Raw genomic sequence first — 779,310 nt, 5'->3', positions numbered from 1 at the left:
GGTGGTTCTGTATGGAAGGGCCATCGCTCAACGGATAAAAGGTACTCCGGGGATAACAGGCTGATACCGCCCAAGAGTTCATATCGACGGCGGTGTTTGGCACCTCGATGTCGGCTCATCACATCCTGGGGCTGAAGCCGGTCCCAAGGGTATGGCTGTTCGCCATTTAAAGTGGTACGCGAGCTGGGTTTAGAACGTCGTGAGACAGTTCGGTCCCTATCTGCCGTGGACGTTTGAGATTTGAGAGGGGCTGCTCCTAGTACGAGAGGACCGGAGTGGACGAACCTCTGGTGTTCCGGTTGTCACGCCAGTGGCATTGCCGGGTAGCTATGTTCGGAATAGATAACCGCTGAAAGCATCTAAGCGGGAAACTAGCCTCAAGATGAGATCTCACTGGAACCTTGAGTTCCCTGAAGGGCCGTCGAAGACTACGACGTTGATAGGTTGGGTGTGTAAGCGCTGTGAGGCGTTGAGCTAACCAATACTAATTGCCCGTGAGGCTTGACCATATAACACCCAAGCAATTTGTTTCTCGAAAGAGCATCAGATTGCGGTGTGTGAAGACGCAATGAACCGAAAGTTCGACGCTCACAAAACACCGAAAGCTGTCACATACCCAATTTGCTGAAGCGAGACCAACTGGTCACGACTCAGTACCCGAATTTCTTGACGACCATAGAGCATTGGAACCACCTGATCCCATCCCGAACTCAGTAGTGAAACGATGCATCGCCGATGGTAGTGTGGGGTTTCCCCATGTGAGAGTAGGTCATCGTCAAGATTAAATTCTGAAACCCCTGTTTGCTAACGCAAACAGGGGTTTTGTTTTGGGCGGTCGAAAAGCGTCCACCCTGTTTTGCGCACGCCTGTCAGGCTGTGTCCGCCCCATGCACCACAGTGCTAAAGTCCACCCCTCGATTTTGCTTTTCCCAAGGAAGCCGTTATGCCGGACGCAACGTCCCTCAGCCCTGGATTCATGGTGGTTCACGGTAACCGCCTGGACGAACTGCGCAGCCTGGTGGTCAGCTGGATGCGCCGTTATCCACTGGCACCTTTGGAAAACGAAATCGCGTTGGTACAAAGCAACGGCATCGCCCAATGGCTCAAGCTGGCCTTGGCTGAAGATCCGCAAGAAGATGATATGGGCGGCTGCGGCATTGCCGCAGCAATCGACGTGCAACTGCCTGGCAGCTTTATGTGGCAGCTCTACCGCATGGTCCTGGGCCGTGATGAAATTCCACCCAAGTCCCTGCTCGATAAAGCCCCGCTGACCTGGCGTCTTATGCGCCTGTTACCCGAACTGATTGGCCAGCCGCATTTTGAGCCCCTACAGCGCTTCCTGACTCAAGACACCGACCTGCGCAAACGCTACCAACTTGCCGAGCGCTTGGCCGATTTGTTCGACCAATACCAGGTCTACCGCGCTGATTGGCTGGAAGACTGGGCCGCAGGTCGGCACCAACTGCGCAATGGTCGAGGCGAATCCAAGCCCCTCAACCCTGCCAACTGCTGGCAAGCCGAGTTATGGCGTGCGCTGCTGCTGGATGTAGGAGAGGAGGGCATGGCTGAAAGCCGAGCCGGCGTTCACCAGCGCTTCATCGAGCGCATCAACAGCCTTGAGCAAGCGCCGCCCGGCTTGCCTTCCCGGGTGATTGTATTCGGCATTTCATCACTGCCGGCCCAAGCACTGGAAGCCCTCGCTGGCCTGGCCCGTTTCAGCCAGGTCCTGCTCTGTGTACATAACCCTTGCCGCCATCATTGGTCCGACATCGTCGCCGACAAGGATTTACTGCGTAATGAATACAAGCGCCAGGCGCGCAAAGCCGGTATGCCGGTCACTATCGATCCTCAAACCTTGCACCAGCACGCCCATCCGCTACTGGCAGCCTGGGGCAAGCAGGGCCGTGATTACATCAGTTTGTTGGACAGCTACGATGACCCCAACAGCTACCGCGCCGCCTTTCGCGATGGGCGAATCGATCTGTTCAGTGACAGCGAACCCACCACGCTGCTCAACCAGCTCCAGGACGATATCCTCGAACTGCGCCCGCTGAATGAAACCCGCGAACTGTGGCCCGCTGTTGATCTGGAGCATGATACGTCCATCCGGTTCCACATCGCCCACAGCGCCCAGCGCGAAGTGGAAATCCTCCACGACCAATTGCTCCAACGCTTCAGCGCCGATCCAACGTTGCGCCCTCGGGACATCATCGTCATGGTTCCCGACATCGACAGCTACGCGCCGCACATCCGCGCGGTCTTCGGCCAGCTTGAGCGAAATGACCCACGCTTCATCCCCTTTACCCTGACAGACCAAGGCCAACGCGGCCGCGACCCGCTACTGATCGCCGTCGAACATCTGCTCAAGCTTCCCGACAGTCGTTTCCCCGTCAGTGAAATCCTCGACCTGCTCGACGTTCCCGCCCTGCGTGAGCGTTTTGCTATCAAAGAGCGCGACCTGCCCACCCTGCATCGCTGGATCGAAGGTGCCGGTATCCGCTGGGGGCTGAACGCCGAACAACGTGTCGGTTTGGGTCTACCCACAGATCTGGAACAAAACAGCTGGCGATTCGGCCTGCGCCGTATGTTGCTGGGCTATGCAGTCGGCACTGGCATGGCCTGTGAAGGTATTGAGCCCTACGACGAAATCGGCGGCCTCGATGCGGCATTGATCGGCCCGCTGGTCGCCCTGCTCGACGCCTTGAATGATGCCCATCAGGCGTTATCACAACCGGCTGCTCCCAGGGTGTGGGGCGAGCGATTGCAACGCTTGATGCAGCTGTTCTTCCTGCCCAGCAGCGAGCACGATGACTACCTCTTGGGCCAGCTTGAGCAACTGAGAGAGACCTGGCTGGAAACCTGCGAATCCGTTGGCTTGCAGGACGAGTTACCGCTTACGGTCGTCCGTGAGGCATGGCTGGCCGGATTGGATCAGGGCCGCTTGTCCCAGCGCTTTCTCGCCGGAGCTGTCAATTTTTGTACCCTGATGCCCATGCGTGCGATCCCGTTCAAGCTGGTCTGCCTGCTCGGCATGAACGACGGCGACTACCCACGAGCACAACCGCCGCTGGACTTCGACCTGATGGGCAGCGACTACCGTCCCGGTGACCGTTCGCGCCGCGAAGACGACCGCTACTTACTGCTCGAAGCGCTGCTCTCGGCCCGCGACCAGCTCTATATCAGTTGGGTTGGCCGCAGCATCCGCGATAACAGCGATCGCCCTGCCTCGGTATTGATCGGCCAGTTGCGCGACCACCTCGCCAGCGGCTGGCAGCACGCCGGCAGCGATAAGCCGCTGATCGACGCAATGACCCAGGAACACCCGCTCCAACCCTTCAGCGCCCGCTACTTCCATGAGGGCGATCCACTGTTCAGCTACGCCCGCGAATGGCAATTGCTGCATGAAGCGCGGGATGTCATGCCCCCAGCGAATGTATTGCTGCAGCATCAACAGGAAGAACCCCTGAGCCTCGGTCAGTTGCAGGACTTCTTGCGCAACCCGGTCAAACATTTCTTCAGCCAGCGTCTGAAAGTATTCTTCGAAGCCGCAGAAGTGCCTCTGGCTGACGAAGAACCCTTCGTCCTCGACGCACTGCAGCGCTATAGCCTCAGCGACAGTCTGCTAAATGCTGCACTGACCCACCCCGATCACCTCGACCAGGCCCTCAACGCCCAAGCCCTGCGTTTGCAGGGCAGTGGCCTGTTGCCGATGGTCGGTTTCGGTGAGTGCCTGCGTAAGGAGTTGATCGAGCCGTTGCCGGATCTGGTGCAGCGCTATCAACAGCTTCTGGCGCTGTGGCCGACCCCACATACCGGCGCTGAACCTATCACTTTTGAGTATCGAGGCATTCAGTTGGAAGGTTGGATCAGCGGCTTGCATCGCCGCAGCGATGGCGGCCTGTTAAGCGTTACCACCATCCCCAACAGCATTGGCTCGATCAAGACACGCAAGTGGCATCGCTTGATCCGCCCTTGGGTCAACCATGTGGTGGCCTGCGCCTGTGGCCTGCCATTGAGTACCGGCCTGGTAGCAAGTGACGACACCTTGCTGCTCGAGCCGTTGGATAAACCTACTGCCCAGGAAATCCTCGGCAACCTGCTGCTGGCTTGGCACACCGGTATGAGCACACCGCTGCCCGTTGCAGTAAAAACCGCTTTCGCCTGGCTCGGCCAAACTGACCCCGCCAAGGCCCAAGCCGCGGCCAGCAAAGCTTACGAAGGCGATGGCATCACCACTGACGGCGAACGCCGCGAAACGCCTGCTCTCACGCGGCAATTTCCCGACTACGCGGCGTTGGTCGCCAGTGAGGAATTCGAAGGCTGGTGCGAAACCCTGTATCGTCCGCTCATCAACGCACCATGGCGATCGCTTTCCAGCGCGGAGGCCAGCGCATGATCGGCAAACCCTTGGCCCTGGCATTCCCGCTTAAAGGCAGCCAGTTGATTGAAGCCAGTGCCGGCACTGGCAAGACCTTCACCATCTCTGCGTTATACCTGCGCCTGGTGCTCGGCCATGGTGGTGATGAGTCCGGCTTCGGCCGCGAACTGCTGCCGCCGCAAATTCTCGTCGTCACGTTCACCGATGCGGCCACCAAGGAGCTGCGTGAACGCATCCGCATCCGCCTGGCCGAAGCTGCGCGCTTCTTTCGCGACGAAATCGAACAGCCCGATGCGTTGATCGCCGACCTGCGCGAGCAATACGCCCCGCAGCAATGGCCGGCCTGCGCCAACCGCCTGGACATCGCCGCGCAATGGATGGATGAAGCGGCGGTCTCGACTATCCACAGCTGGTGCCAGCGTATGTTGCGTGAACATGCGTTCGACAGTGGCAGCCTGTTCACCCAGACCCTGGAAACTGACCATAGCGACCTGCTGGGCGAAGTGCTGCGCGATTACTGGCGATTGTTCTGCTACCCGATGCACGACGATGCGCTCAACTGGGTGCGCAACAATTGGGGCGGCCCCGCGGCGCTGATGCCAAGGGTGCGTGCGCTGTTCGGCAGCGAGCGGCCCACCGACGAAAGTCGCGAGCCGGCCGAACTGATCAACGCTTGTTTGCAAGAGCGTCGCGCCGCGCTGACGACCCTCAAGGCACCCTGGCAACAATGGGCCGCCGAGCTGCGCGATATCTGCCTGCAAGCCGTCGCCGCCAAAACGGTCGATGGGCGCAAGATGCAAGCGCGCTACTTCGAACCCTGGTTCGAAAAGATCAGCGCCTGGGCCGCCGATGAAACCCTGGAGCAATTGGACATCGGTACCGGCTTCACGCGCCTGACGCCCGAGGGCATGGCCGAAGCCTGGAAGGGCGAACCGCCGCAGCACCCGGGGATCGAGGCGATGGCCGGCCTCAAAGCCAGCCTTGACGCCTTGCCAACGCCAGACGCAGCGGTATTGCAACATGCTGCCGGCTGGGTGGGTAAACGCTTCGAAGAAGAGAAGCGTCGCCGCGCTGAAATGGGCTTCGACGACATGCTGATCCGCCTCAACGCGGCCCTTCAGGCAGACGGTGGCGAGCGCCTGGCCAGTGTGATCCGTGAGCAATTCCCGGTGGCACTGATTGATGAATTTCAAGACACCGACCCGGTGCAATACAGCATCTTCGACAGCATCTACCGCATCGACGAAAACCACCTGGACAGTGGCCTGTTCTTGATCGGCGACCCCAAGCAGGCGATCTACGCCTTTCGCGGTGCCGACATCTACACCTACCTGCGCGCCCGGCAGTCCACCACCGGCCGCCATCACACCCTGGGCACCAACTTCCGTTCCAGCCATGCGATGGTCGAGGCGGTGAACCACGTGTTCCAGCGTGCGGAAACCGGCCGTGGTGCGTTTCTGTTCCGCGAGCCCAACGGCGATAACCCGGTGCCGTTTCACCCGGTACTGTCCCAGGGCCGCAGCGAGCACCTGCAGGTTGATGGCCAACCGTTGCCGGCCATGAACCTGTGGCACCTGCCTACCGACCAGCCGATTTCCACTGCGGTTTACCGTCAGCACCTGGCTGCGGCCTGCGCCACACAGATCGTCGCGTTGCTCAATGGTGGGCAGCAAGGTACAGCAGGGTTTGTAAAAGAGGGCAGTCTCAAGGGTGTATTGCCGTCGGACATCGCCATCCTCGTACGCGACGGCAAGGAAGCCCAGGCCGTGCGCGCCGAGTTGGCCAGCCGTGGCGTGCGCAGTGTGTACCTGTCGGATAAGGACTCGGTTTTCGCCGCCCAGGAAGCTCACGACCTGCTGGCCTGGCTCAAGGCCTGCGCCGAGCCGGATGTCGAGCGCCCGCTGCGCGCCGCCCTGGCCTGCGTCACCTTGAACCTGTCCCTGGCGGAGCTGGAGCGTCTGAACCAGGACGAATTGGCGGGGGAATCGCGCGTGATGCAGTTCCGTGGCTACCGCGCAATCTGGCGCACTCAAGGTGTGCTGCCGATGCTGCGTCGCCTGCTCCATGACTTCAAGCTGCCGCAAACCCTTATCGCCCGCAGTGATGGCGAGCGCGTGCTGACCAACCTGTTGCACCTCAGTGAGTTGCTGCAACAAGCCGCGTCGGAACTCGATGGTGAACAGGCGTTGATTCGCCATCTGGCCGAACACCTGGCACTGTCGGGCCAGGCCGGTGAAGAACAGATCCTGCGTCTGGAAAGCGATGAGCAACTGGTCAAGGTGGTGACCATCCACAAATCCAAGGGCCTGGAATACGACCTGGTGTTCTTGCCCTTCATCTGCTCGGCCAAACCGGTGGATGGCAGTCGCTTGCCGCTGCATTACCACGATGAACACGGCAAGTCCCAGGTGAGCCTGCGGCCAACGGCCGAGCTGATCGCCCAAGCCGATGACGAGCGTCTGGCCGAAGACCTGCGCTTGTTCTACGTGGCCTTGACCCGCGCCAAACACGCGTGCTGGTTGGGTATTGCCGACCTCAAGCGCGGCAATAACAGCAGCTCGGTCTTGCACCTGTCGGCATTGGGGTATTTGCTGGGGGGCGGGACGTCGTTGGGCGAGTCCACCGGCCTGGCGCGCTGGTTGCTGGATTTACAGGAAGGTTGCCCAGCCATCCGTTATGGCCTTGTGCCGGATATCCAGGACGTCCTGTTTCACCCGCCGCGCAATGAAGCGATGTTGCTTGCGCCGTTGCTGCCCAAACGCAAGGCTGCGGAAAACTGGTGGATTGCCTCCTACAGTGCCTTGCGCATTGGCGACAGCATGAGCGCCGCCAGCCTCGAAGCGCCGGAAAGCCCGCAGGCCCAGAAGCTGTTCGATGACGAACGCCTCGACCCCGATGCACCACGGGAAGTGGTGGCGTCCGGCGGTGATATTCACCGTTTCCCACGCGGGCCTAATCCAGGCACCTTCCTCCATGGCTTGTTGGAGTGGGCCGGTGAAGAGGGCTTCAACGTGACACCCGAGGCCATCGAAAAAGCCGTGGGCGCACGCTGTAACCGCCGCAATTGGGAAGGCTGGATCGTCACCCTCAGCGGCTGGCTGGGGCATCTGTTGCAAACGCCGTTGCCGCTGTACAACGACCACGTGACCCTCAGCGGCCTTGAGCAGTACCAGATTGAAATGGAGTTCTGGTTCGCCAGTCACACAGTCGATGTGCTCGCCCTCGACAAGCTGGTGTGTAGGCACACCCACGGCGGCGTTTCCCGTGTGGCCGCGGAGCCGGTGCTGCTCAACGGCATGTTCAAGGGCTTTATCGACCTGACGTTCGAACACGAGGGTCGCTACTACGTGGCGGACTACAAGTCCAACTGGCTCGGCCCCGACGATTCGGCCTACACCCAGCAAGCCATGGAGCAGTCGATCCTTGAGCATCGGTACGACCTGCAATATGTACTTTACCTGCTGGCCCTGCATCGCCAGCTCAAGGCACGCCTCCCCGATTATGACTACGACCAGCATGTCGGCGGCGCCTTGTACCTGTTCCTGCGTGGCACCCAGTCGGTGAGCCAGGGGGCGTATTTCACCCGGCCGCCCCGTGAGCTGATCGAAAGCCTGGACCTGTTGTTCCAGGGCAAGCCAATTGCGCCCAAGGTCGAGCCCGTCTGGGAACAAGGAGTGTTGCTATGAGCCTGTCGCCGTTACCGCTGGAGGAGCTGGCACCGCTGAGTCGCGCCGCTGACCTGGTGCAGTTGCTTGAGCGTTGGGTCGAGCGTGGCTGGTTGCGGGCCCTGGACAAAGCCTTCGTCGGCTTCCTGCACGAGCTTGATGCCCAGGCCGATCCCTTGGTGCTGCTGGCGGCCGCGTTGACCAGCCATCAACTGGGCCATGGCCACGTCTGCCTGGACCTGTTCGAAACCCTCAAGGCGCCGGACTTCGCCCTGTCTTTGCCGCCCGAAGGCGACCTGCACACCGGCGCCATGCTGCTGCCATCGCAGTTGCTGCACGGCCTGGACGGTGCCCATTGGTGTCATGCCCTGGCGGGCAGCCCACTGGTCGCGCTGGCGTTCGATGGCAGCGACGTGGCCCAGAGCCGTCCGTTGGTGTTATCCGGCAAGCGCCTGTACCTGCGCCGCTACTGGACCTACGAGCGACGGATCGACCGCGCCCTGCGCCTGCGCCTTGCGAGCGTGGAGCCCGCAGCGGCCGATTTGCCACAACGCCTCAACCGCCTGTTCGACCAACCGGCGCCGGATGGGGTGATTGATTGGCAAAAACTTGCCTGTGCGCTGGCAACCCGCGGCGCATTCAGTATCGTCACCGGCGGCCCGGGCACCGGCAAGACCACCACCGTAGTGCGCCTGCTTGCGTTGCTGCAGGCGCCCGCCGTGGAGTCCGGCAGCCCGTTGCGCATTCGCCTGGCCGCGCCCACCGGTAAAGCCGCTGCGCGCCTGACCGAATCCATCAGCCAGCAAGTGCTGTCGCTGACAGTGCCCGACAGCGTGCGGGAAAAAATCCCGACGCAGGTCACCACGGTTCACCGCCTGCTGGGCAGTCGTCCCGGTACTCGCCACTTCCGGCATCACCTCGGTAATCCATTGCCGTTGGACGTGCTGGTGGTGGATGAAGCCTCGATGATCGACCTGGAAATGATGGCCAACCTGCTCGACGCCTTGCCATCCCATGCGCGTCTGGTATTGCTGGGCGACAAGGACCAGTTGGCGTCGGTGGAAGCGGGTGCGGTACTCGGTGATTTGTGCCGCGATGCCGAAGACGGCTGGTACAGCCCGCACACTCGGCAATGGCTGCAAGCCGTCAGCGGCGAAGACCTCAGTGCCAGCGGCCTGCAAGAAGACCTCGACGGCAGCCATCCCCTGGCCCAGCAGGTGGTGATGCTGCGCTATTCACGTCGTTTCGGCGAAGGCAGCGGCATTGGCCAGCTGGCGCGCTGGGTCAACCAGCAAAATGCCGAACAGGCACGTCAGCTGTTGGCCGCAGGTCGTCATGACGACCTGTTTTGCGTCAGCCTCAAGGGCGAGCATGACTATGCCCTTGAGCGCTTGGTGCTGGACGGCCAGGGCGACGGCGCCCAAGGCTATCGCTACTACCTGAATCTGTTGCAATCGGCACGTCCACCCTTGGATACACCACGTGATGACCCGGCCTGGACGCATTGGGCGCAACAGTTGCTGCAAGCCTTCGATGCGTTCCAACTGCTCTGCGCCGTGCGCAAAGGCCCTTGGGGCGTTGAAGGGTTGAATCAGCGCATCACCGCGGCCCTGCGCAAAGTACGCCTGATCGAAGGCGACGAGCAGTGGTACGAAGGCCGTCCGGTACTGATGACCCGTAACGACTACGGCCTGGGCCTGATGAACGGCGACATCGGTATCGCGCTGAAATTGCCCGAAACCGAGGGCGGCTCCCACGTGCTGCGGGTGGCCTTCCCACGTAACGATGGTCAGGGCGGCGTACGTTTTGTGCTGCCCAGCCGCTTGAATGATGTTGAAACCGTGTATGCGATGACCGTGCACAAATCCCAGGGCTCGGAGTTCACCCATACGGCGCTGATCCTTCCGGACGCTTTGAACCCGGTGCTGACCAAAGAGTTGATCTATACCGGTATTACCCGCGCCAAGCGCTGGTTCAGCTTGATCGAGCCACGCGGTGGGGTGTTTGAGGAGGCGGTACGGCGCAAGGTCAAGCGTTTGAGCGGGCTGATGCTGGAGTTGGACGCCATGCCTGAAAAACTGACTGATAGGTCATGAAATATTTCTGATTCAGATGTCTGATTTTTCTGAAAAAATAGTAGGCCCCATGCCTGGCGTGCGGCGTGGGGTTTCCCGCCGCTGTGCTATCGTTGCGGCATCACCCTGGAAAATACCTGAGAGAAGTGCTGCATGAACGTGGCTGTCTCGCCCACAGAGCGCAGTTTGAGCTGGAGACGGATGTTGCTGGTGGCGGTTCTGTGCCTGCTCGCACCGCGCGTCTGGGCGCAGACGCCGAGCCTTGCCGAGCAGCGCGCCCAGGCGGTCACCCAGGTCGTTCTGGGCATTCTCAGCTATGCGCGATGGCCGGTGGAGCCTGCGCAATTGCGGCTGTGCATTGTCGGCCCGACTCAGTACACCGATGACCTGGTCAAAGGCACCACCCAGGCCACCGGTCGTCCGGTTCTGGTACGGCGCCTGCTGGTCGATCATCCGGATATCGTCAATGCCTGCGATGCCGTCTACATCGGCAAAATCACCCCCGACGAACGCAACCGCCTGTTTACCTCATTGATTGGCCACCCTGTACTCAGCATCAGCGAAGGGGGCGACCAGTGCACGGTGGGCAGCCTGTTCTGCCTGCGCGTCAGCGATGAGCAGGTGTCGTTCGAGGTCAACCTGGATTCCGTCGCCCGCAGCGGCGTGCGTATCCATCCCAGTGTGTTGCAGTTGTCTCGCCGTCGAGCGCCTGGCTCATGAGCCGCGATAAAGTGCGGCCGACCCTGCGCTCGGTGATTGCCCGCGGGCATATGATTCTGGCGCTGGTGGCGGTCACCCTGGCCAGTGTGTCCCTGACCCTGCTCGGCGTACTTGCCCTGCGGGTTTACGCCGAGCACAACCTGCACCTGATCGCCCGCTCCATCAACTACACCGTGGAAGCGGCCGTGGTGTTCAACGACAGCGCGGCGGCCACCGAAGCCCTGAGCCTGATCGCCTCCACCGAAGAAGTGGCCCAGGCAGAAGTATTCGATATCAACGGCAAGCTGCTGGCGCGCTGGGTTCGCCCGGAAACCGGCGTGTTGTCACGGGTCGAGTTGCAAGTAGCGCACGCGCTGCTCGAACAGCCCATCAGCCAGCCGATTCTGCGCCAAGGGCAAACCGTCGGCAGCATCCATCTGGTCGGCCACGGTGGCAGCCTGTTGCGCTTCTTGCTCAGCGGTCTGATCGGGATTCTGATCTGCACCGCCCTCAGCGCCTGGGTGGCATTGCACTTGTCGCGGCGTCTGTTAAATGGCATCACTGTGCCACTGCAACGCCTGGCCGCCGTCGCTCACGCCGCGCGCAGCGAGCGAGATTTTGACCGCCGCGTACCCTCGGCGCAGATCGCCGAACTCGACAGCCTGGGCAGCGACTTCAATGCCCTGCTCGGCGAGATGGAGGCTTGGCAGAGCCACCTGCAAAGCGAAAACGAAACCCTGGCCCACCAGGCCAGCCACGACAGCCTCACTGGCCTGCCCAACCGCGCGTTCTTCGAAGGCCGGCTGATCCGCGCCTTGCGTAGCGCCGCCAAGGTCAACGAGCGGGTGGCGGTGCTGTTTCTCGACAGCGACCGCTTCAAAGACATCAACGACAGCTTCGGTCACGCTGCTGGCGATGCCGTGCTGGTGGCTGTTGCCGATCGCGTGCGTGCGCAACTGCGCGAGGATGACCTGGTGGCACGCCTGGGCGGCGATGAATTTGCGGTATTGCTGGCGCCGCTGCACAAGGCCGAAGACGCCCACCGCATCGCCGATAAAATCATTGCCAGCATGGACGTGCCGATTCCGCTGCCAGGCGGTACCCAGGTGTTGACCTCCCTCAGTATCGGCATTGCCATTTATCCCGATCATGGCGCCACTCCCGGCACCTTGCTCAACGCCGCCGATGCGGCGATGTACCAGGCCAAACGCCTGTCTTCAGGCGGCCAGCAAACGGCGGAGTCGGAGCATCCCGTCGTCAACGTTCAACACAGGAGTTGATTCCCTTGTTCGCTAACACACGCGTTTTATTTATTTCCTTACTCGTTGCCTTTCTGGCCCTCAGCGGCTGCCAGACGCCCCCGCCCAAGGGGCTCACCCCGGCGCAAGTCGCCGTACTCAAGCAGCAAGGCTTCGAGCTGACCGACGAGGGCTGGGCCTTCGGCCTGTCCGGCAAGGTCCTGTTTGGCAGCGACGTCGAAACCCTCAATAAACCCAGCACCGACATCGTCGAACGCATCGGCCAGGCCCTGGTAGGCGCGGGCATCGAGCGCGTACGTGTCGACGGCCACACCGACGCCTCTGGCAAAGAACCCTACAACGTGGCGCTGTCCCTGCGCCGTGCAAAAAGCGTGGGCAAGGTGCTGACCCGCGTGGGTATGAAAGAAGAAAACATCCAACTGCGCGGTTTGGGCAGCAGCGAGCCGGTGGCGCCGAATACGACCCCGGCAGGCCGCACCGAGAATCGCCGGGTGTCGATTGTTGTGATCGCAGACTAAGCGGGTTCACCTTCCCCCAGCTGAAATGCATTCAATATGTGGGAGCTGGCTTGCCTGCGATGGCGGTTGATCGGTAGATATAGCTTTTGCTGATACACCGCTATCGCAGGCAAGCCAGCTCCCACATTCAGTCTGCAAACCGCATTTCCCGCGTCTGCCCCATCAACAACCCCTGATTCTGCTCCGTCACCTCCCGGATGTAATCCCACAACAACGTAATTCGCTTCAACTTCCTCAAATCCTCCCGGCAATACATCCAGAACTGCCGCGTAATCGCAATCTGCTCTCCCAGCACCGGCAACAAGCGCGGATCCTGCGCCGCCAGAAAGCACGGCAATATCGCCATCGACCGGCCCTGCTGCGCCGCCACGTACTGCGCGATCACGCTGGTACTGCGCAGGCTGGCGCTGGCGCCGGGCACGACGTTGGCCAGGTACAGCAGCTCCGAGCTGAAGGCCAGGTCATCCACGTAGCTGATAAACGGATGCTCGGCCAAATCCGCAGGTTTGCGGATTGGCGGGTGTTGGTCGAGGTAGTCCTGGGTGGCGTACAACTGCAATTTGTAGTCGCACAGTTTGCAGCACACATACGGCCCGTGTTCCGGGCGCTCCAGGGCGATGACGATGTCGGCTTCGCGCTTGGACAGGCTGATGAAGTGGGGCAGGGGCAGGATGTCTACCGAGATCGCGGGATAAGTGTCGACGAAATGGCTCAACTGCGGGGTGACGAAGAAGCTGCCGAACCCTTCGGTGCAGCCCATGCGCACATGGCCGGACAGCGCCACGCCGGAGCCGGATACCTGTTCGCAGGCCATGTGCAGCGTGCTTTCGATGGATTCGGCATAACCCAGCAACCGCTGGCCCTCGGTGGTGAGCACGAAGCCGCTGGTCCGGGATTTCTCGAACAGCAACGTACCGAGCGACACTTCCAGTGAACTGATGCGCCGCGACACGGTGGTGTAGTCCACCGCCAGGCGCTTGGCGGCCACGCTGGCCTTGCGGGTGCGCGCCACTTCGAGGAAAAACTTCAGGTCATCCCAGTTCAGGGCGCCCAGGGAGGTGATGTTTTTTTGCATATTGGACCGGCTTTTATGTGCGTTCTTATTAGAAGTTTGCACATCTATACTCCAAAAACAGTCCGAACGCCTCATTCTTCAAGGCGATTCAACGCCTTGGTTCTCTGCATAACTACAAGATTCTGGAGACCACATGAACGCATCTGCCGATATTTCCGTGCAACAGGTCAAGTTGCTGATCAACGGCGAGTGGGTCGAATCCAAGACCACCGAGTGGCAAGACATCGTCAACCCGGCCACCCAACAAGTGCTGGCCAAGGTCCCGTTTGCCACTGCCGATGAAGTCAACGCTGCCATCGACGCCGCCCATCGCGCCTTTCAGACCTGGAAGCTGACGCCGATCGGTGCGCGGATGCGCATCATGCTCAAGCTGCAAGCCCTGATCCGTGAACATTCCAAGCGTATCGCCGTGGTCCTCAGCGCCGAGCAGGGCAAGACCATTGCCGATGCCGAGGGCGATATTTTCCGTGGCCTGGAAGTGGTCGAACACGCCTGTTCCATCGGCACCCTGCAAATGGGCGAATTCGCCGAAAACGTGGCCGGTGGCGTGGACACCTACACCCTGCGCCAACCTATCGGCGTGTGCGCTGGCATCACTCCGTTCAACTTCCCGGCGATGATTCCGCTGTGGATGTTCCCGATGGCGATTGCCTGCGGTAACACCTTCGTCCTCAAGCCTTCCGAGCAAGACCCGTTGTCGACCATGCTGCTGGTAGAACTGGCGCTGGAAGCCGGCGTACCGGCCGGTGTGCTCAACGTGGTGCACGGCGGTAAGGATGTGGTGGATGCACTCTGTACTCATAAAGATATCAAGGCCGTGTCCTTCGTCGGTTCCACCGCCGTCGGCACCCATGTCTACGACCTGGCCGGCAAACACGGCAAGCGCGTTCAGTCGATGATGGGCGCCAAGAACCACGCTGTGGTGCTGCCGGATGCCAACCGTGAACACACCCTCAATGCCTTGGTCGGCGCCGGTTTCGGCGCGGCGGGCCAGCGTTGCATGGCCACCTCGGTGGTGGTGCTGGTGGGCGCATCCAGGCAGTGGCTGCCGGATCTCAAGGCCCTGGCACAAAAGCTCAAGGTCAATGCTGGCAGCGAAGCCGGCACGGATGTCGGCCCGGTGATCTCCAGGCGCGCCAAGGCACGCATCCTTGAACTGATCGAAAGCGGCGTGAAAGAAGGCGCCAAGCTGGAGCTGGATGGCCGCGATATCAAGGTGCCGGGCTTCGAACAAGGTAACTTTGTCGGCCCGACTCTGTTCTCGGGCGTGACCACCGACATGCGCATCTACACCGAGGAAATCTTCGGCCCGGTGCTGGTAGTGCTGGAAGTCGACACCCTCGACCAAGCCATCGCCCTGGTTAACGCCAACCCGTTCGGCAATGGCACGGGCCTGTTCACCCAAAGTGGTGCGGCGGCGCGTAAATTCCAGAGCGAAATCGATGTGGGCCAGGTCGGCATCAACATCCCGATTCCGGTGCCAGTGCCGTTCTTCAGCTTCACCGGCTCGCGCGGTTCCAAGCTCGGCGACCTCGGCCCGTACGGCAAGCAAGTGGTGCAGTTCTACACCCAGACCAAAACCGTCACCAGCCGCTGGTTCGATGACGACACGGTCAACGATGGCGTCAATACCACCATCAACCTGCGCTAAACCAGGGAGACGACCATGAAGATTGCATTTATCGGCCTGGGCAACATGGGCGCGCCCATGGCCCGCAACCTGATCAAGGCTGGGCACGCGCTTAACCTGTTCGACCTGAACCAGGCGGTACTCAAGGAACTCGCCGAACTGGGCGGCACCATCAGCAGCTCACCGCGTGATGCGGCCCAGGGCGCCGAACTGGTGATTACCATGCTGCCGGCCGCTGCTCACGTGCGCAGCGTATGGCTCAATGACGACGGTGTGCTCGCGGGCATCGGCAAAGGCGTCCCAGCGGTGGATTGCAGCACCATCGATCCGCAAACCATCCGTGATGTAGCGGCAGCGGCAGCGAAACAAGGCGTGGCCGTGGCCGATGCACCGGTCTCCGGTGGCACCGGCGGTGCCCAGGCCGGGACGCTGACCTTTATGGTCGGCGCCAACCCGGAATTATTCGCTACCCTGCAACCGGTGCTGGCGCAGATGGGCCGCAACATCGTGCACTGCGGCGATGTCGGCACCGGGCAAATCGCCAAGATCTGTAACAACCTGCTGCTGGGTATCAGCATGGTCGGCGTCAGTGAGGCCATGGCCCTGGGCGATGCGCTCGGCATTGATACGCAAGTGCTGGCCGGCATCATCAACAGCTCCACCGGGCGCTGCTGGAGTTCCGATACCTATAATCCCTGGCCGGGCGTGATCGAAACCGCGCCATCATCGCGTGGCTATACCGGTGGCTTTGGTGCCGACCTGATGCTCAAGGATTTGGGCCTGGCCACAGAAGCCGCACGCCAGGCGCATCAGCCGGTGATCCTCGGTGCAGTGGCCCAGCAGTTGTACCAGTCGATGAGCCAGCGCGGGGAGGGGGGTAAAGACTTCTCTGCCATCATCAATAGCTATCGCAAACCTCAATAAAGGCAAGTTCCGAGAGCCCCCTTTTGGTGGGTTCTCGGAGGTTGGCTTGTCTATGCGTTCGCAGCATTTCAGGCGCCTTGTGCACCTGCCCCCTCGATATATCCCCTAATACCTGTCCCCATCGTGATTAACAACTTTTGCTGCCTCGCATTACGCGAGCTTCGCAGCTATATGCGTTTTTATTACTAATCAACTAACTGGTTCGCATGAGCCTGTTTGAGGGGTGTACCGCCTTGAAATAAATTATTACAACTTGGAAAAGTTTGATGGTTTTTCTCGGTTTTTGATCATTGATTCATCATGTAGAGCGCATATGTGGAGTGATTAATTATCATGGTGTGATGATGAAAAAATAATTGATGGGCGTCATATATGTGATGGGCATGATCGTTAATTAGGCGTGCTTAATACCTGTTTAGTTTTCCCTTTGATGTCGGCTATTGCCTCGCTAGTATCTGGCTGGCGGGCGTTTTCAGTTGGGTATGCCTCCACAGTTTTCACTGCAGTGTTTTACTCTTTCCAGGTTGTGCAGGTGCCTTAGAAATGGCTAGCGAAAGGAAGCGGACAGCGAGTGTTGCCGAGCGATCAGCTGCTTTGGCCCACACCGGTCAGGGACTCGACAAGGCCAGTCTCATGGCCCTCCATCTCTCCCGATTGCTTGATTTATGGGCTTGCGGGCGTACCCACTCATTGCCGGTGGCGGCGCCTTCCAGGCTTACCTGCCTGTCACATCAATTGCCGTCTGTGAGTCGCGAGTCCGAGCCCATCAACGCGCGACTGCGTGAAGAAACGGGCGTTGGGTGATCGCCACTTAGTCCGAACAGTTCACCAATACCGCAAAAACAAATTTAGCGCTCGACGGTAATCACTGTCGTGGGCATTCGCTCGCGCTGAGCTTTGTGTGTCCATAAATTGAAACGGGTGAGAGATGAAAAATATAACAATTGTCGACAAGGCGACGGGGACGGCGACGGAACATGCCTTGGGAACTACCAGCCTCAAAGGCACCAGCATTGTAAAGTTGCCCTTCGGGCCGGAAAGCGTTCAGTCGTTTCAACAGTCCGGGCAGAATCTGGTAGTCACGCTGAAGTCAGGTGAGACCGTCACGGTTCAGAACTTTTTTGTGGTGGGCGCCGACGGTGCGAAAAACCAACTGGTGCTGGAAGGTGCAGACGGCACTTTGTTGCTCGGCAACTATTCCACGCCTTATTCGGGCTTCACCTTCACTGAGATTTCGACCCTCGACGACCTGGGTGTGGCCGCCATCGCCGCAGACAGTTCTGTTCCGAACTGGGTGCTGTGGGGGCTGGGGCTCCTCGCCGTGGGCGGCGCCGCCGCAGCAATGAGTGGCGGCGGCGGAGGCGGTGGTAACGATTCGCCACCCGCCGCTCCAGGAGCCGCAAGCGGTCTGGCCGTCAACAGTGCGGGCACGCTCCTCACCGGTAAAGGCCAGGGCGGTACGACGGTAACGGTCAAAGATGCCGCGGGTAATGTGCTCGGCACCAGCACTGTTGGCACAGACGGTAATTTCCAGGTCAGCCTGGGCACACCGCAAACCAATGGTGAAACGCTGCAAGTCACCCTCAAGGATGCCTTGGGCCAAGTCTCGCCGCCTGCAACTGTTGTCGCCGGTGACACCACGGCACCTGCCGCCGCTTCAGAGTTGGAGGTCAGCCCTGACGGTTTGACCGTCAGCGGCAAGGGCGAACCCAATTCCACTGTCACCATCAGCGACGCCGAAGGGAATGTGATTGGTACCGGCAAAGTGGGGGCCGACGGCAGCTTCCAGATCGACCTGAACACGCCGCAGACCAATGGTGAAACACTGCAGGTCACCCTTACAGATCCAGCGGGCCAAGTCTCGCCGCCTGCAACCGTTGTCGCCGGCGACACCACGGCACCTGCCGCCGCTTCAGCGTTGGAGGTCAGCGCTGACGGCTCGACCGTTAGCGGTAAAGGCGAACCCAATGCCACGGTGACCATAAAGGATGCCGATGGCAATGTAATCGGCACCGGCACGGTGGGGGATGACGGCAGCTTCCAGGTCACCTTGAACACGCCGCAGACTAACGGCGAAACGCTGAGCGTCATTCTCAAAGACGCTGCCGGCAATGAATCCCCTGCCAGCCCTGTGGTGGCGGGTGATACCACCGCACCTTCCGCACCGACCGACCTGGCGTTGAGCACCGACGGCGCAACGCTCAGCGGTAAAGGCGAACCCAATGCCACGGTGACCATAAAGGATACCGATGGCAATGTAATTGGCACCGGGACAGTGGGGGATGACGGGACCTTCCAGGTTACCTTGAACACGCCTCAGGTTAACGGTGAAACGCTTGCCGTCACCTTGACGGACCTTGCAGGGAATGAGTCTGTCCCGACTAACGTGGTCGCCGTTGATATTGATGACACCGACGCGGACGCGGACGCCGATGCCGATGCCGATGCTGACGCCGATGCCGATGCCGATGCTGATGCCGATGCCGATGCCGATGCTGATGCTGATGCTGATGCCGATGCCGATGCCGATGCTGATGCTGATGCTGATGCCGATGCCGATGCCGATGCCGACGCTGATGCTGATGCCGATGCGGACGCCGATGCCGACGCCGACGCCGATGCCGATGCCGATGCTGACGCCGATGCCGATGCTGATGCCGATGCCGATGCCGACGCTGACGCTGACGCTGACGCTGACGCTGACGCTGACGCCGACGCCGACGCTGATGCCGACGCCGATGCTGACGCTGACGCTGATGCTGACGCTGATGCCGACGCCGACGCCGACGCCGACGCCGATGCCGATGCGGATGCGGATGCGGATGCGGATGCTGACGCCGATGCCGATGCCGATGCCGATGCTGATGCCGACGCTGATGCGGATGCGGATGCGGACGCCGATGCCGATGCCGACGCTGATGCGGACGCCGACGCGGACGCCGACGCCGACGCCGACGCTGATGCCGACGCTGATGCCGATGCCGATGCGGATGCGGATGCGGATGCGGATGCCGACGCCGATGCGGACGCCGACGCCGATGCTGATGCGGATGCTGACGCCGATGCTGACGCCGACGCCGACGCCGACGCCGACGCCGACGCTGATGCCGATGCCGACGCTGATGCGGACGCCGATGCTGATGCGGATGCTGACGCCGATGCTGACGCTGACGCTGACGCTGACGCTGACGCTGACGCTGACGCTGACGCTGACGCTGACGCTGACGCTGACGCTGACGCTGACGCTGACGCTGACGCTGACGCTGATGCGGACGCCGATGCCGATGCCGATGCGGATGCGGATGCCGATGCCGATGCCGATGCGGATGCGGATGCCGATGCGGATGCCGACGCGGACGCCGACGCTGATGCCGATGCCGATGCCGATGCCGACGCGGACGCCGACGCCGATGCTGATGCTGATGCTGATGCGGATGCGGATGCGGATGCGGATGCGGATGCTGATGCCGATGCCGATGCCGATGCCGATGCTGACGCTGACGCTGATGCCGATGCCGATGCCGATGCCGATGCCGATGCCGATGCCGACGCCGACCTAGAAGCCTTCGACGACCTCGCCACAAGCGAAGTGACCATCAAACCCGTTACATCCAACACCAACCTGGCTGATATGCGTGTCTTCACCCTGCTGGGTGTTGGCGGGATCATCCTGGGCGATCACACCAAGGCGCAGGAGTTCACGGTTGCCGAAGGTTCCAGCGGCACGCTGAATCTGCAGTTTGCCCAGGCGGATCTGGTTTCGCTGCTGGGAGGCGGTTTCACCGCGGTCCTGGAGGTGAGCGACGGCGCGGGTGGCTGGTTGCCGGTTCAGCAGGGCAGTAACGGTTCGGGCTTGCTGGATCTGTTGGGCCTGTTCGGTCAAAGCACCACTGCCGAGATCGAAGGGCTGCAGGCCGGGCAATACCGCTTCACCCTCCAGCTGGACCCAAACCTGGTCAGCATCGGTGCGGGGGCGACGGCGGTATTGAGCGTCACCAACAACAGCCTGACTGATTTCACTGGCGAAGCCGGTCCCGAAGTCTCCGGCAACGTCATCACCGACCCGGGTGTGGGAGGCACTCCGGATGTGCCGGGCAACGGCGGGCCCGTCAAGGTGCAGGTCGAGGTCGGCGGTGAATTCGTCGATGCGGACGCCACTACCGGCACGGTGCTGCAAGGCCAATATGGTCAACTGACTATTTTTGCCAATGGTGACTACAAGTACACCCCGAACGGCGATGTCGCCAACATCGGCAAAGTGGATGCGTTCGAATACCACTTGGTCAATGGTGCGGGTGGTTCTGCCGCCGCCACCTTGTATGTGCGCATCGACAGCCCAAGTGTCGACGTGACCTGGAACGCAACAGACCCATCGGCTCCAGGCACGGTCAGCCCGGTAGCGAACGATGACCTGGGCTCGGCGCAGATAGCGATCGTCAACCTGGTGACAGAGAGCGACGCGCCGGCCTTGACCTACAACCTGCCGGCGATCGGCACGGGCTCGGGTACGGGCCAAGTCATAGTCGTCGCGGCCGACTCTACGGCTGTGTTGAAGGTCGATGTCAGCGCTTCCGGCTTGACCCTATTGCCGTCCACCACCGTCAATCTGCAAAAACTGATTGCAGGCCAATGGGAAACGCAACAGACCACCACCCAGTCGTCGCATACGTTCACCGGGCTGGACGCTGGTTCGTATCGGGTCACCGCATCCACAGGCTCGGTGCTGTCATTGTCGACCATCACGGTGGCTCAGACCTTGACCACCACCTTCACCACGCAATTTGTGGCCGGTGAAATGACCAACGCCACCGGCGACTTGTTGGCTGGCAGCCTGGCCGGGCCGGATGTGCTCGGCTCGCCATTGACGGTGTTGAGCGTGCTGGTAGCCGGGGCTTATGTGGTGCCTGGGCAGACGGGGGCGCAAGTCGTCGGTGACCACGGCACGTTGACCGTCTTTGTCGATGGCAAATACGTCTACACGCCGAATGCCGGCCTGACGCTGGATGAGATTGGCCAGGTGGATAAATTCACCTACAAACTCACCACGCCGACGGGTCAGGAAGAGACCGCAGACGTGTACATCCGCATCGACTCGCCAGACCGTGACCTGGTCTGGGACGACGCCAACCCGGGTGCGCCTGCCACAGAGGGTGTCGGCTTTGCCGCAGCCCTGGGGGCGGTGGATCAGACCACGGATGACGCCGCCAGCGTTGATGCTCAGCACCACGATGCGGTGGTGGTTGATGACACCGACTTCACCCACGTCGATGCGGGTGCGGGTGCAAACGGGTTGCTGTGGGAAGGGGGGGATGCTGCCATCAACCTCACCGACCTGATCGGCAAAGTCAGCGATGTACAGAGTATCGACCTGAACGATATCAGCGCCGTTGACCTGACGTTGAGCCTGGAAGACCTGGTGTCCATCACCGGGCCTGAGTCGGATCGCTTGATGATTCAGGGCGACGATCAGGACAGTGTGCACCTGACTGGCGACTGGACTGGCGGTGTGACGCAAGTAGAGAACGGTCTGGAGTACGTGATCTACACCAGTGCGGAAGATCAGGCCCATCAGCTTTGGGTACAAAGCGGCATCAACGTGGTGTAACGCCACTTCCCGATAACCGGGCCGCAATGCCCGGTTTTCCTTACCAACAAGCTTGCAGCGATGGGCCGTGACTGATGCCAGTCACGGTTCGTTGTTGTCCCCCTCCGGTTTGACAACAGTCAGGTGACTTGCAGTGAGGCATAAGAGTTTGGCCAACCAACTGTCTGCCACGGTTCTGGCAGTCGCAATGATCGCGCCAGGGATTGAGCCGGTCATGGCCACGTCGCTTTTCGACGATGAAGAACCCGTCAACATCATCAGCCCCAGCAACCTGGGCACGAATTTACCGGGAGGGCCAGCGGGCGTCAGCGCACCGGTGGCACCCCAGCGCAACATACCGAGCAACCTCGACCTCATGCGCGCCATTCAGTTGGCCGTAGAGTGGCACCCGGCGATTGCCGAGGCGATCGGCCAGCTGTACCAACAAAACGAGAACGTGAACATCGCCCGGTCCGGGTATTACCCGCAAGTCAGCGGTGGCTTCAATTCGGGCTATGACAGCGGCTTGAGTGGCAATGGCCAAAGCCGAGCGTTTTCGTTGTCGGCGTCGCAGATGCTTTATGACTTCGGCAAGGTTTCCAGCTCAGTGGACAGCGCACTGGCGCGGGTCAGCGGCAGCCAGGCGGCGATCCTGTTGTCGATTGACCAAGTGGCCCGCGACACCTCGTTTGCAATGATCGAACTGCAACGCTCGCAACGTTTGGTGACTGTGGCCCGCGAGCAGATCGAGGGAATTTCGGCGATTGCCGAACTGGCCAAAAAACGCAGCGACATGGGCGCCAGCACCCGTTCCGATTTGATCCAGGCCCGTTCGCGGGTCGAGGCGTCAATGGCCACCCAAATGCAGTTCACCGCGCAATTCAACCGCTGGCGCAGCGCCTTGAGCAGTTTGCTGGGGGCCCAGTCGCCGGTGAACGTGGCCAGCGGCTTTCCTGCCAGCCTGGAACAGTCCTGCGTGGGCGTGGTGCCCGATGCCGCCGTCACCCCCACGTTGCTGATCGCCCAGGCCCAGCGGGTCGATGCCTTGGCACTGATTGCACAGGCGCGTGCCGAAGCCTTGCCCACGGTGTCGCTGGACCCGTCCATCACGCACTACCTGGATAACAACGATGAAAGCAACCTGCCCGGCGGCCGCGATCGCACCCGCTATGGCGTGTTTCTCAACGTGAAGATGCCGCTGTACCAGGGCGGCGCAATCACCGCGCGCAAAACCGCCGCGCAGCAGGCGCTGCGCTCGGCCGAGGCGGCCAACGACGCCGCGCGGCTTGCCGTTCGCCAGGGTTTGCTCGAAGCCCGCGACCAGATATCAAGCTTGTCGCAACGTCTGTCGACCCTGGATTTTCGTGAGCGCAGCATCTCCGAAACCCGTGACCTTTATCGCCAGCAATACCTTGAACTGGGCACGCGGCCGTTGCTCGACTTGCTCAATGCCGAGCAGGAAATCCACCAGGCGCGCATGGATCGGGAAAACACGGCGGCAGACCTGCGTCGCCTGAATATCGATTGCCTCTACAACACGGGCGGGCTTCGCACGGCGTTCCATTTGGACAACAGCACCCTGCAGGGTGTGGAGATTCGGCCATGAATGAAGCCGTGAAACTGGATGACGACTTGAGTGCAGCGCCCCCACACCACACACCGCCGCCGACCTTTGATTACGAGGTATGGCTGGAGGCAATTCTTGGGGTGGCCCGCCATTACCGCCTGGAGTGTTCAGCGCAAAGCGTGCGCCTGGCAGCCCAATGGACCGACAGCGCGTCAGTGGAAGACGTGGTGCGGCGTATGGCGCGTCAGGCCGGGTTGAATTGCGTGATCGGCGACTTTAGCGCCGCAACCCTGATGCAGCGCCAGTTGCCGCTGGTGGTGCAGTTTGCGGATGGGCAGGTCGGTGTGCTGGAGCTCATCGGTGAGGATGACAGCATCGGCATCGCCTACAGCGGTGATGGCGGTTTGCAAAGCCGTCTGGGCCGCCGCGAATTGCTTGAGCAGGCACGCAAGACGGTGACTCTGCGGCCAATGCGCGCGGTGCGCGACACTCGCGTCGATGATTACATCAAGCCGTACCAAAAGAACTGGTTCAGTGCCATCGTGCTGCGCGACCTGCGGCCGTATGGCTACGTGATGCTGGCGTCCCTGGTCACCAGCGTACTTGGCCTCGCCGGCGTGCTCTTTTCGATGCAGGTGTACGACCGCGTTATTCCCGCCGAATCCATGCCCACCCTGTATGTGCTGTTCGGCGGCGTGATGTTGGCGCTGGTCTTTGATTTCATCATGCGCATCACCCGCGTGCGCATCACTGACATGCTCGGCAAACGCGCCGACCTGCGCGTCTCGGACCTGGTGTTCGGGCACGCCATCCGCCTGCGCAACAGCGCCCGACCCAAGTCCACCGGTTCGTTCATTTCCCAACTCAAGGAATTGGAACAATTGCGTGAACTGATCACCTCAAGCACGGCGACCGCACTGGCAGACCTGCCGTTTTTCCTGCTGTTTCTGGTGATCTATTGGTTGATCGCCGGTCCGTTGGTCGCTGTGCCCCTGGTGGCCGTGTTGTTTCTGGTGGTGCCGGGCCTGCTGGCGCAGAAAAAACTCGCGGCGTTGGCCACTGAGTCGATGCGCGAAGGCGCGTTGCGCAGCGCGATGCTGGTTGAAACCGTACAAGGCCTCGACGACATCAAGGCCCTGCAAGCCGAGCAGCGTTTTTCGCAGCAATGGAACCATTACAACGCCACGTGTGGCGATGCCAGCCTGCGCCTGCGCCTGCTCACCAATAAGTTGGTGGCATGGAGCAACAACGTCCAGGGCTCGGTGTTTGCCGTGGTCGTCGTATTCGGGGCGCCCATGGTCATGGCCAGCGATATGACCACCGGCAGCCTGGTGGCCGCCTCGATCCTGGCCTCGCGCATGATGGCGCCGATGTCGCAGATCACTCAGGTACTCACGCGCTGGCAGCAGGCCAAGGTGGCATTGCAGAGTTTGAACCGCATCATGGAATTGCCGGTGGACCACGCTGAAGGCAGCAAGCGCGTGCATTTACCGGTGGTGCGCGGTCACTACGTGCTCAAACAGGCGGCCTTCCAGTATTGCGATGAAGCGCCGGTGCCGGCGTTGTTGGTGGCGGATCTGCAGATCCAGCCGGGCGAGCGCATCGCCATTCTCGGCCGTAACGGCGCGGGCAAATCGACCTTGCTGCAGGCCCTGGCCGGGATGCTCGACCTCAAGAGCGGCAACATCAGCCTCGACGGGGTTGCCCTGGGCCATCTCGACCCGGCGGACGTGCGCCGGGATGTGGGGTTGATGACGCAAAACTCGCGTCTGTTCCACGGCACCCTGCGTGACAACCTGATCATGGGGGCGCCGCATGCATCGGATGAGGAAATCCTCCAGGCCCTGGCGGTAACCGGCGCCGCCGACTTCATCGGCAAATTCGCCGACGGCATGGACCACCTGATCCTCGAAGGCGGGCTCGGCCTCTCTGGCGGCCAGCGCCAATCGTTGCTGTTGTCACGCTTGATCATTCGCCAACCGCATATTGTCTTGCTCGACGAGCCCACCGCGTCCCTGGATGAAGCCACCGAGCGCCAATTGATTCAGAACCTGGATCGCTGGGCGGCCCATCGCACGCTGATCATCGCCACCCACCGCATGAGTGTATTGAGCCTGGTCAACCGCATCATTGTGGTCGACAACGGCCAGGTCATCGTCGATGACAGCAAGGACAACGCCATTGCACGGCTATCCAGACCCAAGGGGAAAAACCAGTGAAAACCCATGCGCTGAAAACAATCCCCCTGCTTGCCAGTGAAGACGAACACATCGGCCGCCCCCACGCGGGCGTGGATGACAGTACGGTGCTGCGCGCTACACGGGTGGTGGCGTGGGTGGCCGTCATGCTTGTCGCGTTTGGCGCCTGGGCCTACGTGTTTGAAGTGGACGAGGTGTCCACCGGCAGCGGCAAGGTCATTCCCACCTCCCGCGAGCAGATCATTCAGTCCCTGGAAGGCGGGATCGTCACGGAGCTGAATGTGGGGGAGGGCGATATCGTCAAACAGGGGCAGGTCCTGGCCAGGCTTGATCCGACCAAGACCGAATCCAACTTCGATGAAAGCGCTTCCAAGTACCGTGCGTCCCTGGCCAGCGTGGCGCGGTTGCAGGCGGAAGTGAACGGCAAGCCGTTGGCATTCCCAGCGGAGCTGTCACGTTACCCGGCGCTGATCAGCGCTGAGACCGATCTGTTCAACACCCGACGCAAAGGCCTTGAGGAATCCCTGGCCGGTGTGCGCTCTTCCCTGGGGCTTGTGCGCAGTGAGCTGGAGATTACCGAGAACCTGGCCAAGGTCGGGGCTGCCAGCAATGTCGAGGTGCTGCGCCTCAAGCGCCAGAAGGCCGAGCTGGAATTGAAACTCAGCCAGGCGCGCTCCGATTACCTGGTGCGCGCCGGTGAGGACCTGGCCAAGGTCAACGCGGATGTGCAGACGCTGTCGTCGGTGATGCGCGGGCGTTCGGATTCGGTAACCCGCCTGACCTTGCGCTCGCCGGTGCGCGGTATCGTCAAGGATATCGAGGTCACGACCATCGGCGGCGTCATCCCTCCCAATGGGCGGCTGATGCAGATTGTGCCGCTGGATGAACAGTTGCTGATCGAGGCGCGAGTCTCGCCCAGGGACATTGCCTTCATCCATCCCGACCAGATGGCCAAGGTCAAGATCACGGCCTATGACTATGCCATTTACGGCGGCATGGACGGCAAGGTAGTGACCATTTCGCCGGACACCATTCAGGACGAAGTCAAACCGGAAGTTTTTTACTATCGGGTGTTTATCCGCACCGATGCCGACACCTTGAAAAACAAGGCCGGCAAGACGTTCTCGATCGTGCCCGGCATGATCGCCTCGGTAGACATCAAGACCGGTCAGAAAACCGTGCTCGACTACCTGATCAAACCGATGAATCGGGCACGCGAAGCGTTGCGAGAACGCTAGGGAGGCAGGATGGGTAGAACGTTCGGCATCGGTGTGCTGTTCGGCCTGACGATGGTCTGTACGTCCTGGGCGCAGGCGTTCGATGAGGCGACGACCCCGCTGCGCTGGAATGCGCCCGCCGACCGCGCCACCTGCACTGAGCCGGGTTCGGCGCTGTGGGTCGAGATTGCCCGAGGCGATGCGTGCATTCGTTACTTCGCTGGCGGCGCCCTGGAGCGTGCGCCCGTGGTGATTGTGATGTTCCACGGTGATCGCACGAGCGAGATGCATCGTGCGCCGCAGGCGATTGCCGGCAACACCCTGGCCGCCAAAGTCAGCCAGGCCACGATGCTGACCAAGCGCGCGGGTGTGCCCCTGGTGATCGTAGCGCGCCCCGGCACCTACGGTTCCAGCGGCAACCACGGGCAACGGCGTCAGGCGCAGGAGTTCATTGTGCTCAATGGGGCGCTGGATCAGTTGCGCGAGCGCTATGGCATTGGGCAGTTCGTGTTGCTCGGGCACAGTGGTGGCGCTACGGCTGCCGCCGCACTGTTGACGCTGGGCCGTACCGACGTGAAATGCGCGGTGATGACTTCCGGTGCTTTCTCGCTGGTGCAGCGGGCGCAGATGATCCGCCAGAGCAAGGGCCTGCCTTCAAGGCCTGGGCGTGACACCAATGGGTTGCTGCACCCTTATGACCCGGCCCGGCACATCGATGGTATCGCCGTCGCACCCGCACGGCAGTTGTATGTGATTGGCAGCCCGGACGATCAGGTCGCACCGTTCGCCCTGCAGGAAGCTTTCTTCCAGGCACTGACGCGGGCCGGGCATCAGGCGCATTTGATCAAGGCCCAAGGCGTGCCGACGGCCTTTCACCAGTTGCGCCATGACATCGGGCTGAAGACGGCGGCGCAGTGCGCGGGCTAGGCCGGCACCACCTGTTCGCGTGAGCTCAACCAATCACACAGCTGCGACAGCCCCGTCCCGCCCGAGCTCTTGACCATGACCCAATCGCCAGGCTGAAACCACGGTTGCGGGTCGTTCGCCAGTGCCTGGTTCAGCGCCTTGGCATTCTCGAACCATTGCACTGGCAGCTCGTCACGCAACGACAGGTACAGCGCGTGCATCAACGGGCCGCACAGCACCACATGCCGTGGCGCCACCGCCCGCAAAGGCTCGGCCATCTCCAGGTGATAACGTTGGGCGTCGGCCCCGAGTTCGAGCATATCCCCCAGCACCAGCACACGGTGCTGCGGTGGGGCAGGCAGATCGGTCATTGAGCGCAGGGCGGCACTCATCGACCCAGGGTTGGCGTTGTAGGCATCGTTGATCAGTTGGAAGTGGCCGCCTGTGCAGGCGATTGACAAGGTATTGCCGCGGCCTTCGACGGGCATGAAAGTGTCCAGGGTTTCCAGCGCCTGCTCGACCGCAAGCCCGCGTGCAGACAGGGCCGCGAGTACTCCCAGCGCGTTGATTACCATATGCCTGCCGCGCGCCTTCAGACTGAAATTCAAGGGTTGCCCGGCAAGGAGTGCGTTGACGTTTACTTGATGGACTTCACTGTTCCAATCCAGCAAGCGCAGGTCGGCTTCGGGGTGCTCGCCGAAGCTGACCACGTGCAAGTGGGCCACCTCGGCGGCTTCGGCGAACAGCTCGTAGTAAGGCATGTCGCGACAGAGTACCGCGTGACCACCCGGGGCCATGGAGGCGAATATCGCGCTTTTTTTGCGCGCCAGGTTTTCCAGGGTTCCGTGATACTCCAAGTGCGCCGGTGCGATGCCGGTGACGACGGCGATCTGCGGGCGAACCAGCGCCGAGTTGATCGGCATACGCCCAACGGCCATTTCCAGCACCCAGAATTCTGCCGGCTCGGTCATGCTCGCCAGGTTCCAGGCAATGCCGTGGGGCAGGTTGGCGTTGGCTTCGGTCTGGCCCACGTTGCCCCAGGGTTTCAACGCCTGGGCAAGCATCGCCACCACAGTGGTCTTGCCGAAACTGCCGGTCACGCCAAACACTGTTCCACTGAAGTGCTGCCGGGCGTGGCGGCCCATCTGCAACATGGCCTCGCTGGTGTCGGCAACCTGCAATACCGGCAGCCCACTGCCCAGGTAGGGGGTGGGGTCTACACACAGGAAGGCTGACGGTCGACGTTCGGGTTTGGCCTGGGCCCAGCGTTGCGCCGATTGCGCTTCATTGGGGCCGACCCGGCTGGGATGGCGACTGAGGATCCGCTGCGGCTTGAAGAACTGCATGGAGGGCGTCAGCCCCGTTGCGCGCCAGCCGGGCGGCGGTGGGGTTGCCCACGTGCCCTGGGTGACTTGCGCCAGGGTATCTGCGTTCCAGGCTTGATCCACGCCGGTTTCGGCCTGGACCCAACTGACCTGAGGGGCACCATCAAGCAGATAACGGTGGTAAGCGATCAGCCCGGAAAGATAGTGTTCTACATCGTCGATCCGTACCCGGAACGCGTGATGACGAATAAAGAAGGCCCCGGCGATGCGCGCCGGGTTGGCAAAATACATCGCCAGTTCCGGCCAGAAATAGCCATTGAGCAGATAGCGGGCGCGATGATGCAGCGCGCGGTAGAACGCGTGCAGATCAATCTCTTCAAGCAGGTGGCGCAGTGATGGTTGCCGGGCGATGCGTGTCAGCATCTGCTGCGCTGCCATCATCAACTCCAGCAACGTCGGAAAGGTGGTGATGCGTTGCTGGACGAACCCCAGATAGCCGGCGACGTTGTTCAGGCCAAAGCGAAAATATTTTTCGTCAGGTCGGTAGCGGGTCAGTTCGTTCACGCAGTAGCTGAGCCAATGGTCATGCTCGCGCCAGTGCTCTTTCTCGATGAAATAATCGAAGGCTTTTTCCACCACGGCCAGCCAGCGCTCGTTGTGGGTCAGCCCATAGAGGCGGATCAACCCGAAAGCGGCCTCGCCATCGTAGTAGATAACCCTGAAGGGCTCTTTGACACTCAGGTCATGGGCATGCAAAACGTGCACAAACGCCCCGCTGACAGGATCCTGCATCCAGGCCATGCCGTTGGCGAGGGCTTCAAGAAGCGGTAGGTAACGGCGAGTGCCGGTGACTTCGCTGTACTTGACCAGTGCCAGCAGGCACACCGCATTGCCGCCCAGCTTGATCTCGTTATCGGTGTCGATGAGAAACGCCGCCACGCTGCCATTGGGCAGCAACGAGGGTCTGATCAGTACCTCGGCGAGGTGATTCAGCGAGCGCTCGATCGCTGCCTTGAGCTGTTCATCGCCGGTCAGTGCCCAGGCCTCGATCATCGAGTATGTGGTGCTTGCGTGGCGCAGCGTGTTGTAGTTTTTGATGGTTCGGTCAAAGCAGGGGAAGTAGCCGTAGATAAATTGCCCGCTGTCTTGCACCTGTGTGCTCAGGTAGCTGGATGCGCTGCTTATACACGCCCGAACATCATCAGGTGCGAGCACTCCCAGGGCACGCCAGCCGGTTTGCGGCCCGCTGCTGTTAAGGGGGTGGGCGATGCCATCTTCGGCGCAGAACACACCGATGGTGTTGAAGGTGAACACGCGGGTTTCGGGGGCAAGCGCTGCCACGATGGCTGCGGCCTGTGAGCCGCTGAACCGCCGCTTGGCATAGGTGACGAAGTTATTGGTGTTGAAGGTCGCGTGGGCAATGTCGCTGCCGCCGTACAGGATGGCATTGGCATTCAATTCCTGTTCGGTGATTGCCAGCTGCATATCGGCATCGAATGCAAGGCCGTGCCTGAAGTAGTTGCGCTTGTGGCGCTTGAGGCGCTCACTGAACTGTTCCCAGGTTATTGGCGCCACGTTGAACGCACGTTCGACGCGGATCCATGAACGATCGGTTTTATCAGACCCTTGGCGTGGAGCGTGGGAGCAGAGACGTTCGAGTTCAAGCTCACCCAATCGCCAGGCAGTTTCGAAGTTGTCAGCGGTAATATGAAAAACCACCGCACGGTAGGTACTATCACTTATTGAAAAAAATAAAGTGCAGGTGTGCGGGGCGTCTGCTGAGACAGTCAGCTCGTTAGCGTGTTTGCTCAAAAGAGTGTGGCAAGCGAGCAGTTGCTGTTTCACAGGCAAAACTCTCCATGCATCATAACTTGGCGACGGCTATTATTAATTGACGCTGGGTACGTCAAGAAATGCAAACTTTCTCGCGGCAGAAGTTATTGTCCGTACGTAGGCTGATGTTCGAATTTATATATCAGGAATACATCGAAGAGTCTTCCTTTGCAGGCTCTCTGACAGGTGAAGCCACGAGGTTTTCGTGCTGTTGGAGGTGATCGCGAATCAGTTTGCGAATGACCTGAGAGATAGTAAGGTCAACGTCGTTGGACAAGGATTCCAGCCGTTGTTTGGTCGGCGCGTCGATGAGGATGGTCAGGCGCGTAGTTTTATCAGGCATTTTTCTAGTCCTTTTACATACAAAAGCGCGGTCTCAACTGCCGCGGGCAGCAAGTGATACGAGAAGTATTGAAGCCTTGAACCGTGCAGTCAGTACAGCGGGATTCTAATTCAACTCTCCTGGTGTTTTCTACAGAGGGTGATTGAAAGTTGAGATAATGTGAGCTCCTGCACCTTTTACCAATATCCCTATTATCATGCGATTGTAATCCAATGAGCCTGAATACTAACAAGGCTCCAATGAAATTATACGAAGTAGTGGGGGCTGTCAAAATTAATACTGTCTATAACTAAAGTAGTGTATAGGCGCGCTGATAAATGTGGTCAGGCGATTCTTGCGCATTATGCCGGGTTTTTTTTCAGCGTTTCGCCGAAAAATACAGATCGAAAAAAAGCTGTTGTTTGCTTTTGATTTTTGTGGTTGGGACGTAGGGGCGAGGTCGAGGGGGTTAAAGCAAAAAGGGCCAGGATGACCCTTTTTCAGGTGGCGGGATCAAGCAAAAACGAAGTACTTGCGCACGGTCTCCACTACTTCCCAGGTACCTTTCATGCCTGGCTCCACCACGAAGATATCCCCAGCGCGCAGATGGATCGGCGCCATGCCTTCAGGCGTGATCACGCAGTAGCCTTCCTGGAAATGGCAGTATTCCCACTTCACGTACTCCACGTACCACTTACCCGGCGTGCAGATCCAGGTGCCCATGATCTTGCTGCCGTCTTCGCTGGTATAGGCGTTGAGGTTGACGGTGTGCGGGTCGCCTTCAAGCTTTTCCCATTTGCAGGCATCCAGGACCGGCAGTGGGTGGGTGTCGCGCAGTACGGTGATGGGCTTGGACATGATGACTCCGAGGCAGGGAAGGGAAAGCTCAACCCTAAGGCCTTGGGCGCCGCGCCAGTGGTCTGAACTCGACATCGGGATGTCCAGAAGCGCAGGCCATGTGATGAGCTGGAAATCACCCCCATCCCTGTGGGAGCCGGGCTTGCCCGCGATAGCGGAGTGTCAGGCAATGAAGAGGCTGGCTGCGCCATCGTCATCGCGGGCAAGCCCGGCTCCCACAAGGGGCATGTCTAAACGAAAGATTTGCGCAGTAACTGACCATTTCCTCGCAGTAAGTGCGAAATATTTCCCATCTCACGCCAGAATTCGCAAGAAAATTCAGAGCTGGCCCTCGTATCATTCACCCCAGTACCCAGTGAGAGCCTTGCAATGAACCCAATAAAAACGTGGTGGGATATCAGCCCGCCCTTGAGCACGGCGACCCCGACCTGGCCGGGCGATACGCCGTTCCAGGAAGAGCGCGTGTGGCAGTTCGGCCCGGAGTGTCCGGTAAATGTGGGGCGCGTAACCCTGTCGCCGCACACCGGTGCCCATGTGGATGCACCGCTGCATTACAGCGCCGATGGCGCGCCGATTGGCGAGGTTTCGCTGGATGTATATATGGGGCCGTGCCGGGTATTGCATTGCCTGGGCAGCGGCGCGTTGGTGCAGCCGCATCAGTTGCAAGGGCGTGTGGATAACCTGCCGGAGCGCGTGTTGTTGCGTACTTATCCACAAGCGCCACTGACTGAATGGGATTCGAATTTCACTGCCATCGCCCCGCAAACCATTGAGCTGCTCGCCGGCCTGGGTGTGCGCCTGATCGGTATCGATACGCCGTCCCTGGACCCGCAACAATCCAAGACCATGGATTCCCACAACGCCGTGGCGCGCCATGGCATGGCGATCCTCGAAGGCATCGTGCTCGATGAAGTGCCGGAGGGCGACTATGAACTGATCGCGCTGCCGCTACGTTTTGCCCATCTCGATGCCAGCCCGGTCCGCGCCATTCTCCGCCCGCTCAAGGAGCCCACGCGATGAGCCAATGTCCTTTCTCAGCTGATTACCAACCGCCGGAAGAATGGCATAACGCCGAACTGAATTTTTCCGAGTCCATGAGCTATGGCGATTACCTGGACCTGGGCAAAGTCCTCAGCGCCCAGCACCCGCTTTCTCCAGACCACAACGAAATGCTCTTCATCATCCAGCACCAGACCTCGGAGCTGTGGATGAAGCTGATGCTTCACGAACTCAAGGCTGCCCGCGAACATGTGCGCCTGGGTGAGCTGCCACCAGCGTTCAAGATGCTGGCGCGGGTGTCGCGGATCTTCGATCAACTGGTGCACGCCTGGGCCGTGCTGGCGACCATGACGCCGTCGGAGTACAAGGCGATTCGCCCGTTCCTGGGGCAGTCGTCGGGGTTTCAGTCGTTCCAGTACCGCGAGATCGAATTTATCCTGGGCAACAAAAGCCCGGCGCTGCTGCGGCCCCATGCTCATCGCCCGGATTTGCTGCAGCAATTGCAGGTGGCGATTGCCACGCCGTCGCTGTATGACGAAGCGGTCAACCTGATGGTCAAGGCCGGACTGGCGATTGACCCTCAGCGCGCCGAGCGCGACCCGACGGCGGCCACAGTGCATGACGACTCCGTGGAGGCGGCGTGGCGCGAGGTGTATCGCGACCCGAATCGGTATTGGGACTTGTATCAATTGGCCGAGAAGTTTATCGACCTGGAAGATTCGTTCCGCCAATGGCGCTTCCGACATGTCACCACAGTGGAGCGCATCATCGGCTTTCAGCCGGGTACCGGCGGCACCGAAGGCGTGGGGTATTTGCGCAAGATGCTCGACACGGTGCTGTTCCCTGAACTCTGGCGAGTACGTTCCACGCTCTAAACAAAAAAGCCCCGCATCTGCGGGGCTTTTCATTTGGAATGCAGCTAAAAATGTGGGAGCAAGCCCCCTCCCACAGAGTTTACTGGGTGACTGCAACTTTCCCGTTTCTGATCCGAAACCGATAGGCGATGTAGATAATTCCCACCCACACCGGCATCGCATACACCGACTCGCGAATCCCCGGAATCGCCAGCATCACGCCAATGATCATCACCATGAACGCCAGGCACAGGTAGTTGCTGAACGGGAACCAGAAGGTCTTGAACGACGGCGTCACGCCTTGCTCGCCCATGGCCTTGCGGAACTTGATGTGGGTCAGGCTGATCAGCGCCCAGTTGATCATCAACGAAGCAACCACCAGCGCGAACAGCAACTCCAACGCACTGTGCGGCGCGACGTAGTTGACCACCACGCACAGCATCGTCACCAACGCCGAAATCGCCAGGGCCCGCAGCGGAACGCCTTGTTTGTTCAGCTTCATCAGCGCCTTGGGCGCGTCACCCTGCTCGGCCAGGCCGAACAACATGCGGCTGTTGCAGTACACGCCGCTGTTGTACACCGACAACGCCGCGGTCAGCACCACGAAGTTGAGGATGTGGGCGGCGGTGTCGTTGCCGATCAGCGAGAAGATCTGCACAAACGGGCTGCCGCTGTAGGCATCGCCCGACGCGCCGAGGGTTTGCAGCAATTGATCCCACGGGTACAGCGACAACAGCACGGTCAGCGCGCCGACGTAGAAAATCAGGATGCGGTACACCACCTGATTGATCGCTTTGGGGATCACCTTGCGCGGTTCGCTGGCTTCGGCGGCGGTGATGCCGACCAGTTCCAGGCCGCCGAACGAGAACATGATGAAGGCCATGGACATCAGCAGCCCCATGCCGCCGTTGGGGAAGAAACCGCCGTGGCTCCACAGGTTGCTGACCGACGCTTGCGGGCCGCCAGTGCCGCTGAACAGCAGGTAGCAGCCGAGCACGATCATGCCGACAATCGCCACCACCTTGATGATCGCAAACCAGAACTCGGCTTCACCGAAGAACTTCACGTTCAGGGTGTTGATCAGGTTCACCGCAACAAAGAACACCAGCGCGCTGACCCAGGTTGGAATCTCCGGCCACCAGAACTGGATGTACTTGCCTACCGCCGTCAACTCGGCCATGCCCACCAGCACGTAGAGCACCCAGTAGTTCCAACCCGCCAGAAAACCCGCGTAGCCGCCCCAGTATTTGTGCGCGAAGTGGCTGAAGGAGCCGGCCACCGGCTCTTCGACGATCATCTCGCCGAGCTGGCGCATGATCAGGAACGCGATAAAGCCGGCCACTGCATAGCCCAGGATCATCGACGGCCCCGCCGACTTGAGTACCCCGGCCGAGCCGAGGAACAAGCCTGTACCAATCGCGCCTCCCAAGGCGATCAGCTGAATGTGCCGGTTCTTCAGGCCACGCTTGAGGCCCACCGGGTTAACCATGTCATCCGCCATTAACATTCCCTTCTACTTGTTTTTCTCAAGGGTGATTGCACGCCGCATCGGCCCCTCAGAACTGCTGAGGGTCAGATATTACTCTGCGTAAACTTTTCGTAATACAGCTGAACGCCATCAAGTGCCTGATCCACCAGCCATTGTTGAATGGATTCGACCATTGGAGGGGGGCCGCACACGTACATATCCGCCGATCTGTCCCGCAATTCGGCCAGGTCAAAATGTTCGGTGAGGTAGCCGCGCTTGCCGGGCCATTCGGATGAAGCATCGCTGAGTACTTCGGTGTAGCGAAATCCCGGGATTTTCCTCGCGTAGTCCTGGATACGCGCCGCTTCGCATAAATCCTCGGCACTGCGCACGCCGTAGTAGAGGTGCACCGGTTGCGAGCAACCGTTGGCCGCCAGTTCATCGAGCATACCCAGCAACGCCGACAACCCGGTACCGCCCGCCACCAGCACCAGCGGCCGGGTGACATGCCGGAGGTAGAACGCCCCCAATGGCGCCTCCAGCAGCATCGCGTCGCCCGCCTGGCAGCGTTCGCGCAGGTAGTTGCTCATCACCCCATCCGGCAGCAGGCGCACCAGGAACTGCAGTTGGTTACCCGGCCGATTGGCGAAGGAGTAGGAGCGCCAACTGTCGGTGCCGGGCACCGCGACACGAGCGTACTGGCCGGGCAGGAAATCCAGTGGCTGGTCCAGTTGCACCTGCAAGATCGCCGTACTGGTGGAGACCTGCTGCACGTCGCTCACCGTACCGCGTACCTGCACTGGCCCGGATGCATTGCACAGGCTTGAATCGAAGTCGAAGTAGAAGGTGGCGTCGGACTGCACCCGAGTCTGGCAACTGAGCATCTTGCGTTGCTGCAGGTCGAGGCTCGAGAGCGCTTCTTCGTCGACATAGTCCTGGGTGTACTCGCCGGATTCGCAACGCCCCTGGCAGGTTCCGCACACGCCTTCGCGGCAATCGAGCGGGATCTTGATACCGTTGCGCAGGGCTGCATCCAACAGGATTTCATTGGCGCCCACCGGGAAGAACAGGGTTTTGCCATCGGCAAAGCTGAAGGCCACTTTGTGATTCATTGGAAAAACTCCCGGTGCCTATAGGTGATAGAAATCCAGCACCGAGTTGATGGTGTCGTTGAGCAGCAAGGCGTGCTTGCGCATGATCAGCCAGCTGTCGCCCGCAGGCTTCAGGTGGTACGTGGCATGCCCGTAGAACTGCTCGGATGTGGCCAGGCGATAGAACAACGTGTGCCAGTTCAAGCGCACCTCCAAGGTGCCGTCAGCCTGCTCCGAAATGCGCAGGTTATTGATCAGGTGCAGAGTGCGCGGCATTGGCGTGGCCGAGGCAGCCTTGCCTGTGCGCAGGCGGAACACGCGGTCTTCCAGGCCTGAACGGTTGGCGTAGTAGATCAACGACATCTCACGTTTTGGGTCTTTGGTGTAGACGTGTTCCGAGTCCCATTGCGGCAAATGGAATTCGCTCTGGGGGTCGAACAACTGCACGTAGGCGTCCCAGTCCTGGGCGTCGCACAGTTCGGATTTACGGTAAAAAAACTGCTCGACCCGGTACTGCAATTGCGCATTCATCACTTCACCTCCCGCAGGCTCAGGGCCTGCTGGTCCAAACCCTTGAGCAGAAACTGTTGCCAATTGCGGTGCTGGTTGACGTACAAGCCTTCGTGGGTGAATTCAGTGCCGGTCATGGCCGGTTGAATGCCGATGGCTTCACTGTTGGGCGTGGGTCCGGTCTCCCAGCGGTGGCTGCCCCGTGATATATCGCTCCAGCGTTCCAGGCGGCCCTGGAAACCGCGCTGGGCTTCGCGAAACTCCACCAGGTCGTCCGGCGTGCCCATGCCCGAGACGTTGAAGAAATCTTCGAACTGGCGAATGCGGTTTTCGCGATCCGCGTCGGATTCACCCTTGACCCCCAGGCATTGGCTGATGATCTCGGTCTTGTTCCAGGCCACTGGGCGGATGATGCGCAGCTGCGAACTGATCTGGTCGAGAAAGAACAGGCTGGGGTAGATGTTCAGGTTGCGCAGGCGGTGCATCATCCATTCGGCCTTTTGCTGGCCATGTTCGGCCACCAGGCGCGGCATGATGGTGGCGTAGCCGGAACGTACGCTGGGGTTGGGCATGTCGCTGAACAACACACTGTGGCCGTTATTGAAGGCGAACCAGCCGTCATCGGTATTCGCGTCGCCGGCGCCGAGCTTGCTGTAGTCCAGCGTTGTACTCGCGCCTGCGCCGTTCTCGGTATTGACCTGCTGGCGGTGCTGCACCGTGGCCACGTAGTTGTAGTGCACGGTGCTGACGTGATAACCGTCCAGCCCGTTTTCGTTTTGCAGCTTCCAGTTGCCGTCGTAGGTGTAGGCCGACTTGCCCGGCAGCACTTCCAGCTCTCCCGTGGCCGATTGTGCGACCATCATGTCGAAGAACACTTTGGCGTCGCCAAGGAAATCTTCCAGGCTGTTGGTGCCGTTTACGTCAAGGCTGATAAACACAAAGCCTTTGTAGCTTTCGATGCGCGCCTTTTTCAGGCCGCGGGTGGCTTTGTCGAAACCTTCCGGGTATTCCCCCGGCGCCTTGACCTTGACCAGCCGGCCATCGCTTTTGTAGCACCAGGCGTGGAACGGGCAGGTGAAGGTGGACTGGTTGCCCTTGCCCACGCGAGTGAGGGTGGTGCCGCGATGCTGGCAGGCATTGATCAGCGCGTTGAGCCGGCCTTCGCCGTCGCGGGTGATGATCATCGGCTGGCGCCCGGCACGCATCGTCACGAAGTCGTGGTTATTGGCCAGTTCGCTTTCGTGACAGGCATAGATCCAGTTTTTCTCGAAGATCAGTTCCATCTCCAGGTCGAACAACTCGGGTTCGGTGAACATGTCGCGGGCGATGCGGAACACTTCATCTGCCGGGCGAAAGTCCAGGCAGCTTTCGATAAAGGTTTTCCACTGCTCGACGGTTCTTGCACCACTCATGGGAGGCACCTTTTGATAATGGCTAAAACGGGTGAGCCATTAAGGCGCTGCAAGAGGGCGGTGGGCTATCCGCTTAATGGGGGAAGATGGGCCGCAAAGTTGGGCAGCAAATACCCAACACGGTGCGGCGCGGTGACGCAATGGGCTACTGTCATTGCAGGTGACGGTCGCAGAAAATCTGAATTTATCCACATAGTCGACGGTTGCTATCCACGTGGTTGCAACGGTGCCGACGTGGCTTGGAACTTGCTGTCGATGTTCAACGACGCGCCGCCAGAGCGCGCAAACGCCTAACCGCCGTGGGTGCAGCCCGATGAGTAGCCAGACACGCGATATTCACATTCAACGCTTTGACCTCGAAGGCGCCCGCAGCTGGATGTCCGGTATCTGCGGGCCCCATCGCCTGGCGACGGCCACCCCCGAGCGCCTGCGGTTTCACCACAGCGCCAACGTGTTCAAGTCCCGCGCCACCACCCTGGGCGTGATTGAGTACGGCACCGACGTGACCATCGACATCGAAGACGCCGAGCATTTCAGCAGCTACAGCCTGAGCCTGCCGTTGGTGGGCGAACAGGAACTGAGCAAGAACGGTGAACGCCTCAGGTCCAACCGCGACCAGGGCGTGATCATTTCACCCAACGAGCACCAGGTGCTGGCGATTTCCGGTGACTGTCGCAAGTTGCAGGTGGTGATCACCCGTGCGGCGATGAGCGAGTCGCTGGAAGGTTTGCTGCAACGGCCCATTGATGCGCCGCTGCGCTTTGAATCGGTGATGGATGCCGTGGACGGCGCCCCGGCTTCGTGGTGGCGCATGGCGCGATACTTCATCGCCGAACTGGAATGCAGCAGCGAGTTGTACGAGCAGGCCGCATTTACCCGGGACCTGGAAAGCTCGCTGATCAAAGGGCTGATCCTGGCCCAGCCGAATAACTATTCTGAAGAATTGCGCGAGGTGTTGGGGGTAAAACTGCCGCACTACCTGATTCGTGCGCGCCAGTACATCCACGACAACGCCCGTGAAGCGCTGCACCTGGAAGACCTGGAGGCGGCGGCTGGGGTGTCGCGGTTCAAGCTGTTCGATGCGTTTCGCAAGTACTTCGCCTTGTCGCCCATGGCGTATCTGAAGAAGCATCGGTTGGGGGCGGTGCGTCAGGAGATTCTTGAACAGGGCTCGATCCGAACCATCTCTGAAATTGCGTTGGGTTGGGGGTTTACGCACTTGGGGCGGTTTTCGGCGGAGTACCGCAAGCTGTTTGATGAGTCGCCCAGCCAGACATTGCAACGCAAGCGCCTGCGCATTACTTGAACCTGATGAAGATCAAAATGTGGGAGGGAGCAAGCCCCCTCCCACATTGGATTTTCAGTGCATATGGAATCTCAGATCAACTCCTCCACCAGTTGCAGGCAATGAGTCAGCCCCGGCGACTGGTCATTCACCCGTCGGCTCAGAATGATCGGCGAGGTCGCAGTCGCCTCCACCACCGGCGTATAGCCAATATCCGCCCGATGCAGCACCTGCACCGACGCCGGTACCAGCGTCACACCCATACCGGCGCCTACCAGGCCGATGGCGGTCTGCAACTCGTTGGTCCACTGCGCCACCTTCAGGCTCAAACCGTGGGCGTCGAACAGCGCGATCACATGGTCGGCATAACTGGGGCGCGGGTTGCCTGGGTAGAGCACAAAGGGCTCGGTGGCCAACTGGGCGAGGGTGGCAGGGGTACCCAGCAAGGGGTGGCCGCTGGGCAGCACGGCCACCAGGCGATCCTCCACCAATACGCGCTGGACGATGGCCGGGTCGTCGATGCGAATGCGCCCGAAACCCACATCGATGCGCCCGGCCTTGAGCGCTTCGACCTGTTGCAGCGTAGTCATCTCCGACAAGCCCAACTCCAGCTCCAGGGCCTCGTGATTGCGCAGCCTGCGAATCAGTTCCGGCAGCACGCCGTACAAGGTCGAGGGTGCAAAGCCGATGCCCAGCCACGTCTTCTCGCCAAGGCCGATACGCCGCGTGTTGTCGCAAACCGTGCCCAACTGTTCGAGCAGCACATTGGCGTGTTCATAGAAAAACCGCCCGGCTTCGGTCAGGCGCAACGGTCGGCTACGCTCCAGCAGCAGCACCCCGAGTTCATCCTCCAGCTGCTGGATTTGCCGGCTCAAGGGCGGCTGGGCGATGTGCAGGCGTTCGGCAGCCCGGGTGAAATTGAGGGTCTCGCCCAGCACCTGGAAATAGCGCAAGTGACGCAGTTCCATATCGACTCCTTTCATACCTTGAGGGTATCGAACAAGACCAATTCTATATTGGAAGCCCGAAAAAATGCGGAACAGAATCGACGCAAATCTATAAAGAACCCAACGGGTATTGCCATGCCGATTTGCACCATCGAGTCGATCGACACCCTCATCGTCGATCTCCCCACCATTCGCCCGCACAAGCTGGCGATGCACACTATGCAAAACCAGACCCTGGTGATTATCCGTCTGCGGTGCACCGACGGCATTGAAGGCATCGGCGAAGCTACCACCATCGGTGGCCTCAGCTATGGCAATGAAAGCCCCGACAGCATCAAGGTCAACATCGACCGCCATTTCGCGCCGCTGTTGATCGGCCAGGATGCGAACAATATCAACGCCGCCATGTTGCGCCTGGAGCGCAGTATTCGCGGCAACACCTTTGCCAAATCCGGCATCGAAAGCGCCTTGCTCGACGCCCTCGGCAAACGCCTGGGCCTGCCGGTCAGCGAACTGCTCGGCGGGCGCGTGCGTGACGCGTTGCCGGTGGCCTGGACCCTGGCCAGCGGCAATACCGAACAGGACATCAGCGAGGCCGAGAAAATGCTCGACCTGCGCCGTCACCGCATCTTCAAATTGAAGATCGGCGCCGGTGAAGTCAGCCGCGACCTGGCCCATGTGATCGCGATCAAAAAAGCCCTGGGCGAGCGCGCCAGTGTGCGTGTCGACGTCAACCAGGCCTGGGATGAGGCCGTGGCGCTGCGGGCGTGCAAGGTGCTCGGCGACAACGGTATCGACCTTATCGAGCAACCCATCTCACGCAACAACCGTGGCGGTATGGCCCGGCTCAACCTGTCGAGCCCGGTGCCGATCATGGCCGATGAGTCCATCGAGTGTGTCGAAGATGCGTTCAACCTGGCGCGTGAAGGCGCGGCCTCGGTGTTTGCCCTCAAGATTGCCAAGAACGGTGGGCCCCGCGCCGTGCTGCGTACGGCGGCGATCGGCGAGGCGGCAGGCATCGGCCTGTACGGCGGCACCATGCTCGAAGGTGGTATCGGCACCCTGGCGTCGGCCCATGCCTTCCTCACGCTGAACACACTGGCGTGGGGCACCGAGCTGTTCGGCCCGTTGTTGCTCACCGAAGACATCCTTGCCGAGCCACCGGTGTACCGCGATTTCCAGCTGCATGTTTCCACCGCTCCGGGCCTGGGCCTGGCGCTCGATGAAGAGCGTCTGGCGTTCTTTTGCCGTGACAAACACTAAGAGGCGCCTGCCATGTTGTTCCACGTAAAAATGACTGTGAACCTGCCCCTCGACATGCCCTCCGAGCTTGCCGACAGCCTCAAGGCCGAAGAGAAAGCCTTGGCGCAACACCTGCAACAAGAGGGCAAGTGGCGCCACCTGTGGCGCATCGCCGGGCACTACGCCAACTACAGCGTGTTCGATGTCGACAGCGTGCAGGACCTGCATGACCTGCTGATGCAACTGCCATTGTTTCCTTACATGGCTATCGAAGTGAATGCGCTGTGCCGGCACCCGTCGTCCATCCATGCGGACGACCGCTAAGCCGGTTTCAACCTGATAATTACAAGATAAGGAGTGCACCATGTCCATCCGCCTGTCCCAGACTGCCCACGCCCAACGCTTTCTCGAAGAAGCCAGCGGCAACCTCAATGACGCCGGCAACCCGCGCGCCAAGGCGCTGATCTACCGGATCCTGCGCGACACTGTGAACATCATCGAAGACCTGGAAGTGACCCCCGAGGAGTTCTGGAAGGCGGTCAACTACCTCAATGATCTGGGTAAAAACCAGGAAGCCGGCCTGCTCGCCGCTGGCCTGGGCCTGGAGCATTACCTGGACCTGTTGATGGACGCCGCCGATGAGCAGGCGGGCAAGTCCGGCGGTACACCGCGCACCATCGAAGGCCCGCTGTACGTGGCCGGCGCGCCGCTGTCCAAATACGAGGCACGGCTGGATGATGGCAAGGATGACGCGGTGCCGTTGTTCATGCGCGGGCAAGTGCGCGATACCGAGGGCAGGCCATTGGCGGGGGCGGTTGTCGATGTGTGGCAGGCCAATACGGGCGGTACTTATTCGTGGTTCGACCCGAATCAGTCTGAATTCAACCTGCGCCGACGTATCGAGACGGATGCCCAGGGCCACTACCGTTTTCGCAGCATCGTACCCTCGGGCTACGGCTGCCCGCCGACCGGGCCGACGCAGCAGTTGCTCGACCAATTGGGGCGCCACGGGCAACGGCCGGCGCATATCCACTTTTTCATCTCGGCGCCCGGGCATCGGCACCTGACCACCCAGATCAACCTCTCGGATGACCCGTACCTGCATGATGACTTTGCCTATGCCACCCGCGATGAACTGATTGCCGAGATCCGCTTCAGCGACGATCCGCAACTGGCGCGCGAATTTGGCGTGGAAGGGCGGTTTGCGCAGATTGATTTTGACTTTGAGTTGCAGGTGGCTGATGCGCCGGTAGAGCAGAAACGCATGCAGCGCGTACGTGCCCTCGAAGACTGATCTGTGGGAGCTGGCTTGCCTGCGATAGCGATGGTGAATGTTCCACCGCTATCGCAGGCAAGCCAGCTCCCACATTGGTTTTGGGTGTTTGTGTTATTTGCGCACGACCAGGTCCAACACCTCATCCCGGTCCTTGATCTTCTGCAGCACTATCTCCGAACGGATATCCATCACCCCCGCCGTGCGGTTCAGGTGGTTCACGATAAAGTCCGAAAAGTGCTTGAGGTTGCGTGCCTGCACCCGCAGCACATAGTTGCTGGCACCGGTGATCACATAGGCGCTCGCCACCTCCGGCCAGCCTTGCACCTTCTTGATAAAGGTCTCATGCCAGTCCTCGATATCCTGGCGCAGCGACAGGTGCACGATGGCTTCGAGTTCGATCCCCAACTGTTCGGCATTCAATACCGCGCGATAGCCGCTGATGATTCCTTCGCTCTCCAACAAGCGCAAACGGCGCAGGCAGGCAGAGGGTGACAGCGCGACTTTTTCCGCCAGTTCCTGGTTGCTGATACGGCCATCCTGTTGCAGAAAATGCAGGAGGCGCAGGTCGGTGGCGTCGAGAATCATGCTTGGAAGATATCCGCGTGTTTTGAGTTTAAATTCGAATTTCCTACAGCTTAAATAGCCGTTTACCCACCACTTTGCACGAAAATTCTCTAAAAGTTCGTTCATTATTTGGTCCATCCTCACTTATAAAAACCAGGACGACCCATGACCACTCGAAGCCATTGCCAAGCCCTCGACACCCAGGACCCTTTGGCTCCCCTGCGTGCCCAATTCGCCCTGCCCGAGGGCGTGATCTACCTCGACGGCAACTCCCTCGGCGCGCGCCCGGTGGCAGCGCTGGAGCGGGCGCAGCAGGTGATCGCCCAAGAGTGGGGCAATGGCTTGATTCGCAGCTGGAACAGCGCGGGCTGGGCAGATTTGTCCCAGCGCCTGGGTAATCGCCTCGCACCGTTGATCGGTGCGCGTGAGGACGAAGTGGTGGTCACCGATACCACCTCGATCAACCTGTTCAAGGTGCTGAGCGCGGCGTTGAGTGTGCAGCGTCAACGCTCTCCGGCGCGCAAGGTGATCGTCAGCGAAGCGAATAACTTTCCCACCGATTTGTATATCGCCGAGGGCCTGGCCGAACTGCTGCAACAAGGCTATTCCCTGCGCCTGGTCAACAGCCCGGCCGAACTGCCCAAGGCCATCGACGCAGACGTGGCGGTGGTGATGCTCACCCACGTCAACTACAAGACTGGCTACATGTACGACATGGCGGCGCTGACTGCGCTGAGCCACGAGTGTGGCGCGCTGAGCCTCTGGGACCTGGCGCACTCAGCGGGCGCGGTGCCTGTGGACCTGCACCAGGCCGGCGCTGATTATGCCATTGGCTGCACCTACAAATACCTCAATGGCGGCCCGGGCTCTCAGGCATTTGTGTGGGTCAATCCGGCGTTGGTGGATGTGGTGCGTCAGCCGTTGTCGGGCTGGTTCGGGCATACCCGCCAATTCGCCATGGAGTCGAGCTACGCCCCCAGCGCCGGCATCGCGCGCTACCTGTGCGGTACCCAACCGATCACTTCGTTGGCCATGGTGGAATGCGGCCTGGACATTTTCGCCCAGACCGACATGGCCAGCCTGCGCAGCAAATCCCTGGCATTGACCGACCTGTTTATCGCGTTGGTCGAAAGCCGCTGCGCCGCCCATGGCCTGGAACTGATCACGCCGCGTGAGCACGCCCGGCGCGGCAGCCATGTGAGCTTCGAACACCCCGAAGGTTACGCGGTGATCCAGGCCCTGATCGCCCGAGGCGTGATCGGCGATTACCGTGAGCCGCGGATCATGCGCTTTGGTTTCACGCCGCTGTACACAAGCTTTACCGAGGTGTGGGACGCCGTGGAAATCCTTGGTGAAATTCTCGACAACCGCACCTGGGACCAGCCGCAATTCAAAGTCCGAAACAGCGTTACTTAAGAGCAACACAGGTCAAATGTGGGAGCTGGCTTGCCTGCGATAGTGTCGGTGCATTCACTACCGTTATCGCAGGCAAGCCAGCTCCCACAGGTTCAGCGTCAGCCACCATCACAATAATAAAGGGGCACTCCAGTGACCACGCCAGACAACGGCTTTGCAGAAATCACCCACCGCGAACTGGGCCTCAGGCGCCAGCTCACTTCCGGCCAGATGAGCATGATCGCTATCGGTGGCGCCATCGGCACCGGGCTGTTCATGGGCAGCGCCTACGCCATTGGCTATGCCGGGCCCAGCGTGCTGGTGAGCTATGCCATCGGCGCCTTGATCACCTTGCTGCTGATGGGCTGCCTGGCGGAGATGACGGTGGCCCATTCCACCTCTGGCTCCTTTGGCGCCTATGCCGAGTTCTACATCAGCCCGCTGGCCGGGTTCCTGGTGCGGTATGCCTATTGGGCGGCGATTGTGCTGGCGGTGGGGGCCGAGGTTACGGCGGTGGCGATGTACATGAAGTACTGGTTCGTCAATGTGCCGGAATGGGTATGGATCGTATCGTTTTCCAGTGTATTGATTGTGCTCAATGCGATCAGCGTGAAGACCTTCGGCAACTTCGAATACTGGTTCTCGACCATCAAGATCAGCGCCATTGTCGGCTTCATCATCCTGGCGGTGTATGTGGTGTTCGGTTCTGGCAACCCGCAGTACGGCGTGCAGAACTACACGGCCCACGAGGGCTTTTTTCCCCATGGCTTGAGTGGCATGTGGATCGCGGTGATCGTGTCGATCTTCAGTTACCTCAGCGTCGAGATGATCGCCGTGGCCGCCGGTGAAGCCGCCGACCCGGAACAGGCGGTGAAGAAAGCGTTCCGCGCTACCATCGTACGGCTGGTGGTGTTCTACCTGCTGACCCTGGCGCTGATGCTCGCCATCGTGCCGTGGAACCAGGCCGGTCAGGCTCAGAGCCCGTTCGTCACGGTGATGCAGACCATCGGCATTCCGGGCGCCACCGGGGTGATGAATTTCGTGATTCTGATCGCAGCGCTGTCGGCGATGAACAGTCAGCTCTACATCACCACGCGCATGATGTTCAGCCTGTCCCGTGCCGGTTTCGCCCCCAAGGCCATGGGTGCCTTGAGCAAGAACGGCATCCCGCTGAATGCCTTGTTGCTGTCCAGCTCGGGCATTGCCCTGGCGACCCTGCTGAATGTGGTGTACCCGGAAAGCTCATTCACCCTGATGATGGCGATCTCGATGTTTGGCGCGATCTTCACCTGGTTCATGATCTTCCTCACGCACCTGTTCTTTCGTCGCTATCGCAAGCGCCATGGCGGGGCGAAGTTGTCGTTCCAGTTGCGCCTGTTTCCCTACAGTACGCTGCTGGGGTTGGTGCTGATGGGGGCGGTAATGATCACCACCTATTTCACCGAAGCGTTCAAGATGACCTTGGTCTTCGGCGTGCCGTTCCTGTTGATTCTGTCGGCGGTGTATTACGGGTTCTTCCGCAAGGGCAGGGCCAAGGCGTCGAACAAAGCCCTGGCGTAACCCGGCAGTTGCTCGAACGAGCGTGCGCATAACAGCAACGAGCGGCAGGCCCACTCCTCTTGCAGGGGGTGGGCCTTGAAACGGCGTTCTGACGGCCAGCGCTCCAGGGCTGCCTGAGGCACGATACCCAGGCCCGCGCCGCCGGCGACCATGCGAATCAACCCATCAAAACCGTCGGCGCGAATGCGTGTCTGCAAGCGAAAGCCTGTGTGCAGTGCCTGTTCTTCCAGATAAACCGCCAGCGCGCTGTTGGCCGCCAGGCCCACGTAGTCGTATTGCAAGCTGTCGATAAAACTCGGGCGGGTCAACGGGTGGTCCAGGGGCATGATCAGCACCAGCGGATCATCGCGAAACGCCAGGGTCTGCAAGCCGTGGGTGTCCACGGCATCGGAAATAATCCCCAGGTCGGCGGTGCCCTGGCGCAAGGCTTGGGTGATGCGCAGGCTGGGCAATTCTTGCAAGTCGATATCGAGGTTGGGGTGCTCGCGCAAAAAGTGTGCGAGCAATTCAGGCAGGTACTCGCTAAGGGCGGTGGTATTGCACAGCAAGCGTACCTGGCCTTTGACGCCATTGGCGTATTCGGCCAGGTCCTGTTGCAGGTGTTCGGCCTGTTGCAACAGCAGGCGAGCGTGCCGAGCCAGGGCTTTGCCTGCCGGCGTTGGGGTGACGCCACGGCGGCCACGCTCAAGAAACGCGATGCCCAGTGAAGACTCCATTGCCCGGATGCGTGCGCTGGCGGCCGCCAGGGATAAATGACTACGGGCTGCACCGGCAGTGATATTGCCGCTGTCGAGGATGTGCAGATAGAGGCGCAGGTCGATCAGGTCAAAGTGCATGGCTGCAGGTTTCCGGTGATTGGGCGGGCGTCATCGCAGGCAAGCCAGCTCCCACATTTTGAACTGTGAATACATTCAAGTGTGGGAGCTGGCTTGCCTGCGATGACGGCATCAGCCTCACAAAAAACAAGAGGCTGCCTCAGTATATGGCGAATTTTCAGCCTCTCTCCAGCCCTGCACAATCGGTGCATGAATACCTTCCTAGCGTTCTACCAAAACCTCGGTCCAACCCTGACGGCGTTGGTCATCACCACTTTCCTGCTGGCCGGTACGGTCAAAGGCATCATCGGCCTTGGCCTGCCCACTGTAGCCATGGGCATGCTCGGCCTGGCTATGTTACCGGCGCAGGCTGCGGCGTTGCTGATCATTCCTTCGACGGTGACCAACCTTTGGCAACTGACTTTTGGGGGGCACTTGAGTGCCTTGCTCAAACGCCTGTGGCCGATGCTGCTGCTGATTTTCTGCGGCACCGGGCTAGGCTCCGTGTGGCTGGGCATGGACGGTGGGCCGTGGGTGGTCCGCGCGTTGGGTGCGGCGTTGCTGGTATATGCGTTGAGCGGCTTGTTCCTGCCGACCTTCAAGGTCGCGCCCCGGACCGAGCGCTGGCTGGGGCCCTTGTGTGGGCTGATCACCGGCATCATCACCTCGGCCACCGGTGTTTTCGTGATCCCTGCGGTGCCGTATCTGCAAGCGCTGGGCTTGAGCCGTGATCAGTTGGTGCAGGCGCTGGGGCTGTCGTTCACGGTGTCGACACTGGCGCTGGCCGCCGGGCTGGCCTGGCGCGGAGCGTTGGGCAGTGGTGAAATCGGTGCGTCAATGTTGGCGCTGGTGCCTGCATTGCTGGGGATGTGGCTGGGCCAAGTGGTTCGCCGACGCCTCAGTGCGCTGTGGTTCAAACGCGGGTTTTTCACCGGCATGGCGTTGTTGGGAGGCCATTTGTTGCTGGCTGGTTAATAATGACTGTGCCTGTGCCCGCCGATAAATGAAGGACCGCCCGTGAAAGCCCGTTCCGATGAGCTACAGATCTTCGTCAGCGTGATTGAATGCGGCTCGATTTCTGCCGCCGCCGAAAAGGTCGGGCAAACGCCGTCTGCGGTCAGCCGCACGCTGTCGCGCCTGGAAGCCAAGCTCGACACCACGCTGATCAACCGCACCACGCGACGCATGGACCTGACTGAAGAGGGCAAGTACTTCTTCGAGCAGGCCAAGGTGATCCTGGCGCAGATGGACGAGCTGGAAGAGCGCCTGTCGTCGCGCCAGAAAAAACCGGCCGGCCGCCTGCGTATCAATGCCGCAGTACCGTTCATGCTGCACGGGATCGTGCCGTACATCGCCGAGTTTCGCCGCTTGTACCCGGATATCCAGTTGGAACTCAACAGCGACGACTTGATCATCGACCTGCTCGAACAAAGCACCGACATCGCCATTCGTATCGGCACCCTGGCCGACTCGACCCTTCATGCGCGCTCCTTGGGCAGCACGCCGCTGCATATCCTGGCCAGCCCCGACTACCTCAAGCAGTACGGCACGCCGACGACCGTTGCCGAGTTGGCCGATCACACCTTGCTGGGCTTCACTCACACCGAGACCCTCAACCACTGGCCGCTGCGTCATGGCGAAGGTGACCGCTGGCTGATCCAGCCCAGTGTCAGCGCGTCCAGTGGCGAAACTGTGCGCCAGTTGGCGCTGCAGGGGCAGGGTATTTGTTGCCTGTCGAATTTCATGACGGTCGACGATATCGATGCCGGCCGCCTGGTGCCCATGCTGGAGGCGTCCAACAGCGGTTATCGCCAGCCGATCCACGCGGTGTTCTATCGCAACTCGCAATTGGCGCTGCGCATTCAGTGCTTCCTGGAGTTCATTCAGGCCAAGCTGGCGCGGTATGCGCGCTGATTCGTGACTTGCACGCAAGAGTGAATTGGGCCGTACGGGCTTATTCGACAGCAGTGGGGGCTGGATACTGGGCGCATCACTTACCCAGTCAGGAGCAACCTCCATGAATGTATTCGTTACCGGTGCAGCAGGGTTTATCGGCGGTTCCATCGCCACCGGCCTGGTCAACGCTGGCCATGACGTCACCGGCCTGGTGCGCAGCGCCGAACAAGCCGCCGAAATGGCCGCCCTGGGCATTACGCCGGTGATCGGCACCCTCGACGACGCAGCCGTATTGACCGAGCAGGCACAGAAGGCTGATGCGGTGATCAACGCTGCCAGCAGCGACCATCGCGCCGCCGTGGAAACCTTGCTGGCCGCCTTGAAAGGCTCGAACAAGCCGTTCCTGCATACCAGCGGGTCGAGCATTGTCGGGGATGCGTCGGGCGGCAAGGCCAGTGAAGTCATCTACTTCGAAGACAACCTGCCTGAGCCGACCGCCGACAAAGCCGCGCGGGTGGCGATCGACAACCTGATCCTCGCGGCGGCCAGTGACGGTGTGAATTCGGCGGTGATCTGCAACACCCTGATCTACGGCCACAGCCTGGGCGTAAAGCGTGACAGCGTGCAATTGCCACGCTTGCTCAAGCAGGCACGCAAGAGCGGTGTAGTGCGCCATGTGGGCAGCGGGCAGAACATCTGGTCCAACGTGCACATTGAGGATGTGGTCGCCCTGTATCTGCTGGCACTGACCAAAAACGTCCCGGGTACTTTCTACTTTGTGGAAAGCAGCGAAGCGGCGTTTATCGACATGACCACGGCGATTGCCCAGGCGCTGAACCTGGGCGAACCGCAGGATTGGCCGTTGGCCGAGGCTGAAGCCGAGTGGGGCTATGAAATGGCCAACTACGGGTTGGGCTCCAACAGCCGCGTACGCGGCAAGCACGCCCGCGAACTGTTGGGCTGGGTGCCCAAGCGTACGTCGGTGGTGGAGTGGATTCGTGACGAGATGGTCTGATTCGCTTGAGGCCTGGGTGTAGCTGTCGGGAGCAAGCCCCCTCCCACATTTGACCGATTTCCAACTTTGGAATGCATTCAAGTGTGGGAGGGGGCTTGCTCCCGATTGGGGCCACTCAGTCCTGGAGGCTAGCCCCACTCGCCGCAATTCCGTACCATTCCCCGCCTTATCCCTCGCAATTCCCCGGTACTCCATGAACCTCACCCGTCTGCGCGCCGACGCCCTGGCCGGCCTCACCACGTCTTTTGCGCTGCTGCCCGAATGCATCGCCTTTGCCCTGGTGGCCCACCTCAACCCGCTGATGGGGCTCTACGGCGCTTTTATCATCTGCACCCTCACTGCCTTGTTCGGCGGCCGCCCGGGCATGGTCTCGGGCGCAGCCGGCTCGATGGCGGTGGTGATTGTTGCGCTGGTGGTGCAACACGGGGTGGAGTATCTGCTTGCGACAGTGCTATTGGGCGGGTTGATCATGATCGCCTTCGGCCTGCTGCGCCTGGGCAAGCTGGTGCGCATGGTGCCGCACTCGGTGATGCTCGGTTTCGTCAATGGCCTGGCGATCATCATTGCGCTGGCGCAACTGGAACATTTCAAGAGCGGCGAACGCTGGCTAAGCGGCACGCCTTTATATGTGATGGCGGGCCTGGTTGTGGTGACCATGGCGATTGTCTACCTGCTGCCACGCCTGACCCGCGCTGTGCCGCCCGCGTTGGTGGCGATCCTTGGCGTTGGTCTGGCGGTGTACCTGCTTGGTCTGCCGACCCGTACGCTGGGCGATATGGCGCACATCGCCGGTGGCTTGCCGACCTTCGCCCTGCCGCAAATCCCCTGGACCTTCGACACGCTCGGCATCATCGCGCCCTACGCGTTCCTGATGGCGATGGTCGGCCTGCTGGAAACCCTGCTGACCCTCAACCTCACCGACGAAATCACCGAAACCCGAGGCTATCCCGACCGCGAAAGCGTCGCGCTAGGCGCAGCGAATATGGTCTCGGGCCTGTTCGGCGGCATGGGCGGTTGCGCGATGATCGGGCAAACCGTGATCAACCTCAGCTCCGGTGGGCGCGGGCGTTTCTCCGGGGTGTTTGCCGGGGTGATGATCCTGTTGTTCATTCTGTTTCTGTCACCGCTGATCGAGCGGATTCCGTTGGCGGCGTTGGTAGGCGTGATGTTCGTGGTGTCGCAGCAGACCTTCGCCTGGGCCTCGTTGCGGGTGATCAACAAGGTGCCGCTCAATGATGTGCTGGTGATCATGGCGGTGACGATCATCACCGTGTTTACCGACCTGGCCACCGCGGTGCTGTGCGGTATCGTCATCGCCGCGTTGAATTTTGCCTGGCAGCAGGCGCGAGAGCTGTACGCCGATGAACATCTGGAGGCCGACGGCAGCAAGCTTTACCGGGTGCATGGCACCTTGTTCTTCGCCTCGACCACGCCGTTCTTGAACCAATTCGATCCGGCCAATGACCCGGCCCGGGTGACGCTGGATTGCCGCCACCTGAGTGTTGTCGACTATTCGGCGATCGCTGCGCTGATGACCTTGCGCGAGCGCTATACCAAGGCCGGTAAGCATCTGCGGGTGCTGCATTTATCCGAGCGCTGCAAGAAGCTACTCAAGCGCGCCAGGGTTCACCATGACTGAGTGAGCCCCTGTGGCGAGGGAGCAAGCTCCCTCGCCACAATAGACCGGCTCCAGCAGTCAGGGGCCTACCAGGTCTTCAAGCTCCTGGGCGCGGGTCTGGGTCATGTCCAGCACGCAGCCGGAGCCGTTGACCTGATCAATGGTGCCGCCGGTGGCGCTGCCGGCGAAGGCGCAGTTGGCATCGCGGTATTTGATCCACAGGCGCTGCACGTCTTGCAGTTGCTGCTTGTGCGCGCCGTCCTGGGCGGCGAGGGCGGTCTTGTAGGCGCGGTTCAAGCGCTCGTCCTGCACCTTGGCTTGTTTGGCGTTGCAATTGACCATGTCTGCCGTGGTATTGGCGCTGTCCATGCATTTTTTCAACGCGGCATTGTCGGCGGCATACGCTGTGCCGCCCAAGCAGAGAAGCAGGGCGCTGGCGGCGAGTGTGGTGCGAATCATGGGCGGTTTCCTGAGCATGAGTGGATGCGCATTCTATGACTCAAGGGCGGCGCTTGAGTTTCCGGCATTCCTGATCTTCATGTAAGAACATCCCCCGTATTTTCATGGGCTGGCGCTGGACATATCTCCATGCGACAGCGCTTGTCCGTGGGCGAAAATTACTTTCATGAAAATTGAAAATACTCCTCGGTAATGATTTATGAGTTTCACAACCAATTCGACGTGACCCTTTCCGAGGAGTACCGCATGGCCGCATTACCGGGCTTCGGGCTATTGGCATATGCTGCCATTGCCATCATTGCATTGATCGTGCTGATTGCACGTTACCGACTCAACCCCTTTATCGTCATTACGCTGGTGTCCATCGGCCTCGCGCTGATGGCCGGAATGCCGGCGGACACGATCATGGGGTCGTATGAGGCGGGCGTCGGTAAAACCCTGGGGCATATCGCCCTGGTGGTGGCGCTGGGCACCATGCTCGGCAAGATGATGGCCGAGTCGGGTGGCGCCGAGCAGGTGGCGCGTACGCTGATCAACCGCTTCGGCGAACGCAACGCCCACTGGGCGATGGTGTGCATTGCGTTCCTGGTGGGGCTGCCGCTGTTTTTCGAGGTCGGCTTTGTGCTGCTGGTGCCGATTGCCTTTACCGTGGCGCGGCGCGTGGGCGTATCGATCCTGATGGTCGGCCTGCCGATGGTCGCCGGCTTGTCGGTGGTGCACGCGCTGGTGCCACCGCATCCGGCGGCGATGATGGCGGTGCTGGCCTACAACGCCTCGGTCGGGCAGACGGTGCTGTATGCGATTTTGATCGGTATCCCCACGGCGATCATCGCCGGCCCCGTCTACGCCAAGTTCATCGTGCCGCATATTCACCTGCCGGCCGAGAACCCGCTGGAACGCCAGTTTATCGAGCGCGAACCGCGTACTCGCCTGCCCAGTTTTGCACTGACCATGGGCACCATCCTGTTGCCGGTGGTACTGATGATGATCGGCGGCTGGGCCAATGTGATTTCCACCCCGGGCAGTGGTTTCAATCAGTTCCTGCTGTTTATCGGTAACTCGGTGATTGCCCTGCTGGTCGCGACCTTGGTGAGTTTCTGGACCCTGGGCCTGGCCCAGGGCTTCAACCGGGAGTCGATTCTCAAGTTCACCAACGAATGCCTGGCGCCGACCGCCAGTATCACCTTGCTGGTGGGCGCGGGCGGTGGTTTGAATCGCATTCTGGTGGACGCCGGTGTGACCAATGAAATCCTCGGCCTGGCCCACGCGTTCCACTTGTCGCCGCTGGTGATGGGCTGGCTGTTCGCTGCGTTGATGCGCATCGCCACGGGCTCGGCCACCGTTGCCATGACCACTGCATCCGGGGTGGTCGCGCCCGTCGCTTTGGGCCTGGGTTATCCACACCCCGAATTGCTGGTGCTGGCGACCGGCGCGGGCTCGGTGATTTTTTCTCACGTTAACGACGGCGGCTTCTGGCTGATCAAGGAATACTTCAATATGACGGTGATCCAGACCTTCAAGACCTGGACCGTACTGGAGACCCTGATTTCGCTGGTCGCCTTCGGTCTGACCTACGGCCTGTCACTGGTTTTATGAGCCTGACCCTCTAACCGGAGCCTCCATGGACATCCTCTACCAGATCCGCGCCCGCCAGGACTCGTTCAGCGCCGGCGAAGGGCGTATCGCCAAGTTGATGCTTGAGGATGTGGGCTTTGCCGCCTCGGCCAGCCTGGAGGCGTTGTCTCAGCGGGCCGAGGTCAGCACCGCGACCTTGTCGCGTTTTGCCCGCAGCGTCGGCTGCCGTGACTTACGCGATTTGCGCCTGCAACTGGCCCAGGCCAGTGGCGTGGGCAGTCGCTTCCTGGACCCGGCGGGGCTGCCGGAACAGTCGGCCTTTCATCGGCAAATCCTGGGCGATATCGAAGCGACGTTGCGCCAGCATTTGTCCGGTTTCAACCAGCACAGCTTTGCCGATGCGGTCACTTTGCTGGGCAAGGCGCGGATGATTCACGCGTTCGGCATGGGCGGCCCCTCCAGCCTGTGCAGCGATGAACTGCAAGTGCGCCTGGTGCGTCTGGGCTACCCGATTGCCGCCTGCCATGACCCGGTGATGATGCGTGTCACGGCCGCGACCCTGGGCCCGCAACATGCCTTGATTGTCTGTTCCCTCACCGGCCGTACGCCCGAATTACTGGATGTGGTGAAGCTGGCGCGCAACTACGACGCGCGGATTATTGCCCTCACCCTCGCGGACTCACCCCTGGCCGAACTGGCGGATGTGTTGCTGCCGCTGCAACCGGCGGAGACCAGTTTTATCTACAAACCCACCGCCGCCCGCTACGGCATGTTACTGGCCATCGACCTGCTTGCCACCGAGCTGGCGCTGGCCTTGCCGGACGACAATCAGGAACGCCTGCGCCGGATCAAGCTGGCCCTGGATGATTACCGCGGCGGCCCTGACAGCCTGCCGCTTGGAGACTGATATGAAATACGACACGCTGATTCGCCAGGCGCTGGTCATTGATGGCAGCAACACCGAAGGGTTTGTCGCCGATGTGGGCGTGCGCGGTGGGCGTATCCAGGCGATGGGTGACCTGTCCACCGACGAGGCCGCGCATGTCATCGATGCGCATGGCCGGGTATTGGCGCCGGGCTTTATCGATGTGCACACCCACGATGACACGGTGGTGATCCGCCAGCCGCAGATGCTGCCCAAGCTCAGCCAGGGCGTGACCACGGTGATTGTCGGCAACTGTGGCATTAGCGCTTCGCCGGTGAGTTTGCGCAGTGACCCGCCAGACCCAATGAACTTGTTGGGCAGCCGTGAGCAGTTCTGTTATCCGCGGTTCAGCGATTATCGCAACGCAGTGCAAGGCGCCCATCCGGCAGTCAACGTCGCGGCATTGATCGGCCACACGGCGCTGCGCAGCAACCATATGGATGATCTGCATCGCACCGCCACACCGTATGAAATCGCGGCCATGCGCGTGCAGTTGCAAGAGAGCCTGGAGGCCGGTGCCCTGGGGTTATCCACAGGCCTGGCCTACGCCAGCGCATTCAACGCCGAGACCGATGAAGTGTTGCAACTCGTTGAGGAACTGACGGCCTATGGTGCGGTGTACACCACGCATTTGCGCAGCGAGTTCGAGCCGGTGCTGGAGGCAATGGATGAGGCGTTTCTGATCGGCCGACATGCCAGGGTGCCGGTGATTATTTCCCACCTTAAATGCGCTGGTGCTGGTAACTGGGGGCGTAGTCCGCAGTTGTTGGCGGCCCTGGAGGCTGAGGCGAAAAACCACCCGGTGGGTTGCGATTGCTACCCCTACGCCGCCAGCTCCTCGACTCTGGATCTCAAGCAGGTGACCGACGCGTTTCGCATCACCATCACCTGGTCGACGCCGCACCCCGAAATGGGTGGGCGGGATCTGCAGGCTATCGCTGCCGAGTGGGGCGTTTCGCTAATGGACGCTGCCCGTCGCCTGCAACCGGCGGGAGCGGTGTACTACGGGATGGACGAAGACGATGTGCGGCGCATCCTCGCCCATCCGTTGTCGATGGTGGGCTCCGATGGTTTGCCCGAAGATCCGTTTCCCCACCCGCGCTTGTGGGGGGCGTTCCCGCGGGTGCTGGGGCACTTCAGCCGCGATGTCGGCTTGTTCCCGTTGCACACGGCGGTGCACAAGATGACTGGTCTGTCGGCAGCGCGCTTTGGCTTATCCGAGCGTGGCGAAATCCGCGAAGGGTACTGGGCCGACCTGGTGTTGTTCGACCCGTTGCGGGTGCGTGATGTGGCAGATTTCAACACACCGCAACGTGCAGCGGAAGGGATCGACGGTGTGTGGGTTAACGGCGTACTGAGCTACAGCAATGGGCAGGCCAATGGCCAGCGGCCAGGGCGATTCCTGGCGCGCAGTGGGGATTTGCGTGGCGGCTTTTCGTCTTTATAGTGGGCGTTCTCATACACGGAGCGGTCGCCATGCACTTAGGAAAAGTCACCCCCATCCTGCGGATTTTCGACGACACCAAAGCGTTGGAATTCTACGTCGACTTCCTGGGGTTCAAGGTCGATTGGCAGCATCGGTTCGAGGCGAATTTCCCGTTGTACCTGCAAGTGTCGCTGGGTGAGTGCGTGTTGCATTTGTCCGAGCACCATGGCGATGCTTCGCCGGGCGCGGCGGTGCGGATCCAGGCGCAAAGGGTGGATGCGTACCAGCAGCAATTGCTCGGCAAGGATTACCGCTATGCCAAGCCTGGGGTCGAGGAAACGCCTTGGGGATCGCGGGAAATGAGCATCCGGGATCCGTTCGGGAATCGCTTGGTGTTTGTCGAGGACAGCGAGGGCTAAGTGGCAAATGGCAGGCAATAAAAAACCGCCTTGATAGGGCGGTTTTTTTTGCAAACCCAGTTAGTGGCTGGGGTTGCGGCTTCACAGGAGCACTGGCGTGGTCACAATACTACTGCTGCTTTAGGGCGTTATGCAACACCAGACGAACAAGAGTTTTTCACGGCAGCATTGATCTTTTGTGTTGTTTAACTTTGCAAAAAACAGCAACAGATTTTAAGGCTAGCTGGCCGTTGTTCGTTACACCTTGGAGCAGAGTGCTGAGCTAGTATCGCCCTCGTTCTGTGTTCGTCGTGAAGTAGGTTGGCTGGGTTCGCGCGCAAATTTTGGACCGCCCGCCACGGGCTAGTAATCCGTGCCGGATTCACGCGGGAGGACCATAAACCCAGCCGCCTCACAGGAGCACTGGTGTGCATCCAAAGGCCCACATGTTCCGGTAAGTGCGCTGGAGGTAAGGCCCAACTCACGGAGGGCCGAGTATGTCTAAGTTTGCACGACGTACATGGAACCTCGTAGTGAACTGCCTGCGTGCGTATCACGTATGGAAGTTCCTGCGGGACAGCTTCGATGACCGTTAAGGTCTGAGAGGTGGAGCCGCCTCGGTCTAGATCGAGGCGGCTTTTTGGTGTCTACACCCGGAAATGACTGACCATCTGCTGCAACTGGCTACCCAATCGAGCCAGTTCCACACTCGACTTGGCCGTCTCATCACTGGCAGTCGCGGTCTGCTCCGACACGTCCCGCACATTCACGATACTGCGGCTGATCTCTTCCGCTACGGCGCTCTGCTGCTCGGCGGCCGCGGCAATCTGCTGGTTCATCGACTGGATATTCGACACCGTACGGGTGATGTTTTCCAGTGACACGCCGGCCTTGCGTGTCAGTTCGACACTGCTGTCGGTGAGGCTGCGGCTGTTGTTCATCACGCTGGCGACTTGTTGGGTGCCGTTCTGCAAGCCGGCCACCAGGCCTTCGATTTCTTCGGTGGATTTCTGCGTGCGCTGGGCCAGGCCACGCACTTCGTCGGCGACCACGGCAAAGCCACGGCCGGCTTCCCCGGCACGCGCCGCTTCAATGGCAGCGTTGAGGGCCAGCAGGTTGGTCTGTTCGGCCACGGCCTTGATCACGTCCATCACGCTGCCGATCTTGTTGCTCTCTTGTTGCAGGTGCGTCATGGCGTCGGTGGAGCGGGCGACTTCGGCCGCCAGGCGTTCGATCTGGGCGATAGCTTCGGCCACCACCTTGTCGCCTTCGCGGGCCTGGCCGTCGGCGTCGGAGGCGGCTTGGGACGCCTGCTCGGCATTGCGCGCAACTTCCTGCACGGTAGCGGTCATTTCATGCATGGCGGTGGCCACCTGATCGGTCTCGATCTTCTGGCTGTTCACACCGGCGCTGGTTTGCTCGGTCACGGCCGATAGCTCCTCAGCGGCGCTGGCGATCTGGGTCACGCCATCGCGGATGCCGCTGATCAATTCGCGCAGGGTCGTGCCCATGCGCTGGATGCCTTGTTGCAATACGCCCAGCTCATCACGACGGGTCACCTGGATGTTCTGGCTCAAGTCGCCTGAAGCGATGCGCTCCACCACCGCCAGGGTGTCCTGGATCGGGCGGGTGATCTGACGGGTGATGACCCAGGCGGCAATCACGCCGACCAGCAGTGCCAGCAAGGTGCTGATCAATTGCAGGCTGCGGGCCTGGGTGCTTTCAGCGTCGCGACGTTCCAGTTGGATGTCGTATAGCTTGTCGCTGATCGTCACGATATCGGCGCCCTGGGTGGTCATTTCGGCGCGGGCGGTGACGATGTTGGCGTTGGCTGCCTTGTAGCTCTGCACGGCGCTGCGATAGGCACCGAGGGCGGCTTCCAGTGCGGACAATGCGTTTTGCTGGCCGGTACCGAACGCCGCGCTAAGGCCCTTCAAACCGCCGACGGCTTTTTCCAGTTGCGCAGCAGCGCGGGCTTCGGTTTCTGCGTTGGGGCTATTGGTATAGCCGCGCACTTCGTAGCGAGCTTGCTGGAACTCATTCTTGGCTTGGGTCACGGCCAGAAATTGCGTGAAGCGCTCCGGGCTATCGGGCGCCTGCTGCACACTGGTTTCCAGTGCATTGATTTGTGCGTTGGCGACATCGGCTTTGGCGCTCATGACGTCGCGCGCAGCGTTGCCATTGCGGTAGGCCTCGCGCATTTTGTTCAGGGACTGGCGGTAAGCAGTGATGACGGCTTTCTGGTCATTGAGCAGTTTGAGGTTTTCCGGGCTCTTGAAGCTGTCCAGCAATTTCTGTTGTTGAGCTGCGAAGGCATCCAGGCTGGTCTGCACATTCTGCGCCACGGCTTCGTCGCCATTGGCCAGCATGTATTGCAGGCGTACGATCCGCAGCTTGGTCAGCGAGGCGTTGAGCTGGGTGATGTCGCTCATCCAGTTGCTGCGGTCGATCAGGCCGCCCAGGCTGGTCCAGCCGGTGAGCGCCAGGATCGAGGTGAGGACCAGCACCAGGCCAAAGCCCAGGCCGAGTTTGAGGTTGACGCTGATGTTACCGAACCAGCTGTTCATCGAAAGCTCCTTGAAGAGTGATGTCTGTCTGCTGGACGGTGTGTTGTTGTTTGAGCCAGCCAAGATGTGTAGGGCTGTATCGGCGGCATGGGATAATTCTGAAATACTTTTATTGATGGGCGACGAAGGGTCGCTGGTGCGCTAAGGCGATGCCGGGGTGGGGCTGATCATGGGCCGCTCTTGTGTGCTAGTCTGCGGGCCCTTTTAGTTCTGGGCAGCACGGGAAACCATGTTGTCCTACAGCGGAGCCTCTTCATGTCCGAAGTTAATCTGTCCACCGACGAAACCCGCGTCAGCTACGGTATCGGCCGTCAGTTGGGCGACCAACTGCGCGACAACCCGCCACCGGGCGTGAGCCTGGACGCAATCCTGGCCGGCCTGGCCGACGCATTTGCAGGCCAGCCTAGCCGTGTTGACCAGGAGCAAATGGCTGCCAGCTTCAAAGTGATCCGCGAGATCATGCAAGCCGAAGCCGCTGCCAAGGCTGAAGCTGCTGCGGGTGCCGGCCTGGCATTCCTGGCTGAAAACGCCAAGCGTGATGGCATCACCACCCTGGCTTCCGGCCTGCAATTTGAAGTGCTGACTGCTGGCACCGGCGCCAAGCCGACCCGTGAAGATCAAGTGCGTACCCACTACCACGGCACCTTGATCGACGGCACTGTGTTCGACAGCTCCTACGAGCGCGGCCAGCCTGCAGAATTCCCGGTTGGCGGCGTGATCGCTGGCTGGACCGAGGCCCTGCAACTGATGAATGCCGGCAGCAAATGGCGTCTGTACGTGCCGAGCGAACTGGCTTACGGCGCTCAAGGCGTTGGCAGCATCCCGCCGCACAGCGTTCTGGTATTCGACGTCGAGCTGCTCGACGTTCTGTAAGACCTGCTGGTTACCTGTTGGGACGAACGCGTTCGCCCCAACAGGCATTTGCCAGTTTCTTCATGGATGGAACTTGCCATTCAAGTCGGTCGCCGGGCGCAATGCTCGGGCATAGCAGAACAGAAACAAATTCCTCACCACTTCCTTCAGTACTCCAGGCTCACTGGAACTCAGGCCATTGACGTCCAGGTCACCCTGGTCCTGTAGTTCGTTCAGCGCTTCTTCCTCAAGCACCGCACAGACTTCGCCGGTTTCCCGATGCAGGATTCGCAGGTAAGGGTGGGGGCGATCCAGCCAGGCATCTATCAAATAAGTCATGGTCGTTCTCCTTGATGAGTTTCAATGAGAATAATTCTTATTCGTAGAATAGCAAGTATCTATTGGCGGTTTCCGGGTTTTTTTGTGTGGATATTGTTTTCGATCAATCAGGAGGGCGAAACGCCATCCCGCGGCGGGCGCGGGATGGATGCAGCAGCTTCAGACCTTGCGCACGAACTCGGACTTGAGTTTCATCGGGCCGATACCGTCGATCTTGCAGTCGATATCGTGGTCTCCGTCGCACAGGCGGATGTTCTTGACCTTGGTGCCGACCTTGACCACCAGTGAGGTGCCCTTGACCTTGAGGTCCTTGATCACGGTGATGGTGTCGCCGTCCTGCAGGACGTTGCCCACAGAGTCTTTCTTCACGGTCTCATCGCCGGCCACTTCGGCCTCGCCATTGGCGGACCACTCATGGGCGCATTCCGGGCAGACCAGTTGGGTGCCGTCTTCGTAGGTGTATTCGGAATTGCATTTCGGGCAGGGTGGCAACGTGCTCACTAAAGCTCCTTGAGGTTCAGGGATGACTAAAAGTCGCACATTATATAGGGTTTTGCGGCGAGAGCGGGGAGGTCAGTGGTGAATGCGATCTAAATGGGGGAGCTGGCTTGCCTGCGATAGCGATTGTGAATTCACTACCGTCATCGCAGGCAAGCCAGCTCCCACATTAATCAACGCGGAATCAGTGAGTACGGGCCACCGCGAACTCACTCAGTTCCACCAATGCATCCCGGTATTCACTGGCCGGCAAGGCTTCCAGGCACTGGATCGCCCGCGCCACGTAGTCACGCGCCAGTTGCGCGGTGTACTCCAGGGAACCGGAGGCTTCGACGGCGGCACGGATGGCCTCCAGGTCTTCGATCCCGCCTTTCTGGATGGCCTTGCGCACCAGGGCGGCCTGTTCCGGCGTGCCTTCGCGCATGGTGTAGATCAGCGGCAAGGTTGGCTTGCCCTCGGCCAGGTCATCACCGACGTTCTTGCCCAGGGTTTCGGCATCGCCCTTGTAGTCGAGCAGGTCATCCACCAGTTGGAACGCCACGCCCAGGTGATCGCCAAAGGTACGCAGGGCTTCGGCCTGTTCCGCGGTGGCGCCACACAGCGCGGCGGCGCTGTGGGTGGAGGCTTCGAAGAGCATCGCGGTTTTGCCGCGAATCACTTCCATATACGTTTCTTCGGTGGTGCTGGCGTCGCGGACCTTGGACAGCTGCAACACTTCGCCTTCGGCGATGATGCGCGTGGCCTGTGAAAGAATTTTCATCACCGGCATCGAGCCCAGTTCGACCATCATTTCAAACGAGCGCGAGTACAGGAAGTCGCCCACCAACACGCTGGGTGCGTTGCCCCACATTGCATTGGCGGTCTCGCGGCCACGCCGCATACCGGACATGTCGACCACGTCGTCATGTAGCAGGGTGGCGGTGTGCAGGAACTCGATGGTCGCGGCCAGCAAGCGCAGGTCATCGCCTTCGCGGCCCAGCGCCTTGCCACACAGCAGCACTAATAAAGGACGCAGGCGTTTACCGCCCGCCGACGTAATATAGTCGCCAATTTTGGAGACCAGCGGCACTTTAGACGTCAGCTGCTGCTTGATGATGCCGTCGACGGCGCTAAAATCGTCCGCGACCGCGCGGTAGAAAGCTTGGGGTTGCATCAGCGACAGTCGCTCCAGAAGGGTTGCGCGGCATGCTAGGACCCTGACCCCGCAGTGTCAAGGCACGCCCAGTCACCATGAAAGCTACTGCGCTCGGTAATCCTGCGTCAAAAACAGGCTCGGAATGCTCATTTACAACCAGTAAACTCCGCTTCCTCGCCTGTTTTTTCCTTGTCTTCCCTTCGCTCGTTACGCTTTCAAGGCGACTGGCGGCCCCTTGCAACACCCATTTACCTTGCGTACAATCGCGCACCCTGAACTTCCTGGGCAGCACCTGCCTTACGCAATTGCATTCGGGACGTCCATCCCATGCAGCCATGCCAGCCAATACCTCTTCTTATAAAGCGCTGGGTGAGCAGGATTATCGGAGAAATACCATGTCGTACGCAGTAATTGTTACTGGTGGCAAGCAATACAAAGTCGCCCCAGGTGAATACCTGAAGATCGAAAAACTGGAAATCGCTACTGGCGAATCCGTTACTTTTGATCGCGTTCTGTTGGTCGCCAATGGCGATGACGTGAACATCGGCGCTCCAGTTGTTGCTGGCGCTACCGTTGTGGCTGAAGTGATCTCCCAAGGTCGTCACGATAAAGTCCGCATCATCAAGTTCCGTCGTCGTAAGCACCACATGAAGCGTATGGGCCACCGCCAGTGGTACACCGAGATCAAAATCACCGGTATTCAGGCTTAATTTCAGCCTAATTCCTCACTAGGAGAATTGACTCATGGCACACAAAAAAGCTGGTGGTAGTACCCGTAACGGTCGCGACTCAGAAGCCAAACGCCTTGGCGTGAAGATGTATGGCGGCCAGAAAATCATTCCGGGCAACATCATCGTGCGTCAGCGCGGCACCCAATTCCACGCCGGTTACGGTGTTGGCATGGGTAAAGATCACACCCTCTTCGCTAAAATCGAAGGCGTGATCAAGTTCGAAGTAAAGGGCGCGTTCAACCGCCGTTACGTGAGCGTTGTCGCAGCTTAATTGCGAGATCGCTGGAAAAGCCCTGTCTTGCGACGGGGCTTTTTCGTTTGTGGAGTGAGTCTCTTGCAAAGCTGTTTGTGATGAGCTCAGGCGCAAGTTTTCGGTCGCTGATTGAGGTCGCTGCGCTCATTTTTGCAAGAGTCTTATGTCTTGGTTTCTTAAGCTCGTCCATGCGGCGAGAGGCGTTTTGTTATGAAGTTCGTTGATGAAGTTTCCATCCGAGTAAAAGCAGGCGACGGCGGTAACGGTTGCATGAGTTTCCGTCGCGAAAAATTCATCGAAAACGGTGGTCCGAACGGCGGTGACGGCGGTGACGGCGGCTCCATCTACATGATGGCCGACGAAAACCTCAACACCCTGGTCGACTACCGTTACACCCGGCACTTCGATGCCGAGCGTGGCTCCAACGGCGGCAGCACCGACTGCACCGGCAAAAAAGGTGAGGACCTGGTACTGCGCGTACCGGTCGGCACCACGATCATCGATTCCGCGACACAGGAAGTGATTGGCGACCTGACCAAGGCCGGCCAGAAACTGATGGTTGTGCAGGGCGGCTGGCACGGCCTGGGTAACACCCGATTCAAGTCCAGTACCAACCGTGCGCCGCGCCAGACCACGCCGGGCAAGCCGGGCGAACAGCGTGACCTGAAGCTGGAAATGAAAGTACTCGCCGACGTGGGCCTGTTGGGCCTGCCGAACGCCGGCAAAAGTACCTTCATCCGCTCGGTATCGGCCGCCAAGCCGAAGGTCGCCGACTACCCGTTCACCACCCTGGTGCCAAACCTGGGTGTGGTCAGCGTCGACCGCTGGAAGAGCTTCGTGGTTGCCGACATTCCTGGCCTGATCGAAGGCGCTTCCGACGGTGCTGGTCTGGGCATTCGCTTCCTCAAGCACTTGTCCCGCACCCGTTTGCTGCTGCACCTCGTCGACATGGCGCCGCTGGATGACACCAGCGCTGCGGATGCCGCCGAAGTGATCGTCAGCGAGCTGACCAAGTTCAGCCCGGCCCTGGCCGAGCGTGATCGCTGGCTGGTACTGAACAAGTGCGACCAGATCCTTGAGGAAGAGCACGAAGAGCGCGTCAAGGAAATCGTCGATCGCCTGGAATGGGAAGGCCCGGTCTATGTGATCTCGGCCATTGCCAAAGAAGGCACCGAACGCCTGACCCGCGACATCATGCGTTACCTGGAAGACCGTGCTGACCGCCTGGCGGCCGACCCGGTATTCAAGGCCGAGCTTGCCGAGCTTGACCAGCAGATCGAAGACGAAGCCCGTGCCCAGTTGCAGGCCCTGGACGACCAGCGTGCCCTGCGCCGCAGCGGCGTGAAGTCGGTCCATGACATCGGCGACGATGATTGGGACGAAGAAGACGTGGATGATGAAGACGGTCCGGAAATCATTTACGTGCGCGATTGATTCGTTGCGATAAACTTGAACGCCGCTCCCTGGAGCGGCGTTTTGGTATCCGGGTATAACGTTATGGGCGGCGCTGGGTCGCGCAGCCCTCACTCTAAGGTTGAAGATGATGCGGAGCAAAGTGACAGGTGCGCAGCGCTGGGTCGTGAAGATCGGCAGTGCGTTGCTGACGGCCGATGGCAAGGGGCTGGATCGTGCAGCCATGAGCGTCTGGGTCGAGCAGATGGTGGCCTTGCATGAGGCCGGTGTCGAGTTGGTGCTGGTGTCGTCCGGGGCTGTCGCCGCCGGGATGAGCCGCCTCGGCTGGACCGCGCGACCCAGCGCGATGCACGAACTGCAAGCCGCCGCGGCCATCGGCCAGATGGGCCTGGTGCAAGCCTGGGAGTCCAGCTTTGCCGAGCACGGCCGCCACACGGCGCAGATCCTGCTGACCCACGACGACCTGTCCGACCGCAAGCGCTACCTCAACGCCCGCAGCACCTTGCGCGCCTTGGTGGAGCTCAAGGTCATCCCGGTCATCAATGAAAACGACACCGTGGTAACAGACGAAATCCGTTTCGGCGACAACGACACCCTGGCTGCGCTGGTGGCCAACCTGGTGGAAGCCGACCTGTTGGTGATCCTCACCGACCGCGACGGCATGTTCGACGCCGACCCGCGCAACAACCCCGATGCCCAGTTGATCTATGAAGCCCGCGCCGATGACCCGGCACTGGATGCGGTCGCTGGCAGTGTCGGCGGTGCCCTGGGCCGTGGCGGTATGCAGACCAAACTGCGCGCCGCTCGCCTGGCTGCGCGTTCCGGTGCCCATACCATCATCGTTGGTGGGCGCCTGGAGCGCGTGCTGGATCGCCTCAAGGCCGGTGAGCGCATCGGTACGCTGCTATCACCGGAACGCGGCATGCTGGCAGCGCGCAAGCAGTGGTTGGCCGGGCATCTGCAAACCCGTGGCACCCTGGTGCTGGACGAGGGCGCGGTGTCGGCGTTGTCCCAAGGCAACAAGAGCTTGCTGCCGGTGGGCGTCAAGCTGGTGCAGGGCAGCTTCCGCCGTGGTGAGATGGTGGTGTGCGTCGCGCCGGACGGTCGTGAGATTGCCCGTGGCCTGGCCAACTACAGCGCCCTTGAAGCACAGAAGATTATTGGACAATCGTCTGACGCTATTGTCGGACTCTTGGGCTATATGGCGGAGCCGGAACTGGTGCACCGCGATAACCTCATCCTGGTTTAAACGAAAGGAATACCCGATGCGTGTAATTAAGGGATTACTCGGCCTGTTATTGCTCATGCCACTGCTGGCCTCGGCCGAAGAAATCGCCCAGGTCTCGACGGTGTTCAAGTTTGTCGGCCCTAACGACCGGATTGTGGTCGAAGCGTTTGACGACCCCAAGGTCGACGGCGTGACCTGCTACCTGTCGCGTGCCAAGACCGGCGGCGTCAAAGGCGGCCTGGGCCTGGCCGAAGACCGCGCTGAGGCCTCGATTGCCTGCCGCCAGGTTGGCCCGATCCATTTCAAGGGCGAACTCAAGGACGGGGATGAAGTCTTCAAGGAACGCACCTCCCTGGTGTTCAAGACCATGCAGGTGGTGCGTTTCCTCGACAAGAAGCGCAATACCCTGGTGTATCTGGTCTACAGCGACCGCTTGATCGAAGGCAGCCCGCAGAACGCGGTGACGGCGATTCCGATTCTGCCTTGGCCGACCGCTCAGTAACCTGCAGGCGAGTTTTGTCACCGGCGTCTATGATTGCAGACTCGCCGGTTGTAAGCTCCGAGAGCTGCAATGCAAAGAATATGGGATATCTGGAGTTCGTCATGAGTGCTTTCCACGATCTGAAACTCAAAGCCCTGGACGGACAAGAGCTACCGCTGGCGCCCTTCAAGGGCCAGGTTGTGCTGGTGGTCAATGTGGCGTCCAAATGTGGTTTGACCCCGCAATACGCGGCGTTGGAAAACCTCTATCAGCAATACAAAGACCAGGGGTTTTCGGTGCTTGGGTTGCCGTGCAATCAGTTTGCGGGCCAGGAGCCGGGCTCCGAGGAAGAGATCCGCGAGTTCTGCAGCCTGAACTACGGCGTGACCTTTCCTCTGGGCAGCAAGCTCGAAGTGAACGGTCCTGAGCGCCATCAGTTGTATCGCCTGCTGGCGGGCGAGGGCGCCGAGTTTCCTGGGGATATCACCTGGAACTTCGAGAAATTCCTGTTGGGTAAAGATGGCCGGGTGCTCGCGCGTTTCTCGCCGCGCACGTCTCCGGATGACCCGACTATCATCCTGGCCATCGAAAAAGCCCTGAGCTGAACACCTTTCGGTGTAGCTTCAAGTCCCAAGCCTTAAGCTGCAAGTAGACGCGCCACCGCTTCTCTTGCAGCTTTAAGCTTGCAGCTACCCACTGCTTTCATACCCCTTAATCACCCAGATCAATAGTGCTACTAAGCGCTGCACACTCAGCATATTATCCGCGTCATAAATCCCGTCCTGGTGGAGTGCGCCATGCCTGTCCAAGCCTTGTTCAAACCCTTCCAGCTCGGTGGGCTGCAACTGTCGACCCGCGTGGTCATGGCGCCCATGACCCGTTCGTTCTCTCCGGGTGGTGTACCCAACTCCAAGGTCATCGAGTACTACCGTCGTCGTGCGGCTGCCGGTGTGGGCCTGATCATCACTGAAGGCACCGTGGTCGATCACCGGGCGTCCAACGGCTACCCCAACGTCCCGCATTTCTACGGTGAGGCCGCGCTGGCCGGCTGGAAGAAAGTGGTCGACGCGGTACACGCCGAAGGCGGCAAGATTGTCCCGCAGTTGTGGCATGTGGGTAGCGTGCGCCGTATCGGCACCGAGCCTGATGCCAGCGTGCCTGCTTATGGCCCGATGGAAAAGCTCAAGGACGGCAACGTGGTTGTGCACGGTATGACGCAACAGGACATCAGGGACGTGATCAACGCCTTCGCCCAAGCTGCCAAGGACGCCCAGGCGATCGGCATGGACGGTGTAGAAATCCATGGCGCCCACGGTTACCTGGTGGATCAATTCTTCTGGGAGGGCAGCAACCAGCGCACCGACGAATACGGTGGCAGCCTGGCCAACCGTTCGCGCTTTGCCATTGAGTTGATCGAGGCCACTCGTGCTGCTGTAGGGCCGAACTTTCCGATCATCCTGCGTTTCTCGCAGTGGAAGCAGCAGGATTACACCGCACGCCTGGTGCAAACCCCTGAGGCGCTGGGTGAGTTCCTCAAGCCATTGGCTGAGGCCGGCGTAGATATTTTCCACTGCTCCACTCGCCGTTTCTGGGAGCCGGAGTTTGAAGGCTCCGACCTCAACCTGGCTGGCTGGACGCGTCAGCTCACGGGTAAGCCAACCATCACCGTGGGCAGTGTTGGCCTGGATGGCGAGTTCCTGCAATTTATGGTCAACACCGACAAGGTCGCGCAACCTGCCAGCCTCGAAAAGCTGCTGGAGCGCCTCAATAACGATGAGTTCGACCTGGTGGCCGTAGGGCGTGCGCTGCTGGTAGACCCGGATTGGGCCGTGAAGGTGCGTGAAGGGCGCGAAAGTGACATCTTGCCCTTCAGTCGCGACGCGTTGACCACTCTGGTGTAAAAGGCTGGACTCCCTGTGAGCGTCACAGGGAGTTTCTTCTCTTTAGCGATTAATACTCTGGTCGCTTATTCAACTCTTTACCGTGATCAGTCTTGAGCGCGTCTTTATGGCCAGGCTGGCCGTAGATTGGCGGTTCAGCACGGGCTTGATCCAGCCATTGTTGCTGCTGGGTCCATTGCGCGGTTGGCATGTTGACGCCATTGCGTACACCCATTCCATAAATTGACATGTTCCGTATCTCCTGTGGTTGGCTGATCAATAGGGGCGTACTGGCTGCGTCAGGGTTTGGTCGTATGGATGTGTGGGTTGCTGTGGACGATGCGAACCGTAGTCGGGGCGTGTGGGTTGATGTGGACGATGCGAGCCGTAATCGGGTTGTGAGGGTTGCGGACGATGCCAGCCGTAATCGGGTTGTGAGGGTTGCTGCGGACGATGCCAGCCGTAATCGGGTTGTGAGGGTTGCTGCGGACGATGCCAGTCATAATCGGGTTGTGAGGGTTGCTGCGGACGATGCCAGCCATAATCGGGTTGTGTGGGTTGCTGCGGACGATGCCAGCCATAATCGGGTTGTGTGGGTTGCTGCGGACGATGCGAGCCATAGTCGGGACGTGTAGGTTGCTGCGGGCGATGCCAGCCGTAGTCGGGGCGTGGGGGTTGCTGTGGGCGATGCCAGCCATTGTCGGGCCCCGTAGGCCTCTGGCCGAAGGTATCGGTAGTCGGGTACCGTGGAACCATGGATTCGTTTATCAGTGTCGACATAGTTATCTCTCAAGTTTCCATCATGAATGCCTGCCTCTCGGGTGCGATCTGTAAAAGACACCCCTGATAAGACAGGTGTCATGTGGGTGGTGATAAATCCTGTGGCGTTCCAGAAATATCCTGTTGGGGGGCGCTTATTCAGGCGCTCTGGCGCGAAAAAGCCTACCGCCTGGGCCATTACTCGGGGGCTCGTCTGTCAGGCAGGTGAAGTGGCTTACAGTCATTGCTGAGTCTTCAGCCTGCGTGCGGCTGTGTTGGGACGATAAAATGTTCCCCACACACACCTCGCAACTGCTGTTCGAACTGTTCGACAATCGCTGGCCAACCCTGGCGGCTTGCGTGTTGACGGGCATTGAGGCGCATACGGCGTAGACTCTCTGCGTCCTCCAGCAGCCAGTTGGCGGCATCGCAAAACGCATTTTCATCCTCCGGCATCGCCAGCACCCCGTTGTATCCATGACGTATATGCTGGGTGGCGGCAGCCTGGTCATAGGCCACGACACCCAACCCCGACGCCATGGCTTCCAGTACCACGTTGCCAAAGGTTTCGGTCAGGCTGGGGAACAGGAACACATCGCCTGACGCGTAATGACGAGCCAGTTCTTCACCGCGCAAGGCACCGCAGAAAATTGCTTCGGGAAGGTCCTTTTCCAGCATTGCTCGTTGTGGTCCATCACCGACGATGATCAGTTTCATCTGGCGCAATGGGTATCTGTTCTGCAAGGTCTCGAAACAGCGCTTGAGCAGGCCAAGGTTCTTTTCCTGGGCCAGCCGCCCTACATGCAGCACTGCGATTTGCCCATTATTCAATGCCCAGCTTTCCCGCAGAGCGCTGTCGCGTTTGGCGGGGTGGAACAATTGGCTGTCGACGCCCCTGGCCAACATCCCCAGGCGCTCAAAATGCCGACGCTCCAGTTCCAGGCGCTGACTGGCACTCGGTACCAGGGTCAGGCTCGATCGGTTGTGAAACCAGCGCAGGTAATGGGTGACCATGCGACTGAGCAGGCTCAAACCGTACTGGTTCGAATACTGCTGGAAATTGGTATGAAAGCCGCTGACAACACTGATTCCCAGACGCCGCGCCGCACGCAGAGCGGATAAACCCAACGGCCCTTCGGTGGCGATATACAACACGTCCGGGCGCTGGCGGCTCCAGCGTCTGAGCAGTTTGCGCATCGACGATTGGCCCCATTGCAGCCCTGGGTAACCGGGTAATGGCCAGCCGCGGCACAGCAGCAGTTGATCGTCACTCGGTCGGCTCTGATCGGCGCCCTGACGTGGGCGCACCAGTTCGACCTGGTGGCCACGCGAGCGCAAACCCTCGCACAGGCGGCCAAGGGTATTGGCCACGCCGTTGATTTCCGGCGGGAAGGTTTCGGTAATAAGGGTGATGTGAAGCGAGGCTGTCGTCATGACCCACAGTGTCACCGTGGGCCATGTCGCCATTGTGTCTGTGTGATGATGAATTTATGACGGGGTCACGGCTTGCTGCGCCATCGCCTCGGCACCTTGCTCACGCACCCAGAACAACGTCGCCCCGGCGACTGCCGCCGGCATCATCAGCAGGTTGACAACCGGCACCAGCAGCACCAGATAGACAATGCCGCCGAAGCTCATGCTCTGCCAGCGCTTCTGGCGCAGCCAGGCGAGCATCTCGTTCCAGCCCAGTTTGTGGTTGTCGGCCGGGTAGTCGATGTACTGGATGGCCATCATCCATACGCCAAAGAGCAACCACAGCGGCGCCGCGATCAGGTTGACCACGGGAATGAACGACAGGATAAACAGGCCGATGGCCCGCGGCAGGAAGTAACCCAGCTTGCGCATCTCCCGGGCCAGGGTGCGGGGCACCATGGCGATCAGCTCACTCCAACTGAACGGTGGAAAGTCATCGGTGCCACGTACCACCACCTCGACTTTCTCTGCGAGAAACCCATTGAACGGCGCGGCGATAATATTGGCGAGCATGGTGAAGGTGAAAAACACCATCAGCACCACCAGCACGACAAACAGCGGCCACAACAAGTAATTCAAAAAGCCTAGCCAGCTGGGCAAGGTCGGTATCAAGCTATCGACCCACAGGCTGAACTGATGGCCGGCGAAATAGATCAGTCCGACGAACAACACCAGGTTGATCGCCAGCGGCAGCAGTACAAACAGGCGCAAGCCGGGGCTCAACACCAGTTTGAGACCTTCACGCAGGTATTGCGGGCCGGAAAGAGCAGGGGCAGGCATGGAGAACTCCGAGCAAGGTGACGAACGCGCCGACCTTACCGGCTTTGCACGCGATGTGAAAGCATGGGCCGGCAGGCGACATCCGGGGTTACAAAGGCATCGATTAACCTGACCAGGCGCATAGAGAGTAGCTATGAGCTGGATTGTTAATGCGTATTTCCTTAATCTTGCCCCCCTCGATACGCTGCACCCATTATTTTCAGGACCTGGCGAGTTAAAGCCTTCCCCAAGTGCTTCGCCGTCCTTTTTTATTCCAGCCGCTCTGTGGTCCGGGCGGTCGATAGGAGTGAGTCATGACTGATACCCGTCATTCCCGAGTGATTATTCTCGGTTCCGGCCCTGCCGGTTACAGCGCTGCCGTCTACGCTGCCCGGGCCAATCTCAAGCCGCTGCTGATCACTGGCATGCAGGCGGGCGGCCAGTTGACCACCACCACTGAGGTCGACAACTGGCCGGGCGATGTCCACGGCCTGACCGGCCCGGTGCTGATGGAGCGTATGAAAGAGCACGCCGAGCGCTTCGAAACAGAGATCGTCTTCGACCATATCAACCAGGTCGACTTCTCGAAAAAGCCTTACAGCCTGACCGGTGACAGCGGCGTGTACACCTGCGACGCGCTGATCATCGCCACTGGCGCCAGCGCACGTTACCTGGGCCTGCCGTCCGAAGAAGCGTTCATGGGCAAGGGCGTTTCCGCCTGCGCCACCTGCGACGGTTTCTTCTATCGCAACAAGCCGGTTGCCGTTGTGGGCGGTGGCAACACAGCTGTCGAAGAGGCGCTGTACCTGGCCAACATCGCCAGCACCGTGACCCTGGTTCATCGCCGTGAGACTTTCCGCGCCGAGAAAATCCTGATCGACAAGCTGCATGCACGTGTTGCCGAAGGCAAGATTATCCTCAAGCTCAATGCCACCCTGGATGAAGTCCTGGGCGACAACATGGGCGTGACCGGTGCTCGCCTGAAAAACAACGACGGCAGCTTCGACAAACTGAAAGTCGATGGCGTGTTCATTGCCATCGGCCACACTCCGAACACTTCGTTGTTCGAGGGCGTGCTGGAAGCCAAAGACGGTTACCTAGTGGTGCAGGGCGGCCGTGAAGGCAATGCGACTGCGACCAACATCGAAGGTATCTTCGCTGCCGGTGATGTGGCTGACCACGTCTACCGCCAGGCCATTACCTCGGCTGGCGCCGGTTGCATGGCGGCCCTGGATGCCGAGCGCTACCTCGATGGTTTGAAGGACGCTTCGTTCTGAACCCATTGAACTGAAAAAACCGGCTGCGAGGCCGGTTTTTTTATGTGTGCGATTACTGTAGGAGCGAGCTTGCTCGCGAAAGACGTCAACGATAATGCAGCGTGTCGCGGCGCCCTCTGGTTCTTCGCGAGCAAGCTCGCTCCTACATGGGGCAACGGCGTGTCAGGGGCTGCGTGGTGAACTTCACGCCAGCCAGACCTTGTGCAATCAACGCCCGAATATTGCCATGGTCACTGCCTTCAGGCGTCGCCACCACCGATCGGTAATGCTCACCAAACGCCAGCAACGCTTCCTGATCGCTCAAGCCTTCCAGCAAGGCCAGGCCCAGGGTCTTGCACGAACCTTCGTTTTGTCCGGCTGCGTTTTCCACATCGCCATTGGTGAACGCTTGTGGCTGGTAGTCGTAACCGTCGGCGATAAAGGCCAGGGTGTCGGCAAAGACGTGTTCGCCACTGTTTAGGCTGGCGCGCAGGTTGTTCAGATCAGTCATGGGGCTTTCCTTTGGCGAACGCGGCCTGTTGGTCGGCGTTGGCTTCTTGCTGGTATTGGGCTTTCCACTCGGCGTACGGCATGCCGTACACCACTTCACGGGCGTCATCGAGGCTGACCTCGATCTTGCGCTCATCGGCCTCGGCCTTGTACCACTTGGACAGGCAGTTGCGGCAGAAGCCGGCGAGGTTCATCAGGTCGATATTCTGCACATCCTTGCGGCTGTCCAGGTGGGCCACCAATCGGCGAAAGGCGGCGGCTTCAAGTTCGAGGCGTTGTTGGTCGTTCATGGCGGTCTCTTCGAGACAGCTTCAAGCGGGTAAGCTTCAAGCTGCAAGTTGTAATACGTATGGCTTCTAGCTTAAAGCTTGCAGCTAGCGGCTTGCAGCTAGCGTTATTGAAACCGACTCGGCAAAGCGCAGCGCGTGGGGCTTGTCGACTTCCACCTCGGCGTACAACACCGATTCGTTGCTCATCACCAGGTCCAGCAATTCCTGGGTCAGGCGCTCCAGCAACGCGAAGCGGTTGCCTTCCACATGGGCGATGATCGCCTTGGTGATGGTGCGGTAGTTCAAGGCGTGGTCGATATCGTTGTCGCGCACGGCTTCCTGGGCGGCATACAGGATGGTCAGGTTGATCAGCACATCCTGCTTGTTGAGGATTTCGTCCTCATTGATGCCGATAAAAGTGCGCAGGCGCAGGTCTTTGACCCGGATGCGCGCCATGCCTGGTTGAAGTTGTGGCATTGCTACTTGCTCCGTCCAATCAATTGCAGGAACTCCATGCGCGTGGTGTTCGATTCGCGGAAGGCACCGAGCATCACTGAGGTGTTCATGGTTGAGTTCTGTTTCTCCACGCCGCGCATCATCATGCACATGTGCTTGGCTTCGATCACCACCGCCACGCCGGCGGCCTGAGTCACGTCCTGGATGGCGTCGGCGATTTGCCGCGTAAGGTTTTCCTGGATCTGCAGGCGCCGGGCAAACATGTCGACGATGCGCGCCAGTTTAGACAGGCCCAGCACTTTGCCGGTCGGAATATAGGCTACGTGCGCCTTGCCGATAAAGGGCAGCAGGTGATGCTCGCACAACGAGTACAACTCGATGTCCTTGAGGATCACCATCTCGTCATTGTCGGAGGCGAACAGCGCGCCGTTGACGATTTCTTCCAGGTTCTGCGCGTAACCATGACACAGGTACTGCATGGCCTTGGCGGCGCGCTTGGGTGTGTCGAGCAGGCCCTCGCGCTCTGGGTCTTCGCCCAGGCCCTTGAGGATTTCGCGGTAGTGGTGGGGCAGGGAAAGGGTCATACAACATCCTCGCAAACGGCTTACTTGATATGCCGCCCGCCGTTGACGGTCAGGGTGGTACCGGTGACATAGGGGTTGTCCAGCAGGTAACGCACGCTCTGGTAGATCACCTCAGGCCCGGGCTCGATGCCCAGGGCCGACTTGGCCAGGACCTTGGCGCGATAGGCCGCGTCGTCGCCTTCGTTGAACATCACCATGGCCGGCGCGATACCGTTGACCTTGATCAGCGGCGCGAACTGCGCGGCAAACGATAGCGTGAGGCTGTCGAGGCCGGCCTTGGTGGCGCAATAGGCGATGTGCTGACGGCTGCCCTTGCGCACCACGTCATCGCTGATATGCACGATATCGGCAGGTGTAGAGCGTTGCAGCAAGGGTGAACAATGCAGGTTGATCAGGTACGGCGCAAGCATGTGTACGCTGAACATGTCGATAAACGCGTGGCTTGCGTCGCCCGGTGTTTCCGCGACCCAGGCCGAAGCATTGTGGATGATCGCACGCAGGCTTTGGGTATGGGTTTGCAACTGCGCGATGAAGGCAAGAATCCCGGCTTCGCCGGAAAAGTCGGCAAATACGCCGACGGCCCCTCGTTCACGTAGCGCCTGCACACCTGGGCGTTCGCTGCGGTAACTGAAAATCACCGAGTAGCCATCATCCAACAGGCGCTCAGCACAATGCAGGCCGACCCGCTGGCCGGCACCGGTGATCAGGATCGGTGCGTGGGTTGCAATCATGGGAGGCTCAAGTCGCTGGCAGACGCAAACTATACCAGCGACCCGGCCCCTGTGCTCATACGGCGGCTTCGGTGACTTTGCGCGGTGGCGAGGGGTGCAGCCAGTTCGCCAACAGATGCGTCGAGAGCGGAATAAAGAAGTAAACCATCAGCGGCGTCAGGGCGGCGGTGCTGACCAGTACACGGCTGAACAGGTCCAACTCGCCAAGCAGCGGGCCGAGACCGAAGTTGAACAACAATGACACCGGGAAGAACGCCAGCCAAATCGCGACCGCCTGTTTCCAGCGCGGCGGGCGTGCCCCTACGGCACCAAACCAGCCATCGATACCGCTGACACGACGCTCGCAAGGGTTGGCAAACAGCTCGCTGCCGCGACTCAGCCAGGCGCTGCGCGAGGCTGAAAATTCCCAGGCGTGCAGGGTTTTCTCATCGGCGAAGCGGAAGATGATCTGGAACTCATCATCATGGGGTGGCGGGGCGAGTACGCCGGAACCCAGGTAGCCCGGGAAGTCAGTGGCCAATTGCTCGCCTTCGCGCAGCCAAGCCATCAATTCTTCGTAGCGACCTTTGGCGACGCGGCGCGCAACCATCAACGTGACGGGTGAGGTAGACATGGTGTATCTCCAGGTATCGAGTGCGCTGGGCCGGGTAAGCGGCGCACGAACGAGGCTGCGGGGTGCTGCAGCGACGTAAAAAACAGGCAAGGATTATTCCTGTTTTGCCGAAATACGCCAGAAACTTCGGATGGATCGCCGTAGATCTTGAATCATGGGCTTCAATGGGCGTTAAATAGGATCCAAATCCATATGGATATTGCTGACAGCTGATGTCCCAAATCATAGCTCCGTCTCTTGAAGCAGCACCCGATAGTCAGGCTGACGCCGAGGTGCTGTTTCCAATTCGTGAAGTGGCAAGACTTACAGGTGTTAACCCGGTGACATTACGTGCCTGGGAGCGTCGCTATGGCTTGATTCAGCCCGTTCGCACCGAAAGTGGGCATCGGCTGTACTCAAGCACCGATATCGACACGGTTCATCGCATTCTTGACTGGATCGAACGCGGCGTGGCGGTGAGCAAAGTGGGCAAGATCCTGGCGCGCGATCAGCGGCCCGGCGAGCTGGCCACGGCGTCGCGCAGCGATACTGAACTGGAATGGCAGCAGTGGCAGGCGCAACTGCGGGTGGCCATCAGCGCTTTTGATGATCGTGAACTGGGGCAGTTGTACGGCCAGATCTTCAGCGCTTATTCAACCACCGTGGTATTTCAGGACATCATGATGCCCCTCTGGCAGCAATTGCTGCGTCACCAGGGGCGTTTTGGCCAAGCCAGCGAATGGCTGTTTTTCGACAACTTCCTGCGTTCGCGCACCGCTCAACGGCTGCAATTGGCCTGTGCCTCACCGGCGCCGAGGGTGTTGCTGGCCGCCATTGCCGGCGAGTGTCGTGAGCTGGAACTACTGGTCGCGGGTTTATTGATATCCAGCGACAAGCTCGCGGTAAAAGTTCTGGGTGTTGGCCAACCGCTCGATGAGTTGACGCTGGTCTGCGAGAGAACTCGGCCACAAGCCCTGGTGCTGTTTTCCAACCATTCTCCCGGTGCAGAACTGCCTTCGCGGCTCAGTCGCCTGGCATTGACGCTCAATTGCCCGTTGCTGTTGGCTGGCGATGCCTCGGACCTCGCCGAGCACAGCCTGGCAGGTTCATCGATAGGTTGCCTGGGCAATGACGGACGTTTGATGCAGCGCCGCTTGCAGCAGTTTCTCAGCGGTCGCCTGGATACCTGAACTCAGGCGTGCACGTGGGGATGAACCAGGCGGTGCTGGTGCAGAATGAACTGGCGCAGGCGCTCGATCTCATCTGCATCACTCTGGTTCAGGCGGTAAGCGAACAGGCCTCGGGCGGTTTCCCGCTCCAGCGTGCCGCGAAGCGCGATACGTTCGTAGCCGGAAGGGCTGAACCACAGGGAAAAGGTCTTGGGCGGTTTGGCCCGGCCGCGCACTTCTACCAGTACACCTTTGAATGATACTTCGTGCACCCACAATGCACTGGGGTAGCCCTTGACGTTTTCCAGCGCCACGGGCGCTTCAAGGGCCAGGCGCCACGGGCGGATCATCGGCCCGTCTTCGAAAATGCTCGGCACGCCCAGGCGCAGATGCACCGCATGAAACTCATCTTCCACCAGGCGCAGGGGGAAGGTAAGTTGCTGGTTGTCGAACTGCGCCTGGATAGTGACCTGGTCGTGAGCGGCCAGCCGCGTGAGCAAATCACGAATCTGCGCGCCACCATTAACCGTCAGGCTCGACCACGCATCCCGCAGATTGAGCTGCGGGTTGTGCTGCATGTCCTGGATAAAGTCCAGTTCGTCCTGCGTCAAAAGCGTGTCGCGGTGCATTGATCTGGCTCAAGGCTGAGGCATTAAAAAGCCATTATCGCTCTAAAGACTGCGTTTTTTACAGTTTGTTAATTCCACTCGTCGCCTTGAGCGCCGCGAGCTCGTTTTTAAGCTCGGCCAACTGCGCTTCCAACTGGGCGACGCGCTGCTGCGCCTTGACTTGAGTGGTGACGTCTTTTTGCACACCGACGAAATACGTTTGCCTGTCCGCCTCGTTGTACACCGTCGAAAGTGACAGCTCATTCCAGAAGTGCGTGCCGTCCTTGCGGTAGTTACGCAGGATCTCGCGACATGCGCCGCCGTTATCGAGGGCGTCACGAATGGCCATCAGTGCCGGCTGGTCACGGTCACCGGACTGGAGGAAGCGGCAGTCCTGATACAGGATCTCGTCCAGGGTGTAGCCGGTCAGGCGTTCGAACGCAGGGTTGACGTAGATCAGCGGTTTGTCCTTGCCCTCACGCTCGGCAACGACGATCCCGTCGTTGGAGGCATTGACGACCATTTGCAGCAGCTTGGCGTTAATCATTGAGCGGTCCATGGCTTGTGTTTGACGGTGCAAGTTTATGGCAAGTCTTGATTCTTGCACGCTGCGCGCTGAATTATCGGCACAGACTGCTAATATCCCAGGCTTTGACTCAACTACAGGATCAGATTGATGAAAGTCGCCATCCTTTCCGGCTCGGTCTACGGTACGGCTGAAGAAGTCGCTCGCCACGCGGAAACAATCCTCAAGGACGCTGGTTTTGAAGCCTGGCACAACCCTCGCGCCAGCCTGGGCGAGGTGCAGGCGTTTGCTCCCGATGCGTTCCTCGCGGTGACCTCGACCACCGGCATGGGCGAGTTGCCCGACAATCTGCAACCGCTGTACTCAAGCATTCGCGACCAGCTCCCCGCTGCCTGGCGCGGGCTGCCGGGTGCGGTCATCGGCCTGGGGGACGCCAGCTATGGCGATACGTTCTGCGGTGGCGGCGAGCAAATGCGCGAACTGTTCGGCGAGCTGGGCGTCCGTGAAGTGCTGCCGATGCTGCGCCTGGACGCCAGCGAAAGCGTGACCCCGGAAACCGACGCCGAGCCTTGGCTGGCTGAACTGGTCGTCGCGCTGCGCGGTTGAGCGAAGGGGGCGCGGTTGTACTATTCTCTTGGCTGACTCGCTCAGTCATCAAGCTGGCTGCGAAGGCAACTCCTTGTGCCACGGCGTCTGACTAGACTGGCTCTCACTTAGACACAATAACAAGTGCGCCAAGGAGGACGTTGCCGTGAGCCTAGCCCCTGCATCATCGCCAGAAAACATCAAAGCCCAGGTCAGTGCTGCCGAATGGCAAACCCGCGTTGACCTGGCGGCCTGTTATCGCCTGGTGGCGATGCATGGTTGGGATGACCTGATCTTCACGCATATTTCGGCCAAGGTGCCGGGCACGGAAGATTTCCTGATCAACCCTTATGGGCTGATGTTCCACGAAATCACGGCCTCAAGCCTGGTCAAGGTTGACCAGGCCGGCAACAAGCAAATGGACAGCCCCTACGAGATCAACCCCGCGGGCTATACCATCCACAGCGCCATCCACGAAGTGCGCCATGACGTGACCTGCGTGTTGCATACCCACACCGCTGCCGGTGTGGCGGTTTGCGCACAGAAGCAAGGCGTATTGCCCATCAGTCAGCAGTCGCTGTTTGTGCTGTCCAGCCTCGGCTATCACGCCTACGAAGGCGTAGCGCTGAACCACGAGGAAAAAGCCCGTTTGCAGGCGGACCTGGGGCAAAACAATTTCCTCATGCTGCATAACCACGGCTTGTTGACCTGTGCTGGCACCATCGCCGATACCTTCCTGATGATGTTCACCTTCCAGCGCGCCTGCGAGATCCAGGTGCTGGCGCAAAACGGCGCAGCGCAGCTGATTGCCATCGAACCGCAAATCCTGGCTGGCGCCAAGGCGATGGTGGCGGCTGTCACAAAAAGCGCCCAAGGTATGGGAGGTGCGCTGGCCTGGCCGGCGCTGCTGCGCAAATTGGACCACCAGAACCCCGGGTATAAAAGCTGATGCCACTCGCCGAGATACCGCTCAGAGCCTGGCGCAAACGCGGCCAGGACTTCGTCTTTCGTGGTCATACCCTGCGGTATTGGGTGGCCGGGCAGGGCACACCGCTGCTGCTGCTTCATGGTTTTCCCACCGCCAGTTGGGATTGGCATTACCTGTGGCAGCCCCTGGCCCAGCGCAATCTGGTGATTGCCTGCGACATGCTCGGTTTTGGTGACTCGGCCAAGCCCCTGAGCCACGACTATTGCCTGTTGGAGCAAGCCGACGTGCAACAGGCGTTGCTTGAACACCTGGGAGTGGAGCAGCCGGTGCATGTATTGGCCCATGACTACGGCGACAGCGTCGCCCAGGAGTTACTTGCCCGGCATTATGAAGGCCGCTTCCAGATGGCCAGTTGCGTATTTCTCAACGGCGGGCTGTTCCCGGAAACCCACCGTCCCACCCTGGTGCAAAAATTATTGCTCAGCCCATTGGGCTGGATGATCGGCCGGGCTTATGGGCGCAATGCCCTGGCCAGCAGTTTCAGCCAGATATTCGGCCCGCGAACGCGGCCCAGTGAAAGCGCTCTGGATGATTTCTGGAGTCTGATCAGTTGCAATGACGGGCCGCGTATCCTGCACAAACTGATCGCCTACATTCCCCAGCGTCGACGCTTGCGTGATCGCTGGGTGGCCGCCATGCAGCACGGCAGCGTGCCGATGCGGGTGATCGACGGCGAGGTGGACCCGATTTCCGGCGGCCATATGGTCGAGCGCTTTGAGCAACTGGTGCCCCACGCCGATACGGTGTTGCTGGCCGATATCGGCCATTACCCGCAGATCGAAGCACCGGTGCAGGTGCTCAGGCATTACCAGGCATTTCGTGATCGCATCGGCCAGCCGTCACCGCAAGCGGTCTATTCCTGAGCCTGGCTTCTATAACGAGCATCATCCTGATGCCTTATTGAGCACCATTCAGCCTCGGTCGTTTTTATTGTGACCAAAGGCCCTGTGCGTGACACTCTGCCTATTCCCATTGTCGCCAGCGGAGTTCGGTATGAGTGAATCAGTGCAGTTCCAGGATAAGGTCGTGATCGTCACCGGTGCCGGCGGTGGCCTGGGCCGTGCCCATGCGCTGCTGTTCGCCAGGCACGGGGCCAAAGTGCTGGTCAATGACTTGGGTGGCTCCACCCAGGGCGAGGGCGCCAACGCCTCGGCGGCCGATCGGGTGGTTGCCGAGATTCGCGCGGCAGGCGGCATTGCCGAGGCCAACCATGACTCGGTCACCGACGGTGACAAGATCGTACAGAACGCTCTGGATGTCTTCGGCCGGATCGACGTGGTGGTTAACAATGCCGGGATCCTGCGCGACAAGACTTTCCACAAGATGGACGACGGCGACTGGGACCTGGTTTACCGGGTGCACGTCGAAGGCGCCTACAAGGTTACGCGTGCCGCCTGGCCCCATCTGCGCGAGCAAGGTTATGGTCGGGTGATCTTCACCGCCTCCACGTCAGGCATCTACGGCAACTTCGGCCAGTCAAACTACGGCATGGCCAAGCTGGGCCTGTATGGGTTGACCCGCACCCTGGCGCTGGAAGGGCGCAAGAACAATATCCTGGTCAACGCCATCGCCCCTACCGGCGGTACGCGCATGACCGAAGGGCTGATCCCGCCCCAGGTATTCGAGCGGCTCAAGCCGGAACTGGTCAGCCCGTTGGTGGTGTATTTGGGCAGTGAAGCCTGCCAGGAAACTTCAGGGTTGTTCGAAGTGGGTGGCGGCTGGATCGGCAAGACCCGTTGGGAGCGCAGCCTGGGGGTGGGGTTTGATCCCGAAGCGGGCTTCTCGCCGGACGACGTGGCGGCGCACTGGCAGCAGATCTGTGATTTCGAAGGGGCTGCACATCCCAAGGACAACATTGAGGCATTGAAGGAGATGATGGCCAACTTGCAGAAGTTCAGCCTCTGATCATTGCCGGAACATCACTGAATCTCGCGGGGCGTCGATGACGCCCCGTTTTATTTCAGGCATAAAAAAGGCCGCTGCATAAGCAGCGGCCGAAGTAAGACGTTGGATCAAGGAGCGACAAATCAACGTCAGTGAACACCGGTAACAGACTGAATACGGGATCAATCCGTTGTAAATCTGCTGTTCTCCCCCAGCAGGGAGCGGGCCATTTGCCCTGAAAGCGAGGTAAGAATAGTCGCTTGTAACAAAATGAGTAATAGCAGTTCAGGACAAGGACTGTTACCAATTACGCAACAGTTGCGCGGCGTTCATCGACTCTTCCAATAACCCCCTACCCACCCCGTTCATGCGCCATCTTCAGGGCACAGGCGCTGGCCAAGGCGACGACGCTGGGCCTGATGGCCTAGGCGCGCAATGCCTGGCGGTATTCGCCCGGGGTGGCCCCCAAGGCCTGGCGAAAGCGCTGGTTGAAATGGCTGGCGCTGGAAAAACCGCACCTCAAGGCCACCTCACCCAGGGGCAGCGTGCTGCTGCGCAGCAGGGTCTGCGCCCGCGCCAGACGGCGTGCCAGCAGGTATTGATGGGGCGGCACGCCGAAACTCTGACGGAACATCCGGGCGAAATGGTATTCCGACAGCGCGCACATCGATGCCAACTGGCCGAGGCTGATGGGCTCTTCGACATGGTGGTCGATGTACTCCACCAGTCGCCGCCGTTGGTGCGCCGCCAGCCCGCCTTTGAGGCGCAGGCCCTCGCGTACGCCGACCTGATTGAGCAAAGTGTGGCTGAGCAACTCATGGGCCAGGCTGCTGGTCAGCAAGCGCTCTGCGGGTTCGAGCCAGTTGAGGCTAATCAGCTGGTGAAAGCGCCGGGCCTGGCGGGCGTCTTCAAGGAAGGTCGTCTCACGCAACTGCAATTCCCGCGGCTCGCGGTCCAGCAGGGTGACGCAGCCGAGGGCAAATTGCTCCGGGCTGAAATACACGTGGGCCAGGCGAATCTCGCCGTTGATCACCCACGCCGACTGGTGCTCGGCCGGCAGAATGCACAATTTGTCGGGGCCGCCCTTGGTACCCGGTCGGTCGCGACGAAAGGTGCCAGTGCCGCCGCCGATATAGCAGGACAAGGTGTGATGGCTGGGCGCCTGATAGTCCTGGGCATCGTGGTGGTTGCTCCAAACGGCCGCAGACAAACCGTCACCGAGCTCGGCGCAGGCTTCCAGGCGTGCGTGGGGCGAGCGGTTGAGGGATTGAAAGACGTGCAGCGATTCCAGCTCTGGCATGGTGTGTTCTCCGACGCCTTGCATCCTACTCCCGGCGGCGAGCGCTGTGAGCCCGTCACCCGACAAAAGCGCAAGAATGTGCAAGAACCTCAGGGCGATTAACCGCAACACTGTGGCTCAATCGTCGGAGCCTGCTATGAACCTCTTCTTGTACTTACTCACGGTCCTGATTTGGGGTACCACCTGGATCGCGCTCAAATGGCAACTGGGCGTGGTGGCGATTCCCGTGTCGATTGTCTATCGCTTCGGCCTGGCGGCGCTGGTGCTGTTCGCGCTGTTGCTGCTCAGCCGCAAATTGCAGGTGATGAACCGCCGCGGGCACCTGATTTGCCTGGCCCAAGGGCTGTGCCTGTTCTGCGTCAACTTCATGTGCTTTCTCACCGCCAGCCAGTGGATCCCCAGTGGCCTGGTCGCCGTGGTGTTTTCCACGGCGACCTTGTGGAATGCCCTGAATGCCCGGGTGTTTTTCGGCCAGCGGGTTGCACGTAACGTATTGACGGGCGGCGCGCTGGGGCTGCTGGGCCTGGGCTTTCTGTTCTGGCCGGAACTGGCCGGGCATACCGCCAGCCCGCAGACCTTGCTCGGGCTGGGCCTGGCGCTGCTGGGAACGCTGTGTTTTTCGGCGGGCAATATGCTGTCGAGCCTGCAACAGAAGGCCGGGCTCAAGCCGTTGACCACCAATGCCTGGGGCATGGCCTATGGGGCAGCCATGTTGGCGACCTATTGCGCAGTGCGTGGCATTCCCTTCGAGATGGACTGGAGCGCGCGGTATATCGGTGCGCTGTGGTACCTGGTGATCCCGGGCTCGGTGATTGGGTTTACCGCCTACCTCACCCTGGTCGGCCGCATGGGGCCGGAAAAAGCGGCATATTGCACCGTGCTGTTTCCGGTGGTGGCGTTGAATGTGTCCGCATTCGCCGAGGGCTACCAGTGGACGGCGCCGGCGTTGGCGGGGCTGGTGCTGGTGATGTTGGGGAATGTATTGGTGTTTCGTAAACCCAAGCCGGTAACCCCGGTTTTCCAAGCGAAACACATTTAACCGAGTTGCCTGGTCTATTTCAGGCCCAGGCGCTTGGCCATGCGCCCAAGGTTGGCGCGGTCCAGGCCCAGTTCGCGGGCGGCGCCGGCCCAGTTGTGCTGATGACGTTCCAGGCAGGCGCTGATGATCTGGCGCTGATAGTGCTCGGTGGCCTGGCGCAGGTCGCCAGTGGCGATGGGCGCGGCTTGCACTGGTACTTCAATCACCGCTGCACTGATGTCAGGCAAGTCCAGGTCCTGGGCGCTCAGGCTGAGAATCTTCGGACGTTCGCGACAGTTGCCCAAGGCTTTGAGCGCGCTACGTCCGATCAGGTGTTCCAGTTCGCGCACATTGCCCGGCCAGTTGTAGGCCAGCAGCGCCGCCTGGGCGTCACTGGTCAAGCGCAAGCTGCCCAGGCCCATGCGCGACCGGTTCTGTTCGAGGAAAAAGCCTGCCAATAGCAGCACATCCCGTCCGCGCTCACGCAGCGCCGGCACTTGCAGCGGGTACACGCTCAGGCGATGGTAGAAATCGGCACGGTAGCGGCCATTGCGCACCTCTTCGGCAAGGTCGCGGTTGGTGGCGGCAATCAGACGCACGTCCACCTGATGTTCCTTGTCCGAACCCAGGCGCTGCAACTGGCCGCTTTGCAGTACGCGCAGCAGCTTGGCTTGCACGCTCAATGACAGTTCACCCACTTCGTCCAGGAACAACGTGCCGCCGTTGGCCAGTTCGAATTTGCCCCGTCGCTCATTCAGCGCGCCGGTGAAAGCACCGCGCACATGGCCGAACAGCTCGCTCTCTACCAGGGTTTCCGGTAGCGCGGCGCAATTGAGGCTGATCATCGGCTTGTCGGCACGCGATGACGCGGCATGGATCGCCTGGGCCACCAGTTCCTTGCCGACCCCGGTTTCGCCGGTGATCAGCACGGTCAGGTCGCTGCCGCCCACCAGCTTGATTTCCTCGACCAGCCGTTTGTGCGCTTTGCTCTGGCCGATCATTTCCTTGTGCTGCTGGCCGCTGGCCTGGCGATAGATTTCGGCGCGCTGGTGCTCGTCTTCGGCCCGTAGCGCCAGGCGCTCAATGCGTTCAGCCACATTGACCGTGGCCGCGGCCAGGCTGGCGAAGGCTTGCAGCGCGTCCAGTTCGACCCGTTCAAAGCGTTCGTTGTCGAGGGCGTCAAGGGTCAGCAGGCCCCAGGGCTGGTCGTCGATAAACAGCGGGCAGCCCATGCAGTCGTGGACTTCAAGGTGGCCGTGCAAACCGGCGACCAAGCCGTCATAGGGGTCGGGCAATTGGCTGTCGCTGTCGAAGCGGGTAGGGCCGGGGCTGCTGAGCAATATTTCAAAGCGCGGGTGTTCGCTGATCTTGAAACGGCGGCCCAGGGTATCGGCGCTCAAACCATCCACCGCCAGCGGCACCAGCCATTCGCCATCCAGGCGCAGCAGCGCGGCGGCATCACACGGCAGCAGGGCGCGCATGGCTTGCAGCAGGCGGCGGTAGCGCTCGCCTTCGGGCAATTCGCGGGACAGGTCGGCGACCAGCGGCAGCAGGGCGGTGAGCAGCGATTTTGCAGTCATAATGACTCCTTGTAGTCGTTATGACTATAAAGTGTAAGAAGTCATATTGACTACAAAATATTTAAACCATTGAAAAATAACGATTTATTAATTGGCACGAATACTGACTACCTGAAGGTAATGAGTAAAAAGACCCAGGAGTCTGCCATGCTGAGTGCCCAAGACCGTGCCATCGTCAAATCCACTGTGCCCCTGCTGGAAAGCGGCGGCGAAGCGTTGATCACCCATTTCTATCGCATGATGCTCTCCGAGTATCCCGAAGTCCGCCCGCTGTTCAACCAGGCCCACCAGGCCAGCGGCGACCAGCCCCGGGCCCTGGCCAATGGCGTGCTGATGTATGCGCGGCATATCGACCAGTTGGACCAACTGGGCGACCTGGTGGCCAAGATCATCAACAAGCACGTGGCCTTGCAGATCCTGCCGGAGCATTACCCGATTGTGGGTGCCTGCTTGCTGCGGGCTATTTCCGAAGTGCTGGGCAGCGAGATTGCCACCCCTGAGGTGATGAGTGCCTGGGGCGCGGCCTACGGCCAGTTGGCGGACATTCTGATCGGTGCCGAAGCGGCCATCTACGACGAAAAAGCCCAGGCGCCCGGCGGCTGGCGGGGGGCGCGGCCATTCCTGTTGGTCAAGCGTGTGGAGGAGAGTGACGAGATCATCTCCTTCTATTTCGCCCCGGTGGATAACGGCCCGATCCTGGCTGCCGCGCCCGGCCAGTACATCGGCCTGAAGTTGGTCCTCGATGGAGAAGAGGTGCGTCGCAACTATTCCCTGTCGGCTCTCACCGATACCGGCATGTACCGCATCAGCGTCAAGCGCGAAGCCGGCGGGCGAGTGTCCAACTACCTGCATGACCAGATGCACGTTGGCGCAACGGTTGACCTGTTTCCACCGTCGGGCGAGTTCACCCTGGCTGCCAGCGATAAGCCGCTGGTGCTGATCAGCGGCGGGGTGGGCATTACGCCAACCCTGCCGATGCTCGAAGCAGCCCTGGCGAGCGAACGGCCGGTGCACTTTATTCACTGTGCGCGTAATGGCGGGGTGCATGCGTTCCGTGACTGGGTGGATACCCTGGCGGCCAAGCACCCGCAGCTCAAGCGCTTCTACTGCTACGCCGAGGATGACGGTATCAGCCCGGCGGCGGACAAGGTCGGGATGCTCAATCAGGAGCAACTGGCGGCCTGGTTGCCCGAGGACCGTGATATCGATGCGTACTTCCTGGGGCCCAAGGGCTTCATGGCGGCGATCAAGCGTCATCTCAATGCCCTGGGTGTGCCGGATAAGCAGGCGCGCTATGAGTTCTTCGGCCCGGCGGCGGCGCTTGAATAGATTTTAGCCCATTGACCGTATCGGCATCATCGCGGGCAAGCCCGGCTCCCACATTGGAATGCGTTCTCTGTGGGAGTCGGGCTTGCCCGCGGTGGCGTCCGCATAATCACTACGTTTACCACGATTAATCCGCTGTTAACCCCTCTCTGTTTTAACCACTGCCTGTGTGTAAACTTGTTGCCATCAGGCACAACCATAATCAGAGAAAGGGAAAGACGGGGATGATTGACGACATGCGTTTGGGCAGGGAGCGGCGCTTTCTGGTGTTGCTGGGCATTATCTGCCTGGCGCTGATTGGCGGCGCGCTGTACATGCAAGTGGTGCTGGGCGAAGCGCCGTGCCCGCTGTGTATCCTGCAACGCTATGCCTTGCTGCTGATTGCGGTCTTCGCGTTTATCGGTGCCGCCATGCGCACCAAAGGCGCGGTGACCTTCTTCGAAGGGTTGGTGGTGCTCAGCGCCTTGGGTGGCGTGGCCGCCGCCGGCCACCATGTGTACACCCAGTTCTTTCCACAGGTCAGCTGCGGCATCGATGTGTTGCAACCGATCGTCGACGATCTGCCCCTGGCCAAAGTGTTTCCCCTGGGGTTCCAGGTCGATGGTTTCTGCAGCACCCCTTACCCGCCGATCCTCGGCCTGTCCCTGGCCCAATGGGCGCTGGTGGCGTTCGTGCTGACGGCGATCCTGGTGCCACTGTGCATCTACCGCAACCGTCATCCCAAAGCCTGAGCCCTTGCTCCAACAAGACGCTCCGCCCTTCCTGTGAAGGCCGGAGCGTTTTTGTTTGTAGGGATTTGTGAAAGCGCTGTGACGAGGGGCAACTTAAGGTGCGCGCAACGTGCGACATGTTGTCACACGGACGCTGTCGCAGGACGTTTCTGACCCGCCGAATCGACCCTTAAATTTGCACCCTGCGCACAAATTGTGCTGTCAGTTCGTGGGCCTGGCCGTGCCGTGACGGGCGCGAGGCCGGAAGGCTTGATGGATCTGCGAATCCCTTGGTTTATGGGCACTTGCATCCATTGGTCATGCCCTTACAGCCTGTAAGGGAAGTGGCAGTCTGCCCAATAACACGGCAATTTTTGTGGTTTTTGTTGAGAATCGAACGCGATAAGATCGCGAATCTTTGCAACTTTGGTGAAGGATTGTTGCTGGAATCGATAAAAATTATTTCTTTATAAGACATGGTTTATACATCGCTAGCTAACTACAATCGCCCGCACTGAATGTCCGGTGCTGTTCAATATTTGAGCATTGGAGCGGTCGAGGAGCAGATGGAAGGCTCTGTGCGACCCCAGGTTCCGGCAGCCTTTCAACTATCCGCACCAAATGGAATTGGTCTGTAACAAGGCCTTTAGCCACGAAATCGAATAAGAACTCACTGCAGGTCCGTGAAACGTACAGTTATGACGTGTCGGGCAGGCTCTTATTCAATCGAAGAGAAATGCCAACCCTTGGCAGGGTGAAGTGTTGGCGATCAAAACCCAACTGCATTGCGCAAGCTGCTTTAGAGGTCGTGAGATGAGTAAAAACAGGTACCCCCGATTACTAGGCTTTTTGCCGCTGCTTGGCATGTTTTTAATGCTGGGAGGCTGCAAGTGGACCTTGCTCGACCCAAAAGGACAGGTCGGTCTGGATGAACGAAACCTGATCATCACCGCTACCCTGCTGATGCTGCTGGTTGTGGTGCCTGTGATCGTGATGACCTTCGCCTTCGCCTGGAAATACCGCGCGTCCAACACCAGCGCCACCTACGCGCCGAAGTGGTCGCACTCCACCAAGATCGAAATCGCGGTGTGGCTGGTCCCGATCCTCATCATTATCGCCCTGGGTTACATCACCTATAAGTCGACCCACGCTCTGGACCCGTACCGTCCGCTGGAATCCGACGTGAAGCCTGTGAACATCCAAGTGGTCGCGCTGGATTGGAAGTGGCTGTTCATCTACCCGGACCTGGGTATCGCCACCGTCAACGAGATCCGCTTCCCGGAGCACACCCCGCTTAACTTCCGGATCACCTCCGACGCCGTGATGAACTCGTTCTTCATCCCTGCACTGGGTGGCCAGATCTACGCGATGGCAGGCATGCAGACCCGCCTGCACCTGATCGCCAACCAGAAAGCCGAAATGGAAGGCATCTCCGCCAACTACAGCGGCGCTGGTTTCACCGGCATGAAATTCAAAGCGATCTCGACAAGCCAGGAAGATTTCGACGCCTGGGTAGCTGCAGTCAAGGCCGCACCTAAACAGCTTGATCAAGCTGAATACGACGCCCTGACCAAACCAAGCCAGAACAACCCTGTCGCCTTGTACTCCGCGTATGAGCCGGACCTGTTTCAGAAAATCGTCGACAAGTACGAAGGTATGAAGCCAGGCAAGCCGGTCAAGCACGAGAAGAAAGAAGTGGCCGCGGTTGAAGGTTCTGATACAGGCGCGCATTCAACTGCTGGGGCAGAGGAGTAAACGATGTTTGGTAAATTAAGTTGGGACGCGGTCCCATTCCACGAGCCGATCGTGATGGTGACCATCGCCATGATCGCGCTGGGTGGTCTGGCACTGGTTGCGGGTATTACGTACTTCAAGAAGTGGTCCTACCTGTGGACCGAGTGGCTGACCTCGGTCGACCACAAGAAAATCGGCGTCATGTACGTCATCGTTGCCATGGTCATGCTGCTGCGTGGTTTTGCCGACGCCATCATGATGCGTACCCAGTTGGCCATGGCCACCGAGGGTTCGCCTGGCTACCTGCCACCTGAACACTATGACCAGATCTTCACCGCCCACGGTGTGATCATGATCATCTTCATGGCGATGCCATTCTTCACCGGCTTGATGAACCTTGCCTTGCCGCTGCAGATTGGTGCGCGTGACGTTGCCTACCCGTTCCTGAACTCCCTGAGCTTCTGGCTGCTGGTTTCCGGCGTGGTGCTGATCAACGTTTCCCTGGGCGTCGGCGAATTCGCCAAGACCGGTTGGGTTGCGTATCCGCCATTGTCGGGCTTGCAATACAGTCCGGGCGTGGGTGTGGACTACTACATCTGGGCCCTACAGTTATCAGGACTCGGGACGACATTGACGGGGGTCAACTTCCTGGCCACCGTCCTGAAAATGCGCGCCCCTGGCATGAAACTGATGGACATGCCGATCTTCACCTGGACCTGCACCTGGGCAAACGTGCTGATCGTGGCTTCGTTCCCGATCCTGGCCGCTACCATGGCGCTGCTGTCGCTTGACCGTTACCTGGATTTCCACATTTTCACCAATGAACTTGGTGGCAATCCAATGATGTACGTGAACCTGTTCTGGGCATGGGGTCACCCTGAGGTGTACATCCTGATCCTGCCAGCGTTCGGTATCTTCTCCGAAGTGATCTCGACCTTTACCGGCAAGCGCCTGTTCGGTCACCACTCGATGGTCTACGCATCGGGCGCGATCTCCGTACTGGGCTTCATGGTGTGGCTGCACCACTTCTTCACCATGGGCTCGGGGGCCAGCGTCAACGCCTTCTTCGGCCTGGCGACGATGCTGATTTCCATCCCGACGGGGGTGAAGCTATTCAACTGGCTGTTCACCATCTACCACGGGCGTCTGCGCATGACCAGCCAGGTCCTGTGGACCCTGGGCTTCATGGTGACCTTCGCCATTGGCGGCATGACCGGCGTACTGCTGGCCATCCCGGGTGCTGACTTCGTACTGCACAACAGCCTGTTCGTGATCGCGCACTTCCACAACGTGATCATCGGTGGTGCGGTATTCGGCTACATCGCTGGTTTCAGCTTCTACTTCCCGAAAGCGTTCGGCTTCAAGCTGCACGAAGGCTGGGGCAAGGCTGCATTCTGGTTCTGGATCTCGGGCTTCTTCGTCGCGTTCATGCCGCTCTATGCACTGGGCTTCATGGGCATGACCCGTCGTCTGAACGCCACCACCAACCCTGAGTGGGTACCGTACCTGTACGTTGCCATGTTCGGTGCGGTGATGATCGCTGTGGGCATCGCCTGCCAGCTGATCCAGCTGTACGTCAGTGTGCGTGATCGCAAGAAGAACATGTGCGAGTCCGGCGATCCATGGAACGGCCACACCCTGGAATGGTCGACCTCGTCGCCACCACCGTTCTACAACTTCGCTGTGATCCCGACTGCGAACACCATTGATGCGTTCACCGAAGCCAAGGAAGACGGTACTGCGTACCAGAAGCCCAAGCACTACGAGCCGATCCACATGCCAAACAACACCGCCACTGGCGTGGTGATGGGTGCGCTGTTGACCGTGTTCGGTTTCGCGATGATCTGGCACATCTGGTGGCTGGCAATCGCGAGCCTGGTGGGCACTATCGGTTACTTCATCATTCACGCTGCCCGTGATGATCAAGGCTACATGGTGCCGGTCGAAACGATCGAACGCATCGAAGCCGAGCAGCACGCTCGCCTGGTAGCCGAGAAGAAGATTCCGGCCAACCGTGTAGAAACCTCGTTGGAACAGGCTTAAACCATGTCGAACTTAGTGACCAATGCTGGACACGCCCATGTCGATGACCATGGGCACGATGACCATCACCACGACTCGGGGCCAATAACCGTCTACGGTTTCTGGCTCTACCTGATGACCGACTGCATCTTGTTTGCGTCGATCTTCGCGGTGTACGCGGTACTGGTAAACAACGTAGCGGGTGGCCCGTCGGGCCACGACATCTTCGAACTGCCTTACGTGCTCGGCGAAACCGCCTTGCTGTTGTTCAGTTCGATCACCTACGGCTTCGCCATGTTGGCCTTCTACAAAGGCAACAAGAAGGGCGTGCTGACCTGGCTGGGCCTGACCTTCCTGTTCGGCCTGGGCTTTATCGGCATGGAGATCAACGAGTTCCACCTGCTGATCTCCGAAGGCTACGGTCCTAGCCGTTCCGGTTTCCTGTCGGCGTTCTTCACGCTGGTCGGCACCCACGGTCTGCACGTAACCGCAGGTTTGCTGTGGATGGCGGTGATGATCTATCAGGTCAACAAACACGGCCTGACCAACACCAACAAGACCCGCCTGAGCTGCCTGAGCCTGTTCTGGCACTTCCTGGACGTGGTCTGGATCTGCGTATTCACCGTCGTTTACTTGATGGGGACTCTGTAATGGCTAATGCACACTCCCATGACAGCCACGATTCGAGCCACGGCAGCGTAAAGTCTTACGCCATCGGCTTCATCCTGTCGGTCATCCTGACCCTGATCCCGTTCGGCCTGGTGATGTACCCAACCTTGCCGAAGTCGATCACCTTGATGATCGTCCTGGCGTTCGCGGTGATTCAGGTCCTGGTGCATCTGGTGTACTTCCTGCACCTGGATCGCTCCAAAGAGCAGCGCGAGAACGTGATCGCGTTTGTGTTCGCAGGCCTGGTGATCGTTCTGCTGGTTGGTCTGTCGCTGTGGATCATGTTCAGCATCCACACCTACATGATGGCGAAGTGAGGTAAGACCCGATGTCGCTTAAGCACTTTATCCAAATCACCAAACCGGGGATCATTTTCGGTAACGTGCTTTCTGTGGCGGGCGGTTTCTTCCTGGCCTCCAAGGGACATGTCGATCTGGCCATCTTCCTGGCGGCGATGATCGGTACGTCCCTGGTGGTTGCTTCCGGATGCGTGTTCAACAACTGCATCGACCGTGACATCGACATCAAGATGGAGCGCACCAAGAATCGAGTGCTGGTCCAGGGGCTTATTTCCCTGAAGCTGGCGCTGATCTTCGCGACCATCCTGGGTGTTGCGGGTGTAGTGTTGTTGTACAAGGTGGCCAACCCGTTGGCGGCGCTGTTTGCCGTGATCGGTTTTGTCATCTATGTCGGCCTCTACAGCCTGTACCTCAAGCGCAAGTCGGTTCACGGCACGCTGGTGGGCAGCCTGTCGGGGGCGATGCCGCCGGTGATTGGTTATGTGGCTGTAACCAATAGCTTCGACATGGCCGCGCTGGTGCTGCTGGTGATGTTCAGCCTGTGGCAGATGCCGCATTCCTACGCCATCGCGATTTTCCGCTTCAATGACTACCTGGCTGCGTCGATTCCGGTATTGCCGGTCAAGCGCGGTATCCAGGTGGCCAAGAAACACATCCTGCTCTACATCCTGGCCTTCCTCGTGGCGACCTTGATGTTGACCTTCAGTGGCTACGCCGGCATGAGCTACCTCGCCGTAGCCGCCGCCATGGGCATGTACTGGTTGTACATGGCCTGGACCGGTTACAAGGCGGTGGACGACACCGTCTGGGCGCGCAAGCTCTTTGTGTTCTCGATCTTCACCATCACCGCGCTCAGCGTGATGATGTCCCTGGATTTCCAGGTACCCAAAGAGCTGTTGCTGACCTACGCGCACTGAGTGGTCTTGCAGTAAGAAAGCCCCGCCTTCGAAAGACGCGCGGGGTTTTTTATTGAGCGCTGCGCTAAACCGGATACGCTGCGTTATCGTTGACGTTTTTCGTGAGCGCGCTCGCTCCTACACCCCAATTCTACAAATGCAGGAAGCAATGCAATGAGTAAAAAAGCCGTGATGGTCTTCAGTGGCGGGCAGGACTCGACCACCTGCCTGATCCAGGCATTGAAGCAGTATGACGAAGTGCACTGCATCACCTTCGATTATGGTCAGCGCCATGTGGCGGAAATCGAAGTGGCCCGCAAGTTGGCCAAGCAATTGGGCGCCACCGTGCACAAAGTGATGGATGTGTCGCTGCTCAATGAGCTGGCGATCAGCAGCCTCACCCGTGACAACATTCCGGTACCGACCGTTAACAGCTCAGGCGAAAGCCTGCCGAGCACTTTCGTGCCGGGCCGCAATATTCTGTTCTTGACCCTGGCTGCGATCTACGCCTACCAGGTCAAGGCCGAGGCCGTGATTACCGGTGTGTGCGAAACCGACTTCTCGGGCTACCCCGATTGCCGTGACGAGTTCGTCAAGGCATTGAACCAGGCCCTCAAGCTGGGCATGGAATACGACGTGCGCCTCGACACCCCGTTGATGTGGCTGAACAAGGCCGAAACCTGGGCCCTGGCCGATTACCACAACCAACTGGAACTGGTGCGCGAGCAGACGCTGACCTGCTACAACGGCGTCATTGGCACCGGCTGCGGCAACTGCGATGCGTGCAACCTGCGTGCCCGGGGCTTGAATGACTACCTGCAAAACAAAGCGGATGTCATGCAGAGCCTCAAGCACAAGTTGCAACTGAAGTAACCCTCGTAGGAGCGAGCTTGCTCGCTCCTACGAGATTATTGATAGCGCTTGAACAGCGAACGTGCCCCGTAGGCAGGCAGAATATTGAAGAACGCAAAACCGACTTTGATCGCGATCTGCACATAGATCATGCTCAGGATATCGCTGGTCTGCATGGCGCCGTAGAAGGCAATAAAGCAGAACAGAAAACTGTCGATGATCACTGCAAAGAAGGTGCTGAAGAAAATCCGCAGGTACAGGTACCTGGAGTTGGTCAGCTCTTTGATCTTGCACAGCAGATAGGAATTTATATTCTCCGAGACCAGGAACGACACCGAAGAGGCAACCAGCACCGACGACACCTGCAGGATCACGTCGTTATACGGCCCATCGAGTTTCCAGCCCGGCAGCCCCGGCAGGAACGTTGAGCCATACAACAGGATGATGATCATCGCATTGCTGGCAAACGCAAACATAATGGCTCGCCGGGCCAGGCGCAGGCCGAAGTTCTCGTTCAGCAGATCCACAATCAGGAAGGTCAGCGGGTACAAAAAAGTGCCCGGCGTCACAATGATGCCCATGGATTCCAGGTAGATCGGTTTGGTCGCGGCGATGCTGGTGAAGATGTAAAACGTGAACAGCAACAGGTTCAGGATGATGTAGATCATCCAAGAGTTTTCATTGCGGTCGTTAATGTCGTAGGCGGTGAGTGCTCCTGCTTGTGAATAGAACTTCTTGTAGAGGTTCTTGATTTCCAGCTTGTTGAAGTTGTCCATCATTTCGCTGTTGAGCACCTCACTGAGCTTGATTTTCACGACCTTGCCCGTGGCGATCACCATGATCACCGCCAGGCGCTTGTCATTTTCAAAGCCCAGCAACTTGTATTTGCTGTTTTCCACGGCGCCTTCAAAGGTTGTCATTGAAGCGCTCCTCGAGAATATCGCCGATGACGCACAAGCGGTCTGAGTTGCCGCAGGGTTCAAGGGTGATGAACAGCTTCTTGGTGGCGCGGTCGTACACCAGCTTTTCTTTATCGTCGCTCGATGCGCCTTTCTGCACGATCAGCAAGTCCCCCGGCTCATTGATGCCGGGAATCGCATGCTCCAGGCGAACGCCGATCAAGTTGCAGGAGTTGCCGAAGTAGTAAGTCAGTGGGTAAAGCGTGGCCAGCTCGCCGATGCGCTTGCCCAGGTTCTGCATCAGCAGGCTTTCCTTGAGCACAGGCACTGCCGCCGGGTTCTTGTTGCCCAGGGGGGAAACATTGCTTTCGATGACTTCCTTGGCTTCAAAGTTGACGGTCTCGATTTCTTCGTACGAAACGCCGAAGAAATCAGAGATCTTGCGAATGGTCGACTGTTGCACTTTGACGACCTTGCCTTCCAGGATGTTGTAGATGGTCGTCCTGGTCACGCCGGCGGCATTGCTTAACGAAAGCTGGGTTTCGCCACGACTTTTGATCAAGTACTTGATATTGCTCTTCAAGTGCTCGGTTTTTTCTCGTCTGTGTATCAAGTGCTCACCACTTCCATTTAGTCATCAGTCCATACCCGGCAGAACGTCTAGTTCCAGGCCAGCGGCAGCGCAAGTGTTGCATGGGCTCGCGTTGACAATAAAGTACTGAGTGCAGGGATACGTCCCGCCGCTAAATCAGGCAACTGCTTTCTCGTCATACCGTTATATCCGACCTGTGCGAATCCCTCGCACTTCGACAAGGAGTAGTCACCATGGTCAGCTTCAGCCGCAGGTCCCTTCTCGCTCTTGGGGCGGCGTTACCTGTACTTGGCCAGCTGGATTGGGCGGTTGCCAGCCCGGTGCCGGCTCAACCCGACAAGGTACGGCTCAACTACAACGAAAGCCCCTACGGCCCTTCAGACGCCGCCCGTGAGGCGATGCAGCGAGCGATTGCAGCGTCTGGGCGCTATCCCTACCCGGACATGTACGCCTTGGCCGCGCAGTTTGCCCACCAGCAGGGGGTTGCCGAAGAAAACGTCGCGGTGTTTGCCGGCTCGATGGCGGCCCTGCGTTTTGCGGTGCTGGCGTTTACCAGCCAAACTCGCGGCCTGGTCATGGCGACACCGTCCTATGAACTTGTGCGTCAGGCGGCCGAGTCGATCAAGGCGCCGGTGCATGAAGTGAACCTCGACGCCGGTCATGCCCATGATGTACCGGCCATGCTCGCGGCAGACCCACAGGCCGGCATGTTGTACCTGTGCAACCCCAACAACCCCACCGGCACCCTGACCCCTACCGAGGCCATCCGCCAAGCCCTGGCGAACAAACCCAAAGGCAGCGTGCTAGTGGTGGACGAGGCGTATATCGACTTCTGCGATGCAACCAGCTGTGTGAGTTGGGTCAACGACCACGACGATCTGTTGGTGCTGCGTACGTTCTCGAAAATCTACGGCATGGCCGGAGCGCGTCTGGGGCTGGCAATCGGTCATCCGGCGCTGCTGGAGCGGCTGGCGGTGTTCGGCGGTGACAACGTCCCGGCCGCTGCCAGCCTATTGGGCGCACGTGCCAGCCTGGAGGACGCCGCGTTGGTGGGCCAACGCAAAGCGCTCAATGCCAGGTTGCGTGATGAGACAGTCGCCTGGCTCAAAGGCCGGGGCTTTAGCTGCACGGCTTCCCAGAGCAATTGCTTCATGATCGATGTAAAGCAACCCGCTGAGCAGGTGGTTGAGCGGCTGGCCGCACAGAATGTGCTGGTGGGGCGCGTATGGCAGAACTGGCCGCAATGGGTGCGGGTGACAGTGGGCAACCAGCAGGAGATGGAACGCTTTCGCGAGGTGTTTGCCGCGCAGATCGCGCACGTAGGCTGAAACACTACAAACAAGTGGGGGCTAGCGCCTCCACTTGTTTAGTCCAGCGGTGTTGCCTGTAACGCGTTACTGCTGGGCAATGCTGTAGCCGGCAAACGCTGTCTGCTGCTGCAGCGCAGTAATCACACTTTTGCGGCTCAACGGCTGCTCATTACCGGCGTTATCCACGAAGCTTTCCACTTCCAGTTCGGCCTCGTCGCCTTCACCGACGAAGTTGAACCCCAGGAACTCGAATGCTTCGCGGTCCACGCTGAGCCTGGAGCGCGGTGTGCGCAGCGGCAGGGTGACGCTGATGCCATCCTTGCTGATCACAAACACCTCGGCTTCTTTCTTGGCACGTGCTGTCTTGCCCTTGCCGGCACTTGGGTTGCTGATGGCCTGATGCGACTGGTTCAGCACCTTGAGGGCCAGGCCATAGACCAGTTCCTGAAACTGGGGATCGTCCTTGAAGCTGGACAGGATGCGGCTGATCGAGAACTTGCTGCTCAGGTCTTCGAGGGCGGCGTTATCGGCGGCTTCGGCGTCCTTCAATTGTTTGAGCTGGCCCATCAGGTCGTAGGCTTTGTCATCGTCGAAGGCGTCATGGGCCTGGCGGATGGCGATGCGCAACTCGCGGATCTGGTCGCTTTCCTTGGAGGTATGAAACGCGTCCAGCACCATCTCGCTGATGATCTTGGCCGCTGGCACATGCTGTGAAAGATTGATGGCGTTTTCGTATTCGGCTTTGGCATGCAAGGCGGTTACGGATTCTTCGGCGGATTCTGCGGTGTAGGAATCAGGCATTAAAATTTCACTGCGTAGTAAACGGGGAGACAAAAACGTCGGGCATTTTCGGCGGGGTGGGGGATCAGGTCAAGACAGGTTCGGGCAGGTGACGCTATTGATCCAGTTGCGCGAAGCACGCCTGGAGAATATCCAGGCCTTCCTCCAGCACCCAAGGCTCGATGGTCAACGGTGCCAGCAAGCGCACAATGTGCCGCGACTTGCCGCTGGGCATCAGCAGCAAGCCGGCGTCTCGCGCCAGGCCCAGCAACTGAGTGAGTTGCCTGGAGGCCGGAGTGCCATCGACATTCACCAGTTCAATACCACGCATGGCGCCGACGCCGGTGAGGCGGCCCAGGTAGGGCGACAGTTGTTGTGAGCGCCAGCTTTCATGGCGTCTGACAATGGCCGCCTCCTGCTGTGCCCCCCAAGCTTGCAGGTGTTCATCGGTCATCGCCTCAAGGGTAGCCAGCGCCGCCGCGCAGGCGATGGGGTTGCCGGAGTAGGTGCCGCCGAGGCCGCCCTTGGGCAGGTTGTCCATCAGCGCCTTGCGCCCCACCACAGCACCCAACGGCACGCCGCCAGCGATGCTTTTGCCGAGCAGCAACAGATCCGGTTCGATGCCCAGGCGCGAAAAGGCAAAGCGCTGCCCCGTGCGACCAAAGCCGGACTGGACCTCATCGACAATCAGCAGGATGTTGTGCTCGTCGCAAAAGCGCCGCAGGGCTTGGGCGAACTCGATATCAAGGGCGAGGAAACCGGCTTCGCCCTGCACCGGCTCGATGATGAAACAGGCCACATCGTTTACGTCGATTTCCACGCTGAACAGACGGTCCATCGCCTTCAGCGCTTCGGCGCATGTCACGCCGTTATCGGCACTGGGGTACGGCAGGTGATACACCGGGCCAGGCAGTACGCCGACCTTCTGCTTGTAGGGCGCCACCTTGCCATTGAGGTTGAGGGTCGCCAGGGTTCGGCCGTGGAAGGCTCCATCAAAGGCGATCACCGCCGTTCGCCCGGTGGCGCCGCGGACGATCTTCAACGCATTTTCCGCCGCTTCCGCGCCACTGTTGGTGAGCATGCCGCTGACCGGGTAGTGCACCGGGATAAACGCCGTCAGGCGTTGCATCAACTCGATGTAGGGCGTATGCGGTGCGGCGTTGAATGCGTAGTGGGTAAGCCTGGTTGCTTGCTCGCGAATCGCCGCCACTACGCCCGGATGGCAATGGCCCAGGTTGAGTACGCCGATACCGCCGACAAAATCGATGTAGCGTTTGCCCGCGGTGTCCCACACCTCAGCGTTTTTACCGTGGCTGAGGCTGATGGGATGGACGATGGAAATCGATTGGCTGATGCTGGCGTGGCTCATGAATCGCTTACTCGACAAGGCTGGGCGTGGTTTATCTAAGCCGCGCACCGGGCCTTGTCGCAAACGAAATAAAGTCGCCGGGTCATTCCAAATCGGAAGGAGCGCTTATCTGCATTAATCCGACACCCCATCTTTGCCCGCCGCCTTGGACCGATATAGCGCTCGATCAGCCCTCGCCACCAGCGCGGCAGGGGACTCACCCATGCGCCGCTCTACAATCCCCAGGCTCAGGGTGACGTTGAGCTCGTTGACGATAGGTGACTGTTTGATTGCACGGCGAATCCTTTCGGCCAATTCCTTCGCCGTGTCCAGGTTGCTTGCAGGCAGCACCACCATGAACTCATCGCCGCCCCAGCGAGCCAGCAGGTCAGTTGTGCGTACGCAGCTTTCCAGACGCTCCGCCACCCCTATCAGCGTCTGATCACCGACGCCGTGACCGTATCGGTCATTGACCGGCTTGAAGTCATCGATGTCCATCGCCACCAGCGCCAGGGGCACACGAAAGCGCTCGGCGCGGTCGCATTCTTCCAGCAGGCATTTTTCCAGGCGATAACGGTTGGCGATGCGCGTCAGCGCGTCGCGCTCGGCCAGGGAACGATTTTCGTCCAGCTGTATCTGCAATTGTTGATTGACCCGCGACAGCTCAAGGGTACGTTCTGCCACCAGTGCTTCAAGGGATTGGTTGCGTTTTTGCAGGCGTTCAATGGAGCATTTACGCGTATGAATGTCGCGGTGCGCGCCCACCATGCGCGCCACTGAGCCGTCGGGGTTGCGTGCAATAATGTAGCCACGATCCTCGATCCACAGATAAGTGCCGTCTTCTTTCCGGCAGCGGTATTCGGCGCGGTAAAGGGGCGAGCGTTGACTGATGTAGTCATCAAACAACGCCATCACGCGCGGGTAATCCTCGCTATGGATCACGCTTTCCCAGGTGAACACGTTGTTTTCCAGCGAGTCTCGGGAATAACCGAGCATTTCGTACCAGCCGGGGTTGCGGTAGACGTAGCCAGTCTTGGCGTTCCAGTCCCAGATCCCGTCACTGACCAGTTCCATGATGGCGTGCAGCAGGTCGGCGTGGAGTTCGGAAAAGTCATTGCGTAGTGGCTCGTTGCCGGGTGTATCGTCCATCAGCGCGCTCCCTGCAAGGGCTGGCTTCTAGGGCCAGTTATTATTGTTGACGCCGATACTCCGTGGCTGGCGCTACTCTACCTCGCGGCTTGCACGGTTTGAATAGGGCGGATGTGCTGCTTTCGGATAGTGGCGTTTGGCTATGATTCGGGCACCAGCATCTTTGTGCGAGGCTTTCCATCCGCGTTGTGTTGGTAAATCTCATCCGGCTGGCCCTGTTCATTGAAAAACACCTGGCCAATTCCCGCGCTATTCCACAGCCGCTCACCCGCCTCGGCATGCTCCGGAATATACGGGACTACCTGCATGGTGCGGCGGCGGGTAAACCAGTTGAGCGGCGAGCGTGGGGAATACAGCCAGCGGTTGAGACGGTCGAACCATTCCAGCAAGCGCGGTGGGAACTCATTCTTGATGCCGCTGCTGGTGATTTGCCAGATCCTCGGGCCGCCGTTGCGATGACGGATCAGCACCTGGTAGACGAACGAGTAATGCACATCGCCGGAGAGGATCACGTAGTTACCGGGCGTGCGCGAGTGGCGGAAGATGTTCAGGATCACTTGGGCGGCGCCGCGATGAGCCATCCAGTTTTCGGCGTCCACCAGCAGTGGGAAGCCGCACCAACTGAAGACCTTTTGCACCGTTTCGATCAGCTTGACGCCAAAGATCGGCGCAGGCGAGACGATAATGGCCGACGGATGGTCGAGCAGCTCCTGTTGCAGTTCGCTCAAGGCTTCCCAGTCCAGCAGGCCGGAAGGTTGCTTGAGGGTAAATTCGCTGCGCCAGCGCCGAGTACGGGTATCGAGTACCACCAGGGCAGGGGTGGTGGGCAAAACGTAATGCCATTGCTGGAATTTCAGCAGCGCCTCCAGCAGATCATCCTGGGCGGCAGCCTCCAGATGATTGCCCTGCGCCTGGCCAGTCAGTGCCTGGGTCTGGCTCAGCAGCTCGTCGAACACTTGGGGCTGGTTGCCCCAGCCCTGGCATAACAGGTACGCCAGCAAGGCATTGCCGATGATGCGTTTGGAGAAGGGATGGCCGTAGGCGGTTTGCTCCCACTGAGCGCTGAGGTTCCAATCGTCAGTGATGTCATGATCATCGAAGATCATCAGCGTCGACAGGTGGGCGAACACTCGGGCTACCCCCGGCAGGCCGGTGCGGAATTGATCGATCTGGACCTGTTCGCGGGCATAACGCAGTTGTTCTTGCGCGCTCAGTTGCGGCGGTTGTGGTGTGATCAGCGTCCACGGGGTGGGCGACCAGACCAGCAGGTACATCGCGATGACTTCGGCGAAGGTCACCAGGTGATTGTCAGCGGTGCTGCTGGTGAAGATCGGCTTCTTCACGCCGCCGAAAAAGCGTTCGCGCAGGGTCTCGTTACTGTCCAGCGCCGGAAGCAGGTCGGCTCGGTGGTAATAGCTGGCGCGATGCCCATAGAGGCTGACGCTGTCGTCCACCACGGCGCCCTCCAGTAACTCGTCGAACAGGCCCAGGCGCGCGATCAGCGCATGGATGGCCCGCAGCATGGGCCCGGCGACATCGTCGGCGTAGACCTGGTCGCCGCTCATCATCAGCAAGGCGGGGCGTTCGAGCGGGGTGCGGGCCTCCGCCAACAGGCGATCGACACATAACAAGCCTTCGTCAGCACGGTGATGGGGTTTACGGCAGGAGCCATGCACCAAGTGGTTGATGCGGCTATGCAGCACGAAGCTCGGCGTTGTGGCGTCGGCATACAGCAAGTGCGGCGCCCATTGTGCAATACCAATTCCGTCGACGATCAGGTCGTAACCGATGACCTCGTCCTGAGGCAGAGCGTCGCTCAGCTCTACGTCGATCAAGTGGATAACGGCATGGCGCCCGACGGGCACGATTTGGCAGTGCGTTGCATCGAGCGGGATATTCAGCGCCTCGCCCTGGGGTAATTGCAGCCTCAAGCACAGTGGCAGGGCACGACTGCCCACCAACCAGATAACCAGGCGCTGCGGTTCAAGGCGCCTTAGCAGGGGACCTGCGATGACAGCAGGCAGGATGTCGGGTTGATGCATGAAAAATGCAGCTCATACCAAATGGGACTGGAGAGGATAACGCAGAGGATGTGAGTGTTTTGTTAACGCAAGTGCAGCGCGGTGCGCTGCACTTGTTGCCGGTGACCCGTAACGGTTTAAAGCAGTTTGCCTCCTCCGAGAGAGGTCATACCCGAATCTTTGGGTTTTGGTTGCGTGTCCTGCCCCTGTGGGGGGCCGTCAAGCGGCGAAGAAGTTGGCGCGGGATTGGCTGGAGGCTGGTTATCTTTTAAGCCTTGCTGGACGTTATAGCTGAAGCTGTGAAACGAATTGCCGATGAACATGGTAAAACCCCTTACTCAATTGGAGGACTGTTGTCGCATCAATACTCCCTTTGAGTGCGCACTGATTGAGTGGAGTTGGCCGGGTTTTTCGTTCCCGGCCATAGGTAACCATATGTTTGGCTAGTAGGAATTTGGTGTGTCTCAAGCAGGCTTAGGCACCGTAAACCTGAATTCACTGCCGCGCCCCAATTCACTGTCGGCTTCGATCCGACCACCATGGGCCTGGACAATCCCCTGGGTGATATACAGCCCCAGCCCGCTGCCGGTGGGATTGTTCTCGGACTGGGTCCAATAGCGGTCGAACACATGGGGCAAATGATCCGGCGCAATGCCTTCACCGGAATCGCGTACCGAAAACACGATCTCTTCGCCGTTGCTCATGGCGCTGATACCGATGTTGCCCTGGCGGGGGGTGAATTTGATGGCGTTGCCGATCAGGTTCGACAGCACTTGGAACAAGCGCTCCGGGTCGGCGCTGATCTGCAGGCCAGGCTCGGCGTTGAACGACAGGTCGATACCTTTTTCCGAGGCCAGTGGCGACAGCAGCGAGTATGCCTCTTCAAATATCTGGCTGACGTCCAGCGCAACCGGCTTGACCACATAGCGTCCGGCTTCGATTTTCGAGGTGTCGAGCAAGTCCTCCAGCAGCACATTCATGCGCCCGGCGGCCTGTTGCATGGTGTCGATGGCCGAGGAAATCCGCCGTGAGGTGTGTGGGCCGTCGGAGCTGAAGGCTTTCTGCATCATGCCGCAGAGCATGGAAATGACTGTCATCGGGTTGCGCAGGTCGTGGGAAACCACTGCGACCAACTCGTCTCGGGCACGCACCGCTTGTTGTTCGCGCAGCACCTGGCGGGCCAGATCATTTTCCAGGGCCGAGCGGCGCAGGTCATTGGCGGCAAACAGGTCGCCGTGGCTCCACTTGGTGGAAATGCCGGCCATTTCCACTTTCCAGATTTCAAACGACGTGCGTGGGCGAAGGCGTAGGCCAGTGTCAGAGCTTTCCAGATTTAACGGCTTGCTCGGGTCACCGCTCCAATTGATGTTCTCTTTGACTTCCGGGCGAAACCACAACACACCGTTATCCACAGGCTTGGGCAGGCTCATGGCGAGTACACCACTGGCCACCGCCTGATACTCGGCGGCCGGTGGGTACACCGAAGCCAGGTTGTGGTTGGAAAATACCGGCTGGCCCAGCGTTTGCAGCCACTTGTGCAGCGCCCGGATTTGCGCTGGTTCCGGGCAGTTGCCGTAACGGTGCAACTGCTTGTCTTCGATGATCGCCACACCGCCCGACAAGGTCAGGTCCATCAGTTTTTTACCGTGGTGGGCCAGGCTGTCGAACACGTTGTCGTCGCTGGCTTTCATCGCCCGATCGAGCAACGCCAGGGTTTCGACTTTCTCCTCTCGCTGGCGGCTTAACTCCAAGGCTTCCATGGCACTGATCTGCAACGACAGCACCTGACCGATGGTTTGGCAGGTCATACGCAGATCGTTCGGCACCAGCAGCGGCTCGCGGTTGCCGCAGCTGATCAGGCCCCAGAGTTTGTCGCCCTTCATCAGCGAAATACTCATGGACGACAACACGCCCATGTTCTGCATGTATTGGCAGTGAATCGGCGACACGCTGCGCAGGGTAGCGAAGCTCAGGTCCAGCGGTTGGCCGGTGTCCGGGCGCAATTTTGGCAATAGCGGTACGGGTTCGTAGGACGCATTCGGGATGATCCGAAGCCAGTTGGTGCGATACAGCTCACGGGCTTGTTCGGGGATGTCGGACGCGGGGAAGAACAGGCCGTTGAATAACTCCATGGCCGGCGCCGAGGCTTCAGCGATTACCTGGCCATGGCCTTCGTCTTCGAAGCGATAGATCAGCACTCGGTCATAACCGGTCATGGCCTGGATTTCATCCACGCTGATGGCGTACAGCGCTTGCAGAGTCTTGGCTGATTGCAGGCGTTGCAACATTTTGCTCAGGTTGCTGGTGAGACCATTGCTTACCTGGGGTTTGAAATCCGTGAGCAGGGGTTCGAACTCCAACACCAGCACGTTCTGATGACGATGCAACAAACCTTCGAACTGAGCACCGTTGAGCGTGACATGCAGGGGTGGGGCGTCGATAAAGGTATTGTGCTCGGCCATCGACTGCACCACTTGGGCGTGTTCACTGCCGATCAACGTATGCAACGGTTGATTCAACAGGGCCTCGGGCGCGTGGCCGAACAAGGTGCCGACGTTGGCACTGACCTGGATGATGTTCAGCTCAGGCTCCGACAGCGTCAGCAACACGCCATGAGGCTGGATTGCCCCGGGGAAGCGGATGGGCTCGTCGGCACAGTTGGCAAGCAGCTCTTCAAAATCTTCGGGTTTCATAGCAGTACCTCCTGGCGTTCGAGCCATTGCTCAAAGCCGCTGAAAGTGGACCGGGCAGCCATCACTGCGCGCGCTCGAGCGCTCGCATCCAGTGGCTGATGAGCCAGGTAGTCGAGAAAGTCTTTCCAGCGCCGGCCGGTCTCGGCACCGTAGACATCGAGAAACGCACCGCCGTTGTCGGCTTCGATCGCCAGGCGTGACGCCATTTCCCGGCGTAATACCTGGCCACCGAGCGTTGCGCCTTCCAGTACATACAGGGCGCCGAGGCAAGCGGCAGGCGTGTCCAGCGCGGGGAGTTGGGTGCAGCGGGGAAGGGCAGCGAGGGTGTGACTATCCAGGCCCAGGGCGCGCAGATCGTTGACCAGCGTCGGCGTTTTCACACGTGATGCAATGTCAATTCCATCTGGAATCAGGCCGCCGTTGTACAGCGCCGCCTCCATGGGTTGATAAAAACCGTAGTACGCCTGCAGCAATCGCCGATACCACTGGGCATCCAGGCGTTCGGAAAAAAACGGCAAGCGCTTTTCCAACGCGACATGCAACAGGCTGGTGCCCGTGCGCAACGATTCCAGCAAGGATGGCGCACCAACGTCATGGGCCTGTGAGTGCATTCAATGAGCTCGAACTGTGGGCCTGTCGGCCAGGAATGACGCATGAAAATGGGCGACAATTCTACACAACTCGTTGTCGTCAGCTGAGCGCAAGAAGCGAAAAGGCTGACCAGTAGATCAGAAAAGTCGCTCCCTGTATTCCAAATGACCCCACGGCACGCCACGAGTTCGGTCCGGATGATATCGCGACGCTATCAATGCATGGGCGGTCCCTGCTGGGTCAATGCCGTTTGCACGCACTCAAGCAAGTGATCGGTGCTCCATGGTTTAGGCAGAAACCGCACCGAGCTGCCCAATTGAGTGGCGATCTTCGTATTGCCGGAAGTCAGCACCACCTGCACCTCAGGCCAGCGATGAGCCACTACGCGGCTCAAGTCGTAGCCATTGAGCAGGCCGGGCATTTGAATATCACTGACAATCAAGTCCACAGGGTCGTCGCCCCGCTCCAGATAAATCATCCCTTCATCCGCCGAAGGGAATGAAGTCACCACCGCACCGAAATCCTCCAGCACATCCACCATTAACGCCCGAATGATCTCGTCGTCTTCCAATACTAAAATCGATGGCTGAACCATGATCCTTACTCCACCATCAGGGGTTCAGTAAGGTGGAGTGGGGGTTGGGTATATAGGTTCGATTGGATGTTTTTTAAACGATGGGTGGTCATTCGGCTGGTTCCAGTATGTGGTCTTGGCCCACGCCGTCAGCACGATAATCCTTTAAGGTAAGCGCCACTGCGACGTCCAAGGAATGCCATGTTTAAGCGTAATCCCCTCGTGCCAGAACTCATCGTTACCCACCTCGGTGTCAGCCTGGCATTCTGGGTTGACCAGTTGGGTTTCGGCATCGCCTATCAGCGCGCTGAAGAAGGCTTTGCCTACCTCGACCTGCACGGTGCGCAAATCATGCTGGAACAATACGCGCCGCACGCCGGGCAGTGGTTGACCGCGCCCTTGCAGCAGCCTTTCGGGCGTGGCATCAACTTGCAAATCGACGTGCCTGCCGTAGCGCCTATCTTGCGGCGCCTGTCGGAGATCGGCCGCCCGTTGTTCCGTAACGTCGAGGATGCCTGGTACCGCGCGGGCGACGTAGAGGCCGGGCAGCGCCAGTTCATCGTGCAAGACCCGGACGGTTATCTGGTGCGCCTGGTGGAACGGCTGGGGGAGCGGCCGTTCAAGCAGGCATAATTGACGGCAATAACCCCTAGGGAGCCCCTGATGAAGTACGTGTTATTGACCTTCGCCCTCACCGTTGTCGCCGCACCCGCGTTTGCAGCTGGCGACGCCGAAGCGGGCGGCAAACTCTTCACCAAGACCTGCGGCGGCTGCCACAGCATCGGTGAAGGTGCGCGCGGCGGTTTTGGGCCGCAGCTGAACGGCATTCTCGGCCGACCTGCCGGTACGACCCCGGACTATCAGTATTCGGATGCGATGAAGAATTCGGGAGTGGTCTGGACGCGGGACAAACTGGCGGCCTACATCGAAGACCCGAAATCGGTGGTAAGTGGGACGCGGATGATTTTCTGGGGAATCAGTGATTCGCAGAAGATCGAAAATATCCTGGCGTACTTAGATACATTCCAGCCCAAGTGAGCCAACGCGATCAAAGTGTGGGAGGGGGCTTGCTCCCGATGGCGGCCTCATTTTTGAAAAGCGTGTACGGAACGGGCACATGGTGGACGGGTGTGCCTAAGATCAAGAGCGGCTCGCGTTGCATCGTGGTGACGGTCGGCTACCACTAAGTTGTGTCGGTACCTATGTCGCGATAGCGGTGAGTCAGTCAATGAAGTTGGGGCTGACACTCCGCTATCGGGAGCAAGCGTCCTCCCACTTTGAACTGGGTTGGGAGTAACGGACCGATGTCTGGCATACGTCTGCCGAGAACTACAGCTAAGCCGGGCTTCTTGCGTAGAAGCAGGCATCAATAGACCCTAATTACTAGTGTGAGCTGCGAAAACCATACCGTTAAAGGTGTGAGCGCAGCAGTCACACAATGGCTTCATCTGCTACGACTCAGTCTGAACTCTGTGAATGTTTGTTATTCGTTTGAAACTTCGTAATCAAATGCGATGAAGTAATCACTTTCTGAAAGAGAAATCTCATGAGAAAAGTATGGCTGTATCATGGATAACCACTCCGTGCGCAGTTCAAACATGCCGTTATTTACGTCTCGGGCAGTCGATAGCCCAAGACTGGATATCACGGTGTAGTCATCCCCCAAGTCCGCCGAGTTTACTGTTCCGCATAGCCTTTCTGTGGCTCTGTTAAACCATTCCAACCTTACTTTTAGTCCCATGTTGCCCTCACAGATATTTTTTGATGTTTCGTTTCTTGTTTGGCCCTTTTAGCTGCGCGCCGGTTATGTGGTTGTACGCACCTACGTGGCTTCCATCACTTGCTAGATAGACTTCTAGCTCCCCATGTTGGGAATCCCATTCATAGACTTTCCGGCCTTTTTCCTCAATCCAGCGCTCTCTCAGTCCGGCACCTCCCTGTCTGGGAGTCATGGGCTTTGCTTTTATCAGGTTTGCAAAGCCAGTTATGTGTTCAGTGTTAGGCGCTTTGTGGTACTTGTGATCCCCAGCCTTGACACTTACTACCACATACAGTGGTCGAACCCCGGACTCCACTGGGAACACCAGAATGAAATCCCGATACTGCGGCGGGTAAATCGGATTCACCAGAATCTGCGCGGCTGTCTCCGTTGGCGGATAGATCCAAATCACCGGCGCTTGCGGCGCAGCCTCCAGTGCTGGAATACCTAGTGTGTCACCCGGATCAACGGCGGGCGTCCAAATCAGCTCCGCCCCCTCGTCCAACACCGCCACAAACTGACCGCCTCGGTTTTGAAACTGCACCACATCAATCATCTGCCAATCAGTATTGTTGCCGGTGTAAAAGCCGTAGCCTTCGAGCGTGCCGTCATCGCGTTGCTCGATATGCAACCGCATCTGCGAACGCGCCCGTTGTAACGAACGCAGTTGCTCCGCGCTGTAGAGTGCGCTATCACCCAGTTGCGACGGCCAGGCCAGCGCTACCAACCCTGTCAACAGACCACCTGCGACGCCCCCGGCGATTGTGGCAGTCGACTCAAAAAGCGCCGAACGCAATGACAGCTGCCCCAAACCAGCGGGCAGTGCACTGCCGCCGATCTTGCGCAAGGCAACCGCGCCTCGGGTGTCCACTTCGCGTCCCCCCAACAGGCTTAAATGACCGTACTCCTTGATCAGCTCCAACGGAACGTACCCAGAGGGTTTGAAGTAATGGGTGAAGCCGTCAGGCAGTTGGCAGGGCTTGATGAAGACGCAGCCGGGAGGTTTGGCTGGCGCGGGTGTCGGGGCAGGCGATGGCTCGGAAAAATCAATAGGCGGCGAATACGGCACACGCGATGGCTGCGGAGTCAGGATTCGTCGTTTGGTTAACTCTTCTTCGGTCGGTGGATAAAAGCGTTCTGACATGAATAGCTCATTTCCCTGTGCGAAGTGTGAGCCTAAGAGCAGGTATCAGAAGCGGCTATCGTCTTTATTCGCTAGCCTGTGTAGGAAAGGTGGATTGATTTTCGACAAACAAGACAAACCTCCCACCCTCGTACTCCCTACGTCTGCATTGCGTCTGCTGGTCGATATTTTGTGAGAATTGACCCTCGGTAATGCCGTCAAGGTTGTTCCGGTTCATGCTGAATTGACCTCTCAGGAAGCTGCTGACCTGCTTAACGTCTCGTGCCCAAGGCTCAGGCCAGCAGGTGCTTTGATATCAGCCGCGAAATCTCCACAATCGAGGTTTTCCCAGTGAACTCGAACTTCACCTTCCCCAGCGACGAAAAGTAAATCTCCAGCTCCGAATCCAGATCAAACGTCCCTGACGTTTCCACTGAATACGCCACGATGTTTTTGTACGGCAGCGAAGTGAAATCCTTCTTGCTGCCGGTAATCCCCTGCACGTTCACTGCGATGATGCGCTTGGTGGTGAAGACCACGCCGTCGCGCATGGCCTTGTACGCGTCGACCACTTCTTCGCCGTCCAGCAGCAGGGCCGATACGCGTTCGGCGTATTCGTTGTTTTGTTTGAGCTTGAAGAAGCCTTTGTTGTTGAAGTCGATCATGTGCTTGTCCTGGTTGAAGGGTGCCGCTGGTGTATGGCGTTTTGCTCGCGGATCTGTATCTAACGGCCGAGCCTGCAAGGCTCTAGCATGGCGCGTAACACTACAGTGCTGGCGAAGGATTTTACGCCGGCAGCATAAAAATCCAGGAGTTAAACAATGCCCGATATGTCCAGCTTGCTTGCCTATGGCCTGATTTCACTCGGCATGGTGCTCACGCCCGGGCCGAATATGATTTACCTGATTTCCCGCTCGATCTGCCAGGGGCGCACCGCAGGGCTGATCTCACTTGGCGGGGTGGCGCTGGGCTTTTTGATCTATATGGTGTGCGCGGCGCTGGGTATCACCGCGCTGGTGATGGCGGTGCCGCTTGCCTACGACGTGCTGCGGTTCGGCGGGGCGCTGTATCTGGTGTACCTGGCGTGGCAGGCGGTCAAGCCGGGCGGGCGTTCACCGTTTCAGGTGCGGGACTTGCCCAAGGACAGCCCGCGCAAGTTGTTCACCATGGGCGTGGTGACCAACCTGCTCAATCCCAAGGTGGCGGTGATGTATCTGTCGCTGCTGCCCCAGTTCATCGAACCGAACGGCCATGGCAGCGTGCTGTTGCAATCGTTGGTGTTGGGCTCTCTGCAGATTTTCATCAGCGTCAGCGTCAATGCGGTGATTGCTTGTATGGCCGGCTCCATCGCGGTGTTCTTCGTGACTCGGCCGGGGTGGCAGGTGGTGCAGCGCTGGGTGATGGGGTCAGTGTTGATGGGGTTGGCAGTACGGATGGCGGTGGAAGGGCGCAAATAAGGCTGCTTTCAGCGTGCCATGACGTTGACAATCACATGCAGGATGAATGCAGGTCCATAGCAGGGGCGCCCGTGTTCATCTTCGATACGCCATATCGAAGTGACCGTGCAGGTCTCTTTCGGCGCTCCAAACTCTACGGTGATATGCACCGGTTGGCCGGGCAGGGTTTCGGCAATCGGTACCTCGTTGTTAAGGCTGCGCAGGTGGCTGTCCATCACCACTTCCAGGGGCTCGCCTGTAGCCGTGCGACGGGCGATGACGTATTCACCGTCTACTCGAACCAATCGTCGACCGCGCCAGGGGCGGGTACCGACGTTCTGGATCTCCCAGGTTTTCTGAAACGTTTCGCCAGGCAGCACGACGGTTTGGTCGGGCGTGGTGACGTCGGCGTTAAACACCACAATGTCGCCAAGATCATGCAGGCCGATGGCTCGGTTGGTGGTTGCCATTGAATGGGTATCGACCGGTGCGCCTGCCAAATCGGCGAAGTAGCGGAACAGCAATAGCGGGGACACCTGCAGCGCCTTGGCCAGTTTGATCAGGGTGCGTACCGAGGGATCCTGTGAAATGCCACCCGCTAATCCGTAAAGATAGGTACGCGAAATACCGGCTTCCTTGGCCAGGGTTGTCATGGATTTGCCCAGTTCCCGGCTGCGTCTTACGACCAGTGCTCGGAGTGTGTCGCGGGTTTTGATGCTCATATCCGTACGTTGATCCCCGTCCTTGAAAAATCATCATCTTGTTCGCCAAAAAGGACAACTTGCTCGCCGTTGCGTGTAGTGAGCCCTGCACACTCGCAACCTGCTAGCGCCGTTGTGAAGGACATGGATCAGTCCCTTTCTGTTTGGCTATATCCAGTGTCGCGGTTTCTCGCATGCTTGCGAACCTAGTGTGTGTTGCATTCCTTTACAACTATCTTTGGGTATAGCTATGTCTCGATTAAAAGCATGCTGCGAATCCATAGCCCGATCAGGCTTTGGCATTCTGCAAATTCCTGATGCGATGTTGCAGGACTACAGAAAGATCATCGATGGGTATTCGGCCATTCCCCAGGCCATCAAGGATGAATTTTCCTTTGCCCAGGACACGGATGGGTTTTTCCCTTTTGGCGCCGAGTACTCCCTTGCCGAGGATCACCCTGACCTGTGCGAGCGGTTTTGTTACTGGCCCGCGCACGCTTCAAAAAGAACCGCTTTCGAATTTACCCGAAGTACTTTCGTTGACGCAGTCGGCAGTTTTGAACGACAGATGAGCGAGTTGGCCCAGGGGGTGATGGATGGCATTTGCGAGGAATTTGGCGTGGCACCCTTGGCCCCCTTTCGCGCGGCATCGTATATCCAGTTGTGTGTCTACGGTCCACAGGCCAAAGACCATTCTCGTAGATTTGCTCAAGATCCTCATGAAGACGGGCATATGCTTTCGTTTATCAAGCCTACCCGCGAAGGGCTGGTCTTGATGAAGGGACGATCGTTGGAACCTGTACGCCTTCTGGAGAACGAGGTCGCGGTGCTGGCGGGCTCCTTGCTGACAGAGCTCTCCGATCATGCCGTGCCTGCCGCCTACCATGCTGTACTTGCACCCAGCAAACCGGTCGCCAGAAGCTCATTGATTTACTTTGCAAACCCCAATCCGGATCAGTTGCTGACGACCTTTTACCGCCAGAAACCCCTTGACCTGGGCAGCACGGTGAATGCTCGTCATACCGGTTTCGGTAATCAGCCGATTCAACTGCGCTAAATAGTCCTGGAGGGCTCGAACAGTCCATGTTTCCTCACTTCAATGCCCTTTACATCGAAGGTTTGCTCTTGGGTATCGGACTGTTCGCCGCCCCAGGCCCGAAAGACACCCTGGTGATCCGCCAAGGTGTCGGTCGCGGGCCGATCTGGGGCGTTGTCGCCATTTGCGTATTGGCCGATATTTTCCTGATCGCTTTCGGGGTCACGGGTTTAGGGTCGTTACTGGGAAGTCGGCCTGAGGTGATGGCGCTATTGCTGTTGTCCGGCGCGGCCTATCTGCTGTGGTTTGGTGGCCAGCGTCTGTTGGCTTGCATCCGGGATCAGTCCATGCCGGATGCTCAAGGCGGCAACTCGCAAAGAGGGCTGTTGCGCTCGGCGGTCATACTCGGCTTTGCCAACCCTTATGCATGGCTGGATACCGTGGTGCTGATTGGTTCTATCGGTGCCACGAAACCTGCGGGTCAACAGGCACTGTTCGCGACAGGCGCCATGACGGCATCACTCGTGTGGTTTGTGGTGTTGGCGCTGTGCTGTCAGCGGCTGACAGTATTGTTTCGCAAGCCAGCGGTCTGGCGTTGGCTGGATGCAGGGGTGGCGGTATTGATGGTGTACCTGGCCGTTATGCTGATCACCGATTCATTGCACATCTTTCAGATAGCCCTTTAGAACGGTCAGCGGGCAGATCAACTCATCAAGGCGAGAGATGTTTTGCACAGGGGTGGACAGCTTTAGCAATTCACGCCCGAGCACGCTGTCCGCTCCACCCAATGCAATCAACGCCTGGGTGATGCACTCATCGAGCTTAAACTGGATCTCAGCCAAGTTTCCCTGGCGCACCAACAACCCAAACACTTCACGCTCATAGCCATCCATTGCAGGATCATCGCGCAGCAGCGGGCTGCCGTCCTCGGTTTCATGCGCCAGCTTCAGGGCGAACAGCGCAACCGCTTCAAGCATCAATTCCATGGTCCCGCTACCTCCACTGCCACGCCCGGCACTTTTTCACAGGCGAAAAAAAAGACCTTGAATTTCAAGGTCTTTCTTTAAGATGGTGCCCCGAGGGAGACTCGAACTCCCACTCCTTTCGAAAACGGATTTTGAATCCGCCGCGTCTACCAATTCCGCCATCAGGGCTCAATGGCGGCGAAGTATAGAGATGAGATTACCGTTGGTCAATCACGTTTCATGGTCTATTTTCACTATTTCCGCTAGACTTCCCGGCCCTGCTAGACGAACCCCATCATGCGCGTTGCTGACTTTACTTTTGAGCTCCCTGATTCGCTGATCGCTCGCCACCCTTTGGCCGAGCGTCGCGCCAGTCGACTGTTGACCCTGGACGGGGTCAGCGGTGCCCTCGCACACCGTCAATTCACTGATTTGCTTGAGCATTTGCGCCCGGGCGATTTGATGGTTTTCAACAACACCCGGGTAATTCCGGCGCGGCTGTTTGGCCAGAAAGCTTCCGGCGGCAAGCTGGAAATCCTGGTGGAGCGGGTGCTGGACAGCCATCGTGTGCTGGCCCATGTGCGCTCCAGCAAGTCGCCCAAACCGGGTTCGAGGATCCTCATTGATGGCGGTGGCGAAGCCGAGATGGTGGCGCGCCACGATGCCTTGTTCGAGCTCAAGTTTGCCGAAGAAGTGCTGCCATTGCTGGATCGCGTCGGCCATATGCCGTTGCCTCCTTATATAGACCGCCCCGACGAAGACGCGGACCGCGAGCGCTATCAAACGGTGTACTCACAGCGCCTCGGCGCTGTAGCGGCGCCGACTGCCGGGCTGCATTTCGACCAGCCGCTGCTGGATGCGATTGCCGCCAAGGGCGTCGAGACGGCCTATGTGACGCTGCACGTGGGGGCCGGTACGTTTCAGCCGGTGCGTGTGGAGAACATCGAAGACCACCACATGCACAGCGAATGGCTGGAGGTCAGCCAGGACGTCGTGGACGCGGTCAATGCGTGCAAGGCGCGCGGCGGGCGAGTAGTGGCCGTGGGCACCACCAGCGTACGATCACTTGAAAGTGCGGCGCGTGATGGCGTGCTCAAGCCGTTCAGTGGTGACACTGATATCTTTATTTTCCCGGGCCGGCCATTCCATGTGGTCGATTGCCTGGTCACCAATTTCCATTTGCCCGAATCCACGCTGTTGATGCTGGTGTCGGCATTTGCCGGTTACCCGCAAACCATGGCTGCTTACCAGGCCGCCATTGCCAACGAGTACCGTTTTTTCAGCTACGGTGATGCGATGTTTATCACCCGTAACCCGGCGCCACGCGGCCCAGAGGAACAACTATGAGTCGTATGTCGTTTGAATTGTTGGCCACCGACGGCAAAGCCCGTCGCGGTCGCCTGACCTTCCCGCGCGGCACCGTGGAGACCCCGGCGTTCATGCCGGTCGGCACCTACGGCACCGTCAAGGGCATGTTGCCGCGCGACATCGTCGCTACCGGTGCCGAGATTATCCTCGGCAACACCTTCCACCTGTGGCTGCGCCCGGGCACGGAAGTGATCAAAAAGCACGGCGATCTGCATGACTTCATGAAATGGCAAGGCCCGATCCTCACCGACTCCGGTGGTTTCCAGGTATTCAGCCTGGGCGCCATGCGCAAGATCAAGGAAGAGGGCGTAACCTTCGCCTCGCCGGTGGACGGTGCCAAGGTGTTCATGGGGCCGGAAGAGTCAATGCAGGTCCAGCGCGACCTGGGTTCCGACATCGTGATGATTTTCGACGAGTGCACGCCTTACCCGGCTGACGAAGACGTGGCGCGCATCTCCATGGAGCTGTCCCTGCGTTGGGCCCAGCGCTCGAAGAATGCCCATGGCGACAACACCGCGGCGCTGTTCGGGATTGTCCAGGGCGGGATGCACGAAAGCCTGCGTAAACGCTCGCTGGAAGGCCTCGACAAGATCGGCTTCGACGGCCTGGCCATCGGCGGTTTGTCGGTGGGCGAGCCCAAGCACGAAATGATCAAGGTGCTCGACTACCTGCCGGGCCTGATGCCCGCTGACAAACCTCGTTACCTTATGGGCGTTGGCAAACCGGAAGATCTCGTAGAGGGTGTGCGCCGCGGTGTGGACATGTTCGATTGCGTGATGCCAACCCGTAATGCCCGCAATGGGCATCTGTTCATCGATACAGGCGTGCTCAAGATCCGTAACGCGTTCCATCGCCATGATGATTCGCCGCTGGATCCCACCTGTGACTGCTACACCTGCCAGAACTTCTCCCGTGCCTATCTGCATCATCTGGACAAGTGCGGGGAAATGCTGGGTAGCATGTTGAATACCATCCACAATTTGCGTCACTACCAAGTCCTGATGGCTGGTTTGCGCGAGGCTATTCAACAGGGTACATTGGCCGCCTTCGTCGATGCCTTCTATGCCAAGCGCGGGCTCCCTGTGCCGCCCTTGGACTGAGTTTTCCGACCCTAAGATTCACTATTTGCAACTGGAGTGCTAAATGAGCTTTTTTATCTCTAACGCCATGGCTGACGCCGCTGCGCCTGCTGCTGCCGGCCCTATGGGTGGTGGTTTCGAGTGGATTTTCCTGGTCGGCTTCCTGGTCATCTTCTACCTGATGATCTGGCGTCCACAGGCCAAGCGCGCCAAAGAGCAGAAAAACCTGCTGGGCAGCCTGCAAAAAGGCGACGAAGTCGTGACCACTGGCGGCATCGCCGGCAAGATTACCAAGGTTTCCGATGCTTTCGTGGTACTGGAAGTCTCCGACACCGTGGAAATGAAGTTCCAGAAGGGCGCCATCGCCGCCACGCTGCCTAAGGGCACGCTCAAAGCGATCTAAGTAACAACCTTTACCAATCGACGGGGCGCGCAAGGCGCCCCGCGTTATAAGCGGGCGGCGTGATGCTGAACAAATACCCTCTGTGGAAATACGTACTGATCCTGGCGGTGCTGGCGATCGGTTTTATTTATTCCGCTCCCAATCTCTATCCTGATGACCCGGCGATCCAGATCTCTGGCGCCAGCACTTCGCTGCAGGTCAATCAGGCTGATCTGGAACGCGCGAGCAAAGCGCTGACTGACGCGGGCATCCAGGTTAAAGCGGCAACCTTGGCAGCTGGTTCCAAAGGCGGCTTGTTGCGCCTGACCAAGCAAGAAGACCAATTGCCGGCCAAGGACGTTGTACGCAAGGTCATGGGTGACGATTACGTCGTTGCATTGAACCTGGCACAGACCACGCCACAATGGCTGCGCAGCATTGGCGCGCACCCGATGAAGCTGGGTCTGGACTTGTCCGGTGGTGTGCACTTCCTGCTGGAAGTCGACATGGGCAAGGCTCTCGACGCGCGTCTGAAAGTCTACGAAGGCGACGTGAAGAGCCTGCTGCGCAAAGAGAAACTGCGTTATCGCAGCTTGCCGCAGCTCAACGGTGCCATCCAGCTGGGTTTTGCTGACGAAGCGTCCCGCGAGCAGGCCCGTGCGCTGATCCGCAAGAATTTCAATGACTTCGACATCGTGCCGGCCGACTTGAATGGTCAGGCTGTGTTGCGCCTGGCGATGAGCCCGGCCAAGATCGCCGAGATCCGCGAGTACTCCATCAAGCAGAACTTGACCACGGTACGTAACCGCGTCAACGAGCTGGGTGTGGCCGAGCCGATCGTGCAGCGTCAAGGCGCCAACCGCATCGTGGTTGAGCTTCCGGGCGTGCAGGACACCGCTGAAGCCAAGCGTATCCTGGGTAAGACCGCCAACCTGGAATTCCGCCTTGCAGCTGAGCCGGGTGCCACTCGTGCGACCTCCGAAGAGTTCGAGTTCCGCGAGGGCAATCGTCCTCCTGCGTTGATCGAGCGTGGCTTGATCATCACCGGTGACCAGGTGACCGATGCCAAGGCCGGTTTCGGCGAGCACGGCACCCCTGAAGTGAACATCCGCCTGGATGGTCACGGTGGCGAACTGATGAGCCGCGCCACGCGCAGCAACGTCGGTCGCAGCATGGCGGTGATCTTCATCGAGCAGCGCCCTGTTACCACCTATACCAAGCAGATGGTCAACGGCGTCGAGAAAGACGTGCCGGTGCAGACCTTCAAGGAAGAGAAAAAGATCATCAGCCTGGCGACCATCCAGTCGCCGCTGGGTGCGCAGTTCCGCATCACTGGCCTGAACGGCCAGGGTGAGTCCTCCGAGCTGGCGCTGCTGCTGCGTGCCGGTGGCCTGGCTGCACCGATGTACTTCGCTGAAGAACGTACCATCGGCCCGAGCCTGGGTGCCGACAACATCACCAAGGGTGTGGATGCGGCGCTGTGGGGCATGTTGTTCGTGTCGCTGTTCATCATTGCCATCTACCGCTTCTTCGGCGTTATCGCCACCGTCGCACTGGCGGGCAACATGGTGATGCTGCTGGCGCTGATGTCGCTGCTGGGCGCGACGCTGACCTTGCCGGGTATCGCCGGTATCGTGCTGACCATGGGTATGGCGGTTGACGCCAACGTACTGATCTTCTCGCGTATCCGTGAAGAGATCGCCGCCGGCATGACCGTACAGCGTGCTATCAACGAAGGCTTCGGCCGGGCATTTACCGCGATTCTCGACTCCAACTTGACCACTTTGCTGGTCGGCGGGATTCTCTTTGCCATGGGCACCGGCCCGGTCAAAGGTTTTGCGGTGACCATGTCCCTGGGTATCTTTACCTCGATGTTCACGGCCATCATGGTGACCCGCGCAATGGTCAACCTGATCTTTGGCGGGCGTGACTTCAAGAAGTTGTGGATTTAAGGGGCTGCCATGTTACGTACAATCAACTTCATGGGCGTTCGCAACGTTGCGTTCGGCGTCACCGTGCTCCTTACCGTTCTGGCGTTGTTCAGCTGGTTCCATAAGGGCCTGAACTACGGTCTGGACTTCACCGGTGGTACGCTCATCGAGCTGACCTACGAGAAGCCGGCCGATGTCACCCTGGTGCGCGACGAGCTGGTCAAGGCCGGCTATCACGAAGCCGTCGTGCAGAGCTTTGGTGCCACCACCGACCTGCTGGTGCGTATGCCTGGCGAAGACCCGCAACTGGGTCACCAGGTAGCCGAGGCCTTGCAGAAGGTCGGCGGTGACAACCCGGCTTCGGTCAAGCGCGTCGAGTTCGTCGGCCCGCAGGTGGGTGAAGAACTGCGCGACCAGGGCGGCCTCGGCATGCTGATGGCGCTGGTCGGCATCATGATCTACCTGGCCTTCCGCTTTCAGTGGAAGTTCGGTGTCGGCGCCATTGTGTCGCTGATCCACGACGTGATCGTGACCGTGGGTATCCTGGCCTACTTCCAGATCACCTTCGACCTGACCGTATTGGCGGCCGTACTGGCGATCATTGGTTACTCGCTCAACGACACCATCGTGGTATTCGACCGGGTTCGTGAGAACTTCCGGGTGCTGCGCAAGGCGACGTTGATCGAGAATATCAACATCTCCACCACCCAGACGCTGCTGCGGACCATGGCGACGTCGATCTCCACCTTGCTGGCGATCGCCGCGCTGATGATCTTCGGGGGCGACAACCTGTGGGGCTTCTCGCTGGCGCTGTTCATCGGTGTTCTGGCGGGTACCTACTCGTCGATCTACATTGCCAACGTGGTGCTGATCTGGCTGAACCTCAACAGCGAAGACTTGATCCCTCCTGCTGCTACTGGCAAGGAGGTCGACGACCGCCCTTGATGGGCGTTAGTTGATCGGCTGTTACAAGAAGGGCGCGAGTATTGAACTCGCGCCTTTTTTTTTGCTCCAAGGCTGGGTATAGCGCGGATCTTTCGATCCGTTTGTGATGGTCAGGAGGTTCAACGTGAACAAGTCGTTGCTGGTTGGTGCGGTATTGGGTGCTGTCGGTGTGACTGCCGGGGGTGCTGTTGCCACCTACAGCCTGGTAAAAAGCGGCCCTGAGTATGCGCAAGTACTGGCGGTACAGCCGGTTAAAACCCAGATCAAAACCCCTCGTGAGGTCTGCAAGGACGTCACTGTGACCCGGCAACGTCCGGTGCAGGATCAACATCAAATCGCCGGTACCGTGGTCGGCGCCCTTGCGGGTGGCCTGTTGGGTAACCAGATCGGTGGCGGTAATGGTAAGAAGCTGGCCACCGTGGCCGGTGCGGTCGGTGGCGGTTACGCCGGTAACAAGGTTCAGGAAGGCATGCAGAACCGTGATACCTACACCACCACGCAAACCCGCTGTAACACTGTTAACGACATCAGCGACAAGGTTGTCGGTTATGACGTGCGTTACAACCTGGATGGCAAGGAAGGGACTGTGCGTATGGAGCGTGATCCAGGCGGCCAGATTCCAGTCGACAAAGAAGGTCGTCTGATCCTGGGTCAGAACCAGCAGTAATTTCGGGCCTGGCACTGATTCAAAGGCCAGGTGCAGTTCAAAATGTGGGAGGGGGCTTGCCCCCGATTGCAGTGGGTCAGCACCTGATTAGCTGGCTGACCCACCGCCATCGGGGGCAAGCCCCCTCCCACATTTGATAAGTATTGCTGCTGTTTCACGGGGCTGGCACAAATCCCACGCATAAAAAAAGCACCCCTAGGGGTGCTTTTTTGTGCCCGCTCGCTTAACGCTTCAGCGAAGCCGGCAGGTGCGGCTGGATCGCCGTCAGTACTGCCTTGAAGCATTTGGTGTTGCCGGCAACCACGTGGCCTTTCTCCAGGAAGTCGTGACCACCGGTGAAATCGCTCACCAGGCCGCCTGCTTCCTGGATCAGCAGGGCGCCTGCTGCCATGTCCCACTCGGACAGGCCTGATTCCCAGAATGCATCGAAACGACCGGCGGCGACATAGGCCAGGTCCAGGCTGGCTGCACCGGCGCGGCGGATACCGGCGGTCTGGCCAACCAGGGCGCGGAACATGCCCAGGTAGTTTTCCAGGTTGTCCATCTGGTCGTCACGGAACGGGAAGCCGGTGCCCAGCAGGGCGCCTTCCAGGCTCGTGCGACCGCTGACGCGCAAGCGACGACCATTGAGCTGGGCGCCACGGCCACGGCTGGCGGTGAACTCTTCCTGGCGCACCGGATCCAGCACAACAGCGTGTTCCAGGCGGCCACGGTATTTGCAGGCGATGCTCACGGCAAAATGCGGGATGCCGCGCAGGAAGTTGGTGGTGCCATCCAGTGGGTCGATGATCCACAGGTAGTCTTCGCCTTCGCCGCTACCTTTGTGCAGGCCGGTTTCTTCGCCGAGGATGCCGTGGGTAGGGTAGGCCTTGCGCAGGGCGTCGATGATCTTCTGTTCGGCGGCGCGATCCACTTCGGATACATAATCCTTGGCGTCTTTTTCGTCGACCTTGATGGTATCCAGGCGCTCGATGGAGCGGAAGATCAATTCACTGGCGCTGCGGGCGGCGCGCAGCGCGATATTCAGCATGGGCTGCATGGATGTGTCACCTAAGGTTGTTAAAGAAAGCCGGGCATTCTAGCAGAAACTTTCCTCAGGTGAAGGACGACGTTAGCTTTCATGGCATAACCTTAGGCTGTTCTGTAAGATTTGCTCCCCTTTCCCGTGTCCGAGAGCGCCTCCCTTGCTGCAAAACATTCGTGTCGTCTTGGTCAATACCAGTCATCCCGGCAATATCGGCGGGGTGGCGCGAGCCATGAAAAACATGGGGCTGACGCGCCTGGTGCTGGTCGAACCGCGGGTGTTCCCGCACCACGAGGCCGATGCCCGTGCGTCTGGCGCCAATGACATTCTTGAAAAAGCCCAGGTCGTCGCCACTCTGGAAGATGCCCTTGTTGGTTGCAATCTGGTGCTTGGTACCAGCGCCCGTGACCGGCGTATCCCCTGGCCGCTGCTGGATCCGCGAGAATGCGGCACCAAAGTGGTAGAAGAGGCTGCCGGTGGCGCTGAGATCGCCCTGGTGTTCGGCCGTGAAGACTCCGGCCTGACCAATGAAGAGCTGCAGCGATGTCATTATCACGTGCATATCCCCTCAGACCCTGAGTTCAGCTCGCTGAACCTCGGGGCGGCGGTGCAGGTGTTGACATACGAAGTGCGCATGGCCTGGCTGGCAGCTCAAGGCCAGCCGAGCAAGATGGAGAAGGACGAGGTTGCGTCGACCAAAAGTGGCGAGTTGGCCACCATGGACGAGCTCGAACGCTTCTATGAGCACCTGGAGCAAACCCTGGTGGCCATCGAATTCCTCGATCCTGAAAAGCCACGGCACTTGATGGCGCGCCTGCGTCGTTTGTACGGTCGCAGCTCGGTGAGCCGGGCGGAGATGAATATATTGCGTGGCATCCTCACGGAAACCCAGAAAGCGGCCCGTGGTGAGCTTCTTAAGCGGAAGGATTAAAAATGTTCGAGCGTTTGCGAGAAGATATCCAGAGTGTTTTCCATCGTGACCCGGCGGCGCGCAACGCCTTTGAAGTGCTGACCTGCTATCCGGGCCTGCACGCGATCTGGATTCACCGTCTGTCCGGCGCCTTGTGGGGCATGGGCTGGAAATGGCTGGCCCGGCTGGTGTCGAACTTCGGTCGCTGGTTGACCGGCATCGAGATTCATCCGGGCGCCAAGGTGGGACGTCGCTTCTTTATCGACCATGGCATGGGTATTGTCATAGGCGAGACCGCCGAGATCGGTGATGACGTGACGCTTTACCAGGGTGTGACCCTGGGCGGTACTACATGGAATAAAGGCAAGCGTCACCCGACCCTGGAAAATGGTGTAGTGGTGGGGGCGGGCGCCAAGGTGCTGGGGCCCTTTACCGTGGGCGCCGGTGCCAAGGTAGGTTCCAACGCCGTGGTGACCAAGGCTGTACCTGCTGGCGCCACCGTGGTGGGTATTCCGGGTCGCATCATCGTCAAGCCGGAGGTCGGCGACGAGCAGGAGGCCAAGCGCAAGGCCATGGCCGAGAAGATCGGTTTCGACGCCTACGGCGTCAGCGAAGACATGCCCGATCCGGTGGCTCGCGCCATTGGCCAGCTGCTTGATCATCTGCAAGCAGTGGACGGCAAGCTGGACGGTATGTGTGGTGCGCTGAAGGATCTGGGCAGCCCATACTGTGCGAAGGATCTGCCTGAGTTGCGCGAAGAGGACTTCGCCCAGATCAAGGATGAAGCCGCTACCAAGGCAAGCTGAGGTCCCCTGTGGGAGGGGGCTTGCCCCCGATAGCGGTAGGTCAGTTGATGCCTGATTGGCTGACATTCAGTCATCGGGAGCAAGCCCCCTCCCACATTTTGATCTCCATTGGTCTCGAGATCTCTGCCTGGCCCTGTTCCTGCTGTTCGATCCCACCCCATCCTGCTATGATTCGCGCGCCCTTTTTACGGGTATTCCTGACTAAAGTACTAGGTCTTATAGTTGACTTAAATACTCGGGAATCGCATACTTGCTCCCATTCTGAAACACCTTGGTACTTGTCCATGAGACTGACTACAAAAGGCCGATACGCGGTGACCGCCATGCTTGACCTGGCCCTGCACGCGCAAACTGGGCCGGTGTCCCTGGCCGATATCTCCGAGCGCCAAGGCATTTCCCTGTCCTACCTTGAGCAGCTGTTCGCCAAATTGCGCCGCAGCAATCTGGTTTCCAGCGTTCGTGGTCCAGGTGGTGGCTATCAATTGTCCCGCGACATGCAGGGCATCCAGGTGGCCCAGGTGATCGACGCGGTCAACGAATCCGTCGATGCCACCAAATGCCAGGGTTTGGGTGATTGCCACGCCGGCGACACCTGCCTGACACACCACTTGTGGTGTGACTTGAGCCTGCAGATCCATGAGTTTTTGAGTGGTATCAGCTTGGCTGATCTTGTGACTCGCCGTGAGGTGCAAGAAGTAGCCCAGCGTCAGGACCAGCGCCGTTGCAACACCAAGGCGCCGCGTCTGGACAAGATCGAAGCGTCCGCCGTCGAGTGACAGCCGAAGAGCTAACGGCGTGCCAGCCAGCCTGATTTAGGAGAAAGTCCATGAAATTGCCGATTTACCTTGATTACTCAGCGACCACCCCGGTTGATCCGCGTGTTGCGCAAAAAATGAGCGAATGCCTGCTGGTTGACGGAAACTTCGGCAACCCGGCCTCCCGCTCCCACGTATTCGGCTGGAAGGCCGAGGAAGCGGTTGAGAACGCGCGTCGCCAGGTCGCTGATCTGGTCAACGCCGACCCGCGTGAAATCGTCTGGACGTCCGGTGCTACCGAGTCCGACAACCTGGCTATCAAGGGTGCGGCGCATTTCTACGCGACCAAGGGCAAGCACCTGATCACCACCAAGATTGAGCACAAGGCTGTCCTCGACACCATGCGCCAACTGGAGCGTGAAGGTTTCGAGGTGACTTACCTTGAGCCCACCACCGACGGTATCGTCACCCCTGCGATGATCGAAGCCGCGATGCGTGAAGACACCATCCTGGTTTCCGTGATCCACGTGAACAACGAAATCGGCACCATCAACGACATCGCCGCCATCGGCGAGCTGACGCGCTCCAAGGGTGTGTTGCTACACGTCGACGCCGCTCAGTCCACCGGCAAGGTCGATATCGACCTGTCCAAGCTGAAAGTCGACCTGATGTCGTTCTCGGCTCACAAGACTTACGGCCCTAAAGGCATCGGCGCTCTCTACGTCAGCCGCAAGCCGCGCGTGCGCATCGAAGCGACCATGCACGGTGGCGGCCACGAGCGCGGCATGCGTTCGGGCACCCTGGCGACCCACCAGATCGTCGGCATGGGCGAAGCCTTCCGCGTGGCCAAGGAAGACATGGCTGCCGAAAATGTGCGTATCAAGGCCCTCAGCGATCGCTTCTACAAGCAGGTCGAGAACCTTGAAGAGCTGTACATCAACGGCAGCATGACTGCCCGTGTACCGCACAACCTGAATTTGAGCTTCAACTATGTCGAAGGCGAGTCGCTGATCATGGCGCTCAAGGACCTGGCGGTCTCGTCCGGTTCGGCCTGTACCTCGGCATCCCTTGAGCCTTCGTATGTATTGCGCGCCCTGGGCCGCAACGACGAACTGGCACACAGCTCGATCCGCTTTACGTTCGGCCGCTTCACCACTGAAGAGCAAGTCGACTACGCGGCGCAGAAGGTCTGCGAAGCCGTCAACAAGCTGCGCGTTCTGTCGCCGCTGTGGGACATGTACAAAGACGGTGTCGATATTTCCAAGATCGAGTGGGCGGCACACTAAATATAGAAGCCGCCACCCAAGCTCTGTAGGAACGTGGCGGTAAACGCAGGCGTTTCTACAGGGTTCCAGAGCGGCCCTGATGAGTGAGGATTCAGTACCATGGCTTACAGCGAAAAGGTCATCGACCACTACGAAAACCCGCGCAACGTCGGCAAGATGAACGCGGAAGATCCTGATGTCGGCACCGGCATGGTCGGCGCTCCGGCGTGCGGCGATGTGATGCGCCTGCAGATCAAGGTCAACGATGCTGGCGTTATCGAAGACGCCAAATTCAAGACTTATGGCTGCGGTTCGGCCATCGCCTCCAGCTCCCTGGCGACCGAATGGATGAAAGGCAAGACTCTGGATGAGGCTGTCACCATCAGCAACACCCAGCTGGCCGAAGAACTGGCACTGCCGCCAGTCAAAATCCACTGCTCCGTACTCGCTGAAGACGCCATCAAGGCGGCGGTTCGCGACTACAAGCAGAAGAAAGGCTTGATCTAAGCATTTGGCGACGAGTAAGGAGTCAACGATGGCTATCAGCATGACAGAAGCGGCAGCGCAGCACATTCGCCGCTCCCTGAATGGGCGCGGTAAAGGTGAGGGGATTCGTCTGGGTGTTCGCACCACGGGCTGTTCCGGCCTTGCCTACGTGCTGGAGTTTGTCGACGAGGTGGTTGAAGAGGATCAGGTGTTCGAAAGTCACGGCGAGAAAGTGATCATCGACCCCAAGAGCCTGACCTACCTGGACGGCACCGAACTCGATTTCGTCAAGGAAGGGTTGAACGAAGGCTTCAAGTTCAACAACCCCAACGTGCGCGGTGAATGTGGCTGCGGCGAAAGCTTCAACATTTGAGGCTACTCGTGGGTACTCCTTGTCATTTCGCTTTATTCGAGCTGCAGCCGAGCTTTCGGCTGGACCTTGAGCAGCTTGCCACGCGCTATCGAGAACTGGCGCGTGGGGTGCATCCGGACCGCTTTGCCGACGCTTCCGAGCGTGAGCAACGCCTGGCCCTGGAGCAATCGGCCAGCCTCAACGAAGCCTATCAGACGCTCAAAAGCCCTCCCAAACGCGCGCGCTATTTGCTGGCGATGAAGGGCGGTGAGTTGCCGATGGAAGTCACTGTGCATGACCCGGACTTCCTGATGCAGCAGATGCAATGGCGTGAAGAGCTCGAAGATCTGCAGGACGAAGCCGATGTGGCGGGTGTCGCGGTCTTCAAGCGTCGTCTGAAAACCGCCCAGGACGAGCTCAACGAAAGCTTTGCGGCCTGTTGGGATGATGCGGCGCAACGTGAACAGGCCGAGCGCCTGATGCGGCGCATGCAGTTCCTCGACAAGCTCACCTACGAAGTGCGCCAGCTAGAAGAGCGCCTCGACGATTAACCCAGTGCTGCCCGTGATGCACGCCTGATAGACAGATAAGACCTGATTACCATGGCCCTACTGCAAATCGCCGAACCCGGCCAAAGCCCTCAACCGCACCAGCGTCGCCTGGCGGTCGGGATTGACCTGGGCACCACCAATTCCCTGGTTGCTGCCTTGCGCAGCGGCCTGTCCGAGCCGCTGCCCGATGCCGATGGGCAGGTGATCCTGCCGTCTGCCGTGCGTTACCACCCTGATCGTACCGAAGTGGGGGAGTCGGCCAAGTTGGCCGCGTCCTCGGACCCCCTGAACACTGTGCTGTCGGTCAAGCGCTTGATGGGTCGTGGGCTGTCCGACGTCAAGCAGTTGGGCGACCAGTTGCCGTACCGCTTTGTCGGCGGTGAATCCCATATGCCGTTTATCGACACCGTCCAGGGCCCGAAAAGCCCGGTCGAAGTGTCGGCCGATATCCTCAAGGTGCTGCGCCAGCGTGCGGAAAAAACCTTGGGCGGCGAGCTGGTCGGTGCGGTGATCACCGTTCCGGCGTATTTCGATGACGCCCAGCGTCAAGCCACCAAGGACGCGGCGAAACTGGCCGGCCTGAATGTACTGCGTCTGCTCAACGAGCCGACCGCTGCGGCTGTGGCCTACGGCCTCGATCAGCACGCTGAAGGCCTGGTCGCCATTTATGATCTGGGCGGCGGCACCTTCGATATTTCGATCCTGCGCCTGACCGGCGGTGTTTTCGAAGTGCTGGCCACCGGCGGCGACAGCGCCCTGGGCGGCGATGACTTCGACCACGCCATCGCCGGCTGGATCATCGCCAGCGCCGGTTTGTCTGCCGACCTGGACCCGGGCGCGCAGCGTAACTTGCTGCAAACTGCCTGTGCGGCCAAGGAAGCGCTGACTGATGCTGCATCTGTTGAAGTCAAGTATGGTGATTGGTCGGCACAGCTGACCCGCGAAGCCTTTGACGCGCTGATCGAGCCGATGGTCGCCCGCAGCCTCAAGGCTTGCCGTCGTGCTGTGCGTGACTCCGGTATTGAACTGGAAGATGTCGGCGCTGTGGTCATGGTCGGTGGCTCCACTCGCGTGCCCCGTGTGCGTGAGGCGGTTGCCGAAGCCTTTGGTCGCCAGCCGTTGACTGAAATCGATCCGGATCAAGTGGTGGCCATTGGCGCCGCAATCCAGGCCGATACCCTGGCTGGTAACAAGCGCGATGGTGGCGAACTGCTGTTGCTCGACGTGATTCCGCTGTCTCTGGGCCTGGAAACCATGGGCGGCCTGATGGAGAAGGTGATTCCACGCAACACCACCATCCCCGTCGCGCGCGCCCAGGATTTCACCACCTACAAAGACGGCCAGACGGCCATGATGATTCATGTGCTGCAAGGCGAGCGCGAGCTGATCAGCGACTGCCGCTCCCTGGCGCGTTTTGAATTGCGCGGCATCCCGGCCATGGTGGCGGGGGCGGCGAAGATTCGCGTGACCTTCCAGGTTGATGCTGACGGCCTGCTCAGCGTGGCTGCACGTGAGTTGGCTTCGGGCGTTGAGGCCAGCATCCAGGTCAAACCGTCCTACGGCCTGACCGACGGCGAAATCGCCAAGATGCTCAAGGACTCGTTCCAGTATGCCGGTGACGACAAGGTTGCCCGCGTACTGCGTGAGCAGCAAGTGGATGCCCAGCGCCTGCTCGAAGCGGTGCAGGGCGCCCTTGAAACCGACGGCGAGCGCCTGCTGGATGCCGAAGAGCGCATGGTCATCGACCTGCAGATGCAGGAATTGGCCGAACTGATGAAAGGCAACGATGGTTACGCCATCGAGCAACAGACCAAGCGCCTGTCGCAAGTGACTGATGCCTTTGCTGCCCGTCGTATGGATCAGACGGTGAAAGCCGCACTGGCGGGCCGCAACCTGAATGAAATCGAGGAATAACTGATGCCGCAGGTCACTTTTCTACCGCACGCCGAACACTGCCCGGATGGCATGGTCGTGGAGGCAGAGACCGGCAAGTCCCTGCTTGACGTCGCGCACGACAACCATATCGAGATTGAAAGTGCCTGTGGTGGCGTCAATGCCTGCACCACTTGCCACTGCATCATTCGTAAAGGTTTCGACAGCCTCAATGAGGCTGACGACCTGGAAGAAGACTATCTTGATAGGGCGTGGGGGCTGGAGCCGACGTCGCGTCTGAGTTGCCAGGCGAAAGTGGGGACTGAAGACCTCACCGTTGAAATCCCGAAATATTCGCTCAACCATGCCGCCGAAGCGCCGCATTGATTCAAGGAAGTGTCATGAGTCTTAAATGGGTTGATGTACAAGAGATCGCTATCCTGTTGGCCGATGGCAACCCGGATCTGGATCCTTACTCCCTGAACTTTGTAGCTTTGCGTGACATGGTCATGGCATTGCCCGGGTTCGAAGATGAGCGTGATCGTGGTGGTGAAAAGGTCCTGGAAGCGATCCAGACTGCCTGGAAAGAAGAACAGGACTGACGCCTCCCTCACGCAGTTAGGCAATACCCAATAACCCGCGTATAATTCGCGGGTTTAATTTTTCGTAAATTACCGTTTCTGGAGTTACACCATGGCTGTTCAACGTACTTTCTCCATCATCAAGCCTGACGCTGTTGCAAAAAACGTCATCGGCGAGATCACCACTCGTTTCGAAAAAGCCGGCCTGAAGGTTGTAGCTTCGAAACTCAAGCAACTGTCCAAGGCTGAAGCTGAAGGCTTCTACGCTGAGCACAGCGCTCGTGGTTTCTTCGGCGACCTGGTTGCCTTCATGATCTCCGGTCCTGTTGTTGTTCAGGTTCTGGAAGGCGAAAACGCTATCGCTCTGAACCGTGAGCTGATGGGCGCTACCAACCCTAAAGAAGCGGCTGCCGGCACCATTCGTGCTGACTTCGCTGAGTCCATCGACGCCAACGCTGTTCACGGTTCGGACTCCGAAGCCGCTGCTGCTCGCGAAATCTCGTACTTTTTCGCTGCTACTGAAGTAACCGCTCGCTAAGCATCGGCTTAAAGAGTGAGGGTGAATCCATGACTACATCGACTGTTAAAACCAACCTGCTGGGTCTGACTCAGCCGGAAATGGAGAAATTCTTCGACTCAATCGGGGAGAAGCGTTTCCGTGCCGGTCAGGTAATGAAGTGGATTCACCACTTTGGCGTCGACGATTTCGACGCCATGACGAACGTCAGCAAGGCCCTGCGCGACAAGCTCAAGGCCATTGCCGAGGTGCGTGGTCCCGAAGTTGTCAGCGAGGACATCTCCAGCGACGGCACCCGTAAATGGGTGGTGCGTGTGGCGTCCGGCAGCTGCGTCGAGACCGTGTACATTCCCCAGGGCAAACGCGGCACCTTGTGCGTTTCGTCCCAGGCAGGCTGTGCCCTGGATTGCAGTTTCTGCTCCACCGGCAAGCAAGGCTTCAATAGCAACCTCACCGCCGCCGAAGTCATCGGCCAGGTGTGGATTGCCAACAAATCCTTTGGCAGCGTCCCGGCGACCGTCGACCGTGCCATCACCAACGTGGTGATGATGGGCATGGGTGAGCCGCTGCTGAACTTCGACAACGTGATTGCGGCCATGCACCTGATGATGGACGACCTGGGCTACGGCATCTCCAAGCGCCGTGTGACCCTGTCGACCTCCGGCGTGGTGCCGATGATCGATGAGCTGGCCAAGCACATCGACGTCTCCCTCGCGTTGTCGTTGCACGCACCGAATGACGCATTGCGTAACCAATTGGTGCCGATCAACAAGAAGTATCCGCTTAAGATGCTGCTCGAATCTTGCCAGCGTTACATGGCGACCTTGGGTGAGAAGCGTGTGCTGACCATTGAGTACACCATGCTCAAGGACATCAACGACAAGGTCGAGCACGCGGTCGAGATGATCGAGTTGCTCAAGAACACCCCGTGCAAGATCAACCTGATCCCGTTCAACCCGTTTCCGCATTCCGGTTACGAGCGGCCGAGCAACAACGCCATCCGCCGTTTCCAGGATCAACTGCACCAGGCCGGCTACAACGTCACCGTACGCACCACCCGTGGTGAAGACATCGACGCCGCCTGTGGCCAATTGGTAGGGCAGGTGATGGACCGCACCCGCCGCAGCGAACGTTATATCGCCGTGCGCGAACTTAACGCCGCCGAAGATTTGCCGCAAATTGCTGTGAATCGAATCTGAGAGAGGATCTCTATGCCCTTGCGCCTTGCGCTGCTTTTACTGCTTGCCGGCCTCGTTGCCGGTTGTGTTTCATCGGGCCATGACAGCCCTTTGCACACCACTAAAGGCCGTGATGAGGCGCGGGTTGCCTATGTGCAATTGGGCTTGGGGTATTTGCGTCAAGGTATGAGCGAGCAAGCCAAGGTGCCGCTGAAAAAGGCCCTTGAACTGGACAGCGCGGATGCCGATGCCAACGCCGCACTGGCTCTGGTGTTTCAGGCCCAGGCCGAGCCTGAGCTGGCCGACCGCTATTTCAGCAAGGCCCTGGCTTCACGTCCTGCCGATCCCAGGTTGCTGAACAACTATGGCAGTTTCCTGTTCGAGCAGAAACGGTATGACCAAGCCGCTGCTTATTTCCAGCAAGCCAGCGCCGATACTCTTTATCCTGAGCGTTCGCGGGTGTTCGAGAACCTCGGGGTGACTTCGATGCGCCTCGGTCAGCGCGACAGCGCGCGCCAGCAGCTGGAAAAAGCCCTGCATCTGAACAGTCGCCAGCCACGGGCATTGCTCGAAATGGCTGAGTTGTCTTACGAAGACAGGCATTATGTGCCGGCACGAGACTATTACGAGCGTTTTAGCCTGCTCAGCGGGCAAAATGCACGTAGTCTATTGCTCGGTGTGCGCCTGGCGACGGTTCATGAAGAACACGACACGGCCGCACGTTTTGGCCAGCAACTCGAACGACTCTATCCCGGTACGCCGGAATATCAGCAATACCTGTCGGAGCAATGATGAAAGCCGCGCACCCGGAAGATGTAGCAGCTAATCGCGTAAACCCAGGCGAAACCTTGCGTCAGGCCCGCGAAAGCAATGGTTGGTCGCTGGCGGAAGTGGCCCTCAAGCTCAATTTGACCAGCACGTCCCTGGCCAATCTGGAAGCCGGCGCGTTCGACAAGCTGCCTGGGCACACCTTTGCCCGTGGCTATATTCGCGCCTACGCCAAATTGCTGGGTATTGACCAGGCGGTGCTGGTGCAGGAATTCGACCAGTTCACCGGTACCGATGCCCAGGGCAGCAATGTCCATGGCCTTGGGCGCATCGAAGAGCCAACGCGGGTTTCCCACACGATTTTGCGGATTGTCAGCCTGTTGCTGCTGGTTGCCGTGGTCGGCGGCGGTTTCGTCTGGTGGCAAGACCAGGCCTCCCAGCGCAGCAAAGACCTGACCAGCAACGCCATGGAGCACGTCGAAGTCGAAAGCGCCGATGGCACCACCCAGATTCATCCGCTGGACGAGCCGGAAGACCAGGCGGTTGCCGAAGGGCAGGCCGCACCGCAAGTGCCGGCTACGGCTGAGCAGCCGGCGTCGCAAGTGGGCACCACGCCTGCTGACACTGCGGTGGTACAGGCCCCGGTGACCCCGGCAGCACCCGTGGTTCAAGCTCCTGCGGCACCCGCACCCGCACCCGCACCCGCGACGCCTGCGCCAGCCGCACCGGCAACGCCAGCAATGTCGCCTCCGACCACCCCAGCGTTGATCGCCGGTGACGGGCGCGTTCAGATCACCTTCATCGCTGACTGCTGGACGCAGGTCACCGATGGCAACGGCAAAGTGCTGTTCAGCGGTTTGAAGCGTAAGGGAGATACGCTTGACCAGGGCGGCAAGCCTCCTTTGACGCTGCGTCTGGGCTTTGCCCGTGGCGCGCAAGTGGCCTACAACGGCCAGCCTGTAGACGTGGCGCCGTTCACCAGTGGCGAGACCGCTCGCCTCAAGTTGGGACAATAGTCATGCACGGCGAATCTCCAATCAAACGTCGCGTATCGCGCAAGATCTGGGTTGGCTCTGTGCCGGTGGGGGGCGATGCCCCTATCGCCGTGCAGAGCATGACCAACAGCGACACCAATGATGTGGCCGCCACCGTAGCCCAGATCAATCGCCTGGAAGCGGCGGGTGTGGACATCGTGCGGGTTTCCGTGCCGGACATGGATGCAGCCGAGGCTTTCGGCCGCATCAAGCAGTTGGTCAAGGTGCCGCTGGTTGCCGACATTCACTTCGACTACAAGATTGCACTGCGCGTGGCCGAGCTGGGTGTGGACTGCCTGCGTATCAACCCGGGCAACATCGGTCGCGAAGACCGTGTGCGTGCCGTGGTGGACGCCGCCCGTGATCGTGGGATTCCGATCCGCATTGGCGTGAACGCCGGCTCCCTGGAAAAAGACCTGCAAAAAAAATACGGCGAGCCTACCCCGGCGGCGCTGGTCGAGTCGGCACTGCGCCACGTTGAGCACCTGGAACGCCTGAATTTCCAGGACTTCAAGGTCAGCGTAAAGGCCTCCGATGTGTTCATGGCGGTAGAAGCCTACCGCCTGCTGGCCAAGGAAATCGTGCAACCGTTGCACCTGGGTATCACGGAAGCGGGCGGTTTGCGCTCAGGCACAGTGAAATCTGCCGTGGGTCTCGGTATGCTGCTCGCCGAAGGGATTGGCGATACTATCCGCATCTCCCTGGCGGCAGACCCCGTAGAGGAAGTGAAGGTCGGCTACGACATTCTCAAATCCCTGCGTTTGCGTTCCCGTGGTATCAACTTCATTGCCTGCCCGAGCTGCTCGCGGCAGAACTTCGACGTGGTGAAAACCATGAACGATTTGGAGTTGCGCCTAGAAGACCTGCTGGTGCCGCTGGATGTCGCAGTCATCGGTTGTGTGGTCAACGGGCCGGGTGAAGCCAAAGAGGCTCATGTGGGCCTGACCGGTGGTACGCCGAATTTGATTTACATCGACGGCAAGCCGTCGCAGAAGCTAACGAATGACAATCTGGTGGATGAGCTGGAAAAGCTGATCCGCGAGAAAGCGGCCGAGAAGGTCGCCGCTGACGCAGCGCTGATCGCTCGCGGCTGATTGAACGAATTTAAGGATTTGATGTGAGCAAGTCTCTGCAAGCCATTCGTGGCATGAACGACATCCTGCCGGAGCAGACGCCACTGTGGCGCTACTTCGAAAGCACTGTCGCGCGCCTGCTGGATAACTACGGTTACAAGCAGATCCGCATGCCGATCGTCGAGTTCACCGAGCTGTTCAAGCGCTCCATCGGTGAAGTGACCGACATCGTCGAAAAAGAGATGTACACCTTCGAAGACCGCAACGGCGACTCCCTGACCCTGCGTCCGGAAGGCACTGCCGCGTGCGTGCGCGCCGTACTGGAACATGGCATCACCGGTGGTGGCCAAACCCAGAAGCTCTGGTACATCGGCCCGATGTTCCGCCACGAGCGCCCGCAGAAGGGCCGCTATCGCCAGTTCCACCAGATCGGTTGCGAAGTCTTCAACCTTGACGGCCCGGACATCGACGCCGAGCTGATCGTGCTGACCTGGCGTCTGTGGGGCCAACTGGGCATCCGCGATGCGGTCAAGCTCGAACTCAACAGCCTGGGTACCAGCGAGTCCCGGGGCCGCTATCGCGAAGCCCTGGTCGAATACCTGTCGGCTCACCTGGATAAATTGGACGAAGACAGCCAGCGCCGTCTGAAGACCAACCCGTTGCGCGTTCTGGATACCAAGAACGCCGACACCCAGGCCGTATTGGTCAACGCACCGAAAATGGCCGATTACCTGGACGACGAATCCCGCGTGCACTTCGAGGGCCTCAAGGCTCGCCTGGATGCCGCGGGGATTCCCTACGTGATCAACCCCAAGCTGGTGCGTGGCCTCGACTACTACAGCAAGACTGTATTCGAGTGGGTCACCGACAAGCTCGGCGCCCAAGGCACCGTGTGTGCCGGTGGTCGCTACGACGGCCTGGTCGAGCAAATGGGCGGCAAGCCGACCCCGGGCGTAGGCTTTGCCATGGGCATCGAGCGGCTGATCCTGCTGCTGGAAACCCTGGAGCAGGTTCCCGAAGAAATTTCCCGTCAGGTGGACGTGTACCTGTGCGCTTTTGGCGAGGCTGCCGAACTGGCCGCCCTGGCCTTGAGCGAGAAGGTGCGCGACCAACTGCCGAACCTGCGCCTGCAGATCAATGCCGGCGCCGGCAGCTTCAAGAGCCAGTTCAAGAAGGCTGACAAGAGCGGTGCGCTGTACGCACTCATCCTTGGCGATGACGAGTTGGCCCAGCAAGTGATAGGTTTCAAACCCCTGCGTGGCCAGGGTGAACAACAGAACGTTGCCTTTGATGCGCTCGCTGCGCACTTGGCCACCTGCGTCGTGCAGGGTTGAAGCTGTCGAACAGCCGAATTTAGCGATTAAGGAGTATTGGGGTGTCGAGTACTGATGATGAGCAACTGGCCGAGTTCAAGGACTGGTGGCAGCGTAACGGCAAGCCCCTGGTCACTGGCGGCCTGCTGGCTTTAGTGGTGGTGTTCGGCTGGCAAGCCTGGACCAAGTATCAGGCCAACCAATCCCAGGGCGCCTCGATCGTTTACCAGCAATTGCTGGAAACTACCCTGACGCCGGACGGCAAGCCTGACCCTGCACAGGTGGCAGACCTGGCCGGCAAGCTGAAAAACGAATTCGGCGGTAGCACCTACGCCCAGTACGGCAGCCTGTTCGTCGCGAAAGTCGCGGTCGATACCGGCAAGCTGGATGACGCAGCCACCGAGCTGAAGGCCATTGCCGACAAGCCGACCAACCCGACCCTGGGTGAAATCGCACGTCAGCGCCTGGCACAGGTATTGGCGGCACAGAACAAGGCTGACGAAGCACTCAAACTGCTCGACGGCGATGCTGACAAGGCATTCGTGGCCACTCGCGAAGAGCTCAAGGGCGACCTGTTGGTCCAATTGGGTCGTACCGACGAAGCCCATGCTGCGTACCAAAAAGCCAAGGCGGCGCTGTCTGATGAAGCGGCGGTCGGTGGCTTACAAATCAAGCTCGACGACTTGGCCAAAGGGGATGCGTGACGTGATCCGTTGGAAACATGCAGCATTGCTGGCTCTGGCCGTTTTGGCCGCGGGTTGCAGCAGCAACAGCAAAAAAGAACTGCCGCCTGCCGAGCTGACCAGCTTCAAGGAAGAAGTGGTCCTGCAAAAACAATGGAGCCAATCCATTGGTGACGGGCAGGGCGACCTCTACAACCTGTTGCAGCCGGCGATCGACGGCGACAACATCGTGGCCACTGATTCCACTGGCGTCGTGGTTGCCATGGATCGCATGAACGGCGACGTCAAGTGGAAGAAAGACCTCGAGCTACCGGTTTCCGGTGGTGTGGGTGTCGGCTACGGCATGGTGCTGATCGGTACGCTCAAAGGTGATGTGGTCGCACTCGACTCCAGCACCGGCGAAGAGAAATGGCGCGCTCGCGTGACCAGTGAAGTGCTCTCGGCGCCAGCGACCAACGGCGATATCGTCGTGGTGCAGACCCAGGATGACCGCGTGATCGGTCTGGATGCCTCCACTGGCGACCAACGCTGGTTGTACGACAGCACCCCGGCGGTGTTGACCCTGCGTGGTACCAGTGGTCCGATTGTGACCAACAATCTCGCTGTGGCTGGCCTGTCGACCGGTAAAGTAGTCGCCCTGGATACCCAGAACGGCGTGCCAGCGTGGGAAACCCGTGTGGCTATCCCGCAAGGCCGTTCCGAACTGGACCGCGTCGTGGACATCGACGGTGGCCTGCTGCTGTCGGGTGAAACCCTCTACGTGGCCACCTATCAGGGCCGTGTTGCCGCGCTGGACCTGCAAAGCGGCCGCATCAACTGGCAGCGTGATGCTTCCAGCTATGCGGGTGTCGCCCAAGGGTTTGGCAGCGTCTACGTGAGCCTGGCCTCCGGCACCGTTGAAAGTGTCGATGAGCGTTCCACCACTGCACTGTGGAGCAACGACTCGCTGGCTCGCCGCCAACTGTCGGCGCCGGAAGTCTTCTCCAGCTACGTAGCAGTCGGTGACTTTGAAGGTTACCTGCACCTGCTGAGCCAGGTGGATGGTCGCTTTGTCGGTCGCCAACGTATCGACAGCGACGGCCTGCGTGCGCGTCCGCTGGTGGTAGGTAACATGCTTTATGTGTATGGCAACGGCGGCAAGCTGGAAGCCCTGACCATCAAGTAAGAACCATGCTTGGGGTAACACCCAGGCGGCCCTGCTTTTGCAGGGCATGCGGCATCTGACGATGCTGCCCCGAGCACCAGCCGCTGCCCTGCAGCGGCTTTTGTATTTTCTGAAATAACGAAGTGGAGAGCCGCATGGTTCCCGTAATCGCCCTGGTGGGCCGACCTAACGTCGGCAAGTCCACCTTGTTCAACCGCCTGACCAGGACTCGCGACGCCATTGTCGGCGACTTGTCCGGTCTGACCCGTGATCGCCAATACGGTGAGGCAAAGTGGCAAGGGCGCTCCTACATTATTGTCGACACCGGTGGTATCTCCGGTGACGAGCATGGCATGGACGAAAAAATGGCCGAGCAGTCGCTGCTGGCCATTGAAGAAGCCGATGTCGTGTTGTTCCTGGTGGACGCCCGCGCGGGTTATACCGCCGCTGACCAGATGATTGGCGAGCACCTGCGCAAGCGCAACAAGCGTTCCTATCTGGTCGCCAACAAGATCGACAACATCGATCCTGAGGCGGCCCGTGCCGAATTCAGCCCGATGGGCCTCGGTGATGCGATCCCGGTCGCGGGTGCCCACGGCCGTGGCATCACCCAGATGCTGGAAATCGCCCTGCGCGACTTCCCCAAGGATGATGTCGAGGAAGAAGAGGGCGAGGAAGAGATCGTCGCTGAAGGCGAGGAAGCCAAGCGCATTCCTGGCCCGAGCGAAAAAGACGGTATCAAGATCGCTATCATCGGCCGCCCGAACGTCGGCAAGTCGACCCTGGTCAACCGTATGCTCGGTGAAGACCGCGTTATCGTCTACGACCAGCCCGGCACCACTCGCGACAGTATCTACATCCCGTTCGAGCGTAACGACGAGAAGTACACGCTGATCGACACCGCCGGTGTGCGCAAGCGCGGCAAGATCCACGAAGAAGTTGAAAAGTTCTCCGTGGTCAAAACCCTGCAAGCGATCAAAGACGCCAACGTGGTGATCTTCGTGATGGACGCCCGCGAAGGCGTGGTGGACCACGACCTCAATTTGCTGGGCTTTGCCCTGGAAGCCGGTCGGGCCCTGGTGATCGCGATCAACAAGTGGGACGGCATGACGCCGAGCGAGCGCGATTTCGTCAAGATCGAACTGCAGCGTCGGTTGTTCTTCGTCGAGTTCGCCGATATCCACTTTATCTCGGCACTGCACGGTACTGGCGTGGGTAACCTCTACGCCTCGGTACAGAACTCGTTCAAGTCCGCGGTCACCCGCTGGCCGACCAACCGTCTGACCCAGATCCTCGAAGATGCCGTGGGCGAGCACGCACCGCCGATGGTCAACAACCGTCGGATCAAACTGCGTTACGCCCACTTGGGTGGTGCCAACCCGCCGATTATCGTGATCCACGGTAACCAGATCGAGAAGGTGCCCAAGTCCTACGTGCGTTACCTGGAAAACACTTACCGCCGAGTCTTGAAGCTGGTCGGTACGCCGATCCGTATCGAGTTCAAGGGTGGCGAGAACCCATACGAAGGCAACAAGAACACACTGACCGACCGTCAGGTGAACAAGAAGCGTCGTTTGATGACTCACCACAAGAAGGCCGACAAGAAGCGCCGTGATAAAAAATAACGGCAGCTTCGAGTCGTAAGCTACAAGCTGCAAGAAAGGGCTCCTTCGGAGCCCTTTTTTGTGCCTGACGGTTTGCCCCTTGACCTGCTTGCAGCTTGCAGCTTAAAACTTGCAGCTCACCCGAAGGGGGCTCCCATGATCACCAGCAAGCTGCCGAATGTCGGCACGACCATTTTCACCACCATGTCGCAACTCGCCGCTGAAACCGGCGCGCTCAACCTGTCCCAGGGTTTCCCGGATTTCAATGGCCCGCAAGGTTTACTCGATGCAGTGGGCAAGCATATCGCTCTGGGTCACAACCAGTACGCGCCCATGACCGGCTTGCCCGTGTTGCGTCAGCAGGTGGCCGCCAAGATTGCTCGCAGTTATGGCGCCACAGTCAATGCCGACAGCGAGGTGACCATCACCCCTGGCGCCACTGAGGCGATCTTCTGCGCGATCCAGGCGGTGATTCGCAGTGGCGATGAAGTCATCGTGTTCGACCCCAGCTACGACAGCTATGAGCCCTCGGTGGAGCTGGCCGGTGGTCGTTGCGTGCATGTGCAACTGAGCCTGGACGGTTTTGCCCTCGACTTCGAGCAGATCAAGGCGGCGCTGTCGCCGCGCACCCGTATGATCATCATCAACTCGCCCCATAACCCGACTGGTGCGCTGATCAGCCGCGCCGAGCTGGACCAGTTGGCCGAACTGATCCGCGACCGTGATATCTACCTGGTCAGCGATGAGGTCTACGAACACCTGGTGTTCGACGGTGTGCCCCACGCCAGCATATTGGCCCATCAGGAGCTGTATCAGCGCGCCTTCGTGGTCAGCTCCTTCGGCAAGACCTATCACGTGACCGGGTGGAAAACCGGTTACGTGGTCGCGCCGCCGGCCCTGACTGCCGAACTGCGCAAGGTGCATCAATATGTCAACTTTTGCGGCGTGACCCCTTTGCAGTACGCTTTGGCTGACTTCATGGCCGAACACCCGGAGCATGTCGAAGAACTGCCGGCCTTTTACCAGGCCAAGCGCGACATGTTTTGCGACCTGCTGGCGCCGTCCCGCTTCAGTTTTACCCGGGTGAGCGGCACTTACTTCCAATTGGTGGATTACTCACAGATTCGCCCTGACCTGGATGACATTGCTATGTCCTTGTGGATGACCCGCGAACACGGCGTGGCGACCATACCGGTCTCGGTGTTCTACCAGCACCCACCCCAAGGCCAGCGCCTGGTGCGTCTGTGCTTTGCCAAACGCGAGGAGACGCTGCAACAAGCAGCCGAAAAGCTATGCGTGATCTGAGTGCACTGCCCAATCTGAACATCGCCCTGATCCAGACCAGCCTGGTGTGGCATGACCGTCAGGCTAACCTTGAGCATTTTGAGCTGCTGCTGGAGCAGGCCAATGGCGCCGACCTGATCATACTGCCGGAGATGTTCACCACCGGATTCTCCATGGAGTCAGCCACCCTCGCCGAGCCGGAAAAGGGCCCGACCCATCACTGGCTCCAGGCGCAGGCAACCAGATACAACGCGGTGATCACTGGCAGCGTGATTATCCAGGCCGCCGACGGTAGCCACCGCAACCGCCTGTTGTGGGCAAGGCCGGATGGCGAGGTGCTGCATTACGACAAGCGTCACCTGTTCCGCATGGCCGGTGAGCACGATCACTACACCCCCGGCGAACGCCAGGTGCAGTTTGAGTTGAAGGGCTGGCGCATTCGCCCACTGATTTGCTACGACCTGCGCTTCCCGGTATGGAGTCGCGATGCCCAGGACACCGACTTGCTGCTGTACACCGCCAATTGGCCCGGTGCACGTCGTCAGCATTGGAACCGCTTGTTGCCGGCGCGGGCGATTGAAAACCTGTGCTATGTGGCAGCCGTGAATCGGGTAGGCACGGATGGCAAAGGATTTGCGTATACCGGGGATAGCCAGGTACTGGATTTCCAGGGTGAAACCTTGCTGAGTGCAGGGGAGGCGGACGGGGTGTTCCAGGTGATTCTGGATGCGGCGGAGTTGGCTGCTTATCGCACCAGGTTTCCAGCGAACCTGGATGCCGATAGCTTTCAGTTTGTCTGATAAACCGCTATCGGGAGCAAGCCCCCTCCCACTTTGATTTGCGAATACATTCAAATGTGGGAGGGGGCTTGCTCCCGATGGGGCCATCAGCGCCACCATAACCCCAAAGTAAAAAAGGCCCCTGGATTCACACCCAGGGGCCTTTCACATTTCAGCAGCCGATTACGCCGCTTTGGCTTCCAACTGGCTCAACGAGCGGTTCAGCGCACTGAACAGCGCCTTGAAGCTGGCGGTGGTGATGTTTTCATCAATGCCCACACCATGCACCGGACGTTCGCCGTTCACGCGCAGTTCAATGTAGGCGGCCGCCTTGGCATTGGTGCCCGCACCGATGGCATGTTCGTTGTAGTCCATGATCTCCACGCCAATCGGCAGGCCGGCCACCAAGGCTTCCAGCGCACCGTTGCCTTTGCCTTTCCAGTGCAGGTTGGTTTCGCCCTGGCCCTTGCCGGAAACTTCCACCTCGACAAAGCTGTTGCCGTTCTCTTCCTGCAGGCGATGGCTGACCAGCGCGTACGGGGTGTTGGCTTGCAGGTATTCACGCTGCAGCAAGGCGTAGATCTGCGGCGCAGTCATCTCAAGGCCCACACGGTCGGTTTCGGCCTGAACCACCTGGCTGAATTCGATCTGCATGCGACGCGGCAAGCTGATGTCGTATTCCTGTTCCAGCAGGTAGGCGATGCCACCTTTGCCCGACTGGCTGTTCACACGAATCACCGCTTCGTAGCTGCGGCCAATGTCCGCTGGGTCGATCGGCAAGTACGGCACTTCCCACAGCGCATCGTCTTTCTGCTGGGAGAAGCCTTTGCGGATAGCGTCCTGGTGTGAGCCGGAAAACGCGGTGTGCACCAGGTCGCCCACATAAGGATGACGCGGGTGCACCTGGATCTGGTTGCACTCTTCAACGACTTTGCGCACACCGTCGATATCGGAGAAGTCCAGTTGCGGGTCCAGACCCTGGGTGTACATGTTCAGGGCCACGGTCACCAGGTCGACGTTGCCGGTACGCTCGCCGTTGCCGAACAGGCAGCCCTCGACGCGGTCGGCACCGGCCATCAGGCCCAGTTCGGTGGCGGCGACGCCGGTGCCGCGATCGTTATGGGTGTGCAGGCTGATGATCACACTGTCACGACGGTTGATATGGCGACCGAACCACTCGATCTGGTCGGCATAGATATTCGGTGTGGCGCATTCAACGGTGGCCGGCAGGTTGAGGATCATCTTGTGCTCGGGCGTCGGGTTCCACACCTCGATCACTGCGTCGCAGACTTCCTTGGCGAACTCCAACTCAGTGGCGCTGAACGTCTCCGGGGAGTATTCGAAGGTCCACTGGGTTTCAGGCTGTTGGGCGGCGTATTTGACGAACAGCTTGGCCGCGTTGACGGCGATAGCCTTGATGCCATCCTTGTCCTGGTTGAACACGATGCGGCGGAACGACGGCGACGTGGCGTTGTACAAGTGCACGATGGCTTTTTTGGCTCCGCGCAGGGATTCGAAGGTGCGTGCGATCAAGTCTTCACGGCCCTGGGTCAGCACCTGGATGGTGGTGTCCTCGGGGATGTGGTTGTCTTCGATCAGGGTGCGCACGAAGTCGAAGTCGGTTTGCGAGGCGGCCGGGAACGAGGCTTCGATTTCCTTCACGCCGACGGCGACCAGGGTCTTCCAGAAACGCAGTTTTTTCGCGGCGTCCATAGGCTCGATCAGCGACTGGTTGCCATCACGCAGGTCGGAGCTGCACCAGATCGGCGCGGTGGTGATGGTCTTCGACGGCCAGGTGCGGTCCGGGATGTCGATGGTCGGGAACGCGCGGTACTTCGAAGATGGGTCTTTGAGCATGCTCATCGGGAAATCCTTTGTTGTAGGGGCCGAGAAAAGGCGGCCTGCCGTAGAACTGTTATTGGGGATAAAACTTGAGGACGAGGCAGATCGATTCAGCCTGGCAGTCGTGCGCTGACGAGGCACAGGCTGCGGTGCTGGCGGAGCTGAATGAGGGTGTGAGAGGTTTTCATGCAGTCAACCCTAACCGCGAGATGGGAGGATGGCAAGCAGTGGGATAAAATTGAGAGAAGTTCTATTTTATTGCTTTTTTTTGAGTTTTTATTGCGGTGTTATTCTTTTTTTGTTGTTTTAGTGCTTCTTAGTGTGCTTCCTGCGCAATGGGTAGCCATGCGGCGGTAAGGCCGCATGGTGTTCCTCTCATGGGACGGTCAGACGGTCAGGTTGTCGATGTTGTAGTCAATGTGAATGTCTCCGCGTGGTTCAGGGATGTTGGTGCCGTGCATGAGCTTCAATGGTGGGGGGGGAGTATGAGGAGGCTGACTGGCGAGGCTTGAGCTGCCTTTTAGGCTAGGTGATACGGATACGCCGAGCCCTCCTGTCAACTCTGCAAGACCTGGAACACCGTCATAATTATTCATATGCGCATTTCCTACTACCGCCACATATTTTTCTCCAGCTGGGAGTTCTTCCATGATACGGGCTGCGAAGTAGTTGAACTCGCGTAGGCGCTCAACTGCCCATGTTGGATTAGCTTGCCAGGCTGCAAGGTTATCCATATGCCACGTTAATTGTGGGTGCTCGAGCCCTATGACCTTTATTCCGTGCTTCTGTGCTTCGGCGATGACGTCTTCCATAGTTGGACCGCCACTGAATTCGGGGCGATAGATACGTGGCCCCAGATAATCCGTATGAGACGCCAGTAGGGTCGCGTCTTCTACGCCTGGATAACTGCGCAGAAAAATCGCGTTCTCAAGGTAAACGGTGGTTACACCGCTATTTGCAAAGTTTTGCATCTGGTCGATCAGCAGTTGAAACGTCACAGGTTCGTCATGCAGTTCGCCAAGTACTAAGCCACGTATACCGGGTTGAGACAGGGCGTTTTGTAGGGCCGCCTCAGGTGTTCTATTGGTTGTTATCACCGTCTCGATTGTGCGTGTAGGCGTCGCATTTGTTAGGCGATTGTTGTAAAAGTTTCGCGTATTACGTCTGAACCATCGCCGTATTTGGGTAATGGTCGTTGCGTTCGCGGTAGAAATGTCTTCGGTAGCTGTACCGGAGAGCACTCGGTCCACATACTCAGTTCTGTTCCTTCTGCCACCACTTCCGCCCCTGCCGCCTGGTAATTCACTCAACCGCCATTCCCCGTTTCCAGCCGATTGCAGGGACGCCACGATTCTACTGCCGCGTGGCGCCGTCAGCGGGGCATTGGGGTTGACGATACTGACCTGCCCGTTGCGCGCATGAAACACCGAATCGATCTGATAAACCCTGTTCGTACCGGTACTGTCGGTGTAACGCACATACCAATGGTCGCCCACGTTATAAGTGCCGTCTGCCCTCAGGCGTTGCCCGCTGATGACTTCGTTCGGCACGGTGTAGGCGCTCAGGTCGCGGTTGGGCAGAGCGGTGGTGGTCGAGGGGCGGGTGGCAATGGTGGTGACGCCGCTGCTGGTGGAGGCCACCGCAGGGGGAGGGCTGGTGGGAGCCGGCAGCGCTCTGGGACCCGAACGTGTGGCGATCGGGCCGGCTTGGACGGTGGATCTGAATACCGGCCGCATCGGTGCGGCGCGAAGATTGGTGATGCCTGTGGCAGCCAGGCTGAAATCACTGTAGATCGTCCGTGCCAAGCCAGGCTTTTTGATCAAGTGCGGCAAGATTCTGCTATTGACGCGCAGCGCAGTCACACCGGCTTTGCCCAGACGAACACCTGTGGACACACCTTTGCCGACCACAGGTATCAGGTCCGCGAAGATCAAGGCCACCTCAATGCCGAACTCGATTTTGTTGAGGGTGGATTGCTTTGCCACTTCAGCACTGCTTACGGACTGGTGATCCGCGCGGTCGATCATCATTTGTACGTGTTGTTTGTACAGGTGATCCTGAACATTGCCTTCGATTGGTTTGAAGCTGGTTGCACCCCCCATTAACTTGAACGATGAAATAATCAATTCGGAAGAGATCAGGTTCAAGGGGTTGTAGGCACTGCTTTTAATGGCGTCCTTGAATTGCGCGATATCATCTTTACTGACTGGCGATTTTCTTTTTGTGATATAGGACGCCCACTCGCCTTTGGTCAGAAGGGCATCCAGGGCTTTATGGTCTGCCACTTCGCGAAATGTGATGCCGTCGGGAGCCTTGGGCGTATACAGCACCAACGATGAGTCTGTCTGATTGCCGATCACCATCACGCCCTGCACAACCAGCCCACGGTGGACAAGGCTGTTGGCCACAATGTTGTTTCCATCGACCTGGGGGCGTGTGGCGGGGTCGGGGTGGTCCAATACCATATCAACCCACTGCGCCGCGCGCTTGGTGGTGGTGTTTTCGTGGTTTTGTTCCTTGTAGGCGTCGGGATTGAGTTCTGATAAAAACGCCTCTTTGAACATGGCGCCTTCCAGGCTGGCTTTCCAGGCCGTACGCAATTGCGCGGCGCTGCCAACCTCGGTATCAGTCGCCATCTCTTGTTTAAGCAGCTTGGTGTATTCGCCGCCGACATCGGCGGCATTGACCAGCTTTTTAAGGCTCTCGGTGTCCAGAATCACCTGTTTGCCAGCCAAGTCCCGGACGGGCTCGCCTTGTGTATCCAGCAGCGCCAAGGTCATTTTCACATCGGTAAAAGTGCCTCTCTCGATGGCTGGAAAACCACTGGGATTGCTCAACGCCAAGTCGGTTAGAGAGACGGGGTCATTTTTGGAATAGAGGGGCTGGCCAGTACCCCGTCCGCCGTGGACGCCAGTGCGGGTGTGTACCTGCACCTTTAATTGATCAGCATCGACTATCGCCCCCGGGTATTGCTTGTTGAGGGCCGCATTCAGTCTGTCGCGGGAGAAGGCTCCCAGGGACGGGATTTTTTCGAGCAGCGGCGCCAGCGTATTCAGGCTTTTCTCTTGCACCTGTTCCAAATGTGAAAACACGGCTTCCTGAACGGGGGGCAGATTCTTCAGCCACTCGGGTTGGTTTTTGTCGGCCAGTTTGGCGTCCCTGGCCAGCATGGCATTGCTGCCATCGAGCAGATAAGACCAGTCCGCAGCATTGTCTATGGCTTGGACCGATGCGCTGTCGAGTAATGAGTTGGCGCCGTTACCTGAGGTTAGTGCTTTGCTCATGCCTGCGTTGATTTCTGCCTGCTGGCGCCTGAGCATCCAAGGTACGGCTTCTGCCAACACATCACCGGAAGATGGCGAGACACTGTGCATCAGGTCATCGCCGGAAAAACCGTCAGGTCTGTTTTGCAGGAACGGTGGCAGGGTTTGCAACAATAGTTCGGCGTGGGTGCCGCCTTGATCCAACCGGTCGGCCAGTGCCTGGCGTGCCTGGGCCGGTGTGGCAAACTCTTCGAATCCTTCGCCGGGTGTGTACAGCACGACCGGACCATTGGTGTCGTTGAGCTCAAGCGTGCGCCCATTCGGCCAGGTAGGTGACGTGGCATGTGAACCGTCGCTTTTGGTGATGAGGAACGCGCCCGCCAGCATCGCGCCGCGTTCGGTTTTGTCATCGACCGTGATGGGGTACACGCCCAGGCGAGCACCATTGGCGAATTTTTTTTCCCGGGCTTCCAGGGTGGGGTATCGCAGCGCGTCGTCGATCAGCGCTTTGCTGTCTGTGCTCAGGGTTTGATCGCTGACGCGTAGGGCGGCCAGGCTCGACAATTGGCGTTTGTGCAGGGTCAGCAGTTGATTGAGCGGCGACTCGTGCTTGCTCGGGTCTTCATGAACCGGGCTGGGGGTGTTCCAGTACTGCTCAATCGCCTGCGGGTACTGCATGGCGATGCTGCGCGCGATGGTTTGCAATGTGCTTGCGGTGGTGGCGGGAAATTCCAGATCGTCCGGGCTTTTGCGATGATTGAATTGGATGTGTATGTCGCGTTCAGGCGGCATCTGTTTAGTGGGGTCAGCCAGGATGGCTTGAATCATCCTGGCCAGGGCGGTCATCAGAGGTTCGGACGACTCCAGTGAGACCTCATTGCCGTTAATGCGATAACGACTGACGCTCATCGTTTCCGCGTCCAGAGGTCTGACGTCCGGGAACGCTTGTTCGAGTTGCGCCTGTATGAACGCTTTGAAGCTCGGCTGTTGGTTGTGCAGGCGTTGCATATCTTCCGTCAAGAGGCCGTGTTCAACGGTGTAGGCTAACTGCTTGCTGGGTTTGAAGTGTTTCTCCAACCTGGGGTAACGCAGTTGGGCGCTGGTTATGCCGGGAGATGTGGGGACGGGAGGCGTTTCGGGAGCGTAGGTTGGTGCGGGAGTAAGCTCTTGTGTCGTACTGGAAGGCGTGGGAGGAGACGGGGAGTCGGTGACTGCAGAAGTGCTCAGGGTTTGTCGTTGGAGTTGTGCTGCCAAAGCTTGGGTAAGAGAGAACATAGAATGAATCTCACAGGTTTCGAATTGCCACTGGTCAGGTCATGCTCATTACGCTCCGTGTAAGTTATGGGATAAGTGAATATTGGATGTCGGATGGTTCCTGGCGGAATTGTAAGAGGTGCGCAACAACCTGCTTCGAAGTCCCCTCGCTTGAGGGACAGGTGGTAACGCCAGGCAAGTGTGTTCGGCGTAGCGCGCTGCTACAGCCAGCGCGCCGTCATCAGGTGGATCAAGGCTTTTTAAGGTAAGGGTCAACGTTCTGGTGGACTTGGTAGTCTCCCACCGTTGCATTGGCAGCGAACCGCTCTTCAGGCGCCGGACGCGGGCCGGTATGCTTGACGGCGATACTGCTGGCGCCGGGCGTTGCGTCGTATACACCCACGCTGACGGCCCCGGTTTGTTCAGCGATGCCGGGCACGCCCTGGGTGGTGTTCATATGTCTTCTACCCACCACCGCAATCCACTTTTCCCCTGGCGGGGTTTGCTGAATAACTTTGCTGGCGAAGTAGTTGAACTCTCGCAATCGATCAGTGGTATGCCGAAGGTTAGCAACGTCATCGTCATAGGGGCGAGTTGAGTGCATCGTCAGATGTTCATGTTCGATACCTACGATTTTGATGCCGTGTTGCTGCGCGGCGACCAGCACATCCTCGCGCGTAGGGACTTCGGGTTTATAGATACGATTGCCGGGCTGCGGGGGTATGCGTGAAATTTCATCGGCTGTGTAACCGGTGAAGCCATTCCATTCAGCGCCTTCCAGATAAAGGGTTGTGACGCCTTCATCTGCATAGGCCTGCATGTTCTTTATCAGCATGACGTTGGTAGCAATCTGATTGTGTTGCTCTCCAAATACAATGCCGTTTGAAGTGCTTAGCAGCTCACGTGCCAGTTCGCCCGGTGATGTGTTTGGCGTTATAGCAGGCATGTTCGGACGAGGTGTAGGCGCTAAGGCCTGATTGATATAGCTTTCATTCGCCCCTTCTCTGAACCAGCGCGTCACAAAGCGTCTGTTAATGCCTGAAGCGGTTAAATCAGGTTGTCCTGAGAGCAAATAGTCGGTGTAATTCACCGGCCATTCATGCATCTGCCTGCGTTCTCTACCGCGCCTGCCGCCAGGCAGTTGATTGATGCGCCATTCCCCGTTGCCTGCCGATTGCAGGGAGGCCACTTTCCTACTGCTTCTAGACGCCGTCGCCGGAGCATTAGGATTAATGATATTGACCTGTCCACTGCGAGCGTGGAATGCCGAGTCGATCTGATAAACCCTATTCGTACCGGTACTGTCGGTAAAACGCACGTACCAGTTATCTCCCACGTTGTAAGTGCCGTCGGGCCTCAAGGGGCGGCCGCTGATGACCTCATTGGGCACGTTGTATGCGCTCAAGTCGCGGTTTGGAATGGCAGCGTTGGTCGAGGGGCGCGTTGCGACGGTGGTTGCGCCACTGCTGGTGGAGGCACTCGCTGATGATGGGGCACGCAATGCCTCCGACGACGTGCTGGGCTCTTGACGTGGCACAGGCGCGCGCGCCGTTGTCGACGATTTGAAGACGGGGCGTAGTGGCGAGGCACGCACACCCTTGATACCTGCTGTAGTCAGTACGAAATCAACATAGATCGTCTGCGCCAGGCCGGGTTTGCTTATGAGCTTGGGCAAAAGTTTGCTGTTGGCGCGCAAAGCGACCAAGGCGGCCTTAGTCAGATGAGCACCGGTTCTTGCGGCCTTGCCGATACCTGGCAAAAAATCCAGAAATAGCATGCCCACTTCGACGCCAAATGTGGCTTTATTGATGAACGATTGCCTGGCCACTTCCGCACTGCTGACTGATTGATGGTCTGCCTTGTCTACTATCATCTGAACATTTTGCTGATACAGATGATCCTGAACATTACCCTTTATGGGTTTGAGTTCCGAGCCGCCGAACATGACCTTTATCTCTTTGACGGCCATATCCAAGACTTTGTCGGGCGACAGGACGGTGAACGGATTGTTGGGGATATCCCTGATAGTCTCGTCGCGTTTGGCCAAATCGTCTTTATTGATCGGTGATTTTCTGTCCGCGATGTAGGCTTTCCACTCGTTTTTTTTCAACAAGGCGTCCATTGCTTTTTGGTCCGCTACCTCGCGAAACGCGATGCCGTCGGGCGCTTTGGGTGTGTACAGCACCAATGATGAATCGACCTTGTTGCCAATCACCAAGATTCCATGAATTGGTTGTCCATAGTCGAGCAGGGCATTGGCGATAATCTTCTGGCCATCGACTTTGGGGCGGTCGGCGGGGTTGGGGTGGTCCAGGATTGCCGTAACCCATTGCGCTGCGCGTTTGCTGCTCTTGTCTTCGGTGGCCTGCTCTGTATAGGCCGTGGGGTTGAGTTGCGCAAGAAACGCATCTTTCTCCATGGCGTCACTCAGGTTGGATTTCCATGCCTCGCGTAGATCCGAAGGGGCATCAGGTGCCAGTTCTTTTTTAAGCAGCTTGTCGTATTGGCCTCCCACATCCGCAGTGTTGATCAGGGCTTGAAGCTGTTCATCATTGAGTATGATCGGCTTGCCATTGCTATCGGGAATCGGACTGCCCTTTGTGTCAACCAGCGGCAGGGTCAGTGTGAGGGTGGTTTTTTTCTGGACACTTCTTGGAAGAAAACCGGTGGGGTTTTTCAGTGCCAGATCAGTCAGTGAAAGATGTTTTTGTTCTGACGAGCTGGTGATGCGGTTACCCAATATTGACATGGCCAGGTCGGCAATCACTAAGCCGGACGAATTGTCCTGGGTTGTGGTTTCGTCTATCTGCACCTTTAATTGATCGGCATCAATCTGCGCAGTCGGATACAGCTTCTTGATCGCCTCGTTCATCCTGTCGCGGGAGAAGTCTGACAGGGAGGGGATTTTTTGAAGCCTTGGTAGTAACGCGTCAGTGCTTTTTTTCTCCGACTGTTCCAGGTTCAGAAAGATGGTTTCTTGAGCCGGGGTCAGGTTTTTCAGCCACTCTGGTTGTTGTTTTTCAATCAGCTTGGCGTGGTAGGCCAAGAGTGCATTGCCGCTATCAAGCTGGTACGACCAGTCGGCGGCGTCATCAATGGCTTGGGTTGACGCCGGATCGGTCAGTGGGTTACCTGGCGTAGCGGCCGTCAGTGTCTCGGAGAGCCGCTTATTGATTTCTTCTTGCTGGCGCTTGAGCATCCACGGAATGCCCTCTGCCAGAACATCTGCGGTCAAAGGCTCAACGCGCAGTGTCAGGTCATCTCCCGAAGGCTGCTCTGCTCGGTTTTGCAGCGCCAGCGGCAGCGTTTGCAGCAACAGTTCGGCGTCCACCCCACCTTGATCAAGGCGCTTGGCCAATGCCGCGCGGGCTTGGGCGGGTGTGGCGAATTCCTCGAACCCTTCGCCGGGGGTATACAGAACCACCGCACCATGGCTGTCGTCGAGCCACAAGGAGCGACCGTCAGGCCATGTGGGCTCAGTCGCGAAGGAACCGTCGGTCTGGGTTATGAGGAAGGTACCCGCCAACAGTGCCCCACGTTCACTGCCGTCATCCACGGTGAGTGGGTACACCCCAGGGCGGGCGCCGTCAGCAAAGGCATTTTCCCGTTCAGCCAAGGTGGGGTATTGCAGCGCTGTGTCGATCAGTTGCTTGCTTGCCGGGCTCAAGGTGCCATCGTTCGCGCGCGCTGCGGCCAGGGTTGCCAGTTGCTGTTTGTGCAAGGCCAATAGCTCATTCTGTGGCGTGGTTCGTACCTGCGGGTTTTGCGAGCTTTGGCGGGGTGTGGTCCAGAATTTCTGCTGCGCTTTCGCGTATTGGATGATGCGCTGGGCAATCGTGTGCAATGAGTGTGCTGAGTTGACCTGGGTGGGCGGCACCCCGGCGCTGCCTTGCGTGAAAAAGCCCGCGTGTACGTTGTTGCCTTCACCTGCTTTTTTCCCAGGATTACGCAACTGTTCCTGGATTTCTTTATTTAGTGCATCGAGAAGGGGGTCTGCGGACAGCGTTTTTATACTGCCGTCGTTTTGCTTGCGCCAATGCTTGACGGTGAGGTCTGCGGTATTGAGGTGGGGTTGGTCGGGAAACAGTGTGGTCAGTTGTTGCTGCAGGAAGGTCTTGAAGTTCGGTTGCTCTTTGTAGAGCTGCTGTATCGAACGGGTAGCTTCGTTGTGTTGCTCTATGAGGCTGATATTGCGTGAAGGGGGGACTGTGGCAGTTGGCGTACTTGGTGAGTCGGGTAAAGGCAGATCGTCTGGTGCGTACGTCGAAGGCGTTGCGTGGGGGCCGGTCTGGCTTTTTTTTTGCGGGGGGGGCGTTTCGGCGGGTGGGGCAAAGGATTGATGTTGATCCAAAGCGCGTTGGACTGTAGAGCTGGCTGGCGCAAACATAGAAACAACCTCATCACATAATCGAAATGTTGTCGTTACGGTCCTTGTAAGTCGCCAGTTAAGTGAAGGGGAGCGGTGTGTTGGTTCCGGCTGCAAATGTAGCGATATGTCCGGGGCCAGGGCATTGGGCAGCGCTCAGGGCTGAAAAGCGCCGATAAAGATCGCCGGATCGACACGCGCATCGTTCAGGCTGATATTCCAATGCATATGCGGCCCGGTCGCCCGTCCGGTCGAGCCGACCTTGCCCACTACTGCGCCGCGCACCAGTTGCTGGCCCACCTTCACGTCGATCTTCGACATATGGCAGAACATGCTGATAAAGCCCTGGCCATGGTCGACGAACACCGTGTTGCCATTGAAGAAGTAATTGCCAACCAGAATCACCTTGCCGTTCGCGGGCGTCTTGATCGGCGTACCGGCTGGCACGGCGAAGTCGAGGCCCGAATGCGGGTTGCGCTCTTCACCGTTGAAGAAGCGCCGCACCCCGAACTTGCTCGACAACGGGCCGTTCACCGGTTTGTCCAGTACCAGGTTGCTCGGCAGGGTGGGGCTGAAACTGCGGTAAGCCTTGAGCTGTACCGCCAACTCGCCTTCGATGCGCTTGAGCTGGGCCGGGTCAGGGTTGACCTGGCTTTTATTCTTCAGCGTGATGCGCTGTTCCGGGTACTTCTTGTAACCGACGATAAACGGCAAGTTGCGCCCGCCGCTGCTGATGCGCTCGTTTCCAGGCCTGACCGTCAACGGGATACCGACGATGGCTAGCCAGTTGTCCTGTTCTTTGACCACCAGCACCGGTTTGCCTTGGTAAGTGGCTTTGGGCGCCGTGGCGGCCGGTCCCAGTTCGACCACGGCCACACCACCGGGCACCGGTTTGTTCAAGGTGCGGGTGATATAGCTGTCCGCATAGGTATTCATGGACAGGCACAGCAGCAACAAACTCAGTAGACGTGGCATCAATCAATCCAGTAGCGAAAGGGTGACGGGGGTCAGGTGATTGTCTTCCACCCGCACTTGCAGTTGACCTTCACCCAGGCGCGCGGTCAGACGCTGGCCGGTGTGGGTTTGTGCGGCATTGCGAATCGCCTGGCCGCGTTCATCCAGCAGGATGCTGTAGCCACGGCCCAGGGTCGCCAGCGGGCTGACTACCTGCAACGTCTGCACCTGGCTTTGCAGTTGCAGGCGTCGGGCCTTGAGACCTTCGCGCATGGCTCGGGGCAGGCGTTCGGCGAGGCTGTCCAGGCGCTGGCGCAGCAGCGCCAATTGGCGGCCCGGATGCTGGCCGGCGAGGCGGGTTTCCAGGCGAATCAAGCGCTCGCGACGAGTATTGAGGCTGCGCTCGAAGGCGCGGCGCATACGCATGTCCAGGTCATCCAGACGTTGTGCCTGCTGGCGCAAGCGCTCGCCCGGGTGACGCAGGCGCCGGGCCATGCCTTCCAGGCGCAGGCGGCTGTGGCTCAGGCGGTTGCGCATCAGCATCACCAGGCGCCGATGCAGGTTGTCTACCTGGCGCACTAGATGGCTGGCGTCCGGTGCCAGCAGCTCGGCGGCGGCGGAGGGCGTCGGAGCGCGCACGTCCGCCACGAAGTCGCTGATCGACACATCGGTTTCATGCCCGACGGCACTGACGATGGGCGTGACGCAGGCGTCCACTGCGCGGGCCACGGCTTCTTCGTTGAAGCACCAGAGGTCTTCCAGTGAGCCGCCGCCACGGGCCAGGATCAGCGCGTCGAAGCCGCGGGCATCGGCGAGTTTAAGCGCCCGCACGATCTGCGGGATCGCCTCGCGGCCCTGCACAGCGGTCGGGATCAGTGTCAGTTCAATGTTCGGCGCCCGGCGGCGGAACACACTGATGATGTCGCGAATCACCGCGCCGGTCGGCGAACTGATGATGCCGATACGCCGCGGGTGCGCGGGCAGCGGCACCTTGCGCTCGGCGCTGAACAGGCCTTCGGCGCTGAGCTTTTCCTTCAAGGCATCGAAGGCCAGGCGCAGCGCGCCATCGCCGGCAGGTTCCACGGTGTCGAGGATCAGTTGATAGTCGCCACGCCCCTCGAACAACGAGACCTTGCCACGCACTTTGACCGCCAGGCCGTCCTTCAACGCCTGGCGTACGCGTGCAGCGTTGTTGCGAAACAGCGCGCAACGCACCTGGGCCCCGCTGTCCTTGAGGGTGAAATACACATGGCCGGAAGCCGGGCGGGCGAGGTTGGAGATCTCGCCTTCCACCCAGATATTGGTGAACACGTCTTCCAGCAACACCCGCGCGCGGCCGTTGAGCTGGCTGACTGTCAGGACTTCGCGGTCCAGGCCCAGTCGGGCAAAAGGATCTTTAATCATGGCGGCAGTTTATAGGCATTCGTGCAGGGTTTGACAGAACTGCTCCACCAGCGGGTTCGGCACTTGCGCGCAGGCCAGCGCCACGGTGCTGTGGCAGTCCGGGTCGGCCAGGGGTAAAAAGTGCAGGTTGGCGGGGGCGATGTCCTGCATGGATTCTGGTAACAAGGCAATGCCGAAACCGGCCTGGATCAATTGCAACTGCGTGGTCTTGCGCGACATCACCCGCGCGGCCCTGGGGAAAAATCCTGCACGCATGCACAATTCGGCCGACAGATAACTCAGCCCGCCGCGTTGGGGATGGGGGATCGAGATAAACGCCTGGTCCCTTAGCTGCGCCAACTCCACCGGCGCGTCGCTGCGTGCCAACGGATGATTCGGCGGCACCGCCAGCACCAACGGCTCCGTGTACAACGGCAGCACACGCACGCCGTCGCGCTGGCGTAGTACGGGCAAGCGCAGCAGGCCAACGTCCAGGCGACCCTCGGCGATGTCCTCCAACTGGGCTTCGGAGGAGAGCTTGGCGATATCCACCGATACTCCAGGGCAGCGCTCTAGCCAGGTGCTGATGCCGTGCAATAACGCGCCGCTCATCGGCACTGTGCTCGAGTGACTCAGGCGCAGCGTGCCAAGCTGGCCATTGCCTACTAGGGTCGCCACTTCGCTGGCCTTGAGCAACTCACTCAGCAAATTGCGCGCCCGTGGGTAGAACGCTTCACCGGCCGCTGTGAGCCGCGGTTGGCGTGCGGTGCGTTCGAACAATGGGGTTTGCAGTTGATTTTCCAGTTCCTTGATCTGCCGGCTCAAGGCCGACTGCGCCACAAACAGGCGTTCGGCCGCGGCACTGAAGCTGCCGCTCTCGGCGATTTCGACGAAGTAACGCAGTTGTCGCGTGGAGATCACGAGTCATGCCTTTTTGAGATGAGTGGCTAGCTTTGAAGATATTAGTCGCAACAGTCGACAATGGCTAAAGTGAAGGCCATGTCCAACAAGGAATAACCCATGAGCCTGGTTGAGTTGATGAGTCAGTGGTCGTTCGGGGCTGTGGATTGGCTGGTGATCGGCCTGGGTGTGGTGCTGGCCTATGTGGTGTTTGGCATTGCCGGGTTCGGGACGGCCTTGGTCGCCGGGCCGATCCTGATTGTGTTTATGCCGCTGTCGAAGATCATCCCGTTGCTGGTGCTTCTCGACTTTGTCGCGGCGTTTGGCGGCCTGCTGCAAACGCGGCGCGATGTGAACAAACCAGAACTGTTGCGGTTGCTGCCCTGCATGGCCGTCGGCTGCAGCCTGGGCGTGGTGTTTTTGCTCAACCTGCATTCGGACCTGTTGCTGCTGTTGATGGGCCTGTTTATCAGCGCCTACGCGATTTACAGCCTGGCGGTGAAGGCACGGCCGACTGAGCTGGCAGCGGGCTGGTCGATTCCAATGGGCACTGTTGGGGGGCTGTTTGGTGCGCTATTCGGCAGTGGCGGCTTTTTATATGCGATTTACCTGAACAGCCGTTTGCCCAAGGACGCGGCGCGGGCTACGCAAAGCGCGCTGATCAGTTGCAGCACGGTCGTGCGTTTGAGTCTGTTCCTGATTGCCGGCGTGTATGCAGATTTGCCGTTATTGATGTTGGCGGTTTGCCTGTTGCCGGCGATGGCCCTGGGGCTGTGGTGTGGACGCAGGCTGACGATGCGGCTGTCCCGTGAGGCGTTCGTGCGGTTGGTGACCTGGTTGGTATTGGCCAGTGGTATTGCGTTGATCGGGCGGTATGTGAGTACTTGACCTGATTTTTTCAGGGATTAAGCTGCCGTCCTCCCGGGCGTCATCGCGGGCAAGCCCGGCTCCCACATTGGAATGCGATCAACTGTGGGAGCCGGGCTTGCCCGCGATGGAGCCAATAGCCACACCGCAGGACTCCCATGAACTCCCAAAGCATCCTTGTACCGAAAATCTCCACCTTGCCCGTCCACGAACCCCGCGCCCGGGCGATCGTGCGTTGGCTGGTGCGCAAGAACATCATCAAGGAAGAACTCACTACCTGCGGGCGCACCGGCAACCGCATGGGCTACGCCCTGGCCGATGGTGCCCGCGCCGTGGTGCTGCACCCTGAAGCGCTGCCGTTCAACGAGCCGGTCAATGGCCTGGAAATCATCTACAAGCGTTGCATCTACACGCCGGCCAAGGGGTTCCTTGAAGAAGCCGGCTGCCCGGAATGCCTGAAGGAAGTTGGCGAGGCGCTGTTCGAAAGCCTGGAAGACTGGATGCCTGGTCACACCGACAACTTCACCTGCCCGCTGTGTGGGCATGAAGATGACATCAACGGCTTTCTGTTCCTGCAGGAATGCGGGTTTTCCAACCTGGGGTTCATCTTCAACAACTGGGCGGAGGCGGGGTTCAAGCAGAGCTTTATCGACGAATTTGCCGATTGGTTGGACCAGAAAATGAGCTGGGTCAAAGTCGAGCTTTAATCCTTCTATCAGTATTACCAAGTTTGTCAGAGTTTTACATTGAGCCGGGCAGGGTGCATGTATATAATGGCGCGCTTCCATTTTCCCGCTCGGGAGCCCCCGCGATGCTGCGTATCAGCCAAGAAGCTCTGACATTCGACGACATTCTCCTAGTGCCCGGTTATTCCGAGGTGCTTCCTAACGAAGTCAGTCTCAAGACCCGCCTAACCCGTGGCATCGAGCTGAATATTCCCCTGGTTTCCGCTGCCATGGACACCGTCACCGAAGCCCGTCTGGCCATTGCCATGGCTCAGGAAGGCGGCATCGGCATCATCCACAAGAACATGACCATCGAGCAGCAAGCTGCCGAAGTGCGCAAGGTCAAGCGTTACGAAGCCGGTGTGGTGAAAGATCCAATCACCATCGAAGCCGACACCACCGTGCGTGACCTGTTCGAACTCACTCGCATGCACAACATCTCCGGCGTCCCGGTGCTGCATGATGGCGACCTGGTCGGCATCGTCACTTCCCGTGACGTGCGTTTCGAGAACCGCCTTGAAGTCACCGTCCGTGAAGTGATGACGCCTAAAGAGCGCCTCGTTACTGTCAAGGAAGGCGCCGACAAGAACGATGTGCGCGAACTGCTGCACAAGCACCGCATCGAGCGCGTGCTGATCGTCGATGACAAATTCGCCCTCAAGGGCATGATGACCGTCAACGACATCGAAAAAGCCAAGGCTTACCCGCTGGCCAGCAAGGATGACCAGGGTCGTCTGCGTGTTGGCGCGGCAGTCGGCACCGGTAAAGACACGGGCGACCGCGTTTCGGCGCTGGTTGCTGCCGGTGTTGACGTGGTGGTGGTCGACACCGCCCACGGCCACTCCAAAGGCGTGATCGACCGCGTGCGCTGGGTCAAGCAGAACTTCCCTGACGTGCAAGTGATCGGCGGCAACATCGCCACCGGCGCTGCCGCCAAGGCTCTGGCCGAAGCTGGCGCTGACGCCGTCAAGGTCGGTATCGGCCCTGGCTCGATCTGCACCACGCGTATCGTCGCCGGTGTGGGCGTGCCGCAGATCAGCGCTATCGCCAACGTCGCTGCTGCCCTTGAAGGCACTGGCGTACCGTTGATCGCCGACGGCGGCATCCGTTTCTCCGGTGACCTGTCCAAGGCCATCGTCGCCGGTGCTTCCTGCGTGATGATGGGCTCGATGTTCGCCGGTACCGAAGAAGCGCCTGGCGAGATTGAACTGTTCCAGGGCCGTTCGTACAAGGCTTACCGTGGCATGGGTTCGCTGGGCGCCATGTCCCAGGCGCAAGGTTCTTCCGATCGTTACTTCCAGGACTCCTCGGCAGGCGCCGAGAAGCTCGTACCGGAAGGTATCGAAGGCCGTGTGCCGTACAAAGGCACCCTGAGCGCGATCATCCATCAACTGATGGGCGGCCTGCGTTCCTCGATGGGCTACACCGGCAGCGCCGACATCGAAGAAATGCGCACCAAGCCTGAGTTTGTGCGGATCACCGGCGCAGGCATGGCTGAATCCCATGTCCACGACGTGCAGATCACCAAGGAAGCGCCAAACTACCGTGTAGGTTGAGCCTTCCAGCAAAATGTTAAGTAACCGGGGCTGTTCTTTCAGCCCCGAGTTGTTTCTGATTCATTAGACGAGACTGACTTCATGGCCCTCGACATTCACGCCCATCGCATCCTGATCCTCGATTTCGGTTCCCAGTACACCCAGCTGATCGCCCGCCGCGTGCGTGAAATCGGCGTGTACTGCGAACTGCACCCGTTCGACATGGACGACGCAGCGATCCGCGAATTCGCCCCTAAAGGCGTCATCCTCGCCGGTGGCCCCGAGTCCGTGCACGAAGCCAACAGCCCGCGTTGCCCGCAAGCGGTATTCGACCTGGGCGTACCGGTGTTCGGTATCTGCTACGGCATGCAAACCATGGCCGAGCAACTGGGCGGCAAGGTGGAAGGCTCCGAGCTGCGTGAATTCGGTTATGCCCGTGTGGACGTGGTCGGCAAGAGCCGCCTGCTGGACGGCATCGAAGACCACATCGACGCGGACGGCCTGTTCGGCCTCGACGTCTGGATGAGCCACGGTGACAAGGTCACCAAGATGCCGGAAGACTTCCACATCCTGGCCAGCACCCCAAGCTGCCCGATCGCCGGCATGTTCAGCGACGAGCGTCGTTACTACGGCGTGCAGTTCCACCCGGAAGTGACCCACACCAAGCAAGGCGGGCGCATCCTGTCGCGCTTCATCCTCGACATATGCGAGTGTGAAGCCCTGTGGACCCCGTCGAAAATCGCTGAAGACGCCATCGCCCAGGTGCGCGCCCAGGTCGGTACCGACAACGTGTTGCTCGGCCTGTCCGGCGGCGTGGACTCCTCGGTAGTTGCTGCCTTGCTGCACAAGGCCATCGGCGACCAGCTGACCTGCGTATTTGTCGACAACGGCCTGCTGCGCCTGCACGAAGGCGAGCAAGTGATGGCCATGTTCGCCGAGAACATGGGCGTCAAGGTGATCCGCGCCAACGCCGAGGAGCAGTTCCTCAACAACCTGGCCGGCGAGTCCGACCCGGAGAAGAAGCGCAAGATCATCGGTCGTACCTTCATCGACGTCTTCGATGCCCAGTCCAACAAACTGGACAACATCAAGTACCTCGCCCAGGGCACCATCTACCCAGACGTGATCGAGTCGGCCGGCGCCAAGAGCGGCAAGGCTCACGTGATCAAGTCCCACCACAACGTGGGTGGCCTGCCTGAGGAAATGAACCTCAAGCTGGTAGAACCGCTGCGCGAACTGTTCAAGGACGAAGTCCGTCGTCTGGGCCTGGAACTGGGCCTGCCGTACGACATGGTCTACCGCCACCCATTCCCAGGCCCGGGCCTGGGCGTGCGTATCCTCGGTGAAGTGAAAAAGGAATACGCCGACCTGCTGCGTCGCGCCGACCACATCTTCATTGAAGAACTGCGCAAGGCCGACTGGTACCACAAGGTCAGCCAGGCGTTCGTGGTGTTCCAGCCGGTGAAATCGGTGGGTGTTGTTGGCGATGGCCGTCGTTACGCATGGGTTGTTGCGCTGCGTGCCGTAGAGACGATCGACTTCATGACCGCGCGTTGGGCACACCTGCCGTACGAACTGCTGGAAACTGTCAGCGGGCGGATCATCAATGAAATCGAAGGCATTTCGCGCGTGACGTATGACGTGTCGAGCAAGCCGCCGGCGACGATTGAGTGGGAATGATCCTGCAATAGCAGGTGAGTGCTGAATGACAAAACCCCGGCCACGTGCCGGGGTTTTGCTTTCTGTGTCGCCCGTTGAGCCCGGTGCATGGGGAGCTGCTATTGAGTGGCGCGGGCGCTTTTCAAACCGTCAGACCCAAGCCTGTGTAGATTTCACCGCCGCGCAATATCCGAAAAGTAAAACTTATCCAACGTATGCCGCGACTCGGTGTACTCGAACTGCCTTCCATCCTGCAAAAACGTCTGGTTACTCACCACGATCACATGGCTCTGCCCATCGAGATCCAGGTGCGCCTGGTCGTCCTTGCTGCGCGGCAGGGCTTCGATGGTGCGCTGTGCATAGCTGATCTGCAGCTCCAGCGTTTGCTCGATAAACGCGTAGATCGACTGCTCGGCAATCGAGCGGTCCAGGCCGGGGATCAGGTCGGCAACGAAGTGGTTGATGTCCAGGATCACGCGCTTGCCACCGATGCGTCGTACGCGTTTGACGCGGGTGATCAGCGTGCCGGGCTCGGCTTCGATGTGTTGCAGCAACGAACCTTCCAGCGGGATCTGGGTGAACTCGACGACGTCAGTGCGTACGTCATCGCCCAGGTCGGCGTGGGTCTCGTGGAAGCTGACGATGCCGCCCAACTGGAACTCGATCGGGTTGGGCGACAACACAAAGGTGCCCTTGCCATGGATTTTTTGCGCAAAGCCACGCTCCTGCAACTGCTCGATGGCGCGTCGCACGGTGCCACGGCTGGCCTGGTAGGCGTCCATCAGTTCGGTTTCGGAGGGCAGGCGCGTACCGCGTTGCAGGCGTTCGGTGGTGATGCTGGCAAGCAGATCCGTATAGATCTGGTTGTATTTGCTCATGAGATGGCTCTGTGCCTGGCTTGCATTCAAGGCAGGAACCTTAGTGGCAGAGGTGGGTTTTGTCCATTGGATAGCCGTGCAGGCGAGGGAAAAATCTGACAGCAAGCTCCCACATATAAACAAAAGTGTAACTCGTACAGACGAGTTGTTGATTTAACTCGTACAGACGAGTACTTTTCCTTCCTCGGCGTGCTGCCAATGACTGCCACCCATAAAAACAATCACAGTGGAAAACGAGCATGAGCCACGACTATTCGTCTACTGCCCGCGAGATTCTCGAGCACCTCGGGGGCCGCGATAACCTTGAGCAAGCTGCCCATTGCGTGACCCGCCTGCGCCTGGCGCTCAAGGACCCAAGCCTGGTCAACGGCAATGCGTTGAACCAGGTCGATCTGGTCAAGGGCTCGTTCTTTACCGGCGGCCTGTTCCAGGTGGTGATCGGCCCCGGCGAAGTGGAGAAGGTCTATGCCGCCCTGCGCGAGCTGACCGGCCTGGCCGCCTCAACCATTGCCGACGTGAAGAAAGCCGGCGGCGACAAGACCAACCCCATGCAGCGTCTGGTGCGGGTGTTTTCCGATGTGTTCATGCCGATCCTGCCCGCGCTGATCATCGCCGGCCTGTTGATGGGCGTGAACAACCTGATGGGCGCCAAGGGCATGTTCATCGAAGGCAAGACGCTACTGGAGGCCTACCCGAACCTGGATGGCCTGTGGAGCCTGATCAACCTGATGGCCAACACCTCGTTTGTGTTCCTTCCGGCGTTGGTGGGCTGGTCGGCAGCCAAGCGTTTTGGCGGCAGTGAAATCCTCGGCATTGTGCTGGGCCTGATGCTGGTGCACCCCGACCTGCTCAACGCCTGGAACTACGGCAAGGCGGTCGCCGGCCTCGACGGCCAGAGCCTGCCGTACTTCGATATCTTCGGCTGGTTCCAGATCGAGAAGGTGGGTTACCAGGGGCAGATCCTGCCGATCCTGATGGCCGCCTTCGTCATGAGCGTGATCGAGAAGTGGCTAAGGGCGCGGGTACCGAATGCCATTCAATTGCTGGTCGTGCCGATCACCACCATCGTTGTTACCGGCGTGCTGGCCCTGGCGATCATCGGCCCGGTCACCCGCCACCTCGGCATCCTGATTACCGAAGGCCTGGTCACCCTGTTTGAGATTGCACCCATGATTGGCGGGGCGATTTTCGGCCTGCTGTATGCGCCATTGGTGATCACCGGTATGCACCACATGTTCCTGGCCGTCGACCTGCAGCTTATTTCGACCCAGGGCGGCACCTTTATCTGGCCAATGATCGTCATGTCCAACCTGGCCCAAGGCAGCGCCGCATTGGGCGTGTTCTACATGACCCGCAATGCGCGGGACAAAAGCATGGCGTCCACCTCGGCAATTTCGGCCTATTTCGGTATCACCGAGCCGACGATGTTCGGGGTGAACCTGCGCTTCAAGTTCCCGTTCTACGCCGCTCTGCTGGGCTCGGCGCTGGGCAGTATTTTCCTGTCGCTGAACAAGGTGACGGCTTCGGCCATCGGCGTCGGTGGCTTGCCCGGGTTTATCTCGATCGTGCCGAGTGCGATTCCGATGTTTGTGATCGGCATGATCGTGGCGATGGTCGTGCCGTTTGCGCTGACTTGCCTGTTGAGCATGAAGATCATTCGGCCTGGTTACCGGGTCGCCTGATCAATCGCCATCGGGGGCCAGCCAGCTCCCACAGGTTGAACGCATTTCAACTGTGGGAGCTGGCTTGCCTGCGATGAGGCCAGACGGGCCAGCACCCAACTCTACTGAAGGAACCCACCATGCAAACCTGGCAACACTCGGTGATCTACCAGATCTACCCCAAAAGCTTCCACAGCCACGCGGGTAACGCTACCGGTGACCTGCTGGGCATCGTCGACAAGCTCGACTACTTGCACTGGCTGGGCGTGGATTGCCTGTGGGTCACCCCGTTTTTGCGCTCGCCCCAGCGCGACAACGGCTACGACATCAGCGACTACTATGCCATCGACCCCAGCTACGGGACCATGGCCGACTGTGACCTGCTGATCAGCGAAGCGGCCAAGCGCGGCATCAGGCTGATGCTCGATATCGTGGTCAACCACACCTCCATCGAGCACGAGTGGTTCCAGCAGGCACGCAGCAGCCTCGACAACCCTTACCGCGACTTCTACATCTGGCGCGACCAGCCGAACAACTGGGAGTCCAAGTTCGGCGGCTCGGCCTGGGAATACGAAGCGCAGACTGGCCAGTACTACCTGCACCTGTTCGACCACACCCAGGCCGACCTCAATTGGGACAACCCCAAGGTGCGCGCCGAAGTGTTCAAGATGATGCGCTTCTGGCGTGACAAAGGCGTGGGTGGGTTCCGCCTGGACGTGATCAACCTGATCTCCAAGCCCGCCGATTTCCCCGAAGACACCAGCGACGGCCGCCGCTTCTACACCGACGGCCCGCATGTGCACGAGTACCTGCAGCAAATGCACCGCGAAGTCTTCGACGGCCATGACCTGATCAACGTGGGCGAGATGTCGTCCACCCGCCTGGAACACTGCATTCGCTACTCGAATCCGGCCTCGAAAGAGCTGTCGATGACCTTCAACTTCCATCACCTGAAAGTCGATTACCCCAACCTGCAAAAGTGGGTAAAGGCCGATTTCGATTTCCTGCAACTCAAGCAGATTCTCTCTGATTGGCAGAAAGGCATGCAGGCCGGTGGCGGTTGGAACGCGCTGTTCTGGTGTAACCACGACCAGCCGCGGGTGGTTTCGCGATTTGGTGATGACGGCGAACATCGTGTGGTCTCGGCCAAGATGCTTGCCACCGCGCTGCACTTCCTCCAGGGCACACCCTACGTGTACCAGGGCGAAGAACTGGGGATGACCAACCCGGGCTTTGACAGGATCGAACAATACCGCGATGTAGAAACCCTGAATATCTTCCGACTCAAGCGCGATGCGGGAGAGTCCGAAGCATCGAGCATGGCGGCGATCATGCAGAAGTCCCGCGACAACGGGCGTACGCCGATGCAGTGGAACAACCAGGCCAATGCCGGTTTCAGTCGTGGCGAGCCCTGGATTGGCATCCCGGACAACGCAGCGCGCATCAATGTCGAAGGTCAGCTGGATGACCCGGACTCGGTGCTGCATCACTACCGAGCATTGATCGCCCTGCGGCGCCGCGAACCTCTGATCCAGCAAGGCGTTTATCGCCCGCTGCTGCAAGACCATTCCAAGGTTTGGGCCTACCTGCGTGAAGGCCAGGGCGAGCGCCTGCTGGTGCTCAACAACTTCTACGGCACGCCGTGCGAAATCCAACTGCCCGATCAGGTGATCAACGCGGCGTGCGAACAACGTCTGCTGATCAGTAACTACCCCGACTGCCCGGTGCGTACGAGCACGGTGGTGTTGCGCCCTTACGAATCGTTTGTGCTGCACCTCAAGGGCTGAGCCGCCCTACGGGCAATCGCATCACGCAAGACAGTAAGAAAAAACAATAAAAATAAAAGGAGCGCTTCATGAAAACAAAAATAAAGCTGGGTCTTATCGCCTCTTGCCTCGCTGCGCCGTTTGGCGCCCAGGCTCTGGAATTCGCCGGTTACTTGCGCAGCGGCGCAGGCACATCGACGGGCAGTGGCAAGCAGCAATGCTTCCAACTGCCAGGGGCGCAAACCAAGTACCGCTTGGGCAACGAATGCGAGCAGTACGCTGAACTGGAGTTGCGCCAGGACCTGCTGACCCTCGATGACGGGTCGGTGTTCAGCGTCGATGCCATGGCTTCCCTCTACAACCAGTACGACCGCGCCCTGAAATTCCAGGGCGAAAACAATGGTTCGGCGCGTATGCCGCAGATGTACGCGCAATGGTCCAACCTGCCCAGCCTCAACGGCGGTTCGCTATGGGCCGGGCGGCGTTACTACAAGCGTAACGACATCCATATCTCCGACTTCTACTACTGGAACCAGAGCGCCACCGGAGGGGGAATCGAGGACGTGCTGATCGGCGGCTTGAAATACAGCTACGCGCTGTCACGCAAGGACAACCTGTACCAGAAGGAATACGCCACCCGTCACGATTTCAACGTTGCAGGTTTCAATACCAACCCTGGCGGCGAGCTGGAGCTTGGCTTGAGCTACATCGCCAAGGCTGGCGGGCGTGACGCCAACAGCGGATGGGCGCTGACCGCGCAGCATGTACAAGCTGCATTCCTGGGGGGCAAGAACAAGTTTGCCCTCCAGTACGGTGAAGGCCCAGGCACCGGCCTGGGCTATACCGGCAATACCGCGTTGGACAGGAGCAGCAAAAGCTACCGGGTAGTGGAGTTCTTCGACTGGCAGGTGACCCCGCGTTTCGGCGGGCAAGTTGAAGCGGTGTACCAGAAAGACGTGCGCCCAGGGCGCCAGGACCAGAATTGGATCTCCCTCGGCGTGCGCCCGGCGTATGCCATCAGCGAGCAATTCAAACTGGTCGCTGAGCTGGGTCACGATCAGGTTGACGCCACGGGGGGCACGCGCAAGTTGAGCAAATTCACGTTCGCTCCGACCTGGTCGCCCAAAGGTCCTGAATTCTGGGCTCGGCCGGAAGTGCGGTTGTATTACACCTATGCGTCCTGGAACCAGGCGGCCAAGCGTGCGGCCAATGAGCTGGCGGCGGGTTCGGCGTTATCCGATACCGGTGCCTATGGCACTGCGCGGCATGGCTCGAACATGGGTGTACAAGTCGAGTACTGGTGGAAGTAATTCGGTAGCTCCCAATGATCTTAAAAAAACACAACAACAGGTGAAGTCATGACCCCATCTAAACCCCTGATACTGCTGGCGCCCCTGTCCGGGGTCCTGCTGGCGCTGGATCAGGTACCCGACCCGGTATTTTCCGGTCGCGTGATCGGCGACGGCCTGTGCATCGACCCGACCTCGCAGACGCTCTGCGCGCCGTTGGCCGGGGTGATCAGCAACATTCAGGACAGCGGTCATGCGGTCAGTGTCACCGACGACAACGGCGTGCAGGTGTTGCTGCATATCGGTCTGGACACCGTGAACCTGGCTGGCCAGGGCTTCACCCGTCTGGTCGAGGAAGGCCAGCGGGTGGAGGCTGGGCAGCCGCTGATAGAGTTCGATGCCGACCATGTGGCGCTCCATGCACGCAGTCTGCTGACCTTGATGCTGGTGGTGAGCGGCGAGCCGTTTGAGCTGTTGGTGGCGGACCGGGCGTTGGTCGAGGCCGGCCAGCCACTGTTGCGAGTATTGCCCGGGCAGGTGTTGGCCGAGCTGGATGAGGAGGAGGGTAACGCGCTGTTTTCCAAGCCACTGACCGTGCCCAACGCTCATGGCTTGCACGCCCGGCCTGCGGCGGTGCTTGCCCAGGCTGCGAAAGGGTTCAACTCGAGCATTTACCTGCACAAGCAAACCCAGAGTGCGAATGCCAAGTCCCTGGTGGCGATCATGGCGCTGCAGACCTGCCAGGGCGACAGCGTGCAGGTGAGCGCGGCAGGCGAAGATGCCGAGGCGGCGATCCAGATACTGGTGGCGTTGTTGCTCGACGGCTGTGGCGAGACCTTGCCGGTAGCGGTCGAGAAAACCAACACGCCTGCCGCGCCGGCGTCTTCGGCCACCGTGTTGCGAGGTGTCTGTGCATCGCCGGGCTCGGCGTTCGGCCAGCTCGTCCAAGTGGCTGAGCCGGTGCTCGATATTCCCGAAGCTGGCGCCGGAGAAACCTTTGAGCGGGCCGCATTGGCGCGCGGCCTACGGGCGGCAAGCGAGGCGCTGCAAGACATGCAAGCCAAGGCGGCCGGCAGTGCCCAAGCCGAAATTTTCCGCGCCCATCAGGAATTGCTCGAAGATCCAACCCTGCTTGAACAAGCCTATAGCCTGCTGGCCGAGGGCAAGAGTGCCGCCTTTGCCTGGAACCGCGCCACAGTGGCGACCGCCCAACTCTTCGAGGGCTTGGGTAAGGCACTGCTCGCTGAACGTGCAGCGGACTTGGCCGACGTTGGTCAGCGCGTGCTCAAGTTGATCCTGGGCGTGCCCGAGCGATCCATGGAGCTGCCGGAGTGCGCCATCCTGGTCGCCGAGCAACTGACACCCTCACAAACCGCCGGCCTGGATACCGGTAAAGTCCTGGGCTTCGTCACGGTCGCCGGTGGCGCTACCAGTCATGTGGCAATCCTTGCGCGCGCGCTGGGCCTGCCGTCCATTTGTGGGGTGCCGAGCCAGGTATTGGACCTGGCCAACGGCAAACGGGTACTGCTCAATGCCGACAAAGGCGAGCTGCATCTGGAGCCGGACCTGGCTGAAATCGAACAATTGCAGGCGGTTCGCCAACAGCAAAAGCTGCGACTGCAACGTGAGGTGGCACAGGCCTCACGGGCGGCGGTCACCCGCGATGGGCATCACGTTGAAGTCACCGCCAATGTCGCCTCGTTGCAGGAAGTGGAGCAGTCCCTGACCCTGGGCGGGGAAGGCGTGGGCCTGCTGCGTTCGGAGTTCCTCTACCTGGACCGCAACCGCGCCCCGAGCGCCGAAGAGCAGGCTGGCACTTACAGCGCCATCGCCCGTGCCTTGGGCACCGAGCGCAACCTGGTGGTGCGCACCCTGGATGTGGGCGGCGACAAACCCTTGGCCTATGTGCCGATGGAAAGCGAGACCAACCCGTTCCTTGGCCTGCGCGGTATTCGGCTGTGCCTGGAGCGCCCCGAACTGCTGCGTGAACAGCTGCGCTCGATCCTTGCCAGTGCGGGCTTGGCGCGACTGCATATCATGTTGCCGATGGTCAGCCTGCTGTCGGAACTGCACCTGGCGCGCAAGATGCTCGAAGAAGAGGCGTTGGCGCTTGGGCTGACCGAGTTACCGAAGCTGGGCATCATGATCGAGGTCCCCAGCGCTGCGTTGATGGCGGATGTGTTTGCGCCCCATGTGGATTTCTTCTCCATCGGCACCAACGACCTGACCCAATACACCCTCGCCATGGACCGCGACCACCCGCGACTGGCCAGCCAGGCCGACAGTTTCCACCCGGCGGTACTGCGCCTGATCGACATCACGGTCAAAGCGGCCCATGCCCACGGCAAGTGGGTGGGGGTATGTGGTGCGCTGGCCTCCGAAACAGTAGCCGTGCCGGTATTGATCGGGCTCGGCGTGGATGAGCTGTCGGTCAGCGTGCCGCTGATCCCGACCATCAAGGCCACCGTGCGTGAGCTGGACCTGCACGACTGCCAGATCATCGCCCGCCAGGTGCTGGGCCTGGAAGAAGCCCATCAAGTGCGTGAGGCCCTGCGCCTGTACCACGCGGCCACCGTTGAAACCTCATCTGTCGTGGAGCACTGAGCATGTTCGAGAAATTGCAGCGGGCGTTCTGGAAAGCCCTGACCCCGGACCTGGTGGCCGAGACAGTTGCCGCGCCGACACCGAGCCTGTTGTCGGCCGAGGTGCTGAGTGCATTGGGTGGGGAGGGGAACGTCACGTCACAGCAGCGCGTGGCGCTGACGCGTGTGAGGGTGCAATTGAAGGAGGTGGGTGGGTTGGATGAGTCGGCGTTGAAGGCTGCCGGTGTACCCGCAGTAATGGTACTGCCGGGCGGCGTGGTCCATCTGCTCACCGGCCTATAAGGCTACGATGATCAAATGTGGGAGCCGGGCTTGCCCGCGATAGCAGTGTGTCAGGCGCCGAATACCTTGACTGTCAGGCCGCCATCGCGGGCAAGCCCGGCTCCCACAGGGATTTGCGGTGTGCGGGCTGTCGTGATCAGAGTTGAGGGCTGTCTTGCGGCGGCTTGGTCTTGTCCACACCCGGTACATGCAGGTTGCCTTCCACCACCTGGTTGCCTTCCAGCTGCGGCTGGGTCACCCAGGTAAGAATGTCGTAGTAACGCCGGATGTTCGCCACAAAATGCACCGGCTCGCCGCCACGCGCATAACCATAGCGGGTCTTGCTGTACCACTGCTTCTGCGACAAGCGCGGCAGCATCTTCTTCACGTCCAGCCACTTGTTCGGGTTCAGGCCTTCTTTCTTGGCCAGGATACGTGCATCGTCCAGATGACCGGTGCCGACGTTATAGGCGGCGAGGGCAAACCAGGTGCGGTCGGGCTCGGCGATCTTGTCGTCCAGCTCATCCTTGATCCTGGCCAGGTACTTGGCGCCACCCATGATGCTCTGCTTGGGGTCCAGGCGGTTGGACACGCCCATGGCTTGGGCGGTGTTCTGGGTCAGCATCATCAGGCCGCGCACGCCGGTCTTGGAGGTGACCGTCGGTTGCCACAGCGATTCCTGGTAGCCGATGGCTGCCAGCAGCCGCCAATCGACTTTTTCTGCCTTGGCATAGGCACGAAAGTGCTTCTCGTACTTGGGCAGGCGTTGTTGCAGATGCTGGGCAAAGGTATAGGCGCCCACATAGCCGAGTACGTCGACATGTCCGTAATAGCGGTCTTTCAGACGCTGCAACGTGCCGTTCTTCTCGACCTTGTCCAGGTAGCTGTTGATTTCGTTGAGCAGGCTGTTGTCGTCGCCTGCCGCCACGGCCCAGCTTTGGTTGCTGGCATTGCCGAGGTCGAACGCCACGCGCACATTGGGAAAGTACACCTGGTTCATGGCGACTTCGTTGGAGTCCACCAGGGTCAGGTCGATCTGCCCTTCGTCAACCATGCGCAGCAGGTCGACTACTTCAACGGCGTCGGATTCTTCGTATTCGATTGCAGGGTTCTGCTTCTTCAGCGCCGCAAGCTGTTCGGCGTGAGTGCTGCCCTTGAGCACCATGATCTTCTTGCCCGCCAGATCGGCTGCATTGGTGGGGCGCGATTGGCCGTTGCGATAGATGATCTGCGGGGTCACTTCCAGGTACGGGTGGGAAAAACGCACCTGCTGCTGGCGCTGCTCGCTGCTGACCAGGCCGGCGGCGGCCAGAACCGGGCCGTTGGGTTTGCCCAACTGACCGAACAGGTCATCGAGGTTGTCGGCGGTCTCGATTTCCAGCTTCACGCCCAGCTCGTCGGCAAAACGCTTGACCAGTTCATATTCGAACCCGGTCTCACCGTTACGGTCCTGGAAATACGTGGCCGGACTGTTCCGGGTGACCACCCGCAATACGCCATCCTCCTTGATTCGCTCAAGCGTGCTGGGCTTATCAACACAGGCACTGAGCGTCAGGAAGAGCAGGGTGGCGATGAGCCATTTGACCCATCGCGGGCGCAAAACAGTTGGGGAGAACATCTGCGCAGTATACGCAAACGGCCCGTGGCGCCATATCTCGACAGCGCTGCACTTGTCTGCTAGCGCGGTTAAAACTGTGCTGCAGCCCGCAGAAACGCGGCCTGGAGCGCCATTGTGACGGTTAAAATAACTGCCCCCGACACTGCGGATTTCCTGCCGATGCCGTGCAAACCCTGCCAACTGACGTTCGGCAGCGGCCACCGGTGCCGTTTCGGGTGCTGTTGGCGAAGGTTTACGCTAGAATGCACGGCCTCAAAGCACACCCCTTCCCGAGGCTGTCCCGAAGATGTTGATCCTGCGCGGCGCTCCTGCCCTTTCTGCCTTTCGCCACAGCAAACTCCTTGAGCAACTGAGCCAGAAGGTTCCAGCTGTTACAGGCCTGTACGCTGAATTTGCTCACTTCGCCGACGTTACCGGCGTCTTGACCGCCGACGAACAGCAAGTGCTGGCACGCCTTCTGAAGTACGGCCCAAGCGTTCCCGTTCAAGAGCCGACTGGCCGCTTGTTCCTGGTTCTGCCGCGGTTCGGCACCATCTCGCCCTGGTCGAGCAAGGCCAGTGACATCGCCCGCAACTGCGGCCTGGATAAAATCCAGCGCCTGGAGCGTGGGATCGCCTTTTACGTCGCTGGCCAGTTCAGCGATGCCGAAGCCGAGCTGATCGCCAGCAGCCTGCATGACCGCATGACCCAGATCATCGTCAGCCAGCTGGAGCAGGCTGCCGGCCTGTTCAGCCACGCCGAGCCCAAGCCGCTGACCGCGATTGACGTGCTCGGCGGCGGCCGCGCCGCCCTCGAGAAGGCCAACACCGAGCTGGGCCTGGCCCTGGCCGAAGACGAGATCGACTACCTGGTCAACGCCTTCACCGGCTTGAAGCGCAACCCCCACGACATCGAACTGATGATGTTCGCCCAGGCCAACTCCGAGCACTGCCGTCACAAGATCTTCAACGCCAGTTGGGATATCGACGGTCAGAGCCAGGAAAAAAGTCTGTTCGGCATGATCAAGAACACCTACGTGATGCACAGCGAAGGCGTTTTGTCGGCTTATAAGGACAATGCCTCGGTGATCGTCGGCTCCGTCGCCGGTCGCTTCTTCCCGGACCCGGAAACCCGCCAGTACGGCGCGGTGCAGGAGCCGGTGCACATCCTGATGAAGGTTGAAACCCACAACCACCCGACCGCGATTGCCCCATTCCCGGGCGCAGCCACCGGGTCTGGCGGCGAAATCCGTGACGAAGGCGCCACCGGCCGTGGCGCCAAGCCCAAGGCGGGCCTCACCGGTTTTACGGTGTCCAACCTGCAGATTCCGGGCTTCGAACAGCCGTGGGAAGTGCCGTACGGCAAGCCTGAGCGCATCGTCACCGCGCTGGACATCATGATCGAAGGCCCCCTGGGCGGCGCCGCGTTCAACAACGAATTCGGGCGTCCGGCGCTGACCGGTTACTTCCGTACCTTCGAACAGTCCATCACCACCCCGCGTGGCGATGAAGTGCGCGGTTACCACAAGCCGATCATGTTGGCCGGCGGCATGGGCAACATCCGTGAAGAACACGTCAAGAAAGGCGAGATCCTGGTCGGCTCCAAGCTGATCGTGCTCGGCGGCCCGGCGATGCTGATCGGCCTGGGCGGCGGCGCAGCTTCCTCCATGGCCACCGGCACCAGCTCGGCCGACCTGGATTTTGCTTCCGTACAGCGCGAAAACCCGGAAATGGAACGCCGCTGCCAGGAAGTCATCGACCGTTGCTGGCAGTTGGGTGACAAGAACCCGATCAGCTTCATCCACGACGTCGGTGCTGGCGGTTTGTCCAACGCCTTCCCGGAACTGGTCAACGATGGCGACCGTGGTGGCCGTTTCGAACTGCGCAACATTCCAAACGACGAGCCGGGCATGGCCCCGCACGAAATCTGGAGCAACGAATCCCAGGAACGCTACGTGCTGGCGGTCGGCCCTGAAGACTTCGCACGTTTCCAGGCCATCTGCGAACGCGAGCGTTGCCCGTTTGCCGTGGTCGGCGAAGCCACTGCCGAGCCGCAGCTGACAGTTACCGATAGCCACTTCGGCAACAGCCCGGTAGACATGCCGCTGGAAGTGCTGCTGGGCAAAGCCCCACGCATGCACCGTTCGGCGGTACGTGAAAACGAACTGGGCGATGATTTCGACCCAAGCACGCTGGAACTGGCCGACAGCATCGAGCGCGTGCTGCACCACCCGGCCGTGGCGAGCAAAAGCTTTTTGATCACCATTGGCGACCGCACCATCACTGGCCTGGTGGCCCGTGACCAAATGGTCGGCCCATGGCAGGTGCCGGTGGCCGACGTTGCCGTCACCGCCACCAGCTTCGACGTGTACACCGGTGAAGCCATGGCCATGGGCGAGCGCACGCCGCTGGCCCTGCTGGACGCTCCGGCGTCGGGCCGCATGGCGATTGGTGAAACCCTGACCAACATCGCGGCCTCGCGTATCGGCAAGCTGTCCGACATCAAACTGTCGGCCAACTGGATGTCCGCTGCCGGCCACCCCGGTGAAGATGCGCGCCTGTACGACACCGTCAAAGCCGTCGGCATGGAGCTGTGCCCGGAACTGGGGATCACCATTCCGGTGGGCAAGGACTCCATGTCCATGGCCACCCGTTGGAACGAAGATGGCACCGACAAGAGCGTGACCTCGCCGCTGTCGCTGATCGTCACCGGTTTCGCGCCGGTCACCGACATCCGCCAGACCCTGACGCCGCAACTGCGCATGGACAAGGGCACCACTGACCTGATCCTGATCGACCTGGGCCGTGGCCAGAACCGCATGGGCGCTTCGATCCTGGCGCAGACCCATGGCAAGTTGGGCAAACAGGCGCCGGACGTCGATGACGCCGAAGACCTGAAAGCCTTCTTCGCCGTGATCCAGGGCCTCAACGCCGACGGTCACCTGCTGGCTTACCACGACCGCTCCGACGGTGGTTTGCTGACCAGCGTTGTCGAGATGGCCTTCGCTGGCCACTGCGGCCTGAACATCGTGCTCGACAGCGTTGCCGAGGATGCTGCGGAAATCAACGGCATCCTGTTCAACGAAGAGTTGGGTGCAGTGATTCAGGTGCGTCAGGACGCTACCCCGGATGTACTCGCCCAGTTCAGCGCTGCCGGCCTTGCCGAGTGCGTGGCGGTGATTGGCCAGCCGATCAACAACGGCGAAGTCAATATCTCGTTCAACGGCGACACGGTCTTTACTGGTCAGCGCCGCCTGCTGCAACGCCAGTGGGCCGAGACCAGCTACCAGATCCAGCGCCTGCGCGACAACGCCGACTGCGCCGAGCAGGAGTTCGACGTGATCCTGGAAGAAGACAACCCGGGCCTGAGCACCATGCTCAGCTTCGACGTCAACCAGGACATCGCCGCGCCTTACATCAAGAAGGGCATTCGCCCACAGGTTGCCGTACTGCGTGAGCAGGGCGTCAACGGTCAGGTGGAAATGGCCGCGGCGTTCGATCGCGCCGGTTTCAATGCGATTGACGTGCACATGAGCGATATCCTCGCCGGTCGCGTTGATCTCAACGAGTTCAAAGGCCTGGTGGCCTGCGGTGGTTTCTCCTACGGCGACGTGCTGGGTGCCGGTGAAGGCTGGGCCAAGTCGGCGCTGTTCAACAGCCGCGCTCGCGACGCGTTCCAGGGCTTCTTCGAACGCAACGACAGCTTCACCCTGGGTGTGTGCAACGGTTGCCAGATGATGTCCAACCTCAGCGAACTGATCCCGGGCAGCGAGTTCTGGCCGCACTTTGTGCGCAACCGTTCCGAGCAGTTCGAAGCCCGTGTCGCCATGGTGCAGGTGCAGGAGTCCAACTCGATCTTCCTGCAAGGCATGGCCGGTTCGCGTATGCCGATTGCCATCGCCCACGGTGAAGGCCATGCCGAGTTCGCCAGCGAAGAAGCGCTGCTTGAAGCCGACCTGTCCGGCACCGTGGCTCTGCGTTTCGTCGACAACCACGGCAAGGTCACCGAAAGCTATCCGGCCAACCCGAACGGCTCGCCACGCGGGATTACCGGCCTTACCAGCCGCGACGGCCGCGTGACCATCATGATGCCGCACCCGGAGCGCGTATTCCGCGCCGTGCAAAACTCGTGGCGCCCGGAAGAGTGGAACGAAGACGGCGCCTGGATGCGCATGTTCCGCAACGCTCGCGTGTGGGTGAACTAAGGCCGTGTACAAGCTCGCCTTCTTTGTGCCCGACAGCCATGTGGAGACGGTGAAAACCGCCGTCTTCGCAGCTGGCGGCGGGCGCATCGGCGACTACGACAGCTGCGCCTGGCAAGTGCTGGGCCAGGGCCAATTCCGCGCGTTGGACGGCAGTCAGCCGTTTATCGGGCAGGTCGGTCAGGTTGAAGTGGTTGAGGAATGGAAGGTGGAGCTGGTGGTGGCGGATGAGTTGATTGTGGCGGTTGTGGCTGCACTCAAGCTTAGCCATCCGTATGAGACACCGGCGTATGAGGTGTGGCAGTTGGCGGATTTTTGATCTGTTGGCTGCGTCAATGAGAAACCCGCTGGGCCAGTTTGGTCAGCGGGTTTTTTGTTGGCTGTAAGTGCCAATCGCAGGCAAGCCAGCTCCCACATTTGACCCCGTTGTCAGACCGTACATCAATCCCATGTGGGAGCTGGCTTGCCTGCGATGGCGTCGGTGCAAGCGCCTCAGAACTTTCCGACAAGCCTTTCAGGTTGTCCGTCGGAACCTGTCTCCCTAGCCTCAATCGGTCACTGATAACTCAGTGATCGGGGCTTGAATTCAAGACCCGTCCAGCAATGATCTTGCGTACGGTTTGAAATTCAATATGCAAATTCCAGATTTCGTTGTTCCTCGCCTCAATACCAGCTCTGCGCTAGGGCAAGCTCTGATTTCAATGTTCAGAGCCATTGAAATGGAATTGACGCTCGAAGGCGCCAGTCCGGGCGCGGTCCAGGTCATTGTATTCGGTGGTTGTGCTGTTCATTTATATACCCACCACCGTGTGTCCACGGACGTGGATGCGGAGATTTATTGCGCAAATACTCAAGACACGCTGCGCCTACGAACATTGCTTGCAGAGTTTCCAGAACAGTTTTTCGATGAGCAGTCTGGCCGTGTCATGGAGTTGAACTATGACCTCCAATACAACACTAGCTTTGGTCCGCTCCACGAAGACTACTGGGAGCGAAGTCTTCCTCTGGAAGAGTTTCCTCTTGAGTCTGCGCTGCATCTTCATGTAGCTGCGCCTATCGACATTGCAATCTCCAAATTGGGCAGAGCCACTGATCAGGATGTAGATGACATCATGGCGTTGCTCAGGGCTGGCTTCATAGTGACCGCTGAGCTCCGTCAGCTGGCATTGCAGGCGATTGATATGTATGTTGGCAACAAAGAGCCACCCAGATCCATACTGACCAATATCTTGCACGATTATCTGGAGACTGCAGATGGCGAAGCCCTTTAACGGTCCGGTCCTCTCGTCCGCCTTGGACACACTGGTCAAAAGCCCCTTGAATCAGGCTGATGATGCTGCGTTGGTCAGTGCAGCGAAAGCTGTGTGGTATTCGGATACGAATCTTGTGGACGAGGTGAGGGCGTTCATTCAGGAGCACTCCAGTGAGGTAGAGCTTCGTCGCGCAGGCTATTTGCTTGAGCGCTTCACACGCTTTTCGTGTGCGACCGATAGTCGGGTAAAGGAAGCGTTGAAGGCGCTTGAACTGTTCTCAGCCTCAAGGCAATACGTGAAATCCCAAGGCGCTGTTGCGTTGCGCAGTCGTCGTGACGAACTGGCAATGTCCTGGGGATTATGTGAGGGTCTGGGTTTGAAGGTTCAGACCTTGATGCCTTTTCAGACCCGCCACTATGAAGCCGAACAGCGTGCGGCGTCTGCCTAGGTATAGATAGCTATCAAAGAACCCGGCTTAGTCCGGGTTTTTGCTGTCTGCGATGTCTTCAGTTCTCGGAGATTTCCGGCAAGCCTTTCAGGTTGTCCGTCGGAACTCGCACAACTAACCTTCTCGCGTCGCTGCCAATTCAGTGACCGGGACTGCAAGCCTGAAAAATCACTAGGAGCCTATTCCATATGGAGTTTAATGATGATCAGCGACAACTTGCTAACTGGTTCAATCTCATCTCAAGCCGAGTCCCGCCAAGCTGGTGATTCACCGTCCGACCAGATCTTCACCGTACTACCCAGTCTGAACAGCGAAACTCTGCTCGCCAACGCCTCCCAAGACCTGGCATCCGTGCAGGCACTGGCGGGTCATCTGGCTTTTGATGTCGACGGTCCCCAGCGTGATGCAGTGCTGGGTATTCATCGGATGGTGGAAGGGATTCAGTTGATGGTGGATCGGGTGCTGGATTTAGTTGAGGTGCCTGAGCAGAAGTGATCAGGCGCCTGTGAGGGCCAATCGGGAGCAAGCCCCCTCCCACATTTTGAATTGTGAATACCTTCAAATGTGGGAGGGGCGGTGCGACGATTTGACTTGCTCCCGATGAGGCCAGAACAGTCACTACCTCTCTAAACCCTGGCGCCGACCTCACGGGCACTGACCAACCGCTCCAACGCCTCACCCAGCCCAGAGGCCTTGTCACCAATCAACAAGTGCCAAACACCGCTCTCAAGCTGACTCACACCTTGGCAACCGAGTGCAGTGAGCTGAGCTTCAGACAACCCCGAATCATCCCCCAACTCCACCCGCAACCGGGTCATCGCCACCGCTCCTAGTTGGCGTACATTCCCTCGGCCACCCAGAGCATTCAGCCATTTTTCGGCCTCTTGCACATTCACCGTCACGGGCTTATCCCCAGGTGCAACTGCTACAGGTGCTGTGGCAACAAACCCCGGCATCGCCAAGCGAATTTCATCGGCAATGCTATCGGCCATCGGCCCAACCACCACCTGCAAACTACCGCCGTTACCCGGGCGCACTACAGCCATGGCGCCCAGTGCTTTCAGTTCAGCATCCACCGCCTTGTTGCGATCCACCATGTCCAAGCGCAGCCGCGTGGTGCAGGCACCCACACTCAGCAGATTCTCAGCACCACCCAGCGCCTGGATATATGCCGTGGCACGCTGGTTATCACTCATCGCTTCAGCCTGCACCACCTGGATATCTTCACGCCCCGGTGTCTTGAGGTTGAAGCGGCGGATGCAGTAGCTGAACACCGTGTAGTAGATCACCGAGTAGGCCAGGCCCACCGGTACCACCAGCCAGCCATTGGTGGACTTGCCCCAACCCAGCACCATGTCGATAAACCCACCGGAGAAGGTAAAGCCGAGGTGGATATTCAACATATTGGTAACAGCCATCGACAGGCCCGTCAGCACGGCGTGGATCAGGTACAGGAACGGTGCCAGGAACATGAAGGCAAATTCAATCGGCTCGGTCACCCCGGTCAAGAATGACGTCAGCGCCATGGACAGGAAGATCCCGCCCATCACTTTGCGCCGCTCAGGCAACGCATTGCGGTACATCGCCAGGCACGCAGCCGGCAGGCCGAACAGCATCACCGGGAACATGCCGGTCATGAACTGGCCGCCTTTCGGGTCGCCGGCAAAGTAGCGGGTCAGGTCGCCGGTCACCACCGCGCCGGTTGCCGGGTCGGTAAACGTGCCGAACACGAACCACGCCATGTTGTTGAGGATGTGGTGCAATCCGGTGACGATCAGCAGGCGGTTGAACACGCCAAACACGAACGCACCCAGACTGCCGCTTTCCATCAGCAACACGCCAAAGCTGTTGATGCCGTGCTGGATCGGCGGCCAGATCAGGCCGAAGATCACGCCCAGGCCCACCGCCGAAAAACCGGTGACAATCGGCACAAAGCGTCGCCCACCAAAGAACGCCAGGTACTCCGGCAGCTTGATGTCCTTGAAGCGGTTATACAGCCCGCCCGCCATCAGGCCGCTGGCGATACCGGCGAGCATGCCCATGTTAATGGACGTGTCCATTACCTTGAGCGTGGAGATCATCACCAGGTAGCCAATCGCCCCGGCCAGGCCGGCCGTGCCGTTGTTGTCGCGGGCAAAGCCCACGGCGATGCCGATGGCGAAGATCAGCGCCAGGTTGGCGAAGATCGCTTGCCCGGCATCGTGCATCACCGCGATGTTGAGCAAGTCGGTGTCGCCCAGGCGCAGCAAAAGGCCGGCGATTGGCAGGATCGCAATCGGCAGCATCAGGGCGCGGCCCAGGCGTTGCAGGCCTTCGATAAAGTGTTGGTACATGGCGTGTCTCCCTATTCTTGTTGTTTTCAGCTCAGCGGCCAGTGGTGTTGACAGGCTTGGCGAACGGCCTTGGCGCTGCTCAGGTCGAGCAGCTCAAGGCTCAGTTGCCGGCATTGCGCCGCGTCCAGGTGGCGGACGCGGTCCTTGATTTCGCCGATCTGCGGCGGGCTTACCGACAGTTCGCTGACCCCCAGGCCGACCAGTACCGGCGTGGCCAGTGGGTCAGATGCCAAGGCACCGCACACACCGACCCAACGCCCGTGTTTCGCCGCACCGGTGCAGGTTTGGGCGATCAGCCGCAGCAAGGCAGGGTGCAGCGCATCAACGCGGGCGGCCAGGCCTGCGTGGTCGCGGTCCATGGCCAGGGTGTATTGGGACAGGTCATTGGTGCCGATGGACAAGAAGTCAGCATGTTTGGCCAACTGCTCGGCCATCAGCGCGGCGGCGGGCACCTCGATCATCACGCCCAGTTCGGGGCGCTGCGTCAGCTCCAGCTCCACGCACAGTTCATCCAGGCGCTGGCGAATCTGCAGCAATTCATCCACCTCGCTGACCATCGGCAGCAGGATGCGGCAGCGCGCCAGTGGCGAGATTTGCAACAGGGCGCGCAGTTGCTGGTCGAGCAGTTCCGGGCGCACCTGGGCCATGCGAATACCGCGCAGGCCCAGCACCGGGTTGGCCTCGACAGGCAGCGGCAGGTAGTCGAGCTGCTTGTCGCCGCCCACATCGATGGTGCGGATGATCACCGACTTGTCGCCCATGGCATCCAGCACGGCCTGATAAGCCTGGCGTTGTTCCTGCTCATCCGGCGCGGTACGGCGGTCGACGAAGAGAATTTCGGTGCGCAGCAGGCCGACGCCGTCGGCGCCGTTGTCAAACGCCACTTGGGCTTCGGCGCTGGAGGCGACATTCGCCGCGACTTCAACCGTCACGCCATCGGTGGTGCTCGCCGGTTGTTGGGCTTGGGCCTGTTGCTGCTGGCGTCGTAATTTCTGTGTTTCGCGAATCTGGTGAACTTCGGCGTGACGTGCATCGCTGGGCGCCAGTTCCAGACGGCCGTTGGCGGCATCGAGCACCACCCGCTGGCCTTGGGGTACGTCGAGCACTTCATTGCCCAGGGCGACGAGACACGGCAGGCCTTTGCCCCGGGCCAAAATCGCCACATGGGAGGTCGCACCGCCTTCGGCCATGCAGATGCCCGCGGCCTGTTGCGCGCTCAGTTGCAGCAAGTCCGAAGGTGTCAGCTCATGGGCACTGACAATCGCCCCCGCCGGCAATTCGAAATGCCAGGCTTCACCCAGCAACGCACGCAGCACCCGTTGTTGAAGGTCTCGCAGGTCATTGGCGCGCTCGGCAAACAGCGGCTTGCCCAACGCCAGCAGTACGGCGCATTGGGCCTGGATCGCATCACGCCAGGCATGGGTGGCGGCGCTGCCTTGTTCGATGGCGGCGGTGGCTGCGTCGAGTAATGTCGGGTCTTCCAGCAGGGCAAGGTGGGCGGCGAAGATCTCTTCTTCTTCGACGTTCTTGCGTTGGCGCGCCTGGCCGAGCGTATTGCGGATTTCGCCGCGCACTTGCTCAAGGGCGGCATCCAGGCGTTGCAGTTGTTCGTCGACGCTATGATTGCCGCTGTCTTGCGGCAGCTCGATGCCCGTCAGGCGGAACAATGGCCCACATACCAGACCGGGTGCCGCGCATACGCCTTGCAGCACATTGGCTTCGGTATTCGCCCGGCGTGGCGCGGCAACGACCGGCGCGTGATGCTCCTCGTGGATCGCCACGGACAGCGCGGCGACCAGTGCCTGTAACGCCGCCTCGCCATCCTTGCCACGACAGGTCACCCGTACCTCGTCACCTTCGCCAATACCCAACCCCATCAGGCCGATCAGGCTGTCGCAAGCCGCGGTCTTATCACCGAAGTGCAGCTGCGATTGGCTGCTGAAGCCCTGGGCAGTCTTGCGGATCAGCGCGGCAGGGCGCGCATGCAAGCCGCCACGATGGGTGATGCGTACCGTGGCGCTCACTTCTGCGACCGAGTTATCCACAGCGGTTTGAACCGGCGCGGATGTGCGCAGGGCAATCCGCATCAGTGATTCACCGAGCTTCACGGTCTTGCTCGCGATGGGTTGCAGCTCGAAGCGGTCACTGTTGGTCAGGATGATCAGGCTCACCAGGCTTTTGCACTGGCGCGCAATGCGGTCCAGATCAAACTGCACCAACGGCTGGCCCTCGCTCACCCGTGCGCCATCCTTCACCAGCAAGGCAAAGCCTTCGCCATTGAGCTCCACGGTGTCGATGCCCACGTGCATCAGCACTTCGGCACCGTTGTCGGCGCGGATGGTCAATGCATGACCGGTGCGGGCGACATGGATGATCACGCCGTCACAGGGCGCGTGCAGGCAATCGTTCAACGGGTCGATGGCAATCCCGTCGCCCATGGCGCCGCTGGCGAACACTTCGTCGGGGACGTTGTTCAGGGCCAGCACCGGCCCACTCAAGGGGGCGCTTAAGGTCAATGGATTATTGTTGTTGGGCATGGGCACGGTACTCATCAGGAAAACGCCGCTTTAGTGCGTGCGGGTGACTTTGCTCAGGTGGCGCGGCTGGTCCGGGTTCATGCCCCGTGCCTCAGCCAGGCCGGCGGCCATCACGTAGAAGCTCTGGATTGTCAGGATCGGGTCCAGGCTCGGATGTTCGGCGCGACTAAGGGTCAGGTCGCGTTCGGCGATATCGTCCGGTGCGGCCAGCAGCACGCGGGCGCCGCGTTGGCGCATATCGGCGGCCAGGCTCAACAGGCCGGGCTGCTCGGCGCCGCGTGGGGCGAACACCAGTAGCGGGTAGTTTTCGTCGATCAAGGCCATCGGCCCGTGGCGCACCTCTGCGCTGCTGAAGGCTTCGGCCTGGATCGCCGAAGTTTCCTTGAGCTTGAGCGCAGCTTCCTGGGCGATGGCAAACCCGGCGCCGCGGCCGATTACCATCAATTGCTGGCAGTCGCGCAGGGCCTCGATGGCTTGGGTCCAATCCTGCCGGGCGGCTTCACGCAAACCGTCGGGCAGCGCCTGGCAGGCCTGGAGCAACTCGGTTTCCTGGTTCCAGTGGCCGATCAATTGCGCGCTGGCGCTGAGGGTGGCGATAAAACTCTTGGTCGCGGCCACGCTTTGTTCCGGCCCGGCGCACAGTGGCACGTGGAATTCACAGGCGGCTTCCAGCGGCGAGTCTTCGGCGTTCACCAGCGAGATGCTCAGGGCGCCGCGCTTGCGCAGCAGTCGCAGGCTGTTGACCAGGTCCGGGCTCTGCCCCGACTGGGAGAACCCAAACGCCACCTGGCCGCTGACTTTCATCGGTGCCTGCAACAGGGTCACCACCGACATTGGCAGCGACGCCACCGGGATACCCACATGCTGCATGGCCAGGTAGGCGAAGTAGCTGGCGGCGTGATCGGAGCTGCCACGGGCGATGGTCATCGCCACTTGCGGCGGCTGGCGACGCAGGCGACCGGCCACTTCTTCCAGCAGCGGGTTCAGGCGTTGCAGTTGTGCCGCGACGGCGTCGCAGGAGGCCAGGGCCTCTTCAAGCATTTTTGAAGTCAATGGTTTCTCCTTCGACCATTACGTCGGTGAGTGTCAGGGAGCGGTCCAGGCGCACGCAGTCGGCATAGCTGCCCGGTTGCAGGCGGCCGCGTTCTTCCAGGCCCAGGTAGTCCGCAGGAAATTGCGACAGGCGTTGTGAGGCTTCGCTGATGGGCAGGCCGATTTTCACCAGGTTGCGCAGCGCCTGGTCCATGGTCAGGGTGCTGCCGGCCAGGGTGCCGTCCGGCAGGCGTACGCCGCCCAGGCATTTGGTCACGGTGTGGCTGCCCAGCTTGTATTCGCCGTCGGGCATACCGGCGGCGGCGGTGGAATCGGTCACGCAGTACAGGCATGGGATCGAGCGCAGGGCCACGCGCATGGCACCGGGATGCACATGGAGCAGATCCGGGATCAACTCGGCGTATTGGGCGTGGGCCAGCGCGGCGCCGACGATGCCCGGCTCGCGGTGATGCAGCGGGCTCATGGCGTTGTACAAATGGGTAAAGCTGGTGGCGCCGGCGGCGAGGGCGGCCACGCCTTCTTCATAACTGCCCAGGGTGTGGCCGATCTGCATGCGCACACCGCGTTGGCTGAGGGCGCGGATCAGGCCGTCGTGGCCGGCGATTTCCGGGGCGATGGTGATCACTCGGATAGGCGCCAGGCGCAGGTAGTCTTCGACTTCGGCCATCAATGCGGTGTGGGCGAAGTTGGGTTGGGCGCCGAGTTTGCCCGGGTTGATGTAGGGGCCTTCCAGGTGCACGCCCAGTACCCGGGCGCTGCCTGTCGGGCGTTGCTCGCAGAACCTGCCGAGTTCACCGAGGACGCTGGTGATTTCTTCCACCGGCGCCGTCATGGTGGTGGCCAATAGCGAGGTGGTCCCAAAACGCACGTGGGTGCGGGTAATGGTCTCGAAGGCCTGCGCCCCTTCCATGATGTCGGCACCGCCACCGCCGTGTACATGCAGGTCGATAAAGCCTGGCAGCAGGTAGGGCAGGTCGTTGTCAGCCGGGTCGCAAGGCGTGCCTTCGATGGCAACCACCTTGCCGTGTTCGTGCACCAGGCGGCCGCGCATCCAGCCGCTGGGCGTGAGGATATTGTCTTCTGACATGGGCAGTTCTCTAAATTCGCAATTCGGCGGAATAATCATGGCGACGCAGCTCTGCGACAAAGTCGTAGTAGTCGTTGCGGCAGTAGGTGTCGGTGATTTCAATCGGCGTGTTGTCGGCGGTGTAGCCCACGCGGGTCATCAGCAGCATGGCGGTGCCGGGGGCGATGCCGACCAGCTTGGCGAACTCATCCGAGGCGTTGATCGCCTGGATATGTTGCAGGGCGCGCACGATGGGCTTGCCGATGCCTTCCAGGTATTCGTACAGCGAATTGCCGATGGCTTGCGGGTGTGGCAACACCGAGGCGGGCATGGCGGTCATTTCAATCGCCATCACCGTGTCATCGGCTTTGCGCAGACGCTTGAGGCGCGCCACTTTGTCAGTAGGCGACAGGCACAGGCGGATCAGCTCTTCGTGGGTCGGCGGGGTTATGTCGCGCTCCAGCCACTGGGAGGTGGGCACAAAGCCCTTGAGCCGCAGCATTTCGCTGAACCCCGACAAGCGCGACAAGGGTTGTTCCAGGCGCGGCGTGATAAAGGTGCCGGAGCCCTGGCTGCGGCGGATCAGGCCTTGGGCAAGCAACACTTCCAGCGCTTTACGGGCAGTGACCCGCGAGATGCTCAACTGCTCGCTGAGCGCACGCTCCGAGGGCAGGGCCTGCTCGGATTTCCACTGGCCGGCATGGATCGCCGCTTCAAGGCTGCGAGCCAGTTGCAGGTACAGCGGCGTGGATTGCTTGTCGTCGGGGCGCAGGGCCAGGATGGGATTCATCTGTCAGGTTTCCGATGCGTTATTGGAGTGTTGTCGCCCGGTAATGGCCGGAAATTAATACCACTTAAATACCATGTCAATGCTACCAAAACGGTGCAGGCCCCGGTTTCAGGGATCTTTAATGGGGCTTGGTATCAAGTGGTATTAGAGAGGTCTTTGTGTCGCGCACAAGTGCACTGTCCCGCGCGGTGAACTGGTATTCACCGGCAGGCGCTGCTGGAGGCAGGAATTATTTTCGAATTAATTTACGAACGGTACGAGATTACGGCCGAATCTCGATCAGGGTGCCGTCTTTGACCAGGCTCCAGACTTCGCGCATGTCCACGTTGCGCATGCCGATGCAGCCGTCGGTCCAGTCCAGGGTGTGAAACCACTGTTCCGGGTAGTCTTCGGTGTCGGGCGTGCCGTGGATCATGATCATGCTGCCCGGTTTTACCCCTTCGCGGCGGGCGCGGGCAGCGTCGCTGATGTTCGGGTAGGAGATGTGCATGGCCAGGTTGAAGCGGTCGCTGGTTTTGCGCCAGTCGATCCAGTAGAAACCCTCGGGGGTACGGCGGTCGCCTTCGATCAGCTTGTGGCCCTTGGGGTTCTTGCCCAGGGAAATGCGGTAGGTCTTGAACGGTTTGCCGTCGTTGATCAATTGCAGCTGATGAGCGGACTTGAGCACCAGGACTTTTTCGACCGGCTTGCCGCCCAGGGTGACTTGGGTTGCGGCTGGCGACAGCGTGGCGAACGACAGGCAGATCAGAGCAAGCAACCAGCGCATTGAAACGGTATCCCTTTGGCGACATTGGCCGGCTTGTTATTGGGCGGGCTTGGACAGCGGTGGCACAGACTCGCTACGTACCGGGTACACCTGTTGGCGACGGTCAGCGAAAAAGCATTCTAAGGTACGCCCGACCGTGCGGAAAGCCAGCTCGGACCAAGGGATATCAGCTTCATCGAACAGCTTCACTTCCAGGCTTTCCGGGCCTGCGGCAAAGTCCAGGTCGATCAGCTCGGCGCGGTAGAAAATATGCACCTGGCTGATATGCGGCACATCGATCAGGGTATAGATATTCAGGTTACGCACCCGGGCGCAGGCTTCTTCCAGGGTTTCACGCATGGCCGCCTGTTCGACGGTTTCACCGTTTTCCATAAAGCCTGCGGGCAGGGTCCAGTAACCCAGGCGTGGCTCGATGGCGCGGCGGCACAGCAACACTTTGTCGCCCCACACCGGTACGGTACCAGCGACGATATTGGGGTTCTGGTAATGAATGGTCGAGCAGTGATCGCATACATAACGCAGGCGCGCGTCGCCTTCGGGAATGCGTTGGGTCACCGGTTTGCCGCACTGGCTGCAGAAATTCATGCTGGGGTTCCTGAACAATGGGCACATCTTGGCTTGGTGCCGGGCGTTCCTGCAAGTTGTCGTTTAGCGACAGCCCTGCGGTTTTGGGGTTGGGCGCGTTCACGCTTTGGTGCATGATGCAAGGTAGCCAACAGACCGAGATGACTCATGCTGGACGAGCTACTTCGCCGGGTAAGCAATCACACCCCTCACCTGCTTGAGACTGACGGGCGTTTCCCCGAGGCCGCGGTGCTGGTACCGATTACCCGCAGTGATGAACCCGAGCTGATCCTGACCCTGCGCGCCAGCGGCCTGTCGACCCATGGTGGCGAAGTGGCCTTTCCTGGCGGGCGGCGTGACCCTGAAGACCCGGACCTGATCTTTACCGCCTTGCGCGAAGCCGAGGAAGAAATCGGCCTGCCGCCGGGGCTGGTTGAGGTCATTGGCCCGTTGAGCCCGCTGATTTCCCTGCATGGCATCCGCGTAACGCCCTATGTGGGCGTGATCCCTGACTACGTCGAATACCTGGCCAACGACGCCGAAATCGCCGCCGTCTTCAGTGTGCCCCTGGAGTTTTTCCGGCAGGACCCACGCGAACATACCCACCGCATCGATTACCAGGGCCGCAGTTGGTATGTGCCCAGCTACCGCTTCGGCGAATACAAGATCTGGGGCCTGACGGCGATCATGATCGTCGAGCTGATCAATCTGCTCTATGACGACGCCAAGATCAGCCTGCACCAGCCGCCCAAGAGTTTTATCAATATCTAAGCCATCGCATGAATGGCAAGCCGTGAGGGAAAACCATGAAATACCGCCTGGGCGACGCCCGTGTCGAGACCCATCCCAACAGTTGGGTCGCACCCAATGCCACGCTGGTGGGCAAGGTCAAGCTGGAGGAGGGCGCCAACGTCTGGTTCAACGCGGTGTTGCGCGGCGATAACGAACTGATCCTGATCGGCAAGAACAGCAACGTGCAGGACGGCAGCGTGATGCACACCGACATGGGCTATCCGCTTACCCTCGGCACCGGCGTGACCATCGGCCATAACGCCATGCTGCACGGCTGCAGCGTCGACGACTACAGCTTGATCGGCATCAACGCCGTGATCCTCAACGGCGCCAAGATCGGCAAACATTGCATCATCGGCGCCAATTCGCTGATCGGCGAAGGTAAGGAAATTCCCGACGGTTCGCTGGTGATGGGCTCGCCGGGCAAGGTGGTACGTGAGCTGACCGAGGCGCAGAAACGCATGCTCGAAGCCAGTGCCGCGCACTATGTGCATAACTCGCAGCGCTATGCCCGAGACTTGGTTGAGCAGGAAGAATGAGTGCGGTTGAACGGCCTGTAGCCTCGCCATGCGTGAGTATCTGCGCGTTGGATGAGGACGATATCTGTACCGGTTGCCAGCGTAGCGTGGACGAGATTACGCGTTGGAGCCGCATGGATAATGCCGAGCGCCGGGTGGTGTTGGGGTTGTGTCATGAGCGGGCGGTGGCGGGTGGGTTGGTGTTTATGGCTTCTGGTAAATCCGGTGCCTGAACCACCGCTATCGCAGGCAAGCCAGCTCCCACCCTTGATGTGTGAATGCGTTCAAATGTGGGAGCTGGCTTGCCTGCGATGAGGCCCTGCCAGACGACATCCTTGTAATTGTGTACCCTGTGCGGCATTACCCACAGGTCCATCCCCATGTTTTTCCTGATCGCCTACATCAGCAGCGTCGTGCTGATCAACTTCGCCTTCTCCACCGCCCCGCACCTGGATGTCATCTGGTCCGCCTGGGGTGGCCTGGTATTTATCCTGCGCGACATGGTGCAAACCCGCTTCGGTCACGGCGCGATCATCGCCATGCTGGCGGCGCTGGTGCTTTCGTATATCACTTCCGACCCGTCCATCGCCCTGGCCAGTGCTACGGCGTTCGCGGTGTCCGAGTGCATCGACTGGCTGGTGTTCAGCATCACCAAACGCCCGCTGCATGATCGCCTGTGGATAAGTTCGGCACTGAGTATTCCCCTCGATACCTTTATTTTCTTCGGCTTGATCGGCGCGCTCACACCGGCGGTGGCGGGCACGGCGTTGGTGTCTAAATTTGCCGGTGTCACCGTGGTCTGGCTGATCATGGCCTGGCGCATCCGCCGCCGCACCATCGCCAACTGAGGCCAATTTTTACAGTTCATGTAAAATGCCGGCCTTTCTCCCCCATGATCCGCTCCCCTGAGGACCTGAGATGACCCGAATCGGAACTCCATTGTCGCCAACCGCGACCCGCGTTTTGCTGTGTGGCTGCGGTGAGCTGGGCAAGGAAGTGGTGATCGAACTGCAACGCCTGGGTGTTGAAGTGATCGCCGTGGATCGCTACGCCAACGCGCCGGCCATGCAGGTGGCGCACCGTAGCCACGTGATCAACATGCTCGACGGTGCGGCGCTGCGTGCAGTCATCGAGGCGGAGAAGCCGCACTTCATCGTGCCGGAAATCGAAGCCATCGCCACCGCCACTCTGGTGGAATTGGAGGCTGAAGGCTTCACGGTTATCCCGACCGCCCGCGCCACGTCGTTGACCATGAACCGTGAGGGCATCCGTCGTCTGGCCGCCGAAGAACTGGACCTGCCGACCTCGCCGTACCACTTTGCCGACACCTTCGAAGACTACAGCAAGGCCGTCCAGGACCTGGGCTTCCCCTGCGTGGTCAAGCCGGTGATGAGTTCGTCGGGCAAGGGCCAGAGCCTGTTGCGCAGCACTGATGACGTGCAGAAAGCCTGGGATTACGCCCAGGAAGGCGGGCGTGCCGGTAAGGGTCGAGTCATTATCGAAGGCTTTATCGATTTCGACTACGAAATTACCCTGCTGACCGTGCGCCACATTGGCGGCACCACCTTCTGCGCGCCGGTTGGCCATCGTCAGGAGAAGGGCGACTATCAGGAGTCCTGGCAGCCACAGGCCATGAGCCCGATCGCCCTGGCCGAATCCGAGCGCGTTGCCAAGGCGGTAACCGAAGCCCTGGGCGGCCGTGGTCTGTTTGGTGTGGAGTTGTTCATCAAGGGCGATCAGGTGTGGTTCAGCGAAGTGTCGCCGCGCCCACATGACACCGGTTTGGTCACACTGATTTCTCAGGACCTGTCGCAGTTCGCGCTGCACGCTCGCGCCATCCTGGGCTTGCCAATTCCGTTGATCCGTCAGTTCGGGCCTTCGGCATCGGCGGTGATCCTGGTGGAAGGGCAGTCGACCCAGACGGCGTTTGCCAACCTCGGCGTTGCATTGAGCGAGCCGGACACGGCGTTGCGCCTGTTTGGCAAGCCGGAAGTGAATGGCCAGCGCCGTATGGGTGTGGCACTGGCGCGGGATGAGTCGATTGAGGCTGCACGGGCTAAAGCTACCCGCGCTTCGAAGGCTGTTGTTGTAGAGCTCTAAAACCGCGTCGCGTCTATCGCAGGCAAGCCAGCTCCCACATTTGATTGGGTTCACATAGTTTGATGTGTGAATGCTTTCTAATGTGGGAGCTGGCTTGCCTGCGATAGCGGTCTATCAGGCGACCTTGTTCAAATCATTATCCCGCGTCTCTTTAAGGCACAGCACCGCAATCAAACTCAACAACGCTGCCGCCGACACATACCCACCGACATAGCTGAGCCCACCCATCGCCACCAGCTTGGTCGCGAAGAACGGTGCTGCAGACGCCCCGACAATCCCACCCAGGTTATACGCCGCCGAAGCACCGGTATAACGCACACGCGTCGGGAACAACTCCGGCAGCAGGGCGCCCATCGGTGCGAAGGTCACACCCATCAGAAACAGCTCCAACGCCAGGAACAGCGCCACGGCCCAGGTCGAGCCGTGGGTCAGCAGTGGCTCCATGGTAAAGCCCGAGAGAATCGCCAGGATCGCCCCAACGATCAGCACCGGCTTACGTCCATAACGATCACTGGCCAGCGCTGCCAGCGGCGTCGCCAAGCCCATGAACAGCACGGCAAAGCACAGTAAGCCGAGGAACGTCTCGCGGCTGTAGCCCAGTGTGGAAACGCCGTAGCTCAGGGAAAACGCCGTGGTGATGTAGAACAGCGCGTAGCACACCACCATCGACGCAGCGCCCAGTAGCACCGGCAGCCAATGCTGGCTGAACAGTTCCACCAGTGGCACCTTCACCGGTGCTTCTTTGGCTACGGAGTTGGCGAACACTGGGGTTTCATGCAGCTTCAGGCGTGCATACAGGCCCACCATCACCAGTGCGGCGCTGAGAATGAACGGAATACGCCAGCCCCAGCTACGGAACTGCTCGTCATTCAGGCTCATGGCCAGGATCAGGAATAAACCGTTGGCCGCCAGAAAGCCAATCGACGGGCCCAGTTGCGGGAACATGCCGAACCAGGCGCGCTTGCCCTTGGGCGCGTTCTCGGTCGCCAGCAATGCCGCGCCGCCCCATTCCCCGCCAAGGCCCAGGCCCTGGCCGAAGCGTAATACGCACAACAGAATCGGTGCCCAGGCGCCGATGCTGTCGTAGCCTGGCAGCAAGCCGATCAAGGTGGTGCACACACCCATCAACAGCAGCGAGGCCACCAGAGTGGATTTGCGCCCGATGCGGTCGCCGAAATGGCCGAACAGCGCCGAGCCCAGCGGGCGTGCGATAAAGGCGATGCCAAAGGTCAGGAACGACGCCAGCATCTGCGCCGTACCGGAGCTCTGGGGAAAGAACACCGGGCCGATCACCAGCGCAGCAGCCGTGGCGTAGATATAGAAGTCGTAGAACTCGATGGCGGTGCCGACGATGCTCGCCGTGGCGACGCGGGCGGTCGAATTGGTCGGGGCGGCGGTCGCAGCCTCTTGGTAGGTGGTGCTCATGGCAGTATCCCTGACGGTCATTGCGCGTTTGGACGCGGATTATTATTGGTCGAACACCCATGGATCAGGGTTGTGCGCGGGGCGGCTCGGGATGGGAGCAAACACCGGTCGGACATGATAAAGCGGTGCCTGGACACGCTGAGTGCGGGTAGCACGCGGTCGGGCGGGGCTTGGGTAAGCCGCAGGGATTATAGGAAGGGGGCTAAGGATCCAACAAGGGGCTGGTGAGGATCTATGGCCTGGAACTGGATCAATGTGGGAGCTGGTTGAGCCTGCTGAGGTCAGGCGGCCACCGGCACATGGCTGGTATGCCAGATCAACACCTTGCTCACCCGGTTGTCCTCGGTTTCGAGGATTTCCAGGCGATAGCGGCCGATCTTCAGGCACACCGCGCAATCGGGGATGGTTTCCAGCGCTTCGGTCACCAGGCCGTTGAGGGTCTTGGGGCCGTCGCTGGGCAGGTGCCAGCCCAGGCTTTTGTTCAGTTCGCGGATCGAAGCGGCGCCGTCAATGATGTAGCGGCCATCGGGCTGGGCCTCGATGTGGGGGTTATCCACAGCCTGATCGCTTTCGAATTCGCCGACGATTTCTTCCAGGATATCTTCCAGGGTAACGATGCCCAGCACTTCGCCGTATTCGTCCACTACCATGCCCAGGCGCCGCTGTTGCTTGTGGAAGTTAAGCAGCTGCAGCTGTAGAGGCGTGCTTTCCGGGACGAAGTAGGGTTCGTGACAGGCAGCGAGCAGCGCCTCTTTTGTCAGGCTTGCGTCGGGGAGCAGATGCTGGACCTGGCGCGTGTTGAGCACCGCTTCGACCTGGTTGATATCACTGTGGAACACCGGCAGGCGCGTGCGTTGGGAACTGCGCAGCTGCTCGATGATCTCGTCGATCGAGTCATCCAGGTTGATGCCATCCACTTCACTGCGGGGCACCAGGATGTCGTTGACGGTGATGTTATCCAGCGCGTGGATGCCGGGCATACCGGGCGCACGGTCTTCGTCGGCCTCGGGCGGGGCTTGGTCGTCATGGTCCGGCAGCGGCTCATCACTGTTTTTCACCACGCCGGATTTGCGCGCGAACGGGCGCAGCAGCAACAGGCTGATGCCGTTGAGCAGCCAGGCCAGCGGGTAGAGGATTTTCAGCGGCACGCCCAGCAGGGCGTTACCGAAACCCAACACCGCTTGCGGATGGCGGGTGGCCAGGATGCGAGGCAGGTAGTCGGCGAGAATCAGCAGCAGTGCACAAGAGATCAGCCAACCCAGCCATGGGCCGTTCTGCGCCCAGGCATAGATTGCCAGCAGCGTGCAAAGGATCACCACGGCGGCGCGGCACAGGCTGTTGCACAGGATCAGGCTATGGCGCGGAAAGCTCAGGCGTGCGGCAGCCTTGTCGCCCTGACGGGTACCGGGGCGCAGGGCCAACAGATGCTGTTGTGCTGCTTCGATGGCGGTAAACAGCGCCGCCCATAAAATCAGCAAGGCAATGACGGCGAGCATCGGCTCCAAAGGCAAGTTATCCATGATCGCTGCCCGTCAGATATGCAGGATGTATTCGCGAACCAGCTTGCTGCCGAAATAGGCCAGCATCAGCAGGCAGAACCCGGCCAGGGTCCAGCGGATTGCCTTGTGCCCACGCCAGCCGAGGCGGTTGCGGCCCCACAGCAGCACGCTGAACACCACCCAGGCCAGGCACGCCAGCAGGGTCTTGTGCACCAGGTGCTGGGCGAACAGGTTCTCGACGAACAGCCAGCCGGAAATCAGCGACAGCGACAGCAGGGTCCAGCCGGCCCACAGGAACCCGAACAGCAGGCTTTCCATGGTTTGCAGCGGCGGGAAGTTCTTGATCAGCCCTGAGGGGTGCTTGTGCTTGAGCTGGTGATCCTGCAGCAACAGGAGCAGGGCCTGGAACACCGCGATGGTGAACATGCCGTAGGCGAGGATCGACAACAGGATATGGGCAAGGATGCCGGGCTCCTCATCGATCACCTGTACGGTGCCGGTAGGGGTGAATTGCGCCAGCAATACCGTCAGCATTCCCAGGGGGAATAGCAGCACCAGCAGGTTCTCGACCGGAATGCGGTAGCAGGCCAGCAGCGTCAGTGCGATGACGGCCGCGGCGATCAGGCTGGCGGCGCTGAAAAAGTCCAGGCCCAGGCCCACCGGCGTCATCAGGTGAGTGAACAGGCTGGCGGCATGGGCCAGCAGGGCCAGCACGCCAAGGCCGACGAGCAGACGTTTGTCCGCTTTGGCGCCTTGGGCCAGACGAGTGCCCTGATAGAGAGTCGCAGCGGCATACAGAATGGCGGCGGCGAGGCTGGGTAGCAAACTGGGTGACAAGGGGAGCATAAATCCTGGTAGGCAAGCCCGAAAGGCGTTGAGTTTGGCACACACCTGCGCTGCAAGAAAGACTCCCGGGCCAGACAGCGGGTGTGCATGGACGCAGTCTTCGCTATAATCCGCGACCTGCCCACGCCGCAGGCTCGGCGAGCGCTGTTTTTAATAGCGATTGACCACAGCCTGGGCCGCCATTACCTCGGTCTACCTGCATTTCGATGAGTAGGGCCTGAAAGGATCGCGCATGTTTGAAAACTTGACTGACCGTCTCTCGCAGACGCTGCGCCACGTTACCGGCAAGGCCAAGCTGACCGAGGACAATATTAAAGACACCCTGCGTGAAGTGCGCATGGCGTTGCTGGAAGCCGACGTGGCCTTGCCGGTGGTGAAGGATTTCGTCAACTCGGTCAAAGAGCGCGCGGTCGGCACCGAAGTGTCCCGCAGCCTGACCCCGGGCCAGGCCTTCGTGAAGGTCGTCCAGGCCGAACTCGAAAGCCTGATGGGCGCGGCCAACGAAGACTTGAACCTCAGCGCCGTGCCGCCAGCCGTCGTATTGATGGCCGGCCTGCAAGGCGCGGGTAAGACCACCACCGCCGGCAAGCTGGCGCGCTTCCTTAAAGAGCGCAAGAAGAAATCCGTGATGGTGGTGTCGGCCGACGTGTACCGTCCGGCGGCCATCAAGCAGCTGGAAATGCTCGCGGGCGAAGTGGGTGTGACCTTCTTCCCGTCCGACCTGAGCCAGAAGCCGGTCGACATTGCCAACGCGGCTATTAAAGAAGCCAAGCTCAAGTTCATCGACGTGGTCATCGTCGATACCGCCGGTCGCCTGCACATCGACGAAGAGATGATGGGCGAGATCAAGGCGCTGCATGCCGCGATCAACCCGGTCGAAACCTTGTTCGTGGTCGATGCCATGACCGGTCAGGATGCGGCCAACACCGCCAAGGCCTTTGGTGACGCACTGCCGCTGACCGGCGTGATCCTCACCAAGGTCGACGGTGACGCCCGGGGCGGTGCCGCGCTGTCGGTACGTGCCATTACTGGCAAGCCGATCAAGTTCATCGGTATGGGCGAGAAGAGCGACGCGCTCGAACCGTTCCACCCCGAGCGTATCGCCTCGCGTATCCTCGGCATGGGTGACGTGCTCAGCCTGATCGAACAGGCCGAAGCCACGCTCGACAAGGACAAGGCCGACAAGCTGGCCAAGAAGCTGAAGAAGGGCAAGGGCTTCGACCTCGAAGACTTCCGTGACCAGTTGCAACAGATGAAGAACATGGGCGGCCTCGGCGGCCTGATGGACAAGCTGCCCAACATCGGTGGTGTGAACCTGGCGCAAATGGGCAATGCCCAGGGCGCGGCAGAGAAGCAGTTCAAGCAGATGGAAGCCATCATCAACTCCATGACCCCGGCCGAGCGCCGCGACCCTGAGCTGATCAGCGGTTCGCGCAAACGCCGGATCGCCATGGGTTCCGGTACCCAGGTGCAGGACATCGGTCGCTTGGTCAAGCAGCACAAGCAGATGCAGAAGATGATGAAGAAATTCTCCGCCAAAGGTGGGATGGCCAAGATGATGCGCGGCATGGGCGGTATGTTGCCCGGCGGCGGCATGCCGAAAATGTAAAGTATTCGAGTGGGAGCCCAGCTCCTGCTCCGACCCACAGGGATGTGGGATCTCCAGCAAACCCGCCGTTGGCGGGGGCTGACTCGCCGTTTTAACCGACGGCTCTATAGCAGATCTGAATGGCACGCTGATAGGCGCCAGAAAAAGACATTTGCAAAAGTCCGGATATTCCTTAGAATATGCGGCCTTTCGGGCACCTATGCCCGCTGTGCATTTAGATTTGCAGCACCGACTACAGGAACGATGTTCACATGCTAACAATCCGTCTTGCCCTTGGCGGCTCCAAAAAGCGCCCGTTTTACCACTTGACCGTAACCGACAGCCGCAACCCGCGTGACGGTTCGCACAAGGAACAGGTTGGTTTCTTCAACCCTGTTGCTCGTGGTCAAGAAGTTCGTCTGTCCGTGAACCAAGAGCGCGTAGCCTACTGGCTGAGCGTTGGCGCACAGCCATCCGAGCGCGTTGCAAAACTGTTGAAGGACTCGGCTAAGGCCGCAGCCTGAGCAATATGAACGCGACGCCAGCTGTTGCTGATGATTTGATCGTTATCGGCAAGATTTACTCTGTTCATGGCGTTCGCGGCGAAGTGAAGGTGTATTCCTTTACTGATCCGACTGAAAACCTGTTGCAGTACAAAACCTGGACGCTCAAGCGCGAAGGGAGTGTGAAACAGGTCGAGCTGGTCAGTGGACGCGGGAGCGACAAGTTCCTGGTCGCAAAGCTCAAGGGTCTTGATGATCGTGAAGAAGCTCGTCTTCTGGCCGGTTATGAGATCTGCGTGCCGCGCAACCTGTTCCCTGAATTGACCGACGGCGAGTACTACTGGTACCAGCTGGAAGGTCTGAAGGTTATTGATCAACTCGGGCAATTGCTGGGGAAAATCGATCATCTTCTGGAAACCGGCGCCAATGATGTAATGGTGGTCAAGCCTTGCGCTGGCAGCCTGGATGATCGCGAACGCCTGTTGCCCTATACCGAGCAATGCGTGTTGGCCGTCGACCTGGCAGCGGGCGAGATGAAGGTGGAATGGGACGCGGACTTCTAAGCGTGGCTAATTTGCGCATTGAAGTGATCAGTTTGTTTCCCGAGATGTTTTCCGCCATCAGCGAGTACGGCATCACCAGTCGGGCGGTGAAACAGGGGCTGTTACAGCTCACCTGTTGGAACCCGCGAGACTACACGACGGATCGACATCACACTGTGGACGATCGCCCATTTGGCGGTGGCCCGGGCATGGTGATGAAGATCAAGCCCCTGGAAGATGCATTGGTTCAGGCCAAGGCAGCCGCCGGGGAGAAGGCGAAGGTAATTTACCTGTCCCCTCAAGGCCGTCAGCTGAAACAGGCGGCGGTACGCGAACTGGCGAATGAGGAAAGTTTGATCCTGATTGCCGGTCGCTATGAAGGCATTGACGAGCGTTTTATTGAAGCTCATGTCGATGAAGAGTGGTCGATTGGGGACTATGTATTGTCTGGTGGCGAGCTGCCGGCAATGGTCCTGATAGATGCGGTTACACGACTGCTGCCTGGAGCTTTAGGGCATGTGGACTCTGCGGAGGAGGATTCCTTCACGGATGGTTTGCTGGATTGCCCGCACTACACCCGACCGGAGGTGTATGCGGATCAGCGTGTTCCCGACGTATTGCTAAGTGGCAATCACGCACACATCCGGCGTTGGCGTTTACAGCAGTCCCTTGGTCGGACCTATGAACGACGCGCCGATCTTCTGGAAAGCCGCTCGCTTTCTGGAGAAGAGAAGAAGCTGCTCGAGGAATACATCCTCGCGCGGGACGATAGTTAACAACGTATCGATGGTAGGTCCATTGACTTACCTTAGGAGCACAGCATGACTAACAAAATCATCCTTGCACTCGAAGCAGAGCAGATGACCAAAGAGATCCCTACCTTTGCCCCGGGCGACACCATTGTCGTTCAGGTGAAAGTGAAGGAAGGCGACCGTTCGCGTCTGCAAGCGTTCGAAGGCGTGGTAATCGCCAAGCGTAACCGTGGTGTGAACAGTGCTTTCACTGTTCGTAAAATCTCCAACGGTGTTGGCGTAGAGCGTACTTTCCAGACCTACAGCCCGCAAATCGACAGCATGGCCGTCAAGCGTCGCGGTGACGTACGTAAAGCCAAGCTGTACTACCTGCGTGACCTGTCCGGTAAAGCAGCTCGCATCAAGGAAAAACTGGCTTAAGTCCAGCTTCCCGATGCAGAAAAAAGCAGCCTACGGGCTGCTTTTTTGTGTCTGAAATTTGTCCATTTGCCGGTGTTGACCATGACCACCCGTCTCGAAGAAATCCAGCGCCGCACCGACCTGTCCGTCACCCGCGTGACCAAGGCCGTGTTCCCGCCTACCACCAACCACCACAACACCCTGTTCGGCGGCACCGCCCTGGCATGGATGGACGAAGTGTCGTTCATCGCCGCCACGCGTTTCTGTCGCTTGCCTTTGGTGACGGTCTCCACCGACCGTATCGACTTCAATCACGCAATCCCGGCCGGCTCCATCGTTGAGCTGATCGGCCGGGTGATCAAAGTCGGCAACACCAGCCTCAAGGTTGAAGTGGAAGTGTTTGTCGAGAGCATGAGCGCTGATGGCCGTGAAAAGGCGATCCAGGGCGTGTTCAGCTTTGTCGCGATTGACGCGGACAAACGCCCTGTACCGGTATTGCCTGGGTTTGCCGACTGATTACGTGGCGCTGCCGTTCTCCGGTTGAATCACCGCCAGCAGGGTCCAGCCGGCCACGGGCTTCAAGCTGCTCTCGGGCGTAACCACATGCACCCAGCCGCTGGTGTCCCGGGCAAACAGTAAGGTGGCGCGCTCCCCGTGCAACGCCTGGTACTGCTCCCAGCCAAAGCCGTCGGTGAGGTTGGTGCTATACAGTTCGGCGCCCTGGCCCAACAGGCTGGCCAGTTTGGTATAGCTCAGGGGTTGGCTGCCCAGCAGGTGGCCGCGGTGTTCGTGGCTGGCCTTGTGTTTGTCGGTGCGACGGCTTTCCTGGCTGCTGGCCAGGGCGAACAGACGATGGCCGAAATCATGGCGAAAACGCATGGTCGCCAAGGCGTTCAGCTCGCCGGACGGGGAGAGCGCAAGCAAATGCCCCAGGCCGACCAGATCCAGATGGGACTCGGCATGTTGGGAGGCGGGGTTGCCGAAGTAGGTCGGCAGGCCCTCCATGCGACTGGCGCGGATATTTTCCCAGCTGGAATCCGTCAGCAACACGCGGCTACCCAATTGCTGCAATGCCTTGCCGAGCGCCCGCGCCGGGCCGTTCGCGCCGACGATCAGGAAACCGCTGGGCGCAGGCTCGGCGACTTTCAGCAGGCGCGCCAAGGGGCGCGCCGTGGCACTTTGCAGCACCACGGTGCCGATGATCACCGCGAAGGTCAGCGGCACCAGCAATAACGCGCCTTCATGCCCTGCCTCGTCCAGGCGAATCGCAAAGATCGCCGATACCGCCGCCGCCACAATGCCCCGTGGCGCGATCCAGGCCAGCAGCGCGCGCTCGCGCCAGTTGAGTCCGGAGCCAAAGGTTGAGAGCGCTACGTTCAGTGGGCGTGCAATAAACTGGATGATCACCAGCAGAATCAGCACGAATGGCCCCAGGGCGATCAAGGCATTCAGGTCCAGGCGCGCCGCCAGCAGGATGAACAGCCCGGAAATCAGCAGCACACTGAGGTTTTCCTTGAAGTGCAGGATATGCCTGACATCCACGCCCTTCATATTGGCCATCCACATCCCCATCAGCGTGACCGCCAGCAGGCCGGACTCATGCATCACCTGGTTGGCAGCAATGAAGATGCCCAGCACACCGGCCAGCGTCGCGAGGTTATGCAGGTATTCCGGCAACCACTGCCGGCGCATGATCTGCCCCAGTACCCAGCCGCCGGCGATCCCGAACAAACTGCCGCAGAGGATGACGCCGCCAAAGGTCAGCAGGCTGTGGCTCAAGCCGTCGCCGGAAGCCCGGGCAATGATGAAGCTGTAGACCACCACCGCCAGCAACGCGCCAATCGGGTCGATGACGATGCCTTCCCAGCGCAGGATATTGGCGATGGAGGCTTTGGGGCGTACCACGCGCAGCATCGGCACGATCACGGTCGGGCCCGTTACCAGGGTCAGCGTGCCGAACAGCAGCGCGAGCATCCAGTCAAAACCCAGCAGCCAGTGAGTGGCCAGGGTGATCACTGCCCAGGTCGACAGGGCGCCAACCGTGACCAGGCGATGCACCACGCTGCCGATTTCCTTCCACTCCGAAAGGTGCAGGGTCAGGCTGCCTTCGAACAGGATCAGCGCTACGGCCAGGGACACCAACGGCATCAGCAGGGGGCCGAACATCTCCTGAGGGTCGAGCCAGCCCAGTACCGGCCCCGCCAAAATACCCGTCAATAACAGAAACAGGATCGCCGGCAGCTTGAGCCGCCAGGCCAGCCATTGGCAGCCCAGCGCCGCCACTCCAATACCGCCAAAGGCCAGCAAAATCTGTTGTTCATTCATTGAAGCTTCCTGTTCCTTGAAGTAGCGGGCTATGAAAGACTAGCGGCCCTTGCCACAGTTCACTAAATAATTCGCACAGCTCCCATGCTGCGCCGCTTTGAGTACCCATGCCCGCCATCGACCACCCTTTGATCGACCGTTTCCTCGACGCCCTCTGGCTGGAAAAAGGCCTCTCGGACAACACGCGCCAGGCCTACCGCAGTGATCTGGCCCTGTTCAACGGCTGGTTGCAGGAGAAAAACCTTGAGCTGATCAACGCCGGGCGCGAGCTGATCCTCGATCACCTGGCCTGGCGCCTGGAGCAGAACTACAAGCCGCGCTCCACCGCACGGTTTCTCTCCGGCGTGCGTGGCTTTTATCGCTACCTGCTGCGGGAAAAGCTCATCACGGCCGATCCCACTCTGCAAGTCGATATGCCGCAATTAGGCAGGCCTCTTCCCAAGTCTTTGTCGGAAGCTGACGTGGAGGCTTTGCTGGCTGCGCCGGATCTCAGCGAAGCCATCGGCCAACGTGATCGCGCCATGCTGGAAGTGCTCTACGCCTGCGGCCTGCGCGTGACCGAACTGATCAGCCTGACCCTGGAGCAGGTCAACCTGCGCCAGGGCGTATTGCGCGTGATGGGCAAGGGCAGCAAGGAGCGGCTGGTGCCCATGGGCGAGGAGGCGATTGTGTGGGTCGAGCGCTACATGCGCGATGCGCGCCACGAATTGCTCGGTGGGCGCCCCAGTGATGTGCTGTTCCCCAGCCTGCGCGGCGAGCAGATGACCCGCCAGACCTTCTGGCACCGCATCAAGCACCAGGCCAAAGTGGCTGGAATCGGCAAGGCCCCGTCGCCCCACACCCTGCGCCATGCGTTCGCCACCCATTTGCTCAACCATGGCGCCGATTTGCGCGTGGTACAGATGCTGCTCGGGCACAGCGACTTATCCACAACCCAGATCTACACCCATGTGGCACGCGCCCGTTTGCAGGATATGCACGCCAAGCATCACCCGCGCGGATAAAACCGTCAGAAATGGCCCATTTTACCTGTCGCGGTCTGCCCTCCCGCCCAACTGTGGTAGGCTTTGCCGGTTCGCAAAGGGGACGGCACCCGTTGTGTTCCAGATCAGTATTCTGCTCCCGTCCCTGCCTCTGCCTTCAGGAGTTCCCATGCGCTTGACCCAGATTATTGCCGCCGCAGCCATTGCGTTGGTTTCCACCTTTGCTGTCGCCGATGATGCGGCCGAGCAGACCATTCGCAAGAGCCTGGCCAACCTGGCGCTCGACACCCCGATCGAAAGCATCAGCGCCAGCCCGATGGCCGGCCTGTATGAAGTCAAGCTCAAAGGCAGCCGCGTGCTGTACGCCAGTGCCGATGGCCAGTACATCGTGCAGGGCTACCTGTTCCAGCTCAAGGACGGCAAGCCGGTCAACCTGACCGAGAAGGCCGAGCGCCTGGGCGTGTCCAAGCTGATCAACGGCATCCCGGTGGCTGAAACCGTGGTGTACCCGGCCATCGGCGAGACCAAGACCCACATCACCGTGTTCACCGACACCACCTGCCCGTACTGCCACAAGCTGCACGCCGAGATACCGGCACTGAACAAGCTGGGTGTGGAAGTGCGCTACGTCGCGTTCCCGCGCCAGGGCCTGGGTTCGCCGGGTGACGAGCAGTTGCAGGCCGTATGGTGCTCGGCCGACAAGAAGGCCGCCATGGACAAGATGGTCGACGGCAAGGAAATCAAATCGGCCAAATGCGCCAACCCGGTTTCCAAGCAGTTCGCCCTGGGCCAGTCCATTGGTGTGAACGGTACACCGGCCATCGTTTTGGCCGACGGCCAGGTGATTCCGGGCTACCAGCCGGCGCCGCAAGTTGCCAAACTGGCACTGGGTGCCAAGTAAGCATTAATCGTCGAGCTTTGACGATCATGACCCGCCGAACTGTCGACGGGTCATTAATTGAGAGCCGCAGTTGTGCGGCTGTTTTCACGGCCGACCTAGCGTCGGCCGTTTCATGGGGAGTTCTTCAGTGAAACCGGTCAAAGTAGGCATCTGTGGGTTAGGGACCGTCGGTGGCGGTACCTTCAACGTACTTCAGCGTAACGCTGAAGAAATTTCCCGCCGCGCAGGTCGCGGGATTGAAGTGGCGCAAATTGCCACGCGTTCGCCAAAGCCTCAGTTCGAAACGACCGGTATTGCGATTACCAACGATGTATTCGCCGTGGCCACCAACCCTGAGATCGATATCGTCATCGAGCTGGTAGGCGGCTACACCGTGGCCCGTGAGCTGGTGCTCAAGGCCATCGAGCACGGCAAGCACGTGGTCACCGCCAACAAGGCGCTGATCGCCGTGCACGGCAACGAGATCTTCGCCAAGGCCCGCGAGAAGGGCGTGATCGTGGCGTTCGAAGCCGCGGTGGCCGGCGGTATCCCGGTGATCAAGGCGATCCGTGAGGGCCTGTCTGCCAACCGCATCAACTGGGTGGCCGGCATCATCAACGGCACCGGTAACTTCATCCTCACCGAAATGCGCGAGAAGGGCCGTACCTTCGAAGACGTGCTGGCCGAAGCCCAGGCCCTGGGCTACGCCGAAGCCGACCCGACCTTTGACGTGGAAGGCATCGACGCAGCACACAAGCTGACCATCCTGGCGTCCATCGCCTTTGGTATCCCGCTGCAATTCGACAAAGCCTACACCGAAGGCATCACCAAGCTGACCACCGCCGACGTGAATTACGCCGAAGCCCTGGGCTACCGCATCAAGCATCTGGGCGTGGCGCGCAGCACCCCCGCCGGTATCGAGTTGCGTGTGCACCCGACGCTGATTCCGGCCGACCGCCTGATCGCCAACGTCAACGGCGTGATGAACGCGGTGATGGTCAACGGTGACGCCGCCGGTTCCACCCTGTTCTACGGCGCCGGTGCCGGCATGGAGCCGACCGCTTCGTCGGTGATCGCCGACCTGGTGGACGTGGTTCGCGCCATGACCAGCGACCCGGAAAACCGCGTACCGCACCTGGCCTTCCAGCCGGACTCGCTGTCGGCCCATCCGATCCTGCCGATCGAAGCCTGCGAAAGCGCCTACTACCTGCGCATTCAGGCCCAGGATCACCCCGGCGTGCTGGCCCAGGTCGCCAGCATTCTGTCGGAGCGCGGTATCAACATCGAATCGATCATGCAGAAGGAAGTCGAGGAGCAAAACGGCCAGGTGCCGATGATCCTGCTGACCCATCGCGTGCTCGAGCAGCATATCAACGATGCCATCCACGCCCTCGAAGCCCTGCAAGGTGTGGTCGGCCCGGTGGTGCGCATTCGCGTCGAGCACTTGAACTAACCGATTTGTTCCAGGGGCCCCGCACCTTCGGCGGCCTCTGTTCGAGAATGTTTTAGAGGAGCCAGTCATGCGTTACATCAGCACCCGCGGCCAGGCACCGGCCCTGAATTTCGAAGACGTTCTGCTGGCAGGCCTTGCCACCGACGGCGGCCTGTACGTGCCGGAAAACCTGCCACGCTTCACCCAGGAAGAAATCGCTTCCTGGGCCGGCCTGCCTTACCACGAGCTGGCGTTCCGGGTAATGCGCCCGTTCGTCACCGGCAGCATTCCGGATGCGGACTTCAAGAAGATCCTGGAAGAGACGTACGGCGTGTTTGCCCACAGCGCCATCGCGCCTTTGCGCCAGCTGAACGGCAACGAGTGGGTGCTGGAGCTGTTCCACGGCCCGACCCTGGCGTTCAAGGACTTCGCCCTGCAACTGCTGGGGCGCCTGCTGGACTACGTGCTGGAAAAACGCGGCGAGCGCGTGGTGATCATCGGCGCCACCTCCGGTGATACCGGTTCGGCTGCCATCGAAGGGTGCAAGCACTGCGAAAACGTCGACATCTTCATCCTGCACCCGCACAAGCGCGTGTCGGAGGTGCAACGTCGCCAGATGACCACCATCTTCGGTGAGAACATCCACAACATCGCCATCGAAGGCAACTTCGATGACTGCCAGGAAATGGTCAAGAACAGCTTCGCTGACCAGAGCTTCCTCAAGGGCACACGCCTGGTGGCGGTGAACTCGATCAACTGGGCGCGGATCATGGCCCAGATCGTCTACTACTTCCACGCCTCCCTGCAACTGGGCGGCCCGGCGCGTTCGGTGTCGTTCTCGGTGCCGACCGGAAACTTCGGCGACATCTTCGCCGGTTACCTGGCACGCAACATGGGCCTGCCGATCAATCAGTTGATCGTTGCTACCAACCGCAATGACATCCTGCACCGCTTCATGAGCGGCAACCAGTACGTCAAGGAAACCCTGCACGCCACACTGTCGCCATCCATGGACATCATGGTCTCGTCTAACTTCGAACGCTTGCTGTTCGACATGCACGGTCGCAATGGCGCGGCGCTGGCCGAGCTGATGAGCAGCTTCAAGCAGGGTGGCGGTTTCAGCGTCGAACAAGAACGCTGGACCGAAACCCGCAAGTTGTTCGACTCCCTGGCCGTGGATGATGCGCAGACGTGCGAAACCATTGCCGAGGTCTATGCCCAGACCGGCGAAGTGCTCGACCCCCACACAGCTATCGGCGTGAAAGCTGCGCGCGAATGCCGCCGCAGCCTGGATATTCCGATGGTGATCCTGGGTACCGCGCACCCGGTCAAATTCCCCGAAGCGGTGGAGAAGGCCGGTGTTGGCAAGGCGCTGGAATTGCCGGAGCACCTGGCCGACCTGTTCGCGCGTGAAGAGCGCTGCACCGTGTTGGCTAACGACCTGAAGGCGGTGCAGGCGTTTGTCAGCCAGCATGGCAATCGTGGCAAGCCGCTCTGATGCCCGCAGTTGATCAGATTACATCCGGCAGTTAGCTTTTTTGCAGTCGGCCAAGCCCGTCCTCGTGACGGGCTTTTTTATTTTGGCGAGCCATACTTGTTCCTTCGCCCAATCAAGGAAGCCAAATCGGTGCAGGTTTTGATTCAATGGACAGTGCGGCTGATGTGCATGCTGTGGCTCACCCAACTACCGGTAAGCCTGGCGGCCGTCAGCCTGCCCTTCAAGCTGGTGCCGGCGTTTATCCCGCTTGAGCCTTTGCCCCTGGCGCCCGCAGAGCAGCAGTGGCTGGCGACGCATCGGACGTTGAAGGTGGGCATTTCCATTGATGACTATCAGCCGATCGATATCACCCGCGACCGCAACCGCTACCAGGGTATCAGTGCCGATTACCTGAGCCTGGTCGGCGCGCGCTTGCAGGTGCCGATGCAGGTGCTGGGCTTTGCCGAGCGGGCCCAGGCGGTCGAGGCGCTGCGCAGTGGAGCCATCGATATCCTGACCAGCGCCAACGGCTATGAGCGCGATGTGCCCGGCTTGCAGTTCACCCAGGACTACATGCCCGATCGGTCAGTGGTGGTGCTGCGTCGCGATGAGCTTCAAGAGGACGACCTGGCGGGCAAGAAAGTCGTATTGCTCGATGGCTACGCCAATGTGCACAACGTGCAGGCGGCCTACCCCGATAGCCACATCATGCTCGCGCCCAACCTCTACAGCGGCCTGGAAGCGCTCAAGCAAGGTGATGCCGATGCGTTTATCGGCAATGAAGTGATTGTGCGGGCCTACAAATCGCTGCGGCCTTACCTGGGGTTGCAGATCAAGGAACAAAGCCGGCTGGCGCCCATCGGCTTTGCTTTCGCCACCCGTCAGGCCGACCCATTGCTGGGGGCGATGATGAACCGCGCCTTGGCGAGCATTGACGAGTCGGTGCAGCGGGAGATCCTGGGCCGCTGGACCACAGGGCTCGGTGTCGGCTTCAGGGGTGAGCGCGTTGAATTGTCGGCCTCGGAGCGCACCTGGCTGTTGCAGCATCCCCATGTCGTGGTGGTGGCGCAGCAGATGTCACCTTACATATTCAAGGACAAGGACGGTCACTGGGTGGGTTTGAATGTCGACCTGCTGCACCGCATATCGCGCATGACCGGTTTGCAGTTTGTCTTCGAAGAGGTGCACTCCACCGCGCAAACCCTGGAATGGCTGGAAACCGGCAGGGCGCAGATGAACACCACCCTGGCGTCGAATCAGGAGCGCAGGGCGCTGCTTGACTTCAGTCACGGCTTTGGCGGCTCCGGCTGGGTGTTCGTCGAACGCGCCGATGCCACGCCGCTGACTGGGTTGAAGCAGTTGGAAGGCAAGGTCCTGGCGCTGCCGGCGCGCCATGTGCTGGAGAGTTACATCCGCCAGATGCACCCGCAGATCAAGCTGCGCCTGGTGGACAATTACGCCCAGGCCCGCGAACTGGTGCAACGGGGCGAGGCCGCTGCCACGTTGCAGACCGAGGTGGAGGTCCAGAGTTACTCCCAGGAAGGCTTGCGTATTGGCCGCAGTGTCGACGGCAAGTGGTCATCCAATTGCTTGTCGGTACGCAAGGACCAGCCTGAGCTGCTGAGTATCCTGAACAAGGCCCTGGAAGCCTTGCCGGTGGCCGAGTTGAGCGCACTGCGCCTGCGCTGGATCGGCGCTGTGGCGATCCCCCTACCGGCCTGGCAACGGGTGCCGCCCTGGGCGTATTGGATGGTGGCCACGGCGCTGCTGTTTGTGCTGGTATCGCTGGTGTGGAACAGCCGGCTCAAGCGTCAGATTCGCCAGCGGCTGGAGGCCGAGCAGCGGCTCAATGACCAATTGGCGTTCAAACGTGCGTTACTCGACGGCATGCCCAACCCGCTGTTTGTGCGCGACCTGGCCGGGCGGCTGGTGACCTGCAACAAAAGCTATGAACAGCAACTGGCGACCCGGCTTGAGCTGATTCAGGGGCTGACGCTGATGGAGAGTGGGGTAATGCCCGAGGCCACGGCGGCGCGCCTGCACGCCGGCCATATGGAACAACTGGCCACGCAACAGTCGTTGTTTGTCGATCGCGAGCTGGAGTTCAACGGCGGCAGCTTTCATGTTTACCAGTGGACGGTTCCGTTCTTCGATGCTCAGGGCCGCTTGCAGGGGCTGCTGGGCGGCTGGATCGATATCAACGAACGCAAAGACCTGGAGCACCAACTGATGGATGCCCGCCAGGCTGCCGACGAAGCGAACTACGCCAAAAGTGCATTTCTTTCTGCGCTAAGTCATGAAATTCGCACACCCATGACCGCCATCATCGGTTTGCTCGAGCTGGAGCAGGAACGCTGCCTGGCAAGCGGCCAGCCCGTCTCTGAAGCATTACAGGTGGCCCATCGTTCAGCGCGTGAGCTGATCGCGCTGATGGGCGACAGCCTGGACCTGGCCAAGATCGAGGCCGGTCACCTGCAACTGGTTCCGCAAACCACCGAGTTGAAGGGTTTTTTCGAAGGCATCCAGCGTCTGTTCGAAGCCACGGCGCAAAAAAAGGGCCTGCATTTGACCCTGGCGTTTGATCCTGCGGCCAAGGGCTATTACTGGTTCGATCCGCTGCGTTTACGCCAAGTGATGCACAACCTGCTGGGTAATGCGCTGAAGTTTACCGAGCAGGGTGGGGTGCGGCTCAGCGTCACCTGCCAGCGGGATGAGTCTGATACCGAATACCTGCACCTGTGCGTCGAAGACAGCGGCCCGGGGATCAGCGCCGAACAGCAGCCAAGGTTGTTCAAGCCGTTTACCCAAGTGAGCGCATTGACCGCGGCGGAACATGGCGGCACCGGGCTGGGCCTGAGTATCTGCAAGCAATTGGTGGAGTTGATGGGCGGTCGCATTCACTTGGCAAGCGTGGTGGGTGAGGGCACCGAGGTGTGCATCGACCTGCGCCTTGATCGGGTCAGCACCGACGATGTGCCGGCCACGCCAGCGCCAGCGTTGCCCCCAGCGGGGCGTAGCCTGTCGGTGCTGGTGGTGGATGATTTGGCGGCCAACCGCTTGGTGCTGGCGCAGCAGTTGCAGTTCCTGGGGCATCAGGTGATTGCTCTGGATTCGGCCGAGGCCGCGTTGCAGCGTTGGCGTGAGCAGCGTTTCGACGTGCTGGTGACCGATTGCCAGATGCCGGGTATGTCCGGCTATGCCTTGAGCGAGGCGGTCCGGCGTATCGAAACCGAAGAACAACGGCCCCGTTGTGCGTTGATCGGTTGCACGGCGAACGCGATGAAAGATGAACAAAGACGCTGCGAGGACGCGGGTATGGATGAGCTGCTGGTCAAGCCGGTGACTCTGGAGGATTGGACGCGCGTGCTGGTGCGGGTGGCGCCGCAGCGTTCGTTTGATATCCAGGCCCTGCGTACCATGACCCAGGCTGACGGGCCTGTGCTGCATAGCATGTTGCAAGAACTGGCAAAAAGCCTGGATCACGAGCATGAGGTATTGGCCAGCGCATTGGCCGAGCGTGATGTTGCGCGCTTGAATGCGGCGCTGCATCGGCTCAAGGGTATTTGTTCGCTGGTGGATGCGCTGCCGTTGGCCAAGGCTTGTGTGGTGCTTGAGCAATGCGCGCGGGAGCAGCGTGGGGCTGAGCTTGAGGAGCCGTGGTTGAGGTTGTCTGAGGTGTTGAAGGTGTTTCGTCGCGATTTGCAGCCTTATCTGGACTGACGGCTGATACGCCTCGTTCCAAATGTGGGAAGAGGCCAGCTCCATTGTAGGAGCGAGCTTGCTCGCGAAAACCTCACAGGCTCCGCGTTTATTCAGGAAGCACCCATTATCGTTAACGTTTTTCGCGAGCAAGCTCGCTCCTACAGGGTGACTTATTTCGGACACGTCCTATGGGACGCTTCGCGTCTTATGGCTACTGTGAAGGACTTTTCCCAGTACCGACTTCATGACCCATGCGCTCTCTCAATGTCCTGATCCTCGAAGACAACCCGTTTCAGCTGATGGCACTGCACCAGATGCTCAATGCCAATGGCGTGTTCAATGTACTGACTGCTGAAGATGTCGAAACGGCTCGCCAGTCCCTGGACAGCAAAGGCCCGGTGGATGTCGCCATCTGCGATCTGTACCTGGAGCAGGGCGATGGGCTGGAGTTGATCCGCGAACTGGCCGAGCGCCGTTTGGCTCAAGTGTTGGTACTGCTCAGCAACGCCGAGCCCGATGTGCTCGAAGGCGTGGCGAACATGGCCCGGCAATTGGGCCTCAACGTCCTGGCGTGCTTGCCCAAGCCGGCCTCGGCAACGCTGATCGGGCAGGTGTTGGCCGATTGTCAGCGGCACTTGCGCCCAGGGCCAGCGGTGCTGTCCTGGGAGCGTGTGCGCCAGTTGCTGGGGTTGAGCGCGCGGGAACAACTGCCACCGTCGGCGGACGTCAGCCAAGCCACCATCGCGGCCTGCGGCAGGGTCTGGTACCAACCCATCGTCAGCCAGGCCGGGGTGTTGCAAGGGGTGGAGGCGCTGGCGCGTTGGCAGTTGCCGCACGCTCAATTGCTGCTGCCCGAAGAGTTCCTGCCGGTGTTGGAGTTTGCCGGCATGGAAGAGGCCTTTACCTGGCATGTGCTGGAACAGGCACTTGGCCTGGCCAACCAGGTCATGGGCGAGACCGGCCAGGTGCTGCCGGTGGCGGTGAACATTCCCGGACGTATGCTTGAGCGCACACACTTCCCACAGATATTGCAGGGGCTGCTGCAACTTCACGGCATACCCGCCCATAGCCTCACCCTGGAGCTGGTGGAAACCTCAACGCTGAAAACCGACAGTGCCCACCTCACTGGCTTGTTGCGCCTGCGGATGCTGGGTTGCCAGTTATCCATCGGGGATTTCGGCATGGGCGGCACCAGCTTGCAGCATTTGCTGGAGTTGCCTTTCACTGAACTGAAAATCCCCCCGGCGTTTGCCTGCGGAATGGCCGATGACGATCGCAAGGCGGCTGTGGTGGCGGGGGCCATGAGCATGGCCGCGCGTCTGGATATCGCGGTGGTGGTTACCGGGGTTGAAAGTGCTGCCGACTACCACGCTGTGGGTGAGTTGGGGGCGGCGTGGTTGCAAGGCTGCTTCATTGCCCGGCCGATGGAGGCCGAGGCGCTTAAGCAATGGATTGCGTTCCAGGTTAGGCCAGCCCGTGTTCCTGCACATAAATAAACAGGGCGGCATCATTGGCCAGCCCCAGTTTGCGCATGGCGCTGACTTTTTGCGCACTGACGGTCTGCTTGCTGCGATGCAGATTCGCGGCGATCTGGCCCACCGTCATGCCAGTGGCCAACAGGCGAATCACCTCCAGCTCCCGGGGTGACAACTGTTCTTGGGAGTGCAGGCGATCGGCACCGACTTCTCCGGCCAGGCTCAGCGCCTGGCGAATGGTCTGGGCCACGTAGGTGCGTTGCTGGCGGACCTGACGAATCGCCTGCGGCAGTTCATCGGCCAGGCTGGCCTTGCTCAAAAGGCCCATCACGCCCGATGTCAGAATCGAATGAAACAAACCGGCATTGTTGAGCATGGTGACCACCACAATCGGCAGGTCCGGGTAGTGTCGGCGCAGTTGGTCAATCAGGCGCAACCCGTCGGCATGGGGCTCGGCAGGCATCATAAAGTCGGTCACCAGCACATCGCAGGCACAGTCTTGCAGCAACGCATTGAGGGCCTGCGGCGAGTTGGCCTCCCCGACGATGCTGATGTGCGGGTCACGCTCAAGCACTGCGCGCAGGCCAATCAGGAAAATCGGATGATCGTCGGCAATGACGACGCGCAAAGGTGTTTCAGACGCAGCTCTCAAGGCAGGCTCCCAGGTAATCCAGGGATTCTAGCGTGTGAGCCTGTGTTTTTTCTCTGTCATCTTTTCCGTGCATGCTCGTTTTCCTCAAGCAGTGGATTACACAAAAGGTAGAACTTTCTGCTTTGAGCACGGGTCACTTGAATGTCAGCCTCTTCGTGACATTTTTGTTTTTCGAACCTTTTTCGAATGATTGAGTGGTGATCGAGATGGAAAGTATCCACCTATTGCTCAGTGAAGCACTGAGCCCTTATCAGGTTACGCTGACCACTTCTGGTGTGCGGGAAGACTGCCTGGTAACCGTAAAGAATCCCGGCGGCGCGATTGTGGTCGAGCGCGACGTCGATCGCGCGCAATTGTCCGACAAGCGTGCGCTGGTGGATGTCGCGGATTGCCTGCTTCGCGACGTGAAAATCGCCGAAGGGCGCCTGGAACCCTCGGTCATTGCTGCATTGCGCAATGCTGCCCAAACCCGTGGCGGCGCACTCGCATGAAACATTATTTTTCTTCGGAACCTTCCTACGCGGCGGTCAGTCAGAGTCCGTAACAGCAAGAGCAATCATTGTGCTCCGGTGTTTGTCGCTTGCTGTGCGTGCCTTTTTAAGGCCACGTTTAACCCCGAGTTGTCTCCCCACTGCTCGGGGTTTCTTTTTGCCCGCGATTCTCAGATCGCGCCATTTTCACGCAGACGTGCAATAGCTGCCGCGTCGTAGCCCAGGGCATTGAGCAGCACATTGTTGTGTTCACCCAGCTGCGGGCCCACCCATTCACAACTGCCCGGTGTATCCGAAAGCTTGGGCACGATGCCCGGCATCTTGAAGTCCTTGCCGTCCGGGAGCTGAGCCTTGAGGAACATCTCCCGGGCCAGAAATTGCGGGTCGCCCAGCATGTCTTCGGCGCTGTAGATACGGCTGGCGGGTACTTCAGCCTTGTTCAGTTGCTCAATCACCTCCTCCAGCGGCAGCGAGTTGACCCAGCGGTCGATCACGCCATACAGCTCGTCGCGGCGGCTGTCACGCCCATCGTTGCTGGCCAATTGCGGGTCGTTCGCCAAGTCGTCACGGCCGATGGTCGCCATAAAGCGCTTGAAGATTGCATCGCCATTGGCGCCGATCTGCACATGCTTGCCGTCGGCGCTGGTGTGGATAGAAGACGGTGTAATGCCGGGCATGATGTTGCCGGTACGCTCGCGAATAAATCCGAACACATCGAACTCGGGGATCATGCTTTCCATCATGGCGAAGATGGCTTCGTACAGCGCCACATCCACCACTTGGCCCAACCCGCCGTTGACCTCGCGATGACGCAGCGCCATCAGCGCGCCGATCACCGCCCACAGCGCGGCAATCGAGTCGCCGATGGAGATCCCGGTGCGCACCGGCGGGCGGTCTTCGAAGCCGGTGATATAGCGCAAGCCGCCCATGGATTCACCCACGGCACCAAACCCTGGCTGATCCTTCATCGGCCCGGTCTGGCCGAAGCCCGAGAGGCGCACCATCACCAGCTTGGGGTTCAGAGCGTGCAGGGTTTCCCAGCTCAGGCCGAGTTTTTCCAGCACGCCGGGGCGGAAGTTCTCGATCAGGATGTCGGCGTCGGCCAATAGTTTTTTGAGGATTGCCAGGCCGTCGGGGTGCTTGAGGTTGAGGGTCAGCGACTGCTTGTTACGGGCCTGTACGAACCACCACAGCGAGGTGCCTTCATACAGCTTGCGCCATTTGCGCAGCGGGTCGCCGCCGTCCGGGGATTCGACCTTGATCACCTCGGCACCGAATTCAGCGCAAATGCGTGAGGCAAACGGGCCGGCGATCAGGGTGCCCAGTTCGATGACTTTCAGGCCGTCAAGTGGTTTGGCGTTGAGCGACATGGGGATCCTTACAAGCGCGGGACGATGGTGTCCTGCTTTTTAACATAGGCGAGCCGCCCGGATGCAGCGCAGTATTCGTTGAATGACCTCGCCATCGGTTAGACTGGCCGCCTTTCCTTGTCTTTAGAAGCCCGTTCATGGCCCAGCCGTCCACGACCTACAAGTTCGAACTCAACCTCACCGACCTCGACCGCTCGGTGTACGAGAGCGTCAAACAGACCATTGCCCGCCACCCTTCGGAAACCGAAGAGCGCATGACCGTGCGCCTGCTGGCCTACGCCCTCTGGTACAACGAGCAGCTGGCGTTCGGGCGTGGCCTGTCGGATGTAGACGAACCAGCCCTGTGGGAAAAAAGCCTGGATGATCGGGTCCTGCACTGGATCGAAGTCGGCCAGCCGGATGCCGATCGCCTGACCTGGTGCTCGCGCCGTACCGAACGCACCAGCCTGCTGGCCTATGGCAGCCTGCGTGTGTGGGAAGGCAAGGTAGTGCCGGTGGCCAACAACCTGAAAAACGTGCACATCGCTGCCGTGCCCCAGGAAGTGTTGGAGACCCTGGCCAAGGACATGCCGCGGGTGATCAAGTGGGATGTGATGATCAGCGAAGGTACGATCTTCGTGACCGACGACCGTGGCCAGCATGAAGTGCAACTGCAATGGCTGGTTGGCGAGCGCGGTTGAAAAGGTGGGAGCTGGCTTGCCTGCGATGCATACCACTCGGTACATCAGACACACCGAGTGGATGCCATCGCAGGCAAGCCAGCTCCCACACTTGATCTTTGTTGCGTTCAATATCTGTGTTTAACCGATGTATTAGAAGAGAAGCGCCCGTCACCCCATGCGTATCGATCCCCGCCCATTGCCCGCCGTCCTGCCTTTTCTCGGTGAATTGCCGCCGCTGTTGACCCGTCTCTATGCCGCGCGCGGGGTGCAATCGGAAGCCGAGCTGGACAAGAGCCTGGCGCGGTTGATTCCCTACCAGCAGCTCAAAGGGATCGACGCGGCGGTGGACTTGCTGGTGACCGCCCTGGAGCAGCGCCAACGCATTCTGATCGTTGGTGACTTCGACGCCGACGGCGCCACGGCGAGCACCGTAGGTACCCTGGGCCTGCGCTTGCTTGGGGCGGCCCATGTCGATTACCTGGTGCCCAACCGTTTCGAGTACGGCTACGGCCTGACGCCGGAAATCGTCGCGGTGGCGTTGCAGCGCGAGCCCCAGTTGCTGATTACCGTGGACAACGGCATCTCCAGCGTCGAAGGTGTGGCGGCGGCGAAAGCGGCGGGGCTGAAGGTGCTGGTCACCGACCACCACTTGCCCGGCGATGAACTGCCGGCCGCCGACGCCATCGTCAATCCGAACCAGCCGGGCTGCACGTTTCCCAGCAAGGCCCTGGCCGGTGTCGGCGTGATCTTCTACGTGTTGATGGCTCTGCGCGCGCGGTTACGCAGCCTGGGTTGGTATGACAACAAACCCCAGCCGAACATCGGTGAACTGCTTGATCTGGTGGCGTTGGGCAGCGTCGCCGACGTGGTGCCGCTGGACGCCAACAATCGCATCCTCGTTCATCAAGGCCTGGAGCGCATTCGTGCCGGTCGGGCGCGGCCTGGCATCAAGGCGATCCTGGAAGTGGCCAAGCGCGACCACGCTCGGATCACCTCCACCGACCTGGGGTTTATCCTCGGCCCGCGTCTGAACGCGGCCGGGCGCCTGGATGACATGAGCCTGGGCATCGAATGCCTGCTCACCACCGACGCTGGTGCCGCACGGGAAATGGCCGCGCAACTGGACGGCATGAACCAGGACCGTAAATCCATCGAACAAGGCATGCAGCGCGAGGCCCTGGCCCAGCTCAAGGACTTGCCGGTGGAGTCGATGCCGTACGGTTTGTGCCTGTTCGACCCGGAGTGGCACCAGGGGGTGATCGGCATCCTCGCGTCGCGCATGAAAGAACGTTACTTCCGCCCGACCATTGCCTTTGCTGACGCGGGCGACGGCCTGCTCAAGGGGTCTGGGCGTTCGGTGCAAGGCTTTCATATCCGCGATGCGCTGGCGGTTGTCGCCAGCCAGCATCCCAACCTGATCAGCAAGTACGGCGGTCACGCCATGGCCGCCGGGCTGACCCTGCCCGAGGCGAACTTCCCGCTGTTTGCGCAAGCCTTTGATGCCGAAGTGCGTCGGCAGCTGCGTGAAGAAGACCTCACCGGCCGCTTGCTCTCCGACGGCACTTTGGCTGTGGAAGAGTTTCACCTGGAACTGGCCCGCGCCCTGCGTCACGCCGGCCCTTGGGGGCAGCACTTTCCGGAGCCGTTGTTTCACGGTGTGTTCCAGTTGGTGGAGCAGCGGGTAGTGGGGGAGCGGCACCTGAAGGTGGTGCTCAAGAGCGAATGCGGGTCAGTGAAGCTTGATGGCATCGCCTTCGGCGTGGACCGCGAGGTGTGGCCGAACCCGACTGTGCGTTGGGTGGAGTTGGCTTACAAGCTGGATGTGAATGAGTTTCGGGGCAATGAGACTGTGCAGTTGATGATTGCCCACATCGAACCGCGCTAGATATTACTGACAATACAAAACAAATGTGGGAGGGGGCTTGCTCCCTCCCACATTTGGTTTTGTGTACAGCTCTGGAGCTACTCGGCTTTGGCCTGGTGTTTGACGATAATATCCACCAAGCGCTTGGCCAGCGCCGGGTAGTTCTCATCGAAGTGGTGCCCGCCCGGCAGCTTCATGGCTTCCCCCACCGCAGTCTTGTCGGTGCAGCCACTCTCGTCGACTTCCTCTGCACCATAGATGCACACGACCTTCTCAGGTGGCAGCTTGGCCATTTCCGGGCCGGTGGCGGCTTCTTTGCCGGCGTTGCCCAGCCAACCTTCCACTTCGATTTCAAAGCTGCCAGTGCGCGCAAATGCCAACAGGATGATCGCATCGACGCGCTGCTGTTCGTTTTCCGGCATACGGTTGTAAATGGCCGGCAGTACATCGGCGCCGAACGAATAACCGGTCAGCACGAAGCGCTTGGTGCCCCACTTCTGCCGATAGTGTTGCATCAACTCGGTGAGGTCCTTGGCGCTTTGCTCCGGGCTCTTGTGCTGCCAGTAGTAGCGCAGGGTGTCGATGCCAACCACCGGGTAGCCGATCTTCGCCATCTCGCCGGCCACATCGCGGTCCAGGTCACGCCAGCCTCCGTCACCGGAGAGGAACAGGGTCACGGTGTCTTTGGCCTGCCCGGCAGGAACTTCCACCACGGGAATCGCCAGGCCACCGTTGTCCGAACCGACCAGTTGCTTGCGCAGCTCGTTGTTCAGCACTTGCGGGTAATGAATGTCGTAGTCGCTGATGCTGGTGGTTGCACGCGGCGTGTCACGTACGAAGCTGGCGCTTTCATCGTCAGGATTGTCGTTCCACGCCACCAGCCAGTTGCCGTGGGCAGAGGTCTTGGGCAGCGGGTCGTTGCAGCCTTCCTGTTTCAGGGCAAAGCCGACGGAGATCGCGTTAGCCTTGTCATCATTCTGAGTGGCCAGCCAGCGCCAGGCGAGCGCAGCGCCAGGGCCGATGCCACTGACCAGGGTCGCCGGGCCCTTGAGCTGGGCCAGGGCGCCTTGCAGCGCTTGTTCCTGCAGCTTGCAGTCATCCTTGGGCAGGATCACCTGAACGATTTGCGCCGCGCCGCCCTGGCTCAGGGCAACCAGTTGGCTATCGGTCAGCGCTTCATCGGCCATCACGGCCACGGCCACACGGGCTTTGGCGGTGCTGGCGGGGGTGACGCGGGTCATTACCGAGCCATCGGCCTGGGGCAATTGCTCCAGGGTCGGTTGCGGGGCAGGGCGGTTCCAGTACCAAAAGCCACCCGCCACGACCAGCGCGAGCAGCACTACAAAGGCCAACACATACCGCCAGGAGCGTCGAATCATCAGCGTTTCACCAATCCAGTCAAGCCGCCCGCAATCAGGGCGGCGGTATCGGCCAGTGCCACCAGCGGATCAAGTCCTGCGGGCACGGCCATGTAACGGGGTTCCCAGTCGGGCTGGAACTTGTCTTTGAAGCGGCGCAAACCTTGGAAGTTATACAGTTGCTCGCCACGGCGGAACACCATCGAGCCCAGGCGCTGGGTCAGCGGTGCGCCACGGCGCGGTTGCAAGCCCGACAGCGGCACCATACCGAGGCTGAAGCGGGCGTAGCCGTGGTTCTTATAATGTTGAATGAGGCCCACCATCATGAATTCCATCGTGAGCTTGGGCGCGTCGGGGTGGGCGCGCATCAGGTCAAGGCTGGCCAGGTCATGATTGTAGGTCTCCAGCAGGTTGGCGAAGGCTACCGGGCGCCCTTCAAAGCGAATGATCGCGATACGAAAGTGCTTGAGGTAGTCGTCGCTGAAGCGGCCCAGGGAGAAGCCTTTTTCCCGCACATTCTTACCTGTAAGCCAGGCATCGGAGATGACTTTTAATTCATCCATCGGCGCCTGGCCCGGTTCGAAGATTTCCAGGGACAAGCCGTCCCGGGTGCCACGGTTCCAGGTGTAGCGCAAATCCTTCATCTCTTTGCCCTTGGCTTCCAGGTCAAAGCGTTTCAGGTCGACGCGGGCTTCTTCGCCCAGCTTGATCGCGGTGAGGCCGATGTCCATGTAGTACGGCAGGTTCTCGGCGCGTACCTGGTAGAACACCGGTCTTGCGTGGTGGATATCGCACAGGTCACGGAACTGCCAGATCATCTCGGCGCGCGGTTGGGTCGGGCCGATCGGGTCGTACAGAGCCACCAGGCTACGCCCGCGACGGGCGTACATCAGGAAGGCTTCATCGTTGGGGTGAAACAGCAGCGCCTTGTCGCCGGTCAGCGCCAGGCCGCCGTCGGGTTGGGACGAGGCCATCAGGATCTTGCTGGCGCGCTCCAGTTCTTCCGGGGTGGGCAAGTGGATGACCGGGCGCGCCGTGCGCAGCAGCCAGGTCAGCGATACGATCACCAGCAGCACCGCAGCGCCCAGCAACGAGCGCAAACCGCGAGGGGCGTTGGCGTCGAGGGTGAACTGCCACCACAGTTGATGGCTGTAAGGCACATCCTGATAGGCGAACAACAGCAGCCAGATCGAGGCGCCGAGTACACAGACACTGGCCACCAGGTAAAGCGGCGAAAACGGCAGCTCGGTCAAGCGGCTGGCGCGGTAGAACGAGCGGCGAAAGATCGCCAGCAGCACCGCGGTCATGGTCATCAGGCTGGCTTCTTCCCAGTCGAAGCCCTTGAGCAACGAGAGCAGGGCGCCGACCAGCAGCAGCACCATGGTCAGCATCCAGGCCGCCGACAAACGTCGACGCAGGCCCTGGGCGAGCAACAGGCACAACACGCCGATCAGGCTGGCACCGAAGTGCGAGGCGTCAATCAGGCGGTGGGGAATCAGGAAGCCGATGTTTTCCAGGCGTGAGTCGATCTCTGGCGTGGCGCCGGAAAACAGCAGGACCACGCCGGACAAAAAAACCAGGACGGCCAATACCGGCGCTGCCAGCCCCGACGCCACCCGCAGGCTTTGCTGGGTCTGGAACAGGCGCTGGGCCTCGTTGACCAGCAGGAACACACAGGCGATCAGCAGCGGCAATACCACGTAGATCATCCGGTACAGCAGCAAGGCGGCAGCCAGGGGTGCGGCACCGAGTTTGTCGGCGAAGGCCGCCAGCAGGATCGCTTCGAATACACCCACGCCTCCCGGCACATGGCTGAGCACACCGGCGGCCAGGGCCAGCAGGTACACCAGCAGGAACGGGCCGAAGGGCGGTGCTTCCGGCAACAGCATATAAAGGACGGCAGCGGCAGCGGCCACGTCGAGGGCGGTGATGATCAGCTGCAGGAAGGTCAGGCGGCGGCCCGGCAGGCGCAGGGTGCGACGCCCGGCCTTGACCAGCAGGTTATCGGGGTAGGGCTGTTCCGGCAGGCGACGGCGATAGATGCCGATGCACAGCATGGCCGACAACACCAACACGGCGCCTGAAATACCCCCGAGCAGGCTTTGCGGTAAATGCAGGTAAGTCGAGGCCGCCGGCAAATTGCTAAGTGTCGCCAATGCGGCCAGTGGCGGCAGGGCGCAGCCCAGGGCCAGGCTGGCGAACACGGTCATGTGCGCCACTTCCGATGCGCCGATGCCGTGGCGTGCATATAAACGGTAGCGCACCGAACCGCCCGAGAGCATCGACAAGCCAATGGCGTTGCCGATGGCAAAGGCGGTGAAGCCGCCCAGGGCCAGGGTCTTGGCGGGTAACTTCACGCCGGCATAGCGTGCGCCGGAAAATTCATAACCGAGCAGGATAATGAAACCTGCGACTGCCGCTGCAAATGCACCGAGCAAGGCTGGCTTGGGCACTTCCAGAATCGAATCGTGGAGTGCGTAGAGATCCAGTTCCAGCAGCAGGTGTCGGCAGGCGATCAGGGCGATTGCAAACAACAGCAGCGTTACGGCCAGGCCAATGGGCTGGCGATACTTGCTCAACAAATCCAGCCATCGCAAGCGGGTAGGCGTGATCGGTTGTTCTGCTGTGACGGTGTCTTGTGGTTCAGACGAGTTGGCGCGCATCAATCACCTCGTGGATTGTGCGCGACAGGATGGGGGTATCCGGCCAAGTTACCAATCCCTATGGACAAAATAATTACAAATATTAACGCGGATCACCGGGGGCGGCGACTGCGGCCATTGGTCGTAGAGGGTAGCGCTTGAGCATTGAGCCTAGCGTGCAATGAGATGGACTCTACAAACCGACTACGGTTTCATGAAAGATGCCATGCCATTGTTTCAGAAGAACTTTTTCGTCGGATACAAAAAAGGCCACTCTTTCGAGTAGCCTTTTTTGATGTTTGGTTGCGGGAGCCGGATTTGAACCGACGACCTTCGGGTTATGAGCCCGACGAGCTACCAGACTGCTCCATCCCGCGTCTGTGGGCGGCATTCTACAGCCAAGCGGCGAGGTGTCAACCGTTAATGAGTCGATGGTGCAAATAAGCGCTAATTATTCTGAAATCAAGGCCTTGGCCGCATTTTGCAGAAGCAGGGGGTGAAAAACAGGCACGCACAAAAAAGGCCACTCTTTCGAGTAGCCTTTTTTGATGTTTGGTTGCGGGAGCCGGATTTGAACCGACGACCTTCGGGTTATGAGCCCGACGAGCTACCAGACTGCTCCATCCCGCGTCTGTGTGTCGGCATTCTACAGCGGAACGCGAGTGTGTCAACCTGTAAATCAAACAAAAGCGCTTGTGGTTCAATCGGTTAGCTCTCCAAGGCTGGGTCGTGAAGCGCTTCGGGCCAGTCAGGCTGAGGCTTTCAGCTCTATCGGAAGCCTGAATTCGATTGAGAAAATAAATTCATCGGGGAAACTTCCTACCACTTGGAAGGAAGAATCAAACTACTGGTGCTATATACAGGGGTGAATGCGATACTGGCCACCTGTTGGTTCACACCCCGTTTATATGACGCAGCGCAAAATCATCCACGTCGACTGTGATTGCTTCTACGCCGCCATCGAGATGCGTGACGACCCGAGCCTGGCGCAAAAGCCCTTGGCTGTGGGCGGCTCGGCGGACCGGCGGGGGGTTATCGCTACCTGCAACTACGAAGCGCGTGCGTACGGGGTTCGTTCTGCCATGTCGTCGCGCCACGCCTTGAAGCTGTGCCCCGACCTGACCATCGTCAAACCGCGCATGGATGCCTATAAAGAAGCATCAAAGGAAATCCAGACGATCTTTCGCGACTACACCGACTTGATCGAGCCGTTGTCGCTGGATGAAGCCTACCTCGACGTCTCCGACAGCCCGCATTTTGGCGGCAGCGCCACGCGCATTGCCCAGGACATCCGTCGGCGGGTCTCCAACCAGTTGCATATCACCGTGTCTGCCGGCGTGGCGCCGAACAAGTTCCTGGCCAAGATTGCCAGCGACTGGAAAAAGCCCAACGGCCTGTTTGTGATTACCCCGGACCAGGTCGAAGACTTTGTCTCGCAGTTGCGGGTCAGCAAGCTGCACGGCGTTGGCAAGGTCACCGCCGATAAGCTCGCGCGCCTGGGCATCGAAGACTGCTTGCAGCTGCGCGAGTGGAACAAACTGGCGCTGGTGCGCGAATTCGGCAGTTTTGGCGAACGACTCTGGAGCCTGGCCCGTGGGATTGATGACCGCGTGGTGCAAAACGACAGTCGTCGACAGTCCATCAGTGTGGAAAATACCTACGATGTGGACTTGCCGGATCTTTCAAGCTGCCTGGCTAAACTTCCCGAATTGATGGAAACCCTGGCGGGGCGTATGGCGCGCATCGACAGCAGCTACCGGGCGGGCAAGCCGTTCGTCAAAGTGAAGTTTCATGACTTTACCCAGACGACGCTGGAGCAGGCGGGGGCAGGGCGGGATCTGGAGAGTTATCAGCAGTTGCTGACCCAGGCGTTTAACCGTGGGGGCAAGCCGGTGCGATTGCTGGGGATTGGGGTGCGGTTGCTGGACCTGAGCGGCGGTAACGAACAGCTCGAATTTTCCTGGTAGAAACCCGAAAAAAATGTGGGAGCTGGCTTGCCTGCGATAGCGGAGTGTCAGTCAAGAATGCTTTAACTGATACACCGCTATCGCAGGCAAGCCAGCTCCCACAGTTTGATCTTCACAGGTATTGCGCGATCAGCGTGCGCCAGGATCTGCGACCAACCGCCCCGCATCCTTGGTCAGTGCCTGCACAAACTCCTGCTGCAATTCCGGATCATTGCGGGTCAGCTCGATCAGGCTTTGTTCCAGTTCGCTGGCTTCTTCTTCCAGGCCCAGTTCCGACAGGCGCTTGACGCGGTGCACCCACTGGTTCACTTCGTCATCTTCCAGGTCGTCGTAGATCAGGCCATGGGCTTCCAGCAACTTGCCGCGCAGGGAGTTGCTGACCGCCAGGGTCGAGTCTGTGTGCACATCGTCCTGACCATCTGCCACGCTGATCTTCAAGGTCGTGACGCGGTTCAGGTCCTGCTCGGCAAACGGGCTGTCCAACAGGTTCAGGCGCAGGATGCCGTTGCGGTCGGTGGTCAGCTCATGGGTCTGCTTGCCGGCAGTGACTTGTACCGGGCGCTCGCTCCACGGCAGGCTCGAATACTCCAGGCGCTTGTCGCGCTGGACTTCATCGATAGCTGCCAGGTTCTGTTGCGCACGGCCATGGGATTGCACGTTCATGAACGGGTTGATGCCGTCCACGCCATAGCTTAGCCAGTCTCGCGTCACACTCGTGGGCAGGTTGCCGAGGGCGAAGATATTCGCCACGTTGGCACCCACGCCCGCCACCAACGCCACGGCACCCAGCGGCATCTCATAGAGTTTGCGCCAGGGTTGGTAAGGCGTGTAGCGATCGTAACGACGGGTGACTTCGAATTCGGTGACCTCGAAGGTCTTCTGCTCATGAATGCGAACCCGGCGTTGCGGCAGCTCCAGCACTTTGGGTTCGCCTACATCGATCTGCAGGCTGTGATCGAGCAATTTACGCTCGACCCGCTCCTCGTGCTCACTGCGTTGCGACATCTGATTGGCGCAGCCGCTGACCAGCAGGGCGCCGCACAAGGCGGCGCCCCCCAGGGCTTTGGTGTTTCGCTTGAACATGACTTCTCTTGATCTGGTTTTCAGCGACGAATACGCGCCTGAAGGAAAGACAGCACGTCAGCCACCGGCAACGGTTGGGCTTGCGCTTCGGTCCGGCTCTTGTATTCCAGATTGCCATCGGCCAGGCCACGGTCACTGACCACGATCCGGTGCGGGATGCCAATCAGTTCCATGTCGGCGAACTTGATGCCCGGGCTGGTTTTCTTGTCCCGGTCATCGAGCAGCACTTCAAAACCGGCAGCGGTCAGTTCAGCGTACAGCTTGTCGGTGGCTTCGCGTACTTGCTCGGTTTCATAGCGCAACGGCACCAGGGCCACCTGGAACGGCGCCAAAGCGTCACTCCAGATGATGCCTTTCTCGTCGTTGTTCTGCTCGATGGCAGCGGCGACCACGCGGGAAACACCAATGCCGTAGCAGCCCATGTCCAGGGTGATCGGCTTGCCGTTCTCGCCCAGCACTTCGCACTTCATCGCCTTGCTGTACTTGTTGCCCAGCTGGAAGATGTGCCCGACTTCGATGCCGCGCTTGATTTCCAGGGTGCCCTTGCCATCCGGGCTTGGGTCACCGGCTACGACGTTGCGCAGGTCGGCCACGGTCGGAACCGGCAGGTCACGCTCCCAGTTCACGCCGAAGTAGTGCTTGTCGTCGATGTTCGCGCCGATACCGAAGTCGCTCATCAGCTCGACGGAACGGTCGATGATGATCGGCAGCGGCAGGTTCAGCGGGCCGAGGGAACCGGCACCGGCACCAATGGCGTCGCGCAGTTCGGCATCGGTGGCCATGACCAGCGGGCTGGCTACGCCAGGCTGGTTGGCGGCCTTGATTTCATTGAGCTCGTGGTCGCCACGGATCACCAGGGCGATCAGCTTGCCTTCTTCTTCAGCGCGCACGATCAGGGTCTTGATGGTCTTTTCAATCGGCAGATTGAATTTCTCCACCAGGGCCGCGATGGTTTTGGTGTCCGGCGTGTCGACCAGGCGCAGCTCCTCGGTGGGAGCAGGGCGCGAGGTTTCACGTGGTATGGCTTCGGCTTTTTCGATGTTCGCCGCGTAGTCGGAACCGTTGCTGAACACGATATCGTCTTCACCGGATTCGGCCAGCACGTGGAATTCGTGGGAGCCGGCACCGCCGATGGAGCCGTTATCCGCTTCAACCGGGCGGAACTTCAGGCCCAGGCGCGTGAATACGTTGCAGTAGGCCTGGTGCATGCGGTCGTAGGTCGCTTGCAGGGAAGCCTGGTCGGCGTGGAACGAATAGGCGTCCTTCATGATGAATTCGCGACCACGCATCAAGCCGAAGCGCGGGCGGATTTCATCGCGGAATTTGGTCTGGATCTGATACAGGTTCAGCGGCAACTGTTTATAGCTGCTCAACTCGTTGCGCATCAGGTCGGTGATGACTTCTTCATGGGTCGGGCCGGCGCAGAAATCGCGGCCATGACGGTCCTTGAAGCGCAGCAACTCAGGGCCGTACTCTTCCCAGCGCCCGGATTCCTGCCACAACTCAGCCGGTTGGGTGCTCGGCATCAACACTTCCAGAGAGCCGGCAGCGTTCATTTCTTCGCGAACGATGGCTTCGACCTTGCGCATCACCTTCAAGCCCATGGGCAACCAGGTGTACAGGCCCGAGGCCAGTTTGCGGATCATGCCGGCGCGCAGCATCAGCTGATGGCTGATCACAACCGCGTCGGAAGGCGTTTCTTTCTGTGTGGCGAGCAAATATTGACTGGTACGCATGGTAGGCCGTTGTCGGTTGCTTGGACTTGAAATGACTTGGGATTGTACGGGCGGTTGCTGCTGGAGTACAGGCGTGAGGTGGCGAGGCGTATCTGTGGTAACCGTCGCTTGTGTGGGAGCTGGCTTGCCTGCGATAGCGGCGTTGGGTTCACCATCGCTATCGCAGGCAAGCCAGCTCCCACATTGACCGAGTCGTATCAGTCTTCCTGCGGCGGATTCAACCGGGCGCGCCGGTTCTCCTGGAACCAGTGCAATGCAATCAGGAGCAGCGTCGGCACCCCCAGCAGGCAAGTGATCATGAAGAAGTTGTGATAACCGAACTTCTCCACCATCACCCCCGAATACCCGCCGATCAGGCGTGGCAACAACAGCATGATCGAGCTGAGCAACGCATATTGGGTAGCGGAGAACTTGAGATTGGTCAGGCTCGACAGGTACGCCACGAACGCCGAGGTGGCCATGCCCGAACTGAAGTTGTCCAGGGAAATGGTGACGATCAGCATCTGCAGGTCGGGGCCCATGTCGGCGAGCATCACGAACAAAAGGTTGGTGCCGGCCGAGGCCACGCCACCGATGAACAGGATTGGCAGGATCCCGAACCGCACAATCAACAGGCCGCCCATGCCGGCGCCGAGCAGGGTCATGATCAAGCCGAAGATCTTGCTCACTCCGGCGATCTGGTCCTTGGTGAAACCCTGGTCGATATAGAACACGTTGGCCATCACGCCCATCACCGTGTCGGACATGCGATACGTGGCAATCAGCCCGAGCAGCAGCAGCGCCTGCCAGCGATAGCGCAGGATAAAGTCGTTGACCGGCGTCAGCACCGGCGCCAGGCCCCGACGGCCCATGGCCGAAAGGCACAGGGTGGTGAGGATGATATAAAGGATGGCGCGCAGGAACGCGCGGTCTTCCATCAGCAGTTCCCACAGGCTCACGCCCTGGAACAGCACGCTGGCGAAGTCGGTGTTGTACAGCTGGGTGAACATCGCCGGCACTGACACCAACAGTACGATCAGTACAAACACCGACACCAACTGGTGCATGAAACTGTAGCGGCCGGCCTGCAACTGGGTGCGCAGTGGCACATCAGGTTCACGCATGAGGAAGGTGGTGAGCAACGCCGGCACCATCAACACGCCGAACAGCACATAGGTGCCGGTCCAGGCCGAGTGTTTATAGTTGAAGCCGGTGGAGCCAAAGCCTTCGGCAAAGAACAGCGCACCAGCCGTGGCCAGCAGGGCGGCAATGCGATAGCCGGACATGTAGCTTGCCGCCAGGGCGGCCTGACGGCTGTCGTCGGCGATTTCCAGGCGGTAGGCATCCACGGCGATATCTTGGGTGGCCGACGCGAAGGCGACGATCACCGCGATGGCGATCAACCAGGACAGGTGTTTTTGCGGGTCACAAAAACCCATGCCGATCAATCCGAGGATCACCAGCGATTGGGCCAGCACCAGCCAGGAGCGACGACGCCCCAGTTTACCGAGCAACGGCAAGCGCCATTGATCGAGCAGCGGCGACCAGACCCATTTAAAGGCGTAGGCCAGACCGATCAGGCTTGCATAGCCGATGGTCTCGCGGGCCACTCCGGCCTCGCGCAGCCACACGGAAAGCGTCGAGAACACCAACATGTAAGGCATGCCGGCAGCGAAGCCGAGCAACAACAGCACTAATGTCGAGGGGCTGGCATAGGCGGCGAGCGCGGCGCGCCAGGTTTTACGGGGCATGGGCTGGAGTCTGCCTCAGGTTTGCGGAAACAAAGCGCGCACTCTAACCGCTGTGCTCTACCGGACGCCAGCCATGGCGCTGAATATCAACACGATTGTTCAAGATAGTGACGCCTTCGCTACGCAAACGCGCACGTTGTTCGTCGCCTGAGGCGCTGCCCGCCGGCAGACTTATCCGACCACCGGCGCCCAGCACCCGATGCCAGGGTAATCGGGTGTCTTCGGGCAACTGGCTCAGGGTGCGCCCGACCCATCGGGCGGCACGACCCAGACCCGCCAAGTGAGCCAGCTCGCCGTAGCTCACCACACAGCCTTCGGGCACTTGCGACAAGGTCAGGTACAGCGCGGTACGCCGCATTTCGGCGGGGCTTTGCGGCGTATCGGCGGGTGGCTTCACTATGGGGATATCCGTTGAGATCGTCGCGGTTTTGTCAGAAACGTCTGTAAACATGACGATGAGCATTGAACTCAATATAAATCCTTGAGTCAGTTCTAGCCATGTAACACTATAACGCCCCTATTTTTTGCCACCCCTGAGCCCCGTATCTGCTTATGTTGTCCAGAACCCTGTTGTGCCTTGCTGTTTTCAGTGCTTCCACGCCCTTGCTTGCCGATACCGTCTGGTTGAAAAACGGCGACCGGCTGACCGGCAAGATCAAAGTCTTCGACGGTGGCAAACTGCTGATCCAAACCACCTACGCGGGCTCGATCCCGGTGGACTGGAAGCAGGTCAAGACCCTGGAAAGCGATCAGGAGTTGCTGGTCAAGCAGGACGCCTACAGCGGCGAAAAGGCCAAGTCGTTGCAGGCGTCGGATGACGGCAAGGTGGTGCTGGCCAATGGCGAGGCACCCAAGACGGTCGACCTGGCAAGCATCCAACAGATCATGAAGCCCAAGCCGGTGATCGAAGACCTGGTGTGGAAGGGCAACGTCGACCTGGCGCTGGACTACAAGCGTGCCGACAAAGACACCAACGACTACGACATCGACTTCAAGACCTCGGCCCGTCACGGCCAATGGCGTCATACGGGCAAAGGCGAATACAACCGCGAGTTCCAGGACGACATTACCACCACCGATAACTGGGCGCTGGAGTACAACCTGGACCGCTTCATCACCGAGCACTGGTTCTGGCAGGGCCGCCTGACCTACAAGCGCGACAAGGTCGAAGACCTGGCCCGTCAGCGCGTTGTCGGTACCGGCCCTGGCTATCAGTTCTGGGACGATGAACTGGGCGCGTTCTCCCTCGGTTCGCTGGTCAACCGCACCGACTACGAATACGCCGACGGCGGCAAGGACAACTTCTATTCCCTGGCCATGAAGTGGAACTACAACCGCTACCTGGTGGGCAAGACTGTCGAGTTCTTTACCAACGGCGAATTGGGCAAACCGCTTGCCGGGCCGTCCGAGTATTCCCTGGATGCGGAAATGGGGCTGCGCTACAAGGTCACCGAGTGGGCCTCGCTCAACTTGAAGGCCGAGCGCAACGAGGTCAGCGGCAGTTCCGAGAGCAGCCTGAGCAAGACTCGCTACACCGCAGGCTTTGGTGTGGCCTGGTAAAAGCTGCGTCGGCCACTCTGGCAACCTGCGCGGATATTGATTACCTTGTGTTGAGATCCATTCCCATATGCCATGGGCGGCGGAACACCCGAGGAGTCATACGTTGAGCGCGCACGTTGCCAAGAACGCCCGAGAGCTGTTGCTCAAGGAATACCGTGGGGCTTTGGCCACACAGTCAAAAGCCATGCCCGGTTTTCCCTTCGGCTCGGTCGTGCCCTACTGCCTCGATGAGCAGGGCCGCCCGCTGATCCTGATCAGCCGCATCGCCCAGCACACCCATAACCTGCAAAAAGATCCCAAGTGCTCGTTGCTGGTGGGTGAGCGCGAGGCCGATGATGTGCAGTCCGTGGGACGCCTGACCTACCTGGCCGAGGCCGAGAAACTGGAAGACGGCGCAGCCATTGAAGCCGCCGCCGAGCGTTACTATCGCTACTTCCCCGATTCGGCCAACTACCACAAGGCCCACGATTTCGATTTCTGGGTGCTCAAGCCGGTGCGCCACCGTTATATCGGTGGGTTTGGCGCGATCCACTGGGTCGACCAGCTGACCCTGGCCAATCCGTTTGCAGGCAAGGCCGAGCGCAGCATGATCGAGCACATGAACAGCGATCACACCAAGGCCATCGCCCATTACGTCGACCTCAGCGGTTTGCCGACTGGCGAGCCTGCGCAGTTGGCCGGCATCGACAGCGAAGGCATGCACCTGCGTATTGGCCAAAGCTTGCATTGGTTGCCTTTCGAGACGCCTTGCAACACACCGACACAAGTACGCGAGGCCCTGGTTTCATTGGCTCACGCCGCGGTATGGCCGAAAAAAACCACTGCCGACGCTTGAATTCACACAATGGCGACGTCATCTAAGGTGAACTGGCAAGGCATTCTTGCGTTGAGGAACCATTTGATGCGCCCTTTTTTATTGCTCTTTCTGCTGTTCCCGGTGTTGGAGCTGTTCGTATTCGTCAAAGTCAGCGGTGCGATCGGGTTTTTCCCGGCGCTGCTGCTGATCATCGCAGGCTCCATGCTCGGCGTCATGGTGCTGCGCGTGGCCGGCCTGGCCACGGCGTTGCGTGCCCGTGAAAGCCTGAACCGCGGCGAACTGCCGGCCCAGACCATGCTTGAGGGCCTGATGATGGCCCTGGCCGGTGGCCTGCTGATCCTGCCGGGCTTTATCAGCGACGTGCTCGGCCTGGTGCTGCTGTTGCCGTTTACCCGCAAACTGCTGGCCGGCAAGATGCGCCAGCGCGCCGAAGAAGCGGCGATTCGCCAACGCGCGTTTGCCGACGACCTGCAACCCCGTGGCGGCCCGGCCCCGCGTCAACCGCTGGGGCGTGAAGGCGACGTGATCGAAGGCGAGTTCGAACACCGCGACAACAAATAACCGCTTCACTGGCACGGCACCTTCGGGTGCCGTGTTGCATTGGCCCGGCGAGCAATCTGAGAAAAAATTTCCTCCCGGCCCCCTTGTAATAAGCGCATGCGCCCTTATGTAACGGTCACCGCAAGGTTTCTGGTGGTGACATCAGACAGACTTCCGCGTCTCGCCAAGCGAGCCGCAACCGGCACCGCCGGAATTTAACCCGCCGGAATTGATACCGGCCGATGAAAAACACAATTAGGAGAGATCGACAATGAAGCTTCGTCCTCTGCACGACCGCGTCGTAATCCGTCGCAGCGAAGAAGAAAAGAAAACCGCTGGCGGGATCGTTCTGCCAGGTTCGGCTGCTGAAAAAGCCAACCACGGTGTGATCGTCGCTGCTGGCCCAGGCAAGACCCTGGAGAATGGTGATGTACGCGCACTGGCCGTGAAAGTGGGTGACAAGGTTGTTTTCGGCCCTTACTCCGGCAGCAACACTGTGAAAGTCGACGGCGAAGACCTGCTGGTCATGGCTGAGAACGAAATTCTCGCCGTACTGGAAGACTGATTTCCTCGCTCATTTTCCCGTTACTACAAAGTATTTAAGGAATATCGATCATGGCTGCTAAAGAAGTTAAATTCGGCGACTCCGCCCGCAAGAAAATGCTCACCGGTGTCAACGTCCTGGCTGACGCAGTAAAAGCGACCCTGGGCCCGAAAGGCCGTAACGTGATCATCGAGAAGAGCTTCGGCGCTCCGACCATCACCAAGGACGGCGTTTCCGTCGCCAAAGAAATCGAACTGGAAGACCGTTTCGAGAACATGGGCGCGCAGCTGGTCAAAGACGTTGCCTCCCGTGCCAACGACGACGCAGGCGACGGCACCACCACCGCTACCGTCCTGGCTCAGGCGATCGTCAACGAGGGCTACAAGGCCGTCGCTGCCGGCATGAACCCTATGGACCTCAAGCGTGGCATCGACAAGGCGACCATCGCCATCGTTGCCGAGCTGAAAAACCTGTCCAAGCCATGCGCCGACACCAAGGCCATCGCTCAGGTCGGCACCATCTCCGCCAACTCCGACAGCTCCATCGGTGACATCATTGCCGAAGCCATGGAAAAAGTCGGCAAAGAAGGCGTGATCACCGTTGAAGAAGGCTCGGGCCTGGAAAACGAACTGTCGGTTGTAGAAGGCATGCAGTTCGACCGTGGCTACCTGTCTCCTTACTTCGTCAACAAACCAGAGACCATGGTTGCCGAGCTGGACAACCCGCTGATCCTGCTGGTTGACAAGAAGATCTCCAACATTCGCGAAATGCTGCCAGTACTGGAAGCCGTTGCCAAAGCCGGCCGCCCATTGCTGATCGTTTCCGAAGACGTTGAAGGCGAAGCCCTGGCGACCCTGGTTGTGAACAACATGCGTGGCATCGTCAAGGTTGCAGCCGTCAAGGCTCCAGGCTTCGGCGACCGTCGCAAGGCCATGCTGCAGGACATCGCCGTATTGACTGGCGGTACCGTTATCTCCGAAGAGATCGGCCTGAGCCTGGAAAGCGCTACCCTGGAAAACCTGGGTAGCGCCAAGCGCGTGACCATCTCCAAGGAAAACACCATCATCGTTGACGGTGCTGGCGTTGAAGGCGATATCGAGTCCCGTATCGCGCAGATCCGTGCCCAGGTTGCCGAAACCTCCTCGGACTACGACCGTGAAAAACTGCAAGAGCGTCTGGCCAAGCTGTCCGGCGGCGTTGCAGTGATCAAGGTTGGCGCTGGCTCCGAAGTTGAAATGAAAGAGAAGAAGGCCCGCGTTGAAGACGCCCTGCACGCAACCCGTGCAGCCGTTGAAGAAGGCGTGGTACCTGGCGGTGGCGTTGCGCTGATCCGTGCTCTGGAAGCCCTGACCAACCTGACCGGCGACAATGCCGACCAGAACGTTGGTATCGCTGTGCTGCGTCGTGCCGTTGAAGCACCGCTGCGCCAGATCGCTGCCAACTCCGGCGACGAGCCAAGCGTTGTGGTCAACGAAGTCAAGAACGGCAAAGGTAACTACGGTTACAACGCTGCGACTGGCGTCTATGGCGACATGATCGAAATGGGCATCCTGGACCCTACCAAGGTGACCCGTTCCGCGCTGCAAGCGGCAGCCTCCATCGGTGGCCTGATCCTGACTACCGAAGCTGCCATCGCTGACAAGCCGAAGGCTGAAGGCGCAGCTGGCGGCGGTATGCCAGATATGGGCGGCATGGGTGGCATGGGCGGCATGATGTAAGCCAGCCTCACCCGGCGCTGTAAAAAGCCCCGCCTGCAGTGATGCAGGCGGGGCTTTTTTGTGAGCGGTTGTATCTCTCAACTTCGGTATGACACTGGACCTGTGGCGAGGGGGCTTGCTCCCGATGGCGGCCTGCCAGCCGACACAGTTATACCGAGTACATATCCATTCCTGCGGTAATGGCCACTTAGGGTTCCGCCCTGACGGCGGCTCACTTTGCAAAAGCCGGGATGCCGGCCCAGGCCAAAGTAAGCAAAACGCTCTTGCCCCACCACTCGGCACCTCGCCTAGGCTCGGTGTGCCCGTAATCCGCCATGGATTTGGGGGGCCGCCGCCACGCGCCATCCATGGCGCGGGGCGGCTAAACCGGCATCCCTGCCGGTTTACCCCCCAAATCCCTGTCGAATTCCGGCCAGCGTGGTTTAACGGGGCGCCTGAGATCAAAAGCAGATCAAGATCAAGAGCGGCTCGCTTCGCATCGTGGTTACCGTTGGCTTTCGCAGGCAAGCCCGCTCCTACACGGAATCTTCGTTGCGTTGAGCATTGCATTCGCTTAACTGATCGGCATTACGGCTTGCCGTGAAGGCCGGTACAGCAACAGGCAATACAAACCCAGGCAAATCAGCCAGCAAAAAATCGCTGTCCATATATTGTGGGAAAAAAAGTGTGCCCCTTGCAGCATACGGCTGACTGAGAAGACGCTGCCCAGGCTGACGGCGAATATCAAAGCGTAGCGCGCCGGCTTTGGTCGCCGATCCCTCAGCGCGAAGAACCAGGCGAACAAGGCAAACCCGGTGGCTGCATGTCCGCCGGGCCAACAGCGACCAGGTTTATCGGTAGGCGGGCGCGGGCTGAGCAGTTCGCTGTAGGTTTCCTGGCCGCCGAACTCTTTGAGACTCCAGGGGCATTGCACGGCGGTGATGGTTTTCAAAGGTGCCACGAAGGCCGTCGCCAATCCCAGGGAGAGTACCAGGCAGACCAGTTCGCGACGGTAAGGCTTGAGTCGATGCAGGATGAAGGAGCCGACAAGCCCGAAAATCGCCAGTACCGAAAACAGGATCACCAGTTGCTTGGCCCGATCATGCAGGATGTCTTCGAGGAAGAAGCTATAGCGGCCGATGAAGCCGCCAGCCTCCGCGCTGTAGAAGCGCCTGGCCAGGTCCATGTCCAATGAGGTCAGTTCCAGCAACAGCAAGACCACTGCGGCGCCGGCAGGCAGGCCCAGGCACAGCCAGAAATTGAGCGGTTTGGAAACCGGTAAAGAAGAGGGGGATTTCATCACGAACCTTGGTGAAAAAGCCCCTTGCTCACCTGCACGGGGCTTTTTGATTAGCGTTTGCTTAAGACTGGAGCTTCTTCCTTGGGCGCTTTCCAGCTCAGCAGTTGCTGTTTGTAGTCGTAGCTGGCGGCCTGATAGTAGGTAATTGCCCGCTGGATCAATGGGTCATCGCTACCGACGCGCAACTCCTGGCTTTCTCCAAGGGCCTGGTCGTGGCGACGCAAGCCTTGGCGCGGGCTGAGGATTGCCAGGTCCTTGCCGTCAAACAAGCCCAGATGCTGGTAGTTGCCCACCACGACTCGCGGTGGCAGCGGGTTGTCTTGCAACAGATTACGGCCGAAGAACGTCGACTCGTAGCTGAGGTTGATCAGGCCCAGCAAGGTCGGCGCAAGGTCGATCTGGCTGGCCAGTTGCGCGGACTCCCGTGCGTCGATCAGTTTGGGCGCATAGATAAACAACGGGATCTGGTAGTTGGTGATCGGCAGGTCTTCCTTGCCTGCGCTGCCGGCCGTATGGTCGGCGACGAACACAAAAATGGTGTTGTCGAACCAAGGTTTCTGGCGTGCAGCTTCAAGGAACTGGTTGATGGCGTAGTCGGTGTATTTCACTGCACCATCGCGACCCTTGCCGGATTTGATATCGATGCGCCCATCCGGGTAGGTATAGGGGCGATGGTTGGAAGTCGTCATCAGTTGCAGCAAGAACGGCTGTTGCCTGGCGTAGTCGGCGTCGGCCAGTTTAAGCGTCTGTTTGAACAGGTCTTCGTCGGCCATGCCCCAGGCATTTTTGAACGAGATTTCTGACTCGGGCACGCTGCTTTGGTCCACGACCCGATACCCGTTGCCGCTGAAAAACGCGTTCATATTGTCGAAGTAACCGCGACCGCCGTAGACAAACACGCTGTCGTAACCGATGGCCGTGAGTTGTTGGCCGAGGCTCGCGAACCCGCTTTCACGGCCGATGCGCTTGACGATCGAGCGGCCCGGCGTGGGTGGGATCGCCAGGGTAATGGCTTCCAGGCCTCGGTCGGTTCGTGTGCCGGTGGCATAGAAGTTATTGAAGTACAGGCTTTGTTTGCGCAATGCATCCAGGTTGGGCGTGAGGTTGCGTTGATCGCCGTTGCTGCCCATGTACTTGGCGCTGAAGCTTTCGATGGTGACCAGCACGATGTTGGGCTTGCGCAGTGTGCCCGGGTTGGTGATGGCGCGGCGAATATCCAGCGGGTCCGGGTCGATAAAGCGCGCGTTGGGCTCGCTGAGTTCGGCGCGCAGTTGCCGGGCGACCACATCGGTGGGCAGGCTCTGATAGAACTGGGTGTAGTCCAATTCGTTATTGCGGAACGCAGCGAAGAATTGATAAGGACCGTTGCTGGCCAGTTCGTTCTTGTAAGCGTTACCGCCCTGGGCACGTGGGCTGTCCTGGCTGATCAGTTGCAGGCTGAGGCCGGCGACCACCAACAGGCCCAGGGCATTGACCAAACGGCCACGCAGTGCCGGCAAAGGTGCCGCCATGGCGGCATTGAAGGGTTTACGCAGGGCCAGGCTCATGAGGATCGCCAGCATTGCCAGCAGGCTCAGCAGCTTGCCGATCGGGTAAGACTCCAGCAGGTTGTTCAGCACCTCATCGGAATACACCAGGTAATCGACGGCGATAAAGTTGAAGCGCACCCCAAACTCATCCCAGAACAGCCATTCGGCCACCGAGGTGAACAGCATGGCAAACAGGCTGATCGTCAGCAGCGCCTGCAAGAACCAGCGGTGGCCGCGGCGGCGCCACAGTGCGGGTGGGCATAGCAGCAAATACAGGCCCAGCGGCAAGGCCGCATAGGCGAGGAAGCCCAGGTCGTAGAGCAGCCCCACGCCAAACACCGGCAGCAAGTTGCCGCCCACTTCATTCAGGTGAGTCACGAGCAGCACGCTGCGAGTGAGCAGGAAAACCAATAACCAGGCACCGGTTATCAACAGCAAATAGCGCATTGGCGCTGTTTTGAAAAAACCCATGTCCAAGTTCCTTATATCAATGGGGGGCGATCTTCGCCCTGAAACTGTAGTCAGCTTGTGAAGCTATAGTGAAAAACTCGTTTGACCATACAAACAGTTGGAAACCCCTATCGACGCGCCTTTCAGCTCTATCCCTGAGCCTCGCTTGGCCTTAAGCTGCGTGAGCCAACAAGGCCGTTACCGCGTACGGAGACACTGCCCATGCGAATTCTATTGGTTGAAGACAACCGCGATATTCTGGCCAACCTGGCCGATTACCTGGGGCTCAAAGGCTACACAGTGGACTGTGCGCAGGACGGCTTGTCGGGCCTGCACCTGGCGGCCACCGAGCATTACGACCTGATCGTGCTCGATATCATGCTGCCTGGCATCGATGGCTACACCCTGTGCAAACGCCTGCGCGAAGACGCACGGCGCGATACGCCGGTGATCATGCTCACCGCACGCGATCAACTGGATGACCGCCTGCAAGGCTTCAAGTCCGGGGCTGATGATTACCTGCTCAAGCCATTTGCCTTGTCGGAACTGGCCGCGCGAATCGAGGCGGTGTTGCGGCGTGCCCAGGGTGGTGGCCGCCGCGCCCTGCAGGTGGGCGACCTGAACTATGACCTCGATACCTTGGAAGTCACCCGCGAAGGGCGCCTGCTCAAGCTCAACCCAGTGGGCCTGAAACTGCTGGCAGTGCTGATGCAGAAGAGCCCGCACGTGCTACGCCGGGAAATTCTCGAAGAAGCCCTGTGGGGCGATGACTGCCCGGACAGCGACAGCCTGCGCAGCCACGTTCACCAATTGCGCCAGGTGATCGATAAGCCCTTTGCCAAGCCGTTGCTGCAAACGGTGCACGGGGTGGGTTATCGCTTGGCCGAGGGCCGTGATGGAGTTTAGACAAAGCCTTGCCCAACGGATCATCATCGCCTTTGCCTTGATGAGTGCGTTGGTGGCGGGGGCCTTCGCCATGGGGATCGTTGCGACGGTGCACCTGGTGGAAGAGAAGCTGATCTCGGCGGGCCTGGGCGGTGACCTGCAACGGCTGCTGTTGATGGACAGCATGGAAGACTGGCGACATCGGCCGGAGCCGGACCAGCTGTTTTACTTCAGCGGCGGGCAAGGCGATTTCGAGTTGCCCAAGGATCTTCGGCATCTGGACCCGGGCTTCCACGAAGTATTTCGCGAGTCTCTGTCGTACCACGCCATGGTCGAGGTGATCGACGGTCGGCGGTATGTGCTGCTGCAGGATCAAAGCGATTTTGAGGAGCGCGAGCGCGTGCTGTTTGCCGTGGTGCTGGTGGGGTTCGTGCTCAGCCTGGCGCTGGCGGTGTTCCTCGGCTGGGTGCTGGCCCGCAAGGTGATGGCGCCGGTAGTACGCCTGGCTCGCCAGGTACGGCATCGTGACCAGTTATTAGGGCTGGCGCCGCCCTTGGCTCCGGATTACGCAGCTGATGAAGTGGGCGAGCTGGCGGTGGCGTTCGATGCCACGCTGGGGCGCCTGCGGCAGGCGTTGTCCCGTGAGCAGTTGTTTACCAGTGATGTAAGCCATGAGCTGCGCACGCCCTTGATGGTGTTGGCCAGCTCCTGTGAGCTGCTGCTGGAAAACCCCGCCATCGATCAACGCGGCCGTAACCAGGTCCAGCGAATCGCGCGGGCCTGTGAGGAAATGCGTGAACTGGTGCAGACCTTCCTGATGCTGGCCCGCGCCAAACACGATGATGCCGTCATGTCGGCTCAGGTCAACCTGACGCAGGTCGCCGAAGATTTGCTGGGGATCTGGCGCGGGCCCATCGAGCAAAAAGGCCTTGAGTTGATCTACTGCCCTGGCAATCCTCTGGATACTCGCTACAACACCACGTTCCTGCACGCAGTGATGGGTAACCTGTTGCGCAATGCACTGCATTACACCGAGCAAGGGTTTATCCGCCTCACGCTGGAGCCGAGTGGTTTTGTGGTGGAGGACTCTGGCGTGGGCATTCCTGAAGACAAGCGCGAAGCGATGTTCGAGCCTTTTGTGCGCGGCAGCGAGAACCGTGGCGAGGGGCTAGGGCTTGGTCTGTCGCTGGTGCAACGGATCTGCGAGAGCCAGGGCTGGAGCGTGAGCCTGACGACGATGGAGCCCAATGGCTGCCGTTTTCATGTCGAGCTGAGCCAGGTCAAAAGCTGACCGTTCAGTCTGTCGTTTTGCGGATGCAGACTGCCTGCTTTTCAGCGAAGATGGCCCGATGCTACTGAATGTTTCTGTAAAGTCTTGAAATGTATGCAGTTGGACAGGACAAGATTTTCACAATGAGTTGACCTGTTGATTACGTTTAGCTGCTTAAGGTTGCAGGCATCAGTTACCGGAGACGTACGATGCCTTCCCCAATCAAGTTGGAATTTTCCGAAAAGTACGACGATCAACACGCGCAACAATATTTGCTCAAACATCAGGACAATCTGGCTCGCCGGTTGTCCCACAAACGCGACGAGCAGCTGGCGCGTGGTGCACTGGCCATGGCCGGTGAGCCGGGCCTGGTGCTGGACCTGCCTTGTGGCGCTGGACGTTTCTGGCCGTTGCTGGCCGAAAAACCCAACCGTGTGATTATCGGGGCTGACAATTCGGCGTCGATGTTGAAGATCGCCACCACCGCTCAACCGGCGGAGGTGGTGAAACGGGTACGCCCTTTGCAGACATCTGCCTTTGATATCGATTTGCCAGATAACTCCGTCGACAGTATTTTCTGCATGCGCTTGATGCACCACATCGGTGAAGCGGAGCACAGGCTGACAATACTGCGTGAGTTTCAGCGAGTTACCCGCGACAGCGTGATTATTTCGCTGTGGGTGGACGGCAATTTCAAGGCCTGGAAGCGCAAGCGCAGCGAAGTACGTCGTCGCAAAAGAGGTGAGCAGGAAGGTTACCAAAACCGGTTTGTGTTACCGGCTGCTACTGTCGAGGCAGAATTCGAGCAGGCCGGTTTCCGTGTTCAGGAATCCCTGGACTTCATACCGCTCTACGCCATGTGGCGAGTGTATGTATTGCGCAAGAGGTAACAGATGGCAGTTGAGTGCGTAGCAGGCAGTCATGTAGCTCCCGAGGAGCGGTTTGATTATTTCTGGCGCCAGAAGGGTGAGTGGGTCGAAGAACCCAATCGCCGGCGTGGCGGTGAAAGTGGTGTGCAGCGAGTGGTCAGCCCTAATGGGCGTTTGCTGTATTGCAAGCGTCAGACCGGGCACATCTACCGCAGTTGGTTGCATCCATTCGGGCGTCCGACCGTGCTGCGTGAGCGTGATGCCTTGAAGGGCCTGCGTTTGCTGGATGTGCGCGTGCCGGAGTTGGTGTTTTGCGAGGCGCGACGCGACCCGGAGCATCAATGGAAAGCCCTGTTGGTGACCGCGTCACTGGACGGTTTCGACGAGATCGAAAACTGGTACGCCGCCGGTGGCCGTGAGCAGTACGGCGAGGCGGTCCACGAGCGTTTGCTCCAGGAGCTGGCCGGCACCCTGGCCCGTATGCACAAGGGTCGCTGGCAGCACGGTTGCTTGTATATCAAGCACATTTTCGTGCGGGTAACCGGTGAGCCTGATGCGGCGATTGTGGAAGTAGCCCTGCTGGATTTTGAAAAATGTCGCCAGCGTTTGACCGCTTATCGGGCCGCGTCCCATGACATGCTGCAATTGCGCCGCCATTCGTCGTGGAACGATACCGACTGGAAAAAACTCAGCTACTTTTACGAGACGGCGTTTGGCAGCGCTATCAAGGGTTTAACCAGATGAAGCTAGAAATAGCACGAGGTTTGTTTTTGGTCGGGGCGTTGGGCATTTCAGCCCTTGCCCTGGCAGCGTGGGAACAACCTCGCACACAAGTGCTCAGTGCGGTAGACGGTGGCGGGCAATGCCTGCTGCCGCGGATTGCCAAGGCAAGTGTGGCGGCCAGGCCTGATCATGATTTGCTGCTATTCATGTTCGGGATGTCTCAAGCAATGAGGCCGCAAAGTTGAAACGAGTAAAACTCCTGGAAAGGGCCTTGCGATGCGAGGCCCTTTTTTTACGCCTGACGCTTTAACGGTAGGAGCAAGCTCGCTCCTGCAGAGGGGCAATTTTCAGATCAGGTGCAGGTGGTTATCCCAAAACCCCGCCGGTAATTCCAATGGCTTGGCCATCAGTCGTTCCTGACGACAATCATAGAAGCGGCAACGTCCCTGTCCCGACGTAACCACAAACCCGTCCGCCACTGCACCCACACCGGCGCAGTCGGGCAACGGCCCATCCAGGCGCAGCTCGGCGCTGTCCATATCCCAGATGAAGAAACGATTGCCACGCGGCGCCGTGAGCGCTACCAGGCGCAGTTCGCTGTGCACCGCCACGCTGGCGGTGTAGTGCCCCATCGCTTGCAGTTGCTCATCGGCTACCGGGAACGCTATAAAAGGCTGGCCCGGGCGCTTGATTGCGAGCAACTCGGAACGCTCCTGGGACGGCCCCATGAACTGCTGCCCGGTGAGGATGGTGCCATCGCTGGCGATCCCCATATGGCGCACGCTGTTCATTTGCTGCCCCAACGTTTCCTTGCTGATCAAGGTGCCATCGCGCTGCATCAGCACCAGGCTCGGTTCCATGGCGTTGAGGTTCATCTCCACGCGGCTTTCGGCTTCGGTGCGAATGCCGCCGTTGGCCACCACCAGGGTTTCGCCGTCGGGCATCCAGGAGACCTGGTGCGGGCCGACGCCGTGGGTGGAAATCTCGCCGCTGTGTACCAACCGCTCGCCTTCGAACTTATACACACCCAACAACCCACGACCGGGATCTGAGGTGTCGTTCTCGGTGGCGTACAGCCAGTCGCCGCTCTTGTGGATCACCGCATGGCCGTAAAAGTGCCGGTTGGCCTTTGAGGTGATGGTTTGCAGCAGCGTGCCATCGCGCAGGTCGATCAGGTAGCTCTCGGTGCCCGGGCGACGGGCGACGAACAGCGCAATTGGCCGTGTGGGGTGGTTGATGATGTCGTGACAGCGCTGGCCGACCTGGGTGGCAAAGACGGGCTTGCCGTCCAGGCGATAGCCGACAGCGTAGTGCTTGCCGTCGGCATCATCGCGTGCCGAGAGCAGCAGCGGCCCCTTGTCTTTGCCTTTGAACAGCGTCCAGCCGCCCAACGTGAGGGCGCTGAGCAGCACGCTACCCAGCGCCAAAGCCTGTCGCCTGAGCATCATCAGTCACCGTCGTTGGCGTTGAAGCCCAGTTGGACGCCCAATGCTTTGGCCAGCTCGCCCTCGTGAAGGCGATGGACCACATTGAGGCTGTCGTAGATATCGTTGAGTTGCTGGCGCCCGGCGTCATCGTTCAACAGTTCATTGAGGGAGCGCTGGTTGCTGGCGAACAGTTTCAGCGACGCAGCATAGGCGGCGTCGATCTTCTCGGCCAACGGCTTCTGATCGCTCGGCAGCAGGCCGCGCAGGCCTTTGTTGTCGACACCGACCCATACGGTCTGGGCGGCGGCGAGGCTGGCCTCCAGGCTTTGCAGGGAGGACTGGCTGCGCCATGCATCGGCCTGGAAGGGTTGCGGGATGCCCTTGGTCTGGCGGCCCATCGGCGTGCCGAGTTTTTTCTTCAGGGTGTCCAGTGCGGTTACTTGCACGCGCAGCAGATCGGCAATGGCTTCGTGGGAATCAGCGTAGCGCTGGTTCGGAAACTTGGTCATCTGCGCGAGCATACCGTCGGTGCTGTTCCAGCTGGCGAGGATCTCTTCAGCCAGGGCTTTCTGACGCTCGCCGATGGCCATCAGCAGCGGGCAGTAGCGGGCTTTCTGGGTTTCGTCGGCAACGTCGGGCTTGGCGTCGTAGAGGATGTATTCGTAGGCCGACAGGCCCTGCACCACCACGCTCGATTTGGCCAGGGCGGCCGCATCGATCTGCGGCTGGGCGCTGACCAGTTGCTCGACCTGGCGACCTACCAGGTTCTTCTTGTCCGGCCAGAACTGTACCTGCCAGGCGCGGTTGCCTTCGGCCAGTGGGCCGATCAGCAACGGTTGCAACTCGGCCCAGGCTTTTTGTGCGTGCAGGAAGTCGGCGCGGGCGGTGTCCAGGCTTTCCTTGCCCTGGCAGTAGGCCAGGGCGCTGACGGCCAGCTGGCGGTCGGCTTCAACCCAGCGGCTGTAGGTCGGCAGGATCACCTGCTTGGCGATCGCCGCCGAGGTCACTGCTTGCGGGTCCTGGGGCGAGCACGCGCCCAGGGCAAGGGCGGCGAGGCTGGTGAACAACAACTTGGGACGAAACATGTCGAGCTCCCTTCTGTGAGTGGGGCAAAGCTTATAAAGAATTCAGGAACGCCAGCAACGCGGCCCGCTGTTCGGCGTTAAATGACAACACATGTTGCTGCGCCGCTTGTGCTTGCCCGCCGTGCCACAGCACGGCCTCAAGCAGGTTGCGGGCGCGGCCGTCATGCAAGAACTGGGTGTGACCACTGACGGTTTGCGTCAGGCCAATGCTCCACAGCGGCGGGGTGCGCCACTCGCGGCCGGAGGCTTTGAATTCGGTACGGTTGTCGGCGAGGCCTTCGCCCATATCGTGCAACAACAGGTCGCTGTAGGGGTGTATCACCTGGTTGGCCAGCTCGGGTTCGGCGGCGTTGGCGGCCGTGGTGAATGTCGGCTTGTGACAGCCCTGGCAGCCGGCCTCGTAGAACAGGTTCTTGCCGGCCAGCACCTGCGGCGTGTTGACGCCTCGGCGTGCAGGCACTGCGAGGTTGCGGGTGTAAAACAGCACCAGGCGCAGGATGTTGTCGCTGACTTCCGGCTCGCCGTCAGGGCCATTGCCGTTTGGCGCCTGCTTGCACGCCACTTGGGCGTCGGTGCAGTCATCAAAGGGTCTCAGGGAGGTCGTGAGGCCCATATCACCCGAAAACGCGTGAACATTTTGTTGGTTGAGGTTGGGTTGCCCGGCTTTCCAGCCAAAACGCCCGAGTACGGTTTTATGCTGGGCGTCATCCCAGACCCAATTAGCGCGGCCGACGATGGCGTCTCTGTCGGCGGTCTTGGGGTCGGTGTTGCGCAGGATATCGGCGTCGCTGATCGCTTCGAGCAGGCCCAGGCCGATCATCGGCGGCGCGATGCGTGCCGAGAAGCGTGTGTCGGGGTGCATCGGGCCGTAGCCGAGCTGGGTGATTTGCAGGTCGGGTTTGCGCAGTTCGACGACGGTGCCGTCCTTGAAGCTGACCTGGACAGGGCTGTAGTCGACCCGCACCTTGCCTTCCGGCGTTACGCCAGGCACGGCCATGTCTTGCAACTGCCCGCCGTAGACCGGCTCGGGCACCACGCCGAGCTGTTCGATCAGCTTGGCGTAGGGGGGCTGCTCTGTAATGGAGAGGGGAATGGAGAGGCGCACCAGCATCGACACGGCATTGGGTGCATCGGGCAGCGGCGGGTGGCCACGGCCGTCCTTGATATGGCAGTTCTGGCAGGCGTTGGTATTGAACAGTGGGCCCAGGCCATCCCGTGCCGTGGTGGTGGCCGGCGCGATCACCCAGGGGTTGCGAAAGAAGCTGTTACCGACGCTGAAATCCAGGCGACGGCTGGGTGCCAGGTTGGCCGAGGGCAGGGAAAAGGCGTTCTGGTCGCGCTTGTTTACCGTCGTCGCGCCACCGGATCGCGATTCACCCGGCTCGGCCTTGGTGAAGCGAGGGGCGTCGTCGCAAGCCGTCAGGCATAGAGCCAGCAACGCTGCAGACAGGTAGGAAAGCGAACGGAACATCGAGATTCCTGGACGAGGGGGCAAAATCTGGTCGCAAAGTCTAACAGGGCCGGGCGGTTTGAATAAGAGCAATTATCGTTTGGTGGCATCGCGATTCTTTCCCGCTAGAATGACCGCACATTTTTTTCTGGAGGTGGCCAATGCAGGCTCTCGACGCTTTGCTCAACCGTGTTTCCGTGCCGCGTTTACTCGACCCGGCACCGACCCAGGAGCAGCGCGACCTGTTGTTCGCTGCCGCCATGCGGGCGCCCGATCACGGTCAATTGCGCCCTTGGCGTTTCCTCACCGTAGAAGGCGCAGCCCGTGAGCAAATGGGCACGCTGTTGGCCGAAGCCGCCCGGCTGCAGGACGCCGACGCACCGCAAGCGGTCATCGACAAGGCGCAGAACGGCCCGCTGCGTGCGCCGTTGGTAGTTGTGGTGATTGCGCGTTTGCAGGAGCACTTCAAAGTGCCCAAGTCCGAGCAATTGCTGGCGGCGGCCTGTGCGGCCCACGGCATCCTGCTGGCGGCGTATGCCCAGGGGATTGGTGCAGTGTGGCGCACCGGTGAACTGTCTTACTCGGCCCACGTCGCCAAAGGGTTGGGGCTGACGGCGGATGAGGAGGTGATTGGCTTCCTTTATTTGGGTACACCGCAGAACCCGCCGCGTACCGCACCGAAGGAAGACCTGACGCCGTTTGTCCAGGCCTGGACCGGCTTTCAAGACAAAAAGTGATCTAAATGTGGGAGGGGCGGTGCGACGTTTCCACATTTTGACCCCAGTGTCTTTGAGATCGATTACACCCTGAACTGATCCATCAACTTCATCTGCTGGCTGGCCAGGGCATTGAGCTGGCTGCTGATCGCCGCCGACTCGGTGGCCTGGCCGGTGAGGGTTTCGGTCACGGTGCGAATCGCCGAGACGTTGCGGTTGACCTCTTCGGCCACCGCGCTCTGCTCTTCGGCAGCGCTGGCGATTTGCAGGTTCATGTCGCTGATCACCGTGACCGCGTCGCTGATCTTGCCCAGCGCCTGCACCGCCTGATGGATCTGCCCGGCATTGCTCTGGGCCTGGTGCTGGCTGGAGTGCATGGTCGCCACTACCCCACGGGTACCGCTCTGGATGCGTTCGATCACCACGCGGATTTCCTCGACCGAATCCTGGGTGCGTTTGGCCAGGTTGCGTACTTCGTCGGCCACTACCGCAAATCCACGCCCGCTTTCGCCGGCGCGTGCTGCTTCGATCGCGGCGTTCAATGCCAGCAGGTTGGTCTGTTCGGCAATGCTGCGGATCACTTCCAGGACTGAACCGATTTGCTCGCTGTTGACAGCCAGGGCTTCGACTTCGGTCACAGCTTTGCTGACTTCCTCGGCAAGGGTGGTGATGTCGCGGGTGCTCTGCTCGATGATCGACATGCCTTCGCGGGCCGACTGATCGGCGCCGCGTGCCGCGCTGGCGGCATTGGAGGCGCTGTTGGCGACGTCGTGGGCGGTGGCGCTCATTTCATTCGACGCCGTGGCGACCTGGTCGATTTCACGGAACTGCACCTGCATACCTTCGCTGGTCTGGCGTGCAATGGCCGAGGATTGATCCGCCGTACCCCGGGCTTCGGTGATGCTTTGTTTGATCTGGGCGATGGTCGGTTGCAGCTTGTCGAGGAAGCGGTTGAACCAGTTCACCAGCTCGCCCAGTTCGTCTTTCTTGGTGTAGGCCAGGCGTTGGGTGAGGTCGCCGTCGCCGCTGGCAATGTCCTTGAGCATGGCCGCCACGCTGTTGATCGGACGGGTCACGCCGGTGGCGGTCAGCCAGATCAGCAACAGGCCCAGCAAGCCGGCGGCGGCTGCCACCAGCAAGGCTTTGACGGTGCCGGTAGCCTGGGCTTCGTCGAGCACGGCTTGCAGCTTTTCGTTATCAGCCAGCATCACGCTTTTAGGCAGTTTGATCACCACACCCCAGGATTTGGCATCGGCAATCGGCTTGACCGGGTACACGGCGCGAATCGTGTCGTCCTGTTCGCGGATCATGGGCCGATCATTGCCCAGCAGTTGCACGATCTCCTTGCCTTCGGCGCCGAGGGTGTCGACCAGGTTCTTGCCGACCCTGGCCGGTTCGCCGCTGTAGGCTGCAATCAGGCCGGTGCTGGACAGGATTTCCAGGTGAGCAGCACCGTTGAACACGTCCTTTTGTGCCGCATCGGTGGTGGCTTGCAGGGCAGTGAGGGCGATGTCGACACCCACGACGCCGATGACTTTGCCATCGACGATCAGGGGCAGGGAAATGGTGGTCATCAGCACAGGTTTGCCGGCCACCGTGTCTTCATACGGGTCCAGCAGGCAGGTGCTGCGGGTGTCCCGTGGGCAGGTATACCAAATGTTGTAAGGCGTGCCGCTGAGGTTGAGGGTGGTCTTGGTCAGGTCATCCTCGACCATGATGGTGTTCAGGCTTTCGCCGCCGGCACGGCTCCAGTAGCTGGAAAAACGGCCTTTTTCGTTGGAGACGCGGGCCTTGTCGTCAACGAATTCACTGTCCTTGCCATCCAGGCCGTTGGGCTCGAACGACAGCCAGATGCCCAGCACCTTGGTGTTGCGCTCGAACGCGGTTTTCACGCTCTGGTTGATTTCTTCGCGCAGGGCGCCGGCTTCAATGGAGCGCTTGGTCCCCAGCTGACGCAGGTCCTTGATCTGGTCGGCGAGGGCGGTAACCGCCAGCAGGTTTTCACCGAAGGTCTTTTGCAAGTGCCCGGCCTGTTCAGCGGCCTTGGCTTGCAGCAGCTGTTCCACGCTGGCGGTGAGCATTCGTGAGCTTGAATCACTGACCAACCGATCGTTCTGGTTGGTGTTGTAGATATTGATGCCGACCACCAGTGCGATCACTCCCAGCAGGCAGAGGCCGGACAGCAGCACGATTTTCAAGCGGATAGAAAGGGTGTCGAACATAGGTTCACTCACGAATGGACTTGTGGGTATGCACGCAGCAGAGCCAAGTCCATTCGGCGCCGTTCCTGAAACATCGGCGTCACAAATCAATTCATGAGTAATAGGCGATGAGCGGTAGGAAAATGCCTACGCCGGGCGTTATACGGGCCGTGCGAGCTGCTCGGGGCGGGACCAGATCCACAGATTGCCCAGGCTCATTCCGGCGATGGCCAGGTACACCGGCCAGCCATGATCAAGCATCACCAGCATCAAGACTGCACACAGGACCATGCTTACGGTGGCGCTGACCTTGGCCCGGCGCGCAATGATCTTGCCGTTGCGCCAGTTGAACAGGATCGGCCCGAACAGGCGGTGGTTTTCCAGCCAGGCGCTTAAGCGCGGTGAGCTTTTGGTGGCGGCCCAGGCGGCCAGCAGGATGAATTCGGTGGTCGGCAAACCCGGTATGACAATCGCGACCAAGCCAATCCCCAGGCTGACGTAGGCCAGCAGGCCATAGAGAAGTTGGGCGATCTTTGAGGTGGATTGGGTTTTGCCGGTCATGCTGCAGTTTTCTGGTGGGAGGGTTTACACATTATCTGCCATGAAATGCACTCAAATGTGGGAGCTGGCTTGCCTGCTCCCACATTGAGCCGATGTCTACCGGAACATTTACGCCATTTCTGGGGCGCTAGCGTACGCCTGTTCCAGCAACACGGTGAAGCGCACAAACGCATCGATCGCGCCTTTTTCTACCGCAGCTTCTTCTTCGGCGCTGAACTCCAGGCTGTCGAGGGTGCGGGTGAAGCTTTTCCAGCCTTTGGCGCGGCCACCGGCCGGTTCGCCCAGGTGGCGGGCCCCGAAGGTTTCGCTCAGGCCCAGGCCCACGGCGCGCTTGATCAGAAACGCGGCGCCCAGCTTGGAGCCTTCGGACACGAACAACCAACCCAGGGCTTCGGCCTGGCTTGGGTTTTTCACCGCGCCGGCGACCGGAGCCGGAACGTCGGTGTCCAGGTCAGCCAGGTCGAGCTTGGCGGCTTCGGCGCGGCAGCGGGCGGCCAGGTCGGGAATGATCGTGTTCAGCGCGGCATCGTTGTACAGCGCCACCAGTTCCGACTGGAACAGGTACTGGGCCACCACGAAGCGGGCGAAGTTGGCTTGGGTTTCGAACGGCGCATGAGCCTTCACCAACGCATCCAGCTTGGTGTGCGGTTCATTGGTGATCTGGTTCAGGCGCTGGGAGCGCAGGCTTGGGCGTTCTGCGGTAGGAGAAGCGGTCATGTAAAAAATCCTTGAAAGAGGGAGCGCCTGGGTGCCCTTAAAGAGAGCTGTTATCAACTAGACGAACAAGAAGACGTGGCACAGTAAAAAATCCTCACCCCGCCGCTGATGGATTCCGGCGAGGTGAGGCGGGTGGATCAGATGTCCCAGATCAGGTTGATCGCAAAGTTGCGTCCGGGCTGGGTCAGGCGGTCGAGGTTGGCCGGGCCGGTTACGCCAGCTTCGCCGACGCTGTCGTAACTGCGCACGTCATCCCAGTTCCAGTACTTCTTGTCGGTGAGGTTGTAGAGGCCACCATTGATGGTCACGTCGTTGGTGACCTTGTAGTAGGCGGTCAGGTCGAGGATGCCGAAGCCCGGGGTCTTGAACGGGCCGTCAGTGCTGCCGTCGGGAGCGTGGAAGGTGGTGCTGTCGACGCGGTTCTGTTTCTTCACCAGAGTCCAGCTCAGCAGGCCGCCGTAGTTGTCCTGGTCGTAGCCCAGGCCAAACACGCCCTTGAGCGGGTTGACGCTGTTCAATGGTTCGCCATTGTCGTCGTTGCGACCGTGGGCGTAGGCAATCGAACCCTGGGTGTACAGGCCCTTCGGCGCGCCGAACGCATCCAGGTTCAGGCGGCCCTTGGCTTCCACGCCCTTGATGGTGGCGCGCTTGATATTGACGGCCCGGAACTGCTCCACGGTGCCGCCGACCACGGCGTTGTCTTCGTCGATAAAGTCGCGGTACTTGTTGTAGTACACCGCGATGTCGAAGGAGCCTTCGTCAAACTTGCCGCGTATCCCGGTCTCGATGCCTTTGCTGGTCTCCGGCTTGAGGTCGGGGTTGGGTTCGACGGTGTAGCCAATGTTGAGGTTTTCGAAGCGGCCATACAGGGCCTTCGCCGAGGGGGTGCGGAAGCCTTCGGCGTATTGGCCGAACCAGGTGTAGTTATCGGTCAGGGCGTAGGTCAGGCCGAACTTTGGCGTGACGCGGTGCCAGGTTTTGTCCTTGCCATCGACGGCATATTCGCCAGTTGGGTTGACGGTGTTGAGGAACTCCTGGGTCAGCTTGGGCTTGAGCCGGGTGTAGTCATACCGCACGGCGGGCAGGAAGGTCCATTTATCCCAGCTGATCTGGTCCTGGGCAAACAAGGAGTAAGTGTTGATGGTCGGGTCGGGGAAGTCGCTGGCCTTCTTCACGCTGTCGCTTGCTTGCGGGCTGGGCGCGCCGATGGCGGTGCAGCCGCCACCAATGGCGAGGCACGAGGCCGAGCCTTCGCGCGAGCCGGTGACTTTCTGCTGCTTGAGGGTGGTGCCGTAGGTCACCTGGTGGTCGGTTTCGCCGACGCTGAACGCCTTGTCCAGTTGAGCGTCGAAGACCCACTGTTTTTCTTCGTAAAGGGTGTCGCGGGTACGCAGTACGCGGCGACCAGCCTGGTAGATCTCGGCGGTGGTCTGGTCGGTCTTGGCGATCTGGTAGTTGAGGCTGGTCTTGATGCGATCAGCGATCGGCGACTCCAGGGCGAAGGTGTTTTCCAGGCCGAAGCGCTCGCGGGTGATGGTGTCGTTGCCCGAGCGGGCACGGTAGAGGTTCATGCCTCGACCGCCGATGAACGGGCCGCCTACGGCATTCTTCAGGTTGACGTCGCGGTCATCCTTGAACTTCTCGTAGGTCAGGCCCAGGCGGTTGTCATCGCCATAGTTCCAGCCCAGCTTGGCCAGCACGTTGGTGGTGCGCGCGTCTTCCGGGTTGGCGCCGGTGCGGGCCAGGCCGGTGGCGTTGTTGCCGTCGTAGGATTCGGTTTCATGACCATTGCGCTGGCTCAGGTGCAGCAAGCCATCGAAGTCCTGTACCCGCCCGGCGAAGGTGCCGGAGGTCAGCCAGCTCTCGTCGGCGGAGCTGTAGCCGGTCTTCAGGCGGGCACCGACGTCCTTGCCGGGCTTGATGATGTCGTCCGGGTCGAGGGTGAAATAGCTCACCGCGCCGCCGATGGCGTTGCTGCCGTACAGGGCCGAGGCCGGGCCGCGCAGGATCTCCACGAGCTTGACGATTTCCGGGTCGACGTAGTTGCGACGGGTCTTGGCGTAGGGGCCGTTGAAGAAGTTGTTGGGCACTTCGACGCCGTCCACCTGGGTGAGGATGCGGTCGCCGTCGATACCACGGATGTTATAGCCCGCGTTGCCTGAGCGGGTGCCGGCGCCGCCGACGGAGACACCGGGCTCGTAGCGCACCAGTTCGCGGATGTTGTTGGTGTTCTGGCGGTCCAGTTCCTCGCGGTCGTGCACGCTGACGGTGCTGGGTACGCTGTTCACATCCTGTTCGTTACGGGTGGCGCTGATGGTCACCTGTTGCAGGGCGAGGGCGCCGCCCGCGGCGCGTTTCTCCAGCACGATGTTGTTATTGCCCAGTTTGCGGTAGCTCAGGTTGGTCCCCACCAACAACCGCTCCAGGGCTTTTTCCGGCGACAGCGGGCCGCGCACGCCAGGGGACGACACTCCCTGGCCCAGCTCTGCCGGCAGGCCGACTTGCCAGCCGGTCACCGCGGTAAAGGCGTTGAGCGCCGACACCAGCGGTTGCTGCTCGATGCTGAAGTTGTAATTACCGTGGCTGCGAGGGGCGGGTTCGGCGGCGGTGGCGCTCATGACGGGTGCGCCAGCCAGCAGGATCGCAGCGGTCAGCAAGGACAGAACGGGCGAAGAACACCGGCGGTTGAAACGAGAGGACATCGAGAGCGCTCCGGGATACGAATCTTATAGTTGCGAACTGAACCAAATAGGAATCAGTTGCATTGGCTATAACGAGACGTATCGCCGGTTAACATCGAGTAAAAATAATTCTCATTTAGTTCAGAATCACCAGCGCCGGGTATTCCGACAGCTTGGCCGAGGTGATGTGGGCCAGGGAGCGCACCACGTCCAGGGGCTGGTCGAGGCGATAGTTGCCGGTGACGGCGACGCTGGCCAGTTGCTCATTGTTGTTGACGATCCAGCCAGGGTAATAGCGGCGCAGTTCAGCCAGGACTTCGCTCAGCGGGCAATTTTCGAACACCAGACGACCCTGCACCCAGGCCAGATCCTTGCCGACATCGAGCGTGGCCGGTTGGCCGAAACCCTTGGGGCCGACGCGGATGCTTTGCCCGGCACTCAGGCGTACGCGGGCATCGTCGAAGCTGTTGCTCAGGTCGACATCGCCACGCTGCACTTGTACCTGAGCCTCACCATCGAGGTAGCGCACGGCGAAGGCGGTGTCGCGCACACTGGCGCGCACGGGGCCAGCGTCGATTTCCAGGGGCAGGCCACGGCTGGGGGCTATGTCGAAGAACGCTTCGCCCTGGTACAGGCGCGCAATGCGCTGGTGGTCAGTGATGCGGCTGGAAAATGCCGAGTTGGTGTTGAGCAGCACCTTGGACCCATCGTCCAGTTGCAGGCGTTGGCGCTCGCCGACCACGGTGAGGTGATCGGCCTGCAAGCGCATCGGCAAGTTGCTGAAGCTGAACAGACCGATCAACAGCACGGCCGCAGTGGCCAAGGGCTTCCAGTGCGGTTTGATTCGGCGCCAGCCGCTTGGCTGGCGTGGCACCGCAAGGGCCACGGCGGCGCTGTGTACCGGTGCACCCGCCCAGGTCGCCTGGGCCTTGCTGAACGCGTGGACATGCGCCGGGTCCTCGGCCAGCCAGGCGTCGAACTCGGCCTGCTGCCCGGGTTGCGGGCACTGCAAGGCGATCAGCCAGTCGAGGGCTTGGTCCATGGCCGTGTCTTGCAGCACCTCATGAGCCAACGCATGGGGGCGCAGTTTATTCGGGTCCGTCACGGTGTTCCTCGGGTCTTCGCCACGTTCTATTCATTTTTTCGTACAGCGTGGATCGATAGCTCTGTCGGATGGAGCTTAAGGCTGATCCAGCCGTTCGGCCACACCTACACAGATGGCCATGATCAATTTCAGTTCCTTTTGTACGGTGCTCAAGGACACGTTCAACTGATCGGCAATCTCCTGGTAGCTGCAACCGTGCAGGCGGCTGAGGATGAAAATCCGCTGCTGACGAGCGCTCAGCTGGCCGAGGCTGACGCTCAGATGCTCCAGCAGTTGCTCGGCCTGAATGGCTTCTTCAGGTGTGCTGGCAGGGGCGGCAACGCTTTGCAGCACGTCCAGCGGCACGTCTTCCTGCAACGTGCGGGCCTGGATCCGGCGCGAGCGCAGGTGATCCAGCGCCAGGTTGCGCGCGGTCTGGTAGACAAAGGGTTCAAGGTGGTCGATCGGCCGCTCGCTCAGGGCCCGAGTGACGCGCAGGTAGGTTTCCTGCAACAGGTCCTCGGCAGTGCTGTGGTTATTCACCATCCGCTGCAAGGTGCGTAGCAGAATCACCCGTTGGGTGAGAAAGACTTGGTTGAAGCGAGATTGGCTCACAGTGATACCAGACCGATTTGCAGCGAATGATAATGCTTATCATCAACTGAAATGGCAAGTGGCTATTTCCCTGAACCTACTCTGGACAAAATGTAACTGTGGGAGGGGGCTTGCTCCCTCCCACAGTTGGGGTTACTCGGCGTTGCACAGCGCCAGGCAGTTATCCAGCATACGGTTGGAGAAGCCCCACTCGTTGTCGTACCAGGCCAGCACCTTGAGCAACTTGCCGCTGACCTTGGTGTGATTGGCATCGAAGATCGACGACAGCGGGTTATGGTTGAAGTCACTGGAAACCAGCGGCAGGGTGTTGTAACCGAGGATCTTCGAGTGCTGGCTGGCCTGTTTCAGCAGGGCGTTGACTTCATCGGCCGTGGCTTCTTTCTTCAACTGCACAGTCAGGTCCACCAGAGACACGTTGATCACCGGTACCCGCACCGCCATGCCGGTCAGCTTGCCCGCCAGTTCCGGCAGTACCAGGCCAACGGCTTCAGCCGCGCCGGTTTTGCTCGGGATCATGTTCTGGGTGGCCGAGCGCGCGCGGTACGGGTCGGTGTGGTAGACGTCGGTCAGGTTCTGGTCGTTGGTGTAGGCGTGAATGGTGGTCATCAGGCCGCTTTCGATACCCAGCTCACGGTGCAGCACCTGCGCGACCGGCGCCAGGCAGTTGGTGGTGCACGACGCGTTGGAGATGATCTGGTGGGATTGACGCAAAATGTCATGGTTTACCCCGTAGACCACGGTCGCATCCGCGCCCTTGGCCGGAGCCGAGATGATCACCTTGCGTGCGCCGGCGGTAATATGGGCGGCAGCCTTGTCGCGGTCGGTGAACAGACCGGTGCATTCGAACACCACGTCGATCTTGTGTGCAGCCCACGGCAGGTCGGCGGGGTTGCGGATGGCACTGACGGCAATCCGGTCACCATTGACGGTCAGGCTTTCCTGATCGTGGGCGACCTCTGCATCGAAAGTGCCGTGTACGGTGTCGTACTTGAGCAGGTGGGCGTTGATCGAGCTGTCGCCCAAATCATTGATGGCGACGATCTGCAAATCCTGGCGATAGCCTTGGGTATACAGTGCGCGCAGGACATTACGGCCGATACGACCAAAACCATTGATTGCGATACGTAGAGTCATTGGAAAAGTGCCTGTCGTCGATTTGTTGTAAGAATTACAAGATTATTCGCATAAAAATAGAAAACAAGCCTTTTTAGTGGCAATATTTTGTTCAATCTACAACGAGTGACCTGAATCAACTGGTCCGATGATCCAAACGACCCTCTGCCATCCCGTGGGCCGTGGGCGTTTGATCAGCATAGACACTCAGGTCGCCACATCCGTTAGCCTGGAGTTCTATACATGCATCCCCGCGTTCTTGAGGTCACCGAACGGCTTATCGCCCGCAGCCGCGCCACCCGCGAGGCTTACCTTGCGCTCATCCGCGGCGCAGCCAGCGACGGTCCGATGCGTGGCAAGCTGCAATGCGCCAACTTCGCCCACGGTGTAGCCGGTTGCGGCACCGAAGACAAAAACAGCCTGCGCATGATGAATGCCGCCAACGTGGCAATTGTTTCTTCTTATAACGACATGCTCTCGGCGCATCAGCCCTACGAACATTTCCCTGAACAAATAAAGAAAGCCCTGCGTGAAGTGGGCTCGGTCGGCCAGTTCGCCGGCGGCACCCCCGCCATGTGCGACGGTGTGACCCAGGGCGAGCCGGGCATGGAACTGAGCCTGCTCAGCCGTGAAGTCATCGCCATGTCCACGGCGGTAGCGCTGTCCCACAACATGTTCGACGCCGCGCTGATGCTGGGGATCTGCGACAAGATCGTCCCCGGCCTGATGATGGGCGCGCTGCGCTACGGCCATCTGCCGATGATCTTCGTGCCGGGCGGCCCGATGCCGTCGGGTATCTCCAACAAGCAGAAAGCCGATGTGCGCCAGCGCTACGCCGAGGGCAAGGCCAGCCGCGAAGAGCTGCTGGAATCGGAGATGAAGTCCTACCACAGCCCCGGCACCTGCACCTTCTACGGCACCGCCAACACCAACCAGTTGTTGATGGAAGTGATGGGCCTGCATTTGCCGGGCGCGTCATTCGTCAATCCGTACACGCCGCTGCGTGACGCGTTGACCCGCGAAGCGGCGCACCAGGTCACGCGCTTGACCAAGGCCAATGGCAACTTCACGCCGATCGGCGAGATCGTCGACGAGAAATCCATCGTCAACTCCATCGTTGCGCTAAACGCTACCGGCGGTTCCACCAACCATACGCTGCACATGCCGGCCATTGCCATGTCGGCGGGCATCATCCTGACCTGGCAAGACATGGCCGACCTCTCCGAGGTGGTGCCGACCCTGTCCCACGTGTACCCAAACGGCAAGGCCGACATCAACCACTTCCAGGCGGCGGGTGGCATGTCGTTCCTGATCCGCGAACTGCTCGAAGCCGGCCTGCTCCACGAAGACGTCAACACCGTGGCCGGCAAGGGCCTGAGCCGCTATATCCAGGAACCGTTCCTGGTGGACGGCGAGCTGGTCTGGCGCGATGGCCCGATCGAGAGCCTCGACGAAACCATCCTGCGCCCCGTGGCCCGTGCGTTCTCGCCGGAAGGCGGCTTGCGCGTGATGGAAGGCAACCTTGGCCGTGGCGTGATGAAAGTTTCGGCTGTCGCGCCCGAGCATCAGGTGGTTGAAGCGCCGGCGGTGGTGTTCCAGGACCAGCAAGACCTGGCCGACGCCTTCAAGGCGGGCCAGCTGGAAAAAGACTTCGTTGCGGTGATGCGCTTTCAGGGGCCACGTTCCAACGGTATGCCGGAATTGCACAAGATGACCCCGTTTCTCGGCGTGTTGCAGGACCGTGGTTTCAAAGTGGCGTTGGTAACAGATGGGCGAATGTCCGGCGCCTCGGGTAAGATCCCTGCCGCGATCCACGTCAACCCCGAAGCCCAGAGCGGCGGGCCGCTGGCGCGGGTGCAGGATGGCGATATCATCCGCGTCGATGGCGTCACCGGCACCCTGGAGCTTAAAGTGGACGCCGAAGTATTTGCAGCGCGCACGCCTGCCACGGGCCTGTTGGGCAATAACGTGGGGGCAGGTCGCGAGCTGTTTGCATTCATGCGCTTGGCCGCAAGCTCCGCAGAGCAGGGCGCCAGCGCCTTTACCTCTGCCTTGGAGACGCTTAAGTGAAGCTTGCGCTGGTCGGTGATATCGGGGGTACCAACGCCCGTTTTGCGTTATGGCGAGATCAGGAGCTGCATTCGATCCGCGTGCATGCCACAGCGGATCACCAAAGCCCTGAAGAAGCGATCAAGGTCTATCTCGCAGAGGAAGGCCTGGAAATCGGGGACATCGGTGCGGTGTGCCTGTCGGTGGCCGGGCCGGTGAGTGGCGATGAGTTCAAGTTCACCAACAATCACTGGCGCCTGAGCAAGACGGCGTTTTGCCAAGCCCTGCAAGTGGATGAACTGCTGCTGGTCAATGATTTCTCGGCCATGGCCCTGGGCATGACGCGTCTTAAGCCCGACGAGTTCCGCGTGGTCTGCGAAGGCACGCAGGAGCCGTTGCGCCCAGCGGTGGTGATCGGCCCGGGCACTGGCCTGGGCGTTGGCACCTTGCTGGACCTTGGCGCCGGGCGTTTCGCGGCATTGCCGGGGGAGGGCGGGCACGTCGACCTGCCCCTGAGCAGCCCGCGGGAAACCCAGCTGTGGCAGCATATTTACACGGAGATCGGCCATGTCAGCGCCGAGACCGTATTGAGCGGCGGCGGGTTGCCGCGTCTGTATCGCGCTATTTGTGCGGTGGACGGGCACGAGCCGGTGCTGGACACGCCCGAAGCCATCACCGCAGCGGGCCTGGCCGGTGACGCGGTAGCCATGGAAGTGCTGGACCAGTTCAGCATCTGGCTGGGCCGGGTCGCGGGCAATAACGTCTTGACCACCGGTGGGCGCGGTGGCGTGTACATCGTGGGTGGGGTGATACCCAGGTTTGCCGACTTCTTTATCGCCAGCGGTTTCGCCAAAAGTTTTGCGGATAAAGGCTGCATGAGCGACTACTTCAAAGGTATTCCGGTGTGGTTGGTGACAGCGCCGTATTCGGGGCTGACCGGGGCTGGCGTGGCGCTTGAGCAGGCTTTTGCATAGGCTGTGATGGCCTCATCGCGAGCAAGCCCGCTCCCACATTTGACCCCGTTCCAACTTTGGAATGCAGGCAAATGTGGGAGGGGGCTTGCCCCCGATGAGGCCCTACAGAACACCCCATAACAACAAGGAGGCCCCCGTGAGCGTAATCAGTAAATCCATTCTCCTCGTCGACGACGACCAGGAGATCCGCGAGTTGCTGCAAACCTACCTCAGTCGCGCCGGCTTCCAGGTCCGTGGCGTGGCCGATGGTGCGGGGTTCCGCCAGGCGATGAACGAGGCGCCGTGCGACCTGGTCATCCTCGATGTGATGTTGCCGGATGAAGACGGGTTCAGTCTGTGCCGCTGGATCCGCCAGCACCCGCGCCAGGCACAGGTACCGATCATCATGCTCACCGCCAGTTCCGACGAAGCCGACCGCGTGATCGGCCTGGAACTGGGCGCTGACGACTATATCGGCAAGCCGTTCAGCCCTCGCGAGTTGCAGGCGCGGATCAAGGCGCTGCTGCGCCGTTGCCAATTCGGCCAGGAGCGCAGCACTGGCGGTGATGTACTGGTCTTCGATGAATGGCGCCTGGACATGATCAGCCACCGCTTGTTTCACGTTGATGGCGAAGAGGTCATCCTTTCCGGCGCGGACTTTGCCTTGCTCAAGTTGTTTCTTGATCACCCGCAACAGATCCTCGACCGCGATACTATCGGCAACGCTACCCGCGGCCGTGACCTGATGCCGCTTGACCGTATCGTCGATATGGCGGTCAGCCGCCTGCGCCAACGCCTGCGCGATACCGAAAAACCCCCGAGGCTGATCCGCACCGTGCGCGGCAGCGGTTATCAACTGGCAGCCAGCGTGGTTGCCGGCAATGCCCACTGAACCTTTGACCGAGCGCCGCCGCCGCTTTCCGGTGCCACGTTCGTTGCTGGGGCGCATGTTACTGCTGACCTTGCTCGCCGTGCTGTTCGCCCAGGCGCTGTCCAGCGTGATCTGGGTGTCGCAATTGCGCGCCACCCAGCTTGAGGGCCTGGTGACCAGTGCCCGTAGCCTGGCGCACTCGATGACCGCCAGCGTGAGTTACTTCCGTTCGCTGCCGGTGGCCTATCGGCCTTTGGTCCTTGATCAGTTGCGCAGCATGGGCGGTACCCGCTTTGTAGTGACCCTCAATGATCGCCCGCTGGACATGGCGATCCTGCCGCAGACGCCACGCAAGCAAGCGGTGCTGGAGGCGGTCGATGAGGTGCTACGCCAAACCCTGGGCGCCGATGTGCATATCTCGGTGGAGTTCGTCAGCGCCGAAGACCTGCGCATCTTCAATGCCGGCCTCAAGCTCGACGAACTGCCACGCTCCTGGGCCCATTACGCATTGACCCTGGAACCGGTAAACCCGCCAGTGCTGGTCACCCAGATTCAACTGGCTCCCGGCGAATGGCTGTACATCGCCTCGCTGTTGCCAGAGCCGTACACCAGCCTTGAAGAACAGGGTCTGCCGTCCCAGCAGGTGTGGTTTATCGTGCTGACCAGCGGTTTTTTGCTGCTGTTTATCGGTTTGCTGGTGCATTGGCAAAGCCGGCCGCTCAAGCGCCTGGCGCGGGCGGCGCGGGATATGTCGCTGGGAGCTGATGTAGAACCGGTAGCCGAAGGCGGCGGCAGTGAAGTGGTGGAGGTGGGCCGCGCATTCAACGCAATGCGCGAACGCATCAGCCGTTACCTGACCGAACGCAGCCAGTTGTTCAGCGCAATTTCCCACGACTTGCGCACCCCGATTACCCGCCTGCGGTTGCGTGTGGAATTGCTCGAAGACGAGAACCTGCAAACCAAATTCGGCCGCGACCTGGATGAGCTGGAACTGCTGGTCAAAGGCGCGCTGCAATGCGTGAAAGACACCGACATCCACGAAAACATCCAGCCGGTGGACCTCAACCACGTACTCGAATGCCTGGTGGAACCGTACCTGGCACCCAACGGCAATGGGCGGGTAACCCTTGATGGCGCGGCCCTGGCGGCCTACCCGGGCAAGCCGCTGGCGCTCAAGCGTTGCATCGGCAACCTGATCGACAACGCCTTGAAGTACGGGCAGAACGCACATCTGCATATCGAAGATGATGGTGTGCAGTTCGTCCTGCATGTGGATGACGAAGGCCCCGGTGTGCCGGAGCAGCGTCTGGAGCAGGTATTTGAACCGCACTTTCGCCTGGCCGGCCAGCAGCAGGGGTATGGCCTGGGGCTGGGGATCGCGCGCAACATTGCCCATAGCCATGGCGGTGAAGTGAGTTTGCAGAACCTGCGCGAAGGCGGACTGCGCGTCACCCTGCAACTACCAAGAACCTTGGACTAACAAACACCTGAGCTCAAATGTGGGAGCTGGCTTGCCTGCGATAGCGGTGGTTCAGTTGACTCATTAGTGACTGACACACCGCCATCGCAGGCAAGCCAGCTCCCACATTTTGCTCTGCGTACATCAGATGCTTTGGCGCAACCGGGCCAGGTCGCGCAGCGGCGGCGCCCCAAACAACCGGCTGTATTCCCGGCTGAATTGCGACGGGCTTTCATACCCCACCCGATACCCCGCAGCCGAGGCTTCCAGTCCTTCGGCAATCATCAAGCGCCGGGCTTCCTGCAAGCGCAGCTGCTTCTGGTACTGCAGCGGGCTCATGGCCGTAATCGCCTTGAAGCGATGGTGCAAGGTCGAGACGCTCAGGTTCACTTCCTTGGCCAGGTCGTCGATGCGCAGTGGCTGTTCATAGTTGCCGTTCAGCCATTTGATCGCCTGGCTGACGCGATGGCTCTGGCTGTTGGCCACGGCAATTTCATACAGGCGATAACCCTGTGGGCCCCGCAGCAAGCGATAGAGAATTTCACGGTTGATCAACGGCGCGAGCATGGCGATGTCTTTGGGCGTATCCAGCAGGCGGGCCAGGCGCAGCACGGCGTCGAGCAACGGGGTGTCGATGCGGTCCACATACATGCCGCGAGAGGTGGGCCGCGACGGCACACCCATAGGCCCGGCTTCGGCAATCAGCGCGGTGAGCTGGGCCGGATCGATATTGATGCGGACCGACAGGTTGGGGTCTTGCGGGGTGGCATCGATGATTCTGCCGGCTACCGGCATGGCGACCGAGAACACCAGATAATTGAGCGGGTCGTAGGCAAAGATTTCGTCGGCCAGGCGCACTTCCTTGCTGCCGCTGGCGAGGATGCACAGGGCAGGTTCCACCAGCACCGGCATGAAATCCCGTGGCGTGTTGTGGCGGTTCAGATACAGCGAGGTGATCGCCGTGCCGTAGGAGCCATCTTCCCAGGTGTGGCGGTGCACGATACTGGCCAGCTCGGCGCGTTGTTTCTCCATCTCGGCATCGACGGGGGTAGGCTTTGGTTCGGGCGACGACATGGGGCGTCCTCTACACGCTGCTTTGATGGGCTCAGCTTAGCGGCAGCTTTTGAAAAAGTGTTACGTCGATTCTGCAGGATCCTTGCCTGATCCTGCGATAGGTAGTGAATCAGGCAAGCAGGGCGCCTGTCATCTCCCTGAAACACTGGACCGGCCCATGGAATAAATCCCGGGGGCCAAACGTCTTCTCTATGTTTCTCGCAGGATTGTGCAATAAGCCTGCAGGAATCGACTAACCGCAGCCACAGCCGGGCGGCTATCTTTGATCCTGTGGCAACACACCCTCACCGTGCTTGCCGAGCATCACTTCTCAACGGGAGAGTCGAACATGTCCACCCCCATTCCCGCGAGCCACATGGCCTTTATCCGCGCCCGTAGCGGGTGCAGCACCGAACTCGGTGCACGCTTGAGCAGTTTGATCGAACCGGGTCGCCAAGCCCCAGGTTGCCTGCAATTCTCGTTGCAGCATTCCCAGGTCGATACTGATGTATGGCTGGTATCAGGTTTTTGGAGCAGCGAAGAGGCCATGAGTGCCTACTTCAGCTCACCGGCCCTGATGATCTTTACCGAGCTGTTGAACGACATGGTGGTCCGCAGCATGGACTTCCGGACCTTCACCGATGCATCTGCCGTCAACGCCTACGGCGAGTACCTGCAACTGGCCGGTTGAACCGGTTTACAATGGCCGACTTTTCCATTGGCCAGGACCTGCAATATGGCACGTAAAGAGTTTGCCCACCACGAAGCCGTTTCCGCCTTGGTGCGTGAAGAAGAGGGTGGCTATAGCGCTGCCATCGCCGTCAAGGCACTGGATGGCATGGGCGCCCCCAAGTTCCACAAGATCCTCGACGGGCAGAAGTTCAAGACGGCTGCTGACGCTGACGATGCGGCAATGCAGCAACTTGATCTGTTGAATGATGTGAATGCTGACGGCGAACTGAGCTGGGCCCCCGCCGTACTGTAGGAGCGAGCTTGCTCGCGAAAAACTCAAGAGCACCGCGTTCAGCCTGGTGCCCGCGTTATCGTTAACGATCTTCGCGAGCAAGCTCGCTCCTACAGGGGTTATTGAGGTCTGTGCATTTTGAACAGCGCTTGCGGCCCCAACTGGAAGTAATCCGCCGGGCCGCCGCCGCGCAAAATCGGCTCGGCGGCAGCAGTGTCGTAGATCCCATCCTTTAGCAACCACTTGGCGATATGCACCGCAACCACTTCGCCCAGCACCAGCCAACTCGGCACCAGCTCCTTGTCGGCGCGTTGCAGTTGGATGATCTGCGTCACTTTGCATTCAAACGACACCGGGCTCTCGCCGACGCGGGGTACCGCGACGACTTTCGAAGCCACCGGCGTCAGGCCGGACAACTCGAACTCATTCACATCCGCCGAGACCGCTGCGCAACTCTGGTTCATCTGCTCGGCCAACGGGCGAGTGGCCAGGTTCCACACAAACTCGCCGGTCTGCTCAATGTTATTCAAGCTGTCTTTGCGCCCGACACTGGAAAACCCAATGATCGGTGGGATGTAGTTGAATGCATTGAAGAAACTGTAAGGCGCCAGGTTCAGGCGGCCTTCGCTGTCGTGCGAGGAGATCCAGCCAATCGGGCGCGGGCCGACGATGGCATTGAACGGGTCATGGGGCAGGCCGTGGCCATTGGCGGGTTCGTAGAAGTGAATATCGTCGGACATGACCTGTTCTGCTCTCGATTCTGGGGCCCACATCATATCCAATGTGGGAGGGGGGTTGTCCCCTCCCATATTTTTTAGTCCGTGGTAATCCGCGAGTGCTTGCGGGTGTCTTTCATGGTCACGTAGACCATCAGCGACACTGCGATACACGCGGTCACGTACCAGTAGTAGCCAGTTTCCATACCGATGCTCTTGAACCACAGCGCGATGTATTCAGCAGTGCCGCCGAAGATCGACACCGTCAGCGCATACGGCAGGCCCACGCCCAGGGCGCGGATTTCGGTGGGGAACAGTTCGGCTTTCACCACGGCGTTGATCGAGGTATAGCCGCTGACGATGATCAGCGCTGCCATGATCAGGAAGAACGCGCCCCACCAGCTCTGGATGGTGTGCAGGGTGGTGAGGATCGGCACAGTGAACAGGGTACCCAGGACACCGAAGGCAATCAGGATCGGGCGACGGCCGACTTTATCCGAAAGCCCGCCGATGATCGGCTGCAGGCACATGAACAGAAACAGCGTGGCTGCCGAAATGGTGGTGGAGTCGGAGATGCTCATGCCGACCGTGTTCACCAGGTATTTCTGCATATAGGTGGTGTAGGTGTAGAACGCCAGGGTGCCGCCCATGGTCAGGCCGACCACGGTCATCAGTTCCTTGGGGTGGCGCATCAAGGTGCGCATTGCGCTTTCCTTGGCCTTTTCCTTCTTGGTGAACGACTCGGTTTCTTCCATGCCGCGACGCAGATAGAGCGCGACCACTGCACACAAGGCGCCGATGGCGAACGGGATACGCCAGCCCCAGGCGTACAACTGTTCGGTAGTCAGCAGTTGTTGCAGCACGATCAGCACCGCCAGCGCGATGAGTTGGCCGGAGATCAGGGTCACGTATTGGAAGCTGGAGTAGAAACCACGACGTTCCTTGGTCGCCATCTCGCTGAGGTAAGTGGCGGAAGTGCCGTATTCGCCACCGACCGACAGGCCCTGCAGCAAACGGGCAAACACCAGCAGGATCGGCGCGCCGATACCGATGAGTTCATAGCCCGGGCTCAGGGCAATCAGCAGCGAGCCGAAGCACATCAGGTAGACCGAGGCCATCAGGGCTTTTTTACGCCCGACCTTGTCGGCATACAGGCCCATCAGCCAACCACCGATAGGGCGCATCAGGAAGCCCACGGCGAAGATCGCGGCGGTGTTGAGCAGTTGGGCGGTGGTGTCGCCTTTGGGGAAGAATGTCTTGGCGAAGTACAGCGAGAAGGCGGCGTAGACGTACCAGTCGTACCACTCGACCATGTTGCCGACCGATCCACTGAAGATCGACTTGATGCGGCTGGAGGTGGTGCGTTCTTTTGCCGGCGCAGACGCCGATCCCAGAGGCAGGGAGTTGGAGTTATCCATTGAAGGATCCTTCATCTAGTTGTTTTTATGGAGCGTGCTTGAGCACTGCCTGGCTTGGGCTATAGCAGAAGCTGTGCCAAGTGGATGAAGGCCCGGAATAGAAGGGTTGCGAGGTTTTTTTGAGCGGAAAGTTGCCGATGATTTTTGCGGGATGAGCGGAAATCCGCTTATGGTTTGCTCGCGAAGACGTCCTTGCAATCGCTACATAAGCAGGATCAGAGGAACATTTCCCGCACCAACCCATGCCGCTGCATCTTTTCATTGAGGGTCCGACGCGGCAGTTGCAGCTCGGCCAACACCGCTTTGATATCGCCTTTATGCCGGGTCAGCGCGGCTTTCAGGCAATGCGCCTCGAAAGCCTCCTGCTGCGCCGCCAGCGATTGCCCAGGTTCAATACCTTCAGGTTCAGGCTCGCCAAGCCCCAGCACCTGGCGCTCGGCGACGTTGGCCAGTTCACGTACGTTGCCCGGCCAGTCATGGCTGAGCAGGCGACTCAGCTGCGGCCCACTCAACGGCTGAAGATGGCGGCCCAAACGCTCGGCAGCGCTTTGGGCGAAATGCTCATACAACAACGGAATGTCTTCGCGACGCTCGCGCAGGGGCGGCAGGCGCAGTTGTGCGACGTTCAGGCGATAAGCCAGGTCCTCGCGAAAACGCCCGGCGCGTGCTTCTTCGAGCAGGTCCGGCTTGGTAGCGGCGATGATGCGCAGGTCGACATTGATGCTCTGGTTGGAACCCAATCGCTCCAACTTCTGCTCTTGCAACACGCGCAGCAGTTTTACCTGTTGCGCCAGGGGCATGCTTTCAATTTCGTCGAGGAACACGGTGCCGCCACGGGCGTACTCCAGCTTGCCGATACGCTTGCCCTGGGCGCCGGTGAAGGCGCCGCTTTCGTGGCCGAACAGCTCGGCTTCAAACAATTGTTCGGGGATAGCCGCGCAATTGAGCGCCACAAACGGCTTCTTCGCTCGTGGGCCGAAGTCATGCAGGCAGCGGGCAACCAGCTCTTTACCGCTGCCGGTCTCGCCACGGATCAACACATTGACCGGCAGTGTCGCCAGGTCCAGCACCTGGCGACGCAGGGTTTGCAGGCCCTTGGACACCCCCAACAGGCTGGATTCCAGTTGTGCACGGTGATCGGCCTGTTGGTGCAGGCGGCGGTTTTCCAGGATCAGGCCGCGCTTGTCCAGCGCCCGGCGCAGGCTGTTGAGCAGGGCATCCGGGCTGAAGGGTTTTTCCAGGAAGTCGTAGGCGCCGTCGCGCATGGCTTCGACAGCCATTGGCACGTCGCCGTGGCCGGTGAGCAAAATCACCGGCAAGTCGGAATCGCGCCGCTGTACCTCGGCCAGCAATTCAAGGCCACTGAGCCCGGGCATACGCACATCGCTCAAGATCACCCCAGGGAAGTCCTTCGGCAGGTGCGCCAGGCATTCCTCGGCACGGCTGTACAACTGAACGTCAAACCCCGACAGGCTCAGCCACTGTTCGACTGCCGTGCGAATGCTGGCTTCGTCATCCACCACAATCACTGCGTTCAACATAGGTCAGGTGTCTCCAGCGCGACGGGCAGGGTCAGGGTAAAGACTGCGCCGTCCCCATGATTGCCGACGATCAGGCGCCCGCCCAATTCATGCACGATAGCGTAGGACACCGCCAGGCCCAAGCCGAGCCCGTCACCCACCGGTTTGGTGGTGAAGAACGGGTCGAATACGTTGTTCAAATGTTCTTCGGCAATCCCGCCACCGCTGTCGCTGACGCTCAACTGCCACAGCTGCTGATCGGCGTGCAGACGGATTTCCAGGCGTTTGCGCGGCTTGTCGGCCATGGCGTCCAGGGCGTTGCGCAATAGGTTGATCAGCACCTGTTCCAAGCGAATCGCATCGCCGCGTACCCAGGCCGGGCGGGCCAGGTCCAGCACCACGCCGATGGCCTCATCGCGCAGGCGCGCGTCGAGCAGGTGCAGGGACTGGTCGACTACGGTGGCTAGATCCAGGCGTTCGCGCAGGCCGCTGGGGCTTTTGCGCGCGAAGGTCTTGAGGTGGCCGGTCAGCGCGGCCATGCGCGTCAGCATGTCATCCAACGGCGTGAGCGCCTTGTAGGCGTCGTCCACACGGCCATGGTCGAGCAACAGCCGCAGGGTGGCCAGCTGCATCCGTTGGGTGGTCAGCGGTTGATTGATCTCATGGGCAAGGGCGGCGGACATCTGCCCCAGCGCCGCCAGTTTGGCTGATTGAACCAGGCCATCCTGGGCGGTGCGCAGGGCCTGGGTGCGTTCTTCTACCAAGTGTTCGAGTTCTTCGCGGCTGCGTTGGCGAAGGCGAGCCAGGCGCCAGCGTTGACTCAGGAACAGCACAAGAAACACCAGCGCCAGCCAGGACCCGGCGGCGGCGAGGCCGGCGTTGCGTTGGTCTTCAAACGGGAACTGCGGTTTGCGCAGCAGGTGCAGGGTCCAGCCTTCGGCTTTCAGCGGCAGGGATTCCCAGATGTAGTTGGCGCTGCCGTCCGGGCCGTTGACGCGCATCAGGTGGCTGTTGTCGTCGAAGCGCTGCAGGGTCTGGGTATCCAAGGGTTGCAGCTGCTTCTTGTCGTATTGGCGAGTGGCCTTGAGTTCAGCCAGGTCACTCTCTGACAGCGGTCGCAGGTTGCGATAACGCCAGCCCGGCTGGTTGGCGATAAACACAATGCCGCGTGCATCGCTGACCAGCAGCAAGTCATTGCCCTGGGCCCATTCGCGTTCCAGTTCGGGAAACTCCAGCTTGACCACCATGGCGCCGAGGAACTGCTCGTGTTCATCGACCACCGCGCTGGACAGGAAATACCCCGGAATGCCGGTCGTCACCCCCACCGCGTAAAAGCGCCCGGTGCCTTGGCTCAAGGTCTGGCTGAAATACGGACGGAACGCGTAATTGTGGCCGACATAACTGCTGGGCAAATTCCAGTTGCTGGCGGCCACGGCCAGGCCGGTGCGGTCCATCAGCTCCAGGGTGGAGGACTGGGCCGCGCCGTTGATGCGTTCGAGCTTGCGATTGAGTACATCCTGGGTGGCACTGTCGAGTGGGCCCTTCAGCGCGCTGATCATTTCCGAGTCCAGCGCCAGCACGGCGGGGAGGGCGCGGTAGCGTTCGATCAAGGTATGCAGCGAGTTGGCATACAGCGCCAGCTGTTGATTGGCGCGAGCGGCTTCATCCACCAGGGCCTGACGCTCGGCGTGGCGGGTGGCCAGGGCGGCGGCCAGCACTGCGCCGGCGATGATCAGCAACGAGTAAAACGTCAGACGCAGAGGGCGAGGGATCACGATCATACGATGATGAACAGGCACAGTGAGGGGCGAGCACCATAGCATGAGCTGTCTGGATCTTGTGGCGAACGAGCTTGTGTGGGAGCTCCCACATTTCACAGCGTTCGCCATGGCAATCGCTTCAGGTGTAAAAAAGGCGACTGGGCCATGGGCCGCAGTCGCCTTTATGCTTGTGGAGAAAGCGCTTACTGCACTTCCACCGCCAGGCTCTCACTGATCTTTTTCTGCCAGATGGCAGGACCGGTGATGTGTACCGATTCGCCTTTGCTATCGACTGCAACGGTGACCGGCATGTCTTTCACGTCGAACTCGTAGATGGCTTCCATGCCCAGCTCGGCGAACGCCACCACGCGGGACTTCTTGATCGCTTGGGCCACCAGGTAGGCGGCGCCGCCCACGGCCATCAGGTACACGGCCTTGTGGTCCTTGATCGCTTCGATAGCGGTAGGGCCGCGCTCGGACTTGCCGATCATGCCCAACAGGCCGGTCTGCTCGAGGATCTGACGGGTGAACTTGTCCATCCGCGTCGCGGTGGTCGGGCCCGCTGGGCCAACCACTTCTTCGCGCACCGGATCAACCGGGCCGACGTAGTAGATAAAGCGGCCCTTGAGGTCCACCGGCAGGGTTTCGCCCTTGTTCAGCATCTCGACCATGCGCTTGTGCGCCGCGTCGCGACCGGTGAGCATCTTGCCGTTGAGCAATACGGTTTCGCCCGGCTTCCAGCTCTGCACTTCTTCCGGGGTCAGGGTATCGAGGTTGACGCGGCGAGCCGATGGGCCGGCTTCCCAGACGATTTCCGGGTAGGCGTCCAGCGATGGCGCTTCCAGCGACGCCGGGCCCGAACCGTCGAGCACGAAGTGCGCGTGACGGGTGGCGGCGCAGTTGGGGATCATGCACACCGGCAGGGAAGCGGCGTGAGTCGGGTAGTCCATGATCTTCACGTCGAGCACGGTGGTCAGGCCACCCAGGCCCTGGGCGCCGATGCCCAGTTGGTTGACCTTCTCGAACAGCTCCAGGCGCATCTCTTCGATACGGTTCTGCGGGCCGCGCTTTTTCAGCTCGTGGATGTCGATGGATTCCATCAACACTTCCTTGGCCATCACCGCGGCTTTCTCGGCAGTGCCGCCGATGCCGATACCGAGCATACCTGGTGGGCACCAGCCGGCACCCATGGTCGGAACGGTCTTGAGCACCCAGTCGACGATCGAGTCGGACGGGTTGAGCATGGCCATTTTCGACTTGTTCTCGGAACCGCCGCCCTTGGCCGCCACGTCCACTTCCACGGTGTTACCCGGGACGATGGAGTAGTGGATCACCGCAGGGGTGTTGTCCTTGGTGTTCTTGCGCGCGCCTGCCGGGTCGGCGAGGATCGAGGCACGCAGAACATTTTCCGGCAGGTTGTAGGCGCGACGCACGCCTTCGTTGATCATGTCGTCCAGGCCCATGGTGGCGCCGTCCCAGCGCACATCCATGCCTACGCGCACGAACACGGTGACGATACCGGTGTCCTGGCAGATCGGGCGATGGCCGGTGGCGCACATGCGCGAGTTGATCAGGATCTGGGCGATGGAGTCACGGGCCGCCGGCGATTCTTCGCGCAGGTAGGCTTCGTGCATGGCCTGGATGAAATCAACGGGGTGGTAGTAGGAAATGAATTGCAGGGCGTCGGCAACGCTCTGAATCAGGTCGTCTTGCTTGATCACGGTCATGAGTCGCGCTCCTCTATAAGGGAACATTCAATAAAGGTGGGCTCAGTGCTGCATCGGTCGGCTGAGCCCACCTTTCCAAGGCACGCCAAAGTGGTGCAGGCGCGACGCTAAAAAGGCGCGGCAGTATAACCCGGCACGGTGGCCGATACACCCGACTATGGTCAAACTGTCGCAGGCATGATTCCCTGTGCGCGCTCCTTATGCTTGAGACCCTGATATGCCTGAACTGTACGTCGGCGAACGCCACTGGTCGGTCACCACCGGCAGCAACCTGCTGGATGCCTTGAATCAGGCAGGTGTGACCGTGCCCTACAGTTGCCGGGCCGGCAGTTGCCATGCGTGCCTAGTGCGTTGCCATGGCGAAGTCGACGACCAGCAGCCTGACGCGCTGAGCTCGGCGCAACGCCAGGACGGGTGGCGCCTGGCGTGTCAGTGCCGGATCAGCGCTGATCTGAGGGTCGAGGCGTTTGATCCGTTGCGTGATGGCCTGCCTGCGCGGGTGGAGGGTGCCGATTGGTTGAGTCCGACGGTGCTGCGCCTGCGCCTTCAACCTGAGCGTGGCCTGCGGTACAGCGCCGGGCAGCATCTGGTGTTGTGGGCAGGGCAGGTGGCGCGCCCCTATTCCCTGGCGAGCGTGCCCCAGCAGGACCCGTACCTGGAGTTTCATATCGATTGCCGTCAACCCGGGGAATTCAGTGATGCTGCTCGCCACTTCAAGGTCGGTGAGCCGTTACGCCTGGGCGAATTGCGCGGCGGGGCGTTGCACTACGACCCTGACTGGCAAGCCCGGCCCTTGTGGCTGCTGGCCTCCGGCACTGGGCTGGGTCCGTTGTGGGGGGTATTGCGCGAAGCGCTGCGCCAGGAACACCAGGGTGCCATCCGCGTCATTCACCTGGCCCATGATGCCCAGGCTCACTACCTGGCCGAACCCCTGGCGGCGCTGGCCGCGCAGCATCAGAACATTGTGGTGGAGTTATGGACTGCAGATGAGTTGGCCCAGGCATTGGGGCAACTGCGGCTTGCTTCGCGACAAACCCTGGCCTTGGTCTGCGGGCATCCTGCCAGCGTCGAAGCCTTTTCCAAGCGCTTGTTTCTGGCGGGGCTGCCGCGTAATCAACTGCTGGCCGATGTGTTCCTGCCCCGTGGTTGAGTGCTGACTGTCGAGTACAGGCTTTGCGGGTGTACGCGATTAACTGTGGGAGGGGGCTTGCTCCCGATGAGGCCCGACGGTTTAACACCTGAGCCGGCATTTGAAATGCAAAAAGCCCCGCCATTCTCATGGCGGGGCTTTTGTTTTTTCAGCCTGTCACTCAGACCTGTGGGTCGCCCACATGCAGGATCTTCATGCCATTGGTGCCACCGGTGGTGTGGTAGCTGTCGCCCTTGGTCAGGATGACCCAGTCGCCTTTCTCCACGACGCCGCGCTTGACCAATTCGTCGATAGCCTTCTGGCTGACTTCGTTCGGTGCCAGCGACGCCGGGTCGAACGGGATGGTGTATACGCCACGGAACATGGCCGCGCGGGCCTGGGCTTCGCGGTGCGGGGTGAACGCGTAGATCGGCACCGAGGAGCGAATGCGCGACATGATCAACGGCGTGTAGCCACTTTCGGTCAAGGCGATGATCGCTTTAACGCCCGGGAAGTGGTTGGCGGTGTACATGGCTGCCAGGGCGATGCTCTGGTCGCAGCTTTCGAAGACCTTGCCGATGCGGTGGCTGGAGGTCTTGCTGGTCGGGTGCTTTTCGGCGCCGACGCAGATGCGTGCCATGGCCTGGACGGCTTCCAGCGGGTACGGGCCGGCGGCACTTTCAGCCGAGAGCATCACGGCGTCGGTGTAGTCGAGCACGGCGTTGGCCACGTCGGACACTTCGGCGCGGGTCGGCATCGGGTTCTGGATCATCGACTCCATCATCTGGGTCGCGACGATCACCGCCTTGTTGTGGCGGCGTGCGTGCAGGATGATCTTCTTCTGGATACCGATCAGCTCGGCGTCACCGATTTCCACACCCAGGTCGCCACGGGCAACCATCACGGCGTCGGAAGCCTTGATCAGACCGTCGAGGGTTTCGTCGTCGGCCACGGCTTCGGCACGTTCGATCTTCGCTACCAGCCAGGCGGTACCGCCGGCTTCGTCGCGCAGTTTACGGGCGTATTCCATGTCGGCGGCGTCGCGAGGGAAGGACACCGCGAGGTAGTCGACTTCCATTTCGGCGGCGAGCTTGATGTCGGCCTTGTCTTTTTCAGTCAGGGCCGGTGCTGTCAGGCCGCCACCGCGGCGGTTGATGCCTTTATGGTCGGACAGCGGGCCGCCGATGATCACGGTGCAGTGCAGCTCGGTCGGGGTCGCAGTGTCGACGCGCATGACTACGCGACCGTCGTCCAGCAGCAGTTCGTCACCGACGCCGCAATCCTTGACCAGGTCGGGGTAGTCGATACCGACAACGTCCTGGGTGCCTTCGGTCAGCGGGTGGCTGGTGGAGAAGGTGAACTTGTCACCGATCTTCAGCTCGATCCGCTTGTTGGCGAATTTGGCGATACGGATTTTCGGGCCTTGCAGGTCACCCAGCAATGCGACGAAGCGGCCATGCTTGGCGGCCAGGTCACGCACCAGCTTGGCGCGAGCCTTGTGCTCGTCCGGGGTGCCGTGGGAGAAGTTCAGACGGGCGACGTCCAAACCAGCCAGAATCAGCTGTTCGAGGACTTCCGGCGAGTTGCTGGCCGGGCCAAGGGTGGCGACGATTTTGGTACGACGGACGGACATGCACAGACTCCTGAGTTCAAGCGCTGGGGAAGGCTACTATGCTCTTTCGTTGTAGTCATTGTTCGTTTGCACTACTTATCGACGATTGCCTTTGTTTTTGCTGCAGTTGGATGGGTAAACAGCCTTGAAGATTTTCGCCCGGGGGTCGATACACTGCACAAGACAGGAGAACCCCCATGCGAATTTTGCTTGTTGCTGCCCTGGCCGTCAGTGTTGTCGGCTGTACCCGCTGGTCGATGGACCACCATTTGAACAACGCCTACCGTGCCTATGGGGTGGGCGACTGCGCACGTGTCACCCTGGAGTTGTCCCAGGTCGATCGCGAAAGCCGTACCCGTCGCTATGTGCAACCGGAGGTTTCGATGTTGCGCGGGCAGTGCCTGGAGCGGCAGAAACTGTTTGTCGATGCCGCACAAACCTATCAGTTCATCATCAGTCAATACCCGTCGAGCGAGTACGCCTACCGCGCTCGCGCCCGGCTCGATACCTTGCAGCAGCTGGGGCATTACCAAGGCGGGAGCGCTGTAAAACCACGGCCCGCGTCTTTGTAATGATATTTGTCATTTCATAGCTGGCCCGTCGCCAGTCTTGGGCTATTCTTTGGAGGTCTGTTTGTATAGGTTTCCATTTGAACGGATGCAAGGCCCGGGTTCGGCAGCCGTCTGGTGAAGAGCGGTACCTGTTGTCAAACCGGGATCCAGGGAGAGCGAGCGGTTGCTCGTTCCGAATCACTGGCACAGTCAGACTCTTGGCTATTGGATGGCGACTTTCATCATGTTTACTGCGCGACGGATCGAACGGCATCAATTGCCTTATTTTTTGCAGGTGTTCAACCGTATCACCGACAAACCAATCGGTTTTTTGGGCAATGTGTCTGAAAACGGGCTGATGTTGATCAGCCAATTACCCATGATGATCAATGTGGATTTTGAGCTGTGCCTGAAAGTACCAACGGCACAAGGCGAATTTCAGACGATTGATCTCACAGCGACCTGTTTATGGAGTCATGAGGATGTCAATCCTCAGCACTATGACTCCGGGTTCCGGGTGCAGAATGCACCCGAAGAGTACGGGCAATTGATTGATGCCCTGTTGCAGTACTTCAGCTTTGACCCTCAACAGGCCTCCGTCTGAACACAGCAGTTAGAAAACCCCGGCTTTTTTCCATCCCAGGTAGCGCGTCACCAGCGTGGCGCCCATTTCTGAAGGCAACGTGTCCAATACTGAAAGCCCATGAGCGCTCAAGCGATCATGGAGCTGGTTTCGACTGTTGAGGTAATCGACGGTGCCACTGTAGGCCAGTGCTTCGGGCAATGTTTGCACAGGGGCCTGGCGCAGTTGATCGAGGATTTCCTCTCGCAGGCTGGCTACCAGTACGCGGTGTCGCCTACCGATTCGTTTGACGGCGCTCATCAGCGCTTCATCATCCTCATCCCGCAGGTTTGTGACGATGATCACCAGTGCCCGGCGTTTTTGGCGTGCCAGCAATTGATGGGCGGCAGCCTCATAGTCGGCGGTGTTTCGGGTGGCCTCCAGATCGTAGACAGCATTGAGCAAAGTGTTCAACTGGCCACTGCCCTTGACCGGCTTCAGGTAACGCGGTTGGTCGCTGGCAAAGGTGCACAACCCCACGGCGTCGCCCTGTCGCAGCGCGACGTAGCTCAAGAGCAGGCAGGCGTTGAGGGCGTGGTCGAAATGAGATAACTCGGCATCCTGGCTGCGCATGCGCTGGCCGCAATCGAGCATGAATACAATTTGCTGGTCGCGCTCGTCCTGGTATTCCCGGGCGATCGGTGTGCGTTGGCGGGCGGTGGCCTTCCAGTCGATCTGGCGCAGGCTGTCACCTTCACGAAACTCGCGCAGTTGATGAAACTCCAGGCCTAAACCCCGGCGTTGATGTTGGCGCACGCCCAACTGGCTAAGCCAGTTATCCACACCCAGCAACTGCGCGCCGTACAAGCGGGCGAAATCCGGGTAGACCCGGGTGGCGTCGTGGGTTTCGATGCATCGCCGTGCCGACCACAGCCCCAATGGGCTGGGCAGCCAAAGTTCGCAGCGGCTGAAGCTGAAATGCCCGCGTCGCAAGGGACGAACGCGATAGCCCAACTCGCCGCGCTCGCCAGGGCGCAATTCAATGGATTGAGGCAGGTTATCCACACTCAGGCCATCGGGCACGTGATCGAATACCTGCACGGTCAGTGGCTGAGGATAGTCGTGCTCCAGGCACAGGCGCACTTCTTCCCAGCGCCCCAGCGCCAGGCTGCCGGGCAGTTTCCTGTGGACGCGCGTTGTGGGGCGACGGTGCAAGCGTGCGGCATCCAGCAGGGCCAGCAGCAGCAAAGCCAGCAGCAGGCCCCAGGCCACTGAATGCAAGGTTTCAGGTACCTTGAGCTGCAACGCGACGGAAGCGCCCAACAGGGTGTTCAGGCCAAGCAGCACACCCAGCCAGATCAGGAGCAGACGGGTCGGTTTCATGGGCGTGTCATTGCCTTGGCGCCGCTACTTGATCCAGCAACTGCTTGAGCACCTGATCCACCTCCAGGCCGTCGATGTCCAGTTCCGGCGCAATGCGTACCCTATGCCGCAGCACTGCCAGGGCACAGCCCTTGATGTCATCGGGTGTCACGAATTCTGCACCACGCAACAGCGCTCGGGCACGGCCGCCGCGTACCAGGGCGATAGAGGCCCTGGGCCCGGCACCGATGGTCAATCCTGGCCAACTGCGTGTGGCGCGCGCCAGGCGCACAGCGTAATCGAGCACCTGTTCATCCAGGGGCATGTTACTGGCGATCTGCTGCATCAGCACCACATCCTCGGCTTGCAGCACGGTGCGCAACGGCTGCACATCCAGCATGTCTGCCCTGGATGAGCGCGTCACTTCGCGGACCATGTCCAGTTCTTGTTGGGCGTCGGGGTAGTCCATGCGGACCTTGAGCATGAACCGGTCCAACTCGGCTTCGGGCAACGGGTAGGTGCCTTCCTGCTCGATGGGGTTCTGGGTCGCCAGCACCATGAAGGGCTCGCCGATGGGCAATGCCTCGCCCTCAAGGGTGACTTGGCGTTCCTGCATGGCTTCGAGCAACGCTGCCTGGGTCTTGGCCGGGGCGCGATTGATTTCGTCGGCCAGCAACAGGTGGGTAAACAATGGCCCCTTGCGCAGTTTGAACTGTTCGGTCTGCAGGTCGTACACGGCGTGGCCGGTGACATCGCTGGGCATCAGGTCCGGGGTGAACTGGATACGGGCGAAATCACCGCCAAAGCATCGGGCCAGGGCACGTACCAGCAAGGTCTTGCCGAGCCCGGGTACGCCTTCGAGCAGTACATGGCCGCCAGCGATCAAGGCGGTGAGCACATCGTCAATCACCTGATCCTGGCCAATCACTGCCTTGCGCAATTCCACACGCAGGGCCTGGGCTTGCTGGCTGGCACGTTGCAGGTTCTCGGCGGTCAGGGCGGTGGCCATTGGAGAGTCGCTCATAAGGCATTCCTGAGGGTTTGCAGGCACGCAACCTGTCGGCTGAAGTCGGCGCTGGAGAGCCGTTTCTGCGTCAGTGGTTCGAGCGCCTGGCTGATGATATGAGGGGGTTGTCGCGTCAGGTGTTCCAGCACCTGCCACTGCTCTGCTGTATCGAGATGCTCAAAGCCTGGATGGCGTCGCCGGGCGGCGCGCAGGATGTCGTGCTGCAAGGCTTGCAGCAAGGTGCCCTGGCCGCTGCGGCGCAGCAGGAAATCGGCGCTGGCCTTCAAATGTTCCTGGAGCTGCCGACGTGCCTTGGGCGCCGGTGCCTGGATCGGGCCCTGGCGCATGGCGGCCTGCCATAGCGCCAGGGCAACCAGTGCCGCAAGGGCGACGAGGGCTTGTGGGAAATATCGAATCAACAGGGTAAACAGATCGTCCGTTTCACTGTTGAACAGCAAGGTGACGTCAGTCTCCTGGGTCAGGTACCACAGCAACCAGGCGTTATCGTGTTGACCGATGCTCGGGGTTTTCCACAGGTCGCTATCGGTAATCACAGTGACGCGGCCGTGCCCCAGGTTGAGTTGCATCAGGTGGCTTGAATGGGCGCTGTTGGCGGAAAACTGCGCCAGGTGTTTGGGGTCGATGAGGTTGAAGTCGGTGTCAAAACTGAAATACGCCGGGGCGGTTTCGTTGTCGACATAAAGCCTGGTCAAGTCTGCCGCAGGCTTTTTACGGGCAGGCGCCGGTTCGTCGAAGGTTTCGCTCAAAGCCTGGTGGATATCAAGGCGATCAAGCAGCAGGTCGCCGCTCTTGCTGGTCTCCTCGTCCCACAATGCCTCGGCGACCAGCAGCAAGTGCCCGCCGGCGTTTGTCCAACCCAGCAGTTGCTCGACCTGGCGCGGGGTCATGTTGCTGCGTTCCCCCAGCAGCAACAGGCTATGACCTTTGGCGGGTAGGTCCGCGAGCCGTTCAAGGCCGTTGGCGCGTTCCACCACCAGGCCTTGCTGGTGCAGGAAATGCTCGGCAGCCAGATAAGGATTGGCGAGTGCATCCGGCGATGGGCCGCGGTCCACCACTTCGTCATAGGGGATTGCCTTGTGCCAGGCGTACAAGCCACCCACGCCCAGCAGGCATACCAGCAGCAGTGCCACCCACAATAATGGCCGGTTCATTGGCTGGCTCCGTCATTGAACAGAGCGCGCCAATCGCTGCACAGCTTTTGTTGGGTCGAGGAGGGCGGCAGGCGATGACCATAGGCGAGGTTTTGCCAGTGACGCGTCAGTTCGTCACTGAAAGCCAGCAACTGCGGTTGTTGCAAGTGTCGAACGCGCTCCAGCACCTGGCCTTCGGTGTCGGCGCTTTTGAGCTGCAGGTCGAATTCATGCAGTAGCCGGCTGAGCAGGCCGCGATACAGCAGGCCAAGGGCTTGCCTTGGCTGAGTGGGCCATAGTTGTTCGGCGGCACTGGCGATATCTTGCGGCAATGTATCGAGCCCCAGCTCCAGCCCGAACAACTGAGCGGGGGTAGGGGTGGCGGTTGCAGGGCGGGCGCGCCGGCTGCGGCTGACAAAGGTGCGTAGCCACTCACGGTAACGCCACACCACCAGGGCCAGCCCACCAATCACCAGGCTCCACAATAGTATTTCCAGGGTTTTGGCGAGGGGTTTGAAGGTGTCGCTGTTGAGATTGTCGAGTAAGGCCTGGAGCCAACCGGGTAATTTACCGTCGCCACGGGCTGTGCTTTTAACCGGTGTTTTTTCTTCACCAAACCGATAACGGGTGACGGTTTCCGGGTTCTTGAAGGGCGGCTTGTCCAGCAGTGCCTTGATGGACTGACTGGCAGCCTGGGTATTGAGTGGCTTATGGCCCGTTGATTCATCGGCCATGGCGGGTGGGCTGAACGGTATGAGCGTCAGCCCGACGACCAGCAACAACAGCGACGCGGCACTGCTCAGGCGCTGACGCAAACGGCGGAATACCAACTCCAGGTCCCAGGCTTCCAGAGCCGTACGACGATTGAGGTACAGGCTGAAACCACAGGCAACGTAGATGGGTTCCCAGAACACCAGGATCAGCGCGTAAAAGGCATTGCCCAGGTGCTCCAGCCACAGCACGTTCGGGCTGGTTGCCAGTGCCAGGCGTTGCCAGTCCCAATCCATTTCCAGCTGCTGCGGGATGAATAAATAGAACAGCGCCATGGCGCCGAACCACAGGCCGATTTCCAGGTGTACGCCGATAACAGTCAGCCAGCGGGCGGCACCAGCGTTACGTTGCAGCAATATCCCCAGGCGCTGTTGCCGCGCCTGACCCTCGAGGCCTTCAAGTTGACTTACCGGCAACGTAAAGCTGCGGCTCATGCTCAGGCGTCGCCAGGTCAGGCTGGCGAACAGTTGCCCCTTGAGCAGTTGCGGCCACTGGCGAATGGCCTGTTTGAGACGGGGGGGGCGCCAAACAGGGCTTTGGAAAGAATGTACAGCGGCAAGCGGTCAAAGGCCGGCTTGAGCCACCAGAACAGAAACATGGCCAGCGACGGGTAATTCCACAGCAGTACGGTCAGCGAGATAAACACCGGCAGGCTCACCATCGCCCAACTGCCCATCAGCAGCAAACGATGTTCCCTGGCCATCAGTACGCCCAGGTCCATGGCTTCCCAGGAAGTACGCGGGCGAATCACCACGCTGGCGTCAGTCAGGCGCATGGCGATTCCGTCCGGCGAAGATCAGGTAAACGGCCACCAGCAGCCAGAGCGCGGTGCCTACCAGGTATTTGAGCCAGGGCTCGATGTGGGTGGTGGAGGACCAATAGGCTTCGATGAACGCCGCGATCAGCAGAAACACCATGACGCCGCAAAGTATCCGCACACTTTTGTGGGCTGCCAGGCGCAAGGCCTCGCTGCGTGCCAGCCGCCCGGGAGCGATCAGTGACCAACCCAATTGCAAACCCGCGGCACCGGCCAGCGCAATGGCGCTCAATTCGAATGCGCCATGACCGATGACGAATGACCAGAAGGTTTGACCATAGCCAATGTCGGTCAGGTGCCCTGAGACCGCGCCGATGACCAAACCGTTGAAAATCAGGAAGAACACGCTGCCCAGGCCAAACAACAGGCCGGCGGCAAACGTCTGGAAGGCGATGCCGATGTTGTGCATCACGTAATAGCCAAACATCATCCAGTCCTCGCTGGCTGCACGCTCGGCGGCGCGCCCCAGACGACTGGCGGCGGGGTCGTACATGCCCTGCATCTCGGCCACCTGTTGGGCGCTGACGATGCTGTAGATAAGGTCGGGGAACAGGTAGACCAGCAGTGCAATGCCCACCAGGCTGCCGAAGAACAGCAGACCGGAGATCAGTACGAAGCGCCACTGTTCACGTACCAGGCATGGGAAATCGGCGAGCAGGAACGCCAGCATCTTGGCCGCCAGTTGGCTGCGATGGCGATACAACTGTTGATGGCCGCGCAGCGCCAGTTGCTGCAGCCGGTCTACCAGGTAGCTGCTGTAGCCACGCTGTTGGGCCAGGGCCAGGTGTTGGCACAGGCGTCGATACTGGTGAGGGAAGTCAGCCACTCCGCCAGCCTTGGCTTTGCCTTGCTCCAACTGCTCAAGTTGTTGCGCGAAGGTTTGCCATTGCTGCTGGTGGCGGCTTTCAAAAAGACTCTGCTTCATGTCGGCCCCAATAAGCCACGGGCCACACCGTTGAGTTGCTCCACGGCGCGTGCCGGAGGCACTTGCAGGGGCGTGGCGAGGATCGCCGCCAGTTCATGCACGCGTTCGGCAGACAGCTCGGCCTGGCGCTCGGCAAAACCGAGGATGGCCCGCTGTTCGCTCAACTCCAGTGCAAAGGGCAGCCGCAGCGCGGCGGCTTGAGGGATACGCGGGCGCACCAGCGGTAGTTCGCGGTAGACCACCAGTGTACCGGCGGCCAGATCGCCCAGACGCTTGAAGTGCGGGTGTTGCAGGCAGCTGATCGCACCGAGGAAGTAACCAAAAGGCAGCATGTCGACAAAGCGCAGCAGGTTGCGGATCAGCGACGCCGACCAGCCAATCGGGGTGCCGTCATCCTGCACCACTCGCAGGCCCATGACCTGCTTGCCCGGCGAGCAGCCCTGGTTGAGCACTTCAAACAGCACCATGTACCACCAGCTCACCAGGAACAGCAGAAGCGACCCCAGCCCGAGGCCAATATTGCCCAGCAGCGCCAGGGGCACCAGCAGGATGCCCATGATGATGCCACGCACACCCAGGTCGAATGCAAAGGCCAATGCCCGGGATGGCAGGCCGGCAGGGCGCAAGGGCAGGTCGATCCCCTCCGGGGTCTCGATTTGGTAATGGGTATCCAAAGGAGCTGGCGGCATTGCGATCCCTGGCAGTGCAAAGCGGTTAGGAGACACGGATGCTAGCAGTGTCGACGCTGGAAGCAACCATTCAAGGTTTTACTGGATATTTATACAGTAAAGGTATCGCTGGCCCCAGACACCTTGCAGCGCCTAGACTTTGTCGGTCTTCAGCACAGGAATAGCCCGTGACCTCGATTTTCTGGTACGACTATGAAACCACCGGCATCAACCCGCGCAACGATCGCCCGCTCCAGGTTGCCGGTATTCGCACCGATCTCGAACTCAACGAGGTCGGCGAGCCGATCAATCTTTATTGTCAGCCCGGCGACGATATTCTGCCCCATCCGGCTGCGTGCGCGATCACCGGGATCACGCCAGGCGTCCTGGCACAGAAGGGCCTTGCCGAAGCCGACTTCATGACCCGGGTGCACGCCGAGCTGGCCGCGCCAGGCACCTGCGGCGCCGGTTACAACACGCTGCGGTTTGACGATGAAATGACGCGCTACAGTCTGTACCGCAATTTTTTCGACCCTTACGCGCGCGAGTGGCAGGGCGGTAACAGCCGTTGGGATTTGATCGACGTGATGCGCACTGCCTATGCGCTGCGGCCGGAGGGCATTATCTGGCCTGAGCAGGACGGGCGCGTGACGCTCAAGCTGGAGCGGCTGACCCACGCCAATGGTATCGACCATGGTCAGGCACACGATGCGTTATCTGATGTGCGTGCAACCATCGCCCTGGCGCGATTGGTTCGGCAAAAGCAGCCCAGGTTGTACGAGTGGTTATTTCAACTGCGCAGCAAGCAGCGAGTTATGGATGAGGTGCGGTTGTTGCAACCGATGGTGCATATCTCCGGGCGTTTTTCCGCCGAGCGCCATTACCTGGGCGTGGTCTTGCCCCTGGCCTGGCACCCGCGCAACCGCAATGCGTTGATTGTCTGCGACCTTGGGCTCGACCCACAGGGGTTGCTGGAGCTGGATGCACAGACCTTGCGCGAGCGCCTCTATACGCGCCGTGATGAGTTGGCGGACGGTGAACTGCCGGTGCCCCTCAAGTTGTTGCATATCAACCGCTGCCCGGTGGTAGCACCGTTGAAGGTGTTGCGTGCGCAAGATCGCGAGCGTCTGCAATTGGATATGAGCACCTATCAGGCGCGGGCGCTGCGGCTAACTGACGCACAGGAAGTTTGGCGCGACAAGTTGGCGGCCATTTATGCCGAGGAGGACTTTGCCTCGAATGCAGACCCGGAGCAGCAGCTCTACGATGGCTTTATTGGCGATCGGGATCGCCGGTTATGTGAACAAGTTCGCATGGCAGAGCCCGCTCAATTAGCACATCAATCGTGGCCGTTCGATGATCATCGTTTGCCGGAATTATTATTTCGCTATCGTGCACGTAACTTCCCTGAAACCTTGAATACAGAGGAGCAACAACGCTGGAGACTTTTCTGTCAGCAACGTTTGTCAGATCCGCAGTGGGGAGCACCGAATACCCTGATGGCATTTAAGCAGGCGCGCGAGGAGTTGGCGCTTAGTGCCACCTCATTTCAGTGCCAGGTGCTGGATCAATGGCAGGAGTATGCCGATTCTTTAGCGGCCCGCCTGAGCCTGTAGGCTGGTAATTGCTGAGTATTCAGACAATAAAAAACGCCAGCAAGCTGGCGTTTTTAATGTGTAGCGTATCGGGTGAACGTCCGACCAGGCTTAGCCCAGCAGAGTCGCCCAACCTTCAACTACGTCACCGCCCCACTTGGCTTTCCACTCTTTCAGAGTTTTGTGGTTGCCACCTTTGGTTTCAATCACTTCGCCGTTGTGCGGGTTTTTGTATTGCTTGACTTTGCGAGCACGCTTGGTGCCAGTAGTTTTTACAGCGCCGCGCGGCGCTTTAACTTTCGATTCTGGATCCAGCAGCGCGATGATGTCACGCAGGGATTTGGAGTATTCACCCATCAGGGTGCGCAGTTTGCCTTCGAATTCCAGCTCGGTTTGCAGCTTGTCGTCTTGGGACAGGTTCTTCAAACGGGCTTGCAGCTCTTTGATTGCTTCTTCGGTGGCGCGGTATTCGTTGATCAGGGACATGTGGACTACCTTATGTAGAACGCTGATTGACAGGGTGAGTGGCCTAATAATAGTCAGGCAATTTCACCAAGTAAACATTTAAGAAGATATTTATGTGAAGCAGATTGAATGTTTGTGGCAAAGCGATGCAAAAGTGTTAATTGGCAGCCGTTACGTCGAAAGATAAATACCTTAATTTTTCGCTAACTGTCTGGGCGTACCGTTGTACGGTCATATAGCGATGGTAAAGCCTTACGCTATTAAGGGCTGTTGCCACCAGGCGGCTGCAGAATAAGGCGCAAGGAATACTGCAGTTTTTCTGCGCAATCGCTAGAATAGCGGCCTTTGCGAAGTTCTGGAGTTTCCCCCTAATGCGCACTTTTCGGCTGGTGATTGCTTGCCCGGACCGGGTTGGCATCGTTGCCAAGGTCAGTAACTTTCTGGCTTCCCACAATGGTTGGATCACCGAGGCGAGCCATCACTCGGACGATCTCAGCGGTTGGTTTTTCATGCGTCACGAAATTCGTGCCGATACGCTGCCCTTTGGCCTGGAAGCTTTCCGCGAGGCGTTTGCGCCCATCGCTGAAGAGTTTTCGATGACCTGGCACATCACCGACACGGAACAGAAAAAACGCGTGGTGCTGATGGCCAGCCGCGAATCCCACTGCCTGGCAGATCTGCTGCACCGTTGGCACAGCGACGAGCTGGACTGCGAGATCGCCTGCGTGATCTCCAACCATGACGACCTGCGCAGCATGGTCGAGTGGCATGGCATCCCGTACTACCACGTACCGGTCAACCCGCAGGACAAGGAGCCGGCATTCGCCGAGGTGTCGCGCCTGGTCAAGCAGCACGAAGCGGATGTGGTGGTGCTGGCGCGCTATATGCAGATCCTGCCACCTGAACTGTGCCGCGAATACGCCGGCAAGGTGATCAATATCCATCACAGTTTCTTGCCATCGTTTGTTGGGGCCAAGCCGTATCACCAGGCTTCCCTGCGCGGCGTGAAATTGATTGGCGCGACGTGCCACTACGTCACCGAAGAGCTGGACGCCGGCCCGATCATCGAACAGGACGTGGTGCGTGTCAGCCACAGTGACAGCATCGAAGACATGGTGCGGTTTGGCCGGGACGTCGAGAAGATGGTGCTGGCGCGTGGCCTGCGTTACCACTTGGAAGATCGGGTATTGGTACACGGCAACAAGACCGTGGTGTTCTGATCGTTCGGGTTTGGTTGAATAAGCAGGGGCCTGGGAGTAAAACTCCTCAGGCCCTTTTTTATTCCTGCTATCAAGGAGGCATCTATGACCGATCCACTCGATAAAGCCACCTCCAGGGCGCCCGCTACGGTGGGCGAGGGTTGTCTGAGTCGCTACGACCCGCAGGCGCTGGGCGCCGAGGATGGTACTGAGTTTCCCGATGCGGCCCGTTTGTGGGAACAGCTGCAGGCGCAGGACGAGCCGCCTGTCGGCCCTGTAAAAGACGCTTGAGCAGCGGCTTGCCGACCATCAGCACAAAGACCGGGGCGCCGGCCAGCAGATAGAAGTAATAGGTGACCGCCCGCCAGATCAGGATTGCCGCTGCCGCAGTGGACTTGCCGACCATGGGGGCCAATAAGGCCGCCGACGTCAGCTCCGCCGCTCCCGCTCCGCCCGGCAGCAGACTGAACTGCCCCGCCGTCAGGGACAGCATTTGGATCAGGAAGCTCAAGGCCCACTGTACATCACCCCCCAAACCGCGCAGCGCCAGGTACAACACGCTGTAGCGCAGCAACCAATGCAGGCTGGTCAGCGCGAACACTCCGAGTAACAAGGGCCAGGGTAATTTCAGCGTGGCAGTGAACGCCGCGAGAAAACGCAGCAACCTGCGAGCCCAGCGCCGACGCGTGGGGGCCCTTACCCTAATGGCCTTGAGTATCGCGCCGGCCAGGCGAATCAGCCGACGATGAAAACGCACCACCGCCAAGCCACTGATGATCCCGCCGATCATCGATATGGCACTGAGCCCCAGCAACCATTCCAGGCGCGGGTTGAGGCTATGGAACAGCGCATACAAAACGATTCCCGCCAAGGCGCACAGAAAAAACAGCAAATCGCTCAACTGGTCCATGGCGAATACCGCGCTCGCGCGGGCAGGGCTTATGCCATTGCGCGCCAGCAACGCCATCAGGGTCAGCGGTCCGCCGCTGCCGCCGGGCGTGGCGCACATGGCGAACTCGGTCGATATCACTGCCCCCAGGCTTTTGAGCCGTCCCAGTTGGCTGCCTTGCTCGCCCAGCAACAGGCGCAGACGCAGGCTGTTGATCAGCCAGCAGCCGATAATCATGGCAAACATCCCCACTAGTTGGGGTAAGGGAAACTGCCGCAGGCGCGCAACCGTTTCGCCGCCGCCCAGCCATACGGGTATCAACAGCGCGACCAAGAGAGCCAATAGCAGCCAGATCAGTCGGCTCATGACTGCGTCTTCAGCCAGGCGGCCTTGGTGTGGGGGCGACGACCCGCGTTGAGCAGGCGTTGCAGGGTTTGCAGCCAATAACCACGGGAAAACTCGTGGCGCATGTCTACCGGGTGCAATCCCAATCGGATCAACGGGGCCTCGCGCCAGCGCTGCTCGCGCCGGTCGCTGAGCACTTTGGACAGCCTGCGGCGCCAGGCGCTGCGGGCGCTCCAGACCAGACCCGGGGCATCGATAGGGGTGAAGTCAGGCAGGCGATAAAGATGCTGCGGGTCGCTGGTGTAGCAAAGCGGTAACTGGCGCAACGCCTGGCGGGTGCCTTCGCTCATCAACCAGGCCGGGGCGACAAAGCCGTGCAACGGCCAGTCATTGCGCTGGAATATTTCGATGCCGGCAGTAAGACGCCGCAACGCCTCGGCCTCGGACAACTGGTAAAACTCGCCTTCATGGGTGTAGATGCGCCGCATGAACCACTCTTTCGGCGAACGCGGCGCAGGTTGGTCGTCGCAGTGGTAATAGCCGTGCAAGGCGAGTTCGTCGCCCTTGGCGATGCGGCTGTCGAGCAGTTGGCGAAAATCGCGGTGGGCTGCCAGGGCATCATGGTGATGGAAGTCTGGCACCACCAGCCAGGTGATGGGCACGTTGCCCAAGGCATCGACGGCCTCGACAAAGGGCCGGTAGTCGGCCCAGGTGCTCGGTGCCACGTCGTGCAGCACCAGCATCAGCGCAGGTTCAGCCATGGGCGAGCATCGGCTTGTGACTGCCCAGCACCGCGTGGTAATGCCCCAGCAGGCTGTCGACCACCGTGTCCCACGCGTAATGCTGCTCGACATGGCGCCGAGCCTGGGCGCCCAAACGCCGGCTGTCGGTGCTGAACAGTTCGCGCACCGAATCGGCCATCGCCTTGGGGTCGTTGGGGGCACACAGCAGGCCACAGCGCTCATCGACAATCTCGGTAAAGGCCCCGGCCGCGACGGCGACGACCGGGATGCCACTGGCCATGGCTTCCAGAATCACCAGGCCGAAGGTTTCCTGGTCGCCACCATGCAACAAGGCGTCGGCGCTGGCCATCAGGCGGGCAACATGGTGGGCGGGGCGGAAACCATCTATCACAGTGACATTGTCCGGCACGCTGGCTGGCATACCGGAGCCCACCAGCAACAAGTGGTAGCCCTCGCCCAGGCGCTTCATGCAGTTGAGCAGTACCGGCAGGTTCTTCTCCTTGGAACCGCGTCCGGCGAAGATCAGCAGCCGTGTATCCTGGCCAATCCCCAGTTCGGCGCGCAGGCCGGGGTCGCGCATATCCGGGGTGAAGGTGTGCAGGTCAACCCCCAGAGGTTGGACGAAGACGTTTTTTACCCCGAGTCCACTGAGTTTGTCGGCCATTACCTGGCTGGGGGCGAGCACCCGGTCAAAATTCCCATAGAGTTTGCTTACATAGGCTTCAACGTTGGGAGTAAACCAGGGACCCATGCGGTTGCTCACCAGCAGCGGCAGGTCGGAGTGGTAGAAGCCGATGACCGGCACATCCAACTGACGCCGGGCATCCAGCGCGGCCCAGGCAGTCAGGTATGGATCGCCGACCTCGATCAGATCGGGCTGTAAATCGTGCAGGACATTTCGCCAGGGCGCCAGGCGAAGGGGGAAGCGGTAACCCTTGCCAAAGGGCAGGGCAGGGGCCGGTACTTTGAAGACCCCGTCCTGTTCGCTCAAGTGCGCGCCGGGGATCAACAGGCTATGGCGAATCCCGGGCTTGAGCGCCAGCCGTCGATGCTTGGCATCGAGGTAAGTGCGTACGCCACCGCTTGCCGGGGCGTAGAACATGGTTATGTCAGCGATATGCACGATGAACATCCCTCCGATCCATTGCTCTCCCTAGATGGACCTGAGGTAAGGATAGATGTTCGGTTTAGATTCGCAGGATGAAGCTGGCGGGAGCGGACAAATGCACTGTGTAGGAGCGAGCTTGCTCGCCCCTACAGGTGGATTAGGGGGGAGCTCAGATCCGGAAGCTACCCACCAATTGCTTCAGGCGCGAGGCCTGTTGTTCCAGGTCCGAGCAGGCGCGCAGCGTCGATTGCAGGTTTTCCACCCCTTCCTGATTGAGGGTGTTGATCTCGGTGATGTCCATGTTGATCGACTCCACTACCGAGGTCTGTTCTTCAGTGGCGGTGGCGACCGACTGGTTCATACCGTCGATCTCGCCAATGCGCTGGGTCACGCTGTTCAAGCGCTCACCGGCCAGGTTGGCGATTTCCACGCTGTCCAGGCTGTGACGCTGGCTTTCACTCATGGTACTGACCGAATCGCGCGCGCCCACTTGTAGCTCCTCGATCATCGTTTGCACCTGTTGCGCCGATTCCTGAGTGCGATGGGCCAGGTTGCGCACTTCATCGGCCACTACCGCAAAGCCACGCCCGGCTTCCCCGGCGCGCGCCGCTTCGATAGCGGCGTTGAGCGCCAGCAGGTTGGTTTGCTGGGAGATGCTGGTGATCACTTCGAGGATCTGGCCGATATTCACTGTCTTGTTGTTAAGTGCTTCGATATTGCTGCTGGAGGCGCTGATCATGCTCGATAACTGCGTCATTGCCTTGATATTGCGCTCAACCACTTGCTGGCCGTCTTCAGCCAAATGTCGGGCGTCGCTGGCCTGATTGGAGGCTTGCGCAGCGTTGCGCGCGATCTCTTGGGCGGCGGCACCCAGTTGGTTGATGGCGGCGGCGACGCTGTTGGTGCGGTTGGCCTGTTCGTCGGAGTTGACCATCGACGAGTTGGAGGCGCTGACCACGCGCAGCGCCACTTCATTGACCTGCTCGGTGGCTGACGACACTTCGCGAATCGAGGTGTGGATGCGCTCGACGAAGCGGTTGAAGGCCGTACCCAGGGTGCCGAACTCATCGTTGTTCTGGATGATCAGGCGCCGGGTCAGGTCGCCCTCGCCGTCGGCGATGTCCTGCATGGCCCGGGTCATCAGGTGCAGCGGTTGCAGCAGCACGCGGATCAACATGCCCAGCAAGGCGATGATGATCACCACCGCGATAATCGTGGCGATCACGGCTGATGTGCGGAACTCACTGAGCATGGCGAACGACTTGGCTTTATCCACCGAAACACCCAGGTACCAGTTCACCGATGGCAGACCCTTGATCGGGGTAAACGTCACGATGTTGGTTTTGCCGTTGGCTTGTACTTCGCTGAAGTCTCTGCTGATCTTCGGCGTGTCCTTTGGATACACGTCAGCCAGGGTCTTCATCACCAGGTTTTTGTCCGGATGCACCAGCACCTTGCCGTCGGCACTGACCAGGAAGGCATAGCCCATGCCGCCAAAATCCAGCGCGCCAATGTTATCCACCAGGGTTTGCAGGCTCAGGTCGCCGCCTACCACACCGACACTTTGGCCGCCCTTGGCGCTGGGGGTGGCCACGGAGATGATCAGTTGCCCGGTGGCCGCGTCTATATAAGGTTCGGTCAGGGTTGAGCCATTGCTGGCCTGGGCGCCTTTGTACCAGGGGCGAACACGCGGGTCGAAACCGTCGGGCATCTTGGTGTCTGGGCGAATGGTGAAGGTGCCCTGGCTGTCACCCACGTAGGTCGCCATGAACGAAGACGTCAGCGCTTTCTGTTCCAGCAGGCCGGCAACCACGGACGGTTCAGGGTTGATGGCAATGTTTTGCGCAGCGTTTTCCACCAGGGCGATACGCCCGGTGAGCCAGGTCTGGATATTGCTGGCGGTAACGTCGCCCATTTCGTGCAGGTAGTTATTGAGGTCGTCACGAATCGCATTGCGCTGCAGGTAGTCGTTGTAAAGGGTAAACAACGCGAAGGCGGCGATGACGATAAGGGAGGCTGCAAGCAGGATCTTGTGGCTGAAGCGCAGATTTTTATTCATGGCTTGTAGGGTCCGCTAAGGTCTTAATATCCGAGGCGCGTCCTATAGGGGAGGCGCAAAATGGCAGCGTTAAAAAAGGTGTGGTATTTCTGGTGATAGCTCCGTTGGTCCATATCGGAATTATCTGACCATTTTTTAGTCTTTGTCGGGCTTACATCCGTCTATATCGACCTCGCGGCACTAAAGATTAACCATAGGTGACGAAATGCCTGACTCCACACAACTGCTTATCGGTGCCGGCCTTGACGGCCAGCCCATCGCCCAGTCCATGCGCCTGGCCAACCGTCACGGGTTGATCGCCGGCGCCACCGGCACCGGCAAGACCGTCACCTTGCAGCGCCTGGCCGAAGCCTTCAGTGATGCGGGCGTGGCGGTGTTCGCCGCCGACATCAAGGGCGACCTCTGTGGCCTGGGCGCCGCCGCCAACCCTCAGGGCAAAGTGGCCGAGCGCATTGCCGGTATGCCGTTCCTGGATTACACGGCCCAGGCGTATCCGGTCACCCTGTGGGATATCCACGGGCAGTCCGGTCATCCGCTGCGCACCACCATCAGCGAAATGGGCCCGTTGTTGCTCGGCAGCTTGTTGGAGCTGACTGACAGCCAGCAATCGGCGCTCTATGCGACCTTCAAGGTGGCCGACCGCGAAGGTTTGTTGCTGCTGGACCTCAAGGATCTCAAGGCACTGCTCAATCACCTGCGCTATCACCCGGAGCTGCTGGGTGACGACGCGGCGTTGATGACCACGGGTTCCAGCCAGGCGCTGTTGCGGCGCCTGGCGGTGCTGGAGCAGCAGGGCGCCGAAGCCTTGTTTGGCGAGCCGGCCCTGCAACTTGAAGATATTCTGCAACCGGCCAGCGATGGCCGCGGTCGCATTCATCTGCTCGATGCCAGCCGGCTCGTGCATGAAGCGCCGAAGGTCTACGCGACCTTCCTGTTGTGGCTGCTGGCAGAGTTGTTCGAGCAATTGCCGGAGCGTGGCGATGCCGACAAACCGCTGCTGGCGCTGTTTTTCGACGAGGCGCATTTGCTGTTCGCGGATACGCCAAAAGCCTTGCAGGAACGTCTGGAGCAAGTCGTACGCTTGATCCGCTCCAAAGGCGTCGGCGTGTACTTTGTCACCCAATCGCCGGGCGACTTGCCGGATACGGTGCTGGCGCAACTGGGTTTGCGCATTCAGCATGGTTTGCGTGCGTTCACCGCCAAAGAGCAGAAATCCCTGCGGGCGGTGGCCGACGGTTTCCGGCCCAACCCGACCTTCGATACCTTATCGGTGCTCACAGAGTTGGGGACGGGTGAGGCGTTGGTGGGAACCTTGCAGGAAAAGGGCACCCCGGAAGTCGTCCAGCGCGTACTGGTTGCTCCGCCGCAATCGCGGATCGGACCGCTCAGCGCAGCAGAGCGTGCGGCATTGGTCGCCAGTTCGCCGCTGTTGGGCCGCTATGACAAGCCGGTTGACCGGGAGTCGGCCTATGAAGTGCTGATGGCTCGCAAGGAACTTGGGCCCACCGAGGAAACCGCACCGACCGCCGAAGAACCGAGCTTTACCGACAAGGCCGGTGCATTCCTGGGGACTACTGCCGGCAAGGCGCTGAAGTCAGCCATGCAGCAGGCGGCCAATCAAATGGGGCGCCAGTTGGTGCGTGGCCTGTTGGGCTCGTTGCTGGGCGGCAGCAAACGCAAGTAGTGTTCAGGCTTTGGGCCGGGCATGGGCGGCCAGCCGTTCCAGGGCTGCGCGCAAGCCTGGGTCGCTGATCCCTTCGGCGGTTGCCTGGAGGGTTTCGGCCGCATTTTCCGACAGGTCCATCGTATGCCCCACTGCGCCTTGCGGCACGGTGGGCGGCTGTACCTTGAACTGAATGCGCGTCAAACCGGCGAACTCATCAAAGACCATCAACTGGCGCTGCAAGCGTTTTTGCTGATAGCGCAAGCGTGTGGCCCAATGGCCATCAGTGACAATTAATAGCAGATTGCCTTCTCGCCAGGACGCCACATGACAATGCTCACGTGCGGCCGGTTGCAACTGGCTTTCAAGCAGGCGCTGCAAACGGCCCAAGCGTTGCGCATGGCCAAAGATGGCTTTCAACGGCTTGGCTTCGCGAAGCAACACGCCGGGAGCGCGGGCTGTAAGAGGGCGAAATGCCATGTTTAGACACCTTAGGTAACAGAGCGGTTATCTTACCAGAAAGCGCCGGTACGCCCCGCAGCCATGCATTGGCTGGGCTTTACCCATGAAATCAATAAGTAACTTCTGCGCTCTATGGGTTGAAGTTCGCGCAAAAGCCCTTATTTTAAACAAGCCCTCTCATAGCGCCGCGCCTGCATCGGGAAACAACGTTACTTTCCTCACCCACGATTCCGGGTAGAATGCGCGTTCGCAATGCGGCCGTGAGGGCTGCTCGGGCCACTCACGGTGCGCCCTCCATCCCTATGTGTGGAAGAACCTGCCGATATGTTTGCGCCTTTGTTAAAGAAACTTTTTGGAAGCAAGAATGAGCGCGAAGTCAAACGCATGCTCAAGACGGTGCAGCTGGTCAATGCCTTCGAGGAGCAGATGGTTGCTCTGTCGGACGAGCAATTGCGCGCCAAGACCCAAGAGTTCAAGGCCCGCATAGCCAAAGGTGAAACCCTCGACAAGCTGCTGCCCGAAGCCTTCGCGGTCGCCCGCGAAGCCGGTAAGCGCGTTATGGGCATGCGCCACTTCGACGTCCAGTTGATCGGCGGCATGACCTTGCATGAAGGCATGATTGCCGAAATGCGTACCGGTGAAGGCAAGACCCTGGTGGCAACCCTGGGCGTTTACCTCAACGCACTGTCCGGCAAGGGCGTGCACGTTGTGACGGTGAACGACTACCTGGCCCGCCGGGACGCCAACTGGATGCGCCCGCTGTATGAATTCCTCGGCCTGACCGTCGGCGTGGTAACGCCGTTCCAACCGCCGGAAGAGAAGCGCGCTGCCTACGCCGCCGATATCACCTACGGCACCAACAACGAATTCGGTTTCGACTACCTGCGCGACAACATGGCGTTCAGCATGGAAGAAAAATTCCAGCGTGAACTCAACTTTGCCGTGATCGACGAAGTCGACTCCATCCTCATCGACGAAGCCCGTACGCCGCTGATCATCTCCGGCCAGGCCGAAGACAGCTCGCGCCTGTACACCGAGATCAACAAGTTGATCCCGCGCCTGGAGCAGCACATCGAGGAAGTCGAAGGCGTGGTGACCAAAGAAGGTCACTTCACCATCGACGAGAAGACCCGCCAGGTCGAACTCAACGAAGCCGGTCACCAGTTCGTCGAAGAGATGCTGACCCAGATCGGCGAACTGGCCGAGGGTGAAAGCCTGTACTCGGCGCACAACCTGGGCCTGTTGACCCACGTTTACGCCGGCCTGCGCGCCCACAAGCTGTTCCATCGCAACGTCGAATACATCGTGCAGGACGGCCAGGTCGTGCTGGTTGACGAACACACCGGTCGTACCATGCCCGGTCGCCGTCTGTCCGAAGGCCTGCACCAGGCCATCGAAGCGAAGGAGCACCTCAACATCCAGGCCGAAAGCCAGACGTTGGCGTCCACCACCTTCCAGAACTACTTCCGTCTGTACAACAAACTGTCCGGCATGACCGGTACGGCCGACACTGAAGCGTTCGAGTTCCACCAGATCTACAACCTGGCCGTGATGGTCATCCCGCCGAACAAACCGTTGGCGCGTAAAGACTACAACGACCTGGTGTTCCTGACTGCCGAAGAGAAATACGCGGCGATCATCAATGACATCAAGGATGGCATGGCCAAGGGCCGCCCGATCCTGGTGGGTACCGCCACCATCGAGACCTCCGAGCACGTGTCCAACCTGCTCAACAAGGAAGGCATCGAGCACAAGGTACTCAACGCCAAGTTCCACGAAAAAGAAGCCGAGATCATCGCCCAGGCCGGTCGCCCAGGCGCACTGACCATCGCCACCAACATGGCCGGTCGTGGTACCGACATCCTGTTGGGCGGTAACTGGGAAGTGGAAGTGGCCTCGCTCGACAACCCGACCCCTGAGCAGATCGCCCAGATCAAGGCTGACTGGCAGAAGCGCCACCAGGCCGTGCTGGAATCCGGTGGCTTGCAGGTGATCGCCTCCGAGCGTCACGAGTCGCGCCGTATCGACAACCAGCTGCGTGGCCGTGCCGGCCGTCAGGGTGACGCCGGTTCCAGCCGTTTCTACCTGTCGCTGGAAGACAGCCTGATGCGCATCTTCGCCTCTGATCGGGTGAAGAACTTCATGAAGGCCCTGGGCATGCAGTCCGGTGAAGCGATCGAGCACCGCATGGTGACCAACGCCATCGAGAAAGCCCAGCGCAAGGTCGAAGGCCGCAACTTCGACATTCGCAAGCAACTGCTCGAGTTCGATGACGTCAACAACGAACAGCGTAAAGTGATTTATCACATGCGTAACACGTTGCTGGCCGCCGACAATATTGGCGAGACCATCGCTGACTTCCGTCAGGACGTGCTCAACGCTACCGTCAGCGCCCATATCCCGCCACAGTCCCTGCCTGAGCAGTGGGATGTTGCCGGCCTGGAAGCCGCGTTGAAGAGCGACTTCGGTGTCGACTTGCCGGTTCAGCAATGGCTGGACGAAGACGACCACCTGTACGAAGAAACCCTGCGCGAAAAACTGATGGCCGAACTGCTGGCCGCGTACAACGAGAAAGAAGAGCAGGCGAGTGCCGAAGCACTGCGCACCTTCGAGAAGCAAATCGTGCTGCGCGTGCTGGACGACCTGTGGAAAGACCACCTGTCGACCATGGACCACCTGCGTCACGGCATCCACCTGCGCGGTTACGCCCAGAAGAACCCGAAGCAGGAGTACAAGCGCGAGTCGTTCACGCTGTTCTCCGAGCTGCTGGATTCGATCAAGCGCGATTCGATTCGCGTGCTGTCCCACGTTCAGGTGCGTCGCGAAGACCCGATCGAGGAAGAGGCACGCCTGCGTCAGGAAGCCGAGGCACTGGCTGCGCGCATGCAGTTCCAGCATGACGAGGCTCCGGGCCTGGAAGCGCCTGAAGCGTTGGGTGAAGAGGTCGACGTGGCCCTGGCTCAAAGCCCGGTTCGCAATGATCAGAAACTGGGCCGCAACGAGCTGTGCTTCTGCGGTTCGGGCAAGAAATACAAACACTGCCACGGCCAGATCGAATAAGATTTTCGCCTGACGCTGCAACACCCCCGCGCCGCGACCGGCACCAGCCGTCGCGGCGTTTTGCCATTAATTCCCACCGTCGATAGCGACGGCACAGACATCATCTATATTCAAGGAGCGCATACATGGCTGTTGGTCTTGGTCCTTTGCCCACATTGCACCCGGTCGCCGGTTTTGAACTCGGTATCGCTTCGGCCGGCATCAAGCGCCCGGGGCGCAAGGATGTGGTAGTGATGCGCTGTGCCGAAGGCTCGACCGTGGCAGGTGTATTCACCCTCAACGCCTTTTGCGCCGCGCCAGTGATCCTGGCCAAGCAGCGGGTGGCCGGGTCGATTCGCTACCTGCTGACCAATACCGGCAACGCCAACGCCGGCACCGGCGAGCCTGGCCTGGTGGCGGCTGCGCGCACCTGCGCCAAGCTGGCGCAACTGGCCGGCGTGGACGCCAGCCAAGTGCTGCCGTACTCCACCGGCGTGATCGGTGAGCCGCTGCCAGTGGAAAAAATCGAAGGCGCCCTTCAGGCTGCGCTGGATGACCTGTCTGTGGATAACTGGGCGGCTGCGGCCACCGGCATCATGACCACCGACACCTTGCCAAAAGGCGCGAGCCGCCAGTTCGTGCATGACGGCGTGACCGTCACCGTGACCGGTATCAGCAAGGGCGCAGGCATGATCCGTCCAAACATGGCCACCATGCTCGGTTATATCGCCACCGACGCCAAAGTCTCCCGCGATGTGCTGCAGCGCCTGATGCTCGATGGCGCCAACAAGTCGTTCAACCGCATCACCATCGACGGCGACACCTCCACCAACGACTGCTGCATGCTGATCGCCACTGGCCAGGCCAACTTGCCGGAAATCACGTCCACCGAAGGCCCGCTGTTCGCGGCGTTGAAACAGGCCGTGTTTGAAGTGTGCATGGAGGTGGCCCAGGCCATCGTGCGCGACGGCGAGGGCGCGACCAAGTTCGTCACGGTTGAAGTCAATGGCGGCGGCAACCATCAGGAATGCCTGGATGTGGGTTACACCGTGGCTCACTCACCGCTGATCAAGACCGCACTGTTTGCATCGGACCCTAACTGGGGGCGTATCCTGGCCGCCGTTGGCCGTGCCGGCGTGCCGGACCTGGACGTGAGCAAGATCGACGTGTTCCTGGGCGACGTATGCATCGCCAGCCGCGGTGCTCGTGCCGAAACCTACACCGAAGCCCAAGGCTCGGCGGTGATGCAGCAGGAAGAAATCACCATCCGCATCGAACTGGGCCGCGGCGAGTGCAGCGAAACCATCTGGACTACCGACCTGTCCCACGAATACGTGAAGATCAACGCGGAATACCGTACCTGATACCAAGAGGAAACTGGTGGTGAAACGAGTGCATGTAGCAGCAGCGGTGATCCGCGGTGTCGACGGCAGGATCCTGTTGGCGCGCCGTGCCGATACCCAGCATCAAGGCGGCCTCTGGGAATTTCCCGGAGGCAAGGTGGAGGCCGATGAGTCGGTCGCCACGGCCTTGTCCCGTGAATTGCAGGAAGAGCTGGGCATCCAGGTCACCACGGCGCGGCCGCTGATCAAGGTGCAGCACGACTACCCGGACAAGCAGGTATTGCTGGATGTCTGGGAAGTCTCGGCTTTTACCGGCGAGCCTCATGGGGCCGAAGGGCAGCCGTTGGAATGGGTGTCGCCGCGGGACTTGCTCAACTACGAGTTCCCGGCGGCGAATGCGCCGATTGTTGCTGCTGCGCGCCTGCCCGCCGAGTACCTGATCACCCCCGGTGAGCTGGAAACCCCGATGTTGTTGCGCGGTATCCAGAAGGCCATCGCCGGTGGCATCAAGCTGGTTCAACTGCGTGCGCCCAACGGTTATGACCCCAAATACCGCGATCTGGCGGTGGACGCGGTGGGCCTGTGTGCCGGCAAGGCACAACTGATGCTCAAGGGGCCGTTCGAATGGCTGGGGGATTTCCCTGCCGCCGGCTGGCACATGACCTCGGCGCAACTGCGTAAGTATGCGAGCAAAGGCCGACCGCTGCCGAAGGATCGCTGGTTGGCGGCTTCTTGCCACAACGCCGAAGAGCTGGCACTGGCAGAGATGATGGACGTGGACTTTGTCACGCTGTCGCCGGTACAGCCGACCCAGACGCATCCGGATGCGCAGCCTTTAGGTTGGGAGCAGGCGGCTGAGTTGATCGCCGGCTTCAGTAAGCCGGTGTTTCTGCTGGGCGGGGTTGGGCCTGCGCAGCGGGAGCAGGCCTGGGAAGCCGGGGCGCAAGGCGTGGCTGGGATTCGGGCGTTCTGGCCGCAGGTTTGATGTTGCGCTGACGGGCCCTATCGGGAGCAAGCCCCCTCCCACACTTGAATGTATTCACAATTCAAAATGTGGGAGGGGGCTTGCTCCCGATGAGGTCTTGCCAGTCACCCGATAAATCTCAGTGTGGCTTGGCAGCCGCCTGCCACAACACTTCAGCAACACCTTGGCGCCGGGCAATCACCCTGGCCGCCACAAACAACAGATCCGACAACCGATTGATATACGCCAATCCCACCCCCTCCAGCGGCTCCAGCGCATTCAGGTGCTGACACCGCCGCTCCGCACTGCGCGCCAGGCTACGACACACATGGGCTTGGGCGATCAACGCCGAGCCGCCAGGCAGGATGAAGTTCTCCAGCGGCCCAACCTCCTCATTCCAGCGATCAATCGCCGCTTCCAGCCGATCCACTTCCGCCGCATTCAATGCCTTGTACACCGGCATCGCCAGCTCGCCGCCCAGGTCGAACAGGCGATGTTGGCAAGGTGTGAGCACCTCAATCACATCCATTAGCGCCGGGTGCTTGCCGCTTTGCTCTTCAAGGTTGGCCAGCAGCAAGCCCAACTGGCTGTTCAGCGTATCCACCTCGCCAATCGCCTCCACGCGTGGGTGGTCCTTGGGTACGCGGCGGCCGTCGCCGAGGCCGGTCTCGCCCTTGTCGCCGGTACGGGTGTAGATCTTCGACAGGCGAAAGCCCATGGTCAGTGCTCCAGTTGGGTAAGTTCAGTGGGGGGCAATTGGCTGCCGGCAAGCGGCAGGCGCAAGGTAAAGCACGTGCCCTGGCCCAGGGTGGAATGCACTTCCATCTGGCCCTTGTGGTTGTTGGTAATGATGAAATACGACACCGACAGCCCAAGCCCGGTGCCCTGGCCGATTTCCTTGGTGGTGAAGAACGGCTCGAACGTGCGTTTGCGCACGTTTTCGCTCATGCCGATGCCGTTGTCTTCCACCTGGATTTCTGCCCACGGCGGGTTGAGGCGGGTGCGCAGGATAATGCGCCCCGGTTCGCTGTCGTCTTCACGCAGGTGAATGGCCTGGGCGGCGTTCTTCAGCAAATTGAGCAGCACTTGTTCCAGCTCGTTGGCGGTGCCGGGCACGGGGCCCAGTTGCGGGTCGAACTGGCGGATGATCGCTTGGCCCTTGAAGTCGAAGCCGATGGTGAGGTCGAAATCGTTGCCGGCGATTTCCACGGCCTGGTCGATCAAGGCCGGCAAATCGCAGGGCGCCATCTGGCGATTGCTGCGCCGGCTGAAGCTGAGCATGTGGGTGACGATTTTCGCGGCGCGGGCGCCAGCTTGCTGAATGCCGTCGAGCAACTGCGGGACTTCGCGGCCTTGCAGGTAGCGATTGACCGTATCCAGTTCAATCCCCACTTGCTCGGCGAGCTCCAGGTTCTTGGGCAGGTCGGGAGACAGGCGGCGGCGAATGTTCTGCACGTTATGCAGGATGGCGCCCAGAGGGTTGTTGATCTCATGGGCCATACCGGCCGCGAGGCCGCCGACCGAGAGCATCTTCTCAGATTGCACCATCATTTCTTCCAGGGACAGGCGCTGGGTGATGTCGTCGATCCGGATCACCACGCCGCGCCCGGCACCGCCCATCAATGGATAGAACGTCAGGGCGTAATGCTTGGGCTCGTCGTCCTTGATCCAGGTGACCCGTTCTATCCGCTCCACCGAGTGTTGCTCCACCGTTGCCTTGATTTGTGGCAGGTACGGCTTGAGCGGCTGGAAGGCCAGAAAGATCGGCTGGTTCAGGGCTTCGTCCAGGCGCGTGCCGGAGAGAGCAGTGGCCTCCTGGTTCCACTGAGTGACGTAGAGCTGTTCATCCAGTGCGATCAGCGCCGAGGGCATCGAGTCGATGATGCTGTTGAGGTAGTTCTGGAAACCGGTGAGTTTTTTCTCGATCTTGCTGCGCACCTGGACTTCCAGTTCCAGCTTGCGGTTGGTATGCCGGGTTTCTTCGGCCAAACCCTGGGCCTGGTCGTAGGCGGCCTGGGAATCGTCACGCGCACGCTTGAGCTGCTGCTCGCGGGCTTCGATACGCGACAGCATGGTGTTGAAGGCTTCGGCCAGGCTGCCGATTTCATCATGGTTGCCAGGCCCGGCACGCAGGGCGTAGTTCTCTTCGCGGGTGACCTGGCGCGAAAGCTCTTCCAGTTCATGGATGGGGCGGGTAATCAGGCGTTTGATCTGCCGGGCGATGACCAGCCACAGCAACACACTGAAAATCAGGATGCCCAGGCTCGCGGTCAGTGTGCCGGTATAAAAGGCCACCGGCAGCTCACTACTGGCCACCAGCAGCAAATGCCCGGAAGGCTGGGCGCCACGGGGCAGGGTGATGACCTGATTGCTACGAAATTCGGTAACACGCCACGCTTCGATATGCCGGTAGTGGTCCGGCAGGTGCAGGCGGTCGCCGTGTTGCATCTGCGCCAGGCGGTTGCCTTCGCCGTCATACAGGGCGGCGGCGCGCAACGGTGAATAGCTGGTCAGTTCGTTGAGCAGTGCCTCGGCCCTGGTCGGGGATTCAAGCGCCTGTTCGGCAAGCGACGGGTTGGACACCAGCCGACCGATGGCCTGCAAGGCCTGGGGGGCCATGCTTTCCTGGGAGATCCAGTAAGCGGCGCTGATAAACGTCAGGTTGGCCACCAGCAATACGGTGGTCAACAGTACTAGCAGGGCCGCCAGCAGTTTCTGCCCTACCGGTAGATTTTCAAGACGCTGGCGCAATGGCATCAGGGTTTTCCCAGGTGATAGACAGGTAGGCAGGGTAGCGCGTGCCTCAGTCGCTGGCCAATCCGCGTGCGAGCAAATGCGCCACCAGCCGCGCGTGCACCTGTTGCAGATGCGGCACTGCCAACTGATGGCGTGCCGCGGCCTGGCAAGCGTAGCCCAGCAGGTAACTGATCTCGGTACGTCGGGCGTTGGCGACGTCCTGGTACATGGAGGAATAGTTGGCGGCGGTGGCCTGGATCACTCGCTCGACTTCGCTGTGCAAGTCCTGTGCACCCGCAGGCTGGCCGCAGCGCTCCAGCAGTTCGGCCAGTTCGGCGCAGAGCGTGGCGACCTCGCAGTGGTGGGCGCTCAAACCGCCGTTGCGGCAGTGGTACAGCACGGTCAGTGGGTTGATGGCGCAATTGAGCGCGAGCTTGCGCCACAGGCGCGTCAGGATATCGGTGGCCCATTCATGGGGAATGCCCGCCGCTTGCAGATCATCCAGCCACAGCGGTGGGGTGGGATGGCTCGCGTCACCCAGCCAAGTGTAGCCATGGCCGGCGAATACCACGCGCCAATCGCCATCGCGAAATGCACCTTCAGTACTGGAGGCAAAGATGCAGCGCGCCGACGGCCATTGCGCAGCCACCGCGTCCTGGCTGCCGAGGCCGTTTTGCAGCAGGATCAATTCGGCGTCCGGCGCCAGCCGATGCTGCAACTGGGCGATGGCGCTTTGAGCGTCGTAGGCTTTGCATGCTACTAGCAGACGCCGAATCGGCTCCGGGCTGTCAGGCGTTTCGCCGATGACCGGATAAGTCTGTTCCACACCGCGTTCCACCAGGGTCAGCCCTTGGCTGGCGCGATAGCTGGCCAGGCGCGCCTGGTTACGAAGAATCAGCCTGACAGGCACGCCGGCGCGCGCCAATCGCGTGGCCCAGAGGGTGCCCAGGCTGCCGGCGCCAAGAATATGCCAGGGGGTCGACATCAGTGTGTGCTCCATAAGGTCGCCAGCGGTGAACGGCGCGAAAGAACCGCTATAATGCCCCGGCATTTTAGCTCGGGCGCGCTCCATCTCTACTGAGCCTGCCCCTTATATTGGAGAAATCACATGCCTTCGTTCGACGTGGTATCTGAACTGGACAAACACGAAGTCACCAACGCCGTCGAGAACGCCGTCAAGGAACTGGACCGTCGCTATGACCTGAAAGGCAAGGGCAGCTTCGAATTCAAGGAAAAGGAACTGACCGTCAACCTGACCGCTGAAGCCGATTTCCAGCTGGAAGCGATGATCGAGATCCTCAAGCTGGCCCTGGTCAAGCGCAAGATCGACGTGCAGTGCCTTGAAGTCAAGGACGCCTATGCTTCCGGCAAGCTGATGAAGCAGGAAGCCGTGCTCAAGGAAGGCATCGACAAGGAACTGGCGAAGAAGATCGTCGCCCACATCAAGGACGCCAAGCTCAAGGTCCAGGCCGCCATTCAGGGCGAGCAGGTTCGCGTCACCGGCAAGAAGCGCGATGATCTGCAAGAGGCCATCGCGGCCCTGCGTGCCAAGACTTTCGATATGCCGCTGCAGTTCAATAACTTCCGCGACTGATGGCACTCTGGGGAACCTGTGGGTATTTTTGACGTCCCACGCCCCAGAATCAGTGCCTGCAATTGAGCCCTTCGGGGCTCAATTGCGTTTTCAGGCAGTCAATAGAGCCCTATCGCCGCACCACAGGAGAAAGTAGATGGATTTGAACGCTGAAATGGATCACCTGATCAAGACCTCTCAGTCTTGGATCCCCATGATCATGGAATATGGCAGCCGGGTATTGCTGGCAGTGATCACCCTGGCCATTGGCTGGTGGCTGATCAATGTCTTTACCCATCGCGTAGGCCGTTTGCTGGCCGTGCGCAACGCCGACCTGGCGCTGCAGCACTTCGTCACCAGCCTGGCGAACATTGCGCTGAAAGTCATGCTGATCGTCAGCGTGGCCTCGATGATCGGCGTGGCAACCACCTCGTTCGTCGCCGCCATCGGTGCGGCAACCCTGGCGATCGGCCTGGCATTGCAGGGCAGCCTGGCGAACTTCGCTGGTGGTGTGCTGATTCTGCTGTTCCGTCCGTTCCGCATCGGTGACTGGATCGAAGCCCAGGGCACCTCGGGTACCGTCGATAGCATCCAGATCTTCCACACGGTGATCCGTACCGGTGACAACAAGACAGTGATCGTGCCGAACGGCATCCTGTCCAATGGCATCATCACCAACACCAACCGCCAGCCAACCCGCAAAGTAGTGTTTGATGTAGGCGTGGACTATGAGGCCGACCTGCAAAAAGCCCGTGAAGTGTTGCTGGAGCTGGCCAAAGACCCACGCGTGCTGGCTGATCCTGCGCCTGTAGCGGTGGTATCGACCCTGGGCGACAGCTCCATCACCGTTTCGCTGCGCTGCTGGACCAATACCCCGGATTATTGGGACGTGGTGTTTATGTTTAATGAACTGGCACGTGACCGTTTGAAAGCGGCAGGGATTGATATTCCGTTCCCACAACGGGTTATTCGCGTGATGCAGGAAAGTGCGCCGAAATAACTTGGCGTACTGCTATCGAAGTTGGCCGAAAGGTCAGCTTTGATAAACTAGTTACTTAGCTTGCTAGTTGTTTTGCTGGTTGAAATAAAACTGCAATAAAAAAGCCGCTCCCTGTTTAAACAGAGGAGCGGCTTTTTGTTTAAGGCCGAAGCCTCAAGCCATCGTTGTAATTAAACCGGCAATTACAAGATGTTCAGCGGGTAGTTCGCGATCAGACGCAGCTCGTCGATCGACGGCGAACCGTAGTAAACGCCATCCCCGGAACGATAAGTCGCTTGACGCAGGCGCAGGCTCAGGTTTTTTGCCGGGCCGCTCTGGATCACGTACTTGGCTTCGATGTCGCGTTCCCATTCTTTGCCGTTGCTGGTAGTGCCGGTGTTGGCGCCGCTACCGGTAACGTAACGCGTCATGAAGCTCAGGCCAGGAATGCCGAAGGTTGCCATGTTGATGTCATAGCGCGCCTGGTAGGACTTCTCGCCTTCGGCGTTGAAGTCGGAACGGGCGATGGAGTTGGCCAGGAACACCGTGCCGCCGCCGTCTACGCCGTAGCCGTAGTCGCCGTCACCGGTAACCTTCTGGGCTGCCAGGGTGAAGGTGTGTGCGCCGATGGTGTAGGCACCCTGCAAGCTGAACGCGCGGTTGTCGAGCTTGGTCACGCCATCCTTCTCTGCACGTTGCAGGCCGGCGCCATCGCTCTTGGTGTCGTAGATGTTGAAGTCCAGCGCGAACGACTGGTCATCGCTCAGGGCGTGGGTCCAGTTCAGGTTGCTGTAGTACTTGCGGAAGTAATCTTCGGTTTTCGCGTAGTACAGGCTACCGGTGACTTCTGGAGTGAAGGCATAGACGCCGCCGACAAAGTCGGTTTTGGTCAGGCCCAGGCTGTCGTGGTAGGTCTGCGCCTGCGCGACGCTTGAGGTGAAGTGGCCGCCCTCAAGCTTCAGGCCCTTGATCTCGTTGCTGGTGATCGAGATACCTTGTGGCAGCTCCGGCAACAGACGGCTGTCATCAGAGGCGAACACCGGTGCGGTGGTGTATTGGTCACCCACTTTCAACACGGTATTGGAGATGCGGAACTTAACTGCGCCGCCGCCTTTGGAGTAGTCGTCCTGGGAGCGACCGTCGGAACCGGTAGGGAACAGACCCGTGCCGGCGCGACCCTTGCCGCTGTCGAGCTTGAGGCCCATCAGGCCGATCACGTCCACACCGACACCGATGGTGCCCTGGGTGAAGCCGGATTCGTACAGGGCATTGAAGCCCAGGCCGGTTTCTTCGGCGCGGCTTTTACGCTTGCCGTTGACGGTGCTGTAACCGCCCCCTGGCTCATTACGGAAGTCGCGGCTGAAGTACAGAGCGCGAGTATTGATGCTGAAAGTACTGTCTTCAACAAAGCCCTTGGAATCGTCCTGGGCGGACGCCATTGCGAACTGCGAGGTGCCTGCTGAAACAGCCAGGGCGATCATGCTCCACTTCATCACGCGCATCGTGATTTGCTCCTTTGGTTTTAGGAAGAGTACTGCCGTCCCACCTGTATTTTTATCTGGGCGGCTCTTTCTTTTTGTGCCGGCGCAAAGTTATCTCACGCAGGCTCTATTGACGATACTTACTCAATTATCCTTTCAGCTTCTTTACGAGGCTGTCGTAAATCGCTAGATCCATGTCGCAAATTCACAGCCCAAAATGTATCCAGGCTGACAACTTCAATGCTGTTTTCAGACTTCTTTCAAAGTTTGAACACTTCCTTGATACACACTGAAACGCCACTACTTTTATCGCGAAACACCTGCTTCCAAACGGGTGCCGTTGCCGACGATACGGGGGTGAATGCAACAAGCGTGCTCAAACCTGCGACCGAATGTCATTTTTTCGTGAAAAACGTGATGGGAATGTAAAAACCGCATAAGCACGGGCCTCTTACGCCGTTTGGTTTGGGCTTGACGTCCAGGGTGTTACCACTGTCGGGTGCCGCGCAAAACCTTCACTTGGGTAAAACGTTACCGGTTCACCCCCATCAGTGGGTAATTGGCGGATCCCTTTGACGCACGAATGGGTCATTTTGGTGCGTGCCGTAAAGGCCCGGTCTAGCGTAGATCAACTGTTTTTCTGCCTCCAAAAGGTGCATTTTTTACCCGCCTGCCTCAACAGTGCCAGGATTGGCCGTGAAGCCTTGGGCGTTCAAAGGTATGCTGGGCGCCTGTCCCGACCTGCCGAACGGAGTGTCCACGTGTTCGCCTTAGATCAACGCCTGCAACAAGACACCTTGGCCATTGGGGACTTCCCGCTCTGTCGCCTGCTAATGTCCAATGACGCCAATTACCCCTGGTTCATTCTGGTGCCACGCATCGACGGTATCAGCGAAGTGTTTCAACTGGATGTCGCAGATCAACAAACCTTGTGGCAAGAAACAACGGCCCTGGCGCAACTGCTTAACGAGGGGCTGGCCGCTGACAAGATGAACATCGGTGCGCTGGGTAACGTCGTCAGCCAATTACACGTGCATGTGATTGTGCGCAAACGCGATGACGCCGCCTGGCCGGCACCGGTGTGGGGCAAGCACCCGGCCCGGCCCTATACCCAAGAGCAAGTGGCGGCGATTCGCGCTCGATTGCGTGCGCTGTTGCCTGCCGACTTCATCTTTACCCAGGACTGAATCATGGACCTGCAAGAGCGCGTTACCGACCTGGAAAGCCGCCTGGCCTTCCAGGACGACACCATCGAGACCCTCAACGACATCCTGGTCACACAGCAGCGGGCGGTTGAACGCCTGCAATTGCAAATGACGGCCTTGCTCAAGCGCCAGGAAGAAATGGGCGGTCAGTTCGAGTCATCTGAAGAAGAAGCACCGCCGCCGCACTATTGAAATGCACAGGCCATAAAAAACCGCGATCCAGCCAACGCCGGATCGCGGTTTTTTTGCTGCGAAGGCTTGGGATCAGCGACGCGGCAGGGCAGCGATGACGTCTTCGGCTTGCAGGCCCTTGTCACGGTTCATCACCGAGAACTCCACGCGCTGGCCTTCGACCAGCACGCGATGGCCTTCGCCACGGATAGCCCGGAAGTGGACGAAGATATCGTCGCCCGAATCGCGGGAAATGAAGCCGAAGCCTTTGGAGGTGTTGAACCACTTGACGGTACCGGTATCCCGGTTGGTCATGTCGTAGTTTTGCGACGCGGCCGCCGGAGACGAACGGTAGAAGCTGATGGCCAGGTGAAGAACAATGGCAACCACAGCAATCACCAGGCTGAGCAGGATAGCCGGATGGCCACCCACTTCAGGCATAGGCGCCAAAAGGGTGAGGGTTTGAACAACAACAGTCAGCACCAGCAGCGCACTGACCAGGTTTTGCAGTTGATGACGCGTGCCTTTGTTCCAGTAAGGGATTACCGGTGCGAGCGTCAGGTTAAGAAGGCCGAACAAGGCCAGGTACAGAGCGTCATGTTGTTGCAGGTAGGGCAGGCTTTCAGGCTGCAGGCTCGGGATAAAGGACAGCAGCAAAGCTGCAACGCCCGTTAGCAGGTGGACGATTTTCAACATTTTGATTAACTCACGTTAAGACGGATCACAAGGAAGAGCTGACTGGCACGGTTCGCTTCTGAACAATGGGAGGCGTTGAGCACGTGCGCGGGTATCAGCCTATGTGAAGTGCCGCAGGAATAAACGGCAGCCACACGGCGTCTATTTAACAGCAAAGGCTGTGCCTACTCAAATCAAGCATTTCGGGGTGTTGCGACGGCAACGGCATTTGTGCGGCAAACGCTTGTCCTAGACAGGTGCAGGATTTTTTGGCGGGCGTTGCGAGACCGTTCCTACGGCTAAAAAGGCTTGCCAATTCGCGAGTTGCAAGCGATGCGGGGCGATTTGCCGCAGGTCGCCTGGGTGTGACGGGCTGCATGCGGCTCGCTCTCTTGCTAGAGTGGTCCTGCACCTGATCAATGAATACTCGTCAATTGAAGGGGAAAAACATGGCAATCGATATTGGTATCAGTGAAGAAGACCGTAAGTCCATCGTCGACGGACTTTCACGACTGCTGTCCGATACCTATGTTCTGTATCTGAAGACCCACAACTTTCATTGGAACGTCACAGGCCCCATGTTTCGTACGCTGCACTTGATGTTCGAGGAGCAGTACAACGAATTGGCGCTGGCGGTGGACTCCATTGCCGAGCGCATCCGTGCCCTGGGCTTCCCGGCACCGGGCGCCTATTCGATCTACGCCCGCCTGTCTTCGATCAAGGAAGAGGAGGGTGTGCCGAGCGCCGAAGAGATGATCAAGCAACTGGTGGCCGGTCAGGAAGCGGTTACGCGTACCGCGCGAGGCATCTTCCCGCTGCTGGACAAGGTCAGCGATGAGCCGACGGCCGACCTGTTGACCCAGCGTATGCAGGTACACGAGAAAACCGCGTGGATGCTGCGTTCGCTGCTCGAAAACCAGTAACTGTCGAACCCGGGCGGCGCTGTTTCAGCGCTGCCTGCTTGTTTCCCTGCGCTTCCTGGCGTTGTCCTACGACTAACGACTCCCCGTCTTCTGGCTGCTGCACGCTGGGTGCTGTTTTATAGGCCCATCGTTCAATGGGAGAAGCCCATTGGCTGCTGTTTGGCAATGGAGTGTCGGGTGTATGTCACGTGGAATGGGTAAAGGAGTGATGGAAACCTGTGGTTTTCACAAGATAAAGGTCGACCCTTTTGCAAAAGGGTTCGATATGGGACTGGCCAAGCCGTTGTCGCGGTCGGTCAGGCTCAATGGGTTTTCGACCTGCCTGCGGCTTGAGCAGATCTACTGGAACATCCTGACGGAGATCGCCAGGATCAATGCCTGTTCGGTCAGTGCCTTGTTGTCCTATGTCGATCGGGAAGTGCATCTGCGTTACGGAGGCGTGAAGAACTTCAGTGGGCTGGTGAGGGTGGTGTGCGTGGTTCACGTGCTCAAGGGCCGGGTTGCTCCCGCCGCTGAGGGCACCTTCGCGTCGTAGCTCGGCGGCCCTGGGCCCGGCCTTCATCCTTGTGGGCCGGCCCCGGGGCAGAAAGCCGGCTGCGCTGTGTCGATTTACCAGATATAATCCCGCGCTTTGCTGCGCATGCCGGGGCTTTATGCACAGGGCAGGGCGTGGCGCTGTAACGATCTGATCGCCGAGACATCTCCATGCCCATGTACGACTATCAATGCGCTTCCTGTGGTCACCAGTTGGAAGCCATTCAGAAGATCAGCGCAGCGCCGCTGGTCGATTGCCCTGCCTGCCAGGCACCTGAGTTGAAGAAGATGTTGTCCATGCCGGGCTTCCGCCTGAGCGGCAGCGGCTGGTACGAGACTGATTTCAAGACCGGTGCCAAGAAGAACCTGGCCGGCGGCGACAAAGCAGACTGAGTTGAACTCTACGCGCAGGCTCCTGCATTATCCGTCCCCTGCTTTAATGTACGGTGACGAGGCGGGCCTGCCACCGAATTTCGAATTACGAGAAGTGAAACCACGACCATGATGCGCAGCCACTATTGCGGCCAACTGAACGAGACCCTGGAAGGTCAGGAAATCACCCTTTGCGGATGGGTTCACCGTCGCCGCGACCACGGCGGGGTGATCTTCCTCGATATCCGTGATCGCGATGGTCTGGCCCAGGTAGTGTTCGACCCGGACCGCGCCGAGAGCTTCGCCGCCGCCGACCGGGTGCGCAGCGAATACGTCGTCAAGATCACCGGCAAGGTACGCCTGCGTCCGGCCGGTGCCGTGAACAAGAACATGGCGTCCGGCGGCATTGAAGTGCTGGGCTATGAGCTGGAAGTGCTGAACGAGTCGGAAACCCCGCCGTTCCCACTCAACGAATACTCCGACGTGGGCGAAGAAACCCGCCTGCGCTACCGCTTCCTGGACCTGCGTCGTCCGGAAATGGCCGAGAAGCTGCGCCTGCGTTCGCGCATGACCACCAGCATCCGTCGCTTCCTGGACGAGAACGGCTTCCTCGACGTCGAAACGCCGATCCTCACCCGGGCCACCCCGGAAGGCGCGCGCGACTACCTGGTGCCTAGCCGTACCCACGCCGGCAGCTTCTTCGCCTTGCCGCAATCGCCGCAGCTGTTCAAGCAACTGCTGATGGTGGCCGGCTTCGACCGTTACTACCAGATCGCCAAGTGCTTCCGTGACGAAGACCTGCGCGCTGACCGCCAGCCGGAATTCACCCAGATCGACATCGAGACCAGCTTCCTCGATGAAAAAGAGATCATGGGCCTGACCGAGCAGATGATCCGCAACCTGTTCAAGGAAGTGCTGGACCTGGAGTTCGGCGAATTCCCGCACATGACCTTCGAAGAAGCCATGCGCCGCTACGGTTCCGACAAGCCAGACCTGCGTAACCCGCTGGAGCTGGTGGACGTGGCCGACCAGCTCAAGGATGTCGACTTCAAGGTGTTCAGCGGCCCGGCCAACGACCCTAAATGCCGCATTGCTGCCCTGCGCGTACCTGGCGGCGCGAGCATGCCGCGCAAGCAGATCGACGACTACACCAAGTTCGTCGGTATCTACGGTGCCAAGGGCCTGGCCTACATCAAGGTCAACGAGCGTGCCAACGGCGTTGACGGCCTGCAATCGCCGATCGTGAAAAACATCCCTGAAGCCAACCTGAACACGATCCTCGATCGCGTCGGCGCCGTTGACGGCGACATCGTGTTCTTCGGCGCCGACAAGGCCAAGATCGTCAGCGAAGCCCTGGGCGCGCTGCGTATCAAGCTCGGTCACGACCTGAACCTGCTGACCTGCGAATGGGCACCGATGTGGGTCGTCGACTTCCCGATGTTCGAAGAGAACGACGACGGCAGCTTCAGCGCGTTGCACCACCCGTTCACCGCGCCGAAGTGCTCCCCGCAGGAGTTGGAAGCCAACCCGGCAGGCGCACTGTCCCGTGCCTACGACATGGTGCTCAACGGTACTGAGCTGGGTGGCGGTTCGATCCGTATCCACCGCAAAGAGATGCAACAAGCGGTGTTCCGCCTGCTGGGCATCAACGAAGCGGAACAGGAAGAGAAGTTCGGCTTCCTGCTCGACGCCCTGAAATACGGCGCGCCACCGCACGGTGGTTTGGCGTTCGGCCTGGACCGTCTGGTGATGCTGATGACCGGCGCCCAGTCGATCCGTGAAGTGATTGCCTTCCCGAAAACCCAGAGCGCTGCGGACGTCATGACCCAGGCCCCGGGTGTGGTGGATGCCAAGGCCTTGCGCGAACTGCACATCCGTCTGCGCGAGACGCCGAAGGCTGAGTAAGGCTGCAGCGTGAAAGCGCGATAAGGTTGTACGCAGTCAAAAAGGCGCATCTTCGGATGCGCCTTTGCGTTTAAAAGAGGGAAATCCCGCCGGGGGCGGGATTGATAAGGTTTCTAGAGAATTTCGGAGTTGTGTTATGGCTGGCCATTCCAAGTGGGCGAACATCAAGCACCGCAAAGAGCGTCAGGATGCCAAGAAGGGCAAGATCTTCACCAAGTGGATTCGCGAACTGACCGTCGCAGCCCGTCAGGGCGGCGGTGACCCGGGCTCCAACCCGCGTCTGCGCCTGGCGCTGGACAAGGCGCTGGGTGCCAACATGAGCCGCGACATCATTGACCGCGCCGTGGCTCGTGGTGCCGGTGCGGCCGACACCGACGATATGGTCGAACTGACCTATGAAGGCTACGGCCCGGGCGGCGTGGCGGTGATGGTCGAGTGCATGACCGATAACCGCAACCGCACCGCCGCAGCCGTGCGCCACGCGTTCAGCAAATGCGGTGGCAACCTCGGCACGGATGGTTCGGTGGCCTACCTGTTCGAACGCAAAGGGCAGATCACCTTCGCGCCTGGCACCGATGAAGACGCGCTGATGGAAGCCGCGATGGAGGCGGACGCCGACGACGTGGTCACCAACGAAGACGGCTCTATCGATGTGTTTACCTCGTTCGCCAGCTTCTACGCCGTGCGTAATGCCCTGCAAGCCGCTGGTTTCAGCGGCACCGACGCGGAAATCGTGATGCTGCCGACCACCAGTGCCGAGCTGGACCTGGAGGGGGCGCAGAAGGTGTTGAAGATGCTGGATATGCTTGAAGATCTGGATGATGTGCAGAATGTGTATTCGAATGCCGACATCCCTGAGTCTGTGGCCGAACAGCTTGCCTAAGCACGATGAGACCCGATGTGGGAGCTGGCTTGCCTGCGATAGCATCACCTCGATTTGACAGAAGTACCGAGGTGCCCGCATCGCAGGCAAGCCAGCTCCCACTGGGGTTCTATGCTGTTACACAAATGTGTGCCTGGCACATACCGTTGTAAATCCAACCCGCAGGCGTTATGACTTTAATCCTAGGTATCGACCCCGGTTCGCGCATCACCGGTTTTGGCGTGGTGCAGCAGACCCCGCGCGGCTGCATCTATGTTGCCTCGGGCTGCATCCGCACCGGCGCAGGGGAATTGGCCGAGCGGCTGCAGATCGTCTATCGCGGCGTACGTGAAGTCATCCAGACCTACGGCCCGGTCACCATGGGCATCGAAAAAGTCTTCATGGCCAAGAACGCCGATTCGGCGCTCAAGCTCGGCCAGGCCCGTGGCGCTGCCATCGTGGCGGGTGCCGAGGAGGGCATGGAGATCGCTGAATACACCGCGACCCAGGTCAAACAGGCCGTGGTCGGCACCGGTGCAGCCAACAAGGAACAGGTGCAGATGATGGTCATGCACATGCTCAAGCTCACTTCAAAACCGCAGATCGACGCCTCTGACGCCCTGGCCATCGCCATTTGCCATGCACATACCCGTTCCAGCCTGCTGCCTCACGGCTTGGGAACGGCACGTAGTCGTGGCGGGCGGCTGCGTCTCTGATAGCATCAGCGCATTGGTTATTTGCGGTCAGGCCCTGATCTGACCCCCAAGCTTTAAGGATCTGAACCGTGATTGGACGCTTGCGCGGCACCCTGGCCGAAAAACAGCCGCCGCACCTGATTCTGGATGTGAATGGGTTGGGTTATGAGCTGGAAGTGCCCATGACCACGTTGTACCGCTTGCCGTCGGTCGGCGAGCCGATAACCTTGCACACGCATTTGGTGGTGCGTGAAGACGCGCAACTGCTCTATGGTTTCATCGGCAAGCGCGACCGCGATTTCTTCCGCGAGCTGATTCGTCTCAATGGCGTGGGGCCCAAATTGGCCCTGGCCTTGATGTCGAGCCTGGAAGTGGATGAATTGGTGCGTGCGGTATCCGCCCAGGATACCTCGGCCCTGACCAAGGTGCCGGGAGTGGGCAAGAAAACCGCCGAGCGCCTGTTGGTGGAGCTCAAGGACCGCTTCAAGGCCTGGGAAGTGGTGCCGAGCATGTTCGCCCTGGTACCGAACCAGCCGGATATGCCGGCAGGCCAGATCGCCAGCGCCGAAAGCGATGCCGTCAGTGCGTTGATCTCCCTGGGCTACAAGCCTCAGGAAGCCAGCAAGGCGGTATCGGCCATCAAGGACAAGAACCTGAGCAGCGAAGACATGATCCGCCGAGCCCTGAAGGGAATGATTTAAGTGATTGAAGCTGATCGTCTGATCGCGGCCACCGGCCCGCGTGACCGTGAAGAAGTCCAGGACCGGGCCATCCGCCCCCTGAGCCTGGCCGAATACATCGGCCAGCCTACCGTGCGCGAGCAGATGGAGCTGTTTATCCAGGCCGCGCGCGGGCGCAGTGAGTCCCTGGACCACACCCTGATCTTCGGCCCGCCGGGGTTGGGCAAGACCACCCTGGCCAATATCATCGCCCAGGAAATGGGCGTGTCGATCAAGTCCACCTCCGGCCCGGTGCTGGAGCGTCCCGGTGACCTGGCGGCGCTGCTGACCAATCTTGAACCCCATGACGTACTGTTTATCGACGAGATCCATCGGTTATCACCGATTGTCGAAGAAGTGCTGTACCCGGCGATGGAGGACTTCCAGCTCGACATCATGATCGGCGAAGGCCCGGCAGCCCGTTCGATCAAGCTCGACCTGCCACCTTTCACCCTGGTGGGCGCGACCACGCGTGCGGGTATGCTGACAAACCCGCTGCGAGACCGTTTCGGCATTGTTCAACGTCTGGAGTTCTATAGCACCGCTGATCTGGCGACCATCGTCAGCCGTTCGGCGAGCATCCTTGGCTTGCCCCTGGACCCGGAAGGCGCCTTTGAAATCGCCCGGCGCGCCCGCGGCACGCCACGTATCGCCAACCGCTTGCTGCGCCGCGTGCGCGATTTTGCCGAAGTGCGTGCCAAAGGGCACATCACCAAGGCGGTCGCGGACCTGGCCTTGAACCTGCTGGACGTGGACGAGCACGGCTTCGATCACCAGGACCGACGTCTACTCTTGACCATGATCGAGAAGTTCGACGGTGGCCCGGTCGGCGTGGACAGCCTGGCGGCGGCTATCAGTGAAGAGCGCCATACCATTGAGGATGTGCTGGAGCCGTACCTGATCCAGCAAGGCTATATCATGCGTACACCGAGGGGCCGGGTGGTGACGCGCCATGCCTATTTGCACTTTGGGCTAAACATTCCGTCACGATTGGGCGAGATGCCTGCGGTAGACGAATTCCTTGATGCAGTGGACGATTAAAAAGCTGACGCCGGACGATTTATCCGAGCTTTGTGCTGTCCCAGTGTCTGGCGTCGTCATTTGAGTCACTGCAAAAGCGTTCAGGAATGAAAAAACAGTTGTCCAGCCGGATTGGCAACCTGAGGAGTAAGCACTAGAGTATGCGCGCGCAAAACGGGGATCAGTCGTTCGCACATCGCTGTCGCGTTTATTACGAGGACACCGATGCCGGCGGCATCGTGTATTACGTCAACTACCTGAAATTCATGGAGCGGGCTCGAACCGAGCGGCTACGGGAGCTGGGCTTTGCCCAATCCACGCTGGCAGGGGAGGACCTGTTATTCGTCGTGCATTCCAGCGAGGCGCGTTATCACGCACCGGCGCGACTGGACGACGAGCTGCTGGTCAGCGCTGAAGTAATCGAATTGAACCGTGCCAGCCTGCGCTTCAAACAGCAGGTCAGGCGGGCCACGGATGCAACGCTGCTCTGTGAGGGGCAGTTCCTGGTGGCGTGTGTGCGCACCAACAGCTTGAAACCTCGGGCCATTCCCGAAACTCTACGCGCGGCCTTTGCCGCCGTGAGCGGCGCGGGTCAACAATCAAAGCAGGAGATTTAGCGTGGAACCTACCGTCGTCGACCATTCCTCCATGTGGAGCCTGGTCAGCAATGCCAGTGTTGTGGTTCAACTGGTCATGCTGACCCTGGTAGCCGCATCGGTTACCTCTTGGGTTATGATTTTTCAGCGCAGCAACATGCTGCGCGCCGGTCGACGTGCCCTGGAGAGCTTTGAAGAGCGCTTCTGGTCGGGTATCGACCTGTCCAAGCTGTACCGCCAGGCCGGCAGCAACCCGGATCCGGATTCGGGCGTCGAGCAGATCTTCCGTGCCGGTTTCAAGGAATTCTCGCGCCTGCGCCAGCAGCCGGGTGTCGACCCTGAAGCGGTGATGGAAGGCGTGGCCCGCGCCATGCGCGTGGCCATCTCCCGCGAAGAAGAGAAACTTGAGCAGGGCCTGCCGTTCCTTGCCACCGTCGGTTCCGTCAGCCCGTACATCGGCCTGTTCGGTACCGTATGGGGGATCATGAACTCCTTCCGCGGCCTGGCCCAGGCCCAGCAAGCCACACTGGCCACCGTGGCCCCGGGTATTGCCGAAGCCCTGATCGCCACCGCGATCGGCCTGTTCGCCGCTATCCCCGCAGTAATCGCCTACAACCGTTTTGCCGCAACCAGCGAAACCTTGATCGGCCGTTACTACACCTTCGCCGATGAATTCCAGGCGATCCTGCACCGTAAAGTGCACACCAGCGAAGAATAAGCAGGTAATTCCCAATGGCTTTAATCGCTCGAGCTCGCAAAAAGCGCAAGCCGGTCGCCGAGATGAACGTAGTGCCCTACATCGACGTGATGCTGGTGCTGCTGGTGATCTTCATGGTGACCGCGCCGATGCTCAACCAGGGCGTGAAGGTTGATCTGCCCAAGGTTTCCAGTGAAGCCTTGCCGCAGGACAACAACACGCAGGTCCTGACCATTTCGATCAAGGCTGACAAGACCTATTACTGGAACCTTGGCAGCGAAGTCGACACCCAGAAGCAGCAGGACAAGGCCCTGACCTTGCCGGCGATGACCGATGCGGTGACCAAGATCATTCGCTCCGGCAACGAAGGCGGCAAGCACACCCAGGTATTTATCCGCGGCGACAAATCGGTCGACTACGGCTCCGTCATGGGTGCCATGGGCGGGCTGCAGAAAGCCGGCGTCGGTAACGTTGGCTTGATTACCGAGGCGCCCTGATGCAGCAACAGCGAGAGCCGTCCGCCTCGGAAAGCTACTTCTGGCCTGGCGTGTGGGCGATAGCCCTGCACGTCCTGGTGTTCGGCATGCTGTTTGTCAGCTTTGCCATGACCCCGGACCTGCCGCCAGCCAAGCCGATCGTGCAGGCGACCCTGTATCAGCTGAAATCGAAAAGCCAGGCCACCACCCAGACCAATCAGAAGATTGCGGGTGAAGCCCAGAAGTCGGCTGCGCGCCAGACTGAAGTCGAGCAGATGGAACAGAAGAAGGTCGAGCAGGAAGCGGTGAAGGCTGCTGCGGAACAAAAGAAAGAAGAGGCGGCTCAAAAGGCCGAGGAATCGAAAAAGGCCGACGAAGCCAAGAAAGCCGACGAGGCGAAAAAGGCTGATGAAGCCAAGAAAGCCGAGAAAGCTGCCGAAGCCAAAAAGGCTGAAGAGAAACAATTGGCTGATATAGCCAAGAAGAAATCTGAAGAAGAAGCCAAGAAGGCTGCCGAGGAAGAGGCCAAGAAAAAGGCCGCTGAAGAAGCCAAGAAAAAGATAGTCGAAGACGCGAAGAAGAAAGCCGCCGAAGACGCCAAGAAAAAAGCTGAAGCAGACGAGGCGAAGAAGAAAGTCGCCGACGAAGCGAAGAAGAAAGCTGCCGCCGACGCCTCCAAGAAAAAGGCTCAGGAAGCAGCACGCAAATCCGCCGAAGAGAAAAAGGCCCAGGCCCTGGCAGATTTGCTTTCCGACACGCCGCAGCGTCAGCAAGCCCTGGCCGATGAACGTGGTGATGAAGTCGCGGGCAGTTTCGACGACCTGATTCGGGCGCGGGCAGCGGAAGGCTGGACACGTCCACCTTCGGCACGCAAAGGCATGACAGTAGTGCTGCAGATCGGCATGTTGCCGGACGGTACGGTGACTTCGGTCAGCGTGGCCAAGTCCAGTGGTGACGGTACGTTCGACAGTTCAGCGGTTGCCGCGGTCAAGAATATTGGCCGGTTGACCGAGATGCAGGGAATGAAACCAAGTGACTTCGCTCCCTATCGTTCATTCAAGATGACATTCACACCTGAGGATCTAGCCTTGTGAGAAACCTTCTTCGAGGAATGCTTGTCGTTATTTGCTGTATGGCAGGGATAGCGGCGGCGGATGAAAAGAACATCCTGGTAACCAGCGGCAGTGATCGGGCCACACCGATTGCGGTAGTACCGTTCGGTTGGCAGGGCGGCAGCGTGCTGCCGGACGACATGGCCCAGATCGTCAGCGACGACCTGCGTAACTCCGGTTACTACGCGCCGATTCCCAAAGGCAACATGATCAGCCAGCCCAACCAGGCCAGCGAAGTCGTGTTCCGTGACTGGAAAGCCGTGGGCGCGCAGTACGTGATGGTCGGCAACATCACGCCGGCCGGTGGTCGCCTGCAGATCCAGTACACCTTGTTCAACGTGGCCACCGAGCAGCAGGTATTGACCGGCAGCGTATCGGGTACCGCCGAGCAACTGCGCGACATGGCCCACTACATCTCGGACCAGTCGTTTGAAAAGCTCACCGGTATCAAAGGGGCGTTCTCGACGCGCCTGCTGTATGTCACGGCTGAGCGTTTCTCTGTAGACAACACCCGCTACACCCTGCAGCGTTCGGACTACGACGGTGCACGTGCAGTGACCTTGCTGCAGTCCCGTGAGCCAATCCTGTCGCCGCGCTTCGCGCCGGACGGCAAGCGTATTGCCTACGTATCGTTCGAACAGCGTCGCCCGCGCATCTTTGTGCAGCACATTGATACGGGTCGTCGCGAGCAGATCACCAACTTTGAAGGCCTCAACGGTGCGCCAGCCTGGTCGCCGGATGGTTCGCGCCTGGCTTTCGTGCTGTCCAAGGACGGCAACCCGGATATCTACGTGATGAACATGGCCTCGCGCCAACTGAGTCGCGTGACCAGCGGCCCGGGCATCAACACCGAACCGTTCTGGGGTAAGGATGGTTCGACCATCTACTTCACCTCCGACCGTGGCGGCAAGCCTCAGGTCTACAAGGCAAACGTGAACGGTGGCGGTGCTGAGCGTGTGACCTTTATCGGTAACTACAACGCCAACCCCAAGCTTTCGGCCGATGAAAAGACGTTGGTGATGATTCACCGTCAGGATGGTTTCACTAATTTCCGGGTTGCGGCCCAGGATTTGCAGCGCGGAACCGTTAAAATCCTTACAGATACCAACCTTGATGAGTCAGCCACTGTTGCGCCCAACGGCACCATGGTAATCTACGCCACCCGCCAGCAGGGCCGGGGAGTCTTGATGCTCGTGTCCATCAATGGACGCGTAAGGCTCCCACTTCCTACCGCACAAGGCGAAGTCAGAGAACCATCCTGGTCCCCTTACCTGAACTGACGCGGCGCTACAAAAAGAAGTACTTAACACACTGGGGTTCATTAGGAGTTTCACGATGGAAATGCTGAAGTTTGGTAAGTTTGCTGCTCTGGCTCTGGCTCTGTCCGTAGCCGTTGGTTGCTCCTCTAAAGGCGGCGACAATGCCGGTGAAGGCGCAGCTGTTGATCCAAACGCTGGTTACGGCGCTAACACTGGTGCGGTCGACGGCTCCCTGAGCGAAGAAGCTGCTCTGCGCGCTATCACCACTTTCTACTTCGAATACGACAGTTCGGACCTGAAGCCAGAAGCCATGCGCGCTCTGGACGTTCACGCCAAGGACCTGAAAGCTAACGGCGCTCGCGTTGTTCTGGAAGGTAACACTGACGCCCGTGGTACTCGTGAGTACAACATGGCACTGGGCGAGCGTCGTGCGAAAGCCGTTCAGCGCTACCTGGTACTGCAAGGTGTTGCTCCAGGCCAACTGGAACTGGTTTCCTACGGTAAAGAGCGTCCAGTTGCAACTGGCAACGACGAACAGTCGTGGGCTCAGAACCGTCGCGTCGAACTGCGTAAGTAATTCGTCATGCGAACGTGCCGTCGTGCTCTGACTGTATTGGCTCTCAGCCTCGCCCCGCTTGCGGTGTGGGCTGCGGTTCCTGTAACGGATAGCAACTCAGGCTATAACAATAGCGGGAGCAGTTATCCGCCAGCAGGTTATGGCACGAACGGCGCCTATGCGGGGGGAGCGGCTACGTCCGCTCCCTCGGCACAGGGCGAGCTGTTCAACCAGCTGCAACGCATGCAGGATCAATTGTCGCAGCAACAAGGCGCCATTGAAGTGCTGCAGAACCAGGTGAACCAGCTCAAGCAAGAAGGCCTGGAGCGATACCAGGATCTTGATCGTCGTATTGGAGCCGGCGTTGCACCTGCCGCTACTCCTGATAATTCTGCTGCCGGTGGCGCGCCAAGCGCTGCTGCCGGTGGTGCTGCAGCTGGGGCCGCCGCGGCTGCCCCTGCCGCCAGCAGTGAACCGGGTGATCCGGCGAAGGAAAAGCTGTATTACGATGCAGCCTTCGACCTGATCAAAGCCAAGGATTTCGATAAGGCCAGCCAGGCCTTTACCGCATTCCTGCGCAAGTACCCCAACAGCCAGTACGCGGGCAATGCTCAGTACTGGTTGGGTGAGGTCAACCTGGCAAAGGGTGATTTGCAGGGGGCAGGCCAGGCTTTTGCCAAGGTCAGCCAGCTGTACCCCAAGCACGCCAAGGTGCCGGACTCGTTGTACAAGCTTGCTGACGTAGAGCGCCGCCTAGGTCACACCGACAAGGTCAAAGGCATTCTGCAGCAGGTGGTTGCCCAGTATCCGGGTACCTCCGCCGCGCAGTTGGCCCAGCGCGATCTGCAACGCTTGTAAGCAATACCGCCCGTTTAGAAGAAACCCGCGCCTGGCGCGGGTTTTTTCGTTAGAATCCACGCCCTTTTATGAAACACGCTTCCTGGGGTTGGCGCGTTGGCGCAATCCCTTGAAGTGCCTGACGGAGGCGGACAGCCTGTTTAGCTGTTACGCCCGTGGCGACTATGCAAGACACATTACGTATTACCGAAGTCTTTTACTCGTTGCAGGGTGAAACGCGCACTGCTGGCCTGCCCACCGTATTCGTACGACTCACCGGCTGCCCATTGCGTTGCCAATACTGCGACAGCGCCTACGCCTTCAGCGGCGGCACCGTGCGCACCCTCGACGACATCCTGGAGCAGGTTGCCGGCTACCGGCCGCGCTACGTCTGCGTGACGGGCGGTGAGCCGTTGGCGCAACCCAATGCCATTCCCTTGCTCAAGCAGCTGTGTGACGCCGGTTACGAGGTCTCACTGGAAACCAGTGGCGCCTTGGACATTTCCGCTGTCGATCCGCGTGTAAGCCGGGTGGTCGACCTCAAGACCCCCGACTCCAAGGAAGCCCACCGCAACCGCTACGAGAACATCGACTTGTTGACGGCCAACGATCAGGTCAAGTTCGTCATCTGTTCCCGCGACGATTATGACTGGGCGACTTCCAAGCTGATCCAGTATGGCCTGGAGCGTCGCGCGGGCGAGGTGCTGTTCTCGCCCAGCCATCACGACCTGAACGCCCGTGAGCTGGCTGACTGGGTAGTGGCGGACAACCTGCCGGTACGCCTGCAATTGCAGCTGCATAAGTACCTGTGGAACGACGAGCCGGGGCGCTGATCCGGCGGCTGCGAGAGGCGTTCTGCTCACCGAATTACCGTTCAAATGCGTTTTTTCTGATTTATTTCAAATAAGGTGTTGAATAATCCTTAGAAATCAGTATTATACGCGCCACCACACAGCGGGTCGTTAGCTCAGTTGGTAGAGCAGTTGGCTTTTAACCAATTGGTCGTAGGTTCGAATCCCACACGACCCACCATTTTTGGCGGTTTAGAAAATCCGGAAGGCCCACGCAAGTGAGGATTTCCGGGTTTTTTTTTTGCCTGTCATTTGGCCGATCTCGTCGACGCTGGGTCATCTCTTGCTCAGATTCCGTCGCCGTCCAAAACATTCCTTAAATTCAAATACTCATACGCGGACCGGTGCGGACCGAATAGTCCGGTCGTTCGGATGCGCCTTCGATGTGTATCAGATCTGATACCACTGGTCGGAAACCAGCCCGGAACTTCAAACGAAATTCCTTCCTATCTGATTATTTTTCTTCTATGTCAGATGCTTACGTGTTTTTAAGACTTTTCCTAAAGTACCGTCGGTTTATTGGCGTGAGGGGCGGACGATGTTAGTTTGCCACCCTTCGTAAATTCGATGGATCGAACATGTCTTCCCAGCTGCCACGGACTCGGTATTCACTGAGTATTGCCCTGCTTGCCTGTCTCGTTTCCCACAGCGTAATGGCGGCAACCCTCCCCGGTGATCAGGACCTGATCCGCGAGCGGCAAAACCGCCTGCTGGAAGACCAACAGCGCCGCCTTGAGCAGCTCAAGGAACTGCCTGGCAAAGAGGCCCGGCCCGAAGCGCCCGTAGCCCCGGTGGACAGCCGTTGCTTCCCGATCCAAACCATTGAACTCCAGGGTGCCGACCACCTGCCTGCCGCTGAACGCGAGCGTCTACTCAAACCGTACGCCGGTCAGTGCCTGGGCGTTGCACAACTCAATGCCCTGCTCAAAGACATCACCAACTACTACATCGACAAAGGCCTGGTGACCAGCCGCGCCTACTTGCCGCAGCAGGATATGTCCAAAGGGCATCTGCAAGTCCTGGTAGTGGAAGGCAAGCTTGAAGGCCTGAAGGGCGCCGGCACCGGCAAGCTGTCGGACCGCGAACTGGCCATGGCCTTTCCCGGCAAAAGCGGCGAGATATTGAACCTGCGAGAAATCGAGCAGGCTGTCGATCAACTCAACCGCTTGCCGTCCAATCAAGCCCAAATGGAGCTGACCCCGGGCGAGGCCGTGGGCGGTAGCGCGGTATTGGTCAAAAACAACCCGCAAAAGCCATGGCGTGCCAGCCTTTCACGTAACAACGATGGACAGAAAAGCACTGGCGAGCAGCAGTGGGGTACCGGCTTTGAATGGGACAGCCCGCTGGGCCTGGCCGATCAGCTGATTCTGCGCGGCGGCCACGACGCCGTCAGCGATCACCAGAAAACCTCAAAAAACGCCATGCTGTATTACAACGTGCCCTGGGGCTGGTGGAACTTCAGCTACAGCTACAACCAGAGCGACTACCGTTCGGTCGTCCAGGGCGATGGTTTCGACTTCAAGCAAACCGGGGACAGTGAAAACCATCAGTTGCGCGCTGAGCGGGTGATCCACCGTGATGCCGTGAGCAAAACCTCGCTCAACGTCGGCCTGTCCCACCTGCGTACCAACAATTACATCGAAGACAGCCGCTTGGCCGTCAGCAGCAATCGGCTCAGCGAGTTGCAGTGGGGCATCAACCACGGTCGGCGAGTTGGCAGTGCTTTTGTCAACATTGACCTCGGTATGCAGGACGGCATTGGTTTGCTTGATGCCCAGGCCCAACATGAGCGCGATCAGAACGGCAATCGACTGGCCAACTCCCGCTACCGCAAATACACCGCCACCGTCAGCTACCTGCAACCGTTCACGCTATGGGGCGAGTCGTTCAGTTTTACCAGCTTGGCCACCGGCCAACGCAGTGAAGACGTGCTGTTCAGTCCTCAGCGCATGAGCCTCGGCGGTTCGGCGTCGGTACGCGGCTACAAGGATCAGCAGCTGACCGGCGACAGTGGCGGCTACTGGCGCAATGACCTGCGCTGGAGCCGCCCGGTGACGCTCGGCTGGCTGCGCCCGGTGTTCGGCGAATACGGCGCCAGCGTGGGCTACGACCAGGGCGTGATCCGCAATGGCCGCTACAACGGCGAAGTGCACGGCCGCGTCTCAAGCAACTCCCTTGAGCTGTTCGCCCGCGGCAAACACGTCAGTACCAGCGTGACCTTTGCCCACTCGCTGGAACGACCGGCCGCGCTGCTTGAGCGTGAAGCACCGATCTACTTCCGCATGGATTTCTTCCTGTAATTCAACGCCCAGTTGCAACGAGAATTTGAAATGGATGTTCGCCAATTTGCCTTCCTGGTTCGCCAGCCATCTGCTGCCCTGAAAAGCCGTGACGCGTTCCTCGGCCTGCCCAAACGTGGCCTGGCGCTGATCCTGGCCAATGCGCTGTTTTGGCAGCCGCTGCTGGCCCAGGCCGAAGGCATCGTGGTCAGCACGCCCGGCACCACCGTGGGCGCGGCGGGCAATGGCGTGCCGGTGGTGAATATCGCCACCCCAAATGGCGCGGGCCTGTCCCACAACCAGTTCAAGGACTACAACGTCGGCGCCAATGGCGTGATTCTCAACAACGCCACCGACCGTACCCAATCGACGCAACTGGGCGGCATCATCCTCGGCAACCCGAACCTGCAGGGCCGCGCTGCCAATATCATCCTCAACGAAGTCAACGGTGGCAGCCCGAGCCAATTGCGCGGCTACACCGAAGTGGCGGGCCAGTCGGCAAAGGTCATCGTCGCCAACCCCTACGGCATCACCTGCAGTGGCTGCGGCTTCATCAACACCCCCAACGTTACCCTGACCACTGGCAAACCCATCCTCGATAACGGCCGCCTGGATCGCTATCAGGTCGATGGCGGTGCCGTAACTATCGACGGCCAGGGCTTGAACGCCAGCAACGTCGACCGCTTCGAAATCATCACCCGCTCGGCCAAGATCAATGCGCAGATCAATGCGCGCAACTTGAGCGTGGTTGCCGGGCGCAATGATGTTAATGCGCAGACCTTGAGTGCAACCGCACGGGCCGATGACGGCAGCGCCAAGCCGGAGCTGGCGATTGACTCGACGGCGTTGGGTGGGATGTATGCCGGGGCGATCAAGCTGGTGGGGACTGAAGCCGGTGTGGGCGTGAAGCTCGACGGTGCGTTGATGGCCAGTGGGGGGGATATTCAGCTCGATGCCAATGGACGCTTGAGCATGGCCAATGCCAAAGCCAGCGAAGCGGTGGTGGTCAAGGCCGGTCAATTAGACGCTGCTGGGGCTGTGTATGCCGGCACGCGAATCGATCTGCAAACCACAGCGGGCCTGAACAACCAGAAAAGCCTGGCGGCCCGCGACAGTATCACCATTACCAGCGGTGGCACGGTGGTCAACAGCGGCATCATCGAAGCCGGTGTCAACGCCGATGAAAGCCGTAATGCCAGTGGCGATGTCAGCCTGCACGCGGCGAACCTGAGCAATAGCGGCAGCGTGGTTGCCAGCCGAACCCTCACCGCGACAGCCAACCAAACCTTGAACAATCAAGGTGGCACATTGAGCGGTATAGGCGCCGTGGTTAACGCCGGCCAACTCGACAACCGTGGCGGTCGTGTATTGGGGAAGGACTCGCTCAAGGTCACGGCCACCGGCCTGGATAACCGCACCAACGGTCTGCTGCACAGTGAAAACAGCACCGACGTTACGGTAACCGCTGCACTGGATAACCAGAGCGGTCGCGTGATCGGCCTCAAGAACCTGGCGCTCAACGCCGGCCAACTGACTAACGATAACGGCCTGGTCGCCAGCCAGGCGCAGGCCCGTGTAACCGCCGGGCAATTGAGCAACCAGGCGGGTGAAGTCTCTGCCGATCAGACTACCGTGATCGCCACGACCCTGGACAACCGTTCGGGCAAATTGCTGGGCAGCAACCTCAACGTGACCGCCAGCGGTGCCATCGATAACCGTCTGGGGATTTTCTCCGCCACCAGCCTGACGGTACAGTCTGCCAGCCTGGATAACCGCGACAAAGGTTCCGTTGCCAGCCAGGGCGTGATGAACCTGACGGTCGCCGGGCTGCTGGACAATCGTAATGAAGGCAACCTCGTCAGCCAGGGGGCTCAACAAATAGCCGCAGGGCAGTTGAACAACAGCCGGGGCGGCCTGGTGTCCAGCAAAACTACCCTGGCGCTGCACGGCGACAGCCTGATCAACCAGGGTGGCCTGGTCATTGCCGACGGCGCGCTGACCCTCACCGGCGGCGATCTGGATAACAGCCTGGCCGGCGTGATCAGCACCAAGGCCGCAGCGCACGTGCAACTGAATCAGTTGAACAACAGCAACGGCGGCAAGTTGGGCAGCGATGGTGCGCTGACCCTCAACGCCAACCAGCTCGAAAACGGCGCCGGTCGCATCAGCGCCAAGGGCGACTTGCAGGCAACGGTCGGTGTGCTCAATCAACAAGCGGGCGAACTCGTCAGCGACGGTGCGCTGAACCTGACCGGCACGTCCCTGGATAACCGCAACGGCGGCCTTATCGCTGCCACCCACGGCGTGGACCTGCGCAGCCAGACCATCCTTAACCAGCAAGGCGAGATATCCAGCCAGGCAAAGGTGCTGGTGATCGCTGATCAACTGAACAACACCACCGGCAAGGTCATCGGCGACAGCGGCCTGACGCTCACGGTCCAACGCCTGCTCAACCAGAGCAAAGGCTTGCTGGCGGGGCGTGAGAGCCTTGTGTTGAACGGCGCGCAACTGGACAACAGCCAGGGTGGCCGTGTCACCAGCCAAAAAGACCTGGACATCACCCTGACCGGCGACCTGCTTAACCAAGGGCAGGGCACGCTACTCAGCGAGGGCGCGTTAACCGTCCAGGCCGGTACGCTGGACAACAGCCTGGGCGGCATTTTGTCCGCAGCCAATGCGTTGTCGATCACCACTCAGGGCCAGTTGAACAACCAGGCAGGCAAACTACTCGCCGATGGCACAGCCACGCTGGTCAGCGCTGCGCTCAACAACAGCCAGGGCGGTGTGATCAGCGCCAAGCAGCAGGTTGATGTACGCAGTGCCGGCCTGAATAACAGCCAGCGCGGCAGTATCAGCAGTGACGCTGGTATTACCCTCAACGCAGGGCAACTGGACAACAGCCAGCAAGGGTCGATCTTCGCCAAGTCAACGGTCAAGGCAACCCTGAGTGGGCTGGATCAGCATGACCGTGGTGAGCTGGTCAGCAACACCAACATCGAACTGGACTTGAACCATGGGCAACTGATCAACCGCGACCACGGCCTGATCGCGACACCGGGCCAACTGCTGCTGAACAACCTGGGCAACGTCGACAACAGTCAGGGCGGTGAAATCTCCAGCAGCCAGTCATTCCTGTTGATGGCCGATGCGCTGAATAACCGCGGCGGCAAAGTCATCAGTGGCGACAGCCTGCAGGTACGTATCGCCAAGGCGCTGGATAACAGCGTGGAAGGTGTACTGTCCGCCAAGAGCGTTCTGCAAGTGGCAGCCGACAGCCTGGACAACCAGGCCCGTGGCGCGCTCGCCAGCCGTGGTGCGCTGGACCTGAAGGTCACCGGCGCGCTGGATAACCATAACCAGGGGCAGATATCCGCCGCTACGGTTTTGACTACCACCTCAGGCTCCTTGAACAACAGCGACAAGGGCAGCCTCTCGGCCGGCACGCTACAGACGCTCAACACCGGCGCGCTGGACAATCACCAGGGCGGTCGCATCGTCAGCGACGGTAGCCAGACCGTCACTGCCGCCAATGTGGATAACCGCGCGGGTGTGATCGGCAGTCAACAGGCGCTGAACCTGATCACTGCCAACCTCGATAACACTGCCGGGTTGATCAACAGCCAGGCGGACCTGACCCTGACCGGGCAAACAGTCGACTCAAGCCTGGATGGCGAAATCTCAGCCAAGGGCGACTTGAAGCTCATCGTCCAACAGCTGATCCAGCGTCAGGGCCGCTTGATCGGCGAACGCGCCGTAACCCTCGACCTGCAAGGCGGCAATCTCGATAACAGCGCAGGCTTGATCAGTGCCAAAGGCCCGTTGACCTTCGCGCGCCTGGCCAACCTGACCAACCGCGAACAAGGCGAAATCTCCAGTCAGACGGCGTTCACCGTAGCTGCCAAACGCATCGATAACGGTGATCGTGGGGTCATCCTCAGCGCTGATCAATTGCGTCTTGAAGCGGATACAGTGTTCAACGCCAACAAGGGCTTGATCTCCGGATGGAACGGTCTGACGGTGGTCGGCAATAGCCTCGACAACAGCGCCGAGGGCACGTTGTCGAGCAAGAGTGGCACGTTGCACACCGACCTCACCGGTGTATTGGATAACCACGCGGCGGGTGCCCTGGTCAGCCTGGGCAAACAAACGCTCATCGCGGGCAGCCTGAACAATGATCAGGGGATCATCTCCGGCCAGGCCGATGTTGGCCTCACCGTTGCCGGTCGCCTGGACAACGGCAACAACGGCTTGATTTCCGCCGGTCAACAGCTGGACTTCAACAACGCCCAGAGTGAAATCCTCAACCGTGGCGGCCAGATCAGCGCGGCCAATATCTCCATGATCGGTCAAAGCCTGGACAACAGCGGCGGGCAACTGATCAGCCAGGGCACCCTGGAAGGCACCCTCAGTGGTGCGTTGATCAACGCCAACAACGCCCGCCTGGCCAGTGGCGCAGCACTGTTGCTGAACGCTGCCAGCCTGGACAACCGAGGCGGCCAACTGGTCAGCCAGGATCGACTCGACCTGACCCTTGCCAACGGCGACCTGGATAACAGCGGCAAAGGCACGCTCGCCAGCCAGAAAGACCTGCTGATCAAGCTGTTGGCCGGTGACATCCACAACCAGCAAGACGGCTTGATTTACAGCCAAAAGGGCAAGCTGGATCTTGCCGCTCAAGCGCTCAACAACCAAAAGGGCACGCTGCAAAGCCAGACCGAAAACCGCTTGCGCCTCAGTGGCGCCCTGAACAACCAGGGCGGTCGGGTCGACAGCCTCAGTGGCAACCTGGACCTGGAAGCGGCCAGCGTAACCAATACCGCAGGCGGCATCCTCAACAGCAGCACGGGTTGGATCAAACTGGTCACCGGCCTGTTCAATAACGGCAGCGGCATCACCCAGGCGCAATCGGTGGATATCACAGCCAGGGACGGGTTGCTCAACCAGCTTGGTCATCTGTCGGCGCTGGGCGGTGAAAACCGCATCGTCACCAGCACCTTGAATAACCAGGGCGGCGGTGTGTATGCCGACACCTTGCTCAAAGTCACGGCCGCGAACTTCGATAACCAGGGCACTGAGGTCGGTAATGGTGGCAAGGTCGGCGCCCGCGCAATTGATTTCGGCCTGACGGGCACGCTGAGCAACAGCTATGGCCTGATTGAAAGCGACGACACCCTGCGCCTCGCCGCGCAAACCATCAACAACGTCAGCGGCAACCTGCGCGCCATGGGCCGGGTTGGCACCACCGATATTCGTACCACGGGCCTGTTCGATAACCGCTTCGGCGCGCTGGAAAGCGCCAACGAAACCCTCAACCTGCAAGCGGCCAGCCTGGATAACAACGGTGGGCGCATCGTGCATACCGGCACTGGCACGTTTGACCTGACGTCCGACCAAGTCACCCGTGCCGGTGGCAGCTTCGTCACCAACGGCCAACTGGATATCAAGGCAGCAAGCTGGACCAACAGCAGTGTGATCCAGGCCGGGCGCCTGAACTTAGACATTGGCCAATTCACCCAGACCGCCAGCGGCCAATTGCTCGGCGCACAAAGCCTCACCGGCACCGGCGACACCTGGACCAACGACGGCCTGCTGGCCAGTAACGGCAACCTCAAGCTAACCCTGACCGGCGGCTACAGCGGTAACGGCCGGGTCAGCAGCCTGGGCGACATGACCCTCGCCGCCGCCAACATGGACCTGGGTGAAAATGCTCGTATTGGTGGTGGTGCAATCACCCAGGTCACGAGCACCAACGTCCTGACCAATCGTGGTCGCGTGACCTCGGTAGGCGACCTGACGGTCAACGCTGGCGCCCTGAACAACTACGGCACCCTGGGCGGCTCCGAGAATGTCCGCCTTAACGCCACGCATCTGCTCAATGAAAAAGGCCTGTTGTTCAGCGGCAAGGACATGACCTTGCGCGTCAACGACTTCAGCAACCGTTTTGGTGATGTCTACAGCCTGGGTGGCCTCGACATCGCACGCGATGATGCCAATGGGCGCAGTGCACTGATTGAAAACGTCTCCGGTACCTTGGAAAGCGACGGCAACATGCGCTTGCTGGCGGATACCCTGAGCAACCGCCGCGACCAGTTCACCACGGAGAAAAGCCTGGTTTCCGGGAGCATCGGTGTTTACGGCAACGATTACTGCAAAGGTAAAGGCTGCGAACTGAGTTTCAGCGGCGTCGAAACCTATGAGGACGTCATCAAAGGCAGCTCCGCCTCCGCGTTCATCAATGCCGGTGGTGATCTCACGGTAGGCAGCCAGACGTTCGATAACCTCTATAGCTCGGTATCGGCCGCTAAAAACATCCTGATCAACACCGACGTGCTGAACAACACCGGCGCTGCCGGCGGTGAGCAGCGTAATTTCGGTTACGCCTACTACACGCGTAACCGTTCGGCTTACTCATTGCTGATGAGCGAAGTCGAACAGTTCAACCGTAGCAACGATCCCAGCTCAAGTGACTATAAGCCGGGTCAGTACACGTTCGACCAGTTCATTGAGAAGACGAGGTTCTCGGATACCTACTTCACATCACCTATCGACTACACCGTGCCCACCTCTGGCAGCGTGATCGCCCAAGCGGTGATCCAGGCAGCCGGATCGGTCACCGTTAACGCAACCAAAGAAATCAACAACAGCGTCATCCGCCCGAACGCTACCAACATCGACACCCCGGCGGCCAACCGCAACACCAACTCGGATGTATTTGCCTCCACCGTCAAGCCGGCGATCACCGCGCAACTGCCGCCAGACTTGGCCCAACGCCAAGTCAACCCGGTGACCTTACCCGGCTTCAGTTTGCCGACCAGCCAGAACGGCTTGTTCCGCCTCAGCGGCCAGGCAGCGAAAGGCGGCGCAGCGAGTAAAGCGGACACCGCCACGGGTGACTTCAGCGTCAACGGGCGAGTCATCACCGCCGCCGACCGCGAAAAAACCCTCGACTACACCGCCGTGCAAGAACGCGGTTTCAACCTCGACGGCCAGCCCGTCAGCGGTGCAGTCAACGGCCAGGGCCCGCTGGCTCTGGACAATCGCTCCCCCTCGATCACCCGCGTGCAAGGCCTGCCGGACATTACTCCGGTAGATAACAGCCACAAATACCTGATCGAAACCAACCCGGCGCTCACCGACCTCAAGCAGTTCATGAGCTCCGACTACCTGCTGGGCAAACTCGGCTACAACCCCGACGCCAGCTGGAAGCGCCTGGGCGACGGTCTGTACGAGCAGCGCCTGATCCGCGAAGCCGTGGTGGCCCGCACTGGCCAACGCTACATCAACGGCCTCGCCAGCGATGACCAACTGTTCCGCTACCTGATGGACAACGCCATCTCGTACAAGGATTCGCTCAACCTGCAGCTCGGCGTATCGCTGACCGCTGAACAAGTCGCGGCGCTGACCCACGACATCGTGTGGATGGAAGAAGCCGAGGTCAACGGCCAGAAAGTCCTGACCCCGGTGCTCTACCTGGCCCAGGCCAACAACCGCCTGGCCCCCAACGGCGCGCTGATCCAGGGCCAGGACGTGAGCCTGATCACCGGCGGCGACCTGCACAACAGCGGCACCCTGCGTGCCACCAACAACCTGAACATGGTCGCCGGCAACATCGACAACAGCGGCCTGATGCAAGCCGGCAACCGCCTGGAAATGCTCGCCACCGACTCGATCCGCAACAGCCGTGGCGGCATCATCAATGGCCGCGACATCAGCGCCACCGCGGTGACCGGCGACATCATCAACGAACGCACCGTCACCACCTTCAAACAGGAAGGCCAGGGCTACCAACTGCGCAACGACGTGGCCAGCGAAGCCTCCCGCTTTGAAGCCACCGACACGCTCAAGCTGAACGCGGGCCGGGACGTGCTCAACCTCGGCAGCAACCTCAAGGCCGGTGGCAACGCCAGCGTGACCGCAGGGCGTGACGTGGTGATCGCCAGCCAGACCGAACAGGACGACTACGCCTACCAACGCCGCCGCATCAGCGGCACCGAGCAAACCACAATGCAACATGCGTCGACGGTGGAGGTTGGCGGCCACATGGCCATTGAGGCCCGGCGCGATATTGCGGTTATTGCCAGCACCGTTAGTGCTGCCAAGAACCTGAGCGTTGAAGCGGGTGAAAACGTGTCGCTTATTTCTGCGGCCAATGAGCAACACGAGTATTCGAAAGGCAAAAAAGGCAATACTAAAACCACGACCCAACTGGACAACGTGACCCAGCAAACCGCTCAGCTAAACGCTGGCGGTAACTTGGTGGCTATTGCAGGTACCGACCTGACCCTGGTTGCCAGCAAAATCAGCGCCGGCAACGAAGCCTATATTCAGGCGGGTGAGGAGCTGAAGCTGTTGGCCGCGCAAGACAGTCATTACTCGTTGTATGACATGAATAAAAAGGGCAGTTGGGGTAGCAAGAAAACTCAGCGTGATGAGGTGACCCAGGTCACCCATGTGGGCAGCGAGATCAAAGCCGGTTCGAGCATGATGCTCGAAAGTGGCAGTAATCAGCTGTTTCAAGCGGCAAAGCTCCAGAGTGGGGGGGACATTGCGATTGTCAGCGGTGGCTCGGTGACATTTGAGGCGGTTAAAGACTCGCGGCAGGAAAGTCACGAAAAGAGTAAGAGCGATATGGCGTGGAACAGTGCCAAAGGTGAAGGCAGTACTGACGAGACATTACGTCAGACCTTGATGGTGGGGCAGGGGCAACTCGCTATTCGCGCCGCCGGTAAGATCAATATAGACCTCAAGCAGATTGACCAAAAAACTGTCAGCCAGACGATTGATGCAATGGTTCAAGCCGAGCCTCAGCTTGCCTGGATCAAAGTAGCTGAAGCCAATGGGCAAGTTGATTGGCGAATGGTCAAGGAGATCCACGACAGCTGGGACTATAAGCAATCGGGATTAGGTGCCGCACCCGCGCTGATTATTTCGATTGTCGCCAGCATCTACCTGGGGCCCCTCGCGGGGGCTATGGCTAGCAACTTTGCGGTTGGGACAATCAATGGCGGCGGTGATATTGGTGCGGGACTGAAAGCGGCCACCAGTAAAGATGCGATCAAGGGTTACGCGACGCAAGTGGTCACTAGCGGAGTCCTGGCCGGAATAGACACCGCTGTCGGTGGTTGGAATACCGACGGGGCGTTGATTCTTAACGCGGACGGGGTCAATAACCCTGGTTATAGCAAGAGCATGCTGGACTGGAACACGGTCAGTGACAATGTGCTGCGCAGCACTACCCACGCTTTGGTAGCCGGCAGCATCAATACGGCGATTAACGGCGGTAGCTTGAAGGACAATCTTGGCGCAGCCGCAGTTTCCGAAGGGCTGGACCTGACGGCAGCCTTTGGCAACAAGCAGGTGGGCGATTTGGCTGAGTACCTGAAAATAACCCCAGGGTCGGCACAAAAAGTCTTGATGCATGCTGTATTGGGAGGAGCGTTATCAAGCGCTAAAGGTGGAGACTTCAAGACCGGGGCTTTAGCCGGCGCCGCCTCAGAAGGATTGACAGCTTTGGCAACGGAAAAACTGGGTAACTACCTGGACTCCCGGTTTGCCACGGATACCCAGTTCCGGGTAGGCACCGCTCAACTCGTCGGCGTTTTGGCGGGTGCTCTAGTCAACGGTGATCCTGCAACCGCTAGCTGGGTAGCCGGAAACGCAAAAAAATATAATGATGAGTTTCATATTGGTGGGCCCGCCATTGCGGGGGCTGTGAGTGCAGGTGAAAAAGTGCTTAAAGAGGGTGGAACGCCAGACCAGGCTACCGCTGCAATGAGTTCGCACCTGCGGGGCGATGGTTTTGATGGGCCAATGCCTGCCAATGGACTTGTACAAGCATGGTCAATCGGTGTTGGTCTGCCCCTGGCGGCAGTTGAAGCACCTGCTGTAGGGATAGGAGGGCTGGTAGCGGGTGCCTTGATTTCCGGCGGTGCAAATTTCGGCTATCAGCTATCGACGGGTAAGGACGTTAACTACACCGATGTATCCATCGCCGCGACGGTTGGAGGATTAACGCAAGGGAAGGGGTTCTGGCTGACTCAAGGATACGGATTGAGCGGCGCTTATTTGGGCAGTGTAATCAAGGGCGAGGATGCGAAGTATTCGTTGCTGGGCTCTGTGCTAGGTACTGCAATAGGTTATAAATCCGGAAATGTGATCACAGGGCAGTTGAAACCATTAATAGGAAATACTGCGAGCGAAACCTCAGGAGCTGCGACAGGTTCTGTATTGTCTGAAATTGTCAGCGGTGGTGTATCTAATATGGGAAGTAATAAATGAAGCCAAAAACGGTAGGTTGGTACCTATTGGGTACGCTAGTTGTGTATTTTTTTCTGGTTTTTTTTATGGTGGGTATTGTCGGTAATTTACTTGTGGCGACGATTGCATATTTCAAGCTGGGTCATTGGGCGCTTGAGGCTGGCGTTATCAATGCCTCTCTGAAAGTCGCTGCTTACTGCGGGGTTCCAGTAGGTGCGGGTATTTGGGTGTTGTCATGGCTGAAAAGTCGTAAAGACAAAAAAAGGCACTAGTATTTGTGCTATCGGTGGGGAAATGGGATGAAAGGAAAAGGGGACGGATTTATGTGCGCCAGACAAAGCGTGGTCGCCTGGAATTGACGGCGCAAGCTGTCATGAAATGGCGTAAGAAACCGAGCGGGTACTAACCCCGTCCGGCAAGGACCAGCCATCTACCGGAAGCGAGTCTTGTGTGGCGCTCGGGTAACCGGCACTGCGAAGCTTAGACAGCGAGTGTATAGGCCGTGTAATACAGCCTCGAAATGTCCGCAGCGTGGAAGCCGACGCCTTATAAATAGTGGAAGGCAACATTGAAATACCGCAATGGCTAGGTATTGAAATCCCACCGGGGTCAGAGAGCAGGGCATGTACGCATGAGGGTTTTTAAGGAGCCTGGCCCGTTGTTTTCCTTGGCGTATTATTGCTCTTTAATAATTGAGTTTTTTTGCTTGGCAAGCTTGAGCTTAGTCAAGCGGGCGGTTGAAAACCGCCCTTTTTTATTTATGAATTCTGCGAACTCATTTTTCGACTAATTACATCCAACAAATCACACCCATCCCTCAGAGGGATGGCCAGCAGCAATGCAAAATCGTGAAGCACAACCGCATCACTACTAATCTGCTCCCGAAACGCCAAGTTTTCCAAAAATTGAGTCACCGCACGAATACGGTAGGCGGCTGCATCATAGAGAACATCAAGGGGAGCTTGGGTGTCGATCACCAGCGCGGGGATGGTTGAATCGTGGCCTGTCAGGGGGATGTATCGGGTCATTTTCAAACTCTCTACTTAAGTGATTGATGCCACCACTCAAACGTCGCCAAACGAATGGGTGACAGCTGTACGCAGGTTGGCGAACCGGCAGTAGAGAAAACCGGCAGACCCGAAGGTCTCCCGCGCACAGCCGTCATAAGACGACTTTGCAGGCGCGCAAGTGGCTGCAAAAAAGCCATCAGCTTGCGCATTCTCTACCGTCAGGTCGCCAAACCTGAATCGCCATGTGGGCGACCGGCGGACTATAAGCCTGCGGCATGAAAGGGTGCAAGTCGCCAAGCTGTCCTTGTAACAACTCTAAGTGGTCGTAGCGAAAAAAACCTCGACTACACCGCCGTGCAAGAACGCGGTTTCAACCTCGACAGTCAGCCCGTCAGCGGCGCAGTCAACGGCCAGGGCCCGCTGGCTCTGGACAATCGCTCCCCCTCGATCACCCGCGTGCAAGGCCTGCCAGACATTGCCCCGGTGGATAACAGCCACAAATACCTGATCGAAACCAACCCGGCGCTCACCGACCTCAAGCAGTTCATGAGCTCCGACTACCTGCTCGGGAAACTGGGTTACAACCCCGATGCCAGCTGGAAGCGCCTGGGCGACGGTCTGTACGAGCAGCGCCTGATCCGCGAAGCCGTGGTGGCCCGCACTGGCCAACGCTACATCAACGGCCTCGCCAGCGATGACCAACTGTTCCGCTACCTGATGGACAACGCCATCTCGTACAAGGATTCGCTCAACCTGCAGCTCGGCGTATCGCTGACCGCTGAACAAGTCGCGGCGCTGACCCACGACATCGTGTGGATGGAAGAAGCCGAGGTCAACGGCCAGAAAGTCCTGACCCCCGTGCTCTACCTGGCCCAGCCAACACCGCCTGGCCCCCAACGGCGCGCTGATCCAGGGCCAGGACGTGAGCTGATCACGGCGGCGACTGCACAACAGCGGCACCCTGCGTGCCACCAACAACCTGAACATGGTCGCCGGCAACATCGACAACAGCGGCCTGATGCAAGCCGGAAACCGCCTGGAAATGCTCGCCACCGACTCGATCCGCAACAGCCGTGGCGGCATCATCAATGGCCGCGACATCAGCGCCACCGCGGTGACCGGCGACATCATCAACGAACGCACCGTCACCACCTTCAAACAGGAAGGCCAGGGCTACCAACTGCGCAACGACGTGGCCAGCGAAGCCTCCCGCTTTGAAGCCACCGACACGCTCAAGCTGAACGCGGGCCGCGACGTGCTCAACCTCGGCAGCAACCTGAAAGCCGGTGGCAACGCCAGCGTGACCGCCGGGCGTGATGTGCTGATCGCCAGCCAGACCGAACAGGACGACTACGCCTACCAACGCCGCCGCATCAGCGGCACCGAGCAAACCATCCTGCAACACGCCTCCGCCGTGGACGTCGGCGGCAACCTCGCCATCGACGCCCGTCGCGACATCGCGGTAGTCGCCAGCACTGTCAGCGCGGCCAAAGACCTCAGCGTCAAAGCCGGCGAAAACCTGACCCTGGCCGCCGCCGCCAATGAAGAACACGACTACTCCAAAGGCAAAAAAGGCGGCACCAAAACCACCACCCAACTGGACAACGTCACCCAGCAAAGCGCCGAACTCAAAGCCGGCGGCGACCTGATCGCTGTCGCCGGCACCGACCTGACTTTGGTTGCCAGCAAGATCAGCGCGGGTAACGAAGCCTATGTGCACGCTGATAACGAATTGCAAATGCTGGCGGCGCAAGACAGTCATTACTCGCTGTATGACATGAGCAAGAAGGGCAGTTGGGGCAGCAAGAAGACTCAGCGTGATGAAGTGACCGATGTGAAGAATGTCGGGAGTGAGGTCAAGACTGGGGGTGATTTGACGCTGGAGAGTGGTGGGGATCAGAAGTATCAGGCGGCGAAGCTTGAGAGTGGCGGGGATATTGCGATTGTCAGTGGAGGGGCGGTTACGTTTGAGGCGGTGAAGGATCTGCACGACGAGAGCCACACCAAGAGTAAGGGCGACCTCGCCTGGACCAGTTCCAAGGGCAAGGGGAATACCGACGAGACGCTACGCCAGACGCAGATGATTGCAGAAGGCAGCGTGGTGATTAAAGCCGTCGATGGCTTGAAAATTGACATCAAGCAGATCGATCAGAATACGGTTAGCCAGACGATTGATGTGATGGTCAAAGCCGACCCGCAACTGGCCTGGCTAAAAGAGGCCGAGCAGCGTGGGGACGTGGATTGGCGCCAGGTTAAAGAACTGCACGACAGTTTCAAATACAGCAATTCAGGCTTGGGCGCCGGCGCGCAAATCATCATTGCGATCATCGTTACGTACTTCACGATGGGGGCCGCCAGCGGTGCAATTGCCGCAGCGGGTTCGGGGACATCGATGGCGAGTGCCACGGCTGTTGGGACTGCGGCCACGTCTGCCGGATGGGCCAATGCTGCGGGCAGTACCGTGCTTGCTGGCATGGCGAGTAACGGTGCGATCAGCGCCATCAATAACCGTGGAAACCTGAGCACCGTCTTAAAGGATGTCACTTCCAGCGACGCGATGAAAGGCTACGTGGTGTCCGGCGTCACTGCGGGCTTGACTGCAGGTGTCTATGACAAATGGACCGGCACTCAGACGGGCACTTCCACTGCACTCCCCAACTCAGGTGCAGTAGCCACCGTAAGTCCGTTGAGCACCTGGCAAGGCGTGGGGCAGTTCACCGCCAACCAAGTACTGCAAAACGGAACATCCCTATTGGTGGATCGGGCGCTCGGGGGCGAAGCCCGTCTTGGCGACGCGTTGCAGAATAGTTTGGCTAACGCATTTGCGGCTTATGGATTCAACCTGGTCGGGGATGTTTCCAAGAACCGGTTTGCAGAAGGTGGCATTACCAAGATTGGGCTACATGCCTTGATGGGCGGGTTAGCGGCTGAGGCTTCTGGAGGAGACTTCCGCACAGGGGCTCTGGCTGCGGGTGTGAATGAGGCATTGCTGGATAGCCTCGCCAAGAATTACGCCGACATGCCCGATGACCAGAAGAAAGGTTTGCTGGTCATGAACTCGCAGTTGCTTGGTGTGCTTGCGGCATCGGTACAGAGCAATGCTGATGCGGATAGCCTGCAAACTGGGGCGTGGGTTGCGCAGAACATGACGCAATACAATTTTCTGGAACATCTCTCACCGGGCTTAAGTGAATACGGATCAGCGGCGACTACTCTGGCAAAGGACATGCTGGAAAAAGGTGCCACTAACGACCAAATTGCTCAAGCACAGCTGAAGCTGGCCCAAGGACAAGGTTTTGAAGGGGTTCAACCGGCTAACGAGTTCGTCAAGGCTTGGGGCTATTTTATGGCCGGTGAACTCACCGGTGCGGGGCTCGCGGCTGTATTAGGTCGGCTTGTGATGGGAGGTGCAAAAGGATTGCCTTCCGCCCTGCAAAATTTCGGCGGCCGCACTTTCGATGATCTATCTGCCGCAGCTTCAAATCCTATCAATAAGGAAGGTCTGACAGAGGCTGCTAGGGCGCTCACAAAGCATGCTTCTGGCCAGCGAGCTACTGGAACGTTCCCAAAACTCACAGGTGGAATTGAAAAGCAAAATGCAACTGCACTCGGTATTATTGATGACGTTCTCAAGAATCCAAATTCAACATTCTCAAATTTGAGTCGCGGTGGGCTAGAGGTCCGGGCTCCCGATGGAAGAGGTCTGCGCTACAATAAGGATGGCTCATTTTCTGGGTTTTTGGACCCTAAGGCGAAACCATGAAACTTGAAAGTAATTCGGATTTTGAAGTTCTGGGCTTTAGTGATAGTCGCTATAAAAGGCTAACTGCGGAGATTCAATATAAAGGTGAACCTATTGCTCAAGTTAATCAGGATAAAGGGGGGGACGCTTTAGAGGTGGAGATCTTTGCTGACTTAAGTAGCGCGACTTTGAGAGTTCCATTCTCTGGTTTTTTTGAGGCGATGATTTTAGCGAAAGACTTCATTGTCGAGTCGGGGTGAAGCTAGAAGAAAAAATGGGGCAAATTTGAGCGTCACTTACTTGACAAGAAAGAGCGAAAAAAGGGGGCAGATTTGAATGGCACTTACTTAACAGCTAACCGGCTGATCTGATTACAAAAAAATAGAAAAAGGCCGCCCTTGGTCTACGGTGATAGTTGCGAACACACACCACTGGAACAAGGACAGCCCGCGTGAATCGTAGACGTCAAATCGTCAGGCATCAACAGCAGCGCATTCAGCAGCACGCCAGAAACAGCAATGCCGATGCGTTCTTTAAGCTGCTAGCCGATCCGGCGCTGCTACATCGTGCCGAGTCAGTGATGCCCAAGCATCGTCAACGCTTGTTCCCGCCGACTGAAACACTGTCGATGTTTCTGGCTCAAGCCATGAATGCCGACCGTTCTTGTCAGAAGGCCGTGAATGATTTTTCGATCAGACGTTGCTGCGATGGGCTAAGCCCCAGCAGCGTGTACACCGGCGCTTATTGCAAAGCACGGGCGCGGTTACCGGTAGAGATGGTTTCAACATTGTTGCGCTCCACGGGATCAACGATGAGTAATAACGCGTCACCATCCTGGCGCTGGATGGGGCGTCCGGTGCGCCTCGTAGATGGCACCACAGTGGCCCTGCCAGACACTGCGGCCAACCAAGCTGCCTATCCGCAGTCGCGTGGTCAGAAAGCAGGACTGGGTTTCCCCATCTGCCGTTTGGTAGGAATCATTTGCTTGGCCAGCGGTGCTGTTTTAGATGCCTCGCTGGGGCGCTTTCGAGGCAAAGGTGGCGATGAACAGACGCTACTCAGGACGATGCTCGACACTCTGAATTGAGGCGACATTGTGTTGGGCGATGCCTACTACGCAACGTACTTTCTGCTGTGCGAACTGCAACGTCGTGGGATCGATGGCGTGTTCGAGCAGTATGGCGCCAGGCGGCGCAGTACCGACTTTCGGCTCGGGCAATCGCTGGGGCCGGAAGATCATTTGGTTGAGCTGACAAAACCTGGGAATCGACCTTCCTGGATGAGCCAAACTTATTACGACGATGCGCCTGAAACACTGACAGTGCGTGAGCTGAAAACCGGCGGAAAAATCCTGGTGACCACTTTGAACTGCCCGCAGCAAGTCCCCAAAGCGGGGCTCAAATCACTATACAAAGACCGTTGGCATGTTGAGCTGGATCTGCGCAATATCAAAACAACGCTGGGGCTTGAAACGTTGAGCTGCAAGACGCCTGGCATGGCTGTAAAAGAGTTGTGGGTGTATCTGCTGGCGCATAATTTGATTCGGATGATCATGGCCAAATCAGCGCTATTAGCTGATTGCTTGCCACGCGAGCTTAGCTTTAAACATAGCCTTCAATTATTCCTTGCGATGCAGCAGTACAGCTCCGACGAACAGGACGATAGGGTGCAGGATTTACTCAAACTGATCGCCAGAAAACGTGTCGGAAACCGGCCGGGACGGATTGAACCTCGCGCCATAAAACGAAGGCCCAAGCCTTACCCGATGCTGATGCAGACGCGCTCGGCGGCAAGGGCCGAGGTCAGGAGAAATGGACACCCGAAGAAGGTTAAGTAAGTGCCATTCAAATCTGTCCCCTTTTTTCCCGCATCAGGGCACTATGAGCCCTCTGGTCGGGCTGCTCAAGCCGCAGCAGAAAATGCTTTCTCTCAAAAAGGGCTTGAAGTGGGGGGGGATATATAGAAAAAGTATGGGTGCCAGATCCTAGCAATTCAAGAAAAGGTGCCTGGGTGCCGAAATGAATGACGTCATTAAAGAGTTTGATGAACTTTGCGATATAGCTATAGCCGCTTTTGGTGAAGAGCTAGACATTTCCTACGAGATGTCTTTGTTAAATATTTTGGAGTTTGTAAAAAAACATCCTGGCTATAAAGAAGATTTTATAGATAGATTTAAATTGATCTTAATGTCTGGAAACTCGCCATTTGAAGTTGTGGCATTTTGTATGCGTGAGCTTCAGTGGCCCGAAATTAAAGAATTTGTAATTTCAAAGATGAATCCTTCCGAGGACCCTCGTAGCGAGGCCCTGCGAAGCACGTTAACGGCATATGACGAACTTTGGCCTGATGCGGATCTTTACCGTTACTATGGAGTGAATTAATTGGTGCAAAAGGAATAGCGCAAGCTTCACGGGAAGTGGAAGTCAGTTCTGGTGGTAAAGGTGCATTGTCTAGACCTGAAATAGGATTACACCTATTTCACCCTGGCGCCCGGTGCACCGCGTCGGGCGTTTTGTATTTCAAAGACAGGTGCGGACGCTCGCGGTTGTAGATCTACACTGACTCACTCACCATCTTCTTCGCCTGCATCAAATCCTGTTGTCGCTGGAGCAAAAGCTCTGTCTTCAATATCCCTTCTACCGCGAAGAATACCTTCACCCTGGAGACTGTATTCAAGGACAAGGACGGTAAAGAACTGGGCCGTGTGCGCAAGAGTGAGTCGCTGCGTACCTGGATGCAATTGTTGTTGATCGTTGCCGTACCTTTCCGCCAGGACACCCACGAGGTGGTGCAAGCTCTGACCCGCAGCACGTTGGATGAGGCGGTGCAGCGGCGCTTGTTGTAGTCGTTCGTTTTATATCTGTAATCGCCATGGGTTTGTGGCGTTGCTTTCTGTCGTACATGGAGTTTTCAAATGAAGCGAAATCCGTTCAAGCAAAAACTGTTGGCCGTAGTGGTCGGTGCAATCAGCAGCCAGGCATTGGCCGTTGAAGTGGATCTGGGTCAAGGCAAAACCTCATGGAAGGGCGAGACGTTTAACGAGTCTCTGACCTTCACCGGGAGGCTGACTGAAGCAACCAATCAAACGCCCACCCCTGAGTCTGGCACTACTGCGTTGATGGGCGTCAGTGTTTCCAATACCAGTATTCAAGGTTCGCTGATCAATCGTGCTGATATTGTGATGACCTCTGACGGACGTTCCATTCGGGCGTTTGCCGTGGACCCATTCGGTTTTGCAAACGACGGTTCAACCCCCAGTACAATTACGGGTGATCTGATTCAGGCCGGTAACATCACCATGAACAATGGGGGTTATGAAGGTTTTGAAATCGGTGATGCCGTGATCGGCGGCAGCGTCATCAACTCGGGCACGATCAAATCAACCCCCATTGTACCGGGCACCTCTGCTGTCAATGGCACGTTTGGCGGCGAGGGCATGTTCCTGCATAACACCCAAGTGGCAGGCGACGTCGCTAACACGGGCGTGATCGAGATGGTGGGGGATGATGTGGTGGGTCTGGCGGTGGATGGCCCGCAAGCGTACCCGATCAATATCGGCGGAAAAATCATCAACTCCGGTACCATCACTGCAACGGGCCAGCGCGCCTGGGGCATAGAAGTTGAAACCACCACGAGCCCGCTGCGCATTGAAAACAGTGGCTTGCTGTCTGTGAACGGCGCAGATGCTTCCGGTATTGTTTTTTATGCAGGCACCGTCGACTCGATCCTCAACACCGGCACCCTCGAAGCCAAAGGTACAAACGCCAAAACGATCGATCTCCTGGGCGCCACCTTCACCCAAAACAGCCCCACCGGCTCCCGCGGCATCATCAACCGCGGCACGATCACTGCCGATGGCACGGCGATTTCCGTCGACGCAGCCGAGCAAACCTCCACCTTCGAAATCAACCAGCAATCCGGTGAAATCCGCAGCAATTCCGGCATTGCTATCGACGCAGCCAACCGCGCCACCCTGAACTGGACCGGCGGCAAAATCGTCGGTGATGTGCTCAACGTCAACGCGATCAACATCGCCGGCCAGGCTGACTTTTCCGGCAGCCGCATCATCGCGCCGGTGTCGATCAACTCGGGTTCTCTGAACCTGTCGGCCCCTGGCACGGCGCTCACCGGTGACCTCAACGTCGCCAGCGGTGCAGGCATTGATATGCGTCTGGCCAACAGCGTGGTACCAACCACGCCATACCTGACGGTCAACGGTGCGGCGAATTTCGCCCAGGCATCAAAAGTGACCTTGAGCGCCACCCCTGGCGATTTCACTGCCGTGCCGAGCGGCACCGAGTACACCTTGCTGCAAGCCAGCAGTGTGCAGAACAACGGTCTGTCGGTTGCCAGCACTTCGTCGTTGCTGGACGTGCTCAGTTACTCGGCCGATGCACAAACGGTCAAGGCCGTGGTGGGCTTGAAGAGCAATCAGCAGGTGCAAGAGGAGCTGACTAGCGCGGGCGCCACTGACCCTGTCGTGACTGTGGTCAACGAAGCAAAAAATGACGTGCTCGGGCAGTTGGCAACGGATGATCCGGTGTTCCAGGCCCTGGCCAACGCGGGCACGGCGCAGCAGTTGGCGCAGGTGGGCGAGCAACTCAAGCCGGACGTCAACCGTGGTGCGCTGGACGTGGCCTTGTCGGGCCAGACGGTGATCAATGGCGCGATCCTCAATCGCCTCTCGGGCCAGCGTGATAATCGCGAAGCCGTGGGTGTGTGGTTGCAAGGCTTGAGCAGCAACATGGATCAGGATGGCCGTAGCGGCGACAACGGTTATTCGGCCAACAGCAGCGGTATGGCGGTGGGTGTGGATGGTCGGTTGAACGACAGCACCACGGTGGGTGTGGCTTACAGCTACCTCAATTCCAACATCCATTCGGACCTGGGTACCAAGACCGACGTGCAGGGCCATGCGCTGTCGTTGTACGGCAACTGGTCGCTGCAGAACTGGTTTGTCGACGGCAGCCTGAGCTACGGCCATAACGACAATGACAGCAAGCGTCGTGTGGCGGGTACTACCGCCAAGGGCAGCTACGACAGCAATGTGTTGTCGGCCAGCGTATTGGGCGGCTACAGCTTCAAGCTGTCGGATGCTGCCGTGATAGAGCCGCGAGTGGCGGCACGTTATTCCAACGTGCGCATGGACAGCTTCACCGAGAAGGGCTCTTCGGCGGCACTGAGCACCGGCTCGCAACGCTATGAAGTGGGCGAGTTGGGCGCGGGTGTGCGCTTGGCCGGCAACTTCCCGTTGGCCACTGGCAGCCTGCAACCGGAAGCCACATTGATGGCCTACCACGACCTGATGGGCGACCGCGTGGCGCAAACCTCCAGTTTTGTGCTGGGCGGTTCGGCGTTTACCGTCACGGGCGCTTCGGTCGCACGTGACAGTTACGAGGCCAGCCTGGGCCTGAATTATCAGGTGTCGGCGCTGACGGTGGGCGCCAACTATACCCGCCAGGCGCGTAGCGGGTTTGATGCTGATGGGGTGATGGTCAAGGCGCGTTACGCGTTTTAGGGTTCAACCCGAACAGGGGCTCTTTGCGAGCCCCTGTTATCCCCAAAAGCAATAATCTTTTTTTCTTGAAATTTGCTCGCCGATATTTTGGTTTTTTAATTTTTACTCGACGTTTTTTCACAGTCCCCACCCTAATACGCAATTTCCCGCACCCTTTCTTTGTTTAGTATTGGACCCAGTGGCTACTGAGTCCCAATGGGTCACTCTGTTCAAAAAAAGGAGAAGCGACATGATGCCCAAGGATCCTTCCAACAGTGGCCGGCCTGACCTGCTCGCGGCTTGCTGAAATGAACGTGCATACCCCATTGGCGGCCCTCGCCGGTAACTATCTTCACGGCGACATTGTGGCTGCTCACCGACATGACGAGGGTCAGTTGGTCTATGCCATCAACGGTGTGATGCTGGTGTCGGTGCAGCAGACAACCTGGGTGCTGCCTTCCGGGCACGCGCTGTGGGTGCCCCCGGCGATGGAGCATCAGATCCGCATGACCGGCGAGGTGCGTATGCGCACTTTGTTGATCTCGCCGGGGGCGCATCGCGGCTTGACGCATGAGTGTCAGGTCATAAGGGTTTCGCCGTTGTTGCGCGAGCTGATTGTTGCCGCGGGCGATGAGCCTGACAATGAGCCGGCGTTGCTGCGCCATCTACAGATTGTCGATCTGATTTTCTCCGAGCTCGACCGGGCGCAGCGGGTGCTGGCGCATGTGCCGATTCCGGATGAGCCGCGGCTCAAGGCGCTATGTGCCGACTTTATCGACAACCCTTCCCAGGAATCGAAACTGGAGAATTGGGCGGCGCAACTCAATATGAGTTCACGCACCCTGGCTCGGTTGTTCCAGAAAGAACTGGGCATGAGTTATGGCGAATGGCGCAAGCGCACGCGCTTGTTGCTCAGCATGCAGCGGCTGGCCAGTGGCGTGTCGATCCTGGAAGTGGCGTTGGAGCATGGCTATCAGAGCCCGAGTGCGTTTACTGCAATGTTCAAACGCACCATGGGTTACACCCCGAGTAACTGTCGATTGGTGTGATTTGATTTGGCGATAGGCTTCCCTGTCAGCCTCGGTCCAAATGTGGGAGGGGGGCTTGCCCCGATGGCGGTGCGTCAGTTACAGATTTGCTGACTGATACTCCCTCATCGGGGCATAGGTATCTACACAACTTCGGTACGACGCTAAACCTGTGGCGAGGGATTTTTGAGGTTCACTCCGCCAGACAAACCACAGGCATTTGTCAAAAAAAAATGCACCAATGCATTAATGAGTTTGCGTATATGCATATGCGCGTCTAGGGTTACCTCGAGCCAGATCGCAACGCCCCCATCAAATATGGGCCACCTTGAACGTCGAAAGCTCAGCAACACCGCTACGCGCTTACCAGCAGGACGCTGGTTTTCATTCATGGAGGATTGAAAAATGTTATCCACTGAAACAACCCGACTCACCGGCGACACACCGCCCAATTGCCTGGTCGGCCATCTGCTCGATCCGCAACTGGTCGAAGTCAAAGCGGCTGCACAGCCCCAAGCAATGGCTGCCGCCAGTCTCAATTTCAGCATGCAGAGACAAACCCAGAGCAATTGGTGCTGGGCGGCGCTCTCTGCCTCGGTCGGCAACTACTATGGCACCGGGTCCTGGACCCAGTGCGGTGTAGCCAGCAGCGAGCTTGACCGCAACTGCTGCAACCAACCTGGACCGTGCAACGTCTACGGCTATCTGGATTCCGCCTTACGAACCACGCGCAGCTACAACGGCATGAATCAAGGCTCGTTGCAGATGTCGGCCATCCAGAACCAGATTAACAGGGGCCGCCCCATCGGTTTGCGTTGTGCCTGGTACGGTGGCGGTGCGCACTTTTTGGTGATCTATGGGACCAACGGCAACTACTTGTTGATCGCAGATTCGATCTACGGTTACTCGACCCGTGCGTTGAACGCGTTCCCCGGTTCGTACAACGGCGGCGGCAATTGGACCAACACTTACTTCACCGTAAAAAACTGAGGAGGGCTGCATCATGCAACTGATTTATCCAAAGGCGCCCTCAAACGGCGTACAGACACTGCGTCCGGCGTTGCAAGCCGCGCTGCAAACCCAGGGCCTGGGGCGCAATCACTCATTCGCGGCCGCCGCACCGGGCAACATCAGGCTGAGCGAAGCCTATCGTGGCTACTCGCTCACCCTCGAGGATTTGACTCACGGTAAAGGTCTGAAAGACGCTGAGGTCGGCGATTGGCATTACTTGGTGTTTGCCGATGGCGTGACGATTGCGGATGCGCAATTGGCCGACGTAGGCGGGCATGTCGAGTTCGCCTCGCTCAACCACGGGCCCCTGGCCGCGGCGACGGTGGATGCGCTGAAAATGGCGGAACAGTCCCCGCAATTGCAAGGTAAAACCGTTGAGCTGCGAGTGCTGTTCATCTCGGCATTGCACGTTGTGGCAATCTGGCTGCACGCAGACAGCGAAGATGTGCTGATCCCGATTGAGCCGACCCCCAAGGAACTGGCGGTCACTCAGTTGTACAGTGAGGCGGCGCTGCTCATGCTGCTCAAACCGGCGGCTGATCAGGCCCGCAAGCGCTTCGAGGCGGACACCAGTGGACTGTTGGGCAGTTGATCAACTCTTAGGTAATCACCGGACACTGTCCGGGTTTGCCTTGTAAATAAAGGCGCCGCCTGTAAAAAGGCGGCGTTGAATGGAGTTTTTCCATGATTCGTGCACCTTGGGGAAGTAAGCAGTATTGGGATGATCGTGAGGCAAAAGATCTGCAATGGATTGAGCGTGCCGGCAAGATTCTGTCGGAGCCTTCGGCTAATCCCGTATATAGAGCGCAATTTACGTTTGACTTTGCCAAAGATAATTTGCGCGCGGCTATACGGGGCTACTCGAGTGGTGGAAATATTACGACGATTGCAACATTCTTCCCCGGCGTTCTGGATGCATGGGAAATTTCCAACCGAGAGTCCGACAAAATATGCGCTGAAAATGATCTTAAGACTTGCCGAGACTGGACCTTCGAACTGACCGATTTAAACCATTACATCTATTGTTTCTGGCTGGTGGGGCTAGCGCTTGCTCTGGAAATTCCCGATGAGCAGTGGCTTCGATTGGTTGCGTTAATAGGTGATGGGGGGCAGGACATTCTGCTGGATCGGATCATTGCGTACCGCCAACCAGAGCGGGAAATTGGGGAGAAGCTGCTACACGCCAAGCCATATGCGAGACTGCTCAAGGCAATTGATGCGCAACAGGCGCAGCAAGCAACTCTACTGCTGGCGTTCGTGGAGCATTGGTATCCAGAGCTGAACAGGCGCGGTAAACAGCAACCGTGGTGGTACATTTATGGTGATCCGGTAATGCACCCACTTGAGATGGGAAGCTACTTCGGCCGCTGGTGTTTTGAGGCGGTCGCCGCCGTGAAAGTATTTGGGCTTGAGGACAGCGATTGCATTGGGCATGAGCACTATCCGGGTGATTTGCTACATCCCAATGAGAAAGTGATACCAACACCTGATTCAAGTGCCGAGTCTGGGTGGTGGGGGCGGTTGCTGGGGCTGAAAAGCCGTAAAGACAGCAAAGGGCACTAGTATTGGTGTGGCAGTGGGAGAAGGGGATATGGTCTCCAATCCGAAATAGGCTTACACCTGTTTCGGGACTAAATATCCTTTTATCCGTCATCTTGCTATATGGCGTGAAGCTAGTGCTGTTTATTCTTTTTTATTAAAAGTCTCGGTATGTATAATAAGGAGAAGTATGAAATCAAGGTAATAAAGTAAATAATAAATAGCACGCCCGAAGAGAATATTGCATATGTGAATATGTGTGTGCCAAACAATCGCCATTTCAAGTTGTGAGTCGCCAGATCATGCGGGTAAAAATAGCTCACGGATATGATCATATAGATAAAGCTCGATAAAACTATCAGGCCGAACAGATATTTGCTGATGGTCATGTTTGCATATTGATCGGCATCGATGATCATCCCCTTGCGGACCTTCAAGAAAAAGATCACCGCAAATATCGGTCCGAACAAGCCAATGTAGTTTGTTATGACTGTGGAGCTGAAAGGGAAGTTAGACGACCAAAACCCTACCACGCCGAGCAGGTAGGTGTTTATGAAGCTTTCAATATTTGTATAGGGCGCGGATGTGGCCTTTGCAGGAAATAAAAAAGCTATGAAAAATATAGGTGCCATGGTCATTGCAATGAATAAATAGGGCAGAGGTATGCACTGTTTGATTGACTTGTTCATTGCTCGGAAATCCTGTTGTACGATTTTTAATCCTAACACGCTGGGCCCGGACAAGACTCGGCTCGCCCGGACCCTTTGTTTTAGTTAAGAATCAGGTTGTTGATCTCATCGACTTTGGCTGCATCAAAATAGGCAGCGGTGGCTGCCATCATCAAGGCCACCACGACGACTCCAGCGGCAGCCGACGCAAAAACAGGAAAGAAGAACGCCATGCTGGTGGCGAGCAAAATTCCAGCACCTGTGCCGACTGCCATCGCTTCAAGTTCAAGCATCAGAGGCTTCCAGTCGCCGGTTTGAAAACCGGAAACGGTTTTCTCGCGGATGGCTTCTGCTTGTACGACTTTACCGACCACACCGAATGCTTTGCCCAAACGGGTGATGTTATCCGCAAAGCTCGCCTTATCCAGTGCATTCAGCGCATCAACCACTGCTTGGGTGTCCAACGCATTCAGTTTCATAGCGGGGTTAGCGCTGATTTTCTCAAAGGTCGCCATTGCTTCCGCATAACTTCTGACTTTCTTGCCAGCGATCTCAGCCTGCATGTCTTGGGCGACTTTGCTCAAGTTGGCACCATATTTTTGAAGCATTTGTTCGTTGGCGGTCGATACGAAGCTGACAGCGTCTGTATAGGCAGCCTTTTCATCGGGTGTGAGCTCTTTGGTAACGGTAACTGCGGTTTCGCCTTTGATCACGACCTCAAAGGGCATAGCGCCATGAGCGTCAAATACGCTTTGAAGCGTATTTGCAGCCGCTTCGCCGATGGCCGCTTTGAAACCGGCAGGCATCGAATCGTAGGTGTGGTTGGCGGCGGATACAGAGCCGTTAAATTGATAACTACCGTCTTGACCCTTATTGAGGGTGCCTTGCAAGGTCAGGGAAAGATTGTCTATCCACGTTGCAAGCTGCCAGGACGTGGCGTCTGGCGTAAAAGGAATATTGCCAATGGAAATCGGCGACGTTCCAATTGGCGCTGAGGCTAGAACATCATTGAACACAGCGCTTGAGATGCTCGGTGAGTTCAGCCCGAATAGGTTGATTGAGGTTTCGGTTGGAGTACCTTTGCCGTAAAGAAAGTGCCCAACGGCCGCGACCGGAGTCAGGTCACCGCCCGAGAGGCCTGGAGAGGAGGTTACGCCACCTGATTGGAAATATTGCTGGGCGTAATTCAGACCATGGCCAGAAGTCAGGCCCGGATTAAAGTAAAGATAGCTATCTGCAAACGGCACCGATTGCAAATCATGGACGATCCCTGGCGCTGGCCCCCCTGTCATTCCCCAGGTGACCTGTTCGTTGGCGATTTTGATTAGCATCTCGCGCCACAACCCCTGGCGATAATAAGCAAAGCGCTCCAGCATCTGCCCTTGGAACACAACTGCCGGGTTCGGCGCGGGAAACGGCAGGCCTCCAGGATTTGCCGGGTAACCGGGCTCGGTGGCAGTGACGACGATGGGTGGAAGAACGATAGTCATGAGTCGATATCCTTATCGATATATATTTCGGTCAATTGTTGGGAATTACCCCTCTGGCTCGGCCTCGCCGCGCTGCTCGTCGGTAGCGATGAATCGGCATAAGATGAGGCCTACTGATACTGTGTATTCATACAGTGAAGTTTTCAAGGAAAAATATGCATTTGTGCATTTTTTCTGATGTGCGGGTTATTTGCGCACTCAAGACGCGCCGAACGCTCCTGGCGGTCTGCCCTAAAAAGGAGAAACGATATGATGCCCACAACCTCTTCCTGCAATTGCCGACATAGCTCGCTTCCCCCAAGACGAGCAAACCCCGCGATGGCCTGCTACAGCGCCATGCCAGGAGTTGTGTAGAGACCTATGCCCCGATGGCGTTGGGGCAGTTACAGATTTGCTAACTGACACTCCCTTATCGGGGCATAGGTCTCTACACAACTTTGGCATGGCCCTGAACCTGTGGCGAGGGAGCTTGCTCCCGTGGCGGCCTGACAGCCACCGACTATCTAAATGATGCGACGCGATCCAAATGTGGGAGCTGGCTTGCCTGCGAAGGCGGCCTGACAGCCGACCAGGATGTTGGATCAGACCGAGTACATATCCGTTGCTGCGGTAACGGCCGCTTATGGTTTCGCTCTTACAGCGACTCACTTTTGGAGACGCCCAAAAGTAAGCAAAAGGCCTTCGCCCCACCACTCGGCACCTCGCTCAGGCTCGGTGTGCCCGTAATCCGACAGGGATTTGGGGGGCCGCCGCCACGCGCCATCCATGGCGCGGGGCGGCTAAACCGGCATCCCTGCCGGTTTACCCCCCAAATCCCTGTCGAATTCCGGCCAGCGTGGTTTGACGGGGCGCCTGAGATCAAAAGCAGATCAAGATCAAGAGCGGCTCGCTTCGCATCGTGGTTACTGATGGTTGCTACGTCAGAGTTGTGTAGATACCCATGCTTATCGGGGGCAAGCCCCCTCCCACATTTGGATCGAGTACTGCCAAGCCACCTCGCACCTTGTCCCAATCAAAACGATGGTTGTCCAGAACTCGGGAGATGCGCACCCCGCTGCGCTTTTACCCTGCGTCTCTACTTGGCCTTCTGGATTTACTCGATGGGTTCGCCTTCTTTTTCCCCACGGCATGGCCGTCTCTCGCTGCTCGGCGTGGCGGTGGCGTTGTTGGCGGGTTGTTCATCCTGGGTCGCGCATACGCCGGCACAGCCACATCCCGAACGAATCAATGCCCTGAGCCATCTGCCGCAAGGTGTTTCGGCCCAGGCATTACCCGAGCGCTGGTGGCAGTTGTACAACGATCCACAGCTCGATGGGCTGGTGCAGCAGGCATTGCTGCACAACCGTGACCTGGTAGCGGCCCAGGCCCATGTGCAGGCGATGCTGGCCGGGATCATGCAGGCTGATGCCGAGCGCTGGCCGTCCACCCAAGCGTCATTGGGTGCCGCTTACGGCAAGACCGCCGATGACCAGACCCTGGCCAAGGCCACCGATAGCCATGCACCGTCGGAATGGGCGTTCAACCCAGGCATGGAATTGGCGTATCAAGTGGATGTGTGGGGCCAGGTCCAGCGCACGATCGAACGAGCCCAGGTGCAAGCCGCGGCGGCGCAGGACGCCGAAGACCTGTTGCGCATCACGGTCGTGGCGCAAACCACCCGCGCCTATGTGAATGCTTGTGCCCTCGGTGTTCGTGCCAAGGTCCAGCGTCATTCGTTGGACGTGGTCGGGCGCAGCCTGGCGTTGATTGATCGCCAGCGCCAGGCCGGTGTGGTGACGGACCTTGAATACACGCGTATGCAAGCCTTGCAGGGCGAAACCCAAGCCTTGCTGCCGATGCTGGAGGCGCGTCGACAGGCTGCGCTGTACGAACTGGCAATGCTGACCGGCGTGGCTGATTTGGAGCAAGGCGCTGGCGCTGCGAGCTGTGAGGTGGTTCCACACCTCAATGCCGAACTGCCGGTGGGCGATGGCTGGCAATTATTGGCGCGCCGCCCCGACATCCGTCAGGCCGAGAGAGCGTTGCAGGCGGCCACGCTGCAAGTGGATATCGTCCAGGCCGACCTGTACCCCAAGGTCACCTTCGGCGCTTCAGTGTCTTCCTCAGCCAACAAATTCCATGAGCTGGGCGATAGCAGCGCGGTGATGTTCGGCATTGGCCCGCTGATCACCTGGCAGTTCCCCAATTGGCGCGCCAACCGCGCGCGGGTCAAGCAGGCCCGGGCGCTTGAGCAGGTAGAGGTGGCGCAATTCGAGGCCAGCGTGCTCAAGGCCCTCAAGGAGGTGCGCCAGGCCCTGGCGTTATACGACGGCGAACGCCAGCGCCACGCGGCCTTGAGCCAGGCACTGGACAGCAGCCGCCACGCCTACAGGTTGGCCCAATTCAACTACGCCGCCGGGTCTATCGACTTTCTGGACGTGCTGGACAGCGAGCGTGAACTGATCCGCTTGCAGGCCACTCGCGCCGACGCCGACGGCCAGTTGCTGCAACGCCAGATCAGCCTGTTTCGGGCGCTTGGCGGTGGTTGGCAGCCTTCAGCGCCCACCCACGCTCACACCACTTTTTCCGGTACCCAGCCATGAATATCGCCGTTGATGAAAAAACTGCTGTCCAGGATGAACAGGCGCATACGCGCAAGCAACGTCGCAAAAGGCATCTGCTCTTGCTGGGCGGCGCCGCGCTGTTGATCGCTGCGGTGGTGTTCGGCGTGTACTGGATGACGGTCGGCCGCTACCTGGAACAGACCGATGATGCCTATGTGCGGGCCGACTGGATTCCCATCAGCCCGAAGGTCTCAGGCTATGTGGCCGAGGTGGTGGTGGAGGACGATCAGCCCGTCAAGGCCGGGGACGTGCTGGTGCGCATCGAGGACCGTGACTACCAGGCGCGCTTGGCACAGGCCCGCGCACAACTGGCCGAAACCCAAGCCTCGGTGGCGGCGCAAGAGGCCAACCTGCACGTCACCGACAGCCTGATCGCCCAGCAGAAGGCCGGCGTTGCCCAGGCTGAGGCTCACGCCCGCAGTGTGGCCGCAGAATTGCGCCGCGCAAGCCTCGACCAGCGCCGCTACGAAGGGTTGGTGCGCGACCACGCCGCCAGCGCCCAGCGTCTGGAAACAGCCGCCGCCAGTTACACCCAGGCCAATGCCGCGGTGGAAATTGCCAAGGCCATGCAACGCCAACAGGAAACCCGCTTGACCGTGGCCGTCACCCGACGCCAATTGGCCCAAGCCTCGCTCCAGCAACAGATAGCACGGCGCAGCCAGGCCGAGGCGCAGTTGAACCTGGCGGCTCATGCCTTGGAGGACACCTTGATCCGCTCGCCCATCGACGGCGTGGTAGGGCAGCGCAAAGTGCGCACCCGCCAGTACGTCGCGCCAGGCTTGCCGCTGCTGGCAGTGGTGCCCTTGCAGCAGGCCTACGTGGTGGCCAACTACAAGGAAACCCAATTGCGTGACATGCGCGCCGGCCAACCCGTGGACATCAGCATCGACAGCTATTCAGGACGCAAGCTCAAAGGCCATGTGGTGAGTTTCTCGCCAGCTTCCGGGGCGGTGTTCGCACTGTTGCCGTCGGACAACGCCACCGGCAACTTCACCAAGATCGTGCAGCGCTTTCCAGTGAAGATCGTCATTGATGAGCATGACGAGGGCGGGCCAGTTTTGCCGGGCATGTCGGTGATCACCACGGTGGACACCCGCCCAGATGAGCAGGGCGCTGCACATGACTGAAGCCGCTGAAAAGAACGTCTCCTTTCGCGCCTGGGTGGCGGTAATCGGCGGGCTGTTCGGTTGTTTCATGGCCGGCATGAACGTGCACGTGACCAGCGCCGCGCTGCCGGAGATCGAGGGTTCCCTGGGGGCGACGTTCGAGGAAGGCTCGTGGATCTCCACCGCCTACCTGGTCGCGGAGATCGTGATGATCCCGCTCACCGCGTGGCTGGTGCAGGTGTTCTCCCTGCGCCGGGTGATGCTCGTCGGCTCGTTTGTGTTCCTGGTGGCGTCGATTGCCTGTTCCTGGGCGCCCAACCTTGCGGTGATGATCATCATTCGGGTGATCCAGGGCGCGGCCGGCGCCGTGCTGATCCCGTTGTCATTCCAGTTGATCATCACCGAGCTGCCGCCCGGCAAGATCGCAATGGGCATGGCCCTGTTCGCCCTGTCCAACAGCGTCGCCCAAGCCGCCGGGCCGTCCATTGGCGGCTGGCTGACCGATGCCTATTCCTGGCGCTGGATCTTCTACTTGCAACTGGCTCCCGGCATTCTTTTGCTGCTGGCGGTGGCGTGGTCCATCGATGCCAAACCCATGCAGTTGAGCCTGCTCAAGCGCGGCGACTGGAGCGGCATCATCGCCATGATCGTCGGCCTGGGGGGCTTGCAGATTGTGCTGGAAGAGGGCGGGCGCAAGGATTGGTTCGGCTCCGATTTCATCGTGTGGATGTCGCTGGTCGCAGGCGTTGCCCTGGTGTATTTCGTACTGTCGCAGCTGTATGGCACCCGCGCTTTTATCAACCTGCGCCTGCTCAAAAGCTACAACTTCGGAGTGGCCAGCGCGGCGATGTTCATCTTCGGCGGGGCCACGTTCGGCCTGGTATTCCTGGTGCCCAATTACCTCTCCCAGTTGCAGGGTTACAACGCTCGGGAGATTGGTATCAGCCTGATCGCCTACGGCATGGTGCAACTGGTACTGGCGCCGTTTATGCCGCGCCTGATGAAGTGGCTCAATCCGAAACTGATGGTCGCCAGTGGCTTTTTCATCATGGCGCTGGGGTGTTATCTGGGGGCGCATCTGGATGTGGATAGCGCCGCTAACGTGATCATTCCTTCCACGGTGGTGCGCGGTATCGGACAGCCGCTGATCATGGTGGCGCTGTCGGTACTGGCGGTGTCCGGGCTGGCCAAAGACGAAGCCGGCTCTGCCTCGGCGTTGTTCTCCATGCTGCGTAACCTTGGCGGTGCCGTGGGTACGGCGGGCCTGACGCAGATCGTCGCCCTGCGCGAACGCTTTCACTCCGAGCGGGTAGGGGAGTCGATCACACTGTTTTCCCCGTCCTTGCAGGAACGCCTGCGCGCCAGCATGGCTGACAGCGAGGGCTTTATCTTCAACCAACTGTTGCCCGCTCAACAGCAGGTTATCGAGGGCTTGATCCACATCGTGCGTCGCGAGGCGTACCTGATGGCCTATAGCGATGCGTTCTATGTGTCCTGTATCGCGTTGATCTTGTGTGGTGTCGCGGCCTTGGCATTACGGCAGTCAGCCAAGAACGCTTAACCACGCCAAGGAGGTGTTGAACTTGTACAGCCCACTGCGTTTGGTTGGAGCCCACTATCCGCCCCCCGGAAAAGAGGAGCTCTCTCATGCAACAACCCGATACCCTGGTCCGTAACCCGCTCGGCAATCCTGTAGTCGCCCGCGTCACCGTGAATGGCGATGCGCGCAGCGTGTGGAGTATCGTCGGAGATTTTGCGGGGTTCGCGAAATTCATTCCGGCGTTGTCCCATATCGAAATGACGGGCGAGGGCGTGCGTTCGGTCCGCAAGAAACTGTTCAAGGACGGCAACGTGGTGATTGAGCAACTCAACACCCGTGACGACCAAGCCATGACGATGACCTGGTCACTGATTTACACCTCACTGAATATCGGCAACCTGTGGGCGCTGATGGAAGTGGCGCCGCAAGGCCCGAACCAGAGCCTGGTGACCTGGACCATCATTGGCCAGCCCTGCACTGGCGGCAAGGAGGATATGCCGGCGTTCGAAGCGTTCCTGCAAGGCTTTGCCGATGATGCGATGAAGAACCTGCAGGCGCTGTTCAACTGACATAGAACGAGCAGGCAGTGGCTGATTCCGTGGCGAGGGAGCTTGCTCCCGTTGGGGCGCGAAGCGGCCCTGAGAATAGGACTGCTGCGCAGTCCAGCGGGAGCAAGCTCCCTCGCCACAGAAGCATTCTGCTGTTTTAAGCGTTAGTTGACGGCCTGATCAATCCCCGCCTGCAAGGCCTGGCTCTCTCGATGGCCACCGGCGCGCAGAAGGCCCAGGTTCAAGGCTTGATCCTTGCGCGTGGCGTCGTCCTGTTTCTGGGTCAGTTCGTCCTTGGCCCCGAGTGCGAGGTTGACCGGTGATTTGGAGACATTCAGCCCGACATCGGCGCGGTAGTCGCTGCCTGCCAGTGTGGTTGCGGTGACCCTGGAACCGCCCAGCTCGACCTTGCCATGCTCGGCACTGATCCGCGCACCCGTGAGGCGCGTATCACCACCGACCTGCAGACTGACGCCCTGGCTGCCGCGAATGCCTGACGCCTGAGCGACGCTGTCCTTGATCACATGGCTGACGTCCAGGTTCAGGGTCGGGGTGTAGTTGGTGTTGCCACTCTTGTCACCGAACAACACGCTTTCAGCCGTATCGGCCACCTTGCTGCCGGTGGTGTTCTTGCCGCTGACAACGTAGCTGTCGCTGGTTTTTGGCCAGACCTTGTCCTTGAAGCCCGACAGGCGCGTGCCCAGCGCATCCGTCTTGTCTGCCAGGTAAGCCTTGGCCTTGTCCACGCGGGTGCCGAAGGCGCCGCGGGGCTCGGGGTTCACGTCGTAACTGGCGCTGCGGGTGAGTTTTTCTTCCAGGCGTTCCTTGACGTTGACCACGCTGTCGAGCACTTTGTCCTTGGCCGCAGCCAGGTGCCCGGTGCCCTTGTCGACCACGTTCTCCAATTTGTCGCGATGCTTGTCGAACGCGCCTTCGGCCTTGGCTTTTACGGTGTCCTTGAGTGGGCCGCTGGCTTTGGCGAGTTTATCGACCACGCCAGGCTGGTTTTTCTCGACATCCAGTTTGGCATCGACATGAACCTGGGTGCTGGTGACCTGGTCCTTGCGGCTTTCGACAACGAGGTCGCCACCCACCTTGCCGCTCACCTGCTCGGCGTCGATGCGTGCGCCCGCCAGACGGGTATCGCCGGCACTGTTGATGACCACGGTATCGGCCTTGATCAGGCTGTCGTGCTGGGTGGTGCCTTGCACGTGATCCACATCGACCTTGGCCCGCGCATTGATGCCGCGTTGGGTCTTGGGTGTCTCGTGTTCACCGGCGTCGGCCAAGGTGGTCTTGCCCACGCTGGCGCCCGCGCCCAGGGTCACGCCCCAGCTGTCATGAGCCTGGGTCGACTGTGCCGACTCCTGCAGGACGCCGCCGTTTTGTGCGTCGAGGTTGACGCTGGCCGCGCTGACCTGAGTACCCTGCAAGTGAATGGCATCGGCTGCATCGGCACCGCTGGCGAGGCTGACCTTGCCGGTGCTGTGCTGTTGCCCGACGACTACGGCCTGGTCATCTTCGGCCACCTTGCCGATGTTGAAATTGGCGCTGAGGTTGCCGGTCTTGCTGCTGCTTTCGGCGCTGCTGGTTTTGCCGGCGCCAAGGGTCAGGCCGCCGCCCAGGTTGCTGCCGTTGCTGACGTGGCGGTGGGTGGCGGCTTGCAGGTCCAGCTTGCCGCCGGCATTGAGGCTGATATCGCCGGTCTTGGCGGTGTCGGTACCGATCTGCGTGCCTTGCAGGGTCATGTCGCCGCCGCTACCGAGTTGGATCGGCCCGCTGCCCTGGAGCGTCGCGACGCGGGCCTGGCTGTCCTGGGTGTCGAGGCGCTGGTTATCCAATTGCACACCGGCACCGAGGTTGATGTTGGTGCCATTGGCGCCGGGCGCTGTGCCCACGGTCAATGACGCGTTACCGCGCAACGTGCTGCTGGTGTTGCTCTGGGTGTCGTTGGCCTGGTTGAGCGCCAACTCACCGCCGGTCTTGAGGTTGACGCTTGCCTGGCCGCCGTTGAACTGGCTGCCTTCATAACTCGCATCGCCCTTGGTCTGGAGGCTCACGCCCTGGGTGCCCGCGTAGCTGCCGACCAACGCCGTGCTGCTGGCTTGGCTTACATCACGGCTGCCGCCGCTGCCGCTGCCACGTACATTCACGTCCTCGCCGGTGGTGGTGTAGACCCGCACGCCGACCTTGGCGTCCACGCCTTGCTCGCTGCTGCTGTGGGTATTGGCTGCCGCCTTGGCGATATGCTCGCCGGCATTGATGGTCAGCCCGCCCTCGGTGGCGCGGTATTGCGTGCCCTCATCCTGCAACTTGCCGACGCTATCGACCTGCACCGTGGCGCCACTGAATTGGCTGACCACGGCGGTGCTGTCCTGTTGTGTGCGGGTGCTGTGGGTATGCCCGACTTCCACATCCAGCCCGACATTGGGTTGTTCGAATGCGTCCAGCAAACCCGGCTGATGGAACTTGGCCTGGGCCACGCCTTCAACAGCTTTTTCGATCGGGCGGGTAATGCCTTTGTATTCCACATTGGCGCCGACATCGGCGGTCCAGCCGTTTTGCTTGTGGGTACTGGTCTCGGTGGAATGGGCGGCCAGGTTGTCGATCTGGCCCGCGTTGACGCGCAGCTCGGTGCCGGCCTTGGCCTGTGCACCCTCGCTGGTGAAGGTGTTGCCAGCATTGATGGTCAGCTTGCCGGTCGCGGCCACGGTGCTGGTTTGCGCGGTGGTTTTTTCAGCGGTGTCGTGGCTGCTCTGGTGGCTGAACTGAGCACCATTGCCTGCCCGATCAATGCCGCCGGTGTAGTAGAAACTGCCGCCGGTGGTGGTCTTGTCTACGGCTTCGGTGCGCTGGTCGTGGGCGGCCAACAGCTCGACGTTTTTGCCGCTCAGGCTCGCATCGCCATCGGTGGCCTGGAGGTTGGAGCCGCTGATGCTGACGTCACCACCGGCGTTAATCGCCACACTGGCGCCGTTGATGCTTGAAGCCTGCTGCCCGGTGGTGTCGGTCTGGCGGGTTTGCTGCTGGTCTTCATAGCTCAGGCCCGCACGGTACTGGCGGCTGACACCTTCAGTTTCCTTGGCGTAGCCATCGAAGCCGCGGGTATGGGTGCTGGTGGTGTCGTGGGCGGTGTTCTGCTCCGCAACGACCTTGATATCGCCCTTGGCATTCGCTTGCAGTTCACCCGCGGCGGACACCTGGGAGCCACTCACCGTGATGTCCTTGGCGCTTTGCAGCTTGAGGTTGCTGTCCGAGCGCAGGTTACTGGCAACCACGGTGCTGTCCTTGAGGTTCTTGCGGCTTTCATCCTTGGAGATGCCGAAGAACTTGCTGTCGTTGCTGTAGCGGTTGTCGTGGGAGGTGTCTTGTACGCCGTCGATCACCAGCGAGCCTTTGTCGCTGATGACACTGGCCTGCTTGCCGCCTCGGGCCTGGCTGCCGCTGATGCGCACGTCGTCGGCCTGGACGATCAGCTTGCCGTCGGCATTCACCTTGCTGGCGGTGTTCAAGGTCTTGCCCTGGTTGCCGTCGCCGTTCTTGCCGAAGAAGCTGCCGCCGGTGAGGTCGCCTGCGTAGGTGTTGTCGCTGCTGCTTTGGGTGCGGCTGGCGCTGGTGATGTCCACTTGGCGGCCTGCCAATTGGATGTCCCCTGGGGTTTTCAGCTCGGCGCCCTGCAATTGCAGTTTCTGTTTACTGGTCAGCTCCAGCGTGTGGCCGGCCTTGAGGCTGCTGGTGATGCTGCGCTGTTCGCTGCTGGATTTGTCCCAGTTGGCTTTCCACAGGTGCTTGCGGTGGTTGCCCTGGTCGCGGGTCTCATGGGTTTCGGTAGCGGCGGTCACCTGCAGGTCGGCGCCGCTGTTGACGCGCAAGGCGTGGCCCGCTTCGACGTGGCTGGCTTTGATGTCGGCCTTGGCGCCGGAAGACAATGCCGCGTCCTGTTGGGCGACGAGCGTGTTGCCGTGCTGGCGGGAATCCTTGTCGGTGGTGGTGCGGTCGTAGGTTTCGTAGGTGAACAGGAAGTTGCTGTTGTCCCACTGTTCACGTTTTTCCTGAAGCTTGCGGCTTTCCAGGCTGCTGAGGGTCAGGTTGCGCCCGGCATCCAGCTTGACGTTGCGCCCGCCTACGTCAGTGGCGGCCAGGTTCAAGTCCTTGGCGCTGCGCAAGTCGACGTCGCCCTGGCGGCTCTGCACCCCGGCGCGGGTGGCGTCGAGACTGTTGGCGTGGACTTGGCCGCTGATATCGAGGTCGCCGGCCGAGTTGATCTTTACACCGTCAGTGCCTTGCACCTGCACACCACCCACACGTACCCCGGCCCCTTCGGCGGTGCTGATGATATTGATGCGCCCGGCCTGCATCGCGCCGAACAGGCGTGCGTCGATGCGTTGCTCCTGGGCCTTGCCGGCCGGGTCGACCTGGCGTACTTCGCCGCTGGCGAAATCCACCTGGTTGCGACCGACTGTGAGGTTCAATTGATCACGGGCACTGAGGCGACCCTCGCTGTCGATGCGTGGCGCGATCAGCTTGATGGAGCCCTCGCGGTTGTGCAGGCCCTGGCCCTGGATCGTCAGTTGGCCGTTGGCATCGCGGGTGCTCAAGGCTTGCAGCTTGCCGTCGTTGAGTTCCGGGCGGCCCACCACCAGGTTGGCATTCGGGGTGTTGATGAAGCTGCCGCCATTGACCGAAATGCCGTTGGGGTTGGCCAGCACATAATCGGCGGCCTGGCCGAAAATCTCCTGGGCGCCGTTGAGGGCCGAGGCATTGCGGCTGATCACTTCGTTGAGGATCACGCTCGCCGCCTGGCCCTGAAACTGCGGGTTGGCCGCCAGTTGCCCGGCCAGTTGGGATTGGCCGGCCTGCAAGGCGTTGTTCAACACCAGGCCCTGGCGGTCGACGTTGTAGTCCAGAAACTGGTTATGGGACAGGCCGCCGGCATTCGGCGCGACAATGTTGACGATGGGTACACCGCCCTGGTCTTGCAGTTGCGGCGTGCCGCCTGGGCCTGTGACGACGGTCACGCCGCCAGCCAGTACCAACTGTGGCAGCAGAAACAGGCTGGCAATGGCCCAGCGCAGTTTGCCCTGGGGTGAAAGGTGAAAGCTGTGTGAAGTAGTCGGCATAAATAATTTCGCTCTGTGTTGGCTGATCCGCGACGTGCGTTGTTCGTTGCAACGCTGCTGTGGTGGTCAGGTACGGCGGTTGTCTCAGGCTAAAAACAGCGGTGGTTCATATTTGCAGGCTCAGGCGTGTCAGCCAGACCTCCGGCTCCTGGCGAAAACCTGTGGGAGTGTTGAGGTTGCGTTGGTAATCGATGTCCAGTTGCACGTTCTTCCAGCTCAGGTTGAGCCCAGCACTGGCACCGCTCAGGCGTTGGCTCTGGGCGCCGTGTTCGCGCTTGACCCAGCCGTTGTCCACGCCCAGGCGCGGGGTGATCTTTACCGGTAAGTCGCTGTTAAGCGGCAGGCGCAGGGTGTTGCGCCACACCGCGCCAAGCGCGCCGGAGGTGCTGTTTTCGCGGTAGCCGCGCACCGCCGAGTCGTCGGTGATCAGCAGTTGTTCGATGGCGGGCAGGGCGTCCGGGCTGTATTGCACCGACAGCTGGCTTTGCCACTGCCACGGCTGCGCTGACCATTGGCCGTTGCGCCATTGGGTGAGGTTGGCGCGGTACTTGTGGAACTGCGCCTTGGGGTGTTTTTTTTGCACCTGGTCGGCATCCCGATCGGCGCCGAACCACGTCAGGCCCTGGGCGTAATTGACGTCCAGGTTCCACACCGCACTGTTGAGCCAGAACAGGTTGAGGCCCGCTTCGGCCACCGTCAGCGTCGGGCTCTGAATGTCCAGATGAACCTTTTGCAGGTAACTGTCGACGTCCTTGTAGGCCAGTTGCAGGTTGGCGCTCAGTTGGTGGCTCTGGTCGCGCCACAGCACGCGGTCGCTGCGCAGGCTGAGCTGATCGGTGCGGCCACTGTTGTAAAGCGTCGTGCGGCTGAGCTTGAACGGTGAGCGGTATTCGGCATGGCTGGCGAACAGGCTGTAGGTCCAGTAACCGTAAGGGATGGAATAGAACAGGCTGTGGCTGCGGCTGTAGCGTGGCCCATGGTTGAGCGTGTCACTGAAGCTCAGGTTGAGCGAGTCGTTGATTTGCAACGGGCTGTCCAGGCTCACGCTGATGGCGTTGCGATCACGCCCGGTGCCGGCGCTGCCGAGGTTATCGACCCCAAGCCCGAGCGCCCAGCGCGAGGCACTGCTGCGCGAGCGCAGGATGATGCGTGAGGCGCCGGGTGTGCTGCCGGGGGCGATGTCGGCGGTCAGGTCCACCGAGCGCAGGCGGTTGAGCTGGTCCAGGCCCTGCTCCAGGTCGCGCAGGTTCAGCGGTTTGCCGAGCATCCCGGGGAATGCCCCGCCCAGCGCCACCGGCAGGCTCTGATCGGCCAACTCGATGGCCTCCAGGTAGCCTTCTTCGACATGAATATCCAACGGCTGCCCGGCGGCCGGCGCACTGATCAGGTACGGGCGGCTGGCGATGTAACCGGCCTCGACGTACAGCTGGGTGATCTGCGCCAGCAGGCGGTTGATCTGCGTGACACCCATGCACGGGGCCAGGTAGGGTTCGATGTGTTTGTCCAGCTCGCTACGGGTGAACAGCGTAACTCCGGCCAGACGCGTACCGCTCAGGGGCCAGCAACCTTCATCCTTGGCAGTCTCTTTTGGCATGGCCGGCGTGGCCGGTTGCGTGCCGAAACTGCCGCGCTGCATTTGGCGCTGGCGTTGCTCCAATTGTAATTGCTGCAAATCGCGCTGCTGTTGCTGCTGCAAGCGCAGGGCTTCCTGGCCGGGCTGTGGGCCATCGGCGGCAGCCACTGGCAGTGCCCACAGGCAGAGCAGGGCGATGCCCAGTTTTCGGGTACAACACAGGTGTGCGGTTGAGAGCTGATGTGGCACTCGACTTCCTTAAACGTAGAAATACACGCGATGCATCCGCCCGAGCCAAACAGTGAACTCAGCGGGACTTGCCACACTTGAGTGAGTGGTAGACGGTTTGTTACATCGCTGTAGGATTTATCACACAATACGTAAGAAAGGTCGCGTAATTAAGTGCTTTTATGCACATTTTTGGTGCGGCTTGAGGTGTACAGGCCCGTCATTCCTGCGTTTAAAGGCGTTTAAGTGGCAGAGGGATGGTTTGGATTGTTGTCAAGACTTCGCCTAATCGGCTGGACCCGATCAAGGGACGGCAGCTCGCCTCGTTGCCAGATTAGGCTTTTGAATCCATTGGATATTCTGTAGCCTTGCGCAGCTTCAGCTTTACCCGTGCTTGATGAACAAAAACACTTCGTCCGGCGGCGCCCGAAGGGCTCCCGAGCCGGTGGTACACTCGACTTTCGCGCTACTGCGCCTGCAGGTCTTGCGAACATGACGCACATTTCCGAACGCCTACTGGTTCAAGCCCACCTCGACGCCAAACAGCCCAAGGTTCTCAGCGTTGCTGAAGAGGCAAGCTTGCGTACTGCCATCGCCGCCGAGCTCAAGGCTCAGGACGCGGTGCTGGTCGCCCACTTTTACTGCGACCCGGTGATTCAGGCCCTGGCCGAAGAAACTGGCGGCTGTGTTTCCGACTCCCTGGAAATGGCCCGCTTCGGCGCAGCCCACCCAGCCAAGACCGTGCTGGTGGCCGGTGTGCGATTCATGGGGGAGACCGCCAAGATCCTCACCCCGGAAAAACGCATTCTGATGCCTACCCTGGAAGCGACGTGCTCCCTGGACCTGGGGTGCCCGGTGGATGAGTTTTCTGCATTTTGTGATCAGCATCCCGAGCGCACCGTGGTGGTGTACGCCAACACCTCGGCCGCGGTCAAAGCCCGCGCCGATTGGGTGGTGACCTCCAGTTGCGCGCTGGAAATCGTCGAGAGCCTGATGGACAACGGCGAGACCATTATCTGGGGCCCGGACAAACACCTGGGCACCTACATCCAGCGCCAGACCGGCGCCGACATGCTGCTGTGGGACGGTGCCTGCATCGTGCACGAAGAGTTCAAGTCCAAGCAGCTGGAAGACATGAAGGCGCTGTACCCGGATGCGGCGATCCTGGTGCATCCGGAGTCACCGACTTCGGTGATCGAATTGGCGGACGCGGTGGGTTCCACCAGCCAACTGATCGCTGCGGCGCAGCGCTTGCCGAACAAGACCTTTATCGTGGCGACTGATCGCGGCATCTTCTACAAGATGCAGCAGCTGTGTCCGGACAAGATCTTCATCGAAGCACCCACCGCCGGCAACGGCGCCGCGTGCCGCAGCTGCGCGCACTGCCCGTGGATGGCGATGAATACGCTGGAGCGTACATTGCAGTGTTTGCGTGAGGGCAGTAACGAGATTTTCGTCGAGCCGTCGGTGATTCCGCAGGCGGTGCGGCCGCTCAAGCGGATGTTGGACTTTACCCAGGCTGCACGGTTGAAACTGGCCGGCAACGCCTGAACACAAATCAAAATGTGGGAGCTGGCTTGCCTGCGATAGCGGTCTTGCAGCCAAGCACCTGTGACTGTTACTCCGCTATCGCAGGCAAGCCAGCTCCCACAGTTGATCGGCGATGTGCTTGAGTTACTTCTTTTGCTTCGGGATCCGCACCAGTTGCGTATCCGAATAGATGTCATGCCAGCTGCGTTTGTGTTTATCGAACAACGACCAGATAAACCCCAGCCCCACGCACAACCACGACGCAATCGACACCACAAAACGCAGCAACGCCTGCCACAGGCTGATCCGCGAGCCGTCGGCGTTTTGCACGCGTACGCCCCACACCTGCATGCCCAGGGTTTGCCCCGAATGGGTCCAGAACTTGGCGAAGAAACCAAACAGTACAAACAACAGGATCGTCGACAACAACGGGTCACCGTCCAGCGCGCCGGACTCGGTGAGTGTGCGCATCTTCGCTTCGCCGATGAAGGCGATCCACACCAGCTTGTAGATGAACGCCGTGACGATCAGCAGGGCGGTGCATAACAGGAAGTCATAGAACATCGCTGCCAGGCGACGGCCCAGGCCAACGGCGGGGAATTCGCCCTGGGGGCTCAACAGGGGTTTGGACATGGCAGGGCTCTCTGGAGAAAGCACGCAGTTTACGCAATGGCGCCCATAAAAAAGCCCCTGATGTCATATCAGGGGCTTTTTGTCGCAGTAGGGATCAGCCTTCTGCTTGTACTTCGTCAGCCTGCAGGCCTTTTTGGCCTTGTACTGAAATGAAGGTGACCTTCTGGCCTTCCTTCAGGCTCTTGAAGCCATTGCCCTGAATAGCGCGGAAATGCACGAACAGATCCGGGCCGCTCTCAGGAGTGATAAAACCAAAGCCTTTTTCGTCGTTGAACCACTTGACGGTACCGCTCTGACGCTCAGCCATTTTCTTCTTTCCTTTGACGCTAAAAATTAATGACAGCCCCTTTCACACGAAAGAGTACTGGGCTGGGTTGCAGGAAAGTTAAGAGACGTCGAACGGGTTGTAGCAACTACTTCAGCTACTGCCCAGGTCCAGGTTCCAAGCGACCCATGCAAACACAGTGAGCAAACTCTACGCCAACTAATATGAAAAAAACAAGCCCCGCGCAAGGCCCCGGTTTTGCTGGGGTGCATGACACTTTGTTGAATGCTGAACGGCTGGCTTATTCGATAGAGTAGTTCACTTGTTATAGGGCTATTCCTATAAAAATGACTATCGTAAATGCACTGTTTTATGGCGGTTGCGTTACAGTTTAGTGCACGTTAACGCAACCGCGTTACTTATAGAAACAATCCCTCAGCCGCGATAGTAACGTTGCGGCACAAATGGCATTTTACTTACACGTAATGGCACCTTTTTCCCACGCACCAACGCAGACACTTCGGTATCCAGTGCAGTGAAGGCCGTGTCCAGGTAACCCATGGCCAGCGGGCCCCCCAGGCTCGGGCCAAAACCGCCGCTGCACACGGTGCCGATCACGGTGCCGTGTTCGTCGACAATCTCTGCACCTTCACGCACCGGGGTGCGCTCCTGAGGCAGCAAGCCCACGCGCTTGCGGCTGACGCCGGCTTGTTGCTGGGTGAAGATCCGGTCGGCGCCGGGGAAAGCGCCGGCACGCGGGCCATCCGCACGCCGGGCCTTGGAGATCGCCCACAACAGGCTGGCTTCGATCGGGGTGGTGTCGGTGTTCATGTCGTGGCCGTACAGGCACAGGCCGGCTTCCAGGCGCAGCGAATCGCGGGCGCCCAGGCCGATAGCCTGTACTTCGGCTTCGGCCAGCAGGCTGCGTGCGAGGCTTTCGGCATTTTCAGCCGGCACGGAGATTTCGAAGCCGTCTTCACCGGTATAGCCGGAGCGGCTGACATAGCAGTCCACGCCCAGCAAACGCAGGGTGGCGAATTGCATAAAGGTCATCCGGGTGACTTCAGGTGCCAACCGCGCCAGCACCTTCACCGCAGCCGGGCCTTGCAGGGCCAGCAGGGCGCGTTCTTCGAACAGCGGTTCGATGGTGCATTGGTCGCCGATGTGTTGACGCAGGTGTGCCAGGTCCTGGTCCTTGCAGGCGGCATTGACCACCAGGAACAGTTCGTCGTTGCCCAGGTTGGCCACCATCAAGTCGTCGAGGATGCCGCCTTGCTCGTTGGTGAACATGGCGTAGCGCTGCATGCCCACCGGCAGGTCGATGATGTCGACCGGCACCAGGGTTTCCAGGGCCTTGGCGGCATTGGCACCGGTCAGGCGGATCTGGCCCATGTGCGACACGTCGAACAACCCGGCCTGATCACGGGTGTGCTGGTGTTCTTTCATAACACCCAGCGGGTACTGCACCGGCATGTCGTAGCCGGCGAAGGGCACCATGCGTGCGCCCAGTTCGAGGTGCAGGGCGTGCAGAGGGGTTTTCAACAGGGTTTCGGTGGACATATTCAGCTCCTGAAAAACGTGCCGACGCGCTTGTGGGCGTCAGCACTCGATAATGTTGACCGCCAAACCGCCACGGGCGGTTTCCTTGTATTTGCTTTTCATATCGGCGCCGGTCTGGCGCATGGTGCGGATGACCTTGTCGAGGGATACAAAATGCTGCCCGTCGCCGCGCAGGGCCATGCGCACGGCATTGATCGCCTTCACCGAGCCCATGGCATTGCGCTCGATGCACGGCACCTGCACCAACCCGCCAATCGGGTCGCAGGTCAGGCCGAGGTTGTGTTCCATGCCGATCTCGGCGGCGTTTTCCACTTGGGACACGCTGCCGCCCAGCACTTCGCACAGGGCGCCCGCGGCCATGGAACAGGCCACGCCCACTTCACCCTGGCAGCCGACTTCGGCGCCCGAGATCGAGGCGTTTTCCTTGTACAGGATGCCGATGGCGGCGGCGGTGAGCAGGAAGCGCACCACGCCGTCTTCGTTAGCGCCCGGGATAAACCGCATGTAGTAATGCAGCACCGCCGGTACGATCCCCGCTGCACCGTTGGTGGGCGCGGTGACCACGCGCCCGCCATTGGCGTTTTCTTCGTTGACCGCCAGGGCGTAGAGGTTGACCCAGTCCAGCACCGACAGCGGGTCGCGCAGGGCGGACTCGGGGTTCTTGCACAATTGCCTGTGCAGCGCCGCCGCCCGGCGCTTGACCTTCAAGCCTCCGGGCAAGATGCCTTCGTTGCGACAGCCGGCGTCGACGCAGTCCTGCATGACCTGCCAGATTTTCAACAGGCCGCTGCGGGTTTCCGCTTCCGGGCGCCAGGCGCTTTCGTTGGTCAGCATCACCTGGCTGATGGACAGCCCATAGGTGGTGCAATGGCCGAGCAGGTCCTTGGCGTGCTTGAACGGGAAGGTCAAGGGCGTTGCATCTTCGACGATCCGGTCGGCGCCGGCAGCGTCTTCATCCACCACAAACCCACCACCGACCGAGTAGTACTCGCGGCTGCGAATCTGGATGCCGGCGGCGTCAAAGGCGCGGAAGATCATGCCGTTGGGATGGTAGGCGAGGGGTTTGCGAATCATCGCCAGGTGTTCTTTCTCGTTGAACGCAATGCTGTGTTCTCCGAGCAGGTTGAGGCGCCCGTCGCTGCGCATCTGCGCCAGGCGTGCAGCCACGGTTTCGGTATTGACGGTGTCCGGGTGTTCGCCTTCCAGGCCCAGCAGTACGGCCTTGTCGCTGCCGTGGCCTTTGCCGGTGGCGCCGAGCGAGCCATAGAGTTCCACTTTGATGCCGGTGGTGGCGCTCAGCAGGTTGTCACGCTTGAGGCCCTCGACGAATCGAGCCGCCGCACGCATCGGGCCGACGGTGTGGGAGCTGGAGGGGCCGATGCCAATCTTGAACAGGTCGAACACGCTTAAAGACATGAGTTGTTCTCCGGTTTCTTATTATTTTCTGAATACCGACTCGGTCAGTGTGGGAGCCGGGCTTGCCCGCGATCGCGGTGGCTCAGGCAACATCGCTGTCAACTGATACACCGCTATCGCAGGCAAGCCAGCTCCCATAATGACCGCGTTTCTCCAGTCAGATCAGGCGTAGCTCTCGATCGATGGGCATGCGCAAACGAGGTTACGATCGCCAAACACATTGTCGACCCGGCCAACCGGCGGCCAGTACTTGCCTTCGATCAGCGAAGCAACCGGGTACACCGCTTGCTCACGGCTGTAGGGGTGGCTCCATTCGCCCACCAGTTCAGCAGCGGTGTGCGGCGCGTTCTTGAGCGGGTTGTCGTCCTTGTCCAACGTGCCGTTTTCCACTGCACGGATCTCTTCGCGGATGGCGATCATGGCGTCGCAGAAGCGGTCCAGTTCTTCCTTGGATTCACTTTCGGTCGGCTCGATCATCAAGGTGCCGGCCACCGGGAACGACATGGTCGGCGCATGGAAACCAAAATCGATCAGGCGCTTGGCCACGTCGTCCACGCTGATGCCGCTGCTGTCTTTCAACGGGCGCAGGTCGAGGATGCATTCGTGGGCCACCAGGCCGTTGCTGCCGGTATAGAGCACGGGGTAATGCTCTTCGAGGCGACGGGAGATGTAGTTGGCATTCAGGATCGCCAACTGCGACGCGCGCTTGAGGCCGGCGCCGCCCATCATGCTGATGTACATCCAGGTGATCGGCAAAATGCTCGCGCTGCCGAACGGTGCGGCGCATACCGCGCCTTCCTTGCGTTCCATGGCCGCGTGGCCGGGCAGGAACGGCGTGAGGTGCGACTTGACGCCAATCGGGCCAACACCCGGGCCGCCACCGCCATGGGGGATGCAGAAGGTCTTGTGCAGGTTCAGGTGGGACACGTCGCCGCCGAACTTGCCCGGTGCGCAGAGGCCGACCATCGCGTTCATGTTGGCGCCGTCGATGTACACCTGGCCGCCGTTGTCGTGGATGATCGCGCAGATTTCGCGGATGCCTTCCTCGAACACACCGTGAGTGGACGGGTAGGTGATCATCAGCGCGGCGAGGTGCTCACGGTGTTCGATGGCCTTGGCGCGCAGGTCTTCGATGTCCACGTTGCCGCGCGCATCGCAAGCGGTTACCACTACGCGCATACCGGCCATGTTGGCGGTGGCGGGATTGGTGCCGTGGGCCGACGACGGGATCAGGCAGATGTCGCGACGTTCTTCGCCACGGCTCTGGTGATAGGCGCGGATGGCCAGGAGGCCTGCGTATTCACCCTGGGAACCCGCGTTGGGCTGCAAGGAGATCGCATCGTAGCCGGTCGCCGCGCAGAGCATGGCTTCCAGTTCGGTGGTCAGTTGCAGGTAGCCGGCGCTTTGCGCGGCGGGGGCGAAAGGGTGCAGGGCACCGAACTCGGCCCAGGTCACCGGGATCATTTCGCTGGCGGCGTTGAGCTTCATGGTGCACGAACCCAGCGGGATCATGGTGCGGTCCAGTGCCAGGTCCTTGTCGGCCAGCTTGCGCAGGTAGCGCATCAGCTCGGTTTCGGAGTGATAGCGGTTGAACACCGGGTGGCTGAGGATCGGCGACTGGCGCAGCAGGGCGGCCGGCAGGGTGCTGTCGGTTGCAGCGAAGGCCGGCAGGGTTTTGCCGTCGGCGAAGATGGCCCACAAGGCCTGGATATCAGCCTGGGTGGTGGTTTCGTCGACCGACAGGCCAACACGCTCGGCGTCCACGACGCGCAGGTTGATGCGCTGGGCGCGGGCCTTGTCATGCAGGGCGGCGGTGTGGGTGCCGGTGTTGATTGTCAGGGTGTCGAAGAAGTGTTGCTGCTCGACTTTCAAGCCCAGGGCCGTCAAGCCCTTGGCCAGGATCGCGGTCAACTGGTGAATGCGCTGGGCGATCTGGGTCAGGCCCTTGGGGCCGTGGTACACGGCGTACATGCTGGCGATATTGGCCAGCAGCACTTGGGCGGTGCAGATATTGCTGGTGGCTTTCTCGCGGCGGATATGTTGCTCGCGAGTCTGCATGGCCAGGCGCAGGGCCGGCCTGCCGAAGCGGTCTACCGACACGCCGACCAGACGGCCTGGCATATCGCGCTTGAACGCATCCTTGGTGGAGAAGTACGCCGCGTGCGGGCCACCGAAGCCCAGCGGCACGCCGAAGCGTTGTGCGCTGCCAATAGCGACGTCGGCGCCGAATTCACCCGGCGGGGTCAGCAGGGTCAGGGCCAGCAGGTCGGCGGCCACGGCTACCAGTGCGTTGGCGGCGTGGAAGCGCTCGGTCAGTTCGCGGTAATCGAATACATCGCCGTTGCTGGCCGGGTATTGCAGCAGGGCGCCGAAGAACGGGCTGACGTCGGTCAGTTCGCGCTCATCGCCCACCACCACGTCGATGCCCAGTGGCTCGGCACGGGTGCGCAGTACGTCGAGGGTTTGCGGGTGGCTGTGCACCGAAGCGAAGAATGCGTTGCTGCCTTTGTTCTTGCTCAGGCGCTTGCAGAAGGTCATGGCTTCGGCGGCGGCGGTGGCTTCATCGAGCAGGGAAGCGTTGGCAATCGGCAGGCCGGTGAGGTCGCTGATCAGGGTCTGGAAATTGAGCAGCGCTTCCAGGCGGCCCTGGGAAATCTCGGGTTGATAGGGCGTGTAAGCGGTGTACCAGGCCGGGTTTTCCAGCAGGTTGCGCAGGATCGGCGACGGCGTGTGGCAGTTGTAATAGCCCTGGCCGATGTAGGTCTTGAACAGTTGGTTCTTTCCGGCAATGGCCTTGATCTTGGCCAGGGCCTCTGCTTCGCTCAAGCCGTCTTCCAGGCCGAGCACGCTGGTACCCTTGATGCTTTCCGGGATCACGCTGGCGCTGAGGGCTTCGAGGGAATCAAAGCCCAGGCTGGCGAGCATTTGCTGCTCATCTTCCTGGCGCGGGCCGATGTGGCGGGCGATGAATTCGTTGGCGGTGGTCAGATTAACGGTCATGGCGCGCTCCTCAGGCTTCTGCGTTGGCTTTGATCAGACGGTCGTACGCATCCTGATCCAACAGCTTAGCCACTGCATCGGCGTCGGCGGGTTTAAAGCGGAAGAACCAGCCTTCGCCCATCGGGTCTTCGTTGACCAGTTCCGGGCTGCCATCGAGTTTGTCGTTCACTTCCAGCACTTCACCGTCCAGCGGCATGTAGACGCCGCTGGCGGCTTTGACCGATTCCACGGTGGAGGCTTCGGCGCCCTTGTCGTAAGCCTGCAACTCCGGCAGTTGCACGAAAACCACATCACCCAGCGCGTTCTGCGCGAAAGCGGTGATGCCCACGGTGACGCTGCCATCGGCTTCGGCGCGCAGCCATTCGTGATCTTCAGTGAAACGCAACTCGCTCATGGAAACTCCTCAGGGCCAGAATCGTCTGGTGGACGGGATTGGAATAATGGGGAGTTGCTTAGCAATATTGCGGCCAAGGTTATTAAGTCTTTATAAATCAGATACTTGATGAAAATAGCTATAACGTTGGCGTGTTTGGGTGTAGCGATTTCGCTACAGTCGAGTGCGTTAAAAAAAGCCTATGTGGATCAAAGCCTTGCATGGCGCGTAAAAAACAGGGTTGTAGCGATATCGTTACGCTGTAGCGCTTTCAGTACACTGAATGTCGTTCCTGGACCAAATTTTGGAATGCTCTCCAAATGTGGGAGGGGGCTTGCTCCCACATTTGTTTGTATTCCAACTTGAATCAGGGTTTGTTGGGGATGCCGTATTTGCGCAAGCGATGGGCAATTGCGGTATGTGAGGTCTGTAGGCGGCTGGCGAGCTGGCGCGTCGAGGGGTAGCTGGCGTAGAGCTTTTCCAGCAGATCGCGCTCAAAGTCTTCCACCGCCTGTTCCAGGCTGTCGACTTCGCCATCGCTCTGGCGCGCCACCGACGTACCGGCGATGTCCAGGTCGCCGATATCTACCAGGCTTCCTTCGCAGATGGCCGCAGCGCGGAAGATCACGTTTTGCAGTTGCCGCACGTTGCCCGGCCAGCGGTTGCCCAGCAGCGCCGGGTAAGTGCCGGGCGCCAGGCGGCAGACCGGGCGCTGGATCTGCGCGCAGGCTTGCTGCATGAAATAGCGGGCCAGCAGCAGGATGTCCTGGCCGCGTTCGCGCAGCGGCGGCACTTCAACGTTAAGCACATTGAGGCGGTAGAACAGGTCTTCGCGAAAGGTGCCCTCACTGACCATTTTTTCCAGGTCGCGGTGGGTAGCGCTGAGGATGCGCACATTGACCTTCACCTCACGGTCACCGCCCACCCGACGAAAGCTGCCGTCATTGAGAAAACGCAGCAACTTGGCTTGCAGGTACGGTGACATCTCGCCGATCTCATCGAGAAACACCGTGCCCTGGTTCGCCAGTTCCATCAGCCCTGGCTTGCCACCGCGCTGGGCGCCGGTAAAGGCGCCAGGGGCGTAACCGAACAACTCGCTTTCGGCGAGGTTTTCCGGCAGCGCCGCGCAGTTCAACGCCAAAAACGGCGCACTGTGGCGCGTGCTGATCGCGTGGCAGGCGCGGGCCACCAGCTCCTTGCCGGTGCCGGTTTCGCCCTGGATCAGCAGCGGTGCATCCAGCGCCGCCACCCGTTGTGCCCGGGCCTTGAGGGTGCGGATCGCCGGGGATTCGCCCAGCAGCGCATCAAAACCTTCAGCATGGTCGTGGTGCAGCGCCGATAGCTGTTCGCCGATGCGGTTGGGCTGGTAGAGGGTGAGCAGGGCACCGGCGTCGGTGATCGGCGTGGCGTCCAGCAGCAGGGTCTGGCCATTGACGCTGATCTCGCGCAACGGCAAGCGAAAGCCATGCTCCAGCAAGGTCTCCAGCAGCGCAGGGTCGTTGAACAACTCGGCGATGCTTTCGCCGGCAGGTTCGCGCCCGTACAGCGCGATCAATGCCGGGTTGGCCAGCAAAATCTTGCCCGCGCTGTCCAGGGCCAGCACCGGGTCGGTCATGGCTGCCAGCAGGGCGTCCAGTTGCAGGTGGCGGCGTTGGCCCGGGAGGATGTCGACCACCTTCACCGCTTGCACGCCGTGCACGCTGAACAACGCATCGCGCAGCTCTTCGAGCACCTCGGCGCTGAGGGTGGGGGCGTCGATATAGACGTTGGGCGGCACCATCTCCACCGCATCCAGGTTGAGATTGCGCCCACCGAGCAAGGCCAGGACTTCCTGGGTGATGCCGACGCGGTCGATGAAGCTGACGTGGATACGCATGGGGCGGTTGGCAATTCTGGAGAGCAGAGGTGGCAAGTATGCCTGAGAGGTGATGGAGATCAAAAATGTGGGAGGGGGGTTGCCTGCGACGGCGAACGATCAGTCAATACTTGCGGCGACTGATCCACCGCTATCGCAGGCAAGCCAGCTCCCACACTTGATCTGTTTTGGCTGTGGGGGCGGGGTTACTCCAGGTGTTCGGGTTTGACCGGGTCTCCTGGCTTCACATCCAACTGATGCCGCACGTCCTCGAACATCAAGTCGTACTGCTTGTGCATCGAACCGTTCAACACCGCGACCTTCGGCATGCCGTATTTCTGCGCGATGTTCATTGCATGCCGCGCAAAGTCGAATGCCTGGTCCTTGGGCAGGAAGAACTCCTCCTTGAGGTCCTTGCCCTGCACCGAACCGTGCAGTTTGAATAACATGCCTTTGCCTTCCTTGGGGTCCTGGCTGACTTCATAGTCGATGCACAGGTTGTAGCTGTAGTCGTCCTTGTTGAGCGCGTGACGTTCGACGTGCAAGTGACCGGGTTCAAAGATAGCCATAGGCGTTTCTCCTCTACTTCACAGATAGGTGATGCCAGGTGTGGCCGTGCTGATGCGGGTGCCGGCGCTGCCCTGGACGATGGCTTCGATGTCCGAGAGTGAACCGATCACCGCGGTTTTGCCAGTCTGGCGGGCGAACTCGCAGGCTGCCTGTACCTTGGGGCCCATGGAGCCCGCGGCGAAGCCGAGTTTTTCCATGTCGTCCGGGTGGGCCTGGCCGATGGCCTTCTGGGTTGGCTTGCCGAAGTCGATAAAAGCGGCATTGACGTCGGTGGCGATTACCAGCAGGTCGGCGTCCAGTTGCGCGGCCAGCAGCGACGAGCACAGGTCTTTGTCGATCACCGCTTCAATGCCGCGCAGCTTGCCGTCTTCGCCATACATCGTCGGGATGCCGCCGCCGCCGGCGCAGATCACGATGGCTTTTTTCTCCAGCAGCCATTTGATCGGGCGGATTTCAAAGATGCGTTTGGGGCGCGGGCTGGCAACCACACGGCGGTATTTGTCGCCATCGGGTGCGATGGCCCAGCCTTTTTCGGCGGCGAGTTGTTCCGCCTCGGCTTTGGCATACACCGGGCCAATAGGCTTGGTGGGGTTCTGGAAGGCCGGGTCCTTGGCGTCCACTTCCACCTGGGTGAGCAGAGTGGCGAACGGCACTTCAAAGTCCAGCAGGTTGCCAAGTTCCTGTTCGATGATGTAGCCGATCATGCCTTCGGTTTCAGCGCCCAGTACGTCCAGCGGGTAGGGTGAGACGCTGGTGTAGGCCGCCGCCTGCAACGACAGCAGGCCGACTTGCGGGCCATTGCCGTGGGCGATCACCAGCTCGTTGCCGGCGTGGATCTTGGCGATCTGTTCGGTAGCGATGCGGATATTGGCGCGTTGGTTGTCTGCGGTCATGGGTTCACCACGGCGCAGGAGGGCATTGCCGCCCAGGGCTACGACGATGCGCATAGAGAATGTCCTTTCAGGGAACGCATGAACACCTTGGTCAATGTGGGAGCTGGCTTGCCTGCGATGGGGGCCTGGCAGGCGACCTGCTGTTGCCAGGCCCACCGCTATCGCAGGCAAGCCAGCTCCCACACTGACGGTGTTCACACCGTGGAAATTAAATGTCTGCCAACGCCGACACCAGGATCGCCTTGATGGTATGCATGCGGTTTTCCGCCTGCTCAAACGCGATATTGGCCGGCGACTCGAAGACTTCCTCGGTCACTTCCACGCCGTTGGCCAGGTGCGGATAGCGCGCAGCGATGTCCTTGCCGACCTTGGTTTCGCTGTTATGGAACGCCGGCAAGCAGTGCATGAATTTCACCCGGGGGTTGCCCGAGGCTTTCATCATCTTGGCGTTGACCTGGTACGGCAGCAGTTGCTCGATACGCTCGTCCCACGCTTCCACCGGCTCGCCCATGGACACCCAGATATCGGTGTGGATGAAGTCCACGCCCTTCACTGCTTCTTTCGGGTCTTCAGTGATGGTGATGCGTGCGCCGCTTTCCTCGGCAAACGCCTGGCATTGCTTGATGAAATCCTCGTGCGGCCACAGCGCTTTCGGCGCGCCGATGCGCACGTCCATGCCGAGCTTGGCGCCGATCATCAGCAGCGAGTTGCCCATGTTGTAGCGGGCGTCCCCGAGGTAGGCGTAGCTGATGTCATGCAGCGGCTTGTCGCTGTGTTCGCGCATGGTCAGGGTGTCGGCGATCATTTGGGTCGGGTGGAATTCGGCAGTGAGGCCGTTGAACACCGGCACACCGGCGAACTTGGCCAGCTCTTCGACGATTTCCTGTTCGAAGCCACGGTACTCGATGGCATCGAACATCCGGCCCAGGACACGGGCGGTGTCTTTCATGCTTTCTTTGTGGCCGATCTGCGACGACACCGGGTCGATGTAGGTGACGTGGGCGCCCTGGTCATGGGCCGCGACTTCGAAGGCGCAACGGGTGCGGGTCGAGGTTTTTTCGAAGATCAACGCGATGTTCTTGCCTTGCAGGTGCGGACGCTCGGTGCCGGTGTACTTAGCGCGCTTGAGGTCGCGGGACAGGTCCAGCAGGTAGTTCAGTTCGCGAGTAGTGTGGTGCATCAGCGACAGCAGGCTGCGGTTGCGCATATTGAAAGCCATGATGGAATCTCCTTAATAGTCGATAGGGTCGCGGATGATCGGGCAGGTCATGCAGTGGCCGCCGCCACGGCCACGGCCGAGCTCACCGGCGCTGATGGTGATGACTTCTACACCGGCCTTGCGCAGCAGGGTGTTGGTGTAGGTGTTGCGGTCGTAGCCAATCACCACGCCCGGTTCCACGGCCACCACGTTGTTGCCGTCATCCCATTGCTCGCGTTCGGCGGCGAAGCTGTTGCCGCCGGTCTCGACCACGCGCAGTGCCTTGAGGTTGAGCGCTGCGGCGACGGTTTCGAGGAAGTTGGTTTTCTCCCGTTGAATGTCGATACCGTGAGGCTTGCTTTCGTCAGGGCGCAGGGTGAACGGCACGATCTGGTTGACCACTTCCGGGAAGACGGTGACCAGGTCGCGGTCGCAGAAGCTGAACACGGTGTCCAGGTGCATCGCGGCGCGGGATTTGGGCAGGCCGGCCACGATGACGCGCTCCACCGCTTTGTTCTTGAACAGGTTGCGCGCCAGTTGGCCGATGGCCTGGTGGGACGAGCGCTCGCCCATGCCGATCAACACCACGCCGTTGCCAATCGGCATCACGTCGCCGCCTTCCAGTGTGGCAGCGCCGTGCTCCTGGTCGGGGTCGCCGTACCAGATCTGGAAATCTGCGTTGGTGAACTCCGGGTGGAACTTGTAGATGGCGGAGGTCAGCAGGGTTTCCTGGCGTCGCGCCGGCCAGTACATCGGGTTGAGCGTTACGCCGCCGTAGATCCAGCAGGTGGTGTCGCGGGTGAACTGGGTGTTGGGCAGCGGCGGCAGGATGAAGCTGGCGTGGCCGAGGAAGTCGCGGAACATCTCGATGGTCTTGCCACCGAAACTGCTCGGCAGGTCATCGGCCGATACGCCACCGATCAAATACTCGCTGATCTTGCGCGGCTCCAGGCTACGCAGCCACGAGCCGACTTCGTCGACCAGGCCCAGGCCCACGGTGTTGGCGGTGATCTTGCGTTGCAGGATCCAGTCCAGCGCTTCGGGGATGGCGACGATATCGGTGAGCAGGTTGTGCATTTCCAGCACATCAATATCCCGCTCGCGCATCTTGGTCACGAAGTCGAAGTGGTCGCGTTTGGCCTGGGCCACCCACAGCACGTCATCGAACAGCAGCTCGTCGCAGTTGTTGGGGGTCAGCCGCTGGTGGGCCAAACCTGGGGAGCACACCATGACTTTGCGCAGTTTGCCGGCTTCGGAATGTACGCCGTACTTAACTTTTTCCGTGGTCATTACAGATCCTCCAGTGAACATACAATTACAGAGTCAGGAAGCCGTCGTAGAGCCCATAGGCCGCCACCAGGGCGCCAATGACCACTGCGGCGAAAATCAGCTTCTCGACGTTGGTGAAAATCGGTTTGCCCAGTTCACGCTTGGCCTTGGCGAACAGGATCGCGCCAGGGGCGTAGAGCAGGGCGGAGAGCAGCAGGTATTTGGTGCCGCCGGCATAGAGCAGCCAGATCGCGTAGATCAGGGCGATGGCGCCGATGAACAGGTCTTTCTTGCGCTCCTTGAGCGCGTTTTCGTAGGTCTCGCCGCGCACCGCCAGCAGCAGGGCGTAGGCCGCCGACCACAGGTAAGGCACCAGGATCATCGAGGTGGCGAGGTAGATCAGCGACAGGTAGGTGCTCGCGGAAAACAGGGTGATCACCAAAAATATCTGCACCATCGCGTTGGTCAGCCACAGGGCGTTGACCGGCACATGGTTGGCGTTTTCCTTGCGCAGGAACTCCGGCATGGTGTGGTCCTTGGCGGCGGCAAACATGATCTCCGCACACAGAAGCACCCACGACAGCAACGCGCCCAGCAACGAGATGATCAGGCCGACGCTGATCAGCACCGCACCCCAGTGGCCCACCACATGCTCAAGCACGGCAGCCATCGACGGGTTCTGCAACTTGGCCAGTTCCGGTTGGGTCATGATCCCCAAAGACAGCACGTTCACCAGCATCAGGAACAGCAGCACAGTGATAAAACCAATCACGGTGGCCTTGCCCACGTCGCTGCGTTTCTCGGCACGGGAGGAAAAGATGCTCGCGCCTTCGATGCCGATGAACACCCACACGGTGACCAGCATCATGTTGCGCACCTGGTTCATCACACTGCCCAGGTCGGGGTTTTTCACACCCCAGATGTCAGCGGTGAAGATGTCCAGCTTGAACGCGAACAGGGCGATGAGCACGAACAGCAGTAGCGGCACGACCTTGGCGACCGTGGTCACCAGGTTGATGAACGCTGCTTCCTTGATGCCGCGCAGCACCAGAAAGTGCACCGCCCACAGCAGTACCGAGGCACCTATCACCGCCGCTGGCGTGTTGCCTTCGCCAAAGATCGGGAAGAAGTAACCCAGGGTGCTGAACAAGAGTACGAAGTACCCGACGTTGCCCAGCCAGGCACTGATCCAGTAGCCCCAGGCTGATGAAAACCCCATGTAATCGCCGAAACCGGCCTTGGCGTAGGCGTACACCCCGCCGTCGAGATCGGGCTTGCGGTTGGCGAGGGTCTGGAACACGAATGCGAGGGTCAACATGCCGATGGCGGTGATAACCCAACCAATCAACACGGCGCCTACGTCGGCACTGGCGGCCATGTTTTGCGGGAGTGAAAAGATCCCGCCGCCAATCATTGAGCCCACGACAAGTGCAACCAGCGCACCAAGCCTAAGTTTTCCGGGAGAATCAGACATTGCGTGACTCCAATGCAGGAGAAGAGAGATCACAGAATAATTCCGTGCGCTAATAAAACAGCTGACTCAGATCACTTCATTGGCACATTCCATTGTGAATTAACGACTTAGGGTGGCAGTTGCGGGGCGACACGGCCTGTGCAAAGGCGCTCGCTAGAGCGGTCTCCTACAATGTGGTTAATCATTTGGTCAGGGGCATGGATGTTGACGCTAGTTCGTATTTGCGGATGTGCAAACTTTTTGTACGTTGTCTGACGAGCGCTTCATAATTGCCGTATTTAAATTCTAAATAAGCCTAAACTTCCCGCGTTTACATACCCATATGTTATGAAGCGCTAGCGTCATTAAATTGAATTAGTTGAGTGCGCGGTGGTCGGCTCAAACATTTATTGCGAGGAACCTGCATGTCTCAACCAGCCCAGAAACTTCGGCTCAGTGCCCTGATCGCCCTGGTAGTAGGTTCGATGATCGGCGGCGGGATCTTCTCGCTCCCGCAAAACATGGCAGCCCGCGCCGAAGTGGGAGCAGTGCTGATCGGTTGGGCCATTACCGCGGTTGGCATGTTGACCCTGGCGTTTGTGTTCCAGACCCTGGCCAACCGCAAACCGGAACTGGATTCCGGGGTGTACGCCTACGCCAAGGCCGGCTTCGGCGATTACATGGGGTTCTCCTCGGCCTGGGGCTACTGGATCAGTGCGTGGATGGGCAACGTCGGCTATTTCGTGTTGCTGTTCAGCACCCTGGGTTACTTTTTCCCGGCGTTCGGTCAGGGCAATACACCACTGGCCATCGGTTGTGCATCGCTGTTGCTGTGGGCGGTGCATTTTCTGGTGATGCGCGGGATCAAGGAAGCGGCGTTCATCAACCAGATCACCACCGTGGCGAAGATCGTGCCGCTGCTGATGTTTATCGTGATTGCCGCCGTAGCGTTCAAGGCCGACATCTTCACCCGTGATATCTGGGGCCTGGGCAATCCGCAGATGGGCAGCGTGGTCGAGCAGGTGCGCCACATGATGCTGGTCACGGTGTTTGTGTTTATCGGTATCGAAGGCGCCAGTGTGTACTCGGCGCGGGCCGAGAAACGCTCGGATGTGGGGCGCGCGACGGTGATTGGTTTCCTGGGGGTGCTGGCGCTGCTGGTGCTGGTGAATGTGCTGTCGTTGGGCATCATGGGCCAGCCGGAACTGGCGCAGTTGCAGAACCCGTCCCTGGCGGGCGTGCTGGAACACATTGTCGGGCCCTGGGGAGCGATATTGATCAGCCTCGGCCTGGCGGTTTCGCTGCTCGGGGCATTGCTTTCGTGGGCGTTGCTCTGCGCGGAAATCCTCTATGCCACTGCCCATGACAAGACCATGCCGGCGTTCCTGAAAAAGGAAAATGCCAATCAGGTGCCGGTTAACGCGTTGTGGCTGACCAATGTGATGATCCAGGCATTTCTGGTGATCACGCTGTTTTCGGCCAGTACCTACACCACCCTGATCTACCTGGCGTCGTCGATGATTCTGGTGCCGTACCTGTGGTCGGCGGCCTATGCGGTGCTGTTGAGCGCGCGTGGCGAAACCTATCAAGGCGCTCAGCGCCGACGCATGAAAGATCTGCTGGTAGGCTTGATTGCTCTCGGTTACGCGGTGTGGCTGCTGTATGCGGGCGGTTTGAAATATCTGCTGCTGTCGGCGCTGCTGTATGCACCGGGTGTGATCCTGTTTGCCCTGGCCAAGCGGGAGCAGGGCCGCCCGTTGTTTACCTCGCTTGAAAAAGGCATTTTCGGTTGTGTGATCGCGGGCGCCGGGTTAGCCGCGTATGGGCTGTATAGCGGGGTATTGTCGCTGTGAGGTTGGCGTATCAACCGCCTTATGACTGGGCGGCGATGGTGGCGTTCTTATCGGCCCGGGCAATCACCGGGTTGGAAACCGTGGTGGCCGGAGTGTATCGACGCAGCATCAGTGTGGCCGGGCGACATGGCTGGATCAGCGTCGAGCCGGGGGCGGGGGATTGGCTGGAGGTGACGGTCGACTTTCCCGAGCCGACCGCGCTGCCCGAGATCGAGCGGCGCCTGCGCAGGATGTTTGATCTGGACGCCGTGCCCGCCGTGATCAACCTGCAATTGGCCAGGGACCCGTTGATGGCGCAACTGGTTGCGGCTCGACCAGGGCTGCGGTTGCCGGGTACATGGGACGGCCTGGAGTTGGCCATTCGCGCAGTGCTGGGCCAGCAGATCACGGTGGTGGCGGCGATCCGGTTGGCGGGCAAGCTGGTGGCTCAGTATGGCCAGCCGCTGCACACCCCCCACGCCGGTATTACTCACCTGTTCCCGGCACCCGAGGTGCTGGCAGCGGCGGACCTGGCGGCCCTGGGCATGCCCAAGGCGCGAGGCCGCACCTTGTCCGGTGTGGCCCAGGCGTTGTTGGATGACCCTCGGATTTTCGAGCCCAAGGCCAGTCTCAAGGACGGTGTTGCACGGTTGGTGGCGTTGCCGGGGATTGGCGACTGGACCGCGCAGTACATCGCCATGCGCCAGTTGCGCGAGGCGGATGCGTTTGCGTCGGGGGACATTGGCTTGATCAATGCGCTGACGGCGCTGGAAGGCGAGCCGGTGTCGGCACGGCAGTTGCTGGCGCGGGCCGAGGCGTGGCGGCCGTTGAGGGCGTATGCGGCGCAGCATTTGTGGACGTCTTTGGGGCGGGGGGATTGATGGGGGCTGTACTGGCCTCATCGGGGGCAAGCCCCTCCCACATTTGATGTGTGAATACATTCAAAAGTGGGAGGGGGGTTGCCCCCGATGGCGGTCTTCAGTTCACCACTGAGGCCGGTGCGCGCCCAATTCCCCTGCCGGCAAATCCCACTGCAACGGCGTGCCACTGATGCTCAGCGGCGCCAGTAACCGATGGGCCTGGCCCCAGGCGGTCTGCTCTACCACCAAGCCTTGATCATTGATGTCTTCGCCGCGCAACGCTGCCTGCTGCGGCACCTGTCCTGGGTCCACCAGCAACTTGGCCGTGCGCGCCAGTGACAACCGCGCCGAACCGCCCCGGCCTGACGCAAACCGCTCGCTCAAGGCCTGGATCGCACTGGCGGCCATCAGGTAACCGGTAGCGTGATCCAGCGCCTGCACCGGCAGCGGCACGGGCTTATCCGCTTGCTTGCAGGCCATGCCCGCCTCGGCGATTCCGCTGCTCATCTGCACCAGGCTGTCAAAACCGCGACGGTTACGCCACGGGCCACTCCAGCCATAGGCATTGAGGCTGACGTCAATCAGGCCGGGGGCGATATGTTGGCGCTCGCCGAGGGTGTAACCCAGCTGTTCCAGTGCATCGGCGCGGTAACCATGGAACAGTACGTCAGCGTCCTTGAGCAAGGCTTCGAATACCTGCCGGCCTTCAGGGCTTTTCAGGTCGAGGCGGGCACAGCGCTTGCCCAGGGTCATTTCCGGTACCACGCCCGGTTCGTTCCAGGTTGGCGAATCGATGCGCAGTACATCTGCACCCAATCCGGCGAGGAAACGACTGGCCACGGGGCCGGCCAATACGCGGGTCAAGTCCAACACCTTGATACCCGCCAGCGGGCGCGCAGGTGAGCCAAGCCAGGGTTTGTCGATACCAGTGTCGAAGACCTGACGCTGTATCAACTCTTCGGCATTCACCGCCAAGCCTTGCGGATGCTGCTGCCAGGCTTGCCACGTACGCATCTGCGCCGCACAACCGCCGGCGTCGACAATGGCCTGTTCCAGTTCTGCGGCGTTCCATGTAGCGACTTTGGTCGCCATCTCGGCGCGGTCGGCCACAGGCCCAAGCACCCGCTCGGCCGCTGCACGGTGATGGGGCGCGTTGGTGTGCAAACGAATCCAGCCATCGGCGCTGGCGTAGTCACCGGCCACCGGGTCCCACAGCGGCGGCACTTGCCAACCCACGGGGCGAATCGACGACGAAAACCACAGCGAGGCGAGACGCCGATCCACGCTGACGCTGGGCAGCCGCCCGGTCTGTTGCTGGATCAACTGGGCAACAGCCTGGCCAGCGGCGCCGATGCTGGCGACGGCCAGGTCGGTCACGGCGAAGGACGAGGGCAGCGCGCCTGCCGAGGTCTCGGGCAGCGCAATGTGCGGTAAATCGAGTGCAGCTTGGATGGGAGTCAGCAGGTCAGTCATCTAAGGCCCTCCGTAAGAGAAGGGCCACTATAGAAGAACATCACACCGCTGTGGCAGCCCCTGGGACCAAGGGCAGTTCGATGCTGGCGACAAAACCGCCGTCGGGATGATTGGCCAGGATCAGGGTGCCGCCATGGCGCTCGGCAGCACGGCGGGCAATGGCCAGGCCCAGGCCATGACCTTGCGCAGTCTGGCCCGGCGCACGGTAAAACGGCTCGCCCAGTTGGCCCAGGTGCTCGGCATCAACGCCGGGGCCGTGGTCGCGTACGCTGATCAGAATGCGCCCGTTTTGATGCTGGGCCTGCAATTGAATCGGTTGGCCGGCCGGGTTGAAGCGTTGGGCATTGCGCAGAAGGTTATCCACGGCGCGCTCGATCATGGTCGGCCAGCCCTTGAGCCGCAGGTCGACGTCGGTGCTGAGGTGCACCACTTGCTCCGGTGCGCCGAGTTGGGCGTCCTTTTGCAGGGTCTTGAGCAATGGGTTGAGGTCAATGTCTTCGGCGCTGGCGTTATCGGCGTCGACCCGCGCCAGTACCAGGATTTCGCTGATCAAGGCTTCCAGGCGGTCGCATTCGCGGGTCAGGCGCGGCCAGAGTTTTTCCCGCTCTTCGGGGCTGGCGCGCTCGGCCAGGGCCAGGGCGATACGCAAGCGTGCCAGGGGCGAGCGCAGTTCGTGGGACACATCGCGCAGCAACTGGCGCTGGCTACCGATCAGGCTTTGCAGGCGCGCGCCCATGCGGTTGAAATCGTTGGCCAATACACCGAACTCGTCGCGCCTGTTGGCCAGTTGCGCCAGGCTGTTTTGTTGATAGGTGGTTTGCCCCAGGTCATGCACCGCGCCGCGTAGACGGCTGAGCGGGCGGGTGATGGACAAGGTCACCAGCAGGCTGAACAGGGTCAGCACCACCAGGGTGATTGCCAGGGCACTGAGCGGCCACAGCAGGCTGCTGCGGTGCCACGCTTCCAACTCCGGGTGGGGAATACGGTAGATCAGCAGGTAGGTGTCGCCGGTTTTTTCGCTGGTGTACTCGGCGGTCAGGCGCCGCCAGGGCAGGTGGCCGTCCTGGCTGTCATTCTGCCGGGCTTCAAAGGCGGCGGCGCGACGCGGGAAGGTACCGCGCACTACCGGCTCGCCGCTCTCGTTAAGCACTTGCACATCGATGTGGTACTGGCGTTTGCGCTGTTGCAGCAAGTCCTGGGCGGCTTCCTCACCCTGGGCTTCGTAGAGTTGCGTCCACTCTTGCGCCAGGTTGTTGAGGCCTGGGTGGCGGCTGAGAATCCAGGCGTCCTGGTTGAGCATATGCCCAAGCAGAATCGACAACCCGCCAACCAGGGCGATGGCCAGCCAGAAACTCGCCAGGATACGCCAGAACAATGAACGCACAGGAAACCCTCAAACAGGAAAAGCCCAGTGGTGTGAACCACTGGGCCGTAGGCATTACGTTCGCATTATTGCGCTTTTTGCGCTTGCTGGGCTTTCCATTCCTGGAATTGCTTCCACTCGGCACGGCGCTCGGCTTGCTTTTTGACGATCTCGTCGTATTGCTTCTGCTGGTCAGGCTTGAGCACGGCGCGGATATTGGCCTGGGTTTTCTGCTTGCCGGCGGCGATCTCGTCCTGCATGGCTTTCTGGTCAGCGGCCGGGAGTTTGTCCAGGTACTTTTGGGTCAGGTCTTTGCGAGCGTGCCATTGGTCACCCATCAGCTTGCGGATCTGCTCACGCTGTTCCTTGCTCAAGTCCAACTGGCTGAACGGGCCGCCTTTACCACGCGGGCCGTGTTCACCGTGGCCTGGGCCGCCCATCATGTGGCCTTCGTGACCGCCCATCGGGCCCGGGCCTTCAGGCATGGCCATGGCGACGGTAGGCAGTGCAGCGGCGAGCATCAAAGCGATAAGGGTCTTGCGCATGGTGATTCTCCTGTCTCTATTCCGGTGAGTCCGGATGTGAGTAGGTTACGCAGAGCAAGGTCAGCGGCGGTCAGGGGAGAGTAAAGCTTCGGTAAAGACGGGTTTGACAGGAGCTGACAAAACCCTTGAAGGTGATGAAATCAATGGTGGGAGCTGGCTTGCCTGCGATAGCGGTGTGTCAGTCCACCGTTATGCTAACTGGCCCACCGCTATCGCAGGCAAGCCAGCTCCCACAGGGTTAAGCGTGATGTTTAGAGGCTGTAGTAGTAGCCGCGACTGCGCAGCGCCACGATCCGCGGCCGGCCATCCGGGTGCGGGCCGATCTTTTTGCGCAGGTTGCTGACGTGCATGTCCAGGCTGCGATCGTAAAGGGTCAACTTGCGACCCAGGGCGATCTGCGCCAGTTCCTGTTTATCGAGGGGCTCGCCGGGCTGGCGCAGCAAGGCTTCGAGCAGGCGGCTTTCGGAGACGGTCAGGGTGAACTCCTGCTCATCGATACTCACCACGCCGCGCACCGGGCTGAAGCACAGGTCGCCCAGCTCAAGCTGGGTCGAGACCGCGGTCGGGTGGCTGCGGCGCAATACGGCACGCAGGCGGGCGGTCAGTTCGCGCGGATCGCAAGGCTTGGCCAGGTAGTCGTCGGCGCCCAGTTCCAGGCCGAGGATGCGGTCCAGGGGTTCGCCCCGCGCCGAGAGCATCAGCACCGGCAGTTCCAGGTGGTCGTTGCGCAGTTGCTTGAGCAGTTCCAGGCCGCTGCCGTCGGGCAGCATCACGTCGAGCACCACCGCCGCCGGGGCGGCTTCGGCCAAGGCTTTACGGGCGCTCAGGCCATCGTGGCAGGCGCGCACCTGGAAGCCTTCCTGGCTCAACCAACTGGTCAGCAGCTCACAGAGCTCCTGGTCATCATCTATCAGTAACAGCTCGCTCATGACTCACTCGATTTAGCCATTGTCGACGGCGACGACCCCACCGGTGACGCCGTGAGCCATTAGGAGTGCGCCGAAACGATTAGGTTCGACGCAGCCGGGTTCAAGGCAGGACTTGCTTGAACGGCTTGATCACCACATCAGCGTAGACGCCCGCTGCGACATAGGGGTCGGCCTTGGCCCAGGCCTGGGCGTCGGCCAGGGAGGCGAACTCGGCGACAATCAGGCTGCCGGTGAAACCGGCGTCGCCCGGGTCATTGCTGTCGACCGCCGGGTGCGGGCCGGCCAGTACGATACGGCCTTCGGCTTGCAGCTGTTTAAGGCGCTCGACGTGGGCCGGGCGTACGCTCAGGCGTTTTTCCAGCGAGTTGGCAATATCGGTGGCAATGATGGCGTAGAGCATGTCAGTCCTCGGTTTTCGGCGTGGTAGGCGCGGTGTCATGCAGGTGACGCGACAGGTAGATCCCCTGGCCGATCAGGAACAGTACGGTCATGCCCAGGCTGCCGAACACCTTGAAGTCGACCCAGTAGTCCTGGAAGGTAAAGGCTACGAACAGGTTGGCGGCACCGCAGAACAGGAAAAACACGATCCAGGCCACGTTCAGGCGTACCCACACCGGTTCCGGCAAGGTCAGCGCGTGGCCCATGATCCGCTTGATCAGCAAGCGGTCACCGATGAAGTGGCTGCCGATAAAGACCAGGGCGAACAGCCAGTTGACCACCGGGGCTTTCCATTTAAGGAAGGTTTCGCTGTGGAAGGCCAGGGTCAGTCCGCCAAAGACCAGGCAGGCGATAAGGGTCAGCCATTGGCTTTTTTCCAGCTTGCGCTGGGAGATGAAGATGGCGCCGTAGACCACGATGGAGCTGATGATCAGTACGGCAGTGGCACTGTAGATACCCCCGAACGACAGCTCGTGACCGGCGATTTCGATGACCCTGGGGTCGAGTTTGGTAACGATGAAAAACAGCAACAGCGGGATGAAGTCGATGAATTGTTTCACAGTAAGAGCCAGAAGCTGGATGTGGCGGCATAATAACAAACATCCTTGGTTGCGATAGCGCCAGCTGACTTGAGGTTACATACCCACGTGAATGTTGATTTGCACTGCCACAGCACGGCCTCCGACGGCGCCCTGGCGCCCGCGGTACTGGTTGCGCGTGCGTTTGAAAAAGGCGTGCAAGTGCTGGCGTTGACCGACCACGACACCCTCGAAGGTCTCGATGAGGCCCGCGTAGCCGCGCATTCTTTGGGGATGCAGTTGGTCAACGGGGTGGAATTGTCCTGCACCTGGGGCGGCGCCACCATTCATGTACTTGGCTACGGTTTCGATCAGAATGCCCCGCCGTTGGTGGCGGCCATTGCCCAATTGCACGATGGCCGCTGGCTGCGGTCCGAAGAAATAAGCCGCAAGCTCAGCCTTAAAGGTATGCCCGGCGCCCTCGACGGCGCCCGTGCCATCCAGCAGGAACTGGGCGACAGCGGCAACGCACCGGCCCGTCCGCACTTTGCCGACTGGATGGTGCGCGAAGGCTATGTCAAGGATCGCGCCGAAGCCTTTCGCAAATGGCTGGGGGCCGGCAAGTTGGGCGATGTGAAGCTGCATTGGCCGACTCTGGAAGACACCGTCCAGACCTTGCGGGCTTCCGGGGCCTGGGTCAGCCTGGCGCATCCCTGGCATTACGATTTCACCCGCAGCAAGCGCCGCAAGCTGATCAGCGACTATATTGGTGCGGGTGGCCACGCGATTGAGGTGGTCAACGGGCATCAACCGGCGGAACAGGTCGGCAGCCTGGCGATCCTTGCTCGCGAATTTGGTCTGCTGGTCAGTGCCGGCAGTGATTTTCATGGCCCAGGCGGCTGGTCCGAGATTGGCGAGTATCGCCAGGTCCCGGAAGATCTGCCGCTGTTGTGGGGGCGATTCAAGCATGACCCCATTATTGCCACCGTCTGAACAGGTAGAGCACGTGAGTCAATTCTTCCAGATTCATCCGGAAAACCCTCAGGCGCGCCTGATTAAACAGGCCGTGGAGATTATCCGTGCCGGCGGCGTGGTGATCTATCCAACTGATTCGTCCTACGCCATCGGTTGCCAGATCGGCGACAAGGGCGCGGTCGAGCGTGTAAGGCGCCTGCGCCAGCTGGACGACAAGCACAACTTCGCACTGATTTGCAGCGACTTGTCTCAACTGGGCCTGTTCGCCAAGGTCGACACCGGTACGTTCCGCCTGCTCAAGGCCCATACGCCGGGGCCTTATACCTTCATTCTCAATGCCACCCGCGAAGTGCCGCGCCTTTTACTGCACCCCAAGAAGCGCACCATCGGCCTGCGCGTGCCGGAACACCCGATAGCCCTGGCGCTGTTGGCCGAGCTGGGTGAGCCGCTGATGAGCGTGTCGTTGATCCTGCCCGGTGAAACCGAACCGTTGTACGACCCTTACGAAATGCGGCGCCTGCTGGAAAAGCATGTCGACCTGATCATCGATGGCGGCTACGGCGGCAACAAAGCCTCGACGGTGATCAACCTGGCTGACGGCGAGCCTGAAGTGGTGCGTGTGGGCTGTGGCGATCCGGCGCCATTTATGGTCGAGGCCTGAATGTCGGCCGTGGAAACCGCTGATCCCCAGGCCGGCGCCCAGCAGGAACTGCCGTTCGCCATGGTCTATGGCCAGGCGGTCATGGAAATGCCCCTGGACCTGTACATTCCACCGGATGCCCTGGAGGTCTTCCTGGAAGCCTTCGAAGGCCCGCTGGACTTGCTGCTGTACCTGATCCGCAAGCAGAACATCAACATCCTCGACATTCCGGTGGCGGAAATCACCCGCCAGTACATGGGCTACGTCGAGCTGATGCAGTCGGTGCGCCTGGAACTGGCCGCCGAATACCTGGTGATGGCGGCCATGCTCGCCGAGATCAAGTCGCGCATGTTGTTGCCGCGCTCGGAGACGGTGGAGGCCGAAGAGGATGACCCGCGCGCCGAACTGATCCGCCGCTTGCAGGAGTACGAACGCTTCAAGGCCGCCGCCGAAGGCATTGACGGCCTGAGCCGCGTGGGCCGTGATGTGGTGGTGCCCAAGCTCGACGCACCCGAGGCCCGTGCGCGCAAATTGCTGCCGGACGTGAGCCTGGAAGAATTGCTGATGTCCATGGCCGAGGTGCTGCGCCGTGGCGATATGTTTGAAAGCCACCAGGTCAGCCGCGAAGCGCTGTCTACCCGCGAGCGCATGAGTGATGTGCTGGAGCGCCTGAAGGGCGGTGGGTTTGTGCCGTTTGTCGAACTGTTCACCGCCGAAGAAGGCCGACTAGGTGTGGTGGTGACCTTTATGGCGATCCTCGAACTGGTCAAGGAATCCTTGGTCGAGCTGGTGCAGAATGAGCCTTTTGCGGCTATCCACGTGCGGGCGCGAGCCGAATAACGAGCTGAATCGATGAATCTGACTGAACCCCGCGAACTGGCACCCTTGCTGGAGGCCTTTCTCCTGGCCTCGGGTAAGCCGCAATCCCTGGAGCGCCTGTTCGAACTCTTTGAAGAAGCCGAACGCCCGGAGCCGCCGGTATTCAAGAAGGCGCTGGAGATCCTGCGCAAGTCCTGCGACGGCCGTGCCTTTGAGTTGCGCGAAGTGGCGTCGGGTTATCGCCTGCAGATCCGTGAGAAGTTTTCGCCGTGGGTGGGGCGCTTGTGGGAAGAGCGGCCGCAGCGTTATTCGCGGGCAATGCTGGAAACCATGGCGCTGATCGCCTATCGCCAGCCGATTACCCGTGGCGAAATCGAGGATGTGCGTGGTGTGGCGGTCAACAGCCATATCGTCAAGACTCTGCTGGAGCGCGAGTGGATCCGCATCGTGGGTTACCGCGACGTGCCCGGCAAACCGGCGATGTTCGCCACCACCAAGGTGTTCCTCGATCATTTCAACCTGAAGAACCTCGACGATCTGCCGCCCCTGGCTGAACTGCGCGAAATGGAGGCCGAGCCGGTGCTCGACTTCGACGATGCGCCGGTACCGCAAAGCCTGCAGGAACTGGCCGATGCCAGCGCCGAGCCGGAGGAGCCCAAGGACGAAACCAGCTTCCATACGCTGTTGTTGGAGCTCGATGATATGGAGCAAGGGATCAAGACTGATTTTGACGACCTCTTGCGTGATGCTGCCGACGAGCCGCAGACCGAGGTGAACGTTGAACCCGAGCCCGAAGTCGAAGCAGACATCCTCGGCGTCGCCGATGCCCGGGAAAAACTGCTGGCCGCCGTCGCCGCCCTGGAACAGCCGCCGCTGAGCGACGAAGAAGACGAAGCCCGGGCGCTGGCCGAAGCCATCGAAAACGAACGCCGCCAACTCGAAGACTGACGCAATAAAAACTGTGGGAGGGGGCTTGCTCCCGATAGCGCAGTGTCAGGCAGCAGATGCATCAACTGATCCACTGCTATCGGGAGCAAGCCCCCTCCCACATTGGATCTCCATTGTCTCCATTGGTCTGGATTGTCTGGGAGAAAACATGAGTTCCACCAAAGACCCCTGCATCAGCATCTGCAAGTTCAGCGACGACATCTGCGTCGGCTGTGGCCGCAGCAAGCGCGAAATCCGTGCCTGGAAGAAGCTCGACAAAGTCGACAAGCGCACGGTGCTGGCTGAAGCCGAGCTGCGATTGCTGGCGCTGGGTGCCACCGGTCGGCGGAAAAGCAAATGACTTGGGCGTTATCGACTAGTCTGTGATGCGCAACACGCGTCATGCGCGTATGATTCGCGACCCCTTGCCGACCTATTCGGCCAAGGCCCCGCTTTCAAGACCCCTCAGGCCACGCCTGAATCGACCCACCGGGAGGTGCTTACGATGAATGACCAAGACCAGAAAGACCAGGAAATCGGCCCAGCAGGCGAAAAGCTGCAAAAAGTGCTGGCGCGTATCGGTGTGGGCTCGCGCCGCGACGTCGAAGCCTGGATCACCCAGAAGCGCATCAAGGTCAACGGCGTCGAGGCTACCCTCGGCCAGCGCGTCGACCTGCACGATGCAATCACCATTGATGGCAAGGTCATCAAGCGTGAAGAGGCCGCCGAATCGGTGCGCCGCGTGATCATGTACAACAAGCCCGATGGCGAAATCTGCACCCGTGACGACCCGGAAGGCCGTCCGACCGTGTTCGACAAGATGCCCAAGCCCAAGGAAGGCCGCTGGATCAACATCGGTCGTCTGGACATCAACACCACCGGCTTGCTGATGTTCACCACTGACGGCGAACTGGCCAACCGCCTGATGCACCCGTCCTACGAGATGGACCGTGAATACGCCGTGCGTGTACGCGGTGAAGTCGATGACGAGATGATCGAACGCCTCAAGGCCGGCGTGGTGCTGGAAGACGGCCCGGCCAAGTTCACCGACATCAAGCAGGCGCCAGGCGGCGAAGGTTTCAACCACTGGTACCACTGCGTGGTGATGGAAGGGCGTAACCGTGAAGTGCGTCGCCTGTGGGAATCCCAGGGGCTGGTGGTCAGCCGCCTCAAGCGCGTGCGTTTCGGCCCGGTGTTCCTGAACTCCGACCTGCCGATGGGCCGCTGGCGCGAAATGAGCCAGTACGAAGTCGACATCCTCAGCGCCGAAGTCGGCCTGACGCCGGTCGCCATGCCGCAGATGAATGCCAAGAGCAAAGACAAGCTTGAGCGTATGCAGCGTAAATCGTCGCGCCCTGTTGCGCGTACCGAGCGCGTGGCTCGCACCCTTCGCCCGGCGCTGAATGCACCGGCAACCGGCGGTCGTATCTCTCGCGAGCCGCAGATCGAAGGTGAGCGTCGCCCAACCGCACCGTCCCGCCAGGAAGGTGATCGTGCGCCACGCACGCCGCGCCCTGCTCGTGGCGAAGCGCCAAGCGGCGGTCGCAGCAACCGTGGTGAAGCCGATCGCCCGGCCGACAATGCCAGTACCAAGCGTCCAGCCAAGCCGGCGGCGAACAAGCGCCCTGGCCCGAAACTGGTAGCTGATGAGCCGTCGGGCAAGCGCCGTGGCGCACCGGCAGGTTCGGGGCAGCGTCCTGGTTTTGGTCGCAAGAAGCCGCAGTGATGCGTTAAGCGCTGCATAAAAACGCCAACCCTAGGGTTGGCGTTTTTTTTGATCTGAATTTGAAATGCAATCAACTGTGGGAGCTGGCTTGCCTGCGATAGCGGTGTGCCAGTCACCTTTGTGCTAACTGACCCACCGCTAACGCGGGCAAGCCTGGCTCCCACAGGGATATCTACACGTCTGATGATCTTTTAAAAGGCAAAGGAGCCATCAAACACCGGCTTGTCATCCAGCGCCAACACCCCACTGGCAAAGATCAAATCCAAGTGATGACTGCCTTTCTGCCCGCCGCCCAGGCCCAGGTGCAGCCCGCAATGGCGCTCCTCGAACCCGGCATTGCGCGCATAAAGATCCTTGACCCCTTCGTTGGTGCCAATCCCTAGCTCCTCCACCCGACGGTTGGACGGGTTGGCATTCAGGTACTTGTTGAAATCATCCGCCAGCCCCGGCACGTCGCTGGCCACGCTGCAAATGGTCGAGTTCTCGATCCACAATTCCAGCGGTGATTGCAGCACGCCGTATTTGCGCGCAAACGGAATAGTGCTGAGGAAGGTACCCACAAACCGCACCTGGCCGTTGATGGCTTCACTGTGGGTGGCGATTTCGCCGGGGGCCAGGTCGTGGTTGCCGACGCCGTTGATATTGGTCCACTTCTTGATGCTGCTCATCGGCGCTTCAAGACGTGAACCGTGCTTGTCGGTAAAGCTCAGTACATTGGCCTGGGACATGCGTCGGATCAGCGTGGCGTTAAGGTCGGCAATACGCTGTGGCTCGACGCTGAAGGTGTCGTAGAAGTAATCACCATAATCCTTGAATAGCAGGGATTTCTTCCAGTGCTCGGCCATCACGCCGTGCAGGGCGCGGATAAAGTCCGGGCCTTCGGCGCGTGGGTTGGGCAGGGTGGAGGAGTCGTAGAGAAACAGGTACAGGTCACAGGCTTCGATGGCTTGCACCAAGGCTTCGCTGGGAGCCAGGTCCAGGCGTTGCAACTGGAAGTTGAAGCGGGCGGCGCTGCCGTGGGTGATTGCCTGGGCGATGGCGTCGTAGCGTTCGGTATGGCCCAGCAGCACGTTGGGGCGACTCAGGCCCTGGAGGGCCGGATGGTGAGCAAGATAGTAGAGAAAGTGTTCGACGGCGCGGGCCTTGTCCATGACGGGTGTCCTTCTGTGCCTTGGGTAAGGGGGCAGGTGCCGTGCACAGCACCTGCCGGATGCCTGCCGGGTATTAGAAAGGCCACATCGCGGTGCCGAAAGGCACAACGGCATCGGCTTGCATCATTTCAACGGCGGCCTCATGGGTCGGCGCTTCAAACCAATCGTCGAGTTGCAGTTCGGTTTCCAGGTCTTTTTCCAGTGCTTGCATGGTGTATCTCCTAGAGGACGTTGATTGAGAACGGCTTGCCCGCGGGCTTCGCGGGCAAGTGGAAAGAACCTAGAAGAGAGTGTTTCAAAATGCAAAAAATTTATTGACACGGTTTCATTTGGATTTTTTCTTCTGTTTTTGGCGAGCTATTTTTTATTCAGAAAAAACAGCTAATTGGCTGAACCGTTTATTCAGAAAATTCACACTGACAATTTTCCGTTGGCTGTCCGTAAAACCTGGCTGTAACGCAGCATTTCCGCATCGTAACGATAAGTTTACGCATTTGCCCCGAGAGTCTTGGGCGACCTGTAGCTGTAAGGATTAGCTGACAGTTTGTCGCGTGCACTCTGTTGGGGCGTGCCGAAGCTGTCGAGCGGTGTACAATGCGCCGCGTTTTACTGTGACTCCCCTTGCGTACCCACGCAAAAGGCCAAGACCTCAGGGTTCGATCCCCCTGATCATTCCGCCTGGCCACGAGCCGGACGGGTTCGATTTCGTCACAGATAAAAACAAACAGGTGACGCATGACCGTTAGAAAGACGCTGTACTCCTGGTGCCTGCGCCGGGGTTTGAGCGGCGCTGCTTGAGTCGGTAATTCAAGGCAGCAACCTGCATTCATATCCTCAAACCTTGCGTGAGACCCTTTCATGAGTGGAACCCATTCCTCTTCAGGCGAGCTGAAACGCGGCCTGAAAAATCGGCATATCCAGTTGATCGCCCTCGGTGGCGCCATCGGCACCGGCCTGTTCCTGGGCTCGGCCGGGGTGCTCAAATCCGCCGGCCCGTCGATGATCCTGGGCTATGCCATCTGCGGCTTTATCGCCTTCATGATCATGCGCCAGCTCGGCGAGATGATCGTCGAGGAGCCGGTAGCCGGTTCGTTCAGCCATTTTGCCCACAAATACTGGGGCGGTTTCGCCGGCTTTCTGTCGGGCTGGAACTGCTGGATTCTTTACATTCTGGTGGGTATGTCGGAGCTGACCGCTGTCGGCAAATACGTGCACTACTGGTGGCCGGAGATCCCGACCTGGGTGTCTGCGGCGGCCTTTTTCGTGCTGATCAACGTGATCAACCTGGCCAACGTCAAGGTCTTCGGTGAAGCCGAGTTCTGGTTTGCCATCATCAAGGTGGTGGCAATCGTTGGCATGATTGCCCTGGGCAGCTATCTGCTGGTCAGTGGCAGCGGCGGCCCGCAAGCCTCGGTGAGCAACCTGTGGGACCACGGCGGGTTTTTCCCCCATGGTGTTGGCGGGTTGGTGATGGCCATGGCGATCATCATGTTCTCGTTCGGCGGCCTGGAAATGCTCGGTTTTACCGCTGCCGAAGCCGATCAACCACGCACCGTGATCCCCAAGGCGATCAATCAGGTGATCTACCGTATCCTGATTTTCTACATCGGCGCTCTGGTGGTGCTGTTGTCGCTGACGCCGTGGGACAGCCTGCTGGCGACCCTCAACGCCTCCGGCGATGCCTACAGTGGCAGCCCGTTCGTGCAGGTGTTCTCGATGCTGGGCAGCAATACCGCCGCGCATATCCTCAACTTCGTGGTGCTGACGGCGGCGCTGTCGGTGTACAACAGCGGCACCTACTGCAATAGCCGTATGTTGCTGGGCATGGCCGAGCAGGGCGACGCGCCCAAGGCCCTGGCGAAGATCGACAAGCGTGGCGTGCCGGTGCGCTCGATCCTGGCCTCGGCAGCGATCACCCTGGTGGCGGTGCTGATGAACTACCTGATGCCCCATAACGCGCTGGAACTGCTGATGTCGCTGGTGGTGGCCACGCTGGTGATCAACTGGGCGATGATCAGCTTCTCGCACTTCAAGTTCCGCCAGCACATGAACCGCACCGGCCAGGTGCCGCTGTTCAAGGCGCTGTGGTATCCGTATGGCAACATTATCTGCGTGGCGTTCGTGGTGTTTATCCTGGGCACCATGTTGATGATTCCGGGCATTGACCGCTCGGTGTACGCGATCCCGGTGTGGGTGGCGTTCATGGGCGTGTGTTACTGGGTCAAGAACAAGCGGGCGCAGCAGTCCATGGATATGGCGGTCCCTGCGGTGAAGTAAGCGTCAATGTTGTTAAGCAGACCCGGCCTTGTGCCGGGTTTGTTGTTTGAGGGGATGGCCAAGGTGCATTCGCGTATCCTAGGGCTTCTTCCGGAGGACCGTGTTACTCATGCTGGTGATTTCCAACAACGTACAGTTGCCCGATGCCGAGATCGAGCTGACCGCGATCCGCGCCCAGGGCGCCGGTGGTCAGAACGTCAACAAGGTGTCGAGCGCAGTGCACCTGCGTTTTGACATTCCAGCCTCGTCCTTGCCGGAGTTCTACAAGGAGCGCCTGCTGGCGCTGCGCGACAGCCGTATTACCAGCGAAGGTGTGCTGGTGCTCAAGGCCCAGCAATACCGTACCCAGGAGCAGAATCGTGCCGATGCGTTGGAGCGCCTGGTGGAGTTGATCCAGAGCGCCACCAAGGTCGAGAAAAAGCGCCGTCCGACCAAGCCCACCCTGGGGTCCAAGAAGCGCCGCCTGGAGTCCAAGACCAAGCGCGGCAGCATCAAGGCCGGGCGAGGCAAGGTCGACTTCTAGGCGTCGCGCGTTTCCCGGGCCTTGGGTGCCTGGCGGTACAGGTACAGACTCAGCAGCAAACCGGCGGCGGCGGCGAGGGCGGCGAACAGGAAGATCGATGCAAAGCCGAAACCTGCTGCCACGGCGCCCGCCAGTGGCCCGGTGATGCCCAGGGACAAGTCGATAAACAGTGAATAGGCGCCTACCGCCGAGCCACGGCTGGAGGCGGGCACCAGGTTGACCGCCTCCACGCCCAGCGCCGGAAATACCAGGGAAAAGCCGAAGCCGCTCAACGCCGCGCCAGCCAGCGCCAGTTGGGCATCCGGCGCCAGCCACAGCAACAGCAGGCCGAGGACTTCTACCGACAGGCAAGCAATCGCGACACGAAAGCCGCCAATACGGTTGATCAAATTGCCAAACAGCAAGCGTGCGCCGATAAAACTGGCGCCGAACAGGCTCAAGGCCCACACCGCGTTATCCCAGTGCTGGGTGGTGTAATACAGGGTGATAAAGGTGGCGATGGTGCCAAAGCCGATGGAGCCCAGCGCCAGCGCGCAACCGTGTGGCAACACGCGGCCCAGCACATTCATGAACGGCAGACGTACGCCGGGCACAATCGGCGCGGCTTGTTTTTTCCAGGCCAACAACACGCCCAGCACGGCGAGCAGAATGATGCTCACGCCCATGCTCCACAGCCCGAAACGACTGACCAACAGCACCCCCAGTGGTGCGCCGACCGCCAGCGCGCCGTAGCTGGCAATACCGTTCCAGGAGATGACTTTGGCGGTGTTCGCCGCGCCCACGCGGCCGATGCCCCAGCCGATTGCGCCGGACCCCACCAGGCTTTCGGCGCTGCCCAGCACCAGTCGACCGATCAACAGGCTGCCCAGGCTCACTGCCGGCAGGCTGGAGAACCACGCCGCCAGCAACATGAACACGCCACTTGAACCGCAGCCCACCAGGCCAATCAGCACGGCGCGCTTGCTGCCCAGGTTGTCGATAATCTTGCCGGCATAGGGGCGGCTCAACAGGGTCGCCAGGTATTGCACGCTGATGACCAGCCCGGCGATCACGGCGCCATAGCCCAATTGGCTATGCACGTAGCCCGGCAATACAGCCAGGGGGATGCCGATATTCAGGTAGCCGATAAAGGTAAACAGCACGATGGAAACGACTTGCAGCGTGACGGCCATGGGTCGCTGGGTATCTGGCATGGGAGACGTCCACTGTCGCAGCAGGTAAAGATAGGCTGCTAATGATACCGGCGCGCAGGCCGGGCAGGGCGGCAAAAATGTAAAACCTCGGAGCAAAGATGCATCAGGCGTGGGCGGGAGCCAGCAATTGAGTCGTCACCAGGGCTGCCAGGGCGTTTTCCTGGGTGCCGAAGCGCTTGAGCAGTGCCGCTTGCTTGTCGGCACTGAGGCGGTTCCAGACTTCGACCATCTGCAAGGCAGCGTCGAGCACGGCGGCGTCCGGCGTATCGGGAAGGGTTGTGGTCATGATGAGCGTCTCGAATGATTCAGGCAGTGTGGAAAGCGCTCAAAGGTGCGCTTTCCACACGGTCTGGTACGGCGTCAGTCTTGGCGTTTGCTGTCGACTGGTTTTGCTTCTTTGGTCGCAGGCTGCTTGTTGCTGGCCTGCTGCGGTGTTGGCTGCTCGGTTGGGTGCAGGCTTGGGAAGGGGAGATTAGGTATCTCGTGCATCGTCGTCGCTCCTCGCAAGGTCTGTTTTCAATCGCAGGTGATTGCGCGCTCTCAAAAAGCCTTGGCAGGATACAGCACCGTAAATGACAAAAAGACTTTTATCTCGGCGGATGCATAATTTTTCATGCTTGCGACGCAAGTGACATGAGGTCACACCCTAGAACGGTACCTTGCCCAGGATCATGTCGCGGTACATCACGAAATCCCCCAGCAAGCTATAGAACGGGTGCTGAAAGGTCGCCGGGCGGTTCTTTTCGAAAAAGAAGTGGCCTATCCAGGCAAAGGTGTAGCCTGCGATTGGCAGGGCCAGCAACAGGAGCAGTGACCCCCGGCCGATGGCGTATGCGAGGATGCCGATCACCAGGGTGGTGCCGATGAAGTGCAAGCGCCGGCAGGTGCTATTGCCATGTTCGCTCAGGTAGTACGGGTAAAACTCGGCAAAGCTGTTGAATTTCCTGGTGTTTTCCACGGTGCCCGGCCCTCTGGTTGTTGTGCCGCCCAACAGGTGTTCGGCGGGGAGCTTATTTGAGTCTAGAGTGATCACTGGTATCAGCCAGTGACAATAGATGCCACTTTAGTATCCTTGGCTTCCTGGCTGCCGTTTGAGCCTGCTTTCAATAAGAAGACGCCATGAGCGAACGAACAACTTCTGCAAGCTGGGCGATGGGGATAGTCAAGGCGTTGGAAATGGACGGCCTGGATTGCCGTGCGTTGTTCAAGCAACTGGGCCTGGACTATGCCGCCCTCAGTGACCCGGACGCGCGTTTTCCCCAGGATTCCATGACCCGCCTGTGGCAGCGGGCGGTGGAGGTGTCAGGCAACCCGGCGATTGGCTTGAACATGGGCAAGGTGGTGCGGCCGGCCTCGTTCCATGTGGCCGGTTATGCGCTGATGTCCAGCAACACCCTGGCTGAAGGCTTTATGCGATTGGTGCGCTACCAGCGCATCATCGCCGAAAGCGCCGACTTGAGCTTCCGACTCTTACCCGAAGGCTATGCGTTGATTCTGACAGTGCATGGCGATCATCTGCCGCCGACCCGGCAAAGCGCCGAAGCCTCGCTGGCCAGCGCGTTGGCGCTGTGCGGCTGGCTTACCGGGCGCACCCTGCAACCGCGCAAAGTGCTGCTGCAGGGCGATCAACCAGCGGACCTGGCGCCGTACAAACAGGCCTTCCATGCGCCGCTGCAATTCAATGCGCCCTATGACGCGCTGATCTTCGAGCAAGCCGACATGGATGCGCCGCTGCCCACGGCCAACGAGGCCATGGCGCTATTGCACGATCGTTTTGCCGGTGAGTACCTGGCGCGTTTCTCCGAAAGTCGCGTCACCCACAACGCGCGACAGGTGTTGTGCCGCCTGCTGCCCCAGGGGGAGCCCAAGCGCGAAGCGGTGGCCCAGACACTGCACCTGTCCCAACGTACCTTGCAAAGACGTTTGCAGGAGGAGGGCACCAGTTTCCAGGCCTTGCTCGATGACACCCGCCGCGAGCTGGCCGAGCAATACCTGGCGCAGCCGAACATGACCTTGCTGGAAATTGCCTACCTGCTGGGGTTCGCCGACCCGAGCAACTTCTTCCGCGCGTTTCGCCGCTGGTTCAATGCCACGCCCGGCGAGTACCGGGCACGGCTGCAGGAAATGTCGTCGGTCAGTGGCGCCAAAATGCCGGAATACACAGCACGAACACGGTAATGATCTCCAGTCTCCCCAGCAGCATGCCCAGCGACAGAATCCATTTGGCCGCATCCGGCAGGGTGGCGAAGTTACCGGCCGGGCCGATGGTTTCACCCAGGCCCGGGCCGACGCCGGACACGGTGCTGGCGGCACCGGTGAGCGCGGTCATCCAGTCCACGCCCAGCAGTGACAAGGCCAGGGCGATAACGCAGATGGTGATCGCGAAGAAAAACGAAAAGGTCAGAATCGACCGCACGATTTCTTCATCCAGGCGATGGCCGTTGTACTTCTGTTTGATCACCGCTCTGGGGTGGATCAGTTGGTTCAAGTTGGCCTTGAGCAGGATATAGGCGACCTGGAAACGGAAGATCTTGATGCCGCCTGCGGTGGAGCCCGAGCAGCCGCCGATAAAGCCCAGGTAGAAGAACAGCATCAGTGAGAAGTTGCCCCACAGGCTGTAGTCCCCCAGCGCAAAGCCGGTAGTCGTCACCACTGACGTTACGTTCAGCGCCACATGGCGCAAGGCATCGAGCCAATGCAGGTTGGTGGTCCACCAATACCAGGTGCCGAGTACCAGCCAGGTCACGATTAACAGGCCGAGCAAGCCTTGCACCTGCTGGTCCTTGATCAGCGCCCGTCGGTTGCCGCGCAACGTCGCCACATACAGGGCAAACGGCAAGCTGCCGAGGATCATCACCACCACCGCGACCCAGTGCACCGCAGGTTGTTTCCAGTGCGCGAGGGACTCATCCGAGGTCGAAAACCCACCCGTGGAAATTGCCGACATCGCGTGGTTGATCGCATCGAATACGCCCATCCCGGCCCACCAGAAGGCCAGGCTGCCGAAGATAGTGATGCCCACATACGCCGCCACGATCAGCCGCGCCACCATGTGCGAGCGGGGCATGACCTTTTCCGAGCGGTCCGAGGATTCGGTCTGGAACAGGCGCATACCACCAATACGCAGCAGTGGCAGGATCGCTACCGCCATGCCGATAAAGCCGATACCCCCGAGCCAGTGCAGCAACGAGCGCCACATCAGGATGCCCGGTGACATGCTGTCCAGGCCGCTCAGCACGGTGGAGCCGGTGGCGGTGATGCCGGACATGCTTTCAAAGAACGAGTCGGTGTAGCTGATGTGCTGGGTCAGCAAAAAGGGCAGGGCGGCGAAGATGCACACCACCACCCAACTGCTGACCGTCAGCAGGTACATGTCCCGGGGGCGCAAGTGCACATGCTCCGGGCGACCGGGGATGACCAGCGCCAACCCGGCGATAAAGGTGATCAGGCTGGCCCACAGGAATGAGGGCAGGTCGCTGGTGCGTTCGAAGATCACCAGGGTGGCCATCGGGATGACCATGGCGACGGCAAGGGTGATCAGGAAGATGCCGATGATGAAACCGATGATGCGTAGGGTCGGCAACGCCATGAAGTTCGCTCGGGTGATTGGGCAGAGGCGCCATTCTACCGACGGTACAGGGCATGTAAACCAGAGTGCTTGAGGTTATACGCAGCAAAATGTGGGAGGGGCGGTGCGACCGCCCCTCCCACGCGGGATCAGAACTCGTGATCAGCGCTGTCCGGGTTCAGGTCACTGATGCCCAGCTTGCCGGCAGCGGCCTCGATCGAACCGGTCTGCTTGACCAGGGCGGCAATCGCGTCGCGTACGATCTGGTTGCCCTTGTCGTTGCCTGCGGCGATCAACTGGTCGTAGTGCTCGCCGGGGTTGGCGCGGTCGACCATGACCTGGATCTTCGCTTCGGTTGCTGCCAGGTCCGCCTTGAGAGCGGCATCGGCAGCCGGATCGGCCTTGGCCACCAGGGACGACAGGCTGGCGCCGGTCAGCTTGGTGCCGTCAACGCGGGTGTATTCACCCAGATAAACGTTGCGGATGCCCTTGGCGTCGTAGAACTGCGAATTGTGGGTGTTATCGCTGAAGCAGTCATGTTCGTCTTCCGGCGAATTGGCTTCCAGGGACACCTTCATGCGCTCGCCGGCCAGCTCGCCCAACGACAGGCTGCCCATGCCGAACAGCATTTTACGCAGGCCGTCGGTAGCCGGATCCGACTCCAGGGTGGCGCGGTAGTTGTCTTCGACGTTGGGTTTCCAGTTGCCGACCATTTCTTCCAGGTCGCTGACCAGCAGTTGAGTCACTGCGCGCAGGTAAGTGCGGCGGCGCTCATTGTGACCGCCGGTGGCACCGTCACCCGTCAGGTAGTCCGAGGCCGGACGGTTGCCCGCGCCTGGGCCGGTGCCGTTGAGGTCCTGGCCCCAGAGCAGGAATTCGATGGCGTGGTAGCCGGTGGCAACGTTCGCCTCGGAACCGCCCAGCTCATTGAGGCTGGCGAGTTTTTCCGGGGTGATTTCCTTGACGTCGATCTTGTCTTCGCCGACCTGGATCTCGCTGTTGGCAATGATGTTGGCGTTGGCGCCCGGGTTACCCAGGGCGTGCTCGTAGGACTTGTCGACGTAGTCGATCAAGCCTTCGTCCAGGGGCCAGGCGTTCACTTGGCCTTCCCAGTCGTCGATGATGGTGTTGCCGAAGCGGAACACTTCACTTTGCAGGTACGGGACGCGCGCGGCGATCCAGGCGGTACGGGCCGCTTTCAGGGTTTCGTCGTTCGGGTTGGCGAGGAAGGTGTCGACCGCAGTCTGCAGGGTTTTCGCGGTGGATTCGGCATCGCTGTATACCGCAAACACCATGTCTGCGTAGTGCGCGACAACCGCCTTGGCGGCTGCTTCGTCGACCTGGCCGGCAGCCGGTGCGGTTGTGCTGGCGGCGGCGGGTGCTTGAGGCGCGGCGGCCTTGTCTTTACCTTCGCCACAACCGGCGAGAGAAATGGCAATGGCCAGCAGACTGGCGGTGGCCAGGGGCATACGAATCATGGCGAACATCCTGCTTCGAGTGTGAATAGGGCGCGCGGGGAGCGCAAAAGCTGCGACATAATGCGAAAGATTTGCATTTTGTGTAAAGGCTTATACGCGGGAAATATTTGGTATTGGTTGGTTAATTCACAGACTCACTGCGTTATTACGCTCGGACTGCTTCAAATAAGCCGCCAGCTCCCGCGCCTGCAGCGGTTTGCTGTAGTGATAACCCTGACCCTCATGGCAGCCTTCGGAGATGATGTACGCCTCTTGTTCGGCGGTCTCCACGCCTTCGGCAATCACCTGCATACCCAGGCTTTTGCCCAGTTGGATGATGGCGCGCACGATCGTTGCGTCATCGTCATCATCCTGCAGGTCCTGGACGAAGCTTTTGTCGATCTTGATCTTGTCCAGCGGCAAGCTTTTCAGGTAGCTCAGGGATGAATAACCGGTGCCGAAGTCATCAATGGCGATCAGCGCCCCGGAGCGACGCAGGCTCAGCAGGTGCTGGGCGGCGGTGCTGATATCTTCCATCAGGCCGGTCTCGGTCACTTCCAGTTCCAGGCTGCGGGGCGGCAAGCGATAGATCTGCATCAGGTTGTTGACCACCCGCGGCAACTCGGTGTGGTGCAGTTGCACGGTGGACAGGTTGACGGCGATGCGCAGCGTGGTGAAGCCCTGATCGTGCCATTCGCGCAGTTGCCGGCACGCCTGGTCCAGCACCCATTCGCCGATCGGGATGATGGTGCCGTTCTGTTCCGCCAGCGGAATAAACAGATCCGGCGGTACCAGGCCGTGTTCCGGGTGTTGCCAGCGCAACAGGGCCTCTACGCCGACTACGCGATGGTCGCGGTAGCTGATTTGCGGCTGGTACACCAGGTGGAACTGGTCGCGGCTCAGCGCATCGCGCAGGTCCTTTTCCAATTCGCGGCGCCGGCGCATTTCGCTGTCGACGCTGGCGATATAGAACTGATAGCGGTTGCGCGAGCGGCTCTTGGCCAGGGTCATGGTCTGCTCGGCTTTTTGCAGCAACTTCTCGGTGCTGTCGCCATCTTCCGGGAACAGCGTGATGCCGATGGTGGCACGCAGCCTGATCAGGTCATGCTCAAACGCGAACTCCGCCTCCAGGTCATCCAAAATGCTTTGCGCCAGTTCGGCGGCTTCGTAGGGCTGGTCGATATCGGCCTGCACCAGGGCGAACTGGTCGCCGCCCAAGCGGGCAAGCGTGCCGAGGCGTCCGCTGTGGGCGCGCAGGCGATCGGCCAGGGCCAGTAGCAGTTTGTCGCCGGCCTGGTAGGTGAATTGTTCGTTGACGCTCTTGAAATCATCCAGCCCAACGCACAACACCGCCACCCGGCGCTGCCTGCGGCCGGCGTCAGTGAGGATCTTGTCCAGCTGTTCCTGCAGCTTCTGGCGGTTGGGCAGGCCGGTCAGGAAGTCATATTGAGCCATGCGCAACAGGCTGGATTCGGCCTCGTGGCGCAGGTGGGTATTGCGCTCGATGGATTCGAGCAACTGGTTGGCGGTGTTTATCCACTGCCCCAGTTCGTTGCGTTCGTGGCCCTTGAGCTGAGGGATCTTGTGTGCGCTGGGGCGGTCCGGGTTGATCGAGGTCAGGTGCTGGATAATCCGTGACAGCGGTTTGGTCAGCATCCAGTGATACACCAGGTACAGCACCAGCCCCATGGCCAGGGCGCGCAATACGCCCGAGATAAAGATGATGACCGAGCTGACCAGAAAACCTCTGCCATAGGTGGCGGTATCCAGGGTGATACTGAGGTCGCCGTAATATTCGCTGTAGGGGCCTTTGCCGACCAATGCGGTGGTAAAGGAGCGTTCCTGGCCGAGAATCAGGTCGGTCAGCCAGCGGCTGGGGGATTGCTGCAACGCACGGCTTTTTTCCGCCAGCATGGTCTCGTTGGGATGACCGATGGAGGCCATGCGCACGGCGTCGTCCTGGAACAATCCTTCGATCACCTGCATACCCATCTCGCGGTCCAGGCTGTAGACGGCCTGGGTCGAAGGGTCGCGAAACATGTCGAGGATGCGTTGCGCATCGCCAGCCACAGCCTGGCGTGTCTTGTAGGCATCAAAAACGATCTGCGCCACGCTCAACGCCACGCCGACGATCAAGGCCGACAGCAGCACAACCCGTAGCAACTTCACCGACAAGCTGTTTTTGAGTTCCAGCTTCAAAGGGGCATTCCTTGTCTCATGCGGGTGGCCGTCAATATGCCATGAGTATTGGCAATCTGAGGATGGCAGTCAAAGGGACATTGGGGCCGCAGCTTAATTGAGGTTTTGGCCGGATAAACGCAGGAAAGGTCAGGGGGCTCAAAGCCCTGCAGCGGAGAAGGCGGAGGAGGTCCGCCTTCGAGTGGGTGACGATTTAAGAAAAATCGATTTTACCCTGGGGCTTTGGCGCTTCCCCACCGATCTTGGAGCTTTCACCGGCCATGTCCAGGACTTTGCTTGCCATGTCCAGGACTTTGTTTCCGGCATTCATTGCACCGTTTGCCAGATCCAGCCCTTTATCAACAACACCCGCGACCATTGGGATCGCACCTGCAACCCCTGCTGCCATCGAAATAGGATCCATCGTTATTCTCCACATTTAATTAGAACCAGGAGGTTTATTCCTCCTGGCGTTTGTGTGGTGAATTGTTACTGTTGAGTTCCGCTATTTCTGGGCGGTCTGCCTGGCGCGCACAAAAAAGCCCGGCAATCGCCGGGCTCTCTTTACTGAGCGCGCTGCTTAGGCAGTGAAGGTCTTGCCTTCGAACTGCTCAGCCACGAACTTCCAGTTGACCAGGTTCCAGAACGCTTCCACATACTTTGGACGCACGTTGCGGTAGTCGATGTAGTAGGCGTGTTCCCATACGTCGCAGGTCAGCAGCGGGGTGTCGCCGCTGGTCAGCGGGTTGCCGGCACCGATGGTGCTGGCCAGGGCCAGGGAACCGTCAGCCTTTTTCACCAGCCAGCCCCAACCGGAACCGAAGGTGCCGACGGACGTTTTGGTGAACTCTTCCTTGAACTTGTCGAACGAACCGAACGCAGCGTTGATGGCTTCAGCCAGTGCGCCGGTTGGTTGGCCGCCGGCGTTTGGCGCCAGGCAGTTCCAGTAGAAGGTGTGGTTCCAGACCTGAGCGGCGTTGTTGAAGATGCCGCCCGAGGAAGACTTGACGATTTCTTCCAGGGTCTTGCCTTCGAACTCGGTGCCAGGCACCAGGTTGTTCAGGTTCACGACATAGGTGTTGTGGTGCTTGTCGTGGTGGTATTCCAAGGTTTCCTTGGAGATGTGCGGCTGCAGGGCATCGTGTGCGTAGGGCAGCGGCGGCAATTCGAAAGCCATGATGATTCTCCTAATCAGGTCAGTTGCGGTGAGCGCAAGGCCGATCACGGGCGGCCAAACATGCGCCGGGGAGTTTGTACTCTTTGCGGCGCAGGGGTCCGATCATAGCACCGGGGGTGCGGCATAACCACGCAACAACTGTGTGGGATAGAGGTTCCAGCGCGTTTTCAACTATTGGTCAGGCGCTGATCAATTGATAGGCCACCGAGAACATCATCACCGCCACCAGCAAGTCCAGCAGGCGCCAGGTGGCCGGGCGTGCCAGCCAGGGTGCCAGCCACGCCGCGCCGAGTGCCAGGGTGGTGAACCAAAGGAACGAAGCGCTGGCTGCACCGGCCACGTAGGCCCCCGGTTCGGTTTGTTGCGCGCCCAGGGAACCGATCAGCAGCACGGTGTCCAGGTACACATGGGGGTTGAGCAGGGTCACCGCCAGCGCGCTCAACAGGACCGCGCGCAATGAGCGGGTCTTGAGACTGGCATCCTGATCCAGGCTTTGTTTCGAACAGGCCCGGCGCAGCGCACATGCGCCATACCACAGCAGAAACGCCGCGCCGCCCCAGCGTGCCACCGCAAGCAGTATCGGGCTTTGTGCCAGCACGGTGGCCAGGCCGAACACCCCGGCGGCCACCAGCAGCGCATCGCAGATCACGCACAAGGCCGCGACGGGCAAGTGATGCTCGCGGCGCAGGCTTTGCGCGAGGACGAACGCGTTCTGGGTGCCGATTGCCATGATCAGCCCGAGGGCCACCAGCAAGCCATTCATATAGCTCTGCCACATACTGAGGAATCCTTGTTGATGCTTAAACGATGCTGGCTATGGTGCGGGTCGGGCCTGTATAAGAAAAACCAATATTGCTGATCGCTCATTAGGAAAACTGATGTTCGACTATAAATTGCTTTCTGCCCTCGCGGCGGTGGTGGAACAAGCCGGCTTCGAGCGCGGCGCCCAGGTGCTGGGGCTGTCGCAGTCGGCGATCTCCCAGCGCATCAAGCTGCTGGAGGCGCGTATCGGGCAACCGGTGCTGGTACGGGCCTCGCCCCCAACCCCGACCGACATCGGCCGACGCCTGCTCAACCATGTGCAACAGGTACGTTTGCTGGAGCGTGACCTGCAAAGCCAGGTGCCGGCGCTGGACGAGGAAGGTATGCCCGAGCGCTTGCGCATCGCCCTGAATGCCGACAGCCTGGCCACCTGGTGGGCCGAGGCCATCAGCGACTTCTGCGCCGAACAGCACTTGCTGCTGGACCTGGTGGTCGAAGACCAGACCGTGGGCCTCAAACGTATGCGCGCCGGTGAGGTCGCGGCCTGTATTTGTGCCAGCGAGCGTCCGGTGGCTGGTGCTCGCAGTCTGTTACTGGGCGCCATGCGTTATCGGGCGTTGGCCAGCCCGGCGTTTATTGCCCGGCATTTCCCGGGAGGCGTGCGCGCCGATCAATTGGCGCGCACGCCGGCGCTGGTGTTCGGCCCGGATGATTTCCTGCAACACCGTTACCTGGCTTCCCTCGGGGTGAACGGAGGTTTCGAACACCATCTATGCCCGTCGTCCGAAGGTTTTATTCGCCTGACGGAAGCCGGTCTCGGGTGGGGCCTGGTGCCCGAGTTACAGGTGCGCGACCAGATGGAAACCGGCGTATTGGTGGAGTTATTGCCAGATAAGCCCATCGATGTGCCGCTGTACTGGCATCATTGGCGCAGTGGCGGGCAACTGTTGGGCTTGTTGACCGACCATCTGGCCCAGGTTTGTGGCCACTGGTTGGTGCCGTTGAAGTGATGGCGAGCGTCAAGGCCACAGCGATGAAAAACGAAAGAACACGGAGTACTACATGAAAATTCTGGTCACCGGCGCAAGCGGCTTCATCGGCGGGCGCTTTGCGCGTTTTGCCCTTGAACAGGGCCTGGATGTGCGGGTCAACGGGCGACGCGCCGAGGGTGTCGAACACCTGGTCCGGCGCGGTGCCGAGTTTATCCAGGGTGACTTGAATGATGCCGACCTGGTGCGTGACCTGTGCCGCGACGTTGAAGCCGTGGTGCATTGCGCCGGCGCCGTCGGGTTGTGGGGCAAGTATCAGGACTTTCACCAAGGCAATGTGCTGGTCACTGAAAATGTGGTCGAAGCCTGCCTCAAGCAGCGCGTGGGACGCCTGGTGCACCTGTCGTCGCCGTCGATCTACTTCGACGGCCGCGACCATTCAGGCATCACCGAAGAGCAGGTACCCAAGCGTTTCAAGCATCCTTATGCCGCCACCAAATACCTGGCCGAGCAGAAGGTCTTCGGTGCCCAGGAGTTCGGTCTTGAAGTGCTGGCCCTGCGCCCGCGTTTTGTCACCGGTGCCGGCGACATGAGCATCTTCCCGCGGCTGTTGAAGATGCAGCGCAAGAACCGCCTGGCCATCGTCGGCGACGGCCTGAACAAGGTCGACTTCACCAGCGTGCACAACCTCAATGAAGCGCTGCTCAGCAGCCTGCTCGCACCCGGCTCGGCGCTGGGCAAGGCGTACAACATCAGTAACGGCGCACCGGTGCCTATATGGGATGTGGTCAATTATGTGATGCGGCAAATGGAGCTGCCCCAAGTGACCCGTTATCGGTCTTACGGTTTGTCCTACGGCGTGGCGGCCTTGAATGAGGCGTTCTGTGCGATGTGGCCGGGGCGGCCGGAGCCTTCGTTATCGCGGTTGGGCATGCAGGTGATGAACAAAGATTTCACCCTGGACATCAGCCGTGCCAGGCATTATCTGGACTACGAGCCCAAGGTCAGCCTGTGGGCCGCACTCGATGAGTTCTGCAGTTGGTGGAAAGCCCAGGATTCGGGCCTCAAGTAAGCTCATAACCAGCAACACATCGGGAACCGAATTCGCCGGACCGTGTCGACCTATGCGTCTGGAGCACGGTTTATACTTGCGCCGCTCGGCCTCTGAGCAGCCACCTCATTGATTCAAGGTAGATTCATGCGTAACGATGCAAAAGACGACTTCGACAATGTGCCCAGCCTGCGGGCAGACCTCGGGGACGACGATGATTTCGTGCCGACTGCCGCCACCTCGGTGCGCTCGCGAACCACACCAGTGGTCAACGTTAAAAGAGCCAGCACCGGCCCATTGTGGGCGTTGGTGGGCGCACTGCTGATTGCTTTCGCTGGCCTGGCCTGGTGGAGCTTCCAGCAGATTTCCCTGATGGGCCAGCAACTGGTCGCCACCCAGGAAAGCTTCGCCCGCATCAGCGAGGAAGCGGCGGGGCGCCTGCAGGATATTTCCGGCAAGGTCGTGGCCAGCGAAGCCAGCGTGAACAACGGTAGCGAGGCGCTGAAATTGCAGATCAAGCAGTTGCAAGCCCAGTTGCAGGAGCAGGGCAAGCAACAGTTGGGCGTCGCCGGCCAAGCCACCGAGCTGGACAGTCGCCTGGCCCAGATGAGCGCCAGCACCACCGAACTGACGGCGGCCAATACCAAGCTGCAAGGCCAGGTGCAGGCCCTTACTGACGCTGTCGCCAGCCTCACGGCAGCACAGGCCGAGAGCAAGGGCCTGGCCACCGATGTGGCGGCCTTGAAGAAACAAGGCAACCCAAGCGCGGCCATCGCCCGTCTCGAGCAGGACTTGCTGGTGCTCAAGAGCGCCCAGGAAAACCAACCGGCCAATATCGACGCGCCGACCAACAAGGAGTTCGACGTGTTCCGCATCCAGACGACGCGCAATATCACCACCTTGCAGAGCCAGGTGCAGAATCTGAACCAGCGCCTCAATGCGCCTGCTGCGGCCACACCGCTGGGTCAATGAACGCAAATCGTCCTCTGTAGGAGCGAGCTTGCTCGCGAAAAACGTTAACGATCACGCAGGTTTCCTGGAATAAGCGCGGCGCTCGTGAGCTTTTCGCGAGCAAGCTCGCTCCTACATTAGGGTGTTGATTGTCACCATTTGGTGACATTTACCATCCCCTTCGTTACTTGCCCTTGCCGCGCCCTTGTTTAGACTCCGGTCATCCCAAAAAAACAATAAGGGCCACCCATGACCACCCATCCACTGCCTGCCAGCAGTTGGCTGAATGCACCTGCCCATCACGCTTGGCTCGCCGCAGAAGGCCAGTGCCTGTTGGCGTTCGCCAAGGCTTCGCGGTTGCCGGAAGGGTTCGGCAACCTGGACGATAAAGGCCAGTTGCCCGCCAATGCCCGCGCCGAAACCATGAACACCGCCCGTATGACCCACAGTTTCGCCATGGCCCATGCCATGGGGCTGCCCGGTTATGCCGAGTTGGTGGCGCATGGGATGACGGCTCTGAGCGGTCCGCTGCGCGACAGTGAGCACGGTGGCTGGTTCGCCGCGCCCCAAGCCCTGGATGGCAACACCGGCAAAGCGGCATACCTGCATGCATTCGTGGCCCTGGCCGCCAGCTCTGCGGTGGTGGCTGGCGCGCCGGGTGCGCAAACCCTGTTGAACGACGCCATTCATATCATCGACCAGTTCTTCTGGAGCGAGGAGGAGGGCGTCATGCTTGAATCTTTCGCCCGGGACTGGAGTGGTGTCGAAGGCTATCGCGGCGCCAACAGCAACATGCACGCCACCGAAGCCTTCCTGGCCCTGGCCGATGTCACCGCTGACAGCCGTTGGCTGGACCGTGCGCTGCGCATCGTCGAGCGGGTGATCCACACTCACGCCGCCAGCAACCAGTTCATGGTGATCGAGCACTTTGACGCGCAGTGGAAACCTCTGCTGGGCTACAACGAAGATAACCCCGCTGATGGGTTTCGCCCCTACGGCATCACCCCTGGGCACGGCTTCGAATGGGCGCGGCTGCTGCTGCACCTGGAAGCTGCACGTCTGCAGGCCGGGCTGGATACGCCGGATTGGTTGGTTGACGACGCCAAAGGGCTGTTTGCCAGCGCCTGTGAATATGCCTGGGCCGTGGATGGTGCACCGGGCATTGTCTACACTTTGGATTGGAACCGGCGCCCGGTTGTACGCGAGCGTTTGCACTGGACCCACGCAGAAGCCAGCGCCGCTGCTCAGGCACTGCTCAAACGTACGGGTGAACTGCATTACGAGATCTGGTATCGACGCATCTGGGAGTTTTGCGAAACCCACTTCATCGACCGGCTCCATGGCAGTTGGCACCACGAACTCAGCCCGCACAACCAACCCAGCAGCAAAATCTGGGGCGGCAAACCTGATCTGTACCATGCCTGGCAAGCTGTCGTGCTGCCTGCGTTACCCTTGGCACCCAGCCTGGCCAGTGCATTGGGCAGCGGACGATATGTCACCAAGTGGTGACATTTGTGCGTCCCTTTGTTACCTGCACCTGGAAAATCCCTGTTTAAACTCCGTGCAGCGCAAGCTCTAGACTTGCATGCATAACAACAAGAAAAGGTACTCAGATGAACGCGATTAATCGCCTCGCCGTTGCTATTTCCATTGCCTCGTTGTTTCCCCTCAGTGCATTTGCCGCCGACTCCAAAGGTACGGTGGAAGTGGTGCATTGGTGGACGTCCGGCGGTGAAAAAGCGGCTGTGGATGTCCTGAAGGCCCAAGTTGAGAAAGACGGCTTTACCTGGAAAGACGGTGCTGTTGCAGGTGGCGGCGGCGCCACCGCCATGACCGTGCTGAAAAGCCGTGCGGTTGCCGGCAACCCACCGGGCGTAGCCCAGATCAAAGGCCCCGACATCCAGGAATGGGCGTCCACTGGCCTGCTCGACACCGACGTGCTCAAAGACGTCGTCAAAGAAGAAAAGTGGGATTCCCTGCTCGACAAGAAAGTCTCCGACACCGTGAAGTACGACGGTGACTACGTGGCCGTACCGGTGAATATCCACCGCGTGAACTGGCTGTGGATCAACCCGGAAGTCTTCAAGAAAGCCGGTATCACCAAGAACCCGACCACCCTCGAAGAATTCTACGCAGCCGGCGACAAGCTCAAGGCTGCAGGCTTCATTGCGCTTGCCCACGGCGGCCAGCCTTGGCAGGACAGCACCGTGTTCGAAGCGGTAGTGCTCTCGGTCATGGGCGCAGATGGCTACAAGAAAGCCCTGGTCGACCTGGATAACGACGCCCTGACCGGTCCGCAAATGGTCAAGTCCCTCACTGAACTGAAAAAAGTCGCGACCTACATGGACGTGGACGGCAAAGGCCAGGACTGGAACCTCGAAGCCGGCAAGGTCATCAACGGCAAGGCCGGTATGCAGATCATGGGTGACTGGGCCAAGTCCGAGTGGACTGCCGCCAAGAAAGTCGCCGGCAAGGACTACGAGTGCGTAGCGTTCCCTGGCACCGACAAAGCCTTCACCTACAACATCGACTCCCTGGCGGTGTTCAAGCAGAAAGACAAAGGCACTGCCGCAGGTCAGCAGGACATTGCCAAAGTCGTGCTGGGTGAAAACTTCCAGAAAGTGTTCAGCATCAACAAGGGCTCGATCCCTGTGCGTAACGACATGCTGACCAAGATGGATTCCTACGGCTTCGACTCCTGCGCCCAGACCGCCGCCAAGGACTTCCTGACCGACGCCAAGACCGGCGGCCTGCAGCCAAGCATGGCGCACAACATGGCCACTACCCTGGCGGTGCAAGGTGCGTTCTTTGACGTAGTGACCAACTACATCAACGACCCGAAAGCCGACCCGGCCGACACCGCCAAGAAGCTGGGTGCTGCGATCAAGTCGGCCAAATAACACTTGGTAGCGGATTTTTGTGGGAGCCGGGCTTGCCCGCGATGCAGGCAACTCGGTGTACCGGTTACACCGAGGTGATGCCATCGCAGCGGTGCGACGATTCGACAAGCCAGCTCCCACACAAACCGCGTTCGACAAGAGACTCACCTTGTAGTCCTTTTTCCCTGTAGTGGATTTTCCCATGAGTTCTGTTGCTGTGTTCAGCAAGGCCTCGCCGTTCGATGTGCTGCAACGCTGGCTACCCAAACTGGTGCTGGCGCCGAGCATGTTCATCGTGCTGGTGGGCTTTTACGGCTACATCCTGTGGACGTTCGTGCTGTCGTTCACCACTTCCACGTTCCTGCCCAGCTACAAGTGGGCGGGCCTGGCTCAGTATGAGCGGTTGTTCGACAACGACCGTTGGTGGGTGGCGAGCAAGAACCTGGCGCTGTTCGGCGGCATGTTCATTGGCATCACCCTGGTGATCGGCGTGACGCTGGCGATTTTCCTCGACCAGAAAATCCGCCGCGAAGGCTTTATCCGCACCATTTACCTGTACCCGATGGCGCTCTCGATGATTGTCACCGGTACCGCCTGGAAATGGCTGCTCAATCCGGGCATGGGCCTGGACAAACTTCTGCGGGATTGGGGCTGGGAAGGCTTCCGTCTCGACTGGCTGATCGACCCCGACCGCGTGGTCTACTGCCTGGTGATCGCCGCTGTGTGGCAAGCCTCGGGCTTTATCATGGCGATGTTCCTGGCTGGCCTGCGTGGGGTTGATCAATCGATCATTCGCGCCGCCCAGATCGACGGCGCCAGCCTGCCACGCATTTATTGGAGCGTGGTGCTACCAAGCCTGCGTCCGGTGTTCTTCAGTGCGGTGATGATCCTGGCGCACATTGCGATCAAGAGCTTCGACCTGGTGGCGGCGATGACCGCGGGTGGCCCGGGCTATTCGTCCGATCTGCCGGCGATGTTCATGTACTCGTTCACCTTCAGCCGTGGCCAGATGGGCATGGGCTCGGCCAGTGCAATCCTGATGCTCGGTGCGATCCTCGCGATCATCGTGCCGTACCTCTACTCCGAGCTGAGGACCAAACGTAATGACTAGTCTCGCCTCCAAACCTGCCATCAGCCTGAGTCGTATCGCGATCTATGCGGTGCTGATCCTCGCCGTGCTGCTGTACCTGGTGCCGCTGGTGGTGATGCTGCTCACCAGCTTCAAGACTCCCGAAGACATCAGCAGCGGCAACCTGCTGAGCTGGCCGACCGTGGTCAGTGGCATCGGCTGGGTCAAGGCCTGGGCCACTGTGGATGGCTACTTCTGGAACTCGATCAAGATCACCGTTCCAGCCGTGCTGATTTCCACCGCCATCGGGGCCTTGAATGGGTATGTGCTGTCGTTCTGGCGCTTCCGAGGTTCGCAACTGTTCTTTGGATTGTTGCTGTTCGGCTGCTTCCTGCCGTTCCAGACCGTGCTGCTGCCCGCGTCGTTCACCCTCGGCAAAATGGGTCTGGCGAGCACAACCACCGGCCTGGTGTTTATCCACGTGGTCTACGGCCTGGCGTTCACCACGCTGTTCTTCCGTAACTACTACGTAAGCATCCCGGATGCGCTGATCAAGGCGGCACGCCTGGACGGTGCGGGTTTCTTCACCATCTTCCGGCAGATCATTCTGCCGATGTCGACGCCGATCATCATGGTCTGCCTGATCTGGCAGTTCACGCAGATCTGGAACGACTTCCTGTTCGGCGTGGTGTTCTCCAGTGGCGACTCCCAGCCCATCACGGTGGCGCTGAACAACCTGGTCAACACCAGCACCGGGGCCAAGGAATATAACGTGGATATGGCGGCGGCGATGATCGCCGGGCTGCCGACCCTGCTGGTCTATGTGATCGCAGGCAAGTATTTCGTGCGCGGCCTCACGGCCGGCGCGGTCAAGGGGTAATCATGGCTACGCTTGAACTTCGCAATGTAAACAAAACCTACGGCGCCGGCCTGCCCGACACCTTGAAGAACATCGAAGTGTCGATCAAGGAAGGCGAATTCCTGATCCTGGTCGGCCCTTCGGGGTGCGGCAAGTCCACGCTGATGAACTGCATCGCCGGCCTTGAGACCATCACCGGCGGCGCGATCATGATCGGTGATCAAGACGTGAGCGGCATGAGCCCCAAGGACCGCGACATCGCCATGGTGTTCCAGTCCTATGCGCTGTACCCGACCATGAGCGTGCGCGAGAACATCGAGTTCGGTCTGAAGATCCGCAAGATGCCGCAAGCCGACATCGACGCCGAAGTTGCACGCGTGGCCAAGCTGCTGCAGATCGAACACCTGCTCAACCGCAAGCCAGGCCAACTGTCCGGTGGCCAGCAGCAGCGTGTGGCCATGGGCCGAGCGCTGGCGCGGCGGCCGAAGATCTACCTGTTCGACGAACCGCTGTCCAACCTCGACGCCAAATTGCGCGTCGAGATGCGCACCGAAATGAAGCTGATGCACCAGCGTCTGAAAACCACCACCGTCTATGTCACCCACGACCAGATCGAAGCGATGACCCTGGGCGACAAGGTGGCGGTGATGAAGGACGGCATCATCCAACAATTCGGCACGCCGAAAGAAATCTATAACGACCCGGCGAACCTGTTTGTGGCAAGCTTTATCGGTTCACCACCGATGAACTTCGTGCCTTTGCGCCTGCAACGCAAGGACGGTCGTCTGGTCGCGCTGCTGGACAGCGGCCAGGCCCGTTGCGAGCTACCGCTGAGCATGAACGACGCCGGGCTTGAAGACCGTGATGTGATCCTCGGCCTGCGCCCGGAGCAGATCGTGCTGGCTGCGGGCGAGGGCAACGGCTCGTCGAGTATTCGTGCCGAAGTCCAGGTCACCGAGCCGACCGGCCCGGACACGCTGGTGTTTGTGCAGCTCAACGACACCAAGGTCTGCTGCCGCTTGGCGCCGGACGTCGCGCCGCAGGTGGGCGAGACCCTGACGCTGCAATTCGACCCGGCCAAGGTGTTGCTGTTTGACGCCAAGACCGGTGAGCGATTGGGGACTGCTGGCTCACTGGGGGCATCTGTGGGAGCCGGGCTTGCCCGCGATGGCGTCACCGCGTTGTAACTGCAGGACCGAGGCGCCTGCATCGCAGGCAAGCCCGGCTCCCACAGGAAAAAGAAGATAACCAGTTGTTTTAATTAAAAAATGTAACCCGCGTTAGATAAAAACAGTTTAATAACAATAAAGACGAGGATGTAGGGATGAAAAAGCAACACAACAACACCCGGCTGATCTGCCAGCTGTCAGCGGTAGCAGCCCTGGTTTTGTCCGCCAATGCGATGGCGGATGAAGCCTTCAGTGCCGATTCCAAGTGGATGACCGGCGATTGGGGCGGCGAGCGTACCAAGCTGATCGAGCAAGGTATCGACATCAAGGCCGACTACGTTGGGGAGATGGGCTACAACGCTCACGGTGGCTACAACGACGACAAGACCGGTCGCTACTCTGACCAGTTTGGTCTTGGCGTGGCACTGGACCTGCAAAAACTGTGGGGCTGGGATAACACCCAGGCCAAGATCCAGTTGACCAATCGTAATGGCGAGAACATCTCCAACGACCGTATTGGCGACCCGCGTGCCGGCACCTTGAGTTCATCGCAGGAAGTGTATGGCCGTGGCCACATGGTGCGTCTGACCCAACTGTGGATCCAGCACCAGTTCCTCGACGGCAAACTGGACGTCAAAGCCGGTTACTTCGGTGAAGGCGAAGACTTCAACACCTTCCCCTGCGAGTTCCAGAACCTGGCGTTCTGCGGTTCGCAAGTGGGTAACTGGGCCACCAACATCTGGTACAACTGGCCCGTCAGCCAGGCCGCTCTGCGTGTGAAATACCACATCACGCCTGAACTGTATGCGCAAATTGGCGCGTACAACCAGAACCCATCGCAAACCGAAATGGGCAACGGCTTCAAGCTCAGCGGTAGCGGCACCAAGGGCACCGTGTTGCCAGTTGAATTGGTGTGGTCGCCGAAGGTCAATGGCCTGCCGGGCGAGTACCGCGTGGGTTACTACAAGAGCACGGCTGACGCTGATGATGTGCGCGAAGACGTCAACGGCGGCGACGCTGGCGCCACTGGCGATGCCCTGCGCGTTCGCAACAGCAAAAGCGGCTACTGGGGCGTGGTGCAACAGCAACTCACCACCCACAACGGTGATGCCTCCCGTGGTCTGAACGTTGCGGCTAACGTCACCTTCCACGACAAGGACACCAACTTCATCGACAACTATCAGTCGCTGATGTTTGTGTACAAGGGCCCGTTCGATGCGCGTCCAAAGGATGACATCGGCATCGGTTTTGCCCGTATCCATGTCAACGATGACGTGAAGAAAACCGCAGAGCTGCGTAACGCGGCGGGTGGTTTCACTGACTACAGCCAGGCCGGTTACATGCCGCTGCAAGGTACCGAATACAACTACGAAATCAACTACGGCTTCCATGTCACCAATTGGCTGACCGTACGCCCTAACCTGCAATATATCACCCACCCAGGTGGTGTGGATCAAGTCGACAACGCCTTGGTCGCCGGCCTGAAAATTCAGTCTACCTTCTAACGCTGTTGCGATAAGCTCCTCTCTCTGTGCGCATTTGCGGGTAGCCATGGCTATCCGCTTTTTTTTGGCTTGCACTGTGATATTCGGAACCTGTGCACATGCATGAGCAACCGCTGCAACGCTTTTTCAAATCCCTGCGCGAGCGACCGGTGTTCGCCTGGGAGCGCTTTCAGATGCGCGATGTGTTGGTGATCGACCACCCCCTGTGCCAGGCGGTGTTCAGTCGCCAGGGTGCGCAATTGCTGCACTTTCAACCGACGGGCCAGAAGCCGTGGCTGTGGTGTGCCGCCAAATGGCCGCAAGTCGGGGCTATCCGTGGTGGCGTACCGGTGTGCTGGCCGTGGTATGGCCGTCACCCCAGCGAAAACGCATGGCCGTCCCATGGCTGGGCGCGCTTGATCGACTGGAAACTGCTCGATAGCAGCACCGATGACGATGGCGTGCGCCTGCACTGGCAATTGCAATTGTGCGACTGGCAGGTGGACTTGCACGCACACCTGGGTGAAACCCTGGAACTGCGCCTGAGCACCGAGCATCAGGACGAGTTGCCGTGCCAGTTGAGCCATGCTTTGCACGCTTACTGGCGTATTGGTCACGTTGACGAGGTAGCGCTGTCTGGGCTCGACGGCGCGCAAGGTTATGATCAGCTCAACCGTCAGGTCTGCCAGCAGGAAGGTGAACTGCGGGTCGATGGCGGTTGCCAGCGGGTGTTCCAGCATGAGGGCGAACTACAGCTCAAGGACCACGCCTGGCAGCGTGAACTGTGCATCGACACCGGCGACAGCGCCGACACGGTGGTGTGGCATCCGGGGAGCCGGCCATTACTGGGCGTGAGCTTTAACGAGGCGTCGGGGTTTGTGTGTGTGGAGTCGGCGATGGCCGGGGCGAGCCTGGCGCCGGGGGAGAGGGCGCATTTGAGTCTGCAGGCTCGGGCTGGAGCTTAGCGGTGTGGCTGATGGCGCTATCGCAGGCAAGCCAGCTCCCACATTTGAAGGTATTCACACATCAAACTGTGGGAGGGGGCTTGCTCCCGATGGGGCCAGTGCAGCCACCACAGGTCCAGTCTTAGTTGAACTCATCCCCTACCGGATACCGGCTGTCATTCAAGCTCTCTTTGATCTTGCGCAAATGCGGCTGGAAATCTACCCCACGGCGCAACGTCATGCCGGTCGCCAACACATCCAGCACCGTCAATTGAATGATCCGCGAGGTCATCGGCATATAGATGTCGGTGTCTTCCGGCAGCGGGATGTTCAGGCTTACCGTACTGGCCTTGGCCAAAGGCGAGTTCTCGGCGGTTACGCCCAGCACCGACGCACCGTTTTCCCGGGCGATACGCGCCACTTCCACCAGCTCGCGGGTACGCCCGGTGTAGGAAATGATCACAAACAACTCACCGGTATGCGCCACCGAAGCGATCATGCGCTGCATCAGCACATCCGCATGAGCGGTCACTGCCAGGTTGAAGCGGAAAAATTTGTGCAGCGCATCCATGGCCACCGGCGCCGAGGCGCCCAGGCCGAAGAAGTGAATCTGGCGCGCCTGGATCAACAAATCCACGGCTTTGCTGATCAGCGCCGGGTCCAGGGCCTGGCAAGCGCTGTCCAGGGACGCGATGGCGCTGCCAAAGATCTTCTGGGTGTAGGCCTCGGGGTTATCATCGGCCTCCACGGCACGGCTGACATACGCGGCGCCACTGGCCAGGCTTTGCGCCAGCTGCAATTTAAGTTCAGGGTAACCGCTGACGCCGAACGAACGGCAGAAGCGGTTGACCGTCGGTTCGCTGACCGAGGCGGCCTGGGCGAGGGCGGCGATCGAGAAGCGTGTAGCCTGCTGCGGGTTGAGCAGGATGACTTCAGCGACTTTGCGCTCGGCCTTGTTTAATTCTTCGAGGCGGTTCCGGATCTGTTCCAGAAGATTTCGCACGCGGTCCATTCAGTCTTTCCTTCGGGCGACGATGCAAATAAAGGGCGGCAACCAATCGACGACTGGCTTTTCGCGGTGGCCTATCCTACTGAGGGTAGCTGAACACCACCACTCGCAATGCGTATTTCCGGAAAATGTTGTGGTTATTACTACATTTTTCCTTGAGTGATGCCTTGAAAAAAGGTATTTGTAGCTTAACTTGATAAAAGAACAAACATCATGCCTTCGATAACCGTAGAACCCTGCACCTTTGCCCTGTTTGGCGCCTTGGGTGATCTGGCGCTGCGCAAGTTATTTCCTGCCCTCTATCAACTCGATGGCGCCGGGCTGCTGCACGACGATACGCGCATCCTGGCCCTGGCCCGTGAAGCCGGCAGCGAGCAGCAACACCTGGCCCATATCGAAAAAGAATTGCGTAAATACGTCGGCAAGGAACTCGACGAAGCCGTGGCCGTGCGCTTCCTTGCGCGCCTGGCCTACGTGCATGTCGACTTCATGAAGGCTGACGACTACGTCGCCCTTGCCGAGAAGGTCGGCAGCGAGCAACGCCTGATCGCCTACTTCGCCACCCCTGCGGCGGTGTACGGGGCTATCTGCGAGAACCTGTCCAAGGTGGGCCTGGCGGAAAACACCCGCGTGGTCCTGGAAAAGCCCATCGGTTCGGACCTGGAATCCTCGCGCAAGGTCAACGACGCCGTGGCGCAGTTTTTCCCGGAAAACCGCACCTACCGTATCGACCACTACCTGGGCAAAGAAACCGTCCAGAACCTGATCGCCCTGCGTTTCGCCAACAGTTTGTTCGAAACCCAGTGGAACCAGAACTACATTTCCCACGTGGAAATCACCGTGGCCGAGCAGGTCGGCATCGAAGGCCGTTGGGGTTACTTCGACAAGGCCGGCCAGCTGCGCGACATGATCCAGAACCACCTGCTGCAGTTGCTGTGCCTGATCGCCATGGACCCGCCGGCCGACCTGTCCGCCGACAGTATCCGCGACGAGAAGGTCAAGGTGCTCAAGGCCCTGGCGCCGATCAGCCCCGAGGGCCTGACCACCCAGGTGGTACGCGGCCAATACATTGCCGGCTACAGTGCGGGCAAAGCCGTGCCGGGTTATCTGGAAGAAGACAATTCCAACACCCAGAGCGACACCGAAACCTTCGTCGCCCTGCGTGCCGATATTCGCAACTGGCGTTGGGCCGGGGTGCCGTTCTACCTGCGTACCGGCAAACGTATGCCGCAAAAGCTGTCGCAGATTGTCATCCATTTCAAGGAACCGTCCCACTACATCTTCGCCCCCGAGCAGCGCCTGCAGATCAGCAACAAGCTGATCATTCGCCTGCAACCGGACGAAGGTATTTCCTTGCGCGTGATGACCAAGGAGCAGGGCCTGGACAAGGGCATGCAACTGCGCAGCGGGCCACTGCAACTGAATTTTTCCGACACCTATCGCAGCGCACGCATCCCGGATGCCTACGAGCGGTTGTTGCTGGAAGTGATGCGCGGCAATCAGAACCTGTTTGTTCGCAAAGATGAAATCGAAGCCGCGTGGAAGTGGTGTGACCAGTTGATCGCCGGCTGGAAAAAGTCCGGTGATGCGCCCAAGCCGTATGCGGCGGGGTCCTGGGGGCCGATGAGCTCGATTGCACTGATTACGCGGGATGGGAGGTCGTGGTATGGCGATATCTGAATTGAAACTGCCTCAGGGCGTTACTGCCCATGAGTACCGTACGCCCACGCTGCTGGCCGATGGCCTGGCCCATGACGTGGCCGAACAACTGCGCGCTGCCATCAGCGCCCGTGGCGAGGCGACGCTGGTGGTGTCCGGTGGACGCAGCCCCGTGGCGTTTTTCCAGAACCTGGCCAAGCAGGGCCTGGACTGGTCCAAGGTCACCATCTCCCTTGCGGATGAACGCTGGGTGCCGGTAGAGCATGCCGACAGCAATGCCGGCTTGTTGAAGAAGCACCTGCTGCAAGGCCCGGCGGCCAAGGCCCAGTTCCTCAGCCTTTACAGCGCCACGGCCAATCTTGAAGACGCTGCCGAGCAGGCCGATCGCCTGCTGGCCGAACTGCCCGGCATTGATGTGCTGGTGCTGGGCATGGGCGATGACGGCCACACCGCCTCGCTGTTCCCCAACAGCCCCAACCTGGCAGAAGCACTGAAGGCCGACGGTACTCGCCGTTGCTGGCCGATGCTGGCGCCAACCGTGCCGCACCAGCGCCTGACCATGAGTCGTGCGCTGCTGGCGACGGCCAACTACACCGTGCTGTCGATTTCCGGCAGTTCGAAATTGACCACCTTGAGCGCAGCGCTGGCCAGCGACGATGTTGCTGCCATGCCGATTCGCGCGTTTTTGCAACCTACTCTCGAGATTTACTGGTGCCCATGAGCCAAGGATCAGCCGCTATGAAAAGCCCTCAACCGACCGTGTCCATGGCGGATAAAGTTGCCTTGATCGACAGCCTCTGCGCCAAGGCGCGGATCCTGCCGGTGATTACCATCGCCCGCGAGCAGGACATCCTGCCGCTGGCCGATGCCCTGGCAGCTGGCGGTTTGACCGCGTTGGAAGTGACCCTGCGTTCCGAGTTCGGCCTCAAGGCCATTCAGGTCTTGCGTGAGCAACGTCCTGAGCTGTGCACCGGTGCCGGTACCGTGCTTGATCGTCACATGCTCGAAGCGGCCGAAGTGGCAGGTTCGCAATTTATCGTTACCCCTGGCATTACCCGCGACCTGCTGGAAGCCTCGGTACACAGTCCGATCCCGCTGCTGCCAGGCATCAGCAACGCCTCCGGCATCATGGAAGGCTACGGCCTGGGTTATCGCCGCTTCAAGTTGTTCCCGGCCGAAGTCAGCGGCGGCGTCGCGGCCATCAAGGCGCTGGGCGGCCCGTTTGGCGAAGTGAAATTCTGCCCGACCGGCGGCGTTGGCCCGGCCAATATCAAAAGCTACATGGCGTTGAAAAACGTGATGTGCGTGGGCGGTAGCTGGATGCTTGATCCTGAGTGGGTCAGGAACGGCGACTGGGCACGCATCCAGGAAGTTACCGCACAGGCGCTGGCGCTGCTGGACTGAGCGGATTTACAGAATCGTTGTTGCTGTGCTTAACGGCATTTTTGCGGTGCACTTGGTCGGTGTGCCGCTTTTTTTTGCCTCTGGAAAATCCCCCGGCTCACCAAAAAACAGTTTAATCCTTGCTCAGCTCGGTAATGGCGTTGACCAGTACGCCGATATCCGCCGCCGTTGTCACCAACCCCGGCGTCACCCGAATACAGGTGCCAAACGCCGCTCCTGTTCGCGTGGTGGTGAACAGGTCGTATTCCTTGAGCAGCCTGTCCACCATTAACTGCTGATCGCGCCCGATGAACTTGAATGCAGTGATGCCGCAATACAAGCGCGGATCATCCGACGTCAGCACTTCAATCCCCGCCAATGGCCTCACCTGGCTTACCCACAGATCTCGCAGGTAATTGACCCGTGCGCCCTTGGCCGCCGCGCCACCCAGGTCTCGATGCTCTTCAAATACCAGCGGCAAAGTCATCAGCGCTGGGAAGTTGGGTGTGCTGTAGGACGTACGAGCGCGCACGTCAGTGGCGGGGTAGTGAAACTCGCCCATGTCCGGGTCGATATCGGCCAGGCGTTCCGGGGCGATGTACATAAAGCCCAGCGTCAGCGGTGCGCCAATCCATTTGTGCAGGTTGAAGCCCGCAAATTGGATGCCCAGTTCGGCGAGGTTGAACTCGATCTGGCCGAGGGCGTGAGCGCCGTCGAGGATCACGTCGATCCCCTGCTCCCGCGCAGCCTGGGCGATGGCCGCAACGGGCATCACCAGGCCGGTGCGGTGAGTGACATGCGTCAGGGCCATCAGTTTAAGGCGCGGATACTGCGCGAACGCCTCGTTATACGTCTGCACCAGGCTGTCGAAACTGGCCGGGTGGGTGTGTGACACCTCGATCACCTCCACGCCGCGAACATCGGCAAGCCAGCGCATGGCGCCCTTGACCGTGTCGTACTCCAAATCGCTGATCAGCACCTGGTCGCCGGGTTGCAGGCGGTTGTAGTTGCGGATCAGCGACTGTAAGGCTTCGGTAGCGTTGCGCGTGAAGGCGATCGACTCGGGGTCGACGTCAATCAATGCCGCCAGCGTGCGGCGAATCTCGACGTTTTCACCTTGCTCGAAACGTTGGCGCACATGTACCGAGTTGCTGCGGTTGATAAAGCTGATGTGCTCAAGGTATTGCGCTTGCACTGCACGGCTCATACGCCCGAAGTAGCCGTTTTCCAGGTTGATCGGCCCGGGTTGCAGCTCATAGCGCTGGGCGATGGTGTGCCAGTGGCGTTCGTTGTCGGCATTCCTTGGCATGGCGAGTCTCTCAATGGCGGGGGGCGGGTTTGCCGTGTTTGGCACGCAGTGGTTCGAGCAGTTCGGCCAGGCCGTTGTGGTCGATTTCCTGCATCAAGGCCAGCAGACCGCCCAATTCGCCATGGGGGAAACCTTCACGGGCAAACCAGTTCAGGTAGGGGCCGGGCAGGTCGGCGATGATCCGGCCCTTGTATTTGCCGAAGGGCATTTCGCGGGTGATCAGCAGTTCGAGTTTTTCAGGATTCATGAGCTTCGCGGGATTGAGGCGAGGTCTTCGAAAATACAGGCATTCTGCATGAAGGCCAAATGACAGATCATGCAAATAACGCACATACAGATGGTTCAATATTTCTTAAGTTATTGAAATTAATAGATAAATTTGTTTTTTAAAACCTGGCACGGGCGCTGCAATAACCAAGACACCCTTCTAACCCGTACAAGGAATTGAAAAATGACTGACATCAATAAAGAATCGATCTCCGTACTGAACGACCTGATCGAAACCAGCATCGACGGCCAAAAGGGTTTCAAGGAATGCGCTGAAGATATCAAGCATCCGGAACTCAAGGCTCTGTTTGCCAAGCGCTCTGCTGATTGCGCCACTGCCGCCGCTGAATTGAAAACCGCCGTGCGTGCCCTGGGTGGCGATCCGGAAGATTCCGGCAGCGTAGCAGGTGCTCTGCACCGTGGCTGGGTCGACGTGAAGTCGATGGTCACTGGCAAGGATGAAGAAGCGGTATTGAACGAAGCCGAGCGCGGTGAAGACCACGCACTGAAGGCTTACCGTGAAGCGATCGAGAAGATCAACAAGCACAACCTGCTGGGTATTCGTGACCTGGTGGAGCGTCAGTACCACGGCGTACAGCGCAACCACGACCAGGTAAAAGCCCTGCGTAACCAGGCTCGTGCTCAGTCCTGAGACCTGCACAGTAACAATTGTGGGAGGGGGCTTGCTCCCGATAGCGGTAAGTCAGTCGACCTATTGAGTGACTGACTCACCGCGATCGGGGGCAAGCCCCCTCCCACATTTGTATTGTGTAAATGCTGAGATTGCAGTCAGCCTCAGCCGATGCTGATCGGCGGCAACTCGGTCAACGTCACCACCTGCTGCTTGCGCGGCGCCAGAATCTCTGCCTCGCCATCTACCACCAACTCATCACGCTGGTTGAATACGCGTGTAGCGATGCGTACGCGAAACTTCGGCAGTTTTTCAAGGATTTCCAGGCGCACGGTAAGGGTGTCGCCAATCTTGACCGGTTTCTGAAAGGTCATCTGCTGGCCGATATAAATCGTGCCCGGCCCAGGCAGCTCGCAGGCTACGGCCGCACTGATCAGCGCACCGCTGAACATGCCGTGGGCGATGCGCTCCTTGAACATGGTTGCCTTGGCGTATTCGGCATCCAGGTGCACCGGGTTGTGGTCGCCGGACATGGCGGCAAACAACTGGATATCACGCTCTTCGACGGTCTTGCTGAAGCTGGCGGTCTGGCCCACTTCGAGCGCCTCGTACGGGGTGTTGGTTACCTGGGTCATCTAAAGGTGCATCCTGTGGCTTATCGGTAATTAATCGGCTGATTTTAAAGCAAAAACTATTCGCAGCGGGTTGGCCTGCGCAACGTCAGCGCCTGTTCCAGCCAGCTCAGAAGGTCGGCGGTGACTTCATCACGGTTGGTTTCGTTGAATACTTCATGCCGCGCCTGCGGGTAGAGGTTCAATTGTATGTTCTGGCAGCCGGCCTCACGCAGGGCATGGGCCAAGTCCTTGAGACGCTTGCCTTCACTTACCGGATCACATTCGCCGCCCATCACCAGGATCGGCAGGCCCGGGTCGATCTGCGCGAGATTGGACGCTTTGCTGATTTGCTGCAAGCCGCCCAGCAGGTCGATCCACAACTGGTTGGTGCAGCGAAAACCGCAGAGCGGGTCGTTGATGTACTTGTCGACTTCGTCCGGGTCGCGGCTCAGCCAGTCGCAGGCGGTGCGGTTGGGTTTGAACGCTTTGTTGAACGAGCCGAATGACAGGAACTCGATCAACGCACTGCGGCCGCGCAACCCCTGGCGCATTCGTTCGATACGTGCGATCAGGCGTGCCGCGCTATACAGCGCTACCGGCTGGAAATTCGAACCGCTGAGAATCGCGCCATGCAGGCTGGCGCTGTGGTGCAGCAAATAGCCCTGGGCGATGTAGCTGCCCATGCTGTGGCCGAGCAAAATAATCGGCAGGTCCGGTTTTTGCTGGCCGATATGCTGGTTGAGGCTGGCCAGGTCGCCGACCACTTTGTTCCAGCCATCCTTTTCAGCGTACAGCCCCAGGGTGCCCTCATCGGCAGTACGCCCATGGCCGCGCTGGTCCAGCGCATACACCCCGTAGCCGGCGCTGCACAAGGCGTCGGCCAGGCGAGCATAACGACCACTGTGCTCGGCCATGCCGTGGGAGAGCATCACCACCGCCTTGGGCGGGGTGTCTGGCAGCCATTGGTTGACGTACAGGCGGCTGTGGTCATTCGCGGTCAGCCAGAAGGTGCTGTGGGTCATGGCGGCTTCCTTTGCTCAGGGTCGTTGGAGTGTATAGCTCATTCGCAGAGTTGCGGGGTATCTGCCTACACGTTAGACGCAAGATTCATACAATCAATGACACGATTTAGCGTATTTGCCTGTTTGCTCATAGCTGCTAACGTCCCCAAAGCTCCGCTTTTTATAAACGCTTAAAGCGGCCGGACACACTCAGGTAAGAGGACAAGAATAATGCAACCTGATTTCTGGAATGACAAACGCGCGGCGGGCGTTCCCAATGACATCGACCTCACGACCTACAAGTCGGTGATCGAAGTTTTCGAGCGTTCCTGCAAGACCTTTGCCGACCGTCCGGCGTTCAGCAACATGGGCATTACCCTGACCTACGCCGAGCTTGAACGCCAAAGTGCGGCGTTCGCCGGTTACCTGCAACAGCACACCGACCTCAAGCCTGGCGAGCGCATCGCGGTGCAAATGCCTAATGTGCTGCATTATCCGGTTGCGGTATTCGGCGCATTGCGCGCCGGGCTGATCGTGGTCAATACCAACCCGCTGTACACCCCTCGTGAGATGCGCCACCAGTTCAAGGACGCAGGTGTGCGGGCGCTGGTGTACCTCAACCTGTTCGGTTCGCGAGTGCAGGAGGTCTGCACCGACACCGAGATCGACTACTTGATCGAAGCCAGGATGGGTGACTTCATGCCCGCCGCCAAAGGCTGGCTGGTCAACACCGTGGTCGACAAGGTGAAGAAGATGGTCCCGGCCTACCACCTGCCACGGGCCGTGTCGTTCAAGCGTGCGTTGCGCATGGGCGCGGGCCTTGGGGTGACGCGCCATCCGGTAACCCTGGAGGACATCGCCGTGCTGCAATACACCGGCGGGACCACCGGCCTGGCCAAGGGCGCGATGCTCACCCATGGCAACCTGGTGGCGAACATGCAGCAGGTGCGGGCGTGCATGTCGCAACTGGGTGAAGACGGCCACCCGCTGATCAAGGAAGGGCAGGAGGTCATGATCGCACCGCTGCCGCTGTACCATATCTATGCATTTACGGCGAATTGCATGTGCATGATGGTGTCCGGCAACCACAACGTGCTGATCACCAACCCACGGGACATTGGCGGCTTTATCAAGGAGCTAAAGCAGTGGCGGTTCTCCTGCCTGCTTGGGCTCAACACCCTGTTTGTGGCGTTGATGGACCACCCGGATTTCAAGAGCCTGGATTTCTCCCATCTCAAGATCACCAACTCCGGCGGCACCGCTCTGGTCAAGGCCACGGCGGAACGGTGGAAGGCGCTGACCGGTTGCTCCATCGGCGAAGGCTACGGCCTCACCGAAACCTCACCGGTGGCCAGCACCAACCCTTACGGCGGTCTATCGCGCCTGGGGACCGTAGGTATTCCGGTGCCGGGTACGGCGATGAAGGTGATTGATGATGCAGGGCAGGAACTGCCGTTGGGCGAACGTGGCGAGCTGTGCATCCAGGGCCCGCAGGTGATGAAGGGGTACTGGCAGCAACCCCAGGCCACCGCCGAAACCCTGGACGCTGAAGGCTGGCTCAAGACCGGTGACATTGCCGTGATCGACACCGACGGCTATGTCAGCATTGTTGATCGCAAGAAAGACCTGATTATCGTCTCCGGCTTCAATGTCTATCCCAACGAAATCGAGGATGTGGTGATGGCCCACCCGGCCGTAGCCAGCTGCGCGGTGATCGGCGTGCCGGACGAGCGCACGGGGGAGGCGGTGAAGCTGTTCGTGGTAGCGCGAGCCCAAGGGGTGAGCCTTGAGGAGCTGAAGGCGTACTGCAAGGCCAACTTCACGGGGTACAAGGTGCCCAAGCACATTGTGCTGAGGGAGTCTTTGCCGATGACGCCGGTGGGGAAAATTCTGCGGCGCGAGCTTCGCGACATCGCCTGAATTGAAATAGGGTACAAAACTGTGGGAGCTGGCTTGCCTGCGATAGCAGTGTTTCAGTCACCTGTTGAATTGACTGATCCACCGCTATCGCAGCATGGGTATCTACACAACTCTGACGTAGCAACCATCAGTAACCACGATGCGAAGCGAGCCGCTCTTGATCTTGCTCTTGATCTGCTTTTGATCTGAGGCGCTCCGTTAAACCACGCTGGCCGGAATTCGACAGGGATTTGGGGCACACCGAGCCTGAGCGAGGTGCCGAGTGGTGGGGCGAAGGCCTTTTGCTTACTTTTGGGCCTCTCCAAAAGTGAGTCGCTGTAAGAGCGAAACCATAAGCGGCCGTTACCGCAGCAACGGATATGTACTCGGTCTGATCCAACATCCTGGTCGGCTGTCAGGCCGCCTTCGCAGGCAAGCCAGCTCCCACATTTGGATCGCGTCGCATCATTTAGATAGTCGGTGGCTGTCAGGCCGCCACGGGAGCAAGCTCCCTCGCCACAGGTTCAGGGCCATGCCAAAGTTGTGTAGATACCCATGGCTATCGCAGGCAAGCCACACACAGTGTATTTTTCGCCCTTGAGAGCCTGTTCCAGAGCCATTTCTGGCGTTATAGAATTTTTGCTCTAAAAGTGACCATTGGATATTCTTGAGTCATGTTTATGACTGTAGGGCCCTCTTTTGGCTCTAGGCGGCCCTCGGCAAAGCTGCTACTCTCGGCGCGCTTTGTGACGTCTCGGCCTGCTTGAAAGCGCCAGATTCACCTAAAAACATACACCAATAATAATCGCATCAAATGCGATGATGAATTCGCGTCGCTGAGGAGTGGGCTTCCATGAATGAAGACTTTTGGAAGGATAAGTACCCCGCCGGGATTGCTGCACAGATCAATCCAGACGAGTATCCGAATATTCAGGCGGTACTGAAGCAGTCCTGCCAGCGCTTCGCCAACAAACCGGCTTTCAGCAACCTGGGCAAGACCATCACCTACGGTGAACTCTACGAATTGTCCGGGGCATTTGCCGCGTATCTGCAACAGCATACCGACTTGAAGCCTGGCGATCGAATCGCCGTGCAACTGCCCAACGTCCTGCAATACCCGGTCGCCGTGTTCGGCGCCATTCGTGCCGGCCTGATAGTGGTCAACACCAACCCGCTGTACACCGCGCGGGAAATGGAACATCAATTCAATGATTCCGGGGCCAAGGCCCTGGTTTGCCTGGCCAACATGGCGCACCTGGCTGAAAAAGTCGTGCCCAAGACCGCCGTCAAGCATGTGATCGTCACTGAAGTCGCCGACCTGCTGTCGCCGTTCAAGCGCCTGCTGATCAACAGCGTGATCAAGTACGTGAAGAAGATGGTCCCGGCCTATCACTTGCCCCAGGCCATCACGTTCAATGACGTGCTTGCCAAGGGCCATGGCCAGCCGGTGAATGATGTCAGCCCGGCCAGCAGCGATGTGGCAGTGTTGCAATATACCGGCGGTACCACCGGTGTGGCCAAGGGCGCGATGCTGACCCACCGCAACCTCGTCGCCAACATGCTGCAATGCAAGGCGCTGATGGGGTCCAACCTCAACGAAGGCTGCGAGATCCTGATCACACCGCTGCCGCTGTACCACATCTATGCCTTCACCTTTCACTGCATGGCGATGATGCTGATCGGCAACCACAACATCCTGATCAGCAACCCGCGTGACCTGCCGGCGATGGTCAAGGAACTGTCGAAGTGGAAGTTCAGCGGGTTCGTCGGCCTGAACACCCTGTTCGTGGCGCTGTGCAACAACGAAGCCTTCCGCAAACTCGATTTCTCCGCGCTCAAAGTCACCCTGTCGGGCGGCATGGCCCTGCAATTGGCGGCCGCCGAGCGGTGGAAGGCCGTGACCGGCTGTGGTATCTGCGAAGGCTACGGCATGACCGAAACCAGCCCGGTGGCCACGGTGAACCCGATCCAGCATATCCAGATCGGCACCATTGGCATTCCGGTACCGTCCACAGTGTGTAAAGTCATCGCCGACGACGGTACCGAGCTGGCGCTGGGCGAAACCGGCGAGCTGTGCGTCAAGGGCCCACAAGTCATGAAGGGCTACTGGCAGCGCGAAGACGCCACCGCCGAGATGCTCGACAGCGAAGGTTGGCTGAAAACCGGTGACATCGCGATCATCCAGCCAGACGGCTATATGCGCATTGTCGACCGCAAGAAGGACATGATTCTGGTCTCGGGCTTCAACGTCTACCCCAACGAACTGGAAGACGTACTGGCAGGCCTGCCGGGCGTGTTGCAGTGCGCAGCCATCGGCGTGCCGGACGAGAAGTCCGGAGAGCACATCAAGATCTTCATCGTGGTCAAGCCAGGCGCCACCCTCACCAAGGACCAGGTGATGGAGCACATGCGCGCCAACGTCACCGGCTACAAGGTGCCCAAGGCTGTTGAGTTCCGTGATGCGTTACCTACAACTAACGTCGGCAAGATCCTGCGGCGTGAATTGCGTGATGAAGAACTGAAAAAGCTGGGTGTGAAGAAATAGCCCGGTAAAGCGTGTTTGCCACAATTGAAAAGTACCCCTCGCTGAGGGGTATTTTTTTGCCTCTGGCGCGGCGTAATGCCCGGCTTGTCACTCCACGGGCTTGTGTGATATCGACTAATAACGACGCACGCTCGCTGAATACGCGACGCTTGCAAGTTGACGGCTGATCGAGGAGTGATGATGGACTTAGGGATTAGAGGTAAATGGGCTGTCGTCTGTGCTGCCAGTAAAGGGTTGGGTTATAGCTGTGCCCAGGCGCTTGCGGACGAGGGTGTAAACATCGTGATTAACGCACGGGGCGCGCCTGACTTAGAGGCTGCCGCACAGCGCTTGAAACTCGGAAATCCTGAGGGAGAAGTCATCACGGTAGTAGGTGATATTACTGACCCTTCGATTCGCCAGGCATTGGTCGATGCTGCCCCGCAAGTTGATATATTGATCAATAATGCCGGGGGGCCCAAGCCTGGGAACTTTCGTGAGTGGACCGATCAAGAGTGGCGTGCAGCAATTGATACCAATATGTTGGCACCTATCGAACTCATCAAGTCAGTGATCGATTCCATGGCAGGTCGAGGCTTCGGCCGGATAATCAATATAACTTCCGGCGCGGTTAAATCGCCCCTGGATGCATTGGGGCTTTCAACCTCAGTCCGATGCGGGCTTACCGGTTTTGTGGCGGGCTTGGCGCGTCAGAAAGACTTCGCATCGAGAAACACCACGATCAATAATATTCTGCCCGGTGCGTTCAAAACCGAGCGATTGGAAAATACCTTTCAAGTGGCGGCAGAGCGTTCAGGAAAAACAGTGAACGCTATGGCTGAAAGTCGACTGGCAACCATTCCGGCGGGGCGCTTTGGTGACCCGGCTGAGTTCGCTGCATTGTGTGCTTTTTTATGCAGTCATCAGGCTGCCTATGTGACCGGTCAGAACATCCTTATCGATGGCGGCGCCTACCCGGGTATCTTCTAATGGTTAGCCAAAGATGTCGTTGTGCCATATGAAATAGTAGAATTTTTAAAATTTAAACCGCCAGCGATGGCGGTTTTTTTATGGGTTTCGCTTTTTTTTGTGTGCCGTAACGGATTGAAGTAAAACGAAAAAATTCAATGAGTCATAGATTGGATCCAATCTTATTCCATTTTGTTATTTGAAACGCGTTAAACCCTAGGATAGGTTTTTAGTGGTTGTAACAAGATATTTCTGTCGCGTCGGTGAGCGTAATGCCCGCTCGCCGATCACATTGGATCTACTGTCTTAGGGAGCAATGCATGTCGACCCAAAAACGCTTGAAAGTCTTTCCTACCTCATCGATCGGCACTATCGCCACCATCCCCTCCTCAAAACCTGAAACACAACGGGCAATTATTGCCGCCAGCCTCGCCTCGGGAACTTCTTATATTTACAACGACCTTCGTTGCCTTGAAACCGAAACAATGAAAAAGGCATGTCGTAGTATTGGTGCAATTATCGAGGAGCAACCAGGCAGGTTAGTGGTAACTGGCACAGGCGGCTTGATCAAGCCTGAAAAGAAGGTGATCGACGCTCTAGGCTCCGGGTTGGTATTTCGAGTGTTTGCTGCGTTGACGTGCTTTACAACGACGCCGGCGGTTATTACCGGCGATGAAGTTCTGCGGGGGCGTGTCATGGAGCCTTTGTTTGTCGCCCTGGAAGGGCTGGGGGCTCATATTTCATGCATCAACCACAGTGGCAAGGCCCCGATTGTGAACTGGGGTGGTTATAAAGGGGGAGAGTGTACGATTGAGGGCAATATCAGCTCGCAATTCATCACCGCGATTCTGTTCTGCGCCCCCCTCGCCAAACAACCTACGGTGGTGAATATCCGCGGTGAAATTCTGTCGCTTTCGTATATCAAGCAGACTTTGGAAACCCTCAGCACTGCGGGGATCAGCTATGACGTGAACGCTGACTATTCACAGATTACGGTGTATCCCGGCCACTATCGCAGCGCGAACTATACGATCGTCGGTGACTACACCTCATCGTCCTATCTGATCGCGGCCGGCATCATCTTTCCGGGCGAGTTGACGCTCAAGAACATGAACAGCAAGAGTTTGCAGGGCGAGCGTGCGATTCTCAAAGTGGCCGAGGCGCTGGGCGTCAATGTTGAGTTCAATGACGCTGCCAATGAAGTACGCATTGTTAATAAGTTGGCTGAGTTAAAAGGCAAGTATCATTTCGATGCGAGTGATTACCCCAATATTGTGCCGACACTGGCGGCGATCGGTGCTTATGTGCAGGGTGAGTTCAAAGTGACCGGCGGCTCCATTACGCGCTTGCACAAGTCGCCACGCATTGAGGCGATGGTGACCGAGCTGGTGAAAATGGGTGTGGACATACAGCCGTTGTTTAAAAACGGCGTCTACGATGGCTTCGTTATTCGTGGTGAACCGAGTTACGCCGGTGATGCAGTGTTGTCAGCCTGGGGTGACCATCGAATTTTCATGTCATTGTTTGTGGCTTCCTTGCGGTGCCAACAGCTTAATGAGTTGGATGGTTATCAGGACGTTCATTGTTCCTTTCCGGATTTCTTCCAGGAATTTGAACGTCTGGGCGTGTCGTTTGAAGAAAGCTCGACAGCCGCCAAGCATGTTGAAGTCTGACTTACTATCTTTGAATTAAAGGGAGGGTGGCCTGGGTCACCCTCTATATAACGGATTATAGATCATGAACTTTCGAGAAAAGCTTGAACGGGATGGGTACGTCGTTATTCCAGGAGTACTCTGCAACGAGCAGGTGGAAAAGTTGCGTAAAACGTATGTCAATAGTTTGGCAGAGACCGAGCAGAGCACGCTGTTGCCAACGGCGTTTCTGCAATTTAGTGATATGGTCAATGCACTGCTCCATCCTGGTGCTATTCAGGCGATAAAGGATATTTTTCAGTCGGATTTTTCGCTGTTACCGAATTTTACGGTGCGCGAGAGCGTTTATATACCATGGCACAATGATGCGTACTTTCTTCCCGACGAAGTGATTTCGCCTAGCGCATTTCCCGAATTCTTACAGTGTGCTTATTATCTTCAAGATAATGATCCTGTGTCGGGCGGCGGCATCACCTTACTGCCGGGGTCGCACAAGCTCAGTAAAGATGAAGTCAAGATCAGGCTCGCCGAACCGGTAAAATTCGAGCGCACGATCATGAGTAAGGCCGGCGATCTGGTTATTTGGGATAATCGAGTAACTCATCGCAGCAGTGCGCCGGATCAGACGCCTGTGGAAACAAAGCTGGCCATTCAATGGACTGTTTCTGCTTCGACCAAACATAACGCATCCTACATTACCTACCTGCGTGCCCGGGCTGAGCGCAGCCTGCATGTTTCGGACTATTTGCCCAACAGCCCCAAGCCATATTTTGCCGATATGCCCAATGTGCGCTACCCCTCTTCTTTTTCACAAGATGCCGTGTTGAAGATGAAGGGCGAGAACATCACATTTATCGAGATCTGAACAGGGGGTTTGCAATGGAATTGCAAAGTACTGGCGAAACCGGTGCACATTACATTCTTCGCCAACTTCAGTCTTTGGGGGTTACGCACTTCTTCATGGTGCCTGGCAAGTTGATCAATGCGTTTATGCGTTGTTATCCCAGTGATGGCTCTACAACGCTTGCCATTGAACCGGTGGTTACAGCGTGTGAAACAGGCGCGTCCTATATGGCCGAAGGCTATGCGCGTGCCAGTGAAACATTCGGGGTGTGCCTGGTGATAGGCGGGCCGGGTGTTACCAACGCGCTGACCGGGATCGCTTCCGCTTACACGGACCACCAGTCGGTCTTGCTCTTGTCGGGCCAGATTGCGTCATCGCTGGAAATGCAAAACGTGCTGCAGGACGGGAGCCAAACCGGCGTGAATCTGTGTGATGTATTCAAACCCATCACCCGCAGTGCCCTCGAGGTCAAGGCAGGGCAACCCTTGTCGGCGTTTTTGCGCGAATCGGTGCGGTTGTTGAAAGGCATGGAAAAAGGCCCGACCTACTTGGCCGTCAGCAAGGAAGCACTGTACGAGAAATCCACGAGCCGCGCCGATATCGCTGCCAACGTACTGGAGTCGTGGAGCAACCAAGCGCTTGCCGTTGAAAAGATCAAAAGCGCGGCGATCAAGGCCGTGTTCAAGCGCTCGACCAATCTCGTCATTCTCGCGGGGCTACGTTGCAAAAACTCCAAGGTTGGCGCTGCGCTCCTGGCATTTTCCGAGCGCTTTTCGATTCCGGTCGCGACCACCTTGAGCGCCAAAGGACTGTTCCCGGAGGACCATCCCAACGCCTTGGGCGTTTACGGTTATTCGGGAAACAAGCGCGCTATCGAGGCGTTCAAGGGCGGTGTGGACGGTGTGATTCTCCTTGGGCTCGATACCACTCAATGGAGCACCATGCTCTGGTCCCATGAGCTAAGGCCTCAATTTGGCGCGATCCAGGTGGATGAGAACCCAGATTATCTGGGACGGTATCTTGGTATTGATCACGGCGTGGTGGCGACGGGGGAGGGTTTCCTGAGGCTGGTCAGCGAGGTTCACGCACAAGAGCTGGAGGCCAGCCAGGAGAGTCGCTCCAGGTGGTCGAATGATCTTCAACGGGTGCCGCTGCATTACCCCGTCGATGCCAAAGCTACGGGCAATCTTGCCGACCATCCCGCCGCCTATATCCCGGTGCTGCAAGCGTTTTTCCCCAGTGATGGCGTGGTGTGTGTCGATTCGGGCTCCCATCGATCCTTCTTCGGCCACTACTGGACTGCGCGGGGGGCGGCGGCCTATTTATCGGCAACAACATTAGGCCCGATGGGCTGGAGTATCCCGGCAGGCATCGGTGCAAGTTTCGCCCGCCCCGAGGGCAAAACCATGGTGATTACCGGTGATGGCTGCATGCTGATGCAGGGCCTTGAGCTATCGACCGCCGCGAAACATGGGTTGAATATCGTCTTCGTCGTTTTCAATAACCGGTCCTATTCGGCAAGTTACTTCAATAACAAAGACAACTTAGCCGCGCTGACGCAAATTCCCGATTACAACTGGTGCCTGTTTGCCCAGAGCCTGGGCGTGAGTGCGACGTGCGTGGACTCGCCACAGGCCTTGCAAGATTGTATTGAAAGCATCATGAGCACCGCCGCCCCTCATCTGATTGAAATCAAATGCGACGGGCGACATACCACGCCCAACAGCGAATACGGCACACGCTTGAAAGACCATCCATTACTGTAAGGAGCCTGTCGTGAATTCTAGAATGGTGATCACCAACTCCTGCCTGATCCTGGTATTGGGGTTGTTTTCCATTGACTTGTACAACCCCGCCTTGCCGGAGATTGCACGGGTATTTTCGGTAACTGACGCGCAGTCCCAAAACCTGGTGGTCTTCTATCTGGCAGGCTTTGCACTGTCCCAGTTGGTGTATGGGCCGATCTCCGATAGAAAAGGGCGGGTACCGGTGATTATGGTCTCCCTTGCCCTCGGCGCCTTGGGCAATTACCTGACGTCGACGGCGGACAGTATTCAGGCGCTCTATCTGTTTCGTTTGTTAACAGGCATCGGTGCTGGCGGTTGCCCCGTGATAAGCCGGGCGATATTGAGCGATACGTTCAAAGATAAAACCGAGTTGTCCAAATCGCTGACGGTGTTCTCCATGGCGTCCCAGGTCTCGCCTGCGCTTGCGCCGGTACTGGGTGGTTTTATAACTGCTGCACTTCCTTGGCAATATAATTTCTACGCACTGACCCTGATCACGCTGCTCGGCGCCGTATTTATCAAGGCCACACTGGTTGAAACAGCTCCGCTGCAGGGCGTGCCTTCCAAACGGCTTGAGGGTTTCAAAGTGCTGCTGCGCGACTTCAACTTCATGGTTTACAGCCTGGTCTCTGCGGTACTGTTTGCGATCACCATCGGCTACTTCACCGCGAGCCCATTCATCTATCAATTGCAGTTCCATCTGCAGAGCCAGGAAAACGGCCTGCTGTTCGTTGGCTACTCTGCGGGTATCGTCTTGGGTTCTTACCTGACCAAGCGGTTTTTGAATCGTTACTCGCCTGAGCGCATCCTGATGACGTCCTTGGTGGCGCTGACGGTGTTGGCGGCGCTCGCTCCGCTGGTTCTCCAGGCATTCAAGTTGGTCACGGCCCCGGCGCTGGTGGCGTATGGCTTTTTGGTCGCTCTCGGCTGTGGCCTGTCCTCACCCTTGTTGTTGGGGATCAGTCTGCATGGCCAGGCAAAACATGCCGGTACCGGGAGTGCGCTGCAAGGCGCGATCAAGATGGCGGGTGCGGCACTGGCGCTGTTCTTTTTCTCTGAGGGGCACACCAGCACCGCCATGGGGCTGATGATGGGGATACTGGTCATGTCGCTGTTTTGCCTGTTCGCCATCGCCCTGGCTCAGCGTATTGCCGGCCGGTCAGTGGCAACCGCCTGAAAGTGCGCGAGAGTGTGACTGCTGGTATAGCAGTCACGCTCTCGCCGGTTAGGGGCGATGGTTACAGAGTGAACTGGGCAAAGCTCACGCCGGCACCCGCCGGGCGCACATCCTTGAGGAACGAGTCCTTGTCGGCACTCAGTTCCAGGGTAATCTCCGGCTTGCGCTTGCCCGCATTGCGTACCACCAACCCTTCCAGCTTTTCGCGCAGAAACACAGTCGGCACTTTCAGGTGCAACAACTGGTCCGTCTCGGCGTTATGCATCAGCAGATGGATCCACTCGTACTGGCCCACGGCAATCCGCGCAACGGGCAGGTCGAACCACCAGATATTGCGCTTGTGGTCCAGGTCGGTGAAATGGCAGTTGTTGACGCCGAGTACGGCACCGCCCAGTTCCTGGTTTCTGCGGGCGATAGCCTGTGCTTTATTGAGTTTCATAACCTTCCTACGGGATCTGTTATTCAGCGTTGCAGCCTGAATGTGCCGGGCATTCTCGTGGGTTGGCCGCAAAACATAAAGCCAAACCTGCGGCAGGCGATAAAATGCCTCGCGAAAATAATTGAAACTCTGCCGAAGCGTCCTGGGTCAACCTCTACGTAATGACCAAAACCCTCGATTGTTCCAGGAGAAATACCATGAGCAGCACATCGGATAAGGCAAAAGGTTTGGCGAACGAAGCGGTCGGCAACATCAAGCAGGGTATCGGCAAAGTCACGGACAACGACAAACTGCGTGCAGAAGGCGTGATCCAAGAGAAAAAAGGTGAAGCGCAGCAAGCAGTCGGGAAAACCAAGGACGCGGTGAAAAAAGCCACCGAATAAGGCGTTCTGCTGGTTTTGCCCAGCAGTATGGCGGCCATCCACGGATGGCCGTTTTTGTGTGAACTGTTGCAACTAAATTTTGGAAATTGTTTCAAAGTCGCCAAATGGGCTACTTTGATGTAGAAAACGGCCCCTGAGTCGCCCACGAACTCAACCTCTTTGCGGCGAAAGGAGACGCTATGATTTTTCCGGTACTCGATGGTCTCAAGCTGCATAAGGTGCTGATACGCACCGTCACGGAATTCGTCGATGACGAGATGCCTACCTACGCCTCGGCACTGGCCTATCAGATGCTGTTCTCGTTGTTTCCCTTCCTGCTGTTCCTGATTGCCCTGATCGGTTTCCTGCATCTGCCGGACTTCTTCACCTGGCTGCGCTTGCAGTCGGAGCTGGTGTTGCCGCCCCAGGCGCTGGAGCAGGTCAACCCGGTCATCGACCAGTTGCAACAGTCCAAGGGTGGCTTGCTCTCGGTAGGTATCGTCATCGCGCTGTGGACCGCCTCTGCGGGCGTACGTTTGATGATGAGCGCGATGAACGCCGCGTACGACGTGGTCGAAGGCCGGCCGATCTGGAAGCGTTTTCCGCTGTCGATTTTCTACACCGTCGGCATTGCCGGCATGTTGCTGGCCGCCGCTGCGCTGATGGTGCTTGGCCCGCAGGTCATGGAATGGCTGGCCGGGCAGATCGGCATGCAGGAGTTCGTCGTCACCCTGTGGACCATCCTGCGCTGGCCATTGATCGTGATCCTGCTGATGTTCGCCGTGGCACTCATGTATTACGTGATGCCGGACGTCGAGCAGAAATTCCGCTTCATTACCCCAGGCTCGGTGTTGGCCGTGGTGGTGTGGATTGTGGCTTCCCTGGGCTTTGGTTATTACGTCAAAACCTTCGCCGACTACAACGCCATGTATGGCAGCATCGGCGCGATCATTGTCCTGCTCCTGTACTTCTATATTTCCGCCGCCGTGTTACTGCTGGGTGCGGAGATGAATGCCGTGATCGAACACATGTCAGCCGAAGGCAAGGACCCAGGTGAAAAGGAGTTTGACGAACCCGGTCATACCGATGAAAAACAGCACGTCTCGGGCCTAGGCCGGGACCACTCCAAGCCCACCCCTGAAGAAGTGCCACGATGATCCGTGAAATCCTGAAAATGGGCGACGAGCGCCTGCTGCGTATCGCTCCGCCGGTGCCGCCGGAAATGTTCGACAGCCCCGAGTTGTGGCAACTGATCGACGACATGTTCCAGACCATGGAACATGTGGGCGGTGTTGGCCTGGCTGCACCGCAGATTGGTGTCGACCTGCAACTGGTGATCTTTGGTTTCGAAGCCAGCGAGCGCTATCCGGAGGCGCCGCCGGTACCGCAGACCATCCTGATCAACCCGCTTATCACGCCCCTGAGCCCGGTGCTGGAAGAGGGCTTCGAAGGCTGCCTGTCGGTGCCCGGTTTGCGCGGCGCCGTGAACCGTTACCAGCAGATCCGCTACGAAGGTTTCGATCCCAAGGGCGAGCCGATTGTGCGTTTTGCCGACGGCTTTCATGCGCGGGTGGTGCAGCATGAGTGCGACCATTTGATCGGTCGGCTGTACCCGTCGCGGATCACCGATTTCAGCAAGTTCGGGTTTATCGAAGTGATGTTCCCGGAATTGGATCCGACAGCTGACGAATAAACACCAGGCTACCTGAGGTCCCAATGTGGGAGGGGGCTTGCTCCCGATAGCGGTGGACCGGTCGACATTTCAGCGACGGATACTCCGCCATCGGGAGCAAGCCCCCTCCCACATTTTTGCCCGGCATCATTCAGGTGACTGAGAACCCCATCGCAATCATCGGCTTGTTCCGTTTGTAGCGCACCAACCGCTCGCTGAGGGACTGCGGCAGCAGCGTGTCCTGACTGAACCCCATACGCTGATACAACCCCTCCAGATCCGGATGGCACAGCAGCCACACCGTACCCTCCACTCCGGCTACCGCCTGCTCAATCAAGCGTGCCGCCAACCCCTGGCCGCGATAGGCCGGGTCGACAAACACCCCCGTCAGCCACTGCCCACCCACCACCGGGCTCAAGCACAAGCCGGCCACGATCTCGCCGTCGCGAGCTACCCACAAACGGCCGCCCTTGAGGGCCCTCATCGAAGAGTTGTGGCTGCGGTAAAACTTGTTCAGCAGTGGCCAGAGGGGCTCTGCCAGCGTTTCGATGTGCAGGTCGGGCATGGTTGTTGGGCCAGCATTGTCAGGGCCGGGGATTATAAGCGCCTTCTGTCGATCAATAGGTGGTATACCCAGTGCTACATCCCCTGTTAGTGGAGCACGCATCATGGCCAAAGGTATGGATTCAAAGAAAGCCGCGAAGAAAAAGCCGGCAAAAACCGCGGATGAAAAACGCGCCGACAAGAAGACCAAGAAATCCGAAGCCGGCCTGTTCGGTCACTGAGTTACAAGCTTAGAACCAAACAATCTGCAAGATTTTCCCGCCTCATTGCACAGAGCAGGAAACACCTGCTCTGAGCTGCCGATGGCCAACTACCTTGATCTGACCCACCGCCGGGAAATCGAAGCCCTGGCGACGACCTTTGCCGCAAGAACCGAATGGCCGACCTGGTTGCTGTTGATCGGTGTATATGCCGGTTGGTTCGCCGTGATCCTTGGCAGCCAGTGGCTAGGCCTGTTGCTGAGCACACTGTTGCTGATCCCGATCGTCACGCTGTGGCTGTCGGTGCAACACGAACTGCTCCACGGCCACCCGACCCGTTCGTTGTTGCTCAATAAACTCCTCGGCTATGCCCCTTTCGCGGTGTGGTTTCCCTACACGCTGTACCGCGACAGCCACCTGTTGCACCACAACGACGACGACCTGACCCTACCGGGCATCGACCCTGAAAGCCGCTACCTCAATCAGCAGCAATGGGACAACAGCTCGCTGTTCGAACGTGGCGTGCATTGGTTGACCAAGACCGTGCTTGGCCGCTTCCTGCTGGCTGCGCCGTTGGCCATTGGCCGGTTGGCCCGTCACGAGTTTCAACGCCTGCCCCAGGCATGGCCGATGTGGCTGGCCCACGGCGCCATCACTGTGCTGATGCTGAGTTTCATAGCCTGCTACAGCGCGCTTGCGGTGTGGCATTACTTGCTGCTGGTGAGTGTGCCGGCCTTGTCCCTGGCGTCGATCCGTTCCTACTATGAACACCGCCCACACCTGCAACCGGAGCAGCGCACCGTACTCAACGAAGCGTCCTGGCCATGGTCCTGGTTATTTCTCAACAACAACTTGCACCTGGTGCACCACGACTTGCCGAAACTGCCCTGGTACTTGCTGCCCACGGTCTACCGCGCCCGGCGCGAGCAATGGCTGATGCGTAGCGGCGGCTTCCTGGTGCAAGGCTACGGCCAGTTGATCAGCCGTCACGGCTTCAAGGCTATCGATAGTCCCCGGCATCCTTTTGCGTGAGAGATGTTCATGAGTGACCACTACGCCGAACTGCTGATGTATGTCGCGCCCGAACCTATCCAGCAGGCCAACCAGCAGTGGCTGACGCGCATCCTCGAACGCCTGGGCGTGCAGCGGCTCAATGCCGATCACCTTGACCTGCCCGGCCTATGGCTCGCGCCCGAGTTGCTCGTGACCCAAACCTGTGGCTATCCACTGATGACCCAACTGCGCGGCCAGGTCAGCGTGATCGGCCGCCCGCGCTATGAACTGCCCCACAGCAGCCACGGGCAACATTGCAGCCTGCTGCTGACTCGCGACGACAACCCACGCCAGACCCTGGCACAGTTCTACAACAGCCGCGGCGTGATCAACGGCCACGACTCCAACAGTGGCATGAACCTGCTGCGTGAGCGTCTGGCGCCGCTGCACCGCGATGGGCGTTTCTTCGCCTCTGTTGCCATCAGCGGCGCTCACCGCGAGAGCCTGCGCTGGCTGCGCGAAGACCGTGCCGACCTCGCTGCCATCGACAGTGTGACCTACGACTACCTTGCCCGTTTTGCCCCACAGGAAGTGGCGGGGCTGCGCATCATCACCCGCAGCGCGCCGAGCCCGACCTTGCCCTACATCGGCCCGCTGGGCATGAGTGACAAGCAGGTGGCCGAGATTCGCCAGGCAATGAATCAGGCGTTGCTGGCGTTACCGGAGATTGCCCAGACACTGGGCGTGCAGACCGTGCTGCCGGCCAGTGAAGACGACTACTACGTGCTGCTGGACTACCAGCAACAGGCAGCAAATGCTGGCTACGTGAAAATTCAATAAAGTTATATAAGGAAGACTTTTAAGTATTATTAAAGAATAAGAGGCTTTGCTAGGATCGCTCCACCGGAACACCGGACATAACGCGCAACCTACTCAAGAAGGAGCCACTATGTCCGGCGCCGACACTGCTCACAGCGACTACGTGGGCACATTGTTCCGCAGTCATTACGCGTGGCTGTGCAGCCGCTTGCACGGCCATCTCAAATCGCGTGCACACGCCGAAGACATCGCCGCCGACGCCTTCGCCCAGCTCCTGGGTGCTTCCGGCTTAGCGCCGATCCTTCAGCCCCGCGCCTTGCTGACCACCATTGCCCAGCGCCTGATCTACCAGCTTTGGCGTCGCCGTGACCTGGAGCGCGCCTATCTCGACTGCCTGGATTACGACGAAACCGCCAGCACGCTCTCTGCGGAAGACCTGGCGCAACAGCTCGAAACCTTGCAGACCATCGACCAGTTGCTCGATCGCCTGCCGGCCAAGGTCAAGTCGACCTTTTTACTCTCGCGCCTCCATGGTCTGACTTACCCCGAGATCGCCGCCGAATTGGGGATATCCCAGCGTTCGGTCAGCGACTACATGGCCCGCGCCGTCAACCGATTCTGAATACCGCATCGATCACGTGTTGTGACCGACTGACCAAGAGGCAATCGATGAAAAAACTGAAAAACCTGCTGGGTAGTTCGCTGCTGGCACTTACCGCCCTGGCCCAGCCGGCAATGGCCACCGAAGCCGGCAAACCCATCCACTTCGGCGATATCACTTGGGAAAGCGGCAGCCTGATCACCGAGCTGCTGCGCCTGATCGTCGAGAAGGGCTACGATCTGCCCACCGACACTTTGCCCGGCAGTACCGTGAGCCTGGAGGCGGCTCTGGCCAAGGACGATATCCAGGTGATCGGCGAAGAGTGGGCCGGGCGTAGTCCGGCGTGGGTCAAGGCTGAAGGTGAAGGCAAAGTGTTCGGTCTGGGTGACACGGTCAAAGGCGCCACCGAAGGCTGGTGGGTGCCCGAATACGTGATCAAGGGCGACGCCGAGCGCGGTATCAAGCCGCTGGCGCCGGACCTCAAGTCGGTGGCCGACCTGGCGCGCTATAAGGACGTGTTTCGCGACCCCGAAGACCCAAGCCGTGGACGTTTCCTCAACAGCCCCACCGGCTGGACTTCGGAGATCGTCAACAGCCAGAAACTCAAGGCGTATGGCCTGACCGACAGTTTCGTCAACTTCCGCACCGGGTCCGGCGCGGCATTGGATGCCGAGGTGGCGTCGTCGATCCGGCGCGGCAAACCGGTGTTGTTTTATTACTGGTCGCCTACACCGCTGCTGGGCCGTTTCAAGCTGGTCAAGCTGGAGGAGCCCGCGTTCAACGCCGAGGCCTGGAAAACCCTGGCTGACGCCAACCATCCACACCCCATTGGCACTCGCTCGTTGCCCGCGCACCTGGCCATTGGCGTGTCGGCGCCGTTCAAGGCGCAGTATCCGCAACTGGTGGCGTTCTTTGAAAAAGTCGACTTGCCGATTGATCTGCTCAACACCACCTTGGCGCGGATGAGCGAGAAACGTCAGCCGCCGCGCCAGGTTGCGCTGGCGTTCCTCAAGGAACAGCCGCAAGTCTGGCAGCCGTGGGTGCCGGCGGATGTAGCTGCCAAGGTAAAGGCTGGTCTGTAAGCGAGATTTGCGCTGCCAGCGCCCTGCTGGCAATGCTGGCTGATTAGTGGCCTTGCATAGCGCCAACCCCTGTCTATGCTCACCCAGGACCGTTAATGATGCTTGGCCTATAAAGCGTTTTGAATGGTTATTTCCCCGTGAAGGTTTACCAACACAAGAATGGAATGCGCCGTTCAGGCGCCGGGACTCAAGGGTGATCTGACCATGTTCAACCGCCAGCACAAATCCGACCTTCAAGAAATCCAGCGTTTTTCCTGTGCCCTCACCGAAGCCAATGCCAAGCTCGCAGCCATCAGCCGTTCCATGGCGATGATCGAGTTTGATCGCACAGGCGTGATCCTCGAAGCCAACGAAAATTTCTGCAAGAGCATGGGTTACAGCATCGATGAGATCCGCGGTAAACATCACCGCATTTTTTGCGATGAGGCCTACACCCACACCGACGAATACAGCAAATTATGGCGCGACCTGGCGCGGGGCGAAGCGCTCAGCGGCACCTTCATGCGTTTGAACAAGCACGGTGAAGAGGTATGGCTTGAAGCTAGCTACATGCCGGTGCTGGATAGCGACCATCAGGTGCGAAGTGTGATAAAGGTGGCGTCGGATATTTCCGCGCGAGTACACCATGAACACGAGAACCAAAGCCTGATCGACGCCATCAGCCGCTCCATGGCAGTGATCGAGTTCACCCCACAGGGTCAGATCCTCAACGCCAACGACAATTTCCTGCGCACCGTGCAGTATTCACGTGAGGAAATCATCGGTCAGCACCACAGCATGTTCTGTCATCGCAATGAAGTGGAGTCGCCGGCCTACAAGGCATTCTGGGCCTCGCTCAATCGTGGCGAATACCACTCCCATCGCTTCGAGCGTAAAAACAAATACGGCAAGACCTTGTTTCTGGAGGCGTCCTACAACCCGATCTTCGATACCAATGGGCGCCTGTACAAAGTGGTGAAATTTGCCAGCGACATCACCGACCAGGTCACCACCCTGCGCACCGCCGCCGATTCGGCCCACGCCACCTCCGTACAAAACGACGCCTGCGCCCGCAAGGGCTCGCAGGTGGTGCAGCAAACGGTACAGATCATCGAGGCCATCTCCAGCGACTTGAACCAGGCTGCCCACAGCATCGATGCGGTCAACAAACAGTCCGACATCATCGGTGCCATCGTGCAGACTATCCGCAGCATTGCCGAACAAACCAATATGCTGGCGCTCAACGCCGCGATTGAGGCGGCGCGAGCCGGTGAGCATGGACGTGGGTTCGCAGTGGTGGCCGATGAAGTGCGCAGCCTAGCGGCACGCACCAGCCAGGCGACGGTAGAGATAGTGGATGTGGTGCGCAAGAACCACGACCTGTCACTGAGTGCGGTGACGAGCATGCAGTCGAGCTTGAGCCGTACGGGGCTAGGGGTGGAGCTGGCCAATGAAGCGGGGCAGGTGATCCTGGAGATACAGGAAGGCTCGCGGCATGTGGTGGATGCAATCAGTCAGTTCAACTCGACGCTGCAACTGCAATAGTCGAAAACTCTGCTGATCCCATGTCAAAGGAGATCCAAATGTGGGAGGGGGCTTGCCCCCGATGACGGAGTGTCAGTCACTGTATTGGGTGGCTGACCCAATGCCATCAGGGGCAAGCCCCTTCCCACATTGGTCTACTGTGCAGCTTAGATAGCAGCCAGGGTTTCCTTCATTGCCTGTGCCTGCGGGTCAGTCGTTTTCGCCGCTACCTGCTGCTCTTGCTGCTGCTTGAACCGCTCGGACACTTCCTTGGCAAAGGCCTGCTGTTGCTCGGCCGGCATGGCGTTCAGCTCTTCCAGGGTCAGGCCCCTTTCTTTGAGCAACTGATCACGGATGCGTTCGGCTGGCGTTTTAGTCATGTAGTCGGTGAACTCACTGCGTGCTGAACCGGCTTGCATGTACACGCGGGTCTTGGCGAAGGCTTCGTCGATACGGTCACCGGCCTTGTCCAGTTCCTTCTGCGCCGCCGGTAGCGTGACGCTTTGCTGCGCAACTTGCAGGGCACCGCTGTACAGCGCGCTGGCGGCGGCGTTGGCGGGGCCCATGTCGGGGCGCTTGAGTTGCTGGACGGTCGATACGGCTTGGGCGTTGTTGTTAACCAGCATGATGGGTCACCTGTGAAAGTGTTTCGGTGCGATAGCGTAAGCAAGTAGTGTGCCTAGTGCGATTCCCTCCGAGTTTAAAGGGCGCGGCTAAGTTCGTGAGGGTAGTGGGTGCTCTTCGTGCGGTCATCTTTTGCCGTTAACGGGCAAGGGAATGCGACAGCGACTGAATCGATTCTCTGTAGTTGTTGACAGTATCCATTGGGTCAGTTTCATCGTTGAATCTTGAATGTCGATTTTTTATTCCGGAGACTCATTATGAGCAAACAAGATGATCCGATTGTTCAACCTTATCTAAAAGCCGACATCTCGTATGAGGATGATCCTTTCAATACCGATAACGTAAGGTACGGGGGGAGTGACGGTGACTACCGCTTGGAAGGCAGGATCAACTCAGAGAGAAAGATTCTGCAGATTTTCTGTCCCTCCAAATTCAATATAACGAAGACCTATCAATTGGTTCTTCATTCCCCGAAGGAAGGTGAGGCCCAACTGGTTTATATCCGCCCCTCTTCTGAAGGTTATTACAACTTTCGCTCAAATCGCGGAGAGTTGAAGTTCGTAGCGGAGCCAAGCGGTTTGCATGGCTTCTTCGAGGCCTTTATCGATGCGATTCCAGGGGAGTTTCCTGAGACAACAATCACTGGATCCTTTCGAGTGCATTCGATCTAGACATGCGAGCGTTCGCCAGGCGCGGCGAGTGTGTAGACATGGGGCAAGCACTCAGTAGGTGATGGGGATCTGGAATGCTTGAAAGGCATCATCTTGCGGAAGGTAGCCCAACACTCGCGTGGTTTCGCTCAGGTCCAGACGCTTGAAGCGGTTATTGGAAATACCATGGGCGATCAAGTGCTTCACGCCCTCAACCTCGACCGAACGTTGCAGCAATTGCACTGCATCCCGTGGGCTGAGCCAGGCGCTGAGGTCGCGGGCGTTGTTCAGGTCGTGGGTTTCGGGGAATTCAAAAGCGCCGATGCGCAGGGCGATGGTCGACAGCGGCGTCTTGGCTGCGTAGTAGCCACACAGTGCCTCGCCGTAGCATTTGCTCACGCCGTACAGGTTGGCGGGCATCACCGGCATACCGGGGGTGATCTGGCGATCCACCGGGTAGCCTTCGATGGTTTGTGCGCTGCTGGCAAATACCAGGCGCTGCACGCCCGCGGCCACGGCGGCTTCGAACAGGTAGGTGGTGGCGAGGATGTTATTGGGCAGCAGCTCGTCGAACGAGGCGCTGGCATGGGGGATGCCCGACAGATGCACGATAACGTCGATGCCTTCGAGCAGGGTCGCCAGGCTGGATTTATCGCTGAGGTCGGCGTGTACGAAGCGGTGTTCACCCAAGTCGAAGTCCGGCGCGATGCGGTCAGTGAGCGTGAAGCGGTAGCGGTCTTGCGAGGCCTGGAAAAATGTCTTGCCGATTCTGCCGCAGGCGCCGGTGAGTAGTACGTTGAGTCCGTTCACGTGGTGATCCCTGTGCTTAGTTGTGGCCGTCGAGGGCAAAGGTCTTGAAACCGGCGTGCTGGCTAAGCCGCTGATAGTAGGCGGCAATGGCTGGGTAGGGTGGACGCTGCATGGGCGTTGCCTGCCAGCGGTGTACCGAGAGGCCGATGAGGATATCGGCGAGGGTGAATTCATCGCCGGCTACATACGCGCCGGTCCTGGCCAGTTGTTGTTCGAGAATGCCCATCTTGTCGTTCCAGAGCTGCACGGCGGCGGCAATCTGTGTCGCGTCCAGGCCGTCCGGATTGTTGCGCACCAGCGCGGTAAAGGCATCGCCCCAGGCGCGGTTGAGTTCAACGGCTTGCCAGTCGATCCATTGCTCGACGCGGGCTCGTGGTGCGGGTTCGACGGGCAGCAGGTCGCTGCGTTGATAGAGGCCGACCAGGTAGCGGCAGATGGTGTTGGATTCCCATAGCACGCCATGGTCGTCGATCAAGACGGGGATTTGGGCGTTGGGGTTCAGGGCGAGGAACTCGTTGGACTGCGTGGGCTTGAAGCCGATGCCCCAGTCCTCGCGCACATAGTCGATGCCCAGTTCCTGGCAGGTCCACAACACTTTGCGCACGTTGATGGAGGAAGTGCGGCCCAAGATTTTCAGTGAATGTCCCATGGTGCTTCCCTGGCGATGGAAAGCGGTCAATCTAGCAGGGGTAAAGTGGGCACGGTTAAAAAATGTGGGAGGGGGCTTGCTCCCTCCCACATCTGGACCGAGTAAGGTCTCAGCAGCGCGGGGTGTGCTGGTCCATGGCTTTGCCTACCAGCAATACGCTCAGCTCGCTCAGTTGATGAATGGCAAGGGCCACATCACGGTGTTTGCCGGTGAGGTCATTGGACAGGTCAAGCAACAAGGTGCTGACGGAGCAGACGGTTTCGTAGCTGTTGATCAGCAGGGTTTCGGTCGGGGTATCGGGGACGATGGTAAAAAGGGTCGTTGGCGGACTGGTTGTAACCTTGCTCATAAAAGGTGTTCCTTAATGGGGCTACACCTCGTCGCTACTAAACGAAGGGGTGGCAGCTGTACGCAGGTTAGTAGACCGGTGAACACCCAAAGCCGGCGCACCCGGAGGTGCCCTACGCACAGCCGCCATCAAACATAGAAGAGGCTCGTGCACTTAGGATGCTCAAATTCAGGCTACTAAACCCGATCACCGAGAAATTCAGCGACCGGCAAACCTTAAAGACCGCCACCCAGGCGCACAAGCCAGCGGATTCTGACGTAAGCGTAGGTAATGGAGCAAGGCACTTGCCGCAATGTCAGTCGCTTCCTACAGTCGTCCTACGTACTCTCCCGCACCTGCAACTCAAACCCCATATCCACCACCGGTTTGGCAATCTTGTTGCCCGCCATGATCGTCAGCAAATGCTCCGCAGCTCGTCGACCGATGGCTTCCCGGGGAGTGCTGATGCTGCTCAAACGCGGCACCATGAATGCCGACGCGGGCAAGTCGTTGAAGCCCAGCACCGCGACACGCTCCGGCACCTTGATGCCGTGGCGCAGGGCTTCGAGCAGGGCGCCCTGGGCCAGGTCGTCGTTGCCGAAGAAGATCGCATCCACATCCGGATGCGCTGCCAGCAATTGCAGGAACAGTTCGCCGCCCAGGCCCACGGAGGAGGGGCGGGGTGTCAAAAGCTCCAGCGCCGGGTCGTACATGCCCGCCTGCTGCAAGGCGCGGCGGAAACCTTCACCGCGCAACAACGTGCGCTGATCCAACTGCGCGCCGATGTAGGCCAGGCGCTTGCGCCCACGGGACAGCAAATGCGCCGCCGCCGTTTCGCCTGCGGCCAACTGTGAGAAGCCCACGCAGTTCACCCCGGCATTGGGGTCCAGATCCATCATGTACACGCACGGCACATTGCTGGCCTCGACCATTCGTCGCGCGCTTTCGGTGCGGTCGAACCCGGTCAGCAGCAAACCCCGTGGCTGGTAGGCCATGTAGTTGCGCAGCAGGTTTTCTTCTTCATCGCGCGAATAATGGGAGTTGCCGATCAGCACTTCAAAGCCCTTGGGCCGCAGTACCTGATGGATGGCTTCCAGTGTTTCGATAAACAACAGGTTGGACAGCGACGGCACCAGCACCACCACCGATTGGCTCTGGGCCGACGCCAGGGCACGGGCGGCGGGGTTGACCACGTAGCTGAGCTCGGCGGCGGCCTGCTGGACTTTTTCCACCAGGTCGGTGGCCACGGTGCTGATACCGCGCAGGGCGCGGGAGGCGGTGATTGGGCTGACCCCGGCCAGGCGTGCAACTTCATTAAGGGTAGGGCGGCCCGTCGTGCGGGTATTTTTATCGTTCTTGGAGGTCATCAGGCGGCTTGCCAAACAAAAATCGAGGCACTAAGGTAGCGCTGTCTCCAAAGGGCTGCAAATTATTGAACCCAGGGTTGCCTGATCCGGTTCGAATGATTGGAGCAGATGCACGCGTCACTCCATAAAAATGACAAGTCGGCGCGGGAAAAGCCTGTTTTTGCACTAGCCTTATGCTGTGCAAAGGTAGCGCTATCTGCGTCCTGAGGTGTTTCATGAGTCAACCTGTTACCGCCCTGGTCATCATGGGTGTTTCCGGCTGTGGCAAGTCCAGCGTCAGCGAAGCCCTGTGCCGCCTGAACGGCGCCACTGCCATTGAAGGCGACAGCTTTCACCCCGCCGCCAACATCGAAAAGATGAGCGCCGGCCACCCCCTTAACGACGACGACCGCGCCGGCTGGCTCGACATCCTGTGCGATGAACTGCGCCGGTCGCTCACAGCGGGCGAGCATCCTGTGCTCACCTGTTCAGCCCTGAAAAAGAAATACCGCGACCACTTGCGCGAAGCCGCGCCGGGCCTGGGCTTTGTGTTCCTGGAGCTGACCCGCGAAGTGGCCGCCGACCGCGTGTCCCACCGCCCCGGCCATTTCATGCCGGCAAGCCTGATCGACAGCCAGTTCGCCACCCTCGAATCGCCCAAGGGCGAACCGCTGACCCTGGCCCTCAATGCCAGTGAAGACAGCGTTGAGGAGCTGGCCGAGCAGACCAACGCCTGGTGGCGCAAGCACGGCTTTGAACCTACTCATTAATTTTTTGCCGGAAAAGATAGCGCTATCCCCGGCAGAAAATTCAACACCCGCTTTAATAACAACAACAAACAGGAGAGACCCCCCATGTTTGGCATGTCCCACGAGTCTTACCTGCTGCTAGATGCAGTAGTCACTATCATCGGGTTGATCGTTCTGATCACCAAGTTCAAGGTGCACCCGTTCATTGCACTGATCATCGCGGCCGGTTTCCTCGGCCTGACCTCGGGCATGCCCGTGGACAAGATCATCAAGGCGTTCCAGGACGGTTTCGGCGGCGTGCTCGGCTTTGTCGGCATTATCCTCGCGCTGGGCACGATGCTCGGCAAGATGATGGCCGAATCCGGCGGTGCCGATCAGATCGCCCAGACCCTGATCCGCGCCTTCGGCAAAGAGAAGGTCCAGTGGGCCATGATGTTCGCCGCGTTCCTGGTGGGCATTCCGCTGTTCTTCGAGATCGGCTTTGTGTTGCTGATCCCGCTGGTGTTTATCGTGGCACGGCGTACCGGCGTGTCGCTGATCAAGATCGGCATCCCGCTGCTGGCCGGCCTGTCGGCGGTACACGGCCTGGTGCCACCGCACCCGGGCCCGCTGCTGGCGATCGGCGTATTTGGCGCAGATATCGGCAAAACCATTCTTTACGGCCTGATTGTCGCATTGCCGACCGCCATCATCGCCGGCCCGATCTTCGGTACGTTTATCGCCAAGTACATTCCGGGCAACCCGTCCCAGGAACTGGTGGATCAACTGGCCCGCGAGACGGATAACAAGTCGCTGCCAAGCTTTGGCATCACCCTGGTCACCGTGCTCTTGCCGGTGTTCCTGATGCTGCTCAAAACCTTCGCCGACATCGCCTTTGCCGAAGGCAACGTGGTGCGCAACTGGATGGACATGATCGGTCACCCGATCACCGCCTTGCTGCTGGCATTGCTGCTGTCGCTGTACACCTTTGGCCATCGCCAGGGCATCCATTCCAAGCAGATCCTCAAGCTGCTCGACGCCAGCCTGGCGCCGACCGCCGCGATCATCCTGATCATCGGTGCCGGTGGTGGCTTCAAGCAGATGCTGGTGACCAGCGGCGTGGGTGACGTGATCGGCCATATGGCAGTGAACGCACAGATCAACCCGATCCTGCTGGCGTGGCTGGTGGCGGCGGTGATTCGTATCGCCACCGGTTCAGCGACGGTCGCGACCATTACCGGTGCAGGCATTGTGGTGCCGGTGGTCGGCATGATCCCGGGCGTCAACCGCGAGTTGCTGGTGCTGGCGACGGGCGCGGGTTCGTTGATCCTGTCGCACGTCAACGATGCCGGGTTCTGGCTGGTCAAGCAGTACTTCAACATGACCGTGGCCGAGACGTTCAAGACCTGGACGGCGATGGAGACCATCCTGTCGATCGTGGCGCTGATCTTCATCATGTTGCTGTCGTTGGTGGTGTAACAGGCACCGCAAAACACATGTGGGAGCTGGCTTGCCTGCGATGGCGATGGTGAATCCAACACCGCTATCGCAGGCAAGCCAGCTCCCACATTGATTGGCTTTCTTCAGGTGGATCAGGTCAGGCTTTGCTGACCAACCCATCCGCCCTGAACATCCCGCGAATCCCGCGCACCGCCTGGCGAATCCGGTCCTGGTTCTCGATCAGCGCAAAGCGCACATGATCATCGCCATACTCACCAAAACCGATCCCCGGCGACACACACACCTTCGCCTCCAGCAGCAACTTCTTGGCAAATTCCAGCGAGCCCATGGCGGCATACTGTTCGGGGATTTTCGCCCAGACGTACATCGACGCCTTGGGGTTCTCCACCATCCAGCCCAGTTCATGCAGGCCCTTGACCAGCACATTGCGGCGCTGGCGGTATTGTTCGGCGATGTCCTTGACGCACTGCTGATCGCCTTCCAGCGCAGCAATCGCCGCGACTTGCAGCGGTGTGAAGGTGCCGTAGTCGTGGTAGCTCTTGATCCGCGCCAGGGCGTTGACCAGTTCGGGGTTGCCCACCATGAACCCGATGCGCCAGCCGGCCATGTTGTAGCTCTTGGACAGGGTGAAAAACTCCACCGCGATGTCCTTGGCGCCGGGTACCTGCATGATCGAGGGGGCTTTCCAGCCGTCGTAGACGATATCGGCGTAAGCCAGGTCGTGCACCACCAGCACGTCGTATTGCTTGGCCAGGGCGATCACCCGCTCGAAGAAATCCAGCTCCACGCACTGCGCGGTGGGGTTGGACGGGAAGCCCAGGATCATCATCTTTGGCTTGGGAATCGAGCCGCGAATTGCCCGTTCCAGCTCGGCGAAAAAGTCCACGCCCGGCACCAGCGGCACTGAACGTACCTGGGCACCGGCAATCACCGCACCGTAGATGTGAATCGGGTAGCTGGGGTTGGGCACCAGCACGGTGTCACCCTGGTCCAGGGTGGCCAGCATCAGGTGCGCCAGACCCTCTTTGGAACCGATGGTGACGATGGCTTCCGACTCGGGGTCGATATCCACCTCGTAACGATCCTTGTACCAGCGCGAAATCGCCCGGCGCAGGCGTGGAATGCCTTTGGAGGTGGAGTAGCCGTGGGTGTCTTCACGCTGGGCGACGGTGACCATTTTTTCCACGATGTGCGGTGGTGTGGCGCCGTCGGGGTTACCCATGCTCAAGTCGATGATGTCTTCGCCGCGCCGACGCGCAGCCATCTTCAGCTCGGCAGTGATATTGAAAACGTAAGGGGGGAGTCGATCTATGCGCGCAAAGCGGCGCGGCGAACCTTGGTCGGCCATTGTTGCCTCGAGAGTACGTAAGCGCCCGGAACCGTCCGAGCGACGTCGGCCACTGCGGTGGCCTGCGAGGCAGACAATACGGGCGATGATGGCAAGTTGTCCAGATGCGTAGGAAAAATTTCTACATGGAGTGTGGCGCGGATATGCCCCTATACTCGTTGCGGGTTTGTTCCCTCATAAGAAGGAGACTGTTCGTATGGATCAGCAGACAAAACAACCGTTGGAGCCACGCATGGAAGCCGGCAAAGCGCTGGTGATCGCCGGTGTGAAAGGGCGGTATTCGAAGGCCACCGTGGGTGATATCCCACGGTTGTGGGAGTTGTTCGACACCTGTATCAAGGACATCAAGAAGCGCGTGGGTGGGGTGACCTATGGGGTATGCCACAACCCCCATCAAGGCGAATTCGATTACATGGCGGGGGTTGAAGTCCCGGCCAAGGGCGATGTGCCCAGCAATTTCGAGTTCATCGAAATCCCGCCGCTCAACTATGCCGTGTTCGCGCATTACGGGCCGGTGCAGGCACTTGAGCAAACCTACGAACGCATCATGTTCGAATGGCTGCCGCATTCGGGCTACAAGGTGATGGGGGCGGATTTCGAGCGCTATAGCGCGGATTTCGATGGGAAGAAGGGCACGGGGACGGTGGAAGTCTGGCTACCGGTTGGAGAGCGGGGCTGACTGCGCATTCGATGTCACGTAAACACGACAGGCACGCGTGAAAGTCCTGTTTACGTGACATTACCGTTATGAACTGAATATCCAGCGCAACCGGCGCTCATACCCGACCCGTCCCTTGTAGGCCTCGCCGCTGTCCACCCATCCCGCCCCGAGATACAGCCCCATCGCCGCCAGGTTGTGCGTGTCCACAGACAACTCCAACCCTTTGATCTGCGGCCACGTCTCAAGCGCCATGGCCGGCAGCGCCTGCAAACACGCTTTGCCGAACCCACGCCCTTGCTGATGTCGATCCACCTGCAATGCGTGCAGTGTGGCGCTGTGTTCATCGGCCCAATGGGGCAGGCACGGTGGGCGCTTGAGCAGGAGGAAGGCGACGGGAATGTCGTCGGCCAAAAACGCAAAGCCCTTGACCCCAGGGCTAGGGTTGGCCAGCAAGGTATTAAGGGCGCAGTACATATCCCCGCAAAACGGCAATTGTTCAGGATGAACTTCGATGGCGCTCACTTGCTGTTGTTGCACAGGGTTGAGCGCCTCGTAGGCAACAAGGCGGGTTTGCATCGGGCTATCCGAACGGTTGCAAATAAGGGCGCAGTTTATCGGGTTTGAGGTATGGGAAATTATTTTTCCGAGGTGTGTCGATTGGTGCGACGGCCATTCGACTAAGGGTGACCTACGTGATTTTCCACCCCAAGGAGTCATCGCCATGAGCACTGCCATCAACCACCTGATCGAGCAATGGAAACACGCCGTCGTCAGTCGCGATATCGACAAGATTGTCAGCTTTTACGCCGACGATATCGTCTCGTTCGATGCCGTAACCGCTTTACAATTCAAAGGCAGGGCTGCCTACCGCGCACACTGGGAAGAATGCATGAAGCATTGCCCCGGCCCCGGTATCTTCGAGTTTCATGAACTGCATATCGTCCAAGCGCCAGACAGCGCGTTCGCTCACTGGCTGGCCCACTGCGGCGGTGCCGGGCCCGATGGTGAGGTGAAAGCCTGCTGGATGCGCGTGACCGCCGGGTACCAGCGCATCAATGGCCAATGGAAGGTGGTGCATGAACACTGGTCGGCGCCCTTTGATATGCAAAGCGGCACAGCGTTGTTCGATCTACAACCCTGAGCGCCGCGAACTATAGTCAGTCATCCGAACATGGAGAACGCCATGAAATATCTGTGCCTGATCTACAGCGACGAACAGGTGCTGCACACCTCGCCCGACAGCCCCCACGACTCGGAGTGTCTCGCCTATGCGCAGGCCATCCAGGCCAGCGGGCGGATGCTGGCCGCCGAGCCGCTGGAGCCGGTGGCCACCGCCACCACCGTGCGTATGCGCAATGGCAAGTTGTCGATCACTGACGGGCCGTTTGCCGAAACCAAAGAGCAGCTCGCCGGGTTCTACCTGATCGACGCCAGGGACCTTAACGAAGCGATCCAGGTGGCAGGTGACATTCCGGCGGCCCGAGTCGGCAGTGTGGAAGTACGCCCGGTGCGCGAACTGAACGTGCCGCAATGACGCTCAGTGGTCAGGTCGAAGCCATCTACCGCAGCGAGTCACGGCGTGTGCTTGCCACGCTGATTCGCGTGCTGGGTGATTTCGACCTGGCCGAGGAGGCGTTGCACGAGGCGTTTTTTGTCGCCGTGCAGCGCTGGCCCGAGGACGGCATACCGGATAACCCACGAGCCTGGCTGGTATCGACCGGCCGCTTCAAAGCCATCGACCGCCTGCGCCGCCAGGCGCGGTTTACCCCGTTACTGCAAGAGCAGGCCGACACGCTGCAAGCAGCTGACTGGAGCGATGACGACGTGGAAGATGACCGCCTGCGCCTGATCTTCACCTGCTGCCATCCGGCGCTGGCCCCTGATGCCCAGGCCGCGCTGACCCTGCGTGAGATCTGCGACCTCAGCACCGAGCAAATCGCCCACGCGTTCCTGGCCACACCTGCCACCATCGCCCAGCGCATCGTGCGCGCCAAGGGCAAGATCCGCGATGCGAAAATTCCTTACCAAGTGCCGTCCCGAGCCGAATTGCCCGAGCGATTGGACAGCGTGTTGCGCGTGATTTACCTGGTGTTCAACGAGGGCTACACGGCCTCCACTGGGGCGGACCTGACCTGTGAAGACTTGACCCTGGAGGCCATTCGCCTGTGCCGTTTGCTGATGCAATTGCTGCCGGAGCCGGAGGTGATGGGCTTGTTGGCGTTGATGCTGTTGCATGAGTCGCGAAGGCCCGCACGCACCTCGGCCAACGGCGAACTGGTGCTGCTGGATGCTCAGGACCGTGGGCTGTGGGATACATCGTTGATAGCTGAAGGCTGCAACCTGGTGGAGCAGGCGCTGAGCACCCGGCGCTTCGGGCCCTATTGCTTGCAGGCGGCGATTGCGGCGGTGCACGCCGAGGCGCCTAACGCAGGGGAAACCGATTGGCGACAGATTATCGGGCTCTACGATGTACTGCTCAGAGCGGTACCCTCGCCGGTGATCGAATTGAACCGGGCAGTTGCGGTGGCGATGGAGCAGGGGGCACTGGCGGGTTTGGCGCTGGTGGAGGGCATTTTGCAACGCGGTGACTTGCACGATTACCACTTGGCGCATTCGGCCCGCGGGGAGTTTTGCCGGCAGTTGGGACGGGTTGAAGAGGCCCGTGCAGCTTACGAAAAAGCTCTGTCGCTGACCCAACAAACCCCGGAAAAGCGCTTCATCATGCGCCGCCTCGCCGAACTCAATTCCCCCAGACAATGACTATCCAAATATGGGAGGGGCTCAGTCGAGCATCTTGCCCAGCAACCAACTCCCAGCAGGCCCCGGTGGGTGTTGGCGCGACCATAGAGCATCCACCGCCACCGAGCGCGGCCAGCTGCGAACCTTGAGTTCAACCAGCTGATTGCCGCCAAAACGTTCCACCAGCCAGCGTGGAATCGGTGCCCAGCCAAAACCCAGTTGCGCCATCTCCATCAACATCAGGTAACTCGGTGCCGACCACACACGCTGAGTGCTGCGGCTTTCATTGGGGTTGATGATGCTCGCCAGCCGCAGCTCCCGGTGTTGCTGCAAGACGTGCGGGAGCACCCTGTCCAGGCCAGCCAACGGGTGTTCAGGCGAAACGAACAGCGCGATTTCCGTACGTTCTTCCACGCAGGAGAAGGTCAGATCCGGCGGGTAAATCTCTTGTTTCTCGATAAACGCAATCTGTGCCCGGCCGCTTTGTACCAGCGCGATCAGGTCTTCGCATTCGGCGATCAGGCATTCCAGCTCAAGGTCCGGATAGCGTTGCTCGAAGGCTGTGAGGGCGATTTCGAATCGATCCGATTGGTAAGTATCGGACATGGCGATACTCAACTTCGGCTCCAACCCTTGGGATAGCTGACTGGCGGCCAACTCCAGGCGACTGCTGGCCTCCAGCACCTGTTCGGCCCGTTGCAGCAGTACCTGTCCCGCCGCAGTCAAGGTGGGTTTGCGGCTGCTGCGATCAAACAGCACAACGTCCAGGTCAATCTCAAGGCTGGCCACCGCCGCGCTGACAGTCGACTGGCTTTTGCCCAGCTTGCGCGCAGCGGCGGAAAACGAGCCTTGGGTGGCGGCCTGGACAAACGCCTGGAGCACTTCGTGGGAGGCCATACTATCGCCTTGGTCGATGGTTATTGGTTATGAAGTATCGAGACAAAACCTGATCATGGCAACCATCGTCATTCACGGAGCCGGGTCATGAACCCTACCAAGTCGATTACTGAACGTGTTTTCCAAGCCCTGGGTTTTGAAGGGTTGGCCTTGTTGATCTGTACGCCGCTGCTGGTTTGGATCACCGGCAGGCCGGCACTGGAGATGGGCGCAGTGACCTTGGGCATCAGCCTGTTGGCCCTGAGCTGGAACGTGGTTTTCAACAGCCTGTTCGACCGCCTCAAAACACACCTGCAACTGGCCAACAGTGGCTGGACCCGGGTGCTGCACGCGCTGCTGTTCGAGGGCGGCCTGATCCTGCTGGCAGTGCCGTTGATTGCGACCTTGATGAAGATCAGCCTGTTGGAGGCGTTCATCCTCGACATTGGTGTGCTGCTGTTCTTCCTGCCGTACACCTATGTGTACCACTGGGGTTATGACGTGTTGCGCGAGAAAATCGTCGGTAAAACCCCAGTAGCCCTGTAGGTGGGCGCCTACAGGAACATCCCGCCCGACGCCTCGATCCGCTGGCCGGTGATCCAATGGCTGCCATCGGCCAGCAATGTCGAAATCGCACCGCCAATGTCGTCCGGCAAACCGGCGCGGCCCAGGGCCGTGTTATTGGCGACCATGGCATTCACATCGCTGTTGTCGCGCACCGCGCCGCCGCCGAAGTCGGTGGCAATCGCGCCCGGTGCCAGGGTGTTCACGGTAATACCGCGTGGGCCCAGCTCTTTGGCCTGGTAGCGCGACAGCACTTCGACCGCTCCCTTCATCGACGCATAGGCTGCATACCCCGGCAGGCTGAACCGCGCCAGGCCGCTGGAAATGTTGATGATGCGTCCGCCATCGCTGATCAACGGCAGCAGTTTTTGCGTGAGAAAAAACGGCGCCTTGACGTGGATCGCCACCAACTGGTCGAACTGGGCTTCGGTGGTCTCGGCGAAGCTGGCGTGGGCAGCGATGCCTGCGTTATTGATCAGAAAGTTGAAATGATCCTGAGCGAAAACATCCTTGAGCAGCGCGCCGACCTGGCCGACGAACCCATCGAAGCTTGCGCTTTGGCTGACGTCCAGTTGCAGCATGGCGGCGCGGCCACCCAATGCCTCCACTTGGGCAACTACGGCTTGGGCCTCGCCTGCGGCGCTGTGGTAGGTGCCGATAATGTCTACGCCTTGCGCAGCCAGGTGCAGCGCAGCGCTTTTGCCCAGGCCACGGCTAGCGCCGGTGATGAGTGCGATTTTACGGGTCATGGTGCAGTCCTCAGTGATAGTTAGTGGAACTGAGTGTATTTGTCCGGTCATGACGTGATAAACAGGCTGATATCGGAATCACTGGCCGGATAAGGCGAACAATCCAATGAACAAGCTTGAGCTGCTGCGCACCTTCGTACGCGTCACTGAGTTATCGAGTTTTACCCAGGCCGGCCAAAGCCTGGGTTTGCCACGCTCTACGGTATCCGAGCATGTGCAGGCGTTGGAGGAGTTGCTCGGCGCACGGCTGTTGCAACGCACCACGCGCAAGGTGCAGGCGACCCAAGACGGGCGTGTGTTGTATGAGCGCAGCAAGGATCTGCTGGCGCATATGGAAGAACTGGAAGGGTTGTTTCGCCAGGATGAAACCCAACTGGCCGGGCGCATACGGGTGGATATGCCCAATGTCATGGCGCGGGGTTTGATCGTGCCGAATTTGCCCACGTTCATGACGCGCCATCCCCTGATCGACATCGAGATCAGCGGCTCGGACCGCCAGGTGGACCTGATCGCCGAAGGATTTGATTGCGTCGTGCGCGTCGGTGCCCAGCCAGACCAAACAGTGGTGGCGCGACGGGTGTGCAGCATGCCGATGGTCAACTGCGTGAGCCCGGCGTATCTGCACCGTTACGGCATGCCTGCGACATTGGCTGACCTGGCGAATCACCAATTGGTGCATTACGTGCGGCCCCTGGGCGCACGCTCGGCAGGGTTCGAGTACCTGGTGGGCAACAAGGTGCAACGGTTGCCGATGGCAGGAAGGGTGACCGTCAACAGCACCGATGCGTATCAGTCGGCGTGCCTGGCAGGTTTTGGCATTACCCAAGTGCCCCAACTCGGGATTCGCGATTTATTGGCCAGTGGCGAGTTGGTAGCCGTGCTGCCGGATTACCAGGCACCGCCTCTGGACGTGTATTTACTGTACGCCGGCCAGCGGCATTTACCGCTGCGGGTGCGGGTGTTCATGGACTGGTTGACCGCCACCCTGCAAGCCCACCTTTAACGGCGCGCCGACAACTGCTGCGGCGCCAGGAACGCATCGTGGAAGTAATCGCGGAAGGCTTGCATCGCCGGGGTAAACGCGCGCTCGCGGTGCCAGGCCAGGCCGACGCTCATGGGCGTGACCGGGTCGGTGACGGTCAGGGTTTCGATGCGCTTGCCTTCCAGCGACCAGGGCCGGTGCACCAGGTCCGACAGAATCGCCACGCCGCTGCCATTGGCAACCATGCTGCGCACCGCTTCCACCGAGCTGGTGCGCAGCCGCACCCTGGGGGTTTGCCCGGCCTGTTCCCAATAGCGCATGGCACTGTGTTCGGCTTCATCGACGGTCAGCAGGATGTAGGGCTCTTGCGCCACGTCCGCCAGGCTGACGGCGCCGCGTTCACACAATGGGTGATGGCTGGGCAGCCACAGGCGGCGTTCGGAGTTGAACAGGATTTCAGAGACGATATCCGCGTGGGTGAGGTTGGCGGTAAGCACCACGGCCATGTCGAACTGGCCATCGAGCAGGCCCTGTTCGATGGCCTGACGTTCCTGCTCGAACACCTCGATGGTCACGTCCGGATGCCAATGCTCCATGCGCTGCAAATGGTGCGGCAGGAAATAACCCAGCACGGTGTAGCTCGCCGCCACCCGCAACACGCCGCTGGCGCGGTAATCCGGCAGCGGGCTGTTCAGGGCGTCTTCTACGCTGCGCACAATCACATAGGCGCGGTTGAGAAAATGCCGACCGGCGTCGGTGAGGTTCATGCCCTGGGCCGAGCGCACGAACAACTGTACGCCGAGCATGGCTTCCAGCTCCTTGATCGCCGTGGTCACCGCCGACTGGGAAATGTTCAGGTGAATCGCCGCCTGGGAAATCTGGCCGATTTCAGCGGTGGCGACGAAGTAGCGAACCTGGCGCAAGGTAAGGGACATGGTCGGTATCTGATTTTCAGAAGATGGGTCATCTGATAATAGATCTTCCCAAGGGGTCAAGCCCCAGCCTACTTTCCTGGCATCACTTATGGCGGAGCAACCTTGATGCGGGCAGTGGATTTCAATTCGGACATGGGCGAAAGCTTCGGCCCCTGGACTATCGGCGACGGCGTCGACGCAGAGCTGATGGCTCACATCAGCTCGGCCAATATCGCCACCGGCTTTCACGCCGGCGACCCTGGCACCATGCGCCGCACTGTTGGGCGCGCCAAGCAATTGGGCGTGGCCATCGGCGCTCACCCGGGTTTTCGCGACCTGGTGGGCTTCGGTCGTCGGCATATCCATGCATCGGCCCAGGAGCTGGTGGACGATATGCTCTACCAGCTTGGCGCGCTGCGTGAAATGGCTCGTGCCCAAGGCGTGACCTTGCAACACATCAAGCCCCACGGCGCGCTCTACATGCACCTGGCCCGCGATGAAGAGGCTGCGCGGCTATTGGTGCAAAACCTGCAAATCATTGAGCCGACGCTGTTGTTGTACTGCATGCCCAATTCGGTGATCTGGCGCATTGCCAGGGAGCTGGGGCAGCCGGTCGTGCGCGAGTTCTATGCCGACCGTGAGTACGATCTGAGCGGCTCCATCGTGTTCACCCGCAATGTGCGTGCCCTGGACGCAGCCACTGTTGCGGCCCGTGTCCTGCGCGCTTGTCAGAGCGGGCGGGTACGTACCGTAGAAGGCGAAGACCTGATGATTGAATTCGATTCCATCTGCCTGCACAGCGATACCCCTGGCGCCCTGGACTTGGTGCAAGCCACCCGCGAAGCGTTGGATCAGGCCGGTATCGAAGTCCGGCCCCCCCAATAAGAGCCTTACCTCACTTTTTTGCCTGCCTTTCTACAATGATTCCAAGAGGAACAGACATGGCTGAAACGTCCCCCATCCGCTACAGCTTCGGCGGTGATGAACACCTGTTTGCCGAGGTCAGCGACAGCATGTCCCTGGAGGCTTTTTTCAAGGGCATGGCGGTGACCCGCGCCGTGGAACGCCTGGCGCTGGAAGGCGTGCTGGATGTGTGCCTGGCCAATGCATCCTTCCAGATTCGCTTCGACCCCGACCGCATCGCGCCTCACGTGCTGCTCGACGCGGTGCAAAGCGCCGAAGCCCAGGCGGTGGCCGAGCGCACGCTGCACACGCGCATCATCGAGATCCCGGTGCTCTATAACGACCCCTGGACCCACGAAACCCTGATGCGTTTTCGTGACCGCCACCAGGACCCCGGCGGCACTGACCTGGAATACGCCGCCCGTATCAACGGCCTGGCCGACGTGGACGCGTTTATCGCCGCCCACAGTGGCGCACCCTGGTTTGTGTCGATGGTCGGCTTTGTCGCGGGGCTGCCGTTCATGTTCCAGATGGTCGAGCGCGACCGGCAATTGCAGGTGCCCAAGTACCTGCGGCCGCGCACCGACACGCCGAAACTGACCCTGGGCCATGGCGGCTGCTTTGGGTGTATCTATTCGGTTCGCGGTGCCGGCGGTTACCAGATGTTCGGCGTGACCCCGGCACCGATCTACGACCCGCAGCAGCAGTTGGCCTACCTCAAGGAGCACATGGTGTTCTTCCGTCCTGGCGACATCGTGCAGTTCAAGCCGATGGGCCGGGAGGCTTACGACCTGGCCGTCACCGAAGTGGAAGCCGGGCGTTTCGACTTGCGCATTCGCCCGGTGGAATTTTCCCTCGATGCCTTTCTCGCCGATCCCATTGGCTATCCGCAAACCCTGCAGGAGGCGCTGGCATGATCAAGGTGCTCAAACCCGGCCTCGCCACCTCCGTGCAGGACCTGGGCCGCGAAGGCTATTACCACCTGGGCATTCCGCCATCGGGGGCGCTGGACCAATACGCGCTGAGTGTAGCCAACCATCTAGTCGGCAATCCCGTGGGCGCGGCTGGCCTGGAATGCACGCTGATCGGGCCTGAGCTGGAGTTCCAGCAAGACGCGCTTATAGCGCTGAGCGGCGCCTTGATGTCGCCGCGCCTGGACGGTGAAGTGGTGCATCAGGACACCGCCTTTAGCGTGCGTGCCGGGCAGGTGCTGCGCTTCGAGTTTCCCGTGGCCGGCGCGCGGACTTACCTCGCCGTTGCCGGGGGCATCGACGTGCCGTTGGTGCTTGGCAGCCGCTCCACCTACACCCTTGGTGCTCTCGGTGGGTTTCACGGGCGGCGCTTGCAGGAGGGCGATCTGTTGCCTATCGGCACGGCCAGCGGTGCGGGGCGTGCGGGCAACAGCTTGCCGATGGCGTTGCGTCGTTCGGTGGGCGGTGATGTCACGTTGCGCGTAGTGCCGGGGCTGTACTACGAGCGCTTGACCGACGCGGCAAAAAGCAGCTTTTTTGCCGAGCCGTGGACGGTGGGCTCCGAGGCTGATCGCATCGGCTATCGCTTCAAGGGCGGCAGCGCATTGAGCTTCCAGCCGCGGGAACAGCCGTTTGGCGCGGGCTCCGACCCCTCCAACATCGTCGACAGTTGCTACCCGATTGGTTCGATTCAGGTACCGGCGGGGTTGGAACCGATTGTGCTGCATCGCGATGCGGTGTCGGGCGGTGGCTACGCGATGATCGGCACGGTGATCAGCGCCGACCTGGACTTGATCGGGCAGATGCAGCCCAATCAGCGAGCGGGGTTCGTGGCGGTGACATTGGAGCAAGCGCTGGAGGCGCGGCGGGTCTACAAAAAGCGCCTGAAGGCCATGGCCGGACTCTTCACACCCTGAAGAAACACAAAACCGAATGTGGGAGGGGGCTTGCTCCCACATTTTGATTTTCTGTGTGTCAGAACAATTGGGTAAAAAGCCAGTAGAGGCTACCCGACAGCAATATCGCCGCCGGCAAGGTCAACACCCACGCCATCAACAAATTGCGGATGGTCTTCATCTGCAACCCCCCGCCATTGGCGACCATGGTCCCGGCTACACCCGAGGACAATACATGGGTGGTCGACACCGGCAGCCCGAACATATCCGCCGCGCCGATGGTCAGCATCGCCACCGTTTCGGCCGAAGCGCCTTGAGCGTAAGTCAGGTGAGTCTTGCCGATTTTTTCGCCCACCGTCACCACGATGCGCTTCCAGCCGACCATGGTGCCCAGGCCAAGGGCAATGGCCACGGCGATCTTCACCCACAGCGGGATAAAGCGCGTGGCGTTGTCGATCTGTTGCTTGAACAGTTGAAGCTTGCCCTGGGTGTCGGCGTCGAAGTTGCCGACCTTGTCTTTGTCCATCAGGCGAATGGTTTCGCTGGTCAGGTACATGTCGTTACGCACGTTGCCGACGGCTTCGGCCGGTACGGCGGCGAGGGAACCATAGCTTTTCACTTCTTCGCCGATATGGCCGGTGATGGCGGCGAGTGCGGGCACCAGTTCCGGCGTGGCCTCTTTGGTGCGAACGTAGGTCGACAAGGTTGCACGTGAATCGCCCGGTGCCGGCTGCGGCGCTGCTTTGACCAAGGCAGCCTGGGTCACTTCAGCGACGGCGGCAAATTGCAGCGACTGATCGGCAGGCATGGTGCGGTTCAGCGCGTAGGCCATCGGCAAGGTGCCCACCAGGATCAGCATGATCAGGCCCATGCCCTTTTGCCCATCGTTGGAACCGTGGGCGAACGACACGCCGGTGCAAGTAACAATCAGCATCCCGCGAATCCACCAGGGCGGCGGCGTGTCGCCTTTTGGCGCCTTGTACAGTGCACGGTTTTTGACAAAAGCGCGCAGCGCCAGCAACAGCAAGGCGGCAAATGCAAAGCCAATCAGCGGCGACAGCAACAAGGCATAACCGATCTTGATCGCCTGGCTCCAATCCACACCGCTGGTGCCGTCACGTCCGTGCATCAGGGCATTGGCTACGCCTACGCCAATGATCGAGCCGATCAGGGTATGGGACGACGAGGCCGGCAACCCCAGCCACCAGGTGCCCAGGTTCCACAGGATCGCGGCGATCAGCAAGGCGAAGATCATAGCGAAACCGGCGGAGGAGCCCACCTGCAAAATCAGCTCCACCGGCAGCAGGGCAATGATGCCGAACGCCACCGCACCGCTGGACAGCAACACGCCTAGGAAGTTGAAGAAGCCCGACCACACCACCGCAAAATGCGGTGGTAGCGAGTTGGTGTAGATCACCGTCGCCACTGCGTTGGCGGTGTCATGGAAGCCGTTGACGAATTCAAACCCCAGGGCGATCAACAACGCCACGCCGAGCAACAGGAATGGCGTCCAGGTGGTGAGCTGGGCGCCCATTTCGTGCATGTCGTGCATCAGGCTGTAGGCGGTGAACAGCAGGCCCATGGCGAGTACTGTGAAGAAGATGATTACCGTCAACAGGCCAGGTTTTGTGTCCAGACGGGGTTTGGGGCCAGCGGATGAAGCGTGGGTAGAGGCAGTCAGGGAAGGGGTGGCCATGCCGGAGCATCCAGGGTAAGGAGGATGTCATTCATAGTCGTTGCAGAATGTTACAAGGGGGCTGTCACAGGTCAGTGTTTATAAGATCGAGCGTGCCGCTGGTCAGTTATCTTTGCGCTTTCTAAACGTCCAGCATTCCATCATCAAGGTCAATACATCTCGAAGGGCTTGCCTTGCAGTGCTTTGAGGTCTGATGTCCGGTTTCGTTAGTAATGTTACTTTCATGACCTCATGATACTCGTCTGTACCTGTTAGTTTTGACAGTAGATGAATGTCAGAAGGCATAGTTTAATCGAGGTGCAGGTCTAATTTTTTAATACTTAAAAGGTGAATGCGATGAGTTTTCCCAGTCTTCCGAAAATTGAAATTCCTCAAAGCTCCCCCAATCCGCACGGTGTCACCATCCAATTAGGGCATTTTGATACGTTGGAGGTTATTGTTCCTCCAATTACAATAGTCCCGCCTTTTGGGTTTATTACTGTCTCGGTTATTGTTGATGGAAAACCAGCCCAAGAGGCTTGGGTAGAGCCAGGGGATTCTGCCCCTGTTTCAATTGATATTCCGCCCTATGCGCTACGTTGCTGTTGGCAAACAATCGAATACTTGGTGACCACTGTCAATGGTACGGAGTATTCAGAAACGCTCAGGGTTCTCAATGACGGCGTGTAAGGTAATTGAGGCTGAGGTGAATGTTGAAGTGAGTAACGTACATGCGGCAGAAGATCGAAATGTCGGTAGTTTGTGCTTCGGCATAGTTGTGTGAGTGATTCATTATGCTGCGGGCATTTTCAGGTTTTGAAGGGCGCCAACTTAGGTTGGTGCTCTTCTGTATTTTAACTCAGGTAGTTTACTTGTCTTCCAGTGTGGTGCTGCTTTGGGCGTCGAAATTTAATTAAAACCTGCTGTTTTAGGGCGGTTGCGCAAACTTTTAAGTCAATAGTCTTTGCGTTTGCGAAAGGCCCAACGCCCGGCAATCAAGGTAAAAGTCGCGACCAGCGCCACCAATATCCAGAAACCTTCCGGGTCTTGGGACAGCGGCACCCCCCCCACATTCATCCCAAAAAAGCCGGCGATGATATTGATCGGCAACGCCAGCACCGTCACCACCGTGAGGGTGAACAGCGTACGGTTGCTTTGCTCATTGAGGTTGGCGGCGATCTCTTCCTGGAGCAGCTTGATACGTTCGCCCAGGGCCGTCAGGTCGTTGATGATCAACGCAAACTCCTCGGTGGATTTGCGCAACTCCTTCACGTCTTCCTTTTGCAGCCAGTGCGGCGGACGGTTGAGCAGGCGTAACAACGAGCCTGGCTCCAGCGCCAGCAGGCGTTGCAGGCGCACCAATACGCGGCGTGCAGCGCCCAGTTCGGCGCGGTTGGTAGACAGGCGTGAGGACAGCAACTGATCTTCGATATGGTCGACGCTGATACTGGTCTTGCGCACGATCTGGGTCAGCACTTCGCCTTGGTCGCGCAGTAAATGCACCAGCAGTTCCAGAGGCGAGCGAAAGTGTTCACCGGCTTTTACCGACGAGCGCAATTTGTCTACCGAATGCAGTGGTTGCAGGCGCGCACTGATCAGCAAGCGGCTGCGCGCGCACACCCACAGCGTGGAAATATCCGACGACACCATGCTGCTGAAGTTGAACACCACATCGTTGACCACCGCCAACAAGGCCGAGTCCACATGCTCGATGCGTGTAGAGCGTGAGCCCTCATGCAAAGCTTCAAAAAACTCTTCCGGCAGCGACAAATGCGCCTGCATCCAGCGCTCGCACGCAGCGTGGGCGAGGTTCAAGTGCAGCCACAGAAACTCTTCCGGATCTTGTGGTTGCTGCAAGGCGGCGAGGGCGGTGGCTGAGTCAATTTGCTGGCCTTTTTCGCCGGGGCGAAAGCGGAAACCGTAAAGCAGGCCAAACAGGTCGGGGTCCTGATGGGCGTGGTCGATGCTGTGGTTCATGGCGGCTCGCAGGGAAAGGGCCTGTAGGACGTTTCATAGGCACTCAGGCGCGAATCATTGCAAGGTGGGATGACGGTTATGTGACGGTTGGGTGTCGCGCATAAAAAAACGCGCCACCCGAAGGTGGCGCGTTTTTTGGGAGATTCGACTCAAGTGTCGAGCTTGTCTGCGAGCACTGCGCCAGTTTTGGCGTCGAGCTTCACTTCGAATTGCTTGCCGGCAGTGTCGGTCAGTTCAACTTCGTAGACCAGGACGCCGCTATTGTTGTGGTCCAACTCGGTGTCATTGATAGTGGCGCCCGCGTGCTTGTCCAATGCGGCAGCGTTGAGTTTGTCGAAAGGCATCACGGCGCCAGACTTGAGCAGGCTAGGAATCTGGTCTGGACGAACATCCGCCTGCGCCAGGCCGGCAGTCAGGGTCAAGGCAGTGGCGGCGAACAAAGCGGTCAAGGTTTTCATGGTGTGTGTCCTTCTTGGGTTGAGCTGTTTAAGTGGCGCCAGATTAACCGGCGCAACTTAACTCATCCTTAATGGCTCACTGACACCAACGCCCTTAGTACTTATGGTCGTTGAGCAGGTCCTGAACGCTGGAAGACGGCCAGCGTTTGTAGAACTTCAGCAGCTCGGCGGCACGGTTGGTGAAGATGCCATCGACGCCGGCCTTCATGACTTTCTCGAAATCCACCGGCTCATCCACGGTGTATACATGCACCAACAGGCCCTTGTCGTGGGTCAGCTTGTTCATTTCAGGTTTCACCAGATCGGTGTAGCTCTGGTCGCCGTGGTCGGTCAGCTCAGCCGACGGGCCGGTGCCGATGGCGCCAAGGCTTTTGGCCTGGTCGACCCATTTTTCAAATTCGGCGGCGTCCTTCGGTTCTTGCTTGGCGTAGTAGGCGGCCTTGGTCGGTTCACCGGATTCGGCGAAGGTGACTTTGGATTTGGGTTCGATGCTGCCTTCGCCGACCCACAACAGCAGGATCTTCGGGGTGTTGGGCATTTCTTTCTGCAACTCTTGCAGGCTTGCAACTTCAAAGGTTTGCAGCACCACGCGGCCACGGCCTTGGCCGACGCCGGTGTTGCTTTTGCCCAGCTTGGAGCCGGCGGAACTCAGCCAGCCCTTGTCCAGCAGCTTGTTTTTCAGGTCGGCTTCGATCCCCGGGAACTGCTTGGGCTCCTTGGTTTCGATGTACAGGCCGGGTTTGTGCGAGGGGTTGCCTTCGGCGATCTTGATGATGTCGTCCAGGCTCAGGATCTTCAGGCCAACGAAGCCTGGGCGCGCGCGGTCCGGGTAGGCGGCGTTGAACCAGCTGCCGGCGTCGAGGGTTTGCAGTTCTTTCCAGGTGAACTCGTTGGCAGGCGCGTCTTTGCGCTCGGGGAACTTGGTGGCCACGTCGGTGGTGCGCTGCAGGTTGTTGTCGTGCAGGGCAAACAGCACGCCGTCCTTGCTGCGTTGCAGGTCCAGTTCCAGGTAGTCGGCCCCCAGGTCGCGTGCCACCTTGTAGGCGGCGGCGGTGGATTCAGGTGCGTCGTAGGAGGCGCCACGGTGAGCGATCACGGCAGGGTAGGGTATGCCTTCGTTTGTCGCCAATTCAGCCGGGCTGACCGGGTCGGCAGCCTGTGCCTGGCCAAGGCCGAGCATCAACGCCAGCAGCAAGGCGCTCTTGGTAAACGTGACAGGCATATGCGAAGTCCTTTCGTGGAGGTAACTTTGAGAAGGTGTCCTTTTTAACAATTGATTGCGAAAGGCGCTATCACCAAACCGACATTAACGTGCGCGCGAGCCAATTTTGTCGGTTTTTTTGTGCTGCATTGCAGTATTCTTGGCCATAGCTGCCCCGTCAGAGGGCAGTATTTTTTGCCACGCGTGTAAACCATCTTTCCAGTCCCGATGGGACTTTTCAGTGAGGTTTACCATGCGCATCACTTCAGAACTTATCTGCCAGGCCGCCGACCAACTCCAGGGTTTTGTCGGCCTCAATCGCAAGACCGGCCAGTACATCGTGCGTTTCAGCGAAGATGCCTTCGGCATGGACGTGGCCGATGACGGCATCATCCCCACTGCCGAATTCGTCTGGCTACCGGCCGCCGACCACACCATGACCCTGTGCCGCGAACGCATACAGTTGCTGCTGGACCAGAACATCGATGACCGCATCAACATCACCGAACCGTTGCGGGTGTATATGCGCCGGGTGGAGATCCCGCAGATCAGTGCGTTGCGCAGTTTGGTGAGCTAGCCCGCAGCTTTTTTCTGGTCGGTGAGGGGCAAATGAGGGTTAGTGTTTCAACGAGGGTAGGTGTACGCCCGCTCTACCTTGCATACCCGCATGTGAAACGCGGTGTACCAAGTGGCCCGCCCTCGCTCACGCGCCTGCCGATGCTCGGCCTGCTGTTTCCAGGCCAGGATCGCCGCTTCGCTGGTCCAGTAGGACACTGTGATCCCCAACCCATCTTCTCGCGCGGACTCCACCCCGAGAAACCCAGGTTGTTCCGCCGCCAGTGCCAGCATCCGCGAGGCGGCCTCGCCATAACCCTGGTCGCCATCGGTACGCAGTGAGCTGAAAATCACCGCGTAATAAGGCAGGGCCGGTGTCTTGGCGATCATACCAATGCCCCTCGACACGCCTTGAGCAGGGCCAGTGCCAAGGGCGGGGTGATGCCGTTCAGCGCAGCGCGTTCAGGCTGGAACAGGGTGGCGACGAAGAACGGATGGTCGAGCAACTCCACGGCGCGCAGATCGCCCGCTGAATCGTGGCCGGTGGGAATCAGGTTGCCTTCAAGCAGTGCACCAGCAAACGTGGGGTTGATGCCGTAGCGGCATCGATAGCCTTCGTGGATATCCACGCTGGCGTAGGCTTGGGCAATACGGGTGTAAGGGGCCAGGCGCACGGTGTCGTTCACTTCTACCAGGGAGCAGCTCAGTGGCGTGATGACGGCGCGTTCAGCGTCTGGAGCCAACTCGCCATGCTCTGCATCGGCCCAACCCAGTACGTTGCGGGCATATTCCAATACAGCATGTTGAAAACCACCGCATGTGCCGAGAAAAGGGCGTCTTTGCTCGCGAGCAAAACGGATTGCCCGCAGCGCGCCCTCGGTGTCGCGGTAGGGGCTGGCGGGGACGCACCAGAAGCCGTCAAAACCGTGCAGGGCAGAGGTGCAGGTGAGTGTGTCGGTGTCGAGCCATTGTACCTGGGCGCTCAGACCCAGGGCGGCAGCGGCCCGCTGTAGCGCCAGCGGGATAGCCCGGTGGGCGATCACATCAGGATTGTAGTCGCCGATCAGGGCGAGGTGCAGGGCGGGGGCTGTCATCGTGTATGTCCCATGGCTTGTGGTGTGCTGATACCCACTATAAATTGGCGTTTGCGCAATCAATATTGGCATTTACGCACATGCTCAATGCAGCCACGCACTATCAACTTGACTACCCCGACCTGTCATTGATCCTTGCCCTGGTGCGTGGCGGCACCCTGGCGCGGGCGGCAGCGTTGCTGCGGGTGGACGTGTCCACGGTGTTCCGTGCGGTGCGGCGGTTGGAGTCGGCCCTGGGCCAGACCTTATTTGAAAAAAGCCGCGCCGGATACTTGCCCACCAGCCTGGCGAGCAACCTGGCGCAACAGGCCGAACGCGCAGAACTCGCATTGGAGGCAGCGCGCATTGGTGTGGAGCAGGGTGGAGAAGTGATCAGCGGCACCGTGCGCTTGACCTGCACCGACTCGGTGTTGCAAGGGTTACTGCTGCCGGCCCTGGCGCAGTTCATGCCGGCCTATCCAGCACTGGTCCTGGAACTGAGCACGTCCAATGACTTCGCCAACCTCAGCCGTCGTGATGCGGATATTGCCCTGCGCCTGACCAGCAAACCGCCGGAGCATCTGGTCGGACGTTGCCTGGGGACTGTGGCGTACCAAGTGTATGCCAGTGCCGACTATGCTCATCGGCATGCAGGCCAGGCGCTGGCCAACCTGGCCTGGATCGCTCCGGACGACTTTTTGCCCGACCACCCCACGGTAGTCTGGCGCCGTGAACAATTGCCAGGCGTGCGTCCCAGTTATTGCTGCAACAGCATGCAGTCGGTGACTGAACTGGTGCGCGCCGGGCTGGGTGTGGCGGCGTTGCCGGATTTTCTAATGGGCGAAGGCTTGCAAGCACTGAGCCCTGCATTGGTAGGGTACGACACCGCGCTGTGGCTGTTGACGCGGCCTGATTGCCGGGCGTTGCGCTCGGTGGTGACGCTGTTTGATGAACTGGGGCGGCATGTGCGCGGGCTGCGAGATTAGGCTTTACGCACAAACTGTGCATGCATTTCGCACGTCAGGGTCTCGATGCGCTCGGTCAGTTGCTTGGTCATTTCCGTCAGCCGGGTATTCTGCTCCAGCAGTTCCATCAATTGCTTGGTGGTCTGGGCCGCCTGGGCCTGGCGTTCGGTGTTGGCGGTGGCGAGGGCTTCGCGATGCTGTGCGTCGGCGTCGGACTGAGCTTTATCCCGCGCAGCCTGGCGCGTCTGGGCCAGCAGGATCAGCGGCGCGGCATAAGCCGATTGCAGGCTGAAGGCCAGGTTGAGCAGGATGAACGGGTAGACGTCGAAGTGGGTGACGCCGGTCATATTCAGCACCACCCACAACACGACGATCGCGGTTTGTGCGCCCAGAAAGGTCGGGGTACCAAAAAAGCGTGCGAAGGCCTCGGCTTTGAGGGCAAAGGTGTCGTTGCCAAAGGTCGGCGCCAGGTGCGCGTGACCACGGTGGAAACGCAAGTGGTCAGTGGGGGCGGATTCGGGTTTGTCTGGGGTCATGGCGGGCTCGAGTGCTTAGCGTAAAGACAACCAACACTATAGACCGAGCCCACCAGCCACCGACATGAAGAACCGGTCAGCGATTGCCCCGGTCGTTGGCGAACGCGCTCACCGCCTGGACCGCTTCGCCGGTGCCTTCGCGAATCTGCAGGATCACTGTGCCCGCCTGGTTGGCCAGTTCTACGCCGTGGGCGGCACGGTCGCGGGTGGCGTCCATGCTGTCGATGGCTTGGCGGGTTTCGTCCTGGATCATGGCGATCATGCCGGAAATTTCGGCGGTGGAGCCGCTGGTGCGCGCCGCCAGCTGCCGCACTTCATCGGCAACCACGGCAAAGCCACGGCCCTGCTCGCCGGCGCGTGCGGCTTCGATGGCGGCGTTGAGAGCCAGCAGGTTGGTCTGGTCGGCGATGCCGCGAATGGTGTTGACGATGGCGGTGATCTGCTGCGAGCGCTCGCCGAGCTTGGCGATCAGTTGCGAGGATGTGTCGATATCCCGAGCAATTTCGCGCATACCGGTGGCGGTTTTCTGGATCACCTCGGCGCCTTTTTCGGCCATCTCCTGGGTGCTCAATGACAGGTGATAAGCCTGGGCCGCGCTCTGTGCCTCGGTGGCATGTTGTTGTACCCGGGCGGTAACATCGGAGGCGAACTTCACCACTTTGCACAGGCGCCCGCTGGCGTCGTACACCGGGTTGTAGTTGGCTTCCAGCCACACCACCTGGCCGTTTTTATCCACCCGCTCGAACTGGCCATTGAACAGCTCGCCCTGGTTCAAGCGTTTCCAGAACTCGCTGTAGGCTGCACTGTTGGCCAGTTCGGGTGTGCAGAACAGGCGGTGATGCTTGCCCTGGATCTGCGCCAGGCTGTACCCCATGCGCTGCAGGAAGTTTGCGTTGGCTGTGATAATGGTGCCATCGAGGTTGAACTCGATCATCGCCATGGCGCGGTCGATGGCTTGCAGCTTGGCGTTGGCTTCACTTTCAGCTTGCAGGCGTGGGGTGACATCCATGGCGTACTTCACCACTTTGGTCACGTGACCGGCTTCATCGCGTACCGGGTTGTAGCTGGCTTCCAGCCACACCGAATCACCGTTGGCACCCACCCGCTCAAAGGTGCCTGACTGAAATTGGCCGTTGCGCAGCTGCGTCCACAGTTGGTTGTACTCGGCGCTGCGGGTGAACGCCGGGGTGCAGAACATCCGGTGGGACTGGCCCAGGACCTGTTCTGCGCGGTAACCCATGGTCTTGAAGAAGTTCTCATTGGCCCGCAGCACAGTGCCTTGCAGGTCGAATTCGATGACGGCCATGGAGCGCTCGATGGCATCCAGCAGGCTGGCCTGTTGGGCAATGCTGTGTTGCAGGGTGCTGATGGTTTTCTTGTGGGTGTTAAATAGCATGTTAGAGGGCTCGGGCATGCAAGCATATGCGGTATCCATGTATTTGCGCCTGACCCCGTAGGGCCCCAGGCCTTACGGTTGACTTGCTCATTGCCAGCTTCCTGATGCTGACAGAGGGGGTGGAACAAGGGGTTCAGAGTGATCGGCCGGTCCAGAAGTTCGCTGCTTGAGCAGGGGCATTTTCGGGTAGCCGACCAATGGCGGCATTATGCTATTGCGGCAGGCTCGCCGACGAAGATTCGGACGAGGTGTTATCAGACAACTGCGGCTGAACAGGCGATCTTCGATCGCTGGTCCTGACGCGGTTGCGGCCGCTGTTCTTGGCAGCGTACAGCGCGCGATCCGCAGCGTTGAGCCACATGACCGCATCCTTGAAGGCCGGTTGAAAATCCGCCAGGCCGATGCTCAGGCTCACGCGTAATTCGGGATCTGCGCAGTGCGGTAGTTACTGAATTTTTCGCGTATCTGTTCCATGAGTCCTGCAGCATCTTGCAAGGGCATTTTCGGAAGGATCACACAGAACTCGTCACCTCCGTAGCGGCCGGCGAGGTCTTCTTCGCGCAGGTGCTGGCGTAATTCCTGGCTCAACTGGCGCAGTACCGCATCCCCGACGGTATGGCCGTGCATATCGTTGATGCGCTTGAAGTGGTCGATATCGATCAGGGCAATGGTCGCCTGGCTTTGTTGCTGTTGACACTTATGGAACTTGAGGTTCAGCAGGTCTTTCCATGAGCCATGGTTGAGTAGGCCGGTCAGGCTGTCGATACGGCTCAGGGCGCTGAGGGCGCGTTTATGTTGCGACAGTTTGATTGCCAACTGATAACAGACCATGCCGATGGCCATCGGGTAGAGCGTCAGCATCGGCAAGCAGGTGTAGACCTCGGAAAGGCTGACGCTGGAATCGAACTTGACCCCGAACAGGCTCCAGGCTATCGCGATGCCGGCGGCTTGTGCGAGCAGCCCATGCAGGAGCAAGTGTGTGCCACCGGCAGCGACGTTATTCATGGCCATCATCGACAGAATGGTGACGGCCGTCAGTGGCGAAAACTGGGTGGCCGCTGCCCAGAAACCGCCCGACAATGAGTCATACAGCAGATTGCGCCGTTCGGCCTGATAGGGAAACGGCGAATGGGTCGAGATCAGATAAGCCACGTGCGGCCAGGCAAGGCCATTGAACAACAACAACGCCCATACCCAGCCTGGCATTGACAAGGGATACAACGCGCCGATTACGCTGATGCTACCGATACCCAGGCCGATGATCCTTGGCTTGTAGATACGTCTGGCAAATGAAAGCCCTTTGCCTCGTCTGTTTTCCATAGTGTCCTGGGTCAGCTGTTTTTTGCAGATGCGACAGCGTGCGTCAACGGTCGGCGTCGATGATCGGATAATAGCGGCCAATATTGTCGATTATTCCCGTAGGAATAATCAGTGTCCTTTCAGGCCATTTGCGCAAAACAGCGGGTGAATGCGCCAAAAGCGACCTTTAATGTCGCCCCGGCAACAGGTCCTAATACAGGGGTGGGGTGCGCACTTCGTAGCCGGCGAGGAACAGGTCGATTGCAGATTCGATGACGTTGGCCTGGGCGGCCACATCGAGGGTGGGCTGGCCGAGCGTGATTTGCGGCCAGAAGGCAAAGGCCTTGAGCAGGCTCTGGATCTGGTGAGCCGCGAAAGCTGGATCGGTACAGTTGAGGCGGCCGTCTTCCTGGGCGGCGCGCACCCATTGGGTAAAACCTTCTTCCCGTGCGCTGAGGCGATTGACCATATCTTGCGCACGTTCGGGCGAATGGATGGTGGCAGCAATGGCCACGCGCGCCAGGTCGAGGAAGTTGGCGTCCGACATCATCTTCATTTTTGCTTCCAGCAACTTGCGCAGTTGATCGCGCAGCGGCTGGTCGCTGGCGTAGTTCACGTCCAGTTGGGCAACGCTACTGGCCCACAGTTGGCTCAGGATCTCGGCGAACAGCTCTTCCTTGCTGGGAAAGTGGTTGTACACCGTGCGCTTGGAAACGCCGGCGGTGGCGGCAACTCTGTCCATGCTGGTGACCTCGAAACCGTTCTCGCGAAATTCGGCAATCGCCGCCGCCACGATGGCGTCGCGTTTACGCTCGGTGAGGCGCTTGGGGGCAGTCATGGATGGCATTCGACTCAATCAGGAAATTACACTCAGAAGTTTACTTGCTCCGGATTTTGTTGCAATCTAGAAACTACACTGTGCAGTGTAATTCTTCTTCGTACTGTAGGAGTCACTCGGTAATGGCCACGATTTCAACCCGTGTCGACCCTGCGCCTGCAGCGCTCCAGCCTGCCGGGCAGGACCAGGGGCACTTCACCAATGACGCCCCGGTACAACACGGCGGTTTTGGCAAAACCTTGCGCATTTTCTGGAACATGTTGTTCAACAAACCACGCACTACGCGGCCAGTGGGACCGATTCCGGTGCAGCCATTGACCCGCGAGCAGTTGTTGGCGGCACCCGACCACACGGTGTTCCGCCTTGGGCATTCGACGGTACTGCTGAAGATGCGTGGTAAATTCTGGGTCACCGACCCGGTATTCGCCGAGCGCGCGTCACCGTTCAGTTGGGCAGGCCCCAAGCGTTTCCACGCCCCACCTATCAGCCTTGAAGCGTTGCCACCGCTGGAGGCGGTGATTCTTTCCCACAACCATTACGACCATCTTGATCGCGAGGCTGTGGTGCAACTGGCTGACAAGACACGCTACTTTTTGGCACCCCTGGGCGTGGGCGATACGTTGGTCAAATGGGGGGTCGACGCCAATAAAGTCCGTCAGCTGGATTGGTGGCAGGGCACGGAGGTCGATGGCATCCGTTTTATCGCCACCCCGGCACAGCACTTCTCCGGGCGTGGCCTGTTTGATAGCAACCAGACCCTGTGGTGTTCCTGGGTGATGATCGACGATGCGCGGCGCATCTTCTTCAGTGGCGACACTGGCTATTTCGATGGTTTCAAGCGCATTGGCGAGCAGTACGGCCCGTTTGACCTGACTTTGATGGAGACCGGCGCCTACAACGTCGATTGGCCCCATGTGCACATGCAACCGGAGCAAACCTTGCAGGCGCATATCGATCTCAAAGGGCGCTGGTTGTTGCCGATTCACAACGGCACCTTCGATCTGGCATTCCATGCCTGGCACGAACCCTTCGACCGCATCATGGCCCTGGCCTGGGAGCGCAATGTATCGATCACCACCCCGGCGATGGGGCAGGCGTTTCGCTTGAACCAGCCCGAGCGCGGCCATGCGTGGTGGTTGGAGGTGGAGACTGAGGGTACGCAGGAGCGCCTCGCCAGCTGACAGCAACGGCCGCGGAAAAAGGATTTTTCAAGCTGTTTCAAGGCTGCGACAGGCGCCAGTCAAGGGTGCGATGATCTCCGAGAATCTATTTTCGGGGTAGTTCCGATGGAAAGTAAATGTAGTAAGTATTGGCGAGTCGGCATGGCGTGCCCAGCCAAGCAACTGGCGCCTGGGCTTGAGGAGCCCGCTGCGAGTATCCATCCTGCTGCTGGCCCTGCAAACTCACGCAGCATCGCTTTTGGTGCCGATCCTGCTTCGGCCACCAGCATACCAATCCCCGGCTATAACGCACCGGCTCTTCCCCTGAAACCTACGCGCGATCCCTCTTTGTCGTTGATTGCCTTGAGCGGCCTGGAGCCCTCAGGGCCGGTGATGGTCGAGGTGCCGCTGGTACAGAACAACAGCACTTTCAGCGCTGCCTCGACGTTGAGCGGCAGGCGCGTGGGGTTCGCCCAGCGGTGGGGGCATGATCAAACACCGATCGAACACGGGGTGACATTCTTGCGCGCGTTGGATGTTCTGTGCCGGGCCGGAACCAACTTGGTGCCGGTGCCTGCGCGCCACGCCGATGACCCGCGCCCTGGCGGCAATGAAATCGATGAGCTTGTGCACGCGTACCAACTGGACGCTCTGGTGGCCGATAGCCAGAACGCCGCCTTCCACGACGCATGCTGGAGTGGCTACCCAAGGCTTAACGAACCGCTTGAGGATGGTGCAGTGTTGTGGTTCTACGGTGCGCGGTGGTCGAAGGATTCGCTTACGGCACTCGTACTGGGGTACCGCAGTGCTCGACGTCTTGTGGGAGTACAGGAGGTGCTGAACAATCCCACGGGATGAACTAACTATGTCGCGCTCCTTGGCGGGAGGAGAGTTTTTAGACTGGCGCCTGGATCAACGAGGATCCTTCGCCATTTCTTACTCTCGCAGGAGATGTTTCATGTTTGGTATTGGCTCTGGTGTAAGTTTTTTTGTTAACTACTCGCATAACACTTTACCTGTTCAATCGTCGCCAGCGATTTCAAAACCGATCCCCGCCGGGACGGAATATGCCAGTGTGCGCGAACTGGCTGAGCAGATGTCGCGACCGGGGGGCATCACCTCGCAAGGGCTGGTCAATTATTTGCAGGAGCGCATTCGCACGCTGGATCCGCAACTGAGTTCTGTTATTGAACTCAACCCGCAAGCGCTTGAAAGCGCCCGCGCGCTGGACCAGGAACGGGCCAATGGCAAAGTGCGCGGACCACTGCACGGAATACCTGTCTTGCTCAAAGACACCATTGAAACCGCGGGCATGCAAACCAGCGCAGGTGCCTTTGCTCTGGTAGGGGAGTCGGCGGGTAAAAACGCTCCATTAGTTGAATACCTGATCAGCCAGGGCGCCGTGATTCTCGGTAAAACCAACATGACGGAGCTGGCCGGTTTTCGCGGCGCTCCCGATGGCTGGAGCACCCGCGGTGGTCAGACTCGCAACCCACATCATCCGGACGCGCAGGTGGGTGGTTCCAGTTCCGGCTCGGCCGCAGCCGTCGCCGCAGGGTTGGCACCCTTGGCGGTGGGGGCCGAAACCAACGGCTCGATCATCGTGCCCGCGGCATTCAATGGTGTGGTTGGGCTCAAGCCGAGCGTCGGTTTGTTGGACCGCAATGGCATTATCCCGGCTAGCCAGCACCAGGACACACCGGGCCCGATGGCACGGTCGGTGTTCGATGCGGCGCTGATGCTCAACGCCATGTCTGGCCGCGACCCTCACGATCCGGCGAGCGTGGGCGCTCCCGAAGGGGTTGATTACACGCAGCTATTGGTACCTGGTGCGTTGAAGGGCAAGCGTATTGGATATCCCGCGACGTTTTCTGCAAACGGTGAAGTTCAGGCTGTGGAAAATAGTGCGCAATTCAGCAAAGCACTGGAGGTGCTTGAGGCACAAGGGGCGGTTTTAGTGCCGATTAACCTGCGTATGGCAGATGAGTCACGCTATGAAGAACTGTTGTTATCGGATGTAAAGGAAGAGTTGAATGGCTATTTGGCCAAGCGCACGGGATTGCCAGTCAAGTCACTGGCTGAGCTGATCAAGTTCAACGAAGACCGTGACGGCACGGATACCGATCATCAGCCCCTGCTCAAGCAGATCAATGCCTCCACACTGGCGCCAGAACAGCGCGAAACGGCGTGGGAAAAACTGATCGAGGATTTTCGCAGCAGCGTGGATGAGCCGATCAAGAGTTACAAACTGGACGCCATAGTGTCGGATTTTGATACCAACAGTTACTTCGGCGTAGCAGCGGCCGGCTACCCAGGTATCACCGTGCCCTCCGGCACGAACGAAGACGGTTTACCCACGGCGGCCCACTTCTTCGGCACCCGTTGGAGCGAGCCCACGTTGTTGGCGGTGGCCCACGGATATGAGCAGGCCGCACAAACGGCAACCAAGCCTGGGCTTTGATCGGTCAGGTCATTTTGCGTCGCAAAAGGAGTGTCGGGCACTGAACCTGCCGGCCTGAAACTTCACGGTTTACACTCAATGCCATGGAGGGACGCCATGGCATACAGAATTCATATCCTCGGCGCAGCGGGCACCGGTTGCACTACCTTGGGCAAGGTATTGGCCGAGCACCTGAATATTGCCTGTTTCGACTCCGATTTCTATTACTGGCAGCAAACCCTCGAACCCTTTTCCATCTCCCGGCCCCGGGACGAACGCCTCCACCTGCTGCAGGAACACACCGCCGGCCATCAAGGCTGGGTATTGTCGGGGTCACTCTGCGGCTGGGGCGACGCGATGATCCCGCTATTCACCCATGTGGTGTTCCTGCGCGTGGAACCGCAAGTGCGCCTGCAACGCCTGCGTCTGCGAGAAGCGCAGCGCTACGGGGAGCAGATCCTGGAAGGTGGCAGCCGCCATCAAAACAGCGTCGCCTTTCTCACCTGGGCCGCACGCTACGATACTGGCAATCACAGCCTACGTAGCCTGCGTCGGCATGAAACCTGGTTGAAGCCGTTGAGCTGCCCGGTGATCCGGCTGGACGCTACGCACCATTCGGTTGAGGAGTTGGTGAATCAACTGACGCCGTTGTTGAACCCATCAACCGAGAAATGAGGCCTGGTGCTGTGGGCTCGGCGGTTACGGTGTCAAACCGGCGTACACTCATGCCCCACCCCGGCGCAAACCCCGGGAAGAACACCAGCCCTTGCGCCTCCAGGCAAAACGCCAGGATCAAGCGGGTTTCATCGTCGACTTCGCCGTGGGCCTCCAATTGTTGAATCGCCTCTACCGCCACGCCCGCCTGGCGAGCCAGATGTTCGCGGCTCCAGCCCAGCATAACGCGAGCCTGTGCGCAGTGTTTGGCGGTGAATTGGTGCAGCACGATCTGCTGTTCTACGAAAGAGCTCATTGCCAGAGAGGACATGGGGGTTCTCCAGGTTCGACGGGGGAGGCGCAACTATACTGTGTTTTTGTACAGTTGTTTATACCGCTCATCATCTGGATTTTTTCGTCGCGGTTTCAACGCCCGGTTATTCCATCCCCGACGCCTCCCGGATAATCAGGTGATCCAGGTTCTCGATATTCGCACTGAATACCCCGAACGTTTGCTCTGGGTTTTTCTTGCTGGGCACCTGCTTGAGTTCCGGTGTCACTCCGTAGAAGAAACAATACAGCGGTCGCTCGCTGCTGGCCGCCGCCTTGATCTGCTCCAGGAAAACCGTGCGCTTGCGGTAGCTTTCGATGAGCTTTTTGCTCAGGTATACATTGACTGAATAGGGCTTTTTATCGAGCCACACCTTCTTTTCGAAGTCGATGCGAAAGCTGCTTGTGTAGTCTTTGATTTCCTTGATCTTGCCCCAGTAGATCAGGCCCTTGTTGTCTTGCAGGTATTCGATTTTCTTGAAGAACGACCAGTAAGTCGCCGCGTGCTCACCAATCTTCAAGGGCATGGCCTTGAGCTTGTCCTTGTCATCGATGTTCGACACATAGCATTCCACCGGATGGGCGAACACACTGGTTTTGTCCGGGGTTGTGTCGCTGCTGACATGGGATTTCTCAACGCGATTTGAAGGCGTTTTCGTTGGCTCTTGTGGGGCGCCTCCATCGATGCCGGCAGCAGGTGTTTTACGTTCGTACTGACGGCGTGTCAGTACCAATTCCGATGGGAAGTTGTCCTCGCGCTCGTCGTCACTTTCACCGGTCGCAGTCTTTTGGCTGCTGGCATAGCGACAGCCTTCGATATGCCGGGTGCCGGGTTTGTTCTTGAAGTGTGGGGTGCGCAGGTAATTGACGTTCTTGGCGTTGAAGGTGCTCAACACATTGCCGGCATCGAACGCTGCGCGGCACGCGTCGTTGGGGCAGAGGAAGCGGTCCTTGTCGGAATCGAAGTTGGTGGTTTCGTCGAAATTCAGCTCTCGTACGTCGTAGATCGACAACTTGTCATCGAGAGCCAGGCTGTAGGCCGTGTCGAATTTCATGGGCATCGGTCCGTGGGGATTTGGCTATTAATAGCCGGATCCTGTGTAAATATCAGCAAGAACCTGCAACGCGTCGTCCGCTCAAGAAGCCTGACGGTAAAAGCGTCTGCAACGGCTCTCGGCGTAGGCCTCAAAACCACGACGTAAACACCATTCCACTGAGATGCACGGATCAAATGTGGGAGCTGTCGAGCCCCAGCGAGGCTGCGATGGGATCGACTTTGTTCCCAGTCGATTCCCACCCACCCGCATCACCGCTGCAACCGAGCCCGCTTTTTCTTCTTCGCATGAAAGTGCCGAAAATGCGCATCCTGCGCCGCCGCCAACAATTCCCTATCCCCCCGCGTATCGCCCCAGGCCCGCAGCCGATACTCGCCCAAATCCCCATACACCGCCTCAAGCCGCAGTACCTTGTTCTCACAACGGCAATTATTCCCGGTGAGCTTGCCGGTCAACACCCCGTCGACCACCTCAAGCTCAGTCCCAATCAACTTGATCCCAAGGCGATTGGCAAACGGCTGCAACACCAACGCCGGCGACGCCGAACACAGCGTCACCACCGCCCCTGAGCCCAACTCCTGCTCCACCGACAACACCCCCGCCGGGCGCATCAACCGCGCCCAATTGCGCTGGCAATACTCCTCGGCCTTCTGTTGCACCCACGTCTTCTCAACACCGGTCATAAAGGTGCGGATCAACTGCGCCTTCAACTCATCCCGGCTGATCTGCCGCACCAAAAAGCGCAGCCCAGGCACTGCCAGCTTGACCATCCGGCCATAAAACTCACCGGGGCCAAAGGCAAACTTGAGGAAGGGCACGAAACTGTCGTGGTGGGTGAGGGTGCCGTCGAAGTCAAAGACGGAAAGTACTTTGGCGTCTGCGGGGCCGGCTTCGAGCATTTCTGGGTTCACGGGTTGGCCTCGGTCCTATCTAATAGTTTTAAGCGTGCATCAGCTGTGACAGCAGGAGTCTGCTCCCGTGCCCGATGAGAACACTGATGGCAATTGCGGCACAAGGCTACAGCATTGGTGATGCGATCCGAACCCTTCTGGGCAAGGTGCTTGACGCGATATGCTTCAAAAAGTGGCAATTCACCGTGCATAAAAAAGCCCTGAACAAGTCAGGGCTTCATCGTGTTGCTTGGCTTAGGGATCAATCCCAGCTCAGCGCGCCGCCGGTCTGGTACTCGATCACACGGGTCTCGAAGAAGTTTTTCTCTTTCTTCAAGTCCATGATCTCGCTCATCCACGGGAACGGGTTGGTGGTGCCTGGGTACTCTTCCTTCAAGCCAATCTGCGACAGGCGACGGTTGGCGATGAACTTGAGGTAATCCTCCATCATCGCCGCGTTCATACCCAGAACACCGCGAGGCATGGTGTCGCGCGCATATTCAATCTCCAGCTGCGTGCCCTGCAAAATCATCTGGGTCGCTTCTTCCTTCATCTCGGCATCCCACAAGTGCGGGTTTTCGATTTTGATCTGGTTGATCACATCGATACCGAAGTTCAGGTGCATCGACTCATCGCGCAGGATGTACTGGAACTGCTCGGCCACGCCAGTCATCTTGTTGCGACGACCCATGGACAGGATCTGGGTGAAGCCGCAGTAGAAGAAGATGCCTTCCAGTACGCAGTAGTAGGCGACCAGGTTACGCAGCAGTTCCTTGTCGGTCTCGACGGTGCCGGTTTCGAACTTCGGATCGGAGATCGAGCGGGTGTACTTGAGGCCCCAGGCTGCCTTTTTGGCGACCGATGGAATCTCGTGGTACATGTTGAAGATCTCGCCTTCATCCATGGCCAGCGATTCGATGCAGTACTGGTAGGCGTGGGTGTGGATCGCTTCTTCGAATGCCTGGCGCAGGATGTACTGGCGGCATTCCGGGTTGGTGATCAGGCGGTACACGGCCAGCACCAGGTTGTTGGCGACCAACGAGTCGGCGGTGGAGAAGAAGCCGAGGTTACGCATGACGATGCGGCGTTCGTCGTCAGTCAGGCCTTCAGGGTTTTTCCACAGGGCGATGTCGGCGGTCATGTTGACCTCTTGCGGCATCCAGTGGTTGGCGCAGCCGTCGAGGTATTTCTGCCAGGCCCAGTCGTACTTGAAAGGCACGAGTTGGTTGAGGTCGGCGCGGCAGTTGATCATGCGCTTTTCGTCAACGGCGACGCGGGCGGCGGAGCCTTCCAGCTCGGCGAGGCCTTCGGCGACGTCGAGTTTGTCCAGGGCGGCCTTGGCGCGCACGATGGCGGCCGAATCACTGGCAGTGACGGCGCGGGCTTCGATGGCGGCAGCGGCGCCGGCGCCGTCGAGGCGGTCCATGTTGGCTTCGGTGGCGTGGCCGGCGTTGGCGCCTTTGGTGGCTACTTCGCCTTCTTCTTCTTTGTCGAATTCGTCCCAGCTCAGCATGACGTGTCGTCTCCTGCGTGAGGGCTCAAAGGTGCCCGTGTGAAACCGGATGGTTGGGTGTTCACACGGCCCTTGGGCCGCGGTGGATCTTAAGGAATCGTTTGTTGCAGCTAGCGCACGCATTAAACGGAATAGGGCTACGGGTGCTCTGCGTGAGGCTTGAGGTGCGCAGCGGTAGGTGCAAGCTCGCGCGGGATGCCTCAGGTCTGGCTCTTCGTCCCAGTGTAAAGGGATATTGCAGGCCCGATTTACCCGCGCATTATAGGGAAAAATTTGGGTTTGTGTTGCGGCGGATGGTCACTTGAGCGCGCCAAAATGACGTGGTTTTCGGCCAGAGCGAGTGTTTGCAAGGCTTTGCTGGGGATGGAAATTTCTGCCGGGTGTTGGGAGAAATTTTATGGGGAGGGGAGGGAGCAGGTGAGAAGGGCTGTATGGGACGTCGTGGCTGAAACCGCCATCGCAGGCAAGCCAGCTCCCACATTTGATTTGCGGTGTATTCGAGGTGGGTTCTTGGCCGCAAGATTGATTTCTTGCGGCGACCAAGATCCGGGTTGAATCTAAATAACCAAGTTGTTATCCGTTAGAGCAACCATTGCCCATCACTTGATAGTTGAGGATGTGTCGTTGACCTTGGGAGTCTTCATATTCCATCTTTACCGGAACAACTTCACAGACTTCCGGAATACTGCTCATGGACAATACTTTAGCCACATCCAAGTGAGTGCTGTAGGTGTAATCCTCAACAATCGGGGCGTTGTGGCCGGCCAGCTCAGTCGGGGCTTCGTCGGCCAGGGCGGCGGTGGCGCACAAGCTGCTGAGGGCCATAACTAATAGAGCTTTCATTTCTTCATTACCTTCTTCAGGGCGAAAGGGGTCACGGGGCCCTTGTGAGGCCGCGTGTGTAACTTAAAAGTTGGGAAGTTCGGATTAACCTGCCTTCGTGGGGGCTGTTACGTTGTTAATCACAGTGCCTTGGTTGGCGGAAGTGATTCTAAGCCTGCGCGTTATATTCATATACCCGTGCTTTTGATAAACACCTTTGGCGGTTTTTGTAACAATCGGTCGATCAAAGTTTTTTCAGTTACCCGCAACGCACCGCAGACCGCGGGCCAGAGCAGCAAGCAGGCATAGCAGGGCAATTTGTAGGGTCTTGTTACTACCATCGTCGAATGGTTCTATAGGTCCACCCCGGCTACAACAGGGGCCATACAACAACAACTATTGTCACCGAGGTAAGAAAGATGAGTGCGGCTTCCCTGTACCCTGTTCGCCCCGAAGTAGCAGCCAACACGCTGACCGACGAGGCGACCTACAAGGCCATGTACCAGCAGTCGGTGGTCAACCCCGATGGCTTCTGGCGTGAGCAAGCCAAACGCCTTGACTGGGTCAAGCCTTTCACCGCGGTGAAGCAGACCTCGTTCGACGACCACCATGTCGACATCAAATGGTTTGCCGATGGCACCTTGAACGTTTCCTACAACTGCCTGGACCGTCACCTTGCCGAACGTGGCGATCAGATCGCGATCATCTGGGAGGGCGATGACCCAGCCGAGAGCCGCAATATCACCTACCGCGAGCTGCATGAGGAAGTCTGCAAGTTCGCCAACGCCTTGCGTGGCCAGGATGTGCACCGCGGTGACGTGGTGACTATCTATATGCCGATGATTCCCGAAGCCGTGGTCGCCATGCTGGCCTGTACCCGCATCGGTGCGATCCATTCGGTGGTGTTCGGCGGTTTTTCCCCGGAAGCCCTGGCCGGTCGCATTATCGACTGTAAGTCGAAAGTGGTGATCACCGCTGACGAAGGCATACGTGCGGGTAAGAAGATTCCGCTTAAGGCTAACGTCGACGACGCCCTGACCAACCCGGAAACCAGCAGCATCCAGAAGGTTATCGTGTGCAAGCGCACCAATGGTGCGATCAAGTGGAATCAGCATCGCGACATCTGGTACGAAGACTTGATGAAAGTGGCGGGCACCGTGTGTGCGCCAAAAGAGATGGGCGCCGAAGAAGCGCTATTCATCCTCTACACCTCCGGTTCCACCGGCAAGCCTAAAGGCGTGCAGCACACCACCGGCGGCTACTTGCTGTATGCCGCCCTGACCCACGAGCGTGTGTTCGACTACCGCCCGGGCGAAATCTACTGGTGCACCGCGGATGTCGGCTGGGTCACCGGCCATACCTATATCGTCTACGGCCCGTTGGCCAATGGCGCGACTACGCTGCTGTTCGAAGGCGTGCCGAACTACCCGGACATCACCCGGGTGGCGAAGATCGTCGACAAGCACAAGGTCAACATCCTCTACACCGCACCCACTGCGATCCGCGCCATGATGGCCTCCGGCACTGCCGCCTGCGAAGGCGCCGACGGCAGCAGCCTGCGCCTGCTCGGTTCGGTGGGCGAGCCGATCAACCCGGAAGCCTGGGACTGGTACTACAAGAATGTCGGCCAATCCCGATGCCCGATTGTCGATACCTGGTGGCAGACTGAAACCGGCGCGACCCTGATGAGCCCATTGCCGGGCGCCCACGCGCTCAAGCCAGGCTCGGCCGCGCGGCCCTTCTTTGGTGTAGTGCCGGCGCTGGTGGACAACCTCGGTAACATTATTGAAGGCGCTGCCGAAGGCAATCTGGTGATCCTCGATTCGTGGCCTGGCCAGGCGCGTACCCTGTACGGCGACCATGACCGTTTTGTCGATACCTATTTCAAGACCTTCCGCGGCATGTACTTCACTGGCGATGGCGCCCGTCGCGATGAAGATGGCTACTGGTGGATCACCGGTCGTGTGGATGACGTGTTGAACGTGTCCGGCCACCGCATGGGCACTGCCGAGATTGAAAGCGCCATGGTTGCCCACCCTAAAGTCGCCGAAGCGGCGGTGGTGGGTGTGCCGCACGACATCAAGGGGCAGGGCATCTATGTGTATGTCACGCTCAAGAATGGCGAAGAGCCCAACGAAGCGCTGCGCCTGGAGCTGAAAAACTGGGTGCGCAAGGAAATCGGCCCGATTGCTTCACCGGATGTGATCCAGTGGGCGCCGGGGCTGCCTAAGACACGGTCGGGGAAAATCATGCGCCGCATTTTGCGCAAGATCGCTACGGCTGAATACGATGGGCTGGGGGATATTTCCACCCTGGCGGATCCAAGTGTGGTGGCGCATTTGATTGAGACGCACAAGACCATGAACGTCGCGTAAGCGCGGATAGTCAAATAAAGCCCCATCCGGTTTAAGCCGGATGGGGCTTTTCTACGGGATCTAACAATCACCAGATATCCAGTGGGAGGGGGCTTGCTCCCGATAGCATCAGGTCTGTGCCAAATATACTGGCTGACCCGCCGCTATCGGGAGCAAGCCCCCTCCCACATTTGGAGCGCACTTCAACCACCAAGCCAATAAATATCGGTTTTTGCTGTGGGACGTTTCAGAATGTTACCGGCTGGTGCAAATGTGTAACCCCGCCCCCAAACCTGAGGCAATGGACCACGCTCGCGCCCCTGAAAACCGCGTTTTAGACCCCCTGATAAATTAGATTAAACGCCACACTTGCCGTGCTAGAAGGGTTTGCGAATAATAGGCCCGCAATTTGCAGCATCATCAGGTTTAATATCTTTTGTCTCTGCATAAAACTCAGAGGCTGTCAATGAGCTGGAACCGCTTTCTCAGTGCTTCTGTAAATAGTTGTCGCATTGAGGAAATATCGGCTTCCGGCCTGTCGTTAGAATGCCGATCACTCGCTCGTCGTCGCAGGTGTTGCCCGCGCAGGACGCAGCCCCGCTATTCGGTTACACCTTCGCGCATCGTGGGCCATGGCTCATACTGCTGTTTTTGCCCTATACCGATGGAGTCCCAAGATGAAGAAACTCGTGCTGTTGGGCGCCCTGGCGCTGTCCGTGCTGTCCATGCAGGCTTTCGCCGAAGGCAAGCCACTGAAAATTGGTATCGAAGCGGCTTACCCTCCATTTGCTTCGAAGGCACCGGACGGCAGCATCGTCGGGTTTGACTACGACATCGGCAATGCGCTGTGCAAGCAGATGGACGTCAAGTGCACTTGGGTCGAGCAAGAGTTCGACGGCCTGATCCCTGCGCTGAAAGTGCGCAAGATCGACGCGATCCTGTCGTCCATGTCCATCACCGAAGACCGCAAGAAGTCCGTGGACTTCACCACTCGCTACTACCTGTCCCCAGCGCGCCTGGTGATGAAGGAAGGCACCACCGTCAGCGACAGCCTGGATGAGTTGAAGGGCAAGAAGATCGGTGTGCAGCGCGGTTCGATCCACGACCGTTTCGCCCGTGAAGTCCTGGCGCCAAAAGGTGCGGATATCAAGGGTTACAGCACCCAGAACGAAATCTACCTGGACGTGGCCGCCGGTCGTCTCGACGGTACCGTGGCTGACGCTACCCTGCTGCAGGACGGCTTCCTGAAAACCGACGCCGGCAAAGGCTACGCGTTTGTAGGCCCGTCGTTCACCGAAGCCAAATACTTCGGCGACGGTATTGGTATCGCAGTGCGCAAAGGCGACAAGGAAAACCTTGACCGCATCAACGCAGCGATTACCGCGATCCGTGCCAACGGCGAATACAAGAAAATCCAAGACAAATACTTCGATTTCGATATTTACGGCGCTGATGCCAAGTAAATAGTCGCAGCTGTCTGTCCGAAATGGCGCAAGCACCAGTCATCCTGAAGTTTGCGCCATTTTTTCATCCCCCTTTTCGAGGACCTGAATCATGTTGAAAGGCTACGGGGCCGTTATCCTCGATGGCGCATGGTTGACGCTTCAGCTCGCCTTGTCGTCCATGGCCTTGGCCATTGTTCTGGGTCTGATCGGGGTCGCGTTACGCCTGTCGCCGGTGCGCTGGTTGGCCTGGCTGGGTGACCTGTACTCCACGGTGATCCGCGGGATCCCCGACCTGGTGCTGATTTTGCTGATTTTCTATGGCGGCCAGGACTTGCTCAACCGCGTCGCGCCGCTATTGGGCTTTGACGACTATATCGACTTGAACCCCTTGGCCGCCGGTATTGGCACATTGGGTTTCATCTTTGGCGCCTACCTTTCGGAAACTTTCCGTGGCGCCTTCATGGCCATTCCCAAGGGCCAGGCTGAAGCCGGCCTGGCGTATGGCATGAGCAGCTTCCAGGTGTTTTTCCGGGTGATGGTGCCGCAGATGATTCGGCTGGCGATCCCCGGGTTTACCAACAACTGGCTGGTATTGACCAAGGCCACCGCGCTGATTTCGGTGGTGGGTTTGCAAGACATGATGTTCAAGGCCAAGCAGGCGGCAGATGCCACCCGCGAACCTTTTACCTTCTTCCTCGCAGTGGCGGCGATGTACCTGGTGATCACCAGCGTGTCGTTGCTGGCCTTGCGTTACCTTGAGAAGCGCTACTCGGTAGGCGTAAGGGCGGCTGATCTATGATCTTCGACTACAACGTCATCTGGGAGGCCATGCCGCTGTACCTTGGCGGCCTGCTGACCACCCTGAAACTGCTCGCCATCTCGCTGTTCTTCGGCCTGCTTGCGGCCTTGCCCCTGGGCTTGATGCGGGTGTCCAAGCAGCCGGTCGTCAATGGTGTGGCCTGGCTCTACACCTATGTGATCCGCGGCACGCCGATGCTGGTGCAGCTGTTTTTGATCTACTACGGCCTGGCCCAGTTCGAAGTGGTGCGCGAGAGCTTCCTGTGGCCGCTGCTGTCCAGCGCGACGTTCTGTGCGTGCCTGGCGTTTGCGATCAACACCAGCGCCTACACCGCCGAGATTATCGCCGGCAGCCTCAAGGCCACGCCTAACGGTGAGATCGAGGCGGCCAAGGCCATGGGCATGTCGCGCTACAAGCTGTACCGCCGCATCCTGTTGCCGTCGGCCCTGCGTCGTGCGCTGCCGCAGTACAGCAACGAAGTGATCATGATGCTGCAGACCACCAGCCTGGCGTCCATCGTCACGCTGATCGACATCACCGGTGCCGCGCGTACGGTCAATGCCCAGTATTACCTGCCGTTCGAAGCCTATATCACCGCCGGCGTGTTCTACCTGTGCCTGACCTTCATTCTGGTGCGCCTGTTCAAGTTGGCCGAGCGCCGCTGGCTGAGCTATCTGGCTCCACGGAAGCACTGATATGGAACGTATCGATCATCTGCTGCCCTGGGGGCACCTGGGCTGTGAGCGCCAACTGAGCGTATTTCGCTTCGGCAGCGGCGAGCGCAAAGCCTATATCCAGGCCAGCCTGCACGCTGATGAGTTGCCGGGTATGCGTGCCGCATGGGAACTGAAAAAACGCCTCACCGAGCTGGAACAGCAGGGCGCCCTCAACGGCGTGATCGAGCTGGTGCCGGTGGCCAACCCGATGGGCCTTGGCCAGCTGTTGCAAGGCAGCCACCAGGGGCGTTTCGAAGTGGGCAGCGGCAAGAATTTCAATCGCGACTTCGTTGAGTTGAGCGAGCCGGTCGCTGCATTGCTGCAAGACAAACTGAGCGATGACCCGCACGCCAATGTGCGCATGATTCGCCAGGCCATGAGCGATACGCTCACCGCCTTGCCCGAGCCGAGCAGCCAGTTGCAAGGCATGCAGCGCATTCTGCTGAGCCATGCCTGCACCGCCGATGTAGTGCTGGACCTGCATTGCGATGCCGAAGCCGCGCTGCACATGTACGCTTTGCCGCAGCACTGGCCGCAGTGGCGGTCGCTGTCAGCGCATTTGAATGTGCAGGTCGGCCTGCTGGCGGAAGATTCCGGCGGCAGTTCGTTTGACGAGGCGTGCTCGTTGCCGTGGTTGCGTTTGTCGCGCCTGTTCCCCGAGGCGCAGATTCCGCTGGCCTGTCTGGCGACAACGCTGGAATTGGGCGGCCAGGCCGACACAGGCCGTGATGAAGCGATCTTCCACGCCGAAGGCATTCTGGCATTCCTCGCCGAACAGGGCTTGATCAGGGGCCAATGGCCCGCACCGCAACATGAACCTTGTGAAGGCATGCCCTTCGAAGGCACCGAGTTGCTGTTCGCCCCCCATGCCGGAGTGATCAGTTACCTGCGTAAAGCTGGCGACTGGGTAGAAACCGGCGACGAGATTTTTGAAGTGATTGACCCCCTGACCGACCGCGTAAGCACCATTTGTGCGGGCACCTCGGGGGTGTTGTTTGCCGTTGAACGGCTACGTTATGCCCAAGCGGGTTTCTGGCTGGCCAAGGTGGCGGGGCGCGAAGCGCTGCGTCACGGGCGCTTGCTCAACGACTGACCACCTGTTTTTGTGAGAACCGACCGCATGTACAAGCTTGAAGTCCAAGACCTGCATAAACGCTATGGCAGTCATGAAGTGCTCAAAGGTGTGTCCTTGGCCGCAGCGGCCGGTGATGTGATCAGCATCATCGGTTCCAGCGGTTCGGGCAAAAGTACCTTTTTGCGCTGCATCAACCTGCTGGAGCAGCCCCACGCCGGCAAGATTCTGCTCAATAACGAAGAGCTGAAACTGGTGGCCAACAAGGATGGCGCCATGAAGGCTGCCGACCCCAAGCAACTGCAACGTATGCGTTCACGCCTGTCCATGGTGTTCCAGCATTTCAACCTGTGGTCGCATATGACCGCGCTTGAAAACGTGATGGAAGCCCCGGTGCACGTGCTGGGCATGTCGAAGAAAGAAGCCCGTGAAAAGGCCGAGCATTACCTGGCCAAGGTCGGCGTGGGCCATCGTAAGGACGCGTTCCCGGGCCACATGTCCGGTGGCGAACAGCAGCGTGTGGCGATTGCCCGTGCGCTGGCGATGGAGCCCGAGGTAATGCTGTTCGATGAGCCTACTTCGGCGCTGGATCCGGAGCTGGTGGGCGAAGTGCTCAAGGTCATGCAGGACCTGGCCCAGGAAGGCCGCACCATGGTAGTGGTGACCCACGAAATGGGCTTTGCCCGTGAAGTGTCGAACCAGTTGGTGTTTTTGCACAAAGGCATTGTTGAAGAGCGTGGTAATCCGCGGGAAGTGCTGGTGAACCCGCAGTCCGAACGGTTGCAGCAGTTCCTCTCTGGCAGTTTGAAATAGTCAAGGCTGCTTTTGTGCACCGGGATAGTGCATGCTCCGCAGTCTTGAGGTTAGCCCCGATCTCCTGTGGGAGCTGGCTTGCCTGCGATAGCGATGCATCAGTCAATGATGTGTTAACTGACCCACCGTCATCGCAGGCAAGCCAGCTCCCACTTTTGATCTCTGTTTGTTTTGGGATTTGTAGTTGATTACGGGCTAGCATTGGCCCACGGCTTCTTTCACTGTTTTCGCTCCGGATAGCACTCCATGACCGCCCACAAAATTGGTTTCCTGATTTGGCCCAGCACAAAAGCACTCACGCTTGCGCTGGCTGAGGAGGCCTTGCGCGTTGCTCAGCGGGTGCATCCGGATGTGGTCTACGAGTTGTCTTTTCTGCAGGCCGAGCCGCAAACCGAGGGGGCCTGGCAGTTGCCGGGCGAGCCGTGGGCCGGCAAGTTGGAAGGCTTTCAGAAACTGTTCCTGTTGGCGGATGAACCGCCTACCGTCATCGCGTCGCAGCTCAGCACTGCGCTCAAGCAGCTGGTTCGGGCTGGGTGCGTGATCGGTGGGTTATCGGCGGGTGTGTACCCGTTGGCCCAGCTTGGTCTGTTGGATGGTTATCGCGCTGCCGTGCATTGGCGCTGGCAGGACGATTTTGCCGAGCGCTTCCCCAAGGTCATCGCCACCAGCCATTTGTTCGACTGGGACCGTGATCGCCTGACCGCTTGTGGCGGCATGTCGGTACTCGACCTGCTGCTGGCGGTGCTGGCCCGCGATCACGGCGCGGAGTTGGCCGGTGCTGTGTCCGAGGAATTGGTGGTGGAGCGCATCCGCGAAGGCGGTGAGCGCCAACGTATTCCACTGCAAAACCGCCTGGGCTCCAGCCATCCCAAGCTGACCCAGGCGGTGCTGTTGATGGAAGCCAATATCGAAGAGCCGCTGACCACCGACGAGATCGCCCAGCACGTGTGCGTGTCGCGACGACAACTGGAACGGATCTTCAAGCAATACCTCAATCGCGTCCCCAGCCAGTACTACCTGGAACTGCGCCTGAACAAGGCGCGCCAGATGTTGATGCAAACCAGCAAGTCGATCATCCAGATCGGCCTGTCGTGCGGCTTCTCCTCGGGGCCGCATTTCTCCAGCGCTTACCGCAATTTCTTTGGCGCCACGCCGCGCGAAGACCGCAACCAGCGGCGCAGCAGCAGCCCCTTCGAGTTGTCGTCGGTGCCCTCAGAGCGCGGCTGATTAAACAGTTAGTCTTCTTCTGGTACTGGCAGAGCTGCTACCAGCGGCGTGCCTTGGGAGTCCACGGTGGCGGCCGCGACCTGGAAGTCCACACCTGTGCGTTGGTAGTACTGACGCAAGCGCTCCATGCTTTGCGCCGACAGTGGGTTGCCGCTCAAGTCGCTGTCGCCATTGAAGGTTGCTGACGTCTCCAGCAAGTCCTGTGGTATCTCCCGGATCGCGTTATTGCTCAGGTCCAGCGTTTGCAGTTGATCCAGGCCAAATACGCCCTCTGGAACTTCGCTCAGTGCCGCGTTGCTCAGATACAGCACAGCCAATTTTTGTGTTCGAAGTTATGCAAGGCGGCGTCAAGCAGCGAGACGGTCCAGGTACGTGTGGCGCCCGAACGTATCGGGAACCATGGGATGTTGAGGGCAATACACAGGCGCAAATAGGTGGCCTCGACATCCAGCTCCAGGCCGAAGTTGGCTTTCAGGGCCTGTTCAAGCAGAGGCGTGGCGAACGCCTTGACGTCCTGCAGGCATTTGTAATGCCTGGTCTACCGTATTTGCGCATTCCAGTGGGCGCCCGTCAGGCGCTTGAGTGCGGTTGAGCATTTTCTATTCATCCCCCTCTTCTTCGGACGGAGTGTCGTCGAGTGTTGGAGGGGGCTGTCGGGCTTCAGGCACGCCAAAGTCCACGGCCGTACGACGGTAGTAACGGCGCAGTTTGGCTATCGTTTCTGGCAAGAAGGGGTTGCCGCTGAGATTGAAGCCGTCAGCCATGTCCGCGTCTAATTCAAACAGGTCGTCGGGAAGCTCGGTCATTCGGTTGTTGCTCAAGTTCAGGGCATCGAGCCGTGGCAGGTTGAACAGCTTGTGAGGGGGCTCGGTAAGGCCGGCGTTTTCGATCATCAAGGTTTCTAACCTGGACATTTTGCTGACGTCGGGGGCGATTCCCAAGTTGGGGTTGTGACTCAGAACCAGGTATTCAAGATTGTGCAGGTCGCTCAATTCTGCGGCGCTCGTTGGTGTCAATCGGATATTGCTTTGCGTCAGGTTGAGTGCCTTTAGCTTCGGTAATTTGAATACGCCCGGGGGAATGTCTTGCAATGTATACCGGTGGATAAACAGGCTCTCCAGGTTGGGAAAACGTTCGAGAAATCCCTCGGGGATTGATGTGGTGTCCTCTCCCTCGAGTTCCAGCTTTGAAATATGGTCGAAATTGGCCCTCGGTACCGGTAGATCGCCGAGCAGTGGCGTCGTTAATTTCATTTGATGGAAGTTTGCCGGTGGCACATGTGCTAAATCCTGGCTGGTTTCCCGTCGCCAGCCTTCCTCCAGTAACGTCTTGAACTGGTCTCGAAGGATTTGTTGTCGTGCCCGAGTGTCCTCGTCCAGGGGGGCGCCCGAGTGCTGTTCAGGGACGTTTGCCACCCATTCTCCCAAGCCTGCTTGCAGGCTCTCGTAGTCTGCTTTCAGGCGTACAAGTATTGCCATTGAGTCATCCAGGCCACCGGGCAGCCGGTAAATAAAGTTGTTGGCCTTATCGACGGTGAAGGTGGGGTAGAGCGCCTGGGCCAGCGAACGTTCGGTAGGAAGGGCGTCTGCACCAAAATGTTCGCTGGTCCTCTGGCAATAGCTTTTGATGTGCTCCCGTGCCGTGCGGGAGAGTTCATTGCCTGACAAATTAATCGTTCTGGCGGTTGCTTTGGACACGTTGAAGAGGTTGGCGGGCAGTCTGCTCAAGTAGTTGTTGCTGAGGTTGGCACTCGTCAAAAGAGGGCGACCGATCAAGCCTTCGGGGATCAGGGAGATGTTGGTGTGGCTCAGGTTCAGCGTCTGCAAGTTGGCCATGCGCCTAAGGTCGGGGCTGAGTGACAGTTGGGGGTTGTTAGAGAGGTCCAGATGTCGAAGCCCGGTCAATGTGGCAAGGTCTGCACGGTTTTGAGCGGTCAGGTTGAGGTTGCAATTGCGCATCGTCAGGCTGTTGAGATGGGGAAGCCCTATGACCTCAGAGGGGATTGTGTTGAGGGCAATATCGCTAATCTCCAGCGTGCGCAGGTTGGGGAAGTGAGTCAGGAAGTCGGGTGCGCCTCGGGTGGTGTGGTAGCCCGCCAGTTTCAGGTTGGAAATGTGAATGAAGCGCATATTCAGTGTCGGGAGCTCGCCATATACGGCGTCGAGCTGCAATAGGTGGCCTTCTCTGAAGCCAGGGTCCGGGGGCAGTTCATGACGCCAGGCGCTGATCAGCTGGCGTGTCCATTCCCCGCGAATGAGTTGCTCATCCGCGATTCTCGAGGGAGGGAGTGGGACTTGGGTATCAATAAGGGTTTGCGGGGTGTTGAAATACCAGGCCGAAAGGCGATTTTCGAACTGTGAAAACTCCATCTTCATGGATTGAAGCGTTCGTAGGGGAGAGCCGGGCAGAGTTCGCAGGAAGTTCAGTGCACCGCTCACTTGTGTCGGGAGCAGGCGGGGGTATAGCTCATGTAATAACTGAGCCTCCAGGCTGTTACCTGGGGTTGCCGGGGTGGCACCGTAGCCCTCCATGCCGCCGGGCAGGCGCATCAGCGTCGGGTCGTAAAAGGGTTTGCGCACGGGGTGCTCGGCCAGCAGCGCGCCAAGCGCTTCACGCGTCAATGTGTGCTGACGCAAGGTTTGCCTCAGCAGCGGGCCTTGGCCGATATGAATGCCCAGTGCATCGCGCTGCGCGTCAGGTAGCGCCTGGAGGACGGCAGTGTAGAAGTCGGTTTCTCCAAACAGGGTGCCCTTGCCGTCTTCGGGGATGTAACCACCGTCGACAGCCACGAGAATGCGTTGGATCGGCGCTTGGGGGCTACCGATAGCATCTCGTACCTCGCCGGTACGGCTGAAATCGGTGACTACCAGGCGTACCTGTGGCGACCATCCCGGCAGGTTTTCCAGCGAATGCAGGGCGAGTCGATGTGTATCGCTGCTTTGCAGGGCGTCCATGTACAGCCCTTCATGGGCCCGGCTGATTCGCGCCTCATGGGCGGCCCAGCGTGCGCGATCAATCACCGGTCTGGGCACGCGGCCTTGATCGATATCCAGCAGCTCTTGGCCGGTGGCGCCGCGTAATACTTCTTCGGCAACACTCGTTGGCAGGCCATCGGTGGTGTCGATGATTTTTTGCAGGCGTGCGTTATCGGTTGTTTCAGCTTTTCGATAGCGCGAGTCAAACATGGAGGCACGTTTGTCTTGGGCTTGGCGTGCCAAGCGTTTGCGCAGTGTGGCGGTGCGCACGTGCATTTGGGGAGTAGTGCCGAACTCTTCCTCAAGCAAGGTTTTGCGCTCTGACTCGTCCAAGGTTTCCAGCAGGGTTTTCAGCAGGTCGCCATTGTGCATCTGGGCTTCGTGTATTTGCGCCACGGCGGCGTTTTCCCGGCCTTTATGCTCCCAGACAGTTTCACCTTTTGCATTGAGAAACCGCAGCGTCTTGGATTCGGGCCACAGATGGGTCTGGCTCAGTAGCCACAATTGGGTCTGGGGGTCGGCTTTTTGATAAACCAGGGGGGCGTCACTGTTCATCTGGTCGATGAAGTCTTGTAACTGCTCATCAATCTTTATGCGCTTGAGTGTGTCTACCAGCAGTGGGGGCGGCGGTTGGCGGTCCATGTACGTTTTGCGCAGGACGCCTTCGTCGGTTCCGCTGATGCGATAGGCTTGTTCAAGGCCCGCCTCACTGATGGTGTCGGCCGGCGGGCCGAGGCGGCGCAGCAGGGTGGTGCGATCCCACGTCAGTGGGCGATCCAGTGGTGTCAGCCAGGCGCCCTTGCCATTGCCGATTATCTGCGGACGGTAGGCATGCGCACGGGTGGGATGCGCAAGGTAGGCGTTGCCCGACTGTTGCTCGACAGAAAAATGCAGCCCATCGAGTGGCAGGATCTGTTTGTCTTCATGGGCATGCAATCCCTGCGGGTCGGGGCGTGACCCGGCGACGAGTTGAATGTCATGGGCGTAGGGCGCCAGATCTGGCTTCCACAGGCGGGTTTTGCCGGTGGTGGTGACCGGCAGGAGCGAGTCAAAAAAGTCCCACACCTCCTTCGGTAGCGCCTGTCGCAGCAGGTCTCTGGCAATTGGTATGCCGACCACAAACATGCCCAGTTGAATCATTTGTTCAAGGAAAGACATCAGATGCCCGAATGCCTGCTTCTTGAGCCCTTCGGCCCAATCGATGATGCCTTCGAAAGCATCATCGAGCATTTGATAGGCGGTATAGCCGAGCATCGCCAACCCCAGCGGTGGAATGAAGGGCGCGGCGATGAACGCGGCGATTTCAAGAATGGCTTCACCGATTTTTTGCGCAATACCCCAGCGCTTCCATCGTGCGTTGCTATCGGCGTCGGCGGTGGGTATAGCTGTCACCCGTGCGTCATTGAGCAGTTTGTTGAGCTTGTTCTCATACAGATGCTCGTACAGGTCGCCAGTGATTTTTGTCGCGTAAAATTGCAGGTTGGGTTTGGTCACCGGCTCGTCGCGCCAGGTGGGGCGTGGGTCGCCGGCGACCTGCTCGTGCCACACCACTTCTGACAAGCGGTTGTTGAGGTCGGCGAAGAAGTAGCCTCGATGTTCATGGTTGACGAAACGGCTGAAAAACGCCTGGTAGTCGGCGCTGCGCAGCTTGTTTGCCAGGTCCTGCATGAATATTGTGCCGTTGGCGTAATACTTGAGGGGGGACTGCGGATCGCCGGGAATATAGGCCACCACCGGGACTGCGCTTCGGTGTAACTCCAGGTCGGGGGCGAGCAGTGCAATGCCGGTCAGTGGCGCGTTCATCAGGCTAAGGTCATGGCTGAGCAGCGTTTTGCCATCGAGCTCGCCGTTAAAGTCTTTTAGAAAGCGGCTAAGTGTATAAAAGTCCGGGCGTGTCACATCCTTTTTCAGAAGTGCCATCTGAAGGCTGGCTTGCGCTTCGGCTTTCAGGCTTTTGATGACCTTATCGCGCAACCGGGCTTTGAGAACGGCGTCGTTGAACCCGAAAAACTGCTTCAGGTAGCTTTGATATTCCTTGCCGATATCCAGCTTGCGGCACAGCTCGATGAATTGCGAGATGCTGATTTTGTCGCGCATCTGAGGCAGCGTGTCGAACGGTCCAGTGAGGGACGATTGGGTGATGCCGTTCGACTTTGCAGTACACGCCGTTGTTTCGCTGTCCGGGGTCAGAGTGTCGGGCTGCTCTGTGACGGGCGATTGGATGAGGTAGGTCGACTCTGTGGTATGCGCCGCTGGTTTGCTTTCATCCGCATCGAAGTTGTGCAGCGCCGCCTCCACCAGTGACACGGTCCAGGAGTCGGCGCCCGTCTCGATGGGGAGCCCGGGCAGGGTCCGAGGGGTATACAGGCGCAGATAGGTGGTGCTGACATCGGACTCAACGCCAAACTGCTTTTTGAGGGCTTGTTGCAGTAACGGGGCCGCAAATGCTTGCGGCGACTTGAGTGTTGCCAGGGCCGCATCGACTTGGTTTTGCGCCTCCCAACTGGTCTGCACTGCATTTTTGAGGGGCGCATGTTGCGAGCGATCGGCTTCGCCATACCAATCGGCGAATTCAAGCTTGATGTTTTTCAAGGCTTGGCGCTTATCGCATGAGGCGTTTCCAAGCCATTTCGGAAGGTTGGTGTAGGCCCCGGCGGGCACTCTGCGTGCTGCATCTGTAAGGGCTAGGTTGATAGGCGTTAACGTAGGTGTGTGCACGTGGCTGATCCTTCAGTGAATAACGTCACCGTCATCACAGCAAGCTTGAGGGGCACAAAGGTCACAGATAGTTAAGGGCGTGAGGAAAAATCAGCGCGTCGTACCTCTGCCTCTCAAATGGCGCAGCGTTTACACTGCGCCATTGCGACGCAATATGTCGCATTGCCGTAAACCCGCGTAAAACCGGGGTTGGCGCTATAAGAAGTTGTCGCTTGGCGACAAGGTGGCGCTGAAAACTGTCCTTACAATCCCTGCATCGCCCGCCAGTTCCAGGCAGGCGTTCCTCTTCAGGAGACTCCGATGTCCGTTGAGCAAGCCCCGGTGCAACGTGCCGATTTCGACCAAGTAATGGTGCCTAACTATGCACCTGCCGCCTTTATCCCTGTGCGTGGCCAAGGTTCGCGCGTGTGGGATCAAGCAGGTCGTGAGCTGATCGACTTTGCCGGCGGCATCGCGGTCAACGTATTGGGCCACGCCCACCCGGCGCTGGTCGGTGCACTGACTGAACAGGCCAACAAGTTGTGGCATGTGTCCAACGTCTTCACCAATGAGCCGGCCCTGCGCCTGGCCCATAAGCTGATCGACGCAACCTTTGCCGAGCGTGTGTTCTTCTGCAACTCCGGCGCTGAAGCCAACGAGGCCGCGTTCAAGCTGGCCCGTCGTGTGGCCTTTGACCGTTTCGGCAGCGAGAAATACGAGATCATCGCCGCGCTGAACAGCTTCCACGGCCGTACCCTGTTCACCGTCAACGTCGGCGGCCAGTCCAAGTACTCCGATGGTTTCGGGCCTAAAATCACCGGCATCACCCACGTTCCTTATAACGACCTGGCAGCGCTGAAAGCTGCTGTGTCGGGCAAGACCTGCGCCGTGGTGCTGGAACCGATCCAGGGCGAAGGCGGTGTACTGCCGGCTGAACTGGCTTACCTGCAAGGTGCCCGCGAACTGTGCGACGCGAACGATGCGCTGCTGGTGTTCGACGAAGTGCAAACCGGCATGGGCCGCAGCGGCCACCTGTTTGCCTACCAGCATTACGGTGTGACGCCGGACATCCTCACCAGCGCCAAGAGCCTGGGCGGCGGTTTCCCGATTGCGGCGATGCTTACCCGTGAAGACTTGGCCAAGCACCTGGTGGTCGGCACCCACGGCACCACCTACGGCGGCAACCCGCTGGCGTGCGCAGTGGCCGAAGCGGTGATCGACGTGATCAACACGCCAGAAGTGTTGGCCGGTGTTAACGCCAAGCATGACGTGTTCAAGGCGCGCCTGGAGCAGATCGGCAAGCAATACGGCATCTTCACCGAGGTGCGTGGCATGGGCCTGTTGATCGGTTGCGTGCTCAGCGATGCCTTCAAAGGCAAGGCCAAGGACGTGTTCAACGCGGCCGAAAAAGAGAACCTGATGATCCTGCAAGCTGGCCCGGACGTGGTGCGTTTTGCGCCGAGCCTGGTAGTGGAAGAGGCGGACATCAACGAAGGCCTGGATCGTTTTGAGCGTGCTGTGAAGACGTTGACCCAAGCCTGATACAAATCTATCTGCCGGACCGGATCAAATGTGCGAGGGGGCTTGCCCCCTCCCACATTAGGAACAGTGTTGTTCCTGACCTGTCCGGTATTTTTTTCCATGAGTTTTTCGAGTTAAGGAGTAACACCATGCTGGTGATGCGCCCCGCGCAAATGGCTGATCTGGGCGAGGTACAGCGTCTGGCTGCAGACAGCCCGATTGGTGTTACTTCCTTGCCGGACGATGTTGAACGCCTGAGCGACAAGATCGCCGCCAGCGAAGCTTCTTTCGCGGCCGAGGTAAGCTTCAACGGTGAAGAGAGCTATTTCTTCGTGCTCGAAGACACCGATACCGGCAAGCTCGCCGGCTGCTCGGCCATCGTTGCTTCAGCCGGCTACTCCGAACCGTTCTACAGTTTCCGTAACGAAACCTTCGTGCACGCCTCCCGAGAGCTGAAGATCCATAACAAGATCCACGTGCTTTCCCAGTGCCATGACCTGACCGGTAACAGCCTGCTCACCAGTTTCTACGTGGTGCCGGAATTGGTCGGATCGCCCTGGTCGGAACTCAACTCCCGTGGCCGCCTGTTGTTCGTTGCCAGCCACCCCGAGCGCTTTGCCGATTCGGTGGTAACCGAGATTGTCGGCTACAGCGACGAAAACGGTGATTCGCCGTTCTGGGACGCCATCGGTCGCAACTTCTTCGACCTCAACTATGCCGCCGCCGAGCGCCTGTGCGGGCTGAAAAGCCGCACCTTCCTCGCCGAGCTGATGCCGCATTACCCGATCTACGTGCCGCTGTTGCCGGACGAAGCCCAGGAAGCCATGGGCCAGGTGCACCCGCGTGCGCAGATCACCTTCGACATCCTGATGCGCGAAGGTTTCGAGACCGACCACTACATCGACATCTTCGACGGTGGCCCAACGCTGCACGCACGGGTTTCGGGTATTCGCTCGATCGCCCAGAGCCGCGTGGTACCGGTGAAGATCGGCGAGATGGTCAAGGGCGTCGGTCGCCAGTACCTGGTGAGTAACGCGCAGTTGCAGGATTACCGCGCGGTGATGCTGGAGCTGGACTATGCGCCAGGCAAGCCAGTAACCCTGGACCTGGCGGCGGCCGAAGCCCTGGGCGTTGGCGAAGGCGCGAGCGTGCGTTTGGTAGCGGTATAAAAACAGAGTTTCGCGGGTGGCTGACAACAGCGGCCCGTTCGAGGAGATAGCATGATCGTTCGTCCCGTACGCAGCAGCGATTTACCGGCCCTGATTGATCTGGCGCGCAGCACCGGCACCGGCCTGACCACCTTGCCGGCCAACGAAGAGCGCCTGACCCACCGGGTTGGCTGGGCGGAAAAAACCTTTCGCGGCGAAGCCGGGCGCGGCGATGCCGACTACCTGTTCGTGCTGGAAAACGATGAAGGCCGCGTGGTCGGCATTTCTGCCATTGCCGGTGCCGTGGGCCTGCGTGAGCCCTGGTACAACTTCCGGGTCGGGCTGACCGTCAGCGCCTCTCAGGAGCTGAATATCTACCGCGAGATTCCGACGCTGTTTCTGGCCAACGACCTCACCGGCAATTCCGAATTGTGCTCGTTGTTTTTGCATGCCGATTATCGCAACGGTCTTAACGGCCGCATGTTGGCCAAGGCGCGCATGTTGTTTATCGCGGAGTTCCCGCAATTGTTCGGCAACAAGATCATTGCCGAGATGCGCGGCGTATCCAACGACGCCGGGCGTTCGCCGTTCTGGGAAAGCCTGGGTCGACACTTCTTCAAAATGGAGTTCAGCCAGGCCGACTACCTTACCGGTGTGGGCAACAAGGCGTTTATCGCCGAGCTGATGCCGAAGTTTCCGCTGTACAGCTGCTTCCTGTCCGAGGATGCGCGCAACGTGATCGGCAAGGTCCATCCGGACACCGAGCCGGCCCTGAGCATGCTCAAGAGCGAAGGGTTCAGCTATCAGGGCTATGTCGATATCTTCGATGCGGGCCCGGCGGTGGAGTGTGAAACCAGCAAAATCCGTGCGGTGCGCGACAGCCAGTCGCTGGTGTTGGCCATTGGCACGCCGGGGGACGACGCCACGCCGTTCCTGATCCATAACCGCAAGCGCGAGGAGTGCCGTATCACTGCTGCTCCGGCCCGGCTGGCGGCAGGTACCCTGGTGGTCGATCCGCAGACCGCCAAGCGCCTGCAACTGGTGGTGGGTGATCAAGTGCGTGCCGTACCGTTGTCCGCTGCTCGGGAGTCCAAGTAATGAATTCGCTGTATATCGCAGGTAGCTGGCTGGCTGGCCAGGGGGAGCTGTTCGAATCGCGCAACCCGGTGACCCAGCAGGTATTGTGGGCCGGCAACGGCGCCACCGCCGAGCAGGTCGAGTCCGCCGTGCAGGCGGCACGCCAGGCATTCCCTGCGTGGGCTCGTCTGCTGTTGGAAGAACGCATCAGCGTGCTGGAAGCCTTTGCCAACACCCTGAAAAACCGTGCCGATGAAATCGCCCGCTGCATTGGTGAGGAAACCGGTAAGCCTTTGTGGGAATCGGCTACCGAAGTCACCAGCATGGCCAACAAGATCGCCATCTCGGTGCAGAGTTATCGTGAGCGCACCGGCGAAAAGAGCGGCCCATTGGGTGATGCCACCGCGGTATTGCGTCACAAGCCTCACGGCGTGGTGGCGGTGTTCGGCCCGTACAACTTTCCGGGGCATTTGCCCAACGGCCATATCGTCCCGGCCTTGCTGGCGGGTAATACCGTGCTGTTCAAACCCAGCGAGCTGACCCCGAAAGTTGCCGAGCTGACCGTGCAATGCTGGGTCGAAGCCGGCCTGCCGGCGGGCGTGTTGAACCTGCTGCAAGGCGCGCGGGAAACCGGCATCGCCCTGGCCGCCAACCCCGGCATAGACGGCTTGTTCTTCACCGGCTCCAGCCGCACCGGCAATCATCTGCATCAGCAGTTTTCGGGGCGCCCGGACAAAATCCTCGCTCTGGAAATGGGCGGCAACAACCCGCTGGTCGTGGATGAAGTGGCCGATGTGGATGCGGCGGTCTACACCATCATCCAGTCTGCGTTTATCTCGGCTGGTCAGCGTTGCACCTGCGCCCGTCGCTTGTTGGTACCGGAAGGCGCCTGGGGCGATGCATTGCTGGCGCGGCTGGTGGCGGTGAGCGCAACGATTGAAGTCGGTGCGTTCGACCAGCAACCGCCGCCGTTCATGGGCTCGGTAATCTCCCTTGGCGCGGCGAAAGCCTTGATGGACGCCCAGGAATTGATGTTGGCCAATGGCGCCGTAGCGCTGCTGGAAATGACCCAACCACAGGATCAGGCCGCATTGCTGACCCCAGGCATCATCGACGTGACCGGCGTAACCGAGCGCGAAGACGAAGAACTGTTCGGCCCGCTGTTGCAGGTGATTCGCTACGCGGATTTCGCCGAGGCAATCGCAGAGGCCAACAACACCCAATACGGCCTGGCCGCTGGCCTGTTGTCGGATAGCGAAGCGCGTTACCAGCAGTTCTGGCTGGAAAGCCGTGCCGGTATCGTCAACTGGAACAAGCAGTTGACCGGCGCCGCCAGTACCGCACCGTTTGGCGGGGTAGGGGCCTCGGGTAACCATCGGGCCAGTGCGTATTACGCGGCCGATTATTGTGCGTATCCGGTGGCGTCGCTGGAAACGCCGAGCCTGGTGGTTCCAGCCACGCTAACCCCCGGCATTACACTGATCTGAATGTAGGAGGGGGCTTGCGCCCGATGGCGGTGTGTCAGTCACCTGATTAGTCAACTGACACCCTGCTATCGTGAGCAAGCCCCCCTCCCACATTTGAACTGTGGTGTGTTCAAGTAATTTGATGCCTATAAAAACAGATGTTCGTGGAGCCTCGCCGATGAAATCCTGTGAAGTCAATTTTGACGGTCTAGTGGGGCCGACCCATAACTACGGCGGTTTGTCCTTTGGCAACGTCGCCTCCCAAAGCAACAGCCAGCAGTCTTCCAACCCGAAGGAAGCGGCGTTGCAGGGCCTGCAGAAAATGAAAGCCCTGATGGACATGGGCTTTGTGCAAGGCGTATTGGCGCCCCAGGAGCGCCCGGATGTGGCCGCCTTGCGCAACTTGGGTTTCAACGGCACCGACGCCAAGGTGATCCAGCAGGCGGCCAAGCAGGCCATGCCGTTGCTGGTAGCCAGTTGCTCGGCATCCAGCATGTGGGTAGCCAACGCGGCCACCGTCAGCCCAAGCGCCGACACCGCAGACGGCCGCGTGCATTTCACCGCCGCCAACCTCAACTGCAAGTACCACCGCAGCATCGAACACCCCACCACCAGCCGCGTGCTGGGGGCGATGTTCGCTGACGGTAAGCACTTCGCTCACCACGCCGCGTTGCCGGCGGTGGCGCAATTTGGTGATGAAGGCGCAGCCAACCACACGCGTTTCTGCCGTGAGTACGGTGAGGCGGGCGTCGAGTTTTTCGTGTTTGGCCGCAGTGCCTTCGACCCCCGTTACCCGGCCCCGCAGAAGTACCCGGCACGCCAGACCCTCGAAGCCTCCCAGGCCGTTGCGCGCCTGCACGGTTTGAAAGATGACGGCGTGGTCTACGCCCAGCAGAACCCGGCGGTGATCGACGCAGGCGTGTTCCACAACGATGTGATTGCAGTGGGCAACGGTGAAGTGCTGTTCTATCACGAGGATGCATTCCTCAATACTGAACAGATGCTCGCCGAACTGCACGGTAAGTTGGGCAAGCTGGGCGGCAACTTCCAGTCGGTATGTGTGCCCCGCGCGCTGGTCAGTGTCGAAGACGCGGTGCGTTCCTATCTGTTCAACAGCCAGTTACTGACCCGCGCTGACGGCTCGATGCTGCTGATCGTGCCGGAAGAATGCCGTGCCAACGAGCGTGTGTGGCATTACCTGCAGGGCCTGACCAGCTCCGGGGGGCTGATCCGCGAAGTCAAAGTGTTCGACCTCAAGCAAAGTATGCAGAACGGCGGCGGCCCGGCGTGCCTGCGTTTGCGCGTCGCCTTGAACGAAACCGAACTGGCGGCGGTGAACCCAGGCGTTATCATGACCGCGCCGCTGTACGAAACCCTGACCCAATGGGTTGGCAAGCACTACCGCGACAGCCTGCGCGAAACCGACCTGGCTGACCCGCAGTTGCTGCTTGAGTGCCGGACGGCACTGGATGAACTGACGCAAATCCTTAAACTGGGCTCGGTTTATCCTTTCCAGATCAATTAACGCCATACGGCTGAGATATTTTATTTATGACCGACACCCTGAAGCTGATCCTTGAAGACACCGACGGCACCCAGCTTGAAACTTCCTGCACCCGCGTTGCCGTGGTCTGGCAGGGCAAGGAGATCTGGATCCAGCACGACGGCCGTGGCCAACTGCTGATTGGTGTGGACGTCGAAGAGGGCGACGCCGAGTACGCCAACCTGCTGATGCGTCCCTTGGCGACCAACCTGATGAGCCTGCAACTGGAAATGGAACCGGCCGACGTTGAGGGTGATGACGACGATCACGTCCATGGTCCTGGCTGCAACCACTAAGGAAGCTGCTTATGCTCGCCCTCGGCAAACTGCTTGAACTGACCCTCGCCGGTCGCGAACCGGCGCAAAAAATTCAACTGACTGTCGACGGCGTGCAGATGCGCTGGCTCAGCGAGGGCGCGCTTGAAGTACGTCCTCCTGAAGCTTTGGACAACGGCAGTGACTTGCTGCTGTCGTCCGGCATCCATGGCAACGAAACCGCGCCGATCGAACTGCTCGACCGCCTGTTGCATTGCATCGCCCGTGGGGAAATCAAACCCCGCTCCCGTATTCTGTTTCTGTTCGGCAATCCCGAGGCCATGCGCCGCGGCGAGCGTTATCTCGAACTGGACATCAACCGGCTGTTCAACGGCCGGCATGAACAAAACATCGGCCCCGAGGCCATGCGCGCCGCCGAGCTTGAGCAATTGGCCCGCAGCTTTTTCAGCCTGCCTGGCCGCTCGCGCCTGCATTACGACCTGCATACCGCGATTCGTGGTTCGAAAATCGAGCAGTTTGCGTTGTACCCGTGGAAGGAAGACCGACAGCATTCACGCCGAGAGCTGGAGCGCCTGAACGCTGCCGGCATGCAGGCGGTACTTCTGCAGAACAAAACCTCGATTACCTTCACCGCGTTCACCTACGAGCAACTCGGCGCCGAGGCTTTCACCCTGGAGTTGGGCAAGGCGCGCCCGTTCGGGCAGAACGAGGGCGTGGATGTGTCGCGCCTGGAAGCGCGTTTGAAGCAGATCATCGAGGGCAACGAGCCTGAGACCGGCAGCCTGGACGGCCTGCAACTCTTCGCCGTTGCACGCGAAGTGATCAAGCACAGCGACGCCTTCGTGATGCACCTGCCGGCGGACGTGGAAAACTTCTCGTCGTTGCCCAAGGGGTACCTGCTTGCCGAAGACGTGGCCAAGACACGCTGGGTGATCGAAGAAGAGGGGGCGCGCATTATCTTTCCCAACCCGAAAGTGAAGAACGGATTGCGCGCAGGCATATTGGTCGTGCCGAGCGATGGTAAGGAGCTGGTCTAGTTACATCAGGTTGTAATGCTGGCGCAGTGGAAGTCCTAGCTCCTGGCGTAACCTGTTTTCACTGAACAGCGGGGGCTCGAAGGGCGCAGGCGGGGCCGAGGGCGCTGAATTGTCATCCGCATCGGCAGACGTTGTCGCTACAGGCACGATGGGTAAGCCTGTGGCTTGCACCTCCGCATTGGACACTTTTCGATTGCGGCTGCGTGGATAATTTTCTTCGCTGAGCCCGCTTTCCACCATGCCAGTAACGTAGTAGTAGGCGTGGCACAACTCGTGAAACAGGCTAATGATGCTCGGGGTTGCTTTAAATAGAACGCCTGTGTTGTACCAGATATCTCCACCGTAAGAGGGTGTGCCCGGTTTGTCCCCCTTCATCAAGGCGTCTGGGGCGGTGTCTGGGTCTGGAATGAACTCGCTGTTGTTACGATCAATCAGCTCATGGATGATGATCGGTCGCCCGCTTTTGCGCTCTGCGCGGGTGAGTTCAGCCAGGAGTCGCTTGCCGGTAGGCGAACAGAGCAGCAGGCGTAGATCGTCATTCACCCGGCTGATAAATGAAGGGCTACCCTGTACCTCAACTCCGGTATGCAACAAGCCGCCAGGCTCACTGTGGACAATGTGGGAGGCGAATTCATTAGAGGCGGGTATTTGCGGTGTGTCGGCGTGCGTCATCACGGCACAGTCAGCGGTGAGTGTGGTGTTCTGGCTGTAGTAAGTGGTGTCTTTAGCCTTTAGCCGAGTGACGTCGTCAAGCCCGCGGCCGGTATAGATAACGTTTGTTCCGCGGCCTGCCTCAATTCGGTCGCCGTCCTCGGCACCACTGAGAATGTTGTGCCCTTCGCCGCCGATAATATGGTCCTGGCCGTCTCCACCGTCGATAAACGTATCGCCGTCACCACTGAGTATGTCGTTGCCAGGCCCTCCGTAAATGAAGGTGTAACTGCGTTTGTGAACATGCACCTCGTCATCGCCATCGCCGGCCTCAACATGACTGTTGCCGTCGAGAATAGTGACTAAATCGTCCCCTGGGCCGGTATCTATGCGTGTGAAATGACCTGCGCTGAGGATTCGATCCTTGCCATCACCGCTGCGGACAGTGATATGGGTTGTCACGTCATCATCGATGTGAATGCGGTCATCGCCACCCTGAGTGATCAACATCAGTGTCTGGAGTGGGGCAAGACGGATCAAGTAAACCGTCTCGTTGATACGCATGGCCAGGGACGGTAAGCGCGGAAGTTCGATAGGTCGACGAGGTTTTAAAATCGTCGGCTGGTTCACTGATGAATGCAACGCGCTATGCAGATGTGCGAGCGACCTGATGCTGATAGTGTCAGGCTTGTCGGAAGTGGTGAACCACAATTGATCGAGTTGGCTGGGGCTAAAGATCTGCCGTTCGATAACGACGTTTTCGTCCTTGAAGATCGGATGGATTTCGATTACGCCGTCACCGGCGGGGTTGTCATAGGGGACTTGGCGCACATGTTGCGAGTGTCGCTCGCCGTCGACGCCTTTGTGAACTTGTGCATCCCATGCCTGTGAACTGGCCTCCAGGTCGGGTGAGCGTGGTCGCGGGAATGTGGAGGCCGAAGTGCCTTCACTCTCTATCGTTTTGGTCATGATTCAATACCTGATCGTTTAGGTTAAGAGAGACCCAATGAGGTCTGCGCTTTAACTAAACCAGATACGCGTGTTGCCAAAACGGTAGATATGCACGGAGGGAGTAGGACGCCTTGGGCAGGCTTTTTCACATGTTGAAATGCTATCTGTTCAGGCAAAAAAATGCCCCGCCAATCGAAAATGGGCGGGGCAGATTTTCTTGCGCTTAAACGGCTCGTTTGTGCTGCTCTTCACTGCGACGGATCGCCCGTACTTTATGCAGAGTATCGGCGCAGGTGCGCGCAGCTTCCTGACCCTTGTGCACAAAGTGCTCATAGAAGAACGTGGTGTGCTCGCTGCCGGCGTGGAAGTGATGCGGCGTCAGGGACACCGAGAACACCGGCACTTCAGTTTCCAGTTGAACCTGCATCAAACCGCTGACCACTGACTGGGCGACGAATTCGTGTCGGTAGATGCCACCATCCACCACCAGCGCGGCGGCGACGATGCCGGCATAGCGACCGGTCTTGGCCAGCAACTTGGCGTGCAGGGGCAATTCAAAGGCACCGCCGACTTCAAAGAAGTCGATGTCTGACTCCTGATAGCCCTGGGCGATCATTTCGGCAAGAAAGCCTTTGCGCGATTGGTCGACGATATCCTTGTGCCAGCAGGCCTGGATAAACGCGACGCGCTCGCCGTGATGGTTTTTGCTTTTGCTGTCGATTGCGGTGGGTTGCATGTTCTGACTCCTGTTTAAGAAAAAAACAGGGCGTTATGAATCGAATGGGATTTAAGGGTACGCAAGCACGCCTGGTGCGCGGCCCTTAGGTGCCAATCCCGTTCTCTCTTCATCCGGACTATGACCGTCGGCCCCGGGATCACACCGGGTCTGCTGACCTTGTCGCCGTTCTGCCGGAGCAGTTCGAGGCGCCAAGCGCTCGCGGGCTATGCACATTGCGTGCAATTACCGCCGGTGGGGAATTGCACCCCGCCCTGAGAACGTTGCCGCCAGAACCCTGGCGGCGGAGAGTTTTTAACACGGTTTTTCAAAAACTGCACGACTGCCGTATCGATAAGCTATATCGGTTTGTTTGGTTGGTATTCGATTGAATGCAGTGGGGGCTTGATATTGCGTGGCTTTGCCCGCAGTAATCACACACGAAAGGACTTATCCATTCCGTTAGAGGCCCCCTTCATGACCGTGATTGACCTGCGCAGCGACACCGTGACCCAACCCACCCCCGGTATGCTCGACGCGATGGCCGGCGCCGTCAGCGGTGATGACGTCTATGGCGAAGACCCCAGCGTCAACAAGCTGGAGGCAGAACTGGCCCGGCGTCTGGGCTTCGCCGCCGCGCTGTTCGTGCCCACTGGCACCATGAGCAATTTGCTGGCATTGATGGCCCACTGTGAGCGCGGCGAGGAATATATCGTCGGCCAGCAGGCCCATACCTACAAATACGAAGGTGGCGGGGCGGCCGTGCTGGGTTCGATCCAGCCGCAGCCGCTGGAAGTGCAAGCGGACGGTTCCCTGGACCTTGACCACGTGCTGGCGGCGATCAAGCCTGACGATTTCCACTTTGCCCGCACGCGCTTGCTGGCGCTGGAAAACACCATGCAAGGCAAGGTCCTGCCGATGGAGTACCTGGCCAAGGCGCGTGCGTTTACCCGTGAGCATGGCCTGGCCTTGCACCTGGACGGGGCGCGGATCTACAACGCAGCGGTCAAGCTGGGGGTGGATGCGCGTGACATCGCCAAGCATTTCGATTCGGTGTCGGTGTGCCTGTCCAAGGGCCTTGGCGCACCGGTCGGCTCGGTGCTGTGCGGTTCCACGGCGTTGATCGCCAAGGCCCGGCGCCTGCGCAAGATGGTCGGTGGCGCAATGCGCCAGGCTGGTTCGTTGGCGGCAGCGGGGCTGTATGCCCTGGATCATCAGGTACAGCGCCTGGCCGAGGACCACGCCAACGCGCAGTGGTTGGGGGATGAACTGCGCAAGGTCGGTTACACGGTGGAGCCGGTGCAGACCAACATGGTCTATGTGCAAATTGGCGAGCAGGCGCAGGCGTTGAAAGCCTTTGCCGCAGAGCGCGGGATCAAGTTGAGTGCCGCGCCGCGCCTGCGTATGGTCACGCATCTGGATGTCAGCCGGGCACAGATCGAGCAAGTCGTGCAGACATTCGTCGCATTTTCGCAGAAATGACAGTGCAGACCGTCTAATTGACTGTTTCTATCACATAAACACGCTGTACCACCGGCGAAGGGCCGATATAATGCGGCCCTTTGCCGTCGCTCCGTCTGATGATGTTGCGCACTGGCCTTTGGCCGCAGCCTCCGTGGAAGAACCTAATGAAAAGCGCAGAAATCCGTGAAGCCTTCCTTCGCTTCTTCGAAGAGCAAGGTCACACCCGTGTAGCCTCCAGCTCCTTGATCCCAGGCAATGACCCCACCCTGCTGTTCACTAACGCGGGGATGAACCAGTTCAAGGACTGTTTCCTGGGCCAGGAAAAGCGCGCCTATACTCGCGCCACCAGCAGCCAGAAGTGCGTACGCGCCGGCGGCAAGAACAGCGACCTGGAAAACGTCGGTTACACCGCGCGTCACCACACGTTCTTCGAAATGCTGGGTAACTTCAGCTTCGGCGACTATTTCAAGAAGGATGCGATTACCTTCGCCTGGACCTTCCTGACCGGCGTGCTGAAACTGCCCAAGGAAAAACTCTGGGTTACCGTCTACGCGACGGACGACGAAGCCTATGACATCTGGACCCAGCAAATCGGTGTACCTGCCGAGCGCATGATTCGCATCGGCGACAACAAGGGTGCACCTTACGCTTCCGATAACTTCTGGACCATGGGCGATACCGGCCCGTGCGGCCCTTGCACCGAGATCTTCTACGATCACGGTGCGGACATCTGGGGTGGCCCACCGGGCTCGCCGGATGAAGACGGTGACCGCTACATCGAAATCTGGAACAACGTGTTCATGCAGTTCAATCGCACCGCCGATGGCGTGTTGCATCCGCTGCCGGCGCCGTCGGTGGACACCGGCATGGGCCTGGAGCGGATCAGTGCGGTCATGCAGCACGTTCATTCCAACTATGAAATCGACCTGTTCACCAACCTGCTGAGCGCTTCGGCTGCGGCCATTGGTTGCACCAATGAAGGCCAGTCGTCGCTCAAGGTGGTATCGGACCATATTCGTTCCTGTGGCTTCCTGATTGCCGATGGTGTGTTGCCGTCCAATGAAGGGCGTGGCTACGTGCTGCGTCGCATCATCCGTCGTGCCTGCCGTCACGGTAACAAGCTGGGTGCCACCGGCAGCTTCTTCTACAAAATCGTGGCTGCACTGGTTGCCGAGATGGGCGATGCCTTCCCGGAGCTCAAGCAGCAGCAGAGTAATATCGAGCGCGTACTCAAGGCCGAGGAGGAGCAGTTCTCCAAGACACTGGAGCACGGCCTGAAGATTCTCGAGCAGGACCTGGCTGAGCTCAAAGGCTCTGTGGTACCGGGCGACGTGGTGTTCAAGCTTTACGACACCTACGGTTTCCCGATGGACCTGACCGCCGATATCGCCCGTGAACGCGAGCTGACCATCGATGAAGCCGGGTTTGAGCGTGAGATGGAAGCCCAGCGTGTGCGTGCGCGTTCCGCCAGCTCCTTTGGCCTGGACTACAACACGCTGGTCAAGGTTGACGTGCCCACCGAGTTCATCGGCTACAAGGCTACCGCCGGCTCGGCCAAGATCGTTGCCATCTATAAAGACGGCAAGTCGGTCGATGTATTGAGCGAAGGCGAAGAAGCCGTGGTGGTGCTGGACCAGACCCCGTTCTACGCCGAGTCAGGTGGCCAGATTGGTGATTGTGGTTTCCTCAGCTCGACGTCCGGCCGTTTCGAGGTGCGCGACACCACCAAGACCGGCGGTGCTTTCCTGCATCACGGTGTGTTGGTGCTGGGCAGCCTGACCGTCGGCGCGCCAGTGGATACCCAGGTCGATGCCGACGTACGGCACGCAACTGCGTTGAACCACTCGGCCACTCACTTGCTCCACGCTGCCTTGCGTCAAGTGCTGGGCGAGCATGTTCAGCAAAAGGGCTCGTTGGTCGACAGCCAGCGCCTGCGGTTTGACTTCAGCCACTTTGAAGCAATCAAGCCTGAGCAGATCAAGGCGCTGGAAGATATTGTCAATGCCGAGGTGCGCAGGAACACGCCGGTAGAAACTGAAGAAACCGACATCGAAACCGCCAAGGCCAAGGGCGCCATGGCGTTGTTTGGCGAGAAGTACGGCGACGAAGTTCGCGTGCTGAGCATGGGTGGTAGCTTCTCGGTCGAGTTGTGTGGTGGTATCCACGCTAACCGTACCGGCGATATCGGCCTGCTGAAAATCATCAGCGAAGGCGGTGTGGCGTCCGGTGTGCGTCGTATCGAGGCGGTGACCGGTGCTGCGGCCCTGGCTTACCTCAATGCCGCCGAAGAGCAACTCAAGGAAGCGGCCAGCCTGGTCAAGGGCAGCCGTGACAATCTGATCGACAAACTGTCTGCCGTGCTGGAGCGTAACCGTGCGCTGGAGAAGCAACTGGAGCAGTTGCAGGCCAAGGCGGCCAGTGCTGCGGGCGATGATCTGTCGGCCTCGGCGGTTGACGTCAAGGATGTGAAAGTTCTGGCGGCGCGCCTGGACGGGCAGGACGGCAAGGCGTTGTTGGCCTTGGTCGATCAGTTGAAGAACAAGCTCGGCCGCGCAGTGATCCTGCTCGGCAGTGTCCATGAGGATAAGGTCGTTCTGGTTGCCGGTGTAACCAAAGACCTGACTGGCCAACTCAAGGCCGGTGATTTGATGAAGCAAGCCGCTGCGGCAGTGGGCGGCAAGGGCGGTGGTCGTCCGGACATGGCACAAGGCGGTGGTGTAGACGCCGGTGCCCTGGACGCGGCCCTGGCCTTGACCGTGCCGTTTGTCGAGGCAGGTATTTAAGGCACTGTTAATCGGCCCGTGGTCTAGTCACGGGCTTGTTCAGTGCGGGTGGATTGGATATTAGGCGCCCCTTTACGGGCTGAGGCGGCTTGGAAATGGCTTTGATCGTACAGAAATTTGGAGGCACCTCGGTCGGCTCTGTAGAAAGAATCGAGCAGGTCGCCGACAAGGTTAAGAAATTCCGCGATGCCGGCGATGACCTGGTAGTGGTGCTGTCAGCCATGAGCGGCGAGACCAATCGCCTGATCGACCTGGCCAAGGCTATCAGTGGGGATCAACAGCCGTTGCCACGTGAGCTGGATGTGATTGTGTCCACGGGCGAGCAGGTGACCATTGCGCTATTGGCCATGGCTCTTAACAAGCGTGGCGTGCCAGCGGTGTCCTACACGGGCAGCCAGGTGCGCATTCTCACCGACAGCGCGCACACCAAGGCGCGCATCCTGCAGATTGATGATCAGAAAATTCGTACTGATCTGAAGGCAGGGCGCGTGGTAGTTGTAGCGGGTTTCCAAGGTGTGGACGAGCAAGGCAACATCACCACCCTCGGGCGTGGCGGTTCTGACACCACGGGTGTGGCACTGGCGGCAGCGCTCAAGGCTGACGAATGCCAGATCTATACCGATGTGGATGGCGTCTACACCACTGACCCGCGCGTCGTGCCAGTGGCCCAGCGCCTGGACAAGATCACCTTTGAAGAAATGCTGGAAATGGCCAGCCTTGGTTCCAAGGTGCTGCAGATTCGCGCGGTGGAGTTCGCCGGCAAGTACAACGTTCCGCTGCGCGTATTGCACAGCTTCAAGGAGGGTCCGGGCACCCTCATTACTATTGATGAAGAGGAATCCATGGAACAGCCGATCATTTCCGGCATCGCTTTCAACCGCGATGAAGCCAAGCTGACGATCCGTGGCGTGCCAGACACCCCGGGCGTGGCTTTCAAGATTCTGGGTCCTGTCAGCGATGCGAATGTTGAAGTCGACATGATCGTGCAGAACGTTTCGCACGATAACACCACCGATTTCACCTTCACCGTGCACCGCAACGAATACGATGCGGCATTGAAAATCCTGCAGAACACTGCGAGCGAAATTGGCGCCCGTGAAGTGGTTGGCGATACCAAGATTGCCAAGGTATCGATCGTAGGGGTGGGCATGCGTTCCCATGCCGGCGTTGCCAGCCGTATGTTCGGGGCCCTTGCCAAGGAAGGCATCAACATCCAGATGATTTCCACTTCGGAAATCAAAGTCTCGGTAGTGCTCGAAGAGAAGTACCTGGAACTGGCTGTACGCGCGCTGCATACCGCTTTTGAGCTTGACGCTCCGGCCCGACAGGGCGAGTGATGTATTGCCAGGAAGGCGCGGTTTACCGCGCCTTTCATTTTTTTGTGGGGCGCATGTTCTTTTGCGTGGGCTCGACAATACTTAGGTGTGTAGGGCTACGGCTTTTGGGTTGTAGGTCGAATGCCTTTTTTTTGCAGACTGTTGTTCCTGAACTGAAATGCGTGAGGAGAAAGGCATGCTGATTCTGACTCGTCGTTGCGCAGAAAGCCTGATTATCGGTGATGGCGAAATCACCGTGACCGTGCTCGGCGTCAAAGGCAATCAAGTGCGTATTGGGGTTAACGCTCCAAAAGAGGTAGCGGTTCACCGCGAGGAAATCTACCTGCGGATCAAGAAAGAGAAGGACGAAGAACCAAGCCTTTAATTTTTATCGTTTTTTATGTTTGCAAACGGGGATGAACGTGGTTAATATACGCCCCGTGTTGCGGAGAGCTGGCCGAGTGGCCGAAGGCGCTCCCCTGCTAAGGGAGTACACCTCAAAAGGGTGTCGGGGGTTCGAATCCCCCGTTCTCCGCCATTATTTGCTTAGTACGTTGCAATCTGGTTTTTTCGGTAAGTTGTTGAAAATACTCGAAAAAATAGCTTTACATAGAGATTGAACGGCCTATAATGCGCGGCAACAAATGCACTCGTAGCTCAGCTGGATAGAGTACTCGGCTACGAACCGAGCGGTCACAGGTTCGAATCCTGTCGAGTGCACCATTTAAGAGTTAGTTGCAGCGATGCAGGTAACTCGGCTTCAACCAGTTGTGATCTGGTCTAAAAACACAATCTGCACTCGTAGCTCAGCTGGATAGAGTACTCGGCTACGAACCGAGCGGTCACAGGTTCGAATCCTGTCGAGTGCACCATACAAACAAAAAGCCCGCCTAGTGCGGGCTTTTTGCCGTCTGGGGTTTATGTAGGTTTTATCCTGGTGTGGGTCTTTTTATCTTTCCCATGTGTTTTCCCTCTCGTGCGTGTCGTCGCATTTCTATAGGTGCAGCCAATACTGAACATTGGCTCGCAAGCGCTTGTTCTTTCCAGTTTTTTAACGTTTAAAACGGCCGGGCGGTGTATCATGCGCCCGTCAGCCCCGTCGGGGCTTGTGGAATACCTCCATGGACTTACCCAGTAGTGACTCAGTACCCCGTTTTACCAATCATGAATTGACTGATTGATCCTTCCGGCGTGCCCCGCTGCTGGGAGTGGAGTTCGCCTATGACCGAAGTAGAAGTAAAGAAAACACAAGAAAGCCTGCAGGATCGTCTGGCTCAAGTCATCGAGCTGCTGCAGCGCCAGCGCGTGGTCGAAGACCTCACGCACCGCCAGGAAGGTCCGAACCACGACCGCGTTGAAAACCTGGTTCACCGGCAAAACCTCGTGGAGTTACAACGCAAGCTCGATGACCTGCACTCCGCCGACGTTGCCTACATCCTCGAAGCTTTGCCGCTGGATGATCGACTGACACTTTGGCAGTTGGTCAAGGCTGATCGCGACGGTGACATCCTTCTGGAAGTGTCTGACTCGGTTCGTGAGACTCTGATCGCCGACATGGATGATCATGAGCTCCTGGCCGCCGCCAAGGAGATGGATGCCGACGAACTGGCCGACCTGGCACCTGAGCTGCCCCGGGATGTTGTCCATGAGTTGATGGAGGCGCTCGATACGCAGCAGCGTGAGCGCGTGCGATCGGCGCTGTCCTATGACGAGGACCAGGTCGGTGCGCTGATGGATTTCGAGATGGTCACCATCCGCGAAGACGTCAGTCTGGAAGTGGTACTGCGTTACTTGCGTCGCCTCAAAGAGCTGCCGGGCCATACCGACAAGCTGTTCGTGGTCGACTACGAGGGAATTCTCAAGGGCGTGTTGCCGATCAAGCGTCTGCTGGTCAATGATCCCGAGAAGAAAGTAGCTGACCTGATGGCCAGCGATACCGTCAGCTTCCATCCTGACGAAGATGCCTACGACGCGGCCCAGGCTTTTGAGCGTTACGACTTGATCTCGGCTCCGGTGGTCGACAAGAACGGCAAGTTGATCGGTCGTCTGACCATCGATGAAATCGTTGACTTGATCCGTGAAGAGAGTGAAACCGAAGTCCTCAACATGGCGGGTTTGCGTGAAGAGGAAGATATTTTTGCGTCAGTCTGGCGTTCTCTGCATAACCGCTGGGCCTGGCTGGCGGTTAACCTGATCACGGCATTTATCGCATCTCGTGTAATCGGGTTGTTTGAAGGCTCAATCGAAAAGCTGGTGGCATTGGCGGCGTTGATGCCGATTGTTGCGGGTATCGGCGGTAACTCCGGCAACCAGACCATCACCATGATCGTGCGGGCCATGGCGCTGGATCAGGTGAGTACGGCCAACTCTTCACGCCTGCTGCGCAAAGAGCTGGCTGTAGGCCTTATCAACGGTCTGGTGTGGGGTGGAGTGATTGGTGTGGTGGCCTATCTCCTGTATGGCAGTTGGTCTCTGGGTGTGGTGATGACGGCCGCCATGACCTTGAACCTGCTGCTGGCTGCCTTGATGGGGGTATTGATCCCTATGACCCTGGCGCGCCTTGGTCGCGATCCCGCCATGGGAGCCAGCGTGATGATTACCGCCATGACTGACAGTGGTGGCTTCTTCATCTTCCTGGGCCTGGCAACGATTTTCCTGCTCTGATCCTTTCTGCGGGGGCATGTCTGCCCCCGCTTTGCGCCCCATCTCCAAAATTCAGGCAAAAAAAAGCCAGCACATGGCTGGCTTCGGCTTTCAGTGTCAATCAATTGGCTTCTGCGGCCGCCTCAACATCGTGAGCGATAAGCGAGACGAGGGCGTTTTGCTGGCGGTGGGAGAGCTGACGAAAACGCTGCAGCAGTTCGCGTTCGTGCAGTGACAGCTCCGGGCTATCCAGGCGCATGCTCAACTCTTCACCCAAGGCACCTTCCTGAATAAGGCTCTGTTCCAGGCGTGCGATGATTTCAGAGTTCATGCTGCGGTGATGATTGCGAGCCACCTCGGCAATGCGTTCCCGCATTCCGTCTGGCAGACGTACGACGAATTTGTCAGCCGTACGGCTGGAATAAATTGCCTGTTTCAATGGGCGCATATATTTAACCGGTTAGTTCAGGGGAGCGGTTTCTGGAATTGGCCGCAAGATGAGTGTTAAGACAAGGCTCACGACCAAAGTTCAACCCGAATTGCAAAGAGGCCGCATCATGCCTCAGATTTGCCATTTCATTGGCGTCAATTCTGTGACAAATATTGAACCGCCTAAAGGCTTTGTGCCAGTACTGATTTGCATTTTTGCGGACTGGTTTGAAAACTTTGGCGCTGATGCAGTGCTAGTCCATCAACGCGCAGGGCTGCGGCGCATCTGGGTTGAAGGGCGCAGTGCAATATGGCCTTTTGCCCTCAGTCTTAAGCCTAGTGGCAGTTTGCCGATTTGCTAGGGTGATTCGACATAAGGTAGGGGAGGGGGTCAGCGAAGCAATGGATCGAACTTGATTCGGCGACCGGCGATGAGTGCCAACATCAATAGGCTACCAAACACGGCGCTGACGATGAAGGCGGTGGCTTGAGCTCTAGGGCAGTCAGTAGCGAGGCCCAGAAAGCCTGCCATGAGGGTCAAGCATAGAAAAAGCCAGGCAGGTTTGGACATTGATAGTTATCTCAGAAAACCCAGTGCTCGGATGTAGGTGCAGCTTGTATTTCTTGGGTCAGGAGCACGGGCGACTGCTGAGTAGCAGTGACTACCGCCAGTTGGGGCCGTTGTTGCAGATGATGGGGAACTGCTTGGCTGATCAGTGCGGCATCTTGAGTATTTACTGGCTGGAAATGAAATATCACCAGTACGGCCAGGGCCACGGCATTGAGAGCTAATAGTAGTACGCTATTCATGGTCATGTTCTCCGTGGTGCTTGGTTCGCTTGGTTTATGCAAAGAGCATTGCAGATGCCGTGCCAAACTATTTTACCTTTAAAATCAATTAGTTGATTTGCCTGCGAGGGGGCTTTGGGTTGCAGTTTGCAATGATGGCATTTTGAGGTAGTGCAATTTGCACGATCCCTGCAAGTGCCCGTGTTTGCTGGGTGAAGCTATAAAGGTATGTGCAGGGATCGCCCTACAAGCAAAATGCCTAAGGACGACATGACAAAACCTACCTCGGCCGTTAAGATGCACGCCGTCTGTCGCTGGTCTTATCCGTGACGCGCTTGTCATTTGTCCCAGTAGCTCAATTGGATAGAGCATCCCCCTCCTAAGGGGAAGGTTGGCCGTTCGAACCGGCCCTGGGACACCATCTTTATAGGCTGAACGCCTGCCATGGCGTTTACTGCTATCTACAAGCCATCCGCCTTTCTCTCTGCTGCATTTCCTTCGATCTGAATCCAGCTATCTGTTGATAGCCTGGCATTTGTTGCAGGTTGTTTTTTGCGTCAGGAGGATCCAGTGCGGGCAATGCGCTGGCTCCCTTCTTTATATGCAGAGATTCACAGAGGGCTCCAGGCCTGGTGCACGGCAGGCCAAATGGGCGTTTTGAGTTTTTTGATTTAAGGGGTTGACGCACATGCAAATCCCTGTAGAATTCGCCTCCCGCTTCGGAGAGATCTTAAGCGCAAGTGGTTGAAGTTGTTGAAGAAATCTTCGAAAGCTTCTGAAAATAATCACTTGACAGCAAATGAGGCTGCTGTAGAATGCGCGCCTCGGTTGAGACGAAAGATCTTAACCAACCGCTCTTTAACAACTGAATCAAGCAATTCGTGTGGGTGCTTGTGGAGTCAGACTGATAGTCAACAAGATTATCAGCATCACAAGTTACTCCGCGAGAAATCAAAGATGTAACCAACGATTGCTGAGCCAAGTTTAGGGTTTCTTAAAAACCCAAAGATGTTTGAACTGAAGAGTTTGATCATGGCTCAGATTGAACGCTGGCGGCAGGCCTAACACATGCAAGTCGAGCGGTAGAGAGAAGCTTGCTTCTCTTGAGAGCGGCGGACGGGTGAGTAATGCCTAGGAATCTGCCTGGTAGTGGGGGATAACGTTCGGAAACGGACGCTAATACCGCATACGTCCTACGGGAGAAAGCAGGGGACCTTCGGGCCTTGCGCTATCAGATGAGCCTAGGTCGGATTAGCTAGTTGGTGGGGTAATGGCTCACCAAGGCGACGATCCGTAACTGGTCTGAGAGGATGATCAGTCACACTGGAACTGAGACACGGTCCAGACTCCTACGGGAGGCAGCAGTGGGGAATATTGGACAATGGGCGAAAGCCTGATCCAGCCATGCCGCGTGTGTGAAGAAGGTCTTCGGATTGTAAAGCACTTTAAGTTGGGAGGAAGGGTTGTAGATTAATACTCTGCAATTTTGACGTTACCGACAGAATAAGCACCGGCTAACTCTGTGCCAGCAGCCGCGGTAATACCGAGGGTGCAAGCGTTAATCGGAATTACTGGGCGTAAAGCGCGCGTAGGTGGTTTGTTAAGTTGGATGTGAAATCCCCGGGCTCAACCTGGGAACTGCATTCAAAACTGACTGACTAGAGTATGGTAGAGGGTGGTGGAATTTCCTGTGTAGCGGTGAAATGCGTAGATATAGGAAGGAACACCAGTGGCGAAGGCGACCACCTGGACTAATACTGACACTGAGGTGCGAAAGCGTGGGGAGCAAACAGGATTAGATACCCTGGTAGTCCACGCCGTAAACGATGTCAACTAGCCGTTGGAAGCCTTGAGCTTTTAGTGGCGCAGCTAACGCATTAAGTTGACCGCCTGGGGAGTACGGCCGCAAGGTTAAAACTCAAATGAATTGACGGGGGCCCGCACAAGCGGTGGAGCATGTGGTTTAATTCGAAGCAACGCGAAGAACCTTACCAGGCCTTGACATCCAATGAACTTTCCAGAGATGGATTGGTGCCTTCGGGAACATTGAGACAGGTGCTGCATGGCTGTCGTCAGCTCGTGTCGTGAGATGTTGGGTTAAGTCCCGTAACGAGCGCAACCCTTGTCCTTAGTACCAGCACGTCATGGTGGGCACTCTAAGGAGACTGCCGGTGACAAACCGGAGGAAGGTGGGGATGACGTCAAGTCACCATGGCCCTTACGGCCTGGGCTACACACGTGCTACAATGGTCGGTACAGAGGGTTGCCAAGCCGCGAGGTGGAGCTAATCCCATAAAACCGATCGTAGTCCGGATCGCAGTCTGCAACTCGACTGCGTGAAGTCGGAATCGCTAGTAATCGCGAATCAGAATGTCGCGGTGAATACGTTCCCGGGCCTTGTACACACCGCCCGTCACACCATGGGAGTGGGTTGCACCAGAAGTAGCTAGTCTAACCTTCGGGAGGACGGTTACCACGGTGTGATTCATGACTGGGGTGAAGTCGTAACAAGGTAGCCGTAGGGGAACCTGCGGCTGGATCACCTCCTTAATCGACGACATCAGCTGCTCCATAAGTTCCCACACGAATTGCTTGATTCATTGAAGAAGACGATAGAAGCAGCTTTAAGCTCCAAGCTGATAGCTCTTAGCTAATCAGTTACGCGCTCGAAATTGGGTCTGTAGCTCAGTTGGTTAGAGCGCACCCCTGATAAGGGTGAGGTCGGCAGTTCGAATCTGCCCAGACCCACCAATTTTGTTATGGGGCCATAGCTCAGCTGGGAGAGCGCCTGCCTTGCACGCAGGAGGTCAACGGTTCGATCCCGTTTGGCTCCACCATTAACTGCTTCTGCTGTTAGAGTTTAGAAATGAATATTCTGAAGTGAATATTGATTTCTAGTCTTTGATTAGATCGTTCTTTAAAAATTTGGGTATGTGATAGAAAGATAGACTGAACGTTACTTTCACTGGTAACGGATCAGGCTAAGGTAAAATTTGTGAGTTCTCTTAATTGAGAAATTCGAATTTTCGGCGAATGTTGTCTTCACAGTATAACCAGATTGCTTGGGGTTATATGGTCAAGTGAAGAAGCGCATACGGTGGATGCCTTGGCAGTCAGAGGCGATGAAAGACGTGGTAGCCTGCGAAAAGCTTCGGGGAGTCGGCAAACAGACTTTGATCCGGAGATGTCTGAATGGGGGAACCCAGCCATCATAAGATGGTTATCTTGTACTGAATACATAGGTGCAAGAAGCGAACCAGGGGAACTGAAACATCTAAGTACCCTGAGGAAAAGAAATCAACCGAGATTCCCTTAGTAGTGGCGAGCGAACGGGGACTAGCCCTTAAGTGGCTTTGAGATTAGCGGAACGCTCTGGAAAGTGCGGCCATAGTGGGTGATAGCCCTGTACGCGAAAATCTCTTAGTCATGAAATCGAGTAGGACGGAGCACGAGAAACTTTGTCTGAATATGGGGGACCATCCTCCAAGGCTAAATACTACTGACTGACCGATAGTGAACTAGTACCGTGAGGGAAAGGCGAAAAGAACCCCGGAGAGGGGAGTGAAATAGATCCTGAGACCGTATGCGTGCAAGCAGTGGGAGCCCACTTTGTTGGGTGACTGCGTACCTTTTGTATAATGGGTCAGCGACTTATTTTCAGTGGCGAGCTTAACCGAATAGGGGAGGCGTAGCGAAAGCGAGTCTTAATAGGGCGTCTAGTCGCTGGGAATAGACCCGAAACCGGGCGATCTATCCATGGGCAGGTTGAAGGTTGGGTAACACTAACTGGAGGACCGAACCGACTGCCGTTGAAAAGTTAGCGGATGACCTGTGGATCGGAGTGAAAGGCTAATCAAGCTCGGAGATAGCTGGTTCTCCTCGAAAGCTATTTAGGTAGCGCCTCATGTATCACTGTAGGGGGTAGAGCACTGTTTCGGCTAGGGGGTCATCCCGACTTACCAAACCGATGCAAACTCCGAATACCTACAAGTGCCGAGCATGGGAGACACACGGCGGGTGCTAACGTCCGTCGTGAAAAGGGAAACAACCCAGACCGTCAGCTAAGGTCCCAAAGTTATGGTTAAGTGGGAAACGATGTGGGAAGGCTTAGACAGCTAGGAGGTTGGCTTAGAAGCAGCCACCCTTTAAAGAAGGCGTAATAGCTCACTAGTCGAGTCGGCCTGCGCGGAAGATGTAACGGGGCTCAAACCATACACCGAAGCTACGGGTAGCACGTAAGTGATGCGGTAGAGGAGCGTTCTGTAAGCCTGTGAAGGTGAGTTGAGAAGCTTGCTGGAGGTATCAGAAGTGCGAATGCTGACATGAGTAACGACAATGGGTGTGAAAAACACCCACGCCGAAAGACCAAGGTTTCCTGCGCAACGTTAATCGACGCAGGGTTAGTCGGTCCCTAAGGCGAGGCTGAAAAGCGTAGTCGATGGAAAACAGGTTAATATTCCTGTACTTCTGGTTATTGCGATGGAGGGACGGAGAAGGCTAGGCCAGCTTGGCGTTGGTTGTCCAAGTTTAAGGTGGTAGGCTGGAATCTTAGGTAAATCCGGGATTCTAAGGCCGAGAGCTGATGACGAGTTAACTTTTAGTTAACGAAGTGGTTGATGCCATGCTTCCAAGAAAAGCTTCTAAGCTTCAGGTAACCAGGAACCGTACCCCAAACCGACACAGGTGGTTGGGTAGAGAATACCAAGGCGCTTGAGAGAACTCGGGTGAAGGAACTAGGCAAAATGGCACCGTAACTTCGGGAGAAGGTGCGCCGGTGAGGGTGAAGGACTTGCTCCGTAAGCTCATGCCGGTCGAAGATACCAGGCCGCTGCGACTGTTTATTAAAAACACAGCACTCTGCAAACACGAAAGTGGACGTATAGGGTGTGACGCCTGCCCGGTGCCGGAAGGTTAATTGATGGGGTTAGCTAACGCGAAGCTCTTGATCGAAGCCCCGGTAAACGGCGGCCGTAACTATAACGGTCCTAAGGTAGCGAAATTCCTTGTCGGGTAAGTTCCGACCTGCACGAATGGCGTAACGATGGCGGCGCTGTCTCCACCCGAGACTCAGTGAAATTGAAATCGCTGTGAAGATGCAGTGTATCCGCGGCTAGACGGAAAGACCCCGTGAACCTTTACTATAGCTTTGCACTGGACTTTGAATTTGCTTGTGTAGGATAGGTGGGAGGCTTTGAAGCGTGGACGCCAGTCTGCGTGGAGCCAACCTTGAAATACCACCCTGGCAACTTTGAGGTTCTAACTCAGGTCCGTTATCCGGATCGAGGACAGTGTATGGTGGGTAGTTTGACTGGGGCGGTCTCCTCCTAAAGAGTAACGGAGGAGTACGAAGGTGCGCTCAGACCGGTCGGAAATCGGTCGTAGAGTATAAAGGCAAAAGCGCGCTTGACTGCGAGACAGACACGTCGAGCAGGTACGAAAGTAGGTCTTAGTGATCCGGTGGTTCTGTATGGAAGGGCCATCGCTCAACGGATAAAAGGTACTCCGGGGATAACAGGCTGATACCGCCCAAGAGTTCATATCGACGGCGGTGTTTGGCACCTCGATGTCGGCTCATCACATCCTGGGGCTGAAGCCGGTCCCAAGGGTATGGCTGTTCGCCATTTAAAGTGGTACGCGAGCTGGGTTTAGAACGTCGTGAGACAGTTCGGTCCCTATCTGCCGTGGACGTTTGAGATTTGAGAGGGGCTGCTCCTAGTACGAGAGGACCGGAGTGGACGAACCTCTGGTGTTCCGGTTGTCACGCCAGTGGCATTGCCGGGTAGCTATGTTCGGAATAGATAACCGCTGAAAGCATCTAAGCGGGAAACTAGCCTCAAGATGAGATCTCACTGGAACCTTGAGTTCCCTGAAGGGCCGTCGAAGACTACGACGTTGATAGGTTGGGTGTGTAAGCGCTGTGAGGCGTTGAGCTAACCAATACTAATTGCCCGTGAGGCTTGACCATATAACACCCAAGCAATTTGTTTCTCGAAAGAGCATCAGATTGCGGTGTGTGAAGACGAAGATGAACCGAAAGTTCGACGCTCACAAAACACCGAAAGCTGTCACATACCCAATTTGCTGAAGCGAGACCAACTGGTCGCGACTCAGTACCCGAATTTCTTGACGACCATAGAGCATTGGAACCACCTGATCCCATCCCGAACTCAGCAGTGAAACGATGCATCGCCGATGGTAGTGTGGGGTTTCCCCATGTGAGAGTAGGTCATCGTCAAGATTAAATTCCGAAACCCCTGTTTGCTAACGCAAACAGGGGTTTTGTTTTGGGCGGTCGAAAAGTACCGAGCTATTCAATACCCACAGCTTTTTGCAAAGCCTCAAAGATCAGTCGAACCTTGCAGCGCTTCAGGGTTCACAGCAGGGGCGTCATGTATTTATCTCTACCGTTGTGTACCTACAGACACAGGTGCAACGTCTGAGCTCTTATGCAAAATAATCCCCGGAAACAGGCCGCACCGCCTGTCCGGACCCGACCACCCGGACTATCATGCCGATAGCCCAATCCCTTACCGCAAGGAGCCGCTCGGAACGCCGATGCGCCAGATCTGGAAATCTTTTCGAGCCCTTTATTTCGCCTCTTTGATGATGCTGATTGGCTCCGGCCTGCTCAGTACTTACCTGGCCTTGCGCCTGGCGGCAGACAATGTCGACAGTTTGTGGGTCGGTGCGCTGATGGCCGCCAACTATTTTGGCTTGGTACTGGGCGGCAAGATCGGGCATCGCCTGATAGCCCGCGTTGGACATATTCGTGCCTACGCGACTTGCGCCGGAATCGTCGGCGCGGCAGTGCTGGGTCATGGCTTGATTGATTGGCTACCTGCCTGGATCGTGCTGCGGATAATCGTCGGCCTGGGGATGATGTGCCAGTACATGGTTATCGAAAGCTGGCTCAATGAACAGGCGGATGCCAAGCAGCGTGGCGTAGTGTTCAGCGGCTACATGATCGCGTCCTACCTCGGGTTGGTACTGGGGCAGTTGATCCTGGTCATGCATCCTCACCTTGGGCTTGAACTGCTGATGTTGGTCGCGTTGTGTTTTGCGTTGTGCCTGGTGCCTGTGGCCATGACCCGACGCATTCACCCCGCGCCCCTGCACCCGGCCCCGATGGAGCCCCGTTTTTTTATAAAGCGTGTGCCACAGTCTCTCAGTACGGTGCTGGGCGCGGGCTTGATCGTTGGGTCGTTCTACGGTTTGGCGCCGCTCTACGCGTCTCAGCAGGGGCTGACGACTGAGCAAGTCGGCTTGTTCATGGGTAGCTGCATTTTTGCCGGCTTGGTCGTTCAGTGGCCGCTGGGATGGCTATCGGACCGCTATGACCGCGCGCTGTTGATTCGCTGCTTTGCGTTGTGCCTGGCCGTAACAGCGTTGCCGCTGGCGATCATGACTCAAGTACCGCTGGAAGTGCTGTTTGTGGCAGGCTTCTTCTGTTCGCTGGTGCAGTTCTGCCTTTACCCATTGGCAGTGGCTTTTTCCAACGATCATGTAGAAGGTGATCGTCGGGTTTCGCTGACGGCCATGTTGTTGGTGACCTACGGCATAGGCGCCAGTATCGGCCCACTGTTGGCGGGTGTCGTGATGAAGTTGTTCGGCAGCCAGATGCTCTACGCGTTTTTCAGTTTGTGTGCGTTGATCCTGGTATGGCGCATCCGTCCCAAAGCAGTGACCAACCTGCACCAGGTCGACGACGCCCCGCTGCATCACGTGGCGATGCCTGACAGCATGTCCAGTTCACCGCTGGTAGCAGCGCTCGACCCACGGGTGGATGAGCAAGTGGTGCAGGAGCAGATGCAGGTCACTGTCCCTGACCCGGAACCCGAGCCAGACCCGGTAACTGATGAGCCAGCCAATGAAGAGCCGCAGGAGCCGGTAGACCCGGATGAACATCCCCATGACTTGAGCAGGGCACGCCCCTGAATGAAAACGGGCAGTTCCTATCAGGAACTGCCCGTTTTTTATTTCAGCGTCTAAACCTTAAAGATCATCGTCCTTGTCGAAGCGCCGAGCCTCGCGCTGCAGCTGGTAGACAAAACGCTCCACCTGGCGCTGCACCAAACCACTCATGTTGTGAAAACGCACGCCAGCAAAGGTCGTGTTGATCTTGTCTTCGAAGTGCAGGTAGCGCAGTTCGACGGAGGTGGTCATGCTGCCAAAGGGCAGGGCGGCGATAAAGCGGTCATAGACCTGGCCCAACTGAAGGCGCTCGGAGATATCGCCCTCAAAGCGCAATTTGCAGCCAGTGGCGGAAATGTCCAGAAGTTTGCCGCTGATCGGTGCCTTGAGCTTCTCGCCGCCCAGTTCGATATTCACCAATTGCGCAAGTTTCAGTGCGGCGCGAAATGCATTGCGCCGCTGATGATAAACCACCTCGTCAGGCATGCTGCCGCTATAGATACGGTGGCCGTCTTTTTCGCTGATGTTCAGCGTGCCATTGCTTTCCCAGGCAACCCGTACACCTTCATGGAAGCCTTCGATACGAAAGGGTTCGCCGTTCTCGAGGTAGCGCTCACCGTCTCGGGGGATCATTTCATCCAGGGCCAGCGTTTTGCTGTCCCGATCAATATCCACCAAATAGCTCTGAAAGCGCTGGCTGCGTTCGTGGAAAGTGATGATCAGCGGATCATGGCTTTCTTGCAGCATCCGTAATGTGCTGGCGACTTCCAGAGGCGTAGTGAGCACCTTCGGTGGCTGCGGTGCATCTTCCGCATTAGGGGCGTTGAACACGGTTCTTCCATCTCCAGACAAAGTACGACTACACGCAAGAACCGGCATTTTGCCAGTATGTAGCGCTCCTTGGATAGGTCGCGCTGTAAACCGGTGTCAGGCTTGGCTGCGGGTACTTGGCTTGACCAGGCGAGAGGTGGAGCCTTGGGCGTTGTACAGGGCCGGAGGCTCACCACCGTGCAGTATGCGCAACTGATTGGCGGTCGTGGCTTGCTGAAGCTGGATTGATTGGCCGTTGAGCAGGTTGGCTTCCTGGCACTGGGCAAGCAATTGATTGAGTTCTTTGCTTTGCGCCAGTAATTGATCACCGACCGAGGAGTGGCTAGCCAGTTGTGCCAGGCCTTCGTGATCGGCAGGCAGGCCCAGGCTGATGAGTATCTGGCTGCGCTTCTTGCCGTGTTGTTCGAGCAACACAATCAGCGACTGCTTGCGCGCCAGGATTTCTTCGAGCAAGGGCATGTCCCGGCCGTACAGGGCCAGGGATTCTTCCTTGAGCAGCTCAAGCAACTGGTGCGTTGGCGCCAGATCATCAATGATCAGTTGAAGCAGATGTTCGTCGTGGTGCATGGCTGGCCTTGGGTTTTAAGCGTCCAAAAGCCCTGCGCAGGCTTTTGCCTAGCGCTCGGCTTCGAAGTTAAGCAGCTTATTGGCTACACGGCTGCTGTCGACTTTATAGCTGCCGTCGGCGATGGCCTGTTTCAACTCAGCCACGCGAGCTTTATTGACAACCGGCTGATCACGCAGCGAGTCAGTGACCTTCTGCAACTGTTGAGCCTCATTGCTCAGGTGTACCGATTCCCCGCTCTGGCTGGCGCTGGCCTGCTCTGCCTTGGCGGGCAAGGGCTGGGACTTGGCTTCTACGCTGTCCTTGACACCGTTGGTGCGCGTATTGCCCGGCAAAGCCTGGGTGTTATTCAAACGACTGAAATCAATGACCATGGTGAAAAAACCTCTGGGTATTTGGACGCTTGCCATGTTTTCGGCCATACCCGGGCAAACTTTAGGCTCGATTGACAATAAACCTGTACCGCTCGACATCCAACACACAGTGTAGGAAAAGCCGGCCTGTGATTCCAGTGATCTATAAAGCGACCTCGACCTGACCAGGCGCCGTGACCCGCGCCTTGATCACGCGATTGGAGTTGAGATTCTTGACGCGAATCTGCTCGCTCATGCCGCCATTGGACAGTGCCTCCCCTGGCATCCTTACGTTCAGCCCGCCACTGCTGGCCGAAATCACCACCTGGTCACCCTTGCGAATCACTTCAGCCTGTTCCAGGTGAACCAGTGTGATGACCTGATCGGTGACCATTGGTCGGGTGAGTCTCTGCCCGATAGCCTGATCCACTGAGGTCAGGTAGCCCTGGTTGATCAGGCTGATATCGCGCTCGCGCAGGGCCACATCCTCGTAGCCGATGATGCCGGTGCGTTTCAACGGCCGCGCGACCACTACCACATCGCGGAACAGCTTGACCTGAGCCGGCACGAATACCGTCCAGGGCGAGGCGCCTTCACAGCGAACTTTTACCGTTACGCGTCCGATGGGCTGGGCAGGGCTTTCCAGCGTGGCTGTCAATTCCTTGTCGCACATCGGCATGCGCAAGCGCGGGTCCAACTGGCTGACCTGAATTTCATAACGTCCCGGCGTCTGCGTGGTCGCCAGATAATCTTCTACAGTGAATTCAAGAAAACCTTGGGTGACGCCGATAAGGAGATCAGGCAGGGTGACATTGTCGGCGCGTGCGGTAGCGCCAATGCTCAAGGCAAGCAGCGCCATCACGGCGCAGAACAGCCTGCGGTGGCTAGGGCGTCGGGAAACTGTCGTTTTAATATCCATATTTAATAAATAGCAAAGCTCGTGCCGTTTAGTGTTGGGTGCGCGTCGTACCCCCAGGATTTAGGAGTCAGGGCATGGCAGGTGTAATGGATTCAGTAAACCAGCGCACACAGCTGGTAGGGCAGAATCGCCTGGAGTTGTTGCTTTTTCGCCTGGATGGCAAACAGTTGTATGGCATCAACGTATTCAAAGTGCGGGAAGTGCTGCAATGCCCAAAGCTGACGATCATGCCCAAGTCCAGCCCAGTGGTGTGTGGTGTAGCCAACATCCGTGGCGCAACTATTCCCATTCTTGACCTGGCGATGGCCACGGGCTCGGCGGGTTTGCAAGACCGCCAGAACCCCTTTGTGATCATCACCGAGTACAACACCAAGACCCAGGGTTTCCTGGTGCGCTCGGTGGAGCGTATCGTCAATATGAACTGGGAAGAGATCCATCCGCCGCCCAAGGGCACCGGGCGCGATCACTACCTGACGGCGGTGACACGGGTCGATAACCAGTTGGTCGAAATCATCGACGTGGAAAAAATCCTCGCCGAAGTGGCACCCACCTCGGAAACCATCTCTGTGGGTGTGGTGGATGCCGAGACTGCACACAAGGCGGTGTCCCTGCGCGTATTGACTGTGGACGACTCCTCAGTGGCGCGCAAGCAGGTCACACGCTGCCTGCAGACCGTTGGTGTAGACGTGGTGGCCCTCAATGATGGTCGTCAGGCCCTGGATTACCTGCGCAAACTGGTGGACGAAGGCAAGAAGCCCGAAGAAGAATTCCTGATGATGATCTCCGACATCGAGATGCCGGAAATGGACGGCTACACGCTCACGGCCGAGATACGCAACGATCCACGCATGCAAAAACTGCATATCATCCTGCATACTTCGTTGTCGGGGGTATTCAATCAGGCAATGGTCAAGAAGGTTGGTGCTGATGACTTTCTGGCCAAGTTCCGTCCTGATGACCTCGCATCCCGGGTAGTCGACCGGATCAAGGCAGCAGATCACGGCTAGGGGATTTCCCCCGGCGATCACACGATTTAAGAGGCGGTATCATTGTCTACGGGTAATTTGGATTTCGAACAGTTCCGGGTCTTCCTGGAAAAAGCCTGTGGCATATTGCTCGGTGAAAACAAGCAGTACCTGGTATCCAGCCGTCTCAACAAACTGATGGAACAGCAGGGCATCAAGTCCCTGGGTGAGTTGGTCCAGCGGATCCAGGGGCAGCCGCGCAGCGGGCTCAAGGAAATGGTGGTCGATGCAATGACCACTAACGAAACCTTGTGGTTTCGCGATACCTACCCCTTTGAAGTGCTCAAGAACAAAGTGTTGCCGGAAGCCATCAAGGCCAGCCCGGGCCAGCGCCTGCGCATCTGGTCGGCGGCCTGTTCGTCGGGGCAGGAACCCTACTCGATCTCGATGTCCATCGACGAGTTCGAGCGAACCAACATGGGCCAGTTGAAAGCCGGCGCGCAAATTGTCGCTACCGACTTGTCCGGCACCATGCTCACCAACTGCAAGACCGGTGAGTACGACAGCCTGGCCCTGGGCCGCGGTTTATCCCAGGAGCGCCTGCAGCGTTACTTCGACCCCAAAGGCGCCGGGCGCTGGGCGATCAAGGCACCGATCAAGAACCGCGTGGAGTTTCGCTCGTTCAACCTGCTCGACAGCTACGCCAGCCTGGGCAAGTTCGACATGGTGTTCTGCCGCAACGTGCTGATCTATTTCTCGGCCGAAGTGAAGAAAGACATCCTGTTGCGCATCCACGGCACGCTCAAGCGCGGCGGTTACCTGTTCCTCGGTGCTTCCGAAGCCTTGAATGGCCTGCCGGACCATTACCAGATGGTGCAGTGCAGCCCGGGGATCATCTACCAGGCCAAGTAAGTCGCACGCAGTTAAAGTGTGGGAGGGGGCTTGCTCCCGATAGCGGTGGTTCAGTTGATGTCTTTATCACTGATACACCGCTATCGGGAGCAAGCCCCCTCCCACATTTGTTTCTGCGGCAACGTTGAAGAAAGCGGCAACTCCCCATTGCCGCTTTACTGGCGCCACGCGGAAACCCGTTGCCGCTTTTCTGGCATAGTCGCCGGCACCTACCCTCGAAACCCTTGATATACGGGCTCCTGAAAGACTGGCACGCACCTTGCTATAACCCTGCTAACGAACAGCAGGTCAGCCTAAAGGTTTCCGCCATGAGCATCAGCTTCGATAAAGCGCTCGGTATCCATGAACAAGCCCTGGGCTTTCGCGCCCAGCGTGCCGAAGTCCTGGCCAATAACATTGCCAACGCCGATACCCCGAACTACAAGGCTCGGGACCTGGACTTCTCTGCCGTGCTCGCCGCACAGCAAGACAAGACCAAGAACGGCACCTTCGCCTTGAACATGACCAACAGCCGTCATATCGAAGCGCAAGGCCTGAGCAAGGGTGACGAGTCGTTGCTGTATCGCACGCCGATGCAGCCGTCGATCGACCAGAACACCGTCGACGCACAGTTGGAGCAATCGAACTACGCCGAGAACTCGGTGAACTTCCAGGCCAGCTTTACCCTGCTCAACAGCAAATTCAAAGGGCTGATGTCAGCCCTGCGTGGAGAATAAGCCATGTCCCTGTCCAGTGTTTTCAATATTGCCGGCAGTGGCATGAGCGCGCAGACCACGCGTTTGAACACCGTCGCCAGTAACATCGCCAACGCCGAGACCGTCTCTTCGAGCATTGACCAGACTTACCGTGCCCGTCACCCGGTGTTTGCCACCATGTTCCAGGGTGGCCAGGCCGGTGGCAGCGATTCGTTGTTCCAGAACCAGGACGCAGCCGGCTCCGGCGTGCAGGTGCTGGGTGTGGTTGAAGACCAGAGCAACCTGGAGGCCCGTTACGAGCCCAACCATCCGGCCGCGAACGAAAAGGGTTACGTCTACTACCCCAACGTCAACGTGGTCGAGGAAATGGCTGACATGATCTCCGCCAGTCGTTCGTTCCAGACCAATGCGGAAATGATGAACACCGCCAAAGCCATGATGCAGAAGGTCCTGACCCTGGGTCAGTAATAAGGGGCGCCAAATAATGGCCATCGTTGATACGTCAAACAACACGGCAGTCCAGGACCTGTTCAATTCCAAGGTCAAGGACGCTTCGAACAATGTCTCGAATGTTTCCAAAGCAGCCACTGGCAACCAGGCGTTGGGCAAGGACGCATTCCTGCAGTTACTGGTAACCCAGCTGAAAAACCAGAACCCGCTGTCGCCCCAGGACAACGGCGCGTTCGTGGCCCAACTTGCCCAGTTCAGCAGCCTGGAAGGCATCAACACCCTGAACGACTCGGTGAATAACATCTCCAGCAACTTCAGCTCTTCGCAAGCGCTGCAGGCTTCATCGCTGGTGGGGCGGTCGATCATTATCCAGACCGACAAAGCCATGGTTGATACCAGCAAGAGCATGAACGGTTCGGTAGAGGTGCCATCGGCGGTGGGCAACGTTTCCGTCAAAATCACCGACAAGGACGGCAACGTCGTGCGCACCGTGGATATGGGCGCGCAGAGTGCCGGCAGCCAGAGCTTTATCTGGGACGGCAAGAACGACAAGGGCGAGGTCGCCCCCGCCGGCACTTACACCTTCAATGCCAGCACCAAGAACGACAAGGGTGACTCGGTTTCCCTGGCCACCTCGCTGCCAGCCACCGTAACCAGCGTGACCTTGAGCAAGACCGGCGGCGAAATGCTGCTCAACCTTGCAGGCGGCATGGGCAGCGTCAAGCTGTCGCAAATTCAGACTATCGGTACATAGAGCCGGCTAAATACGGCAGAGGGAGAGAAACATGTCTTTTAATATCGGCCTTAGCGGCCTCTATGCGGCCAACAAACAACTGGACGTGACCGGCAACAACATCGCCAACGTTGCGACCACCGGCTTCAAGTCATCTCGTGCGGAATTTTCCGATATTTATGCGGCTTCCAAACTTGGCACTGGCCAGAACACCATCGGCAACGGTGTGAACCTGGCGGCGGTGTCGCAGCAGTTCACCCAGGGCGACGTCAACGGCGGTGGCGGCATCCTCGACATGGCGATCCAGGGCGGTGGTTTCTTCGTGCAGAAGGGTGGCGACGGCTCGCTGGAATACACCCGAAGCGGTGCTTTCCGTGCGGACAAGGACGGCTACATCACCAACAACACTGGCACTTCGCGTCTGCAGGGTTACGCTGCGGACGAGAATGGCAAGATCAACAAGGGTGGTCTGGTCGACCTGCAACTGAACCTGGCGAACCTGCCACCGAAGGCGTCCACCAAGGTGGATTCGGCCAGCAACCTTAACTCCTCGTCGCCGGTAATCGACCAGACCAAGAACCCCTTTGACCCAACCAAGTCAGAAACCTTCACCACGCAATACGGCACTACATTGTATGACTCCCAGGGCAACGCGCACCCGATGGTTCAGTACGTGGTGAAAACCGGTGCCAACGAGTGGCAGTCCTACACCTTGATCGATGGCCGTAACCCTGACGGTTCGCCTCCGACCGGTACCGGGGCTGATGTGAAAGCGCCAGTGCCGTCGACCCTGGCTTTCGATGGTGCCGGTAATCTCAAGAGCATCGTGACCGGTGGTGTTGCCGGCAACACCCTGACCATTAAGGATTGGGTACCCGGTACAGTGACCGACGGTGTCTGGAAGGCCAACGATGCGTCAGCGAACAAGGATGGCATCGCTATCAACATGGGCAATGTCACCCAGTACAACTCGGCCAGCTACCGCAACCCGCCGGTCACTGACGGTTATGCCACTGGCCAGATCACTGGCCTGAAAGTCGACGGCAGCGGTGTATTGTTCGCGACCTTCAGCAACCAGCAGAGCAAAGCCATCGGCCAGATTTCCCTGGCCAGCTTCAACAACGAGCAAGGCTTGCAGCCGGCTGGCGGTACTACTTGGAAAGAGACCTTCGCATCGGGCCAGCCGGGTTACGACGCGCCGGAAGCTGGCACGCTGGGTTCTATCAAGGGCTCCTCTCTGGAAGCCTCCAACGTCAACCTGACCAACGAGCTGGTTGACCTGATCAAGGCCCAGAGCAACTACCAGGCGAACGCCAAGACCATCTCCACCCAAAGTACCATCATGCAGACCATCATCCAGATGACCTGATACCGTCGCTCAACACGCGCACAAAAAAAGCCCCTCGATCGGAGGGGCTTTTTTTGTGCGCGTGTTATTTGTTTACCGCCTGTTTCATCTCGCCTTGCTGCTGGAACGCCCAACGCCCATTGCGCCACGGACGAGTCACGGGCGCATGCCGCCCATGGATCAGCAGGGAGAGATGCATGGCGATTTACGAGCAGTGGGAAGGGGCACCATCAGGAAGTTATTGGTTTGTCCTGAATAACGATAGTGCGGGCTTATACGGACGCACGAGTCAGCCGGATGATCCCGGAAAAACCCAAGACACCGACGCTGAGTCAGTCAGGCAACTACTCAGCGAATTGATGGATGCCGAAAAAACCTCCAAGAGCCAGACCGCTCAAGACCTTCGCGACAAGCTGAACGATAAGCGCGAAGAACTCGGTGACGAAAAATTCAAAGAGATCATGAACGAGCTGATGGAGAAGGCTGACGTCTCTTGGTTGGACTTTCTGCGGCGCTTGATGAAATTGTGGTTCCCGGAACAGGATGATGCATCGCCAACTCCCTCACCGCCTTCCCCTGGCCCATCGCCAGGTGGTGGAGGTGGCGGCGGTAGGCCGAACCCCGACAATTTCGGCCCCAGCGAGCCCATGAGTAATCTGCCGATTACCGAAGGCTCCAAGCACTTCAACTACAAGCCTGATCAAAGTAACCCAGGGAAAAAACCAGACAATATCTGGAGTGGCTTCAGCCAGGGGCCGGACGGCAATTGCGTCACCGTTTCAGCGATCAAGGGCGCAATGATGAAGTTTGGTCAGAAGCCCACTGACGTTTTCAAAGAGGTTAAAGAAACGGCGGATGGCTATCAGGTGACCATGCGCGATCAGTTCAAACTTGATTTGTCCAAGGATGAGTTGAAGCAGGCGGCCAGGTACGCACAGTTCAAGGGCGATAATCCGCAGATGTTGACTGATGCTAACTTCATGTTTGCTGCAAGTGCCAAGCGTGCACAGCTGGAAGGGAATGGCCTGGATGACAACCCGAATACCTCGAAGTTAAGTTTCGCCCATGCGATGCAAAGTCTGAATAACGGCGAAATGCCCCACGAAGCGTTGAATCGCCTGGGGTTGAAAGGGCTTTACAGGCAGTCTTCGAGCAGTGAGCTGGCGAGCGGTAAGCTCGGTGTCGTGGCCTATGATCGCCACTCGATGGCGGTCATCGATGGGCGAGTGGAGTTGTGGGGAAGACGAGGTGGCGCGCCGAAGCAGGGTATTGCCTACGCCTTTCTCTAGGGCGATAAACGAAAAAGCCCGATAAACCCTGTGCAGTCGGGGTCTATCGGGCTTTTTCAATCCAGGGCGTTCAAGCCCTGGACTGATTCAGCTTATTGGCAAGCTTCGCAATCCGGCTCGTCAATCGCGCAGGCCTTTGGCACAGGTGCCGGACCGGCAGGAGCTGCGAGAACCGAATCATCACCATGGTTGCCGCTGGAAACAGCGTTCAACTTACCGGTGTTGATGGTCGACTTCTCGGTGCTGGTCGCGGCCAGGGCACGGAGGTAGTAAGTGGTTTTCAGGCCACGGTACCAAGCCATGCGGTAGGTCACATCCAGCTTCTTGCCCGAAGCGCCGGCGATGTAGAGGTTCAGCGACTGAGCCTGGTCGATCCACTTCTGACGGCGGCTGGCGGCGTCAACGATCCACTTGGTATCCACTTCGAAGGCGGTCGCATAGAGCTCTTTGAGTTCTTGCGGGATGCGTTCGATCTGCTGCACGGAACCGTCGTAGTACTTCAGGTCGTTGATCATGACCGAGTCCCACAGGCCGCGGGCTTTCAGGTCACGAACCAGGTATGGGTTGATCACGGTGAATTCGCCCGACAGGTTCGATTTCACATACAGGTTCTGGTAGGTCGGTTCGATCGACTGCGACACGCCAGTGATGTTGGCGATGGTGGCGGTCGGTGCGATGGCCATGATGTTGGAGTTACGAATACCTTTCTGCACGCGGGCACGAACCGGCGCCCAGTCCAGGGTTTCGTTGAGGTCAACGTCGATGTACTTCTGGCCACGGGCTTCGATCAGGATCTGTTGCGAGTCCAGCGGCAGGATGCCTTTGGACCACAGCGAACCCTGGAACGTCTCGTAGGCGCCGCGCTCGTCGGCCAGGTCGCAGGAAGCCTGGATCGCGTAGTAGCTGACCGCTTCCATGGATTTGTCGGCGAACTCGACCGCAGCATCGGAACCGTAAGGGATGTGCTGCAGGTACAACGCGTCCTGGAAGCCCATGATGCCCAAGCCAACTGGACGATGCTTGAAGTTGGAGTTCTGCGCCTGTGGCACCGAGTAGTAGTTGATGTCGATCACGTTATCGAGCATGCGTACGGCGGTGTTGACGGTGCGTTCCAGCTTGGCGGTGTCCAGCTTGCCGTTGACGATATGGTTCGGCAGGTTGATCGAGCCCAGGTTGCAAACGGCGATCTCGTCCTTGTTGGTGTTCAAGGTGATCTCGGTGCACAGGTTCGAACTGTGGACCACGCCCACGTGCTGCTGCGGGCTGCGCAGGTTGCATGGGTCCTTGAAGGTCAACCATGGGTGGCCGGTTTCGAACAGCATGGACAGCATTTTGCGCCACAGGTCTTTGGCCTGGATGGTCTTGAACAGCTTGACCTTGCCTGGGTACTCGGTGAGGGCTTCGTAGTACTCGTAGCGCTCTTCGAAGGCCTTGCCGGTCAGGTCGTGCAGGTCCGGCACTTCGGATGGCGAGAACAGGGTCCACTTGCCGTCATCGAAGACGCGCTTCATGAACAGGTCAGGGATCCAGTTGGCGGTGTTCATGTCGTGGGTACGACGACGGTCATCACCGGTGTTCTTGCGCAGCTCGATGAACTCTTCAATGTCCATGTGCCAGGTTTCCAGGTAGGCACACACAGCGCCTTTGCGCTTGCCACCCTGGTTAACGGCGACGGCGGTGTCGTTCACCACTTTCAGGAACGGTACAACGCCCTGGGACTTGCCGTTGGTGCCCTTGATGTAAGAACCCAGTGCGCGCACCGGGGTCCAGTCGTTACCCAGGCCGCCGGCGAATTTGGACAGCATGGCGTTGTCGTGGATCGCGTGGTAGATGCCCGACAGGTCATCCGGCACGGTGGTCAGGTAGCAGCTCGACAGCTGAGGACGCAGGGTGCCGGCGTTGAACAGGGTCGGGGTCGACGACATGTAGTCGAAGGACGACAGCAGGTTGTAGAACTCGATCGCACGGTCTTCTTTGTTCTTCTCTTCAATCGCCAGGCCCATGGCCACGCGCATGAAGAACACTTGCGGCAGTTCGAAGCGGATACCGTCCTTGTGGATGAAGTAACGGTCGTACAGGGTTTGCAGGCCCAGGTAGGTGAACTGCTGGTCGCGCTCGTGGTTGATCGCCTTGCCGAGTTTTTCCAGGTCGAAGGTGGCCAGGATCGGGTTCAGCAATTCGAACTCGATACCCTTGGCGATATAGGCCGGCAGGGCTTTGGCGTACAGGTCAGCCATCTCGTGGTGAGTGGCGCTGTCGGCGACTTTCAGGAAGCCCAGGCCTTCGGCACGCAGGGTGTCCATCAACAGGCGCGCGGTCACGAACGAGTAGTTCGGCTCGCGTTCAACCAGGGTACGGGCGGTCATCACCAGCGCGGTGTTGACGTCGGTCAGGGCCACGCCGTCGTACAGGTTCTTCAGGGTTTCGCGCTGGATCAGGTCACCGTCGACTTCTTCCAGACCTTCGCAGGCCTCGGTGATGATGGTGTTCAGGCGGCCCAGGTCCAACGGCGCAAAGCTGCCGTCAGCCAGGGTGATGCGGATCGACGGGTGTGCTTGTACGGCAGCTTCTTCGGCCGGGGAGCGTACGGCACGTTCCTTGGCGCGCGAATCGCGGTAGATCACGTAGTCGCGGGCCACTTTTTGCTCGCCGGCACGCATCAGGGCCAGTTCAACCTGGTCCTGGATTTCTTCGATGTGGATGGTGCCGCCCGAAGGCATGCGACGCTTGAAGGTCGCGGTGACCTGTTCGGTCAGGCGGGCAACGGTGTCGTGGATGCGCGACGAGGCAGCAGCGGTGCCGCCTTCAACTGCAAGAAACGCTTTGGTGATGGCGACGGTGATTTTGTCATCGGTATAAGGAACGACAGTGCCGTTACGCTTGATCACGCGCAGTTGGCCAGGTGCGGTGGCGGACAGATCCGGATTCGAATCAGCGGCCTGCGGCACGGAGCCTTGCGGGTTCTCGCGAGTTGTGTCGGTTTGCATGGGGGGTTGTCTCCACATTCTATATTTATTTGGGCACCATCAAGGTGCCCACCGTTCCGTCCTGAAGCACTTACAGCAGGCCAGGGCCTGGCATAACAACTTCGGGACAGGAGGAAGGGAGCTCATCGCGCCGCTTCCATGCCGAAGTCTTTGGCTTGGGGCCGGGAGCCCTTCGCCGTATTCCTGCTGGGTGACAGTGGCCTGGTTCAAGCCCTGCAACACCCGTACCGTCTTCAGCCAAGCGGGCTTGAAAACGGCTGCCATCCGCGTGCGCGGTTTGGGCTTTGAAAAAATGCTTTGGTTCAACCAAACGTGAGCAAGAAAGCGCTTGAGTTTCTGGTCTGACTTGTGTTTGGTTTTTTCGCTTAAAACCCTACATGTAGGGTTTTTTTAGCGCCGAGGTACAAGATAATGCGTTTTTGGGGGGTTAGCAACGCACTACCTGTGGATAACGCTGTGAGTAAAATGTGTATGAATCGTGGAACACCCGTGTAGGCCGCATTACTACTGGATCACACCGTTTGTCACCGAATATTCCAAGGTGTAAACCGTTGGTGGGAATTTTGAGGGCGCGAACCCTATCACAAAAAAACGCCATCACCGAATGGAATTCCTGGCTTGTATTTATGGGTTGGGGCATGGCTACAATCGGGCTTTGTTATGCCCTTAAAACATGACAAACAGGGTATGGGTGGTGGAGGCCGCGTGAGCCGAAGAATTTCTAATAATAATGAGGTAGCGCATGGAGCAAGAAGCCTGGCAGATACTGATCATCGAGGACGACGAGCGACTCGCCGAGTTGACCCGTGAGTACCTGGAAAGCAACGGCCTGCGCGTGTCGGTGGAAAGCGATGGCGCCCAGGCTGCGGCGCGCATCATCGCCGAGCAGCCGGATCTGGTGATCCTCGACCTGATGCTGCCCGGCGAAGATGGCCTGAGCATCTGTCGCAAAGTTCGCGAGCGTTATGAGGGCGTGATCCTGATGCTTACCGCGCGTACCGACGACATGGACCAGGTGCAGGGCCTGGACATGGGCGCCGACGACTATGTGTGCAAGCCTGTGCGCCCGCGCCTGTTGCTGGCGCGTATCCAGGCGCTATTGCGGCGCAGCGAGCCGGCGTTACCGGCGGCGGGAGAAAACCAGCGCCGCCTGCAGTTCGGCCCGCTGGTGGTGGACAACGCGCTGCGCGAAGCCTGGCTGCACGATGGCGGGATCGAACTGACCAGCGCCGAATTCGACCTGCTGTGGTTATTGGTCGCGAATGCCGGGCGCATCCTGTCCCGGGAAGAAATCTTCATTGCCCTGCGCGGCATTGGCTACGACGGCCAGGACCGCTCCATTGATGTGCGCATCTCGCGCATTCGGCCGAAAATCGGCGACGACCCGATCCACCCGCGCCTGATCAAGACCATCCGCAGCAAAGGCTACCTGTTCGTCCCCGAAGCCGCTGCCGACATGCTGCTGTGAATTCGATCTTCCTGCGCATCTACGGCGGCATGTGCGCGGCGCTGATCCTGGTGGCGTTGCTCGGCGCCCTGGCGTTGCATCTGCTCAACGACGTGCGCAGCGGCCAATACCGCGAACGCCTGGCCCACGGCACCTTTGCCTTGATGGGCGATAACCTGCAAGCCATGAACGCCATCGAACGGCTGCGGGCCTTGGCGGTATGGGAGCGTTTGCTGGGCATTCCGCTGGAGCTGCGCACGTTTACAGAGGCGCAACTGGACCTGGGCCAGCGCAACCGCTTGCAACGCGGCCAGGTGCTGGTGGAACAGACCGGCCCTCATGCGGCGCGGGTACTGCGACTGGTCAGCGAGCAGGAACAGCTGGTGCTCACCGGTGAAGTGCAGCAGATCAGCGAGCAATTGGCCCGTGCAACTATCTACCTGCTGGCCGACGAACTGGTGCGTTTTCCGGTGGCCGAGCAGCCGCAACGCCTGGCCGATATCAAGCAGGCCAAGGGCTTTGGTTTTGAGATGCACTTGATGGCCCTTGACCAGGCCGATATGGACGACGACCAGCGCCGTCGCGTGGCGGAAGGCGATACGGTGATGGCCCTGGGCAAGGGCGGCGATTCGATCCGCGTATTTGCCGGCATGGTCGGTACGCCGTGGGTGCTGGAAATCGGCCCGCTCTATCAAATGAACCCCTATCCGGCGCAGTGGCTGATTCTGATCACCTTGATCGGCCTGACCCTGATCGGCTTGATCGTTTATCTGCTGGTGCGCCAGCTGGAGCGTCGGCTCAAAGGCCTGGAGGCGGCAGCAACGCGGATCGCCAAGGGCAACCTGGAGGTGCGCGTGCCGGCCCGGGGCGCCGATTCGGTAGGGCGCCTGGCGGCCGCGTTCAATGGCATGGCCGAGCACTTGCAGCAATTGCTGGCGATTCAGCGCGAACTGGTGCGTGCGGTGTCCCATGAGCTGCGCACGCCGGTAGCGCGCCTGCGTTTTGGCCTGGAGATGATTGGTGACGCCGCCACTCCCGAGGCACGGCGTAAATACCTGGAAGGCATGGACGGCGATATCCAGGACCTCGATGGCCTGGTGGATGAAATGCTCACCTACGCGCGCCTGGAGCAGGGCGCGCCGGAGTTGAATTTCCAGCGCGTGGACCTCGATGCGCTGCTTGACCAAGTCATTGGCGAATTGTCGCCACTGCGCCCGCAGGTCACCGTGGCTCGCGGTGTCTGCCTGTCATCGACCCACTGGGAGGACGCCTGGGTCGACGCTGAGCCGCGTTACCTGCACCGCGCCCTGCAAAACCTGGTGAGTAACGCCATGCGCCACGCCAAGGGCCAGGTGCTGATCAGTTATCAGGTCGGCCAACTGCGCTGCCGTATTGATGTGGAAGACGATGGCCCCGGCGTGCCGGAGAGTGCCTGGGAGCGAATTTTCACGCCGTTCCTGCGCCTGGACGACAGCCGTACCCGCGCCTCGGGGGGCCATGGCCTTGGCCTGTCGATTGTGCGGCGGATCATCTATTGGCATGGCGGGCGGGCGTTGATCAGCAAGAGCAACAACCTGGGCGGGGCGTGCTTCAGCCTGAGTTGGCCAAGGGATCAAGACAAACCCTGACACCGCTATCGGGACCAAGTCTATCTAGCGCCGATGGCCACCAGGCTCAACAGCTGCTCCCCTTCCACCCCAAACTGCCCCTCCAACTCTTTGCCATCACCCCATTCTTCAGAAAGATCCGTGAGCAACCGCAGCCGCACATGGCCCGCCTGTGACCACTCCAACAGCTCGGCATGTTCAAAGTAAAAGCGCTTTTGCACGATGGGGTAGAGCGCCTTGAACAGACTCTCCTTGACCGAAAACGTCAGCGTCACCAGCAACCCATGCAGCTCACGCGGTATGGTCGCCATACGCTGCAGCTCGTTGGCTGTCAGAATTTCCCCGGCCAGGCGCTCCGCCCGCTCCAGGGTCAGCAGGTTTTCCAGGTCCATGCCCAGCCCGCGCCATTGCGCCTTGTGCCCGACAATCGCTGCGGCGTGCCCGGTGCTGTGGGTGATGGAACCACTGATATGCCCTGGCCAGACCGGCGCGCGGTCTTCACCGATGGCTGGAATGCAGTTGAGGTTATCCAGGCGTTGCAGCGCTTCTCGGGCGCACAGGCGCCCTGCGAGGAACTCCGCCTGACGCTTGGCAACCGAGCGCTGGATGCTCGCCGGCGGCGGCACAGCGCTGCGTTGGAAATCGCCTGCGTCCAATAAGGCCGGATCGAATCGGGTGCTCAAAAACACCGTGCCAGGTAAGGCGACAGGCAGCGGCCAACGGGCATCGAGCGGGGTGCAGCAAGAGGGTAGGGGCGTCATGCGCGGTATTTTGCCGAGTTGGCGCGCCAGTGCATAGTCCGGCGCGGTTCAGGTGTGGTTAAGAGCCTGTTCAGGGGGAGTTCAGGGGCGCGTGCGTAGTCTGGACCTCACAGCCCAAACGCGTATGAGGTAATCACCATGACTGCGATCAAGAAGCTGATGTTGGCGTTAACCATGCTCGGTGCCACCGCGGGCGTGCAGGCCAGCGATGGCGCCTTTGCGGCCTTTGGCGGCGAAAAAACCAGGAAATCCGGCAACCTAATCCATCGTGTCAGCTTCGAAGACGTCGGCACCCAGGCCGCGCCGTGGGGTCAGGCCCTGGGCGTTACCGCTGCGCAACCCGACTATCGCAGCGGCTACACGCACCTGACGGGCCAGTACAATGGCATTAAACTGCGCCCGCAAGACGTGCAGGGCCGCTATGATATCCCTCTGTCGGACAGTTGAATTGCCTTGGAGAGCCTTATGAAATTGCTGGTGGTGGAAGATGAGGCGCTGCTGCGTCATCACCTGTTTACCCGCCTGACCGACAGTGGGCATGTGGTCGAAGCCGTGGCCAATGCCGAGGAAGCCCTGTACCAGACCGGCCAGTTCAACCATGACCTGGCGATCATCGACCTTGGCCTGCCCGGCATGGGCGGCCTGGACCTGATCCGCCAATTGCGTACCCAGGCCAAGACTTTCCCGATCCTGATCCTGACCGCTCGCGGCAACTGGCAGGACAAGGTCGAAGGCCTGGCGGCCGGTGCCGACGACTACGTGGTCAAACCCTTCCAGTTCGAAGAGCTGGAGGCGCGCATGAATGCCTTGCTGCGCCGCTCCAGCGGCTTTACCCAGTCCACCATCATCGCCGGGCCGTTGCTGCTGGACCTCAACCGCAAGCAGGCCTCCCTGGATGAACAGCCGCTGGCGTTGACCGCCTACGAATATCGGATCCTTGAGTACTTGATGCGTCATCATCAACAGGTGGTGGCCAAGGATCGCTTGATGGAGCAGCTCTACCCTGATGACGACGAGCGCGATCCGAACGTGATCGAAGTGCTGGTCGGTCGCCTGCGCCGCAAACTGGAAGGCCCCGCCGGGTTCAAGCCGATCGATACCGTGCGCGGCTTGGGTTACCTGTTCAATGAGCGCTGCCGTTGATTCGCTCGTTACGTGTGCGCCTGATGCTGGCGGCCGCCACCCTGGCCGTGCTGTTTATGCTCGGCTTGTTGCCGGCCATGCAAGGCGCCTTCAGCCTGGCGCTGCAGGATTCCATCGAGCAGCGTCTGGCGTCGGATGTGACCACCCTGATTTCTGCGGCGCGGGTGGAAAATAACCGCCTGCTGATGCCGGCGCAGTTGCCTGACGAACGTTTCAACCTTACCGACAGCCGCCTGCTGGGCTATATCTACGACCGCGAAGGCCATCTGGTGTGGCGTTCGCGGGCGACCCAGGAAGAAAACATTAACTACAAACCGCGCTACGACGGGCGCGGTAATGAGTTTGCGCGCATCCGCGAGGCCAATGGCCAGGAATTCTTCGTGTATGACGTCGAGGTCCGGTTGCTGGGGGGCAAGAGCGCCGCCTTCAGTATCGTCGCCCTGCAACCGGTGCGTGAGTACCAACTGACCCTCGAAGGCTTGCGCGAGAACCTTTACCTGGGATTCGGCGCGGCCCTGCTGGTGCTGTTGACGCTGCTGTGGCTGGGCCTGACCTGGGGTCTGCAAGCCTTGCGGCGCCTGAGCCAGGAACTTGACCAGATCGAAGGCGGTACCCGCGAAAGCCTCAGTGAAGAACATCCCCGCGAACTGTTGCGGCTGACCGGCTCGCTCAACCGTTTGTTGCACAGCGAGCGCGAGCAGCGTACGCGCTACCGTGACTCCCTTGATGACTTGGCCCACAGTTTGAAAACCCCGCTGGCGGTCTTGCAGGGGGTGAGCGAAGACATGGCCCAGCGTCCCGAAGAGCGCAGCCAGGCGTGGGTATTGCAATCGCAGATTGAGCGCATGAGCCAGCAGATCGGCTACCAATTGCAGCGTGCCAGCCTGCGTAAAAGCGGGCTGGTGCGTCACCAGGTACGTCTGGAGCCCGTGCTGCAAAGCCTGTGCGATACGTTGGAGAAGGTTTACCGCGACAAGCGTGTCACCGTCACCTTTGATCTGCCACCTGAGTGCGACGTGCCCATCGAGAAAGGCGCGCTGCTCGAAATGCTCGGCAACCTGCTGGAAAACGCCTATCGCCTGTGCCTCAAGCAAGTGCGAATCAGCCTGGTGGAAAACCTGGACGGCCTTGAGCTGTGTATCGAAGATGATGGCCCAGGCGTGCCACCGGACCAGCGCGCCCGGATCCTGCAAAGGGGCGAGCGTCTGGACCGCCAGCACCCGGGGCAGGGCATCGGGTTGGCGGTGGTCAAGGACATCATCGAAAGCTATCACGCGCGTTTGACGTTGGGGGATTCAGCGTTAGGGGGGGCTGCGTTCAGGATTCATTTTCCGGCCTTGTGATCTGCACTGGCCTCATTGCAGGCAAGCCACACAATTGAATGTATTCACACATCAGATTTTGTAAACCCGATCAACTGTGGGAGCTGGCTTGCCTGCGAAGAGGCCATCCCAGGCGCTATACCTTTAACTCTCCTGCGCCCTGTAGGCCCCCGGCGTCAACCCCGTCCATTTCTTGAACGCCCGATGAAACGCCGACGGTTCGGAGAACCCCAACTGTTCGGCAATTTCCTGCAAAGACAAATCCGCCCGTCCCAGGTGATAGATAGCGATGTCTCGCCGTAACTCATCCTTCAGAGCCTGAAAACTGCTGCCTTCTTCGCGCAGGTGCCGGCGCAGGGTTTGCGGGCTGATGTGCAAATGCTGGGCGACGGCTTCCAGGTCCGGCCAGGGCGTGCGGTCGCGGCTGAGCAAGCGGCGCAACTGGCTGCTCAGGCTGTCGCCTTCATCCGGGCGCGACAGCAAGTCGGCAGGGGAGCGCTGCAAAAAATGCTTGAGAGTGCGTTCATCCTGCAACAACGGCAGGCTCAGGTAGCGGCTGGGAAACACCAGGCTGCTGGTCGGCGCACCGAACACCAAGGGGCAGGGGAACAGCAGGTCGTACTCGCCAGCATGGTCCGGCATCGGGTAACTGAAGGTGGCCTGTTGCAGCCGGATTCTCTGGCCGATCAGCCAACTGCCCAGGCGATGCCAGATCACCAGCAGGCATTCACTGAGGAAGTGATCCGGGTCCCATAGCTGCGAGTCATCCAGGCTCAGCCGCGCCATATCGCCTTCTTTCGTCAGCTGCCAGCGCGGGCCCTGTGGGAATAGGCTATAAAACAATAAGCCGCGTTCCAGAGCCTTCTCCAGCGTGCGGCAGTGGATCAGGGCGTGGCACATCATGGCGAAGGTGCCACGCTTGCTCGGGCCTTCGGCGAACCCCAGGTATTCGTCATCCAGCCCCAGCCAAAGCATTTGCAGCAACCGCGTAAATTGCTCCGGTGCGATACGGGCGCGGGGCTCGGTCAGCAGTTCGGGGCTGATGCCCACCTGCTGCAACAGCCCTGAGTAGTCGTAACCCACACGACGCGCACCGCCGAGGGCGGCTCGGGCGTAGTGACTGGCGATGGTACGTTCACGCATGAAAGGGCCTCATCCATGGAGTGGCGGATGGTAGTCAGCCCCCGGCGCGACGGCAAGGCGGATATCCGCCAAATTGTAGGACGAGACGGGATGGGCGGGCGGAAATCCGCCACCTTGTTCCACGGCTCAAGCGCGCCAATAAACGCCAGGCCCTGATGTCGAAGGGCCTTCAGGGTGTTTAAGCAAAGTGGCACGCTGTTTGCGATAGGTATTGCAGCGCAGGCTTTCTCCTACAGGCTTCGCAAACAACAAATCCCTCCAGTGCAGGAGGGTTCGCAATTCAAGTGTCGTGGGCAATGGCGGATATTTGCCACACGGGACGATTGAGGAACTTTGCAATGACGACTCGTCAGCCAATCTACAAATCCCTGTATTTCCAGGTGATCGTTGCAATCGTTATCGGTATTTTGCTCGGCCACTTCTACCCGCAGACCGGCGTGGCCCTCAAGCCACTGGGTGACGGCTTTATCAAGCTGATCAAAATGGTCATCGCCCCCATCATCTTCTGCACCGTTGTCAGCGGTATCGCTGGCATGCAAAGCATGAAATCGGTCGGCAAAACCGGTGGCTACGCACTGCTGTACTTCGAAATCGTGTCCACCATCGCCTTGCTGATCGGCCTGGTCGTGGTCAACGTTGTGCAGCCGGGCGCCGGCATGCATATCGACGTCGCCACCCTGGACGCCTCCAAAGTGGCGGCCTACGTCACCGCCGGTAAAGACCAGAGCATTGTCGGCTTTATCCTCAACGTCATCCCGAACACCATCGTCGGCGCCTTCGCCAACGGTGACATCCTGCAAGTGCTGATGTTCTCGGTGATCTTCGGTTTCGCTCTGCACCGCCTGGGTGCCTACGGCAAGCCGGTGCTGGACTTCATCGATCGCTTCGCCCACGTGATGTTCAACATCATCAACATGATCATGAAGCTCGCGCCAATCGGTGCCCTGGGCGCCATGGCGTTCACCATCGGTGCCTACGGTGTGGGTTCGCTGGTGCAGTTGGGCCAGTTGATGATCTGCTTCTACATCACGTGCATCCTGTTCGTCGTGCTGGTACTGGGTGCAATCTGCCGCGCTCACGGTTTCAGCGTGTTGAAACTGATTCGCTACATCCGTGAAGAGCTGCTGATCGTACTGGGTACATCGTCTTCCGAATCCGCACTGCCGCGTATGCTGATCAAGATGGAGCGCCTGGGGGCGAAGAAGTCCGTCGTTGGCCTGGTGATTCCAACCGGTTACTCCTTCAACCTCGACGGTACGTCGATCTACCTGACCATGGCTGCCGTGTTCATCGCTCAGGCGACCGACACCCACATGGACATCACCCATCAGATCACCCTGTTGTTGGTGCTGCTGCTGTCCTCCAAGGGCGCTGCAGGTGTGACTGGCTCGGGCTTTATCGTCCTGGCTGCCACCCTGTCGGCTGTCGGCCACCTGCCGGTTGCCGGCCTGGCGCTGATCCTGGGTATCGACCGCTTCATGTCCGAAGCCCGTGCCCTGACCAACCTGGTGGGTAACGCCGTAGCCACCATCGTTGTGGCTAAGTGGGTCAAGGAGCTGGACACCGACAAGCTGCAAAGCGAGCTGGCATCCGGTGGTACCGGTATCTCCGAAACCCGCGAGCTCGATGACCTGGGTGTGGCCGAAGGCCCTGCCCCTGTGGTCAAGTAAGCCGCTGATGGCGTGATCTGACGCCAAGGCAATTGGCAAACGCCCCGACTGGTTCGGGGCGTTTGCGTTTGTGCGCGGCCACTTTTTGATTATTTTGCTTTACAGTAAACGACGATTCTTCAACGCTGGCAGGAAGGTTTGATGGACAGTGTGGATTTGAATGTCCTGCGTAGCGTCCTGGAATGGCGCCGCGCCGGGCAGCGCGTGGTGTTGTACAGCGTGGTACAGACCTGGGGCAGCGCGCCGCGCCCTCCGGGGGCGATGCTGGCCTTGCGTGGCGACGGGGTGGTCATTGGTTCTGTGTCCGGAGGCTGTATCGAAGATGACTTGATCGCACGCCTGCAGGACGGGCGGCTGGCGGACGACGGACCACCAGTGCAACTGGTGACCTACGGCGTCACCCGCGACGAAGCGGCACGTTTTGGCTTGCCGTGTGGCGGCACGCTGCGCCTGACCGAAGAGCGGGTGGATGATTGGGCCTGGGTCGAGCAACTGTTGGCGCGCTGTGAAGACCACCAGGTCGTCGCACGTGAATTGGACCTGGCCACGGGCGCGGTAACCCTGAGCGCTGCGAGCAAGACTGATGTGGTGAGCTTCGACGGCGAACGCCTGCGCGCCATTTACGGCCCGCGCTGGCGGCTGTTGCTGATCGGCGCCGGGCAACTGTCGCGCTACGTCGCCGAAATGGCGCGCTTGCTGGATTTCGAAGTGCTGATCTGCGACCCCCGCGAAGAGTTCGTCTACGGCTGGGAAGAGCAACATGGCCGCTTCGTGCCTGGTATGCCCGACGAGGCGGTGTTGAACATCCACACCGATGAGCGCACGGCCATCGTTTGCCTGACCCATGATCCGCGTTTGGATGATATGGCGCTGCTGACGGCGCTAAACTCCGCTGCCTTCTACATCGGCGCCCTGGGTTCGCGGGTCAATACCCAGAAGCGCCGGGAGAACCTGGCGGCGCTGGGCTTGTCGGAGGATGCGATTGCGCGCTTGCATGGGCCGATTGGTTTGCATATCGGCAGCCATACACCGGCGGAGATTGCCCTGTCGTTGATGGCGGAAATTGTCGCGATCAAGAACGGCGTGGCACCGATGCAGAAAAAGCCCCTGGCGGTAGCGGCGCAGTGACCGTTACAGCGATTGTGCTGGCAGCGGGGCAGGGCAGTCGCTTTCGCGCCGAAGCCGGGGCGGATCAAGACAAGTTACTGGCTGCTTGCGTGGGGCTGGATGGCGTTATCCGGCCGGTCATCGAGCAGGTGCTGCGCAACTTGCCTGAGCGTGTTGTAACGCGCTGGCTGGTGACGTCGCCGGGGCGCGGGGAGGTTATCCGCCTGGCAGAGGCTTATGGCTGTCAGGTTGTACTGCTGGACTCGAGCGGGATGGGCGACAGCATTGCGGCGGCGGTCAAGGCCAGCGGTGCAGCGGATGGGTGGCTGGTGGTGTTGGGAGATATGCCGTTTATCCAGTCATCGAGTATCGAGCGGGTTATTGCCAGCGTGGAGGGCATCACTGTGCCGGTATCTGCCGGGCAGTATGGGCACCCGGTGGCTTTCGATCACACGTTTGGGCCGGCGCTGATGGCTCTTGGTGGGGATCGTGGGGCCAGGCCGTTGTTCGCACAAACACAGGTGCGAGAGGTGCAGGTAGATGATCCTGGTGTGCTTTGGGATGTGGATGTGCCGCAACGGTTGAGTTTTACTGCAGGTTAAGTGTGGGAGCTGGCATTCCAAGTAGCCATAAAAAAGCCCCGCCTGATTGCTCAGGCGGGGCTTTTTAGTGGCTGATGGAATCAGACGAGGGGTTTAGGCTCTTCTTCCACGGCCTTGTGCTCTACCGCCTGGGCAGCCGCTGCGGCAGCTGCTTCGGCTTCCTTGCGGCGACGACGCACTTCACGCGGGTCGTTCGGCGCACGGCCATTTTCGGTAAGGGCGCTGGCAGGTGCAGCTTCAACTACAGGGGCGGACACTTCGGCAACCACTGGGGCTTCAACTTCAACCACGGGTGCAGGCTCCACAACCGGCGTCGGCTCAATCACTGGGGCTGGCTCGGCGACGACTTCAGCAACCGGCGTCGGCGCTTCTTCTACCGCAGGGGCAGGTGTTGGCGCTTCAACCGGGGCAGCTGGCTCAGCGGTCCACTGGAAGGCGGTCTGTTCTTCGCGAACTTCACGCACAACCGGGGCGGCTTCTTCGGCAACCGGTGCTTCTACGGCCGCTTCAACCACTGGTGCAGGCTCGATAACCGGTGCGGGCTCAACAGCAACCACTTCGGTTTCTGGCTGTGCGTCGCGAACCGGAGCAACTTCCACTTCCGTAACCACTGGGGCTTCGATAGGGGTGGTGGCTTCCACGACTGGCGCTTCAACAACCGGCGCTACAACCACTGGGGTCTCGGCAACTGGCGCTTCTACTACAGCGGTTTCCTCGACTGCAGCAGTAGCACGCTCGGCTTGCTCGTGAGCCTGGGCTTCAGCGGGTGCGCTGATGACCGAGCTGGCGACGGCAGCGGTAACGGCCAAGCCGGCAGCCAGTTCGGCACCCGTTGGCTCGTTGCTGGTGGCAGCTTCTGCGTTTTCGCCGGCTTCTTCCGAGCCTTCGATCACGTTGCCGTTGGCGTCACGCTGACGCTCACGACGGTTGCTGCGACGACGCTGGCCACGGGAGCGGCGGCGTGGACGATCGCCTTCGGCGTTGTCCTGGCCGTCTTCCTGCAGTTGCTCTTCGCCGGTCAGTACTTCTTCTTCGCTGGCGGCAGCGGCTTGCTCGGCGCGTGGTTGACGCTCCTCACGCGGTGGGCGCGGCTGGCGCTCTTCACGTGGGGCACGCTCTTCACGCGGCTGGCGGGCCGGGCGTTCTTCGGTGGTTGCGGCAGCGGCAGCAGCAACGGCAGGTGCCGCATCCAGCGGCTCGCGCAGTTCACGCACACGCTCTTCACGCTCGCCACGCGGCTTGCGATCTTCGCGCGGGGCACGCGGGGTACGTGGTGCGCGCTCTTCACGCGGTGCACGTTCTTCGCGGGCTACGGCCGGGGTTTCTTCACGGGCTTCGCGAGGAACACGCTCTTCACGGGGGGCGCGTTCTTCACGCGGTGCACGTTCTTCGCGAGGCTTGCGCTCTTCGTCACGGCGGCCGTTGCGGTTGCGGCTCTGCTGGCGGCCGTTGCGACGCTCTTCGTTGCGCGCCGGGCGCTCGGTGGCAGGCTTTTCAACCACAACCGGGGCGGCAGGCTCTTCCTTGGTGGCGAACAGGCTGACCAGCGACTTCACCAGGCCCTTGAACAGGCTTGGCTCAGGCAGGGCGGCCGGTGCGGCAACCGGGGCGGCGGCTTCGGTCGGGACCGGTGCGTTGGCACGTGCCGGCGCGGTCTTGACGGCGGCTTCCTGGCGAACCAGGGTGCGGGTCGCGGCGGCGGGCTGAACTTCTTCCACTTCGGCCGCGGCAGCAGCGATTTCGTAGCTGGACTGCCCGCTATGGGCTTCCGGGCTGTCATCACGCAGGCGCTGTACTTCGAAGTGCGGCGTCTCGAGATGATCGTTCGGCAGGATGACGATACGAGCACGGGTGCGCAGTTCGATCTTGGTGATCGAGTTGCGTTTTTCGTTGAGCAGGAAGGCGGCAACCGGGATCGGCACTTGTGCGCGAACTTCGGCGGTGCGGTCTTTCAGGGCTTCTTCTTCGATCAGGCGCAGGATCGCCAGGGACAGCGATTCAACGTCACGGATGATACCGGTGCCGTTGCAACGCGGGCACACGATACCGCTGCTCTCACCCAGGGACGGGCGCAGGCGCTGACGGGACATTTCCAGCAGGCCGAAGCGCGAGATACGGCCCACTTGTACGCGGGCACGGTCGGCTTCCAGGCACTCGCGGACTTTCTCTTCCACGGCGCGCTGGTTCTTGGCGGGGGTCATGTCGATGAAGTCGATCACGATCAGGCCGCCGATGTCACGCAGGCGCAGCTGGCGGGCGATTTCTTCAGCCGCTTCCAGGTTGGTCTGCAGGGCGGTTTCTTCGATGTCGCTGCCTTTGGTCGCACGTGCCGAGTTGATGTCAATGGACACCAGAGCTTCGGTCGGGTCGATCACGATGGAGCCACCGGAAGGCAGTTCGACCACGCGCTGGAAGGCGGTCTCGATCTGGCTTTCGATCTGGAAACGGTTGAACAGCGGCACGCTGTCTTCGTACAGCTTGATCTTGCTGGCGTACTGCGGCATTACCTGGCGGATGAAGGTCAGGGCTTCGTCCTGGGCTTCAACGCTGTCGATCAGCACTTCGCCGATGTCCTGGCGCAGGTAGTCGCGGATGGCGCGGATGATCACGTTGCTTTCCTGATAGATCAGGAACGGCGCGGAACGGTCCAGGGACGCTTCCTTGATAGCGGTCCACAGTTGCAGCAGGTAGTCGAGGTCCCACTGCATTTCTTCGCTGCTGCGGCCCAGGCCGGCAGTGCGAACGATCAGGCCCATGTCGGCCGGTGCGATCAGGCCGTTCAGCGCTTCGCGCAGTTCGTTGCGCTCTTCGCCTTCGATGCGACGGGAAATACCGCCGGCACGCGGGTTGTTCGGCATCAGGACCAGGTAACGGCCAGCGAGGCTGATGAAGGTGGTCAGGGCAGCACCCTTGTTGCCACGTTCTTCTTTCTCGACCTGGACGATGACTTCCTGGCCTTCGCTCAGGACGTCCTTGATGTTCACGCGGCCTTCGGGGGCTTTCTTGAAGTATTCGCGGGAGATTTCTTTGAGGGGCAGGAAGCCGTGGCGCTCGGAGCCGAAATCGACAAAGGCAGCCTCAAGGCTTGGTTCGATGCGAGTAATACGGCCTTTATAGATGTTGGCCTTCTTTTGCTCGCGTGCACCGGATTCGATGTCCAGGTCGTAGAGGCGTTGGCCATCTACCAGTGCAACACGCAACTCTTCGGGTTGAGTTGCGTTAATCAGCATTCTTTTCATGTTGTACCGTCGGTTTCCGGGCTGCCGGAAACGGCGTTCGGCACACACGACTTCTCACGGTCGGTGTCAGGTGCGTCAAGAGTGGTTGGCCACTCCAGTGTCCAGCAAAACCTGCCAATTGGGCCGGTATCGCGACGGACGCGTCCTGCTCGTTAGCGGTGGTGACAAAGGCACCACTTCAACAAAAGCTAAGGTCAGGAGGAGGAATCAACCGGCGACTGTGGACGAGATGAAGCGTCTGAAACAAGCCTAGTGCTACACAGTCCGACGGTTGTGCATCTCCACCCTACACGTATCCCTGATAATTCGGGTGCTGCCGCGCGCAGAATCCGCAGCGGGTTGGCATTTACCGTGGGCTCCAATGGGGAGTCCACGCTCATGGCTAAACAAGACTAGGTGTGGGCGACTGCGCTCTCACTCAGCTCTTAACAGGCGTTGTTTCCGAAGCATCTGCCATGGTCTGGCTCAAGACTGACTGCACTTTGTGAACTGGCCGTAAATATCGGCGCAAAACGCGAGTATTCACTCTGCTTTTTGCACTCGCTTCAGGCCTCATGTCACCTGCGCTTGTTACAATCCCGAGCCTTCCAAGGTGGCCGAAGCCCCGTAGGACGGCCTCGCGTCCTGATGAATTGCGATGGTCAGGGCCGGCAATTTGCCGCATGTCCTCTGTCCAGGCCGCTTTTGGCGGCGTTCGCGACTATAGCAGCAATGATTAAGTGCTTCAATTCCATAAAAATTGTTATCATCGCGGCCATGACGACTACCACCCCCCCGACCCCCAGCGTCCAGCTGCTTGAGGTCTCGCCGGAATATGCCGGCCAACGCATCGACAATTTTCTCCTGGCCCGGCTCAAAGGCGTGCCCAAGACCTTGATTTACCGCATTTTGCGTAAAGGCGAAGTGCGCGTGAACAAGGGGCGGATCAAGCCTGAGTACAAGTTGCAGGCGGGCGATATTGTCCGTGTGCCGCCCGTACGCGTGCCTGAGCGCGACGAGCCTGTGCCCTTGGCCCAGGGGCTGTTGCAGCGCCTGGAAGCCTCGATTGTCTTCGAAGACAACAAACTGATCGTGATCAACAAGCCGTGCGGCATTGCAGTTCACGGCGGCAGCGGCCTGAACTTCGGCGTGATCGAAGCCTTTCGCCAGTTGCGCCCGGATGCCAAGGAGCTGGAGCTGGTCCATCGCCTGGACCGTGACACCTCCGGCCTGTTGATGATCGCCAAGAAGCGCAGCATGTTGCGCCACCTGCACACCGCCCTGCGTGGCGACGGGGTGGACAAGCGCTACATGGCGCTGGTGCGTGGCAATTGGGCCAGCTCGATCAAGAGCGTTCGTGCGCCGCTGCAAAAGAGCAACCTGCGTTCCGGTGAGCGTATGGTCGAGGTGGACGAGGAGGGCAAAGAAGCCCTGACCCTGTTCAAGGTACTGCGCCGCTTCGGCGACTTCGCCACCATGGTCGAAGCCAAGCCGGTCACTGGTCGTACCCACCAGATACGCGTGCACACCCTGCACGCGGGGCACTGCATTGCCGGTGACACCAAGTACGGTGATGAGGGTTTCTCCAAGGAGATCCGCGATCTGGGCGGTAAACGTCTGTTCCTGCACGCCTACATGCTCACCGTGCCGCTGCCCGATGGTGGCGAGCTGAAATTGCAGGCGCCGGTCGACGAGATGTGGGCCAAGACCGTGGAGCGTTTGAGTGTCGCACCTTGACTACAAGCTGCTGATCTTCGATTGGGATGGGACGCTGTGCGATTCCATTGGTCGGATTGTCGAGTCGATGCATATGGCTTCGACTCGCTCGGGTTTTGAGTTGTGCAGCGACCTCGCGGTCAAGGGCATCATTGGTCTGGGCTTGCCTGAAGCAATCCGCACGCTTTATCCGCAAATTGCCGACGACGAGCTGATAGCGTTCCGCGAGCATTACGCCGATCACTATATTGCGCTGGAGGCCGAGCCTTCGCCGCTGTTCGACGGTGTGGTGCAGTCGCTGCAGGCTTTGCGTGCCGAGGGCTATCAGCTGGCGGTCGCCACCGGAAAAGCCCGTCGCGGGCTGGATCGGGTGCTCAAGGCGCATGGCTGGGAAGACTATTTCGACATCACCCGTGCGGCCGATGAAACCGCCAGCAAGCCCCATCCTCTGATGCTGGAGCAGATCCTGGATCATTGCGGTGTATCGCCGCGCCAGGCATTGATGGTGGGTGATGCATCTTTCGACCTGATGATGGCGCGCAATGCTGGCATGGACAGCGTAGCGGTCAGCTATGGCGCCCAGGCTGCGGAGGCGTTGCAGCAATACGAGCCGAGGCTCACGATTGATCATTTTTCTGAATTGCAGGCCTGGCTCAGCCGGGCCCGATAAGTCTTTGCTGGGGTTGATGGCATGAGTGACGAGTGGAAAGCGCCCGAAAAGGCCGAAAGCAGTGATGATAAAAGCTGGAAACTGCTGGAGAAGACCCTCCTGGCCAGTGTCCAGGAGCAGCGTCGTTCGCGGCGCTGGGGGATTTTTTTCAAGCTGCTGACCTTTGTTTACCTACTTGGGATGCTGGCGCTGTTCAGTCCGCTGATGGATATGGAAAAAAGCGCTACCCGCGGTAGTCACTACACCGCCCTGATCGAGGTGCGCGGTGTGATTGCCGACAAGGAGCCCGCGAGTGCCGACAATATCGTCACCAGCCTGCGCGCCGCCTTCGAAGACCCCAAGGTCAAGGGCGTGATCCTGCGTATCAACAGTCCTGGCGGCAGCCCTGTGCAGTCGGGCTATGTGTATGACGAGATTCGCCGGCTGCGCGCACTCCATCCGGATACCAGGCTCTACGCGGTAATTTCCGACCTGGGCGCCTCGGGGGCCTATTACATCGCCAGTGCCGCTGACCAGATCTATGCCGATAAGGCCAGCCTGGTGGGCTCCATTGGTGTGACGGCGGCCGGTTACGGTTTTGTCGGCACCATGGAGAAGCTGGGGGTGGAGCGTCGCACCTACACCTCGGGTGAGCACAAGGCGTTCCTGGATCCTTTCCAGCCGCAGAAGGCGGATGAAACCGCGTTCTGGCAGAGCGTGCTCGATACCACTCATCGCCAGTTCATTGCCAGCGTCAAGCAGGGCCGTGGGGATCGTCTGAAAGATAAAGACCATCCGGAATTGTTCTCCGGGTTGGTGTGGTCAGGCGAGCAGGCGTTGCCGCTGGGCTTGATTGACGGATTGGGCAGTGCCAGCTCGGTGGCGCGGGATGTGGTTGGCGAGAAGGAGTTGGTGGATTTTACGGTCGAGGAATCGCCGTTTGATCGCTTCTCCAAAAAGCTCGGCGCCAGCGTGGCTGAGAAGCTGGCCCTGTACATGGGCTTCCAAGGCCCGACGCTACGCTGATACCCCGAGCCTGCTGTAGATCAAAAGGTGGGAGGGGGCTTGCTCCCTCCCACATTTGGCCGGTGGTGTATTTAAGGGATTTGCGCGCCCTCGGCGAGCAGCATATCCACCAGCCGAATCAGCGGCAGCCCGACAAGGCTGGTCGCATCCGGCCCTTCGGTGCTTTGAAACAGGCTCACGCCCAGCCCCTCGGCCTTGAAGCTGCCCGCGCAGTCATAGGGCTGCTCGATCCGCAGGTAGCGCTCAATACGCTCTGCATCCAGCTCGCGCATGGTTACCGTGAAAGGCACGCAGTCGACCTGGCAATGCCCTGTGTTGCTGTTGAGCAGTGCCAGCCCGGTAAGAAAGCTCACACGCTTGCCGCTGGCCGCCAACAATTGCTCGCGGGCGTTTTCAAAGGTGTGAGGCTTGCCGATGATCCGGCCTTCCAGTGCAGCGACCTGGTCAGAGCCAATGATTAAATGGCCAGGATGGCTGGCGGCGAGGGCGCGGGCTTTTTCTTCGGCCAGGCGCTTGACCAGTTCGATGGCGGATTCGTCCGGGCGGTGGCTTTCGTCGATATCCGGCGAGCTGCAGGTGAAAGGCAGGTGCAGGCGGCTCAGTAATTCCCGGCGATAAACCGAGCTGGACGCGAGTAATAAAGGCAGCATATACGTCTCCTCAAGGCAGTCACCGATTCTAGCGACGCGACCGGCTGACGCACAGGGCTGAATTTCCTTTGACATGGCTGGGTGCATCCCTATAATGCTGCGCCTATGTTGAATGACCCGATTCCACCTCACGTTGACCCGCGCAAATTGGCTGATCGTGGCACCACCCTTCAAGGTGAAGTGCTGCTGGCCGATTTGGAGAGACTCTGCGACCCGCTTTCCGACACTGTCGGTACGGTGCAGGCTAAATTCGTTTTTGAACGAGATGAACGTAAGTCTGTGGTAATCCACAGCTTTATCGACACCGAAGTCAAAATGGTTTGCCAGCGTTGTCTTGAGCTGGTCACCCTGCCGATCCACAGCGAATGCAGTTATGCTGTGGTGAAAGAGGGTGCGAATACCCAGTCGTTGCCGAAAGGTTATGACGTGCTGGAACTGGGCGAAGATCCATTGGATCTGCATGCACTGATCGAGGAGGAGCTTTTGCTCGCCTTGCCCATTGTGCCTGCTCATCATCCGGAAGAATGCCAGCAGCCGGAGGGTCTCGATGACGAGGCCGAGCCGAGCGAGGACGAGGTAACGCGGTCCAACCCGTTCAGTGTATTGGCGCAGTTAAAGCGTGACCCAAACGTTTAGGAGTTAATCAATTATGGCTGTTCAGCAGAACAAAAAATCCCGCTCCGCCCGTGACATGCGCCGTTCGCACGACGCTCTCGAGGCTAGCACCCTGTCCGTGGAAAAGACCACTGGTGAAGTTCACCTGCGTCACCACGTATCGCCAGAAGGCGTATACCGTGGCCGTAAAGTGATCGACAAGGGCGCTGACGAGTAATCACTTGTCTGCCCAAGTCATCGCGATTGACGCAATGGGCGGGGACTTCGGTCCCCGCAGCATTGTTCAGGCCTGCATTGCCAGCCTGTCTGCTACGCCCTCGCTGCACCTGACCCTCGTCGGTCAACCTACCCTTCTTGAAGAACTGATTGCCAGCCATCCGGCGGTGGATCGCGCGCGCCTGACCATTACCCCCGCCAGCGAAACCATCAGCATGGATGAAAAGCCGGCCGCAGCCTTGCGCGGCAAGCCCGACTCTTCAATGCGTGTGGCGCTTGAGCTGCTGCGTGATGGCAAGGTGCAAGCCTGTGTCAGTGCCGGTAATACAGGGGCGTTGATGGCCTTGTCGCGGCATGTGCTCAAGACCTTGCCGGGTATCGACCGCCCGGCGATGGTGGCGGCGATCCCGACGCAGAAGGGCTATTGCCAGTTGCTGGACTTGGGCGCCAATGTCGATTGCAGTGCCGAGCACCTGTTGCAGTTCGCCGTGATGGGCTCGGTGGCCGCTGAAGCGCTGGGCGTAGCCCGGCCAAGGGTCGCCCTGCTGAATATCGGCACCGAGGACATCAAGGGCAACCAGCAGGTCAAGCTCGCCGCCACGTTGTTGCAAGGCGCGCCGGGCTTGAACTACATAGGTTTTGTCGAAGGTGACGGCTTGTACCGTGGTGAAGCCGACGTAGTGGTGTGTGACGGGTTTGTCGGCAACATCTTGCTCAAGTCGAGCGAGGGCTTGGCAACCATGATTGCCACGCGTATCGAAGCCTTGTTCAAGCAGAGCCTGGTATCGCGCATGGTCGGTGCCCTGGCGCTGCCGTTGATGCGCCGCTTGCAGGCCGACCTGGCACCGGCACGGCACAACGGAGCGAGCTTTCTCGGCTTGCAGGGCATTGTGGTCAAAAGCCACGGCTCGGCCGGCGTGCAGGGGTTTCAAAGTGCGATTGCGCGGGCGTTGATCGAGATACAGGAAAACCTGCCGCAACGCCTGCACGGCCGTCTTGAGGATCTGTTGCCTTAGGCGAATTGGCCCGGGAGTGCTTAAATGTGACCGGCCAGTTCAATTGACCATCCAATCTGTCAGTTTCGCGCGCTCCCAACGTTGGAGTGCGCATTTTTGACGACCAGATCATTAGGGGCTTGTTACATGTCTACATCCCTCGCATTCGTCTTTCCAGGGCAGGGTTCGCAGTCCCTCGGCATGTTGGCCGAGCTGGGCGCGCAATACCCGCTGGTCCTGGATACCTTCAAGGAAGCTTCCGATGCCCTGGGTTACGACCTGTGGGCGCTGACCCAGCAGGGGCCGGAAGAGCAGCTCAATCAAACCGATAAAACCCAGCCGGCCATCCTGACCGCTTCGATCGCCCTGTGGCGCTTGTGGCTGGCAGAAGGTGGGGCGCGTCCGGCATTTGTTGCCGGACACAGCCTGGGCGAATACAGCGCCCTGGTGGCGGCGGGTAGCCTGACCCTTGGTGAAGCGGTCAAGCTGGTCGAGCGTCGTGGCCAGTTGATGCAAGAAGCCGTTCCGGCTGGGCAGGGCGGCATGGCCGCGATCCTGGGCCTGGACGATGCGGTAGTAATCGAGGCCTGCGCCGAAGCGGCGCAAGGTGAAGTGGTCAGCGCGGTGAACTTCAACTCCCCGGGCCAGGTGGTGATCGCCGGCGCCAAGGCGGCTGTTGAGCGCGCCATCGAAGGCTGCAAGGCCCGGGGTGCCAAGCGTGCACTGCCGTTGCCGGTGAGCGTGCCGTCCCACTGTGAACTGATGCGCCCGGCTGCCGAGCGCTTTGCCGAGTCTATCGCGGCCATCAACTGGCAAGCGCCGCAGATCCCGCTGGTACAGAACGTCAGCGCGGCCGTGGCCGCCGACCTCGACACCCTCAAGCGCGACCTGCTGGAGCAACTGTACAAGCCGGTACGCTGGGTTGAATCGGTCCAGACCCTGGCCGCCAATGGCGCCACTGAGCTGGTCGAGTGTGGCCCGGGCAAAGTCCTGGCCGGCCTGAACAAGCGCTGCGCCGACGGTGTGTCGACCGCCAACCTCAATACCCCTGAAGCCTTCGCTGCCGCTCGCGCGGCACTGGCCTGAATCCCGTACTTAGGAGAAGCCTGCATGAGTCTGCAAGGTAAAGTTGCACTGGTTACCGGCGCTAGCCGTGGCATTGGCCAGGCGATCGCCCTGGAGCTGGGCCGTCAGGGCGCCGTTGTGATCGGCACCGCCACTTCCGCCTCGGGCGCCGAGCGTATCGCCGCGACCCTGAAGGAAAACGGCGTGCAGGGCACCGGCCTTGAGCTGAATGTGACCAGCGATGAGTCCGTGGCTGCCGTACTGGCCGAGATCACTGCACAGTTCGGTGCGCCGGCGATTCTGGTGAACAACGCCGGTATCACCCGTGACAACCTGATGATGCGCATGAAAGACGACGAGTGGTACGACGTGGTCGATACCAACCTGAACAGTCTGTTCCGCCTGTCCAAGGGTGTTTTGCGCGGCATGACCAAGGCGCGTTGGGGCCGAATTATCAATATTGGCTCCGTAGTGGGTGCCATGGGCAACGCAGGCCAAGTAAACTACGCTTCCGCCAAGGCCGGTCTGGAAGGTTTCAGCCGTGCACTGGCACGTGAAGTCGGTTCGCGGTCGATTACGGTCAACTCGGTGGCCCCAGGGTTCATCGACACCGATATGACCCGCGAACTGCCGGAAGCACAGCGTGAAGCGTTGCTGACGCAGATTCCGCTGGGCCGTCTGGGCCAGGCTCAAGAGATCGCGAATGTGGTCACTTTCCTGGCATCCGACGGTGCGGCATACGTGACTGGGGCTACAATCCCGGTGAACGGCGGGATGTACATGAGTTAAATTGTGACGGATCGCTTCAAAAAAATGTCATACGAGCTGTCTAAAATCCGTTATAAAGCTGCAACTTAATTTATAGGCAGGTGGCCGACCGGGTACAGGGTGAAGCTTTCAGTTGAAAAGCTGAAATGGCTTTCTATACACTTACCCACTGGCCAGCTGCCTGAATTTGTCCATTAGGAGTTAAACAAGGTATGAGCACCATCGAAGAGCGCGTCAAGAAAATCGTTGCCGAGCAACTGGGCGTTAAGGAAGAAGAAGTGGTCAACACTGCTTCCTTCGTAGAAGACTTGGGTGCCGATTCCCTTGACACCGTTGAGCTGGTGATGGCTCTGGAAGAGGAATTCGAGACCGAAATCCCGGACGAAGAAGCTGAAAAAATCACTACTGTTCAAGCTGCCATCGACTACGTTACCAGCCACCAGGCGTAATAGTTTGTAGTCGTCGCTTGCTGTCAGGGAAAAACCGCACTGCTGTAACGGCGTGCGGTTTTTTCTTTAGGCGGTGATGAAAAGTAAGCTGCGAATCGAAGTGTCGTCATTAGAAAAAGGAGAGTGCTGTGTCGCGTAGACGCGTCGTAGTCACCGGTATGGGTATGTTGTCGCCACTGGGTACGGATGTGCCGAGCAGTTGGCAGGGCATTCTGGCTGGCCGCAGTGGTATTGGTCTGATCGAACACACGGACCTTTCTGCCTATTCCACCCGTTTTGGCGGCTCGGTAAAGGGCTTCAATGTCGAGGAATATCTCTCGATCAAAGAATCCCGCAAGCTCGACCTGTTCATTCAATACGGCTTGGCAGCCGGTTTTCAGGCGGTGCGCAACGCCGGCCTGGAAGTCACCGACGCCAACCGTGACCGCATCGGCGTGGCCATGGGTTCGGGGATTGGCGGTTTGACCAATATCGAAGAAACCAGCCGCACGCTGCACGATTCCGGCCCGCGTCGAATTTCACCGTTCTTCGTGCCCGGCTCGATCATCAATATGATTTCCGGCTTCCTGTCCATCCACCTGGGTGCACAAGGGCCTAACTACGCCATCGCAACGGCGTGCACCACGGGCACCCACTGCATCGGCATGGCGGCGCGCAACATCGCTTATGACGAAGCGGATGTGATGATCGCCGGTGGCGCTGAAATGGCCGCCTGCGGCCTGGGCATGGGTGGCTTCGGTGCATCCCGTGCGTTGTCGACCCGCAATGACGAGCCGACCCGGGCCAGCCGTCCATGGGACAAGGGCCGTGATGGCTTCGTGCTGTCTGACGGCGCCGGTGCCCTGGTGCTCGAAGAGCTGGAGCACGCCAAGGCGCGTGGCGCCACCATCTACGCCGAGTTGATCGGCTTTGGCATGAGCGGCGATGCCTATCACATGACGTCGCCACCGTCCGACGGTGCCGGTGCTGCGCGCTGCATCACCAATGCACTGCGCGATGCGAAGGTCAACCCTGACCAGGTGCAGTACATCAACGCCCATGGTACTTCGACGCCGACCGGCGACCTGGCGGAAGCCGAAGCCATCAAGTCGGTGTTCGGTGAACATGCCTACAAGCTGGCCGTCAGCTCCACCAAGTCCATGACCGGCCACCTGTTGGGTGCGGCGGGCGCGGTCGAGGCGATCTTCAGTGTCATGGCGATCAAGGATCAGGTCGCTCCGCCGACCATCAACCTTGATGAGCCGGACGAAGGCTGCGATCTGAACTTCGTGCCCCACGAAGCGCAACCGATGCCGATCGACGTGGTGATCTCCAACTCGTTCGGGTTTGGTGGCACCAACGGCTCCCTGGTGTTCCGCCGGTTCGCCGAGTGATGCACAGCTGGGTCGACGGTCAGCCAGCGGGCAGCGTGCCCCTGAAAGATCGTGGCCTGGCGTATGGCGATGGGATATTCGAGACCATCGCCGTCAAGGCCGGGCAGCCGTTGCTGCTCGACCGTCACCTGCAACGCCTGGAAGAGGGTTGCAGGCGCTTGGCACTGGTGGCGGATCACGGGTTGATTCGCAACGAAGTGCTTGGCTTCGCCGTCGCGCTGGGTGACGGTGTCCTCAAGTTGATCCTCACCCGTGGCGACAGCCTGCGCGGTTATGGCATCAACCCTGGCGCCCCGGTGCGTCGTATCTTGCAGGGCAGTGCGCCCGCTGTTTACCCGCCCGCCCATGCAATCGAAGGCATCCGCCTGTTCCCCTGTACCACGCGCTTGGCTGAGCAGCCGCTGCTGGCCGGTCTCAAGCACCTCAACCGCCTGGAGCAAGTGATCGCCCGTGCTGAATGGCAAGATACCGAACATGCCGAAGGCTTGATGCTGGATATGTCCGGACGGGTGATCGAAGGCGTGTTCAGCAACCTGTTCCTGGTGCGCAACGGCTTGTTACTAACCGCTGATCTGACCCGTTGCGGCGTGGCCGGGGTGATGCGCGCCGAGCTGCTGGCCCAGGCACAAGCGCTGGGCATCCCGGTGGCCGTGGCCGATATCGATATTGAGCAGTTGCAGCAGGCCGATGAGGTCTTCGTCTGCAACAGCGTATATGGCATTTGGCCGGTGCGTGGATGCGCTGCGATGAGCTGGCCGGTTGGGCCGCTCACCCGTAAACTGCAGGGTATTGTTCGCGCGCTATTGGATATTTGAGTTGATACGAAAACTGGTGTTACTGCTGCAGATCAGCCTGGTCTCGGCAGCGTTGCTCGTGGGCTTTTCGGCCTGGAAACTCGACTCTGCCCTCAAGCAGCCCCTGAAGCTGCCCCAGGAGCAGTTGCTCGACGTGCCGGCTGGCGCTACCCCAACGGGTACTTTCAATCGTCTGGAAGCCGACGGTGTACTTGACGACGCATTCTGGTTACGCCTGTACTGGCGCTTCAACCTTGAAGGCCAGCCACTGCACAGCGGCGAATATCGCATGACACCCGGCCTCACTGCCGAAGGCTTGATCGGCCTGTGGCAGCGCGGCGAAGTGGTGCAATACAGCCTGACCCTGGTGGAGGGCTGGAATTTCCGCCAGGTGCGCACCGCCCTGGCCAAGCATGAAAAAATCGTACAGACCCTTCCTGGCCTGACTGACAGCGAAGTGATGGACAAGCTCGGCCATGCGGGTGAGTTTCCGGAAGGGCGTTTCTTCCCTGACACCTACCGTTTTGTACGCGGCATGACCGATGTCGAATTCCTGAAAAAAGCCTACAACCGCCTGGATGATGTGCTCGCCCAGGAGTGGAGCAAGCGTGCCGACGATGCGCCGTACACCGACCCTTATCAGGCACTGATCATGGCGTCCCTGGTGGAAAAGGAGACCGGCGTGCCGCAAGAGCGTGGGCAGATTGCTGGTGTGTTCGTGCGCCGCATGAAGATCGGCATGATGCTGCAGACTGATCCCACCGTGATTTACGGCCTGGGTGAGCGCTACAACGGCAAGTTGACCCGCGCCCACCTCAAGGAAGCCAACCCCTACAACACCTATATGATCGCCGGCCTGCCGCCCACGCCTATTGCGATGGTCGGTCGCGAGGCGATCCATGCAGCGCTGAACCCGGTGCCGGGCAGCAGCCTGTATTTTGTCGCCCGTGGCGACGGCAGCCATATTTTCTCGGATAACCTGGATGCCCATAATGCCGCCGTGCGCGAGTTCCAGCTCAAGCGGCGTGGCGATTACCGCTCCAGCCCGGCTCCAGTGGTGAAACCGCTGGAAGATGCAACCGCACCTGCCGAGGCACCGATTGAGCCCGCGCCGGACACTACCGCGCCGCAAAGCCCGCAATGACTCTGACTAAGGACTGCCTGTGACTGGCTTGTTTATTACCCTGGAAGGCCCGGAAGGTGCCGGTAAAAGCACGAACCGCGACTACCTGGCCGAGCGCCTGCGTGCGCAGGGCATTGAAGTGGTGCTGACCCGCGAGCCGGGCGGTACGCCGCTGGCCGAGCGTATACGCGAAGTGCTGTTGGCCCCGGGTGATGAGCCAATGAACCCGGACACCGAGCTGCTGCTGGTATTTGCCGCCCGAGCCCAACACCTGGCCGAAGTGATTCGCCCCGTGCTGGCACGCGGCGCCGTGGTGATTTGTGATCGGTTCACGGATTCCACCTACGCCTACCAGGGCGGTGGCCGAGGTTTGTCAGTAGAGCGTATCGCCACCCTTGAAACCTTCGTACAGGGCGATGTGCGTCCGGATTTGACCCTGCTGTTCGATCTGCCCGTGGAAGTGGGCATGGCCCGCGCCAGCGCTCGCGGTCGTCTGGATCGTTTCGAACTGGAAGGCCCGGTATTTTTCGACGCGGTGCGCAGCGCTTTCCTGCAGCGCGCCAAGGCTGAGCCGGCGCGTTATTACCTGCTCGATGCGGCGCAGCCGTTGAACCAGGTGCAACAGGCCATCGACGCGCTGTTGCCGACTCTGCTGGAGCGCACTCGTGGCTGAGTCCTACCCGTGGCAGGACAGCCTGTGGCAGCAACTGGCCGGTCGTGCCCAGCACGCCCATGCCTATTTGCTGCATGGGCCAGTGGGCATCGGTAAGCGTCACCTCGCCGAGCGCTTGATGGCCAGCCTGTTGTGCCAGCGCCCGGTCAATCTGCAGGCGTGTGGCGAGTGCAAATCCTGCCTGCTGCTCAAGGCCGGCAGTCACCCGGACAACTATGTGCTGGAGCCCGAGGAAGCCGACAAGGCGATCAAGGTCGACCAGGTACGCGACCTCGTCAGCTTCGTAGTGCAGACCGCGCAGATGGGCGGGCGCAAAGTGGTGCTGATCGAGCCAGTCGAGGCGATGAACATCAACGCCGCCAACGCCTTGCTCAAAAGCCTTGAAGAACCGTCCGGCGACACCGTGCTGTTGCTGGTGAGCCATCAGTCCAGCCGTTTGTTGCCGACGATTCGCAGCCGCTGCGTACAGCAGGCGTGCCCGTTGCCGAGCGAGGCCATGAGCCTGCAATGGCTGGCGCAGGCGTTGCCGGAGTGCACCGAGCAGGAACGGGTCGAGTTGTTGACCCTGGCGGCCGGTTCACCCCTGGCGGCAGTGAAGCTGCAAACCCAGGGCGTGCGTGAGCAACGGGCACTGGTTGTGGAAGGTGTGAAGAAGCTGCTCAAGCAGGAGCTGTCCGCCACGCAACTGGCTGAAAGCGCCTGGAAGGATATTCCCCTGCTGCTGTTGTTCGACTGGTTCTGCGACTGGTCCAGCCTGATCCTGCGCTACCAACTGACCCAGGATGAAAACGGCCTTGGCCTGGCGGATATGCGCAAGGTGGTGCAATACCTGGCGCAGAAAAGTGCCCAGGACAAAGTGCTGAATATTCAGGACTGGATCCTCGCGCAACGCCAGAAGGTACTCGGTAAGGCCAACCTCAACCGCGTGCTGTTGCTTGAGGCGCTGCTGGTGCAGTGGGTTGGCCTGCTCGGGCGCCGTTAATTTTCGCGGCCGACAGGTGTATGGTCGGCCAGACCCTTTTTGTGAATTAAGCCCTGACTTCCTATGCTCGTAGATTCCCATTGCCATCTTGATCGCCTTGACCTTGCCCAGCACGGCGGTTCCCTCGACGCCGCCCTTGAAGCTGCACGCCAGCGTGGGGTAGGGCACTTTCTGTGCATCGGCGTCAGCGCTGAAAACGCCGGCGACGTCAAAGCCCTGGCTGATCGCTACGCCGATGTGGATTGCTCGGTGGGCATCCACCCGCTGGACCTCAAGCCCGGCGAAGCCCCGGCTCTGGATTGGCTATTGGGCGAACTCAACCATCCACGGGTGGTGGCCATTGGCGAAACCGGCCTGGACTACCACTACGAGCCTGAAGCCGCCGAGTTGCAGCAGGCCTCTTTCCGCCTGCACTTGCAGGCCGCCCGGCAGACCGGCAAGCCGGTGATCGTCCACACCCGGGGGGCCCGCGCCGATACCTTGACCTTGCTGCGCGAAGCCGCGCTGCCGCAGGCCGGTGTGTTGCATTGTTTTACCGAAGACTGGGACATGGCCAAGGCTGCTCTGGACCTGGGGTTCTATATTTCCCTGTCGGGTATCGTCACCTTTCGCAACGCCGACGCGCTGCGCGACGTGGCTCGCCAAGTGCCAGCCGACCGCCTGCTGGTGGAAACCGACTCGCCGTACCTGGCACCTATTCCCCACCGCGGCAAGCCAAACCTGCCTGAATATGTGCGTGACGTGGCCGATTACTTGGCGATGCTGCGCGGCGAGTCGTACGAGCGCTTCGCCGAGCAGACCACCGAAAACTTCAAACGCCTGTTTCCGTTGGCCCATGTAGCCGGATAGCACGGCTGAATCGCAGGCAAAAAAAACCCGGGTTCTGGGGGGTGAATCCGGGCTAAGACCATTAGGAGTAAAACAAGGGCACGCAGTCCGTCGGTACCCAGGTCGTCGCGTCACTTGGGGGAGATGTCGCGGCGACAGTTGAAGTATTGATCAGTATCCGATTCAGTCCAGTCAGATCTGATCGTTTTTTAAACAGATTTGGAATACGCCCGCTTAGCTTGAGTTCTCATTGAGCAGGTGAGCAGCTTCAGGCGGCGCGTCTATTTCTGACTGATATCGATAAAAACGTTGGCGTATTGAAAGTTAAGTGCGTTGCGGGTTCACATAGACATTGCCCAACGACCGTTCAGTCGGGATAATCCCTCGCATCGGGTAAATCGTATCGCCACGTATCTGTGGCCCTGCGCAACCCTCCCTATTCCGACCTTTGCAGACTTCTTCCTCATGCACAAAGAACCCCGTAAGGTCCGTGAGTTTCGCCGCCGTGAGCAGGAAATTCTCGACACCGCACTCAAGTTATTCCTCGAACAGGGCGAAGACAGCGTCACGGTAGAGATGATTGCGGATGCCGTGGGTATCGGCAAGGGCACCATCTACAAGCACTTCAAATCCAAGGCCGAGATCTACTTGCGCCTGATGCTCGACTACGAGCGCGACTTGAACGAGCTGCTGCACTCGGCCGATGTCGACAAGGACAAGGAAGCGCTGTCTCGCGCTTACTTCGAGTTCCGTATGCGTGACCCGCAGCGCTACCGCCTGTTCGACCGCCTGGAAGAGAAGGTGGTCAAGGGGCACCAGGTGCCGGAAATGGTCGAGGAGCTGCACAAGATCCGCGCCTCGAACTTCGAACGCCTGACCCTGCTGATCAAGGGGCGTATCAGTGAAGGCAAGCTTGAAGACGTGCCGCCGTATTTCCACTACTGCGCCGCCTGGGCCCTGGTGCATGGCGCCGTGGCGCTGTATCACTCGCCGTTCTGGAGCAATGTGCTGGAGGATCAGGAAGGTTTCTTCCAGTTCCTGATGGACATCGGCGTGCGCATGGGCAACAAGCGCAAGCACAGCACTGAACTGCCTGGGCCTGAAAAAGGTAATGAGACCCCGGCTACGTAAGTTATTCGCCGCAGTGATGGGGCAATGATTTACTGCCAGGGGTATTAACCCAGGAATATACTCAGGCAAGGACCTTGCTAAAAGCTGATTTATGAGTCAGCTTTTAGCGCGCCCGAATTATCTTCTGCCGGAGTGATCCATGATCGTTGATCGTCAAGGCAGGCGTTTTCGCAATTTGCGGATCAGCCTGACCTCAGCCTGCAATTACGCGTGTACCTACTGCGTGCCTGACGGCAAGCGGCTGGTGGCTGCCCAGGACGAACTCTCGGCCGCTGCCATGGCCCGGGGCGTGGCTTACCTGATTGAAGCGGCGGGCATCGAACGCTTGCGCATTACCGGCGGCGAACCGCTGGTGAGCCCCAAGCTGGAAGCGTTCATGGACGCGGTAGGGCAGATGGGCCTCAGCGACATCAGCCTGACGACCAACGGCCAACTGCTGGCGCGCAAACTGCCGTTGCTGGTGGATGCCGGCATTCGGCGTATCAATGTCTCCCTCGATACCCTGGATGCCGATGCCTTTCGCAGCATCGCTCGTGGCGGCGACCTGGCCACCGTGCTCGATGGTATGGACCAGGCCAGCGCGGCCGGCATCAAGATCAAGGTCAACATGGTGCCATTGCGTGGCCAGAACCTGGATCAGGTGATGCCTCTGCTCGATTACTGCCTGGAGCGTGGCTACGAGTTGCGCTTTATCGAATTGATGCGCATGGGGCACCTGGCGAAAGACTCCAACGCGTTCCTCCAGCAATTTGTCAGCTTGCAGCAATTGCTCAGCCTGATCGGTGAGCGCCACGAATACCTGCAAGCCAACGCGCCCGTTGACGCTACCGCCGTACGCTACGAAGTACCGGGCAAAGGCTTCTTCGGCGTGATCGCCAACGAAAGTGTACCGTTCTGTCGTACGTGTTCGCGGTTGCGGTTGTCCTCCACGGGCTGGCTGCATGGTTGCTTGTCCTCAAGCAATCGCCACTACGTCGGTGACTTGCTTGATCAACCGCGCCACCAGGCATTGCCGGCCTTGCAGGGCTTGTTGATGAAGGCGCTGGGCGACAAGCAGGAAGTGGCGTTTTCGGGCGGCGCGACAATCATGAAGATCATTGGCGGCTAAGGTCGCGCATGCCTCAATGTGTTGTCCTTCAAGCTGGCGCAGAACCTGCATCTCACGCCCATTCGCCGGTTTTCCGTCACCGGCTTCTGGAGGATTAGGATGCGTAGTCTGGTTTTACTGCTGGCGGCGTTGGCCCTGAGTGGTTGTATGACCGTCAGCGATATGGCCGAAGGCACTCGCTATCAGATGAGCGATGCCGGGCTGCTGGACCATAGCGATACCCGGCGTACGGCCTCGGTGCGCATACAGCCGGATTCCTTTGTGTTTATCGCCCAAGGCGCCTTCGTGCCGCCGGGCAGCGCGTACCCGCGACCCAACGTGGTCGCCGAGGAAGCGTTCAACGGTTTCGTCGAATATTTCCCCATGGTCCGTCGTGCCCGCCAACCCGAAGGTCTTGAGCAGGCCATGGCCGAAGCCCGCGAGGCGGGGGCTCACTACCTGCTGTATTGCCGTTTTGCGGCAGCCGATGACCGTATCGGCAATGCCGATGAGTGGACCGACCAGCAAGCTCTGGACCGCCTGGGACTGGACAGCGGTGTGATCCAGGTCATGTTGATCGAGACCAGCACCCAGTATTTGATTGATACTGCACGTATTCGCAGTCGTGGCGGTTTACTGACGTTCCACGACACATCGCCACAAGATCTGATTGCCCGCCCCCTGGCGCAATACGCCCGAGGCTTGCTGGGTATGAGCAATCAGTAGACCTGAGGAGAGCCCCATGACCGATTCCGCCAAGGCCAATGACCTATTGGCCCAACTGCCCAAGGGCAAGGTGCCGGCACCGGTGCATCTGTGGAACCCGGATTTTTGCGGCAACATCGACATGCGCATTGCCCGCGACGGCACCTGGTTTTACCAGGGCACGCCTATCGGGCGAAAGCCGATGGTCAAACTGTTTTCCAATATCCTGCGCCGTGATGGCGATGATTATTTCCTGGTGACGCCGGTAGAAAAAGTCGGCATCAGCGTCGATGATGCGCCATTTGTGGCGGTAACCCTGGACGTGCAAGGGCAGGGCGAAAGCCAGGTATTGCGCTTTACCACCAACGTCGACGAGCAGGTCGAGGCCGGCCTCGAACACCCGTTGCGGGTGGTGACGGACCCTGTCACCCAGGAACCTGCACCCTACGTGCGAGTTCGCACCAACCTTGAAGCCCTCGTGCATCGCAACGTGTTCTACCAATTGGTGGAGCTGGCGGTGACTCGTCCGATAAACGGTCAGAACTGGCTTGGCGTATGGAGTGCAGGGGAGTTTTTCCCCATCGGCCTGGAACCCTGAGGCTGATTCTGCCTTCACCCTGAAATAATTCCCTTGCTGTAAATGCCCGCTTTCGGTTATCAATTTGTACATGATTAGACATGTTCGATTTGATAAGAAAAAACGCGTCGTCGACGAGCTCATCCGCCGTATCGAAGGTGGGGTCATGGCCGACGGTTTGCTGTTGCCGGGTGAGCATCAGTTGGCCGAGGAGTTTGCGGTCAGCCGTGGCACGCTGCGCGAAGCGTTGGCCGAGCTCAAGCGCCGTAACTATATCGCCACCCAGAGTGGTGTCGGCTCCATCGTCACCTTTGATGGTATGGTCCTCGACCAACGCAGCGGTTGGGCCCAGGCCCTGGCAGACACGGGGGCTCAGGTGAGCACCGACGTGCTGCGTTTCGAAGCCGTGACGCGCCCGGACCTGTTCAGCCGTTTCGGCACCGATCAATTTATTGCCCTGGATCGCCGCCGGAACACGGCCGATGGCGTTGCGGTGTCCCTGGAGCGTTCGTTGATGCCAGCAGTGGGCGGCCTGGAAAGCCTGCCCCGCATTGGCCTGATCGATGATTCCCTGACTATCACCCTGGCGGCCTACGGTTATGTGGGCGCCGAAGGTGACCAGTGGATCGGCGCCGAGCCCCTGAGCGATGAAGATGCTCAATTGCTCGGGCGCGCTACCGGCACGGTATTTCTCAAAGCTTCGCGCACCACCTACGACCGTCGCGAACGCTTCATGGAGCATGTCGAAAGTTTGCTCGACCCGCTGCACTTTCGCCTGCATCTGCAGTTTGGAGCCGCCAAATGACCCGGGAAGATCGCGCACTCGGTGCTTTCTATGGCTTGGCCCTGGGCGATGCCTTGGGTATGCCCACACAATCCTTGAGCCGCGAACAGGTGAAAGCGCGCTTCGGAACTATCACCGCCCTGGAAGACGCCGATGCCGACCAGCCCATCGCACCGAACATGCCCGCCGGTTCCATTACCGATGACACCGAGCAGGCCATCCTGGTCGCTGAGTTGCTGGTGCAAGGCCAAGGCCGGATCGAACCTGCCGTGCTTGCCCAGCGCCTGATCGACTGGGAAGCGGGAATGCGCGCCAAGGGTTCCCAGGACCTGCTCGGGCCGTCGACCAAACGGGCGATTGATATGATCCTGGCTGGCCATACGCCGCAAGAGTCCGGACGCTACGGCACCACCAATGGTGCGGCCATGCGCATCACCCCGGTGGGCATCGCCGCCGATGTGAGCGAGACAGCCTCGTTTATCCAGGCGGTGATCCAGGCTTGCCAGGTCACCCATAACACCAGCCTGGGTATCTCCAGTGCCGCGGCCGTGGCGGCGGTGGTCTCCGCCGGCATCAATGGCGTGGACCTCGGCGAAGCCTTGAACATCGGCATTCAGATTGCCCAGCAGGCTGAAAGCCATGGCCACTGGGTGGCCGGTGGACGCATTTCCACTCGCATCAGTTGGGCCCGCACCCTGAGTGTCGGCAGCGATGACAAGGCCCTGTTTGCCGATTTGCTCTACGAATTGATCGGGACGTCTGTTGCCTCGCAAGAGTCGGTGGTGGTGTCGTTCGCCCTGGCGCAGCAAGTCGCGTCCGGCGATATGAATGCCTTCGAAGCGCTGTGCCTGGCCGCCAGCCTGGGGGGCGACACCGACACGATCGCCGCGATCCTGGGGGCCATGCTCGGCGCGTGCCTGGGGATGCAGTGCTGGCCAGAGGCGCTGATCGAGCAGGTCAAGCAGGTCAATGGCCTGGACTTGCAGCCGCTGGTCCAAGCGTTATTGGCCTTGCGATAAACACGGAACTAAATGTGGGAGCTGGCTTGCCTGCGACAGCGGTTTTCCAGTTGCTGCTGGGCTGGTGACACACCCCAATCGCAGGCAAGCCAGCTCCCACATTAAAAAGCGTTGAGTCAGGAAGACTGCATAAAGATTCGACTCGCTGCCACAACCACAACAATACAGGCACCAGGAGCACCCCTTCATGAGCAGCACCTCTAGTGGCCAAAGCGCCGGGCAGTTGGAAACACGCGGCATCGAGCCGGTCCCGGAAGGCGAGTGCAACGGCCATCCGCTGCAACTGTTCTGGGTATGGTTTGCCGCCAATATCAGCATCCTCGGCTTGCCGCTCGGCGCAACGTTGGTCGCGTTTCGGGGCCTGGCCATCTGGCAGGCGATCATCGTCGCAATCCTTGGCGCAGCGGGCTCCTTCGCGGTAGTGGGCATCATCTCCATCGCCGGCCGCCGTGGTCGCGCGCCCAGCCTGACGTTATCCCGCGCTATCTTTGGCGTACGCGGCAATATCGGCCCGACCGTGGTCTCGCTGATGTCGCGCCTGGGTTGGGAAACCGTCAATACCACCACGGCCGCCTTTGTGTTGCTGTCCTTGTGTTCGATCCTGTTCGGTTCGGCGGTAGAGGCGAAAAGCGCCCCCTTACTCACGTTGATCTTCATCGCCATCTTTGTACTGCTGACCCTGGCAGTGTCCGGCCTCGGCCACGCCACGCTGCTGGTGATCCAGAAGTGGGCCACCTATGTCTTTGGCGGTTTGAATATCCTGGTGGGCGGCTTTCTGTGTGCCACTATCGACTGGAGCGCGGTGTTCAATGCCACACCTGCGCCGTTGAGCGCGATGATCATCGGCGTCGGCACCATGGCCGCCGGCACCGGCATTGGGTGGGCCAACGCCGGTGCCGATATGTCGCGCTACCAGCACCGCAGCGTCAAGGCTGTGCGCCTGGTGGCCAGCGCCGCCTTTGGCGCGGGCATCCCGCTGGTGTTGCTGATTACCCTTGGTGGCCTGCTGTCAGTGGGTAACAACGACCTGGCGTCGGCCACCGACCCCATCATCGCGATCCGCGACATGCTGCCCACCTGGATGGCGGTGCCTTACCTGATCACCGCATTCGGCGGGCTGTTGCTGTCGAATAACCTGTCGGTGTATTCGGCCGGTCTTACCACCCTGACCCTGGGTTTGAAGGTCAAGCGCGTGCACGCGGTGATTGTCGATATCGTGGCGATCTTTGCCGGTTCCATCTATTTCATGCTGATCGCCGACAGCTTCTATGGCCCCTTCATCACCTTCATTTCGTTGCTGGCGGTGCCGATTACGGCGTGGGTCGGGATCTTCGTGGTCGACCTGATGCACCGGCATTACTACAGCCCCAAGGACTTGCTGGATGTCAGTCCGAGCAGCGCTTACTGGTATCGCGGCGGTGTGGAGTGGCGTGCGTTCGGCGCCTGGGCCGTGGCTATCGTGCTGGGGTTCTGCTTCACCACCATCGGCACCACCGCGCAAAATATCTGGTTCGCCGGGCCGCTGTCCGACTCCTGGTTGGGCCACAACGGCCTGGGCTGGATCGTCACATTCCTGGTCGCAGGCGGCCTTTATGCGGTACTGGGCGGCGCGTCTGATCGTCGCCCGGCTTTGGTAGAGGGTACCCATGCCTAGATTGCTGCATACCGGCCAGGTCATTGTCGACTTGGTCATGGCCCTCGACACCCTGCCGGCAACTGGCGGTGACGTACTGGCCAAATCTGCCAGTTTCGAAGCGGGTGGTGGCTTCAACGTCATGGCGGCGGCGCGGCGCAATGGGATGTCGGTGGTTTACCTTGGGCGCCACGGCAATGGCCGGTTTGGTGACTTGGCTCGCGCCGCGATGCAGGCTGAAAAGATTGAAATGGCATTGACTGCGAGCAGCGAGAAGGACACTGGTTTGTGTGTGTCCCTGACCGAGGCCACCACTGAGCGTACGTTCATTTCCCATATCGGCGCCGAAGGCGAATTGAGTGCCGAAGATTTGGCCAGGATCGTCCCGCTCGCCGATGACTACGTGTACGTCAGTGGCTACAGCCTGCTCCTTGAGGGCAAGGCGCAGCCGTTGATCGACTGGCTGCTGGCGCTGCCGCGAGAGATCGTAGTGGTGTTCGATCCTGGACCGCTGGTCAAGGCGCAGGATTCAGTCTTGATGCGGGCGTTGTTGGCACGTATCGATATCTGGACCAGCAATGGCCCGGAAGCTCTGGCGTTTACCGGTGCCCTTGAGATCGCCGCGGCGTTGCCTGAGTTGAGTCGACATCTGCCTGCGCAAACCTTGCTGGTCGTACGTGATGGGCCCAATGGTTGCTGGGTAGGGCGCACAGGGGGCATCGAGCATGTGCCCGGTTTCAAAGTGCAAGCGGTCGACAGCAACGGTGCGGGGGATGCGCACGCAGGGGTGTTTATTGCCGGCTTGGCGCAGGGCTTGAAACCTGTCGAGGCGGCGCGTCGAGCGAATGCTGCGGCGGCGTTGGCGGTGACACGTTGGGGGCCGGCTACTTGCCCAGGCGCAGCCGAAGTCGATGCACTAGCCAACGAATACACACCAACCTAAATGTGGGAGGGGGCTTGCTCCCGATGCAGTCGTGTCAGTTAAAGATAAGCAAACTGACATGCCACCATCGGGAGCAAGCCCCCTCCCACATTTCGGATCGATGTTTAACCTGCTTTTTTCAGCGCTTGGACCAACTCATCCTTACTCATGGTCGAGCGCCCACGAATATCCTTGGCCCGTGCTTCTTTCAACAAACTTTCCTTGGATTGCTTACCTAATGAAGCCCTACTGCTGCGCAGGTGCCCCTCACGGTTGGTCGCCGCGCGCTTGGGCGACTCCTTCTGGCCCCGGTCGCAGGGCCAGACCAGAAATGACTTACCGAGGGCCTGCACCGTCGAGCTTGCGAGCCTCATCCACACCCGAGGCGGTGAGCTTGATCGGCAGGTTCAACGAGTATTCACCGGCGTCGTCGGTGGTCACATGCCCATCCTTGATCAACCCGCGATCTTGCAGAAACGCCAAGACACTGGCGACTTCTTTCTCACCGCGGTAGTTGTCCAGTACCTCCTTGCCCAAGCCCTGGGGATGAGCGTGCAACAGGCGGGTGAGGACTTCTTTTTCAAGGTTTCTATCGACGTTCATGTGTACCTCTTCACTGGGAAATGATCGGGTGTTGGTGTTGCCAGGGATCTATCAAGGCGCTGGTTGTTTCGGTGCACCTGGCAGATTCGAGTCGTCGCCTTTATTGATCTTCGGCTCATTGACCGACGGGCCCATTTTGCCGTTGCCGACCGCAGCCGGGGCCTGGCGCTGGGTGTCATGGCCCTGGGTGTGAGGGTCGGCGCCGTTGGTATTGTCGATGATCGCGCCGCCGTTGGTATCCAGGCCAGTGCCCATGGATTTCTGCGATTCAGTCGTCGCGTCGGGCGTCGGGTCGGTGGGGCCGGTCGACGAAGTCGCCGCAAAGGCGCTCAGGGACGCCGCGGACAGCAGGCCGGTGAGGGCGAGGGCAGCAAATTTGGAATTTTTCATGAGGGTGTCTCCATATGATTAATGTCCTTACCCTTTATTGGTCAGCCACCCTTTGCTGTTCGTGCCTTGATGGCGACGAACGGTATCAGCTCACCTGTATCACTTTATGTATCGATACTCGCCGCACGATCAGGCGCGCCACGGTGATCGACCAGTTCAGTGCCGCGATGACCAGTACGCTCAACAGCATCGTCGACAGGCCGAATTCGACAATCATCTTGCCCGCGAGCCACGGGAACCCGAAGACGCCGATAAAGTACGCCAGGCTGAACAGCAATAATGCCTGGGACATGGTGCCGCTGGGTGCTTCATTGGCCACCAGCCCATTGATCACCGAGTACGTCAGGCCATACCCGACCCCCAGCGTGGCGGCAGCCACCAGATAGCTGAAGTTACCGCTCACCCCGAACGCGAATAGCGCAACCGCGCCAAACATGACGCCGGACAATACGCACGCAGCCTGATAGGCATCACGCTTGACCACAAAGCCGGCGATCAGCAGCCGGCTGGTGATCGCAGCAGTCAGGAAACCCGCGAAGAACAGTGAATAATCCAGCTGATAGGCCAGCGCATAGCTGGTCTGGAATGACGACAACCCACCAAACACGCAGCCACCCAGGCCGACCATCAAGATGGCGAACGCTGCCTTGGACGTCAGCACGCGGCGGCTTGCTGTCCAGGTAATCTTCGACGCCGGCACGTTTGCGTGCTGTTTGAACTGCGCGTCCATGCGCCAGAACATCACAACCCCGGCAAGGCTGGCCAACCCGGCAATGTAGAACGCTGTCGTCAGGGGCAAGCCCAGCGCGGTGGCGGCGCGCCCGAGCAACGGGCCGGAACCGATCCCGCTCAACATGCTGCCGGACAGCAGGGCAAAATACTTGGCGCGCTGCTGGGGTTGCACCAGCAGGGTCACGATGATCGGCCCCAGGGTATAGAACACGCCCCAGCCCAAGCCCAGGGATAGCCCGAACAACATCAGGCCCTGGCCAAACCCGGGGGACAGGGCAAACCCGAGGCAGGCCACCACCAGCATTACACCCGTGCCCGCAATCGCTCGCGCTGCGCCCAGCGCATCCGCCAGGTGCCCGGAAACGACCACCGCCACAAAAGTGCTGAGCATTGCCGTGGCAATAACACTGCCGGCGTCGTGCTCGTTGCCGCCGCGTGAATGAATCAGCAGCGACAGCAAAAAGGTCGAGCCGTAGGACAGCGACAATAAGAAACTGGCGAGGCAGAACAGCGCGAATGTCTTCGTGCCAACTGCAGACGTGGTGGGCATGAGCAGGACCTGAATGTTGGAATTATGCAGCTTGTTTACCATGGGCGCTCATTGGGATTGTTCTGTGATTACTGGTGCTGGCATTACTCTGGGGCGGAGTAAAAAGACTTGCGTCGGCATGAGATTGCGCTGCAATCGGTCATCAAACCGCCTTAATATGTGGCCTTTGAAATTGCCCAAGGCGCGCCCATGACCATCGAGATTCGCCCCGCCGTACCCAGCGATGCTGCGCAGATCCTGAGTTTCATCACCGAGCTTGCCGAATATGAGAAAGCCCGGCACGAAGTGATCGCCAGCGTGGTGGATATCGAGCGCAGCCTGTTCAGCGAGGGCGCTACCGCCCATGGTCTGATCTGCCTGCGCGACGGTTTGCCGATTGGTTTTGCCGTGTTCTTTTTCAGCTACTCCACCTGGCTGGGCAGCAACTGCCTGTACCTGGAAGACTTGTATATCAACCCGGAGCAACGCGGCGGCGGAGCGGGCAAGAAGCTGTTGCGCCACCTGGCGAAGATTGCCTGTGATAACGGCTGTGGGCGTTTCGAGTGGAGCGTGCTGGACTGGAATGAACCAGCGATTGCCTTCTACAAATCCATCGGTGCCCAGCCTCAGGAGGAGTGGGTGCGCTATCGCATGGAAGGCGAGGCGCTGAGGGATTTTGCCCAAGGCTGACCGACATTCCAAACCGGCTATCAATGGCCGGTTTTTTTGTCTTTGTTCACAATATGGGATGCAAATTTATATATTGAGATATTTCAAGGTCTGGGTTTATAGTCGCTTGCATCAGCACTCACTACCAAAAATAAAACAGGTGAAGCGATGCAGGCACAACCGTTGTCCCTACCCGCCGTGCCCGAGCCGACTTACGGCGAGCGGCTGAAGAACAAGGTGGTGATCATCACCGGCGCTGCGCAAGGCATTGGCGAGGCGATCGTGGCTTGCTTCCAGGCCCAGCAGGCGCGACTGGTGATTGCGGACATCCAGGGTGAAAAAGTCGAGAAAGTCGCCGCCTGTTGGCGCGAACGTGGCGCCGAGATTTGCGCACAACCTGTAGATATCACCTCCAAAGAGCAATGGCAGGCGCTGGTCAATCTCGCCATCGAGCGTTTTGGCCGGGTGGACGTACTGGTCAACTGCGCCGGGGTCAATGTGTTTCGCGCCCCGCTGGAAATGACCGACGAGGATTGGCGCCGCTGTTTCGCCATTGACCTTGATGGCGCCTGGTTCGGTTGCCGTGCAGTGCTGCCGCACATGATCGAGCAGGGCATCGGCAACATCATCAATATTGCCTCCACCCATTCCAGCCACATCATCCCCGGCTGCTTTCCTTATCCTGTCGCCAAGCATGGCCTGCTCGGCCTCACTCGCGCCCTGGGCATCGAATACGCGCCCAAGGGGATCCGCGTAAACGCTATCGCCCCGGGCTATATCGAAACCCAGCTTAACGTCGACTACTGGAACGGCTTTCCCGACCCCCGCGCCGAACGCCAGCGCGCGTTTGACTTGCACCCACCCAAGCGCATCGGCCAACCCATTGAGGTGGCGATGACCGCGCTGTTCCTGGCGACCGACGAGGCACCCTTTATCAACGCCACGTGCCTGATGATCGATGGCGGGCGTTCGGTGATGTACCACGACTAAATCGTTTTCCAATAACAAGAAAGAGGTGGTTCATGTTCAAGAAGACTCTTGGCGCTGTGGCGCTGGCGATGGTGTTCAGCGGCTTTGTATCGGCTGAAGAAGTGAAGATCGGCTTCCTGGTCAAGCAGGCCGAAGAGCCGTGGTTCCAGACTGAATGGGCCTTCGCCGAAAAAGCCGGCAAGGAGCATGGCTTCACCGTGATCAAGATCGCCGTGCCCGATGGCGAGAAAACCCTCTCGGCCATCGACAGCCTCGCCGCCAACGGCGCCAAGGGCTTTGTGATCTGCCCACCGGACGTGTCCCTGGGCCCGGCCATTGTCGCCAAGGCCAAGGTCAATGGCCTGAAAGTCATGGCCGTGGATGACCGCTTTGTCGATGCCAAGGGCAACTTCATGGAAGACGTACCGTACCTGGGCATGGCCGCGTTTGAAGTGGGCCAGAAACAAGGGGCCGCCATGGCCGCCGAAGCGAAAAAACGCAGCTGGGACTGGAAGGACACCTATGCGGTGATCAATACCTTCAACGAACTCGACACCGGCAAGAAGCGCACCGACGGCTCGATCAAATCCCTGGAAGACGCTGGTATTCCCAAGGATCACATCCTCACCGCCGCGCTTAAAACCCTCGACGTACCCGGCAGCATGGACGCCACCAACTCGGCCTTGGTCAAGCTGCCGAGCGGCGCGAAGAACCTGATCATCGGCGGCATGAACGACAACACGGTACTGGGCGGCGTGCGCGCCACCGAAAGTGCCGGTTTCAAGGCGGCCAACGTCATCGGCATCGGCATCAATGGCACCGACGCCATTGGCGAATTGAAGAAAGCCGACAGTGGTTTCTTCGGCTCCATGCTGCCGAGCCCGCATATCGAAGGCTATAACACCGCGCTGGCGATGTACGAATGGGTCACCACCGGCAAGGAACCTGCGAAGTACACCGCCATGGATGAAGTTACCCTGATCACCCGCGAGAACTTCCAGGAAGAGTTGACCAAAATCGGGTTGTGGAAATGACCGCTGCGGCCCTGCGTTTTGACGCGATCGGCAAAACCTTTCCTGGGGTCAAGGCGCTGGACGGCATCAGCTTCACCGCCCACCCCGGGCAGGTGCATGCCCTGATGGGCGAGAACGGTGCGGGCAAGTCGACCCTGCTGAAAATCCTCGGCGGCGCCTACATTCCCAGCAGCGGCAGCGTGCAGATCGGCGCGCAGGTCATGGCGTTCAAGAACGCTGCCGACAGCATCGCCAACGGTGTCGCGGTGATCCACCAGGAACTGCATCTGGTGCCGGAAATGAGTGTGGCCGAGAACCTGTTCCTCGGGCACTTGCCGACGCGTTTCGGTGTGGTCAACCGCGGCGTGCTGCGCCAGCAGGCGCTGGCATGTCTCAAGGGCCTGGCCGATGAGATCGACCCCGACGAGAAGCTCGGGCGCCTGTCCCTGGGCCAGCGCCAACTGGTGGAAATCGCCAAGGCGCTGTCCCGCGGTGCCAACGTGATCGCCTTCGATGAGCCGACCAGCAGTTTGTCGGCGCGGGAAATCGACCGGCTGATGGCAATCATTGCGCGCCTGCGCGACGAGGGCAAAGTGGTGCTTTACGTGTCGCACCGCATGGAAGAAGTGTTCCGTATCTGCGATGCGGTGACGGTGTTCAAGGACGGTCGCTACGTGCGCACCTTCGAAGACATGAGCACCCTGACCCACGACCAGTTGGTGACCTGCATGGTCGGTCGCGATATCCAGGACATCTACGACTACCGCCCACGCGAGCACGGCGAAGTGGCGCTCAAGGTAGACGGCCTGCTCGGCCCGGGCCTGCGCGAGTCGATCAGCTTTGAGGTGCGCAAGGGCGAGGTCCTTGGGCTGTTCGGGCTGGTGGGGGCAGGGCGCACCGAGCTGTTTCGCCTGCTCAGTGGGCTGGAGCGCACCAGCGCCGGCAGCCTGCAGCTGTGCGGGCAAACCCTGCAATTGCGCTCACCCCGCGACGCCATCGCCGCCGGTATCTTGCTGTGCCCGGAGGATCGCAAAAAGGAAGGCATCATCCCGCTGGGCAGCGTCGCCGAAAACATCAACATCAGTGCCCGGGATGCGCATTCCACCTTTGGCTGGCTGTTGCGCGAAGGCTGGGAGAAAGCTAACGCCGATCGGCAGATCCAGGCGATGCGGGTCAAAACCCCGAACGCGGCGCAGAAGATCCTATACCTCTCCGGCGGCAATCAGCAGAAAGCCATTCTCGGCCGCTGGCTATCGATGCCGATGAAGGTCCTGCTGCTGGACGAGCCCACCCGCGGTATCGACATCGGCGCCAAGTCGGAGATTTACCAGATCATCCATAACCTGGCGGCCAGCGGCATTGCGGTGATCGTGGTGTCCAGCGACCTGATGGAGGTGATGGGCATTTCCGACCGCATCCTGGTGATGAGCGAAGGCGCCCTGAGCGGTGAACTGCGCCGTGCCCAAGCGGATGAAGCGCGCCTGTTGCAACTGGCGCTCCCGCGTTCGCGGGCTTGAAGAAATAAGAGGGGTTGGCTATGTCTGAAGTTAAAACTGCAAAGGGTTTCTGGCCGGGGTTCAACCAGCGCAAGTTTCTCGACGACTGGGTGATGCTGCTGGCAGCGTTGAGCATCTTTGTACTCAGCGCGGTATTTATCGACAACTTCCTTTCGCCACTGAACATGCGCGGCCTGGGGCTAGCGATATCCACGGTGGGCATCGCCGCGTGCACCATGCTGTTCTGCCTGGCGTCGGGGCACTTCGACTTGTCAGTGGGGTCGGTGATCGCTTGTGCCGGGGTGGTGGCGGGCATCGTGATCCGTGACACCGACAGCGTGGTTCTCGGCGTGTCGGCGGCACTGGCCATGGGGCTGGTGGTGGGGCTGATCAACGGCATCGTGATTGCCAAGCTGCGCATCAATGCGTTGATTGCCACCTTGGCGACGATGCAGATCGTGCGCGGCCTGGCGTACATCTTCTCCAACGGCAAGGCAGTGGGGGTGATGAATGAAGATTTCTTCGTATTCGGCAATGGCCAACTGATGGGCGTACCGGTGCCAATCATCATCACTGTGCTGTGTTTCGTGTTCTTCGGTTGGTTGCTCAATTACACCACCTATGGGCGCAACACCATGGCCATTGGTGGTAACCAGGAAGCCGCGCTGCTGGCCGGGGTGAATGTCGATCGCACCAAGATCATCATCTTTGCCGTACACGGTTTGATCGGCGCATTGGCCGGGGTGATTCTCGCGTCGCGCATGACCTCGGGCCAGCCGATGATCGGCCAGGGTTTCGAGCTGACGGTGATCTCTGCGTGCGTGCTGGGCGGGGTATCGCTGAGCGGCGGCATCGGCATGATTCGCCATGTGATTGCCGGGGTGCTGATCCTGGCGATCATTGAGAACGCGATGAACCTGAAGAACATCGACACGTTTTACCAGTATGTGATTCGTGGTTCGATCCTGCTGCTGGCGGTCATCATCGACCGCATGAAGCAACGCTGATGTTCGCCCTGTGAAGAGCAAACTGTGGGAGCTGGCTTGCCTGCGATAGCGGTGTGTCAGCCAGCCAATCTTTAATTGACCCACCGCCATCGCAGGCAAGCCAGCTCCCACCTTGGATCTCCTGTGTTCAGGAGGGCGGTATTTGCCATAATGCCGCTCGTTTTCGTACTACCACATAGGCCCGATATGCAGGAAAACGCCCACACCCCCGTCAAAGACGCCGCCCCCACCGGTACCCAAACCCTGTTGCGTGGCCTGGGCGTGGTGCACGCGGTGGCGGCTGGTGCGCGGGATCTGAAAGAGATTGCCCGGCGTATCGGCACCACGCGCAGTACCACGCACCGCCTGGCCAGTTGTCTGGTGGACGAGCGTTACCTGCGTGTAGTGCCGCAAGTCGGTTACCTGCTGGGGCCCAAGCTGATCGAGTTGGGCTTCCAGGCCCGTGAAGAGCTACCGTTGGTAAGCCTGGCGGTACCCTATCTGGACGAGTTGTCAGCCCTGACCGGCGACACCATCCACCTGGCGATCCGTGAATACGACGATGTGCTTTACCTGCACAAGAACCCTGGCCGCAATGGCCCGGAAATGCGCTCGCGGGTCGGCCACCGTATGCCGCTGGCGCGCACCGGTATCGGCAAGGCGTTGTTGCTGGATGATTCGCCGCAGGAGTGGCAGCGCCTGTACCACGCCAGCTTGCCGGCGGCGGGCAAAAGCCTGCAATGGCCGCAGCACCCGGAGCAATCCTGGGCGCAGTTCGAACAGCGCATGGGCGAGTATGTAGCGGGCGGGTATGCGTTCGACCTGGAAGACAACGAACCGTCTATTCGCTGTGTGGCCGCACCGGTGCGCGATGCCGGCGGGCGAATTGTCGCCGGCATCAGCATCGCCAGTACCGTGCCCTACATGCCGCTGGAGAAAATGGCCGAGCTGATCCCTGTGATCAAACAGGTCGCAGCCCGGCTGTCAGCGGAGTTGGGCGCCAAAGCCTGATCAGGCTTTGAGGCTCGCCATGTCGATAACGAAGCGGTACTTCACGTCACCGGCGATCATGCGCGTGTAAGCCTCGTTGATCTTGCGGATGTCGAGCATTTCGATGTCGCAGGTGATGTTGTGCTCGGCGCAGAAATCCAGGACTTCCTGGGTTTCGGCAATGCCGCCGATCAGCGAACCGGCCAGCACTTTACGGCCCAACACCAGTTTCGCGGCATTGACGGGCGGGTCCACCGGCTCGATCAGGCCGACCAGGATATGCACGCCGTCAAAGCGCAGTACATCGAGGTAGGGGTTCAAGTCGTGCTGCACCGGGATGGTGTCGAGCAGGAAGTCGAAGTGCCCGGCAGCGGCTTTCATCTGCTCGGCATCGGTGGACACGATCACATGGTCGGCGCCCTGACGGCGGCCTTCCTCAGCCTTGCTCGCCGAGCGTGTGAACAGCGTCACCTCGGCGCCCATGGCCTTGGCGAACTTGATGCCCATATGGCCCAGGCCGCCCATGCCGAGAATCCCGACTTTGTCGCCGGCCTTCACGCCGTAGTGCTTGAGCGGCGAGTACGTGGTGATGCCTGCACACAGAATTGGTGCAGCGCTGGCCAGGTCGAGCCTGGCTGGGATCTTCACCACAAAATGCTCGCTGACCACGATGCTGTCGGAGTAGCCGCCCATGGTGTTGCTGCCATCCACGCGGTCCGGGGTGGCGTAGGTCATGGTCGGGCCTTCGAGGCAGTATTGCTCAAGGTCTGACTGGCAGGCTTCGCAGTGGCGGCACGAATCCACCATGCAGCCCACGCCCACCAGATCACCGACTTTATGCGCGGTGACGTTGGCGCCGACGGCGGTGACCTTACCGACAATTTCATGGCCCGGCATCAGCGGGTACACGGCAATGCCCCACTCGTTGCGAGCCTGGTGGATATCGGAGTGGCACACGCCGCAGTAGAGGATCTCGATGGCCACGTCATCGACACGCGGGCTGCGGCGTTCAAACGACATAGGGGCGAGGGGAGTGGTGGCCGACTGGGCGGCATAACCGATGGCGGTGTACATGAAGAAACCTCGCAAAAAAGCAATGACAAGTGAGGCGAGCCATTCTGCGTACCGAGCGCACCGGCGGCCATGGCGATTGCTCCGAGTCTCATGCCTATTCGTCCGGCACTGCCTCAAGTTTGGATGTATTGGTCGCCAGACCTGCGATGATGCTCTCATCCCTAATTCGCGAAGTTTTTTACCATGTTGCTGACCCGCCATCTCGATGCCAACGCCACCCTGGTCGCCTTGATTGAGGGCCTTGCATCCCGCGACGGTTTTTCCCCGACTCACCTGCCCGGTGTAAAGGTATTGCGCGCCAGTTGCGATGTGGCGCGCGGGCCACAGATCTACGAGCCGAGCCTGATGTTCGTGGCCCAAGGCAGCAAAGTCGCGTACCTGGGCCCGCGTACCCTGGAGTATGGCGCCGGGCATTATCTGATCCAGGCGATGCCGGTGCCGTTCGAGTGCGAGACCTTTGCCATGGCGCCCGATGCGCCGCTGTATGGCGTGACGGTGGGCATCGACCGGGTGGTGTTGGGCGAGTTGGTGATTGCTATGGGTATGCAGGCCGGGCCGCCGCCTACGGCGCAGACGTTGGAGTCGATGAGTTCGGTGGTGCTCGATGACGTCATGCGTGGATGCGTCGAACGGCTGTTGCAGTGCCTGCACGATCCGCTGGAAAGCCGGATCATGGGCCCGGCGCGGGTGCGCGAATTGTTGTTCACCGCCTTGCGCGGGCCGCAGGCGGATGTGCTGCGTGCATTGGTGGAACAACAGGGGCAGTTTTCGCGCATCGCCACCTCATTGAATCACCTGCATGCCCATTACGCCGAACCGCTGAATATCGAGACGCTGGCCGGGTATGCGCACATGAGTGCGTCGACCTTCCATGAGCATTTCAAGCGTTGCACCTTGTTGTCGCCGGTGCAGTACCTCAAGCGCCTGCGACTATTGAAGGCCCAACAGTTGCTGCTGGTGGAGGGCATGAGCGTGGCGCAGGCGGCGCACAGCGTGGGGTATCAGAGTACGTCGCAGTTCAGTCGCGAATATAAGCGTTACTTTTTGCGTAACCCTGGTGAAGAGCGAGCCGCCTGAGTCTACCGGGTACGCCTGTCAGATAAGCCTTGCTTGCATGAAGATCGAATAGGGAGGCAATACCTGATAACTGTTTCAGCGCGGTGGCAACGGAACTGCTCTGGCTCGTTATGCACTCACGATTGCACCAGGCGAATTAGCGTCTGGGACCAAGGAGGTAGTGCGCGTGAAAGTTCAGCCCCTCACTCATACGATGCTTATCAGCACTCAGCAATCGGCTTCTGCGCTGCCTGCAAACACTGTAACCGCAGGTGAGGTTAACGGTTCGGCAGGCATGAAAGTGAGTGTTGCCAACAACACGACAGTCACCCCTGACCCGAATCACGAACTTGATTTTTCCAAGGGTGTAATTTACGGCTCGCTCGATGTAACACCGCCTACTGCGAGGTATACGTTTGGCGAGCGTGAACGGCGAATCAATGCCTATGCTGGTCGCGTTGTTGCGCAGATCCAGACTATGGAAACTGGCGACGAAGGCCAACGCAATATCAGATTCCAGCACTTGCGTCCGTTCTTGGAGCCTGCAGGTTATTTCAGCGGTGGATTGCTGGCGGCGGGGTACGACCCACATCAAAAAATCACGGTGACGTTCCAGTCTTACGTCAAGGAACTCAATGGTGTCTCGCATCTGACTAATCAGGATGAACGCACCTACTTGGCATGGCAAATTGCAGCCGGTGCGTTGAAGCACGATAAAGTGGCGCCGGGGGGCCAGTTGAACGCCCAAGACATGCATATCAATGCGCAGGCCAAGGATATGATCAACGAACTTGAGGCCCTGGGCAGCGTACTTCAACGTCCTTGGGGGCAAGAAGTAGCCAAGCCGATGCGCGACCCTGAGGGCAAGCTAGCAGAACGCTCGGGGAAAGCGGACGCCTATGTGGTCAAGGGAACATTGCAAGGTCTGCATGACGACAAGGCTACGTTCAGTCAGCTTACGCCGGCGGGCCAGAGAGCCATCATTCGTACACTTGAGGACAATGGAAACGTCGTTGTTCCAAATATATACGGTTACTCTCTGGCCGGTTATGCCTTTGTTCCTTATGTCCATTATCACGGTGATTATGACCATCGACCTGATAAAGGCTTAATGGTTGATTTGAGACGCGGCACTGTCAGTGAACTGCACGGGGATGATGACTTTGCCAAATGGGCTGAAAGAAATCGTGCTCATGTGCAGAACAGTTTCAACGCCCGTGACCGGCAAGGCGGCAAAGACGCGCACTGGCCAAGGGCAGACTATGTTCTGGGGGCGCTTATTCACGGTAATAGCGCCACCTTCCCAGGCAGAAAAAATCTGCTTGCGGATAGGGCCGTACCCGTTCGGGAGACATTCAATTACACCCAATCGAGAGACAGCGATTATTACCTGAAGTTTGGCGATCTGAAGAGCGGCATTGCCTCTCACTTTCAGGCTGTTAACGCAAAAGACGCAAGGTGGGCCGACCAGACTGAGGTCTTTGGTGCGTCGCAGCAGAACTGGAAAGCCGCGAAAGAATTTTGGGGCAATACCTTCGGTTACCTGCCCATCATCGGTAACACCGGCAACATTGTCTTCGGGGTTCATGACGCCATTGATGGCATGACGCAAAATGATCGAGTAGCCGGCGGTGCCGCAGCGGTGATCTCAGGTCTGCAACTGGCCCATGAAATTGTCATGGCGAAGGCAGATGTAGAGTTGGGAGAACCCTCGTTAACCAATAACGCTGGCGCCCAACACTACCGCTGGGAACTTGACTCACAGACAAACGACCTGCAATTGATGAGGGCACCCAATACTGGCGCGTCTTTTCCAGGTATGCGGGAAATCGAGTTAGGTGGCAAACCCTATTACGTCGCCAATGCCCCTGATGCCGGGGACGGCATGCATTACATTTTGCGTGTAGTCGATCCACATGACCCCGACCAGTTGGCCAGTAGCGCCATTGTTGCCAAGCCCGATGCTCAGGGTGTTTGGCGTCGAAGAGGAGTCATGGGCGGTGGGCTGGATGAACTTGAGGGACGATTGAAAGACCCCGTCGGGTTTGGCTCCCGTGCGATGGTGTATGCCGACCCGGACGATGCTGATTATGTGATCAAAGTAACGTTCCCTTTACCGGCTGCCAAGCGCATTGCCGATATGAAAAATGAGGTGGCGTTATTTAACCGATATTATGGAGAACAGCGTGCGACGTTCCTTGGCAGCAATGCTGCTGACACCGTTTCCTATATGCGTATGCCCAAAGTGCCGGGAGAATCGCTTGAGCAACTGATGGCCGGGGATAAAGCCTTGCCCGAGGGCTTATCAGCCAGCGTGTTGAATATGCTGGTCGAATTGGAAAACGCCGGCATTGCTCACAATGATTTGGCCGCAAGAAATATTCTTTACGACGCCAATACTCGCAAGTGTTATCCGGTGGATTTTGGTTCGGCGAAGACGTCAGGGGTTAACCTGGCACAGTCCGATGACCGCTACAGTATTTGGGAACTGAGGGAGCAGATTCAACCGGATAACCAGTCTCTTGAAGAAATGGTCGAATTGTTGGAGTCGTTGAAAACCAATGCCGTCAGTTGAACCGATCAGCGATTTCAGCACCGCTGACAGCGCGTCCACCGGCTGAATCGAAGAAGCCATTGATTCAGCCGGTGCAGCCTGATCGTAGAACCACTGGTCAAGCGGCCTTACATATTCGGGTAAGTCGGCCCGCCCGCACCTTCCGGCGTTACCCAGGTAATGTTCTGCGAAGGGTCCTTGATGTCACAGGTCTTGCAGTGCACGCAGTTCTGGGCGTTGATCTGGAAGCGCTTCTCGCCGTCCTCCTTGGTCACCACCTCATACACGCCGGCCGGGCAGTAGCGCTGCGCCGGTTCATCGTAGAGCGGCAGGTTGGTGCCGATCGGGATGCTCGGGTCTTTGAGCTTCAGGTGGCACGGCTGTTCTTCTTCATGGTTGGTACCGGAGATGAACACCGAGCTCAGTTTGTCGAAGCTCAGCTTGCCGTCGGGTTTGGGGTAGGCGATCTTCTGGCTGTCTTTGGCCAGCTTCAGGCAGGCGTAGTCCGGCTTGGTGTCGTGCAGGGTGAAAGGAATCTTGCCGCCGAAAATGTTCTGGTCGAGCCAGTTGAAACCGCCGCCGATGATCGCGCCGAACTTGTGCACGGCCGGGCCGAAATTGCGGCTGGCAAACAGTTCTTCGTACAGCCAGCTGGCTTTGAAGCTGTCGACATACGCGGTCAGTTCATCACCACCTTCGGATTCGGCAAACAGGCGGTCGGCCACGGCGTCGGCGGCGAGCATGCCGGACTTCATGGCGGTGTGGCTGCCCTTGATCTTGGCGAAGTTCAGGGTGCCGAGGTCGCAACCGATCAGTGCGCCGCCCTTGAAGACCATCTTTGGCAACGAGTTCAACCCGCCTTTGCAGATCGCGCGGGCGCCGTAGCTGACCCGCTTGCCGCCTTCCAGGTATTGGGCCAGGACCGGGTGGTGCTTGAGGCGCTGGAATTCATCGAAGGGCGACAGGAAGGTATTGCTGTAGGACAGGTCGACGATCAGGCCGACCACGACTTGATTGTTTTCCAGGTGATAGAGGAACGAGCCACCGGTGTTCTCGTTACCCATGATATCCAGCGGCCAACCGGCGGTGTGCACCACCAGGCCTGGCTGGTGCTTGGCTGGATCGATTTCCCAGATTTCCTTGAGGCCGATGCCGTAGTGCTGGGCGTCGGCGTCGCTGTCCAGGTTGAAGCGCTGGATCAGTTGCTTGCCGATGTGCCCGCGGCAACCCTCGGCGAACAGAGTGTATTTGCCACGCAGCTCCATACCTGGGGTGTACAGCCCGTCTTTGGGCTTGCCTTCGCGGTCGACGCCGAGGTCGCCAGTGATGATCCCGCGCACCACGCCGTTTTCATCGAACAGAGCTTCCTGGGCGGCGAAGCCTGGGTAGATTTCCACGCCCAGATTTTCGGCCTGCTGGGCCAGCCAGCGGCACAGGTTGCCCAGGGAAATGATGTAGTTGCCTTCGTTGTGCATGGTCTTGGGCACAAAGAAGTCGGGAACCTTGGTGGAAGTATCGCCGCTGCGCAGTACATAGATGTCATCGCGCACCACCGGGGTGTTGAGCGGGGCGCCGAGCTCTTTCCAGTCCGGGAACAGTTCGTTCAGGGCGCGGGGTTCAAACACGGCACCGGAGAGGATGTGGGCGCCGACTTCGGAGCCTTTCTCGACCACGCAGACGCTGATTTCCTTACCGGCTTCGGCGGCCTTCTGCTTCAGTCGGCAGGCGGCAGACAGGCCAGCCGGGCCGGCGCCGACGATGACCACGTCGAATTCCATGTATTCGCGTTCCACAGGCTATCTCCTACTCAAGGCTCAACAGGCTTTTTTTTCTAATGGGTGGAGGTTCGGTAGCGTCATGCACAACGGCAGGACCCACCTGTCTCTCTAGGTGGCGCATTATATATAGACCACTGGCAGCGTCCAATACAAACGTTTGTTTGAATTGCCCGCAGCCTAGGTAAATCAAAGCAACGGGGCTTATGACTGACCATTTTGCCGTATTGACCAGAATAGGCGTTCCGGTCAAGATACGGTCGGTTTCGCGCTTCCCGTAGGCAGACTGCAGGTTTCAAGAGCACGTCCAAAGGTAAGCTGGTGTGCAGTTTACACGCCGCGATAAAGAATGACCTCTCAGTCACCGCTGACGAACGGTCATCATTTTCCCGTGTGCAAGGCCACTGCCGAGGTCTTTGGAGGTGCCCTTGTGTGCCGATGAGCATCAACCGCCAGGTTCGCCTAGGCGACTTTCTTTTCACCGGAGAGTAACGAGGAATCCATGAAGGTTCTTGTAGCTGTCAAACGCGTTGTCGATTACAACGTGAAAGTTCGCGTCAAGGCGGACAATTCCGGCGTCGACCTTGCTAACGTCAAGATGTCGATGAACCCTTTCTGCGAAATCGCTGTGGAAGAAGCCGTACGCCTGAAAGAGAAAGGCGTTGCGACTGAAATCGTCGTGGTGTCCATCGGTCCGACCACTGCCCAAGAGCAGCTGCGTACCGCTCTGGCCCTGGGCGCCGACCGCGCCATTCTGGTGGAGTCCGCTGAAGAACTGACTTCCCTGGCGGTTGCCAAACTGCTCAAGGCCGTTGTCGACAAGGAACAGCCTCAGTTGGTGATCCTGGGCAAACAAGCCATCGACAGCGACAACAACCAGACTGGCCAGATGCTGGCTGCACTGACCGGTTACGGCCAGGGTACCTTTGCTTCGAAAGTCGAAGTCAGTGGCGACAGCGTTGCGGTCACCCGTGAAATCGACGGCGGCGCCCAGACGGTTTCCCTGAAACTGCCGGCCATCGTCACCACCGACCTGCGTTTGAACGAGCCGCGCTATGCGTCCCTGCCAAACATCATGAAAGCCAAGAAGAAGCCGCTTGAATCGGTGACTCCGGATGCTTTGGGCGTTTCCACCGCCTCCACCAACAAGACCATCAAAGTTGAAGCGCCGGCTGCACGCAGCGCAGGCATCAAGGTCAAGTCGGTGGCTGAACTGGTCGAGAAACTGAAAAACGAAGCGAAGGTGATCTGATCATGGCTATCCTCGTAATCGCTGAACACGACAACAAGGTGCTGGCCCCGGCCACCCTGAACACCGTGGCTGCCGCCGCTAAAATCGGTGGTGACATCCACGTACTGGTTGCAGGCCAAGGCGCTGGCGCCGTGGTTGAAGCCGCTGCAAAAATTGCAGGCGTGAGCAAAGTCCTGAACGCTGACAATGCCGCCTACGCGCATCAGTTGCCAGAAAACGTTGCCCCGCTGGTTGCAGAGCTGGGCGCTGGCTACAGCCACATCCTGGCTGCCGCTACCTCCAACGGCAAAAACATCCTGCCACGCGTTGCCGCGCAGCTGGACGTTGACCAGATCTCCGAGATTATCTCGGTAGAAAGCGCCGACACCTTCAAGCGCCCGATCTACGCCGGTAACGCCATCGCTACCGTGCAGTCCAACGCCTCGGTCAAGGTCATCACCGTACGCGCCACCGGTTTCGACCCGGTTGCCGCCGAAGGGGGTTCGGCCGCCGTTGAAGCCGTCTCCGCTGCCCACGACGCGGGTACTTCCAGCTTTGTTGGCGAAGAGCTGGCCAAGTCGGACCGTCCTGAACTGACCGCCGCCAAGATCGTCGTTTCCGGCGGGCGTGGCATGCAGAACGGTGACAACTTCAAACACCTGTACGCCCTGGCCGACAAGCTGGGCGCTGCGGTCGGCGCTTCCCGCGCAGCCGTGGACGCAGGTTTTGTACCCAACGACATGCAGGTCGGCCAGACCGGCAAGATCGTTGCGCCACAGCTGTACATTGCCGTCGGTATTTCCGGCGCGATCCAGCACTTGGCCGGTATGAAAGACTCCAAGGTGATCGTTGCGATCAACAAGGACGAAGAAGCACCGATCTTCCAGGTGGCCGATTATGGCCTGGTGGCAGACTTGTTCGAAGCCGTACCTGAGCTTTCGAAGCTGGTCTAATCCAGCTGCTTCACTTATAAAGAGCCCGGTCTTATGACCGGGTTTTTTTTTACTTATCAGGAGAACCTTGCCATGGAGTTGCGCCCCTGGACTTTACTGCTGGGCCTCACGCTGCTGCCGAGCCTGTCATTCGCCGCCGGCAAATGCGAACGCCTGGTGATCACCGGCAGCCCGGACGCACCGCCCTTGCTGTGGCGCGACCCCCAGGACCCCACGCACCTGATCGGCGCTACCGCCGACGTGTTGCAACAAGTGGGCAAGGACCTTGGGTTGAAAATCGACCTGCTCTACGGCGGCAAGCGCTCCCTGGCCTTGGATGAGGCGCGCAGCGGGCGCATGGATATTCTCGCTGATGCTCCACTGAATCTCGGTGAGCTGGACAACTTCGACTACATCCATCCGGCGTTGATGCAGACCGACTACCTGGTCTGGACGCGCAAGGATTCGCCGCTGGCCTACACCACGGCGGCTGTCCTGCACGGCTACAAGGGCGCGGTATCGGAGCGCGCCCGTCTGAGCACTGAATTCGAAACCTTCGCCGGCCAACAGCTCAGCCTGCAACGCCTGCCGAATCTCACGCCGGCGTTCCAGAAACTGTTGCTGGGGGAGGTGGACTACGTGCTGGCGGGACGCTATTCCGGCATGGCCATGGCCCAGACCTTGGGCATGAGTAACGACTTGGTCGCCCATGAGGTGCCTGTCGATCAGCCCGGGCTGTACCTGGCGATTTCCCATAACTCGGCGTGCAATGATCCTTGGCTGCGCGGACAGCTGACCAAAAAGATGACAGAATTGCCCGCGTCCGGTGTCGCGCAAGCCGCGCTGCAGCGCAATCTGGAGCGCTGGAAAGCGCAATTGCAACAACCCGTCGGCACCCCAACAAAGTAGGGATTTACAGTGATTTTTCGACCTCTTTTCGCGGCCCTCGCCGTTGTCGCTCTGGCGGGATGTGCAACCGATCCTGCGCCGAATGAACAAATGCGCCTGACCCAGCAAGCCCTGGAGCAAGCCAACGCGGTCGGGGTCAACGCCGATGAATCGCCCGAACTGAAACTGGCCGAAGAAAAGTTCGCCAGGGCCAAGTCCAACATGGCCGACCAATCGTACAAGCGCGCGCGTATGCGGGCCGAGCAGGCCGAGCTGGATGCGCGCCTGGCCGAGGCAAAAGTGCTGACCGCCAAGAGCCAGGAACAATTGAACGTGCTTAATACCCGTATCACTCGCCTGCGCAAGCAACTGCAATTGGGAGACGCGCAATGAGCCCGATGATCCGTGGTTTGAGCTGTGCGTTGCTCTTGGGTAGCGCGGCACTGGGCGGATGCGCCAGCCAGCCCAGCAGCGAGCAGGCATTGCAACAGGCGGGCGACGACTTCCAGAAGGTCAAGGAAGACTCCAATGTGCTGCGCTTTGCGCCCAAGGATGTGATCCGCGCCGGCGAGTCCCTGGCCCGTGCCGATCGCCTGTCCAGCTACTGGGGCAGCGGCTCCGACGTGGTGCATTACGCCTACCTGAGCCAGCGCTACAGTGCCATCGCCCGCGAACACACCGAGCAGGGCCTCAATGCCGAGCGCGGTACCCAGCTCGAGTTGGAGCGTCAGCGCCTGCAACTGGCCCTGCGCGAAAACAAGCTGGCCAGTGTGCAGCAGCAGGGCAAGTGGGTTGAAGCGCAGATCGCCAGCCTCACCACCCAGACCGACCGAGGCTTGGTGATGACCCTGGGGGATGTGTTGTTCGATACCGGCGAAGCCGAACTGCAAAACTCGGCCAGCCGCACCGTGCTCAAGATCGTGCAGTTTCTGCAACTGAACCCCAAGCGTCGGGTGCGTATCGAGGGCTATACCGACAACACCGGGGGCGAGCAGGAGAACCTCAAACTTTCTCGTGACCGCGCCCAATCGGTGGCAGACCTGTTGATGGACCTGGGTGTCGACGACAAGCGTATCGAGGTTCAGGGTTATGGCGATCAATACCCGGTAGAAGCCAACGCCTCCGAACGAGGCCGCGCACAGAATCGCCGGGTGGAAATCGTATTCTCCGACGAGAAAGGCCAACTGGGCGCCGCTCGCTAAAGTCTGACGCAATTGCATGTGGGAGGGGGCTTGCTCCCGATAGCGGTAGTTCAGTTGCAACATCTTCGACTGATACACCGTCATCGGGAGCAAGCCCCCTCCCACATTTTGTCACGCGTACTCCCTTCACAGTTTTTGCTGTCACTACGGTTCGCGCTCGATTATTGTGTTAACTGTCCCCGTACACTTCTAAACTGTGCTGGTATGTTTCACACAAAAATAAAATAGCCGTGAAATCGAGTGCTGCGTCATGACCAATCTGTTGCTTTACCAACGTATTGCCCAGCAACTGGCTGAAGACATCCGGCGCGGTGTCTACCAACCGGGAGAGCGCGTGCCCTCTGTGCGCAAGATGAGCTCCCAGCTCAATGTGAGCCATGCCACGGTGTTGCAGGCCTACGCCAACCTGGAAGACCAGGGGTTGATTCGGGCGCGGCCGCAATCGGGTTATTACGTGCACCAGACCCCGGCACTCACGGCGCCGACGCCAGACATCGCCCGGGTCGAGCGCCCGGGGCTGGTCACCCGCAGCAGTATCATCCAGCAGGTGTTGGTCGAGTCACGTCGTGAAGGCGTATTCCCCCTGGGCGCTGCGGTGCCGAGTGTGGACTACCTGCCGGTACGGGCGCTGCACCAGCAGTTGGCCAAGGTCACGCGGTTCCAGAGCCCACGGGCCTTCAGCTACATGTTCAGCCCCGGCTTCGAACCGTTGCGTCGCCAGGTGGCGATCCGAATGCGCGATGCCGGCGTAGTCGTGGATCCGTCCGAAGTGGTGATCACCCACGGCTGCGTCGATGCGTTGCAGATGTCCTTGCGCGTGCTGACCCGGCCCGGCGACTTGATCGCCGCCGAATCACCGACTTACTACGGCTTGCTGCAACTGGCCGATTTGCTCGGCCTCAAAGTCATTGAGATCCCCAGCGACCCCGCCACGGGCATGAGCCTGGAAGCCCTGCAATTGGCGGCCAACCAATGGTCGATCAAAGCGTTGGTGCTGACCACGCGCCTGAGCAACCCCTTGGGCGGCACCATGCCAGAGGAGCGACAGAAGCAATTGCTGCGCCTGGCGTCGGATTTCGATATCCAGATCGTCGAGGACGATATCTATGGCGAGCTGATGTTCGAACTGGGCCGCACCAAGGCCCTGAAAGCCTATGACCGTCTTGACCGGGTCATCTATTGTTCGAGTTTTTCCAAGACCTTGTCTCCGGGCGTGCGCATCGGCTGGATGATCGCCGGCAAGTACCAGCAGGAGATTCAGCGCCTGCAAATGTTCAGCACTCACTCTGCCTGCAGCGTCACGCAGATGGGCGTGGCGGCGTACCTGGAAAACGGCGGCTACGACCGTCACCTGCGTTACATTCGCCAGGAATACCGCAAGAACCTCAGCGCCTTCCAGCTGGCGGTACAGCAATATTTCCCCGAAGGCACCCAGATGACCCGTCCGACCGGCGGCTTTATCCTGTGGGTCAGTTTGCCGGGGCGGGTCAATACCCAGGAGCTGCACGTGCGTGCCTTGCAACAGGGCATCAGCATTGCACCAGGGCTGATCTTCAGTAATACCGAACAGTTCAACCACTGTATCCGTCTCAATTGCGGCACCCCGTGGAACCGCGAGGCAGAGCGGGCGTTGATGACCCTGGGCATGCTTGCCAGCCAGCTGTGCCAGGAAACTGCAGCAGGCTTTTGAGGGGGGCAGAGGGGACAACATTGATCTGCGCCCTTGTCATGCCACGCACAACAAGCGAGCATATGGCCTTCTGCCGTTAATGCTGTTGGCGATATGACGTCTATTTTCCGTGTAACTTTGGTGATTGGCCTGTTAAGCCTGTGCAACGTCTGCACGGTGCTGGCTGCAACGCCGGTGGCTGACGTTAAACCCGCCGCGAGTGCCGAGCAAAAAACGTCGGCCAAGCAGCCAACGCCCGCAAAAAAAGCCCCAGCCACCGGGAAAAAAGCGGTGAAGACCAAAAAGCGCGCACCTGTGGCGAGCAAGTCCAAGTCGGCCCATGAAGTGGCCCAGACCAAACTGCCACCGGCACAGTTGGACCTGTCCCTGCCTTCGGACATGGTCAGGCACTTGCAACCGATCGGCACCATGCCCAAACCCAAGAGCGTGCCCTTGCTGCCGCCGATGTTTGGCGAAAAGCCCACCGATAACAGCGCGTTCCAGATCAACGGCCGCTTGCTCAGCAATGAGATGAAGCTGCAACTGCGTAACGATGAGCGTCGCGATGTAGAAGGCGCCGCGCTGGATTTCGAATTCAAGCAATAAACTGTTCAGTCACAGGTGACCCGGGTTGCCGACCATCTGTCGTAGACTGGTCGGTCATCTTTGTTTTGTGCGAAAAACCCCTGTTGGACCATTTTAAAACGGCTGTTTAAGGGCGTACTCTAGCCCGGCCATCCCTATTGAGTCGTCGAGGACCTGCTGGTCATGAAATGCCGTGAAGGCTGTGGCGCATGCTGCATCGCCCCCTCCATCAGTTCACCGCTGCCGGGAATGCCCCAGGGCAAACCCGCAGGCGTGCGTTGCCTGCACCTGTCGGTGGAACAACTGTGCCAGCTGTTCGGTCAACCGGAACGTCCGGCGGTGTGCAGTGATTTCAAGGCGGATATCGAGGTCTGCGGCAACGACCAGGCCGATGCGATTCGTTTGATCGGCTGGTGGGAGCAAATGACGGCGGCTTGATGGGCTTTACTATCGGAACTTCAACAACAAGGAATACAACGATGGGTTCGCTGAAACGAATGGCTGTGGTGTGCGGTTTTACGATGATGTTCGCGGCCACTGCCCAGGCTGAGGATTGGCAAGTTGCCAAGGACGAAGACGGCATCAAGATTTCGCTGAGCGAAATGGCCGGCTCCAAGTACAAAGCCTATCGCGGTGTCACGGTAATCAAGGCGCCTGTCGCCAAAATCCAGGCTTTGCAGGAAGACGTCGCGGGGGCCTGCGCGTGGATCCATGAATGCAAATCCCAGAAACTCGTCGACAAGAAAGGCGACGAGGCATGGACCTACACCCAGTTCAAGGCGCCGTTCCCTGTGACGGATCGCGATTCGTATATCCACGTCACCACCACCAAAGCCGCTGACGGCAGCGTTACGCGCAAGTTGGAAGGCGTGCCGACTTACAAGCCTGAAGAAAAAGGCTACGTGCGAGTGGCCCAGGTCGATGGCTTCTGGAAACTGGTGCCCAAAGGTGCCAACGAAACCGAAGTGACCTACCAGGTACACACCGAGCCAGGCGGCAGCGTGCCGTCGTGGTTGGCCAACAAGTTCGTGGTGGACGCGCCGTTCAACACCTTGAAAGCCTTGAAGGAACACGCTGAAAAATAAGCGCTGTTGATCAGGTGCCTCCGGGCTTGAGTGGAACGTTTGGCGAGCCCTCAAGGTCCAGATAAATGTAAGCCCACCAATGGGTTTTATCGAGGAGGCACCGATGCCGAAGTGGAATGTTTCTTTCATCAATGACCGCGGCGAGCCGGTAGTCGAGCAATTCGAGTGCGAGCATGAGCCGACGCTGGAAGAAGCCGCACAGATGGTGCGGGTGCGTGTGTCGCCGGTGTTGGAAAAGCTGGACCTTAACGATCTTGCCGATCGTGTTCCCGATCCCACGGTCAAGAGCCTGCATGATCAAAACGGTATCAAAAATCTCAAGGTCGAACCCGCGGCCTGAATATTTCCGTTATACCCATCCAAGCACCTCTGGTGGAGGTGATAGCTTCGCGCTACTCTGCAATCGAGATCAGCGAACGAATCGCTAAGGTCTGGTCTTGTCAGCTACATGCTTGTTTTCCAGCGGTGTTGTTCCTGCCGTAGTACTCGCGCCAGCAGGGCGCGAGCTTCGGGAAGCACGGAAAGTCTATCCATCATTTGAGGAGCACTTTTCATGAGCACAGCCTATCAAGAAGACATCAGCACCAACGTTCTGCGCCGCATGAAAGAAGGCGGTTTTGATTTTTCGCGTTTTCACCCCATCGAGTTCTACGCCATTTTCCCGGATGAGGAACGGGCGCGCAGGGCTGCGGGTCGATTTCGTGGAGAGTCCCTGAATGCCCAGGTCAGTGCGCGCGACGATGGCGCCTGGTACCTGGAGTTGAGCAAGGTCATGTTCGCCACCTACGATGGTATAGGCGACTTTGAGCAAGACTTTGAAGCGGTGGTCGAACCGCTCGGCGGCATCATCGAAGGATGGGGCGTCAAGCAGGAGGTGCGTGGGTTACCCATGTAGCACGTGTTATGAGCAGCGCAGCGTATCGGCTGACCTTTGGGTCGGCCGTTTTTGTTTGCAGGGCTGCACATCGCAGTCTTGCGCGCAAAAAAAACCACCCGGATAGGGTGGCGGAAAGGGAACCTTGAGGAGTAAATCAGTACAACAGGTAACACATTACCGATTGCGCAAAAGCGTTGGCTGTAGGACATCTCCTGATCAGCTGATGGAAGCGATTATGTGCGGTGTCCGCCGAGCCGTGAAATCAACTCTGACTATGCTGTTGATAGTCAAAGCGCGCGTTGCAATGAAGCACTCCACATCACAGCGGGCGTTCTGCGCACCAGGACGGTGCGGCGAAACCGCTTGGTTTATTCAACTCATTGATAACCAGGTGTTTATGTCGATGGCACGGGCCTTGCGAAGGTCCTTGCGTCCCAGTGACAAGGAGTACGGCATGATCCGCACTTATTACGATGAAATGTACGATGGGGCAGGGCAGGTGCGCGCCCATTACCGCGAGTTCGCCCGCTGGCTGGCCGATACCCCTGCCGAACTGCTGGCCCAGCGTCGGCGCGAAGCCGATTTGCTGTTCCACCGCGCCGGCATCACCTTCACCCTCTACGGAGACGAGCAGGGCACCGAGCGCCTGATCCCCTTCGACACCATCCCGCGCAGTATTCCCGCCAGTGAATGGCGGATCGTCGAACGTGGATGTATCCAGCGGGTCAAGGCGTTGAACATGTTCCTCGCCGACCTGTATCACGAACAGCGCATCATCAAGGCCGGTATCGTGCCTGCCGAACAGGTGCTGGCCAACGAGCAATACCAGTTGGCGATGCAGGGGTTGGATCTGCACCGTGATCTGTATTCCCACATTTCTGGGGTAGATCTCGTACGTGATGGCGATGGCACCTACTACGTGCTGGAAGACAACCTGCGCACGCCCAGCGGTGTCAGCTACATGCTTGAAGACCGCAAGATGATGATGCGTCTGTTCCCCGAGTTGTTCGCCGCCCAGCGCATCGCGCCCATCGACCATTACCCCAACCTGCTGCTCGATACCCTCAAAAGCGCCAGCCCTCTGGATAACCCCAGCGTGGTGGTACTGACCCCGGGGCGCTTCAACAGTGCGTTCTTTGAGCATGCCTTCCTGGCCCGGGAAATGGGGGTGGAACTGGTGGAGGGCGCGGATTTGTTTGTGCGTGATGATCGCGTGTTCATGCGCACCACCGACGGCCCCAAGGCTGTCGATGTGATCTACCGCCGCCTCGATGATGCCTTCCTCGACCCGTTGGCATTCAACCCCGACTCGATGCTCGGAGTCCCTGGCCTGCTTGCGGCCTATCGCTGTGGCAATGTGGTGCTGGCCAATGCCATCGGCACCGGGGTTGCGGACGATAAATCGGTGTATCCGTTCGTGACAGAAATGATTCGTTTCTACCTGGATGAAGAACCGATCCTGCAGAACGTTCCGACCTTTCAATGCCGCAAGCCTGACGAACTGTCCCACGTACTGGCTAATCTGCCCGACCTGGTGGTCAAGGAAACCCAGGGCTCCGGTGGCTACGGCATGTTGGTTGGCCCGGCGTCCACGACGGCCGAAATCGAAGCGTTCCGTGCGCGTATCAAGGCCAAGCCCCACGCCTATATCGCACAGCCGACCCTGTGCTTATCCACCTGCCCGACCTTCGTCGAAAACGGTATCGCGCCCCGGCATATCGACCTGCGCCCGTTCGTGTTGTCCGGCAAGGAAACCCGGGTGGTGCCTGGCGGCCTGACCCGCGTGGCGCTGCGCGAAGGTTCGCTGGTGGTCAACTCGTCTCAGGGCGGCGGCACCAAGGACACCTGGGTGGTCGAGGACTGATGCCATGCTGAGTAGAACTGCCTCGGATTTGTACTGGATGTCTCGCTATCTGGAACGCGCAGAAAACCTCGCGCGTATGCTGGATGTCAGCTATTCGCTGTCGCTGATGCCCCAGGATGGGCGCGGCGATGGCCTGCACGAACTGGCCATGCCGTTGTTGATCACCGGCACGCTGGAGGATTATCACGAGCGTCATGGCGAACTTCATGCCGAACGCCTGCTGCATTTTTTCGCGCTGGATGCGGCCAACCCGGCCAGCATCTACAGCTGCCTTGGCGCCGCGCGGGCCAGCGCCCATGCGGTGCGTGGGCGTATTACCGCCGACATGTGGGAAAACATCAACGCCACTTGGCTGGACATTCGTGACATCGCCCAGCAAGGGCTGAGCCACTACGGTATGAGCCGGTTTTGTGAGTGGGTCAAGGAGCGTTCCCACCTGTTCCGCGGCGCCACCTACGGCACCATCATGCGTAACGATGCCTTCCGCTTTATCCGCCTGGGTACCTTTATCGAGCGCGCCGATAACACCCTGCGCCTGCTGGATGCCCGCTATGAAATGGCCGGCGACCAGGCGGCGGTCAGCGATGGCACCGCTCACGCGTATTACCAGTGGAGCGCATTGCTGCGTGCGCTGTCGTCATTTGAGGCGTACACCGAAATTTATCGTGATGCCCCAGGTGCCCGGCAGGTTGCCGAGCTGCTGCTATTACGTGCTGATGTCCCGCGTTCACTGCGGGCGTGCAGTGAAGAGATCGACCAGATCCTCGCCAGCCTGCCCGGCCTCAACGGCCGCCCGGCCCAGCGCCTGGCCGCCGAGATGGATGCGCGCCTGCGCTTCACCGCCATCGACGAAATCCTTGAGGAAGGCCTGCACGCCTGGCTGACCGACTTTATCCCCTTGGTCCGCCAGTTGGGCGACGCCATCTACAGTTCCTACCTGGAGGCGGCATGAGACTCTCCATCAGCCACGAAACCACCTACCACTACGAAGACCAGGTACGTGCCAGCATTCAATACCTGCGCCTTACACCCCACGACAGTGAGCGCCAGCACGTGCTCAGCTGGCAACTCGACCTGCCGCGCCCGGTGCGCGCCCAAGTGGACCCCTTCGGCAACATCCTGCATGTGCTGACCCTGGATGAACCCCACGACGCCATCATCATCGGCGCCCGCGGCCAGGTAGAAATTGATGAGTTGCGCGAGGCCGAGCACGAAAGCCAGTCGCCCTTTCCGTTTTTGCGCAGCACGCGCCTGACCGAGCCCGACGAAGCCTTGCGCCGGTTTGCCGAACAACACTGCCATCAGCGTCGCGACCGTACGGCGTTGATCGACCTGATGCAGGCCCTCAACCAGGCGATGATCTACACGCCAGGTGCGACTGCCGTCGATACCTGCGCCGCCCAAGCCTTCGCGGGCGCGGCGGGCGTGTGCCAGGACCACACCCATGCATTCCTGGCCTGCGCGCGCAGCCTGGGGATTGCTGCGCGGTATGTGTCGGGGTATTTGTACACCGAAGACAGCGCGCACCTGGCCAGCCATGCCTGGGCCGAAGCCTGGCTGGATGGCGCCTGGTACAGCTTTGACGTGACCAACCAACTGGCCCGTCCGGAGCGGCACTTGAAGCTCGCCGTGGGCCTGGACTACCTCGACGCCTGCCCGGTACGCGGTATGCGCCGCGGCGGTGGGCATGAGCAGATGCATGCCAAGGTATTTGTAGCCCCGACCTTGGTTTCCGTGCAGCAGCAATAAACTTCCTGAGCACAGCAGGCCAGATGTGGGAGGCTTAAGGTTGCTGTTTACGCCCCGCCATATGCTGCAAATACCCCACCAGCAAATCCAGCTCGTGGTCTGGCAACACGCTGGCCGCAAACGCCGGCATCTTGGCCTGTGACCAGTGCCTCAGGCTTTGTGGCTCGCGGATGTAGCGCTTGAGGAAATCGCCGCCGAAATACTCGGTCGGGTTATAGGGAATATTCAGGTCCGGCCCCATTTGCGCATCGCCGGCACCATTGAGGCGATGGCAAGCCAGGCAGTTCTTCTGGAATAACGCAAAGCCTTGGTTCACCGGGTCATCCGCCGCCAGCTTCGGGTCGGGCAGCAACGCTGGAAAGCGCTCGGCGACCGTCTGCAATTGCTTGATCGTGGAAATCTGGAAGGGCCATTGTTCCGGGCTGATGTGCCCGGCTTGGGGGTTGGTCCATACCAGGTAAAACGGGCCGGCGCTGGGTTTGCCTTGCGCCAGCGCCGGCCACGGATGGGCCGGGTCTTCCACGGCCAGCCAGGCGCGTGCACCGGTTTTTTCCAACAAGGGCGCGGCGGTGAGTTCGGCGGCAAAGCCATCAAGGGCAACGGCTTGCAGGTGGTTCGCAGGCTTCAGGCCCGGCAGGAGTACCGCCAGGGGCACCGCGCGATAGGTCATGTTGCGCTTGTAAGACACGTCGTCGACGATTTGTACGTCCTGCGCCTCGGGGTGCTTGAGCAACTGCGCGGTCTGCCAGGTCTTGCTGGCGTGGTCCAGCTCAATGGTCAATTGCGCAGCCGCAGCGGGTAGGCTCAGCAAAGCAGTAAAAAAAGCGAGGATCAGTTTCACGGCACAGGCCCGACGATAAATGGCGATAGCGCACAAGATACCCGAAACGCACAGGTAAAAAGACAGCGCCCGCAACGGGAACGCTAAGCGCAATATCCCGGCAGGTGCTGCCAAACGCTGCTGGCCCGATGCTGTGTGAGCACGAAGACCGGATGCTGGATCGTCACCCGATAACCTTGGTTAAATTGGGCAAGATCAGAATCAGTGTGGTGGCGAACAGAATAAGTCCCGCCTGACGTACTTTCGAATGTTTGAACATGGCTGACTGCCTATTTGTTGTTATTCCTGAGCGTCAAATGCGTGCCGGTTTATTTCAGTATCGCGAGATGACATTGCACTTTTCTTACAACTGCTCCAGCAAAACCCGGCAGCAGTGTCCTACAGGTTCAACCTTAGAGCGCCCGATCTTCTTCGCTTAGATCCATTTCATATCAACTAATCAGCATTTGCGCTAAAAACGGCATGAGGCTTATTGCCATCTTGGCGCGAGCCCTAGGGCTAGACAGCTAAAACGATTAATCAGGTAATTCCCGTAGCTACCTACCGTTCGTCCGAGCGAGGGGGTCAAAAGCAATGAGCGCATCCGTCATTGAAACCGTGTCAATCGGGCCTAAGGTAGGGGCATACACCCACAGCGGTTCGAGGATGTCATGACCCAAGCTTTGATCTTTGATGCGATACGCACGCCCCGGGGCAAAGGCAAGGCCGATGGTGCCTTGCACAGCGTCAAACCGGTAAACCTGGTGGCCGGCTTGCTCACGGCGCTGGCACAACGCAGCGACCTCGACACCCGCCAAGTGGATGACATTGTCCTGGGCTGCGTCACGCCGGTGGGCGACCAGGGCGCCGATATCGCCAAGACCGCCGCCCTGGTGGCTGACTGGGACATCAGCGTCGCCGGCGTCCAGGTCAATCGCTTCTGCGCCTCGGGGCTGGAAGCGGTCAACCTGGGGGCAATGAAAGTGCGTTCCGGCTTCGAAGATCTGGTCGTGGTGGGTGGCGTCGAATCCATGTCCCGCGTGCCCATGGGCAGCGATGGCGGCGCCTGGGTGCTCGACCCGCAAACCAATATGCACAGCCACTTCACCCCTCAAGGTATTGGCGCTGACCTGATTGCCACGCTGGAAGGGTTCACTCGCCAGGATGTGGACAGCTTTGCCCTGCTGTCGCAACAGAAAGCCGCCAGGGCCCGAGCGGACGGTTCCTTCAGCAAGTCGCTGATCGCGGTGCAGGATCAGAACGGCATCGTGCTGCTGGATCATGACGAATTTATCCGTGGCGACTCCACCCTTGAAGGCTTGGGCAAGCTCAAGCCCAGCTTCGAAATGATGGGCCAGATGGGCTTTGACGCCACCGCGCTGCGGGTCTACAGCCATGTGGAACGCATTGACCATGTGCACACGCCGGGCAACAGCTCCGGCATCGTTGATGGCGCGGCATTGATGTTGATCGGCTCCGAGGCCAAGGGGCGCGAGTTGGGCCTGCAACCGCGGGCGCGCATTGTCGCCACGGCAGTCACCAGCACCGACCCGACCATCATGCTCACCGGCCCCGCACCGGCGACCCGCAAGGCACTGGCCAAGGCCGGCCTGCGGGTAGAAGACATCGACCTGTTCGAAGTCAACGAAGCGTTTGCCTCGGTGGTGCTCAAGTTCATCAAAGACATGGGCATCGACGCCGCACGGGTCAACGTCAACGGCGGCTCCATCGCCATGGGTCACCCGTTGGGCGCCACCGGTTGCGCAATCCTCGGCACCTTGCTCGACGAGCTGGAGGTGCGCCAGCAACGCTACGGCCTGGCCACCCTGTGTGTCGGCGGTGGCATGGGTATCGCCACCATCATCGAACGCCTCTGAGCCCAAGGAATTTGTCATGACCGATGCCATTCGTTACGAAAAAGGCCAGGACCAGATCGTGGTACTGACCCTGGACATGCCCGGCCAGAGCGCCAACACCATGAACGCCGTCTACCGCGAAGCGATGGCGGCGACCGTCACGCGCCTGGAAGCAGAAAAGGACCAGATTGCCGGGGTGGTGATCACCTCGGCCAAGAAGACCTTTTTTGCCGGTGGCGATCTCAATGAACTGATCAAGGTCGACAAGGCCCACGCCAAGGATTTCCATGACAGCGTGCTGGTGTTGAAGGCGCAGTTACGCCGCCTGGAAACCCTCGGCAAGCCGGTGGTGGCCGCGATCAATGGCGCGGCCCTGGGCGGCGGCTGGGAAATTTGCCTGGCCTGCCATCATCGGGTCGCGCTGGACGACAAGTCCGTACAGTTGGGCCTGCCCGAAGTCACCCTTGGCCTGTTGCCGGGCGGCGGCGGGGTGGTGCGCATGGTGCGGATGCTGGGCCTGGAAAAAGCCTTGCCGTATTTGCTCGAAGGCAAAAAAGTCCGGCCAGCCCAGGCCCTGCAAGCCGGCTTGATTGATGCACTGGCAGCCGATCGCGAGCAACTGCTGAGCAAGTCCCGTGCGTGGATTCTCGCCAATCCCGAGGCCAGGCAACCCTGGGACAACAAGGGGTATCAGATCCCTGGCGGCACGCCGTCCAACCCCAAAGTCGCGCAGATGCTCGCCATTGCCCCGTCGATTTTGCGCAGTAAAACCAATGGCTGCTTCCCGGCACCCGAGAAAATCCTCTGCGCCGCCGTCGAAGGTGCCCAGGTGGATTTCGACACCGCACACCTGATCGAAACCCGCTACTTCACCGAACTGGTGACCGGGCAAGTGGCGAAAAACATGATCGGCACCTTCTGGTTTCAGCTCAATGAAATCAACGCCGGCAGCTCACGCCCACAGGGTTTTGCCCCTCATGTCACCCGTAAGCTCGGTGTACTCGGCGCCGGGATGATGGGTGCGGGCATCGCCTATGTCAGTGCCTGTGCGGGGGTCGAGGTGGTGCTCAAAGACATCAATCTCGCCGCCGCCGAAAAAGGCAAAGCCCATAGCTCTGCCTTGCTGGACAAGAAAGTCAGCCGTGGGCAATTGACCGCCGAACAGCGCGAAGCCATCCTGGCGCGCATTCACCCTACGCAGGATGACGCTGACCTGGCCGGCTGTGACCTGATCATCGAGGCCGTGTTCGAAGAGCGCGAACTCAAGGCCAGGGTCACGGCGGCTGCGCAAAGCGTGGTCGGTGCCGATGCGGTGATCGCCTCCAACACTTCCACCTTGCCCATCAGCGGCCTGGCCACGGCGGTGCCGGCCCCATCCAGGTTTATCGGCCTGCACTTCTTCAGCCCCGTGGACAAGATGCCCCTGGTGGAAATCATCAAAGGCACCCACACCAGCGACGAGACCCTGGCCCGCGGTTTCGATTTCGTCCTGCAAATCAAGAAAACCCCGATTGTGGTCAACGACAGCCGTGGCTTCTTCACCTCGCGGGTCTTCGGCACCTTCACCAACGAAGGCATTGCCATGCTCGGCGAAGGCGTGGCCGCGCCGATGATCGAGACCGAAGCGCGCAAGGCCGGGATGCCGGTGGGGCCGCTGGCGGTGTCCGATGAAGTGTCCCTCAGCCTGATGAGCCATATCCGACAGCAAACCGCCAAGGATCTGCAGGCCGAAGGCAAGGCCCTGCCGAACCATCCGGCGACGGCAGTGATTGATTTGCTGGTGAATGAATACAAGCGCACCGGCAAGGCGGCGGGCGGCGGTTTTTACGATTACCCCGCCGGTGGCCAGAAGCACCTGTGGCCAGAGTTGAAAACCCGGTTCGAACGGCCCGGCAATCGAATTTCACCCCAGGACGTGCGCGACCGCTTGCTGTTTATCCAGGCCATCGAAACCGTGCGCTGCGTGGAGGAGGGCGTGTTGATGTCCACGGCTGACGCCAACGTCGGTTCGATCTTCGGCATCGGCTTTGCCGCGTGGAGTGGCGGCGCGCTGCAGTTTATCAACCAATACGGGCTGAACGATTTTGTCGCCCGCGCTCGTTATTTGGCCGAAGAGTATGGGGAGCGCTTCTCGCCACCGGCGTTGTTGCTGGAGAAAGCGGCACAGGGCGAAGTGTTCGGCTGAGCAAAATGTGGGAGCGGAGCTTGCCTTGAGGGTGTATTTCAAGGCAGGCTCTGGGGTGTGCAATATTCCCATCGCCGTGTCAGGTATTTTTTATGTCGCTACGCGTCTGCATCCTGGAAACCGATATCCTGCGTCCAGGCTTGATCGATCAGTACCAAGGTTACGGGCAGATGTTCAAGCGCCTGTTCGCCAAGCAACCGATTGCCGCCGAATTTGTCGTCTACAACGTGGTGCAGGGCGAATACCCGCCGGATGACGAGGTGTTTGACGCGTACCTGATCACCGGCAGCAAGGCCGACTCGTTCGGCACTGACCCCTGGATCCAGACCCTCAAGACCTATGTGCTCAAGCGCTACGAGCGTGGTGACAAGCTGCTGGGTATCTGCTTCGGTCATCAACTCCTGGCATTGCTGCTCGGTGGCAAGACTGAACGCGCGAGCCAAGGCTGGGGAATGGGCATCCATGATTACAAGCTGGATGCCAAGGCCCCATGGATGAGCCCCCAGGTGCCGGAACTGACGCTATTGATCAGCCATCAGGATCAGGTCACTACCTTGCCGGAAAATGCCACGGTCATTGCCTCCAGTGAGTTTTGCCCGATTGCCGCTTACCACATCGGTGACCAGGTGTTGTGCTTTCAGGGGCACCCCGAATTTGTCCAGGACTATTCCCGCGAGTTGTTGGAGATTCTTCAAACAACCCTGGGGGAACAGGTCTACACCAACGGCGTTGCCAGCCTGGACCGCGACCACCACGGCGCAACCGTGGCGGAGTGGATGATGCGCTTTGTCGCGCACAAGCCGGATACCGCGGCCTAAAGCCAGCCTGAACGCTTGAAGCTGGCCCATAAACCCCCACAGCCCAACGCGATAAAACCGAGCACCGCAAAATAGCCGTAGTGCCATTGCAGCTCGGGCATGTTCTGAAAGTTCATCCCGTAAATCCCCGCCACCGCCGTGGGGAACGCCAGGATCGCCGCCCACGCGGCGAACTTGCGCTGCACCACGCTCTGGCGCGACGCCTCCAGCAACACACCGATCTCGATGGTCTGGCTGGCAATGTCGCGCAGGGTGGTGAGGTCTTCCATCTGCCGCGTCACGTGGATTTGCACATCGCGGAAATACGGGCGCATGTTCTTGTCGATAAACGGGAAGCTCAACTTCTGCAACTCCTGGCTGATTTCCACCATCGGCGCCACATGACGCTTGAGCCGCAGCACGTCACGACGCAGGCCGTGGAGGTGCTGGATATCGCGCTCATTGAGCGAACTGCACAATACGTTGCGCTCCAGCTCATCGATCTCGGCGTGGATCGCTTCGCTGACCGGCTGGTAGTTTTCGGTGACAAAATCCAGCAGCGCATAGAGTACGAAATCTTCCCCATGCTCCAGCAACAGCGGCCGCGCCTCACAGCGTTGGCGCACAAAACCGTAGGACGCCGAGTGACCGTTGCGTGCGGTGATGATGTAGCCGTTGCCGGCAAAAATATGGGTTTCGATAAACTCCAGCTTGCCGTTCTCGCGCACCGGTGAGTAGGTGACGATAAACAGCGCATCGCCGAAGGTTTCCAGCTTCGGGCGGCTGTGTTTTTCCATGGCGTCTTCAATCGCCAGTTCATGCAGGTTGAACTGGTGTTGCAGGTTGTTCAATTCCTGGGCGCTGGGCTCTTCCAGGCCGATCCACACAAAGTGACCGGGCTTGGCTGCCCAGGCCGCGCCTTCATCGAGGGTGATATCCGAGACTTTTTTTCCGGCGCTGTAGACGGCCGCCGCAACAACTCTACCCATGGTGCTGATCACTTCTTATAAGAGGACAGATGTTGGGCAGCTTAGCCTGAATGGCGTTCCGTTGTTGCTGACTGACATTGCCCATTCCCTTGCAGGAGCGAGCTTGCTCGCGAAGATCATCAACGATGACGCAGCGCTATCAGATGACTCGCGTCGCTTACACGGTTTTCGTGAGCAAGCTCGCTCCTGCAAGTTCACGGTCCATTGTTTCAATGCATGCGGTCATTTGCGCGTGACAGTCCAGCATCAATTGAGGGATGTCATCTACCGTCATGCCAGTGGTAGGAATCGGCGGCAACGACCGTATCAGCAATTCCCCGCTGTTCCAGCGGTTGAGCTGCATCTGCGTTACATAATTGCTGACACACACCTGCACGATAGGCACGCCGGCCGCAATCGCCATATGAAACGCACCTTTCTTGAACGGCAACAGCCCTTTACCCAGGTTGCGCGTACCCTCCGGGAACACCCAGATCGATGTGTCCTTGTGTTGCAAGGTCTGGGTGGTGGTGAGCATGGCGCGTCGGGCCTTGTGCGCATTGCCGCGGTCGATCAGCACATTGCCCGCCAGCCAGAACAACTGGCCGAACAGCGGCACCCATTTCAGACTTTTCTTGGCGATACATACGGTGCGGTGCGGCACTACATTGCCAAGTACAAACAGGTCGTAGTTGGACTGGTGGTTGGCGATCACCACACAGGTGCCGGGCTTGTTGCGCAGCGAGTCGACATCCGTCTTCACCTTCAGGCGCAAGATCCACATGGCTGGCAATGCGTAAAGGCGGGCGCAGAGGCGGCTGTTGTCCGGATTGAATGGCCGGCATACCCCTAAAAGTACGCCCAATACCCCGGCGATCATAAAGTGCAGGCCCATCAACAACATACGTAACAGAAAAAGCATCGAAACGGCCCACCGGAACAAAAGGTGGCGCAGTGTACGGATGTGCACTGTATTCGGCAATTGCCCCACAGATGTAGGAGATAGGCGATGTTTAAGCGTATGTTTCTACGCATGCCAGTAGCGGCTGCCCAGAGCGGCTACAGATGTTTCGGGTTTATTTGTAAGAAAAAGCCCGATACTAGATCGGGCTTTGATAAAGCAGGCGTAGGAGTTAACTCAGGTTATGGCCTTGATCCTGGATGATTGCTTCGTGCAGAGCCTCCAGCAGCGCCCGGCGCACTTTTAACTTGGTGTGCTTGTGAGCGTTCATGTTGATCTTCTTCAACTGCCGCGCCGCCTCCAGGGCTGCCGCGTGCAATTCTTCCGGTGCCACGACCTTATCGAGGAAGCCTGCTTGCAAGGCGCCTTGCGGATCAAACATTTCGGCATTGATCACCGACCGATGAAATGCCGACTTGCGCAGACGATCCCGCGCCAGCTCGATACCAGCGTGATGCATGGTCATGCCGATTGCCACTTCATTCAGACCAATGCTGAACGGGCCTTCCACGCCAATGCGATAATCCGCCGACAACAATAAAAACGCGCCCTTGGCCACCGCATGCCCAGGGCACGCCACGATCACCGGGAACGGATGCGCCAACAAACGCCGCGCCAGGGTCGAGCCCGACGTCACCAGGCTGATCGCCTCTTTAGGGCCGGCGGTCATCACCTTCAAATCATAGCCACCCGACAAAATTCCCGGCGTACCCGTGATGATCACCACTGCCCGATCTTTCTCGGCCTGATCCAGCGCAGCGTTGAATTCGCTGACCACCGCCGGAGAAATGGCATTGACCTTGCCGTTGCTCAAGGTCAGGGTCGCGATACCGTCTTCGAAATGGTAGGCAATCAACTCACTCATGACGCGGTTCCTTGTAGGGCTTGTTATAGAGAGAATGCAGCAGACGTTACCCACCGCGCCCGCCTGGGTAAAGCGCCGTGACTGACTACCCGGTCAGGCTTTTCCTCAATCCCCAAGGGTAGACGCCCCGCGGCACAGCGCAGCAGTCCCGCAAAACTGGTGCCGGGCCTGCCCAAGAATGGCAGAAACACCGCCCGTTATCAGGCGCGCCACGGCATAACCGTCTAACCGCATGAAAATTCTGAAAAAAACCTTTGCCATCAGAAAGGCTTTCGACTACATTAGCGCGCCTCGACAGACTGAACTGGTTTGCCGAGATACGGTGAAGTGTCCGAGTGGCTTAAGGAGCACGCCTGGAAAGTGTGTATACAAGAAATTGTATCGAGAGTTCGAATCTCTCCTTCACCGCCAAATTCGATGTAAACAAAACCCCTGGTTTCGAGAGAAACCAGGGGTTTTGTGATTTCTGGGGTTTGAAAGTCCAGCTTTATCAGGTCATGCGCTTGGCATATCCATTCGCCTTCCTATGACGTCCAGCAAATCGCAGCCGTCGCGCAAAGGGATTGAACAAAGCAACGCAAAATCACTGAGTACAACCGCATCACTACTGATCTCACTGCGTAGTGCGAGGTTCTCAAGGACTTGTGCAACGGCACGAAGTCGATAGGTCGCAGCATCGAGAAGTATTTCCAGTGGCACGGTGGTGTCGACAAAAAGGGCAGGTGTGGCGCTGTCGTTGCTGGTGAGGGCCATGTATTGGTTCATGAGTGATTCCACAAGACAAATATAAATACAACGAGGCCTTTTCACGCTAAGCCGTCAAAAAACGTCAGTTGCTCGAAAATAACGTCGTCTACGTTCCGCCTTGTCATCGAGTCGCCAAACCCGGTCGCTATGTGAGCGACCGAAAGACTATAGGTGTGGCGATTTTAAAAAGGCAGCCTGTCGCTTCTGAATGGAGCGTAGGACGTTGCCCAAAGCCACCAGCATCCGCGTTCAATGCCTATGCCGATGATGCACATCCGGAAAATGCGCATGGCTGTGCTTCATCACCGCATGCACATGCACATGGCTATGAGGCTGCGCCGGATCCCACTCAAACCCATGCTCATGCTGATGATGCTCATCATGCACATGCCAATGCCCATGTTCCGTTGCCTCATGCACATGCTCATGGGCATGTCGCTCCGTCAGGTGCAGCCACACGCCTACGGCCATCAGCGCCGAGGCAATCCAGAACGCTACGGTCACCGACTCGCCAAATACCAGCAGCGCCACTGCGGCACCGAGGAAGGGTGCCGTGGAGAAATAAGCCCCGGTGCGCGCACTGCCCAGCCCACGTAGCGCCAGCACGAACATCACCAGGCTGATGCCATAGCCGAGGAACCCCACCACCAGGATCGGCGCCAATTGCGCCACGCCCGGAATCCGCGCCCCGAGGTAAAGCGCCAAACCGCAATTCACCAGCCCCGCAATCAAACCTTTGGCACCGGCGATAAAGAGCGCGTCAGACGCCGACACCTTGCGCGTCAGGTTGTTATCTATCCCCCAGCACAAACACGCCAGCGCAATGGCGAGCGGCCCGGTCCAGTCCTGGCCGCCGCCGCCGGCGCCCGTCCATGACAACACCACGCCGCCCAGCACAATGGCGACCATGCCGAGCACGATGCGCCGATCTGCGTTTTCTCTGAATACGACCCAGGCGATCACGGCGGTGAGCACTGATTCGAGGTTGAGCATCAACGAGGCGGTGGCGCCGGCGGTGCGAATCAGGCCGAACATGAGGGCGACGGGGCCGAGGATGCCGCCGAAGGCGATGGCGCCGAGCAGCCAGGGCCATTGCGATGGGGTCAACCCGGTGGGTTTCCAGCCGCGATCACGGATCAGGCGTACGCCGGCAAGGCCAATGCCGCTGCCCAGGTAAAGCAGGCCGGCCAGCAATATAGGTGAGAGGCCCAGGCCGAGGCTTTTGGCGAGCGGAGTGCTGGCGCCGAACAGGGCGGCGGCTACGAGGGCGTAAATGATGCTGAGGTTCATGGGCCATCCTCGAAGGTCAGGCCCATGATACGTCGCTTGCCGGGGTCAGCGCCCTGGCAGTTTCATACTTTATTGCGCGGTTTTCAGCTTGATCACATCACCGGAAATCTTGGTGGTGTAGCCGTTCAATACCCAGGCCCAGAACCACTTTTCTTGCACTTGGGTGTTGATCAGCGCGTCGCCGCCCTTGGCTTTGATGGCTGCATTCTGGGCGCGTACGAAACGGTTGTTCTGGCCGATTGGGATGATGCCCAGCAGCATGATGCCGGTGGCGCTGGCTTCGCTGTGGCCGATGACGGTGTATTGGCTGGCGTCGTATTGCGGGGTTTTCATGGCGGTGCCGGTGCAACCTGCCAGGGTGAAACCAAGAACGGCTGCTGCAACTGCTTTAATGACGTATTTCACTTGAAACTCCATGGACTCAACCTCAAGATTCAATTCCCGAGGGGGCGACACTTTAAGCGCTCGGTTGGCAGATTGAAAACAATCTGCCCAGGTTTCATGTTCAGGCTTGTGCGTGCGCCCAGGCGATCAAGCTCGGGTCTGAAGGTTATGCGCTTCTGCGTGCCAGCAAACTCCGGATCAACCGTCCATACACCACGGCGTTGATCAATATCACCACCGCCCCCAGCAGCAGTTGAATATTCGCCGTCAGCCCGGCGGGGTAGATCAGCGTCAGGATGTAGTGCTCGATAAACCCGCCGCCATAACCGTCCTGCCCGGCCAGGTGACGAAACAGGTTTTCCCAGCGGGTGAGCGGGCAGGGCAGGTGCAGCACCTCTACCGCGATCCCCCAGGCCACGGCGGGCAAGTGCAGCCACATTACCCTGGGCCATTTCAGGGCGAGCAGGCCACCGAACAGTACGAACAGGATAAAGGTCAGGTGAAACAGCACGAGGCCGTCGGCGACGAGTCGGTAGAGCATTGTGGGCACTTCGAATGGAGGGGCAAACAGTCTAAAGGGTTGCTCGCCGGCAAGGGTGGCCGTTATTGTGCTGAATCCATTTAGTCCTTGCCCCAAGGTTGTGTCGTGATGAATGCACCGCGTACCGCTGTCCCGATCAAAGCCGTGATTTTCGATATGGACGGGTTGTTGCTGGATACCGAAGGCATCTACACCGAAGTCACGCAGATCATCGCCGAGCGCTATGGCCGTACCTATGACTGGGGGATCAAGCAGCACATCATCGGGCGAGGCGCTCAGGATCTGGCCGATTACGTGGTCAAGGCGCTGGAGTTACCGATCACGCCCGCCGAGTTTCTGGAAATTCGCGAGCCGTTGATGAGCGAGCGCTTTCCCAAGGCCCTGGGTATGCCGGGCGCCGAGGCGTTGGTGCGGCACTTGAAGGCGCACAATATCCCAATTGCGGTGGGCACCAGTTCATCGCGTAACTCGTTTGGCCACAAGACCACCTTGCACCGCGAATGGTTTGGCCTGTTCGACACCATCGTCACTGCCGACGACCCGGAAGTCGGTGCGGCCAAGCCGGCGCCGGATATCTTCCTCACGGCTGCGCGCCGTCTGGGTGTGGCGCCTGAGGATTGCCTGGTGTTCGAAGATTCGCCGTTCGGCGTGACTGCGGCGAAGGCTGCCAACATGACCGCCATCGCCGTGCCCGATGAGGCCATGGCGGACAGCAAGTACCAACATGCCGACCAGATTATCCGCAAGCTCGCGGATTTTGATCTGGCGGCCTATGGTTTGCCACCTATGTCCTGACCCAACACAGGGCAAAATGTGGGAGGGAGCAAGCCCCCTCCCACATTGGGTTATGCGCTGAAACCACCATCGATGGTCAGGCTGGCGCCCGTGATATACCCGGCTTCCGGCCCGGCCAGATACGCCACAAAGCTGGCAATCTCCTCCACGTGCCCATACCTGCCCACCGCCATCAACCCGATCAAGCTTTCGGCAAACTCACTGTTCGCCGGGTTCATATCGGTATCCACCGGCCCGGGCTGCACGTTGTTGATGGTGATACCCCGTGGCCCCAGATCCCGCGCCAAACCCTTGGTCAACCCTACCAGCGCAGCCTTGCTCATCGCATAAGGCCCGCCACCGCCAAATGGCATACGCTCGGCGTTGGTGCTGCCGATATTGATCACACGGCCACCTTCGCCCATGTGCCTGGCGGCTTCCTGGGTGGCGATAAATACGCTGCGCACGTTGATTGCCAGGGTCTGGTCGAAGTCCTCCAGCTTGAAGTCTTCCAGCGGCGCGATGGCCAGCACGCCTGCGTTGTTCACCAGGATATCCAGGCGCCCAAACGCATCGACCGTGGCGTTGACGGCATTGCGAATTGCCGTGGCATCGGCGCTGTCGGCTTGAATCGCCAGGGCTTTGCCGCCTTCGTTGATCACGTCGTGTTGCAAGGCCTGGGCCTTGGCGGCCGAGCTGACGTAGGTAAAGGCGACAGCTGCACCCTGCGCGGCGAGGCGCTTGACGATGGCGGCACCGATGCCGCGGGAACCGCCTTGAATCAGGGCGACTTTGCCGGTGAGGTTTTGTGTGGTCATGTCGATCTCCAAGTAGTTGATGGGCTGAGTATCGACCTGCCTCCGGCACGCCGGTAGACCGTGATTGCTATAGTCTGTGTAAACCAAAAGTTTAGAGTGGCCGATATGGAGAGCTTTGGCAGTATCGAATGCTTCGTGCGCAGCGCCGAGGGTGGCAGCTTTGCCGAGGCGGCCCGGCACTTGAGCCTGACGCCCGCAGCCGTAGGCTAAAGTGTCGCCAAACTGGAAGCGCGCCTGGGTGTGCGGCTGTTTCAGCGCAGCACTCGGCGGCTTACGTTGACTGAAGCCGGCAAGTTATTTCTGGAAGAGGTCAGCGCCAGCCTCACCACTATCCAGAATGCCGTGGCCAACCTGGCCAGCGCCGAAGGGCGACCGGTGGGCACGCTCAAGGTCAGCATGGGCACGGTGGTCGGCTGTATGTATATCGTGCCGCTGCTGGGGGAGTTTCTGAAACGCTACCCCGATATCAGCCCGGATTGGCATTTCGACAATCGCCAGGTCGATCTGATTGGCCAGGGCTTCGACGCGGCCCTTGGCGGCGGCTTTGAGCTGCCCCAAGGCGTCGTGGCACGCAAGCTGACGCCGGCTCACCGCGTGTTGGTGGCATAGCCTGACTATTTGGCGGCACGCCCAGCGGTGTTGCAGCCAGAAGACCTGGAGCACTGCGACGGCATCCTGATTCGCTCACCGCAAACCGGGCGAGTGCGCTCCTGGCAACTGACTCATCGCAATGGCGAGCACGGCCCGCTGAGTCTCAAGCCGCGCATGACCATGAGCGACTCGCAGGCCGCCTGCATCTGCGCCGAACAGGGCCTGGGCATTGCACTGGTGAGCATGCCGTTTGCCGTACCCTGGCTGGCGAGCGGCAAGTTGCTGCGGGTATTGCCGGATTGGTATGTGAACGACGGCAATATTTGCATCTACTACGCCGAACATAAACTGCTGCCAGGCAAGACTCGGGCGTTTGTGGATTTCATCATCGAGCAGTTTGCCGAGCAGCAGTTAGGCCAAAGATTCAGCGCAATCTAAAACCTTGTGATCAAAATGTGGGAGGGGGCTTGCTCCCGATTGCGGTGGGCCAGCTATAGATAAGCTGGCTGATACACCGCTATCGGGAGCAAGCCCCCTCCCACATTTGATCTTCAGTGGCCGAACTTGCCGGGCCAACCAATGATCTTCTTGGGTCTTGGCTGCGCATACGTCCTGACTTTGGATGTCGACAACCCCAACCTCACCAACGATTCGGCAACCATCACCGCCGCCGTCACCCCGTCCACCACCGGCACTCCGGTGCGTTTGCGAATCTGCTCATCCAGCCCGGCCATGCCGCCGCAGCCCAGGCAGATCACTTCGGCCTTGTCGTCGTGAATCGCCAGTTCCGCCTGCTGCACAATGGCCTCCATAGCGGCCAGCGGGTCTGCTTCCAGCTCCAGCACCGCCATGCCGCTGGCGCGCACCGAAGCACAGCGCTGGTACAGGCCGGCGAGTTTCAGTCGGTCTTCAATCAGTGGCACGGTGCGGTCCAGGGTTGTGACCACCGAGTAGGCATGCCCCAGGAACATCGCGGTGCTGGCCGCCGCTTCGGTGATATCAACCACCGGCACATTGAGTAATTCCTGCAAGCCTTCACGGCCATGCTCGCCATAGCCGGCCTGGATCACCGCATCAAACGGCTGGTCGTAGGCCATGACCCGGTCCATGACGGCGATGGCCGCCAGGTAACTTTCAAAATTGCCCTCCACTGACTCGGCGCCGAAGTAGGGCGTGAGGCCGACTATCTCGGTGCCCGGTGACGCCACGGCCCGCGCTTGCTGAGCGATGGTGTCGGTGATCGATTCAGTGGTGTTGACGTTGACGACGAGGATGCGCATGAAATGTCCCTATTCAATGACTGACGTTATCGACGGCAATGCTTTCGCCGCTGACATCGGCGTAAACCGGCTGACGCTTGGCGATCAGCAGGTACAGCAACCCTGCGATGCCGGCGCCGAACAGCCAGGAAAACGGTGAAACGCTGGCAAACCCTGGCAACAGCGCCAGCAGGATCGCGATCACTGCGGCAGGAATAAACGCCGCCACGGCGCGCATATTCACCCCCCGGCTGTAGTAATAAACGCCATTGGGGTCTTCGCTATACAGCTGCGGCACGTCCACCCGGCTTTTACGGATCAGCCAGTAATCGACCATGATCACCCCGTACAACGGCCCCAGCAGCGCGCCCAGGCCAGAAAGGAAGTACACAATCACCAGCGGGCTGTTGTAGAGATTCCACGGCAGTATCAGCACCGCCACGAAGGCGCTGATCAACCCGGCGCGGCGAAAGTTCAGGTACTTGGGCGCCAGGTTGCTCAGCACAAAGGCCGGGGCGACGAAGTTGGCCATGATGTTCACCGCCACGGTAACGATCAGGAAGGCCAGGCAACCGAGCACCAGGAAGAAGGTATTGGGGATTGCCGCGATGATTTCGGTCGGGCTCTCGATCACTCGGCCATTGAGCTGGAACTGGCCGCCGCACAGCAGCACGGTAATGGCGGCAAACACCAGGATATTCACCGGCAGGCCCCAGAAATTGCCGACCTGGATGGTCCTGCGGCAGGGCGAAGAGCGGGCGAAGTCGCAAAAGTTGAGGATCAAGGTGCCGTAGATCGCCAGCCACAGCGCGCCACCGGCAAAGATATTGCGCCACATCTCGCCGCCGCTCAGCGGTTCACGGATCGACCAGGCGATATGTCCGCCCGCCTGGAAGTACATCCAGCCGGCCAACGCAGCCACCGTGAGCAAAATCACCGGCCCGGCGAAGCCCTCATAGCGGCGTACCATTTCCATGCCATAGGCGAGGATCACCAACTGCACCAGCCAGATCGCGACAAAACATGCCCAGCCCAGGCTCGACAGGCCCAGGATCGAGTTGTGGTCATAATCGGCAAAACCCGGATGAATCGCCGTCAGCAATACGCGGAAAACCACCGATGCCAGGTACGTCTGGATACCAAACCAGGCAATCGCAATCACCGCCCGGATCAATGCTGGAATCTGCGCCCCATGGATACCGAAACTGATGCGGCTGATCACGGGAAACGGCACACCGGTCTTCTGTCCCATGTACCCCGACAAGTTCATGAAGAAGTACACCAGCGCCGCGCCGATCCCCAGGGACAGCAATATTTGCCAGCCGCCCAAGCCCAATGCATATAAGCCGATGGCAAACGAATAGTTGGCGATGTTGTGCACGTCATTGGTCCACAGCGCAAAGATGCTATAGCGCCCCCAGCGTCGGCCCTCGATTTTGGTGGGGGCCAGGTCCTTGTTGTGCAGGCGCGGGCTGAGGACCAGTGGGCCGGGGCTTGCAGCCTCGGGGTGGAGGGTGGAGGAGGGCAGATCCAGCGCGATATTGCTCGAAAGACTTGTACGCATTCCGGCAGGCTCCAGCGCATCGGCAGCAAAGCGGCGGATGGCAAAGTGTATGTAGGTTTTGTATTGATTGTATACAAAGCGTACTTTTCACTAAGCCACATGCGTGCCAGTTTTCAATATATGAAAAGCAGTGTTAATTTCGTTTTATAGGAGTGTTAAATAAATTGCTGAATTACAAGCAATATAAGTTGACCGCTTGAACAGGTATTTATTTTTTAATCGGGAATGGCGAAATTCGTATACGAGTAAATCAACAAAGAGGGATGTTACGTTTTGGTGCGCTGAAGCTTAAGCTGCACACAAAAATGGCACCGATAGTTACATAGTTGTGTACATTTTTAAGCTATACACAAAACAAGTGTGGGAGGGGGCTTGCTCCCGATAGCGGTGTGTCAGCCAGCAAATCTGTGGCTGACCCACCGCTATCGGGAGCAAGCCCCCTCCCACATTTTTTACCGCATCAACTTTCTGGCCTCAGGCCTTGCTGATGATATTCCCCGCATGCAGCCCGCATTCCTTCTGCGTGGCTTCTTCCCACCACCAGCGGCCTTCGCGCTCATGCTGGTTAGGCAATACCGGGCGGGTGCAGGGCTCGCAGCCGATGCTGATAAAGCCGCGCTCATGCAGGCTGTTGTAAGGCAACTCCAACATGCGGATATAACCCCACACCTCTTCGCTGGTCATCTGCGCCAGCGGGTTGAACTTGTACAGGGTACGTTCCGGGGTGGAGAAAGCCGTGTCGATTTCCAGCGCAGCCACCTGGCTGCGGGTGCCGGGGCTCTGGTCGCGGCGCTGGCCGGTGGCCCAGGCACTCACACCGGCGAGCTTGCGGCGCAGCGGTTCGATCTTGCGGATGCCGCAGCATTCGCCATGGCCGTCCTTATAGAAGCTGAACAGGCCCTTTTCCTTGACGAAGGGTTCCAGCTTGCTCTGGTCCGGCGAGATCAGTTCGATATCGATCTTGTAGAACTCACGGACCTGCTCGATAAACCGGTAGGTTTCCGGGTGCAGACGGCCAGTGTCAAGGCTGAATACCTTGACGTTCTTGTTCAGCTTCCAGGCCATGTCCACCAGCACCACATCCTCGGCACCGCTGAAGGAAATCCACAGGTCATCGCCGAACTGGCTGAACGCCAGCTTGAGAATATCCTGGGCAGACTTGTTGGCATAAGTCGCGGCGAGTTCAGCGACGTCGAAGGCTTGGTTCATCAGGACGGTTCCTACAGGTCAGTGGCGCTGAGCGCTCTATAGGCGGCGATGGTATCAAAATCTGCCGTGCGTTGCGGCGGCGTGCTTGAGTCGCTAGAGTTCGGCAGTCCTTTTGCCCGCTCAACTAATAAATCCAATGGAGTGTCTTGTGGAAATTGCCTGTCTTGACCTGGAAGGGGTGCTGGTTCCGGAAATCTGGATCGCCTTCGCCGAAAAAACCGGTATTGAATCCCTGCGCGCCACCACCCGCGACATTCCCGATTATGACGTGCTGATGCAGCAGCGCCTGCGCATTCTCGACGAACACGGGCTCAAACTGGCCGATATCCAGGCGGTGATTGCTACGCTCAAACCGTTGGACGGGGCCGTCGAGTTCGTCAACTGGCTGCGCGAACGCTTCCAGGTGGTCATCCTGTCCGACACTTTCTACGAATTCTCCCAACCGCTGATGCGCCAGCTGGGTTTCCCGACCTTGCTGTGCCACCGCTTGATCACTGATGAAAATGATCGGGTGGTGAGCTACCAGTTGCGCCAGAAAGACCCCAAGCGCCAGTCGGTATTGGCATTCAAAAGCCTCTACTACCGCGTGATCGCTGCCGGTGACTCGTACAACGACACCACCATGCTGGGTGAAGCTGATCGTGGGATCCTGTTCCATGCGCCGGAGAATGTGATTCGCGAATTCCCGCAGTTCCCGGCGGTGCACACCTTTGAAGACTTGAAGAAAGAGTTTATCAAGGCGTCGAATCGGCAGTTGAGCCTGTAAGTTATGCGGCGCGACTGATTGCCCCATCGCAGGCAAGCCAGCTCCCACCTTTGATCGCGGCGCGGTCGAAGGTGGGAGGGGGCTTGCCCCCGATAGGGCCGGTACAGGCCCTACAAACCTTCCAATGTCTGTAACAACACCCGCACCTTCGTCAGCGACTCCTGATACTCCGCCTGCCACTGCGAATCCGCCACAATCCCACCGCCACCCCAGCAACACACCTGCCCGTCCTTGACCAGCAAACTGCGGATGGCGATGGAGCTGTCCATCTCGCCGCGCACGTCCAGGTACACCAGCGAGCCGCAGTACAGCCCGCGGCGGGTGGGCTCAAGCTCGTCGATGATCTGCATCGCGCGGATCTTCGGCGCGCCGGTGATGGAGCCGCCGGGGAAGCTGCCGGCGATCAGGTCGAGGGCGTCTTTGTCGTCGGCCAGTACACCTGTGACACTGCTCACCAGGTGGTGCACGTTGGGGTAGCTTTCCAGGCTGAACAGTTCCGGCACTTTCACCGAGCCGATGCGGCAATTGCGACCGAGATCGTTGCGCAGCAGGTCGACGATCATCAGGTTTTCTGCGCGATCCTTGGGGCTGGCGAGCAATTCGGCGGCGTTGGCGGCGTCTTCTGCAGGTGTTACGCCGCGAGGGCGGGTGCCCTTGATCGGGCGGGTCTCGACCTGGCGTTCGCTGATGCGCACAAAGCGTTCCGGTGACAGGCTCAGTACCGCACCGTCATCGGGCAAGCTCTGGAACCCGGAAAACGGCGTGGGGCAGGCTTCGCGCAGGGCGCAATAGGCTGCCCAGGGATCCCCCATGCAGGGTGCGCGAAAGCGCTGGGCAAAGTTGACCTGATAGCAGTCGCCGGCCTGGATGTAATCCTGGATACGCGCGATGGCTTGGCGGTAGGCCTCTGCGGTGAGGTCGGGTGCCATCGGGCCCTGGAGTTTGAACGTCGCAGAGGTGTCGACAGTCCCGTGGCTGAACAGCGCGATCAACCGTTGTCGTTCGCTATCGGCCAGCGTGGGATGAAACACCAGTTGGCTGCTCCGGGCCTGGTGGTCGCTGATCAGCGCCCAGGCGTACAGCCCGAAGCGCGCGTCTGGCAGGTGCAGGTCATCCACTGCCAGGTGCGGCATGTTCTCAAGGTGCCGGCCGAAGTCGTAGCTCAGGTAGCCGATCAAGCCTCCGGCGAACGGCAACTGTAAATCGGCGGGGATTGCGGCTTCACCCAATCGCGCGAGGTTTTTCCGCAAGCGTTGCAGGAAATCACCGCCGCTTTCGTCCGGCCCTACCGTCAATTTCGCTTCGGGCCAGGCACTGAGCAGGTCATACCGGCCGCGATCAGCCGTCGGCCGGCCGCTGTCGAGCAGTACCGCGCCTGGAGCATGGCGAATCGCCGCAAAATACTCGGCGGGGTTGGCCCGGTAGGGCAATGGGTGTACGGAGCAGGTCAACATGCGGGGTTGGATCAGCCAATGGCGCGGGGGAGGGGGATTGTAGTCCCCTGTAGGATTTGCTCCTAGAGGGGATGTAGGGGATAGACAGTTTGAAGACCGGATCAGCCTTCCACGGGCGGTATATGCCCAAACATCTCCTGCACGAACTTCACCCGCTCTTGCGGGGTTTCCGTCACGCCGGCAGCTTTGAGTTCTTCCAATCGCGCTTCCACCGCATGGGTGCGCAAAGTCAGGCCGCAGTCGTTGGCAATCTGGATGTTCAGCCCAGGCCGTGCGTTCAACTCAAGGATCAGCGGGCCTTTTTCCTGGTCCAGTACCATATCCACGCCGATATAGCCCAGCCCGCACAGCTCATAGCAGCCGGCCGCAAGCTGCATGAAACCGTCCCAGTTGGGCAGTTGCACACCATCGACCGCATTGGTGGTGTCAGGGTGCTTGGTGATGATGTTGTTCAGCCAGGTACCGCGCAGGGTCAGGCCAGTGGCAAGGTCGACGCCCACGCCGATCGCGCCCTGGTGCAGGTTGGCCTTGCCGCCGGACTGGCGGGTCGGCAAGCGCAGCATGGCCATCACCGGGTAGCCCATCAGTACGATAATGCGAATATCCGGCACACCCTCGTAGCTGATGCTTTTGAAGATCTGGTCGGGCACCACACGGTACTCTATCAGCGCCCGGTCGCGGTGGCCACCCAGTGAATACAGGCCAGTGAGGATGCTGGAAATCTGGTGCTCGATCTCTTCATGGCTGATGATCTTGCCGGACACCGTGCGATAGCGTCCTTCAAACCGGTCGGCCACTACCAGGATGCCGTCGCCGCCGGCACCCTGGGCGGGCTTGATCACGAAGTCGCTGCGCCCACCGATGATCTCGTCGAGCTTGTCGATTTCCTTCTCGGTGGAGATCACCCCGTACATTTCCGGCACATGGATACCGGCGGCCAGCGCCCGTTCCTTGGTGATGATCTTGTCATCCACAATCGGGTACAGGCTGCGTTTGTTGTACTTGAGCACGTAGTCGGCGTTACGCCGATTGATGCCCATGATCCCGCGCGCTTCCAGGGCCTTCCAGGTTTTCCAGAAGCCAAACATCAGGAGTCAGCCTTCAGGAATGCCTTGAAACGCACCAGCTCGGTGAGGCGATAGCCGCGATAACGACCCATGGCCAGCATGAAGCCCACCAGAATCAGCAGGATCGCCGGGAAGGTGAACACGAAGTAAACCAGCTCCGGAACGCTCATGATGAGGTGGGCCAACGAGGCGGCGAACAGGGTACCAATCGCCACTTTCAGTGCATGGTTGGCGCCGCGCTCTTCCCAGGTAATCGACAGGCGTTCGATGGTCATGGTCAGGATCACCATCGGGAACAGCGCCACCGACAAGCCACGCTCCAGCCCCAGCTTATGGCTGAACAGGCTGATGGCGGCGATCAGCACCACCACGAAGGTCAGCACCACCGACAGCCTCGGCAGCATCTGCAGTTTCAAATGTTCCAGATACGACCTGAGTGACAGCCCCAGTGCCGTGATAATCGTGAACAGCACAATGCCGAAGCCCAATTGCGTCTCGCGGAACGCCAGGGCGATCAGCACCGGAGTGAAGGTGCCCAGGGTCTGCAGGCCGATCAGGTTGCGCAGGATCAGAATCACCAGCACGCCAATCGGGATCATCACCATGATCATGAAGGTCTGCTGGGTTTGCAGCGGCAGGCCGTACAGAGAGTATTCGAGGAAGTTGGCGTCGGTGTTTTCGTCGGTCAGCTTGGCCAGGCGAATCGCGTTCATTTCGCTGTTGTTGAGGCTGAAGGTCACCATGGCCTTCTTGCCGCCATCGACCGTGATCAGGTTTTCATCGCCGGTCCACCACAGCAGGCGGTCGGCGGGCAGGCCCTGTTCACCGGTCTCCGGGTTGAAGTACAGCCAGTCGTTGCCGTTGAAGCTGCGCAGCCACAGCTCCGGGGTTTGCGGCTGGTCGGCTACCAGGCGGATGGTGTGGACTTTCTCCACCGGCACATGGGCAATGGACAGCAGCAGCTCGACGATCCTGGCCTTGTGCGGCGTCGACGGGTCGCCGGCCAGCAGCAGCTTCACATTGTCGTCGTTGAGGTTGTTGGTGCGCTTGATGGCTTCGCTGATAAAGGTCTCGACGTCGGCCGAGTGCTGGCGGATCGGCGCCAGCAAGGCTTCGGCGGCGATTTTTTCCGGGCCTTCCACGGCGATGCTGTCGCGGAAGGTCGGGCCCTTGATCTTGATCTTTTCGCCGCTGTAACGCTTGGTCAGCACCAATCGGTAATACAGGGTCTGGTTACCCTTGGCCCGGCGCGCTGACCAGGTGACCTTGCGGTTGCCGTCGATGCGGTTGACGCTGACTCCATAGTTGTTGGAGATAAAGCTTTCATTAAGGCTGACGAAGTCGCGGCTCAGAGGCGGCACGAACATCTGGATCTTGACCGGGTCCTTGGGGTTGGCGACGAACTCGACCTTGGCGTCGATGTTCCACAAGTCGTCGGTGGCATCCTCGGTCACGGGGATCCCCAGCACGAAAATCTGATAGGCGGTGACCGAAATGCCGAGCACCACCAGGAAGGTGATCAGGATTTTCAGGTGCAGGGTCAGAGAGCGCATTCGGTTTACTCGGCGGTATGAGCGTCGGCGACGCAGGCGGGTTTGCCTGCTGCATATTTAAGACTGGGGTCGACCAGCGCATCAAAGCGTTTCAGCGCTTCGGAGCCGATCAGCAGCGGGTATTGGAAGCTGCTGCGGTCAGTCAAGTTCACTTCGATGCTGCGTAAAGCAGTGCCCATGCAGATATCCAGGGCAACCACCGGACGGGCGGTGTAGTTCTTGTCCTCATCGGGGTCGTAGTCGCCGGCGCGGCGCTTGATCTTGCTGACGCGGGCCAGGGGCAGTTCGATGGGGTGGGAGTGGGCGGTGTCGATGGCCAGGTAGAAGCGTACCCAGGTTTCGCCGTTGCGCTTGAAGCGCTTTATATCGCGGGCGCTCAACGAGGCGGTCTTGGCGCCGGTGTCGAGCTTGGCCGCGACTTCCAGGTCGATACCGTCCAGCTTGGCGTATTCATTGAGGCCATACACCGTTTTCTCGGCGGCGAAGCCAAGGCTGGACAGCAACAGTAGGCAAATAAACAGGGGGAAGGGCTTGAGTCTCATAAATCCTGAGGCGGTGCCGTGCGATGTTCAATTCAAGGCGACTGGCATTGCTGCGCAAACTCCCTCGTGCGCCGTTTCATCCAGGGATGTCAGGCAAATACGCCGGGCATTCTAACATGATGCTTTTTTGGCGCCAGCGCTGGCAGGCGGCCATGCCTTGAATGGGTTATTCAGGCTTATTAGACGATTGTCGACAATGTGTATTTATTCTTTGACTGTTAAGGGGTAATTAGCTAGTTTTTGCGGCATTGCTTTTAAAGGTGTCGACAATATGCTGGATCAGGCGGAAATTCCGATAGCGGCGTCAGACGATTCCCAAACCATGTCCGAGAACGTCTTCCGGCGTATCCAAGCCGCCATCGTCAAAGGTGAAATTGCCCCCGGCAGCAAGATTTCCGAGCCGGAACTGGCGCGTACCTACGGCATCAGCCGCGGCCCGCTGCGCGAGGCGATCCACCGCCTGGAAGGCCAGCGCCTGCTGGTGCGCGTGCCTCACGTTGGCGCACGGGTTGTGTCGTTGAGCCACGCCGAGCTGATTGAACTCTATGAGATCCGCGAGTCCCTGGAAGGCATGGCCTGCCGCCTCGCCGCCGAGCGCATGACCGACGCGGAAATCGAAGAGCTGCGCCAGGTATTGCACACCCATGAGCGCGATGCCGCGTTCCAGGCCGGTGTCGGCTATTACCAGCAGGAAGGCGACTTCGACTTTCATTATCGGATTATCCAGGGCGCCGGTAACCGCACCCTGACCCAAATGCTCTGCGGCGAGCTGTACCAACTGGTGCGCATGTACCGCATCCAGTTTTCCGCCACCCCCAATCGTCCACGCCAGGCCTTTGCCGAACACCACCGCATTCTCGACGCGATTGCCGATCGCGATGGTGAACTGGCCGAACTGTTGATGCGCCGGCATATCGGCGCCTCTAAACGCAACATCGCCCGTCACTTCCCGGACGGCGCTCCTTCATCACGAGGTGAGTCATGAGTAATAACAACAGCACTCCCGGCCAGCGTTTCCGTGACGCAGTCGCCAGCGAACAGCCTTTGCAAGTTGTTGGTGCAATCAATGCCAACCACGCGTTGTTGGCCAAGCGCGCCGGCTTCAAGGCTATTTACCTGTCGGGTGGCGGGGTTGCCGCCGGTTCCCTCGGCGTGCCGGACCTGGGTATTACCGGGCTGGATGACGTGCTTACCGACGTGCGCCGCATTACCGACGTCTGCGACCTGCCGCTGCTGGTGGACGTGGACACTGGTTTCGGCTCCTCGGCATTCAACGTGGCGCGCACCGTCAAGTCGATGATCAAGTTCGGCGCCGCCGCCATCCATATCGAAGACCAGGTCGGCGCCAAGCGCTGCGGGCATCGCCCCAATAAAGAGATCGTGTCGCAGCAGGAAATGGTCGACCGCATCAAGGCTGCCGTGGATGCGCGTACCGATGACAGCTTCGTGATCATGGCGCGCACCGACGCCCTGGCGGTCGAGGGCCTGGAGTCTGCCCTTGAACGTGCCGCCGCGTGTATCGAAGCCGGTGCCGACATGGTCTTCCCGGAAGCCATCACCGAGCTCGAGATGTACAAGCTGTTCGCTTCCCGCGTAAAGGCGCCGATCCTGGCTAACATTACCGAGTTCGGCGCGACGCCGCTGTACACCACCGAACAGTTGAAATCTGCGGATGTTTCCATTGTGCTGTACCCGCTCTCGGCCTTCCGTGCCATGAACAAGGCTGCCGAGAACGTCTACACCGCGATCCGTCGCGACGGCACCCAACAGAACGTGATCGACACCATGCAAACGCGCATGGAGCTCTACGATCGCATCGACTACCACACCTTCGAGCAGAAGCTCGACGCGCTGTTTGCCGCGAAAAAATAATGCGGTGCGCCTCCCTAATAAATTCAAGATTGGAGAACGAACATGGCTGAAGCAAAAGTATTGAGTGGCGCCGGCCTGCGTGGCCAGGTTGCCGGGCAGACCGCACTGTCGACCGTGGGCCAGGCCGGTGCAGGCTTGACCTATCGTGGCTACGACGTGCGTGAACTGGCCGCCGATGCGCAGTTTGAAGAAGTCGCCTACCTGTTGCTGTACGGCGAGTTGCCGACCAAGACCGAACTGGCCGCCTACAGCGCCAAGCTGAGCAAACTGCGTGACTTGCCCCAGGCATTGAAAGAAGTGCTCGAACGCATCCCCGCCGACGCCCACCCGATGGACGTGATGCGCACCGGTTGCTCGTTTTTGGGCAATATCGAGCCGGAAAAAGATTTCAGCGTACAGCGCGATGTCACCGACCGCCTGCTTGCCGCATTCCCGGCGATCATGTGCTACTGGTACCGCTTCAGCCACGACGGCAAGCGCATCGACTGCGTGACCGACGAGCCGAGTATCGGCGGCCACTTCCTGCACCTGCTGCACGGCAAGAAACCCAGCGAGCTGCACGTCAAAGTCATGAATGTGTCGCTGATTCTCTACGCCGAGCACGAATTCAACGCCTCGACCTTCACTGCCCGGGTATGCGCTTCGACCCTGTCCGACCTGTATTCCTGCGTCACCGCCGCCATCGGTTCCCTGCGCGGCCCGCTGCACGGCGGGGCCAACGAAGCGGCGATGGAAATGATCGAGCGCTTTTCCTCGGCCGAAGAAGCGGTCGAAGGCACCCTGGGCATGTTGGCGCGCAAGGACAAGATCATGGGCTTCGGCCACGCGATCTATAAAGACAGCGACCCGCGTAATGAAGTGATCAAGGGTTGGTCGAAAAAACTCGCTGATGAAGTGGGCGACACGGTGTTGTTCCCGGTGTCTGAAGCCATCGACAAGACCATGTGGGAACAGAAGAAGCTGTTCCCCAACGCCGACTTCTACCATGCCTCGGCGTACCACTTCATGGGCATCCCGACCAAGCTGTTCACACCGATCTTCGTCTGTTCACGCCTGACTGGCTGGGCCGCGCACGTGTTCGAACAGCGCGCCAACAACCGCATCATCCGTCCAAGCGCCGAGTACATCGGCGTTGAGCAGCGCAAGTTCGTGCCAATCGAACGTCGCTGAATGGGATGGGCTGTGTTCGCTGGCTAATGTGCTTTTTTGTGGGAGCTGGCTTGCCTGCGATGGCATCACCTTGGTGTACCTGTCACACCGCAGTGATGCAATCGCAGGCAAGCCAGCTCCCACAGGAAACAAAGCCAGTGTCGACAGTTCACCTTTCGAACTTACCGTGACCGAGTCCTGACGATGAACACTGAATTTCGCAAACCGCTCCCCGGCAGTCGCCTGGATTTCTTCGACGCCCGTGCGGCTGTCGAAGCAATCACCCCCGGCGCCTACGCCACCTTGCCTTACACCTCGCGCGTGCTCGCCGAAAACCTGGTGCGCCGTTGCGACCCGGCCACCCTCAACGCATCCCTGAGCCAACTGATCGAGCGCAAACGCGATCTCGATTTCCCCTGGTTCCCGGCGCGCGTGGTGTGCCATGACATCCTCGGCCAGACCGCCCTAGTGGACCTTGCCGGTCTGCGCGATGCCATCGCCCTGCAAGGCGGCGACCCGGCGCAGGTCAACCCGGTGGTGCCGACCCAACTGATCGTCGACCACTCCCTGGCTGTCGAGGCTGGCGGCTTTGACCCGCAGGCGTTCGAGAAAAACCGTGCCATTGAAGACCGTCGCAATGAAGACCGCTTCCACTTTATCGAGTGGACCAAAAAAGCCTTCAAGAACGTCGATGTCATCCCGCCGGGCAACGGCATCATGCACCAGATCAACCTGGAGAAAATGTCGCCGGTGATTCAGGTCCGTGACGGCGTAGCCTTCCCGGATACCTGCGTCGGTACTGACAGTCACACTCCCCACGTCGATGCCCTGGGCGTGATCGCCATTGGCGTCGGCGGCCTGGAGGCCGAGAGCGTGATGCTCGGCCGTGCGTCGTGGATGCGCCTGCCGGAAAGCGTCGGCGTGGAACTGACCGGCAAGCTGCAACCGGGCATCACCGCCACCGATATGGTGCTGGCACTCACCGAGTTCCTGCGCCAGCAGAAAGTGGTCGGCGCCTGGCTGGAGTTCTTCGGCGAAGGGGCCAGTGCACTGACCCTGGGCGACCGTGCGACCATCTCCAACATGGCTCCTGAATACGGCGCCACCGCAGCGATGTTCTATATTGACCAGCAGACCATCGCCTACCTCAAACTCACTGGCCGAGAAGACGAGCAAGTCGCCCTGGTCGAACAGTACGCACGCCACACCGGTCTGTGGGCCGATGACCTCAAAGGGGCTCAGTACGAGCGTGGCCTGACCTTCGACCTGTCCAGCGTCGTGCGCAACATGGCCGGCCCCAGCAACCCCCACGCCCGTGTTGCCACCCGTGACCTGGCGTCCAAAGGCATCAGCGGCCAGTGGGACGAAGTTCCAGGGCAAATGCCCGACGGCGCTGTGATCATTGCGGCCATCACCAGTTGCACCAACACCAGTAACCCGCGCAACGTCATCGCGGCCGGGCTTCTGGCACGTAACGCCAACAAGCTCGGCTTGGCCCGCAAGCCGTGGGTGAAGTCGTCGCTGGCGCCGGGCTCGAAAACCGTGGCCATGTACCTGGAAGAGGCCGGCCTGGGCCATGAGCTGGAAAAACTCGGTTTCGGCGTGGTGGCCTTTGCCTGCACTACCTGCAACGGCATGTCCGGCGCGCTCGACCCGGTGATCCAGCAGGAAATCATCGACCGTGACCTGTACGCCACCGCCGTGTTGTCGGGCAACCGCAATTTCGACGGGCGCATTCACCCTTACGCCAAGCAAGCCTTCCTGGCTTCGCCGCCGCTGGTGGTGGCCTATGCGATTGCCGGCACCATCCGTTTCGATATCGAGAAGGACGTGCTCGGCCTGGATGCCGACGGCAAGGAAATCCGCCTGCAGGATATCTGGCCGAGCGACGAAGAGATCGACGCGGTGGTCAAGGCATCGGTCAAGCCCGAGCAGTTCCGTGCGGTGTACATCCCCATGTTCGCCATTCACGAAGACACCGGCCCCAAAGTCACCCCGCTGTATGACTGGCGCCCGCAGAGCACCTACATCCGTCGCCCGCCGTACTGGGAAGGCGCACTGGCCGGCGCGCGGCCGCTCAAGGGTATGCGCCCGCTGGCGGTGCTGCCGGACAACATCACCACCGACCACCTGTCGCCGTCCAATGCGATCATGCCGGGCAGTGCCGCCGGGGAATACCTGGCGAAGATGGGCTTGCCGGAAGTCGACTTCAACTCCTACGCGACCCACCGTGGTGACCATCTGACGGCGCAGCGCGCCACCTTCGCCAACCCGAAACTGTTCAACGAAATGGTGCAGGAAAACGGCAAGGTCAAGCAGGGCTCGCTGGCGCGTATCGAGCCGGAAGGCAAGGTCACGCGGATGTGGGAAGCGATTGAAACCTACATGGAGCGCAAGCAACCGCTGATCATCATTGCCGGTGCCGACTACGGCCAGGGCTCGTCCCGCGACTGGGCCGCCAAGGGCGTACGCCTGGCCGGTGTGGAAGCGATTGCCGCCGAAGGCTTCGAGCGCATTCACCGCACCAACCTGGTGGGCATGGGCGTGTTGCCCCTGGAGTTCCTGCCGGGCACCGACCGCCACACCCTCAAGATCGACGGCAGTGAAACCTATGACGTGGTCGGCGAGCGCACACCGCGCGCGCAACTGACCCTGGTGATCAACCGCAGGAATGGCGAACGTGTCGAGGTGCCGGTGACGTGCCGCCTGGATACCGCCGAAGAAGTGTCGATCTACGAGGCGGGCGGCGTGTTGCAACGTTTTGCCCAGGATTTCCTGGAATCGGCGGCCACCGCCTGAAGAGGACTACCATGGCACACGTAGCGCAAATCAAGATCCCCGCCACCTACATGCGTGGCGGCACCAGCAAGGGCGTGTTCTTCAGCCTCAAGGACCTGCCCGAAGTCGCGCAGGTGCCGGGGGCGGCCCGCGATGCCTTGTTGCTGCGGGTCATCGGCAGCCCCGACCCTTATGACAAGCAGATCGACGGCATGGGCGGTGCCACTTCAAGTACCAGCAAAACCGTGATCCTGGCCAAAAGCACCCGCGCCGATCACGACGTGGACTATCTGTTCGGCCAGGTCTCCATCGACAAGCCGTTTGTCGATTGGAGTGGCAACTGCGGCAACCTGTCGGCAGCAGTGGGTTCGTTCGCCATCAGCGCGGGCCTGGTTGACCCGGCCCGCGTGCCCGAGAACGGGGCGGCGGTAGTGCGGATCTGGCAGGCCAATATTGGCAAGAGCATCATCGCCCATGTGCCGATCACCAACGGCGTGGTGCAGGAAACCGGCGACTTCGAACTGGACGGTGTGACCTTCCCGGCCGCCGAAGTCCAGCTGGAATTCATCGACCCGGCGGCGGAAGAAGAGGGCGGCGGTGGTTCGATGTTCCCCACCGGCAACCTCATCGACGACCTGGAAGTACCGGGCGTGGGCACCTTCAAGGCCACGTTGATCAACGCCGGTATTCCGACCATTTTCATCAACGCTCAAGACCTCGGCTACACCGGGACCGAACTGCAGGGCGCGATCAACAGCGACCCCAAGGCCCTGGCCATGTTCGAGACGGTACGGGCTTATGGCGCGTTGCGCATGGGCCTGATCAAGCATCTGGACGAAGCCGCCCAGCGCCAGCACACACCCAAGGTCGCGTTCGTAGCCAAGCCTGCGGATTATGTGGCCTCCAGCGGCAAGGCAATCAAGGCCGGCGATGTGGATCTGCTGGTGCGTGCCCTGTCCATGGGCAAACTGCACCACGCCATGATGGGCACGGCGGCGGTAGCGATCGGCACGGCGGCGGCGATTTCCGGCACCCTGGTCAACCTGGCGGCGGGCGGTATCGAGCGTAACGCTGTGCGTTTCGGGCACCCCTCCGGCACCTTGCGCGTCGGCGCCGAAGCCACCCAAGTGAACGGCGAATGGGTGGTGAAAAAAGCCATCATGAGCCGCAGTGCACGGGTGCTGATGGAAGGTTTCGTCCGCGTTCCGGGTGACGCTTTTTAGCTTTATGTGGGAGGGGGCTTGCTCCCGATAGCAGGGTGTCAGTCGCCCCATCCATTAACTGACCCACCGTCATCGGGAGCAAGCCCCCTCCCACACGGATACAAGCAGGCAATCAGACCTGCGCAACGATTAACCCTGACCCTGAGGATGGAACAACCCAACTTTTAGGAGAACTGCCATGAGCGCCAACGTCGACCAGAACAACCGCCCCGGCTACGACCAGGTTTTGCAGGACATCGCCGACTATGTCCTCAACTACCGCATCGATTCCCGGGATGCATTGGACACTGCCCGCAACTGCCTGATGGACACCCTTGGCTGTGGCCTGCTGGCGCTGCGGTTCCCCGAGTGCACCAAGCACCTGGGGCCGATAGTGGAGGGCACCGTGGTGCCGTTCGGCGCGCGCGTGCCGGGCACTTCGTTTCGCCTCGACCCGGTCAAGGCTGCCTGGGACATTGGTTGCATCGTGCGTTGGCTCGACTACAACGACACCTGGCTCGCCGCTGAATGGGGACACCCTTCGGACAACCTCGGCGGCATTCTCGCCGTGGCCGATCACCTTTCGCAAAAACGCGTGGCCAATGGCGAGGCGCCGCTCACCGTACGTGCGGTGCTGGAAGCGATGATCATGGCCCACGAAATCCAGGGAGTGATCGCCCTGGAAAACTCCTTCAACCGCGTCGGCCTTGACCACGTGCTGCTGGTCAAAGTCGCCTCCACCGCTGTCACCGCCAAGCTGATGGGCGCCAATCGTGAACAACTGCTGTCGGCCTTGTCTCACGCTTTCGTTGATGGGCAGGCGTTGCGCACCTATCGCCATGCACCGAATGCCGGCTCGCGCAAATCCTGGGCCGCAGGCGATGCATCGAGCCGTGGTGTGCGCCTGGCGGATATCGCCCTGCGTGGCGAAATGGGCATTCCCGGTGTGTTGAGCGCGCCGCAGTGGGGGTTCTACGACGTGTTGTTCAGCCACACCAACAAGGACCTGGCGCTCAAGCCCACAGACAAGCGCGCCTTCAGCCTGCCTCAGGCCTACGGCACCTACGTGATGGAAAACGTGCTGTTCAAGATCAGTTTCCCGGCAGAATTCCACGCGCAAACCGCCTGCGAGGCGGCGGTGACCTTGCACCCGCAGGTCAAGCATCGTCTGCATGAAATCGAACGTATCGTGATCACCACCCATGAGTCGGCGATTCGGATTATTTCCAAGGTTGGCCAATTGGCCAACGCTGCCGATCGCGACCACTGCCTGCAATACATGACGGCCGTGCCCTTGGTGTTCGGCAATCTGGTGGCCGAGCACTACGAAGATGATTTCCACGCGGCCCACCCGATCATTGATGAACTGCGCGACAAGATGGTCATCGTTGAAGACCCACGTTATAGCCGCGAATACCTGGAGGCGGACAAGCGTTCCATTGCCAATGCGGTGCAGGTGTTCTTTATGGATGGCACCTGCACTGAGCAGGTAGCGGTGGAATACCCGATTGGCCATCGCCGCCGTCGGGTGGACGGTATCCCATTGCTGGAAGACAAGTTCAAAGCCAACCTGGCGACGCGGTTCACTGCGCAGCGCAGCGCCGAGATTGTTGCGTTGTGCAAGGATCAGGCACGGCTTGAGGCGACGGCTGTGAACCGTTTCATGGATCTGTTGGTGATCTAAAAAACAACGCGGCCAATGTGGGAGGGAGCAAGCCCCCTCTCACATTTGTCCTCCATTGGGGCAACTATCGGGTCAGGCGCAAGCTTGTTCAAACCGCAGTATCACCCTGCGGTTGTGCTTGCTCTTCTTTTCGATTTTCTCGCAGAACACCCGGCCGATCTCCTCGGTGTTGAGCACATGGGTGCCGCCGCATGGCTGGATGTCGATCCCGGGGATCTCAATCACCCGTACCGAGCCCGACACCACCGGTGGCGCAACCGCCTGGGTGCGGGTGATCTGTAGCAAGGTCGCGTATTCGGTGGCGGGCATCGACAGGGTCTTCACCGCGTGGGCCTGCTCGATCAGGGCGTTGAGGTCACGGGTTAGACCGTCTTTGTCCAGGGTCATTTCCGGCAGGTCGAAATCCAGTCGGCCTTTATCCGCACTGATGCTGCAACCGGTCACGGGCGCGTCAATGAGCGAGCACAACAAATGCAGGCAGGTGTGCATTTTCATGTGCTGGTAGCGCCGCTCCCAATCCAGGCCGGCGTCTACCTGGATGCCCGCCGTCAACTGCTCGGGGCAATGGTCCACCTGATGCCAGATGATCGAGCGCAACACCGGATCGCGCACGGTACCTGTCACCTCGACCCGCGTGCCATCGGGTAGGGTGAAATGGCCGGTATCGCCCGGTTGCCCGCCGCCGGTGGGGTAGAACAGCGTGTGCTCCAGGGCGATGCCCTGTTCACTGACCGCAATAACCCGGGCGCTGAACGCGTTCTGATAGGGCGCGCTGTCGAACAGCGCCAGGGTTTCCATGGTATGCACGGACATGTTCAACCTCCAACGATCAGTGGGCTGGCTTGCAAGAGATGGCGCACCATCGCGCTCAAGCCAGGGGGAGAGAGCAGGGTGATTTCAAATTCCGGCCCGCAGACTTTCAGGTTCAGCGGCAAGCGCGGCAGTTGTTCGCCGGTATCGACACGGTGCAGGCGAAATTGCAGGTGGTGGCGCTCTTTCACCGTGGGTTCGAGCATTAACCCTTGCAGCGGATGAAAGTCGGCATCCAGCACCGTAACCTTATGACCGGCACTCACCTCACCGACGACGTGCAAGCGCTCATCCAGTGCAAAGGCACCGAGGTAATTGCTGCGGTCCGATTCGTCGTTTTTTTGCAGCTGGATCTGGTTGACTACCTTGACCTTGGTGCCTGCCGGTACGTCCTGGGTGATCACGCAGGAGGGGCTGATAAATACGTTGTCGCCGATCGACACGTAGCCCAGCACCCGGGCACCGGCGCCCACCTCGACGTTGTTGCCCAGGCGCGGGTGGCGTTTGCCGTCCGGATTGTTGGCGATGCCGCGGGCTCCCAGGGTCACGCCGCACAGGATGTAGCAGTCGTTGCCGATCACGCAGGTTTCGCCGATGACGGTGCCGTAGCCATGGTCCAGTACAAAGCGTCGGCCGATACGCGCCGCCGGATGAATCTCGGCACCGGAGAGAATCTTGCCCTGGTTGCTGAGCTTGAGCGCCATGCGCGAAAACATCCCATGGCCCGGGTCGGGGAAATTCCACACCTGGTGCGCAAGGCGGTAGAACAGCACTGCCTTGAACGAGGCATAGGATTCCAGGATCAACTCACCGCGCCCGCGCGATGCCGGGTCGCGATAGGCGTAGGCGATCAGGTCCTCGGCCACTGCTTGGGCGGCGTTCTGGATCAGTGGCGCCAGGTGTGGTTCCAACTGCTTCATCTGCCCGGGCGTCAGGGTCGTGATGAGATGGGTAAGCAACTCATCGTGCAGCAGTTGCATGTCGATAAAGCCCCCCATGGAGGCACCCCCGCATTCTGGATGATTGAAAAACCCGTTACTCGACACTGGGCAGGTAGCTGTCGGCATTGTCGTAGACCATGGTCAGCACCACCGTTTCAGGCGGCAGTTCGGGGGCGAGTTGGGCGATGGCAACCATGTTGGCGGCGGAGGATAGCCCCAGGCTGATGGCGTCGGTGCGCATGATGCGTTTGATCATGTCCAGGCACGCCGAGTGCGACACCTTGAGCATGCCGTCGATCACGTCCAGGTTGAGGATGCTCGGGATCAGGCCAATCGACAGGCCCTGGATTGCGTGCGCAGCGTGCTGGTCTTTGAGCAGGTCGCATTCCTGCGGCTCCACGCCCATCACGCGGATCGCTGGCCAGGCGGCCTTGAGGGTTTCGCCAATGCCGGTGATATGGCCACCGGTGCCGATGCCGCTGACGAAGTAGTCCACCCGCTGGTCACCGAAGGCGCGGATGATCTCCGGCGCGGTGGTGTCGCGGTGGGTCTGCGGGTTGGCGCCATTGCGCTGCTGGTTGAGCATCACGAAGTTGGGGTTTTCCAACTGCAGTTCCATGCACTTTTCGCCGTGGGAGTTGTTGCCCAGGCGGCTGTCTGACAGCACCACTTTGGCACCATACAGGCGCAGCAATTTCTGCTTTTCGGGGCTGTAGTTGTCAGGGATCACCAGCACTACTTTATAGCCCAGGACATTGCCGGCCATCACCAGGCCAATGCCGGTGTTGCCACCGCTGGGTTCGATGATGGTTTGCCCGGAGTCACGGATCAGCACGCCACGGCGCTCGGCATCGAGGATCATGCCCAGGGCGATGCGCGCCTTGTGGCTGCCACCGGGGTTGAGGGATTCCAGCTTGGCGTAGACCTCGATGCCGAGGTCTTCGGAAAACTGGGCCAGGCGCACGATAGGCGTTTGGCCGATGACGTCGAGAATGGAGTTATGCAGCATCAGCAAGTCTCCACGATCAGTACAGAGGCATGTCGGGTTCGACGTCGCGAACCCAGTGCTTCATGCCGCCCTGCAGGACTTTGGTGTTCGCGAACCCGGCTGCCAGCAGGGTGCTGGCGGCCTGTTCGGCGCGGGTGCCCGCGTAGCAGATCAGGTAATGGGTGTTGTCGCGGCTGAGGTTGTCGAGTTGCCCATCCAGTTCGGCCAGGGGAATGTGCAGCACGCCTGGCAGCTTGCACACTTCCAATTCGCTGGCGTCGCGCACGTCCAGCAATACATCGGCGCTGCTGGGGTGCTCAAGCACCTGCTTGAGGTTCTGAGGCTTGATGTAGCGTTCTGCCGCCAGCGAGGGTTGGCTCGGTACGGCATCGGCACATACCGTGGGGGCGGCGCTTTCGCTGCTGCGCAGCTCCGAGCAGCAGGGGCAGTCGACGCGGCGCTTGAAGCGGATCTCGCTGAACTTCATCGCCAGCGCGTCAAAGCGCATCAAGCGGCCGGATAACGGTTCGCCAATGCCGATCAGCAATTTGATCGCCTCGGTAGCCTGGATCATTCCTACCACACCGGGCAGCACGCCGATCACGCCGCCGGCGCTGCAATTGGGCGCCAGTTCAGCGGGCGGGGCCTTGGGAAACAGGCAGCGATAGCACGGCCCGCCTTTGTAGTTGAGCACGCTGATCTGCCCGTCGAAACGGTAGATGGCGCCATAGACCAAAGGTTTGCCCAACTGTACGCAAGCATCGTTGACCAGGTAGCGGGTATCGAAATTATCGGTACCGTCGATCACCAGGTCATAGGCGCCTACCAGTTCCAGAGCGTTGTCGGTGTCAAGCGCGGTGTTGTGCGCATTGATCCGGATATGAGGGTTGAGGTCCTGCAGGCGTTGCTTGGCGGACTCGACCTTGGGCATTCCCAGGGTGCTGTTGCCATGGACAATCTGGCGCTGCAGGTTGCTGCTTTCCACCACGTCAAAATCCACCAGCCCCAGGGTGCCGATGCCTGCCGCTGCCAGGTACAGGCTGATGGGCGAGCCCAGGCCCCCGGTGCCGATGACCAGCACTTTGGCTTTCTTCAGGTTCAACTGGCCCTCGCGACCGACGCCGGGCAGGGTGATGTGGCGCACGTAGCGCTGCACTTCTTCGTTGCTCAGGGTGTCGATGTCCATGCCGCCTGAGGTGGCGAGCAACACTTCGATCCGGGATTTTGGCGGCAGGACTTCATCGGCTTCGATCAGCGCCTCCTCGGCGGTAAACAGGAAGTGTTCCTTGAGCTGGTTGTTCTTTTCATGGAACAGGTGCTGACGCAATTGGGGGTGATTGGTGCAGAGATTTTCAATGACTTCGCGCAATGTCGATCCGGCGCCCTCAAGGGTCGATTCCGGCAGCTTGGCCACGCGAACCAGAATGTCGGGGAAAGAGACAGCGTTCATGGACAACTCCGTGTGCAGGTCGTTGAAGGGGTGAGGTGCGAAATGCTTGCCATCCCAGGCAAACAGTTTTGAGCCCAGGACCTGGCGCTGGCGAACATCCACCACCAGATAGCTGACGGGGTAGATCGGCTCCCCCATGAACAGCGCCTTGTCCTGGTCTTCATCACTGAAATAGGCGCCGACATCCGGGTGGGAGTGATAGATCACCACCACCGGGTTGTCGCTGCGAAACGCCTTGTTCAGCAGCAGGGTATCGGCCACCGAGAAGGTGTAGCCGTTGGCCGCGCTGCGGGGGTACATCTGGGGGTTCTTGCGGTGCAGCTCGTTCTGAATATTGCTGCCCAGGTACACACTGCCGTCGGCGAAGACGAAGCCGCAGCACTCTTCTGGGTAGCTGCGGCTGGCGTGGGCGTAGATCTGTTCCAGGGCGGTGGGGCGGAGGACTTCCATGTTTCTCTCGCGTTGGTTGAGGGTCATTTTTTCTTGGCCAGCAGTTTTTCAACCGGCAGCTTGGTGATCGCAAAGCCGGCCAGCAGAATCGCCGAATACAACATAAGGTCGCGGGAAATTTCCACGCCTTCGTACCAGGCACCGATGATCACCGCGAACACCGGGAAGATGATGAAGACGAACGACAGGATGATCGGGCTCAGACGCTTGAGCAGCATGAAATACACAATAAACCCGCCTACCGAGGCCACCAGCCCGAGGTAGAACAGTGCAGTCCAGGAGCGCAGGGTGATGTCATTGAAGGCTGGCGTTTCAAACCACAGGCCGGCGACAAACAACATCAGCCCGGCGATGCCGATGGGCAGGGTGTTGTAGGTAATCACGCTGATGGCGCTGCCTTTCTGCTTGGTAATCACGTAGCACAAGGCGTGCATGATCGCGGCGCTCAGTATCGCCAACACCCCGAAGAACTCGGCGTGGTCCAGGTGCAGGCCCTGGCTCTTGATGATCATGTAGAGGCTGCCAAACCCGATACCGATGCCAACGACCTGGGAGAAGTAGATGCGCTCACGCAGGAACAGCGCCGAAAAGATCAGGATGAATACCGGCATGCAGCTGAACAGCAGGGCCGTCAGGCCGGATGACACGTGCATCTCGCCATAGTTGAGCAGGTAGTAGGGAACGCTGAAGTACGACAGGGTCACAAACACAAAGAACCAGCGGCTTTCCCGTGGGAACAGGATCGGCTCGCGACGCACCATGGCAAAACACAGGAACAGCGGAAACGCGATCAGAAAGCGCAGCCCGGCGGATGTCAGCGGCGGCACGCTCTCTACGGCGATCTTGATGCCCAGCCATGTAGTGCCCCAACTCAGGCACACGATCAGAAACATCACGCTGGTCACCAGCCCGGCGAGCCACTGTTTTTGAGTTTTTGTTTTTGCAGTGTTTTCGAGAACGGCGGACATTGGCATCTTTTATTGCTTCCCTGAGCCGGAATTGAACTCTATATTGAACTTGTAATGAGTTATGTTTATCGGCGATTGAACCCGTAAAAGCACACTATTAGGGCGAAAGATGGCTGTCAAAACAAATATTGACATGGTGTCAATTATGCGTGAGGGCCTGTCCAATGGGCAGGGCGTGAAGTACAAGCGCCTGTCTGATGTGATGGAGCGGGGCATCCTCGAAGGCTTGATTGAACCGGGACGAAAACTGCCGCCCCATCGGGTGCTGTCCGACAACCTGGGGGTGACCATTGGCACCATCAGCCGGGCCTACGGTGAGCTGGAGCGCCTGGGCTTGGTGGTTGCGCGGGTCGGTGACGGAACCTTCGTGCGCAAGCGTGGGATGGAGCGTCAGCGTGATGAAGGCTTTCGCAATTTCAGCGAGGAGCCGCGCCAGTACTTCGACATGAGTCGCAACATGCATATTCCGGGGCAGGAAACGGTGTTTCTTGCCCAGAGCTTCCAAACGCTGTCGACCAACGCCAAGTTCCTGCAGGACATCAGCGCCTATACCCCCGACGCCGGCTTGCCGCGTTACCGTGAAGCCGGGGCGCAATGGCTGGTGCAGCGCGATTTTCATCCGATTCCAGAGCAGGTCATCTGCGTCAACGGCGGCCAGCACGGTTTGCTGTGCGCGATGATGGCGCTGCTGCGTGCTGGCGATACGGTAGTCACCGAGCAACTGACTTATCCTGGACTGATTACGGCTGCGCGCATGTTGGGCGTGCGCCTGATTGGCCTGGAAATGGATGAGGAGGGCGTGTTGCCCACGGCGCTGGATGAGGTCTGTCGTAATCACCGGATTTCGGCGTTGTACTGCACGCCGACTATTCAGAATCCCACGACGGCGGTGTTGTCGGTGGCGCGTCGCGAAGCCTTGGCCAAGGTGTGTCGTGAGCACAACCTGCTGATTCTCGAAGACGAAGCCCACGGCGTGCTGGTTGAAGATCGCCCGCCGCCCCTCAGCTATTTCGCGCCTGAGCGTACGATTTTGATCAGCAGTCTGAGCAAAGCGGTGTCGGCAGGGTTGCGGGTAGGCTACGTCCATGCACCGCCCGCGCTGGTCAGTCGTATTTCCGCGGCGTTGCGCTCGACCTGCTGGATGGCGACGCCTGTGACCCTGGAACTGGCCACCCAGTGGATCGAAAACGGCACGGCGGAATATCTGTTGCGCCAACAAATCAACGAAATCAGCCGCCGCAAGACCTTGGTCGAGGATTTATTGACCGGGCTGGCGTATCGCACCCACCTCAACAGCCCGCATTTCTGGATCGAGGTACCAGAGCCATGGCGTGCGTCGGAAATCGAGGCAGAGCTCAGGCAGAACAATTACCTGATCGCCACCGCAGAGGCGTTTGCCGTGGGGCAGACCGCGGTGCCGCAGTTTATACGGGCGAGTATCTGTAATACCTCGGGCGATGATCAGTTATTGCGCGAAGGGTTTGATGCGCTGGCGACGGCGCTGGGGCAGGGGGGCGGGCGGTTTCATCTGTAAATCCGCGTTACCGTTCATCGCAGGCAAGCCAGCTCCCACAGGGGAACGCATTCCAACTGCGGGAGCTGGCTTGCCTGCGATAGCGTCAGATCAGGCGCCAGAGATCACTTGAAGCGCCGCTCCACACCCTTCTCCACCAGAATCTTCGCCGAAATCTCTTCCACCGAAAAATGCGTGGAATTGATGTGTGCAATATTCTCGCGACGGAACAGATTTTCCACTTCACGCACCTCGAACTCGCACTGCGCATAGCTGGAGTAGCGGCTGTTGGGCTTGCGTTCGTTACGGATGGCGGTCAGGCGGTCCGGGTCGATGGTCAGGCCGAACAGTTTGTGCGAATGGGCGCGTAGGGCGGCGGGCAGCGTCAGGTGTTCCATATCGTCTTCGGTCAGCGGGTAGTTGGCCGCACGGATACCGAATTGCATGGCCATGTACAGACAGGTCGGGGTCTTGCCGCAACGCGACACGCCCACCAGGATCAGGTCGGCCTTGTCGTAGTAGTGGGTGCGGGCGCCATCATCGTTGTCGAGGGCAAAGTTCACCGCCTCGATACGCTCCATATAGTTGGAGTTATGCCCGATGGAGTGGGACTTTCCGACAGAGTATGAAGAATGCTCACTCAACTCCTGTTCCAATGGCGCCAGGAAGGTCGAGAAAATGTCGATCATGAAACCATTCGACGTTGCGAGAATCTCACGAATGTCTTGATTGACGATGGTGTCGAAAATGATCGGGCGAAAACCGTCTTTCTCAGCCGCCAGATTGATTTGTTGTACCATGGCCCGCGCTTTATCCACGCTGTCTATATAAGGCCGGGTGAATTTGGCGAAGGTAATGTTTTCGAACTGCGCAAGCAGGCTCTGGCCCAGTGTTTCGGCTGTGATGCCGGTGCCGTCGGAAATAAAGAAAGCAGATCGTTTCATTTGAGCCCTGGGCCTTAAGCTGATGGCGAATCTTGGATATGATAGGCGCGATTTTGCCGTCCCGCAGTGGGCCGCATTCTCACTTATTTTCCAGGTCCAGGCCACAAGCGCTGGCGTTAGCTCCTACTGAGCAACCCGCGTCCTGAGCTTTTCCAACACAGAAAGTGGAGAGATCACCTTGGTAGAGTACGTAGTTTCCCTCGATAAGCTCGGCGTCCATGATGTAGAGCATGTGGGGGGCAAGAACGCATCCCTCGGCGAGATGATCAGTAATCTTGCAGGCGCTGGTGTCTCGGTGCCCGGTGGTTTCGCCACCACGGCCCAGGCTTACCGCGACTTCCTCGAGCTGAGCGGCCTCAACGCCCAGATCCACGCCGCGCTGGATGCCCTGGACGTCGACGACGTCAACGCCCTGGCCAAGACCGGCGCCCAGATCCGTCAGTGGATCATGGAAGCCGAGTTCCCCGAGAAGCTCAACGAAGAAATTCGCACCGCCTTCGCCACCCTGTCCGCCGGCAACCCGGACATGGCCGTCGCCGTACGCTCCTCGGCCACCGCCGAAGACTTGCCGGACGCCTCCTTTGCCGGTCAGCAGGAAACCTTCCTGAATATCCGTGGCGTGGAAAACGTCATTCGCGCGGCCAAGGAAGTATTCGCCTCGCTGTTCAACGACCGCGCTATTTCCTACCGTGTACACCAGGGCTTCGACCACAAGCTGGTGGCCTTGTCTGCCGGTGTGCAGCGCATGGTGCGTTCGGAAACCGGCACTGCCGGCGTGATGTTCACCCTGGACACTGAGTCGGGCTTCCGTGATGTGGTATTCATTACCGGTGCCTACGGCCTGGGCGAAACCGTCGTACAAGGCGCGGTCAACCCTGACGAATTCTACGTGCACAAACATACTCTTGAGGCCGGCCGCCCGGCCATCCTGCGCCGCAACCTGGGCAGCAAGGCGATCAAGATGATCTACGGCGACGAGGCCAAGGCCGGTCGCTCGGTGAAAACCGTTGACGTCGACAAGGCCGAGCGCGCGCGCTTCTGCCTGACCGATGCAGAAGTCAGCGAGCTGGCCAAACAGGCGATGATCATCGAGAAGCACTACAAGTGCCCGATGGACATCGAGTGGGCCAAGGACGGTGACGACGGCAAGCTATATATCGTGCAAGCGCGTCCGGAAACCGTGAAGAGCCGCACTTCGGCCAATGTCATGGAGCGTTACCTGCTCAAGGAAACCGGCACCGTACTGGTGGAAGGCCGTGCCATTGGCCAGCGCATCGGTGCTGGCAAGGTGCGGATCATCAAGGACGTGTCGGAAATGGACAAAGTCCAGCCCGGCGACGTGCTGGTTTCCGACATGACCGACCCGGACTGGGAGCCGGTGATGAAGCGCGCCAGCGCCATTGTCACCAACCGAGGCGGGCGTACTTGCCACGCGGCGATCATCGCCCGTGAACTGGGGATCCCGGCGGTAGTCGGCTGCGGCAACGCCACCCAACTGCTCAAGGAGGGCCAGGGTGTCACCGTGTCCTGCGCCGAAGGCGACACCGGTTTCATCTTCGAAGGTGAGCTGGGCTTCGACATCAAGCAAAACTCTATCGACGCCATGCCGGACCTGCCGTTCAAGATCATGATGAACGTCGGCAACCCGGACCGCGCCTTCGATTTCGCGCAGTTGCCGAACGCCGGGGTGGGCCTGGCCCGCCTGGAGTTCATCATCAATCGCATGATCGGCGTGCACCCAAAGGCCTTGTTGAACTATGACGGCCTGCCGCTGGATATCAAGGAAAGCGTCGACAAGCGCATCGCCGGCTACAACGACCCGGTGGGCTTCTATGTCGAGAAGCTGGTGGAAGGCATCAGTACGCTGGCGGCGGCGTTCTACCCGAAAAAGGTCATCGTGCGCCTGTCGGACTTCAAGTCCAACGAATACGCCAACCTGATCGGCGGCAAGCTCTACGAGCCGGAAGAAGAAAACCCGATGCTGGGCTTCCGTGGCGCCTCGCGTTACATCAGCGAAGCGTTCCGCGACTGCTTCGAGCTTGAGTGCCGTGCCCTCAAGCGCGTGCGCAACGAGATGGGCCTGACCAACGTCGAGATCATGGTGCCGTTCGTACGCACCCTGGGCGAAGCGAGCCAAGTGGTCGACCTGCTGGCCGAAAACGGCTTGACCCGTGGCGAGAACGGCCTGCGCGTGATCATGATGTGCGAATTGCCGTCCAACGCCATCCTGGCCGAAGAATTCCTGGAGTTCTTCGACGGTTTCTCCATCGGCTCCAACGACCTGACCCAGCTGACCCTGGGCCTGGACCGCGACTCCGGGATCATCGCTCACCTGTTCGACGAGCGTAACCCTGCGGTCAAAAAGCTGCTGGCCAATGCCATCCAGGCGTGTAACAAGGCCGGCAAGTACATCGGTATCTGCGGCCAAGGCCCTTCCGACCACCCTGACCTGGCCAAATGGCTGATGGAGCAGGGCATCGAAAGCGTCTCGCTGAACCCGGACTCTGTGCTGGAAACCTGGTTCTTCCTGGCGGAAGGCCAAGCGTCCGCTTAAAGTCGCAACGTCAAAAGTGCCGGTCACTCGTGAGGGTGACCGGCATTCTTATCTGTACTGGGCGGGAACTCCTTGCGGACGCCGCCCTTTTTTGTGCAAGAGCATTATGCAAAGCAGCAGCAACCTGTTTCCCGTCGCCTTGATCAGCGCTGAACGTCGTGGCGACCTGAGTGAAGACGTCTACCGGCTCAAACCCGGCAATAGCCCTGATGGCACCGTCGAGCTGGCGGTCACCCGTTTGGGCCTGGCCGATGTCCCTGAAAACCGGGGCACGCCGATTATTTTGTTGCATGGCAGCTTTTCCAATCGGCGCTTCTGGTACTCGCCCAAGGGGATCGGCCTGGGCGCGTACCTGGCGCGCCGGGGTTTTGATGTGTGGATCCCGGAAATGCGCGGCCATGGGCTGTCCAAGCGCAACCATGAATACGCCAGAAACCGCGTCGCCGATTACGCCTGCTACGATTTGCCGGCCGTGGGTGCCTTTGTGCGTGAGCAAAGCGGGCAGGTCCCGCACTGGATCGGGCACTCCCTCGGTGCCACGACCTTGGCTGCGGCCCTGGGCGGGCAACACTTGGGGGCGCCTGAGGTGGCTTCGGTGGCATTGTTTGGCTGTCAGGTCAGCCGCACCCATTGGCCGTTGAAAATTCCACCGCTGGAGTGGGGTACTCGGTTGATCCTCAAGCGCCTTGCCCATGTGTCTGGCCCACGCTTCAAGCGCGGCCCCGAGGATGAGCCGGCGGGAGTGATGATCGAAGCGATGCGCTGGAATGGCCTGTTCGGCCGCTTCGGCGATGCCGAATGTGACTGGTGGAAAGGCTTGGCGCAGATCGATGTGCCGTTGCTCGCGGTCAGTGCGGCGGGCGATCGGCAAGACCCGGACTGGGCGTGTCGCAAACTCTTCGAGCAGGTCGGCAGCGAGCATCGCCAGTATCTGTGCCTGGGGCGCGAGCAGGGTTTCAGCGAGGACTTCGGGCATGTGCAGATGCTGGTCAGCAAAGCTGCGCAGGCCGAAGTATGGCCACTGGTGGAACGGTGGTTGAACGACCCACTGACACCATTATTCGGGACTCGGCCCCAAGTAGCCGCAGCAGTTTGAGCAAACGCTCTACCAAGGGCGTTTCACTCTTGAGTGGTTGCGGCTAAGATATGACGCGCTGGGCGCTTCTGGTCATATTCAGTCGCGCAACGTGTATTGCGTTGCGCTGATGCGGGTCCGATCATGGCGGCCCACCACTGGCAGGCACTTAAAGAATGCCTGTCGCGGCGCGTTTTTCTGATGTACACCGTGGATGTTCGATCTCTTCTTTGACGACAGGAGCTTCTCGATGAACCATTACGTGACCCCCGACCTGTGTGACGCCTACCCGGAACTGGTGCAGGTAGTGGAGCCGATGTTCAGCAACTTCGGTGGCCGAGATTCTTTTGGGGGTGAGATCGTCACCATCAAATGCTTCGAAGATAATTCCCTGGTAAAGGAACAGGCTGACCAGCCGGGCGCCGGCAAAGTGATGGTCGTTGACGGCGGAGGCTCACTGCGCCGCGCGTTGCTGGGCGATCTGATTGCCGATAAAGCTGCGAAAAATGGCTGGGAAGGGTTGGTGATCTATGGTTGCGTCCGGGATGTGGATGTTCTCGCCCAGACCGACTTGGGTGTGCAGGCCCTGGCCTCCCACCCGATGAAAACCGACAAGCGGGGCCTCGGTGACCTGAACGTCGTCGTGACATTCGCGGGTGTGACGTTCCGTCCGGGTGAGTACATCTACGCCGACAATAACGGCGTGATCGTGTCGCCCAGCCCGCTGAAAATGCCTGAATAAACCCAAGGAGTCTGGATGTTCGAGGAAGAGAACGCGCAATGGGGGCTGGTGCATGCCCTGGTGCTGGATGGTAAAGGCGGTGCGCGTTCGATTGCCCGGACTGAGCTCGACGATCTGCAGTTGCAACCCCAGGAAAGCCTGTGGCTGCATTGGGATCGCAGCCATCCCCAGACCCAGACCTGGCTGCGCAAATCCAGTGGCCTGAGCGAATTTGCCTGCGACCTGCTGCTGGAGGAGAACACCCGCCCACGGTTGTTGCCGTTGCCCGACGCCGAATTGCTGTTGTTTCTGCGCGGGATCAATCTCAACCCCGGGGCAGAGCCGGAGGACATGGTTTCGGTGCGTATCTTCGCCGCCGCCAATCGTGTGATCTCCCTGCGTTTGCGCCCGTTGCGCGCCACCGATGAGCTATTGGTGCAACTGGCGGACGGCAAAGGCCCCAAAACGGCGTCTGAACTCATCCTTTATATGGCTCAGTACCTGACCAACAAAGTGCAGGATCTGGTGACAGGGTTGTCAGAAATCGTCGATTCCGAGGAAGAAAAACTCGATGCCGACGAACGGTATACCCCGGAGCACGGCAGCGTTTTGCAGATCCGTCGGCGCGCGGCCGGGCTCAAGCGGTTTTTGGCACCACAGCGGGATATTTTTGCCCAGCTGACGCGAATAAAATTGGCATGGTTCTGCGATGACGATGCTGACTATTGGAACGAGTTGCACAACAGTCTGACCCGTTACCTGGAAGAGCTGGAACTGGCCAGAGAGCGCGTGGGGCTTGTGCTTGAGGCCGAAGACCGGCGCTTGAGCCTGCGCATGAACCGCACCATGTATCGCTTCGGGATCATCACCGGGATCTTCTTGCCGATGAGTTTTCTCACCGGTTTGCTCGGTATAAATGTGGGTGGCATTCCGTTCTCCGAGAGCCCCTACGGATTCATGATTGCGTGCCTGTTGATGGTCTCGGTGGCCCTGGGACAATGGTGGCTATTTCGACGATTACGATGGGTTTGAGCTGAATATGACCTGAACGTAGGAAAGGGTCGATGTGACCCGATGAATTTTACCCTCGTCTTTTAATTCACTTGCGAGAGGTCTCTATGCACGATCCGTTCGAACAGTCTTTGCGTGACATGCTCAATGCTTCGCCATCCAACCGTGATGACGATGCTTGCCTGGGTCGCGTATTGAAAACCGCCAACCGTCAGGTCGGTGCGGGTGATCTGTTCGGTCTGCTCGGGCGTTGGTTGCCGGCATTGATGATGGCCCTGAACAACGGTTCGGCCCATGTGTCACCGGTTTCCCGCCGTAAACCTCTTGCTCGCACTGCTGATAAGGCTGATTGAATATGGAACTTGATCTCTGGACCCAGAGCCTGGTCACTGCGATGACCGCATTGTGGACCAAGGTTGCGAATTTCATTCCCAACCTGTTTGGTGCCCTGGTCCTGGTGTTGCTGGGCTTTGTCGTGGCCAAGTTGCTCGACACCCTGTTGTCCAAGCTGCTCGCCAAACTCGGGCTGGATCGCCTGATGGCCGGCACCGGTTTGACCAAATTGCTGGGTCGCGCCGGGCTGCAGGTGCCGATTTCTACCTTGATCGGCAAGATCGTCTACTGGTTTGTTCTACTTATTTTTCTGGTTTCTGCAGCGCAATCCCTTGGACTTGAGCGAGTTTCAGCTACGCTCGACATGCTGGCACTGTATTTGCCGAAAGTTTTCGGCGGCGCGCTGGTGTTGCTGGTAGGTGTTTTACTCGCGCAATTGGCCAATGGGCTGGTGCGCGGGGCCGCTGAAGGCGTGGGGTTGGACTACGCGGCAGGCTTGGGGCGAATCGCACAGGGGCTGGTGATCATCATCAGTATTTCCGTCGCGATCAGCCAGTTGGAGGTCAAGACTGACCTGCTGAACCACGTCATTGTGATTGTTTTGATTACCGTTGGTCTGGCCGTTGCACTGGCCATGGGTTTGGGAAGCCGGGAAATTGCCGGTCAGATTCTTGCGGGAATCTATGTGCGTGAGCTATATCAGGTTGGGCAACAAGTGCGTGTGGGCGAGGTTGAAGGGCAGATCGAGGAGATCGGCACGGTCAAGACGACAGTGCTGACCGATGACGGAGAACTGGTTTCGCTGTCCAACCGGATTCTCCTGGAGCAGCAGGTCAGTAGCCGCTAATCCGGCAAACCCTGCTAATGTACGCCGCCGCAAACCCGGGTGACCGGGTTGCAACGGACATTGACCTGACTGCCGGCACGACTTGTTTTGAATAAAGCCCAAACGCTGTCCACGCGCTATGACCCCCGTGAGCTCTCTGATGAGGAGTTGGTCGCGCGCTCGCACACGGAGCTGTTTCACGTAACACGCGCGTACGAAGAATTGATGCGCAGGTATCAACGCACTCTGTTCAACGTTTGTTCAAGGTATTTGGGGAACGATAGAGACGCGGACGATGTCTGTCAGGAAGTGATGCTCAAGGTGCTATATGGCCTGAAGAACTTCGAGGGCAAATCGAAGTTCAAGACCTGGCTGTACAGCATCACGTACAACGAGTGCATCACGCAGTATCGGAAGGAACGGCGAAAGCGTCGCTTGATGGACGCATTGAGTCTGGACCCCCTTGAGGAGGCGTCTGAAGAAAAGGCGCCGGCACCCGAGGAGAAGGGCGGACTTGATCGCTGGTTGGTGCATGTGAACCCGATTGACCGGGAAATTCTGGTGCTTCGCTTTGTCGCAGAGCTGGAATTCCAGGAAATCGCTGACATCATGCATATGGGCTTGAGTGCTACAAAAATGCGGTACAAACGTGCTCTTGATAAATTACGTGAGAAATTTGCGGGCGAGACTGAAACTTAGTGCGTAGCAAATATCTCTTACGTGTAGGCAAGTTCTGTTAGACTTGTCGCCGAGTTGTCCCCCGGTTTGTGGGACTGCTTTACAATCACCAGATGGGGATTTAACGGATGAAACTGAAAAACACCTTGGGCTTGGCCATTGGTTCTCTTATTGCCGCTACTTCTTTCGGCGTTCTGGCACAAGGCCAAGGCGCAGTTGAAGGCGAGCTGTTCTACAAGAAGCAGTACAACGATAGCGTTAAGCACATCGAAGACGGCTTCAACCCAGGCGCTCGCATTGGTTACTTCCTGACCGACGATCTGTCGTTGAATCTGTCGTACGACAAGACCAACCACACCCGTTCGAACGACGGCACTGGCAACCAGAAGATCAAAGGTGACACTGGCAGCCTCGTTGCTCAGTACCACTTCGGTCAGGCTGGCGTTGATAGCCTGCGTCCATACGTTGAAGGCGGTTTCGGCCACCAGAGCCGTACCAACGTCAAGGCTGATGGCCACAGCGGTCGCGACCAGACCACTTTCGCCACCATCGGTACCGGCGTGAAGTACTACTTCACCAACAACCTGTACGCACGTGCTGGTGTTGAAGCTGACTACGGTCTGGACAACGGCAAGTGGGACTACTCCGCACTGGTTGGCCTGGGCGTGAACTTCGGCGGTAACGCTGGCGCAGCTGCTCCAGCTCCTACCCCAGCACCAGCTCCAGAGCCAGTTCCAGAGCCAGAAGCTCCGGTTGCTCAGGTTGTTCGTGTTGAGCTGGACGTTAAGTTCGACTTCGACAAGTCGGTTGTTAAGCCTAACAGCTACGGCGACGTGAAAAACCTGGCCGACTTCATGGCTCAGTACCCAGACACCAACGTAGAAGTTGCTGGTCACACTGACTCCGTCGGTCCAGACGCTTACAACCAGAAGCTGTCCCAGCGTCGTGCTGACGCTGTTAAGCAAGTCCTGGTTAAAGATGGCGTAGCTCCTAGCCGCATCACTTCCGTTGGTTACGGTGAGTCCCGCCCAGTTGCTGACAACGCAACTGAAGCTGGCCGCGCTGTTAACCGTCGCGTAGAAGCAGCTGTTGAAGCCACCGCTAAGTAATTAGCCTGGCTTTACAAAAAAACCCGGCTTAGGCCGGGTTTTTTTCGCCTGGAATTTGCCTCAGGCACTGGCCGCCGTCGCCAGGCAAGCCGCCTGCGCAGCATCAGCAACGCTACCAATCACCAGGATAGCCGGGCTCTTCAGGGCGAACGCTTGCGCATCCTCATGCATCCGCTCCAGATCGCTGCGGCATTCGCGCTGCTGGGGCAGCGAAGCATTTTCGATCATCGCCACGGGCATGTCCGGGGTCATCCCACCTTCGAGCAACTGCTGACGAATCTCCTCCAGCTTCGCCACGCCCATGTACACCACCAGTGTGGTTCCACTTTCCGCCAGTGCGCGCCAGTTCAACGGGCTGTCGTCCTGAGTATGAGCAGTGACCAGCGTCACCCCACGGCTCACACCGCGTAACGTCAGGGGAATATCGCAGCTCGTCGCCCCGGCTAACCCCGACGTGATGCCGTTGACCAACTCCACCTCAATGCCACGTTCGCGCAGCCACAGCGCCTCTTCGCCACCGCGACCAAAAATGCACGGGTCGCCGCCCTTGAGCCGCACCACGCATTTGCCCTGGCGGGCATAACGCAGCATCAGGCGATGGATAAAATCCTGAGGGGTGGAGCGGCAGCCACCGCGTTTACCGACGGTAATCACGCGTGCATCGCCGCAGTGTTCGAGCACGGCCGGGTTGACCAGGTCATCAATCAGCACCACGTCCGCTTCATGCAGGGCTCTGACTGCCTTGAGGGTCAACAACTCCGGATCACCGGGCCCCGCGCCTACCAGCCACACTTTTGCGCTCATGTTGTTCCCCTTACACACTGATGGCGATTGGCTGCGGTTTGCTGGCCAAAAGACGTTTGATTTCCGGCACGCAGGAGCCGCATTGGGTGCCGCAACCCAGTTCCCGTTTAAGTCCATCCAGGTCCAGGCCACGACCAACGCCCGCACACACGGCGTTTTCGCTGACGTTCTTGCAGTTACACACAATCTTGTTGCTTGCCGTTGCGCCACCGGGTGGCGCGCTTAAAGGTGCCAACAGCCAGCGTCGCAGTTGCTCGTCGGCGCGGCCTTCCAGCCACAGGCTTTGCAACCAGTGGCGGGCCAGGGTTTCGCCGGCCAGGCGCAGGGCGGTGATACGGCCTTTTTCGATTTTCACGCGCTTGCCGATCGAGCGGCGCGGGTCGTCGTAGGCCATGACCGGACCGTCGTTCAGGCCCAGCAAGTGGTCAATCCGAGTCAACAATTGCAGGTCCGGCGCCTCGGTATGGGCTGCCCGTACCAGCAACGCAGGGCGTTCACGGCCGGTCAGGCTAAGGCTGACGTAGGCAAATTCCTCACACAGCGGGCGTAGCGCTTCGAAATGCAGCTGCACATTGCCCTCGATCAGCGCGAACAGCTGCCACGGCAGTTGCACGGCTTCCAGGCGCACCCCGCTGTGCTTGAGTTCAGGCTGTTTGGACAGTGGGTCAAACGCCGGTTGGGTGATCACGTTTACGCCGCCCTTGAGAAAGCGGTCGCCCCAATGCATCGGCAGAAATGCCTGGCCGGGCCGTACGCTGTCATCGCTGCTGACAGCGACGATTACGCTGCCGCGACGGCTTTTCAGGCTGACCAGGTCACCTTCCTGGAGGCGGTGGCGGCGAAGCTCGTCCGGGTGCAGGCTCAACAGCGCTTCACTGACATGCCCGAACAACTGCGCGGCCGTGCCGGTGCGGCTCATGCCGTGCCACTGGTCACGCAGACGGCCGGTGATCAAGGTCAGGGGGAAGCGCGCGTCCCGTTGTTCCTTGGCCGCGCGGTAAGGGTCGGCCACAAACCGCGCCCGGCCATTGTCGGTGGGGAAGATGCCATCGCAATACACGCGCGCTGTGCCTGTCTGTGCGCCTGTGGGAAACGGCCATTGCTGCGGGCCGAGTTGGTCGAGCAGGCCATGGCTGATACCGGACAAGTCGAGGTCACGCCCTTGGGTGAGCCCCTTGAACTCGTCAAACAGCTGCGCCGGCTGTGCAAAGGCGAACAGGCTGGGCAACCCTGGCCGCAGGCGACGCTCCAGACGCTGTGCGAAATCTACGGTAATTGCCCAGTCCGCCCGCGCCTCTCCCGGTGGGTTGATGGCGCGGCGTACGTGGGAAATACGCCGCTCGGAGTTGGTGACCGTGCCGTCTTTCTCGCCCCAACTGGCGGCAGGCAACAGCAGGTCGGCATAAATGGCGGTTTCGGTGGTGCGAAAAGCCTCCTGCAACACCACGAACGGGCACGCCGCCAAGGCCGCACGCACGGCGTTCTGGTCGGGCAAGGATTGTGCAGGGTTGGTGCAGGCGATCCACAGGGCCTTGATCTTGCCGGCCTGCATCTGTTCAAACAGTTCGATCGCGCTAAGGCCGGTGGGCGCAGGAAGTTGCTCCACGCCCCAGTAGGCGGCCACTTCAGCGCGATGTTCCGGGTTGGACGCCTCGCGGTGGCCCGGCAGCAGGTTGGACAGGCTGCCGGTTTCGCGACCGCCCATGGCATTCGGTTGACCGGTCAGGGAAAACGGCCCGCACCCCGGCCTGCCAATGGTGCCCGTGGCCAAGTGCAGGTTGATCAACGCGCTGTTTTTTGCGCTGCCGGCAGTGGATTGGTTGAGGCCCATGCACCACAGCGACAAAAAGCTGCTGGATGTGCCGACCCACTGCGCACATAGGCGCAGTTGTTCGACGCTGATCCCGCACAACTGCGTGACCATCTGCGGCGTGTAGTCATGCACCAGGCGCTTGAGCTCGGCCAGGCCATCGGTGTGGGCCTGGATGAACGCACGATCAACCCAGTCTTCCCACAGCAGCAGATGCAAAATCCCGTGAAACAACGCCACGTCCGTCCCCGGCAAGATTGCCAGGTGCAGGTCAGCCAAATCGCAGGTGTCTGTACGCCGCGGATCAATCACCAGTACTTTCATCTGCGGGCGCTGCGCCTTGGCCTGCTCCAGGCGTCGGAACAATACCGGGTGGGCGTAGGCCATATTGCTGCCGACGATCATCACGCAGTCGCTGTTTTCCAGGTCTTCATAACTGCACGGCGGCGCATCGGCGCCCAGGCTGCGCTTGTAGCCGACCACCGCCGATGACATGCACAGCCGAGAATTGCTGTCGATATTGTTGGTGCCCACCAACGCCCGGGCCAGCTTGTTGAAGCTGTAGTAATCCTCGGTCAACAGTTGCCCCGAAATATAGAACGCCACGCTGTCCGGGCCGTGCTCGGCGATGGTCTCGGCGAACACGTTGGCGGCGTGATCCAGGGCGGTGTCCCAGTCGGTACGGGTACGGGCCAAACCTTTGCCCAGGCGTAACTCCGGATACAGGGCGCGTGCGCTCACGTCGCCGGTCAGGTGCAGGCTGGCGCCTTTGCTGCACAATTTGCCGAAGTTGGCCGGATGGCTAGGATCGCCTTGCACCCCCAGGATCTGCTCGCCGTCATGCTCGATCAGCACGCCGCAGCCCACGCCGCAATAACAGCAGGTGGACGCGGTGGTCTGGCGGTTCATCAACCCGCGTCCCGCAGGGCCAGCATCACCCGGCCGTTTTCTACCCGGGCCTGATGATGGTGGGCGCAGCCGATATCCGGCGCCTGGGCTTCGCCGGACGCCAGGTCAATCTGCCAGTTGTGCAGCGGGCAGGCGACGCGCTTGCCATAGATTAAGCCTTGGGAGAGCGGGCCGCCCTTGTGCGGGCAACGGTCGTCAAGGGCGAAGACTTCGTCGTCACTGGTACGAAAAATCGCGATGTCGCCTTTGGGCCCACTGATGATGCGCGAGCCCAGGGTATTGATTTCATCAAGGGCGCAGATATCCAGCCAGTTCATAGCGACACCTCCAGTTGTTTGACCGGGATAACGTCGAACTCCTTTTTCAGCAGCGGCTGTTCCAGGCGTTCCTTCCACGGGTCCTGTTCGAATGACAACGAGAACTGCAAACGCTCATTGAGCGCCTGGCGGCGGGCCGGGTCTTCGAGTACGGCCTTCTTGATGTGCTCCATGCCCACTCGTTGCAGGTAGTGCACCGTGCGTTCCAGGTAGAACGCTTCTTCGCGGTACAGCTGCAGAAATGCGCCGTTGTATTCGCGCACTTCATCGGCGGTCTTGAGCTTGACGAAAAACTCCGCGACTTCGGTCTTGATGCCGCCGTTGCCGCCGATATACATCTCCCAACCGGAGTCGACACCGATAATTCCCACGTCCTTGATGCCCGCTTCCGAACAGTTGCGTGGGCAACCGGACACCGCCAGCTTGACCTTGTGCGGTGACCACATATTGAACAGGTCATGCTCAAGCTCAATGCCCAATTGGGTGGAATTCTGCGTGCCGAAACGGCAGAACTCGCTGCCCACGCAGGTTTTCACGGTGCGGATGGATTTGCCGTAGGCATGGCCGGACGGCATGTCCAGGTCCTTCCACACCCCTGGCAAGTCCTGCTTCTTGATGCCGAGCAAGTCGATGCGCTGGCCGCCGGTGACCTTGACCATCGGCACGTTGTATTTGTCGGCCACATCGGCGATGCGGCGCAGCTCCGAAGGATTGGTCACGCCGCCCCACATCCGTGGGACTACAGAGTAGGTGCCGTCTTTCTGAATATTGGCGTGGGCCCGTTCGTTGATCAGTCGTGATTGCGGGTCGTCCTTGGCCTCGCCCGGCCAGGTTGAAATCAGGTAGTAGTTGAGAGCGGGGCGACATGTTGCACAGCCATTGGGGGTACGCCAGTTCAGGTAGCGCATGGTGCTGTCGATAGTCAGCAAGTGCTGCTCGCGGATAGCCTGACGGATCTGCCCGTGATTAAGGTCGCTGCACCCACAGATGGCCTTTTCGCTTTTGGGTTTGACGTCAGCCGCGCCGCCCACGGTGTTGATCAGGATCTGCTCAACCAGCCCGGCACAGGAACCGCAGGAGCTGGCGGCCTTGGTGTGTTTTTTCACCTCATCGACGCTGAACAGCCCTTGTTCCTGGATTGCCTTGACGATGGTGCCTTTGCACACGCCGTTGCAGCCGCAGACTTCGGCGCTGTCGGCCATGCTCATGGCTTTGTCCTGGCCTTGATGGCCCACATCGCCCAAGGCGTTCTCACCGAACATCAGGTGATCGCGGATCTCGCCAATTGCATGGTTCTCACGGATCTGGCGGAAGTACCAACCACCATCCGCGGTATCGCCGTACAGGCACGCACCGACCAGGATGTCGTCCTTGATTACCAGCTTCTTGTATACGCCGCCGATCGGGTCGGAGAGGGTGATGGTCTCGGTGCCTTCACCGCCCATGAAGTCGCCGGCAGAAAAGAGGTCGATGCCGGTCACCTTCAGCTTGGTCGAGGTCACCGAGCCTTTGTAAGTGGCAAAGCCCAGTTGGGCCAAGTGGTTGGCGCAGACCTTGGCCTGTTCGAACAGCGGCGCCACCAGGCCATAGGCGATCCCGCGATGGCTGGCGCATTCGCCGATCGCGTAGATGCGCGGGTCGTAGGTTTGCATCGTGTCGTTGACCAGGATCCCACGGTTGCAGGGGATGCCGGACTTCTCCGCCAGTTCGGTGTTGGGGCGGATACCGGCGGCCATCACCACCAGGTCGGCCGGGATGATGTCGCCATTTTTGAATTGCACCGAGCCGACGCGACCATTACCGGCATCATGCAAGGCCTGGGTTTGCTCGCACAGGCGAAACACCAGGCCACGGCTTTCCAGTTCGGTTTGCAGCAACTGGCCGCTGGTCTTGTCCAGTTGCCGTTCCAGCAGCCATTCGCCGATATGCACCACCGTGACGTGCATACCGCGCAGTATCAGGCCGTTGGCCGCTTCCAGGCCGAGCAGGCCGCCACCGATCACCACCGCGTGCTTGTGGGTCTTGGCGGTGTCGATCATCGCTTGGGTGTCGGCAATGTCACGGTAGCCAATCACGCCCTGCAAGGTGTTGCCGGGAATCGGCAGGATAAACGGCGTAGAACCGGTGGCGATCAGCAGGCGATCGTACTCGGCCTCGGTGCCGTCTTCGGCAATGACTTTGCGCTTGACCCGGTCGATCTGCACCACCTTGCGGTTGAGCAGCAGCTTGACGTTGTTATCCAGGTACCAGTCGAGGTCGTTGAGCACGATCTCTTCGAAGGTTTGCTCACCGGCCAGCACCGGCGACAGCAGGATGCGGTTGTAGTTGGTGTGGGGCTCGGCGCCGAACACGGTGATGTCGTACAGCTCGCTGCTCAGCTTGAGCAATTCTTCAAGGGTGCGAACCCCGGCCATGCCGTTGCCGATCATCACCAGTTTGAGTTTTTTCATGTCGTTCTCCGCAATGGCTCGACAAATCATGCGCAAACAAAAAAAGGCGTCCCCGCTAGTCAGCTAGCGAGGACGCCTTTGTCCTGGTCCCGTTCTCTCGGGAAGCTCGACCCTTCGACGTTGAAGGGGCGGCTATATGTGGGTTGTTGGCAAGACCTAATGCAGCAGCTGTGCCAAGTTGCATACCCCCAGTTTTATTGGGCGTTTAAACAGGAGAGAGGTGGATTTTGCTCGTTAGTGGTGCAGCAGCCAGTACAGCAGCACCAGATTGATCAACAGCGAGGCCGCTGCCAGGGTTTGCCAGACCTTCAGCGGCTCGCGCTCCAGCAGCGGCCGTGGCCGCACGCTCAGTTCGCGGCGGTCGGCCTGTTCCAGCACCAGCAGCCATTCTTCGGCAGTTTCATAGCGGTGTGCGGGCAGGGCGGCCACGGCGCGCTCCAGGCTGTGGGGCAACCAATCCGGCAGATCAGGGCGATAGCGGCTGGCGCTGACAGGCTGGTTGAAACGCGGGCGTTGGAAGGCTTCGATTTCGCCGTAGGGGTAATGCCCGGTCAGCAGGTAATACAAGGTCACACCGACACTATACAAATCCTGTTGCGCAGTAGGATGCTCGCCACCGAAAGCTTCGGGTGCGATAAAACTCGGGGTGCCGGGCAGTAAGTGGGCACGGTCTTCAGAAAGGCCAGGGCAGTAGGCCAGGCCAAAGTCCAGCACCCGCAGTTCCCCGTCATCACCCAGCAGCAGGTTTTCCGGTTTTATGTCGCGGTGCAGAATCTGTCGACGATGCAGCAGGCCCACGGCGCGCAGCAAGCGTTCGGCGATCGACTGCCATTGCGCCAGCGGCAGCGGGCCTTGTTGTTGAAACAGCTGGGCGAGGGTCTGCCCGGGGTATTCGCGCATCACGTAGTACAAATGCTGACGACCACTGGCGGTATGCACCTCCGGAAAGGCACGGCCAGCGACGCGGCGCAGAAACCATTCCTCCGATAACAAGGCTTGGGCGGCGTCAGTGTCATCGTCTTGGCGCAAGGGCAAGGTCTTGAGCAGCCAGGATTGCCGCTGCGCATCGTGCACGCGATACAGCAACGACTGCCGACTCTGCGCGAGCACGCTTTGCACCTCCCAGCCTTCAAAGGTCTGCCCAGCCTTCAGCGGCGGCGGCAGTGGCCATTGCTGCAACTGCACCAAGGCGTCGCCGAGGGTGGCGGCGCCGAGTTGGTCGATGCGCACCAGCAAGGCGCTGGCGTTGTCTTGGCTGCCTGCCAGGTGCGCGGCGCTGACCAGGGTGTTGACGGCCAGGTCGAGGTCGTCTTGCTCACGCAGAATCGCGCCGATGCTGTGATCGCCCAACGTCGCCCACACCCCGTCGCTGAGCAAAAGGAAACACTCGCCCTCGCGCAATTGGCCGTCGAGGAAGTCCAGCACCAGGTGCTGATCCAGGCCGAGGGCGCGTTTGAGTACGTGCTGCATACCCGGCTGTTCCCACACATGGTCTTCGCTGAGGCGTTGCAACTCGCCGTCGAACCAGCGATATGCACGGCAATCACCGACATGGGCCAGCGTGAAGCGTTGGCCGCGAAACACCAGGGCGCTGAGGGTGGTGAGCAACGGTTGCCCACCACCGTTGGCTTGCAACCAGCGGTTTTGCGCGACCAACAGACGTTCGAGCGCCTGGGCCACCCCCCAGGTCTGCGGCGTGGCGTAGTAGTCCAGCGCCAGCGCCTGCAAGGTCGAGCGCGCGGCCAGGCCACCGTCGGCGCATTGGCTGACGCCATCGGCCAATGCGCACAGGTAGCCTTTGCTCGCCGCCAGTTCCGCCATCGGTGTGACCACCCGCAGCGCATCCTGGTTTTCACTGCGTGGGCCAATGGCGCTGGCCTGGGCGACGCTCAGTTGAAGGCTCATCAGACGCGGGCAGCGGTGACCGCAGCCGAGCCCCAGGTGGTTCTCCAGCGGCGCTTGACGCCATGCAGGCCAAACCAGGCCAGCACCCCGAGGCTGGCGAACAACCACAGCGCCAACTGATAACTGCCGGTGCTCTGTTTGATCGCGCCCATGCCGGCGGCGAGGGCGAAGCCGCCGATGCCACCGGCCATGCCGATCAAGCCGGTCATTACGCCGATCTCACTGCGAAAACGCTGCGGCACCAATTGGAATACCGCGCCATTTCCGGCACCCAGGCCGAGCATTGTGCAGACGAAAAGCGCCAGCGCCGCGTAGGAGCTGGGCAGGTTGAAACCCACTGCGGCAATACAGATCACCGCCACGCTGTACATGCCGAGCAGGGTCTTGATCCCGCCAAAACGGTCGGCCAGGGCGCCGCCCAGCGGGCGCATCAGGCTGCCACCGAACACGCAGGCCGCGGTGTAGTAACCGGCGGTCACCGGGCTCAGGCCGTATTGGTCGTTGAAGTAGCCGGGCAGGGCGCTGGCCAGGCCGATGAAGCCACCAAAGGTCACGCTGTAGAAGAACATGAACCACCAGCTGTCGCGGTCGCCCAGGGCCTTGAAGTAGTCGGCCATGGACTTGGCTTTCGGACGTTGTGGCGCGTTGCGTGCGAGCCAGGCGAATACGATCAGGGTAAGGGCCAGCGGAATCAGCGCAAAGCCGAACACATTGCTCCAGCCGAACGCAGCCGCCAGCACCGGTGCCAGCAAGGCGGCAAATACGGTGCCGGAATTACCGGCACCGGCGATGCCCATGGCCTTGCCCTGGTGCTCTGCGGGATACCACTGCGATGCCAGGGGCAGAGCCACGGCAAAGGAGGCACCGGCCATGCCCAGAAACACGCCCAGCAGCAAGGCTTGCTCGTAACTGTGGATCCCCAGCTTCCAGGCGCAGAACAGCGCCACGATCACAATCACTTGGCCTATCAGCCCGGCAGTCTTGGGTGACAGCTTGTCGGCCAACATGCCCATCAGAAAACGCAGGACCGCGCCCGCCAGGATCGGCGTGGCCACCACCAGGCCGCGCTGCTGGGTGGTCAGGTGCAGGTCGGCGGCAATTTGCACCGCCAGCGGGCCCAACAGGTACCAGACCATGAAGCTCAGGTCGAAATACAGGAACGCGGCAAACAGGGTCGGGGTGTGCCCGGATTTCCAGAAGCTTGATTTCATCACGCACCTCAACGGTTGGGGGTCTGAAACGAAAAAACGCCGCCACCGGGTTCGCGAGGGCAAACCGGGTGGGCGACGTCTTTGTCGTGGAGGGGCAACCGCCGTTGGTTACCTGTGAGGATTCTTTAGCAAGAGCTGAGCCAGATCAGCCGAGCAACTCGCTCATGGCAATAATCTGCTCTGCCACCTGGATCAGTTTCTGCTGGCGACTCATGGCCTGACGGCGCATCAGGGTGTACGCCTCTTCTTCATTACAGCTCTTCATTTTCATCAGTAGGCCCTTGGCCAACTCGATGCGTTTACGTTCGGCCAATTGCAGGTCGCGGGCCTGCAACTGCGCGCGCAGGGCCTGGTCACTCTCGAAGCGGGCCATGGCCACATCGAGGATCGGTTGCAGGCGTTGGGCCTGAATGCCTTCGACGATATAGGCACTGACGCCGGACTTGATTGCCTGGCGCATCACATTCGGGTCATGCTCATCGGTAAACATCACGATAGGCCGGGGCTGGTCGCGGCTGACCAGCACCACTTGCTCCATCACATCGCGGCCGGGTGACTCGGTATCGATCAGGATCACGTCCGGGCGCACCGTTTCGACGCGTGCGGGCAGGTCGATGGTCAGGCCGGATTCATCGATCACCTCGAAACCGGCTTCGGTCAGCGCGGCCTTGAGGCGCCCGACCTTGCGCGGGGTGTCATTGATCAACAGGATTCGTAGCATCATTGAGCTCCTGTCAGCGCAGCGCTTGACGGTGATTGTCATCGCCCAGGGCATTGAGGCGGAAGCTGCGGGCGTAACCGGCGGGGTCGGAGCCGTCCCAGATTTTGCCGTCGATCAATTGGCTGCTGCGCATCGGCGCGTCGCCAACGCTGAGGCCTAGCGCATCGGCGGCCTGGCGATACAGCGCCAATTGCTGGACCTGGCAGGCGACGCCGAGGTAGTCAGGGTCTTCACGCAACAAACCCCAACGCCGGAACTGGGTCATGAACCACATGCCGTCGCTGAGGTAGGGCAAATTCACCTCGCCACCGGCGAAAAAGCGCAATGCATGAGGATCCTGCCACTGGTTACCCAAGCCGTCGTCGTAATGACCCAGCAGGCGCGGCTCGATGCAGTCCAACGGGGCGTCGAGGTAGTCGCGAGCGCTGAGCAACTGCGCGGTGGAACGGCGGTTTTCAGTGCTCTGTTCGATAAACCGGCTGGCCTCGAGGATCGCCATGACCAATAGGCGGGCGGTATTGGGAAACGCGTCGACGAACGCCTGGGTGCAGCCCAGGACCTTTTCCGGATGATTGGGCCAGATCGCCTGGGTGGTCGCCAAGGTAAAGCCTTGATGATGTTGCACTGCACTGGCACTCCAAGGCTCGCCGACACAAAAACCGTCGATGCGTCCGGCCTGCAGGTGCGCCACCATTTGCGGCGGCGGTACCACCACGCTGTTCACATCCTGCAATGGATGAATACCTTGGCTCGCCAGCCAGTAATACAACCACATGGCATGGGTGCCCGTGGGAAATGTCTGGGCGAAGGTCAGTTTTGTCCGGCTTTGGTGCACGTGGCGTTCCAGCGCCTCAGGAGTGACCACTCCCTGGTGTTGCAGGCCGTGGGACAGGTTGATGCTCTGGCCGTTCTGGTTGAGGCCCATCAGTACGGCCATGTCGGTAGGCGCAACGCCGCCGATGCCCAGATGCACGGCATAGATCAGCCCGTACAGCCCGTGGGCGGCGTCCAGCTCGCCACTGACCAGCTTGTCCCTCAGGTTGGCCCAGGATGATTGGCGCTTGAGGTTCAGTGTGAGGCCGTAGGGCTGGGCGAAGCCCTGGGTGGCCGCGACCACCAGCGAAGCGCAATCGGTCAGGGCCATGAACCCCAGGTCAAGGCTGCTCTTTTCCGGGGCATCGCTGCCGTTTACCCAAGCGAGCGGATCGTTCATCAATACCTGCCTTTTCTGAAAAAAAAGCGTCGTTTCCCGGCTTGGCGTGACAGGCCATTGCGGGGTAACGACGCCTTTGTCCGTAGGCCCGCGCCGCCTTTGGTGCGGGCCAGATACAAAGTGCAAAGCAAGGCACATGCCACGGGGGCGTGGTGCAGTCTGCCGTCAACTTTCCATCATGATTGAACCTCTTGCGCCTCGCAGTATGGCCGCTTCTTCAGGCCAGATCGCCCAGGAATACCCACGGTGCACACTGATTCCCCGAACCCCATGAACTGCCGCTGGCTGCACTGCGGGTTACTGTGTGCCGCCCTGTTGCTGGGCAGCCCCGCAGCCTGGGGCCAGGCGTACCAGGCGCAGGATGTAGCTCTGGATACTTTCTTTACCGCGCTCTCGGGGCCATTGGGCCTGCCTGTGGTCACCAGCCGTGCGGTGGCGCGCAGGCGCATCAGCGGAACCTTCGACTTTGCAGCGCCGCAACGGGTTCTGGAAACCCTCGCTGAGCAGCAAGACCTGATCTGGCACCGCAGCGGGCAAGTGGTGCATCTCTACACCGCCGATGAGGTGCGTAGTTCTGCGGTAGTGCTGCGGCATATCTCGGTCAATCGGCTGCGCGGCATCATGCGGCGTGCGGGGCTGGATGAGCCGCGCTACCCATTGCGTGAAAGCGGGGCACGTACGTTCTACGTTTACGGGCCACCGAGCTATGTCGATCATGTCTTGCGGCTGGCCAGCCTGATGGACCAGCCACGCCGCAAGCAGCCCGAAGGCGCAACGGCATTCGGCGTTGTCCAGGTGATCAATGCAGCTGTTCAGGACCGCGAGCAAGGAGCGGGTGCCAATAAGGTCCGCGTACCGGGTATGGCTTCCATGATCGAAGCCCGGCTATCCCCTGAGCAGAAAGGCCAATTGGCAGACGGTAGCCTGGTGTTGGTGGCCTATTCGGATACCAACAGTTTGTTGATCAAGGGCCAGCCTGCTCAGGTGACTCTTATCGAAAAGCTGGTGGCGCAGCTGGATAGAGCCACGGTCCAGGATGAGGTTTCGTCAGGCCCTGAGCCATTACCGCCACCTCTCGCGCCTGCGCAATTGAGCACAGCACAACATGAGCGTGTGCAGCGTGCGTTCCTGCGCACGGATCGTGAGTTTTCCCCATGAAAAAGGCGTTTGTCCATGCACCTGGAAATACTGCTGCAGGAGCAATTGATCAGCCGCAAGCGTTTGGCTGCGTTCGCACCGGGGAAGGTGCTGCCTCTGGATCCAGGGGCGACTCGATGTGTGGAGGTACGGGTCAATGGGCAACTGATGGCGTTGGGTGAGCTGGTGCAGCTGGAGGATCGGCTGGGGGTTGAGTTGCAGGAGACGTATCAGGAATGGCTACCCCAATAAATGCGTCAGGAGAATTGTCTGACCGAAAGTTTCCAAAAAAGGGCGTCCGAATGGGCTTTGTCCTAGCGCGAGCCGTAAGCCGGTTTTTTATAGTCGTGACATTGGCAGGTGTGCCGGTACGGAAACTAAGGATGTGAATGTCAGTAGTCCAAAGCAGAGGTACGTATGGCCGTCGTGATTGATGAATCGACGGCCTCCCTGGTCTTCGCTCGCTGGACCTTGCATGGCGATGGCCGGTTGACGGACGGCGATGCGGATATTCAGTTGCCGCCCAAGGAGTGGCATGTGCTGCGACTGTTGCTGGCCTCCGGTGGCACGCTGATGACCAAGGATCGCCTGCTGGAGCTGGCCTGGCCCCGAGGAGAGGTGGCCGATGAGTCACTCACGCGCTGTATCTATTCCCTGCGCAAACATTTGAGCGCCGACAAAGGGTTTATCAAGACGATTTATGGCAAGGGGTATCGCTTTACGTGCCCGGTGCGGGTAGGGGAAGCACCACGGGGTGTCGTGCATGTGTGCTCTGTGTGTGGCCAGGCCAGCAATGCTTAAGGTTTGGAGCGTGGTACTGCTGCTCGGTGGGCTGATGGGCAGTCACCAGGCACTGGCCTATTGCTGGGACGAGGCGGCCAGCCGGTACGATCTCGAACCGGAACTGTTGCAGGCTATCGCTGATGTCGAATCGGGTTCGCGCGCGCAGGCGATCAACTACGCCAACCGCAATGGCACGCGTGATATCGGCTTGATGCAGATCAACAGCATCCACCTGCCGCGTTTGCTCAAACAGGGCATTACCGAGGAGCGGTTGTTGAGCGAACCTTGTTTGTCGGTGCAAGTCGGTGCCTCGATTCTGGCCGAGTTTATTCAGCGTTTCGGCTACAACTGGATGGCGGTGGGTTCCTACAATGTTGGGCCGGGCCCTGGCTCGCAGCGTGAGGCGTTGCGCCAGCGCTACGCCGAAAGGATCTGGGTGCGTTATCAGGCGTTGATTGCTCAGCGCCGATGAGCGCAGCACGCCTCGCATGAGGCGCGCCACCCCGGCTATAATCGCGGCACCTTTTGCCGCCATCCGAGTCTAGCCCGCCCATGTATACCTTGGCCCGCCAGCTGTTGTTCAAACTCTCCCCGGAAACCTCCCACGATCTGTCCCTGGACTTGATCGGTGCCGGTGGCCGCCTGGGGCTCAATGGCCTGGTATGCAAGGCTGCGGCGAAAGTGCCGGTGTCGGTGATGGGCCTGGATTTTCCCAATCCGGTCGGCCTGGCAGCCGGCCTGGACAAAAACGGCGCGGCCATCGACGGGTTTGCACAGTTGGGGTTCGGCTTCGTTGAAATCGGCACCGTGACGCCACGGCCACAGCCGGGAAATCCCAAGCCACGCATTTTCCGCCTGCCGGACGCAGAGGCGATCATCAATCGCATGGGTTTCAACAACCTCGGCGTCGATCACCTGTTATCGCGGGTTCAAGCGGCAAAATACACAGGCATCCTCGGGATCAATATCGGCAAGAACTTTGACACGCCGGTAGAGCGTGCAGTGGACGATTACCTGATCTGCCTGGACAAGGTTTACGCCCACGCCAGCTACGTCACCGTCAACGTCAGCTCGCCCAATACCCCGGGCCTGCGTAGCCTGCAGTTCGGTGACTCCCTCAAACAACTGCTCGAAGCCTTGCGCCAGCGTCAGGAAGACTTGGCCGTGCGTCATGGCAAGCGCGTACCCCTGGCAATCAAGATCGCCCCGGACATGAGCGATGAAGAAACTGTACTGGTGGCCCAGGCCCTGGTGGATGCGGGCATGGACGCAGTGATTGCGACCAACACCACCCTCAGCCGCGTGGGCGTCGAGGGGCTGGCCCATGGCGACGAGGCGGGCGGCCTGTCGGGCGCGCCGGTACGGGACAAGAGCACCCATATCGTCAAGGTGCTGGCGGCCGAGTTGGCCGGGCGTTTGCCGATCATCGCGGTGGGCGGTATTACCGAAGGCAAGCACGCGGCCGAGAAGATCGCGGCTGGCGCCAGCCTGGTGCAGTTGTACTCCGGCTTTATCTATAAGGGGCCGGCGTTGATTCGCGAGTCGGTGGATGCCATCGCTGCCCTGCGCTGACAATCTGCCAGGCAATAAAAAGGGCTCCATAAAGGAGCCCCTGGGCCGAAGCCCGCCGCCCGGATGGGGCGCGCGTGGTTAAGTCGTTACTCATTCAAAGATGTGTGTCGGAATAAAATGCCCCTGATTAGCCGACGGCGTGAAGTTCGTTGAGTCTGTGGATGCCCGCAGTGCCAGTCATACCGTCCCAGTTGTCGCCGCGTCCTTCTCGCCAGCCGTTGATCCAGGCTTGGCGTACCGACGGTAGAGTAAATGGGCAAAGCTCACGGGATTTTCCATGAACGCCATATTGATATCCGCGTAAAAATGCTCTTTCCAACGGATCACGCTTAAGTCTTCTCATAGGGTGTTTCCCTCACTTGTTGACTGTCTAGATATCCTTCGGCCTTGTCCAAGGCCGGGCAGAGTTTTTCTGCCGTTGGTGGGCTCGCTGCCGGCGTGGCGAGCCGATGTGTCGGCGTCGTTACGGCGCCAACCTGTGTTGAGTTCTAACCAATAGGTCACATGTATTCAATGATCGTTTTGTCATAAGCACGTAACGATAACGATGCTATAGCCATAAGCTGGGATGGTTTTTCGCCCCTTTTATGCAGCAAAGCCAGCTATGATGTGCCCTGCACAGCGAAGCGGGTTAATCCTTTAGTGAGAATGCCCGCCTGTTGCAGTCGGTTATTATTCGACGAAGGGTCTGAATATTTCCTTTTGTTGCTTCACATTGTTTCTCTGCCCCGTCAAACAAGGCTCAACGGCCCGGAAAGCGGGGTGGGACGGCACATTCGTGCCACGCGAGCACTCTTCAAGAAAAGTGCTTGATTGAAAACCGAGCCGGCGATGCGTCGCCCGTTCATTTATTGCTGAAAAGCCTGGAATGCCCCATGTCGGACCGTTTTGAACTCTTCCTCACTTGCCCCAAGGGCCTCGAAGGCCTGCTGATCGAGGAAGCCGTCGGGCTTGGCCTTGAGGACGCCCGCGAGCACACCTCGGCCGTTCGCGGCATGGCCGACATGGAAACCGCCTACCGCCTGTGCCTGTGGTCACGCTTGGCCAACCGTGTGCTGCTGGTACTCAAGCGCTTCCCGATGAAGGACGCCGAAGACCTCTACCACGGCGTGCTGGATATCGAATGGGCCGACCACATGGTTCCCGACGGCACCCTGGCGGTCGAGTTCAGCGGTCACGGCTCGGGCATCGACAACACCCACTTCGGCGCGCTGAAGGTCAAGGATGCGATCGTCGACAAGCTGCGCACCCCAACCGGCGAGCGTCCATCCATCGACAAGATCAACCCGGACTTGCGCATTCACCTGCGCCTGGACCGTGGCGAAGCGATCCTGTCCCTGGACCTTTCCGGCCACAGCCTGCACCAGCGTGGCTACCGCCTGCAGCAGGGCGCGGCACCGCTGAAGGAAAACCTGGCAGCGGCGATCCTGATTCGCGCCGGCTGGCCACGCATTGCAGCCGAAGGCGGTGCGCTGACCGACCCGATGTGCGGCGTCGGCACCTTTCTGGTTGAAGGCGCGATGATCGCCGCCGACATGGCCCCCAACCTCAACCGCGAGCTGTGGGGTTTCACCACGTGGCTGGGCCACGTCCCGGCGCTGTGGAAAAAGCTGCACACCGAGGCCAGCGAGCGTGCGGCCATTGGTATGAACAAGCCACCGTTGTGGGTCCGCGGTTACGAAGCCGACCCGCGCCTGATTCAACCCGCCCGCAATAACATCGAACGCGCCGGCCTGAGCCACTGGATCAAGGTGTACCAGGGCGAAGTGGGCACGTTCGAGCCGCGCCCGGACCAGAACCAGAAAGGCCTGGTGATCTGCAACCCACCCTACGGCGAGCGCCTGGGTGATGAAGCCAGCCTGTTGTACCTCTACCAGAACCTCGGCGAGCGCCTGCGCCAGGCCTGCATGGGCTGGGAAGCGGCGGTGTTCACCGGCGCGCCGGACCTGGGCAAGCGCATGGGCATCCGCAGCCACAAACAGTATTCGTTCTGGAACGGCGCGTTGCCGTGCAAATTGCTGCTGATCAAGGTCAACCCGGATCAGTTCGTCACCGGCGAACGTCGCACGCCGGAGCAGCGCCAGGCTGAGCGTGAGCAAGCGGCTTACGACCAGGCGCCGACCGAGCCCGTTGAGCGCCAGTACAACAAGAACGGCAACCCGATCAAGCCAGCCCCGGCCCCGGTGGTCGAACAGGCGCGCTTGAGCGAAGGCGGGCAGATGTTTGCCAACCGCCTGCAAAAGAACCTCAAGCTGCTGGGCAAATGGGCCAAGCGTGAAGGCGTGGATTGCTACCGTGTGTATGACGCCGACATGCCCGAGTACTCCATGGCCATCGACCTGTACCACGATTGGGTTCACGTACAGGAATACGCCGCACCAAAATCCATTGACCCGGAAAAAGCCTCGGCGCGCATGTTCGACGCCCTGGCAGCGATTCCCCAGGCCCTGAACGTCGACAAGAGCCGTGTGGTGGTCAAGCGTCGCGAGCGTCAGAGCGGCACCAAGCAATACGAACGCCAGAGCGCCCAAGGCAAGTTCACCGAGGTCAGCGAAGGTGGCGTGAAGCTGCTGGTCAACCTCACCGACTACCTGGATACCGGCCTGTTCCTCGACCACCGCCCGATGCGTATGCGCATCCAGAAAGAAGCGGCCGGCAAGCGCTTCCTCAACCTGTATTGCTACACCGCCACCGCCAGCGTCCATGCTGCCAAGGGTGGAGCGCGCAGCACCACCAGCGTCGACCTGTCCAAAACCTATCTGGACTGGGCGCGTCGCAACTTCTCCCTCAATGGTTTCTCCGACAAGAACCGCCTGGAGCAGGGTGATGTCATGGCGTGGCTGGAGGCCAGTCGTGATGAGTTCGATATGATTTTCATCGATCCGCCGACCTTCTCCAACTCCAAGCGCATGGAAGGTATCTTCGACGTGCAGCGTGACCACGTGCAGTTGCTCGACCTGGCCATGGCGCGCCTGGCGCCGGGTGGCGTGCTGTACTTCTCCAACAACTTCCGCAAGTTCCAGTTGGAAGACAACCTCAGCGAACGCTATGCGGTCGAGGAGATCAGCGACAAGACCATCGACCCGGATTTTGCGCGCAATGCGAAGATCCACCGGGCCTGGAAAATCACTGCTCGCTGATTAATATCAGCAGTTCTGAATGCGCCGAGTATCCAGTGTGGGAGGGGGCTTGCTCCCGATAGCAGAGTATCAGTCACCAATGTATTGGCTGATCCACCGCTATCGGGAGCAAGCCCCCTCCCACATTAAGCCCCTGCAGTTTTTAGGCTGGTCAAACACCCGACCAATGGCTATAACTTAAACCCCAGCCAACGTGACACCCCCGCACACTGGCGTTGTGAGTGTTGCCTATGCCGATGCAAGCTGTCCGCCCGAAAATCCTTGGTTTTATCAGTGAGCAGGCGTCGGCTTGGCTGGTGGCATTGGTGGTGTTGTTGGCTGGCAGTGCGTTGACGATGGTTGTCGCGTGGGCGACTGCCGACCTGTATCAGCAACAGGTGCGCCAGCGTTTCCAGTTGCTGGTCAATGAGCGCTACACCCGCATCCAGGAGCGTTTTGAGGATCAGGAGCTGCGCCTGGGTAGCCTGCAGCGTTTCTTCATCAACTCTGGCGATGTCTCCCGTGCCGAGTTCGACGGCTTTGCCCAGCCTCTGTTGCTCAATGCGCGTGCCTACGCCTGGGCACCGCGCATATTTCGTGAGCAGCGCAGGGCGTTCGAGCAAGAGATTTCCCGTCAGCGTGGCATCCCTTTCAGCATCCGTGAACTCAATGGCTTGGGTGAGTTGGCGCCCGCGCCCGAGCGCGATGAATACGTACCGGTGTTGTACAGCCAGACGCAAAGCCTGCTGGGTTCGCCCTTGGGGTTTGACCTGCTGGCCCAGCCCTTGCGCCGTTCAGCCCTGGAGCGTGCGCAAAAAAACGCCAGGCCGGCAGTGTCACAGCCCATGCAACTGGTGGGCGTGGAGCCTGCCTACGCGGCCGGCGTGCTGCTGGTGGCGCCAGTGAGCAAAACCGTCGGCACCGAGCCCTACGGCTTTGTCATGGCGGTGCTCAGCATGCGCCAACTGGTGGCCGATGGGTTGCCCAAACCGAATCGCGACAATCTGGTCATGCAGATCGTCGACACCTCCGATACGCAGCAACGGGTGTTGTATGCATCCAGCAATACGGTGGGCAACAGCGACCTGACGGCGACACGCCGCCTCACCCTTGGCGATCACGTCTATGCCCTGAGCCTGCGTGCCAGCGAGGTGTTCGACAAGGCCAATCATTCCTCGATGAACACCATTCTGGGCATGGGTGTGCTGCTCAGCGCCTTGCTCAGTGCCTTGCTCTACGTGCTGGTCAGCCAGCGTCAGCGTGCGCTGAAACTGGTGGAACAGCGCACCGTGCAGTTGCGCTTGCGTGAGCAAGAGTTGCGTGGGGCTCACGGGCAATTACGCAGTGTGCTGAATGCGGCGACTCAGGTCGCGATCATCGCCACCGATTTGCGCGGTGTGATCAACACCTTCAATGCCGGTGCCGAACAGATGTTGGGTTTCAAGGCCGAAGAGGTGTTGGGTCGCCTGACCCTGGAAAGCCTGCACCTGGCCGTGGAACTCGAAGCGCGGGCTGCGCCGTTGAGCCTGGCGCTAGGCAAGCGTATTGCGCCGAGCCAGGCAATGCTGGTGGAGAGCCCTGACAGCCTGCATGAAGCTCGCGAGTGGACGCTGGTGCGCAAGGACGGTACCCAACTGACGGTCAACATGCTGGCCACCGTGCTCCTGGACGACTTTGGCCTGTGGGTCGGGCACTTGGCAATTTACCTGGATATCACCGAGCAAAAGCGCGCCTATGAAGCCCTGGCCGCCCGGGACCGTCTGCTGAAAAAACTCAGTGCTCATGTGCCTGGCGGGATTTTCCAGTTCACCCAGGACCTGCAGGGCAATGGGCGTTTCATCTACGCCAGCGAAGGTATGCGCGATATCTATGAAATCGAACTTGGCGCATTACAGCAGGATGCAGGCAAGGTGCTGGAACGCATTCACCCCTTGGACATCGAGCGAGTGCGTGCCTCGATACGTTTGTCGGCGCTGCAACTGAGCCATTGGCGCGAAGAATATCGCGTGCAGTTGCCTCAGCGAGGCTTGCGCTGGATTCGCGGCGAAGCGACACCTGAAGAGTTACCTGGAGGCGGTACGCTTTGGCACGGCTATGTGTCGGATATTTCCGATCTCAAACGGGTCGAGGAAGAACTGCGCGCGCTTTCCATCACTGACTCTCTGACGGGCATCTATAACCGTCGTTATTTTCAGGATCGGCTCAAGGGCGAGATGCTGCGGATCAACCGCACCTCGGGTGCGCTGTCGTTGATCATGCTCGATATCGATCACTTCAAGCGCATCAACGACCAGCATGGTCACGCCGTGGGCGACGGGGTGTTGCAGGAGTTGTGCAAGCGCATAGGCCAGCGCTTGCGCCGTACCGACGTGTTTTGCCGCCTGGGTGGGGAAGAATTCGTGGTGCTGTGCCCAAGTACCAATGGTGCCCAGGCCTATAGCCTGGCAACTCAGTTGTGGCAGTCGTTGCGCGATACGCCGATGGAACCGGTGGGCATCGTCACTGCCAGCTTTGGCGTAGCCAGTTGGCGGACTGATGAAGATATTGATGGGTTGCTGCTGCGCGCTGATTCGGCAGTGTATGTGGCCAAGCAGGCGGGCAGGGACCGGGTCGAGGCGTGTGGGAGCGAGCAAGCCCTACTGCCTGTAGGAGCGAGCTTGCTCGCGAAAAAACCATAGACGCCGCGTTTGTTCAGGAGACACGCGTTATCGTTGACGTTTTTCGCGAGCAAGCTCGCTCCAGCAGGGTAGTGTGATGCTTTACAGAACCGGCGCGGCTGCAACGGCCTTCGGCTGGCGATACAGGTCCAGGAGCACCTGGTCCAACACCGATGACGCGCCCCAAGGCTTGGAGTCGTTGAGAATCGCCACCACCGCCCAAGTGTTGCCGTTGTTGTCACGGCTGAACCCGGCGATGGCGCGTACGGTGTTCAGGGTACCGGTCTTCACGTGAGCTTCGCCGCGCATCGCTGTGGTCTTCAGGCGTTTGCGCATGGTGCCGTCAGTGCCAGCGATTGGCATCGAGCTGATGTACTCCGCCGCGTAGGGGCTTTTCCAGGCGGCTTGCAGCATGGCCGCCATCTCGCGAGCGCTGACCCGTTCGGCGCGGGACAGGCCGGAGCCGTTCTCCATTACCAGGTGCGGTGCGGTGATGCCTTTTTTGGCCAGCCATTGGCGCACGACGCGTTGCGCGGCCTTGGCATCGTCGCCATCGGCATCGTTGCGAAATTGCGCGCCCAGGCTCAGGAACAGTTGCTGGGCCATGGTGTTATTGCTGTATTTGTTGATGTCGCGAATGATCTCCGCCAGGTCCGGCGAGAATGCGCGGGCCAGCACCTTGGCATCCTTGGGCACTGGCGCCTGGATATCGCGGCCCTGGATGGTGCCGCCCAGCTCCTTCCAGATCGCACGCACGGCGCCGGCGGTGTAGGTGGCATGGTCGAGCAGTGACAGGTAAGTCTGAGAGCTGCAGCCATCAGCCAGTTGGCCGCTGACGGTCACAGTCACACTGCCGTCGGCGGCGGTCACCGGGTTGTAACGCACGTCACCGGTGCACTGCTTGGCGTTGGTGACTTTCACCTGGTTGTCGATGCGAATGCTGGCAATCGGAGGTTCGACCGACACGATCACGCGTCCCGAATCATTACGGGTCACGAAGCGCAGGGCCTTGAGGTTGACCAGCAAGGCATCGGGCTTGACCAGGAACGGCTTGTTCTCGTCGTTGCCGTCGTCATTGAAATCAGGCAACAGCGGCTGGTTGAAGAAGTTGCGATCCAGTACCAGATCACCGGTGACCTGCTGCACGCCATTGGCACGCAGGTCGCGCATCAGCAGCCAGAGCTTTTCCATGTTCAGCTTGGGATCGCCGCCGCCCTTGAGGTACAGGTTGCCGCGCAACACGCCACCGCTGAGGGTGCCGTCGGTGTAGAACTCGGTCTTCCACTGGTGGTTGGGGCCGAGCATCTCCAGGGCCGCGTAAGTGGTCACCAGCTTCATGGTTGAGGCCGGGTTCACCGACACGTCGGCATTGAATACGGTTGGCGTACCGGGGCCGTTAAGAGGCAGCATCACCAGGGACAGCGCGGTATTGGGCAGTTTGGCTTTCTGCAGGGCCTGCGCGACGCTGGGGGGCAGGGCAGTATTGATGGGAGCGGCGGTGGCCGAAAGGGCCAAAGGCAAAAGGACACTGGCAAGTAATACAGAACGCAACGATTTGATCATAAGAAATAAAACCCTACTGCTGAGAAGGGTGAAAAAGGCGAGGGGTATATAAGAAAATCCCTCAATGGTCACGAAAGTGTCGGCATTATGCCCCAAGGTGGCTTCACTTGTAGCTGAACGATAGCTGCTAATCAGGTTTTTTTAACGGCCGATGTGCCGCCCGTCCCAGAGAGTCGGGCAATTGCCGCCTTAAACTGCTAAAGTGCCGCCCGTTATTACTTATGAGGATTGTTCCAATGGCGACTAACCGTTCCCAGCGTCTGCGCAAAAAACTGTGCGTTGATGAATTTCAAGAGCTGGGTTTCGAACTGAACCTGGACTTCAACGAAGGCCTGAGTGAAGAAGCTATCGACGCTTTCCTCGAAGCATTCATCAAAGAAGCCATGGAAGCCAATGGTCTGGGCTATGTCGGCGGCGATGACTACGGTCTGGTTTGCCTGCAGAAGCGTGGCTCGGTGTCCGAAGAGCAGCGCGCTGCTGTCGAAGCCTGGCTGAAAACCCGTTCCGAGCTGACCAAGGCTGAAGTCAGCCCGTTGCTGGACGTGTGGTATCCGGAAAAGCCGATCAACGCGGCTAAGTGATACTAAAAAAACGGCGACCTGAGGGTCGCCGTTTTTTTATGCCTTGCGCCAATTCAGAATCAGCAGCGTCAACACCCCCGCGACAATCCCCCAGAACGCCGAGCCGATGGAAAACAACGTCAAGCCTGACGCGGTGACCATAAAGGTGATCAGCGCCGCTTCCCGCTCCTTCGGCTCATTCATGGCAATGCTCAGGCCGTTGATGATCGAGCCAAACAACGCCAGCGCTGCAATCGACAGCACCAGTTCCTTGGGCAGGGCTGCGAACAATGCCGCCAGCGTGGCTCCGAATACCCCGGCAATCCCATAGAACACCCCACACCACACCGCAGCGGTGTAGCGCTTGTTGCGGTCTTCATGGGCGTGCGGCCCGGTGCAGATCGCCGCGCTGATCGCCGCCAGGTTGATGCCGTGGGAGCCGAACGGTGCCAGTACCAGCGAGGCCAGGCCGGTGGTGGTGATCAGCGGCGAAGCCGGCACGGTGTAGCCGTCGGCCCGCAGCACGGCGACACCAGGCATGTTCTGCGAGGTCATGGCCACCACAAACAGCGGGATACCGATGCTGATGGTCGCCGCCAGTGAGAAATGCGGCGTGGTCCATACCGGCGTCGCCACTTCCAGATGAAAACCGCTGAAGTCCAGCAACCCCATCAGCCCCGACAGCGCTGTGCCTATCAGTAGCGCGGCAAGCACGGCATAGCGCGGCGACAGGCGCTTGATGATCAGGTAGGTGAAAAACATCCCCAGTACCAGGCCGGTGCGATGCTGCGCGGCGACGAAGATTTCGCTGCCGATCTTGAACAGGATCCCCGCCAACAACGCCGCCGCCAGCGATGCAGGGATGCGCTTGACCAGTTTTTCAAAGCTGCCGGTCAGCCCGCATAGGGTCACCAGCACCGCGCAGGTGATGTAGGCGCCGATGGCTTCGCCATAACTCACGCCGCCTAAACTGGTGATCAACAGCGCCGCGCCGGGTGTGGACCAGGCGATGGTGATGGGTGTGCGATAGCGCAGGGACAGGCCGATGCTGCACACCGCCATGCCGATGGAAATCGCCCAGATCCACGAAGAAATCTGTGCGGTGGTCAAACCGGCGGCTTGGCCGGCCTGGAACATCAGCACCAGGGAGCTGGTGTAGCCGGTCATCATGGCGATAAAACCGGCGACGATGGCCGAGGGGGAGGTGTCGGCCAGCGGGCGCAAGGGCGCTTGGGTGGCGTCGGTCATGGAAGGGTGTTCCTTTTACCTGGGATTTGCCGGTGACGGCGCAGATTCAAGCCTAAACTCAAACGTAACCAGTCATTGCAATACAGCCGGGGCCGCAAACAGCCGTACAGTGTGTTGGCGCATTGGGTTGTGTACAATGTGCGCTGTTTTTAGGTGATACTTGCCAGCGACCCGTAGTTGCCGTATTACCTTGAATTTGCCGTATTACCGTTAATTCGCCGCCGTTCTCCCTACCCGAGTGCCCATGAACGAACAGTTGCAACCTCTCAAGAAACAACCGCGAGCCGGCAAGACCGGTCGCAGCGGAACCCAGGACGATATCGTCTATGCGCATATCTTCGAGGCGATCCTCGAACAACGCCTGGCACCCGGAACCAAATTGAGTGAAGAGGCACTGGGCGAAATTTTTGGCGTAAGCCGTACCATCATTCGCCGCGCACTGTCGCGCCTGGCCCATGAAGGCGTGGTACTGCTGCGGCCCAATCGCGGCGCAGTGGTTGCCAGCCCCAGTGTGGAAGAAGCGCGCCAGGTGTTCATGGCCCGGCGTCTGGTGGAGCGAGCGATCACGGAGTTGGCGGTGCAGCACGCTACCGCTGAGCAATTGGCCGAGTTGCGCCAGATGGTCAATGACGAGCGCGACAGTTTCTCCCGCGGTGATCGCGGTGCCGGTATCCGTCTTTCCGGCGAGTTCCACCTGAAACTGGCCGAAGCGGCCAAGAACGCGCCGTTGATCAGCTTCCAGCGCAGCCTGGTGTCCCAGACCTCATTGATCATCGCCCAGTACGAAAGCGGCAACCGCTCGCACTGTTCCTACGATGAGCACACCCAGTTGATTGACGCGATCGAAGCCCGCGATGCGGTGCTGGCGGTGAACTTGATGATGCATCACATGGATCATATCGACAGCAAACTCAACCTCGATGAAGAGAGCGCGTCGGATGATTTGCATGCGGTGTTTTCGCACCTTCTACAGACTAAAAAACCTGGGCGCACGTCTGTAAAGTTGTAAACCCAATCAAATGTGGGAGCCGGGCTTGCCCGCGATGCAGGCGCCGCGGTGTATCAGTTACACTGCGGTGATGCTATCGCAGGCAAGCCAGCTCCCACATTGGTTTTGTGGTGTCTCTGAGATCAGCGCTGGTGCACCAGCTGGCCGGCTGCATAGGTTTGCAACACTGCCCGATCATCCCCCAGCGTCATCAGCACAAACAACGTCTCGGCAATGTTATTGGCCTGCTTCAAGCGATAGCTGAGCAGTGGCGTGGCGTTGTAGTCCAGCACCAGGAAGTCCGCATCCGTCCCCGGCTGCAATGTGCCGATCCTGTCTTCCAGGCGCAACGCGCGCGCACCGCCCAGGGTCGCCAGATAGAGCGACTTGAACGGGCTCAATCGCGCTCCCTGCAACTGCATGACCTTATAGGCTTCATTCAGTGTTTGCAGGAGCGAGAAGCTGGTACCGCCGCCCACGTCGGTGCCCAGGCCTACGTTCAATTTGTGTTTCTCGGCCATGGGCAAGTTGAACAACCCACTGCCGAGGAAGAAGTTCGACGTTGGGCAGAACGCCACCGCCGAGCCGGTCTCCGCCAGCCGTGCGCATTCGTCGTCACACAGGTGCACGCCGTGGGCAAACACCGAGCGCTCGCCGAGCAGTTTGTAATGGTCGTACACGTCCAGGTAGCCGTTGCGCTCGGGAAACAGCTCGTTTACCCACTCGACTTCCTGCTTGTTCTCACTGATGTGGGTCTGCATGTACAGGTCCGGGTATTCGCCCAGCAATTGCCCGGCCAGCGCCAGTTGCTCAGGCGTGCTGGTGGGGGCGAAGCGTGGCGTAACGGCATAATGCAGGCGGCCTTTGCCGTGCCAGCGTTCGATCAACGCTTTGCTTTCTTCATAGCCGCTTTGTGCGGTGTCGGTCAGGTAGTCCGGCGCGTTGCGGTCCATCATTACTTTGCCGGCGATCATGCGCAGGTCGAGTTTTTCCGCAGCTTCAAAGAACGAATTCACCGATTGCGGATGTACGCTGCCGAACACCAGTGCGGTGGTGGTGCCGTTGCGCAGCAACTCCTTGATGAAGATATCCGCGACGTCATCGGCGTGGGCCTTGTCGGCGAACTGGCTTTCACAGGGGAAGGTGTAGGTGTTGAGCCAATCCAGCAATTGCTCGCCGTAGGCGCCGACCATGCCGGTTTGCGGCAGATGGATATGGGTGTCGATCAGGCCGGGGGTGATCAATGCGTCCTGGTAGTGCGTGATGTCGATGTCGGCGGGCAGCGTCGGCAGCAGTTCGCTGGCGTGGCCGAGCGCACTGATCTGGCCGTTATCGATCACCAGCAGGCCGTCTTCGAAATACTCGTAGGAGGCGTCGATGCCAACGATGGCAGGGTCGTCGATGCTGTGCAGGATGGCGGCGCGGTAGGCTTTGCGAGTCAAAGGCATGGTTATCTCAATTGATAGCTTGGCTGCGGCGCGAAGCCGGCAGCAGTTTGGCAATGGGTTCGGCACCGGCGGTGTGCTGGCCGAAATTGGCGTTATAGGTGGCGATGATTTCGCCGGCGATGGAGATGGCGATCTCTACCGGCAACTTGCCCTTCACCTCGGTGAGGCCCATGGGGCAGCGCATGCGTTGCAACCGTGCGGTGTCGAAGCCGCGGCCACGCAGGCGGTGTTCGAATTTGACGCGCTTGGTTTTCGAGCCGATCAGGCCGAAGTAGGCGAAGTCATTGCGCTTGAGCAGGGCGGCGGTGAGTTCCAGGTCCAGCGCGTGATTGTGGGTCATGACGATGCAGTAACTGCCCGCGGGCAGGTCGGCAATTTCATCGACCGGTTCTTCACTGACGATTTTACGCACGCCTTGCGGGATGTGCTCCGGAAACTCCTGCTCACGGGAATCGATCCAGCGCACCCGGCAGGGCAGGCTTGCCAGTAACGGCACCAGCGCACGCCCGACATGGCCGGCGCCAAACACCGCGATCTGCGCCTGCACCTGGCCCATGGGTTCGAACAGCAATACCGCCACGCCACCGCAGCACTGGCCCAGGCTTGCGCCGAGGCTGAAGCGCTCCAGGTGGGTGGTTTGCTGGCCGCGCACGAGCATGTCGCGAGCGAGCTGCATCGCCTTGTATTCCAGGTGCCCGCCGCCGATGGTGTCGAAGGTGTGCGCGGCGCTGATCACCATCTTGGAACCGGCATTACGTGGCGTGGAGCCCAGTTCTTCGATGATGGTCACCAGTACGCAGGGTTCGCCCTGGTTTTGCAGGGTGGCGAGGGCGCTGATCCAGTTGTCCATGTCTACCTCAACATTTCTGCTGTTAGTTCGGCCACTATCGCAGGCAAGCCAGCTCCCACATTTGATTGGGTTCGCACCTTAAAATGTGGGAGCCGGGCTTGCCCGCGATGGCAGCGCCTGGGTCTAGAGCGAAGCCAATTCAGTGTCAGCCTCGACAGCTTTCGCCACCTGCAACTGCCGCATCTGCTCACACCCCCACAACACCCGCTCGGGCGTCGCCGGCGCATCAATTTGGGGCTGATGGCGATAATCGCCGAGGCTCGCCACCGCATCCTTGATCGCGCACCACGAAGCAATCCCGAGCATGAACGGCGGCTCACCCACGGCCTTGGAATGGAACACCGTGTCCTCCGGGTTCTTGCGGTTCTCCACCAGCTTCACCCGCAGGTCCAGCGGCATGTCCGCTACGGCCGGGATCTTGTAGCTGGCCGGGCCGTTAGTCATGAGCTTGCCCTTGTTGTTCCACACCAGTTCTTCCATGGTCAGCCAACCCATGCCCTGGATAAAGCCGCCTTCGACCTGGCCGATGTCGATGGCCGGGTTCAACGAAGCGCCCACATCGTGGAGGATGTCGGTGCGCAGCATCTTGTATTCGCCGGTCAGGGTGTCGACGATCACTTCGCAACAGGCGGCGCCGAACGCGTAGTAGTAGAACGGTCGTCCGCGCGACTGGCTGCGGTCGTAAAAGATTTTCGGGGTCTTGTAGAAACCGGTGCTCGACAGCGAGACCTGGCCGAAATACGCCTGCTGGATCAACGCTTCGAACGTCAGGATCTGCTCGCGTACACGCACATGGCCGTTGCGGAACTCTACGTCCGCTTCACTGACGTCGTACTTGCGCGCAGCGAACTCCACCAGGCGCTGCTTGATGGTCTCGGCGGCATTCTGTGCCGCCTTGCCGTTCAGGTCGGCACCGCTGGAAGCCGCAGTGGGCGAGGTGTTGGGTACCTTGTCGGTGTTGGTGGCGGTGATCTGCACGCGGTCGATGTCCACCTGGAACACTTCGGCCACCACTTGCGCGACCTTGGTATTCAAGCCCTGGCCCATCTCGGTGCCGCCGTGGTTCAGGTGGATGCTGCCATCGGTGTAGATATGAATCAGCGCGCCGGCCTGATTCAGGAAGCTTGCGGTGAAAGAAATGCCGAATTTCACCGGGGTCAGCGCCAGGCCCTTTTTCAGGATCGGGCTGTGGGCGTTATACAGACGGATCGCTTCGCGGCGTTCGGCATATTGGCTGCTGGCTTCGAGCTCGGCGGTCATCTCTTCGAGCATGTTGTGCTCGACGGTCTGGTAGTAGTGGGTGACGTTGCGCTCGGTCTTGCCGTAGTAGTTGGCCTTGCGCACTGCCAACGGATCGAGGGCCAGATGGCGAGCGATGGCGTCCATCACTTCCTCGATGGCGACCATGCCTTGGGGGCCGCCGAAGCCGCGATAGGCGGTGTTGGAGGCGGTGTTGGTCTTGCAGCGATGGCCGTTGACCGTCGCATCGCCCAGGTAATACGAATTGTCGGCGTGGAACATCGCGCGGTCGACAATCGAGTTGGACAGGTCTGGCGAACAGCCGCAGTTACCCGCCAGTTCCAGGTTGATCCCGTGCAGGCGACCGTTGTCGTCGAAGCCCACGTCGTACTCGATATAGAACGGGTGACGCTTGCCCGTCATCAGCATGTCTTCAACCCGCGGCAAACGCATCTTGGTCGGCTGGCCGGTCAAGCGTGCTACCACCGCGCACAGGCAGGCGGGGCTGGCGGCCTGGGTCTCCTTGCCGCCGAACCCGCCGCCCATGCGACGCATGTCCACGACAATCTTGTTCATCGACACGTCAAGCACTTCGGCCACCAGCTTCTGCACTTCGGTAGGGTTTTGCGTAGAGCAATAGACGATCATGCCGCCGTCTTCGGTGGGCATTACCGAAGAGATCTGGGTTTCCAGATAGAAGTGTTCCTGGCCGCCGATATGCAGGGTCCCCTGGATACGGTGCTTGGCACTCGCCAGCGCAGACGCCGAATCGCCGCGTTGGTGCGTGTGGCTGTCGAGCACGAAATGCTTGTTGCGAAAGGCTTCGACCACATCCAGCACCGGCTCCAGGTCTTCGTATTCGATCACCGCCGCCATCGCCGCCTTGCGCGCGGTCTCCAGGTCACGGGCCGCCACGGCCAGCACCACCTGGCCGACGAACTGCACGGTGTCGATGGCCAGCAATGGGTCGCCGGGCATCAACGGTCCGATGTCTTTCAGGCCCGGTACGTCTTCGTGGGTGATCGCAATGCGCACGCCGTCGAAGGCGTAGCAGGGCGCAGTGTCGATACTGAGGATGCGGGCGTGGGCACGGTCGGACAGGCGCGCATACAGGTGCAACTGGTTGGGAAATTCCAGGCGGTCATCGATGTACTGCGCTTCGCCGCTGACGTGCTTGGCGGCGCTGTCATGCTTGACGCTGCGCCCGACCCCGGAGGTGAGGTCCTGGGCAAACAGTTCGGCAAGTTCGGCTTGGGTCTTTACGACGGCGTGATGGTTAGACATAAGCGGTCACCCGAGTCTCGATGTGCGGCGTTTGCAGTTCGATGAAGTACTTGCGCAGCAGGTTCTGCGCGCTGAGCAGGCGATATTCCTTGCTGGCGCGGAAGTCCGACAGCGGGGTGAAGTCCTGTGCCAGGGCGGTGCAGGCTTTCTCGACCGTGGCCGAGTTCCAGATGGCGCCCACCAGCGCGGCCTCGCAACTTTTTGCGCGTTTTGGTGTGGCAGCCATGCCTCCGAAGGCAACGCGCGCCGCGCTGATCACACCGTTGTCGATGTTCAGGTTGAACGCCGCGCACACGGCGGAAATATCATCGTCCAGGCGCTTGGACACCTTATAGGCACGGAACAGTGCGTGGCCTTTGGGCACGATGATCTTCTCGATGAACTCGCTGTCCTGGCGGGCGGTGACACGGTAATCGATGAAATAGTCTTCCAGCGCCAGCGTGCGGCGGGTGTTGCCTTTGCACAGTACGATCTGGGCGCCGAGCGCAATCAACAGTGGCGGCGAATCCCCAATCGGTGAGGCGTTGCCGATATTGCCGCCCAGGGTGCCCTGGTTGCGGATTTGCAGGGAGGCGAAGCGCTGCAGCAGTCCGCCGAAGTCCGGGTATTCATGGTGTAGCGCGGTGTAGCAATCGGAGAGAACGGTGGCCGCGCCGATCTCCAGGCGGTCGTCGAAATGTTCGATGCGCTTCATGTCTTCAATGTTGCCGACGTAGATCATCACCGGCAGGGTGCGGTGGAACTGGGTGACTTCCAGCGCCAGGTCGGTGCCGCCGGCCAGCAGGCGGGCTTGCGGATAGGCGTCGTAGAGGTCGGCCAGGTCGGCGACGGTCAAGGGCACCAGGCAGCGTTTGTCACCGCTGTTGAGCTCGCCGGTCTGGGTGGGCGCGATGCTTTTAAGGCGAGCGATGGTGTCGGCCTCGCGGCTGTCGAACTGATCCTGGGGCTTGTTGCAGCAGGCTTGTTCGGCGGCGGCCAGGATCGGGCGATAACCGGTGCAGCGGCACAGGTTGCCGGCCAGGGCTTCATGGGCTTTGTGGCTGTCGGGGGCGTCGCTGTTCTTTTGCAGGGCAAACAACGACATCACGAAACCCGGGGTGCAAAAGCCGCACTGCGAGCCATGGCACTCAACCATGGCCTGTTGCACGCTGTGCAGTTGGCCCTGGTGCTTGAGATCTTCAACGCTGATCAGTTGTTTGCCGTGCAGCGACGACACGAACGTCAGGCAGGAATTGAGGCTGCGATAACGAATCTGCTCGGCGCCTTGCTCGTCGGTGTGCAGCTCGCCGACCACCACCGTGCACGCACCGCAGTCGCCGCTGGCGCAGCCTTCCTTGGTACCGGATTTGCCCACATGCTCACGCAGATAGTTGAGCACGGTCAGGTTGGGGTCCAGGGCGTGCTCGCTACGGAGTTCCTGGTTGAGTAAAAACTGGATCACGGAAGGCCTCGCAGACTCATTATTGTTGTTAACCGCTTTGCGCCGAATCTAGTCATGTCTGACTTTTCGGTCAATGGTTTTCTGACCTAAGGGTCAAGAAAATGCGATCGCAACACTTTCAATTATGGTTCAGTCTTCTGGAACCGGTGTTTTTGGCGGCGCGTGGGCTGTTAACGTTGCTTATTTCATGCCAAATTCGCCACGGTGGGCGTAGCGCCATCAGCGGGCCAATGCGCTACACTGCCGCGCTTGTACCGATAGAAGATTTTGAAGGGAAAACATGACGTTCAAGGCGCCGGACAGTCTCGCCGAGCAAATCGCTCACCACCTCGCCGAACGTATCATTCGCGGCGAACTCAAGCCTGGAGAGCGGATCCAGGAGCAGAAGGTCACGCTGGCGCTCAACGTCAGTCGCGGTTCCGTGCGCGAAGCCTTGCTGATCCTCGAACGCCGCCATCTGATCGCGATCCTGCCGCGCCGTGGCGCCCACGTTACCGAGCTCACCGCGCACAAGGTGCAGAGCCTGTGTACGTTGATGGGCGAGATGTACATCCTGCTCGGCAATGCAGTGGCCGAAGGCTGGCAGACCCAGGCCGATATGGCGCCGTTCCTGCAGATCCAGCAACGCCTGCAGCTGAGCTTGGAGCGCGAGGACATCCGTGCCTTCGTCGAAGAAAGCTTCAGCGTGATGCGCGCCGCGTACCCCTTCGCCAACAACCCGTATTTGCAGGAAACCGTTGAAAACCTGCAGCCGGCGATGAACCGCGCCTATTACCTGGCCCTGGATCAGCGCAAGGCGTCCATGAGCGAGTTTCAGGCCTTGTTCGAGCAATTGCTCGCCGCGGTGCTCGCCCGTGACCTGGTACAGATTCGCCTGGTGCTGTCGGCCTACTGCCAGCGCAGTAGCTCGCTGGTCATCGCTGCGTTGGCGGACGCCTAAGCGTGCGGCTCAAGTGCATCAAGTTGGCGGGGTTCAAATCCTTCGTCGACCCGACTACCGTGAACTTCCCCAGCAACATGGCAGCGGTAGTGGGACCCAATGGCTGCGGCAAGTCGAACATCATCGACGCCGTACGCTGGGTGATGGGCGAGAGCTCGGCGAAGAACCTGCGTGGCGAGTCGATGACCGACGTCATCTTCAACGGCTCCACCAGCCGCAAGCCGGTGAGCCAGGCCAGCATCGAACTGGTGTTCGACAACTCCGACGGTACCTTGGTCGGCGAATACGCCGCTTACGCGGAGATCTCCATTCGCCGTAAAGTCACACGCGACAGCCAGAACAGTTACTTCCTCAACGGCACCAAATGTCGCCGCCGGGACATCACCGATATCTTCCTCGGCACAGGCTTGGGCCCGCGCAGCTATTCGATCATCGAACAGGGCATGATCTCCAAGCTGATCGAAGCCAAGCCCGAAGACCTGCGCAACTTTATCGAAGAAGCAGCCGGCATCTCCAAGTACAAGGAGCGCCGCCGCGAAACTGAAAACCGCATCCGCCGTACCCATGAAAACCTCGCCCGCCTGACCGACCTGCGCGAAGAGCTGGAGCGCCAGTTGGAGCGTCTGCACCGTCAGGCCCAGGCCGCCGAGAAGTATCAGGAATACAAGGGCGAAGAGCGCCAGCTCAAGGCGCAACTGTCGGCCCTGCGTTGGCAGGCGTTGAACGATCAGGTGGGTCAGCGCGAAGCGATCATCGGCACTCAGGAAGTCAGCTTTGAGGCGCTGGTGGCCGAGCAACGTAATGCTGACGCCAGCATCGAACGCTTGCGTGACGGGCACCATGAACTGTCCGAACGCTTCAATCTGGTGCAGGGCCGTTTCTATTCGGTGGGGGGCGATATCGCTCGGGTCGAGCAGAGCATCCAGCACGGCCAGCAGCGTTTGCGCCAGTTGCAGGACGACTTGAAGGAGGCCGAGCGCGCCCGCCTGGAAACCGAGTCGCACCTGGGCCATGACCGCACCTTGCTGCTGACCCTCGGCGAAGAGCTGGACATGCTCACCCCCGAGCAGGAAATCACCAACGCCGCCGCCGAAGAGGCCGCCGCCGCGCTGGAAGAATCCGAAACCACCATGCACGCCTGGCAGGAGCAGTGGGATACCTTCAACCTGCAATCGGCCGAGCCGCGTCGCCAGGCCGAGGTGCAGCAGTCGCGCATCCAGCAACTGGAAACCAGCATGGAGCGCCTGGCCGAACGCCAGCGTCGCCTGCAGGAAGAGCGCGTATTGCTCGCCGCCGACCCCGAAGACGCGGCGATCATGGCGCTGAGCGAGCAACTGGCCGAAAGCGAAATGACGCTGGAAGAGTTGGAAGCCAGCGAAGAACAACAGGTGGAGCGCCTGGAGCAGTTGCGCCAGCAATTGCAAACGGCAACCCAGGCGCAGCAGCAGGCCCAGGGCGATCTGCAGCGGCTCAATGGGCGCCTGGCATCTCTTGAGGCCTTGCAGCAAGCTGCGCTGGACCCTGGCACCGGCACCGCCGAGTGGCTGCGCGACCAGCATCTGGCCGAGCGCCCGCGCCTGGCCGAAGGCTTGAAGGTAGAAGCCGGTTGGGAGCTGGCGGTGGAAACCGTGCTCGGCGCCGATCTGCAAGCGGTGCTGGTGGACGATTTTGGCGGCTTCGACCTGGCCGGTTTCGCCCAGGGCGATTTGCGTTTGCTCAGCCCGGCGGCCGACGGCACGCGGGTACCAGGCAGCTTGCTGGACAAGGTCGAGGCGGCGCTTGATTTGTCGCCATGGCTGGGCCAGGTCAAGCCGGTTGAGACACTGGAACAGGCCCTGGCCCAACGTGGTCAACTGAGCGCCGGCGAAAGCCTGATCAGTCGCGACGGTTATTGGATCGGCCGACATTTCCTGCGCGTGCGCCGCGCCAGCGAAGCGGAAAGTGGCGTATTGGCCCGCGGCCAGGAAATCGTCAACCTGATCGCCGAACGCGAAGAGCGCGAAGCCACCCTCGAAAGCCTGGAAACCGAACTGCAAACCCTGCGCGCCACCCAGCGCCAGCAAGAGACCGGCCGCGAACACCTGCGCCGCTTGTTGCAAGACGAAGCGCGCCAGCAAGGCGAATTGAAAGCCCAACTGTCGGCGAGCAAAGCCAAGGTCGAACAACTGACCCTGCGCCGCACCCGCCTTGACGAAGAAGTGGCCGAGATGGGCGAACAGCGCGCCCTTGAACATGAGCAGGTTGGCGAAGCGCGCCTGCAATTGCAGGAAGCCCTCGACAGCATGGCGCTGGATACCGAGCAGCGCGAGTTGCTGCTGGCCCAGCGTGACAGCCTGCGCGAACGCCTCGACCGCGTGCGCCAGGAAGCTCGCCAGCACAAGGATCACGCTCACCAGTTGGCGGTGCGCCTGGGCTCTCTGCGGGCCCAGCATGATTCCACGCGCCAGGCCCTTGAGCGCCTGGAGATGCAGTCCGAACGCCTCACCGAAAAACGTGAGCAACTGAGCCTCAACCTGGAGGAGGGCGAGGCGCCGTTGGAAGAGCTGCGCCTCAAGCTTGAGGAACTGCTCGACAAGCGCATGACCGTCGACGTAGAGCTCAAGACCGCGCAGATCGCCCTGGAAGATGCCGACCGCGAACTGCGTGACGCTGAAAAGCGCCGCACCATGGCCGAGCAGCAATCCCAATTGATCCGCGGCCAACTCGAACAACAGCGCATGGAGTGGCAAGCCCTCACCGTGCGCCGCAAGACCTTGCAGGACCAGTTGCTCGAAGACGGTTATGACCTGCATGGCGTGCTCAACACCCTGACCGCCCAGGCCAATGAGAAGGACGCCGAAGAAGAACTTGAGCGGATTGCCGCGCGCATTCAACGCCTTGGCGCCATCAACCTTGCGGCGATCGATGAGTACCAGCAGCAGTCCGAGCGCAAACGTTATCTGGATGCTCAGGATGCCGATCTGGTCGAAGCCCTGGACACCCTGGAAAACGTGATCCGCAAGATCGACAAGGAAACCCGCAACCGCTTCAAAGATACCTTTGATCAGATTAATGGCGGTTTACAGGCGTTATTCCCAAAAGTTTTCGGTGGTGGCAGTGCCTACTTGGAACTGACGGGCGAAGATCTACTCGATACAGGGGTAACGATCATGGCGCGGCCTCCGGGCAAGAAGAACAGCACCATCCATTTGTTGTCCGGTGGCGAAAAAGCCCTGACCGCATTGGCCTTGGTATTTGCCATCTTCAAGTTGAACCCGGCGCCGTTCTGTATGCTCGACGAAGTTGACGCGCCGCTGGATGACGCTAACGTTGGACGCTACGCTCGGTTGGTCAAAGAGATGTCCCAGACTGTGCAGTTCATCTACATCACCCACAACAAGATCGCCATGGAAATGGCGGACCAGTTGATGGGGGTCACGATGCACGAGCCGGGCTGTTCGCGTTTGGTCGCAGTGGATGTGGAAGAGGCGATGGCAATGGTGGAATCCTGAACCATGCCAGGAGAGAGAATTTACGGCACGTCGTAGGGCGATTTACCGGTCTGGCGAAAGTGGCAAATGGACATATTTGTTCAAGGCATTTTGACAGACGGTGTAAAGTTATCTTTGGTCGTGCTAGTTTAATGTCAATTTTTCGTATGCGTGGGCAAAACGTCAGTCAGAACATAGAGTTGGCGCCACGTTTTAAAGCGGTTTGCACGGTGCTAAACCCCTTATTTTTCAGCATTTTTTATTAGAGGCACGGGATTACATGGAAATCGGTCTGCGCGAGTGGCTGATCGTCATCGGCATCATTGTCATTGCCGGTATTCTTTTCGATGGCTGGCGCCGCATGCGCGGTGGCAAGGGCAAGCTCAAGTTCCGTTTGGACCGAAACCTGTCCAACTTGCCTGACGACGACGGCGCCGCCGAGCTGCTGGGGCCGCCCCGTGTGCTGGATACCCACAAAGAGCCGCAACTGGATGAGCATGATTTGCCGTCAATGAGCGCGCCGTTGCGCGAAGCCCGCGAGCCGTCCTCCAAGCGCGGCAAGCGTGGTGGCGCGGCGGTTGCCGAGCCGCATCAAGGCGACCTGAACCTGGACGTCGATGATGGCCCGAGCTTCAGCAGCCGTGATGACGACTTCCCCGACGAGACCCCGACCAAAAGCGCGCCACGCCAATCGGTAAACGATCAGCCGGCCGCCGAGGAAGTCCTGGTTATCAGTGTGATCTGCCGCGATGCCGGTGGCTTCAAGGGCCCTGCGCTGTTGCAGAACATCCTTGAGAGCGGCCTGCGCTTTGGCGAGATGGATATTTTCCACCGTCACGAGAGCATGGCCGGTAATGGCGAAGTGCTGTTCTCCATGGCCAATGCGGTCAAACCCGGCACTTTCGATCTGGACGATATCGACCTGTTCAGCACTCCGGCGGTGAGTTTCTTCCTCGGCTTGCCAGGCCCGCGTCACCCCAAGCAAGCGTTTGATGTGATGGTGGCCGCAGCCCGCAAGCTGTCCCAGGAATTGAACGGCGAGCTCAAGGACGACCAACGCAGCGTCCTGACCGCCCAGACCATCGAGCATTATCGTCAGCGCATCGTCGAGTTCGAGCGTCGTGCCCTGACACAGAAACGCTGAGGTTCGATCATAAGCGTTGTCTGTAGAATCCATGCACTAACATATTGAGCAGCTTCGGCTGCTCTTTTGCTTTATGAGAGAACACCCATGACCGCCGCCCACACCCGCATTCTCGAACTGCGCGCTGAACTGGATCAGCACAACTATCGCTACCACGTGCTTGACGAGCCGAGCATTCCGGACGCCGAGTACGATCGCTTGTTCCACGAGCTCAAGGCCCTGGAAGCCGAGCATCCGGAGCTGGTGACGCGTGATTCACCGACACAGCGGGTCGGCAGTGCGGCGCTGTCGGCATTCACCCAGGTCAAGCATGAGATCCCGATGCTCAGCCTGGGCAACGCCTTTGATGAAACCACCATGCTGGAGTTTGATCGCCGGGTGACCGAGGGCCTCGACCTGCCGGTAGGCGATCTGTTTGGCGCGGGTGCGGCAGTGGAGTACAGCTGCGAGCCAAAGCTCGATGGCCTGGCGGTCAGCCTGCTGTATCAGGACGGTGAACTGGTACGCGGCGCCACCCGGGGTGACGGCACTACCGGTGAGGACATCAGCGTCAACGTGCGCACCGTGCGCAATATTCCGCTCAAGCTGCACGGCAGCGGCTGGCCGGCTACTCTGGAAGTCCGTGGCGAAGTGTTCATGTCCAAGGCCGGGTTCGAACGCCTGAATGCCTCGCAGCTGGAAGTCGGCGGCAAGACCTTCGCCAACCCGCGCAACGCCGCGGCGGGCAGCCTGCGCCAACTGGACTCGAAGATCACTGCCAGCCGCCCGCTGGAATTCTGCTGCTATGGCATCGGCCAAGTGACTGCCGACATCAGTGACACCCATATCGGCAACCTCAAGCAGTTGCAGAAGTGGGGCATGCCGATCAGTCACGAACTGAAGCTGGCCAAGGGTATCCAGGAGTGCCTGGACTACTACCGCGACATTGGCGAGCGCCGTAATGCGCTGGGCTATGAAATAGACGGCGTGGTGTTCAAGGTCAACAGCATCGCGTCCCAGCGTGAACTGGGCTTCCGCGCCCGCGAGCCGCGTTGGGCGATTGCGCATAAATTTCCGGCGATGGAAGAGCTGACCGAGTTGCTCGACGTGGAATTCCAGGTTGGCCGTACCGGTGCTGTCACTCCGGTGGCGCGCTTGAAGCCGGTCAAGGTGGCTGGCGTGACGGTGTCCAACGCGACCCTGCACAACATGGACGAAGTGGCGCGCCTGGGGCTGATGATCGGTGACACGGTGATTATCCGCCGCGCTGGTGATGTGATTCCGCAAGTGGTCTCGGTGGTCACCGAGCGTCGCCCGGAGCACGCCCGCGCGGTGCAGATCCCCGAGAACTGCCCGGTGTGCGGCTCCCATGTGGAGCGCACGCAACTGGTCAAGCGCAGCAAAGGCAAGGAAACCGTCAGCGAAGGCGCGGTGTACCGTTGCGTCGGGCGCCTGGCCTGTGGCGCGCAGCTCAAGCAGGCGATCATTCATTTCGTCTCGCGGCGTGCCATGGATATCGACGGCCTGGGCGACAAGACCATCGAGCAATTGGTGGATGAGAAACTCATCGGTTCGCCGGCAGACCTCTACAAGCTCAAGTACGAACAGATCATCGACCTGGAAGGCTTTGCCGATATCTCCAGCAAGAAGCTGATCAGCGCCATCGAAAACAGCAAGACCCCGACCCTGGCGCGTTTTATCTACGCCCTGGGTATTCCCGATGTGGGCGAAGAGACCGCCAAGGTGCTGGCACGCTCCCTGGCCTCCCTTGAGCGTGTGCAGAACGCTTTGCCTGAAGTACTGACCTACTTGCCCGACGTCGGCCTGGAAGTGGCGCACGAGATTCATAGCTTCTTTGAAGACAGCCATAACCAGGATGTGATCGGTGCACTGTTGTCGCCGGACGAGTGTGGCCTGCAATTGCAGGAGCAGGGCGATCTGAGTGCCGAATTTGCTGCCAGCACCACCTTGGGCGGCTTGCTCGACAAGTTGCATGTGCCTTCCGTCGGGCCCGGCGCTGCGCAGAAATTGGCAGACAAGTTCGGCTCGCTGGAAGGCGTGATCAAGGCCGATTGGCTGGATATGCGCCAGGCCCTGCCCGAGAAGCAAGCCAAGGCCGTGCGCGAATTCTTCGACAACCCTGACAACGCCCACCATGCCCTGGCCATCGAGCAGCAGCTCAAGGACTTCGGCATGCACTGGCAGAGCGAGAAAAAGGTCGTTGAAGGCTTGCCGGAAGCCGGGCACACCTGGGTACTCACCGGCTCCCTGGAGTTGATGAGCCGCGACGTCGCCAAGGACAAGCTCGAAAGCCTGGGCGCCAAGGTGGCCGGTTCCGTCTCGGCGAAAACCCACTGCGTGGTCGCCGGGCCGGGGGCCGGTTCCAAATTGGCCAAGGCCAGCGAGTTGGGCCTTAAAGTGCTGGATGAGGAGGCCTTCGTCGCCTTCCTGGCCAGCCACAACATCAGCGTCTGACCTCTTCCTGTGGCGAGGGAGCTTGCTCCCGTCGGGCTGCGCAGCAGCCCCTCAAGAAAGCGGAACGATCTCGAGCGAGAAATGATCTAGTCTCTGTCACCCCAGGGAGAGATCGCCATGTTCCGTTACTTCGAGCAACTCAGTTCGCGCATCGCCGCCCCGTTCATGGCTCAAACCTCGCGCAACAGCAAGGTGTGGCAATGCCGCTGCGGCCAGTCTTTATTCTTTCGCAACAGCCAATGCCTGGCCTGCCAGGCAGTGCTGGGTTATCTGCCGCAGCAAAGCCGCCTGTCTTCCCTGCAACCCGGCCCTGTCGTTGACACTTGGCTGGCGGATGACGCGCCCGATGCCGGCACCTGGCGTCGCTGCGCCAACCTCGACTCACCGGCCGCGTGCAACTGGCTGATCCCCGCCCACAGCACTGGGTCGCTGTGCGTGGCCTGCAGCCTGAATCGCACTATTCCTGATCTATCCATCCCGGAAAACCCCGAACGCTGGCGCAAGGTCGAAACTGCCAAGCGTCGGCTGGTGGCACAACTGATCAGTCTGGGCCTGCAGGTGGTGCCCAAGAGCGTTGACGAAGACACTGGCCTGGCCTTCGACTTCATCGGGACTGACCTGGCAGGCAATGCGCCGACCACTGGCCATGCCAACGGCCTGATCACCCTCGATATCAAGGAAGCCGACGATGCTCACCGCGAAAAAGTCCGCGTACAGATGCGCGAGCCTTACCGCACCTTGCTCGGTCATTTTCGCCATGAAGTCGGCCACTATTACTGGGATCGGCTGATTGCCAACAGCCACTGGCTTGACGCTTTTCGCACCTTGTTCGGCGATGAGCGCGCCAGTTACGCCGAAGCGCTCGACCAGCATTATCAGAACGGCCCGCGCCCGGACTGGCAGCAAACCTGCGTCAGCGCCTATGCCACCATGCATCCCTGGGAAGACTGGGCTGAAACCTGGGCCCATTACCTGCACATGATGGACGCGGTGGACACCGCGTTGGGCTTTGGCATGAGCGCCCGCGAGATGGACCTGGACTACCAGCCGTTCCCGCTGACAACGCTGTATGACCCGGCACACCCCGGCGGCCCGGCGTTCCTCTCGTTCGTCAATGCCTGGATCGAGCTGGCCGGTATGCTCAACGAACTGTCCCGCGCCATGGGCCAGCCGGATTTCTACCCCTTCGTGCTGCCGCCGGCGGTGATAGCCAAGTTGCACTTTATCCACCTGGTCATCCAGGAAGAGGGCGGCAGAGCGGACGAGGTTCTGCAGGCTCAGTGATTGCTTCCGTGGGAGGGGTAATTGCAGAGGGCCATGGCAAGTACTTGAAGCTTCTCATTTTTTACGGTTGTAACTTCCGATCAGATCGGTACAATGGCGCGGCTTGCCGAGAGGCTTGCGTCGTTATGGTGACCCCATCGGTCCCCCCGCAACGATTACCCGTGAACCTGGTCAGAGCCGGAAGGCAGCAGCCACAGCGGGAACATTGTGTGCCGGGGTGTGGCTGGTGGGGTTGCCTCCATAACGCAAGTCCTTGAATTCTCAAGGATTTCTCAGTCAAAAATCTCGAAGTGTGACAACGTCTAAGTACACCTAAGTGGTGCATCTCTGAACATGCTAACCCATGGCTCAGACTAACCCTATCCTGTCATCGAAGATTCCTCCTACCGTCACTGGCGATGGCATATCGCTTTCACTGTGTAGCTGTTAACCTTGCGCTATGCAGGGATTTGCATATCCCGATTAAGTAACAATTTGAACGCCTCTGGCGTCATTTGGCGGGGATGGCTAAGTGGAATACGTTTGTTACGTGCCAGATCAAACGGAATGTACCGTTCTGTTGTATCAACAAAACCCCGAGCTTTATCGGGGCAATATTGCGTGCGATATTTGCCAAGAAAAATCGTGGTTTGTTAAAGGATTTACGACTGAAAAGTATTATCGAGCGCCTTGCTTCGCAGCCCATCATATCGATGGGTGTGGTAATAAGATAACCCTAATTCCAGATGATGACGGTATTGCGTCTCCAGGTGCTTTATCTGCAATTAATATAGATTTAGATAAGCAGCGTAAGCAAACCATTGATGTCGCTGTGCCTCAGTCAAAGTCGAAGAAAGAATCTAATTGGGGTGTTACTAGAAAGTATTCAAGCGTTGGTGATTACCCAGAAAACAAGTCACTTCGACAAATACTGACAAGCCTTGGTCGTGACCCCGATTTCCCAAGCTCTGATAAACTTGTAAGAATGGTTGCGGATGGCGGGAGGGTTGTCCTTGAGGGGCCGCTTGCAGATCATATAGTTTCACAGAGCAATATATCAGTCGCACCTCTAGGTGAGCCAAAAATATTTTGGGGAAGAATAAATAATGTCAATAGGCAGAATGGAGTTCTTTGGCTGAACTGTGGTAACTATAAACGTGAGCCAAGTATTTTAATTGATGATGATGAGCTGGAAGATCAGCTCATTGAGGATTTTCGATTGAAGGATGTTGATGAGTTGCAAGGCGCTGATTTTATTGTGGTGGGCGTTGCGTTTCAAGCAAGTAATGGGAAGCCATATATAAAGTTTGGATTTACAAAGTACGTGGCCTTTAGAAAGTATAGGTTGGAATAAGCTCGGGGTGTTTATGTTGAGGCCACGTTTGACGGATTATCATGGTATTTACAAGGGGCAGTCCGAATTAGATTTTGCTGTTCAGTTTTTTGATGAAGATATTCCTCTTTATATTGATCCCTTTTTACTTTGGAAGTCTCCTTCTCTGCAGGATCAATCACTACATACAACCATTGTAAATTCGTTTAATCACCTAAACTTCCTTTTGAAGAAAGGAAAAGAAACAGATGCTTTAGAGCTGTTAATTAACATCTCAGAGTGTCCTGAGGTTGGATTGGGGGTTTCAAAAAATAGGCGCGGAGTACGTTTGGGTAGAAGCTATGCTCAAGAGGTACTTAATTTGTTTTCACGAATTGAAAGCTATAGTAAGTTTGGTTTTACGCATTTTGAAGTTATTCAGTTGTATGTGAGTGGCGTTTCAAAAGATCGGGTGAGTGATATAGCTTGTAATTTCATAAAGTCGTTTTTAATTGATTATACGGTTTCTCAGTGTGAAGTTCATGGTATACCATTAGAAGGGGTGGTTCTTGATTCGATATACGGTTACCGAGAGAATAAGCTCTTGGTTAATCAAAAAGTTTATTTGCCTGTCAATCCTGAGACAAAAGAGCCTATTATATTTACTCCGAAGAGGTGGCTTCGATTTTCTCCGTGGATAAATTACGATAACTATTTCCAGTCATATTGCCCTCGTGATGAAATTTTTAACCCGGGCGAAGCTGTCGAGCGTGTTCAGGTTTTAAATTACAATCGAGACAATTATGGCGTGGTTGAAGATTACGTAGCAAATAGAGTTAGGCAGTCAGCGGACTGTGTTAATGATCCTTTGTTTAGCCAGATACCTGTATTGTCAGCTAAAAGGAAATTGGACGAAATACTTAAACTAAAATCAGGTAAGGAAGATGGTGCTGATTGGAAGTACGAAAAACTCTGCTCTGAGCTCCTCGCCTCATTGTTTTACCCTAATCTGGACTTTGCGGTAGAGCAAAGCAGAACTGAGTCCGGCAGACATGTGAGAGACTTGGTGTTCTATAATAATAGAGATGTGGATTTTTTAGACGAGGTTTTTTCGGAGTTCGGCAGTCGGCAATTGGTGTTTGAAATGAAAAACGTTGCGAAAATAGAACGTGATCATATAAACCAGCTGAATCGATATTTGCAAGGAGGCTTTGGGTCTTTCGGTGTGTTTTTAACTCGGAATGATCTCCCCAAAGTGATGTTTCAAAATACCATCGATTTATGGTCGGCGCAGAGAAAGTGTATTATCGCCGTTACTGACGCTGACCTAACTTTAATGGTTGCACTTTACGAAAGTAAGCAGCGTAGCCCCTTAGATGTTTTAAAGAAAAAGTATATCGAATTTCGACGTGCATGCCCATCTTGAGGTGAGTATTTATGAATAGAAAAGACGTGGATGTGTTTGAAAAGCTCTCTGGTCAATTAATCAGTACGTATGAGGAATTGTCCGTTCTTTCAAAGAAAAGCCCAAACGATGCTCTGAATAAATTTAAATTGAAGTTTGTTAATTCGTTGTTGGCAGAAAGTAACGTGTTTTTAACTGATAGGTATAGACCATTTCTAGACTTTGAAGTCTTTGATGTGGATGATATTCCCCAGAATAGTGATGTGGTTTTTATTCTCGCTCAATATATCCAATGTTTTGAAAAGCTACGTGCAGACAATGTCGCTCTCCGTAATGGTGGATGGAGTTGGCGACTGGAAGCGGCTCCAGGGGAAGTAGGTGATGACAAAGGCCATATATGGATCCGCACCGTAAAACCAAAAAATCTTAAGGATTGAGTATGAAGAAAGGTGAGTTAACGATCAGTAATCAGCAGGCGGAACTGTACGAAGTTACCAAGCCGCTGTTGCAATCAATGTACGAAGAGTTTAAGGAGTTGAGTAAGAAAAAGCCTGAGGCGGCTCTCAGTAAAGGGAAAGTAAAAATTGTTAATAGGCTTCTTGAGCGCGTGCGCGAGGTTTTGGTCGGAGAAGCGTCAATGGATTTTCTAGATTTATTTGATGAGGATGATATTCCTCAGAATAGTGATGTTGTCTTGATGCTTTCTCAATATGTTGCAGGCATGGCAGCTTTCAAAGAAAAATATTATGGTTACAACGGGAGGGAGAATGTTTGGTTTACAAGCTAGAATCCAGCGACGGACTACCGAGCAATATATTATATAGAAATGGTTCAGTCGCTTCTTTACTAGCTATTGTAGTTGTTAAGGCTGGGTTGTACTCTGTAGTCGCGGCCCGCTGTCGGTCCGGAGCATCTTAGGTGGAGCTACGCCATCGTGCTCCTGATCGCTGGGGCACTGTGGCGACTTCTGCGAGAGTGAAATCTTTTCTACCGGTGGCTCTGTAGTTCTAGATTTGCTGAAGCTTTCATGCTAACGTCTCATTGCCCTCGTCCGGGATTAAACTTGGTTGATTTAAATGCGACCATAAGGAACAATGCTACAAGCAACTGCTCAGCGTTCTGCTAATGGTCCGCTGAATGGATAACTCGAAGTGAATAGGGTGAAATATGGACGAGGGCTCTTCAGTCGACGAGAGTTTGAGGCTGACTAGTGAGTCAGATGTAGATGACCTAGCTAATATTCTTGGCACGACTTATCCAAAGATTAAATATTTTTACTATAGTAGGCGCGTGGCGAGCCACTATAGTACGTTCTCCATTCCTAAAAAAAACGGTGGCAAACGACAAATTTCGGCACCAGACAATCATTTAAAGGTTCTTCAAAAGAGACTGGCTCGCCAACTTTCATTTCTATATAAACCCAATCCGCGTGCTACTGCATTTTTAAGTAATTCCTCAATTGTTCGTAATGCAACCTTTCACACTCGTAAGAAATTTGTATTCAATATAGATCTGAAGGATTTTTTTCCTTCTATCACATTCGCTCGCGTGCGAGCTATGCTAATAAGTAAGCCCTATAGCTTAACCCCGGAAACCGCGACAGTAATTGCGCACTTAGCAACCGTTGATGGAAAGCTTCCACAAGGCTCACCTTGTTCTCCTGTTATATCTAACATGATTTGCGCTTCTCTAGATACGCAGTTGCGCACTCTCGCGAAGAAACATAAGGCGAGCTATACTAGATATGCAGATGATATTACCTTTTCTTTTTATGTTCCTATGCTTTATTTGCCAGAAGATATTGTAGTGCTGGATGATAAAGAGGGTGGGAAAACACATCACGTAGTTTCTGTCGGTACCGTGCTGAGCGAGATTATTTCAAAGAAAGGCTTTAAGATAAACTCTAAAAAAGTAAGACTTCAGCGACGAGATGAAAAACAGGTTGTCACTGGTTTGGTTGTTAATCAAAAAGTTAATGTTGATCGACGATACATACGTAAAACTTCAGCTATGATCCATTCGCTTTTCATTATTGGTGTGGATAAAGCGAATATTATTCATAAAGCGAAGTCGCCTGAGTCGTCCAGCGAGTTATCTGCGCATGTTTTTGGTCGACTTTTATTTATTCATCAGGTTAAAGGTGTGGACTCTCCGGTGTATAGGCGTTTGGCGATGCGCTTCAATCAGCTTGAGACGCCTTACAAAGCCCCTCTAGCGAAGTTCGTTGAAGTGCATGAAGATGCAGGGATGAAACACAATCAGTTGAATATACGTCGCTGTTGGGTTATTGAAAATGAACAATGGGGGACTCAGGCAACAGGATTCATGCTTGAAAATAATCTAATGATTACTTGTGCGCACGCATTTAATTATAAATTGAGTGAAAAGATTGACTCAGATATAGAGTACGCGATTGAAAATAATTGCGATGAGGTTTTATTTAAAGATTGCGTAGTACATCGGGTGAATGAGAGAGCAAAAAAATATTCAGCAAAAGCGATATTTTTAGACAAGCATCGTGATCTAGCTATAGTGTCTATAGATCAGACAGACGAAAGATTTGAGTTTTTCCGTTTGGAGGAAAATTTGGAAGTCGAGATAGGGGATAAGGTATCGGTACTGGGGTTCCCTAATTTCAAAATTGGGTCTACTGATGTTTGTAGATTCTGGGCCGCGGTAAGTGGTAAATATATTAGGTCTACCATCGAATGCGGCAGTATCGATAAAGTGGTTTATAGCGGAAATAGCGGAGGACCACTAGTAAATTCTAATCAGCACGTTGTGGGCGTGATTAGGCGTGGCGCCGCTGGTGATCCAGAAGGGACGAACGAGTTTGTGTGCACTTCCGAAGTTTTTAAGGTTCTCAAGGAATATCAATCAACACTCGTAGTAGGTTGATACTAAGATGCAGGTCAGAACACATTCGATATATTACTCAAACACTGAGCGGTGGAGCTAAATTTTGCTCACGACGTCACATGCTCCTCAAGAGATTAAATCCCTTCGAATTTGAAAGCCTGATTTCAGGTTGAGCGCATATGTTCGAAGTATTGAAATCCAGCAGATGGGTGTAGGGGAATTGGATGTTGGTCGCCAGCGCTTGACGGGGGCTTACTATATACACGGGGACGGCCTCATAATCACCAAATCCCTGAGTGGTAGCTGTTTCATTCTGTGTGTGAGCCTTGGTAGATCGAGTATGGATTACTTGTAATTGATCCCGAAGCCACTACTGCGCCTAGTCTTTATCACCGCACTCTGAGACTTAGGCGAACTCGCGCTTGATCCGGTACACCGTTGCAATACCACAATCAGCGAGCTTTGCAACCTGCTCAGCAGACATTGTTGGATGCTGAGCCATCAGTGACTTCACCTGATTCCACAACTTGGTATTCCGCCCCTTACCCAATGGTTTCCAATTCGGCTCTGCAAGCTTTTTGTTCTCTAACCCTTGCTTGATTCGTTCCACACGTTTGTCTTGATCTAGCCGTGCCATGGTCGCCATAAGATCAATTAACATGTTGTTGATCACATCCATGATTTGCCCAGTTATTCCCTTCGCTTCAACCAGCATGTGACTGGTAGGCAAGTCAGCTACAACAAGCCGCAACCCCTTAACCTTGATCGTGCCCTTGAGCGTGTCCCAGTCAGCTTGTGAGAGGCGACTCAGGCGGTCTACAGACTCTACCAATAGCATGTCTCCACTCTCGGCAGTATCGAGCAGAGCAAGCAGTTGAGGACGATTTAGCTTGGTTCCGCTGATGTTCTCCGCATACACGCCAACGATGCTCAACCCTTTCTCGGCAGCGAACAACTCAAGGGCTGCTTTCGCACGATTGGCATCTTGGTCTTTGGTCGAGGCTCTGAGATAAAGGTGGGCATTCATGGCTGACTATCCTTTGGTTTATTAAGTTGATAGAGCAATGATAAATTATCAATAGTCTATTTTGAATAGATTTTTGATAAATAAATGCAGGGGCGCTGGACTGACTGCTGACTATCGGAGAGCTAGAGTCCTTTGATAATGCTAAGTGACGAAGCTTTGGGGGGGGGCGGAAGTGATCGAAGGATGTTTATCCATAAGGTTCCACTGTGGCTTGTCGCGTCGCAGAATTGGTGATCATAATTCAGCCATCATTGGCCGAATCAATTGCTCGCCTTAATCGCCTTCTCCAACTCCTCCACCAATTCGCAAAGACTGACTCCTAGCACCGCACAGAGATCCCGCAGTTGTACGATATCTAAACGGCGTGTGCCGCTTTCGACGTCACTCATAAACGATTGTGGGCGATTCAGCGCCTTTGAGCACTCCACCTGAGTCAGTCCGGATGCCTTCCTATATTTTCTCAGGAGTGAAAGCAGTGCAGCGTGTTCCGGTCTATAGATTGTCTTGGGCACGGCGGGCTGTCTCGGAAAGGTCAGCCTCGAAAGATATATCTGATTTCCAGATATCTGATTTTCAGATATTATGAGTTTTTTGCGCAGTCATCGGTGAGGGCGGCAGCCAGTCATGAAAGGAACAATTATGAAAAACTCCTCAGCTGTAGCAATAACGTTGGGCATCACTATCTTGTGTGCTCAAGCAGCACAAGCCGGTAATAAGCTTTCATCCGTACAAGGCGCTACAGACCTGTATTCTCTCAAGCTTGAACTCTGCGTGCCTGATAATTCCTACTGCACAGAGTTTCCAGTCACGGAGAAAACAAGTCATATCTACATGCACGATATTTTGTCTTGCACTCAGACGGGAAAAGGGCTTGCCCTCATGAAGGCTAATGAGCGCGATAAGGAAAATGAGCTTGTCTACAAGGTGACCTGCTCTAGCCGGAGCTATAGCGCACCTATCGTCAACTCGTACATTCCCTCCAAGGACTTCATGTAGAGCTAGCATTTATATTCTGCCCATGACAACAGCCTCACCTGCTGTTGTCATTATCGTCGCGAGGACTGAGCGTAATAATCTACAGGGTTGTATTTCAACCTTCATCTTCGTATTGGGCTCGCGAATTTCTTCCTGCTTTCAACCGAATGTAAGCGTAAACATTGGAGTCAGGGAGGAACGCAGTCGTGCTTAACCTAAAAAGTCTGAAGATCAGTAAAAGTCAAGGCTGCAGCGATGCTTAGGCATCGATTCTGGTATGTAGCTATCACTGTCACTCCTGATAACTCTCCTGATATACCGCCTGATTGTGAGTTGTTCGCCATATTGGTACACCACTTTCACGGAGGCTCTCTGAGCGCAACTGGGTGCCGATAGTTGGTCAGATGATGGATGGTGTGGCTTTGGCTGTAATTGGTCTCATGTATGGTCACAGGGGCTAGCAGGTGTCGTCATCGTATATGGGATATAGAACTTATTTTACTCATTGCTAAAGGTTAGGAGTTAACAGCAAGAGCTAATGCTTGTTTACCCATCTCCTTTTTGCCCTTCCCGAATATCTATTTAGGTTAGACTCCCTGAAGCTTATTCAAACTTATTTTTGTATGTTCTCACACAGGGGATTGCTGACATGTTCTGATTGGCAATCAGAAGTGAACTCTAGAGATTTTTAAATCTCCAGCAATCAGTGTACGCAAGTGAGCCGAAGGCGAATGCTTTTACAGAGGTGGGAAAGCGAAGCCCACCACAGCTTTTGATCTGAAATTGGGGGGGGGAGCAATCCTAAAGGACTACTTAGGAAAGGTCCCCCTTATTTGAGTAATGTCTCAGGCTGCAATTGAGCCCCTTTTCCAGTTTCTGATGGTCTTTGGGCTAACAGCTAGTCTGCGTGCAATCTCTTTATCCGGAACGTCTTTTTTGACGAGCGCTAGTGCTGCCTGCTTCTGAGAGTGCTCCTTTCTCCTGCCATCCGGTTTGACTGGGATTTTCTTGCTCACGGACCAATCAACCACTGCATGAGGCATATACGTTTCCATCAGATATCGTGCAACTCGCTCGTCCTGTACATACAGCCGGATCGAGCTTGTGGTGTCCATACGGCGGATGGCCGTTCGGGTCACCGCTTGCAGGGACGGTTCCAGTAGTCTGGTGGTGACGAATGCGGTCTGCATCACCTGCAAATCTTGGCTATATTTTTTGCTCAGGTACTCCAGCCCCTTCATGTCTGAAGGGCTAGGGTTGCCACCAAATAACAGGATGGCTTCCGTCGCGGAGTCGTATCCGTTCAGACCGCGACAGTCCATTTGAACCTGCTGCACTCGCCCTTTCTCTTTGTGTCTGACCCATGAGTTTGCAAAGAGGAGCGGATTGCTACTGGTTTCCCTGAGGATGGCATCCAGTGCAAGGTCATAGAGCTTGTTGTTCTCCTGATCGGCGTTCATCTTCGCTTTACTGAAAATTTGCCCCTTCGGCATGATCGGGTAGATGGTCACTGGACTGGTGTAGTGTCCGGTCTCAGGTGCGTACATCGACTTCTTGAAGGTGAACCCGTGGAGTTGGGCGAGCAGCTCAAACTCGCCCCCAGCGATGTTCGCAGCCAGTACGTGTGCTTCATCTGCTGAGGACAAGATGTCCCACCAATCCAGAAATTCCTCCACTGCACGTACGTGGCGAATGCCGTTTTTCTGAGGCTGATCGATGAAGACGGTTACTTCGCTCAATAGCAATCGGAAGATGTGGGCTGCTGGGGTGCCTAGGGTGGAGCAATCAATCCCCACCGAATCTGCACGATTGGTGCTCACTTGGTCCCTGACGTCTTGTTTGAACTCCTCCTTGATCCAAAGCTGACCGTTTGCCTCCTCGGTGTAATCGAGTACACGGCTGAGTTCTGTCGGATTCAGGGCGTAGTCAGGGTAGTCAACCACCTTGGGCACTTCGTCAATAATGAGAGTCCAGTCATGCAGCAGCGAATGCCGTACTCGTCTAATGGCCTCCTGAGTGCATATGATGAAGGAATTACACTTATCTTGAAGGGCGGCCTCCAGCTCAGGAGCAACGCGTTCCCCGTTGCGATTATCTACGATCCGAAAGGGGATACCAGCCTGTGAAGCGCGTTCTGCGATGTGGTCGATAAGGACGAGAGTCGGAAGAGCTAGAACTACTGGCCGCCCTGTTTTTTGAATGGCTGGAAGGCTCGACAGCAACGCTTCAGTTTTACCTGCTCCAGGGGCAGCGATAGCGGTAAAGATTGGTTTAATGCGGGTGATGCAATTCATTCCATGTTCTCCTTAGTTAGTTCAATTCATTGGCGTTACCTCGGGTATTGCCGATTGGTTTTAGTAAATCGCAGGCGTTAAAAAGCCCCCTTGCAAGGCGCCAAACTCGAATCGGTTTGACGGTCGCGTGGAGGCTTTCAATGTCGGCCTATCTAATAACGGGTCGTATTATACTTGTGTTTTGTTCGCATTGCAATAAATATTTGTTGACTTGGCTGACTTTGGTGATCTAGATCTGATTTTCCGCATCCTCAAGGATTACTCAGTCAAGTTAGGGCGAGGCTCAAGATATGTGTGCCAAAGCTTCGGCCATTGCTTTGATGGGAACACGACTACCGTAAACACCAAAGGTCACAGCGGCGTCTTCGTGCCCCGCTATACGCTTGATTAGGGAGTCTTGTACCTGTGCTTCACGCAGATCATCAATCATTGTGTGACGAAAGCTATGGAATGATTTCTTGGGGTCGTTAATACCCATTTTGGTCCGATACCGACTGAACCACTTTGACGGGGCGTGGCCCAGTTTTCCGCGTACAGGTTCCAGCTCGGGGAATAAACGATCTGAGTTTTGAGTACGCTGAGCGTTCACGTAGTCGAGCATTCCAAGCTCAATCAGCGCGGGATGTATTGGTAGCGTCCGGCGACTGCTGCTGTTCTTGAGTTTCTGAGACTCGTGACCATCGTCGATCCGTATGCAATCTACTCCTTGCAACTTGATGAAGTCAGCAACGTGTAACTGACAGAGTTCTTCCAATCTGGCACCTGTGAACCTTCCGAGGAGCGGCAACCAGTACCGCCAAGGATGTTTAAGGGCTTCAGCCTTGAGTGCTTCCAAATTGAGCAGGGTTCTTAGGTCATGTTGTTCAAAAGACAGACGTGCTTCCTTGGCTGAACCCGTCATCACCTTGAGTCCCATCAATGGATTCTCGGTAACGTAACCATTCGACTTGCACCAATTCATGAATGCCGAGAGCTTGCGTAGACGGTTATTCACGGTCACGGCGGTGATGGTTTTGTACGTGCCGCCTGCTTCAATGACTTCAGCTAACGTCTTGCCCTTGAACTGAGGGAGGAGGGCGAAATACTGAGGGCAAAGGCTTAGACGATCTTTCAGTAGGCGAGCTTGCTGCGCGTCGAACGCGGAAACGGACATGTCGCCCATCAGCTCGAACAGGTCCCGCAATGAGCGCTCAACTTCGTGAGTGCTGACCTCTCGCCATGTGCCCCCAGCCTTGCCTTCCTTGATGTACTTCTTCGCGAGCTCAGCGAGAGTCGGCCCACCTTTTCTGCGAAGCGTTTGAGGCTCTGTGGAGCCGCTTGGGCGCTCAGGAACTGAAGGTGTGGGGCTAGTGTCACGCCACTGAGAACAGAGCAAGCGAAGCGTCTCAAGCTCGGCTGTGGGATGTTCTGTCAGGTAGTGATGGACTCGTTGAGCCAGCGAGGACGCAAGGAAGGTTGCCGGTTGTCGGGTGCTGATATTCAAACTCAAGCGCAATGTGTGACAGCTCGGGAAGAGATGTTTGGGCAGTCGCAGATTCAGATAGTAGTAAGCCCCGCGACGGATTATGTAGGCCATATGTGTGACACCGATGTGTGACAGTGCTGGCTACACCCCGATTTCTGACTGTCCGTACCGGGTATTGGCACGGAAGATTAGAGACAACCTCAAAAGCCTGTTACCCTTATCCCATATGGCTTTCAACGATATCCGAGCATGCTTGCATGCCATCTGGTCAGAGCCGGAAGGCAGCAGCCACAGCGGGAACATTGTGTGCCGGGGTGTGGCTGGTGGGGTTGCCTCCATAACGCTCCCTTCTGTTTTACCTATTCCTGAATCCATATAGTCAGCCAGTCATCTGTGACCCTTATCGCACAGTGCACGACGGCCACTCCACGACTAGTGGCATACTCCCAAGCGTCTCTTTCCCCTGGCTACGAGGCTGTATGCACTCGGAACATTTTGATTTGTCCAGCCCTGTGTTCTTGCCGATCACCGAGCAAGCCTGTGCGGGTTTGCTGAGCGGTGACGGTGCAGCAGCGCTGGTAGCCCTGAGTGAACCGGAGTTGGCGGCGGTGCTGGTGATCCAGAACCTGGCTCAGGTGCCCGAAAGCGACCTGAGCGCCAATGGTGCCGAAAAAGTGTTGACCAAGCTGATTGACTGGGCGGTAGAGGCCAGCCATTCGGCAAGCGTTTCCCTACTCTCCGAGGCGCAGCGGCTGTTCGACCAAAGGAAGCTGTACTTCGGCCTCAATGTGGTCAAAAGCCTGAAGCTGCGTTTTCTGTTAGCGGAGGAAGTGCAGGCGCGCGACTATCTGTTGCCTAGCGGCAAGTGGGACTTTGAATACAAAGTCCGCCATCTCAAGGCCAATGATCCCTTCAGCAAGCAGATGGTCACGCCCAGGCATCGCGAGCGCTGGTTGAGTGCCGAGCAAGACAAGTTGGTCAGAACCTTCCGCGCCAACTTGAACGAAGACCTGCATGTTCAGGGCTATGCAGGTATCGGCAAGAGTCACCTGCTGGTGGCGCTGATGGAGCACCTGCGCCCGGAAAAGACTTTGTTGCTGGCGCGTACCCCGGCAAAGCTGGAAACCCTGCGTGCCCGTATGGTGGGTGTACGCGAGCGAAAGGCCGGGCACACCTTCCATGCATTCGCCCACGCCTTGATGCAGGGGCCCAGAGCCAAGCCGCTGACTGCGCAGGTGAGGGCGCCGAGCAAGCAGGCACTGGCTCAGGAGCTGAATATCTTCGGCTTTCGTGGCCTGCAAGGGCCGGCTGTGGTCGACGTTTGCCTCAACGTATTGCAAGCCTACTGCCGCTCCTGGGAATACAGCCTGTCGGCGAAGCACTTGCCGCATTTCAAACAGCCGCTGTCCAGCGTTGATGCCAGGGCACTGCTCGAATATGCCAGCCGGCTATGGAGCTATCTCGAAGCGAATCCGGCCTGGGGCAGCCAGACTGGGTTTGAAGCCTTGCTGATGATCAAGCGCGCCAGCCTCGCCGGCTGCGTGGTGCCCGAGCGTTATACCCACGTCCTTATCGACGAGAGCCAGGATATTCCGGCGCCGCTGCTGCAAATCATCGAGCGGGGCCGGCAGGTGCTGATAACCCTGGGGGATGAGTATCAGCAGGCCAGTGGAGTCATGGTCAGGCGCGCCCGTGAGGTGCGCCATACGGATGTGTGTTACTCCGTGCGCTCCGGACGCAATGTCGAGCGCCTGGTCAATCCCTTGATCAGCCAGCATTCGGATAAGAGCAAAGTGCTTTTCGAGGGGGCTCGGGATGCCGACGTCGGTATCGAGTTTTATCCGCTGGGCTTTGTACCGCCGCAAGGCTGCGTGGTATTGACCGCATCCCACTGGGACACAATGAAGTGGGCCATCCAGTTGAGCGAAGCCCGTTGTGCGTTCAGCCTGGCCAGTAAAGAAGCGCAGCAATCGCTCAAGTACTTTATGGACACCGTGGTCGCGTTGTTCAAGCCTGACTTCTACAGCAGCGAGTTCAATGACAGCGGGCCCCATCCGTTTTTCAGCGATATGGCCGATTGGCAGCAAGTACGCGCGGCCTGCCAGTTCGATGAGGCGTTTCTCTGGGTCGAAGCTGAGCTGCAAAAAGGCTTTAATCTGGCGGATGTCACGCGCTTGAACAGGCAAAGCGGCCATCCGGATGAGCGCTGCCTCTTGATGTTGGCGCAAGACGCCGGTGGCATGGAGTTCAACCGGGTGTTGCTCACACCAGCGTTGTTGACCAACGTAAAGTTCCAGGATGCCTACGCGTTCGACCAGCGACTGTGTGCGGTGTACATCGCAATTTCGCGAGCCACCCAGCAGCTCTATCTGCCCTACGATGTGGTTGAGTGGCTCGACTATCACAAGTATCAGAAAACCCGCGAATTACACGGTTACTGAAGGGTTTAATCCAGCTGTTTCACAACTTTGGAAAAGCCCTCTGGACAACCCCCAGACCGCCTTGTTAGCTTGCGCCGGCCACTTGTTTCAGAGCATGACAAGGGCATGGACTTGATATTGAAGTGCTATCGCTTCTCTAACTTACAAGGATGTCTGTCATGAAAAGCCTGCAAGGGTTGCCTCGACTTATCAGTGCCTCAGTCGGCGCTCCCGGCAAAGCCCGCAACTTGCCCGCCGATGTGCAGTGCATCCAATACTTATTCAACCTGATCATTCCCAAAATGGGCTTTGCCTTGCTGGAAAACGGCAAGTGCGATGGCCAGTTGGTGCAGTGCATCAGCCAGTATCAGTTCCGCCATCTCAAATATGCTCATCCCGATGGGGTGATCGACCCCACGGGGCGTACGTTCAACAGCTTGATCGAGGAAGCGGTGAAAGTCCCGGTACGGGCCTTCCCGACCATGCGTATTCCGAGCTTTCTCAACGCATTGGGTAATAACAACGTCGATGCGGTGCAAGCCACGGTCAATGTCTACCTGAACCAGGTGCGTGCGGTGATCGAGGCCGAGCGGCGCAACCGCCAATTAATGTTGCAGGCCACCTGCGATGGCGGCACGACGCTGAGCGATACGGACTTCCAGAATGCTGCCAAGCAATTGGGCAACGGCATCTCGGTGAATGTGGTCAAGGCGTTCGCCACCATCGAGTCGGGCGGGAAGGTGGGGTTCGGGCCGGCCAGGCTGCCGATCATCGCCTTCGAAGGTCATCACTTTCGCAAGTACACCAAGCATATCTACGACCAGTCGCACCCTCTGCTGTCGTACATCTACAAGAAAAAAGCCGGGCCGCAGTGGCAGACCAACAACAAGGACCAGGTCAAGGCCTGGGAAACCATGGCCACCGCTTTTGCTCTCGACCAGGAAGCGGCACTGATGTCGGCGTCCTGGGGGATGTTTCAGGTCATGGGGTTCAACTTCGCGTCGTGCGGGTTCAAGACGGTGTTCGAGTTTGCAGCGGCGTTAAAAGTAAACGCCGGTAATCAACTCAAGGCCTACCTCAGTTTTTGCAGCAAGAGCACGGCGCTGATGAGTGCGATGAAAAACAAGGATTTCACAGCCATGGCTCGTAACTATAACGGCGAGGACTACGGCAACTATGACGTGCTGATGAAACAAGCCTACGAAGCCTTTGAAGGGAAGAAATAAGATGATTCGTTTTCTGGCGATGGGAATGCTGTCGTTGTGCGCCGTGGCCCCCGCGTTTGCGGGTTCGGCCGCTTTGCATTCAGGCAAGTACGAAGGGTTGATGCTGGCGGTGACGCCCGCGAATCAGGTTGAAGGCTTTTATTCCGAAGCGATGGGCGAGGGCGTTAGCCGCCGTTGCACCTTCTACCTGCAAGGCAAGCCAGAGGCGCTTACCACCTGGCTGGATGCTGCCTACCCTGGGAGTGTGGCAGTGGCGTCCGACGGTGTGGTCCTGACAGTGGAGCAGGGCCGGCAACACCCCGGCTGCATCAACGTGTTGATGCCGGAAATCGCCACGGGTCTGGACCTGACCCAGACTGCCAGCAAAAAGTGGATCGGGCTGGTGACGGTGTCTGCCGACAAGGCTTACCTGCTGAAAACTCCGGGGGCCAAGGCGGTCAAGCGTCCCTATATCGTCAAGGGTGATGTAGTGGGTGTGCTGGCGTTCAAGGACGGCTGGGCGCAGGTGGAGTTTATCAATGCTGACGACCGTTCGTTCACGGGGTGGATCAGCCAGGGCCAGTACGCACGGTTGGATGCGCCGAAGCCCTGAGAAGCTCTGAAATGTGGGAGGGGGTGTTAGCCGAAGGTTTCGCGCAGTAGCCCGGAGAATGCATCCCGTGCCAGATGCCGCTGGGTATCTTTGTGCCAGAACAGCAAGTTGTCTACCGCTGCCAGTTCGTCGAACCGATACGATGCCAGCTGATTGGCCTGCTCATAACGCGCCAGGATGCCCTCCGGCGCCAACGCCACGCCAATCCCCGCGCTGACGCAGCCGATGATCGTGCCCCAACTGGTATAGCTGGCAATCGCCGGCTTGAAGTCCTGGGGCTTGAGCCAGTGTTCCAGTGCTGCGCGATAGGGGCAGCCGGGCGGCCACACCAATAGTGTGCGGCCAGCCAGGTCTTCGGGGCTGTGGATGGGCGCGCTGGACGCGCTGGCGATCAGTACCAGGCGTTCGCTGTAGACCACGCTGTGCTCCAGCTTCGTGTGTTTGCCACTGGCGGCCACGAGCGCCACATCCAGACGATGGTGTTGCAGGTCGTCCAGCAGTTGCGCCCAGGCGCCGGTCACCAACTCCAGGCTGACCTCGGGATAACGCCGGTGATACTCCGCCAACAGCGGCGGCAGGCGGCCGCTGGCGCTGGATTCCACCGCGCCGATGCGCAAGGTGCCACGGGGAATCGCGCTGGCATCCACCGCACGCTTGGACTCATCCACCAACGCCAGGATGCGCTCGCAGTAATCCAGGAAGATCTCACCCGCAGCACTGATCGCCAGCCCGCGGCCGGCGCGGATAAACAACGGTGTGCCCAACTCGCTTTCCAGCTGCTTGATGCGCGTGGTGATGTTGGACGGCACACAGTGCAGTTGCAGGGCGGCCTGGGCCACGCTGCCGGTTTGCGCCACGGCTCGCACCATTTTCAGTTGGGCCAGTTCCATTGCTCAGCTCCAGTGATTTCAGAAGTCAGAAACGCTTAATTGTCCTACGCCAGGCCCGGGCCAAGACTGACGGCACTCGTTCTTTTATGGATGCCATCGATGAGTACCCCGTCACCGCTCAAGCTTACGCTAGTCATTGCCAGCGTCATCCTCTGTTGGGCTTATTCACCCATAGGCGTGCATATGGGGCTGCACAGCTACAGCCCTGGCCAATTGGCGTTGCTGCGTTTTTTGATTGCGTCGCTATTCATGGCGGCTGTGGCCTGGGTAGTCGGCATTGGCCGGCCCCAGGTGCGCGACCTGCCGTGGCTGCTGGTGCTGGGTTTCTTCGGGGTGTTCCTGCACCACACCAGCCTCAATCACGGGCAGCAATGGGTGACAGCGGCGGCGTCGAGTGTGTTGGCACAATCGGCGCCGCTGTTCAGTGTGTTGATCGCTTTTTTCTGTTTGCAGGAGCGCGTCAGCATGTGGCGTTGGAGTTGTGTGCTGTTGGGGTTGGTCGGCGTGCTGGTGGTGATCTGGAGCGATCATGGCGTAGGCGATATCGACCCGCGCGGCTTGTTGATCCTGCTGGCGGCCTGCTCATGGAGCGTGTACTTCGCCATCCAGAGGCATTACGCCCATCGCTACAGTCCGTTGACGATGGCGTGCTACATGGTCTGGTCCGGCACCTTGATGCTGTGCGTGAACCTGCCGGGCCTGCCTGCCGCTATCGTGCAGGCGCCGTTGCGGGAGAACCTCGCGGTGCTGGTGCTGGGCATCTTTCCCAGCGCGTTGGCCTATCTGGCCTGGGGTTATGTGCTCAAGCACGTCGAAGTCAGCCGCGCTTCGGTGGCGATGTACCTGATTCCGCCGGTTGCCATGGTGATGGCCGCCACCCTGCTCGGTGAACAGGTGACCCTGCAGGTGATGCTGGGTGCGGTGATCGTGCTGACCAGCGTCGCCGCTATCAGCCTGGAGGGGCGCTGGCGCTCAATCGTGCGGCCAGCACACCCGCAGACGCCATCTGGACGGGCAATCAAGCCAGCTTCGTCAGATTAGACGAGCGTGCCGGATGCAATTTCCCCCCTGCTCCGCTAGCATTACCGGCTTCCGCTTCCCAGTTGCGACGGTTTTCGATGAGTTATCAGGTTCTTGCACGTAAATGGCGCCCGCGCTCGTTCCGCGAAATGGTCGGCCAGACCCATGTGCTCAAGGCTCTGATCAATGCCTTGGACAGCCAGCGGCTGCACCACGCCTATCTGTTCACCGGTACTCGCGGGGTGGGCAAGACCACGATTGCGCGCATCATCGCCAAGTGCCTGAACTGTGAGACCGGTATCACGTCAACGCCTTGCGGCACCTGTTCGGTCTGCCGCGAGATCGACGAAGGGCGTTTCGTCGACCTGATCGAGATCGACGCCGCAAGCCGCACCAAGGTCGAAGACACCCGCGAGCTGCTCGACAACGTGCAGTACGCGCCGAGCCGTGGGCGCTTCAAGGTCTACCTGATCGACGAAGTGCACATGCTGTCCAGCCACTCCTTCAATGCGCTGTTGAAAACCCTGGAAGAGCCGCCGCCCTACGTTAAGTTCATCCTGGCCACCACCGACCCGCAGAAACTTCCTGCAACCATTTTGTCGCGGTGCCTGCAGTTCTCGCTGAAGAACATGACGCCCGAGCGCGTGGTCGAGCATTTGACCCATGTGCTGGGTGTCGAGAACGTACCGTTCGAAGACGACGCCCTGTGGTTGCTGGGCCGCGCCGCCGACGGTTCGATGCGCGACGCCATGAGCCTCACCGACCAGGCCATCGCCTTTGGCGAAGGCAAGGTGATGGCTGCCGATGTGCGCGCCATGCTCGGTACCCTGGACCACGGCCAGGTCTTCGACGTGCTGCACGCGCTGATCGAGGGCGACGCCAAGGCATTGCTTGAGGCCGTGCGCCACCTGTCGGAGCAAGGCCCGGACTGGAATGGCGTGCTTTCGGAAATCCTCAATGTGCTGCACCGCGTCGCTATCGCCCAGGCCTTGCCGGAAGGCGTGGATAACGGCCATGGCGATCGCGACCGCGTGTTGGCCCTGGCCCAGGCATTGCCGGCCGAGGATGTGCAGTTTTACTACCAGATGGGCCTGATCGGCCGCCGTGACCTGCCCCTGGCGCCGGACCCGCGAGGTGGCTTTGAAATGGTGCTGCTGCGGATGCTGGCGTTCCGGCCGGCGGATTCGGCAGACGCGCCGAGACAGCCGCTAAAGCCAGTGGGGATCAGCCAGGCCACAGTTGATTCCGCCAAACCAGTGGCTGGCGCGGCCGTTGTCGCGCCAGCAGTGGCTGCGCCTGCGCCGGTGGCGCCGGCACCTGAGCCCGAATCCGCGCCGGTTGCAGTGGCACCTGAGCCCGAATCCGCGCCGGTTGCAGTGGCACCTGTGGTTGAGCCCGAGCCGGTTATCGAGCCCGCCCCCGTGGTCGACCTGCCCTGGAACGATCCGGTCGAAGCAGAGGCTGAGCCCGAGCCTGAGCAACAGCCCGCCGTGGAACCCGTACTGGAAACTGCCGGCGAGCAGCCCGAGCTGACGCCGATGCCTGCGCCGACCCCGGACAGCGTGGTGCCGGATGCCCCTGAGTGGGTATCGGCGCCGGTTCCCGAGCCGACGGTAGCCCAGGTCGAGGCCGCGACCCCCGGCATTGACCTGGACGACGAACCGCCGCTGGACGAAGACTACATCGAGCCGGACATGGATTCGGCCTACAGCTACCTGGACGAATTGGCCAGCGAGCACACCGCCGAACCGGCACCCGAGCCCGAAGCCGAACCGGCTGCGGCGCCGGCTACCGGCCTGGCCCTGCAATGGCTGGAATTGTTTCCGAAATTGCCGATCTCCGGCATGACCGGGAGTATCGCCGCCAACTGCACACTGATCTCCATCGAGGGCGACCATTGGCTGCTGCACCTGGACCCGGCCCACAGCGCCTTGTTCAATGCGACCCAGCAGCGTCGGCTCAACGATGCGCTCAACCAATACCATGGGCGCACGCTGACCATCGCCATCGAACTGATCAAGCCGGAGCAGGAAACCCCGGCCCAGGCCGCGACCCGTCGGCGTCTGAACCGCCAGCGCGAGGCTGAGGATTCGATCCACGCTGATCCGCTTATCCAACAAATGATGCAACAGTTCGGTGCGGTCGTCCGCCACGATACTATTGAACCTGTCGAAGCCCCGGTGCCCCAAGCGTCATGACACCGGGCTATTTATTGATCCACGTACTTTTGAGGTGATTCCCATGATGAAAGGTGGCATGGCCGGCCTGATGAAGCAGGCACAGCAGATGCAGGAAAAAATGGCCAAGATGCAGGAAGAACTGGCCAACGCCGAAGTCACCGGTAAAGCCGGTGGCGATATGGTCAGCGTGGTGATGACCGGTCGCCACGACATCAAGCGTGTCAGCATCGACCCGAGCGTGTTGCCTGGCGTGGGCGAAGATGACCTGGAAATGCTCGAAGCGTTGTTCGCCGCAGCCGTCAACGATGCTGTGCGCAAGATCGAAGCCAATAGCCAGGACAAAATGTCCGGCGTGACGGCTGGCATGCAGCTGCCACCGGGCATGAAACTGCCGTTCTGATACAAACCTTGGCTAGACTCAAATGCCGGGCATTGCGCCTGGCATTTTTTTTGCGCGCACGAAACATCGAACCCCAGCCCGTTGCTCATGGTCTGCACCCTATACCGCTGAATTCTCATCGATAAAAGGAGCCCCGCTGATGCCTCAAGACATGACGCTCAACCAACGCATCGTTCTGGTCTCACGCCCTCAAGGCGCACCCACGCCCGAAAACTTCCGCCTGGAACGTGTAAGCCTGCCCGATCTGGCAGACGGTCAGGTGCTGCTCAAGACGCTGTACCTGTCTTTGGACCCCTACATGCGTGGACGCATGAGTGACGCGCCGTCCTACGCCGCGCCTGTGGAAATCGGCGAAGTGATGACCGGTGGTGCTGTCAGCCGTGTCGAGCAATCACGCAACCCGAAATTCGAGGTAGGTGATCTGGTGGTCGGTGCCACCGGCTGGCAGAGCCACAGTATCTGCGACGGCAAGAACCTGATGCCTTTGCCCAAGGGGCTTGCGAGCCCGTCGATGGCCCTGGGCGTGTTGGGTATGCCAGGCATGACCGCTTACATGGGCCTGATGGATATCGGTCAGCCGAAGGCCGGGGAAACCCTGGTGGTGGCGGCTGCGTCCGGCGCGGTGGGCTCGGTGGTGGGGCAGGTGGCCAAGCTCAAGGGCTTGCGCGTGGTAGGGATTGCTGGCGGTGCCGACAAGTGCCGCTATGTGGTGGATAAGCTGGGCTTTGACGCCTGTATCGACCACAAGAGCGCGGACTTTGCCAACGAATTGGCCCTGGCGTGTTTCAAAGGCGTGGACATCTACTTCGAAAACGTTGGCGGTAAGGTCTTCGATGCGGTGCTGCCGCTGCTCAACGCCAAGGCGCGCGTGCCGCTGTGCGGGTTGATCGCCGGTTATAACGCCCATGAAACCCCCAGCGGCCCTGATCGCCTGCCGGCACTGCAGCGCACCTTGCTGACCAAGCGTGTGCGTATCCAGGGCTTTATCGTGTTCGACGACTATGGCGACCGCCAGCCGGAATTCCTCAGCGCTATGGCGCCGTGGGTGCGCGATGGCAAGATCAAGTTCCGCGAGGATGTGGTCGATGGCCTGGAGCAAGCGCCTGAAGCCTTTATCGGCTTGCTGGAGGGACGCAACCTCGGCAAGTTGGTGGTGCGCGTCGCGCAAGATTGAGTATTTGACGCTAATCCGGGGCGCGGGTATAAACCGCGTCTCGTTGTTTTGTCGGACCCTTCGCCCATGAGCTTCAGCCCCCTGATTCGCCAACTGATCGACGCCCTGCGTACCTTGCCAGGTGTTGGCCAGAAAACTGCCCAGCGCATGGCGCTGCAACTGCTGGAGCGTGATCGCAGTGGCGGCACCCGCCTGGCCCAGGCTCTGAGCCAGGCCATGGAAGGCGTGGGCCACTGCCGTCAGTGCCGCACCCTCACCGAAGAAGAACTTTGCCCGCAATGCGCCGACCCCCGTCGCGACGACACGTTGCTCTGCGTGGTGGAGGGGCCGATGGATGTGTATGCAGTGGAGCAGACCGGTTATCGCGGCCGCTACTTTGTGCTCAAGGGCCACCTGTCGCCGCTCGACGGTTTGGGGCCGGAAGCCATCGGTATCCCGCAACTGGTCGCGCGCATTGAAGAACAGGGCACCTTTAGCGAAGTGATCCTGGCGACCAACCCGACGGTGGAAGGTGAAGCCACGGCGCATTACATCGCCCAACTGCTGACCAATAAAGGCTTGATCACTTCAAGGATCGCCCACGGCGTGCCGTTGGGTGGCGAGCTGGAATTGGTGGACGGCGGTACCTTGGCGCACTCGTTCGCAGGCCGCAAGCCGATCGCCCTCTAACGCCCATTGCAGCCCCAATGTGGGAGCTGGCTTGCCTGCGATAGCATCACCACGGTGTAACTGAAAAACCGAGGCGCTTGCATCGCGGGCAAGCCCGGCTCCCACATTGGTTTTGTGGTGTCGGTGAAAATCGTGTACAGCTTGAAAACCAAGCAAGCGCTTGGTAAGTTCGCTCCATCTCGCCATGGAGCTTGCCGATGTCTGCCTATCAGGAATACTTCGACCCCAGCCACCAATTGGTCCGCGACAGCGTGCGCCGGTTTGTCGAGCGTGAGATGTTGCCGGGCATCGAGCACTGGGAGGAGGCTGAGAGCTTTCCTCGTGAGCTTTACCTCAAAGCCGGAGCGGCGGGCATTCTCGGGATCGGTTACCCCGAGGCATTGGGTGGAAGCCACGAAGGCGATCTGTTCGCCAAGGTCGCCGCCAGCGAAGAACTGATGCGTTGCGGTTCCGGTGGTGTGGTGGCCGGGCTCGGCTCCCTGGATATCGGCCTGCCGCCCATCGTCAAATGGGCCCGGCCTGACGTGCGGGAGCGTATAGCGCCCCTGGTGCTGGCCGGCGAGAAGATCATCGCCCTGGCGGTTACCGAACCGAGTGGCGGCTCGGATGTCGCCAACCTGCACACCCGCGCCGTGCGTGACGGTGAGCACTACCGTGTGAGCGGTGCCAAGACCTTTATCACCAGCGGCATTCGGGCGGATTTCTATACTGTGGCGGTGCGCACCGGCGGGCCGGGCTTCGGCGGTATCAGCCTGTTGCTGATTGAAAAAGACACCCCCGGTTTCACCGTTGGCCAGCCGTTGAAGAAGATGGGCTGGTGGGCGTCGGACACGGCCGAGTTATTTTTCAACGACTGCCACGTGCCCGTCGGCAACCTCATCGGCGCTGAAAACATGGGGTTTGCCTGCATCATGGGCAACTTCCAGAGCGAGCGCCTGGCGCTGGCGCTGATGGCCAACATGACCGCGCAACTGGCCCTGGAAGAAAGCCTCAAGTGGGCCGCCCAGCGCGAAGCGTTCGGTAAACCCATCGGCAAGTTCCAAGTGCTCAAGCACCGCCTGGCGGAAATGGCCACCGCCGTGGAAGTGTCCCGTGAGTTCACTTACCGTCAGGCGGCGAAGATGGCCGCTGGCAAGAGCGTGATCAAGGAGATTTCCATGGCCAAGAACCTGGCCACGGATACAGCTGACCGGGTGACCTATGACGCGGTGCAGATGTTGGGCGGGCAGGGGTACATGCGGGGTAGCCTGGTGGAGCGGCTGTATCGGGATAATCGGATTCTGTCGATTGGTGGGGGGACGCGGGAGGTAATGAACGAAATCATCAGCAAGCAGATGGGGTTATGAACCGGGTGTTCTCTCGGGCCTCATCGCGGGCAAGCCCGGCTCCCACAGGGGAATGCATTCCAAGGTGGGAGCCGGGCTTGCCCGCGATGACGGCAGTACTGAAGACCCTTACCTTTCGGTCAGCCCAAACTGCGTCAGGCAAAACGTGGGAATCCCCATGTCTTCCAACCGCTGCGAACCACCCAGTTCCGGTAAATCAATAATCGCCGCCGCTTCAAAGATCTGCGCGCCCATGCGCCGTACCAGGTTGGCCGCAGCAATCAGGGTGCCACCCGTGGCGATCAGGTCATCGAATATCAGCACCGAATCACCTTCGCAGAGGCTGTCGGCGTGTACTTCCAGGAAGGCTTCGCCGTACTCGGTCTGGTAACCCTCGGCCAGCACATCCGCCGGCAGCTTGCCTTGCTTGCGAAACAGGATCAGCGGCTTGTTGAGCTGGTAGGCGATGATCGAACCTATCAGGAAACCGCGGGCATCCATCGCACCGATATGCGTGAAATCGGCTTCGACATAGCGCTGGGCAAAGCTGTCGGCTACCAGGCGCAGGGCGCGGGGTGATTGGAACAGCGGGGTGATGTCACGAAAGATAACCCCAGGCTTGGGGAAGTCGATGACAGGGCGAATCAGGGATTTGATGTCGAACGAATCGAAGGTCATCGTCGCAGAGTCCTGGGCGGAAAACGGACTCGAAGTATACCTGCGGCCTTGCCGATTGGCGCGGCCGCAGTGTCTGGATCAGACCTCCAGTGAGCCACCGGCCAATGCGCACAGCTGGATCGGGTCGAGGATATGCACTTCCTTGCCCTCGGCAGCAATCAACTGGTTCTGCTGGAAGCGGGTAAACACGCGGGACACAGTCTCAACCGCCAGGCCCAGGTAATTGCCGATTTCATTGCGCGACATGCTCAGGCGGAACTGGTTGGCCGAGAAGCCACGGGCACGGAAGCGCGCCGACAGGTTGACCAGGAACGTTGCGATGCGCTCGTCGGCGGTTTTCTTCGACAGCAGCAGCATCATTTGTTGATCGTCACGAATCTCGCGGCTCATCACGCGCATCAACTGGCGGCGCAGTTGTGGCAATTGCAGGGCCAATTCGTCCAGGCGCTCGAAAGGAATTTCGCACACCGACGTTGTCTCCAGGGCCTGGGCCGACACCGGGTGAATCTCGGTGTCCATTCCCGACAGCCCGACCAACTCGCTGGGCAGGTGGAAGCCGGTGATTTGTTCTTCGCCGCCGTCGCTGAGGCTGAACGTCTTCAATGCGCCCGAACGTACTGCATAGACGGAATCAAACTTGTCGCCCTGGCGAAACAAAAACTCGCCTTTTTTCAGTGGGCGGCCGCGTTTGACGATGTCGTCCAGCGCATCCATGTCTTCCAGATTCAACGAAAGTGGCAGGCAGAGGGGAGCCAGGCTGCAATCCTTGCAATGGGCCTGGCTGTGAGCGCGCAGTTTAACTGGCTCGGACATTTCTTAAATCCTTGTGGGAAAACACACATAAGACGTAAGGGTAACGCACTGGGGGGTATGGAGGCCAGCGTGTACAAAAACCTGCCGGTATATAAAGATCTGGCTAAAACCGCCGATAGTACTGCCATCGACTACAAACACGGTGGCTCAAACCATGTTAGCCCTCAGTACCCAACTCGCTTCGCGTACTCAGATCCAGGCACAACCCGAAACCAAGAAAGCTGCCGATTCCGATGTCGCCGCGATTCCGACGGCGGATGAAGCCAAGCCTGCCGTTTCGGTGACCATTTCCGGCGCCGCGATGAAAGCTGCCGCGGCGGAAAAAACCTCAAACAGTGACATCGACGAAAGCGGCCTGGCGGACAACGTCAAGAATCTGCTCAAGATGATTCGTGAGATCAAAAAGCAGATTGCCGAGAAACAGGCTGAGATGGCAGCGGTAATGGCCGACAGAAGTCTCAGCCCTGAACAGGCCCGTGCCCGGCTTTCCGGGCTGCAATCGGCCTTGGGTGCGCTGCAAGCCAGCTTGACCAGCGCCCAGGCGTCTCTCACCAAGGCGATGAAAGACATGAGCGCGGGTGATGCAGCCAAGGCCGCGACCCTGGCCATGAAGTAAGAACGTCTAGATGACCCGCGAAAATCGTTGCCTGTTCTGGTGCTCCAGATAGGCATCGAACACCATGCACACTGAACGCACCAGCAAGCGCCCGGCCGGCAGCACACGAATGCCCTGGGCGTCCAACTCGATCAGGCCGTCGGTGGCCATCGTCTCCAACTGCGACCATAAATCGGCAAAGTAGCCACGAAAGTCGATGTTGTACGCCTGTTCGATCGTCTCGAAGCCCAGGCTGAAATTGCAGATCAACTGCTGGATCACTTCCCGTCGCAGGCGATCGTCGGTGGTGCAGACCAAACCACGGCTGGTCGCCAGTTGTGCGCCCGCCAAGGCGTTCTGGTATTGGGTGAGGTCGCTGCTGTTCTGGCAATACAAGTCGCCAATCTGGCTGATCGCTGAAACGCCCAACCCAATCAGATCGCAATGCCCGTGGGTGGTATAGCCCTGGAAGTTGCGCTGCAGCTTGCCTTCCTCCTGGGCGATGGCCAGTTCGTCGTCCGGCAGGGCAAAGTGATCCATGCCGATATAGCGGTAGCCGGCCTGGGTCAGTTGTTCAATGGTGGTTTGCAGCATCAGCAGTTTTTCGGCCGGCGAGGGCAGCTCGTCGGTGTTGATCCGCCGTTGGGGCATGAAACGTTCCGGCAGATGGGCGTAGTTGAATACGGACAAGCGGTCCGGCTGCAAGCGGATGACTTCTTCCACAGTACGCGCGAAGTTCAGCGGTGATTGCTTGGGCAAGCCGTAGATCAAATCGATATTGATCGAGCGAAATTGCAGGGTACGCGCCGCATCGATCACTGCGCGGGTCTCTTCCAGGCTTTGCAGGCGATTGACCGCTCGTTGCACCTCGGGGTCAAGGTCTTGCAGGCCGATGCTTACGCGGTTGAAACCCAGCTCGCGCAGCAGGCCCATGGTGGCCCAGTCGGCTTCGCGAGGGTCGATTTCAATGCCATAGTCGCCCGAATCATCATCGAGCAAATTGAAATGCTGGCGCAGGCAATTCATCACCTGGCGCAGTTCATCGTGGCTGAGAAAAGTCGGTGTGCCGCCGCCAAAGTGCAATTGCTCCACTGGCTGCTTCGGATCGAGGTGGCAGGCCACCAGCTGGATTTCCTGCTGCAGGCGTTGCAAGTAGGCCTGGGCGCGACCACGGTCCTTGGTGACCACCTTGTTGCAGGCGCAGTAGTAGCAAATGTTGGCGCAGAACGGTACGTGCACATACACCGATAACGGCCGTACCGCCTTGCGGCTTTCGCGCAGGGCATGGAGCAGGTCGAAGGTGCCGACCTGGCTGTCCAACTGGACGGCGGTAGGGTAGGACGTGTAGCGCGGCCCCGCCAAGTCGTAGCGGTGAATCAGATCTGTGTCCCAACGAATGGCGTCGAGCATGCGGGCGGTCCCCCGGATTGGCTAGTGGGCCGAGTCTAGGGGCAGGGCTGGCAAGGCATGTTGATTTGCATCAACGGGGAGCGGCGCTATGCCACAGGGGCTTTCAATGACCCATGAGCCAGTGCTGATGCGGGCCCGGCAAGGTCCAGATACCGAAGATGATCACCAACAGGCCGCCGGCCATGCGCACGCTGCGTTTACGCAAGAGCGCGGTGACACGCTCCGCCGCCAGCCCGGTGGCCAGCAGCACCGGCCAGGTGCCGAGGCCGAATGCGAGCATCAGCAACGCGCTGTCCAGCGCATTGCCCTGGCTCGCGGCCCACAGCAGGGTGCTGTAGACCAACCCGCACGGCAACCAGCCCCACAGCGCGCCCAGCATCAAGGCGCGCGGCAGGCTCGACACCGGCAGCAAACGGTTGGCCAGCGGCTGGATATGCCGCCACAGGCCGCGTCCGAGGCTTTCGATGCGGGTCAGGCCGCTCCACCAACCGGCCAGGTACAGGCCCATGCAAATCAGCAGTAACCCGGCGAGCACGCGCATGAACATCGCCGCCGGGCTGTTGGCCACCGCCCAGCCGGCCAGGCCGATCAGCAGCCCTGCCGTGGCATAGCTGAGGATGCGCCCCAGGTTGTACGCCAGCAGCAGGCGAAAGCGGCGGCTGCGTTGCTCCTTGGGGATCGCCAGGGTCAGCGCGCCCATCAACCCGCCGCACATGCCCAGGCAATGGCCGCCGCCGAGCAGGCCCAGAATCAATGCCGAAACCAGCAGGGGCGCCAGCTCAAGCATGAGGTGGGTCCTTGGGCGGTTGTTCGGGGCCGTTGGCTTCGTCAATGGCGGCCAGGTGGTTAGGGTCCTGGTCGTCAAACAGCACGCTGTGGGCCGGGCCATCGAGATCTTCGTACTGGCCGCTGTCCACGGCCCAGAAGAAGATATAGATGGCCACACCCACTAACAGCAGCGCCGCTGGAATCATTACGTATAAGGCTGGCATCTGCACTCCATGCCCACGCGGCTCAGGCCGGCAGCGGGCGGGTTACTGGGGCGGTACCTTTAGCGTGTGCGCTCGGCAGGCGAGTCAGGCGCAATGCGTTAAGTACCACGGTCAACGAACTGAGGGACATACCGATGGCTGCCCAGATTGGTGTGATCCAGCCCAGGGCCGCAAACGGCAGCATAAGGCCATTGTACAGCCCGGCCCACAGCAGGTTTTCAATGATCACTCGACGGGTGCGCCGCGCCAGGCTGAAGGCTTGCACCAGTGCCTCCAGGCGGTTGGACAACAGCACCGCGTCGGCGCTGGTTTTCGCCAGATCAGTGGCCGAGCCCATGGCCACGCTGATATCGGCGGCGGCCAGCACCGGCACATCATTGACGCCATCGCCCAGCATCAGCACCTTGTGGCCTTGCCTATGCAGGTTTTGCAGCACCTGCAACTTGTCATCAGGGCGCAGGCCGCCGTGGGCTTCGTCGATGCCCAGCTCAAGGGCCACACTGGCGACCATCGGTGAGCTGTCGCCCGAGAGCAGCAGCGTACGCCAGCCGCGTGCCTTGCACGCTGCGAGCAGGGCAGGGGCGTCGCTGCGCAGGCGGTCGTCGAGTACGAACCAGGCGAGGGCGCCGCTGTTGTCACCCAACAGCAGCCATTGCCCGGCGTCGTCCGGTGAGGCGGGAATCGCGCAGCCACTGAGTTCGCAGACAAAACCCGGTTGGCCGATACGCAACAGGCGGTCCCCCACCCGACCCTCCAGGCCCAGGCCAGGGGTGCTCAACACTTCATCAGCGGCCAGTGGCGCACGCCCAAAGGCACGAGCAATCGGGTGTTCCGAGCGGTTCTCCAGGGCGGCGGCGAGGCCCAGGCACTGGTCGCTGTCCAGCGCGCCCAGGGGCCGGATTGTGCGCAACACCAGGCGCCCTTCGGTGAGGGTGCCGGTCTTGTCGAAAATTACTGTGTCGATCTGGTTCAGGCCTTCAAGCACATGGCCACGGGTCAGTAGCAACCCCAGGGTGTGCAAGGTGCCGGTGGCAGCGGTCAGGGCGGTTGGGGTGGCCAGGGACAGTGCACACGGGCACGTCGCCACCAGCATCGCCAACACAATCCAGAATGCGCGTGACGGGTCCAGTTCCCACCACAGCAGGCCGATCAGCACGGCGGCGATCAGCGAGCACAGCAGGAACCACTGCGCGGCACGGTCGGCGATTTGCGCCAGGCGTGGTTTCTCGGCCTGGGCGCGCTCCAGCAGGCGCACAATGGCGGACAGGCGCGTCTCGTGGCCCAGGGCGCGCACCTCGACGGTCAGTGCGCCCTCGACATTCAGCGTGCCAGCCGTAACGCTGTCGCCGACCCGCCGCGGTTGTGGCAGGTACTCGCCGGTCAGCAGGGATTCATCGATGCTGGATTGGCCGTCGAGGATCACGCCATCCGCCGGCAGCACCGCGCCGGGATGCACCAGTACACGATCACCCAATGCCAGTTCACTGAGCAGGATGCGTTCGCTCTGGCCATCGTCTTTGAGGCGCAAGCAGGAGGCGGGCAACAGGTTGACCAATTGAGCGGTGGCTGCGGCGGTGCGCTCCCGGGCACGGCGCTCAAGGTAACGCCCGGCCAGCAGGAACAGCGCAAACATGCCCACGGCATCGAAATACAATTCGCCCACGCCGGTGATCGCGGTCCAGATCCCCGCCAGGTACGCACCGCCAATTGCCAGGGATACCGATACGTCCATGGTCAGGTGTCGCGTGCGTATGTCACGCAGCGCCCCTTTGAAGAACGGCGCGCAGCTGTAGAACACGATGGGTGTGGTGAGAAACATCGCAACCCAGCGCAGGATCACGTGCAACTCCGGGCTCAGGTCGATATTGAATTCCGGCCAGGTCGCCATGGTTGCCATCATCGCCTGGAACCACAGCAAGCCGGCAACCCCCAGTTGACGCAGGGCCAGGCGGTTTTCGCCGGCCAATTGTTCGGCGGCGCGGTCGGCCTGGTAGGGATGGGCGGCGTAACCGATATGGCGCAGCTCGCTGAGCAGTTGGCTCAATGGCAATTGCCCATCGGCCCAGCGCACATGCAGGCGATGGTTGGACAGGTTCAGCCGCGCCTCGGCCACCGCGGGCAGGCTGCGCAGGTGTTTCTCGATCAACCAGCCGCAGGCGGCGCAGCTGATGCCTTCCATCAACAGGGTGGTTTCGGCCAAGTCGCCTTGATGGCGCACAAAGGGTTTTTGCACATCGGCGCGGTCGTACAGCGCCAGCTCATCCACCAGTTGCACCGGGAGCGCCTCGGGGTTGGCCGAGGCTTCGCTGCGGTGCTGGTAATAGCTTTCCAGCCCACCGGCCACAATCGCTTCAGCCACGGCCTGGCAGCCGGGGCAGCAGAGTTCGCGGCGTTCGCCGAGGATCCGGGCGGTGAACCGGCTGCCGGGCGGGACGGGCAGGGCGCAGTGGTAGCAGGGGATTGGGCTGGTCATGGGCGCTGCTATTTTTTCAGGTCTTCGGCACCCTGCAATGGTTCGTCACCCAACAGCAAGTCTTTGTCGTGGCTGACCTCTTCTTCCTCGAACATCCTCCAGGTGTTGCTGCCTTCCACGCCAAGCAGTTCCACGAAACGCCGGCCTTCGACCTTGTCGGTGACCTGGCCGATGTAGCGGCCCTGCTCGCTATCACTGCGGGCCAGGACGATCTTGCGATCCTTCTCCGGCTGGGTCGGGGAAATCAGGTTCAGTTCCAGGGTTGCAGGGCCGCTGTTGCCGGTCAGGTGCAACTCGACTTCGCCGGTCAGTTCATCCAGGTGCAACCTGGCACGCAGTTGCAGGGTCTGGGCCAGGCGTTCACGGTCCAGGGAGCGGTTGATGCCTTTGCCGGCCTCGTAGTAATTGTCGTTGACCAGGTTGTCCGGGTTGTTGACCGCGATGGTCACCATGGACAGGGTCAGCGTCACCGAGCAGGCCAGGATCGCGATGATGATCCAGGGCCAGAGGTGCTTGTACCAAGGGCTTGCAGCAGTGGTTGCGGGCATTCTTGTATTCCCTGTTTAACGAACTTGTGGGCCGATGAATCGGCTCTTGGCTTCAATATGAACGCTGGTGTCATCGGCATCTTTGAGGATGAAAGTCACCTCGTTGGTGCTCGACGGCAGTTGCTCCGGCGCACTCGACAACTCCACCGGCATACTGACGATATCGCCGGCGGCCACCTTGATTTCGCGTCGCCCCTGCAACTTGAGGTCCGGCAGGCCGGCGGCGTCGAGCACGTAGGTGTGGTCGTGCTGGTCCTTGTTCATGATCTTCAGGCTGTAGACGTTTTCGATGCGCCCTTCGGCGTTTTCCCGGTACAGCACGCGGTCCTTGCTGACATCGAAACCCACCAGCGAGCGCATGAAGAATGCGCCGACCAGCAAGCCGATCATCGCCAGCAGCACCAGCGCGTAGCCGATCAGCCGTGGGCGCAACTTGTGGGTCTTCTGCCCGGACAGGTTGTGCTCGGTGGTGTAGCTGATCAGGCCGCGTGGGTAGTCCATCTTGTCCATGATGTTATCGCAGGCATCGATACAGGCGGCGCAGCCGATGCACTCGATTTGCAGGCCGTCGCGGATATCGATGCCGGTCGGGCACACCTGCACGCACATGGTGCAATCGATGCAGTCGCCCAGGCCCTGGGCCTTGTAGTCGACGCCCTTTTTACGCGGGCCGCGCACTTCGCCACGGCGCGGGTCATAGGAAACGATCAGGGTGTCTTTGTCGAACATTACGCTCTGGAAGCGCGCGTAAGGGCACATATAGATACACACCTGCTCGCGCAGCCAGCCGGCGTTGCCGTAGGTGGCGAGGGTGAAGAAGCCGACCCAGAAATACGACCAGCCGTCGGCCTGGCCGGTGAAGAAATCGAACACCAGCTCGCGGATCGGCGAAAAGTAGCCGACGAAGGTCATGCCGGTGGCGAAACCGATCAACAGCCACAGCGTGTGTTTGCTGAACTTGCGCAGGAACTTGTTGGCGCCCATGGGCGCCTTGTCCAGCTTGATGCGCTGGTTGCGGTCGCCTTCGGTGACCTTCTCGCACCACATGAAAATCCACGTCCACACGCTTTGCGGGCAGGTATAGCCGCACCACACCCGTCCGGCGTACACGGTGATAAAGAACAGGCCAAAGGCCGCAACAATGAGAATGCCCGAGAGCAGGATGAAATCCTGGGGCCAGAAGGTGGCGCCAAAAATGAAGAACTTACGCTCCGGCAGGTTCCACCACACCGCCTGGTGGCCGCCCCAGTTCAGCCACACGGTGCCGAAGTAAAGCAGGAACAGGCCGGCGCCACCGAGCATGCGCAAATTGCGGAACAGGCCGGTGAAGGCACGGGTATAGATTTTCTCTCGCGAGGCGTAGAGGTCGACGCTGTTGCTCGCGTTTTTGGCAGGCGGGGTAACGTCATGTACCGGTATCTGGTTGCTCATCATTGCATCCCACGGCGGTGGAGATTTGCCTCGGCCAGTACGTGCCAGCCAGGGTCAAATGGGGGGTGTTGCAGTGGCCTAATGATACGCCCCCGATGTTGTGCAAAGGGTGCGACCTTTGGTCGCGTTGGGAGAAATCAAATGATGGTGTACGTGACCTGGATCAATTGACTTGTGAAGTATGGACGGTTTTGGTTGGTGTGCCGGTCATTCGTCCCTCGGGTCAATCAGTGGCGCGCCGCTGGGCCAGAAGTCGCTGATGTGGCGTGAGCAGGGTGAGTCACGGAAAAGCGCAGATCAAGTTTGGCAATATTTTTATATTGCCGTGTCAGGCTGGCTCGGCTGTTTTATAGCCATGGCATAAATTGTAAATATATAGGCAAGCATCAAGTGCGATTGGTTGCTTACTATTTGCTCCGCTTGAAGTTTCCACTGATGGCCAGTCGCCAAGCATGTATACATGCATTTACATGTTTTTGCTCTGCGGATTGAACTGTTTGGTAAGTGGTATTCACTAATGGGTGTGTGGTTTGTTTTTTCTGGTCTTATCTGCTTTTTGAGGTGTTAGATGATAAGTGATAATGTTTTTACTGCTCCAAGTTCCGGGGTTTTTAATCTGCGCTCTATCTTGGGGCTGCCAACTTCAGATCATGCTGTACCCGCGAGCGCGATGACGTTGCGTAGTTTTGCCGTTCAACCATCCTTTGCTGGCAATCGAGTGCCTGATGACTCGAAGGTGATAGAGGGCGAGGTGGTGGAACGACTGCTGCAAAACTTCAACGTGTTTGAAGATCCAGGCTCTCCAGGACGCATTACGGTTGGGAGTTTGGTTGAAGTGCTTTGCGGGTTTAAGCCTGAGGTGTCGGAAAGGAACGTCGAGTTGGTTAAGATGATTTTTCTAATGCCCGGACTTTTGAATAAGCTTTGTAGTGCCCAGGGTGTTGATAAAGTAGGTGCTCCCTCATCGGATGGCAGTATTGATAAGTTTGATTTGGAACGGCTGGATAATTTTCATGCGCCGTTGCGTAATCGCCGACGGGAGTTTAATAAGATGGTTATGTATTAATCTCAGCGAGCAGAGCGAATGATCTGTTGCAGTTGGTGGACGTTGTCTCGATCAATTGACTTGTGAAGTACGGACGGTTTTTGTTCGCAAGACGGTCATTCGTCCCATGGATTGATCAGCGCAACGCCGCTGGACTTGAAATCGCTGACGTTGCGTGTGACCACGGTAAGCCATGAACCAGAGCGGTTGCGGCAATCGACGAGTCACTCGGAAGCCAGAAACAAAAAAGCCCCGCCAGTTTTCGCTGGGCGGGGCTTTTTTGTGTGCGAGGATTTATTGCTCTTCTGCCTTCTTATCCCCATGGGACAGGCTGTACACATACGCCGCCAGCAAGTGCACTTTGTCATTGCCTTGCAGCAACTCCTGCGCAGGCATCTGGCCTTGACGGCCGTAACGAATGGTCTGCTGCAGTTGCGCGAAGCTTGAACCGTAGATGAATGCGCCCGGGTGCGTCAGGTCGGGGGCGCCCATGGCTGGCGTGCCTTTACCGGCCGGGCCGTGGCACGCCACGCAGTTGGCGGCGAAAAGTTTCTCGCCGTTGGCAACGTCGGCCTTGGCGCCTTCGGGCAGTTTGCGGCCATCGAGGTTGGTCACCACAAAGCCTGCTACGTCAGCCACGCCTTGCTCGCCGATGACTTCGGCCCAGCCTGGCATTACTGCGTGGCGGCCTTGCATGATGGTTTGCTTGATGGTCTCTGGCTCGCCGCCCCAGCGCCAGTCAGCGTCGGTCAGGTTAGGGAAACCGTAGGCGCCTTTGGCGTCGGAGCCGTGGCACACCGAGCAGTTGGAGGCAAACAGGCGGCCTCCCATCTTCAGGGCTTGCGGGTCCTTGGCCACCTCTTCAATGGGCATCGATGCGAATTTGGCGAAGATCGGCCCGAACTTGGCTTCCGATCTGGCCATTTCCTTTTCCCATTCGTGCACGCCGGTCCAGCCGGTCTGGCCGTTGGCAAAGGCGGTTTGCTTGTCGTTGTCCAGGTAGTTATAGCCCGGCAGCAGGCCCTTCCAGTTACCCAGGCCGGGGTAGAGCACCAGGTAGCCGAGGGCGAAGACGATGGTGCCGACAAACAGCATGAACCACCATTTGGGCAGTGGGTTGTCGTACTCCTCGATGCCATCGAACGAGTGGCCGACGGTCTCGTCCGTCTGCTCGGTGCGCTGGCCCTTGCGGGTCGACAGCAGCAGCCAGGTCAGGGCGAAGATGGTACCCAGACTGAGGACTGTGACGTACAGACTCCAGAACGTAGTCATTCTTTGTTACTCCTAGAAGCTTGCTCGACGTGCTTGATGGCTTCGGGATCATCTGCAAAGGGCAGCATGGTCGCGTCGTCAAACTCCGACTTGCGCCGCGGGCTGAACACCCACAGCGCCAGGCCGACAAAGGCCACCATCACCACAACGGTGCCCAGGCCACGAATCATCCCGATATCCATGTAGGTCACCGTTTGCTTTTGATGATGGTGCCAAGGCCTTGCAGGTAGGCCACCAATGCGTCCATTTCGGTCTTGCCCTTCACAGCGGCCGCTGCACCGGCGATGTCTTCGTCGGTGTAGGGCACGCCCAGGGTGCGCAAGACTTCCATCTTCTTCGCGGTGTCCTTGCCGTCGAGCTTGTTTTCCACGAGGAACGGGTACGCCGGCATTTTCGACTCCGGCACCACGTTGCGCGGGTTGTACAAGTGCGCACGCTGCCAGTCATCGGAGTAACGCCCGCCCACACGGGCCAGGTCCGGGCCGGTGCGCTTGGAGCCCCACAGGAACGGGTGGTCCCACACGCTTTCACCGGCGACCGAGTAGTGGCCGTAGCGTTCGGTTTCGGCGCGGAACGGGCGAATCATCTGCGAATGACAGCCCACGCAACCGTTGGCGATGTAGACGTCACGGCCCTCCAGTTCAAGGGCGGTGCGCGGCTTCATGCCTTCGACCGGCTTGTTGGTCACGTCCTGGAAAAACAGCGGGACGATCTGGGTCAGGCCGCCGATACTCACGGCAATGACCATGAAGAAGGCCAGCAGGCCGATATTCTTCTCGACTACTTCATGCTTCATCAGTGGGCTCCCACAACGGCGATCTTGGCGGCGGCTTCGGCTTCTACAGGGTCAGAGGCACGCACGGTGCGCCAGACGTTGTAGGCCATCAGCAGCATGCCGCTGGCAAAGAACGCTCCGCCCAGGGCTCGCACGATAAAGCCCGGGTGGCTGGCTTGCAGCGCTTCGACGAAGGAGTAGGTGAGGGTGCCGTCATCATTGATCGCACGCCACATCAGGCCCTGGGTGATGCCGTTGACCCACATCGAAGCGATGTAGAGCACGGTGCCGATGGTCGCCAGCCAGAAGTGCGCATTGATCAGCCCGACGCTGTGCATCTGAGCGCGGCCGAACAGTTTGGGGATCATGTGGTACAGCGCGCCGATGGAGATCATCGCTACCCAGCCCAGTGCGCCGGCATGTACGTGGCCGATGGTCCAGTCGGTGTAGTGGGACAGCGAGTTGACGGTCTTGATCGCCATCATCGGCCCTTCAAAGGTCGACATGCCGTAGAACGCCAGCGACACCACCAGAAAGCGCAGGATCGGGTCGGTGCGCAGCTTATGCCAGGCGCCCGACAGGGTCATCATGCCGTTGATCATGCCGCCCCAGCTTGGTGCCAGCAGGATGATCGACATCGCCATGCCCAGGGACTGTGCCCAATCCGGCAAGGCGGTGTAGTGCAGGTGGTGGGGGCCGGCCCAGATGTACAGGGTGATCAGCGCCCAGAAGTGCACGATGGACAGGCGATAGGAGTAGATCGGGCGCTCGGCCTGCTTGGGCACGAAGTAATACATCATTCCCAGGAAGCCGGTGGTGAGGAAGAACCCGACGGCGTTGTGGCCGTACCACCATTGGATCATCGCATCCGTCGCGCCCGAGTAGGCCGAATAGGACTTGAACAGGCTGACCGGCAACGAGGCGTGGTTGACGATGTGCAGCATCGCCGTGACCAGGATAAACGCACCGTAGAACCAGTTACCCACATAGATGTGCTTGGTCTTGCGCTTGACGATGGTGCCAAAGAACACCACTGCGTAGGTCACCCAGACGATGGCGAGCAGAATCGCGATCGGCCATTCCAGCTCGGCGTATTCCTTGGTGGTGGTGTAGCCCAGCGGCAGGCTGATGATGGCGCCGACGATAACCGCCTGCCAACCCCAGAAAGTGAACGCGGCCAGGCCATCGGAGATCAATCGCGTCTGGCAGGTGCGTTGCACCACGTAGTAGGAGGTGGCAAACAGTGCACAGCCACCGAAGGCGAAGATCACCAGGTTGGTGTGCAGCGGGCGCAAACGACCGAAGGTCGTCCAGGGCAGGTCGAAATTCAATTGCGGCCAGACCAGTTGCGAGGCGATGAACACCCCGAGCCCCATGCCAAGGATCCCCCAGACCACCGTCATGATGGCGAACTGGCGGACTACCTTATAGTTATAAGCAGTCGGACTGATTGCTGTGCTCATTCTAAGGTTCCACGGTTTAGGTTTTTTATAGGTAAAATCGGTCGCAAGTATGTAGAAAGCGATGGGCCATTGCAACGCAATGGCTGACCTGTATCAATGCGTTCCACGCCAGATTCTGCGCCCTTTCCATGTTTGGCGTAAGGATTAAATCCGAAATAGAAAGCTGATCAAGTGGACAGGAATTTTAGGGGGCGCAACGGATACCGTCGCCTACGCCAGAATTGCTCCACTGTGGGAACAAGCGTAGACCCGAATATGAGGGGGGGAAAGTTGGGTGTCGCGAGGGTGCGACACTTGGTCGCGACTTATGCCTGTGGCGAGGGAGCTTGCTCCCGCTGGGCTTCGCAGCGGCCCCAAGATCTTGGGAGCGCTTCGCACTCCAGCGGGAGCAAGCTCCCTCGCCACAGGTAGAGCTTTTACTGCGGTTGGCTGTCTGGCGTTGCACCATCAGCATTATGGGACAGGCTATACACGTACGCCGCCAGCAGATGCACCTTGTCATTACCCTGCAGCACTTCCTGGGCCGGCATCTGGCCCTGGCGACCATGGCGGATGGTCTGCTGCAACTGCGCCAGGCTGGTGCCGTAGATAAACCCGCTTGGTTCGGTCAGGTTCGGCGCGCCCATGGCTTCCACGCCGTGGCCTTGTGGGCCGTGGCAAGCCACGCAGGTGGTGCTGAATGCGGCTTGGCCCGCGGCCAGGTCAGCGGTGTTGTCCGCCGGCAAGGGCAGCTTGGCCAGGTCGTGGCGCACATAGGCGGCGACGTTTTTCACCCCGTCCTCACCCAGCACTTCACCCCAGGCCGGCATGGCCGCGTGGCGACCGGCCATGATGGTAGCCTTGATCGCTTCGGCCGAACCACCCCAGCGCCAGTTGCTGTCTGCCAGGTTCGGGAAGCCATAGGCGCCCTTGGCATCCGAGCCGTGGCACACCGCGCAGTTGGAGGCGAACAGGCGACCGCCCATCTTCAACGCTTGTGGGTCCTTGGCGACTTCTTCCACGGGCATCGCCGCGAACTTGGCGAAGATCGGCCCGAACCTGGCGTCGGCTTTGGCCATTTCCTTGTCCCATTCCTTGGTCTGGGTCCAGCCATCTTCATAGCCCGGCAGCACGCCTTTCCAGTTGCCCAGGCCCGGGTAGAGAATCAGGTAGCCGACGGCAAATACCAGCGTGCCGGCGAACAGCATGAACCACCACTGGGGCAGCGGGTTGTCGTACTCCTCGATACCGTCGAAGGCATGGCCCATGGTCTGGTCGACGCTACCCTTGGTTTCGCCCTTGCGGGTGCCGACCAACAGCCAGGTCAGGCCGATCAGGCTGCCGAGGGTCAATACGCAGATCCATGTACTCCAAAAAGTAGTCATGGCCGAGTGCTCCTTGTTGCTGGCTCTGCTTGAGCGTCGGTTGGGGAGGGTTCATCGGCAAACGGCAGCATGGTCGCATCCTCAAACTCCGACTTGCGCCGTGGGCTGAACACCCACAGCGACAGGCCGATAAAGGCGATGGCGACCACCAGCGTGCCGAGGCCGCGGATGGTGCCCGCATCGAATTCAAATCCCATGGCTCACCTCTTGCTCTTGATGGCAGTGCCGAGCACTTGCAGGTAGGAAACCAGCGCGTCCATCTCGGTCTTGCCCTTGAGGCTGGCGACCGCGCCGTTGATGTCGTCGTCGGTGTACGGCACGCCGAGGGTGCGCATCACTTTCAATTTGGTCTCGGTGTGGCTGCTGTCGACGGCGGCGGTGACCAACCACGGATAGGCCGGCATTTTCGACTCCGGCACCACGTTGCGCGGGTTGTACAAATGCGCGCGGTGCCAGTCGTCCGAGTAGCGCGCGCCGACGCGGGCCAGGTCCGGCCCGGTGCGCTTGGAGCCCCACAGGAACGGATGGTCCCACACGCTTTCGCCGGCCACCGAGTAGTGACCGTAGCGCTCGGTCTCGGCGCGGAACGGGCGGATCATCTGCGAGTGGCACTGCACGCAGCCTTCGCGGATGTAGATGTCGCGGCCCTCCAGCTGCAGCGCGGTGTAGGGCTTCATGCCTTCCACCGGCTTGTTGGTCACGTCCTGGAAGAACAGCGGGACGATCTGGGTCAGGCCGCCGATGCTCACGGCGAGCACCATCAGCAGCATCAGCAGGCCGACGTTTTTTTCAATCGTTTCGTGTTTCATCATCGACTCCTCAGGCCATCTGCGCTGCGGCGCTGATTTCGGCTGGCTGCGCCGAACGCACGGTGCGCCACGTGTTGTAAGCCATCAGCAACATGCCGGTGAGGAAGATCGCACCGCCCACCAGCCGCACGATGAAGCCAGGGTGGCTGGCCACCAGGGTTTCGACGAAGGAGTAGGTCAAGGTGCCGTCTTCGTTGACCGCACGCCACATCAGGCCCTGGGCGATGCCGTTGACCCACATCGAGGCGATGTAGAGCACGGTGCCGATGGTGGCCAGCCAGAAGTGCGCGTTGATCAGGCCGAGGCTGTACATCTGCTCGCGACCGAAGACTTTCGGGATCATGTGGTACAGCGCGCCGATGGAGATCATCGCCACCCAGCCCAGCGCCCCGGCGTGTACGTGGCCGATGGTCCAGTCGGTGTAGTGGGAGAGAGCGTTGACGGTCTTGATCGCCATCATCGGACCTTCGAAGGTCGACATGCCGTAGAAGGCCAGGGACACAACGAGGAAGCGCAGGATCGGGTCGCTGCGCAACTTATGCCAGGCACCCGAGAGGGTCATCATGCCGTTGATCATGCCGCCCCAGCTTGGCGCCAGCAGCACCAGTGACATCACCATGCCCAGGGACTGCGCCCAGTCCGGCAAGGCGGTGTAGTGCAAGTGGTGAGGGCCGGCCCAGATGTACAGGGTGATCAGCGCCCAGAAGTGCACGATGGACAAGCGATAGGAATACACCGGACGCTCGGCCTGCTTGGGTACGAAGTAGTACATCATCCCCAGGAAGCCTGCGGTGAGGAAAAAGCCTACCGCGTTATGCCCATACCACCACTGCACCATGGCATCCGTCGCACCGCCGTACAGCGAGTAGGACTTGGTCAGGCTGACCGGGATTTCCAGGTTATTGACGATATGCAGGATGGCCACGGTGATGATGAACGCACCGAAGAACCAGTTACCGACGTAGATGTGCTTGGTCTTGCGCTTCATGATCGTGCCGAAGAACACGATGGCATAGGCGACCCAGACGATGGTGATCAGGATATCGATCGGCCATTCCAGCTCGGCGTATTCCTTGGAACTGGTGTAGCCCAGCGGCAGGCTGATTGCGGCCAGCAAAATTACCAGCTGCCAGCCCCAGAAGCAGAACGCAGCCACTTTTGGTGCGAACAGCTGAGTCTGGCAGGTACGTTGTACCGAGTAGAAGGAGCTGGCGAACAGCGCGCAGCCACCGAAGGCGAAAATCACCGCATTGGTGTGCAACGGGCGCAGGCGGCCGAAGCTGGTCCAGGGTAAATCGAAGTTGAGCGCAGGCCAAACCAATTGGGCGGCGAGAAAAACCCCGAGCCCCATGCCGACGATGCCCCACACCACCGTCATAATGGCGAATTGGCGGACCACCTTGTAGTTATAGGCGGTACTTAAAGTAGTGTTCATGGTTCCCCATCCACGGTTCAACCCAAGCAAGTGCGGCACTTGGGCTGGAGTTATAGGCAGACTAAAAAGCGAGGCAAGCATGGGCAAAGAGCACAAGGCCAGTATTGACGGGGATCAATGGGCGCAGTGTGTGCGTGAACGCGGCTGGCTGTGGGATGCCGCCACGGGCACGGCTTCGGGCGAGCCGGTCACGCTGATCCTGGCCCACGGCGCCGGGGCACCGATGGACTCGGCGTTCATGAACGACATGGCGGCACGCCTTGCCGGGCATGGCGTGAGCGTGTTGCGCTTCGAGTTCCCGTACATGGCCCAGCGCCGTGTGGATGGCGGCAAGCGCCCGCCGAATCCGGCGCCGAAACTGCTGGAGGCGTGGCGTGAGGTGTATGGCGAGGTGCGACGTCATGTCGCTGGGAAACTGGCAGTTGGCGGCAAGTCCATGGGCGGGCGGATGGCGAGTCTTTTGGCCGATGAGTTGGGTGCTGACGGGCTGGTGTGCCTGGGTTATCCCTTCTATGCAGTGGGTAAACCGGAGAAACCACGGGTCGAGCATCTGGCCGGGTTGAAGACGCCGACGTTGATTGTGCAGGGTGAGCGCGATGCGCTAGGCAATCGAGCGGCGGTTGAGGGGTATGACTTGTCGCCGAACATCGAGCTGATGTGGCTGGTGGCGGGGGATCATGATTTGAAGCCGTTGAAGGCGTCGGGCTTCAGTCATGAGCAGCATTTGGAGACTGCGGCCGTCAAAGCGTCAGGATTTCTAGGCTGACGCTTCGCGGCGCTCTGTGGTCTAGGGGCATCCGGGGAGCACTTCTTGTGAGGTGCACACCTTAGCGATCCTTGATTAATGTGAAGCTTCCCTGTGGATGGAGAGCGCTGTACTCGCCGCTGAAAGTGGCATTGAAGGTGCCGCTGGCGGTGCCTTCAGCCGGATTAAGCTTGATGGCAAGTTCTGCGCGGACTGCGCTGACAACTCTGATTCCAGGTTGCCCAGCAGGGCCCGCGATGCTGTGGTGATACTTGAACAGGCTGCCCAGTTCATAGATCGTGTCTATCGGGTTTTCATCTATATAGGGAATGAAAAATTGAAACGCAAATAAGTTTCTTTGACTGGTATGTCCTACTGATCCCATGAATAACCATAATTTCTCATGTGTTAAATGGCCAAATACAGTTTGTTCCGCAGTTATGACGACGGGGGAACCGTTCACTGTCCAATTAAATTCATTGTCAGTGTTTTGGCGTTTGGCAGCATCAGGGAAGAAAATATATTCTCCGTTCATCGTCTAGTCCTTCTCATAGAAGTTGAGGGATTGATTTTTAAATCGGTTTTCAGTTTTCGGAGGGCGCAGTATAAAAATTACCATGAGTCATACTTACAACGTCCCTGATTGTGTGCTGGAAGACGGCTTTACATTGCAGAGGATCTTGAGTCAATGTGAGGGTGATGTTGTATTCACCTTCGTAACCACCTCCAAAATAGGGGGAGTAGAAAAAGTTTGACTTTCCGTCAAGGTGCACAAAGGTTTTATCAGTGATCGTTGCGTTTTCATCGTTGCTATAAATTATGATTGCCCAATCACGGTAATCATGTGTGTCCGGTTGTCCCTCTTCGCCGACTAGATACCATGCGCCACCTCCGTTGGGCTGCTCACTGTAGAATAGCCAACCTTCTGATTCATATTGGATGTCTCCCTCTTTCCAGCGGAAAACTGCAGAAATTTGCGATGTGGTAGTTTCTCCACTCCACTCGCAGCGGCCTTTGATTTCACGTAATCCTGATTGTTTCTCGATGATGCTGCATACGAAGTCTAGCGTTGTCCGGCCAGTCATTTCGTCAATGTTTATCTTGAATTCGCCTGGCAGTCCCAAGTGCTCCTCAGTCTCCGCGCAATTATTATTTGTGTGCAGGATGTGGATGTATTCGAAGCGGTCAGGATTTTGCTTGAGTGTTTGAGGGGGAAAGGGGCTTTTCAATAGTAATGAGTGTCGGGTGTCTGGACCCTGAAGTGTTATCTTCATGCAATATTGATTGTCGTGTGACTGATGTATTGGCATGGCCCAACCTTTCAGTGGGGTTGTTCCGTGTTGTTTTTCTCTCAATTGTACGTGGCCGATTGTCCTAGAGAGTGGTTTCAGTGACGACTGAGACATGGGCTTTTACTCTTTTTGGCGTGATGCCGTAGAGTAAGAGCGCAGAGAGGGGGCGGTAACCTGTGAATAATGACAGTTTGATAGACTGTTTGGTGATAGGTCGTTCGAGTGTATATGGCCGTTGATAATATGCGCTTCAGGATCATGACTTGAAGCCATTGAAGGCGTTCGGGTTCAGTCATGAGCAGCATTTGGAGGCTGCGGCGGTGCAAGTGGCTGGGTTTCTCGGCGCCTGTTCCATGGCGGATTACGGGCACACCGAGCCTAAGCGAGGTGCCGAGTGGTGGGGCAAGAGCGTTTGCTTACTTTGGCCTGGGCCGGCATCCCGGCTTTTGCAAAGTGAGCCGCCGTCAGGGCGGAACCAATAGCTTCCGTTGCCGCAGGAATGGCTATGTACTCGGTCGGATCCGAAATCCTGGTCGGCCCTGAGGCCGCCATCGGGAGCAAGTCGAATCGTCGCACCGCCCCTCCCACAGGTACAGCGCCATACCAGAAGTTGTGTAGATACCTATGTCTATCGGGGGCTTGCCCCGATAGCGGGTCTACCGGTTAAAACGCTCCACCAGCGAGTACTGAGTATTCGCCGTATGAGTCAGCTCTTCACTCAACTGCGCCGAGTTCATGGCCTGCTCTGAAGTCTGATCCGCCAACAGCGCAATGGTGCTGATATTGCGGCTGATCTCCTCGGCCACGGCGCTTTGCTCTTCGGTAGCAGCGGCAATCTGGGTGGTCATGTCGGTGATATTGGCCACCGCCTCACTGATGCCCACCAACGCCTGATCCGCTTCCATCACCCGCGCCACACCCTCTTCAGCCTGGCGATGCCCGGCGTCCATGGTTTGCACAGCTGCAGCCGCCGTGTGTTGCAGCTTGGCGATCAGGGTATGGATCTGCCCGGTGGATTCGGCCGTACGCTGTGCCAGTTGGCGCACTTCATCGGCGACCACTGCAAATCCACGGCCCATCTCACCGGCCCGCGCGGCTTCGATAGCGGCATTGAGCGCCAGCAGGTTGGTCTGGTCGGCGATGCCTTTGATCACATCGACCACGCCGCCGATTTCATCGCTGTCCTTGGCCAGTTGGGTGACGGTCACACCCGTCTCGCCCACCGCAACCGACAGCCGCTGAATCGCCTCGCGGGTTTCCCCGGCGATATCGCGGCCGCGACCGGTCAGGCGGTTGGCTTCCTGGGTGGCATCGGCGGTGCGCTGCACATGGCTGGCGACTTCCTGGGTGGTCGCGGCCATCTGGTTGACCGCAGTGGCCACCTGTTCGGTCTCCACGCGCTGGCGTTCCAGGCCGCTGGAGCTGTTGTGCGCCAGGGTGTTGGAGCGCGCCGCCTGGTCGTTGAGGTGTTCGGCGGTGTCCTGCAAGCGTGTAAGACAGGTCTTCAGACGCGCTTCCTGGCTGAGGATCGACATTTCCAGTCGGGCCTGGGCGCCACGGCTGTCGGTGTACATCTGCGCGATCAACGGATCGGAGGTGGTCTGCTCGGCCAGGCGCAGCAAGCGCTTGAGGCCGCGCTGCTGCCAGCTCAGGCCCAGCAGGCCCAACGGCACCGACAGCGCTGCCGCCAGGGCAAAGCCCCACTGGGAGGTGAGGGTGGCGCCGATCATAAAGCTCAGTTGGCTGACCAGGATAAACGGCAGCCAGTCCTGTAGCACCGGCAGCCATTTGTCGCGCTGGGGGATGGCCGACTTGCCCTGGTTGATGCGTTGATAGAGCGCCTCGGCCCGGCGGATCTGCTCGGCGGTGGGCTTGATGCGCACCGATTCGTAGCCGATCACCTGGTTGCCGTCGAACACCGGAGTCACATAGGCGTTAACCCAGTAATGGTCACCGGTCTTGCAGCGATTCTTGACAATGCCCATCCATGGCAAGCCTTGTTTGAGCGTGGACCACATGTGCGCGAACACGGCCGAGGGCACATCCGGGTGGCGCACCAGGTTGTGCGGGGCACGGATCAGTTCGTCGCGGGTGAACCCACTGATTTCGACAAACGCGTCGTTGCAGTAGGTAATGACACCCTTGGCATCTGTGGTGGAGATCAACCGTTGCTGAGCGGGGAAGGTACGTTCGCGCTGGGTAACGGGTTGGTTATTACGCATGATTGTTCAATCCGCAAGGCTTTCAGGGGGTATCGGCCATGGCGGGCATTTATTTAACTTATTTTTGCAACAATCCTGGGAGCAGTGGGCTGGCTGTGGCGAGGGAGCAAGCTCCCTCGCCACAACAGCTCGCTCCTACAGTAAGAAAGGCTCAGCCGGCCAGCATCGGGTAGGTGAACAGCCCGAAGTGCAGCAGATTCAAGCCAAAGTGCGTGGCAATCGCTGCGCCCAGCCCGCCAAAGCGATACGCCAGGCCGTAACCGACCCCGGCAATACTCGCCAGCATTACCCACTGCCAACCCGCACCAAAATGCGCCAGGCCGAATAACAGCGAGGCCAGCAGCAGCGCGAGGTTCTCGCCGTAGGGCAGGTGTTTGAAACGCTGGCTCAGGCCACCCTGAACATAGCCACGAAACAGCGCTTCCTCCACCAGCGTCACCAGCAGCAGGTTATTGAGCACCCACAGCCATGCCTGGTCCGGCCATTTGGGGGCCCAACTGATCATCCCCATCAGGGCCGCGCCACCCAGGGCAGCGATGGCGGTCAGGGTCAGTGCCAGGGTGGTGACGCAGATCGACAGGCGCAATGAGCGTCGCGCCACAATCCACGGGCAGGCCAGCAACAGCCAGAAGCCGATCAGGGGTTTGTCCTGGTTCAGGTACATCGAGAAGGGCACCGAGTCCGGAGTGAAACGCTGGGGCGCAATACCTCGGCCATTGTAGAAACCCGGCAGCCAGTGCATCGCCAGCCCCAGAGCCAGGACGATAAACAAGCCGTGGCCCAGGTAGCGTGCCCAAGGAGTGCGTTGCTGGCGTACGGCGTAGCCGGCCACCAGCAACAGTGCTACTGACACCGCCGCCAGTATGCCCAGTTGGCCGTAGATCAAGGCCGTGACATAGCCAATGCAAAGTAGTGTGAGGTACAGCCAGGGCAGAGCAATCATGTGAAATCCTTAACAAAAACAGGGCGGCATTATAGCGAGTGGTCTGGTTCGAGGGCATGAAAACGCCTCCACGTACGAGGCAAGGGGGAAAGGATTGCAAAGTATGTTTGCGGCTGGTTATAGTCGTCGCGTCTTTCTCCCTTCAAAAGATCAGCACATGCCAGCTTCCCAGCGCATAGCGGTAGTCGATTCAGCGGTCAACGCTGTGGTCGTGCCGTGCGGCGCAAAGCAGCCTGCGCAGATCAGTCACTACCCCCCACCTGTCAGTAGCACGCCGGTGTACGCAGTCGTATCACCGCCGGGCGTTGGCATTTCGGGCTGATCAGCTGTTTGCTGTTGCCCTGTGCCTGCCTGAAAAAAACCTACTGAAATTCAGTCCTTACTGAATCGGCTTTTTTGCCTGATAACAGGTGGTAACTCATGTCTGTTCTTTCGAAACAATCCGTGGCCGCGGCGGCCTCGACGAGCTTGTTTGTCTTGCTGTGGAGCAGCGGGGCGATCTTCTCCAAGTTGGGCCTGGCCCATGCTTCGCCCTTTGCCTTTCTGCTGATCCGCTTTGCCATCGCCCTGGTGGGGTTGGTGGTGCTGGTGCCGATCCTCAAGTTGAAGCTGCCACGTCCCGGCAAGCCCATGCTGTATGCGGCGGCGACGGGCATGGTGTTGTTGGGGGCCTACCAGATTTTCTATCTGCTGGCCCTGGACCTCAAAGTCACCCCCGGAGTGATGGCGACCATCATGGGCGTCCAGCCGATCCTCACCGTGGTGCTGATGGAGCGTCAGCGCTCGTTACGCCGGCTGTTCGGCCTGGGGTTGGGCCTGGCCGGGTTGATCATGGTGGTGTACCAGGGCATCGGGCTGGCGGGCATGTCCCTGGCCGGGATGCTCTTCGGGCTGCTGGCGCTGGCGAGCATGACGTTCGGCTCGATCATGCAAAAGCGCATCACCGACAACCCCTTGGGCACATTGCCGCTGCAATACCTGGCCGGGATGCTGTTGTGTGCGGTGTTCGTGCCGTTCCAGCCATTTCACTTTGAGCATGATGCGGGCTTTTATCTGCCGGTGCTGTGGATGGGGTTGGTGGTGTCGGTGCTGGCGACGCTGTTGCTGTATCGGCTGATCGCCCGCGGCAACCTGGTGAATGTCACCAGTTTGTTCTATCTGGTGCCGGCGGTGACGGCGGTGATGGACTACCTGATCTTCGGCAACCGCCTGGCGCTGTTGAGCCTGTTGGGCATGGCGCTGATCATCGTCGGTTTGGTGTTTGTATTCCGTAAACACTAACCCCCTGTAGGAGCAAGCTTGCCGTGGCGAGCAAGCTTGCTTGCGCTGGGGGGCGAAGCACCCCCAGGAGCAGGGGGACGCTCCTATAGTTTTTGCGGGCGCAGCACCAACCACAACGCCCCGGCAATCAGCACCCCGCCATACAGGTGGGCCATGGACAGCGGCTCATCCAACAGCAACGCCCCCCACAGCACGCCGAACGGCGGAATCATAAAGGTCACGGTCATCGACTTGACCGGGCCGATGGATGACAGCAGGCGGAAGTACAAAATGTAGGCGAACGCCGTACACACCAGCCCCAGGCCCAGCAGCGACGCCCACACCTGCCAGCCGCCCCAACTTGCCGGTGGATGGCTGATGGCGCTGTAGGCAAAGAGCGGCAATAGAAACAAGGTAGCGCCGAGCATACTGCCCAAGGCCGACAGGCGACTGTCCAGCCCGCCGCGCTGATCCAGCCAGCGTCGTGCCAGGAAACCGGCAAACCCGTAGCAGGTGGTTGCCAGCAGGCACGCCAGCGCGCCCATCAACAATTGCAGATCAAAGGCCACTGGCCCCGCACGCGTGAGCACAGCGACGCCAAACAGCCCCAAGGCAACGCCCGCTATTTTCGACGGTGTCAGGCGCTCGCTGAAAAACAACCCGCCAATCAGCACGCCCATCAGCGGCGTGGTGGCGTTGAAAATTGCCGAATAACCCGCCGGCAGTACCTGGGCCGCCACCGAGTACATGGTCGCTGGGATCCCGGAGTTGATCACCCCCAACAGCAAAACGGTCTTGAACTTGCCCTGGAAATCCCAGCTCACGCGCAGCATAGCCAGAATCGCCAGCAACCCGGCGGCGGCGATCGACACGCGGAAAAATGCGGTCGGCACGGTGCCGATTTCCGGCGCGATGATGCGCATAAACAGGAAACTCGCGCCCCAGATGGCAGCCAATCCCAGCAAGTAGAGGGTGTCAACAGGTCTCACGGAAAACTCCTACGCCAATCAGGCGGGGAGTGTTGCCCAGCGCTCAGGCCGACACAATCGCTAAGTACAGCCGCGCCTGAAAAATCCTCCTTCTCCTGCCAGCGTTCACTGGCTAAGCTCTGAGCTTCCCGCTACCCGTTCGAGGTTTTCCGCATGTCGCAGCCCGCCCTCGCTATCGCCCGGATGATCCTCGACGGTTTCGACGATTACCGTGAGCACTTTCGCCAGATCACCGATGGGGCCCGCGAGCGTTTCGAGAAGGCCCAGTGGCAGCAAGGGCAGGCGGCGTCTGCGGCACGCATCAACCTGTATGAAGAGAAAGTTGCCGAGGTCACTGCCCGCCTGCGCGCCGGTTTCGAAGCGGGTGCGCTGCAGGACATCGAGCTGTGGCCCCTGGTGAAAAGCGCGTATATCGGCCTGATCGACCTGCGCTTTGACGATGAATTGTCCGAGACCTGGTACAACTCGATCTTCTGCGGCCTGTTCAGCCATGACCTGATCAGCGACGGCTGCATGTTCATCCACACCACCCGGCCGAGCCTGCGCCGGGCGCGGGCGGCGCAAACCCGGGTCTACACGCCGGCCGGTAAAATATCAGACATGCTGGCGCAGATTTTCTCTGACTACAGCTTCAGCGAGCCTTACGCCGACCTTCCTGCCGACCTGCGTCGCCTCGAAGCCCAACTGCGGGAAAACCTGCCGGATTGGGTGTGCAAGGACCCGGACCTCAAGGTCGAGCTGTTTTCCTCCGTGCTCTACCGCAACAAAGGCGCCTATCTCGTGGGGCGCATTTATACCCGCGACGAACAGTGGCCGTTGGTCATCCCGCTGCTGCACCGCGAAGGGCGCGGCATCCAGATCGATGCGTTGATCACCGACGAAGCCGACGTGTCGATCATCTTTTCGTTCACCCGCTCCTATTTCATGGTCGACGTACCGGTACCTGCCGAATTCATCGGTTTTCTCAAGCGCATCCTGCCGGGCAAGCACATTGCCGAGCTGTACACCTCCATTGGTTTCTACAAGCACGGCAAGTCCGAATTCTACCGCGCACTCATCAACCACCTGGCCACCACCGACGATCAGTTCATCATGGCCCCCGGCGTGCGCGGCATGGTCATGAGCGTGTTCACGCTGCCGGGATTCAACACCGTGTTCAAGATCATCAAGGACCGTTTTTCACCGTCGAAAAACGTCAACCGCGCCACGGTGATCGAGAAGTACCGGCTGGTTAAAAGTGTCGACCGGGTAGGGCGCATGGCTGACACCCAGGAATTCGCCGACTTCCGTTTCCCCTTGAGCAAGTTCGAGCCCGAGTGCCTGGCCGAGCTGCTGGAAGTCGCGGCCGGCACGGTCGAAGTGGAAGGCGACAGCGTGCTGATCCGCCACTGCTGGACCGAGCGGCGCATGATCCCGCTCAACCTCTACCTCGACAACGCCAACCCCGCCCAGGTGCGCGAAGCCCTGGAAGACTACGGCCTGGCAATCAAGCAACTGGCGGCGGCGAATATCTTCCCCGGCGACATGCTGCTGAAAAACTTCGGCGTCACCCGTCATGGCCGCGTGGTGTTCTACGACTACGATGAAATCTGCTTTCTGACCGAAGCCAACTTCCGCCATATTCCCGCACCGCGCACCCCCGAGGACGAAATGGCCTCAGAGCCCTGGTACTCAATCGGCCCGCTGGATGTGTTCCCCGAAGAGTTCCCGCCGTTCCTGTTTGCCGACGCCGGGCAACGCAGGTTGTTCGATGAGCTGCATGGCGAGCTGTACAACGCCGATTACTGGAAGGGCCTGCAGGACGCGATTCGCGCCGGCAAGGTTATCGACGTATTCCCCTATCGCCGAAAAGACCCGCTGTAAGGCTTTCTCTTGTGGGAGGGCTTGCTCCCACATGTTTGACCTGCCAGATAAGTCGATTTTCTGCCACACTTGCCGGCCGCGCATAACATAGATGACCGTCGAAGTAGCTGATGACTGACCAAGCACCCACCATCGACCAACTGCTCAAAACCCTCGATCACGCCATGCTCGCCGACCGCCACCGCTTGCGCCGGCAGTTGCTTGAGCTGCGCAAGAAACCCGATGAGGACAAGCTGGCGCAGTGGGTGGCGCGGATGCAGGCATCCTGTGCCCAGGTCACGGCGCGGCGCGCCAGCCTGCCGGTGATTCGCTACGACGACAGCCTGCCGATTGCCGCCAAGCGCGATGAGATCAAGGACGCGCTGCTCAAACACCAGGTGTTGATCATTGCCGGCGAGACCGGCTCGGGCAAGACCACCCAGTTGCCGAAAATCTGCCTGGAAATCGGCCGCGGCCAGTACGGCCTGATCGGCCACACCCAGCCGCGCCGGATCGCAGCGCGCAGCGTCGCCAGCCGTGTCGCTGAAGAGCTGACCACGCCATTGGGCGCCTTGGTCGGCTATCAGGTGCGTTTCGAAGACCAGAGTGATTCCAACACCCTGATCAAGCTGATGACCGACGGCATCCTGCTGGCCGAAACCCAGAACGACCGTTATCTGGAACGCTACGACACGATCATCGTCGACGAAGCCCACGAACGCAGCCTGAACATCGACTTCCTGCTCGGCTACCTCAAGACCCTGTTGCCGCGTCGCCCCGACCTGAAAGTCATCATCACCTCGGCGACCATCGACCTGGAGCGCTTTTCCAAGCACTTCGACGATGCGCCGATTGTCGAGGTCTCGGGCCGTACCTTCCCGGTGGACACCTGGTATCGCCCACTGACCCTGGAACAGGACGAAGAGGGCAACCGCGTCGAGGATGACTTGACCGTCGACCAGGCGATCCTCGCCACTCTCGATGAAATCGCCGCCTATGAGCGCAGCGAGCGACGCAGCCCCGGCGATGTGCTGGTGTTTCTGCCCGGTGAGCGCGAGATCCGTGATGCCGCCGACATGCTGCGCAAGGCCCAGCTCAAGCACACCGAGATTTTGCCGTTGTACGCACGGCTGTCACCGGCCGAGCAACAGCGCATTTTCCAATCCCACCCAGGCCGGCGCGTGGTACTGGCGACCAACGTTGCGGAAACCTCGCTGACGGTGCCGGGCATTCGCTATGTGATCGACAGCGGCACGGCGCGCATCAGCCGCTACAGCTACCGCGCCAAGGTGCAGCGCCTGCCGATCGAGGCGATCTCCCAGGCCAGCGCCAACCAGCGTAAAGGCCGTTGCGGCCGGGTTGAGCCGGGCATTTGCGTGCGCCTGTACAGCGAAGAAGATTTTATCGGGCGCCCGGAATTCACCGACCCGGAAATCCTGCGTACCAACCTCGCCGCCGTGATCCTGCAGATGCTGCACCTGCGCCTGGGCGAAATCACCGATTTCCCGTTTATCGAACCGCCAGATGGCAAGGCGATCAGCGACGGTTTCAACCTGCTGCAGGAACTCTCGGCGGTGGACCGTAACAGCCAACTCACGCCGTTGGGTCGCCAGCTTGCACGCTTGCCGGTGGACCCGCGCATGGGCCGCATGTTGCTCGAAGCGGCCAAGCTGGGCAGCTTGCAGGAAGTGCTGATCGTCGCGAGCGCCATGTCTATCCAGGACCCGCGCGAGCGCCCACCGGAGCGTCAACAAGCCGCCGACCAGGCCCACGCTCAGTGGAAGGATCCGGATTCGGACTTCGCCGGGCTGGTCAACCTGTGGCGTGGCTTTGAAGAGCAGCGCCAGGAACTGACCGCCAGCCCGCTGCGCAACTGGTGTCGCAAGAACTTCCTCAACTACCTGCGCCTGCGCGAGTGGCGCGACTCCCATCGCCAGTTGAGCCTGATCTGCCGCGACATGCAGCTGAACATCAATAAAGAGCCGGCGGACTTCCCCAAACTGCACAAGGCGGTGCTGTCCGGCCTGCTCAGCCAGATCGGCCAGAAGACCGAAGACGGCGATTACCTCGGTGCGCGGCAGCGGCGTTTCTGGATCCACCCCTCCTCCGGTATCGGCAAGAAGCGCCCGCAATGGCTGATGACCGCCGAACTGGTGGAAACCACCAAGCTCTATGCGCGCATGGTGGCGAAGATCGATGCCGACTGGATCGAGCCGCTGGCCGGGCACCTGATCAAGAAAAACCACTTCGAACCCCATTGGGAGAAGAAGCGCGGCCAGGTGGTGGCGTTTGAGCAGATCACCCTGTTCGGGCTGATTGTGGTCGGGCGCCGGCCGGTGCATTACGGGCCGATTGACCCGGTGGTGTCCCGCGAGTTGTTTATCCGGGAAGGCCTGGTACGCGGTGAGATTCAGTCCCGCGCCAAGTGCCTGACAGCCAACCAGCGCCTGCTGGAGCAACTCGACGAATTGGAAGCCAAGGCCCGCCGTCGCGACATCCTCGCCGACGAAGAAACCCTCTACGCGTTCTACGATGCGCGCCTGCCAGCGGAGATTCACCAGACCGCCACGTTCGACAGCTGGTACAAGGTCAACAGCCAGAAAGACCCGCACCTGCTGATCATGCGCGAAGAAGATGTGCTGGCCCGCGAGGCCAGTGAGGTTACCGCTGCGCATTATCCGGACACCTTGCACCTGGGTGACCTGGCGTTGGCCTTGAGCTACCACTTCGAACCCAACCACCCTCGCGATGGCGTCACCCTGCGTGTACCTGCGCCGTTGCTGCCGGCGTTGCCGGCCGAGCGCCTGGAGTGGCTGGTGCCGGGCGTGATCGAAGCCAAATGCATCGCGTTGGTACGCAACCTGCCCAAGGCATTGCGCAAGAACTTCGTGCCGGTGCCGGACTTCGTCAAGGCGGCGCTGCAACGCATCGAATTCGGCCAGGGCTCGCTGCCCCAGGCGCTGGGGCGCGAGTTGCTGCGCATGACCGGTGCGCGGGTCAGCGATGAAGCCTGGGCTGAAGCGGCGCAGCAGGTAGAAAGCCACCTGAAGATGAACCTGGAAGTGGTCGACGGCCAAGGCAAGTTCCTTGGCGAAGGCCGCGACCTGGCCGAACTGACCGCACGTTTTGCAGAGGCCAGCCAGGCCGCGTTGGCCGTACCGCAAACCGCGAAAAGCCAACAGCCGGTAGAAGCCAAGGTGTTCGCGGCGGTTGCTGAAAAGACCCAGCAAAACATCGCCGGCCTGTCGATGACGGTGTACCCGGCGCTGGTGGAAGAGAACGGCACGGTCAAGGAAGGGCGTTTCTCCACCGCCGCCGAAGCCGAGTTCCAGCATCGCCGCGCGTTGCAGCGCCTGCTGATGCAACAACTGGCGGAACCGGCGAAATTCCTGCGCGGCAAATTGCCGGGCCTGACCGAGCTGGGCTTGATGTACCGCGAACTGGGGCGTATCGACGCGTTGGTGGAAGACATTCTGCTGGCCAGCCTCGACACCTGTGTACTTGAGGGCGAAGAAAGCCTGCCGCGTGATGGCGCGGGCCTGGCTGCCCTGGCCGAGCGCAAGCGTGGCGGTTGGACCGAACACGCCGAGCGCCTGGCACGCCTGACCCTGGAGGTGCTGAAACTCTGGCACGGCCTGCAAAAGCGCTTCAAGGGCAAGATCGACCTGGCCCAGGCGGTGGCCTTGAATGATATCAAGCAGCAACTGAGCAACCTGGTGTACCCAGGTTTTGTGCGCGAAACCCCGGCGCAATGGTTCAAGGAGCTGCCGCGCTATCTCAAGGCAATCGAACTGCGTCTGGAAAAACTGCCGAGCCAGGTGCAAAAGGATCGCGTGTGGAGCAGCGAATTGGGCGGCCTGTGGGCGCAATACCAGAACCGCTTGAACAAACACGCCCAGGAAGGCAAGCGTGACCCACAGTTGGAGCTTTACCGCTGGTGGCTGGAGGAATACCGGGTGTCGTTGTTTGCCCAGCAGTTGGGCACCAAGGTACCGATTTCCGATAAACGCTTGAGCAAGCAGTGGAGCCAGGTAGAGCCCTGAACCTTTCCCGGTTTCCCGATCCGGGCAGGGCCAAATGTGGGAGGGAGCAAGTCGAATCGTCGCACCGCCCCTCCCACATTCAAGGTGTTTGTCTAGCCTATAGCGCCAAATCTCCAGGGTTGTGGCAAACTTCGCGGTTACAAGATTGAATAAAGCATCGCCAGTTTGATGCCTGCTGGACGGAATCAAACGACTTTAAGTTTGGTACGACGGTACCAATATCTTCTGCCTGACAGATTTAGAGGAACGACCGTGCATAACGTCGTCATCAGCGGCACTGGCCTGTACACCCCGGCCAACAGCATCTCCAACGAAGAGCTGGTGCAGTCTTTCAATGCCTATGTGCAACAGTTCAACGCAGACAACGCCGCCGCCATCGAGCGTGGCGAGGTGCAGGCGCTGACGGAGTCGAGCGCGGCATTCATCGAAAAGGCATCCGGCATCAAGAGCCGTTTTGTGATGGACAAGGACGGCATCCTCGATCCGCAGCGCATGGCGCCACGCCTGCCCGAACGTAGCAACGACGAATGGTCGGTGCTCTGCCAGATGGCGGTCGGTGCCGCCGAACAAGCCCTGCAACGTGCCGGCAAGACCGCCGCCGACATTGATGGCGTAATCGTTGCCTGTTCCAACCTGCAACGTGCCTACCCGGCGATTGCCATTGAAGTCCAGGAAGCCTTGGGTATCCAGGGCTTCGGTTTTGACATGAACGTGGCGTGTTCTTCGGCCACCTTCGGCATCCAGAACGCGGCCAACAGCATCCAGTTGGGCCAGGCCCGGGCGATCCTGATGGTCAACCCGGAAGTCTGCACCGGCCACCTGAACTTCCGCGATCGCGACAGCCACTTCATCTTCGGTGACGCCGCCACTGCGGTGATCCTGGAGCGCGCTGACCTGGCGACGTCCGAGCACCAGTTCGATGTGGTGAGCACAAAGCTGCTGACCAAATTCTCCAACAACATCCGCAATAATTTCGGCTTCCTCAACCGCACGGCGGAAGAAGGTGTCGGTGCCCCCGACAAGCTGTTCGTGCAGGAAGGCCGCAAGGTGTTTCGCGATGTCTGCCCGATGGTGGCCGAATTGATCGGCGCGCACCTGGCGGAAAATCAGTTGAGTGTGACCGATGTGAAGCGCTTCTGGCTGCACCAGGCCAACCTGAGCATGAACCACCTGATCGTGAAAAAGCTGCTGGGGCGCGACGCGTCGGTGGAAGAAGCGCCAGTGATCCTCGATACTTACGCCAATACCAGCTCGGCCGGCTCGGTGATTGCGTTTCACACTTACCAGGATGACTTGCCCAAGGGCTCGGTTGCCGTACTCAGCTCCTTTGGCGCCGGGTATTCGATTGGCAGTGTGATCCTGCGCAAACGCTGATTGTGTGGGGGCTGGCTTGCCTGTGATGGCATCACTGTGGTGTGACTGATACACCGAGGTGTCTGCATCGCAGGCAAGCCAGCTCCCACAGGACCGGGTGTGCACTTTTAAATAGAGGTTTGAATGGCAGCAGCGGACGACGCGCACCTGCTTGAACGCCTGCTCAAGGGTGAGCAGCGGGCCTATAAGGAATTGGTCACCACTTACCAGAGCGCAATGCGGGCGGTGGCCTACGCCATCGTCGGTCAGCGCCACGCCGACGAAATCGTGCAAGACGCCTGGGTTTCGGTCGTACGCAACCTGGCCAGATTCGAAGGGCGATCGAGTCTCAAGACATGGTTATTGACCATTACCGCCAACGCCGCCAAGGGACGTTACAAACAGAATCGTCGGGAAGTGCTGCTCGACGATTTGCCTTCGCCCCACGGCACCATTGGTGATGATCGCTTCAGCCCGGATGATGGCCATTGGGCTGTCGCACCGTATGCCTGGCACCAGGACACCCCTGAAGCGCTGCTGACCGAAGATGAACTGCGCAAATGCCTGGAGCATACGATTCTGAGTTTGTCCGAACTGCAAAGCAGCGTGCTGGTGTTGCGTGAACGCCAGGGTCTGGAACTGGAGGAAATCTGTAATCTTCTGAGCCTTTCGCTCTCCAACGTTCGTGTGCTCCTGCATCGAGCACGGCTTAAAGTCTTTGCTACGGTGGAGCATTTTGAGGAGACGGGCGAATGTTGACCTGTAAAGAGCAAGTAGCGCGCTCCAGTGACTATCTGGATGGTCAATTGACCTTCCGTGAACGTCTGATGGTGCGTCATCACTTGATGTTCTGCCCGAACTGCCGACGGTTTATCCGGCAGATGCGCCTGTTGCAGGCGACGCTCAAGCGTATGCCGCAGGAGCCGGTGGACGGTGCTGATGCGCTGGCTGAACAGTTGGTGGCCGAGCGCCGTAAGGATATGTAGGAGCGAGCTCACCATCGCAAGCTCGCTCCTACAGTAACGGTTAGAACTTGGCTTCAGCATCCAGCTGCAGGGTGTTGGTGTTGGCATCCCGCTGGGTACGGCTGGCGTAGTCCGCCTTGGTCAGGAAGTAGGTGGCGCCCAGGGCGAAGTTCTTGTCGATGTCGTAGCTGACCTTCATCTTGTGGCCGCGCGAACCGGTGGTACCGTTGGCGAAGTCCGAATCGGTGAACGCGCCTACGACGGCATTACGCTGAACATCGCGGTAGTTGTAGTCCAGGTTGAAACCGAACACCTTGGACTTGGCACCCAGCAACCACGCGGTGTCCTGGTCGGTCACGGCATCGTTGTTTTTCACGTATTGGCCGTAGAACGACAGTGGCACTGCCAGGCCGCCGATGTCTGCCTGGGCAAAACCTTCATACAGGCGGAACTCGTTGTTGGCCGAGTTGCCGTTGACCGCCAACGCGCAAGGCGTGGTGGTGGTTGTGCAGCGGCTGTCCTCGTCATTTTTGTAGGCGTAGACGCTGCCGCCCAGGGTCATTTTCAGGTTGTCGGTGACCGAGAAACGCGTACCCAACTGGCCGGACGTCAGGCGCAGGTCGTGGCGGAACTGCACGCCGTCGCCGTCGACATTGTCCTTGAGGTTGTAGTTACCCAGGCTGCCGAACAGTTCGGCGCTGCTGCCCAGTGGGTATTTGTAGGTGACGGCCAGGCCTTCAGGGTTGATATCGCTATCCCAGATCACGTCGCCCATGTTTACCCAAGGCTGAAGCATCTTGCCGCCGATCACGTGCAGGTTCTTGATCTGGTCCGGGTGGTAGTCGATGTAACCGAGGTCCAGCCAGATCGATTTTTTATCGAAGTAGCCGTCCTGATCCTGGTTGGTAGAACGCGCATCGTCACCACCGCCGGTGGCGATACGGATACCGGTGTCCACCTGCGGGTTGATTTCGGTGTAGGCACCCAGGCGGGCGCGGATACGTTGACGGTCTTTGTCACGCCCACCGTTGTTGGGTTCGCCATCGATCTTGATGGTTTCCTGGCGGAAGCGTACATCACCCTTGAATTGAGTCTTGGCGGCCCAGGCCAGCTTTTGGTCGAAGCTGCTCAGCTCGTTGGTTTTTTTCGCAGTGGCTGCGATCTGCTCGTTGGTCTCTTGTTGAGCTTGGCGTGCGATCTGCTGTTCTTTCTGGTCCTTGGCCAGTTCCGCTTGCAGTTCGGTGTACTGCGACGCGGTGATCTGGCCGTTGGCCTTGAGCATGTCGAGCAATTTAGCGTCGACTGCAGCGCTGGCCGGTACGCTCAGGGCCAGCAACAGGCCGCCGCACAGGAGCGCCGCAGTTTTAGTGGAAGCAAGACGCATATCAATCTCCGAAAGTGAGGAGGGATGGCAAACCATCCAGGACACAACCGACCCATGACGGACGGAAAAAATGTCGCCCGGTAGATCCGGACGCTCTAAAAACTGGCGTCAGTATCGCGACCGTTTATGACGGAGTAGTGGCTAAGTGATTTCATGTAGATGACAGCTTGTAACGCGAAGGAACTAACGCTTGCGCGGTCTGTCGGCGCGTTTTGCAGATGTACGCCAGGCTGCGATAAGCGATACTGCCCAGGCTTTCATGCCGTGAAACAATGAGGATGTCGATGCCACTGCAACGCCTGGACAGCCTGTCCGCAATCGCTGCTCACACTTGGGATGCCCTGGTGCCGCAGGCCCAGCCTTTTGTGCGGCATGGGTTCTTGAGCGCGCTGGAAGACAGCGCCAGCCTGGGCCCGCATACAGGCTGGCAGCCGGAACATCTGCTGCACTGGGAAGGCCCGCGCTTGGTGGCGGCATTACCCAGTTACCGCAAGTGGCACTCTTATGGCGAGTACGTGTTCGACCATGGCTGGGCCGACGCCTGCGAGCGTGCCGGCATTGATTACTATCCGAAGCTGCTGACAGCCGTGCCGTTCAGTCCGGTCAGCGGGCCGCGTTTACTGGCCGCCAGTGCCGAAGACGGCTTTGAGTTGCTCAAAAGTTTGCCGGGTTACCTGGAAATCGAAGGGCTCTCCAGCGCCCATATCAATTTCACCGACGCTTTGGCCGATGATGCCTTGGCCCGGCAGCCCGACTGGATGCAACGCCTGGGCTGCCAGTTTCATTGGCAGAACCGTGGCTATCGCGACTTCCAGGACTTCCTTGATGCCTTGAGTTCACGCAAGCGCAAGCAGATGCGCAAAGAGCGTGAACAAGTGGCCGGGCAGGGCATCGAGTTCGAGTGGCTGCAAGGTCATCAATTGAGCGAGGCCCAATGGGATTTTGTTTATGCCTGCTATGCCAACACCTATGCGGTGCGCCGCCAAGCGCCCTACCTGACGCGGGCGTTTTTCAGCCTGTTGGCCGAACGTATGCCCGAGGCGATCCGCGTGGTGTTGGCCAAGCAGGGCCAGCGTCCGGTGGCCATGGCGTTCAGCCTGATCGGTGGCGACAGCTTCTACGGCCGCTACTGGGGCTGCCTGGGGGAGTTCGACCGGCTGCATTTCGAAACCTGTTTCTACCAGGGCATGGACTATGCCATCGCCCACGGCCTGCAACGCTTTGATGCCGGGGCCCAGGGCGAGCACAAATTGATTCGCGGGTTTGAGCCGGTGATCACGCGGTCCTGGCACTACCTGCGCCATCCGGGGCTCAAGAGTGCCGTGCACGACTTTCTTGAACGTGAACGGGTGGGGATTCTGGCGTATGCCGAAGAGGCGAGGGCGGCTTTGCCTTATCGGCAACCTGACAGCAAGTGAAACACCTTGTAGGAGCGAGCTTGCTCGCGAAGAACGCGTAGGCGAAGCGGGCTGCATCTGGAAGCCTGCGTCATCGTTGACGTTTTTCGCGAGCAAGCTCGCTCCTACAGGGATTTGGTCAGGCAGGCTTTTCTGCGCCCAACCATCGGTACGTAATGCCACCGATCACCGCGCCCAGGATCGGCGCAAGCCAGAACAGCCACAACTGTTCGAGCGCCCAGCCGCCGACAATCAACGCGGGCCCCGTGCTGCGGGCCGGGTTGACCGAGGTGTTGGTGACCGGGATCGAGATCAGGTGGATCAGCGTCAGCCCCAGGCCAATGGCGATGGGGGCAAAGCCCGCGGGGGCACGGCGGTCGGTGGCGCCCAGGATGATCAGCACGAACATCGCCGTCATCACCAGTTCACAGACCAACCCTGCTGCCATCGAGTAACCACCGGGTGAGTGTTCTCCATAGCCGTTGGAGGCCAGGCCGCTCGCCAGTTCAAAGCCGGGTTTGCCGCTGGCAATAAAGTACAGCAGCGCAGCGGCGATGGTGGCACCGATCACCTGAGACACGATGTAGGCCGGCAACTCTCTGGCTGGAAATCTTCCGCCCACCACCAACCCCACCGAAACGGCCGGGTTAAGATGACAGCCGCTGATGTGTCCGATGGCAAACGCCATGGTCAGCACTGTGAGCCCGAAGGCCAGGGCCACGCCGAGCAGGCCGATTCCGACATTGGGGAACGCTGCGGCCAGCACCGCACTCCCGCAACCGCCCAACACCAGCCAAAACGTACCCAGCCCTTCCGTTACGGAACGTTTGAACAGTGACATGAACACTTCCTTAGATTGCTCTATCTGATTAACGGTCTGTGAAGCTTCCCTGCCGCCTAAATCAGGGCCCTCCTGGGGCCTGATTGCAGTACAGCAGGATTGTGTCGCAAGACCAGTTCGATAGAGAAAACTGTCAGAATTGTTCGGAATTGCCCGGGCACCTATCCAATGAAATCAGTCTATTCCGACGAATCCGCCGGTCTGGTGCTGCCATAACCGCGAATAAAGCCCGCCCTGCGCCAGCAACTCGGCATGGCTGCCGCTTTCGGCAATCTGGCCTTTCTCCAGCACTACCAAGCGGTCCATTCGTGCGATGGTCGACAACCGGTGGGCGATCGCAATCACGGTCTTGCCCTGCATCAGGGTTTCCAGGCTCTCCTGGATTGCCGCTTCCACTTCCGAGTCCAATGCCGAGGTGGCTTCGTCCATGATCAGGATCGGCGCGTCCTTGAGCAGCACGCGGGCGATGGCGATACGTTGCCGCTGACCGCCAGAGAGTTTCACCCCGCGCTCACCGACATGGGCGTCCAGCCCGGTGCGGCCCTCGGAATCCGACAACAGCGGGATGAACTCATCGGCGCGAGCCTTGTGCACCGCAGCCCAGAGTTCGTCCTCAGTTGCGTCGGGCTTGCCATACAGCAGGTTGTCACGGATCGAACGGTGCAGAAGCGATGTGTCCTGGGTGATCATGCCGATCTGTGCGCGCAGGCTTTCCTGGGCCACTTCGGCGATGTTCTGGCCGTCGATCAGGATGCGGCCGCCTTGCAGGTCGTAGAGGCGCAGCAGCAGGTTGACCAGGGTCGACTTGCCCGCGCCGGACGGGCCGATCAAACCGATCTTTTCCCCGGCCTTGATGTTGAGGTTGAGGCCGCCAATGATCCCGCTCTTCTTGCCGTAGTGGAAATCCACCTGCTCAAAGTGCACTTGGGCATTGGGGACTTTCAGGCGCGGGGCGTTTTCACGGTCGGTCACGGCCAGTGGCTGGGCGATGGTTTTCAGGCCGTCCTGCACGATGCCGATATTTTCGAAGATGCCATTGACCACCCACATGATCCAACCGGACATGTTGACGATGCGGATAACCAAGCCGGTAGCCAGGGCAATCGCGCCGACGGAAATCAGCGACTGCGTCCACAGCCACAGGGCCAGGCCGGTGGTGGTCACAATCAGCAGGCCGTTCAAGATACAGATCACGGTGTCCATGCTGGTGAGCACACGGGCGGCCAGTTGGGTTTTTTCGGTCTGCTCGATGATCGCTTGCTTGGCGTATTCCTGTTCATTCTGCGTATGGGCGAACAGCTTCAAGGTGGTGATATTGGTATAGCCGTCGACAATTCGGCCCATCAATTTGGAGCGCGCCTCCGAGGAAATCACCGAGCGCTCCTTCACGCGCGGTACGAAGTAGCGCAGGGCCAGGCTGTAGCAGATGATCCATGTGATCAGCGGGATCATCAGCCGCCAGTCGGCCTCGGCAAACAGCACCAGGGCACTGATGGCATAGATCGACACGTGCCAGATGGCTTCTGCCGTCGCCACTGCCGAATCACGCAAGGAGTTGCCGGTTTGCATGATCCGCTGGGCGATGCGCCCGGCGAAATCGTTCTGGAAAAAGTTCAGGCTCTGCTTGAGCACGTAGCTGTGGTTCTGCCAGCGAATGAGGCTGGTCATGCCGGGGTTGATGGTCTGGTGCACCAGCAAGTCATGCAGGCCGTTGAAAACCGGGCGCAGCAGCAGGGCGACCACGGCCATCCAGATCAGCTCGGCGCTGTGGATCTGGAAGAAATTCGCCGGTGGTGTGCCCTGGGCCAGGTCGATGATGCGGCTCAGATAGCTGAACAGCGCCACTTCGATAAGCGCACCGACCAGCCCCACCACCAGCAGTGCGGCGAAGCAGGGCCAGACCTGGCGCAGGTAATAGAGATAGAAGGGCAGGACTTTTTCGGGAGGGGCCGCGCTGGGAGCGTCGCGGAAAATATCGATCAGTTGTTCAAAGCGACGATAGAGCATTGGGTTTGACGCCCGCCGGGCGGGCTCTCCTTTCAAATGCGCGCGGTGCCGTGTGGGCACCACGCGAAGCTACCTGCAGACCTCAGTCGATGCGCTTGGCCGACTTGATCAACACAGGATCGATTGGCACGTTCTGCATGCCTTGTTTGGTGGTGGTCTGGGAGTTGACGATGATGTCGACCACATCCATGCCCTTGACCACTTTGGCGAACACGGCGTAACCGGCATCGCGGCCCGGGTCGAGGAAGGCATTGTCGGCTACGTTGATGAAGAACTGGCTGGTGGCCGAGTTCGGGTCATTGGTGCGGGCCATCGACAGCGTGCCGCGCACGTTATGCAGGCCATTGCTGGCTTCGTTCTTGATCGGTGCTTCAGTCGGTTTTTGCGACATCTGCTGGGTGAACCCGCCGCCCTGGACCATGAAGCCCGGGATCACGCGGTGGAAAATCGTGTTGGTGTAGAAACCCTTGTCGACATAGGCGAGGAAGTTCTTGGTGCTGATCGGCGCCTTGACCGGGTCCAGTTCGATTTCAATGTCGCCATTGGTGGTGCTGATCAGCACGTGAGGCGCGGCGGACTTGGCCGGTGCGGCAGGTTTCACCGGTGCAGCAGCGGTGGCGGCCATCAGGTTGGCGGCAAACAGAAAGGAGCCGGCAAAGAAGGCGATTTTTTTCAGCATGGGTCAGTGATCCTGGGTAGTGGTTTCGACTGTCTTTAGAAAATCGAGCAAGGTCGCGTTAAAGACTTCGGGTTGATCCAAGGGCGTGGCATGGCGGGAATCTTCGATCACCACCAGTCGCGCATCGGGCAGCAGTTTTACATAGATTTCTTTCTGCGCCACGGGGGTGTAGTCGTGGTCGGCGCTGATGACCAGGGTTGGACAGGTAATTCGCGAAAGTTGTTCCTGCACGCCCCAGCCCACAATCGCGTCGAAGCTGGCGAGATAAGCACGTTTGTCGTTGCTTGCCCAGCGTTCGGCCATCTTGCGGCGCAGGTCGGCCTGGGCAGGTTTGGGGAACAGTCGTTCGCCCAGGGCGTTGCCGATGGTGCGCAGGCTGAGTACGCGGGCCAGGGTCCAGCGTTTGGCCCACTGCCAATAGTCACCTGCGCTGCGCACCTTCACTTCGGGCGCGCTGTTGACGATGCACAGGCTTCTGACTCGCGCGGGGTCGTCCACCGCCAGTTGGAAGGCGATCATGCCGCCCATGGATAAACCCACAACGTGGGCGGGCGGCAGGTCCAGGTGCTCGATCAGGGCGAGCAGGTCGAACGTGAAGCCCTGGATGCTGTAGCGCTCGCGGGGCTTATCGGAGCGGCCATGCCCACGCACGTCGACCACGATCAGGCGATAGTGCCGAGCCAGTACCGGCACTTGCAGCTCCCAATCCTGGCTACTGGAGCCCAGGCCGTGGATCAGGATCAGCGGCGCACCGTGGCCGTATTCCTCGTAGTGCAGGCTGCAGCCTTCGTGGTCGAACCAGGCCATGGATGAACTCCGTTTCAGGCTTGTCGGGGAGCGGCGAAAGGCGCATCCAGGGGAGCGGTGTCAAACGTGCGCAGCAGCTCCACGAGAATCTGCGTCGCCGGCCCCAGGGGTTTGTCCTTGTTGGAGTAGAGATAGAACGTCGGGTGACGGCTGCCGCCTTGTTCCAGGGGCAGTTGCTTGAGTACGCCTTCGGCCAGTTCGCGCTCGATCATGTGCCGCGGCAGCCAGGCAAAGCCCAGGCCGCTGCCCACGAAGGCGGCGGCGGTAGCCAGGCTGCCGACGGTCCAGCGCTGTTCGGCGCCCAGCCAACCGACGTCGCGCGGTTGCTGGCGGCCGGAGTCGCGGATGACCACCTGCATCTGGCTTTCCAGGTCCTGGAAACTCAGCTCGCGATTCATGCGGTGCAGCGCATGTTCGGGGTGGGCCACGGCGATAAATTCCACATCGCTCATTTCGGTGCCCAGGTAACCGGGGATACTGAAACCGCAAATTGCCAGGTCGGCTACGCCTTCGATCAGCAGTTCTTCGACGCCGGACAACACCTCTTCACGCAAGCGCACGCGGCAGCCGCGACTTTGCGGCATAAACGCAGTCAGGGCGCGCACCAGGCGCGCATTGGGATAGGCCGCATCCACTACCAGGCGCACTTCGGCCTCCCATCCCTGTTCCATATGATGGGCAAGGTCTTCCAGTTGACTGGCGTTCTTCACCAGTTGCCGGGAGCGACGCAGCAGCACTTCACCGGCCTCGGTCAGCACCGCCTTGCGCCCGTCGATGCGCAGCAGCGGCACGCCGAGTTGATCCTGCATACGAGCCACGGTGTAGCTCACCGAGGATTGCGAACGGTGCAGCGCTTCAGCCGCCTGGGCGAAGCCGCCATGGTCAACCACGGCCTGCAACGTGCGCCATTGATCGAGGGTAACGCGGGGCGCTTTCAACATGAGCTCCTCTTGTCCTAAGCTGGCGGTCCTTATTGGAGACTGCCGAATGAGAAAATTGTGTTGTGTGTTGCTGGCGCTGCTGCCGATGAGCGTATTTGCCTACCCTATCGACGTGACGAAAAAGATCGATGGCGTCAGCATTGATTACACCGCCTCCGACGTGGACGCAGACATCAGCTCGATTCAGCTGAACAACTACGGCACCCAGGATGCTGTGTGTTCGGTAATCTTCACCAACGGCCCGGAATCGCCGCGCCGTCGCACCGTGAGCGTGCCAGCAGGCAAAAGCACCAACACCACGGTCAAGTTCAACCGCGCCATCATCAAGATGCGCATTGCCTTGAACTGCAGCCCCAAATAAAGCGATAGCGGAGCCTTTCCACAGGGGTACTCCGCTTATAAACAAATTTATAGATGGGTTATAGCAGTTTTTTGCGCTTTTTTATCGAATGAGCCCTGGTTAATCTTTTCTCCATCGACTTACAATATTCACCGATGGAGCCTACATAGCCATGTCCAACGTTCTGATCATCGAAAGCAGTGCGCGCCAGCAGGATTCTATCTCTCGCCAGCTCACCCAACAGTTCATCAGCCAATGGCGGGCTGCCCACCCAGCCGATCAGATCACCGTGCGCGACGTGGCGCTCAACCCGGTTCCACACCTGGACGCCAACCTGCTTGGCGGCTGGATGAAACCTGAAGATCAGCGTAACGACAGCGAACAGGTATCCCTGGAGCGTTCCAACACATTGACCGACGAATTGCTCGCCGCCGATGTGTTGGTAATGGCTGCACCGATGTACAACTTCGCCATCCCCAGCACCCTCAAAGCCTGGCTGGATCACGTCCTGCGCGCCGGCGTAACGTTCAAGTACACCGCCACCGGACCGCAGGGCTTGCTGACCGGCAAACGTGCCATTGTGCTGACCGCCCGTGGCGGCATTCACACCGGGGCCACCTCGGACCACCAGGAACCCTACCTGCGTCAGGTGATGGCCTTTATCGGCATTCACGACGTGACCTTCATTCACGCCGAAGGGGTGAACCTGAGCAGCGACTTCCAGGAAAAAGGCATCAACCATGCCAAAGCCCTGCTCGCACAGGTGGCGTGATCCGTTAATCGCCAGATAATCGCGGGCTGTTTATATAACGCCACGCCAACCCTTCAAGTACGCGTATCGAACCTCCCTTTGCACTTGTTGCTCCTGAGTGCTCCTGCCCGACTGCCGCTTTAGCGAGGTCGGGTTTTTTTTGCCTTGAGTTTCTTCAAGATTGGAAAAGCTTTAATGTCGCGCCCATTCGAAACGAGGCGCGCATGGGCTATTTACTGGTTGTCACCCTGATTCAGGCATTTTCCTTCAGTTTGATCGGCGAATACCTCGCCGGTCACGTCGACAGCTACTTCGCAGTGCTGGTGCGCGTGGTGCTGGCCGGGCTGATCTTTATCCCGTTGACGCGCTGGCGCTCGGTGGAGCCAGCGTTCATGCGCGGCATGTTGGTGATCGGTGCATTGCAGTTCGGTGTGACCTACGTATGCCTGTACCTGAGCTTTCGCGTGCTGACGGTGCCGGAAGTGCTGCTGTTCACCATCCTCACACCGCTGCATGTGACTCTGATCGAGGACGCACTTAATCGGCGCTTCAATCCTTGGGCACTGGTCGCGGCCCTGGTGGCGGTGGGCGGTGCGGCGGTGATTCGTTTCGATCAGATCACCCCGCACTTCCTGATGGGATTCTTGCTGCTGCAATTGGCCAACTTCACCTACGCCGCCGGGCAAGTCATGTACAAGCATCTGGTGGCGCGTTATCCCAGTGACCAACCGCACTTCCGGCGTTTCGGTTATTTCTACCTGGGCGCCTTGTTGGTGGTGTTGCCGGCGTTCCTGCTGTTCGGCAAGGCTGACTTTTTGCCGCAAGCGCCGCTGCAATGGGGCGTGCTGGTGTTCCTTGGTTTGGTCAGCACCGCGCTGGGTATGTACTGGTGGAACAAGGGCGCCTGTCTGGTCAATGGCGGCACTCTGGCGGTGATGAACAACCTGCATGTACCGGTGGGGCTGCTGTTGAACCTGCTGATCTGGAATCAGCATGAGCCGCTGGGCCGACTGGCCCTGGGTGGCCTGGTGATTCTGGGTGCGGTGTGGATCAGTCGGCTCGGCGCACGCCAGGCACGGGCGGCGCTGTCATCGTGATCACCACTTTGCCTTTGGCGCGGCCTTGTTCGACATAGCTCAGGGCTTGGGCTGTGGACTCGAAAGGGAAGGTGCGGTCGATCACCGGCTTGATAATGCCGGCTTCCACCAGCGCGGTCAGTTCATCCAATTGGGCGCCGCTGGCGCGCATGAAGAGGAAGTCATAACGCACGCCTTGTTTGCGCGCTTTGCGACGTATACCGCTGCTCAACACACCCATGACCAGGCCCAATAGCCACGACAGCTGCTGCTCGCGAGCAAACGCCTGCGTCGGTGGCCCGGAGATGGAGATGAGTTGACAGCCCGGTTTGAGAATGTCGAGTGACTTTGCCAGTGCGTCCGGACCGAGACTGTTCAAGACGACGTCATAATCATTGAGCAGGGTTTCGAAGTTTTGCTGCTTGTAGTCGATCACTACATCGGCACCCAGTGCCTTGACCCACTCGACATTGGCGGTGCTGGTCGTCGTTGCGACAAATGCGCCCAAATACTTGGCAAGCTGGATGGCGATACTGCCGACTCCGCCGGAACCGGCATGAATGAAGACCTTCTGGCCTTTTTTCAGCCTCGCTGTTTCAACCAGTACTTGCCATGCCGTCAATGCGACCAGAGGCAGGGCGGCGGCTTGCTCCATCGTCATGTTCGCAGGTTTGCGTGCCAGTGCGTCCTCGCGTACCGCAATCAGCTCGGCGAACGTGCCGATACGCTGCTGTGGAGGGCGGCCATACACTTCGTCACCCGGCTTGAAGCGTCGCACCGCGGACCCGACGCTGAGTACCACGCCAGCCAGGTCATTGCCCAGTATCAACGGCAATGCATACGGCAGAATCAGTTTGAATTCGCCCTTGGCGATTTTTGCATCCAGCACGTTGACGCTGCTGGCATGTACTTGAACCAGCACGTCATGCTCACCCACCACTGGTGTTGGCGCTTCGGTGATGCGCCCGGTCTGTTTGCCGTAACGTTCGATGGAAAATGCCTTCATGGTTCAACGCTCATCGCTTCGAGAGGAAGGGCAGGCGCATAGAGCGCGCCTGCAACAGGTTGATCAGGCTTGGGTCAGGTACCGCTCGGCAACCTCGGACTGCTTGATCTGCGACAGCAAGCCTTGTCGGGCTGCCTGCAAGGCATCCCAGCGTGCGCCGTCCTGCAAGGGCGGGATGGTCACGGGCTCACGACGGTCGAAACCGACCAGCGCCGCATCCACCAGGTCACCTACTTCCATCACATCTGTGAGGGTGTTGATGTCAATGCCCGCCCGGTCCCAGATCTCGGTACGCGTAGCGGCCGGTAGCACGGCTTGCACATAGACACCTTTGGCGCCCAACTCCAGGCTCATGCCCTGGGACAGGAACAGTACGAATGCCTTGGTCGCGCCATATACGGTCATGCCGAACTCTGGCGCCAGGCCCACCACCGAGCCAATGTTGATGATAGCGCCGTTGCCGGCTGCCGCCAGGCGTGGGGCAATGGCGCTGGCAAGCCGTACCAGCGCGGTGGTGTTGAGCGCGACCAACTGAGCGACACTGTCGGTGGACTGTTCGATGAAGCTGCCGGACTGTGCGGCACCGGCGTTGTTGACCAGCGTGCCGATGCTGGAATCTTCGCGCAGACGTGCTTCGACCGCTGCCAGGTCAGCGATCTGGGTCAGGTCAGCGGGGAGGATATCAACAGTGATGGCGTGCTGTTCACGCAGACGTGCAGCGAGCGCTTCCAGGCGCTTGGTATCGCGGGCGACCAGAACCAGGTCGTGACCACGCTGGGCAAAGCGTTCGGCGTAGGCGGCACCAATGCCGGTCGAGGCGCCAGTGATGAGAACGGTCTTGGAAGTGCTCATGGTGTGATGCTCAGTGAGTGCAGGGAGGTTTTATGATGTCGATCATAATCAAAGCTGTCAACGGTTTTGATTATGATCGACATCATAGTAAGATCCCTCTATCGCAGGGCAGCAGGAGCGCATAGAAATGAAGATCACCAAGACGCAATCACAGAACAATCGAGCGCATATCGTCGCGACGGCTTCCGCGCTGTTTCGTGAGCGCGGTTTCGATGGGGTCGGTGTGGCCGAACTGATGGCTGCCGCTGGTTTTACCCAGGGCGGCTTCTACAAGCACTTCGGCTCCAAGGCGGATTTGATGGCAGAAGCGGCCGCCAATGGCCTGGCGCAGTCGCTCGCCAGCAGCGTGGAGATGGAGGCGGGGGAGTTTTTCGAGGTTTACCTGTCCAGGCAGCACCGCGATCATCGCGGCGGCGGGTGCACGTTGGCGGCGTTGTGTGCAGACGCTGCGCGTCAATCAGGGACCCTCAAGGAAACCTTTGCCAACGGCTTGGAAAACACGCTGCAAGCGCTGGAGGCAAAGTACAACACGACGCAGGACGAGCCACAGCAAGACGTGCGCGCGAAAATGCTCAACAGGATGGCCCATGCCATTGGCGCAATCATGTTATCGCGGGCGTGCCCGGATGATTCCGCTTTGGCTGATGAAGTGCTTGAGGTTTGCCGCCAGGAGATTACGGCATCACTGCCGTAATCCCGTTCGGATCACTTCACGCCGTTTCGATGGCGGGTAGTTGCGCGGCCCCGGCCAACGCCGGCAATACGCCGGCGCGCAGGTCGTTGCCACTCGGCTGCTGATACAGGCTCAATCCGAACTCCGGCAACACTGCCAGTAGATAATCGAAAATATCCCCCTGGATCCGCTCGTAATCCGCCCACGCGGTGGTGCGGGTAAAGCAGTAGATCTCCAGCGGTACGCCCTGGGCGGTGGTTTGCATCTGGCGCACCATGCAGGTCATGTTCGGCTGGATGTCCGGGTGGCTTTGCAGATACGCCAGGGCATAGGCGCGGAACGTGCCGAGGTTGGTCATGCGCCGGCGGTTGGCCGACAATTGCGCGCTGTGGCCCTGGGCCTCGTTCCAGGCCTTGAGTTCGGCCTGTTTGCGACTGATGTAGCCGGTGAGCAGGTGCACCTGGGTCATGCGCACTTCTTCGTCATCGCGCAAAAAGCGCACGCCGCTGGCATCGATGTACAGGCTGCGCTTGATGCGCCGCCCGCCGGAGGCCTGCATACCGCGCCAGTTCTTGAACGACTCGGACATCAAGCGCCAGGTCGGGATGGAGACGATGGTCTTGTCGAAATTCTGCACCTTGACCGTATGCAGGGTGATGTCCACCACATCGCCGTCGGCGCCGACCTGGGGCATTTCGATCCAGTCACCAACCCGCAGCATGTCGTTGCTGGTCAATTGCACACTGGCGACGAACGACAGCAGCGTGTCCTTGTACACCAACAGAATCACCGCCGACATCGCACCCAGGCCCGACAGCAGCAGCAGCGGCGAACGGTCGATCAGGGTGGCGACGATGATGATTGCGCCAAACACGAACAACACCATTTTTGCCAACTGCACATAACCCTTGATCGAGCGGGTGCGTGCATGTTCGGTGCGTGCGTAGATATCCAGCAGCGCATTGAGCAGGGCACTCATCGCCAGCACCATAAACAGAATGGTGATCGCCAGGGCCACATTGCCGATAAACAGAATGGCGGTCTTGCTCAGGTCAGGTACCAGGTACAGGCCGAACTGGATCACCAGGGACGGTGTCATTTGCGCCAGCCGATGGAAGACTTTGTTATGTCGCAGATCGTTCAGCCAGTGCAGGGCCGGTTGCCGGCCAAGCAATTTGACTGCGTGCAGGATGAGGTAACGCGCTACCCGTCCAACCAGCAATGCCACCACCAGCAGCACCAGCAAGCCGAGGCTGGAATGCAGGACCGGGTGTTCATCGAGGGCGCCCCAAAGGTCTTGGACGTTGAGCCAGAGCTGTTTGATATCCATGAGTGAACCGATTCTTCTGTAAGACAACACGGGGCGATTAGAGCATTTAAGTGCAACAAAGTTGACGCTCTGGACAAAATCGCTCACAAAAAAGCAGCTGATTAGCCCTGTTCGCGTAAAGAAACTCGGTTTGGCCGCCCGAAACCGGTAACCTATGGCGCTGATATTTTGTATTTCTTCGAGGTAGCACCCGTGTTTTCCCAATTCGCCCTGCACGAACGCCTGCTCAAAGCCGTGGCCGAGCTTAAATTTGTCGAGCCTACGCCTGTGCAAGCAGCGGCCATCCCGCTCGCGCTCCAGGGGCGTGACCTGCGGGTGACGGCTCAAACCGGCAGCGGCAAGACCGCCGCTTTCGTCTTGCCGGTTCTGAATCGTCTGATTGGCCCGGCCAAGGTCCGCGTCAGCATCAAGACCCTGATCCTGCTGCCGACCCGTGAGCTGGCCCAGCAGACCCTCAAGGAAGTCGAGCGCTTCTCGCAGTTCACCTTCATCAAGTCCGGCATCATTACCGGCGGCGAAGACTTCAAGGTCCAGGCTGCCATGCTGCGCAAGGTGCCGGACATCCTGATCGGTACCCCGGGGCGCATGATCGAGCAACTCAATGCCGGCAACCTCGACCTCAAGGAAGTCGAAGTACTGGTGCTCGACGAAGCCGACCGTATGCTCGACATGGGCTTTGCCGATGACGTGCAACGCCTGGTCGCTGAATGCGTCAATCGCCAGCAGACCATGCTGTTCTCCGCCACCACCGGCGGTTCAACCCTGCGCGACATGGTTGCCAAGGTGCTGAACAATCCTGAGCACTTGCAGGTCAACAACGTCAGTGACCTGAACGCCACCACGCGTCAGCAGATCGTGACCGCTGACCATAACGTGCACAAAGAACAGATCCTCAACTGGTTGCTGGCCAACGAGACCTACCAGAAGGCCATCGTGTTCACCAACACCCGTGCCGCCGCCGACCGCATTTACGGGCGTCTGGTCGCGCAGGAATACAAGGCGTTCGTGCTACACGGCGAGAAAGACCAGAAGGACCGCAAGCTGGCCATCGACCGCCTCAAGGCAGGCGGCGTGAAGATCCTGGTAGCCACCGACGTCGCTGCCCGTGGCCTGGACGTTGATGGCCTGGACCTGGTGATCAACTTCGACATGCCCCGCAGCGGCGACGAATACGTGCACCGTATCGGCCGTACCGGGCGTGCCGGCAACGATGGCCTGGCCATCTCGCTGATCTGCCACGGCGACTGGAACCTGATGTCGAGCATCGAGCGCTACCTCAAGCAATCGTTCGAGCGCCGTACCATCAAGGAAGTCAAAGGTACTTACACCGGGCCGAAGAAGGTCAAGGCGTCGGGCAAGGCCGTTGGCGTGAAGAAGAAAAAGACCGACGCCAAGGGCGACAAAAAGAAAACCGGCGCCAAATCGCCGACCAAGCGCAAGATCGCCAACCGGCCGAAGACCGACAACCTGTCGCTCGTCAGCAAGGATGGCATGGCGCCACTCAAGCGCCGCAAGCCAGAAGCGCCTGCTGCCGAATAAGCAGCCAGGCAGAAAAAAACCGGACATTGTCCGGTTTTTTTTCGCCATCAGTTTTTGACTTTGGAGGCGGCTTCTTTCAGTTCTTTGAGCCTTGCGTCGATCAGCTGGCATTTGTCGGGAAACTCGGCGCTTTCGGTGTCCAGGTCCATTTTCTGCAACTGGGCATTCATCTCCTTGGCTTTCTGCGGATTCTGTTCCGTTAGCTGGGTCACTTGCCTTGCCAGTTCTTCGCGTTTGGCCGTGGCCTCTTCAGGCGTGCAAGCCCAGGCGGGCAGGGCGCTCAACAGTGTGGCGGCAATCGCCAGGTTCATCAGGGTTTTCATGGTCGGACCTCCTTGGCGGTATAGGCAGTTGAGGCGGCGAACGTCTGGAAAGTTCAGAGAAATGACGCCCGTCTATCCGGGTGAACGGCCAGTGCCCTCACGTGTCACTACCTATGACGGGCTAATTTTCCATCGGCCTGCAGGAGGAATCAGGATGACGACTTACAACTGGGATCTGATCGAACGTCTGCTGCATGAAGTGCAGAACGGCGAGGGCAGCTTCGCCCCGCGTAAATACGCCGAGCAGGAAGCCGCTGATAAGGCGACGGCTGGCGAGGACACCGGGAACCTGGATACGCTGAAAAGAACCGCTGCGGATTACGAGGCGTTGTTGTTCAAGCGCGGGTTTATTGAGTCGCGCCCCGAAGAGGAAGGCGGCAATGGTGAAAACTTCATCTTGACCGCGCGCGGTGCAAGCCTGCTGGCGTTGATTGACAGTTCGATTCCTGGCCATGAGCACCCCCGTCAAGTGATGGACGAGCAGGAGGACGCGCTGGAGAAGGCGACCTTCGATCAAGTCTCTTCCAAAGCTGCGATTGCCGGTGGCACTATCTAACCCCTGAATCCAATGTGGGTGGGAGCCCTGCTCCCCTCCCTATTGATTTGCGCCGGCTTTGAGGCATTTAAGCGCTTTGAAATCGCCTCGTACGCCGTCGATTTTTTGCCTCAGCTTCTTACGCTGTTGCTCGGTGCTCTCAGCCATCAGGTCCACGATCAGACTGCGCGCCGCCGCTTCGGTCTGGGCATAGGCAGCGCGGTATTCAGGCGTCCATAGGCTCTCTCTGTCCACCAGCAAACGTTGCATTTTCTGCGGGAAGTCGGCGTCGTGGCGGTGCTCGACGGCCTCGATAAACTGCGCCTGCCAATGGGCGCGGTTGCCGATCCACGCCTGGTTCTGTTCGCCCAAAGCGTTGGACCACGCCGTTACGCGGTTTTGCTGGCTGGCGCTCAGCGGGCCGATCCAGGCATCCAGGCGCTTGCTCATGCGCTCGGCGCGTTCCTTGATCTGCTGGGCCAGCGGCGGCTTGAGGTATTCATCCTGGCGTTTGCGCAGGTCCTTGGCCAGGGCGTCGCTCATGTCCTTGACCTGCTGATCGTCCAGGCCTTGCAGCAATTGCACGGCGGAGGGGGTGATTTCCCGCGCAATCTCGGCAATTGCCTGTTTGGCTTCGACAGTACGGGTTTGCAATGCGGCGTCGGTGACCTGGTTACTGTCGACCATCTGCTGCAGGCGGTCGAGCCAGTCCAGGTAGCCCGGCAATTGCGTGGTGCAATGCCAGGCCAGGTGTTCCTTGAGGGTGTCGTTGAACCAGCTCTTCTGCCCGGCATTCATGTCCAGGTAGTCGTTGAGGGTCCAGGGGATGATCACGTCGAGATTACGGTAGGCCAGGCCCACGCGATTGCAGCCGGCGAGCACCAGGCTCAGGGTCAGCAGTACCATCAGGAGTTTGAGCCGGCGCAACATGGGCGAGTCCTTGCACGGATGGGGTTAATGCATGTGAACCTGCGCGGGGTGCGACAGTTCAGCCCATCAATAAAACGGCCGGACGGCCTTCAAGGTCAACAGGCCGTCGCATTGCGAGTTGTGTCCGGAGTAGGCCGAGCAGTCACCGCCGCTGAGGCTGGAGTCGCTGTAGATCAGATCCAGGTCGATGCCTTTCCAGGCCCGGGAGAATTGCACCGACCAGTCGCTGAAACTGCTGATGGCGCCGTTTTCTACCGACACCGGTGTGCCCAATTGGTGGGTGGTGTATTTCATGCTGACGCCGATACCGAACGGCTGGGTGCCGCCGAGGTCGGCGAACAGGGTGCTGTCCTGGCGGTCGGGGTCGTTGCTGAAGGACACGCCGAAGCGGTTGCCCAACAGGTTCAGGCCGCCGTAGAACTCCTGGCTGTCGAGGGGGCTGACCTTGGGGTAGCTGTAGTGAATCAAGCCCACTTCATAGCCCAGGGTCTGGTCGAAAGGGCGTTTGAAACCCAGGTAGGAGTCAACTTCGAGATTGTTGGCCGACGACAGGCCCATATTCGGTGAAAACTGGCCGAAATACAGGCCGCTGTCGTGGGTAAGGTCCAGGCCACCGTGGAACGAGTCACTGCCAGGAGAGGTGGGCTTGACCAGACCCTGGGCCATGCTACGGCTGGGGGTGGTGCCCAATTTCAGGTCGAAGTCGCCCAGTTCACGCTGAAAAATCTGCGCTTCGGCCAAAGGGCTGGCGATCAGAATGCTGACCAGGAAAATACAGCGTTTAAGCATGCTTCACTCCATGAAAAGCGAGGAGCAGTAACGGACGGGTTCGAGCAGATGCCCGTGCTAGACGTGTGCAAGGATACCGGCGAATGCCAGGCATTGAGGCCCGTTCGTCGATTAACTTGATATTGAAGGGGGTACGAGGGTGTTTCCAACTCTAGTCCTAGCGCCTTGAAGGCAAGACGCTTAGGGACCAGATGCAGTGCGCAGGCAGGACGATTACTTCTTGCCCAGGCTGATCTGCTTGGACGGGCCGAAAGTCTGGCCGCTCACGCCCTTGGCAATTTGCTGGATTTCGCCGCCGGACTTGAGGAAAGCAGCAATCTGGCTATTGATCGATTCGCTGGTTTCAACGGCGGGAGCTGGCTTTGCTTTGCTGTTGGATGCTTTTACACGCATGGCGGCCACTAACCTGTAGAGAATTAACTTGGCCAGGCATCGTACAGGAAATACTTGACAATTGCTTGGCAAATATCCCCTGAGAATATAGACCAGGCTGGGAAAGAGCCCAGGTTTAATGATGAAATAAGCCGCTAACTTACTGTTTTAGCTCGAAACCATGGGCGTATGCGAGGTTGGCGGCCCGGAAAAATTCAACCGATTGATCAGACGAGCGGGGCGATGCTAGTAGAACGCCATGCCAGCCCGCGATTTTTCAGGCGCGCGCGCGTGCAGGGCCCAACTCGGGTAGAATGCCGCCCACGCAATGAGGGTATTGGAAATGGCTTTAGTCGGGCGCTACAACAGCTTGCAAGTGGTCAAGCACACTAACTTTGGTTTGTACCTCGATGGTGCGCAAGATGGCGAAATCCTCTTGCCTAATCGGTATATCCCTAAAGATATTCCCAGTGAAGATGAAGACTGGCTCAATGTTTTCATTTACTTGGACAGCGATGACAAACTTATCGCCACCACTGAAAAACCCAAAGTTCAAGTCGGCGAATTTGCCAGTTTGAAAGTTGTGGAAGTCAACAGTATCGGGGTGTTCCTCGACTGGGGCCTGCCAAAGGATCTGCTGCTGCCGTATTCGGAAGAAAAGCGCCAGCTGACAGCGGGTGAATATTGCGTGGTGCACGTCTACCTCGACAAGCACACCAAGCGCATCACCGCCACCGCACGCCTTGACCGTTACCTGGACAAGACGCCGGCCAACTATCAGGTGGGCCAGGAAGTCGATCTGCTGGTGGCTGAAGCCACGGACATGGGCTTCAAGGCAATCATCAACAACAAGCACTGGGGCCTGATCCACAAGAACGAAGTGTTCAAGTTCCTGCGCCCGGGCAAGGAAGAAAAAGGCTTCATCAAGGAGATTCGCGCCGATGGCAACATCAGCCTGAGCCTGCAACCGGTCGGCCAGGAAGCGGCCTCCAGCCTCAACTCCAAGATCCTCGCCAAGTTGCGTGACAACAACGGCACCCTGCCGGTCAGCGACAAAAGCGATCCGGCGGTGATCAGCAACTTGTTCGGCGTCAGCAAAGGCAACTTTAAAAAGGCCATTGGTGCGCTCTACAAGCAAGGCCAGATCGTGATTCACGCCGACCGCATTGAACTAAGCTGATCGCGCCTGGCTCTCTGTAGGAGCGAGCTTGCTCGCCACAATAAGCTCGCTCCTACAAAGGCTCGTGTCATGTCCAAGAGACCGCTCTTCGCCTACCTCGGCACCTTGCTCGCCTTCCTGCTCCTCGACGGCCTCTGGCTCGGCGTGCTGATGGGCCCCACCTACAAATCCCTGCTCGGCCCGCTGATGCTTGATCAGCCGCGCCTGTTGCCTGCGGTGTTGTTTTATCTGCTGTATGTCCTCGGTTGTGTGGTGTTCGTGGTCTTGCCCAGTGCCAGTTGGCAACGTGCTGCGCGGTTGGGCGCACTGCTGGGCCTGGTGGCCTATGGCACTTATGATTTGAGCAATTGGGCCACGCTTCAGGGCTGGTCCGCCGGGCTCGCGGTGATGGACATGGCGTGGGGCACCTGTTTAACCGCCCTGTGCTGCACCGTCGGCCACCTGTGTGCACGGCGTGTGCATCGGTAGTTGGCGGTTGATCAAGACCGAGCCTGCCACCAACAACCCGGCACCGGCGACGATCAACGCCGGGTGCAGACCACCACCGAGGTGACTGCTCATCGAGGCCAGTAGCGGACCGCTCAGTTGGCCGATGGCAAAGCTGGCGGTCAGTAGCCCTGTGCTGCGTTGGTAGCCGTTGGGTGCAACCTCGCGCAGGCGCGCCATTACCAGTTGCATGCAGGCCAGGAAGGGCGCGCCGCACAACAACACGCCCAGCGCCAGGCCCCAACCGTTACCGAGCAGGCAGGCGAAGACCCCGGCCGCTTGCAGCCACAAGGTCACGATCAGCCAGCGGCGCGTGGTGTCCGGGCTCTTGCGGCGCAGGCTTGCCACCACCACACCTACAGCGGCAGCCAGGCCGAAGCAGGGCCAGAACAGATCGGCCTGCCAGGCTCCGTTGAACTGTGCGTTGGCCATCTGCGACAGAAAGGTCGCGGGGATGATGTAGCCCAGGCCGAACAGGAAATAGATCCAGCACAGATGCGCGATGCTGCCGTTGTTGCTTGCACGGGTTTCAGCAGGCGCCGTGAGGGTTGGCTTGGGTAAAAAGGGCAGGATCGCCAGCAGCATCACCAGGGCAACGATGCCGTAGACCAGCCACAGCATGGCGGAGCCTTGCCCCAGCAAGTTCGAGCCCAGCGCCAGCAGCCCCGTCAGCGCAATCCCCAGTCCCGGCCCGGCAAATACCAGCGCACCCAGACGCGGCCGGCCGGCGGCGATCGCCAGCGGCTGGCTCAGGCTGGTAATCATCACCAGGGCCCAGGCGCTGGCCACGCCGGTTCCGAAGCGCAACAGCAAGTGCGGCCAGAACCCATGGGCCCAGTACGACGCGAGCGTCAGCAGTACGCAGAGCCACAACCCGCCATAAAGGCGGCCGCGTACATGATGATGGCTGCGAGCAAAGATCGAATCCACCGCGCCCACAAAGTAGCCCAAGTAATTGGCGGCCGCGATCAGCCCGGCATCCGCCAGGTCGACCTGACCTTCGCTGAGCAAATGCGGCATTTGCGGGGTCAGGGCGAAGCGGCCAATGCCCATGGCCATCATCAGGGCGATAAAGCTGGCAAGTAAACGAATCTGCGGTGACATGCTTAGGTTTCCTACAGGAAAGCGAATGACTTGTAGGCTAAGGCGGATTGACTTTCTGTAAAATTGAATAATAGTGAGTAACTTGTTCAGTTTTGGAGAAAGGTATGGAGTTCAGTCAATTGCGGATTTTCCAGGCCGTGGCGGAAGAGGGCTCCATCACCCGCGCCGCCGAACGTTTGCACCGCGTGCCATCGAACTTGTCGACCCGCCTCAAGCAGATGGAGGAGCAGCTGGGGGTCGAGCTGTTTGTGCGTGAGCGCCAGCGGTTGCAGCTTTCTCCTGCGGGTAAAGTGCTGCTGGACTACAGCACCCGGCTGCTGGCGCTGCATGACGAAGCTCACGGCGCCGTACAAGGCGGTCAACCGGCTGGTGATTTTGTGCTGGGCAGCATGTACAGCACCGCCGCGGTTCACTTGCCCAAGCTGCTGGCGCGCTATCACAGGACTTACCCCATGGTGAACCTGCAAGTACAGTCGGCGCCCAGCGGGGAGTTGCTGGAAGGTTTGATTACCGGGCGGCTGGATGCAGCGTTTGTGGACGGTCCGCTGACCATCGCGACTCTGGATGGCGTACCGCTGTGCGAAGAGCGCCTGGTATTGATTTGCGAAGCCGATCACCCACCGGTGCGCGGGCCCCGGGACGTTGCCGGGCGACCGGTGTTCACGTTCCGACGCAGTTGCGCCTATCGCACGCGCCTGGAAACCTGGTTTTCCCACGAGCATGTAGCCATGGGGCGGGCTATCGAGATCGAGTCCTATCAAGGGATGCTTGCGTGTGTGATCGCCGGTTCGGGGGTGGCGTTGATGTCGCAATCGATGCTCGACAGCCTGCCAGGCAAGGACAGCGTGTCCGTTCATCCGCTGACCGGGCCTTTTGCCACTGCGACCACCTGGCTGATGTGGCGAAAGGGTATGCTCGGCGCTAACCTCAATGCATGGATCGACCTGCAGCACGAAGGCAGCCCGGCAAGCCTGGCAGATACGCGCGCCATCGCTTGAGCGATTCGTCAGGATTTGGATCAATCCAGTAATAGTTAGTTGTGGTTTCGTTCAAGCATTACCTAGGACTTAGGGCTACTATCTCTGTAGGAAACGGCGACAAAACTCACGCCGACCAGCACTACCCTCAAAGGGGGCAACCATGAAAGAGAAAATCCAAAACTGGCTCCACGATCTTGGCGTTGCGCTGGGCTTGATCGAGCCCCCGCTGCAACCGGTGCCGATCCGCACGGACGATGAGCAGCGCCGGCCCCGTCGCCGCTGAGTATCAGGCCCAAAGAATATGCAAAATGTGGGAGCGGGCTTGCTCGCGAATACGGTGCATCAGCCAGTAAATGGTTGAATGACACACCGCCTTCGCGAGCAAGCCCGCTCCCACAATTATTTTGTGCAGGGCAAAAAAACGGGCGCGAACACCGACGTCGCACCCGCTGAAGAAACTATCCTAATCGCTCAAGCCGCCCGAGCCGCCACGGTATCTGGTTTGCGCGACAACACACTCACCAGCACAAAACTCACCAGGGCCACCGCCAGGCTGCAGTAAATCGGTGTGTTTGCATCCAACCCATCCTTGAACATAAACACCAGCGCGGTTACGAAACCCAGCGCCATGGACGTGATCGCGCCCGAGGTGGTGGCTCGCTTCCAGAATATCGCGCCAATCAGAGGTACCAACATACCGCCCACCAACAGGTTATAGGCCAGGGTCAGCGCGCTGATCACGTCATTCACCACCAGTGCGATGCCCAATACGGCCACACCGGTCATCAGGGTGAACAAGCGGTTGATGCCCAGGCTCGATTGCCTGCCACCGCGCAGCCGTGGTAGCAGGTCTTCGGTCAACACGGTGGACGCAGCGAGCAGGCCGGCGCTGGCGGTGGACATCATCGCCGCCAGGGCAGCCGCAATCACCAGGCCACGAATACCGTCCGGTAACGAGGCTTTGACGATGGCGGCAAAGGCATTGTTGACGTTATCCAGATCCGGGATCAGCACGTGAGCCGCCATGCCAATCAGGGCGCACGCCAGGCCGTAGAGAATGCAGTAGACGCCGGCGAAAGTGCCCGCGTACTGGGCGACCTTTTCATCACGGGCGGTGAACACTCGTTGCCAGATATCCTGGCCGATCAGGATGCCGAAGAAGTAGATCATGAAGTAAGTGATGATCGTGTCCCAGCCGATCGCGGTAAAGCTGAAGTTCGACGCCGGCAGCTTGGCCACCAGTTCATCCCAGCCGCCGACGCGGTACAGGCAGATCGGCAGCAGGATGAACATCAGGCCGACGGTCTTGATCACAAATTGCACGATATCGGTCAGGGTCAGCGACCACATGCCACCGATGGTTGAATACACCACCACCACACCGCCGCCTACCAGCACCGACATCCAGAAGGGCAAGTCGAACAGCACTTGCAACACGGTGCCGATGGCCAGGATCGAGGTCACGCCGATCATCAGTGCATAGGCCAGCATGATCACCGCGCTGGCCTGTCGCGCCATGGGGTTGTAGCGTTTTTCCAGGACCTGGGTCACGGTAAAGATTTTCAGCTTCAGCAGCGGCTTGGCCAGGAACAGGTTCAGCGCAATGATCCCGGCGCCCAGCGCGGCGCACAGCCAGAAACCTGAAATGCCGTGCACATAACCCAGGCGCACGGTGCCGACGGTGGAGGCGCCGCCCAATACCGTGGCGGCCATGGTGCCCATGTACAGCGACGGGCCGAGGTTACGGCCCGCCACCAGATAGTCTTCGTGGGTTTTGGCGCGGCGCATACCGTAGTAGCCGAGCACGAGCATACCGGCGGCGTAGATGAGTACGACGAATAAATCCAAAGCCATGACGGTGATTCTCCGATTATCTTTTTTATGGGCGATCAGGCGGCAGCCGGCTCGGTCAATACGCGAGCGAAGGTCAGGTACATCGTTGGATGGGGATCTGCGCGATCCCCTTGATTGTTATCGTGAAGGCATCAGCGATGCGCGACGCCAGGCAATACGCAGAGCATCTCGTACAGCAAGTTGGCGCCCAGCAGCGAGGTGTTGCCGGTGGTGTCGTAGGGCGGCGAAACTTCCACCAGATCACAACCAATCAGATCCAGGCCCTGGCAGCCACGGATGATCTCGATCGCCTGGATGGTGGTCAGCCCGCCGATTTCCGGGGTGCCGGTGCCGGGTGCCCAGGCGGGATCGATGCCGTCGATGTCGAAGCTGAGGTACACCGGGCCGCCGCCGACTTTTTCCCGCACTTGGGCCATCAACGGCGCCAGGGATTGGTGCCAGCATTCTTCGGCCTGGACTACGCGAAAGCCTTGCTTGCGGCTCCAGTTGAAGTCTTCGGCGGTGTAGCCCTGGGCACGCAGGCCGATCTGCACCACGCGGTCGCAATCGAGCAAACCTTCTTCCACGGCGCGGCGGAAGGTGGTGCCGTGGGCGATTTTTTCGCCGAACATATGGTCGTTGACGTCGGCATGGGCATCGATGTGCACCAGCCCGACCTTGCCGTGTTTCTTGTGGATCGCCCGCAGGATCGGCAGGGTGATGGTGTGGTCGCCGCCCAGGGTCAGGGGGATCACGTCGTGCTCAAGAATTTCATCGTAGGCTTCTTCGATGATGCGCACGGCGTCGAGCAGGTTGAAGGTGTTGATCGCCACGTCGCCGATGTCGGCCACTGACAGTGAGTCGAACGGTGCAGCGCCGGTGGCCATGTTGTAGGGGCGGATCATCACCGACTCGGCGCGGATTTCCCGAGGCCCGAAGCGTGTGCCGGCGCGCAGCGAGGTGCCGATATCCAGGGGCACGCCGATAAAGGCAGCGTCCAGACCCTTGGCCGTTTGCAGGTGGGGAAGGCGCATCATGGTGGCGATGCCGGCGAAGCGCGGCATTTCGTTGCCGCCCAGTGGTTGGTGGAAAATCTTGTCCACGGGATTGCCTCATCGTTGTTTTGTTTATTGATGGCCGATTCTGCGAAAAGCCTGGGGCAGGAAGAATCGGCAGGGGCAAATACTTAGTTCAGATTTTTCTAAACTAATGCAGGGAGGTAGACTGCACGCATCCCTGTCCGGAGCCGACCATGGCCAACGCCTTGCCCGACCTGAAACTCCTGCGCATCTTCGTCAGCGTCGTGCGCCACCAGGGGTTCGCCAATGCCCAGCACGAACTCAACCTGTCGACGTCGGCCATCAGCACGTATATGAGCCAACTCGAATCCGCGCTGGGCCTGGTGCTGTGCCATCGAGGACGTGGCGGCTTCAGCCTGACCAGCAAAGGCGAGCTGTTTCATCAGGAAACCCTGCGCCTGTTGGGCGAGCTCGAGGGCTTCGAGCAATACGCTGCCGCGCTCAAAGGCGAGTTGCGCGGTACGCTCAAGCTGGGCGTGCTTGATTCCACCGTCAGCGACAAGGCCCTGCCGTTCGCCGAAGTGATTGGCGCCTACAGCCTGGAACATCCGGCGGTTCACCTGAATCTGTCGGTGATGAGCCCCTACGAACTGCAACTGGGCGTACAGGACAACCGCCTGGACCTGGCAATCGGTGCGTTCTCCAACCGTATGAGCGGGCTGATCTATATGCCGCTGTACCGCGAACAGCACTGGCTGTATTGCAGCAACCGGCACCCGCTGTTCAGCGAGCGGCGTATTCCCGAACAGGTCATCACTCAGCAACGTATGGTCGGCCGCGGCTACTGGAGCCAGGCCGAGCTGGCGCGCCACGGCTTCAAACACAGCGCCGCGACCGTGGAAAGTATGGAAGCGCAGTTGATCCTGGTATTGTCCGGCGCCTACATCGGTTACCTGCCCGAACACTACGCCCAGGCCTGGGCCGACAAGGGTGACCTGCGCGTGTTACTGCCGGCGACCTTCGGCTACCAGGCGCCGTTCTCGATGATCATGCGCCGTGGCCGTAGCCGTGAACCGCTGATCCAGACCTTCCGCGACTTGCTCAAGACCCAGCTCAACCAGGCCTGAAAAAACCATGCCCAGACCCCAATGCCCGCAATGCTTGCGGCCGACCACTCATTGCCTCTGTGCACTGATCCCGACCCTCGACAGCCGCACCCGCGTGTTGCTGTTGCAGCACCCGAGCGAGGTCGGCCATGCGCTCAATACCGCGAGGTTGGCGGCGTTGGGCTTGAATAATGCGCAGTTGGTGGTGGGGGAGGTGTTTGATGATCTGGCGACGTTATTAAACCCGCCTGGTTATCGGGCGCGATTGTTGTTTCCGGCCGATGATGCCGAGCCGCTGCACGCTTACGCACCTGACGATCAGCCATTGTTATTGGTGGTTCCCGATGGCACCTGGCGCAAGGCGCGCAAGCTGTTGCACCTCAACCCTTTGCTGGCGGCGTTGCCCCGGGTGACATTGGCCCTAGGCGGCGTTTCCCGCTATCGCTTGCGCAAGGCGCCGGGGCCTGGCGCCTTGTCAACGGTCGAAGCAATCGTGCAAGCGCTGCAGGTACTGGAAGCGCCGGTATCGTTCGAGCCGCTGCTCAAACCCTTTGAAGCACTGATCGAAGGGCAGATTGCGGCGATGGGGGAGAAGGTTTTTCAGAAAAATCATGGCGGCGGGCGGCGGGAGTAGCAGGTTTATCGAGGTGCGGCCATCGGGAGCAAGCCCCCTCCCACAGTCGACCGTATTCTCATGTTGGAACGCGATCAACTGTGGGAGGGGGCTTGCTCCCGATGGCGTCCCAACCGGCGCCACTTTATTAGCTTATTCCTATAAGCCATAAGCACCACACTTTGCGTGATATGGCCCGCCGGCCTTTCCCGGTATGATGTCCGCCCCCGCAGTCTGGATTGCGAATACGCCATGACCTTGCAGTACCCAACAATCGCCGATTGCGTCGGCAACACGCCCCTGGTCCGCTTGCAACGCATGGCGGGTGAAACCAGCAATACCCTGTTGCTCAAACTCGAAGGCAACAACCCGGCCGGCTCGGTCAAGGACCGCCCGGCGCTGTCGATGATCGCCCGCGCCGAGTTGCGCGGGCAGATCAAGCCAGGCGACACCCTGATCGAAGCCACCTCGGGTAACACCGGCATCGCCCTGGCCATGGCCGCGGCGATCAAGGGCTACAAGATGGTGTTGATCATGCCCGACAACGGCAGTGCCGAGCGCAAGGCGGCGATGACCGCTTACGGTGCCCAGCTTATTCTGGTGAGCCAGGAAGAAGGCATGGAAGGCGCCCGTGACCTCGCCGAGCGTATGGCCGCCGAAGGCCGTGGCGTGGTGCTGGACCAGTTCGCCAACGGTGACAATCCCGAAGCGCACTACACCAGCACCGGCCCGGAAATCTGGCGCCAGACCCAGGGCACCATTACCCATTTCGTCAGCTCCATGGGCACCACCGGCACCATCATGGGCAACTCGCGCTACCTGAAGGAGCAGAACCCGGCGATCCAGATCGTCGGTCTGCAACCGATGGAAGGCGCGGCCATCCCCGGTATCCGCCGCTGGCCCGAAGAGTACTTGCCGAAGATCTACAACGCGACGCGCGTAGACCGCATCATCGACATGGCCCAGCGCGAAGCCGAAGACACTACGCGCCGTCTGGCCCGTGAAGAAGGCATCTTCTGCGGCGTGTCCTCCGGCGGCGCCGTGGCCGGTATGTTGCGCTTGTCCAAAGAAGTGGAAAACGCGGTGATCGTCGCGATCATCTGTGACCGAGGCGACCGCTACCTGTCGACCGGCATCTTCGACGAACCCAACTGATGGCCAAGCACGAGAGAGGCCTGCGCTTCCAGCCGACAGGCGGCAGCCGGGCCCCGCAGATCCCGGTGGGCAAGAAACAGCGCCTGACCATCGAACGCCTGGCCAATGATGGCCGTGGCATTGTGTTCTTTGAAGGCCGCACCTGGTTTGTGAATGGCGCGCTGGCCGGCGAAGAAGTCGAAGCGCGGGTGTTGGGCGCCCACGGCAAAGTGGTTGAGGCCCGCACCGAGCGGGTGTTCAAGGCCAGTGAGCTACGGCGCCCGGCACCCTGCGCCCACGTTGGCCGCTGCGGCGGTTGCAGCGTGCAGCATCTGCCCCATGACCAGCAACTTGCCCTGAAACAGCGCATGCTCGCCGAACAACTGTCGCGGGTGGCAGGTGTCGAACCGCAAGAGTGGGCGCCGCCGTTGAGCGGGCCGGAGTTCGGTTACCGGCGTCGCGCCCGTGTGGCCGTACGTTGGGACGCCAAGGCGAAGAAACTCGAAGTGGGTTTTCGCGCCGTGGCCAGTCAGGACATCGTCGCTATCGACGACTGCTCGGTGCTGGTACAAGCCTTGCAACCGATCATGCAGCGCTTGCCGAATATGCTGCGTCGCCTGAGCAAACCGCAGGCGCTGGGGCATGTGGAGCTGTTCAGTGGTTCGTCCATCGCTGTGTTGCTGCGGCATATGGCACCGCTGTCCGAAGCAGACCTGCTGATCCTGAAAGAATTCTGCACCTTCCATGAAGCCCAATTATGGCTGCATGGCGAGGGTCAGCCGGAACCTGTCGAGCCCGACCAACCCCTGGGGTTTCGCCTGGATGCCTGGAATCTGGAACTGGCTTACCGGCCGGGAGATTTTGTGCAGGTCAACGCCGGGGTCAATCAGGCGATGGTTGCCCAGGCATTGGAGTGGCTGGCGCCACAAGCCGACGAACGGGTGCTGGACCTGTTTTGCGGCCTTGGCAACTTCGCCTTGCCGCTGGCGCGCCAGGTGCGCGAAGTGGTGGCGGTAGAGGGTGTGCAGACCATGGTGGACCGTGCGGCACTCAATGCCGCGAGCAACCATTTGCCTAACGTGCAGTTCTTTCAGGCCGACCTGTCTCAACCTTTGACTGACGCGCCATGGGCCAAACAGGGCTTTTCTGCGGTACTCTTGGACCCACCCCGCGATGGTGCCCAAGAGGTTGTGCGCAAGCTCGCCACCCTTGGAGCCAAGCGCCTGGTGTATGTGTCCTGTAACCCAGCCACGCTGGCGCGGGACACGGTTGAGTTGGTCAAGCAAGGCTACCGGCTAAAGCGTGCCGGGATTCTCGACATGTTTCCGCAGACTGCGCATGTCGAGGCCATGGCGTTATTTGAAGCGGGCTAGGATGCCCGTTTAATCCGACTGGCCTGCGTTCTCCAAGGCCTTGGTACTGCTACGGAGCTCGCAGTAAAAGTCGGCGATGATTTTGGCGCATCAAAGGTGCGTCGTAGGGAAGGTAAGCAAGATGGTACAGGTGAGAGCACACCAGCCGATCAACACCGACGGCAGTATCAATCTCGAGGCATGGCTGGATCATGCCGTCAGTGTCGACCCGGCACTGGACCGTGAAGCCTTGAAAGCAGCCTGCGAGTTCGCTCGTGAGTCTGAGCAGCAAGACAATGCGGCCAAGAACCTGTGGGCCGAAGGCACTTCAAGCTTTCGCACCGGGTTGGAAATCGCCGAGATCCTCGCCGATCTCAAGCTGGACCAGGATTCGCTGATCGCCGCCGTGCTGTATCGCGGCGTGCGCGAAGGGCATATTCCGTTGGCCACGGTTGGCCAGCGTTTCGGTTCGGTGGTGGCCAAACTGATTGACGGCGTGCTGCGCATGGCGGCCATCAGTGCCAGCCTCAGCCCACGCCAGTCGATGGTGCTGGGCACCCAGGGCCAGGTGGAAAACCTGCGCAAGATGCTGGTGGCGATGGTCGACGACGTGCGCGTCGCCTTGATCAAGCTGGCCGAGCGTACCTGCGCGATCCGTGCGGTGAAGACCGCCGACGACGAAAAGCGCAACCGCGTCGCCCGCGAAGTCTTCGACATCTACGCGCCGCTGGCCCACCGCCTGGGCATCGGCCACATCAAGTGGGAGCTGGAGGACCTGTCCTTTCGCTACCTGGAGCCGGACCAATACAAACAGATCGCCACGTTGCTGCACGAGCGGCGCCTGGATCGCGAGCGCTTTATCAGCGACGTGATGGGCCAACTGCGTTCCGAGCTGCAGGCAACCGGCGTAGACGCCGACATCAGCGGCCGCGCCAAGCACATCTATTCCATCTGGCGCAAAATGCAGCGCAAGGGCCTTGCCTTCAGCCAGATCTACGACGTGCGGGCGGTGCGCGTGCTGGTGCCGGAAATGCGCGACTGTTACACCGCGCTGGGGATCGTCCACACCCTGTGGCGCCACATCCCCAAGGAGTTCGACGACTACATCGCCAACCCCAAGGAAAACGGCTACCGCTCGCTGCACACTGCGGTGATCGGCCCTGAAGGCAAGGTGCTGGAAGTGCAGATCCGCACCCACGCGATGCACGAAGAGGCCGAGCTGGGCGTGTGCGCGCACTGGCGCTACAAGGGCACCGACGTCAAGGCCGGGTCCAACCAGTACGAAGAGAAAATCTCCTGGCTGCGCCAAGTGCTGGAATGGCACGAAGAACTCGGCGACATCGGCGGGCTGGCCGAACAGCTGCGGGTGGATATCGAGCCGGACCGGGTCTATATCTTCACCCCTGACGGCCATGCCATTGACTTGCCCAAGGGCGCCACGCCGCTGGATTTTGCCTACCGCGTGCACACCGAAATCGGCCATAACTGCCGGGGCGCCAAGATCAACGGGCGCATCGTTCCGCTCAACTACAGCCTGCAAACCGGTGAACAGGTCGAGATCATCACCAGCAAGCACGGCACGCCGAGCCGCGACTGGCTGAACCCGAACCTGGGCTATATCACCACCTCGCGGGCGCGGGCGAAGATCGTCCACTGGTTCAAACTGCAAGCGCGCGACCAGAACGTCGCCGCCGGCAAGACCCTGCTCGAACGCGAACTGGCGCGCCTGGGCCTGCCTCAGGTGGACTTCGACAAGCTGGCCGAAAAGGCCAACATGAAGATCGCCGAAGACATGTTCGCCGCCCTCGGTGCCGGTGACCTGCGCCTGGCGCAACTGGTCAACCTGGCCCAGCAACTGGTCGAGCCCGAGCGCGGCAACGAACAGCTGGAACTGATCCCACGCAAGGCCACCGGCTACAAACCGGGCAAGCGTGGCGATATCCAGATCCAGGGCGTGGGCAACCTGATGACGCAAATGGCCGGCTGCTGCCAGCCGTTGCCGGGCGACGCCATCGTCGGCTATATCACCCAGGGCCGTGGCGTGAGCATTCACCGCCAGGACTGCGCCTCGGTGCTGCAGCTGGGCGGGCGCGAGCCGGAGCGGATTATCCAGGTCAGTTGGGGGCCGGTGCCGGTGCTCACTTACCCGGTGGACATCATCATCCGTGCCTACGATCGTTCCGGCTTGCTGCGTGACGTCTCGCAAGTGCTGCTCAACGAGCGGATCAACGTGCTGGCGGTCAACACCCGCTCGAACAAAGAGGACAACACGGCGTTGATGTCCCTGACCATCGAGATTCCGGGCCTGGATGCGCTGGGGCGGTTGCTTGGGAGGATTTCCCAGTTGCCGAACATCATCGAGACGCGGCGTAACCGTACCCCATGAGTAACTGGGTGAACGCCGTTTAAAGTGTGGGAGGGGGCTTGCTCCCGATAGCTGCCTATCAGTTGATACATCTGGTGACTGAAACACCGCTATCGGGAGCAAGCCCCCTCCCACATTGGATCTTCAGTGGAAAGAGATTGATGTATTCACTAGATGACCTGCTGCACCTGATGAACCGCCTGCGCGACCCGCAATACGGCTGCCCGTGGGACATCAAGCAAACCTACGCAACAATCGTCCCGCATACCCTCGAAGAAGCCTACGAAGTGGCCGACGCCATCGAGCGTGGCGATTTCGATCACCTGCAAGGCGAGTTGGGCGACCTGTTATTCCAGGTGGTGTATTACAGCCAGTTGGCCCGAGAAGAAGGGCGCTTCGAATTTGCCGGGGTGATCGACAGCATCACGCGCAAGCTGATTCGACGCCATCCCCATGTGTTTCCCACTGGCGATCTGTATGCACCGCTGGATATTCCGCAATTGAGCGAAGAACAGGTCAAGGAGCGCTGGGAGCAGATCAAGGCCGAGGAGCGTGCGGAAAAATCCGACGCACCTGAGCAACTTTCCCTTCTGGATGATGTGCCAACGGCCTTGCCTTCACTGTCCCGTGCGGCCAAATTGCAAAAGCGCGCCAGCCAGGTCGGTTTCGACTGGCCAGCCGCCTTGCCGGTGGTGGACAACGTGCGTGAAGAGTTGGATGAAGTGCTCGAAGCCATGGCCGATAACGATCCGCAGGCCATTGCCGATGAAGTCGGTGACCTGCTGTTTGCCGCCGTCAACCTGGCCCGTCACCTCAAGGTTGACCCGGAAACCGCACTGCGCGATGCCAATGCCAAGTTCGAACGACGTTTCCGATTTATCGAACAGGCATTGCGCGATACGCACCAACCCATAGAAGATTGCACCCTCGAAGAGTTGGACGCCCTGTGGGGCGAAGCCAAACGCCAGGAAAAGAATGTGTCCAGCTGCGGTTGAGCAGCTGCCTAAGTGAGTAAGCACCATGAGCCTTTCCCTTCGCGACCAGTTGCTCAAAGCAGGTCTGGTCAACCAAAAGCAGGCCAAGCAGGTCGGCAAAGAGAAGCAGAAGCAGCAGCGTCTGGTCCACAAGGGCCAGGCCGAAGTCGATGATACCCAGGCACGCCTGGCCGCTGAGGCACACGCCGAGAAGGTCAAGCGTGACCAGGAGCTCAACCGCCAGCAGCAGGAAAAAGCCGAGGCCAAGGCGCGTACTGCCCAGGTCAAGCAGTTGATCGAAACCTCGCGCTTGCCCAAGTTGACCACCGAGGACTACTACAACTTTGTCGATGACAAGAAGGTCAAGCGCCTGTCGGTCAACACCTTGATGCGCAACAAGCTGAGCAACGGCTCCTTGGCGATCGTGCACCACGGTGGCGGCTATGAGGTGATCCCGCGTGAAGCGGCGCTGAAGATCCAGGAGCGGGCGCCGGAACGTATCGTGCAGATGAACATCCTCACCGAAAGCCAGGTGCCGGATGAGGATGATCCGTACGCCGCGTACCAGATCCCGGATGATCTGATGTGGTAAGGCTGTAGAAACAACAAACCCCGCTCAAAGGCGGGGTTTTTGTGTGTAGACGGCCCGGCTGCGTGGGCCGGGCGTCCACATGATTTCAGTGTTTCAGGAGCTTTTTGCCTGGCGTTGCAGTTCGAGAGTCTCGAGCTCGTTTTTATAATTGTGGGCGTCGCTCTCGTTGTGGAACATACCGACCAATACGTCTTGCTGATGGACATCCCAGATGTGAATCCCGTGGCCTACTGCTTCATGGGACATATGCTCATCGTCGCGTTCAGTTACTTTTACAGTCATCTGCTTGCTCCAATCTCTGGTTGATCTGCGGCAAGTCGTCGCAGGCCTTTGTTATATAATTTGTTAGCTTGCTAAGTAAATGGGTTTTGCGCGCAACAATTCATTGCAGGAAACGCAACAATCGCGCAGGCCGCTAAACCCGTGGCATTCGGTCGCAGGGGCATGAGTTTTATGACAAAAGTTTCATGTTTGCTTCTAGCAATAAGACCTTTGTCGGCCCTACCACCGCTATCGGGAGCAAGCTTCACAGTAAAATTTCCAGGCAAAAAAAAGCCCCGCATTCAGCGAGGCTCTTTTCCAGCACATCTGCAATCAGCTGCCCTTGACGGCCTGGCCATCAACGGTGCCATCCTGCAGCATGATGTTGTATTCCTTGCCATCGGTCTCAACCTGGCGCAGGGCAACCAGAATGCCGCCCTGGTTCTTGGCAAACCACATCTGCGTGATGCGTTTGCTCTGGGAGGGATCACGTACGCGTTCAACTTTGATCGCGTCAATGGAGCCTACCTTGGTCTGAACCTTTTCCGGGCCAATCACACGGAAGTCATAGGTATCGACATCAGTGCCTTCGGCCACTCGGTAGCTCATGCTCTTCTTGCCGGCAGCCACGTCGCGCTGAAGGGCGAGCTGATACGTGGACTTGTCGAGCATGCCGCTTTCGAGGGTGACGTTGACCGGATCCTTGTTTTCAAAGCCGGTGATTTTCTTGTTCGCCTGGTCGAAATCCAGGTTGATTTTCTTGGCCTTTCCCAAACCGCCGCGCTCGAAGCTGTAGCTCTTGGGTTGCAGGGTGTCCTTATCGAAGAGGATCACGCTGGTTTCGGTCAGGCTGGCAATCATCATCGAGGCCTTGAAGTTCAAGGTCCAGGTGCCGTCGCCGTTTTTGGTCAGGCTGCGTTCAGCCGAACCACTCATGGGCAGTTGCTTCCAGTCGGCGGTGTAGCTGACGGAGAAAGGGTGAAGGTCTGCCGCTTGTACGGCAGGCAAAGCGAACAGCGCAAAAGCGAAGAGCAGGGCGCGACGCATAAAATCTCCTAGGTTCGAATCAAGTGGCCGCTGGCCGCGAGTAACTGACCGTCCAATAATGCACCCTGGTCACCAAGAATCAACCGTCCCTCGGCAAACCAGCGAACAGCCAGCGGGTAAATCCTGTGTTCCTGGGTATGAACCCGTTGCGCAAGCGTCTGCGCCGAGTCGCCTGACTCTACCGGAACCACTGCCTGTACGACCAGAGGCCCGCCATCGAGTTCCTCGGTGACAAAGTGCACGCTGCAGCCATGCTCGCTGTCGCCGGCGTCGAGGGCGCGCTGATGGGTGTGCATGCCTTTGTACTTGGGCAGCAGGGAAGGGTGGATATTGAGCAGGCGCCCTTCGTAGTGCCGCACGAAATCAGCACTGAGGATGCGCATGAAGCCAGCAAGCACGACGAGCTTGGGATTGAAGGCGTCGATCAGTTCGACCAGGGCGCGGTCGAAGGCCTCGCGGCCGTCGAACGCCTTGTGATCCAGCGAGCGGGTGTCGATACCCGCGTCCCTGGCGCGTTGCAGGCCGTAGGCGTCGCTGCGGTTGGAAATCACCGCAGCGATGCGCACCGGGCTGTCGCCGCTGCGCGTGCTATCGATCAGGGCCTGCAAGTTACTGCCGGTGCCGGAGAGCAGCACCACGACATCACAGGTTGCAGGCATCAGTGCGCCTTAAGGTTCTTCAGTTCAACCTGGGCTGCGCCTTCCGGAGCAGTGGCGATCTGGCCGATGACCCAAGGTTGCTCGCCGGCTTCACGCAATACGTTCAGCGCGGTTTCAACGTGCTCTTGCGCCACGCAGATGACCATGCCCACACCGCAGTTCAGCACGCGGTGCATCTCGGTTTCGTTGACGTTGCCTTTCTCTTGCAGCCAATCGAAGACTGCCGGGCGCTGCCAGCTGGCCACGTCGACAATCGCCTGGGCGCCTTTTGGCAGGACGCGCGGGATGTTGTCCAGCAGGCCGCCGCCAGTGATGTGGGCCATGGCCTTGACGGCACCGGTGTCCTTGATCAGCTTGAGCAGTGGCTTGACGTAAATGCGGGTCGGGGCCATCAGCAGGTCGGTCAGAGGCTTGCCGTCGAGCTGGATGTTCTCGATGTCGGCGCCGGACACTTCGATGATCTTGCGGATCAGCGAGTAACCGTTGGAGTGCGGGCCGGACGATGGCAGGGCGAGCAGGGCGTCGCCGGCAGCCACTTTGGAGCCGTCGATGATCTCGGCCTTTTCCACGACGCCGACGCAGAAACCGGCCAGGTCGTAGTCTTCGCCTTCGTACATGCCTGGCATTTCAGCGGTTTCGCCGCCGACCAGCGAGCACCCCGACAGTTCGCAGCCGGCGCCGATGCCGGTGACCACCTGGGTTGCGGTTTCGACATTGAGCTTGCCGGTGGCGTAGTAGTCGAGGAAGAACAACGGCTCGGCGCCGCACACCACCAGGTCGTTGACGCACATGGCAACCAGGTCGATGCCGATGCTGTCGTGCTTGTTCAGGTTCAGGGCCAGGCGCAGCTTGGTGCCTACGCCGTCGGTGCCGGACACCAGTACAGGCTGCTTGTAGCCGGCCGGGATTTCGCAGAGGGCGCCAAAACCGCCCAGGCCGCCCATGACTTCAGGGCGCGCAGTGCGCTTGGCGACGCTCTTGATGCGTTCGACCAATGCTTCACCGGCGTCGATGTCTACACCGGCGTCCTTGTAGCTCAGGGAGGGTTGCTTGCTCATGATCCAGGCCTTTAGGGGGGGATTCAGGGGTAACGACCGAGCGGGCGGGCGCTTTTTAAAAAGGCCGCTGCCGTTGACGGTCTGCGAAGGCGCGCGATTTTATCAGGCTTGAAGGGCAGCGGCCATCCTCGGGCCGACGGGCAGGGCCATATAGATTAAAAAAGCCGGTTAAAAAATGCTGATCGGCTCTGCCAAGCGGCGTATTAAGGTATAGCCTTGAACCCGCTATCGTTATGACAGTACAAAAACTTACCGAGGCCCTGTGAATGTTTTGCCGGGTGCTGTGGTCACAGCCTGGCTAAACCGATTCACGCGGTCTGTTCCAGCCGCTAAATTTGTCGTTCGGGAATCTTCCATGCGTCTGTGTAAATTCTTCTTTGTGGGCTGTTTGTCGTTGGTCAGCCTGGCGAGTCATGCCGAAACCCTCAATGGCCTCTATCAAGTGCTCGAACCGGTCAGCAGCCAGTCGCCCCAGGAGCGTGACCAGGCCACCCAGCGCGCCGTGCAGACCCTGGTGATCCGCCTCACCGGCGACGCCAAGGCCGCCGACGGCCCGGGCCTGGCGGCAATCCGCAAGGACCCGCAACAAATCATCACCCAATACGGCTACGACGCCGGCCCGCCCGAGAGCCTGCAAGTGGACTTCGACCCGGTCAGCACCGATCGCGCCTTGCGTGATGCCGGCCTGTCGATCTGGGGCAGTAATCGGCCGTCGATTCTCGGTTGGTGGCTGAACGATTCTACCGAAGGTAGCAGCCTGGTCGGTGATGGCCAGGCGGTTGCCCAGACATTGCGCCGTGCCGCGCAACACCGTGGCTTGCCGTTGCGCCTGCCGCTGGGCGACCTGGATGAGCAAGTGGTTGCCACTGCGCCGAATCTGGAAAGCGCGGACGCTGCGCCCTTGCGTGCAGCCTCCGAGCGCTACGGAGCCGATGCGTTGCTGGCTGTGCATGCGCGCCAGGAAGGTAATCAGTGGCAGGCCAAATGGCGTCTGTGGCTGGGCGATAAGTCTGAGCAAGGTACCGTCCAAGGCGCTGATACTGCCGCACTGGCAGATGCTGTATTGCTGGAGGTCAGCCAAAAGCTGGCGCCGCGCTTTGCGGTCAAGCCCGGCGTGAGCAGCGAGCAGCTGCTTGAAGTGCAAGGCATGAACCTGGAGCGATACGCCGCCCTGGGCCGGTTGCTGGAACCCTTTGGCGGTCAGCCGCAGTTGGTGGATGGCAATCGCATTGTGTATCGCGTCAACGGTAGTGCTGAGCAGTTGCGTACCCAATTGAGCCTGGCCAAGTTGCAGGAAGTTCCCGCAGGTGAAGTCCCGGCCCAGCAACCTGTGGTCGATGGCACGCAACCGGCTGCTGTACCTGAGCCTCAGGCGCAACTGCGGTTTCGTTGGTAAATAGTGTTCCTTCTTCTATATAGAAGAAGGGCGTCGATAATAGATGGAGTGGTTTATGGCGGATACGCGTCGTTGGGTGTGGCTTGGCGGGATAGTCCTGCTGTGCGGTTTTGTGTTCTTGCTGCATTCGATCCTGACGCCGTTTCTGGTGGCGCTGTTGCTCGCCTATCTGTTCGATCCCGTGGTGGATCGCCTGGAAAAAGCCGGTATGTCGCGTACTTTGGGCGTGGTCACGGTGTTCGCACTGTTCACGCTGATTATCACGGCGCTGGTGTTGATACTGGTGCCGATGCTGGCCAAGCAGCTGTTTCGCCTCTACGAGCTGGCGCCGCAGATGCTCGACTGGTTGCAGCACACGGCAATGCCGTGGGCCCAGTCCAAGTTCGGGTTGGCGGATGGGTTCTGGAAGTTCGACAAGGTCAAGGCGGCCATCAGCGAGCATATGGACAAGACCACCGATATCGTTACGGTGGTGCTCAGCCAGGCAACCGCTTCGAGCCTGGCACTGATCGGCTGGTTGACCAACCTGGTGCTGATCCCGGTGGTGGCGTTTTACCTGCTGCGTGATTGGGACATCATGATGGCCAAGATCCGCAGCCTGCTGCCCCGTGACCGTGAAGAACGCATCGTCTCCCTTGCTGCAGAATGCCATGAAGTACTGGGGGCATTCGTTCGCGGTCAGTTGCTGGTGATGCTGGCGCTGGGGGTGATCTACGCAGCTGGCTTGATGGCCATCGGCCTGGAGCTGGGGCTGTTGATCGGCTTGATCGCAGGCCTGGCAGCCATCGTGCCGTATATGGGCTTTGTGATTGGTATCGGTGCGGCGCTGGTGGCCGGTCTGTTCCAGTTTGGCGGCGACCTCTACCCAATGCTGGGGATTGTCGCGGTGTTCATGGTCGGCCAGGCATTGGAAGGCATGGTGCTGACGCCGTTGCTGGTAGGCGATCGGATTGGCCTGCACCCGGTGGCGGTGATCTTTGCGATCCTGGCGGGTGGCGAGTTGTTCGGGTTTACCGGCATTCTGCTGGCGCTGCCGGTGGCGGCGGTGATCATGGTGCTGGTGCGTCATGTTCACGACTTGTACAAGGATTCGGACGTGTATACGGGCGTTGATGAGCCCGAGTTGTAATCGCAATGTCACAAACCCGGCCAAGGCCGGGTTTGTTGTTTGTGGGGCAGGGGGCGTCAAACAATCCGCGTAAAACCGCCAGGTTAACGCAAACCTTTGATTTTGCTTGTGGTCTGCTGCATTGTGCACCCGGCGTCACGGGTATAAACTTTGCAAACTTTACACAGAGGCCACTAACGGTTCGATGGGAGCCGTTCAGTCAGCATGAAACCGATTCAGCTGCCCCTAGGTGTGCGTCTGCGTGATGACGCTACCTTTATCAATTACTACCCAGGCGCCAATGCCGCTGCACTCGGCTATGTGGAGCGGCTTTGCGAAGCCGACGCCGGGTGGACTGAAAGCCTGATCTATCTGTGGGGCAAGCATGGCGTGGGGCGTACCCACCTGTTGCAGGCCGCGTGCCTGCGTTTCGAACAGATGGGCGAGCCGGCAGTGTATTTGCCCCTGGCCGAGTTGATGGACCGCGGTGTCGGCATCTTCGACAACCTTGAGCAATACGAACTGGTGTGCCTGGACGACTTGCAGGCGGTGGCCGGCAAGGCGGATTGGGAAGAAGCGCTGTTTCACCTGTTCAACCGCCTGCGCGACAGCGGTCGTCGTTTGCTGATCGCCGCTTCCACATCGCCTCGTGAGCTGCCGGTGAAGCTGGCCGACCTCAAGTCGCGCCTGACCCTGGCGCTGATCTTCCAGATGCGCCCGTTGTCCGATGAGGACAAGTTGCGTGCCCTGCAGCTGCGTGCTTCCCGACGTGGCCTGCACCTGACCGACGAAGTCGGGCACTTTATCCTGACTCGTGGCACCCGCAGCATGAGCGCGCTGTTCGATTTGCTTGAGCAGCTTGACCAGGCCTCCTTGCAGGCGCAAAGAAAATTGACGATTCCTTTCCTCAAAGAAACACTGGGTTGGTAAGGCGTTGATTTGCCAGCAATCGGCAATTTACGGGCGCCAGAAAACCTGCGTTTGAGCCCAGCGGGCCACGCAAGTGCAGTGATAAATGGAATTACGGCTTAGATGGCATAGTCCAAACAATAAGTCACATAGATCACGATTGAATTTGCAAATCGATGTGATAGAGGGCATAGTCTCGGCTTCTTTACACATCAGCCACGGTCGTGCCCATGCTAAATCGCTTCGCACCCCTCGTGCCTCTCGCACTCGTTACCCTATTGTTTGGTTGCGCCTCCCACCCTCAACAGGTGGCAGAACAGCCCAAACCACAGGTTCAAAATCAGGCCAAGTTCGTTGCTGCACAGTCTGCTTCTGTTTATGAAGAAGAGATGGCAACCGAAAAAGAACTCGCCGAGTTTTCAGACAGCAAGCCTTACCAGCTGCCCCTTCTGGCCGACAGCATTCTTGAACGCGGCAAGTCCCTGATCGGTACTCGTTACCGTTTTGGCGGCACCTCTGAAGCCGGTTTCGATTGCAGCGGTTTCATCGGTTATCTGTTTCGTGAAGAAGCTGGCATGAACCTGCCTCGCTCCACCCGCGAAATGATCAACGTGGATGCACCGTTGGTCGCACGCAACAACCTCAAGCCGGGCGATCTGCTTTTCTTTAGTACCAGTGGCCGTGGTCGTGTCAGCCACGCCGGTATCTACCTGGGCGATAATCAGTTTATCCACTCCAGCAGCCGCCGCAGCGGTGGTGTTCGGGTCGATAACCTGGGCGACAGCTACTGGAGCAAAACCTTCATCGAAGCCAAGCGCGCACTCGCCATGGCCCCGACTACGGTTACCGCTAGTAAGTAAAGTTAAAGTGATACTTGAAGTTTGACGTGTAAGCGCTAGAATCCCTGGACATTGTTGTTATCCGTTCGCGCGAGCTTTGCTTGCGCGTTCTGGTTTTCAACGTTCGGCAGCGAAAGCCGCATCCAGACCAGGATTGTTCTGCACATGTCGACCTCGGCCCGCCTGATGCTCATTGTTTGCGCCGCGCTGCTCAGCGCCTGCGCCAGCCGCCCACCGCCGCCCGCGCCTGTAGCGGTCAAGCCCAAGCCGGTATTCAACTACGCCACCCAGAATTTTTCGCCGGCTGCCGAAGACGTGCTCTTCCGTGCGTTGGGCCTGGTCGGCACGCCTTATCGCTGGGGCGGCAACACACCGGATTCGGGGTTTGATTGCAGTGGCCTGATCGGCTTTGTGTTCCGCGACGCCGCCGGCATTTCCCTGCCGCGCACCACCCGCGAACTGATCGTGATGCGTGGCCAGGACGTCAGCGAGCAGAACCTGCAAACCGGTGACTTGCTGTTCTTCGCCACAGGCGGTGGTTCACGGGTCAGCCATGCGGGAATCTATGTCGGGGAAGGGCGCTTTGTGCATGCGCCGCAAACCGGCGGTACGGTTAAGCTCGACACGCTATCCAAAGCGTATTGGCAGAATGCCTACCTGAGTGCGAAACGGGTTTTACCGGGGAATCTGGCACGCAACCCTTGAGTCGTACATAGATCCAAATGTGGGAGGGGGCTTGCTCCCACATTATTTTGTGGTGTGTTTGAGGTGAGTTATTTGGCTGCCGACACCTGCCACACCTTATTGCCCACATCATCAGCCACCAGCAAATCCCCTTGCTGGTCGATCACCACGCCCACCGGCCGGCCCATGGCTTTCTCGTCGCTGTTGAGAAACCCCGTCAGCACATCCACCGGCTGTCCTTTCGGCTGGCCTCCTTCAAACGGCACAAAAATCACCTTGTAACCACTGTGCGGCTTGCGATTCCACGAACCATGCTGGCCGATAAACGCGCCGTTGCTGAATTGCGCAGGCAACTTGCTGCCCTCGGCGAAGGTCAGCCCCAGTGAAGCGGTGTGCGGGCCTACCGCGTAGTCTGGCGTGATGGCTTTGGCAACCAAATCCAGGTTTTGCGGCGTGACGCGCACATCCACATGCTGGCCGTAATAGCTGAAGGGCCAGCCATAGAAGCCGCCATCCTTGACTGAGGTGATGTAGTCCGGCACCAGGTCGCTGCCGATTTCATCGCGCTCGTTCACCGCAGTCCACAGTTTGCCGCTCTGTGGCTCCCAGGCCATGCCGTTGGGGTTGCGCAGGCCGGAGGCGAAAATGCGGTGTTGGCCGGTGGCGCGATCAACTTCCCAGATGGCCGCGCGGCCTTGTTCGGCGTCCAGGCCATTTTCACCGACGTTGCTGTTGGAGCCGACGCTCACATACAACTTGCTGCCATCCTTGCTGGCCACCACATTTTTCGTCCAGTGGTGGTTCAAGGGGCCACCTGGCAACTCCACGACTGTTGTGCCTGGGGATGTGATTGCGGTTTCACCTGGCTGATAAGGAAAACGCAGCAACTTGTCCGAGTCCGCCACGTACAGGTCGTTGCCCACCAGTGTCATGCCAAACGGCGAATTCAGATTTTGCAGAAATACCGTACGCGTTTCGGCCACGCCGTCATGATCGGCATCGCGCAACAACGTAATGCGGTTCGGGCTCGGCACACCGGCACCGGCGCGGCCCATGACTTTTTCCATCACCCAACCCCGCACGCCTTTGGTGTCGTCTGGCTTGGGTGGCGCATTGGTCTCGGCCACCAACACGTCGCCGTTGGGCAGTACGTAGAGCCAGCGTGGATGCTCCAGGCCCTCGGCGAATGCGGCCACTTGGGTGCCGGCGGCAGCCGTTGGCTTGGCGCCTTCAGGCCAACCGATCGCCGGGGCGATGTTGACGGTGGGAATCAGCGTCTTGTTCGGCTCCGGCAGTTTGGGCGAGGGCCCGGTGCCATCGGAGACTTGCAAGGTGGAGCTTTCGCCGCAGGCGGCGAGGCTGCCGGTGAGCATGATCAGTAAGGCCAGTCGGGTTTTAGGCATGGTTTTCTCCTTGATACCTGTAAGGGTAGAGAAGCACGCTGTACGGATGGTTCAAGTACAAGGCCAGCTTTAATTGACGCTCCACCCCCAACCCACTAACCTTCGCGGCTTGTTCCAGGTGCTCTGTGGCGTGCGCGTCGACAGGGTGAAACAGGGAAGCCGGTGAGCGAGCGCACTTGTACACAGTGCTGCCGCGATTCCGGCGCTGCCCCCGCAACGGTAAATGAGTCAAGACGGTGCTGTTTGCCACTGTATCGCCCGCGATATGGGAAGGCGCGCCCTCGGCTGCTTCGACAAGACGCGCCACTCATGAGTCCGGAGACCGGCCTTGAACATTCAACAGCATCACGGTGGGCGATGCTTGGCTGTCTGTTTTTTCTTTTTCCTGCCCGCCGTTTTTGTCCAGCCCCAACGGAGAGCTGCCATGACCGATTCCCCCGACCGCGACGAACGCCACCTGGCGCGCATGTTGCGCAAAAAAGCCGTGATCGACGAGCGCATCGCCAATTCGCCGAATGAGTGCGGCTTGTTGCTGGTATTGACCGGCAACGGCAAAGGCAAGAGCAGTTCGGCCTTCGGCATGTTGGCCCGCGCCATGGGCCACGGCATGCAGTGCGGTGTGGTGCAGTTCATCAAGGGCCGCAACAGCACAGGCGAAGAGCTGTTCTTTCGGCGCTTCCCCGAGCAAGTTCGCTTCCACGTCATGGGCGAAGGCTTCACCTGGGAAACCCAGGATCGTCAACGCGATATCGCCGCCGCCGAAGCAGCCTGGGCGGTGTCGCGGGCAATGCTCAATGACCCTTCCATTGGCCTGGTGGTGCTGGATGAACTGAACATCGCTCTCAAGCACGGCTACCTCGACCTGGACCAGGTGCTAAGCGACCTGCAAGCCCGCCCGCCGATGCAGCATGTGGTGGTCACTGGCCGTGGTGCCAAGCCTGAATTGATCGAAATGGGCGACACCGTCACCGAAATGGGCATGCTCAAGCACGCCTTCCAGGCCGGTATCAAGGCACAGAAGGGCGTCGAACTTTGAATCAGCCCCGTCATTGCCCGGCCTTCTTGATCGCCGCTCCGGCGTCCGGCCAGGGCAAAACCACGGTCACCGCCGCGCTGGCCCGTTTGCATCGCAACCTGGGGCGCAAGGTGCGCGTGTTCAAATGCGGGCCGGACTTTCTCGACCCGATGATCCACGAGCGCGCCAGCGGGGCGCCGGTGTATCAATTGGACATGTGGATGGTGGGCGAGCAGGAAAGTCGTCGTCTGCTGTGGGAAGCGGCGGGGGAGGCTGACCTGATCCTCATCGAAGGCGTGATGGGGCTGTTCGACGGCACCCCCTCCAGCGCCGACCTGGCGCGGCACTTCGGCGTGCCTGTGCTGGGGGTGATCGACGGGACTGCCATGGCCCAGACCTTTGGTGCCCTGGCCCTGGGCCTTGCGCGCTATCAGCCCGACCTGCCGTTCGCCGGCGTGCTGGCCAACCGTGTCGGCACCCTGCGCCATGCCCAGTTGCTCGAAGGCAGCCTCACCGAGGGCTTGCGTTGGTACGGCGCGTTATCCCGCGAGACCGGTATCGAACTGCCGAGCCGCCATTTGGGCCTGGTGCAAGCCAGCGAACTCAATGACCTCGATGTACGCCTGGATGCTGCTGCCCAGGCATTGGGCAGTAGCTGCGAAGTGGCCCTGCCGCCGCCCGTGACCTTTGCCGCGCCCGAAGTGATCAAGGCCGAACCGTTACTTGCCGGTGTGCGTATCGCCGTCGCCCGTGACGAAGCCTTTGCTTTTACCTATGGCGCCAGCCTGGATTTGCTGCGGGCCATGGGTGCCGAGCTTGAGTTTTTCTCACCTATCCATGATCGCCAACTGCCGCAGGCAGACAGCCTTTACTTGCCAGGCGGGTATCCGGAACTGCACCACCAGGCGCTGTCGGCAAACACCTCGATGCTGGAGGCCATCCGTGCTCATCACGCCGCCGGCAAGCCACTGCTCGCCGAATGTGGCGGCATGCTCTATCTGCTCGATTCGCTGACGGATGTAGAGGGCGACAGAGCCGAACTGGTTGGCGTGCTGCCAGGCGATGCGGTGATGCAAAAGAAACTCGCGGCCCTGGCCCTGCAAAGTGTCGAATTGCCGGAAGGCACGTTGCGCGGGCACACCTACCACCACTCCTTGACCAGCACCGCATTGGCGCCGATCGCCCGTGGCCTGAGCCCTAACGGCGGGCGCGGGGCTGAAGCGGTTTACCGACAAGGGCGGCTGACCGCTTCCTACGTGCACTTTTATTTTCCGTCGAATCCTGGCGCGGTGGCCGCGTTGTTCGCGCCAGACCTTGAGACCGCTATCGCAGGCAAGTCAGCCCCCACAGTTGACCGAGTTGAAAACCAATCCAATGTGGGAGGGGGCTTGCCCCCGATGAGGCCATGACTGACAACGCCTTCCCCGAGGCCGACCGCCAGGCCGTCTACCGTGCCATCGCCGAACGCCGCGACATGCGCCACTTCACCGGCGGCAGCGTTGCTCCGGAACTGTTGCACCGCTTGCTCCAGGCCGCGCACCAGGCACCCAGTGTAGGTCTGATGCAGCCATGGCGTTTTATCCGTATCAGCGACCGCCGGTTGCGCAGCCAGATCCAGCAGTTGGTGGAAGAAGAGCGCGTGCGCACCGCGCAGGCCCTGGGCGAGCGCTCCGATGACTTCATGAAGCTCAAGGTCGAAGGCATCAACGACTGCGCCGAGGTACTGGTGGCTGCACTGATGGATGATCGCGAGCGCCACATCTTCGGGCGCCGCACCTTGCCGGAAATGGACATGGCGTCTCTATCTTGCGCAATCCAGAACCTGTGGCTGGCGGCGCGCGTGGAAGGCCTGGGCATGGGCTGGGTGTCGCTGTTCGAACCCCAGGCGTT

At 59.4% G+C, this 779,310-nt stretch carries 681 protein-coding genes, 11 tRNA genes, 5 rRNA genes, 1 other RNA gene, 17 pseudogenes and 2 riboswitches (2 of these 717 running past the window's edge); of the genes and pseudogenes, 425 read left to right on the top strand and 290 right to left on the bottom strand.

Features of this window, described 5'->3' with window-relative positions:
• The 8 genes from PSEBG33_RS04575 to PSEBG33_RS04610 form a co-directional block, all read left to right on the top strand.
• Positions 1-509, top strand: a 23S ribosomal RNA gene (locus tag PSEBG33_RS04575); it begins 2,383 nt to the left of the window's first position.
• Positions 510-665: 156 nt separating this feature from the next.
• Positions 666-781, top strand: a 5S ribosomal RNA gene (gene rrf / locus PSEBG33_RS04580).
• 162 nt (positions 782-943) lie between these two features.
• Entirely contained in the window at positions 944-4,396 is a 3,453-nt protein-coding gene (recC, locus tag PSEBG33_RS04585) for an exodeoxyribonuclease V subunit gamma (protein ID WP_005791394.1), read from the top strand.
• Positions 4,393-8,064: an exodeoxyribonuclease V subunit beta gene (gene recB, locus PSEBG33_RS04590; protein ID WP_005791392.1), complete on the top strand. Its 3,672-nt coding sequence runs from the start codon at positions 4,393-4,395 to the stop codon at positions 8,062-8,064. The genes recC and recB overlap by 4 nt, the downstream gene beginning before the upstream one ends.
• Entirely contained in the window at positions 8,061-10,139 is a 2,079-nt protein-coding gene (gene recD, locus PSEBG33_RS04595) for an exodeoxyribonuclease V subunit alpha (protein ID WP_005791391.1), read from the top strand. The genes recB and recD overlap by 4 nt, the downstream gene beginning before the upstream one ends.
• 132 nt (positions 10,140-10,271) lie before the next feature.
• On the top strand, positions 10,272-10,838 hold the full coding sequence (locus tag PSEBG33_RS04600; RefSeq protein ID WP_005791389.1) for a YfiR family protein: 567 nt from the start codon (positions 10,272-10,274) through the stop codon (positions 10,836-10,838).
• Positions 10,835-12,097, top strand: coding sequence for a diguanylate cyclase domain-containing protein (locus PSEBG33_RS04605; protein WP_005791388.1), 1,263 nt, complete (start codon positions 10,835-10,837; stop codon positions 12,095-12,097). Before PSEBG33_RS04600 ends, PSEBG33_RS04605 begins: the two co-directional genes overlap by 4 nt.
• 5 nt (positions 12,098-12,102) lie before the next feature.
• On the top strand, positions 12,103-12,594 hold the full coding sequence (locus PSEBG33_RS04610; RefSeq protein ID WP_005791386.1) for an OmpA family protein: 492 nt from the start codon (positions 12,103-12,105) through the stop codon (positions 12,592-12,594).
• A 127-nt stretch (positions 12,595-12,721) separates the two neighbouring features.
• Here PSEBG33_RS04610 and PSEBG33_RS04615 read toward each other — a convergent pair whose 3' ends face one another.
• Positions 12,722-13,669 carry a LysR family transcriptional regulator gene (locus PSEBG33_RS04615; protein WP_005791385.1) on the bottom strand — a complete coding sequence of 316 codons (948 nt, stop codon included), beginning with the start codon at positions 13,667-13,669 and terminating at the stop codon, positions 12,722-12,724.
• 133 nt (positions 13,670-13,802) lie between these two features.
• On the opposite strand from PSEBG33_RS04615, the gene PSEBG33_RS04620 reads away from it, so the two are divergent.
• The 7 genes from PSEBG33_RS04620 (at position 13,803) to PSEBG33_RS04645 (ending at position 27,716) form a co-directional block, all read left to right on the top strand.
• Complete coding sequence (locus PSEBG33_RS04620; protein ID WP_005791383.1) at positions 13,803-15,320, top strand: CoA-acylating methylmalonate-semialdehyde dehydrogenase; 1,518 nt, start codon at positions 13,803-13,805, stop codon at positions 15,318-15,320.
• 15 nt (positions 15,321-15,335) lie between these two features.
• On the top strand, positions 15,336-16,223 hold the full coding sequence (gene mmsB / locus PSEBG33_RS04625) for a 3-hydroxyisobutyrate dehydrogenase (RefSeq protein ID WP_005791381.1): 888 nt from the start codon (positions 15,336-15,338) through the stop codon (positions 16,221-16,223).
• Between the two features lie 928 nt (positions 16,224-17,151).
• Positions 17,152-21,828 (top strand): BapA/Bap/LapF family large adhesin, encoded by a 4,677-nt coding sequence (locus PSEBG33_RS29620; RefSeq protein ID WP_005791380.1) that lies wholly within the window; start codon positions 17,152-17,154, stop codon positions 21,826-21,828.
• A gap of 187 nt (positions 21,829-22,015) precedes the next feature.
• Positions 22,016-23,413: a TolC family outer membrane protein gene (locus PSEBG33_RS04630; RefSeq protein WP_050549390.1), complete on the top strand. Its 1,398-nt coding sequence runs from the start codon at positions 22,016-22,018 to the stop codon at positions 23,411-23,413.
• Positions 23,410-25,593: a type I secretion system permease/ATPase gene (locus PSEBG33_RS04635; protein ID WP_005791377.1), complete on the top strand. Its 2,184-nt coding sequence runs from the start codon at positions 23,410-23,412 to the stop codon at positions 25,591-25,593. Before PSEBG33_RS04630 ends, PSEBG33_RS04635 begins: the two co-directional genes overlap by 4 nt.
• Before the next feature lie 50 nt (positions 25,594-25,643).
• Positions 25,644-26,810, top strand: a complete 1,167-nt coding sequence (locus tag PSEBG33_RS04640; protein WP_032803970.1) for an HlyD family efflux transporter periplasmic adaptor subunit — start codon at positions 25,644-25,646, stop codon at positions 26,808-26,810.
• Positions 26,811-26,861: 51 nt separating this feature from the next.
• Positions 26,862-27,716, top strand: a complete 855-nt coding sequence (locus tag PSEBG33_RS04645; protein WP_157264231.1) for an alpha/beta hydrolase — start codon at positions 26,862-26,864, stop codon at positions 27,714-27,716.
• On the opposite strand, the gene PSEBG33_RS04650 is transcribed toward PSEBG33_RS04645, so the two are convergent.
• The 3 genes from PSEBG33_RS04650 to PSEBG33_RS04660 all read right to left on the bottom strand — a co-directional run bounded on the left by PSEBG33_RS04650 (position 27,713) and on the right by PSEBG33_RS04660 (position 32,033).
• On the bottom strand, positions 27,713-30,595 hold the full coding sequence (locus PSEBG33_RS04650; RefSeq protein WP_232289396.1) for a UDP-N-acetylmuramoyl-tripeptide--D-alanyl-D-alanine ligase: 2,883 nt from the start codon (positions 30,593-30,595) through the stop codon (positions 27,713-27,715). The genes PSEBG33_RS04645 and PSEBG33_RS04650 overlap by 4 nt on opposite strands.
• Positions 30,596-30,995: 400 nt before the next feature.
• Positions 30,996-31,196: a hypothetical protein gene (locus PSEBG33_RS04655; RefSeq protein ID WP_005791371.1), complete on the bottom strand. Its 201-nt coding sequence runs from the start codon at positions 31,194-31,196 to the stop codon at positions 30,996-30,998.
• 492 nt (positions 31,197-31,688) lie between these two features.
• Positions 31,689-32,033, bottom strand: a complete 345-nt coding sequence (locus tag PSEBG33_RS04660) for a cupin domain-containing protein (protein ID WP_003194115.1) — start codon at positions 32,031-32,033, stop codon at positions 31,689-31,691.
• Positions 32,034-32,402: 369 nt separating this feature from the next.
• Between PSEBG33_RS04660 and kynB the strand changes: the two genes are divergently transcribed.
• The gene (kynB, locus tag PSEBG33_RS04665; protein ID WP_005791369.1) at positions 32,403-33,053 is read left to right on the top strand and encodes an arylformamidase; all 651 of its coding nucleotides are present in this window, start codon (positions 32,403-32,405) and stop codon (positions 33,051-33,053) included.
• Positions 33,050-33,907 carry a tryptophan 2,3-dioxygenase gene (kynA, locus tag PSEBG33_RS04670; RefSeq protein ID WP_005791367.1) on the top strand — a complete coding sequence of 286 codons (858 nt, stop codon included), beginning with the start codon at positions 33,050-33,052 and terminating at the stop codon, positions 33,905-33,907. The genes kynB and kynA overlap by 4 nt, the downstream gene beginning before the upstream one ends.
• A 79-nt stretch (positions 33,908-33,986) precedes the next feature.
• Here the strand turns inward: kynA and PSEBG33_RS04675 are convergent, their stop codons facing one another.
• The 4 genes from PSEBG33_RS04675 to antA all read right to left on the bottom strand — a co-directional run bounded on the left by PSEBG33_RS04675 (position 33,987) and on the right by antA (position 38,367).
• Positions 33,987-35,387 carry an amino acid permease gene (locus PSEBG33_RS04675; RefSeq protein ID WP_005791366.1) on the bottom strand — a complete coding sequence of 467 codons (1,401 nt, stop codon included), beginning with the start codon at positions 35,385-35,387 and terminating at the stop codon, positions 33,987-33,989.
• A 71-nt stretch (positions 35,388-35,458) separates the two neighbouring features.
• Positions 35,459-36,466, bottom strand: coding sequence for an anthranilate 1,2-dioxygenase electron transfer component AntC (antC, locus tag PSEBG33_RS04680; protein ID WP_005791364.1), 1,008 nt, complete (start codon positions 36,464-36,466; stop codon positions 35,459-35,461).
• 18 nt (positions 36,467-36,484) lie between these two features.
• The gene (antB, locus tag PSEBG33_RS04685) at positions 36,485-36,976 is read right to left on the bottom strand and encodes an anthranilate 1,2-dioxygenase small subunit (protein WP_005791362.1); all 492 of its coding nucleotides are present in this window, start codon (positions 36,974-36,976) and stop codon (positions 36,485-36,487) included.
• Complete coding sequence (gene antA, locus PSEBG33_RS04690) at positions 36,976-38,367, bottom strand: anthranilate 1,2-dioxygenase large subunit (RefSeq protein ID WP_005791361.1); 1,392 nt, start codon at positions 38,365-38,367, stop codon at positions 36,976-36,978. Before antA ends, antB begins: the two co-directional genes overlap by 1 nt.
• Positions 38,368-38,680: 313 nt before the next feature.
• On the opposite strand from antA, the gene PSEBG33_RS04695 reads away from it, so the two are divergent.
• Entirely contained in the window at positions 38,681-39,673 is a 993-nt protein-coding gene (locus PSEBG33_RS04695) for an AraC family transcriptional regulator (RefSeq protein WP_005791359.1), read from the top strand.
• 71 nt (positions 39,674-39,744) lie between these two features.
• Here PSEBG33_RS04695 and PSEBG33_RS04700 read toward each other — a convergent pair whose 3' ends face one another.
• Positions 39,745-40,620: a LysR family transcriptional regulator gene (locus PSEBG33_RS04700; RefSeq protein ID WP_005791357.1), complete on the bottom strand. Its 876-nt coding sequence runs from the start codon at positions 40,618-40,620 to the stop codon at positions 39,745-39,747.
• A gap of 114 nt (positions 40,621-40,734) precedes the next feature.
• On the opposite strand from PSEBG33_RS04700, the gene PSEBG33_RS04705 reads away from it, so the two are divergent.
• From PSEBG33_RS04705 to catA, 3 genes are read left to right on the top strand one after another with little or no spacing between them, the layout of a single operon-like run.
• Positions 40,735-41,862, top strand: a complete 1,128-nt coding sequence (locus tag PSEBG33_RS04705; RefSeq protein WP_005791355.1) for a muconate cycloisomerase family protein — start codon at positions 40,735-40,737, stop codon at positions 41,860-41,862.
• Positions 41,863-41,874: 12 nt separating this feature from the next.
• On the top strand, positions 41,875-42,165 hold the full coding sequence (gene catC, locus PSEBG33_RS04710) for a muconolactone Delta-isomerase (RefSeq protein ID WP_005791354.1): 291 nt from the start codon (positions 41,875-41,877) through the stop codon (positions 42,163-42,165).
• A 40-nt stretch (positions 42,166-42,205) separates the two neighbouring features.
• Positions 42,206-43,135: a catechol 1,2-dioxygenase gene (gene catA / locus PSEBG33_RS04715; RefSeq protein ID WP_005791352.1), complete on the top strand. Its 930-nt coding sequence runs from the start codon at positions 42,206-42,208 to the stop codon at positions 43,133-43,135.
• Positions 43,136-43,228: 93 nt separating this feature from the next.
• Here the strand turns inward: catA and PSEBG33_RS04720 are convergent, their stop codons facing one another.
• Positions 43,229-43,702 carry an Lrp/AsnC family transcriptional regulator gene (locus PSEBG33_RS04720; protein WP_005791350.1) on the bottom strand — a complete coding sequence of 158 codons (474 nt, stop codon included), beginning with the start codon at positions 43,700-43,702 and terminating at the stop codon, positions 43,229-43,231.
• Positions 43,703-43,846: 144 nt separating this feature from the next.
• Here PSEBG33_RS04720 and kynU point away from each other — a divergent pair, with 144 nt between their 5' ends.
• The gene (gene kynU, locus PSEBG33_RS04725; RefSeq protein WP_005791348.1) at positions 43,847-45,097 is read left to right on the top strand and encodes a kynureninase; all 1,251 of its coding nucleotides are present in this window, start codon (positions 43,847-43,849) and stop codon (positions 45,095-45,097) included.
• Between the two features lie 132 nt (positions 45,098-45,229).
• Complete coding sequence (locus PSEBG33_RS04730) at positions 45,230-46,636, top strand: amino acid permease (RefSeq protein ID WP_005791346.1); 1,407 nt, start codon at positions 45,230-45,232, stop codon at positions 46,634-46,636.
• Here PSEBG33_RS04730 and PSEBG33_RS04735 read toward each other — a convergent pair.
• Positions 46,582-47,472 carry a LysR substrate-binding domain-containing protein gene (locus PSEBG33_RS04735; protein WP_005791344.1) on the bottom strand — a complete coding sequence of 297 codons (891 nt, stop codon included), beginning with the start codon at positions 47,470-47,472 and terminating at the stop codon, positions 46,582-46,584. The genes PSEBG33_RS04730 and PSEBG33_RS04735 overlap by 55 nt on opposite strands.
• 189 nt (positions 47,473-47,661) lie before the next feature.
• Here PSEBG33_RS04735 and PSEBG33_RS04740 point away from each other — a divergent pair, with 189 nt between their 5' ends.
• The 4 genes from PSEBG33_RS04740 (at position 47,662) to PSEBG33_RS04755 (ending at position 52,001) form a co-directional block, all read left to right on the top strand.
• Entirely contained in the window at positions 47,662-48,426 is a 765-nt protein-coding gene (locus PSEBG33_RS04740; protein ID WP_005791342.1) for a sulfite exporter TauE/SafE family protein, read from the top strand.
• Positions 48,427-48,468: 42 nt separating this feature from the next.
• Positions 48,469-49,365, top strand: coding sequence for a LysR family transcriptional regulator (locus PSEBG33_RS04745; protein WP_005791340.1), 897 nt, complete (start codon positions 48,469-48,471; stop codon positions 49,363-49,365).
• A 103-nt stretch (positions 49,366-49,468) separates the two neighbouring features.
• Positions 49,469-50,362 (top strand): NAD-dependent epimerase/dehydratase family protein, encoded by an 894-nt coding sequence (locus tag PSEBG33_RS04750; RefSeq protein ID WP_005791338.1) that lies wholly within the window; start codon positions 49,469-49,471, stop codon positions 50,360-50,362.
• Positions 50,363-50,555: 193 nt separating this feature from the next.
• The gene (locus tag PSEBG33_RS04755; protein ID WP_005791336.1) at positions 50,556-52,001 is read left to right on the top strand and encodes a SulP family inorganic anion transporter; all 1,446 of its coding nucleotides are present in this window, start codon (positions 50,556-50,558) and stop codon (positions 51,999-52,001) included.
• 57 nt (positions 52,002-52,058) lie between these two features.
• Here PSEBG33_RS04755 and PSEBG33_RS04760 read toward each other — a convergent pair whose 3' ends face one another.
• Positions 52,059-52,439, bottom strand: coding sequence for a lysozyme inhibitor LprI family protein (locus PSEBG33_RS04760; RefSeq protein ID WP_032803711.1), 381 nt, complete (start codon positions 52,437-52,439; stop codon positions 52,059-52,061).
• 246 nt (positions 52,440-52,685) lie between these two features.
• Here PSEBG33_RS04760 and PSEBG33_RS04765 point away from each other — a divergent pair, with 246 nt between their 5' ends.
• The 4 genes from PSEBG33_RS04765 to PSEBG33_RS04780 are packed head-to-tail and all read left to right on the top strand — an operon-like array spanning position 52,686 to position 56,784.
• Positions 52,686-54,035, top strand: a complete 1,350-nt coding sequence (locus tag PSEBG33_RS04765) for a gluconate:H+ symporter (RefSeq protein WP_228308955.1) — start codon at positions 52,686-52,688, stop codon at positions 54,033-54,035.
• A gap of 25 nt (positions 54,036-54,060) precedes the next feature.
• Positions 54,061-54,921, top strand: coding sequence for a MurR/RpiR family transcriptional regulator (locus PSEBG33_RS04770; protein WP_005791330.1), 861 nt, complete (start codon positions 54,061-54,063; stop codon positions 54,919-54,921).
• Between the two features lies 1 nt (position 54,922).
• A complete protein-coding gene (locus PSEBG33_RS04775; protein WP_005791328.1) occupies positions 54,923-56,386 on the top strand; it encodes an N-acyl-D-amino-acid deacylase family protein in 1,464 nt (487 codons plus the stop codon).
• Between the two features lie 29 nt (positions 56,387-56,415).
• On the top strand, positions 56,416-56,784 hold the full coding sequence (locus PSEBG33_RS04780; RefSeq protein ID WP_005791326.1) for a glyoxalase superfamily protein: 369 nt from the start codon (positions 56,416-56,418) through the stop codon (positions 56,782-56,784).
• Between the two features lie 626 nt (positions 56,785-57,410).
• Here PSEBG33_RS04780 and PSEBG33_RS30200 read toward each other — a convergent pair.
• Positions 57,411-58,007, bottom strand: a pseudogene (locus PSEBG33_RS30200) (methyl-accepting chemotaxis protein); the annotation flags it as partial.
• Between the two features lie 306 nt (positions 58,008-58,313).
• Positions 58,314-59,330, bottom strand: a pseudogene (locus PSEBG33_RS30195) (methyl-accepting chemotaxis protein); the annotation flags it as partial.
• Positions 59,331-59,585: 255 nt separating this feature from the next.
• Between PSEBG33_RS30195 and PSEBG33_RS04790 the strand changes: the two are divergent.
• The gene (locus tag PSEBG33_RS04790; RefSeq protein ID WP_005791323.1) at positions 59,586-60,203 is read left to right on the top strand and encodes an FKBP-type peptidyl-prolyl cis-trans isomerase; all 618 of its coding nucleotides are present in this window, start codon (positions 59,586-59,588) and stop codon (positions 60,201-60,203) included.
• Positions 60,204-60,263: 60 nt separating this feature from the next.
• On the opposite strand, the gene PSEBG33_RS04795 is transcribed toward PSEBG33_RS04790, so the two are convergent.
• The 3 genes from PSEBG33_RS04795 to PSEBG33_RS04805 all read right to left on the bottom strand — a co-directional run bounded on the left by PSEBG33_RS04795 (position 60,264) and on the right by PSEBG33_RS04805 (position 62,172).
• Entirely contained in the window at positions 60,264-60,521 is a 258-nt protein-coding gene (locus PSEBG33_RS04795) for a hypothetical protein (protein WP_005791321.1), read from the bottom strand.
• A 159-nt stretch (positions 60,522-60,680) separates the two neighbouring features.
• Positions 60,681-61,022, bottom strand: coding sequence for a zinc ribbon domain-containing protein YjdM (locus PSEBG33_RS04800; protein WP_005791320.1), 342 nt, complete (start codon positions 61,020-61,022; stop codon positions 60,681-60,683).
• A 181-nt stretch (positions 61,023-61,203) separates the two neighbouring features.
• Positions 61,204-62,172, bottom strand: a complete 969-nt coding sequence (locus tag PSEBG33_RS04805) for a polyprenyl synthetase family protein (protein ID WP_005791318.1) — start codon at positions 62,170-62,172, stop codon at positions 61,204-61,206.
• Positions 62,173-62,549: 377 nt separating this feature from the next.
• Here PSEBG33_RS04805 and rplU point away from each other — a divergent pair, with 377 nt between their 5' ends.
• The 7 genes from rplU to PSEBG33_RS04840 all read left to right on the top strand — a co-directional run bounded on the left by rplU (position 62,550) and on the right by PSEBG33_RS04840 (position 68,161).
• On the top strand, positions 62,550-62,864 hold the full coding sequence (gene rplU, locus PSEBG33_RS04810) for a 50S ribosomal protein L21 (protein ID WP_003176051.1): 315 nt from the start codon (positions 62,550-62,552) through the stop codon (positions 62,862-62,864).
• A 34-nt stretch (positions 62,865-62,898) separates the two neighbouring features.
• Positions 62,899-63,156, top strand: a complete 258-nt coding sequence (gene rpmA, locus PSEBG33_RS04815; RefSeq protein ID WP_003176049.1) for a 50S ribosomal protein L27 — start codon at positions 62,899-62,901, stop codon at positions 63,154-63,156.
• A 192-nt stretch (positions 63,157-63,348) separates the two neighbouring features.
• Positions 63,349-64,572 (top strand): Obg family GTPase CgtA, encoded by a 1,224-nt coding sequence (cgtA, locus tag PSEBG33_RS04820; RefSeq protein ID WP_005791308.1) that lies wholly within the window; start codon positions 63,349-63,351, stop codon positions 64,570-64,572.
• 109 nt (positions 64,573-64,681) lie between these two features.
• A complete protein-coding gene (gene proB, locus PSEBG33_RS04825) occupies positions 64,682-65,800 on the top strand; it encodes a glutamate 5-kinase (RefSeq protein WP_005791305.1) in 1,119 nt (372 codons plus the stop codon).
• A gap of 16 nt (positions 65,801-65,816) precedes the next feature.
• Entirely contained in the window at positions 65,817-66,281 is a 465-nt protein-coding gene (locus PSEBG33_RS04830) for a CreA family protein (RefSeq protein WP_005791303.1), read from the top strand.
• A gap of 101 nt (positions 66,282-66,382) precedes the next feature.
• Complete coding sequence (locus PSEBG33_RS04835) at positions 66,383-66,865, top strand: glutathione peroxidase (protein ID WP_005791301.1); 483 nt, start codon at positions 66,383-66,385, stop codon at positions 66,863-66,865.
• Between the two features lie 192 nt (positions 66,866-67,057).
• Entirely contained in the window at positions 67,058-68,161 is a 1,104-nt protein-coding gene (locus PSEBG33_RS04840; RefSeq protein ID WP_005791299.1) for an NADH:flavin oxidoreductase, read from the top strand.
• 49 nt (positions 68,162-68,210) lie between these two features.
• Here PSEBG33_RS04840 and PSEBG33_RS04845 read toward each other — a convergent pair whose 3' ends face one another.
• The 4 genes from PSEBG33_RS04845 to cysZ all read right to left on the bottom strand — a co-directional run bounded on the left by PSEBG33_RS04845 (position 68,211) and on the right by cysZ (position 71,152).
• Entirely contained in the window at positions 68,211-68,390 is a 180-nt protein-coding gene (locus tag PSEBG33_RS04845) for a hypothetical protein (RefSeq protein ID WP_005791298.1), read from the bottom strand.
• Positions 68,391-68,439: 49 nt separating this feature from the next.
• Entirely contained in the window at positions 68,440-68,760 is a 321-nt protein-coding gene (locus PSEBG33_RS27765) for a hypothetical protein (RefSeq protein WP_157264181.1), read from the bottom strand.
• Positions 68,761-69,154: 394 nt separating this feature from the next.
• Positions 69,155-70,333: a glycosyltransferase family 4 protein gene (locus PSEBG33_RS04850; protein ID WP_032803707.1), complete on the bottom strand. Its 1,179-nt coding sequence runs from the start codon at positions 70,331-70,333 to the stop codon at positions 69,155-69,157.
• 54 nt (positions 70,334-70,387) lie between these two features.
• Positions 70,388-71,152, bottom strand: a complete 765-nt coding sequence (gene cysZ, locus PSEBG33_RS04855; protein WP_005791294.1) for a sulfate transporter CysZ — start codon at positions 71,150-71,152, stop codon at positions 70,388-70,390.
• A gap of 293 nt (positions 71,153-71,445) precedes the next feature.
• Between cysZ and trxB the strand changes: the two genes are divergently transcribed.
• A complete protein-coding gene (gene trxB, locus PSEBG33_RS04860; RefSeq protein ID WP_005791292.1) occupies positions 71,446-72,408 on the top strand; it encodes a thioredoxin-disulfide reductase in 963 nt (320 codons plus the stop codon).
• 142 nt (positions 72,409-72,550) lie between these two features.
• Here trxB and PSEBG33_RS04865 read toward each other — a convergent pair whose 3' ends face one another.
• The 6 genes from PSEBG33_RS04865 to PSEBG33_RS04890 all read right to left on the bottom strand — a co-directional run bounded on the left by PSEBG33_RS04865 (position 72,551) and on the right by PSEBG33_RS04890 (position 75,550).
• Positions 72,551-72,898: a HopJ type III effector protein gene (locus PSEBG33_RS04865; RefSeq protein ID WP_005791290.1), complete on the bottom strand. Its 348-nt coding sequence runs from the start codon at positions 72,896-72,898 to the stop codon at positions 72,551-72,553.
• A complete protein-coding gene (locus PSEBG33_RS04870) occupies positions 72,891-73,187 on the bottom strand; it encodes a DUF1244 domain-containing protein (RefSeq protein WP_005791288.1) in 297 nt (98 codons plus the stop codon). The genes PSEBG33_RS04865 and PSEBG33_RS04870 overlap by 8 nt, the downstream gene beginning before the upstream one ends.
• Before the next feature lie 84 nt (positions 73,188-73,271).
• The gene (gene folX, locus PSEBG33_RS04875) at positions 73,272-73,643 is read right to left on the bottom strand and encodes a dihydroneopterin triphosphate 2'-epimerase (RefSeq protein ID WP_005791287.1); all 372 of its coding nucleotides are present in this window, start codon (positions 73,641-73,643) and stop codon (positions 73,272-73,274) included.
• A 2-nt stretch (positions 73,644-73,645) separates the two neighbouring features.
• Positions 73,646-74,206, bottom strand: a complete 561-nt coding sequence (gene folE / locus PSEBG33_RS04880; RefSeq protein WP_005791285.1) for a GTP cyclohydrolase I FolE — start codon at positions 74,204-74,206, stop codon at positions 73,646-73,648.
• A 20-nt stretch (positions 74,207-74,226) separates the two neighbouring features.
• Positions 74,227-74,937 (bottom strand): dihydromonapterin reductase, encoded by a 711-nt coding sequence (gene folM, locus PSEBG33_RS04885; protein WP_005791283.1) that lies wholly within the window; start codon positions 74,935-74,937, stop codon positions 74,227-74,229.
• A gap of 55 nt (positions 74,938-74,992) precedes the next feature.
• Entirely contained in the window at positions 74,993-75,550 is a 558-nt protein-coding gene (locus tag PSEBG33_RS04890) for a hypothetical protein (protein WP_005791281.1), read from the bottom strand.
• 212 nt (positions 75,551-75,762) lie between these two features.
• Here PSEBG33_RS04890 and PSEBG33_RS04895 point away from each other — a divergent pair, with 212 nt between their 5' ends.
• A complete protein-coding gene (locus PSEBG33_RS04895; protein WP_005791280.1) occupies positions 75,763-76,719 on the top strand; it encodes a MerR family transcriptional regulator in 957 nt (318 codons plus the stop codon).
• A 2-nt stretch (positions 76,720-76,721) separates the two neighbouring features.
• On the opposite strand, the gene PSEBG33_RS04900 is transcribed toward PSEBG33_RS04895, so the two are convergent.
• Together PSEBG33_RS04900 and PSEBG33_RS04905 are read right to left on the bottom strand one after the other, a co-directional pair.
• Positions 76,722-77,327 carry a hypothetical protein gene (locus tag PSEBG33_RS04900; protein ID WP_005791278.1) on the bottom strand — a complete coding sequence of 202 codons (606 nt, stop codon included), beginning with the start codon at positions 77,325-77,327 and terminating at the stop codon, positions 76,722-76,724.
• 58 nt (positions 77,328-77,385) lie between these two features.
• Positions 77,386-77,853, bottom strand: coding sequence for a PAS domain-containing protein (locus PSEBG33_RS04905; protein ID WP_005791275.1), 468 nt, complete (start codon positions 77,851-77,853; stop codon positions 77,386-77,388).
• Positions 77,854-77,982: 129 nt separating this feature from the next.
• Here PSEBG33_RS04905 and PSEBG33_RS04910 point away from each other — a divergent pair, with 129 nt between their 5' ends.
• From PSEBG33_RS04910 to PSEBG33_RS04925, 4 genes are all read left to right on the top strand, one after another.
• On the top strand, positions 77,983-78,438 hold the full coding sequence (locus tag PSEBG33_RS04910; protein WP_005791273.1) for a flavodoxin: 456 nt from the start codon (positions 77,983-77,985) through the stop codon (positions 78,436-78,438).
• Positions 78,439-78,583: 145 nt separating this feature from the next.
• On the top strand, positions 78,584-79,366 hold the full coding sequence (locus PSEBG33_RS04915) for a class II aldolase/adducin family protein (protein ID WP_005791271.1): 783 nt from the start codon (positions 78,584-78,586) through the stop codon (positions 79,364-79,366).
• Complete coding sequence (locus PSEBG33_RS04920) at positions 79,366-80,268, top strand: alpha/beta fold hydrolase (protein ID WP_005791269.1); 903 nt, start codon at positions 79,366-79,368, stop codon at positions 80,266-80,268. The genes PSEBG33_RS04915 and PSEBG33_RS04920 overlap by 1 nt, the downstream gene beginning before the upstream one ends.
• Before the next feature lie 130 nt (positions 80,269-80,398).
• Entirely contained in the window at positions 80,399-81,310 is a 912-nt protein-coding gene (locus PSEBG33_RS04925; RefSeq protein WP_005791267.1) for an SDR family oxidoreductase, read from the top strand.
• Between the two features lie 403 nt (positions 81,311-81,713).
• Here PSEBG33_RS04925 and PSEBG33_RS04930 read toward each other — a convergent pair whose 3' ends face one another.
• A complete protein-coding gene (locus PSEBG33_RS04930) occupies positions 81,714-82,589 on the bottom strand; it encodes a helix-turn-helix domain-containing protein (protein ID WP_005791265.1) in 876 nt (291 codons plus the stop codon).
• Positions 82,590-82,725: 136 nt separating this feature from the next.
• On the opposite strand from PSEBG33_RS04930, the gene PSEBG33_RS04935 reads away from it, so the two are divergent.
• Positions 82,726-83,628 (top strand): DMT family transporter, encoded by a 903-nt coding sequence (locus PSEBG33_RS04935; protein WP_005791264.1) that lies wholly within the window; start codon positions 82,726-82,728, stop codon positions 83,626-83,628.
• Positions 83,629-83,642: 14 nt separating this feature from the next.
• On the opposite strand, the gene norR is transcribed toward PSEBG33_RS04935, so the two are convergent.
• Entirely contained in the window at positions 83,643-85,187 is a 1,545-nt protein-coding gene (gene norR, locus PSEBG33_RS04940) for a nitric oxide reductase transcriptional regulator NorR (RefSeq protein WP_005791262.1), read from the bottom strand.
• 147 nt (positions 85,188-85,334) lie between these two features.
• On the opposite strand from norR, the gene hmpA reads away from it, so the two are divergent.
• The 8 genes from hmpA (at position 85,335) to queC (ending at position 93,716) form a co-directional block, all read left to right on the top strand.
• Positions 85,335-86,516: an NO-inducible flavohemoprotein gene (gene hmpA / locus PSEBG33_RS04945; protein ID WP_005791260.1), complete on the top strand. Its 1,182-nt coding sequence runs from the start codon at positions 85,335-85,337 to the stop codon at positions 86,514-86,516.
• Positions 86,517-86,737: 221 nt separating this feature from the next.
• Positions 86,738-87,244, top strand: coding sequence for a disulfide bond formation protein B (locus PSEBG33_RS04950; protein WP_005791258.1), 507 nt, complete (start codon positions 86,738-86,740; stop codon positions 87,242-87,244).
• Between the two features lie 792 nt (positions 87,245-88,036).
• Positions 88,037-88,978 (top strand): ubiquinol oxidase subunit II, encoded by a 942-nt coding sequence (gene cyoA / locus PSEBG33_RS04955; RefSeq protein ID WP_005791256.1) that lies wholly within the window; start codon positions 88,037-88,039, stop codon positions 88,976-88,978.
• A gap of 3 nt (positions 88,979-88,981) precedes the next feature.
• A complete protein-coding gene (gene cyoB / locus PSEBG33_RS04960) occupies positions 88,982-91,000 on the top strand; it encodes a cytochrome o ubiquinol oxidase subunit I (RefSeq protein ID WP_005791254.1) in 2,019 nt (672 codons plus the stop codon).
• Between the two features lie 3 nt (positions 91,001-91,003).
• Positions 91,004-91,630: a cytochrome o ubiquinol oxidase subunit III gene (locus tag PSEBG33_RS04965; RefSeq protein WP_005791252.1), complete on the top strand. Its 627-nt coding sequence runs from the start codon at positions 91,004-91,006 to the stop codon at positions 91,628-91,630.
• On the top strand, positions 91,630-91,965 hold the full coding sequence (gene cyoD / locus PSEBG33_RS04970; RefSeq protein ID WP_003194051.1) for a cytochrome o ubiquinol oxidase subunit IV: 336 nt from the start codon (positions 91,630-91,632) through the stop codon (positions 91,963-91,965). The genes PSEBG33_RS04965 and cyoD overlap by 1 nt, the downstream gene beginning before the upstream one ends.
• Before the next feature lie 11 nt (positions 91,966-91,976).
• A complete protein-coding gene (gene cyoE / locus PSEBG33_RS04975; RefSeq protein ID WP_005791249.1) occupies positions 91,977-92,864 on the top strand; it encodes a heme o synthase in 888 nt (295 codons plus the stop codon).
• 153 nt (positions 92,865-93,017) lie between these two features.
• Positions 93,018-93,716 (top strand): 7-cyano-7-deazaguanine synthase QueC, encoded by a 699-nt coding sequence (gene queC, locus PSEBG33_RS04980; RefSeq protein WP_005791247.1) that lies wholly within the window; start codon positions 93,018-93,020, stop codon positions 93,714-93,716.
• A gap of 35 nt (positions 93,717-93,751) precedes the next feature.
• Here the strand turns inward: queC and PSEBG33_RS04985 are convergent, their stop codons facing one another.
• Both PSEBG33_RS04985 and PSEBG33_RS04990 read right to left on the bottom strand, forming a co-directional pair.
• Positions 93,752-94,615 (bottom strand): queuosine precursor transporter, encoded by an 864-nt coding sequence (locus PSEBG33_RS04985; RefSeq protein ID WP_005791245.1) that lies wholly within the window; start codon positions 94,613-94,615, stop codon positions 93,752-93,754.
• Positions 94,602-95,207, bottom strand: coding sequence for a helix-turn-helix transcriptional regulator (locus PSEBG33_RS04990; protein ID WP_005791243.1), 606 nt, complete (start codon positions 95,205-95,207; stop codon positions 94,602-94,604). Before PSEBG33_RS04990 ends, PSEBG33_RS04985 begins: the two co-directional genes overlap by 14 nt.
• Positions 95,208-95,419: 212 nt before the next feature.
• Between PSEBG33_RS04990 and PSEBG33_RS04995 the strand changes: the two genes are divergently transcribed.
• Positions 95,420-96,514 carry a pyridoxal phosphate-dependent aminotransferase gene (locus PSEBG33_RS04995; RefSeq protein ID WP_005791242.1) on the top strand — a complete coding sequence of 365 codons (1,095 nt, stop codon included), beginning with the start codon at positions 95,420-95,422 and terminating at the stop codon, positions 96,512-96,514.
• A gap of 66 nt (positions 96,515-96,580) precedes the next feature.
• On the opposite strand, the gene PSEBG33_RS05000 is transcribed toward PSEBG33_RS04995, so the two are convergent.
• The 8 genes from PSEBG33_RS05000 to PSEBG33_RS05030 all read right to left on the bottom strand — a co-directional run bounded on the left by PSEBG33_RS05000 (position 96,581) and on the right by PSEBG33_RS05030 (position 105,673).
• The gene (locus PSEBG33_RS05000; protein ID WP_005791240.1) at positions 96,581-97,297 is read right to left on the bottom strand and encodes a hypothetical protein; all 717 of its coding nucleotides are present in this window, start codon (positions 97,295-97,297) and stop codon (positions 96,581-96,583) included.
• Between the two features lie 94 nt (positions 97,298-97,391).
• Positions 97,392-98,645, bottom strand: a complete 1,254-nt coding sequence (locus PSEBG33_RS05005) for an aspartate aminotransferase family protein (RefSeq protein WP_005791238.1) — start codon at positions 98,643-98,645, stop codon at positions 97,392-97,394.
• A 114-nt stretch (positions 98,646-98,759) separates the two neighbouring features.
• Positions 98,760-99,773: a diguanylate cyclase domain-containing protein gene (locus PSEBG33_RS05010; RefSeq protein WP_005791236.1), complete on the bottom strand. Its 1,014-nt coding sequence runs from the start codon at positions 99,771-99,773 to the stop codon at positions 98,760-98,762.
• Positions 99,774-99,913: 140 nt separating this feature from the next.
• Positions 99,914-101,815 (bottom strand): alkaline phosphatase D family protein, encoded by a 1,902-nt coding sequence (locus PSEBG33_RS05015; protein ID WP_005791234.1) that lies wholly within the window; start codon positions 101,813-101,815, stop codon positions 99,914-99,916.
• A 116-nt stretch (positions 101,816-101,931) separates the two neighbouring features.
• Complete coding sequence (locus PSEBG33_RS29420) at positions 101,932-102,117, bottom strand: hypothetical protein (protein WP_157264179.1); 186 nt, start codon at positions 102,115-102,117, stop codon at positions 101,932-101,934.
• Between the two features lie 141 nt (positions 102,118-102,258).
• Positions 102,259-104,487, bottom strand: a complete 2,229-nt coding sequence (locus PSEBG33_RS05020; RefSeq protein ID WP_005791232.1) for an ATP-binding protein — start codon at positions 104,485-104,487, stop codon at positions 102,259-102,261.
• Positions 104,484-105,098 carry a biliverdin-producing heme oxygenase gene (locus PSEBG33_RS05025; RefSeq protein WP_005791230.1) on the bottom strand — a complete coding sequence of 205 codons (615 nt, stop codon included), beginning with the start codon at positions 105,096-105,098 and terminating at the stop codon, positions 104,484-104,486. The genes PSEBG33_RS05020 and PSEBG33_RS05025 overlap by 4 nt, the downstream gene beginning before the upstream one ends.
• 194 nt (positions 105,099-105,292) lie before the next feature.
• Entirely contained in the window at positions 105,293-105,673 is a 381-nt protein-coding gene (locus PSEBG33_RS05030; RefSeq protein ID WP_005791228.1) for a response regulator, read from the bottom strand.
• A 180-nt stretch (positions 105,674-105,853) separates the two neighbouring features.
• Between PSEBG33_RS05030 and PSEBG33_RS05035 the strand changes: the two genes are divergently transcribed.
• Together PSEBG33_RS05035 and PSEBG33_RS05040 are read left to right on the top strand one after the other, a co-directional pair.
• A complete protein-coding gene (locus tag PSEBG33_RS05035; protein ID WP_005791226.1) occupies positions 105,854-106,285 on the top strand; it encodes a bleomycin resistance protein in 432 nt (143 codons plus the stop codon).
• Between the two features lie 30 nt (positions 106,286-106,315).
• Positions 106,316-106,690: a c-type cytochrome gene (locus PSEBG33_RS05040; RefSeq protein ID WP_005791225.1), complete on the top strand. Its 375-nt coding sequence runs from the start codon at positions 106,316-106,318 to the stop codon at positions 106,688-106,690.
• 445 nt (positions 106,691-107,135) lie between these two features.
• Here PSEBG33_RS05040 and PSEBG33_RS29025 read toward each other — a convergent pair whose 3' ends face one another.
• Entirely contained in the window at positions 107,136-107,393 is a 258-nt protein-coding gene (locus tag PSEBG33_RS29025; RefSeq protein WP_005791222.1) for a colicin E3-like toxin immunity protein, read from the bottom strand.
• Between the two features lie 7 nt (positions 107,394-107,400).
• Positions 107,401-108,555 carry an S-type pyocin domain-containing protein gene (locus PSEBG33_RS05045; RefSeq protein WP_005791220.1) on the bottom strand — a complete coding sequence of 385 codons (1,155 nt, stop codon included), beginning with the start codon at positions 108,553-108,555 and terminating at the stop codon, positions 107,401-107,403.
• Between the two features lie 133 nt (positions 108,556-108,688).
• On the opposite strand from PSEBG33_RS05045, the pseudogene PSEBG33_RS30190 reads away from it, so the two are divergent.
• A pseudogene (locus tag PSEBG33_RS30190) lies at positions 108,689-108,829 on the top strand (DNA-binding protein); the annotation flags it as partial.
• Here the strand turns inward: PSEBG33_RS30190 and PSEBG33_RS05050 are convergent.
• Entirely contained in the window at positions 108,828-109,199 is a 372-nt protein-coding gene (locus tag PSEBG33_RS05050; RefSeq protein ID WP_005791218.1) for a PH domain-containing protein, read from the bottom strand. The pseudogene PSEBG33_RS30190 and the gene PSEBG33_RS05050 overlap by 2 nt on opposite strands.
• A gap of 156 nt (positions 109,200-109,355) precedes the next feature.
• On the opposite strand from PSEBG33_RS05050, the gene PSEBG33_RS05055 reads away from it, so the two are divergent.
• Complete coding sequence (locus PSEBG33_RS05055) at positions 109,356-109,991, top strand: LysE family translocator (RefSeq protein WP_005791216.1); 636 nt, start codon at positions 109,356-109,358, stop codon at positions 109,989-109,991.
• An 8-nt stretch (positions 109,992-109,999) separates the two neighbouring features.
• Here PSEBG33_RS05055 and PSEBG33_RS05060 read toward each other — a convergent pair whose 3' ends face one another.
• Positions 110,000-110,692, bottom strand: a complete 693-nt coding sequence (locus tag PSEBG33_RS05060) for an NBR1-Ig-like domain-containing protein (RefSeq protein ID WP_005791214.1) — start codon at positions 110,690-110,692, stop codon at positions 110,000-110,002.
• 229 nt (positions 110,693-110,921) lie between these two features.
• On the opposite strand from PSEBG33_RS05060, the gene PSEBG33_RS05065 reads away from it, so the two are divergent.
• On the top strand, positions 110,922-111,728 hold the full coding sequence (locus PSEBG33_RS05065; RefSeq protein ID WP_005791210.1) for a 2OG-Fe(II) oxygenase family protein: 807 nt from the start codon (positions 110,922-110,924) through the stop codon (positions 111,726-111,728).
• A 26-nt stretch (positions 111,729-111,754) separates the two neighbouring features.
• A complete protein-coding gene (locus PSEBG33_RS05070; protein ID WP_005791208.1) occupies positions 111,755-112,393 on the top strand; it encodes a LysE/ArgO family amino acid transporter in 639 nt (212 codons plus the stop codon).
• Here the strand turns inward: PSEBG33_RS05070 and PSEBG33_RS05075 are convergent.
• Both PSEBG33_RS05075 and PSEBG33_RS05080 read right to left on the bottom strand, forming a co-directional pair.
• A complete protein-coding gene (locus PSEBG33_RS05075) occupies positions 112,364-112,693 on the bottom strand; it encodes a hypothetical protein (RefSeq protein ID WP_005791206.1) in 330 nt (109 codons plus the stop codon). The two genes, PSEBG33_RS05070 and PSEBG33_RS05075, sit on opposite strands and share 30 nt — an antisense overlap.
• 83 nt (positions 112,694-112,776) lie before the next feature.
• Positions 112,777-112,861, bottom strand: a tRNA-Leu gene (locus PSEBG33_RS05080).
• Between the two features lie 108 nt (positions 112,862-112,969).
• Here PSEBG33_RS05080 and queA point away from each other — a divergent pair.
• The 6 genes from queA to PSEBG33_RS05110 all read left to right on the top strand — a co-directional run bounded on the left by queA (position 112,970) and on the right by PSEBG33_RS05110 (position 119,044).
• The gene (gene queA, locus PSEBG33_RS05085) at positions 112,970-114,019 is read left to right on the top strand and encodes a tRNA preQ1(34) S-adenosylmethionine ribosyltransferase-isomerase QueA (protein ID WP_005791205.1); all 1,050 of its coding nucleotides are present in this window, start codon (positions 112,970-112,972) and stop codon (positions 114,017-114,019) included.
• Between the two features lie 5 nt (positions 114,020-114,024).
• On the top strand, positions 114,025-115,140 hold the full coding sequence (gene tgt / locus PSEBG33_RS05090) for a tRNA guanosine(34) transglycosylase Tgt (protein ID WP_032803964.1): 1,116 nt from the start codon (positions 114,025-114,027) through the stop codon (positions 115,138-115,140).
• Between the two features lie 43 nt (positions 115,141-115,183).
• Positions 115,184-115,522, top strand: a complete 339-nt coding sequence (yajC, locus tag PSEBG33_RS05095; RefSeq protein ID WP_003175975.1) for a preprotein translocase subunit YajC — start codon at positions 115,184-115,186, stop codon at positions 115,520-115,522.
• 62 nt (positions 115,523-115,584) lie between these two features.
• A complete protein-coding gene (gene secD, locus PSEBG33_RS05100; RefSeq protein ID WP_005791200.1) occupies positions 115,585-117,453 on the top strand; it encodes a protein translocase subunit SecD in 1,869 nt (622 codons plus the stop codon).
• Between the two features lie 9 nt (positions 117,454-117,462).
• Positions 117,463-118,377, top strand: coding sequence for a protein translocase subunit SecF (secF, locus tag PSEBG33_RS05105; RefSeq protein ID WP_005791199.1), 915 nt, complete (start codon positions 117,463-117,465; stop codon positions 118,375-118,377).
• Between the two features lie 124 nt (positions 118,378-118,501).
• Complete coding sequence (locus tag PSEBG33_RS05110) at positions 118,502-119,044, top strand: glycine zipper 2TM domain-containing protein (RefSeq protein ID WP_005791197.1); 543 nt, start codon at positions 118,502-118,504, stop codon at positions 119,042-119,044.
• 223 nt (positions 119,045-119,267) lie between these two features.
• On the opposite strand, the gene suhB is transcribed toward PSEBG33_RS05110, so the two are convergent.
• The gene (gene suhB, locus PSEBG33_RS05115) at positions 119,268-120,083 is read right to left on the bottom strand and encodes an inositol-phosphate phosphatase (RefSeq protein ID WP_005791195.1); all 816 of its coding nucleotides are present in this window, start codon (positions 120,081-120,083) and stop codon (positions 119,268-119,270) included.
• Between the two features lie 145 nt (positions 120,084-120,228).
• On the opposite strand from suhB, the gene trmJ reads away from it, so the two are divergent.
• The 21 genes from trmJ (at position 120,229) to PSEBG33_RS05220 (ending at position 139,044) form a co-directional block, all read left to right on the top strand.
• A complete protein-coding gene (trmJ, locus tag PSEBG33_RS05120) occupies positions 120,229-120,999 on the top strand; it encodes a tRNA (cytosine(32)/uridine(32)-2'-O)-methyltransferase TrmJ (RefSeq protein ID WP_005791193.1) in 771 nt (256 codons plus the stop codon).
• Between the two features lie 2 nt (positions 121,000-121,001).
• Positions 121,002-121,784 (top strand): serine O-acetyltransferase, encoded by a 783-nt coding sequence (gene cysE, locus PSEBG33_RS05125; protein WP_005791191.1) that lies wholly within the window; start codon positions 121,002-121,004, stop codon positions 121,782-121,784.
• Between the two features lie 284 nt (positions 121,785-122,068).
• Positions 122,069-122,560, top strand: a complete 492-nt coding sequence (iscR, locus tag PSEBG33_RS05130; RefSeq protein WP_003194020.1) for a Fe-S cluster assembly transcriptional regulator IscR — start codon at positions 122,069-122,071, stop codon at positions 122,558-122,560.
• 50 nt (positions 122,561-122,610) lie between these two features.
• Entirely contained in the window at positions 122,611-123,825 is a 1,215-nt protein-coding gene (locus PSEBG33_RS05135; protein ID WP_003194019.1) for an IscS subfamily cysteine desulfurase, read from the top strand.
• A gap of 99 nt (positions 123,826-123,924) precedes the next feature.
• On the top strand, positions 123,925-124,311 hold the full coding sequence (gene iscU / locus PSEBG33_RS05140; protein WP_003175965.1) for a Fe-S cluster assembly scaffold IscU: 387 nt from the start codon (positions 123,925-123,927) through the stop codon (positions 124,309-124,311).
• Between the two features lie 28 nt (positions 124,312-124,339).
• Positions 124,340-124,663, top strand: coding sequence for an iron-sulfur cluster assembly protein IscA (iscA, locus tag PSEBG33_RS05145; RefSeq protein ID WP_003209680.1), 324 nt, complete (start codon positions 124,340-124,342; stop codon positions 124,661-124,663).
• A gap of 8 nt (positions 124,664-124,671) precedes the next feature.
• A complete protein-coding gene (hscB, locus tag PSEBG33_RS05150; RefSeq protein ID WP_005791186.1) occupies positions 124,672-125,193 on the top strand; it encodes a co-chaperone HscB in 522 nt (173 codons plus the stop codon).
• A gap of 51 nt (positions 125,194-125,244) precedes the next feature.
• Complete coding sequence (hscA, locus tag PSEBG33_RS05155) at positions 125,245-127,107, top strand: Fe-S protein assembly chaperone HscA (protein WP_005791184.1); 1,863 nt, start codon at positions 125,245-125,247, stop codon at positions 127,105-127,107.
• A 3-nt stretch (positions 127,108-127,110) separates the two neighbouring features.
• Entirely contained in the window at positions 127,111-127,452 is a 342-nt protein-coding gene (gene fdx, locus PSEBG33_RS05160) for an ISC system 2Fe-2S type ferredoxin (protein WP_005791182.1), read from the top strand.
• A 14-nt stretch (positions 127,453-127,466) separates the two neighbouring features.
• Positions 127,467-127,667 carry a Fe-S cluster assembly protein IscX gene (gene iscX, locus PSEBG33_RS05165; RefSeq protein ID WP_003194015.1) on the top strand — a complete coding sequence of 67 codons (201 nt, stop codon included), beginning with the start codon at positions 127,467-127,469 and terminating at the stop codon, positions 127,665-127,667.
• Positions 127,668-127,758: 91 nt separating this feature from the next.
• Positions 127,759-128,184: a nucleoside-diphosphate kinase gene (gene ndk / locus PSEBG33_RS05170; RefSeq protein WP_003175956.1), complete on the top strand. Its 426-nt coding sequence runs from the start codon at positions 127,759-127,761 to the stop codon at positions 128,182-128,184.
• Positions 128,185-128,213: 29 nt separating this feature from the next.
• Entirely contained in the window at positions 128,214-129,362 is a 1,149-nt protein-coding gene (gene rlmN / locus PSEBG33_RS05175; protein ID WP_005791178.1) for a 23S rRNA (adenine(2503)-C(2))-methyltransferase RlmN, read from the top strand.
• A gap of 12 nt (positions 129,363-129,374) precedes the next feature.
• Positions 129,375-130,133 (top strand): type IV pilus biogenesis/stability protein PilW, encoded by a 759-nt coding sequence (gene pilW / locus PSEBG33_RS05180; RefSeq protein WP_005791176.1) that lies wholly within the window; start codon positions 129,375-129,377, stop codon positions 130,131-130,133.
• A complete protein-coding gene (locus PSEBG33_RS05185; RefSeq protein ID WP_005791174.1) occupies positions 130,133-131,125 on the top strand; it encodes a RodZ domain-containing protein in 993 nt (330 codons plus the stop codon). The genes pilW and PSEBG33_RS05185 overlap by 1 nt, the downstream gene beginning before the upstream one ends.
• 2 nt (positions 131,126-131,127) lie before the next feature.
• Entirely contained in the window at positions 131,128-132,237 is a 1,110-nt protein-coding gene (ispG, locus tag PSEBG33_RS05190) for a flavodoxin-dependent (E)-4-hydroxy-3-methylbut-2-enyl-diphosphate synthase (RefSeq protein WP_003175952.1), read from the top strand.
• Positions 132,238-132,260: 23 nt separating this feature from the next.
• Positions 132,261-133,550 (top strand): histidine--tRNA ligase, encoded by a 1,290-nt coding sequence (gene hisS / locus PSEBG33_RS05195; protein WP_005791172.1) that lies wholly within the window; start codon positions 132,261-132,263, stop codon positions 133,548-133,550.
• Positions 133,551-133,591: 41 nt separating this feature from the next.
• Positions 133,592-134,233 carry a YfgM family protein gene (locus tag PSEBG33_RS05200; protein ID WP_003194010.1) on the top strand — a complete coding sequence of 214 codons (642 nt, stop codon included), beginning with the start codon at positions 133,592-133,594 and terminating at the stop codon, positions 134,231-134,233.
• Complete coding sequence (gene bamB, locus PSEBG33_RS05205; protein WP_005791169.1) at positions 134,226-135,377, top strand: outer membrane protein assembly factor BamB; 1,152 nt, start codon at positions 134,226-134,228, stop codon at positions 135,375-135,377. The genes PSEBG33_RS05200 and bamB overlap by 8 nt, the downstream gene beginning before the upstream one ends.
• A gap of 134 nt (positions 135,378-135,511) precedes the next feature.
• A complete protein-coding gene (der, locus tag PSEBG33_RS05210; protein WP_005791167.1) occupies positions 135,512-136,981 on the top strand; it encodes a ribosome biogenesis GTPase Der in 1,470 nt (489 codons plus the stop codon).
• A gap of 135 nt (positions 136,982-137,116) precedes the next feature.
• Positions 137,117-138,265 carry a pyridoxal phosphate-dependent aminotransferase gene (locus PSEBG33_RS05215; RefSeq protein ID WP_005791166.1) on the top strand — a complete coding sequence of 383 codons (1,149 nt, stop codon included), beginning with the start codon at positions 137,117-137,119 and terminating at the stop codon, positions 138,263-138,265.
• Entirely contained in the window at positions 138,253-139,044 is a 792-nt protein-coding gene (locus PSEBG33_RS05220) for an amidohydrolase (protein ID WP_005791165.1), read from the top strand. The genes PSEBG33_RS05215 and PSEBG33_RS05220 overlap by 13 nt, the downstream gene beginning before the upstream one ends.
• Positions 139,045-139,206: 162 nt before the next feature.
• On the opposite strand, the gene leuA is transcribed toward PSEBG33_RS05220, so the two are convergent.
• The 6 genes from leuA to PSEBG33_RS05250 all read right to left on the bottom strand — a co-directional run bounded on the left by leuA (position 139,207) and on the right by PSEBG33_RS05250 (position 153,006).
• Positions 139,207-140,886: a 2-isopropylmalate synthase gene (leuA, locus tag PSEBG33_RS05225; RefSeq protein WP_005791164.1), complete on the bottom strand. Its 1,680-nt coding sequence runs from the start codon at positions 140,884-140,886 to the stop codon at positions 139,207-139,209.
• A 365-nt stretch (positions 140,887-141,251) separates the two neighbouring features.
• Positions 141,252-145,136, bottom strand: coding sequence for a membrane-targeted effector domain-containing toxin (locus PSEBG33_RS05230; RefSeq protein WP_232289394.1), 3,885 nt, complete (start codon positions 145,134-145,136; stop codon positions 141,252-141,254).
• A gap of 496 nt (positions 145,137-145,632) precedes the next feature.
• Positions 145,633-149,769, bottom strand: coding sequence for a membrane-targeted effector domain-containing toxin (locus tag PSEBG33_RS05235; protein WP_005791162.1), 4,137 nt, complete (start codon positions 149,767-149,769; stop codon positions 145,633-145,635).
• A 135-nt stretch (positions 149,770-149,904) separates the two neighbouring features.
• Positions 149,905-150,723 carry a M23 family metallopeptidase gene (locus tag PSEBG33_RS05240; RefSeq protein ID WP_005791161.1) on the bottom strand — a complete coding sequence of 273 codons (819 nt, stop codon included), beginning with the start codon at positions 150,721-150,723 and terminating at the stop codon, positions 149,905-149,907.
• Positions 150,724-150,726: 3 nt separating this feature from the next.
• Positions 150,727-152,106, bottom strand: coding sequence for an exodeoxyribonuclease VII large subunit (xseA, locus tag PSEBG33_RS05245; RefSeq protein WP_005791160.1), 1,380 nt, complete (start codon positions 152,104-152,106; stop codon positions 150,727-150,729).
• A 9-nt stretch (positions 152,107-152,115) separates the two neighbouring features.
• On the bottom strand, positions 152,116-153,006 hold the full coding sequence (locus PSEBG33_RS05250; RefSeq protein WP_005791159.1) for a LysR family transcriptional regulator: 891 nt from the start codon (positions 153,004-153,006) through the stop codon (positions 152,116-152,118).
• 99 nt (positions 153,007-153,105) lie between these two features.
• Between PSEBG33_RS05250 and PSEBG33_RS05255 the strand changes: the two genes are divergently transcribed.
• From PSEBG33_RS05255 to guaA, 4 genes are all read left to right on the top strand, one after another.
• Positions 153,106-153,873, top strand: coding sequence for a sulfite exporter TauE/SafE family protein (locus PSEBG33_RS05255; RefSeq protein WP_005791158.1), 768 nt, complete (start codon positions 153,106-153,108; stop codon positions 153,871-153,873).
• 137 nt (positions 153,874-154,010) lie between these two features.
• Positions 154,011-154,559 carry a hypothetical protein gene (locus PSEBG33_RS05260; protein WP_005791157.1) on the top strand — a complete coding sequence of 183 codons (549 nt, stop codon included), beginning with the start codon at positions 154,011-154,013 and terminating at the stop codon, positions 154,557-154,559.
• 104 nt (positions 154,560-154,663) lie between these two features.
• Positions 154,664-156,133 carry an IMP dehydrogenase gene (guaB, locus tag PSEBG33_RS05265; RefSeq protein ID WP_005791156.1) on the top strand — a complete coding sequence of 490 codons (1,470 nt, stop codon included), beginning with the start codon at positions 154,664-154,666 and terminating at the stop codon, positions 156,131-156,133.
• Positions 156,134-156,214: 81 nt separating this feature from the next.
• Positions 156,215-157,792, top strand: a complete 1,578-nt coding sequence (gene guaA, locus PSEBG33_RS05270; RefSeq protein WP_005791155.1) for a glutamine-hydrolyzing GMP synthase — start codon at positions 156,215-156,217, stop codon at positions 157,790-157,792.
• Between the two features lie 152 nt (positions 157,793-157,944).
• On the opposite strand, the gene treR is transcribed toward guaA, so the two are convergent.
• Positions 157,945-158,649, bottom strand: a complete 705-nt coding sequence (treR, locus tag PSEBG33_RS05275) for a trehalose operon repressor (RefSeq protein WP_005791154.1) — start codon at positions 158,647-158,649, stop codon at positions 157,945-157,947.
• A gap of 239 nt (positions 158,650-158,888) precedes the next feature.
• Here treR and treP point away from each other — a divergent pair, with 239 nt between their 5' ends.
• From treP to PSEBG33_RS05300, 5 genes are all read left to right on the top strand, one after another.
• On the top strand, positions 158,889-160,331 hold the full coding sequence (treP, locus tag PSEBG33_RS05280) for a PTS system trehalose-specific EIIBC component (protein ID WP_005791153.1): 1,443 nt from the start codon (positions 158,889-158,891) through the stop codon (positions 160,329-160,331).
• Between the two features lie 119 nt (positions 160,332-160,450).
• Positions 160,451-162,097, top strand: a complete 1,647-nt coding sequence (treC, locus tag PSEBG33_RS05285; RefSeq protein WP_005791152.1) for an alpha,alpha-phosphotrehalase — start codon at positions 160,451-160,453, stop codon at positions 162,095-162,097.
• A gap of 68 nt (positions 162,098-162,165) precedes the next feature.
• A complete protein-coding gene (locus PSEBG33_RS05290) occupies positions 162,166-163,386 on the top strand; it encodes a maltoporin (protein WP_005791151.1) in 1,221 nt (406 codons plus the stop codon).
• Between the two features lie 48 nt (positions 163,387-163,434).
• A complete protein-coding gene (ptsP, locus tag PSEBG33_RS05295) occupies positions 163,435-165,969 on the top strand; it encodes a phosphoenolpyruvate--protein phosphotransferase (RefSeq protein ID WP_005791150.1) in 2,535 nt (844 codons plus the stop codon).
• Positions 165,970-165,971: 2 nt separating this feature from the next.
• Positions 165,972-166,250, top strand: coding sequence for a PTS transporter subunit EIIB (locus PSEBG33_RS05300; RefSeq protein WP_005791149.1), 279 nt, complete (start codon positions 165,972-165,974; stop codon positions 166,248-166,250).
• Between the two features lie 136 nt (positions 166,251-166,386).
• Here the strand turns inward: PSEBG33_RS05300 and mltF are convergent, their stop codons facing one another.
• Positions 166,387-167,847, bottom strand: coding sequence for a membrane-bound lytic murein transglycosylase MltF (mltF, locus tag PSEBG33_RS05305; RefSeq protein ID WP_005791148.1), 1,461 nt, complete (start codon positions 167,845-167,847; stop codon positions 166,387-166,389).
• A 286-nt stretch (positions 167,848-168,133) separates the two neighbouring features.
• On the opposite strand from mltF, the gene purL reads away from it, so the two are divergent.
• The 5 genes from purL to PSEBG33_RS05325 all read left to right on the top strand — a co-directional run bounded on the left by purL (position 168,134) and on the right by PSEBG33_RS05325 (position 174,223).
• Positions 168,134-172,030: a phosphoribosylformylglycinamidine synthase gene (gene purL / locus PSEBG33_RS05310; protein WP_005791147.1), complete on the top strand. Its 3,897-nt coding sequence runs from the start codon at positions 168,134-168,136 to the stop codon at positions 172,028-172,030.
• Between the two features lie 4 nt (positions 172,031-172,034).
• Positions 172,035-172,346 (top strand): NIF3 1, encoded by a 312-nt coding sequence (locus PSEBG33_RS05315; protein ID WP_003193986.1) that lies wholly within the window; start codon positions 172,035-172,037, stop codon positions 172,344-172,346.
• 313 nt (positions 172,347-172,659) lie between these two features.
• A complete protein-coding gene (locus PSEBG33_RS05320; RefSeq protein WP_005791146.1) occupies positions 172,660-173,298 on the top strand; it encodes a DUF6036 family nucleotidyltransferase in 639 nt (212 codons plus the stop codon).
• On the top strand, positions 173,282-173,728 hold the full coding sequence (locus tag PSEBG33_RS27755; protein WP_032803705.1) for a hypothetical protein: 447 nt from the start codon (positions 173,282-173,284) through the stop codon (positions 173,726-173,728). Before PSEBG33_RS05320 ends, PSEBG33_RS27755 begins: the two co-directional genes overlap by 17 nt.
• 201 nt (positions 173,729-173,929) lie before the next feature.
• Entirely contained in the window at positions 173,930-174,223 is a 294-nt protein-coding gene (locus tag PSEBG33_RS05325) for a DUF6124 family protein (protein ID WP_005791144.1), read from the top strand.
• Positions 174,224-174,354: 131 nt separating this feature from the next.
• Here the strand turns inward: PSEBG33_RS05325 and nagE are convergent, their stop codons facing one another.
• From nagE to PSEBG33_RS05360, 7 genes are all read right to left on the bottom strand, one after another.
• Positions 174,355-176,061, bottom strand: a complete 1,707-nt coding sequence (gene nagE, locus PSEBG33_RS05330) for an N-acetylglucosamine-specific PTS transporter subunit IIBC (protein ID WP_005791143.1) — start codon at positions 176,059-176,061, stop codon at positions 174,355-174,357.
• Between the two features lie 26 nt (positions 176,062-176,087).
• Positions 176,088-178,598: a phosphoenolpyruvate--protein phosphotransferase gene (ptsP, locus tag PSEBG33_RS05335; RefSeq protein ID WP_005791142.1), complete on the bottom strand. Its 2,511-nt coding sequence runs from the start codon at positions 178,596-178,598 to the stop codon at positions 176,088-176,090.
• 30 nt (positions 178,599-178,628) lie between these two features.
• On the bottom strand, positions 178,629-179,639 hold the full coding sequence (locus PSEBG33_RS05340) for an SIS domain-containing protein (protein ID WP_032803704.1): 1,011 nt from the start codon (positions 179,637-179,639) through the stop codon (positions 178,629-178,631).
• Entirely contained in the window at positions 179,632-180,738 is a 1,107-nt protein-coding gene (nagA, locus tag PSEBG33_RS05345; RefSeq protein WP_005791140.1) for an N-acetylglucosamine-6-phosphate deacetylase, read from the bottom strand. Before nagA ends, PSEBG33_RS05340 begins: the two co-directional genes overlap by 8 nt.
• A 10-nt stretch (positions 180,739-180,748) precedes the next feature.
• Complete coding sequence (locus PSEBG33_RS05350) at positions 180,749-181,507, bottom strand: GntR family transcriptional regulator (protein ID WP_005791139.1); 759 nt, start codon at positions 181,505-181,507, stop codon at positions 180,749-180,751.
• A 262-nt stretch (positions 181,508-181,769) separates the two neighbouring features.
• Positions 181,770-182,273 (bottom strand): L,D-transpeptidase family protein, encoded by a 504-nt coding sequence (locus tag PSEBG33_RS05355; RefSeq protein ID WP_005791138.1) that lies wholly within the window; start codon positions 182,271-182,273, stop codon positions 181,770-181,772.
• A 36-nt stretch (positions 182,274-182,309) separates the two neighbouring features.
• A complete protein-coding gene (locus PSEBG33_RS05360; protein ID WP_005791137.1) occupies positions 182,310-182,858 on the bottom strand; it encodes an NUDIX hydrolase in 549 nt (182 codons plus the stop codon).
• Between the two features lie 147 nt (positions 182,859-183,005).
• On the opposite strand from PSEBG33_RS05360, the gene PSEBG33_RS05365 reads away from it, so the two are divergent.
• The 5 genes from PSEBG33_RS05365 to purT all read left to right on the top strand — a co-directional run bounded on the left by PSEBG33_RS05365 (position 183,006) and on the right by purT (position 186,247).
• A complete protein-coding gene (locus PSEBG33_RS05365) occupies positions 183,006-183,608 on the top strand; it encodes a CoA pyrophosphatase (protein WP_005791136.1) in 603 nt (200 codons plus the stop codon).
• A 35-nt stretch (positions 183,609-183,643) separates the two neighbouring features.
• Positions 183,644-184,168 carry a gamma carbonic anhydrase family protein gene (locus PSEBG33_RS05370; RefSeq protein ID WP_005791135.1) on the top strand — a complete coding sequence of 175 codons (525 nt, stop codon included), beginning with the start codon at positions 183,644-183,646 and terminating at the stop codon, positions 184,166-184,168.
• Positions 184,165-184,380: a DUF1289 domain-containing protein gene (locus PSEBG33_RS29010; protein WP_005791133.1), complete on the top strand. Its 216-nt coding sequence runs from the start codon at positions 184,165-184,167 to the stop codon at positions 184,378-184,380. Before PSEBG33_RS05370 ends, PSEBG33_RS29010 begins: the two co-directional genes overlap by 4 nt.
• A gap of 147 nt (positions 184,381-184,527) precedes the next feature.
• On the top strand, positions 184,528-184,995 hold the full coding sequence (locus PSEBG33_RS05375; RefSeq protein ID WP_005791131.1) for a preQ0 transporter: 468 nt from the start codon (positions 184,528-184,530) through the stop codon (positions 184,993-184,995).
• A gap of 70 nt (positions 184,996-185,065) precedes the next feature.
• On the top strand, positions 185,066-186,247 hold the full coding sequence (gene purT, locus PSEBG33_RS05380) for a formate-dependent phosphoribosylglycinamide formyltransferase (protein ID WP_005791130.1): 1,182 nt from the start codon (positions 185,066-185,068) through the stop codon (positions 186,245-186,247).
• Between the two features lie 114 nt (positions 186,248-186,361).
• Here purT and PSEBG33_RS05385 read toward each other — a convergent pair whose 3' ends face one another.
• From PSEBG33_RS05385 to PSEBG33_RS05395, 3 genes are all read right to left on the bottom strand, one after another.
• A complete protein-coding gene (locus PSEBG33_RS05385; RefSeq protein WP_005791128.1) occupies positions 186,362-187,672 on the bottom strand; it encodes an MFS transporter in 1,311 nt (436 codons plus the stop codon).
• A 281-nt stretch (positions 187,673-187,953) separates the two neighbouring features.
• The gene (locus PSEBG33_RS05390; protein ID WP_005791125.1) at positions 187,954-189,192 is read right to left on the bottom strand and encodes a transporter associated domain-containing protein; all 1,239 of its coding nucleotides are present in this window, start codon (positions 189,190-189,192) and stop codon (positions 187,954-187,956) included.
• Positions 189,193-189,204: 12 nt separating this feature from the next.
• Positions 189,205-190,017 (bottom strand): cytochrome C assembly family protein, encoded by an 813-nt coding sequence (locus PSEBG33_RS05395; protein WP_003193966.1) that lies wholly within the window; start codon positions 190,015-190,017, stop codon positions 189,205-189,207.
• A gap of 232 nt (positions 190,018-190,249) precedes the next feature.
• Here PSEBG33_RS05395 and ffh point away from each other — a divergent pair, with 232 nt between their 5' ends.
• The 6 genes from ffh to PSEBG33_RS05425 all read left to right on the top strand — a co-directional run bounded on the left by ffh (position 190,250) and on the right by PSEBG33_RS05425 (position 194,317).
• Positions 190,250-191,626, top strand: coding sequence for a signal recognition particle protein (ffh, locus tag PSEBG33_RS05400; protein WP_005791122.1), 1,377 nt, complete (start codon positions 190,250-190,252; stop codon positions 191,624-191,626).
• A 251-nt stretch (positions 191,627-191,877) separates the two neighbouring features.
• The gene (gene rpsP, locus PSEBG33_RS05405; protein ID WP_003175899.1) at positions 191,878-192,129 is read left to right on the top strand and encodes a 30S ribosomal protein S16; all 252 of its coding nucleotides are present in this window, start codon (positions 191,878-191,880) and stop codon (positions 192,127-192,129) included.
• Between the two features lie 5 nt (positions 192,130-192,134).
• Positions 192,135-192,671 (top strand): ribosome maturation factor RimM, encoded by a 537-nt coding sequence (rimM, locus tag PSEBG33_RS05410; RefSeq protein WP_003175898.1) that lies wholly within the window; start codon positions 192,135-192,137, stop codon positions 192,669-192,671.
• Complete coding sequence (trmD, locus tag PSEBG33_RS05415; RefSeq protein ID WP_173664496.1) at positions 192,653-193,426, top strand: tRNA (guanosine(37)-N1)-methyltransferase TrmD; 774 nt, start codon at positions 192,653-192,655, stop codon at positions 193,424-193,426. Before rimM ends, trmD begins: the two co-directional genes overlap by 19 nt.
• Positions 193,427-193,471: 45 nt before the next feature.
• The gene (gene rplS / locus PSEBG33_RS05420; protein WP_003175895.1) at positions 193,472-193,822 is read left to right on the top strand and encodes a 50S ribosomal protein L19; all 351 of its coding nucleotides are present in this window, start codon (positions 193,472-193,474) and stop codon (positions 193,820-193,822) included.
• A gap of 81 nt (positions 193,823-193,903) precedes the next feature.
• A complete protein-coding gene (locus PSEBG33_RS05425; protein ID WP_005791095.1) occupies positions 193,904-194,317 on the top strand; it encodes an acyl-CoA thioesterase in 414 nt (137 codons plus the stop codon).
• Here the strand turns inward: PSEBG33_RS05425 and PSEBG33_RS05430 are convergent, their stop codons facing one another.
• Positions 194,318-196,126, bottom strand: a complete 1,809-nt coding sequence (locus PSEBG33_RS05430; RefSeq protein ID WP_005791092.1) for a cation:proton antiporter — start codon at positions 196,124-196,126, stop codon at positions 194,318-194,320.
• A 107-nt stretch (positions 196,127-196,233) separates the two neighbouring features.
• Here PSEBG33_RS05430 and xerD point away from each other — a divergent pair, with 107 nt between their 5' ends.
• The 6 genes from xerD (at position 196,234) to PSEBG33_RS05460 (ending at position 206,096) form a co-directional block, all read left to right on the top strand.
• On the top strand, positions 196,234-197,130 hold the full coding sequence (gene xerD / locus PSEBG33_RS05435; RefSeq protein ID WP_005791090.1) for a site-specific tyrosine recombinase XerD: 897 nt from the start codon (positions 196,234-196,236) through the stop codon (positions 197,128-197,130).
• Between the two features lie 148 nt (positions 197,131-197,278).
• Positions 197,279-198,010 (top strand): thioredoxin fold domain-containing protein, encoded by a 732-nt coding sequence (locus tag PSEBG33_RS05440; protein ID WP_005791088.1) that lies wholly within the window; start codon positions 197,279-197,281, stop codon positions 198,008-198,010.
• Between the two features lie 127 nt (positions 198,011-198,137).
• Entirely contained in the window at positions 198,138-199,442 is a 1,305-nt protein-coding gene (locus PSEBG33_RS05445; protein WP_005791086.1) for a homoserine dehydrogenase, read from the top strand.
• Between the two features lie 67 nt (positions 199,443-199,509).
• Positions 199,510-200,919, top strand: a complete 1,410-nt coding sequence (gene thrC, locus PSEBG33_RS05450) for a threonine synthase (protein ID WP_005791081.1) — start codon at positions 199,510-199,512, stop codon at positions 200,917-200,919.
• A gap of 129 nt (positions 200,920-201,048) precedes the next feature.
• Entirely contained in the window at positions 201,049-204,618 is a 3,570-nt protein-coding gene (locus PSEBG33_RS05455; protein WP_005791078.1) for an ATP-binding protein, read from the top strand.
• A gap of 233 nt (positions 204,619-204,851) precedes the next feature.
• Positions 204,852-206,096: an EAL domain-containing protein gene (locus tag PSEBG33_RS05460; RefSeq protein ID WP_005791075.1), complete on the top strand. Its 1,245-nt coding sequence runs from the start codon at positions 204,852-204,854 to the stop codon at positions 206,094-206,096.
• Here the strand turns inward: PSEBG33_RS05460 and PSEBG33_RS05465 are convergent.
• A complete protein-coding gene (locus tag PSEBG33_RS05465; RefSeq protein WP_005791073.1) occupies positions 206,065-206,727 on the bottom strand; it encodes a response regulator transcription factor in 663 nt (220 codons plus the stop codon). The two genes, PSEBG33_RS05460 and PSEBG33_RS05465, sit on opposite strands and share 32 nt — an antisense overlap.
• 206 nt (positions 206,728-206,933) lie before the next feature.
• Here PSEBG33_RS05465 and PSEBG33_RS05470 point away from each other — a divergent pair, with 206 nt between their 5' ends.
• Positions 206,934-207,218, top strand: a complete 285-nt coding sequence (locus PSEBG33_RS05470; protein WP_032803962.1) for a DUF3509 domain-containing protein — start codon at positions 206,934-206,936, stop codon at positions 207,216-207,218.
• 170 nt (positions 207,219-207,388) lie between these two features.
• Here PSEBG33_RS05470 and PSEBG33_RS05475 read toward each other — a convergent pair whose 3' ends face one another.
• Positions 207,389-208,588 carry a CaiB/BaiF CoA transferase family protein gene (locus PSEBG33_RS05475; protein WP_005791068.1) on the bottom strand — a complete coding sequence of 400 codons (1,200 nt, stop codon included), beginning with the start codon at positions 208,586-208,588 and terminating at the stop codon, positions 207,389-207,391.
• A 137-nt stretch (positions 208,589-208,725) separates the two neighbouring features.
• On the opposite strand from PSEBG33_RS05475, the gene PSEBG33_RS05480 reads away from it, so the two are divergent.
• The gene (locus PSEBG33_RS05480; protein ID WP_003193952.1) at positions 208,726-209,268 is read left to right on the top strand and encodes a YaeQ family protein; all 543 of its coding nucleotides are present in this window, start codon (positions 208,726-208,728) and stop codon (positions 209,266-209,268) included.
• Positions 209,269-209,425: 157 nt separating this feature from the next.
• Positions 209,426-211,135, top strand: a complete 1,710-nt coding sequence (gene recJ, locus PSEBG33_RS05485; protein WP_005791065.1) for a single-stranded-DNA-specific exonuclease RecJ — start codon at positions 209,426-209,428, stop codon at positions 211,133-211,135.
• Positions 211,136-211,212: 77 nt separating this feature from the next.
• Here the strand turns inward: recJ and PSEBG33_RS05490 are convergent, their stop codons facing one another.
• The 4 genes from PSEBG33_RS05490 to PSEBG33_RS05505 form a co-directional block, all read right to left on the bottom strand.
• Complete coding sequence (locus PSEBG33_RS05490; protein WP_005791061.1) at positions 211,213-212,493, bottom strand: virulence factor family protein; 1,281 nt, start codon at positions 212,491-212,493, stop codon at positions 211,213-211,215.
• A complete protein-coding gene (gene mprF / locus PSEBG33_RS05495; protein WP_005791060.1) occupies positions 212,493-215,135 on the bottom strand; it encodes a bifunctional lysylphosphatidylglycerol flippase/synthetase MprF in 2,643 nt (880 codons plus the stop codon). Before mprF ends, PSEBG33_RS05490 begins: the two co-directional genes overlap by 1 nt.
• A gap of 279 nt (positions 215,136-215,414) precedes the next feature.
• Positions 215,415-215,491 (bottom strand) — tRNA-Met (locus PSEBG33_RS05500).
• Between the two features lie 176 nt (positions 215,492-215,667).
• Positions 215,668-215,744 (bottom strand) — tRNA-Met (locus PSEBG33_RS05505).
• A 278-nt stretch (positions 215,745-216,022) separates the two neighbouring features.
• Here PSEBG33_RS05505 and dinB point away from each other — a divergent pair.
• Entirely contained in the window at positions 216,023-217,081 is a 1,059-nt protein-coding gene (gene dinB / locus PSEBG33_RS05510) for a DNA polymerase IV (protein WP_005791058.1), read from the top strand.
• 129 nt (positions 217,082-217,210) lie between these two features.
• On the opposite strand, the gene PSEBG33_RS05515 is transcribed toward dinB, so the two are convergent.
• The 4 genes from PSEBG33_RS05515 to PSEBG33_RS05530 form a co-directional block, all read right to left on the bottom strand.
• Entirely contained in the window at positions 217,211-218,164 is a 954-nt protein-coding gene (locus PSEBG33_RS05515; protein WP_005791056.1) for a hypothetical protein, read from the bottom strand.
• Positions 218,165-218,184: 20 nt separating this feature from the next.
• Positions 218,185-219,900 (bottom strand): proline--tRNA ligase, encoded by a 1,716-nt coding sequence (locus PSEBG33_RS05520; RefSeq protein ID WP_005791054.1) that lies wholly within the window; start codon positions 219,898-219,900, stop codon positions 218,185-218,187.
• A 197-nt stretch (positions 219,901-220,097) separates the two neighbouring features.
• On the bottom strand, positions 220,098-221,630 hold the full coding sequence (locus PSEBG33_RS05525) for an AmpG family muropeptide MFS transporter (RefSeq protein WP_005791052.1): 1,533 nt from the start codon (positions 221,628-221,630) through the stop codon (positions 220,098-220,100).
• 43 nt (positions 221,631-221,673) lie between these two features.
• Positions 221,674-221,988 carry an MGMT family protein gene (locus PSEBG33_RS05530; protein WP_050549437.1) on the bottom strand — a complete coding sequence of 105 codons (315 nt, stop codon included), beginning with the start codon at positions 221,986-221,988 and terminating at the stop codon, positions 221,674-221,676.
• 194 nt (positions 221,989-222,182) lie between these two features.
• Here PSEBG33_RS05530 and PSEBG33_RS05535 point away from each other — a divergent pair, with 194 nt between their 5' ends.
• From PSEBG33_RS05535 to groL, 5 genes are all read left to right on the top strand, one after another.
• The gene (locus PSEBG33_RS05535; RefSeq protein WP_005791049.1) at positions 222,183-223,190 is read left to right on the top strand and encodes a DUF481 domain-containing protein; all 1,008 of its coding nucleotides are present in this window, start codon (positions 222,183-222,185) and stop codon (positions 223,188-223,190) included.
• 103 nt (positions 223,191-223,293) lie between these two features.
• Positions 223,294-224,025, top strand: coding sequence for a HugZ family protein (locus PSEBG33_RS05540; RefSeq protein WP_005791047.1), 732 nt, complete (start codon positions 223,294-223,296; stop codon positions 224,023-224,025).
• Positions 224,026-224,091: 66 nt separating this feature from the next.
• Positions 224,092-224,568 carry an FxsA family protein gene (locus PSEBG33_RS05545; protein ID WP_005791045.1) on the top strand — a complete coding sequence of 159 codons (477 nt, stop codon included), beginning with the start codon at positions 224,092-224,094 and terminating at the stop codon, positions 224,566-224,568.
• A 250-nt stretch (positions 224,569-224,818) separates the two neighbouring features.
• Positions 224,819-225,112, top strand: coding sequence for a co-chaperone GroES (locus PSEBG33_RS05550; protein ID WP_003193940.1), 294 nt, complete (start codon positions 224,819-224,821; stop codon positions 225,110-225,112).
• A 50-nt stretch (positions 225,113-225,162) separates the two neighbouring features.
• Entirely contained in the window at positions 225,163-226,809 is a 1,647-nt protein-coding gene (gene groL, locus PSEBG33_RS05555) for a chaperonin GroEL (RefSeq protein ID WP_005791041.1), read from the top strand.
• A 553-nt stretch (positions 226,810-227,362) separates the two neighbouring features.
• Here groL and PSEBG33_RS05560 read toward each other — a convergent pair.
• Entirely contained in the window at positions 227,363-228,088 is a 726-nt protein-coding gene (locus PSEBG33_RS05560) for a phosphatase PAP2 family protein (protein WP_005791038.1), read from the bottom strand.
• A 50-nt stretch (positions 228,089-228,138) separates the two neighbouring features.
• A complete protein-coding gene (locus tag PSEBG33_RS05565; protein WP_005791035.1) occupies positions 228,139-230,088 on the bottom strand; it encodes an LTA synthase family protein in 1,950 nt (649 codons plus the stop codon).
• A gap of 201 nt (positions 230,089-230,289) precedes the next feature.
• Between PSEBG33_RS05565 and colR the strand changes: the two genes are divergently transcribed.
• From colR to PSEBG33_RS05590, 5 genes are all read left to right on the top strand, one after another.
• Positions 230,290-230,973, top strand: coding sequence for a two-component system response regulator ColR (gene colR / locus PSEBG33_RS05570; protein WP_003208587.1), 684 nt, complete (start codon positions 230,290-230,292; stop codon positions 230,971-230,973).
• The gene (locus tag PSEBG33_RS05575) at positions 230,963-232,243 is read left to right on the top strand and encodes a sensor histidine kinase (protein ID WP_005791031.1); all 1,281 of its coding nucleotides are present in this window, start codon (positions 230,963-230,965) and stop codon (positions 232,241-232,243) included. Before colR ends, PSEBG33_RS05575 begins: the two co-directional genes overlap by 11 nt.
• 188 nt (positions 232,244-232,431) lie before the next feature.
• Complete coding sequence (locus tag PSEBG33_RS05580; RefSeq protein ID WP_005791029.1) at positions 232,432-233,112, top strand: class I SAM-dependent methyltransferase; 681 nt, start codon at positions 232,432-232,434, stop codon at positions 233,110-233,112.
• 3 nt (positions 233,113-233,115) lie between these two features.
• Positions 233,116-233,835, top strand: coding sequence for a lipopolysaccharide kinase InaA family protein (locus PSEBG33_RS05585; protein ID WP_005791027.1), 720 nt, complete (start codon positions 233,116-233,118; stop codon positions 233,833-233,835).
• Positions 233,832-234,059, top strand: a complete 228-nt coding sequence (locus PSEBG33_RS05590) for a hypothetical protein (RefSeq protein ID WP_005791025.1) — start codon at positions 233,832-233,834, stop codon at positions 234,057-234,059. Before PSEBG33_RS05585 ends, PSEBG33_RS05590 begins: the two co-directional genes overlap by 4 nt.
• A 102-nt stretch (positions 234,060-234,161) precedes the next feature.
• Here PSEBG33_RS05590 and PSEBG33_RS05595 read toward each other — a convergent pair whose 3' ends face one another.
• Genes PSEBG33_RS05595 through PSEBG33_RS05605 form a run of 3 tightly spaced genes read right to left on the bottom strand, consistent with a single transcriptional unit; the run spans position 234,162 to position 237,797 of the window.
• The gene (locus PSEBG33_RS05595; RefSeq protein ID WP_005791023.1) at positions 234,162-235,259 is read right to left on the bottom strand and encodes a DUF1513 domain-containing protein; all 1,098 of its coding nucleotides are present in this window, start codon (positions 235,257-235,259) and stop codon (positions 234,162-234,164) included.
• Between the two features lie 2 nt (positions 235,260-235,261).
• Entirely contained in the window at positions 235,262-236,326 is a 1,065-nt protein-coding gene (locus tag PSEBG33_RS05600) for an imelysin family protein (RefSeq protein WP_005791021.1), read from the bottom strand.
• A gap of 31 nt (positions 236,327-236,357) precedes the next feature.
• Positions 236,358-237,797, bottom strand: a complete 1,440-nt coding sequence (locus PSEBG33_RS05605; RefSeq protein ID WP_005791018.1) for a di-heme oxidoredictase family protein — start codon at positions 237,795-237,797, stop codon at positions 236,358-236,360.
• A 140-nt stretch (positions 237,798-237,937) separates the two neighbouring features.
• On the opposite strand from PSEBG33_RS05605, the gene PSEBG33_RS05610 reads away from it, so the two are divergent.
• The gene (locus tag PSEBG33_RS05610) at positions 237,938-238,513 is read left to right on the top strand and encodes an NAD(P)H nitroreductase (protein WP_005791016.1); all 576 of its coding nucleotides are present in this window, start codon (positions 237,938-237,940) and stop codon (positions 238,511-238,513) included.
• Between the two features lie 62 nt (positions 238,514-238,575).
• On the opposite strand, the gene PSEBG33_RS30185 is transcribed toward PSEBG33_RS05610, so the two are convergent.
• The 8 genes and pseudogenes from PSEBG33_RS30185 to gap form a co-directional block, all read right to left on the bottom strand.
• Positions 238,576-239,331 carry a methyl-accepting chemotaxis protein gene (locus PSEBG33_RS30185; RefSeq protein ID WP_372804199.1) on the bottom strand — a complete coding sequence of 252 codons (756 nt, stop codon included), beginning with the start codon at positions 239,329-239,331 and terminating at the stop codon, positions 238,576-238,578.
• 102 nt (positions 239,332-239,433) lie between these two features.
• Positions 239,434-240,573, bottom strand: a pseudogene (locus tag PSEBG33_RS30180) (HAMP domain-containing protein); the annotation flags it as partial.
• A 279-nt stretch (positions 240,574-240,852) separates the two neighbouring features.
• Entirely contained in the window at positions 240,853-241,254 is a 402-nt protein-coding gene (locus PSEBG33_RS05620; RefSeq protein ID WP_005791013.1) for a YbaN family protein, read from the bottom strand.
• A 108-nt stretch (positions 241,255-241,362) separates the two neighbouring features.
• On the bottom strand, positions 241,363-241,971 hold the full coding sequence (locus PSEBG33_RS05625) for a biliverdin-producing heme oxygenase (protein WP_005791011.1): 609 nt from the start codon (positions 241,969-241,971) through the stop codon (positions 241,363-241,365).
• Between the two features lie 137 nt (positions 241,972-242,108).
• Positions 242,109-244,673, bottom strand: coding sequence for a TonB-dependent receptor (locus PSEBG33_RS05630; protein ID WP_032803702.1), 2,565 nt, complete (start codon positions 244,671-244,673; stop codon positions 242,109-242,111).
• Positions 244,674-244,788: 115 nt separating this feature from the next.
• Positions 244,789-245,757 (bottom strand): FecR family protein, encoded by a 969-nt coding sequence (locus PSEBG33_RS05635; RefSeq protein WP_005791007.1) that lies wholly within the window; start codon positions 245,755-245,757, stop codon positions 244,789-244,791.
• A gap of 75 nt (positions 245,758-245,832) precedes the next feature.
• Positions 245,833-246,351: an RNA polymerase sigma factor gene (locus tag PSEBG33_RS05640; protein WP_005791005.1), complete on the bottom strand. Its 519-nt coding sequence runs from the start codon at positions 246,349-246,351 to the stop codon at positions 245,833-245,835.
• Between the two features lie 132 nt (positions 246,352-246,483).
• Positions 246,484-247,485: a type I glyceraldehyde-3-phosphate dehydrogenase gene (gene gap, locus PSEBG33_RS05645; protein ID WP_005791003.1), complete on the bottom strand. Its 1,002-nt coding sequence runs from the start codon at positions 247,483-247,485 to the stop codon at positions 246,484-246,486.
• 222 nt (positions 247,486-247,707) lie between these two features.
• Here gap and edd point away from each other — a divergent pair, with 222 nt between their 5' ends.
• From edd to PSEBG33_RS05665, 4 genes are all read left to right on the top strand, one after another.
• Positions 247,708-249,534, top strand: coding sequence for a phosphogluconate dehydratase (gene edd / locus PSEBG33_RS05650; protein WP_005791001.1), 1,827 nt, complete (start codon positions 247,708-247,710; stop codon positions 249,532-249,534).
• On the top strand, positions 249,531-250,487 hold the full coding sequence (locus PSEBG33_RS05655; protein WP_005790999.1) for a glucokinase: 957 nt from the start codon (positions 249,531-249,533) through the stop codon (positions 250,485-250,487). Before edd ends, PSEBG33_RS05655 begins: the two co-directional genes overlap by 4 nt.
• Positions 250,488-250,623: 136 nt before the next feature.
• Positions 250,624-251,358 carry a response regulator gene (locus tag PSEBG33_RS05660; protein ID WP_005790997.1) on the top strand — a complete coding sequence of 245 codons (735 nt, stop codon included), beginning with the start codon at positions 250,624-250,626 and terminating at the stop codon, positions 251,356-251,358.
• Positions 251,359-251,389: 31 nt separating this feature from the next.
• Positions 251,390-252,817: an ATP-binding protein gene (locus PSEBG33_RS05665; protein WP_198287294.1), complete on the top strand. Its 1,428-nt coding sequence runs from the start codon at positions 251,390-251,392 to the stop codon at positions 252,815-252,817.
• Between the two features lie 123 nt (positions 252,818-252,940).
• Here the strand turns inward: PSEBG33_RS05665 and PSEBG33_RS05670 are convergent, their stop codons facing one another.
• Positions 252,941-253,870 carry an AraC family transcriptional regulator gene (locus PSEBG33_RS05670; RefSeq protein WP_005790993.1) on the bottom strand — a complete coding sequence of 310 codons (930 nt, stop codon included), beginning with the start codon at positions 253,868-253,870 and terminating at the stop codon, positions 252,941-252,943.
• A 328-nt stretch (positions 253,871-254,198) separates the two neighbouring features.
• Here PSEBG33_RS05670 and PSEBG33_RS05675 point away from each other — a divergent pair, with 328 nt between their 5' ends.
• Both PSEBG33_RS05675 and PSEBG33_RS05680 read left to right on the top strand, forming a co-directional pair.
• On the top strand, positions 254,199-254,540 hold the full coding sequence (locus PSEBG33_RS05675; RefSeq protein ID WP_005790991.1) for an antibiotic biosynthesis monooxygenase family protein: 342 nt from the start codon (positions 254,199-254,201) through the stop codon (positions 254,538-254,540).
• A 45-nt stretch (positions 254,541-254,585) separates the two neighbouring features.
• Entirely contained in the window at positions 254,586-254,834 is a 249-nt protein-coding gene (locus PSEBG33_RS05680) for a hypothetical protein (RefSeq protein WP_005790989.1), read from the top strand.
• 98 nt (positions 254,835-254,932) lie between these two features.
• Here PSEBG33_RS05680 and PSEBG33_RS05685 read toward each other — a convergent pair whose 3' ends face one another.
• The 5 genes from PSEBG33_RS05685 to PSEBG33_RS05705 form a co-directional block, all read right to left on the bottom strand.
• The gene (locus tag PSEBG33_RS05685; protein ID WP_005790987.1) at positions 254,933-255,553 is read right to left on the bottom strand and encodes a flavin reductase family protein; all 621 of its coding nucleotides are present in this window, start codon (positions 255,551-255,553) and stop codon (positions 254,933-254,935) included.
• Between the two features lie 74 nt (positions 255,554-255,627).
• The gene (locus PSEBG33_RS05690; protein ID WP_005790985.1) at positions 255,628-256,947 is read right to left on the bottom strand and encodes an MFS transporter; all 1,320 of its coding nucleotides are present in this window, start codon (positions 256,945-256,947) and stop codon (positions 255,628-255,630) included.
• Positions 256,948-257,162: 215 nt separating this feature from the next.
• Positions 257,163-258,488, bottom strand: coding sequence for a sigma-54-dependent transcriptional regulator (locus PSEBG33_RS05695; RefSeq protein ID WP_005790983.1), 1,326 nt, complete (start codon positions 258,486-258,488; stop codon positions 257,163-257,165).
• Positions 258,482-260,248 carry an ATP-binding protein gene (locus PSEBG33_RS05700; protein WP_005790981.1) on the bottom strand — a complete coding sequence of 589 codons (1,767 nt, stop codon included), beginning with the start codon at positions 260,246-260,248 and terminating at the stop codon, positions 258,482-258,484. Before PSEBG33_RS05700 ends, PSEBG33_RS05695 begins: the two co-directional genes overlap by 7 nt.
• Positions 260,249-260,430: 182 nt before the next feature.
• Positions 260,431-261,954, bottom strand: coding sequence for a fumarate hydratase (locus PSEBG33_RS05705; protein ID WP_005790979.1), 1,524 nt, complete (start codon positions 261,952-261,954; stop codon positions 260,431-260,433).
• Between the two features lie 217 nt (positions 261,955-262,171).
• On the opposite strand from PSEBG33_RS05705, the gene PSEBG33_RS05710 reads away from it, so the two are divergent.
• The gene (locus PSEBG33_RS05710; protein ID WP_005790977.1) at positions 262,172-263,104 is read left to right on the top strand and encodes an iron-sulfur-binding ferredoxin reductase; all 933 of its coding nucleotides are present in this window, start codon (positions 262,172-262,174) and stop codon (positions 263,102-263,104) included.
• Between the two features lie 160 nt (positions 263,105-263,264).
• Here PSEBG33_RS05710 and pyk read toward each other — a convergent pair whose 3' ends face one another.
• The gene (gene pyk / locus PSEBG33_RS05715; protein ID WP_005790976.1) at positions 263,265-264,716 is read right to left on the bottom strand and encodes a pyruvate kinase; all 1,452 of its coding nucleotides are present in this window, start codon (positions 264,714-264,716) and stop codon (positions 263,265-263,267) included.
• A gap of 176 nt (positions 264,717-264,892) precedes the next feature.
• On the opposite strand from pyk, the gene PSEBG33_RS05720 reads away from it, so the two are divergent.
• The gene (locus PSEBG33_RS05720; protein WP_005790974.1) at positions 264,893-265,267 is read left to right on the top strand and encodes a tetratricopeptide repeat protein; all 375 of its coding nucleotides are present in this window, start codon (positions 264,893-264,895) and stop codon (positions 265,265-265,267) included.
• Between the two features lie 223 nt (positions 265,268-265,490).
• A complete protein-coding gene (locus tag PSEBG33_RS05725) occupies positions 265,491-265,850 on the top strand; it encodes a PilZ domain-containing protein (RefSeq protein WP_005790973.1) in 360 nt (119 codons plus the stop codon).
• 9 nt (positions 265,851-265,859) lie between these two features.
• On the opposite strand, the gene PSEBG33_RS05730 is transcribed toward PSEBG33_RS05725, so the two are convergent.
• From PSEBG33_RS05730 to PSEBG33_RS05750, 6 genes and pseudogenes are all read right to left on the bottom strand, one after another.
• Positions 265,860-267,191 carry a DUF58 domain-containing protein gene (locus tag PSEBG33_RS05730; protein ID WP_005790971.1) on the bottom strand — a complete coding sequence of 444 codons (1,332 nt, stop codon included), beginning with the start codon at positions 267,189-267,191 and terminating at the stop codon, positions 265,860-265,862.
• Between the two features lie 7 nt (positions 267,192-267,198).
• Positions 267,199-268,194: an AAA family ATPase gene (locus tag PSEBG33_RS05735; protein WP_005790970.1), complete on the bottom strand. Its 996-nt coding sequence runs from the start codon at positions 268,192-268,194 to the stop codon at positions 267,199-267,201.
• A complete protein-coding gene (locus PSEBG33_RS05740; RefSeq protein ID WP_005790968.1) occupies positions 268,191-269,348 on the bottom strand; it encodes a DUF4350 domain-containing protein in 1,158 nt (385 codons plus the stop codon). Before PSEBG33_RS05740 ends, PSEBG33_RS05735 begins: the two co-directional genes overlap by 4 nt.
• Positions 269,345-270,873: pseudogene (locus tag PSEBG33_RS28065) on the bottom strand (DUF4129 domain-containing protein). The gene PSEBG33_RS05740 and the pseudogene PSEBG33_RS28065 overlap by 4 nt, the downstream one beginning before the upstream one ends.
• Positions 270,860-271,840, bottom strand: coding sequence for a stage II sporulation protein M (locus PSEBG33_RS05745; protein WP_005790967.1), 981 nt, complete (start codon positions 271,838-271,840; stop codon positions 270,860-270,862). The pseudogene PSEBG33_RS28065 and the gene PSEBG33_RS05745 overlap by 14 nt, the downstream one beginning before the upstream one ends.
• Positions 271,837-272,529: an RDD family protein gene (locus PSEBG33_RS05750; RefSeq protein ID WP_005790966.1), complete on the bottom strand. Its 693-nt coding sequence runs from the start codon at positions 272,527-272,529 to the stop codon at positions 271,837-271,839. The genes PSEBG33_RS05745 and PSEBG33_RS05750 overlap by 4 nt, the downstream gene beginning before the upstream one ends.
• A gap of 167 nt (positions 272,530-272,696) precedes the next feature.
• Between PSEBG33_RS05750 and sbcB the strand changes: the two genes are divergently transcribed.
• Positions 272,697-274,124, top strand: a complete 1,428-nt coding sequence (gene sbcB, locus PSEBG33_RS05755; RefSeq protein ID WP_005790965.1) for an exodeoxyribonuclease I — start codon at positions 272,697-272,699, stop codon at positions 274,122-274,124.
• Between the two features lie 90 nt (positions 274,125-274,214).
• On the opposite strand, the gene mvaT is transcribed toward sbcB, so the two are convergent.
• Complete coding sequence (mvaT, locus tag PSEBG33_RS05760) at positions 274,215-274,589, bottom strand: histone-like nucleoid-structuring protein MvaT (RefSeq protein WP_005790963.1); 375 nt, start codon at positions 274,587-274,589, stop codon at positions 274,215-274,217.
• Between the two features lie 350 nt (positions 274,590-274,939).
• On the opposite strand from mvaT, the gene purU reads away from it, so the two are divergent.
• Positions 274,940-275,788 carry a formyltetrahydrofolate deformylase gene (gene purU / locus PSEBG33_RS05765; RefSeq protein WP_005790961.1) on the top strand — a complete coding sequence of 283 codons (849 nt, stop codon included), beginning with the start codon at positions 274,940-274,942 and terminating at the stop codon, positions 275,786-275,788.
• A 124-nt stretch (positions 275,789-275,912) separates the two neighbouring features.
• Here the strand turns inward: purU and PSEBG33_RS05770 are convergent, their stop codons facing one another.
• From PSEBG33_RS05770 to PSEBG33_RS30170, 5 genes and pseudogenes are all read right to left on the bottom strand, one after another.
• Positions 275,913-277,022, bottom strand: a complete 1,110-nt coding sequence (locus PSEBG33_RS05770) for a lysylphosphatidylglycerol synthase transmembrane domain-containing protein (RefSeq protein WP_005790959.1) — start codon at positions 277,020-277,022, stop codon at positions 275,913-275,915.
• Positions 277,019-277,762 carry a DUF2334 domain-containing protein gene (locus PSEBG33_RS05775; protein WP_005790957.1) on the bottom strand — a complete coding sequence of 248 codons (744 nt, stop codon included), beginning with the start codon at positions 277,760-277,762 and terminating at the stop codon, positions 277,019-277,021. Before PSEBG33_RS05775 ends, PSEBG33_RS05770 begins: the two co-directional genes overlap by 4 nt.
• Entirely contained in the window at positions 277,755-278,876 is a 1,122-nt protein-coding gene (locus PSEBG33_RS05780) for a glycosyltransferase family 4 protein (RefSeq protein ID WP_005790955.1), read from the bottom strand. The genes PSEBG33_RS05775 and PSEBG33_RS05780 overlap by 8 nt, the downstream gene beginning before the upstream one ends.
• A gap of 145 nt (positions 278,877-279,021) precedes the next feature.
• Positions 279,022-279,786 carry a methyl-accepting chemotaxis protein gene (locus PSEBG33_RS30175; RefSeq protein ID WP_371920269.1) on the bottom strand — a complete coding sequence of 255 codons (765 nt, stop codon included), beginning with the start codon at positions 279,784-279,786 and terminating at the stop codon, positions 279,022-279,024.
• 93 nt (positions 279,787-279,879) lie between these two features.
• Positions 279,880-280,911, bottom strand: a pseudogene (locus PSEBG33_RS30170) (cache domain-containing protein); the annotation flags it as partial.
• A 205-nt stretch (positions 280,912-281,116) separates the two neighbouring features.
• Here PSEBG33_RS30170 and PSEBG33_RS05790 point away from each other — a divergent pair.
• A complete protein-coding gene (locus tag PSEBG33_RS05790; RefSeq protein ID WP_005790951.1) occupies positions 281,117-282,595 on the top strand; it encodes a helicase HerA-like domain-containing protein in 1,479 nt (492 codons plus the stop codon).
• A gap of 3 nt (positions 282,596-282,598) precedes the next feature.
• Here the strand turns inward: PSEBG33_RS05790 and PSEBG33_RS05795 are convergent, their stop codons facing one another.
• Positions 282,599-283,054 (bottom strand): DUF721 domain-containing protein, encoded by a 456-nt coding sequence (locus PSEBG33_RS05795; RefSeq protein ID WP_005790949.1) that lies wholly within the window; start codon positions 283,052-283,054, stop codon positions 282,599-282,601.
• A 306-nt stretch (positions 283,055-283,360) separates the two neighbouring features.
• On the opposite strand from PSEBG33_RS05795, the gene secA reads away from it, so the two are divergent.
• The 3 genes from secA (at position 283,361) to PSEBG33_RS05810 (ending at position 288,403) form a co-directional block, all read left to right on the top strand.
• Entirely contained in the window at positions 283,361-286,096 is a 2,736-nt protein-coding gene (secA, locus tag PSEBG33_RS05800; protein ID WP_005790947.1) for a preprotein translocase subunit SecA, read from the top strand.
• Between the two features lie 125 nt (positions 286,097-286,221).
• A complete protein-coding gene (argJ, locus tag PSEBG33_RS05805; RefSeq protein WP_005790945.1) occupies positions 286,222-287,439 on the top strand; it encodes a bifunctional glutamate N-acetyltransferase/amino-acid acetyltransferase ArgJ in 1,218 nt (405 codons plus the stop codon).
• A gap of 19 nt (positions 287,440-287,458) precedes the next feature.
• Positions 287,459-288,403: a Nudix family hydrolase gene (locus PSEBG33_RS05810; RefSeq protein ID WP_005790943.1), complete on the top strand. Its 945-nt coding sequence runs from the start codon at positions 287,459-287,461 to the stop codon at positions 288,401-288,403.
• A gap of 118 nt (positions 288,404-288,521) precedes the next feature.
• Here PSEBG33_RS05810 and PSEBG33_RS05815 read toward each other — a convergent pair whose 3' ends face one another.
• Genes PSEBG33_RS05815 through PSEBG33_RS05825 form a run of 3 tightly spaced genes read right to left on the bottom strand, consistent with a single transcriptional unit; the run spans position 288,522 to position 292,103 of the window.
• Positions 288,522-289,100 (bottom strand): cob(I)yrinic acid a,c-diamide adenosyltransferase, encoded by a 579-nt coding sequence (locus PSEBG33_RS05815; protein WP_005790941.1) that lies wholly within the window; start codon positions 289,098-289,100, stop codon positions 288,522-288,524.
• 2 nt (positions 289,101-289,102) lie between these two features.
• Complete coding sequence (locus PSEBG33_RS05820) at positions 289,103-291,139, bottom strand: sensor histidine kinase (protein ID WP_005790939.1); 2,037 nt, start codon at positions 291,137-291,139, stop codon at positions 289,103-289,105.
• Between the two features lie 46 nt (positions 291,140-291,185).
• Entirely contained in the window at positions 291,186-292,103 is a 918-nt protein-coding gene (locus PSEBG33_RS05825) for a putative 2-dehydropantoate 2-reductase (protein ID WP_005790937.1), read from the bottom strand.
• Between the two features lie 123 nt (positions 292,104-292,226).
• Here PSEBG33_RS05825 and PSEBG33_RS05830 point away from each other — a divergent pair, with 123 nt between their 5' ends.
• Complete coding sequence (locus tag PSEBG33_RS05830) at positions 292,227-292,712, top strand: YajQ family cyclic di-GMP-binding protein (RefSeq protein WP_003193880.1); 486 nt, start codon at positions 292,227-292,229, stop codon at positions 292,710-292,712.
• A gap of 136 nt (positions 292,713-292,848) precedes the next feature.
• The gene (locus PSEBG33_RS05835; RefSeq protein WP_005790935.1) at positions 292,849-293,691 is read left to right on the top strand and encodes a mechanosensitive ion channel family protein; all 843 of its coding nucleotides are present in this window, start codon (positions 292,849-292,851) and stop codon (positions 293,689-293,691) included.
• Between the two features lie 182 nt (positions 293,692-293,873).
• Here PSEBG33_RS05835 and PSEBG33_RS05840 read toward each other — a convergent pair whose 3' ends face one another.
• Positions 293,874-295,172, bottom strand: coding sequence for an OprD family porin (locus PSEBG33_RS05840; RefSeq protein ID WP_005790933.1), 1,299 nt, complete (start codon positions 295,170-295,172; stop codon positions 293,874-293,876).
• A gap of 740 nt (positions 295,173-295,912) precedes the next feature.
• Between PSEBG33_RS05840 and PSEBG33_RS05845 the strand changes: the two genes are divergently transcribed.
• Positions 295,913-296,338 (top strand): HIT domain-containing protein, encoded by a 426-nt coding sequence (locus tag PSEBG33_RS05845; protein WP_005790926.1) that lies wholly within the window; start codon positions 295,913-295,915, stop codon positions 296,336-296,338.
• 3 nt (positions 296,339-296,341) lie between these two features.
• A complete protein-coding gene (locus tag PSEBG33_RS05850; RefSeq protein ID WP_005790924.1) occupies positions 296,342-296,548 on the top strand; it encodes a SlyX family protein in 207 nt (68 codons plus the stop codon).
• A 72-nt stretch (positions 296,549-296,620) separates the two neighbouring features.
• Here PSEBG33_RS05850 and PSEBG33_RS29940 read toward each other — a convergent pair whose 3' ends face one another.
• Entirely contained in the window at positions 296,621-297,223 is a 603-nt protein-coding gene (locus PSEBG33_RS29940) for a cold-shock protein (protein WP_005790922.1), read from the bottom strand.
• A gap of 428 nt (positions 297,224-297,651) precedes the next feature.
• On the opposite strand from PSEBG33_RS29940, the gene PSEBG33_RS05860 reads away from it, so the two are divergent.
• The 20 genes from PSEBG33_RS05860 (at position 297,652) to PSEBG33_RS27740 (ending at position 323,424) form a co-directional block, all read left to right on the top strand.
• Complete coding sequence (locus PSEBG33_RS05860) at positions 297,652-298,125, top strand: Dps family protein (RefSeq protein WP_003193874.1); 474 nt, start codon at positions 297,652-297,654, stop codon at positions 298,123-298,125.
• Between the two features lie 181 nt (positions 298,126-298,306).
• The gene (locus tag PSEBG33_RS05865; RefSeq protein WP_032803701.1) at positions 298,307-298,660 is read left to right on the top strand and encodes a ribbon-helix-helix domain-containing protein; all 354 of its coding nucleotides are present in this window, start codon (positions 298,307-298,309) and stop codon (positions 298,658-298,660) included.
• A 170-nt stretch (positions 298,661-298,830) separates the two neighbouring features.
• The gene (locus PSEBG33_RS05870) at positions 298,831-299,052 is read left to right on the top strand and encodes an FmdB family zinc ribbon protein (RefSeq protein ID WP_003193872.1); all 222 of its coding nucleotides are present in this window, start codon (positions 298,831-298,833) and stop codon (positions 299,050-299,052) included.
• A 108-nt stretch (positions 299,053-299,160) separates the two neighbouring features.
• Entirely contained in the window at positions 299,161-300,936 is a 1,776-nt protein-coding gene (gene aspS / locus PSEBG33_RS05875; RefSeq protein ID WP_005790914.1) for an aspartate--tRNA ligase, read from the top strand.
• Positions 300,937-301,072: 136 nt separating this feature from the next.
• Positions 301,073-301,819, top strand: a complete 747-nt coding sequence (locus tag PSEBG33_RS05880; protein WP_005790912.1) for a YebC/PmpR family DNA-binding transcriptional regulator — start codon at positions 301,073-301,075, stop codon at positions 301,817-301,819.
• 170 nt (positions 301,820-301,989) lie between these two features.
• Entirely contained in the window at positions 301,990-302,514 is a 525-nt protein-coding gene (ruvC, locus tag PSEBG33_RS05885; protein WP_005790910.1) for a crossover junction endodeoxyribonuclease RuvC, read from the top strand.
• A 68-nt stretch (positions 302,515-302,582) separates the two neighbouring features.
• Positions 302,583-303,194 carry a Holliday junction branch migration protein RuvA gene (gene ruvA / locus PSEBG33_RS05890; RefSeq protein ID WP_005790908.1) on the top strand — a complete coding sequence of 204 codons (612 nt, stop codon included), beginning with the start codon at positions 302,583-302,585 and terminating at the stop codon, positions 303,192-303,194.
• Positions 303,195-304,253, top strand: a complete 1,059-nt coding sequence (gene ruvB / locus PSEBG33_RS05895; RefSeq protein WP_005790907.1) for a Holliday junction branch migration DNA helicase RuvB — start codon at positions 303,195-303,197, stop codon at positions 304,251-304,253.
• 140 nt (positions 304,254-304,393) lie between these two features.
• On the top strand, positions 304,394-304,849 hold the full coding sequence (ybgC, locus tag PSEBG33_RS05900) for a tol-pal system-associated acyl-CoA thioesterase (RefSeq protein WP_005790903.1): 456 nt from the start codon (positions 304,394-304,396) through the stop codon (positions 304,847-304,849).
• 1 nt (position 304,850) lies between these two features.
• Positions 304,851-305,546, top strand: coding sequence for a protein TolQ (gene tolQ, locus PSEBG33_RS05905; RefSeq protein ID WP_003193865.1), 696 nt, complete (start codon positions 304,851-304,853; stop codon positions 305,544-305,546).
• 23 nt (positions 305,547-305,569) lie between these two features.
• On the top strand, positions 305,570-306,022 hold the full coding sequence (tolR, locus tag PSEBG33_RS05910; RefSeq protein ID WP_161793227.1) for a protein TolR: 453 nt from the start codon (positions 305,570-305,572) through the stop codon (positions 306,020-306,022).
• Positions 306,022-307,095, top strand: coding sequence for a cell envelope integrity protein TolA (tolA, locus tag PSEBG33_RS05915; protein WP_005790902.1), 1,074 nt, complete (start codon positions 306,022-306,024; stop codon positions 307,093-307,095). Before tolR ends, tolA begins: the two co-directional genes overlap by 1 nt.
• Before the next feature lie 17 nt (positions 307,096-307,112).
• Positions 307,113-308,393: a Tol-Pal system beta propeller repeat protein TolB gene (tolB, locus tag PSEBG33_RS05920; RefSeq protein WP_032803700.1), complete on the top strand. Its 1,281-nt coding sequence runs from the start codon at positions 307,113-307,115 to the stop codon at positions 308,391-308,393.
• Positions 308,394-308,448: 55 nt separating this feature from the next.
• Positions 308,449-308,949, top strand: a complete 501-nt coding sequence (gene pal / locus PSEBG33_RS05925; RefSeq protein WP_003193861.1) for a peptidoglycan-associated lipoprotein Pal — start codon at positions 308,449-308,451, stop codon at positions 308,947-308,949.
• 6 nt (positions 308,950-308,955) lie between these two features.
• Positions 308,956-309,786, top strand: a complete 831-nt coding sequence (gene ybgF / locus PSEBG33_RS05930) for a tol-pal system protein YbgF (protein WP_005790895.1) — start codon at positions 308,956-308,958, stop codon at positions 309,784-309,786.
• Positions 309,787-309,950: 164 nt separating this feature from the next.
• Entirely contained in the window at positions 309,951-310,598 is a 648-nt protein-coding gene (gene queE / locus PSEBG33_RS05935; protein WP_005790893.1) for a 7-carboxy-7-deazaguanine synthase QueE, read from the top strand.
• Between the two features lie 123 nt (positions 310,599-310,721).
• A tRNA-Lys gene (locus PSEBG33_RS05940) sits at positions 310,722-310,797 on the top strand.
• Between the two features lie 397 nt (positions 310,798-311,194).
• Positions 311,195-312,916: a ShlB/FhaC/HecB family hemolysin secretion/activation protein gene (locus tag PSEBG33_RS05945; protein WP_005790891.1), complete on the top strand. Its 1,722-nt coding sequence runs from the start codon at positions 311,195-311,197 to the stop codon at positions 312,914-312,916.
• 30 nt (positions 312,917-312,946) lie between these two features.
• Positions 312,947-323,173, top strand: coding sequence for a filamentous hemagglutinin N-terminal domain-containing protein (locus tag PSEBG33_RS05950; protein ID WP_005790889.1), 10,227 nt, complete (start codon positions 312,947-312,949; stop codon positions 323,171-323,173).
• On the top strand, positions 323,170-323,424 hold the full coding sequence (locus tag PSEBG33_RS27740) for a hypothetical protein (RefSeq protein ID WP_032803698.1): 255 nt from the start codon (positions 323,170-323,172) through the stop codon (positions 323,422-323,424). The genes PSEBG33_RS05950 and PSEBG33_RS27740 overlap by 4 nt, the downstream gene beginning before the upstream one ends.
• Before the next feature lie 486 nt (positions 323,425-323,910).
• Here PSEBG33_RS27740 and PSEBG33_RS27735 read toward each other — a convergent pair whose 3' ends face one another.
• The gene (locus tag PSEBG33_RS27735; RefSeq protein WP_194439062.1) at positions 323,911-324,180 is read right to left on the bottom strand and encodes a hypothetical protein; all 270 of its coding nucleotides are present in this window, start codon (positions 324,178-324,180) and stop codon (positions 323,911-323,913) included.
• Between the two features lie 366 nt (positions 324,181-324,546).
• On the opposite strand from PSEBG33_RS27735, the pseudogene PSEBG33_RS05955 reads away from it, so the two are divergent.
• The 4 genes and pseudogenes from PSEBG33_RS05955 to PSEBG33_RS27715 all read left to right on the top strand — a co-directional run.
• Positions 324,547-327,334, top strand: a pseudogene (locus PSEBG33_RS05955) (DUF637 domain-containing protein); the annotation flags it as partial.
• A 587-nt stretch (positions 327,335-327,921) separates the two neighbouring features.
• Positions 327,922-328,164: a hypothetical protein gene (locus PSEBG33_RS27725; RefSeq protein WP_032803693.1), complete on the top strand. Its 243-nt coding sequence runs from the start codon at positions 327,922-327,924 to the stop codon at positions 328,162-328,164.
• Positions 328,165-328,355: 191 nt separating this feature from the next.
• Positions 328,356-329,741: pseudogene (locus PSEBG33_RS28060) on the top strand (IS4 family transposase).
• A 181-nt stretch (positions 329,742-329,922) separates the two neighbouring features.
• Positions 329,923-330,285, top strand: coding sequence for a hypothetical protein (locus PSEBG33_RS27715; protein WP_032803692.1), 363 nt, complete (start codon positions 329,923-329,925; stop codon positions 330,283-330,285).
• Between the two features lie 97 nt (positions 330,286-330,382).
• Here the strand turns inward: PSEBG33_RS27715 and PSEBG33_RS29005 are convergent.
• Positions 330,383-330,544 (bottom strand): annotated as a pseudogene (locus PSEBG33_RS29005) (integrase core domain-containing protein); the annotation flags it as partial.
• Here PSEBG33_RS29005 and PSEBG33_RS27710 point away from each other — a divergent pair.
• From PSEBG33_RS27710 to PSEBG33_RS05980, 6 genes and pseudogenes are all read left to right on the top strand, one after another.
• A pseudogene (locus tag PSEBG33_RS27710) lies at positions 330,528-330,749 on the top strand (hypothetical protein); the annotation flags it as partial. The pseudogenes PSEBG33_RS29005 and PSEBG33_RS27710 sit on opposite strands and share 17 nt — an antisense overlap.
• A 69-nt stretch (positions 330,750-330,818) precedes the next feature.
• A complete protein-coding gene (locus PSEBG33_RS05960; RefSeq protein WP_005790872.1) occupies positions 330,819-333,422 on the top strand; it encodes an autotransporter outer membrane beta-barrel domain-containing protein in 2,604 nt (867 codons plus the stop codon).
• A gap of 287 nt (positions 333,423-333,709) precedes the next feature.
• Positions 333,710-334,450: an AraC family transcriptional regulator gene (locus PSEBG33_RS05965; protein WP_005790870.1), complete on the top strand. Its 741-nt coding sequence runs from the start codon at positions 333,710-333,712 to the stop codon at positions 334,448-334,450.
• Between the two features lie 384 nt (positions 334,451-334,834).
• The gene (locus PSEBG33_RS05970) at positions 334,835-335,419 is read left to right on the top strand and encodes a papain-like cysteine protease family protein (RefSeq protein WP_005790869.1); all 585 of its coding nucleotides are present in this window, start codon (positions 334,835-334,837) and stop codon (positions 335,417-335,419) included.
• 13 nt (positions 335,420-335,432) lie between these two features.
• Positions 335,433-336,032 (top strand): hypothetical protein, encoded by a 600-nt coding sequence (locus PSEBG33_RS05975; RefSeq protein ID WP_005790867.1) that lies wholly within the window; start codon positions 335,433-335,435, stop codon positions 336,030-336,032.
• A 92-nt stretch (positions 336,033-336,124) separates the two neighbouring features.
• Entirely contained in the window at positions 336,125-337,003 is an 879-nt protein-coding gene (locus PSEBG33_RS05980) for a PoNe immunity protein domain-containing protein (protein ID WP_005790865.1), read from the top strand.
• A gap of 745 nt (positions 337,004-337,748) precedes the next feature.
• Here the strand turns inward: PSEBG33_RS05980 and PSEBG33_RS05990 are convergent.
• Complete coding sequence (locus PSEBG33_RS05990; RefSeq protein WP_005790861.1) at positions 337,749-339,137, bottom strand: lipid II-degrading bacteriocin; 1,389 nt, start codon at positions 339,135-339,137, stop codon at positions 337,749-337,751.
• Positions 339,138-340,237: 1,100 nt separating this feature from the next.
• On the opposite strand from PSEBG33_RS05990, the gene PSEBG33_RS05995 reads away from it, so the two are divergent.
• The 4 genes from PSEBG33_RS05995 to PSEBG33_RS06010 all read left to right on the top strand — a co-directional run bounded on the left by PSEBG33_RS05995 (position 340,238) and on the right by PSEBG33_RS06010 (position 344,955).
• On the top strand, positions 340,238-341,719 hold the full coding sequence (locus tag PSEBG33_RS05995; RefSeq protein WP_005790859.1) for a TolC family protein: 1,482 nt from the start codon (positions 340,238-340,240) through the stop codon (positions 341,717-341,719).
• A complete protein-coding gene (locus tag PSEBG33_RS06000; protein WP_005790857.1) occupies positions 341,716-342,867 on the top strand; it encodes an HlyD family secretion protein in 1,152 nt (383 codons plus the stop codon). The genes PSEBG33_RS05995 and PSEBG33_RS06000 overlap by 4 nt, the downstream gene beginning before the upstream one ends.
• Entirely contained in the window at positions 342,860-344,407 is a 1,548-nt protein-coding gene (locus PSEBG33_RS06005; protein WP_005790856.1) for an MDR family MFS transporter, read from the top strand. The genes PSEBG33_RS06000 and PSEBG33_RS06005 overlap by 8 nt, the downstream gene beginning before the upstream one ends.
• A gap of 86 nt (positions 344,408-344,493) precedes the next feature.
• Positions 344,494-344,955 carry an SRPBCC family protein gene (locus PSEBG33_RS06010; RefSeq protein ID WP_005790854.1) on the top strand — a complete coding sequence of 154 codons (462 nt, stop codon included), beginning with the start codon at positions 344,494-344,496 and terminating at the stop codon, positions 344,953-344,955.
• A 143-nt stretch (positions 344,956-345,098) separates the two neighbouring features.
• Here the strand turns inward: PSEBG33_RS06010 and PSEBG33_RS06015 are convergent, their stop codons facing one another.
• Together PSEBG33_RS06015 and PSEBG33_RS06020 are read right to left on the bottom strand one after the other, a co-directional pair.
• Positions 345,099-350,054 (bottom strand): hemagglutinin repeat-containing protein, encoded by a 4,956-nt coding sequence (locus tag PSEBG33_RS06015; protein ID WP_005790853.1) that lies wholly within the window; start codon positions 350,052-350,054, stop codon positions 345,099-345,101.
• Positions 350,055-350,160: 106 nt separating this feature from the next.
• On the bottom strand, positions 350,161-351,876 hold the full coding sequence (locus PSEBG33_RS06020) for a ShlB/FhaC/HecB family hemolysin secretion/activation protein (protein WP_005790852.1): 1,716 nt from the start codon (positions 351,874-351,876) through the stop codon (positions 350,161-350,163).
• 471 nt (positions 351,877-352,347) lie between these two features.
• Between PSEBG33_RS06020 and nadA the strand changes: the two genes are divergently transcribed.
• On the top strand, positions 352,348-353,406 hold the full coding sequence (nadA, locus tag PSEBG33_RS06025; protein ID WP_005790851.1) for a quinolinate synthase NadA: 1,059 nt from the start codon (positions 352,348-352,350) through the stop codon (positions 353,404-353,406).
• A gap of 123 nt (positions 353,407-353,529) precedes the next feature.
• Here nadA and PSEBG33_RS06030 read toward each other — a convergent pair whose 3' ends face one another.
• The 12 genes from PSEBG33_RS06030 to arcD (PSEBG33_RS06085) all read right to left on the bottom strand — a co-directional run bounded on the left by PSEBG33_RS06030 (position 353,530) and on the right by arcD (PSEBG33_RS06085) (position 367,891).
• Complete coding sequence (locus tag PSEBG33_RS06030) at positions 353,530-354,018, bottom strand: RDD family protein (protein WP_005790850.1); 489 nt, start codon at positions 354,016-354,018, stop codon at positions 353,530-353,532.
• Between the two features lie 94 nt (positions 354,019-354,112).
• Complete coding sequence (locus PSEBG33_RS06035; protein WP_005790849.1) at positions 354,113-354,325, bottom strand: cold-shock protein; 213 nt, start codon at positions 354,323-354,325, stop codon at positions 354,113-354,115.
• Between the two features lie 393 nt (positions 354,326-354,718).
• A complete protein-coding gene (gene gcvT, locus PSEBG33_RS06040; RefSeq protein WP_005790848.1) occupies positions 354,719-355,843 on the bottom strand; it encodes a glycine cleavage system aminomethyltransferase GcvT in 1,125 nt (374 codons plus the stop codon).
• 39 nt (positions 355,844-355,882) lie between these two features.
• Positions 355,883-357,259, bottom strand: coding sequence for an L-serine ammonia-lyase (locus PSEBG33_RS06045; RefSeq protein ID WP_005790847.1), 1,377 nt, complete (start codon positions 357,257-357,259; stop codon positions 355,883-355,885).
• 162 nt (positions 357,260-357,421) lie between these two features.
• Positions 357,422-360,259, bottom strand: coding sequence for an aminomethyl-transferring glycine dehydrogenase (gcvP, locus tag PSEBG33_RS06050; RefSeq protein ID WP_005790846.1), 2,838 nt, complete (start codon positions 360,257-360,259; stop codon positions 357,422-357,424).
• Positions 360,260-360,269: 10 nt separating this feature from the next.
• Complete coding sequence (gcvH, locus tag PSEBG33_RS06055; RefSeq protein WP_005790845.1) at positions 360,270-360,653, bottom strand: glycine cleavage system protein GcvH; 384 nt, start codon at positions 360,651-360,653, stop codon at positions 360,270-360,272.
• A gap of 346 nt (positions 360,654-360,999) precedes the next feature.
• The gene (locus PSEBG33_RS06060; RefSeq protein ID WP_005790844.1) at positions 361,000-362,508 is read right to left on the bottom strand and encodes a sigma-54-dependent transcriptional regulator; all 1,509 of its coding nucleotides are present in this window, start codon (positions 362,506-362,508) and stop codon (positions 361,000-361,002) included.
• Between the two features lie 185 nt (positions 362,509-362,693).
• Positions 362,694-363,056 carry a DUF5064 family protein gene (locus PSEBG33_RS06065; protein ID WP_005790842.1) on the bottom strand — a complete coding sequence of 121 codons (363 nt, stop codon included), beginning with the start codon at positions 363,054-363,056 and terminating at the stop codon, positions 362,694-362,696.
• A gap of 18 nt (positions 363,057-363,074) precedes the next feature.
• Positions 363,075-364,004: a carbamate kinase gene (arcC, locus tag PSEBG33_RS06070; RefSeq protein ID WP_005790840.1), complete on the bottom strand. Its 930-nt coding sequence runs from the start codon at positions 364,002-364,004 to the stop codon at positions 363,075-363,077.
• Positions 364,005-364,158: 154 nt separating this feature from the next.
• Positions 364,159-365,169 carry an ornithine carbamoyltransferase gene (locus PSEBG33_RS06075; protein WP_005790837.1) on the bottom strand — a complete coding sequence of 337 codons (1,011 nt, stop codon included), beginning with the start codon at positions 365,167-365,169 and terminating at the stop codon, positions 364,159-364,161.
• A 12-nt stretch (positions 365,170-365,181) separates the two neighbouring features.
• Positions 365,182-366,438, bottom strand: a complete 1,257-nt coding sequence (arcA, locus tag PSEBG33_RS06080) for an arginine deiminase (protein ID WP_005790835.1) — start codon at positions 366,436-366,438, stop codon at positions 365,182-365,184.
• Positions 366,439-366,463: 25 nt separating this feature from the next.
• The gene (gene arcD / locus PSEBG33_RS06085) at positions 366,464-367,891 is read right to left on the bottom strand and encodes an arginine-ornithine antiporter (protein ID WP_005790833.1); all 1,428 of its coding nucleotides are present in this window, start codon (positions 367,889-367,891) and stop codon (positions 366,464-366,466) included.
• A gap of 404 nt (positions 367,892-368,295) precedes the next feature.
• On the opposite strand from arcD (PSEBG33_RS06085), the gene arcD (PSEBG33_RS06090) reads away from it, so the two are divergent.
• Both arcD (PSEBG33_RS06090) and PSEBG33_RS06095 read left to right on the top strand, forming a co-directional pair.
• Entirely contained in the window at positions 368,296-369,723 is a 1,428-nt protein-coding gene (gene arcD, locus PSEBG33_RS06090) for an arginine-ornithine antiporter (RefSeq protein ID WP_005790831.1), read from the top strand.
• On the top strand, positions 369,720-370,583 hold the full coding sequence (locus PSEBG33_RS06095) for a DNA-3-methyladenine glycosylase family protein (RefSeq protein WP_005790829.1): 864 nt from the start codon (positions 369,720-369,722) through the stop codon (positions 370,581-370,583). The genes arcD (PSEBG33_RS06090) and PSEBG33_RS06095 overlap by 4 nt, the downstream gene beginning before the upstream one ends.
• Positions 370,584-370,685: 102 nt before the next feature.
• Here PSEBG33_RS06095 and PSEBG33_RS06100 read toward each other — a convergent pair whose 3' ends face one another.
• The 6 genes from PSEBG33_RS06100 to PSEBG33_RS06125 form a co-directional block, all read right to left on the bottom strand.
• On the bottom strand, positions 370,686-372,035 hold the full coding sequence (locus tag PSEBG33_RS06100; protein ID WP_005790827.1) for a CoA transferase: 1,350 nt from the start codon (positions 372,033-372,035) through the stop codon (positions 370,686-370,688).
• Between the two features lie 40 nt (positions 372,036-372,075).
• Positions 372,076-373,419 carry a sensor histidine kinase gene (locus tag PSEBG33_RS06105; RefSeq protein WP_005790825.1) on the bottom strand — a complete coding sequence of 448 codons (1,344 nt, stop codon included), beginning with the start codon at positions 373,417-373,419 and terminating at the stop codon, positions 372,076-372,078.
• A gap of 65 nt (positions 373,420-373,484) precedes the next feature.
• A complete protein-coding gene (locus PSEBG33_RS06110) occupies positions 373,485-373,943 on the bottom strand; it encodes a hypothetical protein (RefSeq protein ID WP_005790823.1) in 459 nt (152 codons plus the stop codon).
• A 251-nt stretch (positions 373,944-374,194) separates the two neighbouring features.
• Positions 374,195-374,872 carry a response regulator transcription factor gene (locus PSEBG33_RS06115; protein WP_005790821.1) on the bottom strand — a complete coding sequence of 226 codons (678 nt, stop codon included), beginning with the start codon at positions 374,870-374,872 and terminating at the stop codon, positions 374,195-374,197.
• Positions 374,873-374,972: 100 nt separating this feature from the next.
• On the bottom strand, positions 374,973-375,272 hold the full coding sequence (locus PSEBG33_RS06120) for a YciI family protein (RefSeq protein ID WP_005790820.1): 300 nt from the start codon (positions 375,270-375,272) through the stop codon (positions 374,973-374,975).
• 1 nt (position 375,273) lies between these two features.
• Entirely contained in the window at positions 375,274-375,870 is a 597-nt protein-coding gene (locus tag PSEBG33_RS06125; protein WP_005790819.1) for a septation protein A, read from the bottom strand.
• An 87-nt stretch (positions 375,871-375,957) separates the two neighbouring features.
• On the opposite strand from PSEBG33_RS06125, the gene PSEBG33_RS06130 reads away from it, so the two are divergent.
• The 6 genes from PSEBG33_RS06130 (at position 375,958) to rluB (ending at position 380,915) form a co-directional block, all read left to right on the top strand.
• Entirely contained in the window at positions 375,958-376,821 is an 864-nt protein-coding gene (locus PSEBG33_RS06130; RefSeq protein ID WP_005790818.1) for a PHP domain-containing protein, read from the top strand.
• Positions 376,822-376,834: 13 nt separating this feature from the next.
• The gene (locus tag PSEBG33_RS06135; RefSeq protein ID WP_003193796.1) at positions 376,835-377,464 is read left to right on the top strand and encodes an L-threonylcarbamoyladenylate synthase; all 630 of its coding nucleotides are present in this window, start codon (positions 376,835-376,837) and stop codon (positions 377,462-377,464) included.
• A gap of 120 nt (positions 377,465-377,584) precedes the next feature.
• Positions 377,585-378,283, top strand: coding sequence for a segregation and condensation protein A (locus PSEBG33_RS06140; RefSeq protein ID WP_164365898.1), 699 nt, complete (start codon positions 377,585-377,587; stop codon positions 378,281-378,283).
• Positions 378,284-378,295: 12 nt separating this feature from the next.
• A complete protein-coding gene (gene scpB, locus PSEBG33_RS06145) occupies positions 378,296-379,210 on the top strand; it encodes an SMC-Scp complex subunit ScpB (RefSeq protein WP_005790816.1) in 915 nt (304 codons plus the stop codon).
• Between the two features lie 148 nt (positions 379,211-379,358).
• A complete protein-coding gene (locus PSEBG33_RS06150; RefSeq protein ID WP_005790815.1) occupies positions 379,359-379,550 on the top strand; it encodes a DUF1289 domain-containing protein in 192 nt (63 codons plus the stop codon).
• Positions 379,551-379,694: 144 nt separating this feature from the next.
• Positions 379,695-380,915: a 23S rRNA pseudouridine(2605) synthase RluB gene (gene rluB / locus PSEBG33_RS06155; RefSeq protein WP_005790814.1), complete on the top strand. Its 1,221-nt coding sequence runs from the start codon at positions 379,695-379,697 to the stop codon at positions 380,913-380,915.
• Between the two features lie 191 nt (positions 380,916-381,106).
• On the opposite strand, the gene PSEBG33_RS06160 is transcribed toward rluB, so the two are convergent.
• Both PSEBG33_RS06160 and PSEBG33_RS29615 read right to left on the bottom strand, forming a co-directional pair.
• Positions 381,107-382,066 carry a hypothetical protein gene (locus tag PSEBG33_RS06160; RefSeq protein ID WP_005790813.1) on the bottom strand — a complete coding sequence of 320 codons (960 nt, stop codon included), beginning with the start codon at positions 382,064-382,066 and terminating at the stop codon, positions 381,107-381,109.
• Between the two features lie 73 nt (positions 382,067-382,139).
• Positions 382,140-382,277 (bottom strand): hypothetical protein, encoded by a 138-nt coding sequence (locus PSEBG33_RS29615; protein WP_003237751.1) that lies wholly within the window; start codon positions 382,275-382,277, stop codon positions 382,140-382,142.
• Between the two features lie 647 nt (positions 382,278-382,924).
• Between PSEBG33_RS29615 and PSEBG33_RS06170 the strand changes: the two genes are divergently transcribed.
• On the top strand, positions 382,925-384,343 hold the full coding sequence (locus PSEBG33_RS06170; RefSeq protein ID WP_005790812.1) for an amino acid permease: 1,419 nt from the start codon (positions 382,925-382,927) through the stop codon (positions 384,341-384,343).
• A gap of 109 nt (positions 384,344-384,452) precedes the next feature.
• On the top strand, positions 384,453-384,866 hold the full coding sequence (arfB, locus tag PSEBG33_RS06175) for an alternative ribosome rescue aminoacyl-tRNA hydrolase ArfB (protein WP_003193787.1): 414 nt from the start codon (positions 384,453-384,455) through the stop codon (positions 384,864-384,866).
• Here arfB and PSEBG33_RS06180 read toward each other — a convergent pair.
• The 3 genes from PSEBG33_RS06180 to PSEBG33_RS06190 all read right to left on the bottom strand — a co-directional run bounded on the left by PSEBG33_RS06180 (position 384,863) and on the right by PSEBG33_RS06190 (position 387,017).
• Positions 384,863-386,059: an MFS transporter gene (locus tag PSEBG33_RS06180; RefSeq protein ID WP_005790807.1), complete on the bottom strand. Its 1,197-nt coding sequence runs from the start codon at positions 386,057-386,059 to the stop codon at positions 384,863-384,865. The two genes, arfB and PSEBG33_RS06180, sit on opposite strands and share 4 nt — an antisense overlap.
• A gap of 103 nt (positions 386,060-386,162) precedes the next feature.
• Positions 386,163-386,345 carry a hypothetical protein gene (locus PSEBG33_RS06185; RefSeq protein WP_005790805.1) on the bottom strand — a complete coding sequence of 61 codons (183 nt, stop codon included), beginning with the start codon at positions 386,343-386,345 and terminating at the stop codon, positions 386,163-386,165.
• 360 nt (positions 386,346-386,705) lie between these two features.
• A complete protein-coding gene (locus PSEBG33_RS06190; RefSeq protein WP_005790802.1) occupies positions 386,706-387,017 on the bottom strand; it encodes a DUF962 domain-containing protein in 312 nt (103 codons plus the stop codon).
• A 161-nt stretch (positions 387,018-387,178) separates the two neighbouring features.
• On the opposite strand from PSEBG33_RS06190, the gene PSEBG33_RS06195 reads away from it, so the two are divergent.
• A complete protein-coding gene (locus PSEBG33_RS06195; RefSeq protein WP_005790800.1) occupies positions 387,179-388,237 on the top strand; it encodes an AraC family transcriptional regulator in 1,059 nt (352 codons plus the stop codon).
• Here PSEBG33_RS06195 and PSEBG33_RS06200 read toward each other — a convergent pair.
• The 6 genes from PSEBG33_RS06200 to PSEBG33_RS06220 all read right to left on the bottom strand — a co-directional run bounded on the left by PSEBG33_RS06200 (position 388,194) and on the right by PSEBG33_RS06220 (position 395,217).
• Complete coding sequence (locus tag PSEBG33_RS06200) at positions 388,194-389,648, bottom strand: TrkH family potassium uptake protein (RefSeq protein ID WP_005790797.1); 1,455 nt, start codon at positions 389,646-389,648, stop codon at positions 388,194-388,196. The genes PSEBG33_RS06195 and PSEBG33_RS06200 overlap by 44 nt on opposite strands.
• 128 nt (positions 389,649-389,776) lie before the next feature.
• Positions 389,777-391,105, bottom strand: a complete 1,329-nt coding sequence (locus PSEBG33_RS06205) for an imelysin family protein (RefSeq protein ID WP_005790795.1) — start codon at positions 391,103-391,105, stop codon at positions 389,777-389,779.
• A gap of 126 nt (positions 391,106-391,231) precedes the next feature.
• On the bottom strand, positions 391,232-393,283 hold the full coding sequence (locus tag PSEBG33_RS06210; RefSeq protein ID WP_005790793.1) for a putative bifunctional diguanylate cyclase/phosphodiesterase: 2,052 nt from the start codon (positions 393,281-393,283) through the stop codon (positions 391,232-391,234).
• A gap of 193 nt (positions 393,284-393,476) precedes the next feature.
• Entirely contained in the window at positions 393,477-393,686 is a 210-nt protein-coding gene (locus tag PSEBG33_RS27705; RefSeq protein WP_143508477.1) for a hypothetical protein, read from the bottom strand.
• Positions 393,687-393,842: 156 nt separating this feature from the next.
• Positions 393,843-394,439, bottom strand: a complete 597-nt coding sequence (locus tag PSEBG33_RS06215) for a superoxide dismutase (protein ID WP_003212997.1) — start codon at positions 394,437-394,439, stop codon at positions 393,843-393,845.
• Between the two features lie 178 nt (positions 394,440-394,617).
• Positions 394,618-395,217 carry a LysE/ArgO family amino acid transporter gene (locus PSEBG33_RS06220; RefSeq protein WP_005790791.1) on the bottom strand — a complete coding sequence of 200 codons (600 nt, stop codon included), beginning with the start codon at positions 395,215-395,217 and terminating at the stop codon, positions 394,618-394,620.
• A gap of 100 nt (positions 395,218-395,317) precedes the next feature.
• Here PSEBG33_RS06220 and PSEBG33_RS06225 point away from each other — a divergent pair, with 100 nt between their 5' ends.
• The 10 genes from PSEBG33_RS06225 (at position 395,318) to PSEBG33_RS06270 (ending at position 406,617) form a co-directional block, all read left to right on the top strand.
• On the top strand, positions 395,318-396,211 hold the full coding sequence (locus PSEBG33_RS06225; protein ID WP_005790790.1) for a LysR family transcriptional regulator ArgP: 894 nt from the start codon (positions 395,318-395,320) through the stop codon (positions 396,209-396,211).
• Between the two features lie 52 nt (positions 396,212-396,263).
• The gene (locus PSEBG33_RS06230; protein WP_005790787.1) at positions 396,264-397,262 is read left to right on the top strand and encodes an NAD-dependent epimerase/dehydratase family protein; all 999 of its coding nucleotides are present in this window, start codon (positions 396,264-396,266) and stop codon (positions 397,260-397,262) included.
• A gap of 126 nt (positions 397,263-397,388) precedes the next feature.
• Positions 397,389-398,213: a hypothetical protein gene (locus tag PSEBG33_RS06235; protein WP_005790785.1), complete on the top strand. Its 825-nt coding sequence runs from the start codon at positions 397,389-397,391 to the stop codon at positions 398,211-398,213.
• A 228-nt stretch (positions 398,214-398,441) separates the two neighbouring features.
• Entirely contained in the window at positions 398,442-399,701 is a 1,260-nt protein-coding gene (locus PSEBG33_RS06240) for an AGE family epimerase/isomerase (RefSeq protein WP_005790783.1), read from the top strand.
• Positions 399,702-399,805: 104 nt separating this feature from the next.
• Positions 399,806-401,092: an ABC transporter substrate-binding protein gene (locus tag PSEBG33_RS06245; protein WP_005790782.1), complete on the top strand. Its 1,287-nt coding sequence runs from the start codon at positions 399,806-399,808 to the stop codon at positions 401,090-401,092.
• A gap of 181 nt (positions 401,093-401,273) precedes the next feature.
• The gene (locus tag PSEBG33_RS06250) at positions 401,274-402,182 is read left to right on the top strand and encodes a carbohydrate ABC transporter permease (protein ID WP_005790780.1); all 909 of its coding nucleotides are present in this window, start codon (positions 401,274-401,276) and stop codon (positions 402,180-402,182) included.
• Positions 402,175-403,020, top strand: a complete 846-nt coding sequence (locus PSEBG33_RS06255; RefSeq protein ID WP_005790778.1) for a carbohydrate ABC transporter permease — start codon at positions 402,175-402,177, stop codon at positions 403,018-403,020. The genes PSEBG33_RS06250 and PSEBG33_RS06255 overlap by 8 nt, the downstream gene beginning before the upstream one ends.
• Positions 403,021-403,022: 2 nt before the next feature.
• Complete coding sequence (locus PSEBG33_RS06260) at positions 403,023-404,186, top strand: ABC transporter ATP-binding protein (RefSeq protein WP_005790777.1); 1,164 nt, start codon at positions 403,023-403,025, stop codon at positions 404,184-404,186.
• A 137-nt stretch (positions 404,187-404,323) separates the two neighbouring features.
• On the top strand, positions 404,324-405,673 hold the full coding sequence (locus PSEBG33_RS06265) for a carbohydrate porin (protein WP_005790775.1): 1,350 nt from the start codon (positions 404,324-404,326) through the stop codon (positions 405,671-405,673).
• Between the two features lie 98 nt (positions 405,674-405,771).
• Positions 405,772-406,617 carry a D-hexose-6-phosphate mutarotase gene (locus PSEBG33_RS06270; RefSeq protein WP_005790774.1) on the top strand — a complete coding sequence of 282 codons (846 nt, stop codon included), beginning with the start codon at positions 405,772-405,774 and terminating at the stop codon, positions 406,615-406,617.
• Positions 406,618-406,738: 121 nt separating this feature from the next.
• Here the strand turns inward: PSEBG33_RS06270 and PSEBG33_RS06275 are convergent, their stop codons facing one another.
• On the bottom strand, positions 406,739-407,599 hold the full coding sequence (locus PSEBG33_RS06275; RefSeq protein ID WP_169856377.1) for a MurR/RpiR family transcriptional regulator: 861 nt from the start codon (positions 407,597-407,599) through the stop codon (positions 406,739-406,741).
• A gap of 219 nt (positions 407,600-407,818) precedes the next feature.
• On the opposite strand from PSEBG33_RS06275, the gene zwf reads away from it, so the two are divergent.
• Genes zwf through PSEBG33_RS06290 form a run of 3 tightly spaced genes read left to right on the top strand, consistent with a single transcriptional unit; the run spans position 407,819 to position 410,668 of the window.
• Positions 407,819-409,285 (top strand): glucose-6-phosphate dehydrogenase, encoded by a 1,467-nt coding sequence (gene zwf / locus PSEBG33_RS06280; RefSeq protein ID WP_005790770.1) that lies wholly within the window; start codon positions 407,819-407,821, stop codon positions 409,283-409,285.
• A complete protein-coding gene (pgl, locus tag PSEBG33_RS06285; RefSeq protein WP_032803690.1) occupies positions 409,272-409,985 on the top strand; it encodes a 6-phosphogluconolactonase in 714 nt (237 codons plus the stop codon). Before zwf ends, pgl begins: the two co-directional genes overlap by 14 nt.
• A 17-nt stretch (positions 409,986-410,002) precedes the next feature.
• Positions 410,003-410,668: a bifunctional 4-hydroxy-2-oxoglutarate aldolase/2-dehydro-3-deoxy-phosphogluconate aldolase gene (locus PSEBG33_RS06290; RefSeq protein ID WP_032803689.1), complete on the top strand. Its 666-nt coding sequence runs from the start codon at positions 410,003-410,005 to the stop codon at positions 410,666-410,668.
• Between the two features lie 112 nt (positions 410,669-410,780).
• Here the strand turns inward: PSEBG33_RS06290 and PSEBG33_RS06295 are convergent, their stop codons facing one another.
• Together PSEBG33_RS06295 and PSEBG33_RS06300 are read right to left on the bottom strand one after the other, a co-directional pair.
• Complete coding sequence (locus PSEBG33_RS06295) at positions 410,781-411,956, bottom strand: aminotransferase class V-fold PLP-dependent enzyme (protein WP_005790763.1); 1,176 nt, start codon at positions 411,954-411,956, stop codon at positions 410,781-410,783.
• Between the two features lie 10 nt (positions 411,957-411,966).
• A complete protein-coding gene (locus tag PSEBG33_RS06300) occupies positions 411,967-412,203 on the bottom strand; it encodes a DUF3820 family protein (protein WP_005790761.1) in 237 nt (78 codons plus the stop codon).
• 204 nt (positions 412,204-412,407) lie between these two features.
• Between PSEBG33_RS06300 and PSEBG33_RS06305 the strand changes: the two genes are divergently transcribed.
• Positions 412,408-412,875 (top strand): ferritin-like domain-containing protein, encoded by a 468-nt coding sequence (locus PSEBG33_RS06305; protein ID WP_003175720.1) that lies wholly within the window; start codon positions 412,408-412,410, stop codon positions 412,873-412,875.
• A gap of 143 nt (positions 412,876-413,018) precedes the next feature.
• On the opposite strand, the gene PSEBG33_RS06310 is transcribed toward PSEBG33_RS06305, so the two are convergent.
• On the bottom strand, positions 413,019-413,489 hold the full coding sequence (locus PSEBG33_RS06310) for a MaoC family dehydratase (RefSeq protein ID WP_003193747.1): 471 nt from the start codon (positions 413,487-413,489) through the stop codon (positions 413,019-413,021).
• A 56-nt stretch (positions 413,490-413,545) separates the two neighbouring features.
• Positions 413,546-414,490, bottom strand: coding sequence for an alpha/beta hydrolase (locus PSEBG33_RS06315; RefSeq protein WP_005790758.1), 945 nt, complete (start codon positions 414,488-414,490; stop codon positions 413,546-413,548).
• A gap of 210 nt (positions 414,491-414,700) precedes the next feature.
• Here PSEBG33_RS06315 and fadD2 point away from each other — a divergent pair, with 210 nt between their 5' ends.
• The 7 genes from fadD2 to PSEBG33_RS06350 all read left to right on the top strand — a co-directional run bounded on the left by fadD2 (position 414,701) and on the right by PSEBG33_RS06350 (position 425,321).
• The gene (fadD2, locus tag PSEBG33_RS06320; RefSeq protein WP_005790757.1) at positions 414,701-416,389 is read left to right on the top strand and encodes a long-chain-fatty-acid--CoA ligase FadD2; all 1,689 of its coding nucleotides are present in this window, start codon (positions 414,701-414,703) and stop codon (positions 416,387-416,389) included.
• A gap of 832 nt (positions 416,390-417,221) precedes the next feature.
• Entirely contained in the window at positions 417,222-418,913 is a 1,692-nt protein-coding gene (gene fadD1 / locus PSEBG33_RS06325) for a long-chain-fatty-acid--CoA ligase FadD1 (protein ID WP_005790755.1), read from the top strand.
• Between the two features lie 180 nt (positions 418,914-419,093).
• Positions 419,094-419,882 (top strand): SDR family oxidoreductase, encoded by a 789-nt coding sequence (locus tag PSEBG33_RS06330; RefSeq protein WP_005790752.1) that lies wholly within the window; start codon positions 419,094-419,096, stop codon positions 419,880-419,882.
• Positions 419,883-420,181: 299 nt separating this feature from the next.
• Positions 420,182-421,534 (top strand): 3-phosphoshikimate 1-carboxyvinyltransferase, encoded by a 1,353-nt coding sequence (gene aroA / locus PSEBG33_RS06335; protein WP_005790750.1) that lies wholly within the window; start codon positions 420,182-420,184, stop codon positions 421,532-421,534.
• A 64-nt stretch (positions 421,535-421,598) separates the two neighbouring features.
• On the top strand, positions 421,599-422,378 hold the full coding sequence (locus PSEBG33_RS06340; protein WP_005790748.1) for a phytanoyl-CoA dioxygenase family protein: 780 nt from the start codon (positions 421,599-421,601) through the stop codon (positions 422,376-422,378).
• A gap of 14 nt (positions 422,379-422,392) precedes the next feature.
• Entirely contained in the window at positions 422,393-424,123 is a 1,731-nt protein-coding gene (locus PSEBG33_RS06345) for a thiamine pyrophosphate-binding protein (protein ID WP_005790746.1), read from the top strand.
• A gap of 10 nt (positions 424,124-424,133) precedes the next feature.
• On the top strand, positions 424,134-425,321 hold the full coding sequence (locus PSEBG33_RS06350) for a multidrug effflux MFS transporter (protein ID WP_005790744.1): 1,188 nt from the start codon (positions 424,134-424,136) through the stop codon (positions 425,319-425,321).
• A gap of 61 nt (positions 425,322-425,382) precedes the next feature.
• Here the strand turns inward: PSEBG33_RS06350 and PSEBG33_RS06355 are convergent, their stop codons facing one another.
• Complete coding sequence (locus tag PSEBG33_RS06355) at positions 425,383-425,760, bottom strand: hypothetical protein (protein WP_005790741.1); 378 nt, start codon at positions 425,758-425,760, stop codon at positions 425,383-425,385.
• Between the two features lie 197 nt (positions 425,761-425,957).
• Between PSEBG33_RS06355 and PSEBG33_RS06360 the strand changes: the two genes are divergently transcribed.
• The 3 genes from PSEBG33_RS06360 to def all read left to right on the top strand — a co-directional run bounded on the left by PSEBG33_RS06360 (position 425,958) and on the right by def (position 427,815).
• Positions 425,958-426,143, top strand: a complete 186-nt coding sequence (locus PSEBG33_RS06360) for a CsbD family protein (RefSeq protein WP_005790739.1) — start codon at positions 425,958-425,960, stop codon at positions 426,141-426,143.
• Positions 426,144-426,322: 179 nt separating this feature from the next.
• The gene (locus tag PSEBG33_RS06365) at positions 426,323-427,279 is read left to right on the top strand and encodes a YihY/virulence factor BrkB family protein (RefSeq protein WP_005790736.1); all 957 of its coding nucleotides are present in this window, start codon (positions 426,323-426,325) and stop codon (positions 427,277-427,279) included.
• A complete protein-coding gene (gene def / locus PSEBG33_RS06370) occupies positions 427,276-427,815 on the top strand; it encodes a peptide deformylase (protein WP_005790734.1) in 540 nt (179 codons plus the stop codon). The genes PSEBG33_RS06365 and def overlap by 4 nt, the downstream gene beginning before the upstream one ends.
• Positions 427,816-427,945: 130 nt before the next feature.
• Here the strand turns inward: def and PSEBG33_RS06375 are convergent, their stop codons facing one another.
• Complete coding sequence (locus tag PSEBG33_RS06375) at positions 427,946-428,359, bottom strand: GNAT family N-acetyltransferase (RefSeq protein WP_005790732.1); 414 nt, start codon at positions 428,357-428,359, stop codon at positions 427,946-427,948.
• A 301-nt stretch (positions 428,360-428,660) separates the two neighbouring features.
• Between PSEBG33_RS06375 and PSEBG33_RS06380 the strand changes: the two genes are divergently transcribed.
• The 6 genes and pseudogenes from PSEBG33_RS06380 to PSEBG33_RS30160 all read left to right on the top strand — a co-directional run bounded on the left by PSEBG33_RS06380 (position 428,661) and on the right by PSEBG33_RS30160 (position 433,577).
• On the top strand, positions 428,661-429,590 hold the full coding sequence (locus PSEBG33_RS06380; protein ID WP_005790730.1) for a fatty acid desaturase: 930 nt from the start codon (positions 428,661-428,663) through the stop codon (positions 429,588-429,590).
• A 9-nt stretch (positions 429,591-429,599) separates the two neighbouring features.
• Positions 429,600-430,391: a phosphate/phosphite/phosphonate ABC transporter substrate-binding protein gene (locus PSEBG33_RS06385; RefSeq protein ID WP_005790729.1), complete on the top strand. Its 792-nt coding sequence runs from the start codon at positions 429,600-429,602 to the stop codon at positions 430,389-430,391.
• A 109-nt stretch (positions 430,392-430,500) separates the two neighbouring features.
• On the top strand, positions 430,501-430,992 hold the full coding sequence (locus tag PSEBG33_RS06390) for a sigma-70 family RNA polymerase sigma factor (protein ID WP_005790727.1): 492 nt from the start codon (positions 430,501-430,503) through the stop codon (positions 430,990-430,992).
• A 47-nt stretch (positions 430,993-431,039) separates the two neighbouring features.
• The gene (locus PSEBG33_RS06395; RefSeq protein ID WP_005790725.1) at positions 431,040-432,053 is read left to right on the top strand and encodes an ABC transporter substrate-binding protein; all 1,014 of its coding nucleotides are present in this window, start codon (positions 431,040-431,042) and stop codon (positions 432,051-432,053) included.
• A gap of 159 nt (positions 432,054-432,212) precedes the next feature.
• Positions 432,213-433,034, top strand: a pseudogene (locus PSEBG33_RS30165) (PAS domain-containing protein); the annotation flags it as partial.
• Positions 433,008-433,577, top strand: a complete 570-nt coding sequence (locus PSEBG33_RS30160; RefSeq protein WP_372804198.1) for a methyl-accepting chemotaxis protein — start codon at positions 433,008-433,010, stop codon at positions 433,575-433,577. The pseudogene PSEBG33_RS30165 and the gene PSEBG33_RS30160, both read left to right, overlap by 27 nt.
• A gap of 146 nt (positions 433,578-433,723) precedes the next feature.
• On the opposite strand, the gene PSEBG33_RS06405 is transcribed toward PSEBG33_RS30160, so the two are convergent.
• Entirely contained in the window at positions 433,724-434,182 is a 459-nt protein-coding gene (locus PSEBG33_RS06405; protein WP_005790720.1) for a hypothetical protein, read from the bottom strand.
• Positions 434,183-434,437: 255 nt separating this feature from the next.
• Here PSEBG33_RS06405 and PSEBG33_RS27700 point away from each other — a divergent pair, with 255 nt between their 5' ends.
• Positions 434,438-434,851, top strand: coding sequence for a hypothetical protein (locus PSEBG33_RS27700; RefSeq protein ID WP_032803687.1), 414 nt, complete (start codon positions 434,438-434,440; stop codon positions 434,849-434,851).
• A 51-nt stretch (positions 434,852-434,902) separates the two neighbouring features.
• Here PSEBG33_RS27700 and PSEBG33_RS06410 read toward each other — a convergent pair whose 3' ends face one another.
• The 4 genes from PSEBG33_RS06410 to PSEBG33_RS06425 form a co-directional block, all read right to left on the bottom strand.
• Positions 434,903-435,640, bottom strand: a complete 738-nt coding sequence (locus tag PSEBG33_RS06410; RefSeq protein ID WP_005790719.1) for an NAD-dependent epimerase/dehydratase family protein — start codon at positions 435,638-435,640, stop codon at positions 434,903-434,905.
• A gap of 16 nt (positions 435,641-435,656) precedes the next feature.
• A complete protein-coding gene (locus PSEBG33_RS06415) occupies positions 435,657-436,289 on the bottom strand; it encodes a glutathione S-transferase family protein (RefSeq protein WP_005790718.1) in 633 nt (210 codons plus the stop codon).
• A 109-nt stretch (positions 436,290-436,398) separates the two neighbouring features.
• Positions 436,399-436,638, bottom strand: a complete 240-nt coding sequence (locus PSEBG33_RS06420; protein WP_005790716.1) for a DUF6124 family protein — start codon at positions 436,636-436,638, stop codon at positions 436,399-436,401.
• Between the two features lie 317 nt (positions 436,639-436,955).
• Complete coding sequence (locus tag PSEBG33_RS06425; protein WP_198287292.1) at positions 436,956-437,987, bottom strand: LacI family DNA-binding transcriptional regulator; 1,032 nt, start codon at positions 437,985-437,987, stop codon at positions 436,956-436,958.
• Positions 437,988-438,199: 212 nt separating this feature from the next.
• On the opposite strand from PSEBG33_RS06425, the gene PSEBG33_RS06430 reads away from it, so the two are divergent.
• Both PSEBG33_RS06430 and PSEBG33_RS06435 read left to right on the top strand, forming a co-directional pair.
• Positions 438,200-438,733: a gluconokinase gene (locus PSEBG33_RS06430; protein ID WP_005790710.1), complete on the top strand. Its 534-nt coding sequence runs from the start codon at positions 438,200-438,202 to the stop codon at positions 438,731-438,733.
• 84 nt (positions 438,734-438,817) lie between these two features.
• Complete coding sequence (locus PSEBG33_RS06435) at positions 438,818-440,170, top strand: GntP family permease (protein WP_005790708.1); 1,353 nt, start codon at positions 438,818-438,820, stop codon at positions 440,168-440,170.
• Positions 440,171-440,288: 118 nt separating this feature from the next.
• Here the strand turns inward: PSEBG33_RS06435 and alaC are convergent, their stop codons facing one another.
• Complete coding sequence (gene alaC, locus PSEBG33_RS06440; protein ID WP_005790706.1) at positions 440,289-441,500, bottom strand: alanine transaminase; 1,212 nt, start codon at positions 441,498-441,500, stop codon at positions 440,289-440,291.
• A 196-nt stretch (positions 441,501-441,696) separates the two neighbouring features.
• Between alaC and PSEBG33_RS06445 the strand changes: the two genes are divergently transcribed.
• Entirely contained in the window at positions 441,697-442,179 is a 483-nt protein-coding gene (locus PSEBG33_RS06445; protein ID WP_005790704.1) for a GyrI-like domain-containing protein, read from the top strand.
• Between the two features lie 66 nt (positions 442,180-442,245).
• Here the strand turns inward: PSEBG33_RS06445 and PSEBG33_RS06450 are convergent, their stop codons facing one another.
• On the bottom strand, positions 442,246-442,737 hold the full coding sequence (locus PSEBG33_RS06450) for a GNAT family N-acetyltransferase (protein ID WP_005790702.1): 492 nt from the start codon (positions 442,735-442,737) through the stop codon (positions 442,246-442,248).
• Positions 442,738-442,882: 145 nt separating this feature from the next.
• On the opposite strand from PSEBG33_RS06450, the gene PSEBG33_RS06455 reads away from it, so the two are divergent.
• From PSEBG33_RS06455 to PSEBG33_RS06465, 3 genes are read left to right on the top strand one after another with little or no spacing between them, the layout of a single operon-like run.
• The gene (locus PSEBG33_RS06455; protein ID WP_005790700.1) at positions 442,883-443,302 is read left to right on the top strand and encodes a YybH family protein; all 420 of its coding nucleotides are present in this window, start codon (positions 442,883-442,885) and stop codon (positions 443,300-443,302) included.
• 42 nt (positions 443,303-443,344) lie between these two features.
• Complete coding sequence (locus PSEBG33_RS06460; RefSeq protein WP_005790698.1) at positions 443,345-443,695, top strand: YciI family protein; 351 nt, start codon at positions 443,345-443,347, stop codon at positions 443,693-443,695.
• A complete protein-coding gene (locus tag PSEBG33_RS06465) occupies positions 443,692-444,921 on the top strand; it encodes an RNA polymerase sigma factor (protein WP_005790696.1) in 1,230 nt (409 codons plus the stop codon). The genes PSEBG33_RS06460 and PSEBG33_RS06465 overlap by 4 nt, the downstream gene beginning before the upstream one ends.
• Before the next feature lie 21 nt (positions 444,922-444,942).
• Here the strand turns inward: PSEBG33_RS06465 and PSEBG33_RS06470 are convergent, their stop codons facing one another.
• The gene (locus tag PSEBG33_RS06470) at positions 444,943-445,797 is read right to left on the bottom strand and encodes a LysR family transcriptional regulator (RefSeq protein WP_005790694.1); all 855 of its coding nucleotides are present in this window, start codon (positions 445,795-445,797) and stop codon (positions 444,943-444,945) included.
• An 87-nt stretch (positions 445,798-445,884) separates the two neighbouring features.
• On the opposite strand from PSEBG33_RS06470, the gene PSEBG33_RS06475 reads away from it, so the two are divergent.
• Positions 445,885-446,322, top strand: a complete 438-nt coding sequence (locus tag PSEBG33_RS06475) for a multidrug/biocide efflux PACE transporter (protein ID WP_005790692.1) — start codon at positions 445,885-445,887, stop codon at positions 446,320-446,322.
• A gap of 8 nt (positions 446,323-446,330) precedes the next feature.
• Here PSEBG33_RS06475 and PSEBG33_RS06480 read toward each other — a convergent pair whose 3' ends face one another.
• On the bottom strand, positions 446,331-447,089 hold the full coding sequence (locus PSEBG33_RS06480; protein ID WP_005790690.1) for an SDR family NAD(P)-dependent oxidoreductase: 759 nt from the start codon (positions 447,087-447,089) through the stop codon (positions 446,331-446,333).
• A 106-nt stretch (positions 447,090-447,195) separates the two neighbouring features.
• On the opposite strand from PSEBG33_RS06480, the gene PSEBG33_RS06485 reads away from it, so the two are divergent.
• Complete coding sequence (locus PSEBG33_RS06485; RefSeq protein ID WP_005790688.1) at positions 447,196-448,092, top strand: LysR family transcriptional regulator; 897 nt, start codon at positions 447,196-447,198, stop codon at positions 448,090-448,092.
• Here PSEBG33_RS06485 and PSEBG33_RS06490 read toward each other — a convergent pair.
• Complete coding sequence (locus PSEBG33_RS06490) at positions 448,089-449,006, bottom strand: LysR family transcriptional regulator (RefSeq protein ID WP_005790687.1); 918 nt, start codon at positions 449,004-449,006, stop codon at positions 448,089-448,091. The genes PSEBG33_RS06485 and PSEBG33_RS06490 overlap by 4 nt on opposite strands.
• Before the next feature lie 105 nt (positions 449,007-449,111).
• Between PSEBG33_RS06490 and PSEBG33_RS06495 the strand changes: the two genes are divergently transcribed.
• The 3 genes from PSEBG33_RS06495 to PSEBG33_RS06505 are packed head-to-tail and all read left to right on the top strand — an operon-like array spanning position 449,112 to position 451,776.
• Positions 449,112-449,870 (top strand): 5-oxoprolinase subunit PxpA, encoded by a 759-nt coding sequence (locus PSEBG33_RS06495; RefSeq protein WP_005790685.1) that lies wholly within the window; start codon positions 449,112-449,114, stop codon positions 449,868-449,870.
• A gap of 56 nt (positions 449,871-449,926) precedes the next feature.
• Complete coding sequence (locus PSEBG33_RS06500) at positions 449,927-450,805, top strand: 5-oxoprolinase subunit B family protein (RefSeq protein WP_005790684.1); 879 nt, start codon at positions 449,927-449,929, stop codon at positions 450,803-450,805.
• Entirely contained in the window at positions 450,802-451,776 is a 975-nt protein-coding gene (locus PSEBG33_RS06505; protein WP_005790682.1) for a biotin-dependent carboxyltransferase family protein, read from the top strand. Before PSEBG33_RS06500 ends, PSEBG33_RS06505 begins: the two co-directional genes overlap by 4 nt.
• Before the next feature lie 58 nt (positions 451,777-451,834).
• On the opposite strand, the gene PSEBG33_RS06510 is transcribed toward PSEBG33_RS06505, so the two are convergent.
• On the bottom strand, positions 451,835-453,451 hold the full coding sequence (locus PSEBG33_RS06510) for an inorganic phosphate transporter (protein WP_005790681.1): 1,617 nt from the start codon (positions 453,449-453,451) through the stop codon (positions 451,835-451,837).
• Between the two features lie 336 nt (positions 453,452-453,787).
• Between PSEBG33_RS06510 and PSEBG33_RS29415 the strand changes: the two genes are divergently transcribed.
• A complete protein-coding gene (locus PSEBG33_RS29415) occupies positions 453,788-454,120 on the top strand; it encodes a hypothetical protein (protein WP_157264177.1) in 333 nt (110 codons plus the stop codon).
• A gap of 264 nt (positions 454,121-454,384) precedes the next feature.
• On the opposite strand, the gene PSEBG33_RS06515 is transcribed toward PSEBG33_RS29415, so the two are convergent.
• The 3 genes from PSEBG33_RS06515 to PSEBG33_RS06525 form a co-directional block, all read right to left on the bottom strand.
• The gene (locus tag PSEBG33_RS06515) at positions 454,385-455,407 is read right to left on the bottom strand and encodes a transporter (RefSeq protein ID WP_005790679.1); all 1,023 of its coding nucleotides are present in this window, start codon (positions 455,405-455,407) and stop codon (positions 454,385-454,387) included.
• Positions 455,408-455,556: 149 nt separating this feature from the next.
• Positions 455,557-455,865 carry a PepSY domain-containing protein gene (locus tag PSEBG33_RS06520; protein WP_005790677.1) on the bottom strand — a complete coding sequence of 103 codons (309 nt, stop codon included), beginning with the start codon at positions 455,863-455,865 and terminating at the stop codon, positions 455,557-455,559.
• Between the two features lie 94 nt (positions 455,866-455,959).
• Entirely contained in the window at positions 455,960-457,087 is a 1,128-nt protein-coding gene (locus PSEBG33_RS06525; RefSeq protein WP_005790676.1) for a glycerophosphodiester phosphodiesterase, read from the bottom strand.
• A gap of 232 nt (positions 457,088-457,319) precedes the next feature.
• Between PSEBG33_RS06525 and PSEBG33_RS06530 the strand changes: the two genes are divergently transcribed.
• The gene (locus PSEBG33_RS06530; protein WP_005790675.1) at positions 457,320-457,643 is read left to right on the top strand and encodes a DUF2025 family protein; all 324 of its coding nucleotides are present in this window, start codon (positions 457,320-457,322) and stop codon (positions 457,641-457,643) included.
• A 47-nt stretch (positions 457,644-457,690) separates the two neighbouring features.
• Here the strand turns inward: PSEBG33_RS06530 and PSEBG33_RS06535 are convergent, their stop codons facing one another.
• Positions 457,691-458,011 carry an antibiotic biosynthesis monooxygenase family protein gene (locus tag PSEBG33_RS06535; RefSeq protein ID WP_005790674.1) on the bottom strand — a complete coding sequence of 107 codons (321 nt, stop codon included), beginning with the start codon at positions 458,009-458,011 and terminating at the stop codon, positions 457,691-457,693.
• The gene (locus tag PSEBG33_RS06540; RefSeq protein ID WP_005790672.1) at positions 458,008-458,715 is read right to left on the bottom strand and encodes a CTP synthase; all 708 of its coding nucleotides are present in this window, start codon (positions 458,713-458,715) and stop codon (positions 458,008-458,010) included. The genes PSEBG33_RS06535 and PSEBG33_RS06540 overlap by 4 nt, the downstream gene beginning before the upstream one ends.
• An 80-nt stretch (positions 458,716-458,795) precedes the next feature.
• Here PSEBG33_RS06540 and PSEBG33_RS06545 point away from each other — a divergent pair, with 80 nt between their 5' ends.
• On the top strand, positions 458,796-459,680 hold the full coding sequence (locus PSEBG33_RS06545) for a LysR family transcriptional regulator (protein ID WP_005790671.1): 885 nt from the start codon (positions 458,796-458,798) through the stop codon (positions 459,678-459,680).
• Here PSEBG33_RS06545 and PSEBG33_RS06550 read toward each other — a convergent pair.
• From PSEBG33_RS06550 to PSEBG33_RS06565, 4 genes and pseudogenes are all read right to left on the bottom strand, one after another.
• Entirely contained in the window at positions 459,677-460,195 is a 519-nt protein-coding gene (locus tag PSEBG33_RS06550) for a DUF1003 domain-containing protein (protein ID WP_005790669.1), read from the bottom strand. The two genes, PSEBG33_RS06545 and PSEBG33_RS06550, sit on opposite strands and share 4 nt — an antisense overlap.
• Positions 460,196-460,271: 76 nt before the next feature.
• Positions 460,272-461,591 (bottom strand): methyl-accepting chemotaxis protein, encoded by a 1,320-nt coding sequence (locus PSEBG33_RS06555; protein WP_005790667.1) that lies wholly within the window; start codon positions 461,589-461,591, stop codon positions 460,272-460,274.
• A gap of 211 nt (positions 461,592-461,802) precedes the next feature.
• A pseudogene (locus PSEBG33_RS28055) lies at positions 461,803-462,911 on the bottom strand (diguanylate cyclase).
• A gap of 190 nt (positions 462,912-463,101) precedes the next feature.
• Positions 463,102-463,728 carry a TetR/AcrR family transcriptional regulator gene (locus PSEBG33_RS06565; protein ID WP_005790662.1) on the bottom strand — a complete coding sequence of 209 codons (627 nt, stop codon included), beginning with the start codon at positions 463,726-463,728 and terminating at the stop codon, positions 463,102-463,104.
• Between the two features lie 122 nt (positions 463,729-463,850).
• Between PSEBG33_RS06565 and PSEBG33_RS06570 the strand changes: the two genes are divergently transcribed.
• From PSEBG33_RS06570 to PSEBG33_RS06580, 4 genes are all read left to right on the top strand, one after another.
• On the top strand, positions 463,851-464,909 hold the full coding sequence (locus tag PSEBG33_RS06570) for an MBL fold metallo-hydrolase (RefSeq protein WP_005790661.1): 1,059 nt from the start codon (positions 463,851-463,853) through the stop codon (positions 464,907-464,909).
• A 327-nt stretch (positions 464,910-465,236) separates the two neighbouring features.
• A complete protein-coding gene (locus tag PSEBG33_RS29410) occupies positions 465,237-465,746 on the top strand; it encodes a hypothetical protein (protein WP_232289392.1) in 510 nt (169 codons plus the stop codon).
• A 100-nt stretch (positions 465,747-465,846) separates the two neighbouring features.
• On the top strand, positions 465,847-467,349 hold the full coding sequence (locus PSEBG33_RS06575) for an amidase family protein (protein ID WP_005790658.1): 1,503 nt from the start codon (positions 465,847-465,849) through the stop codon (positions 467,347-467,349).
• A 96-nt stretch (positions 467,350-467,445) separates the two neighbouring features.
• Entirely contained in the window at positions 467,446-468,003 is a 558-nt protein-coding gene (locus PSEBG33_RS06580) for an AAA family ATPase (RefSeq protein WP_005790655.1), read from the top strand.
• On the opposite strand, the gene PSEBG33_RS28995 is transcribed toward PSEBG33_RS06580, so the two are convergent.
• From PSEBG33_RS28995 to PSEBG33_RS06600, 6 genes are all read right to left on the bottom strand, one after another.
• Entirely contained in the window at positions 467,933-468,313 is a 381-nt protein-coding gene (locus PSEBG33_RS28995) for a helix-turn-helix domain-containing protein (protein WP_032803685.1), read from the bottom strand. The two genes, PSEBG33_RS06580 and PSEBG33_RS28995, sit on opposite strands and share 71 nt — an antisense overlap.
• 106 nt (positions 468,314-468,419) lie before the next feature.
• A complete protein-coding gene (locus PSEBG33_RS06585; RefSeq protein ID WP_005790653.1) occupies positions 468,420-469,367 on the bottom strand; it encodes a hypothetical protein in 948 nt (315 codons plus the stop codon).
• A gap of 251 nt (positions 469,368-469,618) precedes the next feature.
• On the bottom strand, positions 469,619-470,266 hold the full coding sequence (locus tag PSEBG33_RS06590) for an HAD-IB family hydrolase (RefSeq protein ID WP_032803684.1): 648 nt from the start codon (positions 470,264-470,266) through the stop codon (positions 469,619-469,621).
• An 8-nt stretch (positions 470,267-470,274) separates the two neighbouring features.
• Complete coding sequence (locus tag PSEBG33_RS28990; protein ID WP_087945261.1) at positions 470,275-470,469, bottom strand: HNH endonuclease; 195 nt, start codon at positions 470,467-470,469, stop codon at positions 470,275-470,277.
• 50 nt (positions 470,470-470,519) lie between these two features.
• Complete coding sequence (locus PSEBG33_RS06595) at positions 470,520-471,770, bottom strand: ribonucleotide-diphosphate reductase subunit beta (RefSeq protein ID WP_005790649.1); 1,251 nt, start codon at positions 471,768-471,770, stop codon at positions 470,520-470,522.
• Between the two features lie 573 nt (positions 471,771-472,343).
• Complete coding sequence (locus PSEBG33_RS06600; protein WP_032803681.1) at positions 472,344-472,613, bottom strand: DUF2790 domain-containing protein; 270 nt, start codon at positions 472,611-472,613, stop codon at positions 472,344-472,346.
• Positions 472,614-473,011: 398 nt separating this feature from the next.
• Between PSEBG33_RS06600 and acs the strand changes: the two genes are divergently transcribed.
• The 7 genes from acs (at position 473,012) to PSEBG33_RS06635 (ending at position 481,018) form a co-directional block, all read left to right on the top strand.
• On the top strand, positions 473,012-474,967 hold the full coding sequence (gene acs, locus PSEBG33_RS06605; RefSeq protein ID WP_005790645.1) for an acetate--CoA ligase: 1,956 nt from the start codon (positions 473,012-473,014) through the stop codon (positions 474,965-474,967).
• A gap of 656 nt (positions 474,968-475,623) precedes the next feature.
• Positions 475,624-476,409, top strand: a complete 786-nt coding sequence (locus tag PSEBG33_RS06610; protein WP_005790643.1) for an ABC transporter substrate-binding protein — start codon at positions 475,624-475,626, stop codon at positions 476,407-476,409.
• 91 nt (positions 476,410-476,500) lie between these two features.
• A complete protein-coding gene (locus PSEBG33_RS06615; protein WP_003193627.1) occupies positions 476,501-477,190 on the top strand; it encodes an ABC transporter permease in 690 nt (229 codons plus the stop codon).
• A complete protein-coding gene (locus tag PSEBG33_RS06620; RefSeq protein WP_005790641.1) occupies positions 477,187-477,885 on the top strand; it encodes an ABC transporter permease in 699 nt (232 codons plus the stop codon). Before PSEBG33_RS06615 ends, PSEBG33_RS06620 begins: the two co-directional genes overlap by 4 nt.
• Position 477,886: 1 nt before the next feature.
• Positions 477,887-478,999, top strand: a complete 1,113-nt coding sequence (locus PSEBG33_RS06625; RefSeq protein WP_005790639.1) for a succinylglutamate desuccinylase/aspartoacylase family protein — start codon at positions 477,887-477,889, stop codon at positions 478,997-478,999.
• Positions 479,000-479,026: 27 nt separating this feature from the next.
• Positions 479,027-479,791: an ABC transporter ATP-binding protein gene (locus tag PSEBG33_RS06630; protein WP_005790637.1), complete on the top strand. Its 765-nt coding sequence runs from the start codon at positions 479,027-479,029 to the stop codon at positions 479,789-479,791.
• 246 nt (positions 479,792-480,037) lie between these two features.
• Complete coding sequence (locus PSEBG33_RS06635; protein WP_005790635.1) at positions 480,038-481,018, top strand: GlxA family transcriptional regulator; 981 nt, start codon at positions 480,038-480,040, stop codon at positions 481,016-481,018.
• A gap of 8 nt (positions 481,019-481,026) precedes the next feature.
• On the opposite strand, the gene PSEBG33_RS06640 is transcribed toward PSEBG33_RS06635, so the two are convergent.
• The 3 genes and pseudogenes from PSEBG33_RS06640 to PSEBG33_RS06645 form a co-directional block, all read right to left on the bottom strand.
• Entirely contained in the window at positions 481,027-481,329 is a 303-nt protein-coding gene (locus tag PSEBG33_RS06640) for a leucine-rich repeat domain-containing protein (RefSeq protein ID WP_005790633.1), read from the bottom strand.
• Positions 481,330-481,343: 14 nt separating this feature from the next.
• Positions 481,344-481,538, bottom strand: a pseudogene (locus PSEBG33_RS30005) (dermonecrotic toxin domain-containing protein); the annotation flags it as partial.
• 79 nt (positions 481,539-481,617) lie between these two features.
• The gene (locus PSEBG33_RS06645; RefSeq protein WP_232289391.1) at positions 481,618-486,585 is read right to left on the bottom strand and encodes a leucine-rich repeat domain-containing protein; all 4,968 of its coding nucleotides are present in this window, start codon (positions 486,583-486,585) and stop codon (positions 481,618-481,620) included.
• A gap of 426 nt (positions 486,586-487,011) precedes the next feature.
• Between PSEBG33_RS06645 and PSEBG33_RS06650 the strand changes: the two genes are divergently transcribed.
• From PSEBG33_RS06650 to astE, 7 genes are all read left to right on the top strand, one after another.
• Positions 487,012-488,232 (top strand): aspartate aminotransferase family protein, encoded by a 1,221-nt coding sequence (locus PSEBG33_RS06650; RefSeq protein WP_005790630.1) that lies wholly within the window; start codon positions 487,012-487,014, stop codon positions 488,230-488,232.
• Positions 488,233-488,360: 128 nt separating this feature from the next.
• Complete coding sequence (gene aruF, locus PSEBG33_RS06655) at positions 488,361-489,380, top strand: arginine/ornithine succinyltransferase subunit alpha (RefSeq protein ID WP_005790628.1); 1,020 nt, start codon at positions 488,361-488,363, stop codon at positions 489,378-489,380.
• Positions 489,381-489,431: 51 nt separating this feature from the next.
• Complete coding sequence (gene astA / locus PSEBG33_RS06660) at positions 489,432-490,457, top strand: arginine N-succinyltransferase (protein WP_005790626.1); 1,026 nt, start codon at positions 489,432-489,434, stop codon at positions 490,455-490,457.
• Complete coding sequence (astD, locus tag PSEBG33_RS06665; RefSeq protein ID WP_005790624.1) at positions 490,457-491,923, top strand: succinylglutamate-semialdehyde dehydrogenase; 1,467 nt, start codon at positions 490,457-490,459, stop codon at positions 491,921-491,923. Before astA ends, astD begins: the two co-directional genes overlap by 1 nt.
• A gap of 157 nt (positions 491,924-492,080) precedes the next feature.
• Positions 492,081-493,427 carry an N-succinylarginine dihydrolase gene (gene astB / locus PSEBG33_RS06670; protein WP_005790621.1) on the top strand — a complete coding sequence of 449 codons (1,347 nt, stop codon included), beginning with the start codon at positions 492,081-492,083 and terminating at the stop codon, positions 493,425-493,427.
• A gap of 26 nt (positions 493,428-493,453) precedes the next feature.
• On the top strand, positions 493,454-493,741 hold the full coding sequence (locus PSEBG33_RS06675; RefSeq protein ID WP_003175651.1) for a hypothetical protein: 288 nt from the start codon (positions 493,454-493,456) through the stop codon (positions 493,739-493,741).
• Between the two features lie 11 nt (positions 493,742-493,752).
• Entirely contained in the window at positions 493,753-494,757 is a 1,005-nt protein-coding gene (gene astE / locus PSEBG33_RS06680; RefSeq protein ID WP_005790619.1) for a succinylglutamate desuccinylase, read from the top strand.
• On the opposite strand, the gene PSEBG33_RS06685 is transcribed toward astE, so the two are convergent.
• A complete protein-coding gene (locus tag PSEBG33_RS06685) occupies positions 494,758-496,377 on the bottom strand; it encodes a M91 family zinc metallopeptidase (protein ID WP_005790617.1) in 1,620 nt (539 codons plus the stop codon).
• Between the two features lie 205 nt (positions 496,378-496,582).
• Positions 496,583-497,095 carry a 6,7-dimethyl-8-ribityllumazine synthase gene (locus PSEBG33_RS06690; protein ID WP_005790615.1) on the bottom strand — a complete coding sequence of 171 codons (513 nt, stop codon included), beginning with the start codon at positions 497,093-497,095 and terminating at the stop codon, positions 496,583-496,585.
• Positions 497,096-497,191: 96 nt separating this feature from the next.
• Positions 497,192-497,361: riboswitch (FMN riboswitch) on the bottom strand.
• A gap of 190 nt (positions 497,362-497,551) precedes the next feature.
• On the opposite strand from PSEBG33_RS06690, the gene ltaE reads away from it, so the two are divergent.
• The 8 genes from ltaE to mgtE all read left to right on the top strand — a co-directional run bounded on the left by ltaE (position 497,552) and on the right by mgtE (position 505,301).
• Positions 497,552-498,556, top strand: coding sequence for a low-specificity L-threonine aldolase (gene ltaE / locus PSEBG33_RS06695; protein WP_005790613.1), 1,005 nt, complete (start codon positions 497,552-497,554; stop codon positions 498,554-498,556).
• Positions 498,557-498,702: 146 nt separating this feature from the next.
• Complete coding sequence (gene alaS / locus PSEBG33_RS06700) at positions 498,703-501,321, top strand: alanine--tRNA ligase (protein WP_005790610.1); 2,619 nt, start codon at positions 498,703-498,705, stop codon at positions 501,319-501,321.
• Between the two features lie 95 nt (positions 501,322-501,416).
• Entirely contained in the window at positions 501,417-502,658 is a 1,242-nt protein-coding gene (locus tag PSEBG33_RS06705; protein ID WP_005790609.1) for an aspartate kinase, read from the top strand.
• Between the two features lie 175 nt (positions 502,659-502,833).
• Positions 502,834-503,022 carry a carbon storage regulator CsrA gene (gene csrA, locus PSEBG33_RS06710; protein WP_003175645.1) on the top strand — a complete coding sequence of 63 codons (189 nt, stop codon included), beginning with the start codon at positions 502,834-502,836 and terminating at the stop codon, positions 503,020-503,022.
• Between the two features lie 62 nt (positions 503,023-503,084).
• A tRNA-Ser gene (locus PSEBG33_RS06715) sits at positions 503,085-503,175 on the top strand.
• A gap of 108 nt (positions 503,176-503,283) precedes the next feature.
• Positions 503,284-503,360: transfer RNA gene (locus tag PSEBG33_RS06720), tRNA-Arg, on the top strand.
• A 72-nt stretch (positions 503,361-503,432) separates the two neighbouring features.
• Positions 503,433-503,509, top strand: a tRNA-Arg gene (locus tag PSEBG33_RS06725).
• A 349-nt stretch (positions 503,510-503,858) separates the two neighbouring features.
• Positions 503,859-505,301 carry a magnesium transporter gene (mgtE, locus tag PSEBG33_RS06730; protein WP_005790606.1) on the top strand — a complete coding sequence of 481 codons (1,443 nt, stop codon included), beginning with the start codon at positions 503,859-503,861 and terminating at the stop codon, positions 505,299-505,301.
• 100 nt (positions 505,302-505,401) lie between these two features.
• Here mgtE and PSEBG33_RS06735 read toward each other — a convergent pair whose 3' ends face one another.
• The 3 genes from PSEBG33_RS06735 to PSEBG33_RS28980 all read right to left on the bottom strand — a co-directional run bounded on the left by PSEBG33_RS06735 (position 505,402) and on the right by PSEBG33_RS28980 (position 506,519).
• Positions 505,402-505,728 (bottom strand): Arc family DNA-binding protein, encoded by a 327-nt coding sequence (locus tag PSEBG33_RS06735; protein ID WP_003193592.1) that lies wholly within the window; start codon positions 505,726-505,728, stop codon positions 505,402-505,404.
• 372 nt (positions 505,729-506,100) lie between these two features.
• The gene (locus PSEBG33_RS29800; RefSeq protein ID WP_032803676.1) at positions 506,101-506,280 is read right to left on the bottom strand and encodes a PA3371 family protein; all 180 of its coding nucleotides are present in this window, start codon (positions 506,278-506,280) and stop codon (positions 506,101-506,103) included.
• An 11-nt stretch (positions 506,281-506,291) separates the two neighbouring features.
• The gene (locus PSEBG33_RS28980) at positions 506,292-506,519 is read right to left on the bottom strand and encodes a hypothetical protein (RefSeq protein WP_087945260.1); all 228 of its coding nucleotides are present in this window, start codon (positions 506,517-506,519) and stop codon (positions 506,292-506,294) included.
• Between the two features lie 323 nt (positions 506,520-506,842).
• Between PSEBG33_RS28980 and PSEBG33_RS06740 the strand changes: the two genes are divergently transcribed.
• From PSEBG33_RS06740 to PSEBG33_RS06770, 7 genes are all read left to right on the top strand, one after another.
• A tRNA-Arg gene (locus PSEBG33_RS06740) sits at positions 506,843-506,919 on the top strand.
• Between the two features lie 593 nt (positions 506,920-507,512).
• Positions 507,513-509,048, top strand: a 16S ribosomal RNA gene (locus PSEBG33_RS06745).
• A gap of 124 nt (positions 509,049-509,172) precedes the next feature.
• Positions 509,173-509,249: transfer RNA gene (locus tag PSEBG33_RS06750), tRNA-Ile, on the top strand.
• Positions 509,250-509,259: 10 nt separating this feature from the next.
• Positions 509,260-509,335, top strand: a tRNA-Ala gene (locus tag PSEBG33_RS06755).
• Positions 509,336-509,572: 237 nt separating this feature from the next.
• A 23S ribosomal RNA gene (locus PSEBG33_RS06760) occupies positions 509,573-512,463 on the top strand.
• Between the two features lie 157 nt (positions 512,464-512,620).
• Positions 512,621-512,736: ribosomal RNA gene (gene rrf, locus PSEBG33_RS06765) — 5S ribosomal RNA — on the top strand.
• The 16S, 23S and 5S rRNA genes sit together here with 2 tRNA genes alongside, the layout of an rRNA operon.
• A 317-nt stretch (positions 512,737-513,053) precedes the next feature.
• A complete protein-coding gene (locus tag PSEBG33_RS06770; RefSeq protein ID WP_005790600.1) occupies positions 513,054-514,433 on the top strand; it encodes an MFS transporter in 1,380 nt (459 codons plus the stop codon).
• A gap of 57 nt (positions 514,434-514,490) precedes the next feature.
• Here the strand turns inward: PSEBG33_RS06770 and PSEBG33_RS06775 are convergent, their stop codons facing one another.
• From PSEBG33_RS06775 to flgA, 4 genes are all read right to left on the bottom strand, one after another.
• Entirely contained in the window at positions 514,491-515,240 is a 750-nt protein-coding gene (locus PSEBG33_RS06775; RefSeq protein WP_005790597.1) for a flagellar brake protein, read from the bottom strand.
• Between the two features lie 96 nt (positions 515,241-515,336).
• The gene (locus tag PSEBG33_RS06780; RefSeq protein ID WP_005790595.1) at positions 515,337-515,807 is read right to left on the bottom strand and encodes a flagella synthesis protein FlgN; all 471 of its coding nucleotides are present in this window, start codon (positions 515,805-515,807) and stop codon (positions 515,337-515,339) included.
• A gap of 48 nt (positions 515,808-515,855) precedes the next feature.
• A complete protein-coding gene (gene flgM, locus PSEBG33_RS06785) occupies positions 515,856-516,179 on the bottom strand; it encodes a flagellar biosynthesis anti-sigma factor FlgM (RefSeq protein ID WP_005790593.1) in 324 nt (107 codons plus the stop codon).
• 142 nt (positions 516,180-516,321) lie between these two features.
• On the bottom strand, positions 516,322-517,077 hold the full coding sequence (gene flgA / locus PSEBG33_RS06790; RefSeq protein WP_005790591.1) for a flagellar basal body P-ring formation chaperone FlgA: 756 nt from the start codon (positions 517,075-517,077) through the stop codon (positions 516,322-516,324).
• 74 nt (positions 517,078-517,151) lie between these two features.
• Here flgA and PSEBG33_RS06795 point away from each other — a divergent pair, with 74 nt between their 5' ends.
• From PSEBG33_RS06795 to PSEBG33_RS06825, 7 genes are all read left to right on the top strand, one after another.
• Positions 517,152-518,084, top strand: a complete 933-nt coding sequence (locus PSEBG33_RS06795) for a chemotaxis protein CheV (protein WP_005790590.1) — start codon at positions 517,152-517,154, stop codon at positions 518,082-518,084.
• 42 nt (positions 518,085-518,126) lie between these two features.
• A complete protein-coding gene (gene cheR / locus PSEBG33_RS06800; RefSeq protein ID WP_005790588.1) occupies positions 518,127-518,954 on the top strand; it encodes a protein-glutamate O-methyltransferase CheR in 828 nt (275 codons plus the stop codon).
• 308 nt (positions 518,955-519,262) lie between these two features.
• Positions 519,263-519,670: a flagellar basal body rod protein FlgB gene (gene flgB / locus PSEBG33_RS06805; RefSeq protein WP_003193573.1), complete on the top strand. Its 408-nt coding sequence runs from the start codon at positions 519,263-519,265 to the stop codon at positions 519,668-519,670.
• Between the two features lie 3 nt (positions 519,671-519,673).
• Positions 519,674-520,117 (top strand): flagellar basal body rod protein FlgC, encoded by a 444-nt coding sequence (gene flgC, locus PSEBG33_RS06810; RefSeq protein ID WP_005790586.1) that lies wholly within the window; start codon positions 519,674-519,676, stop codon positions 520,115-520,117.
• Between the two features lie 16 nt (positions 520,118-520,133).
• Entirely contained in the window at positions 520,134-520,853 is a 720-nt protein-coding gene (flgD, locus tag PSEBG33_RS06815; protein ID WP_005790585.1) for a flagellar hook assembly protein FlgD, read from the top strand.
• 31 nt (positions 520,854-520,884) lie between these two features.
• Complete coding sequence (gene flgE, locus PSEBG33_RS06820) at positions 520,885-522,201, top strand: flagellar hook protein FlgE (protein ID WP_005790582.1); 1,317 nt, start codon at positions 520,885-520,887, stop codon at positions 522,199-522,201.
• A gap of 176 nt (positions 522,202-522,377) precedes the next feature.
• Positions 522,378-523,469 carry a hypothetical protein gene (locus PSEBG33_RS06825; protein ID WP_005790581.1) on the top strand — a complete coding sequence of 364 codons (1,092 nt, stop codon included), beginning with the start codon at positions 522,378-522,380 and terminating at the stop codon, positions 523,467-523,469.
• A gap of 92 nt (positions 523,470-523,561) precedes the next feature.
• Here PSEBG33_RS06825 and PSEBG33_RS06830 read toward each other — a convergent pair whose 3' ends face one another.
• Positions 523,562-526,456 carry a ribonucleoside-diphosphate reductase subunit alpha gene (locus PSEBG33_RS06830; RefSeq protein ID WP_005790579.1) on the bottom strand — a complete coding sequence of 965 codons (2,895 nt, stop codon included), beginning with the start codon at positions 526,454-526,456 and terminating at the stop codon, positions 523,562-523,564.
• 742 nt (positions 526,457-527,198) lie between these two features.
• Here PSEBG33_RS06830 and PSEBG33_RS06835 point away from each other — a divergent pair.
• Positions 527,199-527,924, top strand: coding sequence for a response regulator (locus PSEBG33_RS06835; RefSeq protein ID WP_005790577.1), 726 nt, complete (start codon positions 527,199-527,201; stop codon positions 527,922-527,924).
• Positions 527,921-529,531, top strand: coding sequence for an ATP-binding protein (locus PSEBG33_RS06840; RefSeq protein ID WP_005790575.1), 1,611 nt, complete (start codon positions 527,921-527,923; stop codon positions 529,529-529,531). The genes PSEBG33_RS06835 and PSEBG33_RS06840 overlap by 4 nt, the downstream gene beginning before the upstream one ends.
• Positions 529,532-529,551: 20 nt before the next feature.
• Here PSEBG33_RS06840 and PSEBG33_RS06845 read toward each other — a convergent pair whose 3' ends face one another.
• On the bottom strand, positions 529,552-530,271 hold the full coding sequence (locus PSEBG33_RS06845; RefSeq protein WP_005790573.1) for a 4'-phosphopantetheinyl transferase family protein: 720 nt from the start codon (positions 530,269-530,271) through the stop codon (positions 529,552-529,554).
• Positions 530,272-530,409: 138 nt separating this feature from the next.
• Here PSEBG33_RS06845 and PSEBG33_RS06850 point away from each other — a divergent pair, with 138 nt between their 5' ends.
• The 3 genes from PSEBG33_RS06850 to PSEBG33_RS06860 are packed head-to-tail and all read left to right on the top strand — an operon-like array spanning position 530,410 to position 532,757.
• Entirely contained in the window at positions 530,410-530,718 is a 309-nt protein-coding gene (locus PSEBG33_RS06850) for a hypothetical protein (protein ID WP_005790571.1), read from the top strand.
• 18 nt (positions 530,719-530,736) lie between these two features.
• The gene (locus tag PSEBG33_RS06855) at positions 530,737-531,414 is read left to right on the top strand and encodes a response regulator (protein ID WP_005790569.1); all 678 of its coding nucleotides are present in this window, start codon (positions 530,737-530,739) and stop codon (positions 531,412-531,414) included.
• Positions 531,411-532,757 carry an ATP-binding protein gene (locus tag PSEBG33_RS06860; RefSeq protein WP_005790567.1) on the top strand — a complete coding sequence of 449 codons (1,347 nt, stop codon included), beginning with the start codon at positions 531,411-531,413 and terminating at the stop codon, positions 532,755-532,757. The genes PSEBG33_RS06855 and PSEBG33_RS06860 overlap by 4 nt, the downstream gene beginning before the upstream one ends.
• A 123-nt stretch (positions 532,758-532,880) precedes the next feature.
• On the opposite strand, the gene PSEBG33_RS06865 is transcribed toward PSEBG33_RS06860, so the two are convergent.
• Complete coding sequence (locus PSEBG33_RS06865; RefSeq protein ID WP_005790566.1) at positions 532,881-533,879, bottom strand: AraC family transcriptional regulator; 999 nt, start codon at positions 533,877-533,879, stop codon at positions 532,881-532,883.
• Between the two features lie 338 nt (positions 533,880-534,217).
• Here PSEBG33_RS06865 and PSEBG33_RS06870 point away from each other — a divergent pair, with 338 nt between their 5' ends.
• From PSEBG33_RS06870 to PSEBG33_RS06880, 3 genes are all read left to right on the top strand, one after another.
• The gene (locus PSEBG33_RS06870) at positions 534,218-535,549 is read left to right on the top strand and encodes a dicarboxylate/amino acid:cation symporter (RefSeq protein WP_003189258.1); all 1,332 of its coding nucleotides are present in this window, start codon (positions 534,218-534,220) and stop codon (positions 535,547-535,549) included.
• 141 nt (positions 535,550-535,690) lie between these two features.
• On the top strand, positions 535,691-536,677 hold the full coding sequence (locus tag PSEBG33_RS06875) for an XdhC family protein (RefSeq protein WP_005790563.1): 987 nt from the start codon (positions 535,691-535,693) through the stop codon (positions 536,675-536,677).
• Positions 536,674-537,258 carry a nucleotidyltransferase family protein gene (locus tag PSEBG33_RS06880; protein ID WP_005790562.1) on the top strand — a complete coding sequence of 195 codons (585 nt, stop codon included), beginning with the start codon at positions 536,674-536,676 and terminating at the stop codon, positions 537,256-537,258. The genes PSEBG33_RS06875 and PSEBG33_RS06880 overlap by 4 nt, the downstream gene beginning before the upstream one ends.
• Positions 537,259-537,338: 80 nt before the next feature.
• Here PSEBG33_RS06880 and rne read toward each other — a convergent pair whose 3' ends face one another.
• Positions 537,339-540,488, bottom strand: coding sequence for a ribonuclease E (gene rne / locus PSEBG33_RS06885; RefSeq protein ID WP_198287274.1), 3,150 nt, complete (start codon positions 540,486-540,488; stop codon positions 537,339-537,341).
• 765 nt (positions 540,489-541,253) lie between these two features.
• On the opposite strand from rne, the gene rluC reads away from it, so the two are divergent.
• From rluC to PSEBG33_RS06900, 3 genes are read left to right on the top strand one after another with little or no spacing between them, the layout of a single operon-like run.
• On the top strand, positions 541,254-542,213 hold the full coding sequence (gene rluC / locus PSEBG33_RS06890) for a 23S rRNA pseudouridine(955/2504/2580) synthase RluC (protein WP_005790558.1): 960 nt from the start codon (positions 541,254-541,256) through the stop codon (positions 542,211-542,213).
• Positions 542,200-542,862 (top strand): HAD-IIIA family hydrolase, encoded by a 663-nt coding sequence (locus PSEBG33_RS06895; RefSeq protein ID WP_005790556.1) that lies wholly within the window; start codon positions 542,200-542,202, stop codon positions 542,860-542,862. Before rluC ends, PSEBG33_RS06895 begins: the two co-directional genes overlap by 14 nt.
• 21 nt (positions 542,863-542,883) lie before the next feature.
• Positions 542,884-543,867 carry a S49 family peptidase gene (locus PSEBG33_RS06900; RefSeq protein WP_005790554.1) on the top strand — a complete coding sequence of 328 codons (984 nt, stop codon included), beginning with the start codon at positions 542,884-542,886 and terminating at the stop codon, positions 543,865-543,867.
• Between the two features lie 71 nt (positions 543,868-543,938).
• On the opposite strand, the gene PSEBG33_RS06905 is transcribed toward PSEBG33_RS06900, so the two are convergent.
• Entirely contained in the window at positions 543,939-544,517 is a 579-nt protein-coding gene (locus tag PSEBG33_RS06905) for a Maf family protein (RefSeq protein WP_005790553.1), read from the bottom strand.
• A gap of 105 nt (positions 544,518-544,622) precedes the next feature.
• Here PSEBG33_RS06905 and PSEBG33_RS06910 point away from each other — a divergent pair, with 105 nt between their 5' ends.
• The 20 genes from PSEBG33_RS06910 to PSEBG33_RS07005 all read left to right on the top strand — a co-directional run bounded on the left by PSEBG33_RS06910 (position 544,623) and on the right by PSEBG33_RS07005 (position 562,277).
• On the top strand, positions 544,623-545,153 hold the full coding sequence (locus PSEBG33_RS06910; RefSeq protein ID WP_005790551.1) for a YceD family protein: 531 nt from the start codon (positions 544,623-544,625) through the stop codon (positions 545,151-545,153).
• 13 nt (positions 545,154-545,166) lie between these two features.
• Entirely contained in the window at positions 545,167-545,349 is a 183-nt protein-coding gene (gene rpmF / locus PSEBG33_RS06915) for a 50S ribosomal protein L32 (protein ID WP_003179396.1), read from the top strand.
• A gap of 4 nt (positions 545,350-545,353) precedes the next feature.
• The gene (gene plsX, locus PSEBG33_RS06920; protein ID WP_032879860.1) at positions 545,354-546,364 is read left to right on the top strand and encodes a phosphate acyltransferase PlsX; all 1,011 of its coding nucleotides are present in this window, start codon (positions 545,354-545,356) and stop codon (positions 546,362-546,364) included.
• 126 nt (positions 546,365-546,490) lie between these two features.
• Entirely contained in the window at positions 546,491-547,429 is a 939-nt protein-coding gene (fabD, locus tag PSEBG33_RS06925; RefSeq protein WP_005790546.1) for an ACP S-malonyltransferase, read from the top strand.
• A 24-nt stretch (positions 547,430-547,453) separates the two neighbouring features.
• Complete coding sequence (fabG, locus tag PSEBG33_RS06930) at positions 547,454-548,197, top strand: 3-oxoacyl-ACP reductase FabG (RefSeq protein ID WP_005790544.1); 744 nt, start codon at positions 547,454-547,456, stop codon at positions 548,195-548,197.
• A gap of 191 nt (positions 548,198-548,388) precedes the next feature.
• Positions 548,389-548,625 carry an acyl carrier protein gene (acpP, locus tag PSEBG33_RS06935; protein ID WP_003175607.1) on the top strand — a complete coding sequence of 79 codons (237 nt, stop codon included), beginning with the start codon at positions 548,389-548,391 and terminating at the stop codon, positions 548,623-548,625.
• Positions 548,626-548,753: 128 nt separating this feature from the next.
• Positions 548,754-549,998, top strand: a complete 1,245-nt coding sequence (gene fabF, locus PSEBG33_RS06940; protein WP_005790527.1) for a beta-ketoacyl-ACP synthase II — start codon at positions 548,754-548,756, stop codon at positions 549,996-549,998.
• Positions 549,998-550,813 carry an aminodeoxychorismate lyase gene (gene pabC, locus PSEBG33_RS06945; protein WP_005790526.1) on the top strand — a complete coding sequence of 272 codons (816 nt, stop codon included), beginning with the start codon at positions 549,998-550,000 and terminating at the stop codon, positions 550,811-550,813. Before fabF ends, pabC begins: the two co-directional genes overlap by 1 nt.
• Position 550,814: 1 nt before the next feature.
• On the top strand, positions 550,815-551,936 hold the full coding sequence (mltG, locus tag PSEBG33_RS06950; protein WP_005790524.1) for an endolytic transglycosylase MltG: 1,122 nt from the start codon (positions 550,815-550,817) through the stop codon (positions 551,934-551,936).
• Between the two features lie 19 nt (positions 551,937-551,955).
• Entirely contained in the window at positions 551,956-552,588 is a 633-nt protein-coding gene (gene tmk, locus PSEBG33_RS06955) for a dTMP kinase (RefSeq protein WP_005790522.1), read from the top strand.
• A complete protein-coding gene (locus PSEBG33_RS06960) occupies positions 552,581-553,570 on the top strand; it encodes a DNA polymerase III subunit delta' (RefSeq protein WP_005790520.1) in 990 nt (329 codons plus the stop codon). Before tmk ends, PSEBG33_RS06960 begins: the two co-directional genes overlap by 8 nt.
• A gap of 63 nt (positions 553,571-553,633) precedes the next feature.
• A complete protein-coding gene (locus tag PSEBG33_RS06965; protein WP_005790519.1) occupies positions 553,634-554,419 on the top strand; it encodes a TatD family hydrolase in 786 nt (261 codons plus the stop codon).
• A gap of 444 nt (positions 554,420-554,863) precedes the next feature.
• A complete protein-coding gene (locus PSEBG33_RS06970; protein WP_005790517.1) occupies positions 554,864-555,529 on the top strand; it encodes a TetR/AcrR family transcriptional regulator in 666 nt (221 codons plus the stop codon).
• A gap of 139 nt (positions 555,530-555,668) precedes the next feature.
• The gene (locus PSEBG33_RS06975; protein WP_005790516.1) at positions 555,669-556,637 is read left to right on the top strand and encodes a GTP 3',8-cyclase MoaA; all 969 of its coding nucleotides are present in this window, start codon (positions 555,669-555,671) and stop codon (positions 556,635-556,637) included.
• Positions 556,638-556,736: 99 nt separating this feature from the next.
• Positions 556,737-557,342: a DUF4823 domain-containing protein gene (locus PSEBG33_RS06980; protein WP_005790515.1), complete on the top strand. Its 606-nt coding sequence runs from the start codon at positions 556,737-556,739 to the stop codon at positions 557,340-557,342.
• 16 nt (positions 557,343-557,358) lie between these two features.
• The gene (locus tag PSEBG33_RS06985) at positions 557,359-557,919 is read left to right on the top strand and encodes a DUF1285 domain-containing protein (RefSeq protein WP_005790513.1); all 561 of its coding nucleotides are present in this window, start codon (positions 557,359-557,361) and stop codon (positions 557,917-557,919) included.
• Between the two features lie 70 nt (positions 557,920-557,989).
• Positions 557,990-558,703: a GntR family transcriptional regulator gene (locus PSEBG33_RS06990; protein ID WP_005790512.1), complete on the top strand. Its 714-nt coding sequence runs from the start codon at positions 557,990-557,992 to the stop codon at positions 558,701-558,703.
• Positions 558,700-559,701 (top strand): ADP-ribosylglycohydrolase family protein, encoded by a 1,002-nt coding sequence (locus PSEBG33_RS06995; protein ID WP_005790510.1) that lies wholly within the window; start codon positions 558,700-558,702, stop codon positions 559,699-559,701. Before PSEBG33_RS06990 ends, PSEBG33_RS06995 begins: the two co-directional genes overlap by 4 nt.
• 187 nt (positions 559,702-559,888) lie before the next feature.
• Positions 559,889-561,355: a purine-cytosine permease family protein gene (locus PSEBG33_RS07000; protein WP_005790508.1), complete on the top strand. Its 1,467-nt coding sequence runs from the start codon at positions 559,889-559,891 to the stop codon at positions 561,353-561,355.
• Complete coding sequence (locus PSEBG33_RS07005; protein WP_005790506.1) at positions 561,348-562,277, top strand: PfkB family carbohydrate kinase; 930 nt, start codon at positions 561,348-561,350, stop codon at positions 562,275-562,277. Before PSEBG33_RS07000 ends, PSEBG33_RS07005 begins: the two co-directional genes overlap by 8 nt.
• Before the next feature lie 104 nt (positions 562,278-562,381).
• Here PSEBG33_RS07005 and PSEBG33_RS29795 read toward each other — a convergent pair.
• The 4 genes and pseudogenes from PSEBG33_RS29795 to PSEBG33_RS07020 all read right to left on the bottom strand — a co-directional run.
• Positions 562,382-562,561 (bottom strand): annotated as a pseudogene (locus PSEBG33_RS29795) (termination factor Rho); the annotation flags it as partial.
• Positions 562,562-562,592: 31 nt separating this feature from the next.
• Positions 562,593-562,859 (bottom strand): hypothetical protein, encoded by a 267-nt coding sequence (locus tag PSEBG33_RS07010; RefSeq protein WP_005790502.1) that lies wholly within the window; start codon positions 562,857-562,859, stop codon positions 562,593-562,595.
• Between the two features lie 51 nt (positions 562,860-562,910).
• Positions 562,911-563,249, bottom strand: coding sequence for a hypothetical protein (locus tag PSEBG33_RS07015; RefSeq protein WP_005790501.1), 339 nt, complete (start codon positions 563,247-563,249; stop codon positions 562,911-562,913).
• A gap of 85 nt (positions 563,250-563,334) precedes the next feature.
• Positions 563,335-564,531 carry an MFS transporter gene (locus tag PSEBG33_RS07020; protein ID WP_005790499.1) on the bottom strand — a complete coding sequence of 399 codons (1,197 nt, stop codon included), beginning with the start codon at positions 564,529-564,531 and terminating at the stop codon, positions 563,335-563,337.
• Positions 564,532-564,720: 189 nt separating this feature from the next.
• On the opposite strand from PSEBG33_RS07020, the gene PSEBG33_RS07025 reads away from it, so the two are divergent.
• From PSEBG33_RS07025 to PSEBG33_RS07050, 6 genes are all read left to right on the top strand, one after another.
• Positions 564,721-565,200 (top strand): GNAT family N-acetyltransferase, encoded by a 480-nt coding sequence (locus PSEBG33_RS07025; protein WP_005790497.1) that lies wholly within the window; start codon positions 564,721-564,723, stop codon positions 565,198-565,200.
• A gap of 147 nt (positions 565,201-565,347) precedes the next feature.
• Entirely contained in the window at positions 565,348-566,169 is an 822-nt protein-coding gene (locus tag PSEBG33_RS07030; RefSeq protein ID WP_005790495.1) for an SDR family oxidoreductase, read from the top strand.
• Between the two features lie 32 nt (positions 566,170-566,201).
• Positions 566,202-567,182, top strand: a complete 981-nt coding sequence (locus PSEBG33_RS07035) for a substrate-binding domain-containing protein (protein ID WP_005790494.1) — start codon at positions 566,202-566,204, stop codon at positions 567,180-567,182.
• Positions 567,179-568,678 carry an L-arabinose ABC transporter ATP-binding protein AraG gene (gene araG, locus PSEBG33_RS07040; RefSeq protein ID WP_005790493.1) on the top strand — a complete coding sequence of 500 codons (1,500 nt, stop codon included), beginning with the start codon at positions 567,179-567,181 and terminating at the stop codon, positions 568,676-568,678. Before PSEBG33_RS07035 ends, araG begins: the two co-directional genes overlap by 4 nt.
• Positions 568,679-568,698: 20 nt before the next feature.
• Complete coding sequence (gene araH / locus PSEBG33_RS07045) at positions 568,699-569,664, top strand: L-arabinose ABC transporter permease AraH (protein WP_005790489.1); 966 nt, start codon at positions 568,699-568,701, stop codon at positions 569,662-569,664.
• 186 nt (positions 569,665-569,850) lie between these two features.
• Complete coding sequence (locus tag PSEBG33_RS07050) at positions 569,851-570,654, top strand: IclR family transcriptional regulator (RefSeq protein WP_005790487.1); 804 nt, start codon at positions 569,851-569,853, stop codon at positions 570,652-570,654.
• Here PSEBG33_RS07050 and PSEBG33_RS07055 read toward each other — a convergent pair whose 3' ends face one another.
• The gene (locus PSEBG33_RS07055; RefSeq protein ID WP_005790484.1) at positions 570,655-571,707 is read right to left on the bottom strand and encodes an NAD(P)-dependent alcohol dehydrogenase; all 1,053 of its coding nucleotides are present in this window, start codon (positions 571,705-571,707) and stop codon (positions 570,655-570,657) included.
• 183 nt (positions 571,708-571,890) lie between these two features.
• On the opposite strand from PSEBG33_RS07055, the gene PSEBG33_RS07060 reads away from it, so the two are divergent.
• A complete protein-coding gene (locus PSEBG33_RS07060; RefSeq protein WP_005790482.1) occupies positions 571,891-572,784 on the top strand; it encodes an AraC family transcriptional regulator in 894 nt (297 codons plus the stop codon).
• Positions 572,785-572,950: 166 nt separating this feature from the next.
• Positions 572,951-575,338 (top strand): hypothetical protein, encoded by a 2,388-nt coding sequence (locus tag PSEBG33_RS07065; RefSeq protein WP_005790481.1) that lies wholly within the window; start codon positions 572,951-572,953, stop codon positions 575,336-575,338.
• 107 nt (positions 575,339-575,445) lie between these two features.
• Here PSEBG33_RS07065 and PSEBG33_RS07070 read toward each other — a convergent pair whose 3' ends face one another.
• Positions 575,446-577,110, bottom strand: coding sequence for an electron transfer flavoprotein-ubiquinone oxidoreductase (locus tag PSEBG33_RS07070; RefSeq protein ID WP_005790479.1), 1,665 nt, complete (start codon positions 577,108-577,110; stop codon positions 575,446-575,448).
• Between the two features lie 484 nt (positions 577,111-577,594).
• Here PSEBG33_RS07070 and PSEBG33_RS07075 point away from each other — a divergent pair, with 484 nt between their 5' ends.
• The 14 genes from PSEBG33_RS07075 (at position 577,595) to PSEBG33_RS07140 (ending at position 589,174) form a co-directional block, all read left to right on the top strand.
• On the top strand, positions 577,595-578,344 hold the full coding sequence (locus PSEBG33_RS07075; protein ID WP_005790477.1) for an electron transfer flavoprotein subunit beta/FixA family protein: 750 nt from the start codon (positions 577,595-577,597) through the stop codon (positions 578,342-578,344).
• Positions 578,345-578,346: 2 nt separating this feature from the next.
• Positions 578,347-579,276, top strand: a complete 930-nt coding sequence (locus tag PSEBG33_RS07080; protein WP_005790475.1) for an electron transfer flavoprotein subunit alpha/FixB family protein — start codon at positions 578,347-578,349, stop codon at positions 579,274-579,276.
• A 72-nt stretch (positions 579,277-579,348) separates the two neighbouring features.
• Positions 579,349-580,164 (top strand): substrate-binding periplasmic protein, encoded by an 816-nt coding sequence (locus PSEBG33_RS07085; RefSeq protein WP_005790473.1) that lies wholly within the window; start codon positions 579,349-579,351, stop codon positions 580,162-580,164.
• A gap of 9 nt (positions 580,165-580,173) precedes the next feature.
• A complete protein-coding gene (locus PSEBG33_RS07090) occupies positions 580,174-580,536 on the top strand; it encodes a DUF4398 domain-containing protein (protein WP_005790472.1) in 363 nt (120 codons plus the stop codon).
• Entirely contained in the window at positions 580,533-581,345 is an 813-nt protein-coding gene (locus tag PSEBG33_RS07095) for an OmpA family protein (RefSeq protein ID WP_005790469.1), read from the top strand. The genes PSEBG33_RS07090 and PSEBG33_RS07095 overlap by 4 nt, the downstream gene beginning before the upstream one ends.
• A gap of 250 nt (positions 581,346-581,595) precedes the next feature.
• Positions 581,596-583,035: a PLP-dependent aminotransferase family protein gene (locus tag PSEBG33_RS07100; protein ID WP_005790467.1), complete on the top strand. Its 1,440-nt coding sequence runs from the start codon at positions 581,596-581,598 to the stop codon at positions 583,033-583,035.
• A 93-nt stretch (positions 583,036-583,128) separates the two neighbouring features.
• Positions 583,129-583,620 (top strand): hypothetical protein, encoded by a 492-nt coding sequence (locus PSEBG33_RS07105; RefSeq protein WP_005790464.1) that lies wholly within the window; start codon positions 583,129-583,131, stop codon positions 583,618-583,620.
• Positions 583,621-583,782: 162 nt separating this feature from the next.
• Positions 583,783-584,037, top strand: coding sequence for a YkgJ family cysteine cluster protein (locus PSEBG33_RS07110; RefSeq protein ID WP_005790462.1), 255 nt, complete (start codon positions 583,783-583,785; stop codon positions 584,035-584,037).
• Positions 584,038-584,078: 41 nt separating this feature from the next.
• Complete coding sequence (locus tag PSEBG33_RS07115; RefSeq protein WP_005790460.1) at positions 584,079-584,684, top strand: START domain-containing protein; 606 nt, start codon at positions 584,079-584,081, stop codon at positions 584,682-584,684.
• A gap of 79 nt (positions 584,685-584,763) precedes the next feature.
• The gene (locus PSEBG33_RS07120; protein ID WP_005790458.1) at positions 584,764-585,024 is read left to right on the top strand and encodes a hypothetical protein; all 261 of its coding nucleotides are present in this window, start codon (positions 584,764-584,766) and stop codon (positions 585,022-585,024) included.
• 213 nt (positions 585,025-585,237) lie between these two features.
• Entirely contained in the window at positions 585,238-585,579 is a 342-nt protein-coding gene (locus tag PSEBG33_RS07125) for a ribonuclease E inhibitor RraB (protein WP_005790456.1), read from the top strand.
• 436 nt (positions 585,580-586,015) lie between these two features.
• Positions 586,016-587,425 (top strand): circularly permuted type 2 ATP-grasp protein, encoded by a 1,410-nt coding sequence (locus PSEBG33_RS07130; RefSeq protein ID WP_005790454.1) that lies wholly within the window; start codon positions 586,016-586,018, stop codon positions 587,423-587,425.
• A 4-nt stretch (positions 587,426-587,429) separates the two neighbouring features.
• Positions 587,430-588,377 (top strand): alpha-E domain-containing protein, encoded by a 948-nt coding sequence (locus PSEBG33_RS07135; protein ID WP_005790452.1) that lies wholly within the window; start codon positions 587,430-587,432, stop codon positions 588,375-588,377.
• Positions 588,374-589,174: a transglutaminase family protein gene (locus PSEBG33_RS07140; protein ID WP_005790450.1), complete on the top strand. Its 801-nt coding sequence runs from the start codon at positions 588,374-588,376 to the stop codon at positions 589,172-589,174. Before PSEBG33_RS07135 ends, PSEBG33_RS07140 begins: the two co-directional genes overlap by 4 nt.
• A gap of 34 nt (positions 589,175-589,208) precedes the next feature.
• Here PSEBG33_RS07140 and PSEBG33_RS07145 read toward each other — a convergent pair whose 3' ends face one another.
• Positions 589,209-590,015, bottom strand: a complete 807-nt coding sequence (locus tag PSEBG33_RS07145; protein WP_005790448.1) for a c-type cytochrome — start codon at positions 590,013-590,015, stop codon at positions 589,209-589,211.
• Positions 590,016-590,665: 650 nt separating this feature from the next.
• On the opposite strand from PSEBG33_RS07145, the gene PSEBG33_RS07150 reads away from it, so the two are divergent.
• From PSEBG33_RS07150 to PSEBG33_RS07160, 3 genes are all read left to right on the top strand, one after another.
• The gene (locus PSEBG33_RS07150; RefSeq protein WP_005790446.1) at positions 590,666-591,871 is read left to right on the top strand and encodes an acetyl-CoA C-acetyltransferase; all 1,206 of its coding nucleotides are present in this window, start codon (positions 590,666-590,668) and stop codon (positions 591,869-591,871) included.
• Positions 591,872-591,887: 16 nt separating this feature from the next.
• A complete protein-coding gene (locus PSEBG33_RS07155) occupies positions 591,888-594,035 on the top strand; it encodes a 3-hydroxyacyl-CoA dehydrogenase NAD-binding domain-containing protein (RefSeq protein WP_005790444.1) in 2,148 nt (715 codons plus the stop codon).
• 92 nt (positions 594,036-594,127) lie between these two features.
• On the top strand, positions 594,128-594,853 hold the full coding sequence (locus tag PSEBG33_RS07160; RefSeq protein WP_005790442.1) for an amidotransferase: 726 nt from the start codon (positions 594,128-594,130) through the stop codon (positions 594,851-594,853).
• Here PSEBG33_RS07160 and PSEBG33_RS07165 read toward each other — a convergent pair.
• The 3 genes from PSEBG33_RS07165 to PSEBG33_RS07175 all read right to left on the bottom strand — a co-directional run bounded on the left by PSEBG33_RS07165 (position 594,850) and on the right by PSEBG33_RS07175 (position 597,626).
• On the bottom strand, positions 594,850-595,821 hold the full coding sequence (locus PSEBG33_RS07165; protein ID WP_005790440.1) for a magnesium and cobalt transport protein CorA: 972 nt from the start codon (positions 595,819-595,821) through the stop codon (positions 594,850-594,852). The two genes, PSEBG33_RS07160 and PSEBG33_RS07165, sit on opposite strands and share 4 nt — an antisense overlap.
• Before the next feature lie 157 nt (positions 595,822-595,978).
• Complete coding sequence (locus tag PSEBG33_RS07170) at positions 595,979-596,722, bottom strand: 1-acylglycerol-3-phosphate O-acyltransferase (RefSeq protein WP_005790438.1); 744 nt, start codon at positions 596,720-596,722, stop codon at positions 595,979-595,981.
• A 211-nt stretch (positions 596,723-596,933) separates the two neighbouring features.
• Positions 596,934-597,626 carry a crotonase/enoyl-CoA hydratase family protein gene (locus PSEBG33_RS07175; protein ID WP_005790436.1) on the bottom strand — a complete coding sequence of 231 codons (693 nt, stop codon included), beginning with the start codon at positions 597,624-597,626 and terminating at the stop codon, positions 596,934-596,936.
• Between the two features lie 321 nt (positions 597,627-597,947).
• On the opposite strand from PSEBG33_RS07175, the gene PSEBG33_RS07180 reads away from it, so the two are divergent.
• Positions 597,948-598,037: transfer RNA gene (locus tag PSEBG33_RS07180), tRNA-Ser, on the top strand.
• Between the two features lie 84 nt (positions 598,038-598,121).
• Here PSEBG33_RS07180 and PSEBG33_RS07185 read toward each other — a convergent pair.
• The 4 genes from PSEBG33_RS07185 to PSEBG33_RS07200 all read right to left on the bottom strand — a co-directional run bounded on the left by PSEBG33_RS07185 (position 598,122) and on the right by PSEBG33_RS07200 (position 600,588).
• Positions 598,122-598,391 (bottom strand): hypothetical protein, encoded by a 270-nt coding sequence (locus tag PSEBG33_RS07185; RefSeq protein WP_005790433.1) that lies wholly within the window; start codon positions 598,389-598,391, stop codon positions 598,122-598,124.
• A 231-nt stretch (positions 598,392-598,622) separates the two neighbouring features.
• Positions 598,623-599,663 carry a DMT family transporter gene (locus PSEBG33_RS07190; protein ID WP_005790431.1) on the bottom strand — a complete coding sequence of 347 codons (1,041 nt, stop codon included), beginning with the start codon at positions 599,661-599,663 and terminating at the stop codon, positions 598,623-598,625.
• Between the two features lie 69 nt (positions 599,664-599,732).
• Positions 599,733-600,068: a hypothetical protein gene (locus PSEBG33_RS07195; protein ID WP_005790430.1), complete on the bottom strand. Its 336-nt coding sequence runs from the start codon at positions 600,066-600,068 to the stop codon at positions 599,733-599,735.
• 145 nt (positions 600,069-600,213) lie between these two features.
• Positions 600,214-600,588, bottom strand: a complete 375-nt coding sequence (locus tag PSEBG33_RS07200; RefSeq protein WP_005790428.1) for a DUF2784 domain-containing protein — start codon at positions 600,586-600,588, stop codon at positions 600,214-600,216.
• Positions 600,589-600,696: 108 nt separating this feature from the next.
• Between PSEBG33_RS07200 and PSEBG33_RS07205 the strand changes: the two genes are divergently transcribed.
• A complete protein-coding gene (locus PSEBG33_RS07205) occupies positions 600,697-601,383 on the top strand; it encodes an HAD-IA family hydrolase (protein WP_005790426.1) in 687 nt (228 codons plus the stop codon).
• A gap of 50 nt (positions 601,384-601,433) precedes the next feature.
• On the opposite strand, the gene PSEBG33_RS07210 is transcribed toward PSEBG33_RS07205, so the two are convergent.
• Positions 601,434-602,180, bottom strand: a complete 747-nt coding sequence (locus PSEBG33_RS07210) for a 3-oxoacyl-ACP reductase family protein (RefSeq protein WP_005790423.1) — start codon at positions 602,178-602,180, stop codon at positions 601,434-601,436.
• 105 nt (positions 602,181-602,285) lie between these two features.
• Between PSEBG33_RS07210 and PSEBG33_RS28050 the strand changes: the two are divergent.
• Positions 602,286-603,209, top strand: a pseudogene (locus tag PSEBG33_RS28050) (LysR substrate-binding domain-containing protein).
• A 113-nt stretch (positions 603,210-603,322) separates the two neighbouring features.
• Here the strand turns inward: PSEBG33_RS28050 and PSEBG33_RS07215 are convergent.
• The 3 genes from PSEBG33_RS07215 to PSEBG33_RS07225 form a co-directional block, all read right to left on the bottom strand.
• On the bottom strand, positions 603,323-604,051 hold the full coding sequence (locus tag PSEBG33_RS07215; RefSeq protein ID WP_005790421.1) for an aspartate/glutamate racemase family protein: 729 nt from the start codon (positions 604,049-604,051) through the stop codon (positions 603,323-603,325).
• 13 nt (positions 604,052-604,064) lie between these two features.
• The gene (locus PSEBG33_RS07220) at positions 604,065-605,594 is read right to left on the bottom strand and encodes an NCS1 family nucleobase:cation symporter-1 (RefSeq protein ID WP_005790419.1); all 1,530 of its coding nucleotides are present in this window, start codon (positions 605,592-605,594) and stop codon (positions 604,065-604,067) included.
• Positions 605,595-606,068: 474 nt separating this feature from the next.
• Positions 606,069-606,803 carry a phosphoadenylyl-sulfate reductase gene (locus tag PSEBG33_RS07225; protein WP_005790417.1) on the bottom strand — a complete coding sequence of 245 codons (735 nt, stop codon included), beginning with the start codon at positions 606,801-606,803 and terminating at the stop codon, positions 606,069-606,071.
• A 148-nt stretch (positions 606,804-606,951) separates the two neighbouring features.
• On the opposite strand from PSEBG33_RS07225, the gene thrH reads away from it, so the two are divergent.
• Complete coding sequence (thrH, locus tag PSEBG33_RS07230) at positions 606,952-607,569, top strand: bifunctional phosphoserine phosphatase/homoserine phosphotransferase ThrH (protein ID WP_005790415.1); 618 nt, start codon at positions 606,952-606,954, stop codon at positions 607,567-607,569.
• A gap of 110 nt (positions 607,570-607,679) precedes the next feature.
• On the opposite strand, the gene pabB is transcribed toward thrH, so the two are convergent.
• The 4 genes from pabB to PSEBG33_RS07250 form a co-directional block, all read right to left on the bottom strand.
• Complete coding sequence (gene pabB, locus PSEBG33_RS07235; RefSeq protein ID WP_005790414.1) at positions 607,680-609,023, bottom strand: aminodeoxychorismate synthase component I; 1,344 nt, start codon at positions 609,021-609,023, stop codon at positions 607,680-607,682.
• A 101-nt stretch (positions 609,024-609,124) separates the two neighbouring features.
• A complete protein-coding gene (locus PSEBG33_RS07240; protein WP_005790412.1) occupies positions 609,125-610,111 on the bottom strand; it encodes an alpha-L-glutamate ligase-like protein in 987 nt (328 codons plus the stop codon).
• Positions 610,111-611,643: an inactive transglutaminase family protein gene (locus tag PSEBG33_RS07245; protein ID WP_005790411.1), complete on the bottom strand. Its 1,533-nt coding sequence runs from the start codon at positions 611,641-611,643 to the stop codon at positions 610,111-610,113. The genes PSEBG33_RS07240 and PSEBG33_RS07245 overlap by 1 nt, the downstream gene beginning before the upstream one ends.
• A 5-nt stretch (positions 611,644-611,648) precedes the next feature.
• Positions 611,649-612,185 carry an ATP-dependent zinc protease gene (locus PSEBG33_RS07250; protein ID WP_005790410.1) on the bottom strand — a complete coding sequence of 179 codons (537 nt, stop codon included), beginning with the start codon at positions 612,183-612,185 and terminating at the stop codon, positions 611,649-611,651.
• 271 nt (positions 612,186-612,456) lie between these two features.
• Here PSEBG33_RS07250 and PSEBG33_RS07255 point away from each other — a divergent pair, with 271 nt between their 5' ends.
• The 6 genes from PSEBG33_RS07255 to prpD all read left to right on the top strand — a co-directional run bounded on the left by PSEBG33_RS07255 (position 612,457) and on the right by prpD (position 620,870).
• On the top strand, positions 612,457-613,170 hold the full coding sequence (locus tag PSEBG33_RS07255) for a GntR family transcriptional regulator (protein WP_005790408.1): 714 nt from the start codon (positions 612,457-612,459) through the stop codon (positions 613,168-613,170).
• Positions 613,167-614,057 carry a methylisocitrate lyase gene (gene prpB, locus PSEBG33_RS07260; protein WP_005790406.1) on the top strand — a complete coding sequence of 297 codons (891 nt, stop codon included), beginning with the start codon at positions 613,167-613,169 and terminating at the stop codon, positions 614,055-614,057. The genes PSEBG33_RS07255 and prpB overlap by 4 nt, the downstream gene beginning before the upstream one ends.
• 42 nt (positions 614,058-614,099) lie before the next feature.
• Complete coding sequence (gene prpC / locus PSEBG33_RS07265; RefSeq protein WP_005790404.1) at positions 614,100-615,227, top strand: bifunctional 2-methylcitrate synthase/citrate synthase; 1,128 nt, start codon at positions 614,100-614,102, stop codon at positions 615,225-615,227.
• A 183-nt stretch (positions 615,228-615,410) separates the two neighbouring features.
• Positions 615,411-618,005, top strand: coding sequence for a Fe/S-dependent 2-methylisocitrate dehydratase AcnD (acnD, locus tag PSEBG33_RS07270; RefSeq protein WP_005790402.1), 2,595 nt, complete (start codon positions 615,411-615,413; stop codon positions 618,003-618,005).
• 11 nt (positions 618,006-618,016) lie between these two features.
• A complete protein-coding gene (prpF, locus tag PSEBG33_RS07275; protein WP_005790399.1) occupies positions 618,017-619,207 on the top strand; it encodes a 2-methylaconitate cis-trans isomerase PrpF in 1,191 nt (396 codons plus the stop codon).
• 178 nt (positions 619,208-619,385) lie between these two features.
• Positions 619,386-620,870 (top strand): 2-methylcitrate dehydratase, encoded by a 1,485-nt coding sequence (gene prpD / locus PSEBG33_RS07280; RefSeq protein ID WP_005790397.1) that lies wholly within the window; start codon positions 619,386-619,388, stop codon positions 620,868-620,870.
• Positions 620,871-620,942: 72 nt separating this feature from the next.
• On the opposite strand, the gene PSEBG33_RS07285 is transcribed toward prpD, so the two are convergent.
• From PSEBG33_RS07285 to PSEBG33_RS07305, 5 genes are read right to left on the bottom strand one after another with little or no spacing between them, the layout of a single operon-like run.
• Positions 620,943-621,683 (bottom strand): alanyl-tRNA editing protein, encoded by a 741-nt coding sequence (locus PSEBG33_RS07285; RefSeq protein WP_005790395.1) that lies wholly within the window; start codon positions 621,681-621,683, stop codon positions 620,943-620,945.
• A gap of 2 nt (positions 621,684-621,685) precedes the next feature.
• On the bottom strand, positions 621,686-622,678 hold the full coding sequence (locus PSEBG33_RS07290) for a serine O-acetyltransferase (RefSeq protein WP_005790394.1): 993 nt from the start codon (positions 622,676-622,678) through the stop codon (positions 621,686-621,688).
• A 37-nt stretch (positions 622,679-622,715) separates the two neighbouring features.
• A complete protein-coding gene (locus PSEBG33_RS07295; RefSeq protein ID WP_005790392.1) occupies positions 622,716-623,630 on the bottom strand; it encodes a PLP-dependent cysteine synthase family protein in 915 nt (304 codons plus the stop codon).
• A gap of 16 nt (positions 623,631-623,646) precedes the next feature.
• The gene (gene moeB, locus PSEBG33_RS07300; protein WP_032803955.1) at positions 623,647-625,509 is read right to left on the bottom strand and encodes a molybdopterin-synthase adenylyltransferase MoeB; all 1,863 of its coding nucleotides are present in this window, start codon (positions 625,507-625,509) and stop codon (positions 623,647-623,649) included.
• A gap of 23 nt (positions 625,510-625,532) precedes the next feature.
• Positions 625,533-626,477, bottom strand: a complete 945-nt coding sequence (locus PSEBG33_RS07305; protein WP_032803673.1) for a DMT family transporter — start codon at positions 626,475-626,477, stop codon at positions 625,533-625,535.
• A gap of 109 nt (positions 626,478-626,586) precedes the next feature.
• Here PSEBG33_RS07305 and PSEBG33_RS07310 point away from each other — a divergent pair, with 109 nt between their 5' ends.
• The gene (locus PSEBG33_RS07310) at positions 626,587-628,011 is read left to right on the top strand and encodes a PLP-dependent aminotransferase family protein (RefSeq protein ID WP_005790387.1); all 1,425 of its coding nucleotides are present in this window, start codon (positions 626,587-626,589) and stop codon (positions 628,009-628,011) included.
• Between the two features lie 104 nt (positions 628,012-628,115).
• Here PSEBG33_RS07310 and ppsR read toward each other — a convergent pair whose 3' ends face one another.
• Positions 628,116-628,934, bottom strand: coding sequence for a pyruvate, water dikinase regulatory protein (gene ppsR, locus PSEBG33_RS07315; RefSeq protein WP_003193298.1), 819 nt, complete (start codon positions 628,932-628,934; stop codon positions 628,116-628,118).
• A gap of 178 nt (positions 628,935-629,112) precedes the next feature.
• On the opposite strand from ppsR, the gene ppsA reads away from it, so the two are divergent.
• The 8 genes from ppsA to PSEBG33_RS07355 all read left to right on the top strand — a co-directional run bounded on the left by ppsA (position 629,113) and on the right by PSEBG33_RS07355 (position 637,241).
• Positions 629,113-631,488 carry a phosphoenolpyruvate synthase gene (gene ppsA, locus PSEBG33_RS07320; protein ID WP_005790384.1) on the top strand — a complete coding sequence of 792 codons (2,376 nt, stop codon included), beginning with the start codon at positions 629,113-629,115 and terminating at the stop codon, positions 631,486-631,488.
• 106 nt (positions 631,489-631,594) lie between these two features.
• Entirely contained in the window at positions 631,595-632,584 is a 990-nt protein-coding gene (locus PSEBG33_RS07325) for an alpha/beta fold hydrolase (RefSeq protein ID WP_005790382.1), read from the top strand.
• A gap of 229 nt (positions 632,585-632,813) precedes the next feature.
• The gene (gene rraA / locus PSEBG33_RS07330) at positions 632,814-633,305 is read left to right on the top strand and encodes a ribonuclease E activity regulator RraA (protein WP_005790380.1); all 492 of its coding nucleotides are present in this window, start codon (positions 632,814-632,816) and stop codon (positions 633,303-633,305) included.
• 15 nt (positions 633,306-633,320) lie between these two features.
• Positions 633,321-634,316, top strand: a complete 996-nt coding sequence (locus PSEBG33_RS07335) for a zinc transporter ZntB (RefSeq protein WP_005790378.1) — start codon at positions 633,321-633,323, stop codon at positions 634,314-634,316.
• An 86-nt stretch (positions 634,317-634,402) separates the two neighbouring features.
• Entirely contained in the window at positions 634,403-634,648 is a 246-nt protein-coding gene (locus tag PSEBG33_RS07340; RefSeq protein WP_005790375.1) for a hypothetical protein, read from the top strand.
• 2 nt (positions 634,649-634,650) lie between these two features.
• Entirely contained in the window at positions 634,651-635,475 is an 825-nt protein-coding gene (locus tag PSEBG33_RS07345) for a mechanosensitive ion channel family protein (protein WP_003193288.1), read from the top strand.
• Positions 635,476-635,562: 87 nt separating this feature from the next.
• Complete coding sequence (gene sigX, locus PSEBG33_RS07350) at positions 635,563-636,153, top strand: RNA polymerase sigma factor SigX (protein WP_003193286.1); 591 nt, start codon at positions 635,563-635,565, stop codon at positions 636,151-636,153.
• Positions 636,154-636,260: 107 nt separating this feature from the next.
• A complete protein-coding gene (locus PSEBG33_RS07355) occupies positions 636,261-637,241 on the top strand; it encodes an OmpA family protein (RefSeq protein ID WP_005790371.1) in 981 nt (326 codons plus the stop codon).
• A 60-nt stretch (positions 637,242-637,301) separates the two neighbouring features.
• Here the strand turns inward: PSEBG33_RS07355 and cobA are convergent, their stop codons facing one another.
• The 8 genes from cobA to PSEBG33_RS07395 all read right to left on the bottom strand — a co-directional run bounded on the left by cobA (position 637,302) and on the right by PSEBG33_RS07395 (position 648,581).
• The gene (cobA, locus tag PSEBG33_RS07360) at positions 637,302-638,045 is read right to left on the bottom strand and encodes a uroporphyrinogen-III C-methyltransferase (RefSeq protein WP_005790369.1); all 744 of its coding nucleotides are present in this window, start codon (positions 638,043-638,045) and stop codon (positions 637,302-637,304) included.
• 10 nt (positions 638,046-638,055) lie between these two features.
• The gene (locus PSEBG33_RS07365; protein ID WP_005790367.1) at positions 638,056-640,764 is read right to left on the bottom strand and encodes a nitrate reductase; all 2,709 of its coding nucleotides are present in this window, start codon (positions 640,762-640,764) and stop codon (positions 638,056-638,058) included.
• Positions 640,764-641,081: a nitrite reductase small subunit NirD gene (gene nirD, locus PSEBG33_RS07370; RefSeq protein WP_005790365.1), complete on the bottom strand. Its 318-nt coding sequence runs from the start codon at positions 641,079-641,081 to the stop codon at positions 640,764-640,766. The genes PSEBG33_RS07365 and nirD overlap by 1 nt, the downstream gene beginning before the upstream one ends.
• Positions 641,078-643,531 carry a nitrite reductase large subunit NirB gene (gene nirB / locus PSEBG33_RS07375; RefSeq protein WP_005790363.1) on the bottom strand — a complete coding sequence of 818 codons (2,454 nt, stop codon included), beginning with the start codon at positions 643,529-643,531 and terminating at the stop codon, positions 641,078-641,080. Before nirB ends, nirD begins: the two co-directional genes overlap by 4 nt.
• A gap of 234 nt (positions 643,532-643,765) precedes the next feature.
• Positions 643,766-645,436: a bifunctional protein-serine/threonine kinase/phosphatase gene (locus PSEBG33_RS07380; RefSeq protein WP_005790361.1), complete on the bottom strand. Its 1,671-nt coding sequence runs from the start codon at positions 645,434-645,436 to the stop codon at positions 643,766-643,768.
• Positions 645,436-646,647 (bottom strand): nitrate/nitrite transporter, encoded by a 1,212-nt coding sequence (locus PSEBG33_RS07385; protein WP_005790359.1) that lies wholly within the window; start codon positions 646,645-646,647, stop codon positions 645,436-645,438. Before PSEBG33_RS07385 ends, PSEBG33_RS07380 begins: the two co-directional genes overlap by 1 nt.
• Before the next feature lie 145 nt (positions 646,648-646,792).
• A complete protein-coding gene (locus PSEBG33_RS07390; RefSeq protein WP_005790358.1) occupies positions 646,793-647,368 on the bottom strand; it encodes an ANTAR domain-containing response regulator in 576 nt (191 codons plus the stop codon).
• 13 nt (positions 647,369-647,381) lie between these two features.
• Positions 647,382-648,581 (bottom strand): CmpA/NrtA family ABC transporter substrate-binding protein, encoded by a 1,200-nt coding sequence (locus PSEBG33_RS07395; protein WP_005790356.1) that lies wholly within the window; start codon positions 648,579-648,581, stop codon positions 647,382-647,384.
• 246 nt (positions 648,582-648,827) lie between these two features.
• On the opposite strand from PSEBG33_RS07395, the gene PSEBG33_RS07400 reads away from it, so the two are divergent.
• From PSEBG33_RS07400 to PSEBG33_RS07420, 5 genes are all read left to right on the top strand, one after another.
• Positions 648,828-649,739: a secretin N-terminal domain-containing protein gene (locus PSEBG33_RS07400; protein ID WP_005790354.1), complete on the top strand. Its 912-nt coding sequence runs from the start codon at positions 648,828-648,830 to the stop codon at positions 649,737-649,739.
• 15 nt (positions 649,740-649,754) lie between these two features.
• On the top strand, positions 649,755-649,970 hold the full coding sequence (locus PSEBG33_RS07405) for a FliM/FliN family flagellar motor switch protein (protein WP_005790352.1): 216 nt from the start codon (positions 649,755-649,757) through the stop codon (positions 649,968-649,970).
• Between the two features lie 165 nt (positions 649,971-650,135).
• Positions 650,136-650,519 (top strand): winged helix-turn-helix domain-containing protein, encoded by a 384-nt coding sequence (locus PSEBG33_RS07410; protein ID WP_005790350.1) that lies wholly within the window; start codon positions 650,136-650,138, stop codon positions 650,517-650,519.
• A complete protein-coding gene (locus tag PSEBG33_RS07415; RefSeq protein WP_005790348.1) occupies positions 650,512-650,973 on the top strand; it encodes a transglycosylase SLT domain-containing protein in 462 nt (153 codons plus the stop codon). Before PSEBG33_RS07410 ends, PSEBG33_RS07415 begins: the two co-directional genes overlap by 8 nt.
• Positions 650,974-651,053: 80 nt before the next feature.
• Positions 651,054-652,073, top strand: coding sequence for a quinone-dependent dihydroorotate dehydrogenase (locus tag PSEBG33_RS07420; RefSeq protein WP_005790346.1), 1,020 nt, complete (start codon positions 651,054-651,056; stop codon positions 652,071-652,073).
• Positions 652,074-652,200: 127 nt separating this feature from the next.
• Here PSEBG33_RS07420 and rmf read toward each other — a convergent pair whose 3' ends face one another.
• A complete protein-coding gene (gene rmf, locus PSEBG33_RS28970; protein ID WP_002553055.1) occupies positions 652,201-652,416 on the bottom strand; it encodes a ribosome modulation factor in 216 nt (71 codons plus the stop codon).
• Between the two features lie 532 nt (positions 652,417-652,948).
• Here rmf and rlmKL point away from each other — a divergent pair.
• Together rlmKL and PSEBG33_RS07430 are read left to right on the top strand one after the other, a co-directional pair.
• Complete coding sequence (gene rlmKL / locus PSEBG33_RS07425; RefSeq protein ID WP_005790343.1) at positions 652,949-655,213, top strand: bifunctional 23S rRNA (guanine(2069)-N(7))-methyltransferase RlmK/23S rRNA (guanine(2445)-N(2))-methyltransferase RlmL; 2,265 nt, start codon at positions 652,949-652,951, stop codon at positions 655,211-655,213.
• A gap of 230 nt (positions 655,214-655,443) precedes the next feature.
• Entirely contained in the window at positions 655,444-657,870 is a 2,427-nt protein-coding gene (locus tag PSEBG33_RS07430; protein ID WP_005790341.1) for a diguanylate cyclase, read from the top strand.
• Positions 657,871-657,951: 81 nt separating this feature from the next.
• Here PSEBG33_RS07430 and dacB read toward each other — a convergent pair whose 3' ends face one another.
• Positions 657,952-659,412, bottom strand: coding sequence for a D-alanyl-D-alanine carboxypeptidase/D-alanyl-D-alanine-endopeptidase (dacB, locus tag PSEBG33_RS07435; RefSeq protein WP_005790339.1), 1,461 nt, complete (start codon positions 659,410-659,412; stop codon positions 657,952-657,954).
• A gap of 236 nt (positions 659,413-659,648) precedes the next feature.
• Here dacB and PSEBG33_RS07440 point away from each other — a divergent pair, with 236 nt between their 5' ends.
• Positions 659,649-659,993: a YggL family protein gene (locus PSEBG33_RS07440; protein WP_003193255.1), complete on the top strand. Its 345-nt coding sequence runs from the start codon at positions 659,649-659,651 to the stop codon at positions 659,991-659,993.
• Between the two features lie 36 nt (positions 659,994-660,029).
• On the opposite strand, the gene PSEBG33_RS07445 is transcribed toward PSEBG33_RS07440, so the two are convergent.
• Positions 660,030-661,220, bottom strand: coding sequence for a benzoate/H(+) symporter BenE family transporter (locus tag PSEBG33_RS07445; protein WP_005790336.1), 1,191 nt, complete (start codon positions 661,218-661,220; stop codon positions 660,030-660,032).
• Positions 661,221-661,464: 244 nt separating this feature from the next.
• Between PSEBG33_RS07445 and PSEBG33_RS07450 the strand changes: the two genes are divergently transcribed.
• Complete coding sequence (locus tag PSEBG33_RS07450; RefSeq protein ID WP_005790335.1) at positions 661,465-662,229, top strand: GntR family transcriptional regulator; 765 nt, start codon at positions 661,465-661,467, stop codon at positions 662,227-662,229.
• A gap of 122 nt (positions 662,230-662,351) precedes the next feature.
• Here the strand turns inward: PSEBG33_RS07450 and guaD are convergent, their stop codons facing one another.
• From guaD to xdhA, 4 genes are all read right to left on the bottom strand, one after another.
• Entirely contained in the window at positions 662,352-663,656 is a 1,305-nt protein-coding gene (gene guaD, locus PSEBG33_RS07455; RefSeq protein WP_005790333.1) for a guanine deaminase, read from the bottom strand.
• Between the two features lie 7 nt (positions 663,657-663,663).
• Positions 663,664-664,506 carry a xanthine dehydrogenase accessory protein XdhC gene (gene xdhC / locus PSEBG33_RS07460; RefSeq protein WP_005790331.1) on the bottom strand — a complete coding sequence of 281 codons (843 nt, stop codon included), beginning with the start codon at positions 664,504-664,506 and terminating at the stop codon, positions 663,664-663,666.
• Positions 664,507-664,629: 123 nt separating this feature from the next.
• On the bottom strand, positions 664,630-667,029 hold the full coding sequence (gene xdhB / locus PSEBG33_RS07465) for a xanthine dehydrogenase molybdopterin binding subunit (RefSeq protein ID WP_005790329.1): 2,400 nt from the start codon (positions 667,027-667,029) through the stop codon (positions 664,630-664,632).
• Positions 667,022-668,470 (bottom strand): xanthine dehydrogenase small subunit, encoded by a 1,449-nt coding sequence (gene xdhA, locus PSEBG33_RS07470; protein ID WP_005790327.1) that lies wholly within the window; start codon positions 668,468-668,470, stop codon positions 667,022-667,024. The genes xdhB and xdhA overlap by 8 nt, the downstream gene beginning before the upstream one ends.
• Before the next feature lie 280 nt (positions 668,471-668,750).
• Between xdhA and PSEBG33_RS07475 the strand changes: the two genes are divergently transcribed.
• The 11 genes from PSEBG33_RS07475 to PSEBG33_RS27655 all read left to right on the top strand — a co-directional run bounded on the left by PSEBG33_RS07475 (position 668,751) and on the right by PSEBG33_RS27655 (position 683,356).
• Positions 668,751-669,410, top strand: a complete 660-nt coding sequence (locus tag PSEBG33_RS07475) for a GntR family transcriptional regulator (protein WP_005790326.1) — start codon at positions 668,751-668,753, stop codon at positions 669,408-669,410.
• Positions 669,411-669,412: 2 nt separating this feature from the next.
• Positions 669,413-672,901 (top strand): chromosome segregation protein SMC, encoded by a 3,489-nt coding sequence (smc, locus tag PSEBG33_RS07480; RefSeq protein WP_005790324.1) that lies wholly within the window; start codon positions 669,413-669,415, stop codon positions 672,899-672,901.
• 259 nt (positions 672,902-673,160) lie between these two features.
• Entirely contained in the window at positions 673,161-674,024 is an 864-nt protein-coding gene (gene zipA, locus PSEBG33_RS07485) for a cell division protein ZipA (RefSeq protein ID WP_005790323.1), read from the top strand.
• Between the two features lie 87 nt (positions 674,025-674,111).
• Positions 674,112-676,478 (top strand): NAD-dependent DNA ligase LigA, encoded by a 2,367-nt coding sequence (ligA, locus tag PSEBG33_RS07490; RefSeq protein ID WP_005790321.1) that lies wholly within the window; start codon positions 674,112-674,114, stop codon positions 676,476-676,478.
• A gap of 117 nt (positions 676,479-676,595) precedes the next feature.
• Complete coding sequence (locus tag PSEBG33_RS07495) at positions 676,596-677,762, top strand: zinc-binding metallopeptidase family protein (protein WP_005790319.1); 1,167 nt, start codon at positions 676,596-676,598, stop codon at positions 677,760-677,762.
• 135 nt (positions 677,763-677,897) lie between these two features.
• Positions 677,898-677,994, top strand: an RNA gene (gene ffs, locus PSEBG33_RS28270) — signal recognition particle sRNA small type.
• A gap of 297 nt (positions 677,995-678,291) precedes the next feature.
• Positions 678,292-679,095 (top strand): hypothetical protein, encoded by an 804-nt coding sequence (locus tag PSEBG33_RS29405; RefSeq protein WP_157264175.1) that lies wholly within the window; start codon positions 678,292-678,294, stop codon positions 679,093-679,095.
• Positions 679,096-679,123: 28 nt separating this feature from the next.
• Complete coding sequence (locus PSEBG33_RS07500; protein WP_198287273.1) at positions 679,124-680,479, top strand: hypothetical protein; 1,356 nt, start codon at positions 679,124-679,126, stop codon at positions 680,477-680,479.
• Positions 680,480-680,490: 11 nt separating this feature from the next.
• Positions 680,491-680,895, top strand: a complete 405-nt coding sequence (locus PSEBG33_RS07505) for a hypothetical protein (RefSeq protein ID WP_005790314.1) — start codon at positions 680,491-680,493, stop codon at positions 680,893-680,895.
• 2 nt (positions 680,896-680,897) lie between these two features.
• Entirely contained in the window at positions 680,898-681,245 is a 348-nt protein-coding gene (locus PSEBG33_RS07510; RefSeq protein WP_005790312.1) for a hypothetical protein, read from the top strand.
• 380 nt (positions 681,246-681,625) lie between these two features.
• On the top strand, positions 681,626-683,356 hold the full coding sequence (locus PSEBG33_RS27655; protein ID WP_005790311.1) for a reverse transcriptase domain-containing protein: 1,731 nt from the start codon (positions 681,626-681,628) through the stop codon (positions 683,354-683,356).
• A 367-nt stretch (positions 683,357-683,723) separates the two neighbouring features.
• On the opposite strand, the gene PSEBG33_RS07515 is transcribed toward PSEBG33_RS27655, so the two are convergent.
• Both PSEBG33_RS07515 and PSEBG33_RS28965 read right to left on the bottom strand, forming a co-directional pair.
• On the bottom strand, positions 683,724-684,344 hold the full coding sequence (locus PSEBG33_RS07515; protein WP_005790309.1) for a recombinase family protein: 621 nt from the start codon (positions 684,342-684,344) through the stop codon (positions 683,724-683,726).
• A 260-nt stretch (positions 684,345-684,604) separates the two neighbouring features.
• Positions 684,605-684,856, bottom strand: coding sequence for a helix-turn-helix domain-containing protein (locus PSEBG33_RS28965; protein ID WP_087945259.1), 252 nt, complete (start codon positions 684,854-684,856; stop codon positions 684,605-684,607).
• A gap of 127 nt (positions 684,857-684,983) precedes the next feature.
• On the opposite strand from PSEBG33_RS28965, the gene PSEBG33_RS27650 reads away from it, so the two are divergent.
• The gene (locus tag PSEBG33_RS27650) at positions 684,984-685,340 is read left to right on the top strand and encodes a hypothetical protein (protein ID WP_032803670.1); all 357 of its coding nucleotides are present in this window, start codon (positions 684,984-684,986) and stop codon (positions 685,338-685,340) included.
• 824 nt (positions 685,341-686,164) lie between these two features.
• Here the strand turns inward: PSEBG33_RS27650 and PSEBG33_RS07520 are convergent.
• Both PSEBG33_RS07520 and PSEBG33_RS07525 read right to left on the bottom strand, forming a co-directional pair.
• Positions 686,165-687,613, bottom strand: a complete 1,449-nt coding sequence (locus PSEBG33_RS07520; protein ID WP_005790308.1) for a DEAD/DEAH box helicase — start codon at positions 687,611-687,613, stop codon at positions 686,165-686,167.
• 283 nt (positions 687,614-687,896) lie between these two features.
• Positions 687,897-689,189 (bottom strand): site-specific integrase, encoded by a 1,293-nt coding sequence (locus tag PSEBG33_RS07525; RefSeq protein ID WP_005790306.1) that lies wholly within the window; start codon positions 689,187-689,189, stop codon positions 687,897-687,899.
• A 368-nt stretch (positions 689,190-689,557) separates the two neighbouring features.
• Here PSEBG33_RS07525 and PSEBG33_RS07530 point away from each other — a divergent pair, with 368 nt between their 5' ends.
• The 3 genes from PSEBG33_RS07530 (at position 689,558) to PSEBG33_RS07540 (ending at position 693,316) form a co-directional block, all read left to right on the top strand.
• Positions 689,558-691,519, top strand: a complete 1,962-nt coding sequence (locus PSEBG33_RS07530) for an AAA family ATPase (protein ID WP_005790305.1) — start codon at positions 689,558-689,560, stop codon at positions 691,517-691,519.
• Positions 691,520-691,677: 158 nt separating this feature from the next.
• A complete protein-coding gene (locus PSEBG33_RS07535) occupies positions 691,678-692,724 on the top strand; it encodes an N-acetylmuramidase family protein (protein ID WP_005790303.1) in 1,047 nt (348 codons plus the stop codon).
• A gap of 1 nt (position 692,725) precedes the next feature.
• The gene (locus PSEBG33_RS07540) at positions 692,726-693,316 is read left to right on the top strand and encodes a hypothetical protein (RefSeq protein ID WP_005790302.1); all 591 of its coding nucleotides are present in this window, start codon (positions 692,726-692,728) and stop codon (positions 693,314-693,316) included.
• 26 nt (positions 693,317-693,342) lie between these two features.
• Here PSEBG33_RS07540 and PSEBG33_RS07545 read toward each other — a convergent pair whose 3' ends face one another.
• Positions 693,343-694,206, bottom strand: coding sequence for a LysR family transcriptional regulator (locus PSEBG33_RS07545; protein WP_005790300.1), 864 nt, complete (start codon positions 694,204-694,206; stop codon positions 693,343-693,345).
• A 99-nt stretch (positions 694,207-694,305) separates the two neighbouring features.
• Here PSEBG33_RS07545 and PSEBG33_RS07550 point away from each other — a divergent pair, with 99 nt between their 5' ends.
• The 6 genes from PSEBG33_RS07550 to PSEBG33_RS07575 all read left to right on the top strand — a co-directional run bounded on the left by PSEBG33_RS07550 (position 694,306) and on the right by PSEBG33_RS07575 (position 700,995).
• Complete coding sequence (locus PSEBG33_RS07550; RefSeq protein WP_005790299.1) at positions 694,306-695,247, top strand: DMT family transporter; 942 nt, start codon at positions 694,306-694,308, stop codon at positions 695,245-695,247.
• Positions 695,248-695,324: 77 nt separating this feature from the next.
• Entirely contained in the window at positions 695,325-697,424 is a 2,100-nt protein-coding gene (dnaX, locus tag PSEBG33_RS07555; RefSeq protein ID WP_005790297.1) for a DNA polymerase III subunit gamma/tau, read from the top strand.
• Positions 697,425-697,467: 43 nt separating this feature from the next.
• Complete coding sequence (locus PSEBG33_RS07560; RefSeq protein ID WP_003193199.1) at positions 697,468-697,806, top strand: YbaB/EbfC family nucleoid-associated protein; 339 nt, start codon at positions 697,468-697,470, stop codon at positions 697,804-697,806.
• Between the two features lie 139 nt (positions 697,807-697,945).
• Positions 697,946-698,980 carry an NADP-dependent oxidoreductase gene (locus PSEBG33_RS07565; RefSeq protein WP_005790295.1) on the top strand — a complete coding sequence of 345 codons (1,035 nt, stop codon included), beginning with the start codon at positions 697,946-697,948 and terminating at the stop codon, positions 698,978-698,980.
• Between the two features lie 66 nt (positions 698,981-699,046).
• Positions 699,047-699,649 carry a recombination mediator RecR gene (recR, locus tag PSEBG33_RS07570; RefSeq protein ID WP_005790294.1) on the top strand — a complete coding sequence of 201 codons (603 nt, stop codon included), beginning with the start codon at positions 699,047-699,049 and terminating at the stop codon, positions 699,647-699,649.
• Between the two features lie 197 nt (positions 699,650-699,846).
• Positions 699,847-700,995, top strand: a complete 1,149-nt coding sequence (locus PSEBG33_RS07575; protein WP_005790293.1) for an acyl-CoA dehydrogenase family protein — start codon at positions 699,847-699,849, stop codon at positions 700,993-700,995.
• Between the two features lie 108 nt (positions 700,996-701,103).
• Here PSEBG33_RS07575 and PSEBG33_RS07580 read toward each other — a convergent pair whose 3' ends face one another.
• On the bottom strand, positions 701,104-701,652 hold the full coding sequence (locus tag PSEBG33_RS07580) for an adenine phosphoribosyltransferase (protein ID WP_005790291.1): 549 nt from the start codon (positions 701,650-701,652) through the stop codon (positions 701,104-701,106).
• 78 nt (positions 701,653-701,730) lie between these two features.
• Positions 701,731-702,465, bottom strand: coding sequence for a fumarate/nitrate reduction transcriptional regulator Fnr (gene fnr / locus PSEBG33_RS07585; RefSeq protein ID WP_005790290.1), 735 nt, complete (start codon positions 702,463-702,465; stop codon positions 701,731-701,733).
• A gap of 154 nt (positions 702,466-702,619) precedes the next feature.
• Between fnr and PSEBG33_RS07590 the strand changes: the two genes are divergently transcribed.
• A complete protein-coding gene (locus PSEBG33_RS07590; protein WP_005790288.1) occupies positions 702,620-703,081 on the top strand; it encodes a hypothetical protein in 462 nt (153 codons plus the stop codon).
• A gap of 6 nt (positions 703,082-703,087) precedes the next feature.
• On the opposite strand, the gene hemN is transcribed toward PSEBG33_RS07590, so the two are convergent.
• The 6 genes from hemN to ccoG form a co-directional block, all read right to left on the bottom strand.
• Positions 703,088-704,470: an oxygen-independent coproporphyrinogen III oxidase gene (gene hemN, locus PSEBG33_RS07595; protein ID WP_005790287.1), complete on the bottom strand. Its 1,383-nt coding sequence runs from the start codon at positions 704,468-704,470 to the stop codon at positions 703,088-703,090.
• Between the two features lie 103 nt (positions 704,471-704,573).
• Entirely contained in the window at positions 704,574-705,257 is a 684-nt protein-coding gene (locus PSEBG33_RS07600; RefSeq protein ID WP_005790285.1) for a sulfite exporter TauE/SafE family protein, read from the bottom strand.
• Positions 705,250-705,462, bottom strand: coding sequence for a cbb3-type cytochrome oxidase assembly protein CcoS (ccoS, locus tag PSEBG33_RS07605; protein ID WP_005790284.1), 213 nt, complete (start codon positions 705,460-705,462; stop codon positions 705,250-705,252). Before ccoS ends, PSEBG33_RS07600 begins: the two co-directional genes overlap by 8 nt.
• Positions 705,463-705,484: 22 nt before the next feature.
• The gene (locus tag PSEBG33_RS07610; protein WP_005790283.1) at positions 705,485-707,935 is read right to left on the bottom strand and encodes a heavy metal translocating P-type ATPase; all 2,451 of its coding nucleotides are present in this window, start codon (positions 707,933-707,935) and stop codon (positions 705,485-705,487) included.
• A gap of 8 nt (positions 707,936-707,943) precedes the next feature.
• On the bottom strand, positions 707,944-708,483 hold the full coding sequence (locus tag PSEBG33_RS07615) for a FixH family protein (protein ID WP_005790281.1): 540 nt from the start codon (positions 708,481-708,483) through the stop codon (positions 707,944-707,946).
• Positions 708,484-708,498: 15 nt separating this feature from the next.
• On the bottom strand, positions 708,499-709,914 hold the full coding sequence (ccoG, locus tag PSEBG33_RS07620) for a cytochrome c oxidase accessory protein CcoG (RefSeq protein WP_005790280.1): 1,416 nt from the start codon (positions 709,912-709,914) through the stop codon (positions 708,499-708,501).
• A gap of 568 nt (positions 709,915-710,482) precedes the next feature.
• Between ccoG and PSEBG33_RS27645 the strand changes: the two genes are divergently transcribed.
• Positions 710,483-710,980, top strand: a complete 498-nt coding sequence (locus PSEBG33_RS27645) for a hypothetical protein (protein WP_005790277.1) — start codon at positions 710,483-710,485, stop codon at positions 710,978-710,980.
• A gap of 95 nt (positions 710,981-711,075) precedes the next feature.
• On the opposite strand, the pseudogene PSEBG33_RS29790 reads toward PSEBG33_RS27645, so the two are convergent.
• The 9 genes and pseudogenes from PSEBG33_RS29790 to ccoN (PSEBG33_RS07660) all read right to left on the bottom strand — a co-directional run.
• Positions 711,076-711,188, bottom strand: a pseudogene (locus PSEBG33_RS29790) (VapC toxin family PIN domain ribonuclease); the annotation flags it as partial.
• Positions 711,189-711,253: 65 nt separating this feature from the next.
• The gene (gene ccoP, locus PSEBG33_RS07625) at positions 711,254-712,231 is read right to left on the bottom strand and encodes a cytochrome-c oxidase, cbb3-type subunit III (protein ID WP_005790276.1); all 978 of its coding nucleotides are present in this window, start codon (positions 712,229-712,231) and stop codon (positions 711,254-711,256) included.
• Positions 712,228-712,413 carry a CcoQ/FixQ family Cbb3-type cytochrome c oxidase assembly chaperone gene (locus PSEBG33_RS07630; protein WP_005790274.1) on the bottom strand — a complete coding sequence of 62 codons (186 nt, stop codon included), beginning with the start codon at positions 712,411-712,413 and terminating at the stop codon, positions 712,228-712,230. Before PSEBG33_RS07630 ends, ccoP (PSEBG33_RS07625) begins: the two co-directional genes overlap by 4 nt.
• A 5-nt stretch (positions 712,414-712,418) precedes the next feature.
• Entirely contained in the window at positions 712,419-713,027 is a 609-nt protein-coding gene (gene ccoO / locus PSEBG33_RS07635) for a cytochrome-c oxidase, cbb3-type subunit II (RefSeq protein ID WP_003193167.1), read from the bottom strand.
• Entirely contained in the window at positions 713,027-714,469 is a 1,443-nt protein-coding gene (ccoN, locus tag PSEBG33_RS07640; RefSeq protein ID WP_005790273.1) for a cytochrome-c oxidase, cbb3-type subunit I, read from the bottom strand. Before ccoN (PSEBG33_RS07640) ends, ccoO (PSEBG33_RS07635) begins: the two co-directional genes overlap by 1 nt.
• A gap of 416 nt (positions 714,470-714,885) precedes the next feature.
• Positions 714,886-715,833, bottom strand: coding sequence for a cytochrome-c oxidase, cbb3-type subunit III (ccoP, locus tag PSEBG33_RS07645; RefSeq protein ID WP_005790271.1), 948 nt, complete (start codon positions 715,831-715,833; stop codon positions 714,886-714,888).
• The gene (locus PSEBG33_RS07650) at positions 715,830-716,030 is read right to left on the bottom strand and encodes a CcoQ/FixQ family Cbb3-type cytochrome c oxidase assembly chaperone (RefSeq protein WP_005790270.1); all 201 of its coding nucleotides are present in this window, start codon (positions 716,028-716,030) and stop codon (positions 715,830-715,832) included. The genes ccoP (PSEBG33_RS07645) and PSEBG33_RS07650 overlap by 4 nt, the downstream gene beginning before the upstream one ends.
• Before the next feature lie 3 nt (positions 716,031-716,033).
• Positions 716,034-716,642 carry a cytochrome-c oxidase, cbb3-type subunit II gene (gene ccoO, locus PSEBG33_RS07655; RefSeq protein WP_003193159.1) on the bottom strand — a complete coding sequence of 203 codons (609 nt, stop codon included), beginning with the start codon at positions 716,640-716,642 and terminating at the stop codon, positions 716,034-716,036.
• 10 nt (positions 716,643-716,652) lie between these two features.
• Positions 716,653-718,077 (bottom strand): cytochrome-c oxidase, cbb3-type subunit I, encoded by a 1,425-nt coding sequence (ccoN, locus tag PSEBG33_RS07660; protein ID WP_005790268.1) that lies wholly within the window; start codon positions 718,075-718,077, stop codon positions 716,653-716,655.
• A 79-nt stretch (positions 718,078-718,156) separates the two neighbouring features.
• On the opposite strand from ccoN (PSEBG33_RS07660), the gene PSEBG33_RS07665 reads away from it, so the two are divergent.
• Positions 718,157-718,843: an alpha/beta family hydrolase gene (locus PSEBG33_RS07665; RefSeq protein WP_005790266.1), complete on the top strand. Its 687-nt coding sequence runs from the start codon at positions 718,157-718,159 to the stop codon at positions 718,841-718,843.
• A 61-nt stretch (positions 718,844-718,904) separates the two neighbouring features.
• On the opposite strand, the gene PSEBG33_RS27640 is transcribed toward PSEBG33_RS07665, so the two are convergent.
• Together PSEBG33_RS27640 and PSEBG33_RS07670 are read right to left on the bottom strand one after the other, a co-directional pair.
• Positions 718,905-719,357 carry a hypothetical protein gene (locus tag PSEBG33_RS27640; protein WP_032803668.1) on the bottom strand — a complete coding sequence of 151 codons (453 nt, stop codon included), beginning with the start codon at positions 719,355-719,357 and terminating at the stop codon, positions 718,905-718,907.
• A gap of 49 nt (positions 719,358-719,406) precedes the next feature.
• On the bottom strand, positions 719,407-720,228 hold the full coding sequence (locus tag PSEBG33_RS07670) for a hypothetical protein (protein WP_005790264.1): 822 nt from the start codon (positions 720,226-720,228) through the stop codon (positions 719,407-719,409).
• Positions 720,229-720,368: 140 nt separating this feature from the next.
• Here PSEBG33_RS07670 and PSEBG33_RS29785 point away from each other — a divergent pair.
• Positions 720,369-720,464, top strand: a pseudogene (locus PSEBG33_RS29785) (alpha/beta hydrolase); the annotation flags it as partial.
• Between the two features lie 306 nt (positions 720,465-720,770).
• Here PSEBG33_RS29785 and PSEBG33_RS07675 read toward each other — a convergent pair.
• On the bottom strand, positions 720,771-722,336 hold the full coding sequence (locus PSEBG33_RS07675) for a methyl-accepting chemotaxis protein (RefSeq protein WP_005790260.1): 1,566 nt from the start codon (positions 722,334-722,336) through the stop codon (positions 720,771-720,773).
• A 151-nt stretch (positions 722,337-722,487) separates the two neighbouring features.
• Positions 722,488-723,279, bottom strand: coding sequence for a CPBP family intramembrane glutamic endopeptidase (locus tag PSEBG33_RS07680; protein WP_005790258.1), 792 nt, complete (start codon positions 723,277-723,279; stop codon positions 722,488-722,490).
• A gap of 420 nt (positions 723,280-723,699) precedes the next feature.
• Between PSEBG33_RS07680 and PSEBG33_RS07685 the strand changes: the two genes are divergently transcribed.
• Entirely contained in the window at positions 723,700-724,560 is an 861-nt protein-coding gene (locus tag PSEBG33_RS07685) for a DMT family transporter (RefSeq protein ID WP_005790257.1), read from the top strand.
• 83 nt (positions 724,561-724,643) lie between these two features.
• Here PSEBG33_RS07685 and PSEBG33_RS07690 read toward each other — a convergent pair whose 3' ends face one another.
• A complete protein-coding gene (locus PSEBG33_RS07690; RefSeq protein WP_005790255.1) occupies positions 724,644-725,528 on the bottom strand; it encodes a DMT family transporter in 885 nt (294 codons plus the stop codon).
• A 153-nt stretch (positions 725,529-725,681) separates the two neighbouring features.
• On the opposite strand from PSEBG33_RS07690, the gene aceK reads away from it, so the two are divergent.
• The 5 genes from aceK to PSEBG33_RS07715 all read left to right on the top strand — a co-directional run bounded on the left by aceK (position 725,682) and on the right by PSEBG33_RS07715 (position 733,752).
• The gene (gene aceK, locus PSEBG33_RS07695; protein ID WP_005790253.1) at positions 725,682-727,391 is read left to right on the top strand and encodes a bifunctional isocitrate dehydrogenase kinase/phosphatase; all 1,710 of its coding nucleotides are present in this window, start codon (positions 725,682-725,684) and stop codon (positions 727,389-727,391) included.
• 110 nt (positions 727,392-727,501) lie between these two features.
• Positions 727,502-731,413 (top strand): ATP-dependent RNA helicase HrpA, encoded by a 3,912-nt coding sequence (gene hrpA / locus PSEBG33_RS07700; RefSeq protein ID WP_005790251.1) that lies wholly within the window; start codon positions 727,502-727,504, stop codon positions 731,411-731,413.
• Between the two features lie 252 nt (positions 731,414-731,665).
• The gene (locus tag PSEBG33_RS07705; RefSeq protein ID WP_005790250.1) at positions 731,666-732,787 is read left to right on the top strand and encodes a beta-ketoacyl-ACP synthase III; all 1,122 of its coding nucleotides are present in this window, start codon (positions 731,666-731,668) and stop codon (positions 732,785-732,787) included.
• A 123-nt stretch (positions 732,788-732,910) separates the two neighbouring features.
• Positions 732,911-733,525: an RNA polymerase sigma factor gene (locus tag PSEBG33_RS07710; RefSeq protein WP_005790248.1), complete on the top strand. Its 615-nt coding sequence runs from the start codon at positions 732,911-732,913 to the stop codon at positions 733,523-733,525.
• A complete protein-coding gene (locus tag PSEBG33_RS07715; RefSeq protein ID WP_005790246.1) occupies positions 733,519-733,752 on the top strand; it encodes an anti-sigma factor family protein in 234 nt (77 codons plus the stop codon). The genes PSEBG33_RS07710 and PSEBG33_RS07715 overlap by 7 nt, the downstream gene beginning before the upstream one ends.
• 40 nt (positions 733,753-733,792) lie before the next feature.
• On the opposite strand, the gene PSEBG33_RS07720 is transcribed toward PSEBG33_RS07715, so the two are convergent.
• The gene (locus tag PSEBG33_RS07720; RefSeq protein WP_005790244.1) at positions 733,793-735,115 is read right to left on the bottom strand and encodes a putative porin; all 1,323 of its coding nucleotides are present in this window, start codon (positions 735,113-735,115) and stop codon (positions 733,793-733,795) included.
• A gap of 284 nt (positions 735,116-735,399) precedes the next feature.
• On the opposite strand from PSEBG33_RS07720, the gene PSEBG33_RS07725 reads away from it, so the two are divergent.
• On the top strand, positions 735,400-736,533 hold the full coding sequence (locus PSEBG33_RS07725; RefSeq protein ID WP_005790243.1) for a GNAT family N-acetyltransferase: 1,134 nt from the start codon (positions 735,400-735,402) through the stop codon (positions 736,531-736,533).
• A 118-nt stretch (positions 736,534-736,651) separates the two neighbouring features.
• Here PSEBG33_RS07725 and aqpZ read toward each other — a convergent pair whose 3' ends face one another.
• The 5 genes from aqpZ to PSEBG33_RS07750 all read right to left on the bottom strand — a co-directional run bounded on the left by aqpZ (position 736,652) and on the right by PSEBG33_RS07750 (position 741,784).
• Entirely contained in the window at positions 736,652-737,353 is a 702-nt protein-coding gene (gene aqpZ, locus PSEBG33_RS07730; RefSeq protein ID WP_005790241.1) for an aquaporin Z, read from the bottom strand.
• Positions 737,354-737,527: 174 nt separating this feature from the next.
• A complete protein-coding gene (locus PSEBG33_RS07735) occupies positions 737,528-739,360 on the bottom strand; it encodes an ABC transporter ATP-binding protein (RefSeq protein WP_005790239.1) in 1,833 nt (610 codons plus the stop codon).
• A gap of 82 nt (positions 739,361-739,442) precedes the next feature.
• Entirely contained in the window at positions 739,443-740,039 is a 597-nt protein-coding gene (locus PSEBG33_RS07740; protein ID WP_005790238.1) for a peptidylprolyl isomerase A, read from the bottom strand.
• 3 nt (positions 740,040-740,042) lie between these two features.
• A complete protein-coding gene (locus PSEBG33_RS07745) occupies positions 740,043-740,846 on the bottom strand; it encodes an alpha/beta fold hydrolase (RefSeq protein ID WP_005790236.1) in 804 nt (267 codons plus the stop codon).
• A gap of 14 nt (positions 740,847-740,860) precedes the next feature.
• A complete protein-coding gene (locus tag PSEBG33_RS07750; RefSeq protein WP_005790234.1) occupies positions 740,861-741,784 on the bottom strand; it encodes a LysR family transcriptional regulator in 924 nt (307 codons plus the stop codon).
• Between the two features lie 49 nt (positions 741,785-741,833).
• On the opposite strand from PSEBG33_RS07750, the gene PSEBG33_RS07755 reads away from it, so the two are divergent.
• The 3 genes from PSEBG33_RS07755 (at position 741,834) to PSEBG33_RS07765 (ending at position 743,975) form a co-directional block, all read left to right on the top strand.
• The gene (locus PSEBG33_RS07755) at positions 741,834-742,148 is read left to right on the top strand and encodes a hypothetical protein (RefSeq protein WP_032803666.1); all 315 of its coding nucleotides are present in this window, start codon (positions 741,834-741,836) and stop codon (positions 742,146-742,148) included.
• 151 nt (positions 742,149-742,299) lie between these two features.
• Positions 742,300-742,899: an FMN-dependent NADH-azoreductase gene (locus PSEBG33_RS07760; protein ID WP_005790231.1), complete on the top strand. Its 600-nt coding sequence runs from the start codon at positions 742,300-742,302 to the stop codon at positions 742,897-742,899.
• A 203-nt stretch (positions 742,900-743,102) separates the two neighbouring features.
• Positions 743,103-743,975 (top strand): carboxylate/amino acid/amine transporter, encoded by an 873-nt coding sequence (locus PSEBG33_RS07765; RefSeq protein WP_005790229.1) that lies wholly within the window; start codon positions 743,103-743,105, stop codon positions 743,973-743,975.
• Here PSEBG33_RS07765 and PSEBG33_RS07770 read toward each other — a convergent pair.
• A complete protein-coding gene (locus PSEBG33_RS07770; RefSeq protein WP_005790228.1) occupies positions 743,929-744,960 on the bottom strand; it encodes an NADP-dependent oxidoreductase in 1,032 nt (343 codons plus the stop codon). The two genes, PSEBG33_RS07765 and PSEBG33_RS07770, sit on opposite strands and share 47 nt — an antisense overlap.
• A gap of 63 nt (positions 744,961-745,023) precedes the next feature.
• Positions 745,024-745,812: an SDR family NAD(P)-dependent oxidoreductase gene (locus PSEBG33_RS07775; RefSeq protein ID WP_005790226.1), complete on the bottom strand. Its 789-nt coding sequence runs from the start codon at positions 745,810-745,812 to the stop codon at positions 745,024-745,026.
• A 127-nt stretch (positions 745,813-745,939) separates the two neighbouring features.
• Here PSEBG33_RS07775 and PSEBG33_RS07780 point away from each other — a divergent pair, with 127 nt between their 5' ends.
• Positions 745,940-746,506 carry a TetR/AcrR family transcriptional regulator gene (locus tag PSEBG33_RS07780; RefSeq protein ID WP_005790224.1) on the top strand — a complete coding sequence of 189 codons (567 nt, stop codon included), beginning with the start codon at positions 745,940-745,942 and terminating at the stop codon, positions 746,504-746,506.
• Positions 746,507-746,522: 16 nt separating this feature from the next.
• Here the strand turns inward: PSEBG33_RS07780 and PSEBG33_RS07785 are convergent, their stop codons facing one another.
• Entirely contained in the window at positions 746,523-747,815 is a 1,293-nt protein-coding gene (locus PSEBG33_RS07785; protein WP_005790221.1) for a mechanosensitive ion channel family protein, read from the bottom strand.
• A gap of 192 nt (positions 747,816-748,007) precedes the next feature.
• Between PSEBG33_RS07785 and PSEBG33_RS07790 the strand changes: the two genes are divergently transcribed.
• The gene (locus PSEBG33_RS07790) at positions 748,008-749,354 is read left to right on the top strand and encodes a DEAD/DEAH box helicase (RefSeq protein WP_005790219.1); all 1,347 of its coding nucleotides are present in this window, start codon (positions 748,008-748,010) and stop codon (positions 749,352-749,354) included.
• Between the two features lie 47 nt (positions 749,355-749,401).
• Here the strand turns inward: PSEBG33_RS07790 and PSEBG33_RS07795 are convergent, their stop codons facing one another.
• Entirely contained in the window at positions 749,402-749,677 is a 276-nt protein-coding gene (locus PSEBG33_RS07795) for a hypothetical protein (protein ID WP_005790217.1), read from the bottom strand.
• Positions 749,678-749,831: 154 nt separating this feature from the next.
• On the opposite strand from PSEBG33_RS07795, the gene PSEBG33_RS07800 reads away from it, so the two are divergent.
• Positions 749,832-750,233, top strand: coding sequence for a hypothetical protein (locus tag PSEBG33_RS07800; protein WP_005790216.1), 402 nt, complete (start codon positions 749,832-749,834; stop codon positions 750,231-750,233).
• Between the two features lie 39 nt (positions 750,234-750,272).
• On the opposite strand, the gene PSEBG33_RS07805 is transcribed toward PSEBG33_RS07800, so the two are convergent.
• The 3 genes from PSEBG33_RS07805 to PSEBG33_RS07815 all read right to left on the bottom strand — a co-directional run bounded on the left by PSEBG33_RS07805 (position 750,273) and on the right by PSEBG33_RS07815 (position 752,324).
• Positions 750,273-751,142: a DUF6279 family lipoprotein gene (locus tag PSEBG33_RS07805; protein WP_005790214.1), complete on the bottom strand. Its 870-nt coding sequence runs from the start codon at positions 751,140-751,142 to the stop codon at positions 750,273-750,275.
• A 66-nt stretch (positions 751,143-751,208) separates the two neighbouring features.
• Entirely contained in the window at positions 751,209-751,931 is a 723-nt protein-coding gene (locus tag PSEBG33_RS07810; protein WP_005790212.1) for a TorF family putative porin, read from the bottom strand.
• 213 nt (positions 751,932-752,144) lie between these two features.
• Positions 752,145-752,324: a hypothetical protein gene (locus tag PSEBG33_RS07815; protein ID WP_003193095.1), complete on the bottom strand. Its 180-nt coding sequence runs from the start codon at positions 752,322-752,324 to the stop codon at positions 752,145-752,147.
• A gap of 322 nt (positions 752,325-752,646) precedes the next feature.
• Here PSEBG33_RS07815 and PSEBG33_RS07820 point away from each other — a divergent pair, with 322 nt between their 5' ends.
• The gene (locus PSEBG33_RS07820) at positions 752,647-753,483 is read left to right on the top strand and encodes a S1 RNA-binding domain-containing protein (protein ID WP_019820451.1); all 837 of its coding nucleotides are present in this window, start codon (positions 752,647-752,649) and stop codon (positions 753,481-753,483) included.
• Positions 753,484-753,552: 69 nt separating this feature from the next.
• On the top strand, positions 753,553-753,951 hold the full coding sequence (locus PSEBG33_RS27635) for a DUF2177 family protein (RefSeq protein ID WP_032803665.1): 399 nt from the start codon (positions 753,553-753,555) through the stop codon (positions 753,949-753,951).
• Here the strand turns inward: PSEBG33_RS27635 and PSEBG33_RS07825 are convergent.
• Positions 753,895-755,073, bottom strand: coding sequence for an MFS transporter (locus tag PSEBG33_RS07825; RefSeq protein ID WP_005790208.1), 1,179 nt, complete (start codon positions 755,071-755,073; stop codon positions 753,895-753,897). The two genes, PSEBG33_RS27635 and PSEBG33_RS07825, sit on opposite strands and share 57 nt — an antisense overlap.
• Before the next feature lie 104 nt (positions 755,074-755,177).
• On the opposite strand from PSEBG33_RS07825, the gene ptrR reads away from it, so the two are divergent.
• Positions 755,178-756,071 (top strand): putrescine utilization regulator PtrR, encoded by an 894-nt coding sequence (ptrR, locus tag PSEBG33_RS07830; RefSeq protein WP_005790206.1) that lies wholly within the window; start codon positions 755,178-755,180, stop codon positions 756,069-756,071.
• A gap of 142 nt (positions 756,072-756,213) precedes the next feature.
• A complete protein-coding gene (locus tag PSEBG33_RS29935; RefSeq protein ID WP_003193089.1) occupies positions 756,214-756,336 on the top strand; it encodes a PA1414 family protein in 123 nt (40 codons plus the stop codon).
• 188 nt (positions 756,337-756,524) lie between these two features.
• Here PSEBG33_RS29935 and PSEBG33_RS07835 read toward each other — a convergent pair whose 3' ends face one another.
• Positions 756,525-757,907, bottom strand: a complete 1,383-nt coding sequence (locus PSEBG33_RS07835) for a sodium:solute symporter (RefSeq protein ID WP_005790204.1) — start codon at positions 757,905-757,907, stop codon at positions 756,525-756,527.
• Positions 757,908-758,038: 131 nt separating this feature from the next.
• On the bottom strand, positions 758,039-758,989 hold the full coding sequence (gene speB / locus PSEBG33_RS07840; protein WP_005790202.1) for an agmatinase: 951 nt from the start codon (positions 758,987-758,989) through the stop codon (positions 758,039-758,041).
• A gap of 149 nt (positions 758,990-759,138) precedes the next feature.
• On the opposite strand from speB, the gene PSEBG33_RS07845 reads away from it, so the two are divergent.
• The 7 genes from PSEBG33_RS07845 to PSEBG33_RS07875 all read left to right on the top strand — a co-directional run bounded on the left by PSEBG33_RS07845 (position 759,139) and on the right by PSEBG33_RS07875 (position 767,041).
• Positions 759,139-760,032 (top strand): LysR family transcriptional regulator, encoded by an 894-nt coding sequence (locus PSEBG33_RS07845; RefSeq protein ID WP_005790200.1) that lies wholly within the window; start codon positions 759,139-759,141, stop codon positions 760,030-760,032.
• Positions 760,033-760,039: 7 nt separating this feature from the next.
• Positions 760,040-760,645, top strand: coding sequence for a tRNA-uridine aminocarboxypropyltransferase (locus PSEBG33_RS07850; protein ID WP_005790198.1), 606 nt, complete (start codon positions 760,040-760,042; stop codon positions 760,643-760,645).
• 231 nt (positions 760,646-760,876) lie between these two features.
• Complete coding sequence (gene cysM, locus PSEBG33_RS07855) at positions 760,877-761,779, top strand: cysteine synthase CysM (protein ID WP_005790197.1); 903 nt, start codon at positions 760,877-760,879, stop codon at positions 761,777-761,779.
• On the top strand, positions 761,779-763,131 hold the full coding sequence (gene rlmD / locus PSEBG33_RS07860) for a 23S rRNA (uracil(1939)-C(5))-methyltransferase RlmD (RefSeq protein ID WP_005790195.1): 1,353 nt from the start codon (positions 761,779-761,781) through the stop codon (positions 763,129-763,131). The genes cysM and rlmD overlap by 1 nt, the downstream gene beginning before the upstream one ends.
• 121 nt (positions 763,132-763,252) lie before the next feature.
• Complete coding sequence (gene relA, locus PSEBG33_RS07865) at positions 763,253-765,496, top strand: GTP diphosphokinase (RefSeq protein WP_005790193.1); 2,244 nt, start codon at positions 763,253-763,255, stop codon at positions 765,494-765,496.
• 140 nt (positions 765,497-765,636) lie between these two features.
• Positions 765,637-766,470, top strand: a complete 834-nt coding sequence (mazG, locus tag PSEBG33_RS07870) for a nucleoside triphosphate pyrophosphohydrolase (protein WP_005790191.1) — start codon at positions 765,637-765,639, stop codon at positions 766,468-766,470.
• Between the two features lie 25 nt (positions 766,471-766,495).
• Positions 766,496-767,041: a DUF2058 domain-containing protein gene (locus tag PSEBG33_RS07875; protein ID WP_005790189.1), complete on the top strand. Its 546-nt coding sequence runs from the start codon at positions 766,496-766,498 to the stop codon at positions 767,039-767,041.
• Positions 767,042-767,134: 93 nt separating this feature from the next.
• Here PSEBG33_RS07875 and PSEBG33_RS07880 read toward each other — a convergent pair whose 3' ends face one another.
• The 4 genes from PSEBG33_RS07880 to purM all read right to left on the bottom strand — a co-directional run bounded on the left by PSEBG33_RS07880 (position 767,135) and on the right by purM (position 770,066).
• The gene (locus PSEBG33_RS07880) at positions 767,135-767,323 is read right to left on the bottom strand and encodes a hypothetical protein (RefSeq protein ID WP_003193064.1); all 189 of its coding nucleotides are present in this window, start codon (positions 767,321-767,323) and stop codon (positions 767,135-767,137) included.
• Between the two features lie 312 nt (positions 767,324-767,635).
• Positions 767,636-768,349 carry a DUF3108 domain-containing protein gene (locus PSEBG33_RS07885; RefSeq protein ID WP_005790187.1) on the bottom strand — a complete coding sequence of 238 codons (714 nt, stop codon included), beginning with the start codon at positions 768,347-768,349 and terminating at the stop codon, positions 767,636-767,638.
• Positions 768,350-768,357: 8 nt separating this feature from the next.
• Complete coding sequence (gene purN, locus PSEBG33_RS07890; RefSeq protein ID WP_005790184.1) at positions 768,358-769,008, bottom strand: phosphoribosylglycinamide formyltransferase; 651 nt, start codon at positions 769,006-769,008, stop codon at positions 768,358-768,360.
• The gene (purM, locus tag PSEBG33_RS07895) at positions 769,008-770,066 is read right to left on the bottom strand and encodes a phosphoribosylformylglycinamidine cyclo-ligase (RefSeq protein WP_005790182.1); all 1,059 of its coding nucleotides are present in this window, start codon (positions 770,064-770,066) and stop codon (positions 769,008-769,010) included. The genes purN and purM overlap by 1 nt, the downstream gene beginning before the upstream one ends.
• 355 nt (positions 770,067-770,421) lie before the next feature.
• Between purM and PSEBG33_RS07900 the strand changes: the two genes are divergently transcribed.
• From PSEBG33_RS07900 to PSEBG33_RS07920, 5 genes are all read left to right on the top strand, one after another.
• On the top strand, positions 770,422-771,462 hold the full coding sequence (locus PSEBG33_RS07900; RefSeq protein WP_005790181.1) for a DUF2066 domain-containing protein: 1,041 nt from the start codon (positions 770,422-770,424) through the stop codon (positions 771,460-771,462).
• 55 nt (positions 771,463-771,517) lie between these two features.
• Positions 771,518-772,591: an AI-2E family transporter gene (locus PSEBG33_RS07905; protein WP_005790179.1), complete on the top strand. Its 1,074-nt coding sequence runs from the start codon at positions 771,518-771,520 to the stop codon at positions 772,589-772,591.
• A gap of 204 nt (positions 772,592-772,795) precedes the next feature.
• Entirely contained in the window at positions 772,796-773,500 is a 705-nt protein-coding gene (gene hda, locus PSEBG33_RS07910; protein ID WP_005790177.1) for a DnaA regulatory inactivator Hda, read from the top strand.
• Positions 773,501-773,709: 209 nt separating this feature from the next.
• Entirely contained in the window at positions 773,710-774,339 is a 630-nt protein-coding gene (locus PSEBG33_RS07915) for a C40 family peptidase (protein ID WP_005790175.1), read from the top strand.
• 144 nt (positions 774,340-774,483) lie between these two features.
• On the top strand, positions 774,484-775,023 hold the full coding sequence (locus tag PSEBG33_RS07920; protein ID WP_005790173.1) for a C40 family peptidase: 540 nt from the start codon (positions 774,484-774,486) through the stop codon (positions 775,021-775,023).
• A gap of 68 nt (positions 775,024-775,091) precedes the next feature.
• On the opposite strand, the gene PSEBG33_RS07925 is transcribed toward PSEBG33_RS07920, so the two are convergent.
• Positions 775,092-776,405: a PQQ-dependent sugar dehydrogenase gene (locus tag PSEBG33_RS07925; RefSeq protein ID WP_005790171.1), complete on the bottom strand. Its 1,314-nt coding sequence runs from the start codon at positions 776,403-776,405 to the stop codon at positions 775,092-775,094.
• 99 nt (positions 776,406-776,504) lie between these two features.
• Positions 776,505-776,751: riboswitch (cobalamin riboswitch) on the top strand.
• 78 nt (positions 776,752-776,829) lie between these two features.
• Here PSEBG33_RS07925 and cobO point away from each other — a divergent pair.
• The 3 genes in view from cobO to bluB are tightly spaced (each overlapping or abutting the next) and all read left to right on the top strand, a layout consistent with a single transcriptional unit that may run on beyond the window.
• Positions 776,830-777,441: a cob(I)yrinic acid a,c-diamide adenosyltransferase gene (gene cobO / locus PSEBG33_RS07930; RefSeq protein WP_005790169.1), complete on the top strand. Its 612-nt coding sequence runs from the start codon at positions 776,830-776,832 to the stop codon at positions 777,439-777,441.
• Positions 777,438-778,829 carry a cobyrinate a,c-diamide synthase gene (locus tag PSEBG33_RS07935; RefSeq protein WP_005790167.1) on the top strand — a complete coding sequence of 464 codons (1,392 nt, stop codon included), beginning with the start codon at positions 777,438-777,440 and terminating at the stop codon, positions 778,827-778,829. The genes cobO and PSEBG33_RS07935 overlap by 4 nt, the downstream gene beginning before the upstream one ends.
• Positions 778,826-779,310: the 5' portion of a 5,6-dimethylbenzimidazole synthase gene (gene bluB, locus PSEBG33_RS07940; protein ID WP_005790165.1), read on the top strand. It continues 166 nt past the right edge of the window; the window shows 485 of its 651 coding nt (coding positions 1-485); the start codon lies at positions 778,826-778,828; its stop codon lies beyond the right edge, outside the window. Before PSEBG33_RS07935 ends, bluB begins: the two co-directional genes overlap by 4 nt.

The sequence above is a fragment of the Pseudomonas synxantha BG33R genome, assembly GCF_000263715.2.
Lineage (GTDB): Bacteria > Pseudomonadota > Gammaproteobacteria > Pseudomonadales > Pseudomonadaceae > Aquipseudomonas > Aquipseudomonas synxantha_A.
This window is presented reverse-complemented; position numbering and strand designations above follow the sequence as displayed.

Bases quoted from the DNA above. Each gene is read 5' to 3' on its own strand.
- PSEBG33_RS07520 (WP_005790308.1), bottom strand. From the start codon at position 687,613: ATGAATTGCATCACCCGCATTAAACCAATCTTTACCGCTATCGCTGCC.
- PSEBG33_RS04850 (WP_032803707.1), bottom strand. From the start codon at position 70,333: ATGACGACAGCCTCGCTTCACATCACCCTTATTACCGAAACCTTCCCG.
- PSEBG33_RS27755 (WP_032803705.1), top strand. From the start codon at position 173,282: ATGGCGAAGCCCTTTAACGGTCCGGTCCTCTCGTCCGCCTTGGACACA.
- xdhC (WP_005790331.1), bottom strand. From the start codon at position 664,506: ATGGACAACTGGATCAGCGCCCTCGCCACCCTGCAAAACCAGGGCGAA.
- folM (WP_005791283.1), bottom strand. From the start codon at position 74,937: ATGATTGCAACCCACGCACCGATCCTGATCACCGGTGCCGGCCAGCGG.
- rpmF (WP_003179396.1), top strand. From the start codon at position 545,167: ATGGCTGTTCAGCAGAACAAAAAATCCCGCTCCGCCCGTGACATGCGC.
- PSEBG33_RS06430 (WP_005790710.1), top strand. From the start codon at position 438,200: ATGAGTCAACCTGTTACCGCCCTGGTCATCATGGGTGTTTCCGGCTGT.
- PSEBG33_RS04890 (WP_005791281.1), bottom strand. From the start codon at position 75,550: ATGTCTACCTCACCCGTCACGTTGATGGTTGCGCGCCGCGTCGCCAAA.
- PSEBG33_RS07590 (WP_005790288.1), top strand. From the start codon at position 702,620: ATGTTAGCCCTCAGTACCCAACTCGCTTCGCGTACTCAGATCCAGGCA.
- PSEBG33_RS06075 (WP_005790837.1), bottom strand. From the start codon at position 365,169: ATGGCTTTCAATATGCGCAACCGCAGCCTGCTGTCGCTGATGCACCAC.
- ccoO (WP_003193167.1), bottom strand. From the start codon at position 713,027: ATGAAGCATGAAGTAGTCGAGAAGAATATCGGCCTGCTGGCCTTCTTC.
- PSEBG33_RS29940 (WP_005790922.1), bottom strand. From the start codon at position 297,223: ATGTTGAAAATCGTCCACCTGCTAACGGGCGTTGCAGCTTTGCTGCTG.
- trxB (WP_005791292.1), top strand. From the start codon at position 71,446: ATGACTGATACCCGTCATTCCCGAGTGATTATTCTCGGTTCCGGCCCT.
- PSEBG33_RS06625 (WP_005790639.1), top strand. From the start codon at position 477,887: ATGGAACGTATCGATCATCTGCTGCCCTGGGGGCACCTGGGCTGTGAG.
- PSEBG33_RS07580 (WP_005790291.1), bottom strand. From the start codon at position 701,652: ATGACCTTCGATTCGTTCGACATCAAATCCCTGATTCGCCCTGTCATC.
- PSEBG33_RS07185 (WP_005790433.1), bottom strand. From the start codon at position 598,391: ATGAACCAATACATGGCCCTCACCAGCAACGACAGCGCCACACCTGCC.
- PSEBG33_RS06510 (WP_005790681.1), bottom strand. From the start codon at position 453,451: ATGGCCACCCCTTCCCTGACTGCCTCTACCCACGCTTCATCCGCTGGC.
- antB (WP_005791362.1), bottom strand. From the start codon at position 36,976: ATGAATGCGCAATTGCAGTACCGGGTCGAGCAGTTTTTTTACCGTAAA.
- ccoN (WP_005790273.1), bottom strand. From the start codon at position 714,469: ATGAGCACAGCAATCAGTCCGACTGCTTATAACTATAAGGTAGTCCGC.
- PSEBG33_RS07210 (WP_005790423.1), bottom strand. From the start codon at position 602,180: ATGACCACACAAAACCTCACCGGCAAAGTCGCCCTGATTCAAGGCGGT.
- PSEBG33_RS05825 (WP_005790937.1), bottom strand. From the start codon at position 292,103: ATGTCGACCCCCTGGCATATTCTTGGCGCCGGCAGCCTGGGCACCCTC.
- leuA (WP_005791164.1), bottom strand. From the start codon at position 140,886: ATGAGCATGCTCAAAGACCCATCTTCGAAGTACCGCGCGTTCCCGACC.
- groL (WP_005791041.1), top strand. From the start codon at position 225,163: ATGGCTGCTAAAGAAGTTAAATTCGGCGACTCCGCCCGCAAGAAAATG.
- PSEBG33_RS05215 (WP_005791166.1), top strand. From the start codon at position 137,117: ATGATCACCAGCAAGCTGCCGAATGTCGGCACGACCATTTTCACCACC.
- PSEBG33_RS05065 (WP_005791210.1), top strand. From the start codon at position 110,922: ATGTCTCGATTAAAAGCATGCTGCGAATCCATAGCCCGATCAGGCTTT.
- PSEBG33_RS07115 (WP_005790460.1), top strand. From the start codon at position 584,079: ATGGGTTCGCTGAAACGAATGGCTGTGGTGTGCGGTTTTACGATGATG.
- guaD (WP_005790333.1), bottom strand. From the start codon at position 663,656: ATGCCTTTGACTCGCAAAGCCTACCGCGCCGCCATCCTGCACAGCATC.
- proB (WP_005791305.1), top strand. From the start codon at position 64,682: ATGCGGAGCAAAGTGACAGGTGCGCAGCGCTGGGTCGTGAAGATCGGC.
- PSEBG33_RS05490 (WP_005791061.1), bottom strand. From the start codon at position 212,493: ATGATTCGACGCTCCTGGCGGTATGTGTTGGCCTTTGTAGTGCTGCTC.
- PSEBG33_RS07120 (WP_005790458.1), top strand. From the start codon at position 584,764: ATGGGTTTTATCGAGGAGGCACCGATGCCGAAGTGGAATGTTTCTTTC.
- iscX (WP_003194015.1), top strand. From the start codon at position 127,467: ATGAGTCTTAAATGGGTTGATGTACAAGAGATCGCTATCCTGTTGGCC.
- ybgC (WP_005790903.1), top strand. From the start codon at position 304,394: ATGCGCGCGCAAAACGGGGATCAGTCGTTCGCACATCGCTGTCGCGTT.
- PSEBG33_RS04795 (WP_005791321.1), bottom strand. From the start codon at position 60,521: ATGACTTATTTGATAGATGCCTGGCTGGATCGCCCCCACCCTTACCTG.
- ligA (WP_005790321.1), top strand. From the start codon at position 674,112: ATGACCGCCGCCCACACCCGCATTCTCGAACTGCGCGCTGAACTGGAT.
- rluC (WP_005790558.1), top strand. From the start codon at position 541,254: ATGACGACTACCACCCCCCCGACCCCCAGCGTCCAGCTGCTTGAGGTC.
- PSEBG33_RS04805 (WP_005791318.1), bottom strand. From the start codon at position 62,172: ATGCAACCCCAAGCTTTCTACCGCGCGGTCGCGGACGATTTTAGCGCC.
- guaB (WP_005791156.1), top strand. From the start codon at position 154,664: ATGCTGCGTATCAGCCAAGAAGCTCTGACATTCGACGACATTCTCCTA.
- PSEBG33_RS30175 (WP_371920269.1), bottom strand. From the start codon at position 279,786: ATGGTCAACTCCGACGAACAGGCCAACCGCACCAACAGCGTCGCCGCC.
- PSEBG33_RS06220 (WP_005790791.1), bottom strand. From the start codon at position 395,217: ATGTGGCAGAGCTATATGAATGGCTTGCTGGTGGCCCTCGGGCTGATC.
- PSEBG33_RS07650 (WP_005790270.1), bottom strand. From the start codon at position 716,030: ATGGGATTTGAATTCGATGCGGGCACCATCCGCGGCCTCGGCACGCTG.
- PSEBG33_RS06845 (WP_005790573.1), bottom strand. From the start codon at position 530,271: ATGACGCCCCTACCCTCTTGCTGCACCCCGCTCGATGCCCGTTGGCCG.
- PSEBG33_RS06065 (WP_005790842.1), bottom strand. From the start codon at position 363,056: ATGGCTATCTTTGAACCCGGTCACTTGCACGTCGAACGTCACGCGCTC.
- PSEBG33_RS07310 (WP_005790387.1), top strand. From the start codon at position 626,587: ATGGCTGTCAAAACAAATATTGACATGGTGTCAATTATGCGTGAGGGC.
- prpB (WP_005790406.1), top strand. From the start codon at position 613,167: ATGAGTAATAACAACAGCACTCCCGGCCAGCGTTTCCGTGACGCAGTC.
- edd (WP_005791001.1), top strand. From the start codon at position 247,708: ATGCATCCCCGCGTTCTTGAGGTCACCGAACGGCTTATCGCCCGCAGC.
- PSEBG33_RS27765 (WP_157264181.1), bottom strand. From the start codon at position 68,760: ATGGCTCGCATCGTCCGCAGCAACCCACACAACCCGATTATGGCTGGC.
- PSEBG33_RS05035 (WP_005791226.1), top strand. From the start codon at position 105,854: ATGTTTAAGCGTAATCCCCTCGTGCCAGAACTCATCGTTACCCACCTC.
- cyoB (WP_005791254.1), top strand. From the start codon at position 88,982: ATGTTTGGTAAATTAAGTTGGGACGCGGTCCCATTCCACGAGCCGATC.
- PSEBG33_RS06290 (WP_032803689.1), top strand. From the start codon at position 410,003: ATGAAAAGCCCTCAACCGACCGTGTCCATGGCGGATAAAGTTGCCTTG.
- PSEBG33_RS07345 (WP_003193288.1), top strand. From the start codon at position 634,651: ATGGAACTTGATCTCTGGACCCAGAGCCTGGTCACTGCGATGACCGCA.
- PSEBG33_RS07215 (WP_005790421.1), bottom strand. From the start codon at position 604,051: ATGCGCATCCTCGTCGTCAACGTCAACACCACTGAATCGATCACCGAC.
- zipA (WP_005790323.1), top strand. From the start codon at position 673,161: ATGGAAATCGGTCTGCGCGAGTGGCTGATCGTCATCGGCATCATTGTC.
- PSEBG33_RS06990 (WP_005790512.1), top strand. From the start codon at position 557,990: ATGATTAGACATGTTCGATTTGATAAGAAAAAACGCGTCGTCGACGAG.
- cyoE (WP_005791249.1), top strand. From the start codon at position 91,977: ATGTCGCTTAAGCACTTTATCCAAATCACCAAACCGGGGATCATTTTC.
- PSEBG33_RS06305 (WP_003175720.1), top strand. From the start codon at position 412,408: ATGACTGACATCAATAAAGAATCGATCTCCGTACTGAACGACCTGATC.
- PSEBG33_RS07765 (WP_005790229.1), top strand. From the start codon at position 743,103: ATGGGCTATTTACTGGTTGTCACCCTGATTCAGGCATTTTCCTTCAGT.
- PSEBG33_RS06530 (WP_005790675.1), top strand. From the start codon at position 457,320: ATGCGCATCACTTCAGAACTTATCTGCCAGGCCGCCGACCAACTCCAG.
- PSEBG33_RS07245 (WP_005790411.1), bottom strand. From the start codon at position 611,643: ATGCGCTCTCTGACCCTGCACCTGAAAATCCTGATCACCTTCCTGGTG.
- PSEBG33_RS06100 (WP_005790827.1), bottom strand. From the start codon at position 372,035: ATGACTGACCTGCTGACTCCCATCCAAGCTGCACTCGATTTACCGCAC.
- PSEBG33_RS07105 (WP_005790464.1), top strand. From the start codon at position 583,129: ATGACGTCTATTTTCCGTGTAACTTTGGTGATTGGCCTGTTAAGCCTG.
- PSEBG33_RS06675 (WP_003175651.1), top strand. From the start codon at position 493,454: ATGACCGACACCCTGAAGCTGATCCTTGAAGACACCGACGGCACCCAG.
- PSEBG33_RS07515 (WP_005790309.1), bottom strand. From the start codon at position 684,344: ATGAATGCCCACCTTTATCTCAGAGCCTCGACCAAAGACCAAGATGCC.
- PSEBG33_RS06595 (WP_005790649.1), bottom strand. From the start codon at position 471,770: ATGCTGAGCTGGGACGAATTCGACAAAGAAGAAGAAGGCGAAGTAGCC.
- PSEBG33_RS06485 (WP_005790688.1), top strand. From the start codon at position 447,196: ATGAACAAGCTTGAGCTGCTGCGCACCTTCGTACGCGTCACTGAGTTA.
- PSEBG33_RS06615 (WP_003193627.1), top strand. From the start codon at position 476,501: ATGTTGAAAGGCTACGGGGCCGTTATCCTCGATGGCGCATGGTTGACG.
- PSEBG33_RS07450 (WP_005790335.1), top strand. From the start codon at position 661,465: ATGAACGAACAGTTGCAACCTCTCAAGAAACAACCGCGAGCCGGCAAG.
- PSEBG33_RS05775 (WP_005790957.1), bottom strand. From the start codon at position 277,762: ATGGCTGAACCTGCGCTGATGCTGGTGCTGCACGACGTGGCACCGAGC.
- PSEBG33_RS06160 (WP_005790813.1), bottom strand. From the start codon at position 382,066: ATGGACAAGGCCCGCGCCGTCGAACACTTTCTCTACTATCTTGCTCAC.
- PSEBG33_RS07835 (WP_005790204.1), bottom strand. From the start codon at position 757,907: ATGGCTTTGGATTTATTCGTCGTACTCATCTACGCCGCCGGTATGCTC.
- mltF (WP_005791148.1), bottom strand. From the start codon at position 167,847: ATGTTCTCCCCAACTGTTTTGCGCCCGCGATGGGTCAAATGGCTCATC.
- ffh (WP_005791122.1), top strand. From the start codon at position 190,250: ATGTTTGAAAACTTGACTGACCGTCTCTCGCAGACGCTGCGCCACGTT.
- PSEBG33_RS04620 (WP_005791383.1), top strand. From the start codon at position 13,803: ATGAACGCATCTGCCGATATTTCCGTGCAACAGGTCAAGTTGCTGATC.
- acnD (WP_005790402.1), top strand. From the start codon at position 615,411: ATGAACACTGAATTTCGCAAACCGCTCCCCGGCAGTCGCCTGGATTTC.
- PSEBG33_RS05475 (WP_005791068.1), bottom strand. From the start codon at position 208,588: ATGTCGCTCAACGCCAAACCACTTGACGGCCTGAAAGTCATCGAACTG.
- PSEBG33_RS06490 (WP_005790687.1), bottom strand. From the start codon at position 449,006: ATGTCCCTTACCTTGCGCCAGGTTCGCTACTTCGTCGCCACCGCTGAA.
- rlmKL (WP_005790343.1), top strand. From the start codon at position 652,949: ATGTCGGACCGTTTTGAACTCTTCCTCACTTGCCCCAAGGGCCTCGAA.
- flgB (WP_003193573.1), top strand. From the start codon at position 519,263: ATGAGCATCAGCTTCGATAAAGCGCTCGGTATCCATGAACAAGCCCTG.
- PSEBG33_RS07825 (WP_005790208.1), bottom strand. From the start codon at position 755,073: ATGTCACCGCAGATTCGTTTACTTGCCAGCTTTATCGCCCTGATGATG.
- nagE (WP_005791143.1), bottom strand. From the start codon at position 176,061: ATGTACCAACACTTTATCGAAGGCCTGCAACGCCTGGGCCGCGCCCTG.
- PSEBG33_RS05720 (WP_005790974.1), top strand. From the start codon at position 264,893: ATGCGAATTTTGCTTGTTGCTGCCCTGGCCGTCAGTGTTGTCGGCTGT.
- cyoD (WP_003194051.1), top strand. From the start codon at position 91,630: ATGGCTAATGCACACTCCCATGACAGCCACGATTCGAGCCACGGCAGC.
- hscA (WP_005791184.1), top strand. From the start codon at position 125,245: ATGGCCCTACTGCAAATCGCCGAACCCGGCCAAAGCCCTCAACCGCAC.
- PSEBG33_RS06500 (WP_005790684.1), top strand. From the start codon at position 449,927: ATGGCTGAAACGTCCCCCATCCGCTACAGCTTCGGCGGTGATGAACAC.
- PSEBG33_RS05300 (WP_005791149.1), top strand. From the start codon at position 165,972: ATGTTCGAGAAATTGCAGCGGGCGTTCTGGAAAGCCCTGACCCCGGAC.
- ndk (WP_003175956.1), top strand. From the start codon at position 127,759: ATGGCTGTTCAACGTACTTTCTCCATCATCAAGCCTGACGCTGTTGCA.
- PSEBG33_RS06600 (WP_032803681.1), bottom strand. From the start codon at position 472,613: ATGAAAGCTCTATTAGTTATGGCCCTCAGCAGCTTGTGCGCCACCGCC.
- PSEBG33_RS05730 (WP_005790971.1), bottom strand. From the start codon at position 267,191: ATGAAACCGACCCGTCTGCTCCTGATCTGGCTGGGTGTGCTGCTTGGC.
- PSEBG33_RS05605 (WP_005791018.1), bottom strand. From the start codon at position 237,797: ATGTTCCGTTCGCTTTCCTACCTGTCTGCAGCGTTGCTGGCTCTATGC.
- PSEBG33_RS05055 (WP_005791216.1), top strand. From the start codon at position 109,356: ATGCCCGATATGTCCAGCTTGCTTGCCTATGGCCTGATTTCACTCGGC.
- PSEBG33_RS04700 (WP_005791357.1), bottom strand. From the start codon at position 40,620: ATGGAACTGCGTCACTTGCGCTATTTCCAGGTGCTGGGCGAGACCCTC.
- PSEBG33_RS06965 (WP_005790519.1), top strand. From the start codon at position 553,634: ATGCTCGTAGATTCCCATTGCCATCTTGATCGCCTTGACCTTGCCCAG.
- PSEBG33_RS07510 (WP_005790312.1), top strand. From the start codon at position 680,898: ATGAAGAAAGGTGAGTTAACGATCAGTAATCAGCAGGCGGAACTGTAC.
- PSEBG33_RS04985 (WP_005791245.1), bottom strand. From the start codon at position 94,615: ATGACAACCTTTGAAGGCGCCGTGGAAAACAGCAAATACAAGTTGCTG.
- prpC (WP_005790404.1), top strand. From the start codon at position 614,100: ATGGCTGAAGCAAAAGTATTGAGTGGCGCCGGCCTGCGTGGCCAGGTT.
- cysM (WP_005790197.1), top strand. From the start codon at position 760,877: ATGACCTTGCAGTACCCAACAATCGCCGATTGCGTCGGCAACACGCCC.
- PSEBG33_RS05815 (WP_005790941.1), bottom strand. From the start codon at position 289,100: ATGGGCTTTCGCCTGTCGAAGATCTACACCCGTACCGGCGACAAGGGC.
- PSEBG33_RS05695 (WP_005790983.1), bottom strand. From the start codon at position 258,488: ATGTTGAACGCAGTGATTGTGGTGGATGACGAAGCCAGCATTCGCACG.
- PSEBG33_RS05685 (WP_005790987.1), bottom strand. From the start codon at position 255,553: ATGTCCGACGATATTCACTTCTACGAACCCGCCAATGGCCACGGCCTG.
- treC (WP_005791152.1), top strand. From the start codon at position 160,451: ATGCAAACCTGGCAACACTCGGTGATCTACCAGATCTACCCCAAAAGC.
- ruvC (WP_005790910.1), top strand. From the start codon at position 301,990: ATGACTTTAATCCTAGGTATCGACCCCGGTTCGCGCATCACCGGTTTT.
- PSEBG33_RS05545 (WP_005791045.1), top strand. From the start codon at position 224,092: ATGCGCCCTTTTTTATTGCTCTTTCTGCTGTTCCCGGTGTTGGAGCTG.
- queE (WP_005790893.1), top strand. From the start codon at position 309,951: ATGCAAGACACATTACGTATTACCGAAGTCTTTTACTCGTTGCAGGGT.
- PSEBG33_RS07015 (WP_005790501.1), bottom strand. From the start codon at position 563,249: ATGAAAAATTCCAAATTTGCTGCCCTCGCCCTCACCGGCCTGCTGTCC.
- PSEBG33_RS29025 (WP_005791222.1), bottom strand. From the start codon at position 107,393: ATGGGACTAAAAGTAAGGTTGGAATGGTTTAACAGAGCCACAGAAAGG.
- PSEBG33_RS05135 (WP_003194019.1), top strand. From the start codon at position 122,611: ATGAAATTGCCGATTTACCTTGATTACTCAGCGACCACCCCGGTTGAT.
- PSEBG33_RS06045 (WP_005790847.1), bottom strand. From the start codon at position 357,259: ATGTCTTTAAGCGTGTTCGACCTGTTCAAGATTGGCATCGGCCCCTCC.
- iscU (WP_003175965.1), top strand. From the start codon at position 123,925: ATGGCTTACAGCGAAAAGGTCATCGACCACTACGAAAACCCGCGCAAC.
- mazG (WP_005790191.1), top strand. From the start codon at position 765,637: ATGTATTCACTAGATGACCTGCTGCACCTGATGAACCGCCTGCGCGAC.
- PSEBG33_RS06110 (WP_005790823.1), bottom strand. From the start codon at position 373,943: ATGCGCAAGACCCTTATCGCTTTGATGCTCGCCGCTGCACTGCCTACC.
- PSEBG33_RS06415 (WP_005790718.1), bottom strand. From the start codon at position 436,289: ATGGGACATTCACTGAAAATCTTGGGCCGCACTTCCTCCATCAACGTG.
- purN (WP_005790184.1), bottom strand. From the start codon at position 769,008: ATGCCTGCAACCTGTGATGTCGTGGTGCTGCTCTCCGGCACCGGCAGT.
- csrA (WP_003175645.1), top strand. From the start codon at position 502,834: ATGCTGATTCTGACTCGTCGTTGCGCAGAAAGCCTGATTATCGGTGAT.
- ccoP (WP_005790276.1), bottom strand. From the start codon at position 712,231: ATGACTACGTTCTGGAGTCTGTACGTCACAGTCCTCAGTCTGGGTACC.
- PSEBG33_RS05000 (WP_005791240.1), bottom strand. From the start codon at position 97,297: ATGCCTGATTCCTACACCGCAGAATCCGCCGAAGAATCCGTAACCGCC.
- flgC (WP_005790586.1), top strand. From the start codon at position 519,674: ATGTCCCTGTCCAGTGTTTTCAATATTGCCGGCAGTGGCATGAGCGCG.
- PSEBG33_RS05260 (WP_005791157.1), top strand. From the start codon at position 154,011: ATGAACTCCCAAAGCATCCTTGTACCGAAAATCTCCACCTTGCCCGTC.
- rmf (WP_002553055.1), bottom strand. From the start codon at position 652,416: ATGAGAAGACTTAAGCGTGATCCGTTGGAAAGAGCATTTTTACGCGGA.
- PSEBG33_RS04735 (WP_005791344.1), bottom strand. From the start codon at position 47,472: ATGCACTTTGACCTGATCGACCTGCGCCTCTATCTGCACATCCTCGAC.
- norR (WP_005791262.1), bottom strand. From the start codon at position 85,187: ATGACTGCAAAATCGCTGCTCACCGCCCTGCTGCCGCTGGTCGCCGAC.
- PSEBG33_RS05255 (WP_005791158.1), top strand. From the start codon at position 153,106: ATGAGCCTGGTTGAGTTGATGAGTCAGTGGTCGTTCGGGGCTGTGGAT.
- folX (WP_005791287.1), bottom strand. From the start codon at position 73,643: ATGCCACAACTTCAACCAGGCATGGCGCGCATCCGGGTCAAAGACCTG.
- PSEBG33_RS05840 (WP_005790933.1), bottom strand. From the start codon at position 295,172: ATGCGCGTGATGAAGTGGAGCATGATCGCCCTGGCTGTTTCAGCAGGC.
- PSEBG33_RS07680 (WP_005790258.1), bottom strand. From the start codon at position 723,279: ATGATTGCTCTGCCCTGGCTGTACCTCACACTACTTTGCATTGGCTAT.
- pal (WP_003193861.1), top strand. From the start codon at position 308,449: ATGGAAATGCTGAAGTTTGGTAAGTTTGCTGCTCTGGCTCTGGCTCTG.
- xseA (WP_005791160.1), bottom strand. From the start codon at position 152,106: ATGATTAAAGATCCTTTTGCCCGACTGGGCCTGGACCGCGAAGTCCTG.
- PSEBG33_RS06365 (WP_005790736.1), top strand. From the start codon at position 426,323: ATGATTTTTCCGGTACTCGATGGTCTCAAGCTGCATAAGGTGCTGATA.
- nirB (WP_005790363.1), bottom strand. From the start codon at position 643,531: ATGAAAAAACTCAAACTGGTGATGATCGGCAACGGCATGGCCGGGGTT.
- dacB (WP_005790339.1), bottom strand. From the start codon at position 659,412: ATGATCAAATCGTTGCGTTCTGTATTACTTGCCAGTGTCCTTTTGCCT.
- PSEBG33_RS07610 (WP_005790283.1), bottom strand. From the start codon at position 707,935: ATGACCAGCCCAATCCCCTGCTACCACTGCGCCCTGCCCGTCCCGCCC.
- PSEBG33_RS07475 (WP_005790326.1), top strand. From the start codon at position 668,751: ATGACGTTCAAGGCGCCGGACAGTCTCGCCGAGCAAATCGCTCACCAC.
- PSEBG33_RS06770 (WP_005790600.1), top strand. From the start codon at position 513,054: ATGCGCCAGATCTGGAAATCTTTTCGAGCCCTTTATTTCGCCTCTTTG.
- PSEBG33_RS05520 (WP_005791054.1), bottom strand. From the start codon at position 219,900: ATGCGTACCAGTCAATATTTGCTCGCCACACAGAAAGAAACGCCTTCC.
- alaC (WP_005790706.1), bottom strand. From the start codon at position 441,500: ATGGCCGACCAAGGTTCGCCGCGCCGCTTTGCGCGCATAGATCGACTC.
- PSEBG33_RS06405 (WP_005790720.1), bottom strand. From the start codon at position 434,182: ATGCTGGTTAACAACAACGCCCAAGCCGTATCGACCGTCCAGCAACTC.
- PSEBG33_RS06195 (WP_005790800.1), top strand. From the start codon at position 387,179: ATGAGCGAACGAACAACTTCTGCAAGCTGGGCGATGGGGATAGTCAAG.
- PSEBG33_RS07365 (WP_005790367.1), bottom strand. From the start codon at position 640,764: ATGAACCGCCAGACCACCGCGTCCACCTGCTGTTATTGCGGCGTGGGC.
- PSEBG33_RS04615 (WP_005791385.1), bottom strand. From the start codon at position 13,669: ATGCAAAAAAACATCACCTCCCTGGGCGCCCTGAACTGGGATGACCTG.
- catC (WP_005791354.1), top strand. From the start codon at position 41,875: ATGTTGTTCCACGTAAAAATGACTGTGAACCTGCCCCTCGACATGCCC.
- fadD1 (WP_005790755.1), top strand. From the start codon at position 417,222: ATGAATGAAGACTTTTGGAAGGATAAGTACCCCGCCGGGATTGCTGCA.
- PSEBG33_RS05560 (WP_005791038.1), bottom strand. From the start codon at position 228,088: ATGAAATCCCCCTCTTCTTTACCGGTTTCCAAACCGCTCAATTTCTGG.
- PSEBG33_RS04930 (WP_005791265.1), bottom strand. From the start codon at position 82,589: ATGCCAGAGCTGGAATCGCTGCACGTCTTTCAATCCCTCAACCGCTCG.
- PSEBG33_RS07875 (WP_005790189.1), top strand. From the start codon at position 766,496: ATGAGCCTTTCCCTTCGCGACCAGTTGCTCAAAGCAGGTCTGGTCAAC.
- PSEBG33_RS05220 (WP_005791165.1), top strand. From the start codon at position 138,253: ATGCGTGATCTGAGTGCACTGCCCAATCTGAACATCGCCCTGATCCAG.
- PSEBG33_RS27740 (WP_032803698.1), top strand. From the start codon at position 323,170: ATGAAGCCAAAAACGGTAGGTTGGTACCTATTGGGTACGCTAGTTGTG.
- PSEBG33_RS04895 (WP_005791280.1), top strand. From the start codon at position 75,763: ATGTCCCAAATCATAGCTCCGTCTCTTGAAGCAGCACCCGATAGTCAG.
- cyoA (WP_005791256.1), top strand. From the start codon at position 88,037: ATGAGTAAAAACAGGTACCCCCGATTACTAGGCTTTTTGCCGCTGCTT.
- PSEBG33_RS07190 (WP_005790431.1), bottom strand. From the start codon at position 599,663: ATGAACCTCAGCATCATTTACGCCCTCGTAGCCGCCGCCCTGTTCGGC.
- PSEBG33_RS06545 (WP_005790671.1), top strand. From the start codon at position 458,796: ATGCTCAATGCAGCCACGCACTATCAACTTGACTACCCCGACCTGTCA.
- PSEBG33_RS07080 (WP_005790475.1), top strand. From the start codon at position 578,347: ATGGCTATCCTCGTAATCGCTGAACACGACAACAAGGTGCTGGCCCCG.
- PSEBG33_RS05015 (WP_005791234.1), bottom strand. From the start codon at position 101,815: ATGCATCAACCCGACATCCTGCCTGCTGTCATCGCAGGTCCCCTGCTA.
- PSEBG33_RS06480 (WP_005790690.1), bottom strand. From the start codon at position 447,089: ATGACCCGTAAAATCGCACTCATCACCGGCGCTAGCCGTGGCCTGGGC.
- PSEBG33_RS07525 (WP_005790306.1), bottom strand. From the start codon at position 689,189: ATGGCCTACATAATCCGTCGCGGGGCTTACTACTATCTGAATCTGCGA.
- PSEBG33_RS07135 (WP_005790452.1), top strand. From the start codon at position 587,430: ATGCTGAGTAGAACTGCCTCGGATTTGTACTGGATGTCTCGCTATCTG.
- ccoS (WP_005790284.1), bottom strand. From the start codon at position 705,462: ATGCCAGCCTTATACGTAATGATTCCAGCGGCGCTGCTGTTAGTGGGT.
- PSEBG33_RS07665 (WP_005790266.1), top strand. From the start codon at position 718,157: ATGGGCAAAGAGCACAAGGCCAGTATTGACGGGGATCAATGGGCGCAG.
- recC (WP_005791394.1), top strand. From the start codon at position 944: ATGCCGGACGCAACGTCCCTCAGCCCTGGATTCATGGTGGTTCACGGT.
- PSEBG33_RS06000 (WP_005790857.1), top strand. From the start codon at position 341,716: ATGAATATCGCCGTTGATGAAAAAACTGCTGTCCAGGATGAACAGGCG.
- PSEBG33_RS05590 (WP_005791025.1), top strand. From the start codon at position 233,832: ATGAAGCTAGAAATAGCACGAGGTTTGTTTTTGGTCGGGGCGTTGGGC.
- PSEBG33_RS07010 (WP_005790502.1), bottom strand. From the start codon at position 562,859: ATGAACGTCGATAGAAACCTTGAAAAAGAAGTCCTCACCCGCCTGTTG.
- secF (WP_005791199.1), top strand. From the start codon at position 117,463: ATGTTACGTACAATCAACTTCATGGGCGTTCGCAACGTTGCGTTCGGC.
- antA (WP_005791361.1), bottom strand. From the start codon at position 38,367: ATGAGTGGTGCAAGAACCGTCGAGCAGTGGAAAACCTTTATCGAAAGC.
- PSEBG33_RS06460 (WP_005790698.1), top strand. From the start codon at position 443,345: ATGAAATATCTGTGCCTGATCTACAGCGACGAACAGGTGCTGCACACC.
- PSEBG33_RS06435 (WP_005790708.1), top strand. From the start codon at position 438,818: ATGTTTGGCATGTCCCACGAGTCTTACCTGCTGCTAGATGCAGTAGTC.
- PSEBG33_RS04835 (WP_005791301.1), top strand. From the start codon at position 66,383: ATGAGTGCTTTCCACGATCTGAAACTCAAAGCCCTGGACGGACAAGAG.
- PSEBG33_RS07900 (WP_005790181.1), top strand. From the start codon at position 770,422: ATGCGTCTGTGTAAATTCTTCTTTGTGGGCTGTTTGTCGTTGGTCAGC.
- PSEBG33_RS05835 (WP_005790935.1), top strand. From the start codon at position 292,849: ATGGATTTGAACGCTGAAATGGATCACCTGATCAAGACCTCTCAGTCT.
- queC (WP_005791247.1), top strand. From the start codon at position 93,018: ATGAGTAAAAAAGCCGTGATGGTCTTCAGTGGCGGGCAGGACTCGACC.
- PSEBG33_RS07720 (WP_005790244.1), bottom strand. From the start codon at position 735,115: ATGCGTCTTGCTTCCACTAAAACTGCGGCGCTCCTGTGCGGCGGCCTG.
- PSEBG33_RS04900 (WP_005791278.1), bottom strand. From the start codon at position 77,327: ATGCACCGCGACACGCTTTTGACGCAGGACGAACTGGACTTTATCCAG.
- arfB (WP_003193787.1), top strand. From the start codon at position 384,453: ATGCTGGTGATTTCCAACAACGTACAGTTGCCCGATGCCGAGATCGAG.
- purL (WP_005791147.1), top strand. From the start codon at position 168,134: ATGTTGATCCTGCGCGGCGCTCCTGCCCTTTCTGCCTTTCGCCACAGC.
- PSEBG33_RS05970 (WP_005790869.1), top strand. From the start codon at position 334,835: ATGTTATCCACTGAAACAACCCGACTCACCGGCGACACACCGCCCAAT.
- mgtE (WP_005790606.1), top strand. From the start codon at position 503,859: ATGACCGAAGTAGAAGTAAAGAAAACACAAGAAAGCCTGCAGGATCGT.
- PSEBG33_RS06980 (WP_005790515.1), top strand. From the start codon at position 556,737: ATGCGTAGTCTGGTTTTACTGCTGGCGGCGTTGGCCCTGAGTGGTTGT.
- PSEBG33_RS06010 (WP_005790854.1), top strand. From the start codon at position 344,494: ATGCAACAACCCGATACCCTGGTCCGTAACCCGCTCGGCAATCCTGTA.
- PSEBG33_RS06995 (WP_005790510.1), top strand. From the start codon at position 558,700: ATGACCCGGGAAGATCGCGCACTCGGTGCTTTCTATGGCTTGGCCCTG.
- PSEBG33_RS07200 (WP_005790428.1), bottom strand. From the start codon at position 600,588: ATGCTCTACCGACTCGTCGCCGACGGCCTCGTGCTGTTTCACCTGACC.
- PSEBG33_RS06610 (WP_005790643.1), top strand. From the start codon at position 475,624: ATGAAGAAACTCGTGCTGTTGGGCGCCCTGGCGCTGTCCGTGCTGTCC.
- PSEBG33_RS07880 (WP_003193064.1), bottom strand. From the start codon at position 767,323: ATGACTGTAAAAGTAACTGAACGCGACGATGAGCATATGTCCCATGAA.
- der (WP_005791167.1), top strand. From the start codon at position 135,512: ATGGTTCCCGTAATCGCCCTGGTGGGCCGACCTAACGTCGGCAAGTCC.
- PSEBG33_RS28980 (WP_087945260.1), bottom strand. From the start codon at position 506,519: ATGAATAGCGTACTACTATTAGCTCTCAATGCCGTGGCCCTGGCCGTA.
- PSEBG33_RS05550 (WP_003193940.1), top strand. From the start codon at position 224,819: ATGAAGCTTCGTCCTCTGCACGACCGCGTCGTAATCCGTCGCAGCGAA.
- dinB (WP_005791058.1), top strand. From the start codon at position 216,023: ATGACGCAGCGCAAAATCATCCACGTCGACTGTGATTGCTTCTACGCC.
- PSEBG33_RS06115 (WP_005790821.1), bottom strand. From the start codon at position 374,872: ATGAGCGAGCTGTTACTGATAGATGATGACCAGGAGCTCTGTGAGCTG.
- PSEBG33_RS06345 (WP_005790746.1), top strand. From the start codon at position 422,393: ATGGAATTGCAAAGTACTGGCGAAACCGGTGCACATTACATTCTTCGC.
- PSEBG33_RS07675 (WP_005790260.1), bottom strand. From the start codon at position 722,336: ATGCGTAATAACCAACCCGTTACCCAGCGCGAACGTACCTTCCCCGCT.
- pilW (WP_005791176.1), top strand. From the start codon at position 129,375: ATGCCCTTGCGCCTTGCGCTGCTTTTACTGCTTGCCGGCCTCGTTGCC.
- PSEBG33_RS05030 (WP_005791228.1), bottom strand. From the start codon at position 105,673: ATGGTTCAGCCATCGATTTTAGTATTGGAAGACGACGAGATCATTCGG.
- PSEBG33_RS07685 (WP_005790257.1), top strand. From the start codon at position 723,700: ATGTCTGTTCTTTCGAAACAATCCGTGGCCGCGGCGGCCTCGACGAGC.
- PSEBG33_RS04765 (WP_228308955.1), top strand. From the start codon at position 52,686: ATGGCCGCATTACCGGGCTTCGGGCTATTGGCATATGCTGCCATTGCC.
- PSEBG33_RS07110 (WP_005790462.1), top strand. From the start codon at position 583,783: ATGAAATGCCGTGAAGGCTGTGGCGCATGCTGCATCGCCCCCTCCATC.
- arcA (WP_005790835.1), bottom strand. From the start codon at position 366,438: ATGACCACGGAAAAAGTTAAGTACGGCGTACATTCCGAAGCCGGCAAA.
- dnaX (WP_005790297.1), top strand. From the start codon at position 695,325: ATGAGTTATCAGGTTCTTGCACGTAAATGGCGCCCGCGCTCGTTCCGC.
- xerD (WP_005791090.1), top strand. From the start codon at position 196,234: ATGCCCGCCATCGACCACCCTTTGATCGACCGTTTCCTCGACGCCCTC.
- PSEBG33_RS06465 (WP_005790696.1), top strand. From the start codon at position 443,692: ATGACGCTCAGTGGTCAGGTCGAAGCCATCTACCGCAGCGAGTCACGG.
- ccoP (WP_005790271.1), bottom strand. From the start codon at position 715,833: ATGACTACTTTTTGGAGTACATGGATCTGCGTATTGACCCTCGGCAGC.
- PSEBG33_RS05705 (WP_005790979.1), bottom strand. From the start codon at position 261,954: ATGACCGTGATCAAGCAAGACGACCTGATTCAGAGCGTTGCCGACGCC.
- rplS (WP_003175895.1), top strand. From the start codon at position 193,472: ATGACTAACAAAATCATCCTTGCACTCGAAGCAGAGCAGATGACCAAA.
- arcD (WP_005790831.1), top strand. From the start codon at position 368,296: ATGTCTCAACCAGCCCAGAAACTTCGGCTCAGTGCCCTGATCGCCCTG.
- aroA (WP_005790750.1), top strand. From the start codon at position 420,182: ATGTCGACCCAAAAACGCTTGAAAGTCTTTCCTACCTCATCGATCGGC.
- PSEBG33_RS07815 (WP_003193095.1), bottom strand. From the start codon at position 752,324: ATGCGTGTAAAAGCATCCAACAGCAAAGCAAAGCCAGCTCCCGCCGTT.
- rpmA (WP_003176049.1), top strand. From the start codon at position 62,899: ATGGCACACAAAAAAGCTGGTGGTAGTACCCGTAACGGTCGCGACTCA.
- rimM (WP_003175898.1), top strand. From the start codon at position 192,135: ATGAACGCGACGCCAGCTGTTGCTGATGATTTGATCGTTATCGGCAAG.
- PSEBG33_RS06390 (WP_005790727.1), top strand. From the start codon at position 430,501: ATGTCCGGCGCCGACACTGCTCACAGCGACTACGTGGGCACATTGTTC.
- PSEBG33_RS07055 (WP_005790484.1), bottom strand. From the start codon at position 571,707: ATGTACACCGCCATCGGTTATGCCGCCCAGTCGGCCACCACTCCCCTC.
- PSEBG33_RS29935 (WP_003193089.1), top strand. From the start codon at position 756,214: ATGAAAGAGAAAATCCAAAACTGGCTCCACGATCTTGGCGTTGCGCTG.
- PSEBG33_RS06395 (WP_005790725.1), top strand. From the start codon at position 431,040: ATGAAAAAACTGAAAAACCTGCTGGGTAGTTCGCTGCTGGCACTTACC.
- PSEBG33_RS06255 (WP_005790778.1), top strand. From the start codon at position 402,175: ATGACTAGTCTCGCCTCCAAACCTGCCATCAGCCTGAGTCGTATCGCG.
- PSEBG33_RS06450 (WP_005790702.1), bottom strand. From the start codon at position 442,737: ATGCAAACCCGCCTTGTTGCCTACGAGGCGCTCAACCCTGTGCAACAA.
- PSEBG33_RS05530 (WP_050549437.1), bottom strand. From the start codon at position 221,988: ATGCGGCGTACCGCGCTGTACCTGACCTTGTCGCAAGTGCCCGAAGGC.
- PSEBG33_RS27645 (WP_005790277.1), top strand. From the start codon at position 710,483: ATGATAAGTGATAATGTTTTTACTGCTCCAAGTTCCGGGGTTTTTAAT.
- PSEBG33_RS07800 (WP_005790216.1), top strand. From the start codon at position 749,832: ATGACGACTTACAACTGGGATCTGATCGAACGTCTGCTGCATGAAGTG.
- aceK (WP_005790253.1), top strand. From the start codon at position 725,682: ATGTCGCAGCCCGCCCTCGCTATCGCCCGGATGATCCTCGACGGTTTC.
- PSEBG33_RS07495 (WP_005790319.1), top strand. From the start codon at position 676,596: ATGTTCCGTTACTTCGAGCAACTCAGTTCGCGCATCGCCGCCCCGTTC.
- PSEBG33_RS06230 (WP_005790787.1), top strand. From the start codon at position 396,264: ATGAAAATTCTGGTCACCGGCGCAAGCGGCTTCATCGGCGGGCGCTTT.
- PSEBG33_RS04655 (WP_005791371.1), bottom strand. From the start codon at position 31,196: ATGCCTGATAAAACTACGCGCCTGACCATCCTCATCGACGCGCCGACC.
- PSEBG33_RS07130 (WP_005790454.1), top strand. From the start codon at position 586,016: ATGATCCGCACTTATTACGATGAAATGTACGATGGGGCAGGGCAGGTG.
- cobO (WP_005790169.1), top strand. From the start codon at position 776,830: ATGACCGATTCCCCCGACCGCGACGAACGCCACCTGGCGCGCATGTTG.
- PSEBG33_RS06550 (WP_005790669.1), bottom strand. From the start codon at position 460,195: ATGACCCCAGACAAACCCGAATCCGCCCCCACTGACCACTTGCGTTTC.
- PSEBG33_RS04635 (WP_005791377.1), top strand. From the start codon at position 23,410: ATGAATGAAGCCGTGAAACTGGATGACGACTTGAGTGCAGCGCCCCCA.
- alaS (WP_005790610.1), top strand. From the start codon at position 498,703: ATGAAAAGCGCAGAAATCCGTGAAGCCTTCCTTCGCTTCTTCGAAGAG.
- PSEBG33_RS05010 (WP_005791236.1), bottom strand. From the start codon at position 99,773: ATGGACGATACACCCGGCAACGAGCCACTACGCAATGACTTTTCCGAA.
- PSEBG33_RS06630 (WP_005790637.1), top strand. From the start codon at position 479,027: ATGTACAAGCTTGAAGTCCAAGACCTGCATAAACGCTATGGCAGTCAT.
- PSEBG33_RS04935 (WP_005791264.1), top strand. From the start codon at position 82,726: ATGAACCTCTTCTTGTACTTACTCACGGTCCTGATTTGGGGTACCACC.
- PSEBG33_RS07915 (WP_005790175.1), top strand. From the start codon at position 773,710: ATGCTAAATCGCTTCGCACCCCTCGTGCCTCTCGCACTCGTTACCCTA.
- hda (WP_005790177.1), top strand. From the start codon at position 772,796: ATGAAACCGATTCAGCTGCCCCTAGGTGTGCGTCTGCGTGATGACGCT.
- arcD (WP_005790833.1), bottom strand. From the start codon at position 367,891: ATGTCTGATTCTCCCGGAAAACTTAGGCTTGGTGCGCTGGTTGCACTT.
- PSEBG33_RS05525 (WP_005791052.1), bottom strand. From the start codon at position 221,630: ATGCCCCGTAAAACCTGGCGCGCCGCGCTCGCCGCCTATGCCAGCCCC.
- PSEBG33_RS07305 (WP_032803673.1), bottom strand. From the start codon at position 626,477: ATGTCCGCCGTTCTCGAAAACACTGCAAAAACAAAAACTCAAAAACAG.
- hmpA (WP_005791260.1), top strand. From the start codon at position 85,335: ATGCTGAGTGCCCAAGACCGTGCCATCGTCAAATCCACTGTGCCCCTG.
- antC (WP_005791364.1), bottom strand. From the start codon at position 36,466: ATGAATCACAAAGTGGCCTTCAGCTTTGCCGATGGCAAAACCCTGTTC.
- PSEBG33_RS07165 (WP_005790440.1), bottom strand. From the start codon at position 595,821: ATGGGTAGAGTTGTTGCGGCGGCCGTCTACAGCGCCGGAAAAAAAGTC.
- PSEBG33_RS07205 (WP_005790426.1), top strand. From the start codon at position 600,697: ATGAATGCACCGCGTACCGCTGTCCCGATCAAAGCCGTGATTTTCGAT.
- PSEBG33_RS04925 (WP_005791267.1), top strand. From the start codon at position 80,399: ATGAGTGAATCAGTGCAGTTCCAGGATAAGGTCGTGATCGTCACCGGT.
- PSEBG33_RS07535 (WP_005790303.1), top strand. From the start codon at position 691,678: ATGAAAAGCCTGCAAGGGTTGCCTCGACTTATCAGTGCCTCAGTCGGC.
- astB (WP_005790621.1), top strand. From the start codon at position 492,081: ATGAAATCCTGTGAAGTCAATTTTGACGGTCTAGTGGGGCCGACCCAT.
- PSEBG33_RS06575 (WP_005790658.1), top strand. From the start codon at position 465,847: ATGTTTGGTATTGGCTCTGGTGTAAGTTTTTTTGTTAACTACTCGCAT.
- PSEBG33_RS05385 (WP_005791128.1), bottom strand. From the start codon at position 187,672: ATGAGCACCACCTACCAAGAGGCTGCGACCGCCGCCCCGACCAATTCG.
- PSEBG33_RS07565 (WP_005790295.1), top strand. From the start codon at position 697,946: ATGCCTCAAGACATGACGCTCAACCAACGCATCGTTCTGGTCTCACGC.
- PSEBG33_RS07405 (WP_005790352.1), top strand. From the start codon at position 649,755: ATGCACCTGGAAATACTGCTGCAGGAGCAATTGATCAGCCGCAAGCGT.
- gcvP (WP_005790846.1), bottom strand. From the start codon at position 360,259: ATGACCGTTAATCTGACCACCGCCAACGAATTCATCGCCCGCCACATC.
- PSEBG33_RS06235 (WP_005790785.1), top strand. From the start codon at position 397,389: ATGCGTAACGATGCAAAAGACGACTTCGACAATGTGCCCAGCCTGCGG.
- PSEBG33_RS06150 (WP_005790815.1), top strand. From the start codon at position 379,359: ATGAGTTCCACCAAAGACCCCTGCATCAGCATCTGCAAGTTCAGCGAC.
- prpD (WP_005790397.1), top strand. From the start codon at position 619,386: ATGAGCGCCAACGTCGACCAGAACAACCGCCCCGGCTACGACCAGGTT.
- PSEBG33_RS07760 (WP_005790231.1), top strand. From the start codon at position 742,300: ATGTCCAACGTTCTGATCATCGAAAGCAGTGCGCGCCAGCAGGATTCT.
- PSEBG33_RS07575 (WP_005790293.1), top strand. From the start codon at position 699,847: ATGTCTGCCTATCAGGAATACTTCGACCCCAGCCACCAATTGGTCCGC.
- acpP (WP_003175607.1), top strand. From the start codon at position 548,389: ATGAGCACCATCGAAGAGCGCGTCAAGAAAATCGTTGCCGAGCAACTG.
- PSEBG33_RS05750 (WP_005790966.1), bottom strand. From the start codon at position 272,529: ATGCCGCCAGCTCCTTTGGATACCCATTACCAAATCGAGACCCCGGAG.
- PSEBG33_RS06585 (WP_005790653.1), bottom strand. From the start codon at position 469,367: ATGAAATTCGACACGGCCTACAGCCTGGCTCTCGATGACAAGTTGTCG.
- PSEBG33_RS07160 (WP_005790442.1), top strand. From the start codon at position 594,128: ATGTCGCTACGCGTCTGCATCCTGGAAACCGATATCCTGCGTCCAGGC.
- cgtA (WP_005791308.1), top strand. From the start codon at position 63,349: ATGAAGTTCGTTGATGAAGTTTCCATCCGAGTAAAAGCAGGCGACGGC.
- PSEBG33_RS07005 (WP_005790506.1), top strand. From the start codon at position 561,348: ATGCCTAGATTGCTGCATACCGGCCAGGTCATTGTCGACTTGGTCATG.
- PSEBG33_RS07670 (WP_005790264.1), bottom strand. From the start codon at position 720,228: ATGTCTCAGTCGTCACTGAAACCACTCTCTAGGACAATCGGCCACGTA.
- PSEBG33_RS05735 (WP_005790970.1), bottom strand. From the start codon at position 268,194: ATGAGCGACTCTCCAATGGCCACCGCCCTGACCGCCGAGAACCTGCAA.
- PSEBG33_RS07295 (WP_005790392.1), bottom strand. From the start codon at position 623,630: ATGCTGCATAACTCCATTCTCGACGTCATCGGCCAAACGCCTATCGTG.
- PSEBG33_RS27725 (WP_032803693.1), top strand. From the start codon at position 327,922: ATGAAACTTGAAAGTAATTCGGATTTTGAAGTTCTGGGCTTTAGTGAT.
- PSEBG33_RS05025 (WP_005791230.1), bottom strand. From the start codon at position 105,098: ATGCACTCACAGGCCCATGACGTTGGTGCGCCATCCTTGCTGGAATCG.
- PSEBG33_RS06685 (WP_005790617.1), bottom strand. From the start codon at position 496,377: ATGACCAAAACGATAGAGAGTGAAGGCACTTCGGCCTCCACATTCCCG.
- PSEBG33_RS07630 (WP_005790274.1), bottom strand. From the start codon at position 712,413: ATGGATATCGGGATGATTCGTGGCCTGGGCACCGTTGTGGTGATGGTG.
- PSEBG33_RS05610 (WP_005791016.1), top strand. From the start codon at position 237,938: ATGCAGGCTCTCGACGCTTTGCTCAACCGTGTTTCCGTGCCGCGTTTA.
- pgl (WP_032803690.1), top strand. From the start codon at position 409,272: ATGGCGATATCTGAATTGAAACTGCCTCAGGGCGTTACTGCCCATGAG.
- PSEBG33_RS04750 (WP_005791338.1), top strand. From the start codon at position 49,469: ATGAATGTATTCGTTACCGGTGCAGCAGGGTTTATCGGCGGTTCCATC.
- PSEBG33_RS05390 (WP_005791125.1), bottom strand. From the start codon at position 189,192: ATGGATAACTTGCCTTTGGAGCCGATGCTCGCCGTCATTGCCTTGCTG.
- PSEBG33_RS05690 (WP_005790985.1), bottom strand. From the start codon at position 256,947: ATGGATAACTCCAACTCCCTGCCTCTGGGATCGGCGTCTGCGCCGGCA.
- PSEBG33_RS05565 (WP_005791035.1), bottom strand. From the start codon at position 230,088: ATGGGTTTTTTCAAAACAGCGCCAATGCGCTATTTGCTGTTGATAACC.
- fabD (WP_005790546.1), top strand. From the start codon at position 546,491: ATGTCTACATCCCTCGCATTCGTCTTTCCAGGGCAGGGTTCGCAGTCC.
- PSEBG33_RS05780 (WP_005790955.1), bottom strand. From the start codon at position 278,876: ATGTTCATCGTGCATATCGCTGACATAACCATGTTCTACGCCCCGGCA.
- PSEBG33_RS27705 (WP_143508477.1), bottom strand. From the start codon at position 393,686: ATGGATCCTATTTCGATGGCAGCAGGGGTTGCAGGTGCGATCCCAATG.
- PSEBG33_RS06635 (WP_005790635.1), top strand. From the start codon at position 480,038: ATGACCGCCCACAAAATTGGTTTCCTGATTTGGCCCAGCACAAAAGCA.
- PSEBG33_RS07615 (WP_005790281.1), bottom strand. From the start codon at position 708,483: ATGCCCGCAACCACTGCTGCAAGCCCTTGGTACAAGCACCTCTGGCCC.
- treR (WP_005791154.1), bottom strand. From the start codon at position 158,649: ATGAGCAAATACAACCAGATCTATACGGATCTGCTTGCCAGCATCACC.
- PSEBG33_RS05630 (WP_032803702.1), bottom strand. From the start codon at position 244,673: ATGTCCTCTCGTTTCAACCGCCGGTGTTCTTCGCCCGTTCTGTCCTTG.
- PSEBG33_RS06620 (WP_005790641.1), top strand. From the start codon at position 477,187: ATGATCTTCGACTACAACGTCATCTGGGAGGCCATGCCGCTGTACCTT.
- rpsP (WP_003175899.1), top strand. From the start codon at position 191,878: ATGCTAACAATCCGTCTTGCCCTTGGCGGCTCCAAAAAGCGCCCGTTT.
- PSEBG33_RS04645 (WP_157264231.1), top strand. From the start codon at position 26,862: ATGGTCTGTACGTCCTGGGCGCAGGCGTTCGATGAGGCGACGACCCCG.
- PSEBG33_RS05945 (WP_005790891.1), top strand. From the start codon at position 311,195: ATGTCTTCCCAGCTGCCACGGACTCGGTATTCACTGAGTATTGCCCTG.
- PSEBG33_RS06555 (WP_005790667.1), bottom strand. From the start codon at position 461,591: ATGCTATTTAACACCCACAAGAAAACCATCAGCACCCTGCAACACAGC.
- moeB (WP_032803955.1), bottom strand. From the start codon at position 625,509: ATGGAAGTCCTCCGCCCCACCGCCCTGGAACAGATCTACGCCCACGCC.
- PSEBG33_RS05360 (WP_005791137.1), bottom strand. From the start codon at position 182,858: ATGAATTTCTGCAGCCAGTGCGGCAAACCGGTGACCCAACGCATTCCC.
- PSEBG33_RS07600 (WP_005790285.1), bottom strand. From the start codon at position 705,257: ATGCTTGAGCTGGCGCCCCTGCTGGTTTCGGCATTGATTCTGGGCCTG.
- PSEBG33_RS05975 (WP_005790867.1), top strand. From the start codon at position 335,433: ATGCAACTGATTTATCCAAAGGCGCCCTCAAACGGCGTACAGACACTG.
- PSEBG33_RS06180 (WP_005790807.1), bottom strand. From the start codon at position 386,059: ATGCCAGATACCCAGCGACCCATGGCCGTCACGCTGCAAGTCGTTTCC.
- PSEBG33_RS07540 (WP_005790302.1), top strand. From the start codon at position 692,726: ATGATTCGTTTTCTGGCGATGGGAATGCTGTCGTTGTGCGCCGTGGCC.
- PSEBG33_RS04695 (WP_005791359.1), top strand. From the start codon at position 38,681: ATGAGTAGCCAGACACGCGATATTCACATTCAACGCTTTGACCTCGAA.
- astE (WP_005790619.1), top strand. From the start codon at position 493,753: ATGCTCGCCCTCGGCAAACTGCTTGAACTGACCCTCGCCGGTCGCGAA.
- ptrR (WP_005790206.1), top strand. From the start codon at position 755,178: ATGGAGTTCAGTCAATTGCGGATTTTCCAGGCCGTGGCGGAAGAGGGC.
- PSEBG33_RS07000 (WP_005790508.1), top strand. From the start codon at position 559,889: ATGAGCAGCACCTCTAGTGGCCAAAGCGCCGGGCAGTTGGAAACACGC.
- gcvH (WP_005790845.1), bottom strand. From the start codon at position 360,653: ATGAGCGAGTTGCGTTTCACTGAAGATCACGAATGGCTGCGCGCCGAA.
- PSEBG33_RS06355 (WP_005790741.1), bottom strand. From the start codon at position 425,760: ATGAAACTCAATAAAGCACAGGCTATCGCCCGCAGAAACCAGGAACTG.
- PSEBG33_RS06330 (WP_005790752.1), top strand. From the start codon at position 419,094: ATGGACTTAGGGATTAGAGGTAAATGGGCTGTCGTCTGTGCTGCCAGT.
- PSEBG33_RS05625 (WP_005791011.1), bottom strand. From the start codon at position 241,971: ATGACCGCTTCTCCTACCGCAGAACGCCCAAGCCTGCGCTCCCAGCGC.
- PSEBG33_RS06035 (WP_005790849.1), bottom strand. From the start codon at position 354,325: ATGGCTGAGCGTCAGAGCGGTACCGTCAAGTGGTTCAACGACGAAAAA.
- PSEBG33_RS05050 (WP_005791218.1), bottom strand. From the start codon at position 109,199: ATGATCGACTTCAACAACAAAGGCTTCTTCAAGCTCAAACAAAACAAC.
- PSEBG33_RS07395 (WP_005790356.1), bottom strand. From the start codon at position 648,581: ATGAACGATCCGCTCGCTTGGGTAAACGGCAGCGATGCCCCGGAAAAG.
- PSEBG33_RS05430 (WP_005791092.1), bottom strand. From the start codon at position 196,126: ATGAATGAACAACAGATTTTGCTGGCCTTTGGCGGTATTGGAGTGGCG.
- araG (WP_005790493.1), top strand. From the start codon at position 567,179: ATGACCGCTGCGGCCCTGCGTTTTGACGCGATCGGCAAAACCTTTCCT.
- ccoN (WP_005790268.1), bottom strand. From the start codon at position 718,077: ATGAACACTACTTTAAGTACCGCCTATAACTACAAGGTGGTCCGCCAA.
- PSEBG33_RS05790 (WP_005790951.1), top strand. From the start codon at position 281,117: ATGCCTGACTCCACACAACTGCTTATCGGTGCCGGCCTTGACGGCCAG.
- PSEBG33_RS07785 (WP_005790221.1), bottom strand. From the start codon at position 747,815: ATGGATATCAAACAGCTCTGGCTCAACGTCCAAGACCTTTGGGGCGCC.
- PSEBG33_RS07125 (WP_005790456.1), top strand. From the start codon at position 585,238: ATGAGCACAGCCTATCAAGAAGACATCAGCACCAACGTTCTGCGCCGC.
- PSEBG33_RS07845 (WP_005790200.1), top strand. From the start codon at position 759,139: ATGGCCAACGCCTTGCCCGACCTGAAACTCCTGCGCATCTTCGTCAGC.
- fdx (WP_005791182.1), top strand. From the start codon at position 127,111: ATGCCGCAGGTCACTTTTCTACCGCACGCCGAACACTGCCCGGATGGC.
- purM (WP_005790182.1), bottom strand. From the start codon at position 770,066: ATGAGCAAGCAACCCTCCCTGAGCTACAAGGACGCCGGTGTAGACATC.
- PSEBG33_RS06900 (WP_005790554.1), top strand. From the start codon at position 542,884: ATGAGTGACGAGTGGAAAGCGCCCGAAAAGGCCGAAAGCAGTGATGAT.
- PSEBG33_RS06375 (WP_005790732.1), bottom strand. From the start codon at position 428,359: ATGCCCGACCTGCACATCGAAACGCTGGCAGAGCCCCTCTGGCCACTG.
- PSEBG33_RS04660 (WP_003194115.1), bottom strand. From the start codon at position 32,033: ATGTCCAAGCCCATCACCGTACTGCGCGACACCCACCCACTGCCGGTC.
- flgM (WP_005790593.1), bottom strand. From the start codon at position 516,179: ATGGTCATTGATTTCAGTCGTTTGAATAACACCCAGGCTTTGCCGGGC.
- PSEBG33_RS06910 (WP_005790551.1), top strand. From the start codon at position 544,623: ATGTTGAATGACCCGATTCCACCTCACGTTGACCCGCGCAAATTGGCT.
- PSEBG33_RS06340 (WP_005790748.1), top strand. From the start codon at position 421,599: ATGAACTTTCGAGAAAAGCTTGAACGGGATGGGTACGTCGTTATTCCA.
- PSEBG33_RS04910 (WP_005791273.1), top strand. From the start codon at position 77,983: ATGAAAGTCGCCATCCTTTCCGGCTCGGTCTACGGTACGGCTGAAGAA.
- PSEBG33_RS04630 (WP_050549390.1), top strand. From the start codon at position 22,016: ATGATCGCGCCAGGGATTGAGCCGGTCATGGCCACGTCGCTTTTCGAC.
- PSEBG33_RS06005 (WP_005790856.1), top strand. From the start codon at position 342,860: ATGACTGAAGCCGCTGAAAAGAACGTCTCCTTTCGCGCCTGGGTGGCG.
- suhB (WP_005791195.1), bottom strand. From the start codon at position 120,083: ATGCAGCCCATGCTGAATATCGCGCTGCGCGCCGCCCGCAGCGCCAGT.
- PSEBG33_RS07325 (WP_005790382.1), top strand. From the start codon at position 631,595: ATGCAAAGCAGCAGCAACCTGTTTCCCGTCGCCTTGATCAGCGCTGAA.
- PSEBG33_RS05960 (WP_005790872.1), top strand. From the start codon at position 330,819: ATGAAGCGAAATCCGTTCAAGCAAAAACTGTTGGCCGTAGTGGTCGGT.
- PSEBG33_RS05240 (WP_005791161.1), bottom strand. From the start codon at position 150,723: ATGCCACGTCTACTGAGTTTGTTGCTGCTGTGCCTGTCCATGAATACC.
- PSEBG33_RS06185 (WP_005790805.1), bottom strand. From the start codon at position 386,345: ATGACCACAACCCTTCCCGATACGCCGGACGCCGCCGTGCTCGACGCT.
- PSEBG33_RS04600 (WP_005791389.1), top strand. From the start codon at position 10,272: ATGAACGTGGCTGTCTCGCCCACAGAGCGCAGTTTGAGCTGGAGACGG.
- PSEBG33_RS27655 (WP_005790311.1), top strand. From the start codon at position 681,626: ATGGACGAGGGCTCTTCAGTCGACGAGAGTTTGAGGCTGACTAGTGAG.
- PSEBG33_RS05425 (WP_005791095.1), top strand. From the start codon at position 193,904: ATGACCACCCGTCTCGAAGAAATCCAGCGCCGCACCGACCTGTCCGTC.
- PSEBG33_RS05470 (WP_032803962.1), top strand. From the start codon at position 206,934: ATGGAAAGTATCCACCTATTGCTCAGTGAAGCACTGAGCCCTTATCAG.
- PSEBG33_RS06295 (WP_005790763.1), bottom strand. From the start codon at position 411,956: ATGCCAAGGAATGCCGACAACGAACGCCACTGGCACACCATCGCCCAG.
- ispG (WP_003175952.1), top strand. From the start codon at position 131,128: ATGCACGGCGAATCTCCAATCAAACGTCGCGTATCGCGCAAGATCTGG.
- PSEBG33_RS07085 (WP_005790473.1), top strand. From the start codon at position 579,349: ATGGAGTTGCGCCCCTGGACTTTACTGCTGGGCCTCACGCTGCTGCCG.
- PSEBG33_RS06570 (WP_005790661.1), top strand. From the start codon at position 463,851: ATGGCCACGATTTCAACCCGTGTCGACCCTGCGCCTGCAGCGCTCCAG.
- ptsP (WP_005791150.1), top strand. From the start codon at position 163,435: ATGACCCCATCTAAACCCCTGATACTGCTGGCGCCCCTGTCCGGGGTC.
- kynA (WP_005791367.1), top strand. From the start codon at position 33,050: ATGAGCCAATGTCCTTTCTCAGCTGATTACCAACCGCCGGAAGAATGG.
- PSEBG33_RS04840 (WP_005791299.1), top strand. From the start codon at position 67,058: ATGCCTGTCCAAGCCTTGTTCAAACCCTTCCAGCTCGGTGGGCTGCAA.
- PSEBG33_RS07905 (WP_005790179.1), top strand. From the start codon at position 771,518: ATGGCGGATACGCGTCGTTGGGTGTGGCTTGGCGGGATAGTCCTGCTG.
- PSEBG33_RS06445 (WP_005790704.1), top strand. From the start codon at position 441,697: ATGGATCAGCAGACAAAACAACCGTTGGAGCCACGCATGGAAGCCGGC.
- bamB (WP_005791169.1), top strand. From the start codon at position 134,226: ATGCGTGACGTGATCCGTTGGAAACATGCAGCATTGCTGGCTCTGGCC.
- PSEBG33_RS05830 (WP_003193880.1), top strand. From the start codon at position 292,227: ATGCCTTCGTTCGACGTGGTATCTGAACTGGACAAACACGAAGTCACC.
- PSEBG33_RS05950 (WP_005790889.1), top strand. From the start codon at position 312,947: ATGGATGTTCGCCAATTTGCCTTCCTGGTTCGCCAGCCATCTGCTGCC.
- PSEBG33_RS06120 (WP_005790820.1), bottom strand. From the start codon at position 375,272: ATGCTCTACGCCATCATTGCCACCGATATTGCCAACTCGCTGGAAAAA.
- PSEBG33_RS06360 (WP_005790739.1), top strand. From the start codon at position 425,958: ATGAGCAGCACATCGGATAAGGCAAAAGGTTTGGCGAACGAAGCGGTC.
- PSEBG33_RS06420 (WP_005790716.1), bottom strand. From the start codon at position 436,638: ATGAGCAAGGTTACAACCAGTCCGCCAACGACCCTTTTTACCATCGTC.
- PSEBG33_RS05700 (WP_005790981.1), bottom strand. From the start codon at position 260,248: ATGATCGTGATCCCTCGCCCTCTGCGTCTGACGTTTTACTCGTTGCTG.
- PSEBG33_RS07410 (WP_005790350.1), top strand. From the start codon at position 650,136: ATGGCCGTCGTGATTGATGAATCGACGGCCTCCCTGGTCTTCGCTCGC.
- PSEBG33_RS06240 (WP_005790783.1), top strand. From the start codon at position 398,442: ATGACCACCCATCCACTGCCTGCCAGCAGTTGGCTGAATGCACCTGCC.
- PSEBG33_RS06015 (WP_005790853.1), bottom strand. From the start codon at position 350,054: ATGCCGACTACTTCACACAGCTTTCACCTTTCACCCCAGGGCAAACTG.
- PSEBG33_RS05710 (WP_005790977.1), top strand. From the start codon at position 262,172: ATGCCTGAACTGTACGTCGGCGAACGCCACTGGTCGGTCACCACCGGC.
- acs (WP_005790645.1), top strand. From the start codon at position 473,012: ATGAGTGCGGCTTCCCTGTACCCTGTTCGCCCCGAAGTAGCAGCCAAC.
- PSEBG33_RS07385 (WP_005790359.1), bottom strand. From the start codon at position 646,647: ATGAAATCAAGCTTCTGGAAATCCGGGCACACCCCGACCCTGTTTGCC.
- ccoO (WP_003193159.1), bottom strand. From the start codon at position 716,642: ATGAAACACGAAACGATTGAAAAAAACGTCGGCCTGCTGATGCTGCTG.
- ccoG (WP_005790280.1), bottom strand. From the start codon at position 709,914: ATGAGCAACCAGATACCGGTACATGACGTTACCCCGCCTGCCAAAAAC.
- PSEBG33_RS07430 (WP_005790341.1), top strand. From the start codon at position 655,444: ATGCCGATGCAAGCTGTCCGCCCGAAAATCCTTGGTTTTATCAGTGAG.
- recR (WP_005790294.1), top strand. From the start codon at position 699,047: ATGAGCTTCAGCCCCCTGATTCGCCAACTGATCGACGCCCTGCGTACC.
- PSEBG33_RS05995 (WP_005790859.1), top strand. From the start codon at position 340,238: ATGGGTTCGCCTTCTTTTTCCCCACGGCATGGCCGTCTCTCGCTGCTC.
- PSEBG33_RS06850 (WP_005790571.1), top strand. From the start codon at position 530,410: ATGACTGCGATCAAGAAGCTGATGTTGGCGTTAACCATGCTCGGTGCC.
- thrC (WP_005791081.1), top strand. From the start codon at position 199,510: ATGCGTTACATCAGCACCCGCGGCCAGGCACCGGCCCTGAATTTCGAA.
- trmD (WP_173664496.1), top strand. From the start codon at position 192,653: ATGGGACGCGGACTTCTAAGCGTGGCTAATTTGCGCATTGAAGTGATC.
- PSEBG33_RS04760 (WP_032803711.1), bottom strand. From the start codon at position 52,439: ATGATTCGCACCACACTCGCCGCCAGCGCCCTGCTTCTCTGCTTGGGC.
- PSEBG33_RS07025 (WP_005790497.1), top strand. From the start codon at position 564,721: ATGACCATCGAGATTCGCCCCGCCGTACCCAGCGATGCTGCGCAGATC.
- recJ (WP_005791065.1), top strand. From the start codon at position 209,426: ATGCGTATCGATCCCCGCCCATTGCCCGCCGTCCTGCCTTTTCTCGGT.
- secD (WP_005791200.1), top strand. From the start codon at position 115,585: ATGCTGAACAAATACCCTCTGTGGAAATACGTACTGATCCTGGCGGTG.
- PSEBG33_RS04780 (WP_005791326.1), top strand. From the start codon at position 56,416: ATGCACTTAGGAAAAGTCACCCCCATCCTGCGGATTTTCGACGACACC.
- PSEBG33_RS07920 (WP_005790173.1), top strand. From the start codon at position 774,484: ATGTCGACCTCGGCCCGCCTGATGCTCATTGTTTGCGCCGCGCTGCTC.
- PSEBG33_RS06315 (WP_005790758.1), bottom strand. From the start codon at position 414,490: ATGACCCACAGCACCTTCTGGCTGACCGCGAATGACCACAGCCGCCTG.
- PSEBG33_RS05075 (WP_005791206.1), bottom strand. From the start codon at position 112,693: ATGGAATTGATGCTTGAAGCGGTTGCGCTGTTCGCCCTGAAGCTGGCG.
- treP (WP_005791153.1), top strand. From the start codon at position 158,889: ATGAGCCACGACTATTCGTCTACTGCCCGCGAGATTCTCGAGCACCTC.
- queA (WP_005791205.1), top strand. From the start codon at position 112,970: ATGCGCGTTGCTGACTTTACTTTTGAGCTCCCTGATTCGCTGATCGCT.
- PSEBG33_RS06825 (WP_005790581.1), top strand. From the start codon at position 522,378: ATGGCGATTTACGAGCAGTGGGAAGGGGCACCATCAGGAAGTTATTGG.
- PSEBG33_RS04965 (WP_005791252.1), top strand. From the start codon at position 91,004: ATGTCGAACTTAGTGACCAATGCTGGACACGCCCATGTCGATGACCAT.
- PSEBG33_RS06870 (WP_003189258.1), top strand. From the start codon at position 534,218: ATGACGACTCGTCAGCCAATCTACAAATCCCTGTATTTCCAGGTGATC.
- PSEBG33_RS04950 (WP_005791258.1), top strand. From the start codon at position 86,738: ATGATTGACGACATGCGTTTGGGCAGGGAGCGGCGCTTTCTGGTGTTG.
- PSEBG33_RS07255 (WP_005790408.1), top strand. From the start codon at position 612,457: ATGCTGGATCAGGCGGAAATTCCGATAGCGGCGTCAGACGATTCCCAA.
- PSEBG33_RS05795 (WP_005790949.1), bottom strand. From the start codon at position 283,054: ATGGCATTTCGCCCTCTTACAGCCCGCGCTCCCGGCGTGTTGCTTCGC.
- PSEBG33_RS07170 (WP_005790438.1), bottom strand. From the start codon at position 596,722: ATGCTTTTTCTGTTACGTATGTTGTTGATGGGCCTGCACTTTATGATC.
- PSEBG33_RS05040 (WP_005791225.1), top strand. From the start codon at position 106,316: ATGAAGTACGTGTTATTGACCTTCGCCCTCACCGTTGTCGCCGCACCC.
- PSEBG33_RS07100 (WP_005790467.1), top strand. From the start codon at position 581,596: ATGACCAATCTGTTGCTTTACCAACGTATTGCCCAGCAACTGGCTGAA.
- PSEBG33_RS05340 (WP_032803704.1), bottom strand. From the start codon at position 179,639: ATGCTTGAAGAGGCCCTGGCCTCCTGCGACGCCGTCGCGGCACAACTG.
- PSEBG33_RS07050 (WP_005790487.1), top strand. From the start codon at position 569,851: ATGCAGGAAAACGCCCACACCCCCGTCAAAGACGCCGCCCCCACCGGT.
- nirD (WP_005790365.1), bottom strand. From the start codon at position 641,081: ATGAACTGGCTGGATATCTGCGCCCTTGATGAAATCAATACCCTGGGC.
- PSEBG33_RS05355 (WP_005791138.1), bottom strand. From the start codon at position 182,273: ATGCGCTGGTTGCTTGCTCTGATCTGCCTGTCGTTCGCCACGCTGTCG.
- PSEBG33_RS05965 (WP_005790870.1), top strand. From the start codon at position 333,710: ATGAACGTGCATACCCCATTGGCGGCCCTCGCCGGTAACTATCTTCAC.
- PSEBG33_RS04995 (WP_005791242.1), top strand. From the start codon at position 95,420: ATGGTCAGCTTCAGCCGCAGGTCCCTTCTCGCTCTTGGGGCGGCGTTA.
- PSEBG33_RS06260 (WP_005790777.1), top strand. From the start codon at position 403,023: ATGGCTACGCTTGAACTTCGCAATGTAAACAAAACCTACGGCGCCGGC.
- PSEBG33_RS05860 (WP_003193874.1), top strand. From the start codon at position 297,652: ATGGCAATCGATATTGGTATCAGTGAAGAAGACCGTAAGTCCATCGTC.
- cysZ (WP_005791294.1), bottom strand. From the start codon at position 71,152: ATGCCTGCCCCTGCTCTTTCCGGCCCGCAATACCTGCGTGAAGGTCTC.
- PSEBG33_RS07725 (WP_005790243.1), top strand. From the start codon at position 735,400: ATGCCACTGCAACGCCTGGACAGCCTGTCCGCAATCGCTGCTCACACT.
- cobA (WP_005790369.1), bottom strand. From the start codon at position 638,045: ATGAGCGCAAAAGTGTGGCTGGTAGGCGCGGGGCCCGGTGATCCGGAG.
- PSEBG33_RS05880 (WP_005790912.1), top strand. From the start codon at position 301,073: ATGGCTGGCCATTCCAAGTGGGCGAACATCAAGCACCGCAAAGAGCGT.
- PSEBG33_RS06515 (WP_005790679.1), bottom strand. From the start codon at position 455,407: ATGAACCACAGCATCGACCACGCCCATCAGGACCCCGACCTGTTTGGC.
- PSEBG33_RS05745 (WP_005790967.1), bottom strand. From the start codon at position 271,840: ATGAAGCAGAGTCTTTTTGAAAGCCGCCACCAGCAGCAATGGCAAACC.
- PSEBG33_RS05865 (WP_032803701.1), top strand. From the start codon at position 298,307: ATGTCACGTGGAATGGGTAAAGGAGTGATGGAAACCTGTGGTTTTCAC.
- PSEBG33_RS05980 (WP_005790865.1), top strand. From the start codon at position 336,125: ATGATTCGTGCACCTTGGGGAAGTAAGCAGTATTGGGATGATCGTGAG.
- PSEBG33_RS05460 (WP_005791075.1), top strand. From the start codon at position 204,852: ATGCGCTCTCTCAATGTCCTGATCCTCGAAGACAACCCGTTTCAGCTG.
- aspS (WP_005790914.1), top strand. From the start codon at position 299,161: ATGATGCGCAGCCACTATTGCGGCCAACTGAACGAGACCCTGGAAGGT.
- PSEBG33_RS05290 (WP_005791151.1), top strand. From the start codon at position 162,166: ATGAAAACAAAAATAAAGCTGGGTCTTATCGCCTCTTGCCTCGCTGCG.
- PSEBG33_RS27640 (WP_032803668.1), bottom strand. From the start codon at position 719,357: ATGAACGGAGAATATATTTTCTTCCCTGATGCTGCCAAACGCCAAAAC.
- pabB (WP_005790414.1), bottom strand. From the start codon at position 609,023: ATGTTGACCTGCTCCGTACACCCATTGCCCTACCGGGCCAACCCCGCC.
- PSEBG33_RS29415 (WP_157264177.1), top strand. From the start codon at position 453,788: ATGAGTTTTCCCAGTCTTCCGAAAATTGAAATTCCTCAAAGCTCCCCC.
- kynU (WP_005791348.1), top strand. From the start codon at position 43,847: ATGACCACTCGAAGCCATTGCCAAGCCCTCGACACCCAGGACCCTTTG.
- PSEBG33_RS04865 (WP_005791290.1), bottom strand. From the start codon at position 72,898: ATGACTGATCTGAACAACCTGCGCGCCAGCCTAAACAGTGGCGAACAC.
- PSEBG33_RS07155 (WP_005790444.1), top strand. From the start codon at position 591,888: ATGACCGATGCCATTCGTTACGAAAAAGGCCAGGACCAGATCGTGGTA.
- PSEBG33_RS07805 (WP_005790214.1), bottom strand. From the start codon at position 751,142: ATGTTGCGCCGGCTCAAACTCCTGATGGTACTGCTGACCCTGAGCCTG.
- PSEBG33_RS05870 (WP_003193872.1), top strand. From the start codon at position 298,831: ATGCCCATGTACGACTATCAATGCGCTTCCTGTGGTCACCAGTTGGAA.
- PSEBG33_RS28995 (WP_032803685.1), bottom strand. From the start codon at position 468,313: ATGTCCTCTCTGGCAATGAGCTCTTTCGTAGAACAGCAGATCGTGCTG.
- PSEBG33_RS06855 (WP_005790569.1), top strand. From the start codon at position 530,737: ATGAAATTGCTGGTGGTGGAAGATGAGGCGCTGCTGCGTCATCACCTG.
- PSEBG33_RS06205 (WP_005790795.1), bottom strand. From the start codon at position 391,105: ATGATTCGTATGCCCCTGGCCACCGCCAGTCTGCTGGCCATTGCCATT.
- PSEBG33_RS05480 (WP_003193952.1), top strand. From the start codon at position 208,726: ATGGCCCAGCCGTCCACGACCTACAAGTTCGAACTCAACCTCACCGAC.
- PSEBG33_RS06580 (WP_005790655.1), top strand. From the start codon at position 467,446: ATGGCATACAGAATTCATATCCTCGGCGCAGCGGGCACCGGTTGCACT.
- PSEBG33_RS05440 (WP_005791088.1), top strand. From the start codon at position 197,279: ATGCGCTTGACCCAGATTATTGCCGCCGCAGCCATTGCGTTGGTTTCC.
- yajC (WP_003175975.1), top strand. From the start codon at position 115,184: ATGAGCTTTTTTATCTCTAACGCCATGGCTGACGCCGCTGCGCCTGCT.
- PSEBG33_RS07735 (WP_005790239.1), bottom strand. From the start codon at position 739,360: ATGCTCTATCGTCGCTTTGAACAACTGATCGATATTTTCCGCGACGCT.
- PSEBG33_RS06705 (WP_005790609.1), top strand. From the start codon at position 501,417: ATGGCTTTGATCGTACAGAAATTTGGAGGCACCTCGGTCGGCTCTGTA.
- PSEBG33_RS06830 (WP_005790579.1), bottom strand. From the start codon at position 526,456: ATGCAAACCGACACAACTCGCGAGAACCCGCAAGGCTCCGTGCCGCAG.
- PSEBG33_RS07810 (WP_005790212.1), bottom strand. From the start codon at position 751,931: ATGCTTAAACGCTGTATTTTCCTGGTCAGCATTCTGATCGCCAGCCCT.
- PSEBG33_RS27650 (WP_032803670.1), top strand. From the start codon at position 684,984: ATGAAAAACTCCTCAGCTGTAGCAATAACGTTGGGCATCACTATCTTG.
- PSEBG33_RS05670 (WP_005790993.1), bottom strand. From the start codon at position 253,870: ATGTCGTCGCCCGAACCAAAGCCTACCCCCGTCGATGCCGAGATGGAG.
- PSEBG33_RS05680 (WP_005790989.1), top strand. From the start codon at position 254,586: ATGGCACGTAAAGAGTTTGCCCACCACGAAGCCGTTTCCGCCTTGGTG.
- araH (WP_005790489.1), top strand. From the start codon at position 568,699: ATGTCTGAAGTTAAAACTGCAAAGGGTTTCTGGCCGGGGTTCAACCAG.
- PSEBG33_RS05620 (WP_005791013.1), bottom strand. From the start codon at position 241,254: ATGACCGGCAAAACCCAATCCACCTCAAAGATCGCCCAACTTCTCTAT.
- PSEBG33_RS06475 (WP_005790692.1), top strand. From the start codon at position 445,885: ATGAACCCTACCAAGTCGATTACTGAACGTGTTTTCCAAGCCCTGGGT.
- PSEBG33_RS06540 (WP_005790672.1), bottom strand. From the start codon at position 458,715: ATGACAGCCCCCGCCCTGCACCTCGCCCTGATCGGCGACTACAATCCT.
- hemN (WP_005790287.1), bottom strand. From the start codon at position 704,470: ATGCTCGACGCCATTCGTTGGGACACAGATCTGATTCACCGCTACGAC.
- ltaE (WP_005790613.1), top strand. From the start codon at position 497,552: ATGACCGTGATTGACCTGCGCAGCGACACCGTGACCCAACCCACCCCC.
- PSEBG33_RS07150 (WP_005790446.1), top strand. From the start codon at position 590,666: ATGACCCAAGCTTTGATCTTTGATGCGATACGCACGCCCCGGGGCAAA.
- PSEBG33_RS05375 (WP_005791131.1), top strand. From the start codon at position 184,528: ATGTTTTTCCTGATCGCCTACATCAGCAGCGTCGTGCTGATCAACTTC.
- PSEBG33_RS07440 (WP_003193255.1), top strand. From the start codon at position 659,649: ATGGCGACTAACCGTTCCCAGCGTCTGCGCAAAAAACTGTGCGTTGAT.
- PSEBG33_RS05515 (WP_005791056.1), bottom strand. From the start codon at position 218,164: ATGTTCAAGCGAAACACCAAAGCCCTGGGGGGCGCCGCCTTGTGCGGC.
- PSEBG33_RS07415 (WP_005790348.1), top strand. From the start codon at position 650,512: ATGCTTAAGGTTTGGAGCGTGGTACTGCTGCTCGGTGGGCTGATGGGC.
- PSEBG33_RS06455 (WP_005790700.1), top strand. From the start codon at position 442,883: ATGAGCACTGCCATCAACCACCTGATCGAGCAATGGAAACACGCCGTC.
- PSEBG33_RS06865 (WP_005790566.1), bottom strand. From the start codon at position 533,879: ATGCGTGAACGTACCATCGCCAGTCACTACGCCCGAGCCGCCCTCGGC.
- xdhB (WP_005790329.1), bottom strand. From the start codon at position 667,029: ATGTCTAACCATCACGCCGTCGTAAAGACCCAAGCCGAACTTGCCGAA.
- PSEBG33_RS07550 (WP_005790299.1), top strand. From the start codon at position 694,306: ATGAGTACCCCGTCACCGCTCAAGCTTACGCTAGTCATTGCCAGCGTC.
- PSEBG33_RS29615 (WP_003237751.1), bottom strand. From the start codon at position 382,277: ATGCAAGCACTGGAAAAAGACCTGGAAACCGAACTGCAACTCGACGAT.
- nagA (WP_005791140.1), bottom strand. From the start codon at position 180,738: ATGTCAGAAGACAATATCCTCACGCCCAGCGGCTGGATGCGCGGCCGC.
- PSEBG33_RS27700 (WP_032803687.1), top strand. From the start codon at position 434,438: ATGAGCAAACAAGATGATCCGATTGTTCAACCTTATCTAAAAGCCGAC.
- PSEBG33_RS06505 (WP_005790682.1), top strand. From the start codon at position 450,802: ATGATCAAGGTGCTCAAACCCGGCCTCGCCACCTCCGTGCAGGACCTG.
- PSEBG33_RS07250 (WP_005790410.1), bottom strand. From the start codon at position 612,185: ATGAGACTCAAGCCCTTCCCCCTGTTTATTTGCCTACTGTTGCTGTCC.
- PSEBG33_RS07795 (WP_005790217.1), bottom strand. From the start codon at position 749,677: ATGAAAACCCTGATGAACCTGGCGATTGCCGCCACACTGTTGAGCGCC.
- PSEBG33_RS07075 (WP_005790477.1), top strand. From the start codon at position 577,595: ATGAAGGTTCTTGTAGCTGTCAAACGCGTTGTCGATTACAACGTGAAA.
- PSEBG33_RS06250 (WP_005790780.1), top strand. From the start codon at position 401,274: ATGAGTTCTGTTGCTGTGTTCAGCAAGGCCTCGCCGTTCGATGTGCTG.
- PSEBG33_RS06495 (WP_005790685.1), top strand. From the start codon at position 449,112: ATGCGGGCAGTGGATTTCAATTCGGACATGGGCGAAAGCTTCGGCCCC.
- PSEBG33_RS30185 (WP_372804199.1), bottom strand. From the start codon at position 239,331: ATGCAGGTGCAGTTCCGTGAAATCGACCAGGTCGCCACGGCGTCGAAT.
- PSEBG33_RS07530 (WP_005790305.1), top strand. From the start codon at position 689,558: ATGCACTCGGAACATTTTGATTTGTCCAGCCCTGTGTTCTTGCCGATC.
- PSEBG33_RS04740 (WP_005791342.1), top strand. From the start codon at position 47,662: ATGAATACCTTCCTAGCGTTCTACCAAAACCTCGGTCCAACCCTGACG.
- tolA (WP_005790902.1), top strand. From the start codon at position 306,022: ATGCAGCAACAGCGAGAGCCGTCCGCCTCGGAAAGCTACTTCTGGCCT.
- PSEBG33_RS04605 (WP_005791388.1), top strand. From the start codon at position 10,835: ATGAGCCGCGATAAAGTGCGGCCGACCCTGCGCTCGGTGATTGCCCGC.
- PSEBG33_RS06310 (WP_003193747.1), bottom strand. From the start codon at position 413,489: ATGACCCAGGTAACCAACACCCCGTACGAGGCGCTCGAAGTGGGCCAG.
- PSEBG33_RS07240 (WP_005790412.1), bottom strand. From the start codon at position 610,111: ATGTTTGGCTTCTGGAAAACCTGGAAGGCCCTGGAAGCGCGCGGGATC.
- PSEBG33_RS07780 (WP_005790224.1), top strand. From the start codon at position 745,940: ATGAAGATCACCAAGACGCAATCACAGAACAATCGAGCGCATATCGTC.
- PSEBG33_RS29800 (WP_032803676.1), bottom strand. From the start codon at position 506,280: ATGTCCAAACCTGCCTGGCTTTTTCTATGCTTGACCCTCATGGCAGGC.
- PSEBG33_RS29420 (WP_157264179.1), bottom strand. From the start codon at position 102,117: ATGTTCATCGGCAATTCGTTTCACAGCTTCAGCTATAACGTCCAGCAA.
- PSEBG33_RS06780 (WP_005790595.1), bottom strand. From the start codon at position 515,807: ATGCACCACGACGAACATCTGCTTCAACTGATCATTGATGATCTGGCG.
- PSEBG33_RS07220 (WP_005790419.1), bottom strand. From the start codon at position 605,594: ATGCGTACAAGTCTTTCGAGCAATATCGCGCTGGATCTGCCCTCCTCC.
- PSEBG33_RS06795 (WP_005790590.1), top strand. From the start codon at position 517,152: ATGGCAGGTGTAATGGATTCAGTAAACCAGCGCACACAGCTGGTAGGG.
- PSEBG33_RS06265 (WP_005790775.1), top strand. From the start codon at position 404,324: ATGAAAAAGCAACACAACAACACCCGGCTGATCTGCCAGCTGTCAGCG.
- pabC (WP_005790526.1), top strand. From the start codon at position 549,998: ATGCACAGCTGGGTCGACGGTCAGCCAGCGGGCAGCGTGCCCCTGAAA.
- recD (WP_005791391.1), top strand. From the start codon at position 8,061: ATGAGCCTGTCGCCGTTACCGCTGGAGGAGCTGGCACCGCTGAGTCGC.
- argJ (WP_005790945.1), top strand. From the start codon at position 286,222: ATGGCTGTTGGTCTTGGTCCTTTGCCCACATTGCACCCGGTCGCCGGT.
- PSEBG33_RS04790 (WP_005791323.1), top strand. From the start codon at position 59,586: ATGTCCGAAGTTAATCTGTCCACCGACGAAACCCGCGTCAGCTACGGT.
- PSEBG33_RS05990 (WP_005790861.1), bottom strand. From the start codon at position 339,137: ATGACTATCGTTCTTCCACCCATCGTCGTCACTGCCACCGAGCCCGGT.
- ppsR (WP_003193298.1), bottom strand. From the start codon at position 628,934: ATGAAACGATCTGCTTTCTTTATTTCCGACGGCACCGGCATCACAGCC.
- PSEBG33_RS06525 (WP_005790676.1), bottom strand. From the start codon at position 457,087: ATGCCTGTCACGTTTACCAAGAGCGCCTTGCTGCTGGCGTTGATGCTC.
- mmsB (WP_005791381.1), top strand. From the start codon at position 15,336: ATGAAGATTGCATTTATCGGCCTGGGCAACATGGGCGCGCCCATGGCC.
- astA (WP_005790626.1), top strand. From the start codon at position 489,432: ATGATCGTTCGTCCCGTACGCAGCAGCGATTTACCGGCCCTGATTGAT.
- secA (WP_005790947.1), top strand. From the start codon at position 283,361: ATGTTTGCGCCTTTGTTAAAGAAACTTTTTGGAAGCAAGAATGAGCGC.
- PSEBG33_RS07380 (WP_005790361.1), bottom strand. From the start codon at position 645,436: ATGAGCCTTCAACTGAGCGTCGCCCAGGCCAGCGCCATTGGCCCACGC.
- PSEBG33_RS06300 (WP_005790761.1), bottom strand. From the start codon at position 412,203: ATGAATCCTGAAAAACTCGAACTGCTGATCACCCGCGAAATGCCCTTC.
- prpF (WP_005790399.1), top strand. From the start codon at position 618,017: ATGGCACACGTAGCGCAAATCAAGATCCCCGCCACCTACATGCGTGGC.
- PSEBG33_RS07745 (WP_005790236.1), bottom strand. From the start codon at position 740,846: ATGGCCTGGTTCGACCACGAAGGCTGCAGCCTGCACTACGAGGAATAC.
- PSEBG33_RS06270 (WP_005790774.1), top strand. From the start codon at position 405,772: ATGCATGAGCAACCGCTGCAACGCTTTTTCAAATCCCTGCGCGAGCGA.
- PSEBG33_RS05580 (WP_005791029.1), top strand. From the start codon at position 232,432: ATGCCTTCCCCAATCAAGTTGGAATTTTCCGAAAAGTACGACGATCAA.
- colR (WP_003208587.1), top strand. From the start codon at position 230,290: ATGCGAATTCTATTGGTTGAAGACAACCGCGATATTCTGGCCAACCTG.
- PSEBG33_RS05820 (WP_005790939.1), bottom strand. From the start codon at position 291,139: ATGCCATTGCGCCAGCGTCTTGAAAATCTACCGGTAGGGCAGAAACTG.
- PSEBG33_RS07060 (WP_005790482.1), top strand. From the start codon at position 571,891: ATGTTGCTGACCCGCCATCTCGATGCCAACGCCACCCTGGTCGCCTTG.
- PSEBG33_RS04770 (WP_005791330.1), top strand. From the start codon at position 54,061: ATGGACATCCTCTACCAGATCCGCGCCCGCCAGGACTCGTTCAGCGCC.
- relA (WP_005790193.1), top strand. From the start codon at position 763,253: ATGGTACAGGTGAGAGCACACCAGCCGATCAACACCGACGGCAGTATC.
- PSEBG33_RS28990 (WP_087945261.1), bottom strand. From the start codon at position 470,469: ATGCACGGTGAATTGCCACTTTTTGAAGCATATCGCGTCAAGCACCTT.
- PSEBG33_RS07710 (WP_005790248.1), top strand. From the start codon at position 732,911: ATGGCAGCAGCGGACGACGCGCACCTGCTTGAACGCCTGCTCAAGGGT.
- PSEBG33_RS07420 (WP_005790346.1), top strand. From the start codon at position 651,054: ATGTATACCTTGGCCCGCCAGCTGTTGTTCAAACTCTCCCCGGAAACC.
- rluB (WP_005790814.1), top strand. From the start codon at position 379,695: ATGAATGACCAAGACCAGAAAGACCAGGAAATCGGCCCAGCAGGCGAA.
- purU (WP_005790961.1), top strand. From the start codon at position 274,940: ATGCGCACTTTTCGGCTGGTGATTGCTTGCCCGGACCGGGTTGGCATC.
- PSEBG33_RS04905 (WP_005791275.1), bottom strand. From the start codon at position 77,853: ATGATTAACGCCAAGCTGCTGCAAATGGTCGTCAATGCCTCCAACGAC.
- PSEBG33_RS05020 (WP_005791232.1), bottom strand. From the start codon at position 104,487: ATGAAACCCGAAGATTTTGAAGAGCTGCTTGCCAACTGTGCCGACGAG.
- PSEBG33_RS05235 (WP_005791162.1), bottom strand. From the start codon at position 149,769: ATGTTTGCGCCAGCCAGCTCTACAGTCCAACGCGCTTTGGATCAACAT.
- astD (WP_005790624.1), top strand. From the start codon at position 490,457: ATGAATTCGCTGTATATCGCAGGTAGCTGGCTGGCTGGCCAGGGGGAG.
- PSEBG33_RS06470 (WP_005790694.1), bottom strand. From the start codon at position 445,797: ATGGCCTCCCACGAAGTGCTCCAGGCGTTTGTCCAGGCCGCCACCCAA.
- rplU (WP_003176051.1), top strand. From the start codon at position 62,550: ATGTCGTACGCAGTAATTGTTACTGGTGGCAAGCAATACAAAGTCGCC.
- PSEBG33_RS06590 (WP_032803684.1), bottom strand. From the start codon at position 470,266: ATGCTCGAAGCCGGCCCCGCAGACGCCAAAGTACTTTCCGTCTTTGAC.
- PSEBG33_RS04675 (WP_005791366.1), bottom strand. From the start codon at position 35,387: ATGGCGGATGACATGGTTAACCCGGTGGGCCTCAAGCGTGGCCTGAAG.
- PSEBG33_RS06200 (WP_005790797.1), bottom strand. From the start codon at position 389,648: ATGGCGTTGCCGACCCTACGCATCATCGGTTTCATCATCGGCATCTTC.
- PSEBG33_RS05395 (WP_003193966.1), bottom strand. From the start codon at position 190,017: ATGCTCCCCTTGTCACCCAGTTTGCTACCCAGCCTCGCCGCCGCCATT.
- PSEBG33_RS06170 (WP_005790812.1), top strand. From the start codon at position 382,925: ATGAGTGGAACCCATTCCTCTTCAGGCGAGCTGAAACGCGGCCTGAAA.
- PSEBG33_RS07335 (WP_005790378.1), top strand. From the start codon at position 633,321: ATGTTCGAGGAAGAGAACGCGCAATGGGGGCTGGTGCATGCCCTGGTG.
- PSEBG33_RS04845 (WP_005791298.1), bottom strand. From the start codon at position 68,390: ATGTCAATTTATGGAATGGGTGTACGCAATGGCGTCAACATGCCAACC.
- PSEBG33_RS05675 (WP_005790991.1), top strand. From the start codon at position 254,199: ATGTCCACCCCCATTCCCGCGAGCCACATGGCCTTTATCCGCGCCCGT.
- PSEBG33_RS06970 (WP_005790517.1), top strand. From the start codon at position 554,864: ATGCACAAAGAACCCCGTAAGGTCCGTGAGTTTCGCCGCCGTGAGCAG.
- PSEBG33_RS06975 (WP_005790516.1), top strand. From the start codon at position 555,669: ATGATCGTTGATCGTCAAGGCAGGCGTTTTCGCAATTTGCGGATCAGC.
- PSEBG33_RS05575 (WP_005791031.1), top strand. From the start codon at position 230,963: ATGGAGTTTAGACAAAGCCTTGCCCAACGGATCATCATCGCCTTTGCC.
- PSEBG33_RS07020 (WP_005790499.1), bottom strand. From the start codon at position 564,531: ATGCCCACCACGTCTGCAGTTGGCACGAAGACATTCGCGCTGTTCTGC.
- pyk (WP_005790976.1), bottom strand. From the start codon at position 264,716: ATGTCCGTCCGTCGTACCAAAATCGTCGCCACCCTTGGCCCGGCCAGC.
- arcC (WP_005790840.1), bottom strand. From the start codon at position 364,004: ATGCGCATCGTCGTAGCCCTGGGCGGCAATGCCCTCCTGCGCCGTGGT.
- PSEBG33_RS05370 (WP_005791135.1), top strand. From the start codon at position 183,644: ATGAAATACCGCCTGGGCGACGCCCGTGTCGAGACCCATCCCAACAGT.
- PSEBG33_RS05320 (WP_005791146.1), top strand. From the start codon at position 172,660: ATGCAAATTCCAGATTTCGTTGTTCCTCGCCTCAATACCAGCTCTGCG.
- PSEBG33_RS04720 (WP_005791350.1), bottom strand. From the start codon at position 43,702: ATGATTCTCGACGCCACCGACCTGCGCCTCCTGCATTTTCTGCAACAG.
- PSEBG33_RS07445 (WP_005790336.1), bottom strand. From the start codon at position 661,220: ATGACCGACGCCACCCAAGCGCCCTTGCGCCCGCTGGCCGACACCTCC.
- catA (WP_005791352.1), top strand. From the start codon at position 42,206: ATGTCCATCCGCCTGTCCCAGACTGCCCACGCCCAACGCTTTCTCGAA.
- PSEBG33_RS05060 (WP_005791214.1), bottom strand. From the start codon at position 110,692: ATGAGCATCAAAACCCGCGACACACTCCGAGCACTGGTCGTAAGACGC.
- PSEBG33_RS07770 (WP_005790228.1), bottom strand. From the start codon at position 744,960: ATGAAGGCATTTTCCATCGAACGTTACGGCAAACAGACCGGGCGCATC.
- PSEBG33_RS06535 (WP_005790674.1), bottom strand. From the start codon at position 458,011: ATGATCGCCAAGACACCGGCCCTGCCTTATTACGCGGTGATTTTCAGC.
- PSEBG33_RS07140 (WP_005790450.1), top strand. From the start codon at position 588,374: ATGAGACTCTCCATCAGCCACGAAACCACCTACCACTACGAAGACCAG.
- fadD2 (WP_005790757.1), top strand. From the start codon at position 414,701: ATGCAACCTGATTTCTGGAATGACAAACGCGCGGCGGGCGTTCCCAAT.
- tolB (WP_032803700.1), top strand. From the start codon at position 307,113: ATGCTTGTCGTTATTTGCTGTATGGCAGGGATAGCGGCGGCGGATGAA.
- PSEBG33_RS07285 (WP_005790395.1), bottom strand. From the start codon at position 621,683: ATGTCCGTGCATACCATGGAAACCCTGGCGCTGTTCGACAGCGCGCCC.
- mvaT (WP_005790963.1), bottom strand. From the start codon at position 274,589: ATGTCCCTGATCAACGAATACCGCGCCACCGAAGAAGCAATCAAAGAG.
- PSEBG33_RS06905 (WP_005790553.1), bottom strand. From the start codon at position 544,517: ATGCTGCCTTTATTACTCGCGTCCAGCTCGGTTTATCGCCGGGAATTA.
- PSEBG33_RS07740 (WP_005790238.1), bottom strand. From the start codon at position 740,039: ATGCTGAAAAAAATCGCCTTCTTTGCCGGCTCCTTTCTGTTTGCCGCC.
- flgA (WP_005790591.1), bottom strand. From the start codon at position 517,077: ATGGATATTAAAACGACAGTTTCCCGACGCCCTAGCCACCGCAGGCTG.
- iscR (WP_003194020.1), top strand. From the start codon at position 122,069: ATGAGACTGACTACAAAAGGCCGATACGCGGTGACCGCCATGCTTGAC.
- rraA (WP_005790380.1), top strand. From the start codon at position 632,814: ATGAACCATTACGTGACCCCCGACCTGTGTGACGCCTACCCGGAACTG.
- PSEBG33_RS06520 (WP_005790677.1), bottom strand. From the start codon at position 455,865: ATGAAAACCTTGACCGCTTTGTTCGCCGCCACTGCCTTGACCCTGACT.
- flgD (WP_005790585.1), top strand. From the start codon at position 520,134: ATGGCCATCGTTGATACGTCAAACAACACGGCAGTCCAGGACCTGTTC.
- cysE (WP_005791191.1), top strand. From the start codon at position 121,002: ATGTTCGAGCGTTTGCGAGAAGATATCCAGAGTGTTTTCCATCGTGAC.
- PSEBG33_RS04920 (WP_005791269.1), top strand. From the start codon at position 79,366: ATGCCACTCGCCGAGATACCGCTCAGAGCCTGGCGCAAACGCGGCCAG.
- PSEBG33_RS07225 (WP_005790417.1), bottom strand. From the start codon at position 606,803: ATGAACCAAGCCTTCGACGTCGCTGAACTCGCCGCGACTTATGCCAAC.
- tgt (WP_032803964.1), top strand. From the start codon at position 114,025: ATGTCGTTTGAATTGTTGGCCACCGACGGCAAAGCCCGTCGCGGTCGC.
- PSEBG33_RS07175 (WP_005790436.1), bottom strand. From the start codon at position 597,626: ATGAGTGAGTTGATTGCCTACCATTTCGAAGACGGTATCGCGACCCTG.
- PSEBG33_RS07545 (WP_005790300.1), bottom strand. From the start codon at position 694,206: ATGGAACTGGCCCAACTGAAAATGGTGCGAGCCGTGGCGCAAACCGGC.
- PSEBG33_RS27735 (WP_194439062.1), bottom strand. From the start codon at position 324,180: ATGACCCGATACATCCCCCTGACAGGCCACGATTCAACCATCCCCGCG.
- PSEBG33_RS07035 (WP_005790494.1), top strand. From the start codon at position 566,202: ATGTTCAAGAAGACTCTTGGCGCTGTGGCGCTGGCGATGGTGTTCAGC.
- PSEBG33_RS05325 (WP_005791144.1), top strand. From the start codon at position 173,930: ATGATCAGCGACAACTTGCTAACTGGTTCAATCTCATCTCAAGCCGAG.
- PSEBG33_RS05585 (WP_005791027.1), top strand. From the start codon at position 233,116: ATGGCAGTTGAGTGCGTAGCAGGCAGTCATGTAGCTCCCGAGGAGCGG.
- PSEBG33_RS05230 (WP_232289394.1), bottom strand. From the start codon at position 145,136: ATGCAACGCCTGCACAACCAACAGCCGAGCTTCAAAGCGTTCATACAG.
- recB (WP_005791392.1), top strand. From the start codon at position 4,393: ATGATCGGCAAACCCTTGGCCCTGGCATTCCCGCTTAAAGGCAGCCAG.
- PSEBG33_RS05535 (WP_005791049.1), top strand. From the start codon at position 222,183: ATGTTGTCCAGAACCCTGTTGTGCCTTGCTGTTTTCAGTGCTTCCACG.
- hrpA (WP_005790251.1), top strand. From the start codon at position 727,502: ATGACTGACCAAGCACCCACCATCGACCAACTGCTCAAAACCCTCGAT.
- PSEBG33_RS07095 (WP_005790469.1), top strand. From the start codon at position 580,533: ATGAGCCCGATGATCCGTGGTTTGAGCTGTGCGTTGCTCTTGGGTAGC.
- purT (WP_005791130.1), top strand. From the start codon at position 185,066: ATGACCCGAATCGGAACTCCATTGTCGCCAACCGCGACCCGCGTTTTG.
- PSEBG33_RS06985 (WP_005790513.1), top strand. From the start codon at position 557,359: ATGACCGATTCCGCCAAGGCCAATGACCTATTGGCCCAACTGCCCAAG.
- PSEBG33_RS05365 (WP_005791136.1), top strand. From the start codon at position 183,006: ATGCTGGACGAGCTACTTCGCCGGGTAAGCAATCACACCCCTCACCTG.
- PSEBG33_RS05740 (WP_005790968.1), bottom strand. From the start codon at position 269,348: ATGAACCGGCCATTATTGTGGGTGGCACTGCTGCTGGTATGCCTGCTG.
- gcvT (WP_005790848.1), bottom strand. From the start codon at position 355,843: ATGTCCACCGAAACCCTGTTGAAAACCCCTCTGCACGCCCTGCACCTC.
- PSEBG33_RS06650 (WP_005790630.1), top strand. From the start codon at position 487,012: ATGTCCGTTGAGCAAGCCCCGGTGCAACGTGCCGATTTCGACCAAGTA.
- fnr (WP_005790290.1), bottom strand. From the start codon at position 702,465: ATGTCCGAGCCAGTTAAACTGCGCGCTCACAGCCAGGCCCATTGCAAG.
- PSEBG33_RS05600 (WP_005791021.1), bottom strand. From the start codon at position 236,326: ATGTTTCGTCCCAAGTTGTTGTTCACCAGCCTCGCCGCCCTTGCCCTG.
- PSEBG33_RS07390 (WP_005790358.1), bottom strand. From the start codon at position 647,368: ATGCTACGAATCCTGTTGATCAATGACACCCCGCGCAAGGTCGGGCGC.
- PSEBG33_RS06225 (WP_005790790.1), top strand. From the start codon at position 395,318: ATGTTCGACTATAAATTGCTTTCTGCCCTCGCGGCGGTGGTGGAACAA.
- PSEBG33_RS05850 (WP_005790924.1), top strand. From the start codon at position 296,342: ATGGACCTGCAAGAGCGCGTTACCGACCTGGAAAGCCGCCTGGCCTTC.
- PSEBG33_RS07560 (WP_003193199.1), top strand. From the start codon at position 697,468: ATGATGAAAGGTGGCATGGCCGGCCTGATGAAGCAGGCACAGCAGATG.
- gap (WP_005791003.1), bottom strand. From the start codon at position 247,485: ATGACTCTACGTATCGCAATCAATGGTTTTGGTCGTATCGGCCGTAAT.
- PSEBG33_RS07885 (WP_005790187.1), bottom strand. From the start codon at position 768,349: ATGCGTCGCGCCCTGCTCTTCGCTTTTGCGCTGTTCGCTTTGCCTGCC.
- PSEBG33_RS07925 (WP_005790171.1), bottom strand. From the start codon at position 776,405: ATGCCTAAAACCCGACTGGCCTTACTGATCATGCTCACCGGCAGCCTC.
- PSEBG33_RS04830 (WP_005791303.1), top strand. From the start codon at position 65,817: ATGCGTGTAATTAAGGGATTACTCGGCCTGTTATTGCTCATGCCACTG.
- PSEBG33_RS04870 (WP_005791288.1), bottom strand. From the start codon at position 73,187: ATGAACGACCAACAACGCCTCGAACTTGAAGCCGCCGCCTTTCGCCGA.
- scpB (WP_005790816.1), top strand. From the start codon at position 378,296: ATGAATCTGACTGAACCCCGCGAACTGGCACCCTTGCTGGAGGCCTTT.
- PSEBG33_RS07030 (WP_005790495.1), top strand. From the start codon at position 565,348: ATGCAGGCACAACCGTTGTCCCTACCCGCCGTGCCCGAGCCGACTTAC.
- folE (WP_005791285.1), bottom strand. From the start codon at position 74,206: ATGACCCTTTCCCTGCCCCACCACTACCGCGAAATCCTCAAGGGCCTG.
- PSEBG33_RS06565 (WP_005790662.1), bottom strand. From the start codon at position 463,728: ATGACTGCCCCCAAGCGCCTCACCGAGCGTAAACGCGACGCCATCGTG.
- aqpZ (WP_005790241.1), bottom strand. From the start codon at position 737,353: ATGTCACTGTTCAAACGTTCCGTAACGGAAGGGCTGGGTACGTTTTGG.
- PSEBG33_RS07290 (WP_005790394.1), bottom strand. From the start codon at position 622,678: ATGGGGGGCTTTATCGACATGCAACTGCTGCACGATGAGTTGCTTACC.
- ptsP (WP_005791142.1), bottom strand. From the start codon at position 178,598: ATGCCCAACAACAATAATCCATTGACCTTAAGCGCCCCCTTGAGTGGG.
- PSEBG33_RS06030 (WP_005790850.1), bottom strand. From the start codon at position 354,018: ATGTCCAAACCCCTGTTGAGCCCCCAGGGCGAATTCCCCGCCGTTGGC.
- PSEBG33_RS05595 (WP_005791023.1), bottom strand. From the start codon at position 235,259: ATGCTCAGGCGACAGGCTTTGGCGCTGGGTAGCGTGCTGCTCAGCGCC.
- PSEBG33_RS05350 (WP_005791139.1), bottom strand. From the start codon at position 181,507: ATGAATCCCATCCTGGCCCTGCGCCCCGACGACAAGCAATCCACGCCG.
- PSEBG33_RS06245 (WP_005790782.1), top strand. From the start codon at position 399,806: ATGAACGCGATTAATCGCCTCGCCGTTGCTATTTCCATTGCCTCGTTG.
- PSEBG33_RS04705 (WP_005791355.1), top strand. From the start codon at position 40,735: ATGCCGATTTGCACCATCGAGTCGATCGACACCCTCATCGTCGATCTC.
- PSEBG33_RS07355 (WP_005790371.1), top strand. From the start codon at position 636,261: ATGAAACTGAAAAACACCTTGGGCTTGGCCATTGGTTCTCTTATTGCC.
- rlmD (WP_005790195.1), top strand. From the start codon at position 761,779: ATGGCCAAGCACGAGAGAGGCCTGCGCTTCCAGCCGACAGGCGGCAGC.
- flgE (WP_005790582.1), top strand. From the start codon at position 520,885: ATGTCTTTTAATATCGGCCTTAGCGGCCTCTATGCGGCCAACAAACAA.
- PSEBG33_RS04755 (WP_005791336.1), top strand. From the start codon at position 50,556: ATGAACCTCACCCGTCTGCGCGCCGACGCCCTGGCCGGCCTCACCACG.
- PSEBG33_RS06735 (WP_003193592.1), bottom strand. From the start codon at position 505,728: ATGCGCCCATTGAAACAGGCAATTTATTCCAGCCGTACGGCTGACAAA.
- PSEBG33_RS07820 (WP_019820451.1), top strand. From the start codon at position 752,647: ATGGCTTTAGTCGGGCGCTACAACAGCTTGCAAGTGGTCAAGCACACT.
- rne (WP_198287274.1), bottom strand. From the start codon at position 540,488: ATGCTGATTAACGCAACTCAACCCGAAGAGTTGCGTGTTGCACTGGTA.
- PSEBG33_RS27715 (WP_032803692.1), top strand. From the start codon at position 329,923: ATGAATGACGTCATTAAAGAGTTTGATGAACTTTGCGATATAGCTATA.
- PSEBG33_RS05185 (WP_005791174.1), top strand. From the start codon at position 130,133: ATGAAAGCCGCGCACCCGGAAGATGTAGCAGCTAATCGCGTAAACCCA.
- PSEBG33_RS05725 (WP_005790973.1), top strand. From the start codon at position 265,491: ATGTTTACTGCGCGACGGATCGAACGGCATCAATTGCCTTATTTTTTG.
- PSEBG33_RS06690 (WP_005790615.1), bottom strand. From the start codon at position 497,095: ATGCAACCCACCGCAATCGACAGCAAAAGCAAAAACCATCACGGCGAG.
- PSEBG33_RS27635 (WP_032803665.1), top strand. From the start codon at position 753,553: ATGTCCAAGAGACCGCTCTTCGCCTACCTCGGCACCTTGCTCGCCTTC.
- PSEBG33_RS07850 (WP_005790198.1), top strand. From the start codon at position 760,040: ATGCCCAGACCCCAATGCCCGCAATGCTTGCGGCCGACCACTCATTGC.
- PSEBG33_RS07775 (WP_005790226.1), bottom strand. From the start codon at position 745,812: ATGAGCACTTCCAAGACCGTTCTCATCACTGGCGCCTCGACCGGCATT.
- zwf (WP_005790770.1), top strand. From the start codon at position 407,819: ATGCCTTCGATAACCGTAGAACCCTGCACCTTTGCCCTGTTTGGCGCC.
- PSEBG33_RS05770 (WP_005790959.1), bottom strand. From the start codon at position 277,022: ATGAGCCGACTGATCTGGCTGCTATTGGCTCTCTTGGTCGCGCTGTTG.
- PSEBG33_RS05045 (WP_005791220.1), bottom strand. From the start codon at position 108,555: ATGTCAGAACGCTTTTATCCACCGACCGAAGAAGAGTTAACCAAACGA.
- nadA (WP_005790851.1), top strand. From the start codon at position 352,348: ATGACGCACATTTCCGAACGCCTACTGGTTCAAGCCCACCTCGACGCC.
- PSEBG33_RS06060 (WP_005790844.1), bottom strand. From the start codon at position 362,508: ATGCGTATCCACGTCAGCTTCATCGACCGCGTCGGCATCACCCAGGAA.
- PSEBG33_RS06215 (WP_003212997.1), bottom strand. From the start codon at position 394,439: ATGGCTTTCGAATTGCCGCCGCTGCCCTACGCACACGATGCCCTGCAG.
- PSEBG33_RS05005 (WP_005791238.1), bottom strand. From the start codon at position 98,645: ATGAGCCACGCCAGCATCAGCCAATCGATTTCCATCGTCCATCCCATC.
- PSEBG33_RS07505 (WP_005790314.1), top strand. From the start codon at position 680,491: ATGAATAGAAAAGACGTGGATGTGTTTGAAAAGCTCTCTGGTCAATTA.
- mprF (WP_005791060.1), bottom strand. From the start codon at position 215,135: ATGCGCGCCAACTCGTCTGAACCACAAGACACCGTCACAGCAGAACAA.
- aruF (WP_005790628.1), top strand. From the start codon at position 488,361: ATGCTGGTGATGCGCCCCGCGCAAATGGCTGATCTGGGCGAGGTACAG.
- kynB (WP_005791369.1), top strand. From the start codon at position 32,403: ATGAACCCAATAAAAACGTGGTGGGATATCAGCCCGCCCTTGAGCACG.
- PSEBG33_RS07340 (WP_005790375.1), top strand. From the start codon at position 634,403: ATGCACGATCCGTTCGAACAGTCTTTGCGTGACATGCTCAATGCTTCG.
- PSEBG33_RS06385 (WP_005790729.1), top strand. From the start codon at position 429,600: ATGAGTGACCACTACGCCGAACTGCTGATGTATGTCGCGCCCGAACCT.
- iscA (WP_003209680.1), top strand. From the start codon at position 124,340: ATGGCTATCAGCATGACAGAAGCGGCAGCGCAGCACATTCGCCGCTCC.
- PSEBG33_RS29620 (WP_005791380.1), top strand. From the start codon at position 17,152: ATGAAAAATATAACAATTGTCGACAAGGCGACGGGGACGGCGACGGAA.
- PSEBG33_RS29010 (WP_005791133.1), top strand. From the start codon at position 184,165: ATGAGTGCGGTTGAACGGCCTGTAGCCTCGCCATGCGTGAGTATCTGC.
- guaA (WP_005791155.1), top strand. From the start codon at position 156,215: ATGGCCCTCGACATTCACGCCCATCGCATCCTGATCCTCGATTTCGGT.
- PSEBG33_RS06835 (WP_005790577.1), top strand. From the start codon at position 527,199: ATGGAGCAAGAAGCCTGGCAGATACTGATCATCGAGGACGACGAGCGA.
- PSEBG33_RS06380 (WP_005790730.1), top strand. From the start codon at position 428,661: ATGGCCAACTACCTTGATCTGACCCACCGCCGGGAAATCGAAGCCCTG.
- PSEBG33_RS05070 (WP_005791208.1), top strand. From the start codon at position 111,755: ATGTTTCCTCACTTCAATGCCCTTTACATCGAAGGTTTGCTCTTGGGT.
- PSEBG33_RS04775 (WP_005791328.1), top strand. From the start codon at position 54,923: ATGAAATACGACACGCTGATTCGCCAGGCGCTGGTCATTGATGGCAGC.
- rlmN (WP_005791178.1), top strand. From the start codon at position 128,214: ATGACTACATCGACTGTTAAAACCAACCTGCTGGGTCTGACTCAGCCG.
- fabG (WP_005790544.1), top strand. From the start codon at position 547,454: ATGAGTCTGCAAGGTAAAGTTGCACTGGTTACCGGCGCTAGCCGTGGC.
- PSEBG33_RS06875 (WP_005790563.1), top strand. From the start codon at position 535,691: ATGGACAGTGTGGATTTGAATGTCCTGCGTAGCGTCCTGGAATGGCGC.
- PSEBG33_RS07755 (WP_032803666.1), top strand. From the start codon at position 741,834: ATGAGAAAATTGTGTTGTGTGTTGCTGGCGCTGCTGCCGATGAGCGTA.
- PSEBG33_RS07715 (WP_005790246.1), top strand. From the start codon at position 733,519: ATGTTGACCTGTAAAGAGCAAGTAGCGCGCTCCAGTGACTATCTGGAT.
- ybgF (WP_005790895.1), top strand. From the start codon at position 308,956: ATGCGAACGTGCCGTCGTGCTCTGACTGTATTGGCTCTCAGCCTCGCC.
- def (WP_005790734.1), top strand. From the start codon at position 427,276: ATGATCCGTGAAATCCTGAAAATGGGCGACGAGCGCCTGCTGCGTATC.